Annotated in this window: 576 protein-coding genes, 3 tRNA genes, 1 other RNA gene, 4 pseudogenes, 1 riboswitch and 1 other annotated feature (1 of these 586 only partly in view); of the genes and pseudogenes, 109 read left to right on the top strand and 475 right to left on the bottom strand. The window is 45.7% G+C overall.

All coding sequences use genetic code 11. The annotated features are described in order from the left end of the window. From AC1DE7_RS05635 to AC1DE7_RS05540, 20 genes and pseudogenes are all read right to left on the bottom strand, one after another. Positions 1-351, bottom strand: a pseudogene (locus AC1DE7_RS05635) (lysozyme inhibitor LprI family protein); the annotation flags it as partial. 206 nt (positions 352-557) lie between these two features. After that, complete coding sequence (locus AC1DE7_RS05630; protein WP_477533880.1) at positions 558-1193, bottom strand: DUF4304 domain-containing protein; 636 nt, start codon at positions 1191-1193, stop codon at positions 558-560. A gap of 80 nt (positions 1194-1273) precedes the next feature. After that, complete coding sequence (locus tag AC1DE7_RS05625) at positions 1274-1816, bottom strand: GrpB family protein (RefSeq protein WP_477533879.1); 543 nt, start codon at positions 1814-1816, stop codon at positions 1274-1276. Between the two features lie 74 nt (positions 1817-1890). Beyond that, positions 1891-2394, bottom strand: coding sequence for an NUDIX domain-containing protein (locus AC1DE7_RS05620; RefSeq protein ID WP_477533878.1), 504 nt, complete (start codon positions 2392-2394; stop codon positions 1891-1893). Positions 2395-2554: 160 nt separating this feature from the next. Continuing rightward, complete coding sequence (locus AC1DE7_RS05615) at positions 2555-3079, bottom strand: P-loop nucleotide/nucleoside kinase family protein (RefSeq protein ID WP_477533877.1); 525 nt, start codon at positions 3077-3079, stop codon at positions 2555-2557. 198 nt (positions 3080-3277) lie between these two features. Then, entirely contained in the window at positions 3278-3982 is a 705-nt protein-coding gene (locus tag AC1DE7_RS05610) for an HAD family hydrolase (protein WP_477533876.1), read from the bottom strand. Positions 3983-4229: 247 nt separating this feature from the next. Further along, positions 4230-4535: a contact-dependent growth inhibition system immunity protein gene (locus tag AC1DE7_RS05605; RefSeq protein ID WP_477533875.1), complete on the bottom strand. Its 306-nt coding sequence runs from the start codon at positions 4533-4535 to the stop codon at positions 4230-4232. Positions 4536-4737: 202 nt separating this feature from the next. After that, positions 4738-5085: a hypothetical protein gene (locus tag AC1DE7_RS05600; protein WP_127543665.1), complete on the bottom strand. Its 348-nt coding sequence runs from the start codon at positions 5083-5085 to the stop codon at positions 4738-4740. Positions 5086-5395: 310 nt separating this feature from the next. Then, a complete protein-coding gene (locus tag AC1DE7_RS05595) occupies positions 5396-5872 on the bottom strand; it encodes a GNAT family N-acetyltransferase (RefSeq protein ID WP_477533874.1) in 477 nt (158 codons plus the stop codon). Positions 5873-6107: 235 nt separating this feature from the next. Then, entirely contained in the window at positions 6108-7154 is a 1047-nt protein-coding gene (locus AC1DE7_RS05590) for a hypothetical protein (RefSeq protein WP_477533873.1), read from the bottom strand. Positions 7155-7318: 164 nt separating this feature from the next. Then, positions 7319-8389 (bottom strand): alpha/beta hydrolase family protein, encoded by a 1071-nt coding sequence (locus AC1DE7_RS05585; protein ID WP_477533872.1) that lies wholly within the window; start codon positions 8387-8389, stop codon positions 7319-7321. A gap of 193 nt (positions 8390-8582) precedes the next feature. Continuing rightward, positions 8583-9086 (bottom strand): hypothetical protein, encoded by a 504-nt coding sequence (locus AC1DE7_RS05580; protein ID WP_477533871.1) that lies wholly within the window; start codon positions 9084-9086, stop codon positions 8583-8585. A gap of 163 nt (positions 9087-9249) precedes the next feature. Continuing rightward, positions 9250-9696 (bottom strand): DinB family protein, encoded by a 447-nt coding sequence (locus AC1DE7_RS05575; RefSeq protein WP_051447118.1) that lies wholly within the window; start codon positions 9694-9696, stop codon positions 9250-9252. Between the two features lie 167 nt (positions 9697-9863). Continuing rightward, positions 9864-10373 (bottom strand): GNAT family N-acetyltransferase, encoded by a 510-nt coding sequence (locus AC1DE7_RS05570; protein ID WP_477533870.1) that lies wholly within the window; start codon positions 10371-10373, stop codon positions 9864-9866. A gap of 349 nt (positions 10374-10722) precedes the next feature. Then, a complete protein-coding gene (locus AC1DE7_RS05565; RefSeq protein WP_047842549.1) occupies positions 10723-11820 on the bottom strand; it encodes a Gfo/Idh/MocA family protein in 1098 nt (365 codons plus the stop codon). Between the two features lie 63 nt (positions 11821-11883). Next, the gene (locus tag AC1DE7_RS05560; protein WP_076249766.1) at positions 11884-13056 is read right to left on the bottom strand and encodes a Gfo/Idh/MocA family protein; all 1173 of its coding nucleotides are present in this window, start codon (positions 13054-13056) and stop codon (positions 11884-11886) included. Continuing rightward, a complete protein-coding gene (locus AC1DE7_RS05555) occupies positions 13053-13967 on the bottom strand; it encodes a sugar phosphate isomerase/epimerase family protein (protein ID WP_477533894.1) in 915 nt (304 codons plus the stop codon). The genes AC1DE7_RS05560 and AC1DE7_RS05555 overlap by 4 nt, the downstream gene beginning before the upstream one ends. A gap of 342 nt (positions 13968-14309) precedes the next feature. Continuing rightward, positions 14310-14807: a metallophosphoesterase family protein gene (locus AC1DE7_RS05550; protein ID WP_221825166.1), complete on the bottom strand. Its 498-nt coding sequence runs from the start codon at positions 14805-14807 to the stop codon at positions 14310-14312. A 256-nt stretch (positions 14808-15063) separates the two neighbouring features. Continuing rightward, complete coding sequence (locus tag AC1DE7_RS05545) at positions 15064-15498, bottom strand: Rrf2 family transcriptional regulator (RefSeq protein ID WP_017689053.1); 435 nt, start codon at positions 15496-15498, stop codon at positions 15064-15066. A 42-nt stretch (positions 15499-15540) separates the two neighbouring features. Next, positions 15541-15918: a DivIVA domain-containing protein gene (locus AC1DE7_RS05540; protein ID WP_017689054.1), complete on the bottom strand. Its 378-nt coding sequence runs from the start codon at positions 15916-15918 to the stop codon at positions 15541-15543. 199 nt (positions 15919-16117) lie between these two features. On the opposite strand from AC1DE7_RS05540, the gene AC1DE7_RS05535 reads away from it, so the two are divergent. Then, positions 16118-16684, top strand: a complete 567-nt coding sequence (locus AC1DE7_RS05535; RefSeq protein WP_036609176.1) for a TraR/DksA C4-type zinc finger protein — start codon at positions 16118-16120, stop codon at positions 16682-16684. A gap of 189 nt (positions 16685-16873) precedes the next feature. On the opposite strand, the gene AC1DE7_RS05530 is transcribed toward AC1DE7_RS05535, so the two are convergent. The 7 genes from AC1DE7_RS05530 to AC1DE7_RS05500 all read right to left on the bottom strand — a co-directional run bounded on the left by AC1DE7_RS05530 (position 16874) and on the right by AC1DE7_RS05500 (position 23292). Continuing rightward, positions 16874-17566 (bottom strand): ArsR/SmtB family transcription factor, encoded by a 693-nt coding sequence (locus tag AC1DE7_RS05530; protein ID WP_076326798.1) that lies wholly within the window; start codon positions 17564-17566, stop codon positions 16874-16876. A gap of 133 nt (positions 17567-17699) precedes the next feature. Further along, entirely contained in the window at positions 17700-18989 is a 1290-nt protein-coding gene (locus AC1DE7_RS05525) for an MFS transporter (RefSeq protein ID WP_477533869.1), read from the bottom strand. 258 nt (positions 18990-19247) lie between these two features. Next, entirely contained in the window at positions 19248-19523 is a 276-nt protein-coding gene (locus AC1DE7_RS05520) for a barstar family protein (protein WP_477533868.1), read from the bottom strand. Positions 19524-19537: 14 nt separating this feature from the next. After that, positions 19538-19978, bottom strand: a complete 441-nt coding sequence (locus AC1DE7_RS05515) for a ribonuclease (RefSeq protein WP_477533867.1) — start codon at positions 19976-19978, stop codon at positions 19538-19540. Between the two features lie 267 nt (positions 19979-20245). After that, positions 20246-21253, bottom strand: a complete 1008-nt coding sequence (locus tag AC1DE7_RS05510) for a Gfo/Idh/MocA family protein (RefSeq protein ID WP_477533866.1) — start codon at positions 21251-21253, stop codon at positions 20246-20248. 2 nt (positions 21254-21255) lie between these two features. Next, the gene (locus AC1DE7_RS05505) at positions 21256-21630 is read right to left on the bottom strand and encodes a replication termination protein (RefSeq protein ID WP_036609188.1); all 375 of its coding nucleotides are present in this window, start codon (positions 21628-21630) and stop codon (positions 21256-21258) included. A 513-nt stretch (positions 21631-22143) separates the two neighbouring features. After that, positions 22144-23292 carry an acyltransferase gene (locus tag AC1DE7_RS05500; protein ID WP_477533865.1) on the bottom strand — a complete coding sequence of 383 codons (1149 nt, stop codon included), beginning with the start codon at positions 23290-23292 and terminating at the stop codon, positions 22144-22146. 72 nt (positions 23293-23364) lie between these two features. Between AC1DE7_RS05500 and AC1DE7_RS05495 the strand changes: the two genes are divergently transcribed. Further along, on the top strand, positions 23365-23757 hold the full coding sequence (locus tag AC1DE7_RS05495; protein ID WP_017689063.1) for a YidH family protein: 393 nt from the start codon (positions 23365-23367) through the stop codon (positions 23755-23757). A gap of 177 nt (positions 23758-23934) precedes the next feature. Here the strand turns inward: AC1DE7_RS05495 and AC1DE7_RS05490 are convergent, their stop codons facing one another. The 11 genes from AC1DE7_RS05490 to AC1DE7_RS05440 form a co-directional block, all read right to left on the bottom strand. Then, positions 23935-24540 carry a general stress protein gene (locus AC1DE7_RS05490; protein ID WP_477533864.1) on the bottom strand — a complete coding sequence of 202 codons (606 nt, stop codon included), beginning with the start codon at positions 24538-24540 and terminating at the stop codon, positions 23935-23937. Positions 24541-25409: 869 nt separating this feature from the next. Further along, positions 25410-27899 (bottom strand): ATP-dependent helicase HrpB, encoded by a 2490-nt coding sequence (gene hrpB / locus AC1DE7_RS05485; RefSeq protein ID WP_477533863.1) that lies wholly within the window; start codon positions 27897-27899, stop codon positions 25410-25412. Positions 27900-28052: 153 nt separating this feature from the next. Next, a complete protein-coding gene (locus AC1DE7_RS05480; RefSeq protein ID WP_017689067.1) occupies positions 28053-28859 on the bottom strand; it encodes an SDR family oxidoreductase in 807 nt (268 codons plus the stop codon). Between the two features lie 189 nt (positions 28860-29048). Continuing rightward, positions 29049-29891 (bottom strand): protein phosphatase 2C domain-containing protein, encoded by an 843-nt coding sequence (locus AC1DE7_RS05475; RefSeq protein WP_036609194.1) that lies wholly within the window; start codon positions 29889-29891, stop codon positions 29049-29051. 10 nt (positions 29892-29901) lie between these two features. Further along, positions 29902-30654 carry a vWA domain-containing protein gene (locus AC1DE7_RS05470; protein WP_477533862.1) on the bottom strand — a complete coding sequence of 251 codons (753 nt, stop codon included), beginning with the start codon at positions 30652-30654 and terminating at the stop codon, positions 29902-29904. Between the two features lie 33 nt (positions 30655-30687). Then, positions 30688-32763, bottom strand: a complete 2076-nt coding sequence (locus AC1DE7_RS05465) for a protein kinase family protein (RefSeq protein ID WP_477533861.1) — start codon at positions 32761-32763, stop codon at positions 30688-30690. A gap of 158 nt (positions 32764-32921) precedes the next feature. Next, entirely contained in the window at positions 32922-33197 is a 276-nt protein-coding gene (locus tag AC1DE7_RS05460; protein WP_017689071.1) for a WXG100 family type VII secretion target, read from the bottom strand. A 186-nt stretch (positions 33198-33383) separates the two neighbouring features. Continuing rightward, positions 33384-33932, bottom strand: a complete 549-nt coding sequence (locus tag AC1DE7_RS05455; protein WP_477533860.1) for a WXG100 family type VII secretion target — start codon at positions 33930-33932, stop codon at positions 33384-33386. A 6-nt stretch (positions 33933-33938) separates the two neighbouring features. Continuing rightward, positions 33939-34769, bottom strand: coding sequence for a hypothetical protein (locus AC1DE7_RS05450; protein WP_036670435.1), 831 nt, complete (start codon positions 34767-34769; stop codon positions 33939-33941). A gap of 16 nt (positions 34770-34785) precedes the next feature. Beyond that, positions 34786-38790 (bottom strand): type VII secretion protein EssC, encoded by a 4005-nt coding sequence (gene essC, locus AC1DE7_RS05445; protein ID WP_477533859.1) that lies wholly within the window; start codon positions 38788-38790, stop codon positions 34786-34788. 54 nt (positions 38791-38844) lie between these two features. Beyond that, complete coding sequence (locus tag AC1DE7_RS05440) at positions 38845-39165, bottom strand: hypothetical protein (protein WP_074094613.1); 321 nt, start codon at positions 39163-39165, stop codon at positions 38845-38847. A gap of 422 nt (positions 39166-39587) precedes the next feature. Between AC1DE7_RS05440 and AC1DE7_RS05435 the strand changes: the two genes are divergently transcribed. Beyond that, positions 39588-39827, top strand: a complete 240-nt coding sequence (locus AC1DE7_RS05435; protein WP_074094612.1) for a hypothetical protein — start codon at positions 39588-39590, stop codon at positions 39825-39827. Between the two features lie 122 nt (positions 39828-39949). On the opposite strand, the gene AC1DE7_RS05430 is transcribed toward AC1DE7_RS05435, so the two are convergent. The 6 genes from AC1DE7_RS05430 to AC1DE7_RS05405 form a co-directional block, all read right to left on the bottom strand. Continuing rightward, entirely contained in the window at positions 39950-40102 is a 153-nt protein-coding gene (locus AC1DE7_RS05430; protein ID WP_164783094.1) for a hypothetical protein, read from the bottom strand. A 245-nt stretch (positions 40103-40347) separates the two neighbouring features. Beyond that, on the bottom strand, positions 40348-41823 hold the full coding sequence (locus AC1DE7_RS05425) for an aldehyde dehydrogenase family protein (protein WP_477533858.1): 1476 nt from the start codon (positions 41821-41823) through the stop codon (positions 40348-40350). A gap of 170 nt (positions 41824-41993) precedes the next feature. After that, positions 41994-42533 (bottom strand): GNAT family N-acetyltransferase, encoded by a 540-nt coding sequence (locus AC1DE7_RS05420; protein WP_253507582.1) that lies wholly within the window; start codon positions 42531-42533, stop codon positions 41994-41996. Positions 42534-42696: 163 nt separating this feature from the next. Continuing rightward, a complete protein-coding gene (locus AC1DE7_RS05415; RefSeq protein ID WP_339286456.1) occupies positions 42697-43035 on the bottom strand; it encodes a L,D-transpeptidase in 339 nt (112 codons plus the stop codon). Between the two features lie 56 nt (positions 43036-43091). Further along, on the bottom strand, positions 43092-44201 hold the full coding sequence (rsgA, locus tag AC1DE7_RS05410) for a ribosome small subunit-dependent GTPase A (RefSeq protein ID WP_477533857.1): 1110 nt from the start codon (positions 44199-44201) through the stop codon (positions 43092-43094). 449 nt (positions 44202-44650) lie between these two features. Beyond that, on the bottom strand, positions 44651-45244 hold the full coding sequence (locus AC1DE7_RS05405) for a DUF2087 domain-containing protein (protein WP_036671025.1): 594 nt from the start codon (positions 45242-45244) through the stop codon (positions 44651-44653). 178 nt (positions 45245-45422) lie between these two features. Here AC1DE7_RS05405 and AC1DE7_RS05400 point away from each other — a divergent pair, with 178 nt between their 5' ends. The 3 genes from AC1DE7_RS05400 (at position 45423) to AC1DE7_RS05390 (ending at position 47799) form a co-directional block, all read left to right on the top strand. Further along, positions 45423-46421, top strand: coding sequence for a YpdA family putative bacillithiol disulfide reductase (locus tag AC1DE7_RS05400; RefSeq protein ID WP_076249782.1), 999 nt, complete (start codon positions 45423-45425; stop codon positions 46419-46421). 5 nt (positions 46422-46426) lie between these two features. Continuing rightward, positions 46427-46870 (top strand): DUF441 domain-containing protein, encoded by a 444-nt coding sequence (locus AC1DE7_RS05395; protein WP_036609212.1) that lies wholly within the window; start codon positions 46427-46429, stop codon positions 46868-46870. 416 nt (positions 46871-47286) lie between these two features. Beyond that, positions 47287-47799, top strand: coding sequence for a hypothetical protein (locus tag AC1DE7_RS05390; RefSeq protein WP_036609214.1), 513 nt, complete (start codon positions 47287-47289; stop codon positions 47797-47799). Between the two features lie 99 nt (positions 47800-47898). Here the strand turns inward: AC1DE7_RS05390 and AC1DE7_RS05385 are convergent, their stop codons facing one another. Both AC1DE7_RS05385 and AC1DE7_RS05380 read right to left on the bottom strand, forming a co-directional pair. Then, on the bottom strand, positions 47899-48348 hold the full coding sequence (locus AC1DE7_RS05385; protein WP_036609216.1) for an NUDIX domain-containing protein: 450 nt from the start codon (positions 48346-48348) through the stop codon (positions 47899-47901). Positions 48349-48405: 57 nt separating this feature from the next. Then, the gene (locus tag AC1DE7_RS05380) at positions 48406-48702 is read right to left on the bottom strand and encodes a HesB/YadR/YfhF family protein (protein WP_036609218.1); all 297 of its coding nucleotides are present in this window, start codon (positions 48700-48702) and stop codon (positions 48406-48408) included. Positions 48703-49187: 485 nt separating this feature from the next. Here AC1DE7_RS05380 and AC1DE7_RS05375 point away from each other — a divergent pair, with 485 nt between their 5' ends. Together AC1DE7_RS05375 and AC1DE7_RS05370 are read left to right on the top strand one after the other, a co-directional pair. Further along, positions 49188-50933 carry an ABC transporter ATP-binding protein gene (locus AC1DE7_RS05375; protein WP_036609220.1) on the top strand — a complete coding sequence of 582 codons (1746 nt, stop codon included), beginning with the start codon at positions 49188-49190 and terminating at the stop codon, positions 50931-50933. A 12-nt stretch (positions 50934-50945) separates the two neighbouring features. Continuing rightward, positions 50946-53036 (top strand): ABC transporter ATP-binding protein, encoded by a 2091-nt coding sequence (locus tag AC1DE7_RS05370; protein ID WP_477533856.1) that lies wholly within the window; start codon positions 50946-50948, stop codon positions 53034-53036. A 190-nt stretch (positions 53037-53226) separates the two neighbouring features. Here AC1DE7_RS05370 and AC1DE7_RS05365 read toward each other — a convergent pair whose 3' ends face one another. The 7 genes from AC1DE7_RS05365 to AC1DE7_RS05335 all read right to left on the bottom strand — a co-directional run bounded on the left by AC1DE7_RS05365 (position 53227) and on the right by AC1DE7_RS05335 (position 60055). Then, the gene (locus tag AC1DE7_RS05365; protein WP_477533855.1) at positions 53227-53853 is read right to left on the bottom strand and encodes a YdcF family protein; all 627 of its coding nucleotides are present in this window, start codon (positions 53851-53853) and stop codon (positions 53227-53229) included. Continuing rightward, the gene (locus tag AC1DE7_RS05360; RefSeq protein ID WP_053061520.1) at positions 53850-54395 is read right to left on the bottom strand and encodes a hypothetical protein; all 546 of its coding nucleotides are present in this window, start codon (positions 54393-54395) and stop codon (positions 53850-53852) included. The genes AC1DE7_RS05365 and AC1DE7_RS05360 overlap by 4 nt, the downstream gene beginning before the upstream one ends. Positions 54396-54494: 99 nt before the next feature. After that, positions 54495-55205, bottom strand: coding sequence for a hypothetical protein (locus AC1DE7_RS05355; RefSeq protein WP_477533854.1), 711 nt, complete (start codon positions 55203-55205; stop codon positions 54495-54497). After that, positions 55202-56257, bottom strand: coding sequence for an ATP-binding cassette domain-containing protein (locus AC1DE7_RS05350; protein WP_477533853.1), 1056 nt, complete (start codon positions 56255-56257; stop codon positions 55202-55204). The genes AC1DE7_RS05355 and AC1DE7_RS05350 overlap by 4 nt, the downstream gene beginning before the upstream one ends. Positions 56258-56263: 6 nt before the next feature. Continuing rightward, a complete protein-coding gene (gene argS / locus AC1DE7_RS05345; protein ID WP_282321832.1) occupies positions 56264-57994 on the bottom strand; it encodes an arginine--tRNA ligase in 1731 nt (576 codons plus the stop codon). A gap of 64 nt (positions 57995-58058) precedes the next feature. After that, positions 58059-58349 (bottom strand) — a binding site (T-box leader). A 178-nt stretch (positions 58350-58527) separates the two neighbouring features. After that, a complete protein-coding gene (locus AC1DE7_RS05340) occupies positions 58528-58863 on the bottom strand; it encodes a four-helix bundle copper-binding protein (RefSeq protein WP_036609230.1) in 336 nt (111 codons plus the stop codon). Between the two features lie 73 nt (positions 58864-58936). Next, positions 58937-60055, bottom strand: coding sequence for a CobW family GTP-binding protein (locus AC1DE7_RS05335; RefSeq protein WP_315371007.1), 1119 nt, complete (start codon positions 60053-60055; stop codon positions 58937-58939). Positions 60056-60226: 171 nt separating this feature from the next. Between AC1DE7_RS05335 and AC1DE7_RS05330 the strand changes: the two genes are divergently transcribed. Further along, positions 60227-60745: a MogA/MoaB family molybdenum cofactor biosynthesis protein gene (locus tag AC1DE7_RS05330; protein ID WP_076318539.1), complete on the top strand. Its 519-nt coding sequence runs from the start codon at positions 60227-60229 to the stop codon at positions 60743-60745. A gap of 76 nt (positions 60746-60821) precedes the next feature. Here AC1DE7_RS05330 and AC1DE7_RS05325 read toward each other — a convergent pair whose 3' ends face one another. The 105 genes from AC1DE7_RS05325 to AC1DE7_RS04805 all read right to left on the bottom strand — a co-directional run bounded on the left by AC1DE7_RS05325 (position 60822) and on the right by AC1DE7_RS04805 (position 168468). Further along, positions 60822-61376, bottom strand: a complete 555-nt coding sequence (locus AC1DE7_RS05325) for a hypothetical protein (RefSeq protein ID WP_127543722.1) — start codon at positions 61374-61376, stop codon at positions 60822-60824. A 74-nt stretch (positions 61377-61450) separates the two neighbouring features. Next, complete coding sequence (locus AC1DE7_RS05320; RefSeq protein WP_127543724.1) at positions 61451-62470, bottom strand: oxidoreductase; 1020 nt, start codon at positions 62468-62470, stop codon at positions 61451-61453. A gap of 111 nt (positions 62471-62581) precedes the next feature. After that, positions 62582-62740 carry a PLDc N-terminal domain-containing protein gene (locus AC1DE7_RS05315; protein WP_477533852.1) on the bottom strand — a complete coding sequence of 53 codons (159 nt, stop codon included), beginning with the start codon at positions 62738-62740 and terminating at the stop codon, positions 62582-62584. Next, positions 62730-63236, bottom strand: coding sequence for a hypothetical protein (locus AC1DE7_RS05310; protein WP_477533851.1), 507 nt, complete (start codon positions 63234-63236; stop codon positions 62730-62732). The genes AC1DE7_RS05315 and AC1DE7_RS05310 overlap by 11 nt, the downstream gene beginning before the upstream one ends. Positions 63237-63633: 397 nt before the next feature. Beyond that, the gene (locus AC1DE7_RS05305; RefSeq protein ID WP_036609243.1) at positions 63634-65088 is read right to left on the bottom strand and encodes a nicotinate phosphoribosyltransferase; all 1455 of its coding nucleotides are present in this window, start codon (positions 65086-65088) and stop codon (positions 63634-63636) included. 197 nt (positions 65089-65285) lie between these two features. Further along, the gene (locus AC1DE7_RS05300) at positions 65286-65843 is read right to left on the bottom strand and encodes a cysteine hydrolase family protein (protein ID WP_036609245.1); all 558 of its coding nucleotides are present in this window, start codon (positions 65841-65843) and stop codon (positions 65286-65288) included. Positions 65844-65910: 67 nt separating this feature from the next. Beyond that, positions 65911-66714, bottom strand: a complete 804-nt coding sequence (locus tag AC1DE7_RS05295) for an NUDIX hydrolase (RefSeq protein WP_036609248.1) — start codon at positions 66712-66714, stop codon at positions 65911-65913. 78 nt (positions 66715-66792) lie between these two features. Further along, positions 66793-67197 (bottom strand): PaaI family thioesterase, encoded by a 405-nt coding sequence (locus AC1DE7_RS05290; protein ID WP_036609249.1) that lies wholly within the window; start codon positions 67195-67197, stop codon positions 66793-66795. A gap of 209 nt (positions 67198-67406) precedes the next feature. Then, positions 67407-67820, bottom strand: coding sequence for a YlbF/YmcA family competence regulator (locus AC1DE7_RS05285; RefSeq protein WP_197997748.1), 414 nt, complete (start codon positions 67818-67820; stop codon positions 67407-67409). Positions 67821-68122: 302 nt separating this feature from the next. Continuing rightward, entirely contained in the window at positions 68123-69679 is a 1557-nt protein-coding gene (miaB, locus tag AC1DE7_RS05280; RefSeq protein WP_036609253.1) for a tRNA (N6-isopentenyl adenosine(37)-C2)-methylthiotransferase MiaB, read from the bottom strand. Between the two features lie 312 nt (positions 69680-69991). Further along, positions 69992-70564, bottom strand: coding sequence for a phosphate propanoyltransferase (pduL, locus tag AC1DE7_RS05275; RefSeq protein ID WP_477533850.1), 573 nt, complete (start codon positions 70562-70564; stop codon positions 69992-69994). Positions 70565-70757: 193 nt separating this feature from the next. Beyond that, positions 70758-71759: a dipeptidase gene (locus tag AC1DE7_RS05270; RefSeq protein WP_477533849.1), complete on the bottom strand. Its 1002-nt coding sequence runs from the start codon at positions 71757-71759 to the stop codon at positions 70758-70760. 86 nt (positions 71760-71845) lie between these two features. Next, positions 71846-72106, bottom strand: coding sequence for a stage V sporulation protein S (locus AC1DE7_RS05265; RefSeq protein ID WP_007430104.1), 261 nt, complete (start codon positions 72104-72106; stop codon positions 71846-71848). Positions 72107-72223: 117 nt separating this feature from the next. Further along, the gene (locus tag AC1DE7_RS05260; RefSeq protein ID WP_036609256.1) at positions 72224-73018 is read right to left on the bottom strand and encodes a TIGR00282 family metallophosphoesterase; all 795 of its coding nucleotides are present in this window, start codon (positions 73016-73018) and stop codon (positions 72224-72226) included. A gap of 154 nt (positions 73019-73172) precedes the next feature. Further along, entirely contained in the window at positions 73173-74714 is a 1542-nt protein-coding gene (gene rny, locus AC1DE7_RS05255) for a ribonuclease Y (protein ID WP_036670418.1), read from the bottom strand. Positions 74715-75024: 310 nt separating this feature from the next. Then, a complete protein-coding gene (locus AC1DE7_RS05250; RefSeq protein WP_074094594.1) occupies positions 75025-75762 on the bottom strand; it encodes a regulatory protein RecX in 738 nt (245 codons plus the stop codon). A 282-nt stretch (positions 75763-76044) separates the two neighbouring features. After that, positions 76045-77109, bottom strand: coding sequence for a recombinase RecA (gene recA, locus AC1DE7_RS05245; protein WP_036609261.1), 1065 nt, complete (start codon positions 77107-77109; stop codon positions 76045-76047). A 243-nt stretch (positions 77110-77352) separates the two neighbouring features. Continuing rightward, entirely contained in the window at positions 77353-78609 is a 1257-nt protein-coding gene (locus AC1DE7_RS05240; protein WP_036670416.1) for a competence/damage-inducible protein A, read from the bottom strand. A 107-nt stretch (positions 78610-78716) separates the two neighbouring features. Then, on the bottom strand, positions 78717-79304 hold the full coding sequence (gene pgsA / locus AC1DE7_RS05235; protein ID WP_017689114.1) for a CDP-diacylglycerol--glycerol-3-phosphate 3-phosphatidyltransferase: 588 nt from the start codon (positions 79302-79304) through the stop codon (positions 78717-78719). Between the two features lie 319 nt (positions 79305-79623). Beyond that, a complete protein-coding gene (locus tag AC1DE7_RS05230; RefSeq protein WP_047842512.1) occupies positions 79624-80115 on the bottom strand; it encodes a YajQ family cyclic di-GMP-binding protein in 492 nt (163 codons plus the stop codon). Positions 80116-80270: 155 nt separating this feature from the next. Then, entirely contained in the window at positions 80271-80471 is a 201-nt protein-coding gene (locus tag AC1DE7_RS05225; protein WP_133384340.1) for a hypothetical protein, read from the bottom strand. A gap of 37 nt (positions 80472-80508) precedes the next feature. Continuing rightward, on the bottom strand, positions 80509-81558 hold the full coding sequence (locus AC1DE7_RS05220; protein ID WP_315372372.1) for a helix-turn-helix domain-containing protein: 1050 nt from the start codon (positions 81556-81558) through the stop codon (positions 80509-80511). Between the two features lie 66 nt (positions 81559-81624). Further along, entirely contained in the window at positions 81625-82392 is a 768-nt protein-coding gene (locus AC1DE7_RS05215; protein ID WP_036609270.1) for a DUF3388 domain-containing protein, read from the bottom strand. Between the two features lie 197 nt (positions 82393-82589). Then, a complete protein-coding gene (locus AC1DE7_RS05210) occupies positions 82590-82853 on the bottom strand; it encodes a DUF3243 domain-containing protein (RefSeq protein WP_017689119.1) in 264 nt (87 codons plus the stop codon). Positions 82854-83017: 164 nt separating this feature from the next. Continuing rightward, positions 83018-83788, bottom strand: a complete 771-nt coding sequence (gene ymfI / locus AC1DE7_RS05205; RefSeq protein ID WP_076249794.1) for an elongation factor P 5-aminopentanone reductase — start codon at positions 83786-83788, stop codon at positions 83018-83020. A gap of 1 nt (position 83789) precedes the next feature. Continuing rightward, positions 83790-85070: an EF-P 5-aminopentanol modification-associated protein YfmH gene (yfmH, locus tag AC1DE7_RS05200; protein WP_477533848.1), complete on the bottom strand. Its 1281-nt coding sequence runs from the start codon at positions 85068-85070 to the stop codon at positions 83790-83792. 3 nt (positions 85071-85073) lie between these two features. After that, positions 85074-86354, bottom strand: a complete 1281-nt coding sequence (yfmF, locus tag AC1DE7_RS05195) for an EF-P 5-aminopentanol modification-associated protein YfmF (RefSeq protein ID WP_074094590.1) — start codon at positions 86352-86354, stop codon at positions 85074-85076. A 126-nt stretch (positions 86355-86480) separates the two neighbouring features. Beyond that, positions 86481-87308, bottom strand: a complete 828-nt coding sequence (sleB, locus tag AC1DE7_RS05190; RefSeq protein WP_036670407.1) for a spore cortex-lytic enzyme — start codon at positions 87306-87308, stop codon at positions 86481-86483. Positions 87309-87503: 195 nt separating this feature from the next. Beyond that, a complete protein-coding gene (locus AC1DE7_RS05185; RefSeq protein ID WP_477533847.1) occupies positions 87504-90242 on the bottom strand; it encodes an FtsK/SpoIIIE family DNA translocase in 2739 nt (912 codons plus the stop codon). A gap of 90 nt (positions 90243-90332) precedes the next feature. Continuing rightward, positions 90333-90563, bottom strand: coding sequence for a YlzJ-like family protein (locus AC1DE7_RS05180; RefSeq protein ID WP_282321898.1), 231 nt, complete (start codon positions 90561-90563; stop codon positions 90333-90335). Next, the gene (locus AC1DE7_RS05175) at positions 90560-91333 is read right to left on the bottom strand and encodes a ClpP family protease (RefSeq protein ID WP_477533846.1); all 774 of its coding nucleotides are present in this window, start codon (positions 91331-91333) and stop codon (positions 90560-90562) included. Before AC1DE7_RS05175 ends, AC1DE7_RS05180 begins: the two co-directional genes overlap by 4 nt. Before the next feature lie 221 nt (positions 91334-91554). After that, positions 91555-93234: a ribonuclease J gene (locus tag AC1DE7_RS05170; protein WP_036609284.1), complete on the bottom strand. Its 1680-nt coding sequence runs from the start codon at positions 93232-93234 to the stop codon at positions 91555-91557. Between the two features lie 476 nt (positions 93235-93710). Next, positions 93711-94589, bottom strand: coding sequence for a 4-hydroxy-tetrahydrodipicolinate synthase (gene dapA, locus AC1DE7_RS05165; protein ID WP_036670403.1), 879 nt, complete (start codon positions 94587-94589; stop codon positions 93711-93713). Positions 94590-94636: 47 nt separating this feature from the next. Beyond that, positions 94637-95854, bottom strand: a complete 1218-nt coding sequence (dapG, locus tag AC1DE7_RS05160; RefSeq protein WP_017689129.1) for an aspartate kinase — start codon at positions 95852-95854, stop codon at positions 94637-94639. A 378-nt stretch (positions 95855-96232) separates the two neighbouring features. Beyond that, positions 96233-96829, bottom strand: a complete 597-nt coding sequence (locus tag AC1DE7_RS05155; protein ID WP_477533845.1) for a dipicolinate synthase subunit B — start codon at positions 96827-96829, stop codon at positions 96233-96235. Further along, complete coding sequence (dpsA, locus tag AC1DE7_RS05150; protein WP_127543745.1) at positions 96826-97725, bottom strand: dipicolinate synthase subunit DpsA; 900 nt, start codon at positions 97723-97725, stop codon at positions 96826-96828. The genes AC1DE7_RS05155 and dpsA overlap by 4 nt, the downstream gene beginning before the upstream one ends. Positions 97726-97882: 157 nt before the next feature. Next, complete coding sequence (gene dut / locus AC1DE7_RS05145; RefSeq protein ID WP_017689132.1) at positions 97883-98329, bottom strand: dUTP diphosphatase; 447 nt, start codon at positions 98327-98329, stop codon at positions 97883-97885. Further along, positions 98289-99572: a M16 family metallopeptidase gene (locus AC1DE7_RS05140; RefSeq protein WP_036670399.1), complete on the bottom strand. Its 1284-nt coding sequence runs from the start codon at positions 99570-99572 to the stop codon at positions 98289-98291. The genes dut and AC1DE7_RS05140 overlap by 41 nt, the downstream gene beginning before the upstream one ends. 99 nt (positions 99573-99671) lie before the next feature. Beyond that, the gene (locus AC1DE7_RS05135) at positions 99672-100667 is read right to left on the bottom strand and encodes a polysaccharide deacetylase family protein (protein WP_127543747.1); all 996 of its coding nucleotides are present in this window, start codon (positions 100665-100667) and stop codon (positions 99672-99674) included. Between the two features lie 175 nt (positions 100668-100842). Continuing rightward, entirely contained in the window at positions 100843-102945 is a 2103-nt protein-coding gene (pnp, locus tag AC1DE7_RS05130) for a polyribonucleotide nucleotidyltransferase (protein ID WP_101313440.1), read from the bottom strand. 259 nt (positions 102946-103204) lie between these two features. Continuing rightward, the gene (gene rpsO / locus AC1DE7_RS05125) at positions 103205-103474 is read right to left on the bottom strand and encodes a 30S ribosomal protein S15 (protein WP_036609297.1); all 270 of its coding nucleotides are present in this window, start codon (positions 103472-103474) and stop codon (positions 103205-103207) included. A gap of 159 nt (positions 103475-103633) precedes the next feature. After that, complete coding sequence (locus AC1DE7_RS05120; protein ID WP_445253358.1) at positions 103634-104572, bottom strand: bifunctional riboflavin kinase/FAD synthetase; 939 nt, start codon at positions 104570-104572, stop codon at positions 103634-103636. 70 nt (positions 104573-104642) lie between these two features. After that, the gene (truB, locus tag AC1DE7_RS05115) at positions 104643-105566 is read right to left on the bottom strand and encodes a tRNA pseudouridine(55) synthase TruB (RefSeq protein WP_477533844.1); all 924 of its coding nucleotides are present in this window, start codon (positions 105564-105566) and stop codon (positions 104643-104645) included. Continuing rightward, the gene (locus AC1DE7_RS05110; protein WP_477533843.1) at positions 105560-106537 is read right to left on the bottom strand and encodes a DHH family phosphoesterase; all 978 of its coding nucleotides are present in this window, start codon (positions 106535-106537) and stop codon (positions 105560-105562) included. The genes truB and AC1DE7_RS05110 overlap by 7 nt, the downstream gene beginning before the upstream one ends. 19 nt (positions 106538-106556) lie before the next feature. Continuing rightward, complete coding sequence (gene rbfA, locus AC1DE7_RS05105) at positions 106557-106916, bottom strand: 30S ribosome-binding factor RbfA (protein WP_017689140.1); 360 nt, start codon at positions 106914-106916, stop codon at positions 106557-106559. Between the two features lie 25 nt (positions 106917-106941). Further along, positions 106942-109527 carry a translation initiation factor IF-2 gene (gene infB / locus AC1DE7_RS05100; RefSeq protein ID WP_282321905.1) on the bottom strand — a complete coding sequence of 862 codons (2586 nt, stop codon included), beginning with the start codon at positions 109525-109527 and terminating at the stop codon, positions 106942-106944. Next, positions 109520-109849, bottom strand: coding sequence for a L7Ae/L30e/S12e/Gadd45 family ribosomal protein (locus AC1DE7_RS05095; RefSeq protein ID WP_017689142.1), 330 nt, complete (start codon positions 109847-109849; stop codon positions 109520-109522). Before AC1DE7_RS05095 ends, infB begins: the two co-directional genes overlap by 8 nt. Further along, positions 109842-110147, bottom strand: a complete 306-nt coding sequence (gene rnpM, locus AC1DE7_RS05090; RefSeq protein ID WP_036609307.1) for an RNase P modulator RnpM — start codon at positions 110145-110147, stop codon at positions 109842-109844. Before rnpM ends, AC1DE7_RS05095 begins: the two co-directional genes overlap by 8 nt. 25 nt (positions 110148-110172) lie before the next feature. After that, positions 110173-111270: a transcription termination factor NusA gene (nusA, locus tag AC1DE7_RS05085; protein WP_036609309.1), complete on the bottom strand. Its 1098-nt coding sequence runs from the start codon at positions 111268-111270 to the stop codon at positions 110173-110175. A gap of 123 nt (positions 111271-111393) precedes the next feature. Continuing rightward, on the bottom strand, positions 111394-111855 hold the full coding sequence (gene rimP, locus AC1DE7_RS05080) for a ribosome maturation factor RimP (RefSeq protein WP_047842499.1): 462 nt from the start codon (positions 111853-111855) through the stop codon (positions 111394-111396). A 256-nt stretch (positions 111856-112111) separates the two neighbouring features. Beyond that, positions 112112-116431: a PolC-type DNA polymerase III gene (locus AC1DE7_RS05075; RefSeq protein ID WP_477533842.1), complete on the bottom strand. Its 4320-nt coding sequence runs from the start codon at positions 116429-116431 to the stop codon at positions 112112-112114. A gap of 382 nt (positions 116432-116813) precedes the next feature. After that, positions 116814-118268, bottom strand: a complete 1455-nt coding sequence (proS, locus tag AC1DE7_RS05070; protein WP_074094579.1) for a proline--tRNA ligase — start codon at positions 118266-118268, stop codon at positions 116814-116816. Between the two features lie 62 nt (positions 118269-118330). Then, on the bottom strand, positions 118331-119602 hold the full coding sequence (gene rseP / locus AC1DE7_RS05065) for an RIP metalloprotease RseP (RefSeq protein WP_477533841.1): 1272 nt from the start codon (positions 119600-119602) through the stop codon (positions 118331-118333). A gap of 113 nt (positions 119603-119715) precedes the next feature. Next, on the bottom strand, positions 119716-120855 hold the full coding sequence (locus tag AC1DE7_RS05060) for a 1-deoxy-D-xylulose-5-phosphate reductoisomerase (protein ID WP_477533840.1): 1140 nt from the start codon (positions 120853-120855) through the stop codon (positions 119716-119718). Positions 120856-120925: 70 nt separating this feature from the next. Continuing rightward, positions 120926-121720, bottom strand: a complete 795-nt coding sequence (locus AC1DE7_RS05055) for a phosphatidate cytidylyltransferase (protein ID WP_100529403.1) — start codon at positions 121718-121720, stop codon at positions 120926-120928. A 16-nt stretch (positions 121721-121736) separates the two neighbouring features. Continuing rightward, positions 121737-122504, bottom strand: a complete 768-nt coding sequence (locus AC1DE7_RS05050; protein WP_017689151.1) for an isoprenyl transferase — start codon at positions 122502-122504, stop codon at positions 121737-121739. An 89-nt stretch (positions 122505-122593) separates the two neighbouring features. Then, positions 122594-123148: a ribosome recycling factor gene (gene frr, locus AC1DE7_RS05045; protein WP_100529402.1), complete on the bottom strand. Its 555-nt coding sequence runs from the start codon at positions 123146-123148 to the stop codon at positions 122594-122596. After that, positions 123148-123876: a UMP kinase gene (gene pyrH / locus AC1DE7_RS05040; RefSeq protein WP_017689153.1), complete on the bottom strand. Its 729-nt coding sequence runs from the start codon at positions 123874-123876 to the stop codon at positions 123148-123150. Before pyrH ends, frr begins: the two co-directional genes overlap by 1 nt. A 232-nt stretch (positions 123877-124108) precedes the next feature. Then, positions 124109-124759, bottom strand: a complete 651-nt coding sequence (gene tsf, locus AC1DE7_RS05035; protein WP_036609326.1) for a translation elongation factor Ts — start codon at positions 124757-124759, stop codon at positions 124109-124111. Between the two features lie 115 nt (positions 124760-124874). Then, entirely contained in the window at positions 124875-125573 is a 699-nt protein-coding gene (gene rpsB / locus AC1DE7_RS05030) for a 30S ribosomal protein S2 (RefSeq protein WP_047842496.1), read from the bottom strand. Positions 125574-125867: 294 nt separating this feature from the next. Next, a complete protein-coding gene (locus AC1DE7_RS05025) occupies positions 125868-126494 on the bottom strand; it encodes an endolytic transglycosylase MltG (RefSeq protein WP_036670382.1) in 627 nt (208 codons plus the stop codon). Between the two features lie 3 nt (positions 126495-126497). Then, positions 126498-127082: a hypothetical protein gene (locus AC1DE7_RS05020; RefSeq protein ID WP_036670381.1), complete on the bottom strand. Its 585-nt coding sequence runs from the start codon at positions 127080-127082 to the stop codon at positions 126498-126500. A gap of 65 nt (positions 127083-127147) precedes the next feature. Continuing rightward, a complete protein-coding gene (locus AC1DE7_RS05015) occupies positions 127148-127462 on the bottom strand; it encodes a hypothetical protein (protein ID WP_036609332.1) in 315 nt (104 codons plus the stop codon). A 52-nt stretch (positions 127463-127514) separates the two neighbouring features. Then, positions 127515-128924 (bottom strand): DUF342 domain-containing protein, encoded by a 1410-nt coding sequence (locus AC1DE7_RS05010; RefSeq protein ID WP_076249810.1) that lies wholly within the window; start codon positions 128922-128924, stop codon positions 127515-127517. Between the two features lie 62 nt (positions 128925-128986). Beyond that, a complete protein-coding gene (locus tag AC1DE7_RS05005) occupies positions 128987-129775 on the bottom strand; it encodes a FliA/WhiG family RNA polymerase sigma factor (RefSeq protein ID WP_017689160.1) in 789 nt (262 codons plus the stop codon). 6 nt (positions 129776-129781) lie between these two features. Then, complete coding sequence (locus AC1DE7_RS05000) at positions 129782-130234, bottom strand: hypothetical protein (protein ID WP_315371540.1); 453 nt, start codon at positions 130232-130234, stop codon at positions 129782-129784. A gap of 4 nt (positions 130235-130238) precedes the next feature. Continuing rightward, positions 130239-130736 carry a chemotaxis protein CheD gene (locus AC1DE7_RS04995; protein WP_091031874.1) on the bottom strand — a complete coding sequence of 166 codons (498 nt, stop codon included), beginning with the start codon at positions 130734-130736 and terminating at the stop codon, positions 130239-130241. After that, entirely contained in the window at positions 130729-131349 is a 621-nt protein-coding gene (locus tag AC1DE7_RS04990) for a chemotaxis protein CheC (protein ID WP_100529443.1), read from the bottom strand. Before AC1DE7_RS04990 ends, AC1DE7_RS04995 begins: the two co-directional genes overlap by 8 nt. A gap of 10 nt (positions 131350-131359) precedes the next feature. Continuing rightward, positions 131360-131821, bottom strand: coding sequence for a chemotaxis protein CheW (locus tag AC1DE7_RS04985; protein WP_036609340.1), 462 nt, complete (start codon positions 131819-131821; stop codon positions 131360-131362). Between the two features lie 41 nt (positions 131822-131862). After that, positions 131863-133935 (bottom strand): chemotaxis protein CheA, encoded by a 2073-nt coding sequence (locus AC1DE7_RS04980; protein ID WP_036609342.1) that lies wholly within the window; start codon positions 133933-133935, stop codon positions 131863-131865. Between the two features lie 32 nt (positions 133936-133967). After that, the gene (cheB, locus tag AC1DE7_RS04975; protein WP_477533839.1) at positions 133968-135410 is read right to left on the bottom strand and encodes a chemotaxis-specific protein-glutamate methyltransferase CheB; all 1443 of its coding nucleotides are present in this window, start codon (positions 135408-135410) and stop codon (positions 133968-133970) included. Positions 135411-135442: 32 nt separating this feature from the next. Beyond that, positions 135443-136330, bottom strand: a complete 888-nt coding sequence (locus AC1DE7_RS04970; RefSeq protein ID WP_036670376.1) for a MinD/ParA family protein — start codon at positions 136328-136330, stop codon at positions 135443-135445. Next, positions 136327-137679, bottom strand: a complete 1353-nt coding sequence (gene flhF / locus AC1DE7_RS04965; protein WP_253507493.1) for a flagellar biosynthesis GTPase FlhF — start codon at positions 137677-137679, stop codon at positions 136327-136329. Before flhF ends, AC1DE7_RS04970 begins: the two co-directional genes overlap by 4 nt. Continuing rightward, a complete protein-coding gene (gene flhA / locus AC1DE7_RS04960) occupies positions 137676-139709 on the bottom strand; it encodes a flagellar biosynthesis protein FlhA (protein WP_036670372.1) in 2034 nt (677 codons plus the stop codon). The genes flhF and flhA overlap by 4 nt, the downstream gene beginning before the upstream one ends. 25 nt (positions 139710-139734) lie before the next feature. Continuing rightward, positions 139735-140817 (bottom strand): flagellar biosynthesis protein FlhB, encoded by a 1083-nt coding sequence (gene flhB, locus AC1DE7_RS04955; protein ID WP_174806417.1) that lies wholly within the window; start codon positions 140815-140817, stop codon positions 139735-139737. Positions 140818-140840: 23 nt separating this feature from the next. Further along, complete coding sequence (gene fliR / locus AC1DE7_RS04950; RefSeq protein WP_036609353.1) at positions 140841-141629, bottom strand: flagellar biosynthetic protein FliR; 789 nt, start codon at positions 141627-141629, stop codon at positions 140841-140843. Positions 141630-141639: 10 nt separating this feature from the next. After that, on the bottom strand, positions 141640-141909 hold the full coding sequence (gene fliQ / locus AC1DE7_RS04945; protein WP_017689172.1) for a flagellar biosynthesis protein FliQ: 270 nt from the start codon (positions 141907-141909) through the stop codon (positions 141640-141642). Positions 141910-141934: 25 nt separating this feature from the next. Continuing rightward, positions 141935-142690 carry a flagellar type III secretion system pore protein FliP gene (gene fliP, locus AC1DE7_RS04940; RefSeq protein WP_017689173.1) on the bottom strand — a complete coding sequence of 252 codons (756 nt, stop codon included), beginning with the start codon at positions 142688-142690 and terminating at the stop codon, positions 141935-141937. Then, positions 142687-143223, bottom strand: a complete 537-nt coding sequence (locus AC1DE7_RS04935; RefSeq protein WP_100529395.1) for a flagellar biosynthetic protein FliO — start codon at positions 143221-143223, stop codon at positions 142687-142689. The genes fliP and AC1DE7_RS04935 overlap by 4 nt, the downstream gene beginning before the upstream one ends. A gap of 11 nt (positions 143224-143234) precedes the next feature. After that, positions 143235-143600: a response regulator gene (locus AC1DE7_RS04930; protein WP_017689175.1), complete on the bottom strand. Its 366-nt coding sequence runs from the start codon at positions 143598-143600 to the stop codon at positions 143235-143237. Between the two features lie 28 nt (positions 143601-143628). Continuing rightward, positions 143629-144903, bottom strand: coding sequence for a flagellar motor switch phosphatase FliY (fliY, locus tag AC1DE7_RS04925; RefSeq protein ID WP_150367668.1), 1275 nt, complete (start codon positions 144901-144903; stop codon positions 143629-143631). Next, the gene (gene fliM, locus AC1DE7_RS04920) at positions 144893-145891 is read right to left on the bottom strand and encodes a flagellar motor switch protein FliM (protein WP_339188217.1); all 999 of its coding nucleotides are present in this window, start codon (positions 145889-145891) and stop codon (positions 144893-144895) included. The genes fliY and fliM overlap by 11 nt, the downstream gene beginning before the upstream one ends. Before the next feature lie 40 nt (positions 145892-145931). Continuing rightward, positions 145932-146393: a flagellar basal body-associated FliL family protein gene (locus tag AC1DE7_RS04915; RefSeq protein WP_339188219.1), complete on the bottom strand. Its 462-nt coding sequence runs from the start codon at positions 146391-146393 to the stop codon at positions 145932-145934. After that, positions 146393-146614 carry a flagellar FlbD family protein gene (locus tag AC1DE7_RS04910; protein ID WP_169478481.1) on the bottom strand — a complete coding sequence of 74 codons (222 nt, stop codon included), beginning with the start codon at positions 146612-146614 and terminating at the stop codon, positions 146393-146395. Before AC1DE7_RS04910 ends, AC1DE7_RS04915 begins: the two co-directional genes overlap by 1 nt. A 67-nt stretch (positions 146615-146681) precedes the next feature. Then, positions 146682-147497: a flagellar basal body rod protein FlgG gene (gene flgG, locus AC1DE7_RS04905; RefSeq protein ID WP_127543770.1), complete on the bottom strand. Its 816-nt coding sequence runs from the start codon at positions 147495-147497 to the stop codon at positions 146682-146684. An 81-nt stretch (positions 147498-147578) separates the two neighbouring features. Further along, the gene (locus AC1DE7_RS04900; RefSeq protein ID WP_047842481.1) at positions 147579-147962 is read right to left on the bottom strand and encodes a TIGR02530 family flagellar biosynthesis protein; all 384 of its coding nucleotides are present in this window, start codon (positions 147960-147962) and stop codon (positions 147579-147581) included. Next, positions 147959-148516, bottom strand: a complete 558-nt coding sequence (locus AC1DE7_RS04895) for a flagellar hook capping FlgD N-terminal domain-containing protein (RefSeq protein ID WP_339188225.1) — start codon at positions 148514-148516, stop codon at positions 147959-147961. Before AC1DE7_RS04895 ends, AC1DE7_RS04900 begins: the two co-directional genes overlap by 4 nt. Before the next feature lie 19 nt (positions 148517-148535). Then, on the bottom strand, positions 148536-149924 hold the full coding sequence (locus tag AC1DE7_RS04890; RefSeq protein WP_477533838.1) for a flagellar hook-length control protein FliK: 1389 nt from the start codon (positions 149922-149924) through the stop codon (positions 148536-148538). A gap of 39 nt (positions 149925-149963) precedes the next feature. Then, the gene (locus AC1DE7_RS04885; RefSeq protein ID WP_036609363.1) at positions 149964-150905 is read right to left on the bottom strand and encodes a MotE family protein; all 942 of its coding nucleotides are present in this window, start codon (positions 150903-150905) and stop codon (positions 149964-149966) included. 43 nt (positions 150906-150948) lie between these two features. Beyond that, the gene (fliJ, locus tag AC1DE7_RS04880; RefSeq protein ID WP_036670362.1) at positions 150949-151401 is read right to left on the bottom strand and encodes a flagellar export protein FliJ; all 453 of its coding nucleotides are present in this window, start codon (positions 151399-151401) and stop codon (positions 150949-150951) included. Positions 151402-151412: 11 nt separating this feature from the next. After that, positions 151413-152732, bottom strand: coding sequence for a flagellar protein export ATPase FliI (fliI, locus tag AC1DE7_RS04875; protein ID WP_036609365.1), 1320 nt, complete (start codon positions 152730-152732; stop codon positions 151413-151415). Continuing rightward, positions 152719-153582 (bottom strand): FliH/SctL family protein, encoded by an 864-nt coding sequence (locus tag AC1DE7_RS04870; protein ID WP_076249819.1) that lies wholly within the window; start codon positions 153580-153582, stop codon positions 152719-152721. Before AC1DE7_RS04870 ends, fliI begins: the two co-directional genes overlap by 14 nt. Beyond that, positions 153575-154591 (bottom strand): flagellar motor switch protein FliG, encoded by a 1017-nt coding sequence (gene fliG, locus AC1DE7_RS04865; RefSeq protein WP_036609368.1) that lies wholly within the window; start codon positions 154589-154591, stop codon positions 153575-153577. Before fliG ends, AC1DE7_RS04870 begins: the two co-directional genes overlap by 8 nt. Positions 154592-154602: 11 nt before the next feature. Further along, complete coding sequence (gene fliF, locus AC1DE7_RS04860; RefSeq protein ID WP_036609370.1) at positions 154603-156186, bottom strand: flagellar basal-body MS-ring/collar protein FliF; 1584 nt, start codon at positions 156184-156186, stop codon at positions 154603-154605. A gap of 137 nt (positions 156187-156323) precedes the next feature. Next, positions 156324-156635 carry a flagellar hook-basal body complex protein FliE gene (gene fliE / locus AC1DE7_RS04855; protein ID WP_017689190.1) on the bottom strand — a complete coding sequence of 104 codons (312 nt, stop codon included), beginning with the start codon at positions 156633-156635 and terminating at the stop codon, positions 156324-156326. A 58-nt stretch (positions 156636-156693) separates the two neighbouring features. After that, complete coding sequence (gene flgC / locus AC1DE7_RS04850; protein WP_017689191.1) at positions 156694-157143, bottom strand: flagellar basal body rod protein FlgC; 450 nt, start codon at positions 157141-157143, stop codon at positions 156694-156696. 6 nt (positions 157144-157149) lie between these two features. Next, positions 157150-157557, bottom strand: coding sequence for a flagellar basal body rod protein FlgB (gene flgB / locus AC1DE7_RS04845; protein ID WP_036609373.1), 408 nt, complete (start codon positions 157555-157557; stop codon positions 157150-157152). Positions 157558-158538: 981 nt separating this feature from the next. Beyond that, a complete protein-coding gene (gene hslU, locus AC1DE7_RS04840; protein ID WP_477533837.1) occupies positions 158539-159939 on the bottom strand; it encodes an ATP-dependent protease ATPase subunit HslU in 1401 nt (466 codons plus the stop codon). A 116-nt stretch (positions 159940-160055) separates the two neighbouring features. After that, positions 160056-160598, bottom strand: a complete 543-nt coding sequence (hslV, locus tag AC1DE7_RS04835) for an ATP-dependent protease subunit HslV (protein WP_017689194.1) — start codon at positions 160596-160598, stop codon at positions 160056-160058. Between the two features lie 26 nt (positions 160599-160624). Continuing rightward, positions 160625-161968, bottom strand: coding sequence for an FADH(2)-oxidizing methylenetetrahydrofolate--tRNA-(uracil(54)-C(5))-methyltransferase TrmFO (trmFO, locus tag AC1DE7_RS04830; RefSeq protein WP_435303335.1), 1344 nt, complete (start codon positions 161966-161968; stop codon positions 160625-160627). 56 nt (positions 161969-162024) lie between these two features. Then, a complete protein-coding gene (topA, locus tag AC1DE7_RS04825; RefSeq protein ID WP_036609379.1) occupies positions 162025-164124 on the bottom strand; it encodes a type I DNA topoisomerase in 2100 nt (699 codons plus the stop codon). Positions 164125-164240: 116 nt separating this feature from the next. Next, a complete protein-coding gene (gene dprA / locus AC1DE7_RS04820; RefSeq protein ID WP_339188240.1) occupies positions 164241-165371 on the bottom strand; it encodes a DNA-processing protein DprA in 1131 nt (376 codons plus the stop codon). A 244-nt stretch (positions 165372-165615) separates the two neighbouring features. Continuing rightward, on the bottom strand, positions 165616-166545 hold the full coding sequence (sucD, locus tag AC1DE7_RS04815; protein ID WP_477533836.1) for a succinate--CoA ligase subunit alpha: 930 nt from the start codon (positions 166543-166545) through the stop codon (positions 165616-165618). A gap of 63 nt (positions 166546-166608) precedes the next feature. Then, entirely contained in the window at positions 166609-167769 is a 1161-nt protein-coding gene (gene sucC / locus AC1DE7_RS04810) for an ADP-forming succinate--CoA ligase subunit beta (RefSeq protein ID WP_036609384.1), read from the bottom strand. Positions 167770-168012: 243 nt separating this feature from the next. Then, positions 168013-168468, bottom strand: a complete 456-nt coding sequence (locus AC1DE7_RS04805) for a MarR family winged helix-turn-helix transcriptional regulator (protein WP_036609387.1) — start codon at positions 168466-168468, stop codon at positions 168013-168015. A gap of 465 nt (positions 168469-168933) precedes the next feature. On the opposite strand from AC1DE7_RS04805, the gene AC1DE7_RS04800 reads away from it, so the two are divergent. Beyond that, positions 168934-170544, top strand: a complete 1611-nt coding sequence (locus AC1DE7_RS04800; protein WP_477533835.1) for a YifB family Mg chelatase-like AAA ATPase — start codon at positions 168934-168936, stop codon at positions 170542-170544. A gap of 245 nt (positions 170545-170789) precedes the next feature. Here AC1DE7_RS04800 and AC1DE7_RS04795 read toward each other — a convergent pair whose 3' ends face one another. The 10 genes from AC1DE7_RS04795 to rplS all read right to left on the bottom strand — a co-directional run bounded on the left by AC1DE7_RS04795 (position 170790) and on the right by rplS (position 179519). After that, positions 170790-171341 carry a nitroreductase family protein gene (locus tag AC1DE7_RS04795; RefSeq protein ID WP_036609391.1) on the bottom strand — a complete coding sequence of 184 codons (552 nt, stop codon included), beginning with the start codon at positions 171339-171341 and terminating at the stop codon, positions 170790-170792. A gap of 281 nt (positions 171342-171622) precedes the next feature. Further along, positions 171623-172813 (bottom strand): carboxypeptidase-like regulatory domain-containing protein, encoded by a 1191-nt coding sequence (locus AC1DE7_RS04790; protein WP_339198908.1) that lies wholly within the window; start codon positions 172811-172813, stop codon positions 171623-171625. 61 nt (positions 172814-172874) lie between these two features. Then, positions 172875-173036, bottom strand: coding sequence for a paeninodin family lasso peptide (locus tag AC1DE7_RS04785; RefSeq protein ID WP_127543787.1), 162 nt, complete (start codon positions 173034-173036; stop codon positions 172875-172877). Positions 173037-173355: 319 nt separating this feature from the next. Further along, positions 173356-173754 carry a YraN family protein gene (locus AC1DE7_RS04780; protein ID WP_253507473.1) on the bottom strand — a complete coding sequence of 133 codons (399 nt, stop codon included), beginning with the start codon at positions 173752-173754 and terminating at the stop codon, positions 173356-173358. Continuing rightward, a complete protein-coding gene (locus AC1DE7_RS04775; RefSeq protein ID WP_036609395.1) occupies positions 173748-174059 on the bottom strand; it encodes an EscU/YscU/HrcU family type III secretion system export apparatus switch protein in 312 nt (103 codons plus the stop codon). The genes AC1DE7_RS04780 and AC1DE7_RS04775 overlap by 7 nt, the downstream gene beginning before the upstream one ends. Then, entirely contained in the window at positions 174056-176098 is a 2043-nt protein-coding gene (locus AC1DE7_RS04770) for a DNA ligase (RefSeq protein ID WP_477533834.1), read from the bottom strand. The genes AC1DE7_RS04775 and AC1DE7_RS04770 overlap by 4 nt, the downstream gene beginning before the upstream one ends. A 45-nt stretch (positions 176099-176143) precedes the next feature. Beyond that, positions 176144-176845, bottom strand: a complete 702-nt coding sequence (locus tag AC1DE7_RS04765; protein ID WP_083669772.1) for a ribonuclease HII — start codon at positions 176843-176845, stop codon at positions 176144-176146. 460 nt (positions 176846-177305) lie between these two features. Next, entirely contained in the window at positions 177306-178169 is an 864-nt protein-coding gene (gene ylqF / locus AC1DE7_RS04760; RefSeq protein ID WP_036670353.1) for a ribosome biogenesis GTPase YlqF, read from the bottom strand. A gap of 30 nt (positions 178170-178199) precedes the next feature. Next, positions 178200-178820 carry a signal peptidase I gene (lepB, locus tag AC1DE7_RS04755; protein WP_036609449.1) on the bottom strand — a complete coding sequence of 207 codons (621 nt, stop codon included), beginning with the start codon at positions 178818-178820 and terminating at the stop codon, positions 178200-178202. Between the two features lie 357 nt (positions 178821-179177). Continuing rightward, positions 179178-179519, bottom strand: a complete 342-nt coding sequence (rplS, locus tag AC1DE7_RS04750) for a 50S ribosomal protein L19 (protein WP_017689212.1) — start codon at positions 179517-179519, stop codon at positions 179178-179180. 350 nt (positions 179520-179869) lie between these two features. Here rplS and AC1DE7_RS04745 point away from each other — a divergent pair, with 350 nt between their 5' ends. Further along, the gene (locus AC1DE7_RS04745) at positions 179870-180835 is read left to right on the top strand and encodes a polysaccharide deacetylase family protein (protein WP_477533833.1); all 966 of its coding nucleotides are present in this window, start codon (positions 179870-179872) and stop codon (positions 180833-180835) included. Positions 180836-180838: 3 nt separating this feature from the next. On the opposite strand, the gene AC1DE7_RS04740 is transcribed toward AC1DE7_RS04745, so the two are convergent. From AC1DE7_RS04740 to AC1DE7_RS04640, 21 genes are all read right to left on the bottom strand, one after another. Then, positions 180839-182086 (bottom strand): hypothetical protein, encoded by a 1248-nt coding sequence (locus AC1DE7_RS04740; RefSeq protein WP_127543795.1) that lies wholly within the window; start codon positions 182084-182086, stop codon positions 180839-180841. Positions 182087-182239: 153 nt separating this feature from the next. Continuing rightward, entirely contained in the window at positions 182240-182614 is a 375-nt protein-coding gene (locus AC1DE7_RS04735; RefSeq protein ID WP_127543797.1) for a VOC family protein, read from the bottom strand. A gap of 186 nt (positions 182615-182800) precedes the next feature. Beyond that, a complete protein-coding gene (gene trmD, locus AC1DE7_RS04730) occupies positions 182801-183568 on the bottom strand; it encodes a tRNA (guanosine(37)-N1)-methyltransferase TrmD (RefSeq protein ID WP_036670343.1) in 768 nt (255 codons plus the stop codon). Between the two features lies 1 nt (position 183569). Continuing rightward, the gene (rimM, locus tag AC1DE7_RS04725; RefSeq protein ID WP_036609454.1) at positions 183570-184082 is read right to left on the bottom strand and encodes a ribosome maturation factor RimM; all 513 of its coding nucleotides are present in this window, start codon (positions 184080-184082) and stop codon (positions 183570-183572) included. A 301-nt stretch (positions 184083-184383) separates the two neighbouring features. Further along, positions 184384-184614 (bottom strand): KH domain-containing protein, encoded by a 231-nt coding sequence (locus AC1DE7_RS04720; RefSeq protein WP_477533832.1) that lies wholly within the window; start codon positions 184612-184614, stop codon positions 184384-184386. Positions 184615-184637: 23 nt separating this feature from the next. Next, entirely contained in the window at positions 184638-184910 is a 273-nt protein-coding gene (gene rpsP / locus AC1DE7_RS04715) for a 30S ribosomal protein S16 (RefSeq protein ID WP_017689219.1), read from the bottom strand. A 53-nt stretch (positions 184911-184963) separates the two neighbouring features. After that, positions 184964-186343, bottom strand: coding sequence for a signal recognition particle protein (gene ffh / locus AC1DE7_RS04710; protein ID WP_017689220.1), 1380 nt, complete (start codon positions 186341-186343; stop codon positions 184964-184966). 62 nt (positions 186344-186405) lie between these two features. Continuing rightward, the gene (gene ylxM, locus AC1DE7_RS04705) at positions 186406-186756 is read right to left on the bottom strand and encodes a YlxM family DNA-binding protein (RefSeq protein WP_017689221.1); all 351 of its coding nucleotides are present in this window, start codon (positions 186754-186756) and stop codon (positions 186406-186408) included. 257 nt (positions 186757-187013) lie between these two features. Beyond that, the gene (gene trhA / locus AC1DE7_RS04700; RefSeq protein WP_017689222.1) at positions 187014-187661 is read right to left on the bottom strand and encodes a PAQR family membrane homeostasis protein TrhA; all 648 of its coding nucleotides are present in this window, start codon (positions 187659-187661) and stop codon (positions 187014-187016) included. Positions 187662-187807: 146 nt separating this feature from the next. Then, a complete protein-coding gene (gene ftsY / locus AC1DE7_RS04695) occupies positions 187808-188821 on the bottom strand; it encodes a signal recognition particle-docking protein FtsY (RefSeq protein ID WP_477533831.1) in 1014 nt (337 codons plus the stop codon). Between the two features lie 108 nt (positions 188822-188929). Next, positions 188930-192499: a chromosome segregation protein SMC gene (gene smc / locus AC1DE7_RS04690; protein WP_036609457.1), complete on the bottom strand. Its 3570-nt coding sequence runs from the start codon at positions 192497-192499 to the stop codon at positions 188930-188932. 219 nt (positions 192500-192718) lie between these two features. Continuing rightward, complete coding sequence (gene rnc / locus AC1DE7_RS04685) at positions 192719-193423, bottom strand: ribonuclease III (RefSeq protein ID WP_036670338.1); 705 nt, start codon at positions 193421-193423, stop codon at positions 192719-192721. A 13-nt stretch (positions 193424-193436) separates the two neighbouring features. Further along, positions 193437-194675, bottom strand: coding sequence for a beta-ketoacyl-ACP synthase II (gene fabF / locus AC1DE7_RS04680; protein WP_036609459.1), 1239 nt, complete (start codon positions 194673-194675; stop codon positions 193437-193439). A 177-nt stretch (positions 194676-194852) separates the two neighbouring features. Continuing rightward, complete coding sequence (gene acpP, locus AC1DE7_RS04675; RefSeq protein ID WP_024630176.1) at positions 194853-195086, bottom strand: acyl carrier protein; 234 nt, start codon at positions 195084-195086, stop codon at positions 194853-194855. Positions 195087-195238: 152 nt separating this feature from the next. Continuing rightward, positions 195239-195988 carry a 3-oxoacyl-[acyl-carrier-protein] reductase gene (gene fabG, locus AC1DE7_RS04670; RefSeq protein WP_017689228.1) on the bottom strand — a complete coding sequence of 250 codons (750 nt, stop codon included), beginning with the start codon at positions 195986-195988 and terminating at the stop codon, positions 195239-195241. Between the two features lie 37 nt (positions 195989-196025). Beyond that, complete coding sequence (fabD, locus tag AC1DE7_RS04665; RefSeq protein ID WP_339286424.1) at positions 196026-196958, bottom strand: ACP S-malonyltransferase; 933 nt, start codon at positions 196956-196958, stop codon at positions 196026-196028. Between the two features lie 25 nt (positions 196959-196983). After that, positions 196984-197973 (bottom strand): beta-ketoacyl-ACP synthase III, encoded by a 990-nt coding sequence (locus AC1DE7_RS04660; RefSeq protein WP_036610885.1) that lies wholly within the window; start codon positions 197971-197973, stop codon positions 196984-196986. A gap of 8 nt (positions 197974-197981) precedes the next feature. Beyond that, positions 197982-198977 carry a phosphate acyltransferase PlsX gene (gene plsX, locus AC1DE7_RS04655; protein WP_017689231.1) on the bottom strand — a complete coding sequence of 332 codons (996 nt, stop codon included), beginning with the start codon at positions 198975-198977 and terminating at the stop codon, positions 197982-197984. Further along, positions 198974-199522 (bottom strand): transcription factor FapR, encoded by a 549-nt coding sequence (fapR, locus tag AC1DE7_RS04650; RefSeq protein ID WP_047842457.1) that lies wholly within the window; start codon positions 199520-199522, stop codon positions 198974-198976. The genes plsX and fapR overlap by 4 nt, the downstream gene beginning before the upstream one ends. Before the next feature lie 372 nt (positions 199523-199894). Continuing rightward, on the bottom strand, positions 199895-200068 hold the full coding sequence (gene rpmF, locus AC1DE7_RS04645; RefSeq protein ID WP_017689233.1) for a 50S ribosomal protein L32: 174 nt from the start codon (positions 200066-200068) through the stop codon (positions 199895-199897). Positions 200069-200135: 67 nt separating this feature from the next. Beyond that, positions 200136-200642, bottom strand: coding sequence for a YceD family protein (locus AC1DE7_RS04640; protein WP_036609465.1), 507 nt, complete (start codon positions 200640-200642; stop codon positions 200136-200138). A 463-nt stretch (positions 200643-201105) separates the two neighbouring features. On the opposite strand from AC1DE7_RS04640, the gene hmpA reads away from it, so the two are divergent. Both hmpA and AC1DE7_RS04630 read left to right on the top strand, forming a co-directional pair. Further along, positions 201106-202341 carry an NO-inducible flavohemoprotein gene (hmpA, locus tag AC1DE7_RS04635; protein ID WP_477533830.1) on the top strand — a complete coding sequence of 412 codons (1236 nt, stop codon included), beginning with the start codon at positions 201106-201108 and terminating at the stop codon, positions 202339-202341. 290 nt (positions 202342-202631) lie between these two features. Continuing rightward, entirely contained in the window at positions 202632-203864 is a 1233-nt protein-coding gene (locus tag AC1DE7_RS04630; RefSeq protein ID WP_477533829.1) for a nucleotidyltransferase, read from the top strand. A 371-nt stretch (positions 203865-204235) separates the two neighbouring features. On the opposite strand, the gene AC1DE7_RS04625 is transcribed toward AC1DE7_RS04630, so the two are convergent. Beyond that, positions 204236-205276, bottom strand: a complete 1041-nt coding sequence (locus tag AC1DE7_RS04625) for a SepM family pheromone-processing serine protease (RefSeq protein ID WP_101313434.1) — start codon at positions 205274-205276, stop codon at positions 204236-204238. 251 nt (positions 205277-205527) lie between these two features. Between AC1DE7_RS04625 and AC1DE7_RS04620 the strand changes: the two genes are divergently transcribed. Continuing rightward, complete coding sequence (locus tag AC1DE7_RS04620; protein WP_477533828.1) at positions 205528-206874, top strand: nucleoside recognition domain-containing protein; 1347 nt, start codon at positions 205528-205530, stop codon at positions 206872-206874. On the opposite strand, the gene coaD is transcribed toward AC1DE7_RS04620, so the two are convergent. The 7 genes from coaD to AC1DE7_RS04585 all read right to left on the bottom strand — a co-directional run bounded on the left by coaD (position 206852) and on the right by AC1DE7_RS04585 (position 214145). Then, entirely contained in the window at positions 206852-207358 is a 507-nt protein-coding gene (gene coaD / locus AC1DE7_RS04615; RefSeq protein WP_085981453.1) for a pantetheine-phosphate adenylyltransferase, read from the bottom strand. The two genes, AC1DE7_RS04620 and coaD, sit on opposite strands and share 23 nt — an antisense overlap. Position 207359: 1 nt before the next feature. Continuing rightward, entirely contained in the window at positions 207360-207968 is a 609-nt protein-coding gene (gene rsmD / locus AC1DE7_RS04610; RefSeq protein WP_076326833.1) for a 16S rRNA (guanine(966)-N(2))-methyltransferase RsmD, read from the bottom strand. A 1674-nt stretch (positions 207969-209642) separates the two neighbouring features. After that, entirely contained in the window at positions 209643-210467 is an 825-nt protein-coding gene (locus AC1DE7_RS04605) for a hypothetical protein (RefSeq protein WP_477533827.1), read from the bottom strand. A gap of 932 nt (positions 210468-211399) precedes the next feature. Beyond that, entirely contained in the window at positions 211400-212362 is a 963-nt protein-coding gene (locus AC1DE7_RS04600; RefSeq protein ID WP_477533826.1) for a hypothetical protein, read from the bottom strand. Between the two features lie 351 nt (positions 212363-212713). Further along, positions 212714-212896 (bottom strand): hypothetical protein, encoded by a 183-nt coding sequence (locus AC1DE7_RS04595; protein WP_477533825.1) that lies wholly within the window; start codon positions 212894-212896, stop codon positions 212714-212716. A gap of 68 nt (positions 212897-212964) precedes the next feature. Continuing rightward, a complete protein-coding gene (locus AC1DE7_RS04590; protein ID WP_477533824.1) occupies positions 212965-213117 on the bottom strand; it encodes a hypothetical protein in 153 nt (50 codons plus the stop codon). A 29-nt stretch (positions 213118-213146) separates the two neighbouring features. Then, positions 213147-214145, bottom strand: a complete 999-nt coding sequence (locus AC1DE7_RS04585) for a hypothetical protein (RefSeq protein WP_477533823.1) — start codon at positions 214143-214145, stop codon at positions 213147-213149. A gap of 620 nt (positions 214146-214765) precedes the next feature. Between AC1DE7_RS04585 and AC1DE7_RS04580 the strand changes: the two genes are divergently transcribed. Beyond that, positions 214766-215437 (top strand): hypothetical protein, encoded by a 672-nt coding sequence (locus AC1DE7_RS04580; protein WP_477533822.1) that lies wholly within the window; start codon positions 214766-214768, stop codon positions 215435-215437. 2 nt (positions 215438-215439) lie between these two features. Here AC1DE7_RS04580 and AC1DE7_RS04575 read toward each other — a convergent pair whose 3' ends face one another. From AC1DE7_RS04575 to AC1DE7_RS04480, 20 genes and pseudogenes are all read right to left on the bottom strand, one after another. Continuing rightward, positions 215440-216117, bottom strand: coding sequence for an SOS response-associated peptidase (locus AC1DE7_RS04575; protein ID WP_477533821.1), 678 nt, complete (start codon positions 216115-216117; stop codon positions 215440-215442). Between the two features lie 41 nt (positions 216118-216158). Beyond that, a pseudogene (locus AC1DE7_RS04570) lies at positions 216159-217009 on the bottom strand (ATP-dependent DNA ligase). Positions 217010-217070: 61 nt separating this feature from the next. Further along, the gene (locus tag AC1DE7_RS04565; protein WP_477533820.1) at positions 217071-218087 is read right to left on the bottom strand and encodes a hypothetical protein; all 1017 of its coding nucleotides are present in this window, start codon (positions 218085-218087) and stop codon (positions 217071-217073) included. A gap of 141 nt (positions 218088-218228) precedes the next feature. Further along, complete coding sequence (locus tag AC1DE7_RS04560; protein WP_477533819.1) at positions 218229-219167, bottom strand: hypothetical protein; 939 nt, start codon at positions 219165-219167, stop codon at positions 218229-218231. Further along, on the bottom strand, positions 219168-219626 hold the full coding sequence (locus tag AC1DE7_RS04555) for a hypothetical protein (RefSeq protein ID WP_477533818.1): 459 nt from the start codon (positions 219624-219626) through the stop codon (positions 219168-219170). 146 nt (positions 219627-219772) lie between these two features. After that, positions 219773-220840: a GIY-YIG nuclease family protein gene (locus AC1DE7_RS04550; RefSeq protein WP_477533817.1), complete on the bottom strand. Its 1068-nt coding sequence runs from the start codon at positions 220838-220840 to the stop codon at positions 219773-219775. Between the two features lie 338 nt (positions 220841-221178). Beyond that, on the bottom strand, positions 221179-221616 hold the full coding sequence (locus AC1DE7_RS04545; protein WP_477533816.1) for a hypothetical protein: 438 nt from the start codon (positions 221614-221616) through the stop codon (positions 221179-221181). 124 nt (positions 221617-221740) lie between these two features. Then, positions 221741-221983, bottom strand: a complete 243-nt coding sequence (locus AC1DE7_RS04540) for a hypothetical protein (RefSeq protein WP_477533815.1) — start codon at positions 221981-221983, stop codon at positions 221741-221743. A gap of 149 nt (positions 221984-222132) precedes the next feature. Further along, positions 222133-222438 carry a hypothetical protein gene (locus tag AC1DE7_RS04535; RefSeq protein WP_017689244.1) on the bottom strand — a complete coding sequence of 102 codons (306 nt, stop codon included), beginning with the start codon at positions 222436-222438 and terminating at the stop codon, positions 222133-222135. Positions 222439-222608: 170 nt separating this feature from the next. Further along, positions 222609-225656 (bottom strand): beta-galactosidase, LacZ type, encoded by a 3048-nt coding sequence (gene lacZ, locus AC1DE7_RS04530; protein ID WP_477533814.1) that lies wholly within the window; start codon positions 225654-225656, stop codon positions 222609-222611. Positions 225657-225819: 163 nt separating this feature from the next. Continuing rightward, complete coding sequence (locus AC1DE7_RS04525) at positions 225820-226650, bottom strand: carbohydrate ABC transporter permease (protein WP_427434047.1); 831 nt, start codon at positions 226648-226650, stop codon at positions 225820-225822. Then, positions 226643-227542 carry a carbohydrate ABC transporter permease gene (locus AC1DE7_RS04520; protein ID WP_427434049.1) on the bottom strand — a complete coding sequence of 300 codons (900 nt, stop codon included), beginning with the start codon at positions 227540-227542 and terminating at the stop codon, positions 226643-226645. The genes AC1DE7_RS04525 and AC1DE7_RS04520 overlap by 8 nt, the downstream gene beginning before the upstream one ends. Positions 227543-227673: 131 nt before the next feature. Next, the gene (locus tag AC1DE7_RS04515) at positions 227674-228972 is read right to left on the bottom strand and encodes an extracellular solute-binding protein (RefSeq protein WP_427434051.1); all 1299 of its coding nucleotides are present in this window, start codon (positions 228970-228972) and stop codon (positions 227674-227676) included. 342 nt (positions 228973-229314) lie between these two features. After that, complete coding sequence (locus AC1DE7_RS04510; protein WP_036609485.1) at positions 229315-231084, bottom strand: cache domain-containing sensor histidine kinase; 1770 nt, start codon at positions 231082-231084, stop codon at positions 229315-229317. 18 nt (positions 231085-231102) lie between these two features. Continuing rightward, positions 231103-232650: a response regulator transcription factor gene (locus AC1DE7_RS04505; protein ID WP_127543821.1), complete on the bottom strand. Its 1548-nt coding sequence runs from the start codon at positions 232648-232650 to the stop codon at positions 231103-231105. A 271-nt stretch (positions 232651-232921) separates the two neighbouring features. Continuing rightward, a complete protein-coding gene (locus tag AC1DE7_RS04500; protein ID WP_477533813.1) occupies positions 232922-236002 on the bottom strand; it encodes a X2-like carbohydrate binding domain-containing protein in 3081 nt (1026 codons plus the stop codon). Positions 236003-236405: 403 nt separating this feature from the next. After that, positions 236406-237287, bottom strand: a complete 882-nt coding sequence (locus tag AC1DE7_RS04495) for an SMP-30/gluconolactonase/LRE family protein (protein ID WP_477533812.1) — start codon at positions 237285-237287, stop codon at positions 236406-236408. Positions 237288-237299: 12 nt separating this feature from the next. Further along, complete coding sequence (locus AC1DE7_RS04490) at positions 237300-237965, bottom strand: SGNH/GDSL hydrolase family protein (RefSeq protein WP_127543825.1); 666 nt, start codon at positions 237963-237965, stop codon at positions 237300-237302. A gap of 81 nt (positions 237966-238046) precedes the next feature. After that, entirely contained in the window at positions 238047-238835 is a 789-nt protein-coding gene (locus AC1DE7_RS04485) for an alpha/beta hydrolase (protein WP_477533811.1), read from the bottom strand. 143 nt (positions 238836-238978) lie between these two features. Continuing rightward, positions 238979-239812, bottom strand: coding sequence for an AraC family transcriptional regulator (locus AC1DE7_RS04480; RefSeq protein ID WP_076249845.1), 834 nt, complete (start codon positions 239810-239812; stop codon positions 238979-238981). A gap of 128 nt (positions 239813-239940) precedes the next feature. Here AC1DE7_RS04480 and AC1DE7_RS04475 point away from each other — a divergent pair, with 128 nt between their 5' ends. The 3 genes from AC1DE7_RS04475 to AC1DE7_RS04465 all read left to right on the top strand — a co-directional run bounded on the left by AC1DE7_RS04475 (position 239941) and on the right by AC1DE7_RS04465 (position 244084). Then, positions 239941-241968: a beta-galactosidase gene (locus AC1DE7_RS04475; RefSeq protein ID WP_477533810.1), complete on the top strand. Its 2028-nt coding sequence runs from the start codon at positions 239941-239943 to the stop codon at positions 241966-241968. A 438-nt stretch (positions 241969-242406) separates the two neighbouring features. Further along, positions 242407-243363 (top strand): helix-turn-helix transcriptional regulator, encoded by a 957-nt coding sequence (locus AC1DE7_RS04470; protein ID WP_430211018.1) that lies wholly within the window; start codon positions 242407-242409, stop codon positions 243361-243363. A gap of 34 nt (positions 243364-243397) precedes the next feature. Beyond that, the gene (locus AC1DE7_RS04465) at positions 243398-244084 is read left to right on the top strand and encodes an AlkZ-related protein (protein ID WP_036670284.1); all 687 of its coding nucleotides are present in this window, start codon (positions 243398-243400) and stop codon (positions 244082-244084) included. Positions 244085-244185: 101 nt separating this feature from the next. On the opposite strand, the gene AC1DE7_RS04460 is transcribed toward AC1DE7_RS04465, so the two are convergent. Both AC1DE7_RS04460 and AC1DE7_RS04455 read right to left on the bottom strand, forming a co-directional pair. Beyond that, positions 244186-245700, bottom strand: a complete 1515-nt coding sequence (locus AC1DE7_RS04460; RefSeq protein ID WP_477533809.1) for a UxaA family hydrolase — start codon at positions 245698-245700, stop codon at positions 244186-244188. Further along, complete coding sequence (locus AC1DE7_RS04455; protein WP_477533808.1) at positions 245697-247214, bottom strand: tagaturonate reductase; 1518 nt, start codon at positions 247212-247214, stop codon at positions 245697-245699. The genes AC1DE7_RS04460 and AC1DE7_RS04455 overlap by 4 nt, the downstream gene beginning before the upstream one ends. Positions 247215-247355: 141 nt before the next feature. Between AC1DE7_RS04455 and AC1DE7_RS04450 the strand changes: the two genes are divergently transcribed. From AC1DE7_RS04450 to AC1DE7_RS04440, 3 genes are all read left to right on the top strand, one after another. After that, a complete protein-coding gene (locus tag AC1DE7_RS04450; protein ID WP_477533807.1) occupies positions 247356-248282 on the top strand; it encodes a helix-turn-helix domain-containing protein in 927 nt (308 codons plus the stop codon). A gap of 142 nt (positions 248283-248424) precedes the next feature. Continuing rightward, a complete protein-coding gene (locus AC1DE7_RS04445) occupies positions 248425-250413 on the top strand; it encodes a GTP-binding protein (RefSeq protein ID WP_477533806.1) in 1989 nt (662 codons plus the stop codon). Between the two features lie 14 nt (positions 250414-250427). After that, on the top strand, positions 250428-251105 hold the full coding sequence (locus AC1DE7_RS04440; RefSeq protein WP_253507405.1) for a tetratricopeptide repeat protein: 678 nt from the start codon (positions 250428-250430) through the stop codon (positions 251103-251105). A gap of 113 nt (positions 251106-251218) precedes the next feature. Here the strand turns inward: AC1DE7_RS04440 and AC1DE7_RS04435 are convergent, their stop codons facing one another. The 12 genes from AC1DE7_RS04435 to rpiA all read right to left on the bottom strand — a co-directional run bounded on the left by AC1DE7_RS04435 (position 251219) and on the right by rpiA (position 264276). After that, positions 251219-252280, bottom strand: a complete 1062-nt coding sequence (locus AC1DE7_RS04435; protein WP_477533805.1) for a phosphotransferase enzyme family protein — start codon at positions 252278-252280, stop codon at positions 251219-251221. Between the two features lie 92 nt (positions 252281-252372). Continuing rightward, complete coding sequence (locus AC1DE7_RS04430; protein ID WP_353882740.1) at positions 252373-253035, bottom strand: GDSL-type esterase/lipase family protein; 663 nt, start codon at positions 253033-253035, stop codon at positions 252373-252375. Between the two features lie 167 nt (positions 253036-253202). Further along, complete coding sequence (locus AC1DE7_RS04425; RefSeq protein WP_477533804.1) at positions 253203-256370, bottom strand: MMPL/RND family transporter; 3168 nt, start codon at positions 256368-256370, stop codon at positions 253203-253205. Next, complete coding sequence (locus AC1DE7_RS04420; RefSeq protein ID WP_036609512.1) at positions 256367-256825, bottom strand: MarR family winged helix-turn-helix transcriptional regulator; 459 nt, start codon at positions 256823-256825, stop codon at positions 256367-256369. The genes AC1DE7_RS04425 and AC1DE7_RS04420 overlap by 4 nt, the downstream gene beginning before the upstream one ends. A gap of 219 nt (positions 256826-257044) precedes the next feature. Further along, positions 257045-257482: a GNAT family N-acetyltransferase gene (locus AC1DE7_RS04415; protein ID WP_036609514.1), complete on the bottom strand. Its 438-nt coding sequence runs from the start codon at positions 257480-257482 to the stop codon at positions 257045-257047. 148 nt (positions 257483-257630) lie between these two features. Next, positions 257631-258344: a class I SAM-dependent methyltransferase gene (locus tag AC1DE7_RS04410; RefSeq protein WP_127543847.1), complete on the bottom strand. Its 714-nt coding sequence runs from the start codon at positions 258342-258344 to the stop codon at positions 257631-257633. A 68-nt stretch (positions 258345-258412) separates the two neighbouring features. Then, positions 258413-259366: an alpha/beta hydrolase gene (locus AC1DE7_RS04405; RefSeq protein ID WP_339286411.1), complete on the bottom strand. Its 954-nt coding sequence runs from the start codon at positions 259364-259366 to the stop codon at positions 258413-258415. 36 nt (positions 259367-259402) lie between these two features. Continuing rightward, positions 259403-261112 carry an ATP-binding protein gene (locus tag AC1DE7_RS04400; protein ID WP_477533803.1) on the bottom strand — a complete coding sequence of 570 codons (1710 nt, stop codon included), beginning with the start codon at positions 261110-261112 and terminating at the stop codon, positions 259403-259405. 15 nt (positions 261113-261127) lie between these two features. Continuing rightward, positions 261128-262216, bottom strand: a complete 1089-nt coding sequence (locus AC1DE7_RS04395) for a cobalamin B12-binding domain-containing protein (RefSeq protein WP_477533802.1) — start codon at positions 262214-262216, stop codon at positions 261128-261130. A 286-nt stretch (positions 262217-262502) separates the two neighbouring features. Continuing rightward, positions 262503-262964 carry a MarR family winged helix-turn-helix transcriptional regulator gene (locus AC1DE7_RS04390; RefSeq protein ID WP_036670259.1) on the bottom strand — a complete coding sequence of 154 codons (462 nt, stop codon included), beginning with the start codon at positions 262962-262964 and terminating at the stop codon, positions 262503-262505. Positions 262965-262979: 15 nt separating this feature from the next. Beyond that, the gene (locus AC1DE7_RS04385) at positions 262980-263579 is read right to left on the bottom strand and encodes a GNAT family N-acetyltransferase (RefSeq protein ID WP_076249980.1); all 600 of its coding nucleotides are present in this window, start codon (positions 263577-263579) and stop codon (positions 262980-262982) included. 25 nt (positions 263580-263604) lie between these two features. After that, positions 263605-264276, bottom strand: a complete 672-nt coding sequence (gene rpiA, locus AC1DE7_RS04380; protein WP_047842431.1) for a ribose-5-phosphate isomerase RpiA — start codon at positions 264274-264276, stop codon at positions 263605-263607. Positions 264277-264786: 510 nt separating this feature from the next. Between rpiA and AC1DE7_RS04375 the strand changes: the two genes are divergently transcribed. Both AC1DE7_RS04375 and AC1DE7_RS04370 read left to right on the top strand, forming a co-directional pair. Further along, positions 264787-266529, top strand: coding sequence for a methyl-accepting chemotaxis protein (locus tag AC1DE7_RS04375; RefSeq protein WP_477533893.1), 1743 nt, complete (start codon positions 264787-264789; stop codon positions 266527-266529). Between the two features lie 79 nt (positions 266530-266608). After that, positions 266609-270283 (top strand): non-ribosomal peptide synthetase family protein, encoded by a 3675-nt coding sequence (locus AC1DE7_RS04370; RefSeq protein ID WP_477533892.1) that lies wholly within the window; start codon positions 266609-266611, stop codon positions 270281-270283. Positions 270284-270414: 131 nt separating this feature from the next. Here AC1DE7_RS04370 and AC1DE7_RS04365 read toward each other — a convergent pair whose 3' ends face one another. From AC1DE7_RS04365 to AC1DE7_RS04355, 3 genes are all read right to left on the bottom strand, one after another. Further along, complete coding sequence (locus AC1DE7_RS04365) at positions 270415-271035, bottom strand: TraX family protein (RefSeq protein ID WP_237176010.1); 621 nt, start codon at positions 271033-271035, stop codon at positions 270415-270417. 78 nt (positions 271036-271113) lie between these two features. Next, complete coding sequence (locus AC1DE7_RS04360) at positions 271114-271755, bottom strand: GNAT family N-acetyltransferase (protein WP_477533801.1); 642 nt, start codon at positions 271753-271755, stop codon at positions 271114-271116. A gap of 126 nt (positions 271756-271881) precedes the next feature. After that, positions 271882-272355 carry an RbsD/FucU family protein gene (locus AC1DE7_RS04355; RefSeq protein ID WP_036609525.1) on the bottom strand — a complete coding sequence of 158 codons (474 nt, stop codon included), beginning with the start codon at positions 272353-272355 and terminating at the stop codon, positions 271882-271884. A gap of 231 nt (positions 272356-272586) precedes the next feature. On the opposite strand from AC1DE7_RS04355, the gene AC1DE7_RS04350 reads away from it, so the two are divergent. Beyond that, positions 272587-273033: a MarR family winged helix-turn-helix transcriptional regulator gene (locus AC1DE7_RS04350; protein WP_235200756.1), complete on the top strand. Its 447-nt coding sequence runs from the start codon at positions 272587-272589 to the stop codon at positions 273031-273033. A gap of 30 nt (positions 273034-273063) precedes the next feature. Continuing rightward, a complete protein-coding gene (locus tag AC1DE7_RS04345) occupies positions 273064-274407 on the top strand; it encodes an MFS transporter (RefSeq protein ID WP_477533800.1) in 1344 nt (447 codons plus the stop codon). A 159-nt stretch (positions 274408-274566) separates the two neighbouring features. Here AC1DE7_RS04345 and AC1DE7_RS04340 read toward each other — a convergent pair whose 3' ends face one another. The 4 genes from AC1DE7_RS04340 to yicI all read right to left on the bottom strand — a co-directional run bounded on the left by AC1DE7_RS04340 (position 274567) and on the right by yicI (position 282326). After that, entirely contained in the window at positions 274567-275868 is a 1302-nt protein-coding gene (locus AC1DE7_RS04340) for an MFS transporter (RefSeq protein WP_477533799.1), read from the bottom strand. Between the two features lie 82 nt (positions 275869-275950). Further along, the gene (locus tag AC1DE7_RS04335; RefSeq protein ID WP_477533798.1) at positions 275951-278902 is read right to left on the bottom strand and encodes a glycoside hydrolase family 3 C-terminal domain-containing protein; all 2952 of its coding nucleotides are present in this window, start codon (positions 278900-278902) and stop codon (positions 275951-275953) included. 19 nt (positions 278903-278921) lie between these two features. Next, a complete protein-coding gene (locus tag AC1DE7_RS04330; RefSeq protein WP_477533797.1) occupies positions 278922-279932 on the bottom strand; it encodes a phosphotransferase family protein in 1011 nt (336 codons plus the stop codon). 75 nt (positions 279933-280007) lie between these two features. Continuing rightward, the gene (yicI, locus tag AC1DE7_RS04325; RefSeq protein WP_477533796.1) at positions 280008-282326 is read right to left on the bottom strand and encodes an alpha-xylosidase; all 2319 of its coding nucleotides are present in this window, start codon (positions 282324-282326) and stop codon (positions 280008-280010) included. A gap of 172 nt (positions 282327-282498) precedes the next feature. Between yicI and AC1DE7_RS04320 the strand changes: the two genes are divergently transcribed. Further along, the gene (locus AC1DE7_RS04320) at positions 282499-283419 is read left to right on the top strand and encodes a helix-turn-helix domain-containing protein (protein ID WP_477533795.1); all 921 of its coding nucleotides are present in this window, start codon (positions 282499-282501) and stop codon (positions 283417-283419) included. 167 nt (positions 283420-283586) lie between these two features. Here the strand turns inward: AC1DE7_RS04320 and AC1DE7_RS04315 are convergent, their stop codons facing one another. The 20 genes from AC1DE7_RS04315 to AC1DE7_RS04220 all read right to left on the bottom strand — a co-directional run bounded on the left by AC1DE7_RS04315 (position 283587) and on the right by AC1DE7_RS04220 (position 313071). Continuing rightward, positions 283587-284507 carry a hypothetical protein gene (locus AC1DE7_RS04315; protein ID WP_477533794.1) on the bottom strand — a complete coding sequence of 307 codons (921 nt, stop codon included), beginning with the start codon at positions 284505-284507 and terminating at the stop codon, positions 283587-283589. A 385-nt stretch (positions 284508-284892) separates the two neighbouring features. Further along, complete coding sequence (locus AC1DE7_RS04310; RefSeq protein WP_477533793.1) at positions 284893-286752, bottom strand: adenine deaminase; 1860 nt, start codon at positions 286750-286752, stop codon at positions 284893-284895. A 310-nt stretch (positions 286753-287062) separates the two neighbouring features. Then, positions 287063-289438, bottom strand: a complete 2376-nt coding sequence (gene helD, locus AC1DE7_RS04305) for an RNA polymerase recycling motor HelD (RefSeq protein WP_477533792.1) — start codon at positions 289436-289438, stop codon at positions 287063-287065. Positions 289439-289682: 244 nt separating this feature from the next. Continuing rightward, positions 289683-290144 carry a pyridoxamine 5'-phosphate oxidase family protein gene (locus tag AC1DE7_RS04300; RefSeq protein WP_164783099.1) on the bottom strand — a complete coding sequence of 154 codons (462 nt, stop codon included), beginning with the start codon at positions 290142-290144 and terminating at the stop codon, positions 289683-289685. A gap of 319 nt (positions 290145-290463) precedes the next feature. Continuing rightward, entirely contained in the window at positions 290464-291531 is a 1068-nt protein-coding gene (locus AC1DE7_RS04295) for an FUSC family protein (protein ID WP_017689291.1), read from the bottom strand. Between the two features lie 300 nt (positions 291532-291831). Beyond that, the gene (locus tag AC1DE7_RS04290) at positions 291832-292503 is read right to left on the bottom strand and encodes an HD domain-containing protein (RefSeq protein ID WP_477533891.1); all 672 of its coding nucleotides are present in this window, start codon (positions 292501-292503) and stop codon (positions 291832-291834) included. Positions 292504-292555: 52 nt separating this feature from the next. Further along, entirely contained in the window at positions 292556-293995 is a 1440-nt protein-coding gene (locus tag AC1DE7_RS04285) for an NAD-dependent malic enzyme (protein ID WP_282321973.1), read from the bottom strand. 207 nt (positions 293996-294202) lie between these two features. Then, positions 294203-296275 carry a beta-galactosidase gene (locus AC1DE7_RS04280; RefSeq protein ID WP_477533791.1) on the bottom strand — a complete coding sequence of 691 codons (2073 nt, stop codon included), beginning with the start codon at positions 296273-296275 and terminating at the stop codon, positions 294203-294205. Positions 296276-296368: 93 nt separating this feature from the next. Next, on the bottom strand, positions 296369-297454 hold the full coding sequence (locus AC1DE7_RS04275) for a glycoside hydrolase family 53 protein (RefSeq protein ID WP_082219046.1): 1086 nt from the start codon (positions 297452-297454) through the stop codon (positions 296369-296371). A gap of 32 nt (positions 297455-297486) precedes the next feature. Continuing rightward, positions 297487-298365 carry a carbohydrate ABC transporter permease gene (locus AC1DE7_RS04270; RefSeq protein WP_091032085.1) on the bottom strand — a complete coding sequence of 293 codons (879 nt, stop codon included), beginning with the start codon at positions 298363-298365 and terminating at the stop codon, positions 297487-297489. A 29-nt stretch (positions 298366-298394) separates the two neighbouring features. Next, positions 298395-299285: an ABC transporter permease gene (locus tag AC1DE7_RS04265; RefSeq protein WP_076326911.1), complete on the bottom strand. Its 891-nt coding sequence runs from the start codon at positions 299283-299285 to the stop codon at positions 298395-298397. Between the two features lie 190 nt (positions 299286-299475). Continuing rightward, on the bottom strand, positions 299476-301167 hold the full coding sequence (locus tag AC1DE7_RS04260; RefSeq protein WP_127543872.1) for a type 2 periplasmic-binding domain-containing protein: 1692 nt from the start codon (positions 301165-301167) through the stop codon (positions 299476-299478). Between the two features lie 123 nt (positions 301168-301290). Further along, positions 301291-302919, bottom strand: coding sequence for a response regulator (locus tag AC1DE7_RS04255; RefSeq protein ID WP_477533790.1), 1629 nt, complete (start codon positions 302917-302919; stop codon positions 301291-301293). 73 nt (positions 302920-302992) lie between these two features. Beyond that, on the bottom strand, positions 302993-304747 hold the full coding sequence (locus AC1DE7_RS04250; protein WP_477533789.1) for a sensor histidine kinase: 1755 nt from the start codon (positions 304745-304747) through the stop codon (positions 302993-302995). A 299-nt stretch (positions 304748-305046) separates the two neighbouring features. Continuing rightward, a complete protein-coding gene (locus AC1DE7_RS04245; RefSeq protein ID WP_036609558.1) occupies positions 305047-305745 on the bottom strand; it encodes a hypothetical protein in 699 nt (232 codons plus the stop codon). 182 nt (positions 305746-305927) lie between these two features. Continuing rightward, positions 305928-307457, bottom strand: coding sequence for an ABC transporter substrate-binding protein (locus tag AC1DE7_RS04240; protein ID WP_036609560.1), 1530 nt, complete (start codon positions 307455-307457; stop codon positions 305928-305930). Positions 307458-307590: 133 nt separating this feature from the next. After that, positions 307591-308499 carry a carbohydrate ABC transporter permease gene (locus AC1DE7_RS04235; RefSeq protein WP_017689303.1) on the bottom strand — a complete coding sequence of 303 codons (909 nt, stop codon included), beginning with the start codon at positions 308497-308499 and terminating at the stop codon, positions 307591-307593. Positions 308500-308516: 17 nt separating this feature from the next. After that, positions 308517-309503 (bottom strand): ABC transporter permease, encoded by a 987-nt coding sequence (locus AC1DE7_RS04230; RefSeq protein ID WP_211081719.1) that lies wholly within the window; start codon positions 309501-309503, stop codon positions 308517-308519. A 180-nt stretch (positions 309504-309683) separates the two neighbouring features. Next, positions 309684-311297, bottom strand: a complete 1614-nt coding sequence (locus AC1DE7_RS04225) for a response regulator transcription factor (RefSeq protein ID WP_477533788.1) — start codon at positions 311295-311297, stop codon at positions 309684-309686. Continuing rightward, complete coding sequence (locus tag AC1DE7_RS04220) at positions 311272-313071, bottom strand: sensor histidine kinase (RefSeq protein ID WP_477533787.1); 1800 nt, start codon at positions 313069-313071, stop codon at positions 311272-311274. Before AC1DE7_RS04220 ends, AC1DE7_RS04225 begins: the two co-directional genes overlap by 26 nt. Positions 313072-313470: 399 nt before the next feature. On the opposite strand from AC1DE7_RS04220, the gene AC1DE7_RS04215 reads away from it, so the two are divergent. Beyond that, positions 313471-314913, top strand: coding sequence for a hypothetical protein (locus AC1DE7_RS04215; RefSeq protein WP_477533786.1), 1443 nt, complete (start codon positions 313471-313473; stop codon positions 314911-314913). 22 nt (positions 314914-314935) lie between these two features. Here AC1DE7_RS04215 and AC1DE7_RS04210 read toward each other — a convergent pair whose 3' ends face one another. The 5 genes and pseudogenes from AC1DE7_RS04210 to AC1DE7_RS04190 all read right to left on the bottom strand — a co-directional run bounded on the left by AC1DE7_RS04210 (position 314936) and on the right by AC1DE7_RS04190 (position 319882). Next, complete coding sequence (locus AC1DE7_RS04210; RefSeq protein ID WP_477533785.1) at positions 314936-315448, bottom strand: DUF4269 domain-containing protein; 513 nt, start codon at positions 315446-315448, stop codon at positions 314936-314938. A gap of 87 nt (positions 315449-315535) precedes the next feature. Then, on the bottom strand, positions 315536-315742 hold the full coding sequence (locus tag AC1DE7_RS04205) for a YwbE family protein (RefSeq protein ID WP_076249872.1): 207 nt from the start codon (positions 315740-315742) through the stop codon (positions 315536-315538). A gap of 213 nt (positions 315743-315955) precedes the next feature. Next, complete coding sequence (locus tag AC1DE7_RS04200; RefSeq protein WP_477533784.1) at positions 315956-316744, bottom strand: polysaccharide deacetylase family protein; 789 nt, start codon at positions 316742-316744, stop codon at positions 315956-315958. Positions 316745-316810: 66 nt separating this feature from the next. Further along, positions 316811-317748: pseudogene (locus AC1DE7_RS04195) on the bottom strand (aldo/keto reductase). Positions 317749-317857: 109 nt separating this feature from the next. Then, positions 317858-319882: a Na+/H+ antiporter gene (locus tag AC1DE7_RS04190; RefSeq protein ID WP_341006832.1), complete on the bottom strand. Its 2025-nt coding sequence runs from the start codon at positions 319880-319882 to the stop codon at positions 317858-317860. A 214-nt stretch (positions 319883-320096) separates the two neighbouring features. Between AC1DE7_RS04190 and AC1DE7_RS04185 the strand changes: the two genes are divergently transcribed. Further along, positions 320097-320396: a hypothetical protein gene (locus tag AC1DE7_RS04185; RefSeq protein ID WP_047842412.1), complete on the top strand. Its 300-nt coding sequence runs from the start codon at positions 320097-320099 to the stop codon at positions 320394-320396. A 98-nt stretch (positions 320397-320494) separates the two neighbouring features. Here the strand turns inward: AC1DE7_RS04185 and AC1DE7_RS04180 are convergent, their stop codons facing one another. Next, complete coding sequence (locus AC1DE7_RS04180; RefSeq protein WP_036609579.1) at positions 320495-320977, bottom strand: MarR family winged helix-turn-helix transcriptional regulator; 483 nt, start codon at positions 320975-320977, stop codon at positions 320495-320497. Positions 320978-321247: 270 nt separating this feature from the next. Here AC1DE7_RS04180 and AC1DE7_RS04175 point away from each other — a divergent pair, with 270 nt between their 5' ends. Continuing rightward, a complete protein-coding gene (locus AC1DE7_RS04175) occupies positions 321248-322363 on the top strand; it encodes an FAD-dependent monooxygenase (protein ID WP_477533783.1) in 1116 nt (371 codons plus the stop codon). Positions 322364-322480: 117 nt separating this feature from the next. On the opposite strand, the gene AC1DE7_RS04170 is transcribed toward AC1DE7_RS04175, so the two are convergent. The 9 genes from AC1DE7_RS04170 to AC1DE7_RS04130 all read right to left on the bottom strand — a co-directional run bounded on the left by AC1DE7_RS04170 (position 322481) and on the right by AC1DE7_RS04130 (position 335658). Further along, positions 322481-322708: a hypothetical protein gene (locus AC1DE7_RS04170; protein WP_477533782.1), complete on the bottom strand. Its 228-nt coding sequence runs from the start codon at positions 322706-322708 to the stop codon at positions 322481-322483. Positions 322709-322923: 215 nt separating this feature from the next. After that, positions 322924-325500 carry a beta-mannosidase gene (locus tag AC1DE7_RS04165; RefSeq protein WP_477533781.1) on the bottom strand — a complete coding sequence of 859 codons (2577 nt, stop codon included), beginning with the start codon at positions 325498-325500 and terminating at the stop codon, positions 322924-322926. 90 nt (positions 325501-325590) lie between these two features. Continuing rightward, entirely contained in the window at positions 325591-327177 is a 1587-nt protein-coding gene (locus AC1DE7_RS04160; RefSeq protein ID WP_477533780.1) for a helix-turn-helix domain-containing protein, read from the bottom strand. Further along, positions 327174-328955: a cache domain-containing sensor histidine kinase gene (locus tag AC1DE7_RS04155; protein ID WP_477533779.1), complete on the bottom strand. Its 1782-nt coding sequence runs from the start codon at positions 328953-328955 to the stop codon at positions 327174-327176. Before AC1DE7_RS04155 ends, AC1DE7_RS04160 begins: the two co-directional genes overlap by 4 nt. 30 nt (positions 328956-328985) lie before the next feature. Continuing rightward, on the bottom strand, positions 328986-329840 hold the full coding sequence (locus AC1DE7_RS04150) for a carbohydrate ABC transporter permease (RefSeq protein ID WP_165790059.1): 855 nt from the start codon (positions 329838-329840) through the stop codon (positions 328986-328988). 36 nt (positions 329841-329876) lie between these two features. Further along, positions 329877-330758 (bottom strand): carbohydrate ABC transporter permease, encoded by an 882-nt coding sequence (locus AC1DE7_RS04145; protein ID WP_047842406.1) that lies wholly within the window; start codon positions 330756-330758, stop codon positions 329877-329879. A 101-nt stretch (positions 330759-330859) separates the two neighbouring features. Continuing rightward, positions 330860-332173, bottom strand: a complete 1314-nt coding sequence (locus AC1DE7_RS04140) for an extracellular solute-binding protein (RefSeq protein ID WP_091017469.1) — start codon at positions 332171-332173, stop codon at positions 330860-330862. Positions 332174-332429: 256 nt separating this feature from the next. Then, positions 332430-334523, bottom strand: a complete 2094-nt coding sequence (locus AC1DE7_RS04135; protein ID WP_477533778.1) for an acyltransferase family protein — start codon at positions 334521-334523, stop codon at positions 332430-332432. 574 nt (positions 334524-335097) lie between these two features. Beyond that, positions 335098-335658 (bottom strand): flavin reductase family protein, encoded by a 561-nt coding sequence (locus AC1DE7_RS04130; RefSeq protein ID WP_076318443.1) that lies wholly within the window; start codon positions 335656-335658, stop codon positions 335098-335100. A 228-nt stretch (positions 335659-335886) separates the two neighbouring features. Here AC1DE7_RS04130 and catA point away from each other — a divergent pair, with 228 nt between their 5' ends. Further along, complete coding sequence (gene catA, locus AC1DE7_RS04125; protein ID WP_477533777.1) at positions 335887-336534, top strand: type A chloramphenicol O-acetyltransferase; 648 nt, start codon at positions 335887-335889, stop codon at positions 336532-336534. 82 nt (positions 336535-336616) lie between these two features. On the opposite strand, the gene AC1DE7_RS04120 is transcribed toward catA, so the two are convergent. After that, positions 336617-339256, bottom strand: coding sequence for an adenosylcobalamin-dependent ribonucleoside-diphosphate reductase (locus tag AC1DE7_RS04120; protein WP_477533776.1), 2640 nt, complete (start codon positions 339254-339256; stop codon positions 336617-336619). 503 nt (positions 339257-339759) lie between these two features. Here AC1DE7_RS04120 and AC1DE7_RS04115 point away from each other — a divergent pair. The 3 genes from AC1DE7_RS04115 (at position 339760) to AC1DE7_RS04105 (ending at position 343889) form a co-directional block, all read left to right on the top strand. Further along, positions 339760-341523: a DEAD/DEAH box helicase gene (locus tag AC1DE7_RS04115; protein WP_051447131.1), complete on the top strand. Its 1764-nt coding sequence runs from the start codon at positions 339760-339762 to the stop codon at positions 341521-341523. Positions 341524-341526: 3 nt separating this feature from the next. Beyond that, the gene (locus AC1DE7_RS04110) at positions 341527-342726 is read left to right on the top strand and encodes a YqhG family protein (RefSeq protein ID WP_477533775.1); all 1200 of its coding nucleotides are present in this window, start codon (positions 341527-341529) and stop codon (positions 342724-342726) included. 212 nt (positions 342727-342938) lie between these two features. Next, positions 342939-343889, top strand: a complete 951-nt coding sequence (locus tag AC1DE7_RS04105; protein ID WP_477533774.1) for a hypothetical protein — start codon at positions 342939-342941, stop codon at positions 343887-343889. Between the two features lie 120 nt (positions 343890-344009). On the opposite strand, the gene AC1DE7_RS04100 is transcribed toward AC1DE7_RS04105, so the two are convergent. Continuing rightward, a complete protein-coding gene (locus tag AC1DE7_RS04100) occupies positions 344010-344228 on the bottom strand; it encodes a YqzE family protein (protein WP_036609606.1) in 219 nt (72 codons plus the stop codon). 195 nt (positions 344229-344423) lie between these two features. On the opposite strand from AC1DE7_RS04100, the gene AC1DE7_RS04095 reads away from it, so the two are divergent. Next, a complete protein-coding gene (locus AC1DE7_RS04095) occupies positions 344424-345170 on the top strand; it encodes an N-acetylmuramoyl-L-alanine amidase family protein (RefSeq protein WP_405158994.1) in 747 nt (248 codons plus the stop codon). On the opposite strand, the gene AC1DE7_RS04090 is transcribed toward AC1DE7_RS04095, so the two are convergent. Continuing rightward, positions 345145-345984: a divergent polysaccharide deacetylase family protein gene (locus AC1DE7_RS04090; RefSeq protein ID WP_405158993.1), complete on the bottom strand. Its 840-nt coding sequence runs from the start codon at positions 345982-345984 to the stop codon at positions 345145-345147. The genes AC1DE7_RS04095 and AC1DE7_RS04090 overlap by 26 nt on opposite strands. Positions 345985-346390: 406 nt before the next feature. Here AC1DE7_RS04090 and xynC point away from each other — a divergent pair, with 406 nt between their 5' ends. Beyond that, positions 346391-348085 carry a glucuronoarabinoxylan endo-1,4-beta-xylanase XynC gene (gene xynC / locus AC1DE7_RS04085; protein WP_405158992.1) on the top strand — a complete coding sequence of 565 codons (1695 nt, stop codon included), beginning with the start codon at positions 346391-346393 and terminating at the stop codon, positions 348083-348085. 145 nt (positions 348086-348230) lie between these two features. Here xynC and AC1DE7_RS04080 read toward each other — a convergent pair. Then, positions 348231-348314 (bottom strand) — tRNA-Leu (locus tag AC1DE7_RS04080). Positions 348315-348490: 176 nt separating this feature from the next. After that, positions 348491-349453 (bottom strand): pectate lyase, encoded by a 963-nt coding sequence (pelA, locus tag AC1DE7_RS04075; RefSeq protein WP_036670167.1) that lies wholly within the window; start codon positions 349451-349453, stop codon positions 348491-348493. A 419-nt stretch (positions 349454-349872) separates the two neighbouring features. Then, positions 349873-350004, top strand: a riboswitch (cyclic di-AMP (ydaO/yuaA leader). A gap of 5 nt (positions 350005-350009) precedes the next feature. Here pelA and AC1DE7_RS04070 point away from each other — a divergent pair. After that, on the top strand, positions 350010-350474 hold the full coding sequence (locus AC1DE7_RS04070; RefSeq protein ID WP_036609611.1) for a C40 family peptidase: 465 nt from the start codon (positions 350010-350012) through the stop codon (positions 350472-350474). Positions 350475-350547: 73 nt separating this feature from the next. Here AC1DE7_RS04070 and AC1DE7_RS04065 read toward each other — a convergent pair whose 3' ends face one another. The 4 genes from AC1DE7_RS04065 to AC1DE7_RS04050 form a co-directional block, all read right to left on the bottom strand. After that, the gene (locus AC1DE7_RS04065) at positions 350548-350877 is read right to left on the bottom strand and encodes a carboxymuconolactone decarboxylase family protein (RefSeq protein WP_017689352.1); all 330 of its coding nucleotides are present in this window, start codon (positions 350875-350877) and stop codon (positions 350548-350550) included. A gap of 141 nt (positions 350878-351018) precedes the next feature. Continuing rightward, a complete protein-coding gene (locus AC1DE7_RS04060) occupies positions 351019-351237 on the bottom strand; it encodes a hypothetical protein (protein WP_036609613.1) in 219 nt (72 codons plus the stop codon). A 119-nt stretch (positions 351238-351356) separates the two neighbouring features. Next, positions 351357-351686, bottom strand: coding sequence for a hypothetical protein (locus AC1DE7_RS04055; RefSeq protein WP_036609615.1), 330 nt, complete (start codon positions 351684-351686; stop codon positions 351357-351359). A gap of 97 nt (positions 351687-351783) precedes the next feature. Next, complete coding sequence (locus AC1DE7_RS04050; RefSeq protein ID WP_036609617.1) at positions 351784-352365, bottom strand: xanthine phosphoribosyltransferase; 582 nt, start codon at positions 352363-352365, stop codon at positions 351784-351786. 204 nt (positions 352366-352569) lie between these two features. Here AC1DE7_RS04050 and AC1DE7_RS04045 point away from each other — a divergent pair, with 204 nt between their 5' ends. After that, complete coding sequence (locus AC1DE7_RS04045; protein WP_074094468.1) at positions 352570-353625, top strand: YkvI family membrane protein; 1056 nt, start codon at positions 352570-352572, stop codon at positions 353623-353625. A 134-nt stretch (positions 353626-353759) separates the two neighbouring features. On the opposite strand, the gene AC1DE7_RS04040 is transcribed toward AC1DE7_RS04045, so the two are convergent. The 6 genes from AC1DE7_RS04040 to AC1DE7_RS04015 form a co-directional block, all read right to left on the bottom strand. After that, positions 353760-354890: a glycosyltransferase family 4 protein gene (locus AC1DE7_RS04040; protein ID WP_036609621.1), complete on the bottom strand. Its 1131-nt coding sequence runs from the start codon at positions 354888-354890 to the stop codon at positions 353760-353762. Between the two features lie 193 nt (positions 354891-355083). Further along, on the bottom strand, positions 355084-355632 hold the full coding sequence (locus tag AC1DE7_RS04035; protein WP_477533773.1) for a GNAT family N-acetyltransferase: 549 nt from the start codon (positions 355630-355632) through the stop codon (positions 355084-355086). A 108-nt stretch (positions 355633-355740) separates the two neighbouring features. Beyond that, positions 355741-356781: a hypothetical protein gene (locus tag AC1DE7_RS04030; protein ID WP_477533772.1), complete on the bottom strand. Its 1041-nt coding sequence runs from the start codon at positions 356779-356781 to the stop codon at positions 355741-355743. A gap of 96 nt (positions 356782-356877) precedes the next feature. Further along, complete coding sequence (locus AC1DE7_RS04025; RefSeq protein WP_036670159.1) at positions 356878-357681, bottom strand: Cof-type HAD-IIB family hydrolase; 804 nt, start codon at positions 357679-357681, stop codon at positions 356878-356880. A 396-nt stretch (positions 357682-358077) separates the two neighbouring features. Further along, the gene (locus AC1DE7_RS04020) at positions 358078-358824 is read right to left on the bottom strand and encodes a pseudouridine synthase (RefSeq protein WP_477533771.1); all 747 of its coding nucleotides are present in this window, start codon (positions 358822-358824) and stop codon (positions 358078-358080) included. Further along, positions 358821-360518 (bottom strand): RsmB/NOP family class I SAM-dependent RNA methyltransferase, encoded by a 1698-nt coding sequence (locus AC1DE7_RS04015; RefSeq protein WP_477533770.1) that lies wholly within the window; start codon positions 360516-360518, stop codon positions 358821-358823. The genes AC1DE7_RS04020 and AC1DE7_RS04015 overlap by 4 nt, the downstream gene beginning before the upstream one ends. Before the next feature lie 221 nt (positions 360519-360739). Here AC1DE7_RS04015 and AC1DE7_RS04010 point away from each other — a divergent pair, with 221 nt between their 5' ends. Next, positions 360740-361288, top strand: a complete 549-nt coding sequence (locus tag AC1DE7_RS04010; RefSeq protein ID WP_036609632.1) for a thioredoxin family protein — start codon at positions 360740-360742, stop codon at positions 361286-361288. Positions 361289-361505: 217 nt separating this feature from the next. Here AC1DE7_RS04010 and AC1DE7_RS04005 read toward each other — a convergent pair whose 3' ends face one another. The 3 genes from AC1DE7_RS04005 to AC1DE7_RS03995 all read right to left on the bottom strand — a co-directional run bounded on the left by AC1DE7_RS04005 (position 361506) and on the right by AC1DE7_RS03995 (position 364022). After that, the gene (locus AC1DE7_RS04005; protein WP_074094460.1) at positions 361506-361988 is read right to left on the bottom strand and encodes a DUF309 domain-containing protein; all 483 of its coding nucleotides are present in this window, start codon (positions 361986-361988) and stop codon (positions 361506-361508) included. Then, the gene (yjbM, locus tag AC1DE7_RS04000) at positions 361975-362790 is read right to left on the bottom strand and encodes a GTP diphosphokinase (RefSeq protein WP_036609636.1); all 816 of its coding nucleotides are present in this window, start codon (positions 362788-362790) and stop codon (positions 361975-361977) included. The genes AC1DE7_RS04005 and yjbM overlap by 14 nt, the downstream gene beginning before the upstream one ends. 134 nt (positions 362791-362924) lie before the next feature. Then, complete coding sequence (locus tag AC1DE7_RS03995; RefSeq protein ID WP_017689366.1) at positions 362925-364022, bottom strand: quinone-dependent dihydroorotate dehydrogenase; 1098 nt, start codon at positions 364020-364022, stop codon at positions 362925-362927. A gap of 255 nt (positions 364023-364277) precedes the next feature. Here AC1DE7_RS03995 and AC1DE7_RS03990 point away from each other — a divergent pair, with 255 nt between their 5' ends. Next, positions 364278-364415, top strand: coding sequence for a hypothetical protein (locus tag AC1DE7_RS03990; RefSeq protein ID WP_017689367.1), 138 nt, complete (start codon positions 364278-364280; stop codon positions 364413-364415). Positions 364416-364457: 42 nt separating this feature from the next. On the opposite strand, the gene AC1DE7_RS03985 is transcribed toward AC1DE7_RS03990, so the two are convergent. From AC1DE7_RS03985 to AC1DE7_RS03975, 3 genes are all read right to left on the bottom strand, one after another. Then, the gene (locus AC1DE7_RS03985; protein ID WP_340982911.1) at positions 364458-365900 is read right to left on the bottom strand and encodes a L,D-transpeptidase family protein; all 1443 of its coding nucleotides are present in this window, start codon (positions 365898-365900) and stop codon (positions 364458-364460) included. A 219-nt stretch (positions 365901-366119) separates the two neighbouring features. Next, entirely contained in the window at positions 366120-366362 is a 243-nt protein-coding gene (locus AC1DE7_RS03980) for a ferredoxin (protein ID WP_017689369.1), read from the bottom strand. Positions 366363-366478: 116 nt separating this feature from the next. Then, positions 366479-367780 carry a DNA polymerase IV gene (locus tag AC1DE7_RS03975; RefSeq protein WP_076249898.1) on the bottom strand — a complete coding sequence of 434 codons (1302 nt, stop codon included), beginning with the start codon at positions 367778-367780 and terminating at the stop codon, positions 366479-366481. A gap of 531 nt (positions 367781-368311) precedes the next feature. Here AC1DE7_RS03975 and cimA point away from each other — a divergent pair. Continuing rightward, a complete protein-coding gene (gene cimA / locus AC1DE7_RS03970) occupies positions 368312-369931 on the top strand; it encodes a citramalate synthase (protein WP_047842385.1) in 1620 nt (539 codons plus the stop codon). A 118-nt stretch (positions 369932-370049) separates the two neighbouring features. Here cimA and AC1DE7_RS03965 read toward each other — a convergent pair whose 3' ends face one another. Beyond that, positions 370050-370601, bottom strand: a complete 552-nt coding sequence (locus AC1DE7_RS03965; protein WP_076318425.1) for a TlpA family protein disulfide reductase — start codon at positions 370599-370601, stop codon at positions 370050-370052. Between the two features lie 226 nt (positions 370602-370827). On the opposite strand from AC1DE7_RS03965, the gene AC1DE7_RS03960 reads away from it, so the two are divergent. Beyond that, the gene (locus AC1DE7_RS03960) at positions 370828-371319 is read left to right on the top strand and encodes a M67 family metallopeptidase (protein ID WP_076318424.1); all 492 of its coding nucleotides are present in this window, start codon (positions 370828-370830) and stop codon (positions 371317-371319) included. On the opposite strand, the gene AC1DE7_RS03955 is transcribed toward AC1DE7_RS03960, so the two are convergent. From AC1DE7_RS03955 to AC1DE7_RS03945, 3 genes are read right to left on the bottom strand one after another with little or no spacing between them, the layout of a single operon-like run. Further along, a complete protein-coding gene (locus AC1DE7_RS03955) occupies positions 371305-372042 on the bottom strand; it encodes an exonuclease domain-containing protein (RefSeq protein ID WP_017689374.1) in 738 nt (245 codons plus the stop codon). The two genes, AC1DE7_RS03960 and AC1DE7_RS03955, sit on opposite strands and share 15 nt — an antisense overlap. Then, positions 372039-373124 carry a DUF294 nucleotidyltransferase-like domain-containing protein gene (locus tag AC1DE7_RS03950; protein WP_477533890.1) on the bottom strand — a complete coding sequence of 362 codons (1086 nt, stop codon included), beginning with the start codon at positions 373122-373124 and terminating at the stop codon, positions 372039-372041. The genes AC1DE7_RS03955 and AC1DE7_RS03950 overlap by 4 nt, the downstream gene beginning before the upstream one ends. Before the next feature lie 41 nt (positions 373125-373165). Further along, the gene (locus tag AC1DE7_RS03945; protein ID WP_076326943.1) at positions 373166-374566 is read right to left on the bottom strand and encodes an ammonium transporter; all 1401 of its coding nucleotides are present in this window, start codon (positions 374564-374566) and stop codon (positions 373166-373168) included. Positions 374567-374918: 352 nt separating this feature from the next. Here AC1DE7_RS03945 and AC1DE7_RS03940 point away from each other — a divergent pair, with 352 nt between their 5' ends. Both AC1DE7_RS03940 and AC1DE7_RS03935 read left to right on the top strand, forming a co-directional pair. Beyond that, the gene (locus AC1DE7_RS03940) at positions 374919-375347 is read left to right on the top strand and encodes a MerR family transcriptional regulator (RefSeq protein WP_017689377.1); all 429 of its coding nucleotides are present in this window, start codon (positions 374919-374921) and stop codon (positions 375345-375347) included. Between the two features lie 28 nt (positions 375348-375375). Beyond that, complete coding sequence (locus AC1DE7_RS03935; protein WP_036609646.1) at positions 375376-376056, top strand: zinc metallopeptidase; 681 nt, start codon at positions 375376-375378, stop codon at positions 376054-376056. Between the two features lie 43 nt (positions 376057-376099). Here the strand turns inward: AC1DE7_RS03935 and gltC are convergent, their stop codons facing one another. After that, positions 376100-377011, bottom strand: a complete 912-nt coding sequence (gene gltC / locus AC1DE7_RS03930) for a glutamate biosynthesis transcriptional regulator GltC (protein WP_036609648.1) — start codon at positions 377009-377011, stop codon at positions 376100-376102. 69 nt (positions 377012-377080) lie between these two features. After that, positions 377081-377707 (bottom strand): rhomboid family intramembrane serine protease, encoded by a 627-nt coding sequence (locus AC1DE7_RS03925; protein WP_036670140.1) that lies wholly within the window; start codon positions 377705-377707, stop codon positions 377081-377083. Between the two features lie 148 nt (positions 377708-377855). Between AC1DE7_RS03925 and tpx the strand changes: the two genes are divergently transcribed. Further along, positions 377856-378374 (top strand): thiol peroxidase, encoded by a 519-nt coding sequence (gene tpx / locus AC1DE7_RS03920; protein ID WP_036609653.1) that lies wholly within the window; start codon positions 377856-377858, stop codon positions 378372-378374. 72 nt (positions 378375-378446) lie between these two features. Here tpx and AC1DE7_RS03915 read toward each other — a convergent pair whose 3' ends face one another. The 4 genes from AC1DE7_RS03915 to cshA form a co-directional block, all read right to left on the bottom strand. Continuing rightward, positions 378447-378839 carry a DUF1499 domain-containing protein gene (locus AC1DE7_RS03915; RefSeq protein WP_017689382.1) on the bottom strand — a complete coding sequence of 131 codons (393 nt, stop codon included), beginning with the start codon at positions 378837-378839 and terminating at the stop codon, positions 378447-378449. Positions 378840-379021: 182 nt separating this feature from the next. After that, positions 379022-379213, bottom strand: a non-coding RNA gene (gene ssrS, locus AC1DE7_RS03910) — 6S RNA. 51 nt (positions 379214-379264) lie between these two features. Beyond that, on the bottom strand, positions 379265-380077 hold the full coding sequence (locus AC1DE7_RS03905) for a YesL family protein (protein WP_036609655.1): 813 nt from the start codon (positions 380075-380077) through the stop codon (positions 379265-379267). A 219-nt stretch (positions 380078-380296) separates the two neighbouring features. Next, complete coding sequence (gene cshA, locus AC1DE7_RS03900) at positions 380297-381892, bottom strand: degradosome RNA helicase CshA (protein WP_047842381.1); 1596 nt, start codon at positions 381890-381892, stop codon at positions 380297-380299. Between the two features lie 305 nt (positions 381893-382197). On the opposite strand from cshA, the gene AC1DE7_RS03895 reads away from it, so the two are divergent. The 4 genes from AC1DE7_RS03895 to AC1DE7_RS03880 all read left to right on the top strand — a co-directional run bounded on the left by AC1DE7_RS03895 (position 382198) and on the right by AC1DE7_RS03880 (position 386284). Next, on the top strand, positions 382198-383019 hold the full coding sequence (locus AC1DE7_RS03895; RefSeq protein ID WP_036609659.1) for a YitT family protein: 822 nt from the start codon (positions 382198-382200) through the stop codon (positions 383017-383019). Positions 383020-383193: 174 nt separating this feature from the next. Then, complete coding sequence (locus AC1DE7_RS03890; protein WP_029880762.1) at positions 383194-383382, top strand: hypothetical protein; 189 nt, start codon at positions 383194-383196, stop codon at positions 383380-383382. A 163-nt stretch (positions 383383-383545) separates the two neighbouring features. Continuing rightward, on the top strand, positions 383546-384727 hold the full coding sequence (locus AC1DE7_RS03885) for a putative glycoside hydrolase (protein ID WP_036670137.1): 1182 nt from the start codon (positions 383546-383548) through the stop codon (positions 384725-384727). 204 nt (positions 384728-384931) lie between these two features. After that, complete coding sequence (locus AC1DE7_RS03880) at positions 384932-386284, top strand: MATE family efflux transporter (RefSeq protein WP_340982917.1); 1353 nt, start codon at positions 384932-384934, stop codon at positions 386282-386284. Positions 386285-386367: 83 nt separating this feature from the next. Here AC1DE7_RS03880 and pfkA read toward each other — a convergent pair whose 3' ends face one another. Further along, positions 386368-387339, bottom strand: coding sequence for a 6-phosphofructokinase (pfkA, locus tag AC1DE7_RS03875; protein ID WP_036609663.1), 972 nt, complete (start codon positions 387337-387339; stop codon positions 386368-386370). 53 nt (positions 387340-387392) lie between these two features. Further along, positions 387393-388472 carry a tetraprenyl-beta-curcumene synthase family protein gene (locus AC1DE7_RS03870; RefSeq protein WP_017689390.1) on the bottom strand — a complete coding sequence of 360 codons (1080 nt, stop codon included), beginning with the start codon at positions 388470-388472 and terminating at the stop codon, positions 387393-387395. A gap of 179 nt (positions 388473-388651) precedes the next feature. On the opposite strand from AC1DE7_RS03870, the gene AC1DE7_RS03865 reads away from it, so the two are divergent. Together AC1DE7_RS03865 and AC1DE7_RS03860 are read left to right on the top strand one after the other, a co-directional pair. Further along, a complete protein-coding gene (locus tag AC1DE7_RS03865) occupies positions 388652-389992 on the top strand; it encodes a polysaccharide biosynthesis protein (RefSeq protein WP_127543945.1) in 1341 nt (446 codons plus the stop codon). A 40-nt stretch (positions 389993-390032) separates the two neighbouring features. Next, complete coding sequence (locus AC1DE7_RS03860; RefSeq protein ID WP_076249904.1) at positions 390033-391205, top strand: MFS transporter; 1173 nt, start codon at positions 390033-390035, stop codon at positions 391203-391205. 155 nt (positions 391206-391360) lie between these two features. Here the strand turns inward: AC1DE7_RS03860 and AC1DE7_RS03855 are convergent, their stop codons facing one another. After that, positions 391361-391558 carry a cold shock domain-containing protein gene (locus AC1DE7_RS03855; RefSeq protein WP_017689394.1) on the bottom strand — a complete coding sequence of 66 codons (198 nt, stop codon included), beginning with the start codon at positions 391556-391558 and terminating at the stop codon, positions 391361-391363. A 162-nt stretch (positions 391559-391720) separates the two neighbouring features. On the opposite strand from AC1DE7_RS03855, the gene AC1DE7_RS03850 reads away from it, so the two are divergent. From AC1DE7_RS03850 to AC1DE7_RS03830, 5 genes are all read left to right on the top strand, one after another. Further along, complete coding sequence (locus AC1DE7_RS03850) at positions 391721-391954, top strand: hypothetical protein (RefSeq protein ID WP_017689395.1); 234 nt, start codon at positions 391721-391723, stop codon at positions 391952-391954. A 3-nt stretch (positions 391955-391957) separates the two neighbouring features. Next, positions 391958-392143, top strand: coding sequence for a hypothetical protein (locus AC1DE7_RS03845; protein WP_036609669.1), 186 nt, complete (start codon positions 391958-391960; stop codon positions 392141-392143). A gap of 213 nt (positions 392144-392356) precedes the next feature. Beyond that, entirely contained in the window at positions 392357-394147 is a 1791-nt protein-coding gene (pepF, locus tag AC1DE7_RS03840; protein ID WP_477533889.1) for an oligoendopeptidase F, read from the top strand. Between the two features lie 132 nt (positions 394148-394279). After that, complete coding sequence (locus tag AC1DE7_RS03835; RefSeq protein ID WP_477533769.1) at positions 394280-394660, top strand: LapA family protein; 381 nt, start codon at positions 394280-394282, stop codon at positions 394658-394660. Positions 394661-394773: 113 nt separating this feature from the next. After that, positions 394774-395814, top strand: a complete 1041-nt coding sequence (locus AC1DE7_RS03830) for a M42 family metallopeptidase (protein ID WP_477533768.1) — start codon at positions 394774-394776, stop codon at positions 395812-395814. Positions 395815-395934: 120 nt separating this feature from the next. Here the strand turns inward: AC1DE7_RS03830 and AC1DE7_RS03825 are convergent, their stop codons facing one another. From AC1DE7_RS03825 to AC1DE7_RS03785, 9 genes are all read right to left on the bottom strand, one after another. Next, a complete protein-coding gene (locus AC1DE7_RS03825; protein WP_036670128.1) occupies positions 395935-396873 on the bottom strand; it encodes a hypothetical protein in 939 nt (312 codons plus the stop codon). A 163-nt stretch (positions 396874-397036) separates the two neighbouring features. Further along, positions 397037-398968 (bottom strand): ABC-F family ATP-binding cassette domain-containing protein, encoded by a 1932-nt coding sequence (locus AC1DE7_RS03820; RefSeq protein ID WP_477533767.1) that lies wholly within the window; start codon positions 398966-398968, stop codon positions 397037-397039. 60 nt (positions 398969-399028) lie between these two features. Continuing rightward, positions 399029-399607, bottom strand: a complete 579-nt coding sequence (locus tag AC1DE7_RS03815) for a TetR/AcrR family transcriptional regulator (protein WP_017689402.1) — start codon at positions 399605-399607, stop codon at positions 399029-399031. A 13-nt stretch (positions 399608-399620) separates the two neighbouring features. Further along, complete coding sequence (locus AC1DE7_RS03810) at positions 399621-400430, bottom strand: DUF92 domain-containing protein (RefSeq protein ID WP_036609682.1); 810 nt, start codon at positions 400428-400430, stop codon at positions 399621-399623. Between the two features lie 228 nt (positions 400431-400658). After that, entirely contained in the window at positions 400659-401432 is a 774-nt protein-coding gene (locus tag AC1DE7_RS03805; protein WP_477533766.1) for an ABC transporter permease, read from the bottom strand. Between the two features lie 17 nt (positions 401433-401449). After that, positions 401450-402226 (bottom strand): ABC transporter ATP-binding protein, encoded by a 777-nt coding sequence (locus AC1DE7_RS03800; protein WP_340016530.1) that lies wholly within the window; start codon positions 402224-402226, stop codon positions 401450-401452. A gap of 27 nt (positions 402227-402253) precedes the next feature. Beyond that, positions 402254-403282, bottom strand: coding sequence for an ABC transporter substrate-binding protein (locus AC1DE7_RS03795; protein WP_477533765.1), 1029 nt, complete (start codon positions 403280-403282; stop codon positions 402254-402256). Between the two features lie 39 nt (positions 403283-403321). Beyond that, a complete protein-coding gene (locus AC1DE7_RS03790; protein WP_477533764.1) occupies positions 403322-404770 on the bottom strand; it encodes an aryl-sulfate sulfotransferase in 1449 nt (482 codons plus the stop codon). A gap of 58 nt (positions 404771-404828) precedes the next feature. Next, positions 404829-405386 (bottom strand): MarR family winged helix-turn-helix transcriptional regulator, encoded by a 558-nt coding sequence (locus AC1DE7_RS03785; protein WP_036670114.1) that lies wholly within the window; start codon positions 405384-405386, stop codon positions 404829-404831. 386 nt (positions 405387-405772) lie between these two features. Here AC1DE7_RS03785 and AC1DE7_RS03780 point away from each other — a divergent pair, with 386 nt between their 5' ends. Continuing rightward, a complete protein-coding gene (locus AC1DE7_RS03780) occupies positions 405773-406180 on the top strand; it encodes a hypothetical protein (RefSeq protein ID WP_353882778.1) in 408 nt (135 codons plus the stop codon). A gap of 122 nt (positions 406181-406302) precedes the next feature. On the opposite strand, the gene AC1DE7_RS03775 is transcribed toward AC1DE7_RS03780, so the two are convergent. From AC1DE7_RS03775 to hemE, 6 genes are all read right to left on the bottom strand, one after another. Further along, complete coding sequence (locus tag AC1DE7_RS03775; RefSeq protein ID WP_127543969.1) at positions 406303-406935, bottom strand: fumarylacetoacetate hydrolase family protein; 633 nt, start codon at positions 406933-406935, stop codon at positions 406303-406305. A 46-nt stretch (positions 406936-406981) separates the two neighbouring features. Next, positions 406982-407734 carry a glycerophosphodiester phosphodiesterase gene (locus AC1DE7_RS03770; RefSeq protein WP_036609699.1) on the bottom strand — a complete coding sequence of 251 codons (753 nt, stop codon included), beginning with the start codon at positions 407732-407734 and terminating at the stop codon, positions 406982-406984. A gap of 24 nt (positions 407735-407758) precedes the next feature. After that, a complete protein-coding gene (locus tag AC1DE7_RS03765) occupies positions 407759-409171 on the bottom strand; it encodes a CapA family protein (RefSeq protein ID WP_477533763.1) in 1413 nt (470 codons plus the stop codon). Between the two features lie 182 nt (positions 409172-409353). Beyond that, complete coding sequence (gene hemY / locus AC1DE7_RS03760) at positions 409354-410778, bottom strand: protoporphyrinogen oxidase (protein ID WP_477533762.1); 1425 nt, start codon at positions 410776-410778, stop codon at positions 409354-409356. Continuing rightward, complete coding sequence (hemH, locus tag AC1DE7_RS03755) at positions 410778-411728, bottom strand: ferrochelatase (protein WP_477533761.1); 951 nt, start codon at positions 411726-411728, stop codon at positions 410778-410780. The genes hemY and hemH overlap by 1 nt, the downstream gene beginning before the upstream one ends. Beyond that, complete coding sequence (hemE, locus tag AC1DE7_RS03750) at positions 411721-412785, bottom strand: uroporphyrinogen decarboxylase (RefSeq protein WP_036609707.1); 1065 nt, start codon at positions 412783-412785, stop codon at positions 411721-411723. Before hemE ends, hemH begins: the two co-directional genes overlap by 8 nt. Before the next feature lie 204 nt (positions 412786-412989). On the opposite strand from hemE, the gene AC1DE7_RS03745 reads away from it, so the two are divergent. Further along, positions 412990-414201: an MFS transporter gene (locus AC1DE7_RS03745; RefSeq protein WP_036670103.1), complete on the top strand. Its 1212-nt coding sequence runs from the start codon at positions 412990-412992 to the stop codon at positions 414199-414201. A gap of 107 nt (positions 414202-414308) precedes the next feature. Here AC1DE7_RS03745 and AC1DE7_RS03740 read toward each other — a convergent pair whose 3' ends face one another. Further along, complete coding sequence (locus AC1DE7_RS03740) at positions 414309-415511, bottom strand: cytochrome P450 (RefSeq protein ID WP_477533760.1); 1203 nt, start codon at positions 415509-415511, stop codon at positions 414309-414311. Between the two features lie 486 nt (positions 415512-415997). Here AC1DE7_RS03740 and AC1DE7_RS03735 point away from each other — a divergent pair, with 486 nt between their 5' ends. Next, positions 415998-417209 carry an asparaginase gene (locus tag AC1DE7_RS03735; protein WP_477533759.1) on the top strand — a complete coding sequence of 404 codons (1212 nt, stop codon included), beginning with the start codon at positions 415998-416000 and terminating at the stop codon, positions 417207-417209. 450 nt (positions 417210-417659) lie between these two features. On the opposite strand, the gene AC1DE7_RS03730 is transcribed toward AC1DE7_RS03735, so the two are convergent. Then, positions 417660-418292 (bottom strand): O-methyltransferase, encoded by a 633-nt coding sequence (locus AC1DE7_RS03730; RefSeq protein WP_477533758.1) that lies wholly within the window; start codon positions 418290-418292, stop codon positions 417660-417662. A gap of 238 nt (positions 418293-418530) precedes the next feature. On the opposite strand from AC1DE7_RS03730, the gene AC1DE7_RS03725 reads away from it, so the two are divergent. The 4 genes from AC1DE7_RS03725 (at position 418531) to AC1DE7_RS03710 (ending at position 423213) form a co-directional block, all read left to right on the top strand. Then, the gene (locus tag AC1DE7_RS03725) at positions 418531-419685 is read left to right on the top strand and encodes a THUMP domain-containing class I SAM-dependent RNA methyltransferase (protein WP_074094429.1); all 1155 of its coding nucleotides are present in this window, start codon (positions 418531-418533) and stop codon (positions 419683-419685) included. A gap of 214 nt (positions 419686-419899) precedes the next feature. Next, positions 419900-421900: an LTA synthase family protein gene (locus AC1DE7_RS03720; protein WP_477533757.1), complete on the top strand. Its 2001-nt coding sequence runs from the start codon at positions 419900-419902 to the stop codon at positions 421898-421900. Positions 421901-421976: 76 nt separating this feature from the next. After that, on the top strand, positions 421977-422405 hold the full coding sequence (locus tag AC1DE7_RS03715) for a cytidine deaminase (protein ID WP_477533756.1): 429 nt from the start codon (positions 421977-421979) through the stop codon (positions 422403-422405). Positions 422406-422487: 82 nt separating this feature from the next. After that, positions 422488-423213 (top strand): DsbA family oxidoreductase, encoded by a 726-nt coding sequence (locus tag AC1DE7_RS03710; RefSeq protein ID WP_477533755.1) that lies wholly within the window; start codon positions 422488-422490, stop codon positions 423211-423213. Positions 423214-423567: 354 nt separating this feature from the next. Here AC1DE7_RS03710 and AC1DE7_RS03705 read toward each other — a convergent pair whose 3' ends face one another. Beyond that, a complete protein-coding gene (locus tag AC1DE7_RS03705) occupies positions 423568-424398 on the bottom strand; it encodes an aldo/keto reductase (RefSeq protein ID WP_036670089.1) in 831 nt (276 codons plus the stop codon). A gap of 174 nt (positions 424399-424572) precedes the next feature. Beyond that, positions 424573-424854, bottom strand: a complete 282-nt coding sequence (locus AC1DE7_RS03700) for a hypothetical protein (protein ID WP_076249923.1) — start codon at positions 424852-424854, stop codon at positions 424573-424575. Between the two features lie 149 nt (positions 424855-425003). Here AC1DE7_RS03700 and AC1DE7_RS03695 point away from each other — a divergent pair, with 149 nt between their 5' ends. Continuing rightward, a complete protein-coding gene (locus AC1DE7_RS03695) occupies positions 425004-425402 on the top strand; it encodes a hypothetical protein (RefSeq protein WP_076249924.1) in 399 nt (132 codons plus the stop codon). A 100-nt stretch (positions 425403-425502) separates the two neighbouring features. Here the strand turns inward: AC1DE7_RS03695 and AC1DE7_RS03690 are convergent, their stop codons facing one another. From AC1DE7_RS03690 to AC1DE7_RS03645, 10 genes and pseudogenes are all read right to left on the bottom strand, one after another. Beyond that, positions 425503-425724, bottom strand: coding sequence for a YuzB family protein (locus tag AC1DE7_RS03690; protein WP_017689421.1), 222 nt, complete (start codon positions 425722-425724; stop codon positions 425503-425505). A gap of 21 nt (positions 425725-425745) precedes the next feature. After that, positions 425746-426048: a heme biosynthesis protein HemY gene (locus AC1DE7_RS03685; protein WP_036609727.1), complete on the bottom strand. Its 303-nt coding sequence runs from the start codon at positions 426046-426048 to the stop codon at positions 425746-425748. Positions 426049-426190: 142 nt separating this feature from the next. Next, positions 426191-426448, bottom strand: coding sequence for a hypothetical protein (locus AC1DE7_RS03680; protein ID WP_017689423.1), 258 nt, complete (start codon positions 426446-426448; stop codon positions 426191-426193). A 196-nt stretch (positions 426449-426644) separates the two neighbouring features. Further along, positions 426645-427856, bottom strand: a complete 1212-nt coding sequence (locus tag AC1DE7_RS03675) for a M14 family zinc carboxypeptidase (protein WP_370511406.1) — start codon at positions 427854-427856, stop codon at positions 426645-426647. Between the two features lie 228 nt (positions 427857-428084). After that, positions 428085-428894 carry a glutamate racemase gene (gene racE / locus AC1DE7_RS03670; RefSeq protein ID WP_036610949.1) on the bottom strand — a complete coding sequence of 270 codons (810 nt, stop codon included), beginning with the start codon at positions 428892-428894 and terminating at the stop codon, positions 428085-428087. A gap of 221 nt (positions 428895-429115) precedes the next feature. After that, the gene (locus AC1DE7_RS03665) at positions 429116-429493 is read right to left on the bottom strand and encodes a YtxH domain-containing protein (RefSeq protein WP_017689426.1); all 378 of its coding nucleotides are present in this window, start codon (positions 429491-429493) and stop codon (positions 429116-429118) included. A gap of 183 nt (positions 429494-429676) precedes the next feature. Continuing rightward, positions 429677-430591: a DUF4261 domain-containing protein gene (locus AC1DE7_RS03660; protein WP_076249925.1), complete on the bottom strand. Its 915-nt coding sequence runs from the start codon at positions 430589-430591 to the stop codon at positions 429677-429679. A gap of 10 nt (positions 430592-430601) precedes the next feature. Then, positions 430602-431063 (bottom strand): DUF86 domain-containing protein, encoded by a 462-nt coding sequence (locus tag AC1DE7_RS03655; RefSeq protein ID WP_076318399.1) that lies wholly within the window; start codon positions 431061-431063, stop codon positions 430602-430604. Positions 431064-431236: 173 nt separating this feature from the next. Next, positions 431237-431524, bottom strand: a complete 288-nt coding sequence (locus AC1DE7_RS03650) for a Dabb family protein (RefSeq protein WP_017689429.1) — start codon at positions 431522-431524, stop codon at positions 431237-431239. A 286-nt stretch (positions 431525-431810) separates the two neighbouring features. After that, positions 431811-432194 (bottom strand): annotated as a pseudogene (locus AC1DE7_RS03645) (phage holin family protein); the annotation flags it as partial. 448 nt (positions 432195-432642) lie between these two features. On the opposite strand from AC1DE7_RS03645, the gene AC1DE7_RS03640 reads away from it, so the two are divergent. Next, positions 432643-433239, top strand: a complete 597-nt coding sequence (locus AC1DE7_RS03640; RefSeq protein ID WP_017689431.1) for a helix-turn-helix domain-containing protein — start codon at positions 432643-432645, stop codon at positions 433237-433239. 223 nt (positions 433240-433462) lie between these two features. Here AC1DE7_RS03640 and AC1DE7_RS03635 read toward each other — a convergent pair whose 3' ends face one another. After that, positions 433463-434617 (bottom strand): sn-glycerol-1-phosphate dehydrogenase, encoded by a 1155-nt coding sequence (locus tag AC1DE7_RS03635; RefSeq protein ID WP_477533754.1) that lies wholly within the window; start codon positions 434615-434617, stop codon positions 433463-433465. Positions 434618-434775: 158 nt separating this feature from the next. Here AC1DE7_RS03635 and AC1DE7_RS03630 point away from each other — a divergent pair, with 158 nt between their 5' ends. Then, on the top strand, positions 434776-434961 hold the full coding sequence (locus AC1DE7_RS03630; protein ID WP_036609735.1) for a hypothetical protein: 186 nt from the start codon (positions 434776-434778) through the stop codon (positions 434959-434961). A 106-nt stretch (positions 434962-435067) separates the two neighbouring features. Here the strand turns inward: AC1DE7_RS03630 and AC1DE7_RS03625 are convergent. Next, a tRNA-Leu gene (locus AC1DE7_RS03625) sits at positions 435068-435151 on the bottom strand. A gap of 226 nt (positions 435152-435377) precedes the next feature. On the opposite strand from AC1DE7_RS03625, the gene AC1DE7_RS03620 reads away from it, so the two are divergent. Together AC1DE7_RS03620 and AC1DE7_RS03615 are read left to right on the top strand one after the other, a co-directional pair. After that, positions 435378-436370: a Gfo/Idh/MocA family protein gene (locus AC1DE7_RS03620; protein ID WP_477533753.1), complete on the top strand. Its 993-nt coding sequence runs from the start codon at positions 435378-435380 to the stop codon at positions 436368-436370. 224 nt (positions 436371-436594) lie between these two features. Then, positions 436595-436957 carry a winged helix-turn-helix transcriptional regulator gene (locus AC1DE7_RS03615; protein ID WP_036609739.1) on the top strand — a complete coding sequence of 121 codons (363 nt, stop codon included), beginning with the start codon at positions 436595-436597 and terminating at the stop codon, positions 436955-436957. Positions 436958-437007: 50 nt separating this feature from the next. Here the strand turns inward: AC1DE7_RS03615 and AC1DE7_RS03610 are convergent, their stop codons facing one another. The 5 genes from AC1DE7_RS03610 to AC1DE7_RS03590 all read right to left on the bottom strand — a co-directional run bounded on the left by AC1DE7_RS03610 (position 437008) and on the right by AC1DE7_RS03590 (position 441690). After that, positions 437008-438519 (bottom strand): sensor domain-containing diguanylate cyclase, encoded by a 1512-nt coding sequence (locus AC1DE7_RS03610; RefSeq protein WP_477533752.1) that lies wholly within the window; start codon positions 438517-438519, stop codon positions 437008-437010. 272 nt (positions 438520-438791) lie between these two features. Continuing rightward, positions 438792-439529 carry a spermidine synthase gene (locus AC1DE7_RS03605; RefSeq protein WP_477533751.1) on the bottom strand — a complete coding sequence of 246 codons (738 nt, stop codon included), beginning with the start codon at positions 439527-439529 and terminating at the stop codon, positions 438792-438794. Between the two features lie 160 nt (positions 439530-439689). After that, positions 439690-440592 (bottom strand): LysR family transcriptional regulator, encoded by a 903-nt coding sequence (locus AC1DE7_RS03600; RefSeq protein WP_017689438.1) that lies wholly within the window; start codon positions 440590-440592, stop codon positions 439690-439692. Positions 440593-440651: 59 nt separating this feature from the next. Beyond that, the gene (locus AC1DE7_RS03595) at positions 440652-441389 is read right to left on the bottom strand and encodes an SDR family oxidoreductase (RefSeq protein ID WP_477533750.1); all 738 of its coding nucleotides are present in this window, start codon (positions 441387-441389) and stop codon (positions 440652-440654) included. A 25-nt stretch (positions 441390-441414) separates the two neighbouring features. Further along, positions 441415-441690, bottom strand: a complete 276-nt coding sequence (locus tag AC1DE7_RS03590) for an Atu4866 domain-containing protein (protein ID WP_218034846.1) — start codon at positions 441688-441690, stop codon at positions 441415-441417. 160 nt (positions 441691-441850) lie between these two features. On the opposite strand from AC1DE7_RS03590, the gene AC1DE7_RS03585 reads away from it, so the two are divergent. Then, on the top strand, positions 441851-442786 hold the full coding sequence (locus AC1DE7_RS03585) for an AraC family transcriptional regulator N-terminal domain-containing protein (protein ID WP_477533749.1): 936 nt from the start codon (positions 441851-441853) through the stop codon (positions 442784-442786). 64 nt (positions 442787-442850) lie between these two features. Here AC1DE7_RS03585 and AC1DE7_RS03580 read toward each other — a convergent pair whose 3' ends face one another. Then, positions 442851-443285: a MerR family transcriptional regulator gene (locus AC1DE7_RS03580; RefSeq protein ID WP_477533748.1), complete on the bottom strand. Its 435-nt coding sequence runs from the start codon at positions 443283-443285 to the stop codon at positions 442851-442853. A gap of 171 nt (positions 443286-443456) precedes the next feature. Here AC1DE7_RS03580 and AC1DE7_RS03575 point away from each other — a divergent pair, with 171 nt between their 5' ends. Next, positions 443457-444335 carry an SDR family NAD(P)-dependent oxidoreductase gene (locus AC1DE7_RS03575; protein ID WP_477533747.1) on the top strand — a complete coding sequence of 293 codons (879 nt, stop codon included), beginning with the start codon at positions 443457-443459 and terminating at the stop codon, positions 444333-444335. A 90-nt stretch (positions 444336-444425) separates the two neighbouring features. Here AC1DE7_RS03575 and AC1DE7_RS03570 read toward each other — a convergent pair whose 3' ends face one another. From AC1DE7_RS03570 to garR, 3 genes are all read right to left on the bottom strand, one after another. Then, entirely contained in the window at positions 444426-445784 is a 1359-nt protein-coding gene (locus AC1DE7_RS03570) for a GntP family permease (RefSeq protein ID WP_036609749.1), read from the bottom strand. Between the two features lie 92 nt (positions 445785-445876). Beyond that, the gene (locus AC1DE7_RS03565; protein WP_477533746.1) at positions 445877-447301 is read right to left on the bottom strand and encodes a four-carbon acid sugar kinase family protein; all 1425 of its coding nucleotides are present in this window, start codon (positions 447299-447301) and stop codon (positions 445877-445879) included. Positions 447302-447359: 58 nt separating this feature from the next. Then, complete coding sequence (gene garR / locus AC1DE7_RS03560; protein WP_315370693.1) at positions 447360-448253, bottom strand: 2-hydroxy-3-oxopropionate reductase; 894 nt, start codon at positions 448251-448253, stop codon at positions 447360-447362. Between the two features lie 200 nt (positions 448254-448453). Between garR and AC1DE7_RS03555 the strand changes: the two genes are divergently transcribed. The 3 genes from AC1DE7_RS03555 (at position 448454) to AC1DE7_RS03545 (ending at position 451629) form a co-directional block, all read left to right on the top strand. Continuing rightward, on the top strand, positions 448454-449074 hold the full coding sequence (locus tag AC1DE7_RS03555; RefSeq protein WP_036670058.1) for a GntR family transcriptional regulator: 621 nt from the start codon (positions 448454-448456) through the stop codon (positions 449072-449074). A gap of 172 nt (positions 449075-449246) precedes the next feature. Further along, positions 449247-450410, top strand: coding sequence for an oxalate decarboxylase family bicupin (locus tag AC1DE7_RS03550; RefSeq protein ID WP_282322030.1), 1164 nt, complete (start codon positions 449247-449249; stop codon positions 450408-450410). 79 nt (positions 450411-450489) lie between these two features. Then, the gene (locus AC1DE7_RS03545) at positions 450490-451629 is read left to right on the top strand and encodes a zinc-dependent alcohol dehydrogenase (protein ID WP_036609757.1); all 1140 of its coding nucleotides are present in this window, start codon (positions 450490-450492) and stop codon (positions 451627-451629) included. A gap of 136 nt (positions 451630-451765) precedes the next feature. Here the strand turns inward: AC1DE7_RS03545 and AC1DE7_RS03540 are convergent, their stop codons facing one another. The 14 genes from AC1DE7_RS03540 to AC1DE7_RS03475 form a co-directional block, all read right to left on the bottom strand. Beyond that, positions 451766-452554, bottom strand: a complete 789-nt coding sequence (locus AC1DE7_RS03540; RefSeq protein WP_477533745.1) for a class I SAM-dependent methyltransferase — start codon at positions 452552-452554, stop codon at positions 451766-451768. Positions 452555-452697: 143 nt separating this feature from the next. Beyond that, positions 452698-454665 (bottom strand): PTS fructose transporter subunit IIABC, encoded by a 1968-nt coding sequence (locus AC1DE7_RS03535; protein WP_127544259.1) that lies wholly within the window; start codon positions 454663-454665, stop codon positions 452698-452700. A 90-nt stretch (positions 454666-454755) separates the two neighbouring features. Then, entirely contained in the window at positions 454756-455667 is a 912-nt protein-coding gene (pfkB, locus tag AC1DE7_RS03530; protein WP_405158966.1) for a 1-phosphofructokinase, read from the bottom strand. A gap of 2 nt (positions 455668-455669) precedes the next feature. Further along, positions 455670-456416, bottom strand: a complete 747-nt coding sequence (locus AC1DE7_RS03525; RefSeq protein WP_017689448.1) for a DeoR/GlpR family DNA-binding transcription regulator — start codon at positions 456414-456416, stop codon at positions 455670-455672. A 212-nt stretch (positions 456417-456628) separates the two neighbouring features. Further along, a complete protein-coding gene (locus AC1DE7_RS03520) occupies positions 456629-457114 on the bottom strand; it encodes a hypothetical protein (RefSeq protein WP_477533744.1) in 486 nt (161 codons plus the stop codon). Between the two features lie 134 nt (positions 457115-457248). Further along, positions 457249-458679 carry an NAD(P)-binding domain-containing protein gene (locus AC1DE7_RS03515; protein ID WP_477533743.1) on the bottom strand — a complete coding sequence of 477 codons (1431 nt, stop codon included), beginning with the start codon at positions 458677-458679 and terminating at the stop codon, positions 457249-457251. A gap of 324 nt (positions 458680-459003) precedes the next feature. After that, entirely contained in the window at positions 459004-459243 is a 240-nt protein-coding gene (locus AC1DE7_RS03510; RefSeq protein ID WP_127544263.1) for a DUF896 domain-containing protein, read from the bottom strand. Positions 459244-459354: 111 nt separating this feature from the next. Further along, on the bottom strand, positions 459355-468123 hold the full coding sequence (locus AC1DE7_RS03505; RefSeq protein WP_477533742.1) for a beta strand repeat-containing protein: 8769 nt from the start codon (positions 468121-468123) through the stop codon (positions 459355-459357). A 352-nt stretch (positions 468124-468475) separates the two neighbouring features. Beyond that, positions 468476-469444, bottom strand: coding sequence for an NAD-dependent epimerase/dehydratase family protein (locus tag AC1DE7_RS03500; RefSeq protein WP_477533741.1), 969 nt, complete (start codon positions 469442-469444; stop codon positions 468476-468478). A gap of 69 nt (positions 469445-469513) precedes the next feature. Next, positions 469514-470035 (bottom strand): TetR/AcrR family transcriptional regulator, encoded by a 522-nt coding sequence (locus tag AC1DE7_RS03495; protein ID WP_253507187.1) that lies wholly within the window; start codon positions 470033-470035, stop codon positions 469514-469516. Positions 470036-470270: 235 nt separating this feature from the next. After that, a complete protein-coding gene (locus AC1DE7_RS03490; protein ID WP_477533740.1) occupies positions 470271-471083 on the bottom strand; it encodes a hypothetical protein in 813 nt (270 codons plus the stop codon). Continuing rightward, positions 471084-472064: an ABC transporter substrate-binding protein gene (locus AC1DE7_RS03485; RefSeq protein WP_036609773.1), complete on the bottom strand. Its 981-nt coding sequence runs from the start codon at positions 472062-472064 to the stop codon at positions 471084-471086. A 108-nt stretch (positions 472065-472172) separates the two neighbouring features. After that, positions 472173-473774, bottom strand: a complete 1602-nt coding sequence (locus tag AC1DE7_RS03480) for a helix-turn-helix domain-containing protein (RefSeq protein ID WP_477533739.1) — start codon at positions 473772-473774, stop codon at positions 472173-472175. A 51-nt stretch (positions 473775-473825) separates the two neighbouring features. Beyond that, complete coding sequence (locus tag AC1DE7_RS03475; RefSeq protein WP_477533738.1) at positions 473826-475823, bottom strand: AraC family transcriptional regulator; 1998 nt, start codon at positions 475821-475823, stop codon at positions 473826-473828. A gap of 444 nt (positions 475824-476267) precedes the next feature. Between AC1DE7_RS03475 and AC1DE7_RS03470 the strand changes: the two genes are divergently transcribed. The 3 genes from AC1DE7_RS03470 (at position 476268) to AC1DE7_RS03460 (ending at position 477726) form a co-directional block, all read left to right on the top strand. Beyond that, complete coding sequence (locus AC1DE7_RS03470; RefSeq protein ID WP_036609779.1) at positions 476268-476687, top strand: MarR family winged helix-turn-helix transcriptional regulator; 420 nt, start codon at positions 476268-476270, stop codon at positions 476685-476687. A 27-nt stretch (positions 476688-476714) separates the two neighbouring features. Next, positions 476715-477365 (top strand): nitroreductase family protein, encoded by a 651-nt coding sequence (locus tag AC1DE7_RS03465; protein WP_036670026.1) that lies wholly within the window; start codon positions 476715-476717, stop codon positions 477363-477365. 64 nt (positions 477366-477429) lie between these two features. Next, a complete protein-coding gene (locus AC1DE7_RS03460; protein WP_036609783.1) occupies positions 477430-477726 on the top strand; it encodes a putative quinol monooxygenase in 297 nt (98 codons plus the stop codon). A 172-nt stretch (positions 477727-477898) separates the two neighbouring features. On the opposite strand, the gene AC1DE7_RS03455 is transcribed toward AC1DE7_RS03460, so the two are convergent. From AC1DE7_RS03455 to AC1DE7_RS03435, 5 genes are all read right to left on the bottom strand, one after another. Next, positions 477899-479248, bottom strand: a complete 1350-nt coding sequence (locus tag AC1DE7_RS03455; protein ID WP_477533737.1) for an FAD-binding oxidoreductase — start codon at positions 479246-479248, stop codon at positions 477899-477901. Positions 479249-479353: 105 nt separating this feature from the next. Beyond that, complete coding sequence (locus AC1DE7_RS03450) at positions 479354-479881, bottom strand: MarR family winged helix-turn-helix transcriptional regulator (RefSeq protein WP_047842333.1); 528 nt, start codon at positions 479879-479881, stop codon at positions 479354-479356. Positions 479882-479928: 47 nt separating this feature from the next. Beyond that, complete coding sequence (locus AC1DE7_RS03445) at positions 479929-480738, bottom strand: lysophospholipase (protein WP_477533736.1); 810 nt, start codon at positions 480736-480738, stop codon at positions 479929-479931. A gap of 258 nt (positions 480739-480996) precedes the next feature. Continuing rightward, entirely contained in the window at positions 480997-483423 is a 2427-nt protein-coding gene (locus AC1DE7_RS03440; protein WP_477533735.1) for a flavocytochrome c, read from the bottom strand. Positions 483424-483437: 14 nt separating this feature from the next. Then, positions 483438-484052 (bottom strand): NADPH-dependent FMN reductase, encoded by a 615-nt coding sequence (locus tag AC1DE7_RS03435; protein WP_477533734.1) that lies wholly within the window; start codon positions 484050-484052, stop codon positions 483438-483440. A 179-nt stretch (positions 484053-484231) separates the two neighbouring features. On the opposite strand from AC1DE7_RS03435, the gene AC1DE7_RS03430 reads away from it, so the two are divergent. Together AC1DE7_RS03430 and AC1DE7_RS03425 are read left to right on the top strand one after the other, a co-directional pair. Beyond that, the gene (locus AC1DE7_RS03430; protein WP_477533733.1) at positions 484232-485161 is read left to right on the top strand and encodes a LysR substrate-binding domain-containing protein; all 930 of its coding nucleotides are present in this window, start codon (positions 484232-484234) and stop codon (positions 485159-485161) included. 9 nt (positions 485162-485170) lie between these two features. Then, positions 485171-486109 carry an FAD:protein FMN transferase gene (locus tag AC1DE7_RS03425; protein WP_477533732.1) on the top strand — a complete coding sequence of 313 codons (939 nt, stop codon included), beginning with the start codon at positions 485171-485173 and terminating at the stop codon, positions 486107-486109. A 144-nt stretch (positions 486110-486253) separates the two neighbouring features. Here AC1DE7_RS03425 and AC1DE7_RS03420 read toward each other — a convergent pair whose 3' ends face one another. After that, a complete protein-coding gene (locus AC1DE7_RS03420) occupies positions 486254-494278 on the bottom strand; it encodes an immunoglobulin-like domain-containing protein (protein ID WP_477533731.1) in 8025 nt (2674 codons plus the stop codon). A gap of 417 nt (positions 494279-494695) precedes the next feature. Between AC1DE7_RS03420 and AC1DE7_RS03415 the strand changes: the two genes are divergently transcribed. Beyond that, entirely contained in the window at positions 494696-498316 is a 3621-nt protein-coding gene (locus AC1DE7_RS03415; protein ID WP_477533730.1) for an S-layer homology domain-containing protein, read from the top strand. Positions 498317-498552: 236 nt separating this feature from the next. Here AC1DE7_RS03415 and AC1DE7_RS03410 read toward each other — a convergent pair. Next, positions 498553-498625 (bottom strand) — tRNA-Ala (locus AC1DE7_RS03410). Positions 498626-498810: 185 nt separating this feature from the next. Continuing rightward, positions 498811-499278, bottom strand: coding sequence for a transcriptional regulator NrdR (gene nrdR, locus AC1DE7_RS03405; RefSeq protein ID WP_036609807.1), 468 nt, complete (start codon positions 499276-499278; stop codon positions 498811-498813). Between the two features lie 116 nt (positions 499279-499394). Between nrdR and AC1DE7_RS03400 the strand changes: the two genes are divergently transcribed. Further along, complete coding sequence (locus AC1DE7_RS03400) at positions 499395-499616, top strand: alpha/beta-type small acid-soluble spore protein (protein ID WP_017689472.1); 222 nt, start codon at positions 499395-499397, stop codon at positions 499614-499616. A gap of 82 nt (positions 499617-499698) precedes the next feature. Here the strand turns inward: AC1DE7_RS03400 and AC1DE7_RS03395 are convergent, their stop codons facing one another. The 12 genes from AC1DE7_RS03395 to AC1DE7_RS03340 form a co-directional block, all read right to left on the bottom strand. Continuing rightward, positions 499699-500262 carry a lytic transglycosylase domain-containing protein gene (locus AC1DE7_RS03395; RefSeq protein WP_036609809.1) on the bottom strand — a complete coding sequence of 188 codons (564 nt, stop codon included), beginning with the start codon at positions 500260-500262 and terminating at the stop codon, positions 499699-499701. Beyond that, entirely contained in the window at positions 500259-500855 is a 597-nt protein-coding gene (gene coaE, locus AC1DE7_RS03390) for a dephospho-CoA kinase (protein WP_101313353.1), read from the bottom strand. Before coaE ends, AC1DE7_RS03395 begins: the two co-directional genes overlap by 4 nt. Before the next feature lie 9 nt (positions 500856-500864). Beyond that, positions 500865-501638, bottom strand: coding sequence for a manganese efflux pump (locus tag AC1DE7_RS03385; protein ID WP_047842325.1), 774 nt, complete (start codon positions 501636-501638; stop codon positions 500865-500867). Positions 501639-501780: 142 nt separating this feature from the next. Next, on the bottom strand, positions 501781-502608 hold the full coding sequence (gene mutM, locus AC1DE7_RS03380) for a DNA-formamidopyrimidine glycosylase (RefSeq protein ID WP_036669994.1): 828 nt from the start codon (positions 502606-502608) through the stop codon (positions 501781-501783). 118 nt (positions 502609-502726) lie between these two features. Next, the gene (gene polA, locus AC1DE7_RS03375; RefSeq protein ID WP_211081064.1) at positions 502727-505381 is read right to left on the bottom strand and encodes a DNA polymerase I; all 2655 of its coding nucleotides are present in this window, start codon (positions 505379-505381) and stop codon (positions 502727-502729) included. Between the two features lie 232 nt (positions 505382-505613). Next, on the bottom strand, positions 505614-506273 hold the full coding sequence (phoU, locus tag AC1DE7_RS03370) for a phosphate signaling complex protein PhoU (RefSeq protein WP_101313351.1): 660 nt from the start codon (positions 506271-506273) through the stop codon (positions 505614-505616). A 63-nt stretch (positions 506274-506336) separates the two neighbouring features. Then, positions 506337-507092, bottom strand: a complete 756-nt coding sequence (pstB, locus tag AC1DE7_RS03365; protein WP_036609821.1) for a phosphate ABC transporter ATP-binding protein PstB — start codon at positions 507090-507092, stop codon at positions 506337-506339. A gap of 229 nt (positions 507093-507321) precedes the next feature. Continuing rightward, a complete protein-coding gene (locus AC1DE7_RS03360) occupies positions 507322-508497 on the bottom strand; it encodes a methyl-accepting chemotaxis protein (protein WP_477533729.1) in 1176 nt (391 codons plus the stop codon). Positions 508498-508649: 152 nt separating this feature from the next. Beyond that, the gene (locus AC1DE7_RS03355; RefSeq protein ID WP_036609823.1) at positions 508650-509378 is read right to left on the bottom strand and encodes a response regulator transcription factor; all 729 of its coding nucleotides are present in this window, start codon (positions 509376-509378) and stop codon (positions 508650-508652) included. Between the two features lie 116 nt (positions 509379-509494). After that, positions 509495-511315, bottom strand: coding sequence for a two-component system histidine kinase PnpS (pnpS, locus tag AC1DE7_RS03350; RefSeq protein ID WP_036609824.1), 1821 nt, complete (start codon positions 511313-511315; stop codon positions 509495-509497). A 43-nt stretch (positions 511316-511358) separates the two neighbouring features. After that, complete coding sequence (locus tag AC1DE7_RS03345) at positions 511359-511706, bottom strand: cupin domain-containing protein (RefSeq protein WP_477533728.1); 348 nt, start codon at positions 511704-511706, stop codon at positions 511359-511361. Between the two features lie 292 nt (positions 511707-511998). Further along, positions 511999-512871, bottom strand: a complete 873-nt coding sequence (locus tag AC1DE7_RS03340; RefSeq protein ID WP_047842322.1) for an SDR family oxidoreductase — start codon at positions 512869-512871, stop codon at positions 511999-512001. 390 nt (positions 512872-513261) lie between these two features. Here AC1DE7_RS03340 and AC1DE7_RS03335 point away from each other — a divergent pair, with 390 nt between their 5' ends. After that, the gene (locus tag AC1DE7_RS03335) at positions 513262-514821 is read left to right on the top strand and encodes a histidine kinase N-terminal 7TM domain-containing diguanylate cyclase (protein WP_477533727.1); all 1560 of its coding nucleotides are present in this window, start codon (positions 513262-513264) and stop codon (positions 514819-514821) included. A gap of 266 nt (positions 514822-515087) precedes the next feature. Here the strand turns inward: AC1DE7_RS03335 and AC1DE7_RS03330 are convergent, their stop codons facing one another. The 4 genes from AC1DE7_RS03330 to citZ all read right to left on the bottom strand — a co-directional run bounded on the left by AC1DE7_RS03330 (position 515088) and on the right by citZ (position 519158). Further along, positions 515088-515513, bottom strand: a complete 426-nt coding sequence (locus AC1DE7_RS03330) for a hypothetical protein (RefSeq protein WP_017689485.1) — start codon at positions 515511-515513, stop codon at positions 515088-515090. A gap of 135 nt (positions 515514-515648) precedes the next feature. Beyond that, positions 515649-516590, bottom strand: a complete 942-nt coding sequence (mdh, locus tag AC1DE7_RS03325; protein ID WP_036609827.1) for a malate dehydrogenase — start codon at positions 516588-516590, stop codon at positions 515649-515651. Positions 516591-516605: 15 nt separating this feature from the next. Continuing rightward, positions 516606-517898: an NADP-dependent isocitrate dehydrogenase gene (gene icd, locus AC1DE7_RS03320; protein ID WP_036609828.1), complete on the bottom strand. Its 1293-nt coding sequence runs from the start codon at positions 517896-517898 to the stop codon at positions 516606-516608. 147 nt (positions 517899-518045) lie between these two features. Further along, positions 518046-519158, bottom strand: a complete 1113-nt coding sequence (citZ, locus tag AC1DE7_RS03315) for a citrate synthase (protein ID WP_017689488.1) — start codon at positions 519156-519158, stop codon at positions 518046-518048. A gap of 529 nt (positions 519159-519687) precedes the next feature. On the opposite strand from citZ, the gene ytvI reads away from it, so the two are divergent. Then, positions 519688-520806, top strand: a complete 1119-nt coding sequence (gene ytvI / locus AC1DE7_RS03310) for a sporulation integral membrane protein YtvI (protein ID WP_036609832.1) — start codon at positions 519688-519690, stop codon at positions 520804-520806. Positions 520807-520907: 101 nt separating this feature from the next. Here ytvI and AC1DE7_RS03305 read toward each other — a convergent pair whose 3' ends face one another. From AC1DE7_RS03305 to AC1DE7_RS03255, 11 genes are all read right to left on the bottom strand, one after another. After that, positions 520908-521306, bottom strand: coding sequence for an FxsA family protein (locus AC1DE7_RS03305; protein WP_036669966.1), 399 nt, complete (start codon positions 521304-521306; stop codon positions 520908-520910). A 7-nt stretch (positions 521307-521313) separates the two neighbouring features. Next, on the bottom strand, positions 521314-521850 hold the full coding sequence (locus AC1DE7_RS03300; RefSeq protein ID WP_047842320.1) for an acyl-CoA thioesterase: 537 nt from the start codon (positions 521848-521850) through the stop codon (positions 521314-521316). 101 nt (positions 521851-521951) lie between these two features. Beyond that, a complete protein-coding gene (gene pyk, locus AC1DE7_RS03295; RefSeq protein WP_017689492.1) occupies positions 521952-523379 on the bottom strand; it encodes a pyruvate kinase in 1428 nt (475 codons plus the stop codon). A gap of 105 nt (positions 523380-523484) precedes the next feature. After that, the gene (locus AC1DE7_RS03290; protein ID WP_036609840.1) at positions 523485-524516 is read right to left on the bottom strand and encodes an acetyl-CoA carboxylase carboxyltransferase subunit alpha; all 1032 of its coding nucleotides are present in this window, start codon (positions 524514-524516) and stop codon (positions 523485-523487) included. After that, positions 524517-525410: an acetyl-CoA carboxylase, carboxyltransferase subunit beta gene (accD, locus tag AC1DE7_RS03285; RefSeq protein WP_036609844.1), complete on the bottom strand. Its 894-nt coding sequence runs from the start codon at positions 525408-525410 to the stop codon at positions 524517-524519. Between the two features lie 405 nt (positions 525411-525815). Further along, positions 525816-526004 carry a hypothetical protein gene (locus AC1DE7_RS03280; RefSeq protein ID WP_017689496.1) on the bottom strand — a complete coding sequence of 63 codons (189 nt, stop codon included), beginning with the start codon at positions 526002-526004 and terminating at the stop codon, positions 525816-525818. A gap of 284 nt (positions 526005-526288) precedes the next feature. After that, positions 526289-526780, bottom strand: coding sequence for a phosphatidylglycerophosphatase A family protein (locus tag AC1DE7_RS03275; RefSeq protein WP_036609851.1), 492 nt, complete (start codon positions 526778-526780; stop codon positions 526289-526291). Between the two features lie 309 nt (positions 526781-527089). Beyond that, entirely contained in the window at positions 527090-531205 is a 4116-nt protein-coding gene (locus tag AC1DE7_RS03270; RefSeq protein WP_340982964.1) for a DNA polymerase III subunit alpha, read from the bottom strand. A 163-nt stretch (positions 531206-531368) separates the two neighbouring features. Further along, on the bottom strand, positions 531369-531953 hold the full coding sequence (locus AC1DE7_RS03265) for a nitroreductase family protein (protein ID WP_076252315.1): 585 nt from the start codon (positions 531951-531953) through the stop codon (positions 531369-531371). Position 531954: 1 nt separating this feature from the next. Beyond that, positions 531955-532872 (bottom strand): iron-siderophore ABC transporter substrate-binding protein, encoded by a 918-nt coding sequence (locus AC1DE7_RS03260; protein WP_338708291.1) that lies wholly within the window; start codon positions 532870-532872, stop codon positions 531955-531957. 119 nt (positions 532873-532991) lie between these two features. Then, a complete protein-coding gene (locus AC1DE7_RS03255) occupies positions 532992-534662 on the bottom strand; it encodes an AraC family transcriptional regulator (protein ID WP_340982965.1) in 1671 nt (556 codons plus the stop codon). Positions 534663-534833: 171 nt separating this feature from the next. Here AC1DE7_RS03255 and AC1DE7_RS03250 point away from each other — a divergent pair, with 171 nt between their 5' ends. The 3 genes from AC1DE7_RS03250 to AC1DE7_RS03240 all read left to right on the top strand — a co-directional run bounded on the left by AC1DE7_RS03250 (position 534834) and on the right by AC1DE7_RS03240 (position 536097). After that, entirely contained in the window at positions 534834-535163 is a 330-nt protein-coding gene (locus AC1DE7_RS03250; protein WP_026081169.1) for a YtrH family sporulation protein, read from the top strand. A gap of 21 nt (positions 535164-535184) precedes the next feature. Then, positions 535185-535673 (top strand): sporulation membrane protein YtrI, encoded by a 489-nt coding sequence (locus AC1DE7_RS03245; RefSeq protein WP_036609856.1) that lies wholly within the window; start codon positions 535185-535187, stop codon positions 535671-535673. Between the two features lie 82 nt (positions 535674-535755). Continuing rightward, positions 535756-536097, top strand: coding sequence for a YtpI family protein (locus AC1DE7_RS03240; RefSeq protein ID WP_017689501.1), 342 nt, complete (start codon positions 535756-535758; stop codon positions 536095-536097). 145 nt (positions 536098-536242) lie between these two features. Here AC1DE7_RS03240 and AC1DE7_RS03235 read toward each other — a convergent pair whose 3' ends face one another. The 3 genes from AC1DE7_RS03235 to AC1DE7_RS03225 form a co-directional block, all read right to left on the bottom strand. Then, complete coding sequence (locus tag AC1DE7_RS03235) at positions 536243-537577, bottom strand: DRTGG domain-containing protein (RefSeq protein ID WP_036609860.1); 1335 nt, start codon at positions 537575-537577, stop codon at positions 536243-536245. 212 nt (positions 537578-537789) lie between these two features. Further along, on the bottom strand, positions 537790-538074 hold the full coding sequence (locus tag AC1DE7_RS03230; protein ID WP_085981456.1) for a hypothetical protein: 285 nt from the start codon (positions 538072-538074) through the stop codon (positions 537790-537792). 196 nt (positions 538075-538270) lie between these two features. After that, entirely contained in the window at positions 538271-538618 is a 348-nt protein-coding gene (locus tag AC1DE7_RS03225) for a YlbF/YmcA family competence regulator (RefSeq protein WP_036609862.1), read from the bottom strand. A 237-nt stretch (positions 538619-538855) separates the two neighbouring features. Here AC1DE7_RS03225 and AC1DE7_RS03220 point away from each other — a divergent pair, with 237 nt between their 5' ends. The 5 genes from AC1DE7_RS03220 to AC1DE7_RS03200 are packed head-to-tail and all read left to right on the top strand — an operon-like array spanning position 538856 to position 545218. Further along, entirely contained in the window at positions 538856-540223 is a 1368-nt protein-coding gene (locus tag AC1DE7_RS03220) for a YheC/YheD family endospore coat-associated protein (protein ID WP_036609865.1), read from the top strand. 50 nt (positions 540224-540273) lie between these two features. After that, entirely contained in the window at positions 540274-541464 is a 1191-nt protein-coding gene (locus tag AC1DE7_RS03215; RefSeq protein WP_340982966.1) for a YheC/YheD family endospore coat-associated protein, read from the top strand. 60 nt (positions 541465-541524) lie between these two features. Beyond that, a complete protein-coding gene (locus AC1DE7_RS03210; protein ID WP_036609869.1) occupies positions 541525-542898 on the top strand; it encodes a YheC/YheD family endospore coat-associated protein in 1374 nt (457 codons plus the stop codon). Next, positions 542898-544004 carry a YheC/YheD family endospore coat-associated protein gene (locus tag AC1DE7_RS03205; RefSeq protein WP_036669946.1) on the top strand — a complete coding sequence of 369 codons (1107 nt, stop codon included), beginning with the start codon at positions 542898-542900 and terminating at the stop codon, positions 544002-544004. The genes AC1DE7_RS03210 and AC1DE7_RS03205 overlap by 1 nt, the downstream gene beginning before the upstream one ends. Positions 544005-544039: 35 nt before the next feature. Next, the gene (locus AC1DE7_RS03200) at positions 544040-545218 is read left to right on the top strand and encodes a YheC/YheD family endospore coat-associated protein (RefSeq protein ID WP_143781262.1); all 1179 of its coding nucleotides are present in this window, start codon (positions 544040-544042) and stop codon (positions 545216-545218) included. Positions 545219-545280: 62 nt separating this feature from the next. On the opposite strand, the gene AC1DE7_RS03195 is transcribed toward AC1DE7_RS03200, so the two are convergent. The 8 genes from AC1DE7_RS03195 to AC1DE7_RS03160 all read right to left on the bottom strand — a co-directional run bounded on the left by AC1DE7_RS03195 (position 545281) and on the right by AC1DE7_RS03160 (position 555312). After that, positions 545281-547203, bottom strand: a complete 1923-nt coding sequence (locus tag AC1DE7_RS03195; protein ID WP_477533726.1) for an alginate lyase family protein — start codon at positions 547201-547203, stop codon at positions 545281-545283. Beyond that, positions 547200-547535 (bottom strand): cupin domain-containing protein, encoded by a 336-nt coding sequence (locus tag AC1DE7_RS03190; protein ID WP_315371345.1) that lies wholly within the window; start codon positions 547533-547535, stop codon positions 547200-547202. Before AC1DE7_RS03190 ends, AC1DE7_RS03195 begins: the two co-directional genes overlap by 4 nt. Before the next feature lie 68 nt (positions 547536-547603). Beyond that, a complete protein-coding gene (locus tag AC1DE7_RS03185) occupies positions 547604-549001 on the bottom strand; it encodes an ABC transporter substrate-binding protein (protein WP_477533725.1) in 1398 nt (465 codons plus the stop codon). A gap of 134 nt (positions 549002-549135) precedes the next feature. After that, entirely contained in the window at positions 549136-550740 is a 1605-nt protein-coding gene (locus AC1DE7_RS03180; protein WP_477533724.1) for a helix-turn-helix domain-containing protein, read from the bottom strand. 11 nt (positions 550741-550751) lie between these two features. Continuing rightward, positions 550752-552593, bottom strand: a complete 1842-nt coding sequence (locus AC1DE7_RS03175) for a sensor histidine kinase (protein ID WP_477533723.1) — start codon at positions 552591-552593, stop codon at positions 550752-550754. Between the two features lie 14 nt (positions 552594-552607). After that, positions 552608-553477, bottom strand: a complete 870-nt coding sequence (locus AC1DE7_RS03170; protein ID WP_101313340.1) for a carbohydrate ABC transporter permease — start codon at positions 553475-553477, stop codon at positions 552608-552610. A 52-nt stretch (positions 553478-553529) separates the two neighbouring features. Further along, on the bottom strand, positions 553530-554420 hold the full coding sequence (locus AC1DE7_RS03165) for a carbohydrate ABC transporter permease (RefSeq protein WP_036669926.1): 891 nt from the start codon (positions 554418-554420) through the stop codon (positions 553530-553532). A 205-nt stretch (positions 554421-554625) separates the two neighbouring features. Beyond that, a complete protein-coding gene (locus AC1DE7_RS03160; RefSeq protein WP_076252725.1) occupies positions 554626-555312 on the bottom strand; it encodes an HAD family hydrolase in 687 nt (228 codons plus the stop codon). Between the two features lie 293 nt (positions 555313-555605). Here AC1DE7_RS03160 and AC1DE7_RS03155 point away from each other — a divergent pair, with 293 nt between their 5' ends. Beyond that, the gene (locus tag AC1DE7_RS03155) at positions 555606-557324 is read left to right on the top strand and encodes a methyl-accepting chemotaxis protein (RefSeq protein WP_477533722.1); all 1719 of its coding nucleotides are present in this window, start codon (positions 555606-555608) and stop codon (positions 557322-557324) included. Positions 557325-557503: 179 nt separating this feature from the next. Here the strand turns inward: AC1DE7_RS03155 and AC1DE7_RS03150 are convergent, their stop codons facing one another. After that, positions 557504-558475 carry a Gfo/Idh/MocA family protein gene (locus AC1DE7_RS03150; protein WP_076327008.1) on the bottom strand — a complete coding sequence of 324 codons (972 nt, stop codon included), beginning with the start codon at positions 558473-558475 and terminating at the stop codon, positions 557504-557506. A 411-nt stretch (positions 558476-558886) separates the two neighbouring features. On the opposite strand from AC1DE7_RS03150, the gene AC1DE7_RS03145 reads away from it, so the two are divergent. From AC1DE7_RS03145 to AC1DE7_RS03125, 5 genes are all read left to right on the top strand, one after another. Next, entirely contained in the window at positions 558887-560518 is a 1632-nt protein-coding gene (locus AC1DE7_RS03145; RefSeq protein WP_282322079.1) for a thiamine pyrophosphate-binding protein, read from the top strand. Positions 560519-560530: 12 nt separating this feature from the next. Then, positions 560531-560899, top strand: a complete 369-nt coding sequence (locus tag AC1DE7_RS03140) for a carboxymuconolactone decarboxylase family protein (protein WP_017689521.1) — start codon at positions 560531-560533, stop codon at positions 560897-560899. 187 nt (positions 560900-561086) lie between these two features. Next, entirely contained in the window at positions 561087-561437 is a 351-nt protein-coding gene (locus AC1DE7_RS03135; RefSeq protein ID WP_036609902.1) for a hypothetical protein, read from the top strand. Between the two features lie 54 nt (positions 561438-561491). Further along, complete coding sequence (locus AC1DE7_RS03130; RefSeq protein ID WP_076252338.1) at positions 561492-562484, top strand: 3-oxoacyl-[acyl-carrier-protein] synthase III C-terminal domain-containing protein; 993 nt, start codon at positions 561492-561494, stop codon at positions 562482-562484. 297 nt (positions 562485-562781) lie between these two features. After that, positions 562782-563843, top strand: a complete 1062-nt coding sequence (locus AC1DE7_RS03125; protein WP_127544323.1) for a YrpD family protein — start codon at positions 562782-562784, stop codon at positions 563841-563843. 166 nt (positions 563844-564009) lie between these two features. Here the strand turns inward: AC1DE7_RS03125 and AC1DE7_RS03120 are convergent, their stop codons facing one another. The 7 genes from AC1DE7_RS03120 to AC1DE7_RS03090 all read right to left on the bottom strand — a co-directional run bounded on the left by AC1DE7_RS03120 (position 564010) and on the right by AC1DE7_RS03090 (position 570841). Next, positions 564010-564579 carry a manganese catalase family protein gene (locus AC1DE7_RS03120; protein ID WP_036669914.1) on the bottom strand — a complete coding sequence of 190 codons (570 nt, stop codon included), beginning with the start codon at positions 564577-564579 and terminating at the stop codon, positions 564010-564012. A 98-nt stretch (positions 564580-564677) separates the two neighbouring features. Continuing rightward, on the bottom strand, positions 564678-564953 hold the full coding sequence (locus AC1DE7_RS03115; protein WP_477533721.1) for a spore coat protein CotJB: 276 nt from the start codon (positions 564951-564953) through the stop codon (positions 564678-564680). Then, positions 564943-565182: a spore coat associated protein CotJA gene (locus AC1DE7_RS03110; RefSeq protein ID WP_017689526.1), complete on the bottom strand. Its 240-nt coding sequence runs from the start codon at positions 565180-565182 to the stop codon at positions 564943-564945. The genes AC1DE7_RS03115 and AC1DE7_RS03110 overlap by 11 nt, the downstream gene beginning before the upstream one ends. A gap of 277 nt (positions 565183-565459) precedes the next feature. Next, entirely contained in the window at positions 565460-566812 is a 1353-nt protein-coding gene (locus AC1DE7_RS03105) for a hemolysin family protein (RefSeq protein ID WP_127544325.1), read from the bottom strand. Positions 566813-566858: 46 nt separating this feature from the next. Then, on the bottom strand, positions 566859-567995 hold the full coding sequence (yfkAB, locus tag AC1DE7_RS03100; protein WP_101313331.1) for a radical SAM/CxCxxxxC motif protein YfkAB: 1137 nt from the start codon (positions 567993-567995) through the stop codon (positions 566859-566861). Positions 567996-568215: 220 nt separating this feature from the next. Continuing rightward, on the bottom strand, positions 568216-569337 hold the full coding sequence (locus AC1DE7_RS03095) for an HD-GYP domain-containing protein (protein WP_315370729.1): 1122 nt from the start codon (positions 569335-569337) through the stop codon (positions 568216-568218). A gap of 73 nt (positions 569338-569410) precedes the next feature. Further along, on the bottom strand, positions 569411-570841 hold the full coding sequence (locus AC1DE7_RS03090) for a bifunctional metallophosphatase/5'-nucleotidase (protein WP_076318354.1): 1431 nt from the start codon (positions 570839-570841) through the stop codon (positions 569411-569413). 120 nt (positions 570842-570961) lie between these two features. Here AC1DE7_RS03090 and AC1DE7_RS03085 point away from each other — a divergent pair, with 120 nt between their 5' ends. Further along, positions 570962-571708, top strand: coding sequence for a molybdenum cofactor biosynthesis protein (locus AC1DE7_RS03085; RefSeq protein ID WP_076318353.1), 747 nt, complete (start codon positions 570962-570964; stop codon positions 571706-571708). A 123-nt stretch (positions 571709-571831) separates the two neighbouring features. After that, positions 571832-572881, top strand: coding sequence for an HD-GYP domain-containing protein (locus tag AC1DE7_RS03080; RefSeq protein WP_076318352.1), 1050 nt, complete (start codon positions 571832-571834; stop codon positions 572879-572881). Between the two features lie 132 nt (positions 572882-573013). On the opposite strand, the gene AC1DE7_RS03075 is transcribed toward AC1DE7_RS03080, so the two are convergent. The 10 genes from AC1DE7_RS03075 to AC1DE7_RS03030 form a co-directional block, all read right to left on the bottom strand. Then, on the bottom strand, positions 573014-573154 hold the full coding sequence (locus AC1DE7_RS03075) for a hypothetical protein (protein WP_017689533.1): 141 nt from the start codon (positions 573152-573154) through the stop codon (positions 573014-573016). 150 nt (positions 573155-573304) lie between these two features. Next, positions 573305-574024, bottom strand: coding sequence for a M23 family metallopeptidase (locus tag AC1DE7_RS03070; RefSeq protein WP_339286360.1), 720 nt, complete (start codon positions 574022-574024; stop codon positions 573305-573307). A gap of 208 nt (positions 574025-574232) precedes the next feature. Continuing rightward, entirely contained in the window at positions 574233-575582 is a 1350-nt protein-coding gene (locus tag AC1DE7_RS03065; protein ID WP_477533720.1) for a jacalin-like lectin, read from the bottom strand. A gap of 301 nt (positions 575583-575883) precedes the next feature. After that, entirely contained in the window at positions 575884-577281 is a 1398-nt protein-coding gene (gene sufB, locus AC1DE7_RS03060) for a Fe-S cluster assembly protein SufB (protein ID WP_036669904.1), read from the bottom strand. A 20-nt stretch (positions 577282-577301) separates the two neighbouring features. Then, positions 577302-577733: a Fe-S cluster assembly sulfur transfer protein SufU gene (gene sufU / locus AC1DE7_RS03055; RefSeq protein WP_017689537.1), complete on the bottom strand. Its 432-nt coding sequence runs from the start codon at positions 577731-577733 to the stop codon at positions 577302-577304. Further along, positions 577723-578943, bottom strand: coding sequence for a cysteine desulfurase (locus tag AC1DE7_RS03050; RefSeq protein ID WP_017689538.1), 1221 nt, complete (start codon positions 578941-578943; stop codon positions 577723-577725). Before AC1DE7_RS03050 ends, sufU begins: the two co-directional genes overlap by 11 nt. Further along, a complete protein-coding gene (sufD, locus tag AC1DE7_RS03045; protein ID WP_237176150.1) occupies positions 578940-580244 on the bottom strand; it encodes a Fe-S cluster assembly protein SufD in 1305 nt (434 codons plus the stop codon). Before sufD ends, AC1DE7_RS03050 begins: the two co-directional genes overlap by 4 nt. Positions 580245-580269: 25 nt before the next feature. After that, positions 580270-581052, bottom strand: coding sequence for a Fe-S cluster assembly ATPase SufC (sufC, locus tag AC1DE7_RS03040; protein ID WP_036609931.1), 783 nt, complete (start codon positions 581050-581052; stop codon positions 580270-580272). 378 nt (positions 581053-581430) lie between these two features. Continuing rightward, positions 581431-582006, bottom strand: coding sequence for a DUF1802 family protein (locus AC1DE7_RS03035; RefSeq protein WP_477533719.1), 576 nt, complete (start codon positions 582004-582006; stop codon positions 581431-581433). A 125-nt stretch (positions 582007-582131) separates the two neighbouring features. Then, the gene (locus tag AC1DE7_RS03030) at positions 582132-582593 is read right to left on the bottom strand and encodes a Dps family protein (RefSeq protein ID WP_017689542.1); all 462 of its coding nucleotides are present in this window, start codon (positions 582591-582593) and stop codon (positions 582132-582134) included. 296 nt (positions 582594-582889) lie between these two features. Between AC1DE7_RS03030 and mtnK the strand changes: the two genes are divergently transcribed. Both mtnK and mtnA read left to right on the top strand, forming a co-directional pair. Then, entirely contained in the window at positions 582890-584107 is a 1218-nt protein-coding gene (gene mtnK, locus AC1DE7_RS03025; protein WP_477533718.1) for an S-methyl-5-thioribose kinase, read from the top strand. 23 nt (positions 584108-584130) lie between these two features. Beyond that, complete coding sequence (gene mtnA, locus AC1DE7_RS03020) at positions 584131-585204, top strand: S-methyl-5-thioribose-1-phosphate isomerase (protein WP_282322085.1); 1074 nt, start codon at positions 584131-584133, stop codon at positions 585202-585204. A gap of 106 nt (positions 585205-585310) precedes the next feature. Here mtnA and AC1DE7_RS03015 read toward each other — a convergent pair whose 3' ends face one another. From AC1DE7_RS03015 to AC1DE7_RS02940, 16 genes are all read right to left on the bottom strand, one after another. Then, on the bottom strand, positions 585311-585613 hold the full coding sequence (locus AC1DE7_RS03015) for a YunC family protein (RefSeq protein ID WP_017689545.1): 303 nt from the start codon (positions 585611-585613) through the stop codon (positions 585311-585313). 545 nt (positions 585614-586158) lie between these two features. After that, positions 586159-586920, bottom strand: coding sequence for a hypothetical protein (locus AC1DE7_RS03010; RefSeq protein ID WP_076318347.1), 762 nt, complete (start codon positions 586918-586920; stop codon positions 586159-586161). A gap of 717 nt (positions 586921-587637) precedes the next feature. Continuing rightward, positions 587638-587907: a hypothetical protein gene (locus AC1DE7_RS03005; RefSeq protein ID WP_164783120.1), complete on the bottom strand. Its 270-nt coding sequence runs from the start codon at positions 587905-587907 to the stop codon at positions 587638-587640. A 138-nt stretch (positions 587908-588045) separates the two neighbouring features. Then, positions 588046-590004, bottom strand: a complete 1959-nt coding sequence (locus tag AC1DE7_RS03000) for a DNRLRE domain-containing protein (protein WP_477533717.1) — start codon at positions 590002-590004, stop codon at positions 588046-588048. 11 nt (positions 590005-590015) lie between these two features. Then, positions 590016-591965, bottom strand: coding sequence for a hypothetical protein (locus tag AC1DE7_RS02995; RefSeq protein WP_477533716.1), 1950 nt, complete (start codon positions 591963-591965; stop codon positions 590016-590018). A gap of 177 nt (positions 591966-592142) precedes the next feature. Then, positions 592143-593303, bottom strand: a complete 1161-nt coding sequence (locus AC1DE7_RS02990) for a discoidin domain-containing protein (protein WP_477533715.1) — start codon at positions 593301-593303, stop codon at positions 592143-592145. Positions 593304-593368: 65 nt separating this feature from the next. Beyond that, positions 593369-594544: a discoidin domain-containing protein gene (locus tag AC1DE7_RS02985; protein WP_477533714.1), complete on the bottom strand. Its 1176-nt coding sequence runs from the start codon at positions 594542-594544 to the stop codon at positions 593369-593371. Positions 594545-594604: 60 nt separating this feature from the next. Next, positions 594605-595777, bottom strand: coding sequence for a hypothetical protein (locus AC1DE7_RS02980; protein WP_338708254.1), 1173 nt, complete (start codon positions 595775-595777; stop codon positions 594605-594607). Positions 595778-595842: 65 nt separating this feature from the next. Next, on the bottom strand, positions 595843-598014 hold the full coding sequence (locus tag AC1DE7_RS02975) for a hypothetical protein (RefSeq protein WP_477533713.1): 2172 nt from the start codon (positions 598012-598014) through the stop codon (positions 595843-595845). Positions 598015-598017: 3 nt separating this feature from the next. After that, complete coding sequence (locus AC1DE7_RS02970; RefSeq protein WP_338708252.1) at positions 598018-598704, bottom strand: hypothetical protein; 687 nt, start codon at positions 598702-598704, stop codon at positions 598018-598020. Positions 598705-598708: 4 nt separating this feature from the next. Continuing rightward, the gene (locus AC1DE7_RS02965; protein ID WP_477533712.1) at positions 598709-599281 is read right to left on the bottom strand and encodes a hypothetical protein; all 573 of its coding nucleotides are present in this window, start codon (positions 599279-599281) and stop codon (positions 598709-598711) included. Between the two features lie 33 nt (positions 599282-599314). Next, positions 599315-599935, bottom strand: coding sequence for a hypothetical protein (locus tag AC1DE7_RS02960; protein ID WP_255319680.1), 621 nt, complete (start codon positions 599933-599935; stop codon positions 599315-599317). Between the two features lie 67 nt (positions 599936-600002). Beyond that, positions 600003-600545 carry a hypothetical protein gene (locus AC1DE7_RS02955; RefSeq protein WP_127544355.1) on the bottom strand — a complete coding sequence of 181 codons (543 nt, stop codon included), beginning with the start codon at positions 600543-600545 and terminating at the stop codon, positions 600003-600005. Positions 600546-600563: 18 nt separating this feature from the next. After that, on the bottom strand, positions 600564-601325 hold the full coding sequence (locus tag AC1DE7_RS02950; protein ID WP_477533711.1) for a hypothetical protein: 762 nt from the start codon (positions 601323-601325) through the stop codon (positions 600564-600566). 146 nt (positions 601326-601471) lie between these two features. Then, positions 601472-602230, bottom strand: coding sequence for a hypothetical protein (locus tag AC1DE7_RS02945; RefSeq protein WP_477533710.1), 759 nt, complete (start codon positions 602228-602230; stop codon positions 601472-601474). Between the two features lie 5 nt (positions 602231-602235). Continuing rightward, positions 602236-604947, bottom strand: a complete 2712-nt coding sequence (locus tag AC1DE7_RS02940; protein WP_477533709.1) for a hypothetical protein — start codon at positions 604945-604947, stop codon at positions 602236-602238. A gap of 269 nt (positions 604948-605216) precedes the next feature. On the opposite strand from AC1DE7_RS02940, the gene AC1DE7_RS02935 reads away from it, so the two are divergent. After that, complete coding sequence (locus AC1DE7_RS02935; protein ID WP_076318334.1) at positions 605217-605789, top strand: hypothetical protein; 573 nt, start codon at positions 605217-605219, stop codon at positions 605787-605789. 124 nt (positions 605790-605913) lie between these two features. On the opposite strand, the gene AC1DE7_RS02930 is transcribed toward AC1DE7_RS02935, so the two are convergent. Beyond that, positions 605914-606300: a DUF423 domain-containing protein gene (locus AC1DE7_RS02930; protein ID WP_017689551.1), complete on the bottom strand. Its 387-nt coding sequence runs from the start codon at positions 606298-606300 to the stop codon at positions 605914-605916. Between the two features lie 468 nt (positions 606301-606768). Between AC1DE7_RS02930 and AC1DE7_RS02925 the strand changes: the two genes are divergently transcribed. Beyond that, positions 606769-607239, top strand: coding sequence for a hypothetical protein (locus AC1DE7_RS02925; RefSeq protein ID WP_282322101.1), 471 nt, complete (start codon positions 606769-606771; stop codon positions 607237-607239). Positions 607240-607345: 106 nt separating this feature from the next. Next, complete coding sequence (locus AC1DE7_RS02920; protein WP_036669872.1) at positions 607346-608194, top strand: DegV family protein; 849 nt, start codon at positions 607346-607348, stop codon at positions 608192-608194. Positions 608195-608388: 194 nt separating this feature from the next. Here the strand turns inward: AC1DE7_RS02920 and pdaA are convergent, their stop codons facing one another. Together pdaA and AC1DE7_RS02910 are read right to left on the bottom strand one after the other, a co-directional pair. Next, positions 608389-609168 carry a delta-lactam-biosynthetic de-N-acetylase gene (pdaA, locus tag AC1DE7_RS02915; protein WP_036669871.1) on the bottom strand — a complete coding sequence of 260 codons (780 nt, stop codon included), beginning with the start codon at positions 609166-609168 and terminating at the stop codon, positions 608389-608391. 97 nt (positions 609169-609265) lie between these two features. Further along, positions 609266-609676 (bottom strand): hypothetical protein, encoded by a 411-nt coding sequence (locus AC1DE7_RS02910; protein ID WP_127544363.1) that lies wholly within the window; start codon positions 609674-609676, stop codon positions 609266-609268. A gap of 207 nt (positions 609677-609883) precedes the next feature. Here AC1DE7_RS02910 and cysC point away from each other — a divergent pair, with 207 nt between their 5' ends. Then, positions 609884-610522: an adenylyl-sulfate kinase gene (gene cysC, locus AC1DE7_RS02905; protein ID WP_017689556.1), complete on the top strand. Its 639-nt coding sequence runs from the start codon at positions 609884-609886 to the stop codon at positions 610520-610522. A 162-nt stretch (positions 610523-610684) separates the two neighbouring features. Here the strand turns inward: cysC and AC1DE7_RS02900 are convergent, their stop codons facing one another. The 10 genes from AC1DE7_RS02900 to AC1DE7_RS02855 form a co-directional block, all read right to left on the bottom strand. Further along, positions 610685-612502 carry an ABC transporter ATP-binding protein gene (locus AC1DE7_RS02900; RefSeq protein WP_477533888.1) on the bottom strand — a complete coding sequence of 606 codons (1818 nt, stop codon included), beginning with the start codon at positions 612500-612502 and terminating at the stop codon, positions 610685-610687. After that, positions 612502-613635: a nucleotidyltransferase domain-containing protein gene (locus AC1DE7_RS02895; RefSeq protein ID WP_243391493.1), complete on the bottom strand. Its 1134-nt coding sequence runs from the start codon at positions 613633-613635 to the stop codon at positions 612502-612504. The genes AC1DE7_RS02900 and AC1DE7_RS02895 overlap by 1 nt, the downstream gene beginning before the upstream one ends. Before the next feature lie 52 nt (positions 613636-613687). After that, positions 613688-614170, bottom strand: a complete 483-nt coding sequence (locus AC1DE7_RS02890) for a lasso peptide biosynthesis B2 protein (protein ID WP_017689559.1) — start codon at positions 614168-614170, stop codon at positions 613688-613690. A 4-nt stretch (positions 614171-614174) separates the two neighbouring features. Then, positions 614175-614474: a lasso peptide biosynthesis PqqD family chaperone gene (locus AC1DE7_RS02885; protein ID WP_017689560.1), complete on the bottom strand. Its 300-nt coding sequence runs from the start codon at positions 614472-614474 to the stop codon at positions 614175-614177. Then, on the bottom strand, positions 614471-615418 hold the full coding sequence (locus tag AC1DE7_RS02880; protein ID WP_338708242.1) for an aldolase: 948 nt from the start codon (positions 615416-615418) through the stop codon (positions 614471-614473). Before AC1DE7_RS02880 ends, AC1DE7_RS02885 begins: the two co-directional genes overlap by 4 nt. 139 nt (positions 615419-615557) lie before the next feature. Then, entirely contained in the window at positions 615558-615695 is a 138-nt protein-coding gene (locus AC1DE7_RS02875) for a paeninodin family lasso peptide (protein WP_174806426.1), read from the bottom strand. Positions 615696-615748: 53 nt separating this feature from the next. Continuing rightward, positions 615749-615883, bottom strand: a complete 135-nt coding sequence (locus AC1DE7_RS02870; protein WP_338708241.1) for a paeninodin family lasso peptide — start codon at positions 615881-615883, stop codon at positions 615749-615751. 65 nt (positions 615884-615948) lie between these two features. Further along, positions 615949-617880: an asparagine synthase-related protein gene (locus AC1DE7_RS02865; protein WP_036609989.1), complete on the bottom strand. Its 1932-nt coding sequence runs from the start codon at positions 617878-617880 to the stop codon at positions 615949-615951. Continuing rightward, complete coding sequence (locus tag AC1DE7_RS02860) at positions 617877-619145, bottom strand: sulfotransferase family protein (protein ID WP_477533708.1); 1269 nt, start codon at positions 619143-619145, stop codon at positions 617877-617879. The genes AC1DE7_RS02865 and AC1DE7_RS02860 overlap by 4 nt, the downstream gene beginning before the upstream one ends. 424 nt (positions 619146-619569) lie before the next feature. Beyond that, on the bottom strand, positions 619570-620904 hold the full coding sequence (locus AC1DE7_RS02855) for an MFS transporter (protein ID WP_477533707.1): 1335 nt from the start codon (positions 620902-620904) through the stop codon (positions 619570-619572). Positions 620905-621213: 309 nt separating this feature from the next. Between AC1DE7_RS02855 and yhbH the strand changes: the two genes are divergently transcribed. Further along, positions 621214-622383 carry a sporulation protein YhbH gene (gene yhbH / locus AC1DE7_RS02850; RefSeq protein WP_036609998.1) on the top strand — a complete coding sequence of 390 codons (1170 nt, stop codon included), beginning with the start codon at positions 621214-621216 and terminating at the stop codon, positions 622381-622383. Then, on the top strand, positions 622380-623816 hold the full coding sequence (locus AC1DE7_RS02845) for a SpoVR family protein (RefSeq protein WP_076252399.1): 1437 nt from the start codon (positions 622380-622382) through the stop codon (positions 623814-623816). Before yhbH ends, AC1DE7_RS02845 begins: the two co-directional genes overlap by 4 nt. 138 nt (positions 623817-623954) lie before the next feature. Here the strand turns inward: AC1DE7_RS02845 and AC1DE7_RS02840 are convergent, their stop codons facing one another. The 5 genes from AC1DE7_RS02840 to AC1DE7_RS02820 form a co-directional block, all read right to left on the bottom strand. Continuing rightward, positions 623955-626435, bottom strand: coding sequence for an EAL domain-containing protein (locus tag AC1DE7_RS02840; protein ID WP_340982986.1), 2481 nt, complete (start codon positions 626433-626435; stop codon positions 623955-623957). A gap of 265 nt (positions 626436-626700) precedes the next feature. Then, complete coding sequence (locus AC1DE7_RS02835) at positions 626701-629523, bottom strand: endo-1,4-beta-xylanase (protein WP_127544385.1); 2823 nt, start codon at positions 629521-629523, stop codon at positions 626701-626703. 273 nt (positions 629524-629796) lie between these two features. Continuing rightward, positions 629797-630801 carry a LacI family DNA-binding transcriptional regulator gene (locus tag AC1DE7_RS02830; RefSeq protein WP_017689571.1) on the bottom strand — a complete coding sequence of 335 codons (1005 nt, stop codon included), beginning with the start codon at positions 630799-630801 and terminating at the stop codon, positions 629797-629799. A gap of 129 nt (positions 630802-630930) precedes the next feature. Continuing rightward, positions 630931-631938, bottom strand: coding sequence for a globin-coupled sensor protein (locus AC1DE7_RS02825; protein WP_036669849.1), 1008 nt, complete (start codon positions 631936-631938; stop codon positions 630931-630933). A 243-nt stretch (positions 631939-632181) separates the two neighbouring features. Continuing rightward, positions 632182-634077, bottom strand: coding sequence for a PrkA family serine protein kinase (locus AC1DE7_RS02820; RefSeq protein ID WP_036669848.1), 1896 nt, complete (start codon positions 634075-634077; stop codon positions 632182-632184). A gap of 361 nt (positions 634078-634438) precedes the next feature. On the opposite strand from AC1DE7_RS02820, the gene AC1DE7_RS02815 reads away from it, so the two are divergent. Beyond that, positions 634439-635284 (top strand): DUF2161 domain-containing phosphodiesterase, encoded by an 846-nt coding sequence (locus tag AC1DE7_RS02815; protein WP_127544391.1) that lies wholly within the window; start codon positions 634439-634441, stop codon positions 635282-635284. A 111-nt stretch (positions 635285-635395) separates the two neighbouring features. On the opposite strand, the gene AC1DE7_RS02810 is transcribed toward AC1DE7_RS02815, so the two are convergent. The 3 genes from AC1DE7_RS02810 to AC1DE7_RS02800 form a co-directional block, all read right to left on the bottom strand. Next, a complete protein-coding gene (locus AC1DE7_RS02810; protein WP_036610012.1) occupies positions 635396-636022 on the bottom strand; it encodes an FMN-dependent NADH-azoreductase in 627 nt (208 codons plus the stop codon). A 190-nt stretch (positions 636023-636212) separates the two neighbouring features. After that, a complete protein-coding gene (locus AC1DE7_RS02805) occupies positions 636213-637436 on the bottom strand; it encodes an aminotransferase-like domain-containing protein (RefSeq protein WP_036610015.1) in 1224 nt (407 codons plus the stop codon). A gap of 136 nt (positions 637437-637572) precedes the next feature. After that, entirely contained in the window at positions 637573-638229 is a 657-nt protein-coding gene (locus AC1DE7_RS02800; RefSeq protein ID WP_017689577.1) for a response regulator transcription factor, read from the bottom strand. A 439-nt stretch (positions 638230-638668) separates the two neighbouring features. Between AC1DE7_RS02800 and AC1DE7_RS02795 the strand changes: the two genes are divergently transcribed. Together AC1DE7_RS02795 and AC1DE7_RS02790 are read left to right on the top strand one after the other, a co-directional pair. Next, complete coding sequence (locus AC1DE7_RS02795; RefSeq protein ID WP_017689578.1) at positions 638669-639079, top strand: uroporphyrinogen-III C-methyltransferase; 411 nt, start codon at positions 638669-638671, stop codon at positions 639077-639079. After that, entirely contained in the window at positions 639076-640140 is a 1065-nt protein-coding gene (locus AC1DE7_RS02790) for a phosphodiester glycosidase family protein (RefSeq protein WP_340982988.1), read from the top strand. The genes AC1DE7_RS02795 and AC1DE7_RS02790 overlap by 4 nt, the downstream gene beginning before the upstream one ends. Positions 640141-640438: 298 nt before the next feature. Here AC1DE7_RS02790 and AC1DE7_RS02785 read toward each other — a convergent pair whose 3' ends face one another. From AC1DE7_RS02785 to AC1DE7_RS02760, 6 genes are all read right to left on the bottom strand, one after another. Continuing rightward, complete coding sequence (locus tag AC1DE7_RS02785) at positions 640439-641455, bottom strand: LacI family DNA-binding transcriptional regulator (protein ID WP_282322110.1); 1017 nt, start codon at positions 641453-641455, stop codon at positions 640439-640441. Positions 641456-641532: 77 nt separating this feature from the next. Continuing rightward, positions 641533-643698, bottom strand: a complete 2166-nt coding sequence (gene bglX / locus AC1DE7_RS02780) for a beta-glucosidase BglX (RefSeq protein ID WP_282322111.1) — start codon at positions 643696-643698, stop codon at positions 641533-641535. 98 nt (positions 643699-643796) lie between these two features. After that, positions 643797-645392, bottom strand: coding sequence for a type 2 periplasmic-binding domain-containing protein (locus AC1DE7_RS02775; protein WP_076252415.1), 1596 nt, complete (start codon positions 645390-645392; stop codon positions 643797-643799). Positions 645393-645444: 52 nt separating this feature from the next. Beyond that, complete coding sequence (locus AC1DE7_RS02770) at positions 645445-646347, bottom strand: carbohydrate ABC transporter permease (protein WP_036610027.1); 903 nt, start codon at positions 646345-646347, stop codon at positions 645445-645447. Between the two features lie 18 nt (positions 646348-646365). Continuing rightward, a complete protein-coding gene (locus AC1DE7_RS02765) occupies positions 646366-647325 on the bottom strand; it encodes an ABC transporter permease (protein WP_017689585.1) in 960 nt (319 codons plus the stop codon). Between the two features lie 11 nt (positions 647326-647336). Then, positions 647337-648101: an alpha/beta hydrolase gene (locus tag AC1DE7_RS02760; RefSeq protein WP_036669834.1), complete on the bottom strand. Its 765-nt coding sequence runs from the start codon at positions 648099-648101 to the stop codon at positions 647337-647339. Between the two features lie 473 nt (positions 648102-648574). On the opposite strand from AC1DE7_RS02760, the gene AC1DE7_RS02755 reads away from it, so the two are divergent. Next, on the top strand, positions 648575-649492 hold the full coding sequence (locus AC1DE7_RS02755; RefSeq protein WP_477533706.1) for a serine hydrolase domain-containing protein: 918 nt from the start codon (positions 648575-648577) through the stop codon (positions 649490-649492). Positions 649493-649591: 99 nt separating this feature from the next. On the opposite strand, the gene AC1DE7_RS02750 is transcribed toward AC1DE7_RS02755, so the two are convergent. From AC1DE7_RS02750 to AC1DE7_RS02720, 7 genes are all read right to left on the bottom strand, one after another. After that, entirely contained in the window at positions 649592-649846 is a 255-nt protein-coding gene (locus AC1DE7_RS02750; RefSeq protein WP_036610032.1) for an AbrB/MazE/SpoVT family DNA-binding domain-containing protein, read from the bottom strand. 167 nt (positions 649847-650013) lie between these two features. Continuing rightward, a complete protein-coding gene (trmL, locus tag AC1DE7_RS02745) occupies positions 650014-650481 on the bottom strand; it encodes a tRNA (uridine(34)/cytosine(34)/5-carboxymethylaminomethyluridine(34)-2'-O)-methyltransferase TrmL (RefSeq protein ID WP_017689589.1) in 468 nt (155 codons plus the stop codon). Positions 650482-650620: 139 nt separating this feature from the next. Beyond that, positions 650621-651709 (bottom strand): 3-phosphoserine/phosphohydroxythreonine transaminase, encoded by a 1089-nt coding sequence (serC, locus tag AC1DE7_RS02740; RefSeq protein WP_076318316.1) that lies wholly within the window; start codon positions 651707-651709, stop codon positions 650621-650623. A gap of 239 nt (positions 651710-651948) precedes the next feature. Then, positions 651949-653373: a type I glutamate--ammonia ligase gene (glnA, locus tag AC1DE7_RS02735; RefSeq protein WP_036669830.1), complete on the bottom strand. Its 1425-nt coding sequence runs from the start codon at positions 653371-653373 to the stop codon at positions 651949-651951. Positions 653374-653786: 413 nt separating this feature from the next. Continuing rightward, complete coding sequence (aroF, locus tag AC1DE7_RS02730) at positions 653787-654851, bottom strand: 3-deoxy-7-phosphoheptulonate synthase (RefSeq protein WP_036610039.1); 1065 nt, start codon at positions 654849-654851, stop codon at positions 653787-653789. Between the two features lie 286 nt (positions 654852-655137). Continuing rightward, entirely contained in the window at positions 655138-656091 is a 954-nt protein-coding gene (locus tag AC1DE7_RS02725) for a 4-hydroxy-3-methylbut-2-enyl diphosphate reductase (RefSeq protein ID WP_036669829.1), read from the bottom strand. Positions 656092-656158: 67 nt separating this feature from the next. Then, on the bottom strand, positions 656159-657181 hold the 3' portion of the coding sequence (locus AC1DE7_RS02720) for a sensor histidine kinase (protein ID WP_127544400.1). 438 nt of this gene lie beyond the right edge of the window; only the last 1023 of its 1461 coding nucleotides appear in the window; its start codon lies off the right edge, out of view; its stop codon occupies positions 656159-656161.

Here is a 657181-nt window from a genome sequence, read left to right as displayed (position 1 = left end):
TTCCAACGCCCCCCATCCCATTGTTGTAATAATCTCTTTTGAATTTTGAGCCTCATCAAATTCCACTTCATAATCATGATCTATAGGATTTCGAAGCATTTCATCATAAAATTCTCCTTTCAATTCATAGTTCCCAATGCTCATGGACAACACTTCATTGTTAGTAGCATCTGATTGACCTTCAGTTATTTCTTTCGATTCTGTTCCATCACCTCTACTCACTACATCAGGAGGCAGTTCAGAATTCATTATTGATTTAGTTTCGCTGTTCAAGGTAGTCGATTGACTGCTATTTTGGCAAGATGAAAACACTATCGTAATAAATAATAATAAGAGTATCTTACCTTTCATAAATTATCTCCTTTAATGGCGCATAACGTTACTGTATCCACGCCCCTCTCACTAACCCAAGCGACCAATTGGAGCGGCCGCGATGCTGTTAGTCGTACGGATGTATCCGCTGAATGCACTTCCCTGCCATTCCCCTGCGGCGGACCGAGGAGCCTTTGGGTTGCGAAGCACGGATATGATGTTAGATGATGTCTCACAAACGACCTCTAAATGCCCTCAAAGTCCTTAATGAGTCCCTTTGCTTTCCCAATATTATTTAATCCCCATTGAGCATATTCTTTCGCGTCCCTATTATTACCTAGAAATTTATGCGTTCGTGCAATTAACAAAACCAACCTTAAATCAAGTGGAGCTCCAAAATTTTCAATCTTCTTAGATCTAGCTATTATCTCAGCCAATGAAATTGATGTTATGATCCCAAGATCATTGAATTGAGAAAAATAACTGATTCCTTCATCCAAAAATAACTGTTTCATTTCATTTATAGTAATTATTGCATCCTCCTCTGTTTCTCCATATTGAAACCATCTTTCACGTTCCACTGTAAAAAATCTCTTAAACCAATTTGGATTTTTATTAAGACGTTTTCTGAATTCACAATCATAGGTCGTGATTTCATTTGAAGACTTTAATTCACCAATAGAATTAGGGAGGAAATCTAGATGCACCCCCATCTCCATAACACAAGATCCACCTGATTTATCTGCCTGAATCACCAGAGTATAAATAAAGTGATTATCAGTTGTCTTAACAAAGTGATGATCGGTTCCCATAAACCCAACCTCATGTAGTTTTGGAGCAAAATACACCCTGATTAGCTTTCTAAAATCTTTAGTATTCACGTTCTCATATCCTTTGTGAGATTTCCGATAACGTTGTTTTATTCAATTAGTTATCGGATGTCTTAGTCCCATTGAACTACCTACAAATTCTTTCCAAATTCATTAAGTACTTTATTTACAAATCCGGTCTTCCCATCCGTATAAAACTGGCGATTTTCTCTATATTTAATAACCAATTCTTTCTTTAGATTGGCATATTCGACTACAAATTCGGGATTGCTAATTAATGCATCTCTGAAGGATATATGTCTTAATAACTCTTTGCTCTCTTTATTACAAACATATAAATGATGTTCAGGTTTCTGTATTTTCACTATACTATAGGGAACATTTGCATCTTTTCTTGCAAAAGCTTCTCTGTTCTCAACACTCAAATTACCTTCATGATAGTAGCCTAAACTTTCTAATCCTTGAATTACATCTGGAAGCAAGTCCATAGAATCAATTACTACATCAATATCTAAAATAGGTTTTGCCGCCAGTCCAGGTACTGCGGTACTACCAACGTGCTCAATTCTTAGTACTAGATCCCCGAGTCTATGTTCTATGATGGATTTCAGATCAAAAAACATTTCAGGCCATTGATTGTTGTAATCTTCAATAATTATTGTTTTTTTACTCATCCTTGAGATGCCCCCAAAAAATAAAGTACGAATGCCCGATTCGTGAACATGGTGTTATGATATGGTGATGTTTTCTATGGATTACTTTCAAATATTACGCTAGAATATGGTTTTATTACTTGATCCGAAAAATATTCTTTAAAGAATTCATTAGTTGTTCCAGGAAATTTATAATGTTCTAAAGATTCTTCTAGCCTATACACTGTCCTCTTAATTTCATTAATGGGTAACCATTCAATCCCAACCTGTCCAACATCAGCTTGTAGGCTTCTTAATTCATCATTTAGGAAATGAGTGCTACACTCATAAATAAAATCAATAGAATGAACTTCCTTCATTATGAAAGAGTATTCATGATTGCGCGATATGTATTCCCTTACACAAACTAACCCACTGCTAGATATTTCAATACCCAGCTCTTCCATACATTCGCGACTTAAAGCCTGTTCCAATGTTTCGTTCTCTTCTTGAGCTCCTCCAGGTAGTACATAATAAATACATATATTTGCTCTTCTTTTCTTTATTAATAGAAGATTGTCATTCTGGATAATCAATGCTCGTACTGTATTTCGAATCATCTAGAATAATCTCCCTCCATACAATGTCTACATCACTTTCTCAGAACGTTCCCGTATTCACGACCCAGCGAACGCTGAGTGTCCAGCTTATGCCGGGCCCATGACGAATGTCCGTAGCGTGAATATTATGTTATAGGATGAGCAAGACATCTAGATTATTTTACTTTAGTTTAATGTAATCTATTACTTTATTTAAATATGTTTCAATTGGCTCAGAACTGTCGACAATAAAGTATTCATATTTTTCAGATTTCTTACTCTGTTGTATGCCATGTTTGAATGCTTCATATGTTGTGCTCTCTATTTGACTAATTTTTCTTTCTCTTGTTAATAATCGTTGCTGAATCAACTCGTAATTATCCACGTAACATTCTACATATTTGTATTTAATCTTATACTTTAAACACAGTTGCTCACCGATCTCTATCATTTTTTCATATAAACAAGGGACATCAAAAATCACACTATTCCCTTGACTTAAATAAAATTCAATTAATGCCCAATCAATATGATAAGACGTTTTACCTAAGACATTCATACTTAGATTTTGATTGTCTAATGCCTCTAATACAGCCGTTTTAGAGATATCATGATCAACTATAACTGCATTCGTTAATTTAGATATTTGTATTGCCAAACTTGATTTTCCTGATCCTGGGAAACCAGACATTTGTAAAAAAAACATACTATTCCTCCTCACAGAAAATTAAGAGTATTCTCGCTTGCCTTTCGGAAAACGTTGGTGCATTCCTGACGTTCAAGCGGCTTAAATGACCGAAGGAACGGGTCGATGGACTTAGCCTGTTGCATGTATCGCCTGATACCGCTTCTTTGAAATTCTTCTAAGCGATCAAGGACGAATGCCCACGGTAGAAATGCGTTGTTATACGACGATACTTCCTTCTTCGATTCCACTAATAATATCTCTTACTTCTTTTAGATCTCTACATATAAAGTTGGGTTCTGCAATATCTGTTTTAATCTTATTTAACCGATTTAACCAGACTGTCGCTATTCCTAAAATACCTGCTCCACCGACATCGCTCATTAAAGAATCCCCGATATGTAACACCTCTTTAGGAGACAGATTGTGTCTTTCTAAGGCTTCAATAAATAATTCTGGTCTTGGTTTATATGATTTAACGTCTTCACTTGTAATTATTTCATTTACCTTTATCCCATGATAAGCTATTGCGGCTTTTACATCGGCTGTGTCAATATTCGATAATATGTAGACTTCATATCCTTGAAGAGTTTCTAGAAATGGAATTGTATCACTAAATATTTTAGGCTCACTCCAGTGATCGAATTGCTTCTGGATGATCTCATTTACATCACAGTTTGATCTATATTTAGAAATCGTCTCAGATAATGATAAAATCCCGAGTTCGCGCTGGGATTTAAATGTCTCACCATAGCTGTTTTTAAACATGTTCGAAAATATGTTCCACCAGTATCTACCTATATCACTTACTTCGCATTCTTCCACACTATTTTCTTGTATTTCCTTACAGATCAATGGGATGATATCGTCATCCTCATGAACCAAGGTTCCATAAAAGTCCAGAAATATTGCTTTAATACTCATCATCATCCCGTCTCCTTTGATTAAACTCTCTAAGCCTATTCTTCAGTATTGTCGTATAACGTTCCTGTATTAACGACCTAGCGTATGCCGGGTGTCTGGCGAATGCCGGACCAAAGGCGTATGCCCGAAGCGTGAATATTATGTTATGTGGAATCGACTTACAAATTGCTCCTGTATTTATTTATCTGCTCGTCTAATGTCCTTCTCACTTCTTCATAGATTCTAATCACTTCATTCAATTCGTTCTTTAATTCTTGATGTTCGTTCCACAATATTCTTTCTCTACTTTGAGTACCGAACAAAATAAATCTCCAATATATAAATCTCCTGATCCGAATGGGTTCTGTATTAATTTTTCTAAGGCTATTCGCAAAAGAAAATCTAGATTCATTTGTTGCCCGATCAAAAGTCTTAATTCTTCATTATTCAATTCGCAAAGAGGTTTTTTCCTTAATTGATGTACTTGTATTACTAATGAGAAAGCAAAATTCGGTTCGTCCCAATAGTCGTTTTCAAGCTCTTCAAGGGTTTTGGTTAGATCGATTTGCTGCATGGTTTCACCCTCTTAAAGAAATGATTTGTGGTAAGTCACATAACGTTCCTGTATTCATGAACCCCAAAGGGTTGTCTGCTGAAATGCCCCCTGAAATCCTTTTCACAGACCAAGGCTCCAATGGAGCCGATGCTTAAATATTATGTTAAGCGTTGCTTCTGTCTTCCTGAGTTGACTTCATTGATCCTGTACTGACATAAATCTAATTTTCTTGGTTCTTATTCTTGGTATGCCAATTTAAGATCTCTTTATGCGTTCTATCAATCTTGCTGTTAAATCGTTCTTTGTACTCTTCTTTAATATCGTTGGGATCATATCCATACCATATCTCACAATTGATTAAAAGATCCCGAATCTCATCCATCGACTCTTGAGAAAGCAACATTAATATTTCCGTAGTTAAACGATCATGTTCGTCATCAGGAGCACCACCTTCAACTAGATTCACAGGATCAAATCTGTTAACGATTTCTCTTAGTTCTAAAAATGTCTTTGAATCTTTTGAGATCTTTATTTCACGATTCTCTTGAGAATTATTTCCAAATTTCATATATTCCCTCCACGATAAATCTTCGAGTCCACTTTAACGTTTAATAGGCCTAAAACCTGTAAAGTGTTTGCTTTATAGGTTTGCTCTTCGATAATCACACCTCTTGTTCGAATCACTTCGTCGATCTTAGTAATTCCTCGATTTTGAACCGTTCTTAAATGCGCTCTTCCAGAAGTTGCGCTTAACGTTCCTGTAGCCGATTGGATATGTCACCTGATTCAGCTTCTACGAAAACTCTTCTTGGTGACCAAGGGAGCGTAGCGACCGATGTGGGAATGCAATATTATCGGATGTAACATGACCCCTTGAATCAACTAATAAAATCCTGTATTCTTCTTCCATTCTCTATCCGTTCTTTAAATTGCCCTTTTGTATATTCATCAATGGTTTTATTCCAAAATATCTGAGCCGATTTGTTTCCTTCGATCTGATAGACTTCCCATTGTCCTTTATATAAATCAAAAATACGAGCAGCTACAGCTTTGCCAATCCCTTCTCGTCTATATTTCTTTAATATAAAAAACTCAGCAATTGAATAGTAATCACGTTCAGCCGTTTCAATTAACCTTACCAATACAAAACCCACATGCTTATCATTTTGTTTAATTAAATACGGAAATCTATGATTCTTTTCTATCCAGTAATCTTCTAATGGATACGCTCCGTATAGCCCATTTTCTTCTACATCGCATTTTATAAATTCTGAAAAGTCATAAATATAAAACTGCATCAAATTCTCCAAAACTTCCTTACATTCTTTGTTTGCTTGAATTATTTCAAATTTCATTTGATGTTCTCCGCTCTAATTTTATATATTCATGTTATTTCCGATTACGTTCCTGTATCCACGACGTGCCACCAACTTAAGCGACCAACGGGAGCGGCCGCAATGCGGTTAGTCGGTGCGGATGTGTCCGCCTGAATTCACTTCCCTGCCACTCTCCTTCTGGCGGACCGAGGAGCCGCCAGAAGGAGAGTGGATACGATGTTATCGGAAGTGACTAACTTCTTAGATATACCTACTAAATGTTCTTGTATTCTTCGTAGTTTAATAACCTAAGTCTTCCTTCATCATGCATTTCTTCTGGGAATCGTACAGAATCAAGAGTATGAAGTGTTCTTGCTATATTTATACATTCTTGCACTTCATTATCAACTTCATATTTTCTTATTAAAATTTGCTTTAATCGATTAATTGTCTCCTCATTAGCATTATTAATATCTATTAAAATACTTAAAAACATCCATCGCGTGTGACTATCGCTTTGAATAATTTGGCCAACAATTGATGGAGTGTAACCTGAAAACACCTCGAAGAGTGTGACAACTTCCCTTGATGCAATCACACCTAATTTAATTATTTCTTCCTCAACATCATACTTATGGCGGTACATTTGTTTAAGTGATCTTGTACCTTCTGTTTCATTGCCAATAATAAATTCATATAACAAATTAGACCAATGTGTGACTTGCTCTTCTTTAGACGTTGAAGAAATTATGCTTAAATATTGTTCATACTCCTTAACCTCAGGAAATGCTTTATAATAGTCTTCTATTGTTACCGTCTTTTTTATGTATTCATAATATTCAGAGTCATGCTCTACAATAAATGAAATAAAGTGACCCGTTTTATTTAGTTTAGAAAAAGTAGGTCTAAGTTCAAAGATTATTTCCACTAAAGCATTAATAAACTTTTGTGTCAGCTCATTCGATGATTCTTCATCTTCATCATCGAAAAATTCCGAAAGTTTTGCTTCATATAATTGTTCGAATTCATTTATTAATTCTGGTTGTTTTGTGTCTTCGTATGAAAAATCCCCAACATTGTATTCTAGCCCCCTAAAGCCGAGTAGTTTGTCTGAAGTATAAGAACTATAGTGCTTATTAACATGTTTTTTAAACGAATCTAAGGTATTCCACTTCAAATTAACATTCCCATATGTAGCATGACAGTCCAAAATCAAGCAGTACACATCTTTATTTTCAGTTGTTGTTGCAAACTTCTCAAGATTATACTTAAAATGATTCAACAATGTACTTCTCCACAAATTGATATCAAGGTTCTTCATTTTTCTATTCTCCTTTTCAGGTCATTTCCGATAACGTTCAGGTATTCACGAACTTCCGCAGGAAGTTGTCACATGAATCTACTACTCTGCCAGAAGCATCACCATTGACCAAGGCGTAGCCGCTGCATGAATACTGTGTTATCAGATGGTGACGACTACTTGAACTACACACTAACTGTTTGCCCCTTAATATTAATCTCAACGATATCAGCCGATCGTTTATGATTAAATGAATTCTGTAAAGAATATGATTTTCCTTGAATAAATTCACTTAAGAAAGCAGTTGAATAATCACTAATAATTTCATGTTTATTTATTGCTTCAATATCTTTAAAATGTATTGGAACATCACTAAATGTCATGTGGTGAGCTCCTTGGACTTTTACAGCAGCTTTATAACCATTTAATTGTTTATAGAGCTTTTCAAATCCACTAATAAAAGGATTGATTATCCCTTCAGATAACTCAGTAAGTAATTCATCGTAAGTACACTTTTCTTGTCTCATAATTAAAAACGGAGTATCTATTTTTTCGTTTTTTTCTAAGTCTAAAAGATGGAAACTAGCATCAAACATTACTCCTGCTCGAATTCTATTGTCTCTTTTAGCCACCTCAAATGCAGCAGCGCCTCCCAAAGAATGACCCACTATTCCTATGCTTCTATAACTAAATCCTTCGAGCAATGATTGAGAAAATAGTAAATCAAGATGATTAATAACATACAAGATATCTTCTACTCTTGTATCTAACAATTCCCTCCACAATATAAAATCTGTACTTTTGATATTAGTTAATTGAGCAGTTTRATTAACAACACGCCCATCAGGAAAGATTGAAAAAACAGATTCGTATGTCGCACCAATGGATACTACTATATATCCACAATCCACCAAATATTTAATATGATAGGTATACATATCCCTAGAAACTCCAAATCCAGGAGAATATAAAATAACATCAGATTTTGCATTGGAATATTTCGGATTATAATTGTTATATATATGTGTTTCTATGGTATTCAAATATTCAATGTCTACTCCCAAGTCTTTTAGTATGTTAATTGCCTTGTCTTTAGATGGATCAAATAAGTCCATATAATTACTAACATTAATCTGAGTATTTTTATCATCAGTAGGATAATAAATACTAGTTATAATTGCTCGCTCCTCATCGTTAGAAAAGGGATCTTTTCTAGATTTATCATTCAATACGACAACATTTCTTCCCACATTCATTAATTTCACCTATTTCTTTTGTATTTTATAACTTTCTGATAACGTTTCTGTATTCATGAACCCCAACGGGGTTGTCTGCTGAAATCCCTCCTCGAAATGCATCCAGCAGACCAAGGCTCCGACAGGAGCCGCAGCTTGAATATTATGTTATAGGATGTCATCGACTTCTTTGAATCACACAATAATACGACATTCAATCCAATAAGAAATCACTGGCAATCTTGTTTGACACAAACTTGCTTTGATCGTGGGAAAGGAATAGATAATCTATTGGATATCCAACAGATGGTGTTGGTTTTAAGTTCTCCGCTTGAATTTTTAGCTTAAAAAGTGTTTCCATGAAGTCAAAAACTTGGTTTTCTTGCATCTTACTAAAATCGGGCAATGGTAACACTTGATTACGAACTTCCGTATCATCAATTCTAGCTAGCACACTATATCTTAAAAAGCCTTTACGATCCACGTTCTCCCTTACTAGATTGAGTCCACTATCAAAATCTAGATCATATATAAATGGCTCAGTATCTTGATATCCCGCTATATGGTAGGACGTTTCGAGCTGTGGGAAATTTGACTTTATATATAATTGAAGAGCGTCAGCTACATCACACTGTCGCATGCTAGATTCCACTGTGTGGGTGAAATTTTGTAAAATTTGTTTAATTGTCTTTTCTCCCCATGAAGGTCTCCCTCTCAATGGTAGGATCTTGTGATTTAAGATTTATTCTATTCCTGCTGATTTCCTATAACATTCCTGTATTCACGACTCGACGCATGTCGAGTGTCCGGCGTATGCCGGACCCAGGACGAATGTCCGCAGCGTGAATATGATGTTATAGGATGTCCATGTCTTCTCTGAATCACGCTAATAGGTTTTCGATTTGTTTCTTATGATGTTCATCATGGTGTACGAATATTTTTAGATATCTTTCATAGGTATAAGGTCGTTTATCATTGCCTATAAAAAAGTGAATTTCTGAATGATCTACCTCACGGAATTGGTTGACTAAATGGGTTCGAGTTTCAATAAAGGTTTTAATCATACTTTCTCTGTCTGTAAATTCTTTAGCCTTCTCTATTGCTTTTAAGTTATGGGTATCATGATCGACGAATCCTGGGAGTTTCACTTGGTCTTTTATGTGTGGGAGCATTGTATTTAAAGTATATGTATCCCAATTCCATAGATGGGTCACGACTTCCTTCACCGTCCACTTTCCAGGAGCAATCGACTTTTGCCAAGTCACATCATCAATTGATTTTACAAATTTATTGAAATGTTCAAACTGCTCTAATAGTTTCTTGTTCATCTTCTTTAGTCCCTCCTGAATTAACTTCGCATGGATTTCCTATAACGTTCCTGTATTCACGACTCAGCGCATGCTGAGTGTCCGGCGAATGCCGGACCCAGGACGAATGTCCGCAGCGTGAATATTATGTTATAGGATGTCTGCATCTTCTACGAGTAATCTAGTATTTATTCTTTCATTTGAAATACTTGAACAGGTCCATTCCAGTTTTCATTATCTAATATAATTTCTTTGTAATTCCCATCTGTAAACTCGTTAATTACCTTGTTCCAAAATAGATTTGCTGGCCTATTTTGTAGAGTCTGTCGTACTTCCCATGTCCCTTTATAGGTATTGAAAACAAAATGTGCTACTTCTTTTCCATATCCTTTATTTCTGAATTTACGCATTATAAAAAAATCGCTAATTACATTTGTCTGGGTTGCTGCACTTGCTTTTACATACTCTTTAGGGACATCTGTTAAAACAAGTACGAAGCCAGCCAGCTCTCCATTAATCTTTAAGTAAAATGGCTTACGATATTCGTCTGTCCACTGATGATCTAGATACTTGTAAAGATAAACTCCATGATTAGTCAATTCATGTCCATCAAATTCACTTGAGTCATATCTATAGAATTGGATCAAACTGTTTAAGATCATTTTATCTTCATATGGAACTTGCAAGATTTCCAACATGTTATTTCTCCTCTGTCTGCAATTTCTTATTTATTTTATGTATATGGTTTTCCACTCTGGTTTCATGTAGGCCTTAATTTTTTTGCTGATTTCCTATAACATCATATCTACGAACTTCGTAAACACTTCTCTTTTCAAACAATATCCGAACTACATATAATATAACCCAAATTAATCCATATGCGAAGTCACGAACATACTCAAAAAAAGCAGCCCCAGTGCAAACTGCTCCATTCGTTAGAAAAGACTAACCTGTTGGATGCAGTTTAACATTTGGGCTGCTCTTTCTTCACTCAACTTTACTAATAACCTTTAGTGATCAACCTTTGCTCTCCTTCACCTAAAACATTTACTTCGCCCCGCTACTCCACACCACGCGCTCGCTCATGGCTTTGTGCTGTGCAATCAGACAGAGTTCTGCCGCTTTGAATGCATGTTCTTGTGTCATGGCTGTCTCGGTCCGGTCCAGACAATCGCGAATCAGTTGACCAAAGAACGGGTAACCAACCTTGCCTTTTACATTGTAGCGGTACTCCCCTTCATGATTGACCAGGTACACCTGATCCCCCTGAGGTTCCCTTGCGATGTCGATATACTTCCGCAGCTCGATATAACCGTCCGTTCCCAGAATAACGGTACGCCCATCGCCCCATGTGCCAAGACCATCCGGTGTGAACCAGTCCACTCGGAAGTAACCGGAGGCTCCATTATCACCAATCAGAGAAGCTTCGCCGAAGTCTTCCAATTCCGGGAACTGTGGGTGATTGAAGTTATGCACACGACTGAAACCTACCTCAGCGTCCGTACATGATGCAAACGTCAGAAATTGTTCGATCTGGTGACTCCCGATATCACAGAGAATGCCGCCATACTGCTCATGCTTGAAGAACCAGTCAGGTCTTCCTCCGGCATTTAAGCGATGCGGGCCTGTGCCCATAACTTGCACTACTTTGCCGATTGCCCCTTGTTCGATAAGCTGCCCCGCATAGATCGCACTTTCTACATGCAGTCGTTCACTGTAATACACCATGTACTTCTTGCCTGTTCGCTTCACTTCTTCTCGTGCAAGCTTTAATTGCTCCAGCGTGGTAAACGGGGCTTTGTCTGTAAAATAATCCTTGCCTGCGGCCAGAACTCTCATACCAAGCGGCGCACGATCTGAAGGGATCGCTGCACTTGCCACCAATAACACCTCATCATCTGCAAGCACCTCTGCTTCAGATCCAGCGACTTGAGCCTGTGGGAACTGCTTCCGAAATGCCTCTACCTTCGCCGGGTCCGGATCATACACCCACTTGAGAGTAGCTCCAGCCTCCAACAATGCCCCAACCATGCCGTAGATGTGTCCATGATCCAGCGCAACAGCAGCAATCGTGAACTCACCCGGACCACATACGACCTCTTTTGTAACACTTTTTGGTGCATAGAACATCCCGTCTTTAGCCATGTCATCCCATCCTTTTTATAAAATGTTGATTACAATGAACTCGTCTTACATAACAAATCGTCTTCATTTAAACGTCTGACTCAAATCAGCAGGTTGACTGCCACTGAATGCCTTGTCTTTCTTCGTCGTTGAGCCAGCAATTCGTTCCTGCAGATGCTCATAGAACAGATCCTCATCGATCGGCAGATCCACCCAGTTATCCGTCCAGGTGGACAGCAACATAGCGTTCGATAACGTCAATCCGTGTATACCATCCTCACCGGGAGCAATAAGTGGTACGCCTGTACGAATCGCATCAACCCAGTTACGAATCAGACCCGGGTGACCCGTTTCCACACCTGTAATCGGAATCTCGCATTTCCAGCATTCTGGCTGTCCAAAACCTCCGGTAAACCGCTGATTGAATTCAGGCTCAGATTCCCGAAGTCGCCAGAACGTAAGTTTTCCATCTTCGATCACGATTTTACCCCGGTCTCCGTTGACCTCGAATCGATTGGTACCCGGTGCTTCTCCAGTAGTCGTTACGAAGACACCCGTTGCTCCATTTTCATACTCCACATAAGCTGTTACATCATCTTCCACTTCAATGTTCCGATATTTGCCAAACGAACAGAACGCACGCATTCGTACCGGCATCATGCCGATGGTCCACTGCCACAGATCCAGTTGATGGGGGTCCTGGTTAATCAGTACACCGCCCCCTTCACCTGCCCATGTTGCCCGCCAGCCGCCGGAATCATAGTAACTTTGGGATCGATACCAGTTCGTAATAATCCAGTTGGTACGCCGTACTTCACCCAGTTCGCCCGAAGCAATCAAGTCTCTCAGCTTAATGTAGAGTGGATTGGTTCGCTGGTTGTACATCATGGAAAAGACTTTGCCACTGGCTGCGGCCGCTTCATTCATCTTGCGTACCTGTTTTGTATACACACCGGCCGGCTTCTCGATCATGACATGCAAGCCATGCTTGAAAGCCTGAATGGCCTGTTCCGGATGATCATAATGCGGCGTTGCAATAATGACTGCATCAATCGTACCCGAAGCCATCATCTGCTCTGCATCCTGCCAATAGGTGACCGTTGCCGGAAGGTGACTGGATACCCAGCTCTCCATCTCTCTTCTTACATCACATACGGCGACCAGCTCTGCACCGGGTACTTCTCCAGCCACCAACGTTCTGGCATGTGCTGCTCCCATGTTTCCTATACCAATCACCGCTACTCGTACGATACTCATGACTGCTCCTCCTCGTCCACACGACGCTCAATTTCGGCGAAAACGTCTGCAAAATGCTGTAACATCGCCTTGGATTCCAAGGCACCACTAAAGTCCTCAATTCCGTAGTATCCGTCATACCCAACGGCACGAAGATCCCGCACCATCTGTACCCAATCGACCATGCCTTCAGTCAGCGGCGTCCAGTGACATTTCCAGGCTGTATTCAGAGCCACTCCGCTACTCTTCTCAGTCACATTAGCCTTTTGTGAATCTTTCCCTTCTGGTTCAAACCACCCGGCATTTTTTACATGCACATGAGCCAGATAAGGCCCCAGCAACTCAAGTCCCATCCGATGATTCTCATATCCTTCATGCACCATATTGCCTGGATCGTACAATACACCAACATGCTGCGGGTCGAGCGATTGCACAAGCCGATAGGCCAGCGATGCCGTCGGTGCTATCGTCTGATGATGCGTCTCTACAATCGCCTTGATGTTGTACTGTTTGGCCAAATCCTGTACTTCACTCAGGTAATCAACGGCTTTACGATATAACTCAGGATAACTGGTCTTGCGATCATATCCAGGAACACCTACACGCATCATTGAAGCTCCTAACCCAGCCGCAACCTGAAACGCCTGTTCGGTGGCAGAAAGATCTCCACAGTTCAGATAAGGTACAAGTGCGATGGATTTTCTACCTTGCCCTAACGCTGCTTCACGAAAAACAGGAACCTGTTCTTCCCAGCGGCTCGGATCTACCGAGCATCGATTATTTCTCCAGTAAGACGGCTCTTCAGACATTGCATCTTCAGGAATTCCACGGAATCTCCACTCAATTCCATCAATCCCCGCTGCTGCCGCAGCCGATGCCAATTCTTCTGCATTCAGATCAGGGGTAGCCACGGTGAATACAGACAGTTTCATCATGATCCATCTCCTTATGTAAACGTATTCATTTTATGTCGTAAAGGCATTGTATCACTCCACTGAACGTCACCATAGGGGAAAACGCCAACAGATGAATGACAGATAACGAACAGAGCACATTCCCCATTCAGAGATAACTTCTCAAGAGAATGATGTGATCAGAAATCAAAAAAGACATCCCTGGAACAGATTTGAAATCTGCTCAAAGATGCCTTGTACAATAATCATATATATAAGATGAAATTTAAGGAAAAGGTTCCCTGTCCGTTATCAAGTCGCCACTTCAGTAGCTGGTTCTGGTTCTTGCACTCGTCCAACTTGCAACCAGCGCATATCTCTCTAATCCCGATCAAAGAACACATGTTCAGCCTGTATTTTCCCCTGATCTATTGTCATGATGCCAAATGAGTATTGTTTCTGAAAACGCCGATCCGTAGGCGACCCCGGATTAAATACCAGTGTGTTGTCCACGGTATGCATCACCGGGATATGTGAGTGTCCGTAGATCACAGCATCCACATGCTGGCCTGCAAAGGTATGAATTGCATTCTGCTCCGTACCCTTTGATCCCAGATGACCGTGCACAAGACCCAGACGAAGCCCTTCCACTTCAACAATACGAGAATATCCCAGTTTTTCAGCGATTTCGGACGGGTCCGTATTACCCGCTACACCTTCAACTGGTGCATACTCACTAAGCAATGGGTATACACTCCAATCCGACCAGTCACCGGCATGAAGAATGAGATCTGCACTCGGCAATACATCCAGGAGCCTAGTCGGTAACTTCCGTGATTTACGTGAACAATGCGTGTCAGAGATGACTACAATTTTCATATAACAACCCACCTTTCCTTTAAGAGGTCGTTCAAAAAGTCCGCTTTTGATTACGAAGGATGCCTAACGGCATCGCAACATCGAATATGGAATTCAGCCGAAATAAGCATATGCTTACGAAGGTTGTTTCCTTAGGAAACATTGTAGTTGCTCACGTAGTTTCCTACGCTCCGCTACTCCATTTCTAACTTCATCCCATCTTCTCGGTACTGAAAACCACCCTTTTTGAACATACACTTTAAGTCTTTATTGCAATCTACTCTGTCTGTGATGGAACAGCTTGCATCTGAGTACAGGAACGTTCCATATCTTCGAGTGTAATGGATGCAAAGAACTGCTCCACCTTCGCCTCGGCAACCTGATACAGATTGGTCAGCAAGCTGTCTATATGCAAGCCCACTTCACAATCCGGGTTACAATTGCCGTGAATCGGGAACAATGGACCTTCGTCCTTGGCAGCCTGATAGATCATGGCTAATGTGATTTCACTTGATGGCTTCGCTAAGTAAAAACCTCTTGTTCCAGGAGAGGAGTTCACCAATCCCGCCTTTTTCAGCCCGCCCAGAATACGTCTGACGACGACAGGGTTGGTATTCACGCTACCTGCAATGTGTGCAGACGTGATTCGTTCAGGCGCGCTGAGTGACAATAACAACAAACAATGCACACTGACCGAAAAATGAGTACTCATGATTAACCACCTTTATTTAATATAATCCAGGACATGCCGACCTTATTCAGAGAACAGATCCTTTTCGGGACGTGCTCTGATCTTGAGCTGTCGCACACTGTATTCCAGTTGTTTCACAATATCATCCAGTTGTTTGCGATCAATCTTAGTTGGATCTTCCACCGGTTTCGCGGACGACTTGAGATCGCGGATCGTTAACTGCTGTTCTTGCCATTTGTCCATTAGATCTGCAATATTGGCATAGAAACGTTCGTAATCTTTGATGACTAGGTCAAGATAAGCATCTACCTCATCCGGATCATAACCACGAAGTTTATAATTAAATTGTTTTTCATGAATCGATAACGCATCTAGCTGCACACCCAATTGTTTGAACAATTGTCTTTGTTTATCCAATCTTCGTTTCATATGTTCATCCATATTGACAACCTCCATTATAAGCCAAGCCGTAGTTCTATTTCCTGGGAAGAACACACGGCAATTTCTCTCTCTATTTTTTATAACACATAATCCGTCAGATATAAAACGATACAGCCCTATTCCTCACGAAAATGATTGCTTTTCATCCAATTCGGGTAAAGACTCACTACACCCCACAACGGGAAAGGAGCATGTCCTTATGAGTACATTAACTAAAGATCAACATCAAATACTGAAAAACGCCCTTTTGGAGCAACGTGAAAACTTGCAGCGTCATTTTGAATCCAGCATGGAAGACGGTGCTCCAGTCGAGTCGCTGAAAGATTCAACCGGTGAGCTGTCCTCCTACGATAATCATCCGGCAGATGCCGGTACGGAAACATTTGAACGCAGCCGTGATCTGGCGATTGACGATACATTAACAGACGAATTCAATCAAGTGAACGACGCATTGGAACGTATGGAGCAAGGTACATACGGAACCTGTGTAACGTGCGGAGAAGATATTCCTTTCGAACGACTTGAGGCTATCCCCTACACCGCTTACTGTATTGACGACACACCTAATCGGGAGATCAGCAACGATCGGCCCGTTGAAGAAGAGGTAATGACCATGCCTCCGAGTGGTGCTGGAGAAGGAAGACAGCAGCGGGCCGGCAAGTTCGACAACGCAGATGCCTGGGAAGCGGTCGAAGAATATGGTACATCCAACTCCCCCGCAACCGCAGCTAAACGTGATGTGAAGGGCTACGATGAGAACATGTAACTTTGTTATGAACCGAAACGTTAAGCGTCAAAATTGATTGATTCCATAGACCGCTCCACCATTAGCCTTCCTTATCACGCATTAAAAAGCCGCCATTGGGCGGCTTTTTCTAGTTTTCTCCATAGCAGTCTCTCACATTTGCCGTTACTTGCTTCCTGCGATAACGCTAAACCCATGTATTCCATCCATTTATTCTTCCGACTCACTACCAGATGATGCAGATTCCTGCCGCTTAGACACAGATCGAGACGTTTTCGGAGTTGCTTTACCCTTACTGGACGTAGCTTTCTTTTTCTCTTTTGCATCTGTCTTAGAAGCAGGTATTTTCACTATAGGTTTAGAGAGAGCAGAGAATAACTGAAAGACCTCATGTTCCCCTTGTCGATTCTCTTTTGTAGTATAGGGTTCACAGAGTTTTATGATGTTTTTATACAGTTGCTCTACTTCCTCACGGGTTGCATACAGCGTGATGTCCGAGAGAAACATCCGATCTTCGTTTTCCGCCTGATGCATGAATCGCTGACGACTCTGTTCGAACATTTCATTTAATAATTTGAGCGTCTCGGACCGAAACACCTGTTTCAATGGAGAGTTTTCCTTGTCTTCATCTTCGTGACGGAGATGGATCTCTCCGGTGAATGGTTCATAATATTTTGCGATAATCCCATTAATCTCACGTGTGGAAACGATGGTCAGCAGACCAATTTTCTCCAGCTTTTTTACATGATAGTGAACTTTGGCTGGCACCTCACCCATCTGGTCGGCGATCTCTTTAACAGTGGATGGTCTGCCCTGCTTGTTAAACATATTCATAATCTGTATCCGATACGGATCGGAGTAGATTTTAATTTCTTCAATTGTTGAAAGAACCTTGTGCGCCATCCCTGTATCCTCATTTCCGGGGTACCTGTTGTCCATCGATATCTCTATTATAACGTTGCGTCAGGACTTCGGTCAAAACGAGCGAGAAATGACTTGATACAGAAAATCGGCTAAGGATCACTTCTGAATATCTTCACAGGGCACTTCGAAAACTTTTGCTAAATAACAGCATACCTGCTGACATGGCAAGCATAATACCAAAAACGATAAACAGAACGGGCATGGTCATCCAATCTGCAAGTGCTCCCGAAGCCAGACTCCCAAGGGGTGCAACACTCAAGACGAGCATACTCTGAAGGGCATACACTCTACCCAGCATCTCCGAAGGGGTAACTTCCATAAGATAGGTGGCCAGCGGTGTTGTAGCCAGCGGAATCCCCATACCCATCATTAGACAAAAGGCCGCTGCAACCGGCAGTTGGAAGGAAGTCATGTAAGCGGGTAGTGCCGTCATCGCATAACTGAGACCCAACATGACAATACCGCTGATGACCAGCACACTTTTACGATAATTCGCTCCCCTTTGTGTCAACCATACACCACTGAGCAACATACCTCCCACCATCAGCCCACTAAGCAGACTTAATCCCCCAGCGCCAGCATGCAGCGTTTCAATGACATAGGGTGTACGAAGAACATTAAACGGCATCAGGCAGAAATTAACGAAGGCAAACAGGATGGAGACAATTAACAATAAGGCATGTTTACGGAGAAAATGAAAAGCTTCCGCCATTTCGGAGAATATACTACTTTTGTCGGATGAAAGAGAATTCATTTCAGTTGATGTTTTATCTTCATTGTTAGCAGATGTTGATACTTCAGGGTAGCCTACTCGGCTCATAATTAAAGCACTTAGCGCAAACACCCCCGCATCAATCAAGATCGTCCAGGCAATCCCTATTGTAGCAATAAGGGCACCCGCCACTGCAAGTCCTGCGAGTTCGGCCACTCTGGTTGCGGAAGAGGACATGGCATTACCCGAAAGCAGCATTGATGGGGGAAGCAATCGGGGGACACTGGACACTTCTGCAGGACTAGTGAAGCATTCCAGCAAAGAATTCAGAATTGTAATGACAAACAGATGCCAGACTTCAAGTTGGCCCAATCCAAACAGCAGAGCTGTAATACCCACCAACAACCCGCGACCGGTATTCGTAATCACAATCACTTTTTTGGGAGACATGCGATCAACCAAAGCCCCGGCGAACAGACCCAGAAGGATATTGGGCAAAAAATTCACCGCCAGCAACGTACCCATCAATACTTTCGAACCGGTTAGAATGTAAACCATCCAACTGTAGGCAATCGAGTCAATCGAATCACCAAATCTGGATACAACTTTACTAAGCATAAATTGCATGTACGGTCTGATTCGTATTAACTCACCCATACCTTGCTTGCCAACTGCTGTGTTATCGCTCATCCCTTTTCACTCCTCAACGTTAAAATATTTTTCATGTTAATTTTATTTTAACGTAAGTCATGCAGAAATCAATACCTCCGTGAAAATAATTTTAACGACATGTACGCAAAGTTATAGCTCGCTATTCTTTCAGAGAATCAATCAACACAGGGACTTTTGGGACAACCTTTTTGAACAACCTTCTATAACACAAAAAAACAGACCACAAGTGGTCTGCTCGGCTGGACGTATTATATTTGAACTGTCTTTATTTGCTGCCTACTTCTCAACATGCAATTGAAATCCAGATTGTTCAGCCTGTACCTCCAACATCAAATCACGTACCCGGTTTGCTTCATTCCCCAGGCGTTCTTCGCTGATTTGGTAGTTGGTCCATCTTAACTCTAGTGGAAGTTCAATCGTACCCGTCAGGCAATCCCACAATGCATCAAGATTACCGCCATAAAAATCCGGCAGCTTCAGCTTGTCCTTTAATTGTTGATGAAGTTCAGCGCTACTCGTAAAGCCTTCTCCATCCAGAATCACGGTATTCATGGCTGCTCCTTCCTCTACTTCAAACGTGTAAATGATGCATAGTGATCTGTCGTTTTGTAGATGAGTCCATCATTGGAGTACACAATTCGATCCGAATTACGGAAGCCGGAAGTATAGTTAATATCCGCTTCGCGCCATGTACGTCCGCTGGCCGAAGGCAGAAGCCCTTCCCGATTGCCAAATGTGTCCCCACCGATGCTTTTCCCAGGAGCAACTACAGCCAAGTTTCCTTTTGACGCTACCCAGCCGAGTCCTGTTGCCTGTGATTTGGTAATAAAGTTACATGGCAACGTTCCGTTTGCACTCAAATAGTTTGCTACACCCGTAAACGTATTGATGATGGTACATGTTGCAGCAGATGCCTTCTGCTGTGCGACTGGAGTGAACTGTGAACCTGTGAGGAAAACAAACGTTAACAACAATGCCAGAAATGCGGTGGATATCAACTTTTTCATCAATCCGGCCTCCCGATCCCTCAAAGTAGATGAACGTTGTCACGATATGCATACTGCAAGCTGTAACTTTCTAGTTGTGCGTTCTGCTAGATTATAGTAAACAAGTCATCTCATGACTATTTATATCACATCAATTTGGTAGAAATATCAAATAAAGACGTTTAAATTGTAAAATATTGTAATTGTAACATTTTAAGACAGAAAAAAACTCTCATCCCGGAAGATGGAGTCTACTTTTCTAGTATGTTTAAACTGATTTGACCTAATCTAATCGATCAATTGCACACGTTGACGAGTTCGAGCCGATTCCAGGCATGCATCAATAACGCGCATGTTTTGAATGGTATTTTCCGGACTGAAAGGTAGGGCAGCTCCATCAAGCACAGCCGTTGCAAATGTCTCCACCTGAAGCACATAGGAATTGGACACCGATACACGTTCCTCACGGCTAACCGAATCGGTGTGCACAATAATCTGAGGTGGAATATCACTGTTCTCCCAGCCAAATACTTTTGGCAGTTCAATACGCCCTTCCGTCCCGAGAATCTCCATCTCCGCTCGACCTGAAGCCCACATGCCACAGTCAAAAGTTAAAGCTACCGAATTCGGAAATTCTACCAGTCCCGACGCCATCATATCCACGCCATCATGCTCGTCCGAGAATAGAGCGTGAACTGTCACCGCTTCCGGTTCCTGTCCCAGATACATCCGGGCCGCCGAGATCGGATACACGCCAAGATCGAATAATGATCCGCCGCCCATCTCTCTTTTGAACCTTACATTCTCCTTGTCATCAGCGGTATTACAGGTAAAGTTACCATGGATGGCTCTGACGATGCCAATCTCTCCACTAGCTATAATCTCTTGCACACGTCTGTGCTTGGGATGATATCGATACATAATTGCTTCTGCAAAAAGAACACCATGCTGATGACATACCTCAATCATTTCTGCCGATTCATCTGCATTCAAGGCAGCCGGTTTCTCACACAACACGTGTTTGCCAGCCTGTGCCGCTTTGATGGTCCATTCTTTGTGCATATGGTTAGGCAAAGGAATATAGACGGCTTCAATGTCCGGATCAGCGATGAGCTCTTCATAACTGCCATACGATCTGGCAATGCCGAGTTCTTCGGCAAGGGTTTCCGCTTTTTCTTTGCTGCGGCTGGCAATTGCCAACACCTCACCACGTTCGGACTGCTGGATCGCTGGAATGACTGCATTTTTGGCAATGGTTGACGTACCTAGTACACCCCACTGTAACTGTCTGTTCATGCTCATCTTCCTTTCGTACCGTAATTGTCCTCTTCTGCTTTGTGTAACATGCCGAGACAACGATCCAGATCCGTTTTGACCTGTTTCTTGTATAACTCAGCTTTTTCCGCACCATCATCCGTGAAATGATATAAAACGATTTCCTGAAAATCGACCTTTGGATCGTTACCCTTCAGCTTCTTCGTGCGATAAAATACACCCTGTTGTACCAATTCATGTAATGCCCGATATACCTCGCTCTGGGGTGGTACATAACCGTAGTCTTTGAATTCCTGCTTCATCGCCTCCAGCATCTCGTAACCATACCCCCTGTGCTGTTCAACCATCGTAATCAGATACAGCTTGATAAATGCCCGCTGTGCAATCATAAAAGCCACGTTCTTTCCCCTCCTGTCAGAACCTATATATCTAGTATTATAAAACTTATGTTCGGGTTCTGCCATCTTTCTCCGCTTGGTCTGCCTTTTATCCATCTTCAAAGAAGGTGAGAAAGAAATCGTGTGGATACGCGTTGACCTGGGGGAAGCACGGAAAAAGGTTTACTTTTGTGAATTTTTCATGTAATGAAATTTTAATTTATATTCAAAAGAATCAATTTCATAATACCTTTAGCTGCTTCAATCAAGGCTGGATATAGATCGAAACGGTTCAATTTGTCTATATCCAGTTACAGAAATCCATTTTTAGTGAGTTATGAAATTGATTCGAAAGTTTGTTTATTTCAGGGCTCAGGGAGTCGTGAGATCGAATTTTAATGACAAGAAAGTCTGTGCAGAATCTGTAAAAGCTGTAATACCTGTGCTCCTGTATCTTGTGTCCGTATACTCTACTCCCTTATACTCCTGTACAGCTGTGATGATCTATTATGAATTTTTCATATGTTGATGTTTTCATTTATTGCGGACAGATTTCGGTACGGCTCCCACAATCCATTTGCCCCAGCTTACACGCGAGATAAGCCATGTCACTACACAGGATAATGTAAGAGCCAACAACCAGGTGATGATCATTCGGACGACAGGGTTCCAACCCATAGCAACGTAAAACAACTCATCCGGAATGTAGCTATACCGTAGCATCAACATATGCATCAGATAACCGCCATACGATACACCACCAATCCATCCCAGCAATCGTGTAGCCCTGAGGTTGTGAAGTTTTCCGGCCAGCTGGTACATGACCATAATGGAAGCGATCAGAAAGAGTGCCATATCAGGGCGGATCAAGCTGACTGTGTAGAACGTAATTTTGATTCCCTCCGGCTTTTGAAACTCCAGCATTAATAAATAAGTAAACCGCAGACCCAGAACAATAAACACTGTCCAGTATATCCAGCGCAATCGATGAATCCATTCATTCCAGTGCTGGACAGATAACCCCGCTGCTGCACCAAGTACAAAATAAATAAAGAAATAAAGAAAATTACGGTCTGCATACGTTGTAAAAGCATCTGTCAGCACCGGGATATTCACCCGTTCCATGAACTTGGCGATGTTTCTTAATTGATCCGCAAGTACAAGATAAATCACGCCAGAAATCAATAATGCGATCAAGCGCCCCTTGGCCTCATATCGGTTATATACATAACGAATTGCACGCAAGAAGAGCGGAAATAACAGATAAAACTGAATCAACATAATGATGTACCAAAAGTGTGAAGTCGTTTTGCCCGTAAGCAACTTCAGGCCTAGGTCTGGGATGTCATTCCATCCAAATCCGGTCCAGCCTCGCGGTGCAAGTGTAAAATAAATGAGTGACCAGATCAGGTAAGGCACGATCACGTCGTTTACTCTTTTTCTCATAAACTTGCCGTAATGCAGCTTGTCTCCCGTGTTATAAAACAGCACCATACCTGTTATGAATATGAATAAAGGAACTGCAAAYTTGGAGAGCATCAGCAGTATGGCCAGTAACACCCCATCCTCCAGTCTCGTTTCCGGGACTAATGAGTAATGTGCGATGGAATGTTGGAGAACCACCGCTCCAAAGGCAATTCCCCTTAAGCTCTCTATTTCTGTAATTCGTTCTTTACGAGGCATACATTCAGCCATCCTTTCTTGGTTTTGCGATAAAAACAAAGTACAATGAAGCCGTATATTTAATGAACGGAGTTGATTCACATTTCTTTAACAGACAAAGACGTAACCACTACCGATTCCAAGTATGTCCAGCAACATCTGGCTAACGAGCGAACTTTTCTGGCCTGGGTACGCACCGGTATTGCCATGGCGGGCATAGGATTTCTTGCTGCCGGATTTGGTTTCAACTCGTCGGCGTATGATCGGCTTGCACATATTGCGGCGATTATTACGGGTATCACTTCTCTGATTGGCGGTATATCCATCATTGTGTATTCGGCAGCAGCGTATCATCGGAAGCGTACACAAATCAATGAACAGACGTTTCAGGCATCGACCGGATTAATCCGGTTTCTTACCATGATGTTACTGGTGATTGGACTTGCTTTGGCTGTACTGTTATATGTATTGTTATTCCCTGCTTGACTGGGTAAAAACACCATCCGACATTATTGACACCCACCCATATGCAACACAGGGACAAAAGCCGGCTTCCCTTAAGGAAACCGGCTAATGACCATCTGGTGGATCATATATGTCATTCCATTTTACAGATAATAAGTCATTGGGTTTTATTTCATATCGATTAAATTCGCGGCAAGATTACAGGAATGTATTGTTACCGAATCGCGTTGCCTTGTTTTGGGCTTCCAATCTGCGTTCTTCCATATCCAGATCCGGACGTTCGGCTGGCACATCTCCGCGATGAGCTGCTTCGGCTCTGTCTCGGTTAAGCTGGCTGTTGCCACTGAACACATCGTACACATCGGAGTCACGATCCGTAGAATCTACGAGCAACAGGATTTTACCATTCTGTACATACTCCTCATACTGTTTAGCGTCCTCTTCCGGAATACCAAGACCCACAAGTCCACCCACCAATCCGCCAGCTCCTGCACCCACAGCTGCACCGGTAAATGCTGCTGCGATAGGGCCTGCGGCCAGAATCGGTCCTATGCCGGGTATGGCTAGTGCACCGATACCTGCGAGCAGACCGGCTACGCCACCAAGGACACCACCTGTTGCTGCACCAGCAGCCACGCCCTCAGGGGCTTTGGTACCTGTCTCTTCCCGAATTGCCTTCAGTTCATCCCGATCTTGTGTAACAACGGAGATTTCATCTGAAGTGAATCCTTGTGCTTTCAAACCCTCGATAGCCTGCGATGCTTCACGTTCTGTATTAAACACACCTACGATTTTCTTCTGCATAGTGAATCCCTCCTCATATTATTGAGTGGTTCGCTATGTTATTACCCGCCTAAGTTTCTTTTAAACGTTTGCAGTCAATATACTATGTGTTGATAGTAAAAAATTGCTGAAGTTCATTCCTTATTAATCCTCATCAGGGTGTGCCTTCAAACTCAGGTATGTGATACGTTGTCAGGCATGTTCTACGTTAAAGGATGTTAGGGTCCAAAACATCTTGAAGTCCAGACTGGCTGATCCTGGCGGATTGTCCCAGACGATTTTCTAAGGAACCGAGGACGTCTTATTTAGCCTTCGGGTCTTCATTTTATTTTGTAAGGAACATGAGACACGTTATTTACCAAAATTACCTGACAAACCCGTTGTAAATGGATGGTTATTCAAATATAGCGTGTTTTAGATTCCTTAGGTTATTGTGGGCGCTTCAAATCGCTGAATAAGACGTCACAAGTTCGTTAGCGCTCCGCTCCATGGTTCTGCTCCATGTTCAGCTCCCCAGGCACGTGCAGTTACGCTTCGGCTTCGGCAGGTTTGAAGATACGCTCTGGGGTGTACCTTCAACCTCTAAAGAAGCAGATTTTGCCGAATTCTCGTCCCATGCCGGAAGTTTTCGGCAGACGTGCCGGGGCACGTCAAGGGAAAGTGACGCAGCATGGGACGAAAAGGCAAAGTGACGTAACATGGAGCGAAAAGATAGTAGAAGATGCACGTTAGCGAGTTTGGAGACACGTCCTGGTTAAAGGGTGATTCTTTAAGACAGAGAATGATTCGATCAGCTACAAAACTGACTGTTGTTCAGCAGAGTCTAACCCTGATGAAGAGCGCCCTTTGGGAGCCAAATCGTTGATGTCTTTAAAAATGAAATAATTATTCTATTTCCCCCATGGTTTAGCCCGATTTGTGGCGACCGCTTCAAGTGGATTATCCGGCCAGTAGTGCTTCGGATAACGACCTTTCAGATCTTTTTTGACATCAAAGTACGTCTCTCTCCAGAAATTCGCCAAGTCTCGTGTGACCTGTACAGGTCGCTGAGCCGGTGATAATAGGTGGATGGTCAACGGGACTCGCCCACCCGCTATACGCGGTGTCTCCTGTTGTCCAAACATCTCCTGTAATCTTACTGCCAGCGCCGGGTCCTCTGGACGACTATAGTCCACAGGAATACGTGAGCCACTGGGCACCTGTATATGCGTCGGCGCTTCATCGTCCAGTTGTTGTCGTTGCGTCCAGCTCAATCCACCCAGTAATACATCCTGCATCGACAATCTCTTCAGGTCGGCTGCCGATCGCATGCCTGTCAGATAAGGGGTAAGATGTTCTGCCAACTCTTCGGTCAGATCATCTTCGATCAGGTCGGGCCACTCAGGTAGATGGAGATGCAGGAACCGCAGCCTGTCCGCAAGTTGTCTGGATGTTTTTGTCCAAGGCAGGCAATCCAGCCCTTCCATTCGTATTCCGGTTAACAGTGCTTCCAGCACCTGATCTTCAGGCGGCTGTGCAATACTGCTCTCTTTAATCACAAGGGCTCCAATCCGAAGTCTCTTATGTGCGCGCACGCTGCGAGTGTTGGAATCCCAGGCCACTTGCACTTCATTGTGCAGCAAGTGCTGACCTGCCTGCACCAATGTCTGCTCCTGCAACGGCGCAGCCAGCAGGATGCGCGCATCTGCGCCCTGGTCGTCTGCCTCGGCTGCGACCAGATACGCTGCACGGCTCAGCGATTCTGTCGTTGCGAGCCGTACGCCGCGGCCGCTGCTCAGCAGATAGCGGCCGTCCTCCCGGCGTTGCCCGATCCGGTCCGGATAGGCGAAGGACAGCAGCAATCCGCAGCTGTCCTCATCCGGCCGCACCGGATCGGCCGACGGGCCGAGCGCCGAGCGCAGCTGGCGGCTCTCCTGGAGCATGCGCCGCACGGCCGCGCCGTCTGCGACAGCCGCTGACAGCAGCGCTTCTACGCGCGGGCGGAGGTCCGTGCCCGCGCCTGCACTGCCACTGCTGCGTAGGCCGGCAGGCTCCTGCAGCAGTGCCGCCAGCATGCTGGCGTAGCTGGCCAGCCCAAGCTCCGCTGCGCGGAGCAACATGCTGGCCAGTCGCGGATGCACGCCCAGCGTGTTCATCCGCCGCCCGAAGGGCGTGATGCGGCCTGCGTCGTCCAGGCCGCCCAGCTGGCGCAGCAGCGCCTGTGCCTGGCCGTAGGCGGCGTCAGGCGGGGTATCCAGCCATTGCAGCTCTGCTGGGGACTGGACACCCCAGACGGCAAGCTCCAGCGCCAGCGGCGCAAGATCCGCGGAGGTGATCTCCGGGCGAGCTACCTCAGGCAGTCCCCCGTGAACCTCTTCGCTCCATAGCCGGTAACACACCCCCGGGGCAATTCGCCCTGCACGACCCTGCCGTTGATCGGCTGACGCCTTGGACACCGGCAGAGTGACAAGCCGGCTCATGCCCGTGCGCGGCGAAAATGCCGATGCACGACTCAGCCCTGCATCCACCACAATCTTAACCCCAGCGAGTGTAAGACTGGATTCCGCAATGGAAGTGGACAGCACAACTTTGCGCGACCCCTCAGCCGCCGGCCGTATGGCCTCATCCTGTTGTTCCACCGGCATACTGCCATACAGGGAATGAACTTTCACATGTCCAGGAAGAGAACCGTTTAATAACTCCCGCTCTGTACGGTGTATCTCTCTTGCACCAGGAAGGAAAACAAGCACGTCCCCCTCCTGTTCGGCTAATGCCCTCGTCACCGTCTGAGCGGTGAATTGTTCCAGTGGCATGGCTGTTGGTCTCGGTACATATCGAGTTTCCACCGGAAACGTGCGTCCGGGACAGTGAATTGATTTTGTACCTTCGCCAAGCAATACACAGACGGGAACAGGATCAAGGGTCGCCGACATCACCAGCAATTTCAGATCTGGACGTAACATCGCTCGCGATTCTAATGCAAGGGCCAACCCCAAGTCCCCGTGTAGATGCCGCTCATGGAATTCATCAAATATAATCATCGCCGTATCCTCAAGACCCTGGTCCTGCTGCAACATCCGGGTCAATACCCCTTCCGTCACAACTTCAATACGCGTCGCCTGACTCACCCTGGTATCCATGCGTACACGATATCCTACGGTCTGACCCGCTTTTTCTCCAAGCGTAGCCGCCAGTCTCGATGCAGCCGAACGCGCAGCCAGCCTTCGGGGTTCCAGCATAATGATTTTCCGTCCAGCAATCCACGGCTCCTCCAGCAAAGCCAGCGGTACAACAGTCGTTTTTCCCGCTCCTGGCTCTGCAATTAACACACCTGTATCTTGATCCCGAAATAATTGTCTTAACTCAGGAATAACCTCTTGTATCGGTAACTCTATATGCATATAATCGCTCCTAATGAATGTACCCTACTGCTCTTCAGTATCTCTATTCGAATGTTAGCATTATAACAAAAAAAGCCGTTCCAGAGGAACGACTATCGCAGACACACCCTAAGACACGCCTTAGCAAAAATGAAATTTATCCAGGATACTCACTTAGCTGAGCAATGATTCGGCACCATCAATAACGATCTCTGCTCCGGTAATATGTCTGGATTCGGACGATGCGAGGAAACTTACCAGATCGGCAACATGTTCCGGCTGACCCGGCCCGTCCGCCAGCGGCTGCTGTCCTTCCGGGAACTCCATCGGAATGATGATCTGCTGTAGATCATCCGTTTTGACCGTACTTTGATCGATATTTGTTGCAATCGCTCCTGGACAGATCACGTTCACACGTATCTTGAACTTCGCCAGCTCAAGCGCAGCCATCTTGGCAAAAGCAACCTGTCCTGCCTTGGACGTGCTGTATGCCGACATGCCAAAGCTTGAGAAGCGTTGATTGCCATTAATCGAACTCGTGATGATAATACTGCCGCCACCCCGTTTTTTCACGTGAGGCAATGCATATTTAATCGTGAAAAACGTACCATTCAGGTTGGTTGTAATAATCTGTTGCCAATCTTCAACCTGAATTTCCTCAATCGGTGCCGATACACCGTTAATGCCCGCATTGGCAAAAACAATATCCAAACCGCCGAATAACTCAACGGTTTCCAGTACAGCCTTTTCCACACGTGCCGGGTCGGAAATGTCTACATCAAATGCTCTTGCCGCACCGGGGTGCAGCGCATTAATCTCTGCTTCCGTTTCCGAGATCCGATCATTCACCAGATCAAACAATGCAACATGTGCACCCTCTTTAGCCAGCTTGACCGCAGTGGCTTTCCCAATCCCGGATCCTGCTCCGGTAATAATCGCAACCTTGCCTTGGAACCGTGACTTGCCGTTATGTTGTGTCATTATCCATCCCACTCCTTCATTTTAGCAATTATGTAAGAATGTACGTTCATACTCATCGTGAAAGCCAATTCTTCACAAGATTACCCAAAAAGAGTGTCTTTTAAATCAACACCAACAAGTTTTTTCACAGTTGATCTTCGCCGCTGTCACAGCTTCATCAGGATCGATCCACAACTTGATATCCCGCACTCACCATTCCAGCTCAATGAAAGCGGCATCATCTTCAAGACCGCCGGTATGTGTCGCATCCAGCAATACCTGAATGTGTTCATCCGGGACATAGGCTTGAATGGCATCCAGGTCGTTCAGTCCATCCGTATATAACTGAAGACGCAGTGAATCTCCTGCGGACCCTTTCATCTCGCAGATGTGCGGCTTACCACCAACAGGTCCTTCAAGGGTAGACCAACGCTCATTTGTCTTGCAGTGAGTCTGAAATAATTCAGACTGTTCCTGACCATTACGCCACAGGCGAATACGGGAATCTCCTTGCCACGCAAGCCACACCCGACTTTTGCGGCCGCCTCCCGTGAGCTCAATCCGCCCACAGACATACATGGCCTGACTGCCCCGACTTCGCTTTTCCATCAATACTTCACGCAGCAACAAAGGGGAACTTTCCAGTGGCTGTAATTTCTCCAATTGCTCCGATGCGGGAAGGGTAAGATCATGGAGAAGACGCTCAACACCCTCTACCGTTGTGTGTTGCGTCGTTTCCAACCAATCCAGCAAAGCATTCCCTAGAAAACGCGCTGCAAAATCGCCCAGGTAACTCATGCCTACGCCATCACACAAAACAAAATTGCAGATATTCCCTTTCATACGTACCGCAGCAAAGTCCTGTCCGGTATCTCCCTGATGTACCGTCTCAGCCGCTCTGCCATAACCATATCTGCACTTGAATGTGCCTTGATAGCGAGTTAGCGGCTGTTCCCCGGTCTGTACACTCACATAACGAAAGTTGCCATGCCGTTGCTCGGCATGGCCCCCCTTATCTCCAGCAGACAATGTTGCCAAACGCATCGCTCTCATGATTCCCCTCCTATCTCACAGGCGTAGCAGCGGACATCTGGAACCCGATTGATACCAATTCTGCACATGTACCTGGCAGCATCATGAGTGCACCGGGTGCAAGCAAATAATCAGCTTCAACAAGCATTTCCCGATAACTTTCGGGCAGGATGGATGACATATTCCGCAGCTTCTCTCCATGCTCATCCTGTAGATTCGTTTCCGAAGAGATTCCCTTCCATCTTCTAGGTTCAGCAATTGGTCCTTCAAGCAAATGATCCGATATAAAAATATTCTCCACCAGCACATTGCCGTCAGGTACACTCATACCCATGATTCTTTTCGCGATAGGCTCGGGATCTTCACCTGTGGCTACCCCATCGGTCATGTGGCATACAAGTGGCGCAGGACAGTCCTGCATATTCGGAATTTCGGCCTGTAGAATCTTTTCCGCCTGCAGGAAAGCCTTCGCAGAATCTGAAAACCGTCTCGGAGTCAGGTCAGGCAAAGAACCAACGGCAGCGATCTCATCAATTCCTTTGATTCCGTTCAACAAGTCATATACATCATCGCTGTAAGCCAATATGGCTATACGATAGCGAGGTGTCAGACGATTTMCCTTGGTAGACCGAAACACCATTTGGCGAATCGCGAGAGATAAGGCATCATAGACGACGTCAATCCGTCGACGATTTTCCAGAACCATGTTCATGGAGGCGCTAATATCAATTAAATATATAATAAGTGCAGGTGTACGCTGTGATGCTTGAATCGTGTAGTTCATCTAGGGTGAGTCACCTCCATCATTCACATTAATTTATAAGTTGGGCAACTTGTAACTGTTGTTGCTCAGAAATTTGTTAATGGCACTCATTCGAGCGGCTACTTTGCCAACACCTTTGAAATAGGAAGCATCGGTATTGTAAAGATTTTTGAAATCACGGGCATACGATTCCGCATTTTCAATTTTTCTGCCTTTTTGCGCGTTATACGTTTTATTGTAATGAGCAATCAGCGTGACCACATTCTGGGCACGTTTTTTCTTCAGAGCTGCTTTCTGAGCAATCTCCTGTTGACGTTTAACTTCAGCTGCCGCTTTACGCTCCGCTTCCTGTTTTGCAAGCTTGGCATCATTCTCTTTTTTCCAGACCAGATAAGCTTCATATTTCGCCTGTTTATCGTATTTTTCCTGCTCCGCTCTCTTAGCCGCTTCTTTCTTCTGCTGTTCCTGCTTCACCAGAAAGGCCTCATATTTCGCCTGTTTGTCGTACTTGGCCTGTAACGCCTTACGTTCTTCTTCTTTTTTCTTTGCTTCAGCTGCCTTCTGCTTGGCTTCAGCAAGTTTTTTCTTTTCCTCCGCGTCCAGTTTTGCAGCATCTGCGGCCTTTTGTTTCTCTTGTTCTTCCTGCTGTTTGAGCGCAGCTGCCTTTGCTGCTTCAGCCTCTTCCGTAGCTTTGATATCTGCCAGTCGTGTGGCTTCCTGCTGTTCTTTCTGTTTCACCTCTGCCTGATCGGCGAGTATTTTGACCGTTGGCACGCCACCTGCCAGCAATACAATAAGTACAGCGGAGGAAATCATGAACTTTTTGGATCTGTAGAATGGCACAGGTACAGGTTTGTCTGTGTCTTCTTTTGGATTAAGCTTTGCATCCAGTTCCTTAATTGCAGCCTCGACTTCCATCTGCATCGCGCTGTTATGAGGAATAAAATGATAAAGCGAGCGGTACACTTCCAGTGCTGCAGCCGGTTTATCTTCATCCTCCAGGGCTCTTGCTTGCAGGAACAGACGGTTCACAACCGCTTCCTGATCGGGAGAGTGCGGCGTTTGAGGACGGTTCCCGTCTTGCGTATTCACCGGTTCACTTACTGGTTCTGAGCTCTTTTTCAGATTCACATCAGCTTCGGACGAATTGGCAGCTTCTTCTTCCGCTGTCACAGCAGCCGCTGCATTGGCCTGATCCACGTCTACCGCAGCCAATGCAACATACCACTCACCAAACGTTGGACAACTGCTCAGATCGTGACTTTCCCAAGCTCGAATGAACAGATCGGACAGTTTGGAACCCCAACGCTTCTCAAGGGACTCCCGCATGGCATAATACCGTTCACTCACCGTTTGCATTTCATGCTGATCAAAATAACTTTCGCCCCACGCTTTCTCTACAATCACAGGGTCGGACCAACTTAACATTTCAGCAATGATAACCGCTCCGGCAAATCGGTCAGCATATGAACTCCACAAACCGCTGTGCACTGTTCGATGAGCTGCATAACCGGGTGAACCGGCAAGCAGGGCATCCGGACGATCCATCTTTGAACCGTACATCTGCTCGACATCCACAAGTTCTACCGCAGACATCTTCCCCAGGTTCTCCACTTCGGAAAAAAACGGAATCATTACATTGGGAGCGGACATATCGCAATGAGCCAGTCCACGTTGTTCCATAGCCGAACCTGTTCCAGCAAGCGCTCTAGCCAGCTTCAGGCTCTCCTCAGCCGTCAACTGTCTCTGATCACTGATCACATCGAACCAGGTCTGACCTTGCACCCATGGCATCAACACCGCATATAACAGATCGGGATGTTTTCCAATGAGCGCTCCGTTTCTTTCCGGAGTGAGCACATCACGCTTGCATACCTGCAAACCTGGCAGTTCACTATAAGACTCCATATGCTCAGACTGATATACCATAGCCGGAATACGGAATTTAGGAAAAAATACTTTTAGTGCTTTAGCCCCATGAATGGAACCATTTCGGGGTAACAACTGATAAACAATCCCCTGCCTCCCGGCTTGGGCATAAGCCAGACCCGGCGCAGCCGGATGTTGCCCAATCGTATAGGCAATGTCGTTAATCACCACTTCATCCCCGGGATTTGGTTGAAAAGACATGCTTATCCCTCTCTCTGTCCTAGTGTCATAGTTGCAACAAAAACCGGGTGTTGTGAAAACGCCCGGTTTTTGCTGTAGTTGTACATCTTCAGCTTGCTATCCACCTATAATTCAGGACGAATTCAGACTTCACATCGGCCTGATCTATGTAAAGCAGATTAACGAGCTTGGTCAGCTGTACGGAATTTGTTAGCAATAGCTGTAAGTTCAGCGCTGATACTGTTCAGCGTTTGAACGAATGATTGCATTTGTTTGCTAGCTTCTTGGAACTCTTGGAAGAAGCGTTGCTTTGTCATACCTTCCCATTGTCCTTCCATGCTTGTGATGGATTGAGTCAATGTAGATACGATTTGCTGACTTTGCTCACCGCTTTGTTTAAATTGGTTGGAAACCTGATCAAGCTGCTCTGGGGTAACTAAAATACGTCCTGCCATTTGTAAATTCCTCCTTGGTTTGTGCAATTAAATTTTTACTTGTTCAAATTGTACTATACCAGGATCGATCGGACAAAAGCCGAAGGACCTAATCCTATTTACCCCATTTTCAGCACTTGAAACTTCTCCTAACAGCCTATTTACAAAAAAATATTCACTTTCTGCTGTTACTTTTATTCACCCTGTTCAGGAAACAACAGGCTCGGTCCCTCTTCTTCCCCGAAAGGAAGGATCTGTGAATCTCCATGCTACAGGCTCAGGCTGCATAGCCTGCACCAGTGTAGCCGGGGAGCCATCAGGCGGAGCGGCATCCTGTACACGATATACGGCCGCCATTGCGGAAAGGGGATCGGATACTACAGCTACAGTTGCAGAATGTGCAGGCATGATTTCTCCTGTACGATTGTTCTGAAGAACATTCAGCATATTGACCGCATTACCATAGGCTGTGTTCACATGACTCAGCACGGAACGATACTCCATGTCTGCCTGCTGGAATAACAACGCTTTGCGTCCCAGCTGTACGCTTAAGTCCATTAATCGACGCAGCGCATCCTCGCCCAGTCGTTTACTGTGATTCCATTCATTCATCACCGCTGCGCGGGATTCAACCTCCCACTCCAGCGAATGAATCGCCTGTTCCAACACTGTCATCTTTTGCTGTATTTGCTCCGCTGCATACTGAATCTGCTTGCTCAGTGCCCGAAGCACATCCGGTTCCACACGAATGCGCATTTACCATCACCTTTCCTCTTCCCCTGCAGGCTGTTTAAGCCAGTCCAGCAGCATCTCGTGAAACTGTTCTCTAGTCGTTAGTGCTGCAACAAGCCAATCATCTGAAGCCGCAGTGCTCATCCGGAACAACCAGTTGGATACCGCACTTGCAGCAAATGCTGCCGACTGCGACTTCCACCCGTCTTCATTCCATACAAGCAACCTAAGCTCCCCGTCTGACTCCTTACCCACCAGACAGCGTGCCAGTGCAAGTGAGCCCTCAGGATCACTTGTCTCCTGTTCGAGTTCCGTTGCTACGGTCTGTACTCCGCTGTTTTCGAGCTCATTCATGACATCATAAAATTTTTTCTTGGAGCACATTAGGGCCGGTTTCTCCGCAGGAGAATGGCCGCTCCATTTCATCCGCTCTATCAGAACATCGATGGCTTCACGAACACTTCCCAGATCGCTGAGCCGGAACGAGTCCGGTACGTCGTCAACACGGGAAACTTCAACGACCCGCTCATCCGTGCAATGGATATAACTCTCATACGACTTGCCGTTGATCGTGTAGCGAATCCAACAAGCTCTGTCGGACAATCCGGCAATGGCTACCCTGGAGAAAACGGTCGGTGTCATGATCAGCTCATCGGTATCCTGATCCCGAATCAGATATCCTTTGTCAAGCAGGGAGGTTTTGACACGCTCCCACTCCATCGCGATATCCTCCGCCATATAGCCGCGAAACGGATCTTCCACACCAAGCAGTCGGTCTGAACCGAGAATACCAGCCAGGAAAAAAAGTTCCTTTGTTTGCAACGTGACTACCTTTTGCTTAGAATCATGAACCGTCAACATTATGAGCCACCTCCCCTCAAACTACAACATGCCATCGGTCACGAATTTCAGAAATCCAATCGGTCATTTTCCAGCTGTCATCACATGGAACTGCACCTTTAACCCTGGAATATTTACGTTTTACATAATAACCTTGACCCGGAGGCAGTACCTTCAGCCCACCTGAACTACCTCCAGATTCGGAATAAGGTATACGGAAGAACGAGAGATCGTTAGGGTCTAAAGTCCCGAACAGCATTCCACTCTGGGAAGCCTTCACATCCGTTACCCAGTCAGAACCAAAGGTTGGGAAGTCTGCCGGAACTCCGGATAGAATCACGTGTACACCGCGATCCCTTCCTTGACGAACAATCGCTCCCAATTGATCTTTCACATTAAAATCGTTTAGCTGCTTGGACAAGGTGTCCGCATCGTCGATGACGAGCACAAGTTCCGGTCCACCGGAAATCTCGCCTCTTTTCAGAACTTCATCGTACAACTGTTGAATGACAGGTGCAAGCTGTTCTTCTCGCGATACATGTCCACGGACATGGGGCAAACTGCTGATTTCCCCCAGCCCACCTGAGCCATAACGCATATCTACTGTGTATATTTGCACATCTTCCGGAGAAGCATGATAAGCCAGTGATAACATCCATGTCAATAAAAATGTCGTTTTGCCGCCTTCCATCGGACTCGTTACCATGAAATGCGGACCTTCACGCAGATTAAGCTCGAATGGTTCCAGATCATCCGTAAGCAATCCCACAGGGACAGTTACAGACGATGTATCCCAAGCCTGACCATATGATCCTGTCCGAATGAGCAGATCCTTCAGTTTGATCTCTTCCGGAAGTGGAGCAATCTGCGGCGCTTCTTCCCCTGTCCAGCCTTGGCGAATCTCAGCAATCGTACGGCGCAGTGCCGATGAACGCTTGCCCTCATCTGCCCCTGAAGAAGGTAATGCCGCTTGGAACATTAATGGAGGCACTTGCCCTTTGACCAGGCCTCTTCCTGGCGGAAGTTGGCTTGGTGCCTTGGAAGGTCTCCCCACGGCATAATAATAATCGCTTGGATCGGATAACTCAAATGAAACCGCATTGGGAATATTGCTTCTGAATTTTTCAAATACATCTGTTACCCGATTCGCAGTAAGCACAAAGGTGATACCCAAACTTCCGCCTTCACGCAGGATCGTCTCCAGAAGTTCATTTTCTTCCGGATAGGCATTGCGGAATGAAAGATAGCCATCAATAACGACCAGAACCTGCGGGACTGCCGCGTGAGCTGAACGGCGGTACGCCGAAATCGTTTTAACACCCGCCTCCGAGATGATATCTTTGCGTTGTGCTGACAGCTTGAGAATATAGCGGAATAACCGCTTGATCCGGTCTTCCTCTTCAGCCATCATCACGCCACCGATCTGAGGTAGTGCTGCAAAGTCTTTCATCATACGGCCCATATCGATAATGTAACCATGCCAAGGTTCAGTTCTATGGGAACGGGCCAAAGACATAAGCAAGGTCTGAACAAATGTTGTTTTGCCCAGTCCTGGCATGCCGTACACGACCAGATGTCCTTGATCCACAGGCAATGCGAGCGGTTGTTGGCGCTGATTAGGGAGATCATCCAGCAAACCAACCAGTGGTTTCAGACCATTCGCCCCGCCATCAAGCAGCAGATCCCGATTCTCTTCTTCCTGCCAGTCCTGAAGACCTTCCCATTCCAGTGTCTCTGGTAAAGGTGGCAACCATGGTCCTGGCAAACGACGGATACCCGCATCCGCTGCAGACTGCGCAACATAATCAATAAATACCTGAAGCTGTTTCGGAACATCTTCACCTTTGAGAACGGCTCTGCGCTCTCCAGTTAACAGAGGCTCCCGCTTACCGTTCAGGCGCACTTCCATAACAGGTAATACCGTTGTTGAATCCTCCTGCTGGTTATAAGGTGCACCACTCCAAGCGAATTGCATTTCTTCAAACACTTCATCACTACCAACCTGAAAATATCCGCGACCAGGCTTTGTAATCCAGGCAGCATTTGGAATCTTGATCATATCCCTGCTATCTCCCTCACTCTGTACGCGAAGGCAGATCCGGAAGCGCGAATTACTCCATATTTTATCGTCTACAACACCAGCTGGCTTTTGGGTTGCCAGAATTAGATGAACCCCAAGTGTCCGGCCAATCGCCGCTATACTGATCAATTCATCCATGAACTCCGGCTGGTCCCGCTTCAATTGAGCAAACTCGTCAATGATAATAACCAGATGTGGAAGTGGCTGTTCATGTCTGGAACGCAGAATCTTGTAATATTCATCAATATGCTGGAGGTTTCCCGCATCATTTAATATTTTTTGCCTTCTGACCAGTTCGGCACGAAGTGAAATATTCGCCCGCTCGATCAGATTCCCATCCAGATTGGTGATTGTCCCTACCACATGTGGCAGATCAACAAATGTATTGGACATACCGCCACCTTTATAGTCAATCAGCATGAAGGCCAGATCATGTGGATGGAACTCAGCAGCGAGTGAAGCTACGATGGACTGGATGACTTCACTTTTACCTGAACCGGTTGTACCTGCAATCAGACCATGGGGACCATGACCCTGACGTTCAATTTTGTCATGCAGGTTTATCGCAATTTTTTTGCCGCCAGCGCGCACACCCATTGGTACAGGCAGCGTATCAGGATATCTCGTCTGTCCCCACCTGGACACCACATCGAGATCTTCCACGCGTGATGTGCTCAGCATATCAAATAACGGGAGCACTTGCGGGATATCCGAAGCAGATGAACGTTTCAACCGGATCGGTGACATATAACGGGAAAGCGCCTCTGCCATCTCTTTAGAGATCACATCAGGCTTGTACGTTTGTTGAATAACATCTGCATCTTCCGTTTTTTTGATATACACCCCTTTGCCTTTGGAGGCATCCATAATCAACTGGCAATGCATCGGTAGAGACTCCTTGCGATTAGCCAGTATGATGGTGCATACATCAATGTCATGAGCCGACTCCAGCAACAGCGGAAGCAACGGTTCTTCTTCAATTAATTGCGTATCGGAGAGAATTACAACGTAACATGGTGTTTGTACGCTTTTCTTGTAGCGGTCTTCCTTATTGTTACGACGCCGGTTCAACACGGAAAACAAGCTGTCCGCCAATTGATGCGCACCGCTGTGCCTGTCGGCCATATAGCGTTGTCCTTGGTCTTCATCCCAGATATGTGGCATCCAGCGAAGCCAGTCCCATTCCTTGCTGTCCTTTTCTTCATAGAAAGCAGCAAGCTTCAGTTCATCCGGGGAATGGCGTACCGTCAGTTGTGAGATGATGACTCGCAGGGAAGCAAGCACTTCCTCCCGATCACCGACAAGTCCCATAACCTTCGATTGGAACAAAGGCAATGTAATGGAAGCATCCGGTACCGTCTGGAATTCAGCCGCAAGTTCATGGGCCGCTTCAATCAGCTCATCCTTCTCGTAACCATCAATCCGCGGAACCTGAAGTTTGATGCGGAATGGAATCTCTCCCGTACCAATGCGTACCTGAAGGAAATCATCATCCTCTGGTGAACGCTCCCACAAGGAACTGTTCCGGTTCTTCACCACTTGAAGACACACACCCGGATCACCATGAATTTCGTATAGGCTCTTCACTTGCTCCGCCTGAGCTTCTTTCAGTTCTTCCCGGTGTTTGTCCAGTTGGGCAAGATACATTATTTTTCGTTCTTCCAATTTTTTGCGATATGATTTCTTGTTGCTCAGATACACGAAGAATGGAATGGTGTAAGAAGTAAGCATCATCATGACCGTCATCATCTGAAACATCATATAACTGCTGTTATTCATTTTGCCGGTCATATTGATATATACGTAGAAACCAATGCTGACCATAGTCATCATGATCGGCACAATAATGGATATCATGGAAAACGTGGGTTTGCTCGGTTCTGTTGGAGGCCTGAGTATTTCGAGTCTCTCTTCCTTGAGAACCGGTGTCATTCTTGGAGAACGCTGATATAACACATTCACGAAGAGAAGACCTCCTTTAGTTCGTTCAATAATGAATGTATACGTTCAAAAGCCCTATTCGTTGCTGTCCTGTTGAAACAATGAACGTCTTCCATATACAGGCGCTTCTTCCGAAGTTGTTGAAAAAGCCCGCTGGACACGTACGCAACTGCCTTGTCGTAGCCCCGTTTCCATTAACTGCTGTGCGTTCTGCGGAGAGAACCACAGACCTTCCGGAAACTTGGCTTCAAGGATGTACTGAATGCCGTCTCCCGGTGCCTGTCCAAAAATGCGAACGCCGAGTAATGTCTTCAAATGTTCAATGGTACATTCGTCCGGAACATCGATGTCGAACCATTCTCCTTCCTCGCGGCCGGAATACACGGTTAGAATCATCCGAATCCCTCCCATGGTCTCATATGTAAATTGTCCTAATGTCAGATTAAATCAAAAAAAAGAGAATGAATCGTTATATCAACCCTATTTTCTTACATAAACACCCTGTTTGCAATGTACCACCTGTAATTTTGTTACATATGACCCACGTATATATTAAAATATCGTACATTCGACTCAGAACTTTTGTGGCAGTTATGCAATTTAATATTGCGAGGATACGAAAATTATCGTTTTTTGTTCCATTTAAATGGTAATTAAGTTACGTTTTTCAGGACTTTTATTCCTTCGCTCACAATTGAATTGTGAACACTTTTCAAACATTACCCACCTTTATGTTTTCATAAGCTGATTTTAAGGTAATTTTAAGCATTGGAATTTAATATTAGCTGTATGAAATAACAACCGTGAGGTGATTTCAAGTGAGAACCCTAATAACCTTTCAAAACAAATCAATCCCTGTATATTTTAATCAAGAAAACAAACAACCTATGCAGAAGACATTAAGATTGCTTAGCAGTGCTCTTGAGCATAAAATTAGCAACGGTAAACGCGCCATTCAAAAATGTCTGCATTCTTTAATTAGTATTGAGATTGTTAATGGAGAAGCCATTCTCCACAGTCGAAGTGAAAACGACTCCCTTGCTTTATCGTTATATTAAAAGGAGTCAACCAAGACACATTCATTACAAGACATGAAAAAGGAAGCTGTCGTTATAGACAAGCTTCCTTTTTTGAGTTGTATACACGTTAACAGCGGATCGCAATTATTATCAGCCATCGCTCAGTGCAGTTTGCTCAGGACATAGGCGGCATCATGTTCTTCCGCAATCTCGGCTTTACGAATACGAATGACAAACAGCCGAACCAAATTGGCACGTGTATGTTCTTCCTGACAGGTATTCAGTTTCCTCAGAATAAAGCGGTCAATGGACATGAATTTAAAGCCCCTTTGCCATTGGATTTACGGATCGATTCTTCCGTGTATCCATAAATAACCAGATAGCGTCAGCCCCAAACAGCTTTTCCACTCTTATATTAAGCCGTATTTTGCCAAGGTGTAATATTGTGCAAAAAGCCCGTCCCACCAAGCTGGAGACGGACTTTCGCATGATTTGTCGATCTTTTTGTAACCCACTCTAATCATTCATAAATGCCGCTGCTAATTTACTCTTTTTCGACTTATTTCACTCCCGGATATTCCCGATATTGGTGCTGAATGCTGATCCAACGAGTACGTGTAAACTTCTCAATCGCCCAATCCCCACCGAAACGTCCAATCCCTGAAGCTTTTTCACCGCCAAACATCACATGCGCTTCATCGTTCACAGACTGATCATTTACATGCACCATACCCGATTCAATGCGCTGGGCAACCTGATATCCTCGATTCAGATCTTGGGTGAATACGGAACCACTAAGTCCATAAGGAGTATCATTCGCCAAACGTAAAGCTTCCTGCTCATCATGAGCTTTCATGATTACTGCTACTGGGCCAAACAATTCCTGTTGCACGATATCTTGTTCAGGTTTAACATCGGCAAGTACAGTAGGAGACAGCACACTGCCTTTACTGGTCCCTCCGAGCAATAACCGTGCACCTTCGGCCTTGGTTTTGTCCACAAGCTCCAGCAATCGTTCTACCTCTTTTTCCCGAATGAGAGGACCCACGAGTGTTTTGGCATCCGCCGGATCACCTGCCTGGACATTCTTCGTTTTGGCAACAAATGATTCGACGAATTGTTCGTAAATATCGGCATGCACAATGATACGATTCAGCGCCATGCAGATCTGTCCCTGATGCAGAAACTTGCCAAAGACCGCCGCTTCGCTAGCACGTTCAATGTCCGCATCTTCCAGCACAACCATCGCGTTGTTGCCACCTAGTTCCAGTGCCGTTTCTTTTAAATGTTCCCCCGCCAGTTTACCGATCCCTTGTCCAACTTCTGTGGAACCCGTGAATGAAATTACTTTGGGAACCGGATGAGCGACAAAGTAATCCCCGATTTCACTGCCACTTCCCGCAACGACATTCAGCACGCCCTCAGGCAGACCGGCTTGTTCAAACAAATCGGCAATGAGCCAACCTGCCGTAATCGGAGTGTCTGATGCTGGTTTAATCACCACACCATTACCAAGGGCAATCGCTGGAGCTACAGATCGCAGGCATAGATGCAAAGGGAAGTTCCATGGCCCGATAACACCAATCACTCCCTTAGGCTCACGAACCACACGGTTCTCTTTGCCAGGGGTATTGGACGGGATGATCTCACCCTTCATGCGATAAGGAAAAGATGCTGCTTCATCCACAATGCGTTTAGCCGCTGCAAACTCCGCCTCCGATTTGATCCGGGTACTCCCGGATTCCGTGATCAACAGTTGAATGATCTCCTCTTTGCGCTCCGCCATCAGGGATGAAACTTTACGCAACACCTCTTCTTTCGCAGCGGGCAAAGACTTCGCCCATTCAATCGAATTTTTCTGAGCTGACTCATAAGCCTTATCTATGTCTTTCTTATTGGAAGAGCGCCATGTGGCAATAACTTCTTCCGTATAAGGATTGATATTCTCCATTGTTTTCTCACCGGAGCCATCTACCCAGCTGCCATTAATATATTGTTTCGTCCATGTTGTATGTTCAGTGTCCATTAAAGTCATGTGAATACGCCTCCTGATCAAGATTAAATGTCACACCTGCACAACGGTGTAATACATCATTAACCTTGTTCAGAATTACGCAAACGTGAAGACCTGAATTAGCTCTTCCATTCTTTAAGCTTAAGGGAAACAATACAACCCCCACTATTCTCTCAGCATCTGGACGTCTTTCAACAGTCGGGCAGGCTCTTCTCTCCAAAGAGGCTCAAGTCCTCCCATCCGTAGCCAACTTCGATCAGATCTTGACCACCAATGCGGAGGGACTGTGTCTGGACTGGAGTGCCTCCCATCTTTTCATAGAAGCGACAAGCTGAATTACGCTCCAAAGCCCATATGATCAAACGTTTCATATTGTGGGTCTGCAGATGATGAACGACATGTGTCGCGAGTTGCTGACCTATCCCCGTTTGTTGCACTTCCTTCAGCAAATATATAGCATACAACTCTCCATCATAAGGTAATTTGCCTTCACGCTCCTTACCCCCACAAGCAAATCCGACAATGTTCCCATCATCCTGTTCAGCTACCACCAGGATCTGATCCTTTTCGCCAGAACGAATAGTCTTCTCCCACTGAGACAATCTTGATTCTATAGTCAAATGATCCAAAAAATCGTCAGGCACAATTCCCCGATACGTAGTTTTCCAACTCTCAGTATGTACATAAGCTATCCCCTGCGCATCCCCTTCACGCGCTGGCCTGATCAGCATAGCTATCCCTCACTTTCTCTCGTAACTGCCGTAGCTTTACCATATTATATGTTCTTCTTTCTATAATTCCAAATTCATCCACTTCAGTCCTGATGCCGCTAGGCAGGATTCGTAATCAAAAGTGGACTTTTTGAACTGCCTCTTATAAAAGTAAAATCCGGCCCTACGGCCGGATCGTTACCCTAGTGCCTACAGATACCTTGGAAGACAGATCCAGTACATCCGAGTTGTACATGCGTATACAACCATGGGAGACGGATTTGCCAATAGACCAGGGCTCATTGGTTCCGTGTATGCCATAATGGGGAGCAGACAGCCCCATCCAGAACACGCCAAATGGCCCACCTGGATTCGATTGTTTGTTAACAATAGTGAACTCCCCGTTTGGAGTCTGCGTGAGCATCTTGCCGGTGGCCACAGGATAGCCCTTAATCACCTGATTGCCGTCCAGAAGATATAACATGTGGTCAGACAGATCTACAATAATCCTGTAATCTGGCATAATGACATCCCTCCTGACCTATCTTATGCAAGATACCGGATGATGCCCGCCTGATTTCAGGCTTCTTCCCACTCTTTCACACTACGGGAGTGCTTGGGTTTGCGACTATTGGCCGGTTTGCTGGAAGCGGTACGCCTTCTGGATGCCACTTCTTCCTTGCGCTGCTGATATTGCAATTCCTTCTGCATTTTCAGATAATTATTCAATCTTTTTTCATCCAATGAACCATCCTGTATGGCTTCTTTCACTGCACATCCAGCTTCCCGTGTATGACTGCAATCCAGAAATCGGCACGTGGCGGCAAGTTCTTCAATTTCTCCAAACGCATGCGACAGCCCATCATTGCCCTCATCCCAGAGATTAAGCTCGCGCATTCCTGGAGTATCGATCAATACGGCTCCCTGTGGAAGTACAAACATCTCCCGGTGTGTTGTCGTATGTCTCCCCCGACTGTCTCCCTCGCGAACGGATTGCGTAAGCTGCACATCCTCACCCATCATCCAGTTCACCAGCGTAGACTTGCCACTGCCAGAAGATCCTGTGAGCGCAACAGTCTGCCCTGGCTGCAAATATCGTTCCAGAAAGGATTTACCTTGACCCTCCACTGCAGATATCGCAAGCACTTCAACGCCTGGAGCAATCCCTTCTACACTTCGGATCTGTTCTTCCACATTGTTGCACAGATCACTTTTGCTCAGAACAATGACTGGCCTTACGCCACCATTCCAAGCCATCAGCACGTATCTTTCGAGCCTTCTAAGGTTGAAATCATGATTAAGTGCTGCCACGATTAACAGTGTATCTACGTTTGCGGCGATTAATTGTTCCTTGGTCACCGGACCTGCCGCCTGCCTTGATACCCTGCTCCGACGTGGCACCAGATTGTGAATAATTGCTTCTTCACCCGACTGACCTGTAATGGCCACCCAATCTCCAACCGCCGGTGCCAAGCTGGTCTCCAGACTATCATGACGCATTCGGCCCGAAATCCTTCCCCAGCATTCGCCCTCTTCTGTAATCAAACGTAGCAGATGTCCATGGTCTGCGATAATTCTGGCTGGCTTTTTCTCCTGCTCTTCCATCCCTGTCTCTTGCCACAGTTCCTGCCACTTTGCTGACCAGCCGTACTTCTCAATATGGTTATCTAAAATAAAAATCCCTCCCAAAATAAGTTGTTTACTTCGTTCAAGCCGAGTGAACAATCATCTCCGGTTCAGATCAAAACAAAAAACCACGAGTAGAAATACACCCGTGGCAATAGGTAGTTAGCCGAATCAAAGATCATCCCTTCTTGTAGATCTACCGGATAGAATACTTAACCCTCCGATATAAACCATTCAGGAACACCCTTTTATCGGCAAACAAAAAAGCCACGGGTGCGTCACCCGTGGCTTCATCTGAGCATGCGATACTTCACGTTACAATGGATACTGCTATCCATCTAACGCAAAATTACATGCTTTGATCCGTTCCGGAGACGCTGTTCATATTCAAATTAACGTATACTGCATTTAAATTTGTCATAAACAATCGCCTCCCTTGTAGAATTATCCATTATGTTACACACTGAGCTTAACAGTTGTCAAGCCCAAACTTTTTTTTACCACTAGCTACTCTATTTGACCTGATCCCAGCGTGTCCACATTTCCTTCGGATTCAATTCATAGATATCCTCTTCCCGATACATGAACTGATGCATGATAAATTCCCGACGAATCGTGGCAAAGTCTTCATGGTATTGCTTTATAAATGTATTGATTTCTTTTTCCGTATACTTCCGACCAAATTCAAGCTGCTCGACCAGATGACCAAGTACAATCAGTTTTTTCTTGTATTGAGCCGGAATCTGACGCAGTCGTCCATCTTTGGAGAAAAAATTCCTCATGACCGACGCTTTCAATGTTTCGTTCACATCACTCATATCCTCAACCTCCTCTCGATTAAAGATAAAATCAACCGAAGCCTGTGCATTCTCGCGGATAAACGAAGGATTGAGTGTGAAATACACTGTATTTTTCTCCCGTCGTTCCTTAATCAGCGCCGCCTCTCTCAGCTTGGATGCATGATGTGTCACGGTTGGCTGTGACAGATTCAGCCGCTCGGCAAGTGCCTGTCCGTGCAGTTCACCCTGTGCCAACAACAGCAGCATGCGAAGCCGGGTCGGGTCAGCCAACGCTTTATGATAAGCCACAATTTTCTCCAGCTGCATCATCGTTCATCTCGCTTTCAATTAGATATATATCTAATTCGATATTAGTCTTTTCTTCTCTACACGTCAACTCCTTTGGTTTCAAGTAAGCTTGTCTAATTAAACTCCACGCTTGAACTGGCATTGGCTCGTTATTTACGGTAGGATTATATTGCTTGAAATAAGGAGGATTAAGAACATGGAAGATGTCATTATTATCGGCGGAGGCCCATGCGGTCTGTCTGCTGCCATTGAATGTGAGCGGCTGGGACTGTCCGCTGTGATCGTTGAGAAATACAATATCGTTCAATCTATTTATCTGTATCCAACCCATATGCAGTTTTTCAGCACAGCCCCGCTGCTTGAGATCGGAAACGTTCCGTTCAGCACACCTAATGATAAACCGTTTCGTTATGAAGCACTTGCCTATTATCGCAGGGTAGCCGAACATTTTGGTCTGCGTGTTCATAACTATGAGGAAGCCCGTGAAATTAAACGCAAGGATGATGGTACGTTTGAGGTACATACGCTCAATCGCCGCGGGGAAGCCATCGTACATGTTGGACGCAATGTAGTTGTAGCTACCGGTTATTTTGACCATCCTAACTATCTGGGCATCCCTGGAGAAGATAAAGATAAAGTAACCCACTACTTCCGGGAAGCCCACCCTTATACCCGTACACGTGTCGCCATTATTGGCGGAAGCAACTCAGCCGTGGATGCGGCCATGGAACTGGTTCGGGTCGGAGCACACATTGATATGGTTTATCGCGGCAGTGGTCTGTCCCAGCATATTAAACCATGGGTACGCCCGCTATTCGAGAGCATGGTGACAAAAGGTCATATCACACTCCACCTGGAATCACGCGTGAATGAAATACTCGATGATTCGATTCGTCTGATACACACGGATGGTTCCACTCGGGAACTGGATAATGACTTCGTACTGGCAATGACCGGTTTCCGTCCAGATCGTCAACTACTCACGTCGGTAGGTGTGGAGATGTCTGATGATATGGATAAACCTCTATATGATGCACAAACGATGGAAAGCAGCGTACCTGGTGTATATGTGGGCGGAGTCATCGCTTCGGGGCGTAATGCCAATGAAGTCTTTATTGAATCCGGGCGCTGGCATGGACGTTACATTGCGGAACATATCGTTAGCAAACAACGTGGACAGACTGAAGGGAAATGAAAACAATGGATATGACTTCCCTGCTGTTGCTCGTATTTGCGGCTCTTGGGATTATCAGCAGCAACACACCTGTGACCGTAGCGATGGTATTTCTGTTGTTGCTACGAGTCCTGAACCTGAATCAGGCATTTCCATGGCTTGAAAAATACGGACTTACACTGGGCATTATTATTCTGACCATTGGCGTGATGGCACCTCTTGCCAGTGGCAAGATGAGTCTGCAGACGATCGGTGAGTCTTTCCTGCACTGGAAGTCACTGCTCGCCATTGGCGTAGGATTACTGGTGGCATATCTCGGAGGACGTGGCGCTACGTTGATGGGTACACAGCCAACTGTCGTTGCCGGGCTGTTAATCGGAACGGTACTTGGGGTTGCCCTGTTCAAGGGTGTACCTGTGGGTCCATTGATTGCGGCGGGAATTTTATCATTGCTGCTGGGCAAATCCTGATTGAAGTTGTGAAGCTTGTGACCTGACATGCTATGCAGATTGGCTGTATTTCCCACCGTTGTGTGATATACTTCTATTCATGCAAATTATGTACACGAGTCTACAGCAGAATAATGCATATTAGAGGTTGTTCAAAAAGTCCGCTTTTGATTACGAAGGATGCCTATCGGCATCATCAGCATCGAATATGGAATTCAGCCGAAATAAGCGGGAGGCTTACGAAGTATGTTTCCTTTGGAAACATTGCGGTTGCTCACGTAGTTTTCCCTACGCTCCGCTACTCCATTTCTAGCTTCATCCCATCTTCTCGGTACTGAAAACCGTCCTATTTGAACACGTACTATTATGGTTATGCTGTTGCATAAACGTATAGATTCACTTTGCAACTATTAATGGCGCAGGAGGATTAAGGAACCATGTCACGTCAGTTTATTACAGAAGCCGTGATGGTGGCCATTTACGGTCAATTGTTAGCGCCGCCCGCGCCTGTTGAATATATTGTTCCTTATACCACCATCCTTGAGCTATATGAATTCCAGACCAGTCCTGATCCCATGATGGATAACCCGGCAGATGATCAGCATGTGAAATCCAAAATCAATGAAATGATTTCTTATTTCGAGGAACCGCTGAATAAGAAAAAAATAGAGCGTGCGTTACTTGTTCCATGGGCCAAAAGCCCCTCCATTTTATTTGGTGACCAAGTATCCATTGCCATTATCAATGCAATAGATACGGCACAGTACGGGGAGTATTTCGATCCCATTGAGACCGAACTGCTACTGACATCTCAGCGCCTGAGTATCCCGATTCTTACCGATCAGGTTGAACTGATTGCACGCATAATTGAGTCTGAATCACCTGTACAGGTATTCGATATTGATGATTTTGATTTTGCGATGGATGATGAACCACTGGATCAGGTGTAATTCATGCTCTGAGCACCAGAATCGGATTTTAAAAAAAATGACCTTGGCATCCACTTTATCGTGCATGCCAAGGTCATTTTTTTGAGGTCAACACTTATTTTATTCTGCAATATCCCGCGCTAACAGGATTCGGCTAATCTGATTCAGAGGTGGTAACGACTCCAGCGCAAAAAACTTCAGACCTGCATCACTATTTACACGCGACTCCACAAGGTCATCCTGAATGATCACTGTCCGAAACAGGGCAATGACATAATACTCTTCATCTCCGCTTGAATGCAGATACCGAAGGTCAGGCCCCGAATAGAGACCTTCCAGTGTCATGGTATCAGCAGTCCAACCTGTCTCTTCCCATAACTCCCGATGGGCAGCATCTTCAATAGCCTCACCCGGACGCATCTCACCTGCTGGCAACCGCCAGTGACCATGTTCAGCATGTTGAATCAGCAGTAATTCACCTTGTTCGTTCTCAGCCCGCACCGCCGCTTTTACAACAATATGAGAGCGTTTTGCGATATACTGGGCCAAATCTCGTGGTGGCAGATTCACTGCTTATCCCCTCCCCCCTACTCCGAAGCCGGTGGCGACCTGTAATCCATCTATTGCTTAGACTTCCGTGTAACGATATTCGATATCCTGACCTTCATCAACGATGTCCACATGCAGTTGGTGCCCTTTCAGATACCAATAATCGTGATCTTCCATGAAGAATTGAATCCCCGACACTTCGGTTTGATCCGCAGGATGTCTTGGTTTCTCTACAGCAATACCTAGCGAAAATCCAGGGTGAAGACCTCCGCCAGAGCTATAACGTGCAAAAAATCGAATGCTGTCTCCCTCGTTCAAATTCAGCTCTTCCTTGTACCAGCGAGCAGCTTGATCGGATACATGTATGGTACTCATTTGGTGTCAGCTCCTTCTGTATATATATGTTCCATCATATCTCGACAGGGACTTGAATACAAACCCGAGTGACCACATAAAGACAAAATAAGTTGTGAAAAATGTTTGACAGATTGTAAAAGCCGGTGTTAAGATGCAAACATACGAGGTCTACATTGTATTTATTTCCAAAAAAAGAAAGGGTGATTACGGTGTTTAACAAACATATGATAGGTCAATTCAGCACACAACTAAATACCGGAGCACACCCGAAATCATTATTCCGTTCATAAGTCGGCATGACAGGCGATCTTTCATTAGAACCTCTGTGATGTATACTCACAATCGAACTTATATATGGTGACGGCTCTGTTCTCTGAGCCATGCTGCCGTATGATTATATGAAGACATACCGCCTGCGTGCGGTATGTCTTTTTTTGTGGGTACATTTCGGCATTCATGAACGGAATTTGCATTTCTCGGACATCGAAAGGAAGGGATAACACTTGTTCTCTGTACTTAAAAACCTGGCCTGGTTCTTCCGGCTGGAACGCAAACGATACCTAACCGGTGTCATTTTGCTTATTCTGGTGGGCATTGCCGAACTGCTGCCTCCTCGTCTTCTTGGTAATGCCATCGACGAGATTGTGCGCGGTTCCATTACCGGCACCTCACTTACGCGTTATATTTTGCTTATTCTAGGAACGGTCATCATTATCTATCTGGTTACATACGTTTGGATGCACAAACTGTTTGGTGGTGCCAACCTAGTGGAGCGGCTACTTCGTTCACGCTTTATGGACCACTTGTTACGAATGACTCCTCCCTTTTTTGAGAAAAACAGAACAGGAGATCTGATGGCTCGGGCCACCAATGATCTTCGTTCCATTGCCACTACAGCAGGCTTCGGCATGCTGACCTTAACAGACTCTACAGCCTTTCTGGCCACCGTATTGTTCGCCATGGGTTTCCTGGTTAGTTGGAAACTGACCTTGGCGGCAATCCTGCCATTACCTTTTATCGCCATTGCCATGATGATCTATGGTAAAGCTGTACATCAACGTTACACCCTGGCACAGGATGCATTCGGAGATATGAACGACCAGGTGCTGGAATCCATCGCCGGGATTCGTGTCGTGCGTGCTTATGTGCAGGAACGTCTGGACGAGAAACGGTTCGCCGACGTGACCGAAGATGTGTATCGCAAAAACCTGGCTGTTGCCAGAATGGATGCCCTATTTGAACCCACCATCCGCCTCTTCGTTGGACTCAGTTATGTGATTGCACTTGCCTACGGCATTTATCTTGTATTTCATAATGAAATTACCCTGGGGGATCTCGTATCGTTTAACATGTACCTGGGGATGATGATCTGGCCCATGTTTGCCATCGGCGAATTAATTAACCTGATGCAACGTGGTAGCGCTTCGCTTGATCGGGTCAACGAGACTTTATCGGTAGAACCTGCCGTACAAGATGTGGAGCAACCTGCTCACGTTACGAATCCGGAAGAAATTGCGATGCAGGATGTTACATTCCGTTACCCAAGTTCCACTGTCGACAATCTCAGTCATATCAGCTTTTCGCTACGACGGGGTCAAACATTGGGTGTTGTGGGTCGTACGGGGAGCGGTAAGTCTACTTTGCTCAAACAACTGCTTCATGAATACCCTGCCGGTTCGGGCACATTAAGCATCTCGGGTCATCCGATTCAGGATATCGCCAAAGATGACTTGCACAGCTGGATTGGGTACGTACCACAGGAACAAGTTCTGTTCTCCAAATCAGTTCGTCAAAACATTCAATTTGGTCAACCTGGGGCCAGTGATGAAGTCATCATGGAAGCCATTCGTACCGCCGCTTTTGACGGGGATCTGGGAACCTTATCCGATGGACTGGATACACTCGTTGGTGAAAAAGGAATCTCTCTGTCCGGTGGACAGAAACAGCGGGTATCGCTGGCGCGTGCCTTTATTGCTAATCCTGATATTCTGATCCTCGATGATGCCTTATCTGCTGTCGATGCACGTACTGAAGCCAAAATCATTGAAAATATACGCAACAAACGCTCGGGCAAAACCACGCTGATCTCGACTCATCGCCTGTCTGCTATTGAACATGCTGACCGAATCATCGTACTGGAGCACGGGAAAATTACGGAAGAAGGCACTCACCAGGAATTGTTAGCCATGAACGGCTGGTACCGTGAACAGTATGAACGGCAACAGGTCGAGTCCAATCTGTCCACGTAGGAGGTCAATTCATTGAAGTCTAATACAGGCAAAAGGCTGCTTGATTACGCCTTGAAAGCCAAAGGAACATTTATCGCTGCATTAATTATGCTTACCATTGGTGTTGCGGCCGAGCTTGCCGGGCCGTTCATCGCCAAATCCATGATCGATAATCACTTGCTCGCGATTGAGCAACCTTTCTATGAGACAACAGCTTCTGATGAAGCCGCAGTCTACAACGGTAAGAATTACAAACGCGAAGGCTTGTTCGAACCGGATGAAAACAAAGGTTCCGAAGTGCGGGTATTACAAGCCGGCAGAAGTTTTTATTTTGTAAACGAACCGGTAAGCGCACCTGACGGGGACCGCACATATACGGATGGAACCCTCACGGTTACACGCGCAGGTGAGGTAACAGGCCAATATGCGGCAACACCCCTGTCCGCTGGTGAACTGTTTGCTTTTTACAAACCGGAGATGCCCAGCATCTATCAATTAATTGTGTATTACATGATCTTCCTCGTGATCTCGGTCATTATGGAGTTTGGTAAAACTTTCTGGCTGCAATCCTCGGCCAACAAGGTCATTCAAAGACTGCGTAACGATGTGTATGCCCATATTCAGCGACTGCCGGTGCACTTTTTTGATAACCTGCCCGCAGGTAAAGTTGTATCTCGGGTCACAAACGATACAGAAGCCGTAAAAGATCTGTTCGTTGCTGTTCTTTCGAACTTTTTCTCAGGAATCATCACGATTACAGGTGTGTATGTTGCACTCTTCCTGCTTGATGTTCGCCTGGGTCTAATCTCATTATTCGTTGTGCCAATGCTCATTACATGGATTGTGCTCTATCGCAAATTCGCTACTCGCTACAACACAATCATTCGATCCCGACTGAGTGAGATCAATGCAATCATTAACGAGTCCATTCAGGGGATGTCCATTATCCGCGTATTCCGCCATCAGAAACAAACCAAACAGGAATTCGAAGATCTGAATGATGACTATATGAAACACCAGAACAAAATGCTGAACCTGAATGCCTTCACCTCACACAACCTGGTTAACGTATTACGGAATATCGCATTTGCGGTGGTCCTGTGGTACTTTGGTTCCAGTGTGCTGGATGGCACAAGTATTATCTCATTAGGTGTTCTGTATGCCTTCGTTGATGTTCTGGGTCGCTTGTTCCAGCCAATCACCGGTATGGTGAATCAACTCGCCAACCTGGACTCCTCCCTCGTATCTGCTGGTCGCGTCTTTGAGCTGATGGATGAAAAGGGAGAAGCTGTAATCGATGGCTCTATGCCAAGATACAAAGGGAATGTTGTCTTCGACGATGTATCCTTTGCCTATAAAAAAGATTACGTGCTTCACAATATCTCGTTTAAAGCATCCCAAGGTCAGACGGTCGCTCTGGTCGGTCATACCGGTTCGGGTAAAAGCTCAATTATCAACCTGCTATTCCGGTTCTATGACCCGCAAAAAGGCAAGATCACGATTGACGGTCAGAACGTCAAAGATCTGCCTAAACAGTGGATTCGCGAACATATGGGGATTGTATTGCAGGACCCGTATCTGTTCACAGGCACCATTGCTTCCAACGTCAGTCTCGGCGATGAGAAGATCTCCCGTGAACGAATTGAACAGGCGCTGCGTGATGTAGGTGCTGAACGCATACTGGCTCATTTGCCTCAAGGCTTTGACGAACCTGTCATCGAAAAAGGAAGCACATTGTCTGCTGGACAGCGTCAGTTGATCTCCTTTGCTCGTGCACTGGCGTTTGATCCGGCCATCCTCATTTTGGATGAAGCGACAGCCAATATTGATACGGAAACGGAAGCATTGATTCAGAACGCACTCGAAGTCCTCAAAAAAGGACGTACCACCTTCATCATTGCTCACCGTCTCTCCACCATTCGTTCGGCGGATCAAATTCTGGTTCTGCATCGCGGGCGTATCGTTGAGCAAGGTGCACATGATGAACTGATGGAGCTTAAAGGCCGCTATTATAAAATGTATCAGCTCCAGCAAGGTGCGCAAGCAGCAGCGAGTGCAACCAGCGGGAATCCGTCGGGTGAGATCATTCCAACCTCAACCTCCTTTGCCGGAGGCAATGCATAACAGAGTAAAACAGAACGCTCTTTAAGTAACCAATCAAAATGATGTACTCGACGGCAAAACAAAAACCGATCTACACAGCTACCTCAGGGTTTGCGGTGTAGATCGGTTTTTTTGTATTTTCATCGGGATTCAGGTTCCGATACTGTTTATTTCGATTTCGTCCAGACAAAAAAACAATCCGCGTGCAGCCTCATGGCTGCTGCGGATTGTCTATCCATCCTTTGATCGTATATCCCATGTACATCACGGTCTCTCTTGCGAGAAAAGGAAACTTGCTGCGCCAGGTTCGATAAGCCGTAGTTCGTGTCGGAGAGGGTACAGCATCCATGCCCAGTCCGGCAGCCAGCTTCATGGCCCGTTTCATATGTAATGGATCACTCACAATCGTATAGGTTTGATAACCGGCTTGTTCACCAATTGGAATTGAATTGACCAGATTCTCCTCGGTAATTCTGGATTTGGTCTCGATGCGAATGTCCGCAGGATCTACTCCATGTGCGATGGCATACTTCTGACCCACTTCAGCTTCCGTATGTTCTCCATCATCACCTGATCCACCTGTGAAAAGCAGATTACGAACGGTACCCTGACGGTATAATTCAATCCCGTGTTCAATACGTTCGCGAAATACAGGTGAAGGGTTATCCCCCGCCACGGCTGCGCCCAGAATGATTGCTGCGTCCGATATCCTGAATGAATCCTCATCCGTATATGCAGATATACGGATTGCTGTAACCACAGTCCACAGGATTCCAACCAATACTACAGCCAGAGCCGTCATTAATATCCAGCGTTTCGTTATCCGTTTGCTTGTCATTCATCCTCTTCCAAAGCCCTTGCTTGCATACTCTCGGTATGCATACGCTCCAGCGTTTGCAGAGCTGCTGCGGATTCGGCATCCAGACCAAGCTCTGCAATCCAGGCACCCGTATATTGCTGAAGACGGATCTCCAACTCCTGTGCACGGTCTTTGAAATCCTCCAATTCCTTAATCATACGTGATCGTCCTTCCGGACTGAATGTCTCATGGATTCGTTCCTTGAAATAATGATGTACAATACGGTTACGTTGCTGCCATAATTCATTCAACTGGCGAGTTTCTTCCTCAGAGAATGTAAAATGATGGCGCACTTCGTGAATGAGCTGCCCCAGTGAACTGCTCATCTTTCGTTCGTACAGATCTTCCAGATCCTCTTCAGACACGGCTTTGCCCTGAGACATTTTCATTAATAAAATCAGATTGACCAGCTGCTGTTCAAGCGCCTGCCCGTAGTACACTGCCAATCCGTAATAGGCAAACAATTCCCTGGAGTGTTCGCTGTCCAGCATGTCACCATTCTGGATATCTGTATTTTGCATATGCGAGCGCCCCCTTCAACCGTACAATGTTAACCATTCCATGTCCCTCTATCCTAACCAAACCAAGAGCAACATTCAAGTTATCGGGAAGCGCGTCTTCTAACTCCGCAGATCTCTTCTTCCGGACAGCCACACATGGATGATTAGTAACCCTAATGCATAGAGCTCAGTCCACAGCATAACCGAAACAAAAGAGTCCATCTTTGATTCATCAAATAACATCATCTCACGAACCAGATAAAAGGCTGGTGGAAGAATGCGGCCAAGCCATTCTAACGATTCAGGCAAACGTTCACTTAAGGAACCTTGGATAAACGATAGTAATAATACAATAATGAGAGCAGGCATACTTCGACTAAGCAAGGGAATGTACGATTTTTGAAAAAATACACTGATGCCTAATCCCAGCAGTGATAACCCCAAATGTCCTAACCAAGTCATCATCCACTCCTCACCTGTGGGTTGTCTCTCGAACATCCCAGCGAACACGGGATACAGCACAGTGATTGCGGTGAGCATGAATTGCATTATCCAGGCACAGATGAGTTGACTTAATACAACTTTACACCTGCTTCCTGTATGAAGGACAAGTAATTGATACTGCTTTGCAGGTTCGGTATTCATCACCATTACTCCGAGCCAAGCAGCTGCCAGAAATAACAGCATAGCCGTAACACTGTAACTGTCCGCAATAGGGTTGGGTTTGTAGGAATAGATCAGCAGCATGGCGATGATATAAAAGATAACCGGTGCAAAATATTTCTGTGAGCGAATGTGATGCCTTAACAAATATCGGGTCAGATAGATCATTTGACTTCTCCCCCCGCATCATCCATGGAAGAGCTTAAGTCCACAGATTCTGTGACACCTTCACGACTCGCATGTACAGCTGGATGTTGTCCTTCCAGCAGACTTTCCATATGTAATTGACTTTCTTCCTGTTGTACAGACACAACCGAACCTCCGGAAGCCAGAATCATTCTGAGGACATCATCTGTTGATTGTTGAACTACTTTCCAATCCCACAACCAAACATTGGATATCCCTGAGCTTGTATTACGAACTAAAGACAGCACTCCCGGTTGTTGTACAATAGATAGATCGTTAACCAGATCCTCTCCAGCTTTCGTCAGACTTTGAATACGTACAACGGGTTCGCCAGCTTGAAGTATATCTTCACGACTCCAGTAGCGGAGCACGCTGCCTTTCTTCAACACAATCACATGGTCTGCCAAACGTTCAATTAGCAACGGTTCATGACAAGCTGTAACGATGGATGTCCCTTCATTCTTCCATTGCCCCAATAAGGATACAATGCCCTCTTGAGCTGGAATATCCAAGCCTGATAAAGGTTCATCCAGCAGCAAAAGTCCACCCGGTCCAGGTAACAGGGCCTGAATCAAATTTACTTTTTGCAATGTGCCCTTGGATAATAAGGGTAACTTCTGATCGATCGCGGTATCGAGATATAAAAGTTCACTAAGTTCTCTAATCCGCCCACGCAGTATTTCGGGGCGAATGCCCCGAATCCGTCCCATGTCCCACAAGTACTCTCCAGAAGTAAAGGGTAAACGTGGCAGGCCATCTACTGCATACCCATCAGAACCCTTCATTGTGCGCTGGATCGATCCTGTATCGGGTAACAAAATACCTGCCAACATACGTAGCAACGTACTTTTGCCAGAACCGTTTCTGCCAATAAGTACAGCACATTCTCCCTGCTTCACTTCCAGATTAATTTCATCAAGTACTTGAGCATTACCTAATCGCTTGCTCACTCGTTGAAGCAACATACCTCGACCTAATGAGTCTGGTACATCTTGATTGGCTTTCTTGAAAAGTCCACGTTTACTCCATATCACCTGGGATCACATCCGCTCTGGAGCTTGCACACCTAGCAAATGTAAACTGTACGCGAGGCGTTCGGCAGTCCGTTTGGCCAATGCCACTCGGAAGGATCTTACATCAGATGACGCATCCGCAATCCGTTCTGCGTGATAGAAACGGTTGAATGCTTGAGCGACATCTATAGTATATTTGGCAATGACCGAAGGCTCATTCCGATGAATCGCTTTTTCCAAATACTCGGGATAATCACCAAGCAGTTTCAGCAATGCCCATGAGGTATCTCCGATAGGGGATAGAGTGGTTACTGTGTTATTCTCACCTTCCGCAAGGTTGGGTTTAGTCAAAGGGTTTTCATTTTCCACGCGGATCGCCTCTTCTGCCTTGGCAAGCACACTTTGAATCCTGGCATGGGTATACTGCACATAAGGTCCGGTCTCTCCTTCAAAACTCACCGCATCCTCCAAGGAGAAATCCACATCGTTTAACCGATTATTACGCAGATCACCGAAGACAATGGCCCCTACACCGACCGCCTCAGCCACCTTCTGAGGGTTCTCCAGATTCGGGTTTTTCTCCTGAATAATTTGCAAAGCACGAGCAACTGCCTCATCCAACACTTCCTGCAAAAAGACGACTTTACCGCGGCGGGTAGACATTTTCCGTCCCTCAAAACGCATTAATCCAAACGGGATATGTTCACACTTCGCAGACCATTCATGACCCATCCGGGATAGGACCGCAAATACCTGCCGGAAATGTAACTTCTGCTCGCCTCCGACCACGTATAACAACCGATCTGCCTTCATCACCCCATGACGATAAACTGCCGTAGCCAAATCCCGAGTAGGATAGATTGTTGTTCCATCTTTTTTGATAATCAGGCATGGGGGCATGTTCTCATCTTCCAGACGTACCACGAGTGCACCATCACTCTCTTCAAGTAAACCTTTTGCCTTCAGTTCTTCAACCACTGCGCCCATCTTGTCATTGTAAAAGCTTTCTCCCAGCGTATGGTCGAACTGTACATTCAGGCGTTCATACATCCGGTTGAATTCCTTCATGCTCACTTCCACAAAGAACGCCCATAACCGCTGTGCTTCATCATCCCCTTGCTCCAGCTTGCGGAACCACTCGCGTGCCTCAATCTCCAGAGAAGGATCGTTCTCCGCCTCATCGTGGAAGCGCACATACAGTTCCAGGGACGTACGGATCGGGTCTGCCTGCAACGCTTCATCATTGCCCCACCGTTTGTACGCTGCGATCTGCTTGCCAAACTGGGTTCCCCAGTCTCCCAAGTGATTCACACTTACGGAGGTATAACCCGCTTCGTTATACAGCCGATACAGTGCTGCACCGATTACAGTAGAACGCAAATGTCCAATTCCGAAGGGTTTTGCGATGTTAGGGGAAGACATATCAATTACAACACGTGAACCTTGACCAAGCTGAAGCTTACCAAATGCCGCATTCCCCAGTTCTTTCAGCAGATTCGGCGCGAGCTTCTCCCGATTGAAACGGATATTTACATACGGCCCGGCGGGAGTCGCTTCAATTCCAGATGCCTGCAATCCCGTTGCGAGCTCGGTCGCAATGACTGCCGGTGCTTTTTTTAATGACTTCGCTAATACAAAACAAGGGAATGCTGCATCACCCATCTCCGCCTGTGGTGGGACTTCCAGTAATCTCAGAACCTCTTCTTCATTCAAACCCGTTAAAGGGGTAATATCGGCCGCAGCCTGCTTCATCAACATGTCAAACACTCCTTATCCATTCATTATTGGCTGAAATTAAACACAAAAAAGCTCTCGTCTCTAAATAAGAGACGAGAGCTGAATTAACAGTTCCCGCGGTACCACTCTAGGTGAACAGGCTACTCCTAATATGCATCAACATGCATACCAGTAAAACTGTTCCGCTCGATGCGTATAACGGTCGCAAGCCGGGTTACCCTCAGACAGATATGGTCTATCCCAATCGGGATACGCACATCTTTTCGGATAACCATCTCACGGGTGCGGTTCACTCAGGTCATGTCATACCGGCTTCCACCTCTCCCGGCTCGCTGTCATGTATGGATCTGGCTACTCTCCCGATCATTGATATTCTTCAATTCAATTCATTGCCATCATTATACATACCACGATCAGACTTGGCAACCTGCATTAAAAATCCCCTACTGAAAGGCAACACATAGGCACATCGTCTCAGATGCTTGTGTTCACTGCCTTCCCTTAGGGGACAACGGTCATTATCGGTTTAGTTATATATTCCAGTGAAATAATATTTACGCTACTGCTGCCATCAACCGGCAAGCTTCTGCACATCTGCGGCAAGCCTCTGCACATGCTTGGCAGTGATCATGGTGGTGTTTGCCACACTCAGCGGCGCAAGCTTCACAAGCTTTCACACACAATTCGCATATTTCAGCAATGAAATCACTTCCACGTGTCATCGCTTGTGCAGCAAAACTGCAGATCTCCGCACATTCCCGATTCAAACGAATGCAATCACGCAACATCGCCAGATCATATTCTTTCAGACTCGATATGTAACATACGTTGCATGCATTCATGCACTCCAGGCAAGCATCGATACATTGTTGATATTGTTGTTGTGTCATTTAAAGTTACCTCCCAGGCATAGTTTGCTATGCATCTTAATACCCAGTTCGGAGGAATATTGAATCATCTAACCTACTTTATCGCTTCCAATTCCAGTAATTGGTCACGAATGACAGTTTGGTCAAAATGTTCACCTATAAACACAGCAACATTAGGGACATCTCCCTGAGGTGTGATCTTCATGTAATCCGATTCACGGTAGGCATACTGGAACCAGAAACGGCTCGCCGTGTCACTAAACGATAAAATACCTTTCGCTCGATACACGTCTCGTGGCAAAGCAGATACAAATTGTTCAAATGCTTCGCTGTTCACCGGATGACTGAAATAATGCGTATACACCATGACATGTTCGTGTGATGCATGAGGAGCGGAATGCTCGTGACTGTGGGCATGGACATGCCTATGGGATGCGTCAGTATTCGTATCATCGCCTTGGAGTGTATGATCTGTATGTTCATGACCATGATTGCAGCCATGTGTACCACAGGCTTCCGTATGCACATGATGCTCTTGGTGAGCTGGCTTGTCTGCTTCAGAAGCTGAATCACGTACATGCACGTCTGCCCCGCTGCGAAGCAACAGATCCATCTCTACCTCACATTTCACCGTAGGAATTACAGGGGCGAAGCCATTCCATTTTGCCAAAAGCTGCTCCAGATCCTGCAGTTCCTGTGCACTCACCCGATCCGTTTTGTTCAAGAGAAGCACAGACGCACAACGAATCTGCTCCTGCATTAGCTTGAAGGTCTGCCCCTTCTGCTCCTGATACAGACCAGACAGATGTGCTGCATCCACAACAGTAATGAGACTTTTCAGTTCCAGTCGCATGTAGAGTGAGGTCTCCGTTACCGCATCCAGAATCTCCATTGGATTCGCCGCACCGGTGGCTTCAATGATGATCACATCCGGTGATTCCTCTTGAACGAGATCAGCAAGTTGCAATCCCAAGTCACCACGTACGGTACAACAGATGCATCCACCTAACATCTCAGTCATTGGAACGGTGGAATCCACAATCTGACCATCCAGATTAACTTCGCCTAACTCATTCATAACCACTGCGGGACGCAAACCCTGCTGTTGCCAATGTTCGATCAACTGAACAAGCAGTGTTGTTTTGCCACTCCCCAAAAAACCTGACAGTATATATACAGGTATGGATTGTTCTTTTAAAATCGTTTCATTCATGCGTATACACCTCTCTGATTGTCCTTCTTGTAACCTGATCTATCTATATCTAGCGAGTGTACACCATCCCGCATTCGTTGTGCAATAACGTTCAACTCTCCCACAGTACATTGCCTGATTCTACCGGATGGTCTATGCTATGAGGACATGTTGATTGAAGGAGGAAGTTTCATGACTAATTCAGTGGAACAACATCGCCAGGAAGCCCCTGACAGGGTATCGTGCATGATTGTTACAGTGTCTGACACACGAACTAAAGACACCGATACCAGTGGCCAGCTCATGCACCAGCTTTTGAATGAAGCGGGTTATCAGATTGTTGAATACATCATCACACCAGATGAAACGGAGAACATTCGAAGCATCCTGCAAGATGCAGCTGTTCGTGATGATATTGAAGCCGTGCTACTGAGCGGCGGTACAGGGATTGCACCCCGAGATACAACTTATGAAGCAGTATCCTCACTACTCGACAAGGAACTCCCGGGCTTTGGTGAGATCTTCCGTTTTCTCAGTTACACTGAAGATATCGGTTCCGCTGCCATCCTGAGCAGAGCCGTCGCTGGAACGATTGGACGCACAGCCGTATTCTCCATGCCGGGTTCCAAAGGAGCTGTCAAATTGGCCATGGAAAAACTCATTCTGCCCGAGTTGCGGCATGTCATGCGTGAAATATATAAACCCGTCTGAAAGATCAGACGGGTTTTTCGGGTTTATTTTCAGCTGTACGGTAAGGATTGAAAGTTTTCTGTGCTCCCATCTTCTCTTACCTTAGTTGCCCCAACACATGTTGGAACACCTGCATAACATCCTGTTCATACTTGTCCTTTTCCCCACCGGAAGCTGTATAAACGAGTGAGACGTACCCTTTGCTACGAATCGTTGTCCGGCCAAGCGCATTCTCCAAGACAGCCTCATCACGATTCTCACTATACATTTGTTTCATGCTGGCCGCCCGGGTTGTCGCATCACTGAAAATATGGACTTTCACGATGTGTCTGCCACTTCCATTCAACAAATACATATAAGAGATCCCGCCATGGTCGTCATCGGCAGACATGTTATTCATAAGTTGAATGCCTTTTGCTTCAAAACTCTTACTGATCTCACTCACCAATTCACCGTTTAATCCGTGTCCTTGACTCTGTGCCCGCACATTTCCTTCATCTGTCGCTTCGCGGGTGTAGACCTTCCGCTCCTGTTCAATGGATGATGCCGAACAAGCCACCAGGGACCAGACACTCGTGATCAACACGCCACTTACAAGTACCGACTTCATTGTTCTTCCAACCAGACTTCGGCCTTTTCTACCAAACCACATGCCAATCCTTCCTTTCCAGCCACGTGTACTGTGACCCAATCAGGTAGAATTAGCATGTCTAAGGACTTAGAATCTTATGCGGATGGCAGATCTGATATTGTATTGACCACCGTACGACCTACTGCACCACCTTGGAGTATCGTCTCTAGCGTATGAGACAATTGATCTAGAGAAATCTCCCGGATTCCCAGTTCCAGTGCGCGCTCCGGTTTCCATTCTCCCCCGAGCAGTTTCCACAATCGTTCCCGACGTTCCATCGGACAATATACAGAGTCTATACCAATAAGCTGGATGCCACGCAAAATAAACGGAAGTACCGTGGATTCAAAAGCTGTGCCTCCAGTTAACCCGGATACCGCTACCGCACCTCCGTATTGAATCTGTTTTAATCGCTCCGCAAGAGCCGGTCCTCCTGTTGGATCAACAACTCCCGCCCATAGCTGTTTCCCCATCGCTCCTTTAGCTGGAGTATCAGCTTCTTCACGAGTAATGACCTCTGAGGCTCCCAAGTTTCTAAGCAATGGCTCCTCCTGCTCCTTCTTGCCTGTGCTGGCTGTTACTTCAAAGCCAAGCTTCGCCAGAATCGCTACTGCCATACTGCCAACACCACCCGTTGCACCCGTAACCAGAACCTTGCCCATCTCCGGTGTCACTCCAGCCTGTAACAGCGCATCTACCGAAAGTGCAGCCGTAAATCCTGCGGTTCCAATTGCCATGGCCTCTTTCTCACTGAGACCTGGTGGCAGAGGTACCAGCCATTCACTGCGCAGACGCGCATACTCGCTGTACCCTCCGTAATGGGATACGCCAGGTTCAAATCCTGTACTGATCACCCGATCTCCTGGTGCAAAACGTCCACTTACCGACTCTTCTACCGTTCCGGCCAGATCAATTCCCGGTACCATCGGGTACTCACGAACGACACCGCCTTTGTCAAGGGTAGCGAGTCCGTCTTTATAATTGACACTGGAATACTGCACCTGTACCGTTACATCTCCATTTGGCAGATCTTCCTTCTTCAATTGCTCTATAGCAGCTTTCACTCCGCCCTGTTCTTCTTTACGGACAACATATGCGTTAAAATGGTTTTTCATCTATAGCCACTCCTCTTTTGGATTTTATATATTTTTCCATTAAGCACATGAATTGTTCGCATTCAGGCTTAACGGCTCCGTTTACCTATGGAATCCTTCAAATATTGATGATCAAACTCTGTCTCTCCTGAGCGTCAACAGATAGATTAGTGGACCCACAATAGGGATGATGCCTGCCGCGGTCCAAGCTGCTGAACGTCGACTCACTTTAGTATCCCTGTATATCGCAATCATGGAAAGTAAGGTCAGCAGTACAAAATCAATCGTCATGATATGTACAAAGGCAGATTGATTGAATGCTTCCATATATACAGCCGGATGACCTTGCGTCACGGCATAGAATGTTGCCCCCCAGCGTTAACAGCAGAAGGACGACATGCGTCAGTTTGTGGGCTGCTACCCGTCCAATTCCCGCCTCCCGCTGATGACCAAAATGTAAGTTTGCGTAACCCGAAGCTCTATTTGCGGATGATGACCATGCATAATAGGGAAGCAGGGCAAAAGCACCCAGTCCGAAAGAAAGTATGACAAAAGGCCAAGCCGGTACACGGCCACCTCGTTCTTTCACAGATGTTCTTAACAGCATACAGACATAAACTGCCGGGAAAATACCTAACCACGAAAATACCGTAAGTAACCAAGGCTCTTTGCTTTGCAGGGTGATCAGTTCTTTGAATATCGGATCACTTCCAGGTGACTGCCCTGGTGCCAACAACACTGCATAGGCAATAAAAGCGATCCAGACCAGTCCTAATATCCATCTCATGTCTGCACCTCCTCTTACTTTCATCCCCTACAGCTGCGGGATTGAAACAATGCGATGCAGAATTTGGCGTCTCGTGCGCTTTCCCGAGAAATAATTACTGCTTTTCCCCTACAACCTCTTGAATTGGGCATGACTATTTCCAGTATAGCCTGCTACCTTGGCAGTCTGTCCATGAGATTTCTTACATCACTGGTCCACCTCATCGGGATCATATAAGAATAACGTCTATCAACTATCGACGTACTTTCACAGAAGACAGAACGCGTATAGCGGAAATTTTGCTTGCAATCATCGAATCGTTCAACTCCGCTAAGAACGTATACATTCTATAGGCAGCAAAAAGGCATAAGCCAGTATACCTCACTGGTTATGCCTCTCTGTAATTCTTATGTGTGAATTATTCCTCTGTGGATTTCACATGTTCCGCAATGAGCTTCTGCTTCATATTCCATGCCGCAGGGCTGATGTTCACACGGTAGATCTCCGGGTTGAGCTTCCGTTGGTATTCAGGCCAGAAGAGGTTCATCTGTTCCCGGTGATACGCACGAATCTCATCCAGATTAGGCAGTTCATACACTTTACGTCCATTCACAAAGATTGGCTCCAGCATATTGACCGCTTCGTAGCGGGTAACCGTCTTTTTCAGGTAAGGGTGTAGCGGGTTGAACAGCTTGAGCGGTCCGCCCTGTAGCGGCTGCTCTTCCTCTGGATAGCAGATATAATCTGCAATCGCTTTGCCATGTTTCGGATCAATGATCCGGAACACTTCCTTTTTACCTGGAGTGGACACCTTTTCAGGATTGGCAGATATTTTGATCGTAGGCAACATGGCACCGTCCACTTCACGCTCCACCAATTTGTACACTCCACCCAAAGATGGCTGGTCAGAAGCGGTAATCAACTGTGTACCAACACCCCATGTATCAATCCGTGCTCCTTGAGCCTTCAGGTTGAAAATCGTATTTTCATCCAAATCATTGGATGCTACAATTTTCACATAATCCAGCCCAGCCTCATCCAACATCTGACGTGCCTGAATCGACAAGTACGCTAGGTCACCACTGTCGAGACGAATCGCATTCATCTTTTTGCCTTGGCTCTCCAACTTCTTGGCTGTTTTGATGGCGTGAGGTACTCCACTGTTCAATGTGTCAAAGGTATCAACCAACAGTGTAACCTGATCAGGCAACACTTTGGCATACACGTCAAAGGCCTCCTGTTCGCTCATAAAGCTCTGTACCCAGGAATGGGCATGTGTACCTGCTGTTGGGATCCCAAAGCGCTCTCCGGCCAGCATATTAGACGTTGCATCGAAGCCTGCTACATACGAGGCACGTGCGCCCCAGATGGCAGCATCCGCTTCCTGCGCACGCCGTGTGCCGAATTCGAGCAACGTATCCTGTTGTGCTACCTGTTTGATCCGCGAAGCCTTGGTTGCAATCAACGTCTGATAATTCATGAAGTTAAGTATCGCCGTCTCCACCAATTGAGTCTCCATAATGGAGCCTTCTACCCGAATGAGCGGTTCGTCAGGGAAAACAATTGCACCCTCCTTCATGGAATGAATCGTCCCCTGAAATGAAAACTGGAGCAACTCTTCCAGAAAGACCGGATCGTAATTTTCCTCTTGTTTGGATAAAAATTTGATGTCGTCCATCGTAAACCGAAGCTGGCTGATATAGTTCACAATACGTTCCAATCCGGCAAATACCGCATATCCGTTACCAAAAGGAAGTTTACGGAAATAGGCTTCAAATACCGCCTTCCGCTTGTGAGTACCATTCACCCAATGGGCGTACATCATATTGATCTGATATTTATCCGTATGTAAAGCCAGGCTAGTTGTCTGCATTTGTCTCATCCTCTCTGACTTCCGCTCGTGCCCCCAGATTTCATCTGTGAACACGGGTTAACATATGGAGACTCATTCTTCATGATTCTGTTCATCCGTATTAAACAAACAAGTCTCCCGTAAAAAACTCTATACACCATTCACCACATTCATCCGGTTCCTAACATGGAGTCAACCAAACATGACTATGGAGTAAATTAAGCCAAGACTGTCTCGCTCGCCTTAACCACCGAAGCACCAAGGCTGGAACGAAAATGTCCAAGTGCCCACTCATGCCCTGCCGGATTGAAGCTGGCAACGGCATCTTCGTATACCGTAATATGAAAACCTTTATTGTAAGCGTCCACTGCGGTATGCAATATGCAAATATCCGTGCATACCCCAATCAGTGCAATATCCGTAATACCACGTGCACGCAGTCTGAGTTCCAGATCGGTCCCACAGAATGCACTATATCTCGTCTTATCCATCCACTGTATATCTGTTTTCCGTTCTTCCATCACTTGGGCAAGACGACCATATAACTGTCTTCCCTCCGTATTTCTGATGTTATGAGGTGGGAAAAGTACAGTCTCCGGGTGATACGGATCATTCTCTTCGTGTAGATCCACAGCCATGATTACCTCATGTTTGTTCTTACAATAGGCCTCGGTTACAGCTGCAATCGTCTCTTCGATCTCTACTGCTGGCTGACCTACAGGCAAAGAACCTGTCACAAAATCCTTCGTAAAATCAATGACAATCAGTGCTTTCATCGTCAACACTCCCTTAGCCCAGAAATGGTTGATCCTGATTCAATCAGATTGACACATCTACACCTTATTACGTGTAGATGGACAGGCGTGGTACGAGTTCTGTAAAACGATATAACTGCGCCGGACGCTGCGAGTACTGGTTGGAACTCACCAGGTTCCCCTCTTCATCTCTTACTTCTTCCACAATGCCTTTACGGCTGCGGGTTGACGTAATCTTGCGAATGAAGTTTGGTTCTTCAAAATCCGGTACAACACTTTGAATAACCTGATATAATTCACTTAATGTAAAATCACGTGGCAGGAACTGACGAGCAATCGTCGTTTCCAGCATCTGCTGTTGAATACGTCGATAAGCATCTTCAATGATTGTTCTGTGATCAAAGGCCAGTTCCAGTTCTTGCAGCGCCTCCTGAATCGTGAACAACCCAACATCCTCAGCATCATCTGCCGCTTGGCGTTGATCCAGCATCCATTCTTCTACAAGCGCGAAAAATGCGTGTGAGATAATCCAGCCCCTCGGGTCACGACCCGGCTGACTGTATACATTCAAGTATTCCAGATGTCCACCGTCTACACCTGTCTCTTCCATCAACTCACGCTTAGCTGCACCGTAGATGGATTCATTCTCCTGACAAAATCCACCGGGTAATGCCCATCTGCCTGCAAAAGGCCAGCCTTTGCGCTTGATCAGCATCACTTTCAGTTCCCGAATGGGAAGTGTCTTCGTCACCGTCTTGCGCTCCCGCTTGGTTAAGGTGAACATAACGATATCCGCAGGAACACCATCGGGGGTACGATATTTTTGGGAACTATAAGCACGTGCTGCTTGTTCGTCGCTCTCTGCATTGAAGTGTTCGTAGTTTTCGCTCATGGGCACCACCGACTATTTTCATTTTGATAATTTCATTATGACATAATAATATCTTTTGTCAACCGCAGGATTCATGCATTACGTTCTCGGGCGTGCTATGCGGAATGTCGCCGTAGCCATACATCCCAACGTGCCCGATGCATCACGAACCTCCGATTGAGTCGTAACACTGCGTCCTGCTTGATGCAGTACCGTAGCTGTCACCGTTAATTCCCCTTGTTTCATTGGTGCAAGAAAATGTACGTTCAGATTTGTTGTCACACAGCCGTCTACTTCCATTGCTGCTGTTGCAACCATACCCATCGCCTGGTCCATCAGTGAAGTCAATACACCCCCATGAATAATCCCCATGGAGTTGGTATGATGTTCGCCTGCTGTCAACGCAATCTGTACTTCTTTTCCGTCTCCTTTAATATAACGACAGCCGAGAAATCCCCAGAATCGTCCGTCTCCGTCTTCCACCATTTTGTCCAAAATACTCATTATTCATTTCTCCTTTATTCACTGTACGTATCAAGCTCTCTTGATGTCATGTGCCTTTATCATTAAAAATCAGCCGCGCCACACAAAATAACCCCACAGCGTGGAGCTTTGCTTGGAATTATATTCCGAGTACTTGGCGATAGCCACTCCACATTAACGGTTATGTAATGTCAAAAAAGGCGCGGACAGCGTCCGCACCCTTCCGTCATTTAACCGCAACTGGTCGGAGGTGAATCCGTTCCAGCCTCCACGTTTACTTTTTCAGAAACCGTATCCCGGATTACAGAGATCACTAGTTGAAGCAAGTAGTTGATGTCGCTCTGGCTCTGCTGGAATTCCGTAACCAATGGAATACTGTCCAGTTCGCTTTGCAGATCTTCAATTTCCTGTTCAATTTTGCTGACCATCTCCACATTTTTGAAGCTTTCAAAAGCAACAATCTCTTTTTGTTTTTTCTTGATCGTTGCAATCAACTGCTGGATGCGCTCATGATCCCGAATTTTGGTTTCAGCCTGTTGAAACTGTCTAACTTCCTCACTCGTTCCGAGCATATCAGCCAATTCTTTGGCTTTTCCCATAATGTCGTCGCGTATGACCAGATTGCGCGTATCGTAGGTTGGCATTCCATAATGGTTGTACTGCACTTCTTCCTGCGCCACTGAAATCGCTCCATTCTATGAGATGATATAAGATGAAAACTCAATGTTGCATTAAGCTCAGTCGACTGCTGAGTGACCGCTGCGGTGTCGGATCGTTCTTTTGATCGCTGTTGTCTCCGAATTTTTTCGATTAAGATTGTTCAAGGTTAAAATTCGGAGACAAAGGCGAACGCTTCGCTTCTACAGAATCGATTCCGTCACCTTCGCTACGCTCGGCGTAACCCCGCTAAGTGCAAAAAATCATTCATCTTATTTGTGTGTGTGTATTACTGATTGGCAGCTACCGGCTCGGAGAGCAGGTTGCCCCTAATATAAAAAGTCATCGGATCGGTGATTTCCACTTGTACGAAAGTACCGATCAAATCTTTAGGTCCTTCAAAATGCACCAGCTTGTTGCTGCGTGTACGTCCTGCCAGAACTTCGGAATTCCGTTTGCTCTCGCCTTCAACGAGCACTTCAACGATTTTGCCGCGTTGCTCTTCATTGCTTCGGTGGCTGTATTCGTTGATCGTTTCGTTCAAGCGCTTCAAACGTTCCTTCTTCACTTCCATCGGTACGTTGTCTTCCATCACTGCAGCCGGTGTACCTTCACGCGGGGAATAAATAAAGGTATAGGCAAAATCATACCCTACTTCACGGACAAGGGAAAGTGTATCTTCAAACTGTTCTTCCGTTTCCCCCGGAAAACCAACAATAATATCCGTTGTCAACACAACATCCGGGATGGCCTTTTTAATTTTGTCAGCCAGCTTCAGATAGTGTTCCCGGTTATACTTGCGGCTCATACGTTTGAGCACTTCTGAACTGCCAGATTGCACCGGAAGATGAATGTGCTCCACCAGATTTCCGCCCTTGGCCAGCACTTCAATCAAGTGGTCATCAAAGTCACGTGGGTGACTGGTTGTAAAACGTACCCGCGGAATATCAATTTGGCGAATGGCATCCATCAAGTCACCAAAACTGTAGTTCAGGTCGGTGAAGTCCTTGCCGTACGCATTCACATTTTGACCAAGCAGCGTGATCTCCTTAAAGCCTTGTCGTGCCAAATCCCTAACTTCGGCAATGACATCTTCAGGACGACGGCTGCGTTCTTTGCCCCGCGTAAACGGAACGATGCAATATGTACAGAACTTGTCGCAGCCATACATAATATTCACCCAGCCGCGCATACCCTCACGTTTCTTCGGCAGGTTCTCAATAATGTCGCCTTCCTTGGACCATACCTCAACAACCATTTCTTTGCTGAACAACGCTTCCTGGATTAGATGTGGCAGTCGATGCACGTTATGTGTACCAAAGATCATATCCACAAAGCCATGCTTCTGCATGATTCGGTTGACGACGCCTTCTTCTTGGGACATACAACCGCATACGCCAAGTAACAATCCCGGACGTTCGAGTTTTAGCGTTTTGAGGTGACCGAGCTCACCAAATACTTTATCTTCCGCATTTTCCCGTATGGCACACGTATTGAGCAGAATAATATCAGCTTCTTTGCGATTCTCTGTAGCCTGATATCCCATAGACTCAAGCAGTCCTTTGATGGTCTCCGAGTCATGCTCGTTCATCTGACATCCATACGTATATACAATATAGTGTTTACCTTTCCCTATGTTTTTCAGTTCATCGGGAACGGCATTTTCGTAAAGCACCTGGACGTCTTCCTTGCCCCGTTGTTTCTCCTGACGATGATTGGGTTCCGATTTGATGTTAATCTCACGGCCCCGGATTCTTATCTTTTTGCTGAATTCATCTTGCGAAATTACTTTGGCATCGGAAAAATCAAAATATTGGGAGTAATCCTTTTTTGAGTCTTTAGCCATTTCCTTCGGTCACTCCTTACAGCCTCTATTAATAAAAAATCGTTCATTCATCCCTGTTCCACAAGAATATCTTGCTTGGAACATTAAAAGAGCATTACAGCAAATTATAGCATGAATTGGGCTGTAGTTCCACATCCAAAGCGCATCTCCCTTCATCTAATCCGAAACATGCCATGCTCAGAAGAGCACTCAGAAAACACAAAAACCTGAGCCTTGCCGTCAGGGCTGGAATTAACCGGCCCCTGTTGGCTGTGCTCAGGTTTATATGTTATTCAGTCCGCCATAATTGGGGGCTGAAGCTATTACATGTTATTAATCGATGATTTCAGCAGTGTCGCCATTACGAGCGCCAGCAGCGTTAGCTTCATCTGTATCAATATGCATGTCCAGTGCAAAAGAATCGGATACACGAGCCAGTACATTTTCCAGTACAAGACCGCGATCTCCACCCAGACGAACTTTCAACATTTGTTTGTCCTCGATACCCCATTTAGCAGCATCAGAAGTATGGAAGTGAATGTGACGAGCAGCAACGATAACACCTTTATCAATCGTAACTTCGCCAGCAGGACCTTTAATTGTGATTCCTGGTGTACCTTCAATGCTTCCAGATTCACGTACAGGTGCTTTAACACCAATCGCAAATGAATCTGTCATGGAGATCTCCAGTTGCGTTTCAGGGCGAACAGGTCCAAGGATACGCACTTTATCAAACTGTCCTTTCGAACCAATTACCGCTACAGTTTCGTTAGCAGCGTATTGGCCAGGCTGGGACAGAGGTTTAAATTCAGTCAGTTCATAACCTTTGCCAAACAAAATTTCAACGTGCTCTTGGGATAAATGAATGTGACGGGCAGATACGCCCACAGGTACTGTTTTACTCATTGTAAATTCACTCCTTGTTTATCTATGGCCTGTACTCAGGCTCTTAACAATCCAATGGTATTATACCCCTTTTTGGAGTGAAATGAAAACGAACTGGTGAAAATTCATGAAATACACTTATTTCACCATCATTCCCCTCCTTTATTTGGAAAACAAGTTTCAATTCAACACATTCAAAGCACACACCAGTTCACTATTTCATGGAATTCCCCTTCATCTGCATCTTCGGATTGCTCTCTGGCAAGTGTTCCCCCAGATAACTCATCGCATTCCCCCACAACCAGCCGCGCACTAAATGTTCATCATAATGCTTGAGCAGGATTTCCGTCAGTCTCGGATAATGTCCTGAATGTTCAAGTCTCTGAATATACGTTGAAATTCCATCAAAATCAGACCCCATCATCAGATGATGCTGCCCGCCGAGAGAACAGATCTCCTCAATATGAGGCAGCAGATCTTCTATACGTACCTCACCCTCCTGCTTTACAAACCAGGGTACAAACGTCAGTCCGATCCGCCCTTCCCGGGCAATGATAGCCTGAATCTGATCGTCTTTCAGATTACGCACATGGGGACATACGCTATAACTGTTGGAATGGGAGGCGATAAAAGGACGTTTGCTCAAGTCAGCCAGTTCCCAGAAACCTTTCTCTGTCAGATGTGACACGTCGAGCAGCATTCCGATTTCATTACACTGGCGCACCAGTTCCTTCCCCTTCTCGGTCAGACCTGCTCCACGCTTCTCCATTACTCCGTCAGCCGCCCAATTGGCATAATTCCACGTTAGTCCAATAATTCGAACGCCCATCTGATAACATAACTCCAGATAGAACAGGTTGCCCTCCAGGCCATCCACACCCTCCAGTGTGATTAATCCCCACGGCCCCCCTGTTTGCCCCATCTGAGCCACCTGTTCACGCCATAACAACGTCTGTGTGCCGCCAGGCCGCTCCTGACTTCTCTCCACACGTCTACGATAGATCTCCAACTGCCCCATGACATGTTCAAACTTGCCTCTGCCAAGCACTTCGGGTAAATAGATGGCGAACGCCTGCAATTCTACATTCCCCTCTTTCAAACGTTGCAAGTTCACATCCAGTTGTGGAGCATTTTCAAATGAAAGGGCAGGCTGCATCAAAATTTTGCTCAGTGCATCACAGTGAAAATCAGCTACACGCCAATCAGACATGGACATCTTAAACCCTCCTCAATATGTGATTGCAAAAAAAACGCAAAAAAACCTGTCTACATCGTAAACAGGTTCAATGCATACTGCATGTATTATCTGGGCTCCACAATCAGCTTAATGGCCGTTCGGTCCTCGCCGTCGATCACAATGTCTGTAAAAGCTGGAATACAAATCAGGTCAACTCCGCTTGGTGCTACAAATCCCCGGGCTATCGCTACCGCTTTAATGGCTTGGTTCAGTGCTCCCGCTCCAATTGCCTGCAGTTCAGCATTTCCACGTTCACGAAGAACCCCTGCAAGAGCGCCGGCTACAGAATTAGGATTGGACTTTGCTGAAACTTTTAATACATCCATGGTAAGTACCTCCCTGGGAATGTTGAAAGTTTGTTTCCACTTACTAGATGTTATTCGCGGGAGGCAAAAAAATTCCTTCTTTTTAGACGGGTTTCCCTGCAAATTGGGACAATACCCCTATTCCATGCGCCACTCGTCCTCCGTCAGACGAATTTTTTCGATGCGTGTTGCCGCACCTGTGGCTTCATCAATTTCAACAAAAACACCGTGGAAGTGCCATTTGCCATCATCTACAACGAAACGTACAGGTAGCTGGGTGTAGAACTTACGCAGCACGGCCTCACGCTCCATACCCAATATGCCGTCACGAGGTCCTACCATGCCCGCATCCGTCAAGTAAGCTGTTCCTCCAGGCAAAATCCGATCATCATTACTCTGTACATGCGTATGTGTACCTACAACAAGAGACGCACGTCCATCCAGATGCCATCCCATGGCAATCTTTTCTGACGTCGCTTCAGCATGCATATCGACCAAAATACATTTATGGTCTTGGCGCAGCTCATCTACAATTTCATCAGCTACACGGAATGGACAATCCAGAGCAGGCAGGAACGTTCTTCCTTGAAGATTGACAATCGCTAGCTCTTTCCCTTCGCCTTTGACAACCGTGTACCCTCGTCCTGGTGTGCCTGGTGGAAAGTTCGCTGGACGAATCATGCGGGGCTCATCATCTATAAAATCAAAAATATCCTTATTGTCCCAAGTATGATTACCAAGTGTAATACCATGTACACCCCAGTTGAAAAACTCATTTGCGATTGCACCGGTAATGCCACGACCTGCTGCCGCATTTTCACCATTTACAATCACCACATGTGGCTTATACTTCGATTTCAGGTACGGTAAATTTTCCTTTAATGCCTTACGTCCCACGTTACCTACAATGTCACCAATAAACAAAACTTTCATTGATTACTGCCTCCTCAATTCCTGCAAAGTCCTCTTACTTCAAATGTTGAACCTTTGCAGGACTCTATCTCATGCTCCATAATGTGTAGTTGTCTTTTAACAGGCTATCAACAGGAAAAGTGGCCCACTACTGCGGCCACTTTTCCGTAATGCTCTATTTTGCGTATTCAACCGCACGGGTTTCCCGGATGACGGTGACTTTGATGTGACCCGGATAGTCGAGTTCATTCTCAATCATCTTCGTGATGTCACGGGCTAAGCGGAAGGCTTCAGCATCATCGATCTTCTCAGGCTGTACCATAACGCGAACTTCGCGTCCGGCCTGAATGGCATACGATTTCTCGACACCTTCGAAGGACTCTGAGATTTCTTCCAGCTTCTCCAGTCGTTTGATATACGTTTCCAGCGTTTCGCGGCGTGCGCCTGGTCTTGCTGCGGAGAGCGCATCTGCTGCGCCAACCAACATGGCAATGACCGAAGTCGCTTCGCAATCTCCGTGATGGGACGCGATACTGTTGATTACAACCGGATGTTCTTTGTATTTCTTCGCCAGTTCCACGCCAATTTCGACGTGTGATCCTTCCACTTCGTGATCCAGCGCTTTACCGATGTCATGCAATAGACCTGCACGTCTTGCCAGAGTTACGTCTTCTCCCAGTTCGCCAGCCATCAGTCCAGCCAGATAAGCGACTTCCATGGAATGTTTCAAGACGTTCTGACCGTAACTTGTACGGAACTTCAACCGGCCCAAAATTTTGATCAGATCCGGATGCAGACCATGCACGCCCACTTCAAAGGTAGCTTGCTCACCGTATTCACGGATGCGCTCATCCACTTCTTTACGGGATTTCTCAACCATCTCTTCAATCCGTGCCGGGTGAATACGTCCATCAGCCACCAGTTTCTCCAGGGCAGTACGGGCGATTTCACGGCGAATCGGGTCAAAGCCCGACAGAATAACAGCTTCTGGCGTATCATCGATAATGAGGTCAATCCCTGTAAGGGTTTCAAGCGCACGGATGTTACGTCCTTCACGACCGATAATCCGGCCTTTCATTTCTTCATTTGGCAGGGTAACAACAGATACCGTTGTTTCCGCTACGTGGTCAGCCGCACAGCGTTGGATGGCGAGTGTAATAATCTCGCGGGACTTTTTGTCCGCTTCTTCCTTCGCTTGTTGTTCAATGTCCTTGATCATTTGAGCCGTCTCATGACGAACTTCCTGTTCTACGTTGGACAGTATGATACTGCGTGCGTCTTCCATGGTGAGGTTGGATATACGTTCCAACTCTGTCACCTGGTTTTTGTAAATCATTTCGATCTGCTGCTGAGTCTCATCAATTCGTTTCTCTTTGTTAGCCACTTGCTCTTCTTTACGTTCGAGTGATTCCAATTTTTTATCCAGCGACTCTTCTTTTTGCAACAATCGTCTTTCTTGTCGTTGAATTTCATTCCGACGTTCACGAGTGTCTTTTTCAGCTTCAGCGCGAATGCGATGGATTTCATCCTTCGCTTCCAGCACCGTTTCTTTCTTCAGTGCTTCTGCCTCTTTCTTCGCGTTCTCCACGATTTGTACGGCAGCTTGTTCCGCACTAGAGATTTTAGCCTCTGCAAGAGATTTGCGAATAAAATATCCTACTCCGAACCCAATGAATAGCGCGGCTGCAACGAGAGCGATCGTGATTGCAATTTCCATACTGTTCACCTCCTCGTTGGTTCCTCCAAGGCATTCCTTGGGTCAATTTGCAGTTTTCAAACCTTACATATGTTTGGGAATAACGAATACTCACGGCGATCCCCCGCCGATTTTCATTTCACATGTACATGTTTCCACGTACTATTCACTGTTTCCAGCGAACCCATAATTAAGAATGGTATAAATCTTAAGAAACCGAAACCGCTTTTTTGGAAGGAAAAAGGGTTGTCCATTTCTTACAGACTCATGTCCATTTTAGTATTTGACGAAAGAAATTGTCAAGAGAATGCAGTATAGAGACTCTAGTCTGCTAATCCCATAACAACGCTTCGTCATCTTCAGGGTCCCCAGCCTCATCTTCTTCAATTAAACAATTCACGACCCGGCGCACCATATCCATTGAAAAACCACGTCTCATTAGGAAGGGAAGCGTTTTATTTTTCTTCTCTTTGACGTCCCCTTTGACCTGATTCCATTTTTTGCGTCCGGCACTCAAGGCAGTCTCAAATTCCGCATCTGTACTGATCCCTTCTAGTGCCTCAACAATGAGATCATTGGCAATGCCCTTTTGACGCAGCTCTTGCCTTATCCACAGTTTTCCCTTCCGCTTGCCCTCCATACGCTGTCTTGTCCATTCCTTCGCAAATAGATCGTCATCCACCAGGTTCTCCCGCTCAAGCCGATCCAGCGCCTCTTCAATCAAAGGTGCAGCAAACTCCTTCTGACGAAGTTTCTGACTTAATTCATGGCGCGTACGTGGCTTATGCTCCAAAAAACGCAGAGACTGTGCATACGTCCGCTGTCGCTCATCAGCTAGAATGATATCTTCCAGATCCTTCTTCATAAACGTATTACCTTGAGTCATCCTGTATTTAATCATCACATCTTCAAGAACCGTAATGGAGTGGATGCCAAAAGTGATTCGATAACGAGCTTGCCTGCTCTTCGTTCGTTCTACACGTGTAATAATAAGTTCTTCGTTGTCCGGAAATTGGGATAGGCCATCCTGTTCTGCTTCTTCATATAAATCCTCGTCATGTTGATCCATTCTGGTCTCCCCTTTCATAACATTTTCATTCTGACTACGCCAAGCACATCTTCACATAACACAAAGAACACCAATAATACAAAAGACCGGGAACTCTGCCCGGCCTTTACTCCATAGTTAGCGTGCTAACAGCCCCTGTCCATTGGGACAGGGGCTGTTAGACAGCACGAGTACTCCCACTACAATCCATTATCCAGATTGATCCAAGCTCAATCAGATAAGTTTACGGAGTCCAGTGGGGAACACCCTCAGGGTCCTCCCTACAAGGGAGGTTTTGAGAGATTACTCGTTGATTTCAAACAATTCTTGTTCTTCTGCTGCTTCTTTTTGTTGCTCTTCACTCGTTGGCGCAGGAACTGCAGTAACCAAGTTACTGGCTACACGAATTTTTTGTTCAATGATGTCAGCAATATCTTTATGCTCTTTCATGAACTGCTTTGCGTTCTCACGACCTTGTCCTAAACGCTCGCCTTCGTAGGAGTACCAAGCACCACTTTTATTAACGATGTCCAGCTCTGTACCAATGTCAATGATACTGCCTTCTCTCGAAATACCCTCGCCATACATGATATCCACTTCCGCTTGTTTAAACGGAGGTGCCACTTTGTTTTTCACAACTTTAATACGAGTACGGTTACCAATCATGTCATTGCCTGATTTGATACTCTCAATACGACGCACATCCAGACGTACTGTGGAATAAAACTTCAGAGCACGACCACCAGGTGTTGTTTCCGGGTTACCAAACATAACGCCGACTTTCTCACGAAGCTGGTTAATGAAGATTGCGATTGTTTTGGATTTGCTGATTGCACCAGACAGTTTACGCAGCGCCTGAGACATCAAACGCGCTTGCAAACCAACGTGTGAATCGCCCATTTCGCCTTCAATCTCTGCTTTTGGAACCAATGCGGCTACAGAGTCAATAACGACGATATCTACTGCACCACTGCGTACAAGAGCTTCTGCAATTTCCAACCCTTGCTCACCCGTATCTGGCTGAGACAGAAGCAATTCATCAATATTAACACCAAGTTTGCTTGCGTACTGTGGGTCAAGAGCATGCTCGGCATCGATAAATGCAGCTTGTCCACCCGCTCTTTGTACTTCAGCGATAGCATGCAATGCTACGGTTGTTTTACCAGAGGATTCAGGTCCATATATTTCAACAATACGGCCTTTAGGCAAGCCGCCTGTTCCTAATGCAATATCCAAAGCCAAGGAACCACTGGGAATAATTTCCACATTCATATGAGTGGACTCACCCAGTTTCATGATGGATCCTTTACCAAATTGCTTCTCTATTTGACGGAGCGCCATATCAAGCGCGGCACGACGGTCTGACAATAAGCTCACACCCTTTACTGTTTATAAGATAATGATACCTTGTTTTAACACGTTTGCCAAGCTTTTTTTCGAACATACATTCGTTTTTTTTGTAAAGGCCGAGGCGCCTCTTCCTCAAGGAAACTTTCCATTAAACAGAAAAAAGAACCGTAAACAAGGCTGTAAAGCCTAATTCTACGGTTCTTCCGTCTTCCTTAATTATACTTGCTTGGAACTGTAAATGCAATCGAAGCTATTAACTAATCAATCCATCGCCACAAGTTTTTGCCATAAGCGATATAGAATTGCTTTGGCTGAACGAATGCGAACAGTCTCGCGATTACCATTAATACGTAGCTCATGGATTTCCGTCTCTTTTCCACGTTCTGCAAGAGCAATGAAGACAAGTCCGGGTGGTTTGCGTTCCGAATATCCCGGTCCAGCTACACCGGTAACAGCCAAGCCAAAATCAGCATCGCCAATCATGCGGATCTGCTCAGCAAGCACTTTTGCAACCTCAGGACTTACCGCCCCAGGTGCATCTTCACCCTCCAGATAATCATGAGGCACATTCAGCAGCTTTTCTTTAATTTCATTGGAGTAACAAACAATACCACCTTTGAGCATTGATGCACTTCCGGGTACAGAGGTCAGACTCTGCATGACAAGCCCTCCTGTACAGCTCTCAGCAGCGCTGAGCGTCAGCCCCATGTCAGACATCATAGTTACAATCGTGTACTCTATAGGCACATCCTCGTTCGCGTAGAGATGTTCTGTCAAACGTTCCCGAATCTGAACCTCCATCGCATCCAGCTTCAGCTTCGCCTCTCCCTCACTCGCAGCCTTTGTGGAGACACGTACCGTAACTTCGCCTTCGCTCGCGTAAGGAGCAATCGTAGGGTCTGTCTGCGCGTCAATCAGATCCAGAAGTCGATCTTCAAGAGCAGATTCACCAATACCTGCGAATTTGAGCATTCGGGAATAGATCGGCATCTCTTCTGTGAGTACATGCTGGAACAGCCAAGGTTTGACTTCCTGTTCAAACATTGGAATCAACTCTTTAGGTGGTCCAGGCATCACAACATAATATTTGTCATTGTCAGAAATCGCATTTCCTGCCGCAAGGCCCGTTTCATTGGCCAGAGGTGTTCCGCCATCAATAACGATCGCCTGACGTCGGTTATTCTCTGTCATATCCACATTACGATCTCTGAAAAAGCTCTCAATTTTGTCCATTGCCATTCGATCTGTATGCAGTTTCCGGTTAAGAACAGCTGCGAGCGCATCCTTGGTCAGATCATCTTGTGTAGGTCCGATGCCACCGGAAAATAAAATAACGTCTGCACGGCTCTGCGCAATACGAATAGCTTCACTAAGTCGGTTCAGGTTATCCCCAACCACCGTTTGGAAATATACATCGATCCCCATCGCAGCCAATTCACGGGATAGGTATCTGGCATTGGTATTGACGATTTGTCCAAGCAGTAGCTCTGTGCCAACTGCAATGATTTCTGCCTTCATTGAGCATCCTCCTGTACACGTGGTGAGTGATCAAAGGGCAATAGGATAATTTCCTATTGCCCCTGACCCAATGCTTCCTTCATGATTACCCAATTAAGAACAAACCATTATGCTTTTGTTAAATGAAGCAGGTTTTTGTTTTTAATAAAGTAATCGATACCCGACCAGATGGTAATAAGCGCTGCTGCCCATACCGCGATAATATCGACGTGAATACCCGTGTATGAAAACGGGAAATTGTTCAACAGCAACAGCACAATCGCCACAATCTGCACTACAGTCTTCAGCTTGCCCCAAGCACTGGCGGCAACAACCGAACCATCCAGCAATGCAATTTGACGCAAGCCGGTAACTGCAAATTCACGACTAATAATGACAACTGCAATCCAGGAATCCAGCTTGCCCATCTCCACAAGCGAGATCAAAACTGCAGTAACCAGCAACTTGTCTGCGAGTGGATCGAGCAGTTTCCCCAGATTGGTAACCATGTTATTTTTCCGCGCAAGGTATCCGTCAATTCCATCTGTGCTTGCGGCGATGATAAAAATAACAGCAGCAATCAGTTGATTATACGGAAGCGACAAGCTTCCAAGCTGCAACGGCTCTGGATAAAATGGAAAATCCACGAGCAGGAACACCATCAAAAAAGGGATTAAGCAAATTCGTGCAAGCGTAATCCGGTTGGGTAAATTCACAAGACGCCCTCCCTCATATCCTCCATTACTCCAAACAATCATCATAATCCCGTTATCATCATCCGGAACATGAAATGTACAGTATCAATGTCAATCCATATTAACATGATCCCACTATGTAGAAACGCAAAAAATAAAGTCAACCGCTCAAAAGCAAAACGCTTTAAACGTTCCGGTGACTTCCAGAAGATGTACTGCTTTTCACAAAGTCAGCAAACGATGAGGACTGGACTTGATGCTTGACTGCCAGCAATGCACACTTAGTATAATATACGCCCAATACCGTGTCAAAAAACACTTTTGCTACAAAAAAACCTTATTACTTGAAATTTGTATATTGCAAATCCAGAGGCAGGTTAGCACCATTTAGCAACTGCATGACAGCTTGCAAATCATTTTTACTCTTACCAGTTACCCGAAGTTGATCTCCCTGAATCTGACTCTTCACCTTCATCTTGGAATCCCGAATCAGGATATTGATTTTCTTGGCGATATCCTGATCAATCCCCTGTTTAAAATTCAAACGCTGGCGGACTGTACCAGAAGACGCTGGCTCTACCTTTGCGTAATCAATGTTTTTCAATGGTAAACCACGCTTCGCCATTTTGGATTGAAGCACGTCAATGACAGCCTTGAGTTTGGTTTCATCATCAGATACGATCGTTAACGCATCCTTATCCAGTTTCAGGCTGCTCTTGCTGCCCTTGAAGTCATAACGAGCGCCAATTTCTTTCTCGGTTTGTGTAACGGCATTTGTCAGTTCTTGCAAGTCCATTTTGGACACGATATCAAATGAATTTTCTGAGCTCAAACCAGTCACCCTTTCAGTTAATCGTATGTTCTGTAACATTATAGAGGATACCTTAAGCAAAAGTCTAATTTCAAGCTGTTTTTCACAAAGAAAAAAGCATTTTTGGCTTCCACTTCAAGTGGTTGCCAAAAATGCTTGCTGGTCCAGCTTCCAACCTAATAGCGGCTGCGGTTGGGCTGTCTGAACATATCGAGCACACCCAAAAGTACATGTGCAAGTCCAAAACCCAATATTCCGTAACCCCAAGCACTTGGAGTCAGGTAATAACCCAGGAGGCTGACAATGATCCCTAAACCTGTTACGATCCAGCTGACTGTCACAGCCATCCACCTCACTTCACCAAAAGTTAACTGCAAGTTAAGACACGATTATTGTCTCCTGCAGTTGACCCGGTTATTCGCTACCCGTGGTACCCCCTGTACCGTCCGTTGATCCATTTTCAACACCTGTGGAAGAAGTAGTGCCACTACTATCTTCACCAAGCTTCAAACGAATCCGATTGGTCGCCTTGCCATCCGTTACAACCTGCCCGCCAACCTCAATCGTGGTCGCTGCAGCGTAACCGGACTTAATATACATGCCTGTACTATCGAGCTCAAAGGTATAGCTGTCACCTTCGGCTGTGTTACCATACTCCAACTTCTCTCCACTGGAGTTTTCGCCTTTGTACACTTCCAGCCAGCTATGACCTGTGGCTTTGATCGTAACCGTTACAGGTTGCCCTGCACTACCGTTAACTTTAAAGTTCGTAATATTTCCTGATTTCCCATCTTCTGCAACACTCACATTAGATGGTGAATTGTCAGTTGGTTCTTCCTCAGTTTCATCCGTCTGTCCGTCCGTTTGGCCATCAGTTTGACCGTCCGTCTGTCCTTCAGTGTCTGTACCGCCACCGTTACCGCCAGCGTCGCCCTCACCAGTACCGTCAGTACCTGAGTCTGTCGCAGGCGGATTAGATGCCTGTCCGTTGTCGGCAGGTGGATCCGGTTTATCCTCAGGCTGTTGTTGACTGTCTGTAATTTTGACCTGATCAAGACCCGGATTATCTGATTCATCACCATTGTTATACACCACGTATACATACAACAGTACTACGATCAAAACAGGGAATGTCCACATCAACGCGACAGACATCCACCGATTACTACGCTCAACCGGACGGCTGGAACGCTTCTGAATAACCGGTTCCATCGTTGCTTCCGTCTCTTCTTCGGGTACGTCTTTTTTGTGTCCCTCCAGCAGCTCATCAGGGTTCAGTCCCACGGTCTCCGCATAGGTTTTGATGAAAGCACGCACATAGAAGCTACCCGGCAGCACTTTATAGTCTCCTGCTTCTATGGCCTCCAGATACCTCTTGCGAATTTTTGTCATTTCCTGTACATCGTCAAGACTCATCCCTTTTTGCAGCCGGGCCTCCCTTAACTGCTGACCCAGTTCAGACATGCCATCTCCTCCTTATGTTTATCTCTTGAGTTGTTGCTAATCTATTCCATGATTCCGTACGGTTCCTTACAATTCATCGGTGTAGCTAGCCGTAAACGTATCATAAATAATCTCTTCATTGGGAATGTTACGCAATTCAATAATAATATCAAAATCATTAAAATCATATTCGGATTCCTGTACAAAAATATCCGGATGTTCAATAACTTTGGTGCTAGGCATGGACATAATATCCTGCAACAGGTTGTAATGCCGCTCACTGGAACGAATCGTACTTACAATTCCGTCAATGATGAAGACATTGTTCGGGTTCAATTCGTCTTCGGACATTTGACTCCTTATCGTCTGACGAAGAAGTGTGGAGGAAACAAACGTCCATCGCTTCATTGCACATACGCTGCCCGCAATAATAGACTCCGTTTTGCCAACACGAGGCATTCCGCGCAAACCGATGACCTGATTGCCTTCCCTCTTAAATACTTCACCCAAAAAGTCCACAAGTAACCCAAGTTCATCTCGTGTGAAACGAAATGTCTTGCGATCATCCGAGTCACGGTCAATGTATCTGCCATGACGTACGGCCAAAATATCCACCAATTTAGGTTGCCGCAAAGCCGATACGGTGATGCTGTTTACTTTGCCAAGCATTTCACCAAGCAAACGGATTTTTTCATCATCATCCGATTCAAGCAACATGCCTCGAGTTTTGCCTTCAACACCGTTAATGGTCAATATATTCACTTCAAGCATCCCCAGCATAGAGGCAATATCGCCTAACAAACCGGGTCTGTTCTTATGTATTTTATATTCCATGTACCATTGTTTAGATTCCATTTCAACACCCCGTAATGCATTATTCCCCATTATTCGACAGCAACAGAACATATCCACTGGACAACAATCTGAGACATCTTCTAAAAATGGGTCACGTTAATGATATATAAAATGAAAATGAATTACAAGAACAGCTCTGTAATCCGTTTGTAATCATTAGAGAAAAGCCCCCTTGCGGGAGCTCTTCATCTGTAATCTTATGCGTTTTGTTTGGCCAATTTGACCATCAGGCACGCAATCGTACGACGCTCATCAGCATCGCCGACATCCCATAACTCTTTCAATGCCCGGTTGGAATGGTTCGCCGGATCGACTTTCTCATCAAGGAAGTCGCCGATTTCATACGCAAGTTTGTTGATGGTTTCTTCACTCATCCCCATCTTCTCTGCTTGCAGTACGCGGTCACCCAGAAACTTCTTCCATGTGTCAAAACTGGAGAGCACTGTTTTTTCTGTTGACATGATAAATCCTCCTTAGATGACGAATGAGATTTAAAATCAACAGTTGTAATATGTGCTTTCGAGGCATTTTATATACGAGCATTTTGAAAATAATCCGGAAGACGACTGCTTCTCAGCAACCTTCACCTGGTTCGTTCACAGCCAGTCAAGTTTTCTTGCTTTTTTTACGTTAACCAACCGCCATTTGGACTGATGATCTGCCCATTGATATAACCCGATTCAGGGAGAGCCAAAAAATAAACCAATGATGAGATTTCATCAGGTTGAGCAAGTCTTCCTGCCGGAATTTCCTCTTCCAGCATCTTCAGTTCACTCTGATCCAGATGGTTCAGCATGGATGTTTGAACGGCACCAGGAGCAACGGCATTTACGGTTACTCCGGAAGGTGCGAGTTCTTTCGCAAGCGCTTTGGTGAATGCATTCACCCCACCTTTGGTTGTGGAATACAGCACCTCACAAGAAGCACCAGACAGTCCCCAGATCGACGATACATTAATGATCCGTCCGTACCTTTGGGAGATCATGTGAGGCATCATTTCCTGTGTACACATAAACGTGCCTTTGAGGTTAATCGCCATCACTTCATCCCAGATCTCCTCTGTAACATCAGACAACATCCCATAGTGCGAGATTCCTGCATTGTTCACAAGGATATCTGGCATGAGATTGTGCGACTCCAGCTTCTCACGCATACGCTCAATCTGTTCCCGGCTGCGAAGATCCGCAGACACGGTCATGATTTTTCCACTGCCTTGTTCCATGCACCGTCTGGCGGCTTCATTCGCTGCTTCATGCGATCTCATATAGTGTATAACAACATTCATTCCCACTCTGGCAAAGCGTTCTGCGATAGCCGCTCCGATGCCACCGCTTGCGCCAGTTACCAGTACAGTCATTTCCCCGATTGCCTTCAATTGTCCCGTTCCCCTCTCCATATCAAGGACTCACGACTAGCGATACAGCCAGATGATCCCACCGAATATGCTCTCTCAATCTGAGATTTACATCTTCCAGTGTAATCGATTCATAGAGCGGCAGCATATTGAAAAAATCACCGCCACGGAATTGCTGACGTGTAAATTCATGCGCAATGTTCTCCGGAGAATTGAGCATACGCAAATATCCGCCTATTTTCTTTTTGCGTGCACGTTCAAAATCCGTGGAATCGAACCCTTTTTCTACAATGGCATCCACTTCTTCACGTATACGCGCGAGCAGTTGATCCGGGTCTTTTGTATCACCACCAATGGCTGAAAAAGCATATTGCGGCGAACTGTTATACTCATGTCCAAAGCTGTCCGAGATCAGATCTTCATCGTAGAGCTTCTGAAATAATCGTGTGCTTGAGCCAAACAAAAGGTCCATCATCAGCTGCGTTGTCATATCTCGCCGTAACAATTGTTCCCCCGTGAGTCCAACGTCCGTCTCCTTGAATCCAAACAGACATTTGGGCAGTGAAACAGCCAGTTTCGCTTCCCGTCTGGCTTCTCCTACCTGCTCAGGCTCCGGTTCGAAGAAACGTTGAATGCTCCCCTGTGGCTTATAATCCTTCTGCTCCTGGTTCGATCGAACCATATCAATGACTTCTTGTGGATCTACACCACCCACCACAAACAAGAGCATATTACTCGGGTGATAGAAGGTGTTATAACACTCATATAACATCTCTTTGGTAATCGTACGGATGGATTCCACCGTTCCTGCAATATCGATATGCACCGGATGTTTTTGATACATGGCTTCGATCAATCCAAAATAAACACGCCAGTCCGGATTATCAGCATACATGTCAATTTCCTGTCCAATAATGCCTTTTTCCTTTTCCACATTTTGATCCGTAAAGTAAGGATTTTGCACAAAGTCGACTAATGTTTGTATATTTCCATTCACATATTCGGTCGCTGAAAACAAATAAACCGTCTGATCAAAGCTCGTAAATGCGTTAGCTGAAGCACCATGAGACGCAAATGTTGCAAAAATATCACCTGTTGGTTCTTCAAACATTTTATGCTCCAGGAAATGAGCAATCCCATCCGGGACCTTCACTGCTTCCTGCCCTTCAACCTGAAAATGATTATCCACCGATCCATACTTGGTTGCAAACGTAGCATACGTTTTCTGGAATCCCGGTTTAGGCAAAATATACACATGCAGTCCGTTATCCATTACTTCGTAATATAGTGTCTCCTGCAAATGCTCATACCGAATGCTCTCCACCGATTATTCCTCCTTCTCGTCCCGCAAGAAATAAATCGTATCCAGACGGAATTGTTCTGCCGCCTCACGTACATCTTCCTTGCTAATATGTTCTACCTGAGCCAACAGTTCTTCAGCCGTTCTTTCTTTGCCAGACAACTGTCGATTGAAGTCATAAGCGATCATCTCAAAAGCAGAATCCTGCATTTCCTTAAGCAAGTTACGGATCATTGCTTTGGTCTGAGACATTTCCAGATCACTGATTGTACCGCTTTTCATTTCTTCCAGCTGCTGCTTGATGATAGTAACGGCCTTCTCATAATTAGGGATTTCAATCCCGGATTGAATCGTTGCAATGCCCTTATGTCCGTCATATCGCGAAGACGCGTAATATGCCAGGCTTTCTTTTTCACGAACATTTACAAACAGTTTGGAATGAGGATACCCACCGAGAATCCCGTTGTACATTAGTGCTGCGGCATACTGAGGATCTCCATAAGTGATAGATGTACGGAGTCCCATATTGAGTTTTCCCTGACTCACATTCAGTCGCTCAACAACGGTCTCCACTTCCTTATCTCCTCGAACCGCTGCCTGTGTCTGGTAATCGGAGGAGGACGTTCGATCTACATTGAAATGACGCTGAACAAGGTTCTCGACCTCCTCCAGTGTCGTATCCCCTACCACGTACAGATCCATACTCGCCTGCTGCAGCCACTCCTGATAAGACGCAGTAAGTGTGTCAGGCTCAATCCCGGGCAGATCCTTTCGCTCACCCAGTGGGTGAAGACGGTACGGCTCGTTCTTGCACATTTCCTCAATACTGCGTTCAGCGGCATAGCGCATTTTATCATTCACGATGGACTCCAGCTTTTTACGAACAGTCTCTCGCTCTGCTTGTACATAAGACGTCCTGAAATGTCCATTCTCCTGTGCAGGTCGTGTAAGAACCTCTCCAAGGAAGGCAAATGAACGATCCAGCAGCTGTTCATCCCCTCCAACAAAGGAATCATTAATGGTATCCATTCGGAACTGTACAATCTGGTAATCCCCGCGTTTATAGACGTCAAAACCAAAACCTGCTCCATACAGATGCTCCAGTTGTTCACGAAATTGCGTTGTTTCCGGATAGGACTCCGTGCCGCGTCGCAGAACAAAAGGTGTCAGCGCTACTTTGGTTACTGTATCTTCCCGTAAGGGAACTCCTGCATATAACGATATAGCAAACGTTTTAAAACGTTTAGTCGGAAGCACATGTATACGAAATTCTCTCTTGCTACCTCGTTCGAATCCTGATGTATTCAAATGTCAAAACCCCTTTACGGCGTCATTTATCATGCAATCGTATTAAGCTAAACGTAACAACCATTTTAACCCATTCAAAAGGCAAGAAGCAACCGAAGTCACGCCTTCTGGTTGCTTCCAACATCATCACATACAAAAGATATGCTGTCCGATTGTTTTCACTTGTGGGCGGGTCCAGATCCATTTGGATGTTGCTGTCTTCGGGTTAAAATAATAGAGACATCCACCGGACGGATCCCATCCATTCAGGGCCTGCTCAACTGCCTTTTTGGCTTGTGCGTTTGGTTCCAGATAGATCTGCCCGTCCGCTACAGCCGTAAATGCACCTGGTTGAAAGATCACGCCAGAAGGCGTATTTGGAAAGCTTGGTGATTTCACGCGATTCATAATTACTGCTGCTACTGCGACTTGACCTTCAAACGGTTCACCCCGGGCTTCACCATATACAGCGTTAGCCATAATCTTGAGTTCATTCTCTGAGAGACCAAGGGCATTGGCAGATCCCATATTGTCTTGCTCTTTATCTGCCGTATTGTTGCTACCTCCACCTCCACCTGAGGATTCCTTGTGTAGCGGCGGCTCTGTTGGCGACCATTTGGTTGACGCATTGTACAATTTCAGTTTGGTTTCAGCTCCAACGACACCATCGGCTTTCATACCAAATTCGGATTGAAACCATTTGACGGATTTCAGCGTGCTGTTGCCAAAATTGCTATCGATTTTACCATTGTAAAATCCCAAATACTTGAGGCGGCCTTGAAGCTCATACACATCCTGACCGTAACTTCCATATTTCACAGCGTTGCTGCTGAAAGTAGGCAAGGCTTTCTCTTCAACTTGTGATGTGCTTTGATTCGAACTTTCGGTTGCTGCATTCTCAGGAAGCAAATAACGGATTCCCAATGCGGACATCAGCAAAATAGCAGTGAAAAGCCATATGTTCATTTTTCGCATCGACTGTGCTCTACCTTTCTCTTGTGGGATTAACAGAATCGCTAAGGTTATTATGACAAGCCTGCTTGCTTCCTATGCACCAAATCATCCGATCATTGGACATCATGGTAAAACTTCAGTCAAATTGTATGAAAAAAGCCCCCAACCATTAAGGTTGAGGGCTCGAATCGCCTGAATATTCATGTGCATTACAAGCTACGAGCTTATTTTGTTTTGTTGGTACTCTTCAAGCGAGACCAACACTTCCCGTGGTTTGCTACCCTCGTAAGGACCAATCACGCCCCGGGATTCCATGGAGTCAATCAAACGTGCGGCACGGGTGTATCCTACTCGCATTCGACGTTGTAGCAGAGAAACAGACGCTTGCTTGGCCTCCAGAATAATCTGTACTGCCTTTTCGTATAACTCGTCCTGTACTTCATCTTCAGCCTGGATAGAGTCGTCCACCTCAGGTACAAGGGACTCATCATACTGTGCTTCACCTTGACCACGTACATAATTAACAATATTTTCCACTTCTTCATCACTCATAAAAGCACCTTGTACACGAACCGGTTTCGATGCGCCCATTGGCATGAATAACATGTCTCCGCGACCCAACAGTTTCTCGGCCCCACCCATATCCAGAATGGTTCGAGAATCCACCTGTGAGGATACACCGAAGGCGATACGAGAAGGTATGTTGGCTTTGATTACGCCAGTAATAACATCCACAGAAGGCCGCTGTGTAGCAATAATCAGATGGATACCAGCTGCACGAGCCATCTGGGCAAGCCGAGCAATCGCATCTTCAACATCTCCGGCTGCAACCATCATGAGATCTGCAAGCTCATCCACAATGACAACAATATAAGGCAGAACAGCCGCAGGATTATCTTTCATCAGATTATTGTAACCTTCAACGTTACGAGTGCCTGATTTGGAGAACAGTTCATATCGTTTCTCCATCTCAACCACAATCTTTTTGAGAGCAAGTGACGCTCTCTTAGGATCAGTTACTACCGGTGCCAGCAAATGGGGAATCCCGTTATATACGTTCAACTCAACCATCTTGGGATCGACCATCAGGAACTTCACTTCATCTGGCTTGGCTTTGTACAATATGCTGGTAATAATTCCGTTAATACACACCGACTTACCTGAACCTGTAGCTCCCGCAACGAGCAAATGGGGCATACGAGCCAAGTTACCAATAATCGTCTGTCCCGAGATATCTCGGCCAAATGCAATGGTCACTTTGGATTCTGCATCCTGGAACGTTGCTGTCTCCATTACTTCACGCATCGTTACAACCGATACTTCACCATTAGGTACTTCGATACCAATAGCAGACTTTCCGGGGATCGGTGCTTCCATCCGAATATCTTTTGCCGCCAGAGCCAACGCGATATCATCAGTTAGGCTGACAATTCTGCTGACCTTGACGCCAATGTCAGGTTGAATTTCATATCTTGTAACGGCAGGACCCCGAACCACTTCAAGTACTTTGGCACGAACACCGAAGCTTTCCAGTGTGGCTTCCAGCTTACGTGCTGTTTGCATATAATCCTTCTGGTCACCCGCCTTGCCCCCATTGTTTGGCTTGGCAAGTAGACGGAATGATGGCAGCTTGTACGGCTTAGGAGGTGGCGGTGGTGGTTTCACCGGTTGTGTGTCCTGCCCTTCAGGAGTTGGAGTATCTGTTCCCTGCATTGCATCATTAGGTACTTCTTCTCCACTCTGAATCTCTTCCACAGCATTCATCGCGTTTGTACCCGCATCGGATGCAGACCACTCTGTCTCTACCAGTTCATCCGTTATTTTAATGGTATGCTCGCCCTGTTGTACTACGTTTGGATCGGCCAGATTATCCGGGAAAGGATAAGCATCGTCCAGATCATCTTCAATGCTTGCCTCTTCTGTTCTGACATGCTCAAAAAAGTCTCGAATGATCGGCGCTGAGTTAGGTTTAGTCTGAACAGGAACACGTGATGAAGCTGATTTGTTAGTTACGTCTTCGGTTGCATCCTGCCACGCCTCTAGATTGTGATCTTGTTCGGCGCGGTACACAATCTGTTCTGTTTCTGCCGAATCGACCTCATCCATTTCACGTCCTGATGTCGCCTGTTCCCGTTTAGCTCCCCATTTTCCGAAAAGTTGGAAGAATATGGGCGAGTTTCGTTTTGGCAGATGCTGTTCCTCTAATTCATCCTCATACTCGTCTTCGTCATCTTCAACAGGAACAGGTACCACTTTACGAGCATTCGCCTTTTTCCTGTCATCAGCAACTGAAGCAGAGCGCGTAGCAGTTCTGGACTCCAACTTCTTGTACATTGTACTTCCGGCATCCCAGACCTTGGTTCTGAATATTCGAATCAGATCTACATAAGAGAGATTCGTAATCAGCATAAAACTGATGACAAACATCACGATCATGATAAGCCTTGCCCCAAGGCTGCCAAACAGCCACAGGAAAAGAACAAATTGTCCAGCTCCAAGATAACCACCGCTGATGTCCTTGTTAAGCATGGAGTCCCTCTCGCCTGGCGTAGCAGGGGTTAGCAACTCGGTTTGCATATCATTATGTACCTGTGTAATCACAGCTCCAGGCTCAAGCGCACCTACCGGAATGAGCTTCTGGTGCATTGCAGAGACGGTGCTCATCAGGGTTAAGGCAAAGACCAGCAATACCAGTCCTGTTTTGCGTGTGGTCCAGCCACTCGGCCATTTCCGGTGAATCATCACCATGAGACCATAATAAATACCAACAAGTGGAATCGCAAAATAAAACTTACCAAGCATCAGTCCGAACATCTTGGAAAGCGAACGCCCAACGGTGGCTTCACCCGATAATGCTATGACAGCAAGGGTAATAAGCACAATCCCGTAAATTTCATATTTTAAAACGCCACTAAAACCAGCGCCCTTTTTTTTCCTCTTTTTTCTTCTGGCCAAAATCAGGTCACCCCCAGAAGAATATTATACCATACAAATATATTCCGTACATATGTTCTTTTTCTGCTCAATTTGTCTGAATTCGTCGCGTTATGCTGATCCCAAGTTACCTGAAATCGGAATGGTCGAACCCGGCATATTGGCAGGATTGAGATAGGCTTCAAGCGGACAATCCAGCAAACGTACAATAACGGCTTCATTGTCATTAACAGGTCTCACCTGCATCAATAAACCATTCATTTTGATCTCCTTTGTATCTTCGCCATCTTTCCACATTCCCGACCAGAGTTGTTCCGGGGGCATCACGGTATATAATGTCATTGGGTATAACCTCCCGCTTGCAGAGTCTGTCTCTTGTCTCCTATGAGCTGATTTAACTGAGAAATAGCCTGTCCAATCCCGCCCACTGCATCCATTAATCCATGTTTCACTGCATCTGCGCTTCCTACAGCTGTACCAATATCCCGATTCAACTCACCAGTCTTAAACATTAGTTCTTTGAACATCTCTTCAGAGATATTCGAATGAGAAGTCACGAACCGAACAACTCGTTCCTGCATTTTCTCCATATACTCAAACGTTTGAGGTACACCAATGACAAGGCCGTTCATCCGAATTGGATGGATCGTCATCGTTGCACTTCCGGCAATCAGGGAATATGTTGAAGCTACAGCAATCGGTACTCCAATGCTATGCCCGCCTCCAATGACCACAGTCACCGTAGGTTTGCTCAGAGAAGCAATCATCTCTGCAATGGCTAGACCCGCCTCTACATCTCCACCTACCGTGTTCAAAATGATCAGAATACCTTCAATACGCTGATTCTGTTCTGCGGCCACCAGCTGTGGAATGATATGTTCATACTTTGTTGTTTTGTTTTGTGGCGGCAAAATCAAATGCCCTTCGACCTGTCCAATAATGGTCATACAGAAGATGTTCGATTCACCTGCTGGCGACTGTGTCTGCCCAAATTGCTGAATAGTCTCTGTCACGGGAGAGATGGCCTTTTCCTCCTGAATCGGAATTTCCGGCGCTTCAACTTCCGGTTGATTGGACCTTGATGCCTGCTTGCCATTCATACGTTCATTCATTTCAATAATCCCCTTCTCCAGAAACATTTAATGTATTTCCTTAGTATGGGGATTTTTCCAACCTCCTTATACCCGCTAGCATCAAATTGCTTCACGTATTGACTTATTGCAGATCTTCCTGAAAACGCAAAAAAAGCCCCTTCTCTACGAGGAACCGTCCAATATTACTCGTAGAGAAGGGGCGACTGTGTGCCTGAATATATGTTTTTGTTTAGCTTATTTTAAACTTCCATAATGATTGGCAAAATCATCGGTCTACGACGAGTTTGCTCATACAGGAAGCGTCCCAGTGCATCTTTAACATTTGTTTTGAGTGAAGCCCACTCGTTAACGTTCTCACTCATCAATTTCTGCAATGTGCTGCTAACGATCCGGTTGGCCTCATCCAATAGTCCTTCCGATTCACGTACATACACAAATCCGCGAGAGATGATGTCAGGACCGGAAACAATTTTTCCATCCTGTTTGCTCAGTGTTACCACAACAACAAGGATACCATCTTGTGACAACAATTTGCGGTCACGAAGTACAATGTTACCCACATCGCCTACACCCAAGCCATCGATCAACACATTACCTGCAGTAACTTTACCTGCTCTACGTGCTGCTCCACCTTGAATTTCAATCACTTCACCGATATCCGTGATGAAAATGTTCTCAGGTTCTACCCCTACAGATTCAGCAAGAACCGCGTGGCGACGCTGCATACGGAATTCACCGTGAATCGGCAAGAAGAATTTCGGTTTCATCAGGTTGAGCATCAGTTTCAGCTCTTCCTGGCTACCGTGACCAGATACGTGGACGCCACTGTTAGCACCGCTGTAATGCACGTTAGCGCCCAGACGGAACAGTTCATCAATCGTACGGCCTACATATTTTTCATTACCTGGAACCGGTGTTGCTGCGATAATGACGGTGTCACCTGGCAGGATGTCCACTTTACGGTGTGTGGAACGAGCCATACGTGTCAGTGCTGACATTGGCTCTCCTTGACTTCCTGTGCAGAGAATCACGACACGATCAGCTGCCATCTTGCCTACTTCTTCAGGCTCAATGATCATGCCATCCGGAATCTCAAGATAACCCAGTTCTGAAGCAATACCAACCACGTTCACCATGCTGCGTCCGATAACTGCAACTTTACGTCCAGTCACTTCTGCTGCATTGATCACCTGTTGGATACGGTGTACGTTGGAAGCAAATGTCGCCACAACAACACGTTGACTTGCTTTACGGAAGATATCTTCCAGCACGATACCCACATTTTTCTCCGATGGTGTGAATCCAGGTTTCTCAGCGTTTGTACTATCGGACAACAGCGCTAACACGCCATTTGTTCCGATCTGTGCCATACGCTGAAGATCTGCATATTGACCATTGACTGGAGTATGGTCGAATTTGAAGTCACCTGTGTGAACAACTGCACCTTCCGGTGTTTCGACACATACACCAACAGAATCCGGAATACTATGGTTAGTAGCGAAGAACGATGCTTTCAGAACAGATCCAAGTTGGATCTCGGAATCAGCATCAATCAGAATACGTTTTGTATCACCCAGCAAATTCGCTTCTTTCAACTTGTTTTCTACAAGTCCAAGCGTAAGTCTTGTTCCGTATACAGGAACATTCAGATGTTTGAGAACATATGGCAGACCACCAATGTGATCCTCATGTCCGTGAGTAAGGATGATTCCTCTTACTTTGTCACGGTTCTCAGTCAGGTAAGAAATGTCAGGGATGACAATATCAATACCAAGCATATCTTCTTCCGGGAATTTAAGACCAGCATCTACGACTACAATGTCGTTGGCGTATTGGATGACGTACATGTTTTTACCAATCTCGCCTACGCCGCCCAAAGCAAAAATCATCAGTTTATCGTTATTATTTTTCTTAGACAAATGAATCTAAACCTCCTATGGTAGTTGGACGTCGTACCTTATTATTTATTGTAAGTTAAGAAAAGTAGTCCATACATCACATACCCACCTATCGGGATGAATGCAAAAGAACACCTTTATTCACGATATTTGGAAGAAGTTCTTCGAAGTTATTCCCTTTGACCAACAAGTTGGAGTTGAAATTCCCTCTTAGCCGTTCCTTCCTTTTTCACCGCAAAGCTACACCACGAAGCGATGTCGCTTTCAATTTCAAAAAAATACCGCACCCAGTCACTTGACATCATTATACATGATTAAAAACAAAAAAAACAAGTCACTCTCTCGTTAACCTGTAGGTTTCCCCTTAGCAGTGGAAAAGAAACCTCACATTACTCGTAAAAAAAAGAACCGCAGCCTCTAGGAAGAGGAGCGGTTCTTTTGCTGATCTGAAGGATATTTCCATGATTAATAAAATAGTCCATATACAACCAAAATGATTACAAATTAAGCAAACCTTTGATATAAACCTGCTCCTCTTCCGTTGGGGGAATAAGGGGCAACCGTACGGAACCAACGTCTAGACCACGCAATGTCAGCGCATATTTCACCGCTACGGGGTTTGGTAGAGGCTGTGGACACTCAAACAGGCCTTTGAACACCGGGAACAACTGCTGATGAATCTGAGCAGCCTGAAGAGGTGCTCCGCCATAGAAGGCGTCAATCATTTTCTTCATTTCTGCCCCTACGACATGACTGGCCACGCTGACAATTCCATGTGCTCCAACCGCAATCGCTGGTAAGCCTGAAGCATCATCACCGGAATAAACTCTGAAATTTTCTGGAGCACTTGCTGCAATCAGCGTAACCTGCTCCATAGACGCACATTCCTTCGTAGCGACGATGTTAGGAATCTGTGCAAGACGAAGCGTTGTCTCTGCTGACAGGCTGGTTACTGTACGCCCAGGCACGTTGTAAAGCATAATTGGCAGCTTGGTGGAGCCTGCAATCGCTTCAAAATGTTTGAACAAACCTTCTTGGCTAGGTTTATTGTAATACGGAACAACCAACAAAATGCCATCCACTCCGGCACGTTCAGCTTCCTGTGTCAAATGGATGGAATGTGCCGTGTTATTGCTTCCTGTTCCGGCTATAATTTTGCACCGACCGGCCGCATGTTTCACTGCAAATTCGAATAATTGAACTTTCTCAGTATCACTAAGTGTTGGAGACTCCCCTGTTGTTCCAGAAACCACAAGCGTCTCCGACTTTTGATCTACAATCAGATAGTCGATTAGCCGTGCCGTTTCCTCCCAATGAATCTCTCCTTGTTCATTGAACGGAGTGACCATTGCTGTAATCAATCTTCCAAAGTCCAATTCGATTCCTCCTTCAAAACAGGTTTGGCTCCTCTAACTTCAGTTATTTACAAATGAAGTTCGAATGAGGCGTGAAGTGCCCTCAGGGCCTGAACCATATCTTCTTTTTTTACGAGTACCCAGATCGTTGTATTCGAATCTGCCGATTGCAGGATCTGAATGTCTGCCAGTGTCAAGGACTCCACGATTCGAGCCATGATTCCAGGTACACCATTAATGCCTCCGCCAATGACGGACACTTTGGCACAACCGGACAGACTTTGTGGCTTGAGACCTATCTCCTGCAATACCTGTATGGCTTTCTCGGAATCACTGTCAAATACCGTATAGACAACTCCCGAGGGGGTAACATTAATAAAATCAACGCTGATTGAATTCTCAGCCATGGTTTTGAACACTTTTAGTTGCAATCGATCTGCACCACCAGGCACATCCACCGTAATTTGCGTTACATTGCTCACGTAGGCGATGCCTGTTACATAACGGTCAACAATGCCTGTCTGCACATCCTGGAATCCTTCCGGATGCGTAACCAGCGTTCCTTCCGTGTCTGCAAAAGTAGATCTTACCCGCACTGGAATCTGGGATTGCATCGCAATCTCAACTGCTCGTGGATGGATTACCTTGGCCCCGTGGTGGGCCATGTTACAGATCTCTGCATAACTCACGACAGTCAGTGGACGTGCATCCTCAACAATTCGCGGATCAGCGGTGAGTATCCCGTTCACATCTGTGTAGATATCCACCATTTCAGCACGTAATGCTGCACCGAGAGCTGTAGCAGACGTATCGCTTCCCCCACGACCCAGTGTCGTGAAGTCTCCGTTCTCTGTTTGCCCCTGGAATCCGGTTACAACAACGACACGGCCAAGCTGAAGCTGCTCCAACACACGAACAGGACGGACATCCAATATCCGGGCATTCCCGAAATTGTCGTCCGTCACAAAACCTGCTTGTGCACCGGTCAGCACTGTAGTTGGAATGCCTTCATGTTCGAGTAAACTGCTCAACGTTGTCGCCGATATGATTTCACCACAGCACAGCAGTAAATCCTTTTCGCGTGCGGATAGTGCGTTTCCGTTCTGTGCAGCCCAGTCCAGCAACGTATCGGTCGCATATGGCTCGCCGCGGCGCCCCATCGCAGACACAACGATGACCAGACTCAATCCTGCTTCAAGTTCACGTTTAACATGACGGAGCACATGCTCTCTCGCCTGAACAGTGGAGAGAGACGTGCCTCCGAATTTCTGTACCATGATACGCATCTTTATTCCTCCATTTGTGTACGCAAGAAGACTGGACACGGGTCAAATCAACAAATGGATCACTCTAGGGAGCGTTCTGATGCGATAATTTCAGCATTTTATACGGCATTCCATGCCGCTCCTTATTTTTTTGTAATTGTCTGGGACAATTGCAAATCAAAGGTCGCGGTTGTTATCGAGGTCATGATGCATACATTCACAATAGACCTCTCCCGCTTGCTTAACCTGTACTGCCCGCAAGCAGGAATGCCTTATAGACAGGAACGTGGACATAGTAGCTGTTGAATCCAGCATATTGTCCCCCATGATTTTCTTTGTCTCTCGAACCCTTCTTCATTTCTCCAAGCGCATAAACGTTGTCACTAAATCATTGTTCCATCAAGCCTGTGAAGAACGCTCCACAATCATCGGCTGCAACTGTTTGCCTTCAAGAGCACTCCAGCAAGCCTCTGGAATCAATTCCATTTTGGCGACTAACGAGTTTGGTTTTTTCACTGGATCGTCCTGCCCAAATGGCACAAAATACAAATATTTAGCCACGAGCAATTTGGCGATATTCGCAGCATTCAAGCCCAGACCGTCATTCGTGGAAATCGCGAGCACAAGTGGACGCTGATTGCGCATCTGCGCTTTGGCTGCCATTAGCACTGGACTGTCGGTCATCGCATTAGCCAGCTTGCTTGTTGTATTCCCTGTGCATGGAGCAATAACCAGCACATCAAGCAGCTTGGAAGGCCCTAATGGCTCCGCTTCAACAATTGTAGAAATGATATCATTACCTGTTATATCTTTCAACTGTTTTTGCCAATTTTGCGCCGTACCAAAGCGTGTGTCCGTCGTCAGAACCGAATTCGAAATAATTGGAATGACGTTGGCACCTTCAGCTACGAAGCGGCCAATTACCGGCATAACCTCTTCAAACGTACAATGAGAACCCGTAATTGCATAACCTACCGTTTTTCCCTGCCAGTTCATGATTTAACCTCCCGTGCGTTCTGTTCTTCCAAAAGCAAACGGATCAACGCGTCGGCAATAATGCCGCCAGCCGTTTTGGGAGCAACAATGCCGGGGAGGCCTGGCGCAAGTAGCGCTTTAATACCGCGTTTGTCGGCATACCTGAAATCACAGCCGCCAGGAGCGGATGCGAGGTCGATAATGACAGCCTTTTGCGGCATTCTGGACAGGATTTGTGCTGTGATTATCATAGTCGGTATCGTATTAAAAAGCAAGTCAACTTCCCCGGTCTGAGCGGCCAAATCCGTTGTCATGAAAGGCTTCCAGCCCATTATTGTAGCGCGGGCAACATCCTCTTCCCGCCTGATTCCCACCCGTACATTTGCTCCAAGTCCCTGCAGTGTTTTGGCCATTGTGAATCCTGTTCGACCAATGCCAAGCACAATGCATTCCGAACCATGGATTGTGAAGTCCGTCTCCCGAATAGCTATGGCGATGGCTCCCTCAGCTGTTGGAATAGAGTTATAAAGTGCAATATCATCACGATCAAGTACTTCAACAAGCCGCAGCCCATTTTCAAGACAAAGTTCGCGCAAGAATGGCTTTGCCATACCCGTGAACACAATACAATGCTCTGGTAATGCTGCAATATGTTCCTTTTTCAGATAGATCGGTGTGTCACTAAATGAAGTACTTACTTTTCCCTGCTCATCACAACCGACAACAGGCAGTACGAGTACATCTGCGGAAGCAAACACTTCATCCTCCAGTTCCTGGTGCTCGATCCCTGGAATGGAACGCTCTATTTTATCGAAACCCACCACACTTACCGTTGCATCCAGCTCAGCGCACTTTTGAATGACTTCAAGCTGCCGCGCATCTCCGCCCAGGACTACAATCCGGACTCCGGTCAGCATCGGGACGTCACTCCTTTCACCACATGTATGCCTTATCGTATGCAGGGGCCCACAGGGGGGTGAAAACAATAATTGCATTCCACCGTCCGTTTCTCAAATGTAAAAAAGAGCCGCCCCTGTCAGGGACGACTCTAAAGAATGAGTATATTTACGCTACTTATTTCCCGGTATGACCGAATCCGCCTTCTCCACGTACCGTTTCCGAAAGTTCATTCACTTCCGTCAATTCAACCGCAGGCACGGTCTGGAAGACGATCTGTGCGATGCGCTCTCCCCGTACAATCGTGAACGGTTCCTGACCCAGATTAATCAACAGAACTTTAACTTCTCCGCGATAATCCGCATCAATGGTCCCCGGTGTATTGAGGCAGGTAATACCATGTTTGAAAGCCAGTCCGCTCCGAGGACGGATCTGTGCTTCCAATCCAGCTGGCATTGCCATCGCAAGTCCGGTAGGAATCAGCGTACGCTGACCCGGCTGCAATACAACGTCTTCCTGAAGTGCAGCTACTACATCAAAGCCGGATGCCAGCTCCGACATTTTTTGAGGCAGTTTAATATCTTCATTGCCCGGCAGTTTCTGTATTTGAACGTAATGCAACAAAATCATCCCTTCTCAATCCAGCGATCGTCTTATCTGAAGCGCCAACCATAGCAAGTGCAAAAGGTTCAGCAAACATCAGATCTAGTACCGCGTTAATATCGTCCATGGTAACTTGCTCAATTTTGGCAATCATCTCATCCAGTGTATGGTGTCTGCCCAGCATGAGCTCGTTTTTACCCAGACGATTCATGCGACTGCCTGTGCTTTCCAAGCTTAGAATCAAGCTGCCTTTCAGCTGTTCTTTTCCTTTACGAAGTTCATCTTCGGACAAGCCGTTAACAGCCAGGTCGCGTAGAACCTCTTTGGTCAGATCGAGCACTTCTTTGGTCTGTTTCGGTGCTGTACCTGCGTATATCGTGAAAAGTCCGCTGTCCGCATGAGAGCTATGATAGGAATACACGGAGTACGCAAGACCCCGTTTCTCACGAATTTCCTGGAACAGCCTGGAGCTCATGCCTCCACCAATGGCGTTATTCAGAACAACCATAGCGAATTGCAACGGATCTCCGATTTTACAGCCCGGGAACGAGATACAGATATGATTCTGTTCCGTTTTCTTTTTGTGAAAGAGCTGTCCGCTTTGGAAGGCTGGCATCGTGACTGCTTCCGATACTCCATTTACATCAAAAGCACCAAAATGTTTCTCCATCAGATCGATTACACTGTCATCAATATTACCCGCGATACTAATGACCGTGTTCTCAATCGTGTAGTGCTCCTTCATATATGCACGCAGATGGCTGGAATCCATCGCTTTGAGACGTTCTTCCGTACCCAGGATTGGGTATGCGAGTGGATGCTCACCATAGGCGGCCAAGGCCATCAGATCATGAACCATATCATCAGGCGTATCTTCATACATCGAGATTTCTTCCAGAATGACGTTTTTCTCCTTGATCAATTCACCATCATCCATTTTGGAGCGGAAAAACATATCAGACAATACATCAACCGCAATCGGCAAATGTTCATCCAACACTTTAGCATAATAACACGTATATTCTTTGGAAGTGAATGCATTCACGTTACCGCCAATCGCATCGAACTGCTCCGCAATCGCCTTGGCATCATAACGATCTGTTCCCTTGAATAACATGTGTTCAATAAAATGTGATACTCCGTTACTTGCAGGTTGCTCATTGCGCGAACCTGTCTTGACCCATATTCCGAAAGACACAGAACGGCAGGTCGGTATCTGTTCCATGACAACTCTGAGGCCATTGCCCAGCTGAATTTTTTTCATGGTTGGCCCTCCTACATCTCTATAATTGCCTTGATCTCAACCTTAAAATTGAAATCGACATTTGGTTCCAACTGTTTGATATTAACAAAAAAACAACGTTCACTCAACCGCAGACGTATTTACACGTTCCGAAGACAGCGTCTCACTTACTGTTCCGAGCACCAAACCTTTGGCCCGTATGGATTGAATCATGCCCTTTAAAGCTCCCGAAGAAGCAGCTGTAGGGTGCATTAGAATTAACGTTCCAGCCTCGGTATTTTTAGCAATTTTGGCAACAACGGCATCCGGGCTTGGCTTACGCCAATCCACAGTATCTACTGTCCATAACACGGTGTGCAGTCCCATGGATGAAGCAATGTCAACGGTCTTCTGATTAAAGTCACCGGATGGCGGAGCAAACCAACGATTCTCTACGCCCAGTGTTTTATGGAGCAGATCCTGGGTTTTGCTAATTTCCAGCTTGGCCCGTTCTGCGCTCAATCGACTCATATTAGGGTGAGAATATGCATGGTTGGACATCTCATGCCCACGCTTCTGAATTTCTTTGGCCAGTTCAACATTTTTGCTTAACCAACTTCCATCCAGAAAAAAAGTAGCCTTCACTTTCTCGGCATCGAGCGTATCCAGCATCGGTTTGATGTATTCGTTCCCCCAGGCCACATTAATCATAAAAGAAACCATCGGTTTGTTTGCATTCCCCCGATAGATCGGATGTGCACCCAAATCCTTAAGCTGGATCTCCGGCTCAATCTGACGGTAGACATACGCTATTTTGGTATTCAACGTTCCACTCAGCGCCTTACGGTATGTCGCTTCCACATCAATCTCCATGCCATTATAACCAGGAATCGCTTTCCATACCCGATCCACTCTGGCATTTACCGGAGCAATTTTCGTTTCAGCCGCTTTATCCCGAATCGCAGACAACAGCGCATCTTCTCCAGTTGCCTCCTTAAACATGTCAAAAGCATTTTGCGTACCTGGCCCATCACGGATCTCCGTAATGTATGTACGTACACTGCCAACTTGTCCGATCAATATGACCGCAGTCACACCCGCCAGAACAGCCGCCAGCTTTTTGGATTGGTTTCCCACAGCTCCATCCTCCCGCCGTCTTTGTCCCCATCATATGAGGACAAGGGCAAAAATATGAATGCTAAGCCATGGTTTCATCCTTGCTTTACGTATTTAAACGTTAAAAAAAGAGCCAGAAATTCACATTCTGTCTCTTCATTCAATCTATCCATTTATAACCTGTCGCTTCGGTATCCTAGGATTGAGCCGGAGCTTCAGCAGTCAAAACTGCTTTACGGGACAAGTTGATTCGACCTTGTGGGTCAATTTCCGTTACTTTTACCGTAATGGAATCACCGATAGCTACAACATCTTCCACTTTGGCAACACGTTCAGTTGACAGTTGCGAGATGTGTACCAGACCTTCTTTGTTCGGAAGTACTTCAACAAATGCACCGAATTTTTCTACGCGTTTTACTTTGCCGACATAAATCTCGCCGACCAATACTTCGCGCACAATACCTTCGATAATCGCTTTGGCTTTATCATTCATCTCCTGGTTGGAAGAAGCGATAAAGACACGTCCATCCTGTTCAATATCAATTTTAACACCGGTTTCTTCGATGATTTTATTGATAATTTTACCACCTGCACCAATAACATCACGGATTTTGTCCGGATTGATATGCATCGTTGTAATTTTAGGCGCATATTGTGATAACTGCTCACGTGGAGTTTTCAAAATTTCGTTCATTTTGCCCAAAATGTGCATACGGCCTTCTTTGGCTTGCGCCAATGCATCAGACAAAATTTGACGATTAATACCAGCAATTTTGATGTCCATTTGGATTGCAGTTACACCTTCAGGTGTTCCAGCTACTTTAAAGTCCATGTCACCGAGGTGATCTTCCATACCTTGAATATCACTCAGAATGGATACATGATCTCCATCTTTGATCAGACCCATAGCTACACCCGCAACTGGAGCTTTGATTGGTACACCTGCATCCATCATAGCTAAAGTGCTGGCACAGATACTTGCCTGAGATGATGAACCGTTGGATTCCAGAACTTCAGATACCAAACGAATCGTGTATGGGAAATCCGTTTCGGAAGGAATTACTTTGGAAAGCGCGCGCTCACCCAGAGCACCATGTCCGATTTCGCGACGGCCTGGAGCACGTAATGGACGCGCTTCACCTACGCTGAATGGTGGGAAATTATAGTGGTGCATGAATCGTTTCGTTTCTTCAAGACTGATTCCATCCAAAATCTGAACATCACCCAATGCACCCAGTGTACAAACGCTAAGTGCTTGCGTTTGACCGCGTGTAAACAGTCCTGTACCATGTGCACGTGGCAGCAGAGATGTATCACATTCAATTGGGCGAATTTCAGCAAGTCCACGTCCATCCGGACGAACTTTATCATGCGTGATCAGACGACGCACTTCTTCTTTGACGATATCGTGCAGAACTTCCTTCACGTCTTTGAACAATTCCGGACTTTCAATATATTTCTCTTCAAAGTGAGCAACGGTTTCGTCATTCACTACATCGATTGCATCTTGACGAGCATGTTTCTCGGCGATTTTAACCGCTTCGACCAGACGAGCGCTGGCGAATTCACGCACGCTGCTGTTAACTTCAGTATTAACGGTACGCAACTTAACAGCCATTTTTTCTTTTCCAGCAACTTGCACAAGTTGTTCGATTACAGCAATAATATTTTGGATCTCATCATGTCCAAACATGATTGCTTCGAGCATCACTTCTTCCGGCACTTCGTTTGCTTCGGCCTCAACCATCATGATGGCATCTTTGGTTCCTGCAACGACCAGTTCAATATCACTGACTTCAAGCTGTGCAATCGTTGGGTTAATGATGAACTCGCCATCAATACGTCCCACTTTCACGCCACCAATCGGTCCGCTGAATGGAACATCCGAAATGCTCAATGCTGCCGATGTACCAATCATTGCAGCGATTTGCGGTTCGCAATCCTGATCCACACTCATAACGATATTCAGAACTTGTACATCATTCCGGAAGCCTTCCGGGAACAAAGGACGAATTGGACGGTCTGTCAGACGGCTTGAAAGAATGGCTTTCTCACTCGGTCTGCCTTCACGTTTAATAAATCCTCCCGGGATTTTACCTACGGCGTACAATCTTTCTTCATAGTTCACCGTTAATGGGAAAAAGTCCAGATCTTTCGGCTCACTTGATGCTGTCACGGTACACAATACCACGGTATCCCCGTATGTTACCTTAACGGCAGCATTAGCCTGCTTGGCCAAACGCCCGGTCTCAAGCGTAAGTTTTCTTCCACCAAGCTGCATTTCAACACGCTGTTCCATGAAACCCCTCCTTTTATTCGTTCCTAATTCAATGGATTCTGCATATTCACAGTATTTCCTGCTTGTCCTGCATTCATTAGCTATGTATGGAACTTTCAACATGCTAACCTGCACAACAAAAGCTCCTCACGGAGCCCCATCTACAAATATATGGCAACATGTTCATCTACAAAACAACCCGGCTGTAAGTTCCGCTTGTCCTTTTAGACAAAAGAATGACGGATAACAGCCAGGTTGATTTTGAAAACATGTACGATAATTAACGACGCAATCCGAGTTTTTCGATCAGTGCGCTGTAACGTTTAACATCTTTGTTTTTCACATAAGCCAAAAGCTTACGACGTTGACCTACCATTTTCAAAAGTCCACGACGTGAGTGGTGGTCTTTCTTATGCGTACGCAAGTGGTTTGTCAAACTTGTGATGTTTTCCGTAAGGATAGCAACTTGCACCTCTGGAGATCCTGTATCGGACTCGTGAGTTTTGTGCTCGTCGATCAGTTGTTGTTTACGTTCTTGAGTCAATGCCATCCTGTTCACCTCCTTCAATATAATCGCCATTAGCCTCGTCACCGCCGGTGAGAGCAAGCAACCAAGCCAAGGTTAATGTTGCCTCAATCGACAACGTAGTACAGTATATCATAATTGCCTAGTTAAAGTAAATGTAAACATGCATTTAATCCTGAACCTTTAAGATAACAGGCGGCCGGCAGTTAATGCATCTTCACGAATCTGGCTAATTAATGCATCAATGGAGTCAAACTTTCGTTCTGCACGAATATAGTGAACGAGCTCAACCTTTAGTTCCTGGTCATACAAGTGTCCATCAAAATCAAGCAGGTGCACTTCAAACGTAGGTTTCATCCCACTTTCGTGAAACGTAGGTTTCACACCGAGATTCATTACGCCATGCAGTTCCTGTTCGCCATACTGCACACGAACAGCGTAAACACCCTTCGACGGGGTAACGTAATGATCCGTGAGTTCAAGGTTGGCTGTAGGAAATCCAATCGTTCGTCCACGCTTCTCCCCGTGAATGACGGTTCCTCTGATGCTGTAAGGTCGGCCAAGCCACTGACTGGCCTCATCCATCTCCCCACGCTTCAACAGGCCACGAATGAGAGAACTGCTCACTTTTTCACCATTCAACAAGAAAGGAGGAACGGTTTCCACCGTCATCTCTCCTTCTCCCAAAGTACGAAGAAGTTGTTCATCCCCTGCACCCTTGTGACCAAAACGGAAGTCAAAACCCACCACCGCTGTTCGTGTCTGAAGAGGAATCAACAAGTCGTGTACGAATTGTTGCGGCGTCAACCGTGAGAAATCTTCATTGAACTCCACCACATAGAGTACATCAACTCCCATTCCTGCCAAGATCTCTTCTTTATCTCTCAAGGGAGTTAAATAACCCTCGTAATCCCCTTTGCGCATAACTTCCTTCGGATGTGGATGAAAGGTCATGACCGCTGCCTGCATGCCCGTTTCCCGCGCAATGCGGACAGCTGATAAAATGACACTTGCATGTCCGAGATGCAGTCCGTCGAATTGACCAATCGCAAGCACTTGGGGCAGTGTGCTCAGCTCAGTCGAATGTAACGTCTGCGGATAGGTTAGCATTACGGTTTTCACAATCATTCACCTGCATTTCACTAGATAGGCCAAGCTAGAGCATCACCACAACTCCAAGCCCGAAACCTCTTTATTCCGGCAAAAAGACTTTAACTGCCCTCACCGTTGGTTTTAGTTCATCCCGTTCAAATATCCCCAGAAACGTACCATCCTGAGCATACAACCGCAGCAAACCAGGTTGCTCCACAGGCGGTTCCAGAAGACGCGCAGACAGTTTCTGACCTTGCAGTGCTCCTTTGGTCAGTTCTTCTCCAACCTTATGGGCCGGAATTGAAGCAATAGCCTCGTCAACAGGAATCAGCGCCTCCGCCAAAGTCCCGTCAGCCATAAGTTGTTCCACTTCTTCAATACGAAGACAACGATCTGCAGAGATACCTGCCGATATCGTACGCTCCAGTTGAACCATGGTTGATGGATATCCGAGTTGCCGGCCAATGTCTACACACAATGTCCGAATATAAGTACCTTTTGAACATAAGGCCCTGAAGGATATATCGGTGGTCTCACCCTGAGTCTCAATCCCTGTAAGTTCGAGCTCATAGACTGTAACCTCACGGCTCTTACGCTCTACCGTCTTACCTTCACGAGCAAGCTCATAAAGACGTTTGCCGTCTACCTTTACGGCAGAATACATGGGTGGTACCTGTGAGATCGTGCCCAGAAACTGCTCAAGCACCTGTTGAACCTGTTCCTGTGTTACTTCCACAGTCGTTTCAGCCCGCTCAATGACTTCCCCTGTCATATCCTCTGTGTCAGTAGACAGTCCCAGTCTGAGCGTAGCCAGATATTCCTTCGGAAGCTCCTGCATGTACTCTACCACACGTGTCGCCCGTCCAAGACAGAGCGGCAGAACGCCTGTAACTTGTGGGTCAAGTGTGCCCGTATGCCCAATGCGCTTCATTTTGAGAATGCGACGCATTTTGGCTACAACATCATGAGAAGTAAAACCCGCCGGTTTATATACCGGAAGTACACCTTCAAATGGCTTTACCATTGTGAATTCACCTGCTTCAGTACTTTTGCGACAATATCATCAAGTCTGCCTTCCAGACGACATCCGGCTGCGAGCACATGCCCGCCTCCGCCAAAGGTCTGTGCTAGTGCAGCAACATCAATTTTACCAGCTGAACGCAAAGAAACCTTGACTGCATTCCCGTTGATGACTTTGAAAAAGATACCAACTTCCACGCCCTGAATGTTGCGCGGATAGTTCACTACCCCTTCAAGATCTTCATTAGCTGCTCCACAAGCCACCATATCATCTGGTGTAATAACAACCCAGGCTATCTTTCCATCATCTGTCATCTGCAGGCTTGATAGTGCCTGATTCAAAATCCGAACTTGCGGAAGAGTCACCTGCTCCAACAAGGTCTGGGCGAGATAGGGTCCATTCACGCCATGCTCAAGCAGTCTGGAGGCCGTTTTCATTACATTTGGGCTGGTGTTGGCATAGCGGAATCCACCTGTATCGGTAAGCAATCCTGTATAAACTGCCGTCGCAACATCTTGATCCCATGTTACTTGGAACAGGTTAAGAAAATCGAACAAGATTTCAGCCGTAGCAGCAGCATCTGACTTAATGATGTTGACTGTACCATAACCGTCATTTGTAGGGTGATGATCAATATTCAAGATAACAGCATCATCTTCAAAATAATGACGTGTCAAACCTACTCTGGCAAAGTCTGCACAATCCACACAGATAACAGCTTTATATTTTCGCTGCGGTGGTTGTTCGGTCATGTTCACAATGTTGCCTGCTTCCCACAAAAATTGCATTCGCCCGGGGATTTCACCTTCATTAATCATCGTGAATGTCTTACCCAGACATGACAGCAGCCAGCCCACCGTTACCGTCGAGCTGACTGCGTCACCGTCCGGCTGTACATGCGACACGACCAGGTAATCATCATGCTCCAGCAGAAATTGCTTTCCGGCCTGGAGCGCCTGTTCATAAGTGTGCATTGCCGTCTCCTCTATTCTGTTACTGGGATTCGTTCTTGTCGGAACCAATATCGCCAAGCAGCTTCTCAATTCGGCTGCCATAAGCAATGGATTCGTCAATCTTAAATATCAACTCGGGAACATGCCGGAACCGGATACGTTTGCCCAGCTCGGAACGCAAAAATCCATTTGCTTTTGCCAGAGCTTTCAGCGTGTTATCTTTTTGTTCCTGTTCACCGAAGACACTCAGATAAACTTTGGCTTGCGACAAGTCTCCTGTCACTTCGACTCCCGTTACCGTAATAAAGCCGATACGTGGATCTTTCAGTTCAGACTGGATGAGCAGACTTATTTCTTTCTTGATCTGCTCGCCCACTCTACCTGTACGAATCTTAGCCATCGTTGTTCACCTCATGCTTCCTTGCTTATCGTTGTACTGTCTCCATAATGAAAGCTTCGATAACGTCGCCTTCTTTGAGATCATTATATTTATCAAGTGTGATACCGCACTCGTAACCTTGTGCTACTTCTTTGGCATCATCTTTATAACGTTTCAGGGAATCCAGCTTACCTTCGTAAAGGACAATGCCATCACGAATCAGGCGTGCTTCCGCAGAACGCGTAATTTTACCCGAGGTAACCATACAACCAGCGATGGTACCCACTTTACTGATGGAGAACGTGCTCCGAACTTCAGCATGACCGATAACTTTTTCTTTGTAGATCGGATCAAGCATACCTTTCATCGCTTGTTCAATTTCTTCGATAACACTGTAGATCACGCGATGCAGACGAATGTCTACTTGCTCTTGATCTGCAGTTGATTTCGCCTGGTTATCAGGACGAACGTTGAAACCGATCACGATAGCATTAGATGCTGCAGCTAAAATGATGTCGGATTCTGTGATTGCACCAGCGCCGCTATGAATGATTTTCACGCGTACACCTTCAACTTCGATCTTCGCAAGGGAACCTTTCAATGCTTCAACCGAACCTTGTACATCACCTTTGATGATTACGTTCAGATCTTTGATCTCGCCATCTTTGATGTGCTGGAACAGATCGTCCAACGTCACACGAGTATGCGTACCCAGATCGGATTCACGTTGCGTGATCGAACGTTTGTCAGCGATGGAACGCGCTTTGCGCTCATCTTCAAACACCATGAATGGATCTCCCGCACCTGGAACTTCAGTCAGACCTGTGATTTCTACAGGTGTTGAAGGTCCAGCTTCTTTCAATTTGCGACCTTTGTCATTGACCATCGCACGAACACGACCGAAGCAGTTACCTGCTACGAAAGCATCGCCGACTTTCAATGTACCGTGCTGTACGAGGATACGTGCAACTGGGCCACGTCCTTTATCCAGCTCGGCTTCAATCACTGTACCACGGGCACGTTTGTCCGGGTTCGCTTTGTATTCGTTCACTTCTGCAACGAGCAGAATCATTTCAAGCAGACCTTCCAGACCCATTCTTTGTTTCGCTGACACGTTAACAAAGATGGTATCTCCGCCCCACTCTTCAGGAACGAGTTCATAGCTGGTTAGTTCTTGTTTCACTTTGTCTGGATCAGCGCCCGGCTTGTCAATTTTGTTGACAGCCACGATGATTGGTAGCCCGGCAGCTTTGGCATGGTTAATCGCCTCAATGGTCTGTGGCATAACACCGTCATCCGCAGCTACGACAATAATCGTCATATCCGTAACTTGTGCGCCACGTGCACGCATCGCTGTAAACGCTTCGTGACCCGGAGTATCCAGGAACGTGATCTTTTTGTTGTTAATTTCAACTTGATATGCACCGATATGTTGCGTGATTCCGCCGGCTTCGCCATCGGATACATTCGTGGAACGAATCGCATCCAGCAAAGTAGTTTTACCATGGTCAACGTGACCCATGATCGTAACTACTGGTGGACGAGCCTGCAAGTCAGCAGCATCATCATTCTCTTCCAGTGTTTCGAAACGGTCATCTTCAAGCACAATCTTCACTTCAACCTCAACACCGAATTCACCTGAAAGCAGAAGGATCGTTTCGATATCAAGCTCTTGGTTGATTGTTGCCATAACACCCATAGCGATGAGCTTTTTGATAACTTCAGAAGCATCCTTATGGAGCAACTTCGCTGTTTCACCAACGGTCATATCACCACGAACGATGATTTTCTTAGGTGTGTTATCAATTTTCTCACGTTGTTGGTACTGTTGTTGATTTCTGTTGCGGTTGTTCTTGCCACCACGGTTACCACGGAAGTTGCCGCCACGGTTGTCATCATAACGACGTCCACCGCCACCGCTGTTCGAACGGTTACCACTATTGTTGTTGCTGCCAGTAGTACCACCTGGGCCGCTTCTACGTTGGCCTTGTCCTTGGCTCTGACCTTGACCACCGCTACGGTTGCCAGCAGTACCTGTATTACCACCGCTGTTAGGGCCTGAAGTTCTTACTTGACCGCCACCGCTGTTATTCGGACGTTGTCCCGTACCTTGCGGACGGGATGCAGTACTGCTTTGTCCACTTTGAGCTGGTTTTGGACGGTTACTTGATTGTCCCCCTTGGCTTGAGCCTTGGGAAGAGTTCGTTCTGTTGCGACTGTCTTGGCCGCTGGGTCTTTGAGTGCCATTGTTATTGTTGGAATTTGGTCTATTGTTCATACCTACCTGCTTTTCCTGTTGTATTTTTGTTTGTACGGGACTACCGGAGGGGTTGTTGCTAATCGGCGTGTTCACTCCGCCGGCCGGTTTGTTGCTGTCCACTGGTTTGTCACTGCGCACCGCCGAAGTAGCAACAGGTTTTACATCGTTGCCTTGTTTGGAAGCCGCAGTGGATTTTATATCTTTAAAAAATTGTTCCACCTTACCGACTGAACCATTCTCCATGACACTCATATGATTGTTTACGGGAATTTCCAGTTTTTTAAGAATGGTTATAATTTCTTTACTACTCATATTAAGGGATTTCGCATATTCATAAACCCGCAATTTATCCTTGTTTTCCTGTTTACTCAATATACTCCACCTCCGACATTATACCGACTTGCTTGGAGATCATTTTTGCAAACCCTCGATCCGTTACTGCAAGAACAACACGCGTGTCTTTACCGATACTTGAACCCAGACTATCCCGGTCAAATCCGATCAACAGAGGAACCTTATAAGTTCCGCATTTATCGCGAAATTTCTTTTGTGTATTGGCTGAGGCGTCACCCGCAACAATAACCATTTTAGCTTCGGAAGAACGGATCGCTTTAAGTACAATTTCTTCACCTGTTACAAGTTTACCTGCACGCATAGAGAGTCCCAAATAAGACAGCGTTTTAATATTAGTCATGTTCACGCTCCTGTGCTGCTATGAATTCATCCTCAACCGCGATGAAGTCAGCTGCTAATTGCTCGTAAATTTCAGGTGAGACTTTGCCTTTTAACGCCCGATCCAAAGCCCGGTTTTTGAGTGCGAGCTTAAAACAGGACTCTTTGCCGCATAAATAGGCACCACGTCCGGATTTTTTGCCAGTCAAATCGATCAGCACTTCATCCTCTGGCGTTTTAACAATGCGAATCAGCTGCTTTTTGGGCATCATTTCTTGGCATGCCACACATTTGCGCAGCGGCACTTTTTTTGGTTTCATACGTCAGCGCCCCCCGTACTTTACTTTAGTCGACGGAGACGGAATCCTGATGCATTTCAGAAGAAGAATCTTTTTCTCTGCCGAATTCCTGTTCCGCCTGGCTCTCGCTCTTAATGTCGATTTTCCAGCCGGTTAATTTGGCTGCCAATCTGGCATTTTGGCCTTTGATACCAATTGCGAGCGACAGTTGATAGTCCGGAACGATAACCCGAGCCATCTTTTCTTCCTCAAATACATGAACTTCCAATACTTTGGAAGGACTCAGTGCATTAGCAACATATTCGTCTACCTGATCGGAGAAACGAACGATGTCGATTTTTTCACCGCGCAGCTCACCCACAATGGTCTGCACGCGCATTCCCCTAGGACCTACACAAGATCCAACTGGATCAACTTCCTCGTTGCGGGAGTGAACGGCAATTTTGGAGCGGAACCCTGCTTCGCGAGCGACGGAGCGAATTTCAACTACACCGTCAAAGATCTCAGGCACTTCCAGTTCAAAGAGACGTTTCAAGAGGCCCGGATGGGTACGGGACAAAATGATTTGCGGCCCTTTCGTCGTATTCTCGACCTTGGTGATATACGCCTTAATACGGTCACCATGAACAAACTTCTCGTTCGGCATCAATTCGGTAAGCGGTAAAGCCGCTTCGATTTTGCCCAGATCGATGTAGATATTGCGCAAATCCTGACGCTGCACCACTCCCGTAACGATATCTTCTTCCTTATCTACGAAAGCGTTGTAGATCAGGCCGCGTTCGGCTTCACGAATCCGCTGGGTCACTACCTGTTTGGCAGTTTGTGCCGCGATACGTCCGAAATCACGCGGCGTAACTTCAATCTCCGCAATATCTTCCAGCTGGAAGTGTGGGTTGATTTCTCGTGCAGCAGGCAATGAAATTTCGGTACGTGAATCCAGGACTTCTTCCACGATCAATTTACGGGCATACACCCGAATAACTCCCGTATTACGGTTCATGTCAACACGCACATTCTGGGCCGTGTTGAAATTCCGCTTGTAGCTGGAAATTAGTGCAGCCTCGATCGCTTCAAACAGCACATCCTTGCTGATCCCTTTTTCCCGTTCCAATTCATTCATTGCTTCAATAAAATCCGTACTCATGAATGTTGATCCCCCTTTCAAACATGGCATCTCATACGTAAAACGGCGAAAGGCTCTGGACTAATGAGCACCTTGCCGTTATCGTGAGATGTGTCTTTTTCATTAATAAAGTGAACAAGGCACTTAAAACAAAATAGCTAGGCGCGCACTGGCAACCTTATCATAAGAAATGGCATGCTGTTTTTTGCCTGCTTCGATCACGAGTTCCTCGTCATCAAAGGAAAGCAGCTTGCCTTCAAATTCCTTCAATCCGTTCACCGGCTCGTAGGTTGTAACAAAAACATTTTTGCCTACAGCTTTGGTAACGTCCTCAGGTTTTTTCAGTGGACGCTCCGCACCGGGAGAAGACACTTCAAGGAAATAGATGGTTGGAATCGGATCGTTCTCATCCAGCTTGGCGCTCAGCTTTTCGCTGATCAAGACACAATCGTCGATGTCGATGCCACCCTCTTTGTCGACATACACCCGTAAAAACCAGTTGCTGCCTTCTTTGACGTATTCGATGTCAACCAGCTCGAAGCCTTGTTCGTTCAAGTAGGGTTGGATCATTTCTTCCACGGTAGATTTAATGTTCGTTGTGCTCAAAACCAATAACCTCCAACTTAGGTTACACCAGCAAAAAAAGCACTGGCAGATTATTCAATACCCAAGATTCTTGTATACCAAAGACTAAAGAGTGGGTTTCCCCACTCTTTAGAAATTCGTACTATCTCGTTCACTTCAAAAATTATAACATAGTCTGGTAATAGTGACAAGTAAGCGATGCTTCAGGCAGTTTACTTACTAATGAAGGAAAAATTACGTTCCCCAACAATCGCTATGGTTAGATCAAAATTCAATCCTAGAAAAGGGAAAGCTGATTGCTCTCTGGCAAGCCACGGAAACATCCCATATTCGACAGGAGTTCAACAATGGTCTTACTTGCTTTCGACTTCTGCTGGAAGTCTTCCACCGACAGGAATTCACCATGATCTCTTGCCGCAGCGATATTGCGAGCAGCATTATCCCCGATTCCTGCCAAAGCTGAAAATGGAGGGATTAGTGTTTTTCCGTCAACGATGAACTTTGTCGCTTCCGAACGGTATAAGTCAATGGATTTCAGCGAGAATCCGCGTGCTGCCATTTCCAGACCCATTTCCAGAACAGGTAACATGTTTTTCTCTTTTGGAGGTGCCTGGAAACCTAATTGCTCAATTTCCGTAATTTTGCGATAGATCGCGTCATATCCCTGACACATCAGTTCGATATCAATCTCATCCGCCCGAACGGTAAAGTAAGTTGCGTAATATTCAATCGGATGATACAGCTTGAAGAACGCCGTACGTACTGCCGAAATAACATAAGCGGCCGCGTGAGCCTTCGGGAACATGTACTGGATTTTGAGACACGAATCAATGTACCATTGAGGCACTTTACAATTCTTCATCTCGTCAATCCATTCCTGTGGTAGGCCCCGTCCCTTACGAACACTCTCGGTAATCTTAAATGCCAGACTTGCGTCCATTCCCGTTTTATAGATCAGGAATAACATGATATCATCCCGACAACCAATTACCGTCTTAATGTTACACGTTCCGTTCTTAATCAGATCCTGAGCGTTTCCAAGCCATACCCCTGTACCATGGGACAATCCGGAAATCTGCAGTAAATCGGCAAAAGACGTCGGCTGGGATTCAACAAGCATCTGACGTACAAACTTCGTTCCCATCTCTGGCACGCCAAACGTCGCGACTGGCGACCTAATCTGTTCCGGTGTAACACCCAGAGCGTCGGTTGAGTTAAACATGCTCATGACTTTGGGATCATTCATCGGAATGGTCGTTGGATCGACCCCTGTCAAATCCTGTAACATCCGCATCATAGTTGGATCATCGTGCCCCAGAATATCAAGTTTCAGCAAGTTTTCTTCAAAAGCATGATAATCAAAGTGTGTGGTTTTCCACTCCGCATTAACGTCGTCAGCCGGAAACTGAACAGGTGTAACGTCTTCGACTTCGATATAATCAGGTACCACGACAATACCGCCGGGGTGCTGTCCAGTACTCCGTTTCACCCCAGTACAGCCAGAGGCCAAACGATTCAATTCAGCTCCACGCCATTTCTTCTGATGATGTTCCTCGTACTTCTTGGCAAAACCAAATGCTGTTTTCTCAGCCACCGTACCGATGGTCCCCGCACGGAAAACACTCTTCTCACTAAATAGTACTTTCGTATAGTTATGAGCATGTGGCTGATAATCACCAGAGAAGTTCAAGTCAATATCGGGAACTTTATCTCCCTTAAATCCAAGGAAGGTCTCAAACGGAATATCCTGGCCTTCTCCTTTAAGTGTGCCACCACAATCCGGACACTCTTTCTCTGGAAGGTCAAATCCACTCCGAACACTGCCGTCCAGGAACCACTCGCTGTGTTTACATTCTGAATTCACACAAATATAATGAGCAGGTAGTGGATTAACCTCGGATATACCCAAAAATGTAGCAACAACAGAGGAGCCTACCGATCCCCGCGAACCTACGAGATAACCATCCTGATTCGATTTTTTAACCAAGCGTTCCGAGATCAGATAGTTGGCAGAAAAACCATATTTAATAATTGGAATGAGCTCTTTCTCTAGTCGTGCCACGATTACTTCTGGTAATTCCTCGCCATAGATAGACTTGGCAGTGTCATAGCAGGTATTACGGATTTCTTCGTCCGCACCTTCCAGAATTGGAGTAAACAGTTTGTCCGGGAATAACTTAATTTCCTCAAATCGGTCAGATAACTCCACCGTATTTGTAACAACGACTTCGTAAGCTTTATCTTGGCCCAGGAACTGGAACTCTTCCAGCATTTCCTCTGTCGTTCTGAAATGTGCATCCGGTTTACGCTGATCTTTGAGTGGACTAAAACCTGTAATTCCGTGAATGGTGATATCCCGATATAACTTGTCACGCGGTTCCAAATAGTGCACGTTACCTGTGGCTATAACTGGTTTATTAAATTTTGCGCCTATATCAATGACTTTACGGATCGCTGTTTTGATTTCTTCGGGTGTAGCCACCAACCCTTTATCCACCAAATGCATATACATGGTAAGTGGTTGAATCTCCAGTATGTCATAAAACTCAGCGATCTCTTCCGCTTCTTCGAGCGATTTGTTAAGCACCGCTTCGAAAAACTCCCCTTTTTCACAGCCCGATATAATAACAAGGCCTTCACGCAAATTAATCAGTTTCGATTTGGGAATGCACGGTACCCGCTTGAAATGTTCCGTATGAGAGAGAGATACCAGCTTGTATAGATTTTTCTTACCGACATCATTCAATGCATAGATTCCACAATGGAAAGGTCTTGTATTCGACAAGTCGACACCTACATAATCGTTCAAGCGATCAAGCCTCGTTAAACCTTTCATCTGAGCAGCATCATTTAATAATCCGATCAGTATACCCGCGAGTGCAATCGTATCATCAATGGCACGGTGATGACTTTCAAGTCCAACCTTATATTTATCTGCCATCGTATTCAGACGGTGGTTCTTATTTTTTGGAAATAACAATCGCGCCAGTTCCAACGTGTCAAGGACAGGGTTAGGAAGCTCTGGCATTCCAATTTGCTTCAGGGAAGCCTGGATAAAGCCCATATCAAAACGTGCATTATGCGCAACAAGCACACCATCACCAGCAAACTGCACAAACTCACGAATGACAGGCTCCAGCTCAGGTGCGTCTTTTACCATGTCATCATTAATATTGGTCAACTGCTGAATGTTGTAGGGAATGCGTTCATGCGGATTCACAAATGTTGCAAACCGGTCGATTTCTTTACCATCTTGCATCTTCACTGCTGCAATCTCAATGATTTTGTTCTGTGTTACCGACAAACCTGTGGTCTCGATATCAAATACGATGTATGTTGCTGTTTGGAGATCCAATGGCTGAGGAGCCATTACAACGGCAACAGAGTCATTCACGACATTGGCCTCGAGGCCGTAGATCATTTTAATCCCGTTTTTCTTAGCAGCCTTGGAAGCCTCGGGATATACCTGCACCCCACCATGATCAGTGACTGCAATCGCCTTATGTCCCCACTCTGCTGCCATTTTCACGTATTTGTCGATTGAAGTTACAGCATCCATCGTACTCATCGTAGAGTGCAAATGGAACTCCACCCGCTTCTCTGGTGCATTATCTTTACGAGACGGGGGTGCTTTAACTTCAATCAGGTCCGATGGAATCATGGCCAGTTCAGGAATTTGCATAAACCGGTCATACTCTACACGACCACGCACTTTCACCCATTTACCGTTAGCCAGCAAACTAAGAATTTTAACATCCTCTTTTGTTTTGGCAAACATCTTCATCTGCATGGAGTCCGTGAAGTCGGTCAGGTAGAAGGTAAACAACGTATTTCCGTTTCGCAGTTCTTTACGATCCAGACCAAACACCGAACCTTGAAGCGTGACCTTTTTCTCTTCATCCTGGATTTCCTGCATAGGTACTGCAGGTTCCTTGATGTCATAACCCATTTGCAAACGCAGATCACCCTGCTCCTCATCCACCGGGATTTCTGTGTCCACTTCACTCATCATCTTCTCGATGACCTCAAGTTCTTCTACACGTTTTTGGGCCTGGAACTGTTCCATGGCCTCTTTATTACTTCCCACTTCACCCACTTGCATCTTGATGCGAAGAGGTAGATGAAAGTATTTTTCATAGAATTTCGTAATAGCCTGATCAATCTGTTTCTTACGAGCCAATTCCATCGACGTTGCATCACTCATTGTCAGTTGTAGGAGATCCTCTTCACATTCAAAGGTTGTCCGGTTCATCCAACCATTTACAGATGGAATCTCACGGGTAACCCACTCCAAAAACAGATTCCAATATTCACTGACGATATCACCATTTTGTACTTGATCCGTGTATTTGAAGCCAAATGAAATTTTGGCGATATGATTCATTTTCTCTTGAATATGCAGGCAAAATGCGCGATAGATTGGAGCGGGTACCAACGTATCCTTTGCAATCAGAATATTCCATTCCCGATTACTTCGATTGGTCTCTACTTGTTCAATCCATCCATCCAAAAAATAGGGCTCTAACAGACCAGCCGGAAGCTCTGCCTGTTTCATCAACAACTCAAACCGTTTTCTTTTCTCCTCGAATCCGCTCATCGTGTTCCTCCTTGTACCCCCTTAAAGCATGAAAAGCCCCTGCATTCAAAAATGTCACCGATCCGAACTCGCACCGACTCATTTTATCCGACAGAAGCTCTCCATTCATTACTCTTACAGTCCGTACGTGCCATTATATACATTGAACAAAAAGATATTTACACTTACCACTCCGATAACAGAACAACCTTCCGATCGCTGTTACCCCCAGATTTTTTGATTCCCATTTACAAAGGGGAAAAACCGGGGATAAAGGCGCAGTGTATGCTTCCGATGTAGCTTTCTTTCAGAAAGCTTTTAGCTCCGCTTCTTCAGGTTATTTCTGTTCTCTACGTTCTCATGTAAATGTTTAGTTCAATGTATATAGTCAGGTTATCCTGACTTAATACGCTCTTGCAAACACAACCGTGTGTTCTGCCTGTTCACCACAAGCCAGGCACGTATGCTTTTCTTCAGCAGGCTGGAACGGAATGTTCCGGCTTGTTGCACCTGTGACTTCTCTTACTTTATCTTCGCAAGTTTCCGAACCGCACCATCCGGCCAGTGTAAACCCGCGTTTATTTTCCATCAGTTCTTTCATCTCATCGAGTGTATCCACGGAGTAGAAGTTATCCGACATAAATGTGCGAGCACGCTCTAACATATCTACCTGGATCTGTGTCAGCATAGCCTGGATCTCTTCTACCAGGTTTGCTTGTTCTACCACTTTCTTCTCACCTGTGATCCGTGATACGAGTACACAAACGCCATTTTCCATATCACGTGGACCAATCTCTAGACGAATCGGAACACCGCGCATCTCGTATTCATTGAATTTCCAACCTGGGCGAACATCGCTGCGATCATCCATTTTCACACGGACTCCAGCTTTTTTCAACTCAGTGAACAACTCATCTGCACGCCCAACCACAGCATCACGTGTTTTCGGAGGTCCAATTGGAATCATGACTACTTGCGTTGGTGCGACTTTAGGAGGAAGTACGAGACCACGGTCATCTCCGTGAACCATAATTAATGCACCGATCAAACGTGTGCTTACTCCCCATGAAGTGGTGTAAGCCAACTCCAGTACATTATTGCGGCTAAGATACTGGATTTCAAATGCTTTTGCAAAGTTCGTCCCCATATAGTGAGATGTACCTGCTTGTACAGCACGTCCATCCTTCATCATGGCTTCGATCGAATACGTATCTACCGCACCCGCAAACTTCTCGGACTTGGTTTTCTGACCCACAATTACAGGAATAGCCAAGTATTCCTCAACCACTTCACGATAAATCTCAAGCATTTTCATCGTTTCTTCACGTGCTTCTTCTTCCGTCTCATGCGCTGTATGACCTTCCTGCCACAGGAACTCACTTGTGCGAAGGAACGGCAACGTTCTTTTTTCCCAACGAACTACGTTAGCCCACTGGTTGATCAGTACCGGAAGATCCCGATAAGACTGAATCCACTTGGAATACATGTGACCAATAATCGTTTCGGATGTAGGACGGATTGCCAGACGTTCTTCCAGCTTCTCTCCGCCAGCTTCCGTAACCCATGGTAATTCAGGGTTAAAACCTTCCACGTGCTCTTTTTCCTTTTGAAAGAAGCTCTCAGGAATGAACATCGGGAAGTATGCGTTGCGATGACCCGTTTCCCGGAAACGACGATCCAACTCATCCTTAATATGTTCCCAGATTTCAAATCCGTCTGGTTTGAACACAATACAACCGCGTACGGGTGCATAGTCCATGAGATCAGCTTTTTTGATAACATCAATGTACCAGCGTGAGAAATCCTCACCCTGTGGTGTGATTTCAGTCACGAACTGTTTATCATTTTCCTTTGACATAAGACTCCAGCGTCCTCCCATAACGACTATCTCTGAATGTCCAGAGCGTAGTCCAACCGTAATTATCCGTTAATTAAACGTAATATATCATTGTAAGTTACTGCCAGCATCAACACAAACAACATCGCAAATCCGACGAAATGCACCATGCCTTCGCGATTGGGATCAACAGGTCTGCCGCGCAGCGCTTCAATTCCCAAAAATACCAGACGGCTGCCGTCCAGTGCAGGTATTGGTAGCAGGTTGAAAATCCCAAGGTACAGACTCAAAATCGCTGCCCATCTCGTTAACTGTTCAATCCCTTGTTTAGCAATTTGTCCTGTCACTTCAAATGTACGAACTGGACCACCAATATCATCCATGTTGAATTGATTGATCAGATGTTTAAAACCTTCAAATATTATTTTGGTTGTGTCAACCATGGCGACGCCTGAGACTTTAAATGTCTCTACAAATCCAACAGATCGGGTTGGTAACGTAGGTACAATTCCCACTTTACCGCCCTCTTGTCCTTCTACAGCACGTGGAGTAATCGTTATATTAAACGTATCCGAACCCCGGCGCAGCGTCCATTCCATCGGTTTGTCTTTGGAATCGGCAATCATCGACACCATTTTTTGTGAATCCGTACCAATTGCAGTACTATTGATGGTTTCGATAATATCGCCCTTTTGCAGGTTCGCCTCATCGGCTGCCCCACCTTCAAGCACTTCACCAATTACAAGATTTTTTGGATTTTCCACTGGAACTCCTGCCATCTGCGCATATACAGCAAACAGCACAAAGGCCAAGATAAAGTTCATCAGTGGGCCCGCAAAAATAGCCAATGCACGCTGTCCAACAGTTTTGCTGCCGAATTGACGATCTTTCGGTGCAATCTGCGTTTGTTTACCACGACTTACCAACATTGCTTGAGGATGAATACGATACTCCTGAATCTCTCCATCTACATCGAGTTGAAGCTTCAGCGCTCTCTCCATATCAATGGAGATGACTTCACCACGTATTACATTTTTACGGTTATCCAGCTGGTCCAGATAGATCATCTTCACCTGGTCATCCGCTGATCTTACCGCAATGGTCTGTCCTTCCTGGATCTCTACCAGTTCCGGATCTTCCCCTGCCATCCGTGCATATCCACCAAAAGGCAACAAACGCAATGTAAACTGGGTCTCGTTTCTTTTATATGAGAACAATTTGGGACCAAAACCGATCGCAAACTCCCGTACAAGAATACCGGCGCGTTTGGCAAAATAATAATGCCCCCATTCATGAACCGTCACGATGACAAAGAACATGAGCACCGTTAGAAATACCACTTGTATGGTTTCCAATCCCTATCCATCCTCCTTCACGGCACATACCGCAGTCTGTCCCTCTAGATTATCATTATTCTCTGATGCCGCACAAGAGAATCACTTCTTCCAATTTGTAATGAAAAAAGAGATTACAGACTGGCCGCAAGCTTACGGCTCTCCTGATCACAACGTGCGATCTCCTGCAGATCAGGCTCGTCCACATTGTGGTGTGCTTCCAGCACAGAAGCAATAATATCTTCTATTTTAAGGAATGAAATCTCTTTACGCAAGAAACGGGCTACAGCAACCTCGTTGGCTGCATTAAACGCCGTTGTTGCGGTTCCTCCCATTTTACCACACTCATACGCCATTCTTAAACACGGGAACCGTTCCATATCCATATCACGGAAATGTAATTTCCCAGCTTGAGCAAGAGACAGACGCTGTGCCGGTGATGGCAAGCGGTCAGGGTAAGTCAGTGCATATTGAATTGGAACTCGCATATCCGGATTCCCCAGTTGTGCGATGATGCTTGTGTCATCAAATTCCACATATGAATGAATAACACTCTCTGGGTGAAGCAATACATTAATCTGATCATATCGAAGACCAAATAACCAATGTGCTTCAATGACCTCAAGACCCTTGTTAACCATCGTTGCCGAGTCTATCGTGATTTTGGAGCCCATTGACCAATTCGGATGTTTAAGCGCATCCTCTATAGTCACGTTCTTCAACTGTTCACGGGTAAGATCACGGAATGATCCACCTGAAGCGGTGAGCGTGATGCCTGTCAGGCGTTCTCTGTTTTCACCATTTAAACATTGGAATATCGCAGAGTGCTCACTATCAACGGGCAGTAAAGAGACTCCTTTGGCAACCGCTCTTGTCGTAACGATATGCCCCGCTGTAACCAATGTCTCCTTATTGGCCAGTCCGATCTGTTTGCCTGCATCTATGGCAGCAAGCGTTGACTCCAATCCAACACTGCCCACCACCGCTGTAACAACCGTATGCGCATCGGTTCCTGCCGCAACTTCTACGAGTCCTTCGTTGCCATAAAATAGTTGCGTTCCTGCTGGCAAATGTGGAGCTATCTTCTCCGCCAGTTCTTTGGACCCCACTGATACTTTCTTCGGCCGGTAACGTTTGGTTTGTTCGATCAGCAGGTCTGTATTGCCTCCGGCAGCCAGTCCCTCCACTTGAAAGAGTTCTGGATGCATGTCAACTACATCCAGTGTCTGGGTTCCAATGGAACCGGTTGACCCAAGAATCGCAATTTTTTTCATGCTGCACCTCATCTTTAATTATCCAATGCCTACGGCGAACAATGCTGTTATCTCAGACTCATGTTCTTCTTTAGTAGGGCAGTAGCATTAGTATATGTACGAATGGAAAAACAACAATCCAGCTGTCGCACCGATCAAGAATGCCTCCATGCCCTGGGAGAAGACTGCCTGAATCCTTGATATTATATACACGTTTGTATGCAGACTGGATCAAGTCACCCATCTGACCTACAACTGCACAGGCAATTCCGATCACAATCGCTCTCTGCCAGGAAAGCAAACCATCTGATACTAATGCAAAAATAACAGAAGTAACAATTGCAATTACGATGCCACCCAGTGCACCCTCTATAGTCTTGTTTGGACTGATGGAAGGCCACAGTTTGTTTTTACCAATGAGTTTCCCTACAAAATAAGCTCCTGCATCACTGGCCCATATGGAGCCCAGCAACAGGAACGTCCAGAACAACCCATGATGCAGATGTCTGGATTCTGCAATGTAATAGAAACCGATCCCTATATACAACACGCCGAGGAAAAGCATGGCCACTGTATTCACGGGAACCTTATTTTTGGTGACAACCGAAGCTGTCATCAGTACAAGCATTACTATCCAGATGACCTGAAATAAGGATAGCGGTCTTGCCTCCCAAAGCATTTCCCAAGGAAACACAATGGCAAAAACACCAGCATATCCAATCAGGGCTACACCTGAAAAAGGCATCACCCCGGTCATTTTAACAAATTCATAATAACCGATGAGAGCCATAAGCAATACCAAACCATGGTACCAGGGTCCGCCCAGCATGCAAAAACCTAAAAACAACACACCTGCTATGATTCCTGTCGTTAGTCGCTGTTTCAACGGCTTCATCCTCCATCTATTTCAAACCGCCGTAACGCCTTGTTCTGCGCTGATATTCGGCTACTGCTTCAAGCAAATGCTTTTTGCCAAATTCGGGCCAGTATATATCCGTAAACCATAATTCACTATATGCAAGCTGCCAAAGCATAAAGTTGCTTAATCTCAACTCTCCGCTCGTCCGGATCAGCAGATCCGGATCAGGCATGTCAACCGTCAGCATATGTCTATCAATGAGTTCAGGTGTTATGTCCTCTGCCGATAGTTCCCCCGATTTCACCTGCAGAGCGATCTGTTTAACACAGTCCGTCATTTCACGACGACTTCCATAGTTCATTGCAAAGTTCAAAACGAGACCTGTATTATGTTCCGTAAGACGAATGGCTTCCCGCAAGGCATTAATGGTATGAGAAGGTAAATGTTCCTCTTGACCCATCATGCGAATGCGCACATTTTTTTCTATAAGTTCATCCAGCTCTATGGCTAGAAATTCTTGCGGAAGTCGCATCAGAAAATCCACTTCTTCTTTTGGACGCGTCCAGTTTTCTGTCGAAAAAGCGTACATCGTCAGATATTTGATGCCCAGTTCATCCGCCGCGATGGTCGCACGTTTGACCGCCTTCATGCCATTTTGGTGCCCGGCTATACGCGGGAGTCCCAAACGTTTGGCCCATCGTCCATTGCCGTCCATGATGATGGCGACGTGCTGCGGGATATTGTCCTCGGATATAGTCAGCGTTTCCTGCTTGTCAGCCCCATTCCACCACGACCGAACCCGTTTGATCATTCCTGTTCCTCCAAAATCCCTGAAGTTTCTTTATCTGAAGCTTGGAAAAAGAGACAAAACCCCACCGTATTGGAGGGGCTGCGCTTGTCTTACACTTCCATGATTTCTTTTTCTTTGGCAGCGAGTACCTTATCGACTTCAGCAATAAACTTGTCGGTCGATTTTTGGATATCATCCTGATGTCTCCGCGATTCATCCTCGGAAATATCTGACTTTTCCATTTTCTTAATGTCATCATTCGCATCCCGGCGAATGTTACGAATCGCTACTTTACCTTCTTCACCGAACTTCTTCGTCAGCTTAACAAGTTCCGCTCTACGTTCTTCCGTCAATGCCGGAATAGACAAACGGATCATGCTGCCATCATTGGCTGGAGTAAGACCCAGATCCGATTTCATGATGGCACGCTCGATGTCACCCATGGAGGATTTGTCCCAAGGCTGAATCATCAGTGTACGGGAATCCGGAGTACTGATATTAGCGAGTTGATTCAATGGCGTCATTGCTCCATAATACTCTACCTGAATTCGGTCCAGAAGAGCTGGAGTTGCGCGGCCTGCACGCAAACTAGCCAGGTCACGACGCAATGCTTGAATTGCTTTTTCCATACGCTCTTCGGCATGTTGTTTAACCGCTTGTGGCATTAATCTACACTCCCTTTAACGATTGTTCCGATACGTTCGCCCAGAACAACACGTTTGATGTTACCTTGTTCCGTAATGGCAAATACGATCAACGGGATGTTGTTGTCCTTACAAAGCGAGGATGCCGTCGAATCCATTACACCAAGGTCTTTGTTAAGAATATCCATGTAAGTCAACTGATCAAATTTCACAGCCGTACTGTCCTTAAACGGATCTGCTGAGTATACACCATCAACTTTATTTTTGGCCATCAAGATAACTTCTGCTTCAATCTCCGCTGCGCGCAGTGCTGCTGTTGTATCCGTGGAAAAGAACGGGTTACCTGTACCTGCTGCAAAAATAACGACCCGGCCTTTCTCCAGATGGCGAATAGCTCTACGACGAATATAAGGCTCTGCAATCTGTTGCATTGCAATAGATGTCTGTACACGCGTAGGCACTTCAATCTGTTCCAAAGCATCCTGCAGTGCCAGCGAGTTCATTACTGTCGCCAGCATACCCATATAATCGGCAGTTGCACGATCGATGCCGTTTTCACTACCGGCAATTCCACGCCAGATGTTTCCGCCGCCACATACAATAGCAACCTGTACACCAAGTGCAACAACCTCTTTTACCTGTTGGGCAATCGACGAGATCGTATCTGCATCAATACCGTAGCCGTTTTGACCGGAAAGAGACTCTCCGCTGACCTTTAAGACAACACGTTTAAATACTGGCTGTTCCAATTATTCACCCTCCACTTTGAATCGAACACGCTTGGTGTTCAACCAACAAAACTTCTCGCGCATGGCCTCCTGCTTAAAAAGAAAGGAACACAGTTGTGTTCCGCTCTTTTAGGAAAAACGTTTAACCGGTAAGGCACTGTTTTCCTGAGATATAAGGGAGTTTACGCTTCGAAGTTTCATCATTCTTATATCTTCGAAAATCAATTTTGCTCGCCGGTTTATAGAAACCGTCTTATTTGTTTACTTGGGACATAACTTCTTCTACGAAGTTGTCTACTTTTTTCTCAAGACCTTCACCCAGTTCGTAACGAACGAAACGACGGATGGAGATGTTTTCACCAATTTGGCTGATTTTTTCGTTCAGCAATTGAGAGATTGTTTTGTCTGGATCTTTAACGAAAGTTTGTTCCAGCAGGCAGTACTCTTCGTAGTATTTACCAATACGGCCTTCAACCATTTTTTCAATGATTTTCTCTGGTTTGCCTTCGTTAAGAGCTTGAGCTTTCAGGATTTCTTTTTCTTTTTCCAGCTCATCTGCAGGAACTTCTTCGCGTGTAACGAATTTAGGATTAGCTGCAGCGATTTGCATAGCTACATCTTTAACGAAATCCTTAAATTGATCCGTTTTACCAACGAAGTCTGTTTCACAGTTAACTTCAACCAAGACACCAATACGTCCACCAGCGTGGATGTAAGATTCCACAACGCCTTCAGTTGCTGCACGGCCTGCTTTGCTTGCTGCTGCAGAAAGACCTTTCTCACGTAACAATTCAGCTGCTTTTGTTACATCACCGTTTGCTTCTTCCAGTGCTTTTTTGCAATCGAGCATACCAGCGCCCGTTCTTTCGCGAAGTTCTTTTACTGCACTCGCATTAACTGCCATTATAAATTCCCTCCAACATTAAGTATTGTACGTACACTCTAAAAAAAGGGCAGTGAGAGGTTATCCACCTGCCAACCACCCTTTTCATTTAGTTTATAACATATGTTCGAATCTATTAAGCGGAAGTTTCTTCGCCTTGGTTAGCTTCGATTACAGCATCAGCCATTTTACCTGTCAGCAATTTAACAGCGCGGATCGCGTCGTCATTACCTGGGATAACATAATCGATCTCATCCGGATCGCAGTTAGTATCAACGATACCAACAATTGGGATACCCAATTTGCGAGCTTCCGCAACAGCGATACGCTCTTTGCGTGGATCGATGATGAACAGGGCGCTTGGCAGGCCTTTCATATTTTTAATACCGCCCAAGAATTTCTCCAGACGATCTTTTTCTTTGCGAAGCAAGATAACTTCTTTTTTAGGCAATACAGCGAATGTACCGTCTTCTTCCCAAGCTTCCAACTGTTTCAAACGATCAATACGTTTTTGAATAGTTTGGAAGTTAGTCAGGGTACCGCCAAGCCAGCGTTGGTTAATGTAAAATTGACCAGCACGTTCAGCTTCTTCTTTAACGGAATCTTGAGCTTGTTTCTTAGTACCCACGAAAAGAATTGTACCATTCTCTCCTGCGATTCCTTTAACGAAGTTGTAAGCCTCTTCGACTTTTTTCACCGTCTTTTGCAAGTCGATGATATAAATTCCGTTTCTTTCAGTGAAGATATAACGATCCATTTTTGGGTTCCAACGACGAGTTTGGTGACCGAAGTGTACCCCAGCTTCGAGAAGCTGCTTCATGGAGATTACTGCCATCTTCACACACCTCCTAATATGGTTTTTATTGTGTCCTCCGCCGGCATCATTTTTCGCCAAGACTCTCCATAAGGAAAGCACCCTCAACAAAATTAGCACATGCGTGTGTTTTAACACCGTTATTTAATATAGCATAACTGACTGTCCGATGCAACAGTCTTTGAAGCTAAAATCTACTTTTCATTTTTTGCTAGTATCGAATCCTTTAAACTTGATATGTAACTCAAAGCTAATTATTATCAAGCTTTGAAAATGTACCGTTTAATACGCAAAAACCGTCCTGTCCGAGCATGCTCAGTTTGACGGTTCTTTCGTGATTTTTGCGATAATGGATTTGAAACTTTCGCCTTTTTCAAGCGCATAGGTACCCACCTGGATTTTGGTATTGATTCGCTCAGCCTTGCCAGCCTTTATGAATGCTTGAGCATCATCTACGATTCCCGCAGTTTTTAGGTTTGCTGCAACGATCGCCAGACTGTTGCCTGAACGTACTTTAAATGATACTGTTGCGCCTTTCGGATTGCTTGGCGTTACAGGTTCTGTTGTCTTCGGCTCAGTTATCTCTTTCTGCCCTTCACCTTCACTTGCAGCAGGCTCTTGTGGCTTCTCAGGCTCGGTAGGTGTTTCCGTAGAGGTTGCTGTCTCTGGCGGTGTTGCTGTACTCCCCTGCAACTCACTGCTCTCCTGCTTTTTCTTTGCCACCCACTCTGCTTCTGTGTATAGTTCCTCTTCAGAACCGACCAACTTCATATCCAAGGTTTTCGCGGCCGTTTCAAGCTGTTCTTTGGTCATATTGGCAGTCTGCTCGGGGTCCAGATTACTATCCGACAATGCATTTTGTCCAACTGTGGCCAGTTGAAGCAAAACCGCACCAATAATCATGCCGCTCCCCAGACCAATCCATAAGGATCGCTTGTCCATGACTTAGCTTTCCTCCCGTTCTGCCAGTTGCAGTATTAACTGTACCTCACCTCGCTGAATGCCTGTCTGCTTGGATATGGCATCCATCGACTTACCTTCAGCATGTAGATTAAAGAGTTCTGCATATCGATCTTTAATCGATTCACGCCCAGGCAAAGATTCGACTTCACTGGTCTGTTGGTCTGCTTCTAACGCCTGCTGGGCCGCCTCTGCTTGTACACTTTTCACGAGCGCTTGTGCTTGCAAACCTTCGGAAGATTGTACAGATACATTACCGGAGTGTGGAACAGGTGATGCGACAGCTTCGTTCTTTTTGCTCTGTTCCAGCTGATCCAACCGCTGCTGTAATTCCTGAAGTTGCAATTGCATACGTTGATCGGCTGCTGTCGCTTCTCCCTTCATTTCAGCCACACGTTGAATAAGAGCATCATTATCATTTTCGATCTCGGTCATGTAGTGCTCAAGCGTAGATTCCATCTCCTGCACCAGTTGATGCCCAGGCTCTTGCACCTTGTTTTTCCGAGGCATAATACAAGCGTAGGCGATGGCGCAGGCCCCTAATATGACAATAATGATCCATGGTGACAAATTGGGTTCTCTCCTTCTGATTCAACCATCGGTGCGCAAGACTGCATGTCCATAACAACCATTTATTATAAAGACAGATCTATGTGTTTTCCCTTGTACGGGTGCTCTGCAGGTTTGACAGTTTCTTGAGCCTGAGCCGTCTCCTGTCCATCGGAACCACTCTGCTGATCCCCATCATGGTTATGACCATCACGCACCGAAGTCTGTGAAGTTTCGTCCATTGCTTCACTTCGTTGCCTTGCTTCATTTGCTTCTTTCGACGTTTGCTCTGCCAAAAGATTCTGATCCGTAATCGGTCGCTGCTGGGCTTCACTTTGATAACGTCCCGCTTCACTTGTTCGTGGTACCGCAATCTGCAACTCCACTGCTTTGAAACTCATACGCTCACCTCACGGTTTCGAATGGATTTCTTCCTGTGCCTGAATGCTGTACTTAAACGTATGGAACCATCGTAATATCACCATCGTGATAATAAAATGAAATTCGACTCACTGGATCTTTAATAAATTTCGTGTATCTGCCGATAACTATTTTAGAGCCCCCATAAATCATCTTCAGAATATCAACACGAGCATTACTTGTATCTTCAAGTGCCTTTTCAATTTCAAAGATACGCATTTTCGTTTCTTCACTTATACGAAGAGCAGATTTCTGCGTAGCATTCAGTTTGATTCGCATCGACATCTTATCTGGAGTTAGTTGTCCAGCGGCAGCTAATTGATCCAGCAATGTCAAAGCTTTCTTCGTTTTGTCCAAGGAATCCATCTGCTCTCTGACTTCCTTGCGCAAATCATTGAGTTCGTTACGTAGCTTTGGTAGCACACCAACTTCAATGGAAGTGACCGTGGACATGCTGTTGCCCACAACACGCGCTGAGACGTTCTGACCAGCCTGGATCGAGCCACCAACAATAAGACCCTTGGTTCCCGCACAGATGACACCGTGGCCAGCACGAATATTAGAATGCATAATACTTTGGGAAACCAGAACATCTTCACCGGCATCTACGTTGCCTTCTTGAATGAAAGTACATTTAACATTATGGCCTGCTTGTACCAGTCCTTTGTTATAACCAATAATACCACCGGTAATTTCGATTGAGCCGCCTGCTTCCAGTTCAGCTCCTTCGACACCTCCGACGACACGAATGTCCCCTGCTGCTTTTACTTTAAATCCGGTAAGTACATTGCCTCGTATGACAACTGTGCCTACAAAGTCGATATTACCGTTATTGTAGTCAACGTCACCATTGACTTCATAAACCGGAAACACATTCAGTTTGTTACCGTCCGTTTTGGTAACCAGCCCATCCAGTGCAGCATACATCGCAGAACCATCCGGGTTAATCACAACGTTTTTCCCAACTTTAAACCGAGCTTCTTTTCCCGGACGATAAGGAATTTCCTCACCCGTTACTGCCCTGCCTGGTATGCCATCGCTAGGAGCGATCCGCTCTGCAATGATCTGACCACTACGGACATTGTTTAATCGGGTCACTTCTTTGTAATCGACAGTTCCATCTTCCGATTCCAGTGGTCGTCGTTCATTCGTATCGTCCATTCCAACCAGGACCTTGATGAAGCCATCTGTTCCTTGAATGGGAGCGACACCTTCTGCAATCTTATATTTATCTTTCAAATAGGTTTCAGGGTTGTTCACAAAAAGTAATAGTGCCTCTCGCGATACACCTTGTTTGATGCCCTTGTTTGCCACAAATTGTTCAAGTTCATCGATCGTGCAGGCAAAGCCTTCTTCCTCTTTGGAAAATTCAAGGTAGGCTGTGCATTTGTCGTCCGATAAAACAATGTTTAAACATTGTTCCAAAGCAGTCCGCTGTGTCACCGCAATTCTTCCCCCTTTTAGACTTTCCACTCCCCAAACTCCAGTGATATTACTTCTCTCTATTAATCTTTACGCATCAACAAATCTTTCTGTTTGTCCAACGTGCCGCGTAATCGTAATATTGCCTTGGAATGTAACTGGGATATACGAGACGGAGAAAGAGACATAACCTCAGCAATTTCACTAAGAGAAAGATCTTCGTAATACAAGAGTGAAACAACCGTTCTCTCTTTTACCGTCAACTTGTCAAGCCCTTGCACCAAAGCTTCCTTCAAATAAAACTCATTCACTTTATAATCCGGATTTTTGGCTTTCTCATCCACCATCAAAGACAGACGAGTCTCAGACTCTTCCTCACGAATTGGGTCCTCCAACGAGCAAAGTGACATGACTGCCACTTCCTGAAGCATATGTTGAAAGTCTTTAGTGGATACGTCCAAGTACTCGCTCATTTCCTCATCACTAACAGACCTGAGGTAACTTTGTTCCAGCTGTTGGTAGGCGTCTTCAATTCGCTTGGCCTTCTCACGCACAGAACGCGGAACCCAATCACCTTGACGCAGACCGTCAAGAATGGCTCCGCGGACCCTCCATGATGCATAAGTTTCAAATTGCAGACCACGTTCATAGTCGAACTTCTCCAATGCATCAATTAACCCCATAACGCCATTGCTCTCCAAGTCATCCTTGGGAACATTTTTGGGTAAACCAACAGCCAGTCGACCGGATACATAATTTACAATATGAAGATACTTTTCAATCAACGTTTTCTTGGCTTCAAGATCTCCATGTTCTTTCCACTTTTCCCACAGATCTGAATGGTTCAAATGTGAAGCTTTACGCTCGTTCAATTACTTTCACCCTCCTTGTTTGTCTGTCAGGTGACGAACGGCCTGCGCCAATTCCTCCGGATCCTTGGTCCGGACAAGTTTAGGCGGATCCAAAGGGGCGAATCCCGTTGGAGCTTTCGTCTCAGATGGCGGAAGATCGTCCCCAGATGAAGCGTTCTGTCCACTCTTGAGCAAATCATTCAGCTCTTGTCCATCGTCTTCGATTTTAATGTCCACCTGTGAACCTCTTTGATCTTGAGCACTTGGTGAATCATAACCATACCCATTTCCCTCAATCTGAGGGTTCAGCAGCAATCCCAATCCCCAGCGTAAACCATATGCAAGGACAAACCAGGCTACGAATCCGATCAATCCGCGAATTAAACTGGTCGTCAGCACATTGCTGCTGTATGCTACAAAAAAAGTAAGAATAAACCCAACGATGCCTGCTCCAAGATTAATGCGGTAGTTTCCTATCATAGTCTTATAGTTCCTTTACACCCATTTGTACGCTTCGAATAGTCAAAAGTCCAGTTTCACAATCCATCTCAATCGTTCGTCCATAATTCCCACCCGTATCTTCTGCTAGAAGAGGGATATTGAGTTTTTGAAGCCACTCTCGACAAGAATCTGCATTCCTTGGTCCAATACGCATTGTATCTCCAGCGCCAGCAAAGGCAAACATCTGAGAGCCTCCGGCCATTTTAGACACAATACGTGAGCGAGAAGCGCCTAGTTTAATCATCTTTTCCAAAAGCTCAGGCAACGCCGTGTCCGCATATTTCGCAGTGTTCAGTTTCCCTTCACGGGCGATCTCTGAAGTAGGAAGCATGACATGCGCCATTCCAGCCAGCTTCAAATGTGGGTCATACATTGTTAATCCCACACACGAACCCAAGCCAGTCGTACGGATTACACCAGGAAGATGAGCGATGTTTAAATCCGCCATACCGACTTTAACGACGCTTTTGTCCTCAATCATAGCTCAGTGGCACCCCTAGCGATTCAAATATCTTTGCAAAGGATGGTGGATCCGGAATGAGGAAAAACTGACCCTCAACTTGATCTTCACCTTCAAAGAAAGATGTGTCAATCAACAATGCAGCGTCACCCATCTCGCCAAATTGCAGCAAGCCATAACTTAGAATGGCACCTGCCATGTCGATGGCAAGTCCAGGGACAGTTGGATACATAGACAACTTCGTGAAATCTGCCAGAGAAGAAAGATAGGATCCAGCCAAAATATTTCCAATCTCGGAAAGCGCTGATTGTTCCATATCTGTAAAATCAAGTCCTTCTTTCAGATCAAACCCGGCAAGTCTATTTAACAACATTTTAGCAGCCTCTGGTGTCATCATAAAGAAAAGATTTCCCGGTGCCTCGCCTTCTACACGAAGAAACACGGTAACCACGATGCGTTCATCTCCGCCCACTTTTTCGGCAACTTCTTCAAAAGGGAGCATTTGTACTGTAGGTACACCCATGTCAATCGGTCTGTTGAGGAGTTGAGACAACGCCGTTGCGGCGTTGCCTGCTCCAATGTTACCGACCTCTTTGAGCACATCCATCTGGAATACCTCAAATCGGTTGAACATCTCCACGGTACTAGCCCTCAACACTTTCCAGCTGTACAATCTCGCTTTTATTTAATACTTCGTTTAGGTTGAGCATGATCAACAAGCGTGAATCTTCCAATTTAGCAACACCTCGCAGGTATCTCGCTTTGACGCCGCCAACCACTTCTGGTGGGCTATCGATCGCACTGCTCTTGATATCAATAACATCATTGGCAGAATCTACGATAAAGCCAACTTGCATGTCGTCTACACCTACGATAACAATACGAGTCTGATCCGTGTATTCCGTTTCCGGAAGGGAGAAACGACCGCGTAGATCAATGACCGGAATTACAACACCGCGTAGATTAATAACTCCTTTTACAAAGGAAAGTGTCTTGGGAACACGGGTAATTGGCATCATGCGCTCAATCGTCTGAACCTTGTCTACCTCAATACCATACTCTTCGGAACCCAATTTAAAGACGATGACTTTCAACTCTTCTTCCATGTAAAAAACCTCCCTATTAAATGTAAGACTTAGCTCTATGCTTATTTAATAAATGCATTAGGATCAAGAATCAGGGCTACTTGTCCATCTCCGAGAATGGTTGCTCCAGAGATTCCTTCAATAGCAGGAAGATAGGTTCCCATTGATTTGAGAACAATCTCACTTTGTCCAATAAATTCTTCAACAGCTACGGCTGCAAGACGGTCGCCTTTGCGAATCACGACAATTTCTGTTTCTTGCTCATCAGCGTCATTGAAATCCGGTACAGAGAATACTTCGCTCAAAGACAAGTACGGAATAAGTGACTCACGGAACGTGATCATTTTATTGCCGTGAATATTACGAACTTGCTCACGTTGTACAATGGCCGTTTCTACAATGGAAGACAACGGAACAGCATATTTCTCAGAACCAAGTCGTACAAGCATTGCAGCAATAATGGATAGTGTCAACGGAAGCTGAACAGAGAAGTTCGTGCCTTTGCCTGGAGTTGAATGAATCGTTACATTACCGCCAAGCGAAGTGATCTTCGATTTTACTACATCCAAGCCAACACCCCGGCCAGAGATATCCGAGATAATATCAGCAGTACTAAAACCAGGTGCGAACAACAGCTGATTCACTTCATCATCACTCATTTTGGCACCTTGTTCTTCGGTTACAACACCACGTTTGATCGCGGTTTTCAAAAGCTTGTCGCGATAGATACCTTTACCATCATCTTCAATTTCGATAAATACGTGATTTCCACTGTGGAAGGCACGCAGGTTTACTGTACCCATCTCTGGTTTACCTGCAGCTACACGCTCTGCAATGGATTCCACACCATGGTCAACCGCGTTACGCAGTAAATGCACAAGCGGATCACCAATCTCATCAATTACCGTACGATCCAGTTCCGTCTCAGCACCTGTAATCACCAGATCGATTTTTTTATCAAGTGTCTTAGCCAGATCACGGATCATGCGCGGGAATCGATTAAATACGGTATCTACCGGAACCATTCGCAATTTCAGTACAATATTTTGCAAATCTGTGCTAACTCGACTTAAATGAGCTACTGTATCGGATAAATCATTGTTGCCTGTTTCACTGGCCAGTTGCTCCAGACGTGAACGGTCAATCAACAATTCACTGAACAGGTTCATCAATACGTCGAGACGTTCAATATCCACACGAATGGTACGTGAAGGTGCAGCAGCTTGCTTCGGTGCAGCTGTTTTAGCTGGTGCCGTTGTGGTTTCTTCTTTGGGTACAGAATTCTTATCCGGCGAAGCAACCTCAGCTACAGCTGTTGGTGCGGGTGGCGCTTCAACTGTAGCTGCTACCTGATTGGCCATCTGCTGAAGAGTCTCCTGATCCAGTTGAATGAGCTTTGCACTTTCAATTTCAGAGATACTCATGATGCCTTCTTCCAGTTCGTGCGCTTCTTTAGTTGTTATGTAATACAACGAGAAACTGCGCTCAAACTTCTCCTGCTCAATATCCTGAACGGATGGGTAAGCCTTAACGACTTCACCTGAACGTTCCAGCATATCAAAGACCATATAAGCCCGTACACCTTTTAACTGGCTATGCTCGCTAACAAGCACATCCACGTAGAACACACGATGACCTTCGGCGATCGACTGATCCAGCACTGAATATTGGAATTCATCCAGCTCCACAGCCGAAGAGATTGAAGCGTTAGCCGGCTTGTTTGTTTCTGTAGCAGGTCCATTTCCGTTTGTCATTTCACCATTTTCAATGGCTTGAAGTGAAGCTACGATCGACGATACATCTGCTTTACCTTGTCCACCTTCGGTAATATCCTGAACCATAGTTTCCAAAGCGTCCAGACTCTTGAACATGGTATCAAAAATGTAATCCTGCATTTTCAACTTCTCATTACGAACCAGATCCAACACATTTTCCATTTTATGTGTCAGTGATGCCAAATCTTCAAAGCCCATAGTTGCTGCCATACCCTTCAAGGTATGAGCAGAGCGGAATATAACCTGAACTATGCCCAGGTCTTCCGGATTGCCTTCAAGTTGAAGCATGTTTTCGTTAAGCGATTGCAGATGATCATTAGACTCATCAATAAACATGGATAAATATTGGTTCATGTCCATTGTGAGGCACCTCCTCCGTGAGTTACACTCCGTTATTTCACTGCTTGAACAAGTTTAGACGCAATCTCCTGCAATGGCAGAAGATGACGAACGCATTGCAGCTCTACAGCAGAACGCGGCATACCATATACAACACATGTTTCTTCATTCTCGGCAAAGGTTGATGTAACTCCAGCTTCGTATAATCTCTTCATCATACGTGCTCCATCACTTCCCATTCCCGTCAGCAAAACAAGATGCCTTTGTAAAGATGTAAACGGCAGAAGTGACTCAAACATCGTATCCACTGAAGGTCTATGGCCATTCACTGGTTGATCTTCAGTCAGCTTCACGATAAACTTCCCGTCTGCTGTTTTGTTAACTTTCACATGGAATCCGCCAGGTGCTATATAGGCGGTTCCTTTTTTCAGAACCATGCCCTCTTCAGCTTCAACCACATGCAGTGGACTGAATGTATTCAATCGTTGAGCCAGAGAACGTGTGAAATTGGGCGGCATATGCTGCACAATAATGACCGGTGCAGGCAAATCAGCAGGCAACTGCTCGAGCAATGTCTTGAGAGCCCTCGGTCCACCCGTAGAACAACCTATTGCCACAAGTTTGTTGAATGGTCCTTCCAGCCCCCCTCCACCTTTGGGAACAGGATTAGGCTTGATTACATCCTTGGCTTTTGCAGAGGCAGAAGTTGCCGCTATTTGATCAGCTGCCACTCTAGCTGCATTAGGTAGTCGAACTTCCTTTGGAGTCTGTACTGGATTAGCTGACCTCACTGCTTTTTCTGCCTTCGTCCCCAAATTACGGTCAGCCTTTGGCAAAGGCTCCGGTTTATTCTCTACGCGACCTGGTTTTGAAGGTGACAATGGTTCAATTGGTTTCTTTGCTTTGGCCTGAAAGGCTTCAGTCCGCTCTCGAAGAGAGCGTTGAATCGTCTCGACAGGTTCGATCGTTTTTTTCACAGGCTCCGCTCGATCCCTAGCCGGCAGTTCTTTCTGCACTGGCTGAGTTGGGGGAGCAACTGCTCCTCGCAACATGTCTCTATTTTTCATGGATAACTCACGATCAGCTTTTCTTTTAATCTCATTCATCGCAGCTCGCATGCGCTCAACCAAGGCTTTACCAACTTGAGCAATATCCTGGTCATGTGAAATAGATGGTTTGCGAATGAAGTCAAATGCCCCAGCTTCAAGCGCCATAATGGTTTCTTTCATGCCTTGTTCATTGATACCAGAGAGCATAATCACAGGAACGAAAGATTCCTTCATAATTGATTTTAATGCATCCAACCCATTCATTTCGGGCATCTCAACGTCCATTGTAATAATATCGGGTTTCAATTCTAGTGATCTTTGAATCGCTTCTCTACCGTTTGATGCCGTTGCTGTAACCTTGAATTCTGGATCCGCTTGGATCAAATCCGTAACAATCTTACGCATAAAAGCGGAATCATCGACAACCAATACTTGATACGCCGCCATGTTGTGTCACCCCTGTTTCCTTTATTCAGAAATCATGTTGTCCGTTTAAGCCACTTATTCATAAATCCCCTGATTCCTGTCAAGGTTCCGGATCCCGGAGTTGCAGGTACAGCCAGATAACGAAGAGCAAGTTTCTCTATATCTTTAGAGGCTTTGGCATTGGGATAAGCCAGACTATAGGGCATTTGCCTTTTAACCGCCTTGACTACCTGAGCGTCTTCTGAAATATACCCAAGTAGCGGAATATCCGTCTGCAAAAACCGCCTCGCCACTCCAGCTATTTTTTCTGCCACCCGTTCCGCTTCTCGTTCGTCTTCCACCCGGTTAACGATCATCCGAAAGGGCGTAGCATTTTCCTGGCCGTGCATAACTTTGACTAAAGCATAAGCATCGGTTATTGAAGTCGGTTCAGGTGTAGTTATAATCAGGCATTCATCAGCAGCACCGATGAACTTCATATTCTCTCTGGAGAGTCCTGCACCAGTGTCAAAGATGACATAATCCATTTCCTGGGCAATATCCTCGACTTGACTGGCAAAAAACTCCAGATCACGATCAGACAATGAGAATAACTCTTTCATGCCCGATCCTCCAGCAATGTAAGGCAAGCCACTGGCACCCAGTTGTATGATTTCCCTTATGGATTTTTGTCGGTACAACAGGTGGTAAAGATTATAGGAAGAAGACGTACCCATAAGAACATCAATATTAGCCATTCCAATATCAGCATCAAATACAAGTACCTTTTGCCCCAAAGCCTGCAATGCCAAGGCAAAGTTCAGTGTGAAATTGGATTTGCCAACACCTCCCTTACCACTGGCCACAGTAATGATTTTCGAGGATCGAATATCTCGCTCAATGCCTTCCATTTCCAATGGCGCGGAGACCATACTTCGAAGTGTAGCTGCCTGATCCTTCATTGTGACCATTCTCCCAGCAACTGTTTGGACAACGAATCTGCATCTGGTTTCAACAAATCGTCTGGAACATTTTGTCCATTTGCCACATATGCGAGCTTGAGTGGAAAACGGTGTAACAAGTTAAATAGCGGACCGCAGCTCCCAGTCTCATCCATTTTGGTGAAAATCACCTTATCCAGTCCATATTTACTGAAATGTTCCGTGATCTGCACCATATCAGCACTTTTGGAAGTCATACTCATGACCAGAAAGGTTTCGCTATTCTCTACAGGAGCAAGCAAGCTTTGCAGTTCTGAAACAAGTAATTCATTTCTGTAGTTTCTACCCGCTGTATCCATAAAGATCAAATCACAATTCTCTAATCGAGAAATGGCACGTTGTGTATCACCAGGCGATTGCACCACCTCAAGTGGAACATTCAGTATAGATGCATACGTTCTAAGCTGTTCTACCGCCGAGATCCGATACGTATCTGATGTAATGAATCCAACTTTACGCTGTTTTTTGAACATTTGTTCAGCAGCCAATTTTGCAATTGTCGTAGTTTTCCCTACACCGGTTGGTCCAGCTACATAGACGATTCGCGTGGTAGGAAGAATGCCTTCTTCAATACGTTGCTCCAAAAAGTGCATAACCTCAAGCTTCACTATTTGCTCTACATCCTGTTCTTTTAATCCATTCTCAGACCATTTTGCTTGAATTGAATCAAACCAGGATTCCCATACTTCAGGCCAAACATCTTGTTCTGTCAAACGTTCACGGATCGTATGCAGTTCCTCTGGCACAGGGTCTGCAGAAGTACCTTGCTTTGAAAGCCTGGTCACCATCTGTTTAAGATCCTGCAATTCAGTCATCAACTTATCCTGTTGCAGGTCTGAACCTGTTGGCTTCGGACCAGTTGTTGAACCCGAAAAATCCGCCCCTTGCGGTCGCGGTTTATGATCCGTGCTTGAAGAACCTGAGCCGCTGTCTATGTTTGAACCGATATTACGCGATTCAAACACAGACGGTGCAGCCGCAGATTGGTCCTGTACACTTTGATCAGCTGTATTCGTTGTCACCGACTCATCAGAAGCCGCAACAAACGAACGAGCTGTTTGCCGATAAGCCTCAGGTACAAATGCACGAGGTACAGGTGTGAATTGATTTTGTACTGGCTTTGTTGTTTGCTTGTTTTCTTCCTTATCCACTGCAGCTACAACTTCGATCCGTTTTTTGCGAAACATTCCCATTACACCGCCCACCTTAATCTCTTTGGTGGACAGAATAACGGCATCACTTCCCAGGTCTTTGCGAATTTGAAGCATAGCTTCGGGCATGGTCTCAACAACGTATTGTTTTACTCTCATAAGTTCACCACCCCGATACTTTGAATTTCAACATTCGGCTCCAACTCGCTGTAGGAAAGCACAGGAATGTCCTGCATAGTACGTTCAATAACCTGACGCAGATACATCCGAATGGTTGGAGAAGTTAATACAACAGGTTGTTGACCTGATTGAATCAAACGGTTCACTTGTTCACTGAGCTTCTGATATACACTTTGTGTAGATACAGGGTCTAGCGCAAGATAACTGCCTTGATCCGATTGTTGCACACTTTCAGCAATTTTCTTCTCAAGACCAGGTCCAACCGTGATCACTCGAAGTGTCTCACCTTTCTGTGAGAACTGCTGAGTAATCTGACGTGAGAGGGATTGTCTGACGTATTCAGTCAGCACATCAGGATCTTTCGTATACGTACCATAGTCAGCCAGTGTCTCGAAGATGGTAACCATATCTCGAATAGATATTTTCTCACGCAATAACTTGGCAAGCACTTTCTGTACATCACCAATGGAAAGTAGAGAAGGGATCAGTTCATCCACAAGGGCAGAATAGTTCTCTCTGAGATTATCCACAAGTGCTTTTGTCTCTTGTCTTCCAAGTAACTCATGCGCATGTTTCTTAATCAGTTCCGTCAGATGTGTAGCCACAACAGATGGCGGATCAACGACCGTATATCCTGCAAGTTCGGCTCTGTCTTTGGTTACTTCATCAATCCATAGTGCCGGAAGTCCAAAAGCAGGTTCCGTCGTTTCAATACCTGTCACAGACTCCTCATCATAGCCAGGACTCATGGCAAGGTAATGATTCAACAACAGTTCTCCGCCACCTACCACATTACCCTTGATTTTGATAACATACTCATTGGGTCTGAGCTGGATATTATCTCGAATCCGTATGACCGGAACGACCAACCCCAGTTCAAGAGCACACTGCCTCCGAATCATAATGATCCGATCCAATAAGTCCCCACCCTGCTGATTATCAGCAAGTGGTATTAAACCATAACCAAATTCAAACTCAATAGGGTCCACCTGAAGCAGGTTAATTACACTTTCAGGACTTCTAACCTCTTCAATCTGCTGTTCTTCTTCCAACTGTTCTTCCGCTACTTGTTTCAAATTCAGATTATTCTGCATACGCCACGCGGCATATGCCAACACACCTGCCAACGGAAGCGTAGTAATAACATGAATTGGTGTGAAGAAACCGAGCATGGCAATAACGAAAGCTACGATATAAATTAGTATTGGATATGTAAACAGTTGCCCCGTAATATCATCTGCCAGGTTTCCTTCTGAAGACGCTCTGGTGACGATAAGTCCTGCTGCTGTGGAAATAAGCAGAGCAGGGATTTGGCTTACCAATCCATCTCCAATAGTCAGTACAGAGTACGTTGACATTGCATCTGCAAAAGCCATCCCATGCACAGTCATACCGATTATAAATCCACCAATGAGATTGATCAGGAGGATGATAATACTTGCAATTGCGTCACCTTTTACGAATTTACTTGCTCCATCCATCGCTCCATAGAAATCGGCTTCACGTTCAATTTTGGAACGACGCTCACGAGCTTGTTGCTCGTTGATCAGACCCGCATTCAGATCCGCATCAATACTCATTTGTTTACCAGGCATCGCATCAAGGGTGAATCGGGCAGCAACTTCAGCTACGCGCTCAGACCCCTTTGTAATAACGATAAACTGAACGACAACGAGGATCAAAAACACGATAAATCCAATTGCAATCTGTCCTCCAGCAATCCAGCTACCAAAGGTAGCAACTACAGCTCCAGCATCCCCTTCACCAAGAATTAGCTTGGTAGTCGAAATGTTCAGAGCCAGTCGGAATAGTGTAGTGATCAACAGCAAAGCTGGAAAAATAGAAAACTGCAACGCTTCTTTGCTGTTCATTGCAACAAGGAGTATCATCAGTGCAATTGAAATATTGACGACCAGCAACAAGTCCAACAGCCAGGTTGGGATCGGAAGAATCATCATCAACACAATGCCAATGATACCCGCAAGGACAGCTATATCTTTAATCTTCAATGAATGTACGGCCTCCGATCCCCTTTTATTTCGTTCTGCCCTTTAGTTTATATACATAAGCCAGCACTTCAGCTACCGCTTGAAACAAATCGGCCGGTATAGCGTCACCAATCTCGGCTCTCTGGAACAATGCCCGTGCCAGCGGCTTGTTTTCCATCGTAATAACACCGTTTTCTTTGGCTATTTCCTTAATACGCAAGGCGACATAATCCTGACCTTTGGCAATAATCTGTGGTGCCTCCATCTCGGAACCTTCATACTTTAGCGCAACCGCAAAGTGGGTCGGGTTCGTGATGATTACATCCGCATTTGGCACTTCCTGCATCATACGCTGCATAGCCATACGACGCTGGCGTTCCCGGATTTTACCTTTGATCAGCGGATCACCTTCCATTTTCTTGTACTCGTCTTTGATGTCTTGCTTGGACATACGAATCTTCTTCTCATGGTCATACTTCTGATACATGTAATCAAATATCGCAAGTATCATTAATGCCACTGCAATCTTGATACCAAGACTTAAAGTGATCGACGCAGCGAAATGTAAAATAGCATCCAATGAAAAATGAGAAAGTGAAGCAATATCTGACTGGTAGCCTTTAATTGTACTGTAAACGAGATAACCGATAAGCGACATTTTCAAAATGGATTTAGCAAATTCCACTAATGAGCGGAGAGAGAATATATTTTTGAAACCTTTAATCGGGTCCAGTTTCTCAAGTTTTGGCTTCAAACCTTCCCCTACAAGAAGAAAACCAACTTGCATGTAGTTAACGATCAAAGCAACCAGTAACGCACCCAGCAAAACGGGAGCGATCAATAACAAAACTTCAATGCCATAGCGCATCATAAGCGCCATCACATTCTCTCCGGTGATATCCATACTCAATCGATTGATGAAGATATCTGTAAACAGACGAACTATACGTTCTTTATAGAAATTGCTGAATACCATCATGATCAAAAACACGATTAGGAGAATGGATGCGCCAGATAGTTCAGCGCTTTTTACAACCTGTCCTTTTTTTCGTGTATCCTGTCTCTTTTTCGGGGTAGCTTTCTCCGTCTTCTCCCCTGAAAACAACTGGAGGTCGAGTTGAAGTTTCATCCGTGTCTTTTCCTCCGTTTCACTCAGCCGGGCCTTTGTCCAATGGTTCCAAGCAATTTTTCCATCGATCTGAATATCGCTTCGAACAATTGACTAAATACAAAGGAGAAACTGGGAACCAGCAAAAGCAAAATAGCAAGACCAACGAGTAACTTAAGCGGCAACCCAACTGCAAATACATTAAATTGAGGAGCAGTTTTGGCCAAAAAACCCAATCCAACATCCGTCAAAAACAACGCAACTACAATCGGAGCCGACATCTGAAAAGCCAGCATAAATGATTGACCTAAGGTCTGAATCAAAAATTCAGCAATACTTCCATCTGCCAACCGTAGGAAAAACACATTAGATAATGGTACCCACCGGTAACTGTAAACTATCGCATCCAGCAAATAATGGTGACCATTCATTGTCAGAAACAGAAGCATAGCAAATGCATACTTCAAGTTACCCGTAAGTGGAGCTGAAGCACCTGTCATTGGATCGTATACATTGGCCATACCAAAACCGATCTGTAGATCGATAAAGGTCCCCGCAGTCTGAACAGCCGTCATCAACAGATAAGCCACAAAACCTAAAAGCAGGCCAATTAGAATCTCTCTGATGATCAATAAGACATAACTCAGGTCTGTGGGTACGGTCTGGTCTATTCCGTAAATCAGATAGACAGATAATGTGACAAATGCAGAGATACCTATTTTAACTGAAGCCGGCACATTTCGAGCCGAAAAAACTGGCGCAGTTACAAAAAATGATGTGATTCGACAAAACATAAGCAGAGCGACAGGGAAACTTTGCAACAATGTCTCCATCTGCTAAAGCCTACCCTATGTATCTGTATAGATTATCGAGAATGTTAAACGTGAAATCGACCAAGATATTTAAGATCCAAGGTCCAAACAAAAGTACTGACAGAAGTACGGCAACAATCTTGGGCACAAAAGCTAATGTTTGTTCCTGAATTTGAGTTGTCGCTTGAAAAATACTGATTGCAAGTCCTACAACCAGAGCTAGTATAAGCATAGGTGCGCTGGCCAGCAATGACGTGTATACCGCTTTCCCGGCCAGACCGATAATAAATTCCGAAGTCATGACCGTCCTCCTTTAACTTTCCGGATCAAGTATTAAAACTCAGTAACAGTGACTTGACAACCAGATACCACCCGTCCACAAGGACAAAGAGCAGTATTTTGAAAGGTAATGAGATCATGACCGGCGGAAGCATCATCATCCCCATTGCCATGAGTGTACTCGCGACAACAATGTCTATAACCAGAAACGGAATAAAAATCATAAACCCCATCTGGAATGCTGTCTTCAACTCACTGATTACATATGCCGGTACCATTACAGTGATTGGAATATCCTGGTAGGTCTTTGGTTGTTCAGTCTGATTGTACTTCATAAACAGCAACAGATCTTTTTCTCTGGTGTGACTAAACATAAATTTCTTTATCGGATCAGCTGCTTTTTCAAGTGCCTCTGTTTGCGTAAGCTCTCCCTGGAGATAGGGCTGAAGCGCTACCTGATTTATGGAAGACAACGTCGGCGACATAATGAAAAGTGTCAGAAATAGCGCCAAACCGACCAGCACCTGATTGGGTGGCATTTGTTGTGTACCCAAAGATGTACGTATAAAACCGAGCACAATCACAATTCGAGTAAAACTGGTCATCAGTACAAGCATTGCTGGAGCGATACTAAGCACCGTAATTAACAGAATGATGGACAGTGAACTCGTGCTTGGTGTTCCTCCATCACCGTTTCCAATCTGAATATCAATATTCGGAATGGGTTCGGCAAAGGCAACCGTTACAGATGCCAGACTGATAAGTCCTAATAAACAACACGCTAACCAAATCTTTTTCTTCATGAATCCCTCGACCGATCTGTAGTATTGTCTTTATCCAGGAGCTTTTCCATCTTCTCTTTACGGTTAGGCATCTGCCGAAGTTTGGATTCAAACATTTCGTGAAAAGAAGTTGTGTCCTCTAGTTCCATTTCCCGCGGCGGTTCTTCTTTACGGAAACGTTTTGTGAGCTTGGCAATGAGAGGTGAGAGATTTCCTTGTTGTGCAGCAGCATCTCGTTCGAAGGAATCAATGATTCTTTGGGCCTCTTCCAGATCCGAAACCTTATCTATCAACTGAATGTCTTCACCTACACCAAGCAGATATACACACCCACCAATTTCCATAATTTGCAACGACTTGTTTTGCCCCAGTCCAACTCCGCCCAGGGTACGAATTGTGCCGTGCCGGAACATTTGCTGATTCCTTTTGTTTAGAAAACGGATCAGATAAACAATAAGGGCCAGGATGACGGCCAGGACAACAATCACCCATACAAGCTGTAAATAATAATTACTTCCCACGCCAGCTCCTCCTGGAATATCACCCTGAGCCATCATCATGTCTCTTAAACGCCCAGTGTCTTGCTGATCGCTTCGATAACCCGGTCAGATTGGAACGGTTTAACGATAAAGTCTTTAGCACCTGCTTGAATAGCGTCGATTACCATCGCTTGTTGACCCATCGCGGAGCACATAATTACTTTAGCGTTAGCATCAATCTTCTTGATTTCTTTCAAAGCTGCAATGCCGTCCATCTCAGGCATCGTAATATCCATTGTGATCAGATCCGGACGAAGCTCTTTAAATTTCTCAATTGCTTGTGAGCCATCCTGTGCCTCACCAACAACCTCATATCCATTTTTGGACAAAATGTCCCGGATCATCATTCTCATAAATGCAGCGTCGTCTACGACTAAAATTCGGTTTGCCATCTTGATTTAAGTCCTCCCTAAATTGTGCTTATTGTAATTTCTGAATTCGGTCCCATTGGCTAACGATATCTATAACACGAACACCAAAGTTTTCGTCAATAACGACAACTTCTCCCTTGGCGATCAGTTTGTTATTCACCAAAATATCGACAGGTTCCCCGGCTAACTTATCCAGTTCGACAATCGAACCCTGTGACAGTTCCAAAATATCTTTAATTTGCTTCTGGGTCCTTCCTAATTCTACGGTGACCTTAAGGGGAATGTCCATCAATAAATTCAAATTGTTTTCGTCTACCTGACCATACGCCCCATTTTGCAAATTGGCGAATTGAACTGGTTGTACGTTAACATTCCTATTTGGCATTCCACCGTAATGTTGAGGTGCACCATAAGGTTGCTGCGGTGGCATGCCATACGGCTGCTGTGGCGGCATTCCTTGAGGCATACCCATCGGGGCCTGTCCATATCCGTTATAGTCCTGAGCAGGCTGTTGTGGAGCCTGTGGAGCCTGTTGGTGCTGAACGGGCGGCTGCTCCGCAACCGGTGGTGGCGTTGCTGGTACAGCTGCTGGCGCAGGTTCAGGTGTTGATGCCACTGGTGCGCTGGCTGTTGACTCCTGAGCGCCTCCAATCAGCATATCTACCATGTTTTTGGCAAAATGTACTGGAAGCAACTGCATAAGATTGGAATCGATCAGATCCCCGATTAACAAACGAAATGAAACTTGGATAAGGGTCTCATCTGCTGGAAGATTACTTACACCCTCTCCACTCTCCAGATTGAGAATATCGATTCCCGGAGGGGAAATATTCACAAAACGATTAAAAATGGTGGACATTGAGGTTGCAGAGGAACCCATCATCTGGTTCATCGCTTCCTGTACTGCACTAATATGGATTTCATTCAGTTCTTCATCCACCGGATTTCCTTCGCCACCCAGCATCAAATCAGCGATGACTTGAGCATCTCTCTTCTTGATAACAAGTGAGTTAATACCTTCGAATCCATCCACGTAATTCACATGAACGGCAACATGTGGCTTAGGAAAAGCTTCTTCAAACTGCGTTCGACTAATGATAGAAACTTTAGGTGTTGTAATATCTACTTTGAGGCCTAATAGCGTGGACAAGGCTGTTGCCGCGCTACCAAATGTAATGTTACCAATCTCCCCCAAGGCATCCTGCTCCAGCTCGGTCAAAAAATCATCAACCGTCTTTTCAGCGGGTTCCGAGCTGTTTATCGATTCCGATTGCCTGAGCAAAGCATCGATTTCTTCTTGGGATAAATAATCCTTACTCGTCAAATTCTTCAACTCCTTCGGTGACAATCTTGTCTATTTGCACAGCCACACGGTCTTTGATTGTCCCCGGACTGCCCATGTATTTCAGTTTGTCACCCACTTTAATGGAAAGTCCCTCATCAACTGGTTTGTTCAACGTAATGACATCGCCAACGGACAGACCCAGAAATTCTGCAATTGAAATTCTCGATTCTCCCAATTCCGCAACGATTGGTAACTTGGCTTTGTTCACACGCTCTTTTAGAGCATCATACTCCTCCGGAGCTCTCGTTTTCTTCTCCGAAACAAACCACTGATGAGTTGACAACCGTGACATAATAGGTTCAAGAACGACATGCGGTATACATAGATTGATCATGCCTGTCGTGTCACCAATTTTGGTACTGAGCGAGATCAGAGCAATGGTCTCATTGGGAGATACAATCTGCATAAATTGCGGATTGGTCTCGAGCGCTTCCATCCTTGGGGAAATATCCAACACAGTCTTCCATGCTTCTTGCAAACTTTCAAATGCTCGGCTGAATATCCGCTCCATGATGGTCGTCTCAATCTCCGTCATCGATGCGATCTTGGTTGGAGCAGTTCCGGTTCCACCAAGCAGGCGATCCAACATCGCATAACCCACGTTTGGATGGACTTCCATCACCATTCGTCCCTGTAGTGGCTCCGCTTCAAAAATGTTCAATATCGTCATCTTAGGAATAGAACGGATAAACTCATCATAAGGCAACTGTTCGACCTGAACGACATTGATTTGAACGAACGTCCGCAGTTGGGCTGAAAAATAAGTGGTGAGAAAGCGTGCAAAGTTTTCGTGAATACGAGTCAAGCTTCTGATATGGTCTTTGGAGAAACGCACTGCCCGCTTAAAATCGTATGATCTAATTTTCTTCTGAGTATCTTCCTTCTTCAATTCTTCTGCGTCCATCTCACCAGAAGAAAGGGCTGCTAATAGGGCATCAATCTCATTCTGTGATAATACATCCACCATGTTCTCACCCCCTTACAGGTCTACAGCGTGTTCTGTTCATTTACATTGGCGCTATAACAATGTCTGAAAAACTAGTGCTTTTCAATTTCGGCTCAGGCAATGCCTCATTAATCAGACCTGTCAGTTTCTCATTGAATTGTTTCATACCCTTGGCCGAACTCAGTTCCTCAGCCTTGGTGTCTGCAAGTGCCTGAATAATAATAGGCTTCACCGTAATGCTTTTAATTTTCTCAAAATCTTCTTTGGCTGTTTTATCAGATAAAATGAAAGAAAAACTAACCATAATAATACGATCCGGATCGGCCATATTCGTTTTAATCTGTGCAAGCTCTGAGGATACCTCTACAATTTCATCCGCAGTCATTTTTTTTTCTTCAGCAGCTGCCGCCGTATGTGTGTCGTTCTTATTCCCGGTCTGTCCTTGCATAAATACAAACACAACCACCACAATGAGTGTTATTGCCAGCAACATTGTTGCAAGCCAGGGCATCATTTTTTTCATCAGGATTCCTCCGTTTGCTGCACTTTAATAGTGGCTGCCTGAACCCCGATTTCACGGTTGTAATCTTTAATTTTGGAAATAACTTCATCGGCTTTCTCAAGCACAATCAATCTCTTTCCAGTCACCAGAGTAACATACGTGTCAGGCGTCTCTTCCACAATCTCAACCATCAGCGCATTTAACCACATGGGAGAACCATTTAACCGCGTAACCGAAATCATGCTAAGCCCCCTCGATCAGAGTGGGAGGAGCAAGCTCCTCCACATTTTAAAAATCACTAATCAGCTATTAACGTTTCAGGTTAACAACTTCCTGAAGTATTTCATCCGACGTTGTAATGATCCGGGAGTTGGCCTGGAATCCACGCTGAGCTACAATCATCTCAGTAAACTCTCCAGTCAGATCCACGTTAGACATCTCGAGCTGTCCAGCAACGATTGCTCCTGTTCCGTCCTCAGCACTGTTCGCTGTTAATGGTTCCAGCGCCCCATCCGGATTCGCGTTTGCTGTCATACGGTACAAGTTGCCCCCAATCTTCTCAAGACCTTCTGGATTGACAACTTTACCTATTCCAATCTGTGGACCCGCTTCGATGGTTCCGTCTGCCATGGTTTGGTTGATTGTTCCATCCTGACCTATCGTGAAGGAAACAACATCATCCGGTATCGTAATATTTCCACCACCGTTATCCAGAACAAACAATCCATCCGAAGTCAAAAGGTTACGTGCAGCATCCACATGGAAATCTCCTGCACGAGTCAGGTAAGGTACTTCCTGATCTTCACTCAAACGTACCAAGAAGAATCCATCTCCATTAATCCGAAGATCTGTTGGATTATTCGTTGTCATTGGGCTACCTGCCAGATGCAACGTATCAATTGAACCTACCGTTACACCAAGACCGATTTGTTTCGCATTGACACCACCACTTGCATCGCCAGGGGCAGTTACCCCTGCCGTAGTTTGGCTCATAATATCTTTGAACATAACCCGACTGCCTTTGAAGCCAACCGTGTTTACGTTCGCAATATTGTTACCAATTACGTCGAGTTTTGTTTGGAAACCCCGCATCCCGGAAACGCCTGAGTACATTGATTTTATCATTTTTAAAAATCCTCCCAGTCTTCATTTGGTTACCGCATCAGTCGGTCAGCGGCATTCCGGCTCCCGAGAAGGGCCAGCCGGTTAAGAAATGATTACAGCACTATCAATCTGAGTGAACACATTATCCTTCATGCTCTCACTATCCATAGCTGTAACCACAGTACGATTTTTGACATTGACGATAAAAGCCATATCCTGCATTAAAATCAATGACTCTTTGGCTCCTTTGGCAGCAGCTTTGTCCAAAGCAGAACCAATCTGTTCCATTTGCTCAGTCTTGAGTTCAATACCACGCTGTTCCAATCGTTTGGCAGCATGATTGCTCAATTTCAGAAGATTATCTTCCAGCACTTTTGCAAAAGGTTTTTCGGGTATAGCCGAAGCTTCTCCCGTTTTGGGTCTTTGAAGCATATTCGGTGTAATCGGGCCTGCGTATAATTGTCCAACCGTTATGCGATCACTCATATCGTTTTCCCGCTATCTTCCGTATCACCCGTTTCAGCGGATGATTCAACTTCTTGGCTCTCGTTCGTTTCAGGGGCTACATCCTGAACGTTCTGTACCGGAGTTTGACTCTCTTCTGCCTTTTTTGGATAATTCACCTGAATGATCTCATCCAGCTTAATCTCGTCGTTGCCTACTTTTGCGTATTGAACGCTATCTCTTACAATGATGGAATCTACAATACCCTGACGAAGAGTTCCGTTATCATCTTTATTAGAAGAAAGCCAACTTACCTCCATGCCAATCATGCCGGATACAGCACCAAGGGACTGGTTCAATGTTTTAAGTTGCGTAGAAATATTGACCAGTTGTTCCACTGAGCTGAACTGTGCCATTTGAGCGATAAATTCCTTATCCTCCATCGGCTGCATCGGGTCTTGATTTTGTAGCTGGGTAATCAGGATTTTTAGAAACTGATCTTTACCCAATTCTTTTGTTGCAGCACTTGTGGTTGCCTTATTAGCTGCCGAATAGTTCGGCCAGGTATTATTCGTTGAAACAATTTCATTAGCCATATGCTCACCTCATTTCTGTTTAAGCCTCAGCACTAAACGTATCTCTCTGTAATTCATTTCCTTCGACTTGCTCGCTACGCCAGTTACGCAATTCTTCTTGAATCCCTGCTGTAGCTATAGCATCATCCGATTGTTCCTCACGCTCACGCGAACGGCGTTGTTGCTGAGAGTTACTTCCCGGCTGACGGCCTCCGTCCTGATACATCTGTGATCCGATTGAACTGTTCTGGGTAACCTCAAGTCGTTCCACTTGAATCCCCTGGGCTTGAAGTGAAGAACGCAGCTGCGTCATTTGTTGTTCAAGCATGTCTTTAGCCATCGTATGTTCAGTCATAAACCGTGCAACCAGCTGCCCGTTCTGCAAGGTAATTTGAACATCCAACTTCCCTAGATGCTCAGGCCGAAGTGAGATGGTCGCCTCGGAAAATCCTTTTTGCTGGACAATATCCAGCTTGTTAACAACAAACTGTGTCATTTCCTTGGCAAACTGTGATGTTTGCATTACAGGTTCAGCCGGTTTTCCTGCTGTAGTACCTGATGAACGCAAGGACAGCTCTCCTGCAGTAATGATGGTTGAGTGTTCCACTTCTCCACCTGCATTTGAAGCAGATGTTGTCTCAGCCTCAGCTTTCACTTGGGTTCCAGAATTCGCCACTGCCGCAACAAGAACTTGTGGTACGACCGAATCCTGTTTGGATGTTTGAAGCCTAGTACTTGGAGCGACCTGTGCAGTCTGATCCTTAACTGCAGTCAATGTATCCAGTATGGATTTCAGTTCAGTCCATCCTTTGTTACTAGTGGTATCCACTCCAGCCTCTTGAAGCTGACTCTGCAGAGATTGTAACAAATGTTTGAATTCAGGAGCGTTCTTCGCAACGTTACTCTCTGGATCATTCATTCCAGCTACTAATTGTGTAAGCATATCTTGCAGAACAAAACGTACTGCTGCCGGATGCTGCGACAGTTCAATTGCGGGTACTGTTTTTACACTTTCCGCTCCGTTCGAAGACTCGTCGGAACCTTCTGCATTAGTACCTGGAGGATTACTTAATTGTGTATACATCTGTTGAATCAGAGTTTGCAAACCTGCAAGTAGAGCTGGGTCATTTTCCAAAGCTTCGTCAAGTGAATCCAAGTCCGTGAACAACGAATTCAGTATATCTGTGATTGATGCCGCTTCTCCTTCTTCACTTGTAGCAAAGGAAAACAACAACGGATTGGCAGTTAATCTTCCAGTAGCGCTTGAACTATCACCTTCTGTGTTTCCTCCAGATAGCGATTGTGCAAGAGTTTGGAGAAATTCACCGCTAGCACCTGCAGCTGAACCTTTCGATTGTGCTCCGGTTGTCTGACCTGTCCCCGTTGCTTTTGCAGATGCTGTGGATGCCATTTGATATACAATCGACATTTATTTTCACCTCCTCTCGGTTATACAGAGTAATCAGTTCTACTTGTTACCCATTAATCTGTTCAAAATTTTTGCAGTTTCAACCGAATCCTCTGAAGACATGTTCTCAAGCAATTGAGAGCGTGTTGCATCATCTACTGAATTCAGGATGGTCAATGTTTTGTCAGGACTTAACTTGTATGTTTCCAATAATAGCTTGGCACCACTTGAAGCAGACATCGAAGCAAATGTTTGACTAAGCTGGTTTTTATCCAGGTTTTTGCTTGTGGTTGTGGATGCAGTTGAAGTTGCTGTGGTTTCTTTCTTCAATCTGGATTGCAGCGCATCCAGCGCCAGATCCCCGGACGGTTTGGCATCCTTCATCATCATGGTGACATCGGCTGCTGTTTTCGGGTCCATCTTTTCAAGCACCTTGGTCCGAGCAGATGACTGCATGGCATTCAACAACAATACCATTTCCTCATTCGTCATATTTTGCAAAATCGGTGCAGCTTTGCTTGGGCTCATGTCAGCATACATTTTAGCCAAATCTTTGATTTGTTTCTGATAATCAGATTCCGTTTCGGGCGTTGCTGCTGTAGCCGTTTCAGCCGCTTTTTCCGCATCATCCAACTTCTTCTGAAGGTCCGTGGCCTTCTTTGCTTCAGTTGTTGTCGCTTCCTGTGCTGCCTTGAGCTCTGTTTCTTTGGCAGTTACTTGGGATTTCAGCTTTTCGATTGTGGCTTCAGCACTTTCAACCTGCTGCTCACTCTTCTCCAGCTTCTCCTTCTCCGGATCCAGTACAGGATCAGGTACCCATTCCTTAACTACCGGTATCTTGTTGGCAAATTCAAACAAATTATTACGAATATCTACATTAAATAGCGTAAGTAGTACACCTAGCAATACCACGGTGAATACAATCGGGATAGAAATCATGAGAAACTTTTCCCAACCGCCTCCCGACTCTTTTTCCATGTCGCTATCATCTTTAACAGCCATCGTTTATTCCTCCTTCACGAGACAACTTCGCGTCCGGCTCACATCAATTCGCGCGTCCGGCTTTGGCAGCGAAGCGTACAGTAGCCATCTCGTCCAGATCGTTCTGTTCCCGGAGGAGCATCTCCTGCTGAAATTTGATTTTTGCCTTGTCTCTCGCTCCAAGCCATACTTTTTCATCAACCATCTTACCGTTCAGAAACGTCTGATTCCGTTGCACATTGACCTGAGCATGTTTAACATCACTGTTTTTGCGTGAAATGCACTCGTCAAGGTGATGTACATAACGCTGCATCTCCTGCAGACTGTTTACAGACGCTGTATTTTCCGTAGCAGATTGGATAATGCCGATCAGATTACTTCTATCATTAAGAAGTTGTATCAGATGTTCTTCCTCCGTCTGAAGTTTACCGATCGCTGTGGATAACATCCACTCTGCCTGTGTTTTTTCATTACTCTTCAGGTCAACAACTTTCTGGAAATGATATCGAAATTTCATCGTTTACCCCTTCATCTCCTTGCAAATTCAAGAATCAAACGTTCCTGTACTTCACTTAAAGTGACTTTCTCGTCGACTTTCTGCTTGGTAAAGTTCCATATACTATCAATCTGGTCTATCGATTCATCTATGGCTGCATTTGATCCCCGCTGGTAAGCTCCAATATTGATCAAATCTTCCGATTCTTTGTACACAGCCATCAAACGTTTCATATTATTAACGGCTTCCAACTGCTCTTCTGGAGCAATATCCTTCATAACACGGCTTATGCTGGCTAACACATCAATCGCTGGAAAATGACCTTTATTTGCAATGGATCGATTTAACACAATGTGTCCATCCAGAATACCCCTTACCGCATCCGCGATCGGTTCATTCATGTCATCCCCATCGACCAGAACGGTGTAAAAGGCTGTAATCGAACCCGTAGGTCCTGTACCCGCCCGTTCAAGCAGTTTGGGCAAACTTGCAAAAACCGATGGCGTATATCCTCTCATTGCCGGAGGTTCGCCTACAGCCAGACCCACTTCCCTTTGTGCCATCGCATATCGGGTTACCGAATCCATCATGAGCATCACGTTCATTCCACGATCTCGGAAATATTCTGCAATAGTGGTCGCAATAACTGCTCCCTTAATCCGAATGAGGGCAGGCTGATCTGAAGTTGCAACAATGACTACGGAGCGTTCCAGTCCTTCCGGACCCAGATCCCGTTCAATAAAGTCACGTACCTCACGTCCACGCTCACCCACAAGCGCGATGACATTGACATCTGCTGCTGTATTACGAGCGATCATGCCCATCAATGTACTCTTACCAACACCAGAACCGGCAAAAATACCTACACGCTGTCCCTTACCTACGGTCAACAATCCGTCGATAGCTCTTACACCAACACCCATCGTTTCAAGTACACGTGGACGATCCATTGGATTAACCGGTGTATTGGAGGTAGAGTACATCGGCATTCTGGATGGAAGGAGGGAACCGTCCAGCGGTTGTCCAAGTCCGTCCAATACTTTACCGAGCAATTCGGAGCCTACCTGAACGCCGAGTGGTTTACCCGTACCTACTACATCGCAACCAGGACCGATGGATTGAAGTTCACCCAGTGGCATAAGCAGCACTTTGTTATCTCGAAACCCAACAACTTCGGCCTGAAGAGGCTTGGCCGATTTCCCAGGATAGATATAACATACGTCACCGATACTTGCATCTGGCCCTTCTGACTCCACCATAAGACCAATGACCTGAGTAACTTTGCCGTTAATACGAACAGGATCGAATTGGCGCAAATGTTCCATATATCGCTGTGAACTAAGAACCTTCATGTTGATTTTTTCGCTCCTCATCCTCAAGTGCTATGCGGACCAGTTCTTTTTTAATCTCAGCAAGCTGTGTATCAATTCTCGCATCTACACTTCCGAACGAAGAACGAATGACACATCCCTTATCTTTGACCGTTGAATCAGGTAAAATCTGCAATTCTGCCTGAGAGTCAATGGACAGAGATAATTCTTCACGAGCTGCCTGTACAAATGTAAACTGATCAGGTGCCACACAGAGTGTGATCAAACCCTGCTCCCGTTTACGTGACAAACTCTGACGAATCAGTTCCAATGTATGATCGGGTTCAATGGTAAGTTGCTTATCAATGACTTTCTCAGCGATCCCGCAAGCGAGCTCCACGAGGAACGGTTCGGCTTCCTGAATGATCTGATCTTTAGCTACATAAGCTTCCTTGAGTACTTCCTGGGCTTCAATCATCATCTTTTCGATTTGCACCTGGAGATCCAGTTCAGCTTGTACTTTGCCTTCTTCAAAACCCTGTTGGAAACCTTGTGAACGAAGCGCTTCAGTCAGATGTTCATCCTGTTGTCGTTGTTCCTGCCACCAGCTGTCGATCTGTTCACGGGCCTCTTGAAGCATGCGCTCTGCCTCTTCTGAAGCTTCACGTACTTGCTTTTCTGCAAACTCCTTGGCATCTTCCAGCATTTCTGCGGTAAGACGTTGTGTTTCTTCGTCCACGCGTGCTTGAAGTGTTTCAACTTCAGAACCTTCAGCACTCACACCATTTAATTCCGTTTCAGACTCCTCAGCACCACCATAATGATGATGATTTTCAAGTTTTTTACGGTCATCAACGGGTACATACTGGAAAGATTTAATCAAATTAGACAATGATATCATCTCCTCCACCGCGTGCGATAATGATCTCACCGGCTTCTTCCAATCTGCGTATCGTTCCTACGATACGAGTCTGAGCTTCCTCAACATCACGCAATCGCACAGGTCCCATGAATTCCATCTCTTCTTTGAATGTCTCGGACATCCGTTTCGACATATTCCGGAACACGGCATCCCGAACTTCTTCGCTTGCCACTTTGAGTGCCAGCTGCAAATCTGCGTTGTCGATATCCCGAATAATGCGCTGAATCGAACGATCATCCACATTGACGATATCTTCAAATACAAACATGCGTTTTTTGATTTCCTCTGCAAGCTCTGGATCCTGAATTTCAAGCGAGTCCAAAATGGTACGTTCTGTACCCCGATCGACTCCGTTCAGAATCTGAACGATCGATTCGATACCACCTGCATTGGTGTAATCCTGCGTTACGGTAGAGGATAACTTCTGTTCCAGAACCCGCTCCACTTGAGAGATAACTTCTGGCGAAGTACTATCCATAACAGCCACCCGGCGAGCGACATCTGCCTGTTTCTCTTGTGGCAAGGATGATAGAATCGCTGCTGCCTGTTCGAATTGCAGGTAAGACAGAACCAGGGCAATCGTTTGCGGGCTTTCATTCTGAATAAAGTTCAAAATTTGATTCGGATCTGCTTTGCGCGCAAAGTCAAATGGTCTGACTTGCAGCGTAGCTGTCAAACGATTAATGACTTCAAGTGCTTTTGATGAACCCAGAGCTTTTTCCAGGATTTCTCTGGCGTAATTGATACCGCCCTGAGAGATATATTCCTGCGCCAGACAGATCTGGTGAAACTCGGCCATGATCATATCCTTTTCAGAAGAATCAACTTTGCGAACGTTGGCAATCTCCAACGTAAGTTGCTCAATCTCCTCATCACGCAGATGTTTGAATATCTGAGCCGATACTTCCGGACCTAATGTAATCAACAATATTGCTGCTTTTTGTTTGCCAGTCAAACCTTGACTGCTTGCCTTTGCCAATGCGCTCACCTCTATTCGTCAGCCAGCCATGTACGCAGCAGATTGACGAATTCGTCTGGCTTTTTCTTGGCCAAACTCTCCAATTGTTTGCGCACCTGACTTTCGTTCGTTACACTGTCCAGCGTAATGGACGGGAACTCTGTTGCTATTGGAAGAGGAATCTCTTCTTCTTCGACTTCGTTTTGTTTGCGGCGACGGCGTACTAACAAAATAACTACCGCTGCGATCAATGCCGCTATAAGTGCGCCTCCACCCCACATCATCGTTGAGGAAAGTTGGAAACCTGTATTGTCTGCAGAGGCAGTCTGGAAGCCTTGTGACATGACTGAAACTTTCTTTGTCAGATCGGCGTCACTTATTACAGTGCCTGAGTCTGCCAGTGAAGCACGAACAATGTTAACCAAAATGTTCTCAATTGCGTCCTGAACCGGTCCCTGTAATTCTGTTTCTCCATTCGGTGGTTCAACTGCAACGTTAATGGTTAAGTCTTTTACAGTATACGGACTGGAAATGATATCCTTGGCAATTCGATTAACATCGTAGTTTATAGTGCTTGATGATTCTTCGGAGGTAGAGTTACCGGTTGCATCAGATGATGGGTAACCCGGAACTTCCTCTTGTCCTGTGCCAGCAACACCACCTGTTGGATTGCTTGCGCCAGTGTAGCTCTTTTGAATCTCCTGCACACTGATCTCGATGCCTTTCATATTATCTACATCAACAGGTGTGACCAGATTTTCCTTACGTGTTTCTTTGTCAAAATTAAGCTTGGAGGCTACCAAAACATTAACTTTGTCTTCGCCTACAATCTGGGAAAGGAATTGTTTTACGTTATTACGGACATCGTTTTCAAACTTTTTCTGTAAAGCCATGTTTTCTTGAACTTCGGAAGACAACCCGCCACTGCCACCTCGGGCAGTTGGAATCAATTCTGCTTCATCTGTGTTTGTAATCGTGATGTTCTCAACAGGCAGATTAGGAATTGCAGTCTTAACCAAGTTAAAGTAGCCATCTACCGCTGCCTGATTTGGGTGATAACCCGGTTTGAATTGGAGAGCTACCGATGCTGATGCTTTGTCTTGTTCTTCCAAACCAGCAAAAATGTTATCTTTCGGCATATTAACGAGTACTTTAGCATCCTGTATCCCTTGCATCCGCTGAAGTAACTGTTCAACTTCTCCGTTTATAGCGTTGTTGTACTTTACATCAAACTCTTTATCCGTCATCCCGATGGGGGATGATGACTCCTCGAATGACTTATACCCTAATGAACCATTCTGAATAATCCCTTGAGATCCAACATTCACCTTTGCAATTGCAACACTTGTACTCGGTACGGATATGGTCTTGCCATCTGAACTTAATTTGTATGGAATGCTAGATGAATCGAGATAACTGATCACGCCCGCTGAATCACTTGCATTCAAATCTGTAAAAGCAACTTCATATTCCGTTTTGGACAATTGCATCGTGAGTACAACTGCAGCCAAAATCAGAAACAGGAAGGTAGATATAAATAATACTTTTTGCTTTTTGCTAAAACTATTCCAATACTGGGATGCCTTATCCCTGTACTGGGCGATTCTCTCATTCACTCTGTCACCCCATCCGAAACTTTGCTTAGTCTGTCCTTACTCAACCCTAGCCGTTTCATAGGTTGACGATCAGGAGCAGCATCGCAGCTGCTTTGTTGTAATGATCAGCGCTATTATCGAAGCGCAAGTAGGTTATTTTATAACTGCGTTCGCATAACTTCTTGGTATGCTTCGACCACTTTGTTTCGGACTTGAGTTGTGAGTTGTAGGCTTAACAAGGCCTGTTCTGAAGCAATCATCACTTGATCCACATTCGCTTTGCCGACCAAAAATTGATTCGACATTTCATGCGATTGAGCCTCCTGTGCTGCAACGGACCCTAATGCATTCTGTAAGTATGTACCGAAGCTCTGAATGGTTTCGGCTGGTGTAGAAGGCTTACTTTCGGTTGCACTCTTCATCTGTAGCGGTTGTATCCCCTGTGTGCTAAACATGTTGTTCTGAATCATTAATGTCCCTCCCCTTCATCCCTGGTTTGTATTTTTCTTATTTTCATTTTTAAGCAGATTATCTTCCAATCTCCAAAGCTTTGGAGATCATCGCTTTGGTTGAATTCAGTGCTGTTACGTTTGCTTCATATGAACGCGAAGCAGAGATCATGTCGACCATTTCTTTCGCAATATCCACATTAGGCATAAATACATATCCTTCTGCGTTTGCATCCGGATGAGAAGGGTCATACACAGGCTTCAGAGGTGACTGATCCTCGCGAATCTCCGTTACTCTTACGCCATCTCCTGAACCGCTACCTCTCATCTGATTTTGCAGCATCGTACCAAATGACGTTTTATTCGGCTCAAGCACAACCATTTTACGTTTGTAAGGGACCGCTTCACCATTGGATACGCTCGCGCGCGTAGTCTCTGCGTTGGCAATGTTGGAAGATATTACGTCCATCCGCAACCGTTGGGCTGTCAGAGCTGAGCTACTGATACTAAAACTATTACTAATGTTCAATTTAGGTTATCTCCCTTCCACGCCAACACGCATGATTTTAATTTGTTCGTTCACTTGCTGAATATAAGCGTTATAACGTAACTGATTCTCCGCCAGAAGACTCATTTCTCTGTCTATATCGACATTGTTTTCGTTGTTATTCATGGAGGTTGACTGGTCCATATTAACTACTGGCGTGGGTACGGAAGAGGAAGGACCTATGACAAAATGCCTTGCATCAGTTAATTTACCCTTAAGAACAGGCATATCTCCATTCATTTGCCCTTGCAACATTTCTTCAAAAGAAACGTCCGAGCGCTTGAAATACGGAGTATCGGCGTTAGCGATGTTGTCAGCAATTGTTCGTTGTCTGATATTGGACGCATCGAGTGCACCTTGCAATCTTTTAAAGCTGATATCGTTTAAAAGATTCACAATCTCCCTCCTCTCTTTAGAAGTTATGGAAAAAGATTGTATCTTTTCCCTTGAAAATTCTTATGTTTTTTTCGACAAAAATATTCGTCTTTACACGGTTTTCTAGGACTTAAGTAGAATTAACTCTGATGTTGTCGTATAACATAAGTTTCTTCGAGTTTGGGATTTATTACAATAAGAAAAAAGCCCTATCTTTTCTGAAAGACGGGGCTTTTTGTGTATTTTCTGCAAATTATGAATTTTTTCGTAAATGTTCGGGCCCAAAACAAAAGTATGTTAATACTCTCCCTAATTGTTCTTTAACATTCTTAAAATAAAAAAAAAATTTCGAGTCTCAACATGAGCTTATAACGCCCGTAATTATGTAATTTTCCGAATATTTCATAGTTGATAATGTTAGAATTTTTTGCCGTCATACTAAGGGTTTAAGGACAATATGATAGGTATACATACAAAGCTGTATATTAATCAATTGACAAATTATCTTTCAAGAATAAAGAAAACTCGTCTTGCCCACACAACACTTTCTTAACAATTAAGTGGGGTCTATATATTTTAATTTTAAGAAAACAATTAGTGACTTCAAACTTTTCAATAATTCATCATTTTGCGCATTTACGCAACATTTACCAATCTGTCGACTAAACCGATGACCAGACTTGGAATAAGGAAAATTCTTTTAATGGGAATAATTGGGTATGGAATGGAAGAATAACTACCACTCCGATAGGTTTTAACTCCGGATACATGCGGCACAAGTCCTAGGTTTTGTCGATCCGTATAACAACCACACATCTTTTATCGGTTGTAACATCAAAATCCTTTAGATAGAAACAAAAATAAACGATATGCGCCAAGTAAGAGGGCCTTTGTGATTCATTAAAGGATTGCTTCCCTTTGTCGATCACACAAATGTTCTCTACTCTCTTGCATACCGTTCATTTATAGCATCATTTTAACAACTGCATTGCTAGCCGCATGTTACAGGATATACTGGCTCAAATCACGATCAAGCGCAATATCATTTAATTTCTCCCGAACATACTCCGGAGTGATCACCATACGTTCCAGTGTAAGCTCAGGTGCCTCAAAGGATAAATCCTCCAAAAGCTTTTCAAGAATCGTATGCAATCGACGAGCACCTATATTTTCTGTATTTTGATTGACGGATTCAGCCAATTTGGCAATCTCGTGAATGGCCTCATCCGAGAACTCAATCTCAATATTCTCTGTCCGCAACAGATCAACATACTGCTTGGTCAGTGCATTTTGGGGTTCAGTCAGAATGGAAACAAACTCCTCCAGCGTTAGACTGCTTAGTTCCACACGAATTGGGAAGCGTCCCTGAAGCTCAGGAATCAAATCAGAGGGTTTGGCGACATGGAATGCGCCAGCTGCCATAAACAGAATATAATCCGTTTTGACAGGACCATATTTCGTCATTACTGTAGAGCCCTCTACGATAGGCAGTATGTCACGTTGCACACCTTCACGGGATACATCAGGACCACTACCGCGCCCTTGACTGGCGACCTTGTCAATTTCATCTATGAAAATGATACCTGTCTGCTCTGCTCGACGAATGGATTCTTGTGTAACATCATCCATATCGATCAATTTGCCTGCTTCTTCCTGGGTCAACACTTTGCGCGCTTCTTTGATGGCGAGCTTGCGCTTTTTCGTACGACGAGGTAAGAGGCTACCAAACATCTCCTGCATATTCATGCCCATCTGATCATTACCTTGTCCAGCAAACATGTCCATCATGTTAGGCGCAGTGTCTTCGACATCAATCTCAATGATGTCATCCTCCAGCTTGCCGGACAACAGATCAAACTTGATCTTACGGCGGCGTTCGGCAACCCCAGTATCCGGTTCTGGCTCATCCTGTTCCTGAACGTTGTTGCCATTATTACCAAAGATCATCTCAAAGGGATTACGCTGACTCTTGGACTTAGACTGTGAAGGAGCCAAAATATGTACAATTCGCTCATTGGCAGCTTCTTCAGCTTTGTCTTTCACTTTTTCAGTCCGCTCCAACTTCACCATCCGCAGTGATGTCTCAATCAGATCACGCACCATCGATTCAACGTCACGGCCAACGTAACCTACTTCAGTGAACTTGGTAGCTTCCACTTTCACAAATGGCGCACCTACCAGTTTAGCAAGGCGACGGGCGATTTCCGTTTTACCCACACCGGTAGGTCCAATCATCAAGATATTTTTAGGCACAATATCGTCCTGAGTGTGCTCAGGCAAAAGGCTACGCCGATAACGATTACGAAGAGCTACCGCTACCGATTTTTTAGCTTTCTTTTGACCTACAATATACTTGTCAAGCTCTGCAACAATCTGTCTCGGTGTTAACGCTTGAGTATTCATATTGCTTCCCTCCTACCAGTATGTTGAATTTATTTTTCCTAACAAGGACAAAGAATCCCCTAGACGTCCTGGAGCAGATTACAGAATCATGCTCCACTACGGGAGATTTCTTTGGCTTATAACTCTTCTACAATAATATTATTATTGGTATATACACATAGCTCCGAGGCAATCTGAAGTGATTCACGCGCAATATCTTTCGCTTCCAGATTTACTGCATGACGTTTCAACGCACGCGCAGCAGATAATGCAAAGTTTCCACCTGATCCGATAGCAATAACGTCATCATCCGGTTCAATTATCTCCCCGCCGCCTGAAATGAGCAGCATACCTGATTTGTCCATCACAATCAAGAGTGCCTCAAGCTTACGCAAGATCCGATCCTGACGCCAATCCTTGGCAAGCTCTACAGCAGCACGTTGCAAGTTACCATGGTGCTCCTCGAGCTTACCTTCGAATTTCTCAAACAGGGTGATCGCATCCGCCACAGAACCAGCAAAGCCAGCAACAACCTGTCCGCGGTACAAACGTCTTACCTTCTTGGCTGTATTCTTCATCACAACACTTTGGCCCATGGTCACCTGACCATCTCCTGCGATTGCAGCCTTACCATTATGACGAACAGCACAGATCGTTGTAGCATGAAATGACATATCCATGATATCAGCATCCTCCCACGAATAATTTATACGCGTTCCGGAACAGTTAGACCTTCTGCCGCAGCAAAACTGGTGATGCCATCCAGGGCACGCTGTGCAAGAGCTTCATTTTTTTCCTTTTTGTTACGAATCTTCGTTTCAAGCTTCGGCAACAAACCAAAGTTTGCGTTCATTGGTTGGAAGTGCTTGAAGTCAGCAGTTGTAATATACTGAGCCATACTGCCAAGTGTTGTTTCTACCGGCAATACCACCAGTTCCTGCCCAAGTGCTGCTTTGGCTGCGTTCATGCCGGCAATCAGCCCTGATGCAGCAGATTCCACATATCCTTCTACACCCGTCATCTGACCTGCAAAGAACAGGTTTGGACGCTCTTTAAACTGATACGTCGGAAGAAGCAGTTTAGGAGAGTTAATAAATGTATTACGGTGCATTACGCCATAACGAACGAACTCTGCATTTTCAAGTCCAGGAATAAGGGAAAAGACACGTTTCTGTTCTCCCCATTTCAGATGCGTCTGGAAGCCCACCAAGTTATACAGGGTTCCAGCTGCATTGTCCTGTCTAAGCTGAACAACCGCATGTGGCAACTCTCCTGTATGAGGGTTAACCAGACCTACCGGTTTCATTGGGCCAAACAGAGCCGTCTGTTTTCCGCGTTTCATCATCACTTCGATTGGCATACAGCCTTCAAAGTAGATTTCTTTCTCGAACTCTTTCAATTGAGCGACTTCAGCAGTAATGAGAGCTTCATAGAAGACATCAAACTCTTCTTCTGTCATCGGACAGTTCAGATATGCTGCTTCACCCTTATCATAACGGGAAGCCAGATACACTTTATTCATATCAATTGAATCTTTTTCGATGATCGGTGCAGCTGCATCATAGAAGTAGAAATACTCTTCCCCCATTAGTGCCTTGATTTGCTCAGACAAGGCAGGTGAGGTCAGCGGCCCCGTTGCAACAACAACGATGCCATCTTCCGGCAGAGAAGTTAATTCCTCATTCACCACTTCGATGAGCGGATGCTGGTGCAACGTGGATGTAATCTCACCTGAAAATCCATCCCGGTCCACAGCAAGCGCCCCACCTGCGGGAACTGCATGTTTGTCTGCTGATGACAATACGAGAGAATTGAGCATTCTCATTTCTTCTTTTAACACACCCACTGCATTGGTCAATCCATTCGCACGAAGCGAGTTGCTACATACCAGTTCTGCAAATTTATCCGTATGATGGGCTGGCGTTTTCACAACAGGTCTCATCTCGTATAATTTCACGCGTACGCCGCGACTTGCAATCTGCCAGGCCGCTTCTGTTCCTGCCAGCCCGGCACCAATAACGGTTACTTGTTGTTCATTCGTCAAAATCATTTACCCCCATAAAGCAATTTCATATTTCACTATAATTGTATTAATTCACATATATACTAATCTGCTGATTCGTCATCCGGTTCATCCACCGGCTCCTGATGATCACATGAAGTACACTGCAATCGTGCTCCCTTTTTGTTCCGCTTTTCAATCATTAGCGATCCGCAACTTGGACATGGTTTGGCTGAAGGTCTGTCCCATGAGACAAAATCACATTCAGGATATTTGTCACAACCGTAGAAAATACGTCCTTTTTTGCTACGACGCTCAACAACATGACCTTCCTTACACTTCGGACAAGTCACGCCGATATCCTTGATAATCGGTTTGGTATTCCGGCAATCAGGGAAGCCCGAGCACGCAAGAAACTTGCCAAAACGTCCGAGTTTATAAACCAGCGGTTTGCCGCACTTCTCACAGATCTCATCGGATACTTCGTCTTCAATCTCGATTTCTTTCATTTCTTCTTCCGCAAACTCAAGGCGTTTCTCAAAAGATTCATAGAATTCTGCAAGTACTTTGACCCAATCCTCCGAACCTTCCTCCACATGGTCAAGATCACCTTCCATGTTTGCGGTGAACTCTACATTCAGGATTTCCGGGAAAAACTCTTCCATCTGTTCGATGACCAGTTCACCCAGCTCGGTCGGCATGAATTTCTTTTCCTCAATTGCAACATATCCGCGCTTCTGAATGGTCTCCAGTGTTGGCGCATATGTACTCGGACGCCCTATACCCAATTCCTCAAGCGTCTTAACCAACCTTGCCTCCGTATATCGGGGTGGCGGTTGTGTAAAATGCTGTTTTGGCTCAATCTCCTGCTTCTCAAGCACATCTCCACTTTTCAACGGGGGCAGCAGACGATCTTCATCGGTTGTACCATCGTCGTTTCCTTCAACATATACCTTCATGAAACCTTGGAATCGTACCTTCGAACCTGCTGCACGGAAAATGGTGTCCCCCGCAGCAATATCTACAGAGAGTGTATCCAGGATAGCCGAAGACATCTGGCTCGCAACAAAACGTTCCCATACCAGTTTGTACAACCGGAACTGATCGCGACTCATGAATGACTTGATTGAGTCAGGGTCACGCAGAATTGAAGTTGGACGAATCGCTTCATGCGCATCCTGAGCATTAGCTGCTTTTTTAGAATAGTTTCGTGGAGTCTCAGGTGCAAATGGCTCACCATACTTACCAACGATATATTCTTTGGCTTCTTCTTGTGCAGATGCCGCAATTCGTGTGGAGTCCGTACGCATATACGTGATGAGACCTACTGTGCCTTCTTTTCCAAGGTCTACACCTTCATATAGTTGTTGGGCGACCGACATCGTCTTGGAAGCTCTGAAATTCAATTTACGCGCCGCTTCCTGTTGCAGAGAACTTGTCGTAAACGGGGCGGAGGGGTTACGGCTCCGTTCTTTCTCTTTAACTTCCTTGATCGTAAAGTCTGCACCTTCGATCTGTTTCAGGATCGCTTGCACTTCCTCTTCACTGCCCAGCTCTGTTTTGGCCCCGTTCAGTTTATGAAACTTGGCTTCAAACGGATTGCCGTCTGCTGTCAGCTTGGCGGTAATGCTCCAGTATTCTTCCGGCTCAAAATCATCAATTTCATTTTCACGATCTAAAATGATTTTTACAGCCACGGACTGAACCCGGCCTGCAGACAAACCTTTTTTCACTTTCTTCCATAATAATGGACTAATTTTATATCCAACGAGCCGATCCAGAATACGTCTTGCCTGCTGCGCGTTAACCAAATCCATATTGATTTTCCGCGGCGTTTTGAACGCATCTTTGACCGCCTGTTTTGTAATTTCATTAAATACTACCCGGCAATCTGCCGTATCGTCCAGTTCAAGGGCATGGGCCAAATGCCATGCGATAGCCTCACCTTCGCGATCCGGGTCAGCTGCGAGATACACTTTTTTCACTTTCTTCCGTGCATCCTTCAGTTCTTTCAAAATTGAACCTTTGCCGCGGATCGTAATATACTTCGGATTAAAATCATTCTCTACCTCAACGCCGATCTGACTCTTTGGCAAATCGCGAATATGCCCCATCGAAGCTTTTACGATGAACTTGCTGCCTAAATATTTGCCTATCGTCTTCGCCTTTGAGGGCGACTCCACGATTACGAGTGCATCCGCCATAGGTTCATCCTCCTCTCAGTCATGAAACTGTCATGAAACTGTTTCTGTAAGCTTATGCATAGTTAATAACTTCTGCTAATTATATATTTCCACGCACTACGTAGGTTGTAGCTTCGTCATACCCTCGCGTATTTAGTGCCTGGTAATTGGCTAATCTGCTTTTTTATGATTAAAGATAACAGAACTGAATGCAAATGTCCAAAATCCCAACCAAGCAGCTCAACCAGTTGATCCAATGATTGTTCTCCCTGTTCCAACAGATAAATCACACGTTGTTCATCTGTAGAGAGCTTAACCTCAGCGAATATCCCTCGCCCGGAAGGCTCGGTTGTTTCGGTCGAACGTCCTCTATTGTAAGGAAGTTGTTCTGCATTTGGCAAGCCCAATCGATACTCTTCCAACACATCTGCTGCACAAGTGACCAATTTGGCCCCTTGACGGATAAGATTGTGTGCTCCCCGACTTTTCGGCGATGTAATAGGCCCAGGGACTGCAAATACATCCCTGCCTGCTTCAAGCGCAGCATCTGCTGTAATGAGTGAACCACTGCGAATGTCAGCCTCAACAACCAATGTTCCCAATGTCAGACCGGCAATGATTCGATTCCGTTCCGGAAATAATCCCTGGCGCGCTCTCGTACCTGGTGGATATTCCGACAAAAGCAGCCCCGTCTCCGCGATTCGTTCAGCGAGGCTTGTATTTTCGGGTGGGTATATATTATCAATCCCTGTTCCAAATACTGCAATCGTTTTTCCTTTAGCACGTAGTACTGCCTCATGACATACGCTATCAATACCGCGGGCAAGCCCGCTTACAATCGTCAGTCCTGCATTGCATAATTGCTCTGCCAGCTTTTCTCCAACTTTGCGCCCATACACGGTTGGCATACGAGTTCCCACCATGGCAATAGACGAATTGTGTAGCAAACTAACATCCCCTCGAGCATACATTACCCAGGGAGGCTGAACGGTTTCCTTCATTAATATGGGATAATTCTGATCCAGATAAGTAATAACCTCTATCCCCTGATTGTAAACGTGTTCTCTTTTACTCTCAATCCAGTCGATAGTAAATTGGCTAGCCAAACGGGCAGCCTGATCTTTGCGCAAGCCTGCTGCGACCCAGTCGCTTTCCCCATAATTCAATAGTTCGGGTAATTCATGTTGTCCCAGAATCAGTTTCGAGATTGTTTTCTTGCCAATGCCCTCCATCTCATGTAACCCAAACAAGATCCATCTTTCTTCCATACCATAAACCTCCCAAAGCGGGAAGAGATCTTCCCTCATATTGTGTGTTAAGTGACCACGGAATGCAAGCGTTTACGCAGATGAGAGACAATTCCTCCCCCTTTTCCCGTAAAAAAAACGCAAAAAAGCAACCCTTCGCCCTGTTCAAGGACAAAAGGTTGCTTACCTTTTCCGTAACCATAATAGTCGGTCTACCAGAAATAAATCATTTCCGAGCCGTTTCTTCTATTATAACGAAAAAGAATTAATGTGTCGTGCACAAATTCAAAATACCGCGTTCCTCAAGTACACTCACCAAAGTCGAACCCATCTCAGCAGGAGTTGGTGCTACTTTGATTCCACATGATTCCAGCTTAGCAATTTTCTCTTTGGCTGTACCTTTACCGCCAGAGATAATAGCGCCAGCATGGCCCATCCGTTTGCCTGGAGGCGCTGTTACGCCACCGATAAAGCCAACAACCGGTTTGGTCATGTTTTCACGTATCCAATCTGCAGCATCCTCTTCAGCTGTACCACCAATCTCACCAATCATGATGACCGCATGAGTCTGTGGATCTTCATTGAACCGTTTGAGGATATCAATGAACTCCGAGCCTTTTACAGGGTCTCCCCCGATTCCTACAGCTGAAGATTGTCCAATACCACGTGTCGTCAGTTGATGAACGGCTTCATAGGTAAGTGTTCCACTACGGGAAACAACGCCTACGTGCCCTACCATATGGATGTAACCAGGCATGATACCAATTTTACATTCTCCTGGTGTAATGACACCTGGACAGTTTGGTCCGATCAGGACAGTATCTTTACCTTCCATGAAGCGGTCAACCTTGATCATGTCAAGAACCGGAATACCTTCTGTAATACAGATCACGAGGTCCAGCTCAGCATCAACAGCTTCCATAATGGAATCTGCTGCAAATGCAGGAGGAACGTAAATGACGCTCGCTGTTGCGCCTGTAGCTTCCTTCGCTTCCTGCACAGTGTTGAACACCGGCAGACTAGCTACTGTACCGTCTTCCAACGTGATATCCACATTAGTTCCGCCTTTACCCGGTGTAACTCCGCCTACCATCTGGGTTCCGTAGTCCAATGCGCCCTTCGTGTGGAACATTCCCGTTGAACCCGTAATGCCTTGCGTAATGACTTTTGTATTTTTATCGATCAAAATACTCACGTTGCTTCACATCCTTACGGTTATTTTTCAATTCCCGGACAGCTCCGGTACTAAGGAATGAACTTATTTTACGAGGGCAACAATTTTCTGTGCACCATCGGCCATGGAATCAGCAGGAACGATATTCAGGCCAGATTCACCCAGAATACGTTTGCCAAGCTCCACGTTAGTTCCTTCAAGACGAACAACCAGCGGTTTGGTCAGGCCAAGCTGCTTCGCGGCTTCAACAACACCATTGGCGATAACATCACAGCGCATGATGCCACCGAAGATGTTAACAAAGATCCCAGCTACTTTGGCATCGGATAAGATGATCTTAAATGCTTCAGTCACCTTCTCTGTTGTTGCACCGCCCCCAACGTCAAGGAAGTTGGCCGGGTCTCCACCGTAGTATTTAATAATATCCATCGTTGCCATCGCAAGTCCCGCACCATTGACCATACAGCCGATGTTGCCATCAAGTGCTATGTAGCTGAGGTCGTATTTGGAAGCTTCGATTTCTTTTTCATCCTCTTCATCCAGATCACGCAGTTCCAAAATGTCTTTGTGACGGAACAGGGCGTTGGAGTCAAAGTTTAATTTCGCATCTAGCGCGATAACGTTTCCATCTCCGGTAACAACGAGAGGATTGATCTCTGCAATAGAGCAATCTTTTTCGACAAATGCAGTGTACAGCGCGAGCATGAACTTAACAGCTTTGTTCACCAGTTCATTTGGAATCTTAATGCTGTAGGCCAGTTTACGGGCCTGGAACACTTGCAATCCAATGGCAGGGTCAATGATTTCTTTGAAAATCTTCTCAGGTGTAGCTTCAGCTACTTCTTCAATCTCAGTACCGCCTTCTTCGGAAGCCATCATAACTACACGGCCTGTGGCACGGTCCACAACAACACCCACATAATACTCTTTGCGGATATCGCATCCTTCTTCAATCAGAAGACGTTTCACTTCTTTACCTTCTGGTCCAGTCTGGTGTGTTACCAATACTTTGCCCAGAATTTCAGAAGCATAGGCACGAACTTCATCCGTACTCTTTGCCACTTTTACGCCGCCGGCTTTACCCCGGCCACCTGCGTGAATCTGTGCTTTGACAACAGTCACTGGACTGCCCAATGCCTCAGCGGCCGCGACCGCTTCATCGACTGTATAAGCAACCTTTCCGTTTGGAACGGTAACTCCATACTGTTTCAGTACTTCTTTTCCTTGATATTCATGGATATTCATTCTCGAATCCTCCTATCAACATGACTGCAACAAGGCGGGTTGGTAGACTAACAAAAGACAAATGTTGACTATTTTCACTCAAGCCCAATTCATTGTAACACGTTTTTAAAACGCTTTCCTTAAAAAACTAATGGTTAATAGACAGTATTTTGATATGAGTATGATCCCATATTGTGAATGCTTGGGTATATATGGAAAAAACCTCAGCTAAAAACTGAGGTTTCCTTGATGTAAAACTACATTTTATTTTTTTGCTGCGTTGGTGTTGGTTTCGTGAACTTTCTCCAGCAATCCTTTGAACTGACCCAGCAATGTTTCAAACTCTGTACTGTTCAAACACGCATCTCCCTGAATGGATTCAGGTATGGATAATGCCTTGTTCCGCAACTCACGACCCGAGTCGGTTAGTGTAATTAATACTTTTCGTTCGTCCTGAGCCGAGCGTTCGCGATTAATAAGTCCTGCTGACTGCAAACGTTTGAGAAGTGGTGTCAACGTTCCCGAATCGAGATAGAGAGCCTCCCCGATCTCCTTAACCGTACATTCTTCACGTTCCCATAAAACCATCAACACCAAATACTGGGAATACGTTACGCCAAGTACCTCCAGATAAGGCTGGTACATCTTCGTAATCTCACGTGAACAAGCATATATGGCAAAGCATAATTGGTTATCCAGCTTCAAACTGTCAGTCTGCATATGTCTTTCTCACCTGCCTATTGTGCAATCTATTCCTAATAATACGGGAACTATAGATCTATACTATCACAAAATAGAAAAAAAACAGAATAATTGAGCACAAATGATTTTACTATTCAATTTAATTATGATAAATTAGATTGTGTAAAACATAAATATAATTAGATAATCAGCAGTTCATCCCCATGATTTAACAACAATAATAGATAAGTCCAGCGAACAGATTCACGCTTTCTCAGGTCAAATTTAATAACCATAATGAAAGTTTATACGTAACCATTTTAATGATTTCCTTCCAGAAATAAAATTCAGGGATCAGGAAAGATGACTACAGCAATGATAATGACAGGTTGACTCCATGATTCCTTTTATATAAAATGCTTAATAGAAGCTGAGGAAGCACCTTAATTCGTAGACTGGCCCGTATTATGCGGAGTCAAGAATCGAGTGAGGTGTTTCTTTGTTATGTACGGAAAATTACACAGTGCGTGTTTGTACGGAATCGATGGTGTTCTGATCGAGGTGGAAACCGATTTATCCAATGGTCTGCCACAGACATCCATCATCGGTTTACCGGATTCAGCCATTCGTGAGGCCGTTGAACGTGTTCGTGCAGCGATTAAAAACTGCGGATATCAGTATCCTTTACAGCGAATCACAATCAATCTGGCCCCCGCTGATCTGCGCAAGGAAGGATCTTCCTTTGATCTAGCCATTGCTATTGGTTTACTTATGACAAGCGGCCAGCTTGTACTTCCTCCCCAGGAACGGACACTAGTGGTTGGCGAACTGGCGTTGGACGGTTCGATCAGGTCCGTGCCGGGCATTTTATCCATGGTGGATCTGGCCAAACGGCAAGGCTTTACGTCCGTGCTCCTGCCTTTGGATAACGTGGAGGAAGCGTCACTGATTCGAGGTATCCAGGTTTTTGGCATTCGTCATTTACAGGATATTGCTCCGGAAAACCCAGATCAACCCTCTAATTCAGTGGGAATACCAAATAATTCGAATGCAGGACCAGTCGTGTTGAAAAATTATGCACACCTCGCTACTCCTATAACTGATAAGACTCATAAGATGGCGGATAGGAATCCGAGACAAACACCATTATTTGCAGACGACTACAGTGATGTTCTAGGGCAGCATCATGTAAAACGCGCGCTTATGATTGCTGCAGCCGGCATGCATAATATACTGCTCGTTGGACCGCCAGGCACGGGCAAAACGATGTTAATCAAACGTCTACCCTCCATCCTTCCTCCTTTGTCAGAAGATGAAGCGTTGGAAGTCACCAAAGTATTAAGTGCCGCAGGCAAGTTGAAAGAAGCGCCTCAAGGCCTGATTGCAGACAGACCTTTTCGCTCGCCTCACCACACGATATCCACCTCTGGTCTGATTGGAGGCGGTGGTATCCCAAAACCGGGTGAAGTGAGCCTTGCCCACCGGGGCATATTGTTTCTGGATGAATTACCTGAATTCCAGCGCCAAGTGCTGGAGGTATTAAGGCAACCGTTAGAGGATCGCACAGTGACAATTAGTCGGGCACGGGCTGCTTTCACCTTTCCGGCCCAGTTTATGCTTGCATGTTCCATGAATCCCTGTCCCTGCGGATATTTGTCCGCTCATTCGGAGGAGCAACGCTGCATATGTAGTCCAGCCCGTGTTGCCGCGTACCGAGCCAAAATTTCAGGACCACTGCTGGACCGCATTGATCTTCAGGTTGAGGTTCCTCCACCAGGCGAGTGGCGCAAGTCTGCTGCTTCCCCTTCCTCTGAAGAAATGCAGGCAAAAGTGATCCACGCTCATCAAATTCAGGCTACACGTTATGCCAAAAGTTCGGTTCGTTGGAATAGCCAGCTTTCGGGCACGCTTTTGCGACGAACGATCCATCTCCCCCAAGAGGCAGAGCAACTGTTAGAGCAAACGCTGCAAACGTTAAACCTGAGCATGCGTGCACATGATCGGATTATCAAGATGGCACAAACAATTGCTGATCTGGACCATGAAGGTGAAATTGTGACAGCTCATGTGGCTGAAGCCATCCAGTATCGTCAATTGGATCTTAATTTATTTTGAAGCTATTTTAAGAAGCATATGGAGGAAAGAACAGGCCGATTTACCCAAAGGCAGTGAAATGGGCATGAAACTGCAGACATCAGAGGAAAATCGAGAAGGATTCCTTATGCAGATTCTACAATGCGGATACACCAACATGACAAAAAACGTACAAGCCCTTCTCTTCTGTGAAGAAAGGTACTTGTACGTAGATTTCCCCTGTAAACGTAAGGGGATCGTATATAGCTAAGGTCTACAACAATTTATTATTCAAAAAGAGTGAGTTTGTCCTTAGCTGGTGTGCGTTCTTTGGCAGAAGGAATAACATCAGGATATCCCATATAAATCATGCCTACAATCTTCTCTCCCGCCTCTATTCCAAGCGGTTTGCGGAATTTGGGAGCGTACAAAAATGGCTTGGTCACCCAGAACGTTCCAATGTCTTCACTCCAGGCTGCAAGCATAAAGTTTTGAACCAATGCACTAACCGCAGCGAAGTCTTCGTCCCAAATATTCTGTCTTGGATCTTCTTCCAGCACAACAAGCATAACGGATGGAACTTGCATAATATTGGGTGAGAATTTGTTGTCTTCTCCCATTTCTGCATCAATAGCCTCAGCCAGTTTCTTCCGTCCATTTCCGGTAAACAACAAAAATCTCCAAGGTTCACGCAGTTTATGGTTAGGAGCCCAGACTGCCGTATCCAGCAATTCTATAATCTGCTGTGTAGGAACAGCTTCTTTTTTGAATTTTTTCACCGTACGACGGTTTTGAATCGCATTTCTGACTTCATTTGTTGTTTTCGTAGCTTTACTCATCGGCCGTACCTCCTGTTTATAAAATCATTTGCAACCGCAATAGTGATTCGCGGCCTTGTACATTCAATATAATTTCTTTATGACATAATAAAATACCAGTTTACCTTCTTGATTATACACCCATCTGATCACGAGATTCAAAGGGGAGGCAAAGGTCAGTACCGTTAGGGTCATTCCAACAGAAAAGACGACTCTGAATCTTGATTCACCACGAGGGATCATAAAGTCAGAACCGTCTTTTATTCTCATGTTATTTATTCACATATCATATCAACGAGTAATCAATCGTCGTAACTCTCCCCTTCAAACGTGCCATTCCCTTCAAATGTGCCATTAATAAAATCCATTTTGTTGTACTTCTCCTGGTTACCTGCAACATCTGTACTATAGTACTCTACCACCTTGACATCAGGGGCATAAAACTTGACGGGTCCTTCATAGTTTTTCCATTCTCCCCCGTTGATTCGATATTGCGTTGTTTTTACGCCCGAACCTTTGACTTCGTCTGTTGCCTGAAGTCTGAATGTAAATCCTTTGATGTATATTTTCCCGTTCACAGTATCTGTAATAGGAACTAATCTGTACTTGGTTACTGGAGGTGTAATATCTGCATCCTTCTTAAGTACGATATTAAACGTATTATGATCTCCTTTTACAAGAGTAACGCTCAGGCTCGTTTTTAGATATCCTGCCGCTTCTCCCGTTATCGTTCTAGCCCCTGTTGGTACGCGCTTTATTAAATAGTTGCCTTGAGCATCTGTTGTTGCCGAACCTCCAGCATTAACTTTAGCCCCACTTACTGGATTGCCCGACTCATCTACAACTTTTCCCCGCACGTGTGCCGCCTCTGCCAAAACAACATCCATTCTCAAGGTTCCTCCCTCCCGGACACCCAAGCGATCCTGTTCATATAACATATAATCATCGGCATCTACCCATATTGCAATGTTCGGATTATAGGCGTAATCAATTCCTGTAACCGCATATCGACCTTGCTGATCAGTTTTCACTATACGATCAAAGACACTTGTTACTTTTATACGAGCATCTGGAACCGGTCTGCCTGCCTGATCTTTGACTGTTCCTACAATCGTGGATGGCTCATAAATACGAAAATCAAGTTGTATTTGCTCTCCCCCCCTTAAACTATAGGAAGTGTAATGTCGATACGGCACATACCCCTCTGCTTCAACTGAAAAGGTAAATACAGTATAGTTCTCAACGGATTCAATAATACGATAATTCCCACTCTCATCTGTCTCCACGCTGTGTTCCTTATTCCCATAATCAAGCCAATACTTGACTGTGGCGTCCTTGACAGGCAATCCCTGACGATCAATCACTTTACCTGACACACTAACCGCATTGTCAGATTCAGTAGCATAAGAAACTCCGGAATACATGATTCCAAACAAAATGAAACATAAAGATAGTGTACTTAGTCGAATGATCCATTTGATACTTGTCTGCATCTTCTCACTACACCTCACCATTTATTTTATTGATCAAACATTCCTCTTTAGCCTCTTAAAATTAACTGACCATAAGTTCAAGCTTCCAGAATTCTCCGTCCCAAACATATTGCCAAATCCCCTGTCCACCGTTCATGGTCTCGCTGATATCCAGCACTTCCATCTGAGGGCACTCCCATACTTGTTTTACTGTGTTGTTCGAAGTATTCTGAAGCTCTTTCATACATCCCACCAACCTCTCTTTAAATTTCAACTTTCTTAGTTTATTACAAATGATACATTTTGTATCTATAAATTTCTGAAATACGATGATTTTATTATCAATGCTCTAACCTCTGTTTTTTGATTTCATAGTTAAATCAAAAAAGCCGCAGCTCCTGTATAAATAGGAACTACGGCTTTAGTATATTAACTAATTTTAAAACTAAAACGAATGCAAAGATAAGACATAATTAAACTTGTACTTCGAAATCACTGACCGACTCACATTAAAAAGATACATTACGTATCGCATAATATAGCAATAACTTCTAGTGTAATTTTTAAAAAGCATTAACAATATGATTCACAGAGACAATCTCTCCTGCTTGATCAAGCATTACGGCAATTACATCAAAACGGATCTGAAGTTCCATCTCTCCCGTCATTTGCAAATATACAGATGCGGTTGAACGTACCTGCTGCATTTTACGCATATCAACCGATTCCTGAGGTGTACCGTACTGAGCGGCTCCACTTCTGCTTCTTACTTCCACAAAGACAATCAGGCCCTCGCAGGAAGCAATGATGTCAATCTCACCGCTACGGCAACGCCAGTTCTGTCTAATGATCCGATAATCGTGCTCTCGCAACCATTGACAGGCAGCCTCTTCACCTAATCGGCCTTTCTGCTGTCGTGTGAGCTTTAATCCTGGCTCCTGACCCAATCTACGTTCTACCATGACTCATTTTCCTCACGTCCTGAGGCCATGCGATCTGCACGGTAGACGTACGTTAGCACCTCTGCGACCAGTTGATACAGTTCTGCCGGAATCTGTTCATCCAGATCCAACTTGGAGAGCACCTCCACTAGTGCTGCATCCTCCTGAACAGCCACGCCGTTTTCTCTGGCTTTATCCAGAATGGCTTCTGCCACTTTGCCGCGCCCCTTAGCTACAACAACAGGTGCTTCACTCTCTCCAGGGACATACTTTAGGGCAACCGCCTTTTTGGAAAGCAGGTCCGGTTGTGACGACTCGTCTTTCATACCTTCAAGTCCACCCCTTTGTATCGTTCAGGACTATAGTCCGAGGCCCGCGTTTTTCGTTCCGCGCCCGGCTCCTGGCCAGCAGGCCACGGTTCCGCCTTGAAGGTCAGCAGTTGATAGCCCAGCTTGTCCAATGCCTGATGGATCACCTCTCGTCCGCTCTCCAGAAGCGGTCCCATTCCTTCGCGATCATTTAATACACGCAGACTGACAATGTTATTAACCACATGGACATCTACCAGAGTAGGCCCAAGACTTTTCATGTCCAGATCAAACCATAGACGGCAGTTGGACGCATCCAGCTCTCCACGAGATCCACGACGTGATTGAATCTGAACAGACGCCGTTTCTTCCCCGTCCGGTCCAGTGATCGGAATAAACCAGTGCATCTGTGCAAATGTAGCACTGCGATCTGTTGTCAGCAATAACTGCTGACCTGTCAGATACTGCACCGCCTGTCCGGCGGCATCCTTAAGCGCCGCCGGTGCACCTTCGCTGCTGGCAAGTTGCAGCAGCAAGCCCTTCAGCGTGTCCGCATTTGCCGGACTCGCCGCCTCCCCCACGCGCGGCTGCACTGCCGCGCCGTGAACGGCCTGCTGCTCGTGCTCCGCACCGAGCAGCTTCAGCACGCGCCCCACCCACGGGTCCCCCTCGTGGGTGACAGGCGCGGGCACTGCCGCAGCTCCCGCAGGTGCTGCGGCACTACCGCCAGCCGGCGGCGCATCAGCGCCGGCTGGCAACGGCTGCGGCACGCCTCCGGCAGCCGCAGCCGCCTGGCCGCCCTGCGATGCAGGGGCGGCCTGTGCTGCCGCACCAGGCTGTGCCGGTGCGGCAGTGGACGCGCTGCGCAGGGCGTCCAGCAGCGCCAGCAGCTTGGGCGCCAGCTGCGCTGCCGTAGGCGCTGCTGGCGCCGCCTGGCCTGCTGCGGACGGCGTCCCCGTAGCAGCAGGCGTTTCAGCGCGGCCGTCAGTCCGCCCGGCCGCGCCTGTTTCAGGCTGGCCTGCACTTACACGGCCAGCCACAGATTCTGCTGCCGCCCCCGATGTACCCGGGCGGCTCCCAGCCTGCCCCGCGTCAGCCCCGCGCGGGCTCTCTCCAGGTATTCCAGTTCCAGACGGAATACCCGTAGCCCCTTTGCCAGCCGTTTCAACGTTGCTGGCAACTGCCTTTGCCCCGGCTTCAGCATTTCCGGTGCCTCCGCCGGTCTGCACGTTTCCTTTCACCGCAGTACCTGCATCCTCTGCCCCGCCATCCGTCATGGATATAGATCCTGCCAATGCCGCTTGTCCTTGTTGCGTTGACAAAGCAGGTGTTCCGGTTCCAGTCACCTGACGACCGTTGCCTGATGCAGCCAATCCTTCTTCCGTCTGTGAAGCATTCGGTACAACAGGTGCACCAGCCACGACTGCTGGTTTCAACGTAGCAGATTGTTCTCCAGGCAATAGTGGTTTACCTGTTGTTTGAGTCAGCATCGTTTCCAACTGGTCAGCCAACCCGCTTAACAACTGGTGCAGAGGGGGGCCAAACACCGTCTGGTGTAATCCTTTTACTGTTTCCGCCGTAACCGGAAGACCACGCTGAAAAGCAATTCCCGTCGCCTGCACCCATTCTTCCACAGGTACCTGTGCAGGTTTAGCAGTCATCATATTCTGGACCATAGCCACATTATCCTTCGTTAGCGGCAATCCACTACGCTGCATGGCAAGTAACAGTTCCCGGTTCCCTTTTGTATCTGGCAGTCCTACATCCTTAAGCAGGTTGTTCAGCGAAGCTTGTGGCAGCTCAGCAAGTGTACCCGTCATAGGTTTCATTACCGTTATGCCATTTTCACCTGGAGGCTGCACTTGAAGCAACGTGGTCTCACCCGGGCGGAGTGGAGTCTCCAACTTGGCGCGCACTTGCACACCTTGAATCTGCAGAACTGCTTCTCCCCCATCATCGGATACACTAACGACGGAGCCACGAACCACCTGACCTTCCTTTAATTCAAGCGGTTTGGCATTGCCGGGCTTACTGTCTCCCATTAACCCCTTTATCATGGAACCGATATTCAAATCTCTCCCCCTCCTTTCTTCAAACTTGTGTTAAAACAAAGATTGCTGCTCTCCAAGCAGGTTGCCCAGAAAACTGCGCCGATGCATCGGGGTTGCCCCCAATGCCATAATTTGCTCCCGATGAACTTTTGTTGCATATCCTTTATGTATCGACAAACCATATTCCGGATATAACGTATCCCATTCTTCCTTACACAGCCGATCTCGCGTTACCTTGGCAATAATAGATGCCGCTGCGATCGATTGACTATTAGCATCCCCTTTAATAATGGACAGTTGAGGTACATTCACATCCACCTTCTCGGCATCCACCAGCATATAATCAGGAGTTTCTCCCAATGCTTCAACCGCACGTTTCATCGCAAGTCTCGCAGCCTGTTTGATGTTAAGCCGATCAATTGTCTCTGCATCCGCATACCCGATACCTACCGCCAGCGCTTTTTCCATAATGATGTCATATAATGCATCACGTTTTTTCTCCGTTAATTTCTTGGAGTCATTCACGCCTTCCAGGATGAGATCCTTCGGTAAAATAACCGCCGCTGCCACAACATCCCCAAACAAACAACCCCGTCCCACCTCATCAATACCAGCAATACGTTCAAATCCACTGTCCCAATACTCCCGCTCATAGAGCAACAGATCTCGAGGTTCACTGACTTCTTTTTTCTTCTTTGGTCCAATGGGAGTATCCAGTAGATTCAACCCGATCTCTTCATTATTTTCAACCATAACGCTCATCTCCTCTACCCACGCTTTTTCAGCATACGCATCACTTACAATTTTATAATATAGACGTAGATCCTCTGTCTTTTGTTCTGTACAACCTGTCTCTATCAGTAAAACTTTTCCTTGAGATTTACAATATAAAGATAGTGATGTCTTCATTTATCGGTATTTGATGGTTTAAATTGAATATATCAGACCTCGTCTAATTTAAATTGCACCACCATTTATCATAGCACGATTTAGATGCACCTGATATATAGGTCAGCCAATTCCATAAAGCGTACTGTTCTTCAAACCTCTTCCATTTTATCGTTTTCTACGTATGTTCCAGCTCTACTTCCGCGTTTGTATACACAAAAAACGACCGCTCCCGGTAATCCGGTAACGGCCGCTTCTTTCGGCACTTGTATATATGAAATGAACAAATGAAGACAATGATCTTCATCGTGTAGAGTCCATTTTTTTAATAGGGAGCTTCCATAGAGAAACGTCCCATTTTACCGGCTCGCAGTTCACGCAGAAATGCTCGTGATGCCTTTTCCAGATCAATACGTCCACCGCTTACAACACATCCACGGATACGGCCGACTTGTTCCATAATTGCAATAACACTGTCTGAATCATCTGCATCCTTGGAGAACTCCTGAAGTCCGTATCTCTCTTCAAGGGCGTCCCAGTAATAACGCATCAGGTAACTGATTCCAAAAAAGGCGATATCCTCTGCATTCAAAATTTCCTCTTTGATCGCACCAGTTACGGCAAGACGATAACCTACATTTTGATCTTCGAACTTAGGCCAAAGAATACCTGGAGTATCCAATAACTCCATTTCTTTGCCTACCTTGATCCACTGTTGCCCCTTCGTCACACCAGGACGATCTCCTGTTAACGCAATACTCCGTCCAGCCAGTCGGTTAATCAGTGTTGATTTACCTACATTGGGAATCCCTACGATCAACCCGCGAACCGCACGAGGATTAATCCCTTTAGCAATTTGACGGTCAATTTTTTCTTTAAGAAGAAGCTTGGCCTGCACGGGAATATCTTTAACATTGGTTCCCGTCGAAGCATCTACAGGAAAAGCGGTAATTCCTTCTTTTTTGAAATATTCAATCCATTCTTGCGTCACTTTTGCATCTGCCAAATCCGATTTGTTCAACAAAATCATCCGGGGTTTATCCAGCAATATTTCGTCAATCATTGGATTACGGCTGGAGACAGGCAGACGGGCATCCAATAGTTCGATGACCACGTCGATGAGCTTTAACTTATCCTGAATCTGGCGTCTGGCTCGAGTCATATGACCTGGAAACCATTGTATCGTCAACTTGTCTTCACCTCATTATTTACTTCAAATTCAGTGGTTGATCCACTTAATCTCACCGATCGGCCAGAAAATCACATCTGCACGACCAATAATATCTTTTAAAGAAACATAACCGATCATACGGCTGTCTGTACTATTTGGACGGTTATCTCCCATGACAAACACATGACCTGCCGGCACTTTGCCATCAGGGAACTGTTCATTCGGGAAATCCTTCACGTTATAGGTTCCACCATTTGCTTCAGCTGCATCAATGGCTCCTTGAATATACGTTTCATCAACCTTTTTACCGTTAACCATCACGGTATCGTCTTGAACCTCAACGGTATCACCTTCTACAGCAATAACACGTTTAATGAAATCTCGACCTTCGGATGGTACGTGGAAGACGATAACTTCACCGCGCTTCGGTTCTCTGATATCATATAAGATTTCGTTGACGATCACACGTTCACCCGTTTCAAAGTTCGGCTGCATGGACGGACCGTCCACAACAAACGGTTTGAAGAGCAACCACCGAATCAGAATGACGAGAACTAATGCAATAACAATGGCTTTAAGCCATTCAACAATTTCATTTTTGGCTTTTTTGGATCGACTATCTTTCTCTTCGGCAGGATTGCCCCGGTCATGTTGAACTTCTTGTTCCATTCAAGATCTTCCTCTCTTCACAGTACATGTTTATAGCAGTACACACATCCAGCATTCTGTATCGTTCCAATAACTCAATGGATGGATACAAAACATTCACATCAGTTATGTAATCTTACACCAAGCATTACAGTACATTTAATCCACAATTCAAATGCCTTCAAGAGGTTGTTCAAAAAGTCGGTACTGAAACCGGTCTTTTGAACACGCACTTCAATAACTGATTTTACAAGCCTCCCGGACTATTCCCCGCATGTGTTGCCATACCATTTTACTCGGAAGTGTACCTCCGGTTCAACTTTTCCCGGACAAAAACGAAAAGGGCTTGTCTCCAAGCCCTTCCCGGTATCCGTTATATTAACGAATTTCTTTAATTCTCGCTGCTTTACCGCGTAGTTCACGAAGATAATAAAGCTTCGCACGACGAACTTTACCACGGCGAGCCACTTCGATTCTATCGATTTTAGGGGAATGAAGCGGGAAAGCTCTTTCCACACCTACACCGTAAGAAATTTTACGAACTGTAAAAGTCTCACTGATTCCACCACCACGGCGTTTAATCACAACACCTTCGAACAATTGGATACGCTCGCGAGTTCCCTCGATTACCTTAACGTGCACTTTCAAAGTGTCACCAGGACGAAAACTCGGAAGATCCTTGCGAAGTTGTTCTTGTGTAATCGCTTGAACGATATTCATCTATGACTCCCTCCTTCCATACAGGCGTTCATACTTCTTCCAGAGATCACCTTGTCTCCTTCATCATCCATAGAGGACCGCCGTATTCCACATAACAGACTTATTGTATCACGCAGCATATCAAAACACAAGAGAAATTAAACAAATGCCTATTGTTCAATCTGCCACTCTGAAACTCATCCATCACATGTTAACTTCATTCTAAAATACATTCTCCCGTATGGAAAGTGAATCAACGCTCTCATCTTGCAAGTCAACCTGATACAGGAAAAAATACTGTAACTTCCAGTGTAGTAATATCGTCTATGATATAACTTATTGACCACTTTAAAAGGAGAATCCCAAGACTTATGAAATATTGGAAAAAGATCACACTTGCCCTACTCGCCATGCTCACATGCTCCATTACACTATATTCATATGCCGTAACTCACCCAACGAATGCACTGTCACACAAAGCCTGCACATCCTGGGACATAGTCAAACGCAAAGCATTCGAGCTGTCACACACTGACTTCTCTAACCAATCTGCGCTGGATCGTTCTACCTTTAGGATTGAACAAGGTACCGCTACAGAAGTTCCTGTGCTGATGTATCATTACATAGAGCCCAAACTGAATAATCACGATACAGATAATAAATCCATCATTAATCTGGAGGATTTTGAGCAAAATATGAAATACCTGCATGATGAAGGCTACCGCACGATTACACTGAATCAGCTTGAGCAATATGTTAGTGGGAAGATTTCCCTACCACAGAAGTCCATTGTAATTACCTTTGATGACGGATACCAGAACAATTATACTTTAGCTTACCCTGTGCTTCAGAAATATAATTTTCATGCCTCGCTGTTTGTCATAGGCAGTAAAATTCAGGATCAACCTTCGGTATTTGAGCCCGCCATCAACAGTTTCATCTCCAAGCCAGAGATGCAGGCAGCAACCGACGTATTTGAGTTCAACAGCCATACCTATAACCTGCATCATAAGGGATTTATGCGCTGTGGGAACAGCGTACCTGTCGGTCTGGACACCAGTCTTCTGGATGATGATATCCAGCAAATGAAGGAAACCGGAATAGACACACCTTATTTGGCCTATCCTTTTGGTTATACCAGCACACAGATGATCTACAAGTTACAGCAACATGGATATCGCATGGCTTTTACCGTAAAGTCTGGATTTGTGCATCCAGGAGATCATCCCATGAAGCTGCCTCGCTTGACGGTCACGACAGGTACTGATTTAGCGACCTTGCTTCAACCCGAATCCAGTCCGCAGAACGAATCATCTGCATCGGAGAATGACCAGTAAAACCTAGATTTTAACTTCACCGCCCGGATACAGAGTCGAGTTATACAGCCTTTTTAGCTGTGGCTTGGCTCTTTTTGCATCCAGTAGTGATAATGTCATCGGAGAACTGGAATAAATCACTGCTTCCTCTGCGTCATAGATGATGATCTGTTCTTTCCCCGTCTGAACCAGGTCTGCATGCACCGCATATCCCTCTTTCGGGAATTCAGTAACCGTTTTCATATCTCCATCTACCAAAGAAGGCAACACATCTCCCCCTCGGCGATACGCCATAATATAATCGAGTCCACCCTCATCCCAGTTACACACAGGCTCTATAATGGTTAACCAGCCCCGAGTTGTGCGGTTTTCTTTCCAAATTTCTTTACCAGCGCTATCCAGCATGAACATTCCATCCTTACCATGCTCATCCCCCCGGACAATCCGGTCCAGACCTGCAATCTGTAAACCTTCCATTCCAGTACAAAAATGGCCTAACGCAATATGCTGTGATTCAATTGAATCTTCATAACGCCATTTCTCATTTCCGTAGCGGTCCATCATGACCGTAACACTGCCACCAATGACAACCTCGACTTGCCCATCACCGTCAACGTCGCCAAACCATATACAGTCAGCATGATCATCGAGATTCTGACAAGACCATAATAATGTCCCATCATGATCCAGCATGTCATATCCGGCCATCACTTCATCTTTCCCATCTCCATCGATATCGTATACCCATGGAAAATGCCCTGGATTCCCTTCATGCTTCCATAACAAATTAAAATCATGGTCGAGTGCCCACAACGTCTTATAGCGGTCTTTCAGTATAATGTCCATTCTATGCTGGTTACCCGTCAGGTTGGCGAGAATAATGCAGTCATGTGCTTCATCACCTGGCAGATCACGTGTTTCTTTGATCTCTCCGGTCCGGCCATCCAACACGAGAAATTGTTTGTCCATCACACACAATACTTCATTATTTCCATCTCCATCCCAATCTGCGACCTGAGCGGGATAGTCTGAACCCGGACCCCCTGCATCGGGATCAGGAGTTCCGACCTGCCATAGTAATGTTCCTTCCAGATCAAACGCAGTCAAACAACATACCTGATGCGGGACATACCGATCGTCTATACCCCCATCTGCCTGTACCAGCAACATTTCAAGTCTGCCATCCCCGTTTAGATCTCCTAAAAGCATTTTGCAGCGTTCTCCGGCTTGGCTAATATTTAGTCTGGCGATTTCATAAGGCTGAATGCTCATCATCTTCCTCCTCAGCTTATCGTTGTTATTCAAATCCAGCTGAGTTCACCATAAAGAAAACCCCTATTTTTTACAACCCTATTATGTGGTCATGCAAAAATGTTCAAAGTTGCAAAAAAGTGCCTACGTAATAAACGATTTAAACGAATGATTTTAAGCCCACTCTAAAAACTCAAGACGATTGCCAAAAGGATCATTTATATAAAAACGTCTTACACCTTCATCTGCCCTTGCTTCGTCATCGACAATATGAATTTGGTTATGAATGAGATGATCACGCAACTGATCCAAATGTTTTACATGAAAAGCCGGATGAGCTTTTGTGGCGGGAATAAAATCTTTTTGTACGCCAATATGCACTTGGTGTCCACCACACTCAAACCATACACCACCCCGTTTTCTCAGAATTTCAGGTTTGGGAATCTCCGTCCAGCCCAGTACTTTATTGAAAAAATGACGTGCCTCCGCTTCACAAGCTTCAGGTGCTGCGAGCTGAATATGATCAAGACCAATAATATTGTAAGTCATTCATACACCGCCTTTGGTTTCATTTAGTGAAACTTAGTTTTAAAATATACCTCCATTTTATAGAATAACCCATTGAATATCCAGCTTTCTTTACAAAACACATAAGAAAAGCCAACCTTTGGTATCAAGGTTGGCTTTTTCAAACTCTATAAAAAGATATATTTACGTGTTATACGAAACATATACTTATTCTGTGCTATGTTTACGGTTTGAGCGTATCTTTTTCAACCAAATACGTTCTTTATCCGTCAAATCAGCCGTTTCCAACATCTCCGGTCTGCGCTCCAGCGTACGAAGCAACGACTGTTCTCTGCGCCATGCCTCAATGTTCAGATGATGTCCCGACAACAGCATATCCGGTACTTTCATGCCCCTAAACTCGGGTGGACGTGTGTAGTGTGGATATTCGAGGAGTCCAGTACTGAATGAATCCGTCACAGCACTTGTCTCATTGCCAAGCACACCGGGAATAAGGCGTACGATGCTGTCGATCGCAACCATAGCAGGCAATTCCCCACCAGTGAGCACGTAATCACCAATGGATAGTTCATCCGTCACGAGAAATTCGCGAATTCGCTCATCGTAACCTTCATAATGTCCACATATAAAAATCAGATGATCTTCCTGTACAAGTTCTTCTGCTTTTTTCTGTGTAAACGTCTCACCTTGCGGACACATTAAAATGATACGTGGAGCTTTCATGGTTGCCGCGGCTTCTCCGCGTTGCTCCAGTACATCTTCAACAGCAGCAAAGATCGGATCTGGTTTCAGCACCATGCCTCCACCCCCACCGTAAGGAGCATCATCGACCGTATTGTGCTTATTGGTCGCATAATTACGGAAGTTGGTTGCACCGAGGGACACCAGCCCCTTCGTTTGGGCTTTACCCAGAATGCTTGCTCCGAATACGCCATCAAACATCTCCGGGAAGAGTGTTAATACATCCACTTTCATGTTATAGCAGCCCTTCCATCAGGTGAATCTTCACTTGCTGCTGTTCGATGTCCACATCAAGTACTACATCATCAATAACGGGAATCAGCACTTCTTTACCTGCTGGCGTTTTGACAACCCATACATCATTGGCACCCGGAGTCAAAATTTCAGAGATGGTTCCAAGCGTTTCACCCTCTTCGGTGATAACCGAACACCCAACGATTTGATGGAAGTAGTATTCACCTTCCTCCAGCTCAGCGAGGTTCTCTTTTAACACTTTGGCCATACCGCCTTTAAACTTCTCTACTTCATTAATATTGCCATACTCTTTCAGACGAAGAATATACATATTTTTATGCAAACGTGCAGATTCCACGTTAACCATGACGGGATGATTATCTGGTGTAAAGAAAAACAACTCTGCATTTTTCGCGAAACGCACTTCTGGGAAATCGGTTATAGGCATGATTCTCACCTCACCGCGAATTCCATGCGTATTAACGATTTTACCTACATTCATAAACTCTGCCATACGTTCCTCCTACGAAATTAAATCAAACTAAACAGCTACTTCGACTCTCGTACGGTCGTTCCGGCGACGGTTCGTTCTTTCGATCGCTGTTCCCCCCTCATTTTTCGAACTTAATTTAAAAGGTGAAAATGAGGTGATAAAGGCGAACGCTGACGCTTCTCCAGAATCGATCCCGTCCCCTGCACTGCTCCGAAGTCACTCATACCCAAAATATTTTAATTCAATATCTAATTCAACATATTAAGTTCAGCATGCACGAAAAGGGGCTAGGACATGCATCCTAACCCCCTTTCGTATATCTTTAAGATATGATATCAACGGTAACCCGTTTATCCATCTTAACTGCTGCTGATGTGACGACCGTACGAAGTGATTTCGCGATTCGTCCCTGTTTACCAATTACCTTCCCGACATCGTCAGGATGAACGGTTAACTCATAAACGACAAGCCGGTCTTTCTCAACCGTCCGAACCGTCACATCTTCCGGATGATCGACTAAAGCCTTAGCAATTATTCTTACTAATTCTTCCATAGATGACCCTCCGAATCAGCACTTTATTTAGATAATTTAGACTCGTGGAACTTCTTCATCACGCCCGCTTTGCTAAGCAAGTTGCGGACAGTGTCAGATGCTTGTGCACCGTTTTGAAGCCATGCCAATGCTTTATCTTCATCGATCTTAACAACAGCCGGTTGTTCAACCGGGTTGTAGTAACCGATCTCCTCGATAAAACGACCGTCACGTGGGGAACGGGAATCCGATACCACTACGCGGTAGAAAGGAGCTTTGTGAGCACCCATACGTTTCAGACGAATACGAACTGCCATTTGAAAATTCACCTCCTTCAATGAAATCTGTATATGATCCAGCTTCGCTTAAATCAACGGAAAGGAAACTTCATTCCTTTACCCATACCTTTAAGCTGCTTCATCGCTTTATTTTTACCGCCGCCTTTAGGTCCCATCATATCCGAGAACTGTTTCATCATGCGGCGCATCTCATCAAATTGCTTGATCAGACGATTTACTTCAGCCAGAGATGTTCCGCTTCCGGTAGCAATACGCTTCCGGCGGCTATGGTTGATCATGTCCGGGTTACGTTTCTCTTCGGTCGTCATTGAGTAAACGATCGCTTCGATCCGGCCCATCTGTTTATCATCAACCTTCAGATCCTTGGCTTGTTTCATCTTGCCCATGCCGGGGATCATATCCATGATCTGATCGATTGGTCCCAGCTTTTTCACTTGATCCATCTGCTCCAGGAAATCTTCAAACGTGAATTCTGCATTACGCATCTTCCGTTCCATTTCCTTGGCTTTATCGGTATCAATGTTTAATTGTGCTTTCTCAATCAGAGATAACATATCACCCATACCGAGGATCCGTGAAGCCATACGTTCCGGGTGGAACGGCTCCAAAGCGTCAAGTTTCTCTCCAAGGGAAGCAAACTTGATTGGACAACCCGTAACTGCTTTGACGGAAAGCGCAGCACCACCACGAGTATCTCCATCCAGCTTGGTCAGGACAACCCCGGTCAGATTAAGCTGCTGGTTAAAGTGTTCTGCTACGTTAACCGCATCCTGACCTGTCATGCTGTCTACAACAAGCAGTACTTCATCCGGATTCACTACGCTGTGAATTTGGCGAAGTTCTTCCATCAGTTCTTCATCAACATGCAGACGTCCAGCTGTATCGATAATAACATAGTCATTACCGTTATCCTTCGCATGTTGAAGACCTTGACGTGCGATCTCAACAGGGCTTGTCTGATCTCCCAGTGTGAATACCGGCGCTTTGATCTGCTCGCCAAGTACTTGCAACTGTTTGATCGCTGCGGGACGATAAATATCTCCTGCAACAAGCAATGGTCTGCTGTTTTGCTTTTGCAGCATTTTAGCCAGTTTACCCGATGTGGTTGTTTTACCAGCACCCTGCAAACCAACCATCATCAGCACCGTAGGCGGTTTGTTCGCTTTAGCCAGTTTCGCTTGGCTTCCACCCATCAAATCCGTTAGTTCCTTGTTAACGATGTCGATGATGACCATTCCTGGCGTGAAGCTCTCCATCACTTCTTTGCCAACAGCCTTCTCTTTCACCTTGGCGATGAATTCCTTGACCACTTTGAAGTTTACATCCGCTTCGAGCAATGCCAGACGTACCTCGCGCATAGCCTCGGCTACATCTTCATCAGACACCTTGCCTTTGCCGCGCAGCTTGCTGAACACATTCTGTAATCGGGTCGTTAATCCTTCAAATGCCATGATCCCACCTCCTTAAGCTTTAATACTGTTTTCAAGACCGATACGTTCCGCTCAGCCAATTTTCATTCACTAAGCTGAGCAACGATATCGTGTATTTGTTTGTTGTTATCAATGGAGACGCCTGCGCGTTCCAATGCATTTTGCAAATCTTCAAGATTGCGATTACGCCGTTCATGCTTTTCCAGCAAGCCCAGCTTGCTTTCGTAATTTTCCAGCACTTGTTCGGCACGCTTGATATGCTCGTATACCGCCTGGCGGCTGATCTCAAACTCGGCTGCAATTTCACCAAGTGAGAAATCGTCATGAAAGTAATACTTTAGAAAAGTCTGCTGTTTCTCGGTAAGTAACAATTCATAAAAAGCAAACAGCAAGTTAATCCGGTTTGTCTTCTCAAGCCGATTTTCTTGACTCACATCGGGGCACTCCCTTCGTCAAGGAAAAACACTTTACACTCTTGCAACGTTCCTAATAATACCTAAAACAAATCAGGTTGTCAAGCAAAAATACTTGTCACAATAAAAACAGCTCTGATGATACGTTATTTCGATGTTTAACGGGTGGTTTATGCCCTTCTTCACTACAAGCAAATCTGTATCTCTGCCATCCACCTCTATGTAGAAGAAAAAACGAATGCGTCTCATTCCGTGGAGATGCATCCGTTTATGGTGTTCTAACGAAGTGGTGTCAGGTACAGCAGTACCATAAAGAAATGAAGAATACTGCCTGCTAACACAAAGAGATGCCAAATCGCATGGTGGTACGGAAATCCACGCCATACATAAAAGAGCGTACCCAGTGTATACATCAGGCCTCCAGCAACCAGCAACACAATACCGCCTGTAGGAATGGCCGCCATAAGCGGTTGCCAGGCAATAACGATCAGCCAGCCCATCGCAATATAGAAAATCGTGGACATGAATAGAAACTTTTTCGTAAAAAATGCCTTAAAGATCACGCCGAATAATGCGATACCCCAGATTATACCAAACAGGGTCCATCCAAGTGTACCGCGAACAGCAATAAACAAAAGCGGAGTGTACGATCCCGCAATAAACAAATAAATGGAAGAATGGTCGAAAATCTCAAATAAATCTTTCACTTTTCCATCTTTCCATGCATGCACGAGTGTAGAACTTGTATAGAGCAACAGCATGGTGATTCCGTAGATCGTGAAACTGACCACATGCCAAGCCGTGCCTTTCATACTTGAAAATACAATCAATATCACCAGTGCAGCTACACTGAGTGCAGCGCCGATTCCATGTGTCACCGCATTGGCGACTTCTTCACGGCGAGAATAGGTATACGTATTGGCCATTTTCAACCGTCCTTTCTAACCCTTTAACATTGCCTGCTTTATTCCTCCATTATACACGTATTGCCAGTGACATTACACGTGACACATATCACGTATATCACTGGCAATACGGTTAACATTATTAATTCATTCTATTATTGATGATTCTAGGAATTAGCTTCCTCTTCTTCAGCACTTTCCACTGGCTGTTCCTGGATTAATCCGGCGAACAAAGCATGCACAAATTGCTCCGAGTCAAACGGCTGCAGATCATCAATTTTCTCACCCAGTCCTACGAGCTTCACAGGCAAGTCCAGCTCCTGACGGATCGCAACAACGATCCCCCCTTTGGCTGTTCCATCCAGTTTCGTCAGTACGAGGCCTGTTACACCGCTTTTCTCACCGAAAAGTTTAGCCTGGTTTAAAGCATTTTGACCTGTTGTTGCATCCAGTACCATCAGTACTTCATGCGGAGCATCCGGAATTTCACGTTGAATGACACGATAGATCTTGTTAAGCTCGTCCATCAGGTTAGATTTGTTTTGCAGACGACCTGCTGTATCACAGAGCAGAACATCCGCACCCCGTTGTTTCGCTGCCTGTACCGCATCATACATAACCGCTGCTGGATCAGAACCAGATTGCTGTTTGATCACATCGACACCGGCACGTTGCCCCCATACTTCCAGCTGTTCAATGGCTCCGGCACGGAACGTATCTCCAGCTGCCATGATGACTTTTTTACCTTGTTGTTTAAATCGATGTGCCAGCTTGCCAATCGTTGTTGTTTTACCAACACCGTTAACACCAACAAACAAAATGACGGTAATGCCATCCGGGTTCATTTTCAATTCGTTATTCTGTTCACCGCGAAGAAGACCCGTCAGTTTCTCGGACAATACAGGCTGCAGCTCAGCCGCATCCTCAATTTTGCGTTTTTTCACCTCAACGCGCAGGTCTTCGATCAGATTCATAACTGTATTCACACCAACGTCTGCTCCGATCAAAATCTCTTCCAGTTCTTCATAGAACTCTTCATCGATTTTTTTGCGACGGATTACGAGATCCGACACTTTTTCCACTAACCCTTTACGTGTCTTTTCCAATCCATCCTTAAACTGTTTGGTGACCGACTCCGTTTTGCTTGCAATGCTGTCTCTAAGCTTTTTAAAAAAACTCATAAAGCCCCTCCATCGTGTACATAATCTAAGCGGTTTTGCAAAAATGCTCAATCTGAATGATTTTCAATGATTACAATGAGTTCGTTTGTCTCGCAGGTTTGGATCAGATCAGGCAATTACTGCTTCCTCATCTTCCAGTTTAACCGAAACGAGCTTGGATACACCGCCCTCTTCCATTGTAACACCGTACAGCACATCTGCCTCTTCCATCGTACCTTTACGATGGGTAACAACGATAAACTGTGTCTGTTCGGAGAATTCACGCAAGTACTGGGCAAAACGTACCACGTTAGCTTCGTCCAGTGCTGCCTCAACTTCATCCAGCACGCAGAATGGTACCGGTTTGACATGCAGAATAGCAAATAATAAAGCCATCGCCGTCAAAGCCCGCTCCCCACCGGATAACAGTTGCAGGTTTTGCAGTTTCTTGCCTGGTGGCTGAGCCACGATATCTATTCCCGTTTCAAGCAAGCGCTCCGGGTCCATCAGAACAAGGTCAGCACGGCCCCCGCCAAACAGCTTGCTAAACACGGTACCGAACTCACGGCGGATGGCATCAAACGTGATCTTGAATCGCTTCGCCATCTCGTCTTCCATTTCCCGAATAACCTGATACAACGTTGTTTTAGCTTCCACCAGGTCATTCTTCTGTTCACTCAGGAACTCGTATCGCTCATTGACTCGCTGGAACTCCTCAATCGCTCCCAGGTTCACATCACCCAGGGCGGATATACTGCGCTTCAGCTTCTGTACCTCTGCCTGAGTATGCTCCACGTCTTCCGGCACAGGATAACGCTCTTTGGCCAGTTCATAGCCCAGTTCGTATTCATCGGTCAGTTTTCGCAGTATATTTTCCAGCTCAACATCCAGCCGGTTCACGGAAATTTCCGTCTGTCGCATCTGTTCTTCCACAGCTTTTAACTGTGTGCGCTGTTCCTTCGTTTCGCTCTCGGCAAGCTCAAGCTTTTTCGACAACTCACTTCGGGCAGCACGTTTGAAGTCCAGATCCTGAGAAGCTTCCGCTTTTTTCAGCTTATACTGGTTCAGATCTTCAATCTGTTTAACACTCTCGGTCTGTGTTTTCTTGAGATCTGCTTCCATCGAAGCCAGCAACGTGCGATTCTGACGAAGATCTTTCACCAGCGACTCTACTTCCCGCTCCAGACGTCGCAATTGTTCTCCATTGGAGAATCGCTCCTGATCCAGCTTGCCTTCACGCACTTTCAATTCGGTGAGTTGGCTCTGCAATTCTTCCTTCGCAGATTCATTGGCTTTCCGAGCAAACTCGGCTGCATGAATGGCACGATGAGTCGCTTTTTCTTCCTCTTCAAGCTGCTCCAGCTTCTTCACAGCGACGATCCGAGCCGTATCCAGCTCTTTGATCTCTTCGGTAAAGCCACTCTTCTCCTGCCCGGCAACGGCAACCTGTTCAAGCACATGGCGAAGCTCATGCTCTACCTGTTTCATTTCCATCGAAGCCTGCTGTTCTGCATTTCGCGTATCATCACCGGACTGACGAAGTTCATCCAGTTTGTCCTGACACTGTTCCAGTTGGACTTTTACATCATCCACACTGCGATGCAGTTTCACGATTTGATTTTCCGTATCCAAAATATCCTGGTCGAGCTGGTCCAGCTGCCGTTTCCGGCTGAGCAGACTCACATTTTTCTTGTGCTGGCTACCACCTGTCATGGAACCACCCGCATTGACCACGTCACCTTCAAGCGTCACAACCCGGAAACGATACTGGCAGCGAGCCGCAATTTTATTGGCGACCTCCAACGTTTCGGCAATAATAACATTACCGAGCAAGCTGCCAATGATTGAAGCATATTTGGATTCGAATTGTACAAGATCAGCACCGATCCCCACAAAACCCTCCATACCTTCAATCATAGAACGTTCAGCCGCTCCAATGGCACGAGGACGAATGACATCCAGAGGCAGGAACGTTGCACGCCCCAACTGGCGTTGCTTCAGAAAAGCAATTGCCTGTCTGGAAACTGATTCATTTTCCATGACCACATGCTGCAAGGATGCTCCCATTGCTGTTTCTACCGCAAGTTCGATCTTCTCGGGAACTTTTACGAGTTCAGCCACAGCTCCATGAACACCGCTCAGCGTACCTTTACGTGAAGCCTTGAGAACCTCCTTGACACCCAGCATGAATCCGTCAAAATCATCCTGCATCTCTTTCATCGTATCGCGGCGGGAAACTTGAGCTTCACGCTTCTGTTCCCATTTACGGACCGTACCCCGACTTTCTTCGAGCAGCTTCTGTAGCGACTGAAGTCGTTCACTTTCCGTAATGTAACCACCACGTAGATCGCTGATTTCTTTGCCCAAGCGAACAACTTTTTTCTCAATGTCCGTTTTGCGACTCTCCAGTGTCTCTTTCTGCTCTTCCCATTTGCCTGATTCTTCAGCCGCGCGATTCATTCTGCGCTCCAGCGTTTCTTTCTGCTGATCCACATAACGAATTTCATTGCGTGTCTGAGCCATCTGATTCATCAGTTCCAGCAAATTGCCTTTGAGGCTTTCCTCTTGCTGCTGACTAATGCCACCTGTGACACCGATGAGTTTGGCTTCTTCCTGAGACAACTGATTTCTCACATCATTCAGTTCATGCTCAAGCTTGCCAAACTTCTCACGCAGTGCAAGCAGCTCGGTTTCCCGTTCGCGATGTCTCTCTTCACTGGCGGCAAGCGTTACTTTGAGCTGCTCCTGATTTGTTTGCAGATGGTGCGAGCGCTCCTTGAGCAATTCTCCAAGTCCTTCACTTTTCTCTGTCGCTTCACTGAATTGCAATAAAGCGGCTTGCAGTTGCTCTGTCTCTGTTTCCAGGATACGCAGCGCATTCCGATCATTTTCCAGCTTGGCATCATGCGTAGAGACAATCGCCGCCAGTCCAACCTCTTCCTGTTTTAGCGATTGCAGGCGCTCATTTGCCTTACTCCAGGACGCATGAATCTGTTCGATCTGGTACACATACATGGAAATTTCCTGCGATTTGAGCTGAGAACGAAGTTCCTTATAGTGGATTGCTTTCTCCGATTGTTCCTTTAGCGGGCCAATCTGATCTTCCAGTTCAGTCACCAGATCATGAATACGCAGCAAATTTTGCTCTGTCTCATCCAGTTTGCGCGTCGCATCCCGCTTGCGGGATTTATATTTAACGATACCTGAAGCTTCTTCAAAGATACCTCTGCGATCCTCTGAACGGGTACTCAGAATCTCTTCGATTCGCCCCTGTCCAATAATCGAGTAGGCCTCCTTACCGATGCCGGTATCCATAAACAACTCCGTGATATCCTTCAAACGACAAGATTGTTTGTTAATAAAATATTCACTATCTCCGCTACGATGTACACGACGAGTCACCGTCACCTCACCAAAATCCAATGCAAGTGCGTGATCTTCGTTATCAAGTGTTAGCGACACCTCACCGAAATTAACGGCTTTCCGTGCGTCACTGCCTGCAAAGATGATATCTTCCATCTTGCCACCACGCAGCGACTTGGCACTTTGTTCCCCCAGAACCCAGCGAATTCCGTCCGATATATTACTCTTTCCACTTCCGTTCGGACCTACAACAGCCGTAATGCCACGAACGAACTCCATCTCCGTTTTGTCGGCGAATGACTTGAATCCACCCAATTCAATCCGTTTTAAAAACATAGGGTTTCTCGTCACCTCCTCTTGCAAATTTCAAGTATTGCATTCCAGCGCCTAACTAAATTGAACTAAAATAAAATTCAACTTATTTAGTTAACGATCAGGCTAACTCCTCCTGAACCTCTTTACAAAAAAAAGAGCAAAAAGCAGTCCGGCCGATTACTTCCGCCGGGGCGGACCCGCGGGCTGCTCTTTGCTCTTCGTTTGTCTATGCGCTATCGGTTAAGCTCCGGCTTCCGGAAGCTTCAGTCGATCAAGTGCTGCAGATGCAGCCTGTTGTTCCGCTTCCTTTTTGGAACGTCCTGTACCTCTGCCAAGCCTTTCTTGACCCATATGGACCTCCGAGACAAACTCACGTTCATGGGCAGGTCCCCGTTCCTCAACGATACGGTATTCCAAAGCTCCCATATTGTGATGCTGAGTAAGTTCCTGCAGTTCCGTTTTGTAATCACTCATTTGCAGCTTGCTGCCCAATACGATTAATGGGAAGACATGCTGATCAAGAAATGTCCGAACAGGCGCAAGCCCCTGATCCAGATACAATGCACCAATGAAAGATTCAAACACATCTGCCAGCAGAGCCGGCCGTGTCCGTCCTCCAGTTAGTTCCTCACCTTTACCAAGAAGTACATACTGCCCAAAACCCAACGCTTCAGCAAATTTGACGAGGGAAGGCTCACAGACAATGGATGCCCGCAGCTTAGTTAATTCACCTTCCGGACGGTTAGGATACAAATGATACAAGTACTCCGATACAGTCAGTTCCAGCACGGCATCGCCCAGAAATTCCAGACGCTCGTTGTCCTGATGCTGACTGAACCGGTGTTCGTTTACATAAGAAGCATGGGTAAACGCTTGTTTTAAAAGCTGCCTGTTGTCAAATTTGATTTGAAGTTTATGTTGTAACTGCTTCAGATCTTCACTCAAACGAACTAGCCCCTTATGCTTCAAATTTTTTGAGAATAATGGTGGCATTGTGACCGCCGAATCCAAATGAATTGGACATGGCAATATTAACTTTGGTTTGACGTGGAACATTTGGTACATAATCCAGATCACATTCCGGGTCCTGATTTTCCAGGTTAATCGTTGGAGCCAGTGTCTGATGTGTCAGTGACAATCCGCAGATAACCGCTTCTACACCACCAGCAGCACCAAGCATGTGGCCCGTCATGGATTTAGTGGAACTCACAGCGAGCTTGTACGCATGATCACCAAACGCCTTTTTGATCGCAAGCGTTTCGGATCTGTCGCCTACAGGCGTCGAAGTTCCGTGTGCATTAATGTAGTCCACTTCTTCAGGCTCAATGCCCGCATTACGAAGTGCCATCTTCATGCAACGTGCTGCTCCGTCCGGATCTGGTTCTGTCATGTGATGTGCATCACCTGTCAGACCGTAACCGATCACTTCACCATAAATGCGTGCACCGCGTTTTTGAGCATGCTCCAGGGATTCCAGAATCATAACACCAGCGCCTTCGCCCATAACAAATCCATCACGTTCTGTATCAAAAGGACGGCTTGACTTCGCAGGATCATCATTACGTGTAGACATTGCGCGCATCGCACAGAACCCCGCAAGACCCGTTGGTCTGATTGTTGCTTCTGCACCACCACAGATCATGGCATCTGCATCACCATTGGCAATCAGCTTGAAGGAATCTCCGATGGAGTGTGTACCTGTTGCACAAGCGGTAACAACGTTAATGTTAGGACCTTTGGCACCAAGAGAAATGGACATTTGGCCTGAAGCCATGTTGGAGATCATCATGGGAATAAAGAATGGGCTTACCCGTTTTGGACCTTTTTGCAACAATGCATTATGTTGGTCCTCCCACGTACCCAATCCACCAATACCTGATCCGATGGATACACCGAAACGCTCTGCATCAATATTCTCGTTAATTTTCAGACCACTGTCTTCAACAGCTTTGAAGCCGGCTGCCACAGCGAACTGTACAAAACGGTCCATTTTGCGAGCATCCTTGCGATCCATATATTCTTCCGGGTTGAAATCCTTGATCTCGGCTGCAATCTGTGTCGTGTATTCACTAACATCAAACGCCTCAATCTGAGAAATTCCGGACTTTCCTGCCATTAAACTGCCCCAGAACGTTTCCAAATCTTTTCCGAGCGATGTCATTACGCCCATTCCGGTAATTACTACTCTTTGTTTCAAACCGAGTCACCTCTATATCGACTGCATTACGCAAGTATTTTGTGGGAATATCCGCAAACAGACATCTACTCAACCAAGATAGGCCTGTTTGAGTAGAGCAGCTTGCGGAATGAGAAAAACCAATGAATGATGAGAAGTCCCGCCTGTTCGAAAACATGTGCGGGACTAAAAATGACTTTAGGTATGAGATTGTATGTAGTTTACAACTTCACCTACGGTCGTGATTTTTTCTGCATCTTCATCAGAGATTTCCAAATCAAATTCATCTTCCAATTCCATGACCAATTCCACTACATCCAAAGAATCAGCACCCAAATCTTCTTTGAAAGATGCTTCAAGTGTAACTTCAGCTTCGTCTGCGCCCAAGCGGTCGACGACGATGCGTTTTACACGCTCCAATACATCGGACATCCGGTTCACCTCCTTCTTTGGTATTATACGAGAATCGCAGGCAAAATGCCATAGAAGACATATGCGGCTCCCGGCCGGGGAACCCGGCCTTTTTCCGGCATTTCGGATCGTCCAGCGCCTGTTCCCCGACTATTGTTCAAGTCCGGGAAGAATTACATGTACATGCCACCATCGACATGTAGCGTCTGCCCTGTCATATAAGATGAAGCCTGTGAAGCCAGGAAAGTGACTACACCGGCGATTTCATCCGGCTGACCCAAACGGGACAACGGAATACCACTTAGCATACCGTCCACCAGCTCCTGGGACAACTCTTTTGTCATATCTGTCTCAATGAATCCTGGTGCAACACAGTTAACTGTGATTCCACGAGAAGCCAGTTCACGAGCAGATGCCTTTGTCAGGCCAATGACACCTGCCTTGGCAGCAACATAGTTCGCTTGTCCAGCATTACCGAGCACACCTACAACCGAGGAGATATTGATAATTCTTCCCGACCGTTGTTTCATCATTGGACGTGTAACCGCCTTAAGGCAGTTAAACACACCTTTGAGATTGGTTTCAATAACCTGATCGAATTCTTCCTCTTTCATACGCATGATCAGATTATCACGGGTAATTCCAGCATTGTTCACCAGAATATCAACGTTGCCCCATGCTTCGAGTGTAGCTTTGACCATTTGTTCAGCTTCATCCATCAGGCCAACATTGGCTTGAAGTGTAATCGCCTTGACTCCTTTGGCACGAATCGCTTCTGCCACTTCCTCAGCTGCCGCTTGGCTACCCGCATAATTCACGGCTACGTTCGCTCCAGCTTCTGCAAGTGCCAGTGCAATACTGCGCCCAATGCCCCGGGATGCCCCGGTAACGAGTGCATTTTTACCTTCTAATGGTTTAGACATAATCATTCCTCCTTTCCCCAAATCTAATCCCTGCTAATCACTTCAACGCAATTGCCGTTGCTTCGAGCGTTTCAAGACTGTTCACATTGTACAGTTTTACGGTTTTATCTGTTTTTTTAATCAAACCGGTCAATACACTGCCAGATCCAATCTCGATGAACGTATCCACACCTTGCTCAATAAGCCATGTCACACTGTCTTCCCATAATACAGGAGAATAGACCTGAGCTGTCAACAAATCCTGAACCTGTCCATCCTCTGCAGGTCTTGCAGTCACATTAGCGACTACAGGGACCGCTGCCGGTGAGAACGTAACGGTTTTCAGTTTCTCTGCCAGCTTATCAGCTGCACCCTTCATCAATGAAGAGTGGAACGGACCGCTTACTTCCAATGCAATGGCGCGTTTACCGCCTGCTTCTTTCACTCGTTCCGCAACAGCAGCTACGCCTTCCTTCACACCAGAAATGACGATTTGTCCCGGACAATTAATGTTGGCAAGTTCAACCGCATGACCACTTTCAGATACGTCACGGCAAAGCACCCCCAGCGCTTCCCGATCCGCACCCAACACAGCAGCCATCGCTCCTTGTCCACCCGGTACTGCCTGTTCCATATACTGACCACGTGCCCGCACAGTGCTCACTGCGTCAGCAAACGAAAGAACGCCCGCTGCCACCAGTGCACTGTATTCTCCCAGACTGTGTCCAGCCGTATAGTCAGGCTGAATTCCTTTTTCTTTGAAAGCTTCAAGCAAGGCAATACTTGCTGTCAACAGAGCCGGTTGTGTATTTGATGTCTGTTTCAACTCGGTCTCCGGTCCTTCAAATACAAGGTTGCTCAGCGAGAAACCCAATGTTTCATCTGCTGTGCGAAAAATTTCGGTTGCCGCAGGCACGGACTCATACGCGTCCTTGGCCATGCCTACAGCCTGTGATCCCTGTCCGGGAAATACAAATGCTATTTTACCCATCTCATTCATCTCCCAGATGTCTATTTTACCAAACGAGTACCGATGCACCCCATGTCAAACCGCCACCGAATCCAACCATCAGAACGGTATCTCCGGCTTTCATGCGACCTTCCTCCGCTGCTTCTACCAGAGCAAGCGGTATGGAAGCAGCAGATGTGTTTGCATACTTATCCACGTTGACTACAACCTTTTCTTCAGGAAGTTCAAGTCGTTGCATCGCAGATTGGATAATCCGAATATTCGCTTGGTGAGGAACAAACAGATCCACATCCGTACGCTCCATACCAGCCTTGCGTAATACCTCAATGGTAGCCGTCCCCATGACACGTACCGCAAACTTAAACACTTCACGACCGTTCATGTTGATGTAATGTTTTTTATTTTCAACGGTCTCTGCAGTAGCAGGCAGACGGGAACCCCCGCCTTCCATCTGAAGAAGACTACCGCCAGCACCTTCAGCACCGAGATCGAACGCTTTGAATCCGCGACCTTCCGGAACTTCACCAACAACTACCGCGCCTGCTCCATCACCAAAGAGGACACATGTGTTACGGTCTGTATAATCCGTAATACGAGACAAGCAGTCCGCACCAATGACAAGTGCATTGTTGTACATACCGCTTTGGATGAAGCTCGTAGCACTAGCCAAACCGTATACAAATCCGGAACAAGCAGCCGACAGATCAAATGCCGCGGCACCTTTTGCACCCAATTTGTCCTGCAAGATGCAGGCTGTCGATGGGAACGAAGAATCCGGAGTAATGGTTGCAACAATAATCAGATCAAGATCACTGCCTGTCATGCCTGCAGATTCAAGGGCTTTAATAGCCGCCTCATATGCCAGATCAGAAGTTGCCTGATCGGGTGCAGCGATGTGACGCTCTTTGATTCCTGTACGACTGACGATCCACTCGTCATTGGTATCGACCATTTTCTCCAGATCGCTATTTGTCAAAATTTTCTCAGGCACATATTTCCCTGTACCAATAATCCCTACTGGGCGCAAATTATTCATATCGTCACTCACTTCCCGCTAATTTCCTTAGATATGCTCTCTACCAGCTGATTCTGCACTGCAATCCGAGCTTGGCGCACAGCATTTTTGATGGCATTGCCATCAGCAGATCCATGACTTTTCACAACCAGTCTGCTCAAACCGAGGAGTGGCGCTCCGCCATGCTCCGTATAATCCAGCTTTCGTTTCAACCCACGCAGCTCAGGCATTAGTACAGCTGCAGCCAGTTTACTTTTGAGAGAAGATGAAAATTGTTCCTTAAGCAAGGCGAAAATGGCACCTGCTGTGCCTTCCAGCGACTTCAGCAGGATATTCCCTGCAAAACCGTCACATACAAGCACATCACAAGCGCCAGTCAGCACATCACGTGCCTCAACATTACCGACAAAACGAATTGGGAGTTGTTCCAGTAAAGGGTATGCATGTTTGGTCAACTCATTTCCTTTGCCTGGCTCTGTTCCTACATTGAGCAAGCCCACTCGTGGGGACTCAATGCCCTGTACTTTTTGCCGATACAAACTGCCCATCAAGCCATATTGTGCAAGGTGCTCCGGTTTGGCATCCATATTCGCTCCTAGATCCAGCGCAAGCACACCTACATCATCAATCGTTGGAATCATAGGCGCAAGCGCCGGACGTTCAATGCCTTCCATGCGACCTACAACAAGCAAACCCGCTGTCATGAGCGCTCCAGTATTGCCCGCCGAGATCATCGCGTCCGCTTCGCCCTCTTTCAGCATACGGCCTGCGACCACCATGGAGGCATCCTTTTTGCGACGCACTGCTTTGACGGGTTCATCATCCGAACCAATAACTTCGGAAGCATGCCGGACCGTAAGATTGGCAGGTCTCACACCTGACTGACTCAAAAGAGGTTCCAGCTTGGCTTCATCGCCGATCAGTACGATCTGTGTATCCGCCCATTCCGTGGCTGCGGCAATCGCACCTTCTACCGTTGATGCAGGTGCATTGTCGCCTCCCATGGCATCAATGACGATTTTCATTCCAAATGACCTCCTTCTCCGCTGTCTTCTCCACCTGAATGGTAGATTACAAAGTTGCCTTGAAACACCATTTCTTCACCTACATAAGTGAATACTTCCACTTTGGCTTTGCCCTTTTGACCCGGAATCGATCTCACATAAGCCTTTGCAATACATTTCTCTCCCAAATGAACCGAACGGACAAAGCGAATGTCTGCTGATGCAGTCAACGCGATCTCGTCATTAATAATCGCTACAGCCAAGGAGTTGGCCTGTGCAAAGACATAGTGTCCGCGTGCAATCCCTGTTCTGGAAAACACGTGTTCTTCCTTAATCTCAAACAGGGAAATCCCGCTCTTATCCAGTTGCAGATCCACAATATCACCGATAATCTCATGCAAGGGCAACGAGCGCACCTGATCATACGAGAGCTCTGCCATCAGTTTCATCCGCTCCCGAAGTTCGGGTATTCCAAGTTCCAGCCTGTCAAGACGAATCGTCTGAATACTCACCTTCAATTGGCGTGTAAGTTCCTGATCCGTCACAAACGGGTTCTCTTCTATCATTCTGGTTAACTGCTGTTGCCTCTGTCTCTTCGGTACACGTTCGATGCCTGACACCCCCCGCTGTATCGTTTACGGAACCGTCCCGTCCGGCCAGTTCAACCATTCTTTCGTGTTGCTTCTATAGTTGCATCCCTGGTCACCAGGGTCGTTCTCAAACGGATTATGGTTCATCTATATGTAACGTCAAATCTTAGAACCTGGTACTAAACTATAGTATATCTCATCCCGTGTCAAAAAGAAAGACTGGCCTAACAAAAACAATTCACCCTTCTGGTACAAGGATTTCATGCTTGTTAGCTCACTCTACCTACACTCTCTAATCCAAAAAAAGTAGCACCTCATCGAAATGAAGTGCTACTTAATGTCCAACTATTATTGAGAGATGATCTCTCTTGCTTTGTACGTTCCGCACACTTTGCACACGTGGTGACTAAGTTTAAGTTCGCCACATTGTTCACATTTCACCATGCCCGGTACAGCCAATTTAAAGTGAGTGCGACGTTTGTCGCGACGCGTCTTGGACGTTCTCCGTTGAGGTACTGCCATTATTCCCACCTCCTTATCAAAATCAACCTTTGCAGGTAGTCTTAAAATGTTCGATTTTCAATCATGCTCATTTAAAAAAATCCTTGAGCCCTGCAAGCCGCGGATCAATAACCTCGTTATCACAACCGCAGTCACCTTCGTTCAGCTCATGGCCACACTTGGGGCATAACCCTTTGCATGTATCGCTACATAGCGGTATAAACGGAAGATCCAGCAGAAAAGCTTCCTCGGCATAACCCTTCAGATCAACGCTATCTCCATCCACATAGAGCGTATCATCGTCTTCGTGTAATCCCTCTGGCTGTTTTCCCTGCTTGAATTGCTCATGAAAATCAATATGAAAATGTTCATTGATTGGCTTAAGACAACGGGAGCACAACATGTCCACTCCTACAGTCAGCTTGCCATGAACATCCACAACGTCACCTTCTCTGAATTCTGCAGATAAGTCCGCAGTCAGCGGGGTAACGGCTGTGATATCTTGTCGGTTAGAAACCAGTTCCTTGATCTCCCACTGTTCGTTAAACTTCAGGGGACCATCACTGGTAGCCACTTTGCGAAATGGCATTAACATTTCCATCACTCCAAACGAAACCAATTTCATAATTCGTATCAAACGTATCACGACAGTTATACAGGTCAAGCCTGCTTTTGTAAAGCAATAAATCCTGACTGTATGTATTCTGACGAATCTTCGTTAAAAGTATTATGAAATTGACTTAACAAACAAAAATCATTATACCGATTTTTCAAGACGTTTGTCAACACTTTTAACTTTACACCCTATTTTAAAACCAATGGCCCAGAACCGTTTACTCCATCTGGTCTATTATAGACTCACTTTAAGATAAACTACAAGTCGTCATTTTAATTGTAGTTCCTTGCAAATAGCGGTCACATTTCGTTAACGTTTAGTGTGATCTATGTCACACAGACCCGCTTGCTCCCTATCTATACTTGCTATAAACCGAAGCATGATCAGCTCCATGACCGATTTATTATCCAACTATTTCATATTATATCGGGAGGGAAAATGTATGTTAAGCGAGCACACCATTAGAGTCATTAAATCTACAGTACCTGTACTTGAAGTCCACGGCGAAGCGATCACACGCCATTTCTATGAATCGATGTTCACAGCTCATCCGGAACTACTGAATATTTTCAATCACGCAAATCAGAAACAGGGACGACAGCAAGCCGCCCTCGCCAATATGGTATACACCGCTGCCCTGCATATCGATAATCTGTCCTCCATCCTGCCTGCCGTCCGGCAAGTTGCACATAAACATCGCAGCCTGGGTATCGTTCCCGAGCAATATGTGATTGTTGGCACCTATCTGCTTCAAGCCATCAAAGATGTACTTGGAGACGCGGCAACGGATGAAATTATCACGGCGTGGAGTGAAGCCTACAATGTCATTGCAGACGCCTTTATCGGGATCGAACAGAACATGTATACGGACGCGGAAAACCAGACGGGTGGCTGGGAAGGGTTCCGTACCTTCAAGGTTGCCAAGAAAGTGCAGGAAAGTGAAATCATCACCTCCTTTTACCTCGTTCCAGACGATGGTCAGCCCATTGCCAGTTATGAACCAGGACAATACATCAGTATCAAAATCAAACCAGAGGCACAGTCATTTACCCAGATTCGTCAGTATAGCCTTTCAGATACCCCGGGTAAACCCTACTATCGCATTTCCGTTAAACGTGAGCGAGGTGTATTAGAGCGCCCTGACGGAGTTATATCCACGTATCTCCACGATCACATTGAAGAAGGCAGTCTGGTGGAGCTATCCGCTCCTGCTGGGGACTTCACGCTGAATGCAGACGATAAACGACCTGTTGTTCTCCTGAGTGGTGGTGTCGGTCTAACGCCCATGATCAGTATGTTAAATACGCTGGTTAACTTGAATGAAAATCGTACCATTACATTTTTGCATGCAAGTCCCAATGGTCAATCGCACGCGTTCCGTGATCATGTGAACAGTGTGGCCAAACGTAATCAGGGCGTTAAAGCTTATTATTGTTATACTCAACCTGAGGATGCTGATCGTGAAAATGAATATTTTCATAAGGAAGGTTATATGGATGCGGTCTGGCTTCGTCAAGTGATTGATGAACTGGATTCCACTTATTATCTGTGCGGACCCGTTTCGTTCATGCGGGCAGTGTATACGGAACTTCAGGCACTCGGTGTTGCGGCGGACAACATTCATTATGAATTTTTCGGGCCGAAAGCAAGTTTATCTCCCGCGTCGGAAAGTGTCTAAGCGTGCTGAGATTGTGAGATGTGATTAACCTAACTTCTTCCTACATGTATAAGTGTATAGGTAAGTGTACTACTACGATGATTTATTAAGATGAAGAAGCCGTTCTCCGATTATCGAAAATGTGTAATATACAATAGATTTACAGGCACAGTCTGACTTCTGCTGATGTTGGAATTGTGCCTTTTTCTTGTCTAAATTGGTGCATGATTTGATCTAATACATGACATCCCCTATGATGGAATGGATGTTATACATACTCGGTTATCCAATCGAAAGGAGTACGTCTAATCATGAATGCCGTAGGCGTCATAGTTGAATATAACCCCTTGCACAATGGGCATGTCTATCATTTGCAGGAAGCACGGCGGCTAAGCGGAGCAGACGCCGTTGTCGCAGTTATGAGCGGCCCTTTTCTCCAGCGTGGCGAGCCCGCCATCGTGGGTAAAAGGGCACGCACCGAGATGGCGCTGCACGCAGGCGCGGATCTCGTGCTTGAACTGCCGGTTGCGTACGCGGTCCAACCGGCCGAGTGGTTTGCCTTCGGTGCGGTCTCGCTGCTGCACCGCACCGGCATTGTGGACTCGCTCTGCTTTGGCAGCGAGTCCGGCGACCTGGACAGCCTGCAGCGCATTGCGCGCGTGCTGGCTGTGGAGCCCGCAGGGATGCGCGAGGACATCGCGCGCCGCCTGCGGGAAGGCGCCAGCTACCCCGCCGCGTACGCAGGCGCGGCGGCAGCGCTGGCGCCCGGCGGCGTCGATGCTCAGGACGCCGCTGCACTGCTGGAGCAGCCCAACAATTCGCTTGGGCTGCACTACCTGATCGCGCTGCAACGACTTGGCAGCGCGATCCAGCCCTATACGGCGGCGCGTACCGGTGCCGCGTATCATGAGGCGACGCCCGGGCCGGGGGCGATCGCCAGTGCCACAGCCGTCCGCCGCCTGCTGATGGCGGACGGCCCCAATGCCGCCGCGCCATACGTGCCGGCGGCAACCCTTGCCATTCTGCATCGCGAATGGCAAGAAGGGCGCGCTCCCATACACTGGGAGCGCTTTGCACAGCCGCTGTTGCACCTCGCGGCCACCCGCCGTGCCTCCGAGCTGGAACGCATCGCCGAAGTCACGGAAGGCCTGGAACACCGGCTGAGCCGTGCACTCGCTCAGCTCCCGGAGCCTTCAGTCGAAGCACTCCTGAATGCACTGAAGACCAAACGATACACACGCACCAAACTCCAGCGTATGCTCGCCCACTTGCTCCTGAATCACACCAAAGCCGAGTGTTCACCAGAGCAATTGGCTGCCGGACCCGGATATCTCCGAGTCCTCGGATTTAAGGCTCAAGGGCAGAGCCTGCTTAAACAAATGAAGAAAACCGCGTCACTGCCTGTTGTGCTGAAACCATCGACGTTCACACACAATCAGCTGGAACTGGATATACAAGCTCAGGTTGCGTATGGGCTCGCTTGCGAGCACAGGGACACACGTAGGATGTTCAGTGACTACTATGAGTCGCCTGTGAGACTGTAATCCGCTTTTGACCATAAGGCTTCATCTCTATGGAGCTTTTTATTCCATCATCAAACAGATCATTGATATCCACTGTTCCACACTCAACTATACAATTAAAAAATCCCCTTGCTACGCGCCTCTCAGGCATCTCGCAACAAGGGGATTTCCTTATTCACTTCCCTTATTCACTTCTCTTATTCTCTTATTCTCTTAATTCTTGTTCTCTTAAATCTTTTGGGTATCTCTACCCCTTTGGGTCTAGTGAGTCTGTTGATCTTCTCAAATCTCTTGATCACATTTCATTCCACTGTAATCATTTATTCCGATTTTATCCGTTCTTTATCCATCCGGTTCAACGTTGGCTCGATCTCTTCCCGCCCGTTTAAATCCTATGATTTCACGGACAGGGTTTTCAGATAAGCCAGCGCATCATCCACCGTGCTCACAGGCACAAGTTTCATTTTGGTGCCGATCTGTTCAGCCTTGGCTGCTGCTTCCTTATAGTTATCTTTAGGTACAAAGAAGATCTCCGCTTCTTTTCGATCAGCGGCTACAATCTTGTGTACTACACCACCAATGGCACCCACCACACCCTCCTTGGTAATGGTACCTGTACCCGCAATTCGATGCCCCTTGGTCAGATCTCCAGGTGTTAACTGGTTATAGATCTCCAACGTAAACATCAAGCCGGCAGACGGACCACCAACCTGAGTATCGGTAAAGGATATCTGTTTGTCTGGCTCTTCAGCTTTCACCTTCTGAACCGTACCAATCATTACTCCGAGTCCCGGGCGGGTTTCACCTGTTTTATTGTCTTTTACCTGAATCAGTTTCACATCCCGGCTAATGGTCTCTCCACCACGTTCCAGTTGCATTTCAACCGTATCTCCGACCTTTTTATCTTTTAACTCGGCAGAAAGCACCGTATTATCCGGCGTAGCTGTTCCGTTCACTCCCAGAATGATATCTCCCGGAGCAATGTCTCCTTCCGGTTTTGGATCTTCAGACAGTCCAAATACAAAGATATGTTCAGGTACAATAGAGTAAGTCACACCAGCCTGCTCATATGCAGCCTCCATTGCGGAGGATTGTGAGTCACTCATGAACCACACCTGTTCGGCAGAGTATTCCGCTTCGCTTTTGCCGCGCAGTCGGTCTTCCTTTTTATCCACTTGAGCATTTTTATTGAACAGAGAGGTTCCTAGCAAAAACACATTGGCATATGTTGCCGACACGGTTGTCATCATGAACACACCGTGTTCTTCCTGGTCTCCGCCCTTAACGGTTACCATTGGTTTTACTTCATCTGCACTGCCAGGCATATATATGATATACGGCGTTGGCATGTACACGGCAACATAGACGACCAGAGCCACCACGATCACAAAGATCGAAGCTCTGAATCCGCCAGATTTCCGAATCCGATTCATCGCATGAGCCTCCGTTCTTTGTATCTCTATATAAGCTGAACTCTACACTAATCAGCAATCGTAATTCCATCTTGTTTAATCATTTTTTTCAAGTCTAACACTCTGGTCCTTGTGCATACAATGGTACAGGCCGGATAGGCCGCTGTATACAATAGCCTGTCCGGTCAAGGCCGAACCGCCCTTCGGGCGTCATTCGGCCGTCCATAACGATTCAGATGCCAAATAGGCGTTATCTGATATGAGGTGAAACGATGACATTACAGAGCGAGGTTAGAGAATCTGGCCCGTTACGAACGATAATCCTAAGTACCGGCGCTTTAATGTTGGTCATTGCGGTAGTTGCTTCCCCCAAAGAAGCGTTCGATGCCTCTATTCAAGGTCTGGATATATGGTGGAAAATCATCTTCCCTGCCATGCTCCCGTTCCTCATGTTATCCCAAATGCTCACTGCGTTTGGCTTCACCCACGCGATCGGCGCCTTGCTCGGACCGTTAATGCAACGCTGGTTCAGACTTCCAGGCAACGCAGGTCTGGCAATTGCCGTTGGCATGTGCGGCGGATTCCCCGCAGGAGCAGATGCGGTATCCCGTTTATTTCAGGATAGACAAATTACCGCCAAGCAGGCGGTTGTCCTTGCGGCGGCATCTCATTTTGCCAATCCAATGATGATCATTTTGGTCGTTGGTGCTGCTTTTCTCCACCAGCCAGCGGCCGGATATTTTCTACTCGTGGTCCACTGGATCAGCGGCTGGATTGCTGCCATTCTTGCCACGCGTCTCCTGCCAGCACCGGGTAAACAGAAAGACAGGGTTGGCTCAACAGCCTTACAAGCAGATGAGAACTCTCTTGATTCTCAGCCTGCAAGTCCTGCAAGTCCTGCAAGTTCCACAAGTCGCTCATCTGCCCCCCACCATGCTACGAACAAACGACGCAGTATATGGTCTGATATGATGATTGTAGCGAGGGAAGCACATAGTCGTGATGGAAGAGGATTTGGCAAACTGCTCGGTGACACCGTATCCCAAGCTGTGCAGACCTTAATGATGACTGGGGGATACATGATCGGTTTTGCCGTATTTATCCGGTTGGTCTCCCTTTATCTAACTCCTGGGTCCTCTGCTGCGCTGTGGCCAGCCTTCTTCGAGCTTCACCTCGGCACCTATCATTTGAGCCAGACTTCATTAACACCCATGCTGCTCATGTCTCTACTTGCAGCCGTTCTGGGATGGGGTGGTTTATGCTCCCATCTGCAAGTCTCTGCTGTCTTGAAAACAACTGGTCCGGGCAGCAAATCGATGTTGTACTTTGCTGGAGTTCGTCTGACTCATGGATTAATCGCCTTTTTCATCAGTCTGTTCCTATGGATGCCGTTCAGCCGTTATAGCACAGAAGTCTGGACCACATTACAGACGAATGCAGAGCAAGACCTCTCAACACCATTTGGTTGGCTTCTCATACATAGTCCAGGCAACACATACACGATCAACACCATTTGGAGCGTCTTCCCTGCTGCATGCATGGGTCTTGCGTTACTTCTTGCAGTCATGGTTAGTCTATCAGGTCTTACCTTCTGGTTTAACCGCCGGTTTTCTCGCTGATTTTCTGACGGAGCGCAGCTTCCACTTCAGGTGAGACAAGATCTGTAACATCTCCATGATAATGAGCGATTTCTTTGACGATGCTGGAACTTAAATAGGAATACTTCGGATTCGTCATCATAAATATGGTTTCCGCATCCGGGTTCAACTTGCTATTGGTCGACGCCAATTGCAACTCGTATTCAAAATCAGTTACCGAGCGTATACCACGAACGATGACCTGAGCTTCCTTTTGCCGGACGTAATTGGCTGTCAGATCGCGGAAACTGTCCACTTCGACATTCGGTAGATGGCGGGTTACTTCCGTAATCAGTTCCTTGCGTTCCTCCACCGTAAACAGCGGATTTTTGCTCATATTGTTCAACACAGCCACAATGACGCGATCAAATTGCTTCGACGCTCTCGCGATAATATCCAGATGCCCCATCGTTACGGGATCAAAACTTCCAGGATATACGGCGATCCGTTCCTGTCGATGTATCATTTCAGTCATGAGGAGCCTCCTCTTCCGGTGTAATGGATTCTCCATCTTCAATTGCTTCAGGCGCATAATAATAGATGGATACTGCCGTCTCCCCATACAAAGCCTTGCGCGTTTGTTCAAACGGGCCGAATTGCTCAGGGTAATCATGTTTGGATTCATATTCAAGCACGATGGTTGCTTCGGGTTCCAAAAGTTCCAGTTCGTGCATGGTCAGCATTAACTCGTGCCCGTTCTTCATGCGATATGGCGGGTCGAGAAACACCAGATCAAACGTTGTGCCTCGCTTGGCGAGTGCCTTCAATGCTCGACCTGCATCATTACGATATACGGCCGCCTGGTCTTCCAGCTTGGTTGCCTTCAGATTCATGCGGATGACTTCAATACTTTTCGATTCCAAATCAACAAAAACAGCCTTGTCCATGCCGCGGCTCAGCGCCTCAATACCGAGACCTCCACTGCCTGCAAACAGATCCAATGCTGTGCCGCCCTCAAAATAAGGACCAACCATGCTAAATAACGCTTCCTTCACCTTGTCGGTGGTTGGCCGCGTACCCGTGCCAGGAACAGCCTTCAGCGGCCTGCCTTTTGCACTCCCAGATACCACTCTCACTTGACGAGTCACCTTTTCTCTATGTAAGTTTATTGATACGACTATCGTACCACACTCGGGTTCAGTTTGAAAAATGTGCGGTCTTCATTTCCCTTGGAAAATTGTTGACGAATTGTTGACGCATATGTATAAAAAGGAAACAATCGGGCGATTCTATAATTATCGACATCACAAGTGTCGTAGACAACCGCGGAGAAGACTTACGTTTCCCCATAAGCTCTTCGTCCGGTTTCTCCTCTCCCATGAAAAAGAAGCTCTCGAAAGAGGGCTTCTTTTTGTTGTTTAAACCGTTATTTATCAAGATTTTTTTATTCATAACGATTGAATGTCATTACCTAATCCGTTATTGGGTGCGAATTGGGTGCGTTTTTTTTCTTGTCGAGCATTCGGAATACTTGGAATCCTTCAAGGCCTGTTGATTGGCGAAGCGTCCGCAATGTTTCAAGAACCCAATCCTCAAATTCCTCAGCTTCTTTACGTCAGGAGCGCATTATTACTTTGTAGATCCCTGTTTCAGAAATGACCGAAATTTCTTGGTAGCCACCAGGGGTATTCATTAAGTGAAGACCCTTCTGTTCCGCTTTTAATTTGCGGAGCATTTGTTACTTGTGAGTAGTTCAGTACATTTGCTATATCTGAAGCCACCGCCCACCACTCACCAGGACTCTTCTCTACGAATCGAATTTCATGTCCGAAGTTAATTACCTTCATTAAATATGCAAACTGCTTTTACACCAGACAGATTATGTATTAAGTCCGATTACGCCCCACCAGCAGTATAGAGGATGTGTTTTCAACCCACATCCCTCGGCAATTTAATTATCCACATCAAATGTAAGATGTTGTTTCAGCATTTTGCTTTAATTATAATTGTTATTTTCTTTGTAGGATTAGGTTATATCTATCAATCTGACAGATGTGAAATTATGTCATACTAACAATGTGAGTATTTTGTTTTTACTACTTATATTACTACTTAAATGTGAAGTAGATAACCCAAGGATTCCTGAAGTAAATCAATAGAGTTGGAGTTTTGGTTACTTTTAATGAAAAGAATACTATCCGCTTTTTGGATAGAAAAAGGGCTCTCATTAAGTAAGTACCCTTTCATCAATTTTGGTGACTTTTTAACGGTCATCGACTTACTCATTCCTTTCTCATTTAAATTCCACTTTCCTATTACTGGTATCTCAATTATAATTGTAACTGCGATCTCATCGAATAGGAGAGGAGGTCGGCAACCTTGAGAAAATATGATATTTCTGATGTAATTGAAATTAAATTTTTCAACATCCCATTCTTCACATTAATACGTCGTAAGAAAAACAAATAATCTCTGTTGCTGACTGGGTGTTAACACGCCCCCAACGAACCTCATAATTGTGGTTCTTGGCAGCAATTACGAATAAATAATATATATGAACAAAAATAGCGCCCAACCCGGGCGCTTTAGTTTTCTCTATTTCATTTACCACTTTTTTTTAGTCTGGCCCCAGGGACAAAGTCCCCGTTACACCAGCGCACGAAATGATCGGCGTGAAGTAGATATGTTTTTTCTGTAGACGGCTTTAACCCCGCACTCTTCACGTCCTGTGTATAAGTGTCCAATAGCTCGTTTAGGTGCTTCATCAACTCCGGACTCACCTTCATGGTTATCACCCTTTTATAATAAAATTAGGAACCCTCGATCACCTTGGACTTGTATTCTTCCCAATATTCTTCATCTCCTTCGACACTATGAAGCCAATCATACATCATCAATATTTCTAATTCTTGCTTCCTCCCTTTAATGAATTGCTTTTTAGGCATTCGTCTATACAAATCATTTAAATTGAAAAGATTGCTTTTTTGCTTGTAGTCATACTCATAGGTCCTCCAGGTCTCATTACTCTTTTTTCTATGGGTTACAGGCCATAATTGTTCATTTTCAAAAAAATTGTGTATCCAATCTTGAGTAAACTCCCATAAGTTTACGTGATGCTTTCTCCAAGTCTCCTCGATCCATATCGACATTGCTTCAGTTATTAAAGGATAGTTTCCATCACGCATCTGACTGTTTATTTCATGGTATTCCTTTATGTAGCTAAAAAGCATTTCAGTATGATCCCGTAAATAAGGATGCTTTTTACTCAAGAAAGTGTAACACTCGTAGGAAACACTCCGGAATTCTGCATCAGAATTATAGATCAGAAACAGCTCTTGTTTTTTTAGAAAATTATTAATAGCGTGATTTAGCATTTTACCATGATTATCGAACATTTGAACGAGCCACTCAGTCGTTTCAGAATCAAAATGTGTTAACTGCCCCCGATACTTCTCAAGCTTCTCAGACTGGAGATATGTTTTTTCATCTGATGCACTTTCAGTAAGATAATTGTTGAAATACTCAAACACATAATTTACACAGATACTCGTGTTTTCTGCCTTCGCCTGGTAATCAAATTCATTAAGGCCGTCCTCTTTCTTTCTCTTAGCTATGTAATCTACTATGCTTAGCAAGGTAACCTCCTCACTCTGAAATATTACCTTCGCTCTATTAACGAGAATCCCCTTCCTAACACAAAAAGATATCAGGTTTCAATTAAACAATCTTTCCCTCTTCAGGTTTCCTTCTCATAATTGTCTACCCTTCACTTCCGTTATCTCACCATTTTCACTAAAACTTAAGTCTAGTAAATTATTTGAAGAAACACACTCAAACAGCCCCAGATTTGGTCTGAGGCGATAAGAAGCGGAAGGTGAAAACAAAAAATAAAACTGGAGCGATTTCGGGATCGCAAGCACCCGTAGTAAGTTTTGATCTCTCAGAGGGACCCAAGAGTCTAATCTGCTAGTCTTTATTTCTCCACTTTTTGCTCCTGGTATTCATCAATCGACGGTTTGAACCAGAAAGGCCTTGTCCCCACCAACGTTTGGCTCAGGGAAAATCTTGTTCTCGTGGACATGATGCAGTTCTTTGGGACTATATCAAGCTGTTCTACTAGTTTCTTGCTTCCTAACAGTGGTGGGTACTGCTTCCCACGTTAACCTTCTTAGCATCTTAAGTTTCGTCCAACAGTGCTGTGAGTTACTCTCAGACCACTCCTCCCAGCTGATTTACTAGTTCCAGGATGTACCAACAAACAGCAAAATAACTGATGACAAAAAGCAGATAGTGAAATCGGAATTAAAGAGTCACATGAAACAGATTGCCAAGCAGCTATAGATACGATGCCAGGAAAGAAATTATAAGAAAACTACCATTATAAATTTTATCGCTATCCTGTTATAAAGAAGATCACATTATGTTCAAATACTACTCATGGAAGAACTACTCTGGAGAATGTCAACCTACAAAAACTTTGCTTGGTCAACTTAAGTTGAAAAAATTAAAAGCCCGATATCCTATATTAAGGACAGTGGGCTTCATTATTAAATTTGTTGTAGACGCATTAATCTTCTTTTCGATTGTATGCATACATTTCTTCGAGTAACATTAATGTGTTAATATCATGGTCTTCTTTTTGGGTCTGGAATGTTTTTAAATTTACCGAAATCTGTTCTAACATTCTGTTAGCTTCCCTCTCACTTCTCCCTGCATTATATATTATTTTCCTGACTGTATCTCTCCAATAAGAAAGTTCTTTCTTATATTCAGAAATTCTGCGTGCATGGATAATACGAGCTTTACTTGATCTCGTTTCCATTTGATCTAGTTTTTTTGTAAGCAAAATTGCCCGTTCATCTAATAGTCCAGCTCTTTCCTCATGCTCTAGCACTAAGGTATTGTACTTCTGATTAAACTTATCGTTATCGTCGTTGATTTCTTTTTTCAATTTTTCTCTTTCTTCAGAAAACTCTAAACGCCTTTTTGCTTCGCTTTCTTCTAATTTCGTAAACTCCCTTTTAAAATAGACGTTAAACACCAGAAAAATTAATAGAAATACCACTGCCATAACAGAAGCCGATCTTATCTCCTTTGTTCCAGGTGCCTCCATTTTATCAAACTGATTAACTACAACACTCATATCTGGACTCAGAAAGTTTAACTTTTCAGGGTCAACATCATTCTGAAAGAATAAAGTCATTTGAATTCTCTGACTTTTCGAGACCCCTCCTATTTCATATGAATTTTGGCCACCACCAGTTAATGGTCTTATCAAGATTGGATCAGAAGTATAGATGTCGCTTAACTCAATATCTACAGGTAAAATCATATCTAACTTATGTATGTCCTTTTTTCCTTGATTAAAGAAGCTGACGCTTAATTGATACTCTCCCTTCACCTTAACAGCTTCTCCTACATGTATGATTATGTCCGTTCTAGTAGAGTAAGTGACTATGATATTAAAAATAAAAGCAATTAATGTCGTTACAATAGCCGGAACTAAGGAGTCCTTAATCAATTTATTCATTCCAACACCCCCTACGTAATAAAAAGCTGCTATTTAAGCAGCTTACAGATAATCTTTATAAATTAAAAACGACCATTCCAACTGTACACAAGATAATGCTATTAAACTATCATAATATCAGCAAGTTTGATATACTGCCAATCTGCTTCTGCAAATACCAGTTTAATCTCCTATCAAATTGTATTTACCTCACACAGCAATTTCTTATACCTTATGCTTAATTGGATCTAACACAGTTACCTTGATTCGTATACACTGATGAAATGAGAAATTTATTTTACCCTTTATTACTGGCTCCTGCCCATCCAGAGTCAGCTTTTCCTTCTCTAGCGTCTTCTCTTCTTGCTCCAACTATATTACCTTATGCTCAGGCAAAATCATTTGATTGGATACCTTGCCAGTAGCCAGGCTCACGGAATGTCCGCGGCTGGCCTGATAATGACCTTCTTCTTTAATCAATCCGGACCGAAGACTCTTAACTTGAATTCGATGTTTTGTAATCTTGCCGCATTGATCCTGATAAATGACTTTCATCACCCCAATGTGTTATATGCGAACAATCATTCTTTATTCAATAAAAAAATACCCAACAAATTTCCTGGTCATTTATATTTATTTATTAATTCCAACTCTTCCATGTCATTCGCCCATATGAAGTCAGACTGTACTAAATGATCATCGAAAAAATTAGTATTCATTAAGTATGATCTAAATTTTTCGCCTTTTTTGGAGTAAGAAACATTATAAAATAACATCAGTAATTCAAAAGATGAAAGTTGAGCTCTTAATATCCCTCTGTATTTTTTTTCTCTTTTTCATTTTTATCTTCTACTACATCGAATTCCTCATCTTGTATCAACCTTATTATTCTATAGAGGTTTCGATAGTAATGCCCAATTAAATTTTCATTTCTATTGTATACTCTCTCGTACGCTCTTACTTTTAAATCTTTTAAAGGCTTATCAATTATATGCTCTCTGTATTTATCTAAGATTGTATGTGGTATCTCGGATTGAACCATGCCTTTAAAATCCATCTTATATAATAATCGAGACAATTTATTTTTTAAATCTTCTTGAAACTGAATAGTAGTTCTTTCTTTCAACTTAAGCCACTCATCGTCAGTATCGTTGTAGATATGGTACATCTTCTCATTAAAACTTCCTAAATCATAAATAAACTCTCCCATATCAGGATCAAAAAGATCTCCATGATTTTCATAAACAGAATCTATAAATGACTTCCTGACATTGAATAATGATGACTTCAGGAGCAAATCGTTCCTTAAAGGAATGTCTGTCATCTTTCCTATCGCTACTCGTAATTGTCTTTCGTAACTATCTATGACATTTTCTTCGTATTCTTTATGAACACTTTTGAAGAGTAAGGTAATCGCCTCTCTCCCTGTAGCAATCTCGTATGTAATTTCCTTTAGAATATTGTGATGTAGGTTAATCATATTAAAGAACGTACTGTCGAACTGTTGTTTTCTCATTGTTGCATTTGTTATCTCGTACTCTTTTCTTGTTTTTTGAACTTCTTCTCGCTGTAGCTTTAGTTCTTCTTTTTGCATCAGGACCGCAGCCGTAACAAAAATAATACTCGCTAGTGAGAGTAGTCCTACAGTAGTGCCACCAAAATAATCTCCAATTGAGCCTAGTTCCCCGAAACTATCCATACTATACGGAGTTTTAGTCAAGTAAATTATAGCGAATGGAACTGCAACAGCGATCATAGCAATTAATCCACCTAATAACATTAATATATTTTCTTTTTGTATCAACCACGTAAAAAACTTCTTCAAACCATTTTCTCTCCTTCTTTATTTTAAATTTTCAATATCCCGCCAGTATGCCAACACCAGTGGAGTAAGCTGTTCTTAATCTATAATGGCATTATATATACGTTGGAATATGTTGTAAATCCTTGTTTTTCTTATTTAACTGCCTTTTCAGTCTCCGCTTTAAACGCTCTGGCTCCTCATGATCATGATTGACAGTAATCTTACGAACTACTGTGATTCCTATTCTTTGAAAGGTAGCTTATCGTGCTTGCCCCTCACCTCAAATCCTTAAAAAGTTCGTCCAATATGTTCTTAATAAAATAAATCCACCTAATTGCAGGATCATCAGTGATAGCTGAAGAAATATCTTACTTGAGGTAATCAGATGCATCATACACATAGGATTTTGCAGGAAGATATTGATTCCTTTGTAGTTGCAATGAGGCAAGATCGGTTAATAGTTTGGCACGTGCTAAAGGATATGGAGCATCTAATTGATTACGGAGGAATTGTCGAGGGGTACAGTCCGATAGCTGTTAAAATTGATGGGAAGAGATTTTTTAGAGAGACATTTGAGTTTAGGTTACTAAGTAGAATACATAGGGAGTTGAACAGAGAGAATGTTTAAAAAAATCTTAACAGTAATAAAGAGCATCCCAACACCAGTGAAGTACATATTTTTAGCTGTCATGGTCATATATTTTTCTTTTGGAACATTCATGTTATTTAGGTATGATGATTGGGGTAAAAGCGGGACTTTAGGTGATACATTCGGCATACTGAATGCTTTGTTTTCTTCTATAGGGACAGCTGGTATTATCTACACAATTTATATTCAGAATGACACAATAAAATCACAAGATACTGTCTTGGAACTTCAGGCTAAAACTATCGAAACAAGCATAAAACCCCTTTTAGATGTCGATCCAAAAGGGGAGGAAGATGGAGCATTTAAGTTGACTGTGGTCAATGTTGGAAACGGTTCAGCAATTAATATAAAAATGGTTAGTACAAGGATCCCAATTGTAGATGGGGAAAAATACCTTCATTTTAAACCTACAAGTGATGGAGTATTCAGCTTACGAAAAGATGCGAGTCATGATATATTTATCAAACCATTCGCAGACGATGGCCTCGAATATGAGGATATATTCATTGCACTTTTAGAAAAAAAGTATTCGAACATGATTGTAGAGTTTATAGTACATTACCAAGACGTGAATTTTACTGTTTATAAACAGAGAATCAAATTAGGATTAAGCGATGGGACTATTGAAATGGCTGAACAATAAGTTCAGCTTTTTTTTACTTCGTGTACCAACGCTTCATTGTTATTCCTAACATTGCCGACTTCCTTCGGCACCTCGTAAGCTCGCATTTCTGACGCTTGATACGGCTTGATTAGTCCAAGCAGCGACTGAACATCGTCATTATCTCTTCCGAGCCATTCAGCCTCATCCTCAGGGCGCAAGATGACCGGCATGCGATTATGAATGTCTTCCATGAGACTATTGGGTTCAGTTGTGATAATGGTGCATGTACTCAGTTTGTTTCCGTCCGGATCTGTCCAGGTATCGTACAGGCCGGCAAGCGAGAATAAGCGGTCGTCCTTCATAAGAATTCGCATAGGCTGTTTGGCAGTTCCTTCTTTCTTCCACTCATAGAATCCGTTTGTCGGAATAATACAGCGTTTGGAGCTGATCAGACCTTTAAAAGCTGGCTTCTCTGCCAGTGTCTCGGCTCGGGCATTAATCATCTTATTTCCGATCTTGTCATCCTTGGCCCAAACGGGTACCAGGCCCCATCGGAGTGAACCCAATCTATTTCCGTCCTTGCTGCCTATAATCGTGGGAATGAACTGCATGGGTGCTGCGTTGTAATTAGGTTTGTACTCAAAGCCCTCAGCTATAGATGCATAGTACCTTTCCATTATCGCGTCTAAGGGATCTGTGATTGTGAATCTACCACACATACAAAGCACCTCCTGTATTGTCTTTACAATATATAATCACACTATAATTGATCAAACACGGGAATGCGCAACAAGCCGGATTTGGTCCAGTTTCGTATTTTGACCCTGGCTTGTATCCTTGGTTCCAGGTAAACGTTGTTCTTGTCCTCACCAGTAACGAGCTGCTGGCATACTCCACGAAACGCCTGCTTATGTTTAGGACGTGGGCCATGCTCGATGATTCCTACCGGACGTATCTTGCCTGAAGGATCTGGAATAGTAGCAAGCCACCCGAACTCTGACTTTTTGCATCCTGTGATGAATACATCGGCATATGACCAGTTGATGACCTTCTGCCACTCTCTCGACCTTCTGCTAACGTACTGGCTGTCCTTGAGCTTGCCAACTACGCCCTCCATGCCCATAGCCTCTATTTGGGCGTATAGCGCCTCTCCTGCGCCGATAATATGCGGTACCACTCCAAAGCTATTAGATGGTAGTTGGAGCCCTTGAAGAATAGCTTTGCGTTCTATAAGAGGGAGCTTACGGAGATCCTGTCCTTTGTACTGCAGAATATAGAATATGGCGAACGTGGCTGGAAATGTCTTGGTGAGCTTCTGAACCTTCGAGTGTTGCCGAGTGCTGAACCGGCTCATGACTGCCTCAAAGTCGTTCAATCCTGTAACTGGATCGGTGCAAGCAACTTCACCGTCCAGATGATGTCAGAGTCAAAGAGCAACAGCAATTCAGGGTACTGACGTGTAAAATCGTTATTGTGACGTGTATATAACCGGACATTGCTGGATTGTTGCGAATATATCAATCGGTGTCCATCAACCTTAGGTTCAAAAAGGTAATCGGAGTGGCTGAATGGTCCTGGTGCCGTCTCTAGTAACATAGGGCTGATAAACATAAAAAACACCTCAACCCAATTATAGCTTTTTACCATAAGGATTGAGGCGGTAAGTTTTGGATTAGGGAAGTTCAATCATTCTACCCAATTTTAACTCGTCACTAGACTCAACAATGCTCTTTTTGTTTGAAAGTAGGTCGATTAGTTGAATTACATTATCGAAGGACTCTTTTATTAAATTTTGTTGTGTTCCTTCCGGAATATCACCTATTGCATGAACTATCTTATTTCTCCATTTGATCAACCTCAACACAGAATTAATGTCAATTTTCGCTAATGATTCTGCATTTACAGTTAAAGGTAGTATACCCACAACTCTCGCAGTCAAGCCTACATCTGGACCTAAAAATACTTTCAAACTTTCATTTGAAAGACCTTTAAACTTTTTTAAGTATGAACTCAAGAAGCTATTAAGTGCAATTTCTAAAGATATTGTAGATTCAATTACAGCTATCCTGTAATTTTTGGAAATATATTGTTCTATTGCGTTTACTTGAAAGATTCGTTCTGGCAAGATCACCAGTTTTGACGTAATAGCAGGAATCACTTTCTCATTCCATATTTCATAATCAACATATCCTACACCAAGTGTAATTCTATCATTTCCTCTTCCCTCTGATATATTAATGTACTTTGACATCATACTCTGCTCATATACAGAATTAGTTTCAGGGTTAACAAGCCCTAACCTAAAAAAAACACTATGTAACTCTTCTCTTCCCCCATATGAAACCTCACGTATCCTAGAGCAAAAACCTTCATTACGAATTGAACGCGCAATAATGTTTGTAATATCAAAAATGGCTTTCACCAATCTCGCCTCATCATTACGAAGTTCTCCTATTGTATCAATCTCATCATTCAGATTATGAAGTGAAAATTCTATAGAGTTTACAGATTTTAGAGCTTCCGCACTTATTATTTCTTTGTTTGGAGAATCATTCTCAAAAATAACACCATCAGAAACAAAGCTAACATTACAATTAAAAGATTTATATTTGAAACTTATTGGCTCAATTCTAAAGTCACCGTTACCACCTATAATAATTTCACTTTTTACACTCCAAGTAAGTGACAAAACTATTCCCCCTCAAAACTTTTAGTGTTTCTATTTTAATATATGAGTACTTATTATGTATATTAATAAAAGACTCTGCTGATAAACCATCAACAGAGTCTTTTATGCTAGCTATAATTTTACATTACACCAATCATGGTGTCATACGAAACTCACCCTTTCCTTTTGTCTTTGCCATTGCTTCATTTGCTGATCAAACGATTGCAAGGCGTTTGTCTGAACTGCTTCTAAGTCTGCCTTGGTTGCATTGCCTTGGATTGTTATCTGTCGGCTGTAACAAATGTTCATCGCACCCGATGGAGCTGGAGCGTATCCCATACTTCTGTTTGCAGCATCCAACAATCCTTGTGATTTAGGAGAGTTGTTATCAGGGATGATCCACTCAGGCGAGTTACCTTCACCGACCCATGCAAGCTCATGTTTATTGACGTAACCACCGGTAGCATAACCACCCACGTTCGGGATTTTCGGGATGTCTACCCCGATAGTTCCGCCGCCTAGGAAATCCGGGATGTCGAAGCTGATCCCGTTGGCCTTCTCGATTACCCAGTTCAACTTATCGATGATCCAGTTAACTGCGCTGCTAAATATCCCCTTGATGTTTTCGAATATCCCGCCGAACCAACCAGTCAACCCACTGAACGCCGTCGTCGCTGCGTTATACGCCTCGTTCCAGCGTTCCGAGAACCAGCCTCCGATATTTCCAAGCGCTGATTTAACATACTCCCAAAACCGCATTACAGCTGCTTTGATGGAGTCCCAGTGCGTTACTGCTAGGACGATAGCCGCCACCAACGCACCTATGGAAACTATTACTATGCCAATTGGATTAGCGAGCATAGCGCCATTCAGAGCCCATTGTGCTGCTGAGGCTAAAAGTGTTCCAGCATTATAAGCTTTCATAAGGGCATTAATACTGCCAATTATCTTTAATGCTGTAAATGCTGTTTGCATAGCTGCAATTCCCGCTACGACAGACAAAGCAATACTTTTTACACCTGACCAGTTATTCTTAATCGTTGTGTACAGATCAACAGCCTTTTTGATGATCTTTTGAATATTGTCCTGTATGTTTTGCATTCACGCCTTGCCATCAGTAGACTGGAACCACTTTGCCACTTTGGAAAGAACCGGCAACAACTTTTTACCTAAGGGCTGAATGAAATCCATCTCAACTGAACGTCCAATGGACTGGAACGCCATGCCCAAAGTGTCGAACTTAACATTCTTAACATTCTCCATTGTCTCTCGAGTATGATCGAACTGGCTTCGAGCCTCACCCATTGCCTTGATCGCTTCATACTCCAGATCCTCGAACTGGGTACCGAACAATGAGACACCAGCGGCGTTTCTCTTAATCGGGTCTTCAACTTTGGAAAGAGCCTGGAATATTTTCTGGGTCGCCTTCTTCGCGTTTTCTCCGCCTCCGGCTATGGCCTGTTCGAATTGCTCAGCGTTGAGGTTCAGGAGCTTATAACCTTCATAAGTCGTCTTCGATTGGTCATTGGTTCGGATGGTCAATTCCTTGATCGCGTCCATTTCTGTTCACATGGTGTCGCTAATACCATGCCGCCACTCGGCAGCTGTATGTTTCCATACAGATCAGACTATATCTTCATCCAAGCAATAAAAAAAGAAGGCATGGATGCCTCCCGTTTCGAGCCGCTTGGTCCTACGTCTTTCGACTAGTCGTTGAAGGTTCTGCCCTCGTTGTATTTCAATAAAAGATCATCCATCGTATCTTTGTCAGTCACATCTTCTCTGAAAAGTTTGTATCCTGTGGTATGACGATACTTGCCTTTTAAGGCATTATATAAGTTGGAATAACTGGTCTTGGAACCGACTCGAACATCAAACCAACTTTTCAAATCAAACCACGAGTCAAACTTATGAATTTCTCCGTTTGATACGTCCACAGCATAAGAAGAGACTGATTTTGCATTTGGATGGATACTGCCTTGTCTGTGATCTTTGATTACAACTGGTTCAATGACTCCGTGTTTGAATTTATGTTCAATCTCAGTTAGGACTCGGTGTTCTGTGACATCTTGGCGAAAAAACATATGACCTTTAAAAGTCCTTCGACCTTTTCCGCCTCGCATGACTGCAAGAACACTGCTACGGTTCAATTTTATACCTCTCTTTTCAAATGAATCTCTTAAATCAAAAAAAGAGTTGAATTTCTCAATTAAACCAGTTGAACACTCCAAGGAATAACATATTACAGCCTTTATGGATGGATTAGCGTTACCTTTTAAGCGTCCTCTATTTGAATTACCGATCTTCTCTTTTGTGTCTATTGACATCTTAGTTCCAAATAGAGGATGGTTTATTCCGCTAACAAGGTGTCCCTTTCCATACTTAGGATTCGATTCCCCGGACCAGCTTCCGCGCTTCTTGTGGGTGACGCTGATTTTCTTCCTCGTCTCCTTTGAGAAAACCGCCCCATTCATTCCTTCGCCCCCCAAAGTCGCGTTATATCCATGCGCATCCTTGTTGTGAGCAAAGGTTTTCATTTTTCCAATGAAGTGTTTTTCTCTTTCAGCAGCTTCCGCGAGTGTTTCGACTTGTTCAATTAACTCGGTATAAAATTGGTCTTTCCCATATTTCCTTATAGCTCGGCAGAGATACCTTTCGCTTGATCCACGAGATTGTTTGATATGATCATTGAATCTCGACTCATATCCCTTTGACGTGTATCCCACATATCTTTTGCCGTTCACTTTATTTGTGATTACATAAATATCATACACGGAATAAATCCCCCTCAGGCAGCTTCATGCTGGTTGTATTCCCAAAACCAATCATACCAAACTTAATTCTTTGATGGTATATTTTGGAAGGTTTAAGGCTTCCCAGCATAAAGAGAGGTTTAACCTGAGCTATACGATAACCCAACTTGTCGAGCTACTTCGCAAAAAGTACCCAAAAACAACATTTCTACTCTACTCCATATTTTATGAAAAGCTTAATCTACCAAGCGTTTCACGATTATATATGTGAACTCATGAACCAATTTAACCCCTCTCCCATGAAAAAGAAGCTCTCGAAAGAGGGCTTCTTTTTGTTGTTTATGTTTTAATTTATTTTGCTAGTTATACTTTTCTTCAAATTCACTTATTTCGGCTTCCTCTTCGGTCTGCAACCATCCAATCTCCCTCAGCCACATGCCCATATCAGCAATAAACTCATTCACTTTTAAATGTTCAATCTTGTATTTCTGGATCTTTTCACTTAAAAAAGCATAAAACTCATGGCTTAACGCATACCGTTGTTTGCTTTTGCTTAATGCCTTATAACGATCCTCGCTGACCACCAGATCAAAATAGATGACATTCTCCTTCTTCACATGCCTGACCGTGGACCTTCTCTCGTATTCCTCAGGAAGACACCTGAAAACAAAGAAGAGTTCAATATCGACTATTTTATATTTGCTTTCTGCTTGATCAAAAACAGACTGCAACTCATCCGAAAGATTGGCAAGCTGCGTTAAACCTGAAGTGTCAGTTGATCTGCCCAGAATCACCACTAAACTCCTCCTTATTCATTTTCAACATTCAGAATGAAACTAAAAAAGGTTGACTAGTAATGTAATCTCCGTCAACCTTTCCTATGTTCACCCCTCTTGTGCCTTACCCCAACGTAGCAAGACCTTACGAGTTCAGCTCTCGATGTTTTCGATTGGAAAGTCGTAAATTGATCAATGGAATGATGAGTGCAACAACCGGCAAGAGAAGATTTATTGAACCATTCTTAATCATCATGAAGGTAATAAACAGCACGGCGAGCCAAGTCATAATCTCCATCATTTCATATTTGGTTAACGTCAGCTTGAAAGCTTTTTTCGAAATGAAACGAATCAAGAAATAAGCGATCAAGCTATAGAACAGGATCATTCCCAAGATAGCAACTAGGATTATGAGGTACATATCCACCATAAAAATCTCACCCGACCCTTATATCATTTCCTTAATTTTACCATATAAGAGATAAGGTGTCATTACAAATTCCAAACCAGCGCTTCGTCAAGACTGGCAAATTACGCTTACTTCTCTTCAACAACAATCGTTGCATTATAGATCACAACACGTTTCCCATTGAGATCAAATAATACTTTATTGCCGTATTCCGTATCTTCCACGTCAATCTTACCATCATAGGTCTGAATCAATTCACCGTTATTGCTGTACACTTTAACAACCCTCTCCAGGCCACCCGAGTTATTGGACCTCATCGTTTTGAGTGCACGTTCACCCGAAGCGGTATTGAAATACCATATGAAACATCCAACTATGATACCCAAGAAGACCAACACCGTCACCCATATACCTGTCTTTGCTTTTTTACTCATCTTGAACCCCCTCTTATGTTTCCTGTCTCGTACATTACGAGGTTGGAGAGAGAACGGTTTCATACAAAGCCTCTCAAGCTGTTCGTTGACATAACAAAACAGAGGCCTCCGATGAGCGAAGACCTCTGTTCTTTATAGTATACATTCTTTATTCTGTACGATTCTTTTACTTACAGTGCACGAATGACAAATTCAAATGTCAGTTCGCCGTCCGAAGGGATCAGGTATTCCGGATGAACTGGAGCACCCCAGCTGTCATCACCGCCAACACCCATTTGTTTACCCGCTACAGTCACGACCGTATAGTGTACAGGAGGCAATTCGTACGCATGTTGTGCGTTCTCCAGCTCAAATGCCGTATATGGTGATACATTCAGTTCAACCGGGGTTCCTGATGCTTCAATTTTGAAGCCACGTCCCGCGTTGTCTGTCAATTTGGCCCAACGTACGCCTGTACGGTTGCCTGATTCCTGTGGTACCAGATATGGAGCCATGGTATCAACTACCTTGCTGCCATGGATACCGAGACGTGCGCCAAATGCGCGGTCTGCATAGTTTTCTTCGGGTCCCATCGCCAGCCATTCCACGTTTTCGAAGTCAGGTGATGTTCTGAAGGACAATGCATGAATTGGCAAGTTTGGCAATCCAGATGTACCTTTGTACGCATTATGCACACGCACGCTTCCATCTGCATGAACGGTATATACCACTTTCACTTGTACATCCTCCGAAATGTTGAGCTTGTACGTGAACTCGATCCGGTATTGATCCGGTTTCTGTTCCGCTTTCCACTCTACAGAACGTGGCATCAGGCTCGCTGCATACCAGGCACCCAGTTCGAAGCCCATCGCCATACCTTTGTCATTATCCGTCATTGCACGCCAGAAGAGCGGTGCAGGTGGTACAGCAATCGTCTCGCGACCAGACAATTTCAGGGAAACCAGTGTCCCAAACTGTTTGGAGAACAGCGCATGTGTCTTGCCAGCACGAACACCAATGTTAACGTCACCTTCGATAACTTGTACATCACTTACAAGGTTCAAGTCGACTTCAACTGCATCATTTACCTGATCCTGGGTGAAAATAAACTGTCCAAATGCCACTTCTTCGCCTTTGTCAGCCCACATTGTAGCTTCTTTTAACACAAATGCAGTGTTCACAGCATACTCGCCGCCCGCCAGAGCTTCTGCACTCAGCGGAAGTTTCACTACCGTCTCGCTTTGGGCATCCACGTTCACTTCCAATGTTCCACGTAGCACTTCATGTCCCTCGCGCTCCAGGCTGTATACCAGTTCCAGCGCAGATGTATCTGCGAACAGATTACCGTTCACGATTTTGACACCTTCACGATCCGGGAACAGCTTGATATTCTGGTACAGGAATTTAACCTCCTGCATTTTCGCAGTTACTTTACGGTCAGCATGGACGATACCGTTGCCACAGAACGAATAGTCTGATGGACGATCACCAAAATCTCCGCCATAAGCGAGGAACTCTTTGCCGTAACGATCTTTTTTATAAATGGATTGGTCGATGTAATCCCAGATGAATCCACCTTGATACATCGGATATTTGTCTTCCAACTCCGTATATTTGTGCATACCGCCAATAGAGTTACCCATGGCATGCATGTACTCACAGCTGATATACGGCTTGGTCGGGTTTGCATTCAGGAATTCCTCAATGTCCGCCGGTTTGGCATACATGCGAGTCTCCATATCACTTGTTTCATCGAAACGGCGATCATGGAATACACCTTCGTAATGTACCAGACGTGTTGGATCAGCTGATTTGAAGTATTGGGATACTTTGTAGATGACTTCACCACCATGTGATTCATTACCACAAGACCAGATCAGAATGGACGGATGGTTTTTGTCACGCTCCACCATGGATACAGCGCGGTCCATAACGATATCATGCCATTCCGGTTTGTCACCTGGAATAACCCATGAGGGCTCAACGGCACCAAGTTTCTGCCAAGATCCGTGTGTCTCCAGGTTCATCTCATCAATAACATACAATCCATATTCATCACACAGCTCATACCACAGACTTTGGTTTGGATAGTGTGACGTACGTACAGCATTCATATTATTCTGTTTGATCGTACGAACATCCCACAGCATGTCTTCCTTCGTAACCGCACGTCCACGACGCGGGTTGAACTCATGACGATTCACACCTTTGAATACGATACGTTTACCGTTGATGTGCATCACTTTATCAATCATTTCGAATGTACGGAAACCAACGGCTTGAGGAACTACCTCAACCAGTGCACCCGCAGCATCATATACACGAATATAAAGGCGATACAAGTATGGAATCTCTGCGCTCCACAGATTCACTGTACCAATATCTTCCCGAAGACTTACTTGCCCATCGTTAACTTTGGACTCAAACGTTTTAACGGTATTGCCTTCACGATCACGAAGTTCAGCCTCTACTCGCGCTCCTGCAACCGCTTTTCCTTCCAGTTTCAAATCTAATTGCAATGTACCGTTGGTATAAGACTTGTCCAGATCTGTCCGAACATGAACATCACGAACGTGTGCAGTTGGGACGGTATACAGATACACATCTCTGAAAATACCGGAGAAACGCCAGAAATCCTGGTCTTCCAGCCAGCTTCCTGTGCTGCGTTGATACACCTCAACTGCGAGTTTGTTCTCTCCATCCTGAAGGAATGGCGTCAGGTCAAAATCAGATGGCGTGAAGCTGTCCTCCCCGTATCCTACGAATTGTCCATTRAGCCATACATAAAATGCAGACTCTACACCTTGGAAAGAAATATATACCGGATTCGACTCCCAACCTGTCGGCAGGTGGAATGTGCGAATGTAACTTCCAACCGGATTTTTATCCTGTGGCAATGCCGGCGGACGAATTTCGTTCAGGCCATCCCAAGGATATTGTGTATTTACATATTGAATCTGTCCGTATCCTTGCAGCTGGATGTGCCCAGGAACTTCAATATCATCCCAGCCCTCACTGGAGAAATCGGATGTATAGAAAAACTCAGAACGGCTGTCTGGCCGAATCGCATAGTTGAATTTCCATGTACCATTCAGATCATAACGCATAGACATCGCACCTGAACCTACAGCCTCTTCCATCGTTTGGTAATAACGGTGATCGGAATAGGCAGGAAGACGGTTCACCTCAAATACACTTACGTCTCCCAACCAGTTGATATCTGCCTTAGTTGCTTTCATCGGCTCTCTCTCCCTTTAAAACGTTATAGTTTGACTTATTCAAGGTTGCATCTAGATTTCCTTTTTGCTTTACATAAACAAACAAAAAAGACAGAGGTACGCCATAACTGACGTCCTCTCTTCTTTCCTGAACCCGTCATTTACACGGATTATGCTGTTTTCATTACTTCACGGAACCTACCATACCTGCAACAAAGTGTTTTTGCATAATGAAGAACACAATTGCTGTTGGCAGTGTTGCAATCACAACTGCGGTCATGATAACCCCGTAATCCGGAGCGTATCCTGCGCCGAGGTTAGAGATCAACAACGGAATGGTTTGCTGATCCGGTGTTTGCAATACGATGAGCGGCCACAGATAGTTATTCCAGCTGCTCATGAATGTAATGATCGCTGCTGCTGCATACGTTGTTTTCATTGTAGGCATGTAGATTTTCAGGAAGATGCCCAGCTCGCTCAAACCATCAATACGTCCAGCTTCCAGCAAGTCTTTCGGGAACATTTTAGTGTTCTGACGGAAGAAGAAGATCAGGAATGCTGTTGTGATCGTCGGTATAATAACCGAAGCCATGGTGTTAATACCGATTACAGGTGCTGCACTTGAGATCGTTGCAAACATGCGATAGAGCGGAATCATAATCGCTGCAAAAGGGATCATCATCGACATGAGCAAGATGGTAAACACGATATCACGGGACTTGGTACGGAATACTTCGAACCCGTAACCAGCCATGGAACCAATCAACAGAGCCAGAATAGTGGAAACAATCGAGATAATCGCTGAATTCCCCAAAGACTGTACCAGATTCGTGGTTTCAAGCAGTTTGTTAATGTTGTCAAGTAAAGCAGAGCCCGGCACCAAAGTGCCTTTAGTCACGTCTACCGATTTGTTTGTAGCACTGACGATCATCCAGAAAAATGGGAAGATTGAAATAAAAGCGACGATGGACAGGAAAACATATGTGAAAATGCGTTTTGCTCTTGATTTAGCCATTTTTATTATCACCTGCCACTTTAAACTGGATAATAGACAATATAATGATCAGAATTACGATGGAATACGAAACGGTTGCTGCATAACCGAAGTCCGGTGAATATTTAAACGAAAGGTTGTAGATATATTGAGAAATCGACATGGTCGCGTTACCTGGACCACCTTTAGTAATATTCATAATTTCATCAAAGATTTGCAGTGTACCAATCGTTGATGTAATGGACGTGAAGAGAATGATCGGTTTAAGCAATGGTACTGTGATTTTGAAAAATTGAGTGAAAGCATTCGCTCCGTCAATCTTCGCTGCTTCATAGATCGATTGATCGATGTTCTGCAAGGATGACAGATAGAAAATCATATTATATCCGGTCCAACGCCAAGTAACGGCGATTATGATCGTAATTTTAGCCCAAAATGGGTCAGTAATCCATTCAATTGGAGTGCCGATAATGTGCATGCCCAGTAATGCCTGGTTCACCATACCATCCGGTGCAAACAAATATTTGAATACAACCGAGTAAGCAACAAGTGAAGTTACACACGGCAAGAAGATTGCAGTACGGAAAAAGCTGCGGAAACGCAGTGTGCTGTCATTCAGCAATACGGAAATGAACAAGCCGAGAATGATCATTAAAGGTACTTGAATGATTAAGTAAATGAACGTGTTCGATAATGCCGTACGGAACGTTGTATCCACGAGCAATCTTTTGTAGTTCGCGAGGCCCGAAAACTCAAGGTTGGCACCTTTGCCAGACTTGAATGATAAGAGCAACGCTTGAATCATCGGATAGAAGTAGAATGCTACAATTCCGACAACAGCCAGCAAAACAAAAGCCCATCCAGTCAAATTATTTTTCTTTTGGAGACTGTCTCCTGTATTTATGGCTTTCACAGTATGGCTCCTCTCTCTTCCATGCAACATGGGTAGAACCTACAGAGCCTCTCGCCATGCCCAGCTCGACTTGCGCCAGACAAGGGAGACGGCTCCGATGTTTCCTAGGTTCTATAAGTCACCTTGGGATATTAGTTTAATTGTGCCTCAGCTTGTTTTTGTGCATCATTCAGAACGTCATCAATCGATTTACCGTTCAGGTATGCTTGCATTTCAACAACCAAGATATCTTCAATTGCATAAGTGTTGCTACCATAGTTTACTTTTGGAATTTCTTTAGTCCAGTTAGCGAAATCAGCGAAGATTTTTTGACCACCGAAGAACTCGTCTGGTTTGTTGTATGCCTCACCATCAACAGCTGGTGCGTAAGTACCGATTGCACCGATTTTAGTCAACAATTCTTGATACAACTCTTTGTCGGAACCAAACGTTTTAGCCATGAAGTCAGCCGCTTGATCTGCACCAGGAACATCGTTCATGATATACCATGAGCTACCACCCAAGTTGGATGCATGTACTGAGTTTGCTTGCCCAGCCATTTTCGGCATTGGAGCTACAGCCCATTGACCGGATTGGGAAGCCTCTTGACGTACAGAAGGTGAGAACCAGTTACCTGTAGGAATTGTTGCTACGGCACCGCTATTAGCGTTGGCAACGAATTGGCTCCAGTCGGAGTGCAATTTAACAACGTTAGCATCCATCATTTTTTTGTATGTTACGAACGCTTCTTTCAATGCAGGGTTGTTGTTCAGATCAGGTGTTTTACCATCTTCAGCTGTGTACCATTTACCTGCAGTTTGGATCATCATACGGATGATACCCAGGTCGTTCGGGTCAAGAGACAGAAGCTCTTTACCCGTTTTTGCTTTTACAGCTTCACCGATTTTGACGTAATCATCCCACGTGATATCTTGCAGGTCAGCAGCTTTGTAGCCTGCTTGCTCAAGCAAGTCTGTTCTGTAGTACAAACCAGCTACGCCGGAGTCAAACGGAATACCGTATTGTTTACCTTCATAAGAAGTTGGTCCAATTTTATACTCTGCAAAATCGGATGCTTTGATTGTTGAAGACAAATCCTTGAACGCATCTGGATAAGCGCTCAGGAAGCTTTGTGCACGATAGTCTTCAATCAGAACTACGTTTGGCAAACCGCTGCTTGTTCCGGAGTTCAATCCAGTGTTCAGCTTCTGAATGATCGCATCTTGAGCATTTTCAATGATGTTGATTTTCAGATCAGGGTTTTCTTTTTGATAAATGGCTTTAGCTTGCTCCAGAGCAGCGACGTTAAATGCTTTATCCCAAGCCCAGATCGTAATTTCTTTTGCTTTCTCGCTACCACCACCGCTTGCAGCTTCTTTACCTCCACCGCCGGATGAACATGCGGACAACAGCAATACGGTTACGAGCATCAATACCCACATTTTTTTCAAAACATTCAACTCCCCTTCGACCTCTTTATGTGTAATTTGTTTGCGTTTTCTGAAAGCGGTTGCTTTCGATGTATTCATCTTATCATTCCCATATCTCCATTCGTTAGTAATAATTTTGTGCGGATTTGTCATCTTATTGCCACAATGAAAACCTTTACAGAAACCGTTTGCATTAAATTTGGTTTTTTGTAATTTCTTTTGATTTTGTATTATCTTGATCTTGAATTTGTACAAATATGTGTGAGTATTTCAACTCTGACATATAAAAATCCCCCGTTTCTGTAGAAATACAGCGACGAGGGATCTCGATTTGGATTGTATTCAATTAAAATAGGCTGCGATTCAACTCGTGATTAAAGGCAGTGTAACAGTGACTCTCGTTCCTTCCCCAACCGTACTCATAATGGTGACACCATAAGGTGAACCATATAATAACTCAATACGGTCATGGACATTGCGAATACCGATCCCACTGAATAGTTGACGATTGTTCTTTGGATTGGGCAACGTTTCTCCCATGACAAGTCCTTCAATTCCATCCCCGTTGTCCATAATCTCACAGATGAGTGATTCTCCCGCTCTGGAAACCATGACATGAATCGTACCCGTTTCTTTCTTGATGAATCCATGGAAAAATGCATTCTCGATAAACGGCTGGATCACCAGTTTGGGTACATGATAGTGTGTACAATCCGGAGCCACGTAGAAAGCTGCTTTAATCCGGCCGCCATATCTGACGTGATTAATGAAGACATAATTTTTCAAATTCTCGACTTCTTGTTCCACTGTAACCGTCTGACTCACATCACTGATCGTATTTTGCAGCAATCCAATTAATGCATTAATCGTCTCCGCAGCCCTGTCTTTGTTGCCTTGTTGCACCAGAACTTTGACAGATGCAAGTGTATTGTACAAGAAGTGAGGATTAATCTGACTCTGTAATGCCGCAAGCTCTGCATTCCGTTGTTCATGCTGTGTCTGTACTAACTGATCCACATAATCATGCAGTTCATCAAGCATGTAATTGTAAGCATGACCAAGCTGCCTGCTCTCGTAGCTTCCGCTCACCGGAATATAGTTGTCCAGATCACTTTTTGTAATGTTGGACATCTGCTTCACAAGTCTGCGCAGTGACTTGGTAATCTGGCTGGTGATGAGAAACACAAGGATGAGTGCCCCCACAACGATAGCTGCACAGATCAGGGCAACCGTCTTCATGTCGATAAGTTGACCCATCGCCAGATCCTTATCCACTACATTGACAATATAAAACCGATAGAACGGTAAATACTCGGATAACACAACGCTATCCTGATCCATCACACGAGCATTAATACTTCTCGGAGAGTTGTTGTTCATATCCCGGGCATACGATAGCAAATCCAGCTGAGTTGTTCCGATCCAGTCTTCACGATTCGATGATACAATCTCACCTTTTTCATTCATAATGACCACATCATTGCCACGACTTGTAAAGCTGCTGTAAAATTGCCGGAATATGTCTTCTCTCATCGTGACATAGAGCGTACCGTATATCCGGCTGCGTGTTCGGTCCGTCAACGCTTTCGTCGCAGAGATCATCTGCTGACTCCCGAGCGTTGCCTCGTTTTGGTAAACATCAAAGATAAGACGACTCGGCGTCTCAGCTGCTTCCATCGTAATTGGCTCCTGCTTCAATTCATCCACGGACAACTCAAGGTGAGCACGATTCGTGGAATAGCTCCGTCCATTAATCCCGATAATTGTTATCCCGACTTCGTAGGATTCTGTGATGGATTGAATTCGATCCATCGTTTCCCTCATATTATAGAAGGATTTGGCCATCGTGAGGGAATCGGCATCTCCTTCGGACAGGAATCCTCGGATCGATCCACTCTGCGTCACATTATTCGATACGGCAGCAATGGCCTCATTAAAGGATTCAAAATTTGTTTTGATCTGATTAAGCACCTTGGAGTTTGTGATACTGAACGTCTCAGTAAACAGATTGGTTGACATGTGAATGGTCGTCCATAAGATGAGTACAGAAACGAGGACAATACTGACCACCATAACCAGAAACAACTTAGGAAACAATCCGAGACGAGATAATTGGTTCATCCATTTCTTCATGATCTTATCCTTCTGACTTTATGCCCAGAATTTGCGCCGGTATCGGCTTGGTGATAATCCGGTGAATTTTTTGAACACTTTGCAAAAGTAACTATGATCGGAATAGCCTACCATACTGCTAATCTCAGAGATCGTTACATCATCGGATCGGAGCAATTCCTCGGCTTTTTCAATCCGAATTTTATTTAAGTATTCATTAAATCCTTCTTTTTTGTGAGATGAAAAATAACTGGATAAATACGATGGATTAAAATGAAAGTGCTTGGCTACTTCAGCAAGCCCGAGCGGCTGATCAAAGTGCTCATGCATGTAATCCAGCAACATCTTCATGTTGGGATCACTTCGTTTTCCACCCGCACCAACGGTGCACTCCTGAACTTCCGTCATGAATTGGTCAAGCACAGTCATGACTTCGTCCAGGCTTGAAGCCCCGTCCACATTTTTAAAATACGTATATTTACTCTCTTCCAGCCCGGCAGACTGAACATCCATATCCGCGAGGGTAATGGTCACGTTAAATATCAAGTTACCGAGAAATGATTTGATTTCAAAAACATCGGCAATATAATCCCGTCCAAGTGTTTTTGCATGATCCTGTAAATACTCCCTTGCCGCTTCGACCCGGTTACGCTTCACATGCTGCAAAAACATATTCACATTAAACTGGTAACCTGCGGAATGCATTGGAGGCAGTTCACCATACACCAGAATTGGTCGATCCTTATAATAGAAACGATATTCAATCAGCTTAATCAGGCGTTCCCGGTAAACAACACCCATCTGTTCAAATGAAGTAAAGCTTTCACTAAGCACCCAACCAGGACTGTCTTCTCCTGTTGCATTTTCACTGGCCAACTGTCTGATCCGTTCAAGCATCCATTCATCTCTCGCAGGATCGACATTAAGAAGCATCACAGGTAATGTACCCTCTGCGGGAACCATTGCACATTCTACTTCAGGCAGATCACAGCGGAGCTTGGACTCAATCTGCTCCTGATCCATCTTCAGTGGATTCCCTCCAGCACCCACGGGTTTATACACCAGCAAGCGAAAGGATTCATACGGAAAGGTATCTCGAATGATCGGCATTTCGCTATCTTCATCCAGTGTAAATCCGGACAGCATCTTCTCCATCAGTTGCCCAAGTCTCCAGCCATCGTGCGACGGCTCGAACTGTAATTCCGGAATTTTACCCGCTGTGCGTTGAAGGACTTGCAATAATTCATTTGTATCCAGCTTGGGTTTCAGTATATAATCGGCTGCCCCGTGCTGAAGCGTTGAACGTACATACTCGAATTCACTGAAGCTGCTAAGTACAATAACTTCAATCTGCGGATTACTGGCTTTTAGTGTACGGACAAACGTTTCCCCATCCATGACAGGCATGACAATGTCGGTGATCACAATATCCGGTTTTAACAGGTTCACCTGCTGTAATCCTTCTTCACCGTTGGAAGCTTCACCCACAATGATAAATCCTTCCGCTTCCCAGTTCATATGGTGCTTTATGCCCTGTCTTACCAGAAACTCATCGTCAACAATCAGCACCTTGCACAACCGGTTCATGATCGCGACCCCCTTGTCTAATCTTTCCTCTATATCTGTACAGGCTATACCAACTATTATATATCGGTTATAAACACTTTCCAGTGTTAGCGGTTACATTAATTCTAAATTAATTGTACATCTTTTTATATCCTAAAACGATCCTTTAAGCAATGGTAACTATCTATAGTTTACACTATATTTCGACAAAATAAGAAGCCCCAACTCGCCATTTGATCATCTGGCGAATCAGGACCCTTATTTCAATCCTTTATTTCGTTAAATCACTCACTTATGGTTCAATTCCCCATTGGAGATTTCCCGCGATATAACCAGTGACTTTGGACCAGTCCGTATAGGAAGTCTGGCTACCTGCAAAAGAATAATCATCCGTTTGCGTATAGTTGGTCCAATTGTTCTTGGAGATGCGCGTATGGATTTCTGTGCTTTGTCCTGCATTCAGAGTTCCAGCAGAAGCTGTGAATCCAATCTCAAGCACGTGGTCAGCACCTGTCCGAACTGGATTGAGTGCACTGAACGTGCCTGTTACATTCGCACTGCCAGCAGTCGCCCAGTCAGCGAAGAAGTTCTGAGGCTGTTCACCGTTTATCGTGTAATAATATCTGATTTTCACATCAGACAGATTCAAGGCTGTAGTACCTGTGTTTGTCAGTTTGAATTTGGGACTAATCGAACTGCCCGTCGCTGAAGTGTTGCTGTTGAACATCTCAATGCGTATGGTTCCAACAGGTGCTGCTGTCGTGTCTTTAATGAGCAGATTCAAGGTCGCAGGAGCACCTGCGCTGAATTGAAAGGTTAGCGTCGCTGCGCCATTGGGAAGTGAAGCCAGGTAGTTTTTACTTAATACGACCTCATTGCCTGTCAACGTGTAATCTGTACCTGAAACCAGCGTTGCATTCCCGTTGCGAATGGATGCAAGTGTATTGCCGTTAAGTGTTAACGTGACTGGAATATTAATCTGATTGCCTGCTTTGCGATCAAATTCGGCTGTAACCGGTGTAATCGCAGAGTTGGTCACTGGAGTACCCCCGCCGTCTCCTCCGCCGTTGTTACCTCCAACACGGTCAGCATACAAAATTCCGCGGCCATTTGTTCCGAGATATACTCTTCCATACAGACGCGGATCACCCGTAATTGTGGTTACACGAGCATACTGATGCTGATCATCATTGATACGAACCCAATTGGCACCACCGTCATCGGAGCGGAAGAATCCACGTGTTCCATCGATCTGTGCAACCGTGTATAACGCAACAACGCTCTGCCCAGGGGCCGCTTTACCAAATCCGATACTATCTGCTTCCTCTACATTGGCAAGCTTTGTGAATGTCGCTCCTGAATCCGTGGAATGCCATAATCCGTAAGGACCTTCTTCCTCACTACCACCTGCAAACCAGAGTTCGCCTTCAACACCTGGAACGGCATCCAGATCGGCATTTCCTTCCATTGGAAGTCCGGTCGCAGATGATGCCGTGAAAGTAGCACCACCATTCACACTCACATAGATTTTACCCGCTGCAAATCCATAAAATTTGTTTGGATTGACACGATCCGAAATCACTTTCGCCTGTGCAGGTATGCCCGTGCTTGCCGTCCATGAATTGCCGCCAGTCGAATAATGTACACCTTTATCTGATGTGCTCCATACGAGTCGGTTACCATTCGCAGAGATGGCTACGGTCCCTCCTCCGGTTGTGCCGGCAGGTTCTGCATTGGCCTTATACCACGTAGTACCCCCGTCACTGGACAAACCAATGGATTTTGCATTGGGATCAGCAGCATAATCTGCTTTACCTACACGAACCATCGTATTTGGACTTAACTCTGCAAAATCCAGACTTTCTGTGGAAGGATAGTTCGGGCTCGTAAATATGGTAGCTGGAGCCTGGTCCAGATTGTTATGACGGAATCCGGAGACATCTCCCAATCCGCTTATCAAATGTGCACCACTTGGCGGGCTGACCAGATCCAGTACGGCAATCTCCTCAACCCCCTTCGCCATCACTGAAATATTGATTTTTTCATCATCATCCCAGTCTGTCAGGTTCTTCGTTCCATAGATCGTAGCACCTGTTCCATACATCATGCGATCGGAATCAAACGGATCAATCTCCAGATCACCGATCATCCAGCCCAGTTTTGGGGTTGTTTCGGGTGGGGCAGGATTGGTGCCAAATGTGAGCCATGGTGCTGCCGAAATATCCTGTGTATAACGTAACTTCCGATTCGGATATCCTTCAAATTCCCATATGCGTGTCCACGTCGCTCCGCCATCTGTACTGCGGAACAAGGTGGCATCCGGCCACCAGGAATTTAATGTCGCAACCATCAATGTACCGGGATTCTGTGCATCAACAGCCAATCCGCCATATCCAAAATAATTATCCGTGCTGCTGCTTGGAACAGGGCTGATGTTGGTCCAGACACCTGTCGACGTATTCAGTTTCCACACGTCACCTTTTGCCCCATCATAGGGTCCAACACCATCGCTGTACGTAATATAGAGGCTTCCGTCTGAATCAAACACACCATGATGCGGAATATAACCTGTAGGTTGACCAGCAACAGCTGACCAGGTCAGGCCGCCATTTGTGCTGCGATATACGCTTTGAGCTTTATCTGCAACACCCACATAGATTGTCTGGGTTGCTTGCCCTGCCGAACCTGTTGTTTTGTCAAATGTAATCCATGCCAGACCTACGATGTCACTGGTATATTCATTCGAAGGGTCTTGCACATAATTTCCCGGATTCGGGAAGCTTGTGACTTCGTTCCAGGTCACACCGTAATCGGTACTTTTCCATAGCCCATGACCACTTCGTGCACCGAAATACAGAATACTGTTATCATTTGGGTCCACGGTCAGGCGTTCTCCCATTGAACGTCCCGGCATGTTGCCGCCCACTTTGAACGGAAGTGTTGTGGTCTGCCATGTATCTCCCCGGTCCGTAGAGCGCAAGATGGAGCCATTATTTTGGTCCCACGAATTCGTATACGTCCCAACTGCCATATACACCCGATCGGGATCAACCGGGTCCGTAGCCAGTGCGTCCACACCATTCTTGTTCCAGTCATCCCAGCCGACAAAATCCGTTAAGGGTATCCACCTCTCGTCAGCCGCATTCCAGCGATAGGCTCCCCCGATATCTGTACGGGCATAGATCAGATCCTTTTCCGACTCGTTGAAAATAATGCCCGGTACAAACCCGCCTCCTGCACCCGTCACCACATTTTTCCACTCATAGGCTTCACTTGGTGCCGCCGCTGTTGTTCCAGCAAGTCCTCCCAGCGAGGCGGTTACTACAGCAACCGTCAGGCTCATCATTCGCAATTTCCCCATAAACGTTCTCATATTAACTTATCCTCCTCTTCTACTTCGTTACTGCATTTCGGTCTATCCCCGCTGTCTCATCGTGCTGATGATGGCGTGCCAGACGAATCAATGCATCCCTTGATACAAGAAGCCTCACCCCCTTCCAGTCATATTGTTAAGCGCTTACATAATTGTTCTTGATTCGCGGTTATCTGGATAATACTTTCAATAAATAACATTCGCTGGCAATCTCCAAACCCCTCTGTCGAAATTCCGATTTTTGTAAAATATTTTCAGTGTTTAAACTGGTTTATACAACAAAAAAAGATGCTGTTAGAACAGCACCTTTCGACATTTTATATAAGAGTAAAAAATGGAATCGTTTCTTTCCTGGCAAACCAGGCAGAGGTTCACTAAGGTTCACTACATAATTGGCACCTGTTTATTGCTGGCTACCATAAGCGTGAGTCTCCTGCCCTTTAACGCCCGGTCTGATGACAAAAAGTGAGCCCGCATCCGGTGTCTCTTTTAGACGTTCTTCCTTAATCCCTATACGTGCTGTTGTAATGTATAACTCTTCGAGATCCGGTCCACCAAAACAGCAGGATGTTACCTGATCTGCCGGCACCTCGATCTGTTGCAACAGTTCCGATGTATGCGGGTTCCAACGAGTGACTCTTCCACCGCCCCAGTGCGCAACCCACAGCATGCCCTCACCATCAACCGTCATCCCATCCGGAAAACCGAATTCCTCCGGTATGTGAATGATACTTGTCCGATTTTGTATCGTACCTGCCGTCAGATCAAAATCAAACCGGTCAATAGAACGTGTCGGGGTATCAATGTAATACATGGTCTGCCGATCCGGACTCCAGCCCAGACCGTTGGATGTAGACACACCTTGTACCATTGTGCGAACGGGTTGCCCTTGCTCCAAACAATACAATGATCCGGCTTTGCTCTCATTATTCATGCTCATCGTGCCTGCCCAGAAGCGGCCCTTCGCATCACATTTTCCATCATTAAAACGATTGGTATCCTTACCTTGTTCAGGGTCCTCAATGGCTTGCAGCTCACCCGTAAGCAAGTGATACGTATGGAATCCACTGCGTAAAGCAACCACAACTTCGTCACCACGATAGGGAACAACAGCCCCGACATGTTCACCGACATCATAAGCCTGATCCTGCCCTGTAGCCGGATCATACACATGCACCTTAAAGCTTTCAATATCTACCCACAATAATCGATTATTCTCCGCATCCCAGCTTGGACCTTCCCCCAGTAATGCCGGGGTTTGTACTGCTACAGTTACGTCGCTCATGCCCTCACGTCCTTATTCAGATTTGACGCCGCCTGACCATTCGAATCCGATGGCATCCAAGAATGCTTTGGACAATACCATATGGCCCGTTGCATCCGGATGTACCCGGTCATAAGTCAGCACAGACGTATAGAAATGATCCCAAAATGGAGCAAATGCAGCCTGTGTATCCACATACACCGCATCATACTCACTCGCTACCCTGCGTACCGCTTCTCCGTAGATATCCATCGTTGCCCGCATCGGGTCTTCCGGATTGGCCTCAAGATAATAAGGTGTCATTAGTACCAGACCTTTCAGGTTGGAACGAACCGAAGCCACCAGTTCACGCAATGTGGATTCGTATTCTTCAAGAAACACATGTGAGTCTGTTGACAATGGGTTGTCGAACTGACGCCATACATCATTAATGCCAATCATGATCGTCAGCCAGTCCGGTTTAAGGTCCAGCACATCACGATCCCAGCGCTGTTTCAGATCACGAATCGTATTTCCACCATTACCCACATTCTGGACACGCAACATCAATTCCGGATAGATGGACCGCAAGAGGGCATAGACTTGCGCTACGTAACCATGTCCCAGACCGGAGCTACCTTCGCCTACAGGATGTTCCCGACCACAATCTGTAATCGAATCACCGATAAACAGAAGCTTGTCATTTTTTTGCAATTTCATCGTTATTTTCTCTTTCGCTCCAAGGCGCTAATATAAGAATAATTGATTAATCAGACCGTTAAGTTGTTATCCAATCAGTGATTACCAGCCTTGATTCTTGAGCCATGTGAGACACAGATCTGACCATACCCGAACCGCGTGGTTGTCCTCAGCCAATCCAAGTCCATGTGACCCTTTCTCAAAAACGTGCAAGTCATAGGGGATACCATGCGCACCCAATGCAAGTGCGTAACGCAAGCTATTCTCTACAGGTACTGCCTGGTCATCGCTGGTATGCCAGATGAACGCTTCAGGAGCATCCGCTCTTACCTGTTGCTCCGCACTGAAAGCCTTGATCTGCTCGGCAGAGGCGTCCGACCCAAGCAAATTCTCACGGGAACCGGCATGTCCATAGGACTCCATCGTAATGACCGGATAACAGAGAATAACTCGGTCCGGGCGTGAACTCTGGCGTTCGATGAGGTCCTCATGATCCGGTTGTCCCTCGTCATACAGCGTTCCCAGTGTTGCTGTGAGATGTCCGCCTGCGGAGAAACCAAGTACTGCAATCTTGGCAGGGTTGATGCCATACTGCTCAGCATGAGCACGAACATAACGTATGGCACGCTGACCATCTGTTATAGGTGCAGGATGCTGGTGAGGCGCCACCCGATAATTCAGGACAAATGCACTTATACCTGCACGGTTCAACAATTCGGCTATTGGAGCACCTTCATGATCAGCCAAAAATCCATAGCCGCCCCCTGGACATACAATGACAGCGCTCTCGGAACCGGGCTGAATAAATGGAATCAAATGTGGCATCTGGTCTTCATGACCCTGGGCTGCATAAGGTGCAGCATGATCCCATAAGGGTATAGTTGTTGTCATCTTCAATCATCCTCTCCAAGTAGAACGGATACATGGGTCCGTTTAAACGTTTTCGAATCTCAGGAATCGATACCATCATAACGGTAATGACCCTAACGCATCAATACCTTCCTGGCATCACTTTTTGATCATTTGGGTACATGTTAGTACAAATTACGGAACTGTTCAGGAGTCACCCCCTCAATCCTGCGAAAAGTTGCTACAAAATGGCTTGCATCGCGAAACCCTACCCTAATCGCAGTCTCCCTAATCGTCAGGGCGGTATCCCCTGTCATGATTTCCTTGGCTTTGCGAATGCGCAGCAAAATGAAATAACTGTAGGCTGTCATGCCAAAGGACTGCTTGAACAAGGTGTTCAGATGTCTGGATGAGATCCCCGTGACGTCAGCCATATGTTCGAGACCAATCTCAGGATTCGCATAATGCTGTTCCATGAATGCAATGAGCGGAGCGAGTCTCTCCACGGCATGAGAGATCGAAGAGCGATTGCCGGTCATGCCATGTTTTTTGAGCAAAATCAGAAATCGATATATATCCGCTGACGCCTCGAGTCCCGACAAATCCTGATCACTTCTGATCGAATCCAGCACTTCCTGGCCGTAATCATTGAACGGACTGCTCTGCTCCCACTGATGCAATGCTGCTTCACCCAGACTAAGTGACTCCAAGATTGCCGGACACTGGGAACCGCCAAATGTAATATAGAATGTCTCCCACTCTCCTTGGGCGCGCACATATTCATGCGGTTCATTTGGCGGCAGCAAAATACCTGATGCTTCCCCCAGTACGACCGTGGACCCGGCAAACTTGAATTCTCCGGCTCCCTTTACTGTCTGAAGCCAATGGTAACAGGGATACCCCACAGGTCTGGACACCTTCTCCTGATTGCCGTTATAACCTAGGCTCTCAATATAAAGGGGCAACGGCTGATCACGTGACGTCATGAAATATCGTTGATGTCGGGGGGAGATAAACATGGGATGCCTCCTTGGGTATAAGTTGAAGTAAACTTCCGTATTCTTATATGAGTCATTACTTTTATTATATTTTAAAAGTCATATGTATCATATAGTATAGGATTATTCTTATACAAGAGGTGAACACATTGATTAGTAACAAACTGCCCAAAATGTTCTACGGGGGCGATTACAACCCGGAACAGTGGGATCACGAAACCCACCTTGAAGACCTGCGCATGTTCCAATTGGCAGGCATTGATATTGCCACAATCAACGTATTTTCATGGGCACTGATTCAGCCTGATGAAGTTACTTACCGTTTTGAAGAACTCGACCAACTGATTAATCGTTTACATGAAAACGGTGTCTATATATGCCTTGCAACAAGCACTGCTGCCCATCCGGCCTGGATGGCAAAGAAATATCCAGACGTGCTTCGTGTAGATGCCGATGGACGCAAACGAAAATTCGGTGGGCGCCATAATTCCTGTCCCAACAGCCCGACCTATCGCAAATACGCTGAGAAGATTGCGGATAAACTGGCCGAACGATACAAGGATCACCCCGCGGTTCTCGTATGGCACATCTCCAACGAATATGGCGGTGAGTGCTACTGTGACAACTGTGAAAAAGCGTTCCGCGTGTATCTGAAAAAACGCTATCAGACTCTGGAACAGGTCAACAAAGCATGGAATACGAATTTCTGGGGGCATACCTTCTACGATTGGGACGAAATTGTATTACCAAGCAACCTGAGCGAACATTGGGGTAACAACAATTCAACGTTCCAGGGAATCTCGCTGGACTACTCTCGCTTCAACTCCGACAGCATGCTGGATTGTTATCTATTGGAATACAATACGATCAAAAAACATATTCCGGACTCCGTTGTTACTACCAATCTGATGGGATTCTTCAAGCATTTAGACTATTTCAAATGGGCAAAATATTTGGATATCGTCTCCTGGGACAGTTATCCTGGTCTCGCAACACCCGTCAGCTTCACGGCAATGGCTCATGACCTTATGCGCGGATTGAAGGATGGTCAACCGTTCATGCTGATGGAGCAAACACCAAGTCAGCAGAACTGGCAACCGTATAACTCACTGAAACGTCCAGGTGTCATGCGTCTGTGGAGTTATCAATCTGTTGCGCACGGGGCCGATACCATCATGTTCTTCCAGCTTCGCCGCTCCATTGGTGCCTGTGAGAAGTATCACGGTGCAGTTATTGAGCATGCTGGGCATGAGAATACACGTGTATTCCGCGAAGTCGCTGAGCTGGGCAAGGAATTGCAGATCCTTGGAGATACCACGCTGGATGCATCTGTTGAATCCAAAGTAGCCATTGTGTTCGACTGGGATAACTGGTGGGCCATCGAAAAATCAAGCGGACCTACGGTTGCCCTGAACTATGTGGATCAGATCCATAAATACTACGCAGCCTTCTTCCGCCGCAACATACAAGTAGATATCATCAGTGTGGATACGGATTTGAGCAAATACGACATTGTCCTTGCCCCTGTTCTTTACATGGTTAAACCAGGGTTTGCCGCCAAACTGGAGAAGTATGTTGCAGCAGGTGGAACATTCCTGACGACCTTCTTCAGCGGCATTGTCAACGAGAACGATCTCGTGACCACAGGTGGATATCCGGGAGAACTTCGTAAACTGCTCGGAATCTGGGTGGAAGAGATTGATGCCCTGCTGCCTGAGCAAAAGAACCGCATTGTCCTCAAAGAAACCTACGGTGATCTTCAAGGAGAGTATGGCTGCGGCATGCTGTGTGACCTGCTGCACAGTGAAGGAGCCGAAGTCATCGCGGAGTATGGAGACGACTTTTATAAAGGCATGCCTGTTGTGACACGTAATACCTTTGGTCAAGGTGAAGCCTGGTACGTTGCATCCGACCCGGATGAGCGCTTCCTGGATGGTTTGCTGGGACAGCTTGCAGCAGCCAAGTACGTAGAATCCTTGCTTGAGACACCAGAAGGTGTTGAAGTAAGCGCACGAACCAAAGACGGCAGACCCTACCTGTTTGTCATGAACCATAACGCAACCACACAATCCTATGATCTGGGAACAACTAAGGCACATGATCTGCTCACCAATCGTGAGCTTTCGGGAAGTGTTGAGATTGAAGCTCGTGGAGTGCAATTGCTCGAAATGAAATAAGCGATTTCGCTTAATTGAAATCATTCGGAATAATATAATGTGATAGAAATTCCCGCGATACAAAGTGTCACATATTCATTCCTTTTATACTTGTTATTGTCTTCAGCGAGGATATTGGTATAGATTTCAGACCTTTATCGTCTTCTGTAAGCCAAAAGCTGCTACTTCCCGTATCCGTCTACACCGGATACGGGTTTTTGGCATGATCTGTGGTCTTTTTGATAGAAGGAAATATCAGTATGCAAAGCGAATTGGACGAGAAACACATTTTAACAACGCCTGCCGGAACATGCTTGTGAATCCTGATGCTGATCCATTATAAAATAATGAACAGTTGAAAAATTGGTGACACTCATGATGTCACTTATTCGTTGTTACAATTGAAATATAACTACGACATCACTTTCCGGCGGCGCAGATCGAAACGGAGTGGCTGACATGAACAGAACAAATCGGCTTGCTGCCATTGTAATGGCATTACAGCATGGTCACGAAACGGCACACTCATTAGGTGAGAAATTTGAGGTTTCCCGTCGCACGATTCTTCGGGATATTCAATCCCTCTCCGAGATGAATGTGCCCATTATTGCCATTTCCGGTCCGGGAGGCGGTTTCAGTCTTATGGAGGGTTACGTATTACCCCCATTACAGCTGGACCCGGTAGAAGCAGCGACGCTCTTATTCGCTCTTGAAGGTCTAAGTCGCTACGCCGACACACCCTTTCATGAGAAACGCTGGACCCTGATGAACAAAGTTAAGGCTATCATTCCGGATGATATTATGTCGCGAATTGATCCCATGCTCAAACAACTGCATCATCATATTCCAGACCGCAATTACATTCTTCCTCATCTGGACGCACTGCTGGCATGTATACCCGAACACGGGTGGCTTAGTGTGCTGTATCGCTCCGCATCACGTCAGCGTTGGTTGCATATCTGTCCCACACGGGTATATGCTTCCTCTGGCTTCTGGTACTGTGAAGCATATTCCCTCGAACATGGTGAACAACGTCTGTTCCGGGTTGACCGAATTATCGAAGTCAAAGCGATCGAACCACAGGATGCACAGATGCTTAATGAACAGGCAGAGCAACAGCAGAGTAAGCCGATCCCTCCAGAACAGCCGCCAACCCTGGTTAAGGTACAACTGAGTTATCGGGGAATGATTGAAGCTGAACAGGACGAGCATATTGGTGAAAAGATGACTGAAATTGCCCCGGATCTCTGGGAATTATCATTCCTTTGTCCACCAGGGGAATGGGACTGGGCCGTACGATTCTTTTACCGATTAGGACGTGAAGCCGAAGTGATTGAACCTCTCCAACTTCGCAGTGAGATTCGTCAGCATGCCGAGGAAGTGAGCCGGAGATACCTTGCTTCAACCAAGTCGTAGCTTGACTACACACAAAAAGGAGCCTACTGATATCATGACATATGAAGCCGTTATAACGTACGAAGAAGCAGTACAGCGTATCCAGTCTATAGGGCTGCTGCCTCTGGCACCACTATTTGCCGATTATCCTTCTCTGTCATCGCTAACCCCCAAAGAACATTGGCACAAGGATGATGAATTCGATCCTTGGTTATGGCGTTCACGCCTGGCTGAAGAGGGCATTGCTGCATATGGAAAATTTGTCAAAAAGAAAGCGCTTCTTGTCTCATCTGAATACTTCCCTTGGGTACACCGACTGCTTGCCGATTCCAGAACTATCAAGGAACAGTATGAAGCGGGTCTACTCTCCCGTGAAGCGTTCAAACTTCATGCGTTAGTTGCAGAACAAGAAGGCATCGATGGACGTGCCTTGCGATCACAAGCCGGTTTCGGGGCAAAAGAGGACAAAAAAACATTTGACCGTGGACTTCTGGACCTTCAGGGCTGTGCAGCCATTGTGATCAGTGGCACCAAAGAAAAAGAAGGGCTCGCAGAAGGCAAAGTCGCCTGGAACAGCTCCGCATACGAGACTGCTGGTCACTGGATGGAACGTCACGGCATTAAGCCATATGAAGGCAGCATAGAAGAGGCACGTGAACTATTGATTGTGCAACTACAACAACATGCTTCACCTGCAGCATTATCAAGCATCTCCAAAGCGCTTGGCATCCGTGGAATCTAAATAAAGCCAATCCCGGTTGTAGTGCAAATTTCAACCGGAATTGGCTGTGGTTCACCATATAATGTAACCCAGACGATCAACAGCCCCCATCGACAATGGATTTAGAGAATTACGCCATCCTTGAATATGGCAATCTCCCGGAATCCATGCTGCTCACTGAGTGTGTGTGACCGTCCTGAAGCAATGTCAATCAGCTGGCTGAACAGCTGCACTTTCACCTCATCCATCGTCTGCCCCTCCAACAGCTGGCCTGCGTTGAAGTCAATCCAGTGTTTTTTGCGATTCGCCAGATCGGATTGGGTCGCAATCTTGACGGTAGGTACCGGACCTCCGAAGGGAGTCCCCCGCCCTGTTGTGAAGAGCACAATATGTGCACCCGCCGCAGACAGTGCCGTTACAGATACCAGGTCATTACCCGGTGCTTCTACAATGTTCAGACCGGTTTGAGTTACACGTTTGCCATACCGTAGAACGTCGACTACGGAAGAACGTCCTCCCTTTTGCGTACATCCAAGTGACTTTTCCTCTAGCGTTGTGATGCCACCAGCCTTATTCCCAGGTGAAGGATTCTCATAGATGTTCTGGCCATGGTTCACAAAATATTGCTTGAAGCCGTTCACGAGGTCCACCAAATCGTGAAACACCTGCTCATTGGTAGCCCGGTTCATTAAGATCGTCTCCGCACCAAACATCTCCGGAACTTCCGTCAGAATAGCCGTACCCCCGGCAGCAACCAACATATCAGCAACTGCACCGACCAGCGGATTGGCTGTAATGCCGGATAAACCATCGGAACCGCCACACTTCAAACCAATTTTAAGTTTACTGAGCGGAAGCGGCTGCCGTTGTTCATGTTCAGCGATCTCCACAAGTTCTTCCATCAGTCGAAGCCCTTCCTCAAGCTCGTCATCCGTTTCCTGTGCTTTGAGAAACCGTACTTTACCGCGGTATTCCGGAGCAATACACTCACGGAATTCATCGACCTGATTGTTCTCACAGCCCAGACCGATGACGAGCACGCCTCCTGCATTCGGATGCTCCACCAAGGAGGCCAGCAACTGTTGTGTATACTTCAGATCATCACCAAGCTGTGAACACCCGAATGGATGCGGAAAGTGAAATACACCATCGACCCGGCTTCCAAACTGGGACTGCCCCATACGTGCCAAAGCTTCACACACTTTATTGATACATCCAACTGTGTTCACAATCCAGATCTCATTACGAATACCTGCGTCACCATTGGGGCGCAAATATCCATCAAATGAGCGCAGATGTTCCGGAGGCATGTCCGTCTGAACCTGCGCGCCCGGCTGATACTCATATTCAAGTAATCCGTGCAGACCCGTCTTCAGGTTGTGACTATGAATCCAGCTTCCCTGCTCAATCTGCTCTTGGGCAATCCCGATGGAGAAACCATACTTCATCACATCATCACCCGGTGCCAGGGTATGCACAGCAATCTTATGCCCTTTGGGCACGTCATCCAGCAAGGTAAAAGAAACACCGTCTGGCAGGGTAATGCATTCTCCTTTCGCATAATCCCGAAGCGCTATAATGACATCATCCTGTGGTTGAATGGCAATCCAGTCATTGATTGTACTTGTTGTGTTCATTTCCCTTCACCTTCCAACAATCCGATTTCACGAACAAGTGCTGCACGCAGCCCTTCTCTTGCATCCAGATTTCCGCCCCAGATCAAGGTATCCGACAACACAGCCGCTACCCGGTCATCCAGTTGGTTCTGATTCCTGTTAAGCGTGTCATAACCTTCCCAGTGTGCAGCCAAAGCAGCCAGGACATCCGGGTCATCCCGCAGCAGAATGTCCTCTCCATTCAGTCTTTGTGCCTTGTAACCTTCTGGCGTATTTACCGGACGATAGAGACACAATAATCCAGCAAACCCTTGAATTAAACGTTCTGGCCAACTTCCCTGATTTTGCTCGTAAGACAATAGTGTTGGCAGCACACGCACCTTGAATTTTCCGATCGTATTCAAAGCAATATCTTGCAATTTGTGATCAATATATGGGTTAAGGAACCGTTCGAACACTTCTTCTGCATACTGGTCCAGCTGATGATCGGGCATATCCAGAGCAGGCACGATCTCCTGATGCACAGCTTCCCTGATCCATGAGCCAAAATACGGATCTTCCATCGTTTCTCTCACATGCTGCTTACCTTGCAGAATGCCGAGGGATGACATTAAGGTATGTGACCCATTCAAAATACGAACTTTGCGTACCTGAAAAGGCTTCAGATCTTTCACCCAATGTACATTGAGACCTGCCTGCTTGAGAGGAAGTTTTTTGTCCAATGATTCATCACCCTGAATGGCCCAGAAATGATATGGCTCTGCCGTATTAATCAACTGGTCCTCATACCCCCAGCGATTCGTCAGGGAATCGGCTTCCTCCTGGGTCGGCGCACCTGTTACGATTCGATCTACCAGATTGTTCAGGAAGTGATTATGGTTCTCGATCCATGAGCGGAAGCCTTCCGAATACCCATAATCCTCACTATGACGGAGAACACAACTGCGAAGCACGTCACCATTGCCTTCAAGCAGCTCGCATGGCAGATGAATCAAACCTCTGGATGGATCACCATCAAATTTCAAATATCGCTGATGCAGGAAAACTGTTAATTTCCCCGGAAATGATTGGACGGGTTCACCCTCGATATAGTCCGCATACGTATATTTCAATCCTGATTCGGTTGTATTGGAAATAACGAACTCAAGTGAAGGCAGTTCCGCCAAGTTCAGAAAGGCATCCCATTCCTCATACGGATTGATACACTGTGAGAAAATGGAGATCAACTCTGTCCGCTCAACCGGCTTTCCTTGAGACAGCCCACGCGTAATCATCGTATATAATCCATCCTGATCACGAATCTGCTCCAGCTTGGCTTTGCCTCCCGGTCGTGGTTGGGTAACAGCTACACTTCCATGGAATTTGCCTTGTCTGGCACTCTCATGAAGCATCCAGTCTGCAAATCCCCGCAAGAAATTACCTTCTCCAATCTGCAAAACCTTCACGGGACGCTCCATAATCTCCTTGCACTTGCGCTGACCATCGCTCCCCAGTAAATTCAGCTTCAACCTTGGCCGTTTCGTGCTTGCCGACATGGACACTCACCTCATCGATTATTTGTACTGTCGGAATGCAGCTCGAAGGCTCTGCACCCTTTTATTGTAAACGCTTTAAATTCATTGTATCATCAATAAAAGGAAATTAAATTGCTTATATTGCGGTAAATATACTCTCTCATGACCAGGTATAACATCTCGTTGAAGACGATCGTCTGGAAAGGAGTCTTTATGGAACGTTCACCTGTTCGTACGACTATTCAAGCAGAATCCGGTATTCCGTTCCGCCTGGTGTACAGCGATACCAAATCCCCTCAGAACGAATTGCCAGATCACCTTCACGACTGGCATGAAATTATCTATGTATATCGGGGTCAGGGAAGCATCTTTATTGATACGGGACTTGAGAATATGCAAGAAGGAGATCTGTTCATTATACCGGGCAGCACGGTTCACCGAGCCTTGCCGGATGCAGGCAATCCTGTCACATCTTCCGCATTGTTCTTCAGCCCGGGCTTGCTGGCATCGACCGCTGGAGGCGCTGCTTCTTCCTTGCTAAGCCTGTTTGAACGTTGTCGTAAACAACGCGTGTATAAGAGGCATCTGAACACAGAGGAGCAATCACAGGTGGCCGCCCTCATTGATAATATTCAGACCGAATTCCAGCTCGGTCATCATCTAAGCGCACATGCGGCCCTGTTAAGGCTGCAACTGTTGCTCATTTTTCTGGAACGTCTGGAAGCTGCGGGACCTGCGAATCCGGGTAAATCCGCTCCAGGTCCCTCATGGCTCTCTTCTACGATCTCTCATATTGACGATAACCTTCGGAATGGCCTGTCCCTCCCTGAACTGGCGCAGCACGCCTCTGTATCCCCTGCCCATTTCAGTCGTGCCTTCAAACGATACACGGGAATGACTCTAACGGATTACGCATTAGCACGAAGGGTCATTATGGCGAAAGAGCATCTGGTGCAAGGTGATGAGACGATGGTAGCCGTTGCCGATGCTTGCGGGTTCGACAGCCTGCCCCACTTTTACCGTCAATTCAAAAAATTAACCGGTACAACACCCGCAGCATACCGCAGAACCATGAACAGTTCTCGTTAAAATAGAACCAGACTGGAACATAGGTGCCTGGGCCTAATCATATATATCCACATATTCTTCCATATGGAAGATGTGGTATGATAATCTGGATTATTACTTGTCGGAAACATTGCATTCCGTTGTCAGAGGAGCTTAGCATTCCATGTTAAACGAATTGAATCGCAGGAATATTGGTATCTTCGCCCATGTGGATGCGGGGAAAACAACCACCACCGAGCATATGTTATTTGAGAGTGGTGTCGTCCGCAGTCCGGGACGTGTAGATGACGGAACAACAGCCACAGACTCCCTGGACATTGAGAAAGAACGTGGCATATCCGTTCAGGCAGCCATGACCTCTCTGATCTGGAAGAACACCATCATTGACCTCATTGATACGCCTGGTCACATTGATTTTAGCTCCGAAGTAGAGCGAACGCTACGGGTAATGGATGGCGCTATTCTCATTCTGTCGGCAGTAGAAGGCATTCAGTCCCAGAGTGAAGCCATCTGGCATGCCCTTCGTTCACTTCGCATCCCAACCATCATTTATATTAATAAAATGGATCGGATTGGTGCGTCTGCCCCAGCGGTAATGGAGCAGATTTGTTCCACCCTGTCCCCTTTCGCATGCGAAATCCAAACGTATCAGTTCCACGAAGATTCATTTCATGGCATCGACTCGCTATGGAACCCGAATCAAGATTCTCTGTCAGATGGCACACCTTCCATTCCAGGTCTGGTCGAGATACTTGCCGAGCTGGACGAAAAGGTCATGGAAGCCTACATCCAGGAGACTCCGTTATCACAAAGGGATCTGAATGAAGCATTCCTGCGGTATGTGCATCAGGGTGAGATGTTCCCTGTATGTTATGGGGCTTCCGGCAAAGGAATTGGCGTCACGGCATTGCTGGACACGGTCCTTGCATTTCTGCCTCCACCTGCACAACCAGTGGACTCTCCCGTATCCGGCGTTGTGTTCAAAATTGAACGTGACCGTACGATGGGCCGCACGGCATACGTCCGTATGTATGGTGGCAGCTTACACAATCGGGATACCATCCATAATTCGACGCGGGAGCTTGAAGAGAAAGTGACGCAGATTCGCCGTATGGATGGACGGAAATGGGCGGATACCGGTGCCGTTCACGCGGGGCAGATTGCTGCGCTGTATGGACTGAGTGACACACATGTGGGTGACATTATCGGCAATCCTGAAGGTGTACCTCCTCTGCCACAGATGGCTGTGCCTTTGCTGACCGTACAAGTACATGGCAAGGACCCGGCACGTTACCCCGATCTTGTCGCAGCATTGCAAGAGTTGACGGATGAAGACCCCTTACTCGACCTGCAATGGTTGCCGGAGGAACGAGAACTGCATCTCAAGGTCATGGGAACCATTCAGCTTGAGATTTTATCCAGCCTGTTGCTGAGTCGTTTCGGATTGGATGTCGTGTTTGATCCGCCATCCGTCATCTATAAGGAGACACCACGTACAGCCGGAGAAGGTTACATCGCTTATACGATGCCTAAGCCCTGCTGGGCCATCCTTCGCTTCAAGATTGAACCTTTGCCTCGCGGAAGCGGTCTGATCTATGCCTCAACCGTAAGGACAGAAGATCTGCTGTTACGTTATCAGAATGAAGTTGAACGACGAATTCCGGAAGCCTTGTCTCAAGGTATGCTCGGTTGGGAAGTAACCGATCTGCGCATCACGCTGGTGGAAGGGGAACATCATGTCTGGCATACACATCCGCTGGATTTTGTTGTAGCCACACCTATGGGAATCATGGATGGATTGTCGAGAACAGGTACCACGTTGCTGGAACCCCTTCTTCAGTTCCGGCTGACGGTCCCGGAGGAATACGGCGGTAAGGCCCTTAGTGATCTGGTACATATGCGGGCAACCTTCGAAGCCCCCGTCATTGGTAGCGGACGTTGTATTATTGAAGGAGTTATGCCTCTTGCCACCTCAATGGATTATCCGGTGAAACTGCGTTCCGAGACAAGCGGCCGCGGGATGCTTACGACTTCGTTTGCCGGATATCAAGATTGTTCTGCGGATGTGAATCATACTCGCAAACGCAGAGGAGTTAACCCGTTGGATCAGTCGAAATATATTTTAAGTGTACGAAACGCGATTACATCATAAATGGAGTTGAACCTGTGCTTATTAAATTTCTTATCTTTGGCCTTTTATGGCGGATTGTAGGTAATCCGTTCATTGCCGTCCTCATTTTACTCGTTATACTGTATTTCCTGGATCGTCGTTACGTTGGGGTGTTCCCAAGCTTCACGAAACCTCTCAAACGTATGCGTAACATCTCACGGCTTCGGCAACAGCTTGCCATGAGTCCTAATGAAGTTTCTTCCAAGCTGGAACTGGCTCGCCTGTTAATTGAGCGCAAGCGTTACAGTGAGGCACATGCGTTATTGCTTGAACTGGAGCGCCCATACGAACAATCGGCTGAGTACTGGGAGGCACTGGGGACAACTGAGCTTCATTTGGGCAACATCGAAAAAGGCGAACGTCATATTTTGCAAGCCCTCGAGATCAACCCCAGAGTCAAGTACGGACGCCCGTACCTAACCCTTGCCGGAGCTTTCAAAGATACGCATGAAGACAAAGCGCTGGATTATGTGCATCAGTTTCAGGAGATTCATTCCTCTTCCAGTGAAGCTTATTATCTGCTCGGCTCGGTTCACCGTTCCCTTGGGCGCAATGCTGATGCAAAACAGGCATACGAGCAATCTTTGAACGTTTATCGTTCGTTACCCAAATACAAAAAACGTCAGGAGCGCCGCTGGGCTGTCCGCAGTTGGTTCCGCAAACGTGGATTGTAATGTCATCCGCTATACACCGTAATCTTCATATATCACTTTTCTAACCAATAAAAGTGCACTGATCTCTGCCCTCGTAAGAGCAGAACCAGTGCACTTTATTCTTAACAACGATATTAATACACCAATATCTCACACAGTCGTTCTTCATGGAGATGCATCCAGTCGATCCGCTGTTTGAGCTTCACAATCTGCTCCACAGCCACTTCCGGCTCATCTGTACCCTCGAACATCCGACTGATGAAATGCATGACCACATCCAGACTACGCAGCAAAATCAATCGAGGTATGGCCAGCAACTCTTCCGGTTTCAGGCTGACCTGTTCCCGAAATCCCCTGATCAGTCCCTCCTGTGCCTGCCACATCCAATCTTCACTCTTGTCCATGGTAAGGAGGTCAGACATCGGAACAGCCAGCTCCATTACCCGCAAATCCCATGTCGCAAATTCAAAATCCAAAATGGCACAGATTCCACCATCCTGCTGATCTACCAATACATTCGAGGCATTCACGTCCCCATGAACCAATTGATGCGGCAGATGTTCCATACCCCGCAGGGCTTCAAACAGATCTGGCAGCGCCTCTCTCAGTTGCTTCAACTCATTTGCACATGAGGCCAATTGCTCTGGCGGCGATGTGCATAGCTGTAATAATCGTTCTGGTGAACAGAGCGGATACGCATCCTGAATTCGATAATATGGTGGATACACAGGTTCAAGTGGTATATCCAGGGTAGCCATAACACAAGACAGGGCCCCCGCCGCTTTACCGAGCCCTATCAATTGATCTGGTGTATGCCAGATGGGATTGACGCCTTCCCTATAATGAAACAGAGTCACGATTTTGGTATGACCTGTCAGGGTATCTTTTACAGGAAGGAATGTACCTCTCTCACCAGATAACCGCCTTACAGGTGAAGGTGTATCAAGCTTAAAGTTCGAACGTTGTAGGGCTTCCAGCACCTCGTGTTCAAAGGTGATTTTCATCGGATCATTATGTGTTTCATATTGTCTCATGACGTAATTAGTCCCGTCTACATGGAGCATGTAAGTAGAATTATTCATTCCACCCTTTCCACGCTCGCCTTTCCAATCCGATGTAAAACCATATAAGGCCAACACTTCGGATATACGCTGCTGCTCTGAAGGATGGAGGGAACCGGAATCGATGTTTTGCACCAAAAATTAACCCCTTTATCTCACAAAATGGAACTGTCTTTTATTTATCTTAAAGGAAGTCCATCGCTTGGTCTAGTTCTGTTCCAAAGTGATCAAGAGAACGGATAATATCCCGTCCGATTAAGCTGCTCCGCAATGACACGATACCCTCTTGCATTGGGATGCACTCTGTCCCAGAACAACAGTTCACGTTCACGACCTTCAAACCTGTCATACACCTGAGCACACGCATAGTTGCCTGATCCGGCTCCATTCAGAAACGAATTATATTGGCGCACCCAGTACGCAGCTTCCGTCGCTTGTGGGTACGGGTTGTACAATCCGATGGATCGGACCATATACTCATGGTTGCCCTTTAACTGCCGAATGTGCCGCATGATCTGGGATACATTACTGCGGGTTTCTCCGAGCACCTGTGTCATTTTGCTGGCATTTGGAATGCCATTACTTGCTTTGAACGTACGAATCAGATCATTCCCGCCAATGGATATGGTAATGATATCCGCTTCACGGAGCGATTGCCGCACTCGGGGATGCGAAGAGATCATCTGCAACATTTCCCCCGACGTCAGTCCATTCACGCCCATATTCTCCATGGATACAAACGTACGAACATTCATTTCTGCCATTCGCCGATATAAAGGAACAAAGCCGGTGCCCAGCAACGCTCCTGTACCTACTGTTAATGAATCTCCTATAGCCACATATCGATATACCATCCCGTCGCCCCTCTCTGCTGTGATTTCTCTGAACAATAATGAACTGCTCTATATCTTATGATGAGTTGCAAGACAAGGCGCGGGATGGTGTCCTTAGGCATACACCTTTCTTTTTTGCATAAGACCACTCTTCTTCTGTAGAGGTAAAAAAAAGAAAAAAGCCCTGCCGCATAACGCGGCAGAGCCTGATTCATTGCAATGCATTACATGCCTATGGTCCGATCCGAATCAACGGAATCTGATTGTTCCTTGTTCGGGAACGGCCACCAGTTGGCCCGGCCAAACATCTTCACCATCACTGGAACGAAGAATGGCAGGAACAGCAGAGAGTACAAGATCAATCCGCTAAGGACTACTGTGGCAATCTGCATCATCGAGAGAACACCGGATGGATACATCGCAGCAAATGTACCGCTCAGAATGACCGCGGCAGATAGAATAACGGTGCCCATGTTCTTCATCGCGTACAACATCGCATCCTGTACTTTCATACCTTTGTTCTCATTGAAACGGTCCATCAGGAAGATGCTATAATCCACACCAAGTGCAATCAGCATAACAAATCCGAAGAACGGAGTAACCCAGCTAATGCCTGCGAACCCAAGGATATTAACAAAGATCACTTCGGTTAACGCCATCGATGTGAAATAAGCCAGTAATAAGGAAACAATCAGATACAATGGCATAATGACCGAGCGAAGCAGTACGACCAGAATAATAAATGTGCCTGCCAGCATCAGCATTACAGTACGTGTATAGTCGTTATTCGAGATCTCCTGCAAATCTGCAAACGTGCTGGTAACGCCACCTATGGCGATATCTGCTTTTTCAAGTGTACTGCCTTGTACCGCGCGATGTACTGCCGCCTCAATGTCAGGAACACGATCAATGGCTTCTGTTCCGTATGGATTTTCGGCGAAAATAACATCAATCGTCATCGTTTTCCGATCTTCAGACAGATACGTATCAAATACCTGTGTGAAGTCTTTGCTGTTCAGTGCTTCATCAGGAACGTACCAACCTGCAAGATCGGAATCTGGTGAATTTTGCAATTGCGTCAGGTAGTCCTGCGCTGAATCCAGTCCACCGGATACCTGTTTAATACCATCGACACTTTGATTTAGTCCATCTGTCAGTTGTGTCAGCTGACCACTCAGATCCGAGAAGCCTTGTTGGATTTTCTCCTGACCACCCTGAAGCTGGCCAAGTCCATCCTGAATGGAAGGAATTTCACTAATCACTTTACCCTGACCATCCGCAGCCTGTTTGAGACCGGATTGCAACTGACCGATTCCCGTTACAATCTGGCCCAGGCCATCGGCAAGCGCCTTTTGTCCGGCTGCTGCGGAGGCAAACCCTTCATTGGCCTGATTAATTCCAGCAGCGGCTTCCCCAAGTTTGGTCTTAATCTGACCCAAACCTTGAGCAAGCTGCGCTGTGCCAGAACCTGTTTCTCCAATCGCACCTTTGATACGCTGGTAATCAGCATCTTGCTGCAATTCAGGATAACGCTCTTCAAGTGCTGTGAAGGATTCGGACAGACTGGTTAGAGCTGTTGAAACCCCGTTCAGCTGTTGTTCCAGTTCGCGGGTCCCATCCCCCAGTGCAGCGACCCCTGCTCCCGCCTGACGATAGGCTTCAAGCAACTGATTGTTTGCCTGCGCAAGTTGATCTGCACTCGTTTTGGCTTGCTGAAGTCCGGCTTTCAGATCCCCTGCACCTGCGGAACCATCTCGAATACCTTTTTCAATCTGCCCAAGTCCCTGACTGAGTTGCGTGATACCCGATTGCAACTGGGAGGTTCCTTTGGTAAGTTCACCTGCTCCATCAGCAGCTTCTTTTAACTGTGGTTCATTTTTACTTAGCTGACTGCTGGCTTCACTCAGGCCATCACGGATTTTGTCCAGACCCGTCTTGCCTTCACCCAGTCCATCCGATAATGTTCCCACTTGCTGTGTAACTTCAAAATCTTTAATCTCATCACCCGTAGGTCGTGTCATACTACGGACACCAGAGACTCCGGCTACTTTCTCTACTTCCCGGCTAATTTTCTCGGCAACGGCCATATACTTTGCATTATCCATCTCTTCATCGTTCTGGATGACGATCTGACCCGGCAGTGATTCACCCGGACCGAAGCTGTCAGAGATAATGTTAAATGCTTTTACGGAATCATATTTCTCGCCAATCTCATCGAGACTGTTGAACGACAGTTTGCCATCGTAGGTTGCCAGAAGAGGCACACAGACAGCTGCAACGATGAGCAGCGCAGCCCATGGACGTTTAAGTGAAAAGCGACCAGCTGCACCATAGATCTTGCTCTCGGCATGTTCAAGTGAACCCTTCGACGGCCAGAATAACTTCTTGCCTAACACCGCCATGAAGAATGGTACGATGGTCACTAAGGCAAGCATCATCACTGCAATACCTACAGCTACGGCAACCGCAGAACGGTACAACATAAACTGGGCAAAGCCAATCGCAATGAATCCAACCAGCACAGCTAGTGCTGAGAAGAGTACCGTTTTACCGGCAGTACGATAGGTAGCAATGATGGCATCCCACGTATTCTCATGATGAGCCAGTTCTTCCTTGAACCGACTGATCAACAGGATGCAGTAATCCGTACCAATCCCAAACATGACGGCGACCATAAAGATCTGTGTAAATGTGGATATCGGGAAGTCGAGCCCATCCACCAGAAATGCAACAATCTGTTGCGATACAATGTAACTGATCCCCACCGTCAGTAGCGGGACAAACGGAGCTACAAACGAACGGAAGACCAGGAACAGAATGAGTAAAATAAAGACAACGGTAATATATTCCGATTTCTTAAGCCCCTCTTGGGAACTTTCAATGGTGTCCTCATCAATCAGACCTTTACCGGTTATGTAGTGCTCCACATTGACGGACTTCAATGCTTCATTCAGGTCTTCCCGCATTTCCTTGACCGTACGATCTCCCTGATCAATGGATAGCGATGTTAGAATCGTTTTTCCGTCAGCTGAGATCATCTTCTCGGACAGTTCAGGCTGAGAGAAAGGTTCCAGAATGGACAGAATACCGAGCTTCTCCTTGTCGGCCTCCAATTGCTTAACGGCCTTCTCTGCCTCTTGTTTCCCCGTGGTGCCCAGCCCATCGGGATTATAGAATACAAGGGCGATCTGGCTCCCCTGTTGTTCTCCTTTTTGTGCTGCAGCTTCATTCAGAATCGCTGCTGCCTGGGTGGAAGAGTACCCTTCCGGAACCGAAAACTGTCCCTTTTCCCGAATCAGTTCACTCATGTTAGGGGCGGTAAACATCAACACGGCAGCTACAACAACCCATAGCCCCATTAACCACCATCTTGCTTTTAGTATCGTTCTCATTCGTTCTCCCGTCCTCCTTCATGCGATAGCAAAGCTGCAAGCTTCTCAAAAGATTCAATGAAAATTCGGACTTCTTCCGGTTTAAAATGAACCAGATACGGCTCCAGAATCTGCTGTATTTCCTGTTCTGTTTCCCTGTATACCTGTCGTCCGGTATCCGTCAGTGTCAGATATACAACGCGGCGGTCACGTTCATCCCCGGCCCGATGGACCAGATCGCGATCCACCAGCTTGTTGACCAAAGCGGTAATGCTGCTCTTACCTATACACAGAAGCTCTGCAAGATCAGAGGGCGTGCAGAAAGGTTTCTCTTCAATCAGACGAAGTGCGCAGAACTGATCGGTCGTTATGGTCTGCCCCACTTGTTCGCGTATCCGCGTATCAAACCGCTTATTGACCATAAAGGAAGCATCCAAATAGCGGTTCACCAAACTTTTTGCATCCGGTGTACTCATTCTTCATTCTCCTTTCCCAAATCTATATAGTTCACTTAACGAACTATTCTTCTGTGAAACTATTCTATAATGAAACAATCTTACAAAGCAATACTTTTTTCCTGCTTTTTTGATGAAAACGACAAAAAAACAGGACGTCCGACTCAGCTCATTGCCAAATCCAACATCCTGTACTGATGATAATCCATATATTTCTTAAAGTAATAAAAGGTCTCTGTGCTACTCTTCGTCCGTATCTTCCTCTTTTTCAAGCACACAACGGAATCGCTCCACACCTGGGTATAATTCACCCAGACTATATACCACAAACCCCGTATTCCGATAAAACTCGACGGCTTCCAACTCGGTCTCAGCGATCAGTCTATCGGGATTGTATGTTGCCAACAGTTGTGAGATCATACCACGTCCATAATTTTTAAAGCGGTTTTCAGGCAAAACCGAGATATGATGAATGGTAACCTCACTTGTTCCTGTCTTCTCATATCCAATCAGACCGATCAATTGTCCCTCATCTTCGTAACCGCCCATTTGCAATTCGTCTTTCTCTACATATTGTTGCAACGCACGGTTCAAGTGATCCGGATCAGGAAAGACCGAGTAGGACAATAGTTCCTGTACTTCCGGCTCCTGTATGCGTGATTTCAGATTAATTAACACCTTGATTCCTCCTATACCTTGCTTGTTTCCGTTATCGTATTGTAGTCGTTAGCCTCTAAAAGTTCAAGTCGTGTGCCGATTCAACTCCGATACCCTTCAGACCACACATTAAGAGTGCCGGGTCCATTGTCAGGTCCCGGCAGAGAATTTATTGCTTTTGCACAGCGAAACGAAGCAGTTCACAACGAAATTGTGTCGGTTCATCATACTTCTCCTCTTCAATCGTCTGTGTAACATACTCCTGAAGCAGAATATTCCAGCCTTTGTAGGCATCCTCCAGTATAGCAATCGCCTCGGCTGTGGGCAGGTTCAGCTCAATTAATGGTTCAATCTCCTTGCCTGTATTGATTTCTTTTTCCTCCACATTGGTGCTCATCGTAATACAATGAATGCCCCCTGTACGAGTTCCGGCCTGTAACCGGTCTATCGCTTCCATGAAGGCTTGCTTATTTGAGACATGTTCCAGACAAGAACATGCAGCAATAAAATCAAAATAGTTTGGCTCCACAGCATAATGTTCAACATCTGCTCTCACTGCCTGTACGATATGATCAACCTGATATTCTTTCGCATACTTGCGAAGTCCGTCTATGGCCTCATCCAGCAAATCCACACCGATGACTTCACTTTTCGTTTTTGCAAGGCGCTGTGCAATCGGTATCGTATGCCTTCCCACTCCGCATCCCAGATCGAGGACACGCAATTCCTCCTTGTGAGCAAGTAGACGTTCCAGCATATCCATCACCATAGGCATGGGCCTCGACATCCAGGTACCAGAGGCGAATAATTCATTATTCTGATAGAAATTGGAATGATAACCTGCCTCTGCTTTTCGCGCAGCCTCAAATTGTTCGTTTCCCATCAAGATACCCCCATCGTTTAGAAAATGATTTGCATCTTCTACTTAATACCCAGATTGTCACAAAAAAATCAATTAACAGCAGGTGACAGATTTTTCTTCATAAAGGATTCCAGCGCCGCCTCATATCCGGTGCGATCGACTTGAAACGCTGTGCCATGACCGGCACGGGGGACGGTCAGCAATTCCTTTTCGGTTGGGCAGGCTTCATACAACCTGTACACCATTTCCGTTGGTACAAACGTATCCGCCTCTCCGTGGATGAATAACACGGGAATGTTAACTTTGGCAAGCTGCTTGAGAGCCGAAGCCTCTCTAAAGGAATACCCTGCTTTCCACCGGGAGATCAGACTTGTGACAGGTATAAACGGAAATGCAGGAAGCTTGTATAATTGCTTTAACTGGAACGTCAGTTCTTCTTCCACGGATGTATACGCACAATCAGATACAATCGCTTTAACCTGAATCGGCAGAACTTCACCACCTGTCATCAGTACGGTTGCTCCTCCCATGGATATGCCGTGCAATATGATTTCCCCTTGTGTACCCACTTTTTCAAGCACCCAGTTGGTCCACTGGACATAATCCTTCCGATCTAACCAACCAAAACCAATGATATCACCTTCACTCTGTCCATGACCTCGATCATCTGGCATGAGTACGTTATAACCGTGCTTTTCCGCATAAAACCGGGCAAATCCAGCCATTTCTCTGCCTCTACCCGAATAACCATGTGCCAGAATAACCGTCTGATCCGACCCTTTATTGGAACCGAGCCATGTACCATACAGTTTTAATCCATCATGTGATTGAAGAGATATCTCTTCTGTAGGCTGAGCATCCAGCCACTTCAGGTCAGAAGCACTGCTAATGATTTCATTGTCCGGTTCAGGCATCAGATTTGGATTATCTACCAAAAACGTTTTTGCTGTACGGCGAATGGCCGTTTTGAAAAAATAAAGCCCTCCTGCCCACAGAAGAGCAAGAACGATCAGTACCAGTGCTGCAAGTACGTAGAATAACATGAACGAGCCCTACCCTCTTTCCTTATTAAGATATATTCAATCTTTACTTACTCGTTGCAGTGCTACACATGCTGCTTGATAGGCGGGTAACAAAGCATCTAGCAAAGGTTCTGCTTTCCGTGATTGACCTTCCTTCGCCAACTGCTCTATCCGGGCAAACAAAGTTGATAAATAACGAATCCCCAGGCTCAAACTCCCTGATTTCAGATCATGGGCTACCTCGGTTGCAGCAACATGGTCACCGGACACAATATGTCTGCGCAGCGCCTCAATTTTGCCAGGTGTATCGGTACGATACATGTCCAACAACATACCAAGGAGTGTACGATCGCCATCGGTGTTTAATTCCGCAATCTCATGTACGATGCTCATATTTAGTACCTCGGTCGGTTCGGAGGATTGCTGCCACTTCTCGATCATCTTACTCAGAATTTCCAGCGTGAAGGGTTTGCCAATAAAGTCATTCATCCCGGCTTCCTTACACTTGTCTTTCTCTCCCTGCATGACATTACCTGTCATTGCAATGATTGGTGTGGTATGGCGCATTTCATCCATTTCTATCGAGCGGATTTTGCGTGTTGCCTCCAAACCGTCCATCAATGGCATCATATAGTCCATGAGAATCAAACTGTATTTTTTGCTGAGAAAAGCAGCTATTGCCTCTTCCCCATTCACTACAGCGTCCACTTGGGTTATTCCCAGTTTTTTGAGCTGCAACATAACAAGCTGTCGGTTGATGACATTATCATCGGCCAGCAATACAGATACAGAAGGAGCTTCATCATCCATATCCTGCCCCTGTTGCTCTTGAGCGGAAGCAACAGACTGGTTAGCGGACTGGTTACCGTCTTTCTTACCAAGTGTAAGTTCGAACCAGAATGTTGATCCTTCACCCTCCTGACTGTCTACTCCAATCCGACCTTCCATCAGTGTAACGAGCGACTTGCAGATCGATAATCCAAGGCCCGTTCCTCCATACTCACTTGAGCGTCCTCGTTCAGTCTGCATGTAGGGTTGAAATAACTGGTTCTGATCTTCTTCCGAGATACCAATGCCCGTGTCTTCGACTTCAAATCGGATCATTTGTGTAATCTCATCATCTTTCATAAGGGCGACTCGTATCCGCACTGTACCTTCTGATGTGAATTTGTTCGCATTCTGAATTAGATTGATCAGTATCTGTGTAATCCTCGTTGGATCCCCTTCAAGAAGAGTAGAGATTCTGGGGTCACAGTCTATCGATAACTGATTTCCGTTCTTTCTGACTTGGGGTTCGAGCAAACGAACAATATAGTTTATCGTCTCTTGCAGATCCACTTCTCCCAGTTCAAGTCGCATCTGACCCGCCTCAAGTTTGGACAGATCCAGAAGATCCTGAATCAGCTTAAGCAGCAGTTTGGCAGCATCCTGTATAACGGAAACGGAATTCTCCTGTTCTTCAGACAATGGAGACAGCTTCAGCATCTCAGCCATCCCCAATATGCCATTTAATGGCGTACGAAAATCATGACTGATGCCTGCAATAAATGCGATTTTTGAATCACCTGCATCTACTGCTTGCTGACGTGCAGCTTCAAGACTGTTATTGTTCTTAGCAAGCAGACGCTGGAGTGTCACCAGTTCATTATTCATTTCCGAGAATTCCGTAAGTGTCCGTTCCTCTTGCTCTTTACTCCGGATCATCTGATCCGATAACTGCTCAATCGTTCTGCGTAGCCTCTGTATCTCTCCGCTCTCATTAGACATCACATCATCCCTCTCTTAATCCCTAACCATATCAAGCTGATTACATGTAGCTGGCTGAGCCAGTAATTGTTCTGCAACCACTACCGCTTCATCGGCTCCTGGAGCATAACCGTCAGCTCCTATCGTTTTCCACAACTCCTGATCAATATTAAAGGGATATCCCCCAACCATAATCTTCACATGTGCCGTTGCCGGATGATGACGGATCAGATGAATCAACTCTTTGGCCAGATGAAGGTGATACGTCATCGTAACTGAAATCGCAACAACATCGCCCTGATGCCGCTCTATAGCCTCTATTACACTTCCATTGGGAACATTGGCTCCCAGATAGTGCGTATCCCAACCTTCCATCTCGAACACATCTGTGAGCATACGCAGTCCGATCTCATGTTGTTCACTGCCTACACAAGTAGCCACTAGTTTTTTATCCTGACCCGTATGAATTAGCCAGCGAGAATAAAGACGTGATATGAATGACTGGGTCGCTGCCGTACAAAAGTGTTCTTGCCCCACACTGATACGATGGCATTGCCACAATCGTCCAATTTCATATTGGGTAGGCTGAAAGATATATCGATAAATGTCACGAATCGTCACCCCGGCTTCTAACTGGGCTTCAATGATCTCAAAGGCTTCTTTCCGTTTATTCTCTAGCAAGCACTGTAAGTAAGATTGCGCAGCATCTCCATATGGCATGGATTCGTTGATGTAACCCGCCTGTGACTCCAAGTGTGTTGTTCTATATATTCCCATCTCCAGATACTCGAGCAGAAGTGACTTTGACGGATGGTCAAATTCTTCTTCCAATGTCTCTTTGATCAGATTGAGATTAATCGCCAGATCTTCTGGTGATACCTTATAACCCTCAAGTAGAACTTTCAGCCAGGTAATATACTGAGTAAACAGACCTGGACTCTGTACGAGCGCACTTTCTGCCAAATAGTTCAAGCTATACTCCGAATCCTGTTTGGTTCGCATTTTTCCATTCTCGCCAAATCGCTCAAGTAAATCGGGCTGTCTGAGATACTGTTTCTCCGTTATTTTATCAGCTAAGTTCGCAGATTCTTGGAGCAAACGTTCTCCTGCTTCTTGATGACTCATAGATGCACCCCTCCTCATACCCGCATCACACTCAATCTTCATTCGTGACTAATCCAGAATGAGATTGATGTTAGCTGACTTGCAATCTGGATAGGTTCTTCTACTTGATCCAATCCATCCATTCCGCTCTTAATCGTTATGTTCCATTATACATGAACTTTCGATAATCATGTTTTACACACGATGAATGTATAGAACAATCTTCCTATATTATGGAGGGCCTTGCAAGTCAGTCAGCCAGTATATACCTGTACTTTTCGAGATCCACAAAAAAAACTGACCTGCGTTATGAACGCAAGTCAGTTTTCCCTTCTGCCGCCAGTCCCAGCTTCTTCAACATCTTAATCGCAGCTACTTTCTCGGAAGGGTCAAGTCCTTCCAAAGCATCAATGATGACCTGATGGTGTTGAGGAAATATCTGTGTGAACAATTCTCTTCCTTCCTCGGTTAACTCAGCGTAAATGACACGCCGATCTTCCTTGGAAGGTCGACGAAACAGCAGATTTTTATTTTGCAACTTATCTACAACATACGTAATATTACCACTGGACATTAACACCTTTTCACCAATCTTTTGCAATGCCTGTGGTCCCTTATGATATAACAAATCAAGCACACCAAATTCTGTCGTATTCAGTCCGTGACTCTGGATGTCCCGATTGGAACGTGAGGTCACAGAATTGTAGGCCCGAACAAGAACCACGAATAATTGTAAAGACAGTTCCCGGTTGTCCTCCGTGTTCAGCATTTCAATAATCCTCCATCAGTTGTTTACATTTCGGCTCGTATGAGGGGCCAGCTTCTGCTCCCACTCCTCACGGAGCATCCCCATACGAATTGAATCATAGTACTGCCCGCGAACGATACGACACTTCCGCATTCGCCCCTCCACCTGTAATCCGGCTTTCACAGCCGCACGCATCATACGTTCATTACCAGACCAAGTAGTCAATCCAACCCGAACCAAAGGCATCTGTTCGAACAAATGACTTGACCACATGACAAGTGAGCGTGTGCCAACCCCGCGTCCCCACTGGACAGATCTGTATATTACAATCCCCATTTCCAGCCACATGGATAACTCATCTTCTATGTAATAGCTGATTGTACCCACAATTTGTCTGTCGGATTCAATAATACGGATTGATACGGGTTTGGAATCGCCTGGACCTACTTCCATACGTTTGAGCATACCTTGTTCAAAACTTTCATAGCTTTCGTGTTTAAGTGGGTAATAGGGTGCATCCCATTGCTTCCATTCAGGTACATCATCACTGTAGATCAATTCGTAGAGTTCTTTCAGATCCTGTTTCTCCACACACCTGAGTACAAGTTCACCATCAACGATTGGCAGTTCTTTCATACGATGAAAAGCACCCTCTTCCATATTAAGAACGATGAAGTTCTTCGATACTTCCGTCCGCATTGGCAAGAATGACTGTACTAGCCATATCCACAAATAGTCCGTTATCAACAACACCTGGTAACATGTTCAATTGAACATTAAGGTCCGCAGCGTGATCAATCGCCTCCAAGTGGCAATCTGCTATCAGGTTTCCGTTGTCTGTCAGATAACGTTGCTGTCCATCCATCCGCCACTGTGGTTGACACCCCAATTTTTCGAGCGCCTGGAAGGTCCACTCAGAAGCAAATGGAACCACCTCAACTGGAAGCGGGAATTTCCCCAACTTTTGCACGGCTTTGCTGCCATCCGCTACAATAATCAATTTGTCACTATTGGCCGCCACGATTTTCTCACGCAAAAGAGCCCCGCCCCCCCCTTTAATCAGGTTAAATTCGGGATCAACTTCATCAGCACCATCAATGGTCAGATCCAGACGTCCAATCTGGTCAAATGGGACGATGGGAATCCCCCATTCACGGGCAAGCTTGTCTGAAGCCTCTGAAGTGGCAACCGCTTGAATGTTCAATCCATCACGTACCCGCTCACCGATCCGGCAGATGGCATAATAAGCTGTTGAACCTGTTCCCAATCCAACCTTCATTCCATCTTCAACATATTCTGCCGCACGCTCTGCTGCTATCTGTTTAAGATTCATCTATAAACCCCCGCTGCTCATAATTTGAGAAATGCATATGTAGTTATTATAGATAAAACCGCTTCCGATGTATATCCGTGCCTTCTGTTGCATCTTTGCCATCATATTTTTGTTTTGTTGAAGGATGTATTTTTACCCACCATGTTATAGAATACAGAATGAAGCTAAAAAATGGGAAATTTTAAAATAAACAGTTCTAAATACCTATAAACCATCTGATATGTCCATAAATACGTAAAATATTAAAAAAAATTTAACGATACTATTCAATTTAACGACATTTTATACGACATATTAATTATAGATGTGTTTTAATAATTAGACACCTATGGTTCATACGGTACATAAGTCTCTACGAAAGCGACTGATAAACCAAGACCATGGTCGCATAAATTTCCTTTGGAGGGGATCACGGAATGATCTAGTTCACTGTACCAATGCAACCCTAAAGTTTCTTAATTTAAAGAAGATCAGGAGTGGAATTTAGTGAAATCATTAAGTTGGAAAAGCATGTCGTTTTTCTCCAAAAATTTGTTACTCTCATTTACTAATATCGTTATCATCGGGGTAGCACTTATCGCAAGCAGTTACTATTTTCAAAAAACAGTTCTTGTTGAACAGCTGCATGGACAGGTGGAACAAATCACCAAAAAGTGGGCTGAAGATATCAATCCTACCGAGGTACAAGCTGCTATTGCGGAAGGTAGCTATGATGGAGCAACACAAACGAAATTACGAGCGTATTTCGATGAGATGCAACAATATTATCCTAACATTGCACAAGCCTACATCTTCGGTGTTGAGCTCGGTGGCGATAACAAGAGATTAACTTCCCTTGTAGCGATGCCAACCAACCTAAGAGAGGCTTTTCAAAGTGAGAACGTAAATATTGGTGACATGTATGAGCAGCCGGTCGTTGTAGCCAATGCACTGAAAGAAATGCTTAATACGGATCGCCCAACATTCACAACATTTTATTCCGATGATTTCGGAACATGGACAACCATTGCATATCCAATCAAAGACAGCAACGGAAAGATTTTCTCATATTTTGCCGTTGATGCAGATGCATCAGCCGTACCCGCGGGACTAAACTCCTTGCTCAAAAACGGAATTATCATCCTTGTGGCCTTCTTGCTATTATTCCTGATTATCCAATACCTTGTAGTTAAAAACACTCTTTCCCCTATCCGTCACTTGATCAAAGGAATTGATGACGTAAGTCGGGGTAATTTGAATGTCAACATTCCGACAGGCAAAGACGATCTGGGACTCGTTAACGAGAAGTTCAACACCATGGTTCGCAAAATCAACGATACTATCGTTAAAGTGCAAATCACATCACAAGAAGTAAATCAGTCTGCCAAAGAGCTATATGAAGTTTCCGAGCGCAACAGTGAGAATGCAGATTCTATCAATAATAATGTGACTCAAATCACTTCCAACATTCGTTCACAGGAACAGGCAACCCGGGATAGTGCACGTGCCATGTCCGAGATGGCTACCGTAATCCAGACGATTGCCAGCAGCTCGGCAAGTGTAGCGGATGAAGCCTATGAGATGGAACGTCGTTCGCAACAAGGTAACAGCGTTGTACGTCAGGTATCTGAACAGATGAATCTGATTACGGAATCGGTTAAGAATACCGCTTCTGCCATTGAGGTTCTGGAGAGTCGTTCACAGGAAATCGGCGATATTCTCAATATCATCTCGGGTATCTCCAGCCAGACCAACTTGCTTGCTCTTAATGCTTCCATTGAAGCAGCTCGTGTTGGTGAAGAAGGAAGAGGATTTGCAGTTGTTGCAGGTGAAGTACGCAAACTTGCCGAGCAGTCTGAACAAGCAACCAGCCAGGTTGGCGTATTGATCCAAGAGATTCAAGCTGGAATTAAACAAGCTGTACGTGCAATGGAACAAGGTACGTCAGAAGTAGATACAGGACTCAGCGTAGCCGATCAAACAGGACAATTGTTCGAAGATATTTTAGAAGCAGCGAAAAAAGTATCTAATCAGATTCAGGAAGTATCAAGCGCGACGGAAGAAATCTCTGCGAGTACGGAGGAAATGACCGCTACAGCAGACGACTTGTCTTCAAGCGTAAGTAAGACAGCAAACAGCAGTGAACAAATTTCCTCATCTGTTGATGAGCAAAAAGCATCTTTGATTACACTGGTAGACTCCTCCACACGCCTTAACAGCATGTCTGAGGAACTCCAAGAATTGATCTCTCATTTCAATGTAAGCAAACAATAATTCAAATCCACAAACATTCGGTTTGAACCAAGGAGGAATAACTGAAGTGATTGAAAACCAACCATCTTCTTCCCATTCCATGGAATCTAGTTTGCCAGTTCTGCAGATTCCACTGGATTTTGGGCGACGTCAACAATCATTCTCTTATCAGTCTGCTCAAATCACATTACATGCTTCTCTGAGCCGTGAACTTAAACAGAAGTATGGAGAACAGATGGTGTACCCGGTACTCCTCTCAGCTTATGCAGCCTTGTTATTCCGATTGTCAGCTGAACAGGAACTTGCCATAGGTATACTTTCCCCCGATCAGGCAGCTTCCTATCTTTCATTGCAGATTCAGGGGAAATTAACCTTCAGCCAACTATGTCATCAGGTTTCAGAGCAGCTCAAGATTGAATACACGTTGCAAAACGGTGGATACCCTGAATCGTTTTTTATGCTGAATAGTGTACAGTTGCCTCAAGCTCCTCAAATATTAAACTGGAACGTTCGAGATGATCAGAACATGCTCATCCTCGATCTGTTCTATGATAGTTCACTGTTAAAAGAGTCTACGGTGCTGAGATATGCAGAATATTATCAGACTCTTCTACTCGCCCTTGTGCGTGACGGTGAGAAAGCAATCGGTACGGTAGATATTCTTTCCGCCTCAGATCGATTGCTTTACCGTGAAATGAATGATACTTCTGTTCTCGAACCAGAGAATCAAACGGTTCATGGCTGGTTCGAAGCAACGGCAGCGGCATATCCAGATTTACCAGCGATAACATCTCCATCCAAAAGTTATACGTACAGGGAATTGAATGAACGAGCTAATCAAGTTGCACGTGTTCTGTTATCCAATGGATTGCAGAAAGGTGAATTCGTCAGTATCTTTATGGATCGAAGTCTGGAGACGATCATCTCCCTGCTTGGTATTCTGAAGGCAGGTGGTGCATATGTTCCGATCGATCCTGAGCATCCACAAGAACGTAACAGTTATATCGTGGAAGATACGGCGTCCTCCTTCGTGCTGACAACGGAAGCTTCTTATGCCCAAGCTTCCAGCTTGTTCTCCAGTATAGCTACGGTCCGTCAGATTCTCTCTGTGGATGGTCGTTTAGCCGGATTTGCAGCAAGTAACCCCAATCTAGATATTCAGCCGGATGATCTTGCGTATATTATCTACACGTCAGGGTCGACCGGCAAACCCAAAGGTGCACTGATTGCCCACCGGGGTGTAATCAATCTTGGCAGTGTGGTTCAGCGTGATTGTGACATTCAACCAGGTGATGTATTAACTCAGTTTGCTACATACAGCTTTGATGCATCCGTGTGGGATACCATTGGCGCCTTGTTCTATGGAGCAGAATTATATCTGTTGTCTGCGGAAGAACGTGTATCCGTTGAAGAATTCGCAAGTGCAATTGAACGGACAGGAACAACCATCATTACGATACTGCCTACGATTTTCTTCAATCAGCTTGCTTCCTACTTATCCGATGAAGGTTTCCACAAGCTGGCCAAAGTCAGAATCATTACTGTAGCCGGAGAAGCGTTATATGGTGAACAGGTTCGTGCCTTCCAGCGCAAATTTGGAAACCAGATTGATATTGTTAATGTGTACGGACCTACCGAATGTACAGTAGCCACAACTACTCACCGCATCAGTGAGCAGGTTCCTGAACATGTGGTGAACATCCCTATCGGTAAACCGATTCATAACTACAAAGTATACATTGTAAATGAAGAACAACAGCTCTGTCCGGCAGGTGTACCTGGTGAGGTATATATTGCTACCCCTGCATTGGCCAAAGGTTATCTGAATCAGCCAGAACGTACAGCGCAAGCATTCATTGAGAACCCGTTTGCGATAGGTGAGAAAATCTACAAGTCTGGCGATATTGCCAAATTGCTGGATACTGGGTTGCTCGAATATGTTGGTCGCAGTGACTCACAGCTAAAAATTCGCGGTCACCGGATTGAGATCGGGGAGATTGAAGATCACTTTGCACGGCTTGATCAGATCCAGAACGTTGCCGTCATTCCGAAAAAAGAATCCGATGGACAAAATATGCTGGTTGGCTACTTTACATCGAAAGATGGCAGTACCCTCTCTGTTTCGGACATCAAGGCAGAACTGACGGAGAAACTTCCTTCTTATTTTGTACCAAAGTGGATCTGTCAGCTGGATGAAATGCCGATTGCACCAACTGGAAAAATCAATCGCAAAGCGATGGTATCCCTGCCTCATGTGGAACGACATGAAGATCGCCCTGACCGGGTCATGCCTGAGACGGAGACGGAATCCATTATCTTGGACGCATGGAAAGAAATCCTTCAGCACGATGACTTCGGTGTCGAAGACAGCTTCTTCAATATCGGTGGGGATTCACTCCGGGTCATTCATGTACTGGTCATTCTGAAGCCACATTATCCGCAACTGAACATTGCCGACTTCTTTGCCGAGAAAACAGTCCGTGCTCTCGCTCGTCGTGTGGAAGTATTGTCTCTCAGTGCAGCAGTAGTTACGGATTCAGTGGTGACTGATGGCATGATTACACAATTATCCGAACACCCTGTGGAGCTAACATCCCAGTTGGGGTACCCGCTCATTCGTGAACCTGAGCATGTGTTACTGACTGGAGCAACAGGTTATCTGGGCTCTCATGTGCTGCAACAGTTAATTCTGAATTCCAGTACACGAATCTACACCCTTGTTCGTCGACCTTCCAATGGAATAACTGCAATGGAACGTTTGACTAACGTGCTGGAAGGATATTTCGGCAAACAACTGACTGACCATCTCTCCACTCGTGTGGAGATTATTGAAGGGGATCTCGAACAACCTCATCTCGGCCTGTCAGCTGAACAAAGGGCTTATGTTCAGGATCGAATTGACCGTGTCATCCACTGCGCTGCAGACGTCCGTCATTTCGGCGATGCCGATCAGTTCGCCAAAACAAATGTGGAAGGAACGGTCGCATTGCTAGACTTGATTCGCAGCAAACCAGGTGCTTCCTTCCACCATGTATCCACAATGGGTATTCCGGAAGATCTGGCACTCAGCGGACAATGGGAATCTTCCCTGCAATATGATCGGTTCCCGGCTGACTTGCATGTGGACAACCTGTATTCGGACAGCAAGCTTGAAGCCGAGAAAGTGCTCATGATTGCCGCCGAGAAAGGTGTGCCTGTCAGCATCTATCGTGCAGGTAATCTCACTTGTCACTCCGAAACTGGACGCTTCCAGTCCAATATTGATAGCAACGCCTTTTATCGTATGATCAAAGCAATGTTATTGCTCGGCAAGGCTCCTGCGGCTGACTGGATGGTTGATTTTACACCGATAAACTATGCAAGTGAAGCTATCGTTCATCTGGCCTTACGTCAGGATACCGCCGGTCGTGTATTCCACATCTGTAATCCGGAGCCCATCCGTTATGATGAGCTGATCCGTTCTGTGAATCGGGCTGGTTACGAAGTCGAAACGCTACCTTTCGCCGATTACACACGTTGGTTGTTCGATGCGAGCATCAGCAAAGAGCCGGAAGCTCTTCAGTTGGCTATTGCACAGCTTGAAGGCGACGGTGCGAAGGATTCAGCATATGTCTATGCTTGCCCTGTGACAACGGCTTATGTGGAACCTGCTGGCATCTCATGTGCAAAAACAGATGATCGCTTCATCTCCGCCATGTTAGACTACGCCGTTCAGATTGGATATTTCCCGTCTGCAATCCGGCGCCATAACGGCACTTCTACAGCAATGGAGTAAAGTTCTTTATTTTCAACACTTCGTACATTAGCAATAATCATAAATAACAAAAATGAAAACAAAGAAGCCACCTTCTCGTCAGTAAATGACGATGAAAGTGGCTTCTTTTCTTCGCATTTTCGGATCATTTTTTAGACCCATCGGATAATTGCAATGATGGCAAGATGAGCTGGATAGAAATAACGCCAGACCCAACGTGGCCCCTTCATACGGAATCCCGCCTGGTAATACTGAGCAATAGCAATGCCGGCGGTTGCCAGCACACTATACATTTGCACAGAGCTGTTATGCAGCAGAAGATACAGTGCATTTAACAAGACATGTGCCACGACAAGTACAGGACCCTGGAAATAACGGAATAACAGAACCAATAACAACCCGTACATCCCGTAATCCATTTGGCTAATTTCCATGAACCACCCTGCTCCAATTACAATCGGAATCCCTAGTAGTTTGGATGGCAATTTATCGATAACGAATAATACCAACAGGGCTGACCACAATGTCCACACCACGTTCAGAGAATAATGATTAAACGCAGCCATGAACGGCACCTGTGATATGATCGCAATCCAGAACAGCCGCCATATGTATTTTTGTACGTCTCGTGTATGTTTATAACCGATATACACTGCAAAAGCATAGATTGGAAAAGCGATACGACCTATGATCCTCAACTCTATAATATGTGGAAAAAAGACAGCCCCTATATGATCAATTAACATCGTGATCATGGCAATCCACTGCATCATGTTGCGACTCCCCCTCCCTTGTTGCCGACGACACAAGTGTGCCATTCATTCATATAGTCCATCTTTTGGAGCAAACTCTTATACATTAAGTTCATAATACATGAATTTGGTATCCTGTGCATATCCTTCGGATTCATATAAAGCTTGCGCTCGTTTGTTACTTAACTCAGTTGAGAGTGATATACGAAGAACTCCTCGCTCAGATGCCAATTGCTTGGCTGCTTGCAAGAGCTTCCTAGCAATGCCTTGCTGACGATAATCCGGATGCACATATAGATCATTAAGCACCCAGACAGGCCCCATCGATACCGAACTAAAACTGGGATATAGCTGAACGAATCCAGTACAAACTAAGCCTTTCGAGAGTGACATAACGTTACTTTCATCTGTCCCATGATCACTTTCCGCATCTGTTTCTGCTACCAAAATCACCGATTCATGGCCTTCCATTCGTTCTCTAATATACTGACGTGCTGCCTCAATATCAGCATTTTGGTTGTAGAACATCCTGTACTCATTGAACAAACGTCCCACTTCGTTACTATCAAGAAGACCCGCTTGTCTGATTCGGTGCTGCATTTCACTCAACTCCTCTGGGATGGAGAGCATCGTCTCCTCCTTTGTATTTCTTTCAATTGTAAAACAGTCCTTTCCTTTTCCCCATTCATCATCTGCATCAAAGTTTGTAGTATCTTGAGCAGTGAGATGACGTTCGTTCATGCGCGCTTCCAGATTGCATCCTGCTTATCTAGTCCATGCCCATTCTGCACGTTTTGTTATATTTACTTCGTATTGGTAAAAATAAAAAGGCGACCAAAGCATCCACTGCTCCGTCGCCGTAATTATTCAGTTCGATTCAGCATTCTGCTGTTCCTGACCAGGATCAGCATCGGGGAAAATGACACCTTTCTTCAAAATAAGATTGGCATATTGCGCTCGCTCACCAGTTGCAACAATCACATAGGCATTCGAAGCACGTTTATAAAAATCAAATCGCTCTTCATGATCAAAAGCATCCGTGATGCCTTCATATTCTTCAATCAACCGGCGGTAGTCTTCCCATATGATCGGGATCACCTGATCCCCTTTCACAACCTGCATGACAGCAGCGGGACGCTCAGCATAGGTATCCAGTGGATATAATTGCAGGATGGCATCCAACAGTTCAACAACTCCCAGTGCATCACAACGTACTAGTCGCTTGGCATGACTGGCTGCGGGGAAATTGCCATCCGCCAGAACCAACTCGTCTCCATGACCCATTTCGGACATGATTTTGAGTAACTCTGGAGGTATTATTGCGGGTATATTCTTTAGCATACACAGCTCTCCTTGTTCATCTCCAACATCAGTTAGAGCAAATTGGTTTTCTCCATTCTTCAAGCACGCTAGACATCGATTCTATAAAAGCGGTTTCATCCCTATTCTAACAGTATTTTCGGATCATTGCACAGCGCACACGTAAGTTCGATATGAGAATATTTCATTTTGACAAAAATACTTGTTTGACATATAGTTGTTGTAACAACTAATTAATTGGGACATTTTATTATGGAAGCGAGGTCTAGCAATCACATGGACTATACACTGGAACAATCTGTTGGATTCATGCTGGGTTTCACACACCGTAAAGCAGTAGCTTTACTTGCGACGCGATTCAAACCTTATGATATTACGACAGAGCAATTTTCTGTTCTCTTTAATGTTGACCGCGGCGAAGGTGTGAATCAGAAGGAGCTCGCTGCACGTGTCTTCAAAGACCAACCCACCACTGCGCGGATTATTGATCTGCTTGAGAAAAAAGGCTGGGTAGAACGCCGGACCAGCGAACAGGATCGCAGAGCCTATCTGTTATATCTCACCACGGAAGGCAAAGCGTTAATTGATATCCTCGTTCCGATTGAAAGAGAAATGAATAAAGAACTTGCTGAAGGTATATCCGAAGACCAGATGGAAGCATTTAAACATACTCTTTCCCTCATTAACCGCAACTTGTAATGAATCACAACTCAGGGGGAATACATCATCATGAAAGAACAATCTACACAACAAGTTAGACTATGGACTACCGATTTTATACTGCTGATGCTGTGCAACTTCTTGTTGTTCTTGCAGCTACACATGATTGTCTCTCCGCTTCCGTCCTACGTTCAGGAGCGATTTCACGCCAATGCATTTGAAGTAAGTTTATTCACCTGTCTGTTTGCACTAAGTGCCATAGCAGCCCGTCTCTATTCCGCGAAAGCACTGGAGAAGGGTCTTCGTAACGCCATGATCTATATAGGCCTGTCCGTAGCCCTGCTGGCAACGCTCGGCTATTATTTTGCTGCAGGCATAGCTGTGCTCTTGTTGCTCAGAATGTTGTTTGGTATCGGGTTTGGTATGAGCAGTACCGCTTTTCCAACGATGGCCTCGGACATTGTGCCCGTCAAACGAATGGGTGAAGGTATGGGTTACTTTGGTCTATCGACTAGCCTGGCTATGTCTATGGGTCCAATCATTGGGGTCACTCTGCTCCAGGGTGCAGGTTTTGTAACCCTGATGTTATGTACTGCGGGTGTGCTCGCTGTGATCTATCCACTGAGTTATTCGCTGACACGCAAAAAAGCAGTCAGAACCGATAACAGTACAACCATCATGCCACAAGCCACAACAAGTGCTTCAGGGTCCAACCCAAAACAGAAGACACCTTTCAACCGCAAGCTGATTCTGCCCAGTGTGCTGAATTGCCTATTATCCATCACCTATGGTGGGCTTGTCGGATTCATCGTTTTGTATGGTAAGGAAGCCAATCTGGCCAATCCTGCGCTATTCTTTTTGTTCAATGCACTCGCCGTGTTATTGGTTAGACCATTTGCAGGACGGATCTATGACAATAAAGGTCCAAAAGCACTGCTCATTCCAGGGGCAATATTCGTTGCTGCTGGCCTCATTCTGCTCTCGTATGCAACCTCCATGTCCCTCCTGTTCATTGCTGCCTTTGTCTACGGAATCGGTTATGGTTCCATGCAGTCGTCTCTCCAGACCTGGATGATTCAAGTTGTATCTCCTACTCAACGGGGTATGGCTAATGGTATGTTTTTAAACTCGCTGGATCTGGGTATCGCGACCGGTGCCCTTCTTCTTGGTGCCATTGCGGCCATAACCAGTTATACCGATATGTATCGTTATTCCGTGATGTTTATGATTCTGTTCTTGCTTATATATCTGATTCAGGGAAAACGAAGCGGTAGCTTCTCCATTGAACCTCATGCTCTGCTCGCTCATACTCATATCACTGCAACGGAGCCACCTCAAGATCAATCCAAGAATTCAGAATCTGAAGCCGGCAACACCGAAACTAGCCAGTCAAATAAAAGCAAACACGAATGATTGGTTAAAGTCATTCTGCTCATAGAAACGAGAAACGCGTTTACACCGAGAAAGCAAATTCATCCGCTTTCTTAGGCGTAAACGCGTTTTTTTTGGAACAAATCTGAATGTTAAACTTAAGACAGCATCGAAATGAACGCAGCATACAGCACCGTCTATCTAAAATGGACTTTTCTTGCGACCTATGGGAGCATAGCTTCTACTCGTCTCGATCACATCCATAGATGTTTCATCCTGTTTCTGCTTGCTTCCTGAAGTAGGTTGATCTCCCTTATCCGGTTTAACTGCAAATAAGGTGAGCAATCCGCCCACGGCGCCAGACGCGGCGAGCACACCAAAAAGCAGGAAATGATGAGAACCGATCAACAAAGAAACGACAGGTGGACCGAGAGATACCCCAATGAATCGCATGCTGCTGAATAGAGCCGTGATTGTGCCCCGCTGTTTTTTGTCCACGCCTTCTGTAATCAAGGCATCCAGACATGGTAACGTTGCACCTATTCCGGCACTTCCCAATGTGAAAAGACCTACTACAACATAGATATTATCGAATAAACCTATAACGCCAAGGGATACCGTCAGAAGCGCAAGTCCTGCAAAGCCAAGCCATTTCATTCGCGTTTTGTTCTTGCCAATCCACTTCCCTGCCAGGAAAGAAGACAGACATAACGCTGCCAGCGGAATCGCAAGGACAAGTCCTTTAAGTACACCTTTCAGGGCAAATTCGCTCTCCAACGTCTCGGATAGATAATATAACACACCAAAGATGACAAACATGCAAATACCACCGATTGTAAACAACGCATACAACCAGCGTCCCTTTTCTTTTAATACGTCACGAATGGATGCTACAAATTCAGGAAAGGTGGGAGGCTTTTCTTTTTTCCGGGGAGTCTTCACCAGGAAAATAACAAGGACCAGCGAAAGCACACAAAGGATAGGAATAGCCATGAATGGCGCATACCACAACCAGACTGCCAGCGCTGCACCCAGAATCGGACTTATGACTTTACCAAACGTATTCGAGGTCTCAATGATACCCAGGCTTTTGCTTACTTCATTCTCATCATTAAACATGTCCCCAACCAACGGGATAACAATAGGAAATGCGCCAGCAGCACCTATTCCCTGCAATAACCTGCCACCCAGAATGGTCCAGTAGGCTATGTTTCCGTTCAGCATCCATGCTGCCACACCAGCGACAGCACCTCCGACGGCTGCAATAACGAGGCTGGGAATGATAACTGCTTTTCTGCCAAAACGATCCGACAAGTACCCTGCAAGAGGAATAAGCAGGATGGCAACCACAGCGTAGACTGTAATGAGCATACTGACCTTAAATGCAGATACCTTCAACTCACGTTCAATCTGTGGCAGGATCGGTATTAGCATGGAATTACCCAAGGTCATAATTAAAGGGATGGAAGCAAGTGCGACGAGGTCCCACTTTTTATCGTTCATACCACAACCACCTTTACAGATTCTACACACAACAGCATTATTGTGCTTGTTTCGGAGGTTGATTATTCAGGACATGCTACAACTACAACAATCTAAAGTGCCGTAACGCTGCTCCACCTTTGAAGACAATATATAGCGCATTCACCTTATGTGGCGCCTCAAGCAAACACTGAACTGTTGTCCACTTGATATCTTTCCCATTCACACTGCCTCCAGGTCCAGAAACTTCACACACACCGAGCAGTTCGCCCTCCAGTCCTTCGGAACGAATCTCCAGTCTGCCCTCTTCCCCAAAAGCTGCCACTCTGGCTTCAAATCCTTGTACTTCTTGAACAGCATTATGGTTGAAAGCGATCCAAGACGACTGCTCCTCTCGATATAAAGGTTCCTCCGGAGTGATTGCCCGAATTGCCGAACGTCCTTCCAGACATTCATCCAGTAGAACACCTGCACAAGCATCGTAATTCTCGGCAAAGGTAAGCAAGTGCAGCGGGCGATCAGGAATCGTCTCACCTTCAATTTTAATATCAGCCGACTGACGTATACCTGCGGAAGAACGCCCTGCCAGGATGGCCCAGGTCGCTGTCTCCAGGCAGTATCGATCTCGGGTAACATCCCATAGCGCAAGCTTCTGAACAGGAACCTCGAAACTTATCGTAACACGCGTCCCTGCTTTGACATGAACACGACGGAAAGCAAGCAGTTGCTTCTGAGCACGTTTCACTCGGGAGGTATATGAAGATCCATAGATCTGAACAACTTCATCACTGTCACGTTCACCCTTATTGTGTACCTCCACCTCAATCTTCAATTGATCTGTGGTGGTGGATTCCCCCGAAGCACTGCGACTTACACGAATCGCTTCGTATTCGAATTCGGAATACGTCAGGCCATGACCAAATGCATATTGAACCGGTCCTTCATGATACATATAAGTCATGCCATTCTGAATGATGTCATAATCCATCATGTCAGGAAGCTGTGATTCGTCTTCATACCATGTCATGTTTAATCTGCCTGCAGGGGCATAATGACCTAACAGCACATCTGCAAGCGCGTTCCCCAATTCCTGACCTGCATGTGTCATATAAACGATTGCGCGGGCAATACCTTTCAACTCCTGCAAGGCAAATGGATAACTGCCCATAATGACAACCACTGTATTGGGATTGGCTTCACACACGGCTTTGACAAACTCGACCTGACTCGGCGGAAGCAGCAGACTTGGGCGGTCAATTTCTTCTTTGCCGTTGATATATGGGCTGTTGCCAACAACAACGACAGATGCCTGACTGCCACGTGCAGCTTCTACGGCTTGTTGTATTCCGCTGGTCACAATATCAATATTGAATGCAGAAGGTCTCTGTGTATTACCTGGTGATTGAATTGCGTGTCCAGAGGCACTCACATTACCCTGAGTTGTACCTGTAGCTGTAGTTTTTTCTCCTTGTGGCCGGAGTGGTGATACAGCAGACTGTCCCTGATATTCGCTCAGTCCGACAGGGATACCGTTCCACGTCCGCAAGGTGTTACTTCCATCCGTTAGAGGATCTATACGAACAACTTCCTTCACAAACCAGCCACCAATCTCCGGTGCGTTTGCCTGATATATGCCTTGCTCGGTTAAACTAACGTATCGATTATTGTTTACACTTCTCAGCGTATGACTTCCCCAACCCCAATCCTGATGTTCAAATTCGGCGGCAGTAGGTGCACTGACTTCCGGTATAGCGACGAGTGTACCTTCCACACCCAAGGTTATAACCTGACCGTTTGTTGTCTTCAGCTGAATACGGTCATTCCCATCCACATAGGTCACGTCTGCTTCAGGTAGGCGATTGCGCAATCCATCTAGGACGGATACTCGATAAGGCAATGTGCCACTGTACCAATCGGTATAGACAACATCCGCAAGTGGCCCAATCACACTGATTTTCTGCAACGCTTCTGGCTGCAACGGAAGTAATCCATCATTTTGGAGCAAAACAATCGATTCGGCAGCGGCACGATAACTAAGTTTGGCATGTTCCGGTGCACATAATACCGACTCGGGAATAGACGCATATGGATTGAGCCCGGACTGATCGAGTTGTCCAAGTCGCATTCGCACACCAAAGATGTTGCGGATCGCTCTGTCCAAATCAGCTATTTTCAACAGATTCTGGTCAAGAGCCTCCTCCAGAGCAGATACAACAAGATCAACTTCATCTGTAAGACAATCCACTCCTGCCTTCAACGCACCTGCTGCTGATTCGGTATGACTGGTATGATAACCATGATAATTCACAGTCTGTGACAGGTCTCCACCATCACATACAATGAAACCTGGCATCGCCCACTCACCCTTAACCACATCATTCACATATGGACTTTCAATGGCAGGTGTACCATTGATGGAATTGTAAGCTGTCATCATGGACAAGGCTCCACCTTCCACAAATGGTGTCTCAAATGCTTTCAAATAATATTCCCGCAGATTGCGCGGATCAATGCTGGATGAACAATTCAGCCGATCTTTCTCATTATTATTGGCAAAAAAATGTTTCAAGGTCGCGACCATTTTCAGATAAAAAGGATCATTTCCCTGCATACCTTTGACGAGAGCTGCCGACATTTCTCCCGTGAGGACCGGGTCCTCGCCATATCCCTCTTCTGTTCTACCCCAGCGTGGGTCACGTTCCAGATCAACCGTTGGTGCCCACAAAGTTAGCCCGTGAACTTCAGGATCACGGTGATGATATGCCCTAGCTTCATCGCCAATGACTGAACCAATCTCCCGCATAAGTCTCGTATTCCAGGTACTCGATAGACCGAGAGGTTGCGGAAATACCGTCGCCTCCCCTTTCCATGCAACCCCGTGGGCAGCTTCGCCCCCAACGTTGTAGGCTGGAATGCCCAGTCTTGGTACAGCTGCTTCGCGTGTAGGAATTAGTCTGATCTTCTCCTCCGTTGTCAACCGTGCAATCAGGTCATCCAACCTTTCCTCAAGTGAAAGTGACGTATCCCACATCGGGTATTGATGATACTCCTTCATCCTTCATTCCCCCTGCGAATTAGTTAAGTCCAAGTTGCTTCCATTGCTCCAGTAAATCCAGCGTGCGCTGGTGATACTTCTGACCATCTTCAGGTTGATTGACCTGATGTTCATGAACGTAGGCATTAAAATACGAAGACAGTATTCGATAGGCAAGCCTGCGTGCCTGTCCTTCAGCGGATGAGTCCAGTGGACGATCATATCCTTCATGAAAAGCCGCTGATTCTGACGACAATATGGCTTCAAACTCCCTGTCGGCAAACATGGAACGATCTCCGTCAATGATGGCCGCAATGTTCAGCTCACCGTTTTCCTGATGAACAAGTACATTTGCTTCCCACAGGTCATTATGAACGAGTACCGGACGGGTCACTTGATCAAATAAGTCTTTATTTTTGATGAAAATAGCAGCGATATCTTCTCCCACACCTGACATATAATCGACTTGTGCCGCTTTAAGTGCCGTTTCTTCTGCAAAAGAGTGCAACACCTCGGACCATTGATCCGAGCCTCTAATCGTCCCATCACCCTGCGGCCACCCAAACGATGCCCCCTCGATCTGATGCATGATGGCGGTATAGACGCCAAGCTGATGATACAATCGCTCTTTGTCTATGTCTGAAATTGATGCGTGATCCAGCTGCTTACTAGGGATAAATTCCATAAACATGTACGTTCTTGGAATGATTGATCCGCTGTCATCACAGGCGATAATGTTGGGAGCAGGAATGCCTGCGTTACGGTAATATTCATACACAATCGGTTCAGCCGCCATCATCGTGCGTTCAAAAGAAAAAAGTGGATCAGCCGCAGAACCAGCCTCCATCTCTCCCCGCTCTGGTGCCAAACGTAAAATCACATCCGTATAGGATGTATGTTCAAGGTGAATCCGATACGTTGTATTAAAAAGTCCACCTTGCAGGAGACCAAACTCCTTGACTTTGGTATCGCTTCCAAAATGAATTTCTACCAGTTGATGCAGCATCTCTGCTGATATCGTGCAGTGCAAACCAGAATTCATTGTACTCATTTCATTCAATCTCCTATCATCGTAGACAAACAGACGGCACCTTTCGGCACCGTCCTTTTCTTTTACTATATCATTTTACAGTTGGATTGTAAGCGCGCTTGCGCCTGTTGCTGCTGTAACGACAACACCATTTGCACCAGACACTTGGGAACCACCTTCAACGCTGGATACACTTTCAATACCGCGAAGTACGATGTTCCAAGGTTTGCCCGCACCTTCAGCACGAACATCCAGCACTGATCCATTACGTGTAACGTTAACTGTCAGCTCCTGTTCAGCCGCTTGGTCCACAACAACAGCTTGAGCCGTTTGACCATCAGCCAGTTCGAACAAGTGCAGGGACACATCATTTGCAAAGTCATAATCCGGTTTGCTATCCACCGCACCCACAGCGATCAGACTGTTTGGCTTAATCATCATTGGCAGTGTTTTAAAGTCATGGTTTTCACTGATCCAACGTCCACCTTGTACTTTCGCTCCTGTCAGATAGTTCGTCCAAGTTCCTTCAGGCAGGTAATAACGCACATCACCCTCCTTATTGAAGATTGGAGCCACCAGAATCGAGTCACCAAACATATATTGCGTATCCAGGCTGTATGTTGTTGGGTCCTCTGGGAAGTCCAGCAGCATAGCGCGCATCATCGGAATACCTTTTACCGTTGACTCAACCGCAGAATTGTACAGGTACGGCATCAGGCTGATTTTGAGTTTGGTAAAGTCACGGACAACGTCCACGGATTCCTCGTCAAACAGCCAAGGCACACGATACGAAGTGCTTCCGTGCAGGCGACTGTGTGAAGATAAAAGTCCGAATTGTACCCAGCGTTTGTATACGTCAGGGCTAGCTGTGCTTTCAAAACCACTGATATCATGGCTCCAGAATCCGAAACCGGAAAGTCCGAGCGAGAGGCCACCGCGAAGCGATTCAGCCATAGATTCATACGTGGAAGAGCAGTCACCACCCCAGTGAACCGGGAACTGTTGCCCACCTGCTGTTGCAGAGCGTGCAAACAGGGCAGCTTCGTTTTTGCCAATCTTCTCTTCGAGCAATTCAAATACAGCTTTGTTATAGAGCTGTGTATAATAGTTGTGCATTTTAACCGGATCAGAACCATCGAAGTACACAACATCTGTCGGAATTCTTTCACCAAAGTCAGTCTTGAAGGAATCTACACCTTGATCCAGCAGGACTTCCAGCTTGCTCTTATACCAGTTCACAGCATCCGGATTTGTGAAATCAACCAGAGCCATACCTGCTTGCCACATATCCCATTGCCATACGCTACCATCGGCTGTTTTCACCAGGTAACCGTTCTCCATACCTTCATCGAACAAGTAGGATTTTTCTGCAATATATGGATTGATCCAAGCACAGATTTTAAGGCCCTTCTCTTTCAGACGTGCAAGCATGCCTTCCGGATCCGGGAACATCGCTTCATCCCATACGAAATCAGACCATTGGTATTCCTTCATCCAGAAGCAGTCAAAATGGAATACAGAAAGTGGAAGATCACGTTCAGCCATGCCATCTACGAAATGGTTAACCGTTGCTTCATCATAATCCGTTGTGAATGATGTTGTCAGCCACAGACCAAAAGTCCATGCCGGTGGAAGCGCTGGTTTACCTGTTAATTTCGTATAATTATCAAGTACATCCTTTGGATTGTCACCGCCGATAATGAAGTACTCCAACGTCTCGCCTTCTACGCTGAACTGAACTTTAGATACATTCTCGGATGCAATCTCATACGATACGCGTTCAGGATGGTTTACAAATACGCCATATCCTTTATTGGACAAATAAAACGGAATATTTTTATAGGACTGCTCACTGCTTGTACCGCCGTCCTCATTCCAGGTATCGACGATTTGACCATTCTTAACAAACGGTGTGAAGCGCTCACCGAGTCCGTAAACGTATTCACCAATACCGAGATCAAGCTGCTCGCGGAAGTACGCTTCCTTGCTTGGACCTGTAATATAACCGGCAGCTCTTTGACCGCTACCTGTAATCCGTTTTCCTCCATACAGGAAGCTAATATCCCAACCGTTTGTTTTGTCGATTTGAACTTCCAGGTTGCCACTTTTCAAAACAGCACCTTGTTCATTTTTTGAGATCTCAACGTTGGCTTCTTGTGTGTTAAGCTCAAATACAGGCCCTTTTTTCACTCCGCCTTTATGGTGATTCAAGGTTACACGAATAACGTTAGGCATTGGTGAGCTATACGTTGCTTTCAGCAATGTACCGTTCAACGTGTCGCCTTTGGAACGAATATATTTAGTTGCCGCATATACGGTTACAGAATTATCTTTTTGCACAATATCACGAATGTCAGTCGGGTTTTGAATCTGGTACCCTTCACGAGTCATCCAGAATCCATCAGTAAATTTCATGTTTTCTTTCCCCCTTTGGTTATATTATAATAATATTGATATTAATAACGAATTTCTTCTCTTATTTTGACCAAATATATCACGATTTTGATAATAAACATCCGATTCTTGAACATCACCACCAATCTATGGAAACGATTACATTAATAATGATACAAAAGGAGAATCTGATATGGAACGTGAACGATTACGGGAAGACCGGATTCACGGCAATGCCATGTATCCCGTCAGTGTGTACCCGGATATTCAACAACTGAACGGGGATAGCATTCTGGATTGCCATTGGCATGATGAGATGGAGTTCACCATGGTGACCAAGGGCTGCGCCGTCTTTCAGATTGATATGAACACCGTTGAGGTTCAAGCTGGAGAAGCCATTTTCATCAATCGAGGTGAGATTCATGCGGGGTATCTGAAGGGCGATGTGCCCTGCGTATTCTCTTCCATTGTATTTAATCCCGAACTGCTTGGCAGCCGTACCTTCGATACGGTCCAAGAGAAATTCATCGGTCCACTGGTACGTAAAACGGTGATTCCCCCCAGCCATATCAAGGCAGATGAGGATTGGGGACAAGAAATCTTGGATCACCTGAAACGCATATTTGCAGACCATGCTACCCGAACCGAAACGTGTGAAATGTCAACAAAAGCGTACCTGTACCTCATATTTGCCCGAATGTTCGAACATATGAGACCTGCTCCGCTCAAAGGCACTGTAGCTACAGGCAGTCATGACAAGGTAGAGCGCCTGAAATCCGTGCTCAGTTATATTCACAAACGGTATCCTGAACCATTAAAGCTGAAAGAACTGGCCGATGAGGCCAATATGAGTGAAGGACACTTCTGTCGTTTCTTCAAACAAATGGTGCAGAAAACACCTGTTGATTACATTAACTATTACCGTGTTCAGCAGGCCTGCGTTCAGCTTGAGAATACAGATCACAAAATTGTTGATATCGCCATGGATGTGGGTTTCGAGCATCTAAGCTACTTCATCACTACATTTAAAAAGCATAAAGCCACTACACCTTCACAGTATCGCAAAATGTTCTATGAGAACGTAAGAATGGAGTCTGCCCTGGTTCAGGTGTAAAAGAAGAAGGTGCTCACAGCTATTCAGCTGCAAACACCTTCTTTATCTTCTTTATCAACTTTCCAGCCAATGAATAAGATAACGCTCTGATCTGAGCCACACTGGCTCAGGTAGAACTCATCTCACTCGCTGCTATCAGCCTTACGCTTTGAAGCTTAATATTGGCCTCACTTTTTCAGTGTCTTCCATGAAGTGTACTCATGTACGGAGAAACCGTTAAAGGACGCATGTACTGAAGCCATTTTTTCGACCAATTTTAATTGTGTTTCCATATAAGCAGATCCCTCTTCATAAAAAGTAATGAAGTCACCTTCCTTGCTTTGCTTTGTTTCCACGGCGATTGAGATCGTCTTGCCAAGCAGAGTTGCTTCTGCAAGTTCATCCTTCGCTACACTATAGATTGCAGCAGCTGTATCGCGGTAAGCCATAATGGTGATGGAATCAAACTTGCGAATCATCCAACTGCTTACGGCCATCGTGGAACCCGGAATTTTGTAGTTATCGAGCCAGAAAGGCAGATCAGCCGCTACCGGCATTTTCATCCGTGATGCTCGCTCAACAATGTACTCCACATTGCCTTGCCACTGGGTAATTACACTGGCCTGATTGATTTTCCATTGCGGATGCACATGTGGCTCAATATCCAGATGAATACCAGCAAACTTCTCATTAGGCAACGCCTGCGCCTGATATGCCTCGATCCAGTCCAGGAAAGATGCAATCTGTTCCCGACTTTCCGTCAATCCCCACGCTGATCTTCCATCCATAACGTCAACCGCAATGTTCTTGGCTCTGGCCTGGCGGATAAAACTTTTATACTCAGGAATCTTTATATCCCGGTTCATCTGCAGATAGATCGTATTGATCTTGTTCGCTGTAGCGTAATTTAACACCTCTTGAGGATTACTTCGGATCTGGGTGGTATCCCATACCCAAGTCGCTCTCACTGGCACATCAAGTTCTCCATGAATCGTTGCATAACTGTCGACTGAACCATCCGCTATGGCTTTCGAAGAACAGGCTGTACTCGCACACAAGATCAAACAACTCAGTAATAAGATAAAACGGTAACCCCTTTTGCTTTTCATATTTGTACACTCCCTCTGAAGTTATCAGCTCTGACGTGCAAATCTGGATGAAATTGTGTCGTTTCATATTCATTTAATGGATACTTATTAGGTACGACGAATTTGGATTGCTTTTATATGCAATATCATCTTTAAGACTTACGACGAAAGAATCATATAACTATATTTCGGGAATTCGTAGTTCTGTATGTATAGTTCAAAAGTCACAATTATTTATTATTTTCAAATTCAATCCTTATTCCAGCATGACTTCAGTCATTATTGCCATATGTACACCAAGCTCCAGAAGACCTAGAAAGCGTTTTCTCTCAAAATACACCAAAAAACCGCCCTAAGGCGGCTTTATATGGAACCCTATTTAATGATGTCTAGTCGACATTTCCGTTCATTCATTACCCGATGGAGCTACCGGTGTATTGTCAACCACTTCATCGAAAAGAGACACCAGTTCAATACCTTCTGCCGAGATCCGCACAAGCCCCTTGTCGGACAAACGTAATTCTGGAATCACAACCAGCGCGAGCAACGAAAGCGTCATGAACGCATTATTCAACGTACATCCTGCGGACTGTAAAGCTTCACTGACTGCTGCCGATTGGGCTGCAACGACTTCAAAAGATTCGGTTGACATCAAACCTGCAATCCGTAGCGGGAATTCGGTTACCCCTGCTGCCGTTACCACGGCCACCCCGCCCTGCATACGAATGACGCGATTGCCGGCTTCAGCCATTAATGCATCATCATTACCGATAATCAACAGGTTGTGACTATCATGAGCAACTGTCATCGCAATTGCTGCAGGTGATGTGAAGCCGATGCCTCCAACAAGCGCTACCGCTCGATTCCCGGTTTGTTTGTGACGCTCCAATACCGCAATTTTGCATACTTCCCCTGAAGTTGAAACCACAACCTTGCCGTTCTCTACGGTAACAGGCAGGTGTTTCTCCTTTGTATCCACATGGTTCTCTGTCACATGAATGATTTTGGCACCAATGATCCCCTCTTGAATCGGTGCAGCCAACTCCAAATCTACTGGCTGAATATTAGCTTCTAACTTCACCGTGTTCAGCGCTTCCTCCGGGTACGTGAAACTGTCCCAGACCGCCGTCATTTTCCCGTTCTCAGCTACAACTTGCCCGGCAGCAATCGTCATGCCCACACGTACATCCGCCAACCGGCCGTCCAGCAGAATAATATCAGCTATATTGCCCGGAATAATCGCACCAATGTCGCGCGCAACACCAAAGCGCTCAGCCGTGTTAATGGTTGCCATCTGAAAAGCCGTAACCGGCTTCACCCCTTGGGAGATTGCGAGACGAACAACAAAATCCATATGTCCTTCTTTGAGCAAGGATTCAGAGCTTCGGTCATCGGTCACCAGCATCATCCGGCGTGTATCCAGTCCAAGCTCAGTGCAGGCTTTGATTGTCTCAGCCACATCATGCCATGCTGAACCTTGGCGCATCTTCGCGTACATCCCGAGTCGCAGACGTTCAACCACATCTTCCTTGGTCACACATTCATGATCCCCTGTAACACCACTCGCTGCGTAGGCTGGCAGACGCCAGTCATCTGCAGCCCAGGTGAAATGACCGTCTGCCACTTTACCTGCCCGGAGCGTTGCCTGTATCTCACCGATCATCGTCTCATCCCCATAGACCACTCCAGGGAAGTTCATCACTTCACCAAGACCAATCATGTCCGGACCCCAGGAAAGAGCCTCAGCTACCTCTTCAGGCCCGATATAAGCACCTGTTGTCTCCAATCCTGGATGCGTGGAAGGCACACAGGAAGCCACCTGCATATAAGCTGCCATCGGTGTGGTCCGCGCTTCATCCAGCATCAGTCTCAGACCTTTGAGACCAAGCACGTTAGAGATCTCATGAGGGTCAAAGAAACCTCCGGTCGTGCCTGAAGGCAATACCGCTCTCGCAAACTCGGTTACTTTCATCTGTGTACTTTCGATATGGCAGTGTCCATCCAGCAGACCAGGAGCGATATACTTACCGTTTGCTTCAATAATCCGCGTATGTTCTCCGATAGTGTGGCTTACATCTTTACCGACATAAGCGATTCGAGCTCCCTGTACAGCTATGGACATCTCAGGTAAAATCTCACCCGATATCACGTTTACCAGCGTACCTCCCCGAATGACCAAAGTCGCTGGCAAATCTCCCCGTGCTGTAGCGACCAGATCCGGTACACAATCGGCCATAAGTGGCCGTTCAAAAGATGATTTGTTCATTTTGTTGCCTCCTTTAATAAACGATCCAAAAAAAATATATTGTTACGATTATATGAGTCCGGACTTCATGTGTAAAGAAAAATCACATCCATTGTCCTTGAATACAAATTATCAAGTCATTTTTATCCACGGGACCCAATCCTTACGAATTCACGTTAGGTATTTTTATCAATACGATCACCTATATGGCTGTAACCTCATCACGTATAATTCCCTCGCTAAACTAGCTTCTTCCCGATATATGTATCATATACAGAAAAACTCCCGTTCCATTGAACGGAAGCCTTCTTCATGCATATGAAGTGTTATGTCAGTCCACTTGCGCAGCAGACACCTTGCCAAGATCATACTTTTCTTCCGACTGGGCGGTAATGAACGGACTAAGTGTGCCCACGCAGTAAACGTGCAGCAGATGCATCGCTCGTGTGCAAGCCGTATAGAACAACTTGCGTTCATGCTCCTGAGCATACTGCTCCGCAGAGCCGTCATAGATCAGGACTGCATCGAATTCCACTCCTTTGGCCAGATACGCTGGGATGACATGAACACCCTGCTCAAAAGCCAGCGTCGTTTTTTTGATTAACTTCGGTGCTGTGGGCAGCGCCTTACTCAATGCAGCATGTACGTCTCTGCTCTCTTCGGCGGTTTTGCAGATAACTGCAACCGATTCGTACCCTTCCTTAATCAAGTGCTTGAGGTCTGTCGTGATGACATTCATATGACGCTCTGAATCAGAAGAAACGATCACTTTAGGTTTCTCACCGCTGCGGTTAAATGGAATAATCTCTTCCCCACCAGGCACCATGCCACGTGTAAACTCCACGATCTCCCGGGTAGATCGATAACTTCTGGTCAGCTCAATGACTTCCGTGTTGTCTGGTCCGTACAGGTTAGTCAAAGGTCCTGTTCCACTAAGTACTGAAGAGTGGGCATAGATTGCCTGATTAAAGTCACCAAGTGCTGTTATTTTCGCCCGTGGGAACAATCTCTTCATAAATGCCAACTGAAACGCAGAATAATCCTGGGCTTCATCAATAATGACATGACGAATATTCGAGTTAATATGGAATCCAAGCATAAGCTCACGCAAGTACAAGTATGGCGTAATATCTTCATATGCCAACTCCTGAAGCTTCAATCTGCGTAAAGTCATCTTACAGATTTCATCCCATTGAGCAGGCAGCGCTTCATCACCCAGCAATCGCTCCATCTGAGCCTGATCGTTGAATAGATGTGCATATAATTGTCTTATATCAACGAATCGTAAGGACTTAATCCATTTTCGCAACGGTTTGAGTCGGTCACTGACCACCATACGTGCCAGAATCCATCTTTCCTGCTCGAAGTCATTAAACGTATGGGTCTTTCCTTTTTGCTTGCGCTTCAACCGTTGATACGCACGTTGCAGATCCTCCGGCTCCATCAGATCAAGCTGCTGATCAACCCAAGGCGCATCCAGTTCACCTTTACCAAAGGCAGACAGTTCTTTCAGCATCCAGTCCCGTAACAGCTCCAGTCGACTCACCAGCTTAACGGATGACTCAAAACTGTAGAATTTCTCAGCCATAGCCTCTGACGTGACAATCGCTCGGCCCTGGAAGCGAACCGGCTTGAATTTCATACCACCTGACAACATACTTTCCTTATAACGTGTAATCACCTTGAGGAACGTTTCGGACGACTTGAAGCGAATGCTGGACATGCGAACATCGTAATCGGGATCTTCCGTCCCCGTAAGTACATATTCAAGCTGAATAAACGGATCTTCCAGTTGATATTCACGACCCAAACGGCGCTCCAGATACTCCTGGAAGGTCGTTTGCAACATGTTTTCCTCCCCAAGCTCAGGCAGTACCGTGGAGACATAACTGTTGAACATTGGATTTGGTGAAAAAAGAACCATCTGATCTGCTTGCAGATGCTCGCGGTATTTATAGAGAAGATATGCCACACGCTGGAGCGCCGCTGATGTTTTGCCACTGCCGGCTGCGCCTTGCACAATGAGCATACGTGTCCGGTCATTACGGATAATCCGGTTTTGCTCCTTCTGAATGGTCGCTACAATACTCTTCATCTGTGCATCCGAAGTTCGACTGAGCACGGCCTGCAACAACTCATCACCAATCGTGACCCCTGTGTCAAACATAAACCGGATACGACCATCCCGAATGACAAACTGTCGCTTCATCTCTATATCACCGCTGATCTCCCCACTGGGTGTATGATACGTGATTGGACCCGGTGCTCCGTCATAATACAGGTTGGAGATTGGCGCACGCCAGTCGTAGACCAGAAAAGATTCTTCCTTCTCATCCAGCAACGATGCAATGCCGAGATAAATGCGTTCTGCATTTGGATATCCATCTTCTTTAAAATCAATGCGTCCAAAATACGGTGAATGATGCAGTCGTTTCATTTTATCCAACGCAGCTGCTGTATTGAGATGGCTGCGCTCCCGATCGGACAATACCTGTGACTGCTGCCGCATGCTGGTTGAAGTCTCCCCGACATCATCCGCTTCGCTAAAGTTCATCGTGACTTCGTCCCAGAAGTCTTTTCTCATGCCAACCACTTCGTCACGGAAGGAACCAACTTCATCTTCCAGCGTTGAGATCTTGCGTTCAATCTGATCGGTCACGGTGTTGACCCGTTGTTGTTCCACATTCCATTGCTGATCTGTACTCATATGTTAATAGCCCCTCTTTCCCCGGATTGTGTCCTCAAAATCCCATTTGACAAGCCCGAAAAGGCAATGGTATAATTATTAGAAAGTAAACATTTTAATTATATGTTAATTAGTTCTAATTTTCTGAAAACCATTTTTTATTGTACCAGTGACAACGTCCCGATGCAAGCGGAGGCGTTTTTTGTTGTTTTCTTCTTCATTATTACCCAACCACCGGGTCCTCAACTGACTTAGCTACTCCTGGCTATTTTCGTAATTCTTCAATCGTCTCTTTCCAACGTGTAATTGCTCCAAGTTCATCTGCTAATTGAAAGGTTATTCCTGAAGTGATCTCCGCATATGGCGCGTGATCCACACGTACCTGAAGGACTTGTGCTTCAAAACGATCTCTCGGATGAACAGCCCCCCTAATCTCAGGTAACCGTTCTACTTCTATACGGATATGCAACAATCGATGTCCTTGAACCGCAATCAAGGTAGCCTTGCCTGTTTTGCTCATGTTCATACTGGTCTGTGTACCTTGCCATAGAGCCAGTCTAAGCTGATGCGGATTTATCGCAATCACTTCCCCCATACTAATCATCGCCTGATGCGGCCACTGATCCTCAGATACAGTTAGCAGTTGCATGGCTTCATGCTGTTTATGCTCCAGATTTGTCCCACTCAACCATTCCATTAGTTCAGCGTCTAATTCCTCTATAATCATGTCTCTATCCCTCAGTTCGTTAATATTCATTCATGCCCTTCAGCCCTATGTATGACAAAACAACCCGGACACGATTGTCCGGGCTATGTTGTAACTACATTGTATATGATCGCCAAGCAGGTGCGCAATTCGCACTTAGAGAGGTTGTTCAAAAAGTCCGCTTTTGATTACGAAGGATGCCTAACGGCATCATCAGCATCGAATATGAAATTCAGCCGAAATGTCCGTTGCTCACGTAGTTTTTCCTACGCTCCGCTACTCCATTTCTATCTTCATTCCATCTTCTCGGTACTGAAAACCAGCCTTTTTGAACTCGTACTTAAGGCCACTTAAGCCAATTCAAAATTTTGTCCTGTGATTCTTTGTCTTCACTGGCGCTATGCACATGTTCGGCAAGTCGATTCAAACGTTCCAGTTGATATCCATAATCATAAATGGCAGCAGCCACGATGGACAATCGTAACATCCCTTCCTTGTCGATATCAAACTGGGTGATCGCCTGCTCCATGAAACGGTCATTATCCAATACAAACTGTGCGGCCTCTTCCCCATTAGGCTTCAGCTTATCCTCGAACTTGAGCAGTGCATGCTCATGGAATTTGATAACCAGTTCAAGATGTGAGTCAAAAAACTGATCCATGGCCGTTGTCCGCGGTGCCTGGAAATAGTGGCGTTCCACCGAATCCAGCACCTCGTACCCTTTTTGCAAACTCAGCAGCATTTGTTTGTAGACCACCATCTGACGAGTTTCGCTGAATTTCGAACGTTTCATCTTTTTCTGTTCCTCTTCGAACAAGTTATACTTGTCGGACAAAGACTTAATGGAACCGCCCAGGTTGCTTTTCTCCTCCCGGAATACAACTTCCTTGATCTCATCCGAGATCGAAGTTCGCAGAAGCAACGACATACCGCTGAATACACTATGGATCTGCTTCACGAACTGAACCTTCGGTTTCGGAGGAAATACCGTAATGTTGATGAGAAACGCCGATACAATACCAACCAGTGTCAACAGAAAACGATTGAGTGCAAAATGCCAGTCACCCGAGGCTTCCATAATGGATACAACCGTGACCAGTGTCAGGCCAACCGTCTCACCCATATTCAATTTAAGACAGATCATGATGACAAGTACAATAATTAATCCAACGGCGATTGGCTCATTGGACAACACCATGCCCCCCACCAGGGCGACAATAGCTCCCAGCGTGGTCGTTTGCAATTGATCCAGGAAGTATTTCCAGGAACGATAGATGGAAGGCTGCATGGCGAATATAGCCGCGATTGCGGCAGGCACGGGAGATTGCGGGTTCAAGAACAGGCTGCTTAGGTACAAGGCAAGCGTGACCGCGATTCCCGTCTTAAGTACACGCGCACCAAACGACATGGTGATGACCCCTCCTCTTTACCGAACCTGAAATTTTACATTTGATAATCATGTTCATTATTACCCCATATTTCTTTTTTTGCCTGAATTCATTCAGGAGAACGATTTATTGTACCATGTAAGGTCTTCCGTTGCCATGTCATAAGTCAGAGGTATTATGAAATTGATTCCTTTATGTATGTTAATACACATTATTAACCCAAAAAGAAGCAAATCTTCAAAATGGATTTTCACCACTTCAAAGATTCGCCTCTGTTACTTATGATACCTCTGTGGAATGCTCATGCTTATTATGCCTGCCTAACGGTCCGTGCCCTCCCATTCCCTTTTGAACTGGTCCACAAACTGCACCATATAATCATGACGCTGTTCCGCCAGCTCCTTGCCATAGGAGGTATTCATCAGATCCTTGAGCTTGAACAACTTCTCGTAAAAGTGATTTATCGTTGTGCTGCGCCCATTGCGATATTCCTCACGGGTCATCTGCTCCCGTGGGGGAAGGGAAGGATCGTACATCTCGCGCCCTCTGGCGCCTGAAAAGGCAAAGGTTCGCGCGATCCCAATCGCACCCAATGCATCCAGTCGATCCGCATCCTGTACAACCTGTGCTTCAAGCGAGCTGACTGCAGCACGCTGTCCTCCCGCGTATGAGATGGTGCTAATAATACCCACAACCTTATTACGTATTTCCGGGTCAAGAGGCTGGGTATCCAGCCAGTCATTCAGTTTGGCCATCCCGGCTTCCAAGCTCTCATTCAGCTTCTCATCCGGTACATCATGTAATAATGCAGCCAGTTCGCAGACAAATGGATCTGCACCCATACGGTGAGCGAGTTCAACCGCAAGTGAGGTTACCCGTTCAATGTGAGGCCAGTCATGACCATCACTATGCTTGGATGAGTCCCCTTGAACAAAGGATCGGGCGGCGCGCAGAACAGCCTCTCCTGCCGTTATTCCATCTATATTATGCATGTGCCCTAATTCTTGCAGATTCCCACCAGGTTGAAGAGGGTTCTCTGACATCTTACGATTCCCCGCCTTCACGGGCCTGTTCACGAGGAATACGTCGAGCTACACCCGTCTTAACAGCTGCTTCAATTACGCGACTGCGCATCGATTTGACTACTTTATCATTGAACACACTCGGAATAATGTAATAACGTGTACGCTCTTCGTCCGTAATGGCCGAAGCAATCGCTTGAGCGGCTGCCAGCTTCATTTCTTCATTAATTTCGGTGGCTCGGCAATCCAAAACTGCCCTGAAGATGCCCGGGAAACATAACACATTGTTAATCTGATTCGGATAATCGGATCGTCCTGTTGCCATTACAGCCACAATGTCTTCCACCAAGGCAGGCATAATCTCAGGCACCGGGTTTGCCATTGCAAACACGATTGGATCTTCTGCCATGGTCTGTACATCTTCGCGAGTTAACAGATTCCCGCGGGATAGGCCAATGAACACATCGGCTCCACGAATGACATCACGCAGCGAACCAGTCTCCAGTTCGGGATTAGTACGAGCTGCATAATCACTCCAGACTTCATTCTCATAGGTTTGTGTCCGTACAATTGCACCCTCACGATCGACACCTATAAGCCGGCTGGCTCCCGCGGACAATAATATATTGCTGCATGCTACACCTGCTGCACCGATGCCACAGACCACAATCTTCACATCTTCAATGGACTTGCCCACCAGTTTGAGCGCATTGATCAGACCAGCATATAACACAACCGCTGTGCCATGCTGGTCATCATGAAATACAGGAATGTCCAATTCCTCATTCAGACGACGTTCAATTTCGAAACAACGCGGTGACGAGATATCCTCCAGATTAATGCCGCCAAAACCAGGTGATATCGCTTTCACAGTACGTATGATTTCCTCGGTATCCTGTGTGTCCAGGCAGATTGGGAAAGCATCCACACCAGCAAACTGTTTGAATAACATCGCTTTACCTTCCATGACAGGCATCGCTGCACGAGGACCAATGTTGCCCAGTCCAAGTACCGCACTGCCATCAGATACGACGGCTACTGTATTCCGTTTAATTGTCAATGAGAAGGCTTTGCCGGGTTCTTCTGAAATGGCTGAACACACACGAGCCACATCCGGAGTGTACACACGTGACAGATCTTCCCGGTTTTGAATCGGGGTCTTTGGTGTTACTTCGATCTTACCGCCCAGATGAAGCAGGAACGTCCGATCCGATACATTAATAATGGATACACCTTTAAGCTGGCGCACCCCTTCTATAATTTTACTGTTATCTTGTGCATCTGTAACTGCGACCGTCAAGTCGCGCACGCTTACATCCTGATTGGTGGAAATCACGTCGATGGCAATGATGTCTCCCCCAGCTTCCGAGATGACCGAAGCCACTTCGCCAAACTTGATATCCTTAGTTGTCATTTCCAGTCGAATAATAATGCTGTTACCATCCAGATTTCTTTGATTCATTTCCATTCCTCCCAGACTGAAAGTCTTGAGTTACATGTTACGTGTTTGTCTTCGCTACGCGGACACGTTTATCCTTTATCTTGTCCAGAAAAAGTGGTTCAACAGCCAAATGCATAAATTAAAAAAGATGCCCTGAACACCAATGCAGGCGTTCAGGGCACTCTTTGTCTATCCTAACTCCGTTTATAAAGTAAGGATGAACCTATATTATTTTCGAGCAGCCGGTCTGCGCAGAACACAAATGTCATATGGCTTCAAGCTGAGACTTGCTTCCACAGCATCACCACTGAGCAGATCGGTATAGGACTGTCCATCTAGTTTAACCAGCTTCTCATCTGGCGTGTAGTTCTGTACAAACACATAATCTGCTGTACCATCTGTACGCGTATGTGCCGTTGTTCCAGCAGGCAGCTCGGTTTCAAGTCCACGCTCAATGTTCAGGTCAGCGATAAGCTTCGCATAGAAATCATCATAGAATGGTGCTTTCAGACGTGTCGCTACGTAATATGCTTTTCCTGAACCCAACTGGTTAACCGTCAATGCCGGACGTCCGGCATAGAAGTCAGAACGGTACGTAGCCAGGGACTTCGCGCCTTCGAGATGAATCAGATCACACAGTTCAATTGCATCATACGCTGTATTGAGCTGAAGCTCATTGCCCTTCTCAGGGATAATTCCGTTCAGATCACGATCATGCAGTCCGTCAATTTCCTCGGACCAGATGCCAAGTGTCTTACGCAGCGGGCCTGGGAATCCACCCAGGAAACACAGATCGTTTTCGTTAACAATACCAGACCAGTAAGTTGCTACAAACGTACCACCTTGTTCTACAAACTTCTCAATACGTTCCCCGACACCTTCACGTACCAGATAGAGCATTGGAGCAATCAGCAACTTATACTTGGACAGATCTGCATCCATATCAATAACGTCTACAGCGACTCCCTTTTTCCAAAACGCTTCGTAATGCTCTTCCACCGTCTGCTCATACTTCACACCGATATTACGCGGACCCTGGGAATCATTAACGGCCCAGCGGTTTTCCCAATCAAATATGATTGCAACTTCTGCCGGAACCGCTGTTCCTACAATAGCTTCCATGCCTTCAAGAACCGTTCCTACGTCGGTGACATCTTGGAACACTCGAGTGTGTTCCGTTCCTACGTGGTCTACCACCGCACCATGAAGTTTCTCACTGGACCCACGGCTTTTTCTCCACTGGAAGTACTGAACACTATCGGAGCCGTGTGCCACAGCCTGGAGAGAAGAGAGCAGATGCATGCCAGGTTTTTTCAGTTTGCTGACATCTTGCCAATTCGTCGAACTTGGAGTACTCTCCATCAGCAAGAACGGCTGACCGCCTTTGATGGAACGAACGATATCATGCATCATCGCGATACGTGATGCCTGTTTCGCGTCGTCATCTGCATCATGCCAAGTCGGATAACTGTCCCAAGAGAGGAAATCCAGAATATCAGCGAACTTCCAATAGTTCAGACCGCCATAGAATTCCATCAGGTTGGTTGTGACTGGCAGATCAGGATTCTGAGCTTTTAATGGTTTCGTTTCATGCACGATAAAATCAGCTGTCTGATCCGTAACGAAACGGCGCCAGTCCAGATTCATTGCGTGTACCTGTGTCTCACCGTGTGGCGCCGGAGATTCCACTTGACTCCAGTCTGTAACCGTATGGCTCCAGAATGTGGTCCACCACGAATGATTCAGTTCATCGAGTGTTTTATACTTCTTCTGAACCCAACCACGGAATGCTTCCTGACAATAATCACAATGACAGTCTCCGCCGAACTCGTTCGAGATATGCCAGCCGATTACAGCCGGATGATCCGAATAACGTTCTGCCAGTTTTGTGTTGATCGCAGTAACCTTCTCACGGTATACCGGGGAAGTATAACAATGGTTGTGACGGAAACCATGCAGATTGCGGACACGCTTCTCGGATACACGGAGCACTTCCGGGTACTTCGCGGACATCCAGGCAGGTCTGGCACCACTTGGTGTAGCGAGGAATGCATAGATACCGTTTGCTGCAAAACGATCCAAAACCTGATCCAGCCATTCAAACGTGTATACACCCTCTTCCGGCTCAAGGGACACCCACGAGAAGATACCAATGGACATCACGTTACACTTGGCAAGCTTCATCAAGCGAATATCTTCTTCCAGAACTTCAGGATAGCGGAGCCATTGCTCCGGGTTATAGTCTGCGCCATGCAACATGTGCGGGGCTTTGGAACTTACAGGTGGAAATTTGTATGTCATAAGGACAACTCCCTTGCTTTAATTACTGTTTTTTTTAGTTTATATACGATAACGATAACTACGACTTCACAGAACGATACGTTTTACGCTAGATTACACGTATGTCACGACATCTGATTCTTCAACAGTAGCAAGTGCTGTAAACGATTCCAACTTGCGACCTTTAAAATCAAACATGGTGAGGTTGCCCCAGTTATTCGGATGTCCGACGGACCATTCTTCTTTACTTGGTATCCAGGCAGGTTCCCAATAATAGAATCCGTGCCCCAAACCACCAGGAACTTCGCGAATAATCTGCAATAGATCCTTCAGATATTTGGTCTGTCCCTCTACACTTGCAGGGTATCCTGGTAACAACATATCTTCCTGATTCAAAATCCATTCAATGCCTTCCGGCTGCTCCAGCGTCCAGGGATAAGCGGTTTCAACTACATTGATAGGTTTGCCATAACGCTCAGCCAGATCATGAAGATTGTCACGTAACGCATCGAGTGTTCCATGCCACCAAGGGTAATACGAGAGACCAATGATATCAAACTCCACACCCAGTGCTTCAAAGCGATCGTAAAACTTGCGGCTCTCGGCGTTATCTCCACCACGATCAATATGTATCATAATCTGAATATCGGCGTCAACGGATTTGACCGCAGCAATTCCATACTTCACAAGGCCTGCAAAACGCTCCCACTGTTCATCCGTATCATGCTCTTCTCCACCGACACGTCCCTCATTCCATAACATGCCTGGTGTAATCTCGTTGCCCACCTGCACCATGTCCGGAAGCGCATCGTGTTCCTTCAACGTTCTCAGAACGTCAGCCGTATACATGCATACCGCACGTTGAAGCTCTTCATAGGACAGATTCTCCCATGCTTTCGGCTTCCATTGATTGGCTGGATCAGCCCAGCGATCAGAATAATGGAAATCAAGCAAAAATTTCAATCCCTGTTCCTTGATCCGTTTGGCTACCTCCACCGTCCGCTCCAGATTGCAGAATCCACCAACAGGATCATTCCAGATTCGAAGTCGTATCGCGTTAGCGTCATTAATCTTCAGGATGGACAGCAAGTCTTGTTCCTTGCCATCCACATCACTATAACTCCCGCCATGCTGTTCGATTTCATCCATAAAGGACACATCCATTCCCAGAATGAATGTCTTTTCCGTCAAGTTGCTCACTGTATCAACCTCCATTAATTTGGGGTACAGGCTCAGCCTTTAACTGAGCCCAACGTCATACCTTTAACAAAGAAACGTTGCAGGAAAGGATACACAATCAAGATTGGTGCACTTCCGATGAAGATCTGAGCTGCCCTTACCGTAGTTTGAGAGAGAGCTTCCATTTCTTTTGGATTCATGCTCATGCTACTCATATCACGTCCAATAATGACCGTTTGCATAAATGTAGCAAGTGGGTAATCCTTGGCGTTATTCATGTAGAGCAATCCATCAAACCAGGAATTCCAGTGGAACACCATACTGAACAATGCAATTGTTGCAATGGACGGCATCGAAATGGGAAGGAAGATACTGAACAATGTTCTGAAATGATTAGCTCCATCCATCAGCGCCGCTTCTTCCAGCTCTTTTGGAATACCGCGGAAGAAGTTCAGCATCAGAATGACAAGGAATGTGTTAACTGCTCCTGGGAGTACCAGTACCCAGAAGGAATCCATCAACCCGATCTTCTGGATAACCATATAGAATGGCACCAGTCCCCCGTTGAAAATCATACTGAATACAAAAATCCAGGAGTAGATCGTTCTGCCTTTGAATTCACTATTCTCTTTGGACAACGGATACGCCGCCAGGAACGTAATCAGCAAGGTAATAGCTGTACCAATCACTGTACGTAGAAGTGAAATCCAGAGTGAGTTCAAGAAAATTGGATTGTTCATCGTTTTTTTGTAAGCCTCAAGTGAAAATCCTACGGGCCAGAGATTGACCAGATTGGCGTCGGCAGCTGCCTTTGTACTAAAGGATACAGCCAGTACATGAACCATCGGTATGATACACATAATGGCGATCAAAATCAGAAAGCAGGTATTGACTATATTAAACACGCGATAAGGCAATGATTTATGATACATCGTGGTCCCTTCTTTCTCTGTTCATTCGTTTAGAATATGCGATATCCAGCGTATTTTTTGGCTAAGCTGTACGATACAAGAATCAAGATCATACTAATGACCGATTTAAATAATCCGATCGCGGTTGCAAAGCCCATCTCACCATTCTGCATTGCGGAACGATATACGAATGTATCAATGATGTCACCCGTTTGATATACGAGCGGGTTATACAAGTTGAATATCTGGTCAAATCCGGCATTCAGTACGTTACCAAGCGCCAGTGTTCCTACAACCATCAGCATCGGCACAAGCGAAGGGATTGTAATGTGCAGTGTCTGTTTCCAGCGTCCTGCTCCGTCAATTTCCGCTGCTTCGTACAACGCTGGATTAATTCCGGCAAGGGCAGCCAGAAAGACAATCATGTTATAGCCAAATTCTTTCCACACATCTGTCAGAATGACCGTAGATCGGAACCAACTGTTGTCTCCCAGGAAGAAATATGGCCCGAGTCCAAAGGTTCCCAGAACCCGGTTAACCAAGCCGCCTGTTGACAACAGATCTATCAAAATCCCGCCCAGAATGACCCAGGACAAGAAGTGAGGTAAATATACGAGTGTTTGAATCGTTCGCTGTATAGCCATCTTGCGAACCTCATTCAAAAGAATGGCAAAAACAAATGGAACAAATAAATTGAAAATCAGTTTAAGTACAGCAATAATCAATGTGTTCCAGATGACCTGTAAGCTGTCTTCACGTTCAAACAAATATCTAAAGTTGTCCAGTCCAACCCATTCAGAACCGCTAATCCCAAGCCATGGCTTGTAGTTCTGGAATGCCATAACGATCCCGCCCATAGGCACATAACTGAAGATGATCAGAAAGATAATGGCTGGCAACAGCATAACGTGGAATGGCCACGTGCGTTTCAAAGTTCTCATGATTGCTCCCCCTGTATTTCTTCCTACTCAAGTACTCCCTGAGTGGCTTATAATGCGATTATATCAACCTTTTACGGGGTCCAAACAGCACATAAAAGCAATATAAATGGCACAAATTCAACCACTTTGCCTCAGCTTGAATAAACAAAAAAAAGCGCACAGACGAGTACCGTCTGTGCGCAGTTAAAAACTATTTTTTCACACCGTCATACCATTCGTTGACCTCTTGAGTGATCTGGTCACCGCCACCGGATTTCCACGTTTGTACAAAAGTATCAAACGCATCCGCTGGATTTTTGCCGTAGATAATTTCGTTAAATGCTTGATTCTCGATTTTGTTCAGATAGTCCAGCTTCGATTTCATCGTCTGCGTTGTTGGACCTGTGAACATGTTTTTGAAGGAAATTTCTTCTTGGCTCAGCAATACTTTCGCAGCAGCAGGGGTTTCCTTACCATAGTTCACGGCAACATCTTTTTCGAGCTTGGTTTCAGGCTCTTTGCCATCTACTAGATTCATCAGAGCTTTCATCTGAGCGTCCGGAATACGAGCGCCATCACGCACGAGCAAATAACGTACAACGTTTACATACCCGCCATCAATTTCTTCAATCGGCATTTGTTTACCATTTCCATCCAATTGATAGTCATAGCCTGCAAATAGACCGTTATCATATTCACTTCCTGGTTGCGGATCTGCGTAATTATCATACAGATAGTTTTGGTAAGTAAAGAATGCTTCCGGATTTTTCATATCTTTCTTGATCAATGTTACACCATTAACAAAATGTGTACCATGACGCATCGCTTTGCCTTCAGGGCCAGTTGGAATTTCAATCGGTTTCCAAACCGCACCTGGGACATTTTTTACCGTATCCTTCAGCGGCCATCCACTCATCCAGTATGGACCCGGGATAATGCCGGCTGTGCCTGCAACTGCTGGCTCTGCCGTTTTGTTTTCATCCCACAACGCTGCTTCCTGCGGGATATAACCTTTTGTGAGCCATTCGCTCAATTTGGTCAAACCTGGCTTCATACCTGGATTGATAGAACCATACTCCAGCTTGCCATCCGCAGCCAGATTCCATTGTTGAGGTAAGGTGCCATATGCACCAAAGATCCAGGATACATCTCCCATCCATGTATTCATGGATGTTTTGAAACCAACGCTGAGCGGAGTGACTTTTTCAGGAGCCAAGCCGTCCGGGTTATTGTTTTTGAATGCTTCCATCACTGCTTCCAGTTCGTCGATGGTTTTTGGTGCCTTCATGTTCAGCTTGTCCAACCAGTCCTGACGAATCCAGAGAAGGTAGTCATTGTTGTAGGCATAGTCCAGAACAGGGACACCCATTCTTTTGCCATCACGACTGTACGGGTTCCATACATTAGGGTCCTGCTCCATTGCTTTTTTCCATGTGTCGGAAGCGTATTTGTCGAACAGTGGTCCCACTTCCTGATACATACCGGAGTCAATTAAATCTTGAGCAACTAAATTATCCGGCTGCCCTATTGTCACAATATCCGGCATTTCTTGGCCGGAGGACATAGCGAGACGGAGCTTGGTCGCAAATGCACTGTTCGTATCTGTCACGGACCACAAGGATTTGATTTCAATTCCGAATTTGTCCTTGGCCCACTTGGTTGCCACGTTATTTTCCATGGATTCGCCATTTTTAAATTTCAGCTCAGGATCGATTCCCCATGCTGTAGTAATGGTAACTGCCGGATCATACTTTTCTTTGTATTCGTTTTGGGTTCCAGATGTACTTGGTGTTGCACTATCTCCGCCCCCACTGCCTCCTGAACATCCTGCAAGAACGACAGTTAGACTCAGCGTTGTAGCGAGAAGCGTCAAGAATCTCTTTTTCGTTGATTGCGCTCTCATGTTGTTCCCCCTTAAATCGTTTTGGTTACCCTTTCATTATAGGCTGACCAGGCCTTTGAGCCTATGATACGAAATCAAGATTTCTGCACCTTTGCCAACCTATATTCTGGAATGTTGTTGTAATTATGCCTGATCCCGAAATTCATTTGGTGTCATACCATAATGTTTTTTGAACATTTTGCTGAAATATTGCGGATTTTGATAGCCAAGTTCACTCGTAATCTCGTATATTTTTTTGTTGCTATTCTTAAGCAGATATAGAGCACGTTCCATGCGCATACGAATCATGTAGTCCCCAAGACCTTCCCCAGTCTCTGCCTTGTAAATTTTCGATAGATATACAGGGTGTAAATATACCTTGTCCGCAATCATCTTCACCGACAGATCCTGTCCTGTATCTCTTGTCACCAGCTCCTGAACCTGCTTGATTACATGCCTGCGGCTCTGCACACCTTCCTGATCGGACAACTCTTCCTGAAGCTTCGCCAGCATCTCGGTTGCCCAACGCCGCAGCTTCTCGGGGGATTGAATCAACTGATGAGCAAGGAGCAGATCGAATCCCGCATGATCAATCTCATGGACCAGATGCCCCTGTTTATGGGCGATATACATAAATGCATTAGTTACCGAAAGATACATCTCATACACATGTTCTCTGGACAATCGTACCTGTTCTGCCGCGTCAAAGACCGTGTTCAGCTTACGGGCTGCCGCTTCCCATTGCTTGGTCTCAAGCAATTGCGGAAGTACAGGCGGTTTGTACAGCTCTTCGATCGCCTGCGTTGCATCATTCTCCGGTCTTTTGCTGAGTGCCTGATCCATGTCCATATATATAATCTTGTGTTCTTCCGGTCCTGAAAGGACAAGCGAACCCAGACTTTTCCGATAAGCTGCTGTTAACTCATTAAAGGGAAATGACGGTGTAACTACCATGGACAGATCTCCCTGTAAATATCGAATGACATGCTCACGGAAAGTTTCAGCTGAGATTCTCAACGTCTCCAAGTCCATCTGCGGAGCTTCGATCTGATCTTGATTCTGCAAGAACATAACCAGACACTCATGGGGTCCCCGACCAAACCACACGTTAAATTGCTCTCCAAGTACTTCCTCTGCAATATTACCTACCGCAAAATCCATCAGATCCAGAGACTGCTGGTCCATCGATGAGAAGCGTCCTGCAAGGCGAATCAGCATCATTACAGCCGATTGTTCCGGATCGATATGAATCTCATATTGTTGCAGTTGTTCCCGAAGTGCCCGCGCCGTGATCTCACGCCCCAGCAACAGATCATGCATAAGATTTTCCCGTAAAATCTTATAGTCAGACTTCCGACTGTATAAAAGCCGGTGATATTTATCGAATTCATCCCACTCATCGCGAAGAGACGTGATAGCTGCTGACACCGATCCCATAAACTCATCATCGTTTACGGGCTTCAGGATATAATCCGTTGCCTGCAATTGAATGGCTTTTTTAGCATAATCAAAATCACTGTGACCCGTTAGTAAAATACAGCGGATATGAGACCAGCGCTTGCTTACCTCTGCAATGAGATCCAGTCCTGACATGCCAGGCATGCGAATATCGGTAACTACGATGTCTACTGCATTTTCCTCCATAATCTCCAACGCTTCCTTACCAGATGCGGCACGCAGCACGGTCGTTACTCCAAGCTCTCCCCAGGGGATCGTAAGTTCCAGACTTTCTGTTACGTATGTCTCATCATCTACCAGTAATATATCAATCAAGTGATTCACTCCCTATTTCGTTCATTCTGCAAATGGATTCCATCGTTCATCTTGCGCTACACATCCCAAGTGCTTATCCTTCATTCTCCAGAATAAACTCCTGTTCGGCAGGCCATGACAGCGTAACGCGTAATCCACCAAGTTCCGATTCCGTTACATCCAGTCCTGCCTGCTCCCCATATCGAAGCTGGAGTCTCTGATTCACATTCCACAGGCCACAGCCCATCTCCTGATCCATCGTTCCCCTGAGCTTATTCAGAAGCGCCTCACGTGCCTCCTGCGTCATGCCTTGCCCATCATCTTCAACCACAAGAACCATGACACTGCCCTGTTTTTCCCCGGATACTCTTATTTCTCCTGCCTCCGCGTCCGCTTCGATACCGTGAATCACCGCATTCTCCACTAGTGGTTGCACGATGAGTGGCGGTACCTCCTGTCTTAACATCTCATCAGACAGATCAATCTTGTAATGAATGCGGTCCATACGCATCCGTTGGATCTCCAGATAACAGCTGACAAATTCAATTTCTTCTGTCAACGGTACCACGTCCCGCTCCTGTCTTGTCGTATACCGATAATATCGCGATAGATTATGTGACATCGCTACAACAGCGTCCATACGCTTGAGTTTCGCCATACTTGTAATGAAGGAGAAACAATTATAGAAAAAGTGCGGGTTAATCTGCGATTGCAGCTGCTTCAACCGAGCTTCACGTACATGAATCTGTTCCAGGTAAACGTGTTCAAATAACTGCTGGATCTGCTCCACCATCAAGTTGAAACGTTCGGACAGGAAACTGAATTCATTGCGGCCCTTTGGCTTAATCCTCACGGAATAATCCTCCTGCTTCAACCGCTGGAACCCGCGAATGAGTTGTTTCACTGGTACCTGCACCTGAACATAGAACAAATACGCCACACCAAAACTCATTAACAACAAACAAATCATGGAAGAATAGAACAGCATATTGGATTGATGAATGGGCTTCAGAATATCTGATAGCGGCATATAGTCCACCAAATACCAGCCTGTTGTGCTGGATTTCACCGTGTTGACCATGTAAGGCTCGTTCCCGATCACCACTGTACGATTATCAACGTCCTGAAGTTTATGGATGGACAGTTCTTCTATCAACTGATTCGTTAATGAACGATCTGAAGTCCGGTTATAGATAACCCCCGATTCTTCACGGAAATAGAAGGGGTCATGCCTGCCATCGTCCTTGAATTTGTCCAGCATATCCCGAATGTTATCACTATCAAACTCCAGTTTAATAATCGTTTCCGCATTATTAGCCGGGTCTTTAATACCGTATGGAGATACCGTAATCCAGCTAAACATGAACCGATCATCTTCCCCATCCTGAATTTTGCGTACATCCCAGCCGGAAATGATATTTTCCCTTAGCGCTTCTTTATCGTAAGAACGTGCGTCCCTTTCGGAAACCACCCTGCCCAGCGAAGGAGAATACAGATATAATTTCGTGGCCCAATTGGATGAGCTTTCCTGAATACTCAGCTTATTCTGAATACGTTTGACCAGGTTGATCGCATCCAGATCAAAGTAGTTACTGTCCGCATAGATTCGCCGGAAGCTGCCAATATCAGGATCATGTATGAGCAGATTAGGCCATGAGGATAACAGTTCGATGTGTGTGTTCACTTGATTTTGGAAAAATTCAAGCTGGTTACTATTCGATCGATTCAACTCATCTCTGAGAACAGCTGTTGTTTTGTGATTGGAGTACCAGTACAAAAGCACTACAGGAATCAGCATAATCAGAATAAGAATGACCATTTTGGAAAACAGGTTTGTCCGATATGACATTTTTTCATCTCACCTTGTCTTAATTTGTCGTGACATTAATTGTAATGATGTAAGCGCTAAAGACAAACTATTTTTTTGAGACAAACCGATTCATTATCTAGCGTAAGCGTTACCAATTCAAGGTGAAAGGAGATAAAACCAATATTTCTGCACTAAATGCAACTTCCACGCACAAAAAGAGCCAGCGATTAGCCAGCTCTCTATCTAATTTCAGTATATATCTTTAATCGTTCTATTCAACTCAAACCTTATTCCACTTCTGTTTATGTAATTATTCTTTTTTTCTATAAAAATATCAACTATGGAATATCATAATCAAATACCGTATTCGCTCCATCCACGCCTACATCCAGCACAATATCCATAAGTTTCCCATTGACGAACAGAGGGGATTCCGCTTTCCCGTAAAACTCCAACTTACCTGTAAACGTTCCATGGCGTTCAATCTCAACATGTACGGGCCTTAATTGGACAGACTGCAAGGCTTCCAATAGTGGATCGTCCTTAAACTTATAACTGCGTGCGAGATCAGGCAATAACACGGCGGATACGGAATCTCTGCCGTAATTTTTGAGTGTCAGGTCACAGGTTGCTCGGGTCTCACCCGTTTTCAGCACATTAAAGGTACAAGAGCTTGCATTCTGTACATAGGATACCGCATTAATGCCTGAAGCTCCCCACTTGGCTACATACATGAATTTATCCGTCATGTACGAATAACTGAGAACGATAGCGATAACTACGATCCATAACCCTTTTGCAAGACCGGGGAATGATTTCCCAATCTCTTTGCGAGTAAGGTAGAATCCACACGCGAATATCCCCAATCCGAGGAAAAGTGTGATATGAACTCCACTCAAGTAAGATGTAGTATACGGTGATATACCTATTGCTGACAGCATGGTATCTCCAACAGAAAAACCAAGATGATGGTTAAATGTAAAGATGATAGCAAATAGCAATAAAGCCCCTGAGAACACAAGTCTGGTTCTCGACACACGAACACCCCCTAATCAACCACCTTATTATATCATATTTTTCCTATTTATGATTAACAATCCAAATCAAAAAAACAACAATAAAAAGAACGTCTTCGGTTGTTCACCGAAAACGTCCTCCATTTTCACCGCTGACAAGAGATTGTAATAACACAGGTCTCTCTGTCATGGCTGACGATCATTTATTGCTTAGACAAGAATGCATCGAGTTGTTCCTGTTTGGCTGCAATAATTTTATCAATTCCCGCTGCTTTCAATTTCTCCAGATATTTCGGAATCATCTCATTTGGATCAACTGCGCCCGATGTCATACCCGGCTTGAACTGTTTGTTCACGTTGTTGACCGCAGCAATTTCATTTTTGACAGATTGGCTGTTGAATGTAAAGCCCAGTGCTGGCGACTTCACACCTTTGGCGTTAAACTCTTTGAACTTCTCCCATTTCTGTGGATCTTCATTATCCCAGAGGAAGTTCAGGAATTGGTTACCCAGTTGCCATTGTGCACCTGGATTGTAGGTACGACTGTTGGCATCTACGCCATCAGGGAGAGCAATGATATTATCCTGTCCGTCTTTTTTCACATAATGTGTACCTTCAATTCCGAAGTTTAGCAAATTGTTAATTTCCTTGTCGGAATGCAGCAGGTTAATGACCTGCATCGCTTTCTCCGGTTGCTCTGAAGAACGGGAGATTGCAAGCATCGCTCCAGATGCATCACCCGTCGTGATTGTTGGCTGTGTCATCTCAATCTGAGTGAGTGGGAAACCCACATACCCTTCTTCTTCTTTATCCTTGCCTGGCTTCATGCCATCTGTCCAGAGAAACGCTTTTCCAGCCTTCGCCTGGTCTTTCGGGAACACATTAGAAGTAGCAGCATCACTGTTGATATATCCCGCTTGATACCACTTGCGAGCGAGTTCAGCCGCTTCTTTGAATTCCGGGGTCTCCACTTCATTCAGCACCGTTGTTCCGCCTGCTGTTTTGGAGATGACTCCAGGTACGGAAGCATCACCGAGATAATCCCAATCCAGATTCTCTAACAGCCCGTTACCGTTGGTATTGGACATATAGAATGGTGTGATGGCTGGCTCGTTTTCCTTGATTGTTTTGAGCAGAGGCTCCAGATCAGCCCAAGTTTTTACAGCTGTCAGGTCCAGCTTATACTTGTCAGCCAGATCTTTACGTACCAACACACCACGTGTGGCAGCGAGTTCCTTATTCGTAGGAACGCCGTAATTCACGCCGTCCACCTGGGAACCTTCCAGAAAGGCAGGGTCCAGGTTTTTCTTAATATCCTGACCATGTGCATCAAGCAGATCATTCAAGGGCAAGAATGCGCCTTTAGCTACATTCACCGTGTAGTTCTGCCAAGCTGCTGTGAAGATAATGTCTGATTTTTCACCTGAAGAAATCATGAGATTCAGCTTGTTATCCCACTGTCCCCAGTCAATCGCATTGATCTTAAGCGTGGCCCCGATCTTTGGTTCCATCTTTTTGTTAATCTCGGCTTCCACCAGAGCGACATCCTTCTGTGGTGTCCCTGGGTAGAACAGTGTCACTTCATAGGGTTTGCCCCCACCTTCACTTGCTCCTCCGCCTTCTGCGCCAGGTGTTGTTGTTCCACCCTTGTCTGATGAGCAAGCAGCCAGCACCAGGCTCAGCGCCATAACCGTTGCCATCATGCGTGACCATACCTTTAATGATCTAACCAATTGAACCCCTCCTGTCATGTGTTGAACCATACAACCGAATTCCCCAATTCACAAATAAACCGATAACTACTTCTGTATATGCCCTTTCAGTCCATCTTCATTTACCTTGCCCACTCCGCTAACCGGTTCAGAGTTATCCCTTCACAGCGCCAACCGTAAGACCTTTGATGAAATAACGCTGGAAGAACGGATATGCCAGTACAATTGGACCAATACCGACCACAGCCATCGCCATTTGCAGAGTTTTGTTAGGCAGATTCAGCAATCCACCCTGCGACGAAATCTGTGAAGAGACGTTGGAGTTGGTTGTTAAATATTGAATATCGAGCAGCGTCCGGTACATAAGGTACTGAAGGCTGATCGTCCGGTTATCTGATATAAAAATCATGCTAAGGTACCAGTCATTCCAGTAATTCAATGTACTGAACAACGCGACAGTTGCCATTACGGGAAGAGAGAGCGGAAGCACGATACGTGCAAACGTTCTCAATTCTCCCGCACCATCAATCCGAGCCGATTCCAGAATAGACACCGGAATGGAGTTCGCGAAGAATGTACGCATGACCAGTACAAAGAATGGGGATAGCAGTAGCGGCATAATGAGTGCCAGTAGGGAGTTTTTCAGATCCAATACGTTGACATAGACCAGGTACCAAGGTACCAGACCCCCATTGAACAACATTGTGAAGAAGATGAAAAAGGCGAACCAGCCCCGGTAAGGCAGATCTCTCCGTGAGAGCGGATACGCATACAATGCGGTCAGCGCAACACTTGTAATGGTACCTACAACGGTAACGATAAAGGATATACCATACGAGTGAATGATCTGATCCATATCTCTGAACAGAAACTCATAAGCCGTCAGGCTGAATTTCTCTGGAATAAGCTTATATCCATTGGCAATTACTGTTGTCTCGTCCGAAAATGAGATGGCGAAGACAAGCAGGATCGGCACGATACAGGCAATGGCATAGAATAGAAACATCGCATGAATAACGGATGCGGAACGCTTCGATACGGCTAGTGGATCACGTGATTTCACAGCTGACTTGCCTCCTCTCAAAATAATGCATTATCTTTATCTATTCGCCTTACGATGGTATTGGATACAAGAACCAGCACAAATCCAACGATTGCTTGGTATAGACCGGCTGCTGATGACATCCCGATATCTCCACCGATAAGGAACGTACGATATACGTAGGTATCCAGTACATTCGTTACAGGGAACAGCGCCCCCGATTCCAATGGAACCTGGTAGAACAGACTGAAGTCTGCATAGAATATACGGCCAATTTGCAATAACGTCATAATGACGATTAATGGGATGAGAAACGGAATGGTAATGAAACGTATCTGATGCCATTTGGTTGCGCCATCGAGCACAGCTGCTTCATAATATTCTTCATCGATACCCACGACAGCTGCCAGATAAATGACGGCATAATATCCAATATTTTTCCATGTGTTCACCAGTGGCAAAATATACGGCCAATACTTCGGCTCTGAATACCAGTCGATCGGCTGACCGCCGAACATCTGCAGAACCGTTGAGTTCATGAAGCCTGAATCCTTGCCCAGGAAAGCCAGTACCAGATAACTGACCACAATCATGGACAAGAAATACGGTAATAACATAAGTGATTGATATAACTTGGACATTGCCTTGTTCTTCACTTCATTGAGCAGAATAGCAAGCCCGACACCTACTAAGAGATTTAGTGCAATAAACACCGTGTTATACGCGAGTGTATTTCGGGTAATTTCCCATGCATCACTGGTTGAGAACAAATATTTAAAATTGTCCCATCCACTCCATGGGCTACCCCAAATACCATCAGCATAGTTTACATTTTTGAATGCGATCAGAACGCCGAACATCGGCATATAGTTGTTCACCAGCAGAAACAGGACACCTGGCAAGAACATGAGATACAGCACCTTGAATTTGCCAAGATTGTGCCACACAGACTTGCGCTTTCGGACTGTTTCTCCCGGTATTTCCGATATCCGTACTCCCTTACCCGCCTGGGGTTGTGTCTTCATAACTTGTTCTCCCTCACTCCTCTTGAATTCTTCCTCAGGATGAAGCTCCGTTGCGGCTCCTGTGGTTCAAGTATACGGCGGGGCGAGTAAGACCTCTATCTGCTGTGGTGACCTGTTGACTTATCAAATTATGACTTTAGCACCAAAAAAAACAAAAGACGCAGCATGCTGCGCCCTGAACTATACGGTACGTGACTGTTTTCGAAACTCCTGTGGCGTTATACCCGTGCACTTTTTGAACATTTTGGTGAAATGCGAGTAATTGTAGTACCCCACCTTGCCAGCGATATCCGTCACTTTGACGGTGGACTGGGACAACAATGTCTTCGCTTTGGCTACTCTGCCCTGCAGAATAAACTCAGATAGGGACATCCCCCTCTCTTTCCGAAACAGACGTGATAGATAAGCGGGATTGAATCCGGCAAAAGCTGCAAGTTCCTCTCGCATAAGTTCTTCACCAATATGAGTTTCAATATAAACGCACAACTGATCCACAATGGTCATAGGGCTATGATCGTCCGGGTACAACACCGGGATAACACGATCAATCAGATCAGCCGTCCACTGCTTCAACTGCGGCAACGACCTTGTCACCATACTCTCCTCCGGCTCCCGTTCACCCGGATACAGACTGCGTATTGACACGTTTTTCTGATGAAGCAGCGGATAGACCACATGCAGCATGGCATGATAGTAGAGATGCAGCATTTCAGGAGACAAACCCTCCTGTGCAGCAAGCAACTCAAAAATCTCATCCACACGTTCTCGCAAATCCCCTACTTTACCTGTCTCAAAAAGAATGGATAATTCCGAAAACCATGGAATAGGTAAAAAGCGATCTTCCTGATCTCTTCCCCGCTCATCATAGACAAATACTTCTTCAAGCTCCTTAATATTGCGCCGCTCCATATCCATCAGTTCATTTAACATGCCTTGCAGCTCAGTTACAGCAACCGGGGCACCAACATAACAGGACAACCGACAGTAGAAATACGTACCACATTCCTGAATATACCCCTGACAACGTTGTGCCACTTCGCTCGCACTCGGAATGATGCCATCTTGCTCATAAGCAAGCACAATATTTAATCCACTTTGATCCTGAAACACCTCACCGGGCTTGACGTCAAGCAGCATCTCTTTGGCTGCATTACGAAGGGCATATTCTAATACCTCTTCGTCACGCAAATCAAAATCACGCACCCATTCCTCTACCGATATTACAATGGGTAACACACGAGCCTGCGGATCAATCTCGGCACCATACAGTTCTGCGAGCTCTTGCAACCGTTGTTCGGTTAACGTGATACGCTGAGAGATGGCATCTTTCCAAAAGCGTTCCGTCAGTAGCGGTTTATGGGTTTTCCAGCGTTTGTATACGGTCTCATAAACTTCGTTGGTACGGGTACGCTGCTCCCCATCCTTGATCTTCTCCACCGCCTGGGTTACTACCTTAATCAATTGATCCGCTGGAGCCGGCTTCAACACATAATCAAAGCTGCTTAGCTTAATGGCTGTCTGAGCATAATCGAATAAAGCATGCCCTGTCAGGAAAATGGTCAGTATGCCTGGATCATGTTTTAACACCCAACTTTGCAGGTCAAGCCCTGTTTCACCAGGCATCTCGATATCACAGATCATGATATCAATAGCATTAGCCTTTAAAATCTTTCTTGCCTCTTCGGCATCACCAGCACTGTATACCTGGTCAATGCCTGCTGCTTGCCAATCGACTCCTTCCACCATTGCTTGTAATGCATACACTTCATCATCCACGATCAACAGGTTCCGCATAGGCTCCCCCTTCTTCCTCTTCGGTCTGAGCGGGTAAATCAATGATGACTTTGGCGCCATGATCCACCTCATTGCCAAACTGCAAACTGGCTTGATCACCATACTTCACTAAAAGCCGATGAGCCACGTTCCATATACCGATATGCTGTCCACTCGGATCTTCAGCGTATTGTCCATGTTGCAGACGCCCCAACAATTCCTCTTCAAATCCGACACCATTGTCCACAATCATCAGTTGAAGCACCGTCCCATCGACCTGACCGGACGACTTCTCACCGAGGCGCGCCACGATCCGAATGACAAATGCTTGTGTCCGGCGCTGAAATCCATGAATAATGGCATTCTCCACAAAAGGCTGAATGGTTAATGGCGGAATCACATAATGTCCCAGATTCGGTTCGATATCCAGTTCAAAATCGAATCTGCTTGGAAACCTCAGCTTTTGAATTTCTAAGTAATGACGAATGTGCTCCAGCTCTTCATCCAGACGAATAACACGTTTGCCTGCACGCAGACTGAATCGAAAATAATCGGCCAGATGACCAGCCATCTGCTGCACCAACTCATGCTTTTGCAAGGAAGCCAGACTATGAATAATATTGAGTGAATTCAGGTAAAAGTGAGGATTGATCTGCATCTGCAGTTGTTTGAACTCTGCCTCCCGCGTCCGCAACTGTTCCTCATACACATCAATCTTCAGATGGCGGATCTCACTGGTCATTTGATTGAAACTTCGTGTCATAAATTCAAGCTCCGACGAAGATGGCGGGTCCAGCTTCACATCGAGATCTCCACGGCTGACCCTTCTCATGCCTCGGATTAACGCATTCATCGGGCGGAATAACAGATGCCGCAAAAAGATCAGTGCAGTAACCAGAATTACTGCCGCACCAATGGGAAGCAGACGAATGATCTGCTGGAAAAACGGGAGGTTACGCATCATGTCTTCCTCAGGCAGCAGCACGATATAATTCATCTGGGACATGGCCGAGGCAGTACCCAACATCAAATATTGACGTGCTTCTCCCTTGTTCACAACTTCAGAGATCACCTGATACGGATTCTTCAGGCCGGGAAGATGCGCTGCAGCCAGCTGAATCTGTGCAGTATTCAATGTGGAATCCGATAGTGCCCCACCGTCTGTTCCAACAATGACTGCACCTCCCCGATCTCCGGATTCAGCGAATTGTTGTGTATGATTCAGTGCATTCATATCAACAAGTGCACCTGCATAGAACTGCTGGTTGATTCTCACCGTTTTCACCAGCGCATTCCACGTCCCGCCACGCACGATGCTCCATTCCGGCTTCTGGATATCCCCTTCCAATTGCTGCATCTGGACTGGCATACTCTCCTGCACAACCGACTTTTTGACATCATAATTGCCTGAAGTCGCGAGCAGCAAATCATCATTCACGGCATCATATAGAAAAAAAGAATCGATTAGATTATAAAAACCGATATCTGTCATGAATTTGTTCATAATCCGTTGCTTTGCAATGATATAATCACCGCTGCCGTATTTCAGAAAAAACAGAGAGATAATATCCGGGTCCCGCTCGCCCAGACTATATAAATACCGATTCGTCTCCTGTAACACACGTTCATTCTGCTCCACACTCTTGGCGAGATGATTCATATTGGTGAGGGATACTTTGTCACGTACAACTTTCATGGCGTAGACGTTGTTGTAATAAAGCAGCATGAATAATGGCAGCATGATCAATGTAAGACCCACTATAAATTTAAAACGAAGTGAACGGATAAAGCTCATGGATTATGGATTCCCGCCCTTTTAGAGGTAGTTCAAAAAGTCCGCTGTACTGAAACCAGACTTATTGAACACACACTTTATTTCAACATAGTTTTTTTCTATTTTCTTCCTTATGATGGCATGTTTATTGTAATCACCCCTGCTTGCCACTGTCTATGGGGTCCCGTGACCTTCACATATCAATTCTGGTGACTTCCATCCGCTCCAATTTCAAGAGTAACAAGCTTCATGTAGTAATAAATTCTCCAGTTGTAAAAAAAATCCTTCATTATTACTCAGAAGCTTCTCCCTAAAAATAAATGCTGCGCCAAGCCCCGGACTCCACGAACGCCCGATCTTGACATGCATACGATATATCACTCCTCGGGTTAGTCACCAGGATGTAGGGAGGCCTGTTCGATGAATATTCAACTCACTGCGTTACACTATGTCTATCTGGCATTTATCGTCTTGATCATCGCAGTTATGATCCGGCGCAGGGACACCACCATCATCTGTGTCGCGGGTATTATGACCATTGGACTTCTGGCAACCGAAACCTTAAGCGGGTCAGTTGCCGGGATCTTCAGCAGTTTTATCTATGCAACAAAAGAATTGCTGAGTACGATCTTTATCATCTCGATTATTGTGGCGATGAGCCGTGTTCTAATCAGAACCGGCATTAATGAAGTCATGGTAACACCCGTCACCCGGTTTATCCGTTCTCCTCAGGTCGCGTATTGGGGTATCGGATTGATCATGATGGTAGTATCGCTATTTTTCTGGCCATCCCCTGCCGTAGCACTCGTCGGTGCAGTACTGCTTCCTGTAGCCGTGCGTGTAGGTCTTCCTCCGATTGGAGCTGCTATTGCGATGAACCTGTTTGGACATGGGATTGCACTGTCGGGAGATTACATTATTCAGGGGGCTCCCAAACTTACAGCCGATGCAGCGGGTCTACCAGTCACTTCCGTCATGACGGCCAGCATTCCTTTGGTCATTGTCATGGGCACCGTATCTACACTTACAGCCTTCTGGATGCTGCGCAAAGAGATGAAATCAGGCTCACCTGTTCATTCCCCAAACGTTATATCAGGTACCGTGAGCACGGAACCTTCTTCCTCATCAGAGGCTGTGCCCACCACTCTACCCGCTAAACAGCCTGTTGAACGTCAAGCCATGTCACCCCGTCTGCAAAAGGCGTTCGCTCTGCTTATCCCTCTGTTATTCGCAGTTGATGTGATTCTGATGTTTGTATTGAAATTGCAAGGCGGCGACGCAACAGCTCTGATTGGCGGAACCGCTGTGGTTATACTGATCGCCGTTACCCTTGCCGCACACCGACATGCGGGACCAGAGGAAACGACCAATTATTTAATAGAAGGATTTCAGTTTGGTTTCAAGGTGTTTGGACCGGTTATTCCCATAGCCGCATTTTTTTATCTGGGAGATGCTGCAATTACGGAGTTGTTCATCAACCCTCTTCCTGAAGGTTCACACGGGATTGTGAATGATCTCGGGGTCGCACTTGCTGGACTGGTGCCATTAAATGATACGGTGGGCGCCATTACAATGACGGTAACCGGAGCAGTGACCGGAATGGATGGTTCGGGGTTCTCGGGGATATCCCTGGTTGGCTCGATTGCGTCCATGTTTGCAGGTTCGGCAGATTCCGCACCTGTACTGACAGCATTAGGTCAGGTTGCAGCTATATGGGTAGGTGGTGGAACCTTGATTCCATGGGCATTGATTCCTGCTGCTGCAATCTGCGGAGTCAATCCTTTTGAACTGGCAAGACGCAACCTGAAGCCTGTACTGCTGGGACTCACGGTAACAACAATTGTAGCCATCTTTCTAATCTGACCAAAGGGTTATGCTAAACCGTTCAAAAAGACGTGCGTAAACGCGCCCAGTTCCAGAGATCTTCACGTTTCATCTCTGCCAGATGCAGCATGTCCACATATGGATCTCCCTGTAGTCCAAGTACAGAAGCAAATGCAGGCTCCGTCTTCCACCCTGCCTGTTTCAGTCTGCGGATCTCACGGTGTCCCGCGTCTCCCCACAGTTGCAACAATCTCCACTCTACGATCATATGTAAGTATGCATTCTGCCTGTAAACTGGCACGGATTGGGCAAAAATCTCCACAGGCCAATGTCCCACTTGCAAATTACAAGTCACATAAGGACGTTGGTCTGGAAGATCCCCACCACGTACACATTCATACTCAGCAACGGCTCCAATTCGATTGTGTATCTCGGCTTCAAACAAGTCCAGATCCTCTGCATAACACAGCAGATCCAGATCACTGCCAGGTATATCAATATCAATTGGCACCGTTCCTGCTGGATATGGGTGATAGTCAGCTAATATATCGAGCAATCCACTGCTCTGTAACATATGATATGCGTCCTGCTGACGTGTATTAAGAAGCCAGATGTGCCATTACTTCTGCCGTATTACTCATCTCCCCGTCTTGGGCCACAGTTAGTTCGAGCCTCCTGTAATGACCTGTTTCACACGTCCCACATGACCACTCGTCAGTCGTACTTTGATTCCGTGTGGATGCGTAGGTGACTTGGTTAACAGATCCTTCACAATGCCACGTGTCAGCTTACCTGTAGCTTGATCCTGCTTCAGCACAATGTCCACTTCCAGACCTGGCTTAATATTTACACGTTGTTGTCCATTCATTATGTTCACTCTCCTCTATGTCGTAATTCATACCATGTGTACTATATAAGCCTTAAACACAAAGCTCCATCTATTGTAGACGTTTTGGTTTCAAAACAAAAGGGACACGGCAATAACCTCCTAAGGCTGGTTCCATGGTTGATATGAAGCCAAGATAAAGAAACCGCAGGTCTCTTCAACTGAGACCTACGGTTTCTAATTGGATTACCATGTTCAGGGCTGCACATGCTTCAAAATAGACGAGGGCGAAGTTCCATCCTTCGCGGCTTCGCGTGCCTTTACAGCAAGTAGCTCAGACACCGTAACGAATTGGTACCCCTGCTGCTGCAGTTTCGGCAGGATCGTTTTGAGTGCTGCTACCGTATGCGACTTGCCTTCCACCTTATCGTGAAAAAGTACAATATCCCCATTACGTGCGTTCTTCAACACTTTGTTAACGATAGCCGATACACCTGGAGAAGCCCAGTCCCGTGTATCCTGATGCCAAGACCAGAGTACAATGGTATACCCTTTTTGTTTGGCAGCCTGGATGACCATGTCATTGTAATAGCCGCCCGGTGGTCTGAACAACAGGGGACGCTCCGCGCCAGCTTTAATAATGGAACTTTCTGCTTCGTTCATATCCTTCATGTACTTGTCCGCACGTGTTGATCGAACTGCATACGTGTGCGCATACGTATGGTTGGCGATTTCATGCCCTTCGAGCTGTTCCTGCTTAATCAGTTTAGGAAATTTATCTGCCCATTTGCCAAGTACAAAAAAAGTTCCTTTAGCATGATACTGCTGTAACAAAGCCAGGATCTGCGGAGTCTGAATCGGATCTGGTCCATCATCAAAGGTAAGGGCGATGAGTTTATCCTGCGTGGGAACCTCCCACACAATCTCTCCTCGTTCCTCATAATACTGACGGTTCTTCTGTACAGGCTTTGCATAGGCAGAACTGCTACCTAGCAAAATAATTAGCGTGAACATTCCGATGACTCGGGCTACCTTCAGGTTCATGTGGTGTCCTCACTTTGTCTTCATACGTAAACTCCCTGTTAGCATTTCCCGATTCACCCGAACTCATTAACGAAAGATCTGATCCACGACTGCAATTTCCTCAGCAGTTAATTCCACATTTAATGTTTGCAGATTGTTAATGACCTGCTCTGGTCGCTTGGCACCCGGAATCAATGCATCAATAGAAGGCTGAGTCAGGTACCAGGCCAGAACCAGATGCGCGACCTCAACATCTTTGGATTGTGCTATGCTGCGCAGTTGCTCAACTTTATCGAGATTTTCAATGAAAGCTTCACCTGTGAACAGCGGGTTCTTTGAACGTCCATCCTGAAAGGTTGTATCACGATTATATTTCCCGCCCAGCAGTCCCGCTGCCAGAGGGAAGTAAGGAACAAAAGAAATGTTATGCTCAGCCGTATACGGCAACAGCTCTTTTTCCGCATCTCTTTTGAACAGATTATATTCAGATTGCAGTACGTCTACATGCCCGTCCTTGTTGGCTTCACGCAACTGATCAATGGAGAAATTAGATACGCCAATGGCACGAATTTTGCCAGCGTCTTTTAATTGTTTTAACGTATCTACCGCTTCATCCTTAGGCGTATGTTCATCCGGAAAGTGGATGTAGAACAGATCAATGTAATCGGTTTGCAGACGTTTCAACGCCTCATCCACGGCTGTTTTCAGAAAAGCAGGTGAGTTATCTATGACAATCTTGCCATCCACAAATTTATGAGCTGCCTTGGTTGCAATGATGGTATTCTGCCGCTGACCAGTTTCCTTCAGTACTTCACCAATCAGTCGTTCGGAATGCTCCGGTCCATAGATGTATGCCGTATCCAAAAAGTTAATACCTTGTTTTAAAGCTGTACGAACCACTTCCTTACCCGTCTCATCATTCAGCATGTCCGGATAGATTTATGTCCGCCTACTGCATTCGCACCCAGTCCAATGGGATTCACGATCAGATCCGTCTTGCCCAACCGAATTTGTTGTTCTGCCATGTCTCATCTCTCCTTCACTGATCGAATAAGTATAATTTAGTTGTAACGTCTTTCTTGTCCCATATTATATCAAACCGTTTAGCATATTTAAAATATCGGATTTATCGGATTAGGTGTTTTTCAGCGCAGTTGCTTCCACGTCGTTAATAAACCGGCGCAGTTTCGCAGCCACATCACGGGTGATTTCGCCGTTTTCATACAGTTGTTGCACTGTATTACGCTGTTCCTGAATCGCCACCATCTGCAACTCCAATTTCTCCTGATTAAATGGATCTTCCGTTTTCCCCTGGTTCCAGGTGCGCAATTTGGCAATTACACGCTCATACTTGGCAATGACCGACAGTGCGACTACTCGATTCCCATCGTTCATATGGGCACGAATAGCCTTAATTGCCGCTTCAGAGGTGCGCAACTTTACCTGACGGAACAGTTCTGCATTTTCAAGCATAAATGGTTGATTCGGCTTCTGGGACCGGTTCGTGAACAGATGTCCTAACACACGACCGATCTCGCTGATCGAGGTCATGAACTGAGTGTTTGCACGATTCGCCAGCATCATTTCCTTGCGATCCAGCCAGCTGTCACATTTGAAGGCCGCATCAGAAGCAATTGCATTTTCGTCTAACATTACTTCAACTTCTTTACGCTCCGCCCGGGTGGCAATCAGGTTAATCGCCGTTTCTTGTTTCTGAATATCTTTGCGTTTATCGGCGGTAAGCTGACCTGCGGCCTGTCTGATGTACTTGGACAAGTCGGAGACAACCGCGAGTGCCGCAGCTTTGTTCTCATCGTTCATTTCGGATTTGACAGCTCGTATTGCCGCATTCAGCATAATGTCATGTGCTTTTCGTTCTGACTTCTGCGGTGTTTCTTCTGTGGATTTCCCATCATCCTTGGCCAGAACTGGAAGAAACACGCTCGCCGCAATCAGGGAGAAGAGGATAACCCCTGCCGCGAGAAAAATAATCAGATCCCGTTCAGGGAAAGGTGATCCATCCTGAAGCACATAAGGAATGGAGAACGCACCCGCCAATGTTACAGCCCCCCGCACTCCAGAGAGGGAAATGATCGTAATATCCTTGAATCTGGGCCTGCCAATAGAGGATTTGGTACGCAGCAATTCATTCCCTTGCCAGAACAGATAGATCCAGAGAAAACGCAGAACCAGCAGTAGCACCGAGATCAAGCCCACATATCCCAACACCTGCAGATTATTAAACGAAACATTCTCAAAGATGGTACTCAACACATCCGGTACCTGTACACCCAAAATAACAAACACCAGACCATTGAGTATAAATAAAATGACTGACCATGTGCTCGCAGATACCACCTGCATTTTCAACTGGACCGATTCAGCGCGGTCACGCTCAATGGCGTGGATAATACCGCCTGCCACTACCGCAAGAATACCTGATACCCCAATTTCTTCACTCACCAGATAGATGATAAATGGCGTCAGGATTTGCAGCAGCATGTGAATGGTCACATCTTCCATGCCCAATCTACGGATCCATACCCCTAGCCTGATTAACAGAAAAGATAACAATGCCCCGACAAGAAGTCCGCCAATCGCAATCAGAATAAAACTGAAGGTTGCCTGCGCCAGGGAAAATACACCTGTAACCGTGGCTGCAATCGCGAATTTGAAGGCGACCAAGCCGGATGCATCATTCATTAATGCTTCACCTTCAAGAAGCCTATGTATGCCTTTGGGCAAATGTACTCGCCCTGCCATGGCACCAACGGCCACTGCATCTGTCGGGGACAATATGGCTGCAAGAGCAAAAGCAGCAGGTAACGGAATCGAAGGAATCAGCCAGTGAATGGCATATCCCGCCACGACTACTGTCACGAATACAAGTCCCAGCGCAAGCAGAAGTATCGGTGCACGCAGATTCCATAATTCATTCCTAGGTGTTCGCTTACCATCGTTGTATAACAAAGGTGCGATGAACAGTACAAAGAACAACTCCGGATTCAACGGCAGATGAACACCTGCAGGAAGCAAAGCTATGGCTACACCAAGCACAATCTGAATGAGCGGAATGGGAATAAAGGGTACAAACCGGTTTAAAATATTGGATAAACCAATCAGTACCAGTAACACAAGTACGGCAATAAATATTTCCATGATGACAATCCCTTTCCGCTATAGAAGTGGTGAAACCTTTGTTGTATAGGTTTATTTTAACATAATCCAACCTTTATTATAAAAATGTTGTCATATTCATATACCCAATCAACTCGCCTCAGACTAGTCTGAATGAAAGATTTCTGATGGATTCTGTATATAAGATGTTACAATATGCTCAGGACAATACCCGTTTGGAAAGGAACTTGCATCTATGGCATTTGGAATTAAACGACAAGAGCTTGCTGCGTGGAAGGAACAAGTGGCTCGGGGTGAGATTGCGTACCTCACTCATTTCTGGATTGACAACCGATTTCCCGGTATCACCAGTGTCACCAAAGTTGGCTGTGCAGATCTGGAACGTCTCGAACGTTGGTGCAACGATCATGGGCTGGACCCGCGATACATTCATCGGCGGCAGCCCTTTCCCCACTTTGACCTGATGGGCAGCAAGCAAAAAGAAATTTTGATCCAAGAAGGCATGACAGATCATGTGGTTCGCTTTCATTTGTAAACCAACTCAAAAACGCCAGTCTTCAAGGTTCATCCCCCCGCAATTAGGGACGAACTCATGAGGACTGACGTCTTCAAGGAATCAAGTCATATTATGGACTACCGGTGGATCTGCTCAAACGACTTCATGTTCTCCAGCAGTTTCAGTTCAATTTTCTTCAGCATGCCAAACATCTGCTGTTGCTCCTCTTCGGAAAGTGCTTGCAACAATTCCCACGTCATTCGGCCGCGATTCGCATTAAGTGTCTTGGCAAGCTGCGCGCCTTCATCCGTTAAGGACAGCCACACAATTCTCCGGTCTTCTTCACTGCGCACCCGCTGGATCAACCCTTCCGTCTCCAGTTGATTCAGTACAATGGTGGTTGCGCCGGAAGACAAACTGAGTTGTCTAGCCACATCAACCGCCATGCAGCGTTTTTCACGTAAAATCATGCCCAATATATGACTTTTTGTCGGATTCAGTTTACAGTTGGTTTCGGTCTTCTGTTGCTGATCCAATACTTTATTTTTATATCTGAAGAAGGCCTCCAACAATTGATCTACGTTTGCCAATTGAGAGTTTCGCTCCGTATCCGGGCTCATAAACGTTCCTCCGCCTTTCATCATAACCTACCTTATATTGTAACATATTTACACTATGATGTTTGTGAAAAATGCGCTTGTATCCGACACCTTATCGTTGACTGCAAGACTCTTGTTTTATTTTGGGTTTCGCCTATTGCATTATGGTAACGGGTTTGTTTATAATAACCTATATCTTTAAAGTTACTTTTAGTTACTTAATGATTTTAATAAATCTGTTGTTATAAAGTAAATAAAGCGTCACCATTATAATGCAAGGGACTTATGCACATGAATCAGAATACACAATCACAACTCAAAACGGACGTTTGCATCGTCGGCGCGGGACCTGGCGGTGCTTTGCTTTCTTATTTACTGAATCAAAAAGGAATCTCCACGATGCTCATTGAGCGGCAGCCCCACCTGCACAAGTCGTTTCGCGGGGAGTTGCTTAATGTGGATGGCGAAGCCATTTTGAATAAACACGGCCTCTATTCCCTCATTCAAGAACGAGGAGCGCTGCTCTTGGAACAGATTCAGTATTGGGAAAATGGGCAGATTATTCATACGGTATCACCGGGCAATGGAGAATCTCATGTTGGTATTCATGTACCCCAAGATCATCTCCTGGAAGCCATCGTGTCGCATGCTCAGCAGCACAATTCAAACGAACAAGTACTATTCAATACGATTATGACCGGTTTGTTACGAGACAAGAACGGCCAGGTCGTGGGTATTAACATTCGGCAGAAGGATGTTCCTGCCTCCATTGAAGCATCTGTAATTGTGGGTGCTGATGGCAGATACTCTGCTGTACGCAAACATTCCGGTATGACCCCGGAGATTCGTAAGCATGGGTATGATCTGCTCTGGGCACGCATTCCGGCACCCGTAGGTTGGGAACCCGCTGTTCGAATGGCCAGCATGGATGGTCAACAGCTCGCACTGTTCTCACAGTTCGGCGGTTATGTTCAGATTGGATGGAACATTCCCGAAGGAGCTTACTCCAAGCTGCGAGAGCAACCGATTGCTCCTTTTGTAGATAAACTTGTATCTGCTTTTCCTTGCCTATCTGATTCTGTAGCTGCCAACATTCAGAGCTGGAGTGATTTTGTTCTGTTATCTGTCGAAAGCAGCTATTGCCCGTCGTGGGCACAGGACAATGTTGTACTCATCGGTGATGCCGCTCATACCATGACACCAACCGGTGCGTTTGGACTTAATGCCGCGCTCGAAGATGCGGATGTGCTCTCCGAATTACTTGTCCAAATGGCTGCAGATCAATTCAGTTCCACTGCACAACTTCAGGAACTTCAGACGATTCGCGGTGCAAAGGTACAGCAGCAACTTGCACGACAAGTGGAGATGGAATCCTCTTTCCAACAGCGGTATGAATCCTTTCTCTAAACCCAGTTAATACAGATAAAATGCCTATATGCCCAAACAGCCGATCACTTCCTCATAGAGAAGAATCGGCTGTTTGGTTTGGTGGTTTATCTTTTTTATGTAATTCCATATCCTTCTTCATTTTCGTTTGCGTGGAGCAAACGTGTCTTCTCTAGGTGCTTCTTGTACAGTATCAACGTCCTTCGGATAGGATGAGATGTTATCTTTTTCATATACTGCTTTCTCCAGATTGCTTAAGCGGCGCAATACTTGTTTGCTTTTACGAACGATATATACAATACCAATAATCAGCAGGATCAACATCAGAATGAATATAACCATCTCCGGGTAATAGACAAATGACATGAATCCACCTCCTTTGAAAACGATTTCTCTATATCATTCTAACCTTAATGATTCAAGATGTGAACCCGATTGGAAGTTTCGCTTGTGGAATAAGGACTAAACCACCTGACACAACGACATGAACTCACCCTGCTGCAAAAGTAAAAAAGGTGGCATCCCTGATCAGGATTACCACCTTGAACCTCGAATAAGATTCGAAGTCTGTGATTATTATTTTATCCTTCTCTGCCGTTCATGGCACTAACTCGAAGTTCTGTCAGTGGCAGAGACGTTTGCTCTGGGTGAAGTAGTCTCACTGTTCGGCTCTCACCGGGGAGCAGATCGAAATAATTGTCACTGAATCGGACACGCCCAAGGGGAAGCTCCAGCTTCACCAATCGTGCAATCCCACCACTGGCCGTAACCGTAACAGACTGCTCCTCCTCGTTCACATGTACGCTCAATTGCGACTCTGGCAACGTCACATCCTTAGGATCGCGCAAGAAGTAACGATTACTCGGTGCCGCAAATCCTTCGGATATCAACTCAACCATTACTTCCTCCGCGCGTCTACCCTGTAACACCTCTACTTCAGTTAATTCAACAATACACCGTGAGGATTGGGATGTTACTTCAACAGCACGTGAGCTGGAGTAGATCTTCTCTCCATTCAATGCATAGACATTGAGTCGAAGCTCCCCTTTCAAGACGTCACGTGTATCGTTCACAACCCACAACGCAAGCGGCTCACCTGGCTCATGCTCCAGTGACAACAGAACAGGATGAAAGAATATTTTCCCATAATAAAAGGATGCCTTCGGCAGCAGTTCATAATCAATCATGGACCAGCTTGTTCCTGGCCAACTATCGTTCAATTGCCATACAAGCGCTCCGCTGTTGCGGTGATTGATGCGCCGGAAATGTTCAATTCCATATCGTAACCCTTCTGCTTGAGTAAGCATGGAGTAGTTCATATACTCTTCTATATCTTGCGGAATCCCTGTGTAACCCTCCATCAGCAAAATACCTTTCTGATGATTGGTATCTTTGTTACGATAGGCCATCTCCGGACTGCCCCAGTAAAACTGACCTGCGGGCATATTTTTCTCCAGTGTGTAACGATTGGCCGAGGCATGCATACCAAATTCACTGCTGAACAACGCATGATCCTTTTTATAATTTTTGAACGTTACACCTTCAATACTGTAGTCCAGCAGTGGTGGCTCTCCATGCTTCCTTGGATAGACCGAACCATGCCATACCTGCCAGTTGTGGCGATCCCCCACATCCGGGTCATTCGCATCCTGACCGTTGCTGTCTCCGAACGGCGAAGAAGGCCAGTACGGACGAGACAGATCCAATCGCTCTAGCACTTCAGGGATTAGCTCATGATAGATCTGTTCACCGTAGAACGGGCTGGTAATATCTCCACTTGCAGACTTCATATCATAGAGCCAATCTATTTCATTATTCCCACACCAGAGGGCAAGCGAGGCACGGTTACGCAGACGTAAGACATTGTTTTCTACCTCTTGCCGTACATTATCCATGAAATCACGATTGAAATCCGGGAACAGTGCATTCGCGAATGCAAAATCCTGCCACACCAACACCCCTTGCCGATCACACTCATCGTAGAAGACATCCTTCTCATATATACCACCAGCCCAGACACGCAGCATGTTCATATGCCCTTCCACCGACAGCTCGACAAGCTCACGATACCGAGAGTTGGGGATGGCGCCAATCAGATGATCAGCCGGGATCCAGTTGGCACCCTTGGCATATACTTTGACTCCGTTCAGGATAAAAGTACATGCATCTTCACCCCGTTCATTGTGAAGAGCCAGCTCAATCGTTCGTAACCCATAAGGCTCGCTATAACGATCCACCTCAACGCCATCGGCGAATAATGTAACCTCCAGCGTATACAGATACGGCTCACCCAGATCATGAGTCCACCATAACTGAGGTGACGTAACGTTTAATGTGGTATCTGCTATACCACCCTCTACGGGTAGTTCAGTGACACCTGCCACCTCGTGTCCACTGCGATCCAACAGACGAACATTACAGGTCGCAACCACAGCCTGCTGACGTTTCTGTCTGTTACGGTAAGACAAGACCGACTTCACATCCGCTGTGACATGTAAGACTGCCAACTCTGAACTGACTGATTCCGTACGAGCATACACATTTTCCAGCTTGGCGATTGTTCGTTTTTCCAGCCTTACTGTACCCCAGATCCCCACCGTAACCATGCGTGGACCCCAGTCCCAGCCAAAGTTCATCGCTGCTTTGCGCAACCATGGCCGTTCCTTCGTATACGAGGACCAGTCAAAGGTTTCTTTGTCCCGGTGATGCAGGTGAAGCGGATCAAACTTGACAGCAATCGCATTCCAACCGCTACGTACCAGAGATGTTACATCAAATGCATGTGACATAAGCATATTGGCCGTTTTCCCGACTTCATGGCCGTTGACATATATCGTTGCAAACGTATCCAATCCTTCGAACACTAATTCAAAGTGCTCCTCCGTCTCTGCATCTCTTACCAGATTGAAGGTTGTGCGGTACCACCATTCCTTTTGTTCAATCCAGCGACTTTTGGCATCATTATGTCCGTAATAGGGCGGATCAATGATACTGCGCTCAACCAATGCAGCATGTACATCGCCAGGCACTTCAGCCCCGATCCAGAAACGGTCATCCAGTGCAGCAGCTGCCACATCCATTGCCCGCTTCTCTCCAACTTCAAAATGCTGTATCTTCCATTGTCCCGATAAATCCTGACTTGAACTATAGGTCTTCATCAGTATGCCCTCACTCTCCAATAACCCTGAGTAATACCATATCGAAAACGTTTGCAGAAAGGCAAGACATGTTTCCTAATCTGCTCATTTCTAACTTCCCGAAGGCTTGAACGACAAAGCCTCTTCGCGATATTCACTCGGGGTCTTGCCGGTATGTTTTTTGAACAGTCTGCTAAAATATTTCACGTCCTCGTAGCCGCTGATTGCAGCGACTTCACTGACCTTCGCTGGAGACACCGCGAGCATATCCATCGCTCTTCGTATACGCATATCGGTGACAAAATCTACGAAGGTCACACCCATTTCTTTTTTAAACAGTTCACTGAGGTGACCCGGATGCAAATGAACATGTCCAGCTACCTGCTGCAGATTAATATCCTGTGCCAATGATGATTCAATATAACCGATAGCCTTCTGCACATGGGCAGCCTGTCCCTGACCCATTCGGCTATGATAGACATGCATCAGACCATACAGATGATGGAACAGCATATCCCCGAGCTCCGCAGCTTCGGCATCCGGTTCCGGCAACCAGGGCTCGAGCCTTGCGGGTTCTTCACGCCCTGTGGCTCGCATTGTGCGAGTCAGCCAGCGATGACCTGCAATGACAGCCGAGTGCAAACAAGCACTGAACGATTCTGGTGTGACCTCCGGTTCTGTAATCAGATTAGCCACAAGTTCCCGCGTCCATGTCGTTAACGTGACTGAATCATTATCCAGCAATATTGTACCAAGTCTGGTCTCCTCTTCGTGCGTAAGTACAGTTTTACCACCTTGGCGATCCTGAACGTGCTCATAATGCCATACTTTATCATCCATCAAACCCCGATATCGGAAGGCAACTGAAGCAGTTCTATAGCTTTCGTGCAGATCTGCATATCCACGCATAGGCAGACCTACCGCTGCGCGGAGGGTGCACTTCAGTAATTGCTCCACCCGACGTAGTGCACTCTCCAGCCTGAACGTAGTTTCATGTTCCACAGGCGGCCATGAAACTACACAGATAATTTGCTGTTTCTCTACATGAGCAATGGCACCAGGTAACATATCCTCCAGGGTATTCTGCACCGCAAATCGTAATAGCGCATCCGAGGATTGATCCCATCCCTCTGCTCGAAGAATAATGACTTGTCTGAGAATCTGTTCATCATCAAGGCCAACAACCCCTGCCTCTTTTCCAGCATCAGATCGCAAGAATGAAGGAAAATGGCCCGAAGCGGTGTCACCATCAATGATCCATCCAGCAAATAACCGCTCTCGATTCTCCCGCATAAGCTGGCCCTCTCTGGACTTCTCTGCCCAACGTTCCGTGATTCGCTGTTTGGCCTGTAATACGGTTTTGATGATCTCTTCCGGTTTGCTTGTTTTGAGCAGATAATCTGTAACGCCTTGGCGAATGGCCTGTTGGGCATAAGAAAAGTCATCGTATCCAGACAAAATAATGACCTCCAGCTCAGGTAACAATCGTAGTCCCTCTTCTGCCAGTTCCAGCCCCGATCTGCCTGTCATCCGAATATCCGTCATCAGGATATTCGGACGTTCCTCAGCCATGCGTGTTAACGCCTCCTCTGCCGAGGCAGCAGGTTGAAGAAGCTCAATTCCGAGTTCATGCCACGCGATAACGCTGGCAAGCCCTGTACGGATAATGACTTCGTCATCAACAATTAATAGTCTCATGGCGAACCCTCCAAGATTGGAATGGAAAACGAAATCCGGGTACCTCCCCCAACCCTGCTGTCTACTTCAAGCTGTGCATCCGCTCCATAATGGAGCAGCAGTCTCTCATTTACATTGCAGAGCCCATAACCGCCTTGGTTTAGCTGTTTTTCCGGCTGTTTTCCCTTCCATTCCCTAATACTTATCCTTAATTGTTCCAGTCTGTCCGGCTCCATGCCAACACCATCATCCAGCACCAGCACATTCATCTGTTCATTATCCGGGTCCTTACGAATCATTATGGTGATGGTACCCACGCCTGCTTTGGGCTGAATGCCATGAATCATGGCGTTCTCAACAAGCGGTTGCAGCAATAACTTCAGCATCATTCGCTTCTCAAGCGCTGGATCTACGATATAATGCAACACAAATTGATCAGGGAAACGAATCGACTGCACACGCACATAATGGCGAATATGAGCAATCTCCTGTTCCACAGGGCAGTAATCCTGACCATTATTCAAGCTGATACGCAGAAAATCACTCAGGCCCTCAACCATATCCGCAATTCTCTTCTCTTCAGACATTAAGGCAATCCAGTGAATGGAAGAGAGCGTGTTATATAGGAAGTGCGGATTAATCTGCGCCTGAAGCACCCGAAGATCCGCTTCTTTTTTGCGAGCTTCACCTCGAATAACCTCTTCCTTTAATAACTGAATATGTGCACCGAGCAGATTGTAACTCTCCCCAAGCCTGCCAATCTCGTCATCACTTTCAGATCGAAACAGAGGAAGCGGGCGTTCCGGATCAATTCGGGACAGATGCCGGGTAAGCACACGAAGCGGCCTCGTCACACGCCGCACCGTAAACCAGACCAAGCCAGCACTGATCACAGCAGACATGGCAACGGCGCAGCCGGTTAGAATAAGAATGTACCGATTCTCGGACTTGTACTGGTCGTATGGGAATGTTCCAACCAACGTCCACCCCGTCAATTCTTCCGGATAATAGAGCAACGTCCGTTTATCGTCACCACTGCCATACGTGGTGGTTCCGTTACCGCCATCCTGAATTAACGTCGAAATCCCTGGTTCGACACCTTCCAGCTTAAGTCCAAGCCGAGATTTGTCCATCGAAGACAGAATCTCTCCAGAACTGCCGATGAGCTCCAGTCTGCCTTGCCCTCTGCCTAATCCCAGAGCCGCCCATCCCTTGGATATGGCCTTCTCATCCAGACTAATGGCTAACCAGCCGATGGGTCGATAATCATGGATACTACGGATTGGCCGAACCAATGTGATCACATTTTGAATACCCGCGTAATTCTGCACCGGGTATACCCCCGTCCATTTTTTCACTGCTTCACCGCTCGGCACTGGTGGATAAGATAAGCTTGAATTATTGGATTCATACCAGGTAGCCGTAGACAATGTGGCATCGAATCGGCTTGGATATATGGCGATGTTCGCAATATATTTCTTGGAAGCAGCCAGATTGGTCATCCTGCCCAGGATATCCACCCGGTCCAGCTCATGATCTTCATTGTGACTAAGATACTGCTGAATGTCCCGTTCTCCAATCAGGAAAATGGAGAGATTCTCGGCATCCTGCAACATATAACGAAGATTTGCTTCCACCTGTTTCAGCGTATCCATGCCGGACAGCTTTGTTTTTTGCTCTGTGATGCGGGAAGAGATTAGAAAGGCGAACAGGCCCAAGGCCAGCAAAGGCACAATCATTGAAGCCGTCACAACGACGGATAGCTTCCTTTGTAACGAAGATGTGAGCCAGCGTGCCAAACGTTTCTCCTCCTCTGGATGCGCTTTCGCTTATCCTTTGACAGCTCCTGCTGTCATGCCTTTCATAACCTGTTCCTGGAATACGAGATACAAGATAATGGTTGGAATGACCGACAGGGTCATGGCAGCAAGCGTTAAGCCGTAATCCGTCTGATACCCATCCGCAAAGTTCGCAATGGCCAGCGGTAACGTTTTCAATCCGGTTTTGTTGATGAATACAAGCGCAAATGAAAAGTCATTCCACGCATGCAGGAAACTCAGGATCGTAACCGTTGACAACGCAGGTACAGACATGGGTAACATGATTCGGGTAAACAGCCCCCAAAGTCCTGTTCCATCAATAAAAGCTGCCTCTTCAATATCACGTGGAACACTTGTCAGATAAGCCGTAAGCACAAAAATGGCCGTAGGCAATGCAAAAGCCGTATAAGGTAATATTAAGGCCCAGTACGTATTTAGCAAGGACATCTGTTTCATTAGAATAAATAAGGGCACAAGCGTACTATGGATCGGAATGAGCATACCAACAACAAAGAAGGTCATGATTAACCCTTTCCAGCGAAACTGGAAACGAGCCAGGATGAATGAAGCCAGCGCTGCAATAAACAGCGTCAGAATAAGTGAACCCACCGATACGATTAGTGAATTGCCAAAAGCAGTCCCTAGCCTGGAGCTTTCCCATGCATTGCTGAAATTGGCAACATTCCAGTTTTCCGGCAGACCAAAGGGCCTGCTATAGAAATCTTCATTTGTTTTGAATGCACTAATCACGAGCCAGTAGAACGGATACAATGTTAAAATACCATAGACCGTTAACAGCGTCCAAACAATTCCGCTACGTAAGCGACGAATCGGATGGCCCGAGCTGCTTCGAGGTGATGGCATGGATACAGGTGTCACGCGCATGATAGCTCCTCCTCTCTATTGATTCTCTTTTCGTTTGCGACTGGTTAGCCACTGGCTTGTTCCGATCAGCAGCAGGGAGATCAGTACGATGGTTGTGGAGATCGCACTACCAAAACCATATCGGTATGTTGTAAAGGTTGAATTGTACATATACGTTGCAAGCAGTTCCGTCGCATGTGCCGGACCACCCTTGGTCATGATGTAGACCAGATCAAATGATTTCAGACTACCCGAAATACATAGAATGATCGCTACCTGAACCGTACCCCAGATTATGGGCAAAGAGACCGATACCAGTTTCCGGATTCCTGAAGCACCGTCTATTTTGGCAGCATCATGAATCTCGCCTGGAATATTCTGTAGTGCCGAGATAAAGATAATCAGATACAACCCGACAAAGCTCCAGAGCAGCGGCGGTACCAATGAGAAGATGGCAATCTTGTCATCGGAAAGCCATTGCAGCTTCCAACTTTCCAGCCCCAGAGCGTCCAGCAGAAAGTTCAATATCCCGATCTGCGGATGATAGATATACTGCCAGATCATACCGATAACGACAGTGGATAACACCATCGGTAGAAATACGGCTGAGCGCAGAAACCGCTGTAATGGATTGCTTTTGTGTAAGATGACCGCCAACATCAACGCTAACGGAATTTGTCCAAACACCGATGCCAACACAAAAATAACGTTATTTTTCAGTGCCCGCCAAAACACAGGATCATGCCAGATCTCCACGTAATTATCCACACCAATATATTTGGATGCGCCGATGCCGGACCAGTTGAAGAAACCGTAGTATGCCGACCACACGACCGGTACAAATACAAACAATGCATAAATGATGACTGCCGGGGCCAGCCCCAGCATAATAAAACGCCGACTGCGCAGTGCGTTCATCTGTTCACTTCCCTTCCATAAATGCCTTTACCAACTTGCAACTGACTATCTCATCCATACTTAAAACCCCTCCCCTGCCGGGAAGGGGTTTTAACGAATGGTTACTGACTAACTGCATTGGCTTGAGCCGCCTGAATTTTAGCCGCAATGTCTTCGGCCTTGCCGCCCATAAGCAACTCTTGCAATGCATTATTAATAACCTCAACCGTTGCCGATCCCAGCTTGGAATCGTATACTGGCGTGATCTTCACTTCTTGCATCAGATCATATAATTCTACGAACAATGGATGTGCTTTGGTTTTGTCCAGATCAATCTTGTAACTCACCAATGTGCTGCTATCCAATGTGGCCTTCTGACCATCAGGTCCTGCCAGCGCATAGAACAGCTCCATCGCTGCCTCTTTTTGTGCACCGCTCAGCTTTTTACTTACACCCAACCCGGTTCCTACTACACCGGATGTTGTTCTTGGTTCACCCTGACCTCCGTCCACTGGAGGAAGAATCGTAATATGTGTGTTGTTCAACACCTCTTCAGGTGCATTGTTCACCAGATTTGCCAAGGCCCATCCGCCGTTCATGACCATCGCTGCCTTACCTTGGAAATAAAGCTGCATCATCTGTGTCTCATCGATACTGTTGAATCCATCTTGGAATGCTTTGGTGTTGCCAAGCTCCTGCATCTTGTTCAGGGCTTCAATAAATTGTGGATCGGTAAAGCTTGCACCCTCTTGTGCTGTCGCTTTCAGGAACCAGTCCGTACCGGTAATCCGATCAGCCAGTGTACTGAATATCGTTGATTGAGCTACCCAGTTGGCCTTGTTGCCAAGTGCCATGGGAATAACTTTATTTTGATTAAAAGTAGCAATCGCTTGTTCCAGTTCCGCCCACGTCTCAGGCACTTTTACGTTGTACTGCTTGAAAAGAGCTTCATTATAATAAATGAAGGAACTTGGCGCCAGATTCATGGGCACGGAGTAGATATTCCCGTCCACGGTGTATCCGTCCAATGCATTCGGGATAAAGTTGTCTTTCCACTCCGGCTTTGCGTCCAGCTCTGCATTAATGGGCTGTAACAGATCCCCTTTGACAAATTCCTTCGTCATGGCATCCGGCCACATCACGAACAGGTCTGGCATCTCGTTGGCAGCGGCCACTGTACGAAGCCGGGTTTTGAGACCATCTGTTGGCAAGCCTTCATCTACAACTTCAATATCTGGATGCGCCGCGCGAAAATCTTCAATAATTTTGCGCATCGCAACCGCCTTTGCATCCTGTCCGGTCCAGTTGTGCCAGAGTGTGACGGTTACTTTGTCATTCCCACTGCCTCCTTCTGAAGTGTCCCCGCCAGCACAGCCAGCCAGAATAATGGAGAACAATGTTATTGCCAGGAAACCTGAAAGCCATTTTTTCAACATCTCTATAATCCCCCTCGGCGATTTGAATACACTTATTGTAAATGGTAACGCTATCATACCGTAAGGTGACGATCCACGGATGCAGGGGTGAAAAATATCGGTTCCCCTGTTTGGAATTTACTTTGCTGACTTATTGTTCATAACATATAAAAAGAGCCCTCACAATGAGAGCTCTTTCTTGTTGCAGCCGTCGGCAGCTTCACCCAGGCTATATATAATGAATAAGTGCTAAATCGTATTAAATATGGATTGCGTATTATTGGATACTGTTTTTCACCAGTTCTGCAAAAGCTTCGGACCCTTGCGTAGTGAGATGTACGCCATCTTTTTCAAAATATTCGTCATGTCCCTCACTTGCACTGTTCCAGTCAATCAACGAGACATTGCTGTATTTGGATGCTGCCTCATTCAACGCCCTGTTCACCGTTCGTTCCCACGGACGAGGTACGCGCACAGTAACCAGATATACCCGATCCTCATCCTTCAGATAATCAAGCACAGCATTCAAGTTTTTGGAGTTAAAGGAACCATTCGTCCCGAGCTCCAGCACCACTTTGCTGCCCATTTGGTTGTTTTGCTTCAGACCTTCCAATACATCGCCTGCCTGCCACATCTGACGACCAACATGTCCGTCCACATACACTCCCGATATACTTTGCTCCAGATACGGTTTTGCATCCAAAATGACCGAATCTCCAATAACGGTATAATGAACTTTTCCATCCTCGGCAGGAGGAGCCGTTTCTTCATTGTCCTGAGATGAATCAGGTGCATCATCCGCATGATCCGTATTATCGGATTGATTCGCTCCAGCGTCATCTGGTGTATCATTCTCGTTAGTCACGGAGTCATCAGCCGGCTTATCTTCAGACTGACCGTCCTTGCCAGGATTCACTGAGTTGCCTTGGTCGTCAGGTTTTGAGTCTGGAGCAGACTCTCCTGTTGGCTTCTCATTTTCCCCCGGATCATCTTTCGTTCCTGCTTCCGGTTTATGGGTATGAGCATCGTTCTTTTGGCCAGAGCCTGACGTTCCTGTAATAGCTGGCAACACATCCTGTCCCTGTTCCTCCGCTACGGAATTCTCTCCATTCAATGTGTTGGACATCGATACCGAATGGGAATCGGAGTTCGCTGCATGTGAAACCATCATCTGAGATACCGTATAGGACAACAGCAGAATCGTCATCAACAGACCTGCCCGCTTCCACCATACGTTACGTATACCGATCGATGACCGCCCTCTTCCCCATAATCGGGACCAAGAATCACGGAATCCATTGTACCGAATCGGATTTTCAATATATTTAAGGGACAATGAGGCTAGTACAACCGTTACAGCAACCTGTAAAATGATGCGTACAGGATGTGCTCCTCCCGTATCCACCGCGGGATTGGTTAACATAATGACAGGATAATGCCACAGATATAATCCGTAGGATCGCTCTCCGATCCAGCGTAATGGCTTCGCGCCAATGATACGTGCCAGGAAAGACGATGGGTGAGCCAACACCGCTACCAGCAACGTTGTTGCGATAGCCTGAAGCACCATGCCCCCTTGATACAGAAACGGATCGTATTCACTGCTGTTCAGCATCATGTAGATTAACAAAGCGAGCGCAGCAAGTCCCGACACATCGAGCACAAGCCGGTTCATGCCAGACAGAGAGTTCGATAGCTTGCGACTAGGCCACACCACGGCAAGAGCAGCACCAGCAAGCAGTGCGAATGCCCGCGTGTCTGTTCCATAATATACACGGCTCGGGTCCAAATCCGGATTATACATGATGGCCATTGCGCCAGCAGATAATTCAGCTGCGACGACAATGAAAACGACCAGCCATCCCTTTCTTTTGAACACTACGATTGCTGCGATCAGTAGAAGAGGCCATATAAGATAAAATTGCTCTTCCACAGCCAGTGACCAGAAATGTCCAAACGGTGATGGAGGGCCAAAACTTTCGAAATAGGAAACGTTGTGAAAGATATACCACCAATTGCTTATGTATAATACACCCGAAACGATATCACCACGAAGTGCAGCAAGCCGGGATGGATCTGTACAAGCCAACCAGATCATCACCACAGCTGTCATAGTCAGCATGCCTGGAAGCAAACGCCTTACCCGTCTTACCCAGAAATCACCGAGTGAAATGCGTCCATGTTCCTGCCACTGTGACACGAGAATATCTGTAATTAAATATCCCGAGAGAACAAAAAATATACCTACACCGAGCAGTCCGCCCGGAATAAAATCCAAATTCAGATGATACGCGATTACCGCAAGTACAGCGATGGCTCGCAAGCCGTCAAGTCCGTTCATATGTCTCTTACGATTTAACGATTGTGACATGCATGCCCCTCCTTGTTACTGTGAGTCAACAACATCGGTGTTGGGGGCATAAAGGAACTCCTGATCGTTCTGGTTGTCATTAACATACGTATTGCACCTTCCATCTTTCATTTACAACATAAGAAAAGCTTCTGTTAGAAGCACGATCCGATGATGCGACATTCTGTGTGAATTCTATAATCTTAAAGAAGACGAGTTGCCTGTCCATTAAGTTTAATTATTAAAATATTCTTTATATTCATTCGTGAGTTCACGTTTAGCATTATACGCCCGTATTAAGCCTTATACTTTACAGGAATAGTTACAAACGATTAAACCGATGTAACCTTTCCTGCCAGCTCATATAGCTGTAAAATCATACTCTAATTTTGTCGTTAAATATAGTACTTTTCATCGAGTGGCTAAAATTACCTGTCCCGCTTGCGCAAACCAGCATACCCACACACAACTCGATTGAAACAATTGAATTCATAACAAAAGGCTGCCGACTTGCTCAGCAGCCAATATCCATTATAAACCTATGTCAGACCGGATTGAAAGTTTTGCTCATAATTGCTTCTTCTTGCCTAGGACCCTAGAGGTGGAACGGGTGAATCTTTTCTTCTGTCCTCGCATCCATGATCCGGTATGCTGAACGCCCTGTGTACATTGGGATTTGCAACTTCTCCAGATCAACCATTCCATTCTCCAGAAAGTACTTCTGATCCTGATATCGCTGCAACACTTCGCCTGCAATCCATTCATGGTCACCATATGTCGTAATCTCCATAACCTTGCATTCATAAGCAAAATAAGCATCTGTCAAAATGGGTACACTTACCTTGATTCCTTCCTCATACGGAATGCCGAATCTTGTGAATTTATCCGTATCTCTCCCACTGAACGTTCCTGCAGCTTGAATCCACTCCGATCGATGACCTGGCAGGAAATGAACACCGAATACGCCACTCTTCTCAATGAGTTCATAGGAGTATGTTTCCTTACGAAGGGAGATGCCGTATACGCCTGGTGATGATCCGATGTATGTATGCCATCCGGACGCCATCACATTCTGGACTCCCTCATGACGTGAAGTCACCACCGCTACCATTCCAGGATAAGAATAAAATATAGGTTCTTCTATCGGCTGACGCATCTAATCCCCTCTCTTCTTCGTTATAAAGACAATTTTAATTATAAAGGAAAGAAACAGGTTGAAAAAGCGTTTTGCAGACGATTTCGCTATAAGCGACATATTCACTATCATGGTATACTGAAATGGTCAATTTCTAAAAATACGATACTGGGAATGTGATAGGATATGGTCAAATCAGTCAAATATACCTCCTAAATAAAGACATTCAAATTTAGGAGGTTATAACTTATGTTTAATTCAATCGTGTTAGATCAGTGGGATCGAAAGCCATACTTTGACCACTACTTGAATCAGGTCAGATGTACCTACAGCATAACTGCTAATCTGGATATCACTCTATTGATCAACGAACTGAAGCTTAAAGGATTGAAGTTCTATCCGGCTCTTATTCATATGATCTCTACGGTCGTCAATGCACACAGGGAATTTCGAACTTGTTTTGATGCCGAGGGGAGATTGGGCTACTGGGACGAAATGTCTCCGAGTTATACAATTTTTCATGAGGACAACAAAAGTTTCTCAACGATCTGGACAGCATTCCATGAAGATTTTGAGACGTTCCACATTCGTTATCTGGAAGATATGAAGAATTACAAAGATCACAAACAATTTGTTGCCAAACCCAATGAACCGCCAAATACTTTTCCCGTTTCCAGTATTCCTTGGGTGAACTTTACGGGATTTAATCTGAATATTTACAATGAGGGAACCTACTTGTTGCCTATTTTCACGATGGGGAAATATGTTCAACAGAACGATAAAGTATATCTTCCCTTATCCGTTCAGTTACATCACGCCGTGTGCGACGGCTACCATGCTGGTGTTGTATTTAATGAATTGAAATCACTTGCAGATCGATGCCAAGATTGGTGTTAGTTAGCTAAATGACAAAAAGGCATTCCTGACTTCGTAATGGAGTCAGGAGTGCCTTTCTTTTTCTCTTTTTTTCAAAAGATATTTAATTGCATTTACTGTACCCACAGTTGCTGCATGTTTTGCAACCTTCCACATTCATCAGGGATGCCGAGCCGCATGAAGGACATAAATCTCTCGATTCGGTAAAGGTTTTCTGATCCTCCACTTTTGGATACGTGCTCTCCACTTGACTCTGTTCTTGTAATGCTCCAGGTTCGTTCTCCTGCACATCGCTCTGTACATGACTTTCCAATGCTTTGGCGACTGCATCAGCAATCGATTCAACCCTATTGGCTCCGAAGCCAATCGCGCCCGAACCACCGATTCCCTTGAGATGTTTGATCAACAGTTCAACCTTGTGCCCATGGTCTCCGTATCGAAGGAACAGAGAGCATACTCGACCGAGTGCCTCAGCCATGGCAAACACATCCGATCCCGCTTTGCCCACGTTCAGGAAGATCTCACCCGGCGTTCCCTCCAGATCATTGATCGTAATGTAAGCCATCCCAAATGGCGTATTGATTTTGTATGTCGCACCGCGCAGTACTTGAGGACGGCTTCTGTATTGTTTATCCAGTACTGTAGATGAGGACGGGGCTTGATCGGAAGAATGCGTTTTAACACCAACCTGGCTATTGGAAGTTCCATCACTTGCCTGTACTTCAGCATTATTCGGGTTTTCTATTGCAGATACGACTGTCTTCTCTTCAGCTTCCGCCGTGTTCTGATCTTCAGCCTGGGTCGCTTCCTTCTTCGACGTGGACAACACCTGCACATCCCTACTGCCGTCGCGGTATATCGTTACTCCCTTGCAACCAAGGTCGAAGGCCAGTTCGTACAGCTCAGCCGTATCCTCCACTGTAAAATCAGCCGGACAGTTGGCCGTCTTCGAGATCGAACTATCCACCCATTGCTGGATCGCAGCCTGCACCCGGATATGATTCTCAGCCGACAGATCCATCGCCGTCACATAATAGTCTGGTAAAGCTTCACCCGGATGTTTATCCAGCCAATCTTGCGCGATCGGTACGAACTGTTCATCATAACCTAGACGGCTTTGACGGAAATACTTGAAGGCGAAATACGGCTCAATACCTGTTGATGTGCCCACCATCGTACCTGTACTTCCCGTTGGCGCTTGTGTGATCAGTGTGACATTTCGAATGCCCTGTTTACGAATGGCCTCTCCCACTTCAGGGTACGTCGCAACCATGTTTTTCATGAATCCACTCTGTAAATACGGTTCAGCTTCGAAAGCTGGAAAAGCTCCCTTCTCTGCTGCAATCTCTGCCGATGCCAGATAGGCCTCCTTCGCCATGAATCCATACAGTTTATCCAGAAAAACAAGAGATTCAGGACTGCCGTATCGAATACGCAGCTTAATCATCAGCTCTGCCAGTCCCATTGTGCCAAGCCCAACCCGGCGTTCACGCTGCTGATTCAGTCTATTTTCCTCAAAATGATATGGTGTTGCATCGATAACATTGTCCAAAAATCTAGTCGAGATGCGAGTGGTTTCCGCCAGTTCATCCCATGCCACATCATGATTTGTTTCATCGTAGAATTTGGACAGATTGATCGCAGACAGATTACATACACCCCAGGCAGGCAGACCCTGTTCCGCGCAAGGATTAGTACAGATAATCGGATTGAAATACCAGCTGTTGGACATCTGGTTATAGTACTCCATGAATACCACACCAGGCTCTGCCGATTTCCAGGCTGATTCAATAATGGTATGCCAGATTTCGCGCGCCTTCAGTGTACGATAGTGCACCACCGAATGACCTGCGGCTTTCCATTGCTGCATATCCCCGTTCCACTCGGTATCATAGTCTGGATCGTTTGTATCGGGAAAAACCAAATCCCAATCTCCGTCCTGCTTGACAGCCTGCATAAATGCGTTGCTCACACATACAGACAGATTGGCATTGGTCACCTGCCCCATCGTTTGTTTCACGGTAATAAAATCAAGCACATCCGGATGCCAGTCATTCATCATCAGCATGAGCGCACCCCGGCGGCTTCCGCCCTGTTCAATCAGTCCAGTCGTATAACTGAACAATCCGCCCCACGATACGGAACCGCTGGATGATCCGTTGACACCTTTCACCACCGCTCGGCGAGGACGCAAAGAGGACAAATTAATGCCAACACCTCCCCCACGTGCCATAATCTCCGTCATCTCGGTCAAAGTCTTCATGATTCCACCCCGACTGTCTTGCGGAGACGGAATGACATAACAATTGAAAAGTGTCAGCTCATCGCTTGCCCCCGCGCCCGCAGCAATGCGGCCTCCGGGTACTAACTTCCAATCTTCCAACACAGAGCGGAACTTGGACTCCCACGTTGCCCGCTTATCGGCTGTGGATTCGACAGAAGCCATCGCTTTGGCAAGACGGTCCCACATCTCTTCCGGTGTTTTTTCTATGTTGAGTGTCAATTTCTCCACACTTGTCTCGATCATCTCTCCGCTTCGAGTTCTTACCTGTACAAGCTGACCCTGACGTTCTATGATTTCGCCCACTTCCTTGGTTGGGAACTTCGGATCATCCTTCGTTAATACCAATACCACATCTCCTACCTTGGCATGATTCGAATCAGCGTCCTTCCAGGCGTATCGGTCCAGAAATATTTTTTCGCTAAGTCCTTCTAATTGGTACGATCGTTGGTTCGATTTCATCGCTACGTTCAACCTCCCCGGTATAAAGCTCCATTTTCACTATAAAAGTAAATTATGACGAAACACCACATATAGTGATATAAAAACAGTATATTACACCATATATTGATTTTCCATGCGACTTTTATCACAGACCTTATTTTATAGACTCCCTATACACGGACAAGCTTCTTGTAAATAAACTGTAGTTCACATTGGTTCAACTAAACTTTTTACACAAGAACGGAGAGGACAGAAATAACCTGAAGAAGCGAAGCGTTGGCCTAAAAGCTTTCTGAAAGAAAGCTGCATCGAAAGCATACGCTATCCCCGGGTTTTCCCCCTTTGGACAAGGGAATCAAAAAAAATCTGGGGATAACAGCGATTGGAAGGTTATTCTGTCATCGGAGTGACAAGTGTAAATATTCCTTATTTGAACCCACATAGTTATGAACTGACTCTCATTCGTCCATACTATTACCTACGAATAAAACGTCATCACGTATGGCAGGGGAGGAAACACCATGAACCGGAAAAACCCGCACCACATGAATCAACCTGTAGCCGAGCTGCCCGTTCCGTTGGAATTTGATCGGACCTGGATTAATCAATTGGAATCACGACTGGATAAAGGGGGGCCTTGGGGGGATTACCGACTCTTTCAACTCGGCATTCAAGCCGAAGAGACCAACCTTATTCCCAATTTTGATGAGATTCAATGTCTCAAGCATCTACAAGGCCTTACCCCACTCCCTCACCAGATGGACACTGCACGCAGAGTATTATTTGAAATGTCAGGCCGGGCCATTCTCGCCGATGAGGTGGGTCTTGGCAAAACCATTGAAGCCGGTCTCATTCTGAAAGAATATATGGTTCGAGGTCTCGTATCCAAGGTACTCATTCTCGTGCCTGCCTCTCTTGTACTGCAATGGGTACGGGAGTTGAATTCAAAATTTGGCATCCCTGCTATTGCCCAGAAAAAGGCCTATTCCTGGCAGAATGAAGTGGTTGTTGCTTCCATGGATACAGCCAAACGTGACCCGCATAAAGATATGCTGCTGAATACTGATTACGACATGATTATTATTGACGAGGCTCATAAGCTCAAAAACAAGAAAACAACCAACTATCAATTCATGCTGAAATTGCGCAAAAAGTATTGTCTGCTGCTTACAGCTACACCTGTGCAGAACGATATGAGTGAATTGTTCAATCTGATCAACCTGCTGAAGCCCGGTCAACTGGGTCGTCAGGGTGACTTTGCGGCCAACTTTGTTGTAGACAAACGAGTTCCGAAAAATCAGGAACAGCTTAAGAACGAGTTATCCAAAGTCATGATTCGTAACCGCCGCGGCGAAGGCCCTGTTCAATTTACCAAACGGAATGTCTCCAACGTGAATCTGCAACTATCGCCCGAAGAACAAGCGCTTTATGATGGCGTGACTTCCTTTGTTAAAGACCAGTACCAGGAAGCTGGCGGCAACCTGAGCAGCATGCTCTCCCTTGTTACATTGCAGCGTGAAGTGTGCAGCAGTCGGGATGCTGTATTCGTGACGCTGGTTAATCTGTCGAAGAAACTTCCGCTGGACTCTCCCCTTCGGGACAAGATTTGGGAACTCGTTGCCCATATTAAAGCGATCAAGGAGAATACCAAAGCGGAGAAAACGATGGAACTGGTTCGGAACATGAATGAAAAAGTAATTATCTTCACTGAATACCGGGCCACACAGGAGTATCTGCTAAACTATTTCCGCAACAATGGGCTTACGGCTGTACCCTATCGGGGTGGCATGAATCGAGGCAAAAAAGACTGGATGATGGATCTCTTCCGCGGGCGTGTGCAAGCCATGATTGCAACCGAAGCGGGTGGTGAAGGCATTAATCTGCAATTTTGCCATCATATGATCAACTTTGATCTGCCTTGGAACCCTATGCGGGTTGAGCAGCGGATCGGTCGGGTACACCGGCTGGGACAGCAAAATGACGTGAACATCTTCAATTTATCCACGACGGGAACCATTGAGGAACATATTTTGAATCTGCTGCATGAGAAGATCAATATGTTTGAGATGGTGATCGGCGGGCTGGATGTCATTCTGGAACGGTTAGAGAAGAAGGAGTCTATTGAGAAAAGTTTGTACAAAATCATGCTGGAATCACAAACTGATGAAGATATTCGCCGAAAAATGGATTCACTTGGACAATCGTTGAACTCTATTCAACGTGAGGTTTCAGATGAAGGGCCTGCCGTATCCGGGTTGTTAGATCTTCGTAAAGGAGGTAGCTAACTCATGACCATGTCTCCCCATGAAGTGCAGGCTTATGTTCTCACCTATCTGGAAGCACTGGATTGTCAGATTATGGAGCGTTCCCCTGCCCATGTTACAGTCAAACTCTCGCCTGAGGCGGACAAAGCGTTGACCAATCGCCCCTATTATTGGGGGTTCGTGGAACGAACCGGAGCACCCGCTGAGACGATGTCCTTTACATTTATATTTGATCCTGACAGTTATCAGCAGGCCATTGAAGCAGCAGAAGCCACAGCTGCGCAAGCATCACCTCCTGCTGTTCCTAACCCTGATGGAACGAATGGCGTAACCAACGGCAGTCCTCAAGGCGAGCCACCAAAAGAAACTATTTTAGGCCGTTACTTCGGTATTACGCCATCGTTGCCACAGCTGGGGCCAGGACGCATATTGCGTGAAGAAGTGGTGTATGGCAGTCGCAGACTGCAGCAGATTTTCGGCGCTGCCCGTGAAGGCGGTGCCTTCGTGAACCTGTTCGAACAGGCTGCCAAACGGCAATTGCGGGCTACAGCGCCAGCCGTATATGAGCCTTGGCTTGGTGTCTGTTTCAAGGTGGAATTCGCCTGTGATTTGAAACGGGAGGAATTGCATTTTCTCGGCATTTCCCTTCGCTCGGGTGAAATTATAGAAAAATTCGGCACCAAGCTGAACCGACGTGATCTTAGTCCGAGGCTTGCGGAGAACATGCATGTACAGACAGCTAAAGTTTCGTTATTTGATGCCGGAGCTGCTTTGGAATCTCATTTGACGAACCGCTTGCTGGAACTCGATTATAGCTGGGCAGAGAAAGCCCAAGAGCGGCTTGATCTGGAGCTGGACGTGTTGGACACCTACTATGAGGCGGTACTCCGGGAAGATATGCCTGAGGTAGAATCACCAGGTAACATAACCTCAGACACAGAGAATGAGAATGTTCATTCTGACCGCACGCCACCTGGACCACTGAAAAAAGTTGTGGCTATAACTAACGCTGAACCCATTGGAGCAGATGTAGAACTGGCGGCAGAGGCCGCAGTACCGATCGACTCCGAGACAGATGCCGAAGAAGAGAAAGCAAAACAGGCGGTAATCGATCGCGAAGCTATGAAACTGCAGTATGAGACACGCCGGACCGAAATGATCTGGCAATATGAACCCAAAGTGAAAGTGACTGCCATTAGCAGCGGCATGTTTCACTTAAGATAGACGAAGACACTACTTTTCCTGCAAATGCTGGCAAAAGTAGTGTTTATTTATGATCAGCTGCCCGACAGGTTGCAGCAACCTTTGCATAGCCTGTCCCCTAGAATGAAATTAGAACCCCCGCTCAGGTAACGGATAAATGAAAAGTAGGTGTAAATTTGAAACGATTCTTTCATACGTGTTGGAACAACCCTCGGAAAATAACCTGTATAACCTTGGGCTTGCTCAGTTGTCTTGCCCTATTCTCTTTTTGGTCGATAGCCAATGCAGAGGAACTAAAAACGTCTTCGCTATCCCCCGCATCATCAATTGAGTATAGTCCCAAACATCATGCCATTCAGAATGAAAAGCTAGCTCCCGTTGCTGTGCAACAGTTTGCAGAGCAACAAGCTGTTACACTTGGTACAGCTAACGGCGAAGTGCATTGGAAGAACGCCGACCTGGACTTCTACCCTCTGGGGCCGGGTTTACATAGCTGGCTCGTACAAGCTGAGTTTGAAGGCAAACCGATCGGATATATGATTATTACGGCCACAGAGCAGGGTCAGTTGATGCTTAGTGAATATGGTCATGGAGAACAGTCACCATACAACAATGAACTTCTTGGACAAACCTTAGATCGACAACATGTGAACCTTGAGGCATTACTTGCTGGAGGAGGAGAGCTTCATCTTGGTTATGCTCTTCCCCTGCTGGCTTATTGGAAAGTGGAGCAACCTAATCATCCTGCACTTTATATTGATGCTACCAACGGAGATGTACTACCGTCAGAGTTTCTGAACCTGCTGGAGGCTGATTCCAAACAGACCTCTGTCAGCATAACTGATTTATCCACAACGCCATCTTTATCAGTCGACCCACTTCATCTCCGACCCGTCTTCAATCCGGCTGACAATCTGTTGTGGCTTACCTCCAAACCTGTTGCTGCCGACCGGGCACAAGATGTGATACAACACGGGGAGAATCAAGAGATTGTTTTCTCAGCGGGTGATCGTAACGTTGTATACGGCGGTCCTCTACCTGTTAGCGGTTATCAGCTGTGGCATACAGATCAGGTAGCAGAGTCCATTCTATATGTAGCGCTAGGTGGAAAATCATCCGTTCAACGCTTTGTCCCTTTAAGCACATTGCAGCAAGATGGCCTTTTTTACATCGTATATCCTTAATCATCAGCAAATTCTCAAGATACATTCAGATAAACTGTAAAACAACAAATAAGACGCCTTCCCATTTTATTAAGGGATTGCGTCTTTTGGTTTACCATTAGTGAAATAGGTAAGGGATAGTCACCCTTTTCCCGAAGAACTTCGTTTATGAGACTGTGTATCGAATTCTTTTTCCTTTTTCCCCACCCACAGGGATACAGCGAAAGGGATCATACCAAACCACTTCATCGCCCACGGCTCTTTCCTTTTGGTGCGACCTTTCCGCTCATCCTTCGGCGTATCGATATAATGTACTACACGTTGCGTAATGTATTTTACCAACTCATCACTTTTGGCCATAACCTCTGCCTCCTTCGCTCCTGCACTTTCACGGAGCTTACGATAGTTCTATTGTGTGCAGGATGTGCAATGGTTAAACATTTTTTTATTGAAAGGAGTATGAAAACCCTCAAAATGCACAGTCTAATGCCAAAGGTATCCATACAGTCTTTAATCTGCATCCGGTACCTATTTCATGAAGGAGTGTGTATTCCCATGTATAAGCTACTGACCGCTTCGGTGGCCTTGCTCATTAGCTTCCATTGTCTTCCCATCCTGCCCCACCATGTCGCGCATGGAAAAGCAGCCCCGTCCCAGAACAGTCCATCCATGCTGCCAGTGACCGATGGAGATGCTTATCGCTCAAGTCATCATGCCTTTGCAGCACCCGTTATCCTGCTCGACGTAGGCCATGGGGGTATTGACGGTGGTACGTCAGCCCAAGGTGTGCTGGAAAAAGATATCAACCTGGCCATTAGCCAAAAGGTCTATCTCCTGCTTCGCAGCAAAGGTTATGCCGTTATCATCAATCGACTTGGTGATTATGCACTTAGTGATGAGAACCGCTGGCTGAACAGCCGCTCCCGTCATACCAGAGATCTTGCCCAACGTAAAAGCCTTAGCGAAGAAGTAAGTACAGATATCGTGGTCAGCATTCATGCGAACTGGAGTCCCCGATCGACAGCACACGGCCCGGTGGTACTGCACCAGAAAGAAGGCAGGAGTTATTTGCTGGCCCAATCCATTCAGGACGCCATGAACGAGTTATACGAAACGGAGCACGGGGTCGTATGGGGCAAGCCCTTTTATATATTGAATTACGTGAAGCAACCTGCCGTCATCGTCGAAACCGGATTTTTGAGCAATGCGGCAGATCGAACCAGAATGAGTGACCCCACTGAGCAAAAACGAATCGCCCAGTCCATTGCCAATGGCATTATTTATTATCTGTCGGTAGTGTAGGAGCAGAATGCCATTGCCACACATCTCGAACCAGATCACCGATCCCTACAAATTGAACCTGATTTTGCAGACGGGAGACAGATTCACGAATTACTGCGGATGTGTTCATCCCCGAATGGCCGACATGACCAATGACAACACAGATATCCTTATCGATCGCACGCTGAGCAGCCAGATCCAGTTGCTTGCGAATGTGTTGCTTGGAGTTTTGATCATCCAGGAAAATGTCATTACCTACAGGTGGCATATTTTTGGATACGGCCAGTTCCCCCACCACAGAGCGAAAGTTCGTACGGCTGTCTACAAAGAAGAGGCCCCGCTCCTTGCATACATCGAGCACAATGGACATGATGCGTTTGTCCGAAGTAATTTTGGAACCCATATGATTGTTCATGCCAATGGCGTGTGGCACATCATCAATCGCTTTCTCCACACGTTCCCGTACTTCTTCATCTGTTAGATTGGATGTGATTGCACCCGGGCCCAGCCATTCAGGTCGTCCTTTCTTGGGTTCCATGGGCATGTGCACAATCACATCCATTCCCTTTTCATGTGCAGCCATCGCATCTTTCTTCGTTGTTGGCAAAAAAGGCATGACCGCTACCGTTAGTTTAACTGGCATCGCCAGGATCTCTGCCGTACCCTTCATGTCATTACCAACATCATCGATGATAATCGCTAACCGTTTGTGATTCGATGTGGACTCTGAAGCTGCCGCTGTAGGCCCTCCTGCCGATATGCCTGCGTAAAACACAATCAATAATGCCATGATACCTGCAATGAATCGATAATTCTTTCTCTGTACCTTCATCATGATACCCTCCCTGTAACTTCTGTGATCTCATTGTTTGATAATGAAGGGAGGATTATGTAAGCCAAAGCCTTCCTTAATGATCATATCCCCGCCATTGAAGACCTCTATCTCAAGTGAAGATCTCCATCATTCCAGTTTTCTCCTTAGCATTCAGACAATAACTGTCATTGAACAGTTGGAAAATAGAGATTAATTAGAAAAAATACTGTAATTTGTCAGGTTTTCAGTTTAGGAATTATTTAGTAGAATCAACAAATGAAAGAGGTTCTATGCTTCATTTCTATCCTATGATTTATGGAAGGAGGTTTTGAAAGGGTTTACATAAAATAAATGCCAGACAATCCGCTATTCTTGTTTGTTATTCCTGGTTGCGGTTTCTCTATGTAACTTACTATTATCGAGGAGGATGAAAGTAGTGAAATTCAAACTAAAAAAGACGATTAATGTTCTTTTGGCCTGTTTAACAGCCCTGCCTTTGATGTTAACCCCGACAAATGTGTCAGCAGCCAGCGATGCCAACATTAATTTGTCCTCGGAAAAACAGCTGATCAAGGGCTTTGGGGGCATTAACCTTCCTGCCTGGATTGGTGATCTGACTCCCGCTCAACGTGAAACTGCTTTTGGTAATGACCAGAATCAATTAGGCTTCTCCATTCTAAGGATCTACGTTGATCCAGATTCCAATAACTGGTATCGTGAAGTTGCCACAGCCAAACGAGCTATCGAAAAGGGTGCTATTGTATTTGCATCCCCATGGAATCCTCCAAGCAGCATGGTTGAAACGTTCAACCGCAATGGGGACACAAATGCCAAACGTCTGAAATACGACAAATATACCGCATATGCGCAACATCTGAACGACTTTGTAACCTACATGAAAAATAACGGCGTAGATCTGTATGCCATTTCTGTACAAAACGAACCGGATTATGCTCATGACTGGACTTGGTGGACTCCACAAGAGATCCTTCGATTCATGAAAGAAAATGCCGGGTCCATCCAAGGTACCAAAGTCATGGCGCCTGAATCCTTCCAGTACTTAAAGAACATATCCGACCCAATCCTGAATGATCCGCAGGCACTTGCCAACATGGACATTCTGGGAGCACATACGTATGGAACCCAGATTTCAAATTTTGCCTACCCTCTCTTTAAGCAAAAAGGAGCCGGTAAAGAACTGTGGATGACTGAAGTGTATGTTCCAAACAGTGACAACAACTCAGCAGACCGCTGGCCTGAAGCATTAGACGTTTCCTATCACATGCACAATGCCATGGTAGAAGGTGATTTCCAGGCCTACGTGTGGTGGTACATCCGCAGACAGTATGGTCCGATGAAAGAGGACGGTACCATAAGCAAACGCGGGTATAATATGGCTCATTTCTCTAAATTCGTGCGTCCAGGCTACCTGCGAGTCGATGCAACGAAAAATCCGGATACAAACACATTTGTCTCAGCCTATAAAGGTGATAACAAAGTCGTCGTCGTGGCAATTAACCGTGGAACTTCAGCCACAAGCCAAAAATTCGTTCTGCAAAATGGTAATGCCTCTACTGTGTCCTCATGGATTACGGACAGCAGTCGAAATCTGGCAAGCGGAACCTCGCTTAACGTATCCAATGGAGCCTTCACGGCACAGCTCCCGCCTCAGAGCGTAACAACGTTTGTTGCCAACGTTACTGGCGGAAATAGCGGCGGGAATACAGGCAGTGGCACTACGTATGAAGCCGAGACCGGAACGTCACTTACGGAAGCTACCATTGAAACAATCTACACCGGTTACACTGGGTCCGGGTATGTTAACTTCAATGCGATGACTGGTTCGGCCATTCAATGGAACGGCATTAATAACACGACAACAGGTACCAAAAACGTAAAGTTTCGTTATGCGCTGGAAAGCGGCACTCGGAACCTCGACATTTTTGTGAACGGAACCAAAGTCATTAGCAACGAGCCCTTTCCGGCTACGGGAAGCTGGTCCACTTGGGTTGAAAAAACAATACAGGTTCCCATGAACACGGGGACCAATACATTGAAAGTAGTTACCACCGGATCGGAAGGACCGAATATTGACAGCGTTAATGTTACCGCAGCACAATAAACGTTCCGTATGGCTGATGGAAGACATTTGCTGTACGTGCAGCTAAGCACTAACCTCTTGAATACTCATCACTAAAGTTAGTGTTATATCAAAAAATGCAAAAAAAGACTCCTTAAGCGTTAGCTTAAGGAGTCTTTTTATTAGATGCGGTCGAGAGGACTCGAACCTCCACGGGGGTTAGCCCACACGGACCTGAACCGTGCGCGTCTGCCAATTCCGCCACGACCGCATATTGTATCTCCGTCATCAATATCGGCGACAAGAAATAATATATCATGCGTAATCTATCATGTCAACACTGAAAGTAATAACAATAAAGCCCGAATCAGACGTCCATGTCGATTCGGGCTTTACCTTTAACTGCTGTTAATAGTTTGGTTCATTAAAACGGAAGCATACTACAAATTACAGCTTGGAAGGCCAGTTGCCATACCATGCATAACCGCCTCTTCTTTCTTTATCAATATCACTTAATTTGTATTTAACTACCCCGTCACGACCAATAAAGATTGGTTTATCCGTTCCGATCTCATAGAAGCGTGCCCAAATTGGTGCAGCTTTGGAATCAGCGATAATTTTACTATCTCCATTAGCTCTTTCATACTTGTAACCCGTAATTTTCACTTTGTTAAACCAAGCCTCCGCTCCTTTAATGGATGCGGTAATTTTAGCGTTAGCAGGTCTGGTTTTCAGAAATTTAACAATCGTTACACTCTCTCCAGCTGTCAGCGATGGCACTTCGTAGATTCTTGCGCTCGCTGGTTTAAGAGAGCTGGAATCATGTTGTTGTCCCCATGCTGTCAGCTTACCACCTGAAACGACCTGTGTATTCAGAATCGCCTCCACACCTTTGGCAACTGAATTTTTACTGCGGTTAGCAAGTGTGCTGTCGATAAATGAGAAATCACCTTTGCGTGCTGCTACTTCATCCAGCATGATCATTACATTAATCATGGCATCATCATTGTAAGTGATGTGCTTGTGGTATCCGGAGCTTTGGTAAACTTGTGGCCATCCGCCGTTTGAATACTGCATGTTGATCAAAAAGTTAATTCCTTTGATTGCAGCTGTGGAGTAACGCGGATCATTTGTCTTTTTAAATTCCTTCGCCAATCTTCTAATTTCTGAGTATGTAGCCTTGTTGTCTATCGTGGACTTTGCCCACTCTCCACTTGTCTGTTTATAATCTTTTCTCCAACCTCCATCCGGCAGCTGGTTCTTCAAAATATCAGAAATACTCGCTGTAGTACCCGACGCATCTGCAGCAGATACCGTCCCTACAGGGAGAACTGCCATTCCAACTACTGAGAACACCATCGTACATGCCAGGACAAAAGTAATTATTTTCTTCGCTTTCAAATGTAACACTCTCCTATGTTCGTTTTTATAAATCTTCCACTTCTACTTTACCTATGATACGCGTCTCTAAACCTCCTTTATTTGTATTTATCGCATAATAAAATCAATTTTAATCCAATATGTGGATTGGATAATCAGATAATATGCAAAAAATCGATTTTTGTCAATATATGCAACTTAATGAATATAATCTCTCTAATTCTACATAACGGGATAGTTCTTTTAACTCATGACAAACCTATTTATTTATCCAAATTCGTCTTAAACGAACCAATAATGACGTTTTTGTCATGAATGATACCCAAACTTGATCCCTTCTTTCATATAAAAACCTTAATTCCGCTAACATTGAGGTATTACGAAGGGTTTTAAATGGGTTTGACAATTACGCATTTATGCAATATAGTTTCAAATAGTTACAAAAACTTAATTATTCATTGCCGAGTTTCATGTTTGAAAACGGGGGAACCAATTTGGGTGAATTATTCTTATACATAGGAAATATAGGGAACCTTCTACCGAACCCTTAGCTAACTCCGTAGGCATCGAAGGGAGAACATTGATTTTGAAAAAACTGATTATCTCCATTTTTGGAGCAGCTGTATTATTTACATCCGGGGCAACAAGCACAGAGGCAAGCAGTATCAACTCCGTAGTGAACAACATGACAGGTATTCCTTACAAATGGGGTGGCACAACTGTAGCCGGCTTCGACTGTTCTGGTTTTATGAGATATCTTTTCAACAAATACAGCATTGAATTACCACGTACTTCGCAGCAGCAAGCCAAAGCAGGTACTCCCGTATCCAAGAGCAATGTTCGGACAGGTGATCTGGTGTTCTTTAATACAACAGGCAAAGGCATTTCACATACAGGTGTATATATCGGCGGCGGACAATTCGCTCATGCCTCCAGCAGTAAAGGTGTAAGCATCACGAAGTTATCGAATCCATACTTCAATGATCGTTATGTAACAGCACGTCGGGTAACTGGACAGTTTATGTATGATAAAATGTTAGGTAAAATGTGATTCACATACAAAAAGGCATCGGTTATTAACCGGATGCCTTTTTTGCACTTAAAAATGTATGTTGCATTGCTTACTAATGCAGCGCCTTCTGCACTCGCATCGCACCCTGAGACAGGGCATGTCCTCCACCAACAGCTCCAGCCACGGCTACGGTCTCCATAATCTCCTGATCTGTTGCGCCCTTAGCACGGGCTTCTTCTACATGGTAGAAGGTACATACCTCATTGTTGGCGAATAATCCAATGCCAAGCGCAATTAGCTGTTTTGTCTTCGCATCAATCACACCAGGTTGGAAACATTCTCCGGTAAACTCATGATACGACTTCACCACACCTGGCAGCACATCGCTTAATGCTCCAATCTGATCCTTGTAGGCATGAACTTTATCATTCATCAATGTCATGGCTTGTAGCACACCCTCTCGGCTATAGTTACAGATCTTCCTCACTGTACCTATCTTCTCTCCCGAGTGAGCCAATTATGCCAAGAAATCATGGTAATTCCAAACATTTAACGCTCATGGCCCTGCCATAATTATAAGCTGTTACTCACTAAGTGGACTCTGGCGCGGCTCGCTGAACAGCTGATAGCTGTAACCTCGGTCCAGCTTAACGACACGTCGATTCTGACGACGGATAAGTACCTGCTCGCCATCCCAGGCAACCACAATCCCCTTCACGTCGTTCGATTCCAGCTCGTCCCGTACGACTCTAACTTTCTCACCTGACAGACGCAGGGCGTCCAATTCTGTATCACTAATCATCTTCATGGCTCCTATATTTCAAATTTATTTACAAAAAGAGACCTAAATGAAAAGTCATTTAGGTCTCACGTGACTGTATTGGACTGTCATGTCATTCGAAATTATGTCCCGACTGAAAGTTACCGCTGCGCGTGCTCTTTGCTGTCGTTCTTCTCGAACCAAAAATCAAGCACTTTGGCGGACATCACACGTTCTTCAAGGTACTCCACTTGATGCGGTGTAAATTGTTCTTTCCAAGAGAAGGACAACTCTTCGCACAAGCCTACAATCGTCAGTAATTCTGACCAGGCAACATAGCGTTTGTACCAGAAAAATTGAGGATGTTCAATCATATAGGGATAAAGGTCATCGAATTCCGTATGTTTACAATCCAGGGCACGTTCAAAATGAACTTTCGATTCCGCCAGCTTATCATTAAAAAATTGTTCTGTTGCCGGTTGGTTCCCCATGGTGTTGCCTCCTCTCCCTAACATAACCCCATTATAAATGAAATCGGCGGTCATGCAAAGGCATAGTTCAAAAAATAGGCCCTATTCCTTTAAAATGTCACATTTCGTTATCGTCAAATTGTACTGTTCCATCGTTCAGGGAACGAATGCGTACCAAGGCTTCCACCGGAATACCCTGTTCACGAATCGTGCGTGCCCCTGCCTGGAAACTTTTCTCGACCACAACGCCGAATCCGACGAGTTCCGCGCCAGAACGCTCGATAATTTTGATGACGCCACGAGCGGCATCTCCATTGGCAATGATATCATCAATGAACAAAATGCGGTCATTCTCATGAATGAACTCGCGGGATACCATAATGTCAGTTACAATTCCTTTGGTAAAGGACGGTACACGTTCACAGTAAGCATCAGGATCAGCCAGAAGTGTTTTTTTGCGACGGGCGAATACAAGTGGCACCCCCAGTTCATAGGCTGCGGCAAACGCAACCGGAATCCCTGAGGATTCTACCGTGATTACCCGAGTTACTCCACTTTCACGAAAACGGGCAGCGAACTCACGTCCCATCTCCATCGTTAATGCAGGATCAATCTGGTGGTTCAACAGACCATCCAGCTTTAATACTTGATCCGAGATAACCACACCTTCTTGTAAAATTCGTTGTTTCAATAATTCCATGATTTGACCTCCCAAGCCTATCCTATGAGGTAAAAGTATCATATATCTATCTATAAGTTCAAGCGAAATTGCCTTGACGCTGTCCTTGAGACGCATTTCAAGCCAAAGCTCATTATCGATTGTCATGACTTTCGTGGGTCAAGCATACCTTGTACCATGGTACCCGCATGTCCAAACTATACAGGGGCCTGAGAGGGGAAACACATGAAACAGGCATTTCGGGTGCTGCAGATCGCATTTACATACATTGGAACGGTTGTTGGAGCCGGCTTCGCTACAGGGCAGGAAATTTTGCAGTTTTTTACCCAGTATGGCAAATGGGCCACCATCACCATAGGCTTATCCACCATGCTCTTTGTCTGGTTAGGTACCAAAATGATGCTGATCGCTCACGATACCGGGTCCCGCTCTTATGAGGATCTGAACAAACATTTATTCGGCCATAAGGCGGGCAAATGGATCACCTGGGTGACCCTTCTCATTCTCATTGGCGTGAACAGTGTCATGCTTGCCGGAGCAGGCTCCGTTTTTGTCGAGCATCTGGGTTTGCATTATCAGACAGGTCTGATCGTCACACTTGTAGGGACATATCTGCTTCTCGGTCGGGGCATTCAAGCCATCCTACAAATGAATAGCATCGTTGTGCCCATGATGCTCCTGTTATCTCTGCTCATGATCACCAGTACGATCCATCATCCAGGTGCTTCCCGATTCATCACACTGACGACAGACTCAAACCCTATTCAAGTGTGGCTGTCTCCACTATTGTATACTTCATTCAATCTGGTGTTGGCTCAAGCTGTTCTTGTGCCTGTAGGTAACCAGATTCGTAGTCGGAATGTGCTGAAGTGGGGTGGAGTATTGGGTGGAATTGGCGTTGGTTTCATGCTGATGGCAGCTCATTTTGCCATGTCAGCTCAGATGCCCGGCATCATTCAATTCGAAATCCCGATGGGTAGCATCGCCTTTCAACTTGGATGGGCAGTGCAATCTGTATATGTATCCCTTATTTTCATGGAAATATTCAGTACCTTTGTAGCCGATATCTATGGAATGACCTTGCAACTGAGACAACATATACGTGTCCATCCCCGTTTCATTACATTAACCATTATGCTGTTGTGTTACTCACTCAGCCAGTTTGGATTTAGTTCCCTGCTGTCCATCCTTTACCCCATCTTTGGAAGTATGGCATTAATCTGGGCTGCCAAATTGGTACTGAACCGCTGGGGCACCTTTCGTAAACGCAACAATATATAAACCTCACGGTTATGTACTTCATGAATACGAGCATCCTTTTACTTCATAACCACAAGTCACCGCGGGTACTCTTTCCTTAAACATGACAAAAAGCCGCTGTTTGGCACAGCGGCTCGCACTTTTTGCTCTACGTTTTAGGCTTGGCTAGGAAACTGAAGATACATCTTTTTCAGCTCATTGACCGATCTGCCGAGCGAGTAATGTGTTTTGGCTTTTTCACACGCTGAACGGGCAAGTTCATAACGATAAGCCGGGTCCAGCATCACCTTTTCAAGCGCTTCAGCCAATGCAGAAGGATCTTCTGCCGGTACAAGCAACCCATTGCTACCGTTCTCGATCTGTTCCGGTATACCACCTACATCCGTACCCACAAGGGCAAGACAACTCAGCGCCGCTTCAGCAAAGACGGAACCAAATGCTTCTGCCCGTGAAGGAAGTACAAAAATATCAAAGAATGGCATGAATTCCTCAGGGTGCAGTGTGTAACCATAGAAAATGGTCTCATTATAGATCCCCAATCGCTGCGCCAATTCTTCCAGGTCAGGACGAATCGGTCCATCTCCAATAATATGTAACACATAATCATGACCTCGACCCTTCAGTTCCGCACAAGCTTTGAAAAGAATATCCAACCCTTTTGCCGGAACAAGCCGACATACTGTGACCAGCTGTGGTATCGCATTATCATGAGGGATCGGCTTAAAGCGCTTCTCATCAAATCCATTGGGAATCACACCGATGACATCAGGTTCCTTCACGTAGGGAGCCAGATAACGGCGGAACGAATCCGACACCGTCAAAAGGCGCTCTGCCTGGTGTTCCAGCTCACCATATATCGCAAGCAGGAATCGATGCTCCGGTCCATCCGTTTCAATGCGTCCATTAAGGATTAATTCTCGTTCATAACTGGAGTGAATCGTCTGAATGAGTGGTGTATCCGGGAAAACTGTTTTCATCGCAAGTCCTGCAATTGGGTGGTGGGCATGGATCAGATCATAGGGCTTCTGAATTCGCAGTTTGGTCCACCAAAGATAATCACGATATGTTTGAATATATTTTTGGACAACAGGACTATCCTGATATTCCGTCCAGTCAAACGTTTCGAACTGAACTTCCTCTCTGCCCTTATTGCGAATTCGCTTTGGCAACGAGAACAGATCCATTTCCCACCTCGGGGTTGTAAATCTCTCTTGCATATACGGAATCATAGAGGATACACCTCCGGGCTGCTCCGGAGGAAAGAAAAGCGCCTGTAGCAATTTCACCGTTAGTTTCCCCCTTTCTAACTTACGTACTGCTCTACTATCCATTATGACATAGGGAAGCCGGAACATCTATATTACGATAACTCGTATATACAACATATTCATGAAACGTTCCCCTCAGAAGCAAAAGCTTTAATTCAGCAGTCCATCGCTTGCGGTTGTCGTCAACATATTCATAGGATAGTCAGAATTCTCAGCTCAGTGGCTCCACGGGCTTCTCATATGTACTGTAACCATCGGTCACTCCCAAAAAAGTATACCCGTTCCGCGCGTAAAAGGCGTTCAACGTAGCATTGCTCGCTCCGCAATCTAACCGAACAGTATGTTTGCCTTTAAAATGTATCCCGCTGCTGGACCATTGCAAAATGGACCGTCCTAAACCGCTCTGAGCATATTTTCTTCGAATCGCTAACCGATGCAGATAAATTGCGCCATCCTCGGCATGAGCTTTTGAACCCCAAAGATGAATATCCCAAGGACTTGGCTGAACCAAAAGGATGACCATCCCCGCTACATCCGCTCCTTTTTTGAATACAAACACATCCCCACGGCGAATCGCCCCTGCCGTATCATGTGAATCTTCACCTTTAAGCAAAGCGTTCCATTGGGAAGAACCTTGGCTCTGTAACCATTCGGCTGTCTCCACCAGCAGCGACATCACATCCTCCGTATCTTCCGGCTTCGCCTGAACCGCTTGAAAACCATCGTTAATATATTCGCTACTGATCCTGAATGAGTGCATCATTGTTCTCCTTCCGCTTCCTGATCTCTTTTAAACTAATGGTACTATACCGGGAAATGGATTTTTCGTCAAAACGAGAACAAAAAAAAGGTAAAAGGCGGTTGCCCTTTACCCATCTATTCTGGCTTCATCGATAATCTGATTTCGATACAACATCGTCAGGTGCAAGGTATCAAACTCCATTTCCTTGTCCAACTCCTGCATCAACACTTCGACCAGGCTCTTTCGCTGAATGCTGGTACCAGGAACCTCGTAATCAATGTATCCCGTCAGATCGGAATGAGAAGTATCTATTGTTGCTGTTCCCACAGGCAATCCACCTCGTTCCTGAAGAAAAAGCTCATATACCCGGAACTCCCGATCCTTACGCTTCAGCATGACATAACATGTTTCTTCAGCCGCTTCCAGCTCATCCAGATCCGATTCATCGGTATCCTCAAAATCCTCGGAGAAATCGCGATGTACCCACTCTAGCGTCTCGAGTTCGTTGCCCTGATGCCACATGCGGATCGTAATCGTATCGATGATATCTTCATCCAGCTCTCTGACTAGTAACTCTGCCGCAGCTTCCAATTGATTCTCTTCCGGCTCGTCATACCAGTGTATTTCACCTTGTACATCAGCGCCATATTGTTTTAAGGAAGCTTCTGCTAGTTCCTGCCCTTCGACATCATTGAAAATATAAGTCGATATGCTGCGTCCTGCGCTTACCATTTCCATCTCCAGAACCTGATCCCGATCTTCATATGTAAACGATTCGGCTTGTGAAACAGGGATTACCTTACTTCCACTGCTGTCTATATCGTCATAGCTGCCTTCGTCATGATTCATATCTTCAGACGGCCACACTGTCTCTGACTCAGGCATATGCAGAACCGTATGTAATGAGCCACAACTAACCAGCACTTCATAATACGCAGCTTCCAACGCATCTGCAAGAGATCGGACATAGACATGTACTTTTTCCACGATACGTTGCTCTGTATCATCTGGCAGAGACTCCTGCTCGATCTGAAGACTACCTGATAAACGATCTCCTTCTCTATACACAAGGAACAGTGAGCCTGCATATTGACCATTGACCATCACGTCCTGTACTTCTCCACCTGATGTCCGCAGGTCTGCAACCAATTCCACATCATATTTCATCACGTGTCCTCCTCCATTCCTAACGTTATTCTCTTAGGATGCCCCGAGGACGGTAGATTATGAGGAAAGCGTGCATTTTAAGTATAGGATGTAGGGTTAGACGGATAACACATATTTTTGGATTGCGTGTGCCACACCCTGCTCGTTATTGGAGAGTGTAACCTCGTCCGCAGCAGCTTTCACCTCGTCCGGTGAATTATCCATGGCAATGCCTTTTCCCGCAAAAGTCAGCATCGTAATATCATTGAAGTAGTTACCAATCGCCATAATCTCCGAAGGCATGATTCCTTTCGATTCGGCAAGCCTTTTAAGCGCAGCGCCTTTGGACGCTTCGGGATGCATCAGATCAATAAAAAAGTCACCACTCCGTGTCATATAATAAGGCAGATTCCAAGTAGACCATTCCTGAAGTACTGCATCCATCTGTTCAATCGGACCAAATGCAGTGAACTTCGCCAGCGGTTCTGTCATGTCAACCCACTTGGGTAACTTCAGTGGCTCGGCCATAAAGTTGTAATACATCTCACGCACCTGCAACCCCAAACCTTCCGGTTGATCCACATACAGACCAAATGCCGTATTGATGTCAAAATGTACTCCATTGGTTCGACAGTAGGATATGATCGGCTCCAGTCCTTGTCCATCTAATGCAAAATGATGAACTACCTCACGGGTATCGACTTGCGCGGTAACGGCGCCATTATGCGTAATCACATATCCATCCAGTCCCATCTGCTCCATAAAAGGAATCGTGTTCGCAGGACCTCTACCTGAACACAGGACAATCTCTGCTCCCTGACGGGAAGCTTGGATCAAGGTCTCCTGAGTCCATTCGGTAAGTTCATGATGATCATTCAGCAATGTTCCATCTACATCAAGTGCAATTAATTTATAAGTCATCTGGCTTCATCCTCATCTGTTAGTAGTCGCACCCACCCAAACCCTCCCTTCCGAGGGAGGGCCCCAGAGGGCTCTGCCCTCTGGACTCCAGTCTTGCTCACCGGTGTTAGGTCGGGTCTTGCTATGTCACGGTTGTCGTAGGAACGCTTGTTGCCGGGCACACCGCTGGTCAGCGTCGGTCCCGCCCAAGCTTAACCGGGACCATTACGGGCAGGGCTTCGCTCTCTGCCCGGCTCCCTGCTTCACTTCGTGAAGATCGGGAGCTTTTTCGCCTTCGGCGGTTAGTATCGGGGCTTCGCCTCCCTCCACAACTCCCTGCTTCACTTCGTGAAGATCGGGAGCTTTCTCGCCTTCGGCGTTAGTATCGGGGCTCCGCTTCGCGAAGGTCGGGAGCTTTTACTTCCGCAGAAGGCTCAACTCATCTGCGGTTAGTTCACGATAGCTTCCGATCACAAGATCGGAAGCTAGTTCCAGCTCACCCATGGCAACGCGTTTCAGATAGACCACTCGCTTGCCTACCGCCTGAAACATACGTTTCACCTGGTGAAACTTCCCTTCGTGAATAATAAGCGAGATCGACGAGACCGTGCCTTCTTCCGTTTCTTCCTGACCGAGTATAGTCAGTTCAGCCGGCAGCGTCTTGTACCCGTCATCCAATTGAATGCCCGCCTTGAAACGTTGTACATCCGCTTCATCCACGCTTCCCAGTACACGGGCTTCATAGGTTTTGGGCACATGCTTGCGTGGAGATAACAGATCATGGGCAAGTGGACCGTCATTCGTAAGAATGAGCAGTCCCTCCGTATCCTTATCCAGTCGTCCCACAGGAAAAGGATTGAACACCCGATCCTCTTTGCGCAGCAGATCCAGTACCGTCTTATCTCTGTTATCCTCGGTAGCAGACACAACACCCGGAGGTTTATGCAGCATCAGATAGATCATCTCCCGATACACAATCCGCTCCCCATCAGCTTCAATGACGTTGACCTCGGGATTCACCTGTACACCACTGTCTTTCACCGCTTTGCCGTCCACATGGATTCTGCCTTGTTTCACCATCTTTTTGAGTTCACTTCGTGTTCCCACACCCATATGGCTTAATATTTTGTCCAGACGCAACGTTTGTTTGCCTTTTCCACTCATACCGATGTCCACCTCCAGCCTGCCGGATATTCATTCTTCAGTACACCATCAAGCCATTTTCCCCAGCCAGCGGCATAACCATCTACACATACAAGAACGTACCCTTTGGCAAACGTATCCGCCTTGAGCACCACTCGTTCTTCTTCAATATTTAACGTTTCGCCCTTGAGGTATCTCACGGCTTCGCCATCAGCGGATGACAGATTTACGCTTCGCCGTGCTTCAGATGCATTCAGAGCACAGGCAAGCGGGTGGGACGGAACAAATCGTCCATTCTTGATCGTTCCCATAAACCAGCCTGGACGAATGACTTTCAGTCCCTCCAATCGAGCTGCACCAACCGATGATTGATACACCCGATCTCCATAACATACCGTCTCTCCAGTTAACTCAATCTCCAATTGTTCTTTCATAAACTGACTGTAGATCGCAACCGGATCAATACTTGCCGAATCAGCTCCGCGTCCCTGACCCCGTTCCGATTTACGTCCACCGTGATCTTTACCTTTTTTGCTCTGTCTACCCGAATTCTTGCCGCCACCAGCCTGTCTGTCATGGGACTCTCGGGATTCGATTCGCAATAAACGTTCCTTTTTACGATCAGCCTTGGTCATAGCAATTGAAGAAGCAGCAATAGAGTGATCCTTGTTCCCCTCTGCTTCAATCCTGGACACATCCACGACCTGTCCATACTCCATTGCTCCTTCTTTAACTACTCCAGGTTGATCTGTTTCTATTTCTTGCCCTACACGATGCTGCAATACAGCGAAATAATGTCCCTCTCCTTCCAAAAGGTGAGGCCACAATCTTGCGGTGCCACGCGTTTGATCCAATACAGCTTCCGTCTCTTCTGCCTTCTCTGGCATCATCTGACGTACCCATTCCGGACGTCCTGGAGCGAACCCTGTCTCTTCAGGAATGTCCATTACTACGAAATCACGGTTTACATTCAGGAACTCCGCAATCATCGCTTCATTTTCCTCCGGCGCAAAGGTACATGTCGAATATACGATGGTTCCTCCCGGGGCCAGCAACCGTGCCGCAGTCTCCAAGATATCCCGCTGCATGAGCACACATTTTTCCACCGAATGATGTTCCCACGATTTCACCATGTCTTCATCCTTGCGGAACATGCCTTCACCTGAACAAGGCGCATCTATTAATACTTTGTCAAAATAATGAGGAAATGTATTTGCGATCCGCTCTGGCGACTCATTCAAAACAACCGCGTTACGCACCCCGTACAATTCCACGTTTTTGGCTAGCGCTTTCGTGCGTTCAGCATGGATATCGTTCGTCACAAGTACACCCTTGCCTTGCAGCTTTGCAGCAATCTGTGTGGTTTTTCCTCCCGGAGCAGCACATAGATCAAGCACACGATCTCCAGGCTCCACCTGCAATAATTCAACTGGAGCCATTGCACTTGGTTCCTGTATATAATACAAGCCTGCATGATAATAAGGGTGCAGCCCCGGTTTAACACCATGAGGTACATAGAATCCTGTCTCACACCACGGAATAGGTCTTAGATCAAACGGAGCAATCTCATCGAATTGTTCCATCGATATTTTTAGCGTATTCACTCTCAGTCCCGCATGAGGAAACTGTTCATAAGATTTCATAAATTGTTCAAACTCATCACCCAGCAAACTTTTCATTCGCTCAGCAAATATCAAAGGTAACTTTACACCCATATTCCCACTCATCCTGTCTTGGTAAGATTGCAATATCGTTTTATTTTATCATATCCAAGCTTTGCTTTCCTATCATATCGTATCTATTCCACTACAGCGTGTAATGTAGTATAATGGCAAGTAGATTGATTCCTGAGCAAAAATTCGGGTGTTTATGCATATTATCCCAACCTTTATTTTTGCCCAAACTATATTTCGATATGATCGATGGGGGATGTCCAATGAAATCCAAGAAGAAAAAGAAAAGTGCTGCGATCCTTATTTTCCTGGGTATTTTAATCATTATGATTGCAGCACTGGTTGTCGTAGACCAGCAATCCAAGAAACAGATGGATTCAGTGGAAAATGCTTATGGCATCGCTGCTTCCAAGCTTAATCCAGCTACACGGGAGCTACTTAGTGATCCCAACTATCAACAAATTATTGTACCCACTGATCTGAAAGCCAAAATCGATAACAAAGACAGCTTTTTTGTTTATTTCTTTGCTTCCGATTGCTCGCACTGCCGTGCAACAACACCTCAGTTGATGCCGCTGGTTGACAGTGAAGGTATTGAGCTTCCGCAGTTCAATCTGCGTGAATTCGAAGCAGGATGGACCGATTACAATATCGAGTTCACGCCTACACTCGTCTATTATGAGGCTGGTGTCGAGAAAGACCGTATGGTTGGCGGACTGAAAGAGAATGGCAGTGACCAAGGCTACACACTGGATGATTACAAACAATTTTTCCAAAAATATAAAGGCAGTGCCGCTCCTTCGGCAAGCTAACTGCTAGATCCGTTTCCAAAAGTATCTACAATCAGGCACTTGTATCACCAGACACTGTTCTGTTGAAGGACAGGCTATGCCACCTGCAATCATCTGAATATGACGCAACATTCAAAAACACCCCGATCTTTCCCTTTACAGGAATCGTCGGGGTGTTTCATATACATGGAACTTCATATCCATGGGATGCTCATTTGAATGTTAGCGTGATTACGGTTCAACTTTTACTCTGATCCATCGCCTTCATCTTCTCTTCGTATATTCGCCCTCTGGTAGGACTCCGGCGTTGCGGAATATTTGGTTTTAGCTCAAGCGATCTTCTAGATATCTCTTGTTCTAAGACCTCATCAACAATTCGTATGGACAAATCCCTGTAAGTTACAGACTGAACATCTGATTGGGACAGTTGCTTCACGATTTCCTGTACATCCCGTACCAAAGCCCCTAGGTCAATGCCCAGAATCGTAGCAGGATAAGGTTCCAGAAGATCAAGTGAGCTCTGTAACATCATCGTTCCTCCGCGGAGATTGCCATTCCTGAAGTGGTATAAACCAACTGCAATTTGCAACAACCCTTTATAGAGAGAATCCCGGTTACGTTCCAGCCACAATTCTTCCAACACCTCATGGCACTCGAAATAATCCTGATCCCGATTGAAGTAGATTAAGTAGTCAACGTACAGTGGCTCATAGATGCTCATCCGGGTTTTCGCCCTTTCTGGCGTTGTTCAGAAGTTTCTTCACGTCATCCAGCAAGTCTTTGAGCCCTTCCATATCATGCCGTTCCCAGTAATCGTTAAATCGCTTCTGTGCTTCAATTGCTTCACTGACAAGGTGGTAGAAGTATAATTGATGAATGATATTCAATGTTCTTGACACGATATTGGAATCATCCTCAAATGCCTTCTGCGCCTCCAAAATCTGTAGACGAATTGCAGACATCTCGTTGTCCAGTATAAACGCGGCCTCAGCCGTTTTTTTCAGCCTGGTTCTCATCTCATCAGGTAACCCTTCCCGAAACTTGTAACTCAGCGAATGTTCAATGGTAGCCCAGAAGTTCATGGCAAGCGTCCGGATCTGTATCTCGGCCAAAACTTTCTTTTGTCCTAGAGCCGTCTGAACGGGATACTCAATAATCATATGGAAGCTGCGATAGCCGCTCTCTTTGAAATTCGTAATGTAATCTTTCTCAATGAGTACCGTGAGATCCTTACGTCCTCGAATATACTCGGCAACCCGGCGGATATCATCCACGAACTGGCACATAATGCGGATACCTGCAATATCCTCAATGCCTGTTTCCACGTCATCAAGCGACACATTCAGTCGTCTGGATTTCTCCAGAATACTGGATATTTTTTTGACACGACCGGTAACGAATTCAATCGGGGCATACTCTTCCCGTTTTTTCAGCTCCGCCCGCATTGTCTTAAACTTGACTTTCAATTCCTCTACCGCTTGTTCATAAGGAAGTAAAAATGTACCCCAGTCTCTACCGTCCATGCTTATGCCTCCTGTCTCTATAGCGTCCCCTGTTCTATTCCATTATACATGATGTTTGGTGGGGGAAAGAGTCCCGAACCATTTTACGCTCTTCCATGCTTCTATATTTTCAATCCGGGGATCCACATTCCTTCTTAACGATGCTCCGCACCAACCGCTTCAGAGATATGACGATAACCGTCCTTGCGCAGTAACTCACGCAGTCCGGCATGAATACGCCGATTCACCTCAGGTCCTTCGTAGATCAATGCTGTATATATTTCGACCAGACTTGCTCCGGCTTTAATTTTCTCGTAAGCATCCTCACTTGTGAAAATGCCACCTGAACCGATAATCGGAAGTTTGCCTTCGGTCTGGCGATAGATCTGGCGAATAATCTCCGTCGAACGATCACGTAGAGGTTTACCGCTCAGACCGCCTGTTTCCTTCGCATGTTGGTGGGAAAGTCCTGTACGACTGATGGTTGTGTTCGTTGCAATAATACCAGCAACACCGCTGTCTGCAATTGTGCGAACCATATATTCAAGTTCCTGATCATTCACATCCGGTGCAATCTTCACCAGAACGGATTTGGTCGCTCCGCCCGCTCGTGCATGCTGCACGTTCATCTCGTTCATAACCGCAGCGAGCAGTTCCTTCAATTCATTCCCATGTTGCAGATTACGCAAATCCGGTGTATTTGGTGAACTGATATTAACCACGAACAGATCAGCATAATCGTATAGTGCCTGAATGCACTTCGAATAGTCCAAGTGAGCTTCCTCATTAGAAGTTGCCTTATTCTTGCCGATGTTAACAGCCACTGGAATACGCCGATCCTGTAGACGTGCCAATTCACCTGCCATGGCTTCCGCACCAAGATTGTTAAAGCCCATTCGGTTCACCAACGCCTCATCTGGAGGCAAACGGAACAGCCGTGGTTGATCGTTACCTGGTTGTGCAAGTGGTGTCACGGTTCCCACTTCCATGAATCCAAATCCGATGGAAGAAAAGCCCGTTACGGCCTGCCCGTTTTTGTCCAGACCCGCAGCCAGACCAACAGGTGTAGGGAAATGACACCCAAACATGTCAACAGCCAGATCAGACGTTTCACGAACGCCGTACATCACACGCAGTCCGGAAGGAACCGGACGGATGCTACCCACGCCACTAAGGCCGCCAATAATCAGATGATGGGCCTGTTCAGGGTCCATTTTGAACAACAAAGGTTTAGCAAGACTTCTGTATAACAAATCACTCACTCCGTTCTGGTCCGGTACGCCAAAAAGCCGTTGTCCGTCTTTTCATATGTAAAAAAACACTCTACTCACAAGTTTATCTGTTTCTTATTAAAAAGGAAAGTAGTTTGCGCATAGACAGCACAAATCGAATAATACAAAATGCTCACAAGAAATCCACCCGCCCACTGGAAATGACGAGTTGAATTCTTTACAATGAGAGCATGGTTACTCTACACCAGTTCTATTCCAAATAAGGAGGAATAACTCATGGCTCCCAAACGTAAACCACCTGCATTACAGCAAAAGAAAGAAGAAGTGAATCGCAAAGCCATTGCATGGACAGCAGCCAGTGTAGGCGGCCTGATCATCATCATTGGTGCTCTTATCATTATTGCCAACATGTAGATGATTCAGGCTGAATCCATCTGATTCTACATATCAAACAGATCAATTCAGCCAGTGATACGTTTTGTTCGGATTATTCTGCTTTGGAACAAGCGTATGCTGATAACGCTGCTTTGCTTCTGGAACAAGCGTCAGATCTGGCAGTACATCTTCTCCAATGCGTACCGGAGTGCCTTGCGGAGCAAGAGCGAATAACTCTTCTACATCTCCTGTGCGCATTCTCACACATCCAAGGGACTCATCCAGTCCGATACTGTCTGGCTCGTTGGTCCCGTGGATGGCATAATTCGTATTCGAGAGTTGCATACCTCTGCTTCCAAACTCCCCGTTCGAGCGTCCATTCGGATTGACCACTTTATCTGTAATGACAAATGACCCCTCCGGTGTTCGATCACCGCCAAGTCCCACATCATACATACGAACAATGGTATCCCCACTGATTAATGCAAGTTTATGTTTATTCTTATCAATTACAATCTCCAGCGGTTCCTGCAAAAAAGGCTGACCTCCCAGCGTATCTGCAAAAGCGGCATTGTTGCCTTGAGACAAATTCGAAGATGTTGAACCATTTTCTTTACCACTCGAATCGTTCTTTCCTTCCTTTGCCTTTCCTTGATGCAGAGCTAACAGCTTCGGAAACATCTCGGTCATCCCTGACGCAGTCTCTCCCAGAATATTGTTCGGAAATGGCTGAGCCATTTGCGTTACACTCTTGGGCCAAGCATCATTTTTTTTGCGATAGGCAACGATTGCACTTGATAATGATGCAGCTGCTTCCTGCTTGGCGGTCCACGCCAAGGCCATCTTTTTGATTTTCGGTGTAATTTCAGGAGGTTCACAGTTACATTGCTTGGCATCATAACTCTGTGCAGTTAATTTCCCGCTTGTATTGGTTTGTACTATGTATTTCACAGGCATATTTCGTTTCCATAAAGACCAGTCATCCGAGGTTTGCATGCCCAGTACAGCAGAGGTCTCTACTTTTGGGCCAGACCCGGACCAGGCAGCTGCGAGCGCAGCCTCGCCATGATTACCTCCACCAAATGCCGCAGCAGTGAACACATTGCTTGGCGCAATGGATGCAGTTCCAACCTGTTTATCCGCTTCTACAGGCGCTTCGATGTCATCTGTGGATTCCAGTGCTGCTGACAGTGCGTCGGCCGCTTCCCGACTGAAACCCGGAGCGTCCGCAGGTGGCAGACCTGCCAGCACAAGCAGCATTAACAATGTAAGCCACATTTTGCGTCTACGTTGTTTTTTCTCTTTTTGCTCAGACATCTCCACCAGTTTCTCCTGATAGTCTACCCAGATGTCCGCAGGAGCTTTACTGCGTTCAAATGCCTCATAAACCTCGCCCGCTTGCTGAAAACAATAATTGGCTTTGGCCTCCTGTCCTTCGCCCAAATACTCCTTTCCAAGCAAGTACCAAGCCATTTTGTTGTCGGGATGTTTCTTGACATATGTTCTTAGATGAGTATTTTGCATCCGATCCTCCACTATTTCGCCTTTTTCCGTTTATCATTATATATCGGCATAACAAAGCGTTGAATCCATAGGACTTGAGTACCCGGTGGAAAAAAGGGGGTTCGACAATGTTCGTCCTTGATCCACAGATCAGATAATCACAGTTAAATGAATGCAAAAAAAGCACCTTCCCTTGTCGTTAAGACAAAAGAAAGTGCTCTATGTTCATGTGAGAAATAATTAGCCTTCTTTATTGAAAGGCTCGTCCGCTACTTTGATTGAATCTGTAGGGCAGCCATCGCATGCATCCTGCATATCGTCAAACAAGTCGTCTGGAATAGCTTTGACACCATGGTTAGCATCGCCGTCAAAGATAACTTCAGCCAAACCTTCATCATCATAATCGTAGATGTCTGGAGCTGTTGCTCCACAAGCGCCACATGCGATGCATGTGTCTTTTTCAACCCAAGTATATTTACTCATTTACATTCTCTCCTCCTAAAATTCAAAACGTACAGTGTTTTTATCTAGAAACATATTAATACAAAGTAAGGATAATTACAAACATTTTGCAACCACAAGTCTCTATTATCCCTTATTTAATCAAGACTTTGCAAGTTGTCTTTTTGCAGGGAAGTACCGCGCACTTTATGATTACGAAGCAGCACGGAAGGATCGTCTCCAAGCATGCCTGCGGTCACAACAGCATTCTCACCAAATTTATCACGTAACTGATCCATAATCCGAATCAGATTGTCCTTCTTGGGCTTCTGCTCATATTCGAACAAGTCCATCTGTACAGCGGATTCTTCTCTTGGAATCAGGTTTTGAAGTGTCACACCCAGCATGCGTACAGGTTTGCCACTACCCCAATGCTTCTCAAATAGTTTACAGGCCTCACGGTAAATGACCGTTGCATCCTCCGTAGGAACTTCCATTAGACGTGATCGGGTGATTGTCTTCATATCCGGTGTCCGGATTGTTATCTGAATACCCTGGCTGAACATTTCGTGCTTGCGCAACCTTCTGGCTACCTGGTCACTTATATTGAGGAACACCCGATGAATCTCATTCATATCCGATACATCCGCCGGTAAAGTGGTTGTATGCCCAATGGATTTATTGGCCTCCCGTTCCGCGTGAACTGCGGAATGGTTAATGCCATTCGCGGAATTTTTGAGCCATGCTCCATTAACTCCAAATAGTTCGGTCAACATGTTCTCATCCGACTTGGCCAATTGACCAATCGTTTCAATGCCCAGTTTTTTCAACTTTTCGGCCGTTTTTTTGCCAATGCCAAACATCTCGTTGCATGGTCTGTGCCAAAGAATCCGGGGTACATCCCTCATGCGTAAAATGGAGATACCGTTCGGTTTTTTCAGATCCGAAGCCATTTTCGCCAGTAATTTGTTGGGCGCAATGCCTATGGAACATGGCAGCCCCAATTCATCCTTGATTCTCCGCTGAATGCTCTCCGCAATCTCCATTGGATTCCCGAATTGCCTTGAACCTGTAATATCAAGATAACATTCATCAATGGATGTCGCCTCAAGTTGAGGCGTATAACTATACGCAATCTGCATGAAGGCTCTTGAATATTGACGATATAAATGAAAATCAGGACGTATTACAATGAGATCAGGGCACTTTTTCATGGCTTGGTGCACAACCATACCTGTTGAGATGCCTCGATTACGAGCGGCATATGAGCAGGTTACAATTACACCCTTTCGCAGTTCACTGCTGCCCGCAACGGCCGTTGCTTTTCCTCTATATAAATCTGGTTCCTCGGCTTCATGTACAGAGCAGTAGAAAGCATTCATATCGACATGCAGAATTACCCGTCCGGCTGCAGGGTAATATTGATCCACATTTGCTGGAGGATTGCCGCCTGAAGACATCATGAACCCCCGCCCTTTCTTGCACACTAATTAATGAAACGAATTTCTTTCTTCTATAGTATATCAAACCCGTTATGTTAATTCAGTCATGAGCATTTATTTTCTGCGAGATCTGATCAGAGACCGAATAATTAACCAGCCTACACTCACAAAAAGTATCAAAGTGATCAGAGCAATAATCGTATTTTCCCATACAAAAGTCAAAATTAACCCTCCTTTTCTTCCATATATTCCAATTAAAACTCAATAATAGATTATAACATACATCCGGATTATGATTAACATCCTTCTTTTTTCTCTAAAATCCGTTAATTGTTACATGAAACTGCGATTTCTATGTAGCATTTGGCTATAATGGTGCTATAATAATTAATTATACAAATTGACGACTTTAGGACAAATCAGCGCATTGAGTTTAACACAGTGTAGCGTTGCCGAATCGAAGGATTCGTCCACTAACGTACTTAACAGCTTTTCCTAACTTACAATCCAAACTTTTAAAAGAGCGCTTTATCTCAAAGGAGGATCTTCATGTCAAAGGCCATTTCCATCTTCGATACGACTTTACGTGACGGCACACAAGGGGAGGGTGTCAGCTTATCGGCAGACGACAAACTCAAAATTGCCAAGAAGCTTGATGACCTGGGTGTCCATTATATTGAAGGCGGAATTCCCGGCAGCAATACCAAGGACATTGAGTTTTTCAAAAGAGTCAAGGAATTAAACCTGAACGCAAAGGTTGTTGCTTTTGGCAGCACCCGCCGAAAAGGCAGTGTTGCTAGTGAAGACGCCAACCTGAAGCGCATGATCGAATCTGGTGCTCAGGCTGCAACCTTGGTCGGTAAATCATGGGACTTCCATGTGCATACTGCTTTGCAGACTACTTTGGAAGAAAATTTGTCCATGATCTATGATTCCATCGCCTATCTGAAACAGAATGGAATGGAAGTGATCTTTGATGCAGAACACTTCTTTGACGGATTCAAACATAACCCGGAGTATGCTCAAGCGGTCTTGACCAAGGCCCACGAAGCTGGAGCGGACTGGCTCGTTATGTGTGATACCAACGGCGGGACGATGCCAAACGAGGTGCACGAGATCGTATCCACACTGCATAGAAGCCTGCCTCATGCACATCTCGGGATTCATACACATAATGATTGTGAATTGGCTGTGGCCAACACACTCAGCGCTGTACAAGCCGGAGCCCGTCAGGTGCAAGGAACGATGAACGGTTATGGAGAGCGTTGCGGTAACGCCAACCTCGCATCCATTATCCCGAACCTGCAACTGAAACTTGGCTATGAATGTGTTACTGATGATTCCATGAGACAACTTACAAACGTGGCTCGTTATGTTAGCGAGATTGCCAATGTGAATATGCCGATTAATCAGCCTTATGTCGGCAATGCTGCTTTTGCTCACAAAGGTGGAATTCACGTCTCTGCCATCCTGCGGGATTCACGTACCTATGAACACATCGTGCCTGAACTGGTTGGTAACAAACAACGTGTGCTGGTCTCTGAACTTGCCGGACAAAGTAACATTGTATCCAAAGCACAGGAACTGGGGCTTGAGTTCGATCCAAGCAGTGCCAATTCACGTCAGATTATTGAGAAGATCAAAGACCTGGAACATCAGGGTTACCAGTTCGAAGGTGCAGATGCTTCGCTTGAATTGTTAATTCGTGAAGCGAACGGTGATATGAAAGAATTGTTCACGTTTGAATCATTCAAAATGCTTGTGGAGAAAACGGCAGGCAAATCCGTTGTTTCTGAAGCTTTTGTCAAAGTGAATATCGCTGGAACAAGCGCTTATACCGCTGCTGAGGGCAATGGTCCGGTTAACGCACTCGATAACGCCCTTCGGAAAGCGCTGGTGCAATATTTCCCTTCACTTGCCAACATGCATCTGTCGGACTACAAAGTGCGTGTTCTGGATGAGAAGGATGCTACAGCTGCCAAAGTTCGTGTATTGATCGAATCCAAAAATACGGAAAACACATGGAACACTGTTGGTGTATCCGAGAACGTAATTGAAGCAAGTTGGGAAGCGCTCGTTCACAGTTTCCGCTATGCTTTGCTTCAAGAAAAATTACAGGATGAGCCGGGCACACTCCCTATTCCTGCTCATGGGATAAGCAACCACTAAAGTATATATTCAAAAAAGCGTTTTTGAACAACCTCTTAACGCTTATTTCCCGGAAAATATAAAGAAGCCTCTGTACCCATGATTCATGGATGCAAAGGCTTCTTTGTTTACATGAAAATTAATTCGCAATTAACTTTTTAATCTTACGTTCCAACTCTTTCTCAGGCAATATGCCCAGAACAATCTCCTGTATAACTCCTCTGGAGTCAATCAGAACATTCGTTGGAAAAGCCACCCCATTGTATTGAGCATACACAGTCCCCTTCTCATCCAAGGGAATAGGGAATGTCAGTTGGTACTCATCTACAAAAGCTTTGGCATCTTTGAGTTTATCGTATGACGTTACATTAACCCCATACATGTCAAGCTTATCCTTGTATTTCGCAGCCATTCTGTTCAGCTCCGGAGCTTCCTGCTTACACGGCTCACACCAGGATGCCCAGAAACTGACGAATGTGGCCTTATCTTTGGCACCGCCCACACTGTACGTCTCTCCATCCATTGCTGTCAGAGAAAAAGCAGGTGCCAGAAGACCCGCACGTGGTCCCGTCTCAGTAGGCATCGGTTCTTCCTGCTTAAAGACGGCTGCAATGCCGTCACCCGCATTCTGGGCCAGTGCAATACCAACCAGCAAGACAGCACCAAGGAGTATGTATATGTTTCGTTTCATAACCCGCCACCCTTTTATATAATTAGCACATTGAAACTGAAACCGTAATTTCTGCACATGCTAAGTGTTTATCACGCTCTATCATAGTTCACCAGAACATGATTCCCAAATGTTCTCTTTATTATTGTACCCTTTTCCTTTAAAATTTTACAATCCGCATCACAGAAAATAAAATGAAAAAGGACTCCTGCCGTAGCAGGAGCCAAAGAGAGAGGGGTGAATACAAATGGCAGCACTTCACGGGCAGCAAAACGCCTTCTACATCCCTTCTTCCGTAGAACAAGAGATGTCAAAGCACATGTTCCTTTCGCTACCACAAGAAGCCTGCGGGGTTATGCTGGGTGAAACCGCAGCGGGCGGTATACGAATCAGTCGGTTTCAGCCCATTCGTAACGTAGCACCTGACCCGCTGCACCATTTTACTCTGGACGATGCCGAATGGATTCGGTGCGTATTCTCCGAGCCCAAGCTCATCGGTATCTTCCATTCTCATCCCCAGACCAGGCCTGTTCCTTCCTTAGAGGACTTGCAAGCTCTTCCGGCCTTCGCCGGTTTGCTTCAGATGTACCTCATCGGCTCACCCGACCTTACAAGCGGGTCGCGATCTCATATGCATCTGAACGGTTATCTGATTGAATCTTCGAAGGAATCGCAGGATCCGGCACAACACGTTGTGCCTTCATACAATCTGCTTCCCGTTCCGTTATGCGTGACTTAGCTGGGTATACAGATCACCCAAGGTCTCCACATTTTTACGAGTCATGTCCTCCAAGTAGCAGGACCATAACTGTGCAGTCATTTTTGAATCTTCCAGTGCATGGTGACGTCCATAGATCGGAATCCCTCTGGATTCCAGCAATTCATCCAGACCATACCCCGGCCTGCTTGGTTCAAGCCAGCGGGCCAACATCATCGTATCGATTAAACGATGCGTCAGCCTTACCTTTGAAGTCCGCCACAGAGCTGCATTCAGAAAGGCTCGGTCATGCGCACTTGCGTGTGCAATCAGAACATTTCCACCTACAAAAGACATGAAATCATGCAACCCTTCCAGCAAAGTCGGTGCGTCCAACGTCATCTCCTGTGTAATACCTGTAAGTTCAGTAATATGTTCCGGAACCGCAGTCTTGGACTGCACCACCGTGTAGAACTGCTCCCCTTCCAGTACCACACCACCATGTATACGGACCGCACCAAATGAGATAATCTCATCCCCATGCTGGGGCGAAAATCCCGTCGTTTCCAGATCAAATACAACTGCGTCCAACTCATTTAGAGGTGTATGCAGAACCTCAGGTCTGCGCTGTTCTCTCATCATAGAGCGGATAAACGCCATGTGTTGCGCCGTAGGGGCTCCCATAATGGAAGCGATGGCGGAAGGAACCCCTCCCTGACGCAGCGAATTCCAGAATCCTGTATTGCCCCTTGCCGGCTCTCTCATGGACGTCTCCTTTCTGCAAAACGCAACTGTCTTTGCAAAGCACGATGCACTCGTCGTACCAACCCGAGCGTATCCCTGAGCTCATAATGAATTTGCTTTTGTTTCATCTGTTTCTCATCCAGGAACCCACTGCTATGTTGCAAATCCCCTTGGATGACAACCGGTGTACTTCGGCGAAATTTCAAAGCGGCAAAGAAGGCCCGCTGGCATGCATCCAGTAATGTAAATGGAACAGCTTCAAGTGAAGTCAGTCTCTCCATTCTTTTTAACGTAGATGACTCCTTGATTCCATGTTGCAAAGCCAAATAACGAGCACTGTTCACCAGCGGAATGTACAAACCATACTTGATATCAAATCCGCCTGCATGTTCACCAAATCGTTCTGTGACCACACGTCCAAGTACATTTAATGTAGCTTTATGTTTAACCGTATTGCGAAGAACCGCATCCGAAAGTTCAGGAATCAGTCTGAACTGTTCATAAAAACTCGTGATCCATTCCTCCGCCAGACTTTGCTCACCTGCAACAAAACGCATGTCTGAAGCAATAATCAGATTACGAACAGGCTCCCAATTCAGATCCGAGCTCCAATCTGCTAATTGTTGTTTCCATGACGCCAGCGTTTTTCTCCAGAGTGGCTCAGAGCACATGACTTTACCTTCGCACTTGGCGTAACCAAGCTCTTCTAACACATCCGTCATTCGCTGTCCGAGCTGAGCAAAATATTCCTCTTTACCTTCATGCGGAGTATCGCTAATGATCATGCCATTATCCTGATCACTCCATAACGTTGCTTCTTCCCTGCCGGAACTGCCAAATACGATAAAGGCATAGGGGACGGGAGGTTGGCCGAAGCCTTCCTCAACCATCCCCTGAATGCATAACTCTACTGCTTTCCGTGCAATCCGGTCATGCAGTTCATTTACCGTTTGGTACCACTCGATCGGCGACAAGGAAGCGGACAACAATTCCTGGAGCTCGTTCTGTAATATTACACGTGCCTGGCGCAGTTCTTGAGAAGACACCGCACCATCGATTCCCTGATAAGACCAGGAATAGTTTCTATACGAGATGGGTTCCATCATGTCCAGCCTCCTTGAAGCATGATTCAGCATCATTCACCTCAGGAGCTGAACGTACCACCATTGGATTTAGAATCTACATTTTTCATTTGTTCAGGGTATCCGTAAGTACCGTGCTCACTGATATCCAGACCCATTGTTTCTTCTTCTTCAGTAACACGGATGCCCATGATCGCTTTCATACCGCCCAGAATAATGAAGGACATTACCAGTACGAAGGCAAAAGCACCTACCAGACCGAGAAGCTGTACGCCCAATTGGTGGAATCCACCGCCATAGAACAGACCCGCTTGACCTACACCCGCATGCTCAGCAAGTTCTGGTGTAGCGAACAAACCTGTGGAGATTGCTCCCCACATACCAGCAACACCGTGTACGGAGAAAGCATAGATTGGATCGTCAATTCCTTTACGATCGAAGTACTGTGCCGTGAAGAATGTGATAACACCAGCCAAAGCACCGATAACCAAAGCTGCCCAAGGTTCAACAAAGGCACAAGCACCTGTAATTGCAACGAGTGCCGCAAGCACACCGTTCAACATGCTAGGAATATCGGACTTGCCAAGAACTGCCCAAGAAATCAACAGTGCAGCAACACCACCAGCTGCAGCAGCTACGTTAGTAGTTAATGCAACATAACCAAAGAATCCGTCATCCAAGGCAGTTAACGTACTACCTGGGTTGAAACCGAACCAACCGATCCAGAGGATAATAACCCCGAGTACGGAATACACTTGGTTGTGACCTGGAATGATGTTAGGTTTGCCGTCTTTGTTGTATTTACCAATACGTGGTTTCAACAAGATCGTCGCTACCAATGCTGCAGTCGCGCCAGTCAAGTGAACAACCGTCGATCCTGCAAAGTCTTGCATACCCAGCTCAGCCAACCAGCCGCCGCCCCATACCCAGTGAGCAACAACCGGATACATGATAATGGTATAAAGTGTACCGAATACAATATATACGCTCATTTTTGCACGTTCAGCCATACCACCGCAGGCAATGGCCAGAGATACCGCCGCAAAAGCGAGGTGGAAAACGAATTTAACAGTCAGTGGAACATCGGAGAAAGCCAGTGATTCGAAGGAAGCAGCCATCTTGTCACCGCTCAGGAAGAATCCTGTTGTTCCAAAGAAGCTGTTACCATTACCGAAACCAAGACCGAAACCCAAAGCCCAGAAGGCAATAACTGAAATTCCCAATGTCAGGATGGTCTTACCCGCAATGTGTCCTGCATTCTTCATTCGTGTTGAACCCGCTTCAAGTAAAGCAAATCCCCCTTGCATCAAGAACACGAGTACAACAGCCAGAAACGTAAAGGCTGAGTTCAAACCACTTTGAAGTTCAATGTTAGTCGGACCCTCCGCAGCCGCAAATGCGCTAACCGGAAAAGCGAACAAAGTAAGCATTACTAACATGGAAACCAACCATTTCTTTCTCATATACCCCACTCCCTCTTATGTTAAGTTTCTTCACATAATGTGAAACTCTTAATGTCATTATAAGCAGAAGAGAGGAAAGTTGACAAGAGTATTTTCATCAAAATTGAAAATTATTTCTGGGAATAAAGTCTTACGTCTTTTTCTTGCACTTAAGTACATAATCACATTCTATGAGTACATAGATATAGAAATGCAGTATGCTGATTGCCAAAGCATAACGTTTGACTGTACGGTTAAAGATCATGTATCATACTTATTAGTAAGAAAAATTGGGCGTAGTCTAGAAATTCACAAGTGGAAACTACAATTCCCTACATTTGAACTTGCAAGCGAGGTGAATATCATTGGGGATATGAAACTTTTTCGGATTGGCGAACTTGCCAAGACCGCTGGTGTTAGTGAACGGACGATTGATTATTACACAAAGCTTGGACTAATCGCTCCCGAAGAACGTACACAAAAAAATTATCGTCTCTATAGTAATGAAACTTTAACGAGGCTTGAACGTATTGTACAGATGAAACAAGAGAAGTATAGTCTCGACGAGATTAAACAATCTCTTGAGAAGTGGCGTCTGGTTAGTACAGAAGAACAAGTTGCCAGCAAATTGACAACATTGGAACTTCACGTACAACAACTTGAGCGAGAGGTTAACGAACTCAAACCGCTACTTGGAGAGATGAAACCTGTACAAGCACGTAAAATGATGGCAGGACTCCTCACCAAAAGTGCCGGTACAATGGAGGCACTAAAAATCTTGCTTGAGAACACCATGATGTAGCTTATTCTTAGAAAGCGGAGGAATGAATATGAGTTTTAATAACGGTATGTTCGTATTGATCATTATCGCCTTTTTGCTCTCTTTATGGGCGCAATTTCGCGTTAAAGGTACGTTTAGACGTTGGTCGGAGGTACCGAACCAGAACGGAATGACTGGTTACGATGCCGCTCGCCAGATGCTCGATGCTAACGGCCTGCATGATGTTCCAATTGAACCTGTACGTGGTACACTCTCTGATCACTATGATCCGATCAATCGGGTTGTACGTTTATCAGAACCAGTATATTACGAAAACTCAATCTCAGCTGTTTCGGTAGCGTGTCACGAAGTTGGCCACGCCATTCAGCATAAAGAAAGTTATCCGATGCTGGCACTGCGTCACCGGATCTTCCCAATTGTGAACTTTGCATCCGGATTAGCTCCATTCCTGTTAATTGCAGGATTCATCTTCAATGCCATGAACCTTGTAGGTATCGGTATCATCTTCTTCTCCGTAACTGTAGCATTCCAACTCATCACTTTACCGGTTGAGTTCAATGCAAGTAATCGCGCTAGAGAGATTATGGTATCCGAAGGGTACATCCGTAATGAAGAAGAAAAAGGTGTTGCAAAAGTTCTGAATGCCGCAGCCTTGACTTACGTTGCTGCAGCGTTGATTTCACTGCTTGAGTTGATTCGTTACATCGGAATCTTCAACAGCCGCGATTAATTGGATACTTAATACAACAAAAACAAAAAACAATACCCCACCGTTAATCGGATGGGGTATTGTTTTGTTGTAAACCGAAATAATCAAGCAAGAATGAACGAAAGGACTGAGCAACCAGCGGCAGTTTATCATGCGCACGATGAATTAACCCGATAGTTCGCGTTACTTTTGGATGGGAGATAGCCACATGTGCCGGTTGCAACGGATTCGTCTGGAATAACGCCATCTCAGGCAGCAGACTGACCCCCATGCCCGCAGCGACCAATCCGCGGATGGTGTCGGTCTCTTCCCCTTCAAATGCGATCTTGGGTGTAAAACCAGCTTCCAGACAGGCATGCCACACAATAGGACGAAGAGAATAACCTTTGCTAAACAATACAAATTTATCATCCTTGAGCTGTTCAAGCGCAATTGTCTCTTCACCAGCTAACGGGTGATTAGGAGGAAGGATCGCATGTAATTCTTCCGTGAGTACAATATCGCCATCTACTTGATCATGCTTCTCTGGAAAAGGAGAAATGAATGCCAAGTCTACCTCTCCGGATAACACATCACGAATCAGCGTAGGGAACATCCCCTGCTTGAATCTGAATTTCACGTTGGGGTAGCGCTGACGGAAAGCAGCCACCACGGAAGGAATGAGATGAATCCCCAGGCTATGCGGAAACCCAATTCGAATCTCTCCATGCTCCGGGTCCAGAAACTCATGAACTTCCCCAACTGCCTTGTCCAAATCTTTTAATATACCTTCAATTCGTTTGCAAAAAAGCTGCCCCACTGCAGTCAACTGCAGGTTTCGTCCCTTTTGCATAAAAAGGTCCACGCCCAGTTCTTCTTCCAGCTGATGAATCTGACGACTCACCGCCGACTGTGCCACATGCAACTCTTCAGCAGCCTGTGTTACATGTTCCTTCTGTGCCACTTTCAAAAAGTAATGCAACTGTCTTAATTCCACTCGCCTGATCGCTCCAATCTGTTATACCCTACTTATCCTTGACTGTATTCCATCTTGAGAACGTTCTGACTACCGCTTTAAGCTGCGGGGTTTCCACAATCTGATCAACAGTCCGTAAATAAAGAATCCACCCAACAATCCGCCAAGGTGAGCCATCCAGTTGATGCCTGACATGGCGAAGGAGAATATGATCCCGAACAAAAGCAATGTGTACATCGTTTTGCGCGAAGCCTCGTCCATCATCGTTCGCTGGAACAGCGCTACATACAGGAATGCACCATAGACGGCATAGATCGCTCCTGAAGCACCTACCGAGATGGTAATACTCCCAACCGAGTTGTACCACGCAACAGCAAGAATATTACCCAATACACCACCACCCAGGTACAATACACCATACCTTACCGACCCGAGCAACCGCTCCATCGGTGGAGCAAATACAATTAACGCAAAGCTGTTAAACAATAAATGACCGAAGCCCGCATGCAGGAACATGGATGTAATGTAACGCCACCATTCATGCGCGAACAGTTCATGATTCGTAAGTGCCCCGAATTTCAGCAGCACCATATTGTTCGTTGATCCACCGTTCACCGTTAACACAATAAACATGACTACATTGGCAATTAAAAAAAGCGACGTCAAAGGGAAATACTTCAAATAACCTTTCCAGTTCTCATAGCGAATAAATATCATAAATTTCTTCTTTCACTCCACCCTGTTCAGATCGGACTCACATCTCTGATCCATCGTAATGGTACATGCCCGAATTGGACAATGCCTTTCATAAAAGATTATAATGGATTTTGGCACGGATCACCAATTTATAAGGAGGAACATTATTATGACACAAGAACGTACAGGCGCAGCCACATTTAAAGGCAACCCTATTACATTGATCGGACCCGAACTGAAAGTGGGCGATCAAGCACCTGATTTTACACTGAGCAAGAACCTGGTTGAGGACGCTTCCCTGAAAGACTTCGCAGGCAAAATCAAATTAATCAGCGTTGTTCCTTCCCTGGATACTGGCGTATGCGATGCGCAAACTCGTCGTTTCAACGTGGAAGCTGGAGAACTCGGAGACAATGTTGTTGTCTTGACAGTAAGCGTTGACCTTCCGTTTGCTCAGGCTCGTTGGTGTGGAGCAGCTGGTGTTGACCGCGTAGTTACATTGTCAGACTACAAAACACGTTCTTTCGGTGAAGACTACGGCGTTCTGATCAAAGAATTCCAACTCGACATGCGCTCCATTTTTGTTTTGGATGCCGAAGACCGGATTACATATGTGGAGTATTTGCCTGAAATGACAGACTCCCCTAACTTCGAACAAGCGATTGCTGCTGTAAAAGCTTTGCTGTAGAAGTTATCATACGTTCAGAACAAAAGCGAGGAAGGTTAACCTTCACTCGCTTTTTGTTATTTATCATCTATTTCAATCATTTGCTTTATACTTGCTTAGCTTTTTATCCAGTACAGAGAATAAGTTCATAATCGTGCGATAATTGGAACCCAAGTCTCCAAGTGAACCACGTGAAGCTGAATACATATCCACCGCACTGCGAACAGGACTTACTGAGATAATGGAAACTGTAATATCCATCGTCCGTCCAAAGGTAGTCCGCTTCTCCAGAATAACTTCTCCAACAGAAGGCACTTCATGCAGCACTTTATAACCCGGAATCTTTTTGAGTGTCGAAGAGACCTCTTCCCAGGCTCTGTCTTTGGATAAGTTATAATACCGTGTTTTTAATTTGGGATCCTTGGCTCGATCGCTGGTCCCCTCCATGCTGCGGATGATACCGACGAGCGTTCTCTTTAAGGTCAAGACCCTTCCTCCTTTGATTGTAACCGTTCCATTTATGTATCTTAGTGTAACATTGTTCAAGTAGTAACAAAAGGGCAAGCATCATATTTATCATAAAACCAATCAAAAACATTCATCACAACTTAAAAACACCCTGAAATTCCTTTTGTAGAGGAAAAGTCAGGGTGCTGTACATGAAGATTTAGGAACCCGCCTATGCCGTCCGGCTACATTGTCTTATGAACCTGCTTGGCAGGTGGGTGACCGCAAAAATGCTTTTTGAAGTCCCCATGTCGTATAGACAGGGCTTTTCAGCAACATTCTGTGTTGATCTCCCGAAGACATCATCATTGGTTCAAAACAACGAATAACCGAAACGTACATCGCAGGATGTACAATTATTATATCCCTAACTGTGTAAAAAGTAAATGGCGATTCATCATGTTTTATTTTTGCAATGTAATGTTTTTGTCGTCTGATGGCTCAGGTGTTTCACCATTCTCTGCTGATTGTTCAGCCAGCGCAGCAGCTTCCTCTTCTTCCTTCTTGAGTTGCATCTTCTCCATCTGCTCCTGCATCTTGTTGAAGGTTGCGTAGAAGTTAAAGAAAGCGAACCAAGCAATGATGCTGATAATGAAGAAAACAAACAAGACCGGATAACGGAAACCGATGTAGAACAGCAATCCACTTCCCAGCAATGTGGAAAATACACGGAATGGTCTGATCAGCGTAAGCAATACCGCGTTTTTGATAATGAGTCCGATGGACATATGATAATGTACAACCATCGAGAAAAAGTTAAAGAGTGATACAAATAACAAGAGAAGCAGTACTAACATAATGATTCCCACGAGCTGCATATTGCGGAACTGCGTCATGTACACTGTATAATCCAGATACATAATCGCGAACAGCAGTGTGTAAAAAATGCCCCCAATTAAACTTTGCTTGTAGTTTTCCTTGTAACCTACAAAGAAAGTACGGAAGATCGGTACATCCGTATCACCCATATTCCATTTACGAACAACCGTAAACAGCGCCGAAGTCGCCGGGAACAGTGTAAGCGGTGCCACAATAGCTATAGCCCAGTTCATTTGCAATGATTCGTTTGCGAGGTTCTGCTGCATCACGAGCAGTTTCATAATCAAGAAAAACAAGAACGGAGACGAACAAATAGCCCACAACAGATTGGTTGCGGCCAGTCTCGTAATCCACTCTGTAAGCCGGTAGATCCCACCCATAGCTCCTTTAAATTCCAAACATTTCTCCTCCTCTGCAGCCTTGCGAATTACCTGAAGTCTAATATTAATATACCTTATTATAGATAGGAAAAGCCAGTACTTCCCGAAAAGAGATCGTCATTATCCTTAGCTAGCGCTTCTGGCCGCTTCTGGCAGTGAAATAAAATGATGCAGTCACTTTGAAAATAAAAAAAATGGAGCAGTTGCCCGCTCCATTTTTCAGATCATACGTTTATATTACTCGAAAGAAGAATCTTTCGCAGGACGACGTCCTTCGTTACTGCTTGGACGCGGTTTGCGGTCACGGTTGTAACCACCTTCTCTGCTTCCACCGCCAGTGCTGCTGCCGCTGTTACGATCACGGTTGTAACCGCCACGTCCGCTGCCACTGCTGTTGCGATCGCGGTTGTAACCACCACCACTGCCGCCGCTACCACTTGTGCGGTTACCGCTGTAACCCGATGGTTTACGTCCGCCAGAGCGAACATCCGGTTTACGACGTTTTGCACGGATTGGATCTTCAGGAGTCAGATCAACTTGAGCATCTTTCTTGTCACCTGTCAGGAGCTTCAGTGCAGCCGACAACAGTTGAACAGAATCATATTGCTCAAGCATTTGAATCGCAATACCTTTGTATTCGTTCAGTTCGCCTGATTGTACGATTTCCAGCAAGCGCTCTGCTGTCAAACGTTGTTTACCTTCAACCGCTTCTGCCATTGTTGGCAGTGGTTTACGTGGAATACGGTGACGTGTTACACGCTCGATGAAGTGCAAGTGATCAATCTCACGCGGTGTAACGAAGGACCAAGCAGCACCCTCTTTACCCGCACGACCTGTACGACCGATACGGTGAACATAGCTCTCCGGATCTTGCGGAAGGTCAAAGTTAACAACGTGAGTTACGCCAGATACGTCGAGACCACGTGCAGCCACGTCTGTTGCAACGAGTACGTCAATGCTGCCGTCACGGAACTTACGCATTACCGCATCACGTTGATTCTGGGACAAGTCACCATGAAGACCGTCTGCAGAATATCCACGTTTTTGCAAAGCTTCAGCCAATTCGTCAACACGACGTTTTGTACGTCCGAATACGATCGCTAGTTCAGGAGATTCCATATCCAACAAACGGCTCAATGCTTCGAATTTTTGACGCTCAGGTACTTCGATATAGGATTGGTCAATCAATGGTGCACTAACATGTTTCGGAATCACAGAAATGTGTTCAGGATTGTTCAAGAATTGTTGTGCCAATTTTTGAATGTTAGGAGGCATTGTTGCTGAGAACAGCATAGTTTGGCGCTCGTCTGGAACTTGTTTCAGGATGGATTGGATATCCTCCATGAAACCCATGTCGAGCATTTCATCTGCTTCATCCAGTACAACAGTTTGTACATCATCTAGTTTGATTGTTTTGCGGTTGATGTGGTCAAGGAGACGTCCAGGTGTACCAATGATGATCTGTGGTTTTCTTTTCAGTGCACGGATTTGACGCACGATATCTTGTCCGCCGTAGATTGGCAGGGAGCGAAGACCTTTGAAGCGAGTGAGTTTTTCGATCTCTTCAGCAACTTGAATTGCAAGTTCACGTGTAGGTGCCATAATAAGGGCGCGGATTTTCTCGTCACTTTTTGAGATTTTGCTGATCAACGGAATACCGAATGCAGCTGTTTTACCCGTACCTGTTTGAGCTTGACCAATCAAATCTCTGCCTTCGAGTGCCAAAGGAATCGCTTTGGATTGGATCGGTGTTGCTTCTTCAAACCCGAGCTCAGTGATGGCTTGCAGCACCAGTGGTTCAAGATTGAAATCTGTAAAGTTTAAATTTGTCAAAATTATTCATGCTCCTTTTATATGGTGGACATGGTGGACAATCCACTTTGTTGTCTGTATTCTTAAGTAGCGTTAATATTTATAGGGTATCCCAACGGGACGAATTATTTTCACTAACGAATATAATTCCATGAATGGGTCCCCAACATAAGACTAAAACTACATACATGTGTTTGAAACATTTCAAAATTTTATTGCTCCATTTAGGAAAAGTTTCCTACTCAAGAATATCCACAAATTATTATATCACAAAACAATTCAAGATTACCAGCAATCTGGTTTTAAATATAAATGAGGTGATTAAATTGCCCAAAATAATTTGGCACTCTTTAGTGATCATTTTGGGTGCTGCAGCTATTGCCTGCGGCTTCAACTGGTTTTTGGTCCCCCATCAGCTTTTAAGCGGCGGGGTGTCCGGTATTTCAATGCTTCTGGGTTATTTTACAACGTTGAATCTTAGTATAATGTATTTTGTTCTTAACATTCCCCTGCTCATTGCAGGTTGGTTTATTCTTGGACGACGCTTCATTACATTAAGTATTCTTTCGGTAGCAGCCACTTCCTGGTTCATTGCGCTTCTGCCTGTTTTTGCTGTGGCTACAGACCCTTTACTTAGTTCTGTATTTGGCGGTGTGCTTATTGGAATGGGCACTGGCGTTTCCTTCCGAGTGGGCGGCTCCACAGGAGGACTCGACATTGTTGGGTCCATTTTCACGCGTAAACGAGACTTTCCGATTGGTACAGTGATGGCCGGCATGAACGGTACGATCATTATGCTTGCGGGATACCTGAGTGACAATTGGAATACAGCCTTGGCCTCCATGGTATCTATCTACATTACAGGCAAAGTGCTTGATCTGATCCATATCAGTCACGTCAAAGTAACACTGTACATTATTACAAACGAAACCGAAGCCATGTTAAAAAAATTACTTGTTCGGCCTCGTGGAGTTACCAAAATTAAGACTCAGGGAGCCTATACGGATATTGAGAAGGACATGCTCATGACCGTTACCACCCGCTACGAGTTGGTTGAAATTAAACGTATTATCAAGGATACAGATCCAAACGCTTTTGTTAACATTGTGGAAACGGTTGGTGTTATGGGTTCATTTCGCAGAAGTTGAGACACCTGTACGGTTAACAATTCACAACATTGTGGTATAATAACGGTGTACGGCTCCTAAATATGTTGTATAGCAGGTTCAACCCTTCAATTTCACAGGCCATATGCTTTCCCGAATCGCGCCGAATGACTTACCATTTTGGAATTCGAGTAGGAAAGGGTGATTATTGTGGATATGGAAACGGTAAAACTGTTTGAGATTGTCAACAGATGGTGCCCGGAAATGCTCCCTTTCTTGAAACCGAATGAACTCGACTCACTGATTGTCCTCCGGGATGGGCTGGGCATCCTGGAACAGGGAGACGCAATGGAAATCATTCAGTACAGTATTTGTGAGCATCAAAATGAAATTTACATTCAATAATTTTTTTCAGATTGATCACGCCGCTTCTTGCAGGGGATTTCCTCAGCAGGAAGCGGTTTTCATTTTTTCCATGTGTTTCATTACTTGATTAATATGGTTAAAAGCCCAGAGGCTTTAATGTATAATTCATACATGGAATGCACACATAAGGGAGTGGAAATGAATGAACATGTTTTGGGCTTTAATGGCTATGGCCTTTGGAAGCTTTGGTGGTGCCCCCGCAGTGGCGGACCAGGGAAATCCTCAATTCCAATCGTTAACCAACAGTTTTAACACCGCAATTATCCAATCTCAAAAAGATCAGGTTGTTATTGATGCCGATAACCCACCTGCCAAAATTGATCCTCAACCTGATGCACCTGTGGTCAAAGGTATTTATGTAACGGCCTACAGCGCAGGCGGCGCACGTATGAAAGAATTGCTGGAACTGACAGACAGTACAGAACTGAATGCCATGGTCATTGATATCAAAGACGATCTCGGATACATAACTTATCCCACAGAAAACAAAGCGCTTCAGAAAATGGGTAAATCGCAACCTTTTATCCGGGATATCGATGCCTTGATGAAACGATTGCAAAAACATGAGGTCTACCCGATTGCACGTGTCGTTGTATTCAAAGATACGATTCTTGCCAAGAAAAATCCGGAGCTCTCCTTCCGTAACAAGGATGGATCTGTATGGGCAAATGGCAAAGGCGACAGCTTTGTGAATCCGTACAGCAAGGAAGTATGGGACTATAACATTGAGATTGCCAAGGAAGCTGCCAAGCTTGGATTTAAAGAGATTCAATTTGACTACGTTCGTTTCCCGGAAGGTTTCGAAACTCGAGCCGATGTACTGAAATATACCAAATCTGACAAGTCACGCGTCGATGTTGTGGCTGAATTCGTGCAATATGCACGCAAAGAGTTAGCCCCGCTAGGGGTCCGTGTCTCGGTTGATATTTTTGGTTATGCCGCTTCTGTACCTGCGGCTGAAGGCATTGGACAGGATTTTGTTAAAATATCCGAAAATGTGGATGTCATCTCACCGATGGTATACCCTAGTCACTATTCTACTGGCTGGTATGGGGTCAAGGACCCTGACAAAGATCCTTACACAACCATCAAGGGTTCAATGGAAGATACACACAAGAAACTGGACCCTACCAAAGAACTCAAACCTGTCATTCGTCCGTGGATCCAGGACTTCACAGCAAGCTGGCTGGGCAGTGGGCATTATGTCAAGTATGGCAAGAAACAAGTGGAAGACCAGATTCGAGCGATGAAAGACATGGATGTGCATGAATATCTGCTCTGGAATGCGTCCAACCGTTATACATCAGGTGTACAATATAAGTAATCCGCACTCTTTCATACTTCTCATTTCATCCAACCTCGTTCTGCTTGAAGCGGAGCGAGGTTTTTTGGTGTTCATTTTTCTCTGTACACCCCTACTCTGCTTCTGTCCCTATTCAAATTGAACAAAATCCACTACAATAAATAGCTGTCCAGATATGACACTTGGATGACATCTCTTTAGAATAGCGAGGCACTGCCAGTGAACATGAACACAACAAGTTTTTCCCAAAAAGTGAAGCAATTCCTGATTATATTTTTGCCCATATTCACCACTCAAATTGCCCTCTCTGCCATGTCGTTCTTCGACACCAATATGTCAGGCAAGTTTTCTCCGGCCGACCTTGCAGGCGTCGCGATTGGCACAAGTCTATGGATGCCAGTTCAAACTGGACTAAGCGGGATTCTGATCGGTATTACACCTGTCGTTTCCCATCTGCTGGGTTCCAAACGTAATGATCAGATCGGGTATAACGTCATCCAGGCATTGTATCTTGGAATTGCTGTCAGTCTCGTCGTGATCGGAGCCGGGGCGTTGTTACTTGGCCCTATACTGAACGGAATGCCTCTGGAGCCCCGGGTTGCCCAAGTTGCCTTCTATTTTTTGTGTGCACTTGCTTTTGGCATTATCCCGCTCTTCGGATATACAGTGCTGCGCAGCTTCATGGATGCACTTGGCCAGACAAGGACTACGATGTTCATTACGTTGGTTTCCCTGCCCGTTAACATCTTTCTAAATTATCTGCTGATATTCGGTCGCTGGGGCTTTCCACAATTGGGCGGTGTTGGTGCTGGTGTTGCTACAGCATGTACATACTGGCTGATCTTTCTTATTAGTCTCTTTTTTGTCCATCGGGTCGAACCTTTCGCCCAGTATGGCATTTTCCGTCAATGGACCCGTGTATCATTGTCCAAATGGAAAGAGTTACTCAAGATTGGAGTGCCCATTGGATTCGCGACTTTTTTCGAAACGTCCATCTTCGCTGCTGTGACTTTAATGATGAGCCGTTTCGATACCACAACAATTGCTGCCCATCAAGCGGCGCTGAATTTCGCTTCTACGCTCTACATGTTACCTGTGAGCATATGTATGGCTCTTACGATCCTTGTGGGCTATGAGGCAGGTGCGGGGCGTCTGAGAGATGCCAGACAATACAGTCTGCTTGGAATTGGTGGAGCCATCGGACTCTCACTGCTGACAGCGATCGTGTTGATTGTGTTCGGCGAACAGATTGCAGGCGTGTATTCAAACGATCGGGAGGTCATTGCACTTACGCAGCATTTCCTTATCTACGCCATTTTCTTTCAGATCTCGGATGCGATTGCTACACCGACCCAAGGAGCATTACGTGGCTACAAAGATGTTAATCCGGCATTGATCATTACGTTTGTAGCGTATTGGATCATTGGTCTGCCTGTAGGTTACCTAACAGCTACGTATACTTCACTCGGCGCCTTTGGATACTGGATCGGGCTTATTGCCGGCCTTGCCGTAGGAGCAACAGCGCTTCTCTGGAGACTCTTCCTGGTACAAAAACAAGCCGCACTCCGCAAGGCGTAACATTGATATACTCACTCCGTGAAACAACAAAAAGAGCACAATCCACGTTAAAGCGGGATTGTGCTCTTTGCGTAAGAATCGAATTATTGGGACAAACGTTGTGCAAGCTCGTAAGTCACCATATCGAAATCTTTTTTTGTGTTAACCACTTTATCAATATCCGTCAGGGTAAGTTCACCCTTGATAATGCCACAACCTTTGTCTGTCTCGCCTGCGATCAGACTACGAACAGCGAAGTCGCCAAGACGGCTTGCCAAGTTACGGTCGAAAGGTGTTGGCGTACCCCCACGCTGAATGTGACCCAGAACGGTTACACGTGGCTCATACGTTGGGCAACGTTCCATCAGTTCTTTTGCTACATCCTCACCTTTGCCTACGCCTTCTGCAACGATGATAATACTGTGACGTTTGCCATGTGCAAAGTTAGCTTTCATCCGATCTGCTACTTCGTCCATATCAAATGGAACTTCTGGGACAAGAATCGTTTCAGCACCCGAAGCAAGTCCGGCATGCAGAGCGATATCCCCACAGTGACGACCCATAACTTCCACGATGGAAGAACGTTCGTGTGAAGACATCGTATCACGTAATTTGTTTACTGCATCAACTACTATGCTTACAGCTGTATCAAATCCGATGGTATAGTCGGTGAATGAAACATCGTTATCAATCGTTCCTGGCAGACCCATGGTGTTAATGCCCAGCTTGCTGAGTTTATTCGCTCCGTTGTAGGAACCATCCCCACCGATAACAACCAGACCGTCAATGCCACGCGCACGCAGAATGTCCGCACCTTTTTGCTGACCTTCAGCGGTATAGAACTCCTTGCAACGTGCCGATTGAAGAACCGTTCCCCCACGTTGGATGATATCCCCTACACTCCGCAAATCCATTGGGAAAATGTCATTATTCAAAAGACCCTGGTATCCACGTTGAACTCCAAATACTTCGAGACCGTGAAACAGTCCGCTGCGAACAACCGCACGAACAGCCGCGTTCATCCCCTGTGAATCACCACCGCTCGTTAATACTGCGATTTTCTTTACTGCTGTCATGATGTTTCTTCCTCCTCTAGTTTCACTTCAGGCTCCGCAATATCACACCTGACTTACATATTTTTCCGTATCCAGCGACTGAAAATGAAAAAAAATATTCTTGTGATCGGACTATTTTTCAGCAGACGTTTGGATACAACGCGAACTTCCTGTTGTTCGCTGACTTTGGGATCAGACAGGTAAATGGCAATCAGTCCTTCGATGATCATCCGGTGAAAGGAGCTTCCCGGAATCTTCTGCACATCGCTGCGTGCCATCTCCACAATAAAAGCAATTCGGTCCAGCATTGTCTCTACATTCTCATAATAGTTGCAGAAGTTGAGATCTCCCCCGATGCGGTCCTCATCCTGATCAATTAAATAATCGAGCATAATGTGCAATGCGCATACATGTGGGAAATAGGCCGTGTGGATCGAGGCCGCTTGCTCTTCAGTCAACTGATCGTCACTCGCAGCCAGAAACAGCATGAAAACGCCCAGTGTAGAGCCAGTTGCAGCAGCAAATTCGTTCCAACGAAACTGAGGTGTGCGATGGCGATGCTCCGACCACCATTCGAGCAGTGCCGTTTCTCTCAGTTCCGGCTTGATATGCTTATATACCTGCAGGTCCGTGTATAGGCCTGCCAGATCCTGAATTTGGGGCTTGGCGGACGTATAGCCTGGTAACTGACGGGTCAGTTCCTGACATGTGGTCACCAGATTCCGCAGATATCCGCCGTCATCCTGCTCCTCACGGAGGGCATAATAATTGACGGGAATTGCTTCGGGATCTACCGCATCAAGCATGGATTGATGGAGAAGACGAAAGTCATCCGGGTCCATCGACGTGCTGCGGTCGCACAGATTGTCCAAATAATCACTAATAGTTTGATATGAAACGATCAGCGGAATCAGAATGTGTCTGTTTGGCAAATCAGCTAATGCGTAGACGGTTCCGCCTTCACAGTGAAACTGTTTATCCTTCAGACTGGCAAGTGCCTGTGTACGCAATTCCTCATTCGGAATCGCCTCAGCTTGAGCACGCCATCCATTCAGTGCCTTCCGTGTTTCCGGAATGGTGTATTTGTACACCCCTCTCATCAATGCCAGCGGTCCACGCGGATATTGATGACGTTTTCGATTTGATTGGCTCAAAATAAATGTGCCTCCACTTGGTTGAATACGTATTAGAGCGATTTTTAACCATTCCTATTATAATATGATCCCCTTAATTGTACAAATGATCTGCCGCATATTCCGCATAAAAAATCGCATCCGCGCCCAAAGCTTTGTGATATACTAGGCATATTTCATCCATCAAAGGAGTCGTTGACATGTCGTCAAGTGAATCACTTTCGTGGAGACGGTTATTTTCTTTTTTTGTGCCACTTGGCATTTCCGCCTCTCTCGTCACCATTTCTCACGTCATCATAAACAGCACATTAGCACGTTCCGCTCATCCCGAGACGGTTATTGCCAGCTATGCCATCGCCGGAAGCTTGTTAACCCTCACGGAACGCCCCTCCACCCTGCTGCGGCAAACCTGTTCCGCACTGGTCCGCGATCGCCTTTCCTTTCAGGCCCTCACGTTTGTGACCAAAATATTTCTTGCCTGTGTGCTTCTCATTGGGTTTCTTATCGTATACTCTCCCGTTGGTACCGGGGTGTTCAAATACTTGTTTGGTGTAAGTCCGGATCTGCTGAACAAAGTCATCGACGTATATGAAATTCTCATGTATGTAAGTATCTTTTCAGTGATCCGCAACATCTATCAGGGGATCATCATTACGAATAACCGCACCAAGTGGTTAACCATCGGGATGGTATTCCGTTTAGCCGGTATGTACGGCCTTTCCCTCTATTTCATATATACAGACAGCATTAACAGTGGACGTGTAGGCGCTATCATTTTTGCTACTGGCATGATGATTGAAGCGCTTGTCAGCTTTCTGGAGGGTAACAGCATCAAGCGCAAGATGCCAGCCAAGCTTGAGGATCATCCCGTCGAGAGCAAGGGAGACGTATTTCGCTTTTATAAGCCGCTGCTGTTATCCAGCTTTGTAGCGCTGTTCATAGGACCGGTTATTAACATCGTACTTGGCAAAACGACCGGGATCGCACTAGCCATTTCATCCTTTGCCATAGCAAGCAGTCTGATGCAGTTGATGCTAAGCTTCTTTACATACATCCATCAGATCGTGCTGAATTTCTACCTTGTGGACGCCAAATTGGTACGAAAATTCGCACTTGTCACCGGATTTATTCCGTTTGCGATGATGGTTTCGATTGCCTATACCCCCTTAGGACCATGGGTACTCGAAAATGTCATGAGCGTTCAGGGCGAACTGTTGCAACAAAGTCTGTGGACACTGCGTGCGTTCGTCTTATTTCCGCTGATCTTCCCTTTTCTGGATTTCAGCAATGGCCTCATTCTGCTTCGCGGTCAGACGAAAACGATGTTTCGTTCGCAAACGGCGAATGCAATCTGCACGGTAATTGTGCTGCTTATACTGGTTAGTATTTTTCCTGCGTGGAACGGCATGATTGGCGCTGTTGCCCAATCCCTTGGCCTGCTCGCCGAACTCATCATTGTCTGGCTTGTCATCCGGCGCACGAAGCAAGAACCTACGATGTCCGTGCCGAAAGCCCGTAAATCAACATCCCTGAAAGGGTAATAAAATCATTGAATTGTTATCAAGATTGGAGTCTCTCATCATGAAATTAAGTCACAACGCCCGCCCGGATCAGAACTGGTTGCGGGCTCTCATGTTCACCATCTTTGGTTCCACCGTTCTGGTGGTATCCTACTTCCAGCTTTACTTCAGTCATCTGGGCTTCAGTCGGGCTGAGATTGGATATCTCTACGGAATTGGCCCCCTCATCTCTGTGTTCTCCAATATGTTCTGGAGCATGGCCAGCGACCGCTACCAAACGGTACGCAAAGTGATGATCATTCTGCTTGGTGGTCAATTGATCACAGGAATCATGCTCGCCAATGCAACAACTTTCGGTCAGGTATTTGTACTCGTGACCCTGTTTTACTTTTTCTATTATCCGGTCTATCCACTCTCCGATACGATGGCTATTACAACGGCCAGCAAGTACGGCCGAAATTTCACTTCCATTCGAGTCTTCGGATCGATCGGTTATGCCTTCTTTGCATTAAGTATCGGGTATTTCCTTGGATCTTTTGGTCCAGCATGGACGATTTGGGTCTGCGTTGGTCTTGCTGCAACTACACTATTGATCGGTTTTCAATTGAAGGATCAACCTTCGGGAAGCAGTAGCAAAATGGATCTATCGGGGTTATGGGCTATTTTGAAACGCAGAGATGTGCTCACCTTTTTTGGCTGTGTATTTTTGCTTGCCATGGGACATCGCATGAACGAAGCATTTCTTACCATCACGCTAAAAGATCTGGGTGCCAGCGAGGGGCTGATCGGCTGGTCTTTGCTGATCTCTTCCGTAAGTGAAATCCCCATATTTCTATTGCTCAGCAAGTATGGAAACCGTTATAAAGAACTGCCGCTAATTGCTTTTGCTGCACTGATGTATACGGTTCGTTTGCTTCTCATGTCTGTCTCCGATACACCTGCAGCTGTTGTTGCGATTCAGACGATGCACAGTGTTACCTTTGGTATTTTTTACGTTACGGCGGTCCGCTACATCATTCGCCTAGTTCCGGACGGCTACAGAGCTACAGGTATGGCTTTGTTCACCATTGTCTGGTCCAGTGCTTCGGGACTTCTTAGTGGAACGTTGGGCGGACTGCTGCTGGAACATGCAGGCAGACAAACCTTCTATCTCACCGCTATGGCTTTCTCCCTGGCTGCACTAATCGGTTTCGGATTGAAGTTATGGTCCAGCATGACCAATCGTGTCTCGTGAACACACAGGGAAACTTACATCGTATTCAACCGTTATATACACTGAAAATTTTAGAATCAAAAAAAGCACAGCCTCCCATGGGGGACTGTGCTTAGGTTCTTAATATTCAGCTATAAATTTATAATATATAAGAAGTCCGTTAGCCGGATAAATTCTTACAGTTTGTTTACGTTAGCTGCTTGAGGACCACGGTTTCCATCAGTGATTTCGAATTCTACCGCTTGACCTTCTTCCAATGTTTTGAAGCCATCTCCTTGGATTGCGGAGAAATGTACGAATACGTCCTCGCCGCCTTCAACTGAAATAAAGCCATAGCCTTTTTCTGCGTTAAACCATTTAACTGTACCTTTCAAATGAAAAACCTCCTAAAAATATCGCCATCTATGGCGAATACCCTTATTATACTGTATGGGCTTCCATTTTGCAATTTATCTTTCCATAAATGTCGAAAAAATTTGCTTTGAATCGTAGGGTACGGTATCATTTTACCAAAACCGTTAGTTTGGAGACTACCTATGATAAAAAAACATGAAATATACAAAACAGACAAGTGGAATATGATGACCGTAGAAGTTCAAGGCAAATATCTCGTACTGCGAGAAATTTCGGAAGAGTGGGGCGAAGAATGCCATACATTCCTTAGCCGTCCTGCATTAATGCACTGGGCTGAACGCCGTTTTCCAAAAGCAGATTTTGAGAACCGTGAGGATGAATGGCGTCAATTGATGGCTGCCTTCAAAGGGGTCTAACCCATGCAGCTTGACTCAAGCAATGTCGTCATCTTTATTATCCTTGCCTTCTCCCTTGGTATTGTGCTTATTCTGGGACGCAATTCCATCCCGGATCGATTAAGACGGGGAATGGCGCTTATTGCTACCCTGCTCATTTGTTTCGCCTTTTTCCTGATCGTTTATTTTCTGTATAACATGGGAGCCTAATCACGGGGACCCAGATGCTCAAATATTTCAACGTGCCTAAGGTCATACTATACGAGATTATTCGTATCGTAAGGAGGAAGGCCGTTGAAATACCAGAAATCGCTATCTGTTATCCTGGTACTTAGTCTGATTCCTTCGTCTCTCTCCGCACAGGCAAGCGAGACGAAGGCAGCTTCGTCCATACATTCATCGGATCATCAAAGGAGGATTTCCATGAGTCAATTATTGAAACGTTCCGAGGTGCCGGCTGAACATAGCTGGAAACTGGAAGATTTATTTGCCGATCAGAAAGCCTGGGATCAAGAATATGAAGAAGTATCGTCTTTGACCAAGAAGGCCTCCGAATTCCAAGGAAAACTGAATCAACCTGATGTACTCAAATCTTGCTTCGAATTCGAAGATGAGATCAGCCTCAAAATAGAACGCCTCTTTGTGTACGCACGTATGCATCAAGATGAAGACACAGCGAATCCTACATATCAAAACCTGTCCCAAAAAGCCCAGAAATTAGGCGTACGGGTTGGTGAAGCACTTTCTTTTGTCACACCGGAGATTCTTTCCCTGCAGGATGATCAGTTGGACGCATTTATTGCAAACGAAAAACTTTCTGCTTATACATTTACGCTGGAAGAGATGAAACGCGAAAAAGCCCACGTTCTTAGCCAAGCAGAAGAGGCTTTGCTTGCACAGGTAGGCAACCTTTCACAAGCACCACAGACAATCTTCAGCATGCTGAATAACGCCGATCTCAAGTTCCCAAGAATCAAGGATGAACATGGTAACGAAGTTGAGCTGACACACGGCAGCTACATTCAGTTCCTGGAGAACCCTAACCGTGAAGTTCGCGAACGTGCCTTCAAAGCGGTATACGAAACGTATGCCAAACAGAAGAACACAATTGCGGCTGCCTTGAATGCAAATGTAACCAAAAATATGTTCTATGCTAATGTTCGGAAGTACCCTTCCGTGATGGAAATGTCCCTATATGGAGATAACATCCCAACGGATGTGTATACCAATCTGGTAGACACCATTCACGAGAGCCTTCCGTTATTGCATCGTTATATGGACCTGCGCAAAAAGTTGCTGGGTGTGGATCAATTGCACATGTACGATCTGTTCGCTCCACTCGTAGACGAATACAAAATGGATATTACCTATGAGGAAGCGAAACAAACCGTTAAAGACGGTCTGAAACCACTCGGCAAGGACTATGCTGACGCATTGCAGAATGGATATGATAACCGCTGGATCGATATATATGAGAATGAAAATAAACGTTCAGGCGCATATGCCTGGGGCGCTTACGGCACTCACCCGTATGTCTTGTTAAATCACAAAGATAACCTAAACAGTATGTTCACACTCGCACATGAAATGGGTCACGCTCTGCATTCACATTACTCGGATACAACACTTCCGTATCGTGATGCACAGTACACCATCTTCTTGGCTGAGGTTGCATCCACAACCAACGAAGCGTTGCTGATGGATTATCTGCTTAACAAATCAACAGATCCAAAGGAAAAATTGTATCTGTTGACCTATTATGCCGACCAATTCCGTACAACGGTATTCCGTCAGACCATGTTTGCTGAATTCGAGAAAATCATTCATGAACGTGCGGAACAAGGTGACGCATTAACACCACAATTGTTATCCGAGATCTATTATGATCTGAACGTTAAATATCACGGAGAAGGCATGGCTGTTGACAAAGAAATTGAAATGGAATGGGCTCGTATTCCCCACTTCTATAACAGCTTCTACGTTTACAAATATGCTACAGGCTTCTCCGCAGCAACAAGCTTTTCCAAGCAAATCCTGGAAGAMGGCCAACCGGCTGTTGACCGATATCTTGGCTTCCTGAAGAGTGGTGGCAGTGATTACTCCATCAACATTCTGAAAAAAGCAGGTGTGGATATGTCTACACCACAGCCAATTCGTGAAGCTATGAGTGTGTTCAAGGAATTGATTGAACAGATGGAGCAACTAACCAAATAAGGTTGTCTTTCCATGTGACCTACATCCCTTGCCCGTTCGGGCAGGGGATTTTATCATCATTGCAAGATGCAACATACCCGAATATGGGTAATGCATATCTAGTTCTCAATTGTTCAACAAGGAGGCAACACCATGAAAATGCAATGGGCACTCATAGCAGGTCTTGTTTTTGCACTGCTCACGGGAATCTTTGCGGTTATTAATGTGGATTCCGTACAAGTCAACCTGTTATTTAACACGGTACAAATCCCGCTGATCTTGCTGATTCTCGGCTGTACCCTGATCGGTGGAATTATTGTAGGGTCATATGGCATCTATCGCCAATACAGACTGCAACGTGAGAATAAACAATTGAAATTGCGTGTATCTGAATTGGAAAGTTCCGCGACAAGCAAATCTACGTTTGATTCTTTCAAATCGATGGATTCGCTTGACTCAAATGAATCCGACAGCCTATTGGAGAATGATTCGATCCAGAGTCAGCGCAAAGGAAACCCTACGGGAACACTGTAACCAATCAGAGACAGCCTGCTGGCGAGTCAGGAATGGTAGTATCACATTCTCTCCCCCAGACAGGCTGTATTTTGTTTCACACCATACCCATGATCCGAGGAGGAAATTACACAATGAGTTTTACAATTGATGAATCATACGTTCTGTCTTTCCTGAAAAAATTGCTGGACACACCAAGCCCAAGTGGTTACACACATCATATTATCGAGATGATCCGGAAGGAAGCAGCAACACTGGGCATCGCCTGTGAGCTGAATAACAAGGGCGGTGCGGTGCTTACATTGCCCGGACAGGACTCTTCCAAGACAATTGCTTTAAGCGCTCACGTGGATACGCTAGGGGCCATGGTACGCTCGGTTACATCCTATGGCACATTGAAGCTTACCTCTGTCGGTGGCTTTTCGATGCAAAGTATTGAAAACGAATATTGCAGCATCCATACTCGGGATGGAAAGACATACACAGGCACCATTCTCTCCCTTCATCCATCTGTCCACGTTTATCCGGATGCACGTACCTTTGAACGGTCCGAGAGCCATATGGAAGTTCGAATCGATGAGGTCGTCTCCTCCAAGGAAGATGTGTTGAAACTCGGGATCTCTGTCGGCGACTTTATCTCCTTTGATGCTCGCGCAGTCATCACGCCGAGTGGTTATATCAAATCACGTCATCTGGACGACAAAGCCAGCGTGGCTGCCCTCTTTGGCATCCTTGAGTCTGCACATCGTGAAGGCTGGAAACCATTACATAACGTCTCTCTGCTTATCTCGAACTATGAAGAAGTTGGACATGGCGCATCGTATATCCCTGCGGAAATCAGTGAAATGATCGCTGTAGACATGGGAGCTATGGGTGATGACCTGAGCTGTAAAGAAACCGACGTTTCTATATGTGCCAAAGATTCTTCTGGCCCGTATGACTACGATATGACCAGTCGTCTCATTGAACTGGCCAAACAAGATGGGATGAATTACGTCGTCGACATTTATCCCCACTATGGCTCAGATGGCAGTGCAGCACTACGCGGAGGAAACAATATCCGTGCAGCACTAATCGGTCCTGGAGTTCATGCATCTCATTCCATGGAGCGTACACATAAGGATGCTGTCCTGAATACGGCACGATTGCTCGCAGCCTACATTACAACCAAGTAAAACAGAATCATTTTTCTACGAAATCATCATGGTGACATTCATATGTCTTGTCTAATCAAAAAGGCCCCTTCCAAGCACACAATTCGATGTGCTTGGAAGGGGCCTTTGTTGTCATATCTTTTAATCTGCCTGTTCGACATATGCATGATACTTACGATCCAATATCTCTAACTCTGCCTTATGGTCACGCATTTCATTTCTTAACACATGCATGGTTTTCCGAACCGCGCTCAGTCCATCCTTCACCTGACGTTCGGCTTTACGAATTTTGTCTTGAACCATCCAGTCCACGAAGAGGTTATCGAAGAAATAGTCTGCGAATGAAAGCAGACCCCCCAGATGCAGATCCGCATGTACTGCCATCTCTACATCCTCCAGTTCCTTCTGAAAACGTCGTAGACGCTTACCTGCATCCATGATGGCGACCTGAGCGTCATCCATTCTTCCTCGCTTGATATGTGTGGAGATGACCCCACCACCCATCATGTCATATACACCCCAATTACCTGCCGAAGCCAAAGCCTTCTCGGCACGTTCAAGGGCATAGAGCAGGTATTCCCCCTCCCGGAAAGCTTCATCCAGTTCCTGAAGCTCGCTCGCCAGATGTTCCCGATTCTCAGCCATCTGTTGCAATTCCGCATCCTGGTCCAGCAGTCGACCTTCCTTCTTCCCCCACAGCGCGTTGTAATCGCTCTGCCAGTACTGATACTGCCGCCCGCCCTCCAACTCCTGCTCCACATGAATTCGTTGCTCCTGTACGTCTTGTAACATGCGACAAGCGGTGTCGTATGCAGCCTTGCTCTCCATGAGTTCCAGCTCTTCCTTCTCCAGACGCTCTGTCTTCTTGCCAATCAGTTGATAGAAAAATGCCGACAATGTCATACTGTTCAGTCGATCAACGTCCTTCTGCTCCTTCTGGAGATGCTCCAGACGACGTTTTACCTTTGCTTCCCATTCGCTTTCCTCCGTTTGAAGCTTCTCCAGACGTTTGGTCCATTTCTCGTAAATTCTCCCCTTTTCCTTGAGCGCTGCCAACTGTTGATTAATTTCTTTATACATAAGTGTGGTGTTCTCTCCCTTCTATGGAATTCTTTACTTATACAACGTAATGAACATACAGAACGTTTCACATAAAATCGCAAATTCGCAGACAAAAAAATCGCCCTTTTCTCCAATGCGACATAAAGTCACTGTAGAAGAAAGGGCGATGTTTAGTTATAAATCAAGACTTGCTCTGTTCAATCTGCTCTGCAAGTTCATTCAGAACGGTCCAGCGTTCCATCAATTCATCCAGATGACGTTCAGCCTCAACCTGCTCCGCCATCAACTCCTGCAGACGGGCAGAATCACTAAATGACTCTTCCATCTCTTTGTTAATCCGGACAAGATTGGCTTCAGCCTTCTCAATATTTTCATCAATCTGGTCGTATTCACGTTGCTCCTTAAAGCTGAATTTCAACTTCGGTTTAGCCGCTGACACAGCAGGCGTCGTTTTCTCCGATGACTGCTTCACCTTTGCCGCTCCTGTATCACTCTCTTGATTAGCTCCAGGCACATTTTTCAGCATCCATTCCGCATACTCACTGTAGTCGCCGACGTGCACACGTACAGCACCGTTGCCCTCAAAAGACAAAACTTTATCCACAGTACGATCAAGGAAATAGCGATCATGGGATACGACAAAGACAACACCGGGAAAATCATCCAGGTAGTCTTCCAGTACAGCGAGTGTCTGGATGTCCAGATCATTCGTCGGCTCATCCAGTAGCAATACATTCGGCGCAGCCATCAGCACACGCAGCAGATACAGGCGACGCTTCTCTCCACCAGACAGACGCGAGATTGGCGTCCACTGGGATGCCGGGGTAAACAGGAACCGCTCCAGCATCTGGGATGCTGTAATCAGAGAGCCATCAGCTGTTTTCACATTCTCGGCCACTTCTTTAATATACTCAATCACACGAAGAGATTCGTCCATCTCCTGATGTTCCTGTGTGAAATAACCCAGATTGACCGTAGGACCAACGTCAACCACACCTGCATCGGGTTCCAGCTTGCCAGATATCATCTGAAGCAACGTGGACTTACCACTACCGTTCGGTCCGACAATCCCTACCCGATCTCCAGGTACGGCAATATAACTCAGATCTTCGATCAGCGTGCGGCCACCCACGGATTTGGAAAGATGCTCGATCTCCAGAATCTTTTTCCCCAAACGAGTGGAGCCAACCGATACTTCCAATGAACCCGAGCGCTGGACTCCTTGCTGGTCTTTAAGTTGTTCGAAGCGATCAATTCTCGCTTTTTGTTTCGTCGTCCGTGCCTTGGCACCACGACGAATCCATGCAAGCTCCGTCCGAAGCAAGTTCTTACGCTTCTGTTCCGAAGAAGCTTCCCGTTCTTCGCGCTCCGCCTTAAGTTCCAGGAAACGTGTATAGTTCGCTTCGTATCGGAACAAACGTCCATGATCCAATTCCAGCATGACATTCGCCACACGATCCAGGAAATACCGATCATGCGTAATCATAAGCAGTGCGCCGCGGCGCTTCTGCAAGTACTGCTCCAACCAAACGACCGAATCGTTATCAATATGGTTCGTCGGCTCATCCAGAATGAGCAGTTCGCAAGGATGAATCAGTGCAGCAGCAAGTGCTACCCTTTTGCGTTGTCCACCAGACAATGTGCCCATCAGTGCATCGAATTGACGAATACCCAATTTGGACAAAATGCTCTTCGCTTCACTCTCCATCTGCCAGAGCTGAAGCTGCTCCATTTGCTGATTCAAACGTAATAATCGCTCTTGCAACGCTGGATCGGACGAATTCAGTTCCAATAATTCCATCGTTTCCGTATATTCACGCACGGTTTTCATTTCCATGCTGTCACCTTCAAATACTTGTTGCAGTACCGTATTATCCGGATTGAAGTCCGGATTTTGCGCCAGGAACTGAATACGTACGTCATTACCGATCGAGATCTGTCCCGCGTCTGCAGGTTCCATACCCGATATCACACGCAAAAACGTGGATTTACCGGTTCCATTTACCCCAACGACACCAATCTTGTCCTGATCAGCCATACCAAATGAAGCATCCTTGAACAATATTTTTTCGCCATAACTTTTTGCAATTTGCTCTACCGTCATTATGTTCATTGCTCGTACCCACTTCTCTGTGAATTAAAATTCAATATTACGTACATCCGCGCACTTACTTTAAACTTGTAAAAAAGAACGGCATCCGTCCAGAAACAAAGCTGCTGCAAAAGCAATTCGTTTGTTCAGATGTTCCTCATTAAACTCCGGATTCAACATGATATCCATCTTCAGCCGGTCCAGAATTCCGATATATGCTTCAGCGAGCAATACAGGCTCAGGTACACTTGCACTCTCCAGTACCTCACACACCATACTCATGTATTGATTCATGAATGCCTTCATGAATTTCATCAGATCCGGATCATTATTGGGTGCCATAAAAAAGAGCTTGGTATGATTGCGACGCTCATAATAATACGTAAGGTGCGTCTTGGCTATTGCTCCAAGTTTATCACCTGTGTTCTCATGCGAGTTCAAAGCATATTCAAGACGACTGATAAAACTGTTACAATCCCGCTTGGATACTGCGATAAATAATTGTTCCTTGCTTTTGAAATATAAATAAATGGTGCCTTTTGCGATGCCGGCTTCGTCTGCAATATCAGACATTTTGGTCTCATAAAAACCTTTCGAGCCAAAAATACCATAGGCCGCATCCAAAATAGCCTCCGATTTGTCTCCCTGTACAGTGCTCAAAATGTACTCCCCCCTACAACGCCAAAATGTTACCTAAACCAATCGCCACACATCCGCCGATCACCGAGCTAAGCACGTTCACCAGGTCGTTACTCATCCATGCCCAGCCACGAGCCCGAACCGTTGGATGCCCGCAATGTTCATGTACCTCAACTTCACGGCCACACACAGTACAACGATACATCATCTGCACCGTTGCGCCCAGATAGGAATCGGCAAAAGCACCTGCCAACCCGCCTGCAAGACCGACAAAAGTCCAACTAAACAGACTAAGCCCTTCTATCCCGGCGATCCAGGAAAACAAGAATGCTCCCGCACCAATCAGAGCCCCGCCTACGGCTGCAGCCACGGTGCCAAGAAGTGAAACACCTCCTGAAGCACCTGGCGTAAGTACCTTCCACGTGAGAACAGAGCGCGGCGGCTTTCGACTGAGACTCCCAATTTCGGTTGCCCATGTATCCGATGTAACGGTAGCCATTACACCAATGAAAGCATATACCCATGCCGGATGTGGAAATATCCAGTATCCCAGACATAGGAACATGCCCATTCCACCATTAGCCATCACTTGTCCGGCATCCCGATTTCCTGACTTGGCATAGGATTTCTCCAGCTCCTGCTTCCGATCTTTACGAAACCTGGAGAGCAACGTTGAAGTAATGAAAAACAACAATAACGTGCCAAACCAGAACAGGTTACCCGCTCCGTAATATATCGTTCCCATCATGATGGCTGCCAGGCAGCCAGACAGGGTTAGCGACTTTTTCGCATAGGCAGCTCCTGCCACCATAGAAGCGCATACGGCGCCAATAATCCAATCCATAATGTCTCCTGCATGCAGCGTATGTACAGCCCGCATGACGTTTATTGTATTTTTGAAATTCAATTATACCACGGTTTGATCCCAATGCCGAAACTCCTTACGCCAGCACACAAAAAACCTGTTTCGGCCTCGTTTAGAAGTGCCAAAACAGGTTATTGATCAAACGTTAAAACAAGATACCTTCCCTCTTCAAGTAACGTCTGGAATTCAATGTTCCTATGTCCTAATTTAGACCCGCTTCGCTCCGCCAATGACCCCATATCGGTAGAGTACTTTGCGACCAAACCAGTTGAACAAACGATCCGTCAGAAATCCCATAAAACCCAGGGAAATCAGTCCGACAAAGATCCAATCTGTTCGGAAAAAGAGTCTGGAGTTCCAGATTAAGTAACCCACTCCCTCATTGGAGGCAATCATCTCAGCACCGATTATGGCCATATACGAGGTTCCCATCGCCAGTCGCACACCTGTGAAGATATACGGGGTTGTCGCCGGAACAATCACATGCAGCAGAATCTGCCGTTCATTGGCTCCCATACTGCGGGCCGACCGGATTTTGTCTTCTTCAACGGAGAGTACACCTGTCAGTGTATTCAATACAACAATGAAGAAGGTTGCATACATAATGAGCGCGATCTTGGATTGCTCACCAATTCCGAACCAGACCAGAAATAAGGTAATAAAGGCGATCGGCGGGATAAAACGTATAAAGTTAAGGAACGGTTCCGCGAACAGCCGGATGAGATGAACTTTACCAATAATCAGCCCTACCGGAATAGCAATGATGCTTCCGAGTACCCAGCCCCCCAGTACACGAGTGAAGCTGATTCCGATATACTCCATCAGCGTACCGTCAGCTATCAGTTCGCGTGCTCCCAGGATCGTGTGCCACGGACCAGGGATTACGTCAGGCCCATAGATGAGGGCACCAAGCTGCCAGATTAAGATGACCGTTACCCATAGAAGCGGGATAGACACCCATTTTTTCTCCAACCATTTCATCTTACATATCACCTCAGTTATTCTTCAAAGTGGCCTTGAATTCGGTCATACAGGGTGTTGAACTCAGACGAGGCGATGTTCCTCGGGTAAGGTAAGTTGTTGTGGTAAATATCCGTTATATTCGAAGATGGACCTACAGACATAATGCCTATGCGCTCACCAAGCAATAACGCCTCCTGAATATCGTGTGTGACAAAGATAACGGTTTTATGGGTTTCTTTCCAGATATTCACCAGTTCTTTCTGCATGGTGCGTCTCGTCATGGCGTCCAGCGCACCGAATGGTTCATCCATCAGCAAGATCGCCGAGTCATTCGCAAGTACCCGGGCCAATTGAACCCGCTGCTTCATGCCACCCGAGAGTTCTTTCGGAAATTTCCCCTCATGAGCACTCAGTCCAACAAGCTGGATGTAACGGTCAGAGATCTCACGTCGTTGTGTCTTAGGCACCTTGGACATTCGAAGTCCGAATTCAACATTTTCCCTCACAGTTAGCCATGGAAAGAGAGAAGAATCCGCCTGCTGGAATACCATTGCCCGATCCCTGCCCGGTCTGTCGATCTCCTTGTTATCCACCTTGAGCTGTCCGCCCGACTTGGAGATAAAACCCGCAATCATATTCAGTAACGTTGACTTGCCACACCCACTGGGACCAAGCAGGACAAAGAACTCTCCTCCCTTGATAACCAGATCGACATCCTTAATGATATAATGCACATCCCCATTGGTCGGGGCATGATACGTTTTCCGAAGCTGTTCAATATGAATGGTATGCTGAGTTGCAGGTAAGGACATAACGGACACCTCCCATTTGAATATAAATTATTTACTATATGTCACTTTATCCGGCAGAGCCTGCTGGAGAGAAGTCAGATCGAGTTTGGAGTCGAGATCAAAATCCTGTTCGATGATTCCAGTGTCCACCATATATTGCTTCTGACCTGCCAAACTATCATAAGCAGCCTGCGTAAATCCAACTTCCCATGGATTGATCGGAAGGTCTTTCAACGTGGCATCTTTAGGCTGTTTGGTCTCTTGATACATCAGATCCGCAACTTCTTCAGGATGCGCTTGAGCATACGTGGATGCTTCATCCAGCGCCGCAAGGAAGTCACTGATCTTTTCAGGGTTTGCCTGGATGAATTCATTACTCGATACCAGTCCCATACCAAGGCGTATAGGGGTCTGAGACATATCCGTCAGCTGATGCACTCCTTCGAGTGCATCGAATTTATCGGTTAACGCGGAACCTATAACCCAAGCGGCATCAAGATCTCCCTGTTTCAGTGCGATGTAGGCTTCATCAAAAGCCCCCTGACCAATTTGCGTCACATCACTCAGCGCCACCCCCTGATCTTTCAAATATTCATCCCATAGATACGGAATAAATGTGCCTCGAATGAAACTCACTTTCTTGCCCTTCAAATCCGCTCCACTCTGAATATCCTCCCTTGCATACAGCTTCCAGGCGGCTGCCGCTTCATCCGTAGTCTGGCCTGCAGAAGCGATGACTGAATATTCCCCTTTAGACAAAGCATTTAATACAGGGAAGTCTGCCCCGTACGCAATATCTACCTGTTTGATAAATAGTGCATTTACACCTTCAGCCGGCGAGCCAAACGTAATACTCTCTGCATCAATGCCCCTGTTTTCAAAAAAACCTTTGGCAATGGCTACCCTGAACGTTGGGTTCGTACTTGTATCTGCAATTCGAATTTTTACATTATCGGTATTCTTGCCGGTAGCGTCTTTTGCTCCAGATCCTGCTGCGTTTGAACTGCATCCGGATAATAGGAGTGCCGTAGCCAGAAATAATATCAATATGCCGGTTACTATGGATGGTTTTCTCACAATATACACCCCATTCGATCTAGTCATGATTCTTGACGCTTAACCGCCTGACTTGCCTTCATCCGACGTTGCCACACAGGCTGCACCCTCCACAAATGGAAGAGTTGTCTCTACGCTCACGATGGATGCAGAACCTTTGGGTGCTGCTCCCGGGACCCTGTAGGTGGAGACATCAATGGCTTCGATGGCAACTTCCTGCGGTTTCTCCAACTGTGGAACCCACTGATAAGGAACTCGATATGAGCGATAGACCATATTGGTATTCCGCCCATCTGTGTACGGGGAGACATACTCCCAGACCAGCTCATGCTCCGCTGTCACTTCGAACAATCTGCCATTGGAACCCTCGGTTATTAGGGTGTTGCCGTTAGGTAAACGCTGGGCGGAACTGATGTATGGGCTATAAAATTTATAAGAATCCGTCGGAACTGAGAAACCTGCTTCTGCCGATGTATACTGCCAGACAATCTCCAGGGTGACCGGGTTAATCTCCAGTACACGGGAGTGATCCCGAATCGCATGTTTCAATCCAAATGGAGAAGCCGGATTGGGAAGGCCGTAACCTGCCCAGCCGCCATTGTCGAATACGAGCAAATTGCCTTCTCCTGGTAGACCTTGGGGAATGATATGTGCATGATGCTGTCCGATAATTGTGCCAATGTGTTTCGCTTCAGTTGAAGTATAGTCTGGTCCTAGTCTCCACACGATCTTTCCACTCTGTCTGTCTGTAATGGCAATAATGTTGGCCTCTCTGGCATCCCAGATAATATTGTCGGGGTGGAACCGTTCGTCTCCGTCTTCATAGAAGCGGTTGGGTCCGACATAAGAAGCAGAATTAATATGTAACCAGTCACCGACTCCACCGCCAAGATGACCGAAAGAGCGTGTATTCGGATCACGGAACAGGACATTTCGAGCAGCTTCATCAAAACCTAATTCTTCAAAATGTTCGTTAGGCAGCCACTCCCAGAGTACCTTCCCTTCCCAATCCACTTCGATAATGGCATCATCAAGCAATGGCTTATCTGAAATTTGCGGGTTACTCACATTTTTGTGTGCCAGAATAAGGGTTTTACCATTCTTCGTCTTTGGCGCAAGGCCAGGTGCATAATAACCTACCGGATTCCCCTCACGCTGATAATCATGATGCTGGCGGGCATACCATAGTGGCTCATACCCCGGATCTTCGATGTGTTCGTAGCTATTGTATTTCCATACAATGTTGCCGTCCCAATCCACTTGGACCAGATCGACATTATCCTGAATACCGAACTTCGGATCTCTCCGACCCGTGCTGCCCAGCACGTAGCCGCCAGGTAATATTTTGGCCGGAAAACCTAACAATCCTTTCCACAGGTGAACCTCCTTGCCATTCATATCGATCAATACTACGCCTTCTTCACCTGCCTGATAAACGGTATAACCGCCCCAAGCCTTATCCGGATGGTATAACGTCGCTCCAGTTGGATATATTGTTGAGTGTCCCATTGATCATCTCTCCCTAGAATGTTTGTGGTATATCAAATGTCGTTACATTGACCCAACCTCAATAACTGAGATAGTTCCTCTTCCCGGCATTGTCCCGCTGCTTCTGCTCAAGGTCACTTGTGGAGGACCGATTATGTTCTTGTATCCCGTTGCTCTCCGCCAATTCCAGCACCGTGTCCGAGAATCCCTCCAGATTCGCTACTACCCGCTCGTAGAATTGACTTTGTTGCTCCAGTTCCTCACTCGTAAAACCCTCAAACAGAAGCGTGATACATCGGGCACCGATGTTGCTGTTTCTCGCATACATCTCCCGCCCGCTGGATGTGATGTCCAGTAAAACCGTCCGGCGATCGTCTTCCTTTCGTCTGCGGATGGTGAGTCCCTTTTTTTCCAACTTATCGGTTAGAGCAGTAATGGCACCGGATGTAAAGTCCAACTGTTCTGCCAGATCTCCAAGCCGCTGTTCTCCCTCACGAATGATTTTGTGCAGGATAAGCATGCCTGGCAGGCTGATACCTTCTACAGAGATGCGATCCCGCTCTTTGACGAATCGTCTGACCATTTTGCGAAATAACCAATCCGTCCGCTCCAACGCTTCCCAGTCTCTATCACTCATTTCATAACCTCCTTGATCGTTTGAAGCTTCAATAAAGATACGAAAAAAGGCCCCCGAGGACATTCCTTAGAGGAGTAGTCCCGGGAGCCTTTGGTGGTCCAATCAGCTCAATGCAGTTTTCAGTTCAAATTAGTTCACTGTTCATTTAATGAGTATTAAAATAATTGAGATTATCATATAACCAACTAACCCAACCTGTCAAGTGAGAATTAAAATATAGATCTACTTTTACAGTCATTACCCGCCGGTTTGAAATTACTTATCCTGTTTTAAGTTTCACTTCAGGTTTCCCGTTTACACTATTCTCAGATCGAAACATCTATAACTACATCAACCAAAAGCTACGATTCAGTTCGTACTCAACTACAGAAATGAGGATTATCCATATGAATATGAAAAGAGTCATTATTATAGGCACAATGATTGTCACTATGTCCTTCGCTGGAACAGCCTGGGGCCAGTCTGCCATCTCTCCCATACCTACTGCTAAATGGTCCATCGTTGACTTGGACACTCGTGAGGGAAGCAGTGATGAGCTGCTCGACGCTCTGAATCAGGCTTCAGAAGTGGATCTGTATCAGGAACTGTACAACGGCAAATCACTGAGGACAATTACGGAAGAAAATAACGGGAATTTGGATGAGGTCATCGCTATACAAGTAAGACAGCTCAGAGAGCAGTTGGATGAACGGCTCGCAAATGGAAGTATCAGCTCGGAGCAACATGCTGCACAACAAGCTGAACTGGAAGAGTTGGTCACACAGAGCGCAAATACAGCATACAGCTTGGCGTAAATTAGTAGCGTATCCGTACGATGAAGGTATAAACATATATCCACGATAACACAGCAAAAAGGAGCGTATTCACGCCCCTTTCTTGTACCCTACTCACCTCAAGCAGGTATGATGTGTAATCCTTATTGTGCTACCCCAATCGTGCAGGCACCCAAGGATTCGCCGTCCCATGCCAGTTCGAGCACATCTCCTGCTTGTGTTGGTCCAACACCTTCAGGTGTTCCTGTAAAAATGACATCGCCCGGCCCCAGGCCGTAATGGTGACCTACATAATCCACAATATCTTGTAAACTGAAGATCATGTTACGAATGTTACCACGCTGGACTTCCTCACCATTTTTGGTCAATGTAAAGTCTTTCTCGAGTAAAGCTGCCGCACCCGGGAATGCCTGAAATGCAGTAACCGGAGCGGAATTTCTGAACCCTTTGGCCGCTGTCCATGGGTGCCCTTTTTTCTTAATCACGCTCTGTACGTCACGTAACGTAAAATCAATACCAAATGCATACGCCTCCACCAGCTCATCTACCGCCATACCTGGCTCATAACTCCGGCCGATTTGCACGACCAGTTCAGCTTCATAGTGAACTTCACCCTTGCTAGCAGGCAATTCAAGCGTTTCACCATTCAGGGGCACGACTGCATGAGAAGGTTTCATAAAGATCATTGGTTCATCCGGAACCGCGTTACCCAATTCTTCCGCATGAAGTTTATAATTGCGTCCTACACAGTATACATTGCGAATGTTAGTCAACATGGGTATATTACCACCTTTATCGGATTCATTAGTGCATATAGTAAAGTTAAGGTCTGAAAAATCGGCTACTTGTCTCCTGAAATGCCAGCTCCCACACGTCAGGACGGTTCGTACATAACATCAGTTCTGGATCAACTGCCGCCAGTTTCTTCATAATGGTCTTGTCATCCACTGTCCAAGCCATCACCCGAATGCCTGCACTCCGCATCTCGTTCATTAAGGATTTGTCTACATTGGTGTATCCAATCGAGAGGAATGTACAATTCATCTGCCGCAGCGCGGTTAACAGGTCACCTGGTCGTGCATCGATAATTAGCCCCGTCTGGATCTCCGGTGCAAGTTTCTTCACTTCGATCAGTGCGGCTGGTTCAAATGAGGTGATCACAACATCATTTTGCATATGTCTTTTTCTCACTTCATGTATAACAGCCGCAGGCAGACCCGGGTACATGTCTCCCTGCGTTTTCAGTTCAATGTTCAAACGCACTCTGCCGCACGAGCGATCTAACAATTCACTTAGCGCCGGAATCCGTTCTCCTTTGTAAGACCTGTTTTTCCATGCTCCGGCATCCAGACGTTGCAGATCAGCCCAATCAATTTCCCGAACCAGGCCCTTGCCATCCGTCGTGCGATCCACAGTAAAATCATGAATGACCACTGGTACACCATCACGCGACAACTGCACATCCAGCTCCATCCACTGAACTTCAGGTCGCTCCATGGCCATCAGGAATGCAGCCATCGTATTCTCTGGTGCGATAGAAGAAAATCCACGGTGTGCTACACAAAGGTTGTTCATTCGATTCCCTCCTCAAAAAGGTTTTTAATTAGGCGAAGCGACTCCATTCCCATCATATCGAATACCCGGGGAGAGCTTTGCCATCTGTTCCAACAGCAGTTTGTTCGCCTCATCAATCATTGGAATGGCCTGACCTAACCCGGCCTCATAAGGGATAACTTTCATGCTGCAAGCTGCATCTTGACTACAGCGAGCCTGAAATACCGCCGTTTTCCACGTCTCTTCGGTTGTTGATCTGGAGAAAATGAAATTTCCCGTACTGTATGCAATCCACTTCCCCTTATAGTATTCCAACCCTTGCAACACATGGGGATGACCACCTATGACCAGATCAGCGCCAGCATCTACAAACTCATGAGCCAATCGGGTCTGGTCACTATTTGGAGTACTTACACGTTCTTCTCCCCAATGTGCAACCACGATCACCAGATCAGCCTTCTTACGTGCCTCCTGGATCGCTTTGACTGCTCCTGTGGAATCATAGGCTTCAGCCACGCCAGCCCGATTGCCTTCAGCCTTCCAACTCGTTTCCGGTACAACTCGGGAGAACCCAAGCAATGCAATTTTCATGCCTTTGCGTTCCAGATATGCTGGTGCATAGGCCTCATCCCTGTTCATACCTGCCCCGGTGTGAGCTATGCCATATTCCTTAAGATAAGTTAACGTATCCACCAAGCCCTCTACGCCCTGATCCAGAATATGATTGTTAGCCAAATTGACAGCATCAAAACCGGCTGAAGCCATTGCCGCCAATGCTTTGGGCGATGATTTGTAGACATAGGTTTTATCAGCTGCACTGGTACCACCATGAGTTATTGGTGTCTCCAGGTTACCGATGGTAAGATCATCATCCTTGAATAATCTGCCGAGTTTGGCAAAGGGATAATCATAACCGTTCTTATCCAGCAGTTCAGCAACTTTGCCCGAGAATTGAATATCACCAACAAAGTTAATCGTGACATCCTTCGTTGAATTGGAAGGTTTCGACGTCCCTGATTGCTGATCCACACCTGCATTTCCCTTTGTGCCGGACGGTGTCGAATCTGCCGTAGGTTTTTTCGTTCCGGATTCTGCTTTCTCACTATTGGTATTGCTTGAAGTGTCAGGTGTCGCTACTCCAGATGTCTTATCTGCATCCGCTGTTGTCTCTTCATCCGTAGCTTCGGGTTCTTCTTCCGAAGTCTCATCAGATTCCGAGTCTGGAGAAGTTAATTGATCCCCGCCTTTGGCATCATCTCCAATGGAAGGCTGATCCTGATCGACGATTTCTTGTTTCACTGGCTGGTCTGCCTGTTGCTGACGTGTATTAATAACATAAAAAATGCCTATCAGACCAATTGCCATGATCAATACAAGATTAACTGTCCAGATGATTCTATCGCGGGTGCGCTTTCTTTTTTTTCTCTCTACACTTCGATCTGATCTTGGGGGATACATAAGCAACTCCTCTTCTTCACAGCCATACATACCATTATATCAGGCATATTCTGGATTTCCATCATTCCTTGGAACTGTATCGATTGAAAGGGTATGAACTCAGTTAGCTTCCAGATCTTCATATAAAAAAAGCCATCTCTCCAGTAGATAATTCTACGTTTGAGACAGCTCTCTTGCTGTACTTAATCTGCTACAAGCTCTTGTGTAGCCTGAACAGACATTTCCTTCGCTTGTCTGATGCAATCAGGCAAGCCTACGCCCTCATAACCTGCACCTGCAATGTACACACCCGGTAATTTGCTACCAAGCTCCTCACGGAGGGCGGCAATATGTTGGAGGTGTCCCACCGGATACTGTGGCATGGATTTACGTAGCCTTGTAATCTCGGAGAAAATCGGCACCGCTTCGATACCCATGGTCTCTCTCAGATCCTTGAGAACGAGATTCGTCAGCGCTTCATCCGGAAGTTCTACGTTCTGTTCGTCACCGGAGCGACCAACATAACAGCGAAGCAGCACCTTATCATCCGGGCTCGTATGCAGCCATTTCGTCGATGTCCACGTGCAAGCCGTAATATTACGGCCCTCTTTCCGCGGAACGAGGAAACCCGATCCGTCGAATACATGCTCCACCTCTTTTTTCTCAAAAGCGAGCACTACATTGGCTACAGACACATAGTTAATCGCATCCAGTGCCGCTGTATCGACGTGAGGCTTCAACAGCTCAGACGCAACATACGTTGGCACAGTAACCACTACATCATCGGCTTCAAGCATTTCGCCATTATCCAGTTCAACACGGTATCTGGTTTGTGCTGCATCAAGACGTTGCAGTGACTTCACCGCGGTGTTCAGACGTTGATCCACATCCTGCAACTCATGGACGAGTGCATGAACAAGACTCTGGAGTCCCTGACGAAAGTTCAAAAAAGCACTTCGTTTTGTTCCGGTATGCGTCTCAGCCGGTTTGCGGCCTGTCATCATGCCCCGGATCAAGCTGCCGTAATCGCGTTCTACTTCTCCGAACTGCGGGAAGGTAGCCTGGAGGCTCAATCGTCGCATGTCACCTGCATAGATTCCCGCGAGCAACGGTTCCGTCAAGTTCTCCAGCACTTCTGCTCCAAGACGGCGTTCAATCATATAACCGAGCGATTCATCCTCTGTTGTACGACGCGGCGGGATGACAAAATCCATCAACGCCCGCAGTTTGCCTGCCGGAGAGACCAGACCACTTCTCAAGAATGATCTTAGTTCCGTCGGGATACCGAGAACAAGTCCTGCTGGCATAGGATGAAGCTTGCCACGCTGCATGATATACGTTTTCTTCGACTCCGGATTCTGACTGACCAATTCATGATCAATCTCCAATTCTTTGGCAAGGTCAATCATTGCTGTTTTGCGAGCCAGGAAAGAATCCGGCCCTTTTTCAATCACAAATCCATCCCGGTGCAGTGTCTCAATCATGCCTCCCATGGACGAGCTTTTCTCGACCAAAGTAATCACAGGTTCAACTCCTGCTTCCCGGTAATGCTTGCGGATATAAAATGCCGCGCTGAGGCCGGTAAGGCCACCGCCGACAACAACAACACGGCGTTTCTTATCACCCATTACTCATCCGACCCTTGCTGCCATTGGCTTATAATAACGTCGCTTAACGTCTCCATGTATAGAGGATCGCTATTGAGAGAATCAATACGCATCAGGCGCATGTCGATCTCTTTGGCAATCGATTTGGCCTCAATATCAAGATCATAGAGCACTTCGAGATGATCCGAGACAAACCCGATTGGTGCCACAAGCACATCCTCTACCTGTTCACGAGAAAGCTCCTGTAACGTATCCAGAATATCCGGTCCAAGCCAAGGCTCAGCTGTTCGTCCGGCACTCTGCCACGTAAATTGCCAACTGGTTATGCCTACACGTGATGCAATCACTTCCGAAGTCTCCAGCAATTGTTGCGGGTATGGATCACCCATCTCCACAATACGCGCCGGCAGACTGTGCGCACTAAACAACACCTTCACATCTCCGCGTTTTGCTCCAGCTTCTTCGAACGCATCCAACTTGGCACTGACACGTGTGGACAACGCCTGAATTAACTTTGGATGCAGATGATAACTCTCAATAAAGGACATATGAACGCCCAGCTCTTCTGCTTTTTCACGCGCACGTTTGATATAACTGCCTACACTCATCGTGGAAAAATGAGGAGCCAGTACAATACCAATCGCTGTCTGAATTCCATCCTTCGCCATCTGCTCCACGCCATCCTCAATAAACGGATAGGCATGCTTCAGTCCTTGATAACAACGGAATTCCACATCAGTGCCACGCTCATCGCGGTTTAATGTCTCTTGAAGGGCCTTGACCTGATTGTCTGTGTTCTCCCGAAGTGGGAAAACACCGCCAACAATGGCTTCATAACGATCCGTCAGTTCTTTCAATTGCTCTGGTTCAGGCGGACGTCCTCTGCGGATATGTGTGTAATACGCTTCAACACTCTCCATATTTTCCGGTGTGCCATACGACATCACCAGTACACCTACAGTATTAGTCATTGGTTACCGTCACCCCACTCTTCATTGCTTCGGCAGAATATTCATGAATATACGCCGTTAGTTCTCTGAGCTTTTCTAGCGATGCTTCAGGAAATAATCCGTGTCCGAGGTTGAAAATATAACCCGGCTCCTTGATTCCTTCGTCAATAATCACTTTGGCTTGCTCTTTAATCAGTTCCATCGGGGCAGTCAGCAAATATGGGTCCAGGTTACCCTGTACTGCAAATTTGCCGCCAAGACGTTGACGCCCTTCCGAAATGGATACTCTCCAGTCCAGTCCAATCACATCGGCTTGCAAATTATGCAGTGCTGGCAACAACTCACCGGATGCAACACCAGGGAAATAAATCTTCGGTACATTCAAATCCGATAATTCGGTAAAGATACGGGTAATCGTAGGCAACACATATGTTCTGAAGTCTTTGGGAGAAAGTGCTCCAACCCAGCTGTCAAACAACTGGAATGCCTTACCGCCATTCGCAATATGCGCACGGACATATGTAATAACCATATCACCAAGCTTCTGCATCAACTTGTGCCAAACCTCAGGCTCGCTGTACATCATCGTTTTGGTGCGGATATACCCTTTCGAAGGTCGTCCTTCAATCAGATAACTCGCAATCGTGAATGGTGCGCCCGCAAACGTAATAAGAGGCACATCAAGCTCCTTATCCAGAATTCGAATGGTTTCCAGAATATGTGACAGATCTCCTTCTACGTCGATGGGACGCAACCGATCCACATCTGCAGCGGACCGAATAGGATTATCGATAACTGGACCAATATTTTTTACAATGTCAAAATCAATGCCCAATGAGGCAACCGGATTCATAATATCGGAATACAAAATAGCCGCATCTACACCAAGTTTGCGTACCGGCATGAGTGTAACTTCAGCCGCCAGCTCGGGTTGTTTGCAGATTTCTAACAAGGAGTACTTTTCTTTAATTTTGCGATATTCAGGATCGTAACGTCCAGCTTGACGCATGTACCATACCGGGACACGGTCTACCTGTTGTTTGAAACTTGCCCGAATCAGTCGATCATTATAGCTCATGTAAGAAGCCTCCAATAGTTTTTGGACTCATAATTACCATTATGCCCTTTTTAAACAGCCGTAACAACCACATGCAGATGCGTTCTACGTGACAATACTATGACATTCCTTACACCCATCCCTCATATGCCAATTATGTTATAATGAAAGAATGGTGTTTTTTTGAGAATTACAGAAATATCTTTGAAAGGAAGTGAAAGCACTTTGAAAACGTGGAAAGTAAACCTCATTGTGCTTTGGTTCGGACAATTTTTGGTCAATTCGGGCATGACCATGATTACCCCATTTTTGTCTCTTTATCTCGCAAGAGATCTGGGCGTTGTTGGCGAACATGAAATTGGCATATGGGCGGGATTTATTTTTGCAGCCAATTTCCTCACCTCATTTTTGTTCCAACCGCTCTGGGGCAAGTTATCGGACAAGTATGGCCGAAAAGTAATGCTGCTGCGTTCGGGATTCGGGATGGCCATCGTAATTGCCCTTATGGGTCTGGCACAGAACCCTTGGCAGCTTCTCTTATTGCGATTGCTTAACGGTACCATCTCCGGTTTCAATCCTGCAGCTGTTGCGCTGATATCAGGTACCACACCTAAAGACCGCATGGGTTTTGCCATGGGAATCAGTCAGTCCGGGCAGGTTGCCGGCACAATCTTGGGTCCACTTATTGGTGGCTTGTTAGCGGATGCGGTAGGCTTTCGCCCCATTTTCTACATTACAGGTGGACTGATCTTTGTTGCTTCCATGCTCGCCATGTTCCTGGTGAGAGAGAAGTTTGACCGTCAAGAAGCAGCCAAACTGCCGGCACAATCCGTATTGTCCGGTCTGAAGGAATTGAACAAGTCACCTCAACTGCCCGCACTGTTCGCTGTAACGTTTCTGTTGCAGTTTGCAATGATCAGCCCCATGTCACTCTTGCCGCTGTATGTACAAAAATTGCATGCTTCGGATGTAAACGTGGCCTTCTGGGCAGGACTTGTCGGTGCAGTTACGGGACTATCCAATATGGCGATGTCTCCGATTCTCGGGAAACTAAGTGACCGGATTGGTCCTCACAAGGTGCTGACGTTCTCCCTCATAGGAACAGGACTCATGCTTATTCCGCAGGCATTTGTTCAGACCGTGTGGCAGCTCATTCTTGTTCGTTTCATGATGGGTGTGTTCATGGGCGGCCTGCTTCCGAGCGTTAATGCCTTGATCCGTTCCTATACATCCGATAGCATGATCAGCCGTGCATTCAGTTTTAATACGAGTACTCTGGCGCTCGGCAACATGCTCGGAGCAATCATTGGAGGATTTATGGCAGGATTCATCGGGATCGAAGGTCTGTTTATCGTATCTGGCGGACTGCTGCTGCTTAATATGGTTTGGGTCCGATTCAAATTGTATAACAAACCTGCTTCTATTCGGGAATCCTGATTCCCTATCCATTTCTTTAAATAGTCCATCTTAATTTTTCATTTGAAAAAGCCGCTTCCAGCGCCTAATTGGCCTGAGAGCGGCTTTTGTCATTCATGTGCCATTCATTATTTATTTATTAGATTGTATTGTATCGGATAATGCTTCACACCAAACACAAAGGCACTTTGTATCGGTTGCAGAGCCGTTCCCGGCACAAGTTGAATGTTTCCCATGTGCTGAAGCAATGTATGAAGAACTACCCTTGCCTCCAAACGAGCGAGTGGTGCACCCAGACAAAAATGAATGCCAAAACCAAAGCCCATATGCCTGTTCGGCTTGCGATCAGAGATGAAATCTTCCGGGTTTTCAAATTGGGCACTGTCCCGATTGGCTGCTCCAACCCAGGAAATCACCTGCTCTCCAGCTTGAATCGTCTGACCATTCAACTCTACAGTTTCCTTGGCGACCCGCCCAATCGCCACAATTGGCGGATAATATCTCAGCGTCTCTTCAATCGCAGAAGTAATCCGTTCTGGATGTTCACGCAACTCCTGTTGTAGCTCGGGTTGTTCAGACAGAATACGAACCGCATTGGTAATCAGGTTGGTTGTTGTTTCATTACCGGCAGCAAGTAAGAGAATACAAAAGCCTACCACTTCATCTGAAGTCAATTGCTGACCATCAATCTCCGCAGCAAGCAGTAATGAGATCAGATCATCCTTTGGCTGCAACCGACGTTCTTCCATAATGCCAGTGAAATAGATATGCAACTCCTGCATATTTCTTTTTTTCTCCTCCAATAACTCCTGGAAGGCCTGCTCACTATCGTCACGCGCGCCTTTCACCAACACATCAGACCAGTCTTTGAACTTTTGACGATCCGCCGCAGGGACTCCGATCAATTCCGCAATGACAATGACAGGCAATGGTGTTGCAAGGTCATCAATAAGTTCCATATGTCCTTCTGACAGGTGTGGAGCAATTAACTCATCTGTGATTTCCTGAATACGCGGAGACAATGCTTCAATTGCCTTGGGTGTAAACGCCTGGTTCACCAGATCACGCAGCTGTTTGTGTTTGGGAGGGTCTGTCGTCAACATGCTCGTATTGGCACGATCACGTGCAGAAGAGAATAGTTTCGGATTTTTCAGAACGTACTTCACATCTTCATAACCAAAAACATCCCAACATTCTCGATGCTCATCATAGCGGACTGGAGTGTTATCACGAAGTTCTGCATACACCTTGAAGGGAGATAACCTCTCTTCCAAAGTCTCCAGTTCCCGAATCGGAATGTAATTTGCATACTTTCTCGGTGCCTGTTTCATCGTTTCTCCTCCAATCAATATTATATATTTATTTACATATGTTGATCACCCCTATTATAAACATAACTCTATAACGAAACCACTCTTTAGACCGTAATTGAGCCCCATTACCTAATATGCGTTACTATCATCCTCTCATTCTGTTACCTACTTCTGATATGAGTCCCAATTCGACATTCTTTTATTAAAATGCTTCATTTTATCAGGACAAAAGACTCATTATGTAATGTTAACTAACATTAAAAGGGCTTATTTTCCTTCAAAAATACTAAAACCGCTTCTTTTCTATCTCTAATCAAAATGAATAATCTTTCATAATTCCTTATAAACATCATTTTACTCTCATTATCTATGAATGTAACCGATTACTCTATTGTTATCTATATTTGTCATATTACTTAACATAAAATACAATCAATTTGAAATGGTATACATATTCTTCTTAACAAACTTAACATCACACTTACTTGAAGGAGAGTGCTATTCATGAGTAAAACATCCAATCTTCGTCCCTGGGCCGTATGGAGTACCGCAGCTTTAACAGCATTGACCATCTCGTTGTCCCCCATTGGAACCTACGCCGCGCACGCAGCTACGGTAGAGGTGAAAGGCACAACAGGTGCTATTCAGACAGCAACTACTACTCCAGCTCGTAACACTTCCATCCCTGCAATACCAGACTCTTCCAAGCAATCTGCACTTCCTAATGTATTGGTGATCGGAACTGGCGGAACGATTGCTGGTCAATCCGAGGATGCCACCAGCTTCCAGAATTACAAGGCAGGTACACTTCCCATTGGAGAGATGGTAGACGCCTTACCGGATAAACAGAAGATTGCCGATGTTAGCACGCTCCAATTCGGAAACTCAGGTTCAGGTTCCTATAGCATGACCGACCTCTATGACTTGTCGCAGACGGTAGACAAAGCTCTGGCAACGTATGACAGTGTTGTCGTTACCACGGGTACAGATACAATGGAAGAAATCGCTTATTTCCTCGATATGACGGTTCAGAGTGACAAACCTGTCGTGATCACAGGCTCCATGCGTCCATGGACCGTCATCGGTTCTGACGCTCAAGCCAATCTGTACAACGCCATCAAACTTGCAGGTAGTGGTCGTACCACTTCATTTGGCACAGTACTCATGTTGAATGACACAATCCAGCTTGCTCGTGGTGTAACCAAGACAAATGATTATCGGACAGATACGTTTGAAACGCCGATGCTCGGCGCTGTAGGATATATTGATGAAGAAAACATTCGAATCTACCGTGCTCCTGCACGTGCCTTGAAACCTGAAGGCACAGCAAAGCCCATATTTGATCTAAGTAAAATCACAAAGGCAGATCTGGCCAAAGTAGAAATTGCGATCTCATATCAAGAAGCTGGCGGTGGAGCCATTGAAGGATTCGTGAGCAGCGGTGCCAAAGGAATTGTGACTTCCGGTACCGGAGCTGGAGGTATCTCCAGAGCTATGGGACAAGCTCGTACCAAAGCCATTGAAGAAGGTGTCATCTTTGTGACCACCACTCGGACGGGTTCAGGAAGTGTGTACGGTGGCGGCAAAGGTATCATTGCAGGCGACAACCTGAGTCCACAACAAGCTCGTGTATTATTGATGCTGGGCCTGTCCTTCAGTGATGATTTTGACACCATCAAAAAATGGTTTGAAACGTACGGAACACCTGAAGTATAAATCGAACTACTACAACGATATCTGTAAATACAAAGAAGAGACGATACTCCCTGTGATTCAAGGTGTGTCGTCTCTTCTTTGTGTGTTTTCAGATTTTATGATTATTTTTTTAGTTAAATAAAACCTGAACAGATAAACAACAAAGAAAACTAGGGTTGCAATATGTAAAATATAAACTGGCAGTATTAAAAAGGGCGTGTATACGTTAAGAAAATGAAATACGAAACCTGAGATCAGAAGCAAAGAAAGAAAAATAAATAAAGGTCTCAATTCAACACCTCCATATATAGAAATTTATAACTTTTTATATACAATGTTACCATAAAATAACTGAAAGTTAGTTATGATCTCTTCTTCACTAAAAAAACTCCGATGGAACACGCCCCCTCACAAACATAAAAGCGTGAGATCGTGTTTCATTGGAGTTTTATCTTTAGGAAATATCCACTTTTACTTCACCCAAGCAAGTACCAGCCCATCGTAATCGGGCAACATGGTCGTCACCAGGCGCGGGTCACTTGCCATCTGTTCATTGAAACGACGAACAGCAAGCACGGCCGGGCCCTGCTTGTCCGGATTCAGCGTACGACCACGCAGGAAACAATTATCACCTACGATGACAGCACCTGGCCGGGCCAGCTTAATGGCATAGTCAAGATATACCGGATAATTCTCCTTATCTGCATCAATAAAGAAGAAATCGAATGTGCGACCTTCCTGCTCCAATTGCTCCAGGCTGTCTGCCGCCGGGCCAATGCGGTACTCCACCTTTTCGCCAAAACCACCTTCCTCCAGATGACCACGCGCCATTGCCGCATATTCCTCTTTCAGTTCCAGCGAAGTCAGGGTTCCATTCTCACGCAAACCACGCGCAATGCAGATCCCACTGTAACCGCCCAGCACGCCGATTTCGAGCGCAGCTTCTGCTACGGATGTCTTCGCTAGAAACGTGAGCAATCGTCCATATGCCGCCGCAACCGAAACTTCCGGCATACCGTTCGAACGGATGGCCTCTTTCACTTTCAGCAAAAGCTCATCCTCTTGAAATAATTGATTTACATATTCATCAGGGGTCAGATTCACCACTAAAATCCTCCTTGGACACTTGGACTGCTTTCCATATGGATGCCAATGTTCTATAATAAATGTTTGTTATCAACACAGGCGGTGACTGATGCATCACTTCGAAAGAGGAGTGCATACGTTCACCGCATTTCTCATTGTAAGTTTTTTCACGGAAAGCGGCAAGGCCGCACCGTTACTATACAGCAGAGAGAAGGATATTCCTTCTCCAGCTTGAAATGGAGTTGAAATGAATCACATGGCTCAATTGCAATTGATTGCAACCTCGGCGATGGGACTCGAGGCTGTTGTTGCCCGGGAACTGAAGCAACTGGGGTATGAAGATGTTACGATCGACAATGGCCGGGTTTTCTTCACAGGAGATTATATTGATATTTGCCGTTGTAACCTGTGGCTGAGAAGTTCGGATCGTGTATTGGTGAAAATGGGTGAATTCCCTGCCACGACTTTCGACGAATTGTTTGAAGGCACCAAAGCGTTGCCTTGGGAAGAGTGGATTCCTGCCGACGGCGAATTCCCTGTAGAGGGTCGTTCTCAAAAATCCCAGTTAAGCAGTGTGCCTGCATCACAAGGGATCGTGAAAAAAGCAATCGTAGAGAAACTGAAGCTGACTTATGACACAGAGTGGTTCCCAGAGGATGGGTCTCGTTATGTGATTGAGGTCATTCTGCTGAACGATCGCGCCCTGCTTACTTTAGATACGACGGGACCAGGTCTGCATAAACGGGGTTATCGTAAACTCGTCACCGAAGCACCACTGAAAGAAACGCTTGCTGCCGCTCTTATTCAGCTCAGTCGCTGGAATGTATCCCGTCCATTCTATGATCCATGCTGTGGATCCGGCACAATGCTGATCGAAGCCGCTATGATCGGCTGGAACATTGCACCAGGACTTCGTCGGACCTTCAACTCTGAGGACTGGGCTGTCATTCCTGAAGAATTATGGGAACAGGCGCGCGAAGAAGCATTTGATGCTGTACGTGACGATGTCCCGTTACAAATTTCAGGTAGCGATATTGATCCTGAAGCGATCGAAGTTGCTATGGCAGCGATCAAAAGTGCTGGGTTCGCCAAAGATATTGAAGTCAGCGTCCTGCCCGCTCATCGCGCAAGACCACAGGGTGAATATGGTGTTATCATTACTAATCCCCCATATGGTGAACGTTTGAGTGAAGAAAAAGAAGTTCAGAAGTTGCTCCGCTCATTAGGGCGCAGTTACCTCGACATGCCAACATGGTCCTTTTTTGCAATCACATCAACCAAAGCTTTTGAGGAGTATTTCGGTCATAAAGCAGACAAACGTCGCAAGTTGTTCAACGGACGAATTGAAACCCAGTACTATCAGTATTTGGGCCCACTGCCCCCACGAAATAAAGCACCACAATCTTCATAATTATTTCGAATCTAAAGTGCTCCTGCCATCCAATGGCCGGGGCGCTTTTTTTGTGCGCTTTTCTGATCATATGAATTCACCGACTTCGGTCTTCGCTTCCGCAGAAATCAATTCTTCTGAGGCATAGTTGAAAACACATGAGGCCACGCTATAATGGATGGAGCCCTATTTTACATTCCGATTACAAAACAACAAAAGCAAGGAGGACATACATATGGTTGTCACTCGGCCTACGCGCAGCTCCATGCCACGCGGGCTTTTAAATCATCCATTAATGTTATATCTTATTTTTCTTGTGCTCATGCTGCTCAAACTCATGTGGCTCCATCACAATCTTCACGCTTATAACATTACGATGGGACTGCTGGATAAAGTCATTGCTATTGGATCTTTACTACTCTTGTCCTTCTGGACCTGGTTGCTGCCACGTAGAGGAATGATCGTGTCTCTAGTGGTGCTTAACCTGCTGCTTACCGCACTAATCTACGCCGATATGGTGTATTATCGCTATTTCCAGGATTTCTTGACCATCCCGGTATTGTTGCAGGCTAGACAAGTTGACGCATTGGGTGACAGCATCGCTACATTGATCTACACAAGCGATCTATGGTTCTTTGCCGATTGGCTTGTCGTCATTCCATTCGCAGCTATCGTACTATTCAACAGACGTTACCGTTCGAAGCACATCAGTCCGTCTGTTCATGGCTATGGGAGTTATTCGTACAACGATGGCAAGGCACGGTTGCGCCGCCGTCTCACGGCTGGCAGCATTGCCCTTGTGCTGGGACTTGGCCTCGCGGTCGGCCCGATTTATTTCTACAGCAAAACATGGGCCAAAGGCCTGTTTGATAACAACTGGTGGAATGTATCCATGTACAATGTGACCGGACTACTCGCTTTTCACGGTTATGATCTGTACAACTATGCCAAAGACCACATCGGCTCCGGGCCGCAGGCTGAACCCACGGATGTTGAACAAGCAAAGGCATTCTTTGCTGAAAGGCAAGGAGCTGAACCACAGAACGATGCCTTGTTTGGCAAATATAAGGACAGCAATGTCATCATTGTCCAGGGTGAGGCTTTTATGAACTTCATGATTGGCCAGAGCATTGGCGGTCAGGAGATCACACCCCATTTTAATGAACTGATGAAAGAAAGTCAGTATTATAGCCACTTTTACCACCAGACCGGTCAGGGCAGAACGTCAGATGCCGATTTTGGTGCAAACATTTCCCTACATCCACTTCCGGTTGGATCAGCGTTTGTACGTTATGCAGACCATACGTATGATTCCCTTCCTTCCATCCTGAAGGATAACGGGTACAGCACCAACGTATTTCACGCTTATGAGAGTGGCTTCTGGAATCGGTATACGATGTATCAGAACATGAAGTACGACAAGTTTTATAGTAAAAATGATTTTGCACAGGATGACCCGCTTGGCTGGTCCCTGTCTGACGAATCCTTTTTCCGCCAATCCGTTGAGAAAATGAGCAGTGAGGTTGCCGAACCGTTCTATTCCTTCCTCATTACACTCAGCAGTCACCATCCATACGACCTGCCTAAAGAGAAACAGCAACTGGATGTAGGCGAGTTCCAGGGGACCATGTTTGGTAACTATCTGCAATCCGTTCATTACGTGGATTCGGCGCTCGGCAAGATGGTCGAGGATCTGAAAAATCGGGGATTATGGGAAAATACCATTTTTATGTTCTACGGAGACCACGACAACTCGATTAAGGAACAATCACAATACGAACAGTTCCTGGGACGTTCACTGAACGAACTGGATATGGCACAGATCATGAACGAGGTCCCCCTGCTCGTGCATTTACCGGACGGAGCAGCTGCCGGAACCATCAACGAACCTTCGGGACAACTGGACATCACGCCTTCCGTACTGCATTTGCTAGGCTTATCCGACCAGTCCTATTATCACATGGGTAACGACGTATATGACGGGTCTGGGCGTACGGTTGTGCTGCGTAATGGCACATTCTCGGATGGTTCTGTATTCTATATTCCATCGGATGATTATATCTATGAGAGCGGTGCTTGTTATGACCTGTCCACACGTGACAAAACGGACATCAATGCTTGCCGCCCCGGTCATGATGAAGCAACCAAGCGATTGCATGTCTCGGACACGGTCATTACTTATGATTTGATTCAGCGCTTTCGAGAGGAAGACAGTGGAGCAGCAACATCGCAATGAACAATATCGTAATGACAAGCTAAACAAATACACGAAATGAATTAAATTGGATTTAAAAAAGGGGAACTTGCATTACATGACATCACACACTGAACCACTCAATATTGAACAGAAATTGTTCGATGCAGCCGCAAAATTTGTGAAGCAACGTTATCCTCAGGGATGGGGCGGTGCGGGTGCCGTCTATACCGAAGCTGGCTCCCTGCTGATTAGTGTAGCTCCAGAGGTCATCAACGATGCCACGCATCTGTGTATGGAAACAGGAGCTTATCTGGAAGCCCACAAATTGAACGAACGTGTCACCCACTCCCTCTGTATCGCTCGTGATGACGAGCATTCGGAATTTAAGGTTCTTACACCTTGCGGTGTATGCCAGGAACGATTATTTTACTGGGGCGAAGAAGTCAAAGCTGCCGTATTTGATCCTTCTGGCCAACTGGTCTTCAAGAGACTGGATGAGATTCAACCTTACCATTGGTCCAAGGCATATCGGGATAAAAAGTAATCTCCTTGCGAATTATAGAAAGTGGCTTTATAATTGTAACCATATTGGTTTCAACTAAAAGGATGATGGAGGTTTTAATAAAATGAATATTGAGATATGGTCTGATTTTCTGTGCCCTTTCTGTTATATCGGTAAACGCCGCCTGGAGAATGTACTGGAACAGTTCCCACACCGTGATGAAGTGAAGCTGCAATTCAAAAGCTTCGAGCTTGATCCAAACGCTGCATTGAACCCAGGCAAAACCAATTCGGAATATTTGGCTGCCAAATATAATATGAGCGTGGAACAAGCCAAAGGTATGAATGCCCAGATGAATGCCAATGCTCGTACGGCAGGACTGGAATACAATATCGATGCCATGATCCCTACAAACTCCTTCTCAGCTCACCGCTTGACACACTGGGCAGATACACAAGGCAAAGCGCTTGAACTGAGTGAACGAATCTTCCAAGCTGTGTTTATTGAAGGTAAACACTCCGGCGACACTGAAGTGTTGGCTCAGTTAGCAGAAGAAGTCGGCTTGGATCATGACGCAGCTGCGGCAGTGCTGTCCAGTGATCAATTCACCGACAATGTCCGTGCTGACCAAGCAGAAGGCGAGCAACTTGGTATCCGCGGTGTACCGTTCTTTGTATTCGACCGTAAGTTCGCCGTATCGGGCGCTCAGCCTGACGAGGTGTTCCTGGATGCCATTCAAAAAGCATGGGACGACCGTTCCCCTTTCACCATGGTTGAATCCAACACAACAGAAACAGACGACAGTGGCATCTGCACAGATGACGGCTGCGAAGTCCCGAAAAAAAATTAAGCCAATTCACACACAAAAAGCAGCCGGATCAGGGATATTTCCCGATCCGGCTGCTTTTTCTTATACTTCTTAATTACCCACCAAATCTAAAGATGGATTTGTAATTTTCACGATAACGGAGTGGGCAGAAAAAAGCTGGAGAAGCGGAGCGCTCGCATTTATCACCGGATTTCTCCCTTGATACAGGGAATTTCAAAAAAATCCGGGGATAACGGCGATCGAAAGATTGTTCTGCACAAGTAGTGTCTTAGCGTGACCGATTATGCTACATCTTAAACCCACGAAGAACGATTCCGTAACCGGAACAATCACAAGTAGTTCATCAAACACTTATATTCAATTAGCGCCACCCACTTAATCCCAGAACAGTTGATCCGGATGTGGACCCGTCCGCTTATCTGAATCCAGTGCATCAATCTGTCTCAACTCATCAGGTGTCAATTCAAAGTCAAAGATGTCCGCATTCTCACGAATACGCTCCGGGGTAACGGACTTCGGAATCGTCACAATCTGATTCTGAATGTCCCAGCGCAGAATGATCTGTGCTGGCGTTTTCCCATATTTCTGGGCCAGCGCTTTGAGGGTGGACTCTTGGTTCAGCTTACCTTTCATAATAGGACTCCATGCCTCCAACTGAATTCCCTGCGCCCCGCAGAAATCCTGCAGTTCCTGCTGGATCAGACCCGGATGCAGCTCTACCTGATTAACCGCAGGTACCGTTCCGCCCTCATCTATGATATCTTGCAAATGATGTACTTGAAAATTACTCACACCAATCGCACGGATGCTTCCTTCGCTATATAGACGTTCGAATGCTCTCCACGTCTCCTTGTACTGGTCTCTGCCAGGCCAGTGAATTAAATAAAGATCAATCACATTCAGTCCAAGTGCCTTCTGACTGGCTTCAAATGCTCTCAACGTTGAATCAAATCCCTGATCCTCGTTCCAGAGCTTGGTCGTCACAAACAGTTCGTTACGGGCAACACCACTGCTTGCAATAGCTTGTCCCACTTCTTCCTCATTGCCATAGATGGACGCGGTATCAATACTACGATATCCAACCTCCAAAGCGGTCTCAACCGCCTGTTGTACTTCCTTACCTTTTGCTTTATATGTTCCAAATCCTAGCCATGGCATCGTTACTCCGTTGTTCAGAATCGTACAATCTGTAATATGTTTTGTCATTCTGTACCTCCCGTATGGAATTTTGCCTGCTCTTGTTCTATTAACCTTCTCACAGAATTTTAAGCGACCATTCGACATACTGTCGGAGTAAACCCATGGACCCAGAGTCTTTGCAAAAGATATGAAAAACCCGCAAAGCATTGCTGCCCTGCGGGTTCTGATGTGACAGGAACGTTATAAATTCCCTTGACCGTGCTGACTCTGGATTGAATTCAATTTTCTCTTCTCCTCGATGAACATTTCCTCTGCCAACTCAACACCTTGCCCTCCGAGTGAAAGCTCTGCTTGTCGCATCGCCTGCTCCGTGTGTGCCAGACGTCGCTCCGCCTGTACAATGGTCTGTGCAGTCGGATGAGACATGGCCTGAGATACAGCATAATGAAGCTTGTTCACCGCATTTTGCGCCTGAGATACGGTGGTATCGGCTTGCAAACTGGAATCATAACGCTTCGGCATGAGTATTCCTCCTTGGGATTATCATGTTCCTGTTACCCCTTTAGGATGGATAACACAAGCCTTCCTTATTCTTCTTTTGTGTTTTTATCGTAACTTTAGTTGATCACGCTACGTTTATTAGATAATCATGTGAGTCGGGAGGAATTTATTTGAAGAAAATATTACTGACACTTTGCATGTTGCCCTTGCTCATTTGGGTACAGGGCTGCACTCCTGCTACATACGAGATAGAAGGATATACAGCGTCATCCATGAACCCAGACATCCCGGTTCCAACCAATGCAAAACTTATTGAGAACATAACTTATTCCGATGATCCAAATCTTAAAAAAGGCGCTAATTACGAACTGAAACATATTGGGGGTGAGCAAGGACTATACCCGCCAATGGATTATTTTCAGAAGCTAGCGGATACAGGATGGGTGGAATTAGAGGAAGAACGGCTGGGACATGTACATTTTCTGAAAAAGGATACTACCGTCATTGCCATTGAAATTCGAGAAGATACCTTCCAAATTACTGAGTTGGTCAAAGGTGCTATGGAGTAACACACCCTTTCACCGCTACCCAAACGCAAAAAAGGAGAGGCACGTAGCCCCTCCTTTCTGATGTGTGGACAGTTTTCTCCACTCACCTTGTTATATCCTATTACTTCACAAACTTTGCGACTTTGGCGAGCACTTCTTCTTCTGTCGGCGCACTGATATACCGACCATTAATAAAGACAAATGCACGTTTCGCGCAAGGACCGCAATAGGATTTGCACCCAATCTTGATCTCCGTGTCTGGAGCCATTTTCTGCAACTTGGGCACAATCGATTTCAGTCGGACATGATTACACTTTTCGCATACGCGGATATCGTTAGCCATGAGTTCCCCTTCTTCGCGCCCTTAGTGGTCGCCGTGATTACCCTGGGACGGATTCGTAATAACAAATCCCTCTTCCGGGAAGTAGAGGTAGTCAATTTTAACACCGTTTAACAAAGGCTGATCATTCGCGAGAATGACATCAATCTCTTTATCGGTAGATACAACTGTATCATTTTCTTTTGGTGTGTCGATATCCAGGCCGTAGTGAGCATGGTCACCATGTGCATGGGTGATGACAACGCGCAGTTTTTTTCCTTCGTTCTCCGGCTTGTCCAATTCAAGCTTCAATACTTTAGCAGCATTACGCGTAATTTTGCAGTTCATTCTCTTCATCTCCTATATTGTAATTGCAGATTTCAACAATTTCAGCATTCTTAAACTACAGCATCTATTGTAAAGAAAGTTACCGCTCTTCGCAATAACATTGATGCGAATTCAATGTCAATATGATCCATTTAGGCACAAATTAAGAAGGAGCCCCTTCCTGAAGCACAGGATATTTACGTTCTGCCCGGCTTACAAACCAGTTCATCAGAATCAAAGTGACCCCGATATCATCGATGGGCATAAACGGCATTACGTCAGGAAGTACCCAGTACAACAGCGCTGGAATAATAAACAACAGCTTTTCTCCCAAAGGAATCTGCGGAGCCCGGAGCAGCCGGGGGAGCCTTTTGAAAACTTGTGTCCATCGTTTGAACGACAGCAGTCTTCTCCACTTCATTTGAATCCCTCCGTATAATTATATATGTCGCCGAAAAGGCACATCCATCATTACCCGTTCGAAAACCATTCAGAACGAATGACGTAACATGCCATTATAAAAAATAATAAAAACGGAACGTCGCTCATAGCGTCCGTTCCTGTTATACGAATGATCTACTGTTAAGTTTCACACCATCATAATTCAGGGTCTTGCCTCATTGTCCATTGGATAACAGTTCAGCCAGCAACATTCCCACTTCTATACAAATATCATCAAACTGTTCTACGGGAAGCGGATTAACACCCAATCCAACTTCTACCGTGAAGCCCGGTCTACCGAAATCTTGAATAAACCAGTCCTTGTATCCGGCATCACTGCCACCGAGCTTCACCGCCTTGTAGCCGGAAGCTTTGGCGAGTCTACGCGACAGTGGTCCACTCTCCCTGGGTTCCAGATCACGGTAGTTCCAATAGATCTCCTGTCCCTGACTATGCAGGGATACAACCGCATCAAATGTATGTTGCTGCGTCCACTGCGCAAGCGCCTGTGCCTCCGGTTCTGTCAATGGCGCTGTCCCCGCATAATCCCTGGGGCCCGGTGAGGTTATACCTCTTCTCGCTGCCTCTTCATCCCAATGGGCTGGAAATTGATCATTCAGATCCACCCCTCTGATGTTGGCCTTCCAATGGGTGAAATGTGATCTGTCGGCATTCCAGGCCAACAACTGCTGTGCATGTGGATGCTGATTGACCACACCTTCCTGAACCAGTTCGACCCCGTCCGGATTAACCATCGGCACGGCCCAGAGTGTCGTCTCTTGCATCCAGCGTTCTGTCTGGTATTGATGCCATGCCCTATGCGCACCATACGCCTCGGCATACTCTTCAATAAACTTCATCAGAACTGCTGTTGTCAACCACTCATTCGCATGAACGGAAGCGTTAACATGGATATGTCTCGCCCCTTGCCCAATACGCAAATAAGGCAGTGACTTGCCCATGACACTTGTTCCGATTGAACCCGTTTCAATAAACGGGTATTGATTCTCCAGCTTGTCTATATCCCTGATTAATTCTCGATAACCATACTCTCCCTGAATCTTTACAATAGTTTTTCCATTCGAAGCCGGAATATGAATACAGCGACCAACCCAGTCGGTTATATTGGTAATTTCAGGATTGGCCTGGCGCAACAACTCTTCGTCCAGACCAAATCTCCCTGCAATCTCCCCAACACTTTCTCCAGGCGGTACAGCGTATCTGCGACCTGTCCCGGGGACAATACGCAGCATCTGACCTGCCAGCAAGTATGGCTGGGAAGCCACTTCCGGGTTCAGTGCAGCAAGGAACTCTTTGGTCATATGGTGTGATGACGCAATTCGCGGCAACGTATCTCCCCGCTGAACAATAATCCACTGCAGATCCATGTTGTTCTCCTTTCCACAGGAAAAGACAGGTCTCCTGTCCAGTTCTGACCAATTTCGTGTCTGTAACATATGTATGCAGGTCAGGTTGTCCGTCATGTGACAAGAATCATGTTTATCTCCTGTTAATGCATAATGACGACAAAAAATCCCGGAACTTCACAGTTCCGGGATAGTCCACGACCAAATTACATTAATTAAAAGTCTTATTCATGCATAATTTGAGTATAACTATGATAATTGCGTAACTTGCCAGACAACAGGGGTCTTGGAGATCTGCTCCCCCAACCATCGACGGGTGATATTCTGGAACATTCTCGGGTCACCCGTGCAGAAAAATTGATGCACCGGAGTCTCATCCCCACTGGCCAGCTTTCGTTTATCATATAAAATCGTACTGATTTCACGTGCCGTTTCATCCGCTGAACTGATTAACTTCACTTCCTGTCCCATAACTTCCTGAATCGTGTCCATGAGAAAGGGATAATGCGTACAACCCAGAATAAGACAATCAATTGGCTGTTGTTTGATCTCGCCCAATGATTGTTCCACCGTATGTGTCGTGTGCTCGGAACGAAATTCACCTTGTTCCACCAACGGCACCAGCGCCGGACAAGCCTGACTGACCACATCAATATAGGGGGACAACTGCTTGAGTGCCGATGTATAAGCCCCACTACCTATGGTACCTGTGGTACCAATCACACCAATACGTCCTGTACGTGTCGCTGTGATTGCGGCCCGCGCACCCGGATGTATAACACCAATGACAGGCATATTCACCTTGGCACGGATATACTCCAACGCGGCTGCTGTTGCTGTGTTACAGGCGATAACGATAACCTTCGGATCGAATTGGATCAAGAAATCAACGATTTGTTCCGTAAATTGTTTTACTTGTTCGGACGAACGGGGTCCGTACGGTGTCCGGGCAGTATCCCCAAAATAAATGATCTTTTCCCGCGGGAGCTGACGCATCACTTCCTTGGCGACGGTCAATCCCCCCACACCGGAGTCTAATATAGCGATTGCTTGCTGCACGAACACACCGCTTCCTTCTTCATTGAATTGGTTCTCAAAACGATTGTTTCTCAGAGCTTTCTTCCTACCGTATGAACATTCCGGCAAAAAGGTACCTACATCTTACCCGATTTCATCGCAGGGTTCAAATTAAATCCACGCGCTACGTCATCTATGTGTGGACACGCAACAAAGCAGGCTCTCCTCTAAATAGAGGAAAGCCTGCTTATCCTAAGCTTTGCTTAGTTGTCGTCCTTGGACTCATCCGCAGGAAGCTTCGCTACGATGTCAATTCCGGGTTCATCCACTGTTTTATCGATATCGTTATCCACAATGGCTGCCGATATGCGAATTTCTTTCCCTTCAGCGCAATTGCGCCAGGATTGAATATCCTGAATTACAACATCTGCGGTCTCTTTAACTTTGGATACGATCTGCGAACTTTGTTCTCCCACGATACCAGCCAGTTCCTGACCTTTCTCCGATACCTGACGAGCACCTTCTGTAATATCCTGACGAAGTTCACGTCCCGATTTTGGCGCCAGCAATAATGCCGTTACTGAACCAACCACGGAGCCAATAAGAGCTCCCCACAACAAACTTTTGTTAGAATCCTTCACGTCACATCTCTCCCTTTACTATTGTTTAAGTACCGGATCAGAAGCAACGGTCTGTCGCTCAGCCATCCGGGCGAATGCCTACTCTGTTGATGCATTATAAGCAGCACAGGCTTGACTTGACACTCCAGATGTTAAAAATAATCTGAACGCCCTTTTTGAATGGATGCAAATGACGGCTTAAACTCAGTTCTGACGAGCCGGCTCGAGATCAGCCGCGGCATGCTCATCCCCCGGGTCCAAATCAATGACATATCGTCCAGGTGCAATCAATGCTGCCTGATGTTCACAACGCCAGCGACGTCCACCTGAAGAACCCAGCGTCTGTCCATCTTGCAGAACATCCCCCTGATCAAATATGTAATATGCTGCACCCAGTAAGGTCTGAGCCACCGTATCGGGATCAAGACCGACGAAGTGACACTGGACATCAGGTACACCCAGCGCAGATAATCCCACGGTATCCATGACCAACCCGCGCTGTTCCTCTGTACCTCCGGCTTGATACATTCGAACATTCATGGCTGCATACAGATGTTCCTCACGTTCCTGAGCTTGCGTATATGCTTCCGGTTCAACCAGCTTATCACTGCCATACCAATACAGCGCGTCACAGGTCACACTCTCCATGATTGCCAGTACAGTCTTCTGAAACAGCTCCAGGCGCTGTTTACGAGGCATGGCAGCCGTGAACATATCATGTATCCGAATGGAGTATCGCGCAGCTTCCACAGCTTGTCCTGCATCCGGCCAATGCCATGCTTGTTGCAGAGCACCGCCAAAGCGAGCACGATCTGCGATTTCATTCACAGGAAGCATACAAGTCTGAGCAGGGATATCCCCTTCCTGGAAGGATACCTTGTGGTCCAGATGATAGAAGACAAGCATCTCATGCTTTTGCCCTCCGCTCTCTTGTTTCACATCCAGTCGGACTTGTCCTGTATGACGGATCATAGCTTCCTGCAAACGCAGGCGATCCACCTCTGGACGTTCCCGGAACAAAAGTTCAACCATATACACCGGATGGAATCCGGAAGGTGTTTCATTTGTTTCGTTACTTTCAGTATTTACTTCATTGAATTCTTTTGATTCATTTGTCATGCGATTTCCCTCATTCCTTACGCTGTCCCTCGGCTTGTGCCGTATTGAAAGGACCAAGTTCTTTTTCCACGTAGGCGCTAACCTGAGTAGTAAAATGTTCAAGTATACTCGGCAACTCTACGCTAAGTGGATGGAGCTCAGACCGCTCCCAAGTGTAATAATCCTGCACCAGTGGCTTGCGTAACGTGACAAGCTGACGCAATATCTCATAGGTCGGATTATCAAAAACCTTTTCTTCATAATTAATCTGAATAATATCATCATAGCTGCTTGCATCTCTCATGATGAAGCCGTCTATCAGATAACTTCCCACATCGGTAACAATCTCGATCGCCAGGTGAAGACAACGTTCCTGTACCATACCCAGCATGAGACTGCCATCCCAAGCTTCTGCTGCCCCGCGAAGCCCTTCAGCTACTTCCGGTACAGCAGCAAGCCGGCGGGCAATCTGTTCTCTGTTCACATAATACATTCGTTCACTTCCCGTTCAGTGAGTTATCGGTTCCGTTTCCCTCTTCGCTTAAGCCAGAATATCATCACAGGACAAGCGATTAGAAACACAACAAAAATATATAGAAATTCCATAACGTCTCTTAAATCGCTCATGCAGAGTCCCCTTTATCTCAACGTAGTTTGAATGATAGATCAGATTTCGTAGTCCACTGCAATTGACTGTTCTCTGACTTCGTTCATGTACTTGATAACTTCCTGATGAAGCGGGTGTACCTGATACGCCTGGAGATCCTCCAGTGACGCAAACTCCGCCGTGAGTGAAATGTCGAACGATCTCTCCGAGCGAAGCACATCAATCCCGATTTCAAGTGAAACCAGGACATCAATTTTACCTTCCAGATTGCGAAGCACCTGGGCTGCAGCTTCAATACTTTCTGCTGAGCGATCTTTCATTTTGAACAGGACAATATGTTTTATCATCTGGGCAAACACCTCGTTTAATATAATAGTAGAAATGAATGAATTTTCATGTATCCAAAATATATCATAACGTTCTCTATTACGAAAGGATACTTGGAAACGTTCTCTTGATTAAGAAAAACTAATCCGAACCGTTTCCTTTCGATTCGGATTTCTTTTGCGATCCATCCTCCGTCTGTTTCTCGGAGTCATCCTGCAAAGTTTGTCCTGTTTCAGCCTGCTGTTTGATGTCGTCCGGGGTTTGCTGCGGTTTGGACCATTCACGATTCATCAGATACTCCTGATCCTCCTGTTTCTTCAACACTGCAATGGCCTGTCTGAGCTTTGCAGGCAATGGAAGACCGATTTTGGCATAATTCTCGGTAATTGAAATGAGTTCATTCACCAGATAGAAATAAATAGCTCCTCCTTTGATAAAATCGGTTCCCATGATCAGATCAATTCGATGAGCAAGCAAAACAACCGTCAGCATGAGCCCTTTGCGGGCAATCCCCCAGAATCCAATGTTGCTATTCAAGCCGGTACCTGTTCTTACCGCCGCTGCCAAACCTGTTATATAATCCACAGCCATCGCGACCGCGAGCAGGCTCAGCAATTGATCCCATCCGCCAAAAGCAAACGTAACAAATGCTCCCGAGATGACAGCAAAGGTATTCACAGATAGATGCACGTTCCTCACCTCTCCTTTACACTTGAGTATCATACAATATATGTAAAAGTAAGAGATTTGACAGGTCACATGTCATGCTGAACATGCGGATTTATCATTTCAGATTTGTGCACATCCTCTTCGCAACAGGGGAACGAAAATCACATGATTTTGGGGAATTCAGGGAAATAAACCGCATCATATCAACAAAAAACAGATAAAAGTTCTTTAGACCTAGTAATAAGTAATTAGAACTATATTATTTTTATTCCTGTCCAATTTCTCCCCACATTTTTAGTGAAACATTGTAATCTAGGAATATACTAGGATGTGAATTGCGCATGGTCTAGTTCGTAGTTCCCTCTTTATCGTGAATTGACGCATTGACGCATTTGTAACAGGTAATCCCGGCACTTGAAAGTACCCCGTTGTTTATTGTAGTATTTGGTTAAAAAAAATCGGAGGAAATATGCCTAATCAACCAGAACAACATTCCATCCAGGCGTGGTCTCTGATCAACCGTAAATACTTGGGAAAAGGCGTCCGTGTTAAACGATTCCGAAAACCGACACGCTGTCAAATCCGCAATCGTGTTCTTCTTGCCGTGCTGATGGCCAATGATATCAAGTTGTCCCAGCTTGCTGAAGACCTCTCCATCTCTTCACGCAGTGTCAGTGCGTGGGTATATGAAGGACGGATACCCGGCAGTACCAATTTGGACAAGACTTGCCAATTACTCGGCTACCCGCGTCATATTCTCTTCAATGAAGAAGTTGTGCGTAATAGCCCTGTCATATGTCAACCCGAGTCATCTCGCTTCATGAAGCGTACGGTGACCCGTTCTCCGGTTAGTAACCGTATTTTGACAGGCTTGTGTATGGTCCATGATCTGTCGGTGACAGATGTCAGCCACTGGATCGGGGTTCATCCCGGCACTTTCCGCAAATGGCTGCATCAGGGAACACTGCCTTCTGCTGCATTTCAGGAACAAGCGGAGCAATTTTTCCGTATCCCGAAAACTATTTTGTTCGCAGATGTCATCTTGAAAGATCGTCGCAACAACTAAATAAGCGAACAGCCAAAAGGCTCTGATCTCCCTATAGGGGAGGCCAGAGCCTTTTTTAAAATAAATGCATGCCCTCTCTCTCGGACTTGAAGCACTGTTCTGGCTATTCCATCTGAAATGTCAGATAACCTACCCTTTTTCGTCTTTTGCTCCCAAGGAGAGCCATCACAGCCCGCTAAAAGCGAAGTTAATGCATTTCATCATGATCATTCTCTCTAAAAGGTCATCCTAATCTCGTGTTTAACACTTCATTGATATATCTCAATCCGGTATATCGAGGACGAAGCGTATGCGCTGTGTTGAATGCATGTTCCACCATCTCCGGGGTTACACCGAGTTGCTCAGTAGTCACAGATCCACCTACTTGTTCCAACCATGCGATGAGCTGAGAAGCCTCCGGCAATTGATCATATATCCCAAACACTGGTTCATCCGATGTCTGTGCAAGTTCTTTATATTTTACTGTAAGCAATGCACATGCTACGCCAACTTTGGCACCATGCAGAACCGGTCTTTCTCCCGCTTGCATCAGATCCATCTCCAAAATATGGGACAGATGATGCTCACCTCCGGATGCCGGACGGGAATGGTCAATGATCAGCATGGAGATACCGGAAACAATTAATGCGTCCATTAATACAGCTACTCCCTCTGCTCGCCCCTCCGCAATCGCTTGTACATGATCTATGCAGGTATTCAGCGCTTCTTCTGTCATCCGATAAGCAACCGGACAGAACGGTTCTCCGCCCAGTTCACGAGAAACAATCCAATCTGCAAGGGAAGTATATTTGCCAAGCATATCTCCGAATCCGGCAGCCGTCATCACTTGGGGAGCTTGCTCCAGGATATTCATATCGGCAAAAATGGCTTCAGGCGGAACAGCCTGAAATGTCTGTTTGATTCCGCTTACAATTAAGGGTGCACCCGCAGAGGTAAACCCATCCACTGAAGCCGCTGTCGGTATCGACAGAAAGGGCTTGCTCATTTTGGAACAAACAAATCTCACCAGATCATGAATGGTACCTGAACCCACCGCAATTACAGCCTGACTTTCGAGTCTCACACCCAACATGACCTGTACAATAGCTGCTTCATCCGCAATGATATCCCCCGTGCGATTCTCCGGTAGAGCGATCTCATCCACATGCATTCCCGCTTCGCGAATACTACTCAGCACATCAGATCCGGCGGCCCGAAACGTATGTCGATCATAAACAACCGTCACCTGACGATATCCTTGCTCAGACAAATAACCCGGTAACCTCTGAATGGCACCAGCTTCCAGATGTATCAGCATATCCACCACTCTGTGTTGATGACCGCAAGCACACTGCTGTGCTTCCTCATTCCATGCTGCAATTCGTTCGTTCATATTCATTCGCTCTTACCCTCCCATATGAGATATCATGCATAATTAACGGGTTAAAACCACAAGATAAAAAAGGAAATAAAATGTGATGATTTTCCTGATCACACTTTACTGCCTGTACCCAATATTTGCAAATCCATATCTCACATTTCCAAGTAGGTGAAGCAATGAAATTAACGAAAGAATTAGGAATTTCGCTCGGATTTCTCGCTGGAACCACTTTTGGCAGCGGTATCGCTTTTTTGTTTCGTCTCCAGTCGGTTGAAGTGGTTGCCAGTGTAACGCTATTTGGTATTGCAGGAGCCATTGCCGGGATCATCACGGCAGTCATTCTGCGCCAGCGGCAACATTAGCATTAGCATGCTGGTAGCAAAATGTAGGCTTCACACGAATGATCCACAAAACAAAAAAAGGTTCGTGAATTGCCCTAGAGCAACTCACGAACCTTTTTTTGTTAGATGCGGTCGAGAGGACTCGAACCTCCACGGGGGTTAGCCCACACGGACCTGAACCGTGCGCGTCTGCCAATTCCGCCACGACCGCATAATATGTATCTCCTCATCCATCGATGAAAAGCGTTCCGGTGAAACAATTCCTTGTTTTACCGTAATTCAGAGTATACATGCTCCAAAATAAAAATGCAACTTCTTTTTTTACTCATTCAAGAATAGGACATATGTCCTTTTTTCTCAACTTCAAACACCCTATCGTAGCATTAAACAACAAATATACCATCCATACGAATGCAAAAATGAAGGAGAGATCCACCTTGAAAACAACCCATCTGTGCTTTATCGGTGCCGGGTTTCATGCATCCACGAATATTTACCCTTCTGTTGTTGAATCCGGAGCGCAGATCCAGGCCATTGCCACACGCAGTATGGAACGCTCTGAAGCAGCTCTGCTGCGATTTGGCAGCAACGGACAAGCGTATGATAACGCTCAGCTTATGTTGCAGCAGGAAATCTGTGACGGAGTCGTTGTGGTCGCCCAGCCTGTAGATCAGACCGCTCTTGTTCTCGAATGCATTCGGGCTGGCAAGAATGTATACGTGGATAAGCCGCTCGGATGGAACGCAGCGGAAGCCGCCACTGTAGCAGAAGCTGCCGAGCAGGCTGGCGTCGTTGTCATGGTCGGTTTTATGAAGCGTTATGCCCCCATATACATGAAGCTGAAGGAGCTAATTGATAGAGGTTCGCTAGGTAAGGTACGTTCATTCCAGATGAAATTCGCTGTAGACAGTACCCCATTTTGCAAGGATGAGGAACAGTTCATGAAGCTCGCTGCCATTCATATGGTTGATCTGATGCGTTACTTATTCGGAGAAGCAATACGAGTTACAGGCACAACCGTGAAGGATGGGGAACACATTAATCAAAGCATTTCCCTTGTATTTGAAAATAACGTAGTAGGTAGCGCTTATTTTACCGGCATGAGTGCTTGGTCACGGGAGAGTGAAAGTGTACTCGTCACCTTTGACAACGGATTTGCGTCAGCTGAAGAGATCAACACACTTACTGTTCATCAATCCCGAAGCTCGACCAGCCTTCCCTGGAAATCTCTCGAGGAGCAAGATACTGTATTTACACCTTCCGGATCTCCCATGTCCGGAGCTTATCGTGACCTTTATCTACGTGGGTTTGTTGGTGAAATGGCGCACTTCATTGCGTGTTGCCAGAATCAGACTGTCCCACATTCCAGTGCCAAGGATAATATTGCAACGATGGCTCTATGTGACTCCATTCTATCGTCACTGAAGTAGCGTATATACGCTCATCATCATATTTTATACATCCAGCGAAGAGCCTGAAACCCGGGCTCTTTTTTTATCTTATAGACATCAACACATCTGCCTTCAACTATAATTAGGGTTTATAATCCGCATCATAAGTGATATGCTCTTTCATGAACTATACGTACGTTATGTAATATAACCACCCAAATAGATACTATAGAAAATCACCGGAAAGTGGAGGTGTACTTATAATGAAAAAGGACGCGACCAAGCTATGTCCCGCGCCATACGGCTGTTCCGTGGAAGTTACCCTCAGTGTGATCGGAGGCAAATGGAAAGGTGCCATTTTGTATCATTTATTTTCCGGTCCTTTGAGATTTAACGAGATCCGAAAATTGTTTCCTGACATCACCCAGCGTATGCTCACCCTGCAACTTCGAGAGTTGGAAAGCAGCGGAATTGTTCATCGTGAAATATACCCCCAGATCCCACCTAAAGTGGAGTATTCCCTCACACCATTTGGTGAAACGTTACGGCCGATTATCTTCAGCATGCGAGATTGGGGAGAAACGTATACAAATGAGGTTCTAGCCAGATCCTCACAAGAGGTATAGTACACAAAAGAAGCTGTCCCTGGTGTTTAGGGAACAGCTTCTTTACTTGCCTATTTAATAACCGATTGGATCGTAACCGTACGGTTACGTCCCTCTTCCTTCGCTTGATACAGTGCATTATCCGCCAAGTGAAACAGTTCTGTGGATGTTGTGGAGTGCTTGGGATATTCAGCAATTCCAGCCGAGATGGTGACGGAACGATCTATAGGCAATATGCTTTCTTCGACCGTTATTCGGATACGTTCAGCAATCTCAAAAGCGACGTTAGACTCGGAATTTCTTAACAAGACTACAAATTCCTCTCCACCAAACCGGGCGCAGACATCTTCTGGTCGAACAGACAATTGAATGATATTGGCAATGTGTTTTAATACTTCATCCCCAGCATGATGCCCGAATGTATCATTAATGGACTTGAAGCGGTCGATATCCAGAACAATAATGGAGAATGGCGCCTCATCCTGAATCCATTCCTGAATGACTTCTTCGAAGGTTCTGCGATTGTTCATTCCTGTTAAAACATCTGTTCTGGCATCATAGACAAGCTGGTTTGTCTGCTTCCTAAAGTTCGCCAATGCGCCAACAACTGCTCTTGTTAGAAGGTCTGCCTCTCTATTCCAGTGAGGCTTCATCACAGGCAGATCTACTTGTCCCTTATCGACCTGATTCACCAAATCAGCCAGCATAGCAAAAGGACTGGCCAGCTTGCGTGCAACCCGAACCACAATAAGGGTCAGGATCAGGAAAGGCACTGAAGTGTACAGCAACAACATACGGATATGATGATTCAACTGATCGTACACCGTTTGGGTTGGAGACACGATTACGACGCCCCAACCTGTTGATGGAACTTTGTAATAACCTGCAAGCGAATCCACACCTGCCAGGTTTTTGTATTGTTCTTTACCGTTCTTGTTTGCTAACAGCTTTTGCACCACTTCATTTTTACTGACATTTTCACCAATTCGGTTGGTGTTTGGGTGAAATAACAAAGTGCCCTTCTTATCCACAATAAAAAAGTAGGACCCGTTACTTGTCTTGAGCTGACTGCCAAAAGACAGACTCAATATATTATTTTCCTGTAAAAAGATATTTCCACCAATCGTTCCTTGGTACTCCCCTGCCGAATCAAAGATCGGTTCACTGACAAATACAATTCTGCGTTTGGTTCTGGGTGTCTGGTACGCTTCGGAGATATACGAAGTCCTCAAGCTAACCGCTTCTTTTGCCGCATTGGAACTAACATGATGACCTACGCTAGCCTGTGAGTAAGGTGAGGTAGACCTAACTACTCCTGCTTTATCTACCAAAGAAACGGAATTGAAAAAATTACTGCTATTGCGAACCAAATCCAATGTGGAATTCAACTCTTTTGTATTGGAGTTATCCATATCCGTGAAATATGTGGCTGCATATTTCAAGCTCTCCTGCATGGAATAAAAAAGCGAATCCAGCGTTTGGCTCATTTGCACAGCGCTTGCATAGTTTAAGGACAGGGTGTTATCAATGAGTGACTGTTTCTGAGATGTATAAGATGAGATGACCATGAGGGTCAATGTCATTATAACTGAAATAGTGACCAACCCGCCGAGTAAAGCCGTGAGGCTGATCTTCTTGATGTTTTTTATTTTTCTTCGTAATCTTCTAGATCTCTTGATCTGTGCAATCATCGTTTACTTCCCCCGGATTTTCATGAAAAAGCATATTCCTTCTATCTTATACGAAAGTTGTTAAGATCAAATAAAGAGACTGAGAAATCTTAACAATTACATCGTAAGATTGACGATTTAATGACATTTTACTTTCCCTGGAAGAATCACTGTTCAGAATCGCCCTAATCGACAATGATATATCCTTCTTCTGGCTCTTGTTTAACAAACCCTGCCATCTGACGAACCTGAAATTCGATCGGGTGATGACTACCCATTAAAATGCGATTTTGAACTTCATCCGCTGTTTCTGTAGGTAATGCGAATGCACGTGTATAGGAAAACTGTGCCTGAAGTGTCGTATAGATCGCATTGACAAGCCGATCGTTGCCCGCACGCCCAAACACATTAAGGATGACAGCTCCGTCCGAGTCCAGCTTGTCCTTGACCATGGCAAAAAAATCACTGGATATAAACTGCTCCGGTGTACCCGTTGCCGTAAAGGCATCAATAATAATATAATCATATGTCGCAGCGGCTTCCTGGCCTAATAATTCACGACCATCCCCAATGAGCACAGGGCTTCCCTCATAACCAAAAAAGGTCTGGCTCAACTCCACGACCTCTGCGTCAAGCTCAGCCACCTTTACCTGACGATCAGACAAGTAGGTTGGCAATGTGCCAATACCATGTCCCACCACAAATACGGTATCAAACTCAGGATCATTCCGTTCCATTAGATGCACCATCGCTCTCGGATACTCCAACACCATCCGGTTAGGCTCATCCAGATCCATGGCTCCCTGCACAGCTGCATTGGAGAATTCTAATACACGAAACTGGCCCTTCTCTCCATAAAGTTTTTTGGTATCATATACCGTCAGCTCATGCTGTTCACTTTTATTCCGATACAGAACTCTCACTAACCGTTCTCCCTTCGATCTCTTGCACACATTCGACATATACCTTCATTCTATTACACGGGATGACAACATACCACCCTATACTTTAAAGATCGTAGTACAACAAAAAAACCGTTCCGACTCATTCGGAAACGGCCTTTTGATGAACCATTTAACACTTCTAAGACCCTATGGCCTCATGCAGAGCCTGGACATATGCTACACCCAGATTAGAGAGAGAAGTGCTCTTGTGGCTTATCCACCCTACATTAATGGATTCCTCACATTCCAGCGGTACAGGAATTATCTCGTCTCCGTTCAGATCAGCGCTAAGTACACCTGTAGAAATCGTATAACCATTCAGACCAATCAACAGGTTAAACAATGTTGCGCGGTCATTGACCTGTATGCTTTTGGGGTGAGATAACGTACTCAGAATCTCTTCGGAAAAGTGAAAGGAATTGTACTCTCCCTGATCAAATGACAAGTACGGATAATCCTGCAGTTGCTCGATTGCAACCGACTCCTGCTTCGCCAGCGGGTTCTTCACACTGATAAAGATATGGGGCTTGGCTGTGAACAAACTCGTGAAAACCAATCCCGCATCTTTTAACAATTTGTTAATCACCTTGGCATTGAACTCATTCAAATACAGGATGCCAATTTCACTGCGCAGGCTTTTCACGTCCTGAATAATCTCGTAGGTCTTTGTCTCCCGAAGCGCCAACTCGTATTCATCCTGACCATACTGCTGTACCAGACGAACAAAGGCATTCACTGCAAACGCATAATGCTGCGTCGATACAGAGAAGTGCTGCGGGGATGGCTTGGCGTTCAGATAACGATTCTCCAGCAATTCAGCTTGTTCTACCACCTGACGTGCATAACTCAGAAACTCAACGCCTTCTTTAGACAGAGATATTCCCTTATTGGTACGTTCAAAAATAGTAATTCGCAACTCCTGCTCCAGATCCCGAATGGCATTCGAAAGGCTGGGTTGCGAGATAAACAACCTTTTGGCTGCTTCATTCATGGAACCGCGCGTGGCAACTTCGATCACATATTTTAGTTGTTGTAATGTCACTGCACTATTCCTCTTTTCGTATCAATTGAATCTATTATATACCAAAAGAGGATCCGAACTTAAGCCATGCTTGCTGTCGGTCTCACTACAATCTCATTTACGTCCACCTCTGCCGGCTGGCTAATGGCGAACAATATACTTTGCGCAATCGCCGAGGCGGGAATCGATATGCGCCGATACTCTTTCATGAGATCACGTGCTTCTTCATCAGAGATCGTATCCGCGAGTTCCGATTCCGTCACGCCCGGTGATACAAGGGTTACACGGATATCTCCGCCTACTTCCTGTCGCAACCCCTCCGAGATGGCGCGGACCGCGTATTTGGTTGCACAATACACCGCTGCCGTTGGTGACACGGCATAGGCTCCAATAGAGGCGATATTAATAAACTGGCCGAAACCCTGCTTTTTCATGATGGGTAGTCCAGCTGCAATGCCATGCAGAACCCCACGAATGTTAACATCTATCATGCGATTCCACTCATCTACTTTTAACGATTCAAGGGGAGATAGCGGCATAACTCCAGCGTTATTTAAAATAACATCGATACGTCCATAGCGAGTTTGAGCGAGGTCAACGATGGTTTGCATCTCTTCCAATCTGGTAACATCCAGCGAATGATACTCCACCGATCCGCCCTCCAAACGAATGGAGGAGGCCAATGCCTCCAAACGTTCCATACGTCTAGCTCCAATAACTACATGTGCTCCATGCTGTGCAAGCAATCGAGCTGTTGACTCGCCAATTCCACTACTCGCACCGGTAATGACAACCACTTTCCCTTTTACATTGGACATATTTTAATCGCTCCTTATTTAGTTGTTATTGTACATTTTCTCTATACAAAACCATGCCTGCATGGTACAAAACGCCGTCCCTGAAGTCTCCATCCGCTGTAAATCCCGTATCATCCACGTACTCTATATGTTTCCCATGAACAACATAGCGACCCTGATATGCACTTTGCCGATCTCCTCTCGCTTCATCATATCTACCGCAAGGAAGAAGTTCATGTCTGATATATCCATCCTTCGTGACCCACATCCCCACATACGGGTGTTTTGGTTCTTGTTGGTCGCCCATTGAATTGCGCTCCATTGTTTCTCACTCCTCTCTGCTTCAAAAGATTCCGTTGCTTATCTCCATTATGTAGAGGATCAGTCGTTGTACGATAGAAAAATCCCGCAGTATTCTTGCCTATTCCTCCAGAGCATTTTAAAATAATAGTAATCGTGCTTTACAAGGGGGACTGCAATTCATGCTTATCAAAACAAATGAAACGGATACGAGCATCACGGAGCAGCAACAACAATTGGCTCAGCTTATTGAGCATTTCACCCCAAGTGACGGGATACATCCAACAGCAATTCCATCCCTTGCCTTAATCCGTGCCTCCGAGATCTCACAACCCATATATTCCGTTTATCAGCCTTCCCTCTGCATTGTCGCCCAAGGTTCCAAATTAGTTATACTCGGCCGAGAGAGCTACACCTACAACCTGTCACAATATTTGGTAGCTTCCGTAAACTTGCCTATTTCAGGGCAGGTTATAAAGGCTACAACCGAACATCCCTATCTATGTATTCGACTGGATTTTGATTCAGGGCAGATTTTCGATCTGATTCAGGATACGCCTTCTGCACAACCCAAACCTGACCATACAACACAAAGAGGATTGTTTGTTAGCTCAACCAAACCTTCCCTTCTTGAAGCCGTGATCCGATTGGTTCGGCTGCTGGATACACCTGAAGACATTCCTGTCCTTGCCCCTCTGTTTATCCGCGAAATTCTATATCGTATTATCCAGGATGAACATGGACATTCCATCAAGCAGTTTGCTATTCAGGACAGTCATGCACAACACATCGCCGAGGTGATCGAAGTCATCCAATCTGATTACGCTAAGCCACTTCGGATTGAACAACTTGCTGCCATGATCAACATGAGTTCTTCCTCATTACATCATCATTTCAAAGCTATTACTGCCATGAGCCCTTTGCAATTCCAGAAACAAATTCGATTGCATGAAGCCCGGCGAATGCTGCTAGCAGGTTCAACCGATGCCGCCGACGCTGCGTTCCAGGTTGGCTATGAAAGTCCGTCTCAATTCAGCCGGGAGTATGCACGCATGTATGGTCTCCCTCCCAAAAGCGATATCAAACGACTTCGTCTTACACTCGATATTAAAAACTAGAAACAACAAAAAGACCCGCGTCATCATGACGTGGGTTTTCGGATTCATATAGGCAGCAGTGCCATCAAGAGAATAGGTTCTGTTTTTCAAAAACAGACATCTGGTTCTCCCCGGTAATAGGACATTCATCAGGATACATACTTCGTTTCTCCAACTTCTCGTCGATAAAATCAACCACCTGCTGTAGCGAAGCAATCTGTGCTTCAACTTTCTTCCGGTGATTCACCAGCATCTCCCATTCATCCGGGAAATCTGAGAGATCGGAATCCATGGACATTTGTAAATAAGGCTTCATTTCCTCCAGAGACATTCCTGTTTTTTTCAGGCAAGTGATCAACTTCATCGTATGGATATCCTCCGAGCGATATACCCGATGGCGATTGGCCTTGCGTTCCGCTCGGGGAAGCAGCCCAATCTTCTCATAATAACGAATTGTATCTTCTGATAATCCGGCCTGTTCTGACGTTTCTTTAATGGAGAACACTTCATTCTCACTCATCATATGGGCCTCCTCCACATTCATTTCTCTCCATATTACAACTTGGAGCTGACTCCAAGTCAAGCATGATCCATTCCATCCCAACACCCCTTGACTTGGAGTCGACTCCAAGTTATAGAATGAGCGCAGCATACAGATTCGTTCTGTAATCCCATTCTTCTGGAGGTATATATGAATATACAAAATCAACTTCGCACAGCTCTCATCACAGGGTCAACGTCAGGAATTGGTCTTGAACTGACACGCCAGTTACTGGCTGAAGGATGGCAGGTAATCGGTCTCAACCGCTCTGCTTTCCCATCCGAGGATAACGATATTCAGAACGCCTTACGTACAGGCCAGCTCCGTTGGGTTCAGGCCAATCTGACCAACTACGACAGTTTGAGAACTGCACTGGATCAGATTAAATCCGATACCGATTCAATTGATGTCTTGTTTAACAATGCCGGAGGCAGCGCTGCCGAACTTCGTTTCTCTGATCAGGGGCATGAACTACACTTTGAACTTCAGACGGTAGTCCCTTACATCATCTACATGGAATTAGTTGAGCGATTGCTCAAAGGACAGATGAAAACAGTTATTAATACTTCCACCACCTCGTTCAATATGGTCAGACAATTTGATATGAACATCCTGGAACGTCCAGCCGAATTCAAAAAGCTGTTTGGTCCTTATGCCACCTCGAAGCTCGGCTTATCCCTATGGACACGCGAGGTTGCCAAGTCTCCCAATGCGGATGGCATGCAATTACTAAGCGTAGATCCCGGTGGAAATAATACGCTAAGGGGCAACAAAACATCCGGCCTGCCCTTCTATATCAAACCTATCATGAAATGGTTCTTTCCTCATCCAAGCCATGGCGCTTCGCTGCTCTACAATGCAGCCTTATCCCCAACCGGACACGAATCCGGTGCGTTCCTGGTTAAAAATAAAGCGACAGCGCTTCGTTTCACAGAGCAAGGCCCTGCTGTTTTAAAGCGGGTAAACGAGATCTACGAGCAGCGTTTTCGTACAACGCAGTCTGGAAAGACCACAATCACCCCATCTTAATCATGATGGATGGTGAGCAGTAAACATAACCTAAAAACACGCCATAGCGGCGTGTTTTTAGGTTTATAGGCTTTATGGTTTTTTTCCTTGTTAGATAAAGACACTCAACAATAACACCATGCCAAAGGCGGCAAATCCGAGAATGGTCTCCATGACCGTCCATGTCTTAAGTGTCTGCGGCACAGACAGATTCAAATACTCTTTGACAATCCAGAATCCCGAATCATTCACATGGGACAAAATAATTGAACCTGCTCCCGTTGCGAGCACCAGCAACTCCGGACTTACCCCCGGCATCGTCATAGCGATTGGAGCCACAATGCCCGCCGCTGTTGTCATAGCAACCGTAGCTGAACCTACCGCCGCACGAATCAATCCGGCAATAACAAAGGCCAGCACGAGTGGCGACAGATGCGCACTTTGGGCAAAACCCGCTATCGCGTCACCTACACCGCTGTCTGTCAGGATACGGTTGAATCCGCCTCCTGCACCGATCAGCAAGATAATGGAAGCAACTGGGCCCAAGCAATCATTTGTATATTTCAATATCTGCTGTTTGCTGAAACCACGTGCATATCCAAAAGAATAAAAGGAAAAGAGCAAAGCGAGCAGCAGTGCAATAATCGGACTACCGATGAAATCAACGACCTGACGGAATCCGTTTGTCTCTGGTAAAATCAGATCCACAATCGTAGCGAGCAACATCAGAATCACCGGAAGCAAGATCGTAAAGAGGGTGATGCCGAAACCAGGCAGTTCCCGATCTTTGGTCTCAGTGAACTGTTCCATTAGCTCACTTGAAGTCTCGACTTTGATCCGCTTGGAAATCCATGTTCCATAGAGCGGACCTGCAATTGCTGCGGCTGGAAGGGATACAATCAGAGCCAGGAATATTGTTTTACCAACATCGGCATTGAATATTCCTACCGCGAGCATCGCCGCCGGATGAGGCGGAATCAGACTGTGTACCACGGCAAGACCCGCGACAAGTGAAAGTCCGATTTTGATTAGCGACGTCCCTGTATGCTTCGCAATAACAAATACCAGCGGGAAGAGTAGCACGATTCCAACCTGGATAAATACCGGAATACCACAGATCAGCGCAACAACCATCATCGCCCAGTGTACGTTCTTCTCACCGAAGACACGAACGAGTGTCTGGGCTATTCGTTCGGCCCCACCAGACTCGGCCATGAGTTTCCCGAGCATCGTTCCAAGTCCCAGAACAATCGCGATGAATCCGAGAACGCTTGCAACACCTTCCTGATAGGATTTCACGATATCCGTGAACGGCATACCCGAGATCAATCCCATAAAGACAGCGCCCACGATTAGGGCAACAAATGGATTCATTTTAAATTTGGCAATTAACAGAATCAATCCAAGAATGGATATCAGTGCGTAGAGCAGCAGACTTGCATCATGACTAAGACCGAATACGGAATACATCCGAATAGCCTCCCCCAAGTTGTTATGTTGTGTCAGCACGCAGAATTACACTGGCCCAAACGACCTGAACACTGCGCACCTTCGTATTAAGCTTAAGCTTCGATCTTCTCTACCGTCTCCAGTAGCGCACGTTCCCCGCCAACATTCCCTGGAAACACGATATATGGGATACCACTGAATTTGGCTTCTTCCCCTGTCAACCATACCGGAATGCCCGCAGCCACTTGACCGAGCACCCTTGCTTTGCGTATGCCCAGACCTTTTGTTGCCACATCACTGGATGTAATGCCACCTTTGGCAATAATGAACTTCGGTACGACTTCAAGAGATTGCACAATCTCGACCAACGCTGACGATACCGTCTGACTGATCTTGAAATTGCCCTCATGTCCTTCTACGGTGATGAGCTTACGGCTGCTGTATACAACAACATTGTTGCCCTCCGCAAGCTGTCTGTTCGCTTCACCAATCACACGTCGAATTTCTTCCGTATATCCATCCGGCGTTAATACACGCTCCACATCGATCTCCAGACTGATGATGCCCGGAAACGTAAGCAGTTGTTCCAGTTGACGAGTCGTCTTCTGCACATAGGAACCAACAACAACGATTCCTCCATGTTGTTCCTGTCCGCTTGCGATCAGCTGCTCTTTCGGCAGAAATGCCTGATCCGAGATGCCTGCATACGATTTGACAAAGGAGGCCGCCGTCCGAAAAATAAAGGCTTTCCCCTCATCCTCTGCTTGAAGCAAAGCCAGAGAAAGTACATCCATGTCTGCATAAGAGAGCGCATTCACGATAATCGGTACATTGCTTTCGGCTTTTAGCAAAATCGCTTTGACTATATCGACTCCTTGACGGATTTCCTCCAGTGAAATGGTGAGGCAGCGACTAGCCTTAATACGGCCTGAAGTCTTCTCCTCTACCCACGATGGCAGATCTCCATGCTCATACCCAAATACTTTATCCTTGGCAAATTCCGTCTCATGAACTGGAATCAACTGTTCGCCCTCAACCATATAATGCGTGTTGCCTATCGTAACCCGTCCTGCCTCGAAAAAGGCCGGAATGATCAGTTGTCCGTCATATGCACGTCCGCTGACACGCGCCACTTCTTCGGCTAGCACATCCGTCTCCAGCGGATAATAACCACGTAGCATGGAGTCACTACGACTCACAAAGGTGAAACTCGTTCCTTCCTCTGCTGCAACCTCTTGCACATTGCGGGCAATCTCCCGATTAATACGTTCCGCTGTATCTGCATCCAGCCCTCGTGTATTGGTCAGAATATAGAATAACGATTCAGAGGATCGAAACGCCTCCTGCAACAGTGGCTTGTCCCACTGTGTCAACACATCAATATCATGAACCGTCTGTACACCGGTTGGGTCATCATCCAGCACAATAATTTTGCGAGCCCTCGCATCCTGCAATTGCCTAATCTGTCCTCGCACTCCTTCAGAAGAGTTGTCCGTCCGAAGAGCTACGGGGATATCCGATAACGTCTGATAGGTCATGTCTCTCCACCTCATATCTATATCTATTAACATTCTTTTTTCTTTTTTTAATTTTTTATTAGACCCGATTCACTTCTACACCTGCGAGTTTCTCAAAATACTGAACGATTCCGCCATGGTCATCTGCGGCTTTACCATCAATCTTCAGTGCATGGAAAATCTCCAGCAACTGACTGCTGAGCGGTAAAGGAACACCGATATCATGCGCCGTTTCCATCACATTGGTCATGTCTTTGAGATTAATATCAATGCGTCCCCCAGCGACAAAGTTACGATCCAGAATGAGTGGAACTTTTGCATCCAGTACCGCACTTCCAGCAAGGCCACTACGGATTGCCTGATACATCTTCTCTACATCAATGCCAGCCTTGGCTGCAAATACAAGCGCTTCGGACATGGCGGCAATATTCAGGTTCACGATAATCTGATTCGCCAGCTTGGCTGTTGCACCTGAACCATTATCCCCCACTCGCGTTACATCCTGTCCGACCACTTGCAGAACCTCTTTCACAGATTCGAAAATCATTTCATTGCCACCCACCATGATGGCGAGTGTACCATCTATAGCTTTGGGTTCCCCACCACTTACGGGCGCATCCAACATATGCAAGCCTGATTTGGATACAAGCTGAGCCAGCTCTTTGGAAACGACCGGCGAGATTGAGCTCATGTCGATAATGATACTTCCCGTATTGGCTCCTGCCAGCACACCTTGTTCGCTCGTTATAACGGTGCGGACATGCTCTGAGTTGGGCAGCATCGTGAAGATGACATCACTATGCTCAGCCACCTCTTTCGGAGATGCTGCGCCTCGCGCTCCTGCATCAGCCAATGACATCACAGCCGTTTGATTAATATCGTATACGCTTACATCATATCCCGCCCGGATCAGGTTCAATGACATAGGACGTCCCATAATACCGAGTCCAATAAATCCAATTCGTTTCTTCATCTTGCAATCCCTCCAGCCTAAATTCTTCGCTTTTCACTCTTGTAATCGCTATCATTCCTGTTCACATTCGTTATTGTACACAACATTTTAATTTTTGTATACAATTTTATTATTTATGTATCCGAAAATTAAAATTTGGTTTTTAATCTTGTTGTTTATTACCTTCTTTTTCGCTAAAGTAAAGGGAGAGGTGAAATACAATGCAACCAAGTACGGACAAGTCCCGTCCAGCTTATCAGCAGGCCTATGAAGTTCTGCGGGACATGATTTTGCAAGGCACCCTTTCTCCGGGAACCAAACTTGTGGAAGAGAAGCTGGCGACCGATCTGAATGTCAGCCGGACTCCGATCCGAGAATCCATCCGCCGCCTGGAACAGGAAGGATTAGTCGTGAACAAACGGGTCGTCAAGCTAACCGAGACCGATCTAAGAAATACGTTTGAATTACGGAAGTTACTGGAGGGACATGCGGCTCAATCTGCAGCTGCCTTCTTATCCGCCCAGGAAGTGGCGGCTCTTGAGCATTGCGTTCAAGTGGGACATACCGGAAGCAAAGAAGAGATTATGGAAGCCAATAAAGAGTTTCACGAAATCATCATGCGCGCGAGTAATAACGCATTGATGATTGATCTCTTCGACAAAATGCAATCCGTCATTTATCTATTCCGTCAGACGGTTGTGTATTATCAGCGCCCCTTCCTCATTGAAGAGCATCATCAGATCTGTGAAGCGATCAAGGCACATGACGGGCAGACTGCCGAACGACTGATGAAAGAGCATCTGCAATCCGATCTGGAATTCTGCCTTCATTTGATTCGATAACCGGATTCATGGATTGTTCGACTTTCTCACATCCGTATAAAGACGTGACCACATGCGGTCACGTCTTTTTTTGTCGTTTGTCCCTCATATTATCCAGGCCCTGATTCATAGGTGTAAACATAACGATACAATGTCGCGTGTGACATGTTTTTGAATCTGGAGGGATCACTCAATGACTAAAGGACAGCAACCTAACGAAAAATCATTTATTATCCCGCAACCCATTCGCAGTGATGGCGCTGGTGGACCTGATCTGGGACCCAGAGACGTCATGAGAGATATACAAAACCCCGATATGCTGGTACCTCCGGCAACCGATAACGGGTTATTGCCCAATCTGAGAATGTCTTTTTCCGATACCCATATGCAATTGAACCATGGGGGTTGGTCACGTGAAATCACCGTACGGGATCTCCCTATTGCCACTACACTGGCAGGTGTGAACATGAGCCTGACACCGGGAGGTGTAAGGGAATTGCACTGGCATCAGCAATCCGAGTGGGCCTATATGATCTGGGGAACGGCAAGAATCACTTCGGTAGATCAGAACGGACGTAATTTTATTGCGGATGTCGGGCCTGGCGATCTCTGGTTTTTCCCCAAGGGTCTACCCCATTCCATTCAGGGACTGGAGGATGGTTGTGAATTTCTGCTTGTGTTTGATGACGGGTCCTTCTCCGATCTGAATACGTTATCCATATCCGATTGGTTTGCCCATACCCCACCAGAGGTATTGTCTGTCAATTTCGGCGTGCCCGAATCCGCTTTTCAGTCAATGCCGAAGGAACAGGTCTACATTTTCCAAGATACCGTCCCGGGTTCCATCGAGAGCCAAGAAGTTCAGTCGCCATATGGTACTGTTCCTCTCACATTCAAACACCGATTGCTGGCCCAGGAACCACTCATTACCCCCGGCGGAAGCGTCCGGATTGTCGACTCCACCAACTTCCCCATCTCAACTACCGTTGCAGCCGCACTCGTTGAGATCCGACCTGGCGCCATGCGTGAACTGCACTGGCATCCCAATGCAGATGAATGGCAATACTATCTGACAGGACAAGGGAGAATGACTGTCTTTGGAGGCAATGGCATTGCTCGCACATTTGACTATCGGGCTGGAGATGTCGGATATGTTCCTGTCGCAATGGGACACTATATACAAAATACCAGCACAGACACTTTATGGTTTTTGGAGATATTCCGAAGTGATCGATTCGAGGATGTATCGCTGAATCAGTGGATGGCGTTAACCCCGCAGGATCTGGTCCGTGACAATCTGAATGCGCCGCCTGAGTTGCTCAATGCCTTGCGTAAAGTAAAATGGCCTGTCGTTTAATTTAGTATGTATATCTATCATTTAAGCTGAAATGGGGTAATTGTCAGAGAATCCCACTATATAAGGAGGAATATGAAAGATGAGAGCCGTTACGTTTCAGGGAATCAAGGACATTCAAGTCAAAGAGGTTGAAGATCCCAAACTGCAACAGAAGGATGACATTATCGTTCGTATTACTTCCACAGCTATATGTGGATCGGATCTGCATATTTATCAGGGAGCCTTGCCTGCTGCCAAAGATTACGTTATCGGTCATGAACCGATGGGCATTGTAGAAGAAGTAGGTCCAGAAGTGACACGTGTGAAGAAGGGGGACCGTGTGGTCCTGCCTTTTAACATCGCTTGTGGTGAATGCTTCTATTGCAATCATGACATGGAGAGCCAGTGCGATAATTCCAATGGCAATCCGGATATTCATACAGGTGGATATTTTGGATTCACCGAACGTTACGGAAACCACCCCGGAGGTCAGGCAGAATTATTGCGTGTTCCCTACGGGAACTTCACTCCGTTTGTGATTCCTGAATCCTGTGAACTGGAAGATGAGGCTTTATTATTCCTGTCCGATGTTCTTCCAACCGCATATTGGAGCGTGGAGAATGCCGGAGTTAAACCGGGAGATACGGTTACTGTACTCGGTAGTGGACCCATTGGGCTGATGACACAGAAGTTCGCCTGGATGAAAGGTGCCAAACGTGTTATTGCTGTGGATCGCCTGCCCTATCGACTGGAGAAAGCCAAACGTTTGAACGATGCAGAGATCTTTAATTTCGAAGATTACGATGATATGGGTGAGCACATTCGTGAGATTACACAAGGCGGAACCGACGTTGTTATCGACTGTGTAGGTATGGATGGTAAAAAAACCACGCTGGAGGAGATCGGACAGAAGCTGAAACTTCATGGCGGTTCACTGAGTGCGATCGAAATCGGCATGAAAGCAATCCGCAAATTCGGCACACTCCAACTTACGGGTGTATATGGCTCTTCCTACAACATGTTTCCGTTAGGTAATTTGTTTGAACGCAATATCAATCTTAAAATGGGACAAGCTCCTGTTATACATTACATGCCTGAATTGTTCCGCAAAATCACTGCTGGTGAATTTGATCCAACGGAGATCATCTCCCATCGGATTTCACTGGAGAATGCAAGCGATGCATACCGCATTTTCAACGATCATGAAGACGAATGTACCAAAGTTATACTAAAACCCTGAACCGTCGCTTTGATTATAAATATGCAAAATAAAACAAGCAGAACTACCTGTTCAAGGTACTCTGCTTGTTTTATTTTATCGACATTCATCCTGTTACCGTTGCATAAACTGCTGAGCCTAAACGGTCTTTACCTAATCAGACATGAGTCGGTTTAGTCGCTTGGATATACACACTTTCTCCTTGGAAGCTGTCGAGCTTCCCGTTCGTTGTCACTTCAAAATTGAAAAATTTTCTGATGATGGACGGTGCACTCAACATACTTGCTTCAAGTTCCCTTCTCTTCCGTTCCGGCAGTGCCGCACGGTTACACCACTCTTCAAACTTAAAGCGCTTCTGGAAGGAAACCATCGTTTCCATTCGGAAGCCCGCATACTCCAGCATATGAATCCATTCCGTCTTGCGCCATGCTCGAACATGGCTTGCATCCCGGCACTTCTCCACTTCATTGTAAAACTGGTCATTCTCATCACGTTCAGGTGCCACGTTGTCAATGAATAACAACCTTCCACCGGGCTTCATAACTCGTAATGCCTCATGAACAAACGAAGAAACATCCGGAAAATGGTGAGCAGCGATTCGGCAGGTTACAAGGTCATAGATATCATCATCGAATGGCAGCTTCTCTGCATCCCCGGCAACAAAATCTACATTACAGTGTCCATTGCCCTGGATAAATTGTTCAGCCACCTGTAGCATTTCCTCCGTTAGATCGAGAGCTGTCACCCGCTGAACAAGTGGAGCCAGAGCGTTGGCGACATGCCCTCCCCCAGTGGCGATATCCAGCACATTCATATCCGGAGTGGCTTGAGATAAAGCCACGAGCAACGCGAGATCCTCACCTTTGGCATGCCCCGAACTCGTCACGTATTTACCAGCATTTTTCGCAAACTGCTTCTGCACCTGACTTTTAATTACATCAGACATTCCAATTCCTCCTGCATAAGTTTCATTAGACAAAACATAGTTTCAAAATATAATTATATTTATTTTACCATAGATGAATGTAAAAGCTGAAATAAAAAACATCCCCCAAGTGAATTTCACCCAGGAGATGTTTCTTATATTTATTACTTCACAAGCGTTGGTGACTTCTTCCACAGTCCCAGAATCAGACCGGAGATCACAGAACCAATCGCAACAGCGAGCAGGAACAATAATGCGTGGTTCGCCAGTGCTGCAACAAAGATCCCGCCGTGCGGAGCTGGTACATTAATGCTCCACAGTTGTGTCAATCCGCCAGCAACAGCGGAACCCAGAATACAAGAAGTCAATACACGTAATGGATCAGCCGCAGCAAATGGAATTGCACCTTCTGTAATGAAAGAGAATCCAAGTACATAGTTAGTCAGGCCTGATTTGCGTTCTTGCTCTGTAAATTTGGATTTGAAGAATGTTGTTGCAAGTGCAATCGCCAAAGGAGGCACCATACCGCCTGCCATAACCGCTGCCATCCATGCACCGTCTGTGTTACCACTGGATGTGAATACCCCAATAGCGAATGTGTAAGCCGCTTTATTGAACGGTCCGCCCATATCGATGGACATCATACCGCCAAGCAGCAAGCCCAACAATACCGCATTACCTGTACCCAGATTACCCAGTGCATCTACAAGCCATGTGTTCAGGGAACCAAAGATTGGATCAAAGACATAGAAACTGATTGCACCCACGATCAGCAAGCCAAATACCGGATACAGCAAGATTGGTTTCAAGCCATCAATCGCTTTTGGCAACCCTTTGAACAACTTACGGAGACCAATAACTACATAACCCGCCAGGAAACCGGCAGCCAAACCACCAAGGAAACCGGCGTTTGAGTTAACCGCCATCAATCCACCGACCATACCAGGCATCAGGGCCGGGCGATCACCAATACTCATCGCGATAAATCCGGCAAGTACCGGAATCAGGAAGTGGAACGCACCTGTTCCGCCACCGATCGTTTGAAGCAGTTGCACAATCGGATTCTCAGGGCTAGCAAGCTGTTCGAACAAGAAGGAGATTGCTAGCAGTATACCGCCACCTACAACGAATGGCAGCATATGCGAGATACCATTCATCAGATCTTTATAGATTTTGCTACCTACACTAATCTTGCCAGTGCTTGCGCTCTCTTCCTTGGCATTTCCGCCTTGGCTGCGATAGATCGGTGCATCACCGTTAACAGCCTTGCGAATCAGCTCTTCGGATTTACGGATTCCATCACTCACCGGTCTTTGCAATACCGGTTTGCCATCGAAACGTGCCATCTCCACATTTTTGTCTGCGGCAACGATAACCCCTTTAGCACGAGCGATCTCATCAGCAGTGAGAACATTCTGCGCTCCTTCAGAGCCGTTTGTCTCTACGCGAATATTAATGCCCATTTCCTGAGCTTTCTTTTTAAGTGCATCTTCAGCCATAAACGTATGAGCTATACCGGTTGGACAGGCTGTAACCGCAACAACAAAATCTTCCGAATTGGCATTACCTACAATCACACCAGAAGTATTCTGTTGCTGACCAGTAGTAGAAGTGGATGCGGCATTTGCTGCTTTTTCAGCTTTTTCTTTTTCTTTGGCTGCTTCCTTCTCAGCTGCTTCAGCCTGTTTGGCATCAAACAATGCACTAACTTCGGCTGGTGTATCTGTACTCATCAATTGTGAGATGAAATCGCTATCAATCAACAACCTGGAAAGAGCTGCAAGCGTACGCAGATGGGTATTACCTGCGCCTTCTGGAGCCGCAATCATGAAGAACACATGAGCTGGCTGATCATCCAACGCTTCAAAATCAAGTCCTTTTCTACTCTTGGCAAATACAACTGTTGGTTCGTTCACCGCTGTTGTTTTGGCATGTGGCATTGCAATTCCGCCACCGATACCTGTGCTGGATTCAGCTTCTCTTTTATAGATCATTTGCTTGAACAGGACCGGATCATTGATTCGTCCGCTTCGGTTCAGGCTTGCAATTAGTTCATCAATAGCCTCATCTTTGGTTGTGGCTTGCAGGTCCATGATCATCGTTTCTTGGATCATCAAGTCTGTTATTCTCATCTTGGTACACTCCCTTAAGTTCAGTCGGCCTGCATAGGCAGGCCTCACTACATTACAATTACAATTAAGACCTTCTATAAGACCGTTAGACTAGATTGTCGTAATGGTCACTTGATTACGCAATTCATCAATCAATTCACGTGTTGCCAGATCATCCGAGAACGCAGTTGCGCTTCCAGATGCAACCCCTGTGCGGAAAGCTTCCAGCAAATTTCCGCTCTGTACATAGGTACCTACGAATCCGCCAATCATGGAGTCACCGGCACCAACCGAGTTTTTCACAGTACCTTTTGGCACATTCGCATGATGAACTTCCGCTTTGGTAATGAATAATGCACCCTCGCCTGCCATGGAGATCAACACATGTTTGGCACCGGCTTCCAGCAACTTACGCCCGTATAACACCAGTTCCTCGCGAGTATTAATCGTTACACCGAACAGTTCGGCCAGTTCATGATGATTTGGCTTCACCAGCAATGGTGCATGTTCAAGAGCTTCCATTAACGCAGGGCCAGTTGTATCAATCACAAATTCGGCACCCGTTTGCTTGCACACTTTAATGAGACGATCATAAAAATCCGTTCCAAGTGAAGGAGGTACACTTCCGGAGAGAATGACAATATCTCCTTTTTGCAATGAGGACAATTTGTGAAGCAACTGCTCCGCCTCTTCGGCACTTATTGCAGGTCCAAGACCATTAATCTCTGTCTCTTCTCCATGCTTCAGCTTGATGTTAATGCGAGTATCGTCTGCAATCGTAACAAAGTCTGTCCGAATGTTATCTTCTTGCAACTTTTCATTAATGAAACGTCCCGTGAATCCACCAAGGAAACCAATGGCCGTGTTATCTGCTCCAAGTTGATTCAGTATGCGAGAGACATTAATGCCTTTGCCGCCAGGGAGCTTCAAATCCCGATTCATTCGATTCAATCCGCCAAGCTTCAGCTCATCCACTTCCACGATGTAATCAATGGACGGGTTAAGTGTTATCGTATATATCATCGTTATCCCTCAATTATTTTAGTTTTCTGGGCGATTCCAGGCCGCCAATGTTCTGGCATCTGCTCGGTAATCAAATCGGCCTCCTCCAAATCAAACAATTTGGCAAAAGTAATTTCCCCTATTTTGCTGGAATCAGCCAGCACATAAGATTTTCCCGACAATTGATGTGCACGCCTTTTAATCAAGGCTTCCTCCGGATCCGGTGTTGTATACCCCATTTCGGGATCAACTCCGTTGCTTCCAAGAAAACATTTATCAAAACGGAAATTATCCATGTTCTGTAATGCGATACTGCCAATGACTGCTTTTGTATGAATTTTCATCATACCTCCGAGCAAATAACTGCGAATACGCTTGCTTACCAAAGCCTCAACATGTGAAAGTCCATTGGTAACAACCGTTACGTCTTTAGCTTCAATAAAAGGAATCATGGCTAACGTTGTCGTTCCTGCATCCAGATAAATGCATTCGCCATTTTCGATCTCCTGTGCAGCCAAACGGGCAATCGTCGTTTTTTGTTGAATGTTTTTGAACGTTTTTTCTTCCATGCCCGGTTCCAGCGTTTTTTCATTCACCAGTGCGGCACCGCCGTGGATGCGTTTGAGCATCTGACGACTCTCCAGATCGATCAAGTCACGCCTAATCGTTGATTCAGAAGCACCCAACACATCAACAAGCTCTTGCAATTTCACAATTCCCTGTAAATGTAAGCGCTCTATAATTGCAGCATATCGTTCTTCAGTCAGCATCTTCATTCCTCCAACTGCTTCTATAGTATCATAATCCACTCAAAAAACAACCACTTTCATTCAAAATAATTTAGAAACCTTCAAAAACCCGCAACTTTCGACTTATTTTCTTGTCCAATTGTCCCTTCGCGTCTTCATTAAAAATCCTGCAGCTTCCAGCGCTTGATGCGCGGCGTTGCAGGATTTTGCTTATCATGGGAACTTTATGACGTTTATGACTCTACAACCATTACATCCGGTTTGGGTTTAAGCCATTTGCCATCTTCATTAATAAAAGCCCCCTTGAAGCGGCCCATCTCCAATTGTTCAATCAGCCTCTCCTCGTCCATAACCAGAATCTCAGCGAGCTGCCCCGAGGTGTAATAATGAGCGGGATTGTAATCGAGCAGCACAGGAACAGACGTATCATATAGTTCTTTGATCAGATTCTCAAAGGAATGCCGACCCAGGTTCTCCATGTCTCTATAAAACTGCAAATGTTGGGACACCATATTACGGAAAGATTTATTCTCCAGATGCATCCACAACGTATTGCAGGCCCGAACACTCATATGATTTTGTTCCACATCGTAAAATTGAACTTCTTCAATCTTCATGTATTTCTCTTGAAATGCAACGATCTTAATCAAAGGTACATTTCGTTTACGCGACGCTTTCTTCAAATGGGCTCTAAATTGTTCATAGTTCATTTCATTCATCTATTATCCCTGCCTTTAACATGTTCCAACCGACATTTTACAACAAATTAAAGGCAAGTGTAACCTTCATCATATGAAAAACAAAAAAACGTGCAGCATCAGATGCCACACGTTCACAATATTATAGAGTGCGATTACTCAGCGAGGGCACCACTTTTCACCCACGTAGCGGTAAATTCCTGTTCTTCATACGCATAGAATTGTTGTAAAATAACCTCCCGATCATCGAGGAACAACTGATCCGCTATGGCAGAGACCAGTTTGGGCACCGCGCTCTTGGTTCCCGATATTGCCGATGCCGACAGACCACAACTGGCAAGTGCAGAGTAGTTGAATACAAACAGACCGTGCAACGTTTTCTCACCCTCTTCGCTCCTGCTCGTCATTGCAAACCCGGAACTCAGGTATGGATGTGCGTCCAACAATGCATTGCGATGTTCTGGCGGAGCCTGGTAACAGTCCTGCCAACGCGCGATGTACGGCTCCACAAGCTTCAGTTCAGGACGGAGTGCCGGATCACTAAGCAGACCTGTGCTAATAATCAGAAAATCAAACGTAAATGCTCCCTTTGCCGTGTGCACAATCGCACCTTGGTCCGTCGTTTCTACACTCAGCCAAGGCGAATTCAAATGCAGTTCGAATCCAGGCCAGGCTGCCGCACGATTAAACGTATCGTTGGTTGGCGGTTGATTGAATTTGAAGAAGTGAGAGATCACTTCATATTTATCAGCAACCGGCAGAGCGTGGTATCGCTCAATCATACCGGATTGTTCCATCTGACGAATGGGATTAACACTTGGCAGTTGTTCCCGCCGCACAAATACATGAGCTTCCGCCACACCCGTGGCAAGGGCATAACTCGCATTATCGAATGCAGAAGCACCGCCGCCAAGCACAGCAACCCTTTTACCTTTTAACCGATCAAAATCAATCGCTTCAGACGTATGGGCATACCGATCCCGAGGTAATCTATCCGAAATCATGGATGGCACATGCCACTCTCCACCACCTTGTATTCCCGTAGCAAACACTACTTTGCGAGCAAGGATAACGTCCATCTGAGTTCCTGCCTTGTTCACATGAAGTCGATGTATTCCGTTCTCTATAGGCTCAACCAGCGTTAATTTCACCTCATTAAACACAGGCAGATTCAGCACTTCCCGATACCATCGTAAATAATTCATCCAGTCTCCACGCGGGATCTTGTCTACCTCTTCCCAACCTTCGGACCCAACCTGTGCTTCCCACCATGACCGAAAGGTTAACGAGGGGATACCCAGATCGATGGAAGTCAGATGCTTGGGTGTGCGCAAAGTAACCATACGTGCATAAGTCTCCCAAGGTCCTTCAAGCCCCGATGCATTCTCGTCAATGACAACAATATTGGAGATCCGTTCCCGTAGAAGTCCAAATGCCGCCCCTAATCCACTCTGTCCTCCACCCACAATGACAACATCATAGACATGACCATCCGCATGTTCTCTTGAACGCACCCAGTTTGCTCCACCAAATGACAAAAACGCCAGATCATTCTTCACACGTTCATTCAAAGCCTCCAGACTCATGATTCATCAACCCTTTCGAGATACATATATGAACTAGTCTTTCTTTGATTATTTGATGTAAGTTTGTTGTCAGTTATATTGAGAGTAATTGTGATTTTTCTTTGTGTTTCTGAAATATATTAGCGTTATTATATGAGTTATCGGGGATTTTTTGAAGTTCGCGGTAGATTTATTGTCATCAATACTAAAAATATCTAACATGCTTGTTAATTCCTACGAAACTCTAACTGGATTATTAATGCAGTTCCTGCTGAGCGGATGATTGCAGAAAAAAAAAAAAAGACAGACCAAGATGTAACCTTGGTCTGTCTTATTAAAGGAATGCTATTGGCCGGCTTGTTCACGGCGTTGCAATTTTTCGTTGGTTAATTTCTCAGGGGTCACATCATGACCCAGTGGGTCCACAACGGATACTGCCAGCATGGTTGTCAGCACCTGACCTCGAATAGCCTGCAAATATTGTTTTCTAAGCTCCCGCTGCTCGCTTTGTTCTGCTTTTGTCAAACCGACGCTACTGCGTTGTTTTCGACTTAATTCGTTAATACGTCCCAAAATAGGAATCATGAAATCCACCTCACTTGTTAGTCCAAATTTCGAAAGATACTTCGAATATCTTCAAACTAACTTATTACAACTTTACGAATTTGTCCATAGGCGCAATCCGTTGAGAAGTTTTTAGGTAATCTCATGCACAGACCACACAATTCCATTTGTAGCACCACTGCCCAGGTTCAACGTAATCGTCAACCCATTTGCAGCATAGAACAGTCCAATCACATCTCCCGCATTCAATGCGACTTCCACTGCCAAAGTCACTGAACCACTTCCCAGCACTGCCCGCAGTGTGAGTAGCGTGATCGCGACATTTAGGACGGGCAACAAACCACTGACAAGTGTCGTTACCGTAGGTGATGTTCTCTGTACAAGAAAAGCTGGGTTAACCCCAGCACCCAGAGATAGGGCAATCGCTGCAGTCGTTGCATAATTGATCGTGGCCACAATAGAGTATCTTCCGGTTACCGGGACGGTATAGTTTCCTGTTGTTGCATTGAAGTTGGCATTACCGTAATAAGGAGCCGTGGTCGTCCAGTTGGTTAACTGAGTGCTGGTTGCTGTCGAAAGTGTAGCCAGGAATGCCGAGAACCCTTGTGTTGCAAAATTGGGGCCGGTTGGTCCAGTGGCTCCTGTCAAGCCCGTGGCCCCGGTTGCACCGGTAGTTCCTGTTATGCCTGTTGCTCCAGTGGCACCCGTAGCTCCGGTTGCACTCGTTACACCAGTTATGCCGGTAGCTCCTGTAAGTCCATTAGCACCAGTTGGTCCAGTCGGGCCGGTAGCTCCCGTAATGCCTGCTGTTCCGGTTATTCCTGTAACTCCTGTTGTGCCGGTACTTCCGGTGGTGCCCGTTGCACCTGTAGTTCCTGTTGTCCCAGTTACACCAGTTAGTCCTGTAGCTCCCGTTATTCCTGTTTCTCCAGTTGCTCCGGTCGCGCCAGTTATACCTGTAACTCCTGTTGAACCAGTACTTCCGGTGGCACCTGTTACACCCATTGTACCTGTAGTTCCTGTAGCACCGGTCACACCCGCAATACCCGTAATTCCTGTTGTGCCTGTGGCTCCTGATACACCTGTGAGCCCTGTAGCCCCAGCTGCTCCGGTCACGCCAGTAATACCCGTGGTTCCTGTTGTTCCCGTACTTCCTGTTGTTCCCGTCGCGCCGGTCGTGCCTGTAACGCCTGTTACACCCGTCTCTCCTGTAATACCCGTGGTTCCTGTTGCTCCAGTCACACCTGTGATCCCAGTGGCTCCAGTCACACCCGTAATGCCAGTTACGCCGGTCGTGCCGGTTGCTCCTGTTTCACCAGTAATACCCGTTGGACCGGTTGCCCCTGTAGCACCAGTCGTACCTGTAACTCCGGTTATGCCAGTCGCACCAGTGGCTCCGGTTGGTCCTGTTGTACCTGTCGTGCCGGTAACGCCTGTTGCACCCGTCTCTCCAGTCGAGCCGGTTACGCCAGTAACTCCCGTAGTTCCGGTTGCCCCAGTGGCTCCGGTCGCACCGGTTGGTCCCGTTACACCTGTTGTACCGGTGGCGCCTGTTACGCCCGTCTCTCCTGTAATGCCCGTGGTTCCTGTTGCTCCAGTAGCCCCGGTGGGCCCCGTCACACCAGTCGTACCTGTGACCCCTGTTAGACCCGTCTCTCCAGTGGCACCAGTGGCTCCTGTCGTTCCAGTTTGGCCAGTTGTGCCAGTGGCTCCTGTAAATCCAGTTACCCCAGTAATTCCAGTAGCACCAGTCGCACCTGTAATCCCGGTTAGACCCGTCTCACCTGTCGTTCCTGTGACCCCTGTTGGACCTGTAGCACCAGTAATTCCTGTGGCTCCTGTGCTCCCAGTTAGACCCGTCTCTCCAGTGACGCCTGTTGCTCCGGTCGCACCAATTGTGCCCGTAACACCAGTTAAGCCAGTCGTGCCGGTTGCTCCTGTTTCACCAGTAATACCTGTTGGACCGGTTGCCCCTGTAGCACCAGTCGTACCTGTAACTCCGGTTATGCCAGTCGCACCTGTGATACCCGTAGTTCCCGTTGCTCCAGTAGCCCCGGTGGGTCCCGTTACACCTGTCGGGCCGGTAACGCCTGTTACACCTGTCTCTCCTGTAATACCCGTGGTTCCTGTTGCTCCAGTCGTACCTGTTGTACCCGTAACACCAGTTACGCCAGTCGAGCCGGTTACGCCAGTAACTCCCGTAGTTCCGGTTGCCCCAGTCGTTCCTGCAACCCCTGTTATACCTGTTTCCCCAGTGGCTCCGGTCGCACCTGTTGGTCCTGCCGTGCCGGTTATGCCAGTGGCACCGGTTGGTCCCGTTACACCTGTCGTACCGGTAGCGCCTGTTACACCCGTCACTCCTGTAATGCCCGTGGTTCCTGTTGCTCCAGTAGTCCCGGTGGGCCCCGTCACACCAGTCGTACCTGTGACCCCAGTTAGACCCGTCTCTCCAGTTGCTCCAGTTGCTCCCGTCGTTCCAGAAATTCCAGTAGTACCTGTAACCCCAGTAAGTCCAGTTACTCCCGTCTCACCAGTTTGGCCAGTTGTGCCGGTGGCGCCGGTAATTCCAGTAGCTCCAGTCACACCCGTAATGCCAGTTACGCCGGTCGTGCCGGTTATTCCTGTTTCACCAGTAATACCCGTTGGACCGGTTGCCCCAGTAATTCCAGTAGCACCAGTCGCACCTGTAATCCCGGTTAGACCCGTCTCCCCAGTTAATCCAGTAAGTCCAGTTACTCCCGTAACTCCGGTTGATCCTGTCACACCAGTTTGGCCAGTAATTCCAGTAGCACCAGTCGGCCCGGATACGCCAGTTATTCCTGTGGAACCCGTACTCCCCGTTGCTCCTGTAACTCCAGTCGTACCTGTGACTCCGGTTATGCCAGTCACACCAGTGGCTCCGGTTGGTCCGGTTGGTCCTGTTGGTCCTGTCGTGCCCGTGGCTCCAGTTAATCCCGTAACACCAGTTGGACCAGTAATTCCTGTTAGACCTGTTTCCCCTGTGATACCAGTTGTGCCTGCTACACCAGTAGCTCCCGTAGTACCCGTACTTCCCGTTGGTCCTGTGAACCCTGTTTCTCCAGTTGATCCCGTCACACCAGTCGTACCTGTCACCCCTGTTGGACCTGTAGCTCCAGTCGTACCTATTGGTCCTGTTTCACCAGTATTCCCTGTTAGTCCTGTAGTGCCTGTCGGACCAGTTATACCAGTAACTCCAGTCGTACCTGTGCTCCCAGTTAGACCCGTCTCTCCAGTGACGCCTGTTGCTCCTGTCACACCAATTGTACCCGTAACGCCAGTTAAGCCAGTCGTGCCAGTTGGCCCTGTTTCACCGGTGACCCCGGTTATGCCAGTAGCTCCGGTATTACCAGTTGAACCAGTAGCCCCGGTGAGTCCTGTCGTGCCAGTTACACCAGCAATTCCTGTTATGCCACTAACTCCGGTTGCACCTGTAACACCAGTTGTTCCCGTCGTACCCGTACTTCCAGTTATACCTGTTAGTCCTGTCTCTCCTGTTGGGCCATTCAAACCGGTAGATCCCGTTACACCTGTAGCCCCGGTGACACCAGTGACTCCTGTTAGCCCAGTTGCACCGGTTGTTCCGGTTGCGCCGGTTACTCCCGTGGCACCTGTACTTCCTGTTTCTCCAGTCAAACCCGTAGGACCTGTAATACCAGTTGCACCCGTTGTGCCTGTTGGTCCTGTTTCACCAGTTTGGCCAGTCGAACCGGTAGGGCCCGTCACACCAGTCGGACCTGTGACCCCTGTTGAACCTGTATCTCCAGTAGTTCCGATTGAGCCGGTTGCTCCTGTCTCTCCAGTGACGCCAGTTGCTCCCGTAGTTCCGGTAGCTCCGGTAATTCCTGTGGCTCCTGTGCTCCCAGTTAGACCCGTCTCTCCAGTGACGCCTGTTGCTCCGGTCGCACCAATTGTGCCCGTAACACCAGTTAAGCCAGTCGTGCCGGTTGGCCCTGTTTCACCAGTAATACCCGTTGGACCGGTTGCCCCTGTAGCACCAGTCGTACCTGTGACTCCGGTTATGCCAGTCGCACCAGTGGCTCCGGTTGGTCCTGTTGTACCCGTAACACCAGTTACGCCAGTTGTGCCAGTTATGCCAGTGGCACCAGTCACGCCGGTTACACCAGTAACTCCCGTAGTTCCCGTTGCTCCAGTAGCCCCGGTGGGTCCCGTCACACCTGTCGGGCCGGTAACGCCTGTTACACCCGTCTCTCCTGTAATACCCGTGGTTCCTGTTGTTCCAGTCGCGCCGGTCGGTCCCGTTACACCGGTCGTACCTGTAACGCCTGTTACACCCGTCTCTCCTGTAATACCCGTGGTTCCTGTTGCTCCAGTCACACCTGTGATCCCAGTGGGTCCCGTCACACCAGTCGTACCTGTGACCCCTGTTAGACCCGTCTCTCCTGTGGCACCAGTTGCTCCCGTCGTTCCAGTAAATCCTGTATTACCTGTAACCCCAGTAAGTCCAGTTACTCCCGTCTCTCCAGTTTGGCCAGTTGTGCCGGTGGCGCCTGTAATTCCAGTAGCTCCGGTCACACCCGTAATGCCAGTTACGCCGGTCGTGCCGGTTATTCCTGTTTCACCAGTAATACCCGTTGGACCGGTTGCCCCTGTAACTCCAGTAACTCCGGTTGATCCTGTCACACCAGTTTGACCAGTGGCTCCTGTTAGACCCGTCTCACCAGTTTGGCCAGTAGTTCCAGTAGCACCAGTCGGCCCGGTTACGCCAGTTATTCCTGTGGAACCCGTACTCCCCGTTGCTCCTGTAACTCCAGTCGTACCTGTGACTCCGGTTATGCCAGTCGCACCAGTGGCTCCGGTTGGTCCTGTTGGTCCTGTTGGTCCTGTTGGTCCTGTCGTGCCGGTAACGCCTGTTACACCCGTCTCTCCTGTAATACCCGTGGTTCCTGTTGCTCCAGTCACACCTGTGATCCCAGTGGCTCCAGTCGTACCTGTTGTACCCGTAACACCAGTTACGCCAGTCGCACCGGTTGGTCCTGTTTCACCAGTATTCCCTGTTAGTCCTGTAGTGCCTGTCGGACCGGTTATACCAGTAACTCCAGTCGTACCTGTGCTCCCAGTTAGACCCGTATCTCCAGTAGTTCCGGTTGCACCTGTAACACCAGTTGTTCCTGTCGCACCCGTACTTCCAGTAGATCCAGTTATACCTGTTAGTCCTGTCACTCCGGTTAGCCCCGTCTCTCCAGTTGCACCAGTTAATCCCGTCACACCTGTCGTTCCTGTGACCCCTGTTGGACCTGTAGCTCCAGTAATTCCGGTTGCACCAGTAATTCCTGTGGCTCCTGTGCTCCCGGTTACTCCCGTAATACCAGTTGTTCCCGTTACGCCAGTTAAACCAGTCGTGCCTGTTGGGCCTGTTTCACCAGTTGGGCCAATCGAACCGGTAGGACCCGTTACACCTGTGTTTCCTGTTAGACCGGTCTCCCCAGTAACACCAGTGGCCCCGGTCGCTCCCGTCAGTCCTGTGAACCCTGTTTCTCCAGTAACACCTGTCGTTCCGGTTACGCCAGTCACTCCCGAAATACCTGTAATTCCGGTTGCTCCTGTCGCCCCAGTCGATCCCGTCGCGCCTGTGAATCCTGTTAGACCCGTTTCCCCAGTGACACCAGTCAGTCCGGTAGCTCCGGTCACGCCTGTGATACCCGTGGTTCCAGTAATGCCAGTTAGTCCAGTTGTACCTGTAATTCCAGTTTCTCCAGTTGCACCGTTCAGTCCCGTCACACCAGTCGGACCTGTGACCCCGGTTAACCCCGTCTCTCCAGTGACACCAGTTGTTCCGGTTACTCCCGTGGCACCTGTACTTCCTGTTGCTCCAGTGGCGCCTGTTGGGCCCGTTACACCAGCTGTACCCGTGGTTCCGGTAATACCAGTTAGTCCAGTCGCACCCGTAGCACCTGTACCTCCTGTTAAACCCGTCTCTCCAGTGACACCTGTTGCTCCGGTTACTCCCGTAATACCAGTTGTTCCCGTTATACCACTAGTGCCGGTTGGTCCCGTTACACCAGTCGTACCTGTGACCCCTGTTGGACCTGTATCTCCAGTAGGGCCTGTAACTCCAGTGATTCCTGTTTCACCTGTTGGACCCGTAAATCCGGTGTCACCCGTTGGTCCTGTATTTCCCGTCAGACCTGTTGCTCCGGTCTCTCCAGTGAGGCCTGTTGCTCCGGTCACACCAATTGTACCCGTAACGCCAGTTAAGCCAGTCGAACCGGTTGGCCCTGTTTCGCCGGTGACCCCGGTTATGCCAGTAGCTCCGGTATTACCAGTTGAACCAGTAGCCCCGGTGAGTCCTGTCGCGCCAGTTACACCAGCAATTCCTGTTGTGCCACTAACTCCGGTTGCACCTGTAACACCAGTTGTTCCCGTCGCACCCGTACTTCCAGTTATACCTATTAGTCCTGTCTCTCCTGTTGGGCCAGTCGAACCGGTTGAACCCGTTACACCTGTAGCCCCAGTTAGACCCGTTTCCCCGGTGACACCTGTGACTCCTGTTAGACCCGTCTCTCCAGTTGCACCAGTTGTTCCGGTTGCGCCGGTTACTCCCATGGAACCTGTACTTCCTGTTTCTCCAGTCGCACCTGTTGGGCCAGTTACACCAGCTGTACCCGTGATTCCTGTGATACCAGTCGCACCCGTAGGACCTGTAATACCAGTTGCACCTGTACCTCCTGTTAGACCCGTCTCTCCAATGACACCAGTGGGCCCGGTCGCTCCCGTAATTCCCGTCGTTCCGGTTACGCCAGTCACTCCCGAGATACCTGTAATTCCGGTCGCTCCAGTCGCCCCAGTCGGTCCCGTCGCTCCTGTCGTGCCTGTTGGACCGGTAACTCCCGTTAGTCCTGTGAACCCTGTTTCTCCCGTCACACCTGTCGTTCCTGTAACCCCTGTTTGACCTGTATCTCCAGTAGTTCCAGTTGCTCCAGTAATTCCTGTGGCTCCTGTTACACCAGTATTGCCGGTTATGCCTGTAACTCCCGTAGTACCGGTCGTACCTGTTATGCCAGTAACGCCGGTTGTACCTGTACTTCCCGTTGCCCCTATCGCCCCAGTAGATCCTGTAGCACCTGTAACTCCGGTGGTACCCGTTTCTCCAGTAGCCCCGGTCGGTCCTGTCACACCTGTCGTGCCGGTGTTCCCAGTTAAACCCGTCTCTCCAGTGACACCAGTTGCTCCGGTAACGCCAGTTATTCCTGTGGTACCGGTAGTTCCCGTTACTCCTGTATCCCCGGTGGGTCCTGACACACCAGTCGTACCTGTGACTCCGGTTGTGCCAGTGGCACCAGTTGCTCCGATCGCACCTGTACTGCCTGTAAACCCAGTAATACCTGTTGCACCTGTTATTCCAGTCGTTCCTGTTGTGCCCGCAATTCCAGTAACGCCAGTTACTCCGGTTGTACCTGTTGGTCCTGTTTCACCAGTGACACCACTTATACCAGTGGCCCCAGTGAGTCCTGTCACACCAGTCGTACCTGTGACACCGGTAGTGCCAGTAGCACCAGTTGCTCCAGTAATCCCCGTGAGGCCTGTAATTCCAGTAGAACCGGTTACACCCGTGGTACCCGTAACGCCAGGTAATCCGGTCGTACCTGTTGATCCTGTTTCACCAGTATTACCTGTTATTCCAGTACTTCCTGTAGTTCCGGTTGTTCCTGTTTCGCCAGTGACCCCGGTGGGTCCCGTTAGACCAGTCGTACCTGTAACTCCTGTTAGCCCCGCCTCACCAGTACTTCCTGTCGCTCCGGTGAATCCTGTCAAACCAGTCGTGCCGGTCGCACCTGTACTGCCCGTAAATCCAGTAATCCCTGAAGCACCAGTATTTCCAGTAACGCCAGTGATGCCTGTCGTGCCTGTTTCGCCCGTTGCTCCCGTCACACCCGTTAATCCAGTTGCCCCCGTAGTGCCTGTTGTTCCAGAAGTACCAGTGCTTCCTGTAACTCCAGTCTCACCCGTAATACCTGTTAGACCCGTCTCTCCAGTGACGCCAGTCGCTCCGGTCGCACCAGTACTTCCTGTAGTTCCGGTTACACCTGTAACTCCCGTAGACCCGATCCCCCCAGTGGGTCCTGTCGTACCAGTAATTCCCGTTAGACCCGTTTCCCCAGTGGCACCAGTTGCGCCGGTTATGCCAGTATTTCCAGTTGGACCCGTACTTCCCGTTGCTCCTATTGCCCCAGTAAATCCTGTAGCACCTGTGACTCCTGTGATACCTGTGGTTCCAGTAATACCAGTTGCTCCGGTTGGGCCAGTTGAACCTGTAAAACCGGTGATTCCCGTAACGCCGGTTAAGCCTGTTGCTCCTGTTAGACCATTTGCTCCGGAAATACCCGTAGTACCTGTAAATCCGGTTATACCCGTTAAACCATTGGCACCCGTCGGACCTGTAATTCCTGGGGTTCCTGTCGCTCCAGTCACTCCCGTGAATCCTGTTTCACCAGTAGATCCTGTTAGTCCCATCACACCAATTCCAGTTGGACCTGTAAAGCCGGTTATACCGGTATTTCCTGTAGCACCGGTCACGCCTGTAACACCAATTCCGGTAATTCCAGTTGCGCCGGTTGTTCCTGTGACTCCAGTTGATCCAGTGCCAGTTGCACCTGTAGCTCCTGTACTTCCTGTAGAACCAGTTGCTCCCGCCTCACCCGTTTGACCGGTCAGACCTGTAACTCCCCTAGTTCCAGTCACACCTGTGGTGCCCATCAGTCCGGTAGCTCCTGTTGCACCTGTGACTCCAGTTATTCCGGTACTTCCCGTGGTTCCGGTTACTCCGGTCCGTCCTGTTAAAATGGTTGCTCCCCATATGCCGGGATACCCAGGGTCTCCAGTTAACCCAGTAGCACCTGTTGCTCCAGTGAATCCTCTCATTCCCTGATAACCCCGTGGGCCGCGAAGGAAAGGAATCCTGTGACTTTTCTTTTTTTTGCATTTACGTCTGCTTTTCTTACAAGACTTACTCTTCTTCTTTGGGATAGAGTGCTTTTTTGATTTTTTTGCTTTCCGTTTACCTGTACTGATTGAGGAAATTTTGCGTTTCCTTTTGGATATACCGCTCACAAGAGAATCCCCCCTCCTTGTACACCACGTCAAATCCCCGCATTTTACAATAGTACACTCTATGCCCTGGACTAGCTTTGTGCGCCCCCCTATTCAATATACCTATGAAACCTTCACAGTTAGTGATCAATCAATTACTTTTCTCCAAAAAATATATTCCCCTCTACTCCCCCTGCAACTCCAACTCCTTAATCGTCAACGCAATTCCTTCCTCAAAAGATGTTGCCACAACCGGGCCAATCCGTTCCTCATACTTCTGTCTACTCAGAATCAGGGGTTCCTCAGTCAGATATAACATTTCTACAATTTCTTTCATAACGGGTACACCTAGTCCAATCAAAGACAATCCCACTCTTCCTAACGCCATCACAGGTTTACTTCTTCCTGCAGCCTTCTGTGCCAATCGCACGATGTCATGACCCGAGATGATCCCCGATCCAGGAATGTTCCAGTTCTGTCCATACGTCATCTCTCTGCTTGCCAGCTCCACCACCATGACCGCAGCATCCGGCAAATAAATATACTCTCTCGGCACGTTCATATTCCCGATAAAAAAAGCCATCTTTCCTTTTGCTATCGCTTCAAGGGTTGAACCCAGATAGGAAGCTTGATTAGCCGATGGGCCATAATAATCTGGCAAACGAACGATCATCACCTGAGCTCTGCTCCAACTTGTGCTGAATAACATCTGTTCATAGGCAAGTCGTATCTTGCCTTTACGGGTATGTGGCTGTTTCGGATGTTCTTCGGTTACCTCGTTCATTTGTCTTCTGCCATAGGGGTAAATTCCGTCTATTACCACCACTTTCAGAACCAAGTGTTCTGCCGCTACCATTACGGATTCGCCTAGCGGAATCAGCTTGCTCTCCATCTCGTTATACGGGACGTTCGCACAATGAAACAGGACATCCGCTTCCTGGGAAGCAACGATAATATCATCCGACCGAAATGCATCTCCCACTGCGATTTGCAGGTGATCTGGAGATCCCAACTTTACCGCAAGTTGCTCCAGTTTTTGACGTGAGCGCCCAAATGCGATCGTAGAAATCCCTCGTCTAATCAATTCCTCCGTAATCGCTGCACCTGTTCCACCTGTGGCTCCAATCAAAAAGCTTTTTTCATCATATATCATCCTCTTTCATCCATTATATTTAGTGATTGATCAATAACTAGAATATAAAAAGGGACTTTACCTCCCTCTCTATCGTTCCTTCAACTCTGGCATATCCAGTGCATTAGATACATTACACAACATCCCGATTGCCAGAAAAATCATGGTTCTTTTTAGCGGTTCAGCAATTCCTGCAACGGTGAAAGCTTCCAGTACCATGGCTCTTACATCACTAATACCTTTTTGCATAGCCTGACGAATGACTTCCTCCCGGATCGTTTGCGCCTGCATCTGAAGCAAGATCTCGCTCTTGTGCGATTCCAGAATTTTATCATAGGCTTCAATGAGATCATTCTCTAACTGATCTGGTGTCGCCATCTCCACCACAATTCGAAACGAATCAATCACCCGTGTCCATGAGACCTCAATTGCAGTTAATAATAAAGCTTCTTTTGTTTTGAAAAAACGAAATATATACGGCTGTGAGATCTGTGCCCGTTCAGCCACCTGGGCTGTAGTCGCACGATAATAGCCAATTTCCGCGAAGACGTCAATTGCTGCAGAGATAATATCATTTCGCCGGTTAACCGACGCTGCTGCATCCTTTGCCATGATAATCCGCCCTCCAATAGTTAGTGATTAATTGATCAATAGCTTGAAGTATAACGAATACTATCCCTCAATGCAAAAGTATCGTGAACTTGTACAAAGCCAACAAACCCGCAGACGCTGGCTCAAGCCGCTGCAGGTTGTGTAGCTTGTCAATCATAGATTCTATCCACTGGAAACCGAAGAGAACATGGATTGTCTGAAACTGATTCGTACCATGCGGTACAAGAGTGTCTGTTCACTGCTGGAGAAGTTTACGCAATCGGGATTCCGAATCCAGCTTCGGACAACTATTACAATACCCATGTGTATGACTTCCGTTTCCAACCAGATAAGCCAAACAACAATATCGGCGTATCAGGAACGGAGGTCCCTGCCACCCGGAATGTTCGAAGCGCTGCAGCTCATTGGCAAATGTACATGCATTATCGTTTTGCCGATCCAGCCAGAGGCTTTGATCTTCTTGAATCTTTGCAAGCCGTTCATCTGTCTTCCAAATGCTCTGATCATTGATCATACGTGCATACAATTGTTGCACATTATGGGCAACCAGAGACCACATGACCTTATCGCTCGCTCTTGTAGCGACGGCTACCGCTCGCAGGACAGGTTCCAGATGTAGCAGCACTCTTTTCTTGAGCAAGCCACTCTCTGACCTGCGCTGAACAGGATCTTCACCCTCCAGAGAGGTTCTCTCCAGCAGAGTCTCATATCGCATGCCACCTACACCATTCAATTCAAACCGCACATCATCGTCTGCAACGCTAAGTATAGTATCGTATAGACTGAATGCTGAAATTACGGACATCACGAATACGGAGTAACGTTTGGCAAAAAGTGTACCGACGGCCGCACTTCCTCTTCCGCCCAATTGAAGCCCTTGCTGCATAGCCTGTTCACGCAATATCAAGTTTCGTTTCTCTTCATTCAGCAGATCCTTCACACGGAAAGGATACTTGGAATCATCGCAGTCCACTTGGATCGTCGTCACAAAAAATTGCTGTAACACTTCCGACATCTCTGAATAATCATGTCTTGGATAATGTCTCATCTATTGAATCATCTCTTCAACTTCGTTGATAATCTCGCTTCGCCCAATCGCTCCCCAGCCCTTAAACAACCAGAACGAGTCTGTCGTATAGACCTGATCTGCACCGACAGCCGGCACTGCCTTCCAGAGTGAGCTTGCGTTGATGTTGTTTACATACTCATCGGCATTCGGGTCAATCTCCAGAACTACGAAATCAGCATCCACATCTGCAATTTTCTCCATGGACAAATCCTCACGTTGTTCGGCAGGTGTCACAGTCGTTGGCACAAATCCAAGATCATGATACAAAAGTGTGTTGGTTGGATGTCCTTTTGCCGCGTAAATTTGTAAGGTCTTCTCTCTTACACGCAGATAAGCCAACTTTTTTTGATCCAGTTGTTCGATCTTCGCTTTTAATTGCTTCGCCTGCTGCTCTACCTCGGCTATCTTTTCTTTTGCCAGATCCACTTTGTTGTACATCCCGGCAATGGTCAACAGATCCTGTGTCCAATATGTTGTATCATCAACAAAATCCAGCCATTCAGTACCAAGTACAATCGTCGGAGCGATTTTCTCCAACTGATCATATGTACTCTCCGCAGTTCGACTCTCAATAACGATGACATCCGGATCAATCTGAAGGATAGCCTCCAGGTTAGGACTGTCTGCAGACCCTACCGTTGGAATGCCGGCAAGCTGATCTGCAAAGTAAGGCAAATAATCTCCTCCGTAACGAACTTCTACATTAACGCCTGCTGGTTTCTCACCAATCGTTAACATGTGATCGATGTAAGCAGCAGATAATACCACCATACGCTCTATTTTTTGCGGTACAACCGTTGTTCCTTTAAGATGCTCAATCGTTTGCGTACCACTCTCTTCCACAGGTGTATCCTGTTGCGGAGGCGTTGCTTCTGTTACTTCTGATGCCTTGCTACATGCCGTCAGAACGAGCACAAGCAGGGCCAACAGTATCATCGTTGTTGCTCTCTGTCTTACCATTTGTAGTAAATCCCCTCTACTATTTAATAATAATAATCATTATCACTATAGTAGGGAAAAGCATACAGGCTTACCATGGATTATTCCACTCTCTTCTCTTGCACAATATCACCGTAAGGTAACCCCAAGTTGCTCTGCCACATATCGCATGGCCCACATGCGTCCGGTGGGACCCAGCGTTTTGAAAAAAATATCTCCTGCATTATATACATGGCCTTCTTGAACAGCCTTTAATGCCAACCATGCACCGGATTGCTGTAATTGCCTCAGTTGAGCACGTGCCTCTTCTGTGGGATCGACCATTACAAACACATGATCCGCGTCGTATAACTGCAAATCGCAAACTTTACTCTCTACAGCCCACTGTTGTTCCGGAAAATCACGAGGCAAATAAAATCCCAGATCATCATACAACAGGGCCCCTGTCTGGTTGTTCAATCCATACATTCGGTAGAAATGAGAAGTCACCCGGATGAACATGGCACTCTGTTTCCCCCACCTCGATTGAATGCGTCCTCGAAGAACCCGGCTCAGTTCAGCATGTTGTTCTATCCACTGTACAGCCTGTTCGGTGCGGCCCATAATGTCCGCCATATACAGAAGCCTCTCGCCAAAATGGTTGGTGTGCTCCAGCATGGTGGTAGGCGCGATACGATTCAGGGAGTCATTTGGCTCCAAACGATCACTTGTAATGATCAGGTCCGGTTGGACTCGCCTCAAATCATCAAAGTTCTGATTGAAGCTATCCAGAATAAGTCCCTGATGACTGTGTGCTTGAAGCGCAGGTATGGCAACATGTCGAGCCACCCTCTGACCATAGGATAAAGCCGATACTGGCCTCAAACCAAGCGTTATCACATAATCGTCCAACCCGTAATACAAGGTGGCAATGCGATTCACTTTATTTTTCATATACAACGTTGGGGCGATTCCTTCGTTTTTCTTGAAGACTCTGCTGAAATAGTGCTCGTCCTTATAACCCACTTGCTCTGCAATATCCTTGATTTTATCTGAAGAAAATAACAGTTGCTTGGCCTTTGCCATACGTAGTTTCAATATATATTCAATCGGAGTCATGTTTAATTGCCGTTTGAATGTTCTTATAAAATGATTCACACTAAGCCCTGCCACGCGGGCCATCTGATCAATTCGAATGTCTTCCATATACTGATGCGTCATATAATCAAGTGCCAAATCCATCCCCGCTACAGGGGGTGTTGCTTCATTCACGTGCATCATTAACTGAATCAACAACTGATGCAAAAGATGTTTCCTGCGCGTCTTTTCCAGACTCGTAAACGAGTGTTTTCCACTCATCAGGGTATCCATCATCTCCTGAATATCACGTGTATTGGAAGGAACATTAAGCTTGCCCGTCACAGGGAGATCAAATGCCTCGGTATGCCAAGCATTCCGACGCCGGGTAAGTGTAACACAGGAAAATAAAATGATCTGATATCGGACAGGTGCTTCCATATCCGTCTGAAACTCCACATGCATTCCTGGCTTCAACAAAAACCACTCGTCTTGAGATACCGTATGTACAATGTTATCCATAGACAAAGATCCTTTGCCCGCGATGACCCTGCAAATGGCGAACCTTTTCCAGATCCGACGCTGAACAGCCCCCGGATTGCTAGAGTAATGGCAGACGTGGACAGCAGAGAAATGTAGTTGCTCCAGTTGTTTGATCCAATCATCTTCCTTCATGCTCACGTCCCCTCCCTGTTCTGATCCGATTCTATGTGAACTGATTACACTCTATTTTTCAGCTCCCAATAGTAAATTCTTTATACTATCCAACTGCAACTCCAGTGAATAGGGATCTTCCATGACGAACTCATCCTCTGTACCATCCAAGGAACCATAGGTGTAGACTTGTCCTTTCTGCACAGCAGGCAGACGTTTCCAAACCTCGCTGTTCAGGATCTCTTTGGCGCCCTCACTACCCGAACCATATAAGAAGATATGATCTCCCATATACTCAGGCAGTACTTCAAGGGAGATCGTCTCGAATCCATCCTTCATTTCGAGTGCTTGCTGAGTTGGAGGCAGTTTCAGCATCTCATAGATCGTGGAACTACCATAGTTCCCGCCTTCTGCACCAAGTACATACAACGCTTTGTACCCTATTTGTATGATGGATACGGTCTCGCCTTCTTTAATTACACCATCAATCTGCTTCTTAGTCTCTTCGATATTCTCTTCATATGTCGTGATCCATTGCTCTGCTTCCTTCTCTTTTCCAAAAACACCAGCAATCCGGCGCAGCTTTTCCAGTGGGCCAGAAGTTTTATCACCTTCCCAATAAGGTAAAAAGACGGTCGTTGCAATTTTTTCGTAATCCTCAATATTTTTATCAATGGAACCGATGATGAGATCCGGCTCAAGTGACACTAACTTCTCCAGATTCATTGGGAACTCTCCTCCCAAATCCTCAATACCCGCTATAACATCAGCAGCAATGCCAGACTTTTCAATCCATCCTTCGTTCAGCATAAATGTTCTTACACCAACCGGTACTATGTCCAGTTTCAGCAGGTACCCCATATATTGATCTGAAGCAACACGCTGCGGATTGGCCGGGATTACCACATCTCCCCTCATTGTAGAGACGGTCCGCGTCTCCGGCTGTGCAGTCGATTTCCCTGCCTCCGTTGCCTGGTTACCCGATTGTGTAGTAGTCGCATTGGTCTCTGTTTGCGTACCACTTGCAGACGGCGCTGGACTGGAACAGGCCGTGAGCAATAGCGTGAGACACAACATCATGCTTAGTGCTGTCATTTTGAATTTTCCTTGCATTATTAATTCCCCTCCAACACTCTTTTGATATTGATAATCAATATCATTATATAGATGGGAATGTAACGAATGAAGGGCATTTTCTTGCATTACACTGGGCAAATCTTGCTTGTTGTTCAATACCAATGGGTGTTTCGACTTGTTTAACCGTTGGCTTACTCCTTTTTTGTAGCGAATTGGAGAAAGCCCTTTTATTTTTTTGAAGCTACGGCTCAGTGAATGTGCATCCGGATAGCCGATCTGTTCTGCAATCTGTTGCAGCGTTGCACTGGTATGCACCAGAAGATGTGCGGCCCTCTCCATTCGAATCTGTCCAAGATACTGGATGGGACTGATGTTTAACTTTTGTTTGAACAGCCTCGACAAGTGCCCCACACTGCATTCCATTGCTTCTGCCATTACGTCAAGAGCTATGGGCTCATGGAGATGAGCATTCATATATTCAATAGCCTGTGTGACCGTATCCGGTTTATGTGGCTGAATGGATTGTTCGTGTAAGTCTGTCAATAAAAGATATACCCATTGATGAAATAAGGTTTTGGCATGTAACTTTGCAAGCTTAGTAGACTGCTCCCACTCCTGTTTCAATTCCTCCATACACTGATACATGTGTAGCGGACGGGTTGGTACAAGTGCATATTGGTCCTGAAACGGACGTTCATGGTCCATCAGATACTGAATTTCCATCCCACAGGGCAAGGCTAGGATGGCTTTGTACAAAATCATATAATACGCCACGCCCGAATCCGTCTCCATATTTAAATACGCCTGCTTGCCTCCATGAATGATGTGGAATCCCTCCACGATGTATCTGTGTTGATCCATTCGTATCCGTGCACTTCCGTCGGTTATATATAGATAGGTACTTGCTGGTAGTTGATAATTCTTCAACTTCTCCCCAGGATGCAAAGCGTTTTGGCGTACATCCAGTATTTTGACAAAAACATGATTCCACAACCTGATGTGATCATTCAAATTCATATCCGCTGTACTTTCCCTCCCGCCATATTACATCGACATACCTTCTTGCTTTCTTTATGAAGAGCCTGTAATTTTCGCTCAGTATGTATATTTCATTTCATTATAAATCAATTGATAACAATTCTCAATAACATGCACAATCAATATTAACTTACCCATTTGGACAACATATATGGACTGCAATGTATACGTAGCGGGATAATAACGCTAGAATCAGCAACATTTTCTAACCTGTTGCAAAATCATAAAAGGCATGATATATTAATTGAGCCATCAATGATTGACGCATCAAATATTGATACATCAATGATTCGAGAGCATCCAAATAATCATTAGGCAATGGCATTGTATACTGCAACATTAATCATTGGTTAACATACGCCGTTGTTCATGATTCAGATTCACCCGGGAGGTCTAGTCATGACACGTATTGTTTCCAAAGAAGAACAAATCATCAATCTGTTGAACGTGTTGGGTAACAAACTCAGTCCCAAGTTCGAACGCTGTACAGGTATCAGTTCCTCTCGCTTTGAAATTCTGCATGAACTGGATCAGGTCGATGAGATTAACCAATCCATGCTGCAGAAAATCATTAACATTGATAGTGCTGCGATTACACGCCACTTGAAACAGCTTGAGGCAGACCTGATGGTTACAAGACGTAAGAATCCCGATGATAATCGGGTCACTTTTGTTCGTTTGACGGACCACGGTCGGAAGCAGATTGAAGGCTACAAAGCTGAGAAGACCAATTTTATCAACCAGATTTTACAGGATTTCAGTGAAGACGAAGTTCAATCACTCGCCGATTTCCTGGAACGTATGCAGAACAATTTCTAAACCCATATATAGAGGAGAGATCCATGCATGAGTACAATTCAAAGCAAATTCCAAAAAACCAATGATTTTAACGAAATCACCTACGGTCGTCGTTCTGTTAAACTTTACGATCCTGAAGTGAAAATTAGCCGTGAAGAAATGACTGAAATTCTGTCAGAAGCTTCCCGTGCACCATCTTCGATCAATTTGCAGCCTTGGCGTTTTCTGGTTGTAGATACAACTGAAGGTAAAGAAAAGCTTGCTCCACTTGCGAGATTTAATCAAAATCAAGTGTTGACTTCCTCCGCAGTCATTGGCGTATTCATTGACATGAAAAACGCGGAACATATGGAAGAAATTTTTGGCAAAGCTGTAGAACTCGGTTATATGCCACAAGAAGTTAAAGATATGCAACTATCAAAAGTATTACCTTATTATGAAAATATGCCTGCTTCCGCTATTCGCGAAGTTAATATGATCGACGCTGGACTTGCTTCCATGCAATTAATGCTTGTAGCACGTGCTCACGGTTATGATACTAACCCAATCGGTGGTTACGAAAAAGACCAAATCGCAGAAGCATTTGGCATGGACAAAGAGCGTTATCAAGCGGTTATGTTGATCTCGATCGGTAAATCGGCCAAAGAAGGTCACCCATCCTACCGCCTGCCTGTAGAAACCATCACAACTTGGGCATAATATCAGGGACGGTTTCCCCTTTCTTAACACATTCCAAACAAACACAATATGGAGGTTATACATTATGATTATCATTCACGCTCATCTGCAAGTTAAACCGGACCAAGAGCAAGCATTCCTCGCAGCTGCGAAAGAACTGATGGCTGCTACACGTCAAGAAGAAGGTAACATCAGCTACGATTTGGCGAAAAGCACAGAACGCGAACAACAATACACGATGATCGAGCTGTGGAAAGATGAAGCTGCTACAGCTTCCCACAACACAAGCGCGCATTTCCAAGCTTTTGTTCAACAAGCAGCAGCATTCATGGCCGCTCCAATGAACGTTGAAGTATTTGCTGGAGAACAAGTTAAAGCTTAATAGCGCTTTAACTGCCGTGCGTATCTAACATGTGAATAAGCTGCTCTTGGTCATATGACCGAGGGTAGCTTTTTAGTTTCCTTTTGAAAATAAGTTCACTTCAACAAAAAACACGCCAATTAAGGCGTGTTTTCTTCACTCATTGAAGAGGTATTAAACAAGTGAACATGGACTACACTACCCGAGCAGGAGTAATGCTTTGCGGATTGTTAAACACATTTTTCGGGTCATACTTGGCTTTGACTCTCCGCAGTCTGGCATAGTTGGCTCCATAGTACACTGGACCGGAATTTTTGATCCCTTGGTCTGGAACGTTGATATAGGAACCCACAATGTATGGTTGCAATTTCTTGCGAGTATTACGAGCGAGTGCGATATTTTTGGCGGCATGGGATGGTTTGAGCCACGTACTGGTCCATTCCACATAGAACTTCTCTTTACGCCAGAAGAAGGCGGTTGATCTAGGTGATTTGCGACTTACTGCTCCGCCCCAGTTGAGGAAATAGAATCCGCCTGGTCCCTCTTCCAGGTTCTCCAAAAATGTTCGCATCGATTTAATGGCTTTATCGGGGAATGGTTTTCGTCCAAAACCGGACGAGAACTGGTTGCTATACCGTTGAGTCTCGGTCGGATCAGGTTGTAATAAGAACTTCACAACTTCCGTGTAAGGTAACAAACGAACAATGGAACTTGTCGGTGTGCCAACACTTGTAATCGGCTGCAATAGACGGAGTGCCTCTGTTTTTGACCCTAGGAACAGCCCCTCCATGACGACATTGCCACCCTTTTTCGGTCCGATGGACAACTCGCTGCCCAGTCTTGTATCCACAGAGGGAGCCCACCTCTGCCATACTTTGAGCACCTTTTCGAATTGAGCCCATGGCCAGGTAATCTTAAATACAGTTGCTTTCGCTGGAGCACGGCGCACTTTGAATTTGTAGCGGGTGTATACTCCGAAGTTACCACCGCCCCCTCCCCGCGAGGCCCAAAAGAGATCCGAATTACGATTTTTATTGGCCCGAATCACTTTTCCTTTGGCGTCCACCATCTCCACTTCAAGCAGGTTATCACTGATAAGACCGATGGTACGCTGGAGAGGCCCAATTCCCCCACCTAATGTAATTCCACCGATCCCTACAGTAGGGCTGTCACCAAAAGGAGCTATGAAACCTTGCTTGGCAAGGGTATTTGCAATTCTTCCCACTCGGTTTCCTGTTCCAACAACAACCGTTCCATTTTTTTTATCAAGCTTGATGGAATTCAGATCACTCACATCAATCACGATACCGCCATTCACCTGTGAAAGATTCACTTCAAGCGCATGTCTGCCGCTCCGCGGCCTGATCGGTACATTGTTTTCACGAGCCCATCGGATAGCATTGGATACATCCTTCGTCCGTTGGGCAAATACAAACACTTTGGGAAATTTGTCCGTATGCGGGTCCCAGTTCTTGCGCGCCGCTTCATATCCCGGATCTCCTTTATAAATAACCCGTCCGGTAAGCTTTGTTGATGATTTCACACGTCCCACTCCCTGCTGAATAATTGTCCTACAGCCTCTGCTGCATCAAGCACTTTATACTGTATGACGGACATTCGCGGAGGGAATGGGCTGTTGCCTTAAATTTCAAGGTTGCGTTTCAGAGGAATCAATTCTGATTAACTTACGCGCTTCCTGTTCTTTTTCACCATACCAGACGAGCACGTCGGCAAACAGATCCATGATGCGAACAAAGTTCTGCTTATCCGCTTCTGAAATCTGATCTGCATACTTGAAAATCTCATCAAAGCAAAGCTCCCTTACAAATTCGGTATACTTCGCATATACCTCGCGACCTTTCTCCGAAGGTTTGACGTAAATGTCTTTGCGGTTACCGCTTAAATGAAATTTTTCGAGCAGGCCTTTTTCCGTCAGATTCTTCACGTTCTTGGAAAATGTACTGCGGCTTACACCCAGACGTGCGGCCATCTCCGACATCTTCTCTTCCTTGTCCTCGGCTTCCAGAATGTATTCCAGCGTCTGAATCTGTGAAGCCGAGAACATCATGTCTGTACCATAACTTCGCTGCAGCTTATAGGTGTTCGAGTACGCATTACCGTATTTGATAATTTTCTCAATCAGTTCCCGATGGTCGCCCATCCAATCTAATTTCATGCGTAATCCCTTTCATATTTCAGATTCTCTCTCTTACTCTACTGAAATCAGATCCGTTTTTCAATCCATGTAATCGCTTCTTCAATAACGTCATCACGAGTCGGTTCATTAAATATCTCATGCATCAGATGAGCATAAATTTTGAGTGTTTTATCCGTTGAAGCGATATCGCCGTAAAAGTCACGGGAATCCTTTTCGCTGACCAGTCCATCATTTGCTCCATGCAGAACAAGTACGGGATCTGTAAATTGCTTGGCGTTCTCCTTCAGCCATGTTATGCCATTTCCCAGACTATTAAATAAATCTACAGAGATCTGTTTTTCAACCAGTGGGTCATTGGCGTAAGCGGATACAACTGCGGGATCACTACATACGCCGCTGCCCAGCTCATTTGGGAAATACGTGCCTGTAGGAAGTTCCATCGGCAGTTCTCCAGCAACTTTTGTATTGTAACGAGTGAGCGCTCCGGATAGTACGATGCCTCTGACCTTGCCTGGATATTTCGTTCCAAAGGATGAAGTTGCAAAACCGCCCATACTATGTCCGATGACAAACAGCGGAAGATCACCGCTCTCTTGCAATGCCGCCTCGACAATGACATGGACATCTTCAATAAGATGATCAAACTTTTTATAGAACGTACGCTGTCCCTCGGATCTGGCATGACCCCGATGGTCGAAGCGATACACGCTAAACCCACGCTGATTCAGCTTCTCTGTCAAATAATCATAACGTCCTGCATGCTCAGCTAGTCCGTGAACAATGACTACAGCGGCTTTTGCATTTTCTACTGTATCCTTGCTGAAATAAAGCTGTGTACCGTCAAAGGATTGAATGCTTGTCTCGATTTTAGTCATCGTTTCCCCGTCCTTTTTGTGGTGTCCAAACATAAGTTCCGAGAGATCGTTTCCTCCGCCCTACCATGGACACGTTTATTATTGTTTTTCTCAAAAATAATATTGTTTCTTATAGAAACAATATATCATCCGACATAGCTGTTGTCTACAATAAATTTAAAGCGCTTTCAAATAAATAGTATCACTGCTATGCATCATAAAAAAACCACTAAACACTCGAGAATCCTTGTGTTTAGTGGGGGGCTTTTAGGTTACATTCTAATCATTTATCTCATCAACGGCAGTCTTACCAGCGATTCGTCCAAAAGTAAATATATCCGTCAAGGCATTACCGCCTAAACGGTTGCCTGCATGTATACCTCCTGCAACTTCTCCAGCGGCATACAGATGTGCAATCGGCTGACCGTTTTCATCCAATACGCGAGTTTGGGTGTCGATCTTGATACCACCCATGGTATGGTGAACTGCCGGCTTTCTAGGAGTGGCATAGAATGGAGACTTCTCGACTTTTAAGCTAAACGTATCCTTATGGAACTCCGGATCAAAGCCCGCATCCACATATGAGTTATACTTATCAATCGTATTTCTAAGAACTTCAGGTTCCATATTGATTTTCACGGCCAGCTCTTCTATCGTATCGGCTCTAAACAGAGTACCCGCTTCTACTTGCTGATCTATCTTTTCCTGGCTTGTGTTCGCTGCCGTTTTCTTGATCTCGTCATCCGCAATCAGGTAAAATAAACTTCCCTGCTCGATAGCAGCTTTGGTTAAGACATCTCGTCCAGAGAATTCATTAACAAATCGTTCTCCCTTTTTATTAACAATGACAAAGTTTTCAGGCGGTACTTGCAGTCCACTGAAGAGTTCGCCCGTATCCGGATCGGCTACAGGCATCATTTGAGTGAAGCCCATGCCTGTCAGCGCTGCTCCTGCACTCTTGCCTAGCGATATTCCATCACCAGTCATCGCATAGGAATTTGTTGTTTTGATATCATCGTCAATATGGCTCCAGTACGTGTTATATTCCTTGAGCATCTGTGTATTTGCACCAAAACCACCACTAGCAAGAACAACCGCTTTAGCATGAATGGTAATTTTCTGACCATTGACACCTGTTGCGATAACACCTGTTATTTTTCCATCTTCGATGATCAATTGTTTGACCGGGCTATCTGTAATAATTTTTCCTGAATGCTCTTCTACATATTTGCTAAGTGCAATGATAAAGGCAGAGCCATAACTTTTGACAGGTTTATGGCCACGACGCCAAAGGGCACCCACTGGAGCAAATACGATACTCTTATCATACTCAACCCCGATATCCTCAAGCCACGTTACACTTTCCAAGGCACGGTCTGTAAGTACTTTGACCAGATCGTATTGTCCATAGATCATGCTCCCATTCAGGTCTGTACGTTTGCCCCCAAAATACGTTTGCATTCTGTGAAGAAGTGGGGAGTCGAATAAATAAGCCTTTTCTGTGCCGAACTTTTCCTGATACGCAGTAAACTCTTCTTTGAGTGCATGGAAATCATCTACATATTCTGGATGGATCAAGCTCTCATCAGTACTTAATAAATTCTCAATCGTCTGTCTTTCCCCTGGATTCTCAGTGAACTGTTGTTGCCATACAGGATCTGCAGCATTGACAGGACCACCTGAGCGGATCGTATTTCCCCCAACAGCAGGATATTTCTCAAGCACAATCGCACTTGCTCCTTGTTGTAAAGCTGTAGCAGCAGCACTGAGTCCTGCGCCACCTCCACCTACAACGACCACATCGCAAGTGTATTCTTCGTCATCTTTCATCTGGCTGCTAGCAGGTTTTGGACGTCTTTTCAGGATGTCAGGATTCACTCCGGCAAGCTTAACCGCTTTGGCTACACCATTGATGACAGCATTACTGGTTTCAGAAGCACCTGAGAGGGCATCTACATTCAGCGTCTGTCCCTCAATGATTTTATTCGGAATTCTTACAAAAACAACATCGGCGATGCCTTCGGTTTCACCCTTCGAATCGATATCGATGCTTTCAATTCTATTTTCACTAAAGGATACCTTCATCGGCAGATTGCCACTGTGACCTATGGCATTGATCTCATACACACCGGGATTATAAGTGAATTCTTCTTCTTCGTTCAGCTGATTTGAAATTTTGGCAAACCGAAGGAACCGCAGGAAACATGTTTCCAAGAAATCGATCGTTCCTTCATTGTTCAGGTTGCCTGATTCGTCAAATGCTTTATGTGCGCTGCCAAGCAAAAATTCATACCCTGGCATCACGTTAGCTTCGACACCTGGTGCATCCAGAATTTGACGAAGATGCAGCTGTGCACGCGAGGAACCTTGTGTTCCCTGTGACGCACCTATGATCATCACGGGTTTTCCAGCCAGCGGATGGATTTCAAAGCTCAACCATTCCAGCAGGCTTTTAAGGGATGAAGGGATGGAATGGTTATATTCTGGAGTCGCAATAATGACACCATCACTTGCCATAATTTTTTCATTAAACGATTGTATAATTGCACTGTTTGTTTGGTTATCGGACTGATTAAACATCGGAACATCTGTAATATCGAGGATTTCAATGGCTGCTCTGGACTCAAAATGCTTTTGTATGAATTGAAGTAGCTTGCGATTATACGATTTCTTTGCATTTGTGCCAACGATCGCTATGATTTTCATTGTGATTAGCCCCCCTACTCTTGCCAGGAAAATTTTTTCGTTTTTTTCTTCAACGTCCTTTTGGATAACAGTTCCGTAGTGATCTCCGTAAACAAAACAAACTCATTGAAAATTTCGTCAAGCTCCGCTACTTTGTCAGCGTCCATGAGATTACCACTGCTATCAAATGCACTCTGTGATTTTCCCAAAAGAAACTCGCTGCTAGGCATCATTCTCGCACCAAGCTCAGGCGAATCCAAGATTTGTCTAAGATGCGCTTGTGCCCTGGAAGAACCGAGTGCACCATGTGAAGCACCCACAATCAGAACCGGTTTGTCTTTCAAGGTTTGAGTGGTATAACTGATCCATTCCAGCGCACTTTTCAACACGGCAGGGATCGCATGATCATACTCGGGAGTAGCGATAATGACACCTTTCGCTTTAGAGATTTGATCCAATAAGTCTTGTACCTTCACAGGAATATCAACTTCAGCATCCTCTAATTCATCTTTTTCAATAAAGGCAGGCAAACTCTTAATTTCAAACAAGTCAATCTGGGCTTCACTAGCAAAATGCTTTTGCATAAATTGAAGCAGCGTCCGGTTCGTTGACACATCCGAATTCGTGCCCACGATAGCTAAATAATTCATCGTAATCCCCTCTCTGTCATTCGAGATGATGTTCGTAAATGTCAGACTCGTTCTTTCGGCATAACTCTAACATTCAAAGCTCAAATGATCTAATAGTTATTCATTGCAGTTTGATAACTAATTTGTTATAATCACCTCAAATTCAAAGTTTGTTACTTTTTTCACAAGGGGTGAGGAACATGTCTAAGTTAGAATCTCAAGATATCTTGTGTTACATTGACAGCCTATTGAAATACAGTAACTATAGCAGGGCCGCACAATCCCTCTACATATCTCAGCCCTACCTCACAAAGGTTATCAAGAAAATCGAAATTGAGTTGGGCTGTGAGCTAATCACTCGCAACAAACTTCCGTACCGATTAACCGAGCAGGGGAAAATATATTATCAATACCTAACGTCACTTGAAAATAGCTACGCGAAACTTATAAGGGAAATCTCATATGTATCGGATATGGGCATTAAAGTGTTACGGATCGGCATTCTTCCGAGCCTCGGTGTGTACTTAACGCCCCTTTTTTTACCAGATTTTCTGGAGCTTCATCCTGCATATAAAATTAATCTTGTCGAGGACTTACCTGAACAAAATGAGAAACGTCTCCAAAATAATGAGCTGGACTTCTGGATCGGGCAAAATTCAAGCAGTATCTCCCCTAACTTGAACTCGTTTAACTGGGGCAGGCACAGTTACCAGGCCATCATTCCGCGTTGCTGCGAATTATATCAAGAGAATGTTGCAGTCATCCCGGAGGGCACGATTGAGATCAGCACCATTTTGAATCAAAAGCTTATTCTAACGTCCAAAGGTTCGGCAATCCGAAAACAGATTGATCAATTGCTCAGTGTCTACAAGGTACAGCCTAATATCGTTATGGAAAGCAATGAAATCTACACTGTACTCAAGCTTGCAAAGCATAATTTAGGTCTGACTTTTGTGCCTGAAAGCATCCATATCAAGGAGTGCCCTTCGGAATACAACATCTATCCAATCCCTCTAGAGAAGATGAGTCTGGATTATTTTATAGCCCATCATGGAGCAAAAAAGCTGAATAGCGTGGATCATGACCTCATCCATACTTTTCTCAATCACGGACAACAATGTGCAATATAGGAGGCTATCATGAAACCTTTTACGAGAACGATACCGCTTATGGGAACGAACATATCCCTCTATATCGAGGGGACAGATGCTGAAGAGCTTGCCGAGGAAGCCGTGAATATGCTTGTCCATTATGAACAAGTGTTCAGTGCCAACAGTGAGCAATCGCAGCTTGCCATGCTAAAAAAAGAAGCCGCATCACATCCGCTTAGAGTAGACAAGGAACTGTATGATCTTATTAAGATAGGCAAAGAACACAGCCTGAATAAAGATTCATTTTTCAATATTGCGATAGGGCCTTTAATCAAATTGTGGAGAATTGGTTTTCGCGAGGCACATGTGCCGGAGGATACCGAGATTAAAGCCGTGCTGGAGCTCTTGAATCCGGAGCATATACAGCTTGACGATGAGCTGCAAACGGTTCATTTATTCAAAAAAGGCATGGAAATCGACCTTGGAGCGATCGCTAAAGGTTATTTTGCTGATCAAGTTATGTCATTCTTCAAGAAAAACGGAGCTGCATCAGCTATGGTCGATATGGGCGGCAATGTTCTGGTTCATGGCGATTCTCCCACCGGGTCCAGTCATTGGAAAGTTGGAATCCAAAATCCCTTTTTACCTAGAGGAAATGCAGCAGCACTCGTTAGTATACGGGAGCAATCCGTCGTTACATCAGGAATATACGAGAGAGTTTTAGAGAAGGAAGGGGGTCAGTACCATCATATATTTAACAGCAGAACAGGCTATCCAATCGAAAGTAATATCGCTTCTTTAACGATTATTGCGGATCGATCGCTCGACTGCGATATATATACTACAGAATTATTTGGGTTAGATGCGGTCTCCATTATTCATAAAGTTAATAATATGAAGGATATCGAAGCTGCCGTAATCACGACGGATGGAAATCTGGCCTATACCGATAATCTTAGAGGAAGAATTGAGCCCGTATTAAGGTAAAGTTAACAGCTACTTCTTTAAGACAGGATCTAACGGCTTTTCCTACTCGCTGATTAAACAGACAATAAAGTGGACGGAACAAGTTCTTCCGCCCAACTTTATGATCTGAGTGAATCAATAGCAACTGCCCTATACTTAATGTGTCTACATCAAACCCAACAAATTATAGATCATCACTGCTGCTTCTGCACGGCTAGCATTCTTCTTCGGTGCAAACTCATCGTTACCTACACCGTTTATTATGCCTGCTCCCTGTATTGCCTCTACCGCTTGCTTCGCATAACTTGCGATGTTTGCTTCATCCTTGAAGGCTGTAGCTTCACCACTTGCTAACGCTAGTTGCTTAATTTGGACAGCCTTGTATACCATAACCGCCATATCTTCTCGCGTAATGTTCTCATGAACTCCGAATCGTCCATCTGGTTTCCCGTTCACAATCCCCAGCTTCTGCGCGGTTGCGATATTTCCATGGTACCATTCTCCTTGCTTCACATCACTAAAACTTGTCGTTGCGCTCTCATCCGATAGCTCAAACATATTCATCAGCATGGTGATGAACTCTGCTCTTGTCACTTGACCCCTCGGATTAAACTCGCCGTCGCCTACACCCTTCACAATGCCTCTTGCTCCCAATGCTGAGATCGCGTCCTTCGCCCAGTCTTGATTCACATCCTTAAAGCTCGTTGCAACATACGCTACCGTATACTTGCTTAGATACGTTGGCTTGAACTCTACTTTTCCTGTCGCTGCATTGTATTTACCATTCGTCACCACTCTTAGCTCTCCGTTGTCCTTCACATCGTATACAACGACGTTGTTTGGATTTTCGTTAGCCTTTAGTGTGTATGGCAATTCAATCACGAGATCATCTCTGCCATCAAACTCTGTAAGTTTCTTACCATCAATCGTTAGCTCAATATCGTATACGACCTCACCATTCAGCTGAGCTTGTGCCCCAGCTGGCAGTTGATTAGCTGCAATTTTCTTAATCGACAATCCTAACGTTTTCCCTGCACTTGTTCCTGTTCCAAGCAGTTCGGTTGCCACGGTTACGACTGCAGAGCCTGTGTTGATCTCGATGCGATCTACCATAGAAGCTCCACTTGTTAAACGCGCATCTACTGCTAGCTCAATCGTTAGCCCATTCAAGCTTGCATCAGCTTCAACTTGCATGTGTAACTTACCGCCTGTCGTTTGATCAAGCGCACGCTTCATTGTATCCGCACTTAACTTCACTTTAGAAGCACCGCTCTCATTTACAACTGGTTTAATGTTTATTTGGCCGTTGTCCATGACCACTGGCTCATTTCCACCTGGAGCTGTTGGTACTGTAGGTGCAGGAATGTTACCGTCACCGCCACCATTTCCATTACCACTGCTTGGTGCTTGTGGTGTTCCATCAACCGATAGTGTTACCGTTACCGTAGCGCTAGATGAAAAACCACCATCCACTGTAGTTACTGTAATCCTTGCTGTTCCTGGTGCCACCGCTGTTACTTGACCTGTCGCACTTACAGTCGCTACAGCTGTATTGCTAGAGCTCCATGTTACTGCTTTTTTCGTTGCATTAGCTGGTGTTACCGTAGCTGTCAATTGCCCTGATTGACCTTCTACGATTGACAACGTCGTTTTGTCCAAGCTAATTCCGCTAACGGGTACGTTCTTCCCGTTGAGTGCATCATACTCACTTTGTGTAATTGGAATTACCGTTCCGTGACGCGGACTAGCTGGTAAGTTGTAGTTAGAAGATAATGTCCAGACACCTGATGCAAGATTTGTTGTCTCGAATGGAACATAACCTCTTCCACCAAACTCATCTACGAATAAATACCATTTTTCATCTGTATTCGATTTGAAGATCGTTGGACCCTCAACCCATTTGATGTTACCAACGCCTTGATTAATCATCTTGAAGGTTGGATCTAAGATCGAGTCACCCACCTCTTGGAAGATCATCTTGCCAAATGGAGCAGAAGCTCCGTTGTTTTGCTCATCTTTCGTAAAGCGATACACTTTTCCTTCATGCTCAATCATCGTTGTGTCAATGATTGAATATCCATAATCCAAATATACTTGCGGTTCAGTAAACGTATAGAAATCTCTTGTCTTGCTATACATCATTTTTTGATAAGCATCGCCTGTATGGGATGCGTCATCAAACATTCTTGATGCCCAAAATACGATATATTCACCTGTTGTGTTGTCGTACATAATTTCTGGTGCCCATGTATTACCCGCTTCTTCCGGTGCAACCTCTACCATGCGTTGATCTGTCCAATTGACTAGATCATTCGATTCCCAAACCATAATGGAACGACTGCCCCATGTGTGTGCTCTGCCCCAGTTACCATTGCCGTTAATTTTCAGATCGGTAGCGATCATGTAGAACTTATCACCTTCAGGCGAACGAATAATGAACGGATCACGTACACCCTTCTCCCCTAAGGTAGAGGTCAATACAGGTTTACCATTATTCAATTCTCGCCAGTTCAACGGATCATTACCGTTACTTAGTGCAAAGTAAACTTGCTCCCCTGTTGCGGTACCTTCTCCAGTGAAATATGTGAAAAAGTATCCCGCATATTTTTCATCAGCAGGCAATTCCTTCACCTTCGCAATGAATTCCTTCGTAGTGGATGCTGAATTTAATGTAATCGTAGCTGTAAGCTTCACGTCTACATTTCCACTACCGTGTGCCGGACGTTTTACTTCTCCAGTAACTGAAACGACGTTTGGTTGTACAGAAGCCCAAGTAATCGTTGCTCCATATAGTCCAGATGTTGGTAATGCCATATGACCTCTTACATCATTAATGTTATGAACGACTAGTGCTGCTTTTGCTTCATCTACAGAAGTGACATCGTTTGGCAATGCCTTAACCGTCAACTGAAAAGTTTTGTTAACTGTCTCTGTACCATCTGTAAATACTGCTGTTAACGTTACAACTTGATCACCTGTTGCGTTAGCTGGTCTGGTTACGGCACCTGTAGTTGAGATGACATTCCCCTTATCTGAAGTCCAGCTTATTGTTGTGCCATAAACACCTGATGTTGGCAATGTTACATTGCTTATAATCGCATCTTTTGATGCATTAGAAGCAAGAAGATCATGAATCGTTAATTTCTCTGTCGCAGCCGATACAAGCATGCCCTCCATCAAAGCAATCTTCTGATCTGCATGGGCCTTAAGTGATGTAATATCTGCCGCAGTCATCGCACCATCATAGATTTGGAAGTCTGCAATCATACCTCCGAAGTATGGATCAGCTGTATAGAATGACTTACCGATGGTTCCACTACTGCCTGAAGTATTTTTTATTTGTTCTAGTGTCATTCCATTCGTTGAGCCTGATGCAACAGCAACACCATCGATATAAAGCGTTAGTGTACCATCCGTGCCTGAAACAACAGTCGTAACTACTTTCCATTCATTATTCTTTAAGCCCGTGGTAGAAGTTGAAGACTCATTATTCCAAGCATTCGTCGCGATACCTAAACGAGCTAGACCATTAGCGTTATAACGTGGTGTGAAATACGTATAGTGGGTATTATTGTTTGGTCTTCCTAATGCATATAACCACTCGGCAGCGTTTTTACCGCTCCAGTTCACAATGGATGAAACGGTCATATCCGTTAATCCATCGAGAACTCCTTGTGGCAGTTCTACATAAGAGTTAGTTGTGCCACCAGTAAAGCTTAGTACACCAGCATCTTGTGTACGAATCCATTCTGCTTTAGACGGATTCATCCATTTTCCATTGAAGTTTCCTGTTTGGTCAATAACCGTTGCACCATCAATATCATCCATATTGTAGTGAAGAATGAGCTCTGCCCCAGATGGCTGCTCTACTGGAGGAGTAACGTCTTCATCAGCTAATGTTGCAATCTCTTCAACGGATAATGCACGATTATAAATACGGAAATCATCCAATTTACCATCAAATAAACTATGAGAGCTGTTTCTCGATTTACCAATATAATTCATCGTTGTTTCCAGTAACATTCTCGGCTCAACGTTAAATGTCGAGCTACGTTTAACCTCTTGACCATTCACATACAATACGGCATCAAATTCATCCATTGTAATTGCAACATGCTGCCAAGTCTTCGTTGGTAATAACCCGGAATTTCTCACCGCATATTTATATTCTGATCCCAGTCGCGTGCTGTCATTGCTAAATTTCTCTGTAAAAGGGGTTACGACAGCGAACTCTAGACTACCTGTATCACCTTGTGTGCTCAAGTACATGGTGTTGCGGTTAACCTGTCTGCCTGTGTCGGAAGCAAAATCAAATATTCTTTGACTTGCTTGATTTCTGTCCATTTGAACCCATGTAGAGAACGTAGCCTTCTCAAGATTCAAGGATTGAATCAAGTTATCTGGCAGCTTCACATATCCTGTTGATCCATTAAGCTCTAGTGCACCACCCGTTTTACCAATACGATCCTCTTCATTAATCGTTGCTCCACCTACTAGTGTTGCGTGATGACCATTGCCAGAAATGTCATTCACCATTGTACCATTCACTGTATTTGCATCAAATGAGTAATGTACAACCGGGTCTGTTGATGGTGCTGGACCTTTCCAGGCATACTTCTCTTGCAAAGCATCATACTCTGCACGTGAGATTGGAATTACGGTTCCGTGTCGTGGTCCTGGCGGAAGTGCATATTTATCACTACTTAATACATTGTTCATATATTGTGTGCTACTATCCAGATCTGTTGTATATCGAACATGATATGGCCATGAATCAAGGAACAGATACCATTTGTCTTTATTATTATCTTTAAAAATCGTTTGCCCTTCGTTGTTGCCATTATTTCCGATCAAGCCAAGTTTATTATCACGTGTACCCGGAACAGCGTCGTATTGAAGGCCGTTTGCTGCAATACCGTCCTTGTCATAGTAAAAAGTTGGTGCTTTCTCCACATACACTTTAGTATTCACTTCTGATTTGGTGAATCGGTACAACATATCATTATGCTCAATAAACGTTGTATCAATTGTCGGAAGTGACTCATCAATCATGACCTTTGGCTCCGAGAAGTTGTAGAAGTCTCTTGTTGTTGCGTAGTACATCACATTGTACTGACCTGCAGGTCTTCCGTTATAATCACCATATGTCTCTGTGTTTTTCATCGATGATGCCCAAAATACGATATACTCTCCAGTTACTGGATCATAGATAGCTTCTGGTGCCCACGTATTTCCTCCAGTCTTAGGAGCAACCTCGATCATACGTTGCTCGCTCCAATGAACGAGATCCTCCGACTCCCAAATCATCATGTAATGACTACCCGTAATTTGAGCTTGGTCGAAATTTGTACTTTCGCCCATTTTCAAATCGGTTGCCAGCATATAGAATTTATCCCCTTCTGGTGACCGAATAACAAATGGATCTCGAAGTCCTTTTTCACCCATATCAGATTGAAGGATCGACTTACCGTTATTCAAGCCTTTCCAGAACAATGGATCTTCTGCTGTAGCGAAGGATATCTCTTCACCACCCTCATATTCACCTGTAAAGTACGCAAAGAAGTAAGCATCATGCTGCACTGGCGCAATTGCTTGTTTAATCGTAACGTTAAACGTAAGCTGTTTAGAAGCTGCACCATTCGTAATTGTAGCTATTAGCGTAACGGGCGTATCCGTAGCTTGACGGCTTACCCAGCCTAGCTGTGTAGCGTTACCAGCCGCTTCAGCCGTTCCTTTAATAACTGCCGGTCTGCTAGATACCCATGTAATTGTGGAGCCTTGTTCACCTGTAGCAACAAGACGTAAGTTACCTTTAACGTTGTCAGCATTGTAGATCTCTATTTGTTCAGCGTCCAGATCAACCTTCTGCTGATCATCGAATTGCTTCAAGATCGTAACAGGGAATACAGCTGTAGTTGATACGCCTTGATACGTTAAAGTAGCCGTAAGCTCTGCCTGAACATTATCTGCTTGAACAGCTGGACGTTGTACAGTGCCATGGTTAGAAATGACAGTAGGATGACTGGAACTCCAAGTAATGCTCACGCCGTTTTTACCGCTTGTCGGTAATGTAACGTTTCTTGTTATCTTATCGGTGCTTTTATCGCCTTCACCTAAGTAACGACTGATGTTGAGTTGATTCGCTGCATCATCAACAGTCAGCTGACGTATTTTTGAGATGTGAGTTGCTCCTTCTTGTTGATATAACTCGCCTACTTCTTGGTCTGTCAACGCGCGATCATATACTCGAAAATCAGCTACGCTACCTTGAAGGTATGGATCGTTTGAGAAGATTGATTTACCGATAAAGCCAGAGAAAGTAGCATCCGGATTAATAATTTCTGACAGCTTTAGTCCCTTTGCATTACCCGAAGCAACCTTAGCTCCATCCACGAATAACGTTATCCTATTGCTAGCTTCGGACAAGGACACCGTTACATGCTTCCACTGCCCACCGATAAGGTTTGAGTTTGCGCTACCTGTAACTAATGCTTCGTTCGGCCAGCCATTTTTAGAGATACCTGTGGCAATCATATTACCTGATCCACTACCGTGACGTGGTGTTACGAAGAAATATTTGTTCGTTTCTGGTGTTAATACAGTACCCAAACCGAAGATCCAGCGATTCGTCCCATCATTCGTCCAGTTCACGATTGAAGATACTGTAATCTCATTCAGACCGTGTAGTAGATCTAGTCCATTTGAGCCCTTAGGAATCTCAACATGCCCACTATTAGATGTAGAGCTTCCACCATTGAAGGAAACAAAGCCAACCTCACTGTTTGAAATGAATTGTCCATTGTTTGGATTTCTAAATATTCCGTCAAATGTAACTGCCTTGTTGGCAACATCCTTCAGTACGAGTTGACCGTCTACTTCTTCAGTCGTCTTCATGTTGTAATGAAGAATAAGATCATCTTTTAGCGATTTTCCCTTAACGGTAACGGCTGATGTAGCTGTAAACTCTCCATCTTCAGTCTGTACCGTAATTGTGGCTGTACCTTCACTAACAGCTGTAACTTTACCCGTTGAATTGACAATCGCTACACTGGAGTCACTAGATGCCCAGATAACTCTTTTATTTGTTGCATTTGAAGGTGAAATAGTAGCTACTAATATCTCGCTGTCCCCCGCTGATAAAATAAATGTAGGTTCATTAAGCAAGACATTCTTAACGGCAATCTGCTCAATAGAGTCATCCTTAGGTAGTAAGGTAACAATAAACTCCTTCGTTGCCTGGCTTCCACCTAAAGAAATGGTTGCAGTTAACGTCACTTGTTGCTCCATTTCTCGTAAGAACACTTCCCCGGTTGCACTAATCGCACTCTCATCACTAGAAGTCCATGAGATCATTGCGCCATTCTTATCTTGAGTAGGCAGTTCAAGAGATTCTGTAACTGCCGATATATCACCTAACGTTAACTCTATTTTGCCTTGTTGTATTTGCTTTTCATTAAACGATTGTTCATATACTACAGCGATATCTTCATTATCTAGTGCCTCTCCGTAAATTCTTAAATCTTGAAAGCTGCCTGCAAAAGTAGCATCCCCTAAATAATTGGAGCGACCGATGTAAGCATGCAAATCAGTACCAAAACTTGCTGTTGTTTTCTCTTTGGCGGTCGTGCCTATACTTACACCGTTAATGTAACCTGTAATATAGCGTTCTGTAATGACCGTCGTATAGTGAACCCATTGACCTTCGTACTGTGACGTAGAAGTGCCTGATACCCCTACCTCAGTCGTCCAAGGCTGGTCAACATTATTGTTATTCGTAAATACTGACTTAAAATCACCACTTGGATTCGATGGATTAAACATCCAGTAATTCGTTGGCAAGTTATTGCCAGCTGCTGGAGTACCGTAGAATAATGCTGAGTAGTTCCCACTTCCAGTGTTGCTCTTGATCCATACAGATATCGTTGTATTTTCTTGATTATCAAACAAACCAGTAGGAAGCTGAACGTAGTTTGTATTACTATCTGTTCCCCCAGGTAAAGTGAGACCATCGGTGTAAGTAATGTCTCCTACGGCCGTTCCATGCTTTTCATTACCTGATATATCCTGTACATCCTCAAGCAATGGATAATGCGCCAACATCGTTGGTGTTATTGTGTCCGCTGAAGCTTGATTGCTAAATGGCAGAACAAGATTAAACCAGCTACTGAAGGTCATAAGTAAAACTAACATTAGGATTGTAATTTGCTTCCGCATAGCATTCTTCCCTTCGATAATTTTCAGAAGCATACAACCCATATCTCTCACCTATAAAACCAGACCACCTCGCTCAAGGAAATAGAGATACGTTTTAAAAAAAGAATGCGCTTACATTTCTTCTCATATTACGTCTTCAACACTTCCAATTCAATGTAGTATCTTGTTAATAAGGTGGATTTTTTTATTGTAATTCCCGCAAACTTCAACACTATCCCTATGCTTCGAAGTAATCGTTTTCATTCTTAATATACTCTATAGGTAAATTAAAGGATTGAACGCCTGATAAACATAATATATATAGTTGGGCGCTTGTCATATGGACAACGTGTCCGAATACGATGCGGTAAGCCATGGGCACACCGAATCGAAAAATAAGGAGGATTTTCATTTATGCCAAAACGATTTAGCAGAATGCTCGCGTTCCTCTGTTGCTTGGTAATGGTGGTGTCATTAATGCCTACCAGCTATGCCGCCGCCACTGACAACATCGAGAACGCAGAAGCGAATGAAACACCCACCGCCATTTTTGGAACTCCCGAACTCGGGTCAAACGACCCACTCTGGGGCCAGACCATGGAGCATCACATCAACAAAAGCACTGTGCCCGCCGATCCCAGACCCCATGCCACGGGCACAGCCAAAATCCTTTGGGACCATGACTACCTGTATTCCCGCGTAGTTGTGAATGACAGTAATCTATATCAGGGAGCTGGCGGAGATCACCAGTACGACAGCCTGGAGTTTTATGTCGGCACCGGAACCGGAGGCTCAAACCAATGGCGCGTCAGCGCGTCGGGTGTGTTCTCAGGGCAGGCCGCTCCGGGCAGAGCTGCATGGACCCAGATCACGGAAACAGGATATATCGTGGAGATGAGAATACCCAAAAGAACCTTGACCTTGGAGGAGGGCAAGCTTACCTTTGAGGTTTATATTAATAACTCAACGGAAAAAGGCGGTGATCGTTATGAAGTCGTTTCCAGTTTCGGAGATCCGGACGCGGCTTACACCAGCGCTGCTTCTTTTACAGACAGCCTGCAGCTCTCTTTAGCCAATGAAGTGGACACCAGATTCTCAATCACCGCCACTGCGGGACCGGGCGGCCGAATAACGCCGAACCCACCCGGCGATGTTCTGAGAGTAGATCGGGACTCTAACAAAGAATTTACGTTTACCCCCGATTCCGGCAAAATGGTGGATACCGTAACGGTAGACGGCGAGACCGTGACTCTATCTGCTGGCACTTATACCTTTTCGAATACTGAGGCTGACCATACAATTCACGTAACATTCAAAAACGATCCGGACGCGGGGATACTTCCCTTTATCGTATGGAATGACAACTTCGCCAGTGGCGAGTACACAACGGCTGTCATCATCGACTTAGGCGAGGGGAAGGCAGCGTTAGGATCCGAGCTTAATTCGGGCTTGTTTACCTTGTCAGCCAGGAACACAACCCTGAACGGCGAAGCGGTGACCTTTGAAGGAACGCGCAAGATCACAAGGGTATACGCTAATGACGAACCGAAGGTACGCGGCTATCTGGGGCCGGTAAGCAATTCACCGGATTATCAGGACGGACTGGCAAGCGGCCGTTACATCGTAGTTGAGTCTGAGTTTTATTCAGCGAGCGGCGGCAAAACAACGCTGGATGGCAGCAGTAACTCGACAAAGCAGGTTTACAACATCGTCCCAAACGGAGAGATCGTACTGACAGAGGGGAGTCCACTTCGCAACGTGGTTTTTGAACAGGAAAAAGTTGTGAATCCGATCCTTGACAAGTTTACAACATTCACGGACAATTCGGTCAATCGCTCGCTCTACCTTCACAAGGATGAAGACGGTAAAGTGATCAAAGGATTGCCGCTGTATGTTTATACTCACGGCATGTCACGCGGCGGCACAAACGCTGCGACAGACCAAAAAGCGGCCATGAAATCCGCCAACGGCTCGGTCGCTCTAATGAAAAAAATGGAGAAAAATCCTGACAAGTACGCCAGCCATGTACTGAATATTTCCTATAATGGCGTATCTGTTCCCTCAACAGAGAATGTTAAGAAGGTCATAGACGCCCTGATTGCCAGCGGCGAAGTAGACCCTAATCGTGTTTACGCGGCGGGCTTCTCATGGGGCGGCCAGTATACAAACAACTTAGTTAACAGCCACCCTGGCTTCTTCGCCGCCGCCGCACCTATGGCCCCGGTAAGCGGTTCACCGAATGCTAAGGACAACGACGCTCACAACAACCTGGCCTATTGGATGTTTTTAAATGCTCATAATGTTGGAGGCTACCAGACTAACCTCAATAACTTTATCAATAACAATATGCCAAAAATGATCAACGCGAGGGCTTCGCGCTTTGAGAGTAATGAGGTCCTTACGTGGCCCTACAATCAATTTGATCAGCCGAACCTGAGGCCGAATCCGGCCAACACACCTGTTCTGGCTGATTACATAGCGCACGAAGTTGAAGCGGCGGTTCTTTACAACCAGATAACTATGGGGAATTGGAGCATAGCTCCCACGGCGCAGTCCTCTAACTTGCCGGCTTGGAACAATGACTACACAGACGTCTTTAATTGGATGTTCGCGCAGAGAAAACCGGTCGTGCCCGGTGCTCCGAGCGGCTTCAAGGCGACAGCCGGTGACGGACAGGTCACATTGAACTGGACCGCCCCTGCTGACGACGGTGGCAGTGCGATCTTGGGCTACAAGGTATGGTATGGCAACGGGACGCCGATTACACTGGATGCGACGGAGACCAAATATACCTTCAAGAACCTGACAAACGGCCAAGGCTACAACTTCACCATCATCGCGGTGAATGCAAAGGGCGACGGCGCGGAGATCAGTGCTACGACGACGCCGATGAAGACGACGACTCCCACTGTGCCTGATTCTGGCGGCAATACGGGCAACACCGGAAATACCGGCAACATCGGTAATACGGGCAACACCGACAATACGGGCACCGGGACAGACGCTGGAACGTTGAAGTCGACCTACACAGTGAATACACCGAAGGATAAACCCGCGGTCACAGACAAAAACGGCAACACCACCCTCCCCGGTGGCGGCGAGATTGTGACCAAAGGCGGGACGAAGATTAAGGTGCCCGAAGGCACAACGATAGACTCAAACGGTAAGGTAACCATTCCGGCAGACAAGAGCGCCGAAGTGACACTACCCGGCGACAACAGCACAGTGACCATTTCGGGAGGATCGACAATAGCGAGCGACGGTACGGTTACAGTAGGCGGCAAAGACGCGCATGTGACCCTGCCCAACGGCAACCGTGTGGATATTCATGGCGGATCGAAGATACGGAGCGGCGGAGCGGTTGTGGTAGGACCGAGCGGCGCAAAAGTTAGCTTAGATAACGGCATGTCGCTGAACATCCGTGAGGGTACGGAGCTGGCGTTTGATGACGCCCCCCCACTGGGCTTCCTCGTAATATCGGGCAATCCTTTCAGGGATGCCAACATGAACGACTGGTTCTACAACGATATAAATTTCGCCTACACATACGATCTTTTCAACGGCACGACGCCCACAACGTTCTCACCGGGAACCGCAATGACGCGTGCAATGTTCGTCCAGGTACTAGCCAATCTTGAGAACGTAAACCTCTCCAGCTACACGAGCTCCCGCTTTAACGACGTGACAGAAGGACAGTGGTACACTGCGGCAGCCGAGTGGGCGGCCGAAAAAAGCATAGTCAACGGTACAAACGCAGACCTGTTTGACCCCAATTCACCGATGACGCGCGAGCAGATGCTGGTGATACTGTACAACTACATGAAGTACAAAGGCTATGAGCTCCCTGAAAGCCACGCTAAGCCCTTCACGGACGAGAGTGAGATCGCCTCCTGGGCGTTGGAGGCCGTTCAGGCGCTACAAGGCATCGGCATTGTATTAGGCAAGCCGGACAACTTTTTTGCTCCCAAAGCCACCGCCACCCGCGCCGAAGTAGCCACGATCTTTGTAAGATTCGTTGAATATCTGGCTAACTGAAAGCGTATACAGATAAATGCAGACCCTTCCGGTTGGACAATATCCAGCCGGAAGGGTCTCCTTGTTTTCAAACTGTACTTTTTTTGACAACTCCACAGTCAGGACTTTAAACCCTCTATTTTTGCATCTAGAATATTTGTCCCCAAGTCCAAAAAATTCTAATTAATTAATGCATGTTCTGATTTATTTCACGCACAAAAAAACGCCATCACATGACGTGATGGCGTTCTTGATTATGGAGCCTAGGGGGATCGAACCCCTGACCTCATCGCTGCCAGCGATGCGCTCTCCCAGCTGAGCTAAGGCCCCAGGATATGAAATAGATAACTTGTCCAACACTGCAACGTTCCACAGGCGACTCCTATATCATATAAAATCCAGCTTTCGCTGTCAATCACTTTCTCAAGATCCAAAGTGATTGGAGAAGAACAACCGATTTCTCTGGTACACACGGACTGGAACTCCAGACTGCTCTTCTCCCTTTACCAACTTCATTAATCCTCCAGATCGTCTTTGGACAACAGGGATTTCAGTTCTTTCATGAACATATTGATATCTTTGAACTGGCGGTATACCGACGCAAAACGGACATACGCCACTTCATCGACCGGAAACAACTGTTCCATCAATAATTCACCAATCTGGCGACTCTCAACTTCAGCATCAGCTGTATTACGGAGAGATTTCTCTACTTCAGATACCATCATCTCCAGGGTCTCTACGGAGACTGGACGTTTCTCACAGGCACGAATAAGCCCGCGGAGAATCTTGTCCCGGCTGAACTCTTCCCGGCTGCCATCTTTCTTAATGACGATCAGTGGAGTCTCCTCAATCATCTCAAACGTTGTAAATCTTCGGGCACACTGCTCACACTCACGGCGACGACGAATGGATTTTGCTTCGTTGGCCGGACGCGAATCAAGCACTTTGGTACCCATATAACCGCAATAAGGACACTTCAAAACAGATCACTTCCCACGTTTTACTTTTTACCACATATTCCCTGTACTGATTTTGTAATGAAAAACGCATTGCCGACACATAATACTTTTACCAACCCGCGAGGAGGTGAACAGCAATGGCACAAAGCAATGGTAACTCCAACAACTTGGTGGTAACTAAAGCTTCCGCAGCACTCGAGCAAATGAAATATGAAGTTGCTCAAGAACTCGGAATCAGCATCCCACAAGACGGATACCAAGGTAACATGACTTCTTACGAGAACGGTTCGATCGGTGGATACATCACGAAGCGTCTGGTAACAATTGCAGAACAGCAATTGGCAGGTCAATACCAATAATATCTGCATCGTAATACGCTACACAGAGGAGCATGGAGCGGCCGGTGAATAACCGGCCTGCTCTGTGCTTCTACTTATATACTTAGAACGTATTATAGATCTTTACATACTGATTATAATAGTAAATGACTCTTTGTACATAGTGACGCGTCTCACCAAACGGAATATCTTTCACTGTATCGAACGAGCCATCCCATACACCATCTCTAAGCCAACTGTTCACTTTGCCTGGACCCGCATTATAGGCAGCGATCATAACTGCTTCATTGCCATCGAATTGATCGGACAGATTCCGCAGATACCATGTGCCTAACTGAATATTTCGTTCAGGCTCGTGCTTCAATTCCTCCAGCGAAGTGTCGGGAATTTTGGCTTGTTCCAGTATCCAGTTCGCCGTGTCCGGCATCAGTTGCATGAGCCCAATGGCACCTCGTTTGGATTCCTTGCTTGTCTTAAAATTGGTCTCCACCTTGATAATGGAAGCAATTAGAAACGGATCAACCTCATAGCTCTGAGATTGGGCACGGATCTCTTCCTTATAATGTATGGGATAGAACCATGCCATCCAGTTTGTATTCAGAAATAACACCAGTACAAAGGAAACAAACATCAACAGCAATACACGTTTCTTACGCAATATTCTCATAACAAACCCTTACGCTGTAGATATGAGTCAATTTGCTGTTCCGTCGCAGGCCATAAGCCGCTGTTATCGATGACAATGTCTGCCAGCTGTTTTTTGCGCTCAATATCCATCTGTACATCCATTCGAGCCTCAGCCTGTGCTGCAGTCATTCCATCCCGACTCATCAAGCGATCTCGTTGCACCGATCTCGGGACATATACAACCATGACTTCCTCGAAACCGTCCTCCAGACCTGATTCGTAGAGCAAAGGAATATCAGATACCACAAGTTTATCCGGATGTTGCAACGCGTATGCAGCAGCCCGTTCGCGCATCTCTTTTCGGATCGCCGGATGTGTGATAGCCTCCAATGCCTTTCGTTCCTCTGGTTGTTGAAAAACAATACTCCCAAGCTTTTTCCGATCCAGTGTTCCATCTTCGTTCAGTATGGCTTGTCCAAACCGCTTAACAGCGGCGGCCAACACGGGATGCCCGGGCATCATAACTTCCCGGGCAATAACGTCTGCATCGATGAGCAACGCTCCCTTACTGGCGAGATAGGCGGAAACACTGCTTTTGCCTGTCGCGATCCCGCCGGTTAAGCCTATATTCATCGTTTCACCTCATAACAACTTCATTATTCCCATAATCATTAACATTAGCGCTGGCAATACAGACAGTCTTCGCATCCAGCGCAGAGCTGAGAATCGTAGGCCAACCTTCATGCCGAGTGACAGAAACGCCCCACTAAACAGTGCAATAATGAGTGCTGTCCATAGTGTAGGGAATCCCAGAAGTGCCGCTCCCAAACCTGCTCCAAACGCATCCAGAGACAGAGCAATACCCAGCCACATCGCTTCTTGAGCAGATATACTCCCCGAGTTATCCATATCCGCCTTGGAGGGACTCCGAAGGATCTGAATGACAACGCCCAGCTTGCGCAGCTCCAGTGTAAATACCATTCGTTCCAGTGATCCACTTGAAGCCGACTGTTCCAGATCCAGTGCAAGCACCTGATTTCTGCCCTTTGAAGCCGACAGTCTCTCTTGTGCTTCTCCCACTCCAGTTACCTTTGCTTCTGTTCCCTCACCCATTCCAGTGTCTGTTTCCAGCTGTTCTTTGCCTTGCTTCCGAATTAGTTGCAACAGTGACCATGCACCAATACCTATCAATATAACGGCTCCCACGATCGAAGCGATATCCGGTGACACCACATGGGACAACAACACACCTACTTGCATCGACAAGGCAATAACCAATCCCGAACAGATCGAAATAACAGCGATAGATAACAGGGGAATCTTAGTCCTCCGTAACCCATATGTAATCCCGACTCCAAAACCATCTAAACTAAGCGCCAAAGCAAGCGCCAGCAATGAAATAAAATGATGCAGCACCCCGGACTCCTCCTCTGTGCGGTACTCGTGCCAACTGAAGATGCCAGTATGGGTATACGCCCGCTTATTTCTGCCATATCAGTATATGGAGGGAGGAATCCAAGGGTGCTATGATTTCATCATTTCGTTCATTCAGTTCATGTTACAGCAGCTGACAGTTCGGACAAAAATGCGTGCCACGGCCACCAACCACCGTTTTTTCAATTAACGTACCACAAGTTGTACAAGGTTCTGATTTGCGTCCATAGATTTTCAGTTGATGCTGGAACATCCCCATCTCACCCTGTCCATTCACATAGGACTTGATGGAAGATCCACCTGCATTCACTGCATCTTGCAACGTAGCCACAATCGCTTCATGAAGCACCGTTAACTGAGCTTCGGTCAGTGTCTTGGCGATGGTCTCGGGATGGATACCTGCGCGAAATAGAGCCTCGTCCACATAAATATTCCCGATACCGACCACATATGCCTGATTTAAAAGCACAGCCTTGATTTTGGTTGTACGCTTGCCAACCGCCTCGCGGAATGCAGTTACCGTAAAGGCGGGATCAAGCGGCTCCAGTCCCAGCTTCAGCAGAGGTTTGGACACCAGTTCCTCACCTGCATTAAACAGATGCATCGTACCAAATTGACGCACATCCTTATAACGCAATTCCGTACCATCATTAAAATGGAAGATCACATGTGTATGTTTCTCCACATCTTCATGCTGCTCGTACACACCGTATCTTCCTTCCATCCGCAGATGGGAGACAAGCACCAGCCCGTCCAGCAAAATACGCAAAAACTTGCCGCGGCGCTCCACCCCAATGACGGTATGTCCCGCGAGTTCCATTGCAAATGCATCTATGTCGTCCGGCCGCTGAATAATCCGCGGCAAGCTAACGGTAACATGATCAATCGTTTTGCCCACAATAAGTTGATTCAATGTTCTTCTGACTGTTTCGACTTCCGGTAATTCCGGCATGATGTTCTCACCTCCCCTATATTATAACGGAAGATGGCGCTCAGCGGGACCCTTTTCTTATATCTCAAACATGGAAAGCCCTTTTGTAAAATACCGGAAAAAACGCGCGGCACTTGATTTATTTCGCTTCGTACCAGTTATCACCAAAGCTGACTTCGGCTTTCAGCGGAACCGACAGTTCCAATGCTTTTTCCATGACAGAAGGCACTAATTCCTTCATCAATTCCAATTCATCGGCAGGCACTTCGAATACAAGTTCATCGTGCACCTGAAGCAACATACGGCTCTTCAACTTGCGTTCCCGCAGCGCTTCATCCATCTGTACCATGGCCAGCTTGATGATATCTGCCGCTGTTCCCTGAATCGGTGTATTCATCGCCGTACGCTCTGCGAAGGAACGCAGATTGAAGTTACTGGCATTAATCTCTGGCAGGTAGCGACGACGTTCCAACAGCGTTTTGACGTAACCATCCTGACGAGCTTCCTTCACAATGTCATCCATGTATCGGCGGACACCCTGGAACACTTCAAAATACTGATCAATAAACTGCGCAGCCTCTTTACGTGTAATATGCAGGTTCTGTGATAAACCATAATCACTTATTCCATACACGATACCAAAGTTAACTGCCTTGGCGGAACGACGCATATCCCCATCCACATCCTCAGGCTTCACGCCGAATACATCCGAAGCGGTCTTTGTATGAATATCCATATCATTGACAAATGCTTCCTTCAAGCGCTCATCGTCCGAAATGTGGGCCAGTACACGCAGTTCAATCTGGGAATAATCTGCTGCCAAAATGGACCATCCAGGTTCGGAAGGAACAAATACCTTCCGGATTTTGCGACCTTCTTCCATCCGAATCGGAATGTTCTGCAAGTTCGGGAATTGACTGCTAAGTCGTCCGGTAGCAGCAATGGTCTGACGATAATACGTATGCACCTTGCCATCCCGATTGGATATCTCTTTGAGCAATCCTTCCACATAAGTGGATTGCAGCTTGGCAAGCTGACGATATTGCAGAATATGCTTGACCACATCATTATAAGGAGCCAATTTCTCCAATACTTCAGCATCTGTGGAATAACCCGTTTTTGTTTTCTTCACCACTGGCAAGCCCAGTCTATCAAATAAAATCTCACCCAGTTGCTTTGGTGAATTCAGATTAAATTCCGTTCCTGACAGTTTGTAAATCTCAGCCATCAACCTGCTGATCTGTTCTTCAAACTCACTGCCCAAAGCCTGTAGATCGGCTGTATTGGCCTTGATGCCCTGTTTCTCCATGTCCGCCAATATGCGTGACAACGGCATCTCCAGTTCATGGAACAGTGAATTCATCTCATCGGTTTCCAGCACTTGCTCCTGAAGTGGAATAATGGCTGCTACTGCGGCAGCTTTGCGGCACAGGAAATCACCCAAGATCTCCACTTCCGGTACCTTGTACTTGGCACCTTTGCCCATAACCGTGTCATCCTCCACAAGTGAAGGCAGACCATACTTGGTCGTGAGTCCACTAATCGTCTGGTTGGATTCGGTTGGATCAAGCAAATACGCCGCCAGCTGTACATCAAATGACGCACCAGCGAATTCAATGCCATGTGCATGCAGGGCCAGATCTACACGATGAAGATCATAACCGCGCTTTGGCTGGTCTGAATTACCAAGCCATGCCCGCACTGGAGCGGCAGCTTCGGAATGAAGCAATTCCGGAGATATGAACGTATATGTTCCAGCGGAACCTACAGCAAGTCCAATCAATTTCGCTTGGTGCGGGTTATCCCCATGTGTCTCCACGTGGAGTACATCAATGGAATCGAGGGAACTGAACAGCTCACTGATGTTGTCCTCTGTTGCAATGGAAGACTCCACCTCGGCAGCAGGGACCGCTTCCTGTTCAGAACCGATGCTGCCACTGAACGACAGGCGTTCGAGCAAGGATTTGAATTCCAGCTTGGCCAATGCAGGGCCCGCATTTTCTTCTTTTAATCCAGCGAATTGCATATCCTCCCACGTCTGCTCCAGCGGAACTTCCCGGTGAATCGTCGCGAGTTGTTTGCTCATCCGGGCATCTTCGGCATGGGCCTCGATCTTTTCTTTCATCTTGCCTTTCAGCTCACTAGTGCCGTTCAGCACATCCTCTACCGATCCGAACTGGTGCAGCAGTTTCAACGCTGTTTTCTCTCCAACCCCGGGAATCCCCGGAATGTTATCGGACGCATCGCCCATCAGACCCTTGAGATCAATGATTTGCAGCGGCGTCAGACCATAACGTTCCTTAATCTGAGCAGGATCATACAGCTCAATATCGGTTACCCCTTTGCGCGTCAGCCCGATATGTACATGTTCGGAAGCAAGCTGCAGCATATCTTTGTCACCCGATACAACGAGTACCTGTCTGCCCGCTTCATCTGCCCGTTTGGTTAACGTTCCGATGATGTCATCCGCTTCAAATCCAGCTAGCTCAAACTGAGCAATGCCAAGTCCTTTCAGCAGTTCTTTGAGCAAAGGGAATTGCTCTGACAACTCTGGTGGTGTTTTCTCCCGTCCACCCTTGTATTCCTGATACCCTTCGTGGCGGAACGTGATTTTGCCTGCATCAAATGCAACCATGACATGTGTAGGCTTATGCTCTTCAAGCAATCTCAGTAGCATCGTAGTGAAGCCATATACCGCATTGGTATGCAGACCTTTCGAGTTGGTCAGAGGCGGCATTGCAAAAAACGCCCTGTAAATAATGCTATTTCCATCTATGAGAATAAACTTGTCCATTCCAGCACCTCGCGTATTATATGGTCAACCTCTTCAAATTACATCTACTCTCATGATACCATACCCACCTGTCACATCAAAAAGAATAGCCTCTTTCACTTCACATTTAATCACAAAAAAGAACCTTCTCCACAGACAGCTGTACACAGCCTACCTGAGAGAAAGTCCTTTTCCATTCATATGATTGCATTACTTAATCAGTACTGATTCCCAATTCCAAAGCAATGCTCTTCTATTGATTCAGATCCGGACGTTTACCTGTCACCAGGTATACCGTGCTCTCACCAATGTTGGTTGCATGATCACCAATACGTTCAATGTAACGCCCAACCATCATCAGCAGCATAGCCTGTGAAGCCTGATTCGGATGCTCTGTCATTAACGTGTAGAGATCACTGATCATGTGGCTGTACAGTTGATCGACCTGATCGTCTGTCTGAGCCATTTTGTAGGCCAGGTCTGTGTTTTCTTTCAGGAAAGATTCGATGGATTCATCGACCATGGATTTCACGATTTCTGCCATTTGCGGGATATCCACCAGAGGTTTAATCAGCTTCTGTCCATCCATCCGGAGTGTTACCTTCGCCACATCGAGCGCAAGATCTCCCATACGCTCCAGATCACTGGAGATTTTGAATGCCACGATAATACGTCTGAGATCCTTTGCCACCGGCTGTTGTGTGATGATCAGTTTGGAGCCAAGTTCCATAATTTTGTCTTCAAGGGCATTCAGATTCGCATCATTCTTGATGATGACCTGAGCTTTCTCCGCGTTCATCGTTTGTAAACTCTCAATAGCACCATCCAATGCTGCTCCTACATGTTCACCCATTTGTTTGAGCAAGGTACGTAGCTCTTCAAGCTCCTGATCAAATTCTTTTCTGCGAATCATAGATTTCATGTCCTCCTTATCCATCATCTCCGGGTATGCCGGGATCATTCCAATTCAGCTCGCTTAACCGAACCTTCCAGATATATAATCCTCGGTCCGGGAATCTTGCGGTGTGGAGAATAACGTCTCCGTATCAGCTGCCTCCACCACTTCACCATTCAGGAAAAATACCGTGCGTCCAGATACCCGTGCCGCTTGGTGCATATTGTGGGTAACCATAACGATCGTGTACTTGTGATGCAATTCTTTCACTAGCTCCTCAATCTTCAATGTGGAGATTGGGTCGAGTGCAGACGTTGCTTCATCCATCAGTAGAACGTCAGGCTGTACAGCCAGCGCCCGTGCAATACAGAGACGCTGTTGTTGTCCGCCGGACAAACTAAGTGCCGACTTTTTCAATACATCCTTTACTTCATCCCATAGGGCAGCATGGACAAGACTTTGTTCCACCAACTGATCCAGTTCAGCCTTTTGGGTTACCCCGTGCAAGCGCGGTCCATAAGCCACGTTATCGTATATGGATTTTGGAAAAGGATTCGGTTGTTGGAACACCATGCCAACTCGTTTGCGCAGTGTCTCCACTTCAATCTCATTACTGTAGATATCGGAGCCGTTCAGCATAACCTGTCCTTCCACACGAACACCCGGAATCATGTCATTCATCCGGTTTAACGTGCGAAGCAATGTCGATTTACCACAACCTGACGGCCCGATGAACGCAGTAACGGTTTTTTCCGGCAGATCCATCGATATATTTTTAAGCGCGTGATGCGTATCATAATATAAATTAAGATTTTCAATGTGAATGAGGTCCTTCATGGATGTTCACTTCTCCTTCGCTGCAGGGACACGGAAACTCCCTTTACGTTGAGACCGATACTGATAATCTTTCATCGCTGCTCGGCCATCTTTAATATCCTACCCTTTCATTGTAAAAACAGTATCACTTTCATGTTAACGGAATGTAAAAAAGACATCCTTAACCTTCATGATCTGCTTGATGGATCAATCTGATTGCTGATGCCTGCTTTATTGACTACCTTATAGTTTACTCTCCATTCGAAACCATCTCATCCAGCTTCGTACGAATGTGCTCTGCAACTTCTCCAGCTTTCCCGCCTTCCATGGCGATCTCCTCTGCTATACGAGACAAATCTCTCACCGCACTGTTCAGTTGTCGGAACGTTGCTCCCCCTGCGGTGACATGCACCGAACTGTCGTCAATCTCCGCTCCGCTTGCCTTAACCAGTTCAACAGTCTGAAGGGTCAATCCACCAATATTCTCTAGCAATGAAGACATGTTCCCCGCAACTTCACGGGTCTGTTTTGCGAGCGCTCGAATCTCGCCTGCAACAATCTGAAAACCTCGTCCATATTCACCGGCATGAGCTGCTTCAATGGAAGCATTCAGGGCGAGGAGACCACTTTGATCTGCCAGGGAGCGAATGGATTGTGCCATGCCTGAGCCTGTTTTGATCGAATTCAGCATGTGATCCGCATGTTGACCTTGACTTTCCATATGCTGATGTACCCGGTTATAGGAAGCATCAACGTGCTTCAAACTCTCTTCGCCCTGCTTGGACAATGCCATGATCTCACGGGCCTCATGAACGGTCTGATTCGCTGCATTCACCAGCTTGGTGACCGCATTATTGATTCTGGATATCTCCTGTCTGCTCTCGGTTACTGTACGTATGCGCTCTTCCGTAACAGCCTGTTGTAATCTGCGAGATAACGACATTACGTCACGCATCGTCAGCACACCAAGCAGTCTGCCTTGGTCCGTAACCAGCAGACAATCGTAGAAATGCTGTTCATCCCGTCCAAGTGCGATATCAATAATCGTTGAGGCTTCCATATGAATATCTGCTATGACCGGAGATGTATTCACTACTTGTATGACCGGCTTACGGTAGAATAGATCTGCGGCAAAACGGCCATTTAACATCCGATATAACGTCTCTCGCATTAACAATCCGGTAGGTTTCATCTGCTCATCACACAATACAATACATGGGTGATCCTGATTCATCATCGTCGCTGCTTCTCCACAGGTCGTATGGACCCCTGCGACAGGTACCTGACGATAATAGTCATGCAAATGGATCACAGATTCTTCAGCAACTAGTGCTACTTCAGTTTGCTCCATTATGAGTGTAGTTAATTCTTCATTATGTAAAACAACATGAGGCTGGTCAGGTTTCACTTCGAGCAACATGGGCATAAATGCGCAATCTCCTTTACGTAATACCTCCGTCTTGAGGTGGGTTATGTAGGTACAAAGTATCACTCAGATAAGTCCATGCTACTCCCTCTACGTAAAGAAAAATCTTCCTTTATGTTAAATGAACGTAAAATAAAACTCCCCGATCATTGCTAACTTGAATGATGGGGAGTTTTTCTTTTGACAACCAATTTATAACCTACACCACGAATGGAATCAATGTGAACCGATTCCGGGTCCAGCTCCAGCTTTTTACGTAATGAACTGACGTGAACGTCCACGGTTCGTTGACCTCCGATATAATCGAAGCCCCACACAGCGTTCATCAGATCATCCCTTGTCAGTACCACACCCGGCTTTTTGGCCAAATATAGCAGTACTTCGAACTCTTTCGGTCGCAGACTGATGGATTGTCCACCCAGTGTCACTTCATATTTCAGAGGATAAATCTCCAGCTCGCCCAGAATAATTCGTGAACCATCTTTGTCCTCAAGCTGTGGTAAATCTTCACCATTGGAATAACGTCTTAATACCGCATCCACTCGGGCTAATAACTCAGATACACCAAACGGTTTGGTAATATAATCATCGGCACCTGATTTCAGTCCCTGTACAACCTCGGCTTCACCGTTCTTGGCCGTCAGAATGATAACCGGTGTACTAACACCCTGTATTCTTAACTTGCTCAGAATGTCCAGACCATTCATGCCCGGAAGCATCAAATCCAGCAAAATGAGATCAAATTCCTGGGACAAGGCCCGATCATATCCTGCAGATCCGTGATCCTCTGCCGTAACGTCATAACCTTCCTGTGTCAGGTTATACGTGAGTAATCTTGATAATGTAGGTTCATCTTCAATAACTAGTAAACGCTGTGCCATGATACCCCTTCTCTCTTCATAGGTTGTCTGTTGCCACAACACTTTTTCTATCATAGCACTAATTTGTTAACGCGGTGTAAAACAATACACACTTTTTACATTTTGATACTAGACGCCTACATCTCTTCTTCCTGAATGAAAGGAAGGATCACACGGAACGTTGTCCCCATGCCCAGCTCACTCTCTACAGACAATTTGCCATGATGCAGTTCCACCAGATGTTTAACGATGGATAGTCCAAGGCCTGTGCCCCCTGAATTACGGGATCTGCCTTTATCAACACGATAAAACCGTTCGAAGATTCTTGGCAAATCTTTTTTCGGTATGCCAATTCCTGTATCTGACACCGCAAAGACAACCTCATCATCGTTATCCATCGTCACCTGTAACTTCACTCGCCCACCATCGGGGGTATAATTGATTCCGTTGGATAACAAATTGATGAATATCTGCTTCATCTTGTCCTCATCCGCTTCAATGTACAGTTCCTCCGGAACATGCATTTCCAGACGAATTTGCTTTTTCTCCGCCACCTTGGACAAGGTGCCCAGCACCATTTCGAAGAAAGAGTGTACATGCACAGGTGAGCATTGCAGCGGTGCGCGTTTCGATTCAATTTTGGATAACTCCAGAATATCCCCGATTAATCGGTTAAGTCTATCTCCTTCATCATAGATGATTTTCAGGAATGATCGCTCTGTCTCCTTATCCTGTACCCCGCCGCTGAGCAACGTTTCGGCAAACCCTTTGACCGCAGCGACTGGTGTCTTGAGCTCATGAGAGACATTTGCAACAAACTCACTGCGCATGGACTCCAATCGGCGAATCGCCGTCACGTCCTGCAACAGGAACAACATGCCTCGATATCCACCATCATCTTCGGACATCGGTACTCCATCAATACGGATCAGTTTTTCCTCCGGGTTGAACACACTTACTTCTTCATGCATCCGTTCTTTCAGTGCAACACTCTCTTCAATGGTACGTGTTAATTCGTAGTGTCTTTTCAATTCAGTATAAGGCTTACCCGTAACCTTTCCTGCCTGAATACCAAGCATACGCTCCGCTTCCCGATTGACCAGTGCAATGGATTGCCCTGCGTCGATCATGACAATACCTCCGGTCATGTTCGCGAGGACACTCTGTAACAACGCTTCATTGTCACGAATCGTCTTCAGTTGGGACTGCAAGCTGTCTGCCATTCCGTTTATGGCAAGCCCCAGCTGTCCGATCTCATCTCTACGCGTTACATCAACTCTGGCATCGTATTCCAGCTTGGTGATCCGATGGGCCACTTTTGTAATATGCTCAATCGGGGAGGTTAATCCACGTGCAACCCGATAACTGACAAACGCGACAATTAAGAACAATAGCCCAAGTGCAGCAAACATAATCATCCAACCACGCTGAAGTCCTTGATCCACAGCCTGTAGACTCATGGAAAGACGAATGTAACCATCAAATTTGCCGCTAGGTATTTCAATCATGTCACTTTGATCCGAATTCACAGGTAGTGCTACATATAGCATGTCTTGTCCCAATGTCTCACTGTAACGTATGGATTGGCCATATCCATCTCCGACGGCACCCTTAATCTCCTCACGGTTCAAGTGATTATCCATGGAGGCCGGATCACTCTCGGAATCCCCAATGACCATGCCGTCTTTATTGATGAAGGTTACCCGGGAATCCGTCAGACGATCCAGTTCCAGCGCCCGATCTGAATAATACTTTCGTGTGGCTTCCGAGGTTGGATCACTTGCATCATGGAATGGAAAAGTTGCTTTGAGCAAATTAATCTCGCGCACCATGGTTTGCTCCAATGCGGCTATATGCGTAGTCTTAAACACTCTGCCCATCGTATATCCAGCCACAATGACGGATACACCGATCAGCACCATCATAATGATGGCAAGGCGAATTCGGAACGGTCTCATCTATCTCTTCCTTTATGATCAGATTAATATCTAATGAATTGCTCTACATTGAATCCAGTTCAATTCGGTCCCCACGGGTACCCGGATTGGAAATTACAAGAAACTCCACTTCTTCGTCGCTCCGATTCATCATCTGATGCGGCATTCCGGGTGCAATCTCTATTCCTTCATGGGTTTCCAGCACAAACGTCTCTCCATTAAGTTCCATACATGCTTCACCGCTGAGGATGAAAAAAAACTGACGGCTTACCGAATGATAATGTCGTATTTCAGCCGTTCCTGCAGGCATTCGTTCATGAATGATGCTCAATTTTTCGTTTTGAACAAGGTGCCAACCATCGCAATTCCCACCCCATATATAATGCGCCGCATTCTGTTTGCTCATTTTCATATGACTTGTCCCTCCGAGTATAATTGCTCGATCTATCATATCACAGATTAGGGGACTCCCAATCTTTTCAGTCAGTACTTTGCAATACGCTATCAACTGCAGTGAGACAAGGCTAATAATAAAATATCATAGTTGTATCAACAGAGATGCCGACTTTTGTAAACAGGTGATATCCGCATCTTTGACATACATATTCACCTGATATAAAAAAGACGCACCGCTCAGCCATGCTGAAAGCGATACGCCTCTCTATATAATCAATCTTATCCTGAATCTAAACGTTCTTAACGTATTATCCGTTCACCACTTCGCCACCATTCACATGCATCACCTGTCCGCTTACATACGAAGAGTCATCCGAAGCAAGGTATACGTAAGCGGGAGCCAGTTCATCCGGTTGTCCTGGCCGCTTCATTGGCTGCGTTGCGCCGAACTCACTTACTTTTTTCTCATCAAATGTGGATGGAATGAGTGGTGTCCAGATCGGCCCTGGTGCAACGGCATTGACACGAATTCCCTTCTCAATCACATTCATCGATAATGAACGAGTGAACGAAGTGATTGCTCCTTTGGTAGATGAATAGTCAAGCAGGGTTGGGCTTCCGCGATAAGCTGTGATAGAGGTTGTATTTATAATCGTACTGCCCTTCTTCAGATGTGGCAGGGCTGCTTGCGTCACATAGAACATGCCAAAAATATTGGTACGGAATGTACGCTCCAACTGTTCTGGCGTAATATCCTCCAGATTCTGCTGTGGATGCTGTTCTGCTGCGTTATTCACGACAATGTCCAGTTTGCCCAGTTCATCTACTGTCTGCTGAACCGACTTCTTCGCAAAGGCATCATCACCAATGTCACCTGCAATCAAGATGCACTTGCGTCCTTCTTGTTCGACCTGACGCTTCGTTTCCTTGGCATCTTCGTGCTCGCTCAGGTATACAATGGCGACATCCGCGCCTTCCTTGGCATAGGTAACAGCAACAGCACGTCCAATTCCGCTGTCACCCCCTGTAATAAGGGCCACCTTACCCGTCAGTTTACCTGCTGCCTTGTATTCAGGCTTCTCAAATTCCGGTCTGGGATGCATCTCCGATTCAATACCGGGGCGTTGATCCTGATGCTGTGCTGGCATTGTTTTTTGATTTTGTTGTGTGTTGGTTGACATCTAACATTCTCCTCTCAAAATGTGAACATGTTTGGATTACAGAAGACATGGACCCTAACTGTATACTTCCTTGTCTTTCGTTCTCTGAAAAAGTCTCATTCTGTAGGATGGCATGAACAGTTCAGATTATTCTTCTGCGATGAACAGCAACTTAAGCCTCAGCGTGCTGTCTCTAATCGTTATTTACCACTCTCTTTAGATATCAAACAACCAATTTGCTTCAATGCCTGTTTGGCCAAAAATTCGAAATTTATTCGAAATTAGACTGTTTCATGATACAAAGTGTATTCCTATGCTGCTTGGGCTGATGTACAATGTACAGTATACTGATGTGCTTTAACTCTCATCTTTATTGGTTTAATCATTCTAACCTAACATGGAGACCTGACAATGGAATCGCATATTAATTCATATATAACACTCGTCGCTACTTCAGCCGTGCTGAATGTCTTTTTGTGTTTATATACCTATTTCAGAAGATCCGAGATTCCCAGTTCCAAAATATTCATTCTCTACACAGCAGCACTCTCCATATATACTTTTGGTTATGCGATTGAGCTAGCCAGCAACACGCTGGAACAGATGATGTTTTGGACCACCGTGGAGTATATAGGCATGCCCTTCTCCGCATCTCTTGGCCTCATGTTGATGATAAAGTACACAGGAAAAACGTTATCCAAAAAGGTAACTGCCGCGCTGTTTGTAATCCCTTCCATTACCCTAGGTATGGTTGCAACCAATGACTTTCATCATCTATTTTATAAAAAAGTATGGCTAAGAGAAGATAGTCCCGTTCCTCTGATGGATATCGCAGTGGGTCAATGGTATGTTGTACATGGTGCATTCACCTTCTCCTGTCTGTTATGTGCCTGCCTTATTCTGATTGGACAATGGAGACACACCAAGAAGATGTATCGTCGTCAATTACTTACTCTCATTACTTCACAGATTATTCCTATGGTCGCAGCTTTTCTGTATTTGCTTGGTTTGACCCCCGGAGGGATGGACCCCGTCCCCGTGCTCATGTGTATCACATCTGCTATGTATATCTGGGCCATTCTATCCTCACGTCTACTGACCATCGTACCCATCGCCAAAGACAGTATTTTCGAGAGCATGCGTGAAGGTGTAATTGTACTGGATAGTTTCAATCGACTGGTCGATTACAACAGATCTCTGCGTGACATGTTGCCAGAGCTTAATACAACCATGATTGGCCAACCCTTGGATGATATCTGGCTTAATCTTGCTGGAAAGACATTTCCCGTTGAATACGGAAGAGAAGGATTGCAAACTGATCTGTACTGGCAGTTAAACGGAGAGACCGTCTGTTATCAGGTCAGGACATCTTACGTATATAACAAGGATGCACAGACTGTGGGCAGTCTAATTATGTTAATTGATATAACGGAACAACGCTTCTTGCAAGAACAGCTGAAACAGTTGGCTTATTTTGATGGTCTGACCAAAATCTATAATCGCACTCAATTTTTGCATAGAGGTCGAGAGATTTTGAGTGAAGCTCAGCTTAACCCGCAACCTGTTTCATTCATTTTATTTGATATTGATTACTTTAAACGCATCAACGATACATACGGGCATGATGTTGGCGATCAGGCCATCATTCATGTGGTCTCTGTTTGTAATCGATATTTAAGCCCTGAGATGTTGTTTGCCCGATATGGAGGCGAAGAGTTTGTCATCGCTCTTCCGAATACCTCGCTTCAAGAAGCCGAGAAACTTGCCGAACAACTGAGAGTTGTCTTATTGAATGACCCCCTGGATGTTAAGGGAGTGCCTATTACGCTGACCTCAAGCTTTGGTATTGCCCAGTACAATGGAGGGTCAGATTCGCTGGAGTCCTTGTTACGCGACGCTGATACAGCCTTGTACGAATCCAAGCGTAATGGTCGAAATGCAGTGCGTGCGTACACTGTGAGTACAACCTAACCAATGTAGATCGCGTCTGATGGAATATGCATGCTGTTATGTATGGTAGTGATTCCCTCTAGTTCCAGTTCAAAATAAACCGAGTACTGCTGATTTCATCTTGGTAATAACAAAAAATAGACAGCCAATGAGGCTGTCTATTTTTTGTTTGTTTCAACGAAACACCATCTTACATCTCATCCGGCTTGTCCTAAGTACGTCTGCAAACGCTTAACCAACAACTAACAATACATCTTCATAAGGTGGATTAACCGTCCGCAACGCATTTAGATCACCTGATTATTCACCATCAGGTACACCATGATTAGCAAGAATACAGCCAGAAGTGTACTGAACATACGGATCTTGCTTTGCTCAGGACCCACATCACGTTTGTTTTTCACACCTTCTGCAGCGAGTCGCAGCGGTTTACCCATAATTCCTCCAATAGCCGCAATAGCCAAGAGCAGAACAACAACGACAGCCATCCAGACATGAGAATACTCACCTTTGGTCATCAGGTAACCACCAGTAAGAAGTTGGATTACAAGTCCATACTGCGCGACTTTGTTCAAAGAACGAAGTGATGCAAAGGCTCCCTCTTGTGCTGCGGCATTCAAAGTACGGATTTTACCGACCACAAATGGCAGAATCAAATAGAATCCCATCGCCAGTGCTCCAACAATATGGAGCAAATACATAATCATTGTCAAAATTTTCATCCTCCTCAACATTTTCGGTGTGCTATACATCACATCCCATTATACTGGGGAACTTATCCAAAGAAAAGAAAACCTCCGGGTTTACCGGAGGTTTTCTTTTAGCTTCTGTTCAAAAAGTTTTCAAACTTACAGGTTTACTACCGAAATGACGTTGCGAACCGAATCAGCAGATTTGTCCAATCCTGCTTTTTCTTCCGCTGTCAGGTCAAGTTCGAATATTTTCTCAATGCCATTACCACCCAAAATGGTTGGTACACCGAGGAACAGATCATTATAGCCATATTCACCTTCAAGATAAGCGATCACTGGAATGATACGTTTCTTGTCCTTCAAAATCGCTTCGGTCATCTGAACAAGCGAAGCTGCTGGTGCATAATAGGCACTGCCGTTACCCAGCAAATTCACAATCTCGCCTCCGCCAACACGTGTGCGTTGAACAATGGACTCAATGCGGTCTGCCGGAATCAACGTATCGATCGGAATACCACCTACACTCGAATAACGAACGAGTGGCACCATGTCGTCTCCGTGGCCGCCAAGAACGAATCCACGAACATCTTCAACAGATACATTCAACTCTTGCGCAATGAAGGTACAATAACGTGCTGTATCCAGAACACCTGACTGACCGATAACACGGTTTTTAGGAAAACCAAGGGTCTGATAAGCTGCATAAGTCATCGCATCCACCGGGTTGCTTAGAATAATGACGATGGAATCAGGGCAATATTTTTTCACATTTTCACAAACGGACTTCACGATACCCGCATTCGTATTGACCAGATCGTCGCGGCTCATACCCGGTTTACGGGCGATACCAGCGGTGATGATTACAATCTCAGAACCTGCAGTATCTTCGTAGTTGGAAGTACCGACGATATGACTGTCAAATCCTTGAACAGGACTTGCTTCCATCATATCGAGTGCTTTCCCCTTCGTCGGGTTCTCCAGTTGAGGAATATCAACCAGCACAACATCCCCGAGTTCTTTTTGGGCAAGCATTAATGCGGTCGTAGCACCGGTAAAACCGGCGCCGACTACTGTGATTTTTTTGCGCTGAATAGTCAAGATTCACATCTCCCCTTACAGGTTTTTAATGATTTGATCCGCGAATTCAGAACATTTCACTTCAGTAGCGCCGTCCATCAGACGTGCAAAGTCATACGTTACTGTTTTATTGTTAATGGATGTTTCCATACCTTTGTAGATCAGGTTAGCTGCTTCTTGCCATCCCAAGTGCTCAAGCAACATTACTCCGGACAGAATAACGGAACCAGGGTTCACGACATCTTTGTCCGCGTATTTAGGTGCAGTACCGTGAGTTGCTTCGAAGATAGCATGTCCTGTTACGTAGTTGATGTTCGCTCCAGGAGCGATACCAATTCCGCCAACTTGCGCTGCAAGTGCATCGGACAGATAGTCACCGTTCAGGTTCAATGTTGCGATAACATCAAATTCGCCTGGACGAGTCAATACTTGTTGCAGAGCGATATCGGCAATCGCATCTTTTACGATGATTTTACCAGCATCTTCAGCAGCTTTTTGTGCTGCATTCGCTGCATCTGTACCTTCGTTTTCTTTGATGATGTCGTATTGTGCCCATGTGAATACTTTGTCAGCGAACTCTTCTTCAGCCACTTCATATCCCCAGTTTTTGAAGGCACCTTCTGTGAATTTCATGATATTACCTTTGTGTACCAGTGTAACCGTCTTACGGTTATGGTCAATTGCATACTGCACTGCTGCACGTACCAGACGTTTCGAACCTTCGGAAGAAACTGGTTTGATACCAATACCGGAAGTCTCAGGGAAACGGATTTTGTTAGCACCCATCTCCTGTTGAAGGAACTGGATCACTTTTTTCACTTCTTCAGAACCTTCAGCATACTCGATTCCTGCATAGATATCTTCCGTATTCTCACGGAAAATGACCATGTCTACCAACTCAGGACGTTTAACCGGAGAAGGTACACCGTCGAAATAACGAACAGGACGCAGGCATGTGTACAGGTCAAGCTCTTGACGCAGGGCTACGTTCAGGGAACGAATACCACCACCGATTGGCGTAGTCAATGGTCCTTTGATCGCTACGATATACTCACGAATGGCTTCCAGTGTATCATTTGGCAACCACTCACCGTATGTATCGAATGCTTTTTGTCCAGCAAACACTTCATACCATGCGATTTTTTTGTTGCCATCATAAGCTTTTTCAACAGCTGCATCCAATACACGTTTGGAAGCTTTCCAGATATCACGGCCTGTACCGTCACCTTCGATAAATGGAATGATTGGATTACTAGGTACTTGAAGTGTACCGTTATCAATTTGGATTTTTTCGCCTTCAGTTGGGTGAGCAAATTTTTCTAATTTCATAGTTAAAATTCCTCCTAAGTTTCGTATATGCAGTATTCATCATACCACTAGTCTTGTTGAGAGAAGGGTCCTGAGAGCTTAAGCCAGTAAAGCCTCTGCTTTCCAACCCTTCACCTCGTCCATATTATTATACTGTTTTTGCGGCTATTAGCGAAGTTCAATAGAAACGTATTTCTGTTCTGTAGGGCCAGTGTACTCCGCACGTGGACGAATGATGCGATTGTCCGCAAGCTGTTCCAGAATATGCGCTGTCCATCCAGACACCCGGCTGATGGCAAAGATCGGAGTGAACAATTCCTGTTCGATCTCCAGTTGGGTATATACAGAAGCAGAATAGAAGTCTACGTTAGGCTTCAGTCCTTTTTGTCCTGTTACCAGTTCCTCGATCTTCACAGACATATCATACAAACGCGTATCATTGTTCATCTCGCCAAGTTCCTTGGACATCTTCTGTAGATGTTTGGCGCGTGGATCACCGTTTTTGTACACACGATGTCCAAAACCCATGATCTTTTCACGATTATTCAGTTTTTCCTGAATTGCCGCTTCAAGACGATCAGGCGTACCGATCTCATTCAACATTTTCATAACGGCTTCATTAGCACCGCCATGCAGTGGTCCCTTCAGTGCGCCAATGGCGGAAGTTACACCGGAATAGATATCTGACAGCGTCGCAACCGTTACACGGGCTGCAAATGTCGAAGCGTTTAACTCGTGATCCGCATGCAGGACAAGGGCTTGATCCAATGCTTTCACTGCGGTCTCGGATGGTTCTTCACCAGTCATCATATATAAAAAGTTCTCTGCGATGGAAGCGCCTTCTTTTGGTGCCACAGGTTCTTTGCCCTGACGGATACGGGCGATGGCTGCCACAATCGTTGGCAACTGTGCTTGCAACTTAACCGCTTTGTTCTCATTCGCTTCCGTTGTCATCTCATCCGCTTGCTCGTCGTACAGTGCAAGTGCAGAGACAGCGGAACGAAGTGCTGCCATGGTACTGACGTTTTTCGGATACAATTGGATTTGTGCAATCAACTCGCTCGGAATCGGCGCGTAATCGCTCAGGCTTTTACGAAGGGATTTCAGTTCATCCGTTGTTGGCAATTTACCAAACCACAACAAATAGGCAACTTCTTCAAAGCTGGCATGTTCAGCCAAATCGTCGATATCGTAACCACGGTATGTGAGCACACCGTCTACAATAGAACTGATCGAAGAGGTTGTCGCAACGATGCCTTCCAGACCTTTGGTAGCTGTCATATTACATCTCTCCTTTAATAAGCGAAATCAGGAACCATTCCAGAGTGTCATATAAGTGCCAAAATGCACCTATTCTCTTTTTGTAAACATTTTCATTTTAAAATTAACAAATATTTCAAACTACGGTTTTCCTATCTGTCAATCGGTATTTACTTATAACATCATACTGGATTTTGTCGTTTATGTGAACATGATGAGAGTTCATTCGCACATCAAACTTCTTTATCGGTCCGATAAAGCATTTTTGAAAGCCTTTACAAAAACAAGGTTGACATTTAATGTTTTTTAACCAATCCTGTCGTATGAGAACTTTCTATTGCTATATTCTGTAATACTAAGGCATACTCTAGGCAAAAGAAAGAATCCCGTAGATCTTGTTCAAAAATCCGCTTTTGAACAAGATCTGGTAACATCCCGGCGTTTCAAAACCTTGTAAATGCTCTATATTAATTAAGATAGCCATCTATTTCTAATACTGCTTCATGGATCATACATAGGTCGGCTTAATTGAAATAAGGAGAGTTGATGCTTGGATAGAATAATAATGAAACGCCTGCTCCGTGGCTTATGGGTTATCATTGCGGCAGTTCTGATCGCCGTTGCCATATACTTGCTGTTCCCGCTTTTGTACCCTTTTGCGATTGCTTGGATTATCGCCTATGCCATGAATCCTTTAGTGAAACTGCTTCAGCATCGAGCACGATTCCCGCGCTGGCTGGCTGTGACTCTTTCATTGATCCTTTATTTTGGAGCCATTGCGGTGGTGCTGTCTGCGGCGATTACCCGCATGGTAAAAGAAGTCATTTCACTTACGACAAGCTTTGATCTTCATGTTGATGAAATCAAGGACACGTTTGTGCGCTGGACCCAGAATGACACCATTCAAAGTTTGACTGCGCAGATCAATGAATTTTACAAGGAAAATCCCAACTACCAGGAAACCATCAACAGCAATATTAGTAAAACAACTGAAACGGTAGGTACAGCCGTCACAGATCTGGTCACCGGATTTTTCAACATGATTCTGAGTCTGCTGACTTCCCTGCCGAACATGGGCGCGGTATTAATCGTTGTTCTGTTGTCTACATTCTTCATTAGCAAAAGCTGGACCAGGCACAACATCACCGTATCGGGATGGGTACCCTCTTCCATTCGCAAGCCGATATCCGACATCTGGACCGACCTTAAGAAGGCACTGTTCGGATACGCAAGAGCACAATTGATCATGATCTCGATTACAGCACTATTCGTCATGATTGGACTGCTTATATTGCAAGTCAATTCAGCCTTCACCATCGCTCTGATGATTGGTTTGGTCGATCTGCTTCCTTATCTGGGTGTTGGCCTTATCATGGTGCCTTGGGCAGCGTACCTCTTTATGAATGGGGATCTGTATCTGGGCATTGGGATTAGTATTATCTATTTGATCTTATTGATCGCCCGTCAGATTATTGAACCGAAGGTACTTGCAAGCAGTGTAGGGCTCGACCCACTCGCCACGCTGGTTGGCATGTTTGTGGGTTTGAAGTTGTTCGGTGTTCTGGGCTTGATTATTGGCCCTGTCAGTCTCGTGATTCTGGATGCGTTCAATCGGGCCAACGTATTACGCGACCTTAGAACGTATATCATCAACGGTCGTGTCCGATGAGGCATCATCTTATGAGCACCCAGGAAAATAGAAAAAGGCTTCGTTCAACAGAAATCATCTGCTGAGCGGAGCCTTTTCCATTTTGCATAACAACTGGTGTTTCATTTCGGACGACGATAAAACGTAATTTTGCCACTTTTCATTTTTTTCTCCAGCCACCCCAGGAAGAACAGACGGTACACCGGACGTGTTAATGGAAATACCAGTGTGAACCCGATCAGATCCGTTACAAAGCCTGGAATCAAAAGCAAGAAACCACCGACAAAAATAAAAAGACCATCGACCATTTTTCTTCCAGGTACCTTGCCACGCTCCATCTCGGATTTGGCGTCCACAAGTACCTTTCGCCCTTCAAACTGCAACATTGCTATACCAATCAAGGACGTGAGAATCATGAGAAGCAATGTCTTTCCGGCTCCGATCCAGTCACTCATCAGAACAAAACCAAATAATTCAATCACCGGAATGATTAAGAGTAAAGCCCACATCCATTTTCGCATTGACGTATTACCCCTTTCCCGAAAGCCACACCTTTTCAAGCGCGCTGTATAACTCAGAGGCTGCCTTATCCAGCCGAACTGGCTTCCAGTCCCCATTCACCCATACATGCTGTGTAGAACCTGTAACTAGCCGTTCACCGGGGAGTGATTCATCAGTTGACCATACCCGTTCTCCAATCGCCATATGCTCATCAGGTTCTTCAGACATGCGTCTTACGTCATACTCATAATTCAGTCGCAGACCACTAAATGCAGCAATACGGGTGAAAATGATAATCTCATCATCATATCGGGCAGGCTTGTGATACTTCACATCCAGTCCGGTTACGGGAAGCAGTAACCCCTGTTCCTCCATTTTACGATATGTATACCCCATTTGGCGAATCATCTCAGTTCGACCGATTTCAAACCAATTCAAATAGTTCGCGTGGTAGACCACGCCCATCTGGTCACTTTCTTGATAGCGTACACGAAGACGTGCCGCATACCAGTTACCATTGCTCTGTTCTCGCACGTTATCGGCCTCCTTCGTTCTATCATTCATACGTGTTACCTCGTTGTAAAGTGTCAATAAGATGGAAAAAAAGCAACGGGACAATAAAGCCCCATTGCTTCTTTCCTGTTACTTCTCCATCCAAGACGCTATTAAGCGTTGTTTGGAATTTGGCTTACTTTAATCAGGTTGGTAGAACCGGAACGACCCAAAGGTACACCTGCTGTGATCACAACCAGGTCTCCTTCTTTAACAAGTCCGGATTTTACGCCGCCTTCAATTGCATTCTCGAACAAAGCATCCGTGGAATCAACCAGTCTTCCTTTGACAGGAGTTACACCCCAAGCCAGAGCCAAACGACGGGAAGTTCTGTCTTCCGTTGTCACAGCGATGATTGGAGATTCTGGACGATACTTGGAAATCATGCGTGCAGTATGTCCTGATTCAGTCGAAGTAATGATCGCTTTTGCGTTCAAATCTTGAGCTTGAAGAGCAACCGATTGGCTGATTGCTTCTGTAACTGTTGTTTGTTGAGCAACACGTTGTTTCAGGTACAACTCTTGGTATGGCAGAGCAGATTCTGCTTTTTCAGCAATACGGGACATGGTCAGAACAGATTCAACTGGGTATTTACCCGCAGCTGTCTCACCGGACAACATGATTGCGTCCGTACCGTCGAAGATTGCATTCGCCACGTCACTTGCTTCCGCACGTGTTGGACGCGGGTTACGCTGCATGGAATCCAGCATTTGTGTAGCTGTGATAACCGGTTTACCTGCAACGTTACATTTTTGGATCATGCGTTTTTGTACCAATGGTACTTCTTCCGCAGGAATCTCAACACCCAGGTCTCCACGAGCAACCATCAGGCCGTCAGACACTTCAAGGATTTCGTCGAGGTTATCGACACCTTGTTGGTTTTCGATTTTGGAGATGATTTGGATATGTCCAGCATTGTGTTTTTCAAGCAATTCACGAATCTCAAGTACGTCACTTGCTTTACGTACAAAAGAAGCCGCGATGAAATCGACACCTTGTTCGATACCAAATACGATATCGTTAGCGTCTTTTTCGGTGATACCCGGTAGAGAAATGGCAACGCCCGGAACGTTAACACCTTTTTTGCTTTTGATCGATCCGCCGTTAACGATACGGCATTTGATCTCGGTGCCTTGCACTTCCACCACAGTCAGTCCGATCAGACCGTCGTCGATCAGAATTGTAGATCCCGGTTCAACATCATTCGGAAGATCTGTATACGTAATGGAAAGACGTTCTTTGGTTCCCAGAATTTCTTCTGTTGTCAAAGTGATGTACTCGTCTTGAACCAATTCGATCGGTTCAACTTCGAGTTTACCTGTCCGAATTTCCGGTCCTTTGGTGTCCAGCAGGATCGCTACTGTTTTGTTCAATTCTTCGCATGCTTGGCGAATCGCAATGATCCGTCCGCCGTGCTCATCGAAATCACCGTGGGAGAAGTTCAGACGGGCCACATTCATACCGGCCATAATCAATTTTTTGGTGTTCTCCAGAGATTCACTGGATGGACCGATGGTACATACAATTTTCGTTTTACGCATTTTGGGTTTCCTCCGATTTTAAAGGTATTACTCTTTATCTATTTTTCTTTTTCCAACTATTAAATTTACTATACTTTTGCTCATTTGTATAGGAAATTCGTCACATTATTCAGCATTTCCCGACAAATTACTCGCAACATCGACTTTTACAAGCTCTTGAGGGGCTTCAATGGATGCTTGAGGTTCAAACGTGACCGATCCAATTTTACGGAATTTCTCATAACGATCCTGTTTCAGTTGATCCCCGCTCCAACCCTTCATATCGTCGAGATGACGGACCAACGCTTCACTGATGAAAGCAGCAGACGCTTCATAATCCCGATGAGCACCGCCGCGTGGCTCAGGGACAATCTCTTCAATGACTTCCATCTCCAGCAGGTCTTTGGCTGTTATTTTCATTGCTTCAGCCGCCTGATCTGCCTTGGATGCATCCTTCCAGAGAATCGAAGCAGCGCCGTTCGGAGAGATTGCAGAATAGATCGCATGTTCCAGCATCAACACACGATTACCCACAGCCATAGCGAGGGCACCGCCGCTTCCACCTTCGCCGATGACCACAACAATAACAGGAACCGATAGCTTCGCCATTTCCATCAGGTTGCGAGCAATCGCTTCCGATTGACCTCTCTCTTCTGCAGTATTACCCGGATACGCCCCTTTAGTATCAATAAACGTAATAATAGGACGGCCAAATTTGTTCGCTTGTTTCATCAGACGCAGTCCTTTTCGGAAACCTTCTGGATGAGCGCTACCGAAAAAGCGGGCGATATTATCCTTCGTGTCTTTCCCCCGCTGTTGTCCGATTACCGTTACTGTCTTTCCATTCAACTTGGCAAGTCCGCCAACAACCGCAAGATCGTCTCCGAACATGCGATCACCGTGCAGCTCAATGAAGTCTGTAAATATCAGCTGGATCAGATCCAGCGCCGTTGGGCGCTGCTGATGACGGGCCAGATGCATCTTCTGAGCTGCTGTTATGCCAGTGTAGATCTCTTCTTCAAGTCTATGGTAACGTTCTTCCAGGCGGGCAATCTCGTCCGTGAAGTCGATCCCTTTTTCCTGTCCAAACTGTACGAGTTCATCAATCTTTTTGCGCATCTCAACCAGAGGCGCTTCATATGGCAACTCACCCGCCATTTAGACCCCTCCTTTTTCACTATGCATATCCAGAAGCTTGCCAAGAGTGGCCCGAAGCTCTTTCCGGTGCACAACCATGTCCAACTGACCATGTTGCATATTAAATTCAGCCGTCTGGAAATCATCAGGTAACTTCTGACGGATCGTCTGTTCGATAACGATTCTGCCGGCAAAACCAAATACAGCGCCAGGTTCGGCAATGTTAATATCGCCCAAGCTCGCAAAACTTGCCGAGACTCCACCTGTCGTTGGGTCCGTAATGACCGAAATGTACAGCCCGCCCTGTTCATCTAAACGGGATAAAGCTGCGCTTGTTTTAGCCATTTGCATGAGGCTAAGAATACTCTCTTGCATCCGGGCACCACCTGATGTTGAGAAAATAATCAATGGTAACCGTTTCTCTGTGGCATGCTCAATGGCACGGGTAATTTTCTCCCCTACAACAGAACCCATGCTGCCTGTGAAGAAATCAAAGCTCATGACAGCAACAACTACAGGCAGGCCATCAATGGTTCCTTCCCCTGTAATTACCGCTTCCTTCAGGCCCGATTTCAGACGCTGTTGTTCCAATTTGTTGCTATATCCAGGAAAGCCAAGTGGATCAACCGATATCATATCAGCATCAAACTCAACAAATCCTTGATCATCAAGTACCATAGCAATGCGCTCCATAGCGTTAAGACGCATATGGTAACCGCAGGCAGGACATACTTTCAGATTTTTCTCCAATTCCTTGCTATATTGAATGGTGCCGCATTTGCTGCACTTGTTCATAAGCCCTTCAGGTATTTCACGTTTTGGGCGTTCTAGGACTTCCTGGCCTTCGCCGGGAAGTGCACGCTCGGAAGGTATGGTAGCGTACTTCCGTTTCTTCTGGAATATATCTTTGAACACAACTACACCTCTCCAGCCGTTGATTTGATGGCCGCAACCTGCAGAGCGCTGCTTGTGGCAGCTTCATCCGCGTGTTACGGTAAACCGCTTACGACCCACACGCTGCCATGGGCCTTGTCCAGCATTCACAACAAAAAAATCCGCCGGTACAGGGCAAGGATCACCGGCTTCTGTCAGCACGATTGATGTTACCTGCAAAAACCGAAAGATTGTTGCGCCGATGTTTGAATCTATCTTGGTAGGGTCTCCGGGAGCAACCAGGTCGGTCCTTGTCCTAACAAAAAAAGAAGGAAGGACAGCAGCATACAATACATGCAAGTCGATTCCTCTCTCCGCTTACGCGATTAGTCCCTTATGTACCGATGGTACTTCTTCATCTGCCAAGGCACGTTGATGTCGAACAAATCAGGAATGCAGAATGGAATTCAACACTTCCTGGACCTCTTCCAATTCCCCAGAAGGGACGCGAATCTCAAATTGCTGCTTGGATAAACTGATGGGACGGGTCTGTACCAGAAAACCTTCTTCCGAAAGCTTGGTCTTGATCTTGTCCGCAACCTTTGCTGTCGGTGCAATGTAAATCACCGTCCACATGCCTTGTCCGCCCCCTAAGCTAATGTTCAGAGCCCGTATATTGGACTAATGATAACATACCTCACTTTTTTTCTGCAAGAAAGGGTTCGGGACCTTTGGGGAGAATTTGGGATCATGAGGGACATTAGTCCCCCACGAATAACTCATATGGTTGACGAAATCTTCTTGTTCATACCTCTTCCATAAGCAGCCGCAAGCTTATCAGGGCAGCGTCAGCCGCCCTTGAAGACCTTCATATGAGCCATTAGATTGACCATAACACACAAGCATGGGAATACAGGGGGTTAAAGGTCTGAGGGGTATTTTTTGGCTTTAATATTTTTGTGTGCAATCCGGGCAGAAGCCGCAGCAGCCACCCCTGCGACCAGATCATCCAAAAAGACATGAATGGCTGTTGTGTGTTCGTTCAAATCATGAATTACACCTATTTTTTCTTTATCCAGGTAACCAAAGCTGGTTAAACCAATCATACCATACACATGAGTAATGCCGAGGGCCAGAGTCTCGTCCACTCCATACAGGGATTCATCCGCTTCCATAATAGCCTGTAACGGTTGGGGCAAGAGTTTTTTCTCCGCAAGTTCGTCGAGAGCAATACCCGTATAGAGCGTATATTGCACCTCTCGTTTCTGCAGAACGGATTTCACGCTGGTTACACAGTCGTCCAAGGTCAGTTCGGGGTGGTACCCTTTTTGCAGACGGTATACAATTGCTGCGATTGCATCAATCCGTACACCCCGCCGGGCCAGCATGGCTTCTACGATTTCATATGACATATCTCGACCTCCCGCATCAATCCCCCGAGGACCACGAGGTCCTTCGGTGTTCTCAAGTGTATGCAGCAACCTGTTAAAATGTTCATAAAATGTGCGGATGGTTAAGACCAGTCGCAGCCTAAACCTGTTTCAGGATTGTACATTCCGCTCTGGTCTGTAGCTGGCCTATAACAAGTCTGCAATTTGTTTGTTTAAACCCTGTCGTCAGGGAACCGAGCTCGCACCAAAATAATCAAAAAAAACCTGTTCAGCATTGAGCCAAACAGGTTTCATACTATGGATAAGTGCTATCACTTACGGGACAGCCTCTTATTTAATTTTGACCGTGCCTTCACCCAGCATTTTCTCCATCTCGGAGAACAAGGTTGGTGATGGCTTAATCCGGTAGGCATCACTCAGCGCAAGCAGCTTCTGCTGTTGCTCATAGAAGAGCACTGTCGCCACAGGTCCGGGATGCTCCTGAAGCAACTGCTTCAGACGTGCCAGAAGCTCCGGCTTCTCCGCATGCGGGGCAATCTTCACGAACACCCGCTGCTCCACAGCCCGCGGTTCACGGCTCTGCTCCGGGCTGCCTGCCGCCTCAGCGGCACCGCCAGGCCGGGAAGCCGCCGCATCGCTGCGCGTCGCTGCCGAGCCTTGGCTCCCGCTGCTACGCACAGCGGAAGCATCCCCGCCTGCGCTACTGCGCTGCGCTTCGGCTCCTGCGCCCGCTGGTCGCCGCGGCGAAGCCGCCTGCGCCGGACGCGAAGAGCTGCCGCTGCCGGGCTTGACGCGCCGGTCACGGTTGCGCAGCTGCTGCTCCAGTGCCGCCGGTGACAACGGCACCACTTCCTCAGCCAGCAGCTTAAACCCTTCGTCCTGTTGCTGCACTTTGGCACGCACGACGAGCAGTTCACCTTTCCCGACATGTTGCTGGCTACGCCGCCATACCTCTGGAAAGAGAACCACTTCACAGCGTTCAATCTGGTCTTCCAGCTCCATGAACGCCATAGCCTTGCCCTGTTTCGTCGTGATCGACTTCACAGACACAACCATACCCGCGGCGACGGTCATCGTGTCGTCTGCCGCCTCGGTCAGCTCCATGATCCGGTCAGCCCCACTCGATTCCAGCACATCTTCATAGTCATCCAGAGGATGCCCAGAGAGATACAAACCTAACAACTCTCGCTCTAGCTCCAGTTGCTGCCCTGAGGAATACGGAGGAATTTCCGGATATTCAATCTCCCAGTTTGGCGTCTCAACAAAGTCGAACAATTGAATCTGCAGATCCTCACGTTCCTTGCGCCATTTCAACGCTGCTTCAACAGTCTCATCCAGCATCGCCAGCAATTGGGCCCGGTGCCCAGGTAATGTGTCAAAAGCTCCGGCCTGGATCAGCGATTCAATCACACGTTTGTTGCATACACGCAAATCCACACGACGACAAAAATCGAGCAAACTGTCGAACGGTCTCTCCTGCCTTACGATCATAATGCTTTCCATTGCCTGGGTACCGACATTTTTCACAGCGGCCAGACCAAATCGTATTGCACCCGTTAATTTTTCCTCATCCGAATTATCATTAGACACTGCAACGTTCTTCTCCACAGAGGACAGCTCCTCTTGCTCCGCGCGCGAGGAAGACGCCTCTTGTCCTTCGTCATTACCATTATCCATTGAAGAAACCGTCACCAATCCCGGTTCCTTCCGGTTGTCGGATGCCTCAGGCATGGTTGTCGCTGCCTGCCACTCATATCCACCACCGTCCTCTTCCGGTCCAGGACCGGGATCATCCGGTAGAGGTGCTTCACCATATTCGGTTTGTCCCGAATGCCCATCATGCTCATGAACTCGATCTTCCCTGAAGGAACTCCCGTTACCATTCGTGGCATGTTCTTCGGCAGGGCTTCCGGGGTTACTCTCTGCATCTGCTCCCGCAGTCTGCTGTGATGCATTGCTCTGATCCCCGGCTCCTGCGCTGCCGGACGGCACAAATACAGGTGTAAACAGAATACCGCTCTCATTCACATCCGGCGGAAGCACCTCCATGTCCATACGCCGACATTCCACCACGTACTCTGCCACTTTCCGATGACTGCCCATTACGGCTGTTAACATGGATGCCATAAAATGAACCGGATAATGCGCCTTCAGATAAGCCGTCTGGAACGCAAGCACACCATATGCCGCGGCATGAGCACGCGGGAAGCCATAGTTTGCAAACTTGACGATCATATCATAGACCAGGTCTGCCTCTTCTTCGCTATACCCTTGTTTCAGGCTGCCTTGTACAAAGTGTCCACGCTCCAGATCCAGCACTTCCCGTTTCTTCTTGGAGACCGCTCTGCGGAGCAAATCTGCCTCACCCAGCGAGAAACCCGCCATCCGGGAGGCTATCTGCATGATCTGTTCCTGATACACGATGATCCCGTACGTATCTTTCAGGATAGGCTCCAGATCCACATGGGGGTAACCCACTTCAATCTGTCCATGCTTGCCCTGAATGTATTTGGATATGAACTCCATCGGACCCGGACGGTACAAGGCAAGTACAGAGATTACATCTTCAAAACTACTTGGCTTCATCTCTTTCAGCACACGGCGTACCCCGGCAGATTCCAGTTGGAATATGCCCATCGTGTCCCCTCGCCCAAGCATCTCGTACGTTAACGGATCATCATCGGGGATAAGGCGGAAATCCGGAATTTCTCCATGTTCCCCAATCCAGCGTACACACCGCTCAATGATTGAGAGGGTACGCAAACCAAGAAAGTCCATCTTAAGCAGCCCAATAGACTCCAGGTTTTCCATGGAATACTGGGTTAACGCTGTCCCTTCACTGCCCTCCTGAAGTGGCACCGCATCGGTCAGCGGGTCACGGGAGATAACCACTCCCGCAGCATGGGTCGAAGCATGACGTGGCATGCCCTCGACCTTCATCGCCATATCCAACAGCTCACGTGTCTTAGGCTTCGTTTCATACAGCGCCTTCAGCTCAGGTGTAGCTTCCATAGCCCGCTCGATGTTAATACCAAGTTGCGCCGGAATCAGCTTTGCAGCCTTGTCCACTTCGCCATAAGGCACATTCAGGGCCCGCCCAACATCACGTACGGCTGCACGGGCAGCCATCGTTCCAAACGTAATGATCTGGGCGACATGGGCTTTGCCATATTTATGCGCGACATAATCAATGACCTCATCCCGCCGCTCATCGCTGAAGTCAATATCAATATCCGGCATAGAGATCCGCTCGGGATTTAGGAATCGTTCGAAGAGCAGGTTGTATTTCATCGGATCAACATCGGTAATATGCAAAGTGTACGCTACCAGACTACCTGCCGAGGAGCCCCGGCCCGGTCCAGTAACAATGCCTTGTTTATGCGCATAGGCGATAAAATCCCAAACAATCAGGAAATAATCCGAGAATCCCATGCTGTCGATTATACCCAGCTCATACGCCAATCGTTGTTCGAGTTCGGATCGAAGCTCTGCATCTGTCCAACGTGTGGACTGCGCATAACGCTCCTTCATTCCTTCTTCGCACAGCTGACGCAGATACACCGAAGGGCTGAGTCCTTCAGGAAGCGGTCTGTATTCCGGCAAAATCGATTTGCCGAATTCCAGCTTCAACTCACAGGAATCCGCAATGCGGACGGTGTTTGCCAGAGCTTCCGGTACATGAGGAAACAAACGAGCCATCTCTTCTTCACTTTTCAGATAGAGCTGATTGGTTCCAATTCGGAGCCGAGCCTCATCATCCACGGTCTTGCCTGTTCCGATACAGATCAGTACATCCTGAAGCTCCGCGTCCTCTTCGGACAGATAATGTGCATCATTGGTGGCTACAAGCGGAATCTCCAGCTCGGCAGCCAGTTTGATCAACTGCGGATTCACCCTTTTTTGCTCCGACAGCCCGTGATCCTGAAGTTCCAGATAGAAGTCGTCACCAAAAATATTTTTGTAGCGTAACGCCGCACGTCTCGCCTCTTCTTCTCGTCCATGCAGTAAATGTTGTGGTACTTCACCACCAAGACACGCACTTAGACAGATAATGCCCTCGTGATGGGCAGCCAGACTTTCCATATCTACACGGGGTTTGTAATGAAAGCCTTCGAGATGTCCAATCGAGCACAATTTCATCAGATTACGGTAACCCGTCATATTTTTGGCTAACAAAATCAAATGATGAATCGGTTGATCCTTGCGGCTTCCCCGCTCTTTGCGGGACCCTGCTGTCATGTATGCCTCGCACCCTATAATTGGCTTGATGCCTCGTTCAACGCAGGCTTTATAGAAAGGAATTGCACCATACATCACGCCATGGTCGGTCAGCGCAAGTGTCGTCATTCCCAGATCTGCAGCCTTATTCACGAGATCCGGAATACGCGCAGCGCCGTCCAGCAAACTGTATTCGCTGTGAACGTGCAAATGCACAAAAGAACTCATGTTTTTTTCTTCCTTTCCCCACTAAAGACATTCCATTGAAAATCTATAAATAAAAGACGTATGCTAAACTTTGCAAAAACGTGTGACTGGGAACAAAAAAAAGAGAGGTAACAGATATATCATAATATCTGTACGTCTCTTTTTACAAGTCTGTGTAACCTTCTTATCCCTCTTCATGACGAATCCAGGTAATGAGTTGCTCTGCCGGTTTTCTGCTTACAGGTCGTGAAACAGCATCTTCTCGAAGGTACCCAAGATGAAGTGTCCCCACCAACCGTTCGCCGGAATTCAGGCCTATTTTCGCGGCAAACGTATCCTCCCGGTTGTATTCGTTTGTTTTCCATACCAGTCCGATGCGTTCTTCCCAGGCGAGCAATTGCAAATTCTGAATCAGCCCAGCAGCTGCGAGCAAAGCCTCTTCATTTTTCCAACGATCCGTACCCTGTCGAACCACAACGCACACATGCACTGGCGTGTCTTCACAATAGTCCTTCGCTGCACTCTGCCCAAACTGTTCGAGTTCTTGTGGTGTATATGTCGATAGCACAGCATTGCTGAACATTTTACGACCCTCGTTCATAAAAACGATAAAGCGCCATGGTTCTTGTTTGGAATGATACGGAGCCCACACCGCAGCCTCAAGCAATTCAAGCAGCTTATCCTCAGATACGGGTCTGTTGCTGAATGACCGTACTGTTCTTCGCTCACGAATAACGCGCTCCACCGAATTAGATTGTGTATTCTTCATCTTAGTGATTTCTCTCCCTAATTACAGAAACAATATCCTCGACTGCATTCAAAGTAGCGACGGATGAGTACCCAAAGTTCATCCACTCCTTGTCCCCAACCAGATATACCTGATCTTCCTTGACTGCCTTCATTCCTTTCCAGATGTTACTCTCTTTCATTTCATCGTATAATTTCTGGGCATTCGTGTTGTCATCGCCACCATCAATTTGGAGAATGATGTGATCAGCCTGATATTCGGTAAGCAGTTCCAGCGAGACCGGCACACTCCCTTCATTTTTAGGATAGGCTGCTACCGTTTTCAATCCAAGCTCTTTATGAATCACCATACCTCTGTTGGACAGTTCACCCATAACATAGCTTTCTTTGGGCATGATTCTTAAGTAAATAAACGTCTCGTCTCCTACAAGAGCTTTTAGCTCATCGCGAGCAGTCGCAATTTTCTTATCATAATCCTGTATAGCCTGCTCCGCTTCCTTCTGCTTGCCCAGCGCCTCACCCATATCCTTCAATTCATCCCGCCAATTGTCCCTATCGGGAAGAAGAACTGTTTTGGCAATCTTGGCGTACTGGTCATATAATTTCTCATCCCGCCATTTCGGCGCGATAATGATATCCGGATCGGTTGCGAGAATGCCCTCCATGTTGGAACCATTACCTAACTTAGGCACGCTGTCGAATTTGCCTTCCAAATAATCCGGATAATCCGAATGATAGTTCTCTGCAGCCACAGGAGTCACACCAAGAACATACAAAAAATCAGGATATGTCACCGAAGTCGCAACCACGCGCTGTGCTTGTGTCTGAGGTTCGGTTCCCGCATTGGGTTCCGCCTTCTCTCCATTCGTCCCCGCGCAAGCTGTAGCCAGTAGCAAGGTAAGGATCATTCCTAATCCAAACCATTTGTTCGAATGTTTCATCTGTTTATCCCCTTCGGTGTTTAAATAATAACGATTCTCATTCTCATTATATACACACCCAGATATTAATGAATGGATATTTGGGCGTCCCGATTTGGATTTTTGCGAAGTCGGCAAGTTCAGGTCATACGTCTTATCAGTCTCTTCCTCTTCAAAAGATCTAACATCTCATGAATGGCATATTGAGTGGCAAGTGGGGAAAACGAGAAATTATACCACTCCGTATTGCTAAGCACATACACCTGATGATTCTGCACAGCCAGAAGCCGATCCCACATCGGGTGATCATAAAGATGAAGCCGGGCATCTACCCCATCCTCCATCTGAAGCAGAATATGATCAGGCTGAATTTCAGCGAGATGTTCAACGGCAACCAGCGTTCCCTCCCCAGAAAAAAGAGATGCCTTGGGCATGTTCAAATCCAGCTCCCGGTACAGCATACTCCCCCTTGAAGACTGTTCCCCATAAAGCGTTATTCCCTCACGGGTCAGACGAATGTAGACGATAGTCTCATCAGGAATAAGCGTCTGTAACTGTTCTCTTGCCTGGTACAGCCCCTCATCAAAATTGCTGATCACTTGCAGCGCCTGTTTGCTTTTTCCTAATAATTCTCCCAGATCTCTTAGTTCCTCTCTCCAGTTGCTGCGCTCAGGCAGAAGCACCGTTGTTGCAATTCGGTTAAGTTGCTCATAATTCATGCTGTCCTGCCATGCGGACGCAATGATCAGATCGGGTTTCATCCTCCGAATCTCTTCCAGGTTGAGTACATGACTTCTCTCCCACTTGCGAACTTGCTTGAACGATTCTTTCAGGTAATGCGGAAATTCACAAAACGGCGCTTGGGCAGCTATTGGAGTCATCCCAAGTGTATATAACAGCTCAGGTGCAGTCATCGTGGTTCCTAAATATCGACGATTATGCAGATACAGACGGGGGGAACGTCCTACTTTTTGCTTGAATCTTCGGCTGAAATAATGCTCATCTTCATAACCGACCTTACGGGCAATCTCATAGACACTGTCTCCAGTAAGATTCAATAACTCCTTGGCCCGTTTCATGCGTAATTCGGTGATATAATCACTTGGATTTTGATTCGTGATTTCCCTGAACCTTACGGTGTACCATTTGCGGCTGACATTAGCCATCTGCGCCAGTTGCTGGACAGTGACAGGTTCGTCGTAATGTTCATCTAGGTAGTCAATCGTTCTTTGTACAGCCTGATCGGGCTGTTGCGAGTGAACTTCGGGTTCAGCATCCCTTCTTATATGCTCGACCAATTTACATATCCATTGTTGAAAAAGAAGATGACACCACATCGGATCATGCAAGTCAGTATGTTGAAATGCCTCCACGATCTTCTTAATATCCTCCACAGCAGCATGTTGAAGAGCAACGAAGCTGCTTGGCTCAAGCTCGTGATCGTCCTCATCATTCTGCTTGTCCCATGGGTCTTCCGTGGGCGCCAGCTCCTGCGTCAGCCGAACCCTATGACATTGAATGATATAACAGACCAGTGGAGTTGAACCCCGGTTGACCAGAAAGGTCGACTGCCCTTTTTCGATTAGAAACAAGTCATGGGGACGAATGGAGTGGATGCCCTCTTCCAGTTCAACCTCTCCATCGCCGCTAACTCCAAGAACCAACTCCACGCCAGACACGGCAGCAGACCTCACAGCTACACCTGTGCCGAAGTTATACTTTTCCCCTGCGAGCAAGCTGACCTGCACGGCATCTTTCAGCACCATGGTCCAGTCTCTGAATAACAATCCGTATTTCGTCTCCAAGTTCATATCTTTATCTCCCCTGCCAGACTGTGAGTAACTTTAATCGCTCGATACATTTTTATCGACATTCTATCATAACGTTTGGGGGCACGCCCATACAATAGAAGTACAAGCCGCTCCCCCTGTGACAGACCGAAGACAGGAGGTGTGCTGCTAGGTCTGAAAGGGGTGTTGCCAGTGAGCACATTTTTGTCCAAAGCCATTCTTGATTTCTTTATTGCGTTTGGAATCGTGCTGGGCGGCGCGATGATCGGAGGTATTGGAGCAGTGATCTCTCTTCAGCCTCCGACACAGACGATGCTCGATATTTCTGGAAAAATAAAGATATGGGCACTCGCAGCCGCTGTTGGCGGCACAATAGATCCCATGCGTGTCATCGAGAGCAATTTTCTGGATGGTAACCTGTCTCCGGCGGTCAAACAAATCCTGTATCTGATCTCTGCTTTTATGGGCGCGCATATGGGAACCGAGTTAGTGAAATGGGTGTGCGGCGGAGGCCGGAGCTAATATGAGACAGGAACAGCGTTCATGAGAGTTCCGCCATTTTCTCGTTACCGCCCGCTGATGCGAATGACCGCTGTGTTTGTTCTGGGAATGATCGCTGGATGTGTCGTCTACAACGGCGTATTTCACCTGAGTTACAATGCGTTGTGGCTGAACAATCAGGAGCTGCAGCTTCAGCTGCATCAGAATGAGGAGGATATCAAAACGCTGAAAAAATACAGTAAACGCCAAACCGTTATCAAGGAAATCAAAGTCCGTGCAGAAGAATCGGATAAGGGGCCAGACGAGGCTTCTCTGAAAGTGATGTTACAGAAGCTCGGAGACGAACTTGAGGTGCTTCGGGGCAGAGATGTATTCAACATCGATGAGTATAGCAAAATGACGCGAATCATGCTGAATCAGAAAGTGTACTCAGTCAGGGAAAAGGAATACACCGTTCAGGTCAAAACGATGCTGGTTATGGAAGGCGTACTGCAAGTTTGGGTACAGATTCGCATGCACGTTCCTGCGTAACAGCAAAAAACTGCCCTTGTCTGCATCTCTCCATGGTACAATAAGGGCAGTAAATGCTTTCCAGAAAAGGAGCTGCGTCTTTGTGTTCATTGATGTACTCAAATATGCTCTAATCGCCATCTTTGCTGTTGCCATGGTTTTTGCAGCGTTGAACAGTATTCGTTCACACAGAAGTTCGGATGCTGCCAGCGCCGGTCTGTACCGTTCGTGGACAAATATCTGGATGGGTGGCATGCTTGTTGTTCTTGCCCTGATCCTGATGTTTGTCTTCACGGGCTCCACTTTATCTGTGATTGTGGAAGCGCTATTTCTGATTATGGGTGCGTACAATGTATTTGCCGGAATACGTAACCGCAGTTATTATGCGCGGCTTCAACAACGGTCCAGTAATGGATCAGGTAAAACCTCCGGACAATCTGCATGATTCGTTGAAGCTCTATCGTTGTGACTGCAAAAAGAGAGTACTTCCCCTTCATTAAGCGAAGCCAGAACCGCGCGACAGCGCAACCCGGCAGAGCTTCTTGATCAGGGAGTACTCTCTTTGTCTATACCCGAGGCAACGTACCCTGCTAGGCATGGTCAATCGACTGCAATGTCATTACCGCTTTGCATACCACACTGCCTTCACGGGTAACCACAATGTCCATTTTGCACGTTCGACGACTGGTTTCCAGAATTAACGGTCGAACCAGGATCTGATCCTCAATCTGTACCGGTCGAACAAAATAAGTTGTTACATTATCCACCACATGGTCGTTCCCTGTAACATCCCACGCTGCCCGCCGGCCAGCCTGTGTCATCACATTCAACAGAACACCTTCGGAGATCGTACCCAGATCCGTTGCCATCTGAGGAATGATGAATCCGTGAAATAACAATTCGTTCTGTTCACCACGCTCCTCGGCAAACCCGTTCCAGATCAGATGATCAAACGTCTCTCCCAGTTGTGGCTGCTTCTGTGCATCCCGCATGGCCTGAAGCACTTCCTTGCGTGTGACGGACGCAATCAGTTTGCGATTCCGATCCACGATTGGCAGAAAATCGATGCCTTCCCAGGTCATAATCTGGGCAGCAGAAGCAAGAGATGTCTGCAATGAAGCCGTAATCGGGCGGCGTATCACACATTTCTCAATACTTTGATCTTCTTTCAGCTCACTGACATCCTTCAGACTCACAATCCCGATGACCCGGTTCCATTCATCCACGACCGGGAAGCGATGTTCACCCGTCTCTGAAACCAACATATGAAAATCTGCGGCTGAACTGGTCACCTTCAGCACCTGCAAGCGAGGTTTCTGACCAATGATATCCTCAACAAGCATAATTTTTTTCTTAATCAGCCGGTCGAAGATCGCACGGTTAATCATTGAAGCTACCGTGAATGTATCATGTCTGGATGAAATAATCGGTAGCCCAAGCTCGTCAGCCATAATTCTTACTTCACGACTTGTCCCAAAACCACCCGTAATCAACACGCCCGCTCCCTGTTCGAGGGCAAGCGAGTGAGCATCTTCACGGTTACCTACAATCAGCAGACTCCCAGCGTCAATATAACGGGCCATTGCCTGTTCCTTCATCGCGCCAATCACATACTTGTGCAGCGGTTTGGCGAGACCTTCGTTACCCCCCAGCACATGGCCCTCCACAATGGTCACAACATCAGCAAAGGTCAACTGTTCCGACATGCCCCGAGGTCTCTTCTCGATCCGCACCGTTCCAATTCGTTCCTTGGTCACGACCAGCCCGAAGTTCTCCGCCTCTTTCACCGCACGATACGCTGTCCCTTCACTTACACCCAGCTCCCGCGCAAGTCCACGTACTGATATTTTGCTGCCAACCTTCAGTTGTTCAATATGTTGAAGTAACTGTTCATGCTTCGTGACGTTCTCTTCCTGTCCGTCCAACTGTACCACCCCCGAAGATGCATCTGTACTATACTGTATCTATTATAACACGGCTTTAGGAAAATAACCCCACCCCTACCCATTCTCACAGGCAAGTTCGCCATCTGAATTTAATCATCCCATTAACCTCTAATTCTGTATGTACCAAAAAAGACCGGGGCCCCTTTGTACCAAGGGATTCCGGTCTTCCATGTTGGATCTCATACTGTACCTTATACAGACTCGCTCCGCTCCTGCTTGTCCAGCAGTTTCATCTCCCACTGCCGCAGCTTCGCCCGGCGAACGGCTTCCAGTGCACGCTTCTTCTCTTCATCCACACCGAGAATAAAATGCAGATGTGCACCAACGATTAATAAGGAGAACAGCACCCATACGATGCCAAAAATATTAACCCAGTCCATTCCTCCAGCAAAGGAAATCCGCGGCAGTGCAATGACCAGCATCGACAACGCAATAAGCAGATAGATCACATGTTTTGCTTTTTTCAACCTCTTCACCATTCACAGCTCCTTCGTTCTTGATCGACTCTATATGTCTAGTCTATGAACGATAAGGAGCTAATATGAAAGGTTCAGATAAAAAAACAAGACAACCTTTTAGTACGTGTTCAAAAAGATCAGTTTTCAGTACCGAGAAGATGGAATGAAGCTAGGCATCCTTCGTAATCAAAAGTGGACTTTTTGAACTACCTTTTTACGCTTCAGCGCCACCGTACAGATGACCCAGGCTGTCAGCAATAATTTTATTCACGTCTTCAATGATGACACTGAGGCGACGCTCCGCATCAAACAAACGACGGATGTTCAGATTCAAACTCAGTACTTCAAACAGCTTCTCCATTTTCTCCATCTCATCCGGAGCTGGCATATCCCCGCTCATCATACGTTGTTGCAATTCCATTTGTTGATCACGGAAGTTATCCAGCATTGCTTTTGCATCCGGATCAGCTTCAATCAGCTTCATCGCGGAAGTAATCTCTTCCACCTCGCTGCTTTCTCTCAGTGCTTTGGCCAAATCATTGGCTTTGTCATAAATGTTCACTATTATTCCTCCTCAGATTGGTTTGTTCATCCGTGTTAATACACGCTTTTCTCTCCTGTCAAACAAGGGCGCTCTGAAACAGGCCATCCATAACCTGCCTCGAAATCAAATGCATTTAATCCATATGGGTCAATCACCAAGGGTTATATGTCCTCATATGATGAAGCACATGCCATGTTCAGATGCCGTTCAACTTCGAGATCAGACATCAAGTTGCCGCCCGGAAGGAGATCCGTGATGTCCACTAAAAAAGTAACGATTCAGGTTACCGGCTCGGGCATCCTGCAGGACGACGTCATCATGCTGGGCGAAGGGGTGCTTAAGGCGCTTAAAATCCCTTCAGGAAGGCCGCTTCAGTTGCAATTTGGCTCTTTCCGCCGCGAAGTCACTGTTATTCCGGTACCAAGGTATGACGGGCTGCGCATCAATCAGACAGTTGCCAGCAAGACCGGTCTCGTTCCACGTTCGGTCCTGAGGGTATCCTATCGTTCAGCCAGCCGTACGCTTCGCCTTGGACCCTACATCAGTGTACTGGTTAGCCAGGATTATCCCGATCAGCCCGATCGGCCCTTTGGCTCCATCACGATGTTCTGTCAAGAACTGGTGAACGCCTGCCGTAAGCAAGGCGCCTATGTATCCTTTTTCACACCGGAGGATATTGGAGCGGTAACGGGTTATATGAAAGGCTGGGTGTATGATGACGGCTGGAAAAAGACTGTTCTGCCTGTAGCAGACGTCGTCAATAACCGGCTAACGTCCCGCAAGCTTGAGAACAAACCTAGCGTACAGCATTTTATGAAAGAAGTAAAATCGCTCTACGGCACGCAAACCTTCAATGAAAAGTTTCTGGACAAAAACGAAGTGTTTGACGCACTCAAGTCCATTTCAACGCTTAAACGAGTTCTTCCCGAGTCTCATTTGCTCAAGACGTCTGCCATGCTCAAGACGATGTGCAACCGACATCCGGTTGTATTTCTGAAGCCCGTACGCGGTTCTTTGGGTAAAGGGATCATCCGGGTCTCACGTCAGATTGACGGAAGCTTCCTGACTCTGGCGACTGGCGTCGGGGGCACCCGGAAACAAACGTATACTTCTCTGGATAAACTGTATGCCAGTATGTCGGGGAAAATGAAAACAACGCGTTATCAGATCCAACAAGGGCTGACTCTCATTGACAACAGTGGCAGACCCGTGGATTTCCGTGCGCTCGTGCAAAAGAACCGTACAGGTAAATGGAGTGTAACCTCCATCGTCGCCCGGATTGCGGGCGGGAGTCACTACGTATCCAATCTGGCACGGGGTGGAAGTCTCAGCACCGTCAAGGATGCTGTTGCCAAAACACAGTTGTCTGGATCAGCCAAAGCTTCCGCATATGCAGGATTGCACACCGCAGCACTGGATATCGCTAAAGGGATCGAGAGTGCCATCCCTGCTCATTTTGGTGAACTTGGTATTGATCTGGCCTTGGACACCACTGGGCGCGTATGGCTGCTCGAAGTCAACTCCAAACCATCCAAGAATGATAATACACCACTGAGTGAGAGCAAGATCCGCCCTTCCGTCAAAGCCATGCTTGAATATTCTACGTACCTGGCGGGTTTTTGAAAAGTTATTCCCTATTGGAAACAAATCTGATAGAGGAGAGGTGTAGCGTAATGTTTCCAACATCTCAGACCAAGACACTGGCCATTCTGGTACGTGCAACCGAAGGCTCACCTCCCTTTACGGATGAACTTTTCTGCCGTCGTCTCAGTTTGGGGAGCATGAAATACGCCCTTCAGATTATTGTGATCCCGATATCGAATGATGCAGTCCATCTCCCTCTTCAATGGGGATATGTCTATCATCAAGGGAAGTGGAATTCGGTACCTGTTCCTGCAGTCGATCTCATTATGGATCGTTGTCTTCGCCCTATCTCCAGGTACGTCAGACAACAGCTTAAGGAATGGATACCAACCAACGGCACAGATCAACACCGTTATTGGTCTGCTTCCCTTCCAGGAAAATGGGAGGTACATCGTGTGTTGTCCCGAAATCCTGAATTGAGGTCACAACTTGCTCCCACAACCCGGATCGGATCGCATATTCCTTGGGAAACATGGCTGGACCGTTGGCCCAAAGGACTGTTCTTCAAACCGGTATCCGGGACTCATGGCAAAAATACCTTTCGCCTGTCTCGGGGAACGACTCCATCAACATGGATCGTGGAGGGGCGTAACGAGGACAATGAAACCTTTTTTCTTACATTCAACCATACCCAGGCTGTTTCTTCCTGGCTAGCATTACATCAGGCTGAACGTAAGATGATCGTGCAGCCATATCTGGAGCTTAGCCATCATGGAAGAGCATTCGACATACGGGCTCTAATGCAAAAGAATGGGCAAGGTCGCTGGACGCTTACCGGATGTATGGTACGGGAAGGACCCGAAGGTTCACTCACGTCCAATCTTCACGGTGGGGGGAAAGCATATCCTGCCCACGCATATCTGCTCCAGCGATATGGAACGAACCGCACGGAAACTCTGCTGAAGAGCATCCGGCAGACTGCTACGCTTATCCCCACCCTGCTGGAAAGCCGTTTCGGCAGGTTAGCCGAATTGGGGCTTGATTTCGGAGCAGATGCAGAGGGCCAACTCTGGCTAATTGAAGTCAACTCCAAACCAGGCCGCACCTCATTTGCAGAAGCGGGCGACCGACGCATGCATACCCTGACTTATACCCGGCCGCTTGCCTATGCCCGTTATCTGTTGCAACAACATGTTCTCACGGACGTCTTTCGTCCAATGAAATTGCCGAATACATCCAGCAAAGCTGGCCTGAAACCCATCCCGATTCACGGCGGCTGAGGCCCGCAGCGCCCGCTTGCCATGGAGCCCAAGGATCTTTTCAGGATAGGAGGATAAATCATGAGTTTGACCTTTTGCAATCTGCATTTCACCAAGCAACCGGATAAAGTGGTTTATGTATCCAACGCTTTAATGAAGAGCCTCAACCTGTCCGGCAAAAAAACGGTGCACCTTCGCTTCGGGCGTGACCGGGTACCTGCAACGATCAAACCAATCAAAAAAGCAGGTAAACATCTGTATCTCGCTTCAGGTATCCGTAATATGATGAACGTTCCCAAACGGGGCAGTATTTATCTCCGGAATTTGCAAAATGATGAGGTCCAGTTAGGTCCACTGATCGGCGTACTCTCTGATGGGCCTGCGACGAGCACGAATCCATTCGGTTCCCGTACTGGTTTCATCAAACAGTTACTCCGTGAAGGCAGCCGTAAATCCTACATTTACGCTTTTACTCCTCGGGATATCAATTGGCAGAATGAGACGGTATCGGGTTTTTTCCTGAATGATAACGGAAGCTTTACCCGCAGAACCGTACCTCTGCCCGATGTTGTCTACAACCGGTTACCAAGCCGTCGTTCAGACTTCTCACCAGCAATCAACCAGCTGCGGGAACGATTTGTTCGCCGAAAAATTCCGTTCTTCAACTGGAGCTTCTTCAACAAATCGGATATCTATACGTTGCTGGAGAACGAGCCGGCAGCAGGACGGTATATCCCTGAATCGATTACCAATCCTTCCGTTGAACAGATGAAGGAAATGTTGGAACGCCATCAGTTCGTCTACTATAAGCCTACTGCAGGAAGTCTGGGGAACGGGATCTACCGCCTGACTTATTCGCCCAAACGTGGATATTTCGCACGTTATCGCAAAAAAGGCGGTAATGCACTCCTGCGTTTTGGGTCCTTCAACAGTCTGATGCGCATGCTTCAGGGAAGACATGGTAAACAGTTACGCGGATATGTAGTTCAGCAGGGAATACGCCTAATTGAGATTGATGAATGTCCAATTGATTTCCGTTTTCACATGCACAAAAATGGTAACAATCAATGGGTTGTTGTCGGAATTGGAGCCAAAAAGGCAGGACGTGGCAGCGTCACAACACACATCAAAAATGGCGGCTCCCTAATGACTCCTGAGCAGGCGCTCAGTCGCAACTTCGGCGATCGTGCGGGAGAAGTTCTTCAGCATGCCAAATCCGTCGCTATTACACTGGCCCAGGCGATTGAAACCCAGCACCAGCATCTGATTGGTGAGATTGGCTTTGATCTGGGCATTGATCAGGAGGAACATGTATGGATGTTCGAAGCGAACGCCAAACCCGGGCGCTCCATTTTCCGTCACCCTTCACTCCGGGTGGAGGGCAAATCGTCGGTGGAGCACATCTTGGAACACTGCCTGTATTTGAGCAAGTTCCGGAAGAAGGAAGAGATTTGATGACCCTTCATGATGATTTCAAACCTGTCATTGCTGTTTTGACCATGCATGATAAACAGCGTATGTTCAGGGGAAATCATCAAAATTTTCAGGATATCTTACAGACAGGCGAGAGCATGGGATACGTGGTGTACATTGTAACTGTACGGGACCTGAACGTGAGTGGCCCCACCGTAAAAGGATATACGTACAACAAGGGGAGTGGAAAGTGGGTTTCACAACCTTTCCCCCTTCCCCATGTTCTGTACAATCGTATTCCCAACCGGGAAGACGAAGGAAAACCTTCCGTGCAGCGTAAAATTGACGAATGCATGCAATCAGGAATCGAACTGTATAACCCATTCTTTTTCAACAAATGGGATCTGTTCGAATGGCTCAGGAAATCCAAATCGACTCAGCAACTGATCCCTTATACTCGGCGGATGAGAAGTGCTTCTTCTCTGGGTGCCGTTCTACGGGCGTATCCCTATCTGTACCTTAAGCCCGAGAGCGGCAAAGCTGGCAAAGGAATCATGATGCTTAAATTTCAGGAAAAAGAACGGCTTCCCTATCGTCTCAAAATACAAACCACACGTAGAAGCACGACCTATAAAGCATCTACACTTGCCAAGTTATGGGCACGAATTCGCAAAGAAACCGGACATACGCCCTATATCATGCAACAAGGCATTGAACTGGCATCCTCTCGTAAACGCCCCTTCGATTTGCGTGTTCTTGTACAAAAGAACACCAAGGGCCAATGGAGCGTAACCGGTGTAGGAGCGAGACTTGCTGGCTCCCGTAGCATTACAACTCATGTGCCGCGCGGTGGGAGCGTAGAAGACCCTGAGAAGCTGCTGACCGAGCTTTTTGGCGAAGAAATGTCAACAACCCTGATGAAACGTGTGAAATCCACTTCATTAATGATCGCAAGACAGGTAGAACGGGGATCAGGTTACACGCTCGGAGAAATGTCCATGGATCTGGGCATTGATGACCTGGGGGAACTCTGGTTCTTCGAAGCCAATGCAAAGCCCATGAAGTTTGATGAACCACAGATCAGACGGCGGTCATTGGAACGTATTTTTCACTACAGCGCTTATCTTGCCCGTCAGTCCAAACGATGATAGACAGGAATACTGCAAAAAGAAGGTGATTGTTTGTGTCCTCACCTGTTCTGGGCATTATGACGTTGTACTTAAATGAACATCGCGCTCTTGAAGAACGAAGCGTTTATCGCAGAATGATTCTTGAAGGGCGCAAGCGGGGACTCGATATCTATGTATTCACACCAGCCGACGTACACCCCGGCGGCAAACAAATTGAAGCCATGGTTTTTCATGAAGGAAAAGGCTGGTCCAGGGAGTGGCGATCATTCCCGGACCTGATCTTTGATCGTTGCCGGATTCAGCGTAACCGAAGGTTCCAGCAATTGCTTGCTTTTCGTGAGAAATATGGGCATCTGCTCTTTCTGAACAGGCCACTGCGCAATAAATGGACCATCCACCAGACCCTTTTGCAAAAAGCCAACTTTCGTGAACACCTGCCGGAAACCGCTCTATTTCAGGATATGTCCGATGTAAACCGGATGCTTAAAGTTTCTTCTCTGGTCTATCTCAAACCCATTAATGGCACAGGCGGACGTGGTATTCTGCGCATTGAACGCAGCAGTAGCGAGGCTAATACAGTGCTTGTTCAAGGGCGAGATCAGAAGCGTCGTATCATCACTCCACGTAAAGTTCATTTATCACGACTTGGCGCGTTGCTCCAGCACTGGAACATGAAAGACAAGTATCTTGTACAAAAGGGCATTCAACTTCAGCTTCCGAATGGACGTGTGCATGATTATCGCATGCTCGTTCAGAAGAACGGAGAAGGACAATGGGAGCTTACTGGATGTGCTGGACGCATGGGTGCAGAAAAAAGCGTAACCTCCAATCTGCATGGCGGCGGTCAGGCAATAGCGATGGACCGACTCATGAAGCAATGGATCGAAGATGACGACCTCCGGGCAGAAATTAACACAACTGCAGAGAAATTCGGCATTGATGTTGCTTCGTTTCTGGAAGATACGTATGGGGACCTATGTGAGTTGGCACTGGATTTGGCGATTGACAGAAGCGGGCGTATCTACCTGCTTGAAGTTAACCCCAAACCTGCACGTGAAGTATTCGCTCGCATCGGGGAGCGGGATATCTATTATAAAGCCATCACTCAGCCGCTGGAGTATGCCTTATGGGTATATCGCAACAGACCTCCCGGAACGGCCAGAAAGCCAGCCAGTCCCAAGCCCGTTACGCAAAAATCACCCAGAGTAAAAAGAAAAAATAAAGCCAAGTGAGTGAAGAAAAAGCAGGAGTCTATGTTCGCCAAGTGCGAGCATAGACTCCTGCTTCACTGTTTTTATTTCTGTTCTTTCGACCATTGCAGCGTGTCGTTGTCAATCACAATATACCCTTTTTCCTCACCTTGCACATAAGATAATGCCAATCTCATCAGGTCAGGTTCCAGTAGGCATGTGGTTACACGTGTAACCTGGTCTGTATGATCCGCGGGGAGGCACAACGTCAGAATACCCACTTTACCCGAGAAATCAGTCTTGCCCTGGATGACCGATGTTTCCGACTTGGAACCATACACCTCAGATACCCAGCCGGGCTGCTCTGTCAACGCGAAGGCTCCCTTCCCGATGCCTGCCGTAACCCATTGCATCGTCAGCGTTATGGAAGATGCCTCATAGCTCATATCCGCCGTCATTTCTCCAGCTTCATTCATTCTCAACGCAATATCCGCTTGCGGATGCAGGTGAAAACGTTGCTCCAGAGTATGCTCTGCTTCTGCCTCCAGCCAATCCACAATTAATAGTATAGGGATCTCCACCCCTGCCAGCATCCACCGACGATGTGTAACTGGATCTGGCAAATGTGTATATCCATCCTGTGAAGCATCAATGAAGTGATAGCTGTCATTGCTCTCCCAACGTAGCGTTGTGGCCTGAGCCTCCGGTTCACCCCATTGCTGTGTGGAGAGATAAGGTGTTTGATCCAGACCATCCACCGTGACGGTATTGTGCGCCCGCGTACTTTTGAAATACCGACGCCATTTCCCTTCTTCATACGTATAACGTCCGGTGTCCGTGAAGAAAAGCTGGTTCTTCCACATCCACTCCACATTCAGCGCATCCGCATGTCCGTGTGCTCCGCCCATGGCAGCCGCATCAAAAAAAAGATATTGATACTTGTCCCTCATGACATAATATCCAGTCTGCGGAAAGGCTCGGCTCGACAACACCGGAGAAGAAGAAGCCTGTAGTCTGAGGCATCGCTCATATTTTTCTACACCCAGCAACCAGAGACACTCCGAGCTATCCGTTCCGCGAGCCATCAAATCATCATCGTCCAGGATCGCTCCAAGCAGGGTCAGTCGTTGTCGTCCATCGCCAACCCAATCCGAATCACCAATACCGGTAGACTGATGATCTGGTCGGATCAGCGCCTCAGTAAATGCGGCCATTTGGCGTAGACAGCGGGCATACCATGCCGAGAAAGGATGTCCTGAAATCTCACCCAATCGATAAGGGGTGCCAAACATTTCGATGCTGGCATTGTGGTAATGTGTTGTCAGTTCAACCTGTATCCCTTCTTCACCCAACTGATGCAACAAACACAGCTCAAGACGTTCCATCGCCACTTGACGCCAGTATGGACTTCGCGGGTGCTGGTGGTAGAACGTAGCGATCATGAACAACCCTTGCATATGCATAATGGCATGATTTATTTCCGTGCTGCCGAGGTAACGGCTCAAAAACTCGGCGTGCTCGTCCAGACCTTGTCGAAACTCCGCCTGAAAGCCTTCGTCTATCAGTGAACTCGCTTCCATATATTTATATGCCGATATCCAGGACTGCACACGTAGTCCCGTCTCCAGCAGGCGCCACGGACCGGGTTTTTGAAAGAACACAGCCTCGTCGTAAAACAGATTTACAGGTACCGGGTTTTGCTGTCTCCAGCTACGGAAGTGGTCAATAAATGCTGTTACATATAGCGGATTGCCCTTCATCAGATACGCCTTGCCCAGATCGAGCATATGCCAGTGTCGATTGATGCCCCATGTGAACTCCAGATCATTGGTCGGGTTGTGAAGCCAGTCCACGGGTGTCCCCATCGGAATCCAGCGATTCAGATCGTTGGTATAAGGAACGATAAATTCATTCAGGATGGCACGATTGGCAATCGTGAGCGAATTTCGGGCTTCTTCCGGAAAATGTTTTTCATAATATTGGGCAGCCCGTTGCAGGTCCGTTGCCGAAAGGTAAAAATCGCTCATTGGGACGCCTCAAGAAAATCCTGACGGAACGGGGTAAACACATCCAGAATGACGGAGTCCTCCAGTGCCTTAACCCCATGCGGGACGTTAAAACCGGCATAAAAGCTGTCCCCTGCTTTTAAGATGCGAGTTTCTTCACCGACCTGAACCTCAAAGCTACCTTTGACGATATAACTGACCTGCTCGTGCGCATCATGGGAGTGAACTTCTCCAATACCACCTTTAGCAAAGGTAACCTCCACCATCATTAATGTACCGCCAATACCCAAGATCTTGCGGGAACTCGTTTCGTTCACGATATGTGCATCGATAGACGCATGATTAATAATCATTTTGCTTTTCCCCTTTCCTTGTGAATAAGCGACCGAAGTCGTTAAACCACGGCCGCTATGAACGTTTATTAGTCTTCTGTGGACAATTTACCCTGAAGTTTGGAAGAATCAAACGAAGGATCAGCAGTTATGTTGGTCAGCCCTGCCGCTTTGGTTTTCTCCAGAGCTGCATTATACCTTGTATCCAGATCCTTGATCACAGCATCGAGATCGCCACCCGTGAATACAAAGATTGAAAAAGCCTCACCCCATTTGGTGCCTTCCAGTGAACTCTCGGTCACCACACTTGGATTTGCCGGGAAAATGGCATCATATCGTTTGGGCAGGAAACCTTCAATGCCCGGAATGCTTGGTTTTTTGTCAGAGCTTAATACAGCAGGAATCAGTGAGATTCCGTATCCTTTTTCGTAATACTCACTCTGAAGATCTGTGCTGTACACATACTGCATAAACTTCCATGCCGCTTCCTTGTTGGCAGAATCTGCATTGATGCCGATGTAGGAGCCCCCGATGACTTGTGAAGCGCCCTTGATCGTTCCATCATTAGTTGGTACAGGAGCGGCTGCCCAATTTTCTTTTGTAGGAAACTGATCTTTATATACACCTGGTTCACCGGAGTGGTTAATGTACATTCCGATTTTGCCTTGAGCAAACTGGGCTCTGAGTGGATCGATGTCCAGACTTTCAACCCCTGGCAGCATGCTGCCATCCTGATTCATCTGACGAAGCGCCATTGCGATATCCTTGTACATCCCAAAATCAAATTGACCAGTCTTGTAGTTGTAACCATCAATACCAACATTATTGCTTGCACCTGCAATCGTATTGGCTGCTCTCCAGAAGCCGCTGCTGCTCTTGAATGGGCTGGCAAAGCCATAGATGCCTTCACTTTTACCAACTTCGGTAATTTTTTTGGCATCCGCAACCATCTCAGCCAACGTTTTTGGCGGACTCTCGATCCCTGCCTTTTTGAAAATATCTTTGTTATACACAAGCCGCCAGACCTGCCCTGTATTGGGGAGGGAATATATTTTTCCATCAATCGTGTTTTTATTTTCAATCAAGCTGTCTTTAAATACGGCCTTCATCTCATCACTCATGTATCCATCGATCGGGGCGAGATACCCCTTCTGATAATACGTCTGAAAATCATTAACTTGCAGCACATCGGGTGCCTGCTTGCTGGCAAAAGCAATATCGACCGCCTGTGGATAGTTGTCCCCCATCACGGTCATCTCCACTTCAATGTTGTCCTTGTTCGTCCGGTTGAACTCATCGATCTTGGATTTCATAAAATCAGCATCATGGCGGTCCGGTGTCCAATATATGATTTTGGTTTTCCCTCCGGCACTCTCCCCGCTGGTCCCCGATTCGCTATTTGCCGAAGTACCACTGTCAGCAGAACAACCTGCCAAACTTAGCGCCAGCAATGCACTTAGCGTAGTCACCATCCACTTTTTAACCATTGATATGCCCCCTTATGCTTGTCTGGACAACCCGTTTGGTTATCCGTTAACGTAATGATAATCGCTACGCTTTCATGGAGGTGAGGGACATTCTGACTTTGCATGGTGGGAAAAATGACGATCCGTATCTGTTTTCAGTTCTCATACATTTGCCTGAAGCAGGTTGGCGTCATGCCGCAATATTTCTTGAACAAACCGCTGAAATAAGGCCTGTCCTCATAACCCAGCCTCTGGCAGATCTCTTGCACCTGTACACCTGCAACCAGCAATTCTTTGGCCTTTTCCATCCTCATCTTAGTAATATATTGAATTGGCGTTATGCCCGTTTCCTTTTTGAAGGCATTGGCAAAGTAACTTGGACTTAAATGTACGGATTGGGCACAGGCATGCAGCGTCAGATTTTCTGCAAGATTCAGACTGATATATTCCTGTGCTTTGCTAATGGCCTGTTTGACATCGGTGAGACGTTTTTTGTCCATAATCTCGCAACCCATACTGCTAAAATGTTTGATATATCCCCTCCAGCCCTCAAACGTCAAGGATCGCATCGCCTCAAGCACCGTCAGGTCGGCCTCCAGACGCAAGCGTTCCTCTGCTGTAATCTCATCACAAAAAGCACGGTAGATGGCAAAAGCCAGTCCAGACAGCAAACGAATCATCGTGAGCGGCTCGGGAAAACCTTCGGAAACCTGCCATTCTTCGAGAATTTCATCAATGATGCGGTGACAGGTGCTCTCATTACCACATTTCAGTGCGTAAAAAAGCTCTTTCTCCTTCTCCAAAGGATACACCGGAGCCACACATGCCTGATTCTCCAGTTCAGCATACTGGAGGATGCAATTTCCTTCACTGTAAAAACGATAGGATATCGCCTGATCTGCATGTGCGTAGGACGTCCAGATTTCCTGTGGTCTGTGGGCAATCGTACCCACACCAATCGAGACTGTTTTTTTGCTGAATCGCTCCACATTTTGGCGGCATTGCTCCAGTAGCTCGGAGACGTCGATCTGGCTTGGTGTGTTCAATATGGCTGCAAGCCGGTATCGGTTTTCCCGTAAAACAACGCCCTTGGTATAACGGTTTATGGTTTCTCCCACAATATTTTGGACCGCAAAAGGAACGATTTCGGCATCCAGATGCATCGTGTATCCATATCGCGTATAACCATCCACCTCAATGACCATGACGAGAAGATTGGAGGAATCGAGATCAATCTGCAGCTCATTCCAGCGACTTTCATTCAGGAAACCCCCGATTTCATGACGCAACAAGCCCAGTAGATAGCTGTGACGCTCATACTGGCTACTGCTCTCCACCTTCTGCTCCAACTGTTCCAACTGCTTGCACTGTGCCTGCTCTTCCGTAATTACCTGTCTTACCTTCAACACCGCACCGAGTATTTCTTCAGGGGTAAACGGTTTGAGTAAATAATCGGATGCACCAAGCTTAATGGCCTCCTGTGCATATTGGAAATCCGAATAACCACTGATGAAAATAAATTTGGCTCGCAGTCCGGCATCCAATGCCCGCTTCATTAGCTCCAGCCCGCTCAGCTTGGGCATCCTGATATCACTAATCACGATGTCGGGTTGCTGCTCCAGCAACAAGGACCAACCGCGCTCTCCATTGCCCGCCGTGCCTACAATCCGAACCTGATGATCTTCCCACGGAATAGTTGAAGATATGCCCTTTACAACTGCCTGGATATCATCCATAACACACATCGTCAATTGGCCCATACTGCCCCTCCTCAGGTGATCGGAATCGTGATAACAACCGTTGTTCCCACATCTGTACTGCTATGAAATACAATGGAGGCCACATCCCCATAGTGCAGGCTTAATCTGCCATGGAGATTGGATAGGGCATAACCTTTGCGTCCCCCGTCAGGAACATCCTCAGCATAGATGCTGGCTACATCCATCCCACATCCATTGTCAGCCACCTCCAGCCGTAGTGTGTCACCCTGACGATCAATGCGGATGATGATAACGCCCAAATCTTCTTTATCATTGAATCCATGCAGGATGGAATTCTCCACCAAGGGCTGGAGTAATATTTTTAAAATATCAACAGCGTAACAAGAGGGGTCCCCCACCTCAATCCGATAAACGAACAGATCCTCGTAACATTTTTGCTGAAGCTGCATGTATTGTTCGACATGTTTGATCTCCTGCTCCACACTGGTGATGTCTTTCCCATCATTCAGTCCCAGACGGAATAATAAGGATAAGGAGACAATCATCTCACTTACATCCTTCTTCTCTCCGCTCTCACTTTTCCAGAACATCGTATTAAGCGTATTGTAGAGGAAATGAGGATCAACCTGCGCCTGAAGCGCCTTGACTTCAAACCGCCGTTTGTCTTGCTCCGTTGTCCGTATTTCTTCAAACAGAATCTGAATCTGATCCAACATCCGATTGAAACGATGCCCTACAGCGCTAACTTCATCGTCATACTTGCTGCGAAACCGTACATCCAGGTCATTGGACTCCACCTCAACCATCAGGCGTCGCAGTTTGTTAAGTGGCTTCAGCAGAGCGGAGGCCACCAGGCTGGACAACCCGAGTGCAAGCAAAATGCAAAACAACATGATCAGGATAATCAGCCAGCGTATCTTTTGGAGGGGGGACAACAAGTCAGCCTTGGACTGTACACTTACCATGACCCAATCCTCGTTCATCGACAATGCCGAATAGTTAACAAGCATGTCCTCCCCCTGATCGTTCCTGTAGGTAAAATCCCCAGCATCGCCACGGCTAAACTGTTGGGTAAAGTCAGGCTCCATAATGAAATCGTAATTTCGGGACCTGGGCCGAATGACTTCATTTCCGTTTTTGTGCAACAAAAACAGTTGAATCTGGTTATTCATGAGATCCTGCGTCAGAATGTCTCGCATCGCCTCTTCCTTCATATTGACGACCATATATACATTCGAATAGGTATGATTATCGATCACAATAGGTTTGAGCAACAGAGATAACACATTTCCTTGGGATTGGAACAATTGACTCTGATGTGAACCAAACCACATCGTATTCCAGCCTTGCAGCTTCACGTAGCGTCCGTATTCCCTGTCGAATGAGTTATTGCGATTCGGAAAGTCTTTGGTCGAGAAAAAATCACCGATGGGTGTTGTCAGATATGCAGTATCAATCAGTGGCTCTACGAGCTTCAATTGAGCAAACGATGTTTGCAGCAGCGAGAGATTCTGATAATAATGAGATGTGTTATTTTTTCCCACGTCCTTCATGACCTGGGTGAACGTTTCATTGAGCATAAAAGAAAAAGAGGATACAACAATGTGCCTTAGATGTTCATCCATAACCTGCACTGATTTGTTCAGAATGCTTTGTTTCAGTTCAAGTGCATTCTGTTCAATGCTTCGTGCAGCAAAGAGATAAGAGCATATCCCGGTCACACTGATGCATAAGACAACGAGAAAAATGTACAGCAGCTGTATTCTTTTTTTCAGGGACATTTTATAAAAGTCGAATATCATCGGCGCTCGCTCCTTGAACACGGCTTGGCCCGTCCGCTGTGAATTAAAATGAGTATAGCACAGTGGAATAACCCGTAAAACCGTTTCCATGATTGTGCTCACGCCTATCCTTTCACAGCTCCCAAGGTCACCTGCATGAATGATTTGTTGGCAAAAATATAAACGATGAGCAGTGGCAAAATGGACAGACAGGCTCCGGCCATCATCAATTGGACCTCAGCTGCAGCTCCAATGCCATATCGCAGATTAGCCAGCCCAACCGGCAAAGTCTGCAAGTCCGGATTGCTCATAGTGAACACAAAAGGAAGAATATATTCATTCCATGAACTCTGAAATACACCCAGACCTGCAACGGCGAGTCCGGGGCGCAGGAGAGGAAGAATAATTCGCCAGTATATGGTGAAGAAATTACAGCCATCAATCATCGCCGCTTCATCCAGTTCGCGCGGAATGCTCTTGAAGAAACCAATCAGAATAAAGTATGTGGCAGCGTGTGCGCTGATCAGTATAATAATAACGCCCCACAACGTGGTATTCAGCCCCAGCTTGACCATGAGGTCAAATTGCGGACGCAGCACAACCGCGCCTATGGAAATAAACAGAGTAGATGCCATGAGCAGGGTGTACCCCTTTTTCCCTTTGAAATTCACTCGATCCACAGCGTAGGCAGACATCGAAGCTACCAGCAGTGTGCCAACTGTTGTACTGATGCTAACAAACACGCTGTTCATCGTAAAACCCGAAAAATTGGCGCTTTTCCAAGCCTGAGCATAGTTGGAGAACTGCCAAATCTTCGGCCAGATGGTAGCTCCTCCGGTCAATTCCTGGTTTGTTTTGAAGGAACCGAGTAATACAAGTATGATGGGGAACAGCGACAGCAGAGCGATTGCGATCAAAAACAACCAAAGTACCGTTCGTTTGGTCCAGCGAATGAGTTGGGGAGACCCTGAGGGCGCAAGTACGTTTTGAGTCATCATCGTTTCCTCCTGATTCATTTTATACGTGTTCAAAAAGTTTGTTTTCAGTTTAATAGACATCATTGAGCTTTTTGGATATACGGAAATAAATGAGCGTCACAGCCCCTACGATGAGAGCCGTTGTAAAACCGACTGCACTGCCATAACCGAGCTGCTGGAGTGATTGTGTGTCAGCCGACACGGGAAACAACAGTTTGAACAAATACAGATACATCACCTCTGTTTTGCCATACGGCCCCCCTTCGGTCAGCACCATAATACTCTCGTAACCTTTCAGCGCCGTGGTAATTGCCAGCATGATGATCATCTGCAAGACAGGACCCAGCAACGGAATCGTTACATTTCGCAGTTTCTGAAACTCACTCGCTCCATCCAGCGATGCCGCCTCATATAACTCTTCAGGAATGCTCTGTAGACCGGCAATGAACAACAACATATAGTTGCCCACAGCCCCCCAGATGGCGATGATGATGGTTGTTAGCATGGCATGTTCAGCCCCCAGCCAGCTAATAGGTTCGGAGATCACATGATACTTAAGCAGCAATTGGTTCAATATTCCGTTATAGGAGTTGAAAATAATAAAGAATACAATCGCCATGACCGAAGCGCTAAAAATAGTGGGAAGATAATAGATCGCCCTAAAGAGGGATCGCCCTCTCCATTTGCGATTCAGAATAATCGCCAAAGTTAACGACAGTGGAATCGTAACGACGAGTTTGCCCAGGGCATACACACCCGTGTTGCCTACTGAATCCCAGAATTGCCCGTCACGCAAAATGCGTCCAAAATTATCAAGCCCGATGAAGACAGGCGTCCCGATGCCTTGATAATCATAGAACATGTAACGCAGCGCCCATAACAGCGGATAGATCCCGAATACAACAGTTAAAAAAAGACTTGGAAAGATGAACATATAGGCATGTATTTTGGATGGTTTCACCAGAATCGGACCCCCTATAGCTTTTGAATGAAGTATAGAGGGAATATGGAGGAAAGCGGGATAGGGAAATCAACTTTCTACAGGGGAGAATGTGACTGCATGACCAAACAAAAAAACCTGTATTCAACGAATTTCCGTTGAGTCTACAGGTTCATATCATGTGGTTCGTAATCTTAAATCTCAGTAAACGTATACAGCGTAGAGGCTACTCTGCTTCATCATACAGACGCAGCAGTTCTGTAAAATCAGAGATGAGTACATCTGAGCCTGCAAGCTCCTCATCACGACCAAACCCGGCATAGGCACAGCCGATGACCGCCTGACCGTTCATTTTACCAGCTTCCACATCAGAAGAGCGATCCCCCACCATCCATGCGTCCTGAATACGATGTTTCTCAAGCAGGATCTGCACCAGATTAATCTTGGAAGGAGTCTTGTACTGGCCTGCACTGTATACCCCTTCAAAGAAAGGCATAATCTCGTGTGCAAACGCCACACCCTTCACATAGTCCTCCAGCCCGTTACTTGCGACAAAAAGACGCACTCCTTGTTGTTTTAATGATTGCAGTGTTTCTTTCACCCCAGGATACAATTGAGAACTTCCTTGATCAAGCCCCTCAATCTCCAGTTGAAGCAACAGTTCGTCTGCCCGGCGATGTGCCGCTTCCGACGCCTCAGGCATAACCACTTTCCATATATCTTCGAGCAACATGCCCAAACTTCCCAGCATCCGTTCCTCGGGTGGAGTTTCTCCTTCAAAGTGCCCTTCGGCACGCAATGTATCAAATAGTTGCTGGTAAGCTGGCAACAACAGGGTCTCTGTCTGGAACAGCGTACCATCCATGTCAAAAATCATCGCTTCCGGTTTGAGCAATACCTTCTCTTTATTCATGTCCAATGTTCCTTTCGGATTGGGATATTGTATATGTAATTGGAATCGTTCCCTTCCCATGATAAACATAACGTTTGAACGTGTAAACCAACGATTGTAAAACATCATCAACCCCAACCTTATACAGCATTAACCAAACGTTATATTGTAGTTAAACAAACTATATACAAAAGAAGTTTCTTTACGTATAATACTAAAAAATAGTGCTTTAGACACCTAATCTAAAGACCTACAATTATCACATTTCCGTTTTTTCGACAACTACATATACCCCATAGAGAGGAATAACAAACATGAAAAAGCGAAAGACCTTTAAGATTTTTTATAAGATCGGATTAGGATATTTACTCGTACTGGCTGTACTGGCTGGTTGCATCCTGCTGATTCAGAACAGCACAAGTCAGCTCCAACGGGAACTGGATTTTCTGGTCGATCACGATATGAGGGTACATGCCCTCACCTATGAACTCGAAAGAAACATGGTAGATATGGAAACAGGTCAACGCGGATACATCATCACGGGTCAGGACAACTATCTCGATCCCTACACCCAAGGAAAAGAGCAACTTATTACACTCAGAGATGAACTTGCTGCTTTAATTTCGGATAATCCGGCTCAACTTGCACTTTTGGAAGACATACATACTAATATGGAGAACTGGGTCCAGGTCGCTGGTGAACCTATGGTCGCCCTTCGCCAAGCCAATAATACACAGGCCATTCGAGATTTTTTCGCAGATGATCCAGGTAAAAGAGACATGGACCAGATTCGGACTGCTCTCGATACGTTTCGAACCAACGAGCATACGTTAACCGATAACCGTGCAAAAGCACTGAAGCAAAAAAACACAATACTGAACTTGGAACTGTATGGGGCACTTATCGTTGTGGCCATTATCTCGTTCATCACTGCTTTGGTCCTGTCACGTGCCATTGTTAGAAACATTCGTACCGTAAAGCAGGCATTAAATGACATCGGTTCTTCCAATGGCGACCTGACACTGAGAATCGCTACGCCAATGAAAGACGAAACTCGTGAACTCGCGGAGGCGGCCAATACAATGCTCACTGGTTTGCAGCAAATGATGCTGGACGTTCAGAGCAATGCCATGATTCTGAGCACAGCTTCGGATCGATTGGATAAAGGGGTGGCCGATAGCCATCTTGCAGGAAAAGAAGTTGCCACTGCCATGGAACGTGTCGCTGAAGGCGCTGATGAACAGGTTGCTCTTACGCAAACCATGGTAGCTGCGATGCAGCAATCCCTCAACGGGCTTAATCGTGTCGCCTCCTCGGCAAGTGATGTGGCAGGCCGTGCAGTTCGTACCGAATCCATTGCTGTGGATGGGCAACAGCGCATTGATAATGCTGTAGGTAAAATGAGTTCCATTGAGCAATCCTTCCTCTCTGTACAGGAAGCCATTAATGAAATTTCGAAGATGTCTGATCAAGTGATCAACATTGCAGATTCAATGTCGGGTATTGCGAGACAAACCAATCTGCTTGCACTTAACGCCGGAATCGAAGCTGCCCGCGCTGGGGATAATGGACGCGGCTTCGCTGTCGTTGCCGCGGAAATCCGTAATCTTGCAGACCAAAGTGCAACATCAGCCAAAGAGATTACAAGTATATTGGAAACCGTGGTAGCAGGTGTTCAAAGTACGGTGCAAGTGGTTGATGAGAGCACTCTACATGTGAATGAAGGATTGCGGACCATTGAGGATGCAGGTAATGCTTTTTCAACCATTACTCAGCATATTCATAACCTCAGTGGTGAAGTTCTGGAGGTATCTGCTGTTGTCGAGGAGTTAACTTCCGGTAGTGAGGCTGTGATGAAGTCCATTAATGAAGTATCGGCTGTTGTGGAAGATACTGCATCAGCTACAGAAGAAGTATCTGCGATGACGGAGGAACAACTTGCTTCTCTGCAGGAAATGTCTGACACGTCCAAGCAGTTGAATGAAATGTCCGATGCACTTGATCAGCTGGTTAAGCAATTCAAGCTGGCTTGAACTGAATCAACATACTGATCGAGTATCTAAATAGCTGTATCATGAGCATATATCAAAGGAAAAAAGCATCGCAGACAGACTCACCCGAGCCTCTGCGATGCTTCTTTGTGTTAAGGAGAGCTGAATCAGGAAAAGGTACACCGTGCACCTCATATGAAAAAACCTAAGCACTCCTTTTCTTATCTCGATTGTTCTGTGTTCCGTAGCGCTTCCAGTACCAATTGTGCCTGATACCCATCGTTAAAATCATATATCTTAGCTGGTTTGCCCTGTATACGGGCAATGACATGTTTAAGAACCGGCAATTCACTGGCGGATTCAAGCACTTCCACTGGAGAAAGTGGCTGTCCCACCAGGCCCGTCTTCAATTCTTCCCAATTTTCCAAGGCAATCGTGCCCTTCGCACCGTACACCACCATGGATACACGTTCTTCTCCGGCAAATTGAGAGATGCCGTTCAGCTGAATTCGGGTTCCGTCTTCCAGTTCCATTGCAGCCTGTACTTCTAGTTCACAGTCACCATTCTCAGGATATTGAACCTGAGTGCTAACAACCCGGATGGCACCAAACACCTTTTGAATCATATGAATCCAGTGAATCCCCACTTCAAGAATAAATCCACCCTGTTCCCGGCTCGTAATCCATGCATTCTGTTGCCATGATCGTGGCCACTGCGGGAATTGCAAAATGAGATCTATTTTGCGAATTGTCCCCACTGTACCCTGCTCAATCATCTCTTGCAACTTCAGCACGGAAGGTTCATGCGGCATCGAGAAATGGATGGCATGAACAACGCCCGCCTGCTCTGCTGCATCCAGCATCTTTTTGGCTTCTTCTACACTATTGGCAAGTGGTTTCTCACAGAATACATGAATTTTGCGCTCCAGCGCTTCCATGACAACCGGATAATGAAATTTCGGAGGAACTGCAATATACAGCAGATCAATCTGATGTTCATTCATCAATTGCTTGTAATCCGTATATGTCCTAACTCCCCGATGAGAAGCTGCAAAAGACGCCAAACCTTCCTCATTCGCATCACACACCGCTACAATCTCAATCTCCGTGTCCATCTTGGTATTCTCGATTAGATGAACCATATGTAGTCCCATTTTACCCAGCCCAATCAGAGCCATCTTGATGACTGTCATTCCATCCCCTCCCAATTCCTTTCCAGTATAGCAGAAAGCAAAGAATTGCAAATGCGATGCATTGATACGAAAAAAAATAAACCTCTAGCTTTCAAGTCGCTATTAGAGGCTGAAATTCATCATTTACAGTCATTTTTTTACATTATTTGTAACTTCGTTGTGATTGGGTAATTCGTTGCAGGGATATATAACCAATTATTTTTACTTTATCCAGCAATACTTAAAGCGTTACCAACTTAAGAATCAGGAATTTAGACTCACAAAAACAGGTTGACAAAAAACCACAAAAAAAGATACTCTTCCTAATAACAATGAATATTTCCTCTTACAACCTTAGACTGTAACTTGCATTCAATAAATGGAATATGCGTATGGTTCTAATAACCTATTTCATGAAGCGAGGTGTCCCGCATGAGAACAGTTGCGGACTATTTGGCAGAAACTCTGCGTAATCTAGGCGTTACTCATGTCTTTGGTATTATTGGTAAATCCATCTGTCCTGCTGTACTGAAAATGGTGGATTACGGATTAGAGTTCATTCCAGGCCGTCATGAATCCAGCTCAGGTTTTGCCGCATCCGGTTATGCATTACAGACAGGTAAACTCGGCGTTGCCTTTGCCACATCCGGTCCAGGCGGAACCAATTTGCTTACTGCAGCAGCCCATGCAAAGGCCAACAATCTGCCTGTACTGTTTATTACGGGTCATCAATCCATTCAGGAACTGGGGCTACCCCAGTGTCAGGATTCCTCTTCCTATCTGGCTGATCTGGCTGAAATGTTCAGGCCTGCTACGCTATTCAGCAAACTGGTTGAGCGTGGAGATCACTTCGGAACACTGTTGAATCATGCCCTTTCCATTGCACTCGGCCCTAATAAAGGCCCTGTTCACCTCTGTATTCCTTTTGACGTACAGACCGAATTGTTATCCCAATGCCGGATTGTCATTCCCGAACCGGAACCTCTGCTTAGCGTATCTAATCTGAATCGCATTTTTCCTCTCATTCAACAATCCAATCGCCCTTTAATTATTGCTGGTAAAGGTGTAAGTCGCGCCAGAGCCCATGATGAATTGCTTCAATTGGCCGAATCGTTCAACATTCCCGTCATTACTACTCCTGGTGGAAAAGGAGCGATTGCGTGGGACCATCCCCTGTACCATGGACCTTGTGGTGTTGGAGGTTTCCCACATGCAGACGACATGTTGAACCAAAGTGACCTTTATATCGTACTCGGTTCACGTCTAAGTGACATGACCCTCTGCAATCTGAAGCCTGAACATCACCCGGCACACCTCATTCAATTTGACGCTGATCCTACATTTGTAGGCAAGATTCTGAGCGCTCAAACCTTACATATCACCGGTGATTTGAAGGACAACCTGCAATATTTGCTGGGCACATTAGAAGACCTCCCTACTCCTGTGAGAACCACGGCACCGATGGATTACACTGTCCCTTTACCAGATCTCCCCCAACTGTCTCTGGCTTCTGTACTAGATGGAATGAGCGATCTGCTTCCGTACGATCACAAGCTCTTTGTTGATGATGGCAGCCATGGATTTCATGCGGTTCAGCGATATAAAGTCAAGAAACCAGGCAGCTTTGTGTTTGACGCGTACTTTGCCTGCATGGGGAACGCCATTGGTATGGCGATAGGTGCAAAAGCCGCTTCACCCGGAGAGACCATTGTATGCATCACCGGTGACGGATGTTTCATGATGCTTGGGACGGAGATCAATACTGCGGTATGCAACAATCTGAACGTCATTTTCATTGTCGTTAACAACAAACAACTGGACATGGCACTCAAAGGAATGGAAAAAACAACAGGCAGAATTGATGGCACATTATATGAAGTTCCTATGGATGCTGCCAAATTTGCCGAATCTCTCGGTGCGGTTGCGTTTCGAGCAGAAACTCTTGCTGAATTCTCATCTGCGCTGAACACAGCCCAGACGTTGAATCAGGTAACTGTTATTGAGCTTCTGACCGATCGAGATGAAATTCCACCCACAGCTCACCGCACCGTAAATTTGAATTAGGAGGAGCATATCATGAGTGAACATGTAGCTCAGGGACTAGACCGTTTCGCCAAACTTTCTGGGGAGTACGGCGCAAGAGCCCTCGCCCCCATCAAAGAACATTTTCCCGAATTGTCGGAATTTATTATGGGGACGGCATACGGGGATATCTTTCAGCGCACCACGATTACGGATCAATGGAAGGAAGTTGCTATCATCTCTTCGTTGATCACCCAAGGACAGTATGAACAATTGGGGGTACATTACACGATGGCTCTGAGCGTGGGAGTGACGGTGGATCAACTCAAGGGAATATTGCTACATCTGGCGCCATGTGTGGGTGCCCCACGCATTATAAGTGCATTTAATATTTTGCTTGCCACCTTGGACGAAATACAGTAATTCACTTTTCTACATTTTTATACATGATTCGACTTTTTTATTGATCTTTTTACATTCCTACCTTTATAATATGGTTAAATTATCCTTCGAACCAGCTCTCATCTTAGAAGCTTTCAGCAGAGGCCCTATGGGGCTGTGTATCCACTAACAGGATAGCCTTAACTCATTTAAAGGAGAGAGATCAAACATGGGAAATTTCATTCTGAAGACTGACGTTCCAAACAAGGTGTTAAACATTGAACTGGAGGGTTCTTTCTCTCAAGAAGACGGTTTGCGTTCCATCTCGGCCTATCAGGATACGATCGCTTCTATTAACACCAAGGAGTATGACCTGAACATCGATTGCAAAAAGTTGAATGTTACTGCTCCGGAGATTGTTCCTCTTCTTGAAGGCTGCCTTCAATTGTTCAAAAAAGATGAATATAAAAAAGTCGTGTTGACCCTCGAGAACAACGCGATTCTAAAAATGCAATTGTCCCGGCTCGGCCGATCAGTCGGTCTGGACAATCTCGAAATCATATCTACCGTTACCACTTAATAAACCAGGCGGACAAGCTGTGAATTCACCCTTCCGCTCAAGAGGAGAATGAAGATGGCCGGAATTCGTATTGTAGATATCGATATCTATCATCCAGCAACCAAGGTGCACAATGATTTTTATATTGAACATTTTGATGCAAGAGGTGTAGATATTCGTGGATTGTTACAGGCACTTGGTCGTGATACACGTTATAAAATTGACAACGATGACGAAAATTCACTAAGCATGGCCTATGAGGCAGCCAGTAACCTACTGGAGAAAACCGGACTCACCGGTGCAGATATTGATCTGATTGCTTATGCAAGCCAAACGCCAGAATACATCTTTCCTACGAATTCCCTGATGATCCATCGCCTGATTAACGGAGCTTCTCACACGATCTGTATTGACAGCAACGCCAACTGCGCGGGTATGACTGCTGCTTTCGAACAAGTTAGCCGGCAGATGCTGGGCAATCCTCGAATTCGCCGCGCATTAATCATCGGCTCTGATTACGTGGCTCCTCACGCCAGTCCCGATGATCCCGTATACTTCGCCAATTTCGGTGATGCAGCAGCGGCGGTTATTGTAGAGCGGGATGAACATGCTGTCGGTTTCATTGATTCAATCTATCAGACGGATACCTGCGTGTATGGTAATTCTCTTTTTCCTGCACAAGGCTTGGCAAAGCTGGGCAAAACGGGTGTAGATGCGGGTGCCTTTCATGTGAAATTCATCCCATTTGATGATTCCATCTGTGTGGATGCTGCTTCAGAGTCCATTCGTACCTTGCTGATACGTAACGAGATTGGACCAGACGAGATCAGAGCCGCCTGCTTCTCCCAGCTATCCATTAGTAACATTCGGGCTGTATCCGCGAACGTCGGCATTGGTGATGATATTGCCGTCTATATCGGAGATGAGTTCGGGTATACCTCAACCAGCAGTCCGTTCATCGCATTACATCGAGCGGTTACAACCGGTCAGATTCAGCGTGGTGACAAAGTGTTGTTCTGGACCGTTGGAGCCGGATGGCAAAATGTTGCCATGGTGGTTGAATATTAGGTATACACTTCAAAATCCAATAAAACCATCTCTGGTACCACTACTGGAGATGGTTTTTTGTTTCTTCATTTTCCACCTATAACGTTCAATGAAAATTTATTACCTTTTATTGTGAAAATAGTCACTTACATATTATTACACAAAAACTATGATTTAGAAGTAATTAAAACCCATAAAAGGAGATGTTTATGTTCAAATGCTATCTATTATCATGAGTTGCTGTTGCATTAAACGGAGTTAGAAATTGCATTGGTAATTATTCAACACACATTCCATTTAAGAGAGGGAGTTTTTAGATTGAAGATAAGAAAATCGCTAACTTCTTTATTATCCTTAGCTTTGTTATTAACTCCATTAAATCTTGTATTCGCAGATGGTAATATGGACACGATCACCATGAACAATGAACTAAAAAAAAGGATCGAAGTCAACATCGATTCATCAATCACGGGAAATGAGCGAGAAGTAATTGCTGACGTGATGGCCCGGCTTGACGAAGAAGATCGAGGAAATGTCATCTATGTCGCAGAAGACGGTGCCATTTACTCTAACAAGACGGAACTCAAAGAGACGACAGAAGTATATGATCTGGTTGAGAACAACATCTATCAAAGTGCATCCGGAAAAGAACTTATCGGTCCTGGAATATCCACGAATGATTTTTCAGCATCTGCCGTTAAAGATGATACACAAATTTCGCCCACTGCCGAAGTGCCTAATCCAAGCGGAGGTTCCGGTCCTTATCGAAGAGTTTTCTCAAATAATGGATATAACTGGTTAAGTACTTATGTAACCATTCCAGGTGCCCCATACGTAAAAGGTAATGTTTCGACGGATGTTCCTTATGTATACCTGGGAGGCTGGGGATCTAACGGAAATGGGATAGATGCAGGTTTGCAATACAGCACAGCGTTTGATAACTGGTCACCTACGACGTTGGCCAACGGAGCCATGGTACCTAGCAATACGCGCTATCGATCAGGTCAGGATATTTATATGAAATTTTATGTGACGAATCCCAATGAATGTACGTTGGCTGTATCAGGAATCACGACAACTGGCGAACAACTAACAACGACGATTGTAAGAAGCGGAGTAAGCGGCTGGGATAAAAGCGGTATAGGGATGAGAGTAAAACGAATGACCACCATTGGTCAAAAACCCGAGAACATGAACACAGGTTCAACCATTAAAAATGTTCGCTGGCATGATATCACTGTAGGCTATTATTCAGGAAGCAATCTTATATATAACAGTTGGGGCAGTGGACAAACCGGAGGATATCACTCTGTGCCTTCCAATAAAGTAAGTGTTAATTATATAAGCCCTGGTGAAGAAACCGTCAGCATTCAACTTTAGTATCCGTTAATCTGAAAGAGAAGCTCTAAAGGGAAAAGTAGCAGTTCCATCCACAGTATGATAACTAACCAACACCATTTTACTTTAAAATTAATTATTTAATAATACTATCTTTTCAAAGCAAAAAGCAGCCCTATTGGACTGCTTTTTGCTTTATACCAAACGTTCAGAAAATCTTCTTTGTCTCCCGATCGTCTTTCAGGATCTCTACAGCCTCCCGGAAACGCAAGGAATGCACAATCTCGCGTTCCCTTAGAAACTTCAGACTATCCTGCAGATCCACGTCATCGGTCAGGTCGATCAACCATTGATATGTAGCCCGGGCTTTCTCTTCTGCTGCAATGTCCTCGTACAGGTCCGCAATTGGATCACCCTTTGCAGCAATGTAGGCAGCTGTAAAGGGAACACCGGAGGAATTGGTATAAAACAAGGCAGAATCGCGTTGAGCATAGTTCGGCCCAAGTCCCGCTTCTTCCAGTTGATCCACCGACGCGTCCTTGGTCAACTTGTAGATCATGGTCGCAATCATCTCCAGATGAGAAAATTCCTCTGTAGCAATATCCGTCAGCAGACCGATAATCTTGTCTGGAATCGTATAACGCTGATTCAGATATCGAAGGGCAGCGGCCAACTCCCCATCGGCACCGCCATATTGTTCCATCAACAATTTCGCCATACGAGGATCACATTTACTAACCCTTACGGGATATTGCAGTTTTTTCTCATATACCCACATGTAAGACGCCTCCCTCTACGTTATTAAAATACAGCCCTTCTTCTAACCCTCGGGCTTCCTGTCCCTAAAGTCCTGCAAGGAAGCCTGAGGCTGATGTGTCACACTTGCCATGGCCAGGGCGTCTGAGACCATTCCCACGGATACTTGGAGAAGGCATGACCAAAGTTCATAAGTGGTCCATACAATTGTTGAAACTCCTGAGCCACCCGCATACGTTCTTGCGTGAATTTGTTATATTGCTCTATGCTTTGATAATCCCCAGGATGGGTGTCCAGGTACAGATTCAGCTCCACTAATACAAAATCCAGAGCCTGAAGCTCCTCCAGCAGTTCATAGTATTGGGTATCGCACGCTTTTGCTCCTTCAGGTTCCATCCACATCCACCTTCCTTCCCTTCGATCTGGCTGGTGTATAAGGGCTGTATAATGCAGGCCATAACGTCCCCACTCTTAATGCTTCTGCCGGACTGTACTGTGGCCAGCCCATAGGCTGAAATGGAATAAATAATTGCGGAGGTACCAGATACGTCCGAATCTCTACTGGTGGACAAGGATCAAACGGCCCCACAAAAGGGGCGTAAGCACGAAGTTGCGGATCTTTCACAGAACAACGCCTCCTATAATACATCGTTGGTGCAATTGAATATTACTGAGGTCCTTCCAGTTTCCCGTCTCTATAACCATATGACGCTGTCCCCGAAGTTAATCCGAAATTCGTTTCAACTATGTGCAGAATTTCTCCAAATTCTTCTTTAAAATAAAAAAAGACCTTCGGTCGTTCCCCTTTCAGGTAACTTCCAAAGGTCTTATATCCTGGCAGATCTTCGTAATCTGCGTCATTACATACTTTTCCTCGTCTTATCTTACTCCTGCAACGAGTTCTATTCTGCTGGATTTTCTTCCGAATTCATGTCTTGAGGGACAGATTGCTTGTACACTCGAACACGGGTAATTCGCAAGCGAGTCGATTCTTCCACTTCAAAAACGTACCCATTCAGCTCCTGCGTTTTCCCCTTGGATGGATTGCCCCCGAGCTCTTTAAACAACCATCCGCCGATGGTATCCACTTCTTCATCCTCAATGATGGCTCCGGTCCACTTATGAACTTCTTCAATAAGCGAACGACCATCAATGGAAAATGAATCTCCACTCCGTTCCATATGGGGACGCTCATCCTCAAACTCGTCATACAAGTCTCCAACGATCTCTTCCAGAATTTCTTCCGCAGTCAACAATCCAGCTGTGCCACCATATTCATCCACAACCAGCGTCATCTGTGAATGTTTCTTCTGCATGAGACGTAGCACATGGCTGATTTCCATGGATTCAGGAACGTTTAAGATTGGACGGACAAGTGAAGCCAGATCATGTTGTTGCTCCGGTTTAGCCAGCAACAGATCGGTGATGTGTATAAATCCAATGATCTCATCCTTGTCTTCTACTGCTACGGGATACCGGGAATGTTTGGTTGCGTTAATGATCTCCAAGTTCTCTTCCAAAGACATATGCGTGTACAAACAATCCATGTCTGTACGTGGCAGCATCACTTCACGTGCCAGCATATCGGAGAAATCAAAGATGTTGTCCATCAGTTTGATCTCATCTTTATCGATGACACCACTTTTGGCACTCTGCTTCATCAGAATACGAAGTTCATCTTCCGAGTGAGCTTCGCCTTCACTGGCAGGTTCGATACCCGCTAGACGCAGTAATGCATTGGCCGATACATTCAGTACCCAGATGAACGGGAAGAAGATTTTGTAGAACAACAGCAAGGGCGCAGATAAAAACAATGCCACTCCGTCTGTTTTTTGAATTGCCAACGATTTAGGTGCAAGCTCACCCAGCACAATATGCAGAAACGTAATGATACAAAAACCGATAATGACCGACACGGTCGAAATAAGCCCTGTATCTCCTACACCAAGTTTAAACATGAGTGGCTCAACGAGCAATTCGGAGATGGCCGGTTCTCCCAGCCACCCGAGTCCAAGCGATGTCAGCGTAATCCCGAACTGAGTTGCCGATAGATAGGAATCCAGTTTACTATTCACCTTCAGTGCATAACCAGCCATACGATTTCCTTCACTCTGCAATTGAGTTAAGCGTGTCTGCCTTACTTTCACAAGGGAAAATTCCGCTGCGACAAATACGCCATTCAAAAATACGAGCAAAAAGACACAGACCAGATTAAATACCAGCTGCCCAAGATGAAATTCGGTATGAATATCCAAGTTGAAACTCCCCTTTTCTATCTATTTCAGGAATACACCTGGAATATCAACGTGTGATTGCCTTTCTCGATTTGAAATCCACACCTTTGTAATACATATCTGCCACTAGCAGGTTTGGTCCGCAACAGGATGCAATATCGCAATGGCAATTGACCGTTTGATTCAACGGATGTTCAGCTGACCATTCATGGAACACATCATCCAGTTTACGATCACGAATATTACCAAATTCCGGGATATCGGCAAAATCGGTCACATACACATTACCCGTGAACATGTTGACGTTAACGCGGTTGCGTCCGTCCGGATCATTACGTACCGTCACATTTGGTTCGCTGTATAAACGGTTGATCAGTTCCCGATCCTGCTCTGCTGCACTGCACGCGAAGAATGGCAGAGTACCGAAGAGCATCCACATATCTTTGTCACGTGCATCAAGCAAACGATGAATCGCTGCTCTCATATGGTCCAGTGATAACACGGGCAACGACGAAGCAAAATTCGAATTATACATTGGATGCACTTCGTGACGAACACAGCCCATCTCACGAATCAATTGATGAATACCATCCAGCTTGTCGTGTGTACGGAAGTTAATCATGGACTCGGCAGAGATAAACATGCCTGCTTCACTTAATTTGCGGGAATTTTCAATCATTTTCTCATACATCTTCACCGCGACTTCACGTTTCACAGGTCTGCCACTATTCGCAAATCCGACTTGATGGAAATCGTCAGCATTCAGGTAGTTGAATGAGATATGCATAACGTCCAGATACGGCAAAAGTTGCTCATATCGGCTGATATCCAGCGTTAAATTCGAATTGATCTGGGAACGAATTCCACGTTCCTTGGCATATTTGAGCAGCGGGATGATCATCTCATCCACTGTTTTCTGGCTAAAGCTTGGCTCGCCACCCGTCAGACTAATCGTCTGCAGATGCTCCACTTCATCCAATCGTTTTAGCATCAGCGGTAATGGAAGAGCCGGCGCTTCACGCATCGTAAGCATATCTCCTACGGCACAGTGCTCACACCGCATGTTGCACAGATGTGTCACAGTCATTTCTACACTGGTCAACACATGGCGTCCATATGTACGCAGAGAGCCAATCGGATCCCACGGATCATTCGTTGGCGATAAAGGCATCGGTTGTACCGATCCTGAGTTTAGCATGGTCATTGTTCTTCACCTTATTCCTTTTATTAACCTAAAAAGTTTTATTTACATCATACCTTGTGTTTCTCTTTTTGGAGTTATCTTTTATCATAGCACAATTTTGAATGCTCCGGCATACGTAGACCCTGTCCATTACATGACAAAAAACACTCAGGTAACTCCGGGCCGAATCACGAAACGGCCCCGATATTACGACATGAGCGCTAATCATTTCTAAGCTTGTTCAGCTTTCCAACCGTTCACTTTGGGCAGATGAAGGTGTATCCTCCACACCCTCTACACCTGTGATCATCACAGACAGTGCTGTAGACAGGTTAATTTCGTAGGGCGAAGATAAGGCCTGGCCGTCGGCATCCTTGAGCACCCGGATAAGTGGACGTTGAGGAACACGTGGATGAATCGCTGCGACCACCCCAACCTCTCCCGTACTGAGCGTGACCGATAGACCCACGGGGTAGATCGCTACACAATCCCTGAATCTCTCCAGCATTCGTTGTTCATAAAGCGTTCCTGAGCCCGTATACAGCACTTCTACGGCCTGATGTGGCAGCAAGGCTTGCTTGTAGACTCGATTCGTTGTCATGGCATCATACGAATCAGCAAGAGCAATCCACTTGGCATACTCATGAATCTCTTTATCCTTCAGCCCAAAGGGATATCCGCTGCCATCAATTCGCTCATGGTGCTGCAATGCACAATGTGCAGATAGAAGCGGTATACCTGGTTCGTCTTTGAGAATACGATGTCCATATGTAGTGTGCTGCTGAATGATTTTAAATTCCTCGTCACTTAATCTGGAAGGCTTATGCAGAATTTCTGGTGCAATCTGTGTCTTGCCAATATCATGCAATAAGGCACCCAGACCAATCTCCATTAATTGCTGGCGTGTGTAACCCGAAGCGACACCAAGAACCAGTGTATACACACATACATTCAGCGAATGATTATACAGGTCAAAATCACTGGAGTTCATGTCCATCAGCATAATCATGGCTTCCTTTTGGCTGCCGATGTCCTCCAGAATGGTATTCATCACACCACTAAGCGCTTTACCGAAATGAGGAATCCGATTCTTCGTTTTCATTCCCGACATGCTCTGAAATTGCTGTTTGATCTCGACCAGTGCTTTCCTTCGGGTCTCTTCCTGCAACATTTCAGGAACGATGATGTCCTCTGTCGCAGCATCTTTAATATACACATAACCGACTCCGAGATCCTTAAGGCGTCCAATCAATCGACTGGTTAGCTCTACATCTTCACTAAGTAATACAAGGCCTTCTTCACTATAAATACGTTTCCCCAGCTTCATGCCAGGCTGCAATAAGTTTATATGTACTAAACGCACAGCCTATCCTCTCCCGCTCCGTAGATGTAATTACCACTAGCCGCCGCTTCAGCAGAAGGCAAGTACTTTAAATTTAGCTTTGATGCCAGCGGGCTCGCAGGCTGTCGTCCAGAGCCCCTGGTCGTTTTATTTCCGTTTCCAGCAAATCGCGTATGAATTCCGGAAGATGATAGAGCGTACGGGTTCCATGAGCAAGAGGAGGATACCCCACATTGAACGTAAACATGTCCAGTGTCCCAACGATATACTCACATTGTTCGTCCATAGGCTCCCCATTGATGGATATGGTCTGGATTTTCTCATAGGCTGGCGCATCTGGATTGTATTGAACTTCCATTCCGTCCATACATAACGTGCCTAGAATATGACCACGAAAACCAAATCCCACAATGGGCTTACCTGAAAACTCGTCCAACAAGGACTGCTCAAGTGCTTCACGAATATGACTTCCACTCAAGCATATTGTACAAGCATTTATAGGAGATGGACATAGGGAATGCAACATTCCTTTTGTAATATTACCTTGTGGAAGATCTCCGAGAAGCTGACCTGCATTCACCAGAGACAGCTGTGCCCCCGTGAAATGACGAACAGCTTGTGCAAGCAAGGTAGCAAACGGGGATTCCCGGTCGTACGTGATGGGCAACACCCGATCCGTTATCACTGCCGTCTGATTGAGTGTCCTTTCAGCCTCCGTACGATTCGTAGCGATTGCCAGCGCGACCTGATCATCCAGTAATATACTCTTGGCAGCCATACAACCGCTACTTACCAGTTGGAGAGGCTCTCCCACACTTGTTCGTTCCAGAACCACTTTCCCAAGCCATTGGCCAAATTTTCCAGCTGCACCCAGCACGGTCTGACCAATGACTAAGGGTTCTTCGAGAACATGATGGGTATGTCCACCGAGAATAACATCAATTCCCGTAATTTGCTCTGCCAGTCTCCGATCTGTCGAAAGCCCCAGATGTGAAAGAATAACCACCACATCCACTTCATCACGTAATGCTTCCACTTGAGCTCTTAATGACTCCACAGGGTCCAGAACATCCCACCCGAGCAATTCGTAAAACGTGGTAAAAGGGGCCGTTGCCCCCAGCAGACCAACGCGAAATGGACCTTTCTCCACAATCAGAGAAGGTTTCATCCACACTGGCGCAAGTCCAGTATCTTGCTCCACAACATTGCTGCATACCACAGGACACAGAAGTCCAGCGTAGGACTGTGAGAGCTGATCTGGCGTAAAGGTTAGTCCTTCGTTGTTGCCGATTGTAATGGCATCGTAGCCCGTCAGGTTAATAACATCAACATTAGCCGTCCCCAGCGTCCCTTCTGTCTCAACGGCCATACGGTCCATATGATCGCCGATATCCAATACAAGGAAGTTGCCACCTTGGTCACGTTCCTCATTGATCATAGCGGCGATGGTGCTCATGGAGCCGAAGTGGCTATGAATGTCGTTGGTGTGCAGAATCGTTAACGTTTGGTTCTCCCTGGTGCTCATCACACCGCCTCCCCTGCTCTTCAATAAACGTTCATTCTTCTAATGGATAAGCATAACATTTTCCGCGTCGTTATGATATATTTATAGGGTTTAGAGATCAAAAAGAGGTGAGTCATATCCATGAAATTGACAATTCAACTATTTGCAGGCATTGCAGAACGTTTAAATACATCCCTTCTGGAGTTTGAGTACATTGGAGACATTCCAACCGCTGCCGATTTAAAAGAAAAACTGAGTCTGGCCTACCCAGAGGCAGCTTCTCAGATAAGGACATCCTTTTTGGCAGTTAACCAGCAGTACGCTCCTGCCGATACTATACTTAGCTCAGAAGATGAACTTGCGTTGATCCCTCCCGTCTCTGGAGGCGATGGTACGGATATATCCGATGAACAACTTCGCTCTACCGTTCCAGAGCATCGGACTGCAGATGGCTTATTTCTGATTACAGAGTCCACCTTGTCCGTGGAAGCAACAACGGCGCTAGTGATTACCCCGAATCACGGGGCAGCTCTTACTTTTGTAGGTACAACTCGTGAAATGACCGGTGAACAGCGCACCGTTCATCTTGAATACGAGGCCTATGTGCCGATGGCTCTTTCTCAGATGGCAGCCATTGGTGTGGAAATCTCCGATCGCTGGCCTGGTGTGTTATGTGCAATCAGTCACCGAATCGGCAAAGTAGATGTGGCAGAGATTAGTGTAGTCATTGCCGTTTCCTCGCCTCATCGCAACGACTGTTATGATGCAAGCCGTTACGCCATAGAGAGACTGAAACAGACCGTTCCGATCTGGAAAAAGGAAATTTGGGAAGATGGATCTGAATGGAAGGGACATCAATTAGGACCATGGAACCCCATGGAGAACTAAATAATGAGCCTTTACACCTTTTAGATAGAGTGGGTTAATAGTAAATAAGTCGTTGTCAACCCATTTTTTTCTTGTTATTATAATTATATGTGTCGATATTAGTCGAGAAAAGGTGGTTTATACGTGAGAGTGCATGTTACTGATCTTAAACCGGGTGACCTGTTAAAAAATGATGTATACAACAGTTCGGGTCTCCACATGCTGATGAAAGGTTCCACCCTCAGTGAAGATGACCTATCCAAACTGTTGCAACATGGAATCGAGTACGCAGATGTAGAACACACAACATCCGACCTACACTCTGATGCACAAACCTTACCTTCCGATCAATCCCGTCTGTTAACTAACTTGTTTAACGATACGATCAAAGGTACTGAATCTCTATTTCAACAAGCGATGGAGAAGGGTTTTATTGATGAGACACAGGTCGATGAGATTTTGTTTACCCTAACAGAACAGTTGGAAAAACAAAAAGATGTTGTCTCCTTGTTGCTTATGCTGGACGGGGATAGCGATTATACGTACAACCATTCATTGCAAGTCGGAATGCTCGCTTTTTATATCGCCGGCTGGATGGGTTACAACCCCGAGGAATGTCTAACGGTAGCCAAAGCAGGATATCTTCATGATATCGGCAAGTCCAAGATTCCTTCTGAGATTTTACATAAACCTGGTAAATTGACTACGGAAGAATTTGACGAAATGAAGAAACACACATTCTATGGGTACGATATCATTAAAGAATCCACGCAGGATGAAATTCTGGCAACGGTTGCACTTCAACATCATGAGCGCGAGGATGGAAGTGGTTATCCTCATGGACTGCGAGGAGACGAGATCCACCCCTATTCCCGTATAACTGCTGTAGCAGACGTTTACAGCGCCATGACGACCAATCGGGTGTACCAGACCAAACAGGAACTGATCTCTGTACTGTGTGAACTGTACAGCCTCAGCTTTGGTCAGTTAAATGCTGAAGCAACACAAGAACTGATCAAGCACATGCTGCCTAATTTTATCGGTAAAAGGGTTCTGCTCACCACGGGTCAGACGGGACTCATTGTCATGAATAATCCTGCGGATTATTTCCGACCACTCGTTCAGACCTCTACGGCCTTTATCGATTTAGCGAAAGAAAGAGATATTGCTATCGTTGAAATTTATGTACAGTAACTGTTCATTGTGCACAGTATGTATACGAAGAACCCCATAGTAACTGAAATAACCAATTCATAGGTTGGCATATGACAAAAGGGAAGCCATAATCGGCTTCCCTTTTGTCTATTCCGATTCAATCATGTTGGATTACACGCAGAATGCTTTTGTGATGATAACCAACAGAATGAACAGTACCAAGATTGCACCAGTGTTTGTGAACATATTGTATCCACCAACGCCGCCTACTCCGCCTACATTGCCACCACAGCCATATCCTACTTCGCTCATGTGATTGCCTCCTCTTCATCAGGTATACCCTAACATATGACGTTTCCGTTGGAATGAACCGGGCGAACAGGCAACATTCGATAAATGGTTGTCTGTCTGCATCTACCTGAGTGGATCAGCCTTTTGTTACTCCCTGTCCTATGCAGGGATCTATATGTCGGAATCCGAATGAACTTGGATGCCTTTTTCCTTGCGGTACATGATAACAAGTAATCTCCAAAATTCATAACTGCCTTTGTCATTCATAATAAACGGTCGATAATAATCAAACGCTTGCTTGGCCCATGCGGGACAATCCATATTGGAAAGTTGCTCCTGTTGCTGAATCCATCCCCCTTGAATCTCCAGCGTTTTCTGCATGGCTTCAAACATTTTCTTCTGCTCAGTCGTCATCGGCGGAGCCTCCTGTTCCTGAGATGCAGTTCCGTATTCGGCCTGTAGATACGCACCCGGTTCTGTCACACCATCTTCGCTGGCAGTATATCCGTAAGATGGCGCGCTGGTTTTCCGGATCTCATAATGTACATGCGGGCCGGTACTCTGACCCGTGCTTCCCTGATTACCGATAAGCTGGCCTCTCTTCACCCGCTGCCCAACGTTTACGGCAATCCGCGAAAGGTGAGCATAACAATGCAAGTAACCGCGATGATCTTGAAGGGCAACTGTAAGCCCGTAACCGCCGAATCCGGAGCCTGTAACTCCTTCGGAAGCAAAACGTACCCTACCTTCCATAAAGGCATAGACGGGGCCATTCCAAGGCTCTGTCACGAGATCAATTCCGCGGTGAAATGTCTGTCCACCATGAATAGGATGAATTCGATAGCCGAATGAACTTGTAATCCGATATCCCTCGAAAGGGTTCACGCTCATACACTCACATCCTTTTCTATCATTAAATGCTTAAATCTATGAAATGGCTTGTGCTATTGGTCTTATTTTATTCCACAAAAATACCGCTCAGAATATCATTAGGGAAACCTTATGGTCTCTCCAACGGTATATTCCAAGCGGCGCTGTGCTAATATGAACACTCTATGAGATGTATATATTATTATTTCATTTTAACCACTGCTCACTTCTAATTCAGAGGTCTGTATATGACGCCTAGCTGATCCAATTCCTGTCCTGCTCTTCCATAAAATCCGGCAATGTACCACCCCGCTGGTGCCTCAAGTTTGATTTGTTCTGTGGTTTTTTGTCCGCCTTCAACTTTATTTCCAAGATTGGTGGACAACTCCACGTAAAAGATCCGTTTATCTCCATTACGTGTCCCCTGACCAATTGTTGCCTCGGTTAAGTACTCTCCGTCTGCCAAGTTCAGTGTGGCAATGTTGGATTGACCACCATGTACCAGGTTCGTTCCATCCCTGTACAGCGTTGAAATGCCGTCTACACGATTGCCCGAGTTAATCGCAACGGAGCTGGGTCTGGCATCGGGAATCTGATTCAGATCATTAAACCCAGTTCCTCCAGATCCTCCGATTGTTGAACTTAGTTGGTACTGAGAAGATGTGCTGTACACAAATTCCGCTATAATCGGATAATGATCGGAGAGTTGCTTCCCACTCGGATCAACAAATGTTTGATTTTCTAACCGATAGCTCTGTGCATTCAGAGACAACGCTTTACTTCCGCGATACAAAATTTTGTCCACGATCTCATAGTTGGGTCCATTTAAATTGCTTGCATCCATAAGGGCTTCTCCATCAGCGGGAATACTCCCACCTCGAATCAAATCGATCCACGGGTCTCTTAAACCATTCTCAGACATGAGTAGCTCTATATTGTCATCGGCACGGGTGTACCGTGTATTGGTATCCCCAAATACGATAACTGCGTTCCCGTCCGAGTGCTCCTTTATGTAATTGGAGAGTTGTCTGATATTATCTCGTCTGGCCTCAAGCGATTTATCATCGCTACCCGCGTCCGCATGCAAGTTGTACACGTCCACTTTCACCTGAGGTGTGATCTCATATGTAGCTGCTGTAAATCCTTTTGGAGTCAATTCATCACTTCCATTGTCAAAAAGACCAGATCGCTTATCCCAGGTAATACGTTTCAAGTCACGGAATGGATATTTGGACAGACTGTTCAACCCACTTCCAAAACCCGCAATTCCGCTTGTTGTCGTCAGATACGGCAGAGTGACTTGGGATATCAACTCGTTATGATAATTAAAATCCTCTTGCACATTAATGATGTCATAGTCATTTAATTTTGGGGAAATCTGAACGGTGTACTCCTTGGGGTTGGAACTGGATACCAGCTCCGGAAGGCCACCTACATTGTAACTAAGTACGTTGAATGAACCCGATACCGATCCACCTTCTGCAGCACTCGCCGTTGATAAAAATAACGGAGAGCTCGTAAAGGCAACAACAGCAGACAATACCAAGGCTGCTCCTTTTTTAACTATACTTCTTCGCATCATACCCCTCCTCATATTAGAATATATTCAAATATATGTAATATTTGTTAATGGTATAATAACGCTGGTCTATTCATTTGTAAATATACAAATTGAACTAAAGAATATTTCCGCTTGCCACTCCGATAACAGAATAACCTTCTGATCACTGTTATCCCCAGATTTTTTGAATAAAAATACCCCCTAGAGAGACTTTTTAAAAAGTCTGTTCTAGAGGGTATTCGATCACATAAAACGATATCTACCGCTTAACATCAGCAACTAGCTTCAGCTTTACGGCTTCGAAAGGCGCTGCATTGGATTAACCAATGGAACCTTCCATTTCGAACTTGATCAATCTATTCATCTCAACAGCGTATTCCATTGGCAATTCCTTCGTGAATGGCTCAATGAAGCCCATGATAATCATCTGTGTTGCTTCTGCATCAGTCAGACCACGGCTCATCAGGTAGAAGAGTTGATCCTCAGACACTTTGGATACTGTAGCTTCATGCTCCAGCATGATGTTATCATTCATGATTTCATTGTAAGGAATTGTATCTGATGTGGACTCATTATCGAGAATGAGTGTATCACACTTGATGTTGGATTTCGCGCCCTCAGCTTGACGCCCAAAGGAAGCCAAACCACGGTACGTTACTTTACCACCATGTTTACTGATGGATTTGGATACAATCGTAGATGTTGTATCCGGAGCCAAGTGGATCATTTTCGCACCTGCATCCTGATGCTGGTTTTTACCAGCTACAGCGATGGAGAGTACGGAACCTTTAGCTCCACGGCCTTTCAGTACAACCGCTGGATATTTCATCGTCAGTTTGGAACCGATGTTACCATCGACCCATTCCATCGTTGCATTTTCTTCAGCAACCGCACGTTTCGTAACGAGGTTGTAGATGTTTGGTGCCCAGTTTTGAATCGTTGTGTAACGAACACGAGCATTTTTCTTACAAATGATCTCAACAACCGCACTGTGCAGTGAGTTCGTGCTGTAGATTGGAGCTGTACATCCCTCTACATAGTGAACGAAGCTATCTTCGTCCGCAATGATGAGTGTACGCTCGAATTGTCCCATATTCTCGGAGTTAATCCGGAAGTAGGCTTGCAGAGGTACTTCACATTTAACGCCCTTAGGCACGTAGATGAAGCTTCCTCCAGACCATACCGCACTATTCAATGCAGCAAATTTATTATCTGCTGGTGGAATAACCGTTGCAAAATATTCACGCAGGATTTCCGGATGCTCTCTCAGAGCCGTGTCCGTATCCATGAAGATTACACCTTGGTCTTCCAATTCCTTTTGCATGTTGTGGTATACAACCTCGGACTCATACTGAGCCGATACACCTGCAAGGAACTTTTGCTCTGCTTCAGGGATACCCAATTTATCAAAGGTTTCCTTGATTTCGGAAGGAACTTCCTCCCATGTTTTACCTTGTTTCTCCGAAGCACGCACATAATACTGAATTTCATTGAAATCCAATCCGTCTAGATCTCCGCCCCATTTTGGCATTGGCATCTTTTCGAATTGTTTCAAAGATTTCAAACGGAATTCCAACATCCATTCCGGTTCATTCTTAATCTTGGAAATTTCGGTAACCACTTCTGCAGTCAGACCTTTACCGGTTTGAAAGATGGATTTGTGCTCGTCGCGAAAACCATATTTGTACTCTTCCATTTCTGGTGCTTTTTTAGCCATCTTGCTCTACCTCCCTATCGTTATTGTACTTTGTTCTCTTCGTCAATCCCTTTGCGTAATGCATTCCAGGCCAGAGTGGCACATTTGATGCGTGCAGGGAACTTGTTCACACCGGATAGGGCTTCGAGATCTTCATAATCGTCGAAATCGACTTCTTCACCTTTCATCAGTGAGGAAAAACGGTTAGCGATATCGAGTGCTTGTTCCATCGTTTTGCCTTTGACGGCCTCTGTCATCATCGATGCAGAGGACATGCTGATGGAGCAACCTTCACCCGTATATTTGGCTTCCTGGACGATTCCGTCTTTCAGCAAAATTTGCAGTGAAATCCGGTCGCCGCACGTTGGATTGTTCAAATTCACCGTGACAGCGTCATTATCAAATGTTCCGCGGTTACGCGGGTTTTTGTAGTGGTCCATTATAACACGTCTGTACAGATCATCAAGTTGCATCGCCAAAATACTCCTTTGTCTGGATTAAGGCGCTGACAAGCCGATCTACATCTTGTTCGTTATTGTATAGATAGAAGCTGGCACGAGCTGTTGAGCTAACTTCAAGCCAACGCATTAGCGGTTGACAGCAATGGTGTCCGGCACGAATGGCTACGCCACTCGCATCCAGCACAGTTGCCACATCATGCGGATGAACATCCCCCAGATTAAAGGTAACAACACCCACATGCCGCTTGGCTGGGCCATAGATGGTTAACCCATCGATCTCGGCCAGTCGTTCTGTTGCATAAGCTGCCAGCACACTCTCATGATGTGCGATCTCATCCATACCAATCTGCTCCAGAAAATCAATGGCAGCTCCCAACCCTACCGCACCTGCGATAATCGGGGTTCCACCTTCGAACTTCCAGGGAAGCTCTTTCCAGTTGGATTCGTACAGACCCACATCATCAATCATTTCGCCACCGAACTCAATGGGTTCCATGGACTCCAGCAGCGCCTTTTTGCCGTAGAGTGCACCGATTCCGGTTGGTCCGCACATTTTATGACCGGATAATGCATAGAAATCACAGTCCAGATCCTGAACGTCCACCTTCATGTGAGGTGTGCTTTGTGCGCCATCAACAACGATGACAGCACCATTGCGGTGTGCAATTTCAGCAATTTGTTTCACTGGATGGATCAGACCCATAACATTGGATACATAAGCGATTGCTACAATTTTAGTATTGTTCGTAATCGTCTTCTCAACATCAGCCAATTCAATATGGCCGTCAGGCTGAAGCGGAATGTATTTCAATGTTGCACCTGTCTCCTTGGCAACTTGCTGCCAAGGAATCAGATTACTATGGTGCTCCATTTGCGTGATAACAATTTCATCGCCTTCTTTGCAATTGGCGCGGGCGTACGATGAAGCCACCAGATTGAGGGCTGTCGTTGTACCGCGAGTAAAGATAATCTCCTGTGTACGGCGGGCATTGATAAACTTGGCTACCTTCTCACGTGCGCCTTCGTAAGCGTCCGTTGCACGGCTTCCAAGGGTATGAACACCTCGGTGTACGTTGGAGTTCTCATACTCATAATAATGTTTGACTGCTTCAATCACAGCATGAGGCTTCTGTGAAGTTGCAGCACTATCTAAATATACGAGCGGGTGTCCGTTAATTTCCTGGTGGAGGATCGGGAACTGCTCGCGAATGGACGGGTTCATTGTCCCAGCTTCTTCTCAATCAGGGACTGCAATTGGGTGCGCAGTGCTTCCAGAGGAATATCCGCCACCACCGGAGCCAGGAAGCCATAGATGATCAGGCGTTCGGCATCCGTACGGTTAATTCCGCGCGACATCAAGTAATGAATCTGCTCGGCATTGACTTGACCAACAGAAGCCGCGTGACCTGCTGTTACATCATCCTCGTCAATAAGAAGGATTGGGTTGGCGTCTCCACGTGCTTTAGGGCTCAGCATCAATACTTTCTCTGTCTGCTGTCCATCAGCTTTGGTAGCGCCTTTCTCAATCTTCGTGATGCCGTTGATGATTGCAGAAGCTTCTTCACGCATAACTGCACGTGTAATCATCTGGCTTGGTGTATTCTTGCCGAAGTGACGAGCTTCTGTGGTGTAGTTGATTTTCTGCGAACCGGAACCTACAGCGATGACTTTGGAATCAGAACTTGATCCATTGCCTTTCAGCACGGTCATCGTGTTGCTCGCTGTGTCGCCATTGTTCATTTCGCCTACAATCCACTCGATGGAAGCATCATTCTCCAACACTGCACGACGGAATGAAACATCAGTTACATTCACACTCAGTTGATGAACCGATGCGAAACGTACTTTAGCACCGGATTTTGCGAATACTTCCACAACACCATTATGGAAAACAGGTGCGGACAATTCGCCAGATACATAGTTATCAACATAAGTTACAGAACTGTTTGCTTCTACAACAACAAGCACGTGAGGTGCAAACGTTGCAGATGCGTCGTCCGTAAGCAACACTGCTTGCAGTGGTACTTCGATTTCGACATTTTTCGGAACATACAGGAAGACCCCGCCATTCCAAAGTGCCGCATGCAATGCAGCGAGGGAATGCTCATCCGCTTTCACTGCTGTGTTCAGATATTGTTTTACCAGATCGCCATGTTCGCGAACCGCTGTAGCCAGATCCGTGAAGATAACTCCTTTTGCTGCCAGATCAGCAGACACCTTGGAGTATACCGTACCGGAATTGCGCTGGATAACCAGACTGCCTTCAGCTTGATCCTGAACCAGATCTTTGATAGAAGCAGGTACTTCTGTCAAAGAAGAAATAGCTTCACTTGTTTTATATGTTCCGTACTCGCTGACATTCCAGCGTTCGATTTTTTGTTTTTCCAGTTTAGGAAGCGCAAGCCCGCTCGCAAGCTTTAAAGCTTCAAGCCGCTGTTCGGTCAACCAGCCGGGTTCATTGTTGCTTTCCGACAAGGCGCGAAGCGCTTCAGATTCAACCGGAAGAATTGTTTGTGTAGTCATTAATTAATCCTCCTCCGTTTTGTCTTTACGCTTCTTGGCCTACAGTTTCGTCTGTAATTCCCAGCTCTGCCTTTACCCAGTCATACCCTTCCGCTTCCAGACGGTGAGCCAATTCAGGTCCGCCGGATTTCACGATACGACCTTGCATCATTACGTGAACATAGTCAGGCGTAATGTAGTTCAACAGACGTTGGTAGTGAGTGATGATCAGGAAGCCACGGTCTTCGCTCTTCATAGCGTTCACACCGTCAGCCACGATTTTCAAAGCATCGATGTCCAGACCGGAGTCAATTTCATCAAGTACTACGATTTTCGGATCAAGCAGCATCATTTGCAGAATCTCGTTACGTTTTTTCTCACCACCGGAGAAACCTTCATTCAGGTAACGGTGAGCGAACTCAGGGTTCATGTCGAGTTCTTTCATTTTACCTTCCATTTGACGAATGAACTTGATCAGGGAGATCTCGTTACCTTCGCCACGACGTGCGTTAATTGCACTACGCAAGAAGTCGGAGTTTGTAACACCTGCAATTTCACTTGGGTATTGCATAGCCAGGAAGAGACCTGCACGTGCGCGCTCATCTACAGCCATATCCAATACATCTTCACCATCAAGTGTAATTTTACCGTCTGTTACTTCATATTTAGGGTGACCCATCAATGCAGAAGCCAGAGTGGATTTACCTGTTCCGTTTGGCCCCATGATTGCGTGGATTTCTCCACCTTTCATTTCCAGGTTGATGCCTTTCAGGATTTCCTTACCTTCGATCGTCGCTTTCAGACCTTCAATGACGAAATTCGTAGCCATGTGTATTGTTTCCCTCCATTGATTAAATTGATGTTAGTTGTCGAAAACGAAAAAGCGCCTATTATATCTGAACAGGGCTTCCCCTGAATTTCTCCTGTACTCGATTCTTAAAGCAAGAACACTTTAGAATAATTCTAAACTGATTCTCAATGATAATCAAGTCATTTCCTAAGAACCTTTGTCCATTGCATGAAACCTTATTCTTTCTGATTCTATAGTAAAAGACAAATTGAATCAAATCAGAAAACATCTTAAGCACAAATGCACAGTGAGAAAAATCACAGCAATTCAAGCTTTTATGTCATCTGCTGTACACTAATCTAAAAAAAGGACTCATCCATATTATGGACAAGTCCCTCCGTTAAATAACGTTACCATTTACAATTTGAGCATCTCGATAATCTTCTGTACCTGTTCGTCAAAATCCGCAACGTCCACCACCGGCGTCATTTCGCGCGGCACCGGACCATTCGGAATAGAAATCCATGAACGGCAACCATTATATTCAGGCAGTACGGGGATTTCCATCGGTTCTTTCAAAAGGTACACACGTAAAATCAATACATGGAGCGGATCTTTGCGTTTCCATTTCAAACGGTCTTCGGCAAAATCCGCTGTCCACATATGAAAGTCAAGAAGTCGATCCAGCATCTCCTGATCTCGTATCTCCAGATCCTGCGTTACTTCGGCATATGCAGTAATACGGATTGTCGAAGCTTCGGGCACCCATTCGGCCAGTGATTCTTCAACATAGGATTGATCCGAGGACTTAATCAGTTCTTTACGCTGATGTTCATAAGTCGGATACAGGTAAAACGCCGGACTTTTCAGCTCAAAATGTCGGGTTTCCTCTACAATCCCACCTTTGCGCATCACCATAATCTGGCGACCCGTTTCCAGCGCTTTGATTGCAGAAGCCCATTCTTTTAAAGCCGGTGTCGTTGGTTCTAACATAAGCGGTTCCCTCCCCAATCGTTCTTGTCAGCAGTATAGACGCTCAGGACATTTCTGACAACATGATCGGGGATCTGAAAGCTTACGCAAGAGACCCTCTTGTATTAGGCGAAATCTTGGCTATATTAACCCAGGAAAGAGCGAAGCATCCACATGTGTTTCTCCAGGTCAGCCTTAAAGCCTGTCAGCATATCGGATGTTGGTTGATCTTCAGCTGCATCTGCAACTTCGATACCTTCCTGATATTCATTCGAAAGTGTAGCGAAGTCCTCGATCAGGTTTTGCACCATTGTTTTTGCGTCTTCTCCGCCTGCTGCTTCCTGGATAGAGGAAAGCTCCAAATACTCTTTCATTGTAGCCGCCGGGCTACCTTTCAGCGTAAGGATACGCTCTGCGATTTCATCCATTTGTACTGTAACTTCGTTGTAGAACTCTTCGAATTTCACATGCAACGTGAAGAAGTTAGGTCCTTTAACGTACCAGTGATAGTTATGGATTTTAACATACAATACGTTCAGGTTAGCTACCTGACGATTAAGTACTTGTTCCACCGATTTTGCTTGATCTGTTTTGTTTTTTGTAGCCATATTAATCCCATCCTTTATTTAAAATTAGTCTGTCATGCCATGATAAGCAGGTTGTCCCGCAATGCATAACAGAGAGTTAATAATGTGTCACCACATGTAGTGGAGAGGCTTGTTAACGGCGTTTCTCTCAACCGTCCGGCCTATTTGTTTTTACCCTTGAACCGGAAGTTCGAATCAGGATCGACTTGACTTGTCTCAAAAAAAAGTTCAAAAACCGCGTTATTTCCGATATACTGACATATACCAAGCAAAGAAGTGGGTTTTCCTGTTTCTTCATATATATGGAGGTGGCACCTTTGTCCCAATATCGCCCGTTTACCCCCCAGGATGCAATTGAACTGGCCAAAACATTACCGGGTCCATTTGCGGCAGATGCGAATCTGGATTGTCACGAGATCGGCGATGGCAATCTGAATTTGGTATTCCACATCACGGATCAGAACTCCGATAAAAGTATCATTATCAAACAGGCGCTTCCTTATGCGAAAGTGGTTGGAGAATCATGGCCGCTCTCTCTGGTACGTGCCCGCATTGAACGTGAGATTCTGCAGGAAGAGTATCGTCTGTGTCCAGGGATGGTACCCGAAGTGTATCATTACGATGATGACCTCGCGTTAACGGTTATGGAAGATCTGAGTGATCATGTGATCATGCGTAAAGGCCTGATCGAAGGTGTTTCCTATCCTCTTTTTGCACAGCATATCGGGGAATTCATGGCAAGAACGTTGTTCTTCACATCAGACTTGGGCATGGATCAGCAATTGAAGAAGGAACAACAGGGCAGATTCATTAATCCGGACCAATGCAAAATAACGGAGGATCTGATCTTTGATGAACCCTACCGGATCGCTGAGAAAAATAATTATGATGTTTCCATTGAGGACGAGGCTGAAGCCCTCCGCACAGATGGAGAACTTCACCTTGAAGTGGCCTTACTGCGGGAAAAATTCCTAACACATGGGCAGGCATTGCTTCATGGAGATCTGCATACAGGCAGTATTTTTGTTACACCTGAATCAACCAAGGTCATCGATCCCGAATTTGCATATTACGGCCCCATGGGATTTGATGTCGGTGCAGTCCTTGCGAACCTGCTCTTGAATTACGCATCCCTGCCAGGATGGATTCAGGATGAGACTGCTTTGCGTGAGCGTGAGACGCTTTTGCTGAATATGGTTCGTGATGTATGGACTGAATTCGAATCTCGTTTCCGTGCCCTCTGGATTAATGACCTCGTTGATCCGATGGCAAAAACGCCAGGGTATCAGGATCTATATGTGCAACAATTGTTCAGAGATTCCATTGGCTTCGCAGGTGCCAAAATGGTTCGTCGTATCGTGGGACTCGCTCACGTGGCGGATATAGATACCATTCCAAATGCGACTGAACGTGAACATGCTCAGCGTAAATCATTGGCCATTGGTAAAGCATTGATCAAGAACAATCGTCGCTTGAATACCATCGGCGAAGTACTGGATATTGTATCCACAGCTGTTACTACTACTAAGGTTTAACATAAGGAACGGAGGAACCACCCATGACAACCCCTGAATATCAGCCTCTGTCCTCTCTCATCTGGAAAAAGGACAAGCTTGAAATGCTTGACCAGCGTCTGCTGCCCGAAACGATCCTCATGTTGAAATTGTATACACCCGAGGAAGTATGGGAATCCATCCACTCCATGAAAGTGCGCGGTGCTCCGGCGATTGGTATTGCTGCTGCATTTGGTGTTGTATTGGGTGCCAAATCATATGACGGAACAACCGTTCAAGGTTGGTTGGATCACGTAAAATCCATATGTGCTCATCTGGCTACTTCCCGACCAACAGCGGTGAACCTTTTCTGGGCACTGGATCGCATGATGCAAAGAGCAAATGTGGTCGTTGAATCCGGGCTCAGCCTGGAAGAGGGCAATGATGCTCTTGAAGTAGAAGCTCTGTTGATTCAGAAAGAAGACGAAGAAGTATGCCGCATGATCGGTGAGAATGCACTGCCATTGTTCGAAGATGGTATGGGTGTACTCACTCACTGTAATGCAGGTGGACTGGCTACTGCGAAATATGGTACGGCAACTGCTCCAATGTATCTCGCACAGGAACGTGGCATTCACCTGAAGGTATTTGCAGACGAAACTCGTCCCGTACTTCAAGGTGCACGCCTGACTGCATTTGAGTTACAGCAAGCCGGCATTGACGTTACGCTGCTCTGTGATAACATGGCAGGCATGGTGATGTCCAAAGGCTGGATTCAAGCCGTTATCGTCGGAACTGATCGTGTTGCTGCGAATGGCGATGTAGCTAACAAAATCGGAACATACAGCGTGGCTGTGCTTGCCAAAGCTCACAATATTCCGTTCTATGTAGCCAGCCCATTGTCGACTATCGACTTGTCCACTCCATCCGGGGACCTCATTCCGATTGAAGAACGCGCTGCGGAAGAAGTCACTGAAGGATTTGGTAAACGTACAGCACCGCAAGGTGTTAAGGTATACAATCCAGCATTTGATGTAACGCCTAACGAATATGTAACAGCTATTATCACGGAAAAAGGCGTTGTTCGCGCACCTTTCCAAGAAAATCTGGCTGCCTTGTTCGCGAAGGAAGAAGCTTAATTTAATAGAAAGCGTTCGTGTGTATAGAGGTGGGAGCTACGATGTGCCAGGCTCTGTATTACGGCGTTAAATAAGGGCTTCCCATAGGGAGCCCTTTTGTTAGTGCTTAGATCATTTTCAACAAAGCCTCTACACCCGTCATGCCAACCGTAATGCCCATGGCCTCGGCTTCTGTTGTCACCGACTCCATAGGTGCATGCAACAATTGCTCCAGTGTACGCACACCAACCGCCCGAGCTGCAATAATTTTGCGATCCCCGAGCTTCTCATTAAGTAATCCCACGTCGAGTGCTCCGCACATGATATATCCTTTGGATGTGTTAATGGTCAGCAACGTTGTTTTGGGTAGCTTGACTTCTACCCCAACTAATACATGTTCTCCAACTACAATAGGCTCCATCGTCACCATAATTTCCCGATCCACCTCCTCTTCCACAGGTCACGATAATTGTATGCCTCATTCTGGATTGTCGTGTGGACACCTGCCGTGTTTGAGAAAATGTAGGTACTTACAGTTCAGACAGTGTTTGTCATGATACATTATAGAAGAATATGGAGGAATTGATATTTTGACTGCCAAGTATTACCTAAAAGTGGGAATGAGCATGATTATCGGACTATAAAATGGCTCAAAATGAATGGGGAAATTTCATAGGGAAATATCCAAACTTTAAAGAAACAGTGAACCGGCGAGATCTGTATCCTCCATTTGAGAGAGCGGTGCCTTTCGTGAAAAACTCCTGAAGCAAGCCATTCAGATTTTCATTGGATGCCCGCGGCCAGAGGACTAGGAGGAAGCAAAATAAACCCTGAGGTTTAACTGTAACCTCTAAATAATAAGACTTGATATCGTACAGCATGATCAATCATTTTTTGATGATAGTATAAATTTAAATTATACAAGGGGAGCACTCCCCCCCTTGCGCATCACCATACCAAAAATTTTAACTATGATTAATACTTCACCCAACCATTGGTGGCATTCATATTTTTTTTAGTAGAAGTTGTATAGTAATACTTATTAGACGGTGTTGAAGCTTTAATGTTAATTCCTAATGTATCACTAACAAAACCTAAAGATGCGGTTGCTCGCATAGTCCAAGTCCCTGTGGCATTAAAGTATCCCTCTGAAATGTACCCCGGACTATTATTTGATGTCTCACTTAGAGTGAATCCTGGATTCCGATTTAGATGTCCTTGGATTACTTGAAGAGGCTTAACAGCTGCATTTCCATTGTGCTCCCAACTAACTGTCAAAGTTATTGTGGATGTATCTACACCAAATATGCTCAATTTCTCTGACCTGCTCACCGATGCCGCTTGATTAGCTCTAGCCGCAAAAGCGCCAGCTGATAATTGATTTGCTTGAACTTGATCAGTAGAACTGGACTCTATTTCAATTGGTATTTCTTGATTAGAGCTTTTATACGATGAAGTTTCGTTACCAGACAACATTTCGCTCATTGCATTTACATATTCTTCTGAAAAAATAAAACTTAAGAAAGCTTTTTGTTTAGTTGTGGGTAAACTATTAAACTGCTCTAATGTCTGAGTAGCTCCAGTATCCCCATCATTAATAAGTTGTATCAAATACTCTGTATATTGCTCAGGTGTATATACTTCAGGTTCAGGAGTATCTTTCGCAGATGCCATGGATGCAAATATCGTTGTTACTAGAATTAGTGCAAGAGCACTCTTTGAGAATTTCCTTAACATTGAATCATTTCCTCCCATTTGGTTAATATATTAGTATTGGCATGGTCATTTATATATGTTACCATTAATTAGGTGATTTGAAACATTTATACCAAATTATCATCAAGAAGGTGGAGGATAATATGAAAAAATATACCCTACTATGGGCCGTTCTTGCTGTCATAGTAATACTAGCAATTATGTACATCTTTACTGATATAGCTTGAAAAAGAGATCATTGAATTTATTTCTCTCAAATGTCCTCCTCACGCTTTCAAGGACATTTATAAAAAGGATAATTGCAGTTGATTTATTTATTAAAAAAATGATTCCTGTGGTTATACCCATAGTAAGCTCAACTCGGATTTAAAAGTATACATTCGTTGTTACTTTTGAGTCCGATTACTTTCAGGTAGATTTCATAAAGTTAACAAAAGAATACCTGTTCTCAGATTAACACTAGAGTTTCAATATTTATATAAGACGAATCTCGTTGGTTAAGATTGTCGTGAGATAATTAAAGTTCTCCGTCACAATGACGGTGACTAGCACCTATATTAGAAATTGAAAGAGGTCGTTTTTAAGCAAAAACATAAACTTAATCTGCAATTATGCAGTAAACTTAGTAGTCCTATACTCGGTTTAATTTAACAGGTAGTATGTTGAACATACATGCTTTTTAGGTACACTAATCATATTTGAGCCGTGAAAACTGTATGTCATTGTGTCCAGCCTACCTTAAAACATTTGCTCATCATTCTTTAATCGTCTTATCTCCATTAACTCTCTTCTAATCCCCAGTACACGTCTATGAAGTACACTTCGATCTATTGATTCAGCTACCGACTTTTTGAACTGGACATCCATATCACTTAATTGCTCCTGAGCTAGTTTCTTTTTATGTATTGGTTTAACTAGAACTTTTGTAGTTTCAGGCTTGATAGGCTTCAATCTTTTCTGCTTCATAATCTGTTCAAATACACTGTCCCCTTGATGCATGGTCTTCATTCCTTAATGTGTGATGAACACATTGTATCATAACGAGAAGACGACTGTTACACAATAAAGTACAGATGCTTAGGGATGGACATGAGCCTAAACGTAAAAAAAAAGAGGGCCAACGCCCTCTTTGATGATGTACTCATTTTATAAAATGTAAAAATACGCTTGATTTCCTGGACTCTTCACAATTACTGTGGTCACTAAATCACCGGCATCCCGTTTACGGATACTTGTGATCGAATCTAACTCTACATTCGCAATAACTCTTGGTAAGACATACGCGGCCAGATCAGGCTTGGAAATTGTCACTTCAGTAGCCATATCGACAATCTGTCTCACATCTACTGTAGACTGCATATCCTTCCAATCTCGCACCTGAAGATAGCTATCCAAGTATTCTCTTTCCTTGATACTAATGTGTGCATCCAAAACATCCATATACTTGACCTCAATGCTGGAAAGCACATAAGGTCTTGAAATATATAATTGCCCAAGCTGTTCTTCCAAATAAGGAATCTCAAGACTGCCTGCCCTCTCATCATGATTTAATGCTCTGACTTGAAGAACACTATTCAGATCAGGCTTATTAACCTTAATTTCTGAAATCATGGGTGAATTACCATCGTACATGACCGTAAGCAAAGACCCCAACGTTGAAGTTGCTTTTATATAATTGGAGACTTCCAATGAAGCATGAAGATCAGGTATGGATACAATTAAACTCGTATCCCGTCCATCATCGAGCAGCTGTGATATCGTTAACCTACTGACTAGAGACATTTGTCTATCTACCGTAATGACTGAAGGCAAGTCAGGATGAGACACTGCGATTTCTACAGTTTTTTCGTCGTCTAGACCTGTTCTAACGGCAAGATTACCGTCTGTATCCTTAGTTGTTCGTATAGCAGTAATGAACTGCGCATGAAGCTCGGGCTTAGAAATAGAAACCCATGTTTCCTTCTCTTCTGTCCTACTTTCAGCAATAGAAATGTTCGAACCTAGTTCTGCATCTATACGTTTAGCTATTGTCAGATCTACATCCAGGTACGGACGGCTGACCGCGATTACTTGAGGTATATCATGATGCATGTGATCCTCATAACGGTGGACGTACAACTGAGATTTGAGCCAGTCCAGCCCAATATCACTGTGTACAACTAACGTTGAAGCCATATCCTTGCGACCTGCACCATAAATAAAAACTTCACTTTCAATTTCGGTTCGACCGATGGAATAGATTTGAGAAGTGATATATTTGATCTGCAAAACAGGTGGTTTGGAAGACTCACGAGTGTTGAAATAAATCGGCGTGTTGCCGCTAGACTGAATAATCATTCCAACATTTGAAAGATTGCCTTCTCTCCACATTTGAAGTAATACCATCATATCAAACTCAACATAACGTTCAGTCGTATTCAGGATATAACTGGACGATAAGAGCTGAATGGAATGAGGTCTGTTCGCATACGTAATCCCGTACTCACGCCACAACGTATCCGGCTGATGCAGCTCAATGAGTGCTCCAGGTGCCAAGGTTCCTGTGTAATATAACCTCAATTTAGCGTCTTCCAGATATAACAGATCAGGTATTCTAGTATCCAAATCACCGAAATGTATAAACGATTCGAATTGCTCTATCTCGTCTCTACCGATCATCATACGCTGTGTATCACCAAAGTTGAGCGTCTGCAGGTGAGTTTGGCTTCGTGTGGTCGCATCAGCAACAGGCTTAAGATTAACAGTTACACGCGGTGCTTCCAGTAATTCATATTTGCCGTGTGCACGGTTATGTGGGCGAACGTACAACATGCCTTCAAGATCAACTTTGGATGCCGCTTGAATGGTTGCACCCAGATCTCCTTGCGATCTGTACATCACCGATAGCGAATTGCTCAATTCCTGTGACCGTCTGACACGTACGGATACACTAGAGACGATCTCGGACACTTTTCTTGTAGCAGCTATTAGGGTTGAAAACAGTTCTTCATCCACCTGATTGTACAGGATATACTTTGCTGTAAAACGATTTTCCGGACTTTTAATATGTATATAACTATCTAATAGAGTCTCCCCGTTATTAATTCCACTCACTTCCTGTCTCATTGTATTGAGAGCTACACCCGGTCTGCTGTGACCTTCATTTCAAAATTGCCATTAGGATTCGGCTTGGCATGAATATCCGTTGCGATACGAATATAAAAATCGATGCTATCCTCCGGTTGAATCAGACCATAGGTCAGATAATCGATCGGAAGAAACGGGTCGGCCTGTCTGGATAATTGGACTTCAACATCATCCGTTTCGAATTTCTTATCCATCTCCAGGTAAACATGATCCACAGCATAACCAAGCAAGTTTTTGATTCTGACTTTCTTTGTTAACGTCGTCTGTCCGGCAATGATCACCCCATAATCAAGTTGTTTCAAAATACCACCAAAGGTATCTGAAAGAAAATCTCCAGACTCGTCCATAAACATTAATCCTGAATACGATCCGATAAACTTGATTTCCCGGGAGTCCACGGCACCCCAATAATCCTGAAATTCAACCTTCAATGTATTCTCTACGCCAAAATTAACATTTCTCTCGTCAATATTGAGTTCAATATTGAATGGAGATGCTGCTAGTCGTGTAAAATTGCCATCCGCCGGATAATACGTTTTACCGTTCAACAAGACGCGGTATTTAACCTTGCCTTGATCTGCATCATCCAGCACACCTGTAAGTTTGTTACCAGAGAAGGTCAGGTCGATTGTGGCTGTGGTGTTTAACAGTTGCAGTGACATATCTCTAAACTCCACTGCATGTCGCGGTGCATCAACGACCATCTTCACTTCGTCCAGCGAATAGCTGTTTTCATAGTGCTTACTGCTATCGAAGTAGTAGGCAATTCGAGTTAGAGCTATTAGATCCTTTTCAGGGATGGCATTGAGTGTGTCCAGGTTCATTCCTTTTCTTTTGAATAACGTTGTATCCTGGATATCCAGATCAAGCCACTTGTTGAAACGGTATGTCTTCCATGTGAGCCCTGAGTCGAACGAAGCAACCATTCTTAATATACCTTCCGGACTGTTCTCCGTTACTTTCGTAGCGACAACCTTTTTCACGTCTCCATATAACGCTATGTCTGTTGGTTGCACAATTAATTGCTCAAACGGTAGCGCGTTATACGTCAGCATCATGTCCCGATTCCCTGTAATAACCTCTTCATCATTCGTCCACGTAACCACGTCAAAATCTCCCTCAAGTTCATCCAATGGGGAGTAGTTAGCCGTGATATTTAGTTCCGCTGACGTTTTGGATGGATCGTCTGTGTAGTATAGAACATCCACACTGTCACCCAACTCGTCGTAGAGGGTAAACGGTTCGGTTTCAATTGTAATTGTTGATTCGGTTTGATTTGGGTCATCGGTGTATTCAATGATTTTGATCTCTTTGTCTTCCCATTCTTCGGCTAGGGTGAAGGGATCGGTTTCGATTGTAACCACTGATTCTGTTGCCGTTGGATCATCAGTATAATTAAGTACTTCGATATCCTTGTCTGCCCACTCTTCTTCAAGAGTAAAAGGATTGGTTTCGATGTTGAAGAATGCTTCTGTTTTTGTGATGTCATCCGTATAGTAGCATAGTTCCACTTCTCCTTGAAGTTGTGACCATGCGGATTCAGGTATGATAGAGATGTCTTTAATGCCATTATTCAAATACTGCTGTTCTGTAGGTGAGTCTAAACTGACTATACTCCAAGTATTATTATCAAATGACTTATATCCTTGATTATCTTTTACAAGTGTACTTTTGAAGATTAGTTCAATATCAACAGAAAACACTTTTGACGCTCCATTAGCTGTGTTGGAAGCAATAAGTCTATAGTCTACATCATCAGTACTAAAATAAATGTTATACGACTTACCAAACGTAGTATTAGACCAGTCAGTTAATTCAAGTGCGAAAGATCCACTGTATTCGAATTTGAAAATATAATATCCTTTTCCACCTCCATTATAGTATGGAGGTTCGGAGGTACTCGTAAATAACAAGCCCATATTTGCTACCCTTTGATCCATATTATGACTATATATATTACTCAAATCTAATGGGAGATATTGACCAGAAGATTTAGATTTGAGTTTTACATTCCAAACCAATCCTATACCGCCTTTGTTTAAAGCTTCAGTCTTAATGTAAAAAGCCATTACTTCATCTCCTTTCTAAATTCTAAATCAAACAATCATTTTACATAACTATGTGATTGATGCTTTCTTGATTGGTATTTTTGATGTATCTATTTTTTGCTTGAATACTTTTCCCGAACCTAATATGCTAGTGTTGCTGTTCTGAAAAGAACGTTCACTTAACTCGAAATGCATATCAATTTCATCTCTCACGTTATGCCCATAACTCAACAAATTTGATTCTGACATAGTATCTAAAAACTTCATTTTTGGTTGTTCTAATATTTCGTACATTAACAATTCTGCAACCTGTATTAAACTACCGCCATTATTACTAGTTATATTAATTCTATATATCTTAAAACTGGCTGTATTTTTGAATGAGAAGCTTCTAACCTCTCCAACTGTCCAATTCGTCTGATTTTCTTGCTCATCTAAAATCGTCCAATTTACCCCATCATTCGAACCTTCAAATGTCCATGATTTAGAATTGTTCTCAGCGGTATATCCAAGCAATGAATACTTCCCAATAACTCTAGACTGAGTAAACTCATACTGTAAAGTTATTGGAAAAGATGCTGTTGCATACCATGTCCCACCAATATCTCCGTCAAATGCTCTATAAGGAAATGATGGGTTATTCGTGTTACTTGCACTTGCGATACCAGAAGGAGCAGTATTAGATGTCATCTTTGGAATGACAGTATTGTCGCTATATTTTAAGATGGAAACTGAATAATACTTATCTTCTGATGAAATCAAGAATTTATTAACATAGCCGACCCCAAACATTTTCAATTCATTTATTACAACTTGCGCCCCCCCATTGTTAGCTGACCAGTTTAACCTATATGTTTTGTAACTTTTAACTTTCTTGTATTCAATAATATATTCTTTATCTGTATTTGCAGTTGTCCATATTTGATTAGATTGTGTATCGAGAACAGTCCAACTAACACCATCATTAGACCCTTCAAAAGTCCAGTTTTTAGGCATGTGGGGGAAATAAGTTGCAGATAAACTTCTAACAATGTATTTTCCAATTCTAGCAGAGTTCACAAATTCATATCCAAGATGTCCAACACTACCATTCCCACTCATGAATCCATAGGTATCAGAATTATCGAATGCCATAAACGCACCATTCAGATTAAAACTACTTGCAAAAGCCTTGCCGCTTGGAGCGGTATCTGATGTCATTTTGGGTATTAAATTTTCTGTGTAATTCATCTAGTTATCCTTCCCCTCTCAAAAAAGAAGAAATAGAACACGCCATTTAGATGTGCCCTATTTCTTTACCCTAATATAATTTTTTTTGCTCTATGCTTTGACCTATCGATTTTTTGCCTGAAGAGTTTGCCTGATCCTAGTGCTGTATTCTGATTAACAATAAACTTCTTAATGGCAATAAAGTCTTCCAATTTAATCTCCAGTGCCTTGTTCATACCATGCCCTAAATAAATAGCTTCTGACACTGGCATTTCATACATCTTCATACTTCTCTCCATCATTTTTACTTGAGCGATAGCAAGATATACTGTATTACCGTTATTGCTAGAGACATTGATTCTGTATGATTTATACGCTTTGGCGTTTTTAAACTCAAACGTTCTCACCTCAGTGTAAAATACCCAGTTTGTCTGATTGACTCTTTTGTCTAAAACAGTCCAATTTAATCCGTCATCGCTTCCCTCAAAAGTCCAGTCTTTAGGTTGTGCTCCATTAGAAAATCCTGATGCTGTCATAGAGTAAACATTAATAACACGAGGTTCGTTGAAGTCATATCTTAGCCACCCTGTTACTTCTCCCTGCCTTCCAACCCAATACAGTGTACTTGTGCCACTAAATGATTGCCATGGCTGGAAATCAGTTGCGGTATAATAGCCACTTGCACTTGCAACTCCAGATGGTGCATTATTAGATGTCATGACAGGGATGAGGTTTTTTGTTGGATCAGTTGTTTCGAAGCTGTAATACTTATCTTCAGATGAAATCAAGAATTTATCATAATAAACCAACTCAAACATATCAATCTCACTCAATTGAATCCTTTCGGTGTCATCTTTCGTGGTCACTATATTGAGTCTATAAAACTTATATTTAATGTTGTTCGAAAATACATACTCCTGAATCAAGCCTGATGTCCAATTTGTGATGTTTGTTCGACTATCTAAAACACTCCAATTCTGATTGTCATCACTTCCTTCGAATGTCCATTGTTTTGGTGCGCCATTAATTGTACCTGTCGCTCTTAGAGAGTATTTGGAAATTACAATTGGTAAATCAAACTCATATTTAGCCCAACCACTCTTAAATTGTGCTTGCCAATAGGTTCCTGTATTTTTATCGAATACTCTATAGGCAAGGTTTAAGTAATTATCAGCAAATGTGCTCACACTAGCTTTTCCATTTGACCCTGTGTTAGATGTCATTGACGAAGGAAGCGCACTACTATCTTTTATATACCCCATACAACCATCTCCTTCCAAAAACAAAATAGAACATACCATATAGATGTGTTCCTCATAAATTTAGCCAAGCGTAATTTTATCTACTCGGCGTTTTGACATATCAACTGTGTGTTCAAAGGTTTTGCCTGAGCCAAGCACAGTATTTCCTTTTTTTAAATTTTTCTTTGTTTTTAAAATTTGATTGAAATCATTTAAATCTCCTACACCACGATTCAAAAAATCTGTTTCGGTTTCGGACTCCATTTGAACTAGATAAGATGGTTTCATTTCAAACATTTGAAGTTCATAGATACATGGTAAAGTTACACCATTGCTGAGCACAGTAATATAGAGCCTATAATAAATATAAGATTTTCTATTCGGAATAACATAATCTAATACACCACTAGCTCCTCCAACAATTGAGTGAAGAGTGTCATAGTTAACACCATCATTACTTCCTTGAAATTCATAGTTACGAGGATAATAAGTTGTGTTTGTAACATAAAGCCTGTACTTTACTATCAATTTTGGTTTTATGAATTTATATCCTATCCACTTTGGCATAGTAGTAGGTAGAGTGTTGTTCCCCCATCCATTAGTTAAACCTCCATCGAATGATTCCCATCCGATAGTAAAACTTCCATTAGGCGTGTTACTAACAAGCACCTCACCTTCTGGAGTTGTATTGCTAGTCATTTTAGGTATAGAGGTTGTTTCTTGAATTCCATCGTTTAGAACGGAATAATACTTACCGCCTGACGAAAGTAAGATTTTATTTGAATAAATAACTTCAAACATTTCGATTTCTTCAACTATTATATATTTCTGACTAACCACACTAGAAATGTTGACTCTATAGCTTGTGTATGATTTATTATTCGACAATGTGAAGACTCTTCTTATGCTCATTCCAGTTCCCCACACTGATTCATTGATTTTAGTGTCTAAAATGTCCCATGTAACTCCATCATTAGAGCCTTCAAATGTCCAGCTTTTTGGAGAAAAAGACTGATCGTAAGATCGAATCGAATACATTTGAACCTGTTTACTCGTTGGGAAGGTGTAGCTTATCCAAGCTGATGTAATATTATCGGAAGTAGCCCAAGAGTTGGCAATTTCATACGCACTGTCAAATGCTCTCCACGCTACATAGGTGGAATCTCGATTGTTGCTGGTTTTAACAAGACCAGATGGTGCAGTGTATGATGTCATTTTAGGGATTAAATTTTCACTGTAATATACATGTACCATTTAACCATCTCCTTTCTAATCAAAATCATTGTTCCCCAAACAAAAAGAAGTAGAGCATCTAAGCCCTACTTCACACTTACACTTGTTATTTCGAAATACTTTTTCAGATCGATTCTTTCTTTGAACAACTTGCCTGATCCTAGCGATCCATTGGCAGTCATAGTCTGAACGAAACTTTCGTTTTTTCTATCTAATACAGAGAGATCATCCATTCCGTCATTAATAAAAGTGTCTTCTGGTGGTAAAGTTGCTGAAATTGTATTCCATTCTAAAGTTACAGTATCAAGCCTTTTATAGGCTCCATCATGTTTGACGAAGGATTTAAACATTGGCAAAGTTTCTAGTTCCACTAATGGTCTATATCCAGTAGCGGTTGAACTTGTGTTTGTTGCTATACTTCCATTGTTGTTTGCTATGAAAGCATCTGCGGATGTTCCACCTCTTTGAACTCTTCTGTCAGTAAAAGAAGGGTAAGTAGTAGAAGTCCAACTTCTAGTGGTTCCACTCCAATTCCATACACCATTGCTTCCAGCAATGATTGCTCCATTCAGCGTAGAGCTAACAATATATTTATCCCACTCATTATCCTTATCCGTTGCGTTGATACCGCCTCTGAGTAATCGATAAAGAAAGGTATAATTCTTCTCTCCCAATTCCTTTTGAACGCCAAATACAAGACCACTACTGTTCAATGCATCCCATGCAATTGTGGATTGAATGTTCCTGTCTGCAATTAAAATTTTCTTGCCATTATGTTCGTTCACAACAATAAAATAGAAATCGCCATTAGGCGTACTCGGAGGAGATGTTGTTGATATAAAGTCAGATGTTTCATCTCCTATATTCTTAAACTCTCCTGCCACACCAGCGGTATTCGAAACATAGTTACATCTAATACGCTTACCAACTTCAAGTTCAGTAATACTTGTCACTTCGTCTGGATGAAATAACCGACCATCTGAGTCTATATCTACGGCATCAAGAGCCATAAAAGTAGTCGTTGATCCACTAGATTTATTCACCATTTCTACTCGATGTCTTGATTTCGGTAATCCCACAATTTCAACCTGAAGTACTTGTGCAAGTTCTGATCCTAGTTGTGAATGAGTCCCATGCAATTTTCCATCAACGTAAACTTCGATTAAATCACTTCGATTGGTATATCGTGCTCCAATTAATCTTAACTTAGTTCCTTCAAAGTCAAAGACAATCTTGTCTCCTATTGTCGAAGTGTAATTAGAGTATCCATTGTATGCACCCGCACCAACACCGTTAGTGAACCTTCCAACATATTTAATAGAAGATACACTATCATCATATCTCTTCCATCCTGCTTCGGGGGCGGTTAATCGCGAACCAACACTAGCTAAAAGTTGTCCATTATCATCAATGTCGATAGCATCAATATCCAATCTCCAATCTCCGTTAGTTCCGCTGATAAGCTTAACTTCATGGACACCTAATGGTAGATTAGTTTTTTCATAGGTTAACCGTTGTCTTTCGTCTATTGTTGTTGCCATTTTTGAATTAAACTTTTCAGTTGCTCCATCAATGACCACTGAAATATCATCTGCAAAAGTCGAACCTATACTTGATATTAGTCTTAACTTGGTTCCGTAAAATTTAAATCTAATTTCGTTGCCGCCCATCCCTTTTGCAGAATAGTGATGGGTTGCATTGTACAGAGTTGGCGTTCCTGTTTGAGTTTGAAATATCCAATTATCTCCATGATATACAAAAGCATCGTGTGTATCGTCATACCTCTTCCATCCTGTTTCAGGGGAGGTTAGAGTGTGTCCATACAGATACCCCGTTTCATCAATATCTATAGCATCTAAAGTGAAATTTATACGATTATGACCTGTTGCAATAGTAACCGTGTGAAATGCAAGAGGTAATCCAGTCTTTTCATACACTATGGATTGCTGAAGGCTAGGGGAACCTACTGTACGAAACGCACTATACATCTCTGTTACACCATCTATCGTGATAGAGTTATCAGAATGCCTATCTGAGTAAAAGTCAGAGATAATCCTAAGCTTTGTTCCGAAAAAAGAAAATGTAACATAGTTATTGTCGACAGCTCGGCTAGTTACTCTTATACTGCCACCATAATAAACTGTATTGGATGGGGATGGGGTGGTCCAAGTTCCTATATACTTTAAGCCAACATGTGTATCATCATAGCGTCTCCACCCTGATTCGGGTGCAACTAATTGATCTCCTAATACTGCCATTCATTACACCTCCTTATATTCAAATACTGGGCGAAACCCAATATAATTCTGCGACGAAGCACTTCCTGTAAAAGCAACACCTCTATTATCGTCGCGCTGTTCATATCCTCGTACTATTCTGCTTGAAGAGGGTGCAGATAAGACTGTTCCTTTATTCGTAGTCCATGAGCCGAGAACAGGTGTTTCCTTTGCCCAACAAAACATGTTATGGTGATGCCAAACATTATCAACATTGGGTCTAGCCTTGCCACCCAAGTTGGACTTCATAATATATTTGTCATATTCATTATTACTTGGAAATGCCCCCAATCCTAAGTCCTTCATGCTCAGTTTGCCATCTTTGTCTGCATATCCTACTCCACCAGATATACTACGGACAATTCCTGAGACACCACCAAAGGTTTTAGGCAAACCTTCAATAATCTTATTTGCATTCATTGAATCCCAAGTGACAGTATGATGTCTAATGCGATCAGAGATTAAAAGACCTTTGTCTACTTTAATAGCGTACCAGTAGTAGTTGTTTAAACTTGTAGTACCAACCAACCCATTTACAGGTATTTCGTTTATTCCTAGAGTGCCATCTATAAATTGCTCTCCAGAAGAATCATATCTCCATACAATATAGTCGCCAATCTCCATATCACTTATATTTGATCTCAATACGCCTATAGTTGCTGGAACTGCCATAAAATCACCCCTTACTCACTCTGATTCCATCTACTTTTTGAAATTTCGTATTTTCAACCTTCTGACGTAGCACTATCCCTGTCGGAGTATCCGATGCTCGTTCCATGTTCAATTGATATATTCTCTTCAAGCCTAGTGAACCCGAATCGCTTTCAACAAAGGAGTTGTTGTATTTCCCCTTCTCTTTAAAATCGTCTATGTAAAAGTTCGAATATTTCTTTTCTGCAAAAATCTCAATTTTCACCTTCGCATACTTTGCAGGAGATTTGGACACAGCGCTATTAGATGAGACTTCCTCATACTCCAACCACTCAAAGCCGTCTTCAGATGTACTCCAGTAGATCTTGTATGCTGCGCCACCCGCAATATCTACGCTTGCAGCCACACCTTTAAATGAAGCAATCTTATCCTGAATCCGAATGGGAGTGGACTCCCAAGATCCATTACCAGGATAGATTGAATTCCCGTCCGCATCTTGGCTTAACTCTCTTAATTTCAACTTCTGAGCCTGATATATCGTATCTTGAAAAACACCTACAGACAGATCTATATCTAGTAGAATTTCTTGAATTGCCATATTCTCACCACCTATCTCATCTCAAAATCCAGCTTAACGAATGTCCCAGTTTATGATCCCTGCATAATTTGCCTTCAGAGGGGCTATGATTCGATCTACGACAAATCCATTTTTACGAATAACGAGTTGCCCAGGCAAGTCCAGGTTAGAAGAAATTTTTATTTGAAAGAATACGGATTCCTTTAGAGGCAGGGAACATACGCATTGAAAATTAATTTGTGCATCATTCAGGTTCATTGTTTTTTTGTAACCAAAGTTAAAACATTCAATCGTATTTCTGAAAGCCCCTGAATTCCCTTGCCCTGAAAATCCAGCCATATTCGCTTCTGAGGATCCATTTTTGAATTGGATGATGTCATTGTATACAAACGTTCTCCCGGTTAAAGGGTACTCCTGCTCATCACATTCATAAGATATGGAGTAACGATCAGCATTAATGTGGAAGACCCCATTGGCAACATTGTAATAAACTTGGGATCCTTGACCTATCAATCCGAATAACACCAACTTCTCTTTGTTGATGTCATAAAAGCGGTGTGCATGTTGTGTCTTAAGATCATACTCACTCAGATATGTTCCATCATAATAATCGGCAATCCATATATAAGCTTGAGATACAGGTGAACGAGAGTACTGTTTCTGACCTAAAATCACAGTTTTTCCTCCTCATAGATAAATAAAAAGACAGGCTACAATAGCCTGTCTGCATCATTAACTTTTCTTAAACGTAACGATAGGAGATACGTTTCTTGAACTCTTGTTTACCACTACGAGCATTCAAGGGTACTTCACATTGAATAGACAGCGTTACATAGTTACCTGCGGCGTCTTCTTGATCTCCATTATTATTAACTCCCAATATCTCTTTTGCACCCGGTACTAGCGGTGTTGCATAAGGTGTTCCAGTATGATCCACCGTAGTTTTGCCCGTAGTTCCAATAGGCTTCGAAAAGTCCTTGCCTACACGAGAGCTCTCTTCATCCAAATCGTTCTCCCCAAGTGAGTCCACTTGCACATGAAACCAGTTGTTTTTAACAGCTTCAATATCGTATTTAACCGTATCACCAGTGCCCCCGTCCATATCCCGCGTTGTAAAAGTGCAATCCTCCATTTTTGACACATCCGTCGCACCACCTTTGTTGTTCCACACATTAAAAATACGAATTTCACTTTTGGTATCTGCATCAATAACACCATAATCAAACGGTGCTACAATCTCCTTACTATGTGTTGCGTCCATCCATGTAATAATTGGTTGTGTCATTATAATCCATCTCCTTTTTTATGTTCTGATCGTTAATTGAATCGTAAGATGTTGAATGTTTGAACCGGCTTCGATGATGTTGATTCTGAAGATATCTCCAGCCTCCACTTTTCTCACCTCAAATGTAGCCTCACCATCATCTTGATGTTGAAATGCTTCAAATTTCAGTGGACTCCCCATCACATCCTGCCAGTGAATGAGATCCTTGGATCGTTCAATTCTTATTTCAGTCGCGGTATCTCCAGAAACTCCACAGTAGCCCTTTACATGTAAAATCTCGCCATCGAATGGAAAGGGGGCTAAAATCCCCAGTACTTCCGGGTACACCCGTGATTCTTTGCAAAAGACTATAACCCGATCCTGTACTTCCAACGGAATCTCATTTAATTTCAGGTGTTCAGCTGTACTCATGAGCCCATCCATATCGGAATTAACCACCTGAAGGTTTTGACCAAATACATCAATCTCTACCCATGTCTGTCCATCAAAACGATATCTTTTACCATCCTTATACGTCTGCACCGTCCAGCCTATTTCAGGAGAAGGGTATTGCATACTTAACTCCTCAAAATCAGCAACCGGACTCTGGTACACAAGTCGAGTCGTCTGATAAGCCTCTTTTGCTTTTCCGGCAGCCTGTAAGGCTTCGCCAGCAGCCTCCAGTGCCCGCTTGATAGCGAGTTCAGTTTCGCCAGGATCTCCTGGCTGCCCCGGACCGCTATGTTTCACCGCTTCTCTAATTAAAGACTCTACATGTGCTAAAGTTATCCCATTTGACATAATTCACCTACCTAAGCGTTATGTAGCGTATTTTCTTTATAAGACGGCTTCCAAGTTGATACCTCCCCCTTAACTAGGAAACCTGTCCCTGGCTTATCATTAAAGAAATTCTTGAACAACCATGCACAGCATTGCTGTGTCTGGCTTTAGAGAGGTTTTCTAATGAGACTAATGCCAGCTTTTTTGCACTCCTTGCAGTATTTCATTCGATTCGATTTTGCCAGCATTCGTTTTCCGCATACGGTACAATTTTTGATGTTTTCTCCTTTCCAGCGAGAATACTCCAACACAAAGTCATCGAAGCGAACTAACTGGAAGGCAACCTCACCATGCTCCGCAGCGAACAAAACCTGTACGTTAGTTGAATCGACACGTTGACTTTCTTTGAGATACCCTAACTGAATAAGTTTGTGCACCAATAACCCCTGATCTTTTTTGCTTACGGCCATTTGACTATCACCGTAGATTTCTTTCCATTCATGATTAATCCAGTACGTATCATTTTCATTGATTCGATTATTAATCTTGCTGTAGACCAGTAAAACAAAGGCCAATTTCTCGAGTCGTATACTTTTAAGTTGTTTGATCTTTTGAAGTTCTTCGTGCGTTACAGGTACATGATCAATCTCGATTAGCGTGCTCTTGCTTGCCTCCTCCCTTATCTTGATATACTTCTGAGACTGCTTAATGATACGATTGAGAAATGTATCCCACTGGACAGCATTGTAGTCTGGATAATACTTGGTCATAAACTGATTTAACAACGCATATGCATCTTCGGCGTTCTTCCCTTGTTGAAGCCCGTATTTAGCTAAACAAATCAACGTTTTGGTTGGCTTCTTATCCATTTTCCCATGTGCAATTGCTTGCTCGGCATGATGACGTTCATTCAGAATGATTTTCAAGGGCGCTACTCCTTCACATGCATTTGGGTCATTTTAAAGGTTTTTCCCGCGTACTCAATATCGCCGTCCCGGTCTCTAACCGGATAATGAATGATGTGATCATTGCTAAGCAATAGATTGCGAATAATTTGATCCCCGGAGACATCCCATACAAATTGCTTTGATTTTTCCGCATTTCGATAACACATGTCCACAATCATATTGCACAAATCTTCTTCGTTATTGCAGATCTCCAGCGCCTGCTCCTTGAAACGTGAAACAAACAACTGCCATCGGGCAGATCTTTCTTCCTTTTTCACCTTACTCTTGCGCAAGTTAGTCATATAGCTACGTAGCTCTTCGTTATGCATCTGATATAATCGTTGGAGCTCTTTATAACGAGCCTGGGAATATTTCCTGGTACTCTTCAATATCGTATGATCAAACGGACTCTCGGTCTGTTTTAACTTTAACTTGTTGAACTCGTCTTCCACTTGATGGCATAACCGGTTCATCACAGATGGTGCCGTGGATACAGGCATTCTCTGTTCATACTGTGCCAGGAACTGTTCCTGATCCGGAGATAGCTCCTTCTTCGAATACAACTCATCCACAGTCATGCCAAATAACTGCAAGCACTTCTGACTCGTTTTTTCTACATAGGTGGTATATTCTTTTTTCTGTTCCGGGTCATTGTATATGAAAAAATAAGGTTTCTTGTGTGCTACCATTTTCAAGGCAAACTCGTCCGTTACCGCAGCGCGAATATCATACCAGTGCTTCGGCATTTTTTTACATTCAATACCTTTGGCCTGATCAATGGCATTTTGTTGATAATGCTGACCACATTGAATTCGGTACATCATTTCCAGATATTCTGCACTATGCTCCTCATAATTGGCTAATACATCAAACATCGATGTGATTTTGTTCGTTGTAAAACCGATCAGATCACCAAAGCTGTCTTTGTTAGCCTGAATCAGATCCTTCTCATCCGGAATTTTATGGGCTGAGGTTTTCTGTACACATACAATCGCATCAAGCTCCTGAATTGCCCCAAGAATTGTGTGGTTGTCTGTAGTTAAGACCTGATCACTATCCATATCTGCACCATTTAAGGAATGTGTCGTCGTATCCCATGAATTTAAGATCGTGACCGTGTTCATATAGCGATACCAATGTTGCATCTCATCTGTATTTTGAAAACGAAGCACCTTAATATTGTTATGACAAGTCATCGGAGCTCTGAAGCAAGCTACACGGTCCACATGGCGTTCATTCCAATATCTGGAGTAGAACTCACCTGAACTCAGCAATCCTGTTAAAGGCAAGCCAAATATGCTCTGACACAATGTATAGGGATCGCCAGATATAATGCTGAAATTGCCTTTCACTCTTAGAACTCCGATCTTAGCTTCATTCATTCGTTTACGTATTAAGGTATGAATTTTGTTGCGCACAAAATGATCATCTATAAGTCGCGGGTCTACCATCAGTCCTTTGATATAATCATCTGGACTATTTCTATAATCGTTCTCATGGATGTGAATTCCTTTGAGAAATAACAGTGCCTTGCGATAGTCTTCACCCAGTACATCCTTAATCGAGTCCACCGTGGGAGTAATAAGTTCACCAATCTCGTTATCATCCAATTGGAGCGACTGAATAAACTGGTAGTTTAAATGACGCTCATCCTCCAGTTCTTCGGGTGTAACCTTCGTTACGCTGAACGTGTAGCCATAATAACCGCAACATAACAGATAATCGTCGATACTGTTGTACGAGTTCCATAGTTTGAGCATAGACGTTGTGATGATTAGGTCTACCTCAAGAATATCCACAGGATTACCCCAGGCATCGTCCACCATATACTTGCCTGCAACTCGATCAGCAAATTCGTGATAATCAAATGTAAAGACCATACCTTTACAGAAGCTATTACGAATACAAAATCCACTCGGGATATATGCATGTCCCAGCTCGGTTGCCCATCGTTCACTAAGTGCAGGAGAGATAAGACCGAACCCATCACTCATATTCATCTGAATAGGCTCATTTTTCCTACTCTCTATGCGAGGGTATTCTGTCTCGGTATCATCAATCTGAATTATGTCTGCACCAAATTCAGTTATACAATCATGAACAACCAATACCCGTTCGGGATGTGACACAGGCGTGCTTGTACTGCAAGCCAAGGCCTTATATGCCTCCAGTTTGGCAGGAACCAGTTCTTTATTGGGATCTCTGCCGTTATTCAATCTTTTCTCCAACAGCGAATGAATATCCTTACTCACATAGATGACCGTCGAACTTTTGGCTCCACCTGTCGTAGCCAATAACCGCTTGTATTTCTTGCCGTTGATGGAGAAAGCTTTCGATGAATTCAGCCGATCATAGTCTTTATTATTTTCAATGACCACCAGCAAGTAATCATCGGCAAATTTCAGGTTTTTCAGTTCTTCATGCAATTTCTTCGTTGTTCTTTTATGTTCAGCATTGGTTTTCAAGGCTTTTAATCGCTCTATTTCCAGCTTGATTCTAGCCAGATCTTGTTCCCTCTCTTTGTAGCCTCGAATACGATCGATAAAACGAAACACCTGATGGTTTCCAATAGATGCCACTTCTCCATTTACTGTCGCTTCTTGATAAGTAAGATGCAGATCATAATCCGCTTTTCTAATTCTGGAAGATGTAATTTTATAAACGTATCTCAATCGATCCTGATATGCATTGCCCATTCCCGATTCCCCCTGTTGCTTCCTGTCCTGATTAAATAAATTATAGAGTAGACCCGCACGACTGGCGCAGGCAAACAGGACGATCAGGGGATGAAAAAAGAAGAATATTTGTTCTATTCTGGGGAGAAATTAAGGGGCACTCCGGGACTAGATACATCTCGAATCGGCATATTTCTGCGTCTCTAGCACTATGATAATTTCCTTTTTAATGATATAGTGAATTGAAGCGTTTTTTTGAGCTGACATAATTTTTAACGGGGCTGGGATGAATGAAAGAAACCTTATCCAATCAAGAGGACATCGGCTTTTTATTTAATGTCGATATACTTATTAAGAGCCGCTCAAATGCATTGGCACTGCAGTCCCTGTTGGAGTTCATAAACAATGAAGAACAAATTGCGGACTTTCGGATTCAATCCGGCATAGAGCTAGGCAAAATTATTGAAGCGACACTCCAGTCCAAGAAGGACTCTTTCGTCACACTTCACAACGAACGCAAAAAAGCCAACGCAGCACAGAAGGCGTCCACTGCAGCTCAGACACCTGCCTCACCTGCTCCAGTCAAAACACAGAATCTACAGGAACAACCGGTTAGCGAGAAAAAGCCTGCCACCCAAACATCCAATGTATCCGATGGAAACTCGTTTGATGCGTGGATTGACACGCTCATTAAAGAGAATAAACTCACCCGTATTGTTGTCAATAACAAGAACGGTAAACATCAGAGCATTCCTTGCCGTATTCTGAATTTTGATCGTGATACCAGTATTGTGAGCATCTACCATGTCGATGAAAAACAGGTGTATACGTTCCGAACCAATGAAATCGATGAGTTCCTGTAACTAACTTCATCGGATTAAAACAAAAAGCAACTTGCGTTAGAATGACGGTACATTCTAACGCAAGTTGCTTTTTTAGTTCTATGGTTCATGTAGGATTGAACCCTCCGAGATTTGTTTGGACCGATCAGGAGCGATCCTTACCTCGCTGCCATACATCTAATGCCAATAACAACCATCCGGCAATAAAGGCTACCCCGCCAATCGGTGTGATGGCACCCAGAATCTTGATGCCAGAAATACTAAGCACATACAAGCTGCCCGAGAACACAATAATTCCGATAAACAACAGACGCGCTGCCCACTTCAGTTTTGTCGATGCTCCAAGTTGACCAGCCGTCAAACCAATAATGAGCAAAGCCAATGCATGAATCATGTGATATTGCACACCTGTCTCATATGTAGCGATGGCCGCCGGCCCAATCGTATCCTTGAGCATGTGAGCACCAAACGCACCAATCGCCACCGATAGCATGGTCATTACAGCTCCAAGCATCATCCATCTTCGTTGCATATAAGTTCTCTCCCTTAATTCAACTACACTTCACTCCTATTATTGTAGCGAATCCACTCCTCCTTTACCAGTCGGGGTGGAGCTTCATAGATCATATGTCTGTTTATACTTACTAAACCTATCCCTGCCCTATAAATTGTAGGAAACCAGCGTAAATCCTTGATTTTTATCGATAATTATGGAAAAGTAACAGGTATGTAATCGTTGTATTTTAAGTGCAAGTTCAAAAAGATTGGTTTTCAGTACCGAGAAGATGGGATGAAGCTAGAAATGGAGTAGCGGAGCGTAGGGAAAACTACGTGAGCAACGGACATTTCGGGTGAATCCCATATTCGATGATGATGATGCCGTTAGGCATCTTTCGTAATCAAAAGCGGACTTTTTGAACAACCTCTAAAAGGAGAATCATTACTCATCGATTAGGTTGATAACATTCAGTACGATGATTAAGGGAGGCAAGTCAACATTATGGATAATCGCGATTCCTATAATTCAGGTTATAACAACACGGATCAGAATCCTGGCCGTGCAGATCCATACAATAACAATGGGTATGAAGCATACCCGCCAGATCATGAGAGGCAACCAATGGCACCACTGAAACATTCCGGACCTGGGATCGCCAGCTTTGTCATTGGGTTGGTTGCAATCTTGGGTTATATTCTGATATTCTTTATTGCCACCATGGCTGTAAACGAGTCCATCGGAGTTCTAACCCCGTTGCAGACAGAAGAGATCGCCTTGCATCCAGCAGTGGCTCTGGCTTCATTAGCCATCCTGGTCTGCCTGATTCTCAATCTGGCCGGAGGCATCGTCGGAATTATTGGTCTTGTCCTCAAGAATCGAAAGAAAGTTTTTGCCATTATCGGAACCATATTAAATGGGATCATGATTCTGTTATTCGTTGGACTTATCTTGGTAGGCATGACGCTGATGTAACGCTTTGCATCAGCGTCATGTTTCCTTATAATTAAAATGAATGGGTTTACACATAAGTATAATCTATATTTTTTTGCCAAAATCATTGTTTTCAAAGGAGATTGACATGTCACGAATCAAAATTTTTGCGGACAGCACAAGTGATCTGGCTCCAGAATGGATCCAGCAGCACGATATCGGTATCATCCCCTTATATGTCGTGTTCGGTGAAGAATCACTGAAAGACGGTGCTGAGATTAAGCCTGAACAGCTATATGAACGTGTTAGCCAAGATGGGCGTCTTCCCAAAACAGCTGCACCTTCCCCCGCTGATTTCATAACGGCATTTCAACCTTACATAGATCAAGGGGATGAGATTTTATATATCAGCTTATCTTCTGAACTTTCCTCTACCTATCAAAATGCACGACTAGCGAGTTCCGAGTTCCCGGAAGGTCGAATATCGGTCATTGACTCACAGAATCTCTCATCAGGAATTGCACTGATGGTAATGAAAGCTGTTAATGCTGCTGATAAAGGACAAAACCTGACTCAGATTACACACCTGATTGAGGCGATGAAATCAAATGTACGCACGGAGTTTGTTATCGATACACTAGAGTATCTGCATAAAGGCGGACGCTGTTCGGGCATGCAGAACCTGATTGGAAGCCTGTTGAAGATTCGTCCTGTCATCCGGGTAACAGATGGCAAGATGGCACCTGCCTATAAAGTGCGCGGCAAACGGGAGAAAGCTCTGGAACAAATGCTGAATAATACGCTCAGCCAGAAGGATCAGATCGATCCAGACCTGCTGATTGTTGTGCACACCATGGCTGAAGAGGATGCGCTTGACTTGCAGAAGTCTTTGCAGGAACAGACGGGTGCCCGAGTTGAACTAACCACTGCTGGTTGTGTAGTATGCAGTCATTGCGGCCCGAAAACGATTGGAATCATCTATAATACTGTTTTATAGTATTACACGTTACATCGTATCGTATTACCCAATCCTTTCTTCTAGATCTGTATGTGGTACATCCAATACTTGGACTGGCATACCGTTATAACTAAAAAGGGCATTCCGAGCTTAATCGCTCAGGATGCCCTTTAATATTTTTGCTAAACTTTTGAATGACCTACACTTGGTCCATTGCTCATTATGATAATGGATCAATAACTTTTGGTCCGCAGATCATCCAGACTTTTGAATGCGTATCCTTGCTTGCGGGCCTCATCAATAATGGAACCAAGAGCCTCCGTGTTATCTTTGGATACCGAATGAAGCAAAATGACAGCGCCCGGATGGAGTTGTTTCAACACCTGTTGATGAGCATATTGTGCGCCACGCTGCACATTGGTATCCCAATCTTTATAAGCAACCGACCAGAACACATTCACATACCCTTGGGCATGACTCTCTGCAAGCGTACGATTGTTAAAAATTCCACGCGGTGGCCGTAAAAAGGTCGCTTGTTGACCGGTCAGCCGATTGACCTCCGTCTTGACCTTCTCAAGTTCCTCTCTAAGCTTTTCATTGGAGATGCGGGTCATATCCGGATGACTCCATGAATGATTACCGACAATATGACCTTCAGCCGCCATACGTTTGACCAACTCAGGCTGATCTTTCAGATAATGACCTGTCACAAAGAAAGCAGCTGGCACCTTCTTGGTACGCAAAACATCCAGAATGGCAGGTGTGAATCCATTCTCATACCCGTTATCAAACGTGAGATACAATTCCTTCTGTTTTGTATCCCCCAGGAAAATGGCATCGTTATGTTGTAAGATTGATTTAAAGCCTTCCTGATCAATGGAGGGCAGTTGACCGTTTTGACTTTTTTTGAAGCCAAAGTGATACGCTCCGGTAACCGGTGATGCTTCAGTCTGTGCCGGTACCATACTGATGGATAACAGTCCCAACAGTATATATAGAACCATTCGCTTCATTCTATCCGCTCCTGTTCCTGAAAAATTCGGTTAGTCGTTTGCACACACGAACACCTTCAGGTAATATGCCACAGGAACGGCTAATGTATGTAAATCATTAACGATCGAAACGTTTATTTTCAGGTTGTGGCGGAGATTGATGGAACAATTCAAGTAAGGTCTGAGGTTTGCCACTGGAAGCAAGCCATTCCCTCACGGTCTGTATGGCACGGGTCTGTCCATCTCCCCGATCACGCCATGTAAGCAACTCGATAACTTTGATAATCAAGGCCGACATATTGTGATTATCCAGTTCAGACCGCTCTGCCCTCAGCTTGTGATACAAAGCCTCCTGCTCCCAATCCAGTAGAATCTCATCACCGATGGTTGGCTTCAAAAGTGTATACGCTCTGTCACAACCTTTACAACGAACCGTGCTGACCTGTTCATCTATAAATTCAGCGCGGATATCCTGCTGGCAATCATGGCATTTGAACCCAACTTGTATGTTTTGTATGTTTTTGTTCATGACATTGTTCCTCCTGCTATGTGAGCATTTTGCATCATTCGATTCAAAATACTCCTTGGATATATGCATAATGCTTATGTATGTACTACATCTATACCCGATATTTTGTCGATTCACGCTTATTTTGAAGAAATCTGTAAGGTGCTATAATCTTGTAAATATGTTAAAATATTATACATATCATGGTAGGGAAAAGGCGGGATACTCATGTCGAAGGAAGAGCGCAACATAACCTGGCAATCATCCAGCATCAACAGGCAAGACCGGGAGAAGCATAATGGGCACCATAGTCGTGCCATATGGTTTACCGGGTTATCAGGTGCAGGAAAGTCATCCCTTGCATTTGCCCTGGAGCAGTATCTCTACGATCAAGGCGTACGCTGTTATGTTCTGGACGGGGATAATGTACGTCATGGACTGAACCGTGATCTCGGTTTTACAGCAGGGGATCGTCAAGAAAATCTGCGGCGAATTGGTGAAGTATCAAAGTTAATGGTAGATGCCGGGTTGTTTGTACTTTCGGCTTTTATCTCTCCTCATGAACAGGATCGGGAGATGGTTAGACAGTTATTTGAACCAGATGATTTCATTGAAATCTATGTGCGCTGTTCAATTCAAGAATGTGAGCGTCGTGATCCCAAGGGTCTATACAAAAAAGCACGCAATGGTGACATCCCGCATTTCACAGGCATTTCCGCCCCCTATGATGTACCCAAATCTCCTTCATTTATCATCGATACAGAGCAATGGTCCATTGAGGAAGCCGTGCAAGAGATCGTACAGCATTTGGAGCAGATCGGTGCTCTTCAACTGCCGCTTCCTACGAAAACAGCCCTCGTTCATTAATTCTTGCTCATTATACTAACTACTTACATGAAAGGCGCACCAATCGTGGCGCGCCTCTTTACGTGAACCCATTGCTGGTTATACCATAGATAAATGAATAAAGAGAAAAAAATACACACTCTATCATCACGTTTGAACGTCTTCTGATGTTCACTCACTCACTTACTGCCCCACAACACCCGCTTGCATGTTCAAAAGTTTGCTGAACGTCCCTACCGGATCAGTAGATAACTGCTGGTACCCGCCCTCTTGAATCACCCGACCTTCATCAAGTACAATTACACGATCTGCCGTCCGAATCGTGGACAATCGGTGTGCAATCACGATAATGGTCACATGTCCTTTTAACCGTTCCAGCGCCTCATGAATGTACTGTTCATTCTCACTGTCCAGCGCACTCGTTGCTTCATCCAGTACCAATACAGAAGGATTACGCAGCATAGCCCGGGCAAGCACCAATCGCTGACGTTCACCCCCGGATAGACGAATACCCCGATCACCAATAATCGTATCCAGACCCTGAGGCAACTTCCGTACAAATGCTGCAGAGGAGGAAAATTGCAAAGCCTGCCACATCTGTTCTTCACTTGCATTTGGATCAACCAGACGCAGATTCTCACGAATACTTGTGTGAAACAGGAATGGATCTTGGGAGACATATCCGATTGAACTTCGCCAGCTCAATAATCGTTCTTCTGACAGAGGAACACCGTCAATCAAAATACGACCAGTTTCAGGCCTCACAAGGCCCATAATCAGATCTATCAGCGTGCTTTTGCCTGCTCCGGATTTCCCCACAATTGCGGTCATACCCCTTGCTGGAATCGAAGCTTGCACATTTCTCAATGAGTAAGCATCACTTCCCTCATAGCGATAGCAGACATCCTCACAGGTGATAGATCCCTTCAGTTCCATAGGTTGAATCCCATCAGTTCCAACGTCTCCTGCCGAAGCAATCTCTTCACTAATCTCACGACTCTTCGCCGTCTGCGCTTGTAATTCTCTGACTACCCGAAATGCAGGCAGCATGGAGCTGATGTACTCCAGATTGGACTGAATTGCCGTAAACCTTGGCCATAAGCGGGAAAAGATTAGGATGATGAGCAGCAGACTTGCGGGTGGCACCGTCATTACACGGAGAGAAAGATAGATGAATGCCGCAATAATGATTGCCGCGGACATCCGGTGAATCAGCTGTGTTCCACTGTTCAATTGGCTAAACTGAATAACATTGCGTTCTATCTGTCTGCACATGCGCTCAAACCAGTTCATGTGTGAGCGCTCAAGCATGTTACTCTTAATATCCTTAATGCCGTTGAAATGCTCGGTAATGCCGTTATAATAACTTTGCGAGAATTCAGAGGTCTGATCCCCGATCTGCTTGGCGCGCTTGACGAATTTTCTCAAGACAAAAAATAATAACAATCCACAGACCAGCACAAGTGCCGTCAGCTTGGCGGATAACCAGAAAGCAAGACCGATCTGAATGCCCGTAAAGATCAGAGAGGCTGCCATTTGCAGCATAATGCTCGTTCCCTGGCTCACACGTGCAAGTTCAGTCGTTAATATATGGTTAAAATCGGATTTTCGTTTTTGGAGAAAAAATGACCACTGCGCCATAATAATGGCACCATAGGTTTCCATGCGCAGCGTTCGTACAAATTGCTGCTGGATTCGCGTATTACGGATCGTCTGGAGACGCTGCATCCAGGCCTGTCCGGAGACAATCAACACAAAGGTGAACAATACGAGTAACAATTGGCTATTTTCAGAAAAACGATTCAACACTTCACCAAGCCAGGGAATGTTTAACCCTGTGGAGCCCATCTCAAATATGCCAATCAGACTCAGCATCGGAACAAGCATGTAGATACCGATCCCTTCCATAAGACTGATACAGATCATCCCTAGCAGATTCCAATATAAGATGGGCCCCGTGACATGATGCAACTTTCGCATGAAATACCTTAATTCCGAGATCATACTTTACCCCTTTCCGTCACCGTATACCTTTTAATTCGCCGCCAGAACCAGAGAAACGGACGTAACGGAAAGTACAGAAAAAACAAAGAACGCGGAAGCGGCAGTTGATCCACATCCCATGTACTTGGATATAAACGTTCAATAAAGAAAAACCATTTCTGTTTTGTACTTCGAAGTTTAAACAAATACGATTGATAAGACTTCATATCAGCCGGACTTTCCAGCATGTCGTTCATGAACTTTGCGCCTTCGTTGGCTAATCGCTTGCCTGTACGGTCACTCAAGGACATCAAGGACCTGTACTCTACATCCAGCGGCGTATTCAGTAGCTCCGAGGCCAGATAAAGAGCCTGTGAACCAATGGATAAACGTCCCTCCGCTTTCAGACGTCTCTCTAATTTCTTCACATCAAGTGGCATGCTGCGGATCATCTGGTCGATATCCAGTAACCAGCGCAGTCTGAACCAGCCGTGTCGTGCACCATGGGTTACGAGATAGGCCCATAGGTCTTCTTGTTCGAGCATACGGACAGGTGTCTGTGTGTATGAACTGAACCGACTGCGTTTCCACAGCAATTCAAAATCGGTTTCTTTACCCGAATCCGGGTTCAGACGCCAATGGATCTCCACTTGAGTCCTTTTGACCGGATGGGTGTAACAGATATGATGTTCCCGCCATTTCCAGCTGCGCACCGTAGGTGCCCGCTCCCCTTCCTTGGATACATATCCGAGGGTAGCCAGAATGCCTTCAGCCGCTTCCACATCATCAAACGGAATCAGGATATCCAGGTCTTTGGAGGTTCGCATCGATACATCGCCATAGAGATCATGGGCGAGCGCCGGTCCCTTTAGTGTAATATTGCGGATACCGCGTTCACGAAAAGCTCCACACACCTGCTCCATTTCAGCTGTCAGATGTAACATGCGGAACGTATTGACCGTATATTGTTGTCTCAGACTCTCCATAACATCTGCAGGAATGATTGCAGAGTTGAATTCTTTCATTTTCACATAAAGGACAGAGTATAAGCGGTGATGATAGACAAGCCGCAGAAAAAGCTGCCAATCGGTTCCTTGCAAACCCGCCTTGAGTTCTTCAGGGGATAGAGCCGTCAGATCACCTCTAATCATGCTCAAAATCAGCTTAAGCTCCTTCGGAAACCCTGATGAATAGAGTTCACTTTCATGTATCATAGACAATCTCCCCAGATCCCTTCTCCGGACACCGTTTGCCAAACACACCGACAACCGTATATTGGTCCATAGTATCAGCTCCGGTCACGATCAATTTACCACTTCGCAGCCAGGCATGAGCCATCATATGTCCTTGCTTATTCCGTGCAGTCCCCATATATAACGTACTCTCTATCTTGCGTCGCTCAAGCATCTTCATCCCGGCAATCGCCATTACAAGGCAGCGGCTTTCCCATAACGTATATTTGCTGGCGAGCGAAATTGCTTTGGAAATATTCCGTATAGTGATGACCTCGCTGCGTTCGAGTCCTGTCATCGGTGTTTCTACCATAGGCGTACCCAGCCCTGGCGCGATTTTGGCAAATGGCATAGCCTTCTGTATGCGTGCCCAGCCAAGGAGGATATAGGCCTCCCATACCAGTCGACGCATCGACCGCGGGAGCGAGAGATAAGCCTTTATTTTTCGCAACATCATTCTACACTCCGCGAGTAACGTCGATTAAACCTTCACGGGACAGATGTTCCAGGAATTGCACCACCTGCTCACGACAAACATCTGGCTCAATCTCATACTCCGCAGCAAGTACCTCAACAACTTCACCCAGCGTGCGTTCTTCTGCGATCAGGTCCCAGATTCGTCCACCGGTACTCCCGAGATTATAGTATTTTCCAGAGCTAATGCTCATCATGACTTTCTCACTGCCCATATCACTGACCAGATTGCCTTCCTTCCGGGTTACCCGGTCTTCCACATTCATCGGCGTAGTCGCTGTCATTGTCCTGTATGCACTCCTTTGCGTATATGATCTGTGATCCGCTCCACCATCTCAAATGCTGTAAACTCAGCACCCGTTCTGACCAATCTGCCAATCTCCACACTTGCTGAAAGTCTTGAAGCCGTCTCGAACAGCCACTGTGCCAGCCCTTGTCTTGCAACGAGTCCACCACGGAACGTATGCGAGCATAACAGATGCAGTCGTTCCAGCCCCGTCACTTCAACCAGTTGAACAGATGTATGGTTTTCCTCCGGTTGTGGAGCAAGTTCAAATATTCCACCTAATGGTACGGCCATCTCATGAAAATAGTGCTGAACAGGTATCGCATACTTTGTAATCTCTGCGTGAACCGTTGCATAATCCTGTTCCTTCATGCCGAAGCCGTCCAGACTGGGTTGCCATAACTTCTGTTGCGGGTAACCAGGTGATACAATAGCTCTTCCTCCAGCATCCCAGGTCAGTGCAACAACATCATCGGTGAGAAGCGGATATCCGCGTGATGCCAGTGCGGCCGACAGTGTCGATTTGCCTGCCCCCGAATGTCCGACGAATGCGTAAGCCCAGCCATCAATAACCACTGCACTACCATGCAATGGAAGAATACCACGCTGCATCATAATGACCGCCATACAGGTGCCCAGGATGAATAATCTGACCTTTTTCTCATCCGCTCCTGGCTGAGGGGATACAACGATACGCTTTCCATGCTCCATTAGAAACAGACCTGTATCTTCGATTTTGAAAAAAAGACTGCCCTCTCGTGCCACAAAGTTGTCGTTGCCTACATCCCAATCCTCCCACAATGGGGTCAGATCTGAAGACTCGATGTGCACATCCACGACATCAAAATCAGTCTCCGCATCCTTGGGTGCGATCTGTAGTTCAGGCATTCGAATTTGGCTCGACCAGCGCAGACCATACGCCACATAATGCACAGGCAACAATGAACGACGCCTCCTTCGTAATAAAATGTAAAAAAAAGCCCTTATATTCATGTTGCTCAATATAAGGGCGGAGGCGAAAAGCTGGATTTGTTGCATTTCCGCCCTTTAAGTATGATGACACTTCATAAAACTAAACAACTTAGGAAGTTGGATCGTACAGATCCGCATCGTGAACCGTGATCCAGTCAATTTGTCTGTAGCCAGTACCGGCCATTGTTTGATTGACTTCCAACACTTCAAGAGCTGGTGCTTGCCATTCCTTTTTTTCCATTTGCATCGTATTCACCTCCTTTTCGCACTTCTAAGTATGATGGCATATGGTAAAGCTTTCTAACTAGTTCCGTAGAGATCCGCATCGTGAACCGTAACCCAGTCGATATGTTTGTAACCTGTGCCCGCCATTGTTTGGTTGACTTCCAATATTTCCAGTGCTGGTGATTGCCATTCCTTTTTTTCCATTTGCATCGTATTCACCTCCTATCATGAGTCAATTGTAAGAAAAATCCGGGCCCACAGTTCACCGGGCTATATCAGAATTTCCGAATGAACCGATAGACGATCAGACTATGCATCATCAATCGCAGATCTGGATGTGAAGCAAGCTCTGGTCTCGGACTTGGAAAGTTGGCCAGGGCGGATTTGATACGCTCCGTGTTTAATATGCCAGCGACCTTGCTGTCAGAACACAAAGCACGTAACTCAGCGGTAAAGGCATCCCAATTCGGAATGATACGATGTAACCAATCTGCAGGCTGCACACCCCGTACCCGCTGATTCAGTCTGACCTTGTCAGGCAACTCCGGTGAAGTAGCCCGGCGAATCAATGAACGATCCGTCCCTTGTTTCACATATTGTTCAATCGGAACGGACAGACAGAACCGGATGACTCTGGCATCACTTGTCGGATCACGTTCCCAAGCGCGGTAACGCAGAGAACATTTCGTAGCTACAGCACCGTTTTTGTTGGCAATGGCCAGGTTATTAAATTTCTCGGCACGTACTTTGAGTGCATCAGCCTGGGCACCGCCCTGCAGAACAATAATGGATTTGAGTCTTTCCAGTACACCCGTTCTCTGCGCAAAGTCAGGATGGATCAATTGTACGGATGCGGCCTGGCTGGCTCCTTTGGACTGAGCCTTGAACCAATCCGGATATGCCTTTTTCCCGGTGATCTTGGCTATACGTGAGAAAGGCATGCCCGTTCGTTCACTATACTGCTGCATCTCACGGAACCAGCGGTACCAGCGGCCACTTTTCAGTAGACTGGCGTAATAATCCAGAGCCGGTCCCCAGGAGATGGTGAAATTACCACGTGCCCCTGTGAGCAGGATGCCTGCATCTTGCTGGCTCGCTTTTTCATAGAATCCGCGAATCCAGAATGAATTTTCAAAGTATTTATAGGGCATTTCCATAATGTCGAGCCAGGTATCTACTTCACTGAGTGGACTTCTGCCTTCAAAATCGAGGTAGTTCTCTGTGATATTGCCGACATGATTAATCGTGGAACGTATGAAGGGCCGTTCGTCTGCGAGCAACGTTTTCGACGTATAATCTGTGAAATCCGGTACGGGAACATAACTATAGGCCTGCAGCCGTTTGCCCTGACTTCTCAGTGTTCCGGAAGCAAAACCAACCACGGCTCCCGAGTCCAGTCCGCCACTTAATGCAGCAGCCACCTGTCTGTGCGTTCGCAATCGTGATCCAACCGCCTGCCCAAAGACCTCCCGAAACGCTTCTACATACTCGCCATCGGATTTAAGCCTTAGAGGTTCCACTTCATTCCAGCGATGATATTGCTTCAGCTCCAGTCTCCCATCCCGGAAGACAAGTGTATGTGCAGAAGGCAGCTGGCTTATTCCCCGATATACAGTTGAATTGATATCTGCTGAATCATGCATGTCAGGAATGGCAAGGAATTCGGACAGCCAGGTCTCATCAAGTTCTTTATGTACCCCTTCAAGCCCGAGCAACGGATTCATCAGTGTGCAGAAAGCAAAACGTGAACCATCATGTCGGTAATAAAAAGCTCTCATGCCTGTAATGTCTCTCGCTGCATACAGTTTTCGATTCCGCTCATCCCATATCGCGAATACAAAATCCCCCAGCAATCGGACGGCTACATCGTCTCCCCAGCGCTGATAGGCACGCAAGATCAATTCACTATCCGCCAACATAGCCAGTTCAGCTCTAGATATTTGTAATTGATCTGCCAGTTGTTCCCGGTTATCCAGAATGGCATCTGCCGTGATGGTCAGACCACTTTCCTCATCATATAAAGGCAACTTCTCGCTAACCGATTCCGGTGTAATCCATTGGGCATGACAGCTGAGGAACGCCTCATTGCCTTTCCACACTCCTGTTGTATCCGCAGGGACATGCCCCAGGCTTGCGTACAGACGCCAGCTGTCTTCCCATAGCGCCTGCTGACCATCGTTGTGAACAATTCCTGCTATGGCGCTCATGACTTGCCTCCCCGTAGAATCTTGCGCTGTGAAGCCCATGCGCTGATCTGATGACCAAATGGTACCCATGATTTGATACGCTGTATTTTGCTTTGAGCAGAAGCAAGCTGGACTTTCAAGCGTTCTCGCTCACTGTAACCCCGTTCCAGACGATGATCTGCTGCACGTAATGCGGCTTGCAGCTGTCTGATCGTTACCAGTGCAGCTAGCGTCGGGTCTGTCTTTTCCGGTTCTTCGACAACTGGGTCATTAAGATTCCCAACCGGATCATGAACGACAGAATCTGCCGGTTGCATTCGGTATTGTGGTTGCCACTGGCAACCGGTCGCTGCTGTCAACTGATGCGTGATTCGGTCAATGACCTCTTGATCCGGACTTGCATCATAATGTACACCCGTCCATTGTTCGGCTTCTGCGAGCTGTTCACTGTATCCCATCTGGTGGAACAGATCTGCCCCCATCACACGGCAATACAGTTCAACTTCATGTGGTTCTAATATGTTTTTCCAGTTGTTAACAGAACCCTGATGTGCCTCTTGATGCGAAGAGAGGAAAGGATCACCCACGCCCATACTGTAGAACATGTCAGACTTGGCACTGTCCAGAAACTGTCCATACTGCTCCATTCCCTGTTCATATCGAATTCCCAGAAACGCGCATAGTTTCTCAAGTTCTTCCTGAGGATTGGAAACCAATCGTTCATATTGCAATTCATACGCATTGGAATGGGGTTTGGCAAAATAATCATTCAAGCGGAGCATCCCAAGTGTGAGATCTACGGATTTCATATTTAATTTGGGGCTCTGCAGACTATGAATCAGGTCGAATCCTTCTCCTGTGTGGCGGTTTACCTTTTTGAATGATGCAGCTACGGCCAGAGGATTACGCTGGAGATGAATGCGCTTGGACTGTGGGAACAGACGATCCAGCCATTCCAGCATGTAATAATAACGCGGAGATTTATCAACGACGAAGTCTGCTCCGCTCCCCTCCAGGAATCCATTGTAGATTTCAAGAGCAAAACTTCTGCACGCCTTCTCGAAGACATCCTCAGATACCATGGCATTGTAGAACTGGCGCATGATGGAGCTGCCACCGTAAGCACGTGAATCAGCCTTGGGTAAATCGACAAGATTCATCAGAAACCACATTTCCTGGGTGGCAAATATACGACTATGATTTTGCAGCATTACGGTGGATAAGGAACTACCACTGCGGGGAACACATAGTAAGAAAACAAGTCCGTTACCTTGAGCATCGATCAATGGCAGCCTCTCCTCTGTTCATTAGTATAAATGTGTAGCTGGGATAGACCAGACTCTACCTTTGTGTTTGGCAAAACGAGTAATATGCACGCTATAGGTCAGCATTTTGCAATATTCCGTCGGAAGTTCACCCGGGAATGAAGCAAAACACATGATTACATTCGACAACTCTCGGATACAATATGTATTTATAGTTTTACTCTATGATACAAAATGTATCATGTCAATCTTTTATTTTCACCTTTTCATAAATTGATACTCTTTCACTGTATTCTGCTGTCTGTCATTTAAGCACTTATTCATGGATCAATTATGTTCTGATTGCACAAACGCGAATAAGCTCCAGACATGTTCTGTGAGGAACAATGCCTGAAGCCATACGTAATCCGTTGAGAAACTTAATATGAAAACGGGTGAACAACCATCAGGTAAATCTTACATCTGAACTTTTCCCAGTAGCTCCAACGCTCCCATTTCGCTCTTCTTCCTGATCTGCCCGTGTAACATCCTGCATCCCCTTCTGTACCTTCACGGTTAACAATACAGCAATGCCCGCGACGAAAAAGAAGATGAGCGACAGAATACCCCAACGTGTGGAACCAGTGATCTGCCCAACATAACCAAACACAAATGGACCAAAGATCGAAGAGAATTTGCCTGTAATATTCACAAAACCAAAATACTCTCCTGTTCTGCCTGCTGGCATCAGATTGCTAAACAGGGAACGCGCTGTGGATTGACTCACACCCTGCACGACACCAACCAGCCCGGCGAGCACATAGAAGTGGATCGCTTGTGTCATGAAATAACCGAGAATCACAATACATATGTAGACCGATAAGCTAACGATTAATACCTGCTTTGCTCCCCAACGCTGTGCCCATGCTCCCAGTAACAATGTACACGGGAACCCGATGAACTGGGTTAACAGTAGCGCGAGCATCAGGTCGGCTGTGCCTATGCCTATACTTGTCCCATAGATCGTAGCCATAAGAATGATGGTATTAATACCGTCATTAAAAAACCAGAAAGCCACCAACATGCGGATTAACTGGGGAAAACGCCGCATCTGACGAAAGGTTTGCCGCAGTCTGCGTACGCCCACCGCAGCATACCCTGTCCACGTTCCGGGCAGATCCGGTGATGCAGGCCATCTCGGAGCATGGCGAAAGATCGGTATCGAGAACAGCAACCACCACAACGAGACGGAGATGAAAGCAAGTCTTGTGCCTGCCAGTGTACTGCTCATCCCGAACCAGCCCGGTTGCTGAATCATCAGCAGGTTCACCGCAAGCAGCAAACCTCCTCCAATATAACCATAGGCATAACCTTTGGAGGATATCATGTCCCTTCGTTCCACGGGTACCAGATCTGGCAGCATTGCATCGTAAAAGGTGTTACCTCCCGCAAAACCGATTGTAGATATGACCAGCAACGCGGAAGCAAGGAACCAGTCCCCTTCACCGATTGCGCTGAATCCCAATGTAGCAAGGACGCCTATAATTGCAAATACACGCAGGAAGTCGCCCTTCCGTCCTGACAAATCAGCTAGCGTGCCTAGCAACGGTGTTAGCAGAGCTACGCACAACATGCCAATGGAGTGTGTATAGGCCAGGTAGGAGGCGGCGGTATCCGTATCCAGCGTTGCTGCAGCCACCGATGCATAGAATACAGGCAGTACTGCGGCCAGCACAGTTGTTGCATAAGCCGAGTTGGCCCAATCATACATAATCCAAGCCTTGATCGCCTTTTTATTCACATAAATCCTTCCTTTACATGCATCTTTATATTAGTGCGAGTTCAACAAGTCTAAGTGGACTTTTTGAACAACCTCTATTAGATGCCAGATCGATGTCTTTCTCCTATTGTAAAGGAAGGATATCACACTTGTTCACTGTTTCTGTAAAAAATGGTGCAGTTCTGTTCTTACGACTCACCTTACCTCTGAGGTGAACTTGCGTAATTGTATCATTTTATATCCACTCTCATCACATATCGTCCTCGCCCGTGAATATACTTAATTACCGACAGGCCAAACTGTGCCGCGTAATCAATGGGGGGTGCCTACATGTCAAATTCACACCAGCCTTACTCGTTCGTTGTGTCGAAGGAAGATTGGTCGCTTCACCGCAAAGGGTACCAGGACCAACAGCGCCATCAGCAAAAGGTGAAAGATGTCATCAAGCAGAATCTGCCTGATCTGATTACGGAAGAAAACATCATCATGTCTGATGGAAAACAAATCATCAAGGTACCAATCCGCAGTCTGGATGAGTACCGTTTTGTGTATAACTACCAGAAGCAAAAACATGTCGGTCAAGGAGACGGTGACAGTCAGGTCGGAGACGTCATCGGTCGTGATCCCTCTGCTTCGCAGAAACCCGGCAAAGGAGAAAAAGCTGGTGATCAGCCTGGTCATGATATTGTGGAAGCCGAAGTTAGTATTGAGGAATTGGAAGATATGCTCTTCGCTGAGCTGGAATTACCCGATCTGAAGCAGAAAGATAAAGACCTGATTGAGACACATACGGTAGTTTTCAACGATATTCGCAAAAAAGGCATGCAGTCCAATATTGACAAGAAACGTACCATTCTGGAGAATCTGCGTCGCAATGCAACGACTGGTACGCCAGGCATCCATCACATCAGTCCGGATGACCTGCGCTACAAGACATGGGAAGACAAAATCATTCCACAATCCAATGCCGTTATTATTGCCATGATGGATACATCCGGGTCCATGGGTTCGTTTGAGAAATACTGCGCGCGCAGCTTTTTCTTCTGGATGACCCGTTTTCTACGCCGTCAGTATGAGAAAGTTGAGATTGTTTTCCTCGCCCATCATACGGAAGCCAAGGAAGTAACCGAAGAAGAGTTCTTTACCCGTGGCGAGAGCGGAGGCACCATCTGCTCCTCTGTATATATGAAGGCACTGGATATTATTGACAGTCGTTATCCACCTTCAAGCTACAACATCTACCCTTTTCACTTCTCTGACGGGGATAATCTGACCTCGGATAACGAACGGTGTGTGAAGCTGATTGGTGAGTTAATGAAGCGTAGCAATATGTTTGGATACGGCGAAGTGAATCAGTACAACCGCAGTAGCACACTGATGTCGGCTTATCGTCATATCAAGATGGATCAGTTCATGTATTATGTGATCAAAGAAAAAGGCGAAGTGTACAAAGCTTTGCGCAGCTTTTTCCAGAAACGGGAAGGAGGCAGCGTTAGATGACAGATGAGATCCGCGACCTAGAATACGCTATTGCCGAGATTATGGAGATTGCCAATGGTTTTGGCCTGGATTATTACCCCATGCGGTACGAAATCTGCCCATCGGATATTATTTATACATTTGGAGCCTACGGCATGCCGACCAGATTCAGCCACTGGAGCTTTGGCAAAACATTTCATAAGATGAAAATGCAATACGATTTTGGACTCAGCAAAATTTATGAGCTTGTCATCAACTCCAACCCTTGTTATGCCTTCCTCCTGGATGGCAATTCCCTGATTCAGAACAAATTGATCGTAGCCCACGTATTGGCACACTGCGATTTTTTCAAAAACAATGCCCGCTTCTCCAAATCCAACCGTAATATGGTCGAAAGCATGGCCGCTACGGCGGATCGGATCAGCAATTATGAGATGGAATACGGAACGGAAGCGGTTGAAGCATTTATCGATGCCGTGATCGCAATTCAGGAACATGTGGACCCACAGCTGATTAAACCCCGCCATTTGGACAAACAACGCTACATGGAGATGAAAATGCGGGAGCAGCGCGGTGAGAAAAAACCACGGCCGGAAGGCCGCTATGATGATCTGTGGTCACTTGATGACGTGCAGACCGAAGAAGCACCCGCTGAAGGTATTCAGGTTCATCATTTTCCGCCTGAACCGGAGAAGGATGTCATGTGGTTTATTCAGGAATTCTCCGAAGTGTTGACCGACTGGCAACGGGATATCATGAGTATGATGCGTGAGGAGATGTTATATTTCTGGCCACAGATGGAAACCAAAATCATGAACGAAGGCTGGGCATCCTACTGGCATCAACGCATTATCCGTGAGCTCGATCTGAACAGTGAGGATACGATCGAATTTGCGAAGCTCAACTCCTCCGTGGTGCAGCCATCCAAACAAAGTCTGAATCCATATTATTTGGGACTGAAGATCTTTGAGGATATTGAACGGCGCTGGGATAACCCAACCCGTGAAGAACAGGAACGTTGGGGCCGCAAACCAGGGCAAGGTCGTGCCAAAATGTTCGAGGTGCGTGAATTCGATTCCGATACCTCCTTTATCCGCAATTACATGACCAAGCAATTAACCGAGGATCTGGACCTCTACGTATTTGAGAAAAAAGGCCCGGACTGGAAAATCACCGACAAGTCCTGGGAGAACATACGGGATCAGCTCGTATTTTCACGTGTCAACGGGGGCTCCCCTTACTTGGTCGTGCAAGATGCTGATTATCTGCGGACAGGGGAACTCGTGCTGAAACATCAATATGAAGGCATCGAGCTGGATTTGAAATATATGGAACGCACTCTGCCTTATCTGTATCGCCTCTGGGGACGTACGGTACATGTGGAGACACGTGTCGAGGATAAACCGATCTGGTTTACGTATGATGGCAAGAAGCACCACCGCAAGTTTATGTAAGGTTTTCGATTATCATTATTGGAAACGAAAAGATAAATGCTCTTATCATGAGTGAGATTAATGATTAATAAAAGATAAGACATAAAAAGCGGCAAGTTCCCGACATACACGGGAACTTGCCGCTTGGCATACATAAAATTAGGATGGTGCCGGTGGTGTACTATTACCCTGCAATCGCAGCGGCACAAAAAAATCATGCTCCACTTCACTTGCCGGCAGTGGCCGACTGAAATAATATCCCTGAATCTCGCGGCAATCATTCTGCATCAGAATATCCAGTTGGCCTTTCGTCTCAATGCCTTCAGCAATGACTTCCATCTTGAGATTCTGTGCCATCGATATAATGGTCGCCACAATGGCTTGATCGCTGTGACTCTCTGTAATGTCCGTCACAAACGAACGATCAATCTTGAGCTTGTGAATCGGGAAATGCTTCAGATAACTGAGTGAGCTGTATCCCGTACCGAAATCATCCAGGCTGATCTTCACACCCAGGGCTGTCAGTTCATTAAGAATCGCCGTGGATACGGCTGCATCCATCATCATGCTCTCTGTTATTTCCAGTTCCAGATATCGAGCATCCAGCCCTGTCTCCAAGAGTGCATTCTTGACCTGTTCTACCAAGTTGGATTGGTGGAACTGCTGGCTGGACAAGTTAACCGATACCGGAATGAGTGGTCCGCCACTGGCATGCCAGAGTTTCATCTGCCTGCATGCTTCCCGCAGCGTCCAATTGCCAATCTCATAGATCATGCCTGTCTCTTCTGCAAGCGGGATAAACACATTGGGTGCGAGCAGACCTTTGAGTGGATGGTTCCAACGTATAAGAGCCTCCACACCAATCATGCGGCTATCCTCGGTACGAATCTGTGGTTGATAGTACAGGACCATCTCATCGCGTTCCAACGCTTTACGAAGATAACCCTCCAGCTCAATACGTTCATATAGTTCCGAATCCAGTTGGGCCGTGTAGAATTGGAAACCATTTTTGCCGTTTTTCTTCACTTCATACATGGCGGAGTCCGCATGTTTCAGCAAAGCATCCACACCCACTCCATGATCCGGATACATCGCAATTCCAATGCTGGCGGTTACGTAAAAGTCATTCTCCTTCAGTCGATAAGGTAACTGAATGGCTTCAACAATCTGTTTTGCAAGTTCTGCCACTCTTACTTCTGTCGCTTGATCCTGGGTCACAACGAGTGTGAACTCGTCCCCGCCCATCCGGGCCAGCATGACATTCTCCATAGCCAAGGGATCAGAAGCTTCTATGGCTTTCATGATCCGGTTGCTCACTTCTCTTAGAAATACATCTCCAATGGAATGTCCCAGCGAGTCATTAATCATCTTGAAACGATCTATATCCATCACCATAACGGCAAAAGAGTTCCCTTTTTCTGCTGAATCGTTAATCGTACAAGCCAGCACATCATCCAACTTGCGCCGATTGGGCAGCCCCGTCAACGGATCATGCAAAGCTTGGTGACGAATCTTCTCCTGAGCCTGTTTCTCCTCCGTTACGTCTTTGATCAAAATGTGACTTCCCACATGTCTGCCATCAATGACAACAGGAACTACAACAATACTAAGGTCCAGAAGTTCACCCTGCACATCTCTCATTTTGGCCATGTAGTGCGCCTGCTCCAGCCCATGATCATCCCAATCGATGGAATCAAATTCACTTATCCACTCTATATCGATTTGCTGAGCGATCTCATCAATGGAACGATCCATGACCTCTTTTTCAGGATATCCAGTGATTGTTGTTACAGCAGCATTAATCCCTTTAACAATACCTTCCTTGTTCACTGAAATAATAGCATCCGAATGGTTATGATACAGGGCCTGATACCATTGCTCATTCTCATGAATCCGTCGATCTTTCTGTGACATTCGCTGATTGATAAATATGCCAAACAACGTCAAACCCAAAGCAATAAATGTGCCCGATGCGATCAAGTAGGCGAGAATACCTGGCTCAATCTGCATACCTGAACTTACCATCGAGCCATGTGAATGATGGAAATGTGCCGCTGACATCCCGGTATAATGCATGCCAGAGATTCCAATACCCATAATGAGACCGCTGCCCATCTTGTAAACCCAAGTATGTCTTGATTGATGATAACGGAAGAAAAACATGAGCCACAATGCCGCAAATGAAGCAAGCGCTGCAATCAGAATAGATAACACCACTCTGCCTGGTTCATACGTAACCGGAATTGACATCGCTGCCATTCCCACATAATGCATCGAGCTGATCCCTGCCGTCATCAGTACTCCAGCAATCATGAGCTTGCTTATCCTGCCCGATTGTCTACCCGCAATGTTCAAGGCCACCCCCGATGCGACAATAGCAAGTAGAACAGATAAAACAACCTTACCGGTGGAATAGGAGACTTGCGTAGGCAGAACAAAAGCCAGCATACCTACGAAATGCATGGACCAGATTCCTAGCCCCATCGATACTGCACCGCAGGTAAGCCATACATTCCTCGCCATCCCGTTAGCCTGACTTACACGGCCTGCAAGGTCAAGGGCAGCGTATGAAGCTAACGATGCAATAATATAGGATAAAATAACAAGTTCTAAGTTGTACGTGCCATGTAGGTGCTCCACTCACTCTGTCCTTTCAACCGGGAAATGCCTTGTATGTATGCAAAAATGTAAAAAAGAAGCGAGTGCGCTGTCTGGATGACAGGCACTCCCTCCGCATCATTTGACTCGTGACAACAGACTTAGTTGAAGCCGTTGTCATACATTGGAACCCGTTTATATGAATGTATATAGTCTAAACGTCCCAGCCTTTAAAATCAACACTTATTTCCAGATATACAATGTTGAATAGCTAACATTCTTATATTCTAATTCACAACTAAATATTCTATTTACGAGTCAGTAACAGACTGCCAAAGCCGGAAGTATCTTGATAAGAATTACCTGATGAATCACTCCAGATGGACACACTGCTTCGCTTGCCATCCCCAGCGCCATCATCATTAACTTGAAGGTCAAACCCAATCCATCTTTGCCCTTCAGCACGAACGCTGTCTAGTGGGATTGCCACTTCAACTGTATACCCTCCGCTTGTTAATCGAGTAGCTGATTTGAAACTTTCTTTCCGTGCATTTCCACCAAAAGAAGCCTCATTATCAAAATTGACCCGGTACTGGGCGTCATCCTCCTGATAGAATGTTGTCTGATCTTTGCTCGGGTCGATAAAAATCTCGATTGAATCCTGCTCATGTGCATTAGAACTTAATTTGCTTCGCAAAGGATCTTTCACATCTGCCAATACGTACAGGTATTTCTCATCCCATAACAGCTGTGCAGTCGCCGTTGCACCGGCGTTTCCGACTACCCAGACATCCGTTTTAACAGATGCAGCCTTTTTCCAGACGTTATCCTTTTTTGCATCAATGACAGGTTTGCCATAAGTGACCTTGGTTTGTTTCAAAACAGAACCGAGCTTCAGTTTGCCCCGGTTGGCTGGTTTGTCCGGCTGTTGATTGGAAATATCATTCCAAACAATGGTCGCTGTCTTTCCAGCAGCATATTCATCCGTAATCCGAAAATCCAGAGACAAGACCTGGCCTTCGGTAAGTAAAGCAGCTGACATAGGCAGTGATGCGTATACAACATACCCGGTTTTTGTCTCCTGTACGTTGTAAGTATTTTTATCTTTGCCTTTACCGCCATCCCGTTTAAATGTATATTGACCATTTGCAGACGGCGGATTTTTCTTCTTGGCAGACAGATCAGCTTCAGAAGTTGCAGCGCCTGTCCCCTTGACTTCTTCCGCGAGGAAAACCTGCACCTGATCCCCTTTGCGACGTGTGGTATCCTTCACTTCCACTCGTAAATTGACCTTTTTGGCATCCCACATCATACGAGCCTCACCCGTAACCGCAGATGTACCATCTGCCAGATGATTAATTTCGAGTCCTTTCACAGCACCCCAAAGAATATCTTCCTGTCCTTTGTGATTCGGGAAAGAAGGGCTGGCCTTCAATGCTGTCCATTCATTGCGATAGATCGGAAGAGTCGTAGGGTCCACCAGTGCCCAAAATGCCGGCTTTGCTTTTAATTTACGATCAAATAACAATGGTGCATCTTTGCGTCCTTTGACTGGATGATTGTCAAGCCATGTACCATCATCCGCAAGTCCCCATACTGTAACACTGTCCATTACGCCGCGTTTTCCCAATTCGTCGAACAGGTCGAATAGCTCACGATAACGATAGGCTTGTTGCAGCATTAATTCATCTGTTACAGGCATCTCCAACTCGGAATTACTTGAATAGATCGAAACGTCCAGCTCTGTAACCTGTACATTTACACCAAGAGCGATCACTTTCTCAAAAGCCTCACGAATGAGCTTTACATCCGGTCCGTACATGGATACATGCATCTGGAATCCAACCGCATCAATCGGTGTTCCTTTGGCAAGCAGCTTCTCTACAAGCTTCACCATATCATTCACCTTGTTTCCATTGCCCTCCATTCCATAGTCATTAATCACCAGTACAGCATCGGGGTCAGCCTCACGTGCATAACGGAAAGCCAGCTCAATGTAATCACTGTCATCTCCGTCGCCATCTACATCCCCAATAATATCTCTCCACTTGGAATTACTGGCCTCATTCCGCAAGCCGCCTCCGTCTGAGATGACTTCATTGACGACATCCCATGTATGAACCTTTCCTTTGTACCGGGTCACGATGGTTTGAATATGGGTTTTCATCCGTGCAAGCAACTGTTCCCGCGTGGCAGGTTTCGATGCATCATTCGGATCTGTAAAGAACCAATTCGGCACCTGACTATGCCATAACAGCGTATGACCTCTGATTTCCATGTCATTTGCTTCGGCAAACTTCACCAGGCGATCTGTCTCTGACCAGACAAACTCTCCTTCCTTGGGCTGCATCGCATCCATTTTCATAAAATTGTCCGCTGTAATACTATTAAAGTGTTTCGTCAACAACTGGGAATGCTGGTTTTCCGCGTCTAGTGCAGACTGGTTGATGGCAGCTCCCATTGCGTAATTTTGTCCCACGATATCGACCAGATTCGGAATATCCTTCTCAATTTCAATTTTCTGAGCAGCCGTAATCAGAACATCATCCACGTAAAATGAAATCGTATCTGCCGGCGTCACTTCCTCTGACGTCTTCCATGGTGTCTCCACATACATGCGGAATCCGGTGATGCCACTATTTTCTTCGGGAATCACCACATCGGCCTCGACTTTTTTCCACTGTCCTTTGTTCAAGGTAGCGGAGGCAAAGGTAGCATATTCAAGACTCGAAGCGTCCTTATTGTATTCTTTCTCGAGTGCACCGTTAAGGACCTGACTGTCCGGCCCTTCATCGTACATGGCCCAAAATGAAATATGAACTGTGCTACCCTTCTGTACATGATCCAGCACTTCAACTAAGGGTCCATGGAACGTTTCGGTACGTGAAGAGGTTCTCAGGCTGCGTGTACTGTCATGACCTACTTGCGTTACGATATCAAGCTTTTCACTTGCACGTGGACGCCATTGTCCCAACACACCATCTTCAAAATCAGCCTTGAACAGTACTTCATCATCGCCAGTCTTAACGTCCGCTGCCGAAGCACGTGCCCCTCCGGTTCCCACACTTGGGAACAAACTGAAGATCAATACAGCCGACAAGCACAAGCTCCACCATTTTCTCAAATGCATCCGATCTCCTCCTTGGTTCGTTGTTTGTGAAGAATAACCTTTGCTCTGCCATGTGCCAGCCCTTTACAAGATCGTTATACAGGATGGATAGATGCAAATGGACAGAAAATTGTAAGCACTTTCATTATACGATTGCCAGTAAACTTTGTTTACCCGTTAAACTATAGGACTTGTACCACTCCCTAATCCATATGTTTCCAAATGAGATAAAGGACGACAAAAAGCACAGCTTATTAGCTGTGCTTCGTGTAAACATCTTTACTATTTACGTTTTTAAGCTTTTAAAGGTGCTGTCGTCTGACGGATGACCAGATTGGAAGGTTCCGTCACCACAGGGGGAGAATAAGATGGATTCTCAATCATGGCAATCAGATATTCGATGGACTTAATGCCAATGGAATAGATATTCTGATTCACCGTGGTCAACCCCGGTTTGAATACCTCAGCATAATACGTGTTATCGAACCCGACAACCGAGATATCTTCTGGTACACTCAGTCCATGCTTTTCAATTTCATGAATCGCACCAAAGGCAGACATGTCTGATGCACAGACAATTCCCGTTGGTTGATCCTGAAGTGCCAGCAATCGTCGGGCAGCCTTGCTTCCCCCGTCGAAGGAATAATCGCAGATCTCCAGATATACCGTAGAATACGGGATGCCGCATTCTCGCAGCCCTTCCCGATATCCTTCCAATCGCAGATTGGCTACAGCAGGTCCAAGTGTCCCTGAGATATAGGCAATTTTGCGGTGCCCAAGCTCATGCAGATGTTTGACACCCATCGAGATCCCGTTCGCGTTATCCGTAGTAATGTAACCGGCACGTTTGCCCAACATGTCCGTATCAACAAACATCGTTGGAATCTCTGCATCCACCAGTTCCTGAATACTCGCGTTTTCTCTGCCTTCCCCGAATACCACTACGCCATCCACATTACGACTGCGGCAATGTTTGATGAACGAGTACGCCGGATCATCGAATCGAGTAGACAACCGGACCAGGTCATATCCACTGTTCTCCAGCGCTGTCTTGATCCCTTCCAGCAACTCCGACACAAAAGGGTTCGTAAACGGAACTGTTAACAGTACTCCCACCGTCCATGAACGGCGTTTGACAAGTCCACGTGCGACCACATTGGGTTGATATTTCAATAATTCGATGGCTATATTGACTTTTTTGCGTGTTTTTTCACTTACATCAGGATAATCGTTTATCACTTTGGAAACGGTTGCAACAGATACTCCCGCTTCCTTGGCTACATCATGGATAGAAGCCATCTGATCACCTCAACCTCTTTCGAATCCCCTGTCTCCGGCTGCATTTTCTATAACATCGGCAGGTTTGTCTACCCATTATAGCTTAAAACAGCCTGAAACGGTATGGAAGGTTCCTAATGCTTTTAAGCTCTATTCCTGCTGTTCCAGATTCTTCAAATCCAGAGACAGTTTCTCCATTGTTGTTGCAAATACAGCGAGTTCAGCCGAGCGTGAAGCTTGGCTACGTGCTCCGCGAGACGTATGATCCGACTCCTGCTGCACACTGCTCAGTTTCTTCATGATCTTCTCCAGATTAGACTGAATCTTACCCTGTGCATCCCGGGAACTGGCTGCAAGCTTGCGCACCTCACTGGCAACTACTTCGAAGCCACGTCCAAACTCTCCTGCATGAGCAGCTTCAATCGCTGCATTCAGGCCGACAAGATGACTCTGATCCGATATCTCGCGAATGAGTTCACCCATTTTTCCGATCTGCTGGATCTCTCCTGTTAATTCGGTAAGCATAACCTGAGCCTGATCCTGAGAAGCCGCTGTTTCTTTGGCAACATTCGATATAGCCATTGCACTTTCATTTAATTCACTAATCATGCCTGTAAGCTCTTGGGTAATCTGCGTAATTGCCTGTAATGTATGTTGTTGGTCATCGGCAAGCTGATGTAACTTTTCTTTTTCTTTCTTCTCATAGGCTTCCAGGACAAGCTGTGAATCCAGATTAAACATTTTGCTGAGCGCTTGAATGACAAGATGCCAGGAATCAGGGATAACCTGTTGGAATATGCTCGTTGCAATATCCAGGTAGACCATATAGGTACCCAGATAATAATCTTCAGACAGACCAATCCGTGAATGCACAAGTCCAATCGCAATCCGTTGCTCAATATATGCGTCGTCCACGATTCCATCCGTCATTGATAACCAGTACATCTTCTGTGTTTCTTTTAGACGATCAATGGTAGAGAATCGAGCGATCAGATCTACCAATTCAGGATAATTCCCCACATGATTGTAGAAATGATCCACCACTTCATTAACGACTTTTTTAAAAACAGGCCGATGATCGGCAAGCAGTTTTAGATCCCCTGCGGTTAATCCCATGTAATCAAGTTGCTTCTGTCTTGTTGCGGAAATACTGCTCATATCTGGTTCAGTCAGCTCCTTAATAAACACTAAATTACTTTAAATTGTAAATATATGTATTGATTATAGACTAAAATACCTAAATATACATATACCATTAGAACTAATTCTCTTTAAAATTAACCTTATTTGTCAGCTTTTTAGACTAATATGACCTTCATGTAATTAAAAAGGCCCTGACCCTGCTGTGAAGGAGCCTCACAACAGGCATCAGGAGCCTGATCCGGAATGGTTCGTTGCCGATTAGCGATTAAGCAGACTACCCACATAACGTAACAGTTCATTCGCGCTGGCTGCGGTGTATCCATGTTCCTCAATTAAACGTTTAATGACTTCATTCATACGTTTCAATTGTGTTGCATCCGGTGTTTTGGTTGAGGTTGTGATCTTGACAATATCTTTCAGATCGGTGAACAACTTTTTCTCAATCGCTTCACGCAAACGGTCATGGCTGCTGTATTCGAACTTGCGCTCCTTGCGGGAGTATGCCGAGATTCGGATCAGAATCTCTTCTCTGAACGCTTTCTTTGCATTCTCGGAAATCCCGATCTGTTCCTCAATAGAACGCATCAAACGCTCATCCGGGTCCATCTCTTCATCCGTGAGCGGGTCACGCATCTTGGACCAGTTGCAGAATGCTTCAATGTTATCGAGGTAATTCTCAAATAACGTTCTTGCGGATTCCTCGAATGAGTAAACAAATGCTTTCTGCACTTCCTTCTTGGCCAGTTCATCATACTCCTTGCGTGCAAGAGCAATGAAGTTCAGATAACGCTCCCGCTCTTCCTTCGTGATCGAGGCATGTTGGTCCAGACCATCCTTGATCGCCCGCAGAATATCCAGCGCGTTAATGCACTGAAGATTTTGCTTAATCAAAGCACTGGAGATCCGGTTAATGACATACCGTGGATCAATGCCGGACATCCCTTCATCCAGATACTCATTTTGCATCTCGCGCAGATCAGCTTCTTTGTATCCTTCCACTTCTTCACCATCATACATGCGCATTTTTTTAACGAGATCCATGCCTTGTTTCTTCGTTTCCTTCAAGCGGGTAAGTATGGAAAAAATGGCTGCAGTCCGCAGTGCATGCGGTGCAATATGAACATGCTTCATGTCACTTTGCTGAATGAGCTTGGCATAGATTTTCTCTTCCTCGGATACCTTCAAGTTGTACGGAATCGGCATGACAATCATCCGGGATTGCAGTGCCTCATTCTTCTTGTTGGAGATAAAAGACTTATACTCCGATTCATTCGTATGCGCCACAATCATTTCATCCGCACTGATTAAGGCAAAACGTCCCGCTTTGAAATTTCCTTCCTGCGTGAGCGACAAGAGATTCCATAGGAATTTCTCATCACATTTCAACATCTCCTGGAACTCCATTAACCCACGGTTCGCCTTGTTCAACTCCCCATCAAAACGATAGGCACGTGGATCGGATTCGGAACCAAACTCCGTAATGGTGGAGAAGTCGATACTCCCCGTCAGATCGGCAATATCCTGTGATTTCGGATCGGATGGACTGAACGTTCCTATTCCCACGCGATTATCTTCGGAAACAATGACCCGTTCCACCGGTACCTTGCTGATATCACCACCATATTCGGTACGGAGTCTCATCTGGCAGGATGGGCAAAGGTTACCCTCAATACGGACTCCAATTTCCTTTTCCACTTCAGGACGAAGCTCCAGCGGAATCAAATGCAGCGGTTCCTCATGCATCGGGCATCCATCAATGGCGTATATGGCACCTTTCTCTGTCCGCGAGAACTGTTCAAGCCCCCGCTTCAGCAGCGTCACCAGCGTCGATTTCCCTCCACTTACAGGACCCATCAGGAGCAAGATCCGCTTCCGTACATCCAGACGGCGTGCAGCCGAGTGAAAGTATTCTTCAACCAACTTTTCAATCGAACGGTCCAGCCCAAAGATCTCCTGTTCAAAAAACTTGTACCGCTTATGCCCACCTACTTCTTCCACCCCAAACGATTCAATCATCTCATACACTCTGGCGTGAGCCGTCATTGCCGGAGTCGGGTCCTCTCTCAGCAGTGCAATATAATCTTCAAATGTTCCGTTCCATGTCAAACGGTCACTCTCTGCCCGATGTTCCGCAACGCGTTCAAAAATATTCATGCTTGGTACCTCCCATGGCTCCTTTAGTGTGATTGTCAACCATTCCGAATGGTATGAAGAAATCAATAGAATTGCGGCTCCTGCTTGAATACCAATCTTGCGGTCCTGTGTAGTCCCGCCACCCTCTGTCCAAACGTCTTGTTTTGTTGTGAAAAGTGTATTACATACCTATGCGGCAATTCGGATAAGTTGACCTCTTTTTTTCAATCAACCGCTTCGAATTTTGGCTTTTCCCTGTTCTATCAGACATCTTGTGCCTTCAGAAAAAAAAGAACGAATATGATATAATGAGGGTTCTAAATTCAGGAAACCGGACAACACATGGTCAGAGACAGGCCACTTCTGGAAAGGAGCACGGACGATGGCAGTGAAATACGAAACCGAATTATATTCTCCTGTGAAGGCTTTTTTCGAGCAACGTGGCTTCGACGTCAAGGCGGAAGTCAGACATTGTGACCTCGTCGGAGTCAGATCGGACCAGGACGAACCACTCATTGTGGAGATGAAAAAAACATTTAACCTCTCCTTGTTGCTGCAGGGCATGCAGCGCTTGAAACTTAGCCCGTTCGTGTATCTGGCCGTCGAGCGCAATCGCAGTAAACGCGGAGCCGTGAACCAACGCTGGAGCGAACTGACCGCACTATGCAGACAGCTCGGTCTGGGGCTGCTGACTGTCACATTTTACAAAACCAAAGCTCCCCTGATTGATGTATTGTGCGAGCCCTCCGCCCTGATCCCCCTCACTGGCCCCAATCAGGTTGCCCGTAAAAGCGGTGTTCGGCGGAAACGATTGCTCAAGGAATTCGACGAACGCAGCGGAGACTACAATACGGGAGGCAGCACACGAAGACAGCTGGTCACAGCATATCGTGAGAAGGCTTTGCGTGTCGCATCCGCTCTACGGACGAACGGAGAAGCCTCTCCGGCCAACCTTGCCAGACAGACAGGCGTAGGTTCTGCCGCAGCAATTCTGCAAAAAAATTATTATGGCTGGTTTGAACGCCTCTCCCGTGGAAAGTATATTCTGACGATTAAGGGAGTACAGGCGTTAACCGAGCATGCACACATGCTTGAGGATAATGATATGATTGAACGAACCATTAATGAACTCGATGTAACGTATTCTGTATCTGGTGAAAATAAGGACGACCTTGCACACATTGCTGAAGCAGCAGAAGCTTACTTAAAAAATACAGGCCATGTCTGATATGGAATCACTCGAAGTAAGTGATATGAAAAATGAGAATGCAAAAAAAACACCTGTAATCTCCACTGGAGACTACAGGTGTTTTGATGTGTTCTATATAGAAGATTGTTATTAGAATTTTACTGCTACTTCGGAAGCCAATTTCAGACCTGCAGTAACGATTTCTTCAGCACGATCTGCAGAAGCGTTATGTCCTTCAACGATAACCACTTCAGGGTTTTGAATGCCCCACAAGCCAAGAACTGTTTTCAGGAAGTTCAGGGACATTTCAGCAGCTGCCATTGGGCCTTCGGAATAAACGCCACCACGTGCGTTAAGCAAAGCTACTTTTTTGTCGCCAGCAAGTCCTACAGGACCTTCAGCAGTGTATTTGAATGTTTTACCAGCTTGGCTCAGGTAAGCAATGTAGTTTACCAATGGAGCTGGAACAGTGAAGTTCCACAGTGGGAATGCAAATACAACTTTGTCAGCTGCCAGGAATTGATCTTGCAATTGTGCTGCAAGTGAAGCTGCTTTTTGCTCGTCAGCTGTCAGTTCAAAACCGTTAGCTGCTTTGTAAGTACCTGTGATAGCAGTGTTACCATAGAATGGGAATTCTGTATTGTAGAGATCCAACTCAGTAACTGTGTCACCTGGGTGGGACTCTTTGTATGCGCTCAAGAATGCATCGTACAATTTAACGCTGACTGCTTGATCTGCAGGACGGTCATTTGCTTTAACAAATAAAATATTAGACATGTTGAATTTTCCCCCGTTAAATAAAATATATGAGTGCTTTTCCTGAACTGGCCACCATTGTAGCTTATATAAAGAAACCAACAACTCATTAATTCATATTATATATAAAAATGTTAGTGGATGCAATAACGTAATCACTTTGGTCATGAACCAATTTTAATTTTTGCTACAAAATCTATTTTGATCTGACTTAACTACGAGCCGTAAATTCGGAAATGGCTTCACTGATCAGGTTCATGCCAAGTAGCAATTCATCCCGGCCCGGGTGGCTAAAGTTCAATCGGATGTAACGTTGATCCTGTACACCTGTGGAGCATAGTGATCCAGGAAGAAAGGATACACCTTTGGGCAAAGCCGCCTTAAGCAGAGCGCCACTATCCAATCCTTCCGGCAACTGTACCCACAGATACATTCCGCCCTCAGGGATGTTGTACTGACACCCTTTCCAGCCCGGCCTCTTCAACAGTTCAAGCATCAGTTTGAGTCTTGTCTTATACTCCCGATTCAACATCGATAGGTGATCACTCCAACGAAATGGGGAATGGGCAAGCAATTGATACAACAGCCGCTGATTCATCGGACTGGACTGACCATCTGCAATTCGTTTAACCGAGGCCATTGCCTGAATCAGCGCAGGATGTCCAGCGGCCCATCCGGTTCGAAGAGCGGGCGCTACCGTTTTGCTGAATGAACCAATGTAGAGAACATGTCCACCCTGATCGGCAGTATCCAGTGCAAAGAGTGAAGGATATTTACGATAGAATTCCGTTGGCTCAAGGCCATCAAAATGGAGCTCTCCGTAAGAATCATCTTCCACAAGCAGTACACCATAGCGCGAACACAGCTCAAGGACAGCCTCCCGCCGCTCCATACTCCACAAAGCACCGGTCGGATTCGAGAAACTGGGTGCAGCAAAAAGCAGCTTCGGTCTAACCTGCTGCATGTGATGCTCCAAAAGGTCTGGAAGTATGCCGTCCCGATCACCCATTACGGGCACAATCTTGGCTCCTTGCATCTCCAGAACCTCAAGACAGCCTGGAGATGTGGGATGTTCAACCAGTACAGAATCTCCTGGCTCAAGCAATAGACGCATCACCAGATCGATGGCCTGCTGGGTACCAGTGGTCAACAGAATCTGCTCGGGTACCGTTCGTATGCCTTTGCGTGCATTCCAGTCTTTGTTCAACCACTCTCTTAGGGGTGTGTAGCCTGCTGGCTCTCCATATTGCAATGCGGAAGGGCCTGAACTAAAGACAGACACCGCTGCTTCTTCCAACAATTTGAAAGGAAACAACTCCTCCGCAGGCAATTCTTCCGCCAGAGAAATGAAATAATCCCTGCCAGACATCTCACGTATATCCCTCAGTGGTGATGACAAAAGCCTGTTGGTACGGGAAGCAAAGAAATATTTCATCGATCCGTTCCCCTTTCGTCCCTATTCCGAAACTGTACTCGCAGTCCGCAGCCCTACAACCTATTCCTGCTCACCATCGAATATGACCGGATGCATACCGAACTGTTGTGATCATGGGAAGAACAGACCTGTTTCGTCAGGATCCCGTCTTCACTTGTCTTGCATGCAAGGCATAACGTTCAATGGCCTGTGCTCTACTGCTCACTTCCAGCTTCACGTATATTTTACGCAGGTAATTATCAATGGAACGTCTGCTAACGTTGATCTCATTCGCTATTTTATCATAGGTTACACCCTGAACAATTCTTTCCATGATAAAAGTTTCGGTTTCTGTTAATTCAATGACACGTGCTTCTGTCGGAGACTCCACAGGTTGCGCCCACTCCGCACTGTTTAACCACGACAATGGAATGGACACATGGCCCTCACGCAATCCAGAGATCAGATGAATCAGCTGGCTAGGGGAAGCCTGTTTGGATAACATGCCGCTTGCACCAAGGCTCATCAGATGACGAAACAGCTTCACATTGTCTTCATCCGTCAAAATAATGATGTGACTGTGAGCTGACAGATTCTTCATCTGGGCAATATATTGATCTGCCTGACCCTCCGGAAGACGATAATCCATCAGAATCAGATCAGGCTGGTGAATATTCACCAGATCGAGCCCTTCTGTTCCGGTCGAAGTCATGCCACGTACCGTCAGATCTTGCTGCTCTTCCAAAATCAATTTTGTACCGAGCATGCTGGTGGGGTGGATATCTATGATGACCACCTGCCATACTTTTTTCATTGTTGTTCCCCCTGTTATGTATTGGACAAATAACTTTTAAATTCTGTCATGATGATTTCATCGTCTATGCGACAATCCGAGTATAGAAGAAGCATAGGTCGGATTATGTCGAAAAACAGAAAAATACAGGAGGAAGCCGATAAAAAAGCTCTATTTTCACTGTATTTTGTTATAAAAACACCATGACGTCCATCTTTCCATCCCCGGAAAGGTCAAAATATAGTATAAATTTCCTGCATTTCTATCTAAAAAAGTCGAAAAACCTGCCCAAAGTTCCTACTTATTGCATCTATAAGAAATTGTATCCTAGGACTTCCTTCCGATGCAATCTCTTTTTACTCTATTAAGTAAAGAATTTCATTTTTGCGTAATCAATAGGGGCATGATAGAATGAGGACTGGAAATTTTTTTGTACCTATAAATGACCAGGAGTGATGATATGAAACCATCTGCCCCGTCCTCTGACATCCATCACACCCGGAGCGCCAAAGGCAAGGCTGGATCTTCAATCAAACTGTTTCTGGTAATGTGGATTGTTCTCATTGCACTAGGAGTCGTTGGAACCTACTATTATAGTAACCATCTCCAGCAACAGATGATTAACCAGCTTCAAGCCCATAATCAGCAGCAGATTGCAGCGCTAAAAACCGACTATGAAAATCAGCTAACAACGATATCAAAGGAAGTAGAAGACCTGCAGGGACAGGTTCAATCCTTCAATGAATTGCTGACTTTCACCAAGGATAATGCAAGTGACAAAACGGATAACAGCAACAAATTGTATACCCAGCTGAGCGAAGTCAAAAAACAACTGGAGACACTCCAGAAAAAGATGGACCTGCTCAAATGATTACACCCGTCAAACAGGTTAATCGTTTTTTTATGCTTGCACTCGCTCCTTTTGTTGGATTGATACTATGCCTGATGCTGCTTCGTCCTCCACTTGAACCCGGAGGTTTGATGCCTACCGAACTGTCAGAGGATACGATTACACCCCGGACCCAAGCAATTAGCCAAGAGCTTGCGGGGGCAAAAGATGCTGCTGTCCAGACTTCTTCTTCTATTAAAAGAACGACACAGCTCTATAATAAAACAACAAGTACGATGTCTACACTTGTGCAGAAGGCTTCCGCCCAGGCCGATCGTCCGGAAACGATCTACAACAAACGGATTTCATCCAAACTTGGCGTTCCATTTGAACGGGTAGACAGTGACCGGCTAACGATTGAAATGTACAGAGTGAATCCTGGCAGCTATAAGGGCTATGCCATGAAGATCAAGCTAAAAGACCCTACTGCCATGCAGATGGCTCTAGACAGTGAACCTGGGCGTTCTGAGACGACCATGCAGGCTGTGAAGCGTAACGGCGCAATTGCCGGGATTAACGCAGGTGGATTTGCTGACAGTGGCGGCAAACGTTATCCACTTAGCACAACCGTCATGGACGGGAAGTACGTGAACGGTTTCCAGGCCAGTTTCAAAGATCTGTTTTTTGTAGGACTTAACGATGCCGGTAAACTGGTCGGAGGCAAGTTCTCCGACAAAAACTCACTGGATCGCCTGCAACCACAATTCGGGGCTACGTTTGTTCCGGTGCTGCTACAGAATGGGCGGAAAACCCCAATTCCCGACAAGTGGAAAGTATCACCCAAACGAGCACCACGTACAGTCATTGGCAATTATAAAGATGATCAGTTATTGATTATTGTAGTTGACGGATATAATGAGGGCGGAAGTTCCGGTGCTACCCTTGAAGAGTTGCAAGGGCGATTGTACAAGCTTGGGGTGATTGACGCCTATAATCTGGATGGCGGTGGATCATCCTCGCTTATTCTGAATAATCGGGTTGTGAATAACCCTTCAGATGGCAGCCTCAGACCGGTTCCCACACACTTTTTATTTTACAAATAATAGGGTGAAGCATTTCTTTTCTACCTATAATGGTTATAATAGAAGAAAATGAGCTTGTGCAGGAGGTGCGAAGGGCATGTCATTTTCACTGACATTCTGGATTATTGCAATCGTATTGACTCTCTTCATTACAGGCATTCTCACTTCTTCCTACAACAATGACAAAACAAAAGGCTTGTAAAGGCCAAGCCTCTCTCCGGAGAGGCTTTTTCTATTGCTTCATCCTCGAAATAACAAGAGACAAGGCTTAAAAGAATGATTCGATTCTTCTAAGCCTTGTCTCTTGCTGTATTCGGGATCAATAGCTAACCGCCCGGTCATTCCGCATAGATATAACCGAATCAGCCGAAATAGGCCCACTCACCGACCCACCCTCAACTAATGTCACATAAATTCGTTCATGATCGACGGGTTCTCCAGCAATAATTTTGATCAATTGTTCAGCAGCGAGCGATCCCCACTTGCGTTTGGAATAATCAATGCTTGCCAATCTCGGCTGGACGTATTTGCTCAATTCAATATTGTCGAATCCGATGACATCAATCTCCTGACCAACGCCAAGTGCACTGTCTGCCAGACGATCACACAAACCAATAGCCATCTCATCATTGAGGCAGAATACCGCTGCGGGTCCATCATACACCTGCACAATCTGATCTGCGGCTTGTTCTCCACTACTCTTCTCAAAATCTCCCGTGATCTCAATCCATTCCACACCGGCTTCACGTTCTGCAACCTGTCTCACAGCCTTTAACCGCTGCACAGAGTCAAACGAACCTTCCGGTCCTGTCACCACGTAGATTTTCTTATGTCCCTGTTCAATCAGATGTTCCATCGCAAGTGTCGCCCCGGCTTTATTATCCAACAGAACCTGATTAATGTTGGGATGATCCATCTCACGGTCCAATACAACGATTTTGTGCCCACGATCGGCATACTGCATTAGTTCCTCACTTGCAAACGTATGATCCAGGATGATCGCACCATCAATCATTCTCTCTGGAAGCATGCGATGGGATTGTTTACCACTGCACACGATCAGGTCATAGCCTTGAGCATTACATACGGCTTTCATGCCACTCAGCAAGTCTCCATACACATCTCCTCTAAAATCGGTCAAGAATACACCTAGAATTTTGGATTCCCTCTTCTTCAGTGTTCTTGCTGCGGCATTTGGAACATAGTTCAGTTCTTTGGCAATGGCCAAAATTTTGGAACTCGTCTCATCGGTCACTTTGTTGCTGCCATTCAGCGCATATGACACAGTAGAGATGGAAACTCCCGCCTGTTTGGCGATATCCTTGATACTGACCACATTCTTCGCTCCCCTGTTATGTTCATCAGGCCTTCCATAACAAAAGGCCTGACACATTACTCTTTCCATTCATCAGATTAAACAAGTCTGAATGATTTCTTCTGAGTATCCCGACTGTTTGCACCCACAAGAATATGGAACTCGCCTCGATCACTGCGGTAGCTTAAGTCAGAATGGTGATAACGAAGCTGTTCTTCATTTAACGTAAACGTGGCTGTACCACTCTCGCCTGGCGCCAGTGCAAGCTTCACATATCCTTTCAGCTCACGCATAGGACGAACGACTTCACCCGTTACATCACGAACGTACAACTGAACGGTCTCCACGCCTGCGCGCTCACCCGTGTTCGTTACACGTACTTGAATGCTCAGGGACTCTTCGGTAGTCATCTCATTACTTGACACTTCAAGATCACCATAAGAGAACGAAGTGTATGAGAGACCATAACCGAACGGAAGCAAAGGTTCATTCGGGCTGTCAATGTATTTGGAGACATAACGTTCTTCCGTCTTCTCCGGGTTCAGTGGACGACCTGTATTGAAATGGTTGTAATAGACCGGAATCTGACCTACGGACTGCGGGAAGGACATCGTCAGACGTGCGGATGGATTCACTACACCTGTCAGAACATCTGCAATCGCGGCTCCGCCTTCACTACCAGGGAACCAGGCTTCAAGAACGGCATCCGATTCATCGATTACACCATGCAGATCCAATGGACGGCCGTTAAAAATAACGCTGGCAATCGGTTTTCCCGTTGCTTTGAGCTGTTTAACCAATTCCAATTGGGCTACTGGCAGACGAATATCCGTGCGCGAGCCACCTTCTCCACTCATCTCGGAGTCTTCACCAAGAGCAAGGACAATCAGGTCTGCTTTGCTTGCCACTTCCAGGGCTTCGGCAATCTGCTCAGCTGTAATCGTATGAACATTACTGCCTTGAGCAAATTGAACTTTCCCACCCGTCAGGCGTTCTTGCAGAGCTGTTCCCAACTTAACTGCATCTTCCTTAACTCCTTCGCAGGACCACCAGCCCAAAATATCAGGACTCTGTGCAAAAGGACCAATAAGGGCAACATTAGCGTCAGGTTGAAGTGGAAGCACGCTCTCATCATTCTTCAACAGGACAGCTGATTTCGTTGCCAGTTCATACGATACCTGACGGTGCTCTTTGGAAAATACAATCTCACGTTCACGTTCAGGATCAGCTGCACGAAGTGGGTTATCGAACAATCCCAGCTTTTCTTTCAGTTGCAGAATTCGCAGAACGGCTTCATCAATGAGCTTCTCATCCACTTCACCACTCTCAATCAGTTCAGGCAAATGATGCACATAACAAGGTGTCATCATCTCCATATCTACTCCTGCGCGAATGGCACGATATGCCGCTTCACGATCATCTTCTGCAGCACCATGCGCAATCATCTCGCGAATGGAAGCCCAATCCGAGATTAATACACCATCAAAACCCCACTCGTCACGCAAAATACCGCGCATTAACTTCTCATTGCCACTTGCCGGAATACCGTCAACCGTATTGAACGAAGTCATAACCATCTCCACGCCCGCATCCAACGCTGCTTTGTACGCTGGCAAATAGTACTCACGCAGGTTACGCTCAGACATGTCCACCGTATTGTAATCCCGACCACCCTCAGCCGCTCCATAAGCCGCAAAGTGTTTAACACAGGCTGCAAGACGATCTGGCTCATCCTTCAAGCTGTCGCCCTGATATCCACGTACAAACGCAGCCGCGAACAAACTGTTCAGATAAGGATCTTCTCCTGTCGTTTCCATCACACGGCCCCAGCGCGGGTCACGAACCAGATCCACCATAGGTGCAAAGGTAACATGCAAACCGGATACAGCTGATTCACGTGCTGCAATTTCAGCACTTTTCTCAGCCAGTTCTGTGTCCCATGAACAACCGATCGCCAGTGGAATCGGGAAAATGGTTTTGAATCCATGAACTACGTCAGCCATGAACAAAAGCGGAATGCCCAAACGGCTTTTTTGCATATAAGCTTGCTGTACATCAATGATGGCCTGCGCACCGGACAACCCCAGAATGGACCCACTGGCATCTACGGACTGCTCCGTAATTCCCATCTCTTCCATCGGCCCTGTGATCTGACCTTCAACATTTGTTCCTTCATAGAAGTTGGCAGTCAACTGAAGAAGCTGAGCTGTTTTTTCCTCCAACGTCATCTGTCTTACCAGATCTAGCAACTGCTCGTTATTCATCTAATCGTATCCTCCACTATAAGTTGTTGAAATAAAGAACCCGGCTGCGTTCGGGGAGAGACCGCGCACCGGGTTCAAAATTAATTACTGAATGATTACTAGAATTTATCGTTTAGCTCATCCAGATAAGGTTGAACCAGGGACATTTTACTGTTTACCCATTCTTTCCAGTTTGCCTCTAGATCTCCGTTTTTGAGGATCAAGTTGGCATATTCATTCTGGTAGTCGAATGAAGCCTGACTCTTAGCTTTGGAATCGTACAGGTTGACATCCCAATCGTATGGTGCAAGCGATTTGCCTTCTGTACCAAGTTTTGCTTTTTCTTCGAACAATTTCACGGCTCTATCACGGTAATCTTTTTTGATTGCAGGGTTTACAACACTGAAGTCGTCACCAAGCAGATACAGACCTTCGAAACGAGCTGGATATTTATCTTCCAATACCGTTCCTTCTGGCAACAAGCTAACGAGTTCGTTGTTTTCATCATATTTCCAATCTTTTCCTTCAAAGCCCATGTTGATGAGCAACTGTCCTTCTTTTGTTGCGGAGTAATCGATCAGATCCATGATCCGTTCGAATTTCTCGTCACTAATGTCTGGATTGAAGATTAATGCAGACCAGAAGTTGGCTTGTTCCATGTTACGGTATTTACCGTCATCGCCTACTACGATTGCTGTGTGTACCAGTTCATCACTATCTACACCCAGATTTTTTTTCATATCGGAATCCAGACCTTGTCTGTAGGAAGCCAGTCCGCCCAGACTTGTTACAGCAGCTGTACCTGTTACTTTGAAGTTGTTTTGACCTTCATTGTTTTTCCATGTGTAGAACTCAGGATTGAGCAGTCCATCTTTATAGGCTTTTTGCATCAATTTAAGTCCTGTCAGCGTTTCAGGATCTGCTGGTCCCCAGTGGAATTGGCCATCTTCACCTTTGTAGAACGGAGAGTCAGTCATGGCATGTACACTGTTTGGCATAATCATGTTTGTCATAGCATCTGCCGCATTGTAGGACAGAGGTACAAGTTTGTTACCCACTTTGCCTGGATCTTTTTCTTTCACTAGCGCAGCATATTCATTCAATTCGGTTGTTGTATAAGCATCTTTCAGTTCAAAACCAACCGCTTCAGCCCAGTCTTTACGAAGCGCAATGACACCAATTTGGTTCGTGAGTGGGTCAGCCGGTTTGTTCTCGAAATAGATTGGTCTAGGCAGGACATATGTTCCACCTGTCAATTCTTCCAACTTGTCTCCAAGACCCGTCAAATTGTAAGCTGCTGCGACGTTAGGCCAGCGTTCTTTCCAGTCATCCGGGAATTTGTAGAACAAACCTTGTTCAATGCTGTTAATGGCATCGCCATGTACGTAGTTCCATACCGCTACATCCGGCAAGTCGCCAGAGTTGATCCACAGACGAAGCTTCTCGCCCCATGAATCCCAATCGATATAGTTGTAGTCCCATGTTAAATTAAATTTGTCTGTCCAGAACTTGTGGAAATCATTATCCAGGTTCCCGTTTTTGATTTCTGTCAGGTTAGCTACAGAGATGGTCAGGTTGTCTTTGTAATTTCCCTCTGCATCTTTTTCGTTACCACCTGAAGCTCCTTGACTGGAACAAGCGGTCACCATCAGCATAACTACACTAAGCGTGATGGCAAAGAGAGCTCTTACTGACAACTTTTTTTTCGTTTTCATGTTTTACCCCCATGTTTTTAGTAGAATTTTATTGCAAAATCCTATACGTATATCAGGTCTTGATTGCCCCTGTTAATACCCCTTTGGCAAAGTGTTTTTGCAGCATTGGGAAGAAACACATAATTGGTACCATGGTGACAAATACGGCCGCCATCTTCATACCCATTGAGAAGTTGCTTGCTTGAGCAGCATCCACACTGGATGCATTGGATGCATTCGTCGTAGATGTCACGATAATATTTCGGAGTACATTCTGGAGCGGTAACTGATCCGCTTTTCGAAGGAATATCATCGCATCATACCAACTGTTCCAGTAAGCCACACCGTAGAACAACGTGATTGTAGCCATAATTGGTGTAGCCAGCGGAAGAACAACGGAGAACAAAATTCTCCACTCTCCGGCTCCATCCAGTCTCGCCGATTCCATGAGTGATTCAGGCAAGGTGTAGAAGTAGTTCATCATCAGAATCATGTTAAACGCACTGAAGCTTCCCGCCAGGATAACGGACCACAGCGTACCTGTAAGATGAAGTGATTTCATGATCAGGTACAGCGGTACGATACCACCATTAAAGATCATGGTGAACAGTACCAGGAAAAAGAGAAATTTCTTAAACGGAAATTTGTTGCGACTAAGGCCATATGCCATGCTTGTTGTCAGGAACAAGCTGAGTGGCAAGCCGATGACTAGCAATATAATTGTATTTTTGTACCCCGTCAGAATCGTTCCGTCAGCGAACAATGCCTTGTAGGAATCCAATGTCCATTCTTTAGGGAACATCAGAAATGGATTGTCAGCATATTCTTTTTGTGTTGCAAACGAAATCATGATGACATTCCAGAACGGAATCAGGATCATCAGGGCAAGCACTAGTAATACGGCGAAAATAATGTAATCGAGAAGTGTCATTTTTTCTGTACCAATTCTCGGTTTTTTGTTAGCTTTCTTGCTCATCTCATTTTTCCTCCTCTCTTATCGGAACAAACCGTCTCCGCCAAGCCACTTGGCAAATCTGTCAGCAAGAAGCAGCAAGGCCATATTCACCAGGGAACGGAACAAGCTGACCGCTGTCGAGAATGAGAAATCGGTAGATGACTGGAACGTAATCCGATAGATATATACATCGAGTACTTCCGATACATTTTTGGTAGCGGCATTTGCCAAGTTGAAGATCTGGTCAAACCCGGAAGACATCAATCCACCAACCGAGAGAATAAACATGATTGTGATGGTTGGAAGGATGTTCGGCAAAGTAATTTTGAACATCTGTTGCATACGGGAAGCCCCGTCAATCTGTGCTGATTCATACTGATCCTGATCAATACCGGAAATGGCAGCCAGGAATATAATCGCGCCCCATCCACTTGATTTCCAAATATCAGTCAACAGCAACATGGGTACAAAGTTGGATTCGGACCCCAGGAAGTTAATCGTTGGCAATCCGAGTAATCCGAGCGCGCTATTTACCAGTCCGTCATATGCCAGTACATTGATGACTACCCCGGATACGATGATCCAGGAAAGGAAGTGCGGGAATGTAAGAACGGTTTGGAACAATTTTTTTCCTCTGCGCATCCGCAATTCATTCAGCAACAGCGCCAGAATGATCGGGAACGGGAACTGAATAATCAGTTTCAGAATATTGATGTACAGCGTACGCCATACTGCGTCGATAAAGGTTGGATCACGGAAAACATATTTGAAGTTCTCGAATCCGCTCCATGGACTTCCCCAGATGCCCAGGTTGGCCTTGTAATCTTTGAATGCCAGAGACAGGCCACCCATCGGCATGTAGGCAAACAGAATTAGCCAGACAAGCCCCGGAATAAGCAGGGTGTATGTCATTCGGTGCTTCCAGATTTCAGTCCAGAGCGAATTGCCCTTCACGTTTCCCTTCAGCTTTTTGCTAGGTCCTTCGGCTGCAGGTTTCACATTGCATCTCCTCACTCTACTATGGTCTTGTCGTTGTACAGAAAATCAAACATCGTTCTCAGGTGGTGCTCCCAAAATCTCCATTCATGAGCCCCCGGCGTCTCCACATACCGAAAATCAAAGGCAGTCCCCTGCATGTATCTCGCATAGTCGCGATTCATCTCTACAAAGGGGTCACTATCGCCACAGCAACTGAGGATATCCGGTAAAGGAACACCCTGTTCCAGCAGCTTGGCCGACAGTGCGTAAATATCCTGATCGGCTTTTACCTGTAAACGTTCTCCAAAAACCGCTTTCATTTCCTTGATCATTGTCGCTGGCATATGGGGATCATGAAGCCGTGTCTGGATATCCGTTACGCCGGATAGAGACACTACTTTGCGATATCGCTCTGGATAAGTTAGTCCACATTTCAGTGCACCATATCCACCCATGGATAAACCTGCAACGTATGTTTTCTCCGGATCAGGATTCAGATTGAGCAGACGCTTGCATATTTCAGGTAACTCCTGAGTGATGTAGTGGAAGTAATTCAGGCCGTATTCCATATCGGTGTAATAGCTTCGATTCGCTTCCGGCATAATGATCGTACAGCCATATTGCGCTGCATACATCTCAATTGTGGTTAACCGTTGCCAGGTACTCGCATTATCGCCTGCCCCGTGCAACAGATATAGTGTACCGCCTGAAGTCTCTCCGGAGTCACTGGACACAACATGTATGCTGGTATTCATGCATAAGGTTGGCGATCCAGTTTCGATCGTTATATGTGCCATAAATGTAACCCCTCTCATCATCGCCTGCTGTCTTTACTCATTCGTTTCTCTGGCGTTGGATTGCAGGCTGTTGTAGATTCCCTTGTATTTCGATGGGTTATCGAAACGATTTTCTCGAATCGTTTCAAAACATAGCCAACGTTGATTCACATGGACTTCATTACAACACTTTTAATGTGGAAGCGATTTCTTCGAATCGTTTCGAATAAATCATAAGCCCGATGAGTAAATCCTGTCAATAACCTTTTTACAAATTTCGCGTTTTTTTCTCGAAAAAATGCTCTTTTAAGTCTAAATCTGCGTCCAAAGACACTATTATTACGAAAAAATGAAAATTTAGTAAGTGCTATTACAACTTTAATTGACACCAAACCAGGTTTATACTAACATGGGTTCTGATTTTGCATTCGAATTACGGAAACGTTTCACCAACCGATTTTACTCAGGTTTCACCTGATATTAGGGAGGTTAATATGTCTGAGCAACTCAAAGGTTTCATTCATACGATTACGGAGCAACAATTGAACGTTTTTTCCATTCGCATATTACAAAAAGGGCATCTGCTTGCCCATTGGGACCGGGATAAGAATCAGCGCAGGGTACAACATTCCATCAGTAAATCCTTCACATGTATGGCCGTTGGTCTTGCTCTTGAAGAAGGTCTGATACATCTGGATGCGACACTTGGTGATTATTTCTCTTATGATCATGCACCCGTTGCACAACGCAATCTCCCATCGCCGCAAGAATTGAGACTCCGTGATCTTCTCCGAATGACTTCGGGTCATGACTCTCCCCCTCTTTGGGCTGATGAACGAGCTTCATTGACCGAAAAGGACTGGGCGAAATATTATATGTCTCTGCCTCTGGACCGGGTACCTGGAGAACAATTTAAATATAGCAGCGGGGATACGTTTATGATCTCGGCCATGCTACAGGCTGCTACCGGCCAAACCGTGAAAGATTACCTGACTCCACGATTATTTGATCCGCTTGGCATCCATGATGTAGAGTGGGAAACCTCTCCACTCGGCGTAACGCTTGGCTGTGCAGGTCTTTGGATAAGCAATGAGGAACTGAGTCGATTTGGACAGTTACTGTTGCAGGAGGGCTTTTGGGAAGGCAGACAGCTTGTACCTGCGGATTGGATTCGACAGGCTACGTCCCAGCAGATCGAAACGACTGGAGACGGAGATTGGGGAAAAGGTTACGGGTATCAGTTCTGGATGTGTTCTCATGACGCTTACCGCGCCGATGGTGCCTATGGTCAGTTGTGTATCATAATTCCCTCAAAGGAAGCTGTCATATGTATTAATAGTGAGGAAGAAAATATGCAAGGCATCCTGAATGCCGTGTGGAATGAGGTTTTACCCCTTTACACCCAGCGTTAGTCTACGTATTTTATCTTTTTTTCAAATTGCAATTATGCCATTCAATTGAGAATAAAAAAAAAAACGCCACGGGGTCAATGGACCCCATGACGTTATTTCTTATCCGTGTTGTGGAAGCTGAGTCATTTCATCTAAACATTGTGCGCATATGTAACGCTCTTTGAACTCGTTGACTTCCTCAATGGATCCGCAGAAAATACATTTTGGACGATATCTCTCCAAGATAATATGGTCCCCTTGTACTAAGATTTCTACAGGATCTCCCTCATTCATTTGATACCTTTTACGCAAAGATTTAGGCAATACGATCCTACCTAATTGGTCAACTTTGCGAACTACTCCAGCTGGCTTCATAGCTACGGCACACCTCTCCTATCTTACTCTAAATTTCTAGGTACATTTGTACTATGTTTATAGATTCGCCAAGATTTTGTCGAATCCTGCTGGAAATAAACATTTTTTGTCCTTTTTTTTGAAAAATGTTTTTTTTCCGAATTCTAGCCGTCATTTATAACCAAATTTTATCCTTCTAACCCCGGGAAATTGAGCTGGCGTAACGCTTCATATACAATAATTGCTGCCGAATTGGACAGATTTAATGATCTAACGTCACCAGTCATTGGCATTTTCATGCATGTATCGGGATTCGCAGCAATTAATTCAGGTGGCAGGCCTTTAGTCTCTTTACCAAAAACGAGGAAATCCCCATCCTGAAAATTAAAATCACTATATCGGTTCTTGGCCTTCGTAGTTGCATAGAAGAAACGACCTTCCGGATATTTTTCCTGAACCTCAGCAAATGAGTCGTGGTATTCAATATGGACAGCATGCCAGTAATCCAGCCCTGCACGTTTCAATGTAGCATCATCTGTTCGAAATCCAAGTGGACGTACGAGATGCAGATGGGTACCGGTTGCCGCACAAGTACGCGAAATATTGCCTGTGTTCGCCGGAATTTCTGGTTCAACCAGAACGATGTGTAAAGCCATATGTGTTCAATCTCCTTTTCATTTCATGTTGACGACAACCCTCTAATCTTAAAGAAAAGCCCTCCACACGTCAATGTGGAAGGCTCTGGTAAGGCACAGGATAAGACACAAAGGTCCATTACACCGTACCTATACTTAATTATCCATTTGTCTTCTGGAAGTGGCTCATGAAGTCTGTCAGTGCCTTAACACTTTCATAAGGAGCAGCATTATAAATGGAGGCACGGAGACCACCCACACTGCGATGTCCTTTCAAACCTACAAATCCTTCTTCCTCCGAAGCCTTGATGAACTTTTTCTCCAATTCTTCAGAAGCAAGACGGAAGGTTACATTCATGAGGGAACGATCTTCTTGTTCCACACAACCACGGTAGAAATCACCGGAACCATCAATTGTGTTATAGAGCAATTCCGCTTTTTTCGTATTTTTTTGCTCAATACCAGCCAGTCCGCCCTGTTCTTCAATCCATTTCAATACTTCATTCACCATATATACTGAGAAGGATGGTGGCGTATTGTACAGGGAATTGTTATCTACATGTGTGCTGTAACGAAGCATGGTTGGAATCGTTTTAGGCGATTCGCTCACCAGTTCCTCACGAGCAATTACAACCGTAATTCCGGATGGACCCAGGTTCTTCTGTGCACCCGCGTAGATCATGCCGAACTGATTAAGATCAAATGGTTTACAGAAAATATCACTCGACATGTCCGCAATCAGAGGTACTGAACCGGTATCCGGGAACGACTTGAATTGCGTACCTTCGATCGTTTCGTTGGAAGTCAGATGCACATAAGCCGTACGTTCTGGCAAACTCAGATTCGAAACATCCGGCAATTTCATGAACTTCTCTGCTTCTGAAGATGCAGCAACATGTGTCTCGCCGATCAACTTCGCCTCAGACAGAGCCTTCTTCGCCCAGCTGCCAGTCATCACGTAACTTGCAGTCTGCCCTGCACCGAGCAGGTTCATTGGCAACATCGCGAACTGAGTGCTTGCACCGCCCTGCAGAAAGAGAACCTTGTATCCTTTTGGATTGCCTAGAAGCGACAACAACCGCTCCTGAGCTTCATTATGTACAGACTCATACACCGCTCCACGGTGAGACATCTCCATAATCGACATGCCTGTATTACGAAAATCTACAAATTCCGCCTGTGCACGCTCCAGTACCTCAAGTGGTAACGCCGCAGGTCCTGCATTAAAGTTATACGCTCTTTTTGTCACAAAATCCCCCGCCCTTTCCATCCGTAACTCTGACATACAAAGTGAATATTATCGCTATGATATCAGTATTCTCTATCTGCTTCAAGGGCAATATGCACTGAAGTGTTGAATTCAGGTCATCAAATTCCTTTATCACCCTGCAAAGTTAAAGCACTACATTGTTTAATTCAAGGAAAAGCCTCCGAGAGCGTGTCCCGGAGGCTTTAAGTTGAAACAAGAACTGTTCCGACCCCGACCGATTAGCAGTCGAAGTAGAGGCTGTACTCGTGCGGATGAATGCGGATCGCTACTGCTTTCGCTTCATCACGTTTGAGGTTGATGTAGTTATCAAGGAAGTCTTTTGTGAATACGCCGCCTTCAGTCAAGAACTCGTTGTCAGCTGCCAGAGCATCAAGTGCTTCTTCCAGGGAAGCTGGCACACTGCGGATGTTTTCTTTATCTGCATCAGACAGGTCATAGATGTTTTTATCGAGAGGACCATATCCAAGCTCAGTTGGGTTAATTTTGCGTTTGATTCCATCCAGACCCGCCATCAACATTGCGGAGAATGCCAAGTATGGGTTAGCTGTGGAGTCTGGTGTACGGAACTCGATACGACAACCTTTTGGTGTCACAGCTGCAACCGGAATACGAACTGCTGCGGAACGGTTACCTTTGGAGTAAACCAAGTTAACTGGTGCTTCGTAACCAGGTACAAGACGTTTGAATGAGTTTGTACTAGGGTTAGTCAAAGCGATCAGTGCCGGAGCATGGTACAAGATACCTCCGATGTAGTGCAGAGCCATTTCACTCAGGTTAGCATATCCCGCTTTGTCATAGAACAATGGGGAATCGCCATCAAAGATGGATTGGTGAACGTGCATTCCGCTACCATTATCACCGAACAATGGTTTTGGCATGAATGTTGCTACTTTGCCATATTGACGTGCAGTGTTGTGCACGATGTATTTGTATGCAAGCAGGTTATCTGCTGTTTTCTTCAGTGTATCAAAACGGAAGTTGATTTCGGCTTGACCCGCTGTCGCCACTTCATGGTGATGACGCTCGATTGACAGGCCAGCTTCTTCCAAAAGGCGACACATTTCGCTACGAATATCTTGTTGTGTATCCACTGGTGCTACTGGAACATATCCGCCTTTAGTACGAACTTTGAAGCCCAGGTTTCCGCCTTCTTCCTGACGGTTGGTATTCCAAGAAGCTTCTTCTGAATCTACGAAGTAGGAAGAGCTGTTCGTGCCGCTCTCATAACGAACATCGTCGAAGATGAAGAACTCGGATTCAGGTGCGAAGAATGCTGTTGTACCTACGCCGCTTTCTTGCAGGAAAGCTTCTGCTTTAACAGCGATACTACGTGGGTCACGCTCATAACGCTCGCCATCCGGAGTGAAGATATCACACATAACATTCAATGTAGGGTGTGCAGTGAACGGATCGACATAAGTCGCTTCAGGGTCTGGCATCATAACCATATCGGACTCTTCAATTCCGCGGAAACCTTGGATAGAAGAACCGTCAAAAGCTACTCCATTTACGAACGTGTCTGCATCAACAGCCGAAGCTGGCAACGAGATGTGATGTGCACGACCAGCTAAATCTACAAAACGAAAATCTACCCACTCGATGTTGTTCTCTTGAATTGATTTCAATACGTTTTCAACCGACATGTATTCGTCCTCCCAAATATTCCGAACATTAAACAACCCCACTAAGAAAATGTCTAAATTCGAATTTTTTTCTGTCGTCATTATAAATTTTAAAACATGACATCGTCAATACTTATGTAAGGTATTTTTTGAAGGGATGTTAGATATACTCACACTTTATAAATAACATAAATTCATATAACAACTAGTTTTATATACATTTAACTGGTTTAATGCGGTAAAGCGACCCCTATTTTAACCTAAATCATGGGAAAAACTTCACATCATAAATGTTTCTTATCACTATTGATTAATAAATACGTTCAAAACTGCAAAATATGCAAAAAACCGAGCATCTATCTGATTCCGTTGCAATGAACGAGATCAGAGGAGATGCCCGGATGATGATCCAGACCTTGACTATGAAATTCTTATTACACGCCTACACGTGCCGGGAAAAATTCTGCCGGTTGTTTGGCTGTGCTGAATGATTTACCCACGATTGGTGCCAGTTTCTCCAGATCCTGCAACAGGTTGGCGAATTGGTCAGGGAACAAGGATTGCACACCATCTCCTGTCATGGAGTTATCCGGATCGGTATGCATTTCAATGATCAGGCCATTGGCACCTGCAGCAACAGAAGCTTTTGTCATCGGTTCCACCAGTTCACGTCGTCCAGTACCATGGCTCGGATCGGAAATAACCGGCAAATGGCTCAGAGACTGCAGAACAGGGATCGCTGACAGATCCAACGTATTCCGTGTGTAGGATTCAAACGTACGAATACCACGTTCACACAGCATAACATTTGGGTTACCACCCGCAAGAATGTATTCAGCCGCATTCAACAATTCATCGTATGTCGCACTGAAACCACGTTTCAACAATACGGGTTTGCCACACTCGCCCAATTTGCGGAGCAGGTCAAAGTTCTGCATGTTACGTGTACCTACTTGCAGAATATCTGCGTACTCGGCGCAAATATCCACATACTCAGGTGTCATGACTTCTGTAATGGTCAGCAGATCATGTTTCTTGCCTGCTTCCGCCATCATGATCAATCCTTCTACACCCGTTCCCTGGAAGCTGTAAGGACCCGTACGAGGCTTAAATGCACCACCACGTAACACTTGCCCACCAGCAGCTTTCACAAGCCCTGCAATCTCATCAATCTGTGCAGCGGATTCAACCGCACATGGTCCGCCCATGACAACAAGTTCTTTTCCGCCGATATCTACACCTTTGATGGAGATCACCGTATCTTCCGGATGGAAGTCGCGACTTGCCAATTTGTAAGACTTCGAGATTTTAACGACATTCTCGACACCTTTCATTTGGCGAAGATGCTCTTGCATTTTAGGTTCAACTTTACCAATCAAACCAATGATAGTACGATCCTCTCCGCGAGAGATATGCACCTGAAGCCCTTCTTTTTCAATAACTGCAACGATATCCTGAATCTGTTCCTCCGGTGTAGCTTTGCCTGCAATAACGATCATATTAATTCCCATCCTTCCTTGTATGAGAGCACAATAATTTCCTTAACGTGCGTCTGATTAAATATAAAAACTCTGTCGCGCTTAAACGCTTGTTCGCTTTTAAGCTTTTATCCGTTAAAGTGAATATACCATAGTTATCTGATTGCGTCAAGGTACACATTCCTTATCCATATACAAAAAAAGAATCCTGCTCCACAGGCTCCGACATTCGGATCTGCATAACAGGATTCTTCTCATTCACATCTCGTTTTTAATTCACATACACTTAGACTTGCTTTTACATTTCCTAAGGTGTACGTGTTTTTTCTCTAACTGGAGGCAACAGTTTGCTCATGTTCACGGTACGTTTGATCTCCCACGTCTCCGGCTTGTCATGTTCATACTGTTCCAGGTAAAGGATGACTTCTTTCGTGATCGGTGTTGGTGTTGATGCACCCGAAGTAACCGCCACCTTATTTACACCTTTCAACCATTCTTGCTGAATCTCGGAAACATCAGATACACGGTAGGCCGTAACACCCGCAATCTCCTCCGACACTTGTGCCAGACGGTTAGAGTTATTGCTGCGAGGATCACCCACCACGATAACCAGGTCCGACTGACCTGCCTGTTCCGCAACAGCTTCTTGACGAACCTGAGTTGCAAGGCAAATCTCATTATGAATCTCTGCGCCCGGAAACTTCTCCAGCAGACGGCTCATAATGTGTTTGATATCCCACTGGCTCATCGTTGTCTGATTTGTAATAAGGATTTTGCCTGGAGATACGTTCAGCTCTTCGATCTCTTCTTCCTTCTCGATCAGATGAACGAGATCTGGTGCAACACCAACGGCACCTTCTGGTTCAGGGTGATTCTTTTTGCCGATATAGATGATCTGATAACCTTCTGCCGTCTTCTCCCGAATGAGATCATGGGTCTTGGTGACATCAGGGCATGTTGCATCCACTGTTGTCAATCCTTTGTCCCGTGCCAACTTGCGCACTTCAGGAGATACACCGTGAGCTGTGAAAATAATCGTGCCACTCTCCACTTGGCTCAAAATATCCATCCGGTTCGGACCATCCAATGTAATAATACCTTCATCTTCAAAGGAATCCGTCACATGTTGGTTATGCACAATCATACCCAATATATAAATAGGTCGTGGTAAATCCAGATTGCGTGCCGCTTGACGCGCGAGCACCATCGCATCCACAACGCCGTAACAATATCCCCGCGGCGAAATTCGTAGTACTTCCACTTGGTTGCCACCCGCTTTCTTTCTCGGCAACGTTGCCGATGTAATTGCAGTCCTGTCTATTATACCTTTATTCGATAGGCGGAGCAAAGACAACCGGCAACCAGATAATAAAGGTGGTTCCTTCTCCACGTCTGGTCACAACCTCAACCGATCCATGGTGTTCCTCAATAATCCACTTCGCAATCGAAAGTCCCAGACCTATGCCCGGTGTCGCCCCACGGGATTCATCCGCCCGATAGAAGCGATCAAAGATGAACGGCACTTCGTCCCGATCCATCCCAATACCAGTGTCACTGATGCGCAGTCCCACCTGACCTTTGTATAATACGGCATCCAGCGTCACAGAGCCTTCAGGTGTGTATTTAAACGCATTTTCGATGAAAATAAACAGCATCTGTTGCAGATAGTCCTTGCTACCGTTCACATAAATGCCGTTCAGGGTGGAAAAATCTCCTGGAAGCCAGTCTGCCTGACGATCCAGAAATTGTGCTCTGCGTGCTACTTCCTGTACGAGTATCTGCAGCGGGATCGGATTCAGTTCAATTTTCTGACCCGTATCCGCTCTCGCCAGCGATAACATGTCGCTGATCAGCCTGCTCATACGTTTTCCCTCGTCCGCCATATCTTCAATGGCTTCCAGCGACATTTGTTTGACAGTCTCCTCATCCAGATTCGGTCGGTCGCTTCCTTCCTGATCCCACAGCTTCTTCAAGAAGTCCACGTTCCCGCGAATGGTGGTCAGCGGCGTACGCAGTTCATGTGATGCATCGGATACAAAGCGGCGCTGGGCAGCATTCGTCTCCTCCAAACCACGGAATGACAATTCTGTACGTTCAAGCATATTATTCACCGTTTCAATCAGACGTCCGATCTCATCCTTCGGCCCAGCATATTGAATACGTACACTTAAGTCATCTCCAGATTGAATCTGATTGGCGGCATCAATGACAGTCACGAGCGGACGCATCGACTTGCGAGCCAAGACGAGACCTGAGGTAATAGCCAATGCCATCGCTACCAGCCAGCCAAAAACCAAAATATTAAGCAACGCTTCCAGCAAGCGCTCTTGTGAACTTACATTCGCACCAAC

This window comes from Paenibacillus sp. 10L310 (assembly GCF_056395745.1).
Note: the sequence above shows the minus strand (reverse complement) of the source record. Positions and strands in the feature narration are given on the sequence as shown.

What these genes read in the sequence shown, in the direction of transcription:
- xynC (WP_405158992.1), top strand. Translation starts at nt 346,391, where the DNA reads ATGAAAGTAGTGAAATTCAAACTAAAAAAGACGATTAATGTTCTTTTG.
- fabG (WP_017689228.1), bottom strand. Translation starts at nt 195,988, where the DNA reads ATGTCTAAACCATTAGAAGGTAAAAATGCACTCGTTACCGGGGCATCC.
- AC1DE7_RS03725 (WP_074094429.1), top strand. Translation starts at nt 418,531, where the DNA reads ATGGCTCAATTGCAATTGATTGCAACCTCGGCGATGGGACTCGAGGCT.
- rbfA (WP_017689140.1), bottom strand. Translation starts at nt 106,916, where the DNA reads ATGGCTAAGATTCGTACAGGTAGAGTGGGCGAGCAGATCAAGAAAGAA.
- AC1DE7_RS04120 (WP_477533776.1), bottom strand. Translation starts at nt 339,256, where the DNA reads ATGAAATCGAACCAACGATCGTACCAATTAGAAGGACTTAGCGAAAAA.
- AC1DE7_RS03360 (WP_477533729.1), bottom strand. Translation starts at nt 508,497, where the DNA reads ATGCCCATGTTGCTCGAAGTGAAACCTGACCAGCCTCATGTTGTTTTA.
- AC1DE7_RS04580 (WP_477533822.1), top strand. Translation starts at nt 214,766, where the DNA reads ATGTTTAAAAAAATCTTAACAGTAATAAAGAGCATCCCAACACCAGTG.
- AC1DE7_RS04630 (WP_477533829.1), top strand. Translation starts at nt 202,632, where the DNA reads ATGAATGCCGTAGGCGTCATAGTTGAATATAACCCCTTGCACAATGGG.
- AC1DE7_RS04280 (WP_477533791.1), bottom strand. Translation starts at nt 296,275, where the DNA reads ATGACATACAAATTTCCACCTGTAAGTTCCAAAGCCCCGCACATGTTG.
- AC1DE7_RS04470 (WP_430211018.1), top strand. Translation starts at nt 242,407, where the DNA reads ATGAACAGAACAAATCGGCTTGCTGCCATTGTAATGGCATTACAGCAT.
- AC1DE7_RS04385 (WP_076249980.1), bottom strand. Translation starts at nt 263,579, where the DNA reads ATGAAAGAACTGCCAATCGTTGATGGTGAACTTGTACTCAGGTGTGTG.
- AC1DE7_RS03205 (WP_036669946.1), top strand. Translation starts at nt 542,898, where the DNA reads ATGACCCTTCATGATGATTTCAAACCTGTCATTGCTGTTTTGACCATG.
- hrpB (WP_477533863.1), bottom strand. Translation starts at nt 27,899, where the DNA reads ATGCATATAGAGTTACCGATACAAGAGGTTATTCCTGAGTTAAGACAA.
- AC1DE7_RS04220 (WP_477533787.1), bottom strand. Translation starts at nt 313,071, where the DNA reads ATGAGCTTTATCCGTTCACTTCGTTTTAAATTTATAGTGGGTCTTACA.
- AC1DE7_RS03610 (WP_477533752.1), bottom strand. Translation starts at nt 438,519, where the DNA reads ATGACATTGACCCTCATGGTCATCTCATCTTATACATCTCAGAAACAG.
- AC1DE7_RS04890 (WP_477533838.1), bottom strand. Translation starts at nt 149,924, where the DNA reads ATGTCGATTGTATATCAAATGGCATCCACAGCATCTGCAAAAGCAACG.
- AC1DE7_RS04135 (WP_477533778.1), bottom strand. Translation starts at nt 334,523, where the DNA reads ATGTCACAATCGTTAAATCGTAAGAGACATATGAACGGACTTGACGGC.
- AC1DE7_RS03440 (WP_477533735.1), bottom strand. Translation starts at nt 483,423, where the DNA reads ATGAAAATCATAGCGATCGTTGGCACAAATGCAAAGAAATCGTATAAT.
- AC1DE7_RS04600 (WP_477533826.1), bottom strand. Translation starts at nt 212,362, where the DNA reads ATGAATAAATTGATTAAGGACTCCTTAGTTCCGGCTATTGTAACGACA.
- AC1DE7_RS04620 (WP_477533828.1), top strand. Translation starts at nt 205,528, where the DNA reads ATGACATTACAGAGCGAGGTTAGAGAATCTGGCCCGTTACGAACGATA.
- AC1DE7_RS04145 (WP_047842406.1), bottom strand. Translation starts at nt 330,758, where the DNA reads ATGAACGCACTGCGCAGTCGGCGTTTTATTATGCTGGGGCTGGCCCCG.
- AC1DE7_RS02750 (WP_036610032.1), bottom strand. Translation starts at nt 649,846, where the DNA reads ATGAAGCCAGCTGGAGTAGTTCGCAAAGTTGACCAATTAGGTAGGATC.
- AC1DE7_RS04740 (WP_127543795.1), bottom strand. Translation starts at nt 182,086, where the DNA reads ATGAGCATTCAGCCTTATGAAATCGCCAGACTAAATATTAGCCAAGCC.
- AC1DE7_RS05180 (WP_282321898.1), bottom strand. Translation starts at nt 90,563, where the DNA reads ATGACATTATATACCGTGATGCCCCCGGAACAACTCTGGTCGGGAATG.
- pfkB (WP_405158966.1), bottom strand. Translation starts at nt 455,667, where the DNA reads ATGATATATACGATAACACTTAACCCGTCCATTGATTACATCGTGGAA.
- AC1DE7_RS04130 (WP_076318443.1), bottom strand. Translation starts at nt 335,658, where the DNA reads ATGCGTCAGCCGATAGAAGAACCTATATTTTATTCTTATCCTGGAATG.
- AC1DE7_RS03965 (WP_076318425.1), bottom strand. Translation starts at nt 370,601, where the DNA reads ATGAAACGAAACATATACATACTCCTTGGTGCTGTCTTGCTGGTTGGT.
- AC1DE7_RS05400 (WP_076249782.1), top strand. Translation starts at nt 45,423, where the DNA reads ATGGAAGATGTCATTATTATCGGCGGAGGCCCATGCGGTCTGTCTGCT.
- AC1DE7_RS04900 (WP_047842481.1), bottom strand. Translation starts at nt 147,962, where the DNA reads ATGAGTGATCGCATAACGGTTGGACAATTATACGCAGGCCCGATTACA.
- sufD (WP_237176150.1), bottom strand. Translation starts at nt 580,244, where the DNA reads ATGACTACACAAACAATTCTTCCGGTTGAATCTGAAGCGCTTCGCGCC.
- AC1DE7_RS04770 (WP_477533834.1), bottom strand. Translation starts at nt 176,098, where the DNA reads ATGATAAAGGGGTTAATGGGAGACAGTAAGCCCGGCAATGCCAAACCG.
- AC1DE7_RS04015 (WP_477533770.1), bottom strand. Translation starts at nt 360,518, where the DNA reads ATGGGTGTAAAGTTACCTTTGATATTTGCTGAGCGAATGAAAAGTTTG.
- AC1DE7_RS04745 (WP_477533833.1), top strand. Translation starts at nt 179,870, where the DNA reads ATGAAATATTGGAAAAAGATCACACTTGCCCTACTCGCCATGCTCACA.
- AC1DE7_RS03030 (WP_017689542.1), bottom strand. Translation starts at nt 582,593, where the DNA reads ATGGCTACAAAAAACAAAACAGATCAAGCAAAATCGGTGGAACAAGTA.
- AC1DE7_RS03120 (WP_036669914.1), bottom strand. Translation starts at nt 564,579, where the DNA reads ATGTGGGTATATGAGAAAAAACTGCAATATCCCGTAAGGGTTAGTAAA.
- AC1DE7_RS04110 (WP_477533775.1), top strand. Translation starts at nt 341,527, where the DNA reads ATGACCATGTCTCCCCATGAAGTGCAGGCTTATGTTCTCACCTATCTG.
- AC1DE7_RS03830 (WP_477533768.1), top strand. Translation starts at nt 394,774, where the DNA reads ATGAGTTTTACAATTGATGAATCATACGTTCTGTCTTTCCTGAAAAAA.
- AC1DE7_RS04720 (WP_477533832.1), bottom strand. Translation starts at nt 184,614, where the DNA reads ATGGAAGAATTAGTAAGAATAATTGCTAAGGCTTTAGTCGATCATCCG.
- AC1DE7_RS05335 (WP_315371007.1), bottom strand. Translation starts at nt 60,055, where the DNA reads ATGAATGAAACGATTTTAAAAGAACAATCCATACCTGTATATATACTG.
- AC1DE7_RS04735 (WP_127543797.1), bottom strand. Translation starts at nt 182,614, where the DNA reads ATGACTTACAATATTATTGGTCTTGATCATATTCAGCTCGCAGCACCT.
- ftsY (WP_477533831.1), bottom strand. Translation starts at nt 188,821, where the DNA reads ATGAGTTTTTTTAAAAAGCTTAGAGACAGCATTGCAAGCAAAACGGAG.
- AC1DE7_RS03585 (WP_477533749.1), top strand. Translation starts at nt 441,851, where the DNA reads ATGCTTATCAAAACAAATGAAACGGATACGAGCATCACGGAGCAGCAA.
- AC1DE7_RS02770 (WP_036610027.1), bottom strand. Translation starts at nt 646,347, where the DNA reads ATGAGCAAGAAAGCTAACAAAAAACCGAGAATTGGTACAGAAAAAATG.
- AC1DE7_RS03765 (WP_477533763.1), bottom strand. Translation starts at nt 409,171, where the DNA reads ATGTATCCCCCAAGATCAGATCGAAGTGTAGAGAGAAAAAAAAGAAAG.
- AC1DE7_RS04930 (WP_017689175.1), bottom strand. Translation starts at nt 143,600, where the DNA reads ATGGCAAACCGAATTTTAGTCGTAGACGACGCTGCATTTATGAGAATG.
- AC1DE7_RS04215 (WP_477533786.1), top strand. Translation starts at nt 313,471, where the DNA reads ATGAATATTCAACTCACTGCGTTACACTATGTCTATCTGGCATTTATC.
- AC1DE7_RS05220 (WP_315372372.1), bottom strand. Translation starts at nt 81,558, where the DNA reads ATGTCTGAACTGGGTCAGCAGTTAAGGGAGGCCCGGCTGCAAAAAGGG.
- AC1DE7_RS04915 (WP_339188219.1), bottom strand. Translation starts at nt 146,393, where the DNA reads ATGAAAAAAATGATGCCCTGGCTTGCAACAATGTTGCTGGCAATAACA.
- AC1DE7_RS05605 (WP_477533875.1), bottom strand. Translation starts at nt 4,535, where the DNA reads ATGCAGCAAATCGATCTAACCAAAACCCTTGAAGAGCTTGAAAACGAC.
- AC1DE7_RS04065 (WP_017689352.1), bottom strand. Translation starts at nt 350,877, where the DNA reads ATGACATTGATGAATGATAAAGTTCATGCCTACAAGGATCAGATTGGA.
- AC1DE7_RS02920 (WP_036669872.1), top strand. Translation starts at nt 607,346, where the DNA reads ATGTCACGAATCAAAATTTTTGCGGACAGCACAAGTGATCTGGCTCCA.
- AC1DE7_RS04995 (WP_091031874.1), bottom strand. Translation starts at nt 130,736, where the DNA reads ATGATTGAGGACAAAAGCGTCGTTAAAGTCGGTATGGCGGATTTAAAC.
- AC1DE7_RS04400 (WP_477533803.1), bottom strand. Translation starts at nt 261,112, where the DNA reads ATGTCTAATGAGAGCGGAGAGATACAGAGGCTACGCAGAACGATTGAG.
- AC1DE7_RS03335 (WP_477533727.1), top strand. Translation starts at nt 513,262, where the DNA reads ATGGAATCGCATATTAATTCATATATAACACTCGTCGCTACTTCAGCC.
- AC1DE7_RS03180 (WP_477533724.1), bottom strand. Translation starts at nt 550,740, where the DNA reads ATGGGCCAATTGACGATGTGTGTTATGGATGATATCCAGGCAGTTGTA.
- AC1DE7_RS04800 (WP_477533835.1), top strand. Translation starts at nt 168,934, where the DNA reads ATGTACGGAAAATTACACAGTGCGTGTTTGTACGGAATCGATGGTGTT.
- AC1DE7_RS03050 (WP_017689538.1), bottom strand. Translation starts at nt 578,943, where the DNA reads ATGAACCCGTCCATTCGCGAGCAGTTCCCGATCCTCCACCAGGAAATT.
- AC1DE7_RS03175 (WP_477533723.1), bottom strand. Translation starts at nt 552,593, where the DNA reads ATGGAAACGGTTTTACGGGTTATTCCACTGTGCTATACTCATTTTAAT.
- AC1DE7_RS03005 (WP_164783120.1), bottom strand. Translation starts at nt 587,907, where the DNA reads ATGAAGACCATGCATCAAGGGGACAGTGTATTTGAACAGATTATGAAG.
- AC1DE7_RS05595 (WP_477533874.1), bottom strand. Translation starts at nt 5,872, where the DNA reads ATGAAATTTGAAATAATTCAAGCAAACAAAGAATGTAAGGAAGTTTTG.
- AC1DE7_RS05535 (WP_036609176.1), top strand. Translation starts at nt 16,118, where the DNA reads ATGAGTACATTAACTAAAGATCAACATCAAATACTGAAAAACGCCCTT.
- AC1DE7_RS03555 (WP_036670058.1), top strand. Translation starts at nt 448,454, where the DNA reads ATGCAACCAAGTACGGACAAGTCCCGTCCAGCTTATCAGCAGGCCTAT.
- AC1DE7_RS04420 (WP_036609512.1), bottom strand. Translation starts at nt 256,825, where the DNA reads ATGAGTACACCGGATGCAAAAAGTTTGGTGAACCGCTATTTGGATGCT.
- AC1DE7_RS04300 (WP_164783099.1), bottom strand. Translation starts at nt 290,144, where the DNA reads ATGATTATAGAGGAATTAGACGCTGAACTAATGGAATGGTTGAGTGGG.
- AC1DE7_RS02830 (WP_017689571.1), bottom strand. Translation starts at nt 630,801, where the DNA reads ATGGCTTCTATCCATGATGTAGCCAAGGAAGCGGGAGTATCTGTTGCA.
- AC1DE7_RS03215 (WP_340982966.1), top strand. Translation starts at nt 540,274, where the DNA reads ATGTTTCCAACATCTCAGACCAAGACACTGGCCATTCTGGTACGTGCA.
- AC1DE7_RS05330 (WP_076318539.1), top strand. Translation starts at nt 60,227, where the DNA reads ATGACTAATTCAGTGGAACAACATCGCCAGGAAGCCCCTGACAGGGTA.
- AC1DE7_RS03435 (WP_477533734.1), bottom strand. Translation starts at nt 484,052, where the DNA reads ATGAATTATTTAGCTATCGTGGGCACGAATTCGGATGTGTCAACGAAC.
- AC1DE7_RS03720 (WP_477533757.1), top strand. Translation starts at nt 419,900, where the DNA reads ATGGTTGTCACTCGGCCTACGCGCAGCTCCATGCCACGCGGGCTTTTA.
- AC1DE7_RS05395 (WP_036609212.1), top strand. Translation starts at nt 46,427, where the DNA reads ATGGATATGACTTCCCTGCTGTTGCTCGTATTTGCGGCTCTTGGGATT.
- AC1DE7_RS03160 (WP_076252725.1), bottom strand. Translation starts at nt 555,312, where the DNA reads ATGAATAAAGAGAAGGTATTGCTCAAACCGGAAGCGATGATTTTTGAC.
- AC1DE7_RS03635 (WP_477533754.1), bottom strand. Translation starts at nt 434,617, where the DNA reads ATGAATATGAACGAACGAATTGCAGCATGGAATGAGGAAGCACAGCAG.
- AC1DE7_RS02800 (WP_017689577.1), bottom strand. Translation starts at nt 638,229, where the DNA reads ATGAAAAAAGTATGGCAGGTGGTCATCATAGATATCCACCCCACCAGC.
- AC1DE7_RS03735 (WP_477533759.1), top strand. Translation starts at nt 415,998, where the DNA reads ATGAGTAAAACATCCAATCTTCGTCCCTGGGCCGTATGGAGTACCGCA.
- AC1DE7_RS03300 (WP_047842320.1), bottom strand. Translation starts at nt 521,850, where the DNA reads ATGAATGATAGAACGAAGGAGGCCGATAACGTGCGAGAACAGAGCAAT.
- AC1DE7_RS04150 (WP_165790059.1), bottom strand. Translation starts at nt 329,840, where the DNA reads ATGCCATCACCTCGAAGCAGCTCGGGCCATCCGATTCGTCGCTTACGT.
- AC1DE7_RS05555 (WP_477533894.1), bottom strand. Translation starts at nt 13,967, where the DNA reads ATGAAACTGTCTGTATTCACCGTGGCTACCCCTGATCTGAATGCAGAA.
- AC1DE7_RS04225 (WP_477533788.1), bottom strand. Translation starts at nt 311,297, where the DNA reads ATGCGGAACCTGTTGATCGTGGATGATGAAGTGTATGCATTACAAGCA.
- AC1DE7_RS05390 (WP_036609214.1), top strand. Translation starts at nt 47,287, where the DNA reads ATGTCACGTCAGTTTATTACAGAAGCCGTGATGGTGGCCATTTACGGT.
- AC1DE7_RS05060 (WP_477533840.1), bottom strand. Translation starts at nt 120,855, where the DNA reads ATGAAAAAAATTGCGATTCTTGGGTCAACCGGTTCCATTGGAACCCAG.
- AC1DE7_RS03850 (WP_017689395.1), top strand. Translation starts at nt 391,721, where the DNA reads ATGATAAAAAAACATGAAATATACAAAACAGACAAGTGGAATATGATG.
- topA (WP_036609379.1), bottom strand. Translation starts at nt 164,124, where the DNA reads ATGGCGGATGCACTCGTAATCGTGGAGTCGCCCTCAAAGGCGAAGACG.
- fliR (WP_036609353.1), bottom strand. Translation starts at nt 141,629, where the DNA reads ATGGAGACATTGTTGCAAAGTTTCCCTGTCGCTCTGCTTATGTTTTGT.
- AC1DE7_RS05475 (WP_036609194.1), bottom strand. Translation starts at nt 29,891, where the DNA reads ATGAGAGCGATGCGTTTGGCAACATTGTCTGCTGGAGATAAGGGGGGC.
- AC1DE7_RS03655 (WP_076318399.1), bottom strand. Translation starts at nt 431,063, where the DNA reads ATGTATTATGTGAACAGAGAACAGATTGCCCGCCGGCTTGCTGCTGTA.
- AC1DE7_RS05570 (WP_477533870.1), bottom strand. Translation starts at nt 10,373, where the DNA reads ATGTTGGAAATCTTGCAAGTTCCATATGAAGATAAAATGATCTTAAAC.
- AC1DE7_RS05305 (WP_036609243.1), bottom strand. Translation starts at nt 65,088, where the DNA reads ATGCAGACAACTAGCCTGGCTTTACATACGGATAAATATCAGATCAAT.
- AC1DE7_RS04460 (WP_477533809.1), bottom strand. Translation starts at nt 245,700, where the DNA reads ATGAACACAACAAGTACAATCAATGACTGGATTGCCATTCAACCACAG.
- AC1DE7_RS03580 (WP_477533748.1), bottom strand. Translation starts at nt 443,285, where the DNA reads ATGAGTGAGAATGAAGTGTTCTCCATTAAAGAAACGTCAGAACAGGCC.
- AC1DE7_RS03275 (WP_036609851.1), bottom strand. Translation starts at nt 526,780, where the DNA reads ATGTCATATGAAATCGTAGAAGCCATGCTGGCCCGGCGGGGTGTACGG.
- acpP (WP_024630176.1), bottom strand. Translation starts at nt 195,086, where the DNA reads ATGTCCGATGTATTGGAGCGTGTAAAACGCATCGTCGTCGACCGCTTG.
- AC1DE7_RS05175 (WP_477533846.1), bottom strand. Translation starts at nt 91,333, where the DNA reads ATGAATGAACGTATGAATGGCAAGCAGGCATCAAGGTCCAATCAACCG.
- AC1DE7_RS03770 (WP_036609699.1), bottom strand. Translation starts at nt 407,734, where the DNA reads ATGAACAACCTTTGTGTAGCACACCGTGGATTTTCTTCTATCGCACCA.
- AC1DE7_RS02930 (WP_017689551.1), bottom strand. Translation starts at nt 606,300, where the DNA reads ATGCAACGAAGATGGATGATGCTTGGAGCTGTAATGACCATGCTATCG.
- AC1DE7_RS03535 (WP_127544259.1), bottom strand. Translation starts at nt 454,665, where the DNA reads ATGAGAATAACAGACTTGATGATCCAAGAAACGATGATCATGGACCTG.
- AC1DE7_RS02845 (WP_076252399.1), top strand. Translation starts at nt 622,380, where the DNA reads ATGACAGATGAGATCCGCGACCTAGAATACGCTATTGCCGAGATTATG.
- AC1DE7_RS04390 (WP_036670259.1), bottom strand. Translation starts at nt 262,964, where the DNA reads ATGCTGAACACGGAGGACAACCGGGAACTGTCTTTACAATTATTCGTG.
- AC1DE7_RS03845 (WP_036609669.1), top strand. Translation starts at nt 391,958, where the DNA reads ATGCAGCTTGACTCAAGCAATGTCGTCATCTTTATTATCCTTGCCTTC.
- AC1DE7_RS04340 (WP_477533799.1), bottom strand. Translation starts at nt 275,868, where the DNA reads ATGAACGATAAAAAGTGGGACCTCGTCGCACTTGCTTCCATCCCTTTA.
- AC1DE7_RS02875 (WP_174806426.1), bottom strand. Translation starts at nt 615,695, where the DNA reads ATGCAAATGGAAAAAAAGGAATGGCAAGCACCAGCTCTTGAAGTGTTG.
- AC1DE7_RS03495 (WP_253507187.1), bottom strand. Translation starts at nt 470,035, where the DNA reads ATGGCAAAGGATGCAGCAGCGTCGGTTAACCGGCGAAATGATATTATC.
- AC1DE7_RS03340 (WP_047842322.1), bottom strand. Translation starts at nt 512,871, where the DNA reads ATGTCAACCAACACACAACAAAATCAAAAAACAATGCCAGCACAGCAT.
- AC1DE7_RS05320 (WP_127543724.1), bottom strand. Translation starts at nt 62,470, where the DNA reads ATGAAAAACCATTTTAACGCATATGTTGTCCGTAAAGAAGAACAGGGC.
- AC1DE7_RS03155 (WP_477533722.1), top strand. Translation starts at nt 555,606, where the DNA reads ATGAAAAAGCGAAAGACCTTTAAGATTTTTTATAAGATCGGATTAGGA.
- AC1DE7_RS02965 (WP_477533712.1), bottom strand. Translation starts at nt 599,281, where the DNA reads ATGGCAATTCAAGAAATTCTACTAGATATAGATCTGTCTGTAGGTGTT.
- AC1DE7_RS04625 (WP_101313434.1), bottom strand. Translation starts at nt 205,276, where the DNA reads ATGAATCGGATTCGGAAATCTGGCGGATTCAGAGCTTCGATCTTTGTG.
- AC1DE7_RS04025 (WP_036670159.1), bottom strand. Translation starts at nt 357,681, where the DNA reads ATGACTTATAAATTAATTGCACTTGATGTAGATGGAACATTGCTGAAT.
- AC1DE7_RS03195 (WP_477533726.1), bottom strand. Translation starts at nt 547,203, where the DNA reads ATGAGCGATTTTTACCTTTCGGCAACGGACCTGCAACGGGCTGCCCAA.
- AC1DE7_RS04190 (WP_341006832.1), bottom strand. Translation starts at nt 319,882, where the DNA reads ATGGAAATATTTATTGCCGTACTTGTGTTACTGGTACTGATTGGTTTA.
- AC1DE7_RS03805 (WP_477533766.1), bottom strand. Translation starts at nt 401,432, where the DNA reads ATGAAATGGTTGGAGAAAAAATGGGTGTCTATCCCGCTTCTATGGGTA.
- AC1DE7_RS03890 (WP_029880762.1), top strand. Translation starts at nt 383,194, where the DNA reads ATGGAAACGGTAAAACTGTTTGAGATTGTCAACAGATGGTGCCCGGAA.
- AC1DE7_RS05290 (WP_036609249.1), bottom strand. Translation starts at nt 67,197, where the DNA reads ATGAGTATTTTGGACAAAATGGTGGAAGACGGAGACGGACGATTCTGG.
- sufB (WP_036669904.1), bottom strand. Translation starts at nt 577,281, where the DNA reads ATGGCTAAAAAAGCACCAGAAATGGAAGAGTACAAATATGGTTTTCGC.
- AC1DE7_RS02885 (WP_017689560.1), bottom strand. Translation starts at nt 614,474, where the DNA reads ATGACAGCGACTACGCCGATGAATGTGGAAGACCGGGTAACCCGGAAG.
- AC1DE7_RS05415 (WP_339286456.1), bottom strand. Translation starts at nt 43,035, where the DNA reads ATGCCAGATTACAGGATTATTGTAGATCTGTCTGACCACATGTTATAT.
- AC1DE7_RS03505 (WP_477533742.1), bottom strand. Translation starts at nt 468,123, where the DNA reads ATGAGAGGATTCACTGGAGCAACAGGTGCTACTGGGTTAACTGGAGAC.
- AC1DE7_RS03265 (WP_076252315.1), bottom strand. Translation starts at nt 531,953, where the DNA reads ATGAAGAATACACAATCTAATTCGGTGGAGCGCGTTATTCGTGAGCGA.
- AC1DE7_RS02865 (WP_036609989.1), bottom strand. Translation starts at nt 617,880, where the DNA reads ATGAGCGCCATAGCAGGAATTGTTCACAACGATGGTCAGCAGGCGCTA.
- AC1DE7_RS05610 (WP_477533876.1), bottom strand. Translation starts at nt 3,982, where the DNA reads ATGAGTATTAAAGCAATATTTCTGGACTTTTATGGAACCTTGGTTCAT.
- AC1DE7_RS03070 (WP_339286360.1), bottom strand. Translation starts at nt 574,024, where the DNA reads ATGAGCGTGAACCCTTTCGAGGGATATCGGATTACAAGTTCATTCGGC.
- dpsA (WP_127543745.1), bottom strand. Translation starts at nt 97,725, where the DNA reads ATGCTGACCGGAGTCCGGATTGTAGTCCTGGGCGGAGATGCGCGGCAG.
- AC1DE7_RS04180 (WP_036609579.1), bottom strand. Translation starts at nt 320,977, where the DNA reads ATGAGCCCGGATACGGAGCGAAACTCTCAATTGGCAAACGTAGATCAA.
- AC1DE7_RS02805 (WP_036610015.1), bottom strand. Translation starts at nt 637,436, where the DNA reads ATGAAATATTTCTTTGCTTCCCGTACCAACAGGCTTTTGTCATCACCA.
- AC1DE7_RS04250 (WP_477533789.1), bottom strand. Translation starts at nt 304,747, where the DNA reads ATGTCATATCGGACAAACCTGTTTTCCAAAATGGTCATTCTTATTCTG.
- miaB (WP_036609253.1), bottom strand. Translation starts at nt 69,679, where the DNA reads ATGGCTAAAGACTCAAAAAAGGATTACTCCCAATATTTTGATTTTTCC.
- AC1DE7_RS02955 (WP_127544355.1), bottom strand. Translation starts at nt 600,545, where the DNA reads ATGACACAACCAATTATTACATGGATGGACGCAACACATAGTAAGGAG.
- AC1DE7_RS03660 (WP_076249925.1), bottom strand. Translation starts at nt 430,591, where the DNA reads ATGACAAATGAATCAAAAGAATTCAATGAAGTAAATACTGAAAGTAAC.
- flhF (WP_253507493.1), bottom strand. Translation starts at nt 137,679, where the DNA reads ATGAGAGTAAAACAATACGTTGTTGAGACCATGCCCGAAGCTATGCTT.
- AC1DE7_RS03260 (WP_338708291.1), bottom strand. Translation starts at nt 532,872, where the DNA reads ATGAAACATTCGAACAAATGGTTTGGATTAGGAATGATCCTTACCTTG.
- AC1DE7_RS03130 (WP_076252338.1), top strand. Translation starts at nt 561,492, where the DNA reads ATGGCCGGAATTCGTATTGTAGATATCGATATCTATCATCCAGCAACC.
- fliM (WP_339188217.1), bottom strand. Translation starts at nt 145,891, where the DNA reads ATGGTGGATGTATTATCACAGAATGAGATTGATGCCCTATTAGCAGCC.
- AC1DE7_RS04270 (WP_091032085.1), bottom strand. Translation starts at nt 298,365, where the DNA reads ATGTATCATAAATCATTGCCTTATCGCGTGTTTAATATAGTCAATACC.
- AC1DE7_RS03775 (WP_127543969.1), bottom strand. Translation starts at nt 406,935, where the DNA reads ATGTTGACTAACATTCGCAATGTATACTGTGTAGGACGCAATTATAAA.
- AC1DE7_RS05425 (WP_477533858.1), bottom strand. Translation starts at nt 41,823, where the DNA reads ATGACTTTAATGGACACTGAACATACAACATGGACGAAACAATATATT.
- AC1DE7_RS03925 (WP_036670140.1), bottom strand. Translation starts at nt 377,707, where the DNA reads ATGATATTTATTCGCTATGAGAACTGGAAAGGTTATTTGAAGTATTTC.
- AC1DE7_RS05095 (WP_017689142.1), bottom strand. Translation starts at nt 109,849, where the DNA reads ATGACTAATATTAAAACGCTGTCTTATTTGGGACTCTCTATGCGTGCA.
- AC1DE7_RS02790 (WP_340982988.1), top strand. Translation starts at nt 639,076, where the DNA reads ATGATTACACCCGTCAAACAGGTTAATCGTTTTTTTATGCTTGCACTC.
- AC1DE7_RS05600 (WP_127543665.1), bottom strand. Translation starts at nt 5,085, where the DNA reads ATGAAATTTGGAAATAATTCTCAAGAGAATCGTGAAATAAAGATCTCA.
- lepB (WP_036609449.1), bottom strand. Translation starts at nt 178,820, where the DNA reads ATGGAACAAGAAGTTCAACATGACCGGGGCAATCCTGCCGAAGAGAAA.
- AC1DE7_RS04785 (WP_127543787.1), bottom strand. Translation starts at nt 173,036, where the DNA reads ATGAAAGAGCTTCAGAATACTTCGAACAACACAGTAAAACAAGTATGG.
- AC1DE7_RS04560 (WP_477533819.1), bottom strand. Translation starts at nt 219,167, where the DNA reads ATGCAAAACATACAGGACAATATTCAAAAGATCATCAAAAAGGCTGTT.
- hemY (WP_477533762.1), bottom strand. Translation starts at nt 410,778, where the DNA reads ATGGGTGATAAGAAACGCCGTGTTGTTGTTGTCGGCGGTGGCCTTACC.
- AC1DE7_RS03650 (WP_017689429.1), bottom strand. Translation starts at nt 431,524, where the DNA reads ATGATAAAACATATTGTCCTGTTCAAAATGAAAGATCGCTCAGCAGAA.
- AC1DE7_RS03150 (WP_076327008.1), bottom strand. Translation starts at nt 558,475, where the DNA reads ATGACAGTCATCAAGATGGCTCTGATTGGGCTGGGTAAAATGGGACTA.
- AC1DE7_RS03430 (WP_477533733.1), top strand. Translation starts at nt 484,232, where the DNA reads ATGTCTAAGTTAGAATCTCAAGATATCTTGTGTTACATTGACAGCCTA.
- AC1DE7_RS05265 (WP_007430104.1), bottom strand. Translation starts at nt 72,106, where the DNA reads ATGGATGTATTAAAAGTTTCAGCAAAGTCCAATCCTAATTCTGTAGCC.
- AC1DE7_RS04090 (WP_405158993.1), bottom strand. Translation starts at nt 345,984, where the DNA reads ATGATGAAGGTACAGAGAAAGAATTATCGATTCATTGCAGGTATCATG.
- AC1DE7_RS05550 (WP_221825166.1), bottom strand. Translation starts at nt 14,807, where the DNA reads ATGAAAATTGTAGTCATCTCTGACACGCATTGTTCACGTAAATCACGG.
- AC1DE7_RS04555 (WP_477533818.1), bottom strand. Translation starts at nt 219,626, where the DNA reads ATGGACGCGATCAAGGAATTGACCATCCGAACCAATGACCAATCGAAG.
- AC1DE7_RS04200 (WP_477533784.1), bottom strand. Translation starts at nt 316,744, where the DNA reads ATGAACCTGAAGGTAGCCCGAGTCATCGGAATGTTCACGCTAATTATT.
- AC1DE7_RS03485 (WP_036609773.1), bottom strand. Translation starts at nt 472,064, where the DNA reads ATGGTAAGACAGAGAGCAACAACGATGATACTGTTGGCCCTGCTTGTG.
- rimM (WP_036609454.1), bottom strand. Translation starts at nt 184,082, where the DNA reads ATGGCAGAGTTTATGAATGTAGGTAAAATCGTTAATACGCATGGAATT.
- AC1DE7_RS02810 (WP_036610012.1), bottom strand. Translation starts at nt 636,022, where the DNA reads ATGTCTAATATTTTATTTGTTAAAGCAAATGACCGTCCTGCAGATCAA.
- AC1DE7_RS03780 (WP_353882778.1), top strand. Translation starts at nt 405,773, where the DNA reads ATGAATATGAAAAGAGTCATTATTATAGGCACAATGATTGTCACTATG.
- AC1DE7_RS04505 (WP_127543821.1), bottom strand. Translation starts at nt 232,650, where the DNA reads ATGAACCGGTTGTGCAAGGTGCTGATTGTTGACGATGAGTTTCTGGTA.
- cysC (WP_017689556.1), top strand. Translation starts at nt 609,884, where the DNA reads ATGTCGAAGGAAGAGCGCAACATAACCTGGCAATCATCCAGCATCAAC.
- AC1DE7_RS03075 (WP_017689533.1), bottom strand. Translation starts at nt 573,154, where the DNA reads ATGAGCGAAGTAGGATATGGCTGTGGTGGCAATGTAGGCGGAGTAGGC.
- AC1DE7_RS03090 (WP_076318354.1), bottom strand. Translation starts at nt 570,841, where the DNA reads ATGAGCACCAGGGAGAACCAAACGTTAACGATTCTGCACACCAACGAC.
- AC1DE7_RS03425 (WP_477533732.1), top strand. Translation starts at nt 485,171, where the DNA reads ATGAAACCTTTTACGAGAACGATACCGCTTATGGGAACGAACATATCC.
- AC1DE7_RS04980 (WP_036609342.1), bottom strand. Translation starts at nt 133,935, where the DNA reads ATGGACATGAACCAATATTTATCCATGTTTATTGATGAGTCTAATGAT.
- AC1DE7_RS05355 (WP_477533854.1), bottom strand. Translation starts at nt 55,205, where the DNA reads ATGATCTATCTGACCCGATATTTGTTAAGGCATCACATTCGCTCACAG.
- AC1DE7_RS03595 (WP_477533750.1), bottom strand. Translation starts at nt 441,389, where the DNA reads ATGTCCAATGTAAAAGGGAAAGTGGTTGTCATTACCGGTGCGAGTAGT.
- AC1DE7_RS03700 (WP_076249923.1), bottom strand. Translation starts at nt 424,854, where the DNA reads ATGCCGAAGCGTTATGATTCCAGTTTGCAAGCCGATACCACCGTATCT.
- AC1DE7_RS05360 (WP_053061520.1), bottom strand. Translation starts at nt 54,395, where the DNA reads ATGCAAAATACAGATATCCAGAATGGTGACATGCTGGACAGCGAACAC.
- AC1DE7_RS04095 (WP_405158994.1), top strand. Translation starts at nt 344,424, where the DNA reads ATGTATAAGCTACTGACCGCTTCGGTGGCCTTGCTCATTAGCTTCCAT.
- AC1DE7_RS04885 (WP_036609363.1), bottom strand. Translation starts at nt 150,905, where the DNA reads ATGGCTGTTAAAGATGATAGCGACATGGAAAAAGAGTCGGGAGGCGGT.
- hslU (WP_477533837.1), bottom strand. Translation starts at nt 159,939, where the DNA reads ATGAATACTCAAGCGTTAACACCGAGACAGATTGTTGCAGAGCTTGAC.
- hemE (WP_036609707.1), bottom strand. Translation starts at nt 412,785, where the DNA reads ATGAGCTATAATGATCGACTGATTCGGGCAAGTTTCAAACAACAGGTA.
- AC1DE7_RS03790 (WP_477533764.1), bottom strand. Translation starts at nt 404,770, where the DNA reads ATGGGACACTCAACAATATATCCAACTGGAGCGACGTTATACCATCCG.
- AC1DE7_RS05405 (WP_036671025.1), bottom strand. Translation starts at nt 45,244, where the DNA reads ATGCAGCTGGAGAAAATTGTGGCTTATCATAAAGCGTTGGCTGACCCG.
- AC1DE7_RS03785 (WP_036670114.1), bottom strand. Translation starts at nt 405,386, where the DNA reads ATGAGTGATAGAGACTGGGAAGCGTTGGAGCGGACGGATTGGTTATTT.
- tsf (WP_036609326.1), bottom strand. Translation starts at nt 124,759, where the DNA reads ATGGCAGTTAATGCGAGTGCAGTAAAAGAACTTCGCGAAAGAACGGGC.
- AC1DE7_RS03800 (WP_340016530.1), bottom strand. Translation starts at nt 402,226, where the DNA reads ATGTCCTTACCTGCAACTCAGCATACCATTCATATTGAACAGCTTCGG.
- AC1DE7_RS05625 (WP_477533879.1), bottom strand. Translation starts at nt 1,816, where the DNA reads ATGAGTAAAAAAACAATAATTATTGAAGATTACAACAATCAATGGCCT.
- AC1DE7_RS03140 (WP_017689521.1), top strand. Translation starts at nt 560,531, where the DNA reads ATGAGTGAACATGTAGCTCAGGGACTAGACCGTTTCGCCAAACTTTCT.
- AC1DE7_RS04445 (WP_477533806.1), top strand. Translation starts at nt 248,425, where the DNA reads ATGTTAAACGAATTGAATCGCAGGAATATTGGTATCTTCGCCCATGTG.
- AC1DE7_RS04485 (WP_477533811.1), bottom strand. Translation starts at nt 238,835, where the DNA reads ATGACAACAACTATACCCTTATGGGATCATGCTGCACCTTATGCAGCC.
- sufC (WP_036609931.1), bottom strand. Translation starts at nt 581,052, where the DNA reads ATGGCTACGAATTTCGTCATTGAAGGTCTGAAAGCGACGATCGAAGGT.
- AC1DE7_RS03170 (WP_101313340.1), bottom strand. Translation starts at nt 553,477, where the DNA reads ATGACTCAAAACGTACTTGCGCCCTCAGGGTCTCCCCAACTCATTCGC.
- AC1DE7_RS03935 (WP_036609646.1), top strand. Translation starts at nt 375,376, where the DNA reads ATGAGTTTTAATAACGGTATGTTCGTATTGATCATTATCGCCTTTTTG.
- AC1DE7_RS03880 (WP_340982917.1), top strand. Translation starts at nt 384,932, where the DNA reads ATGAACACAACAAGTTTTTCCCAAAAAGTGAAGCAATTCCTGATTATA.
- AC1DE7_RS02910 (WP_127544363.1), bottom strand. Translation starts at nt 609,676, where the DNA reads ATGAACAAAAACATACAAAACATACAAGTTGGGTTCAAATGCCATGAT.
- AC1DE7_RS03615 (WP_036609739.1), top strand. Translation starts at nt 436,595, where the DNA reads ATGAAAAAGGACGCGACCAAGCTATGTCCCGCGCCATACGGCTGTTCC.
- AC1DE7_RS03705 (WP_036670089.1), bottom strand. Translation starts at nt 424,398, where the DNA reads ATGACAAAACATATTACAGATTGTACGATTCTGAACAACGGAGTAACG.
- AC1DE7_RS04360 (WP_477533801.1), bottom strand. Translation starts at nt 271,755, where the DNA reads ATGAACGAACGTCATCTCACTGCTCAAGATACTACAAACTTTGATGCA.
- AC1DE7_RS03220 (WP_036609865.1), top strand. Translation starts at nt 538,856, where the DNA reads ATGTCCACTAAAAAAGTAACGATTCAGGTTACCGGCTCGGGCATCCTG.
- plsX (WP_017689231.1), bottom strand. Translation starts at nt 198,977, where the DNA reads ATGAAAATCGTCATTGATGCCATGGGAGGCGACAATGCACCTGCATCA.
- fliJ (WP_036670362.1), bottom strand. Translation starts at nt 151,401, where the DNA reads ATGAAATTTCGATATCATTTCCAGAAAGTTGTTGACCTGAAGAGTAAT.
- AC1DE7_RS05420 (WP_253507582.1), bottom strand. Translation starts at nt 42,533, where the DNA reads ATGCTGATCAGGCCAGCGCGTGAAGGGGATGCGCAGGGGATAGCTTAT.
- AC1DE7_RS04375 (WP_477533893.1), top strand. Translation starts at nt 264,787, where the DNA reads ATGTCGTTTTTCTCCAAAAATTTGTTACTCTCATTTACTAATATCGTT.
- AC1DE7_RS03525 (WP_017689448.1), bottom strand. Translation starts at nt 456,416, where the DNA reads ATGCTGACTGAAGAACGATATGCTGCAATTATAGAGCGCTTACATTTA.
- AC1DE7_RS04230 (WP_211081719.1), bottom strand. Translation starts at nt 309,503, where the DNA reads ATGAAGACACAACCCCAGGCGGGTAAGGGAGTACGGATATCGGAAATA.
- fliQ (WP_017689172.1), bottom strand. Translation starts at nt 141,909, where the DNA reads ATGACTTCGGAATTTATTATCGGTCTGGCCGGGAAAGCGGTATACACG.
- AC1DE7_RS05155 (WP_477533845.1), bottom strand. Translation starts at nt 96,829, where the DNA reads ATGAACTGGCAGGGAAAAACGGTAGGTTATGCAATTACGGGTTCTCAT.
- AC1DE7_RS04805 (WP_036609387.1), bottom strand. Translation starts at nt 168,468, where the DNA reads ATGCAGACTGACAGTTTGAAGCTGGATAACCAATTATGCTTTGCCATA.
- sucC (WP_036609384.1), bottom strand. Translation starts at nt 167,769, where the DNA reads ATGAATATCCATGAATATCAAGGAAAAGAAGTACTGAAACAGTATGGA.
- AC1DE7_RS03985 (WP_340982911.1), bottom strand. Translation starts at nt 365,900, where the DNA reads ATGCAAAATACTCATCTAAGAACATATGTCAAGAAACATCCCGACAAC.
- AC1DE7_RS03115 (WP_477533721.1), bottom strand. Translation starts at nt 564,953, where the DNA reads ATGGAACCTGAAGGAGCAAAAGCGTGCGATACCCAATACTATGAACTG.
- pnp (WP_101313440.1), bottom strand. Translation starts at nt 102,945, where the DNA reads ATGGAACAGCGTGTTGAAATGCAGCTTGGTGGAAGAAAACTTACGCTT.
- AC1DE7_RS03035 (WP_477533719.1), bottom strand. Translation starts at nt 582,006, where the DNA reads ATGTTAGAACCAACGACACCGGCTTTAAAAGAATGGGCTTCTGCAATC.
- trmD (WP_036670343.1), bottom strand. Translation starts at nt 183,568, where the DNA reads ATGAAAGTGGATGTATTAACACTCTTCCCGGAGATGTTTGATGGCGTA.
- rpsP (WP_017689219.1), bottom strand. Translation starts at nt 184,910, where the DNA reads ATGGCAGTTCGTATTCGTCTGAAACGTATGGGTGCTCACAAAGCTCCT.
- AC1DE7_RS04410 (WP_127543847.1), bottom strand. Translation starts at nt 258,344, where the DNA reads ATGGGAAACGAACAATTTGAGGCTGCGCGAAAAGCAGAGGCAGGTTAT.
- AC1DE7_RS03015 (WP_017689545.1), bottom strand. Translation starts at nt 585,613, where the DNA reads ATGGTGACGATGGAGCCTATTGTAGTTGGAGAACATGTATTAGTTGGG.
- flgG (WP_127543770.1), bottom strand. Translation starts at nt 147,497, where the DNA reads ATGATAAAATCAATGTACTCAGGCGTTTCCGGGATGCGGGGTTTCCAA.
- AC1DE7_RS04495 (WP_477533812.1), bottom strand. Translation starts at nt 237,287, where the DNA reads ATGAGCGACGTAACTGTAGCAGTACAAACCCCGGCATTACTGGGGGAA.
- AC1DE7_RS03940 (WP_017689377.1), top strand. Translation starts at nt 374,919, where the DNA reads ATGAAACTTTTTCGGATTGGCGAACTTGCCAAGACCGCTGGTGTTAGT.
- AC1DE7_RS05545 (WP_017689053.1), bottom strand. Translation starts at nt 15,498, where the DNA reads ATGAGTACTCATTTTTCGGTCAGTGTGCATTGTTTGTTGTTATTGTCA.
- AC1DE7_RS05460 (WP_017689071.1), bottom strand. Translation starts at nt 33,197, where the DNA reads ATGGCAGGACGTATTTTAGTTACCCCAGAGCAGCTTGATCAGGTTTCC.
- hmpA (WP_477533830.1), top strand. Translation starts at nt 201,106, where the DNA reads ATGTTAAGCGAGCACACCATTAGAGTCATTAAATCTACAGTACCTGTA.
- AC1DE7_RS04295 (WP_017689291.1), bottom strand. Translation starts at nt 291,531, where the DNA reads ATGTCGTTTGGTGCGCGTGTACTTAAGACGGGAATCGCGGTCACGCTT.
- frr (WP_100529402.1), bottom strand. Translation starts at nt 123,148, where the DNA reads ATGCCACAAGCGGTTAAACAACATGCCGAAGAGCGTATGGAAAAAGCA.
- AC1DE7_RS04640 (WP_036609465.1), bottom strand. Translation starts at nt 200,642, where the DNA reads ATGTTAATGCCATTTCGCAAAGTGGCTACCAGTGATGGTCCCCTGAAG.
- AC1DE7_RS04895 (WP_339188225.1), bottom strand. Translation starts at nt 148,516, where the DNA reads ATGGCTAATGAAATTGTTTCAACGAATAATACCTGGCCGAACTATTCG.
- AC1DE7_RS04335 (WP_477533798.1), bottom strand. Translation starts at nt 278,902, where the DNA reads ATGAAGGAGTATCATCAATACCCGATGTGGGATACGTCACTTTCACTT.
- AC1DE7_RS03145 (WP_282322079.1), top strand. Translation starts at nt 558,887, where the DNA reads ATGAGAACAGTTGCGGACTATTTGGCAGAAACTCTGCGTAATCTAGGC.
- AC1DE7_RS04185 (WP_047842412.1), top strand. Translation starts at nt 320,097, where the DNA reads ATGGCATTTGGAATTAAACGACAAGAGCTTGCTGCGTGGAAGGAACAA.
- AC1DE7_RS04045 (WP_074094468.1), top strand. Translation starts at nt 352,570, where the DNA reads ATGAAACAGGCATTTCGGGTGCTGCAGATCGCATTTACATACATTGGA.
- ymfI (WP_076249794.1), bottom strand. Translation starts at nt 83,788, where the DNA reads ATGGAGAGGGGAACGGGACAATTGAAGGCAATCGGGGAAATGACTGTA.
- AC1DE7_RS04175 (WP_477533783.1), top strand. Translation starts at nt 321,248, where the DNA reads ATGAATCAGAATACACAATCACAACTCAAAACGGACGTTTGCATCGTC.
- AC1DE7_RS05590 (WP_477533873.1), bottom strand. Translation starts at nt 7,154, where the DNA reads ATGAAGAACCTTGATATCAATTTGTGGAGAAGTACATTGTTGAATCAT.
- fliP (WP_017689173.1), bottom strand. Translation starts at nt 142,690, where the DNA reads ATGAAGAAAAAGATTTGGTTAGCGTGTTGTTTATTAGGACTTATCAGT.
- AC1DE7_RS03975 (WP_076249898.1), bottom strand. Translation starts at nt 367,780, where the DNA reads ATGTCTTCAGGCGGCAATCCTCCAGCAAATGTGGATCAATATTACCCT.
- rpiA (WP_047842431.1), bottom strand. Translation starts at nt 264,276, where the DNA reads ATGAATCTTAAACAGATAGCAGCAGAGCGTGCGGCAGAATATGTTGAA.
- AC1DE7_RS04050 (WP_036609617.1), bottom strand. Translation starts at nt 352,365, where the DNA reads ATGGAATTATTGAAACAACGAATTTTACAAGAAGGTGTGGTTATCTCG.
- AC1DE7_RS03945 (WP_076326943.1), bottom strand. Translation starts at nt 374,566, where the DNA reads ATGAGAAAGAAATGGTTGGTTTCCATGTTAGTAATGCTTACTTTGTTC.
- fliE (WP_017689190.1), bottom strand. Translation starts at nt 156,635, where the DNA reads ATGATTCAGAACAACATGTTTAGCACACAGGGGATACAACCGCTACAG.
- AC1DE7_RS03500 (WP_477533741.1), bottom strand. Translation starts at nt 469,444, where the DNA reads ATGATATATGATGAAAAAAGCTTTTTGATTGGAGCCACAGGTGGAACA.
- AC1DE7_RS05490 (WP_477533864.1), bottom strand. Translation starts at nt 24,540, where the DNA reads ATGCAGAAGAAAATCGTAGGTGTGTTTAATACAGAACGTGAAGCATCG.
- mtnA (WP_282322085.1), top strand. Translation starts at nt 584,131, where the DNA reads ATGACAACCCCTGAATATCAGCCTCTGTCCTCTCTCATCTGGAAAAAG.
- AC1DE7_RS05480 (WP_017689067.1), bottom strand. Translation starts at nt 28,859, where the DNA reads ATGACACAACATAACGGCAAGTCACGGTTCCAAGGCAAGGTTGCGATT.
- AC1DE7_RS03395 (WP_036609809.1), bottom strand. Translation starts at nt 500,262, where the DNA reads ATGAGAATATTGCGTAAGAAACGTGTATTGCTGTTGATGTTTGTTTCC.
- AC1DE7_RS05075 (WP_477533842.1), bottom strand. Translation starts at nt 116,431, where the DNA reads ATGAGCGGATTCGAGGAGAAAAGAAAACGGTTTGAGTTGTTGATGAAA.
- AC1DE7_RS05340 (WP_036609230.1), bottom strand. Translation starts at nt 58,863, where the DNA reads ATGACACAACAACAATATCAACAATGTATCGATGCTTGCCTGGAGTGC.
- AC1DE7_RS03740 (WP_477533760.1), bottom strand. Translation starts at nt 415,511, where the DNA reads ATGAAACAGGCACCGAGAAAGTATGCAAATTACATTCCGATTCGGGAA.
- pduL (WP_477533850.1), bottom strand. Translation starts at nt 70,564, where the DNA reads ATGAGTAAAACAGTACCTGTGGGCGTATCTGCCCGTCACATTCATTTA.
- AC1DE7_RS03540 (WP_477533745.1), bottom strand. Translation starts at nt 452,554, where the DNA reads ATGTCTGATGTAATTAAAAGTCAGGTGCAGAAGCAGTTTGCGAAAAAT.
- AC1DE7_RS03490 (WP_477533740.1), bottom strand. Translation starts at nt 471,083, where the DNA reads ATGAGACATTATCCAAGACATGATTATTCAGAGATGTCGGAAGTGTTA.
- AC1DE7_RS03515 (WP_477533743.1), bottom strand. Translation starts at nt 458,679, where the DNA reads ATGAGTCTGGAGGCTTTGAATGAACGTGTGAAGAATGATCTGGCGTTT.
- helD (WP_477533792.1), bottom strand. Translation starts at nt 289,438, where the DNA reads ATGAGTACAGATCAGCAATGGAATGTGGAACAACAACGGGTCAACACC.
- AC1DE7_RS03980 (WP_017689369.1), bottom strand. Translation starts at nt 366,362, where the DNA reads ATGAGTAAATATACTTGGGTTGAAAAAGACACATGCATCGCATGTGGC.
- AC1DE7_RS04345 (WP_477533800.1), top strand. Translation starts at nt 273,064, where the DNA reads ATGAAAGAACAATCTACACAACAAGTTAGACTATGGACTACCGATTTT.
- AC1DE7_RS03465 (WP_036670026.1), top strand. Translation starts at nt 476,715, where the DNA reads ATGAGTACAATTCAAAGCAAATTCCAAAAAACCAATGATTTTAACGAA.
- AC1DE7_RS05325 (WP_127543722.1), bottom strand. Translation starts at nt 61,376, where the DNA reads ATGTGGTTTGGTAGAAAAGGCCGAAGTCTGGTTGGAAGAACAATGAAG.
- AC1DE7_RS03860 (WP_076249904.1), top strand. Translation starts at nt 390,033, where the DNA reads ATGAAATTAAGTCACAACGCCCGCCCGGATCAGAACTGGTTGCGGGCT.
- AC1DE7_RS03480 (WP_477533739.1), bottom strand. Translation starts at nt 473,774, where the DNA reads ATGAAGGAAGATGATTGGATCAAACAACTGGAGCAACTACATTTCTCT.
- AC1DE7_RS04935 (WP_100529395.1), bottom strand. Translation starts at nt 143,223, where the DNA reads ATGGCTCAGGGTGATATTCCAGGAGGAGCTGGCGTGGGAAGTAATTAT.
- AC1DE7_RS04795 (WP_036609391.1), bottom strand. Translation starts at nt 171,341, where the DNA reads ATGAGTAAAGCTACGAAAACAACAAATGAAGTCAGAAATGCGATTCAA.
- AC1DE7_RS05140 (WP_036670399.1), bottom strand. Translation starts at nt 99,572, where the DNA reads ATGAAAAAAATTCAGCTGGGCAATGGCCTCAGAGTTGTCATGGAACAG.
- pdaA (WP_036669871.1), bottom strand. Translation starts at nt 609,168, where the DNA reads ATGAAGCGAATGGTTCTATATATACTGTTGGGACTGTTATCCATCAGT.
- ffh (WP_017689220.1), bottom strand. Translation starts at nt 186,343, where the DNA reads ATGGCATTTGAAGGATTAACGACCCGATTACAGAATGTGTTCAGCAAG.
- hemH (WP_477533761.1), bottom strand. Translation starts at nt 411,728, where the DNA reads ATGACTAATACTGTAGGTGTACTGGTGATGTCGTATGGCACACCGGAA.
- AC1DE7_RS02895 (WP_243391493.1), bottom strand. Translation starts at nt 613,635, where the DNA reads ATGATTAGAGGTGATCTGACGGCTCTATCCCCTGAAGAACTCAAGGCG.
- tpx (WP_036609653.1), top strand. Translation starts at nt 377,856, where the DNA reads ATGACACAAGAACGTACAGGCGCAGCCACATTTAAAGGCAACCCTATT.
- AC1DE7_RS02950 (WP_477533711.1), bottom strand. Translation starts at nt 601,325, where the DNA reads ATGTCAAATGGGATAACTTTAGCACATGTAGAGTCTTTAATTAGAGAA.
- AC1DE7_RS03345 (WP_477533728.1), bottom strand. Translation starts at nt 511,706, where the DNA reads ATGAAAATGAGCAAACAGAATGCGGCGCATTATATATGGGGTGGGAAT.
- AC1DE7_RS05295 (WP_036609248.1), bottom strand. Translation starts at nt 66,714, where the DNA reads ATGAGCGAAAACTACGAACACTTCAATGCAGAGAGCGACGAACAAGCA.
- AC1DE7_RS03470 (WP_036609779.1), top strand. Translation starts at nt 476,268, where the DNA reads ATGACACGTATTGTTTCCAAAGAAGAACAAATCATCAATCTGTTGAAC.
- aroF (WP_036610039.1), bottom strand. Translation starts at nt 654,851, where the DNA reads ATGATCGTTATTGCAGGCAAAGCTACACCGGAGGAACAGATTCAGGAT.
- AC1DE7_RS04355 (WP_036609525.1), bottom strand. Translation starts at nt 272,355, where the DNA reads ATGCTAAAGAATATACCCGCAATAATACCTCCAGAGTTACTCAAAATC.
- AC1DE7_RS03715 (WP_477533756.1), top strand. Translation starts at nt 421,977, where the DNA reads ATGACATCACACACTGAACCACTCAATATTGAACAGAAATTGTTCGAT.
- hslV (WP_017689194.1), bottom strand. Translation starts at nt 160,598, where the DNA reads ATGGATATGTCATTTCATGCTACAACGATCTGTGCTGTTCGTCATAAT.
- AC1DE7_RS05510 (WP_477533866.1), bottom strand. Translation starts at nt 21,253, where the DNA reads ATGAACAGACAGTTACAGTGGGGTGTACTAGGTACGTCAACCATTGCC.
- AC1DE7_RS03185 (WP_477533725.1), bottom strand. Translation starts at nt 549,001, where the DNA reads ATGGTTAAAAAGTGGATGGTGACTACGCTAAGTGCATTGCTGGCGCTA.
- AC1DE7_RS04310 (WP_477533793.1), bottom strand. Translation starts at nt 286,752, where the DNA reads ATGAACAAATCATCTTTTGAACGGCCACTTATGGCCGATTGTGTACCG.
- AC1DE7_RS05455 (WP_477533860.1), bottom strand. Translation starts at nt 33,932, where the DNA reads ATGCGCATTCGTGTGGAACCGGATGTGCTTCGGGCACTGAGCAAGCAG.
- AC1DE7_RS05015 (WP_036609332.1), bottom strand. Translation starts at nt 127,462, where the DNA reads ATGAGTTTCAAAGCAGTGGAGTTGCAGATTGCGGTACCACGAACAAGT.
- AC1DE7_RS04985 (WP_036609340.1), bottom strand. Translation starts at nt 131,821, where the DNA reads ATGGAAGAAGAGTTGAAAGTCATCGTCTTTAAATTGGGTTCCGAAGAG.
- pnpS (WP_036609824.1), bottom strand. Translation starts at nt 511,315, where the DNA reads ATGAGACCGTTCCGAATTCGCCTTGCCATCATTATGATGGTGCTGATC.
- sleB (WP_036670407.1), bottom strand. Translation starts at nt 87,308, where the DNA reads ATGCGAAAAATGAACATATGGCTTTTCACTGCTATTTTGCTGATGTCC.
- phoU (WP_101313351.1), bottom strand. Translation starts at nt 506,273, where the DNA reads ATGATTCGCAGAAAAGAATTTGATCAGGAGCTTGAAGAGCTACGTACC.
- rpmF (WP_017689233.1), bottom strand. Translation starts at nt 200,068, where the DNA reads ATGGCAGTACCTCAACGGAGAACGTCCAAGACGCGTCGCGACAAACGT.
- yicI (WP_477533796.1), bottom strand. Translation starts at nt 282,326, where the DNA reads ATGAAATTTACTGATGGATTCTGGATGACTCGTGAAGGGTACCAGATT.
- AC1DE7_RS05380 (WP_036609218.1), bottom strand. Translation starts at nt 48,702, where the DNA reads ATGAGTACCATACATGTATCCGATCAAGCTGCTCGCTGGTACAAGGAA.
- AC1DE7_RS02990 (WP_477533715.1), bottom strand. Translation starts at nt 593,303, where the DNA reads ATGAATTACACAGAAAATTTAATACCCAAAATGACATCAGATACCGCT.
- AC1DE7_RS03820 (WP_477533767.1), bottom strand. Translation starts at nt 398,968, where the DNA reads ATGAACATAATGACGGTAGAGCAAATTGCAAAAAGTTATGGCGAAAAA.
- AC1DE7_RS03510 (WP_127544263.1), bottom strand. Translation starts at nt 459,243, where the DNA reads ATGATTCCTATTTTGGGACGTATTAACGAATTAAGTCGAAAACAACGC.
- AC1DE7_RS04315 (WP_477533794.1), bottom strand. Translation starts at nt 284,507, where the DNA reads ATGAAAAGCAAAAGGGGTTACCGTTTTATCTTATTACTGAGTTGTTTG.
- AC1DE7_RS02985 (WP_477533714.1), bottom strand. Translation starts at nt 594,544, where the DNA reads ATGGGGTATATAAAAGATAGTAGTGCGCTTCCTTCGTCAATGACATCT.
- AC1DE7_RS05315 (WP_477533852.1), bottom strand. Translation starts at nt 62,740, where the DNA reads ATGACGATTGATTTTGTACTGCTGACCTTACTTTCCATGATTGCGATA.
- AC1DE7_RS02775 (WP_076252415.1), bottom strand. Translation starts at nt 645,392, where the DNA reads ATGAAAACGAAAAAAAAGTTGTCAGTAAGAGCTCTCTTTGCCATCACG.
- AC1DE7_RS02980 (WP_338708254.1), bottom strand. Translation starts at nt 595,777, where the DNA reads ATGGTACATGTATATTACAGTGAAAATTTAATCCCTAAAATGACATCA.
- AC1DE7_RS03290 (WP_036609840.1), bottom strand. Translation starts at nt 524,516, where the DNA reads ATGGCGGGTGAGTTGCCATATGAAGCGCCTCTGGTTGAGATGCGCAAA.
- trhA (WP_017689222.1), bottom strand. Translation starts at nt 187,661, where the DNA reads ATGGCCAATACGTATACCTATTCTCGCCGTGAAGAAGTCGCCAATGCG.
- AC1DE7_RS03400 (WP_017689472.1), top strand. Translation starts at nt 499,395, where the DNA reads ATGGCACAAAGCAATGGTAACTCCAACAACTTGGTGGTAACTAAAGCT.
- coaE (WP_101313353.1), bottom strand. Translation starts at nt 500,855, where the DNA reads ATGAATATAGGCTTAACCGGCGGGATCGCGACAGGCAAAAGCAGTGTT.
- AC1DE7_RS04590 (WP_477533824.1), bottom strand. Translation starts at nt 213,117, where the DNA reads ATGTTATTTTATAATGTTTCTTACTCCAAAAAAGGCGAAAAATTTAGA.
- AC1DE7_RS04285 (WP_282321973.1), bottom strand. Translation starts at nt 293,995, where the DNA reads ATGAATCAAAGAAATCTGGATGGTAACAGCATTATTATTCGACTGGAA.
- AC1DE7_RS03630 (WP_036609735.1), top strand. Translation starts at nt 434,776, where the DNA reads ATGAAATTAACGAAAGAATTAGGAATTTCGCTCGGATTTCTCGCTGGA.
- AC1DE7_RS04790 (WP_339198908.1), bottom strand. Translation starts at nt 172,813, where the DNA reads ATGCAGACAAGTATCAAATGGATCATTCGACTAAGTACACTATCTTTA.
- AC1DE7_RS05560 (WP_076249766.1), bottom strand. Translation starts at nt 13,056, where the DNA reads ATGAGTATCGTACGAGTAGCGGTGATTGGTATAGGAAACATGGGAGCA.
- icd (WP_036609828.1), bottom strand. Translation starts at nt 517,898, where the DNA reads ATGAAATTAGAAAAATTTGCTCACCCAACTGAAGGCGAAAAAATCCAA.
- AC1DE7_RS03960 (WP_076318424.1), top strand. Translation starts at nt 370,828, where the DNA reads ATGGCAGCACTTCACGGGCAGCAAAACGCCTTCTACATCCCTTCTTCC.
- AC1DE7_RS04350 (WP_235200756.1), top strand. Translation starts at nt 272,587, where the DNA reads ATGGAAGCGAGGTCTAGCAATCACATGGACTATACACTGGAACAATCT.
- AC1DE7_RS05365 (WP_477533855.1), bottom strand. Translation starts at nt 53,853, where the DNA reads ATGACAAGCAAACGGATAACGAAACGCTGGATATTAATGACGGCTCTG.
- AC1DE7_RS04405 (WP_339286411.1), bottom strand. Translation starts at nt 259,366, where the DNA reads ATGTTATTCTACGTACTTGCAGCACTGGTACTGATCGTTCTTGCTCTT.
- trmL (WP_017689589.1), bottom strand. Translation starts at nt 650,481, where the DNA reads ATGGCTTTACACATCGTTCTGGTTGAACCAGAAATTCCGGCGAACACA.
- AC1DE7_RS03710 (WP_477533755.1), top strand. Translation starts at nt 422,488, where the DNA reads ATGAATATTGAGATATGGTCTGATTTTCTGTGCCCTTTCTGTTATATC.
- AC1DE7_RS04020 (WP_477533771.1), bottom strand. Translation starts at nt 358,824, where the DNA reads ATGAGTGGAAAAGGCAAACAAACGTTGCGTCTGGACAAAATATTAAGC.
- AC1DE7_RS03865 (WP_127543945.1), top strand. Translation starts at nt 388,652, where the DNA reads ATGTCGTCAAGTGAATCACTTTCGTGGAGACGGTTATTTTCTTTTTTT.
- AC1DE7_RS03810 (WP_036609682.1), bottom strand. Translation starts at nt 400,430, where the DNA reads ATGGATTGGATTATTGGCGCCGTATGCGCTTCTATGGTGGCAGGAGCT.
- AC1DE7_RS04265 (WP_076326911.1), bottom strand. Translation starts at nt 299,285, where the DNA reads ATGAGAACTTTGAAACGCACGTGGCCATTCCACGTTATGCTGTTGCCA.
- AC1DE7_RS05250 (WP_074094594.1), bottom strand. Translation starts at nt 75,762, where the DNA reads ATGGATCAACATGACGAGGATTTATATGAAGAAGCAGAACAGGATGGC.
- AC1DE7_RS05450 (WP_036670435.1), bottom strand. Translation starts at nt 34,769, where the DNA reads ATGTTGACGGTTCATGATTCTAAGCAAAAGGTAGTCACGTTGCAAACA.
- AC1DE7_RS03575 (WP_477533747.1), top strand. Translation starts at nt 443,457, where the DNA reads ATGAATATACAAAATCAACTTCGCACAGCTCTCATCACAGGGTCAACG.
- pstB (WP_036609821.1), bottom strand. Translation starts at nt 507,092, where the DNA reads ATGAAGGACCTCATTCACATTGAAAATCTTAATTTATATTATGATACG.
- mutM (WP_036669994.1), bottom strand. Translation starts at nt 502,608, where the DNA reads ATGCCGGAATTACCGGAAGTCGAAACAGTCAGAAGAACATTGAATCAA.
- AC1DE7_RS05300 (WP_036609245.1), bottom strand. Translation starts at nt 65,843, where the DNA reads ATGAAAGCACTGATTGTCATTGATTTTACGAAGGATTTTGTGACAGGT.
- AC1DE7_RS04030 (WP_477533772.1), bottom strand. Translation starts at nt 356,781, where the DNA reads ATGAAATATGATGTGGAATTGGTTGCAGACCTGCGGACATCAGGTGGA.
- AC1DE7_RS03825 (WP_036670128.1), bottom strand. Translation starts at nt 396,873, where the DNA reads ATGTATAAAGAAATTAATCAACAGTTGGCAGCGCTCAAGGAAAAGGGG.
- AC1DE7_RS04910 (WP_169478481.1), bottom strand. Translation starts at nt 146,614, where the DNA reads ATGATTTCGGTTACGCGGTTAAATGGTTCTCCCATGTGGTTAAATGCG.
- AC1DE7_RS02755 (WP_477533706.1), top strand. Translation starts at nt 648,575, where the DNA reads ATGTCTGAGCAACTCAAAGGTTTCATTCATACGATTACGGAGCAACAA.
- AC1DE7_RS04540 (WP_477533815.1), bottom strand. Translation starts at nt 221,983, where the DNA reads ATGATCCTGTTCTATAGCTTGATCGCTTATTTCTTGATTCGTTTCATT.
- AC1DE7_RS04370 (WP_477533892.1), top strand. Translation starts at nt 266,609, where the DNA reads ATGGAATCTAGTTTGCCAGTTCTGCAGATTCCACTGGATTTTGGGCGA.
- AC1DE7_RS04765 (WP_083669772.1), bottom strand. Translation starts at nt 176,845, where the DNA reads ATGGTTGAAAATAATGAAGAGATCGGGTTGAATCTACTGGATACTCCC.
- AC1DE7_RS05025 (WP_036670382.1), bottom strand. Translation starts at nt 126,494, where the DNA reads ATGGACAAGCGATCCTTATGGATTGGTCTGGGGAGCGGCATGATTATT.
- AC1DE7_RS02925 (WP_282322101.1), top strand. Translation starts at nt 606,769, where the DNA reads ATGGATAATCGCGATTCCTATAATTCAGGTTATAACAACACGGATCAG.
- AC1DE7_RS04205 (WP_076249872.1), bottom strand. Translation starts at nt 315,742, where the DNA reads ATGAATGGACAACAACGTGTAAATATTAAGCCAGGTCTGGAAGTGGAC.
- AC1DE7_RS03640 (WP_017689431.1), top strand. Translation starts at nt 432,643, where the DNA reads ATGCCTAATCAACCAGAACAACATTCCATCCAGGCGTGGTCTCTGATC.
- AC1DE7_RS05530 (WP_076326798.1), bottom strand. Translation starts at nt 17,566, where the DNA reads ATGGCGCACAAGGTTCTTTCAACAATTGAAGAAATTAAAATCTACTCC.
- truB (WP_477533844.1), bottom strand. Translation starts at nt 105,566, where the DNA reads ATGGTAAAGCCATTTGAAGGTGTACTTCCGGTATATAAACCGGCGGGT.
- catA (WP_477533777.1), top strand. Translation starts at nt 335,887, where the DNA reads ATGTTTAATTCAATCGTGTTAGATCAGTGGGATCGAAAGCCATACTTT.
- AC1DE7_RS05620 (WP_477533878.1), bottom strand. Translation starts at nt 2,394, where the DNA reads ATGATTCGAAATACAGTACGAGCATTGATTATCCAGAATGACAATCTT.
- proS (WP_074094579.1), bottom strand. Translation starts at nt 118,268, where the DNA reads ATGTCAAAGGAAAATGATAAACAGTTCGTGACTGAAATCACACCACAG.
- rnpM (WP_036609307.1), bottom strand. Translation starts at nt 110,147, where the DNA reads ATGAAACCAAAAAAAGTGCCGCTGCGCAAATGTGTGGCATGCCAAGAA.
- AC1DE7_RS03680 (WP_017689423.1), bottom strand. Translation starts at nt 426,448, where the DNA reads ATGAAGTGGAGAAGACTGCTGTCGTTCAAACGATGGACACAAGTTTTC.
- AC1DE7_RS04500 (WP_477533813.1), bottom strand. Translation starts at nt 236,002, where the DNA reads ATGAGAACGTTTATGGGGAAATTGCGAATGATGAGCCTGACGGTTGCT.
- polA (WP_211081064.1), bottom strand. Translation starts at nt 505,381, where the DNA reads ATGGACAAGTTTATTCTCATAGATGGAAATAGCATTATTTACAGGGCG.
- AC1DE7_RS02970 (WP_338708252.1), bottom strand. Translation starts at nt 598,704, where the DNA reads ATGGCAGTTCCAGCAACTATAGGCGTATTGAGATCAAATATAAGTGAT.
- AC1DE7_RS04055 (WP_036609615.1), bottom strand. Translation starts at nt 351,686, where the DNA reads ATGGGGAACCAACCGGCAACAGAACAATTTTTTAATGATAAGCTGGCG.
- AC1DE7_RS03190 (WP_315371345.1), bottom strand. Translation starts at nt 547,535, where the DNA reads ATGATTATTAATCATGCGTCTATCGATGCACATATCGTGAACGAAACG.
- AC1DE7_RS03135 (WP_036609902.1), top strand. Translation starts at nt 561,087, where the DNA reads ATGGGAAATTTCATTCTGAAGACTGACGTTCCAAACAAGGTGTTAAAC.
- pyk (WP_017689492.1), bottom strand. Translation starts at nt 523,379, where the DNA reads ATGCGTAAAACGAAAATTGTATGTACCATCGGTCCATCCAGTGAATCT.
- AC1DE7_RS05430 (WP_164783094.1), bottom strand. Translation starts at nt 40,102, where the DNA reads ATGTCCATTGACCGCTTTATTCTGAGGAAACTGAATACCTGTCAGGAA.
- bglX (WP_282322111.1), bottom strand. Translation starts at nt 643,698, where the DNA reads ATGAATAACGAGCAGTTGCTAGATCTGGTAAGACAGATGACGTTGGAG.
- AC1DE7_RS03000 (WP_477533717.1), bottom strand. Translation starts at nt 590,004, where the DNA reads ATGAGACAGGAAGTGAGTGGAATTAATAACGGGGAGACTCTATTAGAT.
- AC1DE7_RS03545 (WP_036609757.1), top strand. Translation starts at nt 450,490, where the DNA reads ATGAGAGCCGTTACGTTTCAGGGAATCAAGGACATTCAAGTCAAAGAG.
- AC1DE7_RS02815 (WP_127544391.1), top strand. Translation starts at nt 634,439, where the DNA reads ATGGCAGTGAAATACGAAACCGAATTATATTCTCCTGTGAAGGCTTTT.
- AC1DE7_RS05270 (WP_477533849.1), bottom strand. Translation starts at nt 71,759, where the DNA reads ATGTCCATGTCTGATTGGCGTGTAGCTGATTTTCACTGTGATGCACTG.
- yjbM (WP_036609636.1), bottom strand. Translation starts at nt 362,790, where the DNA reads ATGGACGGTAGAGACTGGGGTACATTTTTACTTCCTTATGAACAAGCG.
- trmFO (WP_435303335.1), bottom strand. Translation starts at nt 161,968, where the DNA reads ATGATTTTGACGAATGAACAACAAGTAACCGTTATTGGTGCCGGGCTG.
- AC1DE7_RS04510 (WP_036609485.1), bottom strand. Translation starts at nt 231,084, where the DNA reads ATGAAGAAATGGATGAACCAATTATCTCGTCTCGGATTGTTTCCTAAG.
- AC1DE7_RS04595 (WP_477533825.1), bottom strand. Translation starts at nt 212,896, where the DNA reads ATGAAAGTCATTTATCAGGATCAATGCGGCAAGATTACAAAACATCGA.
- AC1DE7_RS04320 (WP_477533795.1), top strand. Translation starts at nt 282,499, where the DNA reads ATGGAACGTGAACGATTACGGGAAGACCGGATTCACGGCAATGCCATG.
- rplS (WP_017689212.1), bottom strand. Translation starts at nt 179,519, where the DNA reads ATGAATATCGTTCAAGCGATTACACAAGAACAACTTCGCAAGGATCTT.
- AC1DE7_RS03520 (WP_477533744.1), bottom strand. Translation starts at nt 457,114, where the DNA reads ATGAATGAAATGAACTATGAACAATTTAGAGCCCATTTGAAGAAAGCG.
- AC1DE7_RS04775 (WP_036609395.1), bottom strand. Translation starts at nt 174,059, where the DNA reads ATGAAAGACGAGTCGTCACAACCGGACCTGCTTTCCAAAAAGGCGGTT.
- AC1DE7_RS04170 (WP_477533782.1), bottom strand. Translation starts at nt 322,708, where the DNA reads ATGTCATTTGTCTATTACCCGGAGATGGTTATATTCATTCTGATGTTG.
- AC1DE7_RS03355 (WP_036609823.1), bottom strand. Translation starts at nt 509,378, where the DNA reads ATGGCACAGCGTTTACTAGTTATTGAAGATGAACCTACATTATCAAGA.
- yfkAB (WP_101313331.1), bottom strand. Translation starts at nt 567,995, where the DNA reads ATGACCATGCTAAACTCAGGATCGGTACAACCGATGCCTTTATCGCCA.
- AC1DE7_RS05465 (WP_477533861.1), bottom strand. Translation starts at nt 32,763, where the DNA reads ATGTCTTTTCAACCAAATCCCGGGGATGAAGTGGTGATTAACGACATT.
- AC1DE7_RS04575 (WP_477533821.1), bottom strand. Translation starts at nt 216,117, where the DNA reads ATGTGTGGTAGATTCACAATCACAGATCCCTTAGACGCGATAATGGAA.
- citZ (WP_017689488.1), bottom strand. Translation starts at nt 519,158, where the DNA reads ATGACAGCTACCAAAGGTCTGGAAGGCATCGTTGCGACAACCTCTTCG.
- AC1DE7_RS02940 (WP_477533709.1), bottom strand. Translation starts at nt 604,947, where the DNA reads ATGGGCAATGCATATCAGGATCGATTGAGATACGTTTATAAAATTACA.
- AC1DE7_RS03955 (WP_017689374.1), bottom strand. Translation starts at nt 372,042, where the DNA reads ATGAGAGAGCCGGCAAGGGGCAATACAGGATTCTGGAATTCGCTGCGT.
- AC1DE7_RS03255 (WP_340982965.1), bottom strand. Translation starts at nt 534,662, where the DNA reads ATGAACTTGGAGACGAAATACGGATTGTTATTCAGAGACTGGACCATG.
- AC1DE7_RS05440 (WP_074094613.1), bottom strand. Translation starts at nt 39,165, where the DNA reads ATGATTCTAACCGTGTATTCCGGCCGCGAGGAAGGAGAATGGTTCGAC.
- AC1DE7_RS02795 (WP_017689578.1), top strand. Translation starts at nt 638,669, where the DNA reads ATGAAACCATCTGCCCCGTCCTCTGACATCCATCACACCCGGAGCGCC.
- AC1DE7_RS02975 (WP_477533713.1), bottom strand. Translation starts at nt 598,014, where the DNA reads ATGGCAGTATTAGGAGATCAATTAGTTGCACCCGAATCAGGGTGGAGA.
- AC1DE7_RS03305 (WP_036669966.1), bottom strand. Translation starts at nt 521,306, where the DNA reads ATGCGAAAATGGATGTGGGCTTTACTCTTAATCATTCCGGTGATTGAA.
- dprA (WP_339188240.1), bottom strand. Translation starts at nt 165,371, where the DNA reads ATGGAAGAAAGATGGATCTTGTTTGGGTTACATGAGATGGAGGGCATT.
- AC1DE7_RS05000 (WP_315371540.1), bottom strand. Translation starts at nt 130,234, where the DNA reads ATGATAGGAAACTACCGCATTAATCTTGGAGCAGGCATCGTTGGGTTT.
- rpsO (WP_036609297.1), bottom strand. Translation starts at nt 103,474, where the DNA reads ATGGCATTGACTCAAGAACGTAAACAACAACTGATCGACGAGCACAAA.
- cimA (WP_047842385.1), top strand. Translation starts at nt 368,312, where the DNA reads ATGTCAAAGGCCATTTCCATCTTCGATACGACTTTACGTGACGGCACA.
- yhbH (WP_036609998.1), top strand. Translation starts at nt 621,214, where the DNA reads ATGTCAAATTCACACCAGCCTTACTCGTTCGTTGTGTCGAAGGAAGAT.
- rpsB (WP_047842496.1), bottom strand. Translation starts at nt 125,573, where the DNA reads ATGGCAGTAATCTCCATGAAGCAGCTTCTCGAAGCTGGGGTACACTTC.
- AC1DE7_RS04465 (WP_036670284.1), top strand. Translation starts at nt 243,398, where the DNA reads ATGACATATGAAGCCGTTATAACGTACGAAGAAGCAGTACAGCGTATC.
- AC1DE7_RS02760 (WP_036669834.1), bottom strand. Translation starts at nt 648,101, where the DNA reads ATGGCACATATAACGATCGAAACTGGATCGCCAACCTTATGCATGAAT.
- AC1DE7_RS03445 (WP_477533736.1), bottom strand. Translation starts at nt 480,738, where the DNA reads ATGACTAAAATCGAGACAAGCATTCAATCCTTTGACGGTACACAGCTT.
- AC1DE7_RS04210 (WP_477533785.1), bottom strand. Translation starts at nt 315,448, where the DNA reads ATGTTACAGAGCAGTGGATTGCTCGATATATTAGCTGACTATCACCCA.
- AC1DE7_RS05285 (WP_197997748.1), bottom strand. Translation starts at nt 67,820, where the DNA reads ATGCCAACCTACGATACGCGCAATCTGGTCATACGCGACGACATTATG.
- dapG (WP_017689129.1), bottom strand. Translation starts at nt 95,854, where the DNA reads ATGCGTATCATGGTACAGAAATTCGGAGGCACGTCTCTCTCCACTGTT.
- AC1DE7_RS04290 (WP_477533891.1), bottom strand. Translation starts at nt 292,503, where the DNA reads ATGCATAATATAGATGGAATAACGGCAGGAGAGGCTGTTCTGCGCGCC.
- AC1DE7_RS05515 (WP_477533867.1), bottom strand. Translation starts at nt 19,978, where the DNA reads ATGAAAAAGTTGATATCCACCGCATTTCTGGCATTGTTGTTAACGTTT.
- AC1DE7_RS05615 (WP_477533877.1), bottom strand. Translation starts at nt 3,079, where the DNA reads ATGTTTTTTTTACAAATGTCTGGTTTCCCAGGATCAGGAAAATCAAGT.
- AC1DE7_RS04010 (WP_036609632.1), top strand. Translation starts at nt 360,740, where the DNA reads ATGAAATCCAAGAAGAAAAAGAAAAGTGCTGCGATCCTTATTTTCCTG.
- sufU (WP_017689537.1), bottom strand. Translation starts at nt 577,733, where the DNA reads ATGCAACTTGATGATCTGTACAGACGTGTTATAATGGACCACTACAAA.
- smc (WP_036609457.1), bottom strand. Translation starts at nt 192,499, where the DNA reads ATGTTTTTAAAACGGATTGAATTGGGTGGATTCAAGTCATTCGCCGAC.
- nusA (WP_036609309.1), bottom strand. Translation starts at nt 111,270, where the DNA reads ATGAGTACGGATTTTATTGAAGCAATGAATGAATTGGAACGGGAAAAA.
- argS (WP_282321832.1), bottom strand. Translation starts at nt 57,994, where the DNA reads ATGTTGATGAAGCAGGCTGCGGCCGATATTACCCCTTTAACGGGTTTG.
- AC1DE7_RS04990 (WP_100529443.1), bottom strand. Translation starts at nt 131,349, where the DNA reads ATGTTCAACCGATTTGAGGTATTCCAGATGGATGTGCTCAAAGAGGTC.
- flhB (WP_174806417.1), bottom strand. Translation starts at nt 140,817, where the DNA reads ATGAAACTTCAACTCGACCTCCAGTTGTTTTCAGGGGAGAAGACGGAG.
- AC1DE7_RS04525 (WP_427434047.1), bottom strand. Translation starts at nt 226,650, where the DNA reads ATGGCTAAATCAAGAGCAAAACGCATTTTCACATATGTTTTCCTGTCC.
- AC1DE7_RS04395 (WP_477533802.1), bottom strand. Translation starts at nt 262,216, where the DNA reads ATGAGTCATCAAGAAGCAGGAGAACGTTTGCTCCAAGAATCTGCGAAC.
- AC1DE7_RS04140 (WP_091017469.1), bottom strand. Translation starts at nt 332,173, where the DNA reads ATGTTGAAAAAATGGCTTTCAGGTTTCCTGGCAATAACATTGTTCTCC.
- AC1DE7_RS02825 (WP_036669849.1), bottom strand. Translation starts at nt 631,938, where the DNA reads ATGAGCAGTATTTCCGCAACAAGACAGAAGCAACTTGATTACATGGGA.
- coaD (WP_085981453.1), bottom strand. Translation starts at nt 207,358, where the DNA reads ATGATACATCGACAGGAACGGATCGCCGTATATCCTGGAAGTTTTGAT.
- AC1DE7_RS03245 (WP_036609856.1), top strand. Translation starts at nt 535,185, where the DNA reads ATGAGAGTTCCGCCATTTTCTCGTTACCGCCCGCTGATGCGAATGACC.
- AC1DE7_RS04160 (WP_477533780.1), bottom strand. Translation starts at nt 327,177, where the DNA reads ATGAGACTATTAATTGTTGATGACGAAGTCATTATCCGTACAGGGCTT.
- AC1DE7_RS05525 (WP_477533869.1), bottom strand. Translation starts at nt 18,989, where the DNA reads ATGAGCGATAACACAGCAGTTGGCAAGCAAGGTATGGGTGAGTTAATA.
- AC1DE7_RS04035 (WP_477533773.1), bottom strand. Translation starts at nt 355,632, where the DNA reads ATGCACTCATTCAGGATCAGTAGCGAATATATTAACGATGGTTTTCAA.
- AC1DE7_RS05260 (WP_036609256.1), bottom strand. Translation starts at nt 73,018, where the DNA reads ATGAAAGTTTTGTTTATTGGTGACATTGTAGGTAACGTGGGACGTAAG.
- AC1DE7_RS03085 (WP_076318353.1), top strand. Translation starts at nt 570,962, where the DNA reads ATGAAATTGACAATTCAACTATTTGCAGGCATTGCAGAACGTTTAAAT.
- AC1DE7_RS02835 (WP_127544385.1), bottom strand. Translation starts at nt 629,523, where the DNA reads ATGCATTTGAGAAAATGGTGGAGCTTGTGCTTGTCGGCTGTATTGATC.
- garR (WP_315370693.1), bottom strand. Translation starts at nt 448,253, where the DNA reads ATGAAGAAACGAATTGGATTTATTGGACTCGGTATTATGGGACGTCCT.
- fliI (WP_036609365.1), bottom strand. Translation starts at nt 152,732, where the DNA reads ATGAAGGTTCTTAGTTCACAGCGATATATGGAACATTTGCGCCAATTC.
- AC1DE7_RS04780 (WP_253507473.1), bottom strand. Translation starts at nt 173,754, where the DNA reads ATGGTAGAACGTAGATTGGGTCAGGAGCCAGGATTAAAGCTCACACGA.
- AC1DE7_RS03675 (WP_370511406.1), bottom strand. Translation starts at nt 427,856, where the DNA reads ATGGATCTGCAGTGGATTATTGTTCAGCGGGGAGATACGTTGCCGCGA.
- AC1DE7_RS03690 (WP_017689421.1), bottom strand. Translation starts at nt 425,724, where the DNA reads ATGGCTAACGATATCCGCGTATGCGAAAAGTGTAATCATGTCCGACTG.
- AC1DE7_RS03280 (WP_017689496.1), bottom strand. Translation starts at nt 526,004, where the DNA reads ATGTGGACGGTGATTTACATTGCACCGACAGCAAAGGTTGCGGACAAG.
- AC1DE7_RS04365 (WP_237176010.1), bottom strand. Translation starts at nt 271,035, where the DNA reads ATGATGCAGTGGATTGCCATGATCACGATGTTAATTGATCATATAGGG.
- AC1DE7_RS04425 (WP_477533804.1), bottom strand. Translation starts at nt 256,370, where the DNA reads ATGAGAACGATACTAAAAGCAAGATGGTGGTTAATGGGGCTATGGGTT.
- AC1DE7_RS04260 (WP_127543872.1), bottom strand. Translation starts at nt 301,167, where the DNA reads ATGAGAGCGCAATCAACGAAAAAGAGATTCTTGACGCTTCTCGCTACA.
- AC1DE7_RS02820 (WP_036669848.1), bottom strand. Translation starts at nt 634,077, where the DNA reads ATGAATATTTTTGAACGCGTTGCGGAACATCGGGCAGAGAGTGACCGT.
- AC1DE7_RS05215 (WP_036609270.1), bottom strand. Translation starts at nt 82,392, where the DNA reads ATGGAATCTAAACAATGGTACATGGAATATAAAATACATAAGAACAGA.
- AC1DE7_RS02890 (WP_017689559.1), bottom strand. Translation starts at nt 614,170, where the DNA reads ATGTTGCGAAAAATAAAGGCTTATCTCTCGCTCCCGCGGTCGATGCGT.
- AC1DE7_RS04115 (WP_051447131.1), top strand. Translation starts at nt 339,760, where the DNA reads ATGAACCGGAAAAACCCGCACCACATGAATCAACCTGTAGCCGAGCTG.
- AC1DE7_RS03835 (WP_477533769.1), top strand. Translation starts at nt 394,280, where the DNA reads ATGAAAATGCAATGGGCACTCATAGCAGGTCTTGTTTTTGCACTGCTC.
- AC1DE7_RS02935 (WP_076318334.1), top strand. Translation starts at nt 605,217, where the DNA reads ATGAAAGAAACCTTATCCAATCAAGAGGACATCGGCTTTTTATTTAAT.
- AC1DE7_RS05240 (WP_036670416.1), bottom strand. Translation starts at nt 78,609, where the DNA reads ATGAAGGCAGAAATCATTGCAGTTGGCACAGAGCTACTGCTTGGACAA.
- AC1DE7_RS03685 (WP_036609727.1), bottom strand. Translation starts at nt 426,048, where the DNA reads ATGAACTGCAAAATTACGCGTAATGCTGCTAAAGTATTGAAGCTTGAA.
- AC1DE7_RS03990 (WP_017689367.1), top strand. Translation starts at nt 364,278, where the DNA reads ATGGCTCCCAAACGTAAACCACCTGCATTACAGCAAAAGAAAGAAGAA.
- fabD (WP_339286424.1), bottom strand. Translation starts at nt 196,958, where the DNA reads ATGGGTAAAATAGCATTTGTATTTCCCGGACAGGGATCACAGGCTGTA.
- AC1DE7_RS04970 (WP_036670376.1), bottom strand. Translation starts at nt 136,330, where the DNA reads ATGAAGGATCAGGCAGCTACACTTCGAAGTATGGTCTCCGCGCCATTG.
- pfkA (WP_036609663.1), bottom strand. Translation starts at nt 387,339, where the DNA reads ATGACAGCAGTAAAGAAAATCGCAGTATTAACGAGCGGTGGTGATTCA.
- cheB (WP_477533839.1), bottom strand. Translation starts at nt 135,410, where the DNA reads ATGGCGGCGTATCAAGTATTGGTTGTCGATGATTCCGCTTTTATGCGT.
- AC1DE7_RS03565 (WP_477533746.1), bottom strand. Translation starts at nt 447,301, where the DNA reads ATGACCTATCAGACGTTATCGGATATCCCCGTAGCTCTTCGGACGGAC.
- AC1DE7_RS04165 (WP_477533781.1), bottom strand. Translation starts at nt 325,500, where the DNA reads ATGAAGACCTATAGTTCAAGTCAGGATTTATCGGGACAATGGAAGATA.
- fapR (WP_047842457.1), bottom strand. Translation starts at nt 199,522, where the DNA reads ATGATAGAAGAGAACCCGTTTGTGACGGATCAGGAACTTACACGCCAA.
- AC1DE7_RS04060 (WP_036609613.1), bottom strand. Translation starts at nt 351,237, where the DNA reads ATGATTAGTGATACAGAATTGGACGCCCTGCGTCTGTCAGGTGAGAAA.
- AC1DE7_RS03570 (WP_036609749.1), bottom strand. Translation starts at nt 445,784, where the DNA reads ATGTATTCCGTATTCGGTCTTAGTCATGATGCAAGTCTGCTGCTCTAC.
- AC1DE7_RS03210 (WP_036609869.1), top strand. Translation starts at nt 541,525, where the DNA reads ATGAGTTTGACCTTTTGCAATCTGCATTTCACCAAGCAACCGGATAAA.
- AC1DE7_RS03065 (WP_477533720.1), bottom strand. Translation starts at nt 575,582, where the DNA reads ATGCGAAGAAGTATAGTTAAAAAAGGAGCAGCCTTGGTATTGTCTGCT.
- AC1DE7_RS04480 (WP_076249845.1), bottom strand. Translation starts at nt 239,812, where the DNA reads ATGTTTATCTCCCCCCGACATCAACGATATTTCATGACGTCACGTGAT.
- AC1DE7_RS03550 (WP_282322030.1), top strand. Translation starts at nt 449,247, where the DNA reads ATGACTAAAGGACAGCAACCTAACGAAAAATCATTTATTATCCCGCAA.
- rny (WP_036670418.1), bottom strand. Translation starts at nt 74,714, where the DNA reads ATGGAAATTGCAATCACGATCGCTCTCGTTGCAGCCGCGCTATTCATT.
- AC1DE7_RS04450 (WP_477533807.1), top strand. Translation starts at nt 247,356, where the DNA reads ATGACCAGGTATAACATCTCGTTGAAGACGATCGTCTGGAAAGGAGTC.
- glnA (WP_036669830.1), bottom strand. Translation starts at nt 653,373, where the DNA reads ATGTCGGTTGAAAACGTATTGAAATCAATTCAAGAGAACAACATCGAG.
- AC1DE7_RS03590 (WP_218034846.1), bottom strand. Translation starts at nt 441,690, where the DNA reads ATGGAGCGCAATTCAATGGGCGACCAACAAGAACCAAAACACCCGTAT.
- AC1DE7_RS03450 (WP_047842333.1), bottom strand. Translation starts at nt 479,881, where the DNA reads ATGAAATTAGATTGGATGGGCGACCATCGGGAACTGATTGAGAAAATT.
- AC1DE7_RS05110 (WP_477533843.1), bottom strand. Translation starts at nt 106,537, where the DNA reads ATGCACACTTATGAACAGGCGCTCCAGGCCGGAAAGCAATTTCTGCTG.
- AC1DE7_RS04100 (WP_036609606.1), bottom strand. Translation starts at nt 344,228, where the DNA reads ATGGCCAAAAGTGATGAGTTGGTAAAATACATTACGCAACGTGTAGTA.
- AC1DE7_RS04005 (WP_074094460.1), bottom strand. Translation starts at nt 361,988, where the DNA reads ATGAGCATCTATGAGCCACTGTACGTTGACTACTTAATCTACTTCAAT.
- AC1DE7_RS04535 (WP_017689244.1), bottom strand. Translation starts at nt 222,438, where the DNA reads ATGAGTAAAAAAGCAAAGACAGGTATATGGGTGACGGTGTTGGTCTTC.
- AC1DE7_RS05575 (WP_051447118.1), bottom strand. Translation starts at nt 9,696, where the DNA reads ATGAACAAGAAACTATTAGAGCAGTTTGAACATTTCAATAAATTTGTA.
- AC1DE7_RS02870 (WP_338708241.1), bottom strand. Translation starts at nt 615,883, where the DNA reads ATGCAAATGGAAAAAAAGGAATGGCAATCACCAGCACTGGAAATATTG.
- AC1DE7_RS04330 (WP_477533797.1), bottom strand. Translation starts at nt 279,932, where the DNA reads ATGAGTACAATGAATTCTGGTTTGCACTGCACGATATCAGCAGAGATG.
- AC1DE7_RS02995 (WP_477533716.1), bottom strand. Translation starts at nt 591,965, where the DNA reads ATGGATCAAAGGGTAGCAAATATGGGCTTGTTATTTACGAGTACCTCC.
- AC1DE7_RS03010 (WP_076318347.1), bottom strand. Translation starts at nt 586,920, where the DNA reads ATGTTAAGGAAATTCTCAAAGAGTGCTCTTGCACTAATTCTAGTAACA.
- AC1DE7_RS05310 (WP_477533851.1), bottom strand. Translation starts at nt 63,236, where the DNA reads ATGAGATGGATATTAGGACTGGTCTGGATCGCTTTTATTGCCTATGCA.
- AC1DE7_RS04490 (WP_127543825.1), bottom strand. Translation starts at nt 237,965, where the DNA reads ATGAAATTGCAAAAAAATGACAAGCTTCTGTTTATCGGTGATTCGATT.
- AC1DE7_RS03885 (WP_036670137.1), top strand. Translation starts at nt 383,546, where the DNA reads ATGAACATGTTTTGGGCTTTAATGGCTATGGCCTTTGGAAGCTTTGGT.
- AC1DE7_RS05520 (WP_477533868.1), bottom strand. Translation starts at nt 19,523, where the DNA reads ATGAATACCGTGATTCTGGATGGAGAAGGCTTTACGAGTAGCGCTGAA.
- AC1DE7_RS05540 (WP_017689054.1), bottom strand. Translation starts at nt 15,918, where the DNA reads ATGGATGAACATATGAAACGAAGATTGGATAAACAAAGACAATTGTTC.
- AC1DE7_RS05050 (WP_017689151.1), bottom strand. Translation starts at nt 122,504, where the DNA reads ATGATCAAACGGGTTCGGTCGTGGTGGAATGGGGCTGACAAGCAGGAA.
- AC1DE7_RS05210 (WP_017689119.1), bottom strand. Translation starts at nt 82,853, where the DNA reads ATGTCAACAGAAAAAACAGTGCTCTCCAGTTTTGACACATGGAAGAAG.
- AC1DE7_RS03415 (WP_477533730.1), top strand. Translation starts at nt 494,696, where the DNA reads ATGCCAAAACGATTTAGCAGAATGCTCGCGTTCCTCTGTTGCTTGGTA.
- AC1DE7_RS03270 (WP_340982964.1), bottom strand. Translation starts at nt 531,205, where the DNA reads ATGAGTTCTTTTGTGCATTTGCACGTTCACAGCGAATACAGTTTGCTG.
- AC1DE7_RS03950 (WP_477533890.1), bottom strand. Translation starts at nt 373,124, where the DNA reads ATGGAACCCATCTCGTATAGAAACTATTCCTGGTCTTATCAGGGAATC.
- AC1DE7_RS04455 (WP_477533808.1), bottom strand. Translation starts at nt 247,214, where the DNA reads ATGTCGGCAAGCACGAAACGGCCAAGGTTGAAGCTGAATTTACTGGGG.
- AC1DE7_RS04660 (WP_036610885.1), bottom strand. Translation starts at nt 197,973, where the DNA reads ATGAATAATTTGCGCCCAGTAGGGATTATTGGTACAGGGAAATATGTG.
- AC1DE7_RS05565 (WP_047842549.1), bottom strand. Translation starts at nt 11,820, where the DNA reads ATGGCTAAAGACGGGATGTTCTATGCACCAAAAAGTGTTACAAAAGAG.
- AC1DE7_RS03460 (WP_036609783.1), top strand. Translation starts at nt 477,430, where the DNA reads ATGATTATCATTCACGCTCATCTGCAAGTTAAACCGGACCAAGAGCAA.
- AC1DE7_RS03420 (WP_477533731.1), bottom strand. Translation starts at nt 494,278, where the DNA reads ATGTTAGTTTTACTTATGACCTTCAGTAGCTGGTTTAATCTTGTTCTG.